Origin of the sequence: Mesorhizobium maamorense (genome assembly GCF_044998965.1) — a bacterium.
GTDB lineage: Bacteria > Pseudomonadota > Alphaproteobacteria > Rhizobiales > Rhizobiaceae > Mesorhizobium.
This window is the reverse complement of the sequence record NZ_CP173356.1, coordinates 3,796,918-4,703,896: the sequence shown is the minus strand read 5'-3', so window position 1 is coordinate 4,703,896 and position 906,979 is coordinate 3,796,918. Positions and strand designations below refer to the sequence as shown.

Genomic DNA, 906,979 nt, shown 5'->3' with positions numbered 1-906,979 from the left:
CAGTCGCTCGCCGACGAACTCGGGATTTCAATTCGCACGCTTTACCGGGACATCGCAACGCTGCAGGGCCAGGGGGCGCCGATCGAGGGCGAGGCGGGGCTCGGCTATGTGCTGAAGCCCGGATTCATGCTGCCGCCGTTGACGTTCAGCGACGAGGAGATCGAGGCAATTGTGCTCGGTTCGCGCTGGGTCGCCAAGCAGCCGGATTCGCGGCTTTCGTCAGCGGCCGTCAACGCGCTTGCCAAGATCGCGTCGGTGCTGCCTGATGATCTGCGCGAGGATCTCGACGCCACCACACTGCTGGTCGGGCCGCCCGCCCCGACTGTTGAAAGCATCGATCTCGGCCTGGTGCGGCAGGCGATCCGTAACGAGCGCAAGCTGGACTTTTTCTATCGCGATGCCGGCGGCGCGGGGTCGCGGCGCGTGGTGTGGCCGTTCGCGCTTGGCTTCTTCGACAAGGTGCGGGTCGTGGTGGCGTGGTGCGAAATGCGGCAGGATTTCCGGCATTTTCGCACCGACCGCATAGCCGAGCTCAAGACGACGGATCTGCGCTATCCGCGCCGCCGTCAGGCGCTGCTGAAGGAATGGCGGGCAACGCTCGACACCCCACGGCGTTAGCGGTGTGTAAGCTGTCCAGGGCGCCTTTCGTGACGGATACTGCCAGAATCTGACAGTGATGCGCTTTATGTCTGTCCCGGTCGAAACCCCTGGAGAACAGTCATGGTCACCCCCAATTTCGTCATCCTCTACGTCGACCAGCCGCAGCGTAGCGGCGCCTTCTACAGCGCGCTGCTCGGCCGCGAGCCGGTCGAAAGCGCGCCGACATTCGTGCTGTTCGTGCTCGACAACGGTTTCAAACTCGGTCTCTGGTCGAGGCATACGGTGGAACCGGCGGCGGCAGCGACCGGTGGCGGCGCCGAGATCGTCTTTGCCCTGGATACGCCCGAGGCAGTCGATGCCGCCCATGCCGACTGGTCCGGACGTGGGCTGAAGATCCTGCAGGCGCCGACCGACATGGATTTCGGCCGCACCTTCGTTGCGCTCGATCCCGACAACCATCGCCTGCGGGTCTACTGGCTGTCGGACGGGCAGCAGGCAGACGGGGAGCAGGAATGAGCGCGTCTTGGATCGCGGTGGCGTCGGCGCAGCACGTCCGGCGCGGCCGCGAGGGCGGCTTCATGCAGGTCAACCACGGCAAGGCGGCGCCGCTGCGGCGGGTCCAGCCCGGGGACGGCATTGTTTATTATTCGCCGACAACGATTTTGGGCGAGAAAGACGGGCTGCGGGCGTTCACGGCGATCGGCACGGTGCGGGAGGGAGAACCCTATCAAGGCGACATGGGCGGCGGCTTCACGCCCTTTCGCCGCGACGTCGACTGGGCGGCGGCCGGGGAAGCGCCGATAAAGCCATTGCTCGACAGGCTGGACTTCACGGCCGGCAAGCCGAATTGGGGGTATCAACTGCGCTTCGGCCTGTTCTCGGTAAGCGCGGCCGATTTCGCCGTAATCGCCGAAGCAATGGGCGCTAAAGCAGCCGGGACAGTAAGCTAGGTCCGGAGCGCCTTGTAGACGGCAATGCCGGCGGCAAGGTCCTCGAGCGCGGCGCCGACCGACTTGAACAGCGTGATCTCGTCGGCGCTCCGGCGCCCTTGCTTTTGACCGCGCGCCAGCTCGTGCAAGTCGGCTATGATGGCTTCCGGTTTCAACACGCCCGAAGCGAGCGGTATGACGATGTCGCCCGCTTCCTTGGTGGCGCCGGCGCGGGTGTCGACATAGACGCGGGCGCGCCCTATCGCCTCGTCGTCGCTTTCGCGCATTGTCGGGGTGAAGCCGCCGACCATGTCGACATGGCTTCCCGGCTTCAGGCGGGCGCCCTTGATCAGCGGATCGGTGGCGATCGTCGCCGACGAGACGATATCGGCCTGGCCGAGCTCGGCATCGAGATCGGCCGCTGCGCTCGCCGCGAAGCCCTCGGCGCGCAGTCCGGCGGCGACCTTCTCGGCGTTGTCCAAGGTGCGATTCCAGATGCGGATGGTCCTGATCGGCCGCACGGCGCAATGCGCCTTGGCGAGGAATGGCGACAGCGCACCGGCCCCGATCACCAGCAGCCGGGAAGCGTCTTCGCGCGCCAGATAGGATGCGGCGAGCGCCGAGGCGCAGGCCGTGCGCCATTGCGTCAGCCGCTGGCCGTCGATCAGGGCCTCCGGTTCGCCGGTGGCGCCGTTGAGCAGGAGATAGACCCCCATCACTGCCGGTTTGCCGATGGCATTGTTGTCGGGCGAGACGGTAACGATCTTGACGCCGATATGCCCCCCGGCCGAGATGCCGGCTGCGTTGAAGTCGGTCCAGGCCGGCATCAGCAGCAAGGTCGAGGCCGCACCGTCCGGCCGTTCGACCGTGTGATGGTGCCGGACAGGTTGCACCGCGCCGTCACGGAAAGCCCCGCGCAGCGTCTCCACCAGCCCTGGGAAGGTCAACGCCTGGTCGACCTCTGCGGCCGAAATGGTCAGCATGGGAAACTCCGTGAAGAAAATCGCGGGCCCGAGAGGGCCCACAGCGCCGTGCGGCGGTCAGTTGGTCGGCTTCGGCAGCACCGGTCCCTGCGGTGTCGACGGGGTGCGGCCGATCGCCTGGCGCAGGTTCTCGGCCTCGACGCCGCGCTGGCGCGCCAGCTTGCGGTAGCGTCCCTGCTTGACCCAGGTCGCCAGGCTGCCGACGACCATGCCGACGGCGAGGGCCAGGAACAGGAAGATGAACAGCGGCAAAGTGAGCGTCAGCGCCGGATTGCCGGGATTGAACGGATCCAGCGTGAAGGCGACGAGTTCGCGATTGGCGACGGCCAGCGCGATCAGGATGACCGCCAGGGGCACGAAGACCACGATGAGCATGAAGCGATTGAGCATGATGTTTTCCGTCGGAAACCGGCCTCCCGGGAAGGGCCGGTCTGGCGTCGCGCCTACTTTCCGCCATTCAGCCTTTCGCGCAGTTCCTTGCCGGTCTTGAAGAAAGGCACCCATTTCTCCTCGACCTCGACGGATTCACCGGTGCGCGGGTTGCGGCCGGTGCGGGCGGGGCGATTTTTCACCGAAAAGGCACCGAAGCCACGCAATTCGACCCGGTTGCCTTCGGCGAGCGCGTCGGTGATCTCGTCGAAAATCGCGCCGACGATGTTTTCAACGTCGCGCAGGAAAAGATGCGGATTGCGCGTGGCAATAATCTGCACAAGTTCGGACTTGATCATCGGACGGGTCCCCTGAAATCGGTGCGGTCGAAATTATGAGGATGATTTTGTTTGCTTTTTCATCCACCCCAAACGGCGTCTCAAGGGTGCCAGACGGAAACGAGACCGTCAAGAAACAAGCGGTCGGCGCCAAGTTCATGGATGATATCGCCGCTGTAGTCCGGCAGGCCGAGCGCGCCGGCGATCGTTCTCACCATCGCTTTGGACAACAGGAAGCCGCCGCGCCGCTCCGTGTCCTTCCATTCGACCACCTTGAGTTTCGAGTCGACGCCCTTGGTCGCCAGCCAGTCGATCGCCTCGGTCTCGCCGCCGACGGCGTCGATCAGGCCGTTGGAGACCCCTTGGCGACCGGTGAAGATCGATCCGTCGGCGAGCGCCAGCGCTTGCTCGCGGGTCATCTTGCGGCGTTCGGCGACGATGCCGACGAACCAGTCGTAGCTGTCGAGGATGAGCTTGCGGACCATGGCGCGCTCGTCGTCGTTGGTCGGCTTGAAAGGCGAGGGCGAGGCCTTGAGCGGCGAGGATTTCACTTCCTCCAGCTTGACGCCGAGCTTGTCCATCAGGCCGCTGACATCAGGATACTGGATCAGCACGCCGATCGATCCGACGATCGAGGTCTTGCGGGCGACGATGTGATCGGTGGCGCTCGCGATCATGTAGCCGGCCGACGCGGCGAGCGTGCCGACCTCGGCCGCGACAGGCTTGTCGGCGGCGAGCTTGCGCACCTCATCATAGATCGATTCACCGCCGACCGTCGTGCCGCCGGGGGAATCGATGGCGAGGATCACGCCCTTCACCCTCGGCGACTTGCGGATGGTCTCCAGGCGCTTGATCAACTCCTCGTCCTCGGTGATGGTGCCTTCGATCCTGACCTTGGCGATATGATCGACGGCCGAGCCGCCGAAATCGTCGCGATAGAACCAGGCCGAGATCGCAATGACGCCGAGCGCAACGATGGCGATGGCCGCAGCGCGCCAGAAGGTCAGCTTACGCCGCAAGCGGCGGCGGTCGATCAGGTCGTCGGCTCTCAATGCCATGGTCAGCCTCACGGTCGATGGAAAGAGATGCTTTTAGACCATGACGTCCCGGTCTGGAAGCAATTCCGTCTGCGCATGACGCGGCAATCCGCGCGCGGCGCACGCGAGGCAGCGGCGCACGCGAGGCAAGTGCGCGTCAGCGTCCGCCAAGACGTCGGTTTCGTGATTGGTCCGTGAAACGAACGGCAGGTAAGGGGAGAGCCGATGGTAACGAAAAATGTACGCCAGACGTCTATTTCTGCTATGAAGCAGGGCTGTCGGTGTTGATCCGTTCTGATCTGCACGACCGCAACTGTCACATTTTCGCGGTTTTCGTCGGCTTGTGCTTGCTTGAAAGCGCCGACGTCCCACCTATAGGCGGTGTTGCCCGGCGGGGCAGGGGTTTTAGAAGAAAGCAGTTATGTTAGCGCGAACGAGTGAAGCGAGCAGCACCGAGACGGAGTTGGCTCCCCCGGCAGACGGCCCGGCGAGGGGGGACGCGTTCGATCGCGCACGGCGGCATTCGCGCCGGGTGCGCGTGCTCAAATTCGCCGTGCCGGTGCTAGCGGCGTTGATCGCCATTGCCTTCCCGGTCTATTCCTACCTCGCCGCACCGGTGTCCGTCGCGGTCCAGGCGGAAGGCACCGCCTTTTCCAACGGCAAGCTGGTGATGGCCAACCCCAAGCTCAACGGCTTCACCAAGCAGAAATTGCCCTATTCCATGACGGCATTGCGCGCCATACAGGACGTCAGCACGCAAGGCATCATCGAACTCGACGGCATCGACGCCAAGGTGCCGATCGCGGCCGACAATGTCGCTGCGATCAAAGCCACGCATGGCACCTACGATCGCGACGGCAATACGATGCACCTGACCAGCGACGTCACGATCGCCACGACCGACGGCCTTCAGGCCAAGTTCAAATCGGTCTTCCTCGACATGGGCAAAGGCACTATGAAGACGGATGACCCCGTGGACGTCAGCCGTGACGGGTCGCAGATCACCGCGAATTCCTTGTCGGTGCAGGACAATGGCAAGGTTCTGGTGTTCGAGAACAAGGTGCGCGTCAATATCGATCCCGCCAATCTGAAGGCGGCAGAGGCAAAGGGCGAAGAAGCGAATGTGGCTCATTAGTTCGACACGGCTTGCCGCCGCAGCTTCGGCGCTGCTCTTGCTGGGGCTTGCGCCGGCGCAGGCGCAATCCAGCGCCGAGAGCGCGTCCGGGCTCAAACTGTCGGGCGACAAGCCCATCCAGATCGAGAGCGACAAGCTGGAGGTCCGGCAGGCGGACAACGTCGCCGTGTTCACCGGCAACGTCACGGTCGTGCAGGGACCGACCCTGCTCAAGTCCGGCAAGATGATGGTCTACTACGTCAAGGACCCGAACGCGGCCGCAAAGGGGACGGAAGCAGCGGGAGCGGCGATGACCGGCTCCGCCAACATCGACCACCTTGAAGTCAGCGGAAAAGTTTACATCAAGTCGAATGACCAGATCGCGACCGGTGACAATGGCACCTTCGACATGAAGACGCAGGTGCTGGTCCTGTCCGGCAAGGAAGTGGTGCTGTCGCAAGGCCCCAATGTCCTCAAGGGCTGCAAGCTCACCGTGCAGATGAAGACCGGCCTCGCCAATGTCGACGGCTGCGGCGGACGTGTCATCATGTCGATGACGCCACCGCCGAAATCGGGAGCGACGAACCCCTGATGGCCAGCCTGTCGTCGCTGACGGCGCGTCTTCCGGGGCGGGCCGCCGGCAAGGTTTCGGCTCCGGCCACGGTCACCGCCGATAAGGCGAAGTTCAAGGGAACCTTGATCGCCAAGGGCCTGACCAAGAGCTACAAGGGTCGCAAGGTGGTCAGCGGCGTCACGCTCGGGGTGCGTGCCGGCGAGGCCGTCGGGCTGCTCGGTCCGAACGGTGCCGGCAAGACCACCTGTTTCTACATGGTCACCGGCCTGGTGCCGGTGGACGAGGGCACGATCGAGATCGACGGCTTCGATGTCACCTCCATGCCGATGTACCGGCGTGCGCGTCTGGGCATCGGCTATCTGCCGCAGGAGGCCTCGATCTTCCGCGGCCTCAGCGTCGAGCAGAACATTCGCGCCGTGCTGGAAGTGGTCGAAAAGAGCCGCAAGGAGCGCGAGCGCAGCCTCGACGAACTGCTCGAGGAGTTCCATATCAGCCATTTGCGCAAGGCGCCGTCGATGTCGCTTTCCGGCGGCGAACGTCGGCGCCTGGAGATCGCGCGTGCGCTGGCCACGCGCCCGGCCTACATGCTGCTCGACGAGCCTTTCGCCGGCATCGACCCGATCGCCGTCGCCGACATCCAGCAACTGGTGCGTCATTTGACGGCGCGCGGCATCGGCGTGCTCATCACCGATCACAATGTGCGCGAGACGCTCGGCCTGATCGACCGCGCCTACATCATCCATGCCGGCCAGGTGCTCACTCATGGCCGGGCTGATGAAGTGGTCGCAAATCCCGACGTGCGGCGGCTCTATCTGGGCGAGGGATTCACGCTTTGAGCGTGAAATTTGTTTCCTGACGCGATTTTTTTCCTGTCAGGGGCCATTTTCTCGCGATTTTGCTCCGGGATAACGCTCCGGTAAGCGGGTTTTGCTAGCGTTTGCCTTGACAAGCAAAAGCCGGGCCAGTTTCTATCGGTTCGCGAAAATTCCTTCCGGCAGTCCGGATGCAGACGAGGCGTTTGAAACCGAACCATGGCGTTGGCGGCGAAACTACAGCTACGACAGTCGCAGTCGCTGGTGATGACGCCACAGCTGATGCAGTCGATCCGGCTGCTGCAGTTCACCCATGCCGAACTCGAGCACTTCATCGACGAGGAGATCGAGCGCAATCCGTTGCTGGAGCGCGCCGAGCCGCAGGACGACGCCGCCAGCGACCAGGTGCCGAGGACCGAGGCGGCACCGGAAACGGCGGCCGACGGCGACTGGTTCGAGACCGAAGCGGGATGGAGCGCCGAGGCGATCTCGGAAAAGCTCGACACATCGCTGGAGAACCTGTTCCCGGACGACCCGGGCACCAGCGAGCGGCTCGGACCAGACCTCACGGCGCAGTGGAAATCGGCGACCGGCAATGGCAGCACGTCCTCGTCCGATGGCTTCGACGCGGGCGATATGGCGGCGACCGCCATCACGCTGCGCGATCATGTCAGCGAGCAGATTGCGCTCGCTTTCGCCGATCCGGCGGCGCGCCTGATCGCCGGCGAACTCGCGGACGGCCTCGACGAGACCGGCTATATGCGCGCCGATATGGCTGAGATAGCCTCGCGCCTTGGTAGCGGCGCCGACGCCGTGGCCAAGGTGCTGTCGGTGTGCCAGACCTTCGAGCCGGCCGGCCTGTTCGCCCGCGACCTTGCCGAATGCCTGTCGCTGCAACTTGCCGTACGCGACAGGCTCGATCCGGCGATGAAGGCGCTGATTGCCAACCTCGAACTCCTGGCGCGCCGCGATTTCCACACGCTGAAGCGGATCTGCGGCGTCGACGAAGAGGACCTGCTGGACATGCTGGCCGAGGTCCGGGCGCTCGATCCGCGGCCGGGCATGGCATTTTCGGGCGGCGCCAGCGACGCCGTCATTGCCGATGTCGAGGTGCGCGCGGCCAATGACGGCAGCTGGACGGTCGAGCTCAACGCCGAAACGCTGCCGCGCGTGCTGGTCGACCACATCTATTTCGCCCAGGTTTCGCCGCACGCCAAGAACCAGGCCGAAAAGGATTTCCTGGCCGAGTGCCTGCAGAACGCCAATTGGCTGACGCGAAGCCTCGATCAGCGGGCAAAGACCATTCTCAAGGTCGCATCGGAGATCGTGCGCCAGCAGGATGCCTTCCTCGTCCATGGCGTGCGCCAGCTGAAGCCGCTCAACCTGCGCACGGTGGCCGACGCCATAGGCATGCACGAATCGACCGTCAGCCGGGTTACCGCGAACAAGTACATGCTGACGCCGCGCGGCGTGTTCGAACTGCGCTATTTCTTCACCGCCTCGATAGCCGCGTCGGGCGGTGGCGAGGCGCATTCGTCGGAAGCGGTGCGCGACCGCATCAAGCAATTGATCGACGAGGAAAAAACCGTCGACGTCCTGTCCGACGACGCGATCGTCGACATGTTGCGCGAAAGCGGCGTCGACATCGCCAGGCGTACGGTCGCCAAATACAGGGAAGGCATGAATATCCCGTCCTCGGTGCAGCGCCGGCGCGAGAAGCGGGCCCTTGCCAGCGCCGGGCGCTAGGTTCGGCGATTTTCCACAGGGTTTCGCGCTTCATTGACAAGCTGCGGTGAAGTGGCTAGAAGCCCGCCCGCATGAGACGGGCTCGACGCCCGCTAGCGGATGGTCCGTCACGACAATGGCCTAGGGATGGTCAAGAAGGCGGCTTGTGATCAACCGGAAAGTTTGGATTTAAATCGGCGCGAGTGACGCCGCAAAGCTTGTGCGCACGGACCACGAGTATAAACTCCGGCCAGTTTGAAGCCTGAGCAAGGAAGGTCAGTTTTCAGATGAATCTGCGCATATCGGGAAAACACATGGATATCGGCGATGCGTTCCGTACGCGCATCAACGATCGTGTCGGCGAGGCGATCGGCAAATATTTCGACCGCGGCTTTGCCGGACATGTCACCGTCATCAAATCGGGCTCGCGCTATTCGGCGGATTGCATGATCCGGCTGGATTCCGGCGCTTCGCTGCAGGCGACCGGCGATGCCCAGGACCCGACGCTGGCTTTCGAGGCCGCGGCGGATCGTCTGGAAACCCGGCTTCGGCGCTACAAGCGCCGGCTGAAATCGCACAATTCGGGCAATGGCGAGCTCACCGATATCGCCTACACGGTGATGGCGCCGCTTGCCGATGACGACGAGGATATTCCGGAGGATTTTGCGCCGGCCATCGTCGCCGAATCGACCATGACGCTGAAGACCATGTCGGTGGCGTCGGCGGTCATCGAACTCGACACCAAGGACAGTCCGGTCTTCGTCTTCCGCAACGCCGGAAACAATCACGTCAACATCGTCTATCGCCGGCCGGATGGGAACATCGGCTGGATCGATCCGTCCACGACCAAGGTCGCACAGGGATAAAACCGGCCGCACGAGGGGTGGGGACTGGTGACGGCAGGCGAACAAGGGATTTTCAAGTATGGATCTGAGCGATCTCATCAACGTTCCGGCGATATTGCCGGCGTTGAAGGCGAACTCCAAGAAGCAGCTTCTGCAATTGCTGTCGGAGAGGGCGGCCGCGATTTCCGGCATTCCGGAGCGGGAAGTGTTCGACACCATCCTGCAGCGCGAGCGGCTCGGCTCGACCGGAGTCGGCAACGGCATCGCCATTCCGCACGGCAAGCTGGCCGGCGTGAAGCGCATCGCCGGCGTGTTCGCCCGCCTGGAGACGCCGGTCGATTTCGAAGCGCTCGACGACCAGCCGGTCGACCTGGTGTTCCTGCTGCTGGCCCCTGAAGGGGCCGGCGCCGATCATCTGAAGGCGCTGTCGCGCATCGCGCGGGTGCTGCGCGACGCCGATACAGTGGCCAAGATCAGGGGAACGCGCGACGCCGTGGCAATACACGCGCTTCTGTCGGACACCCAGGCCTCGCACGCAGCCTGACGTTTTCTGGATAAACGATGGTCGAGGGCCGCCACGGGCGGCCCCGTTCGTTTTCAGCGGAAAATCGCCTTAATGAATGGCGACCGTGGTCAGGTCGTTTTCCATGGCGCCGGCCAGCGCGCGATCGCGCGCATCTGAAAGCAGGATCGGCTGGCCGTTGGCGGCAAACAGCGCCCACAATTCCATGCCGGGCGCGATTTCGCCAATGCCCGGGAAACGGCCGAGCAGTTCCTCGCTCGTAACCTTGCGCAGATAAGCGACCGAGCCCTCGCCGAGATGGGCGAATTCACCGCTGGTCATGGTGGGATTTTGTGTAGGATTTTGGTCAGTTCTGGTCATTTCAAGCCTCCTTGGCGCGAGACGCCGCCCTGGTCCTGGGCAGTAGGCCATCCCGCATGAGAGCCATCGGCAAAGATCAGTCTTTCACCGATATGTTTATTTTCCGTACCAGCCGCTCGGACTCGGGCCGATCGAGATCGATCGACAAAAGGCCGTTCTTCAGCTCCGCCGCGATCACCCGCATGCCGTCGGCCAGCACGAAGCAGCGCTGGAATTGGCGTGCGGCGATGCCGCGGTGAAGAAATTCGCGCTCGGTATCGTCGGTCTGACGACCGCGCACGACCAACTGGTTTTCCTCCGTGGTGACATCGAGATCGCTTTCGGCGAAACCGGCGACAGCGAGCGTGATGCGCAGCCTTTCGGCCTTGCCGTCGGCGCCGCTGAGCCGCTCGATGTTGTAAGGAGGATAGCTGTCACCGGATTTCGCCAAGCGCTCCAGCGTCTTTTCCATGGCGTCGAAACCCAGGAGAAGCGGGCTGGAGAAAGGCGTCATTCGGCTCATGTTACATTGTCCTCTCAAGAGCGACATAAACTGGAAAAACCCAGATGGCATTTTTCCCGATGGTCTTGATATGGTCCGCCCCACGACCAAGTTCAAGCCATCAAAACACCCGCCCAAAAAGACCACGTCGTGGACTCACAAGAATGATCGACATGGCGCTTGAAACGGCAGTGAGATGCAAGGAGAAGCGCTGCGCCGGGATTCGTCCCCCGGGCGGAGCGGTTCGGCAGCTCAAGGCCGGTTCGATGCGTTTCGCATGCTCGCTCGGACGCATGGGCTCATGGCCAAACAAGGAATTGAAATGCCCCAAACACACAAGATCATCATCGACACGGATCCTGGCCAGGACGATGCCGTCGCCATATTGCTGGCGCTTGGCAGCCCCGAGCTGGAGATCGTCGGCATATCAGCCGTAGCCGGCAACGTGCCGCTGAACCTTACCGAAAAGAACGCCCGCAAGATCTGCGAACTGGCCGGCCGACCCGACATCAAGGTCTATGCCGGCGCCGTCCGTCCCCTGGCGCGTGAACTGGTTACGGCCGAGGCGGTGCATGGCCAAACTGGCCTCAACGGGCCACAATTGCCCGAACCGACGATGAAGCTGCAGGATAAGTACGCCGTCGATTTCATCGTCGAGACGCTGATGAAGGAAGAGAGCGGCAGCATCACGCTGTGCGCTCTCGGGCCGCTCACCAATATCGCGCTGGCGCTGATCCGCGAGCCGAGGATCGCGCCGCGCATCAAGGAAATCATCCTGATGGGCGGTGGCTTCTTCGAAGGCGGCAATGTCACGCCGGCGGCCGAATTCAACATTTATGTCGATCCGCACGCGGCCGAGGTGGTGTTGAAATCCGGCATTCCGATCGTGCTGATGCCGCTCGACGTCACCCACAAGGCGCTGACCACCGCCAAGCGCACCCAGGCCTTTCGCAAGCTCGGCACCAAGGTCGGTACCGCAACGGCCGAGATGCTGGAGTTTTTCGAGCGTTTCGACGAGGAGAAATACGGCACCGATGGCGGGCCGCTGCATGACCCCTGCGTCATCGCCTACCTGTTGAAACCGGAGCTGTTCAAAGGCCGCAACTGCAATGTCAGCGTAGAAACCAGCTCGGAACTGACCATGGGCATGACCGTGATCGACTGGTGGGGCGTCACCAAGCGGGAAAAGAACGCCAAGGTGATGGGCGACATCGACCATGACGGCTTCTTCGCGCTGTTGCTGGAACGGCTGGGGCGGCTTTAAATCCGCCTCCTTACCTTCTCCCCTTGCGGGAGAAGGTGGCCTCGCGAAGCGAGGCCGGATGAGGCTGTTCCAGGGAACGCCAACGCCTCACTCCGTCACGCACCCCTCAACCATCTCGGCGCTGCGCGCCGATCCACCTTCCCCCACAAGGGGGAAGGAAAGGCGGCGGTGCTCACTTCGACCGTGAAAACGCCAGCCACAGGCCGCCGCCGACCATGAAGCTGCCGCTGATCCTGGACAGGAGCTTGACGCGGCGGGCGGACAGGATGCGACCGGCGCGGCCAGCGGCCAGCGCATAAGTCGAATCCGACATGGCGGCGAAGATCATGGCGGTGAGGCCCATGACGACGATCTGCAGCGAATAATTGCCTTGCGGTGCGATGAACTGCGGAAAGAAGGCGCCGAAGAAGATCAGCGTCTTCGGGTTGCTGAGCGCTACCAGCAGGCCCTGCAGGAAAAAGCCGCCGCGGGGCTTCCGCGCCGTTCCGTCGGCGTTCAGCTTGCCCTTGGACCGGAACATCTGCACGCCCATCCAGATCAGATAGGCGGCACCGATCAGCCGCACCCATTCGAACCAGTGCCCCATGCCCGATATCAGCGTGTTGAGGCCGATGCCGACGATGGCGATCATGACCGCCAGGCCGGCCTGCGTGCCGGCGACATTGGCCAGGCCGGCGCGGGCGCCATGACGGATGCTGTTGGCGATGATCAGCGTGACCGTCGGCCCTGGCACAAGAATGATGACGACGCACGCAAGGACATAGGCGGCATAGAGTTCCAGCGACATGATTTTCCCTCGGGCAGAATGCCGCCTGTGCGGCGCCGCAATCAATGCATGACGGCGATGCCGGTGCAAGCCGGAACATGGAGCCGCGCGATACGCAGATGCACCGGATTCAGGCGCCGGACGGCCACGGCAGCGTCGTCTCATAGGCCGCCGCCGCCTTCAGCACAGCCATGTCGCCACGCGGCCGGCCGATCAGCTGCATGCCCATCGGCCGGCCTCTGGCGTCGAAGCCGACCGGCACGCTGACGGCCGGGCAGCCGCCCATGGTGGCGGGCGCCGAAACCTGCATCCAGCGGTGATAGCTGTCCATCGGCCGGCCGGCGATCTCCCGCGGCCAATGGGTGCCGACGTCGAACGGAAAGACCTGGGTGGTCGGCAACGCGATGAGATCGAAGCGGTCGAACAGCGACAGCAGCGTCCGGTACCAGGACGTCCGGACGACCGAGGCGGCGCGAATCCGAGGCGCCGTCAGGAGTTGCGCGTTCTCCACCTCCCAGACGGCTTCGGGCTTCAACAGGGCGCGCCTGGCAGGATCGTCATAATGCACTTTCAGCGCGCAGCCGCTGCTTGCCTGGCGCAACGTCACGAAGGCCTGCCACAAGGCCTCGAAATCAAAATCCGGCACCAGTGCCTCGGCCTTGAACGAGGCCTCCCCGAAGCGGTCGAGCGCGGCCTGGCAGAGCTCGAGGATGCCGGGCTCCATGGGCAAATGCCCGCCCAGATCGCCGAGCCAGGCGACACGGCCGCCTTTGGCGGGGATATGCAGGCCTTCGAGGAAGGAGCCTTGTTTCTCATAGGACAAGGGTGCGCGCGGATGATGGCCCGCCTGCACGTCGAGCAGCAGCGCCATGTCGCCGACATTGCGACCCATCGGCCCATCGACGCCCATCTGGGCATGAAAGACCTCGACGTCCGGGCCGCCGGGGACGAGCCCCTGCGATGGCCGGAAACCATAGACATTGTTCCAGGCGGCTGGATTGCGCAACGAGCCGCCGAAGTCGCTGCCGTCGGCGACGGGCACCATGTCCAGCGCCAGCGCCACCGCGGCGCCGCCGCTCGAGCCGCCGGCGCTCAAATCTGGATCAAAGGCGTTCAGCGTCGGGCCGAACACGGGATTGTAGGTGTTGGAGCCGAGGCCGAATTCGGGAACGTTGGTCTTGCCGATGATGATGGCGCCGGCCTTGCGCATGCGCTCGACGAAGAAATCGTCCTCCTGCGGCACGAAATCGGCGAAGATCGGCGAGCCGAAGGAGGTGCGCAGGCCGCGGGTCATTGCGAGATCCTTGACCGCGATCGGCAGGCCGAAGAGCGCACCGGCCCGGTCCGGACGGGCATCGGCTGCGTCGGCCTCGCGCAGGATATCGCTACGATCGCGCAAGGAAACGATGGCATTGACGAGCGGGTTGACGGCTTCGATGCGGTCGAGGAATGCCGTCACGACCTCACGTACCGAAAGTTTCCTTTGCCGGATCGCGTCGGCCAGTTCGACCGCGGGCAGGCGGCATATGTCGCCGGCCGGTGGCGCGGCATGCTTTGTCTGGGGGCGCATTCTGGTCGTCTCAGCGGGATTTCAGGAGTGCCTGGTCGACATCGGCGGCCAACGGGATGGCCGGCTGGGCGCCCGGCTTCAGGCATGCCAGCGAGCCGGCCGCGCCGGCCCGGGCGAGCGCCTGTTCGAGGGGCAGGCCCGACGACAGGCCGGCGGCGAAATAGCCGCAAAAGGTGTCGCCTGCACCAACCGTGTCGACCGGGGTGATCTTCAATGCGGGAACCGTCAGGGAATCGGTCGGCGTCGCCGCCATCACGCCGTCGCCGCCGAGCGTGACGACGATGGTGCGGCCGGTTTTCCCGGCAAAGTCGCGCATCCGTGCCGCGCGGTCGCGCCCGCTCAGCGACAGCACCTCGCCATACAGGTCGAACTCGGTCTCGTTGGCGACGACATAGTCGGCCTTGCCGAGCAAGCCGGCCGCGTCGCGATGGAAGGGTGCGGTGTTGAGCACGGTGACGGCACCGGCCGCGCTTGCCTGATCGAGCGCGGCTTCGATGGTCGCAAGCGGGATCTCGTGTTGCAGGAGCACGACATCGCCTTTTCCGGGGAAGGCCTTGGAGAGGTCGCCGGGCAGCACCGAGGCGTTGGCACCCGGCACCACGGCGATAATGTTCTCGCCATCGTCGCCGACCATGATCAGCGCGGTGCCCGTCGAGGCAAAAGTTTCGCCCACGCCAGACAGATCCACCTTGGCCTGGCGCAGCAGCGCCAGGGCCTCGCCGGCGAAACTGTCCTTGCCGACGGCTCCCACCATGCGCACCTTTTCGCCGGCGCGCGCGGCGGCCAACGCCTGGTTGGCGCCCTTGCCACCGGGCGCGGTGGCGAAACCGGAGCCGCTCACCGTCTCGCCAGGGCTCGGCAAGCGGTCGACATTGGCGATAAGGTCGAGATTGATCGAGCCGACGACGATGATCAAGGAATGCCTCCTCATGAATGAGCGGGAAGCTATCCTGTAAGATCGTTGCTTTCCAGTGCATGCCGATATGGCAAGCGCTGCGGTGCCGCGTCATGCGAGTCAGCGGGGCGTCGTCGTTTTCCACGTGACAATGCCGGCGGAAGTTGCCGGCGTTCCCGATTTCAAGAGGTGACCTGTCCAGCCTCCCAGCCCAGAATGGCGCGCTTGCGGGTCAGGCCCCAGTGGTAGCCGGTGAGGTCGCCGGACTTGCCGATGGCGCGGTGGCAAGGCACCACGAAGGAGAGCGGGTTGGCGCCGTTGGCGGCGCCGACGGCGCGGCTGGCGCTCGGCGCGCCGATGCTGGCGGCAATCGAGGAATAGGTGCGAGCCTTGCCCATCGGAATCTGGAGCAAGGCCTCCCAGACGCGAACCTGGAAGTCGGTGCCGATCATCACGACATGCAGCGGCTGGTCCGGGCGCCACAGCGTCGGGTCGAAGATACGCGCGGCGTAGGGACCGGTCGCGACCATATCCTCGACATAGACGGCATTCGGCCAGCGGCTGGACATATCGGCGAAAGCGGCGCGTTCCTCGCCCGGATCGCTGAAGGCGAGGCCGGCAAGCCCGCGGTCGGTGGCCATGATCAGGGCAGTGCCGAATGGCGAGGTATGATAGCCATAGCGGATGGTGAGCCCGGCGCCGCGCGTCTTGTAGTCGCCCGGCGACATCGCCTCATGGGTGACGAACAGGTCGTGCAGCCGGCCGGGGCCGGACATGCCGAGCTCGAATGAGGTTTCGAGCAGCGGCATGCCGGAATCGAGCAGCCTGCGGGCATGGTCCAGCGTCACCGCCTGCAGGAATGCTTTGGGCGACAGGCCTGCCCAGCGTGTGAACAGCTTCTGCAGGCCGGTCGGCGTCTCGCCGACCTCCTCTGCAAGCTCCTCGAGAGAAGGCTGGTCGCGATAGTCGAGGCTGATCTTCTCGATGGCGCGGCGCACGATTTCGTAGTCGTTGCCTTCGGGCGTGATGTCCTTCTTGAGGACTGCTGTCTGGGTGCTCATGGGAATTCTCCTTGAGCCGGAATATCAGCCCTTGGGGCGCCGATCGCCACCCGAAACTTGCCTTCTTGCGGCGCATACCCAGATAAACTCTGGTTTTCGAGCCCAGGAGTCGCCATGGCGGGTGAAAAGGTAAATCTCGCCGGCGCGAAAGAAACCTTGCTGATGACGCTCTACGGCAAGGCGCTGGAAAGCCGGATGCCCCATTCGCTGCTTGGGGATCGTTTCGCCGACGAGGCGGTGCGTAAGATCGACTATGATTTCTCAAGACTCAAGGTCGACAGCAATCTCGGCATCGGCCTGGCGATCAGGGCAAAGACGCTGGACGTCCGCGTCGAGGAGTTTTTGGCCAGAAATCCTGATGCCATCGTGCTGCATCTGGGGTGCGGGCTCGACACGCGCATCTTCCGGGTCGATCCGCCGCCAGGCGTGGACTGGTTCGATGTCGACTATCCGGAAGTCATTGAACTCAGGCGCAAGCTTTACCCGCCGCGCGACCGCTATCGCCTCATCGCTTCGTCGGTAACAGAGCCGGACTGGCTGGCTGAAGTGCCCCGCAACCGACCGGCCATCGTGGTGGCGGAGGGGCTGACGCCCTATCTCCCGGCCGAGGAAGGGTTCCGCCTGTTCTCGCGCCTGGTCATACATCTTGCCGGCGGCGACCTGATTTTCGACGCTTACAGCGGTTTCGGCCTGAAGCTGCTGCGCCTCAATCCGGCGATCAGGGCGACAGGCGCCGAGGTCCACTGGGCGATCGAGGATCCGCACGAACTGGAACTGGCTGTCCCGAAGCTCCGATTCATCGAAGACATCCCGGCCTATGGACCTGAACACGCCGCCCGCATGGGCTGGCCCGCGCAGCTGTTCGTTCGGCTTTGGAAATACATTCCCGCACTGCGCAAGATCGGCAGGCTTTTGCGCTATCGCTTCTGAAACGTCGTCCCCTTGTTCGACGCGGTCCGGACGCAAGCTGTTCGGCTAGCGCGCCTTGGCGGTGGCGAGCGCACGTGAAAAGGCGGTGGCGAAGCTTTCGCGGGAATCGGGGTCGAGAAAGCCGCCGATCGCCACGTTTTGTCCCTGCGCCTCGACCGCCATCCGGGTGATGCCGATTTCGGCGTGACGGGCGACCGAAAAGCGCGCCCAGAACGGGTTGAAGCGGTGCGCTTCCGATTTTCCCGACGGCGCGGTCTTGCGGATATCGAGGCTGGTGCGCGAGATCGACACCTCCTCGCGGGCGCGGGCGGCACGGTAGTTCATGCGGAAGGCAATGTAGACGGCGACAACGTCCAGACCGAAGAAGCCGAAAACCGGCCAGGCGCCGCGCGACAGGAAAAAAGCCCCGGTCACCAGCCAGCCGAATAGCAGCGCGCCCATCAGCACGGCGAAGCCGGTCTTGCCCAGCGACCGGTGCGGGGTCAGCAAGGCGCTGAAGAAGGGTTCGTCTGCCTGGAACGAGGCGTTTGTGTCGTTCATATCTGGATATTATAGGAAGGAAATGGCAAGCCCCAAGTCCAAAGTACCCGCACAATCCGAAAAGAAGCCACTGCCTGGACCGCGCGACGGCTCGAACGCCAAGCCGAGCCCCAGGCCGGCCCGATCCAGAACGCTCTACAGTCCGGCGGAGGTGCACGAGATTTTCCGGCGCTTTGCCGTCCAGCGGCCGGAGCCGAAGGGCGAGCTCGAACATGTAAACCCCTTCACCCTGCTGGTGGCCGTCGTGCTGTCGGCGCAGGCGACCGACGCCGGCGTCAACAAGGCGACGCGGGCGCTCTTCAAAGTCGCCGATACGCCGCGCAAAATGCTGGATCTGGGTGAGGCCAGGGTCGGCGACTATATCAGGACCATCGGTCTGTGGCGCAACAAGGCCAAGAACGTCATCGCGCTGTCGCAGGCATTGATTCGCGATCATGGTGGCGAGGTGCCGGACAGCCGGGACGAACTGGTCAAATTGCCGGGGGTCGGGCGCAAGACCGCCAATGTCGTGCTCAACATGGCCTTCGGCCAGCACACGATGGCCGTCGACACGCACATCTTCCGCATCGGCAACCGCATAGGACTGGCGCCCGGCAAGACGCCCGACCAGGTCGAGCAGGGGCTGTTGAAAATCATTCCCGACGAATATATGCGCCACGCGCATCACTGGCTGATCCTGCATGGCCGCTACGTCTGCAAGGCGCGCAAGCCGGATTGCCCGGCCTGCGTCATCGCCGACCTCTGCAAGGCGCAGGAAAAGACGACCAGCGTGCCGGCGCCGCTGGTCGAGATCGCTCCGCTCGAGGAAGCGAGCGGAATTCAATAAGTTAACTCTCCTCCACAAACACCTCTTCGCGCTTCTTCTTGACCGCGGGCAGGAAGACGATGACGAGCACGGCGAGCGCGATGAGGAGCAGGCCGGCGCTGATCGGTCTCGTCACGAAGGCGCTGGGATCGCCACGCGACAGAATCATGGCCCGGCGGAGATTTTCCTCAAGCAGGGGGCCAAGCACGAAGCCGAGCAGCAGGGGCGCGGGTTCGCAGCGCAGTTTGGTCAGGAGATAGCCGAGGAAGCCGAAAAAGGCGACGGCGTAGAGGTCGTAGACATTGGTGTTGACGCTGTAAACGCCGATCGAGCAGAACGCCATGATGATCGGGAAAAGCACGTAATAGGGGATCGTAAGCAGCTTCACCCAGAGCCCGATCAGCGGCAGGTTCAGGACGATCAGCATCAGGTTGCCGATCCACATGGAGGCGATGATGCCCCAGAAAAGCGCCGGCTGTTCGGTCGCGACATTCGGGCCGGGCACGATGCCCTGGATGATCATCGCGCCGATCATCAGCGCCATGACCGGATTGGCTGGAATGCCGAGCGTCAGCATGGGGATGAAGGAGGTCTGCGCGCCGGCATTGTTGGCCGATTCCGGCCCGGCGACACCTGCGATCGCGCCCTTGCCGAATTCTTCGGGGTTTTTCGATACGCGCTTTTCGACCGTGTAGGAGGCAAAGGCCGCGAGGATCGCGCCGCCTCCCGGCAGGATGCCGAGCGCTGAACCGATGATCGTTCCGCGCACGATGGGCGCCGCCATGCGCCTGAAGTCGTCGCGGGTGGGCATGAGGCCGGAAACCTTTCGGATCATCACCGAGCGCTCATGCTCGTTTTCGAGGTTGCGAAGGATCTCGGCGATGCCGAAGACGCCGACCGCCACGGCGACGAAATTCAGCCCGTCGGCATATTCGGGGATACCGAGCGTGAAGCGCGGCGTGCCGGTGTAGATATCGGTGCCGACAATGCCGAGCAACAGACCGAGCACGACCATCGCCAGCGCCTTGACGATCGAACCGTGCGCAAGCGCGACCGACGAGACGAGGCCGACGACCATCAGCGAAAAATATTCGGCCGCGCCGAATTCCAGCGCGATCGAGGTCAGCGGCGGGGCGAAGATGGCGACGAGGAAGGTCGACACCGTGCCGGCGAAGAACGAACCGATCGCCGCGATCGCGAGTGCCGCGCCGGCGCGGCCGTTCCTGGCCATCTGATAGCCGTCGATCGCCGTGACGGCCGAGGACGATTCGCCGGGCATGTTGATGAGAATGGCCGTGGTCGAGCCGCCATATTGCGCACCGTAATAGATGCCGGCGAGCATGATGAGGGAGGAAACCGGGTCGCCGATCTGAAAGGTGATCGGCAAGAGCATGGCGATGGTCGCGGTGGCGCCAATTCCAGGCAGGACGCCGATCAGCGTGCCAAGAAGGACGCCGATCAGGCAGAAACCAAGGTTCGTCAGCGATGAAGCGGTCGAAAAGCCGAGCGCCAGATTGTCGAGGAGCTCCATGCTCATCTCCTCACAATGGCAGCCACTCAACCAGCCACGGGCCAAAGCGCCGGAACGGAAGGCCGAGTGCGTAGCTGAAGACGAAAAATGCAAACAGGGTCAGGCCAGCCGACAGCACGAACGCGGTCAGCGGTTTCATGCGGCCGCTGGCGAACGATGCGATCAGCGCCGTCAGGAAGATTGACGGAATGAAGCCAAGGCCGCGCACCGTCAGGCCGAAGAAGATCGGAGCGGGAAGGATGAACAGCGAGCCGCGCCACGCAATGTAGCCGATCGGATCGCCCTCGAATCGCACCGCCTGGAAGAGGATGACGAGGCCAAGCAGGATCAGCACGATCGCCAGCACCAGCGGGAAATAGCCCGGCCCCATGCGGAAGGCGGTGCCGATTTCCAGGCCGAGCGACTGCAACGCGAAAAATGCGCCGAAAACGATGAACAGCGCAGCGCATATGCCGTTCGTCCTGTCGATTGCGAAAGCCTTCATGACATTCCTCCCAAGCTGCGGGCGCGCGACGATACCGAAGCGAAAACGGGGCGCCGGCGGCGCCCCGTTCAAAACTCAGTCGGCGTATTGGCCGGCGGCTTCGATGATCGGCTTCCAGCGCGCGATCTCGTTTTCCAGCTTGGCCTTCAGCGCGGCCGGCGTCGCGTCGGCCTCGGGCGACGGCCTGGTGCCGAGCTCGGCGAAGCGGGCGGCGACGTTCTCGTCCTTCAGCGCGACCTGCAGGGATTTCGACAGCCGTTCGGTGATCTCCGCCGGAGTGCCCTTGGGGGCATAAAGACCGTGCCAGATGCTGACCTGCACGTCGGGAAGGCCGGCTTCCGTCGTCGTCGGGACATCGGGCAGCACATCGAGGCGCTCCGGCGAGGTGACGGCGTAGGCCTTGATCGTGCCGCCCTGGATCTGCTTGGTGGTGTTGGTCGTCTGGTCGCACATGATGTCGACCTGGCCGCCGAGGAGATCGGTCATGGCCGGGCCGGTGCCCTTGTAGGGGACGGTGACCAGCGGCGTCTTGATAGCGCTCATGAACAGCATGCCGCAGAGATGCGAGGCAGCACCTATGCCGGCATTGGCTACGGTGACGCTATCCTTGTTGGCCTTGGCGTACTCGACCAATCCCTTCAAATCGGCCGGCTCGAGGTCCTTTCGGCCAACGATGGTCATTGGCACCTCGGTGACGAGGCCGACATATTCGAAGGCGTTCAGCGTGTCGTAGGCGAGCTTTCGGTAGAGTGTGGCACTGGTGGCCATGCCGATGTGATGGAGGAGCAGGGTGTAACCGTCCGGCTCGGCCTTCGCGACGCGGCCAGCGCCCAGCGTGCCACCGGCGCCGCCGACATTCTCGACGATGACCTGCTGGCCGAGATCCTTGGACATGGCTTCCGCGACAAGACGCGTGACCGTGTCGGTCGGGCCGCCGGCCGCAAACGGCACCACGACGGTGATGGTGCGTTCGGGATAGGTTTGCGCGCCTGCGGCGACGGGATAAAGCATGACCGCCACGGCGGCAGCCAGAGCGGCGACAAATCTTCTCATCGTGATTTCCTCCCAGAGCTTAAATCTTCAACCGCTGCGCGGAGTTCTCCTCGACACCGGCTGCACGGGTACAACTAGGGCAGGCTAACAGATTGCAATCGTACTCAAATGGCAAAGTGCTGATATCCGCAACCGTTCTGGCTTGCGATCCATGAGGCGGCCGGACCATCGGAGGAACGACTGCCCCGGCTGGATCGGGGCACGCCAAGCGCGCGCCGTCTGTCTGGAAGATGATCCGTCCTGGCCTGGCCCTTGCACGCGGCCGGTGATTTGCTAGGTGCTTTGCAGGTTTGAGCGAGGGCGACCCATGAACCATCACGACACAAGCGGCGTTCCGGTGATCGAAACGACGCGCGCCGTCCTGCGAGCGCACCGGCTGGAGGATTTCGACGCCTATGTCGCCATGTGGGCCGATCCGGTCGTCACCCGCTTCATCGGCGGCAGGCCGCGCACGCGAGAAGAGAGCTGGATGCGCTTCCTGCGTCACGCCGGGCTCTGGTCGCTGCTCGGCTACGGTTTCTGGGCGATCGAGGACAAGGCGACGGGCCGTTTCGTCGGTGAGGCCGGGTTTCACGACCTCAAGCGCGATATGGAGCCGCCGATAGAGGGCATTCCGGAGGCCGGGTGGGCGCTCGCTCCGGCCGCCCACGGCGCCGGCCTCGCCACCGAGATCGTCAGCCGCGTGCTTGGCTGGGGCGACGAGACCTTCGGACGTAGCAAAACCGTCTGCATCATCGATCCCGAAAACACCGCTTCCTTGAACGTGGCGACGAAGTGCGGCTACCGGGAGGTGGCGCGGACCATCTATCACGAAACCCCGACCATCCTGCTGGAGCGGTTGGCCTGAGCACTCGCCAAGTGCCTAAAGCGCGCGGCGTCGAAACGGATTCATGCGCTGCGCTTAGCTTTCTTGTTTTACGTCGTTCTCCCAAAGCCGAGGTTCCTTTGGGCGGCATGCATTAGCGGTCGTTCCGCAAGGGCGTCGAAATGATCCGAGAACGCCGTCTGCTCCTGATAACCGCGCCGGGACTGGCATTATCCGTTTGCACCGCGGCTTCGCGAGCCGCTTCATCGAGCATCGAGGCATCCTCGCCGAAGGCGCGGGTGGCACGGGCCGCCGCCTCGAGCAGCGGCCGCCGCATGCGCCGCAGGAAGGCCGCGTCGACGCGTGTGCTCGGGCCGGCCAGGGTCAAGGCGCCGAGCAGAACCCGCCCCGGCCCGAACACCGGCGCCGACAGGCCCGCCGTCTGCGGGTCGCGGTCGCCGATAGCGAGGCAGTTGCAAGTCTTGCGGATGGTTTCGTAGGGTTCGCCCGGCTGTCCGGAAAACGCCGCCAGCACACGCCCGCCGGAGCCCACCAGCAACGGCAGGACGTCACCCTCGCGGATCGTATAGCGGATAGGATGCTTGGACTCGACCCGGTAGAGACAGGTGCGCACGTCTCCCGAGCGGACATAGAACGCAACGCTTTCCCAGCTTAGCTCGCAGAGGTCGCGCATGATCGGCAGCAGGATGTCGACCGCCACGACTGACCGCTGATAGAGCGCGCCGAGCCGGAAGCTGGCCGGTCCGATGCGGTAGCGGCCGTCGTCCAGGCGCTCCAGCAATTGTCCGCGCAAAAGCGAATTGGCCAGGCGCAGAATGGTGCTCTTATAGAGGCCGGTTCGGGCCGCGATCTCGGAAAGGCTGAGCGAGCGGTCCGCCGTGGTGAATGCATCGAGGATGGCAATGGCCCGGTCAAGCGCGGCAACACCGTCGGCTGACGCGCTCCGGATTTCGATGCCAGCTGGTTTGCCTGCCGAATTCATTGGTCCCCAGTCGAACAAAGGTCGAGCGGCGCGATTGTGTCGCGCAGCTCAAGCATTCTGTCCAGCAGAATATCGTTCCTGTTGACGGAACGCGGTAAAGTCTGCTTGAACTCAAGCACGGGTCTGGTTTCAGGCGCGTTTTTGGCGGGCACCGGAGGAGGTGTCGTGATTTGGAGGAATCCCATGCTGAACAGACGCAAATTTTTGATGAGCACCGCTGCCGCGGGGGCCGCCGGGCTGGTGGCGTCGCGTCTTTCTCCCGCCTTTGCCCAAGGCACGCCGCAGATCCAGATTTTCGTGCCGGCGGCGCCCGGTGGCGGCTGGGACCAGACCGCGCGCACGATGGACCAGGTGCTGCGCAGCGAGAAGCTGATCTCCGGCTCGCAGATCACCAATGTCGGTGGCGCCGGCGGCACGGTCGGGCTGCCGCAATTCATCAGTCAATGGAACGGCAAGGGCAATTCGCTGATGGTTGGCGGCATGGTCATGGTCGGCGCCATCATCGCCAACAAGGCTGCCAATAATTTGACGCAGGTCACGCCGATCGCCCGGCTCACCGGCGAGTTCGAAGCGCTGGTGGTGCCGGCGGCCTCGCCGTTCAAGACGGCCGCCGACTTCGTCGCCGCGCTTAAAGAGGATCCGACGAAGGTTCCCGTCGCCGGCGGCTCGGCCGGCGGTTCGGACCATATCCTGTTCGGCCTGATCGCCAAGACGGCGGGCGTGCCGGCGACAAACCTGTCCTACGTGCCGTTCGCGGGCGGCGGCGAGGCGCTGTCAGCGCTGCTCGGCAACCAGGTGGCGGCGGGCATTTCCGGCTTTGGCGAGTTCTCCGAACAGGTCAAGGCCGGGGCGCTCAGGCTGCTCGCCATTTCCGCCGACAAGCGGCAGGAGGGCATCGATGCGCCAACGCTGAAGGAAGCCGGCATCGACGTCGAACTGTTCAACTGGCGCGGCGTCTTCGCACCCCCCGGCGTCTCCGATACCGATAAGGCGGCGATGATCACGCTGGTCGAGACCATGGCCAAGAGCGATGCCTGGGCCACGGAATGCAAGAACCGCAACTGGACGCCCATCCTGCTCACCGGCGACGACTATGCGAAGTTCCTTGCCGAGGATACGGCTCGCATCGAAGCCATCCTCAAGGATCTCGGGCTCGCCTGATTTCCCTGAAGGGGGCGGGTCCATGGTCCGCCCTTTTTCCTCCCGCCGTTCGCATGGACATGCGATCCACCGGGGATGAAGATAGGATAAAAGCCGGCTGTGAGACGCCGGCTGTCTTGGGAGGACATTCATGAGCACCAGCGACCAGCAGGCTGCGTCCTCGCGCCTTGCCGTACCCGAACTGCTGATCGGCATCGGGCTTCTGGCCTGTGCCGGGGCGGTCGCCTGGCAGACCTTGGCGATCCCGGTGTCGCCGCTCTACTCCAAGGTCGGCCCGACCGTCTTTCCCTACCTGACCATGTTCGGCCTGGTGGTTCTTTCGCTCCTGCTCATCGTCGCCGCACTGCGCGGCGGCTGGCAGCCGGAAGAGGAAAAGGAGACGCCGACCGACTGGAAGGCGATGGGCTTCGTCGTCATCGGCCTTATCGCCAACCTGCTCCTGATCCAGCCGCTCGGCTTCACCGCGGCATCCGTCATCATGTTCGTTCTGGTCTGCTACGGCTTCGGCAGCCGGCATACGCTGCGCGATGCGCTCACTGGCCTCGTGCTGGCGCTGGCCGCCTATTTCGGCTTCGCCAGGGCGCTCGGCGTCAATATCGGCGCCGGTTTCATCGAGAACCAGCTGAATACGGCAATCGATGCGTTCACCAGCACGCTGAGGGGCTGACGCTATGGAAACGCTAGGCCATCTGGCACACGGTTTCGCCGTCGCCTTCACTCCGGTCAACCTTCTGTGGTGCCTGCTCGGCACCACGCTTGGCACCGCCATCGGCGTGCTGCCCGGCCTCGGACCGGCGCTGACCATCGCGCTGCTGCTGCCGATCACCTACCAGGTTGCGCCGGAGGCCTCCTTCATCCTGTTTGCCGGCATCTATTACGGGGCCATGTATGGCGGCTCGACGACCTCGATCCTGCTCAACACGCCAGGCGAAAGCGCTACCATCGTCACCGCGCTGGAAGGCAACAAGATGGCCCGGTCCGGGCGCGGCGGCGCCGCACTTGCCACCTCGGCGATCGGCTCCTTCGTCGCCGGCACTCTCGGCACGCTGGGCGTCGCCTTCCTGGCGCCTATCGTGGTCAGGTTCGCGCTGGCCTTCGGCCCGGCCGAATATTTCTCGCTGATGGTGCTGGCCTTCATCACGGTTTCGGCGGTGCTCGGCTCGTCCTCGGTGCGCGGCTTGACCAGCCTGTTCGCCGGCTTTGTTATCGGCATGATCGGGGTCGACCTGCAGACCGGCCAGCCGCGCTTCACCTTCGGCATGACCGAACTGCTCGACGGCGTCGACGTCATCATCGCCGCCGTCGGCCTGTTCGCCGTCGGTGAGACGCTCTACATGGCCTCGCGCCGTTATGCTGGCAAGGACGAGATCGTGCCGCTGAAGGGCTCGCTCTATATGACGGCGGCCGAATGGAGGCGCTCGTGGAAGCCCTGGTTGCGCGGCGCCGCGATCGGCTTCCCGATCGGCGCCATGCCGGCCGGCGGCGCCGAGATCCCGACCTTCCTGTCCTATGCCATCGAAAAGAAGCTTTCGAAGCACAAGCAGGAATTCGGCACGGTTGGCGCCATCGAGGGCGTAGCCGGTCCGGAGGCCGCCAACAATGCCTCGGCCGCCGGCGTGCTGGTGCCGATGCTGACGCTCGGGCTGCCGACCTCGGCGACGGCGGCAATCATGCTTTCGGCCTTCCAGAGCTACGGCATCAATCCAGGCCCGCTGCTTCTGACGACACAAGGCAACCTGGTCTGGGGACTGATCGCCAGCCTGTTCATCGCCAACGTCATTCTCGTCATCCTCAATCTGCCGCTGATCGGGCTTTGGGTGCGGCTGCTGAAGATCCCGGCGCCGCAGCTCTATGCCGGCATCCTGGTTTTCGCCACCGTCGGCACCTACGGCATTTCGCAGTCGCCGATCGACCTCGCCATCCTCTATCTCCTGGGTGCTGCCGGCTTCCTGATGCGGCGCTTCGATTTCCCGACCGCGCCCGTCATCATCGGCATGATCCTGGGACCGCTCGCCGAAACTCAATTCCGCCGCGCCATGACGATCTCGAACGGCGACTGGTCGGTGTTCTACAAGCACCCGCTGTCGCTGACCCTGCTGACGCTGGCCTTCATCGGCCTGGTCGGGCCGCATATCTGGGCCTACATCGAACGCCGCCGATTGCGGGGGCCGGAGCATGTGCCGGGCGATGCCTGATCGATTTGAAGTGACATGACAGACCTGCTTTCCGGCATTCGCGTGCTCGACCTGACCAACGTCCTGGCCGGGCCCTACTGCGCCTACCAGTTGGCGCTGCTCGGCGCCGACGTCATCAAGGTCGAGGCGCCGCAAGGCGGCGACCTGGCGCGACAGCTCGGCGGTTCGCCGGAACTCAACCAGGCCGGCATGGGAGCTTCGTTCCTGGCTCAGAATGCCGGCAAACGCTCCGTCGTGCTCGACCTCAAGAAGGAAGCCGAGCGCGAACGCTTCCTCGACCTGGTCGCCAGCGCCGATGCGCTGGTGGAAAACTTCCGCCCCGGCGTCATGGGCCGGCTTGGCCTCGGCTACGAGGCGCTGAAGGCGGTCCGCCCCAACCTTGTCTACTGCGCGATATCGGGCTTCGGCCAGACCGGGCCGATGCGCGACAATCCGGCCTATGACCAGATCATCCAAGGCCTTTCGGGCATTATGAGCATCACCGGCACGCCGGAGACGGCACCCTTGCGGGTCGGCTATCCCGTCGCCGACACGCTGGGCGGACTGGTCGGGGCCTTCGCCATCGTCTCGGCGCTGGTAAGGCAGAAGACGAGCGGCGAGGGTGCTTTTCTCGACGTGTCGATGCTTGAATGCACATTGTCGGCGCTTGGCTGGCCGGTTTCCAACTATCTGACGGCCGGGGTCGATCCCAAGCCGATGGGCAATGAGAACATGACGGCGGCACCGTCGGGCGCCTTTCGCACCGGCGACGGTCTGCTCAACATCGCCGCCAACAAGCAGGAGCAGTTCGTAACGCTTTGCCGGCTTATCGAACGGCCGGAGCTGGCGTCGGATCCACGCTTTGCCGAGCGCGAGACGCGCAAGCGGAACCGTGCGGCGCTGAAGATCGAGATCGAGGGGGCCCTGGCGAATGGCCCGGCGGCTGCGTGGGAAGAAAAACTGAACCGCGCCGGGGTGCCGGCGGGCAGGGTGCTGACGATCCCGCAAGTGCTGGCCGAACCGCAGGTGCTGGAGCGCCAGATGACCAGGGCTTTCGACGGCGTGGCTGACATGGAGAGACCGCTGACGGTTCTGCGCGGCGGCTTCATGGTCGATGGTACGGCTCCATTGCCGGCTTCCCCGCCACCGGCCCTGGGCGAGCACATGGACGAGGTTTTCGCCGGCCTGTCGCCGCGAGCGAAGACAAAGGCACTCACATGAGCGAGCAAAAGACGATATGAGTGAGCAAAAGACGGGCCGCGAGCGTGCAGAGGAGTGGTGGCAGACCGGCATCATCGAAATGCGGCCCGGCGTCATCCGGCTGCGCGGCTATGAAATCCAGGACCTGATCGGCCGCGTCAGCTTCCCGGCTGTCATCTGGCTGATGCTGCGCGGCGAATTGCCCAGCGAGGAACAGGCCGCGCTGCTCGGCATTGCGCTGGGCGCCGCAGTCGACCACGGGCCGCAGGCGCCGTCGATCGCTATCGCCCGCATGGCGGCGACCTGCGGTGTCGGCATCAACAGCGCCATGGCTTCGGCCATCAACGTGCTTGGCGACGTCCATGGCGGCGCCGGCGAGCAGGCGCTTGCCTTCTATGGCGACATTGCCGCGGCGCTCGATGGCGGCACGACGCTGAAAGAGGCTGTCTCGGGGCGGCTTGATCGGTTCTTTGCCGGGGAAAAGGGCTACGTGCCGGGGCTGGGCCATCGCTTCCATCCGGTCGACCCGCGCGCGCCGCGCCTGATGGAACTGACTCGGGAGTTTGCCGCGCGCGGCGTGATCCATGGCCGCTTCGCCGATATCGCCGAGGCGATCGAGGCGGAGGTCGCGCGGCGCAAGGGCAAAAAGATACCGCTCAACATCGATGGCGCGACCGCCGTCATTTACGGCGAGCTCGGCTTTCCGCCACCGCTGACGCGCGGGCTTTTCGTGCTGTCGCGCTCGGTCGGCATCCTGGCGCATGCCTGGGAACAATCCCAGCAAGCCGAGCGGAACAAAGGTCCGCTGCCACGCGAATGGCTGTGGGCCTATACCGGTACGCCGGTGCGATCGCTCCCCGAAGAGGACGGCGCCGGGGCGTGAGGCCTTTACGTAGGGCCGATTTGTGCCGGCTGGGGAAGCTTCAAGGTCCTTACCAGCGTCGAAAGTTCGGGTTCGTCGATGAGCATGGCCGCATCGGCCGGCGCCAGCCAGGCCCGTTGCCGCCGTTTGGCTTCCTGCCAGTCGGCAAGCTCTTGCGTTACTTCCAACAGATAGACGATCACATCGACGCGCACGAAACGGTTGGCCAGCCGCTTCCAATAGGAATAGGTGCCCGCCGGCTGCTTCAGGGTCTTGCCGAGTACGCCCGCTTCTTCCTGCGCCTCGATGGTGGCCGCCTTGCGTCCGCTCTTGCCTTTCATCGGCCAGCCCTTGGGTACGATGAAGCGCCTGGTGGTGCGCGAGGTGACCAGCATGACCTCGATGTCGCCGCGCTGGTCCAGCCGAAAAGGGATAGCCGCGACCTGGCGGATCGTCTCGCCCTTCTTGGCCTTGCGCACGGCCTTTTTCTTGGTGGCTGCCATTCGAAAATCCAGTCGGTGCAGTGCCCATACCGTGACGCGGTGTCGTTACAAAACCCAAACTGCCGCAAGGGCACCTGAACGCCCCTACCATGTAAGTCGGCTAAATAAAAGAGAAGCCCGCCTCAGCGGCAGGTGCTTACGGCGGTGTTGCCGATTATCTGCGTCTGGCAGTTCGGCCTGACCCGCGGCACGATGGGCGGGGGCTGTTGCACGATCACCCGGTCCTGAGCCCGATTCTGTTGCTGCTGCTGCTGAAACTGCTGCCGCTGGACACGGTTTTGCAAGGCCTGCAGATCGTTCTGCTGGATCAACGCGTTGTTGTCGACGGAGGGAATGAGCACCTGCGCGGAAGCAGGCAGACGGATGCCCGCCAGCGTCGCGGCTGCCAATGCCGCCGTCATGAAAACCGTTGATGGCCGAAGCGCCAACATCTGCTCATTCCCGCACAAACAAAGTTCACTCTACATATAGTGCGTTTGTCCCCTCGTGCCACGCCAGAGTGCCGATTAACAGGAAATCGCGTGATCGCGCCCCCTTCGCGGCGGAGGAGAATCTGCCCCGCCGCCCGCATCGCACTTGACGGAAGCGATCGATTCGCCGCTCTATCGGGCTGACGCCGGCCTCGAATTCCATGGCGTCAACGGCGTCGGCATGTCCGTCGGATGTAACGGCGCCTTCGAGGAAACGGTCAAACAGAACGCCGACAGTGCGTCCTTCAGGGTCAGCTTCCAGCTGGCTCAGGGATGGAGCCGGGCAAAAGGGGTCCTTATGAGGAAGCATGCGTATCTGCTGGCGATGCTGGCGGCTGCCTGCATCGCCGGTCTTCCGGCCACGGCGGCGCAGACAAAAGGCGACAAAGCGGCGGCCGCGCCCGCCGCCAACCAGCCACAGCTGCCCGGCGGCGCATCGGCCTTGTCCGAAACCCACGGCGACTGGGCGGTCAACTGCCAGATATCGGGCGCGGCCAAGGCATGCAGCCTGTCACACCAGCAGTTCAACAAGCAAAGCAACCAGCGTCTGCTGGCGATAGAGTTGTCGAGCAAGACGGGCGAAGACGCGACCGGCACGCTCGCTTTGCCGTTCGGCCTGGCGCTCGCCAAGGGCGTCAGCCTGACGATCGACGACCAGAAGCTGGACGGCAGCCTGCAGTTCAACACTTGCCAGGCTGTCGGCTGCCTGGTGCCGGTGGCGTTCGGTGCCAATGTCGTCCCCGTGCTCAAGGCGGGCACCACCTTGAAGGTCGATGCCTTCGCGGCGGATACGGGGCAAGCGGTTAGCTTCTCCATTCCGCTCAATGGCTTCGGCAGTGCGCTTGCACGGACCGCGGAGCTTCTTGCCGACTAACACGTTCAGCGTTCGATAGAATCGCCAGCCCGCGCTAAACCTTTGTTTTTGCGGAATTCCGACGATCCAGCTCGTCAAACCACGATCGTTTTCAGCCGTTCTGCGATCAGGGTGGCGAGCCGGGCCGCGACTTCGTCCTTGCTCATCTCGGGCCATTCCTCGACGCCGGCCTTCGAGACGATGCGAACACGGTTGCGGTCGCCGCCCATCACGCCGGATGGACCGACGCCGCTGGTCTGCGACACGTCGTTGGCGACAATGAAGTCGGCGCCCTTCTTCCTCAGCTTGGCTTCGGCGTTGCGCAAAAGGTCCTGCGTCTCGGCGGCGAAGCCGACCACCAGCGCCGGCCGCCGCTTGTGATGCCCGACGCCCGCAAGGATGTCGGGGTTCTCGACCATGCGCAGCACCGGCGGGCCTTCGCCCGGTGCCTTCTTGATCTTCTCGCCGGCCGGGCTGTCGGTGCGCCAATCGGCGACGGCGGCGACGAACACCGCCGCATCGGCGGGCAGAAGCTGTTCCACGGCATCGCGCATCTCCTGCGCCCGCTCGATATGGCTGGTTTTCACCCCAGCCGGATCGGCGATGCTGACGGGACCGGAGACCAGCCTCACGTCGGCGCCGAGCCTGGCCAATGCCGCCGCTATGGCATGGCCCTGCTTTCCCGACGATCGGTTGGCGATGTAGCGAACGGGGTCGATCGGCTCGTGCGTCGGGCCAGACGTGACGATGATCTTCTTGCCGGCCAGCGGCTTGGGTCCGGTATCGAGCAGCGCCTCGATGGCGGCGACGATCTCCAGCGGCTCGGCCATGCGGCCTTCGCCAGCCTCGTTGCTCTCGGCCATCTCGCCTTTGGCGGGGCCAACGAAGGTGATGCCATCCTTGTGCAGCGCCGCACGGTTGCGCCGCGTCGCCGGATGCGCCCACATTCTGGGGTTCATGGCCGGCGCCATCAGCACCGGCTTGTCGGTGGCCAGGAGCACGGTGGAGGCAAGATCATTGGCGTGGCCGTTGGCGAGCTTGGCCATCAGGTCGGCGGTGGCGGGCGCCACGACCAGCAGATCGGCCTCGCGCGACAGCCTGATATGGCCGACATCGTGCTCGTCATTGCGATCGAAGAGATCGGTAAAGACATGGTCTGCCGAGATCGCACCGGCCGACAGCGTGGTGACGAATTCCCGCGCAGCCGACGTCATGACCACGCGCACCGCGGCACCCCTTTCACGCAGACGGCGGATCAGGTCGAGTGCCTTGTAGGCGGCGATGCCGCCGCCGATGATGAGCAGGATGCGCTTGCCGGAGAGGGTCATGGAGGACCAGAGATCATCAGCGAGTTTCTTCTGATCAAAATCTACTTTTTGCAGCTGCCGGCCGAATTCGAGGATCTCCTCCGCCGTAACGAAATCCTTGGCACCTTTGAAGGTGGGCGCCACTTCCTTGAGCAGCAGACTTCTTGCCTCCTGCTCCATCGACACACCATGACGGGCAGCCCGCTCGCGCAGTCTTTGTTTCAAATCCTCGTCGAGATTGCGAATGGTCAGGGTACCCATGGCTAACTTTGCCTCCCTGCCATTGGTTGAACCTTGGCCTCGTCCTTGAATGTCAGGCGTCCACCATCGAAGCCTTTCGTGGTCGGAAGCCCCACTGATGCCGCGAGCACATCCCGCGCCTCCTGCTCCATGGAAACGCCGCGCGCAGCACCGCGTTCACGCAATCGGTGCATGACATGATCTTCCAGATTCCGGACAGTAATCCTGGCCATAGTCGCACTCCCTGCGCACAATATAGCTATCCCGTCTTTCGACTGCAATGACCGCATTGCTGTCATTGCAGTCACTCAGAGCAGCTTCCAGGCTATATAGACCAGCGCCAGGGCTATCACCCACAGCGCCACGCGGCCGGAGCGGTTGTAGCGCGCTTCGGCCTTTCCGATGGCGCGGGCCGTCGCCTCGTCGAAGCGCAGGCCATGCTCGGCCATCAGGTCGATCTCGCGCGACAGCCGCTCGGTGCGCGCTGCCAACTCGGGGGCTTGGCGGATCAGCGTCAGCATCGCCTTGCCGCCGTCGCGGGCGTCGGCCAGCAGGCCGCTTGGCCCGAGATTTCCTGATATCCAGCCGCTGACCACGGGTTCGGCGGTCTTCCACATGTTGAAGGCCGGATCGAGCGTGCGCGCCACGCCCTCGACCACCACCATGGTTTTCTGCAGGAGGATCAGTTCGGGCCGCGTCGCCATGTCGAAGAGTTCGGTCACCTCGAACAGCAGCGTCAGAAGCTTGGCCATGGAAATGGTCTCGGCCGGCTGGCCATGGATCGGCTCGCCGATGGCGCGGATCGCCTGGGCGAAGGCCGCGACATTGTGCTGGCGCGGCACGTAGCCGGCCTCGAAATGAACCTCGGCGACGCGCAGATAGTCGCGCGTGATGAAGCCGTAGAGGATTTCGGCGAGGAACCGGCGCTCCTTCTTGCCGAGCCTGCCGGCAATGCCGAGATCGACCGCGACGATCGTGCCATCAGCCTCGACGAACAGGTTGCCCGGATGCATGTCGGCGTGAAAGAAGCCGTCGCGCAGCGTATGGCGCAAGAACGACTGGATGAGGTTGGCCGCGATTGCCCTCCAGATCGTGTCCAGCGGCGGCGAGTCCGGCGATGTCGTTCATCTTGATGCCGTCGACCCATTCCATGGTCAGCACGTCGCGGCCGGTACGCTCCCAGTCGACGGAAGGGACGCGAAAGCCCGGATCCTCCCTGGTGCTTTGACCAAGTTCGGAAAGCGCGGCCGCCTCGAGGCGCAGGTCCATCTCGATCTTGGTGGTCTGCGCCAGCGTCTCGGTCACCTCCACGGGCCGCAGCCGGCGTGAGGAGGGGATGTATTTCTCCTGCAGGCGGGCGGCGAGGAAATAGCTTTCGAGATCCTGGAAGAAGCGGCGGCGCACGCCCGGCCGGATCACCTTGACCGCTACCTTGCTGGCGACGCCGCCATCGACGGTTTCAGCGGCATGGACCTGGGCGATGGAGGCCGCGGCGACCGGGTCGCCGAACCGCGTGTAGAGGTCGCCGAGCTTGCGCCCGAGCGAGCCCTCGATGGCCGCCACCGCCTCGGCCGTCGGGAAGGTGTGCATCTTGTCCTGCAGCATGGCGAGATCGAGCGCCATGTCGTTGCCGACGACATCGGGTCGTGTCGCAAGAAACTGGCCAAGCTTGACATAGGACGGCCCGAGCCGGACCACCGCCTTGGCCAGCCGATCGCTGCGCTCATAGGCGAGCGCGCGGCGGCGGGTAAACAGCCGCGCCAGCCGCCAGCCCAATTTCGGCAGGCCGGACAGTTCCTCGCCGGGCAAAGCGGCGACGACGCCCTCGCGCACAAGCACCCAGCCGGCCCGCATGAGCCGAAATCCAGCGCTGACGGTGCTCATGCCCGGGCCTGCCTCAAAGTTTCCAGCCCGAATGAAGCGCGGCGATGCCGCCGGAATAGTTGCGGAACGAGACCCGATCGAAGCCCGCGCGGGTTATCATGGAAGCAAAATTCGCCTGGTTGGGGAATTTCGCGATCGACTCGACGAGATAGGAATAAGGCTCGCCATCGCCGGTGACGGCCTTGCCGATCTTCGGAATGGCCTTGAACGACCAGGCCTCGTAGACCCTGTCGAGCAACGGCATCTCGACCTCGGAAAATTCCAGGCACAGGAACCGCCCGCCCGGCTTCAGCACGCGCAACGCTTCGGTGAGAGCGACGTCGATCCTGGGGACGTTGCGGATGCCGAAAGCGATGGTGTAGGCGTCGAAGGTGGCGTCCGCGAACGGCAGCTCCTCGGCATTGGCTTCGACGAAGTCGGTGTTGCCGGACATGCCTTTCTTTTGCGCCCTGTCGCGACCGACGGCGAGCATCGAGCCGTTGATGTCGAGCACGGTGGCATGAGCATGCCCATGGCTGGCATCGACGACGCGAAAGGCGATGTCGCCGGTGCCGCCGGCGACATCGAGCACGCGCCAGCCCGGCCGCTTCGGCGGATTGAGCCAGGTTACCATGGCATCCTTCCACAGCCGGTGCAGGCCGCCCGACATCAGGTCGTTCATCCGGTCGTAGCGGTTGGCGACCTTGTGGAAAACATCGTTGACCAGGGGCTGCTTGTCGCCTGCCCCTACACGCTTGAAACCATAGGAGGTTTCCATGCCGCCGGCGGCCGTGGTTCTCTCAACTGACATTTTTTTGATCCGTCATAAAACCGGCGGGACCATAGCCGATCGATGGTGCGGGCGCTATTGTTTAAGGCGCGGTGTTCGGCCGCGCTTCCAGGTGGCGGGTTTCGAGACCTGGACTGACCGACGGGATGTTTGAATGCCTTTGAAAGCGGAACTGCACTGCCACATCGAAGGGGCAGCGGCACCGGAACTCGTCATCCGACAGGCGCAGAAATACGGCAAGGACATCTCGCCCTATATCCAGAACGGCTCTTTCGTCTGGCACGATTTCACCTCTTTTCTCGCCGCCTATGATTTCGCCTCCGACCTGTTCCGGACCGAGGAAGACTATGCGCGGCTGGCTGACCATTATCTGACCAGCCTGGCTCGTGACGGCGCCATCTACTCAGAGGTCTTCACCTCGCCGGATCATGCCATGAAGGCGGGCCTGTCGCCCAAGGCCTATACTGACGCGCTCGGCGAAGGCATGGCCCGCGCCAAGGCCAAGACCGGCATCGAGGGCCGCATGATCGTCACCGGCGTGCGCCATGCCGGCGTCGAGTCCATCGAGCAGGCAGCGCGCTTTGCCGCGCGCTGCGGACATCCGCTGGTAACCGGCTTCGGTGTCGCCGGCGACGAGAGGGTCGGCGAGATGGAGGACTACGTCAGGGCATTCGAAATCGCCCGCGAGGCCGGGCTCGGCATTACCGTCCATGCAGGCGAACTGACGGGGTGGGAGACGGTCCAGGCGGCGCTCGATCACATCCGCCCGTCGCGCATCGGCCATGGCGTGCGCGCCATCGAAAACCCCGATCTTGTCCGGCGCATCGCCGATGAGGGCGTGGTGCTGGAATGCTGTCCCGGCTCCAATATTGCGTTGAAAGTGTTCGACAGTTTCGCCGCCCACCCGTTCCCCGCCCTGCTCGCGGCCGGCTGCAAGGTGACGCTCAACTCGGATGATCCGCCCTATTTCTGGACCTCGCTGAAACGCGAATACGACATTGCGGCCGAGTATTTCTCGATGAACGAGAAGGCGCTGGCGGCCGTTACCCGAACGGCCATCGAGGCCGCTTTCGTCGACAGGAAGACCAAGGCAACGCTGCTCAGCCGGCTGGATGCGAAGGCCAGGTGAATGAAGGCTGGGTGGACAGGGAGTGGCCAGCAGTGAGCAGTTTGGCGGAGCGCGCATCGGGACTCGCAAATCGGCTCACTATTCACTACTCACTATTGGCTACTCACCACGAACCACGTCGGAGCACATCATGAAGGGCGTCACCGTCGTCGACCACCCGCTTGTCCAGCACAAGCTGAGCATCATGCGCAAGAAGGAGACCTCGACGGCCGGTTTCCGGCGGCTGCTGCGCGAGATCTCGCTGCTGCTCGGCTATGAGGTGACGCGCAATCTCGAACTCACGACGACGACCATCGAAACGCCGATCGAAACGATGGAGGCGCCGACGCTGGAAGGCAAGAAGCTGGTCTTCGCCTCGGTGCTGCGCGCCGGCAATGGCTTGCTCGAAGGCCTGCTCGACCTGGTTCCGGCGGCCCGCGTCGCCCATATCGGCCTCTATCGCGACCATGAGACGCTGGAGGCGGTCGAATATTTCTTCAAGGCGCCGAGCGACCTTGCCGACCGGCTGGTCATCGTCGTCGATCCGATGCTGGCCACCGCCAATTCCGCCATCGCGGCGATCGACAAGCTGAAGGGGCGCGGCGCCACCAACATCCGCTTTCTGTGCCTGCTGGCGGCGCCCGAAGGCATCGAGCGCTTCACCAAGGCACATCCCGACGTTCCCGTCTTCACGGCTTCCATCGATCGCCAGCTCAACGAGAAGGGCTACATCATGCCCGGCCTCGGCGACGCCGGCGACCGCATGTACGGGACAAAGTGATTTACTGAAAGTTTACGCAACGGCGCGGTTTCGAGCGGCGTTAAAACGGCAAACACCATCCCGGCGTTAAGGATCGGCCTTCACGACAGCGCCGTGCGTCCTGTCGGACGCTGCGGCACTTTGATTTGCGCGTGATCCTTTCCGAAATCGATCCCGATTTTCGGGGTCATGCGCCGGGGCCGATCCATGCTGCGCAAGCTACTTATCCTCAGCGTCTTTGCCGGTACATCGGCATCCATCCCGATTGTCTATCAGTCGAATCCGCAGATGTTCGAAAGCCTGCTGAAAACGGCGGTGACGGCCAAGCCAGCGGCCGACGCCCGTCCGGAGGTCGCCTTGGCAGCGGCTCCCGACAAGCCGGTGGCGCCGTTGCCGATGGGCCGCAAGGTTGTCGTCACGGCCGACGCGCGAGGGCATTTCTCGTCGGCCTTCAAACTGAACGGACGCCAGATCGACGGCATGATCGATACCGGAGCGACACTGGTCGCCGTCAACACCTCGACGGCGCGCAGGATCGGATTGTCGCTGAACCCATCGGATTTCAGTCATGAGGTCAATACGGCCAACGGCACGATCAAGGCGGCGGTGGTGATGATCGACCGCTTGCAGATCGGCAGCATCACCGTCAACGACGTGCAGGCTATCGTGCTCGACGACAAGGCGCTGCACACCAATTTGATCGGCATGAGCTTTCTCAATCGGCTGGGCAAATATCAGGCCGAAAACGGCACGCTGCTTCTTGTCCAGTGAGCGGGCACGGCCGTTCGGGGCTGGGTCATATCAGCCACGCGGCAGGATGCGCCGGATGACCGACTTGTCGGCAGGCGGCTTGGAAGCGCCGATCGCATAGGCCGAAAGCACCGTTGCCGCCGCGGCTTCGGCGTCGGACACCGAGCGGGCATGGACCAGCGCCAGCGGCTCGCCAGCTCGAATCTCGGCGCCGACCGGCAACAGCCTGGTGATGCCGACCGCCGGGTCGACCTTGTCGTCGGGCCGGGTGCGGCCGCCGCCCAGCCCGACCACGGCAAGGCCGATATCACGCGTGGCAATGCCGGTGACGAAGCCGTCCGCGATCGCTCTCACCGCGTGTTCCGTTGGCGCAACGGGCAAATATCGTTCCGGCTTGTCGATGAAATCGGCGGGGCCGCCGAGCACCGTCACCATGCGCGCGAAGGTGGCGGCGGCGCGGCCGCTGGCAAGCGTTTCGGTGGCCCGCCGCATGCCGTCCTGGTTGGACGGCACCAGACCCGCCGCCTGCAGCATTTCGGCGGCGAGCGCCAGCGTCACATCCTCCAGGCGCCGGTCGCGAAGGCGGCCGGTCAGGAAATCGACGGCGTTGCGCACCTCGACCGCATTGCCGGCGGCCGACGCCAGCGGTTCGTTCATGCCGGTGATCAACGCCGAAACTTTTAATCCGGCGCCGCTTGCGACTTCGACCAGGCTGTTGGCGAGCGCCGTCGCGTCGCGCGACTTCTCCATGAAGGCGCCATTGCCGACCTTGACGTCGAGCACCAGCGACCCCAGGCCCGCCGCCAGTTTCTTCGACAGGATCGAGGCGGTGATCAGCGGCACCGACTCCACGGTTCCGGTCACGTCACGGATGGCATAGAGCCGGCGGTCGGCCGGCGCGAGGTCCGCGGTCTGGCCGATGATGGCGCAACCCGCTTCCAGCACGGCCCTGCGAAACAGCGCGATGTCGGGCTGGCTGGCGTAGCCGGGGATGGAATCCATTTTATCCAGCGTGCCGCCGGTGTGGCCGAGGCCGCGGCCGGATATCATCGGCACATAAGCGCCGCAGGCAGCGACGATCGGCGCCAGCATCAGCGAGACGTTGTCGCCGACGCCGCCTGTCGAATGTTTGTCCGTGACCGGGCCGGGCAGGTCCGACCAGTCGAGCACGTCTCCGGAATCGCGCATGGCCAATGTCAACGCCACGGCCTCGTCGCGGCCCATGCCGTTGAAGAACACCGCCATGGCGAAAGCCGCGACCTGGCCATCGGTGACGGCGCCATCGGTTACGCCGGCGATGAAGTCGGCGATTTCGCGCGCCGGCAGCCTGTGGCCGTCACGCTTGTGGCGGATGATTTCCTGCGGAAGCATCAGTTCTCCAACAGTCCGTCGCGGAACACACGCTTCAGGATCGTCGCCAGCCGCGCGCCGCCGACCGGGGCCATATCCTTGGTCTCCTGGTGCGAAAGCTCGGCTCCGGTCATGCCGGCGGCAAGATTGGTGATGATCGAGCAGGCGGCGACACGCAGGCCAAGGAAGCGGGCAAGGATGACTTCCGGCACGGTCGACATGCCGACCGCGTTGGCGCCCATGATGCGCGCCATGCGGATCTCGGCCGGCGTTTCGAAGCACGGGCCGGAGAACCACATGTAGACGCCCTTGTGCAGCGCCGTGCCGGTCGCCTTTGCCGCCTGTTCGATCGCCTTGCGGATGCCGGCATCGTAGGCTTCGGTCAGGCCGACGAAACGGCGGTCGCTCGGCTCGCCGATCAGCGGGTTGGTGCCGGAGAAATTGATGTGGTCCGATATCAGCATCACCGAACCCGGCCCCATCTCCGGATCGACCGAGCCGGCGGCATTGGTGAGGATCAGCTTGGTGATGCCGGTGCCGGCGAGCACCTCCAGCACCGGCCGCATCGCCGCGGCGTTGCCGTGCTCGTAATAGTGGGCGCGGCCCGACAACATCAGCACCGGCGTGCCGGCAAACAGCCCGACCACCACCTCTCCGGCATGGCCGGAAACGCCGCTTCTGGGAAAGCCGGGCAGATCGGCATAGGAGACACGGATCGGGTTCTCGACCTGGCTGACCAGCCCTCCCAGGCCAGAACCCAGCACCAGCGCCGTGGTCGGCGCCAGGCCGTCCAGCCGTTCGATCAGATGGTCGAGCGCTTCCTTCATTTCAGCATGTCGCCGCGAAAGCCGTAAGGCAGCATGTCGCCCATGGTCACGGTCTCGGCGACGCCGGTATTGTCGCAGAGATAGAGTTTGGTGTCGGGACGGCAGAATTCGGCCAGCCGCTGCCGGCAGCCGCCGCAAGGCGAGCATTTGGCCATGCGCTCGGCAAGGACGGCGATTTCCACGATCTTGCCGCCGCCGCCCATGATGTAATGGCCGAGCGCCGTTGTCTCGGCGCACCAGCCTTCGGGATAGGAAGCAACCTCGATGTTGGCGCCTGTGAAGACGCGCCCGTCCTCGGTGCGAAGTGCGGCACCGACCGGAAATTTCGAATAGGGGGCATAAGCCTTGGCCATGGCAGCCTTCGCCGCTTCGAATAATTCATGCGACATTTCGGTGTTCTCTCCGATGATCTTGTCCATAAGCCGGCGCGCCTTTTGCGTCGCGCCCTCGATCCTCAGCGTTCCTTGACATAAGGCACGCCGCCGGCGCGCGGCGGGATCGCCTTGCCGATGAACCCGGCGAGAAGGATGACGGTGAGAATATAGGGCAGGGCCTGCATGAACTGCACCGGCACCTTGCCGATGAGCGGCAGCGGCGAGCCTTGCAGGCGGATCGACAGGGCGTCGAGGAAGCCGAAAAGCAGGCAGGCGAACATGGCGTTGACCGGCTTCCACTTGGCAAAGATCAATGCGGCCAGCGCGATGTAGCCCTTGCCGGCGGTCATGTCCTTCACGAAGCCGCCATTCTGCACCATCGACAGATAGGCGCCGGCGACGCCGGTCAGGATGCCGGTGCAGATCAGCGCCCTGTAGCGCAGCCAGGCGACCGAGATGCCGGCGGTGTCCACGGCGGCTGGGTTTTCGCCGACCGCGCGCAGCCGCAGCCCAAAGCGCGTGCGAAACAGCACCCACCAGGTGAACGGCACCATCGCGAAGGCGAGATAGACCAGTATCGAGTGGCCCGACAGCAGTTCCGAATAGATCGGCCCGAGAAACGGCACGTCGCGGATCGTCTCGGCGCCGGGCCATGTGATCGCCTCGAACCGCTCGGCTGGTTCCAGCGCCGGCGTGCGCCCGCCTTGCTGGAACCAGGCCTGGCCGAGGATGATGGTTGAACCGGCGGCGATGAAGTTGATCGCCACGCCGGAAACGATCTGGTTGCCGCGATGGGTAATCGAGGCAAAGCCGTGGATCATGGCGAACGCGACCGAGATCAGGATCGCCATGCCCAGTCCGAGAAAGGCGGAATGGAAGACCGACGCGGCCGCCGCACCGGCGAAGGCGCCGACCAGCATCTTGCCTTCGAGGCCGATGTCGAAGATGCCGGCGCGTTCCGAATAGAGGCCGGCCAGGCAGGCGAGCAGCAGCGGCACCGAGAGGCGGATGGTGGAGTCCAGCGTCTGGACGATGGCGTTGAAGGTGTCCATCTCAGGCGCCTTTTCCCTTGACCGCTTCCATGCCGACCGACCTCGGGCTGAGCGAGGCGAACAGCGCCTGGATGTAAGGCCTGAACATGTGTTCGAGAGCACCGGCGAACAGGATGACCAACCCTTGGATGATCACGATCATGTCACGGCTGATGGCAGGCATCTCGAAGGCGAGTTCGGCGCCGCCCTGGTAGAGCATGCCGAACAGGATGGCCGCCAGCACGATGCCGACAGGGTGCAGGCGACCCATCAGCGCCACGGCGATGCCGACGAAACCGGCGCCGCTGACGAAGTCGATCGCGACATTGTGCTGGTCGCCCATCACCGGGTTGAGCGCCATCATGCCGGCGAGCGCACCCGAGATCATCATGGCGGTGATGATGATGCGGGTTTCGGAAATGCCGGCATAGCGCGCCGCCTTTGGGCTGTGGCCGTAGGTGCGCATCTCATAGCCGAGCTTGGTGCGCCAGATCAGCAGCCAGACCAGGAAGGCCATGAGCAGCGCGAGCATGAAGGAGATGTTGAGCGGTGCCGAGCGGATCTTGGCGCCGAACAGCTCGATGACCCAGTTGAGTTTCGGCAATTCCGCGCCCGCCAGGAAGTTGCGCGTCTGCGGCGCCTGCGAGGCTGCCGGTTTCAACGGGCCGACCAGCAGGTAGACCATGATCGAAGCAGCGATGAAGTTGAACATGATGGTGGTGATGACGATGTGCGAGCCGCGCCTGGCCTGCAGATAGGCGGGGATCAGCGCCCACAAGGCGCCCACGGCCGCCGAAGCCACGATGGCCAGCGGAAATGTCAGCCACCATGGCAGCACGCTGTCGAAGGAGAGACAGACGATGGCGATGCCAAGGCCGGCGATGTAGGCCTGCCCCTCGGTGCCGATGTTGAACAGGCCGCAATGCGCTGCTACCGCCACCGAAAGTCCGGTGAAGATGAAGGTGGTGGCATAGAAGAGGGTAAAGGCGATACCTGTTCCCTTGCCGAAGGCGCCCTCGACCAGGATGACGGCGGCACGGAACGGGTTCTCGCCGACCAGAAGCACGACGAAGCCCGCGACGATGAAGGCCACAGACAGATTGATCAGCGGGATCAGCCCATAGTCGGCCCAGGCCGGCAATTTGGCATAGGGCGTGCTCATTGCGCCGCCTCCTGGCGCTCAACACCCGCCATCAGCAGGCCGAGCTCGCCCTCGCTCGCCTCCGGCCCGCGTTCGCCGACGATGCGGCCGGCAAACATGACCAGGATGCGGTCGGAGAGCGAGCGGATCTCATCGAGCTCGACCGACACGACCAGCACGGCCTTGCCCTGGTCGCGCATGGCGATCAGGCGCTTGTGGATGAACTCGATGGCGCCGACGTCGACGCCGCGCGTCGGCTGGCCGACGATGAGAACGCCGGGGTCCTGTTCGATTTCGCGCGCGAGCACGATCTTCTGCTGGTTGCCGCCGGAGAAGTTGGCGGTCTTCAGCCGTGGATTGCCGGGGCGGATGTCGTATTTCTCGATCTTGTCCTTGGCATCGGCAACGATGGCATCGATGTTGAGGAAGGGTCCTCTGAGGTAGCGGGGATCGTCATGGTAGCCGAGGATGGAATTCTCGTTCTCCTCGAAGGCCAGCACCAGCCCGACATGATGGCGATCCTCAGGCACATGGGCGAGGCCGCGGTCGCGCAGTTCGCCGGGATCGGCCTTGCCGGTGAGATCGATCGGCTTGCCCTCGAGCATCACCGAACCGGAAACGGCGTGCCTGATGCCGGAGATCGCCTCGAGCAGTTCGGATTGGCCGTTGCCGGCCACACCGGCGATGCCGACGATCTCGCCGGCGCGCAGGTCGAAGGAGATGTCGTCGACCATGGTGACGCCGCGGGAATCCTTGACCGTCAGGTTCTTGACCGCGAGTTTTACCGCGCCGGCTTCCGCTTCGCCCTTCTCCACCCGCAAGAGCACGCGGCGCCCGACCATCAGTTCGGCCAGTTCCGCGACGGTGGTCTTCTTCGTTTCCCTGGTCGCCACCATCGTGCCCTGGCGCATCACCGAAACCGTGTCGGTGATGGCCATGATCTCGCGCAATTTGTGGGTGATCAGCACCACCGTCTTTCCCTGCTCCTTCAATTGCTTGAGGATGCGGAAGAGGTGGTCGGCCTCGGCCGGCGTCAGCACGCCCGTCGGCTCGTCGAGGATCAGGATCTCGGCGCCGCGATAGAGCGCCTTGAGGATCTCGACGCGCTGCTGCAGGCCGACCGGCAATTCCTCGACGATGGCGTCGGGATCGACCTCGAGGCCGTATTCACGCTCCAGCCGCTCCAGTTCGGAACGCGCCTTGGCGATGCTTTTCTTCAGCAAGGCGTCGCTTTCGGCGCCCAGGATGACGTTCTCCAGGACCGAGAAATTGTCGACCAGCATGAAATGCTGGTGCACCATGCCGATGCCGAGCGCGATCGCATCGTTGGGCGTGCTTATCGATGCCGGCTTGCCGCCGACGCGGATCTCGCCGCTGTCGGCCTGGTAGAAGCCATACAGAATCGACATCAGCGTCGACTTGCCGGCGCCGTTCTCGCCGACGATGCCGTGGATGGTGCCGCGCGCGATTTCCAGGTTGATGTCGCGGTTGGCGCGCACGGCGCCAAAGCTCTTGTTGATGCCAATCAGTTCGATTGCGGCCAGTTCAATCGCGGCATGCGCCATGCAGCCTGTCCCACTCTTATTTTTTTATCGCTTGGTCAAAATGCCTAGCATGACGCTCCGCCCGTGCCAATTGGCCGGAGCAGCGTCCACTCTCGACAAATCCCGGCGCGCTTGTCAATTTCGAACGTGGCCGAAGCTCTCATATTCGCTAATATGGCAAGCCGATTTGACACTGCGCGCGACACCTGAGGACTTTGCATGACCATGCCCGCCGACCGGCTGACGACGCTGGAGATCCGCTCCGCCGAGCAGGAGAAGACCATCGAGGAGCTGTCCGGCCAGATCGCCGAGCAGTGGAAGGTGATCGAGCGCATGCAGCGCAAGCTCGACGCGCTGACCGACCGCTTCCTGGCGCTGGAGGAACAGGCGGCACCCGACGTGCCGGTGACTAAGCCGCCGCACTGGTAGGGGAGGGAAGCCGAGCGATGGCCAGCGATCGCATCGCAAGAGCCGGCGACTACGTGCTTGGCCTGATGAACGATGCGCAACGCCAAAGGGCCGAGCGCGATCTGGAGGTCGACCCCGCCTTTCGCGATGCGGTGGTCCAGCTTGCCGAGCGCATGCATATTTTCGACCGCACCGAAGCCGCCGGTGGCGCGGAGCGCTGGCGGCAGATCACGCAGCGCATCGGCGACTTGCCGCAGATGCGCGCTGTCGGTCTTGAGGACGCTAAACCGGTGATCCGGGGCCCCGCCAGGCCGCATGATGTCGGCTTCTATTCTCTCGGCGACCGGCGCGGACTTGCGGTCGCCATTGGACTGGTCGTGGCTTTCGCACTGGGTTATCTGGCGGGAAAGCTATAGCCCACATTGGCGCGACATCAGCGCCATCGGTTCCCCGTTCTGTCTGAACGGCTCGACGACCATCCAACCAAGCCTCATGTATTAATCGCGCGCCTCCCACGTGTAGAGATAAAGCGCCTCCACGCCGAGCGATGTGGCATGAGCTTCGATTGCCCTGACCAGCGCAGTGCCGATCCCTCGGTGCTGGTGCTCGGGAGCGATGGCCAGGCCGGCCAGCCATGGTGTCAGATCATGCGCCGGTTCGAGTTCGTCGCGGACCAGCAGGCAGGTCCCGACCGGCACGTCGCCGATCCGGGCCACGAACGCCGTTTCGAAGCCGTCGCCGTGCAGCAGTTTACGAAGTCCGGCCACGTCGTCGTCCAGCGTTCGTCCGGTGCCCGTGAAAAAGGCGGCAACGCGCAATCGCGCCACCGCTGCAATGTCACGTTCGTTCATGGGCTCGACTGTCAACTGCACCATTGGCGTGGGGTCGTGTTTCTTGCGAGACGTCTGCGTCTACCCGGCAGCGACTTCCAAAACAAAACCGCCGGGACAAGGCCCGGCGGTTCGAAACTTAGTGCTTACCGATCAATACGGGCAGGCGTTGTCGGCGGTGTAGTCGTGCACCTCGACCTTGCCGGCGATGATGTCGGCCTTGGCCTTCTCGACCGCCGCCTTCATCTCGTCGGTCACCAGCGCCTTGTTGTTGTCGTCCATGGCGTAGTCGACGCCGCCTTCCTTGAGGCCGAGATTTTCGACGCCACCCTTGAAGGTGCCGTTCTTGCCGTCCATGAAGGCGGTGTAGACGGCAACGTCCACGCGCTTCAGCATCGAGGTCAGAACCTTGCCGGGCTGGAGGCCGTTCTGGTTGGAATCGACACCGATGCCGAGCTTGCCGGCATCAGCCGCCGCCTGAAGCACACCGACGCCGGTGCCGCCGGCGGCCGCATAGACCACGTCGGAACCCTGGTCGATCTGCGTCTTGGCGATCTCGCCGCCCTTGGCCGGGTCGTTCCAGGCGGCCGGCGTGTCGCCGGTCATGTTCTGAATGACGTCGGTCGCGCCTGCCGATTTGGCGCCGCCGACATAGCCGCATTCGAACTTGCGGATCAGCGGAATGTCCATGCCGCCGACGAAGCTCACCTTCTTCGTCTTGGAGGCCATCGCCGCCATGATGCCGACGAGATAGGAGCCTTCATTCTCCTTGAATACCAGCGAGCGGACATTGGGCAGGTCGACGGCATCGTCGATGATGGCGAAGTTGAGGTCAGGATATTCGGCCGCGACCTTCTTAAGCGCATCCTCCCAGGCGAAGCCGGCCATGACGATCGGGTTGTGACCGTCCTCGGCGAAGCGGCGCAACGCCTGCTCGCGTTGCGAAGCGTTGGAGACCTCGAACTCGACATAGGGGACGCCGGTCTCAGTCTTGAACTTTTCGGCGCCATGGTAGGCCGCCTCGTTGAAGGATTTGTCGAACTTGCCGCCGAGATCATAGAGGATGGCCGGCTGCACATCCGCGGCGAAAGCCGGAAGAACCATTGCAGTTGCGGCCAGAAGGCCGAGAACGATACGTTTCATGTGATCCACACCCTGTCGGTTATTTTTTTCCGTTACGCCCGCCCGCCTGCCCGGTTCTCCGGCATGCGCGCGACGTTAGCCAGGAGTGTATATTCCCCTCCCGCTCAGCGGCAATCTGGCACGGCCCGAAACAAAATTCACGTGGAATTTTGACCTTTTGGAAAAGCATGGCGGGGTGCGATGCCCGTGCCCTTCAGGCGAACTGCCCGGTGCGCCGCTGCCGCCTGTAGCCGATGGCATAGAGCAGCAAGGCCAGCACCGCGAACACGGCAAAGCCCGGCTGGTTGAGCACCCAGGCGATGGCGCCGTCCCATAGCAGCGGGCCGGCCTTGGCGCGAACGAAGCTTTCAAAGGCGGCGCGCGTGTCGGGCGACACGGCCAGCCAGCTTGCATTGAGCGGGGTCAGCACCAGTGCCGAGGCGGCCACAGTGCGTGTCGTGTCAAGCACCGCCATGATGACCGAAATCGACAGCGCGACCATGGCCGCGAGACGAAAGACAAAGCGAAACATCAAAGACCTTTCCCCTGGCCGATCCTCAACATCCTCCCGAGGATCTCCGGCGGTGTTCCGAACGAGAAATAGAGCGCGCAGGCCCTATTCGCAATCACGGCACGCGAATTGAATCGCGGCCGACGCAGTCTACCCGGCCGGCCTGCGCTTGCGCCGGTTGGCGAGCCAGACGGCGAGAATGCCGCCGGCAATGGCGCCGACCACCAGCCCGGCCAGGCCAATGAAGGCGGCGAAGTAGCCGCACGCACCCTCGAAGCAACTCACGTCGGTGATATCGGCGATGAGCGAACCGGCCAGGAAGCCACCCACCGCGCCGACGACCGCGCCGAGGATGATGCCGAGCAGCGCGGCGACAATGGAAACGAAGACCGACGGCGCTTCGGCTCGCGGCTTGGCATAAACGGTCTCGGCGCCGGAGCCGCGGCGCAACAGGTAGATGCAAAGCAGGCCGATGGCGATCTCGGCGGCGGTGATGGCCAGGCTTCTGGCGGAGAAGACGAAGCCCGGCACGGCAAGTGCGTAAGCGTGACTTGCCAGCAGCCATATGATCGTGGCGGCCTGCCAGATGGTGAAGTGGCTGGGGAAGCGCGCCGAACGGCCGAAGGCGAGGCCGAGCAGGTAAAGTCCCCATAGGATGGTGATGACGTCGGCGACGAGCCCGCTGAAGAGGAAATAGAAAACGGCGTCCGGCAGGCCTGAACTCCCCACCAGCCACAAGGCCGACGCCAGCCAATAGACCGACAGGGCCATGACGATAACGAGCCAGCCCACCGGGACGTAGGAAAGTCCGCTGTCCGGACGTCCGGCCGGGACCTTTCCCCCGGCTGGTGGCTGTCCGTTGTCCGGCGTACCGCCCGGAATTCCGCTGCTCGACACCATGTCGCGACGATGCCCCCCGCAAAGCCTTTCGGACACTCGACAGGCCGCTCGGGACGAAGTCAAGCGCGGCTGGCCTCGCAGCCTTGCCCGTGCACATCATCAAGCAGCGATTGAAGTGGCGGGACTCCAAACGGATGTGCCGGCGGCCCCCATGAACGCCGAGTGGCCGGCAAAGCGAATTGACCGCCGTTATGGCTTGGCATTCGGCGCCGGATCGACTAGATGAGCCCCGCGCCTGTTGCTTTGACGGCTCAGGTGCGGGCAGGGCGTCCGCTGGTTGGCGGCGCCCGGTGCGGGAAGTTCCGCACGCATCCCCAAGGGAGAGCATCTCCCCAACCCGCGCGGCGAAACCGGCCGGCGCGAAAGGCAAGGACGGAGAGGTGGCCGAGTGGTTGAAGGCGCACGCCTGGAAAGTGTGTTTACGGGAAACCGTAACGCGGGTTCGAATCCCGCTCTCTCCGCCATCCTGCTTCGCTCTTCGAGCTTCGCAGGATTGGCTCAATCGACAGCGCGAAGCAGGATGCCCTCCGAAGCTTCAGCGTAGGAGGGCAGGGTCATCAACCTTGCCGACCGGCTTGCACGATTAAAAAAGCAGCTGTTAGTTTTCGAGCGCTTTGGGAAGCGCGTGGAGTGATCCTTGGGCATTCTATGAAAACGCCGCACACGACCCGGTTTTGGAATTCCTGGTGATCTGGTAGTGGTAATCCCGATCACAGGAGATGGCATGCCGGACGATGTAATGGTGCGCGACAGCAATGGCGCTCAGTTGAATGACGGCGATTCCGTCACCCTGGTCAAGGACCTCAAGGTCAAGGGCACTTCGGAGACGATCAAGCGCGGCACGTTGGTGAAGAACATTCGCCTTAACGGTAATCCCGGTGAGATCGAATGCAGTACCTGGCAAGTGAAGGGCCTGGTGCTCAAAACCGAGTTCGTAAAGAAGGCGTGACCCTCAAGGCGGTCGAGCCGCAGGGGTAGAATGCGTTTGCCGGCGGCGAGCCGTTTCGTCGGCCAACCTGTTACCCCTTACGACTGACGATATCGCTGGAGCGCCAGGACGCGTTCACCACTTCAAACTCATTCCGCCGAAAATCTTTATAAGATTCCTATTTCTTTCCGCTTTGCCCCGTCTCGAACCTTTATGGCGATCGGGTCCATATTCCGCTTTGAGAAAAACGTCTGACGCCGTCACCAATCCAGGTTGGCGCGCCGTTTCATGTGGTCGCCAAGCTGCTTCGAGCGGGCGCAAAGTGGAAAAATCAAAGCAAGGACAAGCACAATGGACATCATTGTTCTCGGGATCGGGGTTTTGTTTTTCGCCCTCTCCTTTGCCTACGTCAAAGCCTGCGACAGAATTTGAGCGATCGGGACATGCTTGTCGATTACATCCTCGGGGGCGGCGTGACGTTGTTCCTGCTCGCCTATCTGACATACGCCCTTATCCGCCCGGAACGCTTCTGACCGGCGCACGGAAAACCACATCATGACTATAAACGGATGGATACAGATCCTTCTTTATTGCGGGATCCTGGTTTTGCTGGTGAAGCCGCTGGGCGGCTACATGCATCGCGTCTTCAACGGCGAGCGCACCTTGCTGTCGCCGGCGCTCGGTCCTGTCGAGCGGGGCCTTTATCGCCTCGCTGGAACCGGCGACCAGGAGCAGCACTGGACGGGTTATGCCGCCGCCATGCTGTTGTTCAACCTTGCCGGTTTCCTGGCGCTCTATTTCCTGCAGCGCCTGCAAGGCGGCCTGCCCTACAACCCGGCCGGCATGAGCGCGGTCGAGCCGGGGCTCGCCTTCAACACCGCCGCCAGTTTCATGACCAATACCAACTGGCAGAACTACGGCGGCGAGAGCACGATGTCCTATCTCGTGCAGATGGCCGGCCTCACCGTGCAGAACTTCCTGTCGGCGGCCACCGGCATCGCCATCGCCATGGCGCTGATCCGCGGCTTTGCCCGCGCTTCCGGCAAGTCGATCGGGAATTTCTGGGTCGATATGACCCGTGCCACGCTCTACGTGCTTTTGCCGCTCTGCGTCGTGCTCACCCTGGTCTATGTCTGGCTCGGAATGCCGCAGACGCTGGGAGCCTATGTCGGCGCCACCACGCTCGAAGGCGCGCAGCAGACCATCGCCGTCGGGCCGGTCGCCTCGCAGATCGCCATCAAGATGCTCGGCACCAATGGCGGCGGCTTCTTCAACGCCAATGCCGCGCATCCCTTCGAGAATCCGGAGGCCATCTCCAACCTGATCCAGATGTTGTCGATCTTCGCCATCGGCGCTGCCTTGACCAACGTCTTCGGCCGCATGGTCGGCAACCAGCGCCAGGGCTGGGCGATCCTGGCCGCCATGGGCGCGCTGTTCATCGCCGGGGTTGCGGTCTGCTATTGGGCGGAAGCCGCCGGCAATCCGCTGGTCCATGCGCTGGGCATCGAGGGCGGCAATATGGAAGGTAAGGAAGCCCGCTTCGGCATCGCGCTTTCGGCGCTGTTCGCGGTCATCACCACGGCGGCCTCCTGCGGCGCGGTCAATGCCATGCATGACTCGTTCACCGCGCTCGGCGGCATGATCCCGCTTATCAACATGCAACTCGGCGAAGTCATCGTCGGCGGCGTCGGCGCCGGCTTCTACGGGATCCTGATGTTCATCCTGATCGCCGTCTTCGTCGCCGGCCTGATGGTCGGGCGCACGCCCGAATATCTCGGCAAGAAGATCGAGGCCAAAGAGGTCAAGATGGCGATGCTGGCGATCCTGTGCCTGCCGCTGGCGATGCTGGTCTTCACGGCCATCGCGGTGCTCCTGCCGAGCGCCGTGGCATCGATCGCCAATGGCGGCCCGCACGGTTTCTCCGAGATCCTCTACGCCTATACGTCGGCGGCGGCGAACAACGGCTCGGCCTTCGGCGGCCTCACCGGCAACACGCCCTGGTACAACATCACGCTGGGTCTCGGCATGCTCATGGGCCGCTTCCTGGTCATCATCCCGGCGCTCGCCATCGCCGGCTCGCTGGCGGCGAAGAAGACCGTGTCCGCCTCGGCCGGCACGTTCCCGACCGACGGCCCGCTGTTCGTCGGGCTGCTGGTCGGCGTCATCGTCATCGTCGGCGGCCTGACCTTCTTCCCGGCGCTCGCCGTCGGGCCGATCGTCGAGCATCTGGCCGCCATCCACGGGCAGACATTCTGAGACGGAAGTGTCTTGGCTGAAACGGAAATGTCCTGGTTCAACAACAGGCATCGCAACGATCGCCATCCCGCCGACAACGGAAAGGAGGAACGGCCTCCTCCTTTCCCCACCATGTCGACATTCCTCGGCATCGCCGCCGTCATGATCGTTCTGTGGTTGCTGGCCTACGGGCTTCCGCATCTTCTTTCGGCATCCGATCGCTCGGTGCCGCCCAACAACACCGAAGCTGGAGCTTCAAAATGAGCCAGTCAAAATCAGCGAGCATCATGGATGCCGGCATCCTATGGCCCGCCATCGGCGGCGCCTTCAAAAAGCTGAACCCACGCACATTGGCCAGGAACCCGGTGATGTTCGTCGTTGCCGTCGTCTCGGCGCTGACATCAGTGCTTTTCGTCAAGGACCTCGCCAGCGGCGGCGGCAATCTCGGCTTCACCATCCAGATCATCATCTGGCTGTGGTTCACCGTGCTGTTTGCCAACTTCGCCGAAGCCGTCGCCGAAGGCCGCGGCAAGGCGCAGGCCGATTCGCTGCGCAAGGCGCGCACCGAGACCCAGGCCAAGCTCCTGACCGGCGAGGACCGGACGAAATTCAAGCTGGTGCCCGGCACCAGCCTGAAGGTGGGCGACGCCGTGCTGGTCGAGGCCGGCGACATCATCCCCTCCGACGGCGAGGTGATCGAAGGCGTGGCTTCGGTCAACGAGGCGGCGATCACGGGCGATCGGCGCCTGTCATTCGCGAATCCGGCGGCGACCGCTCCGCGGTCACCGGCGGCACGCAGGTGCTCTCCGACTGGATCCGCGTGCGCATCACCGCCGCCGCCGGCCACACCTTTCTCGACCGCATGATCTCGCTGGTCGAGGGCGCCGAGCGCCAGAAGACCCCGAATGAGATCGCGCTCAACATCCTGCTGGTCGGCATGACGCTTATCTTCGTGCTGGCCACCGCTACCATCCCGAGCTTCGCTTCCTATTCGGGGGGCTATATCCCGGTCACGGTGCTCGTCGCTTTGTTCGTGACCTTGATCCCGACCACTATCGGCGCGCTTTTGTCGGCCATCGGCATCGCCGGCATGGACCGTCTGGTGCGCTTCAATGTGCTCGCCATGTCCGGCCGCGCCGTGGAGGCGGCCGGCGACGTCGACACTCTTTTGCTCGACAAGACCGGCACGATCACGCTCGGCAACCGCCAGGCGACCGAATTCCGCCCGGTCAAGGGCGTCACCGAGCAGGAACTGGCCGATGCGGCACAGCTTGCCTCGCTCGCCGACGAAACGCCGGAAGGCCGCTCGATCGTCGTGCTGGCCAAGGAGAAATACGCCATCCGCGCCCGCGACATGGCGACACTGCACGCCACCTTCGTGCCCTTCACCGCGCAGACCCGGATGAGCGGCGTCGACATAGACGGCTCCTCCGTGCGCAAGGGTGCGGTCGATTCCGTGCTCGCCCATGTCAACCAGTCGACCGTCGCCAGCCACGCAACGCGCCCGAACAGCGATACGATCAGGGATCTCCAGGCGATCGCCGACGAGGTCGCCAAATCGGGCGGCACGCCGCTTGCGGTCGAGCGCGACGGACGCCTGCTCGGCATCGTGCACCTCAAGGACATCGTCAAGGGCGGCATCCGCGAGCGCTTCGCCGAGCTGCGCAGCATGGGCATACGCACGGTGATGATCACAGGGGACAATCCGATGACGGCAGCGGCCATTGCGGCCGAAGCCGGTGTCGACGACTTCCTTGCCCAGGCGACGCCGGAGGACAAGCTGAAGCTGATCCGCGACGAGCAGGCCAAGGGCAAGCTGGTCGCCATGTGCGGCGACGGCACCAACGACGCGCCGGCCCTTGCCCAGGCCGACGTCGGCGTCGCCATGAACACCGGCACGGTGGCGGCGCGCGAGGCCGGCAACATGGTCGACCTCGACAGCGATCCGACCAAGCTGATCGAGATCGTCGAGATCGGCAAGGCGCTGCTGATGACACGCGGTTCGCTGACCACCTTCTCCATCGCCAATGACGTGGCCAAGTACTTCGCCATCATCCCGGCCATGTTCGCCGTGTTCTACGTCGCGCCCGGCCAGACCACAGGTCCGCTGCAGGCGCTCAACATCATGCATCTGGGGACGCCGCAGAGCGCCATCCTGTCGGCCATCATCTTCAATGCGCTGATCATCATCGCGCTGATCCCGCTGTCGCTGCGCGGCGTCAAATACCGGGCGATCGGCGCCGGGGCGCTGCTCAGCCGCAACCTGCTCGTCTACGGCCTCGGCGGCATCATCGTGCCGTTCGCCGGCATCAAGATTATCGACATGGCCGTCACGGCCCTCGGCCTTGCATAAGGGATCATTCCGATGCTCAAGCAAATCAGACCCGCGATCGTCATGATCGTCTTCTTCACCGTGCTGACCGGGCTCATCTATCCCATCGGCATGACCGGCATCGCCCAGGCGCTGTTCCCGAAACAGGCCAATGGCAGCCTGATCGAGAAGGACGGCAAGGTGGTGGGTTCGGAACTAATCGGCCAGGCCTTCGCCAGCGACCGCTATTTCCACGGCCGGCCCTCGGCGGCCGGCAATGGCTATGACGGCGGCGCCTCCAGCGGCTCGAATCTGGGTCCGACCAACCTCAAGCTGATCGAGCGCATCAAGGGCGACGCGGCGAAGTTGAAGGCCGAAAACCCCAATGCGCCGGTTCCGATGGGCCTCGTCACGACATCGGGCAGCGGGCTCGATCCCGACATCAGCCCCGAGGACGCTTCTTTCCAGGTTCCGCGTGTCGCCAAGGCCAGGGGTATCGATGAAGCCAAGGTCAAGGCGCTCGTCGACAGCCATGTCGAGGACCGGGAGCTCAGCGTCCTGGGCGAGCCGGTGGTCAATGTGCTGGCCCTCAACCTCGCATTGGACGACACAGCCAAGCAATGAAGAACAGCGCCGGGGATCGACACCGTCCCCGGCGCCGTTCAAACTGGATGCCGATGCCGGACGACAGAAGCAACGTCGAAAACAGACCTTCCCCCGACGCGCTGCTCGAGCATGCCGAGCGCGAGGGCCGCGGGCGTCTGCGCATCTTCCTGGGCGCGGCACCGGGCGTCGGCAAAACCTACGAAATGCTGATGTCGGGACGCGCCAGGCTGGCCGACGGCATCGACGTGGTGATCGGCGTCGTCGAGACGCACGGCCGCAAGGAAACGCTGGCCCTGGTCGAGGGCTACGAGGTCATTCCCCGCCGCCCGGTCGAATACAAGGGGCGCACCCTCGACGAGATGGACATAGACGCCATCCTGGCACGCCGCCCGGCACTGGTCCTGGTCGACGAACTCGCCCACACAAACGCGCCCGGCAGCCGTCACCCCAAGCGCTATCTCGACGTGCAGGAAATCCTGGCGCGCGGCATCGACGTCTACACGACGCTCAACATCCAGCATGTCGAAAGCCTGAACGACGTCGTCGCCCAGATCACGCGGGTCAGGGTGCGCGAAACGGTTCCCGATTCCATCATCGACCAGGCCGACGATGTCGAAATCATCGATCTGACGCCCGACGACCTGATCAAACGGCTGGAGGAAGGCAAGGTCTATTTCCCCAACACCGCCCAGCGCGCCATCGAGAACTATTTCTCGCCGGGCAATCTGACGGCGCTGCGCGAACTGGCGCTGCGCCGCACCGCCCAGCGTGTCGACGAACAACTGCTCAACCACATGCAGTCCCATGCCATCCAGGGCCCATGGGCGGCGGGGGAAAGGGTGCTCGTTTGCCTCGACGCGCGTCCGGGCGGGGCGGCGCGCGTGCGCTATGCGCGCAGGCTGGCCGACCGGCTCCGCGCGCCATGGACGGCGCTTCATGTCGACACGCCTCGTTCGGCCGCCATGTCGGAAGAAGAGAAGGACAGGCTGGCGAACCATCTGCGCCTCGCCGAGCAACTCGGCGCCGAGGTGACGACCATTCCGGGCCAGAACGTCGCGCAGGACATCGTGCGCCATGCGACGGCGAACAATTTCACCCATATCGTGGTCGGCAGGCCGACCCGGTCGCGCTGGCGGGAATTGATCGAGGGCTCGCTCACCTATGATCTGATCCGCAATGCCGGCGACATCAGCGTCCATGTCATCTCGGGAACCGAGCGCGATACCGACGCAGCATCGAGAAAGGTCAGGACGGCGGCCGAGCAGCGGCCGTTCCAGATATGGCCGTATCTGTTCGCCACGGCCTATGTCGCGGGCTCGCTGGCCGTCGGCACGGTTCTCGATCAGTTCCTCGACGTGCGCAATCTGGCGATCGTGCTGCTGCTGGCGGTGCTGACATCGGCGGTGACGTTCGGACTGTGGCCGGCCTTGTACGCCTGTTTCCTGAGCGCCCTTGCCTTCAACTACTTCTTCCTCGAGCCGCGCTACACGCTGACGATCAGGGATCCCGAGAGCATCGTTGCGTTTGCCGTCTTCCTCGTCGTTGCCGTCATCGCCAGCAACCTGACGGCGCGCGTGCAGCGCCAGGCCGTCGCCGCCCGCTCACGCGCGCGGGCCACGGAGGACATCTACCTGTTTTCCAAGAAACTGGCTGGCGCCGGTACGCTCGACGACGTCCTGTGGGTCACGGCCTTCCAGATCGCCTCGATGCTGAAATTGCGGGTGGTGCTGCTTTTGCCCGAAAACGGCGCCATCACCGTCAAGGCGGGCTATCCGCCCGACGATACGCTGGCCGAGGCCGATATCGCCGCCGCCCGCTGGGCCTGGGAGCACGACCGCGCCGCCGGCCGCGGCGCCGATACGCTGCCCGGTGCGAAGCGGCTCTATCTGCCGCTGCGCACCGGACGCACGGCGGTCGGCGTGGTCGGCCTCGACAACGACAAGCAAGGTCCGCTGCTGACGCCCGAGCAGCAGCGGCTGCTCGACGCGCTGGCCGACCAGGCAGCGGTCGCCATCGAGCGCATCCAGCTCGTCGCCGATGTCGACCGTGCCAAGCTCGCGGCCGAAGCCGACAGGCTGCGCTCGGCGTTGCTGACCTCCATCTCCCATGATCTGAAGACGCCGCTCGCCGCCATCATGGGCGCGGCCGGCACCCTCAGGGAGTTCGCGCCTGATCTGCCCGAGCAGGACCGGACGGAGCTGTTGTCGACGGTGGTCGACGAAGCGGAGCGGCTGAACCGCTTCATCGCCAATCTGCTCGACATGACCAAGATCGAATCCGGTGCGATGGAGCCCAACTATGCGCTGCATTATGTCGGCGACGCCGTCGGCACCGCGCTCGATCGCGCCCGCAAGATCACCAGCGAGCACAAGATCGAGGTCGATATTCCGCCCGACCTGCCGATGCTGAAGCTCGACCCTGTGCTGTTCGAGCAGGTCCTGTTCAATCTGCTCGACAATGCGTCGAAATATTCGCCGCCCGGCTCGACGATCCGCCTGCAGGGCTGGACCGACATCGGCTCCGTCGTGCTTCAGATCATGGATGAGGGATTGGGCATCCCTCCGCAGGATCTTGAGCGCGTGTTCGATACTTTCTACCGGGTGCGCAAGGGCGACCAGGTGCGCGCCGGCACCGGGCTCGGTCTGTCGATCTGCCGCGGCTTCATCGAGGCGATGGGCGGCACGATCTCGGCCGCCAACCGGACCGACCGTTCGGGTGCTGCCTTCACCATCAGAATGCCGGTGCCGGCGGAGTTGCCCAACATCGGCAATCGCATCGGCTCCAGCGCGGATCAGCCTCGATGACCAATTCGAACGTCAGGATACTGGTCGTCGATGACGAGCCGCCGATCCGCAAGTTGCTCCGGGTCGGCCTCGCCAGCCAGGGCTACGCGGTCAGCGAGGCGCCGAACGCCAAGGCGGCTATCGAGCTGATGGTGCAGGAAAAACCGGATCTCGTGCTGCTCGACCTTGGCCTGCCTGGCATGAGCGGCCATGAACTGCTGCGCAAATGGCGCGACGACGGCTTCGACATGCCGGTGGTCATTCTCTCCAGCCGCACCGACGAGGCCGGCATCGTCGACGCGCTCGAACTCGGCGCCGACGACTACATCACCAAGCCGTTCGGAATGAATGAGCTGGTGGCGCGCATCCGCGTGGCACTGCGGCACAAGTTCCAGCAGCAGGGCGAGAGGCCGGTGTTCCAAACCGGTGATCTCAGCGTCGACCTGGTCAAGCGCATCGTCAAGGTCGGGGGCAAGGAGGTGAAGCTGTCGCCCAAGGAATACGACATTCTGCGCATTCTCGTGCAGTATGCGGGCAAGGTTCTCACGCACCAGTTCCTGCTGAAGCAGGTGTGGAACGATTCGACCGACGTGCAGTATCTGCGGGTCTATGTCCGGCAGTTGCGGCAGAAGATCGAGAAGACGCCGGACCAGCCGCGCTACATCACCACCGAGACCGGCGTCGGCTACCGCCTGCGCGAGGTCGAATGAGCGTTGCCTGGCCTGATTAGCCGACAGCTTCCGGCAGCCGGTTCGCGGTCGTCGATGTGCGCAGGGCGGCGAGGCAGCCAATGATGCCGAGCGGCACGAAGGCGAGGAACAGCCAGGTTGCCACATCAGCCGCCGCGTCCCGGTTCAGGCCTTGCGAGAAGCCGCTGGCATTGGCGACGATGCCGGCAAGGGCGGCACCCACCGCATAGCCGATACGTTGCATGGTCGGCACCGCGGCCGAGGCGATGGTCTGCTCATCTTCCGGCGCGGAGGCCACGATGACGCGCGTCAGGAACGGCCAGGCGACGCCGAAGCCGCCACCCTGCAAAAGGGCGCATACCAGGATCAGCGGGATCGAGCCTGCCGGGATGGTGTAGGCGAAACCAGCCAGGCCGGTGGCGATCATCAGGGCGCCGATGACGATGATCAATCTCTCACGCTCCTGTGGCGCGTTGGCGACAAGGATCGACAGGATCGACCAGGCGATCGATTCGGCGGCGATGATGTAGCCGGTGGTTAGGAGCGGAATGTGGTGCAACGTGGTCAGAAGCAGCGGGCCGTAGATGGCAAAGGAACAGGTCGCCACCGAGAAGGCGGCGACCATGGTCATGCCGCTGCCGACCGGCGTGCGCCACGAGAACAGCCGCGAGGGGAAAAGCCGCGATTTCGGCTTCAGCGCATCGATACGGAAGAACAGCACAAGGCCGATCAGGCCGAGCACCATCAGCAGCGACGAGCGCAGAAGGGCGATATCGACCCCCGCCGAGGCGATCAGCACGACGGCGACGGCAAGGCAGCCAAGCGCTATGAGCGGGAAGGGTGGTGCCTTGCCCGCGCCGGCACTAGGCCTCGTCGCTTCCGGCGTGTCGAGCACGACGAAGCTCGCCAGCGCCATCGCCGCACCGCCGAACACGAAGATGCCGAACGCCCAGCGCCATGACAGAAGCTCTGTCATGATCGCGCCAAGCATCGGCCCGCTGAAGGCGGCGACGCCCCAGATCGCCGACATGATACCGAAAAGCTGCGGCCAGATGGCCCGCGGAAACAGGCGCTCCACCGAGACAAAAGCCAGCGACACCAGCGCGCCGCCGCCCAGGCCCTCGATCAGGCGCCCGGCCAGGAACAATTGCATCGAGGGCGCGGTGGCGCAGATCAGCGCGCCGGCCGCGTAAAGCAGCGCCGCGACCACCATGTTGGTGCGCAGCGCCACATAGCTGACCAGCCGTCCGGCCGCGGCACCGGCGACGATGGCGCCCAGTTCATAGATCGCCAGCGACCAGCCGACGAGCTGCACGCCCGCCAGTTCGCCGATCATGGCGGGCATGACGGTCGCCACCATCGTCTCGTTGGTGGCGTGCAGCAGGATGCCGAGGCTGATGAAGCAGAAGCGCGCGAGGTCGCCGCTCGCCCACAATGCGCGCCAGTCGACCCTGTTTGTGCTGATGTCGGTCACTTCGGTCCCTCGAATTTCATATCCCGATGCAAACGCATGGCGCCAGGAGCCGGCTCGGGGGTCCGGCAGGACCATGGTCGGATGGGTTTGTAGAACCTCAACCAAGCTTGAGCTCAAGCGATTTTGGACATGTTCGTGGATGCCCGCATCCCTGGCCGGCCGGCATCGCCGGCCAATCAGTTCTCCGTGCTGCGCAGCTGGAACTGGCTGACACCGATGGCGAAATTGATGCCGGTCTGGGTCTGCAGGCTGAGCGGCTGCAAGGTGAAGGACTGCGAGGAGCCGCCAACCAGCAGATTGGCCCCGGCGCCGACGGTTGCCGTCACCTCGGCGCTGGCGCCGACATAGTCGCCGGCCAATGCGCCCGGCGCGTAGATGTTCTTCAGCGGCGTCAGCACCAGCCATCGCATCACCGCCTGCTTGGTCGTGCCGATGTCGAGGCCGTATTTGTTGACGGCACCGAAATAAGCTTCCGGCGCGAAAGTCTTGTCGGCAGGGGTGAAGGTGCAACTCAGATCCTTGCTCGAGCCGGAGATGAAGCCGGTGCCGCCCGATATGGAGCATTCAAGTGTGCCGAGCTCGATGCCCTGGTCCTGTGCCTGGGCCAAGGCGGGGCTGGCAATGGCAACGATGGCAGCAAGGATCATTTTGCGTGTCATGGGCCCCTCGTGCATTCGCTGCAGCCATCTTTGAGGAGCAGATGACACTGCTTCGCGAGCGAAGGATGCCAGGTCAGTGCACGGGGTCCGGTCGGTGATCGTCGGGCTTTGGCCGGCAACCGTCTATGGCGGGATGTATCGTCCACTGGTTCTGAGGCTCCTGCTGGGATGCGACGGTCAATGGCGATCCTGCCGTCTCAACGGCTTCACACCAGCGCGCGGGGCTGCCGTCGGGAACCGGGGATTCGTTCCAGCTGCCGTTCCAGGTGCCGATCTTCTGACAGTGCTTGATGGGATGGATTTCGTTCCAGCCGTCATGTGCCGAATCGTAGACCCACGTTCCCTTGACGAACAGGATGTCCGCGCCGCGGCGCGTCGGATCGTTGACGTGAAGATCGCCGAGATTCTCGTCGAGATCCGTCGGATTGGCTGTGTCGAGCAGGCCGACTATGCCGCCTATGATGACGATGACCGCCGCGATGAGCGACAGGACCGCGCAGGCGATCCAGCCGAAGAAGGGAATGGCGCAAGCAACCGCGGCGGCCGTGGCGACTGGAATTGCCGCAAGGCAGGCTATCATGAGGTCGTAGACGCCGGCGCCTTCGAACTCGCAATGCAGCACCGCGGTCGGGTCGTCATTGGCCCATTGGCGCGCTTCCTGACCTTTCCAGTCGAGGCCCGCGCCCTGGATCGCAGGCGTGTTGGCGAGCAGGCGTCCAAACGGCGCTATCTTTTCGGCCGTTGCCTGGTTGGTGAATTCGACGACATTGCCCGGCACCAGATTGAGACTGTAGTCGGTGTCGAACCGGTCCAGTCCCGACTTCTCCTCCGGCGGATCGACCTTGAGCAGCCAGCCCACCGCGCATTCGTCGCCACCGAGACAGATCAGCCGGTCGTACAGCCACCAGCGGCAATAGGCCAATATGGCCGCAAGCGCCACCAGCATGGCGGCCGGTCCGGGAAGGGCGCCCACAAGGATGAGCGGCAAAGCGACCACGGCCGCCGCAATGATCATCTGCCCGTATTGTTTGCCGTGGTGATTTCCGACCGATACGCATTTGGTGTAGTGCCGATAAGCCATGGCGACCCCCTATCGCTCGACATAGAGCGTCACGCCGCCGGCGAGGCCGCGGGCCGAGAAAGCATGAACGTTGATTGCCTTACGGCCGGTGAAACCGGCTGGCGGTTCAATATTGACAGTGACGGGGATTTCCTCACCCGGGGCAAGGTCCGCTTGTGCGGGCTCGAACGTGACAAGCCAGCCGGCGGGCAAAGGATGCGATTGACGGGTGTGGCCGACAGGCACTGCCGCGATGGTGCCGGGGAAGGTGCGCAAGGGCCGGCGACGCGGCCTCGGGCGAGGGCGCGGCTCACAGACCGGCAATTCAGGAAGGGAATAGGCATCGGCCTCGAGACGAAATCCCATCCTCTCCCGCTCGCCATTGCGCAGGCGAAATTCAAATCTTGCGGGCGAATGGGCGACACCGACGGTGGTGTTGTCCTGGCCTAGGTTGTTGTTCGGGTTCGCATCGTCGAGCCAGTCGAGCAGGACCTGGATGCAATAGTGACCAGGCGCTGCCGGAGTTCGCCATTTGACCGACGCGAAAGCCGGATGGTTGGCCCCGCCCTTGACGCCGAGATCGGTCCTGGTCTCATCGATCCAATGCGACACCGTGCCGATGCCGAAACTCAGATAGGAGAATTTCACCGGCAGATCGACGACCGGGGCCTCGGTCGAGTTGTTCCAGATACGGGCGACGATTTCATATTCGGTGTCGGGCGCCAGCATATGTGGTGCGACAGGATTGCCGCCGCTTCGGATATCGATGTCGGGGTTGTCCCATGTGACGGCGAGGCCCTGGCCCATCAAATAATACTGCGCGTAGATCAGGGGATCCGGGCGTTTGTAGGCGGGGTCGCTGATCTTGACGCAACGTTGCGGCCCGCTTCGGTCCAACCGATCGGGGAGCTTCATTCTTTCGCAGAGCAATCTGGCGAGGGCGCAGATCCGGGCAGCGATCTGGCGCAGGTTCGATGGCCACTCGGTGAACGCGTCGGCGAGCGCGTTCAGGAAATCCAGTACTTTGGGGAGCGGGTTCATGGCCAGTCCGCGGCCATTTCGTCAACGTCGCTGTCGACGCATGAAAAACCAGACAGCGGCAATCAAGAATGGTGCGAGTATCAGAAGAAGTTCGAAGGATCCCGACCCGCCATCGGGCGAAAATCCGAATAACTGCTCGATGAAATCCATCACGGCCTCCGGCAGCTGCAACAAAATTGCATTCGACGATGTCTTTACATCTGCCGGAGCTCGCGCGCATTTTCGCGCAGAGCCGCAACATTTCCGGTTGGTAGCACAGAACGAGCAAGTCTTCCATCGGCAATAATTTCGATCTGCTAGCTTGGCCTGGTCACAGCAGTTCGCAAATGCAAAGCGCGCGGCGGAACCAAGTCCACCGCGCGCTATTTTGATCATCGCGCGGTTGCCGTCCGTGCCGAGAAGATCAACGTGCCGTTACTTGAGAGAGTGGATCAGCTCAAGCGAGGTCACGGCAACGGCCAGGTTGACGCCGGTCTGCGCCTGGACGCTGAGCGGCTCCAGCATGAAGGCGCTGTCGAAGCCGCCGACCAGCAGATTGGCGCCGCCGCCGGTCACGACGCTCGCCTCGGCATTGACGCCGTAGTAGCTGCCGGCAAGGTCACCCGCGTCGCGGTCACGGGTCGCCGCCAGTACGGCCCATACCAACTGGCCCTGGTGCGTCTGGCCGACGTCGACGCCGAGCTTGGAGATGACCCCGGTGTAAATTTCCGGCGCCCCGTGATGGGAAGGACGGAAGACGCAGGACACACCCTTGTTGGAGGTCACGATATAGGCGGTGCCGCCGTCGATGGTGCAGTCGAGCGTGCCGAGCTGCAATCTGCCGGCGCTTGCCGGTGCGACAGGGAACATGGTCGTGACGAGCGCAGCGGCGCAGACGAGTTTCTTGATCATGGGAGGTCCTTTCGCAAAACGCTTCAAAGTAACGGCTGGGTGGCCAGACCGTTCCGCTGAAACCTTGGCGCGAACAAGGCAGGCGATCACGGCTTGCAGCGGGGTCAGCGCGCGGTTGCCGGATTGATGGCGATCTGCGGCGATACGTGTCCTTTCGGACACGCATCCGACGCGTGTGGGCTTGGCCGGCCTTGCCTGATGTCAGCTGACGCGGGCGAGGCCATCCTTGGCCGGCTGGTAGGTGGGATCGAGCCGAACGGCTTCGCGGTAGGACTTGGCCGCCTTGGCCTTGTCGCCGCGCCGCTCGTAGATCAGCGCCTGGTTGGACCAGGCCTCGGCGTTCTTGCCGTCGAGCTTGATGGCCATGTTGAAATCGGAGAAGGCATTGTCCTCGTCATTGGTGGCGAGGTAGGAAAGGCCGCGGCCATTATACGGCTCGGCGGCGTCCGGGGCCAGCGAGATGGCGGTCGAGAAATCCTCGATAGCGAATTTGTGCTGGCCCTGGCTCTGATAGATCAGGCCCCGATTGTGATAGGCGCGGGCATCGGTCGTGTCGAGCTGGATCGCCTTCTGGAAATCGTTGAAGGCTTCCTGGGTGCGGCCGGCCTTCCGGTAGAGATTGCCGCGGCCGATATAGGCGGCATCGTAGTTGCCGTTGATCTGGATCGAGCGGTTGTAGTCCGCCAGCGCTGCTTCCTGATTGCCGAGGAAGCGCTGGATGAGCGCACGGTTCGAATAGGCCTGGTAGAAATTCGGGTTAAGCTGGATGGCCTGGTTGAAATCCTTGAGCGCCGCCTGGTACTGGCCGCCCCGGCCATAGGCCGAGCCGCGCACATTGTAGCCTTCAGGATCCTGCGGATTGCGCTGAATCACTGCCGACAGCGAGGAGATATTCTCGCTCGACCCTTGCGCCTTGTCGATGTTGTTGAACTCGCCGGTCGGGCCTGAGGTCTGGCAGCCGGCAAGCATCAATCCGGAAAGCAGGGCTGTCGCCAGGGCAAAGCCACGAAATGTGGTTTTGCTCTCCACGCTGATTGCGTTCATGTCTGCCCTGTCCTCACTTGCCGCGTCATTCAGGTCCGGATCCCCCTCCGGGCCGGGTCACATCAAAATAAAAAGGTGGCGGCGATTCCGCATCGCGCCACCTCTGGTATCCTTCGAAAAGGACGAAATATTGGCGTTAATCAGCGCGGCGGACGCGCTGCGCCGGCGGCACCGCCAGCAGCCACCGGACGCGGCGTCATCGGCAGCAGACCTTCGCGCTGTGCACGCTTGCGGGCCAGCTTGCGGGCTCGGCGCACGGCTTCGGCCTTTTCACGGGCGCGCTTCTCGGAAGGCTTCTCGTAGTGACCGCGCATCTTCATTTCGCGGAAGATGCCTTCGCGCTGCATCTTCTTCTTGAGAGCGCGAAGCGCCTGATCAACATTGTTGTCGCGGACGAGTACCTGCACGGGCAATCCTGTCTTTCGGGTTTGATATCAACAGGCAAGCGGCCATAGCCACTAGCCTCCGCGGCGATTTACACCACGAATTGTGGCGGCTGATAGCAGAATCACGCCGCGCTGTCCACAGCCGAAATGAAGGGAGGCGGCCAAATCGCCCAGCGGGCGCTCGCAAGGTAGGCAGCCAACTACGCGGTGGCCAGATGCAACCGCTCGAAATCTTCGAAGAATTCGCCATAGTCGCAGGTTATCTCTTCGCCGGCCGCTATGTCGCGGGTCGCGGTTGCCCCGCCATATTGCGAAAAGTCCGTGTTCGGCGTCGCCGAATGGTTCATGAAGCGGCCATTGTCGACCTCATAGACCATGAAGCCGGGCCGGTCGGGACTGGGATAGGCGTAGCGGTCGAGCAGTTCCCTGAGATGCGAGGGTGCCGCCTGGTATTTTTCCAGCGGGATCAGCCGGTCGAAATCCGGGTCGAGCCGCCAGATCGAGGCGCCTTTCCTAATCGGCTCGGCGGCGAACACGCCGACGCCCTCGATTGCGCTTTGGGCGACATAGGTTTTGATCAGCAGCATGGTTCCGGCCCGTTTCCAAGGAGAGAACGGAATCGTCAATTCGAGCCCAAATGCAAGCCCGGATTGCGACATCACGGCCCGCGTTGATCCGCATGCCGGCGCCAGAACCGCTCACGTCCGGTTGATCGACACGCCGCCGTCGGCGAACAGTGCGGTTCCGGTGGTGAAGCTCGACGCGTCGGAGGCAAGATAAAGCGCCGAGCGGGCGATCTCTTCCGGCCGGGCCATCCGCTTCAAGGCATGGATGCCTTCGACGAACGTGCGGGCCTCGGGCGTGGTTGTGGTCGCACCGGGCGTGTCTGTGCCGCCTGGCAGCAGTGCGTTGACGCGCAACCCCAGCGGCCCGTACTCGGCGGCCAGCACTTGCGTCAGGCCGATCAGGCCGGCCTTGGCCGCGGCGTAGGCCGCCATGCCTGGCATGCCGGCGGTATAGCCGACGAAGCTGGAGGTGAAGACCAGCGATCCGCCGTCACGCTCCAGCATCGCCGGTATCTGATGCCTGGCGGCCAGATAGGCGCTGGTCAGATTGGTATCCATCGTGTCGTGCCACGACGCCGGCGGCAGGTCCGGCAGCGGCGCCATCATGCCGACAGCGCCGGCATTGTTGAATGCAATGTCGAGACCACCGAAGCTACCGGTCGCGAGATCGACCAGCGCCTTCGCATAGGCTTCGTCCCTGACGTCGCCGGCAAGAGCGATCGCAGTGCCGCCGGTTTCCGCGATCTCCTCGACAAGCCTATCGAGCTCGGCCTGACGGCGCGCGGCGGCGACGACCTTGGCTCCTTCCTCGGCAAAGAGCTTTGCAGTGGCGTGGCCGATGCCGGAACTGGCGCCGGTGACGATGGCGATCTTGTTGGCGAGTGCGAGCATGTTTCTGTCATCCTTCCGCTAAGCCGGCCTTGCCGGCGGTCGGATGCGTCGTCGCAAATGAGCATGGCCGCAGCCACCCGAAAGCTGCAAACCCGCCGATTTCCCTAGCCTCGCACGCCGCGGCCGGTTGCGGCGCAAAACGGCAAGAGCCGTCGCAAACAGCGCAAGGGTGGCAGCGCTGTTTCGCTAGTGATACACCTCGCGCGCCGGGGGAAATTGCTAGCCCGGCCGCAAATCCGCGAGACTTTGGCGCGAGGCTGGAACGTGAAGAAATACTCTGTATTCGCCATCGCGCGTGAGGCCATGCGCGGCCACAAGGGCTGGGAGGAGCAATGGTCCTCGCCGGAGCCGAAGAAGGAATACGACGTCGTCATCGTGGGCGCCGGCGGCCATGGCCTGGCTACCGCCTACTATCTCGCCACCGTGCACGGCATCACCAATGTCGCGGTGCTGGAGAAGGGCTGGCTCGGCGGCGGCAATACCGGCCGCAACACCACCATCATCCGCTCCAACTATCTCTATGACGAGAGCGCCGGCATCTACGACCATGCGCTGAAATTGTGGGACGGGCTCAGCCAGGAGCTCAATTACAACGTCATGTATTCGGCGCGCGGCGTCATGATGCTGGCGCACAATGTGCACGACATCCAGGTGCTGAAGCGCCATGTCCACGCCAACCGGCTGAACGGCATCGACAATGAATGGCTGACGCCGGAGCAGGCCAAGGAACTCTGCCCGCCGCTCAACATTTCCAGGGATGCGCGCTACCCGGTCGTCGGTGCCGCCTTGCAGCGGCGCGGCGGCACGGCGCGCCATGACGCGGTCGCCTGGGGGTATGCGCGCGGCGCCTCGGCGCGGGGCGTGCACATCATCCAGAATTGCGAGGTCACCGGCGTCAAGCGGGCGGCCAACGGCGCGGTCACCGGTGTCGAGACGACGCGCGGCTTCATCGGCGCCAAGAAGGTCGGCGTGGTCGCGGCCGGCCATTCCTCGGTCATCATGAACATGGCCGGCGTGCGAATGCCGCTGGAAAGCTATCCGCTGCAGGCGCTGGTGTCGGAGCCGGTCAAGCCTGTCGTTCCCTGCGTGGTGATGTCGAACACGGTGCATGCCTATATCTCGCAGTCCGACAAGGGCGAACTGGTGATCGGCGCCGGCACCGACCAGTACGTCTCCTACTCGCAGAACGGCGGCCTCCACATATTACAGCATACGCTGGACGCAATCTGCGAGATGTTCCCGATCTTCACGCGCATGAAGATGCTGCGCTCCTGGGGCGGCATCGTCGACGTCACGCCCGACCGCTCGCCGATCCTGGCCAAGACGCCGGTGCCCGGCCTCTACGTCAATTGCGGCTGGGGCACGGGCGGCTTCAAGGCGACACCCGGCTCCGGCCATGTCTTTGCCCACACCATCGCCAGGGACGATCCGCATCCGATCAACGCGCCCTTCACCATCGAGCGTTTCCGCACCGGCCGGTTGATCGACGAGGCGGCGGCGGCGGCGGTGGCGCATTGACGATGACTGAGCTGTAGGAACGAAAACATGCTTCTCATCCGCTGCCCCTATTGCGAGGAAGAGCGTCCGGAACTTGAGTTCCGCAACGCCGGCGAGGCGCATATCGCGCGCTCGGCCAACATGTCAGGCGAGAGCGACGAGGATTTCGAAAAATTCTTCTTCATCCGCTCGAATCCCAAAGGCATCATCTATGAGCGCTGGCGACACATGCATGGCTGTGCGCGCTTCTTCAACGCCGTGCGCGACACCGTCACCGACAAGTTCGTCATGACCTACAAGGCCGGCGAGCCGAAGCCTTCCAAGCTGCCCAAAAACTCCAGCGAAGTGGTTGCCAAATGAGCGGCGCGTTCCGCATACCGAGCGCCGGCCGCCTGAGCCAGGCCAAGACCGCCCGCTTCAGCTTCGACGGTCAGTCCTTCATCGGCATCGAAGGCGATACGCTGGCTTCGGCGCTGCTGGCCAACGGCGTGCACCTGGTCGGCCGCTCGTTCAAATATCACCGGCCGCGGGGCGTGCTGTCGGCCGGCGCGGAGGAGCCCAACGCGCTGGTGCAGATCGTGCGCGACGACGCGCGCAAAACGCCGAATGTTCGCGCGACCGTGCAGGAACTCTATGACGGACTCGCCGCCAACTCGCAGAACCGCTGGCCGTCGCTGTCCTTCGACGTCAGCGCGGTCAACGATCTGGCGTCGCCGCTGTTTTCGGCGGGCTTCTACTACAAGACGTTCATGTGGCCGAAGGCGGCCTGGAAGAGCCTCTACGAACCCAAGATCCGGGAAGCCGCCGGGCTTGGCGTGTCCCCCGACAGGCCGGATCCCGACCATTATTCGTCGCGTTACGCTCATTGCGACGTGCTGGTGCTGGGCGGCGGCGCGGCCGGCATCGCGGCTGCATTGGCAGCGGCTGAAACTGGCGTGCGGGTCATTCTGGCCGATGAGCAGGCCGAATTCGGCGGCAGCCTGCGCTTCGAGAGCGGCGCGAAGATCGACGGCCAGGGCGGCTTTGCCTGGGCGCAGGCGGCGATCGCCAGGCTGAAAGGCATGGACAATGTCCGCGTGCTGTCGCGCACGACTGCCTTCGGCTACTACGCACAGAACTTCGTCGGCCTGGTCGAGCGGGTCAGCGACCATCTGCAAAATCCCGGCCACGACCTGCCGCGCGAGCGGCTGTGGCAAGTGCGCGCCAGGCGCGTGGTGCTGGCTTCCGGGGCCATCGAGCGCCACATGGTGTTCGCCAACAACGACCGGCCGGGCATCATGCTGGCCTCGGCCGCGCGCACCTATCTCAATCATTATGGCGTCGCGGTCGGAAAAAATGTCGGCGTCTACACGGCCAACGATTCCGCTTACGCGGCGGCGATCGACCTGAAGAAGGCCGGCGTCAACATCGCGGCGATCGTCGATCTGCGCGACAATCCGACCGGGCCGGTGATCGACGAAGCAAGGACGCTCGGCATCGAGATCAATTTCGGCCGCGGGGTGATCCGCGCCGGCGGCAAGCTGCGCGTCTCGTCGATGACCGTGCAGCCGAAGAATGGCGGCGGCGAGCGCACCATTGCGGTCGATGCGATCCTGATGTCGGCCGGCTGGACGCCGTCGGTGCACCTGTTCTCGCAGTCGCGCGGCAAGGTCGCCTTCAATGACGAAACCAAGCGCTTCGTACCCGGCACCTATGCACAGGACTGCATCTCTGTCGGCGCCTGTAACGGCACGGACGGCCTGTCGGCGACCCTCGACGAGGCCTATGCGGCAGGAGCCAAGGCCGCAAAGGACGCCGGCGTGAAGGCCGCCAAGGGTACAAAGCCCAAAGTCGACGCCTCGGAAAGCTGGTCGCGCGGCATGCTGGGCGCCGCCCCCGGCGCCGGTCCGGATACGACGGTGAAGGCCTTCGTCGATTTCCAGAACGACGTCACCGCCAAGGACATCCGCCAGGCGGTGCATGAGGGCATGCGCTCGATCGAGCACGTCAAGCGCTTCACCACCAACGGCATGGCGACCGACCAGGGCAAGACCTCGAACATGCACGGCCTGGCGATTGCCGCCGAGACGCTTGGCAAGCCAATCCCCGAGGTGGGCCTCACTACGTTCCGCGCCCCTTATACGCCGGTGACCTTCGGCGCCATCGTCAGCCATGCGCGCGGTCCGCTGTTCGATCCGACGCGCAAGACGGCGATCCATCCCTGGGCTGAAGCCCAAGGCGCCGTGTTCGAGGATGTCGGGCAGTGGAAGCGCGCCTGGTATTTCCCCAGGGGTGGCGAGGACATGCATGCGGCGGTCGACCGCGAGTGCGTCGCGGTTCGAAACACGGCTGGCCTGTTCGACGCCTCGACGCTCGGCAAGATCGAGGTGGTCGGTCCCGATGCGGCCAAGTTCATGGAGCTGCTCTACACCAATCCATGGGAAAAGCTGGAGCCCGGCCGCTGCCGCTACGGCATCATGCTGCGCGAGGATGGCTTCATCTATGATGACGGCGTCGTCGGCAGGCTGGCGCCCGACCGTTTCCATGTGACGACGACGACGGGCGGCGCGCCGCGCGTCATGAACCATATGGAGGATTATCTCCAGACCGAGTTCCCGCATCTCAATGTCTGGCTGACCTCGATCACCGAGCAGTGGGCCGTCATCGCCGTGCAGGGGCCGAAGTCTCGCGACATCATCGCGCCGCTGGTCGAAGGCATCGACATGTCGGACGAGGCGCTGCCGCACATGTCGGTACGCGAGGGCAAGATCTGCGGCGTGCCGACAAGGCTGTTCCGCATGTCGTTCACCGGCGAGCGCGGCTTCGAGGTCAATGTGCCGGCCGATTACGGCCAGGCCGTCTGGGAAGCGCTGTGGGCCGAGGGCCAGAAGCATGGCGCCACCGCCTACGGCACCGAGGCGATGCACGTGCTGCGCGCCGAGAAGGGCTACATCATCGTCGGCCAGGACACCGACGGCACGGTGACGCCCAATGATGCCGGTCTCGACTGGGCCGTCGGCAAGAAGAAGGCCGATTTCGTCGGCATTCGCGGCCTGACGCGGCCTGACCTGGTCGCCAAGGGCCGCAAGCAACTGGTCGGCCTCAAGACCAAGGATCCCAAGATGGTGCTGGAAGAAGGCGCGCAGATCGTCGAGGATCCCAGGCAGGCGATCCCGATGAAGATGATCGGCCATGTCACATCGAGCTATTGGTCGCAGAATTGCGGCCGCTCGATCGCTCTGGCGCTGGTCGCCGGCGGCCGCGCACGCACGGGCGACACGCTCTACGTGCCGATGCCTGGCGGGACGATCGAAGTGGAGGTTTCCGGCATGGTGTTCTTCGACGAAACGGGAGGCCGCCTCAATGGCTAAGACTGCCGCAAAGAAAGCCGCTCCGGCCGCATCGCCGGCGGTCGAGCGCCGTCCGGCGCTTGCTGGGCGCACCATCTCCGCGACAGGCGCCAAGGTCGAGGTGCTGGCACCTGCCGAGCGTATCTCGTTGCGCGCGCCGGAGGCTTCGCTTGCCGCCTTGTCGAAGGCGCTCGGCGTGACCTTGCCGAAAAAGCCGAAGACGTCCGTGTCGAAAGGCGGGCGCACCGCGCTGTGGCTTGGACCGGATGAATGGATGATCATCGACGAGGCCGGCAAAGACCCGCTCGCCGATTGTGCAAAGATTTCCGCCTTGCATTCCGCTGTCGGCATTTCGCATCGCAACGTCGCGATATCGGTCGCCGGTCCGGCCGCGGCCGCGGCAATCAATTCGGGCTGCCCGCAGGATCTGTCGCTCGAAGCCTTCCCGGTGGGTGCCGCCTCGCGTACCATTCTCGGCAAGGCCGAGATCGTTCTGCTGCGCACGGCGCAAGACGCTTTCCGGGTCGAGTGCTGGCGTTCCTTCTCGGATTATGTCTTTACTTTCCTCTCCGAGGGAGCACGCGACGCGGCGGCCTGATCCCGGAACGTTTGCCGCCCGCGCCCGTTTGCGGCAACAGGTCGAGGGAGAATGCCGATGCCATCGAAGTCCACGCCGAAGTCGCCCGGGAAAAGCTCGGCCGTGCGCTCCCTGGAGCATGAGCGGCATCACGGCGCCGACGCCGAAGAGGAACTCGAGGAAGGCCTCGAGGATACGTTCCCGGCCAGCGATCCTGTGTCGATCACGGGGACGGCTATCCCCGGCGCCCCCGCAAGGCCGGGTAAAGCCAAGACCGTTCCCGGACGCAAACCGCGCTGATTTCCCCAGTTTCGGTTGAGGAGCCATCTTTCCAAGACGGTGCCAAGTGGGATATTCAAAGCGCTTTGGGAGATCGTAAAATGCCGGTAAAAGCCGTCGTCTGGGGCGAGAATGTCCACGAGCAGACCAATGCCGCCGTGCGCGGCCTTTATCCATTGGGCATGCATGGGACCATTGCAGCGGCGCTCAACCAGGATAAGGGCATCGAGGCGACCACCGCTACCTTGCAGGAGCCGGAGCACGGCTTGAGCGAAAGCCGGCTGGCTGCCACCCATGTTCTGCTCTGGTGGGGCCATGCCGCCCATGGCGAGGTCAAGGACGAGATCGTTGAGCGCGTGCAGAAACGGGTCTGGGAAGGCATGGGTCTGATCGTGCTCCATTCCGGACACTATTCGAAGATCTTCAAGCGGCTGATGGGCACGCCTTGTTCGCTGAAATGGCGCGAAGCGGGCGAGCGCGAGCGCGTCTGGGCCATCAACCGCGGCCATCCGATCGCGCAAGGCATCGGCGAGTGCCTGGAGATCGGCGAGACGGAGATGTATGGCGAGCCCTTCGCGGTGCCGGAGCCGCTGGAGACAGTGTTCGTCTCCTGGTACGAAGGCGGCGAAGTCTTCCGGTCGGGGCTGACCTATCAGCGCGGCGCCGGACGGATCTTCTATTTCTCGCCCGGCCACGAGACCTACCCGATCTACCACAATGAAGGCGTGCAGCAGGTGCTGCGCAACGCCGTGCATTGGGCGCACAATCCCGCGCCAGCATGGTCCGGCATCACCAATGCGCCGAACGTGCCGACAGACCAGGCCAAGGAGAAGATCGTCCAGAAGGGCCTGCGCCTGCATGCCGACGGCGACAAGGGCCTGAGTTAGGCGTGAGTTGAAGATGCACCGCCTCCTTCTGCTCGGCACCGGTGGCATTGCCGGACATCACGTCGAGGAGTTCGCCAGGATTCCAGGATGCACAATCGTCGCCTGCGTCGACCAGGTGCCGGGCCGCGGTGCGATGTTCGCCGCCGCCAACAAGATCAGCCATTCTTTCGAGAGCCTGGAAGCGGCGATCGGCTGGAGCGCGTTCGACGCGGCCATCAACGCGACGCCGGACGGCGTGCACAAGGCAACGACGCTGGCGCTGCTTGCCCAGGGGAAACACGTCTTTTGCGAAAAGCCGCTGGCGCCGAACCATGCCGACGCGCTTGCAATGACGGAAGCGGCCGAGGCGGCCGGGGTCGTCAACATGGTCAACCTGACCTACCGCAACTCGCCGGCGATCGAGGAAGCGCGACGCATGGTGCAGGCCGGCGAGATCGGCGCATTGCGCCATGTCGAGGCGAGCTACAAACAGAGCTGGCTGGTCAGCAAGTCATGGGGCGACTGGCGCATCGAGGACAAATGGCTGTAGCGCCTGTCCAACCGGCACGGCTCGACGGGCGTGCTCGGCGATGTCGGTATCCACATTCTGGATTTCGCAAGCTATGGCGCCGACCAGGACATCGCCACCCTGCACGCCGACCTGGTGACGTTTCCCAAGGCCGAAGGCGATCGGATCGGCGATTATGTGCTTGATGCCAACGACAGTGTCGCAATGACGGCGCGGTTCAAATCCGGGGCGCTCGCGACGATCGTCGCCAGCCGCTACATGACCGGCCACGCCAACGACCTGTCGCTGGCCATGCATGGCACCAAGGGCGCCATCAAGGTCAACACAGACGGCAAGGTTTCGCGCCTGTCGGCCTGCCTGGGCGAGGACATCGACCAGCAACGTTGGCGGACACTGGCGCTGCCGGATGTGAAGCGCAACGCGCTGCGTTTCGCCGAAGCGCTCGATACGGGAAGGAACGGCGATCCATCCTTCCGTCGCGCCGCCGACATTCAGAGGCTGATCGACGCGGCCTTCGAGAGTTCGTCGGCCAGACTGCCGGTGACGATCGCCTAAAGCCACATCTGGCCGGCTGCACCAGCCAAGGCGTGTGTTGCCGCTATCAGAATGCGCTCGGCACGATCCAGGGATTGATGCTGATGCCGAGGCGCGGGCCCTTGCCTTCAGCGGTGGTTTCCGTGACGCCCTTTTTCTCGAGCGAGCCGGTCGATGCGCAATCGAGCTTCACATTGGCCTTGGTGTCGACGCAGGTCGCGGCGGGCACGTGCTCGACCGGGTGGGTCGTGTTGGCGGCAAGGGCCGAGCCCGAAAGTGCCAGCACGGCGGCGAGGGTGAGGAGGGTCTTTTTCATTGTCCGTCTCCGGGTTCGATGGGTGAATTTGTTCTCGTACATGTACGGTATTCCGTACAAATACGCCCACCGATCGCGGAGTTCAAGCCAGAATCGTACGCGTACGGAAATTTTTGTTAACCAAGAAAATCCGTCCCGCTTGGCACGTAAAACGCGGAGCGGCGATGAAGCGTGGAAACGCAAGGAGATATCGTTCAGCAGTTGACCGGCGTCTCGGTCAGCGGAGGCACGTTCTGCGTGCTGAGCGTGGCAAGGGTGAAATCGCACATCCGTTTCACGAAAGCCTGCGGATCACCGAAGGGGTAGAAGGGGAAGGTGATCAGCAGCGAGATGGTGCCGTGGCCGACCGCCCACAGCATGGTAGCGATGGCGCGCGGATCACCCTGCAACTTCCCCGCGGCGACGCAGGCCTCGACCCTGCTGATCAGCACCTTCATCGCCGGGTTGCTTTCTTCTATGTCCTCGTAGCTCCGGCCTGCCGGCAGCTTGGTCTTTTCGGTCATGAAGACGGTGCGGTATTCATTGGGATTGCCAAGCCCGAATGCGGCGTATTCCGTCATCACTGCTTGCAGCGCCTCGATCGGATCGTCGGAAGGATGCTCCTCGATGCGCCGGGCAAGCGTCTCGAACGCATCCTCGGCCAGCGCGAACAATATATCCTGCTTGTCGGCGAAATAGGAATAGACCGACATCGGCGCGTAGCCGACGCGCTTGGCCAGCTTGCGGATGGTCAGGCCCTCATAGCCTTGCTCCTGCACGAGCTTGTGCGCGGCCTCCACAAGTTCGGAACGCTGTTCGGCCTTTTGTTTCTCGCGGCGTGTCTGGGCGCTCACCGGCAATATCGCCTGCCTCTGCTGGTTGGGTGGCCAACTGAATTATATACGCTGTACGGAAACGGACAAGGGCGTCGCTGGTTCCCAAGCGGCAGGCGTCAGATGGCGCCGACGCCGCCGTCGACGGCCAATGTGTGGCCGGTCATGAAGGAGTTGGCGGGGTCGGCGGCGAACAGGATCACCGTGGTGATCTCATCCACTTCGGCCACCCTCCTCATCGGCACGCCGCGCGTCAGTTCGGCCAGGGCGTCGGCTTCCGGAGCGCCGGAGACGCGCACGAAACTGTCGACCATCGCCGTTCTCGTGTGCGCCGGACAGACCGCGTTGATGCGCAGGCCCTTGCTGGCGTATTCAATTGCCGCCGACCGGGTCAGCCCGACCACGCCGTGCTTGGCGGCGGCATAGATCGAAAGCTTCGGCGCGCCACCCAGTCCGGCGGCGGAGGCGATGTTGACGATGGCGCCGCCCTTGCCGTCCGCCTTGAACTGCCGCTCCATCTGCGGGATTTGGTGCTTCATGGCATAGAAGACGCCGAGCAGATCGATTTCGATCACCCGGCGCGCCTCCTCCGAGGCGACCTGCGGCAAACGCACGAAACTCTGCACGATGCCGGCATTGTTGACTGCGACATCCAGCCGGCCGAATCTTTCGACCGCCAGAGCCACCAGCGCCTGCGACAGCGCCTCGTCGGCGATGTTGCCGGCCAGGACCGCCGTCTCGGCATCGAGCGTTTCGGCAAAGCTCCTCAAGGTTGGTTCATCGAGGTCGGAGAGGACCAGCCGCGCGCCTTCGGCGGCAAAAGCTTTGGCCGCGCCGCGGCCAAGCCCGCCCGCGGCACCCGTGATCAACACCGTTTTTCCGTCGAAGCGGCCCATCGATTATTTCTCGTCGATCAGTTTCGGTCGATCAGTTTCGCGGCGAGGTGCGAAAGCAGTTTCACCGCCTCGCCATAGGTCCTGGCCTTTTCCGGGTTCGAGGCATTGCCGTCCAGCGCGCGCTTGTAGACGCCCTGGCAGATCGCGGCCAGCCGGAAGAAGGAGAAGGCGAGGAAGAACGTCCAGTCGCCGATGCCGGTGAGCCCGCGCCGCCGGCAATAGGTGGCGACATAGTCCTCTTCCGAAGGCAGTCCGAGCGCGGCGCGGTCGATACCGCCCAGGCCGCGAAAGCCCGAGCTATGCGGCAGGCGCCATTGCATGCACTGGTAGGCGATATCGGCAAATGGATGGCCTGATGTGGACAGTTCCCAGTCGAGCACCGCCATCACCTTCGGCCGGTCCGGCGCGAATATCAGATTGTCCAGCCGATAGTCACCATGCACCAGCGAGACACGGCCGTCGTCGGCGGGCCTGTGCGTCTCCAGCCAGTCGATCAGCCGGTCCATGTCGGCAATGGCACCGGTCTCCGAGGCGCGGTACTGACTGGTCCAACGCGCCAGTTGGCGCTCGAAATAGTTGCCCGGCCGGCCGAAATCGCCGAGACCCACGGCCTCGATATCGACGCCGTGCAGGGCGGCGAGCGTGGCGTTCATGGCATCGTAGATGGCGGCGCGCTCGCCATTGTCGCGCGCTTCCGGCAGTGCCGGATTCCAGAAGATGCGGCCGTCGATGAAATCCATGATGTAGAACATGCGGCCGATCGGTGAGTTCTCGGCTGAGAGGTGCAGCATCCGCGGCACCGGCACGGCGGTGCCCGAAAGGGCGCTCATCACCCTGAATTCACGGTCGACCTGGTGTGCCGATTTCAGCAACTGCCCCGGCGGCTTGGCGCGCAGCACGTAGCGGCCGCTGGCCGCCGTCAGCAGATAGGTCGGGTTGGATTGGCCGGATTTGAATTTTTCGACGGAGGAAAGTCCGGCAAAACCGGGGATCCGCGCCTCGAGATAGGGCGAAAGCGCTGCCTGGTCGAGCGCGTTCGGGTCGCTCATGCGGTCTCTGGCTGGCGTTCGATCAGGGTCAGCGTCAGCCAGCGGGCGGTGAGCGCCGGTTTCTTCGAGCCCTCGATCTCGATCGTCACGTCATGGGCCGTCTGCACCCAACCTGAGGGCCTGACCTTGACGTCAGCCAGCACGAAACGGGTGCGGATGCGCGCGCCGGTCTTCACCGGCGCCAGGAAGCGCAGCGAATCGAAGCCGTGGTTGACGCCCATCTTGCCGTTTTCCAGCGGCGGCATGGTCTCGAACGTCATTGCCGACAACAGCGACAGCGACAGGAAGCCATGCGCGATGGTGCCGCCAAATGGCGTCTCGCGCTTGGCCCGCTCCGGATCGCAATGAATGAACTGGTGGTCGTCAGTGGCGTCTGCGAACTGGTCGATCATGCGCTGCGTGACCACCCGCCATGGCGAGACGCCCACCTCCTTGCCGACGCTGGCCAGAAGCACATCGAGACTGATCGGTTCCACGCGGATGTCCTCCAGTTTCATCCCCGGCTTCCCCGGCCGGACATGTCATTCCTTGAACAGGGTCAGCCCATGCTGCACCGACTGTCCGCCGTCAATCGGCAGGATGGCGCCGGTGACATAGCTGCCTGCACGGCTGCACAAATAGAGCGTTGCGCCGGCAATGTCATCCGGGGCGCCGATACGGCCGATCGGAACGTGGCTGCCGACATGCCTGGCCTGTTCCTCAGTGGCGGTGGCAAACGCCGTCATCCGGCTCTGGAAGGGCCCAGGGGCAAAGGCGTTGACGGTGATGCGGCGGCCGGCGAATTCCAGCGCCAGGGTGCGCGTCAGGTGATGAACGGCCGCTTTGGAGGCGGTGTAGGAATAGGCGTCGTCGGCCAGCGGCTGCGTGCCCATCACGGAGCCCAGATTGATCACCCGGGCTGGATCCTCGTCGCTGGCGGCGGCTTCGAGCAGCGGCAGCAGTTCGCGGGTCACGTGGAAGACGGCGGTGACGTTGACGCCGAACACCTTGGCCCAGGCATGATAGGGGAAGCTCTCCAGCGGCGCTCCCCAGGACACGCCGGCATTGTTGACCAGGATATGCAGCCGTTCGGCCCGCGTCTTGACCTCGCCGACCAAGGCGGCAATGCCGGCCTCGCTGGAAACGTCTCCGGCAAAGCCTTCCGCCCGGCCCGGCGCGCCAAACCCGTTCAATTCCTCGGCGACCTTGATGCAGTCCTCGCCCTTGCGCGAGGCGATCATCACCGTTGCGCCGGCCTTGACGAGGCCCGTCGCCGCCATGCGGCCGATGCCGGTCGCCGCGCCCGTGACCAGCGCGGTCTTGCCGGCCACCGAAAAAAGATCGTCGAGATAGCTCATCGAACTCCTGCGCCTTTCATCGGCGGATCGGGGAAAGCGTTCGCGTTGACAAGGCTATCCGAAGTACGGTCATCCTTGCCACTGACAAAATGCCCGGCCTGAATGAAGGGTTAGCAACCGATGACGGAGATGAATCTCGGCATGACGGAGCGGCTGAGGCCGATCCACGCGCGCGTCGCGGCCATGGTGCGCGACGAGATCATGCCGCTCGACAAGGAATTCCTCGGCGAAGTCGGCAAGGCGGGCGACCGCTGGACATACACGCGGCGCCAGACCGAGATCCTCGAAGGGCTGAAGACGACCGCAAGAGAGCGCGGCCTTTGGAATTTCTGGCTGACCGGCTCGGAACGCGGCTACGGTCTTTCCACCGTCGAATACGCCTATCTGGCCGAGGAGATGGGCAAGGCGCATCTCGGCGCCGAGACCTTCAACTGCTCGGCGCCCGACACCGGCAACATGGAGGTGCTGGAGCGCTACGGCTCGGCGGAGCACAAGAACGCCTGGCTGGAGCCGCTTCTCGACGGAAAGATCCGCTCGGCCTATCTGATGACCGAGCCGGACGTAGCCTCGTCGGATGCCACCAACATTTCGATGCGCTGCGAACGGCGCGGCGACGGCTATGTGCTGAACGGCGAGAAATGGTGGGCCTCTGGTGCCGGCGATCCCCGCTGCGCCATCTATATCGTCATGGTGAAGACCTCCGATGGAGAGCCGAAGCACAGGCGGCATTCGATGATCCTCGTGCCGGCGGACACCAAGGGTGTCAGCAAGCTGCGTCCAATGCAGGTCTACGGCGACGACGACGCGCCGCACGGCCACATGCATCTTCGCTTCGACAATGTGCTGGTGCCGGCGTCGAACCTGATCCTCGGCGAGGGCAGGGGTTTCGAGATCGCGCAAGGCCGCCTCGGCCCCGGCCGCATCCATCACTGCATGCGGGCCATCGGCCAGGCCGAGATGGCGCTGGAGCTGCTGTGCCAGCGTTCGGTCCGCCGTGAAGCGTTCGGCCAGCCACTGGCGAAACTCGGCGCCAATTTCGATATCATCGCCGAGTGCCGGATGGAGATCGAGATGGCCCGCCTGCTCTGCCTCAAGGCGGCGTGGATGATCGACCAGGGCGACGCGCGCGCCGCCGCGCCCTGGATCAGTCAGATCAAGGTGGTCGCGCCACGCATGGCTCTGAAGGTCACCGACGAGGCGGTGCAGATGTTCGGCGCGCAAGGCATCAGCCAGGACACGCCGCTGGCGCGCTCGTGGACGCATCTCAGAACGCTGCGCCTCGCCGACGGGCCGGATGCCGTGCATCGCCGCCAGGTGGCGCGGGCTGAATTGAGGAAATACACGCAGGAAAAGGTTTGAGCCGGCCGGCATCTCATCGTCTTGCGTCGACAACCAAGGAGCAGCCACCAATGGCCATACCCTCCGAAATGAAGGCCCTGCTCCTGGTCGGCGACGGCTACACCAGGGCGCCGAGCGGCAGCGTGCTGGAGGCGATGGAGCCCTATCTCAAGCCAGGCAGTATCGCAGTGCCGGCACCTGGGCCGACGCAAGTGCTGATCAAGGTCAGCCTTGCGTCGATCAATCCGTCCGATGTCGCCTTCATCAAGGGCCAGTACGGCCAGCCGCGGCTCAAGGGCCGGCCGGCCGGCTTCGAAGGCGTCGGCGTGGTCGTTGCCGGCGGCGACGAGCCCTATCCCAAGAGCCTCGTCGGCAAGCGCGTTGCCTTCGCCACCGGGCTCTCCAATTGGGGCTCATGGGCCGACTATGCCGTTGCCGAAGCCGCCGCCTGCATTCCGCTCCTCGACACCGTGCGCGACGAGGATGGGGCTGCCATGATCGTCAATCCGCTTACCGCGCTCGCCATGTTCGACATCGTCAGCCGAGAAGGCGAAAGGGCCTTCATCATGACCGCCGGCGCCAGCCAGCTCTGCAAGCTGATCATCGGGCTGGCCAGTGAGGAAGGATTCCGGCCTATCGTCACCGTGCGCCGCGACGAGCAGATCGCGCTGCTGAAGGAAATCGGCGCCGCCCATGTGCTCAACGAGAAGTCGCCCGATTTCGAAGCCTCGCTGCGCGAGGTGATAAAGGCCGAACAGCCGCGCATCTTTCTCGATGCGGTGACCGGGCCACTGGCCTCGGCCATCTTCAACGCCATGCCGAAGCGCTCGCGCTGGATCATCTATGGACGGCTCGATCCCGAGGCCACGATCATCCGCGAACCCGGCCAGCTGATTTTCCAGCACAAGCACATAGAGGGCTTCTGGCTGAGCGAATGGATGCGGCAGCATAAGGATCGCCGCGGTCCTGCGATCCTCGAGGCGCAGAAGCGCTTTTCCGACGGGCGCTGGACGACCGACGTGACGGCTGTGGTGCCGCTGGCCGAGGCGATGGCGCGCGTGCCGGCGGAACTGGCCAGGCCCAATGGCAAGGTGTTCATTCGGCCGTAAAGCAGGGGGTGTGCGGTTGAGCTGCATTCCGGTTCATCGAGAGCACAGCTGCTATAACCTTCGAGGGCCGGAAAGAGGGTGGTTTGTTGGCTGCGATCGTTCAATGTCATCGGCGGCCACGCCGTTCGATCCCCCTATGCCACCCCGCTTTGTCCGTGATATGCCGCCGCCAATGAACGCTGGGACAGTGCCGGACCGGGCCTGTTCCGGATTGGTGTGGGGTGCTTGGTGAGGATTTCCAAACCGGTTTTCGACCGCCTGGGGCTTGGCCTGTGGATCGGGGCATTCGCGGTCGTGCTTGGCCTGGTCCTGTGGTCGCCCGATGCGCGCACCGTATTGCACGCCTACAGATATGGCAGTGTGGAGTTTCTCGCCGGCCGGCCGCTCTACGACCTCGAGTCCGAGATGGGATACCTTTACACGCCCGCCTTCGCCGCGCTCTATATTCCGTTCTTGAATCTGGGACCGCATCTTGGCGGGCTGGTCTGGCATGCCCTCGGTTTCGCCGTTCTCACCCTTGCCGCGGCGCGGCAGGTGCGCAAGCTGGGCGGACAGGAGCAGACCTGGCTGCTTTCCTTCGGCCTCTTTCTCGCTTTGCCGATGACACTGGGCGCCATTCGCAACGGCCAGGCGACAATCCTGCTGACCGGCGCCTGCTGGCTCTTGACCCTGTCGGCACTGGAAGGACGGCGTGCGGAGACCTTTTTCTGGGCCTCGCTTGCCATAACGGCCAAGCCGACCGCGATCATCATGCTGCTGTTGGTGGGGGCGTTGCGCCCGCGGCTGATACCGGTGCTGGTGCTCGCGGTGCTGTTCGTGCTCGCCATCCCCTACGCTTTCGCTCCCGCCGGCTACCTGAACGAGCAGTATGGCGATTTCGCCCGCATGCTGACGTCGATGGCCGTCGACAAGACCAGCCATTTTGTTCCTACCGATTTCACCGCGCCCTTTATCGAGATGGGGCTGCCCGTTCCGGATTCGGCTGCCACGGCGGTGCGCGTCGTGATCGGCCTGCTGACGCTCTCGATCGTGCTCTGGTTCGACCGCAAGCTCGAACAAGGAGCGGCCGGACTCGCGATCTTCCTGGCGGCCGCCTTCTACATGTGCGTCTTCAACCCGCGCGTCGAGCCCAACACCTATGCGATGATCGCGGTACCCGCCGGCCTTGCCATTGCCCTGTTGTGGCGCGAAGAAAAAGGTGGCGTCCTGGCCTGCGTGCTGTCCATGACTTTATTCCTGACAGGTTTGACCGGTGTCGAGCGCCACATGCATGACTTTCTCTATCCCTGGTTTCGGCCGATCACGGTCACTTTCATCGCCTGCTTCCTGATATGGTGGTTCTGGGCCAAGGCGCGACAAAAATTGGTGAATGTGGAGCCTGTCGCCCATGGCTGAGATGCGCCCGAGACTCGATATCGTGGCGCCGTTCTTCAACGAGGCGCAATCGGCGACGGCTTTCGCGGCATTGCTCGACGCGCTCGAGGCGGCGGTGTCGAGCCGCTTCGGCATGCAAGTCCACAAGATCCTGGTCGACGACGGCAGCCGGGACGATAGCGCCCGGCGGTTTTCGCAGGCACTTTCGGGATCCTGGGAAATCGTGCGCCTCAGCCGCAATTTCGGCAAGGAGGTCGCCGTGCTCGCCGGCCTCGACCACTCGCGGGGCGACATGGTGCTTGTCATGGACGCGGATCTGCAGCACTCCCTGGAGACCAGCCTGAAGATGATCGTCGAGCTGGCTGAGAATCCGGACGTCGACGTCGTCTACGCGCAGAACGACCGGCGCGGGGCAAGCTGGCGGCGCAGCCAGTTGGCGAAACTGTTCTACAGCCTGATCAACAGCAGCCAGCGGTTCGATATTCCCGAGAATGCAGGCGACTTTCGCGTCATGCGCGGCACCGTGGCGCGCGCATTGACCAGCCTGCGCGACAAAAGGCGCTTCAACAAGGGCCTGTTCGCCTGGGCCGGCTTCCGCCAGAAGGCCATATCCTATTCGCCGGAAAACCGCGCCAGCGGCAAGTCGAAATGGAGCCGGCTCAACCTGATCGCCTTTTCGTTAGAGGGGTTTACGTCCTTTTCGGTGATTCCGCTGCGCCTGATCAGCCTCAGCGGACTGCTTGCGGCGTTTGCCGGCGCGGTCTACGGCGCGAAAGTGCTCTTCGAGGTGCTGTTCTATGGCATTGCCGTTCCAGGCTATCCGAGCCTGCTGGTCGCCGTAGTGTTGCTCGGCGGCCTCAACCTGACACTTCTCGGGCTGATCGGTGAATATGTCTGGGTCACCCTCAGCGAAAGCAAGGATCGCCCGGTCTACATCGTGCGCGATATCGTGCGCAGCGATGTTCCCGCCAGGTCGGCGCCGGGCGTTCCCGGGGCATGATGCGCGGCATCCGTCTGATCGCCGACGATTACGGCCTGGCGCCCGGCGTCTCGGCGGCGATCCTCGACCTGCTCGATCGCGGGCGGCTTACGGGCACCGGTTGCATAACCGGTTTCGCGGAATGGCCGGGGGAGGCGGAACGCATCAAGCCGCTGTGCGGCCGGGTCGCCGTCGGCCTGCATCTGACCTTGACGGACCAGCCGGCCGTGACCGGCCCGTCGAGCCTGGCACCGGAAGGCCGGCTGCCGCCGCTCCGCTCGCTGGCATTGCCGATCCTGCGCGGCAGCATCGAGACCTGCGACGTCCATGCCGAGCTCGACGCCCAATTTGGCCGCTTCGTCGAGGCGCTCGGGCGCCGGCCCGATTTCATCGACGGCCACCAGCATGTGCATTTCCTGCCTGTCGTGCGCAAATGGCTGCGGGGGCGTTTCGCCGGAGATGCCGGCAGACCGTGGCTGCGCGGCGCGCCGGCACTGGCCGGCAGCGGAGCGGCGGCATCGAAAATTGCGGCGATCGCCGCCCTGGCAACTGGTTTCAACCGATCCATGCGGCGCGCCGGCTTCACCGTGAGGGCGCCGCTCGCCGGCATCTATGACTGGCGGCAGCCGGAAAAGTTCGCGCCCGCCCTGCAAGCCGCCGTTGAAAGCCTGCCGGAAGAGGGACTGTTCATGTGCCATCCCGGGCATGTCGACGAGACGTTGCGTGCACGCGACCCGATGCAAGATGTGCGCGAAGTCGAATTCGCGGTTCTCGCCTCCGATCATTTCGGCGCAAACCTGGCTCGCGCGCGTGTCGGCATCATGGACGGCACAGCATGAGTGCCGATCAGTCCCGGCGTTCGACCGGCAACAAGATTATCCGCTTCGCCATTGTCGGCCTGGTGAACACGGCCATCGACCTTGCCGGTTTCTTTCTGCTGCTCAAGCTGCACGTGCCGCCGCTGCCCGCCAACGTTGCGTCCTGGTTCATTGCCGTCACCTTCTCCTTCGCGGCCAACGGCTTCTGGTCGTTCGAGCGCGATCCGGCCATCCGGCTGCATCATGCCTTTCTTCGCTTCGCCTCGCTCGGCGCGCTGATTTCGCTCGGTGTCTCCAGCCTCGCGATCGCGCTGTTCGCCGGTGTTGTCGGCGTGTGGCCGGCAAAGATCGGCGGGGTGGTCGTGGCGGCGGTGCTGAATTTCCTCGCCGCGCGCTGGTCGATCGAGGGCCGTCTTTTGAAATAGCAGGCTGTTTCCCCACGAAAACTCCGGACCCGCTACACGGTCTTCTGGATTTCCCTATTCAGCCGGCTCCACATCGGTGTGGGCGGCTTCCTCGAGTTCGCGCTTCAGCCGCGCCTCCTCGTGGGTCTTCGGCGTGACGAAGCGGCCGAGCAAGAGATAGGCGACGGGGGTCAGGAACAGCGTCGAGACGGTGGCCAGCCCCAGTCCGCCGACGATCACCCAGCCGAGCGCGATACGGGCCTCGGCGCCGGCGCCCGCCGCCAGCACCAGCGGCACGCCGCCGAGCACGGTGCAGATCATTGTCATCATCACCGGGCGCAAGCGAATGGTCGAGGCCTGTTCGATCGACTCGCGCACGCCCAGTCCACGATCGCGCAACTGGTTTGCGAACTCGACGATCAGGATGCCGTTCTTGGCCATGACGCCGACCAGCAGCACCAAGCCGATCTGGCTGTAGGCGTTGAGGCTGGTGCCCGAGAGCAGAAGCGCGAAGATGGCGCAGGCGAGGCCGAGCGGCACTGTCGCCATAATGATGACGGCGCTGACGAAGCTCTCGAATTGCGCGGCAAGCACCAGCAGGATGATGACCAGGGCAAAACCGAAGATGGTGACCATGGCGCTGTTGGTCTCACCCAGCGTCGCCGCCTCGGCCAATGGTACGATGCGGCTGCCCGGCGGCAGAAGCGGCGTTGCGATTTCCTCGGCGCGCGTAAGGGCCGAGCCGAGGGCGAAATCGCCGCCGAGGTTGGACGTGATCGCCACCGACGGCTGCTGCTGCTCGCGCGACAGCGAGGGCGGCACGGCACGCTCGGCCAGCGTGGCGATGGTCGACATCGGCACGAAACGGCCGTCAGCCGTCTTCAGGAAGACGTTCTCCAGGTCGGTCGGATCGTTGATCGGGTTGGTGGTCGAAACCAGCTTTACCCCGTAGCTGCGGTCGGCGATGTAGACATCGACGACGTCGTTGCCGTCGAGCATGGCCTGCATGGTATTGGCCAGCCCGGTGATGTCGATGCCGAGATCGGAGGCGCGCTCGCGGTCGACGGCAACGGAAAGCTGCGGTTGCGTCGGGTCGATGGAAAGGCGTGGCGTCTGGAAACGCGGATCCTTCTGCATCTCGGCGATGATCTTGACGGCCGAGTCGCCGAGCGCCTTGCGGTCGTTGCCGACCAGCGCGAACTGCAGGCCGTTGCCGGCGCCACGGATGCCGAGGCTGTTGGGCTGCACCGGGAAGATGCGCACGCTGGGCACCTGGCGGGTGAGCTGGCTGATCTCGGCCATGATCTCCTGCTGGCTGCGGCTGCGCTCGTCCCAGGGCGCCAGCGTCATCACCATGAAGCCTGAATTATAGGCGCCGTTCTGGCCGGCGCTCTCGAAAGTGCTGACGATTTCGCCGGAATCACGCAGCGGCTGGATCAGCTTTTCGATCTTCTGCATCTGCTGCGTCGTGTAGTCGAGGCTGACGCCTTGCGGGGCGCTGATGCGAAGCAGCACGACCGCGCGATCCTCGGTCGGCGTCAATTCCTGGCGGATGGTGCCGAACAGCGCGAATGCGGTGCCGGCAAACAGCAACGCCACCAGCACCACGATCCACGGCGCGTCGAGGCAGACATGCAGGCTGCGCCGGTAGGCCGCGTTCAGCGCGCCGCCGATGCGCGCGCCGACGCCGTTGCTGCCCTCGCGGTGGAGGGCGGCACCGGACAGCATGCGCGAGGCAAGCATGGGACAAAGCGTCAGCGCGACCACGCAGGACAACAGCACCGACATGGCGAGCACGAAGCCGAATTCGCGGAACAGGCCGCCGGTCTGGCCCGGCAGGAAGGAGATCGGCACGAAGACGGCAACCAGAGTCAGCGTGGTGGCGATGACGGCGAAGAACACTTCCTGTGCGCCGAGCACTGCGGCGGCACGCGGCCCCATGCCTTGATTGCGCCGCCGCACGATGTTTTCCAAAACGACGATCGCGTCATCGACGACAAGCCCCGTCGCCAGCACCAGGGCCAGCAGCGTCAGGATGTTGATCGAGAAACCAGCGAGGTAGATCGCCGCAATGGTGCCGATCATTGCGACGGGCATCGACAGGCCCGGAATGAGCGTGGCGCGCCAGTCGAGAAGAAAGGCATAGATGACGACCAGAACGATGGAGACGGAAAGCGCGAGCGCGATCTCCACCTCGTGCACGGCGCCGTTGACGAACACCGCGTCGTCGCTTGTGACCTTGATCGACATGCCTCGCGGCAGGTTTGCCTGCAACTTCTCGACCGCGGCCTTGACGCCGGTGGAGATGTCCAGCGTGTTCGATTCCGCCTGGCGGATGATGCCGATGCCGATGCCGGTCTTGCCGTCCGAACGCAACGTGGTCTGGCCGATGTCGGGGCCGAGCGTGACGGTGGCGACATCGCGGATGCGCGTCGTTCCGCCAATGATGATGTTCTCAAATTCTTCCGGCGTCGTCACATCGGCGGTGGTGCGAACGATCAGGTCCTGATTGCTGGTGGTGATCGAGCCGGCGGGTGAATCGAAGGCGACCGAGGCAAGGGCGGTCCTGAGGTCGGCGACGGTGAAGCCCAGGCTGGCGAGCTTGTTCTGATCGACGTCGATGCGGAAGATCTTGTCGCGGTCGCCATAGACCTGGACGTCCGCGACGCCTGGAACGGCAGCCAGTTCGTCCTCGATCTGGTCCTGGACCACGACGGTCATGTCCTGAACCGACATGGTGTCGGAGGTGACGGCCAGGCGCATCACGGGGTCGGAGTTGGCGTCGGCCTTGACGATGCGCGGCGGATCGGCCGTTTCCGGCATCTGGTTGGCGACGCGGCCGACGGCATCCCGCACATCCGAGGCCCCGACATTGAGATCGACGCCGTCGTTGAATTCGATGGTGACGCGGCTCGAGCCGAAGGAGGAGGTCGAGGAGATCGACTTGACGCCAGAAACGCGGGCAACAGCTCCCTCGATCGTGTCGGTCAGTTCGCGATCGACCGTTTCGGCCGCCGCGCCTTCGAAAGTCGTGGAAACGGTGACGACGGCGCGGTCGACATCAGGCAGCTCGCGGATCTCGACGCCATAGAAGGCGGCGAGGCCGGCGACCGCGATGAGGACATTCAGCACCAAGGCCATGACCGGCCTGCGGATGAACAGGGCGGTAAAGCCAGTCTCGCTGGCGGCGTTGACGGCTCCGGTCATGAGCCTTCGGCCGCGTTCGCGGCGCGCTGCTCTCCGCGGGCGATGCGGACTTCGCCTCCCTCGCTGACGCTCTGGGTGCCTTCGGTTACCACCATGTCGCCACTGTCCAGCTCCGCGTCGATCAACACGGTTTCGGTGTTGCGCTGGATGATGCGCACCGGCACCCGCTTGGCCTTGCCGTTCTCGACCGCCCAGACGTAAGCGCCCTCCGAGCCCCACAGGATCGCCAGCGGGCTGACGGCGGGATAGGTCTCGCCGGGGAATTTCATGGTGATGGCGAACGACATGCCGGCGCGCAGCGAATCGGCCGGGTTGGCGATCGTCGCCTTGACCAGAAGCGTACGGCTGTTCTCGTCGATGTGGTTGTCGATGGCCGAAACCGTGCCGGTATAGCTGTTGCCGGGATTGGCGATCGGCGTCGCCGACAATTGCGCGCCGATCTTGACGGCGGCCGCGAAGCGTTCCGGCACCAGGAAATCGACAAGGATCGAGGAACGGTCGTCGAGCGTCGCGATCGCCGACTGGTTGGTCACATAATTACCGGCGGAGATCGGCAGGATCCCGACCGTGCCGGAGATCGGGGCGAGAACAGACCGGCGGTGCAGGGCGAGTTCCGCATCCTGTAGCGCCAGCTTGGCACCGGCCAGCACCACTTCGGCATCGGCGACGGCGACCGGTGTCGCCGCATTGGAGGCGCGCAGCGACCTGACCCGGTCGAGCTTGGCCTGTGCGTCCTGAAGCGCGAGCCGGGCACGGTCCTGGGCGATCACTTCGGTTTCGGAATCAAGGGTCGCGATGACCTGTCCCTTGTCGACATGGGTGCCGGACGAAACCAGCAATTCGGCGAGACGGCCGGAGGAGTAGGGGTTGACCGTCACCGACGCATTGGCGCGGCCGGTGCCGATGGCCTGGAGCCGATCGTTTATGGTCGCGGAAATAGCGGGCACGACGACGACGTTGACCTGACGGGCTCGCTCGCCGCCAGCGGATTTCGTGCCGGCGCCGGTTTCAGCCGGAGGCGTTGCCGCGTAGGCCCAGTCTATTCCCCAGCGCGCCAGCACGTCCGGCGCGCCCGGGAAAAAGCGCAGCCAGGCGGCAACCGCCACCACCAGCACCACAAGGGCGAAAAGTATCTGTTTCCAGGCGGCCATCGGCACTCCGGTTGGCAAAACAATCCTTCCGTCCACCGGTTTCCCGAAATAAGCAGACGCAGCGGGGCTATTCTAAGGCAAGAAGCAAGCCCCCGATATCGTGCCTTTATGACAATTCTTCAGTGTCCGCGCACATTAAATATGCGTAACGTTGCCGGTGTTCGTGCCGTTTTGATTTTTTAGTTCACTTCGAGCCGGGCTTTCGAGATTACAACGCTGGCTATGCCGCCCCGACGCCAGTTTCGGACCGAAATCGTTCCAGACGTATCCCGGGCTGCATCAACGCAGGCCTTCCATCTCGCGGATGCGCCGGGCGCCGTCGGCCTCGAGTTGCCTTGTGACGGCGCCGATCAGTGTTTCGGCGACGACGAAGAGCGCCGCCGAGGAGTCCCACGCCGAAGGCACGGCGGTTCGCCCGGCGATGACGTGACGGGCGAAGCGGGCGATCGGCGACAGCCACTGGTCGGTGAACAACACGATCTGCACGCCACGCTGATGCGCCTTCTCGGCGAAGCGGATGAGGCTGTCCTGGTAGCGCCTGATGTCGAAAATGACCAGCACGTCGCGCTTGCCCATGTCGATCAGCCTGTCGCGCCACATGCTTTCCTGGCCGGCGAGGTGAATGACGTCAGGCTGGATGATGGCGAGGTGGGCGGCCATGTAGCGCGCCAGCGGATCGGTGAAGCGGCCGCCGATCAGGAATGTCTTGCCGCGACGCTCGGCGAGGCGGGACGCGATGTCGGCAAGCTGCTTGTCGGACAGGTGCCGGAACGTCTCGCGCATATTGTCGAGCGTTGCCTCCAGCATCGGCGACGCCGTGCCGCCGGGCAAGGGCGGATTGAGCGTGCGGGTCGCAGGGGACTGCAATTGCGCCGCCAGTTCGTCCTGCAGGCTCGACTGGAACTCCGGATAGTTCTGGAAGCCGAGCCTGGCGACGAAACGCAGGATCGTCGGCGAGGACACGCCGGCCGCGGACGAGAATTCGGCGACAGTCTTCAGACCGATCATCGGATAGCTCGCTATCAGCGTCTGGGCCGCGCGCCGCTCGCCGGCCGGCATTGTGCCGATGCGGTCGGCGATCAATTCGGCAATACTGGAAATCATCTTTCCCATCCATGGCCCGGCCGACGGTGTTTTCCCCAAATCGCATTTGACAAAGCCGGGCAAACTGTATGAAATCATCCATAGGGGCGCAATGAGGCAAAATACGTAACATACGATACAGCGCTCCCCGGGGACCGCAGACTATGGAGAAAGCACGGCCCGCCAGCCTTGCATCGCCTGATGCCGTAAGGGTGACCAACCCGGGCGGATCGAGTCCCTTCGTGCTCACCTGCGACCACGCCTCCAATTTCCTGCCCGCCGAATTCGGCACGCTCGGCCTCACCGCCGAGGACCTGTCGCGTCACATCGCCTGGGACCCGGGCGCGCTGCCGGTTGCGCTGCGCATGGCGCAGGCGCTCGATGCGACGCTGGTCGAAACCTGCATTTCGCGTCTCGTCATCGACTGCAACCGGCCGCTTGACGCGCCGGACCTGGTGCCGCCGGTCAGCGAAACCACAGCCATACCGGGCAACACCGGCCTGTCGGAAAAGCAGCGCGCGGCGCGGGTCGCCCTGTCCTGGCAGCCGTTCCATAGCGCCATCGAGCATATTGTCGAAGACAGGCTGGCGCGCGGCCAGGAGACGCGGCTGGTATCGGTGCATTCCTTCACGCCGGTCTACAAAGGCCGAGACCGGCCCTGGCATATCGGCATCATCCACGATGACGACCGCCGGCTGGCGGCGCCGCTGATATCGGCGCTGCGGCACCTTGCCGGCATTACCGTCGGCGTCAACGAACCCTATTCGCCGGCCGACCGCGTCTATTTCACGCTGGAACGCCATGCGCGCCCGCGCGGGCTGCCCTGCGCGATGATCGAAATCCGCAACGATGAAATCTCCGGCGAGACCGGGCAGCGGAAATGGGCGGATTTGCTCACAGGCATCTTTTCGGATCTAGAGCCCGAGGAGACCAGGGGCGCCAGGGAACACGCAGTGGGAAAGTCAGTTCAATCGGCTAGCTGAGAACGCAAGGGGACTAAAAATGGCAGCACCTGGATATACCGAAGTTGACAAGGCGGAGGACGTCAAGGTCCTCCACAGCATGGGCTACGCCCAGGAACTGGAGCGGCGCCTCAGCCGCTTTTCGAATTTCGCCGTTTCCTTCTCCATCATCTGCATCCTGTCGGGCGGCATCAATTCGCTGGCGCAGGCAACGTCGGGCGCCGGCGGCATCGGCATCGGCATCGGCTGGCTGGTCGGCTGCTTCGTCTCGTTGACGTTCGCCGTCGCCATGTCGCAGATCAGCTCGGCCTATCCGACGGCCGGCGGGCTCTATCATTGGGGCTCGATCCTGGGCAACCGCGGCACCGGCTGGGTCACGGCCTGGCTCAACCTGCTCGGCCTGATCACCGTGCTCGGCGCCATCAATGTCGGCACCTGGACGTTCTTCATCGGCGCCTTCGGACCGGCGCTCGGCATCGAAGGCACGCTGACCAACCAGATGATCTTTCTGGTCATCATCACCGGCGCCCAGGCGCTGATCAACCATCTCGGCATCAAGCTGACGGCCAAGCTCACCGACTTCTCGGGCTATCTCATCTTCTTCGGCTCGATCCTGATCGCGGTGGTCTGCCTGCTCTCCGCCGAAACCTGGGATTTCAGCCGGCTGTTTACCTTCCATAACTACTCCGGCGATGCCGGAGGCGGCGTCTGGCCGTCGGTTTCGAATGCCTGGGTGTTCGCGCTCGGCCTCCTGCTGCCGATCTACACCATCACCGGTTACGACGCCTCGGCGCATACGTCCGAGGAGACCATCAAGGCGGCCAGCTCGGTGCCGCGCGCCATGGTCATGTCGGTGATCTGGTCGGCCGTGTTCGGCTATCTGTTCCTGGCCGCGTTCGTGCTGATGATCCCGAACATGGACGATGCCGCCAAGCAAGGCTGGAACGTGTTCTTCTGGGCCTTCGACCAGCGCGTCAGCCCTGGCCTCAAGGAGTTCGTCTATCTCGTCGTGTTCATCGCTCAGCTGCTGTGCGGCCTCGCCACCGTCACCTCAGCCTCGCGCATGATCTTCGCCTTCTCGCGTGACGGCGGCCTGCCGGGTTCGTCGGCACTGGCCAAGGTCAGTCCGACCTACCGCACGCCGGTGGCGGCGATCTGGACGGCATCGATCCTGTCGGTGCTGTTCGTCTGGGGTTCGACGCTGGTTTCGGTCGCCGGCACCTCGGCCTACACCATCGTGGTGTCCTGCACCGTCATCTTCCTGTTCCTGTCCTTCACCGTGCCGATCGTGCTCGGCATGCTGGCCTGGGGCACGCCCAAATGGGACAAGATGGGACCGTGGAACATGGGGCGCGGCGTGTTCATGCTGTTTGCGGTCCTGTCGATCGTGTCGATGATCCTGATCTTCGTCATTGGCATCCAGCCGCCGAACGACTGGGCGCTCTACATCACCGTCGGCTTCTTCATCCTGACCGCGATCGTCTGGTTTGCCTTCGAGCGCAACCGCTTCCAGGGTCCGCCGCTCGGCGACATCATCGCGGCGCGCCAAGCGGCGATCAAGGCGGCTGAGCAGGCCGTCGGCGAAACCGGCCACTGAGGCCAGCATCTCACAGCCATGGCCGGCGCATCGCCGGCCATGGCTTCGACCCTTCGAAATCGACAAGCCCAAAATGACAAGCACTGGAGCGCCAAAGGAATGGCCGGAAATTTCTCGTTCGATCAGTTGAAGAAAGCGGTTTCCGGCGGGGAGATCGACACGGTGCTGGCCTGCATCGTCGATATGCAGGGACGGCTGGCGGGAAAACGGTTCCTGGCCCAGTACTTCGTGGATTCCGCGCATGACGAGACGCATGGCTGCAACTATCTCCTGGCCGCCGACATCGATATGGAGCCGGTGCCCGGCTACAAGGCGGCAAGCTGGTCGAAGGGCTATGGCGATTTCGTCATGAAGCCCGACCTCGCGACGCTGCGGCGCATTCCGTGGCTGGAAAAGACGGCGCTCGTGATCTGCGACGTGCTCGATCACCACACCCATGACGACCTGCCGCATTCCCCGCGCGCCATCCTGAAGAAGCAGGTCAAGCGGCTGACGGAGCGGGGCTATATCGGCTATTTCGCCTCCGAACTCGAATTCTACCTCTTCAGCGAGACCTACGATTCCGCCCGCAAGAAGCACTGGCAGGGCCTCGACACCGCCTCGCCCTATATCGGCGACTATCAGATCGGCATCACCACCAAGGAAGAAGGCGTCATGCGACGGCTTCGCAACGAAATGGAAGCGGCAGGCATCCCGATCGAGAACTCGAAGGGCGAGTGGGGGCCGGGTCAGGAAGAGATCAATGTGCGCTATGCCGAGGCCCTCGACATGGCCGATCGCCACGTCATCCTGAAGAATGGCGCCAAGGAGATCGCCGAATCCGAAGGCAAGGCGATTTCCTTCATGGCCAAGTACAATTACGGGCTCGCCGGCAATTCCAGCCACATCCACAATTCGCTCTGGAGCGCCGACGGCAAGACGCCGCTTTTCTTCGACAGACAAGCCGACTGGACGCTATCGAGCCTCGGCCAGCAGTGGGCGGCGGGTCAACTCAAATACGCCAAGGAGTTCACCTGGTTCCTGGCGCCCTACATCAATTCCTACAAGCGCTTCCAGGCCGGCACGTTCGCGCCGACCAAGATCATGTGGAGCGAAGATAACCGCACCGCCGGCTTCCGCCTGTGCGGCGAGGGCACCAAGGGCATCCGCATGGAGTGCCGCATCGGCGGCGCCGACTTGAACCCCTATCTCGCCTTCGCGGCGTTGATCGCCGCCGGCCTTGCCGGCATCGACGAGAAGCTGGAGCTGCAGAAGCCCTTCGTCGGCGACGCCTATCAGGCCTCGCGCCTGCCGGAGATCCCGAAGACGCTGCGCGACGCCACCGACACGCTGGCCAAGTCCAAGATGCTGAAACAGGCGCTCGGCGAGGACGTGCTCGAACACTACGTCCACACCGCTAAATGGGAGCAGTTCGAATACGACCGCCGCATTACGGATTGGGAACTGCATCGTGGGTTCGAGCGATACTAGAAGATAGTATATTACTATCTTTACCTTGATCGGAAACGCGGATTGGACTAAATTTGTACAATGACCGACGGAACCAAATACCATCCGCTTTTCGAGCATCTTCTGTTCTCGGGCCAAGGCCGTATGTCCATGAGCTTCGCGGAGATCGAGCAAGTAATAGGCGGCCGCTTGCCACCGTCGGCGCGACAGCGGCAGGAATGGTGGGCGAACAGCCCGAGCGGGCACAGCCAGGCGCGCGCCTGGTTGCGCGCAAACTATCGGGCGTCCCATGTCGACCTTGCGAACGAACGCGTGGATTTTAAACTGGAGGGATGGCCCGAGGGCTATCGAAAGCCGAACATGGCTACCATGGACAAGACTCCTCCGGGAATGGCGGAGCCAGCGCAGGCCAGCTACGAACTTCCACGGGAAAATATCGACCATCCGCTTTTCGGCATATGGACAGGCAAGGTTACGCTTTGCCCAGGGCATGATTACACTAAGCCGGCTTTTGAGCCTGATGTGCAGCCGTGACGCATAGGCTGCTGCTCGACACGTGCGCGATCATATGGATAGCGCTGAACGAGCCGATCAGGCCGGAAGCCAAGACTGCGATCAATACCGCCGCGGCTGTTGACGAGAAGATCCGGGTTTCCCCCATATCGGCCTGGGAATTGGGCCTGCTGAGCGCAAACGGCCGATTGGCGGCAGCAAAGTCGCCAACAAGCATTTTTGGGGAAGTGATCGCCACGCCAGGCATCAAGGTAGAGGCTCTTTCGCCGGGCTTATTGATTGAATCGTCCTTCTTGCCCGGATCGCTTCACGGCGATCCGGCAGATAGAATATTGATCGCGACGGCACGGGCGTTCGATCTGACGCTCGTGACGCGCGATCAGTCGATACTGGATTATGCGAGAGCGGGGCATGTTCGCGCCCTTGCCTGCTGACGCTTTGCCTTTCGATATGGAGACATCTTCTTGGAAATCGTGAAACTCAAATCCCCTATCGATGGTTCGGTCTATGCCGAGCGTCCGATCGCCACTGACCAGGCGGTCAATGCCGCTGTCGAGCGCGCCAAAGCGGCGCAGGAGAAGTGGGCCGGGACGCCGATCGTCGAGCGCGGCAAGTACATGCTGGCGATGCTCGAAACGCTGGTCGCCATGACCGACGAAATCGTGCCGGAGATTGCCTGGCAGATGGGGCGTCCGGTGCGCTATGGCGGCGAGTTCGGCGGCGTCAAGGAACGCACCAGCTATATGGTCGAGATCGCCGAGGCGGCGCTGAAATCGGTCCCGGCTTCCAATCCGAAGGACGGGTTCCGCCGCTATGTGAAGAAGGATCCGCTCGGCGTGGTCATGGTGATCGCGCCGTGGAACTATCCTTACCTCACCGCGGTCAACACGATCGTGCCGGCGCTGATGGCCGGCAACACCGTCATCCTCAAACACGCCGCGCAGACGCTGCTTGTCGGCGAGCGTTTCCAACAGGCTTTCGACAAAGCCGGCCTGCCCAAGGGCGTGTTCCAGAACATCGTGCTGAACCACGCGCAGACAGAAAAATTGCTTGGCTCGGGCAAGATCGACCACGTCAATTTCACCGGCTCGGTCGCCGGCGGCCGCGCCATCGAAAAGGCAGCGGCCGGCACCTTCATGACGCTCGGGTTGGAGCTTGGCGGCAAGGATCCTGCCTATGTGCTGCCCGACGCCAAGATTGACCATGCAGTCGCCAATCTGGTCGATGGCGCCTTCTACAATTCCGGCCAGTGCTGCTGCGGCATCGAGCGCGTCTATGTGCATGAGAAGGTCTATGACGAATTCGTCGCAGGCTTCATCGCCGAGACGAAACACTATGTCGTCGGCAACCCGCTCGAACAGGCGACGACGATGGGGCCGATGGCGCAGGCCCGTTTCGCCGACTTGATCCGCGAGCAGAAGGCCGAGGCGCTGCGCAAGGGCGCCAAGGCGCATATCAACATGAAGGTGGCTCAAGACAAGGCCGGCTCGCCCTATCTGGCGCCGGAAGTACTGACCGACGTCGACCACCAGATGAGCGTCATGCGCGAGGAAAGTTTTGGCCCGATCGTCGGCATCATGAAGGTGCGCAACGACGAGGAGGCGATCGCGCTGATGAACGACAGCCCCTACGGCCTGACCGCCTCGATCTGGACGCGCGACACCGAACATGCGGTGGCGATCGGCGACCGCGTCGAGACCGGCACGGTGTTCATGAACCGCTGCGACTACCTCGACCCGGCGCTGGTCTGGACCGGCGTCAAGGACACCGGCAAGGGGGCCGGCTTGTCCGCCATCGGCTACGACAACCTGACCCGGCCGAAATCCTTCCACCTGCGCGAAGCCATCTGATTTTTTGAAAGACAAACATGTCCAAGCTGATCTCCAAATGGAACTACCCCACCACCGTTCGCTTCGGCGCCGGGCGCATCAAGGAATTGCCCGAGGTGCTCGCCGCCACCGGCATCAAGCGGCCGCTCTTCGTCACCGATCCGGGGCTGGCGAAACTGCCGGTCGTCGCTTCGACGCTGAAAATCCTCGATGACGCAAAAGTGCCCTACGGCGTTTTCTCCGAAGTGAAGCCGAATCCGGTCGATTCCAATCTCACCGCCGGCATCGCGGTGTTCAAGAAGGGCAAGCATGACGGCGTCATTGCCTTCGGCGGCGGCTCGGCGCTCGACCTTGGCAAGCTGATCGCCTTCCAGGCGGGACAGACGCGGCCGGTCTGGGATTTCGAGGACATCGGCGACTGGTGGACACGCGCCAACTCGGACGCGATCGCGCCGATCATAGCGGTGCCGACCACCGCCGGCACCGGCTCCGAAGTCGGCCGCGCCGGCGTCATCACCAATGAGGCGACCCACACCAAGAAGGTCATCTTCCATCCGAAGCTGCTGCCGGCGATCGTCATTGCCGATCCGGAACTGTCGGTCGGCATGCCGGGCTTCATCACCGCCGGCACCGGCATGGACGCGCTGGCCCATTGCCTCGAGGCTTATTGCGCGCCGGGCTACCATCCGATGGCCGACGGCATCGCCGTGGAAGGCATCAGGCTTGTTTTCGAGAACCTGCCAAAGGCCTATGCCAACGGCAGGGATCTGGTCGCCCGCGCCAACATGATGAGCGCCGCGGCGATGGGCGCGGCAGCCTTCCAGAAGGGGCTGGGGGCGATCCATTCGCTGTCGCATCCCATCGGGGCGCTCTACGACACCCATCACGGCATGACCAATGCGGTTTTCACGCCCTATGTGCTCGCCTTCAATCGCGAGGCGATCGAGGACCGCATCGCGCGGCTCGCCGCCTATTGCGGCATAAGAGGCGGCTTCGACGGCTTCGCCAAGGCTGTCATCAAGCTTCGCAAGGAATTGAAGGTGCCGCATGCGCTGCCAGGCCTGATCAAGGGGCTCGACATGGACAAGAAGCGCAAGGCCTTGATCGCCGATATGGCGGTGGTCGATCCGACAGCCGGCGGCAACCCGGTCAAGCTGACCAAGAAAGCAGCGCTGACGCTGCTCGAAAATGCAATCGCTGGGACGGTGTGATACCGCTTTCAGGGTAAAGTTGATCTGGAAAATCAGGGGCAACCAAGGGGAAAGGGGTGAAGTGCAAGGCAAAAGTAATTAGCCGGAAAATTAAGTGGTGGCTAATTGCTACAGTCGATTAAAAGGAGTTAACTTTCGTGCTGCCAGCGGTGGGGTTTCATAAAGCTTTCATCTGGCTGTCACACGAAAACGATACCGCATCGCAGGCGTCCAACGGCGTCAGTTCAACGGAGAGAACACATGTTCAAATTCACGGGGAAAGTGCTTTCCCTTTCGGCCGCGGCGCTGTTTGCGTCGACGGTGATTTCGTCCGCGGCTCCGCTGGACGATCTCGTCAAGGCCGCGAAGGCGGAAGGCCAGCTTACCACCATCGCGCTGCCGCATGACTGGTGCGGTTACGGCGACGTCATCGCCGGGTTCAAGGCGAAATATCCGGAAATCACCATCAACGAGCTCAATCCCGACGCCGGTTCGGGCGACGAGGTCGAGGCGATCAAGGCCAACAAGGACAATAAGGGCCCGCAGGCGCCCGACGTCATCGACGTCGGCCTGTCCTTCGGCCCGACCGCCAAGGCCGACGGCCTGCTGATGCCCTACAAGGTGTCGACCTGGGACTCGATCCCCGACAGCGCCAAGGATGCCGACGGCGCCTGGTACGGTGATTACTACGGCGTTCTGGCGATGATGGTGAACAAGGATCTGGTCAAGGAATCGCCGAAGGACTGGGCCGATCTGCTGAAGCCGGAATTCGCCAATTCGGTGGCTCTCGCCGGTGATCCGCGCGCTTCGAACCAGGCCATCCAGGCGGTCTATGCCGCTGGTCTTTCGAGTGGAGCCGCGGCTGGCGAAGCCGCGGGCACCGCCGGCCTCGACTTCTTCAAGAAGCTCAATGCCGCCGGCAACTTCGTACCGGTCATCGGCAAGCCGGCGACACTCGCCCAGGGTCAGACCCCGATTCTGATCAACTGGGACTACAACGCGCTCGCCGGCCGCGACACGCTGAAGGGCAACCCGCCGGTCGACGTCGTCGTGCCGAAGACCGGCGTCGTCGCCGGCGTCTACGTGCAGGCGATCAGCGCCTATGCGCCGCATCCGAACGCAGCCAAGCTCTGGATGGAATACCTCTATTCAGACGAAGGCCAGATCGGCTGGCTCAAGGGCTATTGCCACCCGATCCGCTTCAACGATCTCGCCAAGAACGGCAAGATCCCGGCGGACGTGCTGGCCAAGCTGCCGCCGGCGGAAGCCTATGCTTCGGCGGTGTTCCCGACGCTGGACGAGCAGGGCAAGGCCAAGGAAGCCGTCACCAAGAACTGGGACTCCGTTGTCGGTGCCAACGTCAAGTAACAGTTGAAATCCACCGGGCGGCTTCGCGGCCGCCCGGTTCCCCCTCGAAGACGGTAGCCGGCGCATGACCGATCTCTCGCTTTCCAATCACGATGCCGCAGGCAAGACCGCGCCGCCCGCGGAGGCACGCGCATTGCGATTGCCGACGCAATGGCTCGGCGTCGCACCGTTCTTCATCTTCGCCATCATGTTCCTGATTTTGCCCACGCTCTATCTGATGCTGGGCGCGTTCCAGAATGATGCCGGCGAATTCACGCTCGAAAACATCGTCGCTCTGGCGCAGCCGTCGATCGTTGCCGCTTACTGGATATCGATCAAGGTTAGCCTGGCCTCGGCGCTGATCGGTGCTTTCGCGGGCCTGGCCATCGCCATCGCCATCGTGCGCGGCGGGCTGCCGGACTGGATACGCTCGGCGACCCTGACCTTTTCCGGCGTTGCCTCCAATTTCGCCGGCGTGCCGCTGGCCTTCGCCTTCCTCGCCACGCTCGGCCGGCTCGGTCTTGCCACGGTGATCCTGAACACCGTGTTCGGCCTCAACATCTATGCCCACGGCTTCAATATCCTGTCCTTCTGGGGCTTGACGCTGACCTATGTCTATTTCCAGATCCCGCTGATGGTGGTCATCATCACGCCGGCGATCGATGGCTTGAAGAAGGAATGGGGTGAAGCTGCCGCCACGCTTGGCGCGACCACCGCGCAATATTGGCGCATCGTGGTCATCCCGGTGATCTGGCCGAGTTTTCTCGGCACCGTGATCCTGCTTTTCGCCAACGCCTTCGGGGCGATCGCCACCGCCTATGCGCTGACCGGCTCGTCGCTCAACATCGTGCCGATCCTGCTCTACGCGCAAATCCGCGGCGACGTGCTGCACAATGCCCATCTCGGCTACGCGATCGCCTTCGGCATGATCGTCATCACCGGCCTGGCCAATGTCTTCTACATCTGGTTCCGGACCCGTTCCGAGAGGTGGCTGAAATGAAGTCGGGCAAATTCTGGGCCTGGGTGGTCTTCATCCTCGGCGCGGCCTATTTCTTCATCCCGCTGATCGCGACGGTGGAATTTTCCATGCGCATGCGGCGCGGCGCCTATTCCTTCGACGCCTACCGGATCGTGCTCGGCGACGCGCGTTTCCAGGCGACCTTCCTGTATTCGGTGGTCGCCGCCATCTTCACCATCATTCTGGGTGTGCTGATCGTGGTGCCGGCGGCCTACTGGATCCGATTGCGGCTGCCGCAGCTCAGGCCGATCGTCGAGTTCATCACGCTTTTGCCGTTGGTCATTCCGGCCATCGTCATCGTCTTCGGCTATATCAGGATGTACGGCTCGAATTCACCCTTGCCGTTCCTCGGGTCCGATATGGGAACCAATGCCTTGCTGGTCATCGGCTATGCGACCTTGGCGCTGCCCTATATGTATCGTGCCGTCGATACGGGGCTCCGAACCATCGACGTGCGGACGTTGACGGAAGCGGCCCAGATCCTCGGAGCCGGCTGGGGCACGATCATCACCCGCGTCATCCTTCCCAATGTGCTGATTGCGGTGTTGTCCGGCGCCTTCCTGACATTCGCCATCGTCATCGGCGAGTTTACGATGGCGAGCTTGCTGAACCGGCCGGCTTTCGGCCCGTATCTGCAGAATGTCGGGGCCAACCGCGCCTATGAGCCGGCGGCCCTTGCCATCATCGCCTTCGTCATCACCTGGGGCTGCATGTCGCTGATCCAGATCCTGTCGCGCTTCGCGCCGAAATCGGCTAATCGTCCGAACTGACCCGAAAGAAAAAGCCATGGCCGAGCCATTCCTCTCCATCCAGCATGTGCGAAAATCCTTCGGCGCCACCACTGTTGTCGAGGATTTCAATCTCGACGTCGAACCGGGCGAGTTCGTCTCTTTCCTCGGCCCGTCAGGCTGCGGCAAGACGACGGTGCTGCGCATGGTCGCCGGCTTCGAGGAGCCGTCGGCCGGCAAGATCGTCGTTGGCAGCAAGGACATCACCAGGCTGAAGCCGAACCAGCGCAATGTCGGCATGGTGTTCCAGGCCTATGCGCTGTTCCCGAACCTGACCGTGGCGCAGAACATCGGCTTCGGACTGAAAGTCGCCGGCATGTCCAGGGCGGATATCGACGCCCGTGTCGCCGAAATGCTGGGCATCATCAAGCTGCCGCAGATGGCCGACCGCTATCCTTATCAGCTCTCGGGCGGCCAGCAGCAGCGCATCGCGCTGGCCCGCGCCATCGCACCGAAGCCGAAGCTCTTGCTGCTCGACGAGCCGCTGTCGGCGCTTGATGCCAAGGTGCGCGTCTCGCTGCGCGAGGAAATCCGCTCGATCCAGAAGAAGCTCGGCATCACCACCATCTTCGTCACCCATGACCAGGAAGAGGCGCTGTCGATCTCCGACCGCATCGCGGTGATGTATGGCGGCAAGGCCGAGCAGGTCGGCACGCCGTTCGAGATCTACAACCGGCCGGCAACCAAGTTCGTCGCCAATTTCGTCGGCACGCTGAACGTGCTGGAAGGCACCGTCACCGACGCGGCGTCGGGCAAGGTTCGTGTCAACACCGAGGAAGTCTCGCTCAAGGGCAGGCTCAACGGCTCGAAGTCCGGCGACACGCTGTCATTGGCGTTGCGGCCGGAAGCCATTTCGCTCGGCCGCCAGCCCGGTCGCGATTCAAGCCTGTCCGGCGAGATCTCCGAAGTGCACTTTCTCGGCTCGGTGATCCGGGTCCGGGTCGGCATCGGCGGCAACACCGTCTCGCTCGACACGTTCAACAGTTCGACGACGCCACCGCCGGCCGTTGGCGAGAAGGCGGAGATTTCCTTCTCGTCGGGCGACCTGCTGGTGCTGCACTGACGCGGCCGAAGCGCCCTGCCGATCCGGTCACCGGTCCAGTTGCCGGACGATGCACTCCTATTGGACAATCAACAGCATCCTGCGGCTTTGCCACTGCCAAGAGCTCCGCTTCGCCGCTACGATGAGCCATGGCGCTATTTGAACTCACCCTTGTCCTCCTGCTGATCGCCGTTGCGCTGACGGCGTTGTCGCGGCGCCTGCAGGTTCCTTACCCCGCCTTGCTGGCGCTGGCGGGCGCCGGCCTTGGCTTCCTGCCCGGCGCGCCGACGATCGAGATCGATCCGGAACTGGCGCTTGCGCTGTTCATTGCGCCGGTGCTGCTCGACGCGGCCTACGACACATCGCTGCGCGATCTTAACCGCTACAGGCTGCCGCTTGTGCTGCTGGCGCTTGGCGCGGTCGTTTTCACGACCGCCGTCGTGGCACTGGTCGGCTGGAAAATGGCCGGCCTGCCGATCGCCGCCGCCATAGCCCTTGGCGCCATCGTGGCGCCGCCGGACGCGGTTGCCGCGAGCGCCGTGCTCGGGCAGTTCAAGGTGCCGCACCGCATCACGGCCATCCTTCAGGGCGAAAGCCTGCTCAATGACGCCACCGCGCTTTTGATCTATCGCATCGCGATCACCGCCGCCGCCGGTCCCGTTCTTTTGGGCAGTGCCGTTCCGATGGTCCTGCTGTCGACCATCGGCAGCCTGGCCGCGGGCTATCTGCTCGGCCGCCTGTCCCAGGCGATGCTTGGACGTATCGAAGATGCGGCGAGCGGCACCGTCGTGCAGTTCGCCGGGACGTTCGGCGTCTGGATCCTGGCTGACAGGCTGGGGCTCTCGGCCATCATCACCATCGTCGTCTATGCCATGACCATCGCGCGCACCGCACCGCGGCGCATGTCGGCCAGAAAGCGCGTCAGCTCCTATTCCGTCTGGGAGACGGCGGTGTTCGTGCTTAACGTGCTGGCTTTCGTGCTGATGGGCCTGCAGGCGCGGCTGATCGTCGGTCGCCTGGCCGAGCAGGGACAGTCCGAGGCGTTCCTGTTTGCAGGGACGATCCTGGCGGTCGTCATCGTTTCCCGCCTTGCCTGGGTGCTGGGCTGCGGCGCCGTGATCCGATGGCTTGCCCGCTTCGGCAATGCGGAGCAGCGGCAAGAGGTGCCGTCGTTTCGCGGCGGGGTGCTGATCGGCTGGTGCGGCATGCGCGGCCTGGTGACGCTGGCGGCTGCCTTCGCATTGCCGGCGGACTTCCCCGGCCGCGATCCGATCGTGCTCACCGCCTTTTGCGTTGTGCTGGGCACGCTTGTCCTGCAAGGCATGAGCCTGAAGCCGTTGCTGCGCCTGCTTCGTCTCGAACCGGACGAGACCATAGACCGCGAGGTCGCGCAGGCCCGTGTCGCCATCATGCAAGCGGCCCTCGACATATTGAGCGGCAAGACCTCGACCGCGGCGGCGGCGGTGCGCGAGCAGTATGCCGCCCAGCGCAAGGTCGCCAAGAACCCCGACGACGCCCAGGCAGCAACCGAGTACGACCGGCTGCGGCTCTATGCCATCAAGCGCCAGCGCGACGCGCTGGAAGAACTTCGCCGCAACGGGACGATCGGTGACGAGGCCTATCACCGGCTGGAGGAAGAAATCGACTGGTCGGAGCTGGCGGCTTCCCCGGCGGGACGGTTCCAGCCGCTGACGACCTAGGCGAGGCGAGGGGCTTTTGCGTCGTGGCCCAGCCGGGCCGCCGCGGCGGTCCATTGCAAGGTCGCCGTCGAAACGGTACTGCCGTCACCAAACTGAAGCCGGATAAGCAATGAAGCTGGTCAGCTACAATATCCAATACGGGTTCGGCAGCGACGGCCTCTACGATCCGGCGCGCGCCGCGCGCATTGTTGCCGGCGCCGATATCATCGCCTTGCAGGAGGTCGAGCGGCACTGGCAGCGCAGCAATTTCGACGACCAGCCAGAGCTGCTTTCGCGCCTGCTGCCGGACTATCACTGGGTCTACGGCCCGGCCTTCGACATGGACGCCAGCGAACAGCGCGACGGCCGCATCGTCAACCGGCGCCGGCAGTTCGGCACCATGGTGCTGTCGAAGCTGCCGATCGTCTGGTCGCGGCTGCATGCGCTGCCGATGCGCCGCACACTGCGGCCGCTCAACACCCGCAACGCGGCGCTCGAATGCATGATCCGCACGCCGGCGGGTCCGGTGCGGGTGCTTTCATTGCATCTCGCCCATGTCGCGGTTGAAGAACGGCTGGAGCAGATCGATTATCTGCTCGCCGAGCATCGCCGGGCGCCCTCCGATGGGGGGCCGTGGAGCGGCGCCGACGACGAACCGGCGCGCAATTGGAGCAATGGCGAGCCAGAGCCGGAGAAACCCGCCGGCGGCGATCTGGATGGGCGATTTCAACATGGAGCCGGGCAGCGCCGAATACCGCCGCATCGTCGGCAGCACGCCCTATCATCGCGGTGCCGCCTATCTGGATGGGTTCGTCGATGCCGCTGCCGTGGCGATTGAACCGGCGGATGACTTCCACACGCATGAGAAGATCATCGACGGCAGGCTGGCAAAGCGCCGGCTCGATCATTGCTTCGTCGGCGGCCTGTTTGCCGGTCGTGTGCGCTCCGTCAGCTCGGACATTGGCGAAGTGGCTTCCGATCATTTTCCGGTCAGGATCGACATCGATCTCGAAACGCCCGCCGGCCCCGGAGGCGGATGAGGCTTAAATGACGCTTTTCGTCTTCTTCGCGGTGCTTGCCGCGGCCGCGATGCACGCGATCTGGAATGCGCTGGTCAAGGTCCATCTCGACCGCTTCCTGTCGATCACCCTGATGACGCTTGGCATGGGATTTGCCGCGCTTTTCGCACTTCCCTTCGTCGAGGTGCCGAGGGCGGAAGTCTGGCTCTATATCATTGCCTCCGTCGTCTTCCACATGGGCTACCGGACCTTCCTGATCGGCGCTTACCAGGCCGGCGACTTCGCCCAGACCTATCCTCTGGCGCGCGGCACTGCGCCCTTGCTGGCAGCGCTTGGCGGTATGTTCGTGGTCGCCGAAGTGCCGGCGCCGCTCGCCATCCTGGGTATTCTTTTGCTGTCGGCCGGCACGCTGGTGATGTCATTTCGCGGCGGCGCGCATCTGGAACGATTGAACCTGCGCGCGGTGGGCTTTGCGCTGGGGACCTCGATCTTCATCGCGAGCTACACACTGTCCGACGGCAGCGGGGCGCGGCTGGCGGCCACGGCGCAGAGCTATGCCGCCTGGCTGTTCGTGTGCGATGCGCTTGGAGCGCTGGTGCTGTGCCTGATCTTCCGTGGACCGCGGGCCTTGCCGGTGCTGGCGCGCGACTGGAAAGCGGGGCTGTTCACCGGCGTGCTGAGCGGCGCTGCCTACTGGATCGTCATGTGGGCTATGACCAAGGCGCCGATCGCCTCGGTGGCGTCGCTGCGCGAGACCTCCATCCTGTTCGCCATGGTGATCTCGGTGTTCGCGCTCGGCGAGAAGATGACAGGCTGGCGCGGCGCGGCCGCGCTCAGCATCGTCGCCGGCGTCGTGGCGCTCAGACTCGGCTGACGTCGTGGTCCAGCACGGTCATCACCTGGCCGCGCCGTTCCGGACTGAAGCGGATGACGATGATGATGCAGACGGCGACCACGCCGGCGAACAGCGCCAACGCGTAGCCATAGCTGCCTCCGGGAGCCTCGGCTATGCCCGCCTGATAGGGACCGCCATAGGAGGCTGCGAGATTGCCGGCCTGGTAGATGAAGCCGGGCAGGGTCGCGCGCACCGCGCCGGGCGAGAGCTCGTTGAGGTGCACCGGAATGACGCCCCAGGCGCCCTGGACCGCGACCTGCATGACGAAGGCGCCGGTGGCCAGCATGAAGGGCGTCGAGCTGTAGGCCCATAGCGGGATGGACGGCAAGGCAATCAGGCAGGCGAGCGTGATCGCATTGACGCGGCCGATCTTCTCGGACAGCGCCCCGAACGCCAGACCGCCGACGATGGCGCCGATGTTGGCGACGATGGTGATCCAGCTCACCGTGTGCGGGTCGAAACCATGCTGCTTCTTCAGGAATGTCGGGTAGAGATCCTGCGTGCCGTGGCTGAAGAAGTTGAAGAACATCATCAGCACGACCGCATAGAGGGCGACGCCCCAGTGCTTTTGCAGTGTCTCCAGCATGCCGGGCCTTGCGGTCTTCCGCGCCTCGACGAAGGCCGGCGATTCCGGAACATGTGAGCGGATGAAAAGGACGATCAGGGCCGGGATGAAACTGAGCAGGAACATGGCGCGCCAGCCGATCGTGTAGCCGCCGATCGTCTGGTGATAGAGCAGGCCATAGACGACCGCCGCTAGGAGGTAGCCGGCCGGATAGCCGCATTGCAGGATGCCCGAGACCATGCCGCGGGCGCTGGGCGGGATGGATTCCATGGCAAGCGAGGAGCCAAGTCCCCATTCGCCGCCCATGGCGATGCCGAACAGTGCGCGCAGCGCCAGGAATATGCCGAGATTGGGCGAGAAGGCGGCCAAAGCGCCGATCACGGAATAACTGACGATGTTGAGCATCAGGATGGGCTTGCGCCCGAATTTGTCTGCCAACGTGCCGAAGAAGAACGCGCCAATGAAGCGCGTCGCAAGGGTCAGGAAAAGCGCCTTTGACACCGCCGGGACGTCGGTCTGGAATTCAGACGCAATGTCGGTGAGCAGGAATGTCAGAAGGAAGAAATCGAAAGCGTCGAGCGTCCAGCCCAGGAATGAGGCAAGGACGGTTTTCTTCTGCTGCGAATTGAGCTTCAAGGCGTTCCTCCTGATGTCGAGGAACGTTATCGCGTCGAGGCGAACAATCGTCAGTCACTTTTCAGAGAACTTGGTCACGTTTGCGTAGGGGGTCACCGAGTCCACAGCCGCATTCATTGGACGCCCGCCGGCCGAAGCCGACGGGCTATCAGCCCAGCAGGTGGTTCCAACTGACGCGAGGCACCTGGAGGCCAAGGTTGCGAGTCGAGACATCAGCGGCAATGCGGTCAGCAACCTTCCGTCGTCATTTCCATCTGGCCAGGGGCCGCGGACTTGGCGCTGGTATCCTGCTGACCGGGAGCTGACTCCTTGGCGCTGCCTGTCTGTTGGCCCGGTGCGCAATCCTTGGCGGAGTTGGAGTTGGTCGACTTGGTCGTGGTCGAGTCCGTGTTCTGATCCGTCGGCATCGTTGTCGTCGTGGAGGAGGAGCCGCTCGACGTCGTATTGGTCGATTGCGCCAGGGCAAGGCCGCCGGAAAGAATCATTACGACGGAAGCGAGAAGAAGTCGTTTCATCATTCACTCCTGGTGAGTATCCCTTCGGCCGCATAACAAGGGAGTCGGCGAACGCTTCCGTGGAGTATCTGGCGCCGTCGCCGTGGCATCAACGTGCCGGTTGTGGTGCGTCGATGACGACATACGGCCCGGCCCGGAACAAAGAAAAGCGCCGTTAGTTTCACCCGCAGGGCACTCAAACAGAAGGACGAGCATGATGAAAATGGCTTTAGTAATCGCGCTTGCGGTGTCGTTTTCTGCGGGCTCTGCAATCGCGGCATGTCCGGACAAGTCGGCTGCCAACACGGGCGCCGACACCCAACAGACCGCCGGTATTTCGAAAGATGGTACCCACGCGCCCTTGGAAACTCCGAAGGCCAAGGATAGTGCCGGCAAACCGGCCGCCAAGGATGGCAGCACAATGCCGTTGGCGGGGGCGGAAGGCGGCGGTGACAAGAATCTCGCAACATCGCAGCAGGATATCGAGGCGCAGCAGCATGGCGGCAAGACCGCGGCGGCAAAGGCCGACGACAACTGCAATGACTGACGACGGAACAGGGCCGGAGCGGTTGTTGGCTCCGGCCTTTTCATCAAGTCTACAGAAGGTCGCGCATCGCGCTCGATCCCGCGTCAAGACAACACCCATGAACAAGCCGTAGCCCCGGCCGAAGCCAGCGGCTTGGTTCTAGGTGCCGCTTTGTGGGCCCGCACCACTGGCGGGGCGATGCGGGCCCGACCAAGGTTCGGAACCTCGGCCGGCAGCGTGTGGGAACGCTGCCGCCACGGAAATCAGCCACCGAATATCAGGTTCCGCTTATATGACAAAAAGCCTTTGTTGCCCAGCGAGACGAAACCGCCTCCGGCAAGTTCGAAGAGCCGGCCGGCCGGAGCCAGCGGGGCCTTCGACGGACCGCGAGTGTTTGCCTTCAGCAGGTAGAGCTATGCCTTGGACGAGGCGGCCTCAGAGTTCCGCGTCGTTCGATGGCCGAAGGGGAAGAGGGAGCCAAACGAAGAGCACTCCTCCGCGGCCAGGGCTATGATCATTTCATCGATTCTCTCAACCGTTTCTCTGCTCACGTGATCATCGCCATGAAGGCACTGACGCGCGCGCTTCAGGTGTCGTCGTGCGGCCTCGAAATCGCTGCCCATCCGTTCCTCCCGCTTAGAGAGACTCCAGATTTGAACAGTTCACTCCTTTAAGAAAGTCACCCGAAAGAGCGATTCGGTCGGCAATTGGAGGTAGATGCCCAAAACGCAGAAACCCCGGGAGCGCAGACGGGGCTATTGAGCCGACGGAGGGCGGAGGGAAGCGTGCCGGCTAACTTCTCACGGCGCTGGTTGTTCCGTTCGGCTTTTTCTTGACCCCGCCATATCGGGCGTAACACACAAGCTGTCACGGATCGGCCGCATCGGAATACTCAAGGGCACCATTCAGGAGCTCAGTGGGCGTTTTGTGCCGTTCTGTGCCAATCGGCCCAAGAAGCTAAGTCTTTGAAAGGATGGTGGGCGTGACAGGGATTGAACCTGTGACCCCTGCAATGTCAATGCAGTGCTCTCCCGCTGAGCTACACGCCCATCCGAAGCCGCGCATACACCATTTTTGATCCGGCGCGTCAATAGCAGGAAAGGGGAAAGAAGGCTCCGTTTTGCCGCACCGGCCGATAGTCGCCGATGCCTTGGGCAAAAACGGCTCAGGCCGCCTGCAGCATCTTCTCGACCTCGTTGACGAGGTCGCGCAGATGGAACGGCTTCGACAGCACCTTGGCGTCTTTCGGCGCCTTGGAATCCGGGTTCAGCGCAACGGCGGCGAAACCGGTGATGAACATGACCTTGAGGTCGGGATCGATCTCGGTGGCGCGGCGGGCCAGCTCGATGCCATCCATCTCCGGCATGACGATATCGGTCAAAAGCAGCGAGAACGGTTCCTCGCGCAGCCGCTCATAGGCACTGGCGCCGTTGTCGAAGTCGCTGACCTGGTACCCGGCGCGCTCCAGCGCCTTGACGAGGAAGCGACGCATATCGTCGTCGTCTTCCGCCAGAAGAATGCGTGCCATGATATCCCGTCCGAATTACCCGCCCGGACTCTGCCGAAAGGCAGGGCCGTTAACCATCCTGTATATGAGGAGGCGAGGGTAAACATCAAGTGAACGAGGCGCAGCATAATCCGCATTCGGAAAGGCGGTGCCGGCGCTGAAATGCTGGACATGCGGCCCTCAAGGTGGCACTTTCATCCTATGATGCATTGGTGTTTTCGGGTTCGTTCAAATTGAAGACGGCAGCCGAGGATTTTTCGGTCGTCCCCCCTTCGAAATCCGGTCGGGCGCCGAGCAGCGCGTCCCCTTCCTCTTCAACTCACCCCACAGCGGGCGACATTATCCGGAGCGCTTCCTCGCCATGGCGAGGCTGGACCGCAACGCCATTCGCCGGTCCGAGGACTGCTATGTCGACGAGCTGTTCGGCGGCGCGGTGGCGCTTGGCGCGCCGATGCTCGCGGCAAATTTCCCGCGTGCCTATCTCGACGTCAACCGCGAGCCGTGGGAACTCGATCCGCGCATGTTCGCCGAGCCGGTGCCGTCCTTCTGCAACATCCGTTCCGCGCGCGTGGCCGGCGGGCTCGGCACCGTTCCGAAGCTGGTCGGTGAAGGCCTCGACATCTACTCCGGCCGCCTTCCGCTGGCCGAAGCGGTCGCCCGCATCGAGGCGGTCTACAAACCCTATCATGAGACGCTGAAACGGCTGTTGACGCGAACCCACGCGCGTTTCGGCTTTGCCGTGCTGATCGACTGTCACTCGATGCCGGCGAGCATCCGCGTCGGAGATAGCGGCCTGCGGCCCGATTTCATCATCGGCGACCGCTTCGGCATCTCAGCCACCGCGGCATTGACAGAGACCGCGATCGGCCTGCTCAACGCCATGGGCTATACCGTCGCCCACAACAAGCCCTATGCCGGCGGCTTCATCACCGAACACTACGGTCGCCCGGCGCGCCATCTCCATGCGCTGCAGATCGAGGTCAATCGCGGGCTCTACATGAACGAGCGCACATTCGAGAAAGCGGCCGGTTTCGATGCGCTGGCCGACGACCTGGCGCGATTTTCGGCCGACCTGATGGCCATGCCCGACCACCATTTCATGGATCTGCCGCTGGCCGCGGAGTGAACAGAGCCTGGTTTCATTATTCGGCGCCATTCCCCAGCCGCATAATCTCGGGCGACATGGATCGGGATTGGCGGGGATTCGAATTGACGGCGAAAAAAAGACCGCATCGTTCGCACGATACGGTCGAAGTCTAGGGAGGAAACGCCCAAGGAGGGCATGGACAGGAAACCCTGTCCGAGATCAAGGGTATGGTGCGCTGCACAAATGTCAAGCGACCTGCCGGCTTTTTAATTCAGAGTGATGTGGAAATTGCGCTTCAGTGGCGCCGGCGTGTTATTCTGGCAACAGTCGGCGCGGCGAAAAATCCTGGAACACCCTTGTCTTGGCGCGGAACTGGCGGCACACGTGGGCTCGGCCATGCTGCAATGCGGGAGAATCAGTTGGACATCAGCATCGATTTCATGCGCCGCATCGCGCAGGCGGCGGCCGCGGAAACCTTGCCGCGCTTCCGCAGCCAGGGTGCGGTCGCCAACAAGGAAAAGGGCAGCTTCGATCCGGTCACCGAAGCCGATCGCGAAGCCGAGCGTGCCATCCGGGCGCTGATCTCGGCGCAATATCCGGACCATGGCATTCTCGGCGAGGAACATGGAAGCGAGAACATTTCCAGCAGGCATGTCTGGGTAATCGATCCGATCGACGGCACGCGCGCCTTCATCTCCGGCCTGCCGGTGTGGGGGACGCTGGTCGGATTGACGGTGGAGGGCGATGCCGTTGCCGGATTGATGTCGCAGCCCTTCACCGGCGAGCTCTTCTACGCCAACGCCTCCGGCTCCCATTATGAGGGGCCGGGCGGGCCGCGCAAACTGGTCACACGCAAGACGACGAGCCTTGCTGAAGCAACGCTGTTCACCACGACGCCGGCGCTGTTCAAGGGCGAGGCGCGCCTGCGCTACGACCAGTTCGAGAGGCAGGTGCAACTCGCTCGCTATGGCACCGACTGCTACGCCTTCGCCATGGTCGCCGCGGGAAGCGTCGACATCGTCGCCGATCCCGGACTGAAGCCCTATGACATCGTGGCGCTGATCCCCATCATCGAGAAGGCGGGCGGCGTGGTCACTACCTTCGACGGCGGGCCGGCCGAGAATGGCGGCGACATATTGGCGGCGGCGACGCCCGAACTCCATGCGGCGGCGATGGCGGCCCTGCGCGGCTGAGCATCCGTTTCGCCGCGATGCGCTTTAGGCGTCCGAGAGACGCAGGCCCCATAGAATGAGCGCGAAAGCGATGAGGCCGGTCGGCGCGGACGAATAGGCGATGGCTTTGATCGCGTACTCCTGAAAGGCGCTTCCATGCGCGGCTCCTGCCGCCAGCGGCATCGTCTCGTTGCCGGCTCCCCAGAGGCTGGCCATCACATAGGCTGCCAGGATGGCCAAGGCTGAATAGATCAGGAACCAGAACGCAATCCGCGACATCGCGACGCCGAGATTGAGCCTGGACCAGACGAGATCCAAAACCAGCAGCAGGACGCCTTGCAAGGCACCGAGCGTGTGAACCGACAATCCGAGCCGCGGTGCGGCGAGGTATGGGATGGCGAACCCTTCGACTGACGAAAACAGCAGGAGGGCGATGCCGAGCTGAAGCAGGCGATGCCCCTGGCGTGGCAGCGTGTCCGATGCGTTCATGGCCGCTCCTCCCGATCCGTCGACTGACCTCTGCGGACGGTAACTAGCGCTCGGGCCCCGAACGGGAACTGGCGTCAAGTTGCCTCCGGTTGAGCAGGAGGCAGGCGTAGCCGTCAGAATTGCCGAGGCGTCGGCGCGATCATCGTCCGACATTGATCGCGCAAGACGCGGGCGCTGGGAACGGGCGTTGTCAGCGGATAGCGAGCGACCTGGGGACCAACCGGATCGTGGAGTTTTCGCCAAGCATGAGCCGGAACCGGCGCCGGCTCGGCAATACGCGCCCTCAGGCCGTCGGGTCGTCGCTGCCGGGAATGAAAGCGTCGAAGGCGGCGAGGAATTGCTCGCGGTAGATGTCGGCCTCCTGCAGGATCTCGTGACGCGCGCCGTCGATCATGAGCAGCGAGCCGAGGCGCAGACGCCTGGCATAGGCTTCCACGGCCTTGGTCGAGACGACCTGATCGGCACCAGCGGCGATGACCAGCAGGGGGACCCGGATGCGGGCCATGAATTCGGGATCGCTTACCGCTTCCGCGGCTTCGGCAGCCGCTCTCAGCCAGCGGATCGTCGGGCCGCCAAGCGCCAGTTGCGGGTGATCCTCGTAGATCTTGGTGTTGCGGCGGTAGCGTTCCGGATCCGTCGTTACCTTGTTGGTGTCGAAGGGAGCGGTAACCTTCGGCCGCGGCCCCCAGGCGGCGTAAAGCCGGCCAAGGCCCAGGGCACAAAACAGCGAACAGACGCGGCGGACCGTCCGGATCGAGACGGGCAGGTCGGGCAAGGTGAAGAACGGCGCGATCAGCACCATGCGCCGCACGCGGTTGACCATGGAGGGCGAAGCAAGCAGCGTGATCACGGCGCCGGCCGAATGGGCAAGGATGTAGTACGGCCCGCGACAATCCGGCAGCACGATCTCCTCGAAGAACTGTTCAAGATCGGCCGTGTGGTCGCGGAAGGACTTGATATAGCCGCGCTGGCGATCGCGGATCAGCCGGTCGGAGCCGCCTTGGCCGCGCCAGTCCAGCGTGGCGACGCCAAAACCGCGCGCCGCAAGATCGCGGATGGTTTCGAAATATTTCTCGATGCACTCGTTGCGGCCGGACAGCAGCACCACGGTGCCCTTCATCGGGCGGGCGACCGCGGCGAACAGGCCATAGCGTATCTTCTTGCCGTCGCGTGCCGTGAAAAAGCCGCCGGTGGCGTTTTCCGGTCGCGGGTTGCCCTCAGTTTCATGAAAAAGGGGGGGTCGGGAAAGGGGGGCGTTTCGTGGAGGAGATCCGTCATTCGGCGCTTCGTGCTCGGCGTCTCGCATGGCTGCCTGTCATGGCCGGCCTCGCCAAGGTTGATAGCCGTCCATGGGCCAAAAGCAAAGGAATTCCGGGAGGCATCGGATCGGCAGCAGGGAAGGCCGGAAGCCGCTATGAGCGTGCTTCCGGCCCCTGTCGATCCGGGAGGAAGGGACGTTGCACCCGGTTCGGCCTCGTCGCGGCGCCCGGTCCATGCAAATCCGGCGCCGCTTGTCCTTGATGTCGAGAGCAGTCTAGCGGCGGCTGTCTGAACGCGCGCAAAAGCGCCGGTTCATCTGCCGTTCATCCTCGATTTTTGCCGGGAGGCAAAATCTTGAAATGGCTTTGCCCGCTCCCCAAATGTGGGTTGCGGCCGCCAATGTCGGGGCCGCTGGTCAAACCGGAACGCCGCTCACGGGTTTCGCAAGGGCCAAACGCAAACCTTGTTGCTCAACAGGAGAACACACCATGCGTCACGTTGATTTTTCCCCGCTCTATCGCTCGACCGTCGGCTTCGACCGTCTCTTCACCATGCTTGATTCGCTTGCGCAGCCCGACGGCGCGCAGACTTATCCGCCCTACAATATCGAGCGCACCGGTGAGGATGCCTACCGAATCTCGATGGCTGTCGCCGGCTTCTCGGACGAGGAGATCTCGATCGAGGCCCACCGCAATGTGCTGACCGTGAAAGGCGAGCGCAAGGATGAGGGCACCGGCGAGGGTTCCGAACTGCTCTATCGCGGCATTGCCTCCAGGGCCTTCGAGCGCCGCTTCCAGCTTGCCGACCACGTCGAGGTCGTGGGCGCCACGCTGAAGAACGGCCTGCTCTTCGTCGACCTGAAGCGCAACATCCCCGAGGAACTGAAGCCGCGCAAGATCGCGATCACTTCGGCTCCGGCCAAGGCCAAGCAGATCGAGGCCAAGACCGCTGCGTAATCCCTAAGTCTCCTCCCGAGACGGAAGCGGCGCCGAAAGGCGCCGCTTCTTTTTTATTTGCCGGGAACAGCAATTACCCGGCGATCAACTGGCCAAAGCGGTCGACTTCCTCTGACGTCGTCGCAAAACTGGTGACGAAGCGATAGAGCAATTCGTCCTCGCCGATATGGCCTTCGAAGCCATGCGGCTTGTGCCAGTCGTAGAAAACAGCACCCGCCGCCTGCAGCCTGTCGGCTTCAGCCTTTTTCATCACCGCGAAAACCTCGTTCGCTTGCGGCAGCCAAGCCAGTTTCGCCGTCTGGGAATCCTCGATCGCCGCGGCAAGACGGGCAGCCATGGCATTGGCGTGCCTGGCGGTGTCGAGCCACAGGCCGTCGCGGAAATAAGCCTCGAACTGTGCCGCGATAAAGCGCGATTTGGAAAACAGCTGGGCTGCGCGCTTGCGCAGGAAGGCCAATTCCCGGGCACGCTCGAGATCGAACAGCACGATCGCCTCGGCGCACCAGCAGCCGTTCTTGGTGCCGCCGAAAGACAGTATGTCGACGCCACTTTTCCAGGTCATTTCGGCGGGCGTCGTGTCGAGCGCGACCAGTGCATTGGCAAAGCGGGCGCCGTCCATATGCAATGGCACGGAATGTTGCCGCGCGATGGCCGAGATCGCGGCGATGTCATGCAGGCCGTAGACCGTGCCGACCTCCGTCGACTGGGTGATCGAGACCGCCATCGGCCGGCCCCAATGGACCACCTCGCCGGCGAAACGGCCGATCGCCGTTTCCAGATTGTGCGGATCGATCCGGCCCAGCGCGCCATCGACGGCATGCAGCCGCGAGCCGCCAGAGAAATATTCCGGTGCGCCGCACTCATCTTCGATGACATGCGATTCGCGATGAGCGAAGGAAATGCCGCCGGGCTTGTTGTAGGCGGTCAGCGCCAGCGAATTGGCGGCGGTGCCGGTGGCCACGAAGAACACCGCAACCTCGCGTTCGAAGATTTCGCTGAAGCGCTGGCAGACGGCCTGGTCGAGCGCGCCATCGCCATAGGCAGTGGAAAAGCCGCCGGCGTGGGCCGAGAGACCGGAGGCGATGTTGGGGTGGGCGCCTGCCCAATTGTCGGAAGCGAAGAACATGCATCTGCCTGTGCTGGGAAAATCGCTGCAACCTTGACCGGTTTCATGGCTGGCTCGCAAGGGCCAGACGCCAGAAAACGGGTAAAGCCAGCGAACTGCCGAAAACCGGCAGGGACGGAAGCTTGCGTTTAGCGGGTATTTCACGAAACTTTGTGTCGCGGAACGCCGAAGTTTTTTGTGAATCGGTCTTGTATGCGCCCGGCTTTTCTGCCATAAAAATTTAGGACAGTAGTGCTGTCTTATTTTGTCGCGCAAAACAGGCTGGATTGGCGTATTCTAAGCCTCTCCGGCTTTTGCCGCGAGCGACAGGTGGACGGCCGTGCTCTGGCCTGTACGATACCGGATGCGAACCGCGCGGCGAGCCGCATGGTTCGGCAAGGATTTCGCAAGACGTGCCGTAAGGATGAAGGGGAAGCAATGCGCTTCCCGAGGCAAACCAGCGCCCGCAAGGACGCGGAATGGAGGACAGGACGATGACGGAATTGACGCACGCTGCGACGAACGGCAAGGCCGCGCAGACGAAAGCGGCAGCCGTCAAAACCCTGGCCAATACCCGCCGCACCGGTTTGACCGCCCAGGGCCTTTACGATCCCCGCAACGAGCACGATGCCTGCGGTGTCGGCTTCATCGTCAACATGAAGGGCGCGAAGTCGCACACGATCGTCGAGGACGGGCTTTCCATGCTCGAAAACCTGACGCATCGCGGCGCCGTCGGCGCCGATCCGCTGATGGGCGACGGCGCGGGCGTGCTGGTGCAGATTCCCGACGGCTTCTTCCGCGAGGAGATGGCCGCGCAGGGCGTCGAGCTGCCGCCGGCGGGGCAGTATGGCGTCGGCCATTGGTTCATGCCGCAGGATGCCGCGCTGCGCGCCCATGTCGAGGACATCATCGCCGAATCGGCGCAGTCCGAGGGGCTGCCGCTGCTCGGCTTCCGTGACGTGCCGGTCGACAATTCGTCGCTCTCCAAGGCCCCGGATATCGTGGCATCCGAGCCGTTCCACCGGCAGGTCTTCATCGGACGCACGGCCGACATTCCCGACGACGAGGAGTACGAGGCCAGGCTCTATCTGCTGCGCAAGGTCATATCGGGCCGCATCTACGCCGAGAACGACAACAAGGACATCGGCGCCTACTGCGTGTCGCTGTCGGCGCGCACCATCGTCTACAAGGGCATGTTCCTGGCCTATCAGGTCGGAGCCTATTACAAGGACCTGTCCGATCCGCGCTTCGAAACGGCGCTGATCCTGGTCCACCAGCGCTTCTCCACCAACACCTTCCCCTCGTGGAAGCTGGCGCATCCCTATCGCATGGTCGCGCACAATGGCGAGATCAACACCGTGCGCGGCAACAACAACTGGATGGCGGCGCGCCAGGCGTCGGTGGATTCGGAGCTGTTCGGCAACAACATCTCCAAGCTCTGGCCGATCTCCTATGAGGGCCAGTCCGACACCGCATGTTTCGACAATGCGCTCGAGTTCCTGTTCCAGGGCGGATACAGCCTCAGCCACGCCATGATGATGCTGATCCCGGAAGCCTGGGCCGGCAACAAGCTCATGGACGCCGACCGCAAGGCTTTCTACGAATATCACGCGGCGCTGATGGAGCCGTGGGACGGGCCCGCCGCAGTCGCCTTCACCGACGGGCGCCAGATCGGCGCCACGCTCGACCGCAACGGCTTGCGGCCAGCGCGCTACATCGTCACCGACGACGACCGGGTCATCATGGCGTCGGAGGCCGGCGCGCTGCCTGTGCCGGAGGGAAAGATCGTCCAGAAGTGGCGGCTGCAGCCCGGCCGCATGCTCTTGATCGATCTTGCCAAGGGCCGCATCGTTTCCGACGAGGAGATCAAGTCGGAGATCGCCACCAGGCATCCCTACAAGACCTGGCTCGCCAATACGCAGCTCATCCTGGAGGACCTGAAGCCGGTCGAGCCGCGCGCGCTGCGCAAGGATGTCAGCCTGCTCGACCGCCAGCAGGCGTTCGGCTACACCCAGGAAGACACCAAGCTCTTGATGTCGCCGATGGCCACCACAGGCCAGGAAGCCGTCGGTTCGATGGGCACCGACACGCCGATCTCGGCAATGTCGGACAGATCGAAGCTGCTCTACACCTATTTCAAGCAGAACTTCGCCCAGGTCACCAATCCGCCGATCGACCCGATCCGCGAGGAACTGGTGATGAGCCTGGTGTCCTTCATCGGCCCGCGGCCCAACATATTCGACCTGGTCGGCAGTTCGCGCCGCAAGCGGCTGGAAGTGCGCCAGCCGATCCTGACGAATGGCGATCTCGAAAAGATCCGCTCCATCGGCCACACCGAGGATCGGTTCGACACCAAGACGATCGACATCACCTATGCCTCGATCGAGGGCGCGGCCGGCATGCAGGGCGCCATCGATCGGCTGTGCGAGCGGGCGGAAGCGGCGGTCGCCGGCGGCTACAACATCATCATCCTGTCCGACCGCCAGCTCGGGCCGGACCGCATCGCCATTCCCGCGCTTCTGGCCACGGCCGCGGTGCATCATCATCTGATCCGCAAGGGGCTGCGTACTTCGGTCGGGCTCGTCGTGGAATCCGGCGAGCCGCGCGAAGTGCATCATTTCTGCTGCCTCGCCGGTTACGGCGCCGAAGCGATCAATCCCTATCTCGCCTTCGACACGCTGCTCGACATGCACAAGCGCGGCGAACTGCCTGAAGAGGTCGACGCCTACGAAGTCGTGTCGCGCTACATCAAGTCGATCGGCAAGGGCATCCTCAAGGTGATGTCGAAGATGGGCATCTCGACCTACCAGTCCTATTGTGGCGCGCAGATCTTCGACGCGATCGGGCTGAAGACCGATTTCGTGGAGAAGTATTTCACCGGCACCGCCACGCTGATCGAAGGCGTCGGGCTGGACGAGATCGCCGAGGAGACGTTCAGGCGTCATACGGATGGTTTCGGCAACGATCCGGTGCTGCGCAACAGCCTGGATGTCGGCGGCGAATATCTGTTCCGCATGCGCGGCGAGGCGCATATGTGGTCGCCCGACGCGGTCGCCACCTTGCAGCACGCCGTGCGCCAGGGTTCTTGGGAGACCTTCAAGGAGTATTCCGCGCAGATCGACAGCGAGACGGCGCGCGCGCAGACCATTCGTGGCCTGTTCAAGATCAAGCTGGCGGAAGATACCGGCCGCAAGAAGGTCGCGCTCGACGACGTCATGCCCGCGGCCGAGATCGTCAAGCGTTTCTCGACCGGCGCGATGTCGTTCGGCTCGATCTCCAGGGAAGCGCATACGACGCTGGCGCGCGCCATGAACGCCATCGGCGGCAAGTCGAACACTGGCGAGGGCGGCGAGGAGGCAGACCGCTATCTGCCGCTGCCCGGCGGCGGCAAGAACCCCGAACGTTCGGCGATCAAGCAGATCGCTTCCGGACGGTTCGGCGTGACGGCCGAATATCTCGTCAACTCCGACGTCATGCAGATCAAGGTGGCGCAAGGCGCCAAGCCCGGCGAGGGCGGCCAGTTGCCCGGCCACAAGGTCGACGCCACCATCGCCAAGGTCCGGCACTCGACGCCCGGCGTCGGCCTGATCTCGCCGCCGCCGCATCACGACATCTATTCGATCGAGGATCTGGCGCAGCTGATCTACGATCTGAAGAACGTCAACCCGGCGGCCGACATTTCGGTCAAGCTGGTGTCGGAGGTCGGGGTCGGCACGGTCGCGGCGGGCGTCGCCAAGGCGCGCGCCGACCACATCACCATCTCGGGTTACGATGGCGGCACGGGTGCCTCGCCGCTGACATCGCTCAAGCATGCCGGCAGCCCGTGGGAGATGGGCCTTGCCGAGACGCACCAGACGCTGGTGCTCAACGGTCTCAGGTCGCGCGTGGCGCTGCAGGTCGATGGCGGATTGCGCACGGGCCGCGACGTCATCATCGGCGCGCTGCTCGGCGCCGACGAGTTCGGCTTCTCGACCGCGCCGCTGATCGCGGCCGGCTGCATCATGATGCGCAAATGCCATCTCAACACCTGCCCGGTCGGCGTGGCGACGCAGGATCCGGTGCTGCGCAAGCGCTTCAAGGGCACGCCCGAGCACGTCATCAACTTCTTCTTCTATGTCGCCGAAGAGGTGCGCGGGCTGCTTGCCGAAATGGGCTTCACCCATATCGACCAGATCATCGGCGACGCCGATCTCCTGGAAAAGCGCGACGTGATCCAGCATTGGAAGGCGCGCGGGCTCGACTTCTCGAAGATGTTCTACAAGCCCGATGCGCCACATGAGGCGGTGCACTGGACCGAGCGGCAGAAGCACCCGATCGACGACGTGCTCGACCGCAAGCTGATCGAGCTGGCCAAGCCGGCACTGGAGGCCAAGCAGCCGGTCAAGATCGAGGTCGACATCCGCAATGTCGATCGTTCGGCGGGCGCCATGCTGTCGGGCGAGGTGGCCAAGCGCTTCAGGCACAAGGGCCTGCGCGAGGATACGATCCAGGTGAAGCTGACCGGCACCGCCGGCCAGTCCTTCGGCGCCTTCCTGGCGCGCGGCATCTCCTTCGAGCTGGTCGGCGCCGGCAACGACTATGTCGGCAAGGGCCTGTCGGGCGGCCGCATCGTCATCCGGCCGCCGGATGAAGCCAAGATCGTCGCGGCCGAGTCCATCATCGTCGGGAACACGGTGCTCTATGGCGCTACCGAAGGCGAGGCCTATTTCGCCGGTGTCGCCGGCGAGCGCTTCGCGGTGCGCAACTCGGGCGTCGTCACCGTCGTCGAGGGCGTCGGCGACCATGGCTGCGAATACATGACCGGCGGCATCGTCGTCGTCATCGGCAAGACCGGCCGCAACTTCGCCGCCGGCATGTCGGGCGGCGTTGCCTATGTGCTGGACGAGGCGGGCGATTTCGCCGAGCGCTGCAACATGGCCATGGTCGAGCTGGAGCCGGTGCCGGAAGAAGACGACCTGATGGAAAAGCTGCTGCACCATGGCGGCGACCTCGACCACAAGGGCCGCGTCGACGTCTCGGGTGACATGACCAGCCATGACGAGGAGCGGCTCTACCAGCTGATCTCGAACCACGTGCACTATACGGGTTCGGTGCGCGGCCGCGAGATCCTCGACAATTGGGCGGGGTTCCGGCCGAAATTCCGCAAGATCATGCCGGTCGAATACCGCCGCGCGCTGATCGAGATGGAACGCATGCGCATGAGCGTGGCGGCCGAATAGATCTTCGCAAAGGCCGGGAAGCCCAGGCTTCCCGGCTCCATGTCACTGATAATTTGACCTCTCGCGGAAGGTTGCCACGGCTGCCTGAAGAGGTTAACGGGTGCGGCGAAAACCGCACCATCTGGACAGCAGGAACTGGACTATGGGCAAGGTAACAGGCTTTCTCGAGATCGACCGGCAGGTGCACAAGTATCAGCCGGCCTCCGACCGCATCCGGCATTTCCGCGAGTTTACGCTGCCGATGTCGGACAAGGAAGTCGAGAAACAGGCCGCGCGCTGCATGGACTGCGGCATCCCGTTCTGTCACGGGCCGACCGGCTGCCCGATCCACAACCAGATCCCGGACTGGAACGACCTCGTCTATAACAGGGACTGGGACAATGCGATCCGCAACCTGCATTCGACCAACAATTTCCCCGAATTCACCGGCCGCATCTGCCCCGCGCCTTGCGAGGAAGCCTGCACGCTGAACCTCGAGGACATTCCGGTGGCCATCAAGACGGTCGAGCAGGCGATCGCCGACAAGGCCTACGAGACCGGCCATATCAGGCCCTATCCGCCGGAGAGGAAGACGGGCAAGCGCGTCGCCGTCATCGGCTCCGGCCCGGCCGGCATGGCCGCCGCCCAGCAGCTCGGCCGCGCCGGCCATGATGTCCATGTCTACGAGCGCGAAAGCCGGCCAGGCGGGCTGATGCGCTACGGCATTCCGGACTTCAAGATCGAGAAGCACTATATCGATCGTCGCATCGAGCAGATGCAGGGCGAAGGCGTGACCTTCCATTGCGGCGTCAATGTCGGCATCGACAAGCCCGTGGCCGAACTGCTCGCCGAGCATGACGCGGTGCTCTATTGCGGCGGATCCGAGACCCCGCGCGCGGCCAATATCCCCGGCGACGATCTCGGCGGCGTCTATGACGCGATGCCCTATCTCGTGCAGCAGAACCGGCGTGTCGGCGGCGAGCCGATCCAGTCGGTGGCGTGGCCGTCGCACCCGATCATCGCCAGCGGCCAGCATGTCGTCGTCGTCGGCGGCGGCGATACCGCTTCCGACTGCGTCGGCACCGCCTTCCGCCAAGGCGCCGTGCGCGTCACGCAGCTCGACATCCGTCCGCAGCCGCCGGAGAAGGAAGACAAGCTCGCCGTCTGGCCCTACTGGGCGACCAAGATGCGCACCTCCTCCTCGCAGGCCGAGGGCGCCGAGCGCGAATTCCAGGTGGCGACACTCGAATTCATCGGCGAGGAAGGCCAGCTGACCGGTGTCAAATGCTGCGAGGTCGACGATAAGCGCCGACCGATCGTCGGCACCGAGTTCGTCATCCGCGCCGATCTCGCCTTCATCGCCATCGGCTTTGCCGGGCCGGCCATGGCCGGCGTGGTGTCGGAGCTCGAAGGGGATATGAAGATCGTCACCGACAGCCGACGCTCCCGCAATGTCGAGGCCAATGACCGCGACTACCGGACCAGCGTCGACAGGCTCTATGCCGCGGGTGACGTGCGCCGCGGCCAGTCGCTGGTGGTCTGGGCCATCCGCGAGGGTCGCCAGGCGGCGCGTTCGATCGACGAGGCATTGATGGGTTCGAGCGTCCTGCCCCGCTGAGACCGTTTGGAAACTCTACTCCTGCGGCCATCTGAAGGCGTTTCTGCGCTTCCGGTGCTCACGTACCCCAAAGTACGCTCCGCTCCGGTTCTCGAAAACGCCATCATATGACTCGCAGCAGCGAGTTCCGAAAACGGTTTCGGGCCCCTCCGCGTTGCTAAGGAGTGATGGCCGTCGTCGTGCCAGCCCTGGCGGCCGCGGCTGCCGGATTTGTCTTCGGCGGCCAGGCGAAATCGTCGGCGCGGCCGGGCGAAGCCACCGGCGCCTTGCCCTCGACCACCAGTTTTTCGCCGGGCAGGCCCGGGTTGGCCTTCGCGGGCGGTCCGGCGCCGAGCAGTTCCGTGCCGCCGTCGAGCGCCGGATCGCTGAGCAGCATCGGCGCGGTGCGGTCAATGACGATGGGAGCGGCGGCCGGCGCCGGCGCCTCGACCGGCGCGCCGGCAGGAGCAGCAGTCGGGGCGACGCTTCCCGGCGCGGCCAGGCCCAGGACCTTCATCAGCGGCTTTTCGGTATAGAAGGCGAGCTTGCGCTTGCCGGCCTTCGACATGTTGATGCCGTCATCGGAGCGCAGCCGCACGGGCTGGCCGTTGATGTCGGGGCCACTAGTGACGAAGGCGCCGTTCTCATCGACGAATCCATCCCAGATATCGACAAATTCGCCGCCATGGCTTTCGGCCGCCTGACGGTAGATGTCGTTGAAGGCGAGCATGTCGGATGTCATCTTCGAAACCCTGAACGCCGGCATGCCGACCCACAGGAAAGGCACCTTGGCCGTGGCGATGGCCTTGCCGAACGCTTCGGTGCGGCGCTCGTATTCCTTGGTCCAGGTCTCGGAACGGGGCTGCTCGCGCACATCCCCCACCTTCATCGGCTGGCGGTCGTTGGAACCCAGCATCACGACCACGGCGGCGGGCTTTTCGGTCTCTATCAATGATTTGATCTGTTCTGGCCAATTGTAGAAATCATCGCGCACGAAGCCCGACGAGCCATTGGAGCGAACGACGATCCTGACGCCGGTATTCTCGGCAAAGGCGGTGTCTAGACCTTCGGCGAGCCCGGCCGCCATGAAATCGCCGACCACCAGGACGACCCGGGCGTCCGGCGCCTTCTCGGCGATCGGGATTTCCGGTTCCGCGGGCGGACGCGGCGCGCGCGGCTTTTTTGCCTTGGGCCTGGGCCTTGGTTTCTGGATGTCCAGCGGCGGCTCGATCCGCTCGCTGCGGCGCGGGAACAGAAGGTCACGCAATGACCAGCCGCGGCTTTGCTGCTCCTGCGCCATGGCGGGGGCATGGAAGGCGCCTGCCATGGCGACGGCGAGCACGGCGACGGCCAGGAACAGCACCAGCATGCGGGGAATGAACGTCCCGATGCGCGCAGCCCAAGCCAATCGCTCCTCCTCAGTTCATGACAGGCCCTATTTTTGCCTGAGCCATTTGAGCACTTCCATGCTCGGATAGCCGTCCTGGGTCAAGCCGACCTTTGCCTGATAGGCCATGATGGCCGACTTCGACCCGTCGCCGATCTTGCCGTCGAATTTGCCATCATAAAGGCCGTGCTGGGAAAGCCGCTTCTGCAATTCCTGCCTTTCCTCGAACGTCAGCTTGGTGAAAGGCCGTTTCCAGTCCTGTACGAGGCCGGTGGAACCGGCGATCTCGTCGGCAAGAAGGCCAACGGCAAGCGCGTATTTGTCGGCATTGTTGTAAGCCTTGATGACCGAGAAATTCCTGATCATCAGGAAGGCGGGACCGCCGCGGCCATCCGGTACTTTCAACGTCGCCTTGTCGCTGAGGTTCCTGAACGGCTTGCCGCTCGCCCTGACCACGCCGAGCGCCTGCCATTGCGCCAGCGTCCTGGAGCCTGCAGGCAGCTTGCCGGCCGGCAAGGCCACCTCGTAGCCCCAGGTCTTGCCGGCCTGCCAGCCATTCTTCTTGAGCAGATTGGCTGATGTCGCCAAGGCATCGGGAATGGAATTCCAGATGTCGCGCTTGCCGTTGCCGTCCATGTCCACCGCATAGTGCTGGTAGCTGGTCGGGATGAACTGGGTCTGGCCCATGGCGCCCGCCCAGGAGCCCATGAGGTGGCTCTCGTCGATGTCGCCGGTCTGGAGGATCTTCAGTGCGGCGACCAGTTGCGTGCGGGCATATTTCGACCGCTTCTGATCGCCATAGGCCAGGGTCGCCAGCGAGCGGACGACATTGCGCATGATGTCGTCGCGCTTGAGGATCTCGCCATAGTTGGATTCCATCGACCAGATGGCCAGCAGGACGTTGCGGTCTACGCCGAACCTCGCCTCGATCCTGTCCAGCCACGGCTTCCATTTCCTGGCCATCTGCTGGCCGACCGCGACCGACTGGTCGTGGACGCGGTTGTCGAAATAATCCCAGGCGGGTGCGGTGAATTCCGGCTGGGTTCGGGCTTTTTCCAGCACCACCGGATCGGGTTCGTCGATGCCCCTGAAGGCGCGGTCATAGACGGCGCCGGAAACGCCCCCTGCACCGCGGTGGCGCGGAAGCCGGCGACCCATTGCCGGAAGCCGGCATCGGCGAAGGCCGGCCCGGCAGGCATCAGCATGGCGAGCGAGAGGCTGGCGGCCGTCATGACGCTGGTGAAACGCTTTGCGGCATTGCGAACGGACATCTTTTCCTCCTTCTCCGTCTTGGGAAAGACCATTCATCGCCGAACCAGGTTAGGAATTGGTTTACCATAGGCCGCCCCTGGAACGAAAAGGCGTCTCAATGCTTCTACCGGTGCAAGTTTCCCTTCATTTGCCCGATAATCCTCAAATCCGGCGTGAAAATGTCGCGGCGCGGGATTGCGGAGCCGGCCTGCAAACGGATAATTGAAGGCATGAAGAGAGTTCGCAAGGCAGTTTTCCCGGTCGCAGGTCTCGGCACGCGGTTTCTCCCGGCCACCAAGGCCGTCCCCAAGGAAATGCTTACCGTCGTCGACCGGCCCGTCATCCAATACGTGGTGGACGAGGCGCGCGAGGCAGGCATCGAGCATTTCATCTTCGTCACCGGGCGCAACAAGGCGGTCATCGAGGATCACTTCGATATCCAGTTCGAGCTCTATGACACGCTCGCCCAGCGCGGCAAGGACGACCAGCTCGCCAGGCTGCAGCGGCTGCAGCCCGGGCCGGGACAGACCAGCTTCACTCGCCAGCAGGTGCCGCTCGGACTTGGCCATGCCGTCTGGTGCGCGCGCGAACTGGTCGGCGACGAGCCGTTCGCGCTGTTGTTGCCCGACATGATCATGCAGTCGGAAAAGAGCTGCATGAGGGACATGGTCGACCTCTATGCCGAGACCGGCAACAACATCATCGCGGTTCAGGAATGCGATCCCGCCGAGACCCATAAATACGGCATCGTCGGCCGGGGCGAAGCCACCCATCATGGCTTCCGCATCACCGAGATGGTGGAAAAGCCGAAGACCGGCACCGCGCCCTCCAATCTCTACATCAATGGCCGCTACATATTGCAGCCCGAGATTTTCAAAATCCTCGAAGGCCAGGAGAAGGGCGCCGGAAACGAGATCCAGCTCACGGACGCAATGCTGAAGCTGGAGAAGCAGCAGCCCTTCTACGGCTACCACTTTCAGGGCCGCACCTTCGATTGCGGATCGCCGGAAGGGTTCGTCGAGGCCAATGTGGCCTTCGCGCTCTGGCGCAACGACATGAACCAGAGCATGGCCGGCGTTATCCGCAGGCTTCTCGACGAGATGGCGCCTTCGGAGCACGTTGTGGCGGCGCTTTAAGGGAGGCGCTGTCCGGCCGATGTCTCGGATGCGGCACGCAGCTTAGCGGCCCGCGCTTACCGCTGCACCTTCAAGCCGAGATAGATGCTGTTGGCGGTGTAATCGCGGCCAGGCAGGTTGCTGGTGAGCTTCTCGGTCCTGGCGCGGGTGGTGAGGCCGGCATAGCGGTTCAGCCACCATGTCAGCCCGGCTTCGGCGCTCAGCACCCTGTCATGGCCGTCTATGCCGATATAATCGCGCCAGTCCAGGCCCAGCGCGGCATTGCCGGTCAGGTTGGCGCGGATCTGGCGTTCGGCCGTGAGGCGGCCGGAATAGAGGATGTCGCCGCTTTCACCTGCGGTGGTCGTGGGCTCGACCGTGGTCCGCCCGGTCAGACCGATCGTGGTGCCGCGTTCGGGCGACCATTTCAGGTCGGCGTCCACGGTGGCACCCGCGATCGCCCCCAGGCGGTCGTCGTCGATCGCTTCCCGCAGCCAGCCGGCCGAGAACTCGCCGGCGAGCTTCTCGCCCATGTCGAGCTCGAGGCCGGCGCGGGCACCAAGCCGCGTCGATGAACGCTCGAAGCCTTCACTGTCGAAGCGTTGATCATAGGCCCTGCGCCCGAGCTCGATTTCGGTGAAAGGCGTAAGGGCAGGGGAGATTTCGTAGCCGGTGCGCAAGGTCGCCGTATAAAGCGTGGAGTTACGATCCTTCTGCGACAGCGAGGTGTCGTCAGAAAGCTTGGCGTCGCCATAGAAGTCGTGCGAGACCGCGCCGGTCAAAGTGTATTGCGCCTTGCCGACGTCCTTTTCGATGCCGAGGCTGCCGTCGATGGTCTGGCGCAGCGGCTGCTTGCTGACGCCTGCAATGGCGTCGGGCGACGAGGCCGATTCCGGCACGGCCTCGTAACCGAGCTTGGCGACGGCGCGCTGCTCGTTGTCGAGGTCGACATTGAGCTGGCCTTCGATGCGGCCTTGCTCATTGTGAACCGGGTAGCCCGAGACGGTTTCGCGGAAGAGGCCATAACCGTCAATGGTCGCGGAGTTCTCGCGCCAGTCGGAGGCGGCGGAAAAGCGCAGTGCCGTCTCGGACAGCAGCGCCGCTTTGCCGGCACTGCTGGAATCGCCATTCGAGGTGGCGGTCAGGCCTTGTTCCAGCGTCGGCCTTATGACGAAGGAGCCCCATTTGATGCCTGGTGCGGCGAACGGGTCGTCCTCGGCTTTCTTGTTTTGCCCTTCGATGGAAGCGGTGCGTTCGGCGCCCGGATCGAGCTTCTGCCGGTCGACGCTGTCGATGGTGACGGCGCGGCGGTTGGCAGTCTCCTGGTCGGTGCCAGTATCGGTGCCAGTGGCGTCGGCATCGTCGGCCGTGCTGGCGGTGGTGGTCGCGTCGGTCGTCGCGGTGGTGTTCTTTTTCTTTGTCTTCGCCTTGTCGGCGGCCTTGTCCGCATTGGCCTGCCCGCTGGCCGATGGCCGGCGTGGCTTGGGCGGAGGCGGATTGTCGGCGCTCGCGTCGTCACCGGCCGCCGGCGGGTCGAAAATGCTGCCAGCGGGCGAGGCGGCACCGCTATCGTCAGGAGCAGCGCCGGCGCTGGCGGGCAGATAGGTGCGCGACGGCGTGTCGTCCTGACCGGCGGCATTCGCTGGCTGCTGTTGACCCTGACCGGCTATGGCGGCCAGTCTCGCTTTGCGCTGCTGGTCGGACAGGATCGCCGATTCCGAGACCTCGCCGCGCAGCTCCGTTTCCTGGGCGAAGGACAGCGTCGGTCGCGGCAGGCCGAAGATGCTGGTCGCCAGCAGCAAGGCGCAGGCAGCCTTGCTCTTTCGCCTTCTCGTCTTTTCTGACTGGGCCCCGGACATCGCCACCACTGCTTGCGCGGCGCGAGCGCGCGCCATACTTACCGAACCGTAAATGGGGATGGTTAACGGAGGGTTGAGGCGGGGGGCGATTGCTTTTCCAAGCGCTCATTGTTCCAGGCCTCGACATTCGTGACCTTGCGCTTCGTTCATTCGAACCGCTCTCCTAGACGGTCGGGGGAGGCATTTCCGTTGGACAGGCGCGGCACAAAGCGCTAATCGCATCGGCCATGGATGCGAGATCCCTCGACAAGAAGCCGTTGGACAGACAGGCCTCTATCGCTTCGGCACTAAGAACGGTGGCGACCGAACAGGCGGGAGTGGCGGCGCTGGCCGAGGCGCTCGAAAATGGGCTGGCGAAGCCCTTTGCCGAAGCGGTCGACATGATCTCGAGGATCGAAGGCCGGGTCATCGTCACCGGCGTCGGCAAAAGCGGCCATATCGGCTCGAAGATCGCCGCGACCCTGGCCTCGACCGGAACGCCGGCTTTTTCGTCCACCCCGCTGAAGCCAACCACGGCGATCTCGGCATGATCGCCAGGGACGATGCCATCATCGCCATGTCATGGTCGGGCGAAAGCAAGGAGATGATGGGCATCGTCGCCTATTCCAGGCGCTTCTCCATCCCGCTCATTGCAATCACGTCCGGTGAGACATCGGCGCTGGCGCGCGCCGCCGACGTCGTGCTTTTGCTGCCGCGTGCGCCGGAAGCCTGCCCGCACGGCCTGGCGCCGACGACATCGGCACTGCTGCAACTGGTGATGGGCGACGCACTGGCGATCGCCCTGCTTGAGGCGCGGGGTTTCACGCCCGATCATTTCCGCACCTTCCATCCCGGCGGCCAGCTCGGCGCCAACCTGATGCAGATCCGCGAGATCATGCATGTCGGCGAGAGGTTGCCGCTGGTCGTTTCGGGCACCGGCATGCAGGACGCGATCCTGGAGTTGTCGCGCAAGGGCTTCGGCTGCGTGGCGGTCACCGCCGCCGACGGCGCGCTGATCGGCATCGTCACCGATGGCGACATCAGGCGTCACATAGGCAGCAACCTGACGGCGATGACGGTCGATGAGGTGATGACGAGATCCCCCAAGACCGCCGCGCCGGACACGCTGGTGGCGACCGCGCTGCAGACGATCAACAATTCAGCCATCACCAGCCTGATGGTGGTGGAGGGCAACAAGCCTGTCGGGCTCGTCCACCTGCACGATCTCTTGCGCATCGGCGCCGCGTAGGGCGGAGCCGGTTTCACACCCGCTCGACGGTCAGTTCGAGATCGGTGTCGGCGGCTCCGGTGACGCGCACCTGGGTGCCGGCCGGCAGGTCAGGGCCAGAGACGCGCCACAGCGTGTCGCCGAGCTTGATGCGGCCGCGGCCGTCTCGGATCGGCTCGGACAGCGTCGCCATCCTGCCGATCATCTGCGCCCCACGGCGGTTGAGCAGCGGCTGGTCGGTCGGTTCGTTGCGTCCGCCGATGAGTTTCTTGCCGACGAAGGCCGAGACCAGCGACAGCGCGAGGAAGACGAGCACCTGGACCTGCCAGGTCCAGATGGCCGCATCCCAGACCAGCAGCGATACCGCGCCGACGATCAGCGCGGCGATGCCGATCCACAGCATGAAGATGCCCGGCGCGATGATTTCCATCACCAAAAGCACGAAGCCCAGAACCATCCAGTTCCACGGGCCGAGTTCGGAAACGATGCGGTCGATCATGGTTTTGATCCACTCACAAGGATATCAGTTGTCGCTCGGCCTGACGACCGGAGGTCGTGAGACCTGCCGTTGCGTGCCGGCCGGCCCGTCGCCCTTGAACACTTCCCTGGCGATCTCGCCGATGCCGCCCAGCGAGCCGATCAGCGACGACGCTTCGAAAGGCATCAGCACGATCTTGCTGTTGGTGGCCGAACCGATCTTGCCCAGCGCTTCGGTGTATTTCTGGGCGACGAAGTAGTTGAGCGCCTGCACATCTCCCTTGGAGATCGCTTCCGACACCACTTGCGTGGCGCGGGCTTCCGCTTCGGCGGAGCGCTCGCGTGCCTCGGCATCGCGGAAGGCGGCTTCCTTGCGGCCTTCGGCCTCGAGGATCTGCGACTGCTTGAGGCCTTCGGCGGCAAGGATCTGCGCGCGTTTGTTGCGTTCGGCCGTCATCTGCCGGCCCATCGATTCGATCAGGTTGGCGGGCGGATTGATATCCTTGATCTCGACGCGGGTGATCTTGATGCCCCAGGGATGGGCCGCTTCGTCGACCACGCGCAGCAGGCGCTCGTTGATCGCGTCGCGGTTCGACAGCAGCTCGTCGAGATCCATCGAGCCCATCACGGTGCGGATGTTGGTCATGGTCAGGTTGAGGATGGCGTTCTGCAGGCCGGAAACCTGGTAGGCCGCCTGCGCCGCGTTGAGGATCTGGAAAAAGGCGATGCCGTCGACACCGACGATGGCGTTGTCGCGGGTGATGATCTCCTGGCTCGGGACGTCGAGCACCTGCTCCATCATGTTCAACTTGGCGCCGATGCGATCGATGAACGGCACGATGAGGTTGAGGCCTGGCGACAGCGTTTTCGTGTAACGGCCAAAGCGTTCGACCGTATAATTGTAACCTTGCGGGATTGTCTTTATGCCTTTGAACAGCACCAGCACGACAAGAGCGACCAGAACAATAATCGCGATATCGAAACCACTGAAATCCATTTGGCTCTCCCTCAAGAGGCAAGCCATGGGAGCCATTCTCCCGCAGCCGGCTTCAGCAAACACTTAAGTGTGTTTCAACAACGTTACAATCAGGTGATGAGGGATTGTTTGTGTCGCTGCTGCCGGTGGCTGAAGGCGAACAGGCTTGCGTCCGTATCTTCCGATCCGGCGATGGCGGCAGAAACGATTTCGGAAGCGATTTGCGAGAAGGCGATGCCGTTGCCGCCATAGCCCATCACGGCCTGGATGCGCGGATGCCCAGGGATGGCGCCGATATAGGGCAGGCCGGTGGTTGTGGTGCCGAAGGAGCCGGTCCAGGCGAAATCGGGCCTGGTGTCCAGATCCGGGAACAGGCGGCCGAGCTTCCTGGCCAGTCTCAGGCTCTTGCCGGCGATCAACGCGTCACGCCGTTCCTTGTCGATAAAATCCTCGTCTTCGCCGCCGCAGATCACCCTGCCGTCGGCTGTCGCCCTTGCATAAAGATAGGGGTCCGACGCTTCCCAGATGAGGGCAGCGTCCGGCCAGATCTTTCGCGGCTGCGGGCGTGTGGCGATGGCCCATGTCGAGATGACGCGGTGGGCGGCTGCCGGCACGATGTCGGTCAACTCGTAGCCGGTCGCGAGCAGGACGTGCTGCGCGCTGATTATGGGGCCGCCCTTGGTGGCGACGACGACCTCCTTGGCGCTGTCTTCGATCGTGGTCGCCTCGACCGGGGCGTAGAGGCGCGCCTTGCGCTCCAGCGCCTTCAGCAGCAATCCGGCGGTCAGTTTGCGCGGATCGAGCGCGATATTGCCGTGGCTGAGGATGGCGCCGTCGCGCTCGATGCCGAATCGCGCAGCCAGCGGCGCAGGGGCGAGATAGGTCGCGGCGATGCCAGCCTGTCGCCGCGCCTCGGCCTCGCCACGCAGCTGCGATGGGCCAAGCGCGGTGCCGGCCAGATAGAGCGAGGGGGCGCGGCTCAGGCGGCAGTTGATGGAGAGCTCGGCTATGCGGCCGGCAAGGTTGGAAACAGCCAGACGCGAGCGCCGCCAGGCCTGCTCCGCCGAAGCCTTGCCGATCATCCTGCCGAGCGCCGTCAGCGGCTGGTCGATCTCGAACTGCACCAGAGCGGTGGTCGCCGACGTCGACCCTCTCAGCGGGCCGCGCCGGTCGATGCAGACCACCGAACGGCCATCCGCCGTCAGCGCTTCTGCGATCATGGCGCCGCTGATGCCCATGCCTATCACCAGCACATCGGCCTTGGCGTCACGGGCCAGAGCGGTTGTCGGAACCGCGGGTGCCCGATAGGCGGACCAGACTGGCCGGCCGCTTCTGAGGTCGAGCTTGCGGGGCATCGATGGTCTCCGGAAGGCGCGCCTCAACGCCCCGGAACGTCCATTGTTCCCGGTTTCAGATCCAGCCGGACAGTTCGCGCCGCACCATCGCCTCGATCACCGCCATGCCTTCGGGACTGTCGTTGAGGCAGGGGATGTGCGCGAATCTTCCGCCGCCGGCATGATGGAAGGTTTCCGCCGCCTCGCGGCCGATCTCGTCCAACGTTTCGATGCAGTCGACGGAAAAGCCGGGGTTGACGATGGCGATCGATTTCACGCCGTCCTTGGCCAGTTTCTCCACCGTCTTGTCGGTGTAGGGCTTGCAGCCATTCCTGTGCGCCGAAGCGCGACTGGAAGGTGGTGATCAGCTTCTTCTCGTCCCAGCCGAGCCTCTCGCGCAGCAGCCGTGTCGTCTCGAGGCAATGCTCGCGGTAAGGATCGCCTCTGTCGGAATAGGGTTTCGGGATGCCGTGGTAGGAGGTGATGACCACCTCCGGTTCGAAATCGAGGCTGGCCAGATGCCGTTCGATCGAATGGGCGAGCGCCTCGATATAGACCGGTTCGGCATAATAGGGCGGCACGCTGCGGACGGCAGGCGCCGCACGCATCTTCATCAGCGCCCGGAACAACTGGTCATTGGCAGTCGCCGTGGTGGTGGCCGAATATTGCGGATAGAGCGGAAAGGTCAGGATGCGGTCGCAGCCCTGCGCGACCAGGCTTTCGGCGACGCTCGCGGTCGAGGGACTGCCGTAGCGCATCGCCCAGCCGACGACCACGTCGGGCAGGTCGCGCAATGCCACGGCCAGCTTCTCGGCCTGGGCGCGGGTATAGGTGCGCAGCGGCGACTCGTTGTTCTCGCGGTTCCAGATCCTGGCATAGTTGGCGCCCGACTTCTTCGGTCGCGTGGTCAGCACGAGGCCATAGAGGATCGGATACCAGATCGCCTTGTTGAGTTCGATGACGCGCGGGTCGGACAGGAATTCGCGGAGATAGCGCCACATCGGCCTGAAATCGGTGCCGTCCGGCGTGCCGAGATTGACCAGCATGACGCCGACCTTGCCCGCCTTGGCCGGCGAATGTCCGGCCGGTCTCGGTCCCACGGTCCTCGCGGGCTTGGCGTCGACAGGGATGGAAGGCGGCATTGCGGGTCTCCGAACACGGCGCGAAAGTAGCGACGCCGCGCTGCTTTTCAATGCAGCGTCTGGCCGCACCTTACCAAAAACAGGACGCCCGCCCTGTTTCGGGCGGGTGTCCCTGCGCGCAAAGGCGAAGACGATTACCTCGGCGGTATGGTCAAGGTCGCGCCGACCGGAAGCCGGCGCGGCTCGTAGTCCTTGTTGGCTTCGGAAATGACTTTCCACCTGGTGCCGTCGCCATAGGCCTTCTTTGCCAGGTCCCAATAGGTATCGCCGGCGACGATGACATGGCTGGTTTCGGCCGGTGCGGCCTCGGCGGGCTTTGCCGGCTCAGCCGGCGCGGGTGTTGCCGGGGCAGGGGCGGCTTCGGCAGGCTTTGCCGGTTCCGCAGGTGCTGGCGTTGCCGGAGTGGCAGGCGTTGCCGGTGCGGGCGCAGGCGCGGCCTCGGTCGACACGGCCGGCGGCGTGTTGGCGATATCGCCGGAGTTGGCAGGCAGATCGGGCATTGCTTCGGCTGGCTTGGCGGGCTCCGCCGCAGGCGCGGCCGCTGTCGTCGCGGCGATCTCGGTGATGCGGCCGTCGAGCTTGGGCGTGTAGGGCCGGTGCGCGCCGAGATAGTCGGCGACCACCTGTTCGAGGCCGGGGCCGTAATCATAGGCGTTCTTGGCCTTTTCGGCGAAAACCTTGTAGCCGTCGCCGCCCTGGCGGACATAGTTGTTGGTGGCGACCAGATAGTCCTTGTCGGGATTGAGCGGCGTCCAGGCGCCGTTCTCCATCACCTCGACAGACTTGACGCGGCCGGCATTGGCCGGGGCGGATTTGTCGAAGGCGTATTTCAGGCCGGCCACCTGCGGGAAGCGGCCGGCGCCGTCTTCGACCTGGCTGAGGCCGCTTTCGAGCCCGGCAACAAGGTCCTTGCCCGAGATCTGGAAGGTCGCCAGCGTGTTCTGGAAGGGCAGCACGGTCAGCACCTCGCCCATGGTGACGGTGCCCTTGTCGATCGAGGCGCGCAGGCCGCCGCCATTGGAGATGACGATCTCGACGCCCTGTCCCTTGACGCGGTCGAGGATGGCGTCGGAGACGAGATTGCCCATCGCGCATTCGCGGGCGCGGCAGCTCTCGCGGCTGCCGTCGATGACGTCGGTGGTCTCGGCCACTTCCTTGTTCTTCAGCGCTTCGATCGGCGCGCCGAGCTCCTTGATGCGGGCGAGCACGGCGGGATCGGGCGTGATCGACTTGTCGAGGAGGATCGGGTCGCCGCTCGCCGACTTGAGGACGCCATTGTCGTCGAACACGATCTTGAACTCGCCGAGATATTTCGAATAGGACGCCGCCTGCACGACCGGTACCTTGTAGCCGTCCGGATTGTCGACCATGGTCGGATAGGGGCCTGCCGCCTTCGGATCGGTGTTGGACAAAAGCGTATGGCTGTGGCCGCCGACGACCACGTCGACGCCCGGGATCTTCGCTATGACATCGCGCTCCCTGTTGTAGCCGATATGGGTCACGGCAACGATCTTGTTGACGCCCTCTCCCTTCAGCTTCTCGACCTCGGCCGTGATCGACTTGACGTCGTCCTCGATGGCGATGTTGGGGCCGGGAGTGGCGAGTTCGGGCGTATCGTTGGTGACGGCGCCGATGATGCCGATCTTCTGGCCGCCGACCTCGACGACGATGGACGGCTTGACGCGGTCGCCGAGCTTGGACTGCGCGTTGGCTTTCACATTGGCGCCGAGCACGGGGAACTTGATCATGTCGAGGAACGGCGCCAATGCCGTTTCGCCGTCGTCGAATTCATGGTTGCCGAGCGCCATGGCATCGAACTTCATGTCGTTGAGGAACTCGCCTTCGGCCTTGCCCTTGTAAGTCGTGTAGAACAGCGAACCCTGGAAATTGTCGCCGGCGCTGAGCAACAGCACGTTCTGGCCTTCCAGCTTCTTGCGCTCCTGCGCGATCGCCGTGACCAGCCGGCCGGCGCCGCCGACGCATTCGCCCTTTGTCTCCTCGTCCGCCGAGCAGGTGGATTCGTATTTGTTGTTGCTTTCGATGCGGCTGTGCCAGTCGTTGATGTGCAGGATATTCAGCGTGTAGTCGGCAAAAGATGCGCCGGCCGACAGGCCCAGCGTCGACGCGGAAAGGGCGGCAATGGCGGCAAGCTTCTTCATCTTCGTCTCCCGGATAGGCTGATCAGAGCCGTTTAGCGCTCTTGCTTGACCGGTCTATAACAGCCGGCTTTTTCAGCCATGTTCCCATCGCGTTCCGGAGCATGCAAGGGGAAATCGGGGCAAAATCCCGTTGATCTCTGCTGGGCACAAAAAAGGACGGCGGCCATTGGCCGCCGTCCTTTGGAGGTTTGAATGCCTGGTGGTTCAGGCCCGCCGGGTCAACACGAAATTCTGGCCGGAGCCGCTGGTGCAGTTGAGCTGGCTGGTGGACACCAGCAGGCAATTGAAGCTGACCGGCGTCTGCCGGATCAGCGAGGTTCCGTGGATCTCGACCGATGTGGCGCCGGTCATCGTATAGGTGCCGTCGGACAACTTCTGGCCGGTGTCGGTCGCCACCGTGGTGAAGGTTCCGCCGGCAAAGGTCGAAAGACCGGTGCCCTTGGCGTCGATCCAGGAGCCTTCGACGCCCTTCGGCGCGGCCCCTATCGACGGCTCGTCGGGACCGCTGGTTGCACAAGCGGCCAGCCCCACCATCGTGGCCGCCGCAACACTCATCGAAAGAATCTTGCGCGCAATGGTCATGTAAAAATCCTCTCCTCGCCCGTCGGCCCGAAATCGGAAAACGACTTTCGGAAAGCACGGTGCATGCATCCAAGTTTCAAGAGCGCAGTTCATGCGTCCAGATGGACGCGGCTTGCTCCCGTCCGCATCCTTCAATCGCCCGATTTCCGGGCGATTGCAAGGCAGTGAGGCATGCTTGGCGCGACGCTATCGCACCAGGATGTTGCGGAATTGCCACGGGTCGTTCCGGTCGAGGTCCTCCGGAAACAGGCCGGGCCGATTATCGAGCGGCGTCCAGTCGGTATAATAGCCCTTCACCGGTCCGAGATATTGCGACTGCACGTCCAGACAGCGCTTGTAGTTCATCTCGTCGGCCTCGACGATGCCGGCCTCGGGGTTCTCCAGCGCCCAGACCATGCCGGCCAGAACCGCCGAGGTGACCTGCATGCCGGTGGCGTTCTGGTAAGGCGCCAGCTTGCGCGCTTCCGCGAGCGACAGTTGCGAGCCGTACCAGTAGGCGTTCTTGTCATGGCCGTAGAGCAGCACGCCGAGCTCGTCGACGCCATCGACCAGTTCGTTTTCGTCCAGCACATGGTGTACCGGTTGCGCCTTGCCGGCGGCGCCGAACATTTCATGCAGCGACAGCACCGCGTCGTTGCAGGGATGGTAGGCGTAGTGGCAGGTCGGGCGGTACTGAACCTTGCCCTTTTTGGAGCGCACGGTGAAGAAATCGGCGATCGAGATCGCCTCGTTGTGGGTCACCAGGAATCCGTATTGCGCACCTGGCGTCGGGCACCACGAGCGCACGCGCGTGTTGGCGCCGGGCTGCTCCAGATAGATTGCGGCCTTGGAACCATGCTTGTGTTTCTTGCCGTTCTTGGGCATCCATTTCTCATGAGTGCCCCAGCCGAGTTCGGCGGGCTGCAGGCCCTCGGAGATGAAGCCCTCGACCGACCAGGTGTTCCAGAACACCTCCATCGGCTTCGGCTTCTTGGTGCGCTGGGTGTCGCGCTCGGCGATGTGGATGCCCTTGACGCCCGCCTTCCTCATGAGCTTCGCCCAGCCCTCGCGGTCTTCCTGCGCGGGTTCCGAAAAATCGAGGCCGAGATCGGTGGCCAGGTTGACCAATGCCTGCTTGACGAACCACGAGACCATGCCTGGATTGGCGCCGCAGGTGGAGACCGCGGTCGCGCCGCCGGGCTTGTCGTGCTTTTCCTTGAGCAGCGACTCGCGCAACGCATAGTTGGTGCGGCTGGCATTGTCGGCCTCGGCATCGAAATAGAAACCGAGCCATGGCTCGACGACCGTGTCGATGTAGAGCACGCCGAGCTTGCGGCAGAGTCGCATCAGATCCACCGAGCCGGTGTCGACCGACAGGTTGACGCAAAAACCCTGGCCGCCGCCATTGGTCAGAAGCGGAGTCAGGAGCTTCTTGTAATTCTTCTCGGTCACCGCATCCTGCATGAAGGTGATGCCGCGCTCGTCGAGCAGCGCGCGGTCGGTGCCGAGCGGGTCGATGACCGTCATGCGCGATTTGTCGAACTTGAAATGGCGCTCGATCAGCGGCAGCGTGCCCCGTCCGATCGAGCCGAAGCCGATCATCACCACAGGGCCGGTGATCTCACCGTAAACGGGCCAGTTTTCATTCGCCATTTTATCGAGCACTCCTTCAGACAGGTGCAAACCCGGGCATTCTCGCCCAACGGGCATGCGCTACATCACAGATCATTGTCATAAACCAGTGAAAAGCGCCAACCGCCGGTCAGGCGGCGTTCGCCATTTGGTTAAGGACGCCGACCAGCCGGTCGCGGTCTGATGTCAAGCCCTTGTAATCGAGCTGGGCGATGTCGAGCGCTTCGAGCTGGGCAGCGAAAGCCGGAGCCAGCGTTGCCCGGTCGGGGTGATGCGCCAACGCCGCCAGCGGGTCGAGATGAATGCGGATGGTGAACAGGATGTCGCCCGAGACGGGCAATTTTCGAAGCGTCTGCCGCTCGACGCGGATGAAGGCGTGGGCATTGGCGTCGCCATCGGCAAATCGCGACGGGCGGCTGGCGGCGCGCTCGATTCGCTCGACATTGGATAGCGGATGGTAGAGCGCATCGCCCGATTGAATCGACCAGTTGTAGCGCTCCACGGCCTGGCCCTGGAGGCCGTCGAACATGCGGTTGATCAGCTCGGCCGGCCGCGTGCCAGGGCCAAAACCCGGCACGGGCGCATGGATCTGCTGCAACGGCTTGCCGAATTTTTCGAGCAGCGACCAGGACGAGGGAAAGCAGAGCGAGCCGGCGGCGAGCCGCCAGCCGTCTTCGCCGCGGCGCATCAGGATCAGGTCTTCCTGGACGAGCAGCGAGGCCGCGACAAGCGGCGCCTTGGCGAAGTCGCCCTCGGGATTGCCGGCGGCGCCGATCACCTCGACCCCGCCACTGGCACGCCGATGGGTCTCGGGAAATGCCCGCGGCAAGTGCGCTTCGAGCAGGTCGAGCACTTCGCGCTGGGCATCGCGCGTGCCGTCTTCCTCGACGAACACGGTGCCGGGCATTTCGGCATAGAGCCGCTGCTTCTCGGCGAGGAACGGCAGGAGATGTTCGTCGACTTCGATCCAGTCGGCCAGGGCAAGCGGCTTCAGCCCGATGGTGAACAGCTTGGACGAGCCATCATAGGGCGTGTGGGTGGGCAGCGATGTCATGCTTCAGATCAGTTTTGCCGGGATCAAGCCGCGCAGTGAATTGCCGACATAGAGCGCCCTGGCGGATTTCAAGTCGTCAAAGCTGTAGATCGCCTCGCGGGCGCGGCCTTCATCCAGAAGCGCGCCGCGCAATACGCCAGGCAGCAGCCCGCAATCGAGGCGGGGCGTCAAAAGCATGCCGTCGCCGAAATCGGCGAAGACATTGGTGATGGTGCCTTCGCACATCTCGCCACGCTCGTTGACCAACAGCACTTCGTCGGCCTGGGTGATGAGGTATTCGGCGCGGGCATGCGCGTAGACCTGCCGGTGGCTGGTCTTGTGGCGCAGCAGCATGTCGTTCGAATCGAGCCTCGTGCGCGCCAGCCGCAGCGTCCAGACCTTATCGGCGGCGAGCGGCTCATAGGGCTGGACCGAGGCGGCCGTGTCGCCACTGCGCGCCAAAGCCAGGCGCGTGCGCAAGGCGTTGCGCGCGCCGTCGACAGCCTTGCCCAACACGTCGCCGATCCTTTGCGGGTCGCAGGCAAAACCGAGTTCGGCCGCCGAACCATAGAGGCGCGCCAGATGCCGCTCGAAGCGCAGGAAGCCCATGGGCGGCTCCCAGCGCATGGTCTCGATCAATTCGAAACCGGCGGCGTTCCCGTCGCGAAGCGGGCTTTCAAGAGACACTCCTGATACTCCTCCTGCGCGGTTGAATCGAAGACGATGCCGCCGCCGACATTGTAGACGGCCTCGCCGCCGGGAAAGAGCGAGATGGTGCGGATCGCCACGGAAAAGCGCATCGTGCCGCCGGGCGCGATCCAGCCGATGGCGCCGCAATAGACATCGCGGGGCGTGCCTTCAAGGTCATGCAGGATCTCCATGGCGCGGATTTTCGGCGCGCCGGTGATGGAGCCGCAGGGAAACAGCGCTGCAAAAATCTGGCGGATCGTGAGGCCCGGCAGCAGCTTCGCCCTGACGTCGCTCACCATCTGGTGGACGGTCGGATAGGTCTCGATGCGGAACAGCTCTGGCACTTCCAGCGTACCGACCTCGCTGATCAGCGAGATGTCGTTGCGAAGCAGGTCGACGATCATCCGGTTCTCGGCCTGGTTCTTCTCATCATTGCGCAGGAAGGTTTTCTGGCGCTCGTCGTCGGCTTCCGTCGCACCACGCGGCGCCGTGCCTTTCATCGGATGGGTCTCGACCATGCCCTGGGCGTCGATCTCGAAGAACAGTTCGGGTGAGCGCGACAGCACGACCGGATCGCCAAGCGAAACCAGGGCACCATATTTCACCGGCTGGCGTTCGGTCAGCGCGTCGAAGGCGGCGAGCGGATCGCCCGACCATTGCGCATGCACCGGGAAGGTCAGGTTGCCCTGGTAGCAGTCGCCTTGCCTGATGTGCCGGTGCAGCCGCGAGAACCGCTTCTCGTAATCCTCGAACGACCATGTCGCCCTTGCATCGAAGATCGGGCCGTTGGTCGCCGCCGCCTTGCGGGGCGGCACCGGCTCTTGCACCGGCGCGTCAAAGACGCCCAGACAGACCAGCGGGGCGCGGCGCCCGGCCGGCAGCAACGGAACCAGCTTCGGCTCCAGCAGGTAGCCCGCCTCGTATGAGAAATAGCCGGCAAGCCATTTGCCGGCGTCATGAGCGGCCTGGGCCGCCTCCAGTGCGGCCGGGAAATCCCGGGCCTCGTGCGCCGTGATGATGTCGTCCGGTCGGTCGAAAACGAGCTGGCGCGCGCTTTCGTCATTGCGGAAAATTGCGGCGGGCAGGGGCATGGAACTCGGGGCGTGGATCGATGAAGCCAATGATGGCTCTATATGGGGGGCAGCCGCGCGCAATCGAGGGAGCGGCACCTTGCCACTTAAACCCGACCTGTCGCCCGATCCGTGGGCAGACCTTGCGGCCAAAAGCAAACCGGCGGCGCTTCGTTCGCGCCGCCGGCCGCAATCGTCGGATCTGCCCTGTCGCTCAGGTGTTGCTGGCGGTTCCAGCCGACGGAAACTGCCTGGCGAATTCCGCCTCGTTGCCGGCGGCGAGCAGCTTGGCCTGCTCGATCCAGCGCTCGCGCGCGATACGGCCGTCGAAATTCATGACGTCCTCGATCCGCTTGATATCAGCGGCTGTCCAGGCGGCGATCTGGGCAAAGCTGGTGACGCCTTGTGCCCTGAGCAGCTTCTCGTTGACCGGGCCGATACCGATCAGCCGGCGCAGATTGTCGGGTTTGCCGGAAGCCGCCTTGGCCGGCGCGGCCTTCGCCGGTGCCGCCTTCCTGGGCGCCGCGCTGGCCTTGGGTGCCGCCTTGGCGGCAGCGGCCTTCGGCGCGCCAGTCTTCGCGGCGCTGGAAGCGGCCTTGGCCGCAGCCGGCTTCCTGGGCGCCGGCTTGGCCGCCGGAGCGGATTTGGCAGGGGTGGGCGTCGACATCAAGGCGGCCGGCGCCGGGGTCGCCGCTTTTGCCGGACCGGAGCCGGTCGAGGCCTCGCGCAGCCGGCGCTCGAGGTCGGCGCGGGTGCGCCCACAGGCATCCAACTCGCCGGTCAGGCGATCGCTGTCGGCCCGCAGCCGGTCGCGCTCGCTGCGTGTGCGGTCGAGGTCGCCGCGCAAGCTGTCGAGCTCACCGCGCAGGCGTCCCCAGATGAACCAGCCAACCAGCACACCCACAAGGAACGCCAGGAGCATGTAGAAAAAAGTGCCCATTGTCTCTCTCTCCAGTCAGATCCGTCTGCCGCGGCATTGGATTTAATGACCTTCGGCGAAGGACTACTCGATGATGGTTCCGCCGCCTGCGGAACAGCCGGCTTCAGTCGAGCCGTCGGCATCGGCTTTTGCAAGCCATGGCCAATGGCCCTCGTCGCGTGCACCGGAACGCCGCGGTCGGCTGAGACTTCCCCGCCCGACCCGCATGCTCCGGCTGAGCTTGGCGGGGAGGCTATCATAGAGCTTACGGAAAGCTATGGGAAAACTACGAAAGAGAGTTATTCAAGAACAGATATTTAGACCAAGAATAGTGTGGGCCCAATATGCATTCCGGCTAAACTGTTCTGAGCAGGTGGGGACGACGTACAGAGACGCCTCAGTTGTCGAGCGCTTCCAGCTCGTCGATCAGGCCGCTGATCACGCCAAGCCCGATCTGCCAGAAGGCGGGATCGGTGGCATCGAGGCCGAAAGGCGCCAGAAGCTGCGAATGATGCTTGGTGCCGCCGGCGCGCAGCATCTCGAAATATTTGTCCTGGAAGCCGCGCTCGGCGTTCTGGTAGACCGCGTAGAGCGAGTTCACCAGACAGTCGCCGAACGCATAGGCGTAGACGTAGAAGGGCGAATGGATGAAGTGCGGGATGTAGGTCCAGAACACTTCGTAGCCGTCGCGCAACTTTATCGCCGGGCCCAGACTTTCCGCCTGCACCTCCAGCCAGAATTGGCCGAGCCTGTCGGATGTCAGTTCGCCGTTTCGGCGCTCCGCATGCACCTTGCGCTCGAACTCGTAGAAGGCGATCTGGCGCACGACCGTGTTGATCATGTCCTCGACCTTCTGGGCGAGCATGGCCTTGCGCTCGCGCCTGTCGGTGGTCTGCTCGAGCAACGAGCGGAAGGTCAGCATCTCGCCGAAAACGGACGCCGTCTCGGCCAGCGTCAGCGGCGTCGAGGCCATCAGCGCGCCCTGGCCGCCGGCCAGCACCTGGTGCACGCCATGGCCAAGCTCATGCGCCAGCGTCATCACATCGCGCGGCTTGCCCATGTAGTTGAGCAGCACGTAGGGGTGCGCCGAAGGCACGGTCGGATGGGCGAAGGCGCCGGGGGATTTGCCTGGGCGCACCGGCGCGTCGATCCAGTTGCGGTCGAAGAAAGTCCGCGCGATCTCGGCCATCTCGGGCGAGAAGCGCTGATAGGCGGACAGCACCGTGTTCCTGGCCTCGTCCCAGCCGATCACCGCCTGCGGCGTCTCCGGCAGCGGCGCGTTGCGGTCCCAGTGGTTCATCACCTCCATGCCCAGCCAGCGCGCCTTCATCCGGTAATAGCGGTGCGACAGGCGCGGATAGGCCTCGCGCACCGCCGAAGCCAGTGCATCGACTACACCGCGCTCGACGCGGTTGGCGAGATGGCGTGAATCGGCGATGTCCTCGAAGCCGCGCCAGCGGTCCGAGATTTCCTTGTCCTTGGCCAGCGTGTTGGTGACCAGCGTGAAGGTGCGCAAATTCCTCCGGAAGGTCTGGGCGAGCGCCTCGGAGGCGCGGCGTCGCACCTCGCCGTCGGCATCCTGCAATCGGTTCAGGGCCGGTTCCAACGTCAGCTCCTCGCCGTCGACGTCGAAGCGCAAGTCCGTCATCGTCTCGTCGAACAGCCGGTTCCAGGCACCGCGCCCGGTGATCGACTTCTCGTGGAACAGCTGCTCGACGCGATCCTCGAGCTGATAGGGCTTGTCCAGGCGCAGATCGAGCACCCAGGGCCGGTAATGACCGAAAGCGGGGTCGGCGGCGAGCGCGCCCTCGATCGCCGCGTCGTCGATCAGGTTCAGTTCGAGCGCGAAGAACAGAAGATGCGCGCTGGCGTCAGTCATCTTCTCCTGGATGTCGCCATAGAGCTTGGCGCGCTGCGGATCGGCCGTGTTGCCGGCATAGATGAGGCCGGCATAGGAGACGATGCGGCCGATCAGCTCCTCCAGGGCCTCATAGGCGACAAGCGCCTCGCCCAGCCTGCCTGCGCTGCCGCGCTCGGCCTCGGCGGCCAGCGTGCCCTTCCAGCGGCTCTCAAAGGCGACCGCATCGGCGGCGGCTTTGGCGATGTCGCGCTTCAGCTCCGGCGCCTCCATACCCGCATAGAGGTCGGCAAGATTCCATTCCGGCAGATCGCCAAGCTCGGCGGCGCCCTGACCGGAAGCTGGCGCCGCAAGCCGCCGATCAAACATCACGCGCATCGACAATACCTTCTTTTGAATCAAGTGGCCGGGCCAGGGCCAGAATCAAGGAGAACGGAGAAGCCGGTCAAATCCTAAGGAATTCGTTCACCGGGTTTTTTGAAACCTTATTTAGAACCCTGTGCCAAGATGGTCCATGGGGATATCAGGCGGGCGGCTCAAGACAGTCATGACAGGTTCCATACTCATAGTCGATGACGATCCCGTGCAGCGCCGGCTGCTCGAGGCGGCGGTGACGCGGTTCGGCCACACCGCGATCGTCGTCGACGGGGGCGCTGCCGGCCTCGACGTCCTCGACGGGCCCGGCGCCCGCGACGTGTCGGTGGTCATCCTCGACCTGGTCATGCCCGATCTCGATGGCATCGGCGTGCTCAAGGCGATGCGCGAGCGCGGCATCACCATCCCGGTTATCGTGCAGACCGCCCAGGGCGGCATCGAGACCGTGGTTTCGGCGATGCGCCACGGCGCCTTCGACTTCGTCGTCAAGCCGGCCTCTCCCGACAGGCTGCAGGCCTCGATCGCCAACGCGCTCAAGGTCGAGGCTGTCGAAGGCGAGGTCAAGCGCACGTCGCGCCGGCGCGGCGGGCTGCTGACCTTCAGGGACATGATCACGCACAGTCCCGCCATGGACAAGGTGATCCGCCTCGGCCAGAAAGCGGCGGCATCCAACATCCCGATCCTGATCGAGGGCGAATCCGGCGTCGGCAAGGAACTGGTGGCGCGCGCCATACAGGGCAGCGGCGACCGCCGCTCGAAACCTTTCGTCACCGTCAATTGCGGCGCCATTCCCGACAATCTGGTCGAATCGATCCTGTTCGGCCATGAGAAGGGCTCGTTCACCGGAGCCACGGAGAAGCACACCGGCAAATTCGTCGAAGCGCATTCGGGCACGCTGTTCCTGGACGAGATCGGCGACCTGCCGCTCGACGTGCAGGTCAAGCTGCTGCGCGCCGTCCAGGATGGCGAGGTTGATCCGGTCGGCGGCCGCGCCACGGTCCGGGTCGACATCAGGCTGATTTCGGCGACGCACCGCAATCTCCTGCAGCAGGTCAAGGACGGCAAGTTCCGCGAGGACCTGTTCTACCGGCTCAACGTCTACCCGATCTATGTGCCGCCATTGCGCGACCGCCGCGACGACATTCCCGATCTGGTCACACATTTCATGGAGAAGGTGGCTCCGGCGGACCCGCGCCATCGCCTGCGGGGCATTTCGGCGGCGGCGCTCGCCGTGCTCCAGGCCTATGACTGGCCCGGCAATATCCGGCAGCTGGAAAATGCCGTCTTCCGCGCCTCGGTGCTGTGCGAAGGCGATGTGCTCGGCGTCGAGGATTTCCCGCAAATCCGCGCCCAGGTGGAGGGCACGGTCCGCCTCGATGTGGACATCGCGCCGGCCGGGCCGCTCTTGGCTGTCGAACCGCGCGATGAGCGGGCGCTGGCCGGCGAGGGCGTTTCGGCTGCCGAACCCGAATCGCCGATGCGGCTTCAGCCACGCTTCGGCACGCTGCGCGCGCTCGACGAACGCGGCAATGTGCGCGCCCTGGCGGATGTCGAACTGGAGATGATCAAGCTCGCCATCGATCACTACAACGGCCAGATGAGCGAAGTCGCCCGCCGCCTCGGCATCGGCCGCTCGACGCTTTACCGCAAGCTCAAGGAATACGGCATCGATCCGGAAACCGGCAGGCTCGACCGGCTCGCTTCCTGAGGGCGCTATCGCGCACAGCCGCCCGATGTCCGGCCTGAGAGCGGTCGGCCCGAGTGCGGTCACGCAAGGCCGGGACCAGCTTGCGCTGCCATCATGTCGCCGGTGCATTGACTGGACCGGAGTGTGGCGCGCCGATGGCGACGTCCCCGACGGTCCCGTTCACGCATTAAGGCTAACGGTAACAGATCGTGTTTCGGCCAAACGAGGAATCATGATCTAAACCAGCGGTTTACCAAGAAACCTTGTGGACAATTTTTGGCGGGATATCGCCACGGTCTTACCGCATTTCGGCTTCAATAAGCGATGATTAACCATTAGGATCGATATTCGGATGTGACAACGACACGTCCGTTTGGGCAAATCCGGGGACAAACGGCAGCCTGCAAGGCCTTTTGATTTGAACAGAATCGAACGACACACAAACGGGCGGCACTATCATTTGAGCGTCTGGCCGAAGTGGCTGGCGGCCATGATTGTCGCATTTGGTTTTCTTGCCGCTGCCGCAACCGGCGCCAGGGCCGAAGTCCGTTCCCTGAAGCTCTACCACCTCCACACGCACGAGAAGGCGGAGATCGTCTACAAGCGCAACGGCCGTTACGATCAGGCCGGGCTGAGGAAGATCAACATCATCCTGCGCGACTGGCGCCGCAACGAGCCGACCAAGATGGACCCGCGCCTGCTGGACCTGGTCTGGGAAGCCTATCGGGAAAGCGGCGCCACCGACTATATCCAGGTGGTTTGCGGCTATCGCTCGCCGTCGACGAACTCGATGCTGCGCAGCCGCAGCAAGGGTGTCGCCGAGAAGAGCCAGCACATGCTCGGCAAGGCGATGGACTTCTACATTCCGGGCGTGCCGCTGAAGAAGCTGCGCAATATCGGGCTCAAGATGCAGGGCGGCGGCGTCGGCTACTATCCGAGATCCGGTTCGCCGTTCGTCCACATGGACGTCGGCAATGTGCGCCATTGGCCCGGCATCAGCCGACAGGAGCTGGTGAGCCTGTTCCCGAACGGCAAGACGCTGCACGTGCCGAGCGACGGCCGGCCGCTGCCCGGCTTTGAGCAGGCGCTTGCCTCATACAAGGCACGCAAGGGTTCCGGCGGCGCCGCCATCGAGCTGGCCAGCGCCGGTGGCGGTTCCAAGAGGTCCGGCGGACTGCTGGCTGCCTTCTTCGGCGGCGGCGACGACGAGGCCGACGACAGCGCCGATGTCGCATCCGCGGAGCCGGCGCCCAAGCCGAGAAGCGTGAAGCCGGCACCGGCGAGCACCGCCAAGAGCGACACCCTGCCGGGGATCGCGATCGTGGCGCCCGAGAACGCCAAGCGCGCCGAGATCCCGCAGGTCGCCGAGGAGCAGGCTCCGGAGCCGGAAAAGGACACGCCCGAGACGATCATCGCGGCGTTGCCGGCACGCAGCATCCCGCTGCCCGATTTCGCGCCGCGGCCGAAAGTCGATGTCGGCGCGCAGCCGCCTGAAAATGTTCCCTTCGGCACGGCGGATGCGACGGCCAGCACCGAACAGACCGCGGCAACCGTGCAGACGCCGGCGAATATGCCCTTCGGCAAGGCTGATCCCGCGGCGGTTGCCGCCGATGCAGCGCAGGTTGTTACCGCCAACAACATACCTTTGCCGACATGGCGCCCCGAACACACGTTGCCGGCGGTGCTGGCGCCTGCGCCCAGCAAGGATGTGCTGATGGCGCTGGCCGAGACGGCCGAGCGTGGCAAGACCGCGACCGATGCCTTCTCGGTGCTGCCGAGCGCGCGGCCGGATATGACCAATATCGATGCGGCCAAGCCCGATGCGGTCAAGCCCGATGCGGTCAAGGCCGTGCTCGACGAGGCCGAGGCGCTTCCCGTGCAGGCTGACTATTATCGGGTTGCGTCGTTGTCCGAGCCTCGTTCGGCTTTCAACGACCCGTCCGGCGTCGATGCCGCATCGCCGCGCGAGGCCGTCGTCGCCCGCGCTGCCGGTTCCGATCCGGTCGCCGCGATCGGTGCCGGCGTGAAGACGACCCGCAAGGAGGCCAGAGCCACCGCCCGCGACCTGAAACCCGGTCCCAAGGCCATCGTGGTTGCCGCCGCACCGCAGGCCGCCCGCTGGGCGCTGACCAGCGGCGAGAATGTCGCGACGGTTTCGAGCGCCACGACGGCGCCGGGCTACGCCTACAACGTGGTCCACACGCCGCCGAGCGAGGTCTACACGGCCGGCTTCCAGCAGGGCGACCAGATGGCGGATGCCAACCGTTTCACCGGCAATGCCGTAAAATTCCTGTCCGTCGCGCGCTTCCAGACGAAGTAGCGTAAAGACCGGGCATTCCGAAAGCCGCGCTGGGCAACCGGCGCGGCTTTTTTTGTGTGTGCCGGCTGTGTGCGGGAACAACCGGCATGCATGAAGCCGGCCCTGGCCCGCGGGATCACGGGTGCCTGAACTTCTCGTGAAAACGTAAAAGCCGCCTGTTTCCCGGCTAGAATGGCTGCGTTCCAACCCCGGGGATATTCATGAAGAAGATCCTGTTGGCATCCGTCCTGGCGCTGGTGGCGGCATCGGCGGCTATTGCTCCCTCGCAAGCCGAAACCGCGATCATCAAAAATGGCAAGCATCACTGCCGGACCAAGGTGGTCACGCATTGGAAGCATCACCACAAGGTGGTCGAGAACGTCAGGGTCTGCAACTGACCGCCAAGACACCACTCACTATCATGGCACCAGACTAGCCCGATCGGCGCAAGCCGGCCGGGCTTTTTCGTGCCGCCCGGGATGGTTCAGTCGATGTCCAGCGCGGCCGCTTCGCCCCGCGCCAGAAGCCGCGCGGCATCGCGTGCAGGCGGCAACCCGAACTGACGCGCATATTCCCGGCTGAACTGTGACGCGCTTTCATAGCCCACGGTAAAGGCAACCTGCGCGGCGTTTCCCGGCTGGGCCAGCAGCAGGTGGCGGGCCTCCAGCAGGCGGACCTGCTTCTGGTACTGGATCGGGCTCATCGCCGTCGCCGCCTTGAAGTGGCGATGAAACGCAGCGCTGCTCATATTGGCGAGCTCGGCCAACCGCCGCACTTCGATAGGCTCGTCATAGTGAGCCCGGATCCAGGCGGTCGCCCGGCGGATCTGTGACAAGCGGCTGTCGGCGCCGGCGAGCTGGCGCAACTTCGCGCCTTGCGGGCCTTGCAACAGGCGAAACAATATCTCGCGCTCGAGCAGGGGAGCGAGCACGGGAATCTCGGCGGGCCTGTCGAGCAGCCGCAGCATCCGGCGCCACGCGTCGAGCAGGTCGTCATTGGCCAGGTAGGTCATGAAATCGTCGCCACCGATGGCCGGCTCGTGCTCGATGAGCAGGGCTGCGATCGCCTTGACATCGAGGGCGAAACCGATGGCCACATAGGGATGCGCGATACTCGCCTCGATCAGCTGGCTGGTGGCGGGTGTCTCGACCGCGTAGACGAAATAGCTGCCGGCCTGATAACGAAGCGTGCGCTCGCCGATCAGCACCGATTTCGTGCCTTGCAGCACGAACAGCGCCGCCGGCTGACAAAGCTCGGGCATCGGCGGCGTCGGGACCTCGCTGCGGCCGATCGTAACGCGAGGGATCGCCGTCCTTGTCCGCCGCCCATGCGCATGGCGGCCGGCGATGGCGATCAATTCCAGCAGCGCTTCTCTCATCGTTTCAGCATTGCCGATCCGCGTGGGCCGCGCAACCAGGTGAGAGGATCAGGCAAGAGCAAGAGAGTTTTCGGCGCGCCAGGCGGGCGGCAATCCGCCATCTCTAAGGCGCGCCGCGTTTGGCGACGCGTCTTGGGCCTTTGTTTATGCATGTCGTTCTCCCGGACCGGGGCCACTTCCAGGCGACATGCATCAGGCCTCCACAAAGGAGATTTGGATATGACGACATCGAAGCGCGCGCTGGTGACCGGCGCCAACAAGGGCATCGGCCTGGAGACCGCACGGCGCCTGGCGGCAACGGGATTCAAGGTCTGGCTCGGCGCCCGCGACGCCGCACGCGGCGCCGCGGCGGCACAGGCGCTGCGCAGCGAAGGGCTCGACGTCGAGTGGCTCGAACTCGACGTCGCCGATGACGAAAGCGTGGCGGCCGCCGCCAGGACCGTCGCGGCGCGGGTAGCCAGCCTCGACGTGCTGGTCAACAATGCCGGCATTGCTCCTGGATATGTCGACGCGCTCGGCTCGAACGGGCGCTATGAGTTGCCGCCGAGCCGGGAGAATATCGCCGACATCAAGGCCACCTATGATGTCAACGTCTTCGGCCCGGTCCGCGTCACCCAGGCATTCCTGCCGCTTCTGCTGGCATCGCCCGCCGGCCGCATCGTCATGGTGAGCAGCTATATCGGCTCGATCGCCCGCGCGCAGGACGCAACAGGCGAAAACCAGTCGCCCAACATAATGGGCTATGGCAGCTCCAAGACGGCGCTCAACGCCATCACGGTGGCGTTCGCCAGGGAACTCGCGCCGCGCGGCATCAAGGTGAACGCCGCTGCTCCCGGCTACACCGCGACCGATCTCAACGGGCACAGGGGCGGTCGCACGGTGCAGCAGGCAGCCGAGATCATCGTGCGCCTGGCGACGCTCGATGCCTATGGTCCGACCGCCGGCTATTTCGACGAGAATGGCCCGCTGCGCTGGTGAACGCGAAAGCGCTTATCCGGCGAGCTTGCTCGCGGCGCGTGCGAGGGCTTCGATCTCGTCCCACCTGCCGGCCTTGACCATGTCGTCGGGGGCAATCCAGGAGCCGCCGACGCAGATGACATTGGGCAGGCTGAGATAGTCGGCCGCGTTCTTGCCGGTGATGCCGCCGGTCGGGCAGAATTTCACATCGGCGAGCGGCGAGGCGAATGCCTTCAGCGAGGCGATGCCGCCCGACTGCTCGGCCGGGAAGAACTTCAGGAAGCGCAAGCCTGCTTCGCGCGCGGCCATGATCTCGCCGGGGGTGATGGCGCCGGGCAGCAGCGGAACCTCGCTGTCGGCGGCGCCGGCCAGAAGCTCGCGGGTTATGCCCGGGCTGACGATGAATTGCGAGCCGGCGGCGGCCGCCTCGTCGAACTGGCGAGCATCCAGAATGGTGCCGGCACCGACGATGGCTTCCTCGACCTCGCCCGCCACGCGTCGGATCGCTTCCAGCGCATCCGCGGTCCTGAGCGTGATCTCGATCGCCGGCAGGCCGCCGCGTGCCAAAGCGCGGGCCAAGGGCACGGCATTGGCAACTTCAGCGATCTTCAGCACCGGGATGACCGGCTGGCCATTGAGCAGCGACAGGAGTTTTTCGGTCTTGCTGGGCATCTTCTTCTCCATATCGTTGTCAATTCAACCGATTAGCAGACTGATATTTTCCTGTCCACGCAACCGGGCGTGTCGTGATGTCACGCACGCCGGGTAGCTTACGGGCTCTTCCGGAACAGGGCCTGACAGGCCGTCAAACCCGTTTCACCTTGAAACGGCTTTTACGAGCGTCTAGTTGCTCTGGCAATGACACCGTCCGCGCCATCCCAGCCTGTCCGCGTCGCCGCGCTCTACAAATTTGCCCGGCTCGACGCCTTCCAGGCGCTGCGAGCGCCACTGGCTGCCTTCTGCTGTGGGCGCGGCATCAGGGGTACGCTGCTTCTGGCGCATGAAGGCATCAACGGCACGGTCGCCAGCAGCGATGCGGCGATTGCCGAACTGATCGACCATCTCGAAGCCATCGACGGGCTGTCCGGCCTCGAGGTGAAATACAGCAGCGCCGCGCAAACGCCCTTCCACCGCATGAAGGTGCGGCTGAAGCGCGAGATCGTCACCATGGGTGTCGAAGACATCGACCCGGCGAAGAGTGCCGGCACCTATGTCGCGCCGGCCGACTGGAACGCGCTGATTTCCCAACCCGACACGATCGTCATCGACACGCGCAACGCCTACGAAGTGTCGATCGGCACCTTCAAGGGCGCCGTCGATCCGGCGACCGCGAGCTTTCGCGAATTCCCGGCCTGGGTGGAAGAGCACCGCGCGGAACTGGAAGGCCGCAAGGTCGCCATGTTCTGCACTGGCGGCATACGCTGCGAGAAGGCGACGGCCTATGTCAGGTCGCTCGGCTTCGAGGAGGTGTTCCATCTCAAGGGCGGCATCCTGAAATATCTCGAAGAGGTGCCGGCCGAAGACAGCCTGTGGCAAGGCGAATGCTTCGTCTTCGACGAACGGGTTTCGGTGTCGCACGGCCTCGCCGAGGGCGACGCCGAGCTGTGCCGCGCCTGCCGGCATCCACTGACCTTGGACGAGCTGACATCGCCGAAATTTGCCGCCGGCGTCTCCTGCCCGCATTGTTTCGACGCTCGGTCGGACGACGACCGCCAGCGCTATGCCGAGCGCCAGCGGCAGGTCGAGCTGGCGCAGGCGCGGGGCAGGGGACCGCATATCGGGTCCTGATCAAGGCGCCTGGGCCGGGGCAAAGCGGCCGCCCGTCATTGCAATGCCAGGTTTCGGGACCTACGTCTTCGGCGTTCGAAACCTGCCCGTTCGGCCGGGCAATCCTGGAGGCATTGATGTTCGATCCCAAGAAGCTTCTCGACGATCTGCTCGGCTCGCAAATTCCCGGCACCGGCGGCACGGTCCGCGACAAGGCCGGACAGGCGGTGCAGATGGCCAAGGACAATCCTCTTGCGGCGGGCGCGCTGGCCGCGGTGCTGCTTGGAACCGGCGCCGGGCGCCAGGTCACCGGTGCCGCCGTCAAGCTCGGTGGGTTGGCAGCGATCGGTGGCCTCGCCTACAAGGCCTACCAGAACTACAAGGCCGGCAATGCACCCGAGCAGGCGCCGGCGGCCGGCGAACCGGAATTGCTGCCGCCGCCGAAGGACACTGCGTTCCACCCGTCGCAAGCGCCGCAGGGCGAGGACGAATTCACGCTGACCCTGGTGCGGGCGATGATCTCGGCGGCCAAGGCCGACGGCCATGTCGACGATGAGGAGCGCAAGAAGATCGCCGGCAAGCTGAGCCTCGCGGGGATCGGATCCGATGCGGAAAAATTCCTGATGGCGGAGCTGGAGAGCCCGCTCGACCTCGACACGCTGGTGGCCGGCGCCAAGACCGACGCGCAGAAGCTTGAGCTCTACACCGCGTCGCGCCTTACAATCGATCCCGACACACGCGCCGAGCGCGGCTATCTCGATCTGCTCGCGGGCCGGCTCGGCCTGCCGGACGCGCTGATCGACCATGTCGAGGCGACGGTTTCGGCGGTCAAAGTGCCGGCTGCCAACGCCGGGACCTCACCCAATCCACGCTGGTAGGGCCAAAACGGAACAGGCGGGCCTTCGTGGCGTTAACCTCTCGTTAACCCAGGAAGCGCATGATTCTAGACAGTTGGATCGGCTTTCCTCCTCCCAAGTCCGGTCCAGATCAGGGCGGTCGCCAATGACCGCCCTTTTTGTCGGCCCTCCGGGCTTCTCCCAAAATGAATTGTACTTTTCGGCACCCGGCCAGGCTCCGAACCTTTGATAGGAATTTTTTCCTTGACTGGGTGAAGGCAACTATGGTAGATATTTGGTTATGGTGCTGAGTTGCGCCAGGGGCCCGCCGCACAGGCGGGTTTTCCGTTCAATGCTCCCTCGACAGCGCGCGGTCGAAGGCCCGAAGACCTGTCAGCTTGGATTCGTTGCCCTGGATACCAGTGTCCCGCTTGCCATCGCCGCCGTCATTTGCGATGCCTTTTGTCCCTGGACCACCTGAAAATCAGTCGAGCAAACGCGGCGCAGCCGGAGGATATCTGCCATGACCGAAAAAACCGCCATCGTCACCGGCGCCGGCACGGGCATCGGCAAGAGCGTCGCCACGGCGCTGCTCAAAGCCGGCTGGAACACCGTGTTCTGCGGACGCCGGAAGGCGCTGCTGGACGAGGCGATCGCCGCGGCCGAGCAGACGGATGCCAAGGCACTGGCTGTCGCCTGCGACATCAGCAAGCCCGGCGAGGTCGATGATTTGTTCGAGACGGTGGCGGAGGCGTTCGGCCGCGTCGACCTGCTCTTCAACAATGCCGGCATGGGCTACAAGTCGGCGCCGATCGACGAGATCCCGGTCGAGGTGTGGAACGATATTGTGGGCGTAAACCTCACCGGTTCGTTCCTGTGCGCCCGCGCGGCCTTCCGCGCCATGCGCAAGCAGAAACCGATGGGCGGCCGCATCATCAACAATGGCTCCATCTCGGCCTACGCGCCGCGCCCGGGATCGGTGCCCTATACCGCGACCAAGCATGCCATCACCGGGCTGACCAAGACGCTGGCGCTCGACGGCCGCCCCTACGACATCGCCTGCGGCCAGATCGACATCGGCAATGCGCTGACCGACATGGCGCAACCGATGACGGTCGGCGTGCCACAGGCCAACGGCTCCATTGCCGCCGAAGCGGTGATGGACGTCCAGCACGTGGCCGACGCCGTCGTCCACATGGCCAGCCTGCCGCTCGAGGCCAATGTGCTGTTCATGACCGTGATGGCGACCAAGATGCCGTTCGTGGGCAGAGGCTGACCAAGCCTTTATTTTTGCGCAATTCCCAAGGGAAAGCGCTACGCGCTTTTCCCGGGAAACCTCTACGCGCTTTCTGGAGTTGCTTTAGGCGCCTGCCAGCGCCACGCCCGGCAGATAGAGCGCGATCGGGCGGATCTCGTAGACGGCGGTCGGGTTGACGCGGCGCAGATCGCGCGCGATGGCGATCGCGTCATTGCGCTTGGCGCAATCGACGACATAGAGGCCGAGAAGCTGTTCCTTGGTCTCGGCGAAGGGGCCGTCGATGACGATCCCGTCGCCGGGTCCGCGCAAGGTGCAGGCCGATTGGGTCGCTCCAAGCCGCGCCGAGGGGCCGAGGCTGCCGTTCGCATAGAGCCCGTCGTGGATATTGAGCAGGTCGGTCATCAGTGCCGCATCTTCCTGCGGCGTCAGCGCCTTGATCGCGTCTTCCACGTGATAGGCAAGAATTGCATAAAACATCGAGGCACCCCATTTCGATCCTGATCCAACGATCGTAGCGGCTCCCCGCACGCAGGCACAGTCTTTGACCATGCGCCTCCCGACGCATCATGACATGGCCATTCCGCCAGCGGCAATCGATGCGGCTTCGCGGCGAACATCGGAGGCGTCACTTGGCCAGGAACGCTCCGATCCTGTCCAGCGCGCGTAAAATGTTTTCCTCGGAATTGGCGTAGGAGAGCCTGACATAGCCTTCGCCGAGAATGCCGAAATCGGGGCCGCCGATCAACGCGACGCCGGCGTCGTCGAGCAGGGCGGAGGCGAGTTTCTTCGCCTTCCAGCCGGTCTTCGACACGTTGGGGAAGGCATAGAAGGCGCCCTTGGGCGTGATGCAGGATATGTTTGGCAGGGCGTTCAGTCCCTCGACCACGATCTTCCTGCGGCGATCGAAGGCGCGCATCATCTTGTCGACGTCGTCCTGCGGGCCGTCGATGGCCGCGATGCCGGCAAACTGGCTCGGCGCGTTAACGCAGGACCAGCAATTGACCGCCAGCTTGCGCACCTTGTCGTAGAGATGGGCGCCCTTGTCGCCGTTCGGCCAGATCGACCAGCCCATGCGCCAACCGGTCATCGCCCAGGTCTTCGACCAGCCGTTGAGCACGATCAGCCGGTCGCGGATTTCGGGAAACCCGAGCAGCGAGCAGTGTTTTTCGCCGTCATAGGTCATCACGTCGTAGATTTCGTCGGAAAGGATGGCCACCCGCGGATGTGCCTCCAGTCCCTTGACCAACTTCTCGATCTCGGCGCGCGGTGTGACGCCGCCGGTCGGGTTGGCCGGCGAGTTGAGGATCAGGAGCCGCGTCTTAGAGGTGATCAGCGCCAGCGTCTCCTCGGCCGAGAAGGCAAAGCCGTTCTCCTCGCGCATCGGCACGGGGATGGGTGCCGCACCGGTGAACTCGATCATAGAGCGATAGATGGGAAAGCCGGGATCGGGATAGAGGATCTCGGCGCCGGGCTCGCCGAACATCAGGATGGCGGCGAACATGGTCGGCTTGCCGCCGGGCAGGATCATCACCGCCTCGGGCGATACCTCGACCCCGGTCGTGGTCAGCGTGCGGCGCACCACCGCCTCGCGCGTCGCCAACAGGCCGTTCGCCGGCGTGTAGCCGTGGTGGCCGTCGCGCAGCGCCTTGATCGCCGCCTCGACAATGTGCTGCGGCGTCTTGAAGTCGGGCTGGCCGATGCCGAGATTGACGATGTCGCGGCCTTGTTGGGCGAGTGCCGTGGCCCTCGCGAGCACGGCGAAGGCGTTTTCCTCGCCGAGACGATCGAAGGCCGAAATCGTGTGGAGCATTTTTCCCGTCCGTGTGGTTCTTGCTATGCGGTTGCGTTTTTGTGAGCTTCGGCCCGCAAAAGTCAAACGGATTGGAGCTTTCGGTGTCGGAAAATCTCAAGGACTGGCAACCGCGTCCGCGCCCGGAGCGCAAGGTGCTGGAGGGCCGCTATGTCAGGCTTGAGCCGCTGAGCGCCGCGAAGCACGGCGATGGCCTCTATGAAGCGTCTTCCGTGGCCGACGTCGATGGCCGCTTCGCCTGGCTGCCCGACTATCCGCCGGAAACCCGCGCCGCCTTCCAGCCTTGGCTGGACAAGGTGGAGGCGAGCGAGGATCCGCTGTTCTTCGCCGTCATCGACAAACCGAGCGGCAAGGTCGCCGGGCGCCAGACGTTGATGCGCATCGATCCGGCCTATGGCGTCATCGAGATCGGCAACATCTATTGGGGGCCGCTCATCGCGCGCAAGCCGGCGGCGACGGAAGCGCAGTTCCTGTTCATGAAATACATTTTCGACGAGCTCGGCTATCGCCGCTACGAATGGAAATGCAACAACCGCAACGAGCCGTCGAAGCGCGCCGCGGAACGGTTCGGCTTCAAGTTCGAGGGCGTTTTCCGCCAGCACCTGATCGTCAAGGGTGAAAACCGGGACACCGCATGGTATTCGACCATCGACAAGGAATGGCCGGCCTTGCGCAAAGCCTACGAGGCGTGGCTCGATCCGGCCAATTTCGACGGTACCGGCCAGCAGAAACGACGGCTCGACGATTTTCGCGCGGAATTCGGCGCCTGAGCTGAATCCGGGCATGGGAGTTTGCCATTGGCGCACAGTCACGACGACAGCCGGCACGACGACAGCCGGCACGACGACAGCCGGCACGATCACAGCCGGCACGGCCACAGCGGGCACGGCCACAGCGGGCATAGTCATGGCTCGACCGACAAGAAGCGCGTTTTGATCGCGGCCTGCCTGACGGCAGGCTTCATGGTGGCCGAGGCGCTTGGCGGCCTCTTCACCGGCTCTCTGGCGCTGCTGGCCGATGCCGGCCACATGCTTGCCGACGCCATTGCGCTCGGCCTGGCCTGGTATGCGTTTCATCTTGCGGACCGGCCGGCGACCGTCCGCCTGACCTATGGCTTCGGCCGGGTCAAGACGCTGGTGGCCTACACCAACGGCATCGCCATCTTCGTCATCGCGCTGTGGATCGTCTACGAGGCGTGGGAGCGCCTGCAGACGCCGGCGCCGGTGCTGGGCGGGCCGATGCTGGTGGTGGCGATCCTCGGCCTGCTGGTCAACATCGGCTCTTTCCTGGTGCTGCATGGCGGCGACCGCGAAAGCCTCAACATGCGCGGCGCCATCCTGCATGTGCTCGGCGACCTGCTCGGCTCGGCCGCGGCAATCGTGGCGGCGATCGTCATTCTGGCGACCGGCTGGACCCCGATCGATCCGATCCTGTCGGTACTGGTCTCGCTGCTGATCCTGTCCACGGCATGGTCGCTGATGCGCGCTGCCGCCCATGTCCTGCTCGAAGGCGTGCCGCCAAGCCTCGACCGGGATCTGATCGCCAGCGACATTGCGGCGACGGTCCAGGGGGTGCGCGAGGTGCACCACATGCATATCTGGTCGATCGACGGCACCAGCAGCATGGCGACGCTGCATGCCTGCCTCGACGAGGGCGTGGATGCGCACAAGGCGGTCAGCGCGATCAAGAAGCGGCTTGCGTCGGAGCATGGCATCAGCCATGCCACGGTGGAACCTGAATTCGGCCAGTGCGCCGACGACGGCGACGAGCACGACCATGGTCATGACCATGATCACCACCAGGGGCATGACGCGGCTTTGCATCATGGCCATCATCACTGACGCAGGGAATCCAAGCGCCTTGAATCCTAGCTCGACGACCCCTGGCCACGCAGGGACAGCATAATGGATCGCGATACCAAGAACGCCGCCATCGCCGCGCTGTCGATCATGCTGCTGTTCGGCATTGCCGTTTATTTCCTGCCAAACATCATGCTGGCCCTCGGCGGCCTTTCGACCGTGCTCGCCGGCATCTTCGGCACCGCGTTCGTGCTGGCGTTTTTCTTGGTGTTCTGGCTGCGCGCGCGCAGCCAACGCAAAAATCAGAGCAAATAAGGGAAGTTCGACATGCGCATTCTGATCACGGGCGCCGCCGGCATGGTCGGCCGCAAGCTCATTGCACGGTTGGCGAAGGACGGCAGGCTGCGCGGCCAGAAGATCACCGCGCTCGACCTGCACGACATCGTACCGCCACAGGCGCCGGCCATCGATGGCGTCAGCATCCACAGCCATACCGGCGATCTCGCCGAGGCGGGCGCCGCCGAGAGGCTGGTCGCGTCGCGGCCCGACGTCGTGTTCCATCTCGCCGGCATCGTGTCGGGCGAGGCGGAAGCCAATTTCGATCTCGGCTACCGCGTCAATCTCGACGGCACGCGCGCCTTGTTCGATGCCATCCGGCTGGCGGGGTTTGCGCCGCGTGTCGTGTTCACCTCGTCGATCGCGGTGTTCGGCGCGCCGTTCCCCGACGTCATTCCCGATGAATTCCACACGACGCCGCTGACCTCCTACGGCACGCAGAAGCAGATGAGTGAGGCGCTGCTGGCCGACTATTCCAGGCGCGGCTTCTTCGACGGCATCGGCATCCGGCTGCCGACCATCTGCGTGCGGCCGGGCAAGCCGAACAAGGCGGCCTCCGGCTTCTTCTCCGGCATCATCCGCGAGCCGCTGAACGGTCAGGAGGCGATCCTGCCGGTGCCGCGTACCGTCGTCCATACCCACGCCAGCCCACGCTCGGCGGTGAATTTCCTGATCCATGCGGCCGGGATCGACGGCGCCGCCGTCGGGCCGCGCCGCAACCTGACAATGCCAGGCGTCGCCGTCACCGTCGGCGAGCAGATCGAGGCGTTGGAACGCATCGCCGGGCCGAAGGCGGTGAGCCTGATCCGCGAGGAGCCGGACGAGACGATCTGGGCGATCGTCAAGGGCTGGCCGACGCGGTTCGAGGCGCGGCGGTCAAGGGAACTCGGCTTCAGCGCCGAGAAGAGTTTTGACGAGATTATCCGCGCTCATATCGAGGATGAACTGGGCGGCAAGGTGTATTGATATTCAGGTGACGCCGGCCTGCGAACGGCTGATACCTGCGCTTCCGGTGCTCACGTACTTTAAGCACGCTCCGCTCCGGTTCTCGATATCAACCGTTCTCGGCGCGGCCTGACCTGAATCTCAACACACCTTCGGGCGCTACTTCCGGGTCAAACGCCGCCCGTCAGGCTCGCCAACAGCAGCAGCAGTCCGAACAGGAACACGAAGGCGGCGCCGCCGATCTCGACGATCGAATGGATGCGGTTGCCCATGCGGCCGTCGCCGGCGAAATACACCGCCCAGTTCTTTGCGGTCACCGCGATCGTGGCCAGCGCCGAGACGGTTATGGCGGTGCCGATCGACATCGCCAGCACCGACAGCAGGCCGCCGAGCCACAGGCCATTGAGCAGGGCGAAGCTGAGCACGATCAGCGCGCCGGAGCAGGGGCGGATACCGACCGCGGCCACCGCCGTCCAGGCGGTGCGCCAGTCGAAGCGGTCGCCCGACAGCAGCGCCGGATCTGGCGCATGCGAGTGGCCGCAGGTCTCGCAGACCTCGCCCGCCGCGTGCGCGTGATCGTGCGCGCCATGATCGTGGTGATGGTCATGATGATCGTGCGAATGGTCATGCCCGTGGTCATGATGATCATGCTGATGCAGCGCGTGCGCCGAATGGCTGTGAGCGGCATGCGAATGGCCCGCATGGGAATGCCCGGCGTGAGCCGCCGACAGGCTGTAGGCGGGACCTCTGCCGAACAGGCGCAGGATGGATGGGCCGAGCTTGCGCCACAGCAGCCAGGCGCCGAACAGGGTGACGAAGACGAAGCTCATGATCTCCATGAACCAGGCCGCGTCGGTCATAGAGACGGCGGTGCCGCGCAGGACGAAATAGGCGACCGCCATGACCGCGACCGCGGTCAGGCCCTGCAGCAGGGCCGAGACAAACGACAACAGGATGCCACGCCGCAGCGCCACTTCGTTGGCGACCATGTAGGACGAGATCACCGCCTTGCCGTGGCCGGGGCCGGCGGCGTGGAAAATGCCGTAGGCGAAGGACAGGCCGATGAGCACCCAGAGCTTGCTGTTGTCCTGGCGCATCGCCTTCATCGCCGTGGCGAGCGCGCGATAGAACTCCTGCTGCCGCAGGTTGATCCACATCAGTATGTGGGCGAACGGGCCGGTGGTCGGCGCCATGCCATCGTTGACGCCGATGCCAAGCGAGCTCTGGGCATGAGCCGAGCCGGCGAAATGCACCATCGCGAAGCTGATGGCCAACAGGCCGAATGCCAAACGCAGGGACGGTCTCATCACCGGGTTCATCCTTCTGGCTGACAGGTCAGTTCGAGCTTGGTGGCAAAGATCTTGCTCATGTCGGTGCCTGTCGGGTCGTTGAAGAAGGCGTCCGTCAGGGTCTTCTGGTTTTCCTTGATGGCCTCATCCGGGTCGGGGCGGACCACCTTGTCGGTGCAGTTCGGGGGCAGGCCCTCGACCGTGATGTTGGCGTCCTCGGTGAAATCGATCGCCGTGTAGAAGGTCGGATCGTAGACGCCGATATCGATCTTGCCGGTGAGCTTGATCGGCGCCTTCGGTTCGGACTCGAACAGGATGATCAGCTGGTCGTTGTCGAAATTGGCCATCAGATGCGGCGGCGGCGTCATCGGCACGTCCTTGCCGTCCTGGGTGACGAGCTGGAAGTAGTTGAATTCGGCCAGCGAGGCGTGGACCGTGTCCGCGACCTCCTTCAACTCCTTGTCGTCAAGCTTCAGGTCGGAATTCTTGTCGAACTCCATCATGACAGTACTGGAAAACAGATCGTCGAAGCGCCAGAGATGGCGCAGCGCTTTCACGCTTTGGTGATCCGGGGAGAGGATCACGTCGAGGCGGGCCTCGGCGAAAACGTGCGGATGCACCTCGGCCGGTCCAACGGCGGCCAATGTCGCCGCCAGGGCCGAAGCCAGCATGATTGCGTGCCGTCTCAGATGCATTCGCGGTCGCGATTCCCTTGGCTTCGGAGAGAAGTCGACAGTTACCAGAAAGGGGGCGAAAATGGGACCGCGCCGCAATTGAAGGCGGTCATGCGGTTTCGCGCGTCCTGAACCACTGGACCAGGAAATCGACGAAGACACGCACCTTGGCGGGCAAATAGCGCCGGTGCGGATAGACGGCGAAAATGCCGGCGCCCGACAGGGTGCGGTCATCCAGAACCGTCACCAGCCGGCCGCTCGCAATATCCGGCACGGCGATGAAATCCGGCAGGATGGCAAATCCCAATCCCGACAGGGCAGCAGCCCGCGCCGCCATCGGGCTGTTGACTTCGATCGGGCCGGAGACCGAGACGCTTACCGTATCCTCGCCGTCTCCCTTGAATTGCCAGTTGTTCAGGCCGCGGCCATTGGTGTCGACGATGCAGGGCATGCGGCCGAGGTCCTGCGCGCGCACCGGCATGCCATGTTTTGCGATGAGTTCGGGAGATGCGCACAGCCGCGTCGAGAACGGCGCCAGACGCCTGGCGATCAGCGACGAGTTCTCCAGGCGCGAGATGCGCACCGCGAGATCGAAGCCTTCCTCGACGAGGTCGACGAAGCGGTCGTCCAGCTGGATGTCGAGCACGATGTCGGGATATTGCTTGGCGAAGTCGATCAGCGACTGGCCGATCGGCGCGTCGGCGAAGGTGCGCGGCGCAGACAGTTTGATCCTGCCGCGCACGTCGCCGGACGATTCACGCACGGCATCGGCAAGACTGTCGACCTCGCGCACGATCTCGGAGGCGCGGCGATAATAGGTGTGGCCGGCCTCGGTCATCGAGAACTGGCGGGTGGTGCGGTTGAGCAGCAGCGCGCCGAGCTCGTCCTCCAGCTCGCGCACATATTTCGACAGCAGCGCCTTGGAGCGGCCGATCTTGCGCGCCGCCGCCGAAAAGCCCTCGGCCTCGACCACGTCGATGAAGGCGCGCATGCGGGTCAGTGTGTCCATGAATCAGGCCTTTCGTGCGGCGTCGAGTTTCGGCCGAGCCGTATCAGGGCAATGTCGCTGCCGGAAGGGCCAGCGACAGGCCGGACCACCGGTATCTTGCGAGGGTGCAGAAGGGCGTAGAAAGGGCCGTGCGTGCCTGTCATCGTTCGATATCCGGATACGGTGAACCAACATTGTTCGATGCCGGAATTTTTACAACCTGCGATACGATTTTTATTGATTGTGAATCTCTCTGCCCCTATATCGCGCTTGCCCAAAGTCGCACGTGCCTGTGGGTGTCCGCCGATCCTCTGAATGGTGAGGGAAATCGGTAAGGTAACTGGAGCTAACCCCTCCAGTCGGTTTAGCGGCCAACCGCCAGACCGAGGACACCTTGAAGCAACGACGGTGCGGGCCTTTCTGGTTCTCTGCCGGTTGTCCAAAGACCGGGGTTACTGAAGAGGCACACCATCATTGCCGGCAGTGCGGAACGGGGTTCTCCCAATCCAAGCCAAGGCAGACAAAGCGAACCGAAGCCGGGCAAGGCCAAGGTTCATCGCCGCGAGACGGCGTTTCATGGTTCCGGGGTCTCCACCGGCTGGTTCCATGGATTTCCGTCCCGCCTTTGTCCACCGCGTGTTCGCGAGGCCGACAGCCCGCGTCCGCACCCTTGTGCGCGCCGAAAGGCGTGATGGAGAAACCCGATGGCCACGCAGCGCATCCTCGACTTCCTCGCCACCCGACGTCCGACCGGTCCTTGCCTCGTCGTCGACCTCGATGTCGTGCGCGACAATTTCCGCGCCTTCGAGAAGGCGCTGCCCGATTCCAGGATCTACTATGCGGTGAAAGCAAACCCGGCGCCGGAAATCCTGCGCCTCCTTGCTGCGATGGGCTCGTCCTTCGACACCGCTTCCGTTGCCGAAGTCGAGATGGCGATGGACGCCGGTGCGCCGGCGGACCGCATCTCCTTCGGCAACACAATCAAGAAGGAGCGCGACATCGCGCGCGCCTACCAGCTCGGTATCAAGCTGTTTGCCGTCGATTGCGTCGAGGAGGTCGAGAAGATCGCCCGCGCCGCTCCAGGCGCCCGCGTGTTCTGCCGCGTGCTGACCGATGGCGAGGGCGCCGAATGGCCGCTGTCGCGCAAGTTCGGCTGCGTGCCGGCGATGGCCGTCGACGTGCTGCGCCATGCCAAGGCGCTCGGGCTCGACGCCTATGGCGTGTCGTTCCATGTGGGCTCGCAGCAGACCGACCTGACGGCCTGGGACCGCGCGCTGGCCGACGCCAAGACCGTGTTTTCGACGCTCGCCGAGGAAGGCATCGTCTTGAAGATGGTCAATATGGGCGGCGGCTTCCCGACGCGCTACCTGCGCGACGTGCCGGCGGCCCAGGCTTACGGCCAGGCCATCTTCTCGGCGCTGCGCAAGCATTTCGGCAACGCCATTCCCGAGACCATCATCGAGCCGGGCCGCGGCATGGTCGGCAATGCCGGCGTCATCAAGTCGGAAGTCGTGCTGATCTCGAAGAAGGCCGACAACGACAATGTGCGCTGGGTGTTCCTCGATATCGGCAAATTCGGCGGCCTGGCCGAGACGATGGACGAGGCGATCCGCTATCCCCTAGTGACCGCGCATGACGGCTCGGAAACCGCGCCTTGCGTGCTCGCCGGCCCGACCTGCGATTCGGCGGACGTGATGTATGAGAAGACGCCCTATCCGCTGCCTCTGTCGCTGACCATCGGCGACGAGGTGCTGATCGAAGGCACCGGCGCCTACACGACCACCTATTCGGCGGTCGCCTTCAACGGCTTCGAGCCTCTCCGATCCTACGTGATCTGACGGTTCGAAAGAACCGTCGGATCATCCCAGGTGGGCGTCTGTCGCCCGCCCGGGCTCGCCTGTGGAACAGTCTCCGCTCGTGAAGGATCGCGGAAATGGACATTGCAAATTTCGTTGTCGAAGGCGCTGCGCGCGACATCTCCCTCTCAGAGGTGGAGATGGTCACGAACTGGCCGGAGGGGTTTGTCTCAGCCGCCTCGACGTCTCTTGGACCGCATGGGGCTAGCGCTTCACGCGCGGCGAACCCCTCTGTCGCCTTCGGCGACATCTCCCCCTCGAGGGGGAGAGTGCCCGTGCTTTCGCCATCGTTGCCGAAACGCCTGATGACATCGCGGCGCGCGAGGCGTTGCTCGATGCCGCCATGGGGCCGAAGCGCAAGACGAAGTCGTCGGAGAAGCTGCGGCGGGGCCGGCGGCCCTCGGAAGGCCTGGCTTTCGTCGCGCGCGACGCATCGGGCGCCGTGATGGGCACGGTGCGGCTCTGGGACGTCACGCTGGGCGAGGGCGGTCCGGCAGCACTGTTGCTTGGGCCCCTGGCGGTCGCTCCTTCGCTCAAGAGTGCCGGCATCGGCTCGGCGCTGATGCGCCATGCGGTCGCCGAAGCCGCGCGTCTCGGCCACGCGGCGATCCTGCTGGTCGGCGACGCGCCCTATTACGGCCGCTTCGGCTTCTCAGCCGCAAAGACCGGTTCGCTGGCCATGCCGGGCCCGTATGAGCGGCATCGGCTGCTCGCGGTGGAACTGGTGGAGGGCGCGCTCGACGGCGTCCATGGCACGCTGAAGGCCGCGGGGCGCAAGCTGAAGGCGCCGACGCTGGCGGCCTGAGGCGCTGAGCCCCAAACGAACGAAAAGCGCCGCCCGAAACGGCGGCGTTTTCGTCCCGAGAACAGTCTCGGCGGTCTTCTGTCTCAGCCGATCAACTGGCTGAGCGCCATGGCGACAGACATGTCGCCTTCGACCTTTATCTTGCCGGTCATGAACGCCATGGTCGGGTTGAGATCGCCCGATATCAGCGAGTCCAGATCGTCGAGCGAGAGCTTGATGGTGCAGTCGGCGGGGCCATCGGTGGTCGAGACATCGGCGCCGTCGATGACGATGACGCCATCGCTGCCGGTGTCGAATTTCACGGAACGATCGAACCCGCTGCTGGCCACGCGCGACCTGATCTTGTCGGCAATCTCCTGAACGCTCACGCTGTTCTCCTGTCTGGTTGCATCTGCCTGTTCGGTTGCATCTGCTTATCTGGTTGCATCTGTCGCGCCACGGCATGATCCGCCCGAGACCCATGCATCTTCGTGGCCACGGTCGCTGCCGCATATAGCTTTGGATTGACGTTTACGTCAACGCGAATTGCAGGGCCTGGTTCCTATCGCCGCACCGGGCGAGGGACCGGATCACCGTGCCTGGCCAGTGGCATGCCGGGGGCTCAATGCGACTTGAAGGCCTTGGTCATCTCGGACGCCGTGGCGCCGGCTTCCTGCCGGCGGCGCAGCCAGTTGTCGCGTATCTCATCCTTGCTCAGGAAATTGACCTGATCGACCAGAACCTCATGCACCAGTGTGGCGCCGACGCGTGTGTTGACGGTATCGCGGATCGCGGCGCGGAAGGCATCGAGGTCGATCGTCTCCTTCTTGGTGAAGTCGATCTGTGGATTGGAATAGAGATAGGAATAGACCTGGTCGGTGATCAGCGCCTCGGCCGGGATCGACAGTTTCTTGATCTGCTCGGGTTCGACCGTGTAGACCAACTTGGTCAGGAAATAACCGTCGATCCTGGCGTTGCGGATCAGCGGCACAGAGATGACCTCGGTCTTGACGTAGTCCAGTCCGCCCAGCATCGGCTTCGGCTTTTCGCCGACGCCGCGGTCGCCGGCGGCCTGGAACGAATAGAACACCGCGCCGAGCGTGGCGACGCAGATCCAGACCGCGATGGCGATGACCTTGACCATTCAGGCACCCGAGCCGGCGACCACCGCGCGCTAACCGCGCGCCCGGCCGAATTCGCCGGCGGAATAAGTGCCATCGGTTTCGGCGCGCTGGATGGCGGTGCGCAACAGGCCTGCGACCTCGTTGACGGCGCTCAGATGCGCCAGGATCGCCGCCTCGTTCTTCGCAAGCTTCTGGCGAAGCCGGACAAGGCCTTCGCGGTGCTGTTCGAGGAACTCGGCTTCGCTGCCGCCGCGCATGGCACGGGTCAGTTCATAGAGATAGCGGCTCTTGCGCGCGTTCGATGCCTTGAGGTCGTAGCCGGTGTCGCTGCGCAGCCCGGCCGTCTCTTGCTCGACGACTTCCTCGATGCGGCCGATGATGGCGGCAAGGTTTCCGGGCCGCGCGAGTGCGACCCGGGCTTCCGATGTGGCCGTGCGCGCCGGCAGGTTGGCGGTGAATTCCGAAAAGTCGGCCATGGCGTTTCCCAGTCTAGATCTTGATGTCTGTCTTTGTGGTCGTTTCATCGCCGGTCATGGACCTGGCGGCCTTGCGCTGCAGTTCCTGGACGAGCGAGGTGGACAGACGGCTCTGCCGGTCGATCTCGGTCTTTTCAGGCCCGCCGGAGACCGGGCCGATCGGCACCTTGCGCTTGCCTTCGAGATAATGGTCGGCGAGCAGCGATTTGGCGATGCCGATGCCGCCGCGCTCGGCCATGACGTCGGCGACGCGCTCGGCGAGCTGCGATTTCCACATGTCGCCGGCCAGGCCCGTGCCGTACACGCCCTCGGTGTCCTTGGGCATCATGTTCTGGATGAAGGTCTGGAGCACCATGGCTTCGAATTTCTTGAACTTCTTGGATGGATCGGCCGCCATGGCCTGGTCGGCGGTGGCGCGCGACAGCATCGTCCCGGCCGAAGCGGCCTCGACCGAAAAGCTGCCGGCAACGCCGCCCGCATGCCTGGTCAGTGCGGCGCGCGCGGCCGCGAGATCCGCCGGCTCGGCTGCTCGGACAACATCCATCACGATGTCGCTGGGTGGAGAGATCGCCAAGAAAGTCCGCCTTTTATCGGTTTTCCTTGGCCAGACCATGCCTCAACAAGCTTGTGGCAGGCTTGCGGGGGGAGGAAGGAAGGCCAGGGTTCTCTGTATCCAGCCGCGTAGCCAGATTTTCAACAACGCATGTCGCGTAAAAAGTGGCTTCCGGTTTTGGGAGAACGACCTGCAGAAAGCGTCTCGCCCGAATCCGTTCGAACGCGAGGGGCTTCAGGACGGGGGAAGACCGGCCCTCGACAGCATTTCAAGGAACCGGGAATGGTGATGATCCTTCACATAGCGCGGCACAAAGCCAGGGCAGACATTGCTCAGATTGAGATGCGGAAGTTGTGACAGGCAATGATGGATGGCCCGCGACGCTTCATCGCGATTGCCGGTTGCGGCCGCGGCTGCGGCCCAATAAAGCGCGCCACGAACGAAGCCCGGCTTTGTCCTGACCACCTTGCGCGCGACCTCGAGCGCCCGCTGATCGTCTCCGCCGGCAAACAGCGCCATAACGAGCCCGTGGTGACGCCAGTAGTCGATGACATCATGCGTTCCCAGCCGGATCGCCTCGTTCGCCTCGCGCACGGCTTCGCTGATCTGCCCGCGCAGCGCGAAGAGCATCGCAATATCGCCGTGGCCGCTCGGATAATTTGGGTTGAGGCTGATCGCGTGCCGGCATTCGACGATCGCCTCGTCGATACGACCGCAACTTTCGAGAGCGAATGACAAGATGCACCGGGCAATTTCATCGTCCGGCACCGCCCGCACCGCGGCCTCGGCAAGCGCCAGCGTATACTCGATATTGCCCTGCTCGCGGGGCAGCGCGCCAAAGGCGATGCCCATGGAAATCATGATCGAGAGCGTCCGCTTCGCACGGGCGTTGTCGGGCCCTGTCGAGAGCGCCTTCGTCGCAAGTTCCATCCCGACCAGCAGCGAGTCGTGGGTCATCTCAAAATATTTCATGAGCGCCTCGTTCACCAACCTGCGCACTTCAGGGGGACCAGGCGGACTCTTGTCGCGGACCTTCCAGTTGGTCAGCTGAAGTTCGAGGATCACCGCCAGAACAACGGACTGGGCGATCCTGTCCTGGAATTCGAGCGCATTCTCGGAGTGGCCGTCGAACTTCTGGGCCCAGACATGATGACCGCCGACGGCATCGACAAGCTGGATGTTCACCCTCAGCCCATTGCCGGATCTCTGGATGCTGCCGCTGAGCACATATTGTGGGCGTAGCGCTCCCGGCGCTTTACCTTCTTGGCGCAGGCCGACCTTATCTGTCGGGGGAACCGCGGAGAGCACGACATAGTCGGCCACCTCGGAAAGGGCTGTCGTGATGTCCTGGACCAGTCCCTTGGAGAAAAAATTGTCGCCTTGTTTTCCGGTCAGATTGGTGAAGTCGGCAACGCCAATGGAAGGGTGTCCGAGGCGATGGCTGGCCGCAACACCACTTGCCGACGGTGCGTGTGACGCCGTGTCGGAAGCAAGCAGCAGGGACTGCCATAGTGCCCGCGTCTCTGGGCCGGCTTCGACGCCGAACTCCTTCTTCAGCATGCTTCTGCAAGCCTCGTATGTCCTGAGCGCCTTGTCGCGTTGACCACAAGAAAGGAGCAATTCCATCTTGAGCCGATAGGATTCTTCCCGCGCCGGATCCATGGCCAGGACGCGATCGGCCAGGACGAGGCCCGCTTCAGCGTCGACGAGGCGAGCCAGTTTCTCGAATGATTCAAGCGCACGACCGAGCAACCTGTCGCGTTCCGACGCGACCCAGTCGTCGAAGCCATTGCTTCCCACATGGAGACCGTCGAGAAACGGGCCAGTGTAGTTCGCCAGAGCCTTTTCGAGTTCCTGCGCGGAGCGGGCCGATAGACCCGTCTCGAACTCCTCCACATCGACCCGAAACGCCTCTGGCCTGAGGTGGATCAACTCTCCGGTGGAATGGATAAGATCGACACCCGAGAGATCGCGGCGCAGGACGCTGAGGGTCTGGCGAAGACTGTTGCGCGAATGTTCGCCATCGCTGTCGCCCCATAGCAGGTCAGCCAGTTTCTCCCGCGTTGCTGCCATGCCCGGACATCGGGCCAGATAAGCAACGATTGCCGGGCCGCGTTTCCCAGCCAGTCGAAGCGGGCCAGTTGTTTCAATACGGAAGCCGCCGAAGAGTGAGATTCTATTTGCAGCGCCGCCGTCGTCACTTTGCATCTGCTGCCTCAGCCTGACGAAATTCTAACGCAAATCTAACGTTCCGCAATCGTCCGTCACCGCGCTTCAAGCGCCCCCGTGACGGCAGGTCATTTAGACTTCGCTAAATTAGGCGGCCAAGTCAACGCAATGCTTGGTTCAAGGGGGGCGCGTGTCCAGAACAAGAGCCAATTTGCTGCTGCTCCTTGCAGCCGCATTGTGGGGCTTCGGCAACGTCTCGCAAAAGACGGTGCTGGTCCATCTCGACGCCATGAGCGCGGTAAGTCTGCGTTGCCTGATCGGCGGGCTGCTGGTGCTGCCCTTTGTCTTGACCGAAAGGCGAGTGGCGATCGGGGCGGGCTATTTTCCGAGCCTGGCCAGGGTGGGCGCGCTGTTCGCCATCTCCATTGCGCTTCAGCAGCTTTGCTATGTCGGAGCCTCGGTCACCAATGCAAGCTTTCTGGTGAGCACGGCAACCGTAATGACACCTCTGGCCGCCTGGTTGCTCGTCGGCGAGCGTCCGACAGCGGGCCTCACGATCGCTGCCGGGCTGACCCTGGTCGGAGCCCTGCTTTTGTCGGATGGGATCGGCGGCCTCGGCAGCGGCGATCTCACCGCCATCCTGTCGGCTGCCTGCTATGCGCTCTGGGCGGTCGAGCTCGGCCGGCACATGCAGGCCCATGCGCGGCCGTTCACCGCCGCCGCGGCACAATTCCTCGGCGCCGCAGTCTTCGCCCTGCCGCTCGGGGCAATGCATGGCAACCTGTCGCTGGCCGCCGCGTTCGCGGCAGGCCCGGAATTGGCGATACTCGGCGTCTTCTCCACCGCGATAGCCTTCGGCATACAGACGGCTGCCCTCCGCTTCACGCCGGCCAGCCACGCCGCCGTGATCGTCAGTGCCGAAAGCGTCTTCGGGGCGCTGGGCGCGGCGATCTTTCTGGGCGAGCGGAGTTCGTGGCCGGGCGCCTTGGGAGCAGCGATCATTCTCGGTGCGATCCTTTCCGTGGCACGATCGAACCGAGCGCCGCAGGCATGTGAGTCCTTGCGGACCGCTTCGAAGCAACGCTTCGACATTGCCCCTGCCTTTGCAACAGCGCCGGCAAGCGGGGCAGGCGAACGCCGCGTCAACAGTTCAGGTCCGGTGGAGGAATGCGATGACCATTGCCGCTGATGCGACCGTCGCCGTGTCGATCGCGGCCGGACAGGCCGCGGGGGCGCTGTGATGAACGCGTGGACAGTCCTTCTTCCGCTCACACATTTGGGATCGGCCCTTGGTGCCCGCATGAAGGGACCCGGCGGCTATTACAACAGTGGCAACGCGCTTGGCCTCGTCGTAGGTCTTGCAACCCAAATTGCGGCCGCGCCAGTCGGCCAGCATGAGGAAAGCGCCATCATCGCGGCGGTGATGGACTATTTCGCGGGCAGCCATGGCACTGTTGCGCTCACCTTGGCTACCCTCGTCTTTTTCTGCGGCGGCGAAGCCTACCACCGGGCTTGGGCAAAGCCGGATGTTCCCGATCCCACCCTCAATCGTCTGGGCGACTTCCTCTCGGGATTAGGCGCAATCGGGCTCGGCATCGCGCTCTTGCTGCTCGGCGACCCGCTGCTTGCGGCGACCTCCGGCCTGCTGCATGCGCTCGGCAAGTTCGGCAGCACCTTTCACAGCCCGGGTAGGCGGGTTCCGGTGTGGCCGACCGCCTGGCCCGATCCGTTCCGCAGTGCGGTGCTCGCCAGCAGGTTGCCGGCAGTGGTGACGACAACCGTCGCCCTCGGCCAGGCTTTGCCGGTGGTCTGGTCGGGCGAGTCCTTCGCGGCACTCATCATGCCGCTGACGTTACTCGGCTGTTATCTTTTGTGGACCAAGGCCGATCTGCTGCTGTTCGGCGTCGGGTCCAAGGTCCCTCGTCAAATTTCCACATGTTGAAAATGGGCGGCTTTGACAACGATCGGTTGTCGAGATGGAGAATGGGCATGTTTATAGATATGTATCAGGACGCCGGTCCCTCTTCTGGAGCGGTCTCCTTTCGCGGGCGGGTGCAGCCGATAGGCGGGGGCAATCTTTTTTCGCCGACAAAGCCATCGGGAAGGGGGCTGGCAAAGCGCGCCAATTCACTCCTGAGACTGGCGGGGATACTTGCGGCTTCTGCGTTCTGGAATCTCCCGGCGCATGCAGCGAATGTAGACGTTGCCATCGTGTTCGCGGTCGACTTCTCGGCATCGATTGATCCAAAGATCGCCGATCTGCAACGCGAGGGACATGCCGCAGCACTCACGTCGCCAGAGATCATCGCCGCCATCGGCCGGAATTACGTCGGCTGCATCGGCGTGGCCTACTTTGAATGGTCGAGCCCCGGACACGCACGCACCATACTGCCGTGGACAAGCATTTGCGGACTGGAAGATGCAAGAGCGGCGGCGGCGGAGATCAGCAGGAAAGGGGATACCGGCGTCATCCGTCGAGGGCGATCCGGAACATCGGTTTCCTCGGCTATCGACATTGGCAGTCTTCTGTTGGACCAGTTTCCTGGAAATGCCGCCAAGAAGGTCATCGATATCTCCTCCAATGGTGAGAACAACGACGGACTTCCTGTTCAGCCGAGCAGGCTGAACGCCATTGCCAAGGGATATACGATCAACGCCATCGCCATTCCCGCCGAAGACGACGATCCCGGCAATCCGCTGGCATCCTATTTTGCCAAATCGGTCATTGGCGGTTCTCAGGCCTTCGTCATGACGCCGAAAGGGCCAAACGATTACAGCACGGCGCTTCGCCGCAAGCTGGTCACAGAAGTAAGCATGAACAACGAAGGACAGTTCCCGCAACCGGCGGACGGGCGCTCTTCTCAACCGTAATTCCGGACAGTGGCGCATTGCTGCACGGCCGCGTAGAGCCGAGAGCAGACGGCGGTCACCTGCCCGTTGCTCTCCCGATAGGTATGTTGCTTGGCGATCCACGGCCCCTCGTTGATCTTGACCTCGGCCCGGTCGATCGGCGGCGCACCCCAGGCGGCTCCGACGATCCGGTAATCGCTGCCGACAGGAGCCACCCGAGCCGGCGCCGATCTGAGGCCGGCTCAGCCGCAGCAACCCTCATGCCACCGCGGCGGTGGGAGCGCGGCTCATCCGATCGAGCGGAGCACACCACCGTCGACGCGCAGCGCGGCGCCGGTGGTCGCCGAGGCCTGCTCGGAGCAGGTGTAGACGACCATGTTCGCGACTTCCTCGGTTGTCGCGAACCGGTTGATGAGCGTGGTCGGACGCAGCGATTTCAGGAAATTATGCTCGGCGTCCGTTTGCGTGATGCCCTGCTCCTTCGCGGTGGCCTTCATCCAGCCGCCGAGAATCTCGGAGTCGGTCGGCCCCGGCAGGACAGCGTTGACCGTGACGCCGGTGCCACCGACAAGTTCGGCCAGCCCGCGACACGGCCAGCAACGCGGTCTTGGTCATGCCGTAGTCGATCATCTCCTTGGGGATCGCGAGCGCGGACTCGCTGCTGATGAAGACGACCCGTCCCCACCCGCGCTCGACCATACCCGGCATATAGTGGCGCGCGGCGCGCACGCCGCTCATCACGTTGAGCTGGAAGAGGTCGAGCCATGCGGCGTCGTCCTGCTCGAAGAAGCCGTTGGGACGCGCAGTGCCAACATTGTTGACGAGGATGTCGGCATCCGGCGCCTGCGCCGCGAGCGCCGCCGAGCCCTCGGCCGTCGCGAGATCGGCGGCAATGCCGGTGAGGTCGGCGTCAGGCAGCAGCGCGCGCAGTTCCCGGAGCGTCCCGGCGACCCGCTCTTCAGTACGTCCATTGACGACGACGGCGGAGCCTGCGCGCGCCAGCCCTTCGGCGATCGCGCGACCGATGCCGGCGGTCGATCCGGTGACGATGGCCTTGCGGCCCTTGAGTTCGATGTTCATGCCCTTGATCTCCGATTATAAATGGCCGGACGACCGGACAGATGGCCCGGAGGTCAGCTGATGCCGCTCAGCTAGATGAGCCGCGCGAGCGCGCGCAGGCGTTCCGATGTTAGTACCGAAGGGCGCCGAGCCGGGTGCTTGCCACGCACACCGCCATTTGCTGGCGGCCGAACATACGGGCCAATGCCTGGCCAACAGCCCCAAATCTCATGGTGGAATAGCTCATCGCGCTTCTCCTTCGGGCGGACGCATCGCCGCTGCCTCACGCCAAGAGGTAGGCGTGCCCACGCACGCCATGCAGTCGGAAGATACGCATTACGGTGGTGCGAAATTGCACCGGAAGCTTCACGTGACCACGCGAACTTCTCGATGATCGACTGGGACGATATCCGTTACTTCCTCGCAGTCGCGCTCGGCGGTTCGGTCCGAGCGGCGAGCAATGGATCAGGCGCCGCTGCCCGCATGGTTCAGATGGCGACTGTCTCGCGAACCTGATTGGCCGCCGCATCCAGAAAAGCCTGCGCGAGGTCGGGGTCGTTGACCACCCGCGAGAGCATGACCGCGCCGACCATTGTCGAGAGAACGGCCATTGCCTTGTCGCCGGCCTTTTCGCTGTCGTCCTCGCCAACCCAACTGCCGAGCATCTCGAGGTACTCCTTGATGCCGGCCTCGAATGAGGCCTTCACCTCGGCGCCTTGCCTGGCCGCATCCGAGCCGAGCGCGACGACCGGGCAGCCGTCCATCTTTTCCGCGCGATGATCCATACTGAGATAGAATGAAATCACCCCGTCGAGCGGTTTCCCAGGGGTTGCCGCGGTCGCGGCCGACCACTTGTCGGTGGCGCTTTCCATCGCGCGCCTGGATGCCTGCGCCGCCAGGTCGTCCTTTGACTCGAACTGCTTATAAAAGGCGCCCTGGGTCAGCCCGGCGCCCTTCATCAGATCCTTGAGGCCAATGCCGTCAAAGCCTCGCTCCCGAAAAAGGCGGCTTGCCACATTGATCACGGTTTCGCGGTTTTCCGCGGCCTGAGTGCGACTTACGCGCATCGCCATCTCCTTTTTTAGATTGTATTCGTAATCTATACATTATATAGAGGTCGAACGCAATCCAAAAGGAGATATGAGATGATCCGCAAAACCCTGAGTGCGTCCGTTCTGGCCGCGATGTTTCTTGCGAAACCGGCTTTTGCCGAGGAAGCGACCATCGGACGCCCGATCGAAGCTGCCAGCCTGCACGAGGGACAGCTCGACATGGTGGTCTACTACGTCCCGGTCAACGGCGACCTGCTGGAGGTCACCGCCACCTTCGCGCCGAAGATCGGAGGTGATCCGCTGCGCTTCGTCATGGGCCTTGCTGACGGCGACTCCGTGGCCTTTTCCATGCCGGGCCATCAGGATTCGCTTTATGCGTTCTCAAGGTCGGGCGAGGAGGTCACGATCTCGACAGAGACCGACACATACCTGCGAGCCGACGCGACAATGCGCTGACGCGCAGACCCTGCATGGTGTCGGCTGCGTCCGAACAGCTTGCCACAGGTGCCTTTCGATCGCGCTACCGAATGAGTTGGAGGAGAGTGATATGCTATATAGTTATTTTGTCGAGAAATCGATCCGAAAGAGCTTCGATGACGTCAACAATCATCGCTGGGATGCGGCGGTGAAAGCACTCGCGCCGCATGTCCATCATCGGGTTGGCGGCGCCCACGCGCTTGGTGGAGAGCGCCACGACAAGGAAGCCCTGCGCCGCTGGTTTGAACGCCTCGGCCGTGTTCTGCCCACCCTCCATCTCACGGTCAATCACATCTGGGTGGAGGGCTGGCCATGGCATACCACTGTGTTTGCCCAGTGGGATGGCACCGCGACCCTGCTCAACGGCGACACGTCGTACATCAACCGAGGTCTCCACGTGTTTACCCTGCGGTGGGGCAGGGTCCATGCGCTGGAGGAATTTTACGATTCACAGGCAGCGGCTCGCGGTCTTGCCCTCCAAGCGGCAGCGGGCCTCGAAGAAGCTGCCGCCGAACAGATAACAAGCTAGCTGAAAAGTCGCCTTTTTACGATCCTCCGCAATGCGGAGGCTCGGCACATTCTTCGACAGGCTGTACGGGCGGCTTCTGGGTAGACGCGAAATTGCATCCATAGCCCGTACGAGGCGCAAAGCGGTCAGTCAGGATTCCGCTGCGAAGGCTTGCTTTGCGTCCAGACCTCCTCCTCTACTCCTGTCCCCGCTTCTGCGCGATCAGATCGAGGCGTTCGCGGTCGGAGCGTTCGCGTTCGTCGCGGTTGCGCACGTCCTTGTAGGCGCGCTCGACCATGTTGGTGCGCGCGGTTGCCGACGCGACGAGGCCAGCCTCCTTCCTGGCGCTTTCGAGGTTCGCCTCCTGGCGCACGACGGCCTGGGCGATGCGGCGGTGGTAGAGATCGGGGAAAAGGCCGGAGAGGGAATTGTCCTTGTCGAAATGCTCGACCAGTTCCTTGGCCTCGGCTTCGGCGGCATTTGCAGCGGCGAGGAGGGTGGCGTGGCGCGTCTCGTGCAGCGCCTTCAACTGTTCCTGAACCTTGACCAGCTTCTTCAGGCGGTCCTTGCGCGTGCTCATGTCACCTCGCCAGCGTCAGGTCGACAAAGCCGTCGACGAACAGCGACAGCATGGAGCCGACGGCGAAATAGAAGATGAGCATGCCGCCGGCGATGACGAAGGGCTGGGAGATGAAATAGATCGGGATCTGCGGCGTCAGCTTGTTGACGAAGCCGATCGTCAGGTTGACGAGAATGGCATAGGCGACGAAAGGGCTGCCGAGGCGGATGACCAGGAAGAAGGTGTCCGACACCGTGTCGGCGACATCGACCAGTGCCGCCTGCGGGTTGAAGAAGACGTTGACCGGCGCGACCGTATAGGACGTCACCAGCGCGCGTATGATCTCATGGTCGAAGTCGAAGACGAACAGCAGCAGCAGTGCCGAGAACGAGATCATGGCGGCGAGCGCCGCCTGCGGTTCGGGCTCCTCGATCGCTGGCCCGCCCGAGCCGCCATAGCCGATCAGCATGGCGATGGCCGACCCCATGAAGCGCAGGGCTTCCATGTAGAGCCTGGTCATGGCGCCGATCAGACCGCCGACCAGGAGTTCGGAAACGATCATCGGCACCAGGATCTGCGGACGCGGATCGACGAAGGGAAAGATCTTGTCCCACAGGAAGGCGAGCAGGCCGCCGGTGGCGGCGACCGCAACGAACAGCCTGACCTGCACCGGGATGCGGGCGCTGGACAGGCCGGGCATCAGCATGAAGCAGGCGCCGATGCGGCAGAAGGCGAGGAACGCCGCGATGACGACCGCTTGCGAGAGAACGCTCACGATATGGTCCCGAGCACCCTGATCTCGACGCCCTTGGCGATTTCGACATGCGAGAGCACCGGCAGCGTGGTGAACAGCCGCTCGATGATCATGCGCACATAGGGGCGCGCGTCGGGCGCGGTGACGAGGACGAAACGCTCGCCGGCTTCGAGGAATTTCTTGATCGCCTTGGTGGCGTCCTGGCCGAATTCCTCGAGCTGGCGCGGATCGATGTCGAACTCGCGCACCTCGCCCTTGGCGTCGCGCTTGAGGCTCTGGTGGAAGGCGAGGTCCCAGCGGTTGCCGAGACGCAACACCTTGAGCACGCCGCCCTCCGAAAGATCGCCGCAGATCTGCTGCGCCATGCGGATGCGGACATGCTCGACGATCTGCTCGGTGCGGCGCACATGCGGCGCGATCTCGGCGATGGCCTCGATGATCAGGTGCAGGTTGCGGATCGAGACACGCTCGGCCAGCAGCAGCTTCAGCACTGCCTGCAGGCCGGGATAGGAGATGTGCGTGGTGCAGATCTCGTCGGCGAGCTTGCGGTATTCCTGATCCTGGCGCTCGAGCAGCGCCTTCATGTCCTTGTAGGACAGGAGCTGCGGCAGGTTGTTGCGGATGACCTCGGAGAGGTGGGTGAGCAGCACCGACATGTTGTCGGCAAAGGTGTAGTTCTCGCGCTTCAGATCCTCGGCGAATGTTTCCATGACGGAATAGGCGCGCATGCCGAAGGCCGGCTCGCGGATCTCCTCGCCCGGAATTTCGGGAACGTCGCGGTTGCCGAGCAGCACCATGATCTCGCCGACGCGCATCGAATATTCGGCGACCACCGTTCCGTGCACCTTGATCTGATAGCTTTTCGGCGGGATGGCGAAATCGTCGGCGACGCGCACTTCGGGCACGACGAAGCCATATTGCTGGGCGAACTTCTTGCGCATCTTGGCCATGCGGAAGACCAGCTCCTGATGCGAGACCAGCAGCCGGGTCGAAAGCTGCTTGCCGATCAGAAGTTCGATCTCGGCGGTGGCCAGCGAGGCCTTGACCGAGTTCTTCTCTTCCTCGGCCTTGGTCGCCTTCTCCTGGTTCTTCAGCGCCTCGGCCTCGGCCATGGCCCGGTTGTGGCGCATCGGAATGACATAGCCGAGGCCGGCCATGCCGCCGGCGAGCGCGAAGAAGGGGAAGAAGGGCAGGCCGGGCATCAGGCCGAGCAGCACCAGCAGCGCCGCCGCCACATAGAGCGCTCGCGGATGCGCGCCGAGCTGGCCGAACACGGCCTGGTTCGTCGAACCGCGTGTACCGCCCTTGGAAACCAGCAGGCCGGCGGCGAGCGAGACGATGAGCGCCGGGATCTGGGTGACCAGACCGTCGCCGACCGACAGCTTGATGAACACGTCGGCGGCCTCGCCCATGCCCATGCCGTGCCTGATATAGCCGATGGCGATGCCGCCGACGATGTTGATGGCGGTGATGATGAGGCCGGCGATGGCGTCGCCGCGGACGAATTTCGAGGCGCCGTCCATCGAGCCGAAGAAGGAGGATTCCTCTTCCAGCTCGCGGCGGCGCAACTGCGCTGTCTTGTCGTCGATCATGCCGGCGGAGAGGTCGGCGTCGATCGACATCTGCTTGCCGGGGATGGCGTCGAGGGTGAAACGGGCGCCGACCTCGGCGATACGGGTGGCGCCCTTGGTGATGACGATGAAGTTCACCACGATCAGGATCATGAAGACGATCAGGCCGATGACGAAATCGCTGGCCATCACCAGTTTGGAGAAGCCGGCGATGACGTAGCCGGCGGCGTGCGTGCCTTCATTGCCGTGCGACAGGATCATGCGCGTGGTGGCAATGTTAAGCGATAGCCGCAGCATGGTGGCGATGAGCAGCACGGTCGGAAACGAGGAGAAGTCGAGCGGCCGCTGGATCCACAGTGCCACCATCAGGATCAGCACCGAAAGGGCGATCGAGAAGGCAAGGCCGACGTCGATGAGAAAGGCCGGGATCGGCAGGAACAGCACGGCCAGGATGATGACGATGCCCAGCGCGAAGAAGACGTCGCGACCGTTCTTGGCCACGGCGCCGGGCTGGATGCTTTCGCTTATCGCCATTCTAGTCCTCGAAAACCGTGGGCTGCCGAGCATGCGACAGCCCGGCGAGGGTAGCTGGCCAAGCTTGCGCGAGGGTGGGAGAGTGGCCTGCCCAACCATCGAAAGGAAATCTCATGCTGCTGGTCATCGGCACGGTTCGTCTGCCACCCGACAAGCTCGAACAGGCAAGGCCAGCGATGGAACGCATGGTTGTTGCCAGCCGTGCCGAGCCCGGTTGCCTCGCATACTCCTATGCGCAGGATGTCCTCGATGCCGGGTTGATCCGGGTCACGGAAGTCTGGAATGACAGGGCGGCGCTCGATGCGCATTTCGCCGCGCCACACCTTGTGGACTGGCGCGCAAGCTGGCCGTCGCTCGGCATCGGCGAGCGCAATCTCGTACTCTACGAGGCCGGCGACCCGAAGCCGACCTGACCATCGGCGGCCGGACGGGCTCCCTCCCAAAGGGCGCGCGGGCGCCGTCATTGTGGTTGCCATGCGGTGCCGCTCGGCGTATCAGCACGGCAGTGTTTTCAATGCCTTGCTGATGTCGGCGAGCCGCTCCGGTGCTTACTAAAAACCAATCGCCCAGGAATCAACCGCAAGTCTACGCTCGCCGGCTGCGCGCGGTGCTCATCAATTCGATCCCGCTGCTCGAAGCGCGAGGCATAGCGGTTGTCGTCCTTGCCGGCATCGTCGGCGTGATGGCGGGCATACTGGTCACCGCGATGAGCCAGATCGTGCAGGACCTGCACGGGCTGTTGTTCGGCGTGCAGCCCGGCGGCCGACTTTCCGGCATGTTCTCGCTCGCCCACCCCATGCAGGCCCTGATCCCGGCGATCGGCGGCATCCTGCTCGGGCTGACGGTGATCTGGCTGAGAAAGCGGAGATTCCGCACGCCTGTCGACCCGATCGAGGCCAACGCGCTCTATGGCGGTCGCATGTCGCTGACCGATACGTTCATCATCGCCGGCCAGACCATGATCTCCAGCGGTTTCGGCGCCTCTGTCGGGCTGGAAGCCGGCTATACGCAGGTCGGTTCCGGCCTGGCTTCGCGGCTGGCGCGGCTTTTCAAGCTGCGCCGCAACGATGTCCGCATCCTGGTCGGCTGCGGCGCGGCCGGCGCCATCGCGGCGGCTTTCGACGCGCCGCTGACCGGCGCTTTCTATGGTTTCGAACTGGTCATCGGCATCTATTCGGTCGCCAATGTGGTGCCTGTCATGACCGCGGCGATCTCCGCCTCGCTCACCGCCGAGATGTTCGGCGGCGTGCCGTTCCCGCTGGAGCTTGCGGGCCTGCCGGCACTCACGGCCAGCCAGTACGTGCCCTTCCTGCTGCTTGGGCTTCTTGGCGGGGCCGCCTCGATCGCCATCATGCATCTGGTGACGCTGGTCGAGCGCGCCTTTGCCAAACTGTCGGTCGACGCCTCGCTGCGTCCCGTCATCGGCGGCGTCATCGTCGGCCTGCTTGGGCTGGTCACGCCACAGGTGCTGTCGAGCGGCCACGGCGCGCTGCATCGCGAATTCGCCATGAACTATGGGCTGAGCGTGGTGGCCAGCGTCTTCGTGCTGAAGCTGGCGGCTTCCGCGATCTCGCTGGGTTCGGGGTTTCGCGGCGGACTGTTCTTCGCTTCTCTGTTTCTTGGCGCCCTGCTCGGCAAGGCATTCGCCGATGTGATGGCTTTCATCTCGCCGTCGACCGGCATCGATCCCGCCGTCGCTGCCGTCGTCGGCATGACATCGCTGGCGGTCGGCGTCGTCGGCGGGCCGCTGACGATGACGTTCCTGGCGCTGGAATCGACCCGCGACCTGACGCTAACCGGCGTCGTCCTGGCGGCCTCGATCATGGCGGCGATCCTGGTGCGCGAGACCTTCGGCTACTCCTTCTCGACGTGGCGTTTTCATCTGCGCGGCGAGACGATCCGCAGCGCCCATGACGTCGGCTGGATGCGCAGCCTGACCGTCGGCTCGATGATGCGCAAGGACATCAAGACCATCAATGCCGACACGACGCTTGCGGCCTTCCGCAAGCAGGTGCCGCTGGGTTCGGCCCAGCGCGTCATTGCCGTCGACGCCGGCGATCAGTATGTCGGCGTGCTGATCGTTGCCGAACTGCACAGCGACCTGTCCGACGGCGAGACGGCGGTGCGCGATCTGGCGCAATACAAGGATGCCGTCCTGGTGCCGAGCATGAACGTGCAGTCGGCCGCCGAGACCTTCCAGCGGGCCGGCGCCGAGGAGCTGGCCGTGGTCGAGGATTTCACCGACCACATCGTGCTCGGACTGCTGACCGAGGGCCATCTGATGCGGCGCTATGCCGAGGAGCTGGAAAAAGCGCGCCGGGACTTGTCGGGCGAAGGGTAGGTCGGGCGAAGGTAGGCTGCCGAGCCGGCCTGGCTGAGCTCGTGCAAGGCGAAGCTGCCGTGGCCAAGCTTGTTCTCCACCCTACATCAGCAGACCATGGCCGACCGCGCACCATATCCGCCGCTCAACACGTTAAAGCTGGTTTCGAAGGACATCTGGATCGTGGATGGCCCGGTCATCCGCTTCGGCATGCCTTGGCCGAAAATGCCGTTTCCGACGCGGATGACCATCATCCGCGTCAATGACGGCGATTTGTTCGTCCATTCACCCACCTTCCTGACAGAGAGCCTCGAGGCCGAGATCGCGGGATTGGGCAAGGTCCGCTACATCATCGGGCCGAACCGGATCCACTATTGGTGGATTCCGATGTGGCGCAGGGCCTTTGCGGATGCGGGTATCTGGCTGGCACCGGGCATTCGCGAGCAGGCGGGCGACAGGATCGATTTCGAGGCGAACGAGCTTGGTGCCGAGAGGGGCTACCCGTGGGACGATGACCTCAAGTCGCTGCCGGTGGAGGGCAGCTTCATGACGGAGATGGTGTTCTTCCATTCCGTCAGCCGAACATTGATCCTGACAGACCTGATCGAGAACTTCGAACCGCGGAAGCTTGGCTGGCCGTGGCGCTGGCTTGCCAGGGCGGCTGGTGTCGTTGATCCGGATGGCAAGACGCCGCGCGATTTGCGATTGACCTTCCCCAGGGGGCAACTCAAGGCGGCAGTCGAAAAGATGATAGAATGGAATCCGGAACGCGTGATCATGGCGCACGGCCGTTGGTACGAACACGATGGCGTCGCCGAACTGAAGCGCGCGTTCCGCTGGCTGGGTCCGCTCTAACGCTTTGTGTTGATGCAAGCCCGGACGAAAACGTCTTCGCGCTTTCCTTCACTCCTAATGCTCGATCGGTCCCTTTGCCATGACCAGCGCCGTGCCCGCGGTTGTCGGGCGCTCGATCACGCGGCGCACCCGCGGCGGCTCGTCGCCGCTGTGCAGTGCCCGCAGGCGCTCGCCGACCATGGCGTCGGCTTGGGTGATGCGGCCATTGTGCCTGACATATTCGAGCCAGGTCGGCGTGTGGTAGTGCTCGATCCAGATCGCCGGATTTTCGAGATCGCGCGCCAGCGTCCAGTTGCGGGCACCGTCGCGACGGCGGATGCGGCCGCGCTCGGCCATGGTGGCCAGGAACTCCGGCACGTCCTCGTCGCGGATGATGTATTCGATCATGATGGCGATGGGGCCGCTGCGCGGTTTCAGGTCGAGCGCGAGGTGCGGCTCCTTGAAACGGTTGAGCGGATCGAGGTTCAGCACCTGCTGCTGCGGCAGCGGCAGCACGAGGCCGATGGCGCCGCCAGCCAGCATGGCGATGGCCGCCGCAATCAGCGCTGTCCCGGCGCCATGCGCGTCGGCGACGATGCCCCAGATCCAGCTGCCGAGCGCGATGCCGCCGAAGGTCGCGGTCTGATAGACCGACAGCACCCGGCCGACGACCCAGCGCGGCGTTGCCATCTGCACGGTGACGTTGAAGTGCGAAAGCGCGATCACCCAGCACGCGCCGCCGACCAGCAGGCCGAGCGATGTCTGCCAGGCGTTGTGGCTGACGGCGGCATTGAAGGCGCAGACGGCGAAGCCGGCGAAGGCCGAGCGCACCATGGTCTCGCTGGACAAAAGCTGGCGCAGCCGCACGCTGATCAGCGCGCCGCCGACCGCGCCGATGCCGAAGGCGCCCAGCATGATGCCATAGGTCAAGGCATCGCCCTTGACGACGTCGCGCGCCACCAGCGGCAGGAGCGCCAGCACCGCGCCGGCACTGAAGCCGAAGGCGGAGCCCCTGACCAGCACCTTGCCGATGTTGGGCGACATGGCGACATAGCGCAGGCCTGCGCCCATGGCCGCGCCAAGCGATTCGCGCGGCAGCGTCGATGGCTGAACCTGCGGCTTCCAGCGCGCCAGCACGACGATGAGACCGATATAGCTCACCGCGTTGGCCGCGAAGGCGGCCGCCGCCCCGGCTGCGGCGACGATGATGCCGCCGATCGCCGGACCGACGCTGCGGGTCAGGTTGAAGCCCATCGAGTTCAACGCGACGGCGGCCGGCACCTTGTTGCGGGGCACGATGTCGCCGACGGAGGCTTGCCAGGACGGGCTGTTCAGGGCCGTGCCGCTGTCGATCAGGAAGGTGAAGGCAAGCAGCGTCCACGGCGTCATCAAGCCGGAATAGGTGAATAGGGTCAGAAGCACCGAGACGACCAGCATGAAGATCTGGGCGACCAGCATAACCTTGCGCCGGTCGAAGCTGTCGGCGATGGCGCCGGCGACGAGTGCGAACAGCATGATCGGCAAGGTGGTCGAGGCCTGGACCAGCGCGACCTGATAGGGCGAGGTGGCGATTGTGGTCATCATCCAGGCGGCGCCGACGCCCTGGATGAGGCCGCCGAAATTCGACACGAGGCTGGCCGACCACACGGCGCGGAAGATGCCGTGCCGGAACGGCGCCAGCGCCGAAACGCTCTCGCTCTCCGGCTTTTCGTCAATCATAGGAAAGGCCCTGCCATGGCTTGCCGATCGTTGCGGTGATCCGTTTCCCCGGATGGTTTGCCGAAACTATGGCATCGTGCCGCAAAGAGCGAACGTCTTGAAAAAAAGATCATGGTCCAACAAGGGGATAGAGGAGGACCACGCAGCCGTGCGGCGTTGCTTCGACGCCGCGCCGCGGATGCAGCCCTATGCCGTACACGGTCCGCGATCGGCGAGAGCAGGCCGGTGCCGGTAAGTCGTCGGGACAGAACGGGCCGGCTCGCCGCAAGCAGCGGCTAGAACCCGTTTTCAATGCGCTCGAAGACGACGTTGGTGAAGGCCGATATCTGGCTGCCGATGAAGGGACCGGTCAGCGCCGCCACGAGCATGATGGCGACGATCTTCGGCACGAATGTCAAGGTGATCTCCTGGACCTGCGTCAGGGCCTGGATCAAGGCGATGCCGATACCCACCGCCATGGCGACCAGCACCACCGGCGCGGATGCGGTCAGCACCGTCCACACCGCGTACTGGACGATGTCGAGTGCGTCGGCCTCGTTCATGGGATCGGCCCGCCGGAGCCGTCAGCTTGCCGCCTTGACCGAGATGCCGGGGCCGACCGCGATCTCGGTGCCGTTGCCCAGCACGGCGATGAGGCCGCTGCTGGCAAGGCGCACGGACGCGACGGTGCCCGTCGTCTTGCCGTCGGCGGACGTTATCGAGCGCCCGATCAGCGCATCGGCCTGCGACAGCGCCGAGGACTGCATGATCTGGTCCAGCTTGGTATTGGTCTGCACAGACTGCTCGACCTGCGAGAAGGTGGCGAGCTGGGCGACGTACTGTGTCGAATCCATCGGCTTGGTCGGATCCTGGTTCTTCATCTCGGCGATCAGAAGCTTCAGGAAGGACTGGTAGTCGACAGCGGTCTTTGAGGTCTGCTGGCTGGCCTGATTGGTGCCAACCGGTATCGTCGTCGTCATGTCCACGGTCATCAGCGTGCTCCCACAGCCAGCGGACGCGAGGCGCCCGGAACGTCGTCATTGCCGCCAAGCGCGCGGCGTTCGAGCGGATAGAGCGCCCGGATCGCCTTTAGCGCCTCGTAGATGTGATCCTCGCCGACCATGCGGTCGATCTGTTTCAGCGCACTGCCGATCTCGGCGTCCTCGAAACTTGCAAGCAGCAGCGGTAGGGAGCGGCGGAACATTTCGCGCGCCTCGCCGGCGCCGGCCGGGTTCATCAGCATCACCTGGAGGATGAAATACAGCTGCTTGAGCGGCGTCGAGGCGTCGTCGGCCTGGATCACATGGCTTTCGAGCAGGAACTGCACGTCGTTCATCAGTTCGACGGTGACCTTGCGGTCGACGCGGATGACCGCACCGTTGATATAGATCTTCTCGTTCGGCTTCAGCGATATCTTCAGCGTGTTGGTCATTGAATGCCGTCGCGGATGATCTGGGATACCTCGATCAGTCCCTCGAAATTCTGGGTGCGGCCCTGGCGGATGTCTTCCGCCTCGCGCAGCAGCCAAAGGCCGATCGAAATCAGGTTGGCGCGCAGTTCCTTGGGAAGCGCGTTGTCATTGGAGCCGAGATCCTCGACAAAGGCGGTCCAGACGCGGTTGGTGAAATGCAGCGCCTCCACTGCCTCCATCGAAGCGGGGCCAAGGGCGGCGGCCGCCGCCAGCATGTTGATCGACCGGGTCAACAGCTCCCGTTCACGGTCCTTCGCGTCGGCGACAGAGGTACTCTGGATGTCGGCGTAGGAGAATTGGTACATCGTTGGCTCTACCGTTCCGGTTCAGAGTTGTCAGGTCAGGTAATTCAACAGGCTGAGCTGCTGGAGCCGCGCCGTCAATGCGAAGGAGGTCTCGATGTGCTGCGTCAGGTCGGCGACGCGGGTCGCGGCTTCGGCCGGGTCGACCGCTTCAAGATCGAGAATGTGGCGCTCGAACAGGTCGACCTGCGTCTTCATGCGGTCGACGGCGTCGGACACGCGCTTCTGGACGATGCCGGTTTCGGACTGAACCTGGCCGATGCCGCTCAGCGCTTCGCCAACCAGCGACTGTGAGCGGCCGACGATGGTATCCTTCGCCGCCTGGCTGATGTTGGTCGACATCAGGCTGGAGACCATGGCCGCCGCCATGGCGAGCTTCTTGATGCCGTCGCTGTTGGCGCTGGTCGAGGTCGCGGTGGTTTCGTTGAGCGCGATGCGGCTGACGATCTGCTGGTCGGTGGCGTTCGACCAGTTGGCCTGCCAGCCCGAACCGAAGAACTGCGGCTCGACGTCGTTGGTGATGAAATCGTCCATCTGGGCTGCGGTGATGTTTGCCGCGGCAGGATCATCCGGCGTGAAACCGAAATTGGCGACGAAGGAGGCGTCGAAGGCAGCCTTGGCGGGTGACCCGACCGCGGTGAAATCGTTGATCGGCTTGACGTCGGTGTTGGTGCCGGCAAACAGATACTCGCCGTTGACGCTGGTGTTGAGGATCGAGGCGAGCTGCTGGACGGCCGTCTTGCCGGCCGACTGGGTGAGGTTGGCGGAAGAATCGCCCGACGTCGAGGTGGTCAGGCTCGACAGCAAGGTCTGCGCGACGCTGGAGAGCTGGCCGAGCGAGGTCTGCGTCGAGGAGAGCCGGGCGGCCACCAGGCCGTTGGAATCGATAATGACATTGAGCCGGTCGAGATCGCGCGAGAAGGTGACGGACTGGGCGGTGCGTCCGCCCAGCGCCAGGCCGACATCGGCGACCCTGCCGGTCGAGGACTCCTTCGTGGCTTTGACGAGCTCGGCCTGCATGCGCATCTGCTGATAGCGCATGGCGTTCGAGAGAGCGGCCGAAGAGACTGAGGTCATGGATTATCCCACCGCGCTGAGCAGAGCCGCCAACATGTCGTCGACGGTTTTCATCATTCGGGCCGATGCCTGATAGGTATGTTCGAGATCGAGAAGCAGCGACATTTCCTGGTCGACATTGACGCCGGTGGCGTTGGACAGCGCCTCGGCGCTGCGCGATGCCAAAGCTTGCTTGGCGTCGGCTGCGGTCGACGCCTGCTGGCGCACGCCCTGGAGCCACCCGATCGAATTGGCGGCATAATCGGCAACGCTCGACGTCGCCGAAATCCCGGCGGCGGGGTCGAATGTCATCGGCTGATCGAGCCGGTCGCCATAGGCGACCAGAAGGCTGGAATAGGAGGCGCCGCCAGTGTTGACGACATAGGCCGCGCCGTTGGCGCCGCCGTCGCGCAGCAGTGCCGGATTGCCGCCGACACTTGGATCCATGGCGGCATTGACGCTGATCGTGCCGGCAAGGCCATTGACCAGCGTGCCAGCGGCCGGCACCGCCGGCGCGCCCGACCAGGTGAACAGCCCGGCGGCGTTGGGCATTGACGGCGCGGTCTCGGCGAAGGCCGTGATCAGGCCGCGCGCGGTCTCGTCGAGCTGGCTCTGCATGGTCGAAGCCACGCCATCGCGCAATTGCAGCAATCCGGCAAGCTTGCCGCTGGCGCTGGTGTTGCCGCCGGTTCCCGCCGAGATCGGCACATTATCGATGTAGAGGGCATTGCCGACGGTACCGGCGCTGTAGCCGGAGGATGGGGCGAAGCTGACCGTTCGCGGGATGGTTTCGAACAGCGTCGTGCCGTCACCCGTGGTGATGACCATGTCATTGTCGCCGCGCGTGAAGGTGGAGACCGGAACATAGTCCGAGATCTTCTTCAAAAGCGCGTCGCGCTGGTCCAGCGCATCGGAAACGTCGGTGCCGGAGCGCGTGCCTGATATGACAGCCTGGTTGGCGTCCTGGAACTGGCTGAGCAGCGAGTTGAGATCGTCTACCGCCGTGGCGATCTGGCCGTCGGTCTGGGTGCGAAAGTCCTGAATGGCCCTGGAGCCTTCGTTCAGGGAGCGCACGACCTGCTTGGCCGCGTCGATAACGCTGGAGCCGAGATTCTGGTTGGACGGCGAGGTGGCATAGAGCTGCAGCGCCTGCTGCAAATTGCCGATCGCGGTCGAGGGAGAGGACGCATTGTCGACACCATTGACCGAAACATCCAGCTGATCCAGGCCGCTGTAGAGCGCGTTCTGGCCGCTGTACGCCGACAGGGCGCTTAGATTCTGACGGAAGAGCAGGTCGTTGGCTACGCGCTGGATGTCAACCGAGCGCGCGCCCGGCGCCGTGCTGGTAACGACGGCGATGCGGCGCGTATAGTCCGGATTGGAAGCGTCGGCGACGTTGCGCGAGACAACGCTGGTCTGCCGAGCGGTGTTCATAAGCGCCGATTGGGCGATGCTCAATGCGGTGGAAAGCGACATGCGGGTCTTTCACGGGCGTTGCCCGGTTTTATCTCTTCAGGTTAACAAGGACGTCCATCAGGTCGGAACCCGTCTGGAAGACTTTCGAATTGGCGGTGTAGCTGCGCTGCGCCGCGATCATGTTGGTCAGTTCCTCGGCGATATCGACGTTCGAATTCTCGAGCGCGCCGGAGATGATGGAGCCAAGCTTGCCTTCATTGGCAAAGCCGACGCGGACCGCGCCGGATTCTGTGCCTTGCGAGTACACATTGCCGGGCAGCGCGGTGAGCTGGTCGGGACTCTGCACATCGGCCAGCGGGATCTTGTAGAGCGGCTTGGTGGAGCCGTCCTTGTACTGGGCGTAGATGGTGCCGTCCTTGCTGATCTGCACCTTGTCGATGGTGCTCGGCGCGTTGCCGTTGACCTGAGCGTCCGAAACCGTGAAGCCGGTGCCGAGCTGGGTCAATGCCGACAGATCGAGCGAAAAGGCGCTGCCGTTGGGCACGGTGAGCGAGACGCTGTCGACGGCGCCGGTGAGCTTGCCCGTGGTCGTGTCGAAGGTCAGGTTGGCCGAGCCCAGTGCGCCGCCGGTGTAGGGGAATGACGTTCCGGCGGTCGCCTTCGACTGGTCGAAGACCGACACCTGCCAGGTGCCGGCGCCGGTGTTGGTGAAATAGACGTCGAGCAGCTTCTTGTTGCCGAGATTGTCATAGGCGACCATCGAGGATTTCGAGGTGTACTGCGCGCCCGCCGCATTGGTGGTGGGCAGGTTGCCGGCCGCGACTGGCGTCGCGCCTGCGGGCAAGTTGCCGCTGTAGAGACCCTCGGTGCTCGGGGTCGCGGTCATTCCCTGGTCGGAGATGACGACCGGGACCAGTCCTTCAAAACCGTTCACCGTCGCCGCCGGCACGCCATTTTCGTAGCTGTAGGCCATCAGCTGGAAGCCGGCCGAGTTGACCAGCCTGCCCTGTCCATCGGGAACGAAGGCACCGGCGCGGGTCAGGAAAGGCGTACCGCTCGGGTCCTGGACGACAAAGAAGCCGTCGCCGCTGACGGCAAGGTCGGAGACGGAGGTGGTGTATTGGAGAACGCCGGGATCGCTGACCGCCTGCCGGATCGTGGTGGTGATGCCGCCGGAATTATAGGCGCCGCCCGTCGAGGGCATGACCAGCGTTGAAAATTCGGCGGAGGACCGCTTGTAGCCGGTGGTATCGGAATTGGCGATGTTGTCGGCTGTCGTCGACAGACGGTTGGCCTGCGCGTTCATGCCGGAAACGCCGGTCCGCATCATCCCGTAGAGGCTCATCGAAATGTCTCCGCAATGTCCATGCCATTGGCAGCGAGGCTACGCGTCCTGTCTTGCGCGAGGCTGGCGCGGCGGTGCATCAGAACACCAGCCGGTAGCCGAGGAAGCGCTTGGAATCGATCGGATCGGTGCCCAGCTTCTCGCGCAGCTTCTTGCGCAGCTTGCTGATGTGGCTTTCCACCACGTTCTCCTCGACCTCTTCGTCGAAGATGCCGTATATGGCGTTGAATACTTGGGTCTTGGTGACGCGGCGGCCGCGATTGCTTGCCAAATATTCGAGAATGCGGCGCTCACGGCGCGGCAAGGGAAGCGGCTGGCCATTGATTTCAGGGTCGCGGCCATCCATGAAGATGCGCATGGCGCCGATCTCGGTAAAGGCGGCATCCTCGTTGGCGCGGCGGCGGATGGCTGTTATGCGAGCCAGGATCTCGCGGATATGGACCGGCTTGCGGATGACGTCATCGACACCGCTCTCGAACAGCCGCAACGTGTTCTCCAGCGAATGCTGCTCGCTGAGAGCAATCACCGGGGCTCCGGTGCGGTCGCGGATCTGGCGCGGAGAGATCGCGCCTTCGCGGCAGTCGCCGATGAGGAAGGCCCGGACCGAGCGCAGATCGGCATCGGCCGCCGAGTTCACCCACTCGCCGAATTCGCCGGAAGCGAAGCCGGCGCAGGCGATGCCCTCGCGGTCAAAAAGTGAATTGTATCCGTCTGTCACGAGCTCTCGCTCGTCAACGATAACGATCATCGGCCCCGCCTCCGAATCAGCTCATCTGCCCCGTGGGGAAAGCCGTATCCGCTGGCAGGAATCCTGAACAACCGTCATTTCTTGTAACTAGTTTCTTGGGAGTCCGGAATCGCGTCGGTTGCATTAGCGTGGGGTGAGATATGCTTGGTGCTCCAAGTCCCGGCCAAGTCGAAGCGCAACGCCGAGCCTTTGCGACTGATTGCATGAGATGCAAGAATACGCTCATGGGTTGCAGAACGTGCGGGCGTTGCCGGTCCATTTGCCGAAGCCGGTGGCCACCATGTTTGATATCACGCGGCAGACATAGACCTTCTGCGCCGGGTCGTTGTCGGGCCCCGCGTGATAGCGGGCGACGGCCATCGACCAGGTCACGTGACGGGCATGAAGGCTGGCCAGGAAACGCGCTGCATAGTCGACGTTCTGACGCGGATCTAGCATGTCCTCGACGCTGCGGAAATGCGCGCCGTGGTAGTGGTGATTGATTTGCATGCAGCCGAGATCGATCAGCGTCTTGCCCTCGCGTCGGGCATTGGCGAAGGTGGCAAGAGCTTCGGCGCGGCTTGTCGGGAAGACTGCTTTTCCTTCTATATTCAATGCGTTGGGCTGCAAGCTTCCCTTCTTGCCGGTCTCGGTCAAGCCGACGGCATAGAGGATGCCGGCCGGCACGCCATAGTGGTCGGCGGCGCGCAGGATCTCCGGTTCGCAAGCATTGGCGGCGGCAGCGGCGCCGCTCGCAAGACTAGATAAAGATATCGCCGCCAGCGCGCTCGCGAGAAGGCGAAGCGGGGCGGCCGTGTGCTTGCGCGTCATCATTGTGTCTTCCGGCGGATTGCTGGCCCGGTTGCTGGCCGCCAGCGCCGCTGTTGCCGCCGCCGGAATTCCCGGGTTGAAAGGACGACTGGTCGCGGCCCGCCGCCGTCTGCAAGGATGCGGTCGCATCAGTGCGGGTCGTTGCGGGGACCGCTACCGAAGGTTGTAGTATCGTCACCTTGTCAACCTCGAAGCCGAGTCCGCGCAGGGACTTGACGATGGCATCGCTATCAGAGGACAGCCGGTGGTAGGCGTCATGTGTTTGAGGCTTCAACTCAATCAAAAGTTGTTCTCCGGAGAGGCGAAGATTGGCGGTGACCATGCCAAGCTCGGCCGGATGAAGTTCGATCTTCAACACATGTGTCGCGGCGGCAACAGGGCCTGTCAGTTGCGCAGTTGCGGAGTGTGTCGAAAGCGTCGTTTTCGGGCCGCCATCGGCTGTTATGGCGCCAATCACGTTGAGGGCCGCCTGGCTCATCGGCGCCTGCGGCGGGGCAGGGAAGCTGCGCTCGGAGACCACGTCGATGCGCCCTGCCGCCAACAGTTGTTTTCCGGGCTCGTGCCGCAACGAGGACTGAACATCGGCGATGGACCTCAGCTGCGGTGCCGCCTGCTTCGGATCCACGCCCGGCACTTCGGCCGGCGCTGTCTGGGGCAGTGGCCCGGCCGCGATCGCATTGTCGCGTTTTGGCGTGCCGGCGGCGTCGTGGACGGTCTGGCCATCGAGCTTGGTCAGCGGCCCATCGACGAGCGATGTCCGCTCGGGCTTCGACATCGGTTCGAGGTCATCATGCCCGGCGGCGGATTTCGGCCGGTAGGCCTTCGGCTGGAGCTGCCCGTCGAGCGCCGGTTCCTGTCCGGTTTCGCTCGTATCGGCCGGTCTGGCCGATGTCGAGAAATGGCGCAGGTCATGGAACGCGATCAGCAACGGCAGATGGTCCTCGAGCGGCGTCGTACCTGTCTCGGCCGCTGCGCCATCGGCGTCCTTGTCCGGCTCGGCGGTCTTGTCGTCCCTGGTTGTTTTCGCGGCCGGCATTCCGCTGGATGGGATCCTTGCGTTGCCAGCCGGCAGTGGCTCGTCCTTCTGCCCGGCAGGACCGGCGGCAAGCCTGCTCCAGCGCTCATCGCGCGATCCGGCCCCGGCTGCCGGATGCTTGTCCGGGTGGGCCGGGCCGGACTTGTCGTCCAGCATCTTGCCGAAACCCGTGTCGTCATTCTTCCCGGTCGCCGCCGGCTGTTCCGCCGTCGTGCGCGCGGTGGTGATTCCCGGCAGCGCCGGACCGAGGCTGGGGGTCATTTCGGAGCGGCTCCAAGCATCTGGTCGATCAGGTCGAGCTGTCGACGAGTTTTGACCATGGCGGCATCGGTCGGGTCTGACGTGTCGGTGCTGACCGCGGCCGCCGGCGCCGATGCCGGCAGGACAGTTGCCGCATCGTCCGGAGCCGGCGCGTTCGGCGCAGCTGCTACTGTGTCGCCGGATGGCGCGACGGCCGGCTGTTCGGAGACAGCATCCTCGACGAGCGGCAATCCGGCGGCGTCGGTGGCCTGCGCGGCGGCAGGCTCGGGCTCGTGCGATGGCATGACGTCGGCAGGTGCCGGGCTTGCGATCGGAAGGGAAGCTGGCGGCGCCACCACTTCGCCGGCGATGGCCTCGGCGGCGTCGAGCAGCGCGCGGTCGCCATCCGACAACCGGCTGCGGTCGATCTTGCCCAGCTTGGCGCGCACGTCCTCGATGGTACCCGATGTCACGGTGGACAGGCTTGAGTAGAGCAGGGCGCGCGGATCGCCCTGATTGGTGTTGCCGTCGCGGCCTTGCTCGGCCCGCGCCGAGGCGAAGGCGGACAGTTCGTTCAGGCCGTCGATCGCGGCGCGGCGGGCGATGCGCAGATAAATGACCTTCTCGCGCTCGGGATCCATCATCGAGGTGATATCGGCCAATTTGTCCTGGCTGATCGACATGTGCAGCTCAATCACGCCCGAGACGAAGGAGTCGGCGAACTGGCTGGCATAGGGCGAATAGAGATAGCGCTCGACATATTGTGTGGAGGCAAGCGCAAAGCGCGCCGCGTCGCGCTGCGCGACCGCAATGCCGACCGAGCGGCGCAATGCCGCCTCCTCGACCAGTGTCCCGGGGCCGAGCAATTTCGCCTCGTCGAGCAGCACCAGCGCCGCGGTCGGCTGGTCGCTGGCGAGCAGCGAACCCTTGACCAGGGCAAGGAAGGCGCCGAGGTCGCTGGGCTCCGCCATCGGATCGACCGGCTTCAAGGCTTCGATGGCCTCGCCGGGGCGGCCGTTCAGGTAATCGATGACGCCCCTGGCAAGGGCTAGGTCCCGCGCATCGGCGGTGGCGCGCGACACGGCCGCCTCGACGGTCACCGGGTTGCCGCCGCTCATGCCGTAGACCAGCAGCGCGCGAAAATTCTTCGGATCCCTGAAATCGTCCTTGTCCGCCTCGCGAAGGCGCGTATCGATCATCTCCAGCAGCTTGGACTGCATCGGCAGCGCGGCGTGGTCGCCGACGGCGATACGGTCTTGAATAAGCTGCAGCGAGCGCACCAGCTGATAGGGCTGCAACGAATCCTGGGCGAGGGCGGCTGTAGGCTGGCCGGCCAACAGCAAAAGGCCCATCAAGCGGCTGGTGAAGACCGCCCGCTTCATCCGCCGGTCGCCATCAGTATCTCGATGCGGCGGTTCACCGCCGACAGCGGATCGGCGGGGTCCTTCGGCTGGCGGTCGGCGAAGCCGGCGACTTCGGTGATGCGGCGCTCGTCGACGCCGCCGCGCACCAGCATGTAGTACGCCGAATGCGCGCGCGCGGTCGACAGCCGCCAATTGTCGTAGCCGGCGCTGCGGAACGGCCGCGCGTCGGTGTGGCCGTTGATGCTGATCGTCCCCTTCTGGCTGTTGACGATGCGGCCGATCTTTTCCATCGCGAGCACCAGCTCACGGCGCGGCATCGCGGAGCCGACCTCGAACATGCCGAAGTCAAGCTGGTCGGTGATCGAGATGAGGACGCCCTTGTCGGTGGCTTCGACCGAGACGCCGTCGTGCAACTTGTCGCCAGGTTTGAAGGCATCGGCCAGCTGCTGCCTGACATCGGCCGCAGCCTTGAGCGCGGCTGCGCCCGGCTTCTTTTCGCCGGCATCGGGCTTGGCCGCCTCGGCGGCGGCAACCTTGGCGCCCGCGGGTCCGGCGGCGCCGGCTTTCGCATCACCCGCCTCGGCGATTGCCGTTGTGGCCTTGCCGTCCTTTGCCAGAGGTTCAAGCGGCGCCGCGATGACCGGCGGCGCAGGCGGCACGGCCTTGACCTTGGCGACCTGCGCCTCGGCGGCCTTGTCGCCGGGCTTCACCGGATCACCTTCGATCCTGGCGCGCTGCGCGCTGGCCTCGGCGCCCGGCGAGGCGACCTGCTGAGACCAGAAATCCGGCTCGAACGGATCGCGGTAGGAGGCGCCGCCGGAAGCGCCCGTTGCCGGGCCGGCACTCTGCGCGCCGCCATCGCCCTTCTGGCTGACGTTCTGCATGATGCCGGTGTTGGTGGCGATTTCCGAAAGCACCGCGTAGGGATCGGCGAACAGGTGTTCGTCGGACTGCTCCGACTGCTGCGGCTCCTGCTTTTCCTTTTTGGGATCGGATGAACCCGCGCCGCCGGCTCCATCCTGTCCGGCCTTGGTGGCCGCCTCTTCCGGATTGTCGGCGGTCAGCCCGATGGCGCGCGGACCGTCGCCGAGATCCTCCAGGCCCTTGCGGCTCGAGGTGCGGTCGACCAGCTTGACCGGATTGAAATAGCTGGCGACCGCCGCCTTGGTCTGTTCGTTGGCGGCGTTGATCAGCCACATGACCAGGAAGAAGCACATCATGGCCGTCATGAAGTCGGCGAAGGCGATCTTCCAGACGCCACCGTGATGGCCCTCCTCGTGGTCGTCATGGCCGCGACGCACGATAATGATCTCGTGCCTGGCCTGATCGGCATCGGCGACGCTCATGCCAACACCTGAGAGAGCGTTGCCGACCATTCGGCCATGCGCGTCTCGAACACCGCTTCGTCGATGGAGACCGTGAGATCGAAGCCGGGAGCTTCGAGGAAGTCGAGATTGGCGGCGCGCGCTCCGAGCGACGCCTTCAGCGCTTCGAAAAGGGAAAGCGGGCCGCGAACGACTATGCGCACCGCTTCGCCATCGCCGACCGCTTCGCGGACCGCACCGGCAAGCGCTTCAAGCGAGCGCTTTTGCAGGTCGTCACTGACGATGCCGCCGATGATGCGTGCGACCGTGGCGGCGACGAGGTCCGTCACGCGCGCCTCCATGGCATCAATGCGCAGCGAGACCGCCTCGCCGACATCGCCGCCGAAGCTCTCGAGAAAGGCCTTCGCTTCCTCGGCATTCGCCCGGCGTTCAGCGTCCATCGCTGCTTCGTGGGCAGCCGCAAGCCGCTCGCCAAGCGCTGCCTCCGCCTGGGCGACCGCTTCGGCGATCAGCGTGCCGATATCGGCTTGAGGCACGGCTGCTTCCGGCTCGTGCTCGGCGGCGGCCCTCGGCTGGCTGACACGTTGCGGGCGCGGGCCGAAATCCGGCAGGAGATCGAAAAGGGCTAGGGAAGGCATGGACTACACCGCGACTTCCTGGGCCGCCCATTTGCGCAGGATCTGCGCTGTGCGCTCCTCGTTGAGGTCGACCATGCGGGCAAGCCGCTCCTGCGGCGCGGGCCTGATCTTCTGGCGCAGGTCGTCGAGCGGCGTGGAGCCGGCCCGCACGCCCGGCAAGGCGCCGACGGCCGAGCCGGCTTCGGCGGAAGCCGTGCCCTCTGGCGTCGGCAGCGAGCGCTGGACCTCGTCGAAATTGGGACCGGCTATGGACGGCGTCGCCTTTGCTGTCAGGGCCGCCGCCATCGGGCGCAGGCCGAAGAAGGCCACCAGGAACACCACGACGATGAAGGCGCCGGCATTGATCAGCGTGCCGGCGTGCTGGCCGACGGAATCGAGCATTCCGGCCTGCGGGATCGCCTCGCCGTCGAGCCCGTCGATGAACTCGACCGCCGAGACGTCGATGACATCGCCGCGCTTGTCGTCGAAGCCGGTGGCAGAGGTCACCATCTTCTGGATGTCGGCGACGCGCTTGGCGATCTGTTCGGGCGTGGCGTCCTTGCCCAGGATCGCCTTCAGCCGATCCTGGTTGACGACCACGGCGATAGACATCTTGGTGACGCTGTAGCCGTTGGAGACGGTGGCGATCTTCTTGGAGTTGATCTCGTAGTTGGTGATCTCTTCCCTGCGGTCGTTCTGCGAGGAGGATTGCGGACCCTCGGTGGCGGTCGTCTGCGTCTCGGGCAGGTTCTGCTCGACGCTGGCCGGGGTGGAGGCCTGCTTCTGGTTGTTGTTCTCGTTGGCGCGCACCGACTGCACCGAACGCTCGACGCGCGACTCCGGATCGAAGATCGTCTCCTCGGTTTGGCGGGTATCGGTGTTGACGTCGGCCTTGACGCTGGCGCGGAAATTGTCCGGGCCAAGATACGGGGTGAGGGCGCGCCGGATGTTGTCACCGATCTGCGCCTCGACGGTCTGCTCGACGCCCAGCGTGCGGGCGGCACTTGTGTTGGAGGGATCATCTCCCGCCGCCAGCAGATTGCCGTTGGAATCGAGCACCGTCACCTTGTCGGCCGACAGGCCGGGAACGGCGGCGGCGACGAGATGGCGGATCGACATGGCGCTTTTCTCGGCGTCGATGCCGGCGTAGCGGATGACGACCGACGCGGAGGGCTGCTGCTCGTCGCGGCGGAAATTGGCACGCTCGGACATAACGATATGGACGCGCGCAGCCTTGACGCCCGCGATCGACTGGATGGTGCGCGATATTTCGCCCTCCAGCGCGCGCACACGCGTGATCTGCTGCATGAAGGAGGTCAGGCCGAGCGAGCCGACATTGTCGAACAGTTCATAGCCGGCATTGGCGCTGGTCGGCAGGCCCTTTTCGGCAAGCAGCATGCGGGCCTGCGCGGTGGTGCCGGCCGGGACCAGGACCGAGGTTCCGTCGGAGCCGACGTCGAAGCCGATGCCGGCCTCGCCCAGCACGAGGCCGATCTGGTTCACGTCGGCGCGGTCGAGCCCGACATAGAGCGTGTCGTAGGCCGGACGGTTGAGATAGACGGAAGCGACACCGATGACGCTCATCACCAATGCGGCGATGCCCGCCAGCATGGCCAGGCGCTTCACGCCAAACCCGCGGAGATTCGCGATGATGCTCTGGATCTGTTCCGGCACGGTCGACTACTCCCAGCATGACTGTCCGCTGGAACACTAGCCCTCGAAGCTTGTGCGAAAATGAAATCGGGCCGCGCTCGGCGCGCGGCCCCTCAACCTTGAGGTGAAGACGTCGAGTGGGCGGTCAGCTCTTGAACAGCGACAGGATCGACTGCGAGGAACTGTTGGCGATCGACAGCGACTGGATGCCGAGCTGCTGCTGCACCTGGAGCGCCTGAAGGCGGGTCGATTCCTTGTTCATGTCGGCATCGACGAGCTGGCCGACACCGCGGTCGATGGAGTCCATCAGGCTCTGCGTGAAGGTCTTCTGCAGGTCGATGCTGCTCTTGGCCGAACCGAGGATGGTGGCGGAATCGGTCAGCTGGCTCATGACGTTGTCGATCTTGGTGATCATCTGGGTGATGATGTCGTCGGTCACGCCCGCCGCAGTGATGTCGAGATTGTAGGCGGAAATATTGTCGACCTTGGCAACCGCCCCCGCCGCGGTCTGGCCGGCGGTGTTGGCTGCGATATCCGTTGATCCACCCGCGATCGATGCCGCATAGGCGGTGTCATACAGGGTCTGCGCGGCCGCGGTCGAATAGACCGATGTCTTGCGGTCGAGAATGCCCTGGTTCTTGACCTCGCCGGCGAGACCGGAATCGAAAAGCTTGGTGCTCTCGACATCGATGTCAATCGTCCCGAGTTGGACGGCGCCGGACGAGGTGCGGTTGAACGAGGACACGATCTTGGAGTCGGGCTGGACGCCGTCATTGGCGGCCGACACCTGCTTGGAGATCACCGACAGGAAATTCGAACCGGAGAAGGTGGCGGCGTCGGCAAAGGATTTCATCTGCGCCTGAAGCGCCGTGATTTCGGTCTGCGTCTTTGCCTTGGCGGCATCTGTCTGGCCGACGGTCGAAAGCAGCTTGGTTTTGATCTTGCCGATCGTGTCCAGCACATTGTTCATGCCGGTATAGGCGGTGTCGACCTTCGAGGCGCCGAGGCCGAGCGCATCCTGCACGGTCGAGAGCGCCTGGTTGTCGGAGCGCATGGTGGTGGCGATCGACCAGTAGGCGGCGTTGTCGGAGGCTTCGGAGACGCGATAGCCCGTCGAGACGCGGGCCTGTGTCTGCTCGAGCGACTTGTTGGTGGCGTTGAGGCTTTGAAGTGCAGTCAACGCCGCAGCGTTCGTCATGATGCTCGCCAAGAAACTCGCTCCTTCTCTAAGCCGGCATGCCCACAGGCCTGGTCGGCCTGCCCATCGGCTGCGATCGTGCCGGTCGGGCCGATTCGACAACCTGTCGTAAGCTATTGGTTAACCATAGCTAGCGCGATATGGTTAACGCCCTGTTAAAAGTCAGCTTTCGACAGTTAAGGAACGAGGATTGCGCGGGGCTGGAGCAAACGCAATCGGGCCGCGCTTTGGCGCGGCCCGATATCTTGGTGCTGTTCGTGGATGGTGAAGGCGATCAGCCGCGGAAGAGCGACAGGATCGACTGCGACGAACCGTTGGCGATCGACAGCGCCTGGATGCCGAGCTGCTGCTGAACCTGCAGGGCCTGGAGGCGGGTCGATTCCTTGTTCATGTCGGCATCGACGAGCTGGCCAACGCCGCGGTCGATGGAGTCCATCAGGCTCTGCGTGAACGTCTTCTGCAGGTCGATGCTGCTCTTGGCGGCGCCGAGCGTGGTGGCGGCGTTCGTCATGTCCTTGAGCGCGGCGTCGACGACGTTCATCATCCCCGAGATCTGGTCATCGCTGAAGCCCTTGCCCGTTGCGGAGTCGAAGATCTTCAGGCTGGCGACCGAATAGGTGTCGCCGGCCGCAACGGTAGCACCAGCAGCCGGAGTAGCCGCCGTGGCGGTGACGCTGCCGTCGGTGCCCAGACGCGCGGCGTCGAGGATGCCCTTCGCGGTGCCGGCCGTGGTACCCGCCTCGTACAGCTTGGTGCTTTCCACGTTGACGTCGATCGTCGAGATCGATACCGCGCCGGAAGCGTCACGGTTGAAGGCCGACACGATCTTGATGTCCGCCACGGACGTGCCCGTGCCGCTGTCCACGGACAGCATGTTGGTGCCGGAGAAGCTGGCGCCGTCGGCATAGGCCTTCAGTTGCTTCTGAAGGGCGGCGATTTCGGTCTGGGTCTTTTCCTTGTCGGCATCCGTCTGGCCGTAAGAGGCGGTCAGCTTGGTCTTGATCTGGTTGATGGTGTCGATCGCGCTGTTCATGCCGGTGTAAGCGGTATCGACCTTCGAGGCGCCGAGGCCGAGCGCGTCCGAAACGGTCGACATCTGCTGGTTGTCGGAACGCATCGTGGTGGCGATCGACCAGTAAGCAGCGTTGTCCGAAGCCTGGGAAACGCGATAGCCCGTCGAAATGCGGGCCTGGGTGGTTTCGAGGTTCTTATTGGTGGCGTTCAAGCTCTGCAACGCGGTCAGCGCCGAGGCATTGGTCATGATACTGGCCATGTCTACTCGTACCTTACTTTTTACAGGTGTTTTTTGACATACCGGATTGGCCGGTATGACGGAGCGGCATCATGCCAATGATCTGTCTGAGACCCGATCACCCGCCATCTGCGGGGAATATGGCGGCAAGTCCCTACCAAAGGACTAAACCGGACGGTTAATCGAAAAATATTGTCGAAAAAACGGGAGGGCGCGGTCGGCGCCGGGCGCGATCAGTTGAAGGAGCGCACCAGGCTGCCGACAAGCAGGTTCCAGCCGTCGATCAGCACGAAGAACAGGATCTTGAACGGCAGCGACACCACCGTCGGCGGCAGCATCATCATGCCCATCGCCATGGTGATGGTGGCGACGATCAGGTCGATGACCAGGAACGGCAGCACGATCAGGAAGCCGATCTCGAAGCCGCGCCTGATCTCGGAGATCATGAAGGCGGGCACCAGGATGCGCAGGTCGACGGTTTCCTTCGCAACGGTCTGGCCGCGTTCGCGCGCGAGGTCGGCGAACAGGTCGAAGTCCTTGTCGCGCACATTGTGCAGCATGAAGGTGCGGAAGGGATCGGAAATCTTCTCGAAGGCCTCGGTTTGGCTGATCTGGTTGTCCATCAGCGGCTTGACGCCGGTATTCCAGGCCTGGTCGAAGGTCGGCGCCATGACATAGAAGGTCATGAACAGCGACAGCGAAATGAGGATAAGGTTCGCCGGCGTCGACTGCAGGCCGATGCCGGCGCGCAGGATCGAGAAGGCGATGACGAAACGGGTGAAGCTCGTCACCATGATCAGCAGGCCCGGCGCCACCGAAAGCACGGTGAGCAGGCCGAACATCTGGATGATGTAGCCGACGGTGGTGCCGTCGGCCTTGCCGATGCCGCCGAGGTCCAGTTGCTGGGCCGTCGCGATCGATGTGGCGGCGCCGAGCAGCGCCGCGGCAAGAAGAAATTTCTTCATTCGAGCAGCAACGTCCTGATGAGTACCTGCTTGGCATGCCCCTGGCTGCGGATCGAGGCGCGCTCCTCGATATCGGCCTTCAGGTGCTGATAGCCGCTGGCGCCTTCTATCTGGTGCATCTTCAGGGTGCGCACGAAGGCCAGAAGATCCTGATGGATCTCATCCGACATTGCCGGCGGCTGCGGCGCATCGTAGACCACCGACACTTCCATCCTGATCCAGGTCTCGGCGGGCGAGGCGATGTTGGTGGTGATCGGCGCCAGCGCGACGAGTGACGGTCCCGTGCCGGGCTCTTGCGCGTCGGCGGGCTTGGGCACCTTGCCCTCGTTTTCCGGCGCGACGGGTACCGATGCCGGTGCCCCCACACCCTTGAGATAGCCGCCGGACAGCCAGCCCATGCCGATGGCGGCAGCCGTCACCAGGAGCAGCATGGCGCCCTGGACGGCAAGGGAAGGACCCTTGCGAGACGGAACCTGTTCGACGCTGGCCACGGTGCTGCGGTCTCCAATGCCCTAGAACGGAAGAACCTGGTCGAGGATCTGCTGGCCGTAGGCCGGCTGCTGGACCTCGCTGACGCGGCCGCGGCCGCCATAGGAGATGCGCGCCTCGGCGATGCGTTCATAGGAGATGGTGTTCTCCGCGCCGATATCCGACGGGCGCACCATGCCGGCGATGGTGAGCACCCTGAGCTCATAGTTAACACGCACTTCCTGCGAGCCCCTGATCATCAAATTGCCATTGGGCAGGACTTCGGTGACGACGGCAGCAACGTTGAGCTCCAGGTTCTCCGAGCGCTTGATCTCGCCGTCCGCATTGGTTTCGGTGCTGGAGCTCAGGCCGGCGTCGCCCTTGCCGCTCGTGCTCTTGTCTTCCCATCCGAGCGTGACGTCGTAACCCAGCTTGCGCGAGGCGGTGCGGCTCCTGTCGTTCTGGTTCTTGAAGTTGGCCTTGTCGTTGAGCTTGATCCTGACGGTGAGAATGTCGCCTTCGCGCAACGCCCTGGGGTCGGTGAACAGCCGGCTCTGGCGATCGTCCCACAGCGAGAATTTCTTGACCGGCGCGGCAGGCGGCTCAGGATAGCTGTAGGGCGAAGCTCCTTCACTGCCGATGCCGGAACCGACCGGCGACAGTGAAGGCTCCCTGCCGATCTCCTTGAGATTGGTGCCGCAGCCGGACAAAGCTGCGACCGCGCACAGGATGAGCGTTCTGCGGATCATGACGGATCTACCCTTCGGGCTGCGCTGGCCATGATGCCGGTGAGCGTCGCCGCCGCCTTCTGGTCCATTTCGTTGAGGATGACGCCGGCCTTGCGCGAATCGAGCTTCATCAGGATGGCCGCGGCGAGATCGGCATTGACGATGGCCAGGCGCTCGGCCGCCGCGTCGGGCTTCATGCCGGCATAGATCTTGACGACGCTGTCCTCGGCCCGGGCCAGGAACACCTCGCGCCGCTTCAGCCAGGTCTCGTATTCGGCCCGCTTTTCGTCCAGTGCCTTCATGCGTTGATCGATGCCGGCCTGGAGCTGTTTCAACTCCTCCGCCTGCAAGACGTAGCGGCGGTCGCGGGCGGCGTCGGCTATGTTGGAGCAGAAGCGCTCGATCTCGCTTTGGTCGGGAGCCTTCTCCCGGGCCAACAGCTGCGGCGCGGGTGCGGGCGGCGCTCCCGTCAGAACCTGGCGGACGGCTTCTTCGGCGTGCACGCCGCTGGAAAAGGCCGTCAGAGCGCAGGCCGCGAACAGGATCGCGGCGGGGCGGCATCCTTGATGGAATGAGGGGGATAAGATCATCGGCATCGCCTATTGGAGAACCAGATCGGCTTGCAGGGCGCCGGCCGACTTGATGCCTTGCAGGATGGCAATGATGCCGTCGGGCTTCACGCCGAGGCGGTTGAGACCGGAAACTAGGGTTTGCAGGTCGGGGCCGTCGAGCACGGCGACGCGCGCGTCGGGCCGGCTGGCGTCGATGGCAGTGAACGGCTCAACGGCGGTTTCGCCCTTGGAGAAGGGTTCGGGCTGCACGACGCGTGGCGCTTCGGTGATGCGCACCGTCAGCGTGCCGTGGCTGATGGCCACGCGCGAGATCTTGACGTCGTTGCCGATGACGATGGTGCCGGTGCGCTCGTCGATGACGACACGGGCCGGCGTATCGGATTCGACCACGAGGTTCTCGATCTCGGCGTAGAAGCGGGCCGCCGAGACGCTTTTCGGCCGTCTGATCTGGACGGTGCGGGAATCGCGCTCGGCCGCCACGCGCATGCCGAAGCGCTGGCTGGTGTAGTCATTGATCGCGTCGGCGATGCGAATGGCGGTCGAGAAATCGGGATTGCGCAACTGCAGCGTCAGTATCGGCTGGTCATCGAACTCGGCCTTCACGGCACGCTCGATGATGGCGCCGTTCGGCACGCGGCCCGCGGTCGGGACGCCTTGCGTCAACTGCTCGGCCTGACCCTGGGCGGTGAAGCCCGAAACGATGACCGCGCCCTGGCCGACGGCATAGATTTCGCCGTCCGCCGCCTTCAGCGGCGTCATGATCAGCGTGCCGCCGGCGAGCGAGGTAGCGTCGCCCATCGAGGAAACGTCGATGTCGATGCGCGCGCCCGACTGCACGTAGGGCGGCATGTTGGCGGTGACGATGACGGCGGCGACGTTCTTGGCGCGCGCGCTGCCGCCTTCGGTGGCGATACCGAGATTCTCCAGCATGGCGCGGATCGACTGTTCGGTGAACGGCGAGTTGCGCAAGCTGTCGCCCGATCCGGCGAGGCCGATGACCAGGCCGTAGCCGACGAGCTGGTTGTCGCGCGAACTCTGCAGCTGCGCGATGTCCTTGATGCGCGAGGCGACCTGGCCCGGCGGCAGCGAGCTCGGCCCGGGCGAGACGCGGAACATGCGCGTGGTGGTGGCCGGATCATATTCAGGATCGTCATAGACGCCGCCATTCCTGGCGGCGAGTTCGCGCTTGGCCTTGGGCGTGAGGCCGTCGGCCAAGGCAGGCTGCAGGCCGAGCGCGGCCGCAAGCAGGAGAATAAGCGGACGCGTCATGAAGCGCTGACCTGGATGGTTCCGTCAGCCATCACCGTGCCGGAGAGAATCTTGCCGCTGTCGCTGTTGCGAACCTTGATGAGATCGCCAGCCGAGCCTGGCTGCAAGGTCACGGCGGTGGCCGATATCGTCAGTCCGCCGGCGATGAAGAAAACCTGCACGGCAGCGCCCTGCTCGACCAGCCAGGCGTCGCGAATGGCGGCGACGGGGATGTAGCGGCCGGGCAACAGCGTGCGCTTGGCGATCTTGCCCTGGAGTTCCTCGGCAAGGGTCGACACCGCGTCGGGCTTGTGCTTGCCGGGGATGAGGGTCACCTGCTTGAGGGCCGCGAGCTCGATGGTCTCGCCGGGATAAATGACCCGGTTTGGGATCAGCACGACCTCGCCGGCAGGCTGGCTGCTGGCGATCTGCGTTGCCGACCGGTTGGCCGCGTCCTGCGCGAAAGCCGGCATGCCGCCGGTCACCAGCGCAAGGACGAGCGCGGTGCGGCGGAACGCGGAGCAGGGGACCGGACCGGCCATTGTCGTTACCTGATGTTCTTGGAGACGACCGAGGCCATGTCGTCGGCGGCCTGGATGACCTTGGAATTCATCTCATAAGCGCGCTGCGCCGAGATCAGTTCGGTGATTTCCTTGACCGGGTCGACGTTGGAGGCCTCGAGATAGCCTTGCTGGATGGTGGCGAAGCCGGGATCGCCGGGCACGCCGGCATTGGCCGGGCCAGAGGCGGTCGTTTCCTGGAACAGATTGTCGCCGAGCGGCGCCAGTCCCGCTTCGTTGGCGAAGTTGACGATCTGGAGCTGGCCGAGATTCTGCAGGTCGGACTGGCCATCGATGCGGGCGAAGACCTGGCCCGTCTTGTTGACGATGACCTCGACGGCGTCGACCGGGACGTTGATCGCTGGAATGACGCTGGCGCCGTCCACCGTCACCAGCTGGCCTGTGGCGTTGGTGTTGAAGGCGCCGGCGCGGGTGTAGAGCGTGCCGCCGTCGGCGCCTTCGATCTGGAACCAGCCCCTGCCGGTGAGCGCCATGTCGAAACTGTTGCCGGTGCTGGTCAGTTCGCCCTGGGTGTGGACGTTGCGCACGGCGGTGGTCTTGACGCCGAGGCCGATCGAGACGCCCTCCGGCACCAGCGAGGCGTTCGAGCGATTGGGCACGCCTTGCGTGCGGTCGACCTGGTAGAGCAGGTCGGAGAATTCGGCCCGCGCCCGCTTGTAGCCGGTGGTGTTGATGTTGGCGATATTGTTGGCGATGACTTCCAGATTGGTCTGCTGGGCGTTCATGCCGGTGGCGGCGATGGCGAGTGCTTTCATGGCCGAACTCCTCAGATGCCCATGCGGCTGACTTCGAGATAGGCCGAAACGACCTTGTCGCGGATGGCGACGGCGGTCTGCAGCGCCTGCTGGGCGCTCATCACGGCATCGACGACCTGGCGGGTGTCGGCGTCGCCCTTGAGCGCCTGGACCGAGACCTGCTCGGCGTTCTGCAGCGTGTTGACGGTCTTTGTGGCCGCCTGGCTCAGCGCCTCGGCGAAGGAGGTGCCGAGGTTGCCTGCGCTCGCGGGCGCAACGCCGCCCTGAAGCAGCTCAGTCGCCGTGTCGCCAAGTCCAGGCTTCAGGTTTAGCGCGCCGATGCCGTTCACGATCATTGGTTCCTCATCAGGTCGATGGTCATTGAAATGAGATCGCGCGCCTGCTTCACGACTTGCAGGTTAGCCTCGTAGGAGCGGTTGGCCTCGGTCATGTCAGCCATTTCGATCAGCACGTTGACGTTGGGCATCTTGACGTAGCCCTTGTCGTCGGCGGCCTCGTTGCCGGGTCGGAATTCCACGGGAAAATCGCTGGGATCGCGGTCGATCGAGTTCACTTCGACCGTTGAGCTGCCAGTGGTCCGGTCGAGCTCCGAGACGAAGCTGATGGTCTTGCGGCGATAGGGGTCGGAGCCGGGGGTGGTGCCGGTCGACTGGGCATTGGCGAGGTTTTCGGAAACCACGCGCAGCCGCTCCGACTGGGCGCCGAGGCCGGAGGCTGCTACTTTGAGGGCTGCTGTGAGCGCGTCCATGGTCAGCTCTTCACCGCCATCATCATCATCGAATGGAATGCCTTGACGATTGCCGTGTTGAGCTCGAAGGAGCGGCGCACCTCACCGGCCTTGAGAAGCTGGTCCTCGAGCACGACGGTGTTCTTGGACGGCATGACGACGCCGTCGTCTTCCTGTGGCTTGATCGCGAAACCGGCATTAGTCGCGGCGCTGCCGAGATGTCCGGCCTGTGTCGTCTGCAACGACACCGCCGCGCGGTCGAGCACCTTTTCGAACGGCTCGACATCGTTTGCCGTATAGCCCGGCGTGTTGGCGTTGGCGATGTTGCCGGCGACCGCCGACTGACGCACGGCCAGCCATTGCGCCTGCTTGGCGGCGAGATCGAAAAGAGAAACGGGCTCCATGGGAATCTCCGGGCGTGTGCCCAAAGACTAGGCCGCCAGTCTTGCGCGGACCTTGCGGGCGGGCGCAACCGGCAAGCGCGGCGAACTTATCTGGAAAGCTCGATCACCTGGTTTGCGCTGGTGACCATTACCCATTTGCCGTTGCGTTGCTCGATCGACGACACCTTGTTGGAATCCGGCAGGATCGAGCCACGCTGGACCATCCACAGCCCGGTGTCGTCCTCGATCATGGCGCGGCCATTGGCGACGTGGACCATGCGAAATTTGGTGACGTCGGCCGGAAAGGGCTGGTCATCTGGCGCCGGGGCGGCGCTGGGATCGTCCTGCACGGTTCCGGTGGCAAGCAGGTCGATATTGGCATTCGGAACGTCCTTGGCCGTCAGCGGCGCGCTGCGCTCGGCAACCACGCCGCCGCCCTCGCGTCCAGAATTGGTGCCGGTGCCGCCGAACTTGATTGCCTGGACGCCGAACTGTTCCTGATTGAAGAAGATATACCAGGGGAACAGCGCGCAGATCAGGCCGAGCGTGATGCCGAGCGCGGCGATGACGAAATCGCTGCGCCGGCCGGCCTTCTTGCCCAGCCTGGGAAACGCGGTCTTGGGCGGCTGCGGCCATTGCGGCGCGGCGAAGAGCCCGTCGATGGCCGAGTTGCGGCTGGCTTCGATCTCTTCTTCGGCTTTCGCCTCAGCGATCATTTCGCGCAGGATACGCTCGGTATGCTGGAGCTCAGTCCCCTTGTTCGGCATTCTGCTTTCCCTTGAGATGGCGGGCGAGATCGGAGAACGGATCAGCGGACGGGCGGTCCTTCGGCGATTGCATCAGCGCCTCGTAGATCAGGGGTACCTGGCGCACCGCCATATCGAGTTCCACGTCGGCGCCGCCCTGGTAGGCGCCAAGCAGGCGGATGTCGCGCGTGTCCTCGAAGCGGGAGATCATCGACTTCAGCCGCGTCACCAGCGCGCGCTGCTCGACGCTCCAAGCCTTGCCGGCCAGGCGTGATATGGACGACAGCGGATTGACCGGCGGATAGCGGCCCTGTTCGGCGATCGCGCGGTCGAGCACGACATGGCCGTCAAGGATGCCGCGCACGGAATCGGCCACCGGATCGTTGTGGTCGTCGCCGTCGACCAGCACGGAAATGATCGCGGTGATCGATCCTTTCCCTTCCACTCCCGGCCCGGCGCGTTCGAGCAGCTTCGGCAGCTCGGTGAAAACCGAAGCGGGATAGCCGCGCGCGACCGGCGGCTCACCCGTTCCCGTCGCCACTTCGCGCAGGGCGTGGGCAAAGCGGGTGATCGAATCCAGCACCAGAAGCACGCGGTGGCCCTGGTCGCGAAAATGTTCGGCGACGCGCATCGCGGTGTCTGGCGCGCGCCGGCGCATCATGGCGCTTTCGTCGCTCGTGGCGACGACGGCTACGGTCTTGGCCATGCTGTCGCCGATCGTGTCCTCGAGGAATTCGCGGACTTCGCGGCCGCGTTCGCCGATCAGCGCCACAACGACGGTGTCGAAAGCGTCTGCGCCGGCGAGCATGGCCAGCAGCGTCGACTTGCCGACACCGGAACCGGCAAAGACGCCCATGCGCTGGCCGAAACAGAGCGGCGTGAAAATGTCGATGATCTTGACCCCGGTCATGAAGGCGGTCCCGACGCGCTGGCGCGCCATGGCGCCCGGCGTTGCGGCGGCGGCCGACATGCCGTCGCCCCTGACCAATGGCGGACCGCCGTCGATCGCCCTTGTGAGCGCGTCGATCGTGCGGCCGCGCCACGAGGCATGCGGCGCCACCGCGAGCGGACCGCGACGGAAAACGGCGTCGCCTATGCCGGCATCGGCACTGCGTTCGAAGGGGGCCACGACAATCTCGTCGCGGCTGATCTTGACGATCTCGCCGCGGCGCGTGCCGGCATGGCCGCGCTGTTCGACAAGATCGCCCAGCCTGGCGAAATCCGAAAGGCCGCGCACCTTGTAATGCGTCGATGTGACTTCGGTGACGAGGCCGCCGCGTTTGAGCAGTCCCTCGGCATCGCTGAAGCGCCGCCATATCCGCTCCAGCGCGGCAAGCCGGTCTTCCGGCGTTGGCTGGGGCAGTCTTTCGGGTGCGCGCAGGGTTGGCTGGTCGAGCGACATGCTACTTCGAGCCGAGCGTCTTGATCGCCTCGTCGGTGGAGGAATCAGTCTGCCGCATCAGGGCGGCGGTGTTCTCGAAAGCGCGCTGGACCATGATCAGCCGCGTCATCTCCAGCACCGGATTGACGTTGGATTCCTCGACGAAGCCCTGGGCGACGCCGATATCGGCGCGATCGGTCACCGGCTCGGGCGTGCGCGCCGGCACGATGCCGGAATTGCCGTAGCGCACGAAATTCTCACCCGGATCGAAATTATACAGGCCGATGGAGCCTACCAGCTGATCGTTCTGGCGCAACGATCCGTCGGCTCCGGCCTTGGGCGGGCCGTTGCGGGGGTCGAGCTGGATCGGTGCGCCGCCGGCGTCGAGCACGGGATGGCCCTCGACCGACATCAGCTCGCCATTCTCGTTCATCGAGAAGCGGCCATCGCGGGTCATGACGGTGCCGACCGGCGTCTCGATGGCGAACCAGGCGTCGCCCTGTATGGCGAAATCGAACGGATTGCCGGTCTCGGTCAGGGAGCCATGGGCGCCGGAAAGGTAGGTCTTGCCCGAGGAGGCGAAGGACACGGATTTCGGCCCGGTGCCGGACACCACGTCCTCGAACTTCACGCCGGTGGCGCGAAAGCCGACGGTCGAGGCGTTGGCGACATTGTCGGCGATCGTGTCGAGCCGACGCTCGAGCGCGATCTGCGAGGAAAGGGCGACGTAGAGACTGTCCCGCATGGTCAGAACTTCAACTTCTGCATGGCCATCATCAGGTCGGTGGAGATCCCCGCCGTGACCGGCTTGGCGAAGAGCACGCTGATCGACGACACGGCTGACGAGGTCGGGTGGTTGATCTCGTACATGGAGGTGAAGCGGGTCAGGAACTTGCCGAGCTTTTCGGGGTCGGAGAAATCGGAAATGTCGAGCTTCTGCTCGAACAGCTGCGCCTGCTTGTCGACGTCGGCGGTGGCGAAGGAATCGGGCAAGCCGAGCACGGTGCGCACCACACTGGCAAGAGCGGTGTCGGCGAGCACATTATACCAGCTGGTGATATCAGGCGCCTTGCGCTGGAAATAGAGCGCCAGCCGTACGCCCTCGTTGGTTTGGCCGGCATCCTCCTCCAACGTCTGGCGCATGTATTTGTCGACGGTCGGCTGCTGTGCTGGATTGGTCGTGGTGGCCGCTTCGGCGTATTGTTCGAAGTTGAAGGCAGAGGCGAGCCCGGCATAGGCTTTGTTGGTCATCTTGTTGGCGACGCTGTCGGGGTCGCGGACGCCACCGGCCAGGACGCTGCGGATCAGGTCCTTGCTCTCTGTCGCCGGATCGAGCGCGTAGGCCGAGAGGGCATAATTGTACAAGCGGCTGTTGGCCATCAGATCGTCGATGGATTTCACGTTCGTGATGTTCGCCAGGTAATATGCGGTCTCCGACTTGATGTAGTCCGCATTCGGCTTGATCAGGCCAAGCGCCGACTCTGTCGTGTAGATTTTCGGCGTATCTTTCAGCACTGCGTCGCGCGAGGTTGTCTGATCGCCGTATTGGGCAAAATCGAAGGCCGTGACGAAGTTGGCGTATCGTTTATCGGTCAGCTTGTTTGCAGGGCTGTTGGGATCGCTCACGCCGCCTTCGAGCATGGCGCGGATCTGCCGCGGGGTTTCGGTTGACGCATCCAGTCCATAGGACGCCATGGCGAATGTAAGCAGGCGCTTGTCCGCCATGAGGTCGTCAATCGACTTCACCTTGGAAATGTTTGCCGCGTAGTAGTCGGCCTCGCCCTTGACGTACTGCGCGCTCGGCTTGATCAACGTCAGCCCGGCTCCGGCCATGTAGCCCTTAGGCACCGCCTGCTGGACGTTGTCGCGCGTGGTCGTCTGATCGCCATACTGGGCGAAGTCGAACGCCGAGACGAAGTTGGCGTAACTCTTGTCGGTCAGCTTGTTGGCGGGACTGTTGGTATCGCTGACGCCACCTTCGAGCATCGCCCTGACCGTTGCGGCCGGTTCGGTTTCGGCGTCGAGCCCGAATGCGGCCATCGCGTATGTCAGCAGGCGGCTGTCGCCCATCAGGTCGTCGATCGACTTAACCTTGGAGATGTTGGTGACATAATAGGCGGTTTCGCTCTGATAGTAAGAGAAGCCCGCCTGCGAGGCGCCGATCTGGACTTGCAGCGCATAGTTGCCGGTCACCAGCTGCTGCGCCTTGTTGTAAACCGTGGTATTGGCGCCGTTGGCTGCGAAGTTGAAGGCGCTGACAAATTCGGCGTAGCGCTTGTCGGTCAGCTTGTTGGCGAAACTGTCGGGGTCGGAAACGCCTTCCTTGAGCGCCTTGACCATGAACGCCTTGGCGTAAGCCATGTCCTCCAGGCCGTAGGCCTTCATGGCATATTTGAACAAACGGTCATTGTTGACGAAATCGTCGATCGATTTCACCTTGGTGATGTTGTCCAGATAATATTTGGTGTCGCGATCGACCGTCGGCTGCTTTTCGATGCGGTCGATCGACTTGTCGATGTCCCTGGTGATCAACTGGTAGCTGGTATAGGTACTGAGCAAGGACGCGCCTCCGGCCGAAGCTATGCCAGCACAATAGACTCACTTCCTTGCGCGAAACTGAATCGCGCCGATCGGCTCGATGCCGCTCCGATTCAAGCCTCACACAAGGCACGGGGACTATCCCTTGCACCTGACTTGAAATGCGGAAGGACCTCTCGTGGGCATTCTGATTGGACTGGTGGTGACGCTCGGCTGCGTCCTTGGCGGCTTCATGGCCATGGGCGGGCATCTGCATGTGCTGATGCAGCCCTGGGAAGCGGTGGTCATCTGCGGCGCCGCACTCGGCACCTTCCTCGTCGCCAATCCGATGAAAACGGTCAAGGACACCGGCAGGGGCATCCTCGAAGCCTTCAAGCAGGCCGTGCCGAAGGAGCAGGATTATCTGGAAACGCTCGGCGTGCTGCACAGCCTGATGCGTGAACTGCGTTCGAAGTCGCGCAGCGAGGTCGAGGCGCATATCGACAATCCCGAGGAATCGGCGATCTTCCAGGCATTCCCCACCGTGCTGAAGAACCACGACCTGACGCATTTCATCTGCGACTATTGCCGGATCATCATCATCGGCAACGCCCGTTCGCACGAGATCGAGGCGCTGATGGATGAGGAAATCCAGACCATCAAGTCCGACAAGATGAAAGCCTACCACGCGCTGGTGGCGGTCGGCGACGGCCTGCCGGCGCTCGGGATCGTCGCCGCCGTGCTCGGCGTGGTCAAGGCGATGGGCGCGCTCGACCAATCGCCGGAAATCCTTGGCGGCCTGATCGGCGCCGCCCTCGTCGGTACCTTCCTCGGCATCTTCCTGTCTTACGCGGTGGTCGGGCCCGTCGCCACCAAGATCAAGACGGTGCGCGAGAAGAAGAACCGGCTCTACATCATCGTCAAGCAGACGTTGCTCGCCTACATGAACGGCGCCCTGCCGCAGGTGGCGATCGAGTTCGGCCGCAAGACCATATCGTCCTATGAACGGCCGACCATCGACGCCGTCGAGCAGAGCACGATGAACACCGGCTCCGCCGAGAAAAGGGCCGCCTGAGCGATGCGCGACAGATCGGTGCCGACATTGTCATGACCAGTCCCGGCAGTCCCTCACAAGCGCGCTCCCTGATCATCGAGCGCCTGGTCGGCGACAGCGGCGAGGCCGCCCAGGTCATCGGCGCCGGCCGGGGCATGGCAGAGCGCGCTGCGCCGCTGCTGCAGAAGAGCCTGACCAGTGAGCTTGGAGTTCCGGTCACCGTCGATCTCAGGGGGGTCGAGGTCAGCCGCGTCGCGGAGGCCCGCTCCCGTGCCGGCGATACGTTTGCCATGACCATCGTTGCGTCAGCCACGTCCTCTGATGCCATGACCCTGGTGATCGATGCGCCGGCGATCGCGGTCACGCTTTGCACGCTGTTCGGCGGCGACCCGGAGATGCCGGTATCGCCGATAGAGCGTGATCTGTCGCAGATCGAGGTCGATGTTTCGACCATGATGTTCCAGCAGGTCGCGCAGGCACTGAACGGATCGGGACGACGGTCGCTCGACCTGCGCCTGCCAGTGCCGCGGGCGATGTCGGGCACCGAAGCCAAACGACACGTGTTGCGCGACGGCGCTGCAATCCGCATCGTCTTCGGCATCTCGACGCCGGCCGACAGCGGCACCGTCACGGTGACGATGCCGCAGCGTGTCGTGCTGGCCAGCCGAGACAGCGCTGCTGCCGGCGGCGAGAACGATCAGGGCGCCAGCTGGCGCGCGCGCTTTTCGGAAGAAGTGATGCGCTCCACGGTAGCGCTCGAGGCGACCATGCCGCTGGCCCGACTGACGCTCGGCGATCTTGCCGATTTCGAAATTGGCCAGATCATCGAATTCGAGGAAACGGCGCAATCGCAAGCGCGTCTCGGCGCGCGCGGCAAGACGCTGTTCGTATGCGAGTTCGGCAAGCTGGGACAGAATTACACCGTCCGGATCAAGCATCCCTATGATGCCGGACAGGATTTTATCGACGGGCTCATGCCGGCTGGTGCCGGGCACGCCTGAGCTTTTGGAGACGATGCATGGCCAAGACCAAGGCAGAAGCCGAAATCGACCAGCCGGACGAGCAGCTCGACCGCGCCATCGAGGAATTGCGCGGGGTTCTGCATGAAGAGGAACAGCGCCCCGATATTGCGTTCAAGGCCGCGTCCGCTGCCAATTCGAGCGTCATCATGAACATCCCCGTCGACGTCCAGATCATCCTCGGCAGCACCGAGATGCCGGTGTCCGACCTGATGGCGCTGCAGAAGGGCTCCACGGTGGCGCTCAACCGCCGCATCGGCGAACCGGTCGACGTGGTGGTCAACGGCCGCAGAATAGCGCGCGGCGAGATCACCGTGCTCGAAAGCGACCCGTCGCGCTTCGGCATCAGGCTGACCGAAATCATCGCCGGCACGAAGGGCGCGTGAAGATGCGTCGCGGGTCTTGCCGGCGGCAGCGGGAGCGAAAGGCATGACGACGTCCCTTTCCCTGACGCGTCCGCAGAAGGCGGCCGCCATACTGGTGGCGATGGGCAAGCCGTCGGCCAGCCGCCTCTTGAAATTCTTCAAGCAGGAGGAATTGAAGGCACTTATCGAGGGCGCCCGGCTGCTCAGGACCATTCCGCAAGGCGATCTCGAGCGCATCGTCGCCGAGTTCGAGGCGGAGTTCACCGAAGGGGCGGGACTGCTCGATTCCGCCGACAGGATGGACACCATCCTCAATGAATCGCTGTCACCCGAAGAGATGAGCGCGATCATGGGTGACAAGAAATTCGAGGTTGCGCCGGAAGGTCCGCCGCCGATCTGGCCCGAGCTCGAGAAGCTCGAGCCGGTGCGGCTTGGTACTTTCCTGGCCGGTGAACATCCGCAGACTGCGGCCATGGTGCTGTCGAAGCTGGCGCCGCAGGCGGCGGCGAGCGTGCTGTTGACGTTGAGCAAGCCGACGCGCGGCGAGATCATCAAGCGCATGGTGACGATGGCCAATGTTCCCGACGCCGCCAGCAGGATCGTCGAAAACCGGCTGCGCACCAGCGTGCTGGCGGAAACCGCGACCAAGGATACATCGGCCGGACAGGCGCGCGTCGCCAGCGTTCTCAACGAATTGGACAAGCCGCTGCTCGAGGAGGTCATGCAGGACCTGGAGGCCGCCGGCACGCCCGATCTCGACGGCGTCCGGGCTCGGCTGTTCGCCTTTGACGATTTGCCGCTGCTTACCCAGAAAGCGCGCGTGCTTCTATTCGACGGGCTGTCGACCGAACTGGTCACGCTGGCGCTGCGCGGCACTTCGGCGATCCTTGCCGAAGCGGCGCTGTCGGCGATCGGCGCGCGCTCGCGGCGCATGATCGAAGCCGAACTCGGACAAGGATCCGAAGGGGTTCCCCTCGCCGACATCATGGCGGCGCGCAAGACGATCGTGACGACGACAATCCGGCTGGCGCGCGAAGGCGCGTTCGAGCTTCCCGCGACCCAGAACGCCGCCGCCTAAGGCCGATCATGGCAGAGGCGGTCGACAAGGATTCCAAAACCGAAGAAGCGACGGAAAAGAAGATCCGCGACACCATCGAACAGGGCAAGCTGCCCCATTCGAGGGAGACCGCGCTGCTGGCCTCCTTCGTCGCCATACTGGTGTTCACCGTCTTCTACGCCAAGGATGCCATTGTCGATCTCGGCATGTTCCTGTCGATGTTCCTGGAGAAGCCGGAAGCCTGGCCGATGGACACCGAGACCGACGTCATCGCGCTCTACAAGATCGTCATGCTGGAGGTGGGCCGTGCCATCCTCAGCCTGCTGGTGCTCCTGACCATCGCCGGCGTCGGTGCCTCGGTGTTCCAGAACATGCCGCAATTCGTCGGCGAACGCATCAGGCCGCAGCTGTCGCGCATCTCGATCGTCAAGGGCTGGAACAGGCTGTTCGGGGTGCAGGGCTGGGTCGAGTTCCTGAAGGCGCTCGGCAAGGTGGGCTTCGCCATCGTCGTGCTCGCCTTCACGCTGTCCGAGGATCACCGCAAGCTGCTCGCCGGCATGATCACCAATCCCGTCGCCTTCGGCCTCGTCATCCGCGGCATCGCGGTCGACATACTGGTGGCGATCGTCTTCGTCATGGGCCTGATCGCGGCGATCGACATCGTCTGGTCGCGCTTCCACTGGAAGCAGGACCTGCGCATGAGCAAGCAGGAGGTCAAGGACGAGTTCAAGCAGTCCGAGGGTGACCCGATCGTTAAGTCGCGGCTGCGCTCGCTGGCGCGCGACCGCGCTCGCAAGCGGATGATGACGGCGGTGCCGCGCGCGACGTTGATCATCGCCAACCCGACGCACTTCTCGATCGCGCTTAAATATGTGCGCGACGAGGATTCGGCACCGCTGGTGCTGGCCAAGGGGCAGGATCTGGTGGCGCTCAAGATCCGCGAAATCGCGCGCGAGCACAACATCCCGATCTTCGAGGACGTGGCGCTCGCCCGCTCCATGTACAAGCAAGTTTCGGTCGATAGTGTGATCCCGTCGCAATTCTACCAGGCCGTCGCCGAACTGGTGCGGATCGTCTACTCGAAAAAGGCTGAGCGCAGACAGATTTCATGAACCGCCAACCGCACGCCAACTCCCGCGAGATCATCGTCGCCAGCGCCATCGAGCAAGTCGTGGCGGAGCTCAGGCTGATCGATGTCGCCGATTATATCGCCTTCATCCGGCTGGAGCATTTCGCCTGCCTGTCGGACCTGGTCGATTCCGCGGCGGAACTGTTCTTCAAGCCGGGCACGCTGAGGCTCGGCCATGGCGGCGAGGCGCATGTCGACTGGAGCGGCAGCCCGCGCATCGTGCTCGATCTCGAGCTTCGGCCGCCCGGCGTCACGGTCTATTTCCAGCTGACGCTGAGCGAAAAAGGCGCCTCGGTCGCGGTCAACTACGTGTCGTTCGAAAAGCCCGGCGAGGACCCCGAGCACAACACCGCCCTGCTCGAGGCGGTGGTCGAACAGGCGCGTATCCGCAAGGTCGAGCCGCTGGCGTTCTAACTATTCGATCAGGCCGAGCCGCAGCGCCTTGGCGACCGCCTGGTTGCGGTTGACGGCGTTGAGCTTCTGGGTCGACTGGGTGAGATACTGGTTGGCGGTATGCACCGACAGTTTCAGCAGCCGCGCTATCTCCTCGCTGGTATTGCCGTTGGCGGTCAGCTTCAGGCATTCGAGCTCGCGCTTGGAGATCGCGCGCGTCTTGCCGACATCGCCCGGCCGCATGCGGGCGACAGCGGCGAACAGCGAAAAGCAACGGGCGTGGATTTCATAGAGCGCGTCCTGCGGCAGGGCGATCTCCGAGCCGAGGAAGACGACGAGGCCGCATTGGCCGCGATCGGCGTGGACGGGAAAGGCGATGCCGCTGCTGCCGGGCGCCAGCGGCGCCATCTGCTCGGTCCAAGCAAGGCCGCCGAACATCTCGCTCATGGCCGCCACACCGTCATCCGTCCACCAGCGCGGTTCGGTCGAGATCCTGCTATGGCGCACGATCTCCTCGCCATTGGCGCCCGAGATGAACTTGGTCGCCACCGATATCCCGGGATAGTCGGAATCGAAGCACGGCACCAGCCGCGCCCGCTCGAGCGACGGGCTGACGAAGAACAGGCCGAAGGCCGAGGCATTGATGTCGACGGCGATCCAACGGCAGCGCCGCACAGCATCGGGAATGGTCACGGCGTGATGCGTTTCGGAGCCGAGCGAGAAGGCACCGAACGGATTGCGCTGGTCGTTGAAAAGGGCCTCGGCGGCCTGCTTGACGTCGGCCTGTTTCAAATGATGCCGCTCCTGATCGCCGTGGCGATGGCCATCGCGCGGTTGCTGGCCGCGAATTTCTGGATGGCGTGGGTGATGTAGCTGTTGACGGTGTTGGAGGACACGCCAAGGATGACGGCAACCTCGTCCGTGGTCTTGCCTTCCGAGACCCAGAACAGGCATTCGCGCTCGCGGTCCGACAGCGGATCCTGCATGGCGGCGGCGGCGATCAGTTGCGGAATATGCGAGAGCGCGTAGCAGCACTTCAGCTGCGCCTTCATCAGCGCCGGTTGGTCGATCCGGCCGGCGGCTGCCGCCGAGAACAGCGCGAACAGGCGTTGGCGGCCGACATTCAGCCTGAGCGAATAGATCTCGGCGTGGCCGAGCACGTCGAGCAGACGTGCCTCTTCGCCGGAGACCAGCCCCTCGGCCTGTGGTGCCTGCGCCGACACCAGCGGCCTTGGACGCATGCCCGGCGCAACGGTGAGCGCGCCCTGGGCAAGGCCAGCGATCAGCCGCTTGCCGATCAGTTCGATGGCGTCGAAAATCCAGTTGGACGAGACGATGCGCGCGTCGTTGCGGTCCTGATCGTGGACGATGGCGACCAGCATATAGCTGTCGGCACCGATCTCGGCGGTCAACTCCATGAAAAAGCTGGTGAGATCGCCGCGCGACGTCAGGCGCGAGCCCAATGTGTCGGATTGAAGAAGCGCGGCGGGACTGCTCATTGCTGTTTTTGGCCGGAATCGATGCTGATGTCCGGATGCTGGAGAGCCAGCCGCCGAACCTGAAAACGCGTTACATTTACGAGACACACACAAGCGCGGGGTCGCGCCCGATCAGACGGAATCCATTCAGGGAACGCGAAGCCGTCCGCGTCTGGCGCCAGAAAATTCCGGCACTTGAGACTTTGGGTGGTCGCCGCGCCCCCCGAGGACCGGCTGATTCGGGTCTAATCTACCCGTAGATGAATCTGACATCAAACGCGATTTGACAAAATCGAATCGAGTGGACTCAAGCTGCGACTCAGGCGCCGATTTTCGCGCGTTTCGGTGCGTGAAAATGTTCGAGCCGTGCAAGCCAGTCTTCTCGGCCGGGGCTGTTTCGGTCGCGCCCACCAAGGGGCTAGAGGATGTCAAAGAGCGGCTGACGCCGCCCTTTTTCGTGGTTTCCCTGAGAGCTGCCGCGCTTCGGGCAGCCGGTGTCACCGGCCCTCGAAGCCGGTCAGCACGCCGACGGCATTGATGCCGATTTCCTCGACGGCGTAGCCGCCTTCCATGACGAACAGCGTCGGCAGGCCGAGCCTGGCGATGCGGCGGCCGATCATGGGATAGTCCGACGACTTCAGCTTGAACTGGCTGATAGGATCCTTCTCGAACGTGTCGACGCCGAGCGAGACGATGACGACGTCTGGCGCGTAGGCGGCGAGCCTGGCGCAGGCGTCTTCCAGCGAGGCGCTCCAGGCGTCCCAGCCGGTGCCGAACGGCATGGGATAGTTGATGTTGAAACCTTCGCCCGCGCCGGCGCCACGCTCGTCGGCATGGCCGAGGAAGAACGGATATTCGACCATCGGGTCGCCGTGCAAATTGAGGACCTGCACGTCGGCGCGGTCGTAGAAGATCTCCTGTGTGCCGTTGCCGTGATGATAGTCGACATCGAGGATCGAGATGCGGCTGGCCCCCTGGTCACGGAACCACTGCGCGGCAACGGCCGCGTTGTTGATGTAGCAATAGCCGCCCATGAAGCCGGCTCCGGCATGGTGGCCGGGCGGACGGCAGAGCGCGAAGGCGGAGGCTTCGCCGGCCTTGACCAGGCCCGCGGCGGTCAGCGCGACGTCGTAGGAGGACTTGATCGCGTCCCATGTTCCTTCGACGAAGGTGGCGCCGCCGTCGAAGGAATAATAGCCGAGCAGGGCGTCGACGCGCTTGGGCGGCACGTCGCCGCGCAGGCCGCGTGTCGGCCAGGTGAAGGGCATGGCTGTGCCTGTGTGGCCCTCGGCGATCCATTGCGGCCAGACCGTCGGCAGGAAATCGACGTAGTCGGCCCTGTGGATGCGCTTGGCGGCGGCAAGATCATGCTCGGCCGGCGCGATGATCGGCCCGAGTTTCTCGCTGTCGACCCGCGCCTTGATGAACTCGGCGCGCGAGGGTTTTTCGAAACCCGGCACGATCGCCGATGTGACCAGTTCCATCTGGCCGGCGTGGCCGGCGTGAAGCGGCGAATAGACAGTCTTCATGAAATTCCTCTCGAATGCGAAATCAGTCAAGGTTGAGATAGGGGGTCACCAGAGCGAGCCACATGGTTTCGACATCGTCCTCGATGAGGTCGTATGTCCGGCGATCCCTTTTCAGGCCGACAAGACGGCAGGCGTGCCCGACCTCCATCATCAGCAGGCCGAGCCGGCTGGCGACCTTGTCTTCGAGAGCCGGGTTCACGTGCCGCAGCCATGCCGCATAGAGGGCGATGATCTGGTCGTCATATTCGTTCTGGATCGGCCTCAGGTCGGCGTTGCCTGAAATCGCCTCGATCACCGGCATCAGGCTGGCATTGTCGAGATAAAGCCTGGAGGTGTCCGTGAAAAGCCTGCGTACCTCCCGCCGAAACTCCTCCCGGTTGGTGGGCGGGTCGACCCTGATGCGCCTCGCGATCACTTCGGGAAAGGATGACAGCCAGCGCCGGGCGAGGTCCAGGAGAATGGCTTCCTTGTTGGGGAAGTACTGGTAGACCGAACCAACCGACAGGCCCGCGCGCTGCGCTATGGCGAGCGTGGTCGGCGTCCTTGTGCCTTGCTCGCGGGTCAGGATCAGCGCCGCGTCGAGGATCCGGTCCACCACCTTGCTCGACCGTTGTTGGCGCGGCTGCTTGCGCGGTTCGAGCGCTATCCTGGTTTTGCGATCGAGACTGCGCTTCACGGCTTGACGTCCTCGTTCCCCGCCCAGTCCCAACATCGGCGCAGAGTGTTGTCCACAATACATTGCAAATTCCGCATGTTGACAAACGCGAATGATTAGTCGCATTCTTTTATCCACGCTGCCTTGGGGATAACAAGGGGAATTTCGAAGACAGCGCGCCGGCATCATCTTTCCCCATCGCCCCTCCCGCGGAGCGGCAGCTCGTGGGCAGTGGTTGTCGGTCTCAGTCAAAAGCGCGGAGTCGCGATGTCGGTCACGGGTGCGGGTCACAAGGCGGATCTGATCGTCATCAATGGTCGTGTGTTGACCATGGACGATGACAATCCGACCGCCGAAGCCGTTGCCGTCAAGGATGGCGCCATCGTCGCTCTCGGCAGCCACGCCTCCATCGAAGAGTTCAAGGGGCCGGCCACCAGGGTCATCGACGCCAGGGGCGGTTCGGTGATCCCGGGTTTCATCGAAGCCCACATGCATCTGTTTTCAGGCGCGGCCGAGCTTGCCCATCTCCAGTTGTCGGGCGTCCACGGTTTCGAGGCGCTGCAAAAGGCGATCCGCGACTACGCGTCGACGCACCCCGATGCCAAGATGCTGGTCGGACAGGGCGTCGACTACACCGTGCTCGACGACGAGCGAGTGACGCGCCATCATCTCGATGCGATCCTGCCGGACCGGCCCTTCGTCATGGCCGCGCCCGACCACCATACGATGTGGGCCAACACCAAGGCGCTGGGCTTGGCTGGCATCCTGAATGGGCGCACGCTTGGCCCCGGCAATGAGATCGTCATGGGCGACGACGGCCTGGCCAATGGCGAACTGCGCGAGGGCGAGGCTTTCGGCCCGGTGCTCGATCTTGCCGGCGAGGGCCGGGTGCGGCTCGGGCTGGCGACGGGCGGCGAGCCAGACCCGATGCCATCGGCGGAAGAACGCGCCGCCGACCGCGACATCATGCGGCGCGGGCTCGCCTGGTGCGCGCGCCACGGCATCACCTCGATCCAGAACATGGACGGCAATCTCTACCAGCTCGAATTGCTGGCCGAGATCGAGGCCGAGGAGGGTCTGTCCTGCCGGGTGCAGATACCCTTCCACTACAAGAATTTCATGACGCTCGACATGCTCGACAAGGCCTCGGCGATGGCCGAGCGCTACAATGGCGAGTGGCTGTCGTCAGGCATGGTCAAGGTGTTCTACGACGGCGTGCTCGATTCCTGGACGGCCGTCATGATCGAGCCCTATGCCGACCGTCCCGACTGGGTGGGTGAACCACTGTTCACGCCCCAGCAATTCATCGATCTCGCCGTCGCCGTCGACAGGCGCGGCCTGCAGATCGCCGTGCATTCGATCGGCGACGGCGCGGTGCGCGCCGTGCTCGACGGCTACGAGGCGGCGCAAAAGGCCAATGGCAGGCGCGACAGCCGGCATCGTGTCGAACATATAGAGGTCATCGGCGCATCTGATGTGCCGCGTTTCGCCGAACTCGGCGCCATCGCTTCGATGCAGCCGCCGCATCCGCCCGGCGCCATGGATTTTCCGCTGGAGCCGACTGTGTCGCGCATCGGGCCGGCGCGCTGGCCGCTGAGCTATGCCTGGCGCACCCTGAAGAATGCCGGCGCGCATGTCGTGTTCGCGTCGGACTGGCCGGTGTCGCCGATCGATCCGATCCTGGGCATCCAGGCGGCAGTGATGCGCAAACCATGGGCATCAAGCGATCCGGACCAGAGCTTCTCGATGCGGGAATCGCTTGCCGCCTACACGGTCGAGGGCGCCTATGCCGAATTCGCCGAGCACCGCAAGGGCACGCTGAAGCCGGGCTATATGGCCGATCTGGTGGTTTTGTCGGCCGACATCGAAAAGACTATGCCGGCCGACCTGCACAAGGTGCGCCCGGTAACAACGATCTGCGGCGGCAAAGTCACCTACCAGGCCTGAGATGGCATGCGGCTTGCCTGCTGAAATGGCGGACTGAAATGACCGACTGAACTGTGATTCAATGCCGGACTTGCCAACCCACCGGCCATGTGGTCACATCCAATAGGGGAAAAGCTCCGCCAGCAAGAGCGGGGTCAACAGTGAGGCGTAATCGTGCCGGACAAACCGGATCGGAATGCGATTGAAGTAGTTAACGTCAGCAAAATTTTCGGATCGGGTGAGGGGCAGGTCGCTGCCCTCGACACAGTCTCGGTATCCATCCGCGAAAACGAATTCTTCACACTGCTGGGACCATCCGGCTGCGGCAAGACCACCTTGCTGCGGCTGATCGCCGGCTTCGACTTTCCAACCGCCGGCGAAATCCTGCTTTACGGCCAGGACATCGCGCCATTGCCGCCCTTCAAGCGGCCGGTCAACACCGTCTTCCAATCCTATGCGCTGTTCCCTCACATGACGGTGGCAGACAATATCGGCTTCGGCCTGGAGATGCTGGGCAAGCCCAAGGCGCAGATCAAGGCGCGCGTTGCCGAGATGCTGAAGCTGGTCAAGATGGAGGCGCTGGCGGGCCGGCGCACCGGCCAGATTTCCGGTGGCCAGCAGCAGCGCGTGGCGCTGGCCCGGGCGCTCGCGCCGCAACCGAAGGTGCTGCTGCTCGACGAACCGCTCTCCGCCCTCGACTACAAGCTGCGCAAGGAGATGCAAATCGAGTTGAAGCGGCTGCAGCACGAGACCGGCATAACCTTCATCTTCGTCACCCATGACCAGGAAGAAGCGCTGACGATGTCGGACCGCATCGCGGTGATGTCGTCGGGCAAGATCCTGCAAGTCGGCTCGCCGTGGGATATCTACGACAAGCCTGCCGAACGCTTCGTCGCCGACTTCATCGGCGAGACCAATTTTCTCACCGCGGCCATATCAGGCACCGGCAACGGCAAGGCGCGCGCGACGCTCAAATCCGGCACAACCATCGAGGCGACCGTTGCCGAAGGCTTCCAGCCGAAGGACAACGCCACCGTGGTGGTGAGGCCGGAGCATGCCAAGCTGACCAGGAGCAAGGGCGACCTGGCGGGCACGGTCGACAACATCGTCTATTTCGGCACCGACACGCATATCCATGTCCAGCTCGACAGCGGCGAAGCCTTCACCGTGCGCCAGCAGAACACGCGCAGCGCCGGCTGCGGTTTCGAGCGCGGCGACAAGGTCGGCATCCTGATCGGCAACGACGCCGCGCAAGTGCTGAGGGACTGATGGCCACCGCCGAAGAAGTCGCCAAGGCAGCGGAGCGGCGCGACGTCCGCGCCCGCTGGTTGCTGTCAGCGCCGGCGCTGCTGGTCATTCTGCTCGCCGCGACCGGCCCGTTGCTAATCGTGCTCGTCTATTCGTTCCTGACGCCCGGCGCCTATGGCGACGTGAAGTGGCAATTTTCGCCGGAAGCCTGGGTGTCGGTGTTCATGGAACGCGACATTTTCGACGACACGCTGTCGCTGGCGGCCGCCCACGTCACCATCTTCCTGCGCTCGATCAAGCTCGCGGTGGTGACGACGCTGGCGACTTTGGCGCTCGGCTTCCCGACCGCCTATTTCATGGCGACGCGCAGTGAAAAGACCAGAGATCTCTGGCTGTTCCTGATCACCATCCCGTTCTGGACTAACCTTCTGATCCGCACTTTCGCTGTTCTGCAGATCATCCGCAACGAAGGCATCGTCAATACCATCCTTCTGAAGCTCGGCATCGTCTCGGCGCCGGTGCAGATCCTCTACACCGACACGGCGATCCTGATCGGCATGGCCTATGTCTACCTGCCGCTGATGGTGCTGCCGATCTATGCCAGCATGGAAAAACTCGATTTCCGGCTGGTCGAGGCCGGCTACGATCTCTACGCGACACGCTTCAAGGTGCTGCGCAAGATCATTTTCCCGCTGGTCAAACCCGGCGTCATCGCCGGCTCCATCCTGGTCTTCATTCCGGCCCTCGGCGCCTATGTGACGCCGAGCGTGCTTGGCGGCGGCAAGAACATGATGCTGTCCAACCTGATCGAATTGCAGTTCGGACAGGGCCGCAACTGGCCGCTTGGCTCGGCGCTGTCGATCACGGTCATGATCATCGTCATGGTGGCGCTGCTGGCCTATGTGCGCAACGCCGGCAAGTCAGGGGTGCGTCATGGCTAGCAACTTCTCCATCAAGCACCAGCCGGGCTTCACCGCGATCGCGGCGACCTGTTTCGTCGTGCTCTATCTGCCGATCATCGTGCTGGTCATCTACGCCTTCAACGCGGCGAGCTCGACCTCGGAATGGGGCGGGTTTTCGCTCAAATGGTTCCAGTCGGCCTGGCAGAACACGCAGGTCATCGATGCGACGATGCGTTCCTTCCAGATCGGCGCCATAGCGGCGGCCCTTGCCACCATCTTCGCCACAATGGCCGCGCTCGCCACCACGCGCACACCGCCCTATCCCGGGCTGACCTTCAAATACGCGGCCATCAACCAGCCGCTGATGGTGCCCGAAATCGTCACCGGCGTGGCGCTGCTGATCTTCTTCTCGCGCATCAAGATCTTCACCGGCTATTCCGGCCTTGGCTACCTGATCGCCGCGCATACGGCGTTCTGCATCCCGTTTGCCTACCTGCCGATCCGGGCGCGGCTGGAGAATATGGACCTGACGCTGGAACGCGCCGCTGCCGACCTCTATGCGACGCCGTGGAAGACCTTCCGCCGCATCACGCTGCCGCTTTTGTGGCCCGGCATCCTCGCCGGCCTGATGCTGGCTTTCGTCATCTCGCTCGATGACGTCGTCATCACCGAATTCGTCAAGTCGGGCGGCCAGGACACGCTGCCCACCTACATGCTCGGCCAGATCCGCCGCGGCATCACACCCGAGATCAACGCGATATCGACCGCCTTCCTGCTGCTTTCGGTCGCGATCGTCACGTTGTTTTTCTTTGTCAGCAGGAAACGAGACTGAAACCGATAATGGGAGTTAAAACGATGAACTGGAAGACAACGGCGTCCGCCATGGGGTTGGCGTTGCTCGCTTCGACGGGCCTTGCCCGCGCCGACGGCGTGCTCAACATCTACAATTGGGGCAATTACACCAGCCCCGACGTGATCAAGAAGTTCGAAGCCAAATACAACGTCAAGGTGACCATCACCGACTACGATTCCAACGACACCGCGCTCGCCAAGGTCCGCCAGGGCGGCACCGGTTTCGACATCGCCGTGCCTTCGCAGACCTACGTGCCGATCTGGATCAAGGAAGGCCTCGTCCAGGAAACCGATCCGGGCAAGATGGAGAATTTCAAGAATGTGGCGCCGGAATGGGCCAACCCTGAGTTCGATCCGGGCCGCAAATACACGGTTCCGTGGGCCTGGGGCACGATCGGCGTCGTCGTCAATACCGACGCCTACAAGGGCCCGGCCAACACGTGGGGCATCATCTTCAACACGCCCGACGAGTTGAAGGGTAAGGTCAACGTCGTACCGGAGATGGGCGACGTGATGTTCGCCGCGATCAAATATGTCGGCGGCCAGCAATGCACCAACGACAAGACGGTGTTGAAGAAAGTACGTGACCTGCTGGTGGCGGCGAAGCCGAACTGGATCGCCATGGAATACAACACCATAGAGAAGATGGGCGCCGGCGACTTCAAGGCAACCAGCGACTGGAATGGCTCGGCTTTGCGTCAGCGCCTTGCCAACCCGGCCATCCACTTCAACTACCCGAAGGAAGGCTATGGCCTGTGGAGCGACAACGTCGTCGTCCTGAAAGAGGCCAAGAACGTCGAGAACGCCAAGCTGTTCCAGAACTTCATCATGGATCCGGAAAACGCGGCCGGCCTCTCGGCCTTCCATCGCTACGCCAATGCCATCGCCGGTTCGGACAAGTACATGCCGGCCGACATGAAGGACGCGCCGGAAGTCGTCATTCCGGCCGACGCCAAGCCGCTTGGCGAACTGCAGCAGATGTGCGCGCCAGAGACGCAGGAACTCTACACCAAGATCTGGACCGAACTGCAGAAGTAATCGCCGCATGACGGACCCGGCGGCACATGCCGCCGGGTCTTTTCCGTTTCCGGGAATAGCTTTCATGGACTCCTATCGCAACAGCGATCCGCGGCCGCCGATCATGCAGGGCTCGCCGCCCGCCATGGTGCCACCAAGGCTCGACTGGGACAGGCCGCCCTGGAACCGCTGGGCTTTCCAGCACATCAGGGAAATTCTGCCGACCGTCGAAGTCTGGCGCGGCAACGGCCACCGTCACCGCCTCGAACGCGCCGAGGTCGATCTCGACGGGCTGCCGGTCGAGGACAGCACGGGACGGAAGACGACGCTCGCGGGCCTGCTGGACGAGACCCATACGGATGGCTTCCTGGTGCTCAAGGACGGCAAGATAGCCTTTGAGCGCTACTTCAACGGCATGGACGAGCGCACGCTGCATCTGTCGCAGTCGATGGCCAAGTCGGTCACCGGCTCGGTGTTCGGCATACTGGCCGGGCGCGGGCTGGTCGATCCGGCGAGGCCGGTCGCCGATTACCTGCCCGAGCTGAAGGCAACCGGGTGGGCCGGCGCCAGCGTCCAGCACGTGCTCGACATGACGAGCGGAGTGCGCTTTTCCGAGGAATATACCGATCGCTATTCCGATATCGGCCAGGTCGATGTCGCCACCGGCTGGAAGCCGGTTCCGCCGGGCAGCGACCCGGACTTTCGCTGGCCCGCGCACATGTTCGAGCTGATCCTGGGCTTGACGGAGACGGTCCGGCCACATGGGGCGGCATTCGAGTACCGCTCGGTCGAAACCGATGTGCTCGCGTTCATCCTGGAGCGGGTGACCGGCAAGCGGCTGGCGCAACTGGTCTCGGAAGAACTCTGGCAAAAGCTCGGCGCCGATGAAAGCGCCTGCTTCACCGTCGACAGCGCCGGCTACGCGCTGGCCGATGGCGGCTTCAACGCGACGCTGCGCGATTATGCCCGCTTCGGCCAGCTGATCCTCGATAATGGCGGCGGCGTGATGCCGGCCGACTGGATCGAGGCGACGCGCAGCGGCAGCCACGGACCGGGCTTCAGTCCAAGCCTGCCGGAGGGCAGCTACCGCAACCAGTTCTGGATCGAGAATCCCCATTCGCGGGCGCTGATGTGCCGGGGCGTGTTCGGGCAGATGATCCACATCGACTGGAATACGCGGATGGTCGTGGTCAAGCTTTCGAGCTGGCCGGATTTCAGCAACGTCGCCTATTCCATGGCGACGCTGAAGGCCGTGCATGCCATCGCCGCCGCGCTGAGCTGAATCCCCACAAGACACGACCTGGAAGGAAATGCCATGACCGGCAAGACCGCGTTCGAGACCCGTTACGGCTTCCGCCGCAACCAGGTGCTGCTCGCCAACTGGCGGGAAAATCCGTTCAACCGATGGTCATTCCAGAACGTCGGCGAGCTGGTGCCGAGCGCGCGTGTCGCCGCCCTGCCGGTCAACCAGGCGCCGGCCGAGGATTTCGGCGGATTGCTCGACGAAAAGATCGCGGTGGCGAGCACGCCGGAAACCGTCGCGGCTTTTCTCAGCCGCTCGCACACGGATGCGCTGACCGTCATGAGAGGCGGCAGGATCGTCGGCGACTGGTTTGCGCCGCATATGGATTTCGGCGCCCGCCACATCATCTTTTCGATCAGCAAGTCGGTGACCGCGATCATGGCCGGCATATTGGAAGGCGAGGGCGTGTTCGATCCGGAAGCGCCGGTGACGGCCTACATACCGGAAGCCGGCGATTCGGCCTATGGCGAGGCTACCGTGCGGCATGTGCTCGATATGAGTGTCAGCCTCGATTTCGAAGAAGCCTATCTCGATCCCGAAAGCGCCTTTGCCCGCTACCGGCGCGCCACCTTGTGGAACCCCGGCGGCGGCACGGAAAGCCTGCGTGAATTCCTCCTGACGCTGCAGCGTCTCGCCGAGCCGCACGGCCAGACCTTCCGTTACCGGTCGCCCAATTCCGACCTGCTTGGCCTGCTGCTCGAACGGGCGTCTGGCCAGCGCTTCGCCGACCTGATGCGCGAGAAACTGTGGCAGCCGCTCGGCGCCGCCAGCGAAGCTTCGGTGGCGGTAGACATGGAGGGCACGGCGCGCACTGCCGGCGGCATCTCGGTGACGCCGCGCGATCTGGCGCGCGTCGGCGAGATGATGCGGCAAGGAGGCACTGCGAATGGCCGCCGCATCGTGCCCGAGGCCTGGGTGCGCGACACCACGGTAACCGGCGGCAGTTCTGAAGCCTGGCAGCGTGGCGCCATGCTGCCGCTGTTTCCCAAGGGCCGCTACCGCAACAAATGGTACCAGACAGGACATGAGAACGGGGCCTATTGCGGCATCGGGATCCATGGCCAGTGGCTCTATGTCGACCCCCGGACGGAAGTGGTGATCGCCAAGATGTCGTCGCAGCCCGAGCCGGTCGACGATCCGCTCGATCTCGAGATCGTCGCATTCTTCGAAGCGCTGAGCCGGATGGTCTGAGCGGCCGCAACATTAGGGCGCGCTTTCCTGTGGACCTCTGTCGCCGGCGAAACCGCGAAGGTTGGCGGGCAGGATATCTGCGCCTATGGTCGCCGCTCTTTTCGAGAAGAGCAGGAACGGCATGGCATCCGACATCAAGCGCATCGCAGCCATTATCGCGACCGAGATTACAGCGCGGCCCGAACAGGCTGCCGCTGCCATCGGGCTGCTCGACGAAGGCGCGACCGTGCCGTTCGTGGCGCGCTACCGCAAAGAGGTGACGGGCGGGCTCGACGACACGCAACTGCGCCTGCTGTCGGAGCGTCTTGCCTATCTGCGCGAGCTCGACGCGCGGCGTGACACCATCCTTGGCTCGATCCGGGAGCAGGGCAAGCTGACCGACGAGCTTGAAACCAAGCTCGCCGCCGCCGTCACCAAGGCCGAGCTGGAGGACATCTACCTGCCCTACAAGCCCAAGCGCCGCACCAGGGCGGAGATCGCCCGGGAGCGTGGGCTGGGACCGCTGGCGGAAGCCATCCTGGCCGACCGTTCGCTGGTGCCGGCGGAACTCGCACTGGCCTATCTGACCGAGGACGTGGCCGACGCCAAGGCGGCACTTGAGGGCGCGCGCGACATAGTGTCGGAGCAGTTCGCCGAGAATGCCGACCTGGTCGGCAAGCTGCGAAGCTACATGAAGGAACGCGCCTTCATGCGCGCCAGGGTGGTCGACGGCAAGCAGGAGGCGGGTGCGAAATTCTCCGATTATTTCGACCATGTCGAGCGCTGGGCCACCGTGCCGAGCCACCGCGCGCTGGCGATGCTGCGCGGCCGCAACGAGGAGGTGCTGTCGCTCGACATCGAGGTCGATGCCGACGACTCTTCGCCGGTGAAGCCGGTAGAGCGGATGATCGCCAATGCCTACGCCATCGGCGGCAGCCTGCCGGGCGATCGCTGGCTGATGGAGGTCGCAGGCTGGACCTGGCGCATAAAACTATCCCTGCACCTGACGCTCGATCTGATGCGCGACCTGCGCGAACGGGCCGAGGAAGAGGCGATCCACGTCTTCGCCCGCAATTTGAAGGATCTGCTGCTCGCCGCCCCCGCCGGATCGCGGCCGACGATGGGGCTCGACCCTGGCATCCGCACCGGCGTCAAGGTCGCGGTGGTCGACGGCACCGGCAAGCTGGTGGCGACGACAACGGTCTATCCGTTCCCGCCCAGGAACGATGTGCGTGGCACGCAGGCGGAGCTCGCCAAGCTCGTTCGCCTGCACAAGGTCGAGCTGATCTCGATCGGCAATGGCACCGGCAGCCGCGAAACCGAGAAGCTGGTGGCCGACATGCTGTCCGACATGCCTTCCGACGGCGGGCCGAAGCCGCTCAAGGTGATCGTCAGCGAGGCCGGCGCTTCGGTCTATTCGGCTTCGGCGACGGCGGCGGCGGAATTCCCCGGTCTCGACGTATCATTGCGCGGTGCGGTGTCGATCGCGCGCCGCTTGCAGGATCCGCTGGCCGAACTGGTCAAGATCGAGCCGAAATCGATCGGCGTCGGCCAGTATCAGCACGATGTCGACCAGTACCGGCTTGGCCGCTCGCTGGAGGCGGTGGTCGAGGACGCCGTCAACGCGGTTGGCGTCGATCTCAACACGGCTTCGGCGCCGCTTCTGGCGCGGGTTTCAGGGCTCGGGGCGTCGCTCGCAGACGCCATCGTCGCGCATCGCGATGCCACCGGCCCGTTCGCCAGCCGCAAGGATTTGCTCAGGGTCTCCCGCCTCGGGCCGCGTGCGTTCGAGCAATGCGCCGGCTTCCTGCGCATCCCGAACGGCTCCGAGCCGCTCGACGCCTCGGCCGTGCATCCGGAAGCCTACGGCGTGGCCAAAAAGATCGTCGCCGCCTGCGGGCGCGCTGTGCGTTCGCTGATGGGCGACAGTGCGGCGCTGAAGGCGCTCGATCCGCGCGTTTTCGTCGACGAGCGGTTCGGCCTGCCGACGGTGCGCGACATTTTGGCTGAGCTGGAAAAGCCCGGCCGCGATCCGCGCCCCGGCTTCAAGACGGCAACCTTCGCCGATGGCATCGATGACATCAAGGATCTGAAACCCGGCATGCTGCTGGAAGGCACCGTCACCAATGTCGCCGCTTTCGGCGCCTTCGTCGACATCGGCGTCCACCAGGACGGGCTGGTGCACGTTTCGCAACTGGCCGACCGTTTCATCAAGGACGCGCATGAGGTGGTCAAGGCCGGCGACGTGGTCAAGGTGCGAGTCGTCGATGTCGACATCAAGCGCAAGCGGATCGCGCTTTCCATGCGCAGGGATGGTGGCGAGGGCGGCGCATCGCGCGGCCCGCGCGACAATGGCGGCGGCAGGCCGGCGCCACGCTCGCCAGCGCCGCAGCGCCAGCCGGAGCGACCGGCGCAGCAAGGTGCGTTCGGCGCGGCGTTGGCGGATGCGCTGAAACGGAAGTAGCTACCACGCCAGAACAGCCGGGTCCTTTTCAACCTGGCTCGTCAGCCAATCTCGAAAACTCGCGACCGGCGGATGGCCGCGCTTGTCGTGCGGGACGACTAGATAATAGGCGCTGCGGCTGTGCATAGGCTGGCCGGGCGCGGGCACCAGCTGGCCGCGCTGCAACTCGCCTGAGATGAGGATTTGCGGCAGCAGAGCCACGCCCAGACCCGCCATGCAGGCCTGGGCGGCGGTGCCGAACTGTTCGAACTGCATACCCGGTCCGGTCGGCGCGCTCAGGCCCTGATGCTCAAACCATTCTGTCCAGGCGCCAGGCCGCGTCGCCATGTGCAGCAGCGGCAGACGGCCGATGTCGGCCGGCGTGGCGATGGAGCGCTCGGCGAGAAATTCGGGCGACACCACCGGGGCCACCATCTCCCGCACCAGCAGCGTCGAGTCTGCCTCGGGCCAGTCCGGCAGGCCATAATGGATGGCGGCGTCCAGCCGCTCCCTGGCGAAGTCGAAGCGGCCGACGCGGGTGACGAAGTTGATGGTGATGTCGGGATTGTTGTCGACGAAGTCTGGGATCATCGGCATCAGCCAGCGCGTGCCGAAGGTCGGCAGGATTGCGAGGTTCAGGATGCCGCTATGCCGATTACTCATCAATCCAAGCGCTGCGTCGCGCAATTGGCCAAGTGCCGAACGGACCACTTCGGCGTAGGTTTCGCCCGCCGCCGACAGCCGGACATTGCGGCTGTCGCGCTCGAACAGCCGGCGGCCAAACTGGTCCTCGATCAGCCTGATCTGCCGACTGACGGCGCCCTGGGTTAAATCCAGCTCCTGGGCTGCAGCGGTGAAACTGCCAAGCCGGGCCACCGCTTCGAAGGCGGCAAGCGCGTTGATGTTAGGCAAAAGACGACGTTGGACGCTCATGATCTATTCCTAACGCTCATTGATCGGTGAAGCAATTTCGTTTGATTTTTTCAGGCCGTGGGCCGATAAGCCGGGCTTCACCCGTTTTTAAGGATCGAGACGCCATGGCCGCCGACAAGAATGCATTCGTCTGGGAAGACCCGTTCCTGATCGAGGACCAGCTTTCGGAAGACGAGCGCATGGTGCGGGACGGGGCGGCGGCCTTCGCCGCCGACAAGCTCGCGCCGCGCATCGAGGAGGCCTATCTCAACGAAACCTTCGACACGGCGATTTTTCGCGAGATGGGCGAGGCCGGCCTGCTCGGCATCAACATTCCGGAAGAATTCGGCGGCCTCGGCGCCAACTATGTCACCTACGGCCTGGTCGCCCGCGAAGTGGAGCGCGTCGATTCCGGCTATCGTTCGATGATGTCGGTGCAGTCGTCGCTGGTGATGTATCCCATTTATGCCTATGGCTCGGACGAACAGCGCAGGAAGTATCTACCCAAGCTCGCCAGCGGCGAGTGGATAGGCTGTTTCGGCCTGACCGAACCGGATGCCGGCTCCGACCCCGGCGGCATGAAGACGCGCGCCGAGAAGACCGCCAATGGCTACAAGCTTACCGGCTCCAAGATGTGGATCTCCAATGCGCCCGTCGCCGACGTGTTCGTCGTCTGGGCGAAGCTGAAGGGCGAGAACGGCAAGGATGAGATCCGTGGCTTCGTCCTGGAAAAGGGCATGAAGGGGCTTTCGGCGCCGAAGATCGGCGGCAAGCTGTCGCTGCGGGCGTCGATCACCGGCGAGGTGGTTATGGAAGGCGTCGAGGTCGGCGAGGATGCTCTGCTGCCCAACGTGTCGGGGCTGAAGGGGCCGTTCGGCTGCCTCAACCGGGCTCGCTACGGCATTTCCTGGGGCTCGATGGGCGCGGCCGAAGATTGCTGGCATCGCGCGCGCCAGTATGGCCTCGACCGCAAGCAGTTCGGCAAGCCGCTGGCCAGCACGCAGCTCTACCAGAAGAAGCTCGCCGACATGCAGACCGAGATCGCGCTCGGGCTGCAGGCCTCGTTGCGCGTCGGGCGGCTGCTCGACGAAGGCAAGATGGCGCCGGAGATGATCTCGATCGTCAAGCGCAACAATTGCGGCAAGGCGCTCGACATCGCCCGCCAGGCGCGCGACATGCATGGCGGCAACGGCATCCAGATCGGCTATCACGTGATGCGCCATGCGCAGAATCTGGAGACGGTCAACACCTATGAGGGCACGCATGACGTGCACGCGCTGATCCTGGGACGGGCGCAGACGGGGATCCAAGCGTTTTTCTGAGGTTCGGTAGCCGTTTAAGTTAGGTGCAGCGCAACATCCGCTTGGAGAATGACGGCCAGATGTGTCAGGGTTCGGCCAGCTAAACGCCGATCTTCCGGGGCTCCATGGCAATTCTGGCCGCCGTCTATCACCTGACCCATTACAAATACGACCGGCCGGTGGTTCTTGGTCCCCAGGTGATCAGGCTCCAGCCGGCGCCACATTCGCGCACCAAAGTGCTCAGCCATTCGTTGAAGGTCGAGCCGGCGAACCACTTCGTCAATCTCCAGCAGGACCCCTACGGCAATTTCCTCGCCCGTTTCGTCTTTCCCGACCCGGTGAGCGAACTCAAGATCGAGGTCGACCTCGTCGCCGACATGACGGTCTACAACCCGTTCGATTTCTTCGTCGAGGAGACGGCGGAAAATTTCCCGTTCGAGTATCCGGAAGAGACACGCAACGACCTCGCCATCTATCGCACACCGGAACCGGCAGGCCCGCTGCTGTCGGCGTTCCTGAAAACCATCGATACCAGCCCGAAAAACACGGTCAATTTTCTCGTCGACCTCAATGCCCGGCTGCAGCGCGAAATCGCCTATATCGTGCGCATGGAGACCGGCGTGTTCTCGCCGGAGGAAACGCTGGCGGCCGCCAAAGGGTCGTGCCGCGATTCGAGCTGGCTGCTGGTGCAGATCCTGCGCAATCTAGGCATCGCCGCGCGCTTTGTCTCGGGCTATCTGATCCAGCTCAAGCCCGACCTCGTCGCGCTCGATGGGCCGGCCGGTACATCAGTGGATTTCACTGACCTGCACGCCTGGTGCGAGGTCTATCTTCCCGGCGCTGGCTGGATCGGTTTCGACCCGACTTCGGGCCTGCTTACCGGCGAGAGCCATGTACCGCTTGCCGCCACCCCGCATTTTCGCAATGCAGCGCCCATTTCCGGCATGGCGAGCTTTGCCAATGTCGAGTTCGGCTTCGACATGCGGGTCGACCGCATCGCGGAGCATCCGCGCATCACCAAGCCGTTCTCGGATGAAAGCTGGCATGCGCTTGATGCGCTCGGCAACAAGGTCGATGCGGCGCTGGCGGACGGGGATGTACGGCTGACCATGGGCGGCGAGCCGACCTTCGTGTCGATCGACGATTTCGAGTCCGCCGAGTGGAACACCGCCGCCGTCGGCCCGACAAAACGCGAAAAGGCCGATGCGCTGATCCGGAGGCTGCGCGAGCGCTTCGCGCCTGGCGGCTTCCTCCATTATGGCCAAGGCAAATGGTACCCCGGCGAAAGCTTACCGCGCTGGACCTTTTCGCTCTACTGGCGCACCGACGGCCAGCCGGTCTGGAGCGACCCGTCGCTGATCGCGCGGGAGAAAAGCGAAGCCGATATCGGTCCGAAGCAGGCCGAGAGCCTGCTGACCGCGATCGCCGGCGAGCTCGGCATCGAAACGTCCATGGTCAGCGAAGCCTATGAGGATCCGGCCGAGTGGCTGCTCAAGGAAGGCAAGCTGCCGGAGAATGTCGATCCGTCCAATTCGAAGCTGGAGGATCCCGAAGAGCGCAGCCGCATGGCGACGGTGTTCGAACGCGGGCTGACCAAGCCGTCGGGCTATGTGCTGCCAGTGCAGCGCTGGAACAGCCAGGCGTCGGGCCAGCGCTGGCGCTCGGAAAAATGGACGACGCGGCGCGGGCGGCTGTTCCTGGTGCCGGGCGATTCACCGGTCGGCTACCGCCTGCCGCTCGGCACGCTGCCTCACGTGCCGCCGGAGCAGTTTCCCTACATCGTTCCGGTCGATCCGTCGCAGCCGCGCGGTGCGCTGCCCGTGCGGGAGGCGATCTTGCCCATGGCGGCTCCGGCCGATCCTCAGGGCGCCGATGAAATGGCACGCCGCCAGCAGGCGGCATCGTTCACGGCCGCGACCGCCCAGCAGGACCGGGTCGAGCAGGAGATCACCGAGATCGGCGGCGCGGTGCGTACCGCGCTTTCGGTCGAGCCGCGCGAGGGACGGCTCTGCGTGTTCATGCCGCCGGTCGAGGCGCTGGAGGATTATCTTGAGCTGGTGGCAGCAGCCGAGAACGCGGCCAAGGCGATCAGGTTGCCAGTGCACATCGAGGGCTACGGCCCGCCGCATGATCCGCGCCTCAACGTCATCCGCGTCGCGCCGGACCCTGGCGTCATCGAGGTCAACATCCACCCGGCTGCCAACTGGCAGGACTGCGTGGCGACGACCACGGCGATCTACGAGGAGGCGCGGCAAACGCGGCTTGGCGCGGATAAATTCATGATCGACGGCCGCCACACCGGCACCGGCGGCGGCAACCATGTTGTGGTCGGCGGCGCGACGCCCAATGACAGCCCGTTTCTGCGCCGCCCCGATCTTTTGAAGAGCCTAGTGCTGCAATGGCAGCGGCATCCCTCGCTGTCTTATCTCTTCTCCGGCCTGTTCATCGGCCCGACCAGCCAGGCGCCGCGCTTCGACGAGGCGCGCCACGATTCGCTCTACGAGCTTGAAATCGCCATGGCGCAGGTGCCGCGTCCGGACCAGGGCAGCGTGCCTTTGCCATGGCTGGTCGACCGGCTGTTCCGCAACCTTTTGACCGACGTCACCGGGAACACGCATCGCTCGGAAATCTGCATCGACAAGCTGTTTTCGCCTGATGGACCGACCGGACGGCTGGGCCTGGTGGAATTCCGCGGCTTCGAGATGCCGCCCAATGCGCGCATGAGCCTGGCGCAGCAACTGCTGGTCAGGGCGATCATCGCCCGTGCCTGGAAGAACCCGCTCGACGGCCGTTTCGTGCGCTGGGGCACGTCGCTGCACGACCGCTTCATGCTGCCGCATCATGTCTGGGCGGATTTTCTCGACGTTCTCGACGACCTCAAGCTCAACGGTTTCACGTTCCGCCCCGAATGGTTCGACGCGCAGCTCGAGTTCCGCTTTCCCTTCTGCGGCGAGGTCCAATATGCGGGCGTCAAGCTGGAACTGCGGCAGGCCCTGGAGCCGTGGCATGTCATGGGCGAGCAGGGGGCCATCGGCGGGACCGTGCGCTTCGTCGATTCTTCGGTCGAAAGGTTGCAGGTCAAGACCGAGGGGCTCAATCCGGAGCGCCATGCCGTCGTCTGCAACGGCCGCATCGTGCCGATGAAGGTTACCGACAACAGGGAAGTCGCGGTGGCGGGCGTGCGCTTCAAGGCGTGGCAGCCCGCTTCGGGCCTGCATCCGGCACTGCCGGTCAATACGCCGCTGGTGTTCGATATCTACGACCGTTGGTCGGGTCGGGCGGTTGGCGGCTGCGTCTATCATGTCGCGCATCCGGGCGGGCGCAGCTACGACACTTTTCCGGTCAACGGCAACGAGGCGGAAGCGCGCCGGCTCGCCCGCTTCGAAGCGCGCGGCCACACGCCGTCGGCCTATGTGTTGCGCGAGGAACAACCCACGGAAGATTTCCCCATGACGCTTGACCTTCGGCGTCCACCAAGACTCTGATCTGACATGGCAAAGGGGAATCACAAGCGGGTACGCGGCAAGGCGCAGATCCATCGCCTGCTGGAGCACTACCAGCCGATCGACGGCGTCGTCGACGAGATGGTCGACGCTTCGGGCAATCCCCGTCCGGCCTGGAAGCGTTTCATCGAGGCGCTCGACGATCTCGGCGCCGAAGAACTCGCCCAGCGTTTTGCCCGTGCCGACCAGTATCTGCGCGACGCCGGCGTCTACTATCGCGTCTACGACAAGGCCGGCGCCAACGAGCGCGAATGGCCGCTGGCGCATGTTCCGGTGCTCATCGAGGATGCCGAGTGGGCAGCGATCAGCGCCGGCCTGGTGCAGCGCGCCGAGCTGTTCGAGGAGATCATCGCCGATATATACGGGCCGAACCGGCTGGTCGAGAAGGGCATCCTGCCGGCCGGACTGATCGCGGCAAGCGCCGAATATTTGCGGCCCGTGGCCGGAACCAGGCCGGCAGAGGGGCATTTCCTTCACTTCTGCGCTTTCGAACTTGGCCGCGGGCCGGACGGCCGCTGGTGGGTGTTGGGCGATCGCACTCAGGCACCATCCGGCGCCGGCTTCGCGCTGGAGAACCGCGTCGCCACGACGCGCGCGCTGTCCGATATCTATGGCGAGATGCATGTGCATCGCCTCGCCGGTTTCTTCCGGCGTTTCCGCGACGCGCTGATCGGTATGGCCAGGGAAGCCGACGGCCGCGTCGCCATATTGACGCCTGGACCGCTCAACGAAACCTATTACGAACACGCCTATATCGCCCGCTATCTCGGCATCATGCTGCTCGAAGGCGAGGACCTGACCGTTTCCGGGGGCCGGCTGATGGTGCGCACCGTTTCCGGGCTGATGCCGATCAGCGTGCTGTGGCGGCGGCTGGACGCGGCGTTCGCCGATCCGTTGGAACTGCGCTCGGAGTCGCAGATCGGCACGCCGGGACTGGTCGAGGCGATCCGGCAAAGCAGCGTCTCGACCGTCAATGCGCTCGGCTCGGGCCTGATGGAAACGCGCGCGCTGCTTGCCTTCCTGCCCAAGATCGCGCGTGAATTGCGGGGCGAGGAACTCAAGCTGCCCACCGTCGCGACATGGTGGTGCGGTCAGGCATCCGACCGAGCGCATGTGCTCGCCAATATCGACCGCATGGTGATCGGGCCGGCGCTGTCGACGAGGCTGGCCTTCGAGGACGACGACCAGACTAGGCTTGGCTCCGCGCTGTCGGCCGGGGAGCGGGCGGACCTGGTGGCGCGCATCGAACGCGACGGCGACGCTTTCGTCGGCCAGGAAGCGGTGACGCTTTCGACGACGCCCGTCTATGTCGGCGGATGGCTGGAGCCGCGGCCGGCGAGCCTGCGTGTCTACCTGGCGCGCACGCCCGAGGGCTGGACGGTGATGCCGGGCGGGTTCGCCCGCGTCGGCCTGTCGCTCGATCCGACGGCAATCGCCATGCAGCGCGGCGGCCAGGCGGCCGACGTATGGGTGGTCAGCGATCGGCCGGTGGAGCGCGAGACGCTGCTGCCGCAAGAGGGTGACAGCTTCAGCCGCACCAGGCCGGGCAGCCTGCCCAGCCGCGCAGCGGAAAACCTGACCTGGCTCGGCCGCTACATCGAACGCTCCGAGGACACGGTGCGCATCCTGCGCGCCTATCATGTGCGGCTCGCCGAAACTTCCGATCCGGATATGCCGCTGCTGGCCGACATCAGGGATCATCTCGAACCGTTCGGCATCGATGTCGAAACGGCGATCCCATCGGGGCTGATCGGCACGCTGGACAGCGCGGTCTACAGCGCCGGCCAGATCCGCGACCGTTTCTCGCCGGACGGCTGGCTGGCGCTCAAGGACCTGTCGAAGACCATCCATCAGTTCGCGACGACGGTGGCGCCGGGGGATGACGCGACGCGGGCGATGACCGTCATCCTGCGCAAGCTCGCCGGTTTTTCCGGCCTGCTGCACGAGAACATGTACCGCTTCGCGGGCTGGCGGTTCCTGGAGATCGGCCGGCGGCTGGAACGCGGCATACAGATCGCCAGCACGCTCGCCCGGCTGACCAGCGACAAGGCGCCGGACGGCGCGCTCGACATGATGCTGGAGATCGGCGACAGCGTCATGACGCACCGGCGGCAGTACCCTGTGCAAGCCGGCCGCCGCACGGTGATCGACCTTCTGGCGCTCGATCCGCTCAATCCGCGTTCCATCCTGTTCCAGCTCGAACGGCTGAAGGCCGAGATCGGGCTGCTGCCGGCGATCGGCGGCGAGGGGCACATGTCGCCTGCGGCCAAGGAAATCCTGCAGCTCAACACAGCCATCGCCATCAAGGAGCCAGCGGACATGACTGTGAAGGCGCTGAACGATCTCGCCGGCGAGATAGGCGGGCTCTACAGCAGCCTCGCCAAGGCCTATTTCGGTTAAGGCGGCGCTCCGGCATGCTCTACGACATCAGGCTTCACCTTCACTACGACTACGCCGCCGTCGCCGGCGGCGGCCGTCACCAGGTCCGCGTGTTGCCGCCGACCATCGACGGCGTGCAGCGCGTCGTCGCAGCGTCGCTATCCTTCGCGCCGGCGCCAAACGAACGCTCGGATTTTTCCGATTTCTTCGGCAACAACGTCACCTCGATCGCCTTCCGCGACGCGCATGACGCGCTCGACATCAGGATGAGCGCGCGCGTGGCGGTGTCGCGACCGGAACCCGGGCTCGACGTGTCGCCCGATCTTAGCCGGCTGCGTCAGGAGCTCGCCGCCATGCGCTCGCTGGCGCCGGATACACCGCACCATTTCCTGGCCGCCAGCGGTCACGCCGGCATCGATGCGGCGATCACCGCCTATGCGCGCGATAGCGTCGGCGGCTCGGCCGCCGGTACGGCGATGAACCTCTGCAATCGCATCCACCGCGATTTCACCTATGATGGCGAGGCGACAACCGTGCGGACCCTGGCCGGCGACGCATTCCGGCTGAAGCGCGGGGTGTGCCAGGATTTCTCGCATATCATGATCGCCGGCCTGCGCGGGCTCGGCATACCGGCCGGCTACGTCAGCGGCTTCCTGCGCACCATTCCGCCCAAGGGCAAGCCCAGGCTGGAGGGCGCCGACGCCATGCATGCATGGGTCAAGGTGTGGTGCGGGCGCGATGCCGGCTGGCAGGAGTTCGACCCGACCAACGGCATGCGGGCCTCCAACGATCACATCACCGTCGGCTATGGCCGTGACTATTCGGATGTCGCGCCGATCGTCGGCGTTCTCAAGACCACCGGCGGACAGGTCGGAGAGCAAGCCGTCGACGTTATTCCGGTGGTGCTGGAGAAGACCTGACGTCAGGCCTGCTTGCGCAAAGCGCCTTGCAGGGTTCCGCCCCAGCGTGGGTGGCCGCCGACTTTTCGGACAGGAATGGAACCAGTGCTCGGCCCAGAGGCTTATCTACGGGTGTTTTCCGTGGGGCCAGCATGCTGCAGAAATCCGGATTGACTATCGACGGCGAGGCCGCACCAAAGAACGGCGCTCAGATCTCTGCCGAGGATGCCGCACTGATCTATGTCAGCGATACCGAGCCCGGTATCCGCCGACTGAAAGCGGGCAAGGGATTTTCCTACAGGGGACCTGACGGAAGGCCGGTCTCGGATGCCACCCGAGCGCGCATCGAGGCGATCGTTATCCCGCCGGCCTGGACGGATGTGTGGATCTCGCCCGAGGCGGACGGCCATATCCAGGCAACCGGCAGGGATCAGCGCAGGCGCAAGCAATATCGCTACCATCCGCGTTGGGCCGAGGAACGCGACAGCGCCAAATATTCGAGCCTTGTCGCTTTCGCCGAAAGCCTGCCGGAGCTTCGGCGTAGGATCGACAGCGACCTGCGCCGCCATGGCCTGCCGCTCGAACGCGTCGTCGCCGCGATCGTCTGGCTGCTCGACAACACCATGATCCGAGTCGGCAACGCCGCTTACGCCCGCGACAACAAGAGCTTCGGCCTGACGACGCTGCGGGACCGCCATGTCGACATCAAGGGATCGAGCCTGCGGTTCGCCTTCAAGGGCAAATCGGGCAAGGAATGGAAATTGAAGCTGGTCGATCGCCGCATCGCGCGAATCGTGCGGGGCGCGCAGGACCTGCCGGGCCAAAAGCTGTTCCAGTATCTCGATGAGGACGGCAACAGACACCCGGTGCGCTCCGAGGACGTCAACCGCTACATCCGCGAGGCCATCGGCGATGCATTCAGCTCGAAACATTTCCGTACATGGGGCGGCACCATTCACGCCGCGTCGCTGTTCGCGCAAACGGTGCTGCCCGACAGCCAGGCACAGCAGAAACGGGCGATGAACAGCGTCATCGACAGGGTCGCCGAGCGGCTGGGCAACACGCGCGCCGTCTGCCGCCAATGCTATATCCATCCGCAAGTCTTCGAAGCATGGCTGCAGGGACGGCTGCTTGCCGAAATGGCGGAAGCCAACAAGCGCAAACGGTCGATAGACGGTCTCGATGACGAGGAAGCGCTCGTGCTGCGATGGCTGAAGACGCACGAAAGCGGACCCGCGGCAACCAGCGGCCGCTGAATCCGCGGCGCCTCGATTTTTTTATCGACGCCGTGTCGGGATCGGTCCTAGTGTTTCGTCCTTTGACACAGAAGAGGACAAACCATGCTCTACGCGATCTTGTGCTATGCTTCCGAAGACGTCGTCTGCTCCTGGAGCAAGGAACAGGACGACAAGGTCATGGCCAACATTCTCGATGTCCAGCAGAAATACGCGGACGCCGGCCGGCTTGGCCCGGTGGCGCGGCTTTTGCCGACGACGGCGGCGACGACGCTGAGGAAGGTCAAGGGCGAATCGATCGTCATCGACGGGCCGTTCGCCGAGACCAAGGAACAGTTCCTCGGCTTCTACACGCTCGAATGCGCCGATCTCGACGAGGCGGTGGAGTTCGCGCGCGAACTTTCCGAGGTCAATCCGAGCGGCGGCTCCTACGAAATCCGGCCGGTATCCATCTTCAATCCCACTAGGGTCGCCGTATGACCGAACTTGCCTGGATCAGCTCAGCGATCAGCGCCGCCCGCCCGCAGGCGATGGGTGCGCTGCTGCGCTATTTCCGCGACCTCGATACGGCGGAGGAAGCTTTCCAGGACGCTTGCCTCAGGGCGTTGAAGAACTGGCCGCAGAACGGTCCGCCGCGCGATCCGGCGGCCTGGCTGATCTTCGTCGGACGCAACAGCGGCATCGATGCGGTGCGCAAGCGCGCCAAGCAGGCGCCGATGCCGGAAGAGGACCAGATATCTGATCTCGAGGACGCAGAGAGCGACATCGCCGAGCGGCTCGATGGCGCGCACTACCGCGACGACATATTGCGACTGCTGTTCATCTGCTGCCATCCCGACCTGCCGGCAACGCAGCAGATCGCGGTGGCGCTGCGCATTGTCTCCGGCCTTACGGTCAAGCAGATCGCGCGCGCCTTCCTGGTCGGCGAAAGCGCCATGGAGCAGCGCATCACCCGCGCCAAGGCACGTATCGCCGACGCCGGCGTGCCGTTCGAGACGCCGGGCGCGGTGGAGCGCTCGGAGCGGCTCGCCGCGGTCGCAGCCATGGTCTACCTGATCTTCAACGAGGGCTATTCGACCAACAGCGGCGAGGCGCCAGCCCGCGCGCCGCTGTGCGAGGAGGCGATCCGGCTGGCCCGGCTGCTGCTCAGGTTGTTCCAGACCGAGCCGGAGATCATGGGGCTGACGGCGCTGCTGCTTCTCCAGCATGCGCGCGCACCGGCCCGCTTCGATGCGGACGGAGAGATCGTTCTGCTCGAGGATCAGGACCGCAGCCTGTGGAGCCGCAAGATGATCGATGAGGGGCTGGCGCTGGTCGACAAGGCGCTGCGCCACCGAAAGCCCGGCCCTTACCAGGTGCAGGCGGCGATTGCCGCGCTGCATGCGCGGGCTGAAAAGGCCGAGGACACGGACTGGGTGGAGATCGACCTGCTCTACGGCCTGCTCGAACAGATGCAGCCGTCGCCTGTCGTCACCCTCAACCGTGCGGTTGCGGTCTCCAAGGTGCGTGGCCCGGAGGCCGCGCTCGCCATGATCGAGCCGCTGGAGCAGAGGCTTTCCGGCTATTTCCACTTCTTCGGCCTCAAGGGCGGGCTTTTGATGCAACTCGACCGGGGCGAGGAGGCGCGGGTCGCCTTCGATCGCGCCATCGCGCTTGCCAACACCGCGGCGGAAGCGGCCCATATACGCATGCACATCGACCGGCTGATGAAGGACAGCGCAGCGCGCACCGCAAGCTGACCCTGGTTCAATGGTCTGGCCCGAGCTTGGACCATGCCGGGGTGGCGATTTTTTCCTGAAACCGCTATTGGCACGCCAAGACAGCGCCACCCTGCGCCTGACCGCACAGGGAATGCACGGCGCAATGCTTTGACCACGCCACATGAATGGCGGGATCTGAAAGGGACAGACATGACGATAGCGAAGGAAACCGCCGAGCTGCTGGCGAAACTGGGTGTTGCCAAGGAGACGCTTGCCGGCGGCGACCTGATCGTGCGCAGCCCGGTGACGGGCGAGCAGATCGCGGCGTTGAGCACGATCTCACAGGCCGATGCGGCCAGGACCATCGATGCCGCGCACAAGGCGTTCCAGGCCTGGCGGCTGGTACCGGGCCCGAAGCGCGGCGAGCTGGTGCGGCTGCTCGGCGAGGAATTGCGCGCGCACAAGGCCGAACTTGGCCGGCTGGTGTCGATCGAGGTCGGCAAGATCCCCTCGGAAGGGCTCGGCGAAGTGCAGGAGATGATCGACATTTGCGACTTCGCCGTCGGTCTTTCCAGGCAATTGTACGGGCTGACCATCGCGACCGAGCGTCCAGGACACCGCATGATGGAAACCTGGCATCCGCTCGGCGTGGTCGGCGTCATCTCCGCCTTCAACTTCCCGGTCGCGGTGTGGTCGTGGAATGCGGCGCTGGCGCTGGTCTGCGGCGATGCGGTGGTATGGAAGCCTTCCGAAAAAACGCCGCTGACGGCGCTGGCCTGCGAGGCGATCTTCAAGCGCGCCGTCAAGCGCTTCGGCACTGATGCGCCGGAAGGGCTCGCGTCGGTGCTGATCGGCGACCGCGCCGTCGGCGAGATCCTGGTCGATCATTCCAAGGTGCCGCTGGTCTCCGCCACCGGCTCGACCCGCATGGGCCGCGACGTCGGCCCGCGCCTGGCCAAGCGTTTTGCACGCGCGGTGCTGGAGCTCGGCGGCAACAATGCCGGCATCGTCTGCCCGACCGCCGATCTCGACATGGCGTTGCGCGCGATTGCCTTTGGCGCGATGGGCACGGCGGGCCAGCGCTGCACGACGCTGAGGCGCCTGTTCGTGCATGACAGCGTCTACGACGCCTTGGTACCGCGGCTGAAGAAGGCCTATCAGAGCGTTTCTGTCGGCAATCCGCTGGAGACGTCGGCCCTCGTTGGGCCGCTGATCGACAAGGCAGCCTACGAAGCCATGCAGAAGGCGCTGCAGGAAGCGTCCGCCCACGGCGGCAAGGTGACCGGCGGCACGCGGGTCGAGAATGGCCATCCGGACGCCTACTACGTGCATCCGGCGCTAGTCGAAATGCCCAGCCAAGTCTCGCCGGTGACCGAAGAGACGTTCGCGCCGATCCTCTATGTGATGAAGTATTCCGATTTCGACGCCGTGCTTGACGAGCACAATGCGGTGGGAGCGGGGCTGTCGTCGTCGATCTTCACCCGCGACCTGCAGGAGTCCGAGCGCTTTCTCGGCGTCGACGGCTCGGACTGCGGCATCGCCAATGTCAATATCGGCACGTCGGGCGCCGAGATCGGCGGCGCCTTCGGTGGTGAAAAGGAAACCGGCGGCGGCCGCGAGAGCGGCTCCGATGCGTGGAAAGCCTATATGCGCCGCGCCACCAACACGGTGAACTATTCCAAGGCGCTGCCGCTCGCCCAGGGTGTCTCCTTCGACATCGAGTGACATTGCGGGTTCCGGCTCGGGTGACCTTGCGCATCCGGGCCGTTCTGCGGCCTGAGGTTCACTGCTGAGGGCAGTTATGCTGTCATTCTTCATATGGTGCTGACGTCCCGCCGCCGAGGCGGTTTTTTTGTTTCGAAGGATACGCAGCGGCACGGACCGCCTTCATAGCCTGGGCAGCGGCGAGTCTCTCAGTGGTCGGTGGAAAAGCATGCTGCGAAGGCGGCATCCACGATGGCCAGCTTGGCGGCCTGGACGGTCATGTATTCCTGAAAGAAGCGGTGCGAGACCCACATCACGGAATTGCCGCGCTGGCCCAGCCAGCCGATGCTGCCGAGCGCCTCGGCATCGCGTAGTTTTCGGGCGAGGTGGGTGCGCGACAGTTTGAGCCAACTGGCGAATTCCGCCACCGAGACCACACTGGTCGGAATCCAATCTAGGCCGGCATGGTCGGGGTCGATGCCGGACATGAGCCGATCCATGACGATGCCGCCATTGTTGAGCCAGATGAACAGGGAAAAGGTCTGGTTGGGTTCGCGCACCGGTTTGGACGAAAGCAGGCCGTAGGCCACGAGGGGCTGCAGGGCGGCGAGCATATCGGGCCGCTCCAGGTATTTCGCCAGCCGGTCCGCGCCGTCGAGTCGGTCAAGGGTCCGTAGATGTGCGTGCACCCATCCGGTGAATGTCCGCACCGTGTCCGCTGTCGGCTGCAACGGGTGGGTGCGCCCGTCTCCGCCCGCTACGTATTCGGCGATACGGTAGTGCAGCATCTCCTTGATGAAAGCGTCGGCGGTGTTGCGGCTGGCGACCTTGTGCTGATGCACGAACTCGATGAAGCGCGACACCGTCAACGCGCTGCGGCGGTCGTCCGGGTCGCGCCTGAAATGCATGGCAAGGCCGACATGGCCCATCAGCCAGCGCTGCTGCGTGGCGAATACGGAAGCAAGCCGCGGGCTGGCTTCGTAGATATGGATCAGCGCCAGCGACTGCTCCTGGACGTGCCGGTGCAGATCCGGATGAGCGGCTATGTCCTCGATATCCAGCATCCACCTCCTTTTGGTTCGCCAACATTCCCGCGCTCCAAGAGCGGGTCGCGTCGAAGCGGATTCATGCGACGCGCTTTTGGCTTTTTTCGTGCATGTCGTCCTCCCAAAACCGAGGTTACTTTTGGGCGACATGCATTAAGACATTTTCAGCCTTGCGCTTTTGTGTCCAGATGAGACAGCTCGGACTAAAGTCCAGTTCTGTAGCCAATGATGGCGGCGAGACGTCGGCGGCAACCCACACGGCGGCAAGTACGGCGCGCTTAGCGATCTGGACAACCGCAGCTACGCCCCGGGTGTCGTCCTGCCGCCCGGCTATGATGGGCTGACGCGGGGTCCGCCGGCGCATACGCATCGGGAGGCCGCCGATGGCGGGTTCTGCCGCCTACTCGGCCGCCTGAACGCGATGTGCCTGGATGATGGCGCGGATCTCAGAGCGGCAGGAGCCGCAATTGGTGCCTGCCTTCAGCGCGGCGCCGATGGCTTCCACGTTCGTGCAGCCGGAAGCCACCGCCGCCGTGATCTGCTTGATCCCGACGTTGAAACAGGAGCAGACGGTCGCGCCGGCATCGGGCCGTTCGGCACCGGCGCGGCCGGCGACGATGCGGAAGCGCTCGCGTTGGCTGGCATGGGCCTCTTCGAGCTGCTGCGTTGCCCATCCGCGCGACACGGCGACCGGGCCGGGAGCGACGAACAGAGCGCCCGCGAGCTGTACGCCATCGAAGGCGGCGATGCGATGCTGGCCGGCATCGCGGTCGTGGTAGGCGAGTATTTCGGCATCGGTCGAGGCGCCGAACAGGGATTGGGCAAAAGTCGTCCAGTCGATTTTGTCGTCTGCAAAGGCGAGCTCGACCCGCCAGCCATCCCTGCAGCGGGCCACGGCCCAATAGTCGCCGGCGATCGCTTCGGGCCTTTGTCGGGTCACGGCGAAGCCGAACGCCATCGCGGCGAATTTCTCGATGTGCACCGCGACGTGCTTCAGTGCCGGCTGGCCGGAAACCGGGTCGGTGAGTGGCGCGGTGAGCGTGTCGAGCCGGCCCTTGGCGGTGAACTGGTCCGTCCAGTGCATCGGCGCGAAGATGCTGCCCCGGCGCTGGCGGGACGTGATCAGCGCGCGCACGAGCACGGCGCCGCGCGGGCTGGAAACGCGCGCGATGTCGGCGTCGCCGATGCCGTATCGCGCGGCGTCGTCGGGATGAATCTCGACGAAGGGTTCGGCGATGTGCTGCGACAGACGCGGGCTTTTGCCGGTGCGTGTCATGGTGTGCCAATGGTCGCGGACACGGCCGGTGTTGAGGATGAGGGGGAATTTCTCGTCCGTGCGGGTTTCCGTGACAGGGCGGACGGCGATGAAGCGCGCCTTGCGGTCGGGCGTGTAGAAATTGCCGTCGGCGAAGAAGCGGGTGTTCGGTGGCCCTGCTTTATCGTTCTCCGGTTGGGGCTCAGCTTGAACGTTCCCCTCCGAGAGATGTCGAGCCCAGGCGCCCCCTCTGTCCTGCCGGACATCTCCCCCTCTAGGGGGAGATCGGCAGTTTTGTCGACGGCGCTCGTCCTGAGATATCGGCGATTGGCGAAGGCCGTCGTGGCATCCAATCTCCCCCCTTGAGGGGGAGATGGCCGGCAGGCCAGAGGGGGGTGGCCGGGCTCGGTGCTGGCCATTGGAAAGGCGCCAGCGCGTCGTATTCCTCCCCATCGAGGCCGGCATAAACCCCAATGTCGAAATCGCGCCCACCGTCGTTTTCAAATCCCGACAGCGCGGCATGCTCGCCAAAAACCTCCGCCGGGGACGCATGCGCGAACGCTTCGCCAAAACCCATCCGCCGCGCCACTTCCGCAATGATCCACCAATCCGGCCGGGCCTCGCCAGGTGCCGCCAGGAACGGGCGCTGGCGTGAGATGCGACGCTCGGAATTGGTGACGGTGCCGTCCTTCTCGCCCCAGGCGGTGGCCGGCAGCCGGACATGGGCATGGCGCACCGTGTCTGTGTCGGCCTGCACGTCCGACACCACCACAAACGGGCAGGCCTTGATCGCTGCTTCGACGGCGTCGGCATCGGGCATCGAATCGACAGGATTGGTGGCGAGGATCCACAGCGCCTTGATCCGCCCGTCGGCGACCGCCCGGAACATGTCGACCGCTTTCAGACCGGGCTTTTGCACGATGTCAGGTGCATTCCAGAAGCGCTTCACGCGTTCTCGATGCCCGGGATTTTCAATCTCCATGTGGGCGGCCAGCATGTTGGCCATGCCGCCGACCTCGCGTCCGCCCATGGCGTTGGGCTGGCCGGTGACCGAGAACGGCCCGGCGCCGGGCCTGCCGATGCGACCGGTGGCGAGGTGGCAATTGATGATGGCGTTGACCTTGTCGGTGCCGGACGACGACTGGTTCACGCCCTGGCTGTAGACCGTGACAGTCTTGCCGGTCGCGGCGAACAGGCCGTAGAAGCGGGCGAGCTCGTCCTCGCTCAGGCCCGTGGCGGCAGCGATGCCGGCAAGGTCGAGTGCCGAGGCGGCGAAAAGGGCTTGTCCGAAGCCGGTCGTGTGAGCGGTGATGTAGGCGCGGTCGAGCGCATTGTGCTGGCCGAGCCAGGCGAGCAGGCCGGTGAACAGGGCGACGTCGCCATCCGGTGCGATCGCCAGGTGCATGTCGGCGATATCGGATGTCATGGTGCGGCGGGGGTCGACCAGGACGATCTTCATTTCCGGGCGCTTCTCACGCGCGGCAGCTATGCGCTGGTAGAGCACGGGATGGCACCAGGCGAGATTCGAGCCGACCAGCACGATGAGATCGGCAAGCTCCAGATCCTCGTAGGTTCCGGGCACCGTGTCGGAGCCGAAGGCGCGGCGATGGCCGGCGACCGAGGAGGCCATGCAGAGGCGCGAATTGGTGTCGATATTGGCCGAGCCGATGAACCCCTTCATCAATTTGTTGGCGAGATAATAGTCCTCGGTCAGCAACTGGCCGGAGACATATAAGGCGACCGCATCCGGCCCATGTTCGGCAATGGTTTGCGAGAAGGTCGACGCGCCAAGATCGAGTGCCTCATTCCAGGAGGCGCGGCGGCCGTGGATCTCGGGGTGGAGCAGCCTGCCGTCGAGGCCGATGGTCTCGGCAAGAGCAGAGCCCTTGGAGCAGAGCCGGCCGAGATTCGCGGGATGGTCGGGGTCGCCGCGGACCGACACCTGTCCGTCCGCGGCGACCTTCGCCAGCACGCCGCAGCCTACCCCGCAATAGGGGCAAGTGGTCCTCGCCTCGCGTGCTTCGCCAATCTGCATGGGTCAGGCCGCGCGGCTTGCCAGCGCTTCGAGCGCGATGAACAAACGCTCGCCCTCGATCTTCACCGGAATGGTGCGCACCGCGCCCTCGTCGGCGCCGAGCGCCTTGCCGGTCTCCAGCGAGATGACCCAATTGTGCAGGGGGCAGGTGACCGCCGCGCCATGCACGATGCCCTGGCTCAGCGGCCCGCCTCTGTGCGGGCAATGATCGTCGATGGCGAAGACCTGGTCCTCGGCGGTGCGGAAGATAGCGATCTTGCCCTGCGGCGTGGCAACGCAACGCGCGCCCCGGCGGGGGATGTCGGACAGGGTGCCGATCGGTGTCCAGGTCATTGGGTCGCCTTTACTTGATACGAATGCGCCCAGGCGCCCCCCTCTGTCCTGCCGGACATCTCCCCCTCAAGGGGGAGATCGGCAGTTTTGCTGATGGCGTCCGTTCTGCGAAGTTGGCGATTGGCAAAGGCCGTTGTGGCATCCAATCTCCCCCTTGAGGGGGAGATGGCCGGCGGGACAGAGGGTGGCTCGCGCGAACATCTCCATCACTCCGCCGCCTCCGCGAATCCGACCGAGGCCATTGGCCCGAATTCGTGCTTGTCCTTGCCGGAGACGCGTTCCGACCACGGATCGACCTGGGCGAATTTCTGGGAAAAGACGAAGCGGTCGTAGAAGGCCTTGCGCTTGTCGCCATCGTCCATGATCTGGCGCTTGATCTCGGCGATGCCGACGCGCTTGGCCCATTTGTAGATGCGTTCGAGATAGCGGGCCTGCTCGCGGTACATCTGCGTCAGCGCCACGATATGCTCCAGCGCTTCGTCCTCGGTCTTGACCAGGCCAAGCACTTCGGTGCCCTTGATGTCGAGGCCTGCCGCACCCGCGAAGTGGATCTCGTAGCCACTGTCGACGCAGATGACGCCGACGTCTTTGCAGGTCGCCTCGGCGCAGTTCCTCGGACAACCCGAAACCGCCATCTTGACCTTGGCCGGCGTCCACGAGCCCCACATGAATTTCTCGATGCGGATGCCGAGACCGGTGGAATCCTGCGTGCCGAAGCGGCACCAGTCGGAACCGACGCAGGTCTTCACCGTGCGCAGACCCTTGGCATAGGCGTGGCCGGAGACGAAGCCGGCCTGGCCGAGGTCGGCCCACACCGCTGGCAGGTCTTCCTTGCGGATGCCCAGCATGTCGATGCGCTGGCCGCCGGTGACCTTGACCATCGGGATATCGAACTTATCCACGACATCGGCGATGGCGCGCAGTTCGGCGGCATTGGTGACGCCGCCCCACATGCGCGGCACCACCGAATAGGTGCCGTCCTTCTGGATGTTGGCGTGGACGCGCTCGTTGATGAAGCGTGACTGGTAGTCGTCCGCGTATTCGTCCGGCCAGTCGCAGACGAGATAATAGTTGAGTGCCGGCCGGCATTTGGCGCAGCCGCAGGAGGTTTTCCATTCCAGTTCCTGCATGATCGCGGGAATGGTCTTCAGCGCCTTGGCCTTGATCAGCCGGCGCACCTCGTCATGGCCGAGCGTGGTGCAGGAGCACATGGGCTGTACGGCGGCCGGGTTGTACTTGTCGCCGATGGTCAGCACCATCAGTTTTTCGACCAGCCCGGTGCAGGAGCCGCAGGAGGCCGACGCCTTGGTGTGCGCGCGCACGTCGTCGAGCGAAGTCAGCCCCTTGGCCGCGATCGCGCCCGTGATCTTGCCCTTGCAGACGCCGTTGCAGCCGCAGATTTCCGCATCATCCGGCAAGGCTGCAACGGCCGCCATAGGGTCCAGTGGGGCACCCCCTGGTAGGACTGGCCGAAGATCAACGTATCGCGCATTTGCGATATGTCTGTTTGCTTCTTCTTGAGGTCGTTGAACCAGGCGCCGTCCGCGGTCTCGCCGTAGAGCACGGTGCCGATGATGCGGTCGTCCTTGAGCACGAGGCGCTTGTAGACGCCGGCCGCCGCGTCGCGCAGCACGATCTCCTGGCGGTCCTCGCCCTCTGCGAAGTCGCCGAGCGAGAACAGGTCGATGCCGGTGACCTTGAGCTTGGTCGGCGTGTCCATGTGGACAAAACCGGCCGCCTCGTCGCCGGCGAGCTGGCGGGCGGCGACGCGGGCCATCTCGTATAGGGGGGCGACCAGCCCATAGATCTGGCCGTTGACCTCGGCGCATTCGCCGAGCGCGTAGATGTCCGGGTCGTTGCTGCGCATGCCGGCATCGACGACGATGCCTCTGTTGACGGCGATGCCCGCCTCCTTCGCCAGCGCTGCGTTCGGCCGGATACCGACGGCCATCACCACCAGCGTCGCGGGGATGACGGTGCCGTCGACGAGTTCGACCTGCTCGACCTTGCCGTTGCCCGTGATCGCCTTTGTATTGGCCTTGGTGACAACCTTGATGCCGCGCTGTTCGACGGCGCGCTGCAGGAGATAACCGGCGGCCGGATCGAGTTGGCGCTCCATCAGCGTCGGCATGACATGCAGCACGGTGACGTCCATGCCTTGCGCGTTGAGGCCCGCTGCTGCTTCCAGTCCGAGCAGTCCGCCGCCGATGACCACAGCCTTGGCGCGGGACTGGGCCGCGAGCATCATCGCCTGGACGTCGTCGAGGTCGCGATAGGTGAGAACGCCGGGCAGGTTGTGGCCGGGCACCGGGATGATGAACGGCACCGAGCCGGTGGCGATGACGAGCTTGTCGTAGGGCTCGGTGACGCCGTGGTCCGAGGTGACGGTCTTGGCGGCGCGGTCGATGGCGACGATCTTGTGGCCCTTGTAGAGGGTGATGTTGTTGGCGATGTACCAACCGTCGCCATGAATGATGATTTCCTCATAGGCTTTTTCGCCCGAGAGAACCGGCGACAGCATGATGCGGTCGTAGTTGACCCTTGGCTCGGCGTTGAAGATGGTGACCTTGAAACGGCCAGGCGCCTGGTCCAGCAGATGCTCCAGCATGCGCCCTGGGGCCATGCCGTTGCCGATGATGACGAGTTTTTCGGTCATGGCGTTACTCCGCGGCTTCGACGAAGCGGTGGCGTTCGTAGAGGAATTTCAGCACTGCCTCGCGGCAGCGCAGGAAGGTGCGGTCGGAAGAGAGCTCGATGCGCCTACGCGGCCGCGCCAGCGGCACGGGAAGCACCTCGCCGATGGTCGCCGCCGGGCCGTTGGTCATCATAACGATGCGGTCGGAGAGCAGCACCGCCTCGTCGACATCATGGGTGATCATGATCGTCGTCGAGCCCAGTCTGGCGTGGATGTCCATCACCGCGTCCTGAAGGTGAGCGCGGGTCAGCGCGTCGAGCGCGCCGAACGGCTCGTCGAGCAGCAGGATCTTCGGCTCCATGGCGAGCGCGCGCGCAATGCCGACGCGCTGCTTCATGCCCCCAGAGATCTCGGCGGGCCGCTTGTCCCTGGCGTGCGCCATCTGCACGAGGTCGAGATTGCGCATAATCCAGTCATGCCGCTCGGCCTTGCTCTTCGAACGGCCGAAGACTTTCGACACCGCCAGGTTGATGTTCTCGTAGACGGTGAGCCAAGGCAGCAGCGAGTGGTTCTGGAACACCACGGCGCGTTCGGGACCGGGGCTGTCGACCTCCTTGTCCTCGAGCAGCACGGCGCCGGCGGACACTGTGGTCAGGCCGGCGATCAGGTTCAGCAAGGTTGACTTGCCGCAACCGGAATGGCCGATGATGGAGACGAATTCGCCCTTATCGATGGTCAGCCTGATGTCTCTCAGGACCTCGCTGATCTGGCCGCCGCGGGCGAAGGATTTGTCGATATGGTCGAGCTTCAGATAGGCGTGCATCAGCGTCCCCTCACTTTGCCGTTGTGCCGCGGGTGACGAAGGCGCCGACCGCCGCGACCATGCGGTCGAGGCAGAAGCCGGTGACGCCGATATAGGCGAGCGCGACGATGATGTCGGGCAGCCGCGACGAGTTCCAAGCGTCCCAGATGAAGAAGCCGATGCCGACGCCGCCGGTCAGCATTTCGGCGGCGACGATGGCGAGCCAGGACAGGCCGATGCCGATTCTCAGGCCGGTAAAGATGTAGGGCGCGGCCGCCGGCACCATGATCTTGACGAAGAATTCGAACTGGTTGAGCCGCAGGATGCGCGCGACGTTGCGATAGTCCTGCGGGATGTTGCGAACGCCCACGGCGGTGTTGATGATGATCGGCCAGATGGAGGTGATGAAGATGACGAACAGCGCCGATGGGCTGGAATCGCGGAACGCCGCCAGTGAGAGCGGCAGCCAGGCCAACGGCGGCACGGTGCGCAGGATCTGGAACACAGGATCGAGGCCGCGCATGGCCCAGATCGACTGGCCGACCAGCGCGCCGAGCGCGACGCCGACGATCGCCGCCAGGCCAAAGCCGATGGCGACGCGCTGCAGCGAGATCAGCACCCGCCAGGCGAGCCCGATGTCCTGCGGGCCGTTGTCGAAGAACGGATGCGCGATCAGGTCGTAGGCCTCGTTCCACACCTGGCTGGGCGGCGGCAGGCTCGATGTGGGCGACGAGCAGGCGGTCTGCCAGACGACCAGCATGAGCGCGATGACGATGGCCGGCGGCACCAGCGTGCTGGCCAGCCTGCCGACGATCGCGAGCGGATCGAAGCGCCGCCGCGCGTTGGTGGTGAAGGTGATGATTTCGGCCGACTTGGCGGGGAACGCCTTCACCTTGCTGTCCTCGATAGTCTGGATCGACATGTCTGGGAAAAACTCCTTGGGCGGGTCTTGGTGAGCGACAACCGCGCTCCGCGCCATTGCACTGGAGGCGGCCTTAGCGCCTACGCCGCGACCTTGATCTTCAGGCTGTCGAGATAGGCGGACGGATTGGCCGGATCGAAGACCTTGCCGTCGAAGAAGGTCTCGACGCCGCGCGAGGAGGACGCCGGAATGTCGGCGGCCGCCACGCCGAGGTCCTTGGCCGCCTCGCGCCACAGATCCTCGCGGTTGACCTGGTCGACCAGCGCCTTGATGTCGGTGGTCGGCGCGAACTTGCCCCAGCGTATGTTCTCGGCAAGGAACCAGGAATCATGGCTCTTGAACGGGTACGAGACGCCGCCCTTCCAGAATTTCATGTAGAGATCGGTGCCGGTGGCGACACGACCGTTGCCGTAATTGATGTCGCCCTTGAGGCGGCCGATGATGTCGGCGGCAGGCACGTTCATCCATTGCCGCTTGCCGATGATGGCGGCCATCTCATCCTTGTTTTCCGCGGCCTCACACCATTGCTGGGCTTCCATGACCGCCATCAGGATCGCCTTGGTGGCATTCGGATATTTGTCGATGAATTCGGCGCGCAGGCCGAGCGCCTTTTCGGGATGCCCCTTCCACAATTCGCCCGTGGTGGCGGCGGTGAAGCCGACGCCCTGATGGACGAGCTGCTCGTTCCACGGCTCGCCGACGCAGAACACGTCCATGTTGCCGACCTTCATGTTGGCCACCATCTGCGGCGGCGGCACGACGATGGTCGAGACGTCCTTGTCGGGATCGATGCCGCCGGCGGCAAGCCAGTAGCGCAGCCATAGATCATGCGTGCCGCCCGGGAAGGTCATGGCGGCCTTGACCTCCTTGCCGGCAGCCTTCTTGGCGGCGAAGGCCTCCTTCAGCTTCGACGCGTCGAGGCCGACGCCGGTGACGGCATATTCCTGCGCGACCGAAATGCCTTGGCAGTCGTAGTTGAGCCGCGCCACGATCGCCATCGGCAGCGGCTGGTTGTTCTGCGTCACCTTGCCGGTGTGCATCAGATAGGGCATGGGCGTCAGGATATGGGCGCCATCGATGCCGTTGGCGGCACCGCCGAGCATCAGATTGTCGCGCGTCGCGCCCCAGGAAGCCTGCTTGAGCACTTCGACATCGGGCATGCCGAATTTGGCGAACAGGCCCTTTTCCTTGGCGACCATCAGCGGCGCGGCATCGGTCAGCGCGATGAAGCCGAGCTTGGCGCCGGTGACTTCGGGAGCGGAGGTGGCGGCATAGGCGCCGGAGGGGAAGAGCTTGCGGGCGGCCACGAACAAGCCTGCCGTCATGGCGCTGCTGATCAGGAAATCGCGGCGCGTCACATCACCGAGCGATGTACCGGTGCCGAGCCATTTCTTCATCGTCTTCTTCATCATCGTCTCCGGTTGAACGGGAAAACAAAAAAGCCGCCGGCCAGGTCTTCGCGTCCGGGAATCCGGATCGCGTCTTGACCTGAGCGGCAGCTTTGCCTGTGGGCGCCCGCCATTGGACGCCTGTTCCGTGACCCGCTAAGGGTCCGGTTATTTCAATGCAGGAACCGTGCCAGTCTCGCCTTAGAAAGGAATTTCGAATGAATTCAGCTGAATAGCCGATTCACGGGCAGATCCGGCCACCAGGTGACAAGGCCAAACATTGGTCAGCTACGCGATCAGTCCGCATAAATTTTGTGCAATGCACAAGAATGGCGCGGAAATGATCACCCTGGCCGCTGCGCCCCGATATAAGCGTCGATCTGGTCCGGATCGAAGATGCGGCCGTCGAAGAAACCGTCGGGGCCGAGCACCAGGCTTGCCCCGGCCGAGCCGACGGGCGTTGCGATCTTCAACGCCCCCTCGACCTTGGCATTGGCGCCCGGCAGCGCTACGCCGAGCGGCTTCAGCGCCGCCCGATAGAGGTCGGGCCGGTAGCAGTCGCGGGCGACGGCGAGGTTTTCAGGCGTGTGCGCGATATCGCCCCAGCGCACCATCTGGGTGTAGAACCACAGCGCATGGCTCTTCCAGGGAAAGTTCGCCGCCTTGTCGAACGGAACGAAGAAGTCCTCGACGTTCCGCTCGGCGGCGCTGCCGAGGCGGAGATGTCCGGTCAGGACCGGCATCTGGATCTCGGTGGACTGGCCAAGGAAGCCGGGCTGCGCCATCAATGCCGCCAGTTCGCCTCGATTGGCCGGGTCCTGGCACCAGCGGGCGGAGTGGTGCAATGCCCTGAGCAGCGCCGCCAGCGCCTCCGGCTGCGCTTCGGCCCAAGCCTTGCGCGCGCCGATTACCTTTTCGGGGCTGTTGCGCCACAGCAGCGCCTTGACGGTGACGATATGGCCGGTGCCGGCCGAGACGGAGGCGCTGTTCCAGGGCTCGCCGACGCAATAGCCGTCGATGCGGCCGGCGGCCAGCGCGTCGGCCATGAAGGGCGGCGGCACGATGACGATCTCGATCTCACCGTCGGGGTCGATGCCGCAGGCGGCGAGCCAATAGCGCAGTTCGTAATTGTGCCCGGAATGCGGATGCACGACGGCAAAGCGCAGCGGGTCGCGGCCGGCCGCCGCGCGTTCGCGGATAAACGCGCCGAGCGCCGCGCCGGCGCGGGCCGGATCGAGATCCGATACGGCGCCATGCGCCGCCATGCCTTCCCAGACGGCGTTGGAGATGGTGACGCAATTGCCGCCGAGGCCGAGCGAAAAGGGCACGATCGTCTCGGATGCCAGCGGCGTGAGCCCGAGGTTGCAGGCGAGCGGCATCGGCCCAAGCATATGGGCAAGGTCGAAATGGCCTATGGCGATGCGGTCCCGGATGTTGGCCCAGGAGGTCTCGCGGTGGAGGACGAGATCGACGCCTTCGCGCGCGGCAAAGCCCATTTCGCCGGCCGCGACCAGCACGGCGCTGTCGAACAGGGGCATGAAGCCGGCGGTGATCTGATGCGCAGCTGTCATGCTCATTCATCCTCCAGCGGCCCGAGCAGCCCGGCTGTCGTCACCAGGCTATGGGCGATGTCGCTGATCTTGCGGTTCTGGTTCATCGCCGTCTTGCGCAGCAGCGTGTAGGCCGCGTCTTCGCTCAGACCCCGCGATTTCATCAATATCCCCTTGGCGCGGTCGATGACCTTGCGGTTCTCGAGTTCGCTGCGCGCTTCCTCCAGTTCGCGTGCCATGCGCGAAAAGGCGTTGAAGCGGCTGACGGCCATGTCGAGGATCGGTTTCACGCGTTCCTGCCTGAGGCCATCGACGACATAGGCGGACACGCCGGCATCGACCGCGGCCTCGATAGAGGCCTGGTCGGAACGGTCGACGAACATGGCGATCGGGCGCTTCACCGCGCGCGACAGCTGGAACATGTTCTCCAGCATGTCGCGGTTGGGGTTTTCGAGGTCGATGACAATCACGTCGGGTTGGATCTCGGCGATGCGGCGCGCAATGCCCGCCACGTCATGGACGACGGTCACCCGCTGATGGCCGGCCTCGCGCAGTCCCGCCTCGATGATCGAGGCGCGGATACGGTTTTCGTCGATCACCAGGACGGCTAGGGAGGATAGGACCATGCCCCGCATTGTGGGCAAGGTCGCGGAATTGTGCAATGCGGCATAACCGGTGCAGCGGAAGGGGCGTGGCCGCAGCTTACCGCATTGCAATCAGGCCACGCAGATGCACTTCAGCGATCCTCGGGTCAGGTGCAGACACGAACCTCTTCGATCATCCTGTGATGGTGGCGCCAGTGTTTCACCAACTCGATGTGGCAGCGGTGGTGACGATGGTAGCGGCGGTATTCGCGGTCGCTGTAACGAACATCGCTGTCCTCGTCGTCGTTATAGCGATTGTCGATATAACGCTGGCGATCGTGATGGCGGCGCACGACGACCTCGCCATTGTCATAGTCGTCGTCGGGCGAATACTGGGGCTCGTCGCCGGACTGGATGGTGACGCTCGCGGCCTGCGTCGGCGCAATGACGGAAGCCGAAGCGGCCAACGCCATCATCGAGGCCAGGAAAAAGCTTCTCATGTCTCGTCCTCCTGTTGTCCAAGCCATATCAACTCGCAAAAGGAGCCGCCGTTCCGATACCGCCCTACACGCTTTCCAACGCGGTCGACATCAAGGCGTTATCGGCGCGTGGCTACAGGCGGACAAAGGCGGTCAGCGGCAGATGGTCGGAGGCGACCCGCGACAACGGCGTGTCATGCGCTTCGACGGCCGCGATCATTCCGTGCCGGTTGGCCATGATGCGGTCGAGCGCCAGCAGGGGCAGGTTCGAGGGGAAGGTGGGAACAGCCGGAGGCAACGGTCCAAACGTCAGATGCAGCGTGTTCAGCGCGGAGCGGTTTCCGAGGCGCCATTCGTTGAGGTCGCCGAGCAGCAGCGTCGGCTTCTCGTCGGGGCTGTTCATGATATCCAGGACGACCTGTGCCTGCTGCGACCGCGAACGGCGCAGCAGGCCCAAATGCGCCGCGATGACGCGCAGGGACTGGCTTCCGTCGAGGTCGATTTCCGCCACCAGAGCGCCACGCGGTTCCAGCCCGGGAAGCCTGATCTGATGCACGTCGCGCACGACGCCCTTTTTGAATAGCAAGACGTTGCCGTGCCAGCCATGGCCCTTGCCGGTCGCCGAAATCGGTACCGGCACCAGGCCGGTTTCCAGTTCGAGCCGGGACAGGTCGAGAAGTCCGGTCCGATCGCCGAAACGATTGTCCGCTTCCTGCAGGGCGATGACATCCGGGTCGATCTCGCGGATGACGCGGCTGGTGCGGTCGGGATCGAACTTGCGGTCGACGCCGATGCATTTGTGGACATTGTAGGAGGCGACCAGCGTTCCGGTGGCGTCCGCCTTGTTCGTCGACGTGGCATTGGCCTTCCGCATCCGCTTGTCGCGAATGGACAAAAGCATGCTTGCCGGCAGGCTGCGCCCGTTCACCCGCATCGTTTGCCCGCCATTCCTGCTGCTTGCACCATGCACCTCAAAAAATAGAACCTTTCGGCATCTGTTCCATCATCGATTTCAAGCTATCTGGCAAACACGTCCTTTTGTTAAAGATAGGGCGAGCCCAGCCACAGGATGCGATCGAACAGACGGATGACGAATGGCCGCGCCCGCAATGCTTCCAGTGTGACAGGGACGGCCGTCTCGATCGCCGCCGCGATCCGCTTTTCGACCTCGCTGGCGAAGCCGGCGTCGAGTACCTCCAGGTCGATCTCGAAATTGAGCCGTAGCGACCTGGCGTCCAGGTTGGAAGACCCGACATAGGCCCATGCGCCATCGATCGAAAGCAGCTTCGAATGGTCGAAAGGTCCTTCCGTGCGCCAGACGCGGCAATAGTGCTTCAGAACCTGGTCGAATTGCGCCGTCATCGCACGGTCGACAAGGAAAAGATTGTTCACCGCCGGCACCACGATATCGATTTCGACACCGCGTCTTGCCGCGGTCGTCAGGGCGCTGATCAGTTCGCGGTCCGGCAGGAAATAGGGCGACATGAGGCGGATCGATTTGCGCGCGACGGAGAAGGCGCCGATCAGCAGCTTGTGATTGGTCTCGACGCTGGCGTCCGGGCCGGACGCAACGGCCCGCACCAACATGGGCGTGGCGGGCGCCGGCGACAGCGGGGCAATTCGCCAGGCATCGCCCTTCAGCGCCTCGTTGCTGGCGAAGCGCCAATCTTCGGCGGCAACCGAAAAGAGGTCGGCTACCACTGGACCGGTCACGCGAAAATGCGTGTCCCTGGAACTGTTGGAACCGGCAAACTCGGCGGAAAAACCCTTGCGAATGTTCATGCCGCCGGTAAAGGCAACCGTGCCGTCGACCACCAGGATTTTCCGGTGGGTCCTCAGATTGGCATAGGGCAGGTGCAGGCCCATGACGATGTTGCCGTTGAAGAGCCCGGCGGTGATGTCGGCGCCGCGCAGGTGGCCCAATATGCTGGGCACGGAATAGCGGGCGCCTACGGCGTCGATCAACACACGCACGCTGACGCCGCGGCGGACCGCCCGGGCAAGGGATTTCACGAAGAGCAGGCCGACTGGGTCATTGTCGAAAATATAGGTTTCGAGCAGGACGCTGCGTTCGGCGCCGTCGATGGCCGCACACATCGCGGTGTAGGCTTCGTCGCCTGTTTCCAGGACCGTGATGGCGTTTCCCGGATGAAGCGCGCGCCGCGCGACCCTGTCGCCCAGCGTCCTGAGGCCGATGAAGCGCGGCCCGTATCGTTCGATGATCAGGGCCTCCTCGGCGGCAATGTCGCGGTCGTGCCTGGCGGACGCCAGATCGCCGGCAAGCGAGCGCTGTGCGCTGATCGAGGCGCGACGGATGCGGTTGATGCCGGCCACGGCATAGATCAGCACCCCCAGGATCGGCGACAGCACCATCACGCCGACCCAGCCGGTGGCGGCCCGGACGTCCTCCTTGGTCATGACGGCATGGGCAATGCCAACGCTCGCGATCACCACCGAGATGATCGCCAGGATTTGAGGCCAGTGAGTCGCCAGGCTCTGCAGCATGGCCGGAACTATCCAGCGAGCGGATACAGAAGGCAATGCGGCCGGTCATTCGCCGCGTTCCCATGCTTCCGCGGGTTATCGCGTCCGCACGCCGGCTACGCGCTGGCGGCCATTCATGATCGCGTCAGACCGCGCGCCCTTCGCCGTCGAAGAAATGCAGGTGCGCGGGGGCTGCGTTCAGGCCGATCTCGGCGCCAATCTCGGGCGCCGTCCCCTGATTGTGGATGACAAGGCATGTCTGGCCCGCGTTCAATTCCACGTGGATGAGCGTGACGGCGCCAGTGTATTCGGCAAGCTTTACCTTACCGCGCAGCGTGGCGGACGAGGGGTGGGCCAGCGACAGGTGCTCGGGCCGAACGCCGACCGAGACGGCCGTCGCGGGCACGGACGCCCCGTGGGTGATTGGCCGTCCATCGGCGAGCGGCAGGATGTTCATCTTCGGGCTGCCGATGAACTGGGCGACGAAAATGGTTCGGGGGCTGTCGTAGAGCTCGCGCGGCGAGCCGACCTGTTCGATCCTTCCGTCGCGCAACACCACGATCTTGTCGGCAAGCGTCATGGCCTCGATCTGATCGTGGGTCACGTAGATCATCGTCGTCGACAGGCGCTGGTGGAGCGCGGCGATCTCGGAGCGCATGTGCACACGCAGTTCGGCGTCGAGGTTCGAAAGCGGTTCGTCGAAAAGGAAGACGTCGGGATTGGCGACGATGGCGCGGCCGATGGCCACGCGCTGGCGCTGCCCGCCCGACAGCTGACGCGGGAAACGGTCGAGCAACGGCTCGAGCTTCAGCGTCGCGGCGGCCTCCGAGACGCGCCGGGCTCGCTCGCCGGCCGGCACTTTGCGGACCTTGAGGCCGAAGCCCATATTGTCGCGGACGGTCAGGTGAGGGTAGAGCGCGTAGGACTGGAACACCATGGCCACGCCGCGCCTGGCCGCCGGAACCTCATTGACCAGACGGCCGCCAATGTGGAGTTCGCCCTCGCTGAGATGCTCGAGGCCGGAGATCAGCCGCAAGAGCGTCGACTTCCCGCATCCCGACGGGCCGACGAAGACCACGAACTCGCCATCCTCGATCTCGAGATCGACGCCACGGATGACCTCGACCGTTCCGAACCGCTTGCGGATGTCCTTGAGCAGAAGCTTTGTCATGACTCCCCCTTATCCCTTGACGCCGGAGAGGGCGAAGCTCTCGATGATCTGGCGCTGGGCGATCAGATAGATGATGAGGATGGGAACCACGGCCAGGCTGGTCGCCGCCAATTGCAGATTCCACAAGGGCAGGCCGTAGCTGTCGTTGAAGTTGGACAGCGCCAGCGGAAGCGTGAATTTTTCGAGCGAACTGAGGAAGATCAGCGGCTCGAGGAAGAGGTTCCACGAATGCAGGAAGGTGATGATCGCAACCGCGGCGAGCGCCGGCCGCGCCATGGGCAGGGCGATCTTCAACCAGACGCCGAACCGCGACAGGCCATCCATCTTGCCGGCTTCTTCGAGTTCCCTGGGCAGCGCGAGGAAGAACTGACGCATCAGGAAGGTCGCCACCACGCCCTGCGGGCCGAAGACCGGCAGAAGGATGAGCGGCCAGTGCGTGTCGATCAGGCCCATGGCGCGGATCAGGAAGAAGTTAGGGATGATGGTGACCTCTTCCGGCACCATCAGCGCCATCACCAGGAACAGCATCAACAGCCCGGCGCCGGCAAAGCGGATGCGCGCCAGCGCGTAGCCCGCGAGCGAGGCGATGGACAGGGTCAGCACCGTCACCGTCGCGGCGATGTAGAGCGAGTTTAAATACTGCCGCGCGAAGGGCTGATAGGTGAACACTTCCGCGAAGTTCTCGAAGCGCCAGACGCGGGGAATCAAGGTCGGCGCGCCGAAGATTTCGGTGGTGCTCTTGAAGCCGCCGGAAATCATCCACAGGAACGGGAACACGAAGGGCACGGCCAAAAGTAGCAGCGCCATGGTCCAGCAGATGCGATAGAGAATCTCGGTCCGGCGCTGGGTCACTCCATCTCCTTCCGCCGCAACATCACCTGCACGAGGGTGAGCGCCATCACGATGACGAACATGATCAGGGCCAGCGCGGCCGCGTAGCCGACGTTGAAGAATTTGAAGCCTTGCTGATAGATGTAGAAGGCCAGCACCAGGGTGCCGTTTTCCGGGCCGCCGCCGGTCATCTGGTAGATGTGGTCGAACACCTTGAACGAGCCGATCGTCGTCAGAACCATGATGACCAGCGTCGTCGGCGCGAGCAGCGGCCAGGTGATCATGCGAAAGACCTGCCAGCGCGAGGCGCCTTCCAGCGCCGCTGCCTCCTCGTAGTCGCGCGGTATCGATTGGAGCGCGGCGATGTAGAGGATCATGTTGAGGCCGACCATCTTGATGACTCGGGTGACGATGACGGCCGCCATCGCCCAGTTGGGCTCGCGCAACCAATTCGGGCCATCGATGCCGATCCAGGCGAGCATCTGGTTCACGGCGCCGCCTTCGCCCTGCAGCATGAATTTCCAGACGATGGCCCAGGCGATTGCCGATGTGACCACCGGCGCGAAGAAGACCGTGCGAAAGAAGACGACACCGAAGAACGGCCGCGAAAGCGCCAGCGCGAGGGAGAGCGCCAGCGCCATGTTCAGGGGAACGAGCCCCAGCGCGAAGATCACGGAATTGCGCACGACATGCCAGAAGTCGGGGTTCTCCAGCAGCGCATTCTGGAAATTGCGAAGCCCGACGAAGGTCGCCTGCTGGCTGAGCAGGTTCCACTCGGTCGTCGAATAATAGAAGATGGCGACCAGCGGCCCAAGGAAGAAGACCAGGAAGCCGATCAAGGTCGGGCTGACGAACAGCCATGCCTCCAGCATCTCCCTGGCCTTCAAGCTCAGCCACGGCGCGCTGGCAGGGCGCGCCGCATTGTCCCGGGATGCCATGCCGGCCATGAACCGAAATCCTGTCAGAGCAATGGCTGAATGGCGGCGCAGACGCCCTTCAGCGCCTCTTCGACATTGGCGTCGGCCCGCCACAGCGCGTCGACGCGCGGCGCCATCGCGGCGAATATCTGCGGCACATGCTCATGCGAAGGGTGAACGCGGCCGTTGACGATCGCTGCGGCGACGCTTTTCATCTGCTCGGGCGGGATCAGCTTGTTGGAGTTGACGAAGGCGTCGCTCTCCAGGACGCTCTTGCGGGCCGGCGGAAAGAACTGGGCCATGACAGCCACATTGTCCTTGCTGGTCATGTCGGCCACCAGTTGCGCGGCAAGCTCCTTGTTCTTGCCGGACGCAAAGACTGTCAGCGCGGCCTGGCCGATGACCGGAGCTTCGCCGGCGGGTCCCGAAGGCAAGGGGGCGATGCCCCATTTGAAGCCTGCCTCGGGCATCTTCGAGGCTCGCGAGATCTGATTCACGGTCATCGCCGAATTGCCGGAGAAGTAGTCGCCCTGCTCTCCCGGCGGCACGATCGACCTGTCCTTGAACACCATATCATGGAGCTGCTTGATGGCAGCCACCGCTTCAGGCTTGTCGAGGCCGCACTGGCCGTCGGCCCACAGATCGCCGCCGTAAGCGCGCACGGGCGGCAGCAAGGCGTGCGTCATACGCGATGCGTAACCTTCGCCATCCTTGAATTCGAAGCCCCATTTGCCGGGATTGGCCTCGGTGATCTTCTTGGCGACCTCCTGGAATTTCTGCATGTTCCACTCGCCCTTCGCGGCGAGCTGGTTGGGATCTTCGACACCTGCTTTGTCGAACATGTCCTTGTTGTAGTAGATCAGGAAAGGCGAGGTGGAGAAGGGCACGCCGTAGACCTTGCCGTCCTTCTGCCAGAGCGCCATGGCGGGCTGGGAGAAATCGTCGAAATTGTATCCCTCGGTCGCCTTGAGCGTCGGGCCGATGTCCATCAGCAGCCCGGCGTTCTCGAAGGCGGGTGCGGCATCCTCCATCATCCAGGCGATGTCGGGGGCGTTGCCCCCGGCGATCTGGAAAGTGAGCTTCTGCGTGTAGTCGGCGACCGGAACGGTCTCGAATTTCACCGTGACGCCCGGATGCTTGGCTATGAAGCCCTGGGCGATGCCGTTCAGCATCTTAAGGTGGGCCTCGCTGCCCGTCCACACGGTCACTCGGAGTTCCTGGGCCAGCGAGTGCGCCGACAGGGCGCACAGCGCCAAGGTCGACAGTGCAAGTTTGATTGCGGTCTTCATGGTTTCCTCCCGAAACGCCGATGGTCCAATCAACAACTGCGGGCGAGCAACGAACGGGCCGGCAGGCGGCGGCGACTTGTCATGCTGTTGTCCCCGGCAGCGCGCCGGGCGCGTCGCCGATCGTCCAGCCGCCGTCGACGGGCAGGTCAGCCCCGGTGACGTAGCGGGCGGCGTCGCTGCACAGAAAAACGAAGGCGCCGACGAGGTCGTCGGCCTGGCCGTGGCGGCCGGCGGGAATCTTCGCCGCGACCGCTTGGCGGAAGGCTGCGTCCCGGTAGCGCTCGGCGGTTGCCTCCGTCTCGATCGCGCCGGGCGATACCACATTCATGGTGACGCCATGCGGCGCAACCTCGCGTGCCATGGCGCGCACCGCCGTAAGTTGCGCCGCCTTCAGCGAAGCATAGACGATCGTTTCCGCCCGCGGACGCCTCGCCATCACGCTGCCGGTCGCGACCACGCGTCCCCATCCGCGCTTGGCCATGGCGGGAACGAGCCGCGTGGCCAGGGTAAGCAGGGCCGTGAAGTTTGCCGCCACATGGGCCTGGATATGCGCTTCGTCGATCTCGCTCCATGCACGGCGCCGCTCGATCGCGCCGTTCGAGACGAGGATGTCGATGGGCCCGGCGCCGGCGGCTTCATCGGTAAAGGCCGACATTGACTTGCTATCGGTGAAATCGGCCTCGAGAACCGCGATGCCCGGGCCGATAGCGGCAGCTGTTTCGCGCGCGCCGGCGGCGTCACCGAAGTGATGCAGCGCGACGCTGGCGCCATGCTGCGCCAGGGCGATCGCAACCGCGCGCCCGATGCCGGAGCTGGCGCCGGTCACCAGCGCCCGCCGTCCGGCAAGGGAAAAACGGTCCTTGCTCACGGCGACGGCTCCCCGAGCTTGCCGGCCACCTCGAACGAGGCGATGTCGGCCGCGTCGAAATGCTCGTGAATGCGCCGGTCCGCGAGATCGGTGTCGCCCGCCATGATCGCGTCGTAGATCGCCTGGTGCCGTTCGACGGTCGCCCGCCAATCCGTTTCCGTGCGGTTGGAGCGCTGGGAGAACAGTTCAGAAACCTCGCGTTGGACAGACCGCATCCCTTCCATCTGAATACGGATCATGGAGTTGCCCGTGGCCGTCGCGAGGCCGAGGTGGAACAGAATGTCGGCTTGCGTGAAATCGCCGGGCCTGCCGATGCCGGCGTGCATGTCGAGCACGGCCTGGCGCATCATTTCCAAGCCGCGCGGATCGCGGCGCTCGGCGGCCAGCCTGGCTATGCCAACCTCGATGACGCGGCGCATCTCGTTGGCTTCCTGAAGCCGCGTCAGGCTCGAACGGACCGCATAGGCGTAGATGCGCTCCATCGGCTCGCCGCTGAGTGCCTTGGCGCGGGCAACTTTTCCTTGCTGCGTCGAAACGAGGCCGGCGCTGGTCAACTGGCGCAGCGCCTCGCGTGCGATGGGCTTGGAGACGCCGAATTCCCGGGCGATCTCGCCTTCCGGCGGCAGCGCTTCGCCAGGCGCGATGCGTCCGTCGAACAACGCCGCGGCGATCGCATCCGAGACGCCGTCCGCGAGGCGGGAAGGGCTCGCGAGTTTCGCGGAGAAAATCGGCTTGCGTGCTTCGTCCAGGGGCATTCGGAATCCTTTCCGAGCTCACTAGCACGGTTTTCCCGAACATAGCAACTAAGTTTTTTGGTTGCTAAGTTTACAAGTGAAAGCTATGAAGGCGGTGCGAGAGGACCAAGGGAGAAATCTGGAGCCGATGCACGTGAGCGATCCAATCGCGGCGGGGCCGCTGAAGATTGCCGAGGTGATTGCCCATCCCCTCAGCCAGACATTGCCCCGGCCCACGGTCACGTCCTGGGGCGTCTATGAAAAGGTCTCGCTGGTCCTGGTCGAAGTGCGCACGAGCGAGGGCATTGTCGGCGTAGGCGAAACCCTGGCGCGGTTCTCGCCCAAGGCTTATGTCGAGCTGATCGAAAGCTCGCTCAAGCCGCGCCTGCTCGGCCAGGACGCGCGCAACATCGGCGCCCTATGGCAGTCCATGCGCCGCGCGCTTTCGGGCAGGGCGGGCGGCGTGCTGATCGAGGCCATCGCCGGCGTGGACATCGCGCTATGGGATATATTGGGCAAGGCGACCGGGCAGCCGATCGAGAAGCTTCTCGGCGGTGTCGGACGCGACCGCATCGACGTCTATGCCGCCGCGGTCAACTGGGTCGACGACGATGCCGCCGACGCTGAACTCGATCGTTATCTCGGCGAGGGCTTTACGCGCATCAAGGTTAAGATGGCGCGGCCCGTGCGCGAAGCCTGCAAACGGATCGAGCGCATCCGCAAGCGCGCCGGCGATGCGATCGGGCTCTGCGTCGATGCGAACTGGGCCTACAATCTGGACGAGGCTGTCGAGGTAGGTCGTGCGCTTTCGGCAAACGGCTATTTCTGGTTCGAGGAGCCGCTGGAACCGGAAAACGAGCAGGGCTACGAGGAACTGCGCCGGCGCTGCGACGTGCCGCTGGCCGCGGGCGAGAGCAATTTCACGTTGGACCAGGCGCAGCGCCTGATCGCCAACCGGACGCTGTCCGTGCTGCAGCCCGACGTGGCGCGCGCGGGCGGCATCTCCGAGACGCGTCGCATGGCCGACTACGCCGCGGCGCATGATGTCCGCTACGCGCCGCATATCGGCATGTCGGGCATCGTCTGCGAGACCGCAAGCGTCCATCTGGCAGCCGCGATGCCGAATTTCGGCGTCATGGAGTGCGAGTGCGACGCCAGCCCGTTCAAGACTAGTCTGGCCGATCTCGCGCCCGGTTGCGTCAGGCAGAAGAACGGCACGCTGGACGTCCCGCAGAAACCGGGGCTCGGCATAGAGATCGACTGGGACGCCGTCAAGAAACTGAAAGCCGGATGAGGCCGAGATGAAGAACCAGGTTCCAAACCAGGGCGCTGACCTCGCCGAGGCGATGCGGCTGGCGTTGTTGCGCGCGGACCCCGCGCTCAGCCGCTTCGACCCGCTGCCGCGGATATTGTCGTTCGACGATTTCGCGCGCGGCCATTGCGGCTGGTCGCAGCTTGTCGGCAACTATGAGGACGATCTGGACACCATGCTGCCGGGCTACGCGCAACATACCAGCGCCATGCTGTCGACGCTCGCGCACTGGGACGCCGGCTCACACGGGGGGATGGATTCATCCTATGCGTTGAAGGTTGCGACACGTCCCGCGCCGGGAGCCCGCAACGTCGCCATCAAACGCCACACATTCAGGAAGCGCGGACCGATCCGCTTCGAAATGTATTTCACCTTCAAGCCCGAAGCCAATGCGCTGAAGCTGTCCGAAACCGATGTGCGCTCCGTCGGCTTCCTGTTCGACCTGCAGGGCGGAGACCAGGATGGCAACAGCGATCGGGTCATGCCGCATCTGCGCTTTTTGAACGCGCTCGACGGCCAGCACTTGCAAAAATGGCAATACAAGCGCGAGACCGAGAAGATCATCCCGATCGGCAGCGACGACAAGACGATCAGCCACTATCACCTGTCGCCGGAGGGATGGCTCGACCTTCCCGGCGGATCGCAGCGCCTGTGCTACAACGAGATCCCCACCAAGGTGAACTGGACTTATCTGTGCTTCGATTTCGATCTGGAATCGATGACGGCGCTCGGGCTGCGCTGCAACGATCGCAGCTTCGATCTCTCGGGATTCGATTCGATCCGCATTCCGGCGATGAAGAACCTGTGGTGCATGCTCAATTTCGGCCTCTTCGCTGAAACCGACGTTGCCAAACGGGCCTTCCTCTATGTCGATTCCATCTGCATTTCCGGAGACTTCTGATGCTGCCCGAGAACATCACCGCGGTCGTCTCGCGCAACGAGCGCTGGCGCGGCGAGGCCGCCAGCGAGCCTTACGAGGCAGGATGGGCGCGCGAGGCGATCTTCTTCGTGCGCGCGTTGAAGCAACCTGTCGGCCCTGCGGCAACGGCGTGGATCGAGATCTCGCCGGATGGAATGCACTGGCTGCGCGAAGGCACCGAGTTTGTCATGCCGGCCGAGCGCGACGGCATGGCAATGGCGCGGCTTAGCCATTTTGGCAACTGGCTGCGCGTCGCGGCGCGTTTCGACAGCGGCGCGGAGTGCAGCGTGCTCGTGACACTGCACCTGAAGGCCTGAACACGCCTCGCCAACCTTGCCGCTGGCCAACCCTTACTGTTCACGGAGACATCATGATGGGCCCCTATGCGACGTTTGCCCAGGACAGTTTTGCTGGCAAGACCGTGCTGGTGACCGGTGCCGCGAGCGGCATGGGTTTCGAGACCGCCCGTGCCTTTCTTTCCAAGGGCGCCGAGGTCGTGATGTGTGACCGCGATACCGAGGGGTTGGCGAAGCGCCATGACGAATTGAGCGGAACGGCCGGGACACCACCGCACAAGGTGGTGGCCGACATGGGTGACCCCGACAGCATCGGGCGCATGTTCGACTATTGCGACGCCAGGCTGGCGCGGCTCGACAACGTCGTGACCTGCGCGGCGATCATCACCGCCAAGAGAATCGCGGAGCAGGATTGGGCGCACTGGCAGCGCGTCCTCGGCGTCAATCTGCTGGGCACCTTCTTCACCGTCCAGGGGGCGGTGCAGCGCATGCAAGGCAATGCCGGCGGGGGGAATATCGTCTGCGTGGCCTCCGACGCCGGTGTGCATGGCGGCGGCGGGCTCATCGCCGACACAGCCTATGCAGCATCCAAGGCCGGCACGCTGTCGCTGGTGAAGTCGGTTGCGCGCGAACTGGCGGGAAAGAAGGTGCGCATCAACGCCCTCAATCCGGGGCCGACCGATTCGCCGATGCATTCCCATATCGACCAGGCTCTCAAGGACCGCATCGCGGCCAATTTGCCGATGCGCCGCATGGGCCGGCCCGACGACATGGCCGCCGCGATCCTATTCCTTTGCTCGGACGCCGCGAGCTTCGTCTATGGCGCGGCGCTCGACGTTGATGGCGGCTCGATGTTCCGCTGACCGGCACCGCCAAGCATGGTGACCGGCGTTAGCACCGGTCACCGCGCCCTGCCGGCGGCACGACCTACGGAATTAGGCGCTCTCCATGACTTTGCTCGGAACCTGACATACTTGAAACCGAAGGTTCGGCGAACGTTCTCCTCAGGCGGAAATGCCGCCTCTGCCCGTCTTGATCCCCGCCATCCAGGGTATGGAGGTCGAGACGTCTTCAAGGATCCTGGCCGAGCGCGCAAAGCCGGCAAAAGCATCGCGTGCCAGCGAGGCTGGGACATGGCCGTCATAGGCGCGTTGACACGCGCGCAGGGCGGTTTCGAAAATCGGGCCTCTGCGGTTCCGGGGCCAATTCTGCAGAAACTCGAATGCATCTTCGAGGCACGCTACTTCCTCGATCATGAAATCCCCGTTCTTCACCAGAACAGGCTGCTCGAACTTTTTGTCATTCATGAACTTCCTCCATTGGCTGGATGCTTTTGAGGGGTTGGCCCCAACCCCTTCATTGGGGCAGTTCATCGTTTCACGAGACGCCGAACTGCTCTAACTGTTTGTTTCTACGTAATTTCCAAGGAAAAAGCGGTATGCGCTTTTCCCGGGATTGCTCTAGGCTGCTTCAGGTTCCGGCAGGGAAAATGCCCCGCCACCGCCTGCCCTCGGCGGGATCGCCGCGCAGACCGGGCTCGGAGGTGGATCGTCATCATCGTCTTCACCTCGGATGCCCGCGATCCAGCGGGACCAACTCCCTCGACGGAAGCGGCCGAAAGAACGCCGCTGGGACCGAGACGCCGCCCTGTGCGGCGGATGCCCTTGCTCGCGCTCATCCAGTGCCTTCAGCGCGCGAAGGATCTCATCCACATTCATGACCGAGCCGTCATCCAGCCTGCGCAGCGACGGAGCGTCGTCAACCGCATGCGCGTCCGAGGCCCATGAGGCAAGCAAGGCACGCTTCGCCTCAAGGCTCATGGTTGAGCAGTTGAGAACGTCGCCGGGGTTTTTCGGCACCGGCGAGACGTCGATGCGGGTCGGTTTTCTTGTGCCGGCCTGAAGAAAGATATCAGCTTCGCTTCTCATCTCCGTTCTCCGCAATCTTGGCTTCCCGGCGTTGCCGGGAGGCGGACCGCAGGTTGTTGCGACATTCTAGGCCGCCTTGCGCGACACATCCTGGCTTATCGACTTCGTTGTATTTTCAGGGTCGCGGACGCCAATCTCGATGCGACGCGGCTTGAGTTCCTCGGGCACCTCACGCACGAGCTCGATGGCGAGCAAACCGCAGTTCAGCGTCGCAGCCTTCACCCTTACGTGGTCGGCCAGCCTGAAGGCCTGTCTGAAATTACCTATCGCAAGGCCTTGGTGGAGAACTTGCCGCTGCTCTGGATCGGGCTTCTTGCGTCCGGTAACGCACAGTTCGGCGCCGTTCTGCACGAGTTCGAGCTCGTCCAGGTCGTAGCCTGCTACCGCCATCGTGATGCGGTAATTGTTCTCATTCTTCTTTTCAATGTTGTAGGGAGGCCAGTCCGAGCGAATGCTGCTGTCGAGCATGTCGAAAAGACGGTCGAAGCCGACCGTCGTGCGGTAAAGGGGCGCAAAATCCACGCTTCTCATATCCATATCCTCCGAAAAGCAACATGGGACGCCGCAGGTGTCGCGACGCCTTTTTCATCGAGCCGAAGCCTCGACGCGAAACGATCTGGGAACGGCCAGAAATCTCTTCAAGAGGGGTCCCAAAAATTTTTTGATGCTGAGTTGCCATGCAAGAACAGTGGCTTGCGGTAGTTCTGCCGCACGACCCTTTCACTTTTGCAACAGCAGGATCTGCCCCGAAGCGGTACATGGCCCGAGACTTCCGCGATGGTCGGGGCGCCGATACCGATCCCACGGACTCGGCAGAAGTATCCCTATGCAGTGTTGCCGCGCACGTCGCCATCCGTCGCGGACGTGGGGCGAGATCGGCTGTGCCTACGCTTCCTCGGAAACTTCGTTCATCATGGACTTCAGCGGCTCCTCGCCGACATTGTCCTCGATCTGGTCGTGTCCAGGCGTGTCCGGCAGCGCCTTGCGGAAATTCCTCGCATAATCCGGCGGCATCCTGGGCGGCATCATTGGCTCATAGGCGTCCACGACGGCCTCGATGATCACCGGTCCCTGCGTGGCGAAGGCCGCCTCAAGCACGCCCTCGACCTCTTCCGGCCGCGAGACGCTGTAGCCGATGCCGCCCATGGCCTCGGCGGCCATGGCGAAATCGATGGGCTGCAGCTCGCAGCCGAATTGCGGATTGCCAAGGAACATCATCTGCTCCCAGGCGATCTGGTTCAGCATGCCGTTCTTGAGCACGAGGACCTTGAGGGGAATGCCGTGCCGTACCGCGGTCGAGAATTCGCCGAGTTGCATGGCAAGCCCACCATCGCCAACCACTGCGAAGATAGGCCGCCCCGGAAAGGCAATGCCGGCGGCAATCGCATAGGGAAGGCCGCAGGCCATAGAGGCGAGCGCTCCAGAAACCCCGAATGCCTGTCCGGCCTTCATGTCGATGTGCCTGGCAGCCATCTCGGTATTCTGTCCTGAATCGGCTGCCAGGATCGCGTTCTCAGGCATACGCCTGCCGAATGCCTTGACCACGAGTTGCGGCTTCAGCGGCACATCCGGCTTGGCTTCGGATAATGCCATTGCATCGCGCCAGCGGGTCATTTCCTGCCGCGCCTTTTCCAGGAAGGAGCGGTCGCTCTTGCGCTCGAGGCGTTCGTTGAGAAGACGCAAGGTGTCGGCGGCATCGCCTACGAGCCCTGCCTCGACGGGGTAGCGCAGGCCGATCCTCTGCGCGTCACGGTCGATCTGGACGCCGCGCGCCTTGCCGGGTTCGGGATAGTATTCGATGTAGGGGAACGTCGATCCGACAATCAGCAGGGCGTCGCATTCGCTCAGCGCATCCTGCGAGGCGCGGGTGCCGAGAATGCCGATGCCGCCAGTCGTATTCGGATGGTCATCAGGGAGCACGGCTTTGCCGAGCAGCGCCTTGGCGACGGGCGCCGCCAGCAGATCCGACGCGCGTTCGAGTTCTTCGCGTGCGCCGAGTGCGCCGCGCCCGGCCAGGATAGCGACTTTTTTCGCCGCATTGAGAATCTCAACCGCCTGGTCGAGCTGGTCGGCAGCCGGAAGCCGGCTGCCTTCGAACCATCGATCGGGGGTGTGGGAGGGCCGGTTTCGCTTCGAGCGGTCCGCCTCGGGCAACTCGTTTTCCTGTACATCGCTGGCAATCGACAGATGGGCGACGCCGCGCCGGGCAAGAGCCGAGCGGCAGGCGAGACCCGCCAGGTTTTCCATGTGGGCGGCATCGGAGACCTGTGCGTTGAAGATCGCGACGTCGTTGAAGGCGCGGGTCAGGTCGACGTCCTGCTGCGTAAAAGTCTCGATAAGGTCGTGGAACTGCATGCCGGTGATGGCAAGCACGGGAGCCTGGTCGAGCTTGGCGTCATAGAGGCCGGTAAGGAGGTGTGTGCCCCCCGGTCCCGAGGTGGCCAGGCAGACGCCCAACCTGCCGGTCCATTTGGCATAGGCGCACGCCATGAAGGCGGCAGATTCCTCGTGCCTGACCTGGACGAACCGGATGCGGTCCTGACGGGTGCGCAACGCCTCCATGATGCCGTTTATGCCGTCGCCCGGCAGGCCGAAGACGACCTCCACTTTCCAGTTGATCAGCGTGTCGACGAGGATTTCGGCGGCATTGGGCATGGCGGATTTCCTTTATTGAGCACGCCGGCCTCTCGAACCGAGAGGAGGTTCAGTGTTTCGTATCGGGATCGGGACAGAGCTGCCGTACGTCCGCAGGCAGCGAGGCGCGGACCTTTCTGATCTGGCCGGGGTCGATATGATGAAAGAGGACTTTGAAGACCGATTGAACCGCAGCTTTCGGGTCGACGGGACGCGTATCGTCCATGCCCTGCTCAACGGGGCCGAGAAACTCTTCCAGGGAACGGCTCTTTTGCGGCATGCGTGACGGCTCGAACTGCTCATAGTAGGTGCCGCGCACGAGCAGCGGCAACTGCGCTCCAAGATGCGAAGCCATGTCGACCGGAAGCCGGTCCCTGACGGTGCGCAAGACGACGCCGAGCAGGTGCCAAGCGAACTGGCGATCCTGTCCGTGGTCGGCCATGATCTCGTCCAGCCAGACATTGGTGGTTTGGGTGGTCTTGTCGAAAATCTCGAGTCCGGTAGCGCTCATCGCCGCCTCCTCAATCGAATCGCTCACCCGCAAAACCCGTCGGCAAAACCATCGGTGGCAGGGAAAGTTTCATGCCCGGCTGAAATTTCTTCGCTTCGGCAGTTTACGCGAGACGCTGCACCGGCTGTCGCAGTCGCTGTCCGACAATCACAACGGCCGGAGCGTCCGCAACGTGATCGAATAGCGATGCTCTTTCACCAGCGGTATGCTGTGCTCCCACTCGGTCCGCGAGGCGCCCGCCATCAGATATGCGGATCTCGGCTCGACCGTGACGGTTTCGCGGTCCCATTTCGCACCGTTCCTGCGGCGCAGGCGGAAACTGCAAGCAGCCAACAGCGACACTCCGGCGACAATGCCGAAGTGCGGCTTGTCGCGATGCCATCCGATGCCGGCGCCCGGCCGATATTCGTTGATCAGGACCTGCACGAAATCGGCGGCAGGCAGGCCGGCAAAGCCGGCTACCTTGTCCCTCAAGGGCAGCAAGAAACCTGGTATGGGCGGCGCCTCCATCACCTGGCGCCGCTCATAGTCGTAGCGCAGGCCGAAGCCTGCCACGCGCCTATTGGCGAGATAGCCGTGGAAATCGAATGGCTGGAAGGACAGGCTCTCGAGCTCCCGCACCAGTTCAGCTTCCTGCGCCGGCGTGATCAGTTCGGGCCGGTAACGAAATCCTTCCGGCAAGCTGTCGGGTGCACCAAAGAGGTCGTCCTGGCGAGGGTCCATGGGATTGCTGGTTCCGGGCGATGGCATCGCCTTTAGATGGTGAAATCCGCGGCTGAGGCAAGATTTCCCCGGCCGGCTGCGTGGGGCGGCTCGCATTTGATGGGAACCTCGACTTCGCTGTCGGATTATTCAATGCGGGCGGCACGCATCGTATTTCGACCAGCTTTGCCAAGGAGAAACTCGTGCGGGCAATGCGTAGCCGGCCTGAACAAGGAGAGCTCGATCTTATCGACCGTTATTGGCGGGCGGCGAATTTTCTGTCGGTCGGACAGATCTATCTGATCGACAATCCGCTGCTGAAGGAGCCGTTGCGGCCGGAGCACATCAAACCTCGCCTGCTTGGCCACTGGGGGACCACGCCCGGGCTGAATTTCATCTACGTCCATCTCAATCGCATCATCAGGCAGCGTGATGCCGACGTGATCTACATTTGCGGCCCAGGCCATGGTGGACCGGGGATGGTCGCCAATACCTATCTCGAAGGGACCTACAGCGAAATCTATCCCGAGGTCAGTTCCGACGAGGATGGGTTGCGCAAGCTCTTTCGCCAATTCTCCTTTCCGGGCGGCATCCCGAGCCATGCCGCCGCGGAAACGCCGGGGTCGATCCATGAGGGCGGCGAACTCGGCTATGCGCTGGCTCACGCCTATGGCGCCGCGTTCGACAACCCGGACCTCGTCGTGGCCTGCGTGATCGGCGACGGCGAGGCGGAAACGGGCGCGCTGGCAGCCTCCTGGCATTCGAACAAATTCCTCAATCCGGTCCATGACGGCGCTGTCCTGCCGATCCTTCATCTCAACGGCTACAAGATCGCGAATCCGACGGTGCTCGCCCGGATCGACGCGCAGGAGTTGCGAAGCTTGCTGGCTGGATATGGCTATGAACCTTTTTTCGTCGAAGGCGACGAACCCCGGGCGATGCACCGGCTGATGGCCGAAACGCTCGATACGGTCTTCGATCGGATCGATGAAATACAGAAGGAAGCGCGCGAGACCGGCAGAATGGATCATCGTCCCCGCTGGCCGATGATCGTGCTGAGAAGCCCGAAGGGCTGGACCGGCCCGAAGGAGCTGGATGGCAAGAAGGTCGAGGGTTTCTGGCGCGCGCACCAGGTGCCGATCACCGACCCGCGAAACGATGCAGGCCATCTCGCAGCTTTGGAAAATTGGATGCGCGGCTACCGGCCCGAGACGCTTTTCGATGAAGCGGGTAGGTTTCGAAACGAGCTACAGGCCCTGGCACCGCATGGCGAGCGGCGCATGGGCAGCAATCCACATGCCAATGGAGGGATGCTCAAGCAGGAGTTGCGATTGCCGGATTTCCGCCACTTCGGGGTCGCGGTCCCGAAACCCGGCGGCGCAAGGGCCGAGGCGACGAAGCTCATGGGAGCGTTCATCGAGGAGGTCATACGGCTGAATGCCGATGCCCGCAATTTCAGGCTCATGGGACCGGACGAGACATCGTCCAACAGGCTGGATGCGGTCTTCGACGCGACCGAGCGCGTCTGGATGGAAAAGATCGAGCCTTATGACGAGCATCTGGCGCGCGACGGCCGCGTCATGGAGGTGCTGAGCGAACATCTTTGCCAAGGCTGGCTGGAAGGATACCTGCTGACCGGCCGGCACGGCCTCTTCTCATGCTACGAGGCGTTCATCCACATAGTCGATTCCATGTTCAACCAGCACGCCAAATGGCTGAAGGTCTCGCGTGAACTTGTCTGGCGGCGGCCGATCGCGTCGCTCAACTATCTGTTGACCTCCCATGTGTGGAGGCAGGACCACAATGGTTTCAGCCACCAGGATCCCGGCTTCGTCGATCTCGTCGCCAACAAGAAGGCGGACATCGTGCGCATCTACTTCCCGCCGGATGCCAATACGCTGCTCTGGGTCACGGATCACTGCCTGCGAACCTACAATCGGGTCAACGTGATCGTTGCCGGCAAGCAGCCGGCTTCCCAGTGGCTGCCGATGGACGACGCCATACGTCATTGCGAGGCCGGCATCGGGATCTGGGATTGGGCGGGAACCGAGCGTGGAGGGGAGGATCCCGACGTGGTGATGGCCTGCGCGGGAGACGTGCCGACGCTGGAGACGCTCGCGGCTGTCGACCTTCTTCGCCGGGCGATGCCGGATCTCGCGATACGCGTCGTCAATGTGATGGATCTGATGGCGCTGCAGCCCAAGGAGCAGCATCCCCACGGCCTGGCGGACGCGGAATTCGACAGGCTGTTCACGACCGGCAGGCCGGTGGTCTTCGCCTACCACGGCTATCCCTATCTCATTCACCGGTTGACCTACAAACGGGCCAATCACGACAACTTCCACGTTCGCGGCTACAAAGAAGAGGGCACGACGACCACGCCCTTCGACATGGCGGTGCTCAACGAACTGGACCGTTTTCACCTAGCCATCGAGGCGATCGACCGGGTGCCGGGCCTGAGCGCCAGGGCAGCCGATGCGAGGGCCCGATTTGCCGACGGCCTGAACGAGCACACGCGCTATGTTCGCGAACATGGCGAGGACATGCCCGAGATCCGGAACTGGGCCTGGCGCGACAAAGCGGGCGCGGCGGATGGTTAAGGCTGTGCCCGCCGGGGAGTGCCGCTCGTGACCAGCGCAATACTCGCCCTCAATGCAGGCTCGTCCAGCCTGAAGTTCGGCCTGTTCGAAGCCGGATCACAGGAGGGGCCGGTGCTCACGGTGAGCGGTGCGTTCGAAGACTTGGATGACGAGCCAAGCCTCGTCGCCAAGGACGCGTCGGGCAAATCCATCTTCAAACGCGCCGTCAAGCCCGCAAGCCCGCCCGTAGAGGTTCTCCTGCGGGACTTGTTCGATGTCCTCGATCCGTATCTTGCGCAGGCTCCGCTGAGCGCGGTCGGCCATCGCATCGTCCATGGTGGCAAGCGGTTTTCGACTCCGGTCCTGCTGACCGGCGAGATCGTCGAGGCGCTCGACGCGCTGACGCCGATGGCACCGCTCCACCAGCCGGCCGGCCTGGCGCCGGTTCGTGCGATCTCCAAACTGCTGCCCGACCTACCCCAGATCGGTTGCTTCGACACCGCCTTTCACCGCACGCTGGAGCCGCCCGTCAACCGCTATGCGCTGCCGCGCGAGTTCGAGGAAAGCGGGATCCGCCGTTACGGCTTCCACGGCCTTTCCTACGAATTCGTCGCAGGCCAGCTGCAGGCGCTTTCGCCCGGGCTCCGGGGCAAGCGTTGCGTGGTCGCGCATCTCGGCAGCGGATGCAGCCTGTGCGCCATGCGCGAAGGCAGAAGTCTCGACACCACCATGGGGTTCACCGCGCTTGACGGGTTGATGATGGCCACGCGGCCGGGCGCCATCGACCCCGGCGTGCTTCTCTACCTTCAGCAGGCGCGCGGCATGTCCGTGAAAGAGTTGGAGACCTTGCTCTATCACAAGTCCGGCCTGCTCGGCGTTTCGGGAGTGTCGGCAGATGTGCGGACCTTGCTTGGCAGCAAGGATCCTCGTGCGGCGGAGGCGATCGATCTCTTCACGTTTCGGATCGCCCGCGAGATCGCGGCGATGGGAGCCACGCTCCAGGGTATCGAGGCGCTGGTGTTCACGGGAGGGATCGGAGAGCATTCCTGGCAGATCCGTGAAGCGGTTTGCGAGCGCCTGCGATGGCTGGACGTGTTGCTCGACGCGAATGCAAACCGGTCGGGAAAAGGGCGGATCACCGGCGAGGGCAGCGCGGTCGAGGTTTACGCAATCGCCGCTAACGAAGAATTGATCATCGCCCGCCAGGTGCTGGCGACCGTGCCGATCTGACCGCTGAACGCGGTCCGCGGCGACCCGCCGGGACCATCAGGCAGGAACCTCCGGCCTTGGGGATTGTTTATGGGCCAACCAAAAGTTGATATGGAAGGACTTCCTCATGGCAAGGGAGAATCCGGCTTCCACGGCCAGCATCGCCGGCCATCCCATCCATCCTATGCTCGTGCCCATTCCCATCGCCTGCTTCGTCGGCGCTTTGCTGACGGACCTGAACTACTGGCGGACGGCGGAGATGATGTGGGCGAATTTCTCCGCCTGGCTGCTGACGGTCGGCGTGATCGGCGGCGTGCTGGCCGCCATTGCCGGCCTCACCGACTTCCTGGGCGATCGCCGGGTGCGCGCACATAAAACCGCGTGGCTGCACATGCTGGGCAATGCGCTGGCGGTCATACTCTCCTTCTTCAACATGCTCATACATACCCGTGATGCCTGGACCTCGGTGATGCCGACAGGCCTTATCCTGTCGGCGCTGGTGGTACTCATCCTGATATTCACCGGCTGGCTGGGCTGGGCCCTTGTCTACCGCCACCACGTGGGAGTGGCCGATGAAACCGTTTGATCGATCCGGCAAGCGACGCGCTTATGGTACAGGGCTTGCATTCCTTTGCTTTGCGACGCTCGGCGCCGCGGGCTGCAGCAACGATGCCGCCGACCCAAGCACTCAGATAGGCCCCAACCCGAATTTGCCGGAGATAAAGCAATATCTGTTCCCGCCGATGCATCTTGCATCCGTGGTCGGCTGGAAGAAGGATGAAACGCCGACGGTAGCGCAGGGCCTGCAGATCCATGCGCTGGCGACCGGGCTTCAGCATCCGCGCTCGCTCTACATCCTGCCGAACGGCGATGTGCTGGTCGTCGAATCGAAGGCCCCGCCGGAACCGCCAGCCAAACGGCCGAAGGACATCGTGATGGGCCTGATCGAATCGCTTGTCACCTCGGGCGGCGATACGGGACCGAGCAACCGCATCACCTTGCTGCGTGACAGCAATGGCGACGGCGTGCCTGACGTCCGGGATGTGTTCCTCGATCACCTGAATTCGCCCTTCGGCGTCGCCCTGGTGGGAAACGACCTCTATGTTGCCAACACCGACGCGATCATGCGCTACCCCTACAAACCAGGCGACACCAAGATCACCGCGCCGGGTGTCAGGTTGACGGAATTGCCGGGCGGTCCGATCGATCATCATTGGACCAAAAGCCTCGTCGCCAGTCCGGACGGTTCGTTGCTCTATGTCGGCGTCGGTTCGAACAGCAACATCACCGAAAACGGCATCGGCGCGGAAAAGGACCGCGCCGCGATCTGGGAGGTGGACAGGGCCACCGGGCGATCGCGCATTTTTGCCAGCGGATTGCGCAATCCCAACGGCTTGAGCTTCGAGCCGCAGACGGGAGCACTCTGGACCGTCGTCAACGAGCGCGATGAACTGGGGCCAAATCTGGTGCCGGACTATATGACTTCGGTAAAGGACGGCGGCTTCTACGGCTGGCCGTACAGCTATTACGGCCAGCATGTCGATCCCCGTGTAATGCCGCAGCGCCCGGATCTGGTCGCCAAGGCGATCGTTCCCGATTATGCGCTGAGTTCGCATGTGGCACCATTGGGCATGGCTTTCTACACCGGAACCAGCCTGCCGCAGACATACCGGGGCGGCGCCTTTGTCGGCGAGCACGGCAGCTGGGACCGTCCTGGGCTGAATGGCTACAAAGTCGTCTTCGTGCCGTTCAGCGGTGGCCGTCCGAGCGGCATGGCTCAAGACGTCGTCACAGGTTTCCTCAACGACCAGGAGGAGGCGCGCGGGCGCCCGGTCGGCGTTGCCATCGACAAAGCCGGAGCGCTGCTGATCGCGGACGATGTCGGAAACACAGTGTGGCGCGTCACACCTTCGGGGTGATGATCGCTGCTTCAGGCATGTCGCTCTCTCCCGCCGGTCGGCATCAAGCTCGGTCCGCCTTCGTCCCTTTGGCAGGATGTCACGAAATATTACGTGAGGGAACGTCGGCGCCGAAATCTGCATTCTCCGGGGGAGACGACCGTCGTCTCGAAGTTGGATTGAAAGGAGAATTACCATGCCCAATCAAGGTGGTAGCCACGAGCAACATGTGAAGGCGGGCCAGCAGAGCCACAAGAACACGGAAAACAAGAACCGCCAGCAGCAACAGGCCGCAGGCAACAATGAGCGGCAACAGGGCGACGGCTCCAACATGCGGGGTGGCTCGCACGAACAACATGTAAGAGCGGGCCAACAGAGCCACAAAAACCGCTAGGCATTTCAGCCAGGCGCGCTGACGCTCGCTCCGTATCATGACATGAGAAAGGTCCATCCCGAGGAATCGGGATGGGCTTGTGCCTACCCCGGCTCAAGGTCAGTCCGCGGGAGCAGTGTAACGGCGGCCAATGGCCTCGGCGATGGCCGCGCGGCTCTCCTGCATGTCCGTGCCGGTATCCGTTTCTATGTCCGCCACCTCGTCGGCGAGGTTCTTGTCCTTGATCTTGCTGCGGAACCATTTCGAATAGTCGCCGGCGCGCAGGTGATGTTCCCAGGTGCGATCGTCGATGCCTTCTGCGATGTGAAGGAACATCATCAGGTTCTGCGCTTTCAGGTTAAGCGCTCCGTCCGGCCCCCGGAAATAGAAGCTGTTGTCGCCAAGGTCGCCCTCGGCATATTTGCGCATGTGCCGCTTGCGAACCTGGCGGGGCCGTTCGACCTTGACCGTCCTGATCGGCTCGCCCGATGATCGTTTCCAAAACAGGACTTCGTCCTTTGGCGGCGGCACGGCGCCGTCGGGGACGTCGATGCCGGTGGCGGCACAGAAGCTTGCGACGATCTTGTCGGCTTCCGGTCCAAGCGCCAGGACGGTTTCGACGCCAGCCAGGACGTCGCGCGAAACCAGATCGGGGTGCACGGTGATCAGGATGGTCGCGGGGAGGCTCTTGGGCAGCGCGAAAGACGCGCCGTCACGGGCCTGGGGCAAGAGATGATGCGCCTCATCGATGATCAGCCAATGCGGTCGGCCGGTGCGCGCGCGAATGCTGGCCATGTCCGGCAGCAGCTTGGCAAAATTGCCGGGCCGTTCAGCGGTCTTCAGCCCCAGCATGTTGACAGCGACATTGTTGGTTGGCTTGGACAGAAGATCGAAGACCTCACGCGAGATCGGCGGGGTCTTGGCGTCGCCAACCACCACCACATTCTCGAGTTCCTGATAGTCGCCTTCGGGGTCGAGAACGCAAAACTGAAAACCCTTCTCGACAAAGCGCTCGGTCAACGCGGTGGCAAGCGTGGATTTGCCGATACCGGATGTGCCGGCCAGCAGCACGCCGCCGCCATGCGGTGAAAGGTGCACCTGCGCGCCCGATATGTCGGTTCCCACTTCCACATGTTGGCGAGCCGTCTCCACGAAGCCGGCATCGCGCGATATGAGCTGTTCGATCAGTTCCACCACGCCGGCACCTCGAGGGCTGGCTGTGACGAAATCCGCCGTCTCCTTAACGGTCGGCAATGCGTTGGCTACGGCGACGCCGAAGCCGACGGCGCGCAGGAATGCATGGTCGTTCTCGGCATCGCCGACACCGACGACGTTGTGGGCGGAAAACCCCAATTCCTCGAGTGCGCAGGCAAGGCCGGTGGCCTTGTTGACCCCGCTTGGCAGCACCATCACCGCGCCCTTGTTGAAGATGATCTCGAGCTCAAGTCCAAGCTCCTTGATCTCCGACAGCACGGCGGCTTCCTGTGGTTCCCAGGTGGCCACGACGCAGCGTCCGACCGACAGGGGCGCGACCCCGCGACGCTTCAGCCGGTCGACGAATTCAGCCGGGGGCGCCGGCGCCAAAAGCCGCTCCTTCTTCGAAGCGGGCGTATAGATCAACGCGCCGTTTTCGGCGACCACCCTGTCGAAGATGTCGAGTGCCGGAAAGACCCGCTCGAGATCGGCAAGCTCGCGGCCGGTCACCATGATCAGCTTGCGGCCCGTCTGCTTCAGCCGTTCGAGCGCAGCATAGGTCGCATCGGAGACGACCCCGTCTTCGGCGAGCGTGCCGTCATAGTCTGTCGCTAGGGCAAGAACATACATCCTGGATATCGTCTGCGCTTGAAACCAGACACCCCGATCGCCCGAAGGCAGCTTCGGCTGTTCGGGCTAACGATGCCCAATGGCGATGGTTCCATGCAGGGAAACGGCCCATGCAATCATATTGAAACCCAGGACTCCGCGGGCAATTTTGCCCGTCGCGCCCGATTTCCTTCAGACCGCGACGCGACCATGGCGGAACCAGGCAGGGTTCCCGCTGTTAACAACGCGGGCGATCAATCGGTTGCCGAAGTGTGGGAGCCATGCGTGCCATGATCAACGATCCGTTGCCGGGAACTGTTCCGGCATCCCTTCCCGCGATCGACGCAAAGGCCGCCCCGACGCTCAAGAACGCCGAGGCGGAGGTGTTCTATACCGAAGCCATTCGCGAACTCGCCGCCACCGACATTCCTTTCCTTGTCGCCGGAACCTATGCGGTAAGCGCCTACACCGGCGTCATCCGTCAGACCAAGGATCTCGATATCTTCTGCAAGGCAGGCGACTTCTCGCGCATCCTGGCCCATTTCAAGCAGCTCGGCTACGCGGTCGAGATCGAGGACGACCGGTGGCTTGGGAAGGTCTTCAAGGGCACGCATTTCTTCGACATCATATTCGCCTCGGCGAATGGAACGATGCCCGTGAGCGACCAGTGGATGGAGCATGCCCGCCAAACCGAACTGCTGGGAAGCCGAGTGAGGATCGTCGGCCCGACCGAGCTCATATGGTCCAAATGCTTCATCCAGGACCGAGGGCGTCATGACGGGGCGGACATCGCCCATACGATCCTCAAGGCGCAGGACCAGATCGACTGGCACAGGCTGCTCTCCTACCTGGAAGTCCACTGGGAAGTGCTGCTGATGCAGATTCTCAGTTTCAGATGGATCTATCCGAGCGAGCGCGACCGCATCCCCACATGGCTGCTTGACGAACTGCTCGACCGCCTTGCCAAGCAGCGCCAATTGCCTTCCCCCAGAATGAAGATCTGCCGCGGGCGCCTGCTTTCGCAGACCGACTACGAAATCGACGTCAAGGAATGGGGCTTCGCCGGCGTCGGCGGTACAGGAGAATTTCGTGATGGCTGAACGGACCGAAGACGCTCCGGCGATGGAGGGCACCGCCACGATCAAGGTGGCGGCCGTTGGCGACCTGCATGTGAAGGAGGACGCCCAGACATCGTATCGCGATCTCTTCGGCGAAATGTCGCGCGAGGCCGATATCCTCGTTCTTCCAGGCGATCTGACCAATCTGGGCAAGCCCCGCGAAGCCGAGATCCTCGCCGAAGACCTGCGCGCCTGCTCTATCCCGGTGGTCGGCGTGCTCGGCAACCATGATTATGAATCCGGTGCGGTCGAGGACGTCGCGGAAATCCTGCGTCAAGCGGGCGTCCATCTCCTCGACGGGCAGACGACCGAAATAGAGGAGGTCGGTTTTGTCGGCGTGAAAGGGTTCGTCGGGGGGTTCGGTTCACGCATGCTCGGCTCCTTCGGCGAGCCGGCCATCAAGTCGATGGTCGCCGAGAGCGTCAGCGAGGCCATGCGGCTTGAGAACGCGATGCGCCAGGTTCGCGCAAAACGCACGCTTGTCATTTTGCACTACGCTCCGATCGTCGAGACCATCGCCGGCGAACCCCTGGAGATATTTCCGTTTCTGGGCTCGTCGCGGCTGGCGGAAACGATCGACCGGTTCCAGGTCAGTGCTGTCGTGCACGGCCATGCGCATCGGGGAAGCTATGAGGGCCGCACGCCCGGCGGGGCGAGGGTCTACAACGTCGCCATGCACGTTTCCAAACCGACCGGCCGACCCTATGCCTTGCTTGAAATCTGACGGAGTCGGGACGCCGTCCCGACGGTCAGCTTACCGCTTTGATCGATTTTGCCAGTTCTTCGAGCTTGTGCGGATCGTTGCCGTGACGGCGCACGAGCTCGCGTGGCTGATTGGACGGCAGATCGGCTGTCGCCGCCAGTTGCCGGACCTGTTCACTGTCGACCGCGACTTGGGGCAAGTTGCTGCCGGAAATTCTCTCGTCACCAGCCATCGTCTTTCTCCTCGATCGATGCCGAGACAACGGATTGGAAAACCGTCCGGTTCCGAAAGACGGGGCTGAAGTCGACCGGCGGATCCGATCGGCAGCGCGCCGTCTCGATCCGTGGCGGCAAGGCCGGAGGCGACCGCGAATTGGCGATGGAACAAATGACGCCGGCCAGGAGTTGCGTCCCGAATGAAGGGAGGTGATCCCGATGCCAAACCCAGGAAAACCAGATCCCAATCGCGACGTGCCGATGCCGGCGCCGACCTGGAAGCCCGAACCGATCGAGGAGCCTGATCCGGAACAACTCCCGGACGAGGCGCCTCTGCCCAATCCCGACGAGAACGAAGAGTCGCCGATGCATGCCGGGAGCCGCGTCGTCTGAACGTGCGACGCATGAGATCCCGATCCCGTGGCAATGGAACCTCTTGGGCCGGCGCCATTGTCCCTCCATCGTGTTTCCATCACAGCAACGGCAAGGGGCGCTTCAACCAAAGGAGAACATCATGAAAGTTGGCAACTGCATGACGCAAGGCGTTCAGGTCGCCAGTCCGGACCAGACCCTGCGGGAGGCCGCCGCCGCCATGGCCAGCCTCGATGCCGGCGCTCTGCCCGTAGGCGAGGACCACCGGCTGGTCGGAATGATCACTGATCGCGACATCGCCGTCCGTGGCGTCGCCCAGGGTAGGGGCCCGGATACGCGAGGTGATGAGTGCCGAGATCAGGTACTGTTACGACGACGAGGAGATCGAGGACGTGCTCCAGCAGATGGGGGACCTTCAGGTTAGGCGGCTGCCGGTGATCAGCCGTGAAAAACGGCTGGTTGGCATCATCTCGCTTGGCGATCTCACGAAAAACGGCGAGGCAGCACGAGCCGGCGAAGCGCTGAACGGCATCTCACAGGCAGGCGGCGCGCATTCGCAGACGGCACACTGACCATCGATGACATGGCGAAAGCGCTGCCCGCGTCCCGCGGGCGGCGACGGCGGTTCAGCGATCGATCTCTCCAAAGACGATGTCGAGGGAGCCGATGATCGCCGAGACGTCGGCGATCATGTGCCCCCGGGACAGATAGTCCATCGCCTGCAGATGTGCGAAGGACGGCGCGCGAATCTTGCACCGGTAAGGAACATTGCCCCCATCCGAAACCAGATAGACGCCGAACTCGCCTTTCGGCGCCTCGACGGCGGCATAGACCTCGCCCTCGGGCACGTGATGGCCTTCCGTGTAAAGCTTGAAATGGTGAATGGTCGCTTCCATGGAGCGTTTCATCTCCGCGCGGCGTGGCGGCGTGATCTTCCGGTTGGGAATTGCGACCGGTCCTTGGCCTTGCGGCGACCGTAGCTTGTCAAGACATTGCCTCATGATCCGGACCGACTGGCGCATCTCCTCCATTCGTACGAGGTAGCGGTCATAGCAGTCGCCGTTCTTGCCGATGGGAATATCGAAATCCATCTGCGGGTAGCATTCGTAAGGCTGCGCCTTGCGCAAATCCCATGCCGCGCCCGACCCACGCACCATTACGCCCGAAAATCCCCAAGCCCAGGCATCGTCGAGACCGATGACGCCGACGTCGACATTGCGCTGCTTGAATATGCGGTTTTCGGTGAGCAGTTCTTCGAGATTGTCGCAGACCTTGAGGAACGGATCGCAGAAATCCCACATATCGTCCAACAGGTCCGGGGGAAGATCCTGATGTACGCCGCCGATCCTGAAATAGTTGGCATGCATGCGGGCGCCCGATGCCCGTTCATAAAACACCATCAGTTTCTCGCGTTCGGCGAAACCCCAGAGCGGCGGCGTGAGGGCGCCGATATCCATCGCCTGCGTGGTGACATTGAGCAGATGGGACAGCAGCCGGCCGATCTCGCAATACAGCACGCGAATGAGCTGGCCGCGCTGTGGAGCCGAGATCCCGAGCAGCTTCTCCGCCGCCAGGCAGAAGGCGTGCTCCTGATTCATCGGCGCCACATAGTCAAGCCTGTCGAAATAGGGCAGGGCCTGTAGGTAGTTCTTGTACTCGATCAACTTCTCCGTGCCCCGATGCAGCAGCCCGATATGCGGATCGACGCGTTCGACGACTTCGCCGTCGAGTTCGAGCACCAGCCGCAGGACGCCATGCGCCGCAGGGTGCTGCGGCCCGAAGTTTATCGTGAAATTGCGGACCGTCGCGTCAGCCATGACGCCCTCCTTCGACCGTTGCCGCCTGGCACCGGGAATGGGACATCCGCCGAAGCACCGGGTTCTGTCCCACGCCGTCAGGTCGTGGTCTGGATGATCAGCGTCAGCGTGCCGTCGCCGTCAATGTTGGCCGCCACCACTTCGGAGGCATCAAGTCCATTCGCGGCCAGGACCGAGGAAGCTTCCGGCGATGCGCTGACCGAACGCTGCAGGACGTGAAGGTCTTCCTGGCTGGTCTGGGCAACCACGGTCTCGACCTTGGCCTTGAGGTCGGGTGGCAAGTCCGCCAATGCGACGATGGCTATGTTGGTGAATGTCTGTCCGGTGATGCCCTGGTCGGGGCCGGTCTGACCTGGCACGGCTTCCGGTGCCGGTGCGTCCGGGGGAAGGGGTGCGTTTTGGGACTGAGCATGGGCAGGCAAAGCCAGAGTGAGTGCCGCCAGGATGATGATTGCCTTGTTCATGATATCTTCCTTCCTTGTTCGAGGAGGGTCGATCGGGATGACGCGCGACAGAGACTGCAAGCCATCGCCTCGAACAGCGTTGCGTGTTCAAAGCGCGAAGTCCGGATTTGTTCCGGCTCCGGTCGAATCCGGGGCCAGGGACGAGGACGCAGTCGCTCCCACTGCCCTGTCTATGGCCGAGGGCCTTTATCGCTGATCGCGTCAAATCGTTCGATGTCGTAGCGCGGACTGATCCGCGCCAGTATCTCGACGGAGGGTTTGGCCGCGTCGGGCTGTTTCCAGCTCAGCTCGAAGGAGAATACGAACCGGCCGCGCTCGACGTCGTGCTGCATTCCGAGAAAGCGCCAGCGATAGCCCAGCGGTTGAACCAGTGCGTCGAGGTCAGGCGGAACGCCGTTCGCCGACGAGATCGCCAGGATCGCATGATGGGTTCGTGGGATCCACAGATCGACCTGCTTCAGCACCTGAAGCGTTATCAACGTTAAAACCGTCCCCGCTGTGCCAAGTGCCAGTTGTCCGCCGCCGAAGGCGAGGCCGATTGCGGTCATGACCCACAAGGTGGCGGCCGTGGTGACACCCGTCACGAAATCGCCGCGGCGGAGAATGGCTCCGCCGCCAATGAAGCCGACGCCCGTCAGCACGCCCAGCGGAAAACGCAGCACGTCCATCACACTGAACGAATCCGCATCCTTGCCACCCACCTCGAGCAGGATATTGGCCTGCATCATCGCGATCGCGGCCGCCAGGCCGACCAGGATGGTTGTTCTGAGCCCGGCGGTATGGCCGCGGGCTTCCCTGTTCATTCCGATGATCACGCCGGCAACAAAAGCAAGAGCCAGGCGCAGGGCTAGGTCGGTCAAGGTTGGATGAAGCGGCATGGTCATAGCGGGGACGACTCACGCAATGGGCTCGTTCTCCAACACCGCGGAGCGTTCGATGGTTCCCTAGGTGGAAGGTGAAGCTTCTTGTCGGGTTCAGGCAACCCACGACGTCCCGGTGCGTTTGGCACAGAACGCACTCGGGAGATCTTTCCATGCCGCTCACCGCCTTTGCGCTCAATTGCACCTTGAAGGCCTCCGACGACGCCGAGAAATCGTCCACGGACCGCCTGCTGGCGGATCTGCTGGCGGCAATGGTGCCGCATGGGGTCCGCGGCGAGATTGTTCGCGCCCTCGACCATGACGTCAAACCCGGCGTGCTGTCGGACATGGGCGAGGGAGACGGTTGGCCGCAGCTCCGCAGGAAGATCCTCGACGCCGACATCTTCGTACTGGGCCTGCCCATCTGGCTCGGCCAGCCGTCGAGTGTCGCCAAGCGCATCCTGGAGCGCATGGATGCGTTTCTATCGGAGACCGACAAACAAGGCCGGATGCCGGCCGCCGGCAAGGTCGCGATCGTGGCGATCGTCGGCAATGAAGACGGCGCTCACGCCTGTCACGCGGCGTGCTTTCAGGCGCTAAACGACGTCGGCTTCACGATTCCTGCCAATGGCGGCGTGTATTGGGTTGGGCAGGCTATGGGCGACGTCAACTATGTCGACCTGCCCGGAACGCCGGAAGCCGTGGTCGAGATGATCGAAATGACGGCTTCGAATGCGGCCCATCTGGCCAGCGTGCTGAAGGAAAGGCAGTATCGCGGCGTCGGAAAGTGAAGAGATTTTCGTGGCGGCACAGAGTGCCCGTTGCCCTGACGCCCTCGGCCACTCGATGGTTGCCGAGCGCCAACAAGATCAGTGTCGGCGCCCTTGGGGTCAGGGCTCGTCAAAAGGCCCGGCTCGCCTGGCCAGATCGCGCGATATGGCACCTTCCTCTTCGTCATCGGGCAATGCCTCGTCGCTGTTCTGGTAGGCGTTGTCATCGTCCTCCTCCGGCAGGTCGCCTTCCTTCTCGACGTCGACGACGGCGTCGACATTGTCGGACACCTTGTCTGGAAGAACCCTGCCGCCCTTGATTGCATCCCAGTCCGCCTGCTGGATTGCCGGGGCTTCAGTTTCGTCCCGTTGTTCGGATCGTTGCTTCTTGCGCGGTTCCATCTCATGTCTCCGATATGAACGGGTGCCTCATGTGGCCCCTTTGTCGCCAGTTGCGTCGCTTTCCGCCGCCAGAACTCGGCTATCCCGATGGGTCGTGGAATCGGAAAGGCTAACGGATAACCGCCGACCCGGCCCATTGTTCCTCTCAGCGGGATCGGTTGGTGTTCCGCCTTGGGCCTGGGATGCAGCATCGCGGGGTAGCCGCCGCATTCGCGCAACCAATCCCGCATTACCTCGTTTTGCCTTTGAGACCGGCCCTTGAACTTTACCGATTGGAAATCTCAGAGACACTCAAATGAACCCTTCAGCCGAGCCCCGATCACCGTCGGGAAACAATCTCCATATTCAGCCTTTCCATGGAACGGTGACTGTCAGATTCTCCGACGCCATCATCGCCTCCACCGAACATGCGCTGCAGGTCCAGGAAACGGGGAGGGATCCTGTGTTCTACATCCCGTTCCAGGACATCTATTTCGACCTGCTCGAGAAAACCGATACCACCTCGATATCGCCAAAAGGCACTGCGAGCTACTGGCGCGTGCATGCCGTTGGCGGATCGGCGGATGATTTCATGTGGGCGTATGAAGAGCCCGAGGCGGCTGTCCGGATGCTTGCTCGCCATGCCGCCTTCGATCCCGGCAAGGCTCGCATAGACGCCGATCCCGCTGAAGACGAGCGCCACACGCCTCACATAGTGGAATAGCAGGGCAGCGGCAGGATTTATCCAAGGGAACCGATTCCATTGGATTGTCGTGCGATGACACCGCGGCCCAGGTCGCCTTCACGCTGCGCGGTCTTCGTCGAGAATGCGCAGGCCCTCTTCAAATTTCGCGATGGGAATCCCGGCCCGCCGCGCTTGCCACAGGTTGTCGGCCAGATCGGCACGCTTGACCGGCCGCGCCAGGGGATTTGACGCAGCCCGGCGCACGAAAGCGATTTCATTCTCGCCAGGCCTCTTCGTCAGTGCATCGACCGCGGCGACAATCGAGGGGCCAAACCCCGCCGATTTCAGCCTTGTCCTTGTCCAGCCTTCCCCTTTTTCGAGGACGTCATGCAGATAAGCCACGATCTTCTGGTCAAGGGTTTCGACCGTGTCGACCACGCGCCTGCAGTGTTCGATATAGGGTTGCCCGGTCTTGTCGGTCTGCGATCGATGCGCGTCCTCGGCAATCTTGGCCGCCCGGTAGAGCATGCTCATTGCCAGCCCTTTCTTCATTGGATCTGTTCAAAGCGGCATTGCCGCGGCGCCTTGTCCGGCCGCCATCGCAGCAGTTTCGTTCCATGGCGAAACCGATTGCCGGTGACATGATCGAAACGGACTTCGACCACCAGCTCCGGCCGCACGGGCTCCCACTCCCCGCTGCGTTCGGTGCTCCAGCGGCTCGGTCCGCCGGGAGCCTTGCCGGTAAAGCCGGGTCCGCCTCTCAGGTTCTCGAGCTTCGCGGTAATTTCTGCCCTGTCGTCCTTGCCGATCGTCGACGTAAACCCGACATGGTCGAGCTTGCCGTGGTCGTCATAGAGTCCGAGCAGCAGGGATCCGACCTGGCTGCTGCCCGTCAGGTAGCGGAACCCGCCGACGACACAGTCCGCGGTGCGCAGCCGCTTCACCTTGATCATGGTGCGCTCGCCCGGCCGATAAGGGTCCGTCAGCAGTTTGGCGACAACTCCATCGGTGGAGCCGTGGCCGGCCTCGCCCAGCCAGCGCCTGGCGGTGGTCACGTCGGTGGTGCGCGGCGACAACCGCAACGAGGAAACGCCCGACGTCGTGACGAAGCGCTCGATCGCGGCCCGTCGTTCCGTCAAGCTCTTGTCGAGCATGATCCCGCCGTCCGGATCGGCGAGAATGTCGAACAGGACGAGACGGGCCGGGGTTTGCGCGCTCAGCATGCGAATCCTGCTTTCAGCAGGGTGAAGCCGCATCTGCAAGGCCTCGAAGGAGGGATCGCCATTCACTTCGATGACTATCTCGCCGTCGACGACGAAAGACTGGATATCGAGATCGCGCAGCATTGTCGTTATTTCCGGAAAATACCGGCCGAGCGGCTTGCCGGACTTGGCCCTGAGATCGACGCTTGCGGCGCCTTTGAAGGCCAGGCAGCGGAATCCGTCCCACTTAGGCTCATACTGCCAGAGACCGTCGTCGCCCGGCAGTGCGTCGGCCGCCTTGGCCTCCATGGGGGGGTATCCAAAGGCAGCGGAAAAGCAGCGGCCACGGCCTCTACCACCGCTCTTCGGCGTCGTGGTGCGGCAGGTCCACACCGCAGCATGTCCATCCGAGCCGTTGCGCGGATCCGTAGTTGTAGCGTGGCTCGAGATCGGCGGGATCGTCGAAGGTGCCGACATGCAGGGCGATCTCATCCGGCGATGCATCGTAGGCCAACGCGATGGGCGATCCGCAGTCGCGGCAGAAGCTTCTTTGTGCAATGGGTGATGACCTGCGGCAGAAAGGCTTGTTGGAAAGCCATTGCAAGCTGGCCGATGGTACCCACGCCAGGACTGCAAACGCACTGCCGGTCGAGCGTCGGCACATGTCGCAGTGGCAATAGTGAGCGCGCGGCCTGGAGATGGTGCGATAGCGGACATTGCCGCACAGGCATCCCCCGGTTCGTTCTCTCATTTCTTGCTGCGCGACCATTGGCCGATCTCTCGAACCTCGATGCTGGTCAACGTTCCACCGATGATGTGGTTTCCGAAAGCCCGAGGGGAACGAGTTTCGCTGCCTCGCGTTTGGTCGGCACTCGAGAAACTGGGGACTAGCGCAAGGATGTCGACTTGAACGGAACCCCTATCCGGCTGGCATGTACGTTCAGGTATCCGTCCCTGGCCGCCTTGTGCCGGCTCGACGCCGAAGACGACAAAGCGGGTTGCTGCTGATGTCGGTTCCGGGTCTGGCATATGGACCTCTGGGCGATCATTGCGCCCATCTGTGTGTCGACATGCAGCGGCTGTTCGCCGAGCCGTCGGAGTGGGCGACACCCTGGATCACCCGTGTCCTTCCCCGGATCGTCAGCCTTGCCGAAAGATATCCTTCACACACGATCTTCACTCGCTTCCTTCCGGCGCGAAGCCCGGGGCAGGGCGCCGGCACCTGGAAGCGGTACTATGAACGCTGGGCATCGATGACCATCGACAGGATCGGCGAGGAGATGATCGAACTCCTGCCGCCGCTGGCGGCATGCTGCCCGCCGGCGATCGTTGTCGACAAGCACATCTACTCACCGTGGCCCGAAGGGCATCTGCACACGCTGCTTTCATCCCGCCGGATCGACACTCTCGTCATCACCGGCGGCGAGACCGACGTCTGCGTTCTGGCGACAGTGCTTGGCGCGATCGATATCGGCTACCGCGTCGTTCTGGTGACGGATGCCCTGTGCAGCTCTTCGGATGCAACACACGACGCGCTGATGACCGTCTATCATCAGCGGTTCGCGCAGCAGGTCGAAACGGTCGAGATGGAGACGGTTCTTTCCAACTGGACCTGATCTCGAAGCAATGTCCAGGTCAGGCGCTCAGGTCGATCAAGGCGATGCCGAGATCGGCGTGTTTCCTGCGGCGCAGATGAGCGGGGGACTCGACCAGTGTGACCTCCAGCGTCGGTCGCACCACGCCGCCCATCAGATGTCCGCCCCGCGTCGCTCCGTCGCTCAGTCCGAGCACGGCATGCAAGTGGAGGCTGGGCTTGCCGTCATCGCCCAAGGCAATGTCGCCGATCGCGCTGAGAACCTCGCACTGCTCGTTGACCGGTATCTTGCGATAGTCCTTTGCCTCGAAATCGAACCAACCGACCGCTGCTCGCTCGAACGCGCCAAGCGCGGTCAGCGATGCGCCGTCGATCTGTTCTTCGCTGGCAAAGGCAGTGAGCGCGCCAATCGCCTCTTCGCCAGGCTCGAGCACCAACACGAAGGTCCTCTGTCCCGCGACTTTCGAAACCAGTTTCGATTTCATTGCCGTTGTCCTGTAGCCAAGGCGCAGAAACCTTGGCGGTGAATTTTCAGGCCGGCCCACTTATTCGAACGAACCGTTCGCGCCCCGGTTCCATATTGCGGCAGGCGCGCGGCGTCGAAGCGACCGGCCAATATCGCTCCGAACGCCTAGCCCTCAGCCTTAAAGTTCTTGGCTTCCTTTTTCACCTCTTTCCTGTCGTTGTCGTGCTTGCGGATGAGATCTTTCGCCTGCTTGGGCGAGACGTCGGTCGTTTCGGCCAGATGCACGGCTTCGCGATCTTCGTCTTGTGGCCGGATCTTTTCCTTGGCCATCGGTCTGTCTCCTTTTTTCCGTGTCATGGGACGTAACCAGACAAGCGCCCCCCGGTTCCATGAAACTGCCCTGCTCGAGGGAGCGCCTGCCTCGGCAGAAGCTATTTCGCGGAGGAACTCGACTTGGGAGAGCGCAGCAAAAGTGCGAGCGGCACGAGCAGGGCGGTCGCGATCGCGGAGTAGCGAAACAAGTCCACGTAAGCCAGAAGCGTCGCCTGCCGGCCTATCGTCTGGCCAATCCAGCCGACCGCCTGGACTTTCGCCTCGACCGCGGGCGAGCCCTGAGCGACGAAATAGTCGGTCATGCGCCGAAGCATCTGCTGATAGACAGGCGAGGACTGCGCCGTGTTGCCGATCAGATGGGTCTGATGCAGTTGCGCGTTCTGCGCCACGACGGTGTTGGAGAGCGATACGCCGACGCTGCCGCCGATGTTGCGGGCGACATTGATCAGCGCCGAGGCCTGGTTGGTCTTTTGCGGCGGCAGGCCGACATAGGCGGCCGTCGAAATGGGGATGAACAGGAAGGGAAGCCCTACCGTGATGAAGATGCGGGCATAGGTGAAATAGCTGAAACCGGCATCCGGCGACAGTGAGGTCAGGTGCCACAATCCCACGGCAACCGCCGACATGCCGATCATGATCAGGTATTTCGGCTGCACGAAGCCGGAGGCGAAGCCGGAAATCGGCATCAGCATCAGCATGGCGATGCCGCCGGGCATCATCGAAAGCCCCGAAAGCGTCGCGGTGTAGTCGAAGGTGGTCTGCTGGAGCTGCGGCAATATCTGCGTGGTGCTGAACAGCACCGCGCCGACCGCCATCATCACCAGGAAGGATGTGCCGAACTGGCGGGTGAAAACCAGCCGCATGTCGACGATCGGATCGCGATGGCGAAACTCCCAGGGGATCAGGAAAAGGAACGAGACGGCCGAGATCACGGCGAACGTCGTGATGAAGCCCGAGGCAAACCAGTCGTTGCGCTGGCCCTCGTCAAGGAAGATCTCAAGGGATCCGAGCGCCAGCACGACGAAGATGAAGCCGACCCAGTCGATCTTGAGGCCATCCTTCAGCCTCTCCTGGCGCTCGCGCTCCAGCACGTCTGGTTCGACCAGCAGCCATTGCACAAGGGCCAACGACATGATGCCGAAGGGCACGTTGATGAAGAAGATCCAGTGCCAGGAGAAATGGTCGGTCAGCCAGCCGCCGATGGTCGGCCCGACCGTCGGTGCAACGATGACGGCGATGCCGTAGAGCGCGAAGGCCTGCGAGCGTTTTTCGGGCGGGAAAGTATCGGCGAGGATCGACTGCTCGCTGGGTGCCATCCCACCGCCGCCCAGTCCCTGAAGGATGCGAAACAGGATCAGCATTTCCAGGTTCGGCGCGAGGCCGCAGAGCAGCGACGCGAGCGTGAAGGTAGCGACGCAGATCATGTAGTAGCGTTTGCGGCCGATCACGCCGGCGAGCCAGCCGCTGATCGGGATGATGACGGAATTGGCGACCAGATAGGTGGTGATGATCCAGGTGCTTTCGTCCATTCCGGCCGCGAGGCTGCCGGCTATGTTGCGCAGCGCCACATTGGCAATGGACGTATCGAGCACCAGCATGAAGGTGGCGATGGAGACGACGATGGCGATAAGCCAGGGATTGCGCCCGCCCGCGGCGGACCGGCTTTCGCCGGCTTGCGCGGTCGCCTGGCCGGTCATCGCACCTTGACCGTCGGCACGACGGACATGCCGGGCCCGAGCAGCAGGCCGGTCTTCTTGTCGAAGACGATCTTCACGGGCACGCGCTGCACCACCTTGACGAAATTGCCGGTCGCGTTCTCTGCGGGCAGCAGGCTGAAAGCGGTTCCGCTGCCGGCCTGGATGCTGTCGACGTGGCCCCTGAAGGTCTGCTCCGGGTAGGCGTCGATATCGATCTCGACGGGCTGGCCAGGCCGCATAAGGTCGAGTTGTGTTTCCTTGAAGTTGGCCTTCACCCACACGTCCTCGGGCACGAACATCATCAGCACTTGCCCCGGTTGGGCATATGCGCCCACGGCGGCGGATATGTTCGTCGCCCGTCCGGCCACCGGAGCGGTGATCGAGGTGCGGGAAAGCGCGGTGCGGGCCTGCTCTTCGCTGGCATGGACCTGGTCGAGTTTTGCCGCCACGCTTTTGCGCTGGGCCTCGAGGACGGCGACTTGTCTCTGGGCCGCCACGACGTTCGCCTGCGAGCTGTCGAGCGTCGCCTGGGTCTGGCGAAGCGTCGAGGCAGCCTGTTGCGCCTGCTGCAGCGTTCCGGTTCCCTTGGCAAGCAATTCGCTGTTGCGCTGATTTTCGGCTTTCGCGAAATCAAGCGCTGCCCGGCCTTGCGACACCTGCTTCTGGGCTTGGTCCACCTTGGCCTGCTGCGCTTCGATCTGGGCTGCGATGTCAGCGGTTTCGGCGTCGGCCTGCGCCACCTGCGCCTGAGCCTGCTTGAGGGATGCCTGATAATCCCTGTCATCGATGCGCAGCAGGACGTCGCCGGCCTTTACGCTCTGGTTGTCGGTTACCGCCACATCGGTGATGCGGCCGGCGATTTCGGCGCCCACGGTTACGGTACGGGCGTCGATGAAAGCGTCGTCGGTCCACTCATACTGCCGCGCCTGGAGCCACCAGATTATCGTTGCGGCCGATGCCAGCAGCAGAACAAGGATGACCGCCGCGGTGACGTAGGGGTGCCGCCTGAGCGAGCCGAACAGGCCCTCTTTGTTCCCGGCGGAAGCATCGAGGTCCTGTTTCGGTTGTGGGCGCGACGAGGCGCGCTTCGGTCGTGCATCGGGGCGACGTTTTGTTTGAGGTCTTTCGTCGACCGGTGCGACGTCTGGAGAGTTCGTGTCCACGTTAGCGGTCCGCGGTAGGGTTGGTGCGGCAAAAGCCGCGTACTGGAAGGACGTAAATCAACGGACCCGCGTCCGAAAAAGTTCCTGTTTCAGATTGAGGGTTTGTGGCCGGCCGCGCTAGGCGAAGTGCAGCAGCATCATCACCAGCACGATGCCGACAAGTCCCGCAATGAAGATGATACGGCGCGTTCGCGTTCGCAGGATAATCTCGCCTTGCCGCGCATCCTCTGCGGAAAAAACAGGCCCCTCCTTGTCGGGATCGTTGCTCATGAGCTGCTCCTTCCGACGAATTTGGAGTGTCTCAGGCAGCTAAACCTGCTCATCCCGGCAAGGTTCCCCAGAAATCACGGGGGCTGACGGCCGGGGTCACGCTTTGCCAGCCGACAAGCGCAAGCCAGTCCGGGCCACGCCGGGCGCGCCATCAGTCGGCCGGCAACGCATAGGCGATCACGTCGTCGCCGACCTTCGTCTCCATGAAATGATGACCGCCGGGCGCGATGACGACATATTGCCGGCCGCCGACCTCATAGGTCATCGGGGTGGTCTGGCCGCCAGCGGGCAGATCCGTCTGCCAGACCACCTTGCCGGTCTTGATGTCGATGGCGCGCAGCTTGTCGTCCGTCGCCGCCGCGATGAAGATCAGGCCGCCGGCGGTCACGAGCGGCCCGCCATTGTTTGGCGTGCCGATATCCAGCGGCAGCATGGACGGGATGCGCCAAGGGCCATTCTCGACCGCCTCGCCGAGCGGCTTGTCCCAGAGCGTCTTGCCTGTCTTCAGCTCGATGGCACGGATATGGCCGTAAGGCGGCTCGGAACAAAGCAGCCCCGTCGAGAGGCGCCAGCCCGCGTTGACGGCAATGGCGTAGGGCGAACCCATCTGCGGGTCACCCATGTCCTTGGCCCTTTTCGAAGCGCCGCCCTGTTCGATCGACCTGAAGCCTATCTGGTCCGCCTTTTGGCGCGGTATCAACTGATCATAGTTGGGCATGTCGTTGTAATTGGCGACCAGGATGCCGGCGTCGGTGTCGACGGCAACGCTTCCCCAGTCGGAGCCGCCATTGTAGCCGGGATATTCGATGAAAGGCTTGTCCACCGTGGGGGGCGTATATTCGCCCTGGTAGGAAGCCTGCCGGAACTGGATGCGGCAGTAGAGCTGGTCGAGCGGACTCATGCCCCACATATCCTTCTCGGTCAGCACAGGCTGGTCGAGATGGGCATAGCCGGAATAGGCTGCGTCCTGGACAATTTCTCTGGTTCGACGCCGCCCGACGGCACCGGCCGTTCTTCGACCGGGAACAGCGATTTTCCGGTCTTGCGGTCGAGCACGTAGATCTGGCCCTGCTTGCTGGGCACGATAATTGCGGGAACCTTTCCATTAACTGACGGAAAATCGACGAGCGTCGGCTGCGAACCGAGGTCATAGTCCCAAAGGTCATGATGAACGGTCTGAAAATGCCAGACCGGCTTGCCCGTCGTGACATCGATGGCGACGATTGAGGAATTGTATTGGTTTTCGAAGTCCTTGCGATCGACGCCGTAATAGTCGACGGCGGCGTTGCCGAGCGGCAGGAAGACATAGCCGAGCTGTGGATCGGCGGCGGCTACGGTCCACATGTTCGGCGTGCCGCGCGTGTAGGTATCGCCCTGGGGCGGTGCGCCCGTGCGGTCCGGATGGCCCATGTCCCAAGCCCAGACCAGTCTCCCCGACATCACGTCATAGCCGCGCACGACGCCTGAAGGCGCATCCTCGGCCTGGCCGTCCTGCACCTGGGCGCCAAGCACGGCAATGCCGCGCACGACGGTCGGAGGCGCCGTCACCGAATACCAGCCGGGCACGGTTTTTCCGAGCCCCTGGGTGAGATCGACGACGCCCTGCTGGCCGAAATCGCCACATGCCTTCCCGGTCCTGGCGTCGATGGCAATCAGCCTTGCATCGAGCGTGCCCCACAAGATGCGTGTTGCGCATGGTCGATCGGCGCTTGCGCCTGGAACGGCGTAGTAGGCGACGCCCCGGCAACTGGCGCCGTATGGGATGGCGGCGTCGGATACCTTCGGATCATAGCGCCACTCCTCCTTGCCGGTTGCCGCGTTGGCCGAGATGACGATGCCCTTAGCCGAACATGCAAACAGGTGCCCGTCCACTTCGAGGGGGGTGTTTTCCGGGGAGTATTTGTCGGTCGCCGCCTTGCTTGGCATATCGCCCGTGTGGAAATCCCAAACTTTGGTCAGCTTCGCGACGTTGTCGGCGGTGATCTGTTTGAGAGGCGAATAGCGGGTGGCAAGTTCCGAGCCGCCATAGACGGGCCAATTCGGTCCAGCCTGGTGTATCGCGACATCGGGCTGAGGGCTGACCGGAGACTGACCAGATGCGCTTCCTGCGGCGGGTGGCGTGACCGGGGCAACCGGGGATGCCTCCTGGGATTGTGCCGAGGGCGTGAAATGCTGAAGCCCGATCGCGCAGCCAACAATGAAAAGGGCAGCGGATGCGGTCGCGCAGCCGCGGTCGCGAACCCGTTTCGCGCGCCCGGCGCGGAAGGCGGGCAAGGTCAAAAGGACGAAGATCAGGATGACCGTCGGCGCGAGCACCCGGGGCATCAACCCCCAGCCGTCCATGCCGACTTCCCAATAAGCCCAGGCGAGCGTCGCGATCCAGGTCAGGACGTAGAGCCACACTCCGGCGGCATTGCCGCTCAAAAGCAAAACACCCGCCGCCAGGAGAGCCACTCCGGTGGGCAAATAGTACCAGGAGCCGCCCAGCGCGACGAGCCAGGCGCCGCCTGCGCCAATCAGCAGACCAAGTATTGCCAGCAGCACACCCACGAACATGGTCCACCAGAAGGCGACGCCGGAGCGACGCCTGTCGGCGGGAATCGGATTGGCAGAAGTCATGACAGCATTTCTATTACGACAGGCTCATGATTGTTTCGAACGCTGGCCGTCCCGCATGGTTGCGATCGGCCGCGGTTTTCGAGGGTGCTCCCAACTCACCATTTTGTGAGCATTCCGCGCCGACGGAACCTTTGTCGCTTTGCCGCCGTTAGGCGCTCGATCCAAAAGCTTGTTCCAAGCGAAAAATCGGCGAGGATGCCGCAGGTCTTTTCCAGCAACGCCAATGGGATTGCCCGCTTCTTTCTGTGGGGTGTTTGCTGTTTCGCGCTTCTGGCGGCCGTCGGCGGCACGGCGTTTTTGCGTTCAGGGTTCGTTACCGGCGTGGGGCAACCGGTGGCCCAGGCCGTTCCGTTCAGCCACAAGCATCATGTCGGCGATATCGGACTGGACTGTCGTTATTGCCACAACGGGGTCGAGACATCAGCCTCGGCGGGGCTGCCGGCGACAGAAGTGTGCATGACCTGTCATTCGCAGCTCTTCACCAATGCCGAGATGTTGGCGCCGGTGCGCGCAAGTCTCGCTTCGGGACAGCCGCTGCAATGGCAGCGGGTCAATTCGGTGCCGGATTTCGTTTACTTCAACCACTCCATCCATATCGCCAAGGGCGTCGCCTGCGAGACCTGCCATGGCGCGGTCGACGACATGCCGCTGACGCGACGGGCGCATTCATTGTCGATGGAATGGTGCCTTGGCTGCCACCGCGACCCAGGTCCCAACCTTCGCCCGCCGCGGGACGTTTTCCTGATGCACTGGAAGCCGCCTGACGACATCAAGCAGATCCGGCGCTCCCTGATCAGCGTGCTCGACATTCATCCCGAGACCATGACGGATTGCTATGTCTGCCACCGTTGACCGAAATCCGGCTTTCGATCTTGCGGCATTGCGGCTCGCCGCGGCGGGGCGCGAGCCATGGCGAAGCATGGGCGAACTGGCTGACACGGCGGAGTTCCAGCGCTTTGTGGAGGCGGAATTCCCCGCGATGGCCGATCGCCTTCAGCCTGGCTTCGACCGGCGCACCGTCCTGAAACTGATGGGTGCATCGCTGTCGCTGGCCGGGCTGGCCGCCTGCAGCGAGGCCGAGAGCATCGTGCCTTATGTCCGCCAGCCGGAGAACATCATTCCCGGCCGGCCGCTCTACTACGCGACAGCCCTCTCCAGCGACGGCTACGGCATCGGAGCCGTGATCGAGAGCCATGAGGGCCGGCCGACAAAGGTCGAGGGCAACCCGGATCATCCGGCATCGCGCGGCGCCACCGATGCCGTCATGCAGGCGGCGGTGTTGTCGCTGTTCGATCCCGAGCGATCTCGCACGCCGCTCAAGCTGGGCGAGCCCGCAAGTTACGATGAGTTCCTGAAAGATATCGTCGAACTGGCTGGTGGATTCCTCGCTTCAGGCGGGCAAGGGCTGGCATTGCTGCTCGAGGCGACGACATCGCCGACGACGAAGGCGCAGATCGCGGCGCTGAGGGTGCGCTATCCCAGACTTCGCGTCTTCCGCCACGATCCGCTTGCGGCCAATTCCGGTGAACAGGCAACGGGTACATTGTTCGGCAGGCCGTTGACGGCGATCTACCGTTTCGACCGCGCCGATGTGATCGTCAGCCTGGATGCCGATTTCCTGGGCGATGGTCCGGGGCGCCTGGCCTATGCTCGTGATTTCGCGCAGCGGCGGCGGGTGCGCAAATCGACGGACACGATGAGCCGCCTCTATGTCGTCGAGACGACTCCCACCATCACGGGTGCTGCCGCCGACCATCGCCGAGCTATCAGGCCAAGCGCCGTCGCAAGCGTTGCGGCGGCGATCAAGGCCGCCCTCGATGGCGACAATGCCGCGGCCGGCTTGTCGCCGCTCGGTCCGGAATGGACAAACGCGCTTGCCGACGATCTGCGCGGCGCCGGCCGCAATGCGCTTGTGGTGGCCGGAGCGCACCAGGCACCGTCCGTGCATGCCTTGGCCCTAGCGATGAATGCCAGGCTTGGTGCCCTTGGCAACACGCTGCAATTGATCGAGCCGCCTGATGCCATGCCGGTGGATGGCGATCTTGCAACGCTCTGCGGGGCCATCACGGATGGTTCGATCGACAAGACCGTCGTGCTCGGCGCCAATCCCTTGCACACGGCGCCATCGGACATCGATGCACGGAAGGCTTTTTCGAGCCTGAAGCTTCTTGTCCACTGGGGACTCTACCGCGATGAGACGGCGTTTCTGGCTCGCTGGCATATCCCAGCCGCGCACGAGTTGGAGAGCTGGAGCGATATCCGGGCCTATGACGGTACGGTTTCGATCGTGCAGCCGCTCATAGAGCCTCTGTTCGGTGGCAAGAGCCTGCATCAGTTGCTTGCCGCGCTGGGCGGTGAATTCGGCGCCAATGCGCAGGCACCGGTGCGCCGGACGTGGGCCGCCATGGACGAGGTGGCCTGGCGCAAGGCGCTGCGCGACGGCATCGTGCCGAACACTGCTGCTGGTCCCGCTGCCGTTTCGGCACCGCCGGATAGCGATGGCTCGGCACCCAATGCGGCCACCAAAGGGTTGGAGGTTCGCTTCGTCGCCGATCCCTGGCTTCGCGACGGCCGCCACGCCAATTCATCCTGGCTTCAGGAATTGCCCCGGCCGTTAAGCAAGCTCGTCTGGGGCAATGCGGCGCTGGTCTCGCCAGCCACCGCGCAGCGCCTGAGGCTCGAAAACGGGCAGGTGGTCAACCTGGCGCGGGACGGCAGGACGCTGGACGCACCCGTCTGGATCACGCCGGGACAGCCTGACGACACAGTGATGCTGTCGCTCGGTTTTGGACGCAAGGCCGGCTCGGTAGCGGCACTCGCAGGCGGCTACGATGCCTTCGCGATCCGGACCAGCGATGCGCCATGGTTTGCCGACGATGTCGTCCTGAGCCCGCGCGGCGGTTCGGCGCGTGTAGTCACGACCCAGCATCATCAAGCGATGGAGGGCAGGGCGATCATCCGCCATGCTTCGCTCGATGCGTTCAGGGCAAATCCCCATTTCGTGCGCGACCACGCGCCCCCAGCGCCCATGGAATCGCTCTACCCCGACTGGAGCTACGACCAGGAAGCCTGGGGCATGTCGATAGACCTGTCGGCCTGCATCGGCTGCATGGCCTGCGTGTCGGCCTGTCAGGCTGAGAACAACATCGCAACGGTGGGGCCGGACGAGGCGGCACTCGGACACGAAATGCACTGGCTGCGCGTCGACCGCTACTATGCGGGCGGGATCGACGATCCGGACATGTTCTTCCAGCCAGTGCCGTGCATGCATTGCGAGAAGGCCCCCTGCGAGGTCGTCTGTCCGGTCAATGCGACCATCCATACGCATGACGGTCTGAACGCGCAGGTCTACAACCGCTGCATCGGCACGCGCTACTGTTCGCAGAACTGTCCCTATAAGGTGCGGCGGTTCAATTTTCTGGAGTACCAGGAGTTCGACAAGGACAGCGCGGGACCGGAGCAGGCCGTCCACAATCCCGATGTCACAGTGCGTTCGCGCGGCGTCATGGAAAAATGCAGCTACTGCGTACAGCGCATTTCGCAAAAACGGATCCGCGCCCAGATCGAGAACCGGGAGATCGAGGACGGTGAGATCGTCACCGCCTGCCAGCAGGCGTGCCCGACACAGGCCATCACCTTCGGCGATCTCAATAGGAAGGATTCGCAGGTCGTCCAGGAAAAGGCCTCGCCACACAATTACGCGCTGCTCGAAGAACTGAACACAAGACCGCGCACCACCTATCTGGGCAAGGTCAGCAACCCTAACGACAGGCTCGCCGCGACATCCGGCTCGGAGGGCGGCGATGGCTGACGTGGCCGCCCGCAGGACGAGCAAAGGCATGACACCTGTGCTGCGCGGGCGTCACGATTTTCCAGAGATCAGCGGCCGTATCAGCGCGGTGGTCCTGCAAGGGAAGTTGCCGCGGTTCTTCTGGTCGGCGTTCTTCGTCTGCTTCGCCTTCGTATTGCTGTTCCTCTATTCCATCACCTACCTGGTCTCGGTCGGCGTTGGCGCCTATGGGGTCAACATTCCCGTGGTCTGGGGCACGATGATCTCGAGTTTCGTGTGGTGGATCGGCATTGGCCATGCCGGTACGCTGATCTCGGCGGTGCTGCTGCTGCTGCGCCAGCCCTGGCGCGCCTCGATCAACCGCTTCGCCGAGGCGATGACGCTGTTTGCCGTGGCGATGGCCGGCCTCTACCCTATCCTGCATCTTGGCCGGCCGTGGTTCTTCTATTGGCTCCTGCCCCTGCCCAACACCCACATGCATTGGCCACAATGGCGCAGCCCGCTGGTCTGGGACTTCGCCGCGATTTCCACCTACGCCACCGTCTCGCTGCTGTTCTGGTACACGGGATTGCTGCCTGATCTCGGCGTGCTGCGCGACCGGGCGAAGTCGCGTGGCGGGCAACTTTTTCTACGGCGTCCTCGCGCTTGGCTGGCGCGGCTCGGCCTATCATTGGGCGCGATACCGAACGGTCTATTTCCTGATGGCGGCACTCGCAACACCGCTGGTCGTTTCGGTTCATTCGATCGTCGCTCTCGATTTCACCTTCGCCATCACGCCGGGCTTCCATTCGACGATCTTTCCGCCCTATTTCGTCGCCGGCGCGCTCCTTTCCGGCTTCGCCATGGTGCTGACCATAGCCATTCCCTTGCGCTGGGCATTCGCTGTGGAAGACCTGATCACGCCGCGCCACATGGACAACGCCGCCAAACTGATGATCGCGGCCGGCATGGTCGTCATTTACGGCTATGCATCGGAAGCGTTCTTCTCCTGGTATTCGGGGGAGCCTTACGAGCGCGCGATGATGGTCCAGCGCGCCGTCGGCCCTTATGCGCCGCTGTTCTGGACCATGCTCTTCTGCAATTGCGCGGTGCTGCAACTGCTTTGGTTTCGCCGTGTGCGATCCAATATGCCGCTGCTGTTTTCGATCGCTCTGGTCATCAACATCGGCATGTGGCTCGAACGCTACATCATCGTGGTGACCGGCCCGAGCCGCGACTACCTGCCGTCGTCCTGGGGCGAGCAGTCGCTGACCTGGCTCGATTTCGGCATCCTGTTCGGATCGATCGGCACCTTCTTCGCGCTGGTCTTCCTGTTTATCCGCATCCTGCCGGCGATAACCATCTTCGAGGTCGAGGAACTGGCCGAGCAGAAAGGCGGCGCGGCATGAGCGTCCATGGCGTCATCGCGGCTTTTGCCGATCCGGATGCGCTGACCAGGGCGGCGCAAGCGATGCGCGACAAGGGCTACCGGCATATGGATGCGTTCTCGCCGTTCGAGGTGCATGGCCTGATAGACATATTGGGCATGCGAAAAACACGGTTGCCCTGGGTCATGCTGGCGGGTGGCGTCGCCGGCGGCGTGCTGGTCTATGCATTGATCCTTTATTCCGTCGAGGTCGACTATCCGGTCAATGTCGGCGGCCGGCCGCTGCATTCCTGGCCGCCGTTCACGGTCATCGCCTTCGAAGCCGCGATCCTGGCCAGCGTGTTTGCCGGCTTCTTCGGCATGCTGGCCGAGAACCGGCTGCCGCAATATTATCACCCCGTCTTCAACGCCGAGAGCTTCACCTACGCGAGCGGCGGCAAGTTCTACCTGCTGATCGAGGCCACCGACCCGAAATACCGCAAGGGCGTCACCAAGGGGCAGCTGACACGGCTTGGCGCCGAGACGGTCGAAGAGGTGGCGATATGAACCCGCGGCTGCTTTTGCCGGTTTGCCTGCTCCTCGGCGCCTGCAAGCAGGACATGGCCGACCAGCCTCGCTACGATCCGCTCGAAAACAGCAGAGAGTTCGCCGACGGCATGTCGGCAAGGACGCCGGTCGAAGGCACGGTGACGCGCGACGCCGACCTGGCGGCGACGCCGGACAAATTCCCGTACCCGATCACCATGGCGCTGCTTCAGCGTGGGCAGCAACGCTTCGATATATTCTGCTCTCCCTGCCATGGCCGCACCGGCGACGGCCACGGGATGGTGGTCAGGCGTGGTTTCCCGCCGCCTCCGACCTACCATCAAGATGCGCTGCGCAAGGCGCCGGACCGGCATTTCTACGACGTCATCACCGACGGTTACGGTGCGATGTATCCCTATGCCGCGCGTGTCGAGCCGCGGGACCGCTGGGCGATCGTGGCCTATATCCGGGCGCTGCAATATTCGCGACATGCTGCGGCCGGCACGCTGCCCGAATCCCTTCGCGCGAAACTCGATGCCGAGGCGGCACGATGAAGCGCGTCGCCCGGCCCGACGACCACTTCGTCCTGCTGCTCGCAGCCGCCGCCGCAGGGCTCTCTCTGTGCGCGGCCGGGCTGTTCGTCGCCCCGCGCGCGACACTGGCCGGCTGGCTGACGATGGCGGTGTTCCTGCTCGGATTGCCGCTTGGCGCAATGACCCTGCTCATGGTGCACGGCCTGACCGGCGGGCGCTGGGGCGACGCGTTGCGGCCGCCGCTGCGGGCCGCCGTCGCGACCTTGCCTGTCGCGCTGCTGTTGATGCTGCCGGTGCTTGCGCGGCTCGATCTGGTCTTTCCCTGGGCAGGAGCCGGCCCGGCGGCGCTGACGGAAGCGTTGCGCCAGAAAATGACCTATCTCAACGTGCCATTCTTCGTCGTTCGTTTCATCGTCTATGCTGTCGTCTGGCTGGCGCTGGCCTGGCTTGTACTTGGCTGGACGGCGCCCGGTTCGGCCGCAAGCAGGACCGGCGACGGCTACGCCATCGGGCTCGTCGCGCACGGCTTTGCCGTGACGGTGTTTGCCATCGATTGGATGATGTCGATAGAGCCGGATTTTTCCTCCACCATCTATGCGATGCTCGAAGCGGCGGCCGAGGTCGTCGGCGTGTGCGGGCTGGCGCTGGCGGTGCTCTCGGCCGGCCGTGCGATCGAGTCGGCGCCGGGTGTCGAGGAGGACGTGGCGCTCGGCGAAGACCTCGCCAACATGATGTTCGGCTTCATGCTCATCTGGGCCTATCTGGCATTCATGCAGTGGCTGGTCGTCTGGGGCGGCGACCTGCCCGACGAAATCCATTGGTATGTCATCCGTGGTCGAAATGGCTGGCAGTATCTGCTTTGGCTGCTGATCGCGCTGCAATTTGCCTTGCCCTTCGCCGGTTTCCTGAACCGCTCCGTCAAGCGCAGCCGCGTTGGCCTGATAGGGCTCGGCGCGTTCCTGCTGGCCGGACATTTCGCCGATGTCGCCTGGCGCGTCCGGCCGGCTTTGTCCGCCCTCGGTGCAGGAGTGTCGTGGCCGGACCTCGCGGCAATGGTCGGCGCGGGCGGCATCTGGTTCGGGTGCTTCGTCTATATCTGGACCAGGCCTGATCGCATCGTCGTCTGGCGCGGGAGACTGGCCCGTGGCTAAGGTCGTGCGTCATCCCGAAACACGCGATGTCTGGCCGGGGGCGCTCGTGCTCATTGGCCTCGGCCTGCTTGTCTTCCTGGCGCTCGCCGCGCTTGGGCTGAGATTGATTTTCGATACGGCCCCGTTCTGGCCACTTGCGGGCACGCAGATGAATGGCACCGCCGCAGGTCCAACCTTGCAGCATTTTCCCGGGGCCGATCTTGCCGCGTTCCGTCAGCAGGAAGATCGTGAACTCGGCATGCTTGCCTGGGTCGACCGCAATGGTGGCATCGCGCGCATTCCGATCGACGACGCCATGAAGCTGGTCGCCGCGCAGGGACTGCCGGATTGGGCGGGAACGCCCGCTGCGGCCGGTGAGGACTGCGCCTTGCTTGAGGGCGAGGTTCCGCGCGCGCCGCAGGCCGACATTTGTCGCGCCCGAGCGGACGCCGCGCAGCCAAACGCCAGGGCGCCGCAGCAGCGCCAGGCTGCACCGGCCATGGAGACGAGGCCATGAGGCGTTTGGTCCTGCCGCTCGTGCTCCTGGTTGCAATGACCGCCATCGTGTGCGCGCGGCCGGTTTTCGAACCGCAGATCGGCGCGCAGCTCAGCCTCGACACAGTCTTCCGCGAGGCTTCGGGCGGACGGCAGACGCTTTCCGGCATTCTCGGCGGGCGGCCGGCGCTGCTCATCTTCGGTTACGACAAATGCCCCAACCTCTGCGGCGTGACCCAGCAGGCGGTTGCCTCGGATCTGAACAAGACCGGCCTCGATCCCGCGACCTACCACGCTCTCTTCGTCTCGATAGATGCTTCCGAGACCGTCGCGGATGCGGCGTCCATCCAAGCCGAAGTCGGGCGGTCCGCCGGTCAGGCAGGGTTGTCCGCGTGGCGCTTCTTGACCAGCGAGGATGGCGCTGGCGCCGCCCTTGCCGTGGAGGCCGGCATCACATTCGACCGGCGCGACCGGATCTCGCAATATGTCCACCCGATCGCGGTCATCGCGCTGACGCCGCAAGGCCGCATCGCGCAAGTACTTCCGGCGCTGAGTTTCGAGCCGCGAGATCTCAGGCTTGCCCTGGTCGAGGCGTCGGCCGGGCGGCTTGGCTCCATCGCCGATCACGTCTTTCTGCTGTGTGCCGGCTTCGATGCATCAAAGGGCCAGTACACGCCAGCGGTCTGGGCAGTCGTGAAGGTGACTGGCATGGCGACGCTGCTTGGCCTTGGCGCCACCATCCTCGTTCTGTCGCGAAGGAGGCCGATTTGACGTTCGGCATCCCTTTTACGCCGCCGCAGGCCTCCTCGATTGCCGGCAGTGTCGACGCCCTGTTCTACGTGCTGCTTGCCTTCACCGTCGCGCTGGGCGTCTTCCTGACCAGCCTGGTCGTTTTCTACGCTATCAAATATCGCGCCGGCTCCAAGGTGGAGCGAACGGGGAGCGTGCGCGCAGCACGCCGCTCGAGGTGACCTGGACAGTCGCCAGCCTGCTGATCGCTTTCACCATCTTCGGATGGGGAGCCGTGCTGTTCCTGCGCCGCGAACACCCGCCCCTTGACGCACTCGAGATCGCCGGCCTTGGCAAGCAATGGATGTGGGAGTTCCGTCATCCTGGCGGCCAGCGTGAAATCAACGAACTGCATGTGCCGGTCGGCAAGGCGGTGATCGTGTCGCTGGCATCGCAGGACGTGATCCACTCATTCTTCGTACCTGCCTTCCGGGTCAAGCAGGACGCGGTGCCGGGGCGCACCACGCATGTCTGGTTCATCGCTAGCGAGCCCGGGCGGTATCATTTGTTCTGCGCGCAATATTGCGGCGCCCAGCATTCGGAGATGGGCGGGTGGGTGACCGTGATGCCGCCGCAAGAATATGCGGCGTGGCTGGGCAACCAGGGCCAGGGTGAAACGCTTGCGGCCGACGGCGAAAAACTCTTCCGCGCGCTCGGCTGCTCCGGCTGCCATGGCAATTCCAGCAAGGTGAGGGCGCCGGATCTGGCTGGGGTCTTCGGACGGCCGGTGGCCCTGGACAATCAACAGACCGTCATTGCCGACGACCGCTATTTGCGCGATTCCATCCTCAATCCGAAGAAGGAGATCGCCGCCGGGTATGAACCCGTGATGCCGAGCTTTGACGGCCTTGTCGACGAGCAGGAGCTACAGATGCTGCTGGCGTATCTCAAATCCCTGTCGCCGCGAGCAACCAGGGAAAGCGGGGCGACCCAATGAGCAGGCAAGCCTTGGCGCCTTCGAGCTATCTGCATGGGGAGGCCGGACCTGCCGCCTGGCTCTTGACCACCGACCACAAGCGCGTCGCCTGGCTCTACCTGATGTCGCTGACAGCGTTCTTTTTCTTGGCGGTGCCTTTGCCGTGATGATCCGGATCGAACTCGCGTCGCCTGCGGGCGATCTGGTGTCGGACGATGTCTATAACAGGCTGTTTTCCCTGCATGGCATCATCATGGTGTGGTTCTTCCTGGTGCCGTCGATCCCCGCGACGCTCGGCAATTTCCTGCTGCCGCTGATGATCGGCGCGCGCGATCTCGCTTTTCCGCGGCTCAATCTCGCCAGCTGGTACGTGTTCATCTTCGGCAGCGTCTTTGCCCTGGCCGCGGTGCTCGCCGGCGGTGTCGACACGGGTTGGACCTTCTACACGCCGCTCTCGACGCTCTATGCCAACGGCTTCGTTTCGATGGCCGCGCTGGGTGTCTTCATCGTCGGCTTCTCGACGATCATGACCGGCATCAACTTCATCGTCACCGTCCACACGTTGCGCGCGCCGGGGCTGACCTGGTTCAGACTGCCGATCTTCGTCTGGACGATGTATGCGACCGCGCTGGTCATGGTGCTGGCGACGCCGGTGCTGGCCGCCTCGCTGATCCTGATCGTGCTGGAGCGTGCCTTCAGTATCGGGATCTTCAATCCCGCTCTGGGCGGCGACCCGCTGCTGTTCCAGCATCTGTTCTGGTTCTACTCGCATCCCGCGGTCTACATCATGATCCTGCCCGGCATGGGCGTGGTTTCCGAAGTGCTGCCCTGCTTCAGCAAGCGCCCGCTGTTCGGCTACAAGGCGGTGGCGATGTCTTCGATGGCGATTGCCGTGTTCGGCTTCCTGGTCTGGGGTCACCATATGTTCGTATCAGGCCAGTCGGCCTATGCCGGCATCGTGTTCTCGTTCCTGTCGTTCTGCGTCGCGATCCCCTCGGCGATAAAGGTGTTCAACTGGACGCTGACGCTGCGCAAGGGCGAAATCACTTTCGAGACGCCCATGCTTTATGCGCTGTTTTTCCTGGCGCTGTTCACTTTCGGGGGACTGGCCGGCCTGTTCCTGGCCGCTCTCGCCGTCGACGTCCACGTTCATGACACCTATTTCGTCGTGGCGCATTTCCATTACATCATGGTCGGCGGCATGGTGACGGCCTACATGGCGGGGTTGCATTTCTGGTGGCCGAAGATCACCGGTCGCGTCTATTCCGAAACCTGGGGCCGCATCGCCGCGACCGTGACCTTCCTCGGCTTCAACCTGACGTTCTTTCCGCAATTCGTGCTCGGTTTTCTCGGCATGCCGCGGCGCTATCACACCTATCCGCCGGAGTTTCAGTTCTGGCACGTATTGTCCTCGGCCGGCGCGGTCGTTCTGGCCGTCGGCTATCTTATGCCGCTGCTCTATCTCGGCTGGTCGCTGTTTCGCGGGACGCGGGCGCCGGCCAACCCGTGGGGCGCGACCGGCCTTGAATGGCAGACGGCTTCGCCGCCGCCCCCGCATAATTTCGACACCATGCCCGTGGTCAGGCGGCCGGCCTATGACTATGCCATGAAAGGCCTGAGGCACGAGACGTTCAGCCCGCACAGGGACGAAGCCTCATGAGCGGGCCGACCGAAAGCATTGCCTTCGATACACGGGCCCGCGAGAAGGCGGCCGATGCGTTCGGCATGTGGATTTTCATCGGCTCCGAGGCGATGCTGTTTGGCGCGATCGTGCTGGTGTTCCTTTACGCCCGATTGAGCTATGGCGCGGCATTCGCCGCGGCGTCGCAACATCTGTCATTGCCGCTCGGCACGCTGAATACGGCGGTTCTGATCACCAGCAGCTTCGCGATGGCGCTTGCCCATATGTTCACGGCTGCCCGGCGTTGGCGGCCCGCCTTCTGGGCCTTGATGTCCACGAGCCTGCTTGGCTGCATCTTCCTGGTGATCAAGGCCGTCGAATACAGCAAGGAATTCAGCGAGGGCCTGGCGCCGGTGCTCGGCGCGCCGTTCCGCTTCGCAGGCCCCGATCCGGCCCATGCCGAATTCTTCTTCGCGCTCTATTTCGCCATGACATCGCTGCACGCACTGCATCTGATAGGCGGCATCGCGGTGATTGCCGGCATGCTGTTGCTCTGGCCGGGGACCGCGCAGGCCAGCCGGGCGCGCCGCGTGCAGGCGATCGGACTCTACTGGCATTTCGTCGACATCGTCTGGGTGTTCCTGTTCCCGGTCCTCTATCTGATCAACCGGGCCTGACGACGATGAGCGACCTCGCCAAGCTCACATTCGCCTATCTCGCGCTGCTCGCCTTGCTGGCGCTTACCGTCGGCTCTTCGTTTGTCGACCTCGGTGGGTTCAATTCCGCGATCAACCTTGCCGCGGCGGCTGCCAAGACAGTGGTGATCGCGCTGCTGTTCATGCATCTGGCGGGCGAGGGCATCCTCCCCAGGCTCGCGGTCGCGGCGGTGGGCCTGTGGCTGGCCATTCTCTTTGGCCTGACCCTGATCGGGCAATAGCCTGCGGGGCCCTAGTGTGGCGCGCGTCATCAACGGTCACGCGGATTGCCCAAGGCTGGATCGCGGCGCCTCGTGTAGCCGTCGACGCGGGGCAAGCCGTCGGCCATGTCGATGAATGGCAGGCGCATATCCCAATAGGCCTGTGCCTGTGGCGGAAACCGCTCCGGCGCGTCCATGAAGCCGATCGAGACATAGAGTTCGTCACGCAGGCCTTCGTCGGCATAGAAGATGGAGGTACCGCAATCGGCGCAGAAGGAGCGGACGACTCCCTTCGTCTTCGAAAAGGTCTTAGGCTTCCCGGCGGTCAGCTTGACCTGGCGCGGACGATAGCCGATCCAGATGGTCATCGGTCCGCCGATCGCCCGCCGGCAATCGTCGTCGTGATCGAAGCAGATCCAGAAGGGCTCTCCTTCCATCACCGCCGTGACGGCACCGCAGAAACAATGTCCGCGCTCGATGCGAGCCATGTTGCTGGCCGTTGTCAGAGACTGTCGGTCGTCAGGACGGCGCTTCCGCTGCGGTCGAGCATGAATTTCTCCGAAGCTGTTGGGGATCTGATCCTGCGGGGTCAACGCAGCGCCGCCAAATTGGTTTCCGGCCATAGGAGCGGCGGCGGATTCAAATCTGCGCTTCCGGCCTAGCCGCTGGAACCTGCCGGTCGAAACCAGGTTATGACTGTGCCAAAGGAGGACCGGCCATGACTGGAAGCGAAAATCGCCGCGAGACTGGTGCGACCAAATATCCGGCCAGGAGCGACGGCGATCCCGCCGATTCATTCTCCCAGGACGCCGCAGGCAACAAGCCGCCGGCGTCCGGGCAAGGCCTGACGCGCCCTTCAGGCGAGGTGAATGAGAAAACGCATCAGTCCGAGGGGCAGAATCCATCCCGGCGGGCGACCCCAGACCAGCCGTCCAGAAAAGGCGCCGGCTCAGCCACTTCCGAGCACTCCAAAGACGGCCAAGTGCCGCCCGCAGGCCGGGAGCCTGATGCGTTCGACAAGGAATGAACGATTCACAATTGACAAGCCGGCGGTGCTTGTGGATTAGTGAGAACGTTCTCAGAGAACGTTCTCACCGCTGCGGCGGACTTGCCTTTTGGGAGGAGGTATGGGTACCGACGAGATCCGGCTGGCTGTTCGCATCGCGAACATTGCAAAATCCTAGGGACCGACAGTCGCACTCGATTCCGTCTCCATTGATCTGCGGCCAGGCGAAGTCCATGCGCTGTTGGGCGAGAACGGCGCCGGCAAATCGACGCTCGTAAAAATCCTCAGCGGCGTCGTGACGCCTGACGGCGGATCCATGTCGATCTTCGGCAAGCCTTATGCGCCGCATGGCATCATCGATGCGCGGGCGCAGGGCGTGGCGACGGCCTTTCAGGAACTCAGCCTGCTGCCGAATCTCAGCATCGCCGAGAATCTCGTGCTGCCGAAAATGCCGAAGGGCAAGCTAGGTCTCGTCTCGCGCCGCACCGCCACGGCATCAGCTGGCAAGGTTCTTAACGACTACGCTCTCTCCCACTTTGATCCTGACACGCCCGTCGGTGTGCTTTCGCTTTCGGATCGTCAGCGGCTTGAGATCGTGCGCGCCTTCACCCATGCCTCGAAGCTCTTGATCCTCGATGAGCCGACGGCCGCGCTGGCGGACGTCGAATGGCTGTTTGAGCTCGTGCGCCGGCAGAAGAACCTGCAGACCGCCATCCTCTACATTTCCCACCGCCTCGGCGAGGTGCGCACCCTGTGTTCGCGCGCCACCATCCTGCGCAATGGCCGCAGCATCGGCACCGTCGAGTTGTCCGGCGCTTCGGACGAGAACATTTTCGAGATGATGGTCGGCCGAAGCGCGCGTGAGACGACCGCCTCGCAGCCTTTGGTCGCCGACAGCGCGCCCGTCGCGCTCAGCGTTCGGGGCCTCTCCGGCGGCATTTTGCGCGACGTGTCGTTTGATGTCAGGCGAGGTGAGATCGTCGGCATCGCCGCGCTCGAGGGGCAGGGCCAACGCGACCTGTTCAGGACGATGATCGGCCTCTCCAAGGCGAAAAGCGGCGGCATCGAGATCGACGGCGTGCCCGCCCAGATCGCCAGCCCGGGCGCCGCGCTCCATTTCGGCAACGGCCTTGCCTACCTGCCGGAGGACCGCAAGTCGGAAGGGATTTTCGCCGGCCTCAGCACCGCCAGCAACATGGTGTTGCCTATCATTTCGCGTATCGCGCAGGGTGGCGTCGTCTGGCCGGCCAGCGAGCGTCGCATTGCGAAAAAAACCGCTGAGGCGGTCGAACTGCAGGAGCGCTATCTGCAGTTCAAGATCGACGAGCTTTCCGGTGGCAACCAGCAGAAGGCGCTTCTGGCGCGCGTCATGATGACGGGTGCGCGCACTCTACTGCTTTTCGATCCGACGCGTGGAGTCGATGTCGGAACCAAGCAGTCGATCTACGAGGCGATCCGGAAGTTCGCTGCCGATGGCGGCTCGGTGCTCTTTTACTCGTCCGAACTGCCGGAACTCGTCCATCTCGCGCATCGCTGCATGGTGCTCTATGGCGGCCGCGTCTTCGCCGAATATCAGGGCGATGCCATCGATGAGCCGACTATCGTCGGCGCGCTGATCGGCCACGCTGCGGGCGCGGTGAATGGAGTGGCCGCATGACCGCGGTCCAGGCAAATCCCGCGCCCCGCCGCTCCGCGTTATGGAGGGCTGTCATCAGCGGCACCGGCATCGTGGCGATGATCTATGTCCTGCTTTATGCGCTCTACGCGTTCTGGCAACCGGATGCGCTTTCGGTCTACACCTTCACCGACCTCGTCAACAACTCGACGCCATTGGCGCTCGCGGCAGCGGGCGAGACGCTGGTCGTCATCAGCCGCGGCTTCGATTTGTCCGTCGCAGGCGTCGTCTCGCTGACCAATGTGCTGATGGCGGTCTATCCGTTCGATGGCCCGGGCGGTGCCCTGGCCAGCCTTCTGATGTGCTGCGCGATCGGCGGTGCCGTCGGCGCAGTCAACGGCATTCTCGTGGCCAGGCTTGGGCTGCAGACCATCGCGGCGACGCTCGGCACGATGATCGTCTGCCAAGGGCTTGCGCTGGTTATCCTGGACGCGCCTGGCGGTATGGTTGCCGACTTCATCACCTACACGCTGACCGACACCCTGTTCGGTATCATCCCGATCGCCGGGCTGTTTCTGGTTGCCGCCATCGCGCTTTGGCTTGCCTTCCGGCGGACCAATACCGGGATCGGCCTCTATGCGATCGGCGCCGACGAGCAGTCGGCTCGCTTCTCCGGCGTGCCCGTGGCAGGGGTACGCATCACGGCCTTTGTCGGCGCCGGCATTCTCTACGGCGTCGCCGGCTTCATGCTGAGCGCCCAGACGACGACAGGAAATCCGACAGCCGGCACGCCATTCCTGATGCTCACCTTTGCCGCGGTGGCGCTCGGCGGCACGCCGTTGAGCGGCGGCCGGGGCAGTCTCGTTGGCTCGATCCTGGGCGCCGGTACGCTGATGCTTTTGCAGAAGGTGCTTTTCTCGGGTGGGGTCTCGTCCTTCTACACCGGCATATTCCAAGGTTTCGTGCTGGTGCTTGCGATCGTGTTCGGCGGCGCCGTGGCGCGCCTGCTCAAGAAGGAAGAGATCCGGTGAACGCGCATAAGGACGTTGCGACGCGTTTCGAGGCCAACTCCGACCGGCGTGGCAGGCAAAGGCTCGACCGGGAGGTGGTCAATACGCTTGTCGTGTTTGGGCTGAGTATCGTGCTTGTGGTGTGCTCGCGCTTCATCAGTCCGGCGCTGGGTTCCTGGGATCAGGTGCTGACGGTTCTCATCCTCGCGTCCTTCCTGATCGTCTTGTCGTTTGGGCAAGGGCTCGTCATCCTGATCGGTGGGCTCGACCTATCGGTCCCCGCCCTCATCACGCTCGGCGGCGTGTTGACGACGACGTGGATTGGTAGCGGCGATGCCGGCATCTGGTACATGCTGCCGGCCATTCTGGTCATTTGCGCGCTGGTCGGCACGATCAGCGGACTGGGAATTGTCTGGCTGAAGGTTCCTCCCTTCATCATGACCATGGCGACCTCGATCGTCGTGGCATCGGTGGCGCTGGGCTACACCAGCGGGACGCCGCGCGGCGGTTCTCCGTCCGCCTTGCTGTGGCTGATGAAGGAATGGTTCCTCGGCGTGCCGCTGGTCATCTACTTCACCGTCGCTTTCATCCTGTTCGGCTGGTTCTTGCAGAATTTCACTGCGCTCGGCCGCCGGCTCTACGCCCTTGGCACCAACAGGAACGCCGCTCTCATCGCCGGCGTCGCTGTCAATCGGCTCGAGCTCGTCCCCTATGCGATCAGTGCCGCTTGCGCAGGCTTCGTCGGCATGATGCTGGTGGGCTATTCGAACGGGGCGACGCTGAGGATGGGCGACAGCTACATGCTGCCTTCCATCGCTGCCGTCGTGGTCGGCGGCTCCTCGATCCTCGGCGGCAGCGGAACTTTCATCGGGACGGTCGGCGGCGCAATTCTTCTGACGACGCTTGGCACCGTTATCTCCGCTATCGGCCTCAACGAAGGATGGCGCACCGTCATAGAGGGCGCAATCATTGTCGCCGCCCTGCTGGTGCTGCGCGGCGAATTCCTAGCCGATCTCGGAAATCGAATGCTGACGCGGAGGAAGTGACCATGCCTGTGCGTGAAATGGGTTTTGTCCAATTGTGAGAACGTTCTCACAAGCTCTGGTCCGGCACCTGCAAGGGCCAAATTCCAACGGGAGGTTGATCGAAATGAGGCTGTTAAAAAGACTGGGACTGGCCGCGTCGCTGACGCTTGCCACCGCCATAGGCGTTGGGGCGGTTGTCGACCATGCCCAAGCGCAGGACAAGAAGTTCAAGATATATCTGTCGCTGAGCTACAGTGGCAATTCGTGGCAGTCGGAGGCCGCGAACATCGTCAAGGCGTTGGCGCAGACGCCGCCCTACGACAAGACGGTGGAGCTGAAGGAAGTCATCTCGGGAACCGACCCCCAGGCTCAGATCTCGGCCTATGAAAGCATGATACAGGCTGGCGCCGACGGCATCATCAGCTTCCCGATTTCGTCGACGGCGCTGAACCGCACGGTCCATCGCGGCTGCCAGAAGGGCGTGCTCTTCTTCATGTACGACGCCACGGTGACCGAGCCTTGCGCCTACAATGTCAGCTATATCACCGCAGGCTTCGGCGAGAACACCGCCCAGGCCTTGGTCAACATCCTGGGAGGCAAGGGCAAGATCTTCCTGAGCCGTGGCGTCCCGGGCAACTCGGTGGATAAGCGCCACACCGACGGCGCGATGCACATTTTCAACCAGTATCCCGGCATCAAGGTCGTCGCGGAATACTACTCCTACTGGGATGACCGCACCACGCAGCAGGAGACAGCCAAGGCTCTCGCGGCGCATCCCGACGTCGACGGCATCTGGGCTCAGGCAGGCGAATATGGCGCCGTACAAGCGCTACTCGACAAGGGCAACAAACTGGTTCCGATGACCGGCGAGAACTCGGACGGTTTTCGTCTCGGACTGGCAGACCCGAAGATGCAAGGCATGGGTCTCAAGGGTGTATCCGCCGGTTCGCCGCCCGCTACGTCAGGCTATGCCTTCAAGCTGATGATGGAGATCCTGACCAAGAAGCGCGACCTGAAACCGATGAACATCGAGTACCCGTTGCCTTGGGTGCCAGCGGATCAAGTCAAGCCTTGCAAGGGCGATACCTTCGCCGACGGGTGCAACGTTTTCCCGTCCGACAAGGTTCCGAGTTCCTTCGTCACCGAGGTCTTCAATCCCGATTTGCTGCCGGAACTGTCGCTGCAGTCGGCGCTCGAGGGCAAGCCAACACCAGGAGCGACCATTCAGGTATTGCCCGCGGACGTGAAGCAGGCGCCCGATGCCCCTGGCATCAACTGCTCATCGTGCAAGGCTCCGGCCGACGAATACAAGCTCACCAAGATCGAGCCGACGGTAAAACCCTGACGATCAGCAATGCAACAGGTGGACGGCATCCTGCCGCCCACCTGACTCAACATAAGGATGAGAATATGCTGACTTTTCTGAAACGGGGCAGGGATCCCGAAGCTGTCGCCCAGAGCGATGCGGCCGTCCGGACGACCGTCGAGACGATCCTTGCCGACATAGAAAAGCGAGGCGATACCGCTGTCCGGGAGTTGTCGGAGCGTTTCGACAAATGGTCGCCGCCAAGCTTCCGGCTCAGCGATAGCGAGATCGAGCAGGCGATGTCCAAGGTGTCGGCAAGCGACATCGAGGATATTCGCTTCGCACAGGCCCAGGTTCGTAATTTCGCCGAGAAGCAGCGCGCCTGCCTCCAGGACCTCGAAGTGGAAACGCTTCCCGGCGTTGTTCTCGGCCACAAGAACATTCCCGTGGAAACAGTCGGCTGCTACGTGCCAGGCGGGAAATATCCGATGGTCGCCTCCGCGCATATGAGCGTGGTGACGGCCAAGGTCGCCGGCGTGAAGAAGATCATCGCCTGTGCGCCGCCATTCCAGGGCGGTCCGCATCCGGCTATCGTGGCCGCAATGCACATGGCCGGCGCGGACGAAATCTACGTTCTGGGCGGTGTGCAGGCCGTCGGCGCCATGGCGCTCGGAACCGAAACCATCGGGCGCGTCGACATGCTCGTCGGTCCTGGCAATGCCTTCGTCGCTGAAGCCAAGCGGCAATTGTACGGCCGCATCGGCATCGACCTGTTCGCCGGCCCGACCGAGACGCTGGTCATTGCCGACGACAGTGTCGACGGCGAGATCTGCGCGACCGATTTGCTCGGCCAGGCCGAGCACGGTCCGACCAGTCCCGCCGTGCTTTTGACAAACTCGGAGAAGCTCGCGCGCGACACCCTGACCGAGATCGAGCGGCAGCTGAAGGTCCTGCCGACCGCCGAGATCGCCGGCAAGGCATGGGCGGACTATGGCGAAGTGATCGTCTGCGCTTCCTATGAGGAAATGGTCGCGGAGGCCGACCGGATCGCATCCGAGCACGTCCAGGTCATGACGCGCGATCCGGACTACTTCCTCGACAACATGCGCAATTACGGCGCTCTGTTTTTGGGACCGCGCACGAATGTTGCCTATGGCGACAAGGTCATCGGCACCAACCATACGCTGCCGACCAAGAAGGCGGCTCGTTACACAGGCGGTTTGTGGGTTGGCAAGTTCATCAAGACCTGCACCTATCAGCGCGTCCTGACCGACGAAGCGAGCGCCATGGTAGGCGAGTACTGTTCGCGCCTGTGTGTCCTCGAGGGATTCTATGGGCATGCCGAGCAGGCGAACATCCGGGTCCGCCGCTATGGAGGTCGCAACCAGGCCTAAGCCAGCGCGCCAACGGAGTTTTCATGTCGATCATCGCCCGCAACAAGAACAGCAAGCCCCGCCTGACCGTGAAGGATCTGGCGCGCGATCTCGGCATGTCTGTTTCGACCGTATCCAGGGCCTTTCACGCCGATGCCGTGATCGCCAAGAATACGCGGGACCTGGTGCTGAACCGTGCGAGGGAGATCGGCTATTCGCCGAACCCTTTCGCGCGCAGCCTCATCACCAAGAAGACGCGTATCGTGGGTATCGTCGTCGCGGACATCAAGAACCCGTTCTATCCGGAAGTGCTGACGCGGCTGACCACCGCCCTTCGTGCCATCGACATGAACGTGATGCTCGTCGCCGCCGACCAGTCGGGAGACGTCGACCAGGCGCTACGCCTGCTGCTCAACTACCAGCCAGATCTTGCCATCATCCTGGCGGCCACCCTGTCTTCGGCGGCCGCGCAGGAATGCCGTAGGGCCGGCACTCCGGTGATCTTTTTCAACCGACTCTCGGCCGACGACCACGCGTTCGGCATTTCCTGCGACAATATACTCGGCGGCCGCAGCATCGCCGACTATCTCGTCGATACCGGCCACCGGCGCCTGGCCTACATCGCCGCCTTGCCCGATGCCTCCACCAATGTCGCACGCCACAGGGGCTTCAGCGAACGCGCCGTCGAGCGTGGCCTCGCCGCGCCGATAGTTATTGAGGCAGGCCAGTTCAGCTATCACGCCGGCTACGAAGCGGCGCGCAAGCTGCGTGACCTGAAAGAGGTTCCCGACGGTGTCTTTTGCGCCAACGACATTCTCGCCATTGGCTTTCTCGACGGCGTGCGGCGAGAGCTGGCGCTCGGCGTGCCGGACGACATTTCGATCGTCGGCTTCGACGATATCGAGATGGCCCACTGGCCTTCGCACGGGCTGACGACCGTCCGGCAGCCCATTGACCAGATGCTCGAGGCCACGGTCAGCCTGGCGAAGGAATTGAGCACGAATTCCGGCCGGGAGCCGATCGTTCAACTAATCCCGCCCGGCGCGGTGATCGAGCGCGCGACGACGCGAAAAAGGCACCATGGCTGATATCCCGGGAAAGCGCTTCTTCGAGCGGGCGGTAAGCGTCCACCGCTATGACTGCGAGGTCGTCGCGGCGCCCCATGTCTCCGTCACCGGAAGCGAGGAACCCGTCGCCACCGTCAACGATGCCGCGTTGGCCGACGAAGCCATCGTCCGCTACGTCGTGGCAACCCGCCCCGTCTACGAACGCCTGCGCCGGCTGATCGGCCAACTCGCTGGCCTGCTGGTCCTGGCTCAGGCCGGCGGACGCCGCGACGTGCTCGATCTGCCTGACATTCCGGTGGCCCGCGAACGGTGGACGGAGGTGGAGCAGCGGCTGGGCGCCTTGCACGCGCCGCATGGGCTCGAAAGCCATTGCGCGCGTCTGGGGGCCGCCCATGCAATGCTGGGCGAGGTCCTGGACGATTTCGGTTCGGCCCGACTGCGGCGCGACTGGCAGCAGGAGCTCGACCGGGCCGGGGAGAGGATCAAACGCGCCTACGCCGGGCTGCAGGCGGCGTCGGAACCGCGGGCCGGTATGACGCCGGTCGATTTCAATCACGCCTGCTGCAGCTGTGCGCAGCGTTGGCGACAACAGGGAGGAAGCAATGAGCCAATATTCGATCTGGGTGCTTGAGTACAGCTATGTCAGCAACTACCACAAGAGCGGCGTGCTCTACGGCGCCCACAACCAGGGCTACGTGAAACTTCCCTACTGCTACGCGCTGATCAAGGGCAACGGTCGCGTTGCCATGGTCGATGTCGGCTACAACAACAAGGACTACGGCAAGCATCTCGCCGACAAATTTGGCGTCGAGAACTGGCACTCGCCCGACGCCGTTCTTGGCGAAATCGGCCTCTCGCCCAAGAACGTCGACACAGTTTTCGTCACGCACGCGCATTTCGACCATTTCGGCAATGTCGAGGACTTCCCGAATGCGACCTTCTACATCCAGGAGAGGGAGATCGCGAAGTGGGTCTGGGCGATGTCGCTGCCGGACCGCATGCGCTGGATGAACGTAGCCGTCGACCCCGGCGACATCGTGCGCGGCGTCGATCTGGCCCGTCAGAAGCGGTTGGTGACGATCGACGGATCGAAACAGGACGTCCTGCCCGACATCGATCTCCATGCCGCTTTTGACAGCCATACCTACGGGTCGATGTGGGTCACCGTGCGCAACGGCAAGGACGACACCTGGGTGCTGGCTGGCGATCTGGTCTACGTCTTCGACAACATCGAGGGCTCGGGAGCTGCCGTCGATATCGAGACGCTCTACGTTCCGGTGGGGCTTGCGGTCGGCAGCCAGACCAATCTCGTTCTCGCTACCGAGGAGATGATGAAGCAGGTGGGCCACGAGGCACGGCGGGTCATTCCCATCCACGAAGAGCGGTTGAAGGACCGGTTCCCATCCCGCATCACTCAGGATGGCCTGCGGATCACCGAAATTTGCCTCGCGGACGGCGAGACGTCGCGGGTGCAATGATGGATGCAATCCGCAAAGTCGCCATTGTCGGTGCCGGACTGGTCGGCCGTGGCTGGGCGATCGTCTTCGCCCGGGCCGGCCATGATGTGACCATCTATGACGGCAGCGCCGACATCCGCGCCGCGGTGCTCGACAAGATCCGGGCTAGTCTTGCCGATATGCAAGAGGCCGGGCTGGTAGATGCCGTCGATGCAGTCATGCGGCGGCTGAACGTTGTCGATACGCTGGAGGGTGCGGTAGCGGATGCCGACTACATCCAGGAGTCGGTGCTGGAAGTGCGCGACATCAAGGAGGCGGTCTGTCTGGAGATTGACCGGGCGATGCGGCCCGACGCGGTCGTAGGCAGCTCCAGCTCCGGCATTCCGGCCTCGGCCTTCGCTGGGTCCTGTGCCAACCGCCGGCGTTTTCTTGTCGCTCATCCCGTCAATCCACCGCATTTGATCCCGTTGGTGGAACTGGTCCCGGCGCCCTGGACCGACGCGGAGGCCGTTGCGTGGCTGCGGGTGCAGATGCAGGCCGTGGGGCAGGCTGCCGTCACCGTGCGCAAGGAAGTCGAAGGGTTCGTCCTCAACCGGCTTCAGGGGGCATTGCTGAACGAAGCCTGGGCCCTGCTCGAGGAGGGCGTGGCAAGTGCCGCCGATATCGACCTTACGGTGTCGCATGGGCTCGGCTACCGGTGGTCCTTCATGGGGCCTTTCGAGACGATCGATCTGAATGCGCCCGGCGGGATCGCGGACTACGCGAGACGTCTGGGACCGCTCTACCATTCGATCGCCCTCGCCAGGCGCGATCCGGCCCCCTGGTCGGAAGGGCTGGTTGCCAAGGCCGAGGAAGCGCGCCGCGAAAAGTTGTCAGCATCCCAACTCGCCGAACGCAGCGCCTGGCGCGACCGCAATCTAATGGCGCTGGCCGCCCATAAGCGAAGCACCGGGGTTTGACACTCAGGAGACGGCCATGACAGCCACACTCACAGGCAAGGTTGCCCTGGTCACTGGAGCAACCGGCGGCATCGGCGCGCGGATCGTTTCCAGGCTTGCTGCGGAAGGGGCTTCGGTTGTCATCGGCTACAACCGTTCGCGGCAGGCGGCCGACGATCTGGTTTCGTCATTGGCGTACGGCGATCACTTCGTCGCCGAGGCGACCGTGACGGACAGCGATTGCCTCGCGCGCCTCGCTGGTCAGATCGAGAAAAGCTTTGGCCGGCTGGATGTCCTGGTCAATTGCGCCGGGACAACCCGCTTCGTGCCACATCCGGACCTCGACAGCCTGGACGATGAATTGATCGACCGCATCTTCAGCGTCAACGTGCGCGGTGTGATTGCTGCGACGCGGGCCATGCGGCCGCTGCTCGACCGCACCGGCAGCGGGGTTGTTGTCAACATCTCGTCGATCGCAGGGGTCACCGCCATGGGCAGCAACGTCGCCTATTGTGCGTCGAAAGCCGCTGTCGATAATCTGACCAAGTCGCTGGCGCGTGCCCTAGCCCCGAGAATCAGGGTCGTTTCGGTCTCGCCCGGCGTGGTCGACACCGACTTCATCAAGGGCCGTGACGAATCCTGGCGGGACGAACAGGCAAACCGAACGCCGCTGGGGCGGCTGGGCACGCCCGACGATGTCGCCGAGGCGGTTTTGGCGGCTGCGACCCATCTCCGTTTCGTGACCGGCGTTATCATCCCGGTCGACGGTGGTCGGCCCCTGGCCTAGAGCCCGGGACGGATCAGATCGAACGGACTTCCTTTCGCCATCATCGATCTGCGGTCAAGAAGTGCCTGCTGATTGGTCTAATCCTCCAGCAGATAGCCTGTCCGGTGGGCGAGGGGCTTTTGGCCCACCACCTTGGCAATGACCTGATTGGCGGCGACGAGTTTCTTCAGCCTTCGTGTCACCACGAGCCCGTCGGTGCGCGCCCGTACCGTCACGCGCGCCTCGCGGCCCAGCGAAGAAGGCACGATGATGTCCGCGATCGGCTGTCCACAAGTGACGCGTTCACCCAGTTCGGCGCGGTAGACGATGACACCGAAAGCGGGCGTGCGAACCACATCGCACGCATCGAAGCCGGTGATCTCGCAAAGCGCGGCGGGCGGCAGGCCCGCTTGCCCCGCGACGTAGCCGCGGCGGCGAAGCACGTTGAGCAAGGCGGAAGCGTCAGCCGACGCAATCTCATCACTGATGTCGATGAAGCCGCGCAGTTCCACCGTCGCGGCGAGGCAGCCGATCGGGATCACCTTATCGGGAAGGGCAGCCGCAAGCCTGATCCAGGGCTCCACGCTTGCTTCGGCGAAGGTTGAGCCGCCCGACGAACCCTGTGAGAACACCGCCCGGCAACCGAGTTCCCGCGCAAGGTCGGACAATTCGGCCGAGATCTCGGGCCGCACGAACAGATGCATCAGCCCTTCGTCGTCGCAGTGCAGATCCAGCACAAGATCGGAATCGAAAGCCTCGCGTGCCAAGGCGGTGTAAAGGGAATCGACAGGCTGCCCTGCGCCGCGTTCGTCGAGAATTTCGCGAATCGTGCTGCGGATGAGCACCGTGTTGTCGTCGGCGCTGCTTCCGAGCCGATCGGCAAGTCGGATGGTCAATTCGCCGGCGACATCAGGCCATTTGCGGTTGAAATTCCGGCCGCTGGCCAGATCGTAACGCCCCAGATGATCGCCATTGACGAACTGCGCCAGGCCGAGCGGGTTGGCGTAGGGAACGACGACGATCTGGCCCCGGATTTCGCCGCGCGCGTCGGCGGCGTCAAGCTGCTCGACCAGATGGTGCAATACCAGCAGACCTGGCGCTTCATCGGCATGCAGCGCGGCATGTATGTAGGCTTTCGGGCGCGCGTCGGCGGCACCATACCGGATGATGCGCACGCTATGTTGGCTGCCCGGCGTGCCGTTGGCAAGAGGAACATCGAGAATTTCACGAGACATTGGTGGCTCCGGCGAGCGCACGTTCCGATAGCGGGAAGTGGCAATTGAAGACATGGCGGGGATCTTCCCGGTCGGCTGCCCGGGACGGGAAGACGCTTTTGCAGATGCCCTGCGCATAGCGGCAGCGGGTGTGAAACTCGCAGCCCGCTGGGCGCGTCATCAGGCTCGGCACCTCGCCGCTGAGCTCGACCCTGTCGAGCACGGCGTCCGGGTCGGGTTCCGGATTGGCCGACAGCAACGCCTCCGTGTAGGGGTGGCGCGGCTGCGCGAATATCCGCTCAGTCGAGCCGACCTCGATGAAGCGGCCGAGATACATGATCGCCATGCGATCGGTCATGTGGCGCACGACATTGAGATTATGCGTGATGATGAGAATGGCGATGCCGAGTTCGCCCTGCAAGCGTCCAAGCAGATTGAGGACTTCACCCTGAACGGACACGTCCAGTCCCGCGGTCGGCTCGTCGGCGATGATAAGATCGGGTTGCAATGCAAGGGCCCGCGCCACGCCGACGCGGCGCGCCTGGCCTCCGGAAAGCTGGTGTGGATATCGCCGCCCGAAGTCGGCGGGCAGGCCGACCATGTTGAGCAGGCGTTCCGCTTCGGCGGCGGGGTCGCGGCCGGTAACGCCGTGAATGCGGAAAGGCTCCATCAGCAGCGAGCGTACAGTGAGCCGCGGCGACAGCGATCCGACCGGATCCTGGAACATCATCGCCATGCGCCGAAGATGCGGCTTGCGCTCCGTCGGGGCGAGGCCGTTCAGCACCTGACCATCGAAGCGTATCGTGCCGCCCGTCGGCGGCCGGAGGCCCATGATGGTGCGGGCGATGGTGGATTTTCCCGACCCGCTTTCGCCGACGAGGCCGAGCGTTTCGCCTTTGCGGATATCGAAGGAAACGCCGCAGACGGCGTCCACGAACGGGTTCTTAACGCCGCTGGCGAGCGCCTTCAGCGCGCCCATGGTGCGGAAGCGTACGCGAAGATCCTCGACTGAAAGCAGGGGGCTCATGCCGGCGCCACCAACGTGTCGTCGAGGCGATGGCAGCGTGCGGTGTGCGTTGCGCCGATAGCGCACGGGACAGGACTGTCATCCACGCACCGGGTAAAGGCTTGCGGGCAGCGCCGACGGAAGATGCAACCCGCCTGGGTACCGAGGAGGCTCGGCACCTCGCCTGGGATCGTCGGCAACTGTCGGGTGCGTTGCCTGATGCGTCCGGGATCACATTCGAGCAGCGCGCGCGTATAGGGATGCCCCGGTCGGCGGAAGATGTCGCGCACGGTGCCGTATTCGACCACCTCGCCCGCATACATGACCGCCACCCGGTCGCAGAGCTCGGCGACAGCGCCGAGGTGGTGAGAGACGAACAGGATCGAGCAGCCGATCTCCTTTTGCAGCTCTTTCAACAGATGGATGATCTGCACCTCCAGCGTCGCGTCAAGCGCTGTGGTCGGTTCGTCGGCGATGAGCAGCGCCGGCTTCACCAGCAGCGCCATGGCGATGCAGATACGCTGGCGCATGCCGCCGGAAAACTCGTGCGGATAGCCGCCGATGCGGCTCTCCGGGTCCGGAATGCCGACCCGATGGAGCATATCCAGCGCGCGCTGGCGCTTGGTCCGGTGCGAGCCGCCCTCGTGATGCTGGACATCGATCATCTGGCTTTCGATGCTGCGCACCGGGTTCAACGCCGTCATCGGATCCTGGAAGATCATCGACATGCGGTTGCCGAGCAAGCCGCGCCGCTCCGCCGGAGCCATGCCGAGCAGGTCGCGCCCCTCGAACAGGATGGCGCCGTTCACCATCTCCGCATTTTCCGCCAGCAGCCCCATCACGGCATAGGCGAGCGTCGATTTGCCCGAACCGCTTTCGCCGACGATGCCGACCACTTCGCCCGCCGGCACGTCGATATGGATATCGCGCAGTGCATGGGCGCGACCGCGCGGCGTGCCGAAATCGAGAGACAGACCACGGATCGCCAGAAGCGGGTCGCGGTTTGGAGAATGTCCTGCCTGAGCGCCGGGATTCATAGGTCTTTCCGAAGCTTGGGGTCGAAAATGTCGCGCAGCGCCTCGCCGAGGAAAGTGAAGCCCAGCGTGGTTATGACGATCGGGATGCCGCCGGCGATCACCAGCCACACCGTCTTGTGGATATAGCCATAGCCGTCACTGAGGATGGTTCCCCAGTCCGGCGTCGGCGGACGGACACCCATGCCTAGGAAGCTCATGCCGGCCTCCAGCGTGATGACCAGCGGAACATCCATGCTGACCAGGATAAGCAGCGGCCCGATCACATTGGGCAGCACGTGCACGGCAAGGATGCGCACGATGCCGGCGCCCATGGCGCGCTCCGCAGTGATGAACTCGCTCTCGCGCAGTGCGTGGGCCTGCGTGCGCACCACGCGCGCATAGATCGGCACAGACGTGATCGCGACGACGAAGATGACGCTGGCAAGGCTCGGCCCGAGCAGCGTCACCACTGCCAAGGCGAAGATGATGACCGGAAAGGAGCGGATCGTGTCGAAGACCAGCAGCAGCAGATTGTCCAGCCAGCGCGGACCGAAGGCGGCGATGAGGCCGAGCACAAGCCCTGCGCTGAGCGAGGCGCCCAACGAGACGAAGGCGACGAGCAGCGCGATCCTTCCGCCCATGACGACCCGCGAGAAGACATCGCGTCCCAACTGATCGGTGCCGAGAAGAAAATGCAAAGAGGGCGGCGCCAGCCGGGGCCCAACCATGATCTTGATCGGATCGTAAGGCACGATCCAGGTGGCGAAGACCGCAGTCGCCACCATCAGCACCACCAGCACGGCGCCCATCATGCCGAGCGGAGACTTGCGCAATTGCCGCAGGAACATGGTGGCCGCGCCCGGCCCGCGGCGTTCATCGACCGCCTCGCGAATGAGTTGAACTTCGGACACGCTACAAATTCTCGCGGATTCTTGGATCGAGCGCCGCGTTGACGAGGTCGGCGAGCGTCGTGGAGATGACGAACAGAACGGTGGTGACGAGGACCGCGCCCATGACGATCGGATAGTTGCGCGAGTCCACCGCCTTTACGATCAGCGCGCCGATGCCGGGCCGGGCGAAGACCACCTCGACGAAAACCGCCGCCGAGAGCAGGTGCGCCATGCCGACGCCGATGATCGTCACTGTCGGCACGATCGCGAGCGGCAGCGCGTAGCGCGCCACGATGCGCCGCTCTGAAAGGCCGAAGGAGCGCGCCATGCGAATGTGGTTCTCGCCAAGAATCTCCAGCATGGAGGCGCGCACGATGCGCGAGATGTAGCCCACCCAGCCGATACCGACGACGAAGGCTGGAAGGATGAGATGGACGAACCCGTCGCGGAAGCCTGAGCCGGCGCCGATGGCCGGCAGCCAGCGCAGGCCGACCGAGAAGATCAACAGCGCATAGATCGCCATGACGAAGGACGGGATGGCGATGGTTCCGACCGCGAATACACCCACGACCTTGTCGATCACGGAGTTGCGGCGCAGCGCCGAATAGCAGCCGAGCGGCACGCCGACGATAACGGCCCAGGCGATCGAAACCAGGATGAGTTCGATCGTGTAAGGCAATTGCTCGAAAACGATGGCCGCGACAGGGCGCTGGGTAAAGACATCGGTGCCGAGATTACCGTGCAGCAGCCCCCCGAAGAATGAGACGATCTGCACGGGCAGCGGCTTGTCGAGGCCCATTTCCTCGTGCAATTGCGCCTTCAGTTCCGGCGTCGCACGCGGTCCGAGCAGGACCGCGGCGGGATCGCCGGGAACGGCCTGGATCATCAGGAACAGCAGCGTGACGGCAACGACGACAATTGCCGCCGCCAGCACGATACGCTTGCCAAGATATAACCACATGTTTTGACTCAGCCTGTCCCAGCGACCGCGTCAGAGCGGTTCAGCGTTTGATAGAATCGCCGACCCGCTCTAACCCTTTGTTTTTTCGCAATTCCGGACGGAAAACCGCTACGCACTTTTCCTAGAATGCCCTAGGCCGATTTCGGCTCAAAGCCGAGATAGAGTGGCCGCCCGTCTGGGCGCGTCTCGGCCTCGAGTTGCGTCGTTCGGTACATGATCGGCGAGCCTTCATGGGTGAGGAACCGGTAGGAGCCGGAATCTTCCATGATGTCCTGCATCTCATAATACATCTTGGCCCGTTCCTGCGGGTCTTCGACGGTCACCGCCTTGGCGTTGAGTTCGTCGAAGCGCTCGCTGCGGAAGCGCTCCCAGTTCCACACACCGACCTGGTCGCGCACGAAAAAGGTGGTGGCGTAATAGGGGTCCGGCACCATCGAGAAACGCTGCACGATCAGCTGCATGTCCTTCCAGCGTTCGCCTTCCGATTCCATGCCGATGGTCCAGAACGAACCGGAATCCTGAACATTGACCTCGACCGTGATGCCGATCTGCGACAGCTGCGCCTGGACCATTTCCGCGATCGTGGAGAAGGTGGTCACGTTAAGCGCGTCGATGGTGAGACTGAGTTCGGTGATGCCGGCCTTCTCAAGATACTGCTTCGCCTTTTCGAGATCGCCCTCCGGCGGTATCAGCGCTTTTTCCCGGTGTCCCACCAAGCCTGGAGCGATAAGGCCGGTGGCGACCTGTGCCTGGCCTGAATAGGCCGCGTCCATGATCTGCGGCACATTGATGGCCCATTGAATCGCCTTGCGGACATTAACGTCCTTCAGCTTCGGATGGTCCGAGTTCATGCCGATATAGACATAGTAGAGCGAAGGCTTTTCTTCGATCTTGGTGTTTTCGGGCGGGCTGTCCTTCAAAGTGGCCAGCGAATCGAGGCTGAAATCGGTGAAATCGATGTCGCCGGCCTGATAGGCGCGCTCGGCGGTCTTGATATCGCTCATCGGCAGGATATGAATTTCGTCGAAGCCCGGCCTGGGGCCTTTCCATTCGGGATTTCGGGTCAACAGGACGAGCTGGTTCGGCTTCCAGTCCGACAACACGTAGGGACCTGAATAGCAGGGCGGCTTCATGCCGAAATCGCCGCCGTCGGCAACTGCCTTCGTCACCGCTTTTTTCGAGACGATGTGGCCGCAACCATAGGGAAGAGTGATGTTCCAGAGCGGCACGAAAGGCGTCTTGAGCACGATCACGCCAGTATGGTCGTCCTCGATCTCGATGCGGTCGAGCGGACCCCAGTCGCCCTTGACCGGAGAATTGTGCTGGATGACGCGCTCGAACGAGAACTTCACGTCCTCGGCGGTCATTTCGCCAAATCCGCCAGTGAAGTTGATGCCCTTCTTCAGGCGGAAGCGGATGTGCGTCGGATCGATCTGCTCGACGGATTCGGCGGCCTCGAGTTCCCAGCCCCACTCCGAACCCGGCTTATAGCGCGTAAGCTTGGTGTAGATGCAGTTCATGACGTCGACATTGTACGCGTTCTGGTAGAAGCCAGGATCGAGCTTGTCGATATCGGAATAGGCGCGGGCCTTGAGTACCTTGCCTTCGGCCGCCCATACGGCCTGCGACAAGGGCAGGCCGGAGGCGATGATCCCCGCGCCGAGGCCGGCGCCTGCCTGCAGGAAATGCCTGCGGTTCAATTTCATTCCATTCACGGTTTCGTTCCCCTTTCAACTGAGCGGGTTTCCCGGCGATTGCCGGGATCCCTCCTTTTTGGTACCGCGCCGCCTGATGGGGCGCGAGTTCGGACGGCGCATTCTTCAATTCAGCCGGCAAGCCGGTCAATTTCGCTGCCGACGCAGATGTGAGCGAGATTAGCGTCAGCTCGCGAATGTCACAGCAGGCGACGCTCTATCGCCTCGGTCCATTTCTGTTCGTGGACAAGCTCGTCGCCTTCCCATGCCTCGAGATGCGCCTCGACGTGGAAGTGCGATGGCGTCGCGGTCATGGTCGTTTCGGTCACAGAACGCATGCGCCAATCAGCGCGCGAAAATTCGAACTCCCATTTCGCCTCGGCCCTGGCCGACCCGAAATCATCGCCGCGGAAGGAATAGCGTTCGCGGCCGAGCGAGGTGATGGTTAGATCGTTGTCGACGATGCGATAGGTGCCGGCGCCTTCGCCGATCTCAACGACAGTCGAAGCGTCTGCCAGATTCTCCGTGATCGCCCAATCCTTTTGCGGCTTCGAGATCGTCTCCACCCCTAAGGGCGACGCCCCTTCGGGTTCGGCAAAAGGTGCCGGCGCCGGATCTCCGGCGCCTCCGACGCGGACCGGAAGTTCAAGGCGGCAATCCGTCGGATGGACGGTGAGCGTGACCGGCTCGGGCGAAGGCCAAGCGATCGGGAAGTAATTTGTCGAGATGGCAAGGCGTATGCGGTGGCCCGCGCTGAAGTGCTGTGCTACGTGCTTGAAGGGGACAGAGGCGCGGTAGCGCCTTGCCGGTTCGAGCGGTTCGGGCCTCTCATGGCTATCGCGATGCGTCAGGTTCAAAAGGCCGTAGCTGACGCGCGTCGTCGCGCCATCGGGGGCGACATCCGAAAGACGGACGGCCACCATGGCGACGGGCCTGTCGCTTTCGAAGACAAGATCGAGCATTGCATCGCCGGCGATCTCAACATCGTGCGCCAGCTCTTGCGTCTCATAGACCAGACTGCCGGCATCGTCGCCGCGCTGGTCAGCCGGCTGGTCGCCGGGCACGGCATAGGAGCACCATTTGCCGCCGCGCAGGCCAACCGACAAGGGCGAGCGGACCGTCTGCGTTCCGGCCGCATCGTCTGCCCGGCGCAGGGACAGGCGCCCATTGCCGGAAAGGAAGAAGGACTGCCGCTCGATATTCGGCGATGGCCATGCCGGCTCCGTGACCCAGTGTCCGGCGCGCGTCTCGTAGGAAGTTTGCGGCGGGGCGCTATCCTGCATGAACAGGCGCAGCATCGGCTCGTCCATGATGCCGGTGTCACGGCCCTTCAGCCATTGATCCCACCAGCGGACGCATTCCTGCAGAAAGCCGATGGCAGGACCAGGCTTGCCGATATGGGGATAAGTGTGCGCCCATGGCCCGACCAGCCCCTTGCGCGGGCCCTGCAGCTTTTCCATCAGGCGGAAGACCGAGCGGCAATAACCATCGGCCCAGCCGCTGACGGCGTAGACCGGGCAGGTGATCGCTCCGAAATCCTCGCAGACCGAACCGTGTTTCCAGAACTTGTCGCGGTGCTGGTGCTCCAGCCAGTTCTTCAACCATAGGCCGCTTTCCTTTAGCCGGCTGTGCCACAAAGCGCGCCAATTGTCCGGCTTGTTGCGTGGGTCGGGGGGCAGCGTGTTGCGCCCGAACATGATTGCGGCCCAGGAGAGATTGTCGATGAGCAGCGTGCCACCCATGTGGTGGACATCGTCGGCGTAGCGGTCGTCGGTCGAGGCGCAACTGATCACCGCCTTCAGCGCTGGCGGCCGCATGGCGGCGATCTGCAATCCGTTGAAGCCGCCCCAGGAGATGCCGATCATGCCGACGTTGCCGTCGCACCAGGGCTGGGCGGCCAGCCATTCGATGACCGAGCAGCCATCGTCCAGCTCCTGCTGAAGGTACTCGTCGAGCATCAGCCCTTCGGAATCGCCTGTTCCACGCAGGTCGACGCGCACAACGGCGTAACCATGGCCGGCCACGTAGGGGTGCATGACGACATCGCGTGCGGCGGTCAGATCGTTCTTGCGATAGGGGATGTATTCCAGGATCGCCGGCACCGGCTTTTGTTCGGCACCCTCGGGAAGCCACATGCGCGCCGCAAGCCGGCAGCCGTCCGGCATCGGAATCTCGAAATGGTCGACCGAGCGGATCGGATGGGGGAAGTTGGACACTGTGCGCATGACGAGGCCTCTGTTGGAGAACGCCACCTTGGGCAAATCGGCGGTGCCGCACAATTTCGCGACCCTTCGCGACTTGACACTGTTCTGGCGTCAGTATGCATTAGGTCATGCAGACCGAACCGCTTCCCCAGAACCTCGCCTTCCTGTGCAGCTATTATCCGTCGATTGCCGCCGTGTGCCGGCGCCTGCAGATCAACCGCCAGCAGTTCAACAAGTATCTGAGCGGCCAGACCTGGCCGTCCCGCCGCAACATGCGCAAGATCTGCGATTTCTTCGGCGTGAGCGAAGGCGAGCTTTTGATGGACCAGCAGCGCTTTGCCGAGATCGTCGGCCTGCGCCGCCGCCCGCTCGGCGTCCATGCGCCATCGGACATGCTGGTGCATATGGAGCAGCTCTATCAGCGTTCCGGCGATCTCGGGCGCTATGTCGGCTACTATTTCCGCTATTTCTACTCGTTCGGCTATGCCGGCAAGATCATCAAATGCCTGGTCGTAATCTATGAAAAGGAAGGCCGCTATTTCTGGAAATGCATGGAAAGGCTCGTCCATTTCGGCAAATATGGCGTAAAGACCTCGAAATATTCGGCCGCCCTGCTGCTGCTCGGCGATCGCATATTCGCGCTCGAATCCGAAACCCTGCTCAAGACCAGCATCACCCAGGTGATCCTCTATCCGAGCTACCAGACGAGCGTCGCCTATCTGGTCGGCATCCAGACGGGCATGCCCCTTTTACGAGGGCGGAGACCCGCAGCCTCGGTCGTGCTTCTGGAATATCTCGGCCGCTCCGTCGACCAGCGCAAGGCGCTGCAGGCCTGCGGCCTATTCGACGAAACTGACCCCGCCATCGATGTCGGCATCCGCGCCATGATCACCAACCGCATCCCCACCGGGACGTTCGTGCTCGAGACGGAAGAGGTGTAGACGTTCCTCCCAACGCGACCCGCATCAGCGCGGGCCTGTCCAACCCGTTCAGCACGAGGTTGTCACCCATGTCTTAGGTACAGTCTGTTACCTATGTCTCCGGGCCGTACAGGTGAGAGGTGGTAGCGGGAGAGGGACTTGAACCCCCGACCCCAGGATTATGATTCCCGTGCTCTAACCAACTGAGCTACCCCGCCAGGGCGGCGAAAGGCCCGAAATCCGCCTTAAATCGCAAGGCATTTCGAGGCGTTCGCCAAGGTCGCGCGGATATAAGGTTGGGAGGGTGAGCCTGTCAAGCTTCGAACCGCTCGGCAGGGGCGCTTATTCTCGCTGCCGAAAAGCTTTGCCGCGCCGATAATTGGTTGCAGCCGCCGGGGTTGAGTTCGAAGAGGCACGTCGCTATGTCTCGGCCACGAGTTTTTAGAGTTTGAGAACAGATGAAGCCGCGCATTGCAGTCCTCGGTTGCGGATACTGGGGCTCCAACCACATCCGCACCCTCAAGGCGCTCGGCGCGCTGCACGCGGTCTCCGACGCCAACCGTGCCCGCGCCGAAGGCTTTGCCAGCGAACAGGACTGCCTCGCGATCGAACCGGACCAGTTGTTCGTCCGCAATGACATCGACGCCATCGTCATGGCGCTGCCGCCGCAATTTCATGCCGAGATGGCGGTGCGCGCCACCGAAAGCGGCAAGGACGTGCTGGTGGAGAAGCCGATCGCGTTGACGGTTGCCGATGCCGAGCGCTCGGTGCAGGCGGCAAAGGACAAGGGCCGCGTCTTCATGGTCGGCCACGTCTTGCGCTTCCATCCCGCGTTCGAGACGCTGAAGGCGCTCATCGACAAGGGCGAGCTCGGCGAGGTCCGCTACATCCATTCGCACCGGCTCGGCCTCGGCAAATTCCACACCGAGAACGATGCGCTATGGGACCTGGCGCCGCATGACCTGTCGATGATCCTGGCCATCACCGGCACCGAACCGATCGAGGTGCGCGGCGAAGGGGCGGCGCTGCTCGACAATCTCAGCGACTTCGCGCATCTGCACATGCGCTTTCCCAACGGTTTGCGCAGCCATCTCTTCGCCTCGCGGCTGAACCCTTACCGCGAACGGCGGCTGACCGTGGTCGGCACCAAGGCGATGGCTGTCTTCGACGATGTCGAACCATGGGAGCGCAAGCTCGCCGTCTATCGCCACGCGGTCTGGCAGGACAGCGGCCAATGGGCGTTCACCACCAATGAGCCCTCCTATGTCGCGGTTGGCCAAGGCATGCCGCTGACGCGCGAACTCGAGCACTTCATCCATTGCATCGAAACGCGGGCCGAACCGCGCACCAGCGGCGAGGAGGCAATCCGGGTGCTGCGCATCCTGACCGCAGGTACGGTCACGCACACCAAATCCAATCCCTGAAGAAGATCGGGCCGCGTCGCGGCGGAGAGATCGTTGCCTACTCGGCGGGAACCTGCGCCGGTGACGCGGCAAGTCGGCTCAACATCGCCTCGGCCTCGGCGCCGCGCTCGGAGCGTTCGATGAAGCCGCCGCCGAACACGCGGGCCTCGTTGCCGTCGTCGGAATAGAGCACGCAAGCCTGTCCAGGCGCGATACCGGACTCGCCATCGGCCAATTCGACCGATGTGACGCCCGCCTCGTGACGCAGCATCGCCGGGCGTGGCGGCCTGGTCGAGCGAACCTTGGCGAACAGTTCCAGCCCGCCCGCGGGCATGTCGGCCAGCGCGCCGTCACCAAGCCAGTTCATGTTGCGCAGGTAGATCTTGTGCGTCTCCAGCGCCTCGCGCGGCCCGACCACGACACGGGCGCGCTCGGCGTCGAGATGGACGACATAGAGCGGCTCGCCGGAGGCCACGCCGATGCCGCGGCGCTGGCCGATGGTGTAGCGCAGAATGCCTTCATGGCGGCCGATCACCCGGCCGTCGATATGGACGATGTCACCCGGATTGGCGGCCGTCGGCTTCAGCTTGGCAATGATGTCGGAATATTTGCCCTGGGGCACGAAGCAGATGTCCTGGCTGTCCTGCTTGGCGGCTACCGTCAGGCCCATCTCCTCGGCAATGGCGCGAACCTGCGGCTTCGGCAGGCCGCCGAGCGGAAAGCGCAGATAATCGATCTGCGCCTGCGTGGTGGCGAAGAGGAAATAGCTCTGGTCGCGATCGGCGTCGACCGGCCTATAGAGCGCGCGATGGGCGCCATTGGCGCCGGAGCGAATGTAGTGGCCCGTGGCCAGCGCGTCGGCGCCGAGATCCTTGGCGGTGGCCAGCAGATCAGCGAACTTCACCGTCTGGTTGCAGGAAACGCATGGGATCGGCGTCTCGCCGGCGACATAGCTCTCAGCGAAGGGATCGATGACCGCCTTGCGGAAGCGCTCTTCGTAGTCGAGCACATAATGCGGAATGCCGAGCGTCTCGGAAACGCGGCGGGCGTCATCGATATCCTGCCCGGCACAGCAGGACCCGGCCCGGTGCGTCGCGGCGCCATGGTCGTAAAGCTGCAAGGTGACGCCGACGACATCATAGCCCTCGCGCTTCAAGAGACCCGCGACGACGGATGAATCAACGCCGCCCGACATGGCGACGACGATACGGGTGTTTTCGGGACGTCCGGGGAGATCGAGGCTGTTCATGGTTCTTTCGTTCTGCGCGGCGCTTGCATGCCAATGACGCGAATATAGGTCAAGCTTGGCGGCTGCGCCAGCTTGCGGGACCCATCGGCGGGCAACTGCCGGTCCGGTGACCGCGCAGATTTTTCGAGCGAATCCGGAACTTCCCGGCAGATATTTCAAATGTTTGCGAAAAAGACTAACGCGGCGTTCATGATCATTACCTAGCTGTTAGGGTCTGCTTAGGCAATTTTTAAAGCTGTGGCGGTAACGTGGTGGGGATTGGGTCTTTGAGTTTTTTGTAGAGAGTACGATGACCGATCTGGTTAGACCGCGAGTCAAATATGTTATCGGGCCTGACGGCAGCCCTCTCACAATTGCCGATCTGCCGCCGACGAATACACGTCGCTGGGTTATCCGGCGCAAGGCGGAAGTGGTTGCAGCGGTGCGCGGCGGGCTTTTGAGCCTCGAGGAGGCATGCCAGCGCTACAAGCTGACCACCGAGGAGTTCCTGTCCTGGCAGGCCTCTATCGACGAATACGGCCTCGCCGGGCTGCGCACGACGCGCATCCAGCAATACCGGCACTGACGCTCAAGAATCTGCAAAAGGGCGCGAAGTTCGCGCCCTTTTGGTTTCTTGACAGCATTTGCGCGTTTCAGACCGTCAGCACCACCTTGCCGACCGGCTTGCTGGCGAGGAAAGCGTGCGCGGCGCCGGCCTGTTCGAGCGAGAAGGTCTTTGCCACATGCACCGTAAGCTTTCCCGCATCGACGAGCCTGCCAAGTTCCAGCAGGCCTTCGCGGTCGGGAACAACGGACATGCGTTCGACGCGGATGCTTCGCGCCTTGGCATCCGCCCTGGTCTTGTCGCTGATGTCGAGCAGTGACACCAGCACGCCGCCGTCCCTGAGCACCTTCAACGATTGATGGGCGTGCTCGCCGCCCACCGTCTCGAGCACCAGGTCGATGTCCTTCGCCTTGTCGGTAAAATCATCCTTGGTGTAGTCGATGACTTCGTCGGCGCCGAGCTTGCGGACGAAATCCAATTTTTCCGTGCTGGCGGTGGCGGCAACCCAGGCGCCGCCCGCCTTGGCGACCTGCACCGCCAGATGGCCGACGCCGCCGGCCCCGGCGTGGACCAGCACGCGCTGCCCGGCTTTCAGCGCGCCATGACGCACGAGGCCTTGCCAGGCGGTGAGGCCGGCCAGCGGCAATGCGCCTGCCTGGACGTGATCGGCGTGCGCGGGCTTGCGCGCGATTTCATCGGCGGGCACGGCGGCCAGTTCGGCATAGGTTGCCGCCTGCCTTGGGAAGCGCGGCATGCCGAACACCGCGTCACCTGGATTCAGGCCGCTGACACCGGGCCCCAGCGCCTCGACGGTTCCCGAGAGGTCCCAGCCGAGGATGAAGGGTGGTTCGCCGAGCAGCGGGTAATGGCCGGCGCGCACGGCGCCGTCGACCGGATTGATGCCGGCCGCCTTGATGCGGACCAGCACTTCGCCGGCGTTGGGCGAGGGCGCCGGGCGCTCGGCGATGACAAGGACATCGGGTCCGCCGACGGAATTCTGGATAATGGCACGCATAAGATTTCTCCTGATTGACTGGTCCCACTATCATTTGGAGAGTAATGGTCTCTTGTCTAGTATGTACCTTTTTGATATATAGGCACCGTATGGATAGTGATCTCGACTCCCCCTTCGGCTATGATGCGTTCCGGCGGACCTGTCCCTCACACACGGTGCTGGAGACGCTGGCCAGCAAGTGGGTTTACCTGGTTGTTTGTGCGCTGCGCCAAGGCCGGCAGCGCAATGGCGAGCTTGCCCGCAAGCTCGAAGGCGTCACGCCGAAGATGCTGACGCAGACGTTGCGCGTGCTCGAGCGCGACGGCCTGGTGCGGCGCGAGGTGTTTGCGGTCGTCCCGCCTCGGGTCGAATATGAATTGACCGAACTTGGCCAGAATCTGGCGGGATTGCTCAACCAGATCAGATCCTGGTCGGAACAACACGTTCCCGACATCAAGGAGGCCCGGGCGCGGGCTGCGGCCGTGAATGAAGGGGAGTGGGCCGCTTAGCGCTCGCCCAATGCGTTGCGCGCCCGCTTGGACGTGCTCAAAGACGCGGATATCGGGCGGTTCAGCCGATCATCGCGCTACGACCGCCAGTTTCGGCCTCGCGAATCTTGGTGTCGCGCGATTCGAGCATTTCCGCCTTGGAAAGCTCCGCTTCAGCTTCGCCGAGTAATGATTCGGCGGCGCTTCGTTGCTGGGCGAGGTCGCCTTGCGAATTTCTGAGGTTGTCGCGGCGCAAACGGGCCGCCTTGGCAAAGGTCGGATAGGCGAAATGATTGATGTCGGTGATACCGGCCTTCTTTTCCTCGGCGCTGATCTGAAGCTCCAGCTCGGCGGCCATGCGTTCGAATTCGGCGATCATCATGTCGAGCTGCAGCAGTTGCCGCCGCTTCTCATTCACCTGAAACTGTTTCAGCCGAACGAGGTTTTCACGTGACTTCATGATTCGGTACTCCCGGAAACGCACACCTGCACATATCGTCCAAACCACTTGGAAAGGCCCAAGCGCTGCCCGTGTCCACCGGCTTTCCCCGCACTATGGGAAACAAAACCCTAAAGTTTTTTGCCGACGGTAACCATTCGTTTACGGGCATTGTTAATCATACGGGTCAGGACTTAAGGTCGGGTAAAAATCCGGCTGGCGACATGGAAGCGATGTCGATGAGTCCCTGGAGTCACTTAGTCCAGGTTTTTAATGTGTTGCATTAGCGGTTTGGTCCTGTGATTCGGTATTAAATTCAAGAGGGTGTAGAAAGTGGTTAAAAAATCTGGTACCGTCATCGACGCGGAATTAGGTTTTGTTAACCATTCCATGGCAGCCTCTGCACCAGGCAATCACTGCTCCGGTCCCGGTTGGGTCGCAAGATGGTCCGGCAGCAGAAAAGGGGAATGAAATGCGTGTTCTGCTGATAGAAGATGACAGTGCAACCGCACAAAGCATCGAGCTGATGCTGAAATCGGAAAGCTTCAACGTCTATACGACCGACCTCGGCGAAGAGGGTGTCGATCTGGGCAAGCTCTACGACTACGACATCATCCTTCTCGACCTCAACCTACCCGATATGTCCGGCTATGAGGTCTTGAGAACGCTTCGTCTCTCCAAGGTGAAGACGCCGATCCTCATCCTTTCCGGCATGGCCGGCATCGAGGACAAGGTGCGCGGCCTCGGCTTCGGCGCAGACGATTACATGACCAAGCCTTTCCACAAGGACGAGCTGGTGGCGCGCATCCATGCCATCGTGCGCCGTTCGAAGGGACATGCCCAATCGGTCATCACCACCGGCGACCTGGTGGTCAATCTCGATGCCAAGACCGTCGAAGTCGGCGGCCAGCGCGTGCACCTTACCGGCAAGGAATACCAGATGCTGGAGCTGCTCTCGCTGCGCAAGGGCACCACGCTCACCAAGGAAATGTTCCTCAACCACCTCTATGGCGGCATGGACGAGCCGGAACTGAAGATCATCGACGTCTTCATCTGCAAGCTGCGCAAGAAGCTCGATGCGGCGTCCGGCGGCCAGAATTACATCGAGACGGTCTGGGGCCGCGGCTATGTGCTGCGCGAACCGGAAGACATCCGCGTCAGCGCCTGAGCGACGGCCGCCCGATCGAAATTCCAAACAAAAACCCGGCCTCAGCCGGGTTTTTTGCGTCATAGACCGGTGGTAACCGCGATCCGACGGATCAGGCAGCGATCTTCAGTGTGCGAAAGCGCTCGAGTAGCTGCGGGCGGTTGAACGGCTTCAACAGATAGCCTTGGGCGCCGGCGCGTTTGGCTCGCATGATCGAGGCGATGTCCAGTTCGACCAGCGAGATCAGGATCTGCGGCTTGGTCGGGCTTTCCATGGCGCGCACGCGCCGGATCAGGTCGACCGCCTGTACATCCGGCAGTGCACCGTCGACGACGATGATATCAGGCATATCGGCGGCGCACATCTCCAGCGCGTCAAGCCCGCTGGCGGCTTCGATGACCATCATGTCGGAACCGCCCAGGATGCGCTTCGCAACTTTCCTGATGACGCTAGAATCGTCGACGAACATGCAGCGTTTCATTTCCGGGTCCTCTTTGCCTTGTGGCAATCCGGTCGCGTCGGGGTATCTGCCGCACAGCATAGGCCGATCTGGTAAAGAAGCCGAAAAGCCATTAGGTAAAATTTTTGCAAAGATGCCAATTTGCAAGCTTTTCCTTGCAGATGCTTTGGCCCGCGCTGTCAGGCGAAGTTCATCTTTCGCCCACAGGTCCGTTCAACCAATATTACAGCGCTGAAATACTTTGCTGCTGGTTTGCGCGGATCTCAGGCCGCCGAAAGCACGATCTCTTCCGCGGTCGCATGGATCGATATCGTCATGTTGGCCTCCCGCGCCAGAAGCAGCGTATAGTAAGGCTGCACCGAATGCGCGTCGATCGGTTCTTCCGGCTTGTGGCCGGAATGCAGTTCGAGGAATTTCGGCGGCACCCGCAACATGGGGCCGCTCGCCGAAAGCGCGAAGCGAGGCTCGGTCTCGAGATTCTCCAGCGTCACCGAAAGCTTGCCGCCGCGTGGAATGGCGGCGTTGGCGACCAGGATCAGGTTGAGCAGCAGCTTGACCTTGTTCTTGGGCAACAGTGCACGGGTTCCATTCCAGATGAGTTCCGGCTTCTCGTTCTTGAGGAAGGCGATAGCGACGGCTTCGGCATCGCCGGTGTCGATCAGCATGCCGGCGGAACCAGCCGCGCCGAAGGCGATGCGGGCGAACTGCAGGCGCGCCGAGGCGTTGCGGGCGCTCTGGCGGATCAGCTTCATGGCGTCCTCGTCGGCGCCGCCTTCATCGAGCAGTTCAAGCCCGTTGTTGATCGCGCCAACAGGCGAGATGATGTCGTGGCAGACCCGGCTGCACAAAAGTGCCGCCAGATCGGGTGCGGAAAGGGTGAAAAGATCGGACATCGGCGAAAATCCCTGCAAAAATCCCATAAATCATGGCCGCGCGATCGATCGACGCCTGCCCACGCGAATCACGCTCTCTTCCCGAGCTTTCTGAATACACAGCGCCCGTGCGTGCAGCAACAAACCCAAAATCGCCGTTGGGGCCTATGGCGCGTTCACGCAGGCTGCTTGCCTGTATGAACGACCCCAACAGCCTTCGAACCGCCATCTTCATGTGCGAGTTTAATGGTTGAAAAAGGATTACGGCATAGTTTGCCCCTAACAGCCATCCTTAACGGCCGCCTAAAGAGCCGTACGGGGTGCGAGGCGTCGGCGAAAGTGCTCCCTGACGGAGATTGGAAGCATGTTTTCCCGATTCTACGGCCGGAGTTTTCTCCGTGTCCTCTCAATGGCGATCACGCTCCTGGGCGTTCTCGTCTTCTCGACATCGGCCCTGCGGGCCCAGGAGTACACCGCTCAGGAGATTGTCGATTCCGGTCACAAGTTCTTCGGCGCGACATCGGGCGGCCTTGCCACAGTCGTGGAGAAGATTTTTGCTTCCTATGGCTTGCCCAATGGCTATCTGCTTGGCGAGGAGGGATCCGGCGCGCTGATCGGCGGCCTGACCTATGGCGAAGGCACACTCTACACCAAGAATGCCGGCGACCATAAAGTGTTCTGGCAAGGCCCGTCGCTCGGCTGGGATTTCGGCGGCGAGGGATCGCGGGTGATGATGCTCGTCTATAATCTCGATGACGTCGGCAATCTCTACAACCGTTATGGCGGCGTCGCCGGCTCGGCTTATGTGGTGGCGGGCGTCGGATTCAATGTGCTGAAGAACAACAATGTGCTGCTGGTGCCGATCCGCACCGGCGTCGGCGCCCGGCTCGGCGTCAATCTCGGCTACCTGAAGCTTACCGAACGGGCGACGTGGAATCCGTTCTGACCCGAGGTCACGACCGGAATGTGTATACGCTTCGATAAGAATCCAGATCCGATGACCCATATGCGCCGCGGCGAGCCCTTGCCGCAGCGCCTGATTTCCGTCATGCCAACAGAGTAACGGTCAAAAGTCGCGACGGCTTTTGATCCTCGTATTGTTGCATGTCGGCGCGCGATAACGGATAGTCACTTGGTTCAGTCGGTCCTGTTCTTTGCTCTCGGCTTTCTCTGCGCCGGCTTTCTGGCGCTGATGGTGGCTCCGGCCATCTGGCGGCGGGCGGTCGCTCTGACGCGCAAACGCATCGAAGCCTCGATCCCGCTGACGCAAGCCGAAATTGGGGCCGACAAGGACCGGATCCGGGCGGAGTTCGCCATGGCGACGCGCCGCCTCGAGATGAACGTCAAGGCGCTGCGCGAGAAGTCGACCGAGCAGCTCATCGAGATCAATCGCGGCCGCGAGGCCCTGGAGGGGCTGGCGATGGAGCGCATGGACAAGAACCAGGTGCTCGATGAACTGGCTGCCAAGAACGCGGCGCTGCACCAGCGCGAGGATGAACTGCACCGGTTGTCCGAGCGACTCAAGGAGACCGAACGCAAACTGGAGAAACGCGCGCTTGAGCTTGAGAAGCTGGAACGCATGTATGACGACGCCAGCTTCTCCTCCAGCAGCCGCCAGATCGAACTTGTGGCGCGCGAATCCGAGTTGCAGAAGCTCGCCAGCGATATCGCGCTGCTGCGCGGCCAGCGCAAGGAGGCGGACAGGCGCAATCAGGAGATCGCGGCCGAAAGCAAGGCCGCGCGTGAGGCGCTGAAGGCCGAGAGGAAAAAAACCGCCGAACTGGACAAGAAAGTCGAACGGTTGCTCGCCGCGCTTGCCGACCGAGAGGAGAAGCTCGAACGCCGCGAGAAAGATCTGGCGCGGCAGCGCGAAAAAGCGAAGGCCGAGGACGGCGCGTCGGCCTTGCGGTTGATCAGCGGGCAGGTACAGGCGGACAGGCGCGACGACGTCGAAAAGGCGATCGCCAGGCTCGATGCCGACCGTGAGCGGCTGGAGGCCAGACTGACGGCACTGGCACGCGAGAACAAGCGGCTGAAGGCGGATCTGTCCGCCGCCGAGGCCGCCGGCCCGCAGGGCGATACACGCCACGCAAGTTCCATGCTGCGCGAACAGATGAATGACCTGGCGGCGGAAGTCGTCAACTTGACAGCCAAGCTCGAAGGGCCGGGGTCGCCGATCGCCAAGGCGCTGGAGGCGCAGCAGGATGCGCGGCCGAACAGCGGCGGCCGCAGCCTTGCCGACCGCGTGCGGGCGTTGCAGAAGGCGGCTGCGGCAGATTGAAGTCAGGCACCACCGGCGCAGAAATGATGCAGGGCGATGGCGGATGCGGCCGCGACGTTCAGGCTGTCGAAGCCTTCCGACATGTTGATCCGAACAGTATTGAGACGGGTGAGCAAGCTTTCGGGCAGGCCTTGACCCTCGGTCCCGAGGTAGAGTGCCAGGCGTTCGGCCGGCTTTGCATCGCGTATGTCTGATGTCCCGCGCGGCGACAGCGCAAATTGGGTAAAGCCACGCCGGTCGAGCGTCGCGGCGAACCGCGCGGTGTCGCTGAACGAGGCGAACGGGACCTTCAAGGCCGCGCCGACCGAAACGCGGATCGCCTTGCGATAGAGCGGATCGCAGCAGGTCGCATCCAAAAGGATCGCATTGGCGCCGAACGCGGCGGCGTTGCGGAAAATCGAGCCCATGTTGTCATGATTGGCGATGCCGACGAGCACCACGATCAATGCTCGGGCAGGCAAGCCGTCCAGCAGGGCCTCGGCCGGCTGGGGCGTCTCCTTGCGACCAATGGCAAGAATGCCGCGATGCAGGTGAAACCCGGCAATGGCATCCATCACAGCTCCGGCGGCGACATAGACCGGCAGGTCAGGAGATGCCTTGTGCAGGATTTTTTCGAGGCCGGCCAAGCGGTTCTCCAGAACCAGCACCGATTCGGCGCGGAAGCGCGCGGCCGACAGTAGGATGTCGAGCACCACCTTGCCCTCGGCAATGAAGCGGCCCTGTCGACCGGCGAGGTCACGCTCGCGGATGTCGAGATAGGCGGCGACGCGCGGATCCTGCGGATCGTCGATGTGGACAAGGATCATCTGAGCCTCGGCTGACAATCGGAATCGGTTGCCAAGAACACGATGCGCGGATGCAGTGTCAAAGTGTATTTTGCGCGCCCAGGATGGACGCACATTGCCGAAGGCCGCTGGCGGCGTAAACGTTTACGCGCCCAGCCGTTCAAGTTCCGGCGCGACGCAGCCTTTGTGCCATCTGGGACAGATCATCCTTGCCGCTGCCGAAAATGCCGTCGAGCGTGGCAAGCAGTTCGCGCACAGCGTCGGATTTGCAGGAGTAGTAGATCATCTGGCGGTCGCGGCGGGTGTCCACAAGGTCCAGCGCCCGCAACTTTGCCAAATGCTGCGACAGGGCGGACTGGCTGAGCATCACCTTCTCGGCGATGGCTCCGACCGACATTTCACCGTCGATCAGATAACTCATGATCAAAAGCCGTTTTTCATTGCCCATCAGCATCAGAAATTCGGCCGCCGATCCGGCGTTGGCGATTAGCTTTGTCGAGATCATCGATCCCCCATGCTCTTTGCTCATCGAGGCACCATGGGGGCAATGGTGCCTGAATCCATAAACTCAGTTGTGAATGGTCGCCAACGAGTCAGCGCCACAGCCAAAGGGTAGAACATTTCATTCAAATCTCAAGCGTTGCTTTTGATCAAACGTAATTTAAGTGCGGTTATTTGGCGACGTTGCCGCCCGGCCGCTCTTGGCCATGTCGACCAAGACGTGCCTCAACTCATGCGCTGTGACCAAGGGCTGCGGAAAGAAGACCCTGCCGGCATCGTCGCCAGAGGCCAGATCCATGCCGTCGGCATCGAATCCGGCGATGACCCAGCCGTCGCCGAATGCCCGGGCAAAATGATGCGCGTAGAGGGCGACGGCGTCGAGATGGTCCGCATTCATGTGGTCGATCGCGGATTGCTCGCTGGCTGCCAGTTCCTCGACGATCGGCCCGTCGGCGATGAGATCGGTGCGATCAAGCAGGTAGGCCTTGCCGAAGCCGCCGTTCAGGCTGGCGCGCTGCGGTTCGAGACGAAAGATCGAAAAGTCGCCGAGGCCGGCATAGAGGCTGGCCTTCGGATTGTGGTTGAGATAGCGGCGTTCGGCGCGTGCATGCGCGTCCGATCCGCGCTCGATCCGCGCTGCCCGGCAAATCAGCGTCAACCGGGGATGCGCGAGCGGGTCGCCCTTGCCCGGCTCGCCGAGCAGTAGCGAACAGCGCGGGTCCGCAAGTATGGCGGGCGTATGGGCCGAAAGCTGCGACACCAGGATCAGCGGCGTGCCGTCGATGTCGGTGGCGACGCCGACCCGACTCGCCAGCGGCGAACCCGTTTGCGGCTCCAACACCGCCAAGGCGCCGAAGCGGGCGCGGCGCATGAGTGTCTTGGCCTGCCGGATCGCCTCGGCGTCGGTCTCGCGGATCACGTCCTTCGTTCGATCGGCCAAAATGCTCGCCCTGCTAAGTTGATTCCACTTATCAGACGATGGCGCCAGGCTGGCAAGTGCTACTTCGGAGCCATGCGAATGGCGCCATCGAGACGAATGGTCTCGCCGTTGAGCATCTGGTTCTCGATGATGTGCAAGGCAAGGGCCGCATATTCCGACGGCTCGCCGAGGCGCGAGGGGAAGGGCACCGCGGCGCCCAGCGAATCCTGCACCTCCTGCGGCATGCCGGCCATCATCGGCGTCCTGAATATGCCGGGTGCGATGGTACAGACCCGGATGCCGGAACGGGCAAGATCGCGCGCCACCGGCAGCGTCATGCCGACGACCCCGCCCTTTGATGCCGAATAGGCGGCCTGGCCGATCTGGCCGTCATAGGCGGCGACGGATGCGGTGTTGACGACGACGCCGCGCTCGCCGCCCTGCAGCGGGTCGAGCTTTGCGGCGCGGTCGGCGACGAGGCGGATCATGTTGAAAGTGCCGATCAGATTGACTTCGATCACCTTGCGGTACTGATCGAGCGGATGGGGACCATCCTTGCCGATCGTCTTCACGCCGATGGCAATGCCGGCGCAATTGACCAGGATGCGCGGTTCGCCCAGCTTGGCCGCGACCTCGGCAAGCGCGGCAACACCGCTGTCGGCGCTGCCGACATCGCATTGGACGGCGATGCCGCCGATCTCGGCCGCCACCTTGGCCGCCCGATCGACGCCGACATCCAAGATGGCGACGCGGGCGCCCCTGGCGGCCAGCGCGCGCGCCGTCGCCTCGCCAAGGCCGGAGCCGCCGCCGGTAACAACCGCGACCTCGCCGTTTGGATTCATGGCGTCATCCTTTCACATGAGAGTCAGGCGTGGATCAGGCGCGCAATCGGCGCGAATGGTCAAGCCATCGCGGCAAAGTGCTCGGCGACCCTGGCCTGGTCGGCATGGCAGACCTCGCCCGTGAGCCTTGCAACCGCGCCCGGCATGATCTCGTGCGACAGCAGCCTGTCGAGATCGACGGGGCGTGGCATCGATATCTGGCCGCGCGGGATACGCTTGAAGCCGAGCGGTCCATAATAGGGCTCGTCGCCGACCAGCATGACGGCGGGCGCTCGGGCCTTGGCGGCCGCTTCCAGCGCGATCGCCACCAGCCGGCGGCCGATGCCGAGATTCTTGAAGGCCGGCCGCACCGCGAGCGGCCCGAGCATCAGCGCGCGTCCGGCGCCTGCGGCGATGCGGGTCATGCGAACTGATGCGACCACGAGATCGCCGTCCATGGCGACGAAGGACAGCGCGCGTTCATGCCCGCCGGCCTCGCGGATCTTGTAGGCGGCCAGCACAAAACGGCCGGGCCCGAAGGCTTCGTCATTGATGGCTTCGATCTGAGGGGCATGCGCCGGAGTTTCCGGCAGGTATTCTACGTCGGCAAGGCTCATGGTCTTTGCGTTCCGGTACAGGAGGAAAGGTTTGCTGCAAACGGCAGCATTCGCCAATCAGCGCTTTATCAAGCGTGGGCGGCCTTTCGTCGTCGGTCGAACCGGATCAAAGCAAAATCGAACATGCGGAGTGTCCGCTAGCATCAATTTCCCGCCGCTGCAATCGGCGGTTTTGCAGGTAGAGAGCAACGGGCGCCGCGACGTGCTTGACGATCTGTTCAGCGCCCGGCGATTCCATGCAACGACTTGGAGCCCTACATGATGTGCTAGACAGGAAAGGACAAGCGATGGGATTGCTGGTCGAAGGCAAATGGCAGGACCGCTGGTACGACACCAAAGGCAGCGGCGGCAAATTCGTGCGGGCGCAGTCGCAATGGCGCGACTGGATCACTCGTGACGGGGCGCCTGCCGAAGGCCGCGGCTTCAAGGCGGAGCCCGGTCGCTATCACCTCTATGTCTCGCTTGCCTGTCCCTGGGCGCACCGAACGCTGATCTTCCGGGCGCTGAAGAAGCTTGAAGGCATCATCTCCGTGTCGGTCGTCCATCATTTCATGGGCGCCGATGGCTGGACGTTCCTGGCGCAGGACGGAGCCACAGGTGACACGCTCTATGGCCTGGACTTCCTGCACCAGATCTACACCAGGGCCGACCCTAACTATTCCGGCCGGGTCACGGTGCCGGTGCTGTGGGATAAAAGGGATGAGACCATCGTCTCCAACGAATCCTCCGAAATCATCCGGATGCTGAATTCAGTTTTCGACGCTTGGGGTGACGCCAACCTCGACTTCTATCCGCAGGCGCTACGCGGCGAGATCGACGCGGTCAATGCGCTGGTCTATCCCGCCATCAACAACGGCGTCTATCGCGCTGGCTTCGCCACCACGCAGGCCGCCTACGAGCAAGCGTTCGGGGAGTTGTTCGCCGCGCTCGACACGCTGGAGCATCGGCTGTCGAATCAGCGCTATCTCGTCGGCGAGCGGATCACCGAAGCCGACTGGCGGCTGTTCACCACGCTGGTGCGCTTCGACCCGGTCTATGTCGGCCATTTCAAATGCAATCGGCGCCGCATCGCCGACTATCCCAACCTGTCGAACTATCTGCGCGATCTTTACCAGGTGCCCGGCGTAGCCGGCACGGTGAACCTCAATCATATCAAGTCGCACTATTACGGCAGCCACGAAACGATCAACCCGACGCGTATAGTGCCTGTGGGGCCGGAAATTGACTACGGCGCGGGGCATGACAGGGCACGGTTCGCCAAGGCGGCTGCCTGAACTACCAATAGGGTGATGGCGGCTTCCCGCCAAAAACCTCGGCGATGCGCCGCAGCGTTGCCGGGGTCGTACCCTGGGGCAAACGGTCGAGCGGAAAGAAACCGGCCTCGGCGATCTCGCGGTCCGGCAGTTTCGGGGCCGCCTGGCTGAATTTTTCGATCAGGTACAGGCCGACATGGTCGCGGCGGCTGGCGCGGCGGTTGAAATGCATCGAGCGCAGCACCGGCGGAGCGGTCAGCGTGATATTGCCCTCTTCCGCCAGTTCGCGCGCCAGCGCTTCGGCCATCGTCTCGCCGATCTCGACTCCGCCACCGGGAAGCTGCCAGCCCGGCACATAGGTGTGGCGGATGAGGAAGAGGGAGTTGGAGGCCGTTTCGTGGATGAGCCCGCGCACGCCAAGCGTCATTGGCCGCCGCAGCACGAAGTAGAGATGGAACAGCCTGGCTCGCAGCCCCGGCCAGCCGGTCTGGCGCAAAGTGCTCTCGGGATCGGTCGTCATCAGTCGCGAAACCGTGGGTGGAAAGCCGCGTGCGCGTCGCCTATGAAGGAGAAATGTTCAGGCTCGCACATATTTCCGATATCCATTTGGGGCCACTCCCTGAAGTAACCTATCGCGATCTCGCCTCCAAGCGGGTGCTGGGCTACGTCAACTGGCAGCGCAACCGTCGCCGGCACATGCACGATGCGGTGATCGACACCATCGTGGCCGATATCAAGGCCAGCGCGCCCGATCACCTCGCGGTCACCGGGGACCTCGTCAACCTGGCACTCGACGGCGAGATCGAGATGGCCAAGCACTGGCTGGAGACGCTCGGCTCGCCGCATGACGTGTCGGTGGTGCCGGGAAATCACGATGCCTATGTGCCTGGCGCCTTCGACAAGGTGTGCCGGTCCTGGGCGGCATGGATGACGGGCGACGGCGTCAACAGTCCGGTCGATCGCAATTCGTTTCCCTATCTGCGCGTGCGCGGCAATGTCGCGTTGATCGGCATCACCACGGCGCGTGCCACGGCACCCTTCATGGCCAACGGCTTCTTCATGGAAGGCCAGGCCGAGCGGCTGCGCAAAATACTCGATGCGACGGCGAAGCAAGGATTGTTCCGTGCAATCATGATCCATCATCCGCCGGTGCGGGGCGCCGTCCCGCAGCACAAGCGGCTGTTCGGCATCGCCCGCTTCCACAAAATCATTCGCCGGCACGGTGCCGAGCTCGTCCTGCATGGCCATTCACATCTGCCGTCGCTGTTTCAGATCGGCCCGCGCGACGCCAAGGTCCCGGTGGTTGGCGTCGCCGCGGCCGGCCAGGCTCCCGGCGGCAAGCCTCCGGCGGCGCAGTACAATCTGTTCGACATAGACGGTGAAAAAGGCGATTGGCGCATCCGCCTGACGCGGCGCGGCTTGACGGGGCCGGCGATACCACCTTCGGATCTGCAGACGCTCGAGCTCGGGGCGCAACCGGCTATGGCCGCAAGCTGAGCCCCAGCGCCACGATACGGTCCCAGAACAGCACGATCGAAACCGCCAGTCCCACCAGCGCGCCTGCGGCGATCAGGCCAAGGCCGGACAGGACGGCCGACCAGCCCTTGCTGCGCGGTGGCGATCGCAAAGGCGGCTCGGCTTCCGGCACCACGTGCCGCTTCATCCCGGGAACGGCAGCCTCGACGCCACCCTCCATCATTCTCTGACGTTCGACGATCCGCTCGGCGACATAGCGCGTCACGGAATCGGCAACCGGCTTCATCTCGCTCGATTCGGCCAGCACCACACGGCCGATGCGGGTGTCCTTCAGGAAACGGTAGGTGCGGCGGTCGCGCCCCATGGCGACATGGCTGACGGCGTCGATCCACAGGCGCGGCTGCAGACCGGACGAGACGACGAAGTCGAAACTGTCCATGTCGGCGGGAACGTCGGCAAAAACGGGCGCGAGTTCGGTGGCAAGAAGGTCGAGCCGCATGCGATGCGCCTCGCGCATGTCGACGACGACGTCGTCGCGATCGGCAAAGGCATTCTTTACATCGCGAATGGCATCGGACAATTTTCTCGACGGGTCGATGATCTTTTCGCCTGCATCCTTCATGGGCGTGGCCTCGCGGGTTTGGTTAACATGGAGTTAACACAGCCGCCGGCAAAATGCACTGGCGAGATCAATGCATCAAGGGTCGCCGTTGGCGGCGCAGACGGAAGAAGTCAGCTGGCCGCGGCGGACAGTTTCACCCGTTGCGGCCCGACGCGGCGATTGCTGTTGCGGCGAATGATCTCGGCGATCAGGTCGGGCGCTTCCTCGGCCAGCATATGGCCGGCCTCCAGCACATGGTGCACATGGAAGCGCTCCGGCGGGTCATCCACTTGGGTAAAGGGTAGAACGGCGTCATCCGATCCCCACGCCACCATCACCGGCATGTTCAGCGCATCGAGCCGCTCGCGCGGGATGACGCCCTGTCGATCGCTCCTGGTCATGGCGGCCGCGATCTCGACGAGCTTTTCGGTTTGTCCGGGGCGGCCGCGCATTTCGCACAGCAATTCGGCCATGCGACGCGAGGGCGCGGCTCGAGGGCCGGACATTTCGGCGAGGCAGGCCTGGACTTCGGCCAGGTCCTGCGCGCGGGCAAAGCGGCGCAACAACGGTCCATTGATTTCGGGGCCAAAACCGCCCGGCGCCAGGAGCGTCAGCGAGGCGACTTTTGCCGGCTCCGCCAACGCCATCAGCGCTGCTACCGCGCCGCCCATCGAATGGCCGACGAGGTGGACGCGCTTGATCGCGCGTGCGGAGAGGTCGGCAAGGATGGCGTTTGCCGCGACCTTGGCCGGTCCGGCCGACGGAAAGTCGAGCGACAGGCCGTGTCCCGGCAGATCATAGGCCAATGTGCGTACGGAAGGCGGCAGCAAGGAGATCACCTCGCGCCAGACATCGTGGCTGCCGCCAAAACCATGCAGCAGGACGATGGTCTTCGAACCCACACCCCGTTCGTCGGCATAAAGTGATGAAGTCATGAAAGATTGAGGCTTTATTCGAGAAGGCGCGATGGAAATGTGGCTGAATTGCTCCTAGTCCAGAGCATTCGCCAGTAAAATTTTCGCGATTAGGCGATTGGCCGAACAGCGAGCCGGCTGCTGGTGGATGCCGCTCCCAAAAGCGACCTCGATTTGGGCGAACGACACGCACGAGCAAAAAGACCTAAGGCGTGTCGCATGAATCCATTTCGACGCGAAACGCTTTTGGGCCTTTCATTATTCGATGGACTCGCTGTCCGCTTGAAGTCCTCATTTTCACGCAACTCCGGAAGGGAACCCGGCACTAGCTGCCCTGGAATGGCTCACATCTAGCTCGCGTTGAAGAGCCCGGCGGCACGCAAGGCGTCGACCAGCCGCTCGGTCAGATCGGCGGGATATTTTCTGTCGATGAAGGTTGCGCGCGGATTGGCGGCGAATTTCGGAAATTCGGTTATCAGCTCATCAAGCAGCCTGCGTGCCTGGTTGTCCCGACCGGCGATCTTGGCGCCGATCAGACGGGCGGCGAGATAGTGCGATTTCGCCGCAGTGGTTCTCAGAGCGCTGCTGGCTATCGCTGCCTTGCTGGTATCGCCCAGCATTAATTCTCCGGCGAAAAGCCCAAAGTCCCACCAGGTCGGGTGGCCGCTCGAGGCATCCACGGCATGCGCCAGAAGAGGTGTTCCTTCGGCGTACCGGCCGGCGAAAACCAGCCCGTAGCCATAGGCGGCGGCCATGGCGAGATCGTAGGGGTTAAGATCATGGGCCTTCCGCATCCATCGCAGGGCCTCGTCGGCATTGCCGAGGCGCGAATTGATGTAGCCGTAGGAGCGATGTGCGTACGGGCTGGTCGGCCCCATCTGCACGGCGCGATGGGCAAACGTCATCGCCTTCTCGATCGTTGCGTCCGGCGGGTAGGCGTAGTGGTCGGTCACGGCCTCCAAATGCAATGAGGCGAGTTCCGAATAAACCAGTGACGATTTCGCGCCACTGTTGGCAAGGGCTTCGAGGCAACGATAGGCGGTCTCGTGAGTCCTGGCGTTCTGGTCGAGATAGTATTTGTCGTTGAGCAGCAGGCACTGCGTCAGGCCGGTCTCCGCGCCGGACTGCTCGATGTAATTGTAGATGGTGCCAGAAGCGGGAAGTGCCGCACTGAGAATGCCGGATATGCGATCCTCGACTACGGTTGGTGCGCTGTCGGCGGCGGTCAGGTTGCGCGACAACAGCACCCGTCCGGACGCCAAGCTTTGCAGTTCGATGGTAACGTCGCCCGCGTCTGGTCCAGGCAGGATATCGAAAATGAAACTCGTCGCATCGGCGACCGGATCGGCTTTGTTGACGGTGTTGCGACCGATGAAGTCGATCGTGTCAAAGCCGCTCAGGCCGGCACGCAGCGATGCGGCGACGCGACTGGCATTGGGAGTGTTGGCCCTGAGGGCGATGTAGACGAGCGGCAGCGCTTCGACCATGGGCGACGGCGTGATGCTGCCGGTTTCGCCGGCGGTCTCGAACGTTGCCGGGATGTCGCCTCCCGCCAGCAAGGCACCGCCGCCCTGGCGCAGGATCAGAACGCCCAACATGGCGATAACCACGGCGATCGCGATCCAGAAGAACCTGAGATGGCGCGTCACCGAGAGGCCCGCCGCAGGAACCTGGCCGAGCAAGGCCGCCATGGGTGCGGCATCATCGGCGGCACCGGACTGTTCGGGCAGGCTGGCTGTCGGCTCTGCGTGACTGGCGGCTTCCGCTGCTTGCGGCAGGCGGATGGCATTGAGTTCGTAGGCCGGGACGTAACCGCCGCGCGGAATGGCTATGCGGACCGGCTCGGCAATGCCTTCATTGGCGAAATAATGTTGCAGCAGTTCGCGCAGGCGGCCCGCCTGCACCCGCACGACGGCATCGGTGGACGGATCGAAATCGCCGTCCTTGCCGAAAACATCCATGGCGATGGAAAAGCCCTTGAGCCTGTCGGCTTCCCCGGCCTGCTCGCGCTCGACGAGATAGCGAAGCAATTTGCGCGCGCGCTCGGATCTCCCGAACGTTTCGCTGGCAAGCAGTCGCTCCAGTGTCTCGCGCACTGCGGGGGCGGCAGGCGTGGCATGCTGCAAGTGTCGATCCTCTCGAAGTCGGCACAGGTTGAGGCGCGATCATATCGTTACCGCACCACCGTACAAGCATACACGTATTATGCGATCGCGTACCACACCGGATAATTTCCCGGTGGTTAATGACACAAAAGTCGGGACCAATCGCTAAACGACGATGGTCCCGAATTCGTTCCAGGCCTGTATCAACCGGCTCTTTTGCCGATAATCCGGTTGGCGGCGGACACCACGGCCTCCAGCGAGGCAGCGACGATGTTGGTGTTGATGCCTGCGCCGAACAGCTTGCCGTCAGGATGTTCCATCTCGACATAGGAAATGGCCGAGGCGTTCGAACCGCGCTGCATCGAGTGCTCGGAATAGTCGAGCACCGACATATCGACGCCGACATGGCGCGACAGCGCATCGACGAAGCCGTCGATCGGGCCTGTGCCTGTGCCTAATATCGTCATCTCCTTGCCGTCGTCGATAATGACCGCCTCGACAACGCGCCGGCCCTTTACCTCGGTGTCCGGATAGGTGTGGTGATCGAGGAATTTCAGCCTGGCGCCCGGCTGGTCGACATAGGTATCGAGGAAGCGCTCATAGATGCGCCTGGCCGGCACTTCCTTGCCTTCGGCATCGGTGATCGCCTGGATTGCCTGGCTAAACTCGATCTGCAGGTTGCGCGGCAGGTTGAGCCCGTAATCTGCCTGCAGCACATAGGCGATGCCGCCCTTGCCGGACTGCGAGTTGATGCGGATGATGGCTTCGTAGCTGCGGCCGACGTCGGCCGGGTCAATCGGCAGATAGGGAACCTCCCACACTGGCGTGTTGGCCTTCTTCAGCGCCTTCATACCCTTGTTGATGGCATCCTGGTGCGAGCCGGAAAAGGCGGTGTAGACGAGTTCGCCCACATAGGGATGGCGCTCGGGAATCTTCAGCTGGTTCGAATATTCGTAGACATCCTTCATCCGGTTGATGTCGGAGCAGTCCAGCTTCGGATCGACGCCTTGCGTGTACATGTTGAGCGCCAGCGTGACGATGTCGACATTGCCGGTGCGCTCGCCATTGCCGAACAGCGTGCCTTCGACGCGATCGGCGCCGGCCATCAGGCCGAGCTCGGTGGTGGCGACGCCGGTGCCACGGTCATTATGCGGGTGCAGCGAAATGATCAGGTTCTCGCGCCTGTCGAGATTGCGGCACATCCACTCGATGCGGTCGGCATAGATATTGGGCGTCGACATCTCGACGGTCGACGGCAGGTTGATGATGAGTTTGTTGTCAGGCGTCGGCTTCACGATCTCGGTGACCGCGTTGCAGATCTCCAGCGCGACTTCGAGCTCGGTGCCGGTGAAGCTTTCGGGCGAGTATTCGAAACGGTAGCCGCCGCCGGCACTCGCTGCCATGTCGGTGATCATCTTGGCGGCATCGGTGGCGATGCGCTTGATGCCGGCAACGTCCTTCTCGAAGACGACGCGGCGCTGCAACTCGCTGGTCGAATTGTAGAAATGCACGATCGGGTTGGTGGCGCCTCTGAGCGCTTCGAAGGTGCGGGTGATCAGTTCGGGCCGGCACTGCACCAGCACCTGCAGCGAAACGTCGGCCGGTACGCTGCCCTCTTCGATGCACCAGCGGGCGAAGTCGAAATCGGTCTGCGAGGCCGAAGGGAAACCGATCTCGATCTCCTTGAAACCCATGTCGAGCAGCAGCGCGAACATGCGCGCCTTGCGTTCGTGGCCCATCGGGTCGATCAGCGCCTGGTTGCCGTCGCGCAGGTCGACCGAGCACCAGATTGGCGTCTTGTCGATCACTTTCGAGGGCCAGGTCCGGTCGGTGAGGCCGACGATTGGGTAGGGTTGGTACTTGCGGGCGGCGTCCGGCATGCCGCCGTTCTGCTGGCCCGCCGGGGCCTCGCTTACGCGGATTTCTTCTCGTGCGTTCATCGTCGTTTCTCCCGGCGACCCTCGAATCCGCCTTCAGGCGGATGGGTGGCGAGTGGCGCCTTTACCAGTTTTTCGTTCGCTTGATGTGACTGCCAAGGAGCATGCGCTTGCGCGGCGGCTCGACCGCCGGGCGCTCCTTCAGCGAACCCGGCGATCGCCGATAAGGCCGAGAAGAAGCAGCGTCGAGGCAAGCGCGCGCACGGTCTCGCCGGCAAAGCCGGTCTGACGGGAAGCGGTGGTGGCGCGCGTGTTCATGGCGGTTTTCATACAGGAGCGGCCAGCCGGAGGCAAGCCGTACCGAAAGCCATGCCGACAGTCGGGCGCGTGCCGGGCCACGTTCCGTCTGACGTCGTCGCCGACGTGCGTGCCCTTCCAACAGGCCGAGGCCGGACCTGGCCGCCAACGGGACGTAGCGGTTCAATATATAAGATGACCTATGTATTCAAGTTTCTGTGGAAACTTCGGAACGTCTATGGCATGCCGCTGCCGGCGCGGCCCTCCTGCGGCCGATTGCTTCAAACCGTTTCGAAAGACGCGAACGATGGACCAACTGCGAGCGCAAACCCGGATCAGCGATGCGGCGATCAGGTCGGTGATGGACCGGCTGCGCACCGAGCACAGCGAATTCGAGGTCGAGACCGGTGTTGCCGATCGATGGGAACTTCGCCTGTACTACGGTTCGCTGAGCGCGGCACTCGAGGGCGACTCCATGCTGATCCGCGTCTCGGCCGTAGACGAAACCTGCCTGTCCTACATGAAGATGACGGTCGCCGGCCACGTCGCGCAGCACCTTGGAACGACGAGCGGACTGCGCTGGCAAGGCGACGGCAGCGACACCGGCACCCCACTCTTCTTCCGCGAAATCACGGTTGTGTCGTCAACGCGGATTTCTCCGCATATGCAGCGCCTGCGCTTTGCAGGCGATGATCTTGGCCGGTTTACTCATGGCGGCCTGCACATCCGGCTGCTGCTGCCGCCGCGGGGCAGGCCGCCCGTTTGGCCCTCGATGGGCGCCGACGGCCTGCTTGTGTGGCCTGCCGGTGAGGATGCGCTCACCGTGCGCATCTACACGATCCGGGCGGTGGATCCGACAAGCGGTTGGCTCGATGTCGATTTCGTGCTGCACCCCGGCTATGACACGCCCGCCGCCACATTCGCTCAGAACGCGGTGGCGGGAGACGTCATCGGCATGATCGGGCCAAGCGGCGGCGAGACGCCGACGGCGCCGACCCTGCTGCTGGTCGGCGACGACACAGCGCTGCCGGCAATTGGCCGGATTCTGGAGGAACTGCGGCCGTCAACCCGCGTCGAGGCGCTCATCGAGGTCGATGGCCCGGACGACCGCATCGCGCTGGCGCAAGGCGACAACATCGAAATCACCTGGCTTTACCGGCACGACCGCGCGGCCGGCACCGCCGGCCTGCTGGCGGCCGCCCTGCGCGAGCGCAGCCACATGGCGCTTGCCGATAGCCTCTACGTCTGGGCCGGATGCGAGTTCACCGACTTCCGCGAGATCCGCAAGATCGTGCGCAAGGAGTGGGGCCTGGGCCGCGACCGGCACCTGGTAACGGCCTATTGGCGTCGCGACGCGCAGGCCGAGGGCGACGACGAGGATTAGGATCGATCCATAAGTATGCCGGCAGCCGGGGCGGAGCAGCCTATTCCTTCACCGCGCGCGCTACCAGCCGCGCGATGCTCGGGCCAACAAGCAGCACGATCAGGAAACGCGCCGACTGGAGCGCCATGATGAAGGAGATGTCGACGTTCTGGGCGGCGGCGGCGATGATGGCGACGCTGTCCATGCCGCCGGGGCTGGTCGCGAGATAGGCGGTCAGCGGATCGATGCCGAGCAGATGGCTGATCATGAAGGCGAGGCCGCCGCAAAAGGCGATCAGAGCCACGATCGAAGCGACGATCTGCGGCAGGGCCCGTGTCGCATGGCGCAGGATCGGCCTGGTGAAGTTCAGCCCGATCGACCATCCGACCATGGCGTAACTGACAGCCAGCAGCCAGGGCGGCAATTGCATCGGCACGCCGAGGCCAAGGTGGATCACCGCGCCGAAGATGAAGGTGCCCAGAAAGGAGGGCGAAGGCAACCGGCAAAGCCTTCCCGCCAGCCCGCCGACCAGCGCGATGCCAATGGTTGCTGCTAAGGCTTGGGCATCGATCGGCGGAAACCAGATAATCGGCGGGATTTCGACGCCTGACGTGTCGACCCACATCTTGGCGACAATGGCCGCCGTCATCGAGACGAAGATGACACGCAGATACTGCATGAAGGCGACGAGGCGCTGGTCGGCGCCGAAGGCGCCGGCCATCAGCACCATTGCGGTGGCCGCGCCTGGGGAGGATCCCCAGACGGCGGTCGTGCCGGGCAGGATGCGCCACCGGCTGATCAGCCAGCCGAGCAGGCTGGACGCCGCGACGGTGGCTGTCACTGCGCCGAGGAACAGCGGCCATTCGGCATAGAAGACGCGAAAAATGTCGGCCGAGATCGAAGCGGCGATGAGGCAGCCGACGATCGCCTGGGCGGAGCCGAACAGAAGCCGCGGCACGCGCACGGTGGCGCCGTTGGTGCCGGCGACGATGGCCGCCAGCATCGGCCCGATGAGCAGCGCCGCCGGCAGCGCGGCCAGTTCGAGCGCACCGGCAAACAGCACGGAAACGACGAGGAGGGCCAGCCATTGCCAAGGCTTGCGCATGCGCGCCATGCGCTCGACGGCCGGCTGGCCCGGAAATGGCTGCTTGGGCGAGGAATCCATGTTCTGGTCTTAGACTGAGCGGTAAGGTATGCGAACCCCCGCTGCATCGAAAAGCGATCGCCTCAGATGTCTGTGCCGAACAGTTGCTAGATCTCTCCACCGCTCATGCGATCGAAACGGTCGGACACCGAAAACTGCCAACCCGTCGCGATTGTACCGGCACCGATTGATCCATAGGAATGACCTTGACCAATGGCTTGCCAGCCTTGGCGATAATGAAAGGTTCGCCGTTGGCGGCTCGCTAAACGAGACGTGAAAGATTGGCCTTCGCATCGCTAATGTTTACGATCTGCGTCGAGTCGTCCACCCGGATCAGCCCGTCTTGTCGTCAGCCAATCCAAAGCCGCCGACGGGGTTGGTTTCCACCTGGAACTCGAAGCCGGCGATGAAGGGCCTCGCCTTGGCGATGGCCGCCTGGACTTCGGGAAGCTGCAGCGAGGCTTTGTGGCTTGCCTGGTCAGTCCACACTTCTGTGACCCAGATGGCATCGGCATCGGCCGGGTCGGTGGCAACGATATAGCTCAGGCAGCCGGGCAGGGCGCCGGTGCTGGCGCGCAGGACGTCCATGACAGCGTCGCGCTGGCCGCGGGCCGCCCGCATCTTGCCGATCAGACCGTACATCCCTTCGTCTCCCTTCAGCGTTTTCGACAAGAGTATACCGTTCGTCAGTATGCAGGTCGCGGCTCAAGGCATCAACTGGCCACCATTCACCTCGATCACCTGGCCGGTGATGTAGCCGCTCAACAGATCGGAGGAGAGGAACAGATAAGCACCGACGCAATCTTCAGCCGTGCCGGCGCGCCCCTGCGGAATGGTGGCAACCATGCCCCTGATCTGCTCTTCGGTCGAGTAGCGTTCGTGGAACGGCGTGAGAATGGTGCCGGGTGCCACCGCGTTGACGCGAATGCCGAAGCCGATCAGTTCCTTGGCCATGCCGCGCGTGACGTTGGAGACGAAAGCCTTGGCCGAGCCGTAAAGCCCGGCGCCACCGCCGGCGCCGTTGCGGGCGGCGATCGAGGAGGTGTTGACGATGAAGCCGCCTTGTCTCTTCAGCCACGGCATCGCCTTGCGCGAGGCGGTCAGCACCGAACGCGCGTTGAGATCCATCACCGCGTCGTAATGCGCCTCTGTCTGCTCGGCGTAGGGCACGCGGCCGAGCATCCCGCCGGCATTGTTGACCAGCCCGTCGAGGCGGCCGAAATGCTGCGCGCTGTCCTCGACGACGCGTTCGACGTCGGCGGCCAGGGAAAAATCGCCCTGGACGAGAAGCACCTCGCCGCCATTGTCGCGAATGGCCTTGCCAAGTTTCTCGGCGGCGTCACGGCTGGAATTGTAGTGCAGTGCGACCAGACATTTCTGCGTCGCATAAGCCAACGCGAGTGCCGCGCCGATGCCGGTCGAGGCACCGGTGACCAGCACCGCCTTGCCGGCGAGATCGGGAATGACAAGCCCGAGGGGAGTGGTTGTCGCTGGCACTGTCGTTTCTCCGGGATTTCGCGGTTCTTAGCTGGTCTTGCTACCCTTGCATTCAGTCCATGCAGCTTCAAGGCCTGAGATAGGCATAGCCCTGGCTTTGCAGTTCGGCGAGCTTGACGACGCCGCCACTGTCGGCCGCATGAAAACCGTCGAGCAGGTCGGCGAGCGAAATATCCATGCCGTGCATGGTGTTGGCGCAGGCATGCGGATCGAGCCCCTGCTGGACGAGACCGGTGAAACGACCGGAGATCGCCGCCGATATGCCCTTCGACTTGAAACCGGCAAGAGCCGGACCATGGACGACCAGCGCGATATCGACATTGCCGCCGGTGCCTTCGTAATGGTTCTTGATGTTGCCCAGCACGAAATTGACCTTGTCGAGGTCACTGAGATGATAGGCGACCTTCAATCTCGTGGCCTCGGTGGCCGCGGCTTGCGCCACCCGCAGTCCAATCAGCGTGCCGGCTCCGACGAGAATCGCGCGGAACATGTCGCGTCGACGCATGGCGATGGTTCCCCCCGGGTTGACAGATGGCCGCGAATTGCGTGGCCGCGACGCCGAGTGTAGCATAAATCGGCGTCGCGTCCTGCCGATGCGGAGGGGTCACATGGCGTTCGAACACAGACTGGCAAGCGTCCTGTCCGGAGCGGCCTTGTTGAGCCTGCTGGGCGCGACGGCTTTCGCCGACGAGGCGGCCAAGCTCACCGAACTCAGTCCCAACGGTCAGGACGCCTGTTTCGGCCGCATCTACGATGCCAAGCACCTCAAGGCGCATCCGGAGCAGAAGGTGGCCCGAATCTTCTTCTACTACGGCCATGATCCGGTCAGCAGGCCGAACGAGGAACCGGCCGCGAATGCCGGCAGGTCCTACAATGGCTTCGTCACCACCACGGTGCGTGGCGCCAAGGCTCCGGAATGGGCCGGCGGCTGGTGTAGTCACCAATCCGAGGATGGCGCATCAAACCCGATCCATTGCGGCATGGAATGCGACCGCACGCTGGCGTCGCTGAAAGTCGACGACAAGGGCCGGCTGATCCTTTCGGACCTGCAGCCCGATATTTATCTCGATGCCGGTTCCGAGGAGGAACTCGGCACGACTGAATACGACAGGCAGGCGCTGGGGTCGCGGGACGACAATTTCCGCCTCGACCCGATGCCGGCAGCGACCTGCAAGGCGGAGTTCGCCCGCATCGACCCGATCGACCCGGCGATGGGTCCGCCGCTGCGCGACCGGCTGAAGCCCGACCAGACCTTCTGCTACGGACGCGACTACGATGCCGCGCATTTCGGTTCGCATCCCGACCAACTGACGCAGTCGATCCGCGTGTTCCGTGGGCCGGTCGAACTGGCTTCATTCGCGGCGGGCGGCGACCTTGCCAATTGGCCTGACGGCGCCGACATCGCCGTTTCGGTCACGACGCGACAAAAGTCGGGCAAGGTCACGCAGGTCTATTCCTGCCAGGGCGAGGCCGACCAGTGGCGCTGCGCGGCGAGCTCGAAGATGAGCGATTTCTCCTGCGATATCACGCAGAAGGAGATTTTCCTCAAGCGCGGCGCCAACGGCATGATGATGCTGGCCAATCCCAACAACAGCCTTGCGATCGTCGATTTCTGTTCACAGGCAGCCGACGGCAAGACGAAGTCGGACGACAAGATCTACCGGCTGGAACCGATGCCGCAATCGGCTTGCGCGCCTTAAGCGGAGCCCTGGTTAGGTCAGCACGAAGGGATATATCTTTGCTATATCTCATTTGAGGATAGCACGATGAACAAAGCGAAAGTGTTCTGGTCAGGCAGGTCCTAAGCCGTGCGCCTGCCGAAGGAGTTCCGTTTCGACACAGAGGAGGTCTCGATACGCCGTCACGGGCAAACCGTCATCTTGGAACCGCTTGCGCAGGACTGGGCGTGGCTCGACCAAGTGATTGGACCGCTTGATGATGATTTCGCCCAGGCAGCACTGGAACGTCAGGACGGGCAGGATCGACCTGCCTTGGAAGACGTCTTCAAGTGATCTACCTGCTCGACACCAATGCCGTCATCGCGGTCATGAAGGGGCGATGAGGGTCTGCTTGCCTGCTGAAACGGCATAGGCCGCAGGACTTTGCCGTCTCGCCTATTGTGTCGAAAATTTGGCGCGTATCGAAGCTCTGCAGTTTCCTGTGCTCGAATTCGATCGGGAAGATGCGAGACATGCCGGAGGGCAACGCTTGCCACATTGGGAACTCCAATTGGTCCCTACGATGCGTTGACTGGTGGGCAGGCGCGCTCGCGGAATCTTACGCTGATGACCCGCAATATCCGGGACTTCGAGCGGATCAAAGCTCTGTCAATCGAGACGTGGTGAACTGCCTCACGCGAACGGCACCGCCGTCGTGCCCTTGGGCAGCTTGGCTTCATCATCGGGCTCGACATGGATGGTGACGCGCACGGAAGGGATTTCCGCCTGCAGCGAATCCTCGATGCGGTCGCAGATGACATGGCTGGCGCCAACCGACATGTCGGCATCGACGACCAGATGGAATTCGATGAAGGTGGCGCGGCCGGCGATGCGTGTCTTGAGGTCGTGCACTTCGAGCGCGCCTTTGCAATTAGCCGAAATGATGTCGCGGATGCGCATGTGCTCCTGGGTATCGACGGCGCGGTCCATCAGCCCGTTCATCGACGAGCCGATAACATGCCAGCCCTGCCAAAGAATGTTGAGCGCGACGATCACGGCCAGCGCCGGATCGAGGATCTGCCATCCGGTCAGCACCGCGCCGACAAGGCCGGCGAAGACGCCGACCGAGGTCACGACGTCGGTCATGATGTGCTGGCCGTCGGCGACCAGTGCCGGCGATCTTGCGTTGCGCCCTGTACGGATCAGCGCCCAGGCCCAGAAAGCGTTGATGACCGTCGCCACACCGTTGACGGCAAGGCCTTCCCATGGCTGCTGGAGCGGGACGGGGTTGAGCCAGGATTGCCAGACCTCGTTCAGGATCAGGAGTGCCGCCACCACGATCAGCACGCCTTCCAGGACGGCCGAGAAATACTCGGCCTTGTGGTGGCCGAACGGATGGTCCTGGTCGGCTGGCTTGTAGCTCACCTGGATCGCCCAGAAAGCGGCGGCCGAGGCGATGACGTTGACGATCGATTCCAGCGCGTCCGAATAGAGTGCGACGGAACCGGTGATGTACCAGGCGGCAAGCTTGAGTGCGAGCACCACGCAAGCGACGACGATCGACCAGAAGGCAAGCCTTGCGACCTTTTCGCCTGGTCGCGGCCTTCGCCGCGATCGCCGTCGTGTCCCGCGTTTCGACCATCGTCTCTAGGCGGCCTTGTCCTTGGCTTTGCGCGGCAGGTGGGCGACGATGTTCTCGATGATGCGCATGCCGGCATTGTGGCCGAGCGTCATGATCGATTCCGGATGAAATTGCACGGCGGCGATTGGCTCCTTGCGGTGCTCGAAGGCCATGATGACGCCGTCTTCGGTCTCGGCGGTGACCACGAAATCGTCGGGTAGCCGCACCGGATCGGCGAAGATCGAATGGTAACGGCCGACGGTGACTTCCTTGGGCAGGCCGGAGAAGATGATGCCGGGCTTGGAGACGCGAATGCGCGACGGCTTGCCGTGCATCGGCACATGCAGCTGCCGCAATTCGCCGCCATAGGCCTCGGCCAGCGCCTGCAGGCCGAGGCAGACGCCGAAGATCGGCAGCTCGCGGGCGCGCGCTCGTCCGATGGTGGCGGCGCAGTCGAAATCCTTGGGCGTGCCGGGACCAGGCGACAGCACGACGAGATCCGGCTTCAGCCGGTCGAAAACTTCTTCCGGCACGGGGGTGCGCACGGTCGAGACATTGGCGCCGGTCTGACGGAAGTAATTGGCCAGCGTGTGGACGAAGCTGTCTTCATGGTCGACGAGCAGGATGTTGACGCCGTCGCCGACGCGCGCGGTGGTGCTCTCGGTGCTGGCGGCATTGCCCGTCTTGGCGTCGCGGATGGCGGAGAGCATGGCGGAGGCCTTCAGTTCGGTTTCGGCTTCTTCTTCCTCGGGAATGCTGTCGAACAGTAATGTGGCGCCAGCACGCACCTCGGCAATGCCGTCCTTGATGCGGATGGTGCGCAGTGTCAGGCCGGTGTTCATATCACCGTTGAAATTGACCATGCCGATGGCGCCGCCATACCAGGCGCGCGGGCTCTTCTCGTTCTGCTCGATGAAGCGCATGGCCCATAGTTTCGGCGCGCCGGTGACGGTCACCGCCCAGGCGTGCGAGAGAAACGCGTCGAAGGCGTCCATGCCTTCGCGCAGCCTGCCCTCGATATGGTCAACCGTATGGATAAGCCGCGAATACATCTCGATCTGGCGGCGGCCGATGACGCGCACCGAACCCGGCTCGCAGACGCGCGACTTGTCGTTGCGGTCGACATCCGAGCACATTGTGAGCTCGGATTCATCCTTCTTGGAATTGAGCAGCTTCAGGATTTGCTCTGAGTCGGAAATGGCGTCGTCGCCACGCTTGATCGTGCCCGAGATCGGGCAGGTCTCGACACGGCGGCCGTTGACGCGCACGAACATTTCGGGCGAAGCGCCGATCAGGTATTCGCCTTCACCCAGATTAATGAAGAAGGAATAGGGCGAGGGGTTGATTGACTTCAGCTTGCGCGAAATCTCGGAGGGTTGGGTCTCGCAGCGTTCGTAGAACATCTGCCCGGGTACGACCTCGAACAGGTCACCGCGCTTGAAGCTGTCCATCGCGCGGCGCACAAGATTGGCGTATTCGCCGGGTTCATGGTCGCCGCGCGGCGGGATACGGTCGGCGGTCTTGAACGGCTCGGCGATCTCGTCGCGCGGCAGGCCTTCGGTCGAAAAACCCTTGCCGGCGTAGTCATATCGATCGGTCCAGGCCTTGGCCGAATAATGATCGACGACCAGGACCTCGTCGGGCAGGAACAGCACGAGATCGCGCTGGCTTGGCTTGCGTTCGAGCTTGTAGTCGACCGGATCGAACTGGAAGGCGAGGTCGTAGCCGAAGGCGCCGTAAAGGCCGAGATTGGCGTCTTCGGCGGTCTTGAACAAGGCGGTGATGGCGCGCAGAACCGTGAAGACGGAAGGAACGCGGCTGCGTTCTTCTTCGGTGAAGACGCGGCCCGGCTTGGCGACGTCGAGGCGGATCAGCTTTTTCGACGCCTCGGCGATCGTGATCTCGGCGATATCGCCGAGCGTCTTGACGATGACCGGCAGAAGCACCTCGCCCCGCCGGTTCAGCGCCTCGATGCGGATGGACCGGCCACGCGCCGAGATCACCAAAGGCGGGTCGATGATGGCGGTGTCCCAACGCGTATAGCGGCCGGGATATTCATAGTTCGAAGAGAACACCGCGCCCCGGCGCGCATTCAGCCCGTCGACATAGGCGTCGATGGCGCCTTCATAGGGCCGGTCGTGGCGCTCGCGGGTGATGGTGATGCCACCCCCGGTCACAAAACTCTCTGCGCCGTTGTCCAGAACCTTCATCGTCATTGCCGTCTCCATCAGCTTCTTGGGCAACGGACCCGGGAATGGCTTGGAAAAAACAAATGGCCGCCCGGACATTCCGCTGCGGCCACCCTCTCTTTTCACGCGCACGCGTTCGAACAGGCCGCTGTCAGCAGGCCCACCACCAAACGGTCTTGATCGAACGCATGTTCATGGCGATTCCCATAGCGGCGATTGAGCGACCGCGCAACTGGATTCGGTGGAGGCTCAATCTTCCAGTGTGCCGGACCTTGCGTCGGCGCTCTTCCTGTCGCCCACCAGTTTCAACAGATCCTCGCCGGCGCGGATGATACGGCGCGAGCGCCGGGTCAGGACGATGCCGGCCTGCGGCGCGAACACCTCGGTGCGGCCATCGGCTTCGCCCGGTGCGTGGACGATGACGGCAAGCCGCGTATCCTTGGCCACGCGGTCGCCGGGCTCCACGTCGTAAAGCACGGCACCTGCCCGGGGCGCCGGCATCATGTCGATGTTTTCGAGCGGTGCGACAACCCCGGTGAAGGCACCGGGTGAGGGCAGGGCCGGGTCGGCGACCACGCCGCGCGCCACCAGCAGCCGGTAGAGCCCCGCGGCGTCCGACGCCGCGAACGCGCCATCGACATCGAGGATGCCGCGATATTCGACCGTCGTGACGACGCGCCGGCCGAGCTTCGCCACATCGGCGGGAACGTTCTGATAGGGCATGATCGAGGCGCCCTCGAAAGTGCCGTCCGTGTCTTCACTCCACAGCACCACCGCCTCGACGCCCATGGCGGCGGCGCAGTCGGCCATTGCCGGCCACAGGCTGGTGTGGACATACAGGTAGGAAAGACCCTCGTCGTCGCAATGCAGGTCGAGCACGATGTCGTGGCCGAGTGAAAGCTGCACCAGTCTCGTCTTCAGCCGCTGGTCGGGCGTGCCGTGCGCGGTGTCGGGCAGGAGTGCCGTGTCGGGCGCGGCGAGCAGCGGAAAACCGCGGTTGAAGTTGGTGCGCGTGCCCAGATGAAAACGGCCCTGATGTTCGCCGAAATGATACTGGGCGCGGCCGATCGGATTGGCCCAGGGCACGATGGTGATGTCGCCCTTGATGCGCCCCTCCGCCTCGGCCCTGGCCAGCATCGGCATCAGTGCATCAATGGCGACGACTCCGGGCAGTTCGCCGGCATGGAGTGCTGCCTGCAGATAGGCCGAAGGCGCGGATTTGTCGGTTCCAGCGAAGCGAAACAGCGGGAATTCATAGGAAACGCCCTCGCTGTCGCCGGCTATGCGTTCGATCGATTTCTGCATGGTCTTTTCTCCGTCGAGAGGCGAGAAGGACATGCCTCTTCGATCGTGCGCTTGTCGATTGGTCCAGGCTGTCGCGCTATGGGCGCAAGCAGCTACTACGCGGCAGGCTGAAGAGCGACGGCCGGAGCGCGCCGGTCCAGTGCCTGCGAGGCAACGGCCACGGCGACCGCCAGCAGAGCGAGTGCTGCGCCCACCAGCGGCAGGTTGGCATAGGAAACGCCCCAGGAGAGCGCCACGCCGCCGATCCAGGCGCCGCTGGCGTTGCCGACGTTGAAGGCGCCCTGGTTCAGCGTGGCGGCAAGGTTCGGTCCCTCGGAAGCGGCTTCCACGACACGTATCTGCAGCGGCGGCACGACGACGAAGACGAGTATGCCCCACACGAAGACGATGCCTACGGCGACACTGGCGATGGCGCCGAACTGCATGAAGCCGACAAACAGGACCGCCAGCAGCAGCAGCGTGCCGATGACCGTCGGCATCAACTTCCAGTCGGCCAGCCGGCCGCCGATGATGTTGCCGATGGTCATGCCGGCGCCGAACAGCAAGAGCACCCAGGTGACCGCTGAAGTCGAGAGGCCGGACACGTCGGTGAGATAAGGCTTGATGTAGGTGAAGACGGTAAACAGGCTGGCTGAGGCGAGCGCCGCGATCAGCATGGCCAGCCACACCTGGAGCTTGCCGAGCACGCGCAATTCGCCGCGCAGGCCGCCACCGCTCGGCTCGGTGACATCCGACGGCACCAGCCAGGCGATCGCCGCGACCGAGATCAATCCAATGCCGACCACCGCCAGGAAGGTGGCGCGCCAGCCGAAGGCTTCGCCAAGCGCCGTTCCGGCGGGAACGCCGAGAATGTTGGCCAGCGTCAGGCCGGCGAACATCAGCGCGATGGCGCTGGCACGCTTGTTGCGGGGCACCAGGCTGGCGGCGACGACCGAACCGATGCCGAAGAAGGCGCCGTGGCCGAAGGCGGTGAAGACGCGCGCGCCCATCAGCATCCAGTAATTGGGCGCGATGGCGCAGAGCAGGTTGCCGACGACGAACAGTGCGGCCAGTCCGACCAGCACCGGCTTGCGCGGCAGATGCGCGGTGGCCATCGCCACGATTGGCGCGCCGAAGACCACGCCCAGCGCATAGCCCGTGACCAGCAGCCCGGCAGCGGGAATAGTCACGCCGAGGTCGGCGGCGACCTCCGGCAGCAGGCCCATGATGACGAATTCGGTGGTGCCGATGCAGAAGGACGCAATGGCAAGCGCAAGGATCGGCAAAGGCATGGGAGGTCCAGACTGAATCGGTTCAAATGGAAACTGCGCGAGCGCCCCATGGCGCACAAGCGCCATTGCCGCAATGCAGCAATGCAGAAAGCGGAGAGCAAAGAGGCACTGGCAGCGGTGCTTATGCCGTGCTGCCTAAACGACCCTGACCGAACCCGGCCGAGCGGCCGAACCGACCGCTGAAGCCGGAGTTCAGACCAGCGGCTTCAACTCCTGGGCGATGGTTGGCAGCAGTTCCGAGACATTGGGGTGGATGTGCATGGCGCGCGCCAGCGTGTCCACAGGCGCCTTGGCATACATCAGGTCAAGCACGCAATGCACGGCTTCATCGCCGCCGGGGCCAAGCACGCAGCAGCCGAGGATTTCCCTTGTGTCGGCGTCGACGAGGATCTTCATGAAGCCTTGCGTCTCGCCTTTCTCGACGGCGCGGCCGACGCGGGTCATCGGTCGCTGGCCGACCAGCGCGCGGCGTCCCGACTTCTTCACTGACGCCTCGGTCATGCCGCAGCGGCCGAGCGGCGGGTCGATGTAGAGAGCGTAGGCCTCGATGCGGTCGCTGACCTTGCGCGGATCATTGTCGAGCAAATTGGCCGCGACGATCTCGTAATCGTTGTAGGACGTGTGGGTGAAGGCGCCCTTGCCATTGCAGTCGCCCATCGCCCAGATGCCGGGCACGCTGGTGCGCAACTGGTCGTCGACGGTGATGAAGCCGCGTTTGTCGACCTCGATGCCGGCCTTGTCGAGGCCGAGATCGTCGGTATTGGGCGTTCGCCCCAGAGCCAGGAGCACATGCGAGCCGACGGCCGGCGGCTTGCCGGCGGAGAAGGCAACGGCAATATCCTCGCCCTGCCTGGCGAAGCTTATGGCGTCGGCGCCGAGATGGACCGCGATGCCTTCGTTTTCGAGGATCGACAGGATGGCGTCGGACACATCCTCGTCTTCGCGGCCGATCAGCCGCGAGCCCTTTTCGACAATCGTGACCTCCGCGCCGAAGCGGCGGAACATCTGCGCGAATTCGAGCGAGATGTAGCTGCCGCCGACCACCACGAGGTGGCGCGGCAACACGTGGAGGTCCATCATCGAAGAGTTGGTGAGAAAGTCGATGTCGTGAATGCCGGGCAGATCCGGTACCGATGCGCGGCCGCCGGTGTTGAGAAAGATCTTGCCGGCGGTCAGGAGATCATCGCCGACGCGCACCGTGTTGGCGGATTCGAAACGCGCATGGCCGCGATAGAGCGTGCATTTATCCATGTCGGCGATCCAGGTTTCCAGATTGCCGCGGGCGTCGTTCGACACCTTGTCCTTGCGCGCCTTGACCCTGGCATAGTCGACGCCGACCGGGCCGGAGAGGGTCACGCCATAGTCCGCGGCGCGCCGCGCGAGATGCGCGGCATAGGCGCTGGCGACCATGGCCTTGGTCGGCATGCAGCCGGTGTTGACGCAGGTGCCGCCGACCAGCTTGCGCTCAATCAGCGCCACGCTCATGCCGGCCGCCGTTAGCCGGCCGGCCAGCGGAGGGCCGGCCTGGCCGGCACCGATGACGATGGCATCGAAGGTTTTCGCCGTCATGCCACCGCCGCCACGATCAAGAGGCCGCCAACGATCGCGACCGCGTCCTCGATGAAGGCCGCGGGCTGGTCCTTGCCGAAGGCGGCCGCCAGCCGGCCGCGCGCCTCCGCGCCGCCGAGCGTGCCGATAACGGCCCCTATGGCGCCGGCGATCAGGCAGACGATGGTGGCGCCGCCAGTGGCGCCGATCACAGCGCCGCTGAAGGCACCGAGCAGGATACGGGCGCCGAATTGCTGCGGCACCTTGCGGCTCGGCGTCGACGGCAACTGGTCGGTGACCAGCTCGACGATAGCCAGGATAGTGAAAATGCCGACAGCGGCCCAGTGGCTCATGAAGCTTGCCCAGGTGCCGGCAACCGGCAGCCAGCCGAGCCAGGCGCCCCAGGCGACGGCGGCCGGCGCGGTCATGGCGCGCAGGCCGGCAATGACCCCGATCAGAAGTGCAAGAATGTAAAGCATGTTCATCCCCCTCGATCCCGGGCCGGGACAGCCCTGAAAAGGCAGGCTACCATAGGTCCGGTATTTGGCCAGTACTTGCATAGGCGCTCTCTTACGCCGCAACGGTGCGTGGCAATGATGACGGAGGCACCGCATGGCTGAGAGCGAACGCGCAAAAATGGCGGCGGGCGAGTGGTATACGTGCATGGATGACGAACTGGAGGCGCTGCGCGGCGTGGCTGCGGGCGCCGTATTCGAGCACAATTCGCTTGCGCCCCGTCAGCGCGGCAACATCGGGCCTGCCTTGCAGGATCTGCTCGGCGGCGCGGGCGAGGGCGCCCGCATCGAGGCGCCGTTCCACTGTGCCTATGGCTTCAACATCTTTCTCGGGGACGGCGTCTTTCTCAATGCCGGCTGCATCATTCTCGACACGGCAAGCGTGCGCATCGGCAAGGGAACGCTGCTCGGCCCCAATGTGCAGATCTATTGCGCCGAGCATCACAGGGAGGCCGCGGGGCGACAAGCCGGGCTCGAAGTCGCGCGGCCTGTCGAGATCGGCGCCAATGCCTGGATCGGCGGCAGCGCGGTGATCCTCGGCGGGATCAGCATCGGCGAGGGCGCCATCGTCGGCGCCGGCGCCGTGGTGACGCGCGACGTGCCCGCGAACATGACGGTGGTCGGCAATCCGGCGCGGGCGGTCAAACGCGGTTGAGTGCCCGGCGGGCGCTCAGTGCGAAAGCGCGTGCGGCGACCGGTCGCCCTGGTCGGCCCGCCTGGAAAATTCACGCCGGTATTGCGCCGGTGAGGTCCTGAGACGCGCCGAAAAATGCTGGCGTAGCGAAGCGGCGCTGCCGAAGCCGGCCTCGAAGGCCACGACGTCCATCGATTTTTCCGTCGACTCGAGCAGACGCTGCGCCAGTTCAAGCCGTTGCTCGATCAGCCAATCGCCGAAACTGGTGCCGATCGATTTCTGGAAGCGGCGGGTGAAGGTGCGCCGGGTCAGGCCGGCGGCTTCGGCGACGCGGTCCAGGCTGTGCGCTTCGCCGAGCGTCGCGCGCACCGCGTCGAGTGCTTGTGTGAACCTGTCGGTATCGGCGCTCCTCGCCAGCGGACGCTCGATGAACTGCGCCTGTCCGCCTTGCCGGTGCGGGGAGAGCACGATCTGCCGCGCGAGCCGCAGTGCTGCCTCGGCGCCGTAGCGGGCGCGAACGATATGGAGGCAGCAGTCGAGCCCGGCCGCGACGCCGGCCGACGTCACCACGTCGCCATTGTCGACATAGAGCACCTCGGCGTCCACCGCGATGTCGGGATGAAGCTTCTGAAGCCGCTCGGCATAGGCCCAATGCGTGGCCGCACGCCGACCGCCAAGCAGTCCGGCAGCAGCGACTGCGAATGTTCCCAGGCAAAGGCCGACGATCAGGGCACCACTGCGGTGGGCCCGCCGCAATGCCTGGGTCAGCGGTTCCGGCAGCGGGTCTTCGAGATCCCGCCAGCTCGGCACGATGACGATGTCGGCGCCGTCGAGCCCCTCAAGCCCATGCGGCGCGGCGACGCTCAGCCCGGCCTCGGTGTGGACGGGACCGGCCTCGATCGCGCAGATGCGGAAGTCGAAGCGCGGCAGGCCGAACGATGTGCGATCTTCGCCGAACACCAGGCAAGGCACGGAGAGATGGAACGGGCTGATGCCGTCGAAGGCGAGGACGGCGACGATCTGGTGGGTCATGTCTTCCGGGGATTTCTGCGCGGGGTTATGCGGATTGTCCCAATTCTTTCGAATGATGTCAATCGGGCCACTTTCGTCCGATGGTGGCGGACCTATGCTCGGGCATCACATCAAGCCTGAAAGGAATGCATCATGTCCGAACCAGCCAGCAAGACGCCGCGCCGCGCGCTCGTCGTCGTGGACGTCCAGAATGACTATGACGGCGGCAATCTCGCCATCCAGCATCCGCCGTTCCGCGACAGCGTCGTCAACGTGGCGCGCGCCATGGACGCGGCAGCCGCGGCCGGCATCAAGGTGGTGGTCGTCAAGCAGATGGCGCCGGAGACGTCGCCAATCTTCGCCAAGGGCAGCCATGGCGCGGAATTGCATCCCGAGATATCGAGGCGGCCACGCGACCACTATGTCGAGAAGACGCTGCCTTCCGCCTTCACCGGCACCGATCTCGAAGAGTGGCTGCGCGCCAACGCTGTCGATACGATCGTGGTGGTCGGCTACATGACGCATAATTGCGACCTGTCGACCATCATCCACGCCGTGCATATGGGCTTTGCCGTCGAGTTCCTGTCCGACGCGACCGGCTCGGTGCCTTACGCCAATAGCGCCGGCTATGCCTCGGCCGAGGAGATCCACCGCGTGGTGACAATCATCCTGCAGTCGCGCTTCGCCGCCGTGCTCAAGACCGACGAATGGATCGAGTGCCTGAAGACCGGCACCTTGCCGGAACGCGATACGATCTTCGGCTCCAACCAGCGGGCGCTGGCTCGCAACGCTGCGTAGTCGTCTGCGGAAATACAAAGGGCGCCGCATCGCTGCGGCGCCCTTTGCACTTTTTGGAATTGAGGATTTCTAGAACAGGCCTTCGATCTGGCCGGCTTCGTTGAGGAAGATCTTTTCCGACGACGGCGCCCTGGGCAGGCCGGGCATGGTCATGACCTCGCCGCAGATGATGACGACGAAGCCGGCGCCCGCCGAAAGCCTGACCTCGCGCACCGGTACGGTGTGGCCGGTCGGCGCGCCGCGCAGGTTCGGGTCGGTCGAGAAGGAATACTGCGTCTTGGCCATGCAGACCGGCAAGTGGCCGTAGCCGGCCTGCTCCCAGGCGTGCAACTGGTCGCGCACCGACTTGTCGGCGATCGCTTCCGAGCCGCGATAGATGCGCTGGACGATGGTGTTGATCTTCTCGAACAGCGGCATGGCGTCGGGGTAGAGCGGCGCGAACTGCGAGGCACCGGATTCGGCCAGCGCCACCACTTTCTTGGCGAGATCCTCGATGCCGGCCGAGCCGTTGGCCCAGTGCTTGCACAGGATCGCCTCTTCGCCCATCGAGGCGACATAATCCTTCATCGCCTGGATTTCGCCATCCGTGTCGGAGTAGAAGTGGTTGATGGCGACTACCGCCGGCACGCCGAACTGCCTGATGTTCTCGATGTGGCGGCCGAGATTGGCGCAGCCCTTCTTCACCGCCTCGATGTTTTCCTTGCCGAGGTCTTCCTTCTTGACGCCGCCATTCATTTTCATGGCGCGTACGGTGGCGACGATGACCGTCGCCGCCGGCTTCAGCCCGGCCTTGCGGCACTTGATGTCGAAGAATTTTTCCGCACCGAGGTCGGCGCCGAAGCCGGCTTCCGTGACGACGTAGTCGGCAAGCTTGAGCGCCGTCGTGGTGGCGACCACCGAGTTGCAGCCATGCGCGATGTTGGCGAACGGGCCGCCGTGCACGAAGGCCGGATTGTTCTCCAGCGTCTGCACCAGATTCGGCTGCATGGCGTCCTTGAGCAGCACGGCCATGGCGCCGTCGGCCTTGAGGTCGCGGGCATAGACCGGCGACTTGTCGCGGCGATAGGCGACGATGATGTCGCCCAGGCGCTTCTCCAGGTCCTTCAGGTCGGTGGCGAGGCACAGGATGGCCATGACCTCCGAGGCGACGGTGATGTCGAACCCGGCCTCGCGCGGATAGCCGTTGGCGACGCCGCCGAGCGAGCAGATGATCTCGCGCAGCGCCCGGTCGTTCATGTCCATGACGCGGCGCCAGGCGACGCGGCGGGTGTCGATGCCGAGCTCATTGCCCCAGTAAATGTGGTTGTCGATCAACGCCGACAGGAGGTTGTGCGCGGTGGTGATGGCATGGAAGTCACCGGTGAAATGGAGATTCATGTCCTCCATCGGCACGACCTGCGCGTAGCCGCCGCCGGCCGCACCGCCCTTGACGCCGAAATTCGGACCGAGCGAGGCTTCGCGGATGCAGATGATCGCTTTCTTGCCGATGCGGTTCAGGCCGTCGCCGAGGCCGACGGTGGTGGTCGTCTTGCCTTCGCCGGCCGGGGTCGGGTTGATGGCGGTGACCAGGATCAGCTTGCCGTCCTTGTTGCCCTTCACCGATTTGATGAATTCGGCGGAGACCTTCGCCTTGTCATGGCCATAGGGCAAAAGGTGTTCGGTCGGGATGCCGATCTTGGCGCCGATCTCCTGGATCTGTTTTTTCTTCGCACCGCGGGCGATCTCGATGTCGGACTTCACTTCTGCCATGACGGCTTTCCTCTGGATTGGACGGTGGAGGGGACGGGTTGATCACTGGTGCATGTTCGATACGCCGCGCGGGCAAGGGCATGTTCTAGCCCTCTCGCTGCCGTGGCGTCAACTTTCATGCAACTATGTTTCCTATGAAGAAAATTCCTCTGCGGCGGGCCGACCTGCCTCCGGTTCTTTCTGGCTCCGCTTGCCGCGCCGTATAGAAGCCAGAGCGGGGACGCGTCCGCCGTCTCAAAACAGCCGCGCAATGCACGGAATGCGACAGACAAGGCGGCGCAAATCCGCCATCGCCGGCCTAAAGCGCATCGCGCTTCAGGCATTTGTTTCCATGCATGTCGTTCTCCCCAGGCCGGACCACTTTTGAGCCACATGCATTGGGCCGACCAGCCCTACTGCGTCAGCACGTTGCTGATTTCGACCATGTTGGAACGCACCCTGAGCACATAGAAACCCATGGTCGTCAGATGCGTGGGCAGGAGCCAGCCGTCCTCGCGGCCATTGGCGATGATGAAGGGCTGGATGCGCAGCGCCGAGACGAACTGCGCGTCCATCGTATCCCACAGGCTCTGCAGGTGCTTTTCCTTGATGACGTCCTCGAAGTCGGCCTGCGCGCCCTTCATCAGTCCGTAATAGGCGTAGAGCTGGCCATAGGCGAACCAGTAGCGGTCGTCGGCGCGGAAATCGAACCAGCCATTGTTATGGTTTTCGGCGCGTTCCTTGAGAATGGCCGAGGTCGAGCCGATATCGCTGGCGATACGGTCGATATATTGCTTCAGATTGTCGGCGCGGGCATCGAAGGTGGCCTGGCAGGTGGCGAGGCGGGCGTTGAAGGAGCGCAGCTTGCGCACGGCGTCGCGATAATAGCTCGGGGTCGGCGTCTTCGGGCCGAACGGGCTTACACCGAAATACCAGGTGTACTCGTCGAACTGCAGATTGCCGCGCGCATCCTGCAGGTCGGCGTCGATCTGCGATGTCGTGCGCACACGGCCGAGATTGTCGGCGAGCTCGGTCGCGGTGCGGCGCACCGCCTGGTTGATGCCGCGCTGGAACGAGGCCTTGTTGTCCATCCACGGCGTGTTGTCCCAGCTGATGCCGAACAGGCCGAGCTTGTAGAGGATCATCGACGAGATCCAGGCATTCTGGTTAACGTTGAAGTCGGTCAAATCGGCGGCAATCTGGGCGATGCCGGAGTTGCCGCAGGTCCTGGCAGTGTCGGCACCGGCACCGGCGGCTACCTGTTCGCCCGCCGAGATGTTGCGCTTCTCGAACGTGTAGGTGTCGGGATAGCTCGGGTTGAAATTGTTCCACCACTGTGTGGCGTAGAAGAAATTGGCATAGAGGCCGAGCAGCACGAGCAAGGCGAGGCCGAGCACGGCCTTGAGGATCCAACCGCGTTGCGCATACCAGCGGCCGACCCACATGAACGGCCACAAGATGACGCCGATCAGGAGGCCGATGCCGCGGCCGATCCATTGGAAAATCCTGACGAAGAAGTTCACGATCGGATCGAGCATGGCTGTGTCACCCCCTCAAAGCATATTGTCAAAAAGTTGCGGACTTTTGGATAAGATCATGCGCCAAAACAAGAAGTTAGAACGAAATGACGGCCGGTTTCGTTCTAGTCAGTCAGGCCGTAGAGGCGCGTGCGGAACGCCACCTTGTCCTTCAGATATGTGGTTTTCAGAATGTCCACAACATGCGATCGCCAGGCGTCGCTGAAGCCCTCATAGTCCTTGTAGAAGCCCTGCTTGTTGAAGACGTAGCGCGAGACGAAGTCCGACGGCACGAAATCCGAGATCAGCCGGTTGGTCAGCCAGGCGTCGGGATGGTCGGGCTTGGCGCGGACCACCAGGAAGCGCTGCTGCGGGAACACATCCTCGATCTTGAGATGGCCGAGCTGGGCAATCTCGCGCTTGGCGGCGTTGAGGAAGGGGAAATTGCCGTCCCTGGTGATCAGGTCGGCATGACCCTGGATCCAGGTCTGCAGCCAGACCTTGTCGACGTCGGTCAGATTGCGGTTCGGCTCGGCGTCGCGGATCAGCGCGCGCACCACCATCTCGGCGCGGTGCTCGAGATAGCCCGAGGCTTCGATCCAGGAGGCGCGCGGCAGTTCGATGCGGCCGGTGGCGGCGAGGAACTTGAACACCTTGTCGGCGTCCTTGATCGAGAGATAGCTTACCTGCCACGGCCGCGAGCGGCGGAAACCGGGGGCCGCCGGATCGCTGATGACGGTCGTCATGTCGGGGTCGACGAACACGTAGAGCCCGCCGAAATGGCTGGTCCAGTAGGCGTTGTGGCGGAAGATTACCTGGTCGGGCACCAGCGCGTTCTCGCGGATGTCGCCGCAGATCTTGGCCAGTTCCACCATGCGGGTGAGCATGGCGTTGTCGCGCCAGGCGTCAGGCTCCTGTTTCAGGCGGTCGACGAGCTTGCCGAGCTCCGCGGCCTTGCCCAGCACATCCTCGGCCGACAGCACCTTGAACTCGACTTGGTTGATCGACAGCAGATCCTCGATATCGTTGACCTTGGGAATGGAATCCTCGATCTCGCCGTAGATGACGTCCTTGATGGTCAGCGCGTCTATGGCCCGCTGATTCCTGGACATGAACTCGAACATCAGCTGCGAGGTGTTGGAGAAGGCGGTGTGCACCACCGGCAGGTCGATCTGCGACGGCGTCAAGATGATGAAGCGGCGGTTGACCTCATTGGGATCGAGGTAGCCGTAGTCGCCGCATTCCTCCGCCACTTCCGGCGAAAAACCGGTGCGGTCGATCTGGAAGCTGTTCAGCTTGGTGGGCTCGAGGCCGAAGGCGGCAAGCGCCTTGTTGTAACGCTCGATGAGATGCGGCTCGTCGACGACAAGCAGCCGGCCGTAAATGAGCTCGTTGTCGCGCAGGAGATCGGGTTTGCGGGCGTTCATATCGAAGAACCCAAGAGGCTTTGCTTGGTAAGGCGAAGCGCCAACGCTGACGCCCCCTCTCCCCGTCCTTCACGGGGAGAGGGTAAGGGTGAGGGGCGGCGCTGACGGTCAAGGACATGTCTCCCCATAGCCTTTGGCGGCGATAAATCGAAGATTGTTCGTCTCGATATGGCGATCGAGGCGCCGTTCGATAGCCGCCAATATGGTCTCGAGCACCGCGTCTCGTTCCTTTAATACGTCCGCGTTCCAAAAGCGGAGTACAGACCAATCATTTGAAACCAGGAATTGGTCACGGACCCGATCATATTTGTTGTCAGCGTGTTGACTGCCGTCCACTTCGACAACCAGCTGGCATTCTCTGCAGGCAAAATCAGCAAAGTAGCTGCCTATCGGAAACTGTCGCACGAATTTGTACCCGTTCAGTCTGCGGTCGCGCAATTCCATCCAAAGCGCATCTTCGGCGTCATTGTCCGACTGACGCAATCGTCTTGCTCGCTTCGTCGTCTCGATTGATGGTCCGCGCATGCGCTGCCCCTCACCCTTACCTCTCCCCGTGAAGGACGGGGAGAGGGGGGCGTCAGCGTTAGCGCCAAACCTTTCAGCACCTGCTGGCTTCGAAGGAAGCTCAAGCATTCCACAGCCCCTTTTTCTTCATCTCCTCCATCTCACGCGCTGCCCGTTCGCGCAGCCGCGCGTCGCGTAATAGCTTTTCCACTGCGGCGTCGTCGGACTTGTCGGAGTAGCGGAACTCGCTGTCGGCGTAGCGGTTGATCTCCTGCATGACCATGTCCATCGAGAACGGGCCGCGCAGTTGCTCGATCATCACTTTCTTCTCGTCATAGCTCTTGTGCATGAAAACCTCTGGTTTTTCGAACCAGTCGTCGGGAAGCTCGATGTCCATGGCGCGCATCTTGATGGCGTCGGTGACGTTCTTGATGGCGCGGCCGGTGAAGCGCGGCTCGGCCTGCTTGATCAGGTGCAGATAGGTGCCGATGTCGGCCATGGTCTTGGGCGCGCCATTCTCCTTCATGTAGCGCTCATGGACCCGGATCAGCCCGTCCTCCTGCGGCTTCTTGTGCTCCTCATAGGCTTCGGCCACGGCGCGCTGGATCTCCTGCGCGGCGTAAAGTTCGTGGTCGCCGAGCGGGATCTTGTGGTTCTTGCCGGCGAGCAGCACGAAAATGTCGATGTAATCGTCACGCGTCTGCGGCCCGTCGACCAGCCAGCGGGCGCCGGCGCGCTGGCGCAGCGCGTCGTCGACATTTTCAGGATAGTTGGAGAACATGCCGAACGAGCAATTGCCGCGAACGACGGTGGCGGCGCCGGCAAAGGCATCCATCAGGACGCCGGTGATCTCCTGCTGGCCGGCGGAGGCGCGGTCATCGGAGCGGCGCGCCGCCACCTGGTCGATGTCGTCGATCGTGCCAAAGCCGATGACGCGCGGGTTCAAGACATTGTTGATGAACTGGCGGCAGTTCTGGCCTGACTTGCCCTGATAGGACGAAATCTGGTCGACGCCGAAATTCTCATAGGCGAAGGGATAGCCGGCGACCTGGCAGTAGCCGTTGAGGAGGCCGGCGATCATCTGGATCAGCGTCGTCTTGCCGGTGCCGGGTGCGCCGTCGCCGATGAAGGTGAAGAGGAAACCGCCGAGCTCGACGAACGGGTTCAGCTCGCGTTCGAAATCATAGGCCATCAGCATCTTGGCGAGCTTGACCGACTGATATTTGGCGATGTGGTTGCCGACGACCTCTTCCGGTTTCTTGAAGGTCATCACCAGCGGCCTGGAACGTTTGCCCGGCGCGACGTCGAAGCCGTCGAGCGTGAAATCGTCGGCATCGATGCGGATATGCGCGTTCTCGAACGGGCCGATGCCGTCGAAGCGGCCTTTTCGCGCCAGGAGGCCGTCGATGGCGACGCGGGCGAAGGCGCGCGCCCTGGTCATCAGGTCGGCATCGTCGGATGCGCCCGAAATCGCCTTGTCGAGGCCGGCCAGGATCGACTTCACCGCGTCCTGCGGCGTGTCGAAGAGGAAATCCGGCTCGGGAATGTCGTTGGGCGCCTCGCCGTCGCTGTCGATGAGCTGGAACAGATAGGAGGACAGGCTGAAGGCGGCAATGTAAGCCGAGGCGGACAGAAGCTTCTTGAACGTGGCGGCCTCGTCGCCTTCGAGCGGAGCGCGGGTGTTCCTGGCCTGCAGGCTTTCGAGATCGGAGCCTTCGGCGAAAACATCCGATATGGCGAGCGCGAGCGCCGTGCCGCGCCGGGCGCGAAACAAAAGTGTGTGCTGCGGGATGGTCAGCAACTGGTCGTCGGGGTGAACGGCGCCGACGGTCTTCGCCAGCTCGACCTCGCGCGTGCGGCGCACCGAACCGACAGAGACGGTGGAGACGAAGCGGCGATTGGTGCCGGCAAGCGCGGTGCCGGAGGAGCTAGACGGGTCTTCCAGCACGACGATGCGGGTGATGAAGCTCTGCGCGGTGGCGCGGTGCTTCTCGATCGCCGCTTCCGGGATGGTGGTCAGGCCGGTATCCATGAAGGTTGCTCCGTGGTGTGACGGTCAGACGTCCGAGATGACCTGCCCATTCGACAGGATGTGGACCTTGTAGCCGGAAAAGATCTTCTGCGCTTCGCCGGCGGCATAGAGCGCCTGGTAGGCTTCGTGCGGGATCAATGCGTGGTTTTCGTAGCTCGACACGCCCTGGCGCGCGGCCTCGAGGTCGTCGGTGTTGATGAAGAACTCCTGCGTCGTCTTCTCGCTCGAAAACAGCCCCTTGCGGCCGGGTTTTTCGCCCTTGGAATAGACCTCCTGGATGGTCCAGGTCAGCAGCCAGGCGTTCTCCGGCTTGCGCACCTTGGCCAGAACCTCGGTCACCGTAGAATTGTTGTCGGTGATCCCGGCCGAATAGAAGGGGCCGAGCACGACGCGCCGAAGCTGCTTGGGGTGCAGCGGCTCGAAGTCCTTGTCGAGGTTGACGGCGATGGTTGCCGGCGACAGCGTGTAGGCCGAGTTCTTTTCGGTGAAATCGTCGAAGCGATGGGCAAGCTCGGGATTGAGCAGGCCATCGACTGGCAATGGAATGTCGATCTGGTCGTTGAGCTTGCCATTGCGGTCGACGAGCTGGCGGATCATGTCTTCGGAGGAATCTTCCACCGTCACCATGTAGACCAGCGGCAGGTTGGCGCTGCCGTCGAAGGTCGCCCAATGGACGAGGTAGTAGGGCCGCGCCGTCTTCGGATTGACGGAAACCTTGGCCGTCTGCGCCAGGGTGAAGGGGCCGAAGGTCTGCTCGCTCTTGACGTCCTCGAGATAAAGCCTCTCGGCCATCGACTTCTGCAGCGCTTGGGGGAATTCCTTGTGGCGCAGGATGAAGTCGGCCATCTCATCGCGCAATTCGTCGGCCAGCGGGATGTTGGCGAGCCGCGTGTCAGCCTGGCGGCGGTCGTTTTCGAGCTCAAGCAGGTTCTGGAACACCGGGAATCCGCTTTCGGCGCGCGAAATGCGGAACGTGTCCATGAAGCCCAGCCGGTTGCGCCAGCAGGAGAACGACTTGTCGAGCCGGGCGATGTATTCCGCGACGATCTTGGCGACGATGCCGTGCCGGTAGAGCGGCGAGCGATCGTCGCGCATGAACACTTCCAGCCCGCTGAGCGCTGCCGTGATTGCCGAGAAATACCGCGCCGCCGCGTCGTTTTCGGAGGTCATGCTATTGGCCATGGCATTGTCGCACCGGTGCGGGCGGCAATTACGACTGCACGTAATTGGCCGAATTGTGCTTCTTCAGCACTTCGTCGAAACGGCGGGCGAAGGCGTCGTCGGCCAGCTTCTTGCGGCGCTGGATGTCGGCGGTGGCCACCATGTTCTTCTCGTGCATCTCGAGCAGGTCGCCAATGTGCTTCTGCGAGGCGGCACCAATGCCGGCCATGGTCTCCTCGGCGGTGTTGTCGACCTGGCTGCCCAGCGTGTTGATCTTGTGGGCGACGTCCTGCTGAGCCGCGGTCTTCAGCGAATCCTCCAGCGCCTTGTAGAGGACGATGCGCTGCTCGGTGTCGATGGTCAGCTTGTTGATCAGGGTCGACTGTGCGGCGATCTGGTTGTTGAGCGAATCGACGAAGGTCTGGAACATCGAGGTGTAGCGCTCCAGCGTCTGGCTCTCGGCCAGCAATTCCTGTTCCTTGGCCTGCTTCTCATTGTATTCCGTGGCGAGCTTGGAACGTTCGCCCTCGAGTTGCGTGCGTTCCTTCTGGCTGGTGGAGGCGGCGATCTTGTTTTCGATGTCGAGCAGCATCGGATTGAGCTCCTCGATGCGCTTCTGCACGGTTTCCAGGTTGGACATGGTGGCCTTGCGGCGCTCGATAACCTGCGACAGGCTGGTCTCGGAGGTTTTGTAGCGCTGGTCGAGGACTTCTTTCTGCGCCTTCAATATGCCGACGATGGTGTCGGACTTGGCCAGCAGTTCCTGCAGGTTGCCGGCCAGTGACATGTTGCGGACGCGGTCGGTGCGCAGACGCTGCTTGCGCTGGCTGGAGAAGATGCCGATGAAGTTTTCCCAGCCGGTGTAGTTCTTCATGCTCTCGAACTCGGCGCCGAAAACGTTGGTGGCGTCCTCCAGCCCGATGATCAGGTCGGCGATGTTGCCTTCCATCACCTTCTGCTGCTTCAGCACGTCTTCGATGCGGGCGTTCTCGATGTCGAAATTGGCGTCGCCGATCTTCTTGTCGGCGGTGGCAAGTTTGTCGAGCACGGCGCCGGACTGGTCTATCTTGGTGCGCATGTCCTGGACGACCTGCTTGGTCCTGGCAATTTCAGCATCGAAATTCTGCAATGTCGCCATAAGGGCCTCCCGCTCCGGCATCAGGTCGCTGATTGCGAACAGCGGCGAATATATGTGGGGCTTCAGGGGATTGAAAGACGTGAAGACACGGGCGCTTCGAAAACAAAAACCTTGCCCGCGCCCTTGAGACGCAATCGATCGGCGATCATGGCGAAAGGATCGTTTCGAATGCGCGTGGTTCAACTGTCGTTGAACTTCAACGTCGGCGGATGACGGCCAGGCATTCAATCCCCGCTGCCACGAATGCCTGAAATCCGACAGAGCATTGAGCGCGGTGAGGACGGTGGCAGCTCGGCGTCCGTCGCGGGACGGAATAATCCTGGCTCAGGGCTTGGGATCGGCCTTCAGATAAGCGATGACGTTGGCGATGTCGTCATCGCTGCTCAGGCCGGCAAAGGCCATCTTGTTGCCGGGCACTTTTTGCCGCGGCGCCTTCAGATACTCGGCGAGGTTGGCCTCGTCCCAGACGAGACCGGCGGCGCCTGCACTCTTCATCGCTTCGGAGTAATGGCGGAGGAAGCTCTTGGCACTGCCGGCGGCGCGGCCGACGACACCCATCAGATGCGGGCCGACCTTGTCGCGGTCGCTCGCTGCTTCATGGCAGGCAAGGCATCGGTTGAAGACCCTCTTGCCCAGTGCCGGATCGCCGCCGGCATGGGCGGCAAGGACGCCGGCAAGCAGAAAGGCTGCGGCAGACGAAGCGGCTCGAAACATGGCTATCCCCGACGAGTTCTGGCTGGAACGAGAGGACGCAGAATAGGACCGGGGCCTTAACAAACGCTGCATCGTGGCGGGATCGCGAAAGCCGATCGATGGCGGCAAGTGTGGCGGCCGTGATGCCACAGCCCGGTCAAGGCGCGACAAAGCCGATGAAATCGTCGGGGGCGGCGCGACCCATTTCTTCTTCCCAATGGCGACGGCAGAGCGAGACATAGACGTCCTTGCCGATCGCCACCTGTTCGCCCTGCCGAGCGACCTTGCCGTCGGGGCCGAGGCGCACCACCATCGTCGCCTTGCGGCCGCAGCGGCAGATGGTGCGCACTTCGCGCAGCTCATCGGCTATGGCCAGCAACGCGCGCGAGCCGGAAAACAGCTTGCCCTGGAAATCCGTGCGCAGGCCATAGCACATGACCGGAATGTCGAGCCGGTCGGCGATCCGGGCGAGCTGCCAGACCTGCTCCTCCTCGAGGAACTGCGCCTCGTCGACGAAGACGCAATGCACGGCACCGTGCTGATGATGTTCGGCGACGCGGGCGAACAGGTCGTCGCCGTCACGAAACATCTCGGCTTCCGTTTCCAGTCCGATGCGTGACGAAATCAGGCCGGTGTCGCCCTTGCGGTAGTGGCCGGCGACGAACAGCATCGTCGTCATGCCGCGCTCGCGGTAATTGTACGACGCCTGCAGGAGCATCGTCGTCTTGCCCGCATTCATCGTCGCGTAGTGGAAATACAGTTTGGCCATGGCGCCCTTTTAAGCCCACTTGGCCGGGCGCGGGGAAGGCCCCTGGCAGGCCTTCCACCAAAAAAGCCGGCTCGCATGGAAAAAGCGGCTGACGTGTCGCTGATCGGCCAGCCAGCGCCGTTGATCGTGATTGCCTTAATGCTTGAAACCGCACGAGAATGGTGTTTGGCTGACGAAACAAGGCGGGCACAAAAACCGTGACTTCGCCTCGCCAAAGAATCGAAATGGGAGAAAGTTCATGTCGCGTATGAATTCCTTCGTCGCAGGCCTCGGCCTTGCGGCTTTCTTGTCGACGAGCGCTGCCTTCGCCGGGGATCCGGCTAGCTGCAAGGCGGTACGCCTTTCCGATGTCGGATGGACCGATATCCAGGCGACGACCGGCATCGCCTCGGTGCTGCTCACGGCGCTCGGCTACGAGCCGCAGGTAATCCAGCTGTCGGTGCCGGTGACGATGGCGTCGCTGAAGAACAAGGACCTCGATGTCTTCCTGGGCAACTGGATGCCGTCGATGACCAACGACATCAAGGACTACACGGCCGACGGTTCGGTGGAGACCATCAGCACGAACCTGACCGGCGCCGGCTACGGCATCGTCGTGCCGACCTATGTGGCGGATGCCGGCGTCAAGACACTCACCGACCTCGGCAAGTTCAAGGACAAGTTCGACGGCAAGATCTACGGCATCGAGGCCGGCAATGACGGCAACCGCATCATCCTCGACATGATCAAGAACCCGAAGGACAATCTCGAAGGCTTCGAACTGGTCGAATCCTCGGAGGCCGGCATGCTGACGCAGGCCGAGCAGTCGATGAAGAACAATGAGTGGATCGCCTTCCTCGGCTGGACGCCGCACCCGGTGATGGGCGCCATGAAGATCACCTATCTCGACGGCATGGGCGACAGCGGCTTCGGTGCCGCCACCGTCCACACCAATGTGCGCAAGGGCTACACCACCGAGTGCCCGAACGCTGGCAAGCTCATTGCCAACCTCAAGTTCAACCTGGACATGGAAGGCCAGTTGATGGACGCCATCCTCAAGGGCGGCGACGCCCAGACTGTCGCCACCGACTGGCTGAAGAAAAATCCGGATGCCGTGACACCCTGGATCGCCGGCGTGACCACCTTCGACGGCGGCGATGCGGCAGCGGCCATCAAGACCGCACTGGGGAGCTGAGCCGACTGACTTCGGCATGCACGCGTGAGAACAAAGGGCAGCCACTGGAAAAGGCTGCCCTTTTTCATATGCTGTGAGAAGATGACGTGACGACAGCGGACACCGCGGCAGGGCGATGCCGGTAGGAGAGGGGGCAAGATGGATCCGATTTCCAAATTCCTGGTCAGCTACAAGATTCCCATCGGCCCATGGGGCAAGGCGTTCTTCGGGTTCCTCACCGACAATTTCGACACCGTCTTCAGGGCCTTTTCCAACGGCCTGAACTTCATTCTCGACAGCCTGGTCGACCTCCTGCTGGTCGTGCCGCCGGTGCTGCTGGCGCTCATCATCGCCATCATTGCCTGGCTGCTGCAGCGTTCGCGCCCGCTCGCGATCGGCGTCTTCCTCGGGCTGATCTTCATCATCAACCAGAACCTGTGGAAACAGACGGTGCAGACGCTGGTGCTGGTCGTGGCCGCCGCCGCCATGGCAATGGCCATCGGCGTGCCGCTCGGCATCTGGGCGGCGCACAAGCCGAAGGTCTACCGCTTCATGCTGCCGGTGCTCGACCTGATGCAGACGCTGCCGACCTTCGTCTACCTGATCCCGGTGCTGACCCTGTTCGGCCTTGGCAACGCGCCCGGCCTCATCGTCACCATCATCTTCGTCATCCCGACCGCGGTCCGGCTCACGCATCTCGGCGTCGTCTCCGTGCCCAAGTCGATCATCGAGGCCGGCGAGGCCTTCGGCGCCACCAGGAGCCAGCTGCTGTGGAAGGTCGAACTGCCCTCGGCGCTGCCCACCATCATGGCGGGCCTGACCCAGTCGATCATGCTGTCGCTGTCGATGGTGGTGTTCGCAGCGCTGATCGGCGCCGGCGGGCTCGGCACCGAGATCAACCGCGCGCTCGGTTCGCGCCGCATCGATCTCGGCCTCGAGGCCGGGCTCGCCATTGTCGTGCTCGCCATCGTGCTCGACCGCATGACCCGCATTGGCGTTGGAGGCAAGAAATGACCGTCGCCGTCGATTTCAGGAACGTCGATATCGTCTTCGGCGCCGACCAGGCGGGTTCGCTGGCGCTGATCGACGAGGGTGCGACGCGCGCCGAGATCCTCGAGCAGACCGGCAATGTGCTCGGTTGTGCCGGCGCCAGCCTTACCGTGCATGAGGGCGAGATTTCCGTCCTCATGGGTCTGTCCGGCTCGGGCAAGTCGACACTGCTGAGAGCAGTCAATCGCCTGAACGTCGTCTCGCGCGGCCAGGTTCTGGTCAAGGATGGCGACCGCACCGTCGATGTCGTCACCTGCGACGAGGCCACCTTGCGGCGCCTGCGGCAGAAGCAGGTTGCCATGGTGTTCCAGCAGTTCGGCCTGCTGCCGTGGCGGACGGTGGAAGAGAATGTCGGGCTTGGCCTCGAACTTGCCGGCGTGCCGGACGCCGAGCGCAAGGAGCGCGTGCACAGGCAGCTCAAGCTGGTCAATCTCGAGCAGTGGTCGAAGAAATACGCGCATGAGCTTTCGGGTGGCATGCAGCAGCGCGTCGGGTTGGCGCGCGCCTTCGCCACCGAGGCGCCGATCCTTTTGATGGACGAGCCGTTCTCGGCGCTCGACCCGCTGATCCGCACCAAGCTGCAAGACGAGTTGCTGCAGCTTGCAGGCCGAACTGAAGAAGACCATCATCTTCGTCAGCCACGACCTCGAGGAAGCGCTGAAGATCGGCAGCCACATCACAATCATGGAGGGCGGACGCATCGTGCAGACCGGCGCGGCGGAGGACATCGTGCTCAAGCCCGCTAACGATTATGTCCGCGACTTCATCGCCAATGTGAATCCGCTGTCGGTGCTCACCGCCTGGAACGTGATGCGCGACCGCCGCGATCTCGAACAGGGCAAGGACGGCTGGGTGTGGCTCGACCGGCGCAAGACGACGCGCTTCAAGATCGACGACCATGGCCTCGTGGCGGCGGCTGAGCGTGACGGCAAGCCGGCGGTATGGGTGTCCTGCGCCGAGGTCGAAGGCCAGCCCGAGGAAGCGGCCCAGGTGTTCTGGGCCAATCCCGGAACGTCGCTGAAGACCGTGATGCTGGCCATGCACCGGTCGCAGACTGCGCCCGTGGCGCTGTTCGATGACCAGTCGCGCTTCGTCGGCGCGATCGGCATCAGGGACGTGCTGAGCGCGGTGCTGCGGCGGTAATCCCTCAGTCGCGTCTCAAGTCGCCAGCGGCAGACGCAGCTCCGTCAGCAGGCCGCCGTCCGGATGGTTGGACAGGCGGATCTCGCCGCCGGCGGCACGCGCGATGTTGCGGGCGATGGTGAGGCCGAGGCCGAGGCCGCCGGTCTGGCGGTTGCGGGACTGTTCCAGGCGCACGAAAGATCCGAACACGGCGTCGATCTGGGCTTGCGGAATACCCGGCCCTTCGTCGCGTATGGCCAGCGTGATCATGTCGCCCGACCGGTACAGGCTGAGATGCGCCTTCTTGCCGTAGGTGACTGCATTTTGCACAAGATTGGTGACGCAGCGCTTGAGCGCGACCGGCCGCGCCATGCAGATCAGACCGCGCGAGCGCGTATCATCATTGTCGAAGGAGACCTCGGCGTAGCCGTCGGCGATCGATTCCACCAGCGACCAGAAGTCGATGCGCTCGCTCTTTTCCTCGTTCACCTCGAAGGTGGCAAAGTCGATCACCGAGCTGGCGATGCTCTCGACATCGGCGAGATCGTGCGCCAGCGCCTCGCGAACCGCCGACTTGCGCAACAGTTCCAGGCGCAGCCGCATCCTGGTCATCGGCGTGCGCAGGTCGTGCGCCAGCGCGGCGGCCAGGTGCTCACGGTCCTCGACATATTCACGCAATCTCGCCTGCATGGCGTTGATCGCCTTGGCGGCGGCGCGCACCTCGCGGCTGCCGCTTTCGGCGATCGGCGGGCTCTTGAGGTCATTGCCGATCCGGTTCACGGCGGTTTCCATCATCCGGTAGGGCGCGGTCAGCCGGCGCAGCGACCAGATCGACATGATCACCACCAGCCCCGCTATCAGCGAATAGAGCGGCAGGCTGTCGAAGCTCAGGATCGGGCCGACCGGCGTGATCGGCTCGGTGAAGTTCAGCCATTGGCCGTCGGCGAAGCGCAGCGAGGCCGTTAGCTTGTCGCTCTGGGCGAAATTCGCCGCCAGCACCAGGAGGTCGCGTTCTACCTGGCCGACGTCCCTGTTCATGACCTCGCCGCCGGGGGTGTCGGATTCCTGCGTCGCCGGATCGCGCCGGACGCGCGCGTCGGTGACGCCGAACTTCGACAGCCGTCCAACGAGAATGTCTTCCAACTCGGCGAGTTCATCGTCGCCGGCGATCGACGAGGTGACCGCGGGGGTGTCTGAAACCGTGAGAGCATAGGTGGCGTTGAACAGGCCGGAAGCGGTCGCCTTGCGTTCCTCGGGCGTGGCGGCATGCATCAGCTGCACCAGCGAATAGGCGCGGTCGTTGAGGCGGTAGAGATCGACCACGTCATTGGCGGCCGCGCGGTCGCGCGACACGATGTAGAGCGTCGCGACCTGACTGATCAGCAGGCCGGCAATGACGATCAGCAGCACCCAGACAGGCAGGGTCTGCGGCAGGAAACGTCTCATTCGGAATTCGTTTCGGGGAGGAACTGATAGCCGCCGCTGCGCACCGTCAGGATCAGCTTGGGCGTCTTGGGATCATCTTCCATCTTGCGCCGCAGCCGGCTGACCAGGATGTCGATGCTGCGGTCGAAGGAATAATCGCTGTCGCCGCCGGAGAGTTCGATGAGCTGGTCGCGGGTCAGCACGCGCTGTGCGCTCTTGACGAAGGTCTGCAACAGGTTGAACTCCGCCATGGTCAGTTCGACCCTGACATCGTCGGGCGCGGTCAGCCGGCGCCGCGAACAATCCATCGTCCAGCCGGCGAAGCGGTAGATCTGCTTCGATGTGGCGCGCTTGGGCTCGGGGGCGCCGTTGCGCCGCAGCACGGCGCGTATGCGGGCCAGCAATTCGCGGGGGTCGAAAGGTTTGGGCACATAGTCGTCGGCGCCCATCTCGAGGCCAACCACGCGGTCTGTCGTCTCGGTGACGGCGGTCAACATGATGATCGGCGTCGAATACTGGGCCCGGATGTCACGGCACAGTTCCAGCCCGCTCCTGCCGGGCAGCATGACGTCGAGCACGATGAGATCGACCTGTGCACGGCGCAGGATCGTTTCCATCTCGGTGCCGTCGGCGGCAACCGATGTGTGCAGACCGCGCTTTTGGAAGAACTCCTGCAGCAGGTCGCGAATGCCCTTGTCGTCGTCGACGATCAGTATGTGTGCGTCGGATTTCACGGGGATCCTGTCTTCGTTGACCTGCCAAGCCGGCAGGCGGCCACCCACACGATAGAATTCGGGCCATATGTTGGCCAGTGCCTTGGATTTCAAGGCAACGTAAATCCGGCAATCTCCACACCGAATGCGCTGGAGGCCTCCCGCCGGGGCGCACAGACACAATCCAGAAACAAAATTCTATAATCGGGAAAAACTCCTGAAAAACTAGGCCGGCATAACGGTGCCGTGGCGGTCAGGTCATTTGGCCGCGACGCAAGTCTCCGGGTTCACGGATTAACCGATGCCAAGGTTGTCGATCAGTTTGCTGGGTGCGTTGATGGGCATTTCGCTCGTCACAGCCGCTGCTGGACAATCGGATGCAAAAGTGACGCTCACCACCCGGACCGAGCGGTGTGCCAATCTCAGCCACCAATTCGACGAAGCCCTCGAAACCCATGCCACGGCAACGCAGGTCACCGCGGCAAAGGCACTTCAGAGAAAGGGCAACCGGTACTGCGCCGCCAAGAAACAGGCACAGGGCATCCGGATGCTCGCCAACGCTTTGAAGTTGCTGGGGGTGACACCGAACGACCCGGTTCAGTGACACTCGAAACCCGACCCGCATGAAAAGGAAATGAAGCCATGAAAAAGTCCATCCTCTCCGCCACCGGTCTCGCCGTTGCCCTCGCCTTCGCCATGCCGGCTCTCGGCAACGCCGCTGCCACCACGACCGCTGCTCCGGCTGCTTCCTCGACGACCACCGCTCCGGCGACCACGGCCGCCAAGCCTCCGGTGAAGAAGGTCGTTGCCAAGAAGCACAAGAAGGCGAAGAAGACTGTCAAGAAGACCGACAAGAAGGTCGCTCCGAAGGCTTAATCCAGGTCGGGCACAACTGCCTGCCTTATGACAAGGCCGCTCCAGTCGCGTTTTGCTGGAGCGGCCTTCTTCCTGTCCGAAAAAGCCGAAGGCCGTGTATCGGCAATGAAGCGAACGGACAGGTCCGAACGATGTGGCCGAAGCCGGCGCCGGCGGCTTTGTCTCGATCGGCCTTAACCCGATTGCAAGGCCGGCGCCGTAGGACAATCCGCATGAAGAGGCGGCTTTCGTCTATTCTGCGCTCGATCGTGTTCGGCGGCCTGGTCGCCACCGGCGCCGCCCGGCTTATGATCCTGTCCACCGCCAGTCCCGTGCCGGATCCGGCCAGCGGCCGCACTGAGCCGTCACTGTTCGCGCCTGTGATTTCCACCGACTGGGATTACATCACGCCCGCGCAGACGTGGCTGCTCATCGCACTTGCCAGCGTGACGCTGATCTGCGTCGTCGCCTGGCCGGTTGCGTCCTGGATGGAACGCCGGTCCGATGCGGCCGGAAACTTGCCCTCCCGACGGGGCTTCGGCCGCCAGGGCCGTTGAACCGCGGGCCATACCTCCCACATAGCTCTGTGATTGGACGCTCGCTTTCGCCCGTGCGAAAATAGGGGCGAAGCCGAGGCTCGCGCAATTGCCGGTTCCCATGCCTGAAATCACGACAAAGCCCCGTACGCAGACCCTACCCAAGACCGAGCGGCCGAAGCTCTACAAGGTCATCCTGCTCAATGACGATTTCACGCCGCGTGAATTCGTGGTGACGGTGCTGAAAGGCGAGTTCAAGCTCAGCGAAGACCAGGCGCATCGGGTGATGATCACGGCGCATCGGCGCGGCGTCTGCGTCGTCGCCGTCTTCACCAAGGACGTCGCCGAGACAAAGGCGACACGGGCCACCGACGCCGGCAAGGCCAAGGGCTATCCGCTGATGTTCACGACGGAGCCGGAGGAGTAGAGCAGGGCTCCTTCATAGCCTTGGCTCCCTTCGCAACGCCGATAATTGGCGAAACCATCCGCGACAGCGTCTTTCTCCCCGTATAATGACCGGGAGAAGGAAGCTACCGTCCCTCGCGGTACCACATCGAACCCATCGCCAGCAGCAGCAGGCCGAGGCCGAGGAAGCCGCCGAACAGCGGAACGCGCGAGACCGCCTTGAGTACGCTGTCGTCGGTGGTGCGCAGGCCGATCCAGTCGGCGCCGGACGCTTCTCCCGAGGACCGTATGGGGACGATCGAGGGCAAGGTAACGTCGCCGCCTCCAAGGGTCGATCCCGCAAGCCTGCGAACGCTGCCGCCAGTGGCTTCGGCGGGAGCCTTCAGCCGGTCCTGCGTGGAAACGACGTCGGCGAATTCGGGTGCGTTGACCGGCCCGACATGGGCAAGAGCGGTAAGGTCGCCATTGCCGACCTGGTAAAGGCCGATCTCGGAGGTCTGGGCGCTGCCTAGGAAGACACCGGGTTCGGATTTCTCGAGTTTGACGGTGATGGTCTTGCCGGAGGGCGTGATGATCTGGGCCGGGCCGGGGTCGTCGGCCATGGTCTGGCGGCGAATTTCCAGCACCATGCCGCGCCCGTCGGCGGTCAGCCGTTCCTCCTCGAGTTCTGGCTCCTTCATCAGCCAGTGGGCGATGCGGCGGTAGAGCTGGACATGCGGGCCGCCGCCTTCGAAGCCGCGCGCCCACAGCCAGCCCTGGTCGGACAGAAGCATGCCGACGCGGCCTTCTCCCTTGCGGTCGAGCAGGAGCAGCGGCCGGTTTTCGGCTCCCTTCATCACCACCTCGCCTTCGGGATTCTGCACCCCGATGGTGCGGAACCAGCGGCTCCAGTGCGGCGGCTCGCTGGCAGAGCCGTCGAGACCGCGCGTCACCGGATGGCGCTGGCCGATGTCGGTGAGGCGAGGATAGAACGCCTTGTCGACGACCTCGCCGGTCGGCATCGCCGGCAGCGCCGACATCAGCGGCGTGCGCGCGATCGAGCTTTCACCGGCATATTCGGGTCCGGCCGCAATCAGCAGCGCGCCGCCTTTTTCGACATATTCGGAGATGTAGTCGTAATAGAGGATCGGCAGCACGTCGCGGTGCTGGTAGCGGTCGAAGATGATCAGGTCGAAATCCTTGATCTTCTCGACGAACAGTTCCCGCGTCGGGAAGGCGATCAGCGACAATTCGTTGATCGGCGTGCCGTCCTGCTTCTCCGGTGGCCGCAGGATGGTGAAATGGACGAGATCGACCGAGGCGTCGGATTTCAACAGATTGCGCCAGGTGCGCTCGCCCGCATGCGGCTCGCCGGAGACGAGCAGCACGCGCAGGTTCTCGCGAATGCCGTCGACCAGCGCGATGGCACGGTTGTTGGTGTCGGTGAGCTCGCCCGGCTCGCGATCGATGGCGAGTTCGATGATGTTGCGCCCGGCGCTGGGAATGGTCACCTGCAGCGGCATGGCCTGGCCGACGGTGGCATGCTCGACCGCGACCTGCTCGCCATTGACCGAAACGCGCACATCGACCGGCCCGGTCTCGTTGCTGGTTGAAATGACGCGATAGGTCATATCGAGCGGCTTGCCGACGAGGGCGAAGCGGGGCGCGTTCTCGAAACGTATGCGGCGATCCTTCTCGTGGTCGTTGCCGGTGATCAAGGCGTGCAGCGGGGCATTGAAATCAGGCGCGCCGGCGGGTGCGTCATGCACTTCGCCATCGGTGATCATGACGGCGCCGCCGATGCGCGAGGGCGGCACGTCGCGGAAGGCGTTTTCGAGCGCGCCGAACAGCCGCGTTTCCGTGCGTTCCTCGGCGGCTTCCGACTTGCCGGCCTCGACCACGCGGACGTCGAACTGCTTGAAGCGGCCGAGGCGCTGCTCAAGCCCGGCCAGCGCCTCGTCGGTCTGTTTGGTCCGTTCACCGATGTCCTGGCTCTGGCTCCGGTCGACGATCAGGGCAACCACGCTTTGCTGCGGCTCGCGCTCCTCGTTGAGGAACACCGGATTGAAGAGAGCGGCGGCGAGCGCCAGCAATGCGACGAGGCGCAGGACCGCGCCGCGCTGGCGAAACCACAGGCCGACGGCCGCGAGCAGGGCCAGCGGCACCAGCACAAGGGCCAGCAGCGACCAGGAGATCAGCGGTTCGAAGGAGATCGACCAGTTCATGCCTTACCCTCCCCCTTGCAGGGAGGGCCGATCCGGGGAGCGAGCGCAAGAAGGAGCGTCATCTTACTGGCCCAACCGTTCAAGCAATATGGGCACGTGCACCTGGTCGGATTTGTAGTTGCCGGTCAGCATGTACATCATGATGTTGACCCCGGCGCGCAGCGCATAGATGCGCTGCATCGGATCGTTGGGCACGGTCGGCAGCAGCGGGTCGCCATTCTCGTCGACGGCCCAGGCGCCAGCAAAATCATTGGCGGTGATCATGATCGGCGAGACGCCGTCACCGGTACGCACCGGCCGGTTTTCGGCATTGCTGGCGTCGAGCGATGCCTCGACCCAGAGCGGGCTGCCGGCGAAGCGGCCGGGGAATTCGGGCAGGATGAAGAAGGATTTGGTCAGAACATGATCCGACGGCACCGGCTCCAGCGGCGGCACGTTGAGGTTGCCGAGGATGTCGCGCAGCCGCTCGGTGGCGGGGCTGGTCGAGTCGGCGCCGATGCCGTTGGCGAACTGGTCGCGCGTGTCGAACAGCACGGTGCCGCCCTGCTGCATATAGGCATCGATACGGGCAATCGCGGCCTGGCTGGGCATGGCTGCGGCCGGATCGATCGGCCAATAGATGAGGGGAAAGAACGAAAGCTCGTCCTTGGAGATGTCGACGCCGGCCGGCGCGCCCGGCTCGAGCGCGGTCTTCTCGATGAGGAAGCGGGTCAGGCCCTCGAGCCCGGCGCGACTGATCGAATCGTCGCCGGGCACGCCAGTCAGCACATAGGCTATCCGGGTCTTGGAGATGTCCTCTATCGCGGCGGTGTCGCCAGGCTTGGCATCGTCGGCGCGCGCGGGGCCGACATGGCCGAACAGCGCGCCGAGCCCGATCAGAATGGCCGCCATGGTGGTTACGGCCGCAGCGCGGCGCGGCCTGCGCGTCAACAGGCCGCCCATCCAGAACACCGCCAGCGTATCGAGCACCATCAGCGCCAGCGCGGCGGCCACCAGCGCGCCCTTCAAATTGTGCGATTCGTCAAAGGCATACTGAATTGTGGTGACCGGGACAGTGATTTGCGGGCGCGCCAGCGGCGCAAGCGTGCTTGTCGCATCGAGCAGATTGTGGGCGAAAACGCCGGCCTCCGAGCCATAGAGGCCGGGCGGGTTTTCGAAGGTCACCGGCAGTGTACCGGCGCCCGGCACCAGCGGGCGCGCATCCGGCGTCGGCGGCACCAGCATTCCGTCGGCCGCTATCATGCGGTAGGGCGCCAGCGAGGTGGCGGCGGCTTCGGCATTGGCGATGGCGGCCCCCTGGTTGCGCGACAGCTGCACGATGCGGCGCAGCATCTCGACGAAGCTGCCTGAGATCGGCAGGTTCGACCAGGTTGCTTCGGGCGTGACGTGGAACAGCACGAGCGTGCCCTTGCCCTTCTTCAGCCCGGTGACCAGCGGCGTACCGTCGGCAAGCGCTGCCCAGGTGCGCTCGACGATATCGGGCGTCGGTTCGGCCAGCACTTGCCTGGAAACGGTCACCTCGGTCGGCGGCGCCAGGTCGGCGAAGGGGCCAGCCTTGGGGAATTCGGTGACCGGCTGCGGCGTGGTCCATGACAATGCGCCGCCGAGCGAGCGTTCGCCGGTGCGCAGACGCACCGGCAGAAGGTCGTCGTCATTGCCGGCGGCGGCCAGCCGCGACCCGGCGAAACGCACCAGGGTGCCGCCCTTTTCAACCCAGTCGACGAGCCTTGGCCTGATCTGTGCGGGAATGGTGCCGATATCGGCCATGACGATCATCGCCGGCTTCTGGTCGAGGATCTGCGGAATGGCGTCGGCCAGGTCGGCGCTGGAAGGTTCGACCAGGTCGGCGAAGGGCTGGAGCGCGCGCCTGATATAGTAGAGCGGCGACAGAAGCGGCTGCGCCTGGTCGGCCTCGGCCTGCGACAGGAGTCCGACGCGGCGGCGCTTGGAGCTTTCGTCCAGCACGCGCACCGCGCCCGCCTGACGCTCGCCATCGAGCGCGATCGAGGCGAAATCGTTGCGCAGCTCGAACGGCACCGCCATGGTGCCGGTGGCGGTGGATTGGCCGGGTGCGAAAGTCAGCGTCGCATCGGCGATGCGGCGGCCCTTGTCGTCGAAGGCGCCAGCGGTGACTTGCGCCGGGGCCGCATCGCCGGGCGCGCGGATGGCGGTGAGGGCAAAACCGTCGACGTCGTTCTCGGCGCCTGTCAGGCCGGTCAGCGACATCCGGTCGGCAACGGCCCACACGACGCGGGCGGCGTTTTTGGACAGGAGCGTGTTGAAGGCGGCCTCGTCGCCCTTCGCCGCCAGTCCGTCGGCCAGCACGGCGACGCTGGCGCCCGGCAGGCGCTCCAGGACGGCGGCGACGCGGGCGTAGACCGCCGGCCGGTCGGTCGGGATCGGCCGCGGCTTTGCCGCGCGCAGGCGGTCGAGCGCCGCGGCCGCATCGAAGGGGCCGATCTCGGCATTAGGTTTTTCGGCGGTGAAGGCGATGATGACCGGCACGCCGTTCGAACCGGCGTCGGCGATCAGCCGCTCGGCGGTTGCGATGCGCTTGTTCCAGTCGGCGGCGCTTGCCCAGCCATTGTCGACGACCAGCGCCAGGGCCGCGCCCTCGGCCGGCAGTTTCTCGCGCGGATTGAAGACCGGTTCGGCAAGGGCGGCGACGATGAGCGCCGCCATCAGCAGCCTGAGCAGCGTCAGCCACCAGGGGCTCTGCTGCGGGGTTTCCTCGCGCTTCAGCACGCGCGCCAGGATCTTCAGCGGCGGAAACACCTCGGTCTGCGGCCTGGGCGGGGTCAGCCTGAGCAGCCACCAGATCACCGGCAGCGCCAAAAGACCCCACAGCAGCATGGGCGCGCCAAAGGAAAGCGGCAGCCAGCTCATGCGACAGCCTTTCCTGGCTGATCGCCACTAGCGATCATGCCGCCGCGATCGCCAGCGATCGGCCTGGGCTGATCGCCACCGGCGATCATGCCGACGTGGCCAATAGCGGTCAGCCCGGGCTGACCGCCATCCGTCATCGCCATGTGCAGGCGTACCAGGGCGTCGGAAGCCAGCCGATCGGTGTGGTTGACGGTGAAGCTCCAGCCGAGCCGCTTGCACCAGCTGGCCAGTTCCTGGCGTCGGGCGCCATAGAGCAGGCGATACTCATCGGCCAGCATCTCGGCGCGGCCGGCGGTCAGCTTGTCGCCGCTCTCCGGGTCGGTGAATTCGGTGCGGCCGGCATAGGGGAATGTCTCCTCGGCCGGGTCGGCGACCTCAATCAGATGCGCGCGCACGCCATGGCGGGCGAGCACGTCGAGCCAGGCCATGGTTTCCTCGACCGGGTCGAGGAAATCACTGGCGATAACGATGTCGCAGAAGCGGCGGATGCCGGAGAGATCGGGCTTGGCCGGCAAGTCACCGGCATGCATGAGCTGGGCGGCGATGCGCTCGGCGCCGTTGCGGGCGGTGAACGGATCGGTAAGGCCGGGCCAGGCGATGCGCTCTCCGCTGCGCGACAGCAGCTCGGCCATGGCCAGCGCCAGCACCAGGCCGCGCGATTGCTTGGAAACGGCGGCACCGGTCGATTTGTAGAGCATGGACGGCGACGGGTCGGCCCACAGCCACACCGTATGGGCCGCTTCCCATTCGCGGTCGCGCACATAGGTGTGGTCGTCGCGAGCCGAGCGGCGCCAGTCGATGCGCGAGGAATCGCCTTCGACATAGGGCCGGAACTGCCAGAAATTCTCGCCGATGCCGCGCTTGCGGCGGCCATGCCAGCCGGCGATCACGGTGTTGACGATGCGGCGCGCCTCGACCAGCAAGTCGGGCACGAGCGAAGCCCGCAACCGGCCGCGGGCGAGCGCGTCGCGCGTCGCTGCCGGAGCCTGGAGCTCGCCGATGCGCGCCATCAAATCCCTTTCACGAGCTTGGCCACCACATCGCGCACGCTGGTGCCTTCGGCGCGGGCGGCGAAGGTCAGCGCCATGCGGTGCTGGAGCACCGGCTCGGCCAGAGCACGCACATCGTCGACCGACGGCGCCAGCCGCCCATCATAGAGCGCGCGCGCCCTCGTGCACAGCATCAGTGCCTGGCTGGCGCGGGGACCCGGGCCCCAGGCGACATGCCTGTCGGTTTCGGCATTCCCCTGGCCGGGGCGCGCCGAGCGCACCAGGGCCAGGATCGCCTCGACCACGCTTTCAGGCACCGGCATGCGGCGGATCAGCGTCTGGATATCCCTCAGCCGCGCCGGCTGCAGCACATTCTGCGCCTTCGCGTCCTCGACCCCAGTGGTTTCCAAAAGGATGCGGCGCTCGGCCTCGAGTTCGGGATAGAGGATGTCGACCTGCATCAGGAAACGGTCGAGCTGTGCCTCGGGCAGCGGATAGGTGCCTTCCTGCTCCAGCGGGTTCTGCGTCGCAAGCACATGGAAAGGCGAGGGCAGGTCGTGGCGGGCACCGGCAACGGTGACGTGATACTCCTGCATGGCCTGCAGCAGCGCCGACTGGGTGCGCGGCGAGGCGCGGTTGATCTCGTCGGCCATCAGCAACTGCGCGAAGATCGGCCCGGAAATGAAGCGGAAGGAGCGCTTGCCGAATTCGTCCTGCTCCATCACCTCGGAGCCGAGAATGTCCGAGGGCATCAGGTCGGGGGTGAACTGGATGCGGCGCGAATCGAGGCCGAGCACGATGCCCAGCGTCTCGACCAGCTTGGTCTTGGCGAGGCCCGGCACGCCGACCAGCAGCGCGTGGCCGCCGGCCAGAAGCGCCACCAGAGCGCGTTCGACGACACTTTCCTGGCCGAAGATGATGCGACCGACCCCGTCGCGGACCCTGGAAATGTCGGCCAGCGCCTTCTCGGCCTCGGCGATCATGTCTTTTTCGCTGATCGGGCTTTCCTTGACCATCACGCTCATGCAGCATCGATCCTTGTGGTTGGAAATACCAGCTAGACGCAGAATGCCGCGATTCGGCTCCGTCTGGCGCCTGCCTTCAAATTTAAATCACAGAGTTAGGCTGACAAGCGCAACAACAGTGACTATTTCGTGACGATGGCAGAGGGCTCCGAACAAAGACAGCAAAGCCTGGCGGCCGCGACCGAGGCGCGCGGCCTGGAGGCGCTGATCTCGCGTGCGGCTCGCGCCGGCAAGGGGCCGGCCCCGGTGGAGCGCTGGAATCCCGACTTCTGCGGCGATTTGGATATGGAAATCAAGGCTGACGGCAGCTGGTTCTATCTCGGCACGCCGATCGGCCGCATGCCGCTGGTACAGCTTTTTTCCTCGGTGCTGCGCAAGGACGCGGACGGCAGGACCTATCTGGTGACGCCGGTGGAAAAGGTCGGCATCCGCGTCGCCGACGCACCCTTCATCGCCGTCGAGATGGATGTCTCGGGCAGCGGCGAGGGCCAGATCATCACGTTCCGCACCAATGTCGGCGACGTCGTCGAGGCCGGACCGGAGCGGCCGCTGCGCTTCGTCGACGAGCACGAGACCGGCGGGCTGAAGCCTTATGTGCTGGTGCGCGGGCGGCTGGAGGCGCTGGTGGCGCGGCCGGTGATGTACGAACTGGTCGAGCATGGCGAGGAGATCGAGATCGGCGGCAGGTTGATGTTTGCCGTTCGTTCGAAAGGCCAGGCCTATCCGATCATGCCGGCCGACAGGCTGAGGCAGCTGAGCGCGTGACGGACAGTTCATGATGGACCAGGTGACGCCGACGCCCTTTTCCATTGCCGATTTGCGCGCGCGCTTTGCCGCGCAGCCGCAGGCGCATGCCGGCGACGACTATGGCGATCATCGCTTCAATCCAGGCCATCCGCGCCTCCACCGGGCGAAACCGCTGCGCGAAGCGGCGGTGCTGATCCCGATCGTCGATCACCAGGACGATGCCACGGTTCTTTTGACCAAGCGGGCCGAGACGCTGCGCAACCATTCCGGGCAGGTGGCCTTTCCCGGCGGGACGGTCGATCCGACCGACGCCAGTCCGGAAGCGGCGGCGCTGCGCGAGGCTTCCGAGGAAATCGGCCTTGGCCGGGACCATATCGAGGTCATCGGCCGCATGCCCGATTACGTCGCGGGCAGCGGTTACAGGATCGCGCCGGTGCTGGGCATCGTCCGGCCGCCTTTCCAGTTGACACTCAATGCCGAGGAGGTCGACTTGGCCTTCGAAGTGCCGCTGCGCTTCCTCATGGATCCGGCCAACCACATCAGGGACAGCCGCATTTGGAACGATCTCGAATGGTTCTTCTATGACATGCCCTATGGCGACCGGCGCATCTGGGGCGTCACCGCCGGCATCATCCGCACGCTCTATGAAAGGCTCTATGGGTGAAGGTCTCGATCGCTGACAGGGCCGACTGGCTCGGCGACAAGCATCTGCAGCGCCTGCTTGCCATTCTGGCGAGTGGCGGCGAGGCAGCGCGGGTCGCCGGCGGCGCGGTGCGCAACACGCTGATCGGCCAGCCCGTCGCCGACATCGACATCGCCACCACCTGCCTGCCGCAGGAGACGATCCGCCGCGCCGAGGCGGCGAGGTTCAAGACGGTTCCGACCGGCATAGAGCACGGCACGATCACCGTGATTGCCGGCGGCAAGCCTTATGAAATCACCACGCTGCGCGCGGATATCGAGACCGACGGCCGCCGCGCCAAGGTGTCGTTCGGGCGAGACTGGAAGCTTGACGCCGAGCGGCGCGACTTCACCATCAACGCGCTCTACGCGGAAGCCGACGGTACGGTCGTTGATCTGGTCGGCGGCGTCGCCGACATAGAGGGGCGCCGGCTGCGCTTCATCGGCGATCCGGAAGCGCGCATCCGTGAGGACTATCTGCGTATCCTGCGCTTTTTCCGCTTCTTCGCCTGGTATGGCGAAGGCCGGCCGGACGCCGAGGGGCTTAAGGCTTGCGCCCGGCTGAAGGGAGGGCTCGTGCAGCTCTCGGCCGAGCGCGTCTGGTCCGAACTCAAGAAGCTGTTGTCGGCGGCCGATCCGTCCCGCGCGCTGTTGTGGATGCGGCAGGCGAGCGTTTTGACCAGCGTGCTGCCGGAAAGCGAGAAATGGGGCATCGACGCGATCCACGGCCTGGCCAAAGCCGAGAAAGATCTGAGCTGGACCGCGGACCCGCTGCTCAGGCTGGAGGCGATCGTGCCGCCGGATGCGGCGCGCATGAAGACGCTGGCCGAGCGGCTGAGACTGTCGACGGCGGAAGCAAACCGTTTGCGCGACTGGGCGCTCACGCCGGGGATCGCGCCGAAAACGACCGAAGGCGAACTGGCCAAGACGCTCTACCGCGGCGACCGGCAGGGGGTCGTCGACCGGCTTCGCCTGTCACTCGCAGCGGCACGGGTGCGCGCGGTGGACCAGACCGATGCGCTCATCGAGGCAGGCGGCTTTTCCCGACTTCTCGCCTTCGCATTGAGATGGGAAAGGCCCGTGTTTCCGCTCAAGGGCGCCGATCTGACGGCGATCGGGGGGATGCCCGGGCCAAAACTCGGCGCGATCCTCAGGAATCTCGAAGCGGAATGGGTCGATGCCGGGTTTGGGCCCGATCGCGACGCGCTGCTCAAGCGCGCCGCGCAGGCCCTGAAGGCCGGATAAAGCATCAGTCAACGCAATCCGGGCGGAAATCGCCGCGATTTCCGGAACTTGCTCCAAATCAGGCGGCGTCGCGGACCTTCTCGATGCGCGAGCGGATCGCTTCGATCATCGTTTCGCGGATGATCGTCTCGCCATGCGTCTCGCGCATATGTTCGACGGCACGGCGCATGACCTCGGCTTCCTCTTCGGCGCGCGTGTGCCATTCACAACCTGGAACGAGCGAGCCGCAGTGGAATTCCTTCATGGGATTTCTCCTTTTCCTCCATGGAGTCCGGTCGACCGTCCTGCAAAAGGCGGCAGGGACTCCGCATCTTCTTGGCGCGTTGTCCGACCTTGAGACTGGTTGGACCACGAGCGGGTGAAACCATAACACAGATGGGGTGGCATTGATTGCCGTCAACGACAAAAAGGCGGAGCAGCGCTGCTCCGCCCTCTTACGCCAGCCCTATGGCCAGGTCATCACTTCATGATCTTGACTGCCTCGGCAACCTTATCCTTGCCGCTCATGTCCCATGAAACTCTGACCTTCTCGCCGACCTTCAGGCCAGGATCCTTGAAGGTCCGGGGAAGCGTAAAAGACGATCCATTGTCGAGAACCAGGCTTTTGGACGCCGTATCAAAGGTCTTGATCGTGCCGGTGGTGTGCTTGACGGCGGCGAATGCCACCGAACCGGAAGCAAGAATGGCAGCCGCTGCGGCCGAAACAATGATCTTGCGCATTGCGAAGTACTCCTGGAAAGCGCGGGCACCCTTTTTGGCAGAGGTGTCCCGCATCGTCCTGGGCCGTCCGGTTGCGTCGAGTCGCGATCCGCTTCGTTCTGACGCAATTCCGAACGGAGAACCGCTCTGCACTCCTGGAATTGCGCAGGCGAACCGCCGGCGCTTCCCGACCCGTCCCGACAAATAGCCCAGTCTTTTCCGATGCCTATTAGACGAAAAAGAAACTTTGCGACGGCTCCCGCGCCACATTCGGTGCCCATTTCGCAGCGAATGGGACATCAATGCGGCTCACGGCGCGCTCACCATCTTTTTACGGCCAGCGAGCCTCCGGCGGCAGGCTGGAGAGGATCGAGGCGACGTTTCCGCCGGTTTTCAGGCCGAAGATGGTGCCGCGATCGTGAAGCAGGTTGAACTCGACGTAACGGCCGCGACGGATGAGCTGTTCGTCGCGGTCGCCATCGGTCCAGTTCTCGTTGAAATTGCCTCGCACGAGATGGCCATAGACGACGAGAAAAGCGCGCCCGACATCCTGGACGAAGTTGAAGTCGGCATTCCAGCCGCCTTTGTCCTCGCCCGAATGCAGCCAGTCGAAAAAGATGCCGCCGGTGCCGCGCGGCTCGTTGCGATGCGGAAGGAAGAAATACTCGTCGCACCAGGCCTTGAATTTCGCATGGTCGGCGATGCCGGCGTTCTTCTCGCAGGCGAACTGCATGGCGCGGTGGAAGGCCATTGTGTCGGGGTCATCCTGTGTGCGGCGTCGGTCGAGCACCGGGGTGAGGTCGGCGCCGCCGCCGAACCAGTGGCGCGAGGTGACGACCATGCGCGTATTCATGTGCACGGCCGGAACGTTGGGGTTCCAAGGGTGCGCGATCAGCGAAATGCCGGATGCCCAGAAGCGCGGGTCCTCCTCGGCGCCGGGCATCTGCTTCCTGAATTCGGGCGAGAATTCGCCGTAAACCGTCGAGGTGTGGACGCCAACCTTCTCGAAGACTCGGCCGTGCATCATCGACATGGTTCCGCCACCGCCCTTGCCGGAGTCACGCTCCCACGGCGTCCTTTCGAACCGGCCCGGCGACCATGAAGCGAGCGGGCCCTGGAGATCCTGCTCGATCTGCTCGAAGGCGCCGCAGATGCGTTCTCGCAGCGCCTCGAACCACAGCCGTGCCTTCATCTTCTTTTCTTCGATGTCGGCGGGCAGGCCAACCGGTATTTCAGGTCGTTCCAAGTGCTGTCTCCGGTTTCGGGGCGGCCGGCCCCTACAAATGACTCGTCTTTTGCCGGCGCGATCCCTAATCTCTTAGGGGAAAGGGTCAAGTCTGATCTGATCGGAGCAAGGAGACCTTCGTGCGCACCCCGGCAAGACCGCCGTTGGATGGCCTGAAGAAAAGGCTCGATCAAAGCCGGGCTGAACGCGCGCGCATGCCGCGCGACGGATTTTTGCGCGAAACCTTCGTCCTGCCGCGTTCGGACGCTCGCCTCAAGGCAAAGGAATGGTTCGAGCGCTTCCCCAAGCAGGCTTACTGGACCGAGATCGAAAGCTGGTTCGAACGGCCGGGCGATTTGATCGAATTCACCATAAGGCGCCTGCCGGCGGCGGATTAGAATTCCTCGCCCTGTTTACGGGGACAACCCAATACAGGCGTCGCCCCTTGTATCCGCCTTCACTACGCTCAGGCACCTTCTCTCCGTGAACCGAGAGAAGGAAGAACCAGCCTTCTCGCCCCTGTTCCTTCCCTGGCCAGCCGGTCATCCTTGTTGCGGAGCGGACATTTGTCGATCGACATGCAGCCGCAGCCGATGCAGTCGGTCAGCCCGTCGCGCAATTTCTTCAATTGACCGATCTTGCGGTCGAGCCCGTCGCGCCAGGCGGTCGACAGCAGGCTCCAGTCGTCGCGCGTCGGGGTGCGGCCCTCGGGCAGGGATTGAAGCGCCGTCGCTATCTCGGCCAGCGAAATGCCGACCTCCTGCGCGATCTTGATGATGGCAACGCGCCTCAGCACGTCGCGGCCGTAGCGGCGCTGGTTGCCTGACGTGCGGTGGCTGCGGATCAGGCCGCGAGCTTCGTAGAAATGCAGCGCCGACACCGCGACACCGCTGCGCGCGGCCACTTGGCCAACCGTCAATTCCGCTGCTGGCGCCATCTCGCACTTTTCCGCTTGACCTCAAGTTAAGTTGAGCTTGTAGCGAAGAAGCCATCGACATGCAAACGACAGGAGATGGCGATGTGCGCCTGGGTGAGAATGACGGGCGAGGGTCGTGTCGCCGCCGGCGAGACCGAGGCCGCCGCTTCAGCGGATGGCATTCTGGCCCAGTTGTCGCGTGGCTTCGCCGGCCACCATGGCGGTGGAGAGCGCCACATTGATGCTGCGCGCACCGGCCTGCATCGGGATCGTCAGCCGCGCGTCCGCCGCCTGATGGACCGGATCCGGCACGCCTGCGGATTCACGGCCGAACAAAAGGATATCGCCAGTGGCGAAGTTGAAGCTGGTGTATGGGGTCGCGGCCTTGGTCGACAGCAGCACCAGCCGGCGCGCGCGGGCCTTGCGCCACTCCTCGAAGGCGTGCCAGTCGACATGCCGGGTCAGGGCAGCCATTTCGAGGTAATCCATGCCGGCGCGCCTGAGCGCTTTATCGGAGAGCGGAAAGCCGGCCGGTTCGATGATGTCGACGCCGATCCCGAGGCAGGCGGCGAAGCGCAGGATTGTGCCGGTGTTGCCGGCGATGTCAGGCTGGTAGAGGGCGATGCGGAGACGGTCGTTCATTTCCGCATCCTTCTATTAAGTGGCAAATCGGCCACAGCGGCTTCGCGGTTTTGGAAATTGCTGGACCTGCGGGTGGCCATTTTCTGCGAAGTCGGGTATACAGCGTACATTGTCAACCCGAACCGAAGGAGGGGTAATTCATGATGACCATGCACATCCAGCACCCTCTCCGTGGGCCTACATGCCCGCTGGCGGTTTCGGTACGACGGTTCTCCTGATCTCTTAGACGCTTCCGCACCGATTTCCGCCGAAACCATTCCCTGGTCTTCGAAGGAATCCTGCGATGTTTTTCAAGCTGCCGAAGGGGCCGATGGCCCCGCCCCAACGCGTCTCGACTGATCAGCCGCCGATCCCGCGGCAGGACGTCGAGCACCCTTTTTATCTTTATTTTCACACGGAGGACGGACCGATGTTCGATCCCTACAGAATACCGGGCTCGAGGAGCCTGCATATCCACCGGCTGCCGACCTGGGCGCTGCTGATCGGCGAAACCTATTCGTCGGCGGTCCACGCCGAGGTTCGCCGGCGTCCGCATCGCGGCATGCTGCCCGATGTCGATTTCTCGCGCGCGGTTCCCGACCCGAGCCGGCCCTCGTTGGTGCGCCGTATTATCCGGGCGATCCGGCCGGGCGCGAAGATTAGCCTTGTCGACACCGCACCGTCAGGATCAACAAAAGAGCCTGTCGGCGAAAAGCCCGCGAACCCCTATATAGCGCGAAGCAGGGCCGACGGTCCGGATGATTCCGGACCGTCGGCCCTCGGCGCCGTGCGGTCCGAGGACTTCGTACGTTCACGCGCCGCGTGAGCGGAAACAGATTTCATGAGCATGACCTATGTTGTTGTTTAGCTGGTTTGAAAAAAGGCTCGATCCGTTCCCGGGCGCGGAGCCGGTCGAGCCGCCCAAGACGCTGGTTGCCTTCTGCCTGCATTACACGCGCGGCGCATGGCCCTATATCCTGGTCGATGCGGTGCTGGTGGCGGCAATCGCCATCGCGGAAGTGTGGATGTTCGGCTTCCTCGGCCGCATCGTCGACTGGCTTTCGGCGCAGAACCGCGAAACCTTCCTGCAGACGGAGGGCTGGAAGCTCGCCAGCATGGCCTTCATCGTGCTGTTCGCGCTGCCTGGCACGGTATGGCTGCATTCGCTGCTCAACCAGCAGACGCTGATGGGCAACTATCCCATGCGTATCCGCTGGCAGGTGCATCGCTATCTGCTCAAGCAGTCGATGAGCTTCTACCAGGACGAATTCGCCGGCCGCATCGCCACCAAGCTGATGCAGACGGCGCTCGCCGTGCGCGAATGCGTGATCAAGGTGATCGACGTCCTGAACTACGTCATCGTCTATTTCCTCGGCATGCTGCTCATCGTCGGCTCGGCCGACTGGCGGCTGGCCGCACCGCTCGGCGTGTGGATGGTCGGCTACATCCTTCTGCTGCGCTATTTCATTCCTCGGCTGGGCAAGGTCGGCGAGGAACAGGCCAATGCGCGCTCGGTCATGACCGGCCGCGTTGTCGACAGCTACTCCAACATCCAGACGGTCAAACTGTTCAGCCATGCCCGCCGCGAGGCCTCCTTCGCCAAGGAGGGCATGATGGGCTTCCTCGACACGGTCTACCGGTCGATGCGGCTGGTGACGGTGCTGTTCGGCTCGCTCTACATCCTGAATGCGCTTCTCCTGTTCTCGGTTACCGCCATCTCGTTGTGGCTGTGGCTGGGCCAGGCGGTGACGATCGGCGCGGTCGCCGTGGTCATCGGCCTGGTTCTGCGGATGTGGGGCATGTCGCAGTGGATCATGTGGGAAATGTCGGGCCTGTTCGAGAATATCGGCACGGTGCAGGACGGCATCGCCTCGATTTCGCTGCCGCGCCTTGTCGAGGACAGGCCCGGTGCGAAGGAGATCACGGTCTCCAAAGGCGAGATACGCTTCGAGGACATCCGCTTCCACTATGGCAAGCAGAAGGGCGTCATCGAGAACCTGTCGCTGGCGGTGAAGCCGGGCGAGAAGGTCGGCATTGTCGGCCGCTCCGGCGCCGGCAAGTCGACGCTGGTCAATCTTCTGCTGCGGTTCTACGACCTCGAAGCCGGCCGTATCCTGATCGACGGCCAGGAGATCGCAGCGGTGAAACAGGATTCACTGCGCGCCCAGATCGGCATGGTCACGCAGGACACCTCGTTGCTGCATCGTTCGGTGCGCGAAAACATCCTCTATGGCCGGCCCGACGCCAGCGACGACATGCTTGTCGAGGCTGCGCGGCGCGCCGAGGCGCTGGACTTCATCGCCGGGCTTTCGGACCATAGCGGCCGCAAGGGATTCGACGCCTATGTCGGCGACCGCGGCGTCAAACTGTCCGGCGGCCAGCGGCAACGCATCGCCATCGCTCGCGTTATGTTGAAGGACGCGCCCATACTTATCCTTGACGAGGCGACGTCGGCGCTGGATTCCGAGGCGGAAGCGGCCATCCAGGAGAACCTCTACAAGCTCATGCAAGGCAAGACCGTCATCGCCATCGCCCACCGGCTGTCGACCATCGCGGCGATGGACAGGCTTGTGGTGATGGACCAGGGACGCGTCATCGAGGAAGGTTCGCACGAGGAATTGGTGGCCAAGGGCGGGCTCTACGCGCAGCTCTGGCAGCGCCAGTCGGGCGGTTTCCTGCTGGATGACGGCCCGATCGGTGCCGCAAGCGACGTTGTTGCCAATGACGTTGGCGCAAAGGGACAAGCCGCTGAATGATGGCCGCCGCCGCATGATGACAGCCGTCTATCGCTGGTTCGAGAACTGGGTCTATCCGTTCAGGGAGCCCACGAATCTTCGGCCGCCGTCCGGCGTCGCCGGTTTTCTCTGGCACTATGTCGGCCAGGCCAAGTTCGCCTTCTTCGCCATGCTGGTCATCGGCGGCATCGCGCCGCTGGTCGAGGCCGGGCTGTTCTACTTTGTCGGGCGGCTGGTCGACATCCTTGACCAGCTTCCCGGCGAACGCAGCTGGCATGCGCTGTGGACGGCCGCCGGGCCGGAACTTGTGTTCATGATCGTCGTGGTGCTGGTCGTCCGCACCATCGTCGTCGGCCTGTCGGCCCTGGTCGACGAGCAGACAATCACGCCTGGCTTCTACAATCTGGTGCGTTGGCAGGCGCACCGGCACGTGTCGCGCCAGTCCTACTCCTTCTTCCAGAACGATTTCGCCGGCCGCATCGCGACAAAAGTCTGGCAGGCCGGGCAAGCGACCGGCGACCTGATGGAAAGCTTCATCGAGGTCGTCTGGTTCATGATCGTCTATACGGTGACGACGCTGGCGCTGGTCGCGGGGCTCGATATCAGGCTCGCAGTGCTGGTGGTGATCTGGATCGCGGCCTTCGCCTGGCTGGCCAGGCTCTATCTGCCGGCAATCCGCAAACATGCCGAGGCGACCGCCGAGGCGGGGTCGATGATCACCGGCCGCATCGTCGATTCCTACTCCAACGTACAGACGCTGAAACTGTTCTCCGCCGATGGCGACGACCGCTACATCAGGAGCGGCTTCGACATCTATCTCGACGCGTTGCGCCCGTTCACGCGCCGGCTGACCGGCGTGCGCATGGCGCTGACGACGCTGTCGGGCATCATGATCACGGCGATCGGCTGCTTTGCCGTCTATCTCTGGGTCGAGGGCTCGATCACCGTCGGGGCGGTCGCCTTCACACTGTCGCTGGTGCTGCGGCTCAACATGCTGCTTGGCCGGCTGATGATGCAGCTCAACAGCATCCTGCGCAATCTCGGCGTGCTGGAGAATTCCAAGGCGCTGATCTCGCAGCCGCTCGGTCTGATCGACGCACCCGACGCCCGGGAACTGGTCGTGGCCGGCGGGCGCATCGAGGTGAAGAATGTCGAGTTCCACTACGGTAAGGGGTTCGGCGTGCTCAACGGCATCGATCTCGTGGTGCGGCCGGGTGAGAAGGTCGGGCTGGTCGGGCCGTCCGGCGCCGGCAAGACCACGCTCGCCAACCTTATCCTGCGGCTGTACGAACTCGAAGGCGGAAAGATCGCCATCGACGGCCAGGATGTCTCGCAGGTGACGCAAAATTCGCTGCGCGCCAATATCGGCGTCGTCAGTCAGGACACAGCGCTTTTCCACCGTTCGCTGCGCGACAATATCAAACTCGGCATGCCCGACGCCACCGACGCGCAGGTGATCGCGGCGGCCAGGAAAGCCGAGGCGCATGATTTCATCCTGACCTTGCGCGACAATCGCGACCGACAGGGCTACGAGGCCTATGTGGGCGAGCGCGGCGTCAAACTGTCGGGCGGCCAGCGCCAGCGCGTGGCGATCGCGCGTGTCTTCCTCAAGGATGCACCGATCCTGATATTGGACGAGGCGACCTCGGCACTCGATTCCGACATCGAGGCGGCGATCCAGGAAAACCTGACGCGGCTGATGGAAGGCAAGACGGTCATAGCCATCGCCCACCGGCTGTCGACGATCGCCGCGCTTGACCGCCTCGTCGTGCTCGACGGCGGCCGCATTGTCGAACAAGGCACGCATGACGAACTGGTGGCGCTCGACGGGCTCTACGCGCGGCTGTGGAAGCGTCAGTCCGGCGGCTTCCTCTATCATGAGGAAGCCGTGCTGGAAGAGACGCGGCCGGCGGAGTAGCGGCATGGGCGCGACGCATGAGACCGACTATCTGCTGAAACGGCTGCGGCCGACGACACCGGCCTTCGATGCGCTGATGGAAGAGAGCCGGCGGGAAGGCTACTGGATGCTGGTGCGGCTTCGCGACGGCTGGACAAGCGGCCGCAACAAGTTCCTGAAACACGGCGAGGCACTGTTCGGAGCATGGCACGGCGGCGAACTCGCCGGCGTGTGCGGGCTGAACATCGATCCCTATTTCGAGGGCAGGAACCATGGCCGGGTCCGGCATTTGTTCGTCGGCGCGCGCCATCGGCGCACGGGCCTTGGCCGCATGCTGGTCGAGACCGTTGTCGACAGGGCACGCCACTATTTCGCCGTGCTCAACACCCGTGCGCCGCAGGAAGCCTTCGGCTTCTATGAGCGGCTTGGCTTCGCGCCGGTGGCGGGCGAAGAATTCGTCACGCACCGGATGATCTTCGAGAAAGGAGGTTGAAAATGTCCCTGCGCCCGCCGTCCCGTCTGACCAGCGCCTCGGCCGCCGAAGCCGCCTTCGACGCGCTCGGCCATGAAGTCCTTGCCGAGAAGGCGGCGGCACTCGGCCGCGCCGGACAACGCGTCGAAGAAACGCTGGCCCGACTGCGCAACAATGGCGACGAGCAGTTGCGTCCCCGGCTGCTCAAGGAGGCGGCGGTTGCGGTGCATGGCTACTTCATCCAGCGCGAACTGTGCGGTCTTCGAAAGCACGATGCCGTCATCCGCGAATACAACATCCCGAAGGCGGTGCTGGTCAGGCTCGGCGCCATGTAGGGTTGGCGCTTGCCGCGCCGATTTCCCTGTGGAATCTCGCCAGGCGGCTGGCGAGCGCTTCGGGGTTCTCATCGGGGACGAAGTGCCCGCTGTCGGCAATGATGTCGCCCTCGACATTCGAAAGCCCGGCGGCCCTAAGGCCCTCGACATAGTCGCCGACATCGCCGGACTCGGCCGAGCCCCTGAGATACAGCACCGGAATCGCTGTAGGCGTCGCGGGCCGTGCAGCATTGGCTTTGGCATCTTCGGGGAAGGCGCGATACCAATCGAAACCGGCCTGGAGGCTTTCAGGCCGGGAATAGGCTCTCGCATAGATTTCCCTGGCCTGCGCCGGGATCGATGTCCGATCCTTCGAAAGCACATTGAAGAAGAAGTCGAAATAGGTGCTTTGGTGGCCGCTCACCAGCGTTTCCGGCAGCGCCGGGACGGCATGGAAGGCAAAGTGCCAGATCCGCGGATTGCGAATGACCTCTTCCCATGGCGCGACACCCGGAACAGCGACATCCATGATCGCCGCGCCGGAAAGGATCTCCGGATGGTCGCGCAGCAGGGCGAACACGATCTGGCCGCCGATATCATGACCGGCCGCCAAGAGGTGCCGCAGCCCGCAGGCCTCGGCAACGCCTCTCATCAGCCTCGCCAGAGTTCTCTTGTCGCCGGCCTCAGGCATGCCTTGCGAGCCGCCGATGCAGGGCAGGTCAGGTGCGACGACACGGTACTCGGCAGCCAGCCGGCCGATCACCCCTTCGAACGCATAGGAGCTTTGCGGCCAGCCGTGCAGCAGCAGGAATGCAGGCGCTTCAGCCGGGCCCGCCTCGCGGATCGCTATGCTAAGCCCTTCGATTTCGATGTTCGAGGTTTGCATGTCCTGACCCTGCCGGCTGCCTATGCCATAGATCTAGGCGGCGATCGGAAGACCGACAGGGCTGGATTGTTTGACCCGTTTGCGGACGGAAACCGTTTCATACTTTTCCAGGAATTGCGCTTTTCCAGGAATCACCTGGTCCTGGATCACTCCAGCCACTGGGTAATGAAAGTGCCGTTCTCGTGGATGTCGGTCGTCTCCAGCGGGCCGGGGCCGAGATTGGTGAATTTGTGCGGCGTGCCGGGCGGCACGATGACGATCTGGCCGGCAGAGGCCTCGATCTCCTCACCGCCGACCGTGAACAGGCCGATGCCCTGGCGGATGATGAAGATCTCGGCGTAGGGATGGGAATGCAGGCGCGGTCCGCCGCCGGTCTCCGGCAGGTAGCTGAAGATCAGGCAGGAGTTGGAACCGTAGGGGGCACATTGCAACTCGCCCTTCCAGCGGTCGGGGCGAACAGCCCATTCCTCGCGGTCTATGACATGCGCCATGGGGGCAGGATAGACCCCCCGGAGCCAGGTGTCGAGGCGAGGCTGGCCCCCGGATTCGCTACTGTTTCCCGGCTGTTTGGCGGTGTTTCACGGTCATCCGCCGCCTTGTCGCGCGGTGCCGGATTTCGTCCCCGCGACAATCTGCCCTTGTGCCTTCACCCGTCTGGACAAAAACGGGCTTCACGCATAAACCGAAGTCCAAATGCCGGAGGAATTCGCTAGCCTGTTCGCCATGCGCTGTCGGGTTGGCGTGAATGAGCGGGGAACAAGGCTCGCCACCGGCACGGAAGAGGCGAAAGGATCAGGCACCCGTGAGCGCAACCGACACCCAGGATCCCAACCGTCGAGATTTTCTCTACGTCGCCACCGGCATGGCCGCCGTGGTCGGCGCGGGCGCCGTCGCGTGGCCGTTCATCGACCAGATGCGCCCCGATGCCTCGACGCTGGCGCTCGCCTCGGTCGAGGTCGACGTCTCCTCGCTGACGCCGGGCATGTCGCTGATCGTCAAGTGGCGCGGCAAGCCGGTCGTGGTGCGCAACCGCACCGAAAAGGAGATGAAGGACGGCGAGGCCGTCAATCTCGCCGATCTCAAGGATCCGATCGCCCGCAACGCCAACCTGCCGGCCGACGCGCCGGCGACCGACGCCAACCGCACCACGCCCGGCAAGGAAGCCTGGATGGTGATGGTTCAGGTCTGCACGCATCTGGGCTGCATTCCGCTCGGCCAGGAAGGCGATTTCGGCGGCTGGTTCTGCCCGTGCCACGGTTCGCAATACGATACCGCCGGCCGCATCCGCAAAGGCCCGGCGCCCGAGAACATGGCTGTGCCGGTATTCAAGTTCATTTCCGATACCAAGATCCTTATCGGTTGAGGCAGGGGATATTTCGATGAGCGAGGGACACTCGACCTATACGCCCAAGACCGGTATCGAGCGCTGGTTCGATGCGCGCATGCCTCTGCCGCGGCTGATCTATGACAGCTTCGTCGCCTATCCGGTGCCGCGCAACCTCAACTATGCCTGGACCTTCGGCGGCATCCTGTCGATCATGCTGGTGGCGCAGATCCTGACCGGGATCGTGCTGGCCATGCACTACACGTCCGACACCAATCTCGCTTTCGATTCAGTCGAAAAGATCATGCGCGACGTGAATTCCGGCTGGCTGCTGCGCTACATGCATGCCAACGGCGCGTCGTTCTTTTTCGTCGCGGTCTACATCCATATCTTCCGCGGCCTCTATTACGGCTCCTACAAGGCGCCGCGCGAGCTGCTGTGGATCCTCGGCTGCATCATCTACCTCCTGATGATGGCGACCGGCTTCATGGGCTACGTGCTGCCGTGGGGCCAGATGAGTTTCTGGGGCGCCACCGTCATCACCGGCTTCTTCAGCGCCATTCCACTGGTCGGCGACTGGATCCAGCAGCTTCTGCTCGGCGGTTTCGCGGTCGACAATCCGACCCTCAATCGCTTCTTCGCGCTGCATTACCTGCTGCCGTTCATGATCGCCGGCGTGGTCGTGCTGCACATCTGGGCGCTGCACGTGGTGGGCCAGTCGAACCCGACCGGCATCGAGGTGAAGTCGAAGACCGACACCGTCGCCTTCACCCCTTACGCGACCATCAAGGACGCGTTCGGCATGATCGTGTTCCTGTTCTTCTTCGCCTATTTCGTCTTCTACCTGCCGAACTATCTCGGCCACCCCGACAACTACACGGTCGCCAACCCGCTGAAGACGCCGGCCCACATCGTTCCGGAATGGTACTTCCTGCCGTTCTACGCGATCCTGCGCGCCATCACCTTCAACATCGGGCCGATCAACTCCAAGCTCGGCGGCGTGCTGTGCATGTTCGGCGCCATCGCCATGCTGTTCCTGGTGCCGTGGCTCGACACCTCCAAGGTGCGCTCGGCGGTCTACCGGCCCTGGTACAAGCTGTTCTTCTGGCTGTTCGTGGCCGATGCCATCCTGCTTGGCTGGCTGGGCTCGCAGCCGGCGGAAGGCAGCTACGTGTTCATGGCGCAGATGGCGACGCTGTTCTACTTCGCCTTCTTCCTGATCATCATGCCGGTGCTCGGCCTGATCGAGACGCCACGCAGGCTGCCGAACTCGATCACCGAGGCGGTGCTCGAGAAGAACAAGGGCGGCAGCGGGCATCCGGCGGGCGCCACGGCCGCACCTGAGACCAAGGGCTGAGCGGTAGAGAATCTAAGGGGATTTGGCATGAAAAAGATTCTCACCTCGCTTGCGCTGATCGGCCTTGTGGCCGCCGGCCTTGGGGCTACGGGCACCTGGGCGACCGCGGCCGAAGAGGCGCATAACGCGGCGGCGCCGACGCATTTCCCGATCAACGAACCGAAGGAAATGGACTGGAGCTTCACCGGCCCGTTCGGCACCTATGACAAGGCGCAGCTGCAGCGCGGCCTCAAGGTCTACAAGGAAGTCTGCTCGGCCTGCCATTCGATGAACCTGGTGGCATTCCGCACGCTTTCGGACCTCGGCTATTCCGACGCACAGATCAAGACGCTGGCGGCCGAGTACACCATCCATGACGGCCCCAACGACGCCGGCGACATGTTCGACCGTCCCGGCAAGCCGTCGGACCATTTCCCGGCGCCGTTCGCCAATGAGGAAGCCGCGGCAGCCTCGAATGGCGGCGCAGCCCCGCCCGACATGTCGCTGCTGGCCAAGGCGCGCGGCGTGGAGCGCGGCTTTCCGCAGTTCGTCTTCGACATCTTCACCCAGTATGATGCCGGCGGCCCCGACTACATTCACTCGCTGCTGACCGGCTACGACCAGACGCCTCCGGCTGGAATGGTCATCCCGGAAGGCACGCACTACAATCCGTACTTCATGTCCGGCGTGTCGCTGAAGATGCCCAAGCCGCTTTCCGACGGCCAGGTGACTTATGACGACGGCGCGCCGCAGACCGTCGACCAGTACTCCCGCGACGTCGCCGCTTTCCTGGCGTGGGCGGCTGAGCCGCATATGGAAGCCCGCAAGAAAACCGGCTTCCGGGTGCTGGTGTTCCTGCTCCTGTTCGGCGCCCTGGTCTACATGACCAAGCGCAAGGTTTGGGAAGCCGTCGCGCACTAAGCCGCGCGGCCGGAGATTAAGAAAAGGGCGCCCGCGAAGCGCCCTTTTTGCTTGCCGAAGAGGCTGGCGCGTGAGCTGATCGCTTTGTTGTCGAACAAGCCGGTTGGCAGCGCGGCAGGCCATTGCTATTCGACGCCCCGACGGCGGCGAAAGCTTTGCCGCCTATAGGGCGTTTGGGGTTCCATGATGCGGCTCAGCGACTGCCACAACTTCTCCGATTTCCGCCGCATGGCGCAGCGGCGGCTGCCGGGGCCGATCTTCAACTACATCGACGGCGCGGCGGACGACGAGGTCACCTATCGCCGCAACACCGAGAGCTTCGAAACCTGCGATCTCGTTCCCAACGTGCTGCGCGGGGTGAGCGAGGTCGACATGTCGGTGACCGTCATGGGCCAGAAGCTGGCGATGCCGTTCTACTGTTCGCCGACCGCCCTCCAGCGGCTGTTCCACCATCAGGGCGAACGGGCGGTCGCCAGGGCCGCTGCAAAATACGGCACCATGTTCGGCGTCTCCTCGCTCGGCACGGTCAGCCTTGAGGAAGTGCGAAAAATCAGCAGCGGCCCGCAGGTCTATCAGTTCTACTTCCATCGCGATCGCGACCTCAACCGGGCGATGATGCAGCGGGCACGGGAGATCGGCGTCGAAGTGATGATGCTGACCGTCGACAGCATCACCGGGGGGAACCGCGAGCGCGACAAGCGCACCGGTTTTGCGATTCCGTTCAAGCTCAACCTGGCGGGAATGGCGCAGTTCGCGATGAAGCCTGCCTGGGCGATCAACTATTTCACGCATGAGGCGTTCAAGCTGCCGCAACTGGACGAGCATGTCGACATGGGCGGCGGCACGATGTCGATCAGCCGCTACTTCACCGAAATGCTCGATCCGTCGATGACGTGGGACGACGTCGCCGAGATGGTGAGGCTTTGGCCGGGACCGTTCTGCCTCAAGGGCGTCATGTCGGTGGAGGATGCCAGGCGCGCCGTCGAGATCGGCTGCAAGGGCATCGTGCTGTCGAACCATGGCGGCCGGCAGCTGGACGGTTCGCGCGCGGCTTTCGACCAGCTCGCCGAGATCGTCGATGCGGTCGGCGACCAGATCGACGTCATCATGGATGGCGGCGTGCAGCGCGGCACGCATCTGCTCAAGGCGCTGTCGCTTGGCGCCAAGGCCGTCGGCGTCGGACGCTACTATCTGTTTCCGCTGGCGGCGGCGGGCCAGCCTGGCGTCGAACGCGCACTCGAACAGATGCGCATCGAGATCGAACGCGGCATGAAGCTGATGGGGTGCAGCTCGATCGAACAATTGACCCGCCAGAATTTGCGTTTTCGGTGATGGCCATTGCTTCGATGCGAAAGATCGCAGCGCGGGCAGAGGCAAGCCTTTGGACGTATGTGCCCCTTTCGCCGGATGCGCTTGTCTCGGCCGCCACATCGCGCTAGCCGTTGTCGGTCGCGCCGGGTTAGGATTTGGCGCTGCGCCATTTCACGCCTTTCCGGCGAACCTGGACCACCCGGAGCCGCCTCATGAAACCTTCGATCGAAGACACGCTGCTGGCGGCCATCCGCACCATTCCGGACTATCCCAAGCCCGGCATATTGTTCCGCGACATCACCACGCTGCTTGGCAATGCGCGCGCTTTCCGCCGCGCCATCGATGAGCTGGTGCATCCCTATGCCGGCGAGAAGATCGACAAGATCGCCGGCATCGAAGCGCGCGGCTTCATCCTCGGCGGCGCCGTCGCCCATCAGCTCTCCGCCGGCTTCGTGCCGATCCGCAAGAAAGGCAAGCTGCCTTATGAGACAGTGCGCGTCGCCTACAGCCTGGAATACGGGCTGGACGAGATGGAGATGCACAAGGACGGCGTGTCGCCGGGCGAGAAAGTGATCCTGGTCGACGATCTGATCGCCACCGGCGGCACGGCGGAAGCGGCGGTGAATCTCCTGCGCCAGATCGGCGCCGATATCCTTGCCGCCTGCTTCGTCATCGACCTGCCGGATCTCGGCGGCCGCGCCAAGCTGGAAGCGCTCGGCGTGCCAGTGCGGACGCTGATCGGGTTCGAGGGGCATTGAGAGAACAGTTCTTCCTTCTCCCCTGGGGAGAGGCGCCTATTCCACCTTAACCAGCACGGCGCTCTCGAATTCCAGTACCTTGTCGCCGGTCGAATCGAAGGCTTCCGAGCGCAAGGTCAGCACCCGCCAGCCCCGACGTGAGGCGATCGCGCGGTGGGAAAGAGCGGTGCGGGTGAAGGTCACGGTCTGCCCGGCATAGACCGGCTTCAACCATTTCAGGTTCTTGAAGCCGGGCGAGGGGCCGAATTCGGGCGTCGGGCCAGGGCCGCTCCATTCGGCGCCCATGCGGGTTTCGAGGTTGAGCTTCATCCAGGTGGCGGCGGTATGCCAGCCGGATGCACAGAGCCCGCCCAGCACGCTCTTCTTCGCGGCGTCCTCATCGACGTGGAAGACCTGGGGGTCGTATTTGCGGGCGAAGGCCTTGATCGCCTCGGCTTCGAACGTATGCGAGCCCAGCGTGACGGTGGTGCCGACGCGGAAAAATTCGTCCAGCGTCATGCAAGGCTCCCCGCGGCATTGCGCGTGAGGAACATGACGGAATTCTCGAGCTCGAACACGCTTTCGCCGCGCTGGTTGATCAGTTCGCTGCGCATGGTCACAAAGCCGAGCTGCGGCTTCGATTTCGAAGGGCGCTTGGCGAGGACGACGAGGCTGCCCTTGAGCGTGTCGCCGGCCAGCACCGGCTTCTTCCATTTGACCTGATCGACGCCGGGCGCGCCCTGGCAGGTCGAGTCCAGCAGGAAGGCATCGCATAGCATGCGCATGAACATGGCGCAGGTATGCCAGCCCGAGGCCGAGAGGCCGCCCAGGATGCTTGCCTTGCCGGCCTCCTCGTCGAGATGCATCGGCTGGGCATCGAATTCGCTGGCGAACTCGATGATCTCGGCCGCGCTCACCTGTTTGGTGCCGAGGTCGAACGAGGCTCCTTCGACGAAGTCCTCATAGGCCCATGTCTTTCCAGTCATGGCGTGGAATCCGGTTGCAGAACGTGCGATCCACATGGATCGGCAAACCCGGATGCAGGCCGGACGGCGTTTGGTCAAGCCCTTTCTGGTGAGCCAGCCGCGGGCGCCCGGCCGGCCGTTGTGATCATAACCAGCCGCGGCGGCGGAAATACCAGAAGGGCAGGATCGCCGACAGAACCATCATGGCGATCGCGAACGGATAGCCGAGCTCCCATTTGAGCTCGGGGATGACGTCGAAATTCATGCCGTAGATCGAGGCGACCAGCGTTGGCGGCAGGAAGATGACAGCGGCGACCGAGAAGATCTTGATGATGGCGTTCTGCTCGATCGAGATCATGCCGAGCGTGGCGTCGAGCAGGAAGGAGATCTTCTGCGACAGGAAGGTGGCGTGGTCGGCAAGAGAAAGCACGTCGCGCGACAAGGTCTTGATACGGGCGCGGACGTCCTTGCTCATCTTGGCCTGGGTCGCGACATGGGCGAGGAAGCCGGCCAGCCGCTGCAAGGAGATCAGGCTGTCGCGCACGGAGGAAGCGATGTCCTCCTTGCGGCCGATGCCCTTCAAGAGTTCCTGGAAATCACGGTTGCGCTTCGACACCTTGGTCGATCGCGCCTCGAAAATGTCGCGCGAGATCGCTTCGACGTCGCGGCCGGCGCGCTCGAGGATGTCGGCGAGCCGGTCGACGATCGCTTCCAGCAGGCCGATCAGGATGGTGTCGCCGCTGGTGCAGCCGGTCGCCACCTTCTCGGCGCGCAAAGGGAAGGTCTTGAACGCTTTCGGTTCGTGATAGCGCACGGTGACCAGCCTATTGCCGGCGAGCGCGAAGGTGACCGGCGAGATCAGGGGATCGTCGACGTCGGTCTGGGCGGGCAAGGTGGCGGTCATGAAGTAGGCGCCGTCCTCGATATAGAGGCGGCTGGAAATCTCGATCTCCTCCATCTCCTCGCGGGTCGGAATGGCGATGCCGAGCCAATTCTCGATTGTTGCCTCTTCGTCCTTGGTCGGATTGAAGAGATCGGCCCAGACGACCTTGTCGCCATTGCCCAGGAGATCGTCTGTGAGACGCAGGCGATCATTGTCCACGACGAAAGCCTTGATCATCGCCAGATCTCCCTGCCGGAAAGCGTTCGGATTGCTGCGTCGCATCGGATCGCACGGCTCTTCGTGCGCCGAGCCTGTGCCCGCCGCTTAGACTTGCCGCATGACAAAATCAAGACAAGCCGGACTTGGGGCCGACACCAAGGGCGCTCAGAAAATTCGTCGAGCAGCCGGCAGCATGAAAGCTTCGACGGGTCGGGTCATCGACCGCGCTTCGGGCTTATCGTGGAGAGCAGGCCGGACCCGCGGGGGCCGGCCTGCGAATGCCCCTATCGGGCGCTCGGCAGGATCTGGTGCAGCACGATGGCCCAGACGGCACCAAAGGCGATGGACGAGCCCAGAATGTACTGCACGATATCGGGAAGCGTCTTGACGAAATCCGGCGGCGCAAGCGTAGCAAACAGGGCCATCAGGATCGGCAGGCCGACGACCAGCATGTTCCTTTCCGTCAGCGGCGTGCCGCGCACGACGCGGAACCCGTTCATGGCGATGACGACGCAGAGCACGCCGAACACGCCGCCGATGACCGGGCCCGGGATCGAGGCGATCACCGCCGACAGTTTGCCGATCAGTCCGAACAGGACCAGGAAGATGCCTGCCGCGGCGAAAGCGGCGCGGCTGGCGATGCCGGTGATGGCGATAATGCCGGCATTCGACGAATAGCCGGTTACCGGGGTGCTGCAAAGCAGTGCGCTGACCAGGCAGCCGAGGCCTTCGCCGGTGGCGCCCCTGTCGAGCTGTTCGTTCGACAGGGGCTTGTCGATGACGGCGCCGACCGCGAACCAGGTGCCGGTGGTTTCGGCGAGGACCACGATATAGACGATGAGCATCGTGAGCGTCGCAGAGAGCGAGAACGTCACGTCAAGATTGAGGAAGGCGATGCGCGGCATCGAAAACCAGGTCGCCTCGGAGACCGCTCCCATGTTGAGTTGGCTCATGGAGGCGGCGGCCACGCAGCCGGCCACAAGTGCGATGATTACGGAGAGCAGGCGCAGCCAGGCGCCCTTCGCGCCGAGTGCCATGCCGGTCAGCATGCAGCCGACGAGCACCGCCGCCGCAACAAAGGCAAGGATGATATTGCCGCCGACGGTGGCCGTGCCGTGGACCGCGAACACGCTTTCGCGGAGTGCGACCGGCATCAGCGCGATGCCGACGACGATGATGATGGCGCCGCCGACGATGGGCGGAACAAAGCGGTCCACCAAGCGATGGAAGATTCCCGTGGGCGAACCGAGCAGCATGACCAGTATGGCGCCGGGAATGAGCGCTCCGATCACCGCGGAAAGACCGGCAATGCCGCCGCCGGCGCCGAAGGCGATAGCCAGCACCGCGCCAATCGGCACAAAGGACGGCCCCTGCACCACCGGCAGGCGCATCAGAAGCTGCGACTGGATCAGGGTGGCGATGCCCGCCGCGACGAAAGCCGACTGGATGAAGGCGCCGGCATCACCCGCGCTGAAGGCCAGGACCGATGCGATGATGAACGGCACGATGTAAACATCCATCGCCAGCACGTGCTGGAGGCCGAGCAGGGCGGCCTTGCCCAGTGGCAGCGGATCGTCCGGCTGAGCAATCAAAGTGATTTCCGGTGCAGTGCGTTCCATGATGTCCCCTCTGGAATTTCCCGGCCGATCATGGGATCAGTCGGCGCCAAAGGACAGCGGCGCAAAGGTTTGCCAACTGTTTTCTTGCGCGCCATGCAATAACGGCCACACGCGCCAGCGCAACCGGAGCGATCCATGACAAGAGAGGCCTTCACGCTGCTTGGCACCGCCTTCCACACGCCGGAGCGCCGCCGGCTGGAGGTGCTGAAGGACCATCTGTTCAGCATCGATGCACAGGGACGGATCGCGGAGATTCTCGCACCCGGCCATCCCGAATACGCGGCGAGGAAGACCGATGCCCGCCAGGCGGGCAGCCTAGTGGAGCTCGGCGAAGGCCAGTTCCTGCTGCCCGGCCTGATCGACCTGCACATCCACGCGCCGCAATGGCCCCAAATGGGCAAGGCACTGGACGTGCCGCTCGAGGTCTGGCTGCAAAAATATACGTTTCCGCTCGAGGCGCGCTATGCCGACACCGGCTACGCCCGCGAGGTCTATGCCGACCTGGTCGACAATCTTCTCGCCAACGGCACCACCACGGCGCTCTATTTTGCCACCGTCCATGTCGAGGCCAGCTTGGCGCTTGCCGAGATATGCCTCGAAAAGGGCCAGCGCGCTTTGGTCGGCAAGGTGGCGATGGACGATCCCGAGCAGTGCCCGTCTTTCTATCGCGATGCCGACGCGGCAAGCGCCATTTCCGACACCAGACGCTTCATCGAGGCGGTCAGATCGTTGGATACCGGCGAAAGACCGCTGGTCCGGCCGGTGATCACGCCGCGCTTCATCCCAAGCTGCACGGATGCGGCGCTGCAAGGCCTGGGCGAACTCGCAACGGAATTTAGCTGCCACGTGCAGACACATTGCTCGGAGAGCGATTGGGCAAGGCAATTCGTCGAGACGCGCTTTGGCTGCACCGACGCGGCGAGCCTCGACGGTTTTGGCCTGCTGACGCGCCACACCATCCTGGCGCATTCGAACTTCATCGACGGGCGGGATATGGACCTCATCAAGGGGAAGGGGGCTGGGGTCGCGCATTGCCCGCTGTCCAATTTCTATTTCGCCAATGCGGTGTTTCCGCTGCGCGACGCGCTTGACCGGCACATGCATGTCGGGCTCGGGACGGACATTTCCGGCGGCTACAGCCCGTCGCTCTTCGACGGCTGCCGGCATGCGCTGTCAGCCTCGAGGACGCTGCAGAGCGGTGTCCATGCCGGCCTGGACGCAGCGCAGCGCGGCGCGCCCGGCGCGCCGATCACGCATCAGGAGGCGTTCTGGCTGGCCACCGCCGGCGGTGCCGAAGCGCTCGACCTGCCGACGGGCAGCTTTCGCGTCGGCCATGAATTCGACGCGCTGCTGATCGACACGACGGCGAAGGCCTCGAACATTCATGTCAGCATGGCGGACGACACGCTCGACGATGTCTTCCAGAAGATCGTGCTCAACGCGGCACGCGCCAACATCGCCACGGTGTGGGTGAGCGGAAGGACGGTGGCCGGGCAGTAGCCACGTCGCAGTCGCAGATCTGGCTATGCGCGCGATGGTTCCTCGGCAAGAGGTTGTTTTTGCACCTTCAGCAACATGTCCTTGGCAGCGATCACCGCGCCGACCGTGATCAGGACGCAAGCGAGCGCAACAGACCAGTGAAAGATACCGAATCCGGCCAGCAGCAGCAAGATCACCGAGAACAGCGGCGCGGCATAGGAAAGCGCGCCCAGGATCATGATGTCTCCATGCTTGCAGCCATAGTCCCATGCGTAGAAGCCGGCGCCGAGCGGTATCACGCCTAGAATGACGATAGCGCTCCATTGCGTCATTGTCTGCGGCCAGACAGTGATCTCGAGCGCGAGATGGAGAGTGAAGGCCACGGCCGCGGTGATCAGGCAGTACACCGCCACCACATCGGTCGGCACCTGGCCGAAACGGCGCGACAGGACGGAATAACCGGACCAGACGAAGGCGCAGAACAGGGCAATGACGTGGCCCGGCTTCACGCCGTCAGCAAGGCCCACGCTGCCGCCCTTGGTGATGACGACGATGGCACCCGCCAGGCCGAGCATCACACCGGCTATGTGGTGAGACCTCAGCCGCTCTCCCGGCAGGAAAGCGGCGAAGACGACGATCAGCAATGGCCAGAGATAAGCAATCAGGCTCACCTCGACGGGCGGGGCGGACTGGATGGCGAAAAAGTACGCGCAGTGATAGATGCACAGCCCTGCCGTGCCGATTGCCCAGACCTGCCATGGCTGCCGCAGCGACTTGAGCGCCGACGGGCGGACAATCCAGCTGGCCGCCCCGACTGAGCCTCCCAGCAGAAACGTCATTGCCGCCAATTGAAAGGGCGGGATCGGCCCCGCGGCGGTCGAAAGCAGCGCGAGGAACGACCAGGTCAGAATGGCCGAGAAACCGATCAGGGTCGGGATGGTCCTTTTCATATGGTCCCCTTCCGCGTTCACTGAGCCAATAGCGGAAAGGCCTAGCGAGGGCAGCCCGTGCACGGCCTTACCCTGTCGGGAATGCGACCCGGCCTGGTCTGTTCACACTCCGGCCTGTGGTCCCTGCGGAGATGACCGAAGGATCACGTATTAAACTTGAACAGCATGATGTCGCCGTCCTGGACGACATACTCCTTGCCTTCGTCGCGCGCCTTGCCGGCTTCCTTGGCCGCTACTTCGCCGCCCAGCGTGACGAAATCATTGTAGGCGATGGTCTGGGCGCGGATGAAGCCGCGCTCGAAATCGGTGTGGATGACGCCGGCGGCCTGCGGCGCCTTGGCGCCCTTGTGCACAGTCCAGGCGCGCGTCTCCTTCGGCCCGACGGTGAAATAGGTGATGAGCTGCAACAATTCGTAGCCGGCGCGGATCACCTTGTTCAGGCCGGGCTCGTCGAGGCCGAGCGAGGACAGGAATTCCATCTCTTCCTCGTCGGAGAGCTGCGCAACCTCGGCTTCGATCGCGGCCGAAATAACGACGGTGCGTGCGCCCTGCGCGGCGGCCATCTGCTCCACGGCCCTGGTGTGCTCGTTGCCGGTGGCTGCGTCAGCCTCGGCGACGTTGCAGACGTAGAGCACGGGATGCGAGGTCAGAAGGTTCAAGCCCTTGCAGGATGCGCAGGTCTTCCGGCGAGATGCCGTCGAGCAGGATGCGGGTCGGCTTGCCGGCCTGCAGAAGCTCAAGCGCTGCCTCCATCATCGGCAGCACGGTCAAGGCTTCCTTGTCCTTGCCGGACGCGCGCTTGCGGAATTGTGCGATGCGGCGTTCGAGGCTCTCGAGGTCGGCGAGCATCAGTTCTGTCTCGACCGTCTCGGCGTCGGCGACCGGGTCGATGCGGCCCTCGACATGGGTGATGTCGTCATCCTCGAAGCAGCGCAGCACATGCACGATGGCATCGACCTCGCGGATGTTGGCGAGGAACTGGTTGCCCAGGCCTTCGCCCTTCGAGGCGCCGCGCACCAGGCCGGCGATGTCGACAAAGGAGATGCGGGTCGGGATGATCTCCTTCGACTTGCCGATCGCGGCGATCTTCTGCAGGCGCGGATCGGGCACCGCCACCTCGCCGGTGTTCGGTTCGATGGTGCAGAACGGGTAGTTGGCGGCCTGCGCGGCGGCCGTCCTCGTCAGCGCGTTGAAAAGCGTCGACTTGCCGACATTGGGCAAGCCAACGATGCCGCATTTGAAACCCATTTTGTCCGGTCCTATCGGGAATTTGAGATTTGGTGAGGGCTATGGGCGATAGGGGTGATGAACGTCAAGCCCTGTAACGCCGTATGGACCCGAGCTCAGTCCTTGTTGCCGAACAGCTTCTTCAGCATGGCGGCCATCGGGCCGCTCTCCGGCAGCTTGGCGGGCGCCTGTTGCGGCCGTGCCTGGCGGATGTGGCTTTGCTGCTTGGGCGCCGGCTTTTCCGGTTCCACGCCGGCCTTGCCCTGAACGGCGAGGGCGGCCTTGTTCATGAAGCCGGATTCGTCGCCCTTGACGATCATCGCCGCGTTGTCGGCGATCGCGTCGAGCAGCGGCTCCAGCCAGTCGCGGTCGGCCTTGTCGAAATCGCCGAGTACATGATGCTGCACCATCTCCTTGACGCCGGGATGGCCGACACCGATGCGCACACGCCGATACGCGTTGCCGACATGGCCGTCGATCGAGCGGATGCCGTTGTGGCCACCGGCGCCGCCGCCGGTCTTGATGCGCAGCTTACCTTCGGCAAGGTCGATCTCGTCGTAGAAGACGGTCAGTGCCCCGGGGCCAAGCTTGTAGAAGCGCAGCGCTTCGCCGACCGACTGGCCGGACAGGTTCATGAAGGTCTGCGGCTTGATCAGGATGATCTTTTCACCGCCGAGCGTGCCCTCGGCGATCAATCCCTGGAATTTCTTAGACCAGGGCGAAAAGGAGTGGCGGCGGGCGATCGCGTCCACCGCCATGAAGCCGACATTGTGCCGGTTGGCGGCATATTTCGCGCCCGGATTGCCGAGGCCTGCAAAGACAAGCGGCATCGTCAGCTCCGGGCGTGAAAAAAGTTACTTCTCTTCGGCGGCGGGAGCCGCCTCAGGTGCAGCCTCGACCGCCTCTTCCGTCTCCGGCTTCATCGCCGACGAACCGGCGACGGTCGCGATGGTGAAGTCGCGGTCGGAGATGACGGGCTTGACGCCGGCCGGCAGCTTGACCGACGAGATATGGATCGAATCGCCAATGTCGGCGCCGGTGAGATCGACGGTAATGAATTCCGGGATCGCATTGGCCGGGCAGTGGAACTCGACCTCGTGACGCACGATGTTGAGCACGCCGCCACGCTTGATGCCGGGCGACTTGTCCTCGTTGATGAAGTGGACAGGCACGTCGACATTGACCTCGGTGTCCTTGCCGATGCGCAGGAAGTCGACATGGACAGGGAAATCCTTGACCGGGTCGAGCTGGAAGTCCTTCGGCAGGACCTGGATCTTCTTGCCGTCGACATCGATCGTGGCGATCGTGGTCAGGAACCCGCCGCCGTGGATCTTGTAGTAGATGTCCTTGTAGGTGAGAGCGATGGCCAGGGGAGGCTGCTTGTCACCGTAAATTACTGCAGGCACTTTACCGTTGCGGCGAACTGCACGGGCGGACCCCTTACCGACCTGTTCGCGCGCTTCGGCCTTGAGCTCGTAAGTATCGTGGCTCATGGCACTTCCTTTCGCGTTGTTCTGGAGCGTTTGCGGTTGGCAATGGGCCTGGACCGTAAACGTCGAAAGCCGCCGGGTGAGGCGGCCTTCCGCCGCGTTGCCTCCAAGGGTGTCTACGCGGGTGGCGGCTCTATAGCGGAAGGCGGCCGGAGGTGCAAGCCAAAGGCAGTCATCCAAAGGCAATGGTCCGGGACGGGACGCCTCGCCCCGGCCGAAAGCGCTCGAGGCTTCACGCCGGCGCCGGTCCAAGGTTGTCACTGGAGCGGTTCAGCGTCGATAGGATCGCCGACCCGCTCCAGTTCTTTGTCTTAGGCAATTGCCCGGGAAGGCGCTACGCACTTTCTCCGGGAAAACCGCTGCACATTTTTCCTGGAATTGCCCTATCCGCGCTTTTCGATGACGCCATACAGCACGTTGCGGTTTTCGCCAAAGAACACCTGCGCCTCGACGGTGTTGCGGTCGACGCTGGCATTGATGATGTTCCACATGTCGGCCTCGGAGCGCAGCAGCAACACCCAGTCCATGAACGTTTCCCTATAGCCGGCGTCGGGATTGCCCTCGGCGTAGTTGGCAAAAAGGAACCTGCCGTTCGGCTTCAGCATCTGCAGGCAAGTCTTCGTGAGTTTCACGGCGACGTTGTGCTGGAGGTAGTCGTAAAGGCCGGAGGCGTAGATGAGGTCGAACTTGCCCAGCTTGTGGCCCCTGGTGAGCACGGTCCGCACCGAGCCGTCGACGGCCTCGACCGCGGTGCCCTGGAAGTCTCGCGCGATCAATCCAACGCTCTGGGGATCCTGATCGAGCGCAACCCAACGCTTGAGGCGGCCCTCAGCCAAGGCGGTCGAACGATTGGCCTCGCGCAAATGACCGGCGGCGATCGCCAGGACCTCGGCTTGCGGTCCGCTCTTGTCCGCCGTCTCGTCGACATACCGGGTCAAGAGATCGCGCCGTTCCCGCGCCGCCACGCAGGACGGTACGTCCTTGGTATGGCTGTAGAGCGCCTTCCCTGTGTCCGAGGCGCCGGCCACGCTTTCGGCCACGTGCGGATCACAATAGATGTAGTCAAGCAACTGCGCGTCGCCGGAATAGCCCCTGGGCTTGGTGAATGACCACCGGGTGAGCGGGTCCTGGAGAAAGTAGTCAAGGATCGGATGGTTCTGCGCCACCGGTATCAACGACTGCCAAACGTCGGGGTGAACCTTGGCCCGCAGGGCGTTGAGATAGGACAGCAGGCGACGAACGATCTCGGCAGGGTCTTTCTCTTCCTCGACCTGCTGGTGTGTCGCGTGGAGAATGAGCGCGAGTTCCGCGCGGGCGGTTTCGAACGCCTCGCCGTGATGCTCGGGCTTTCTTCGAGGAAAACTGCCGGCAATCATCTCGGCAGTAATCAGGCTTTTGCCATCAAAGACACTTTGCACTCGAGCACTCCATAGTTAACAGTCAGTTAACTTATTGCGTACAATGCTCGATTTGCCAATGTCGTCCCGAACGCATTTTAACGGTATGCTTAATTTCCTGCCAACCATGTTCACGCGTTAAAACCCACCGCATTGGATTCACGGCCTGAATTAACCGAAATTTGTTTCGCGCCGTTGCATTGTCGTGCGAGGTGCGCAGTCGCCGTCGCGTCCAAGGAGTTGGCCCGCGTGGGGGCAGAAGCCAAAAAAGAACTTGGAACGCAAAATCCCCTTCAACCAGGATTTGTCGAGAGCGAACGCGTGTCATCCAGACTGGCCGACATGGCGCATGTAGAGCCGTACGAAGCCCGCTACGAGCCGGGGCCCGACGAGCTTCGCGTCCTTTACCGGAGGGAAGCCCAGGCGAAGCGAAGACTGGAAGCCCGGCCTGGGCTTTGGATCGCCGTGGCCATCTATCTCCTGTTTTCGGCAACGGATCTGCTGCTGATCCCGGACGTGGCGGCCTATACGATCATGGCGCGCTTCGCCGTCGGCGTGACCGCGCTGTCGATCCTGGAGGCGCAACTTCGCCGGGGAGTGGCCACGGAATGGCTCGACGTGACTTGCGCCGGGGCCATCATTTTCGGCTATATCGGCTGGTTGTTCCCGGCCTTTATGAGCGCGGACAAGGAAAGCGTCGCCTACTATATGGTATTCGGCACCATCTTCATGATGAGTGCAAATCTGTTCTTCACGTTCAGTTTCAATCTATCGATCGTGACATCAACCATCATCATGTGTGTCTTGTATGCCGTGAATTATTTTGTGCCCGCCACGGTAACATACAAGATGGTATTTGGCGCCTTCTACGTTTCGTGCTTCACATTCACGTCCTATGTGAACTGGAAGCTGAACGAGGAGCGCTACAACGTCTTCCTGAACGCGCTGGAAGCCAAAATCCAGCACAAGGAAGCCACCGAACGCGGCAAGGCCCTGCTGCGGCTGTCGCGGACCGATCCGCTTACGGGTCTGGAGAATCGACGGGCGATCGACGAGAAGCTCAGGGACTACTGGGGGGAGTGGCAAAGGGTCGGCACCAGTTTCGTGGCGATGCTCATCGACGTGGACTTCTTCAAGAAGTTCAATGACTGCTACGGCCACCAGGAAGGCGACCGTTGCCTTATCCATGTCGCCAATGCCCTCCGGGATATGATCAGGGAATACAATGGCTCGATCGGCCGCTACGGCGGTGAAGAATTCATCGTCCTGGCCCGCATGGAGAACAAGGATCAGATCATAGATATCGCGGAAGCCATTTGCCGCACCGTCGAGAACCTGGCGCTTACCCACGAACTGCGGCGCGACGGTATTTCGGTTGTGACGGTAAGCGTTGGCGCTGCATTCACCAGGACGCAGACCGGTGCCAAGCTGGAGAAGATCATCCACGAGGCCGATCGCGCACTCTATCTGGCAAAGGCGGGCGGTCGAAACTGTGCCCGGCTGTTCGACCCAACCGATCCCCAGAGCAGCGACGAGAGCGAGAACATTGCGGCTTTGCTGAAGATCGCGATCGGCCAGGATCTCGTTTCACTCGTTTATCAACCGATCCAGGATGTCGCGACGGACCGGGTTGAAGCGGTGGAGGCCCTGATGCGCCTCAAAATGCTGGACGGCACATCGGTTCCGCCGAGCCTGTTCATCCCCGTAGCGGAGCGAACCGGCGCCATCCTGGAACTCGGGCGCTGGGCCATCAGGACTGTGTGCGCCGAGCTCCTGGCGCACGATCATGTGCGCGTGGTCAGCGTCAACGTCTCTCCGATCCAGCTCAAGACGCCCGGCTTCGCGGCGTCGGTCGCAACCATCCTGGGCGAGACCGGCGTAACCGGCAACAGGCTGGCCTTCGAGATCACCGAGGGGCTGGAGATGGAGATGCATTCGGACATTCTTCGCTGCATCAGCGACCTGAAGCTGCTGGGGATCAAGATCTGGCTTGATGATTTCGGCACCGGCTTCGCTGGCCTCTCATGGCTTCGCCTGATCGATTTCGATACGGTGAAGATCGACCGCTCCTTCCTTCACGACTGCGCCACCCCGAACGGCAAGGCAATGCTCCAGGACATCGTCGCGCTGGTCCGAAACCGTGGCCACAAAATCCTGGTCGAAGGGGTGGAAACGGACGAGCAGATGGCTCTCATGCGTGAATTCGGCATTGACAAGGTCCAGGGCTTTCATGTCGGCCGTCCCGCTCCGGCCGGGAGTTTCCAGGCAAAGCGGACCGTCAAACGCCCATTCACTGTGCTGAAATCCGCCTGATCAAGCTTGGCTCAGGTCCCGCCGACCCGCACGGCGGGCCGTTGATTTGATCCTGGCGTCTCGGACGTCCATCCGTCGGAGCGGCTGCCGGCCTGACTAACGATCACCCGTCAACGCGTCGCGCAGCGCCTGGATCTTCCGGTTCAGAGCCTCGAGTTCGGCCAGCGTCATGCCCGAGCGTTCTGTCAGGGTCTCATTCAGGCAGTTGCACTGGACGAGCAGCTTGCGGCCGGCGGCGGTCAGCTCGACCTGGACCTGTCGCTCGTCGGCCTGGCTGCGCTGGCGGGTCACCAGCCCGGCCTGTTCCATCCGCTTCACCAGCGGCGTGACCGTGCTCGATTCCAAAGCGAGCCGGTGCGCGATCGTGCCGACCGACATGCCGTCGGCCTCGCCCAGCGCGTTGAGCACGAGATATTGCGGATAGGTGATGCCCATCTCGTCCAGTATGGGCTTGTAGGTGCGATTGATCGCCATGCTGGTGGCGTAGAGCGTAAAGCAGAGCTGGTTGTCCAACGGAAGAGGCACGGGAGGTTCCTTCGCCGATTAGGTGCTTTTGGATTACGTACCACGAAAAATGATATCGCGATATATATTTTTATGGACAACGGCTCAAAGCTGCGCTAGCCATATCGATATCGCGATAGTGTTTATCGCGACAGAAATCAAAGGAGATTGAGATGGCTTCGCAGACCAAGTCCGCCTCCGGCAGCGGCACGATCACCACCAGGGACGGAACGCAGATCTACTACAAGGACTGGGGAACCGGTCAGCCCATCGCCTTCCATCACGGTTGGCCATTGAGCAGCGACGACTGGGACGCCCAGATGCTGTTCTTCCTGGCACAGGGCTACCGCGTCATCGCCCACGACCGGCGCGGTCACGGCCGTTCAAGCCAGACGGATACCGGCAACGAGATGGACACCTATGCCGCCGACGTCGCGGCGCTCGCGGCGCATCTCGACCTCAAGAACGCGATCCATGTCGGCCATTCGACCGGTGGCGGCGAGGTGGCGCGCTATGTCGCTCAGTACGGAGCCGGCGGCCGCGTCGCCAAGGCGGTGCTGATCGGCGCGGTGCCGCCGATCATGCTCAAGACTCCGGCCAATCCCGGCGGGTTGCCGCTCGAGGTCTTCGACGGCTTCCGCACCGCCCAGGCAGCCAACCGCGCCCAGTTCTTTCGCGACGTTCCCGCCGGCCCGTTCTATGGGTTCAACCGTCCGGGCGCGCAAATCTCACAGGGCATCATCGACAATTGGTGGCGCCAGGGCATGATGGGCGGCACCAAGGCGCACCATGATTGCATCAAGGCCTTCTCGGAAACCGACTTCACCGAAGACCTGAAGACAATCGACGTGCCGGTGCTGGTCATGCATGGTGACGACGACCAGATCGTGCCGATCGCCGACTCGGCGCTTTTGACTATCAAGCTGCTCAAGAAGGGCGAGCTCAAGGTCTACAAGGGCTTCCCGCACGGCATGGCCACGACCCATGCCGACGTCATCAACGCCGACCTGCTGGCCTTCTTCAAGGCATAAGCCATTCCGAACGAGTGAAAAAAGGCACCCGCCTGCAAGCCGGGTGCCTTTGTCGATGCCGCTCGGACGATCCAAGCGGCCCCGAGGAAAGCCAACCGGGATGGTCGATGTCCGAGAGCGACACCCAGAACCGCGCATCTGCCGAACCACTGAAGGGCGCTGCGGCGCAAACTCAATCTCTCTATTCCGCCAGTTTTGAAATCTTCTCGCTCATTTAATTCTACAAAATCGGTAGTCTTAATGAATAAGGACCGCGAGGAGAGCCCGATGACGAATAAGCTGGTGGTGGGAATATCCGGCAACCTGACCCGCCCATCGAAGACCAAGGCCTTTATCAGCCATATCGCCGGCGAGACGGCGAACCGCATCGGGGCGACCTCGGCTATATACGATATTGAAAATCTCGGTCCGTCGCTGCCGGCGGCACGGCGCCTCGGCGATCTCGATCCTGCGGCCCGCGCCATCATCGAACAACTGGTCGGCGCCGATGTGCTGGTCGCGGGGTCGCCGACCTTCAAAGGCAGCTATACCGGGCTCTTCAAGCATTTGTTCGATCTGCTCGATCCGTCGTCGTTGCGCGGGAAACCGGTCATCCTTGCCGCGACGGGCGGCGGCGAACGCCACTCGCTGATCGTCGAACATCAGCTGCGGCCGCTGTTCGGTTTTTTCGAGGCGCTGACCGTGCCGACCGCAATCTACGCATCGGACAAGGATTTCGCCGACGGCGTCCTGGTGTCGGAGGCCATCCATGCCCGCGCCCGGCAGGCGGTTGCCGAGGTTTCCCGCGTCGTCGGGACGGCACGCAGCGTCGGCCTCGCCGCCTGAACTCCAAATGGTTTTCGAACAGAGGGACCCAGCCATGACCATCAAATCAAGACAGATCAAGCTCGGCGCCTTTCTACCCGGTGGCGGCCAGCATGTCGCCGCCTGGCGCCATCCCGACGCTCCGGCCGACGGCGCGACCAATTTCGAGTTTCACAAGCAGCTCGCGCTGACCGCCGAACGGGGCCTGTTCGATGCCTATTTCCTCGCCGACAACCTGACGGTCGGGCTTGGCGCCCGCGAAGGCGGCAACGCCAAGATCGCGGGTTTCGAACCGGTGACGTTGTTTGCGGCGCTAGCGCCGCTGACGACGCATCTCGGATTCATCGCCACGGCCTCGACCACCTATGAGGAGCCCTACACGCTTGCCCGTAAATTCGCCTCGCTCGACCTTTTGTCGAATGGCCGGGCCGGCTGGAACGTCGTCACCTCGGCGGGCGACGACACGGCGCGCAACTTCAACCGCGACATCCAGCCCAACCATGCCGAGCGCTACGCACGAGCGCATGAGCATGTCGAGACGGTCAAGGCGCTGTGGGACAGCTGGGAGGACGACGCCTTTATCCGCGACAAGAAAACGGGCCGCTTCTACGACAAGGACAAGCTTCACGACATCGACCACAAGGGTGAGCATTTCAGTGTCAAAGGGCCGCTCAACGTGCCCCGTCCGGTGCAAGGCCACCCCGTGGTCGTGCAGGCGGGCCAGTCCGAGGATGGGCGCAAGCTCGCCGCAGTCTCGGCCGAGGTCATTTTCACCGCGCATCAGAACCTTGCCTCCGCGCAGGAATTCTATCGCGACATCAAGGCCCGCGTGGTGCTAGCCGGCCGCGATCCCGAACAGGTGCTGATCATGCCGGGCGTGGCTCCCTTTGTCGGCCGCACCGAAGGAGAGGCGCGAGCGAAGTATCAGCAATTGAACGACCTGATCCTGCCCGAGGACGGCGTCGCGCTGCTCAACGGACTTGCCGGACAAACGCTCGATCTCAGGGGCTATCCGCTCGACGGACCGCTGCCGCCGAGCCGCGAAACCGAAGGCATGAAGAGCCGCCAGGCGCTGATCCGCCAGATCGCCGACGAGCATAACTTCTCCATCCGCCAGCTCTATCAATGGGTCGCGACCGCACGAGGCCACTACACCGTGATCGGCAGCGCCACCCAGGTCGCGGACCAACTGGAGGAATGGTTCAGCAACGAAGCCGCCGACGGGTTCAACATCCTGCCGCCATGGCTGCCCGGCGCGCTGGACGATTTCGTCGACCTGGTGGTCCCCGAATTACAGCGGCGCGGCCTGTTTCGTACTGCTTACGAGGGCAGGACGCTGCGCGAGAATCTTGGCCTCAAGCGGCCGCAGAACCCCTGGACGGTTGCCCGTTCGACCGTGCTCGCCGCCGAATGATGCGTTGAAGCGAAAGGCATGACGATGACTTTGCAGCACATTGAACGGCCGACCGGCATCGGCGCGCATGAAAACGGCAACGGGCTCGGCGCCGATATTCTGAGCCTGGCTGGCCGAACCCTCACGCGTCTGCTGTCGCGTTATGGCGTGTTTTTGGGGTTCCTGGCGCTCTGGCAGGCGGCGGCGAGTGGCGGCTGGGTCAATGCCGCGGTGTTGCCGCCGATCGACATGATCGTCGTAGCGCTCTGGAAGGGCCTCGCCGGGGGCAGCCTGCTCGGCGACATCGCCATCAGCCTGCAGCGCGCCGGTCTCGCCTTCGCCGCGGCGGCTACGGTCGCCATCCCGCTCGGCCTCGTCATGGGTCAGACCCGCAGCGTCGAGACGGCGCTCGATCCGATCCTGCAACTGTTCCGGCAGACCTCGGCCCTGGCGCTCTATCCCGTCTTCATCCTGCTTCTGGGGCTAGGCGAAGCCTCCAAAGTGTTCGTCATCTTCTGGGCAACGCTGTTTCCGCTGCTGCTCAACACGATCAGCGGCGTCAAGGAGGTCGATCCGAAGCTGCTCGAAATGGCGCGCGTCTACGGCGCCCGGCGGCTGACCATATTCCGGCGCGTCGTGCTGCCGGGCGCCGTGCCTTCGATCTTCGTCGGGTTGAGGCTCGGCGCGACCACCGCGCTGCTGCTGCTGATTGCCTCGGAAATGATCGGCGCCAACAAAGGCATCGGCTTCCAGGTGATGAACGCGCAGTACAATTTCCAGATCCCGCTGATGTTCGCGTCGATCGTCATCCTGGCCGCGCTCGGCCTGATCGCGAACCAGGTGCTGGTCAGCCTGCAGCGGCGGCTTTGCCGCTGGAGCAGTTCCGCCGGCTGAACAGCCGCCCCCATCATCGTCATTTTTGAAAAGTGAAAGGCCGGATCATGACCATCACACGCCGCTCGCTGCTTCTGCGCGCCCCTCTTGCCGCCGGCATCATCGCCGTCGGGCTACCATCGATCGCGCGCTCGCAGGCCGCTTCCGTCAAGATACGCTATCTCGCAAGCCGCGGCAGCATCTCGCCGCATGAGCTTGCCGACCAACTCGGCTACTTCAAGGGCCTCGGCATCGAGCTCGAGAATGTCGGCTATGCCGGCGGCGGCCCGGAATCGCTGTTTGCGCTCGCCTCCGGCAGCGTCGACCTGGGTTCGGCCGCCACGCCGGCCGTGATCAACTCGATCGCCGGCGGCAACGACTTCGTCGCCGCCTATCCGAGCAACGGCATCAACAGCCAGGTCAAAAGTGTTTTCTATGTGCTGGAGGACAGCCCGATCAGGTCGATCGCGGACGTCGCCGGCAAGACGATCTCGGTCAACACGCTCGGCGCCCATCTCGACTACGCGGTGCGTGAAGCGCTGCACAGCGTCGGCCTGCCGCCGGACGCCGCCAAGCTCGTCGTGGTGCCCGGGCCGCAACTCGAGCAGACGTTGCGCTCGCATCAGGTCGATGTCGCCGGGCTCGGCTACTGGCAGGCGACTTTCGCCGGTGCCCTGGTGGCCAATGGCGGTGTGCGCGGCGTGTTCAACGACGCCGACGTGCTGGGCGAGATCGCGGGCGGCTTCATCGTGCTGCGGCGGGATTTCATCGCCGCCAATCGCGACGCCGCCAAGAACTTCGTCGAACAGTCCGCGCGTGCGGCCGACTGGTCGCGGCAGAATCCCGACGAGGCCCGCAAGGTGCTGGCCGAAATCCTCGACAAACGCGGCGAGAACGGCGAACTGGCGCGCTACTGGACGGGTTTCGGTCTGCGCGAAAAGGCGGTGGCGACCGACCGCGACATCGACTTCTGGGTGGCTGTGCTCGAGCGCGACGGCCGCCTGCCGAAAGGCAAGCTCAAGGCTGCCGACATCCTCTACCGGCCAGGCGAAAGCAAGACCAATTGAGCAAGGAGGCACCCAGCATGGCCACAGCACGCGGCGAGGTCACGATCCGCGACCTATCGAAGTCCTTTGCGCTCGGCGGGCGCTCGCTCGCCGTGCTGCGTTCGCTCAATCTCGACATCCGCTCCGGCGAGTGCCTGGTCATTGTCGGCGCCAGCGGATCGGGCAAGACGACATTGCTGCGCATCCTTGCCGGGTTAGAGATCGCCGACGAAGGCGCCGTTGCGATCGATGGCAAGCAAATAAAAGGGGTCGGCGCGGAGCGGGCGGTGATCTTCCAGGAACCGCGCTTGCTGCCCTGGCTGAGCGTGCTTGGCAACGTCGCCTTCGGCCTCGAAGTTCGCGGCGTGCCCAAGGCGCAGGCCGAGCAGAGGGCGCGCTTCTACATAGCATTGGTCGGTCTTGCCGAGTTCAGCGATGCCTACCCGCGGCAGCTTTCGGGCGGCATGGCGCAACGCGTCGGCATCGCCCGGGCGCTGACGGTGCAGCCCGAAATCCTGCTGCTCGACGAGCCGCTCGGCGCCCTTGACGCCATGACCAAGATCTCCATGCAGGAGGAACTGGCGCGCATCTGGAGCGAGGAAAACGTCACCATGGTCATGGTCACCCACGACCTGGAGGAGGCGATCTATCTCGCCGACAGAGTGCTGATCCTGCCCAAGGAGAAAGGCGGCGCGGCGCGGCTGATCACCGTCGACCTGCCGCGTCCCCGTGACCGCAGCGAAAGCCGCTTCGTGCGCCACCGTGAGGAGTTGCTGCGCGAATTCGGCCTGCACTGACGCCTCGATGCGCTCGCACGTGTCGAGGCGCTTTCCCAGGTTAGGCCTTCCGCGCTTCCTTCATATTGGGCAGGAACACCGTCAGCAGGCCCAGGAACGGCAGGTACGAGCAGATCTGGAAGACGAAGTCGATGCCCTTCATGTCGGCCACGATGCCGAGCACGGCCGCCGCTATGCCGCCGACGCCGAAGGCGAAGCCGAAGAAGATGCCGGCGATCATGCCGACGCGGCCCGGCACCAGTTCCTGCGCGAAGACGACGATGTTGGAGAAGGCCGACGACAGGATCAGGCCGATCAGCACCGTCAGCACCATCGTCCATTCCATGTTGGCGTAGGGCAGCGCCAGCGTGAAGGGCAGCACGCCGACGATGGAGAACCAGATCATCGCCTTCTGTCCGTAGCGGTCGCCGAACGGGCCGCCGAGCAGAATGCCTAGCGCCGAGGCGCCGAGGAAGAGGAACAGCATGACCTGCGACATCTGCACCGAAACGCCGAACTTATGGATGGCGTAGAAGGTGTAGTAGCTGGATAGGCTGGCGATGTAGGCGTTCTTGGTCAGCACCAGCAGCGTCAGCACGGCCAGGGCCCCCATCACCTTGCGGCGCGGGAAGGGCGAGACGAAACTGGACGTCTTGCGGTTCGCCTGTGTGGCGCGCAAGCGGCTGTACCACCCGCCGACCTGCCACAACACGACGATGCCGATAAGCGAGCCGACGGCGAACCATGAAATGCTGGTCTGGCCGAAAGGCACGACGATAAATGCCGCCAGCAGCGGTCCCATGGACTGGCCGAAATTGCCACCGACCTGGAACAGCGACTGCGCCAGGCCGAAGCGGCCGCCTGAGGCGAAGCGGGCGATGCGCGAGGATTCCGGATGGAAGATCGCCGAGCCGATACCGATCAGCGAAGCGCCGATCAGGAGCAGCGTGTAGTGGCCGGCATAGGCAAGCACGATCAGGCCGATCAGCGAGGAGGCCATGCCGTAGGGCAGGGAATAGGGCATTGGCCGCTTGTCGGTGATCATGCCGATCACCGGCTGCAGCAGCGACGCGGTCACCTGGAAGGTGAAGGTGAGAAGGCCGATCTGCCAGAAATCGAGGCCGTAATTCTCCTTCAACAGGGGATAGATGGCCGATAGCAGCGACTGCATGATGTCGTTGATGCAATGGCAAAAACTCACCGCCAGGATGACGGTGAAGGCCGTCGCCTGGGCTGAAGCATGGCTGGCGGTCGCGGGAGGGGCGACGGCTGTCGTATCGGTCAAGGTAGGCTCCGTAGTCTTTTTGGCGGGTTATACCCGCGGGCAAGCTGGCGGACGCTCCTGCGGCCGCCTTGGGAACGGATGGCTTATAGGCTGCTTGCGGGACGACTTCTTTCGTGGTTTGGTCCAATAGTTTCGCAAGTGGGCCATAGCTTATGCCGCACGGCAGGGAAATTTTTCACGCTGGTCGTGCCGACCTCGAGCAGTTGCACGAGCGTCGCTGGCTATGGCTGGAGCAAGTGGCCGGGCCGGCGGTGGCGTTGCCGACCGAATATCCCGACGGCTACCATGTGCCGCGGCACCGCCACAGCCGCAGCCAGTTCCTGCATGCGCTGGTCGGTGTCGTGCTGGTGACGACGCGGCACGGGCGCTGGATGGTGCCGCCCGATCACGCCATGTGGATTCCCGCGGGCACCGAGCATTCCGTCGAGATGCTGGGCGATGTCTCGATGCGCTCGGTCTATGTCATGCCGGGAGCGATCCCCGGACTGCCGGAAGGCCTGCGCGTCGTCGGCGTCACCGACCTGATGCACAGCCTGATCGTGGAATCGGAAAAACTGCCGCAAGGCGGCGTGCTGGAAGGGCGCGGCGGGCTGATCATGAATCTCCTGCTGCACGAAATCCCGACTTTGCCGGAGCGGCCGCTTGGCCTGCCGTTTCCGTCCGATCCCAGGCTGGCGGCGCTGTGCCGGCGTTTTGTGGCGGCACCGTCGCCGCGCGCGACGATCGACGAGTGGGCGGATGCCGCCGGCATGAGCCGACGCTCCTTCACGCGCGCCTTTCATCGCCAGACCGGACTGTCGCTATCGACATGGCGCCAGCAAGCATGCCTGTTCGCGGCGCTGCCAAGGCTCGCCGATGGCGAGCCGATCACCCGGGTGGCGCTCGATCTCGGCTATGACAGCGTGCCGGCCTTCATCACCATGTTCAAGCGCATGCTGGGTGCCTCGCCGCGCGGCTATATGCGCGGCGCGCGAGATGCCGGCGAAAACCCGCGGCGCATAGGCGGTCCGATCGCCGCTTGAGGCATGCCGATGGCATCAAGCTGATGCGGCAACCCTCGGTCTAAGGTCCATTGCAGGAGCACTGATTGCACGTTGTAATCTGTTTTGCTGCGCTACGCGCCCGCCGGGATCGACAATTAGTCGAACAGGCTCGACACCGATTCCTCGGTTGCCGTGCGCGAGATGGCTTCGCCCATCAGGTCGGCGATCGAGATGACGCGGATATTGGGGGCGTCGAGCACGCCCTGGGTCGGCTGGATGGAGTCGGTGATCACCAGTTCCTGCAGCTTGGAGCCGCTGATGCGGGCGACCGCGCCGCCCGACAGCACACCATGAGTGATATAGGCGGTGACGCTGGTGGCGCCGTTGGCCAGCAGCGCATCGGCGGCGTTGCACAGCGTGCCGCCGGAATCGACGATGTCGTCGATCAGCAGGCAGTCCTTGCCGGCGACCGCGCCGATGATGTTCATGACCTCCGATTCGCCGGGACGCTCGCGGCGTTTGTCGACGATGGCGAGCTGTGCGTCGAAGCGCTTGGCCAGCGCGCGTGCACGCACCACGCCGCCAATGTCGGGCGACACCACGACGACGTTGCCGAGCTGCTTGTATTTCGCTTTCACATCGCGGGCCATGACCGGCACCGAGAACAGATTGTCGGTCGGAATATCGAAGAAGCCCTGGATCTGGCCGGCGTGGAGGTCGAGCGTGAGCACGCGGTCGACCCCGGCGCGGGTGATCATGTTGGCGACCAGCTTGGCCGAAATCGGCGTGCGGCCGGAGGCGCGGCGGTCCTGCCTGGCATAGCCGAAATAGGGGATCACCGCCGTGATGCGCTTGGCCGACGAGCGCATGAAGGCGTCGATCATGATAAGCAGTTCCATCAGGTGATCGTTGGTCGGAAAGGAAGTCGACTGCAGGATGAAGACATCCTCGCCGCGCACGTTTTCCTGGATCTCGACGAAGATTTCCTGGTCGGCGAAGCGCCTGACACTGGCTTTGCCCAGCGGGATGTTGAGATAGCGGGCGACCGCCTCGGCCAGCACCCTGTTGGAATTGCCCGCGAAGAGTTTCATGCACCGTTCCTGGTGGAGGATGGAGAGCCCCAACAGACTCGCCTACGCCCTTTAACCGGGCTTTTAGCGGCCCGCGCGGCTATTGCAAGCACCGTGATTGGAAATCCGCCGGCTAATCCTGGGAAATGTTCGCGCCATCGCGTATGGGCAACACCGGGCAGCGGACCCGGCGCCGCTGCTCCTTCCCCTTGTTCGAGCATCGGATTTCCCCGCGACCGTTTCCATTCGGGTCCGATGGTCTAGCCCGCCTTGCCGCCGAGCCATGCCGCGAACTGGTCGATGGTCTGGTCGGCGATCGCCTGCATGGTGGCTGGCGCCACCGCTTTCCAACTGTCGCCGCCCCCGCTGGCGCCGGAATTGGCCGAAGCCGCCTTCTGCTGGCCGTTGATGCGATGCAGGCGGTTGCCCGAGGGATCGTAGACGTCCCACACATAGATGACGGTGGTGTCCTTGCCTTCGGAGATCACCGAGAAATAGCCTTTGAGCACATGGGTCGCGGTCTGGTCGGCGCTGCCGGCCAGCGTGATGCCGCGCTGCCTAGCGCGCGTCTGCAACTCCGCCGTCAGCGGCGTCGCCGCTTCCACCGAAGCGCCGACGATCGGCGCGATCTGCAGGCGCGTCCTGGCAAGGATTGCGGCGGTCTGTGCGGGCGTGGCTGACGTCGTGGTCGTTGCTGGAGCGCCCGCGGTGGTCGTGGCAGGGCCAGCGGGCGCCGGGGTGGCGGCGCTGCCCTGGGTTGCCGGCGTGGCCGGCGCCGCGGCCGTGGGCGGGGTGATGGCGGAGGGTTCGAGGACGTCTTTTGCGTTGGTGCAGGCGGCGAGCGCCAGGACCACGAGCAATGACACGGTCGTCAGCTGCGATCGTCTCATTTGCCTTCTAACTCCTTGGCGAAGAACGCCTCCCATCGTGGATTCACTGTACGATCAAGTCGAGATCATGGCGGGAAAGCGGCTTCGGCTGTGATTCGGTCGTGAGATAGGTGCGGCCAAGCGTCATCGCCGTCTCGGTTTCGGAATCCATGATGATCATGTGGGCGAACAACGTCATGTTCGGCGCGATCGGCTCGGGATTGCCCTGGTAGAACATCGGCATGTCCATCCAGGACGGGGTGAAGCGGGCGCCGACCGAGTAGCCGCAGGCATTCAGCCGATGCTTGGTCAGTCCACGTGCCTCCATGACACGGGCATGCGCGTCGAACACGTCGCCGAAACTGTTGCCCGGCGTCATCGCCTTCTCGACTGCCAGCAGCGCGGCACGGGCCGCGTCGAACAAGTCCTGGTGACGCTTCGAGGCCTTGCCGGTCAGCACCGTGCGCATCATCGGCGCATGATAGTGATGAAAGACTCCCGCCCATTCGAGCGTCAACTGGTCGTTCTTGGTGAGCTTGCGGCGACCGGCCTTGTAGCGGCACAGCAGCGCGTCGACGCCGGAGCCGATGATGAATTCGTTGGCCGGATAGTCGCCGCCACCGGCAAAGATCGCGCCTTGCATGGCGGCAAGGATCAGCGCCTCGTCACCGCCCTGCTTGATCAGCGGCAAGGCCGCATCCAGCGCGTCGTCGGCCAGGTTCGCCGCCTTCTCGGCCTTGGCGATCTCGGCCGGGCTCTTGAACAGGCGCAGCCGACCGACGATGCCGGATGCATCGGCGATCTGGCCGAAGGTCTGCAAGCTGCTCGTCGAGGCGGCGGCCATTATAGGCGGTCAGCCCATGAGTGTCGTATTCGACCCCGATGCGGGCGCCGAGCAGGTCGAGCTCGTTCAGCAGATTGCGCAGGTCGACGGCCGGATTGGCGCCATCGCGATCGGTCCACAGCACGATGTTGTCGATGATTGACGTGTGGCGCGCCTGACGCAGGTCGGCCGAGCGGGTCAGCAACACCATGGACCCGTCGGCTTTCACCACCAGGCACTGGAAGAAGCAGAAACCGAACGTGTCGTAGCCGGTCAGCCAATACATGCTTTCCTGCGCGAAGAGCAGGATGGCGTCGAGCTTCTTCTCGGCCATCTCGATCACCAGCCGGTCGCGGCGCGCGTCGAATTCGGATCGTTCAAAATGCAGCGCCATCATTCACTCTCCAAAACGATTGCCGACACCTGCCGGCCGTAATCGGGTTCCTTGCGGTGCGTCGTGCGCCGGTAGGAGTAAAACAGATCTTCCTCGGCATAGGTGCAGCGGCCGAGACCTTGCGCGGCCACACCCGCCCTGTCGAGCCGGTCCACCGTGTAGCGGTTGAGGTCGAACATCGAATGACCGGGATTTGCCGAAGGCGCGAAATACCTGTCATTTTCGCCATCGGCCTCGACGAAGCGGGCGACGAATTCAGGTCCGACCTCGTAATTTTCGGGGCCGATCGAGGGGCCGAGCACGGCGACGATGTTTTCACGGCGAGCGCCGAGACTTTCCATGGCGGCAATGGTGTTCTCGAGCACCCCCGTGAAGGCGCCCTTCCAGCCGGCATGCGCCGCGCCGATGATGCGCGCCCCGGCATCCGCGAACAGCACAGGGCCGCAATCGGCGGTCGAGGCGCCGATTGCGATGCCCGGCCGGTCGGTGACGATGGCGTCGGCCTTGGGGCGTTCACCGGTAAAGGGTTCCCTGGCGATGACGACATCAGGCGAATGGATTTGCCAGGCGGTCACGAGATGGTCCGCCGGCACGCCCATCCAGGCGGCGACACGGCGGCGGTTCTCGGCGACCAGCGCCTGGTCGTCATCCGAGCCGGTGCCGATGTTGAGGCCCTGATAGATGCCGGTCGAGACCCCGCCTACGCGGGTGAAATAACCGTGGCGGATGCCTTGTGCCTGCGCCAGGTCCAGCAGCGGCGACCGCACGGGATCCAGTTTGGTCTGATTCAGCATGTGGGCGTTGTTGTCCGTGTGGGCGGTTTCGTCAAGAAAAAGTCCGAAGCGAGACGGCCGGCGTTCAACCGCTCTTTTACCGGACGGGAGATTGGGAGGGGTGACGATGAAAAGTCAATCCGGCGTGGCGAAGGGGCAACGCAACGAATCCGGGGTAACGGTTCCTTCGCCGCTGCGCGGTGAGGGAGCATTGAACGGAAAAACCCGCCTGTGCGGCGGGTCCCTGGCGCAACTCACCACCATAACCAAATATCTACCATAGTTGCCTTCACCCTGTCAAGAAAAAATTCCTATCATGAGAAGTTGCCGGCCATGAAAAGCTACCGACACAACCGGACTGGCCGTCGTCACGCCTTGTCAATCCGAGCTCGGAGCCTGGGCAAAGGGGCGAACGGCAACGCCGCGCGGCACTATCGCAAGCACCTTGAACAGGTCGCCCATGGCCTGCGGCCCGGCGAGGCGTTCGACATCGCCAGCGATCTTGTCGCGTGCCGGCTGGCTGGCATCGGCGCCAAGCCGGCCGGCGCGCTCCAGAATGCCCAGGCCGAGCAGGAAATCGCCCTGCGCCGACAGATGGGCGTCGAGACCATGCGCGCGCACCACCCCGGCAAGGGCGGCGAAATCGACATGGGAGGTGAGATCGGCTTCGCCGGGATTGGCCAGCACATCTTCGTGATCATGACGACGCAAGGCCTGCAACGTGTCGCCGACACCCGGCCGCAGATGGCCATAGTCGACAAACAGGCCGGAGCCGCCATGAGCCGCTATGCGCTCGGCGATGGTCGCCATCAGGGCGCTGCGCGCCGGCGCCACTTCGACGATCGCGCCTTGCGGCGCCTCGCCGGCATCGGCGGGCAGCAGCGTCGGGTCGAGCGAGCCGGCGCCGGCGAAGAAGCAAAGATTGTCAGCGCCGTCGAGGCCGACCACGCGCTCGCGCCAGCCGGTGCCGGTGCGGACGAACTGGCGGATGGGGATGGCGTCGAACAATTCGTTGCCGACGATGAAAAGCGGCTGTGGCGGCAGCGTGTCGATGGTCTCGTGCCAGCGAATCGAGAACGGTGTGGCGCCGAGCGTCTGTTTCTGCACCTCGGTCAGGCGCGGGCTGGTCTCGATCATGGCGAAGGCAGCGTCGTTGGCCAGTGCCGGTTCGAGCCGCGACAGGGTGCGCAGCATGTCCTTCATCAGCGTGCCGCGGCCGGGGCCGATCTCGCCGATGGTGACCGGCGTCGGCCGGCCGACCGCCAGCCAGGCCTGGTAGAGCCAGACGGCGACGAGCTCGCCGAACATCTGGCTGATCTCCGGCGCGGTGATAAAATCGCCGGCGGCGCCGAACGGTTCGCGCGTGGTGTAGTAGCCCGCCTCGGGATCGAACAGGCACAATGCCATGTATTCGTTGACGGGGATCGGCCCTGTCGCCTTGATCAGATCGACGATGCGTGCCTTCAGCCGCGTCATGTCGCCTGCGGCCGTGACTGCGGCACCGGCTTGGCTGTCGTCATCGCCCAAATGCCGGCCAGCACCATCGGCGAGGACAGGATCATGCCCATGGTCAGCCAGTTGGTGCCAAGGAGATAGCCGAGCTGCTGGTCGGGCTCGCGGAAGAATTCGACTGCTATGCGCGACAGGCCATAGCCGCAGATGAAGGCGCCGCCGACGAAGCGCGGCGTTTTCAGCTTGAGGCGCGAATGGGTGAGGAAGCGCAGCACGAGAAAGAGCACCAGGCCTTCAAGCAGGGCCTCGTAAAGCTGGCTCGGATGGCGGGTAAACGGCCCGCCATTGGGAAACTCGATCGCCCACGGCACGTCGGTTGGCCGGCCCCAGAGCTCGGAGTTGATGAAGTTGGCGACGCGCACGAGGCCAAGACCGACCGGCACGCCGGCGGCCACGACGTCGAACAGCGACCAGGTGCGGATGCCGCGCTTGATCGAAAACAGCGTCATGGCGAGGATGACGCCGAGCAGGCCGCCATGGAACGACATGCCGCCCTGCCAGACGGCGAAGATGTCGAGCGGGTGCGCGATATAGCGCGGCAGGTCATAGAACAGCACGTAGCCGGTGCGTCCGCCCAGCACGACGCCGATGGCCGCCCAGATGATGAAATCATCGAGGTCCTCCGGCTTCATCGGCAGGATGCCGTCGGGCCAGAGTTTCGGATTGGCGGCGAGCCGCTTGGCGTACCACCAGGCGAACAGGATGCCGACGATGTAGCCGACGCCGTACCAGTGCACCGCCAGCGGCCCGATCTGAATCAGCACCGGGTCGATGTTGGGAAAGGGCAACGAGGCCAGCGGCAGCAGGAAATATTCGTTCAACGGGGAGCTCTCGGTTGCGTTTGGCGCGGACCATGCGGCAGGGTTTTGGCGGGGTCAAGGCAAGGTGGTCGGCCTCAAAGATCGGATCGGATCACCGCTTGCAGGCCCATCGCGCCGTGCGGGCGGTGAGCTCAATCCCTTGGCTTGGCGGCCACCAACTGCCGCAACGCGTCGTTGATCCTGTCCTGCCAGCCGGGGCCATCTTCCTGGAAATGATCGAGCACGGCCCGGTCGATCCGGATCGAAACAAGCTCGCGGACGTTCGGCGCGGCCGAAGCTTCGCGAATTGGCGGTGCCGGCTTCTTCACCGGTTTGAAGGCAGCTTCGGCGGCTGCCATCGGATTGGTCGGTCGGCGCGGAGGGGTTGCCATTGGTGACCTGACTGAAGTGTGCTTGAGGCAATACGAGACGAGAACACAATAGGCGAGCTTGCGCCCTCAAGTACAGCTCTGGCGCCGTTCGGGAGCTTCTTACAGGAATGGCACCGCCATGCGCCACAGCAACGCAGATGGAACGGCAACCCTCAACGTTCTTGCATTCGGCGCGCGGCACTACTAACTCAATTTCAGCAACCGAGGATTTGCCATGTCGACCGGACCGAACCGCATTCTCGACGAATTCGCCAAGCTGATGACCGATGCCGCGGGCGCCGCGCAGGGCGTGCGGCGCGAGGTGGAGACCGCCTTCAAGGGACAGGCCGAACGCATCCTGAATTCGATGGACGTGGTGCAGCGCGAGGAGTTCGAGGCCGCGCGCGAGATGGCCGCCAAGGCCAGGGAAGAGAATGCTCGCCTTGCCGACCGCATCGAGGCGCTCGAGGCCAGGCTTGCCGAACTGACCGGGCAGGCCACACCTGCGGCTTCCGCAAAGCCCAGGCCGAAAAAATAATTCGTTAAACTTTTCCACAAAGCACCAGCCTGAAAAGCGCTTTGCCGTGAATCGCTTACCGGCATTGCGTGACTCTGTGTGACAGCGCCTTTCCACATGCGAATGACGCAGCGCGAAAAATTGGGCTGTTCACGCGACCCCGATCAATAGACTGAATTTGTTGCATGATTCGGAGCAGGGTCATGCGCCGGGCGGTGGGGTCCGGTCTGGGGTCTTTGCGTCGAGAAGTCCTGGCCGTCCGAGTTCTAGATCAGATTGTTCGTCGTGTGTGCCCCGCGGAGCGTGTGGCGCTCCCCTGAACACAGGAAGCATTCCATGGAACTTCTCGAACTCGAATTCTCCCGCGAAATCCATCCGGTGGATGTCATTGAGCAGGTGGCCCACAACAATGACTGGTCCTTCGAACGGGCCGGCGACGATGAAATCTCGATCTCGGTCGCCGGAAGCTGGACCGACTATCACGTCTCCTTCTCGTGGATGGAGGATTTCGAGGCGCTGCATCTGGCCTGCGCCTTCGACATCAAGGTGCCGGAGGCGCGCGCGCTGGAAGTGATGCGGCTGTTGTCGCTGATCAACGAACAGATGCTGTTCGGCCATTTCGACCTGTGGGAGCAGGAAGGCGCGATCATGTTCCGCCAGTCGCTGCTTCTGGCGGGCGGGGTCGAGCCATCGAGCCAGCAGGTCGAGGTGCTGCTGTCGTCGGCGCTGGAGGCCTGCGAATGCTACTTCCAGGCGTTCCAGTTCGTCGTCTGGTCCGGCACATCGGCCAAGGACGCGCTGGCGGGGGTGCTGTTCGAGACTTTCGGCAACGCCTGACCAAGATGTTTTCGACATGAGTTCAAGCAGCGAGCGCAAGCCCGAGATCAGTTTCGCCGATTTCGATCGTGTCGACATCCGCGCCGGCACGATCCTCGAGGCCGAACCGTTTCCGCAGGCACGCAAGCCGGCGTTCAAGCTCAAGATCGATTTCGGCCCCGAGATCGGGGTGAAGAAATCGTCGGCACAGATCACCAAATATTATACGCCCGAGACGCTGATCGGCCGGCAGGTGTTCGCGGTGGTCAATTTTCCGCCGCGCCAGATCGGGCCGTTCATGTCGGAAGTGCTGACGCTCGGCTTTCCCGACGAAGAGGGCGCCGTGGTGCTCGGCGCCATCGAGCGCAAGGTGCCGGACGGCGGGCGGCTGTTTTAGCCGAGAGGTAGCGTCAGGCCGCCAGTTTCCGCGTCGTGCCCAGCGCCTCCTGGACCGTATCGAGAAACATTTCCGCGCAGGCTTTCCAGCTGTAGCGCATAGCGCGTTCTCGCGCCTGGGCGCGGTCGACATCGAGGGCGGCGAGCGATGCCGCGCGCAGGTCGTTGGAGACCGCGCCGCCGAAGCCGTCGCCGACGATGTCGATCGGTCCCGTGACCGGAAAGGCGGCGACCGGCGTGCCGCTGGCCAGCGCTTCGATGATGACGTTGCCGAAAGTGTCGGTGCGGCTCGGAAAGACGAAAACGTCGGCCGAGGCGTAGATTTCGGCCAGTTCATCGTTGGGGCGGTGGCCAAGAAAATGCGCGGCGGGGTAGCGCGCCTTGAGCTTCGCCAGTTCCGGGCCCTCGCCGACAATCACCTTGCTGCCGGGCAGGTCGAGATCGAGGAAGGCGGAGAGGTTCTTCTCGATGGCGACGCGGCCGACACAGAGGAACAACGGGCCGGGGAAGCCGAGATCCTTCCTCTTGTCGGGCCGGAAATGATCGGTGTCGACGCCGCGCGTCCATGGCCTCAGCTTGTTGAAGCCGCGCGCTGCAAGATCATCCGCCAGCGACTGCGTCGCGACCAGCGTGCCTTGGCCGGAATTGTGGAAATCGCGCAGCCAGCGATAGGCCCAGCTTTCCGGCACCGGCAGCCGGGCGCTGAGATATTCAGGAAAGCGTGTGTGGTAGCTGGTGGTAAACGGCCGGCCGGCATTGCGGCAGTAGCGCCGCGCCATGATGCCGAGCGGACCTTCGGTGACGATGTGGATGTGGTCTGCCTTGTAGGCCTCGATCAGGCGCGCGACATGACCTGGCGTGGTCAACGCCAGGCGGATATCGGGATAGGTCGGCAAGGGCAAAGTGCGAAAGATGTTGGGCGTCTGGAAATCCACCGCGACATCGAACGATTTCAGTGTTTCGGTGAGCCGCTCCAGCGTGTGGACGACGCCATTGACCTGTGGGCGCCAGGCGTCGGTGACCATCAATATGCGCATGACGGGCCTTTGCTCGAAAGGTCGGCGGTTGCCTCGGCCCGATGCCCGGACGGCGACCAGCCTGCTGCCCTCGCTTCGCTCCAGCACACCCGGGCGGGTACGGGATCGAAGTCAGACGGCGGGCTCGAATCAAGTGAGGTCGCGCGCTTCATGCGCGCTCTTCAGCATGGTTTCATGACGCGCCAATGAAATCGGCCGAACATGACCTCGTCCGGAAACGGTTTCCGCTTCCCGCGATTGAATCCCTGTCAGGCCGGAACCTTGATCACGGCGCGCAAGCCGCCGAGCGGGCTGACGTCGAGCGTGATGTCGCCGCCATGGCTGCGGGCGATGTCGCGGGCGATCGACAGGCCGAGGCCAGTGCCGCTGGCATCGAGATTGCGGGCCTCGTCGAGCCGCATGAAGGGTTTGAACACCTCTTCGCGCTTTTCGGCCGGAATGCCTGGACCGTCATCGTCGATGGTGACGACGAGCGAGCCGCGGCCATGATTGGCGGCCACGTCCACCGTCTTGGCGTAGCGGAAGGCGTTGCCGATGACATTCGACATCAGCCTGGCGAAGGCGTTCGGCCGCACATGCACGGTCGGATCGCCGGAAAGCGTCGTCGACAATTTGCATTTGCGCAACCGAGCTTCCTCGCTCAGCTTCTGGAAATAGGCTTCGAGATCGAAGCGCCCGGTGTCTTCCGAGGCCTCGCCGCGGGCGAAGGCAAGATAGCCTTCGAGCATCGACTGCATGTCGTCGATGTCCTGGTTGAGCGCGGCCTTGGTCTCGGCCTTGCCGCCCGCCAGCGCCAGCTGCAGCTTGAAGCGGGTGAGGATGGTTCTGAGGTCATGGCTGACGCCGGTGAGCATGGCGGTGCGCTGTTCGATCTGGCGCTCGATGCGCTCGCGCATCTGGATGAAGGCAAAACCGGCGCGGCGGACCTCCTCCGCGCCGCGCGGGCGGAAATCACGCGGCATCGGCCGGCCCTTGCCGAAGCTTTCGGCGGCTTCGGCCAGCGTCAGGATCGGCCGGATCTGGTTGCGCAGGAAGGGAATAGCGATCATCAGCAGCACCAGCGAGGTACCGACCATCCAGATCAGGAAGATGTGCGTGTTCGAAGCATAGGCCTGGCTGCGGCGCACGAAGACGCGCAACACCTTGCCTTCGAGCTGGACGCGCACCTCGATGATGTTGGAATTGCCGACCGTGTCGATCCAGAACGGCCGGTTGATCTGGCGGGTGATCTCAGCGGAGAGAACGTCGTCGAGGATGGAGAAGAACGGCTTTGGCCCAGGCGGCGGCAGCGGGTCGGGCGGCAGGAGGTCGACCTTCAACTGCATACGGTCCTGGGCGATGCGGATGATGTTGGCGTAGTCGGCGTCGTGCGGATAGGTCTCGATCAGGTCGATGATGGCGGCGATGTCGCGCACGGTCGCCTGCGACAGGCGCTGCGTCACGGTCGCCCAATGCCGCTCCATGAAGACGAAAGCGACCACCGATTGCAGCAGGATCATCGGCGCGATGACGATGATCAGCGAGCGCGCGTAGAGGCGCTTGGGCATATAGAGCGAAACGAGGCGCCAGAACCGGTTCCAGACGCGCGGAACCCTCTTGAGCAGCCGGGTGGAGCGCATGCTCAAGCCGTCAGATTCCGGCTGTTCCAGTTCCGTGGTCGCCATTCACCTTTCGCTCGCTCCGTGGCCGTCAGGCAGGCCGAAGGCGGTAGTCTATTCGACGCTGAGCCGATACCCAATACCGCGGACCGTCTGCAGCCAGACCGGATTGGAGGGATCGCGCTCGATCTTGCGGCGCAGCCGATTGATCTGGACGTCGATGGTGCGCTCGCCGACATCCGATTCGTCGCCGACCAGTTCGTGGCGCGGGATGGTTTCGCCGGCGCGCGCGGCGAATATCGCCAGGATCTCCTGCTCGCGATCGGTCAGCTTCAGCGCCTCGCCGCCACGCTTCAATTCGCGCCTGGCGATCTGGAATGTGTAGGGACCGAAGACGAGCTGCTCCACCTTGGGCGTGGTCGCAGGGCCGCCGCGGCGCAGGATGTTGTTTATGCGCAGGATCAATTCGCGCGGATCGAAGGGCTTTGGCAGGTAATCGTCGGCGCCGGCCTCCAGGCCGGTGATGCGGCTGTCGGTTTCCGATAGCGCCGTCAGCATCAGGATCGGCACGTTCTTCTCGGCCCGCAGCGCCTTGGTCAGGTCGACGCCGTTTTCGCCGGGCATCATCACATCCAGCACAAGAAGATCGAAGTCGAGGCCGGCGAGCTTGCGCCGGGCTTCGCCCGAATTGCCGGCGACGGTGACGCGAAAACCGTTTTCGGTCAGATATTGCTTGAGCAGGTTGCGGATGCGGGTGTCGTCATCGACCACAAGCAGATGCGGCGCATCGTCGTCCGGTGCGGCCGCGTGATCAGCGCGTTCAGTGCTCTCCATGGCTTTTCCCTGACATTTTTGCGGACCCAACGTCGATCTGGGCTCTCAGTTCCGGATTGACCATTGCTTCGAGGAAGCGTTCCACCTGGGTCCGTTCGGCGGCTCCGGAATCTTCCAATGCAGCATGGATGCGGCGCGACTGTGGCCGTGCCAGCGCCAGCGCCAGCGCGCGGCCCTTGGCGGTCGGATACAGTTCGCGCTGGCGACGGTCGCGCGGCCCTTGCAACTGCACGACATGGTCGGTGTCGATCAGCTGCTTCAGCACGCGCGCCAGGCTCTGCTTGGTGATCTTCAAGACATCGAGCAGTTCGGCGACCGTCAGGCCCGGCCTGCGGTTGACGAAATGCAGCACCCTGTGGTGGGCGCGGCCGAAGCCATAGTCGGCCAGGATCTGATCGGGATCCGAGGTGAAATCGCGATAGGCGAAGAAAAACAGCTCGATGAGGGCGAAATCAATGCCATCCTCGATTGACATCGCGGTCCTGATCGGTGTCCCGGCTGCTCGGCTTCGATCCGTCATCTTTTCTCCATGGGCAGGGAAGATTATGTCAGTACTATTGACGTAATTTCCCTGCAATGGTAATTTTTGACAAGGTTTTGGGCGGATTGCGAACGAAAAGGCAAGGCAGGCCGGGTTTTCCGGAACTTCCTGAGTTTGCCAGAGCACGATTATCCGCCTACCTTTCTAGACAGCGGCAGGCGCCCCAACCAGATGGCGCGGCCGACAAGAGCACGCAACGAACAACGATATGCGGGCTGCCGCCCGCGGGAGGTTACCATGGCATCCGTTCCCTTTGATCAACTGGACGGCTTCATCTGGATGAATGGCGAGTTCGTGCAATGGGGCGAGGCCAAGATCCATGTGCTGACCCACGGCCTGCACTATGCCAGCGCGGTGTTCGAGGGCGAGCGCGCCTATGGTGGCGAGATCTTCAAGCTCAACGAGCATACCGAGCGCCTGCATGAATCGGCGCGGCTGCTCGGCTTCAAGATCCCCTATTCGGTGGCCGAGCTCAACGACGCCTCCAGCACCCTGCTGAAGAAGCAGGGCTTCAAGGATGCCTATGTCAGGCCGATCGCCTGGCGCGGCAGCGAGCAGATGGGCGTTTCGGCGCAGAACAACCGCATCAATTGCGCCATCGCCATCTGGCAGTGGCCTAGCTACTTCGATCCGGCGCAGAAGCTGAAAGGCATACGTCTCGATATGGCTGAATGGCGCCGGCCCGACCCGCGCACGGCGCCGTCCAAATCGAAGGCTGCAGGCCTCTATATGATCTGCACCATGTCCAAGCATGCCGCCGAGGCCAAGGGCTATGCCGACGCCATGATGCTCGACTGGCGCGGCCAGGTCGCGGAAGCCACCGGCGCCAACATCTTCTTCGTCAAGGACGGCAGGATCCACACGCCAAAGCCGGACTGCTTCCTCGACGGCATCACCCGCCGCACGGTCATCGGCCTCGCCAAGGACCGCGGCCTGGAGGTGGTGGAGCGCGCCATCATGCCGGAAGAACTCGAGGGCTTCGAGCAGTGCTTCCTGACTGGAACGGCAGCGGAAGTGACCCCGGTTTCGGAGATCGGGCCGTACCGATTCGAGGTCGGCGAGATCGCCAAGACTCTGATGAATGACTATTCTGCGGCCGTTCAGCCGAAGCACGCGATCGCCGCAGAATAACGAAAGTCACAGCTTTTCACGCAAGCAGGGGCGGTTTTCGGGCCGCCCCTTTTATTTCAGCGTTTCTGCATTTGACTTTCGCCGAATTCAGCGTCTCCATGATGGTGTCGGCCCGGGAGGCTGGCAGCTATGGAGGGACTGGTAAGATGGACATGAATACGCTTCTTCCGATCATCGTTCAGATCATTACAGGCATCATCGGTGGTCAGGCGGTCGGCGCGGCGATCAAGACGGCGGCGCTGGGGCAGCTTCCCAAGATCCTGGGCGGCGCCATTGGCGGCGTCGGCGGCGCGGCGATCCTCGGCAGCCTGCTCGGCGGCACAGTCGATCCGGCAGCGGCTGCGGCAGCGACGAGTGGTCTGGGCAGCGCGCTCAACCTGCAGAACATCGTCGGCGGCGCCGGCGGCGGCGCGATCCTGACCGGCATTATCGGCGCGGTCATGGGCGCCATGAAGAAGTAAGCCTGCGATCTCGGGCTGGCCAAATGGGCGGCTTCGGCCGCCCATTTCTGTTTCCAGAGCGCGCCGCATGAATGCGTTTCGACGCGACGCGCTTTGGAACGACCGATCCCAAGGGTGGACGCCCTTCGCTCGCGCCTCTACATCACGGCGTGAACATCGAAAGGACGATCATGGGTCAGCTCAATGCCGGCATCGTGCCGGTCACGCCTTTCCAGCAGAATTGCACGATCCTGTTCGACATGGACGACAAGCACGGTGTCGTCGTCGATCCGGGCGGCGATATCGACAAGGTGCTGGCGGCGCTGAAGGACAATGCGATATCGGCCGGCGCGATCTGGATCACGCATGGTCATATCGACCATGCCGGCGGCGCGATGGAGTTGAAGGAAGCGCTCGGCGTCGAGATCATCGGCCCGCACGAGGCCGACAGGATGTTGCTCGACAATCTCGAGAACCAGGGCGAGCGCTATGGCATTGCCGGCGTGCGCAACTGCGTGCCCGACCGGTTTCTCACCGAAGGCGAGACGGTCTCGTTCGGCTCGCATCTCTTCGAGGTGCTGCATTGCCCCGGCCACGCGCCCGGCCATGTCGTCTATTACAACCGCGCGGCCAAGTTCGCCCATGTCGGGGACGTGCTGTTTCGCGGCTCGATCGGGCGCACCGACCTGCCGGGCGGCGATCATGCGGCACTCATCGCCTCGATCAAGGACAAGCTTTTGCCGCTCGGCGACGACATCGGCTTCATCTGCGGCCACGGTCCGGGCGGGCGTTTCGGCGAGGAGCGGCGGAGCAATCCGTTTTTGACGTGAAGCGCGTCGCGCCGAAGCCGGTGCCGGCTTGACAAAAAAGCGCCGGCCTTGCGGTCAGCGCTTTTGTTGAGGCAGGGAAGCCCTTGATCAGTTAGCAGTGCAGAAATGCTGCTCGCCGTCATTGCCGGTGAAGGTGCCGGTGCGGGCGTTGAAGGTGCGGTACCGGTCGGAGCAATAGTCGTACCAGCCGCGCGTCCACGGTTCGGCATAGCGGTCGGCGTAGACCACTTGCGGTTCGGCATAGTAGCGGCGGACCGGCGCCGGGCGAATCCGCACATCGCGATCGTAATAGCCATCATCGTAGTAGTCGCGGGGCGGCGGCTGCTGGTTGGCCAACGCACCGCCGATCAGCGCGCCGGCCGCGAGGCCGAGGACGCCGGCGGCAATGGCATCGCCATGGTCATGATGGTGGCGGTGACGCCAATCGCCCGCATTGGCCGCGGGCAAGGCCGCGAACGTGGTGGCAACCACTGCGGCGGACAGCACGGCTGTCTTGAAAATTCGGTTCATGTCGATCTCCTTCGTGCCGGCCCGTAAGAATTCCGGGGATGCGGTCCGGCTTTACGAAAGATTAATATGAGACCGTGGCTGAACAGGGGCTGAACGAATTTTTGCCTGACCGGAGGGCACGGGCATCAACTATCGAACGCTCCAGGGAGCGAAGCTGTCCTGCCAGAACAGCCGCCGTTCCGGAGCAGGCTCAGCCGATCGACAGGTTGACGGCCTTGGGACCCTTGCCGCGCTTGTCAGGCTCGGTGTCGAATGTCACTTTCTGCCCATCCTCAAGACCGGGAAGACCCGACGCCTGCACGGCCGAAATATGAACGAAGACATCCTTCGCGCCATCATCCGGTGTGATGAAGCCGAACCCTTTGGCATGGTTGAAGAATTTGACGGTGCCGGTCTGCGGCATGGGAAGCTCCTTTGATCCCATAAACTCCAGTCTCGGGCCGGCAAATGCCCGAATGGAAATTTGTCCTTTATTTTAGCGTCATCGGCAAGAGAAAGTTTTGCGGGCACTTAAAGCGCGTCGCGCTTTAAGTTTTCATTATGATGCATGTCGTTGACCCGACACCGGATCCACTTTGGGGCGACAGCATTTTTGCTGCGCTGCGACATGAAAAAGGCGCGACGAAAATCGCCGCGCCTTCAAAATTCGTTTGCCTCTTCCGAAGTCATTCAAGCTTCGGAGCCTCAGTCGCACGGCCAGGAAGGGCGTGCTGCTGGCCGATGGCTCAGGCGGCGCGGAGGTTGACGGCCTTGGGGCCTTTGCCCATGCGATCCGGCTCGACGTCGAAGGTGACCTTCTGGCCGTCGACGAGCGTGCGCAGGCCCGAGGCCTCGATCGCGGAAATGTGGACGAATACGTCCTTGGCGCCACCGTCGGGCGTGATGAAACCGAAGCCTTTGGTCGCGTTGAAGAATTTAACGGTGCCGGTCTGGGCCATTGGGGAAACTCCTTCACCCGTTCAGTCTTGATGGTCCTGCCCGCCACCTCGCGTCGAGGGCAGTTCCCGGTGGTAGCTTTCGGCAGTCATGCATTGGCGCATGGTCAAACCCCCCGCCGAAAAACGGGGCCGTCAGAGATTCACAGTATCGGGGAAAGGTCGTCCAAAACGTTCCGCTCTCCGGGTCGCAAATGCCCGAACACGGAATTTATCGCACGGAAAAGTGAAGGTTGCAAGATAGCGCCGCGGGCCGCCCCCGATGGGCGCGTCCCGACGCATGAATCGACCAATCCGAGCATCGACGCGCCGCAAATAGGCCTCGTTGCCTGAGGGGTCATCGGCCACAGCCCCGTCACGCATGGGCCAGCGGCGGCGACGGCTGGCGGTGCGAGGCGCCGGGATAATCCAGGCGACGTTCTTTTTAGCAGCCGGCTGCAAACGAGGGTTGCAATCGGCGATGGAATGCGGAGGATCGCAACAGCGCGACTGGTTTGAGCCTTTGCTTCGTGAATATCATTGTCCCGAACAGCTGCGTATTTGGAGCGGCACGCAGCGAGGCGAGGATCGAGGGAGAGACGATCATGAGGTTTCTTGCGGCAATCTTCTCGCGACAGGGTTTTGTCGTCCTGTTCCTATCGGCTGTTCTTGCCGCCTGTACAGTGGTCGTCGACGACGGCCCGGGACCGCGGCCACGGCCGCCGCGGCCGGGACCGCAATTCTGCACCAAACAGTACGAGCCCGTCTGCGCCCGGCGCGGTGGCGACCGCCAGACCTTCGCCAATGCCTGTCTTGCCGACCGGGCGGGTTATGGCATCGTGCGCGACGGTCCCTGCCGTGACGGCGGCGAGGGTGGCGGCGAGCAGACCTTCTGCACCCGCGAATACGCGCCGGTCTGCGCCCGGCGCGGCGGCGAGTTGCGAACCTTCCCCAACGCCTGCGAGGCACGCGCCGCCGACTACCGCATCGTTGGCGGGGGGCGCTGCTGAAAGGCCGGGTGTTCGTCTTTTCCGCACTTTGGGAAACGCGGATGCCGTCTAAAACAAATTTCGGGGACGTGTGACGGTCACAACGCGGATGGATAGGCGCCGTCGGCCGGCCCGGAGTAAAGCTCGCTGCCGTGCTCATCGCAGATGCGCACGCGGTCGGGGATTTGCGGCATTGCGAGCGTATGGAAGAGCGCGGTGGCGCCCTGCCAGGCTGCGCGCAGGGTAGGGGCTTCCAGCGACACCTTGTCGAGCGTCGCTTCCTCGGCTTCGCGCGATCGGTAAAACTCGATGACGAAATTCAAGGACGCCTCCATGATGCGTTGTTCCGCCAGGGAGATTCTCCGGCAGGAGATTCTGCGGCAGGGATGGGCGCGGAAGAAGTCGTCCGCGATCAGCTCTTCGATTTCGGCTTCAGGCCGCTCTCGGCCTGCTTGACCGACGAGCCGAACGGGGAGGCGGGCTTGGCCACCACCTTATCCTTCTTGGGCTTGCGTGTTTCGCGGTTGCTGCGCTGTTGACCCTTGGCCATCTTGTCTGCTCCTCGTGCTGGTGGTCTGGCGTCGCCGGGGTCTCAGACCGCCGGATCGTTGCCAACGATCGGATTGTCGGTACCAATCGGATTGTCGGCTGGTTCGAGATTGTCTTCCGTGGTGACCCGCTCGTGGGTCTCCTGCTCGCTGCGGATGCGGTACTGCGGGGAGCCGTCCTTGACCGGCAGCCTGCTCTTGATCTCGAACAGCTCCGCAGTCTTGTTGAGGAGCCCTGTGCGGCTCTTCATGCGCACGGTCTGGCCGACCGCGAAGAGATGCGAGGGCGTGTCGGTGCGCGGACGCGCATTCTGCTGGAAACGGATCATGCTGCATTCTCCCTGTCGCGCTTCAGCGCTGTTTCGAGGTCCAGGTAATCGATGGCGACGAGTTGACTGGTGGTCGGGTTTTTCACCGCTCTTGCCGGCAAATGGATGAAGGTGGCGACGCGGCGCCAGGCAAGCCGCGACATGCCCTCGATCAGCTCTTCGTCGTGATCGATGTCGTAGTCGCCCGCCGGCAGTTGCCCTTCCAGCCCGCCGAGTACGAAAGGAGCCATGAAATGTGCGACGGAATGGGTCGTGCGGTCCGGCATTGTCCTGCCTTGATGTTTTAAGCCCTGTGGCGACATGCGAGGCGGAGAGCCTCAAAGCAAAAAAGCGGGGACGAGCCCCGCTTTCCTATTTCCGGCAATCGCTGGAAATAAGCCATTTTCGAGAGCTGCCAGTACATCCGTGGTCAGCGGTCATCGAATTCGGCCGGATCAGATCAGTTGCAAATTGGCGGCCGACTCGCGGCCCTTGGCATCACGCTCCAACTCGAATTGCAGCTTCTGGCCTTCGGCGAGGCCAGGAAAGCCCGCGCGTTCCAATGCGCTGACGTGGACGAAAACGTCCTTGCCGCCGTCGGTTGGTTGAATGAAGCCAAAACCCTTCTGGCCATTGTAGAATTTCACGGTTCCGGTGTTCATGGGTGTCTTTCGAAGAATGAGAACGGTCGCGGAGCAAATGCGCCGCGCTGCCGATATCGATGATTTGGAGTGAGATTGGCGGGTCGAGAACCTCTGACGCCGCGAAATGCCAATTCTGGCCCAAACGCTCGTATATATCTAGCTCGACTTTGCATGGTTTTCAAGAAGATTTGGAAAAATAAGTAAGCCAAAGGAAAAAGATTGCTGCGTTCATTTGAAAAACTCTGCTATGGTTTGATGATATTTTCCAAAATTTCTCAAAAAATCATTTCGGGGTCCACTCCCGAAATTTGCGTTTTATTTCTCCAAAAAGGACAAAAACCATGGTTTCTGCGAGAAGCTCAAGAGGTAATACCACAGCGATCAACCCGCCCATCAGGCCGGCCACCGCATATGCCGTCGCCATCGGGCGTACCGGCAAACCTATGATCGTCAAGTCGGCGCGGCTGACCATCAGAAGCGACGAGGCTGAAAGGCGGACGATCGCCGATACTGACGGAACGGTTCGGCGCGCCAGGCAGACGGCCGAGACCAACCGGCTGATTTGATCTTGTCCGCGCCGATGGCAAGCGCAAGAAACCAAGCAAAGCCTTGAACCCGCCGCGCCAATGGCCTAGATCGCGGCAGGCGGACAAACACGGCAGGTTTCCCATTAACAGAGATCAGAGACGAGCGGCGGGTGCTGGCGCCAACTCCGGCTCGGGCGGACAGCCGCCGTCGAGTCTCGACCAGCATGTGCAGAGGGCGCTGCAACTGCATCAGGCGGGGCGGCGGCAAGAGGCCGAGGCGCTCTATCGGCAAGTGCTGACGCACAAGGTCAACCATGCGGCGGCTGCGCATTTTCTCGGTCTTTTGCTGCACCAGACCGGGCGCAGCGCCGAGGGGCTCGGTCTCCTCGAGCAATCGGTGCGCTTGCAGCCGAAGAATCCGGATTTCCTCAACAACCTCGGCACGGTGATGCGCGATCTCGGCCGTGTCGGGGCGGCCGCCGACTTCTTCCGCGGCGCGGTGGCGCTGCGGCCGGACCAGCTCGCGGCGCGCGACAATCTCGGCTCGTCACTGAAACAGCTTGGCCAGTTCGAGGGCGCCGAGGAGATCTATCGCGGCACGGTCGCGCGCAATCCCTTCCATTTCCGCGCCCGCATCGGGCTTGCCGAAACCTTGCAGGAAGCGGGGCGCCTGGACGAGGCGCTGGCCGTCTTTCGCGAGGCGCTGTCGATCCGTCCGAAGGACGCCGAACTGCTGCACGGGCTGGGCGTCGGGTTGATGGAAAAAGGCGAGCTCGACGAGGCGGCCGACCTGTTCCGGCAGGCGCTGGCGGCCGATCCCGGCATGGCGCGCGCCTGGCTGATGCTGACGCAGGTCAAGCGCCAGAAGGAGCGCGATCCCGAATTGGCCGGGATGGAGGCCCAGCACGCCAAGGCGCTGCCGGACAGCCTGGCGCGCATGCAGCTTGCCTTCGGCCTCGGCAAGGTCAACGACGATCTGAAGGATTATAGCAGAGCCTTCGACTATTTCGCCGAAGGCAATGCCATCCGCCGCAAAGGCATCGACTACGACGCGGAAAAGACACGCGCCGAATTCGAGGCTATGAAAACGGTGTTCGACAGGGATTTCTTCCAGAAGCACAGGCCGAGCGCGATCTCCGACGATACGCCGATCTTCGTCGTCGGCATGCCTCGTTCGGGCACGACCCTGGTCGAGCAGATCATCGCCAGCCATCCGCAGGTCTACGGCGCCGGCGAGCTCGGCATCCTGAAGACGGCGGTCGGCAGGCAGTTCCCGGCGACCATGCCCGGCGGCTTCCCCTGGGGCGTTTCGGATGCGCCCGATACGGATTTTGCCGAGGCGGGACGCGCCTATCTCGACATGCTGCATGCCCGCTATCCGCACATGCGCCACGTCACCGACAAGATGCCGGGCAACTTCCTGCTTGTCGGCTTCATCCACATGATGATGCCAAAGGCCAGGATCATCCATTGCGCCCGCGATGCGGCGGCAACCTGCCTTTCGATCTACAAGGTGCATTTCCGCGGCGACAGCCACCGCTACGGCTATGATCTGGGCGAACTCGCCGATTTCCACAATCTCTACACGGACATCATGGCGCATTGGCACAAGGTGCTGCCTGGCGTCGTGCACGATGTGCGCTACGAGGATTTCGTCGCCGACCAGGAAGGCCAGAGCCGGGCGCTGATCGACTATCTCGGGCTGCCATGGGACGATGCCGTGCTGTCGTTCCACCAGACCGACCGGCCGGTGCGCACGGCTTCCGCCGCGCAGGTGCGCCAGCCGATGTATCAAGGCTCGGTCGACCTGTGGAAGCGCTACGGCGACAGGCTGAAGCCCCTGCTGGACAGACTGGCTTAATGCGGCGCGGCATTTCCGGCGGAGCGCTCCCGCTCCGCCCAAGTGCGTTGCCTACAATTCCATGAACGTCTGGAACCCGCCGAAGATCATGCGCTTGCCGTCGAACGGCATTTTCGACATATCCGGCTGCAATCGTGGATCGGCCATCACCTTGGCCATGACCGCGTCGCGGTCCTGCCTGGATTTGTAGACGACCCAGGAAAAGATGACGACTTCGTCGTCCTTGGCCTGCACGGCGCGTGGAAACGACGTGACCTCGCCATAAGGCACATCGTCGCCGACGCACTCGACATAGGCGAGCGCGCCGTGTTCCTTCCAGACGGCGCCGGCGGTGTTGGCCAGCTTCTTGTAATCGTCGAGTTTTGCCTTTGGCACGGCAAGCACGAAACCGTCGACATAGGACATGGCAATCTCCTTGTTTGCTGCATCCGGCGCCGGGCCGGCAGGGATGCGACCCGGGGCAGGTGGGCGCGCACTTCTCGCCGAGAGTGCTGACGCCCGCTATCGAATTGCGACGGTTATTGCTCCACTGGAGCGTTCATCGCCCATGCGACTCCGAAAGGGTCCTTCACCTGGCCCCAGCGGTCGCCCCAGAACATCACCTGCAGCGGCGTCACGATCTCGCAGCCGGCGTCGACCGCGCGCTGCCACCAGCCGTCGATCTCGTCGCTGCCGAGATGAAGCTGGAGCGTATAGCCCTGCGGCGCCTGGTGCGGGTGGCCGTGCTCGGGATAGGCGTCGCCCAACATCAGCGTCGAGCCGTTGATGTGGAGGTGGACATGCATCGTGCGGCCTTTTTCGTCCGCGGGGTAGGCAAAGACCTGTTCGGCGCCGAACGCCTTCTGGTAGAATTCGGCAGCCTTGAAGGCGCCGTCCACCTGCAGATAGGGGGTCAATCCGCCGAGCACTTTCGCCTTGGGCTGCACAGGGGTCTGGTCGGTCATTGCGTGTTCCTCTTCACGTTTGATTTGGCCTTGCGGACCATAGGACGCGCGAGGTGACGGCGGTCCTACATGGGCTTGAAATTTTTCTCGAGGGCCGGGCCCGGACTGGCCGGGCGACCGGAGAACTCAAGCGATAGACGCATGGCTCGGCCGCTCATATGACCTTGGCCGAGACGGCGGCTGAGCGGCGGCTGTTCTGCGCGTCGAAGAGTTCTGGAAAGCCAACGTCCTTGCGCAGTTCGGCGGGGAGCGAAAGCAGGATGCGCTCGCTACGATGGCGGGCACGCGCCGCCGCATATCGGGTTGCGATGCGGCCGATGGAGGAAAGGACGGACATGATGCATTCTCCCTGGGTTGGCGCCGGCATCATCGTGTCGGCATCCCAAGGACGAGGCAGGTTCAGGCGATCCGACAGGTCGTCGTTTTTTTCTCGCAGCGTTTAATTTCTCATTCGAGCGCCACGGCCTACGCGACCTTGAGCGTCGGAATAGCCGAAACATCCACCTCACGTTCGGCATGCCAGGCATCGAAAGCTGCCTGCATGCGAAGCCAGATCGCGGCTCCATCGCCGAACAGCTTCCCAAGGCGGGCGGCCACAGCCGGTGAAACCGGCTTCTTTTCGCGGATGATGTCATAGAGCTGCTGCCGGGAGATGCCGAGCAGCTTTGCAATTTCCACCTTGGTCTTTCCAGTTGCCGGGATAATGTCCTCAAGCAGCGCTCCCGGGTGGGAGGGACAGCGCTCGATAGGACGCGTCGGCTCGTGCACGCTCATAGATCGAACTTCTCCAATCTGGCCGCCTCAGCGGTATTGCTCGAAGTCGACGCGGGCGTCCTTGCCGTCGAATTCAAACGTGATGCACCACGGGCCGTTGACGTGGACCGTGTAACGGATGGGATCGAAGCCTCTCAGCGCATGGAAGGCAAAGCCAGGAAGGTTCATCTCCTCGGGCTTTTCTGAAGCTTCCAGGCGGTCAAGCCGGACAAGAACGCGCTTGTGCATCTTGGCGTCGATCTTGCCGGTTTTCCCGGTTTGAAAGAGCTCTGACAGGGCCTTGTTCCTGAAAGACTTGATCATGAGGTATGTAAACAGATCGCTTACAAGATTCAAGGACCTGTAAGCGGATAATTTACAATCCGATCTATCCCGCCCCTTCAGCCACTGAGCGGAAGAACTCCTCGGGATCGTCGACTTCGATCAGCCGCCGCCTCTCGATCAGCCAGAAGCGGTTGCCGATGGCACGGATGAAGGAGCGATCGTGCGAGGCGAGCACGCAGCTTGCCTGGTGCTTGAGCAATTCCTCCTCCAGCGCTTCCTGGCCGTCGATGTCGAGATGGTTGGTCGGCTCGTCGAGCAGATAAAAATTCGGATTGGCGAGCCTCAGCGCCAGCATCATCAGCCGCGCCTTCTGGCCGCCGGACAGCACACTGATCCTGCGCTCCTGCATCTCGATGCCGACGCCGGCGCCGGCAAGCAGAGAGCGGGCGCGCTGTTCGCCGACATCGTAACGGCGCGACACCATCGCCAGTGGCGTATCGTCGCCGCCGATGCCGGACAGGGCCTGGTCGCTGTAGCCGAGCACCGTCGACGGCGTCACCTTCACGTTCTGAACCGTGTCGGGTTCGATAATGGCGTTGCGGATCAGCGTGACGAAGCGCGACTTGCCAACGCCGTTGCGGCCAAGCAGCACGATGCGGTCGCCCTGGCAGATGTGGCGCTTGCCGGTCCTGAACAAGAGCGTGCCGTCGGGCGTTTCCACCGCCGCGTCGTCGAGCGTGATCAGCACCTTGGCGTGCGTGCCGCGATTGGCCAGCCGGATCGCCCCCGCCGATTTCTCGTGATGCGCCGGGGCCGCCGCGTCCTCAAGTCGCTCCGCGCGCTGCTTGAGCTGCTTGGTCTTGACCGTGAGAAGGTCGCTGCCCGAATTGATGCCGATATTGTTGAGCTTGGCAGCCTGGCGTCGCAATTGCTGCGCCACCTTCATGTCGCGCTGGAATTTTCGCTCGGTCGAGGCATCGACCTCATCGAGGGCCTGCCGGGCGCGGGAGTAGGGAAGGGAAAACACCGGCGACTGGTCCGGGCGCAGGAACAACGTGCGGTTGGTGGCGGCGTCGAGAAAGGCGCGGTCGTGGCTGGCGATCACCACCGGCACCTCTCGCGGTAGCGCGTTCAGCCAAGTTTCGAGCTGGCTGATGCGGGCAAGGTCGAGATGGTTAGTCGGTTCGTCGAGCAGCAGCATGTCGGGATCGGTGACCCAGACACGCGCGATCAGTGCCAGCCTCTGCCAGCCGCCGCTCAGCGCCTGCATCTCTCGCTCGCGCATCGCCTCAGGAACGTCGAGCGAATCCAGCACCACATTGACACGCCATAGTTCGCTTTCGGCTTGCTCGGGCGGCAAAGCGTCAGCCACCACCTGATGAAAGCTGCGGCCAAGCAGGGCAGCAGGAACGGACTGCTCGACATGGCCGACGCGCAAGCCGCGCGTGCGGGTAATGTCGCCGGAGGTCGGCTCCATCTCGCCGGCCAGGCATTTGAGCAAGGTCGACTTGCCGCGACCATTGGCGGCAACGATGCCGAGCCGGTCGCCGCTGCCGATGGTGAGGTCGAGATTGGAAAAGAGCGGCGCACTCATCGTGACGCCGAGGGATTTGAGGCTGATCAGGGCCATGTCGATTTCTCTGGTCTATCCGGAAAGTCCGGCTCAATGCACTTTGTCAGTGCGCAAGCGGCCATCAGGCTCGGCAATGCGCACCACGAAGGGCAGACCAAAAAATCGAAGCGGGAAAAACCCGGACCGTCCCTGGTCAGCCCTGCAAGCAAGCTCGCAGGGCGGAAATCGGGCCACGCTGACGATGGTGATCGATAAACACGCAGCCCTCCTTTCAAGACGTTTGGGTGTGGGGACTGAGTACACCAAAGGTCATGCGCTGGGCAAGAGGAGGGTAGCGTCGAGCGGGGCGCTGAAGCTGCCAATCTCCCCACTCGCGGGGGAGATGTCCGGTCCACCCTCCGCAGCTGCAGCGCAGCTGCTGTGGAGGACGGGCAGGACAGAGGGGGCGCCGTCCCGCCGGCCTTTCGAACGAACTACTTTCCGGGCCGTCCTGTCTTCGCGGGCCGGCGCTTTTCGCGGCGGGCGTCGCCGGGGTCTTCATAAGAACCAATGCCGGCGCGTTGGCGCACGACGGGTTTGTCCTCGCGTTCCTTCGCGCCCCCGTCTGTCCTGCCGGCCCCAACAACGGGAGAGATCGGCTGAGGCTTCGCCGGCACTTTTCCCTCGACCGGTTTCTCGGTGCGGCGCACGGTCATCTCGTCGAGAGAGTTTTTCTTGAACAGCGGTTTGGTCGGCTCGCCGGGAATGCCGAAATCCGAGCCGTGTGCTTCGGACGCCGATTGTTTCTTGAACAGCGAGCGCGACACGGCACCGGCCGGCGTCGGCATGTCGGTGCCTGGGCCCATGTCGTCGATCGACGGTTTGGCGAACAGGGGCTTCTTCACCGGCACCGCGCCATCGGCGCCCATCTCGTCGAGATCGGGCTTGCGGAAGAGATTGGGCCGGGCAGCCTTGGCTGCCTCTTCGGCGGCGCGTGCTTCGTCGAGCTTGCGGAACCGCTCCTGTTCCTCCGATGTACGATGCCTGGCCACGCCCTTGTTGTGCTTGCCTTTTTCGCGGCCCGAGACCGGGCTTTCCATATCGGCGTATTTGGCCAGCGGATCATCGGAGATCGACATCTCCATCTCACGCAGCCGCTTGATCTCGTCGCGAATGCGGGCCGCCTTCTCGAAATCGAGGTTGGCGGCGGCGTCGCGCATCTGCTTCTCCAGCGCGTCCAGATGGGCCTTGAGGTTGTTGCCCATCATGGCGCCGGCGCTGTCGGTGAACTGCGAGATATCGGCGCGGACATGGTCCTTCTCGTAGACCGAATCCAGAATGTCCGAGATGCGCGACTTGACCGATTCCGGCGTGATGCCGTTGGCGGCGTTCCACTCCATCTGCTTTTCGCGACGGCGATTGGTCTCGGCCATGGCGCGTTCCATCGAGCCGGTGACCTGGTCGGCATAGAGGATGACCTTGCCGTCGACATTGCGGGCGGCGCGGCCGATGGTCTGGATCAGCGACGTCTCCGAGCGCAAAAAACCTTCCTTGTCGGCGTCGAGTATGGCGACGAAGCCGCATTCGGGGATGTCGAGGCCTTCGCGCAAAAGGTTGATGCCGACCAGCACGTCGAAGGCGCCGAGGCGCAAATCGCGCAGGATTTCGATACGCTCCAGCGTGTCGATGTCGGAGTGCATGTAGCGCACGCGCACGCCTTGCTCGTGCAGATATTCGGTGAGGTCCTCGGCCATGCGCTTGGTCAGCACGGTGACCAGCGTGCGGTAGCCGGCCTTGGTCGTCTCGCGGATCTCCCCGACGACGTCGTCGACCTGGGTCTTGGCCGGGCGCACCTCGACCGGGGGGTCGATGAGGCCGGTCGGTCGGATGACCTGCTCGGCGAATACGCCGCCGGACTGCTCCATCTCCCAGCCGCCGGGCGTTGCCGAGACAGCGACCGAGAGCGGGCGCATGGCGTCCCATTCCTCGAAGCGCAGCGGCCGGTTGTCCATGCAGGAAGGCAGGCGGAAGCCGTATTCGGCAAGCGTCGCCTTGCGCCTGAAGTCGCCGCGATACATGCCGCCGATCTGCGGCACGGTGACGTGGCTTTCGTCGATGAAGACCAGCGCGTTGTCGGGAATATATTCGAACAGGGTCGGCGGCGGATCGCCCGGCTGGCGGCCGGTGAGATAGCGCGAATAGTTCTCGATGCCGGCGCAGGAGCCGGTGGCTTCCAGCATTTCCAGGTCGAAGCGGGTGCGCTGTTCCAGACGCTGCGCCTCCAGCAGGCGGCCGGCGCGCTCGAGCTCGACCAGACGGTGCTTGAGCTCTTCCTTGATCGACTTGATGGCCTGGTTCAGCGTCGGGCGCGGCGTCACATAGTGCGAATTGGCGTAGATCTTGACGCTTTTCAGCTCGCCCGTCTTCTGGCCGGTCAGCGGGTCGAATTCGGTGATCGCCTCGATTTCGTCGCCGAACATGGAGATGCGCCAGGCGCGATCCTCAAGGTGGGCCGGGAAGATCTCGATCGTGTCGCCGCGCACGCGGAAGGAGCCGCGCACGAAATTGATGTCCTGGCGCTTGTATTGCTGGGCGACGAGGTCGGCGAGCAGAGCGCGCTGGTCGAGCCGGTCGCCGATCTGCATCTGGAAGGTCATGGCGGTATAGGTCTCGACCGAGCCGATACCGTAGATGCAGGAGACCGAAGCGACGATGATGACGTCGTCGCGTTCGAGCAGCGAGCGCGTCGCCGAGTGGCGCATGCGGTCGATCTGCTCGTTGATGGAGGATTCCTTCTCGATGAAGGTGTCGGTGCGCGGAACGTAGGCTTCCGGCTGGTAATAGTCGTAGTAGGAGACGAAATACTCCACCGCATTGTCGGGGAAGAATTTCTTGAACTCGGAATAAAGCTGCGCCGCCAGCGTCTTGTTCGGCGCCAGGATCAAGGCGGGACGCTGCGTCTCCTCGATCACCTTGGCCATGGTGAAGGTCTTGCCCGAGCCGGTGACGCCGAGCAGCACCTGCGTGCGGTCGTTGTTTTGGACGCCCTCGACCAGGTCCTTGATGGCGGTCGGCTGGTCGCCGGCCGGCTCGAAATCCGACACCATCTTGATGGTGATCCCGCCCTCGGACTTTTCCGGCCGGGCAGGCCGGTGCGGCGTCCACAGCACGCCGTCCTTGTGCAGCGGATTGCCCGATTCAATCAATGCCGAGAGAGCCGCCACCGTCGCGGTGACGCCGCTCGACGTCATCGTCTCGGCTTCCTCGAGCGAGACGTCGAGGCCAGCGACAGGATTGAGGCCGGCGGCCGCGCGCTCGCGGGCTGTCGCCGCGCCGCCCATCGAGGTGCCACGCGCCGTGCGCCCGGGCGCCGCGGAGCGCTCGGGGATCTTCTTCGATGGCTTCGGCGACTTGCCGCCGTCCTTGCCGGCCTGGCGCCCTTCGCGTTCGGCTTCCTGCTCGATCTGCTCGGCCCAGTCCGCGACCGAACCGGTGAGCGGCGTGCCCGACAGTTCGGGCTGCGGCATCTCGGCGAAGCCGCCTTTGTGCAGCGGTTCCGAGGCGTCGAGGAAATCGGTCAGCGGGCTGCGCCGCTTGGGCGCGGCGCGGTCGTCATTCGCCGTCGGCGGCGTTCTCTTTTCGGTGGATTTGGCCATGTCCGGAATATGGGAGGTCTCGGCGAAAATGGAAAGAGCGCGATCAGCCGAGGCGCACCACCAGATGCGGCTCCTGACAGAAGGCTGTCAGGAGGAGGCAAGTGCCGGTGATGCCTGCCTATTGCGGTCAGGCGCCGCGTGCGTTGTCCGCCACGCGTGTCGGCGATCCGTTCAGGCGCGGCACCACGACGAGGCGCTTGATTTTGCCCTTCTTGAAGGCGGCGAGGAAGCGCGCATAGTCCTTGAAGGCGACGCATCCACTGGACTGTGCGTAGCGGCCCCGAAGCAGGTAGGTGTGGGCCAGCAGCCCGTCGCGGTTGTATTTATTGCGGCCATCGACGGGTGTCAGACGCAAAGCCTCGACACCATGAAAGCGCGACTCGCGCAAGGACAGATTGTAGGTGTTGGGCGGTGTCGGTCCGCGGTTCTTCTGATCGGCATAGCGCGGCTGGTCCGCCATGGCGCCGATGCCCGAATGCGCTTCGAGCCTCGAACCGTCGGGCATGTAGACGGTCTTGGCGCTGATGTCATAGATGGCGACACCGCTGCCGGCTCCGCTCCTGGAGCCGCCCGGCGCGTTGAACAGGTTCCTGAACGCCTGGCCGAGGCCGCCCGAAGGCGTGTCTGGCTTCGCATAGGCCAACGCGTCGCCGCCATCCGCCGGCCGGCCCTGCCGGGCCGGCTTTGCCGGCTGGGCTTGCTGGACCGGCTTTGTCTGAGGTGCCGGCTTCTGCTGCACGATCTTGGGCTGTTGGGCCGGCTTCTCCTGCTCCACGGACTTCAACGGCTCCGGCGCGTCGAATTGCGGCCGACGGGTCGGCAGCGGCACGTCATCGGTGAGCGCGTCGGGCAAGGCCGCGGCATCGCCCGGCTGTTCCTGCTGGGTTTCGACAGGCGAAACCGCGACATCGGCCGAAGAGTCCGTCATCGGCAATGGCGAGGCGAATGCCTCGTCCTCGACAGGCAGCGAGCGGGCAAGCGCGAGGGCCAGTTGCGAATTGTCCGGCGTGCCGGCATCCGGCTGGGCAAAATGCATCGGCTGCGGCGCTGTCTGGACAACCGCCGAGCCGGTGTCGATCCGGGCGAAGCGCTCCGCCGCGGGTGCCGGCAAGTCTTCAGACAGGCTGGCGACGAGCTTGGCGCCCGGCACCAGCGATGCCTCGGCGACCTGTGGAGCGGAGGTCGAGATGATAGGACGGGCGGGTGCGCCGGCCGCGGTCACGGGCTTGGCCGCGTTGGCGAAGGCGGCGGCGAGCTTGCTTGGCGAGAGAGATGCTTCCATGCGCTCGAAGCGCTCCTGCGAGGTCGTCTTGGCGACCGGGACAGGGTGTGCTGTGGACGCGGCCACGAGGCGCGCCGACTTTTCCGCCCGGGGGGCGAGGGCGGCCAGCCTGAAGCATCCGGAGCCGCATTGCACGGCGTGGTTCTGCAGCGCCTGAGTGCCGCCATCGGCGTTGGCCAGTGCGAATGGCGCAGCGGGCATCAGGAAATGCTGTTTCAGCGGATCGGCAAGAGCGAGCGAGCCCGGCATGGCCAGCCTCTGCGGCAGGACACTCGACGTCGACGACAGCGAAGCGCCGACTGAGCTCAGACCAGCCATTGTACCGACCAGCCACAGGCCAACGGCAGCGCTGACGCCGGGCACGGCGACCCAGCGGACGATCCGCTTAGAGTTGAAGGATGAGGCACGTGACGCGTTGTCGGCAGCTTCGCCGTCCCAACGCCTGTCCCCGACAATTTTCTTACTCAAGAACGCCATTCAACCAATCTTGCTCCAATCGGCTCCCACGTCCGCGGCTGTGATAGCCGCGACGACCATTCTGTGAGTGATCCCAGGTGGTCCCCGACGCGTTTGCCGCGCCTGTCTTTGGTTGCCGATTGCTTCAAAATATGGACAAAGTTGGTTAACCAATCCCTCTCAAAACCAACCGAGAGACGTGGACTTTGTGCCAAAAAAGGCTCGTCCACGACCATGAACGCGGTATTGCAGCCCTTCCAAGAGTATTTTGCTGCCTGCTTTTAACGGCCGAGTCAAGCAAAACAGCTCTTGCTAATTGAAGCGAATGGCCGTTTCAGCGGGGCCGCGACGGTGGCGCGTGTCATTCCGTACTCCCGAGAAGGCCCAGCGCGTCGCCCCAAAACTGCTACCCGCCCGCCGCAGATAACCGGCCCGTACCGCGGTTTCGCGGCGACCATTGATCGGCCACCGTGTTCTCCGGCAATCCGAACTGTCCGGCCTCGTGCTCTCGGCGCTGTTGGCCAACTCGCCTTAGCGGCTTCAAACGATGAACCTGCTCGGCTTCACACAGGCAGGGCGCCACCAATGCCAATATCGGCCATTGCTGCCAGTTCGGTGGCGACGGCTGCGGCCCGGCGCGCCTTCGGACCATGCTGCGGCCAAAGCAAGCGGCGCTTGATCGTCAACGCCGGCACATCCCCGGCGATCTCGATGAGATGGTCGGGCTCGAGGTGGCGCCGCAACACCAGTTCGCTGGCCAGCAAGGCGCCCATCCCGGCAATGGCGGCTTGCGCGGCGACGATCGTCAAGCCGAAGCGGGGGCCTTGATCGATCCCCTTGCGCTGCCGTCCGGCGGCCAAGAACCAGTCGCGCCATGCCGGATAGACATCGTCGCCCATGGTCGGATCGATGTGCAGCAGCGGCATTCTATCCAGCACTTCGGCCGCATCAGCCCGCGCATGGCCTTCGAGCAGAGCCGGCGCGCAGGCCGGGATCACCCGTTCGGTGAACAGGTCGAGGGATAGGGTGTCCGGCGCGGCCCCCTTCCGGTAGCTGATGGCGAGGTCGACGCCTTCCTCCAGCATGGCATCGAGTGCGACGGAGGCGATGATGCGAACCTCGAGCCGGCCCAGGAAAGGCCGCACCACGGCCAGGCGCGGCGCCAGCCACAGCGAGGCGAAGGACGGGTCGGCCGAGATGGTGAAGGTTTCCGCTTGCCGCTCGAAGCGCAGCCGCCGCATGCCGGAGGCCGGGGCGTCGAAACCCCGGTCGATGTCGGGCAGGCCTGCCTCGGCGGCGCGGGTAAGCACGATGCCATTGCCCTGGCGCCGGACAAGCCTGGCGCCAAGCCGCTCTTCCAACTGCTTTATCTGATGGCCGATGGCGCCCGGCGTGACGCCCAGTTCCTCGGCGGCGCGCGTCAGGCTGCCGGTCCTGCCAGCAGCCACCAAAGCCCGCAAACCGGACAGCGGCAAATCCCTCAACGTCGTCATATTTTGAGCCAACCTCAAAATTGCGGGAAGGGAACTCGTTTGAAACATGGATTTTCCATGCATAGGCTTGCTGGAGAAATTCAATCGCAGGGGAACGCCACGATGCTCGATACGCCAAGCCATACAACCGAAACGAAGCGGGCGGCCGCCCCGATCCGCGCCATCCGTGCCGAGGGCGCGCGCATCGCCGTCGAGCTGGTCGGCGGCCGCACCGCAAGGCTGTCGACGCGTTGGCTGCGGCTTGCCTGCGAATGCGAGGCATGTGGCGACACCGCCTCCGGCAAGAGGTGGCTGACGCCGGCCGATATCAGCACGGCCATCCATGCCGAGAGCTTCGACGCCTCCACACCCGGACAGGTCACGGCCATCTGGCAAGACGGACATGTGTCGCGTTACGACGCTGCCTTCCTGGCGAGCCATACCGATGACGCCGGCGCGGCCCGGTTCGAGCCGCAATTATGGGACGGCGGCCTAGCTGCACGGCTCGGCCGCTTCGCCTTCGATGCGGTGGTCGGCGACGACGAAGCGCTGTTCCAGTCGCTCAGGGCATTGCGCGACCATGGCATCGCCATGCTGACCGGCGTGCCGGCCGAGAAGGAAGCGACGGCCCGCGTCGCCGGCCGTTACGGGCCGATCCGCGAGACCAGCTACGGCAAGGTGTTCGACCTGATCTCGCGGCCGGACGCGCGGGTGGCGGGAGAGACGGCACGGGCGCAGATCCCGCACACGGACGAACCATTCCGCTACGCACCGCCGGGTTTCATCTTCTTCCATGCCATTAGGACCGGCGCCGGCACCGGCGGCACCTCGCTGACGGTCGATGGCTTCCATGTCGCCGAGCTGATGCGGACAGGCACACCGGAGCTGTTCGATCTCCTGACCCGGCGTGGCGTCACCTTCCACCGCGAGCATGCCGGAGAGGTGTTCTTCAGCGCCGAGGCGCATGTCATCAGTCTCGATGCCGTCGGGCAGGTCACCGGCATCCGCTATAATGACCGCTGCCTGGCACCGCAACAGGCGCCTGAAACCGAGATCGACAGCCTGATCGAAGCGCTGGCCGAACTGACGCGATTGATCTGCGACCCGCAAAACCAGTTCCAGCACCAGCTTCAGCCCGGCGAGGTGCTGGTCTTCGACAACCAGCGCGTCCTGCATGGCCGCACGGCGTTCGATCCGACCTTGGCGGTCCGTCATCTCAGAAGCTGCAACATCGACCGCGACGGCGTGCACAGCGCCTTTCGCACGCTGGCGCGGCGGTTCGCGCCGGAGGAGGCGGAAGCGGTGCTGTACCAGGGCGCGATTTTCTAGGGTTTGCAATGGAGCTTCTACCTCCCCTTGTGGGGATTTCGGACCGCAGGTCCGGGTGGGGCTGGCGCCGACCGCCCAGGAACGCAGTCCTCTTGGGCCCTCAGTTGAACCACAGCGCAAACGTCAGGAGGCCACCGCCGCCGAACTCGCTCTGGATCTGGTCGAAGTCGTCGCTGGTCAGGATCCTGCCGCTTTCGAGATAGGGCGCGATGGCCGGGCCGGTGATCGACAGCACCAGGTCGAAGGGTTTCGGCTCGTCGAAGAAGCGCTTCATGTTGATGCCCTTGCCGGTGATGCGGAAATGCGGCAGCAGCACGCGGCCTTCGAGCAGGTCCTCGGCCATGGTCAAGGTGGCGAGCCAGGCCGCGACCTGCTGCTCTCCGACTTCGAGGCCGGTGAGCGGGTTTTCGCCCTTCTGTTGCGGTCCCGGCAGCCATTCGCGGTCATTGTCGGTCTCGGCGCGGATCGCCTTCCAGTCCTCGCGCGACAGCCGGATCATCTCCAGCAGGTGACGGCGCGCCGCCTGCCGCCGCTCGGGCTCGACCACCGGCCAGTTGACGAGATGCACCAGCGAGATGAAATCGGCGATGCGCCATTCCGAGGAGAAGATGCTGCTGCCCATGTCGCCAGCCGGCGGAACGAGGATGTCCTGCAACGGCAGTTTTGCGCGCGGGAAGAGCATATGGAAAGAACCGTCGAACGTGCTCCTGAAATCATGTGCCAGCCAGAAATCGGCCTGCGCCATCAGGAACTCGGCATAGCCCTGCAGCCAGTAGCCGTCGGCGCGGTCGAAGCGGAAGGTGAGCGCAGGCGCGGCATCGTCGGGCGCCACGCCGCCACGCGACAGCGAGGCCATGATGGCGGCCATGCTCTCATCCGGCGCGATCGTGCCGTCCTCGTCGAGGTCGATGCCGACCTGGGTGAGGTCGATGACAATGCCGATACCGGCATCGGCCGGCACCGACCCCAGCGTCGCGGCGGATTTTTCCAACCGGTTGCGGAAGGCGACCAATATGGCGCGGAACTGTTCGTAGGTCAGCGGTTCGGGGTTCGGGTTTTCCTGCACAGGCAGCCGCATCAGCGGCAGCATGAAGGATCGCGGGCTCTCGAAGCCATGGCGGTGCAGGCCGCTGGCCAGCAATTCCAGCGCGGTAAAGAATTCGCCGGCGCCGGCGGCATAGGCGGATGCCGGGTCGGTGGATGCGGCTGCCTCCAGCGTCGATAGCGCCGTGTCGCGCGCGGTCACGGTTTTGGCCTCGAACAGAGCGGCCGCGGCTTCGGGCATGGCGGCCTGCGCCGAAGACATCGGCAGAACCAGAGCAAGTGCCAATGCCAGCAGACTTGCCAGTGGTGTCATTTTCCCCTCCCATGCGCGTCGTGCCGGCAATCATACACGCATTTGCAATGCCGCGTCTGCCGGGCGCTGATGCATGATTGCCATTGGCTGGCTTCAACGCGCCCGGCAGACGGTCTACACAGGGCAAACGATTGGACATCGCGTGTCGAACTATCCGCTCTCCTACAAACTGTCGTGGCTGCCGCGATTCCTGAAACCGTCGCTGTCCGGCGACGCACAGGCTTTCGCGGCAATGGCCGGCACGATGATGGATCGGGCGCCGAGGCGGACGGTGCGGCTCGCCTTCGTCGGCGACATTTCGGCGGTGGCCAACCGCAGCGCTCCTGACTGCCATCCGGCGATCAACACGCTGCTCGGTGCGGCCGACCTGGTGATCGGCAATTGCGAAAGTCCGATCGTGGACAAGCCGAGTGCCGTGCTCGGCACCAGGCTCGGCACCCATCACGCGATGAGCGAGCGCTTTCTCGGGGACGCGCTGGCGGCAGTCGGCATCTCGCGTGAAAGACTGGTGCTGTCGCTGGCCAACAACCATGTGCTCGACCAGGGCGTCGCCGGTTTCGATGAGACCGTGGCGGCGCTGAAGCGGCTCGGTATCGGCACTATTGGCCTCGCCGGCAACAGCCCGGTGCAGCCTGTCGAAGTCGGGCCGCTGACTGTCGGGTTCGCCGCCTTCACGCTGTGGCGCAATGCGGGCGAGGACCTGTTCGCCGGCCGCGTTTCGATGGCCGGCGATATTGCCCACCTGCGAGGTGACGGGTTCGATCTCCTCTGCGCCGTGCCGCATTGGGATTGGGAGTTCCGCCACTTTCCGCGCGCCGAAACGCGGAGACTGGCGAGGCGCCTGGCAGGGCAGGGCGTCGGGCTGATCGCCGGCCACCACGCCCATGTCGTGCAGCCGGTGGAGCGGATCGGCGATACGATTGTCGCCTATGGACTTGGCGATTTCCTCGGAACCGCCCTTATCCGCCAGCCTTGGCCGGGACGCATTGGCGGGATTCTTATCGCCGACGTCAGCGCCGATGCGGGAACGCGGGGGTCAGTCATTTCCTACCGGATGCATCCCTTTGTGCGGCTGCGCGCCGGGGATCATGAGCGGCTGGCGCCGGTGGAAGGATTGGAGGGCCGCATGCGGGACAAGGTGCAAAGGCGGTTGAGCGCGGTCTTTCCGTAACTACAGGTGGTGGACATTGGCCAAGATCGCCATGTCGGCGCTTTTCAAAGCGCTGATGATTGGCGAATGAAGGGGCGGCGCAAGCATCTGTTGAAGAGGCGCTACAGTCGATACTTCAGACAAAACCGGCTATCATGAACCGGTCCAGGCAAGCGGGGGTGGCGGTGGAAACAGCGGATTTCATGCCCGGCGACGCCGTGGTTGCCGGCATCCGGAAAAAACATCGAGGCTTATGAAGCGGCGCGGGCCTCCGTGGTGCGGCAGGTACGCTGGCGGGTGCCGCTGTTCGTCGGTTTGGTGCTGGCGACGGTGGTGCTGATCGCCTGGCTGTTCAACAAGGTCGCCGATCCCAACGAGCAATGGTTCTCGACGCCGCATGTGTTCCTCTACGTCGTCGGGTTCGCAGCTTCGATCCTGCTTTATTTCCAGGCGATGAAGCCGGCGACGCGGCTGCAGCAATCATTTCGCCAAACACTGCTGCCCATCATCTTCGGCTTCATCCGCGACGTGCGCTACGCGCATGGCGGGCGGCCAAATTCCTTCGACCGGCTGCCGCGCGAGGCGGTCGGGCCGTTCAACCGGCAGTCGTTCGATGATGTCGTTTCCGGTCGCTACGAAGAGTTTCCGTTCGAGCTCTACGAAGCGGAGCTGCGGGAAGGAAATGGCAAAGGCTCGTCGACGGCCTTCAAAGGTGTGATCGTCGCCTTCGAAGCCATCGAACCGTTTCCGGGAATATTGGTGGCGACGCGGCGGACCAATGCCGTCGTCGGCTTCTTCCGTGGCATGTTCGCCAGCAAGATGCAGGAACTGTCATCCGGCGTGCCGGAACTCGATGCCGCCTATGAGTTCCGCACCGACAATGCCGAGGAGGCGCAGCCATTGGTGAGCGGCCGGCTCGCGCAGGCGCTGAAATGGCTGGGCGAAACCTGGCCGGAGGAACCGGCGCGCGTGGCCCTCAACGGCAGCGACGGTTTTCTGCTCCTGCCGCAGGCGAAGAATTTCTTCGAACTGCCCGCCATTTCGGTGCCACTGGACTACCAAGCCCATGTCGCGCCGATGATATCGGACATGGGCGCGATGCTGGCGACGGCAGCGCTGGTGCGCAAGATCGGCGCCAGGGACGAAGCGGCTTGATCAGCCGGCGTTCCCGTCAGCAATCGAAGCCGTACTTTTCGCGCATGTTGTCCGCCTCTTCTTTCGACATTCGCTTGAACATCACGCAGATCGTGAAGCTGCCGACCTGATGGCCGTCCCGCGTATATCCCCAGTCGGAAATGTCGTCCCTGGTGAATTCTATGTTCTGGCCGAGCACGACGTTGTGCACTGCCTCCGGCTCATTGGCCAATATGCCGACAAACCCTGTCCCGGCACGGCGGAACGGTATGACCCAGAAGTGCTCGGTGACATGCCCATCCCGCACCTTGACCTTCAACTTGAACCTGCCTGTGCCGGAAGGAGGCATTTCGGACAGTGCCAGGAAGTCATCCAGGCCGGCGAGCGCCTGCTTGGTCGCCGCAGCCATGTCGGGATCGCCCGCAGCGAAGATGATCCCCTTGTCGTCACCTGGATCCACGCCTTGCGCGCCGACCGATCCCGGAGCAAGCGCCAGCATCAAGGCTGCCGCAGTTCGGACCGCTGGTTTCATGGAAGGCCCCCTTCATCATTGCGGTCGACACAATGCTGCATCGCTATCCGATTTGCAACCTTGGCGCGAGTTTGCCTCTTCAGGTCCAAGGTGGCGGCGGCCGTCGATGACAAGACCGGCATGGTGACGTCGGTGAAGAAGGCTTCGTCCCTACAGCTTGCTCGGCACCAGGCCAGCCAGCCAGTTGGCCGACCGCTTGGCCATGTCGGCGGTCGCCGATACAGCGCGGCCAAGATCGGTCTTGACGACGGCATAGCCGTTTTTCGTACGATAGAGCACGCCGGTGCCGCCATCGACCACCTGTTCATAGGCGACCGGCCGCGCGGCGGCCGCTTCCATCGCCGTCGTCGGCGAGCCGACCGGGACCGTCGGCCTGTGGCTCAGCTCGGGCGGCAGCGTCGGTTCAACGGCGCGGCTGGCGGGCCTCAGCTCCGGGCGCGAAGCCGTCGCGGCCAGTTGCGAAAAGGGCGCGGAACCTTTCGCGCGGCAGATGCCAGAGACGAGCGGATAGTTGAAATTGCGCTCGTGCAGCATCTGGCTCTTCATCGCCGCTTCGCACTCGGCGATGGTCGACCATTTGGCCGGCGTCTCGCCGATATATTCGCAAAGCTTGGCGTCGCAGTCGCAGCCGACGATGGTCATGGCGACAAGGGAGGTCTTGATCACGGTCTCGTCCCCTCGATGTGCCCCTCGGCAGCCCATTCAGGTGCATGTCGCGATCCAAACCGGTCCCTGAGCGGAGCCTGCGGGCACGCTTTGGGCGACATGCGACAGTCCATCGCGCGTGAACAAGGCGGGATTTGGCCGCGATTGTGAAATGAGCGTGGCGGGCGCTCGACACGGCCGTTCTCCGCGCAGCGTGGCCGAAAGGCCTCAGTAGTCGTAGACGTGCTCCAGCCTGGCGCCTGACTTGATCAGCGCCGGCAATACCAGATGCAGCCTGGGTACGGCTACGACCATGCCGGTGCGGCGTGTCGATGGATCGGCCGGCAGCGGATAGCTGAACAGGATGCGCATGCCTTCGGGGACGGCGATCGAATCCGTGGAGAGCACGGTGATCATGATCTCGTCGTTGCCGCCGATCTCGACGAATGAGACGCCCTTGTCGATCAGGCGCGGAATCATGTCGGTGAACACCTGGTAGCGCTTGGTGACGAAAACGGTGCCGTCGGGGCCGTAGTCGCGTTCGAGCAAGGTGTCGGCTTCGTTGCGCGTCGCTTCGCCGACCGGTCCCTTGGCCCAGACGTGGATGTCGAGCAAGGCCGGATCGGACGTTGCCGCGAGTGCCTGCCTGATCAGACTGGCATAGAACTGCTTGATGGTGTCGGCGAGGCCGAAGGCAAGCTTGCGTTCGCTGGTGCGCACGGCGCTGTCGCCCGGCGCCGGCTGGACCGCGAAAAGCCCGGCGCGCTTCTCGGCATACGGAAACTGGTGCCACGGGCCCTGGTCGAGGAAGGCGGCGTATTCGGCCGCCACCTTGGCCTGATAGATGTCAGTCGCCGTGCGCCTGCCCGCAATCGCCTCGGTGATGCGGCCCACCGTGTTTTCATAAGCCCATTGCACGGCATGCTCGATCGTGTGGCTGGTGCCGATGACGACCGGCATCTGGTGGTTGGCGTAGTTGAATTTATAGGCGGAGCTGGCGCGGATCACCATGGCGTAGTCCTGCCAGAAGCGGCCGACATAGGCGAAATAGGGAAAGCCGCTCGGCTGGTCCTTGGCGACGAAGCCGGCATATTCGCGCGCAGCATAGACGATGGCCCATTCCGGGTAGGTGAGGAAGGTCGATTCCTCAGGTCGCTGGTAGCCGGGGATTTCGGCGCGCACCCTGGCGGCGAGCGCCGGCGGCGGTGCACCTTCGGCGATACCCGGCAACGGTGTCTTGTCCAGCGACGGCGTCGTCAGGAAACCGTAGGCCAGCCCGGCGATCGGGATCAGGACAATGATGACGATCAGCCAGAGAATCGTCCTGATGATACGCTTCAGCAAGCGGAACAGGACCATGGCCGGTCAGGCCATGGCGGCGGCAAGCTTCTGGATCAATGTCATGAAGTATCCCCCTTCAGCGAATCCGCCTGCAAACGCAAACGGACTCTGACAGGGCAATACTAACCGATTTTGGCGCGCGGTGAAGCGGCGCCCGCAACTTCGCCGGGAAGGCGCTTGAGCGGGAAGTAAAAAGACAGTCGGCGCCGGGATTTCTCCCAGCGCCTCCCTGTCAGACCAGGACACGGTCACGGCAGCAACTCCCCTAAAGTCGTCGCACCAAGCCGGCCTTGATTTTGACGGTCCTGCCAGTCGCCGCCCGAAGGCCGCGCCCGTTCCAGACCACGCCGGTCTCCACCCTTGCGGGCTTTGCCCTGCGGCCATCGAAGGTTTTTGCCGTCCTTCATGGCAGCATCGGTCCGCCGTCGGCGTTGGCACGCTTTCCGCGGCCCCGTAGGTCTCGGCTTCCGTCCCTCGAAGCAGGCGAGCCTGCTCTCGCTTCGGGCCGTACGGGCCTCAGGAAATCCGCCTTTCACCTTCGCCTTTCGGCTGGGCGATCGGTAGCCGCCTGAGATGGGCTAAACTTACGCCGGCCAAGGATGTTGGGGAATGCCCGCGGGCCTGTGGATAGCGGGATTATCGGGGACCATTGCCAGAAGCCTCGGAATTTCAGGCACCAAGGCCTTAGACAGCCTGCCCTGCTTTTTTCGGCACGCGAACCGAGAGCGCCTATTGCTCAGCCGACGGGCGCGGGCTTCAATGCCGGCGAAGGATCGGGCAGTGCGTGCCTGGCGCCTTGCGGGGAGGGATGCGCATTGAAGGTCGGGGTGGTGCTCAATCCGATTGCCGGCGGCGGCTGGCTGAAACGGCACTGGTCCGAGGTCGCCGCTTCGCTGAAAAATCACTTCGGCGATTTCGAGCTGCGCGAAACGCAGGCCGAAGGCGATGCCGAAAGGCTGGCGCTCGACCTCGCGGCAAACGGATTCGACCTGGTGATCGCGGCCGGTGGCGACGGCACTGCCAGCGAAGTGGCCGACGGCCTGTTGCAGGCATGCAAGGAAAACGGCCGCGCGCCCGAACTCGGCCTGCTGCCGTGCGGCACGGGTATCGATTTCGCGCGCGGGCTCGGCCTGCCGAAGGAGGTGGACGCGACGCTGAAGCGGATCGCCGGGGCCAAGGGCAGGGCGGTCGATGCAGGGCGCATCTGCTATATCGACGATCATGGCGCGCTGGCCAGCCGGCACTTCGTCAACATTGCGAGCCTGGGGCTCTCGGGCGCAACCGATCGCGCCGTCAACGCCGACAAGCGTAAAGGCAAGGTTGCGGCCAAGACGCTGTTCCTGTGGCGCACCGTGGTCGAATTCGTCCGCTACCGGTTCCAGGATGTGACGATTTCAGTCGATGACGGCGCGCCGGTTGAGGCGCGCATGGCGCTGGTCGCGGTGGCCAATGGCAAATTCTTCGGCGGCGGCATGATGATCGCGCCGGACGCCGAACTGACCGACGGCCAATTCGACATCGTCATCCTGCGGGCTGCCAGCAAGCTGAAGCTGATCTGGGATATCCGCCTGCTCTATGGCGGCAGGCATCGCAACCATCCGGCCATCACCATCCTGCGCGGCAAGAAAGTGGTTGTCGAACCGCTCGGCGACGTGGAAAAGAACGGCGCGCTGGTCGACATCGATGGTGAGTCGCCCGGGCGCATACCAGCGACCTTCGAGATCCTGCCCGGCGCTCTGACGCTCAGATATTGAATCAAGACGTTGCGGCTTTGATTCAGGTCGCTCCGGTCCTGATTCCGGATGAGCGCTCAACCTTTTGAAACCGCTTCAAGTTTCCCGGATTCAGATTTCCAGTTTGGACGGAAAACCGGGCGCGCGCAGGTCGGCGCCGACAGCGTCCTCGAGCAATTTGACAACCTGGGTCGACCAGGCGCCGCCGCCGTAAGCCGCCTTGCCCTGCTCGAAAATCGCATTGACGCGCGATGCCAGTTCCACCGGCACACCGAAATCCCGACCCATGCCCAGCGCGAAGCCGAGGTCCTTCAGCGCCAGGTCCATGGTGAAGCCGATGTCGTAGGAGCCGTTCAGGATGAGTTGGCTTTCGGTTTCGTGGACGAAGCTGTTGCCGGAGGAGGCAACGATGGCGTGATAGGCTTGGGCGAGGTCGAGCCCGCCTTGCCTAGCCAGCATCAGCGCCTCACCGGCGGCGACGAGATGGATGAAGGCCAGCATGTTGGTGATGACCTTGATCACCGCCGCCGAGCCGATCGGGCCCATCAGGAACGACTTCGCGCACATCGCATCGATGGCAGGGCGATGACGCTCGTAGAGGGCGGCATCGCCACCGACCAGCGCGGTGATTTTCCCGGCCGCCGCCAGATGCACGCCACCGGTGACCGGGCATTCCAAGGTCTCGATTCCCCTGGCCGAGGCGAGGCCCGCGAGGCGCACGATCTCGTCGCGGCCATTGGTCGACATCTCAATCCAGGTGCCGCCGGCGGGGAGGCCGTTGAGCAGTCCAATAGGCCAGGCGAGAACCGCCTCGCTGGCCTTCGGCGATGGCAGGCAAGTTATGGCATTGCCCGCCCGCTCAGCCGCCTCGGCGGGGCTGCCGGCAGCGATAGCGCCGAGCGCCACGAGGCGCTGGACGGCGGTGGGCTCCCGGTCGAACACGGTGACGGCAAAACCGTTGCGCACCAGGCTGGCGGCAAGTTTGCCGCCGAGATGGCCAAGGCCGATGAAGGCGTAGCGTTCGCTCACGGCATCAGCGGCGTTTGCATCATCTGCAAATGCAGGTCCTTGCCGGTGTAGGGGTGAGCGTCGCAGACGTCTTCGTTGAGTTCGACGCCGAGGCCAGGTTCCTTCGACGGGATGACGTTGCCGTCCTGCCACTCGATCTTCTTCTTGAGCAACGTGGCGTGGAAACCGTCCCACTGCTTCAGCGATTCCAGGATCAGGAAGTTGGGCAGCGTCACCGCCAACTGGATGTTGGCGGCGCCGACGATCGGTCCGCAATAGCAATGCGGTGCGATCTGGATGTGGTAGGCCTCGGCCATGGCGGCGATCTTCTTGGTTTCGAGAATGCCGCCGGAGCGGCCGAGGTCCGGCTGCAATATGGTCGCGGCGCGGTTCTCTATGACGCGGGCGAATTCGAACTTGGTCGTCAGCCGTTCGCCGGTGGCGATCGGGATGGAAGTCGCGCGGGCGACCTGCGCCATGACTTCGGGCATATCGGGCGGCACCGGCTCCTCGAACCACAAGGGGTCGTAGGGCTCGATGGCACGGGCAAGGCGCAGGGCGCCGGAGGCGGTGAACTGGCCGTGCGTGCCGAACAATATGTCGGCACGCGTGCCGACCGCCTCGCGGATCGCCTTGATCATGCGGGTCGAGACGTCGATGTCGAGCAGGCGCGGCTGGTGGCCGTCAAAGGCGGTGTAGGGACCGGCCGGGTCGAGCTTGACGGCATTGAAACCCTGCTCGACATATTCGAGCGCGCAGGCCGCCGCCATTTCGGGGTCGTTGTAGACATTCCTGCCGTCCGGGGCGTCCTCGGAATGGACGCTGCCGGTATGCGGATAGAGGTAAGTGTAGGAGCGCAGCGTCTCGTGCACCTGGCCGCCGAGCAGCTTGTAGACTGGTTTGTCCGCTTCCTTGCCAATAATGTCCCAGCAGGCCATTTCCAGCGCCGAGACGCAGCCCATGCCGGACACGTCGGGCCGCTGCGTGAAGCCGGAGGAATAGGCGCGGCGAAAGAAATTCTCGATGTCGTGCGGATCGCGGCCGAGGAGATAGCGCTCGGCCATGTCCTCGACCATCCTGGTCGTGACATGGGCGGAGAAGGTGGCGTTGTAGGCCTCGCCGTAACCCACCACACCGCCATCGGTGGTAAGCTTGACGAAGATGAAATACTTGCCGCCGATGCCGGGCGGCGGATTGCCGACAACCCAGGTCTTGACGTCGGTGATCTTCATTCTTGGTCCTCCAGAACCAGTTCGGCGCCTTTCCATCCGGTCAGGATCGAGGCGGCGTTGGTGTTGCCGGTTATGTTGTCGGGAAAGATCGAGGCGTCGATCACGCGCAAGCCTTCTAGCCCATGTACCTTGAGCCGCGGATCGACCACGGCGCGCGCGGGATCGGGTCCCATGCGGCAGGTCGAAACCGGATGATAGACGGTGCCGGAGCGTTTCCTGAAATCCGTGATCAGGTCGGCGTCCGAAGTGATTGATGGGCCTGGCAAAACCTCCTCCGCGATGATCTCGGCCATAGCCGGCATCGAGGCGATCTTGCGCACGAATTTCACCGCCGCCAGCATCTCCTCGACATCGGCATTGGTCGAATAGGCGTTGGCGACGATCTTGGGATGGTCCAACGGATTGCTGGAGCGGATCATGATCTCGCCGCGGCTCGACGGGCGGCAGTTGGACAAGCCGATGGAGAAGCCAGGCCAAGGGTCCGGCGTCAGGATCGGGCGCTCGCCACTCTTCGGGATGACGGTCGAAAACGCCTGGAAATAGAGCTGCATGTTGGGGCGCGAAAAGGCCGGGTCGGTGCGGAAGAAGCCACCGCCGTGGTTCATCGACAGCGACAGCGGGCCGGAACGCGTCAGGATGTACTGCATGCCGACCATGAGCTTGCCCCACCAGGGACGCAGGATCTGGTTTAGCGTCGGCAACCTGCCCTTGAAGGTGTAATTGATGCCGACATGGTCCTGCAGATTGGCGCCGACATTCTCGTTGGCGTGAATGACCGGGATGCCCAGCCCGTGGAGCAGCGCCGCCGGACCGACGCCGGAGAGTTGCAGAAGCTGTGGCGAGTTGATCGAGCCGGCGGACAGGATGATTTCGCGGCCCGCGCGGGCCGTTTTCGTCTGGCCGTTCTGTAAATATTCGACCCCGACGGCACGCTTGCCTTCGAACAGGATGCGGCTTGCCAGCGCGTTGGTCTCGACACGGACGTTTGCGCGCTTCATCGCCGGGCGCAGGAAGGCGCGCGCGGCCGACATGCGGCGGCCGTTGCGGGTCGAGATCTGGTAGACGCCGACGCCTTCCTGTGCAGCGCCGTTGAAATCGGGATTGAACGGCAGGCCGGCCTGCTGGCCGGCGGCGAGGTAGCGCCTCGTCAGCGGGTGGACGGCATCAGACGTATCGCTGATGTGCAGCGAGCCACCTCTGCCACGCCATCTGTCGGCCCCGGCTTCATTGTCCTCCAGCGCCTTGAAGGCCGGCAGCAGGTCGTCATAGCCCCAGCCGGGATTGCCCGCGTCGCGCCAGTCGTCGAAATCCTCGCGCGCGCCGCGGATCCACACCATGGCGTTGATCGAGCTGGACCCGCCAAGCAACTTGCCGCGCGGCCAGTGGTCGACATTGCCGCCAAGACCGGGATCCGGCTCGGTCTTGTAGTTCCAGTTGACCGTGGGATCGAAGAAGGTCTTGCCGTAGCCGAGCGGCATCTGCACGTAGAAGCGGCGGTCGCTGCCGCCGGCTTCGAGCACAAGCACCGAAAAGCGGCCCGAGGCCGACAATTTATCGGCGAGCACCGAACCGGCCGAGCCGGAGCCGACGATGATGAAGTCGTAGGTCTGCATGATGGGTATGGCCGGCTCCGGAAATCTGGCCGCAGCCTAGACGGGGCGGGCTTGCCGCGTCGCTGGGCCTTCCGGCATGCGTTGTGAAAAAAGCGACCGCGATGCCGGATCCAGTTGCGGGGAACCCTTAGCAATCCCGCTTGATACGCATGGGGTCGACAGCTTATGCGAGGACATCGGCCAATCTGCGCAAGGCAGGAGATCCCATGCGTGTCCTGTCGGATGCTTTCATTCCCGAACTGCCGGGTCACTACAAGGGCAAGGTCCGCGAGAATTACGACCTCCCGGACGGGAGGCGCATCATCATCGCCACAGACCGCCTCAGCGCCTTCGACACCATCCTGACCTCGATCCCGTTCAAGGGCGAGGTCCTGACGCAGACGGCGCGGTACTGGTTCGAGGAAACCGCCGATATCTGCCCGAACCATGTTCTCGAATATCCCGACCCGAATGTCGTCGTCGGCACCAGGCTCGACATCCTGCCGGTCGAGATCGTCGTGCGCGGCTATCTGGCGGGCACCACCAGCACCTCGATCCTGACCCGCTATCGTCGCGGCGAACGGGACATGTATGGCATGCGGCTGCCGGACGGCCTGCGCGACAATGAGAAGCTGGCCGAACCGATCATCACGCCGACCAGCAAGGCTGCGCATGGCGGCCATGACGAGCCGCTGTCCAGGACCGAGATCATCGAACAGGGCCTGCTCACCCAGGCGCAGTGGGACACCGTCTCGGATTACGCCTTGAACCTGTTCGCCCGCGGCCAGGCGCGTGCCGCCGAACGCGGCCTGATCCTCGCCGACACGAAATACGAATTCGGCATCGACCAAAACAGGACGATCATCCTGGCCGACGAAATCCACACGCCCGACAGCAGCCGGTATTGGATCGCCGGGAGTTACGAACAGGCCCTGGCGAACGGCACTCGGCCGGAAAGTTTCGACAAGGATTTCATCCGATCGTGGGTGACGGCGCGCTGCGATCCCTACAGGGAGCCTATTCCGGAAATCCCGGATGAGATCGTCGAACAGGCCTCCAAAGTCTATGCGCAGGCTTACGAGGCCATCACCGGCAAGACGTTCGTCCCCGACGTTTCCGGGCATACTGTTCTGGATCGCATTCGAGCGAACCTCGAGCGCTATTTCTAGAAGGCCGCGAGCCCTTGCGGGGGACTCGAAATGAAGGTCCGAGCCGTGGATCGCGATCGTCTCGCGTTGACGCGTTGGCGCCTTGACGATACGGGATCAGGGCAGTCAATCTCTGGGGATAACTCGCATGGTGCATTACGCGGACGGGCGGCCGATCGGCGATCTGACGCTGCGCACGCTGGCCATGCCTTCGGACGCCAATGCCGCCGGCGACATTTTCGGCGGCTGGGTGATGGCGCAGATGGACCTGGCCTGCGGCATCCGCGCCGCCGAGCGCGCCAAGGGCCGCGTGGTGACGGCGGCGGTCAAGGAGATGTCCTTCGCCAAGCCGATGAAGATCGGCGATACGCTGTGCATCTACACCCATGTCGAGCGCGTCGGCCGCAGCTCGATGACGCTCAAGGTCGAGGCCTGGGCGCAGCGCTATCTCTCCGACCTGATGGAAAAGGTCACGCACGCCGATTTCGTCATGGTGGCGCTGGACGGCGAGGGCAAGCCGAAGGCCGTTCCGGCCGAAAGCTAAAGCCTGGGACCGCTGTGAAACTGTCTTTCAGCCCTGCGGCGGCGGTGCGGACACGAAGACAATCAGTCAATGATTGCTGAACGACTGTAGAATTTCAGCCATGCAGGCCATCGAATTTCGCACGCGCGGCCCGTACGCGCGTGGTGTTCCTGCGCGCCCATTCGCCGAGCGCGCTGACGGGGACCAGCAGTTCGTGGCCGAGTTCGGTCAGCTCGTAGTCGACGCGCGGCGGAATGGTCGGGAACACGGTGCGGGTGACGAAACCGTCGCGTTCCAGCCCTCGCAAGGTGGTGGTCAGCATCTTCTGCGAGATGCCGCCGACAGCCGCGCGCAGCTCATTGAAGCGCAGCGGTCCGTCGCCGAGCTTGCCGACGACGAGCACGGTCCACTTGTCGCCGACGCGCTGCAGGATTTCCGAAACGGCACGGCAGTCTTCGGTGTTGTGCGGGTTCCTCAGTAACAAAAAGGTGCCTCCTTGCGCATGAAGTTGACAGGAACTCATATAGCCCCGGTATCCAAACGATACCAGTCTTACCTGCCCAGGAATTGCTTACCAGGAGAGCCCCTATGTCCAAACCCAAGATCGCCGTCATCGTCGGTTCGACACGCGCCGCGCGCTTCGCCGACGTGCCCACCCAATGGATCGCCAAGATCGCCAAATCGCATGCCGATATCGAGGTCGATGTCGTTGACCTGCGCGATTTCCCGATGCCCTTCTTCGACGAGGTCGCATCCTCCGCCTGGGTGCCATCGACCAACGAGGTGGCGCAGCGCTGGCAGAAGAAGGTCGCCGAATATGACGGCTTCATCTTCACCGCCGCCGAGTACAATCACGGCCCGACGGCCGTGCTGAAGAACGCCATCGATTACGCCGCCAATGAATGGAACAAGAAGCCGGCCGGCTTCGTCGGCTATGGCAGCGTCGGCGGTGCCCGCGCTGTCGAGCAGCTGCGCCTCCACGCGGTCGAATTGCAGATGGCGCCGGTCAAGTCGGCCGTCCATATCGCCTGGGGCGATTTCCTCGCGGTGCGCCAGGGCGAGAAGAAGCTCGAGGAGATCGAGCACCTGAACCAGGCCGCGACCGCGCTCGTCAACGACGTCGCCTGGTGGGCCAAGGCGCTGAAGACCGCGCGCCAGGCCGACGCCATAGACGAGGAAATCAAGGCGGCCTGACCGCCTCGAAATCATCCTCCCAAGGATGTGGGGCGGCGCTTGCGCCGCCCTTTCAGTTGCGGAAGGCTGCTTGCTCGTCCCGCCCTGGCCGTGGCCGGATGACGCAGTCGGCAAGGCGATGCTTTTCGTTCAGTTCGTCGGCGTGGTGCTGGCCCCATTGGCACAGCGCCAGCAGGATGGGCTCGAGGCTGAGGCCGAGCGGCGTGGCGGAATATTCGACGCGCGACGGCACTTCGGCGAAGATTTCGCGGCTGACGAGACCGTGCTCCTCCATTTCGCGGAGCTGCTGGATCAGCACTTTCTGGGTGATGCCCGGCATCAGCGCCTTGAGTGCGGTCAGCCGCCTTGGGCCGTCGAAGAGATGGTAGAGGATGACCGCCTTCCAGCGCCCTGCGATCACTTTCAGGGCGCGCTCCGCCGGCAGCATCGGCAGTCTCTTGGTTATTCCCGCCATGGTCACCACCTGGTCAGCAGGGGACAAATGAGTGTGTAGTCGAGGCCCCGCAGATAGTGGCAAACCGCGGCCGATGCCATAGCGATCGGAGTTTGCCATGAAAGCCGCACAATTCAGCCGTTTCGGCGGCCCCGAGGTGCTGGAGACTGTCGACCTGCCGACACCGGAGCCGCAGGCCGGCGAGGTGCTGATCCGCGTTCATGCCGCCGGCATCAACTTCTTCGAGGTGCTGATGCGCGCGGATCGTTATGCGGTGACGCCGCAATTGCCGATGGTTCCCGGCGTCGAGGCGGCGGGGGTCGTGGAGGCCGTCGGGCAAGGGGCGGACGATACGCTGATCGGGACCCGGATCGCGGCGCCTTTGTTTGCCTCGACACGCCCCTTTGGCGGCTATGCCGAGTATGTGACGATCGACGCAGGCTTGGCAGTGCCCTTGCCGGATCCGCTTTCGTTCGAGGAGGCGACGGCGTTGATGGTGCAGGGGCTGACCGCCTTTCATCTGTTGCGGCAAAGTCCGCCGGCGAACAGGACGGTTTTGGTTCCCGCCGCCGCGGGCGGGGTCGGTTCGCTGCTCGTCCAGTTGGCGAAGCGCCAAGGCGCGTGGCGGGTCATTGGGCTCGCCGGCGGCAAGGCCAAGCTCGACGTCGCCATGTCGCATGGTGCCGACATCGCCATCGATCGTCATTCCGGAGACTGGGTGGCCGAAACCAGAGACGCGGCGCAGGGTGGTCTCGATACGATCTATGACACCGTCGGCGGAGCGATGACCGGGGACTTCCTCGATATCCTGGCGCCCGGTGGCGAGCTCGTGTTTGCAGCACTTGGCCGCTATGCGCTTGGCGTTGCCCGGCTTGAGGCGATGATCGGCAGGAATCAGTCGTTGAAGGGCTTCGCGCTGCTCCCGCTGCTGTCCCCTGGAGTGCTGAGAGCGAGCCTTTCGGAGCTTTTCGATCTGGCTGCCAGCGGCGACATTGTCGTCACGACTGGCGGGCGCTTTCCGCTCGACCAAGCCGGCGAGGCGCATCGCCTGCTCGAAGAGCACCGCTCGATCGGCAAGGTCGTGCTGATGCCTTAGTGTCGGGCTGCCGGGCAATCCGCTGGGGATGGAGATAGCCTTCGGCCCAAAATCGTGCGTGTCAAACGCCCGCGATCGCGAACAGCCAGGCGAGGATATCGAACAACAAAAGAACCAGCGCGATCTGCAATGCTACCCGAAGCCGCTGGATGATGCGCCAGTTGCTGGCCATGTCGGCCTTGATGCGAAGGGCAAGCGCGCGCTGCATGGCCGATATCTTCAGCGGCCTGTCGCCATCGACATATTGATGGAGCAGCTCTTCCGGATCGAAGCGGAACGTGTATTTGTGATAGGGCCAAAGCAGGAAGACGATCAGTCCGCCGATGCCGAACAGCAGGGCCACTGCGATCCAATCCCAGAGCCCGAGCCCGTCGGAAAGCGCCCTTGCGCCAAGCAACGAGTTTACAAACGCGGTGGCGAAGATGAGGCTGCCCGCGCGCGTGTTCATGTTCTCGACGAGATTCTGCTGATGATTGAGGCCTCGCACCGCCTCCTGATAGATAAATGCCAGGCGAGGATCGTCGTCGGCAGGATCGCTTGCGACTGCCGTGTTGCTGTCTCCGGCGCCGGTACGTTCAGTCATGAGAATGCTCTATGCCGTATCGGTGATGCGTCACCTTAGCTCAAAATCCCTTGGCGCTAAAACGTGCCGGAGCATCAGTGGCGAGGTGAAACCACTTGGCGTCGCAGAAAAGCCGAACCAGGCGGGAAACGCCATGCACGTTTCCTGGAGTTGTTCTAGCCACCCCATGAAAGCGCGAAGCGCCGATCATTGTAGTCCTTGAGATATCGGGAGTGGATCGGCGCGGCGAGATGCCGGGATTTCATGTAGACATATGCCGAGACAGGCGGCCCGCCATCGACAGGCTCTGCTTCGATCAGCACGCGCAAATTTCCGGGCTTGCCAACGGATTCGATCCTGTCGAGGTTTGCCAAGGCGCGATCGTCCACGGCGTAGAGTTCGCCGCCGACCTGGAAGCCGACGCCTGGTTCATTGAACATCATCGGAGCGAAGCGAGGTCCAGCGATCAGCATCGGGAAGCGCTCTCGCGTCCTGTAGGCGCCCAGAAATGCGGCTTCGGACAAACCCTCGCCGTGAAGGGGAAAGCCTTTCTTCAAGGTACCAAACACGAAGAGTTTCCGCATCATGCGCGGGGAACGCCGGCCAAGCTTGGAAGTTCATCTGTTTTCATCGGCGTTCGGGGCAGCGGAAGAGAGCAAGACAGCGGGTTCAGCATCGTATCTGGGCTGAGGCGTGGAGCTGTGAAGGTTGCTTTCGCGCGATGCCGGACCGATACGGGTTGGCCCTCCATATGAGCGGAGCTGCCATCTGGCTCGGCCGTTCTGCCCTGATATATCCGGCCGCGATCCATCACATGAGCAAAGCCCCGTGAAGTCATCCAGCCTGGCAGGCGTCGTTTCCCCCATGATCCCGGTGCTGGTGTGCGCGCTCGGCATCTTCCTTCTGTCGGGGATGGATGCGGCGATGAAGGTTCTGGTCATTGCCGTGGGCGTCTACAACACGGTGCTATGGCGCAGCATGCTGGCGACCGTGGTCGCGGGCGCCGGCTGGTCGGCAGGATCGCGTTCATTTCCCGCCGTTTCCGTGTTGAGGCTGCATGCGCTGCGTGCCGTTGTTGTCGGCATTGTCTTGCTGTCGTTCTTCTGGGGGCTTGCCAGGCTGCCGCTGGCGGAGGCGATCGGCCTCAGTTTCGTGGCGCCGCTGTTTGCGCTCCTGCTGGCCGCACTGTTGCTGGGCGAACGGATACAGCGACAGGCGATCTGGGCATCGCTGGCCGGCATTGCCGGCGTCGCAATCATAATAGCCGGACAGTTCGGGCATGCGACCTATGCCGAGGATGCCCTGCTCGGCACGGCCGCCGTGCTGGTATCGACGGTGTTCTACGCCTACAACCTGATCCTCGCGCGGCAACAGGCGCTGCTGGCCAAGCCGATCGAAATCATGCTGTTCCAGAACCTTTGCGTTGCCGTCATCCTCGGTCTCGCGGCACCCTGGCTTGCCATTGCGCTGCCAAGCGAGCTCTGGCTTCCTCTCGCCGGGGTGACGGCGCTTTCGCTCGCCGGCCAATTCCTGATGAGCTGGGCCTACGCGCGCGCCGAAGCGCAATATCTGATCCCGACCGAATACTCCGCCTTCATCTGGGCGATCGCGCTTGGGTGGTTCTTCTTCGACGAGGCGGTGACCTGGACCACGCTGGCGGGAGCGGGCCTCATTGTGGCCAGCTGCCTGATCGCCTCGCGCTCGAACCCGAAGCTTTCCGAGCCGATCGAAGCCGCGGTTTGACGGTGTTCCCCTGCGACAAATAACGGGCACTGCGCCGCCGGCCCGAGGCCTGTTCCCTCGCTCGATGCGCCAGCCCTCGAATTCGCCCATCGCTCCAGAGCGGCAGAAAGCCGGAATCGCTTTTTTTGTGACCTACGCCAGGCGTGGCAGCAAGTATATCGCCGTGTTCTCGGTATAAGCGCAAATTTTATTAAAAGTTTTACTGACTTCATTACGATTTATAGACCATTTCTTGGCCTCTAGTGCTTTCGTTTCGAAAAATGTCACCCAATAGTCGATGTAATGCTGAACTGTGTGGCAAGCTCCTGGAACGACATCGTGCATGGCAACGTTGCTCCGTAAGCGGTTGCCGTTTCGAATGACCTGAACAGGCGCGAGGAAAGGATTTCCTGATGAGCACCGTCGTGAACGCCAAAGGCATCCCTCTCCCCTACACGGGCACGTCCACCCATTGGTTCTCGGCGACCGGATCCGGGCCGGAATTGCACGGCACCTCCGGCAACGACTCCTTCTGGGGGGACGCCAGCGTCAACGTCACCATCTATGGCGGCGCGGGCGACGACTATTATCACCTCTACTCCACCAACAACAAGGTGGTGGAGAATCCCGGGGCAGGCACCGACACGATCGACACATGGATGAGCTACAAGCTCCCCGACAATTTCGAAAACCTCGTCGTCACCGGCAACAATCGCTATGCGTTCGGAAATGCGTTGGACAACATCATCAAGGGCGGCTCCGGCCATCAGACGCTGGATGGCGGCCAGGGCAACGACGTGCTGATCGGCGGCGGCGGCGCCGACACTTTCATCATCACCAGGGGCAATGGAAGCGACCTGATCACCGATTTTGGCGCGAACGACACGGTCCGCCTCAATGGCTACGACTTCACGTCTTTCGACGACGTCAAGGCACATATGACCCAGGCAGGAGCGAACCTTCTGCTGAATCTCGGATCCGACGAGGTGCTGGTGTTCAACAACACGACGGTGGACAAGCTGGCGCCCAGCCAGTTCGAACTGCCGATCGACAAGTCCGGAATGACGCTGTCCTTTTCCGACGACTTCAACACGCTCAGCCTTTGGAACGGCCATAACGGCACCTGGAATTCCAATTTCTGGTGGGGAGCGCCGAACGGAAGCACGTTGAGCAGCAATGGGGAGCTGCAATGGTACATCGACGCCAATTACGGCCCGACCAGTTCCGTCCACCCGTTCAGCGTGGAAAACGGGGTCCTCACCATCACCGCGGCGCAAGCGCCGGCAGACATCAAGCCACTGATCAACAATTACGAATACACTTCGGGCATCCTGACGACCCACGAAAGCTTCTCGCAAACCTACGGCTATTTCGAAATGCGGGCGGACCTGCCCGAAACGGCCGGAGCCTGGCCGGCCTTCTGGCTGCTGCCGGAAGACGGCTCGTGGCCGCCGGAGCTGGACGTCCTGGAAGCGCGCCGGCAGGATCCGAACACGCTCATCATGACGGCGCACACGAACGAGACGGGACAGCACACCAAGGTCTCTTCCTCGGTGAATGTTTCGGACACCGACGGCTTCCATACCTATGGCCTGCTGTGGACGCCGGATACGCTCGTCTGGACCTATGACGGCGTAAAGGTCGCCGAGGCCGCGACGCCGTCCGACATGCACACGCCCATGTACATGCTGGCCGATCTAGCCGTCGGCGGTTTTGCCGGCGCGCCTCCCGACCATCTCGCCACGCCGGCGGAGATGAAGATCGACTATATCCGCGCCTATACGCTGGATGACCTGCAGCACCACCCCCTGGACGTCGCGGGCGACCACTCGGTCTGAGCGCCGATGTCTCGGGACATGAGCCGCCAAGGGAGCGCGGGAACGATGGGACAGTCAGGTCTGCGGGCGGTCTTGTGGCGCGCCATCGCCGATGTCGGCGTTTTCTCGTTGCTGATCAACGTCCTGCTGCTGGTGATCCCGCTCTATCTGTTGCAGGTTTATGATCGGGTCCTGCCTTCCTCCAATGTCGAGACGCTTGTCTACCTGTCGGTCATCGCGGTTCTCGCGCTGGTCTTTCTGGGCTTTCTGGACACGGTGCGCTCCATATACACACAGCGCGTCGCGGCCAGCATCGACAGCAAGCTCGGGGAGGAGACGTTCGCCGCCACGCTTGGCGCCGACCACGCCTCCGCAGGCCTGTCGCCATTGCGTGATCTCGCCTCGGTATGCGCCTTCATCAGGTCGCGCGGCGTGGCGGTCCTGTTCGACCTGCCGTTTGCTCCGTTCTTCCTCGGACTGCTCTACCTGATCCATCCCGTCCTGTTCTGGCTCACCCTGGCTGGCGTGGCGATGCTGCTTGCACTGGTCCTGGCAACCCAGCTTGCGATCGGCAGGAACGACGCCTTGTTTTCACAGCGTTCGGCGGTCGCCAGCCAGTCGGAGCAGGCCTTTGCCCGCAACGCCGAGACGCTGCGCGCCATGGGCATGGTCCAGAACGCCGCGCGGGCGTGGGGCAAGCACGTCGCCGAAGCGCTGATCGTTCACGACCGCGCATCGACAGCCAATGCGATCTTCAGCGGAACGTCCCGGGCCGTGCGGATGATGCTCCAGCTGGCGATACTGGGCGTGGGCGCATGGCTTGTCCTGCAAGGCAAGATGACGGCCGGGATGATCTTCGCATCCTCCCTGGTGTCGTCGCGCGCGCTGCAGCCGCTCGACCAACTGATCGGCTCGTGGCGGCAGATCGTCGACGCCAGGCGATCGTGGAAACGCCTGGAGGCGACCCTTTCGGCACATCCGACCGCGTTGGAAAAACTGGCTCTGCCTGATCCGTCTGGCGCGATTTCGGCGCAGGATCTGATCTACGTCGGGCCGAACACGCCCGGCAGTCAGCCCATCGTCAAGAGGCTGAATTTCCACATCGGGGCCGGCGAGGCGGTGGCGATCGTCGGCCCGAGCGGAGCCGGCAAATCGACGCTCGCCAGATTGCTTGTCGGTGCGCTCCAACCGGTCAGCGGTTCGGTCAGGATCGACGGCGCGGACCTCAGGACCTGGGACGAAAAGCAGCTTGGAAGGCATATCGGCTATCTCGCGCAGGAGGTGGAACTGTTCCCGGGATCGATCGCGGAGAACGTCGGCCGCTTCGACCCCGACGCGGATGACGCCTCGATCGTCGAGGCGGCAAAGCGTGCCCAGGCCCATGAACTGATTTTGACGCAGCGCGACGGCTACCAGACGATGATCGGTCCGTCTGACCGGGCGCTGTCGGGCGGCGAGCGCCAAAGGATCGGGCTGGCGCGCGCCCTGCACGGCAACCCCAGAATTCTCGTTCTGGACGAGCCCAACGCCCATCTAGACGGCGCCGGCGAGGCGGCGCTCGAAGCGGTGCTCTCGGATGCGCGGTCGGCGGGGATTACCTTGATCGTGATCACGCACCGCCCTTCGATCGCAGCGGCCTGCGACCGCGTGATGCTGCTGCGCGACGGCACGATCGAAGCCTTCGGCCCGAGCAGCGAGTTGCTACGGCAGCCGCTCGCCGGCAATTCTTCCCGGCAGAATACGGTGGTGACGGGGTCGTTCGCCACGACCCTCCGCAGTGCCCCGCAAAACACCCGCTTTGGATCGTAGATGATGGCAGTGCACAGCCTCGCCGGGGAACGCAATCCACGCACCGACACAGGACGCGTGGCATTGGCCGGCTATGCTGCGATAGCGGTATTTGCAGCTTGCTTCGGCTATTGGGCGGCCTATGCCCCCTTGTCCGGAGCGGTGATCACGCAAGGCACGATCTCGGCGATGGGCGGGAACATCCTCATCCAGCACCCCGAGGGGGGCATCGTCCAAGAGTTGCTCGTCCACGAAGGCGATCGCGTGCGGCAGGCCCAGGATCTCATCGTGCTGGACCCAACCGCCGCGCAGGCCGAGCTCAACCGGCTGACGAGGCAGTCGATCGCGCTCAGGGCAAGTGCGGCGCGGCTGGAGGCGGAGCGGGACGGGCTGGACAGGCTGGCGCCGATCACAACAGCGGCGCCGGCGCCGCTTCAGCACGATTTCGAAATGCTGGTTCGGGAACAGCAGAAGGAGTTCGACGCCAGGCTCGCCCGGTTCCGGTCGGAACGATCGATCCTCCAGCAGCGGGTCGTCATGCATCGGCAGTCCGTCGTGGGATTGGACGCCCAGAAACAAGCCATCCAGCAGCAGGTCGAGGTGGTGAAGAAGGAGCTCGGCATCAAGACCAGCCTTTTGGACAAAGGCCTGACCAACCGCACCGAATACTCCCAGCTTCTGCGCAGCGAAGCCGACCTCGTCGGCCAGGCGGGAGCGCTGGAGGCCAGTCTTGCATCGGCCAGCACCCAGATCGTCGAGGCGCAGGAGCAGACCGAGCGCTTGACCACGCAACGGGTGGAGGAGGCGCTGACGAAGCTGGACCAGGTTCGCTCCAACCTGGCCGACGTCGAGGAACAGATCAGGGCGGCCGCGGCGGTGCTGCGGCGCACGACAATCAAGGCGCCGGCAGCGGGCATCGTGGTGTCGTCGACCTACAATTCCAAGGGCAGCGTGATTGCTCCGGGCGAAAAGATCATGGAAATCCTGCCGACGACATCGGGATTGGTCGTCGACGCGAAGCTGCGGCCGAAGGACATCGATCAGGTGCGCGTCGGCCAGCCGGCGAAATTACGATTGTCCGCCTTGAACACGCGGCTCACGCCCGAGGTTCCAGCCACCGTGACACAGATTTCCGCGGATCGGCTGATCGACGAGGCTACGCGTGAACCCTATTTCCGGGCGAAGCTGAAGATCGACGCCCTGCCATCCCGCGTGAGGCCCGAACAGCTCTATCCCGGGACGCCGGTCGAGACGTTCATCAACACTGGCGACCGGACTTTCCTGGAATATCTCGCACGGCCGATGCTCGATTCGTTCGCCCGCGCCTTCACGGAGCAGTAGGCGCGGACCGGTAGATCGATCGGCCGACGCCCATGGCTCTTGGCCCGAGGCAACGTTGGAACAGTCAGCGCACCACTTCGCGGTGGCCGCTGGGCAGGCGCGTGGCGATCAGCTTGTCGATGCGGCGGCCGTCGAGATCGACAACCTCGAAGCGCCAGCCTTGCGCGTCGACGCATTCGCCGGTCGCCGGCAGATGGTGCATGTGCGACAGCACATAGCCGGCGACGGTCTCGTAGTCGCGGTTTTCCGGCAGGTCGATGCCCAGCACCTCGGCCATCTCGTCGGCCTGCATATAGCCGGCAAGCAGCCATGAGCCGTCGTCACGCTTGACGGCATTCTCTTCCTCGCCGGCTTCGAGGTCCGAACGGAAGACGCCGGTGATGGCCTCCAGAATGTCGGCGGGTGTGACGATGCCTTCGAAATGGCCGTATTCGTCATGCACCAGCGCCATCGGCACGTCGGATTCCTTCAGCGTTTGCAGGACGTCGAGCGCGTCGGCCTGATCGTGCACGATGGGCGCGGTGCGCACGTGCCGACGCGGGTCGAGCGCGCGGCCGCCCAGCAATGCCGCGAGCACGTCGCGCGTCTGGACGACGCCGATCATGGCGTCGACGCCGCCGTCGCCGGCGGGCAGGCGCGAATGCTGCGTGTCCATCAGGAGCTTGCGGATGGTGGCATCGTCGGACTGGAGATTGATCCAGTCGACCTCGGTGCGCGGCGTCATGACGGCGCGCACGGCGCGGTCGCCAAGCCGCATGACGCCGGCGATCATGCGGCGCTCGTCGGATTCGATGGTGCCGTGATGCTCGGCCTCGGCGACCAGCATCTTGATCTCCTCGTCGGTAACCTTCTCCTCGCTTTCGCCGCGCTGGCCGAGCAACCAAAGCACGGCCCGGCCCGAAATATCGAGCAGGAAGACCAGCGGCGCCGAGACGGTGGCGAGGACGGTCATGGCCGGGGCAGCCCGCACGGCGACCCGCTCGGGATCGCGCAGTGCGATCTGCTTGGGCACGAGCTCACCGATGATCAGCGAGGCATAGGTGATGATGGCCACGACGATGCCGACGCCGAGCGGATCGGCGATGTTTTCGCGGATGCCGTTCGAGGCCAGGAACTGCGCCAGCCTTTCGCCGAGCGTGGCGCCGGAAAAGGCGCCGGACAGCACGCCGACCAGGGTGATGCCGATCTGTACCGAGGACAGGAACTTGCCGGGGTTGGAGCCAAGCGCAAGCGCCCGGCCGGCGCCCTTAACCTCGCGATCGATCATTGCCTTGAGGCGGGCCGGCCGCGACGAGACGATGGCAAGCTCGGACATTGCCAGAAGGCCGTTCACGCAGATGAGGACGACCACAGTGGCGATTTCAACATATAGCATCAGGGGTCAATAGCATTGCCGTGCTGGATTGGAAAATAGTCAGCAGCCGTTTTCAGGAAGATGACAGCGCATGCGGCCCCGTCAGGTGGCATCCCAGGGCGGCGCCGAAAAATGCTCGACCAGCGCATCGACTACGACGCGGACCTTCGGCGTCACTGCTCGCGTCACCGGCCAAACGGCGTGGACGGCAATGTTTTCGACGAGGCGGTCCGACAGCACCATTTCAAGCGCACCGCTCCTGAGGCTGTCCGCCGCCAACCATGTCGGCAGGAAGGTGATGCCGCAGCCGGCAAGGGCGGCGTCGAGCATCGGCTCGCCATTGTCGAGGACCAGCCTTGCCCGCGGTGTGAACTTTCCGATTTGGCCGTCGGCGTGCCTTATGGTCCAGGGATGGGCGACGCCGTTACGGGTGTAGCCGATCAGCTTATGAGCGGCGAGCTCCTCGATCGTTCGCGGCCTGCCGTGCTCCTCGAGGTAGGCGGGGGCGGCCAATACGCACGAGCGTTGGACATAGAGCCGCCGCGCCGCGAGCGACAGGCTGTCGTCGAGCTCGCCCATGCGAACTGCCAGGTCGATGCCTTCTTCGATGAGATCGACGCGACGGTCGTTGAAGGAGATCTCCATCGCCAGATCGGGGAAGCGCTTGGAAATGTCGAACAAAACTGGGGCAACGCAGCGCTGGCCGAAGGCCGACGGCAAATCGACCCGAAGCCGGCCCGAGGGCACTTGCCGGTGCGCGGCAAGCAGCGACTGGGCGGCTTCGATTTCGGACAGCGCCCTGACGCAGGCTTCGTAATAGCTGAGGCCTTCGCTTGTCGGGCTCAGGCTGCGGGTGGTGCGATTGAGCAGACGCACCCCAAGCCGATGCTCCAGCTGTGCGATCGATTTGCCGACCGCCGATTTCGTCACGCGCAGCCGTTCTCCCGCACTGGTGAAGCTGCCGGCTTCGATCGTTTGAACGAAGGCGACAATGCCCTGCAGATCGGCGGATTCCATGGCTGTGCCCCTATTGTAGAATAATGATCTTCAATTCGTTTCCAATTATGCCGCATAGAAGCACTTTGTTCCATAGTGGAATGACGTAAAGATCTCGCCAGCAACTCAATCCGGAGCAGACGAGATGAACAGAGACATCAACAGATCCTGGCAAATGACCGGTTTTGGCCTGTCCAAGCTGCAACCGGCGCAGGGAAAGATACCCGCCCCCAGGCCTCATGAGCTGCTGGTGCGGATCAAGGCCATATCGCTGAATTACAAGGATCGAATGATCCTAGACGGGGTGCTGATCCCGGACCTCGTCTTTCCCTTCGTGCCGACATCGGATGCGGTGGGCGAGGTCGTGGCGGTCGGCGGCGGCGTCAGCCGCTTCCAGGCCGGGCAACGCGTGCTGGGCCAAGTGATCGCCGACTGGCCTGACGGCGATGCGCCGCCGGTGCTTCACCAGCACACGCTGGGATTGTCACTGCCCGGCACCTTGTCCGACTACGTGCTGCTTCACGAGGATGCCGTCGTGCTGGCGCCGCCTTCGCTCAGCGACGCCGAGGCCTCGACGCTGCCGATCGCGGCGCTGACGGCGTGGTTTGCGTTGGCGGAGGCGACGAAGCCGGTGCCCGGCCAGACCGTTCTCATCCAGGGCACCGGCGGCGTGTCGCTGTTTGCACTGCAATTCGCGGCTGCTTTCGGCCTGCGCGCCATCGTTACCTCGAGCAGCGACGACAAGCTTGAGCGGGCCAGGAAACTCGGCGCCTGGCAAGTGATCAACTACCGCACCCAGCCGGCATGGGACGAAGCCGCGCGTGACCTGACGGGTGGAACCGGCGTCAACCATATCCTGGAGATGGTCGGCGGCGACAATGCGCGGCGATCGCTCGATGCCCTGGCCGCCGACGGCCGCCTGTCGGTCATCGGCCTGCTGGGCTCGATGGAACTCAGCTTTCCGATCGTGCCGTTCCTGCGCAATCGCATCGTCGTGCAGGGCATATCGATCGGCCATCGCCGCGCCTTCGAGCGGATGAACCAGGCGATCGAGGTGCTCGGCATCCGGCCGGTGGTCGACAAGGTCTTCGGCTTCGAGGAGGTGGAGCAGGCCTTCCAGCATCTGGAGAAGGGACCGTTCGGCAAGGTCGTGGTCGCCACGAGCTGACTTCAGGCATCACGGCAGTTGCTTCAGCACGCCGAGCGCGGCCTTGCCGTCGGTGAAATAGGGGTCGCCGCCGCCATTGCGCCCGTGCGTGGTGGCGCCGATGCCTTCCAGTTCGCTGGTTGAGATCAGCATTCCGGCGGCGGTCAAATCCTGGATAAGAAAGTCGCGTTCGGCGTCGATGTCGGGGCCGATATGATGGGTGATGGCGCCGGTGTCGTGGCTCAGGCCCACGCCACGGTCGAAACTGGCCGAGCCCAGCCACAGCGGACGGCCATCGTCGCCCGTGGCATCAGTCTGCCAGAAGCGCACATGGTGACGGCGGTCGGCGCTGCCGCCGACCGGCTTCTCGAAGGCAAGATCCTGGGCGCGACCTTCGAACAGCAGCCGGCTCACCGGCGCTTCCGGATAGGGGCGCGAAAACAAGACGCTTTCGCCGATGTCGATCGCTGTCCTCAATGTGATGGCGTCGGCCGTGTCCCAGCCAGCGACGGCGAAGGCATGGACAACCTCCTTTTGCGTGCCGATCAGGCCGACATTGATCGGGTCGCCCGGAATGCCTTGCGGGGTGTGCGTCACCATCTCGAAGCTTTGGCTGCGAAAGCCGCGATCGCGAAACGTCCAGAATTCCGGCGCGGCGACATAGGCCAGCACCAGATAGGTCGCCAGGAGCAACACCAGCCAGGTCGCAGCGCGTCGTCGGAAGCTTCGTTGGCTCATCGATGCCGCTCGAGTTCTACGACGTCACTGTACGCGGCGAAGCCGCCGCCAGGCAAAGGGATCAGCGGCAGGCGCGATAGCCGCTCTTGCGGTTCTTGATGTCGAAGTGGAAATGGTTGCGGTGGTCGTAATTGTAGCCGGGGCCGAGCACGGTGGTGAAATACTGGCAGCCGTCGGCGCGCACATTGTTGAGGAAGCCGCGGGTGCGGAAGGCGAACAGGCCGGGCTTGCGCACGTCGATGTCGTCGCCATTGTTGAGTTCGATGCTCATCACGTCGAGCGCGTTGCCCTTGCCGTGTTCCGACAGCACGCCTTCGCCGGCGATGTTGCGGCAGGAATAGCTGGAACCCTGGTGGATGGTCCTGACGCCGGAGAAGTAGCGCCAGCGGGCGGAAGGAACGAGCTCGTTCTTCGTCCACGCGGCGAAGCTGGCGGCCATGTCGCAGGTCAGCGTCGCGGCGGGCTTCATCTCGACGCTGCCGATGGCCGAAACCTTCACCGGATAGTCGATGCCGCACTGGCCTTCATGGATCGGCGCCAGGTCGGTGAAGGTGACGCCGAGGCGCCTCAGCTGCTGACGGCAGTGGGTCTCGCTGGCCGGCATCTGCTCGACCGGCGACATCGGCTCGTCCATGCGTGGATAGGCGGCCTGCGTCATGTAGGGATTGGAAGGAACCAGCCGCTGCATGCCTGAATATTGCGGCACGGCCGCGGTCTGCGCGCCGACATCGACGGCCGGCTCCAGTGCCAGCACGTTGCCGGTGTTGCAGGCCGACACCGCGGCCAGCGCAAGCAGGGCGGCCACCCCGCCGGCAGCGGCGCGCGCGGTTTCGATTGCCGCGCAAGCGCCAGCGCGGCACGAAATATCCCGTCCATCGGCAGTCCCTTTCCCGATAGGCGGGATTTTAACGATTAACGGTAAAGGAAAAATCAGCGCCGGCGTTCATGCCTGCGGCCGAATTGCGGCATCGCTTCTGAGCCGGCCCTACTGGCAGAAGGTACCGCCGTGGCGGCGCGGCTCGAGGTCGAGGTGCAAATGCAGCGAATGATCGGCATCGCTGCCCGGGCCCAGCACGGTCTTGAACGGCCCGCAGGCGGCCTTGCGCACCGCGTCGAGGAATTTGGCGTCCTTGTCCGGTGGCGCCGGGCCGACCTCGATCGTCCTGCCGTCCGCAAGTGTGAAGCTGGCAATATCGAGCGCATTGCCGAAGGCATGTTCGGACAGTTTGCGCGTGCCGTTGCGTGGCCGGCACACAAAGGCCGATGCCTGGCCGATCGATTTCAGGTCGGTGCCGAATTCGGCTTTCGCCGCCGGCTGGATGACGTTGCCGGCAAAGCGTGCCGCCGCCTCGGCCATTGCGCAATTGAGCTCGGCGCCCGGGGCAATGGCGATCGACTTGCCAAGGCTCTTCAGCACCAGGGGATAGGGGATCGAACAGCCGATATCGCGATCGCTTTCAGCCTTGTGCTCCTCGAATTCGACACCGAGACCCCTCAGCCGCTCGCGGCAGGCGACTTCCTCGGCAGGCATTTTCGCGTCTGGCAGGTCAGCCGAACGCGGATCGGGAAGCATCTCCTTTTTGTCCGCGTCCGCCGGCTTTGGCGGCGGTGGCGGGGCGAGGGCCGGCGGCTCAACCTCCGGTTCCGCAGTCTCAGGCCTTTGTGTCGGCGTCGGCGCCACGGCTGGCGGCTCCGGTTCGCCTTTCGCATCGGCTGGCGGCTCGGGCCGGGCTTGTTGCTTCCGAGGGGATCCTTCCTCCTGAAACCGGTCGGATGTTGCGGCTGGATTTTGCGTGTTCGGTTCTGGCGCGTCAGCGGGGCGCGGTTCAGGCACGGGGACATCCGCACGTACCGGCTTCGGATTTTGCGTCCTCTGCCGTGCCGGCTTCGGCTTGCGATGCCTTTCGCCGCGCGGTTTCAGCGGCCGGTCAACCCGCGGCGTCAGCGGCTGTTCCACCCGTGGTGAAAGCGGCTCGTGATGCCTGTGACGATGCCTGGCATCGGCCGGCGTCACCAGCAGTGCTGTCACGACCATGACCAATGCAATCCTGTATTTTCGGGAAAAGCTCAGTGTTGCCATCGCCTCGAAACGGTGCCGGGATGCTCGAAGTTGCCTGGAAGGCGCTTAGGCCCGATCACAATCGATTACCGGCGCGTTACGCACCGATCGCTTCCAGCCCTTCCTCCAGCCAATCGGCGAGCAACGGCAAGCCGAGCAGGTATTTGGCCGTGTGCTTGTTGGCGCGCTCGCGCGCGGCGGCGACGGCGTCGGCCCATTCCGAGGCATCGTAGTCGCCACGGCCGACCCAAGCGAGCGCGACGAGCTCGGCCGCCTCGTCGACATTGAGATCGTTGATCAGCTCGCGCAGTTCCTCTTCGGTCAGGTTTTCCGAGCTTTCCTCGGCGAGTCCGTCATGATGATGATTGTCACGGGTGTTTCCATCGAACTCGATTTCGTGTTCGGCGCCGTCGGCATAGTCTTCATTGATCGCGGCGCTCAACGCCTTGCATTTGAGGATGAACAGCCGCACGGTGTCGGGCCCGATCGTCAAATCCCAGTTCTTTTCAAGCCGTCGCTGCACTGGCGGTCTCCGCTGGCTCAGCTTTCATCGCCGCCGATGATAGCGGATTTCGAGCATCCGTCACCTCATGTTAGCCCCTTGCTTTTTTCCGGGATGAAACCGCCGACACGCTGCGTTAGTGTTGCATTCTCACCCCTCCAGGAGGCTCCGATGCATAAAAGAGTGCTGATCCAGGCGGCGAGCGCGCTTCTCGCTCTGCAGTTCCTTGCCGTTCCGGTGTTTGCCGCAGGCAGCGGTGACGACACCAGTACGACCACCAAATGCAAGAAAGGCATGGTCTGGGACAAGAAGAAGAACAAGTGCGTCGCACCCCAGGAAGGCATGCTGGACGACGACAGCATCTATGATGCCGGGCATGACCTGGCGATGGCCGGCCGCTATGACGAGGCGATCGCCGTGCTCAGCCTCGCCGCCAACAAGCAGGACCCGCGCATCCTCAACTATCTCGGCTATTCGCACCGCCATTCCGGCCGCGTCGCCGTTGGCCTCGGCTATTACGAGGAAGCGCTGCGCATCGATCCCAACTACACGCTGGTGCGCGAATATCTCGGCGAAGCCCATCTCCAGATCGGCGACCTGGCCGGCGCCCAGCAACAGCTGATGGAGATCGAAAAGCGAACCGGCAAGGGTTCACGCGAATACGGCATGCTGGCCGAACAGATCGACCATTTCATGAGGAGCTGACCCCCCCCTCGATGCCTTTTCGAACCGGCCGCGAGCAATCACGGCCGGTTTTTTGTTGCCATGCCGGCTCCTGCGACGGCGCGCGCGAAAACGGTGATGATTTCTTCAGAAACCGATTTTTGGGCGTGAAAAGCCCGCAAAGATTGCTATATTCAGGGAAATTGCGGTGAACGGTTCCGTTAGCCCGAGGCTGCCGGACCGTTTTCTTTTTGCACCATCGATAAGGCTTTCCCCGAAATGCGGGGGTGGCGGCAGGAAAGGTCAGGTATCATGAACAAGGTCCCGATGACAGGCGAGGGGTTCGCGTCATTGAAGGAAGAACTGCGCTGGCGCCAGCAGGAGGAGCGGCCGCGCATCATCGAGGCGATCTCCGAAGCGCGCTCGCACGGCGACCTATCCGAAAATGCCGAATACCATGCCGCCAAAGAGGCGCAGAGCCTCAATGAGGGCCGTGTCAACGAGCTCGAGGATCTCATCGCCCGGGCCGAAGTCATCGATGTCACCAAGCTCAGCGGCGACAAGGTCAAGTTCGGCGCCACCGTGGTGCTGGTCGACGAGGACACCGAGGAGAAGAAGACCTACCAGATCGTCGGCGATCAGGAGGCGGACGTGAAGTCCGGCCGCATCTCGATCTCCTCGCCGATCGCGCGGGCGCTCATCGGCAAGGAAGTCGGCGACGCCATCGAGGTCAACGCGCCGGGTGGTGCAAGGGGATACGAGATCGTCCAGGTGCAGTTTATCTAAGGGGTTCGAGGGGCGCTGATCTGCGCGTTTTTAGCCAAGGTTGGCGCCGCCCCTCATCCGCCTGCCGGCACCTTCTCCCCGTATAGTGACGGGGAGAAGACGGCTGAACGCGAAGTCGGCGTCTATTCTGCAAACGCTTAAAAATTGGCGCAGTCATCGATGAAGGCTTCCTTCTCCCCGGCAGGGCGATGAGGGGCAGCGCCAGCTTTCCGATTGAATAGATCAGTTCTTGCCAGCGCCGGCCTGGCCATGCGTCTGGTGCTCCAGCAGCCTCTCAGCCTCAGCCACCACCCTCGCGGGCGACACTCGCTCACCGGGCGCGGCCTGCAGCGTCGATGCATAGGGGCCGCGCGGGCCGGTCAAACCCGGCTCCGTCGCTAAAAATACCGCGACCGTCGGCAGGCCGAAGGCGCTGGCGAGATGCGTGAGCCCCGTGTCGGCGCCGATTACCAGCCTCGAGCTGCCCAGGATCGCCGCGATGTCGGCCAATGGTGATTTTGGCACGATGCTCGTCGATGGAACTGCCCGGGCGACCGCTTCGGCCACCGCCTGTTCGCGCTCGTCCGACCAGGTCGTGACCGGCGTCATGCCGCGCTCAACCAGCAGGCGGCCGGTTTCGATCCAGTCTTCAACAGGCCACTTCTTGTCCTCGCGGCTGGTGCCGTGCAGCAGGAAGGCCGTGTTGCCGGCTGTGCCGGTCAGATTGCCGGGCGGCGGCACAATGCCCGAATCCAGCATCGAAAGATCGGGCCGGTAGCCCAATGCCAGCCCGAAAAGCCGCCGCGTCCGTTCGATGGCGTGGAGGTTGCGGGGGACGGCGTGGCCGACGTCGTAAAGCAGCGTTGCCGAAGGCTCGCGCGCGCTTGAGCGGTCGAAGCCGGCGATCGGCGCTTTCGCCTGCCTGGCCACCAGCGCCGACTTCAACAGGCCTTGCGCATCGATGACCAGATCATAGCGGCATGCACGCAAGGCGCGTCGCAAGGCGGTCGCCTCGCGCCAGGTGGCCTTGTCGAAGAGATGTTTTCGCCAACGCCGGATGGCGACCGTGTGGATGGTTCCGACTGCGGGGTGCAGCGCGACGATGCCGGCGAAAGCCTCCTCGACGCACCAGTCGAAAGCAATATCGGGCCGTGCGCGGCGCGCATCCTGGAGCGCCGGAAAGGTGTGGATGACATCGCCCATCGACGATGTCTTGACGATCAGCACCTTCATGCGGCGGCCGGGATGTCCAGCAGCCGGTCCGCCGCCGCCATGACCCGTGCGACCTCGAGCGTCTTCAGGCAATTGAGGTGGCCGAGCGGACAGATCTTGCGGTGGCAGGGCGAGCAGGGCAGGCCGAGCCAGACCAGTTCGCGCCGTTCGGCCAGCGGTGGCGTGTTCTGTGGCGAGGTCGAACCATAGACCGCGACAACCGGCGTGCCGACCGCCGCCGCGACATGCATCAGCCCGCTGTCGTTGGAGACCGCCAGCCCGGCGGCCGCGATCAGGTCGATGGCGTCCTCCAGCCGCGTCTGGCCGGCCAGGTCGACCACGCCAGGAGCGAGGGCTGCGATCTCCGCTGTCACGTCGCGGTCGTTCTTCGACCCGAACAGCGCGACCTTGAACCTTCTGGCCATAAACTCCCGGGCAAGGCCGGCATAGTGTTCGCTCGGCCAACGCTTGGCCGGGCCGAACTCGGCACCTGGCATCAGCGCCACGAATTTCTGCGACCCCAGGCCGAAACGGTCGAGCAGGGTGGCCTGGTTGTTGGCGTCCATCGTCAGATGAGGCGCCCGAAAATCGCCACCCTGTGCAAGGCCGAAATAAGCCTGCGCCGTGCGCCGTTTTACGGCCTCCGGCAGCGGAACAATATCGGTCAACAGGCCGTAGCGCATTTCCCTGAGATGGCCGAAACGGCGTGGAATGCGGGCAAAGAACGGGATCAGCGCCGACTTCCAACTGCCTGGCAGGATATAGGCGCTGTCATAACGGCCGCGCAGCAGGCGGCCGAAGCGGCGCCGATGTGCGAATTCGAGCGCGCCTGGTTTCAGCGGGAAATCGATCTGCTGGCGGACCTCAGGCATGCGCTTGACCAAAGGGGCCGCCCAGGCTGGCGCCAGCACGTCGATCGCTGCATTTGGATGAAGCTCCTTCAGCGCCGAGAACAGGCACTGCGCCATCACCATATCGCCCACCCAGCGTGGGCCGATCACGAGGATCGCTGGGCTTTCAGCCATTCGACATAGTCTCTGACGCCGGTTTCGACGCTGCGGAATTGCCCGTTATAACCGGCCGCGCGCAGACGCGACATATCAGCTTGCGTGAAGCTCTGGTAGCTGCCCTTGAGGTGGTCGGGAAAGGGGATGTACTCGATTTCGCCCTTGCCCAGCGTGTCGATGACGGTTTCGGCAACGGCGCGGAAGGGTTGCGCCCGGCCGGTGCCGCAGTTGAAGATGCCGCTCGCGCCGCGCTTCCACAGCCACAGATTGACATCGGCGACATCGCCGACATGGATGAAGTCGCGGCTTTGCTCGCCGGGACCAAAGCCGTCATGGGCGCCGAACAGCTTTGGATTCTCGCCGCGCCCGACCTGGTTGAACAGATGGAAGGCGACCGAGGCCATGGCGCCCTTGTGCGCCTCGCGCGGCCCATAGACGTTGAAGTAGCGCAGGCCCGCGACCTGCGAATGATCGGTGTCGAAGACATTGCGCCTGACATAGTCATCGAACAGCTTTTTTGAATAGGCGTAGACGTTGAGCGGCCGCTCAAGCTCCGCGTCCTCGCGGAACTCGGAGCCGCCGCCATAGACCGATGCCGAGGAGGCGTAGAGGAAGGGCACGCGCAACGCCAGGCAGGCATGCAGCAGCCGCTTCGAATAGGCGTAGTTCACCTCCATCATGAACTTGCCGTTCCATTCGGTGGTGGTCGAGCAGGCGCCCTGATGGAAGACGGCCTCGATGCGGCCGAGCCCGCCATCCTCGATACGGGCCAGGAAATCGTCCTTGTCGAGATAGTCGGCGATCCGCAAGTCAGCAAGGTTGGCGATCTTGTGGCCATCGCTTAGGTCATCGACGACCAAAATGTCGTCGTGGCCCTCGGCATTGAGCGCGGCGACGATGTTGGAGCCGATCATGCCGGCGCCGCCCGTGACGATGATCATGAACGCCTCTGGTTGCTTGCGATTCCGGTCCTTATAAGGGAGGCTTGCGAGGCTGTCGACAAAACAGCGTTGCGGGGCGACACCGAGATCCGCAAGCAAGAAGGGTGGAGGGGTGAACCCGCCCGCGATTGTCCTGCACGGCACAGCGCGCCACAGTGGCGCCGCAAAGCTGACGCTTCAGTCGGCTCGCGCCGCCGGACGCGATCATGAGGGCCAGGAATGCCATCGACAGAGCTGCTCGTCGCGTTTTTCGCCACCACGGCGATCTTCGCCTATATTCCAGGCCCGGCCATGCTCTATGCCGCCGCGCAGACGATGGCGCGCGGCCGCTGGTCCGGCCTGACGGCGGCGCTCGGCATTCATCTGGGCGGCTATGTTCACGTCTTTGCCGCCGCCGCCGGCCTGTCCGTGCTTTTCCACGCCGTGCCGCCGCTCTACATGGCGGTCAAGCTCGTCGGCGCGCTCTACCTGATCTGGCTCGGTGTGGCGCTGTTCCGCAAGCGCGCGGAAGGCGACATGGCACTGCCGGCGATCGAGCGGAAATCGGCTTACCGCGCCTTTTTCGAGAGCATCGCCGTCGAGGTGCTCAATCCGAAGACCGCGATCTTCTTCATGGCCTTCCTGCCCCAGTTCATCGATGCCTCTGCCGCATTCCCGGTCTGGCTGCAATTCGTCGTGCTGGGCACGACAGTCAACCTGATGTTCTCCTCGGCCGATATCGTCTGCGTGTTCCTGGCTGGTGCCGTGATCGGCAGGCTGCGCCGCTCCAGCAGCGCCCAGCGCATGATGCAGCGAGCCGGCGGCGCGGTGCTGGTCGGGCTTGGCGTCCATGTCGCCTTGCAGAAGAGTTGACGAGGCCAGCCGGCGTTGCGCTGGCTCGAATTGCGGTATATCGGCATCGCCATGAACGACCGATCCCGGCCAATTTGTCCTCCATGCATCTTCAAAACCGGTTTTTGCGCGTTGCCAGTGACATGACCAAGCACGACCCACTTTCCCCCGAGCCCTTGCACCGCGCCATCGCGCACTTCGGCCAGGCCACCGTGCTGGTGGTCGGCGATCTCATCCTTGACCGGTTCGTCAACGGCATCATCGAGCGGATTTCGCCTGAAGCGCCGATCCCGGTGCTCCATGGGCGCGGCGAGAGCCTGGCGATGGGCGGCGCCGGCAATGTCGTGGCCAACATCATCTCGCTCGGCGCCGCCGCCATTCCGGTCTCGGTGATCGGCTCTGATACGGCAGGCGACAGCCTGGTGCGCATGCTCGGCGAGCTTGGCGCCGACACGACAGGCCTGGCGCGGGAGCGCGGCCGCATGACGTCGTCCAAGAGCCGCTTCAGCGCGCTCAACCAGCAGGTGCTGCGCTTCGACGAGGAAGAGATCAAGCCGCTCGGCGCGGCGGAGCGCGCGGCGCTGGTCCGGCATTTCCGCGCCGCGCTGGCGCACGCCGACATCGTCATCCTGTCGGATTACGGCAAGGGCATCCTGCTCGACGGCGTCGCCGGCGAATTGATCGCGATCTGCCGCGAGGCGGGAAAGCCGGTGCTGGTCGATCCGAAGGGCCGGGATTATGCACGCTATGCCGGCGCGACCGCCATCACGCCCAACCGCAAGGAACTCGGCGAAGCGGTCGAACGGCCGGTGTTCAGCGATGACGAGATCGTGGCCGCTGCGCGCGAGCTGCTTGCGGCGCATGGCTTCGACTTCGTCGTCGCCACGCGCAGCGAAAAGGGCATGAGCGTCGTCGGTCCGACGGAGGCGCGCCACATCGCCACGCAGGCGCGCGAAGTGTTCGATGTGTCGGGCGCCGGCGATACGGTGATCGCGACCTTCGCGCTGGCGCTTGCCGCCAGCGCCGATCCGGCCGCGGCCGCCTCGATCGCCAATGCAGCCGGCGGCGTTGTGGTGGGCAAGCGAGGCACGGCGCGGCTGACGGTCGAGGAACTCAACGGCGCGCTGTTTCGATCGCACGGTCCGAGCGTCCACAGGGATGCCATCCTCGACGCCAAATCGGCCGCACGGCTGGTGGCGGCGTGGAAGGAGGAAGGCCTCAGCGTCGGCTTCACCAATGGCTGTTTCGACATCCTTCATGCCGGCCATGTCAGCCTGCTGCACGCGGCGCGCAGCCAGTGCGACCGGCTGGTGCTCGGCCTCAACAGCGATGCCTCGGTGCGCCGGCTGAAGGGGCCGGAACGGCCCGTCAACGACCAGCACGACCGCGCCTGCGTGCTGGCGGCGCTCGCGTCGGTCGACGCGGTGGTGGTCTTCGACGAGGACACGCCGCTGGCGCTGATCGAGGCGCTTCTGCCCGACATACTCGTCAAGGGCGCCGACTACACGGTCGACACCGTGGTCGGCGCGGACGTGGTGCAGAAAGCGGGCGGGCGCGTGGTCCTGGTCGATCTCGTCGCCGGCAAGAGCACGACCGGCACCATCGGCAGGCTGCGCTCGGCCGGCAACAAGAATTGAGGGTTTCATGTCCGAACTGAACGATTACCTGGTCCGCTCGGCGGCCGCGATCACGGCGCTGGTCGAGCGCGATCTAACAGGCGCGATGGAACGTGCGGCGAGCGCGATCGTCGCCGCCCTTGCGTCGGGCAAGGCGCTGCTGATCTGCGGCAATGGCGGTTCGGCCAGCGACGCCATTCACATCGCCGGCGAACTGGTCGGCCGCTTTCTCAAGGAGCGCAAGGGCTACAATGTCATCGCGCTGCCGGCCAATGCCGCGGTGCTGACCGCCTGGGGCAACGATTACGGCTTCGACACCGTTTTTTCGCGCCAAGTCGAGGCGCATGGCGCGGCCGGCGGCGTGCTTCTGGCGATCTCGACCAGCGGCAATTCGCCGAGCATCCTGGCGGCCGCCGAACAGGCGCGGACCATGGGCATGACGGTGATCAGCCTGACAGGCGACACAGGCGGCAAGCTCGCGCCGCTGACCGACATCCTGCTCAACGTGCCCTCGACCTCGACGCCGATCATCCAGCAGGGGCATCTGTGCCTCTACCATCACCTGTGCGAGGTGGTGGAAGCGCGCCTCAGCAATGGCTGACAAGGCGCCGCACCCGTTGGCCGAGCCGGGCCTGTGGGTGGAGCGGATCGGCGGCAGGGTTTTTCCCGCCGGCCAGCCGGCGCTGTTCCTCGATCGCGACGGCACCATCAATGTCGATACCGACTATCCCAGCGATCCGGCCGAGATCGAGCTCCGGCCGCAGATGTTGCCGGCGATCGCCGCCGCCAACAATGCCGGCATCCCGGTCGTGGTGGTGACCAACCAGTCCGGCATCGCGCGCGGCTATTTCGGTTGGAGTGCCTTCGCCGATGTGAACCGCCGCGTGCTCGACCTGTTGCGCGATCAGGGCGTTGTCGTGGACATGGTGCTGGCCTGCGCCTACCACGAGGCTGGCGTGGGGCCGCTGGGCATATCGGATCACCCGATGCGCAAACCCAATCCCGGCATGCTCTTCGAGGCGGCGAGACGCCTCGATCTCGATCTCCGGCGGTCCGTGATCGTCGGCGACAAGCTGGCCGACATGGAGGCAGGCCTGGGCGCCGGCCTGCCGCAGGGCTGGCTCGTCGGCGGCGAGGCGCAGCTTCGCTCCGGCTTCGTCATCAGGCCCTTGCGGGACAGCAGCGACCTCGACGGTCTCATCGCCGCCATAGGGCGGCTCGATGGCCGGGACAAGCGGTCTTGATCCGGACCTGACCGCTCACGCCGGTTCGCTGCCTTGCGAGGCCTCATACAGTTTGGCCTCGGTGGCGAAGGAATAGATCATCACCGACATCGAATAGACGAAGCCGTGCCGGCCGCACAGGAAGTAGCGCTTGGCCAGATAGAATTTCAGGAAGTTGCCGAGCGGCGAAAGCACCAGCCGCACCAGGCCCGGCTTCCTGCCTTTCTCGACCAGGGTGGCCGCCTTGAGGCTGGAATAGGCATTTGCCCGGGCCAGATCCTCCTCGACCGATATTTCGCGGCGATGCAGCAGCACGCCGCTTTCGATCGTGCTGGTCTCGCCGGAAACGCCGAAGGATTCATGGACCCGCGCGGTCACGTCCATGGTCGCACCTTCCCGGCGGAAAAGCCGCAACAGCCTGTTGTGCAGCACCCAGCGATGGGCATAGCCGTAGCCCTTCAGCCAGTCGCGGCGGCGGATGTACCATCCGCTGATGCCGGCATTCGCCGTCTCGACCGCCGCCATGATCGACTGCCGCAGCCGGTCGTCGACGCGTTCGTCCGGGTCGATCGAAAGACACCAGGGCTGCGTGGCGTGGTCGAGCGCGAGTTGCCGCTGATGCGGAAAACCCGGCCAGCCATTGTGCAGCAGCTTTATCGGATAGCCCTCAGCGACAAACTGCCGAACGATGTCCAACGTGGCGTCGGTGGAGCCTGAATCGACGATGACGATCTCGGCGCAAAAATCGATGCTTTCGAGGCACGGGCCGATCATATCGGCCTCGTTCATGCAGATGATGAGCGCCGAAATCGGGCTTGCAAACCTGGTCATGGTCCCTTCCACGGCGGATTGTCCTTGGAACTTACGCTGCTTGGGCAAGGAAACCAATCAGGCGCCAAATCGCACAGGACGATCCGGCTGCCTGCGCCTGTCCGTTATCAACGCGGCGGCGATGTGGCGAAATTTCGGAATTCGCTTGGCCGGGCGCCGCAATCGATCGGCGTCACGGCCGCTCGAACGAGACCAACCCTTCATCCTTGACCCGGCGGATGGTGAGGGCTGTGCGCACCGTGTCGACGTTCGGCGTGGAGGTCAGTTCCTCGATGACAAAGGTCTGGAAGGCGCCGAGGTCGCTTGCCACGCAGTGCAGGAGGAAATCGGATTCGCCCGACACCATCCAGGCATCGCGTACGACCGGCCAGCCGCGCGTGCGCTCAGCGAAGATGCGAAGCTCGGCATCGGCCTGATGGTGCAGGCCGACCAGGCAGAAGGCGACCACGTCGAGACCGAGCGCCGGCGCGTTGAGCAGCGCCCGATAGCCGCGAATGATGCCGGCTTCCTCCAGTCGCTTGACGCGGCGCAGGCAAGGCGGTGCCGAAATGCCGACGCGGTTCGACAGTTCGACATTGGTCATGCGCCCATCTGCCTGCAATTCGCGAAGGATCTTCCAGTCGATTGCGTCGAGGTCGGCCTTGAGCGGCATTTCGGGGCTTTCGATGATTACGGGTGGCGAAAGAATCTTGCGGGATTTTGTAATTAAACGACTTTGCTGTCCACGCCATCCCCCACGCGGAAATCCACGCAGCACCAGAGCGGTTCGCCCGGTGCGACAAAGCTTTCCGGGGACGAGCGCCAACTTGCCTTGCTGGTGTCGTGGGCAACACTTACATTACGCGCGACATCGACGAGTTTTCCATGCCGCAAACGCCGGCAGCCCTCCGCAGAGGCTTTTCATGACCACCAAGCACGCGCCTGTCCTCATCATCGGTTCCGGCCCGGCCGGTTATACCGCGGCGATCTATGCCGCCCGCGCCATGCTGAAGCCGATGCTGGTCGCCGGCCTGCAGCAGGGGGGCCAGCTGATGATCACCACCGACGTCGAGAACTATCCCGGTTTCGGCGAACCCATCCAGGGTCCGTGGCTGATGAGCGAGATGCTCAGGCAGGCCGAGCATGTCGGCACCGACATCATCGCCGACATCATCACCGAGGTCGATCTCAACGTGCGGCCGTTCCGCGCAACCGGCGATTCCGGCACCGTCTACACGGCCGATGCCCTGATCATCGCCACCGGCGCGCAGGCCAAATGGCTTGGCATTCCGACCGAACAGACGTTCATGGGCTTCGGCGTATCGGCTTGCGCCACCTGCGACGGCTTCTTCTACCGCGGCAAGGATGTCGCGGTGGTCGGCGGCGGCAATTCGGCGGTGGAAGAAGCACTCTATCTGTCGAACCTCGCCAAGAGCGTGACGGTCATCCACAGGCGCTCGGACTTCCGCGCCGAACGCATCCTGCGCGAGCGGCTCTTGAAGAAGGACAATGTCCGCGTCATCTGGGACACGGTTGTCGACGAGATCACCGGCCGTCCGGGCAAGACGCCACTGCCGCCTTCGGTCGAAGGGTTGAAGCTGCGCAACGTGGTGACGGGTGTCGAGACGCAGCTCGAGGTCGACGGCGTGTTCGTCGCGATCGGCCATGCGCCGGCGGTCGAGCTGTTCGTCGGCAAGCTGAAGCAGAAGCCGAACGGCTATCTGTGGACGGCGCCGGATTCGACCCGCACCGACGTGCCCGGCGTGTTCGCCGCCGGCGACGTGACCGACGATATATACCGCCAGGCGGTGACTGCGGCGGGGCTGGGCTGCATGGCGGCGCTCGAGGCGGAGAAGTACCTGGCCGGCATCGAGGTGCATCGCGAGGCGGCCGAATAGCGGTTCGCAAACTGTTGAAAGAACGGCTTAGAAACGCCGTGTAAAAGCCTGATTTTTCATTCAGACGCCAAACAGGAACGAGGGGAATCATGGCGTTGGACTGGGACAAGCTACGCGTGTTTCACGCTGCGGCGGAAGCGGGGTCGTTTACACATGCGGCCGAGACGCTGCATCTGTCGCAATCGGCGATTTCGCGCCAGGTCAGCGCGCTCGAGCACGATGTCGGCGTGCCGCTGTTCAACCGTCACGCCCGCGGCCTGGTGCTGACCGAACAGGGCGAGATGCTGTTCCGCACGGCGCATGACGTGCTGATGAAGCTCGAGACCATCAAGTCGCGGCTGACCGAGACCAAGGACCGCCCCTCCGGCGTGCTCAGGGTCACGACCACGGTCGGGCTCGGCGCCGGCTGGCTGACCGAGCGCGTGCAGGAGTTCATCGAGCTCTATCCTGAAATCAGCCTGCAACTGATCCTCGCCAACGAGGAGCTCGACCTCACCATGCGCCAGGCCGATTGCGCCATCCGGCTGCGCCAGCCGCAGCAGCCGGACCTTATCCAGCGCCGCCTGTTCACGGTGCATTTCCACCTCTATGCTTCGCCAGGCTATATCGCCAAGCATGGCAGGCCGGCTTCGGTGGCCGAGCTCAAGGCGCATCGCATCGTCACTTTCGGCGTGCCGGTGCCCGCGCATCTGTCGGAGCTGAACTGGCTGGAAACGGTCGGCGATTTCGAGGGCGGCCAGCGCGTGCCGACGCTGCAGATCAACGACATATTGTCGATCAAGCGCGCGGTGCAGGGCGGCGCCGGCATCGCCATGCTGCCCGACTATGTCATCTCCAAGGATTCCGGCCTGGTGCAGCTCCTGCCGGAAACGGAGGTGCCTTCCTTCGACACCTATTTCGCCTACCCGGACGCGATGAAGAACCAGGCGAAGCTGCACGTATTTCGCGACTTCATCATCGCCAAGGCGCGGAGCTGGTCGTATTGACCGGAGATCGTGCAGACCCTCACCCCCGCCAGCGCGTCAGGCGGGGCAGCCAGGCGGGCACGTTGCGGCGGTAGGTTTGGTATTCATCGCCATAGCGGCGTGCGAGCGTCGGCTCCTCGTACAGCTTGACGAAGGTGGCCATGGCCGCGGCTGCCATGGCGGCGTAGGCGACAAGCGTCCAGCTTGAAAACAGCAGTGCCTGGCCGATGATGATCGACAGCACCGCCACATACATCGGATTGCGGACATGGCGGTAGAGCCCGCCGACCACCAGTCTCTCGGTCGGAGCGACCGGAGCAGGCGTGCCGAGGCCTTCAAGCGCAAAGCAGGCGAATGCATGCAGCAGCGCCGCCACGGCGACCGCGATGAGGATCCAGCCAAGAGGGGCAAGACCCGGCAGGCTCGACCATGGCCGGTCCCAGCGATCCGTCAGCAGCCACGGCACGAGGCCGGCGACGATACAGGGTGCCGCGATGAAGAACGCAGCACTGCCGGCGATCGCCGAAAAGGTCCGCATTGCTTGTCTCCCGCCTGAAGCATGTCACGCCCAAACCGATTCCCGCGACGCGCTCAAGTCTTTGTTGTTCACGTCGCTGCCGAACCGAGGACACTTTGCGCGACATGCATTAGTTGCCTCGGAAATAAACGCCTGCTGCCTCATTCCACGCCATTGCGCATTTTTGACATTTCGGGATGAAAACCGAGCGTGATTCGCGATTCCGCCGTGACAATTGTCTCATTGCGGGTTCCGCTTCGGTGATTCTGCTGGTCCTATTGGGTCCAGAAATGGCTTAGACCACAGCCTGCGTCTTTTTGCATGCGTGTGTTGCAAAATAGATGCTTGTTTCTTGGGCATGATGAGCACATATATAGTTCATCTCCTGGGCGCGTTCTCCTCCCATTAGCGCCCTCGAGTGTTCCCCTCTGGAGGTTAGCCTTAACAGGCACTTCCAATCAAACTCAGCCGGATCTTCATTGATCCGGCTTTTTTGTTGCCCGGACGCTGCCGGAAGGGCGGGAAAATCCACCGAAATAGCCACGTAACAGTGACATGTAACCTCTGGTAACATGTCAAAGGCGCTCGGCTCCTGCTAAGCAGATCATAGGACGCGGTGTGGTCGGACGGGAGATGGGGGCATCACTCGGACGATCCGGGCTCAGGCGGCTACCGCGTCCGAACCTTCTTCCGCCGAAGCAGCGACTTCAAGATGCGGCGGACCTGCCGTTTCTCCTCCCAAGAAAACGGTCCGCAAACAAAACGGCGTCCGGCCCCCCCCCGGGCGTCGTTTTTTGTTTGCGCCCTCTCGAACAAGGTTCGAGAGGGCACTCACCCAAATCTTTGTGGATGTCGATGTCCCAAAGCCGAGATCACTTTAGACGACATGCATCAGTATCAGGCTGCCTTGCCGTTGGCATTCATCGCTTCGTCGGCGAGCCGGCCGGTGAGTTCGGCCATGTGGTCGAAGACGGCGCGGTAGCTGGCGACGCCTGAGGTGGCCGAGCGCAGCTCGATGATCAGATCGCCGATCTCGGATTGCGGCATGGTCGCCTCGACGACATCCCATCCTGGCCAGCCGGGCCGCGCGTCGTAGCCGAGGATCTGGCCGCGCCGCTGCGGGATCAGCGCGATGATCTTCGAGGTCGCATCGGAGGGCGTCACGATCTCGACCTTCATCACTGGCTCCAGGAGCACGGGCGAACAGCCCGCCATGCCTTCCTTCATGGCAAGCTTGGCCGCCATCTGGAAGGCCATGTCGGAGGAATCGACCGCGTGGTAGGAGCCGTCCGACAGGTTGACGGCGACGTCGACGACGGGAAAGCCGAGCGGGCCCGACTTCAGGTAATCGCGTATGCCGCTTTCGACCGACTGGATGTAGGTCTTGGGCACCACGCCGCCGGTGATGGTATCGGTGAACTGGAAACCTGCGCCGCGCGGCAGCGGCTTTATCTCGATCACCACATCGCCGAACTGGCCGTGGCCGCCGGACTGCTTCTTGTGGCGGCCGCGCTGCTGCGCCGATTTGCGGATAGTCTCGCGGTAGGGCACCGCCGGCGGATGGCCTTCGACCGGAATCTGGTTCTTGCCCTCGAGCCGTTCGCGTACGACGCGCAGGTGCATTTCTCCATGGCCCGACAGCACGGTCTCGGCCGAGTCCTGGTTATGATGCAGGCTGAGCGAGGGATCTTCTTCGGCCAGCCGTTGGATGGCGGCTGACATCTTCACCTCGTCCTTGCGCTCCTTCGGCCGCAAGGCGAAAGCGAAGACAGGCTGCGGCGGCTCGAACTGGAGCAGCGGCTTCATGCCGCCCTTGGCCGAGGTCAGCGTCTGGCCGGTCTTGACCGCGTCCAGCTTGCCGAGCGCGACCGTGTCGCCGGTCTTCGCCGCGGTGAGCTTCGACTGGTCCTTGCCAAGCATCCTGTAGATGCCGGACACCTTTGCCATGTCGCCGCCGGGCAGCCAGAGCTCGGAGCCATCGGCGACCTGTCCCGAAAGGATGCGCGACACCGACAATTTGCCTCCATGCGGCGTATGGATGGTCTTCATCACCTGAACCACGGTCGCGTTGCCTTCGGGGGCGCCGAGCCGTTTGCCGGTCGCGTCGATGTCGGGCGCATCATGGCGGATCGCCTTCAGGAGACGCAGCACGCCATTGCCTTTCTCTGCGGTGCCGATCAGCACCGGCGTGACGGCGCCGTCGCGCAGATCCGCGGCAAGATCGTCGAAGACCGCGTCTTTGGGCGGCTCGATCTCCTCGAGCAGCTGTTCCATCAACTGGTCGTCATGGTCGGCCAGCCGTTCCAGCATCGAAAAACGGGCTTCCAGCTCACGCGCCTTTTCGTCGCCGGGTATCTGGGCCACCTCGCTCTCGGCATATTCGCGGTAGATGTAGGCGCGTTCCAGCGCCAGGTCGATCGAGCCAATGACGACGCCGTCCTTGCGCAGCGGTATCTGGCGCAGAAGCAACGGCACCGCACTTGCCGGCTGCAGCATCTTCAACGTGTCGCGCACGCCGGCAATCGCCTTGTCGACCTTGTTGAGAAACAGGATGCGCGGCACGCCGAGATCGTCGAGCTTGCGCATGATGAGCTGGAGGGCGGGGATCTTCTTCTCGTCGGCCTCGGCGACGACCACCGCGAGGTCGCAGGCGGCCAGCACCGGTTCGGCCTCGAAGGAGAATTCGATCGATCCGGGACAGTCGACGAAGGTGAACTGCTCGCCCATGAATTCTGTGGTGGCGAAGGTCGCCTCGACGCTCATGGCGTGCGCGCGCGCCTCGGGCGAATGATCTGAAACGGTGTTTCCCGAGGAAACCGGGTTCTGGCGGGGAATGGCGCCCGTGCGGGCCAATATGGCTTCGAGAAGTGTCGTCTTACCGCTTGCGAAGGGACCGACTATGGCAATGCATTTCGGTCCCGTGCGTCGTCCTCCGGCGCGATTACCCATGACTGACCTCCACTCAGGCGTTTCCCTGGAGACCGACTGGCATTCATGGTTCAGGCCAAGGTCAGTCGGTCCTGAGCGGCGGCCGGCCTGTTCGACCGTCGCGGGCGGGCTTGTCTTCAACCGGCCCAAAGGTATCGTCCCACTTGTTTGCCGGCAGGGCAAGGAAAATAGGTAGCCTCAGGGGCTGAGCGCGCGGGGCGGTCACCGCTGCCTTGCAAGCCGAACAGACCCGGTTGCGTCGCCGGCCATATCGGCCGAAACTAGTATCTCGAAAGAAGAGCGGCGTCGCCGCCGCCCGCATCGCCACCAGTTCCAGGGATCGAACGATGAAGATCATTGCCTGCGGCAGCACGCCGACCGTCATCGCACCGGAAAAGTACTTCACCGGCCGGGTGCTGCAGACGCCGATCATCGAGAAGGAGGCTCCGGCACGGCTGCGGGCGATATTGGTCAGCTTCGAGCCGGGCGCGCGGACCCACTGGCACACGCATCCGCTTGGCCAGACGCTGTACGTCACGTCGGGCGCCGGCCTCGCTCAGACCTGGGGCGGTCTCATCCAGGAGATCAGGGCAGGGGACGTCATCTCGTTCGCGCCAGGCGAAAAGCACTGGCATGGCGCCGGGCCGAAAACGGCCATGACGCATATAGCCATGCAGGAAGCGCTCCAGGGCGTGCATGCCGACTGGCTGGAAGCGGTGACGCCGGCCCAATATGGCGGCTGAGTACCGTGTCGAGCCGATCTAAAAACCCGGCGTTTGGCCGGGTTTTGTTTTCACGATCAGGTCAGTGATGCCGTAAAGCGCTGGATGCGCGTGCACGCTTCCTCTAGCAGCGTCTCCGACGTGGCGTAGGAGATGCGGAAGTTCGGACCGAGGCCGAAGGCCGAACCGAATACCACCGCCACGCCCTCGGCCTCGAGCAGCTCCGAGCAGAAGGCCTCGTCGGTGTCGATCACCTTGCCGGCCTTGGTCTTCTTGCCGATCAGCTGGGCACAGGATGGATAGACGTAGAAGGCGCCTTCCGGCGACGGACAAGAGATGCCGCGCGCCTGGTTGAGCATCGAGACGACGAGGTCGCGACGCCCCTGGAAGATAGCCTTGTTCTTGGCGATGAAGTCCTGCGGGCCGTTCAGCGCTTCGACCGAAGCCCACTGCGCGATGGTGCAGGCGCCCGATGTCTGCTGGCCCTGGATCATGTCCATCGCCTTGATCAACTGGACGGGACCCGCGGCGTAGCCAATGCGCCAGCCGGTCATGGCATAGGCTTTCGACACGCCGTTCATGGTCAGCGTGCGCTCATAGAGCTTCGGCTCGACCTCGGCGATGGTCTTGAAGACGAAGTCGCCATAGGTCAGATGCTCGTACATGTCGTCGGTCAGCGTCCAGACATGCGGATGCCTGAGCAGCACGTCGGCGAGCGACCGAAGCTCGGCCTCGGTGTAGGCGGCGCCCGACGGGTTCGACGGCGAGTTCATCAGCAGCCACTTTGTGCGCGGCGTGATGGCCTTTTCCAGTACTTCTGCCGTCAGCTTGAAGCCGTTGTCGATCGAAGTGTCGGCGAACACCGAGGTGCCGCCGCAGATCGCCACCATCTCGGGATAGCTGACCCAATAGGGGCGTGGGATGATGACCTCGTCGCCGGGATTCAGCGTCGCCATGAAGGCGTTGAACAGGATCTGCTTGCCGCCAGTACCGACGATTGTCTGTTCGGGCTTGTAGTCGAGATTGTTCTCGCGCTTGAATTTCTTCGCGATCGCTTCGCGCAGCGGTGCGATGCCAGACACCGGCGGATATTTGGTCTCACCACGGCGGATGGCCTCGATCGCCGCATTCTTGATGTTGTCGGGCGTATCGAAATCCGGTTCGCCGGCACCCAGGCCAATGACGTCGCGGCCGGCATTTTTCAGCTCGCGGGCTTTCTGCGTCACCGCGATGGTGGCGGAAGGCTTCACGCGGGAAAGGGTGTCGGCAAGGAAGGCCATGACCTTTTTTCTCTCCAGAAAGGATCAGCGCGGCCAGGAGCGGCCGCGGCGCTTCTCATGTCGCATCATTCCCGTGAGTGCAAGCATTGTCGGCTGGGCCAGTGCCGCAAGGAGGTCAATGAGCCGTGATCGGCAACAGAAAGTTCATTAACGGGCGGTAGAGGCTTGCGTGGCAGGATCGTAACCCAATTGCGCCAGTTCGCGGAGCGAGGAACCTTGTCGCGCAGCATCGGGCTTGCCCATATCATCCGTCATGATGACGGCACCTCGTCAGGTGTCTGGGGCATTTATACGTTGCAAAGCGCCTTCCAGCCGATCTTCGCCTTCAGGGAAGGCAAGCTGTCGGTTGCCGCCTTCGAGGGCTTGATCCGGCCGTTCCGCGACGGCGAGCCGCAATCGCCAATGAGCTTCTTCAGCACCTGCCCGGCCGCCGACCGGCTCCATATCGAGGCGCTGACCAGGACGCTGCATCTGCTGAATGCCGGCGCCTGCCTGCCGCAGGAAGCGTCGATCTTCGTCAATTTCGATCCGTCGGTGTTCACCGAGCGCGCCGTTGCCGACAATGCCTTGCGCGAAATGCGCCTGGTGCTGCACGAGGCCGGCATCGATCCGGGCCGTGTCGTGTGCGAGGTGACCGAGCAGCGTCCAGCCTCGCAGGAGACCCTGCACGGTTTCGTCGCGGCGTTGAAGGGCAACGGCTTTCGCATTGCCGTCGATGACTATGGCGCCGACGATTCCGACATCAACCGCATCAAGGAGTTGAAACCCGACATCGTCAAGTTCGATGCCCACTGGATCACGCAGTTGATGGAGTCCGGCGCCGGCTTCGCGCTGCTGACGTCCATGGTGAAAAGCTTCGAGGCACAAGGCATCCGCACCGTGTTCGAGGGCATCGAGGAAGGCTGGCAGCTGGAGCTGGCCGAGAAATCCGGGGCTTCGATGGTCCAGGGTTTCGTGCTGGCACGGCCGGAACTGGCGCCGACCAGCTTCCGCGTCTTCGGCGAGGACGGCCCATCGCCTGCCGCCGACAGTGCATCTTCCGTCCCGGCAGCCGCGCCGCATACCGCGCGGGCGGCGAAAGCCTTTGGGCGCAGGGGCACACGATGAGGCCCGAGCGGCGGCGCGATGTCGGCGATGCGATCTTCATGGACGAGGTCGGTATCGAATATGGCGTTTATGGCGACTTCCGCCTGCGCAGCGCCTACCAGCCGATCTTCGCGCCGCGCGGCCGCTTCCTGCACGCAATCGCGGTCGAGGGCCTGATAGAGCCGCATCGCGCCGGCCGGCCGGGCGCCGCACGGGCGTTCTTCGAAGGCGTCGCGGCCGAGGACCGGCTGTTCGTCGAAACCATGTGCCGCGTGCTGCATCTCAGGAACTTCCGCAACATCGGCGTCGACGGGCTCGATCTGTTCTTCAACTACAATCCATTGGTCAACGCCCATCGGGGCCGGGCCTTGGCCGAAATCCGGCTGATGAGCAGGCATCTCGGCGAGCTCGGCCTGGCCCCCGGCATGCTGGTCTGCGAAATCACCGAACAGGCGGCCGACGACACGCTGCTGGCCAGGCTGGTGCGCGAGATGCGCCGCGACGGCATCCGCATCGCCATCGACGATTTCGGCACCGGCCACTCGACCGAGGAGCGGGTCAGCCTGCTCAAGCCCGATATCGTCAAGATCGACGGTGGCTGGTTCGCGCAATTCTGCCGCCACGCCGCCGCCGAGCGGTTCTTCCGCCCGCTGGTCTCCAGCCTGCACGACCGCGGCGCCAAGGTCCTGGTCGAGGGCATCGAACAGCCCACCCATCTGCGCGTCGCGCTCGATGGCGGCGTCGACCTGCTGCAAGGTTTTCTACTCGCCCGGCCGGCGCTGGCCGGGGTGATCTTCGACGAGCGACCGCTCGCCATCGACGCGCTGCTGGGCAGGGACAGCAAGGTGGTGCCGCTGTTCGGGTAGCGCCGTGTGCTACACATCAGCGGCGCTGATCGTCGCGCCAAAACTAATCATTGGTGAGGACGGCGCGGCTACGATAATCGCGTCTGCACATGGCAGCGCTCGGGGGACCAGCGATGATACTTTACAGCATGATCGACAGCGGCAACTGCTACAAGCCGCGCCTGCTGATGGCCAAGCTCGGCCTCCCTTTCACCACTGTCGAGGTGAGTTCGCACACGGGCGATACGCGAAAAGCGGATTTCGTCGCCAAGAATCCGAACGCCATGGTGCCGCTGCTGGAGCTCGACGACGGAAGGCGGATCGCTGAATCCAACGCCATCCTGCTCTACCTCGCCGAGGGCACGCGCTTCCTGCCCGCGGACAAGTATGAGCGCGGGCTCGCCTATCAATGGCTGTTCTTCGAACAGTACAGCCACGAGCCCTATATCGCCGTGCGCAAGGCGCTGCTGACCTTTCCCGAAAGGGCCAAGGACGCGACGCCGGAGCGGCTGGCGGTGACACTGGAGCGCGGCAACAAGGCGCTCGGTGTCATGAATAAATACCTGGAGAACAACGCGTTCTTCGCCGGAAGCGCCTACAGCGTCGCCGACATTGCGCTCTACGCTTATACGCATACGGCGGAGCAGGGCGGCTTCCAGCTCGACGCCTACCCGGCGGTGGCTGCGTGGCTAAAACGAGTGGAAGCGGATCCGGGGCATGTGCCGATGGAGTGGGTGGGGTAGCTTTATCCTCAACCTCGTCGCCGCCTCGCGGCTCTTTGGGGGCGGGGCACGCGTCAACAGGCGCGAGGCCCGGCCGCCCATCGTCCGGGAAGCTGCGCGGGAGCTATTTCAACAGATGGTCGTAGTCGGCATAGGGTGCCGATCCAGAACCAGATCACATCTTCATTGTTGCGTATGGCAACAGCCGGTAGTTTCGTCGACCCGCGCCGACCAATAGCAACCGACCTGCTTGAAATGTAAGGAGGGATGAAAAGGATCGGAACGCAGTCTGAGAAAACTCCTGTCCGCCTTTGCTTTGATCGACGATGACAGTTTTCATAAGCCTTCCAGAATGATGGAGAGGCGCCGTGATTCACAGAGGGCGAGTCCGGCCGGCGCGATGGTCAGCCAATGCCTGTTCGGCAAGCTTGTCCAATCGCCCCGCCCTCACGTCGGCCTCGATCTGCCGATCCCACAGGTCCGCCTGGAGCGCCTCGAACCATGCGGCAAACGCCTTCAACTCCTCGGGGCTCAGTTCGGTGATGGACTTTTCGATTTGCTCAAGCTTGGTCATGGCCGGATAATACCACTCTAGTGGTACCACAGGTGGGACTCCAGGGTCGGCTTTACATGCCTGGAATCCAGGCAAATAAAAGGCGGGACAATGCCCGCCTTCCCATTTCGGTAGCCTGATCGGGAGCGTCCGGTCCGGGCTGGCAGCTATCTGCTGATCCGGCTTGTCGGGTCTTTCCGCTCCGGCGCGCTTCTCGCGCGACCGTCAGTACATCCGTGACTTGCCGCGCGCCCCGGGCTGTCGCCCGGCGCGCGCCATTTTCAAAATCAGGCTGCCTTGCTCAGAGATCCAGCGGACGACTTGCCAGTGCGGCGGTCCTGCTCGATCTCGAAGTTGATCTTCTGGCCTTCGACCAGGGTCGACAGTCCAGCGCGCTCGACAGCGGAGATGTGGACGAAAACGTCCGCGCCGCCCGCGTCAGGCTGGATGAAGCCGAAGCCCTTGGTGGCGTTGAACCACTTGACCGTTCCAGTTGCCATAAAAATAGTCCTTCACATTTGCTTTGGTTTGACCGAACCGAGGTCCAGCCGGTGTGCATCGAGATTTTGGAGATAGACGTCAGCAAACGCGAAGATCGCGAGGCCCGGATCGATCGGCCGAAATATCAATGGGGCTGATATAGGCTGCTTTCGCACGAAATACAAGACTGCGTGAGAAAGCCGTGATCGAGGGACCGCCCAATGGCCGCCCCAATCCGGTGAAACCGTTGCGTCAGATGGCGCTGTCCGTGAGCCGCGCATCAGGGGAGAGGACCATGAAGACCATTCTGCTGGCAGCATGCCTGACGCTGATTGCCGCCGAGGCGCAGGCGATCTCGCGCTACGATCCGACGCGGATGGAGTGTGGCCGCGTGCAGGCGACGATCGCGCGGCAGGGCGCCGTCATCCTGCGTTACCAGTCGAGGCGGGTACCGGGACTGCCACTCTACGACCGCTACGTGCAGAGCCAGCAATTCTGCACCATGGGCGAGGTGAGGACACGCGCCTATGTGCCGAGCGCCGATACGAAATCCTGCCCGGTCTACAATTGCAAGCGACCGGACAACGACCGGCGTTTCCGCCGGCGGTTTTTTCATAACGACTAGGCCATAGCCTGGCGCGGCTGTTATCGCGTCAAAATCCGAACGAGACCTGCGCTGGCGGCGGCGGGCCGACGCGCACGCCTTCCATGGCCAGCATCTTTTCCTTGGTGGTCGAGCCGCCGGGCGCGGAGAAGCCGCCGATCTTGCCGCCGGCGGCGACGATGCGGTGACACGGAATGACCAGAGGCACCGGATTGGCGCCAAGCGCGGCACCCGTTTCGCGCGGCAGGCCGGCATGGCCGGCGCGCTTGGCCAGTTCGCCATAGGTGGTGGTTTCACCATAGGCTAGCTTTCGCGCCGCGCCATAGATGGCGAGGCGGAAATCGTCGATGCCGTCGAGATCGACCGGCACGGAGGAGAAATCGACGTCCTCGCCTGCCGCATAGGCCTTGATCGAGGCGATCAGCTCGACCACCCACGGCGGCTGCACGGTAGCGGCCGAAACGCCGGCATGGCGCAGCAGCCGCCGTTCCACTGCCTCGCGGCTGCGTTCGGGCAGGCAGAGCCGGATCAGGCCCTTTTCGCTCCAGGCAATCCCCATGAAGCCGATCACTGTTTCTAACACTGCGTGGCCGGCTGTGATCTGCGACGGCGTTTGCATGGCGTGCTCCTTTCGCAAAATGGCCAGAAACCGGCATTCATGCCGGTACATATCAGGAACAATATGGCATTTCGGCCCGAGTCTCGCCACCCGAAAACCACCTGAGCGCCCCGATTGCTCGCCAGGAATCGCTGGTGTAAGGGATTTCTTAACATCCGACGAACCGGACCCGAACGCGGCTTGCCAGCAAAACAAACCCTTATCGCGCTCGGCGTGATCGCGGCCATGGCCTGCGTCAGCGGTTGCACGTCGACATCGCAGATGAAATCCGCGTCTTCCCTGACCGAAACAGCGACCGTCGCCGGCACCGATGCCGGCTTCACCATACCGTTGCCGGAGACGGTTTGGGTGCTGCCGGAATCGTCGGGGATTACGCCCGTTCAAACCGCTGAGTTGTCCGCCGGCCCGACCACACAGGCGGCCGCGGCAACCGCGGCCTTTGCCGGAGCGACCCCAACCGCACCGGCCGTGCCGGCGGTGATGACCGCCAATGCCTGGCAGGCGCCGCCGCCGGCTGGCGCCGGCGCACCAATCAAGGCGGCAGCCACCTACGCCACCGCCGGGCTCATCGTGCCGGCGATCGCCAGGAACGATCAGAAAGCCATGCCCGGCGTGCAGCAGGCGGCCTATGTTGTGCCGCAGAATCCGGCTGCCCTCGTCCAGTTTCCTGCCGCTCCGGTGCAGGAAGAGCATGCGACCGGCGTGCGCGGCGATATCGACCGGCTGATCGTAAAATACGCCGCGTTTTATCAGGTGCCGGTCGACCTTGTGCGCCATGTCGTCAACCGCGAAAGCACCTTCAATCCCAAGGCCTACAACAACGGCCATTGGGGGCTGATGCAGATCAAGCACGCGACGGCGCGCGGCATGGGCTATGACGGACCGGCCAGGGGCCTGTTCGATGCCGAAACCAACCTGAAATACGCCGTCAAATACCTGCGTGGCGCCTGGCTGGTGTCGGACGGCAACGCCAAGCGCGCCGACTGGCTCTATCAGACCGGCTACTATTTCGACGCCAAGCGCAAAGGCCTGCTCGAGGCGACCGGCCTCGGCGTCGACCGCAAGCGGCGCCGCCTGCTGCCCGACGCCTGAGCGAAATGCCCGAACCGCGCCCGCCGGCTCCGAACGACATCCGGCTGCGCAAGATCCTCGACGAGACGCTGGTTCCCGCGCACTGGTCGGATGGCTTTGTCATGCGCACCCTCGAGCCCGGCGATGCGCCGGCCTTGCATGCGCTGCTGACCGAAGTGTTCGACGATGGCGCCGACGGCCCGTTCGACGAATGGTGGCCACGCATCCCAGGCGACCCCGAATTCGATTCTGCGCTCTGTTTCCTCGTCATCGACGCCAAGGGCCTGCTGGTGGCGGCGGCGCTGTGCTGGACGAGCGCCTTCGTCAGGGATCTCGCCGTGCATCCGCAGGCGCGCGGCAGGGGCATCGGCGAGGCGCTGATGTGGCACGCCTTCGCCGTCTTTCGCGAACGCGGCGCAGACCATGTCGACCTCAAGACCAACACGGTGGAAAACGCCGCCGCTGTCAGGCTCTATCAGCGGCTTGGGATGAGCCCTGTCGCCTGGGAAGGCTGAAGCCGCGGCCCGGCCCACCGCCGCTCGCGGGCATCGCTCGGGAACCCAGAGCGCCGCTCCGCATTCAAAGAGTGGTGGAGGGGTCCGACGAGCTTCCGGAGCCTCGAAGGCTTGCGTCGCCGTTCCGAAAGGAGATCCTCCGCCGCCATGAGGCTCTTTCACGCATTTGCCACGTTGGTCGCTGCCGCGATGATTGCGGCTGTGCCTGCGCGAGCCGTCGAATTGTCGATCGTATCGGGCGACACAGGAATCGGCATCAAGGTGCTGCGTGAAATCCTCGACCGCTATGAGAAGGGCAGCGGCAACAAGGTCAGCATCGTCGTCATGCCGGCATCCGGGACCGACCAGTTCGGCCAGTACAGGCTGTGGCTTGCCGCCGGCAATAGCGATATCGACGTCTACCAGACCGATGTGATCTGGGCGCCGCAGCTCGCCAGCCAGCTCGTCGACCTGACCGCGGCGACCAAGGATGTCGTCGGCGCCCATTTCCCCTCGATCATCCAGTCGCAGACCGTCAACGGGAGGCTGGTGGCGCTGCCGATCTTCACCGATGCGCCGGCGCTCTACTACCGCAAGGACCTGCTCGACAAATACGGCGCCAAGGTGCCTGCCACCTGGAAGGAGCTGGCCGACACCGCCAAGCTGGTCATGGACAAGGAACGGGCTGCCGGCAACAAGGACATCTGGGGCTTCGTCTTCCAGGGCAATGCCTATGAGGGGCTGACCTGCGACGCGCTGGAATGGGTGATGTCGAACGGCGGCGGCCAGATCATCGAGCCGGACGGCACCATCTCGATCAACAATCCAAAAGCGGCGGCAGCGCTCGACACGGCCAAAGGCTGGGTCGGAACCATCGCGCCACCCGGCGTGCTGGCCTATCAGGAAGAGGAATCGCGCGGCGTGTGGCAGACCGGCAATGCGGTCTTCATGCGCAACTGGCCCTACGCCTATGCACTAGGCAATTCCGAAGGCTCGCCGATCAAGGGCAAGTTCGACGTAGCGCCGCTGCCGGCCGGCACCGGCGAAGGCGCGCGTCCGGCGGCGGTGCTGGGTGGCTGGAATCTTGCCGTGTCCAAATATTCCAAGCACCCGGACGCTGCGATCGGGCTCGTCAAATTCATCGCCTCGCCCGCGATGCAGAAATACCGCGCGCTGAGGAACTCCAGCCTGCCGACCATCCAGGCGCTCTATGACGATACCGACATCGCCAGACAACAGCCGATCGTTCCGCGCTGGAAGCAGATCTTCCTCAATGCGGTGCCGCGTCCCTCGGCCGCGGCCAGGATCAAGTACAACGAGGCGTCGAGCCAATTCTGGAACGCCGTCCACAAGACGCTGTCGGGCGATGGCACCGCGGGCGACAATCTGGCCGACCTCGAAGCCATGCTGACCAGGCTGAAGGGGCGTGGCTGGTGACGCCACAACGCGCCTCCATGTCCCGCCCGGCGCGAGGGATGACAGAAGCGGAGCCGAGGACTGAAGCCGTCGCGACCCACCGCCCGCGCTCGCGGCTGATGCGCCAGCGCGTGCGTTCGGCCTGGCTGTTCCTGGCGCCGATGCTCCTGGTGCTCGCCGCCGCTGCCGGCTGGCCGCTCGCCCGCACGGTCTATTTCAGTTTCACCGACGCTTCGCTGGCCGATCTTGACGCCCGCCAGTGGGCAGGCTTCGCCAATTACTTCTCGGTGCTGCGCATGCCGAGCGGCCGGGTGCTCTACGATGGCGTGCTGGCCGACCCGGTGTGGTGGAGCGCCGTCTGGAACACGGTGCGTTTCGCGGCCCTTTCGGTTACCTGCGAGACGATCCTCGGCATGGTCGTCGCGCTGGTGCTCAATGCCGAATTCCCGGGCCGCGGCATCGTCAGGGCGGCGATCCTCATCCCCTGGGCGATCCCGACCATCGTCTCGGCCAAGATGTGGCAGTGGATGCTCAACGACCAGTTCGGCATCATCAATGTGGTTCTGCTCAATCTCGGCCTGATCGACACCAAGATCGCCTGGACGGCCAACGCGGACACGGCGATGGCCGCCGTGCTGGTCGTCGACATCTGGAAGACGACGCCGTTCATGGCGCTGCTCATCCTTGCCGCGCTGCAGATGCTGCCGCGCGAGATCATCGAGGTCGCCAGGCTCGACGGCGCCAATCCGTGGCAGATCTTCTGGCGGGTGACCTTGCCGCTGATCCGGCCTGCGGTGATGGTGGCGGTGATCTTCCGCGCGCTCGATGCGCTGCGCATCTTCGACCTGATCTATGTGCTGACGCCCAACAACGTGCACACCAAGTCGATGTCGGTGTTCGCGCGCGAGAACCTGTTCGAGTTCGACAAATTCGCCTACGGCTCGGCCGCTTCGACGCTGCTGTTCCTCATTCTTGCGCTTCTCACCATGGCCTATATCCGGATCGGCGGGGTCAGCCTCGAGGGCGGGCGCTGAGATGTGGATCCTGAAGCGGACGGCTTTCTACCTGCTGGTCGCGGCCATCGTGCTGGTCGCGGTATTCCCCTTCTATTACGCCATCGTCACCAGCCTGAAATCGGGCACCGAACTGTTCCAGGCCGACCTCTGGCCGAAGACGTTCAGCCTCGGCAATTATCGCAACGTGCTGACCGAAGGCGCCTTCGCGCGTAACCTCGTGAACTCACTGGTGGTCTCCGGCGCGGTCGTCGCGCTCTCGCTGTTCCTCGGCGTCACCGCGGCCTACGCGCTGGCGCGCATCCGTTTTCGCGGCCGCTCAGCGCTACTATTCGCCATCCTGTCGGTATCGATGTTCCCGCAGGTGGCGGTGCTGGCCGGACTGTTCGAGCTGGTGCGGATGTTCAGCCTCTACAATTCGCTTCTCGCGCTGATCTTCTCCTACATGATCTTCACCTTGCCGTTCACCGTCTGGGTGCTCACCGCCTTCGTGCGCGACCTGCCGGTCGAGGTCGAGGAGGCGGCGATCCTTGACGGCGCGACGCCGTGGATCATCATCACGCGCATCTTCCTGCCGCTGATGTGGCCGGCGCTGGCGACCACCGGGCTGCTCGCCTTTATCGGCGCGTGGAACGAGTTCCTGTTTGCGCTGACATTCACCTCCAACAACGCCCAGCGGACCGTGCCGGTGGCGATCGCGCTGCTTTCGGGCAATTCGCAGTTCGAGATCCCGTGGGGCAACATCATGGCCGCATCGGTGATCGTCACCGTGCCGCTGGTGCTGCTGGTGCTGATCTTCCAGCGCAAGATCGTCTCCGGCCTCACCGCCGGCGGCGTGAAGGGGTGAGGAGAAAATGTCGGAACCGGCCGCAGCGGCGCGTCCTTAGGTCTTAGAGCAACCGCGCCGGGACGCCGGCGCTGTGACCAAGGAGCCGATCATGATCACCTTCCCCAACGAATCCGCCAAATACCGCGCCGCCCGCGAAAAGCTGCTGAACAAGGAAATCGAGCTGCGCCGCGCCATGGAGGATGTGGCCGTGGCACGCCACGCGTTGCCGCCGGGCGGGCTGGTGCCACAGGATTACGTGTTTGATGGGCTGGATGCCGAGGGCAGGGCGGCCGAGATAAAGCTGTCGCAACTGTTCGCACCCGGCAAGGACACGCTGATCCTCTACCAGATGATGTTTCCGCGCCATCCGCAGGAGACGCGCGACGTGGCAATGACGGGCGGCACGGCGAAGCTGGCTCGGCCGGACCAGCCATGCCCGTCCTGCACGGCGCTGCTCGACCAGTTCGACGGCGCCGTCGGCCATCTCCAGGCGGCCGGCTTCAACTTCGCCGTGGTGGCGAAAACGGCGCTCGAAAACCTCGTCACGCTCGGCCGCGACCGTGGCTGGAAGAACATGCGGCTGGTGTCGTCGGCCTCCAACAGCTTCAAGCGCGACTACAACGCCGAGGATGCCGACGGTGCGCAGATCCCGCTGCTCTCGGTGTTCCACCGCGACGCTGACGGCATCAGGCATTTCTGGTCGTCCGAACTCGGCTTCGCGCCGCCCGAACCCGGCCAGGACCCGCGCGCCATCGGCACCTGCGAGATCCTGTGGAACCTGATGGATTTCACCCCGGAGGGCCGGCCGAACTGGCACGAGCAGCTGCAATATGGCGAGGCATGCTGCCATTGACGGCAAGGCGCCCGGCGCAACTTCCGTGCATCTGCGGCGTTGGAATCCCGAGGGAACCATTCCGATCGGAGATTGCAGATGAAAACGCTTCTGACCATGACCGCCGCGGCCTTGCTCGCCGCCGCGCCCGCCGCGCTTGCCCAATCCACTGCCCAAACGACGCCGCTGGCGGCCGACAGCAAGGTCGACACGCAGACCTTCATCAAGACGGTGCCCGGCGCCAACGAGTTCGAGATCCAGTCGAGCAAGCTCGCCGAGCAGAAATCGGCGTCGGCCGACGTCAAGGCCTTCGCCAAACAGATGATCGAGGACCACACCAAGGCCGGCGAGGACTTCAAGGCGGCACTCGCGCAGGGCCAGACCACCGCCTCGACCAAGCCGGCCGGCCCGGCGCTGCAGCCGAAAGAACAGGGCCAGCTCGACGAGCTCAAGGCCGCCAGCGGCAAGGACTTCGACACCAAATACATCATGATGCAGACAGCCGCTCACAAGGACGCCGTCGCGCTCTTCAGCACCTACGCCAAATCGGGCGACGACCCGGCGATGAAGGAATTCGCCAAGAAGACGCTGCCGACGCTGAAGATGCACGAGAAGCACGTGAAGGAACTGGGCGCGGCGCATCAGGGGTGAGGGCGGTCGAGAGGGAGCTGAACCGCAGACGATAGCACTCTACGGCGCCCCCCCCTCTGTCCTGCCGGACATCTCCCCCTCTTGGGGGGAGATCGGCAGCTTGGGCGTCGGCGCTCTTTCTGCCCACGCTGAAAATTTAGCGAAAGCATTCGCGACAGCCAATCTCCCCCTCGAGGGGGGAGATGTCCGGCAGGACAGAGGGGGGCGCCGGAGGGCGGCGCGACGGCCAGGGTTCTTCCCATGCTTACCTGGGACTACAGTGCCGCACCACCACCCTGAGAGCACCCATGCCCAAACTCGACCTCGCATCGCTGCCCGTCCGCAAGGGCTCGGGCTATCCCGCGCCCTTCGACGCCCCTTGCGCCGGCCGCACGCGCCGCCGGCTTGGCGATGCCGGCGGACTGACCGATTTCGGCGTCAACCTGATGGCGCTGCCGCCCGGCGGCTGGTCAAGCCAGCGTCACTGGCACAGCCATGAGGACGAGTTCGTCTATGTGCTGGAAGGCGAGCTAACGCTGGTCGAGGATGGCGGCGAGACGCTGCTCAAGGCCGGCGACTGCGCCACCTTCGCCAAGAACAGCGGCGATGGCCACCATTTGATCAACCGCTCATCCACGACGGCGCTCTATCTCGAGGTCGGCTCGCGCAACCCGGACGATGTCATCACCTGCTCCGACATCGACATGATGAGCCCGAGTTCGGATGGACGCTTCCTGCACAAGGATGGCACGCCCTATCCGGGGCAGGGGTGAGCGCTGGACAACGCGTCGGCGCCAGGGGGAGCGCCCTACGAGATTTCGCAGGCGAGGGACGAGTTCCGGCTCTGGACTGCGGGTCGGCGCTGGCGTTCCCCGGCCGGCACTATAAGCTCCCCCAAACCCAGGGAGCACCACCATGAAGAAAGAAATCATCGAAGTGGCCGTCATGTCGGACAAGGTGCGGGCGCTCGGCCTGCCCTGTTCGACGGCGGTGAAGGCCAACGGATTCGTGTTCATCTCGGCGACGCCGCCGGTGGACATGGTGACCGGCGAGATGGTGCGCGGCGACATCGAGGTGCAGACCGAGGCGTCGCTCAAGGCGCTGAAACATTGCCTGGAAGCGGCCGGCACCTCGCTGGACAATGTCGTGATGGTGCGCATCTACGCCGTCAATTCCGGCTTCTACAACGCGATTAACCGGGTTTATGCCAAGTACTTCTCGACCAACCCGCCGGCGCGGAGCTTTGTGCCGGTGGCGTCATGGCCGATGGAGTTTGATGTTGAGATCGAGTGTGTGGCTGTGGCGTGAGGGGTGAGAAGCACGCGGGTAGCGGACGAAAGCTGATTGTTTGGCGGTTCGAGTTTCGAATGCTCTGAGCCCGCCAAGGGCGGGAATCCTTAGCGCAAGTTTTTACTTGTCTTTCAAGTAAACTCGTCCTCAACTCACTTCGGGGATAGGGAGGGCGAGTCATTGAACAAATTACCGAAAAAATTCGTCGAACGGGTTGCGTTGAATCTCAAGAAGTATCAGCGGATCACGCTCGCTCAGCAAAAATCGGATGTCGCGGAAGCCGACACAGTTACCTTAGTCAAAGACATCCTGGCTGATGTCTTTGGCTATGATAAATATGATGAACTGACATCGGAACATCAGATTAAGGCCACATATTGTGATCTCGCGATCAAGATCGCAGGGAAACTGCGATTGCTTGTCGAAGTGAAATCAGCAGGCAGCAGCTTGGCCGAGAATCACCTGAGGCAGGTTATTGACTATGGGGCTCACCAAGGCATTCACTGAGTGATCCTGACCAATGCGGTCGAATGGCGGCTGGTCCGCATCTACGTAGCAAACCAGATCAGCCACGAAGAAGTTTGCCGCATCGTACTTGCCGACATGAATCCCAAGAATGAGGATCATCTGCAATGCCTCTTCCTATATGCCAAGGAAGGGCTGACCACCGATGCGATGGATGCCTTCCATCAGCAGGCCCAGTTGTTCAACAAGTTTACGGTTTCGGCGGTCATCCGGTCCGAAGCAGTAATTTCGGTGGTACGTCGCGAAATCCGGAAGCTCTTTCCAGACCTCAAAGTCGGTAACGAGAACCTATCGCAGTTGGTCGAAAATGAGGTGATCAAGCGGGACACGATCGAAGGCGACAAGGCGAAGGAAGCGGTCGCTAGGATGCGAAAAGCCGCGAGCAAATTGGAAAGAGCGAAAGCTAAGGCGTCGAAGCCAATTGCTATTAATGTTGAGACCTGACGTCTCAGTTGAATCGTAACACCTTTGCCGGTACCTCACGCCAGTCAGCTGCGGTTTTTGTCCGTGACGGTGCCAAAATACCTTTCAATTGCTCAGGACAAGTATGAGTGCTTTTGACGCAATAATCACAACCAAAAATGCTCGCCCAATTTGGAAAAAACTTAGTGAGAGTATCGTTCCAATCATCGGCGCAAAAGAACTAAAAGAAATTGTTGCATCGATCGACCAATTAAAATCAGATATTAAGCAACATAAGTACATTCCATCAATAGGGCATGGCTACCTTGGTTATCTGAAATCTGCTGGCTGTACCCGGTTTGTCCCGATTCTGACAGCTGAAGATATGACTGTATATTACTTAATTGTGCTCGCCCTCCAAGAGTACCTCATTGAGGATTTCGAGGGAGTGTATGGCGCATACCGGTCCGTTCCTAGAATTGTTTCAAATTTTTATCTGAATGAATTCGACAGAAAGTTTATTGAATATTGTAAAAGTGAAGGAATATTATATCTAAGGTGGGCTGACGACATAGTCCTGTTCGGAAAGTCAAGGATTCACCTTGAAGCTACCATGCATCAAGCATCTAGGTTCTTACTAAACTTGGGTCTAAATTTTAATGCCTCTAAGACAAGGCATTTTTCAAAGCGTGAGTTCAAAGAGTATAGGGCTCTTTCATTACTTAGTGCTGTCTCGAAGAAAAATATAGGTGCATTCGATAGAGAGTTAAGGAGATTTTCTGCAAGTTATCCGTTGAAAGGCGGTCGAATCGATACCGTAGTTAAAGCCTCGCTCAACCTTCTTTCTGCCGAACCGAGAGCTAGAACCTTATTTTCGATGAATTACTTACGCGAAAGGTTGCGTGAGTATGAGTTTTTGTCAGGGTTTAACGAGAGCCAACTATTAAAGAAGTATCTTCTTTATGGAAATATCGGAACTGAGCTTAAAAAGGATATAGAAATTATCCTTAGGCATCCATGCGCGGCGCCGCGTGCGACATTTCTGTCTTTTATTAGAAAATACAAAGCTAGACTTCTTAAAGAAGGCGTTTCTGTATCTAATTTGAAGAAATTTGTCGAGCGAATCGAAGTGGAATCGCAGGACAGTGAAATTAACCTGTCAATATGCGTTCCTGCGGCGAAGGCCGCTATCTGATTCGACGGATGAACTCATGCTTGCTGCCGGCTCCCCTCTCGTGTGGAAGTAGATGCCTCAAGCAAAATACTCCTGCAGCGGCCGCACCTCCAAGCTCCCAGCCTTCAGCGCCGCGATCGCTTCGGCCACCGCGGCGGCACCCGACAGAGTCGTGTAATACGGCACCTTCTGCATCAGCGTCGCTCGCCGCAACGACTTGGAGTCCGACACCGCCTTCTGCCCATCCGTGGTGTTGAAGACGATCTGGACCTGGCGGTTGCGGATGGCGTCCTCGATGTGGGGGCGGCCTTCGAGCACCTTGTTTATCTTCTCGGCGACGACGCCGTTTTCGGCGAGGAAGCGGGCGGTGCCTGAGGTGGCCATCACCTTGAAGCCGAGGCCAGCGAGGCGCTTGACCGCCGGCAATATGCCTTTCTTGTCCTCGTCGCGCACCGAGACGAACAGCGTGCCGGAGCGGGGGAGATCAACACCCGCCCCTAACTGGCTCTTGGCGAAGGCCAGCGCAAAGTCGCGGTCGAGGCCCATGACCTCGCCGGTCGAGCGCATTTCCGGGCCGAGCAGGATGTCGACGCCGGGGAAACGGGCGAAGGGGAAGACGGCTTCCTTGACCGCGATGTGGCCGGGGTTGCGCGGGTCGGGCATGGCGCCGTAATGGGCGAAGGCGTCTTCCAGGCTCTCTCCGGCCATGATGCGGGCGGCGATCTTGGCGATGGGGCGGCCGATGGTCTTGGCGACGAAGGGCACGGTGCGCGAGGCGCGCGGGTTGACCTCCAGCACGTAGACCGTGCCGTCCTTGATCGCGTACTGCACGTTCATCAGCCCGCCGACATTGAGCGCGCGGGCAAGGGCCGCCGTCTGCCGCTCCAGCTCGTCGACCAGTTCGGAAGGCAGCGAATGAACGGGGAGCGAGCAGGCCGAGTCGCCCGAATGGATGCCGGCCTCCTCGATGTGCTCCAATATGCCGGAGACGAAGGTCGCCTTGCCGTCGCAGAGGCAGTCGACATCGACCTCGATGGCGCCGGAGAGATAGGTGTCGAACAGCAACGGGTTCTTGCCCAGAAGCGTGTTGATCTGGCCGGTCTTGTCGTTGGGGTATTTCTGCTTGATGTCCTCCGGCACCAGGCCGGGCACGGTGTCGAGCAGATAGGATTGCAGCATGCCCTCGTCATGGATAATCTGCATGGCGCGGCCGCCCAGCACATAGGAGGGGCGCACCACCAGGGGAAAGCCGAGCTCGCCGGCGACGAGGCGGGCCTGCTCGACCGAATAGGCGATGCCGTTCTTCGGCTGGCTGAGGTTGAGCTTGTGCAGCAGCTTCTGAAAGCGGTCGCGGTCCTCCGCCAGGTCGATCATGTCGGGCGAGGTGCCAAGGATCGGGATGCCGGCCTTCTCCAGCGCATCGGCGAGCTTCAGCGGCGTCTGGCCGCCGAACTGGACGATGACGCCGACCAACTCGCCCGACGCCTGCTCGGCGCGCAGGATCTCCAGCACGTCCTCCGCCGTCAGGGGATCGAAATAGAGCCGGTCCGACGTGTCGTAGTCGGTCGACACGGTCTCCGGGTTGCAGTTGATCATGATCGCTTCATAGCCGGCGTCGCGCAGGGCGAAGGCGGCATGGCAGCAGCAATAGTCGAATTCGATGCCCTGGCCGATGCGGTTCGGACCGCCGCCGAGGATGACCACCTTCTTGCGCGACGACACCTGCGCCTCGTTGGCGAGCGCGCCGGCGAAGGGCACTTCATAAGTGGAGTACATGTAGGCGGTCGGCGACGCGAACTCGGCCGCGCAGGTGTCGATGCGCTTATAAACCGGATGAACGTCGAGCTTTTCACGAATCTTCTGAACGACTTCCACGTCGCTCTTCGTCAATGAGGCGAGGCGGGCGTCCGAAAAACCCATGGCCTTCAGCATGCGCAGATTGGCGGCGTCCTCAGGCAGGCCGTGCTCCCGGATGCGGGCTTCCATGGCCAGGATCCCGGCGATTTGCTCGAGGAACCACGGGTCGATCTTGCACATGGCGTGCACGTCTTCCAGCGAGGTGCCCATGCGGATCGCCTGCGCCACCATGCGCAGCCGGTCGGGGGTGGGGGTGCCAAGGGCGGCGCGGATGGCGTTGCGGTCGTCGGCGCTGTTTGCGGAACCGAGGCCGGGGATCTCGATCTCGTCAAGACCGGTGAGGCCGGTCTCCAGCCCGCGCAGCGCCTTCTGCAAGGATTCCTGGAAGGTGCGGCCGATAGCCATGACTTCGCCGACCGACTTCATCGCGGTGGTCAGCACCGGCTCCGCGCCGGGGAATTTCTCGAATGCAAAGCGCGGGATCTTGGTGACGACGTAGTCGATAGACGGTTCGAACGAGGCGGGTGTCGCGCCGCCGGTGATATCGTTCTCCAGCTCGTCCAGCGTGTAGCCGACGGCAAGCTTGGCGGCGATCTTGGCAATGGGGAAACCGGTCGCCTTGGAGGCCAGCGCCGAGGAGCGGGAGACGCGCGGGTTCATCTCGATGACCACGAGGCGGCCGTCGGCCGGGTTGACGGCGAACTGCACGTTGGAGCCGCCGGTCTCGACGCCGATCTCGCGCAGCACCGCGATCGAGGCGTTGCGCATCATCTGGTATTCCTTGTCGGTCAAGGTCAGCGCCGGCGCGACGGTGATGCTGTCGCCCGTGTGCACGCCCATCGGATCGATGTTCTCGATGGAGCAGACGATGATGCAATTGTCCGCTCTGTCGCGGACGACCTCCATCTCGTATTCCTTCCAGCCGAGCACGCTTTCCTCGATCAGCACCTCGGTGGTCGGCGAGGCGTCGAGGCCGGACTGGACGATGTCGAAGAATTCGGCCCTGTTGTAGGCGATGCCGCCGCCGGTGCCGCCCATGGTGAAGGAGGGGCGGATGATGGCGGGCAGGCCGACATGGTCGAGCGCCTGGGCGGCGATCGCCATGGCGTGGCTGATGTAGCGCTGCTTGCGGTCGCCTTCGCCGAGGTTCCAGCTTGTCTCCAGCGCGTCGAGGGCGGCATCGAGATTGTCGGGCTTTTCGGCCTTCAGTGCCGCGCGTTCGGCCTCATGCGTCTTGCGGTCGGCATTCTTGACGTCGGTGGCGTTGGCCAGCATCGACTTCGGCGTTTCCAGGCCGATCTTCTTCATCGCTTCGCGGAACAGCGCCCGGTCCTCGGCCTTGTCGATGGCCGTGGCGTCGGCGCCGATCATCTCGACATTGTAGCGCTCCAGCACGCCCATGCGGCGCAGCGACAGCGCGGTGTTGAGCGCGGTCTGGCCGCCCATGGTCGGCAGCAGCGCATCCGGGCGCTCCTTGGCGATGATCTTGGCCACGACTTCGGGGGTGATCGGCTCGATATAGGTGGCGTCGGCCAGTTCCGGGTCGGTCATGATGGTGGCCGGGTTGGAATTGACCAGGATGACGCGGAAACCCTCTTCCTTCAGCGCCTTGCAGGCCTGCGTGCCGGAATAGTCGAATTCGCAGGCCTGGCCGATGACGATGGGGCCGGCCCCGATGATCAGGATCGACTTGATGTCGGTGCGTCTTGGCATCTTTATGAATTCCGTTCGGCGAGCGGCTTGCACGAAAAACCGGGACGGGAGACCCGGCCGGTTGTGCTTGCGATTCTGGTATCAGGCTAGGAGGGCCTTATAGGGAAGAGTTTTGCCTGATGTAACCCCGAAAATGAGGGCAGTAGGGCAGTAGGGCAGTAGGGCAGTAGGGCAGTAGGGCAGTAGGGCAGTAGGGCAGTAGGGCAGTAGGGCAGTCACTCCAGGCACTTCACATATTGCCTTACTGCCCTACTGCCTTCCAAACTAATGCCCAAACGCCACTGCGTCCGTAATCTCGAATCGTTCGGAGACGCCGACGCGGATCATGCTGAGGCTGCCCTCGCGGGTGAAGCGGAAATCGCTGTCGCCGTCGGAGCCGGCGGGCAGTCCGCCATAGAAGGAGATGACGCGGCTGCCGCCGTCGGGCCAGGTCACGGTGACGTCGGCCTTGTCGCTGCCCTTGTGCTCGACACTTGCCGCGCAAAGGGTCATCGGCTGGCCAACATTGCGCGCACAGGGAATTTCAATGGCGGCGCCTCCGGCGCTGGCCTCCGCCTGAGCCGGATTCTCCCCAGTGGACGGCGGTTCATTCGCCACCAGCGCCAGGCCGTAGGCATCCTGCATGGCGATTACTGCGGCGGATTTCGGCGTGGTTGCGGGGGCAGCCGCATTGTCGGCTCCGCCCAGCCGCGCCGTCAGGTCGGGCGGCAAGGCGGGCGGCGGCGCGGCAGCGGGGCTGACCGTTGCGGCGCCGAGCGCCTGGCCTGCATCGTTGGTCGCGGCGGCGGCCGCATCCGCCTGATCCGGATCGGGCGGCGAAGCCGGATTGACGGGGTTCAGGTAACGCGCGGGGGTCCAGCCGCTGATTTTCGGGTTCTCGGCCTCGACCTTGCACCATTGGCGGCCATCGACATCGATGCAGCCGAGATTGTTCACGCTGGCGCCGTTGGCCAGACGCGCCTCGGTCTTGCCGATCGGCGATGGCTGGGCGCGGACGTTGAGGAGATCGTCGGGCGCGAGGCCGGTGACGATGGAGATGAACGGCCCATCTTCGGCATGGGCCACCGTCAGAAGCAAAGGAGCGGCGATCAGCGCGAAGAGCGTCGTTCGGAGCATAGACCGGCGCTTCATCGCTTCGCCGTGGCCGATAGATTGCATTACCAAAGGCACCGCCAGATACGAAAACGCCGCCACACGCGAAGCCGATTTTATAGGCGACGACGCTGCGCCATGTCCAGAAGCGAGATTTTCTTCCGGCAGGGACGGAGCTGCGTGAGGGCGATGATCGGAGAGCGGGGAGAGAGCAGCCTGGCGGCATGAATGCGAAGAGCATTCAGCCGGGCATGAAGCCGGTTCGCAGCGCATGGGCCCATTCGGGCCGCCCCGCCTGTTCGGCTTGGCTGGCGGCCGCCTCGTGATCGTAGTCGACGGCGATGGCCTCGAAACGGTCGGGCCGGCCGGGCTCGCCTGAAGTGACGATGCCATAGCGCGCATGCGGCGCGCCCTGCTCGGAGGAATGCGCCGGCGGCGTCGAGTCTTCATAGGCGGGACAGCCGACGCTGCCCGGGTTGAAGATCACCGGACCGCGGGGCAAGCGGATCAGTTCGGCCCGGTGGCTATGGCCGCACAGGGCCAGGCGGCAGGCCGGATCGAGCGCCTTCAACCGCCGCCGGATCGCCGCCAGCGGCGCACGCACCAGCCGGCCATCGGTGATCGCATCGAGCAGGTATTTCTCGTCATGATCGGGCCTGGCATGGAAAGCGATCACGCCGGGCGCGATCTCCAGCGTCAGAGGCTGGGCGAACAGCACCTCGCGCTGCGCCCCGGTCAGCCGTTCCCGCGCGTAGACGTCGGAGGCCCACATGGTCTCATCGGCCGGATCGGCGGCGACGCGGCGGTCATGATTGCCGCGCACGGTCGGCAGGTCCAGCGCTTCCAGCCGCGCAAACGTCTCGCGCGGCCAGAGCGGACCCGAAACGCTGTCGCCGAGATTGACCGTGATATCCGCGCCGCCGCGCCGCTCGAGGTCGGCGAGCACGGCGTCAAGCGCCAGCACATTGCCATGGATATCGGCGAGGACAGCGATGCGCATGGGGAGCTCCGGTTGTGAGGCAGCGTTTCCTCTCCCCATTACCGTGGGGCGAGAACCCAGATCCCGCGAGGTCAGGCCGTCACTTCGATATCATGGCCGCCGACGGCCGGCAGCGCTGGATCGTCGCCTGCGGCGGCAATAATGCTGTCGAGCAGGCCGGGGAAGCGGGCATCGAGATCGGCGCGGCGCAGCGTGATCATGCGGTTGGTGCCGGCCACTTCTGCGCGGGTCACGCCGGCCTCGCGCAGCTTTGCCAGGTGGTAGCTCAGATTGGTCTTGGAGGCGAGATCGAGGAATTTGCTGCAGTTCAGCGGCACGCCTTCCTTGCTGGCGAGATAACGCACGATCGCCAGCCGCGTCGGGTCGCCGAGCACGGCGAGCACGATCGGCAGGCTGATCTGGTCCGTATTGGGATGTGGCAGGCTCATGGCTGCAACCTAAGCACAGTTCCGGCCGATTTCAACGCACCCGCTCCGCGTCTGCCGTGCACCCCGCTCTCCCTTTCACGACCGTGCTGACACAGTGCTGTCAGGATGGTTGTGCTATTTTTCCCTGGCTTCATTGACATCCTGCCGGGTTATGTCCAATTGTTCAATAACTTTTGAACTAAGGACACATCGCCATGGACAAGCGGATTTTCTGGCTTGCGCTCGGATCGTTTGCGATCTCGACCGAAGGCTTCGTCATCTCCAGCCTTCTGCCCGACATCGCCAGGGACGCCGGCATCTCCGTTCCGCTCGCCGGCACGCTGATCACCGCCTTCGCGCTCGCCTATGCGGTCGGCACGCCGATCCTGGCGACGCTGACCGGCGAATGGGACCGGCGCCGCGTCATCCTGTGGACGCTGGTGTTCTTCGTCATCGGCAATGTTGCCGCGGCCTTGAGCTCCTCCTTCGAAGTGCTGCTCGCCGCGCGCATCATCATGGCGCTGTCGTCTGGCCTGTTCGCGGCGACCGCGCAAGGCACGGCGGTGGCGCTGGTCGATGACCATCACCGGGCCCGCGCCATTGCCGTCGTCGTCGGCGGCACCACGGTGGCGGTGGCGGTGGGCGCCCCGCTCGGTGCGCTGGTCGCGGCGATAGCCGGCTGGCGCGGCACGTTCTATGCCATCGCAGGCCTCGGCGCGCTCGCCGGCGTCATCCTCTGGTATCGGCTGCCGCGCGGCATCATCGGCACCAAGCTGCCGCTGAAGCGCCGGCTGGCGGCGGCAATGCGTCCCGGCGTGATGCCGATCCTGGTGACGACCACGCTTGCCCTCATTGGCGCCTTCACCGTGTTCAGCTTCATCGCGCCGCTGGCCATCGAAGCCAGCGGGCTCTCCCCGATAGCGCTGCCCGGCATGCTGCTCGCCTTCGGCGTCGGCGCCGTAATCGGCAACATCGCCGGCGGCCAGGCCGCGGACCGCTTCGGCGCTACGCGCACCGTCGGCTGGTCGCTGGCGCTGAGCGCTGCCATGCTCGTCACCTTCTCGCTGATTCCGGCCTTTCTGCCGCATCATCTCGCCGGGCCGGCGCTGATGGGCATGATGGTGCCATGGGGCATCGTCGGCTGGGCCTTCCCGCCGGCGCAGGCGAGCCGCATCATCAAGCTCGCCCCCGACGCTGCCCCGATCGTGCTGTCGCTCAACGCCTCGGCGCTCTACCTCGGCGTGGCGCTCGGCGCGGTGGTTGGCGGCGCCGTGCTGCGCTATGGCGGTCCGGCCGATCTGGGCCTCATCGCGGCCGTCTTCCCCGTCGTCGGGCTCGGCATCGTGCTGGCCGGCCGGATGCTGGCGCGGCCGGTCGCCATGCCGGCGGAGTAGAGGGCGCCGAGCTTTTCGTCACTGGTTCTTACGCGGCCGCTTCAACTGGAGGGAGCGGCCGCCGGCGTTTCGAGGTCCAGAGAGGCCACATCATCCAGCGTCGCACGCAGCTTCGCGGCTTGCTCCGCGCCGATCATCTCCTCGAAGCGCTGCTGGGCGACACTCCACAGCCTGATCGCCTCTTCGAGCTTGGCCTGGCCGTGCGGCGTCAGCCGGACGCGCTTGACGCGGCGATCGTCCTTATCGGGGAAGGTTTCGACATAGCCGTCGCGGACCAGCGGCTTCAGCGTATGGCCGAGCGCCGAGAGATCCATGATCAGCGCCTCGGCAACGGTCCCCATCGCCGGTTCGCTGCTGGCACTGATCTGAAAGAGCAGGCCAAATTGCGTGCCTTTCAGCCCGGAAGGCGCAAGCGCGTCGTCGTAGAAGCGGCCGAGCCTGCGCGCGGTGCGCCGCAAGGTGGCATTGTTGCACCGGCTGAATCCCGGTTGCTGAAGATCGGTCATGTCAACTCCTCGCTGGCAAAGCCTGTGCCAGCCTGCCGCAGAAATAGTTTTCGCGGCCGCCGTTGACAAGATAGTGGCATATACCTACTTCGCCGAAAGTGGCATATGCCACCAATTGACGATCGAGAAGCTCGGCAGCCGGCGCATCCGTCGAAGCCGAACCAGAGCGAAGAGCGCGAAAGGAACAGGACAATGAGCAAGAATGAGAAGAAGGGCACCGCCGTCATCACCGGCGCTTCCTCCGGCATCGGCGCTGTCTATGCCGACCGGCTGGCGGGGCAGGGATATGATCTGGTGCTGGTGGCGCGCCGCGCCGACCGGCTCGAGGAATTGGCTGAAAGGCTGCGCTATGCCTACAGCCGCAAGGTCAGCGTGATCAGTGCCGATCTGGCCGACGACGATGATGTGCGGCGGGTGGAGCGGGCGGTATCGACGGATGACAGCGTCACGCTGTTGGTCAACAATGCCGGGCTTGGCGGTGCGCAGGTGGTTGCGACGGCGGACGCCGATGCGGCTGAACGCATGATCAAGGTCAATGTCATCGCTTTGACGCGCCTGACCCGCGCGGTGCTGCCGGGATTTCTGGCGCGCAACCGCGGCGCTATCGTCAACATCGCCTCGGTGCTGGCCTTCGACACCTCGTTCGGCGGCATCTACAGCGGCACCAAGGCCTATGTCGTCAACTTCACCGAAGCCCTGCAGCGCGAGGTCGCCGGCACCGACGTCCAGGCGCAGGTGGTGCTGCCGGGGGCGACCCGGACCGATTTCTGGGAAGTCGCGGGAAGCGATATCGACCAGCTTCCGAAGGAAATCATCATGACCGCCGACGATATGGTCGATGCTGCCCTTGTCGGCCTGGCCAGGGGCGAAGCCGTCACCGTGCCCGCGCTTGCCGATACGGCCAAGCTGGACGCCTTCCTTGGCGCCCGGCAGACCTTCTACGGCAGCCTGCACGCCGATAAGCCAGCCGCGCGCTACGCGGCTTGACAGGATTCGGGTTCCTCGCCTCGCCTTGCGGGGGCGAGGAACCCAGGTTCTGCAGGCCCATCTTACGGCTGCCGCCACATCGGAATGATCGATGCCGCCAGCACCAGGCCGAGCAGGATGTTGAGCGTGCGCCATTGCTGCTCGGTCTTCAGCAGCCGGGCGAGCAGCATGCCGGCCACACACCATAGCGACAGCGAGAAGGCGGCGGTAAGGCCGAAGGTGGAGCCGAGCAGCAGCGCCAGCCGCGCCGGCCCGTCGGCGAGTGCGGCGAAGGATGCCGCGGCTCCAAGCCCCATCGCCCAGCCCTTGGGGTTCATCCACTGAATGCCGGCACCGCCGAGAAAACTGTTCGGTTTGATCATCGTCAGGTCGAGCTTGGGCGCTCCCGCACGGCCGATCTTGAGCGCCAGCCAGACGAGGTAGAGTGAGCCGGCGATCTTCATGGCAAGCTGCAAGGACGGCATGGCGAGAAGCAGGCCGGCCAGTCCGGCGGCCGCCGCCCCGGTGACTGTGGCCAGGCCGGCCGCGCTGCCAACCACCAGCGGGATGGAGCGGCGAAAGCCGAACTGCGCGCCCGACGCCGTCGACAAGGTGGTGGCGATGCCGGGCGTGCTGGTCGCCACCAGGGCGAACAGGATCAGCGGGATGACGGGTTGGAGCATGCGGCGTCCTCTGTCGAAGGCCCCATGTTAGATGCAGCCGCATATCAGTAAATGCAATGTTTACGATGACAGGCATTAGCATCTATAATGCGGACATGATCCGCAACCTCGATACGACGCTCATGCGCACCTTCGTCACCGTCGCCGACAAAGCCAGCATGACGGCGGCGGCCAATGCGCTGCACCTGACGCAAGGCGCCGTCAGCCAGCAAGTCCGGCGGCTGGAGGAGGCGCTCGGCCGCAGCCTGTTCGAGCGCGACCGGCGCGGCTTGCGGCTGACCTCTGCCGGCGAGCGGCTGTTCGGCAAGGCAAAGCGGCTGCTCAGCCTCAACGACGAGATCTGGGCCGAAATGGCTGCCAATGCCGTGGCCGGCCAGGTGCGGTTCGGCGTGCCTTACGACCTTGTCGGCACGACGCTGGCGCCGGTGCTGAAGGCCTATGCGCAAACGTATCCGCAGGTCGAGATATCGCTGGTCTGCGCCTCCTCGCCGGAACTGGCCGCGGCGCTCGCGGCCGGCACCATCGACCTGGCGGTCATCGAGGAACGGGTGGGGGCATCGCATGGCGAGTGCCTCGCCATCGATCGGCTGGTGTGGGTCGGCGCCAAGGGCGGTGTCGCGCGCGCCAAGCGCCCCCTGCCGGTCTCGATGGTCGCCGACAGCTGCGCCTTCCGGCCGGTGGTGCTTTCGGCGCTCCACGAGCATGGGCTGGAATGGCGCACCGTGTTCGAGAACGGCAATATCGACGCCACGACCGCGACGGTGCGCTCCGACCTGGCCGTCACCACCTGGCTGGCCTCCACGGTGCCGGCCGATCTCGACATATTGCCGTCCGAGTCCGGCCTGCCGCCGCTGCCGAATTTCTCGATCAACCTGCATCTGCCGAGGCACGGCGTCGGCCCGGCGGCGCAAGCGTTCGCACGGCATATACGCGACGGGTTGGCGCGCCGGCCGCAGGCGGCTTGAGGGAATTTTCAGAACCTGGTTTCCTCTCCTCCACGTTCGTGGAGGAGAGGAAAAGAAGCGTTTACTTCCAGGTCCTGCGCCGCTCGAGCTCGGCGTCGGATGGCTCCCCCGTGACAAAGGAACCGGTCTTGATTTCGCCGGCGCGCTCGTAGGTCGCCATGATGACGCCGGTGCTGGAAGCCTGCGAGCGGGTCAGCTTGAAGGCGGCCGGCATCGCGTCATCGCCGAACAGCCGCTTGCCCTTGCCCAGCAACAGCGGGAAGATCATCAGCCGAATCTCGTCGATCAGCCCATTGGCGAGCAGGGTCTGGATCAGATTGGCCGATCCCTGGATGAGCAGGTCAGGTCCATCTTCCTGTTTGAGGCGGCGCAACGCCGGGACGATATCAGGCCCAAGCGATTGCGTGTTCTGCCAGGTGAGCGAATCCGGACGATGCGTCGCCACATATTTGGTCGCAGGGTTGAAGGCATCGGCGATCGGATCTTTCTGATACGGCCAGTACGCGGCGAAGATGTCGTAGGTTCTGCGGCCGAGCAGCAGGGCGAAGGGTTTGGAGAATAGTTCATCCATTGCCGCGCCCGCCACTTCGTCAAAATAGTGGAACGTCCAGCCGCCGAACTTGAAGCCGCCGACGGGATCCTCCTCCGGGCCGCCCGGCGCCTGCATGACGCCGTCGAGGCTGACGAATGTCGCCGCTATGATCTTTCTCATGGGATGCTCCTCCTGTTTCGATCCACGCCGTCAGGGCCGGACTTCAGCCCAAGGACGGATGACTGGCTGGCCGTCCGACAGGGCGTGCCGAATTTCGGTTCGTCAGACCCGAGGCCGCGCATCGAGGCTGCGTGACGAAAACCAGACATGCTCAAAGATCGCGGTGGCGGTGCGGTCCGGCAACTTGTCCGCTGTTAGCCAGATCGAGCGGCTGCGCGCGGCCTGGTCGCGCGTCGGGATTTTTGCCGCGGGGCTTGCAACCGACGCGCCGGAGCAAGGGATGAACCAGGAGCGCATGAAAGGGTCGCAGGCAAAACCTTTTTCGGTGCGGGTCACCAGAACGGCCAGGGGAACGCGCTCGGCCGGGCGCCACGGGAAGATCATGCGGCCGTCCGGCTTCAGCGCCTTGAGCCAGCCGGGTGGAGGTGCCGCGACGCCGGCATTGACATAGATGGCATCCGATGGCGGCAAGTCCGATGTGACGGCATCGCCAGGAATGACAGTGACATTCTCGTAGGCCGCAAGGTTTGCCTTTGCCCGCGAGGCAAGATCGGCGTCCAGTTCGAAGGCGGCAACGGTGCCACCAGGTGAAACCAACCTGGCCAGCAAAGCCGTGTAGTAGCCGGTGCCGGCACCGATGTGAGTGACAGCCTCGCCGGGCCTGGGCGCGAGTTTCCCGATCCACATGGCGTGCAGGAACGGCTCGCCATTGTTGATGCCCTTGTCGGCATCGAGCACCACCAGCACGTTCTGGTAGATGAAGCGCGGGTCGGCGCTCGGCGTCTCGATAACGCCTTTGCCGGCGACGATCGTCCATGGGCCGGGACCGAGAAACGCCTCGCGCGGCACGGCCGCGAACACCCCTTCAAGACGCGGATCGGCGGAATGCGCCTGGGCAGCCATCAGCTTGGCATAGAAGCTTCGGGATTGGGCTATCGTCGTCATGACAGACCGAAAAATAGCGCGGGTCGCGTCTTTGTCGCGGCCGATCTCAGCCGATCCCGAATAGCGTGTCGTAGAGCAGCTTGAAGTTGAGCACCAGGATAATGGCGGCGACCACCCAGGCGAGCGCCGCAACGCCGCGCGGAATGGCGAGATTGCCCATCGTCTTCCTGTCGGAGACGAACTGCACCAGCGGGATCACCGCGAAGGGCAGCTGCATCGACAGGATCACCTGGCTGAACACCAGCAACTGGCCAGTGCCCTTTTCACCGTAGAGCGCGGTGACGACCACGACGGGGATGATGGCGAGGCCGCGCGTCAGCAGGCGCCGCGCCCATTGCGGAATGCGCAGGCGCAGGAAGCCTTCCATGACGATCTGGCCGGCAAGCGTGGCGGTCACCGTCGAGTTCAGGCCGGAGGCGAGCAGCGCCACGGCAAACAGGATCGAGGCGATGCTCAGGCCGAGCAGCGGCGACAGCAGTTCGAAAGCCTGGCCAATCTCGGCGACGTCCTGGTGGCCGGTGTTGTGGAAGGCGACCGCCGACACGATCAGGATCGAGGCGTTGACGAACAGGGCCAGCATCAGGGCGATGGTCGAGTCCGTCGTTGCCCATTTGATGGCGTCGCGCTTGCCCTCGTCGGTGCGTTCGTAGGCGCGGGTCTGCACGATTGAGGAGTGCAGATAGAGATTGTGCGGCATGACGGTGGCGCCGATGATGCCGATGGCGATGTAGAGCATCGCCGGATTGGTGACGATTTCGGATGACGGCACGAACATCGAATGCAGGATCGTGCCGGCCGGTGGCGCGGCGACGAAGATCTGGATGGCAAAGCAGCTGAAGATGATGACCAGAAGCGCGACGACGAAGGCTTCGAGATAGCGGAAGCCCTTGTTCATCAACAAAAGCACCAGGAAGGCGTCCAGCGCGGTGAGCATGGCGCCGCCGATCAGCGGAATGCCGAACAGGAGCTGCAGCGCGATCGCGGTGCCGATCACTTCGGCGAGGTCGCAGGCGATGATGGCGAGCTCGCAGGCGATCCACAGCACGAAGTTGACCGGACGTGGGTAGTAGGCGCGGCAGGCCTGTGCGAGGTCGCGGCCGGTGGCGATGCCGAGACGCGCGGCCAGCGCCTGCAGCAGGATCGCCATCAGGTTGGACAGCATGATGATGAACAGCAGCGTGTAGCCGAACTGGGCGCCGCCGGCGAGGTCTGTCGCCCAGTTGCCCGGGTCCATATAGCCTACCGAGACCATGTAGCCCGGCCCCATGAAGGCAAACAGCCGACGGAACCAGACGCCCGAATTCGGTACGGCGATCGAGGAGTTGACCTCGCGCAGGCTCGGCTGCTCATCGCCTGGCCTGTCGAACCGCCACGCTGGTCTGGCTATGGCGGTGGCGTCGGTTTCGGACATGGCGAATTCCGCGTGATGCAATGGATGATGTCTCCTATCTATGCCACGGCTCAACATTATGCAATATGCTATATTTCATTGATCATGCTTTTGTGATGCGATCGATCGTGCTCCGACGCGGCGGCGATGCGGTTGCGCCTGGGCCCGAATGCAAATAAACGCCAGGATTGTCGGGGCCCGTGCTATGAATGCGGGCCGATTCAATCTTCGGGCAGCCAAGGAGGAGCGCATATTGGCGCTGAAGAACAGACCGGTCCCGCGTGAGCCGCTGCCCGATGCCGATGTCCATTCGGAAGGGTTCCGGCAGACGCGCGAAGCGCGCCGCAGCGCGCTGGTCGAGGACTATGTCGAGTTGATCGCCGACCTGATCGAGGACGGCAACGAGGCCCGCCAGGTCGACATCGCGGCCAGGCTGGGGGTCGCTCAACCGACAGTGGCCAAGATGCTGACCAGGCTGTGTGCCGACGGGCTGGTCTCCAGAAAGCCCTATCGCGGCGTGTTCCTCACCGAAGCCGGTCGCAAGGTCGCGGAAGAGAGCCGCATTCGCCACCAGACGGTGGAGGCTTTTTTGCGTTCGCTCGGCGTCAGCGCCGAGACGGCGCGCATCGATGCCGAGGGCATAGAGCACCATGTTAGCGCCGAGACGCTGGAAGCGTTCCGCAAGGCGATGACGGCGGGCTAGGGACTTTGCCAAGCCGCCGGCCCCGTTTCGCCGGCGATACCATGGACATTCCACAGTCGCGGCCAGAGCGGCGGAGCCATCATGCCACCATGGCCATGGCTGCGAAAAATGCTGTGACTTGGCGCAACCATTGAGATAATTGTTATGAGGTGGAGCCGGCCTCGCGCCGGATCGACCAGTAAATTCGCAGCGCGGGGAGTTGCCATGCTCTGGAGAGGCCGTCGTCAGAGTGACAATGTCGAGGACCAGCGCAGCAGCGGCGGCGGCGGATTTGGGGGCGGCGGACCCGGCCAGTTCCGCATTCCGATCGGCGGCAGCAGCGGCGGCGGCATGTCGATCTCGACCATCATCATCCTCGTCGTGCTCTATTTCGGCCTGAAAGCCTTCGGCATCGATCCGATCCAGGTGCTGAGCGGCGGCGGTGGAGGCCTGCTGCCTGGCGGCGGCGAGATAACGGACAACAGCGGCAGCCAGGACGGCGGCACCGGTGCGCCGGCTTCCGACGAGATGAAGCAGTTCGTGGCAACCGTGCTGGCCGAGACCGAGGACACATGGACCGGCATTTTCAAGGCCAACGGACTGACCTATGAGGACCCTAAGCTGGTGCTGTTCAGCGGGCAGATCCGCTCGGCCTGCGGCTTCGCCTCGTCGGCGGCCGGACCGTTCTATTGTCCCGGCGACCACAAGGTCTATCTCGACATGACATTCTTCCAGCAGCTGGACCAGCAGTTCGGCGCCTCGGGCGAGTTCGCGCGGGCCTATGTGATCGCGCATGAGGTCGGCCATCACGTGCAGAATCTGACCGGCATCATGTCCAAATTCAACCAGATGCGGCAAAGCATGGGCGAGGCCGAAGCCAACCAGATGTCGGTGCGCGTCGAGCTTCAGGCCGACTGCTTCGCCGGCGTCTGGGCGCATTATACGGCGCAGAAGGGCATATTGGAGCAAGGCGATATGGAAAGCGCGCTCAATGCCGCCAGGCAGATCGGCGACGATACGCTGCAGAAGAAAATGCAGGGCTATGTGGTGCCGGAAAGCTTCAACCACGGCACGTCGGCGCAGCGGCAGACCTGGCTGGCACGCGGCTACAAGAGCGGCAAGCTTTCCGACTGCGATACGTTCAACAACCCGATCTGAGCATCCGGTTCTTTCACGGGTGACCTGACGGCAAGGATGTCGTCAGGGGATGTCAGGATGCGAACGTCCTGCTTGTTCCCTCATTGTTCCTGCCGGCGGGCTCGCCTATAAGTGCCTCCGCCTGCGCGCCAGGCGCCGGGAAGGAGCAGACGAACCCATGATGGATCCCAAAACCGCCAAGCGGGGGCTTGCGCTCGTCTTCACGACGCTGCTCCTCGACATCATCGGATTCGGCATCATCATGCCGGTGCTGCCGGCCTATCTGCAAGAGTTGACCGGCGTCGGCGTCTCGCAGGCGGCGATCGAAGGCGGCTGGCTGTTCTTCGTCTATGCGGCCATGCAGTTCTTCTTCGCGCCCGTCATGGGCGGGTTGAGCGACCGGTTCGGCCGGCGGCCGATCCTTCTCGCCTCCGTGCTGACGTTTTCCATCGACAATCTGATCTGCGCCATAGCCTGGTCCTATCCGATGCTGTTCATCGGGCGCGTGCTGGCCGGCATTTCAGGCGCCAGCTATTCGACCACATCAGCCTTCATCGCCGACATCTCGAACGATGAGAACCGGGCCAAGAATTTCGGCCTGCTCGGCATCGCCTTCGGCGTCGGCTTCGTCATCGGGCCGGTCCTTGGCGGGCTGCTCGGCACCTTCGGGCCGCGCGTGCCGTTTTATTTCGCCGCCGGACTTGCCTTTGTGAACTTCCTGATCGCGCTGTTCCTGCTGCCCGAAACGCTCGATGAAAAGCACCGCCGGCGCTTCGAGTGGAAACGCGCCAACCCGGTCGGCACGCTTCTGCAGATGCGCCAATATCAAGGCATTGGCTGGATCGGGCTGGTCTTCTTCCTGATGACGCTCGGCCACATGATGTATCCGGCGGTCTGGTCGTTCGTCTCCAGCTATCGCTATGGCTGGAACGAGCAGCAGATCGGTTTTTCGCTCGGCGCTTTCGGCCTGTGCGGAGCCATCGTCATGGCAACGGTGCTGCCACGCATCATTCCCAGGCTTGGCGAGTGGAGGACGGCGGTGATCGGTCTGGCGTTCACGGCGCTCAGTGCTTTCGGCTACGCCTTCGCGACGCAGGGTTGGATGATTTATGCGGTGATCGTCGTCGGCTGCCTGGAAGCGCTGGCCGACCCGCCGCTCAGGAGCCTCGCCGCCGCCAAGGTGCCGCCTTCGGCGCAGGGTGAATTACAAGGCGCGATGACGTCGATCTTCTCGATCACATCGATCGTCACGCCGCTGCTCTATACCGCGATCTTTTCCTGGTTCACCGGGCCAAGCGCGCCAGTGACCTTCGGCGGTGCGCCTTACCTGGTTGGCGCGGTTTTCCTAGTGCTGGCGCTCGTTGTCTTCGTTACGAAAGTGGCGAGGCCCGCGGCACTCGGAACCGTCACCAAAGGCGTCGCGGAAGATGGGGCACGAATATGAGGATCTGTCGGAACTAAGCCCGTTCGGCCAGCAGTTCCTCGCCGCGCTTTTCGCGGATCAGGTTGACGAAGCGGCGGAACAGATAATGCGAATCCTGCGGGCCGGGCGAGGCCTCGGGGTGGTGCTGGACCGAGAATACCGGCCGGCCTGTCAGCGCGATGCCGCAATTCGAGCCGTCGAACAGCGAGACATGGGTTTCCTCGACGCCTGACGGCAGCGAGTCGGCGTCGACGGCAAAGCCGTGGTTCATCGAGACGATCTCGACCTTGCCTGTAGTGTGGTCCTTGACCGGATGGTTGGCGCCGTGATGGCCCTGATGCATCTTGGCGGTCTTGCCGCCCAGCGCCAGCGCCAGCATCTGGTGGCCGAGGCAGATGCCGAACACCGGAATCTCGGTCCTGAGCAGGTCCTGGATGACCGGCACGGCGTAGGCGCCGGTGGCTTCAGGGTCGCCGGGGCCGTTGGACAGGAAGATGCCGTCCGGCTGCATGGCGAGGATTTCCTCGGCGCCGGTCTTGGCCGGAACCACGGTCACCTTGGCACCAAGCCCCGCAAGCAGGCGCAGGATGTTGCGCTTGACGCCATAGTCGATGGCGACGACATGCATGGAGGGCTCGTCCTGTTCGCCAAAGCCCTCGTCCCACACCCAAGGCGTCTCGCGCCACACCGAGGACTGGCCTGACGTGACCTCCTTGGCGAGGTCGAGGCCGATCAGGCCGGACCACGCGGCGGCGCGGCGTTTCAGGTCGTCGAGATCGAAGACGCCGTCGGTCGCATGCGCGATAACGGCGTTGGGCATGCCCTTTTCGCGGATCAACGCGGTCAGCGCGCGGGTGTCGATGCCCGAGAGGGCGACGATGCCGCGCTTCTTCAGCCATTGATCGAGATGGCCGGCAGCGCGGTAGTTGGAGGGATTGGTGACATCGGCCTTGAACACGGCGCCGACGGCACCGGCGCGAGCAGCCGGATTGAGGTCCTCGATGTCTTCGCCGTTGGTGCCGATATTACCGACATGCGGGAAGGTGAAGGTGACGATCTGGCCGGCATAGGACGGATCGGTCAGGATCTCCTGATAGCCGGTAAGCGCGGTGTTGAAGCAGACCTCGGCGACCGCCGAACCCGTTGCGCCGAGACCGCGACCCTCAATGACGGTGCCGTCGGCCAGCACCAGCAATGCCGTCGGTTTCTCGGTGGCCCAAGCGGGGGTGGACGCGGTGTCGGCCATGGCGGCGTTCCTATCAGGCCGCGCGCTTCAAACAGGCCCGGCGGGCTATTTGCGCGGCAAACGGCGCGGAGCGGCGAATTCGCGGCCTCCACGCACTCAAGCTTCAGTTCATGCAAGACCCAGTACATAGGGGAAGGGGGCAGGTCGGTCAATGATGATGGGAAATGCCGCTGCGATTTATTTCATTGAGCAATATCATAGGCTTGCCTGGACATATCAGGGTTTGCGTTGGTCCGCACCGGGCGCTATTGTCCGCGCCGACCGTAGGAGAGAGCACGATGCGCGCAAAAATCGCCGAATCCCTGAAGAGCGCGATGAAGGCGCAGGACAAGCACCGGCTGCCGACATTGCGGCTGATCCAGGCCGCCATCCACGATCGCGATATCGCCAATCGCGGTGCCGGCAAGGAACCGGCCAGCGACGAGGAGATCCTGCAGATCCTGGCCAAGATGGTGAAGCAGCGCGAAGAATCGGCCAAGGCCTTCGAAGACGGCAAGCGTCCGGAACTGGCCGCGCAGGAGCGCAGCGAGATGGAGATCATCCGCGATTTCCTGCCGACGCAGCTCGACGACGCCGCCATCACCGCCGCGGCGCGCGAGGCGATCGCGGCGACCGGTGCCGCCAGCCAGAAAGACATGGGCAAGGTGATCGCGGCGCTGAAGCAGAAATATGCCGGGCAGATGGATTTCGGCAAGGCAAGCGGCATCGTCAAGGGACTGCTGCAGTAGCCGGCGCGACCGTCGGTGCTTGCCTGCCCTATGGAACAACCTTCTGGGGCTCCAACGCGTGGCGCAATGCCGGCGCCTCCTGCTGGATATGATCCCACAAACGGTTGGCGACCGGCCCGTGGGGACGGTCGCGGCGGCGCGCCACCACCAGTTCGTCGGTGCGGCCCGGCATATGAGGGCCGGCGATGGACCGCAGGCGTCCATCACGCAGCTCCTCCTCGATCAGGAAGCGTGGCAGGTGGCCCCAGCCGAGGCCCTGCAGGATGATCTCCTTCTTCATGCCCTGGTCGGCGACCAGGCATTGCGGCGCGCCTTCGACCATGAAGTAATCTTGTTGCGGTGAATGGCGGGCAGTGTCGCGCATCACGCATTGGGTGAGCGCCTGCATCTGGTCGAGTGTGATCGGCGGCTCGATGCGCTCCGGCAGAAAGCCCGGTGCCACCACGGGAATGAACGGCACCTTGCACAAGTCGATCCATTCCACCCGCGCATCGCCCTTGTCGATCCAGTGCAGGACCAGATCGGCCTCGTCGTCGAAAAGACGCTCCCAAGGGCCGCCGACGGCCTCGAAGTGCAGGTGCAGACGCGTGCCGGGACATTGCGCGAAGAACCGCCCGAGCAGGCCCAGCACCTGCGGTCGTGGGCAGAGGTCGCCGATCACCACATGGATTTCGCTTTCTTCGCCCATCGAGAGCTGGGCGGCATGCACGCGCAGGCCTTCCAGTTCGCGCAGCAGCGATTGCGCCCGGCGGTGGAACGACAGCCCGGCCTCGGTCGGGCGCACGCGATAGCCGCTGCGGTCCAGGAGAACGAGGTCGAGCTGCCGTTCCAGCTTGGCGACAGCGGCGAATACAGCCGGGTGTGAACGATGCAACAGGGCCGCCGCCGGCTGAAAGCCGCCGGTGCGGATCACGGCGTCGAAGCACTGCAGATCGTGCAAGGTGAAGTCAGCCATGTCAGCTTTAGTTACAGAGATTGTCCTGACTTTGTCATGAATGAGCTGAATTTCGTAACTGTTGGCGATGGCACGCGCATCGCCTACCGCTTCGACAGCGATGCGGCAAAGCCGGTGCTGATGCTGTCGAACTCCATCGGCACCACGCAGCATATGTGGGATGGACAGGTCGGCGAGTTGTCCAGGCATTTCCATCTTCTGCGCTATGATTTTCGCGGCCATGGCGGATCGAGCGTGCCGGCCGGCGCCTATTCGCTCGATCGGCTCGGCGGCGACGTGATCGAGCTGCTCGACGCGCTCGGCCTGGCCGCGTGCATTTCCTCGGCCTGTCGCTGGGCGGCTTCGTCGGGCAATGGCTCGGCATCCACGCGCCGGAGCGGATCGACCGGCTGATCCTGAGCAACACCTCATCGCATCTCGGACCGGCAAGCTATTTCGACGAGCGCATTGCCGCCGTCCGGCAGGCGCCCGACATGGCCGAAACCGCCGAAACGTTCCTCAACAACTGGTTCCCGGCAAAAATGGTGGCGGCCAACGAGCCCGTCATCGAGGAATTTCGCGCCATGCTGCTCGCCATCGACCGGCAGGGCCTGGCGGGCCTCTTTGCGGCGGTGCGCGACGCCGACCTTCGCCGCACCGTGGCGCTGATCTCGCGGCCGACGCTGGTGATCGCCGGCGAGCACGACACGGTGACGGCGGCCAGCCACAGCGAACTGATTGCCGCGGCGGTGCCCGGCGCGAAGCTGGTCGTCCTGCCGGCGGTTCACCTGTCGAATGTCGAATATCCATCCGGTTTCATTCAGGCGGTGTTCGATTTTCTGCGCTGAGGGATGCGATCCCCTAGCCCCCGCATCCCCCGAGCCGGGACGGACCTCAAGGCTCCTTGCAGATCGGCACCGGCTGCGGCGGTGCCGGGTGGTCCTTCCTGTATTGGGCGATGATCGGCTCGAGCGTCTTTCGCGGCCAGAATTTCGGAGAGCCGATTTCCTTCAGGCAGGATGCGTTCCAATAGGGCCCAGCGTCCGACGGCGAACGACCCGCCGCCACGATTTGCGCAACGGCGGCGATGTCGCGCGATTCAGGGTAGATGTAGAGCGTCGTCGGATCGTCCTTCACCATCGGGATGATCTGCCGCGCATCCGCCGCCGACCAACTGGTGCAGCCATTGCTGCGGCCGCCGGCATAATCCACCAGTTTGCCGAACGGCACGTAGCCGTCATGGTCGGCATGCGAGCTGGCCGGGTCTTTGCGAAGACACATTCCCTTCAGCACTTCCGCCGGATGCCCGCCGATCACGCGCTGCCTGGCGTTCGCGGCCTCGCCCTCGCCATCGAACTGCACGAAGGTACGCATGAAAGCCACGTCCTGCTTCGCTGCGGTGCGATAATAGCCCTTGAACGAGGTTTTCGCCTCGCCGGTCATATAGGCGCCGCCGGCGGTCAGTGACGAATCCAGCGCATTGCCGAAGTTCTTCGCGCAGCGCTTGCCATTGGCGAAATCTGCGACGCCCTTCAGATTCCGGCCGCTGCCGTGGCCCGCCGAAACGGCGCGAAACGCCTGGCTGGCCTCGCAGATGATGTAATAACGGTGACCCAGTTTGTTGTTGCCCAGATCGCTAGGGCGCGTCGCATCCATGGCGAAGTAGCAGGGATTGTTAACGGCTCCTGCGCCGACTTTCTTCAGGTAAAGCGCTCGGGCCCGCTCCAGGACCACAGCTGAGATCTGGCCATCACCTTCGCCGACATGGGCCTGCAGCCAGGCCGGAATGGCCGAGGGCGCGGCAAAGGACCGTGCCGTCAAAGCGACGACAACGAGGAAGAGGCTGGCGACGACACCCAGCGGGATAGATCTCAACCGCACCAGACCCGTTCTCCTGTCGAAGCGTTTGTGTTTTGGCGGTGAATCACCCCCGGCACGATCATAAATCGGCTTACGCCCGCCGGCGAAACACATCTTGTTCAGCATTCCCGGCACGTATGCGCGTTTTCGACCCGCCAGCATTAGGGTATTGTCTGATTCCGGCGCGCCCACGCCTCCTCCCTCCGTCGGGAAAGCATCATTCATGCGGGGCAATCCGATCATCGAACCGACTGTTCGAGCACCAGGCATAAGGAGGGGTTGCGAAGACTGCTCGCACCAGGAGGTTTGCGATGATTGCGCCCATTTACAATCTGAAGCGTCAAGCCAGGCTGTTGTCCCGCGAGGAGAAGATTCCGCTCCATCAGGCGCTTGACCGTATTGCAGCCCGCGAAGGTTTTGCGAGTTGGAGTCTGCTTGCGGCCAAGGCAGCCGAGACGACGGCCGCCGGCAGGCTGTTCTCGCGGCTGATGCCCGGCGACCTGGTTCTGGTCGGTGCGCGACCAGGCCACGGCAAGACGCTGATGAGCCTCGAACTCGCGGTCGAAGCCATGAAGCGTGGCCATCGCAGCGTGTTCTTCTCGTTGGAATACACGCATCGCGATGTGCTGGACCGGTTCCGCGCCATCGGGGCAGACCCCGCCCAGTTCGACCGATTGTTCGCGTCCGACACTTCCGATGGCATCAGCGCCGACTACATCGTCGAGGTGTTGGGATCGGCGGCGCGCGGGACGCTTGCGGTCATCGACTATCTGCAACTGCTCGACCAGAAGCGGGAAAATCCGGAACTGATGGACCAGGTCCGGACATTGAAGGCTTTTGCGCGTGACAGGGGCGTGATCCTGGTCTTCATCTCGCAGATCGACCGCTCCTACGATCCGTCGACGAAGCCGTTTCCCGATATCAGCGACGTTCGGCTACCGAACCCGCTGGATCTGTCGCTGTTCAGCAAAGCGTGTTTCCTCAACAAGGGCGCGATCCGCTTCCAGCCCGCTTGAGCGTTCCAGTGGCCATCGCTATGCCTGCTTGGCCTGCGAGGGAGCATGGATCATGATCGAAATCGTCAAGCCCGGGCTCAAGCATCTGGCGTCCTACAAGGCTGCGCTCGAGCGCGGCTGGTCGCCCGACAATGTACGGCTCATGGAGGCAGCTCGCGAGCAGCTTGCCGCAATCGAGGAGGATCCGCCGGCGTTCCTGGCCAGCCTCGATGATCCCGAGGCCAAGGGGCCGCCGATCACCTAGCCTGACGGCAGACAGGTCCCGCGCCTGCCGGGCTTCAGGCGCTGGATGTGGGACGGCGAGACGTCAGGCTCGATCGGCCTGCGCTGGCAGAAGGGCACGTCGGCGCTGCCGCCGCACGTGCTTGGCCATATCGGCTACGCCGTGGTGCCGTGGAAACAGCGACGCGGCTACGCGACGGAAGCGCTGCGGCTTATGCTGGATGAGGCGAGGGCGGTCGGCCTGGCTCATGTCGACATCACCGCAAAACCTGGCAATCCGGCTTCGCACAAAGTGATCCTGGCCAACGGCGGCAGACTGGTCGAACGTTTCCTCGAAGATGCCGCCTATGGCGGAGCGGAGAGCCTGCGGTTCCGCGTCGATCTGTAATGCGTTGGAGCTGCGCAGCCGCCGGGCGAGACATGACTGTTCATCGCGTCGTGCTTGCGCCGGTGGACGCCCGGATCAGGCATTATCGGTGGTGGATGTCCTGACGCGGATAATCTACTCAGCCGCTGCCGTCAGCGGTGGCGTGGCGTTGCTGCGCCACTCCCAGATGTGCGAGGCGAGCGCCACCGCGACTGCGACCAGCATCGCCACAGCGCCAAGCAGCGGCAGGCTGCGATAACCGTAGCCGCCATTGAGCATGGCGGCACCGAGCGATGCCGCGAGCGCTATACCGACATTGAAGCCGGATGGGATCAGCGAGGAGGCCAGGTTCGAGGCATCCGCAGTCCAGGACAGGATGCGGGTCTGGATCGGCGTACCGATGGCAAAGTTGAGGCCGCCCCAGATGACGATCGCCACGACCATCGGCACGGGATAGGGGCTGACGGCATAGATCACCGCAAGCGTCACCGCCTGCAGGGCCAGCATGGTGATCAGCGAGGGCATCAGCTTCCAGTCGGCTAGCCTGCCGCCGAGGAAGACGCCAAGCGTGGCGCCGACGCCATTGAGCAAGAGCACCCAGGGCACCAGGTTCTCGTCGAGGCCGGTGATCTCAAGCAAAGTCGGGGTGATGTAGGTGAACAGGCCGAACTGGCCGATCATCAGCATGAGCATCAGGATCAGCGAGGTCCAGACCTGCTGGCGGGCAAGCACGCGGACCTCGCGGGCGAGGCCGGCGGGTTTGGCCTGATAGCCTGCGGTGCGCGGCAAAAGGGCTGCCATGGCAAGCGTGGCCGCCACGCCCAATGCGCACATAACCCAGAAGGTCGCGCGCCAGCCCCAGATGTTGCCGATGGCAGTGCCCGCTGGCACGCCGATCACGTTGGAGACAGTGAGGCCCGACAGGATGACGGCCACCGCCATGCCGCGCTGGTCCCCGCGCACCAGCCCGACCGCAACCACCATGGCGACGCCGAAATAAGCGCCATGCGCGACTGCGACGGCAATGCGCAGAAGCAGCATCGAGGTGAAGTCGGGCGCCAGCGCGCAGGCCGCCTGACCGATGGTGAAGGCGACCGCCAGGCCGAGCAGCAAGGTTTTGCGCGGCAAGGACTTGGTCGCAAGTGCCAGAAGCGGACCGCCGATGGCGATGCCGCAGGCATAGCCGGAGACGAGATAGCCCGATGTCGGAACCGAAACGCCAAGCCCTTGCGCCACCTGCGGCAGCACGCCGGCGATGACGAATTCGGTGGTGCCGAAAGCGAAGGCAGCGATGAACAGGGCGATGAGCGGAAGCGACATGGCGGGAATTAAATCCTCGAATGCAGGCCTCAAACCACGGATGCGCGCTGCCGGCAATCCAGAAATCTTTGTCGCCGCTTTAGCTTTTCTTGATCTCCGGGTTCAAAATCTTGACCCCGGGTTCAGAACGGGGTCTTGCGTCCATAAGGAACCTTCAACCATGCCCGCTCATGAAAATAATAGAGCAGCGACTTGGTGAAGACTTCTGTCACGCCGATGGCGGCCGCCAGCTTGACGCTTCCGGTCACCACCAGCGAGATGATCATCGTATCGATGGTGCCGGTCACGCGCCACGAAAGCGCCTTGGCGAAACTGCGCGAATGGGTGTCCATCGATCTCCTCCGAAAGCTTTGGCTGATATGCCTAGCCCGAGCGATGGAAACGCGGCAATGGCAATTTTGCCGCCGAAGGACCGACGCCATGCAATTCTGCCGCAATACAATTTTTTCGACAGAGTGCGGCGCTCTTCCTTCTGCCCTTGTTTGTTGGGAGGTGGCGTCGCAAAGCGAGGTGGGATGAGGTGTCTCAAAGAAGGGAGAGATGTCGTTGATCAGCTCGCCTTCAACCTGGATCCACCGAGGAGGCCGCGTTCTTCCAGCACGGGATAGGCCATCGATGCCAGCAGCGAGTTGATCTGTTTGAGATCGCGGATGGTGTCGAGATGGATCGAACTGGTCTCGACGCTTTTGGCAGTGCCTTCGCGCAGCCGCAGGAAATGGCTGGTGCTGGTCTCTTTTTCGGCGTCGCGCAGCCGTTCCTTCTCCAGCACCAATTGGCGAGCCGTCTCGGCATCGCGCGACACCAGCACGTTGAAGGCAAGCCGCGCATTGGCGAGCACCGAAGCGTGGAAGGCGCACAGCTCGCTCCAACCCTCGTCGGTGAATTCCAGTCCACGGTCGAACTTCTTCTTCACATGTACCAGCATGTTGCGCACGATGATGTCGCCGACCTGCTCCAGCTTGACGCAGGCGCCGATCAGTTCCTGGCAGCGCAACGCCTCGTCCTCGGTCAGCGGGTTCTTGGTGACCTTGGCGAGGTAGAGCTTGATCGCCGCGTGCTTGCGGTCGACGCGGTCGTCAAGGGCGGCCAGCGCCTTGATCTTGTCGGCATCGGCGCTCTCGTAGAGCTCGATGATGCGCTTGAGCATGATCTCGACCGTCTCGCAGACCCGCACCACCTCGCGGGTGGCATTGGCCAGCGCCTGGCTCGGCACGTCGAGCGCGCTTTCGTTGAGCGCCGAGAGTTCGACGACGTCGAGCGTGGCGGCTGGCGCCTTGGTGCCGAGCGCCACGATCTTCTCCGAGGCGCGGTAGACGAGACCCGCCAGCGGCAGGCCGGCGAGCAGGATCAGCACGTTGAACAGGATGTGGGCATTGACGATCTGGTCCGCTGCCGTCGCGCCAAGGAACGCGAAATGCGGCCTGAAGATCATGACCAGGATCAGCATGACCAGCGAGCCAAGCCCGCGCATCAAGAGGTTGCCGATCGGCACGACGCGCACTTCGGGGCCGGAGGAGCGGGTCAGCATGGGCGCGATGATCGACGAACCGAGATTGACGCCCAGGATGAGGACGACGCCGAGTTCGGGCGTGATCAGGCCGCGGCCCGCCAGCGTCGCCATCAACAGGACCGCGGCGATGCTCGATTGGAACAGCCAGGTGATCAGCGCCGCCAGCAGATAGGCGGTGATGGAATCGCCGGAGAAGTAATTGATGATGACCGGCATCAACTGGCTGTTGCGCAGCGGCTCGGATGCCTGACCGATCATTTCCAGCGACAGGATCAAAAGGCCGATGCCGACCAGGATGCGACCGGTCTGGCGCCAGTCGCGCCGCTCGGTGGCCATGAACATGACCGTGCCGGTGATCAGGCAGAGCGGCACCAGCAGCGTGAGATCGAAGGTGAGCAGCTTGACCACCAGAGCCGAACCGATCTCGGCGCCGCGCACGGCCAGTTGCCCGGCCGCGCCCGAGACGATGCCGGAGCCCGCGAAGGAGCCGACCAGCAGCGTGACGGCGGTGGAGCTCTGCAGCGCTATAGCGAGGCCGGTGCCGGCCAGCACCGCCATGACAGGATTGCGCATGGTGGCGCGCAGCTTGTGGCGCAGCACGTCGCCATAGGCGCGCTCGACGCCGGTCTTCACCATGCGCGTGGCAAACAGCATCAGCGCCACGGCGCCGGCCAGATGCAGAAGAACCACGGAGCCGCTCATTGCGGCGCACCGATACGGACAAAGCGGGCGACACGGGCAGCGCGGCGGCCAGGGGAAAGACGAGGGGTGCGAATCATGATCATGGCGTTGGCCGATAATAGCTCGAATATTTTAGCCGGATAATAAAAATTTGTCGATTCAAGGGCTGCCGGCGCGCGACGGGGGCGTGTCGGAGAATGGACGGATACCGAAATGGTTGCATGAGCCTCGCCGCCCTGACGCCGCGGATCGGCCGGTGTTGCCGCCCGCCCTTCGCCCGGAATTTGCGAGGACGTTCAACCAATCGGCGTAAAGCTTCGAATTTATTACGGAATTGTAATGCTCATGTTCAGTTTCGGTTCATTCTTCGACGGCTATTTCTGCGGCATCGACAACCAAGGAGATTCCTTCATGAAGCGCATTGTTCTTTCCGGTCTTGCTTTCTCGATGCTGGCCGCCACGTCCCTGACGGGCCAGGCCGCAGCGCTCAATGCGCCGGTCGCGCCGCAGTCGAACTATACCAATGTCGACTGGCAGAAGCCCACCAACCGGGATGTCAGGAAGCGCGTCATCCAGAAGCGCGTTATCCAGAAGCGCATCATTCAAAAGAAGGTCGTCGTGAAGCGGAACAACTGGCGCAATGGCCAGAAATATTCCGGCTGGCGGCAGCATCAGCCGGTCCGCGATTATGGTCGCTACGGCCTGCATCGTCCCGGCCGTGGCCAGGAATGGATCCGCGTCGGCAACGACTATGTGCTGGTCGGCGCCCTCTCCGGCATCATCTTTGGCGCCATCGCCGCGCAGTAAAGTCCCGATAGTGCCAGACTGGAGGAAGGGCGGCCGCAACGGCCGCCTTTCCTTTTGCCCTGTGGAAACCGGGCATCGTCAGCATTAGGGGTCGCCGGATTTCGCGGGCATGATTATATGGGGGATAAACGAGTTCCCCGATGCGCTTTCCGCCCGCCTTCCTCGACGAGATACGCGACCGCGTGCCGATTTCGCAGCTCATCGGCCAGCGCGTCGCCTGGGATCGCAAGAAGACCAATGCGTCGCGCGGCGATTATTGGGCCTGCTGCCCATTCCATGGCGAGAAGAGCCCGTCCTTCCATTGCGAGGACAAGAAGGGCCGCTACCATTGTTTCGGCTGCTCGGTTTCGGGCGATCACTTCAAGTTCCTGACCGAACTTGACGGACTGAGCTTTCCCGAGGCGGTCGAGAAGATCGCAGACATGGCCGGCGTGCCGATGCCGGTTCGCGACGTGCAGGAGGAGCGGCGCGAGAAGGAACGCGCCAGCCTCACCGACGTCATGGAAATGGCGACTGCCTTTTTCCAGGAGCGGCTACAGGGCGCGGAAGGCGCCAAGGCCCGTGCGTATCTGCGCGACCGCGGACTGACGCCCGCGACGCAGCATGCTTTCCGGCTGGGCTATGCGCCCGACAGCCGCAATGCGCTGAAGGAGCATCTGGCCGCAAAGGGCGTGCCGAAGGCCGATATCGAGGCCTGTGGGCTGGTGCGCCATGGCGACGACATTCCGGTCTCCTATGACTGGTTCCGCGACCGCATCATGTTCCCGATTCCGGATTCGCGTGGCAAGATCATCGCTTTCGGTGGGCGAGCGCTGGCGCCGGATGCGCTCGCCAAATACATGAACTCGCCCGATACCGAGCTCTTCCACAAGGGCAACGTGCTCTACAATTTCGCCCGCGCGCGAAAAGCGCTGGCCAAGGGAGGCACGGTCATCGCCGTCGAAGGCTATATGGATGTCATCGCATTGGCGCAGGCCGGCTTCGAGAATGTCGTCGCGCCACTCGGCACGGCGCTTACCGAAAACCAGCTCGAACTGTTGTGGCGTATGGCCGCCGAGCCGGTGCTGTGCTTCGACGGCGACAAGGCCGGGCTGAAGGCCGCATGGCGGGCCGCCGACATGGTGCTGCCCGTAGTCCAAACCGGGCGCACGGCGCGTTTCGCGCTGCTGCCGGAAGGCAAGGATCCCGACGACCTGGTCAAGGCGGAGGGGCCGGATGCCTTCCGCGCCGTGCTGGCGGAAGCGCGTCCTCTTGCCGATCTTTTATGGATGCGCGAGACGGCGGGCGGCGTCTTCGACACGCCGGAGCGGCGGGCCGAACTGGAGAAGCGGCTGCGCGAACTGACCAGCCGCATCCGTGATGAAAGCCTACGATATCACTACCAGCAGGAGATGCGCGAGCGCGTGCTGAGCTTCTTCGGTTCTCAGCGCGCAACGCGGCAAGGTCGTCCGGACTGGAAACCGGGGCAGGGCAAGGCGCCGGCTCCCGGCGGACAATTCGCTAAAGCCGGCGGTGGTCGCATCGCCATCACGGAAAGCCTCGGCCAGTCGGCACTGGTCAAGCGCGGCAACGAAGGAATGTCGGTGCGCGAAGCGACGATTATCGTGGCACTGGTCAACCACCCGGCGCTGATCGACGAGAATTTCGCCCATGTCGAGTTCCTTGATCTCGCCAACTCCGAGCTGAGGCGGCTGCACGGCGCCATCCTCGACGCGATGGCGCATGACATGGCCAATGACCGCCAGGCCGTGGTGGCGACGATCGAGCGCGCCGGCTGCGCCGAGATCTGGGAGCGTGCCGTCGGCCTGATCAGGCGGGCGCGGCAGTGGCCGGCGCTGGAGACGGCAGCGCTCGAGGACGCCCGCGACGCTCTGAACCAGGCGCTGCACTTGCAGCGTAGCGCGCGCACCTTACATAAGGAGCTGAAACAGGCGGAAGCGGCGATGGATGCGGATCCTTCGGACGAGAATTTCCGCCATCTGATCGAAATTCAAGCGCAATTTCGGGATGTACAAGCGACGGAAGCGCTGATCGAAGGTTTCGGTGTTTCGTCGGGCAGGGCTGGTCGGGCCTGAAGCATGGATCCGAAAAGCGGGACCCGGTTTTCGGGAACGATCATACTCCAGCAGAAGAAAGGCGGAGCTCATTTCGGCCCGAGGGTTGGGACGGGCTCATGCCAGCAAGTGCAGGAATGACGGCGTTGTCATGGATCTTCTAGAGCCGGACCGCGCTAAGTCGGGTAATTGATTCGCTTTTTTCATGCGAATCATGCGAGAGGCGCTTGACCTTCCGGCAGAATGGCGGAATCAGGACGATTCGAAACGTTAACCCGCACCCGCGTCGACGGGAAAAGCAGCGATGTGAGGTCTTGGTCACTGGACAGGCAGCCAGCCTGCCACAGATATCAGGGTTAATCTGGACTTAATGCATGTCGCCCAAAAATGGAAACCGGTTTTGGGCGACGACAGGGCACCAACAAAGAGATGATGCAGTTATTGGCCCGGTGAAGCGCGTTGCAAAAGCGAGCCCAGCCGATTTGACCGGTCCGACAGCTTGCGCGGCCTCGATGTCGGGCCGCTAGGAGAAGATAAAGACTATGGCGACAAAGGAAAAGGAAGAGGTCGAGACCGAACGCGAAGGCGCCACCGATGGCCCTCTGCTCGACCTTTCCGATGATGCTGTCAAGAAGATGATCAAGGCCGCCAAGAAGCGCGGCTATGTCACCATGGACGAGCTGAATTCGGTGCTGCCCTCCGAGGAAGTGACCTCCGAGCAGATCGAGGACACGATGGCGATGCTGTCCGACATGGGTATCAACGTCGTCGAGGACGACGAGCAGGGCGAAGAGGCCGAGGCCGGCGACACCGCGGCGGATGCCGAGGAAGACGCCAACGAGCTGGCCGAGCAGACCGGCACCGCCGTCGCCGCCACAACCACGAAGAAAGAGCCGACCGACCGCACCGACGATCCGGTCCGCATGTACCTGCGCGAAATGGGTTCGGTCGAGTTGTTGTCGCGCGAGGGCGAAATCGCCATCGCCAAGCGCATCGAGGCCGGCCGCGAGACGATGATCGCGGGCCTGTGCGAAAGCCCGCTGACCTTCCAGGCCATCATCATCTGGCGCGACGAGCTCAACGAATCCAAGATCCTGCTGCGCGAGATCATCGACCTCGAAGCCACCTATGCCGGCCCCGAGGCCAAGCAGGCGCCGGTGGTGGAGCGCGTCGAGGAAGCGCCTAAGGTCGAGGAAAAGCCGCGCCGCGGACGCGACGATGAAGACGACATCACCAATGTCGGCGCTGACACGCGCGGCATCGGGGATGACGACGAGGAGGACGAGGACGAGGCCAGCCTGTCGCTGGCGGCAATGGAAGCCGAGCTGCGCCCGCAGGTCATGGAAACGCTCGACGTCATCGCCGACACCTACAAGAAGCTGCGCAAGCTGCAGGATCAGCAGGTCGAGAACCGGCTGGCCGCGGCCGGCACGCTGTCGCCCAGCCAGGACCGCCGCTTGAAGGAGCTGAAGGACCAGCTCATCAAGGCGGTGAAGTCGCTGTCGCTCAACACGGCGCGTATCGAGGCGCTGGTCGAGCAGCTTTACGACATCAACAAGCGCCTGGTGCAGAACGAGGGCAAGCTATTGCGTCTCGCCGAAAGCTATGGCGTGCGCCGCGAGGAGTTCCTGAAGGAATATCAGGGCTCCGAGCTCGACCCGAACTGGACGCGCTCGATCGCCAATCTGACCTCGCGCGGCTGGAAGGAGTTCACCAAGAACGAGAAGGACGCGATCAGGGACCTGCGCGCCGAGATCCAGAATCTGGCCACGGAAACGGCCATCTCGATCCTGGAATTCCGCAAGATCGTCAACCAGGTGCAGAAGGGCGAGCGCGAAGCGGCTATCGCCAAGAAGGAAATGGTCGAGGCCAATCTGCGCCTCGTAATCTCCATCGCCAAGAAATACACCAATCGCGGCCTGCAGTTCCTTGACCTGATCCAGGAAGGCAATATCGGCCTTATGAAGGCCGTCGACAAATTCGAGTATCGCCGCGGCTACAAGTTCTCGACCTACGCGACATGGTGGATCAGGCAGGCGATCACGCGTTCGATCGCCGACCAGGCGCGCACCATCCGCATTCCGGTGCACATGATCGAGACGATCAACAAGATCGTGCGCACCTCGCGCCAGATGCTGCACGAGATCGGCCGCGAGCCGACGCCGGAGGAACTGGCCGAGAAGCTCGCAATGCCGCTCGAAAAAGTGCGCAAGGTGCTGAAGATCGCCAAGGAGCCGATCTCGCTCGAAACGCCGGTCGGCGACGAGGAGGATTCGCATCTGGGCGACTTCATCGAGGACAAGATGGCGATCCTGCCGATCGACGCGGCGATCCAGGCCAATCTGCGCGAGACCACCACGCGCGTGCTCGCCTCGCTGACGCCGCGCGAGGAGCGTGTGCTGCGCATGCGCTTCGGCATCGGCATGAACACCGACCATACGCTCGAGGAAGTCGGCCAGCAGTTCTCGGTCACCCGCGAGCGTATCCGCCAGATCGAAGCCAAGGCATTGCGCAAGCTCAAGCACCCGAGCCGCTCGCGCAAGCTCAGAAGCTTCCTGGATAGCTGAGGCCTACCGATTGCGAAGAGATCAAGGGCGCCCATCGTGGCGCCCTTTTTCTTTGGCGCTCGCCATTGCGGCACGCGCCCCTAGGGAGGATAATTTGGTGTCGGATGCATTTTTCTGGGCGACAACCCGGGAAGCCCGCCCCGGTCAAGGCCGTGTCGACATCTCCATGGCCTGAGTACCGTGCTCCGTGGCCCCGGAGGAGGCGTGCCATGACGACTTACATCATGCTGATGAACTGGACCGAGCAGGGCGCGAAGAACGTGCGCGAATCCCCCAAGCGCCTCGATGCCGCCAAGACGCAGTTGGGCGAGATGGGGGGATCGTTCAAGTCGTTCTACCTGACCATGGGCGAATTCGACATGGTGGCGGTGGTCGAAGCGCCCGACGATGCGGTGCTGGCGCGTTTCGCGCTGATGCTGGCCGCGGGCGGCAACGTCAAGTCACGGACCCTGAAGGCTTTCCCGGAGCTTGCTTACCGCGAGATCATCTCGTCGCTTGGATGATGCAAATCGGGACGTTCCGGAGCCGATGAGCAGGTGCCGGCTCGACGGCGCCTTGCGGCAAGACGGTGCGCTCCATCGTGATAGAGTGCAGCCAGCGGAGATCGCGATGAAGAAAGTTTCGATATTGGCTATCAGCCTTGCCGCGTGGTCGTCGATGCCGATCGATGCCCACACTGCCCCGCAAAAACCGGTCGGCATGTCCAATCCCGCATCGGTCCATTGCGGAGAGATCGGCGGGCGCCTGGTGATCAAGAAGGACAAGGCTGGCAATGAATATGGATTTTGCCGCTTGCCCAATCGGCGGCTGTGCGAAGAGTGGGAGCTGTTTCGCGACAACAAATGCGTCGGGCCGAAGACGGTGATGGGCCTGAAGTGATCGACAGCAGAACCAGGCCCTTGCTGACCGTCTGGTACAACACGCGCTGCCCGGTCTGTGATGCCGGAATTGCCAGGCAGAAGCGGCGGCTGATCGAGGCGATCAAGGCCGGGCGGATCGAATTTTGCGACATCAATCATGAACCGGAAGCCTTGGCCGGATTTGGCGCTTCGCTGGAAGACATCCGCCGCCGGCTGCACGCGACCGATGCTCAGGGCAGGCTGCTGGTCGGCGCCGATGTCGCCATCGCCGTGTGGGCGCTGACGCCGGGCGAGGGCTGGCTGGCAAAGCTGCTCGGCAACGCCCTTACGCTACCGCTCGCTCGCTTCGGCTACGACCGCTTCGCCGACCTGCTCTATGCCTGGAACCGGCGCAACGGCCGCTGGTAGCGCCGGCTACTCCAATCATGATGAACGCATGTTCGCGCGCGACCGACGGGTCGGCGTCCGACAGATGCTGTTCGCTTCCGGCTCGATACATCGTAAGATATATCTTGACTCCATGCTGGCGTGCGCCTAGTTGAGATATATCGTAAGATAGAACTCAAGGAGCAATCAATGCACAGACACAATCATTTTGGCGATCGCGCCGAGCGCGTCTTCATGCACATGGCCGGCAAATTTGGCGGCAGAGGCGGGGGCGGCGGCTTTGGCCCGTTCGGCCATGGCAGGGGCGGCGGACGCGGCGGCCCGGGCGACATGTTCCGCGCCGGGCGCATGCTGGCCGACGGCGACCTCAAGCTGATCACGCTGTCGCTGCTGGCCGAGGCGCCACGCCATGGCTATGACATCATCAAGGCCTTGGAGGAGCGCACCAGCGGCATCTACAGCCCGAGCCCGGGCGTGGTCTACCCGACGCTGACCTTCCTGGAAGAGGCAGGCTATGCCGTGTCCTCGAGCGAAGGCAACAAGAAGGTGTTTTCGATCACCGAGGCCGGGCAGGCACATCTTGCCGACAACCGTGAGATGATCGACGGCGTTCTAGACCATCTCGAGCGCTTCGGCCGCAAGATGGCCAAGGCGCGCGACTGGTTCGGCTGGAACGACGATAGTGAGGATCGGCGCGACGGCCGAGGCGGCCGTTCGGAAAAGCGCGATGAATTCCGTGCGCTGCGCCACCGGCTGCGCGCCGCGCTGAGCGACATCGTCGATGCGCCGGCGGACAAGCAGGCCGAGGCGATGAGCATCCTCGAAGACGCCGCCGCGGCGCTCGAAGCGCTGTCGCGCAAATAACCCGGCTTCGGTCCAACCGGCACGGCCCTTGCCCGTCCCAGCAAGGAGCGATAGTGAAATTCATCCTGCGCCACATTATGTGGTGCGGGATGAATGCTGTTGGAGGAAGCCCGATGTCTTTTCTGAAGCGTCTTTTCGGCGGTGGCGGTGATGAAGCGGCCGAGCCAAAGAGCGCCGCACCGGCCAAGCAGGTGGAGCACAAGGGTTTCACGATCAGCGCCACGCCCTATAAGGCCGATGGCCAGTACCAGACCTGCGGCGTCGTCTCCAAGGACGTCGACGGCGTCCTGAAGGAACACAGATTCATCCGCGCCGACCGCTTCGCCGGGTTGGACGACGCCGTCGACATCTCGATCAAGAAGGGCATCCAGCTCGTCGACGAGCAGGGCGAGCGGATGTTCGGGTAGGCCGCCGACGAACGGCTCAAGAACTCCTGAGATCCGAGGGGCCGGTCCAGATATGGGCCGGCCCCTTCGTTTGCTCCCGCTATGCCGGCTGCAACGCTCTGCGCGGCAGTGGCGGGAAGGCGATGGCGATGCCCGCCGCACCCAGCCCGATGAGGGCCGAACCGATGAACAGCCAATGGTAGTTGGCGTAGGCGTCGAACACCATGCCGCCGGCGAGCGGGCCGAGCGCCATGCCGAGGCTGGACAGCATGGTGGCGGCGCCGAACACGGTGCCCAGGATGCGCTGGCCGAAATATTCGCGCGCCAGCACTGCGTAGAGGGGCATGACGCCGCCATAGGTGGCGCCGAAGATGACGGCCAGCATATAGAACTGGTCGAGCTGGCTGACCGAGAGATAGGCGGCGATCACCACGGCCTGGATCAACAAGCCGGCGATCAGCACCGGCTTGACGCCAAGCCTGTCGGCGAGCACGCCGTAGAGCAGACGCCCGCCAAGCCCGGCAAGGCCCTCGACGCTGTAGATCGAGACGGCGGCCATGGGCGCCACGCCGCATAGCATGGCATAGCTGACCATGTGGAAAATCGGCCCCGAATGCGCCGCGCAGCAGGCGAAGAAGGTCAGCCCCAGCACGATGAATTGCGGCGAGCGCAGCGCTTGGCCGACGCTCAGGCCGGCGCCCTCGGCAACCGGCGAGGAGCCGGTGTCGGTCACGACAGGCTTCGGTGGCTGGCGCACCAGAAGCACCGCCGGCAGGAGCAGCACCCAAGCCATGATGCCGATGTCGAACATGGCGGTGCGCCATTCATAGGCCGAGATCAGCCAGCGGGCGAAGGGCGAGATCGTCATCGGCGCGACGCCCATGCCGGCCGAGACCAGCGACACGGCAAGGCCGCGATTGGTGTCGAACCAGCCTGTTGTAAGCGCGATCATCGGTGCGAAGAAGGCGCTGGCCGCGAGCCCGACGAGCACGCCAAAGGTGATCTGGAAGGTGACAAGCGAGCCCGCGCGGCTGGCCAGCACCAAGGCCAGGCCGAGAAGCAACGCGCCGATCGTGACGACGATGCGGGCGCCGAAGCGGTCCGACAGCGCGCCCCAGGCGAAGCCGCCAAACCCCATGACCAGGAAATTGAGCGTCATCGCGCTCGATATGCCGGCGCGTGACCAACCGGTATCGAGCGCCATCGGCTCAAGGAAGATCGCCAGCGAAAACATCGTGCCGATGGCGACACAGGACATCAGCGCGCCGGCCGCGACTATGACCCAACGATAGGAAAGGTTCATGGTTTTCTCCCATGCCGTAAGGCATTCGTTGTGCGGCACGGCCTGACCTGGCCTGCCGCTTGCGTCCGAAGGACGCCGGCGCCGGCACCAATCCTACAATCCGGTTGCATTTTTTATCCAGTCCGGGATGGGCCATTTCCCGGCGCCTAGATCGGCAGTTCCGATGTGTATTTGATTGTCTGGCTGGGAACGTCGGTCTTGACGTTCTGCACGCCCCTGATGCGGCTGAGATGTTCCGACTGGAAGCGGCGGTAGTCGTCGATGCCGGCCGCCACCACGCGCACCATGGCGTCGCAGTCGCCGAGCATCAGATAACATTCCATCACCTGCGGCAGCTTGGCCACTTCGGTGGCGAAATGCTCGATCGTGTCTTCGTCCTGCGCTTTCAGCCAGATGCGGGTGAAGAAGGTCAGGCCCTTGCCGATGCGGGCCGGATTGAGCACTGCGACGTAGCGGTCGATGACGCCGGCCTCCTCCAGGAGCTTGACGCGGCGCAGGCACGGCGACGGCGACAGGCCGACTTCAGCGGCCAGCTCATTGTTGGCCATGCGCCCATCGCGCTGCAGCGCCCGCAGGATGCGCCTGTCGATCTCGTCAAGTTTCATGGCTCTAAATTCCGTTTATCTGTTGATTCATGGCATAAGATGCCAAAATCTGGTAAAAGACAACAATCTTCGCAACCAAATTGCGAGGCCTGGCGGCTATGGTTGCCCTGACATCAGCGGCATCCAACGGAACCGGCAGAGGCGGCCGCGCGGCGCGGCCGGAGGAAGATCATGAGCATTGCAGAGACCAGATCGGCGGCGGGCGGCGGACTGAACTCCGAGTTCCGGCGCGGCGTGGCCTCCTGCGCGCCCGTGCTGTTCGGCACCATCCCTTATGCGCTGGTGCTTGGTGCACAGGCCACACAAAGGGGGCTCAGCACCGCAGAACTGTCGCTGCTGACGGGACTGAACTTCGCCGGCGGCTCGGAATTCGCGGCGATCCAGCTGTGGATGTCGCCGCCGCATGTCCTGCTCATCGTCGCCATTACCTTCCTGGTCAACAGCCGCCATCTCCTGATGGGGGCGGCACTGGCGCCGTTCCTGCGCGACCTGCCGCGGCGCAAGGCGTTTTCCGCGCTGTTCTTCATGTGCGACGAAAGCTGGGCGCTCGGCCTGGCCGACGCCAAACGGCGCGCCGCCGACGGCGTCGCGCCAGCCTTCAGCCCGCGCTACTATATGGGCGCGGCACTGGCGATGTACCTGACCTGGGTGGCCTTCACCACAATTGGCGCCTTGCTCGGGCCGGTGCTGGGCGAAGCCGAGACCTACGGCTTCGACATGGCGTTCGCGGCCGTCTTCCTGGTACTGCTGCGCGGCATGTGGAAGGATGTTGCCGCTGCGCGGCCGTGGCTGGTCAGTCTGATCATCGCGGCGCTGACCTACCTTTTCGTTCCCGGCGCCTGGTATGTAGCGGCGGGCGCGCTGGCGGGGCTGGTCTCGGCCTGGCTGTTGTGGAGGGATGAGGCATGATCGACGCGCAGACGCTTCTCACCATCGTGCTGATGGCCGGTGTCACGTACCTCAGCCGCGTCGGCGGCTATGTCGTGCTGCGCAATCGGGTGCTCAGCGCGCGGGCAACGGCCGTGATGGAGGCGGCGCCCGGCTGCGTGCTGATCTCGGTGATCGCGCCTGCCTTCGTCTCGAAAAACCCGGCCGATCTTCTGGCTCTGGCCGTCACGCTGATTGCCGCCACGCGATTTTCGATGCTGCCGACCGTGCTGATCGGGGTCGCTTCGGCGGGACTGCTGCGGCACATCATTGGATAGGCCAAAAAAGGCAGGCGCGGGCGCCTGCCTTCGATCTGGTTGGCAATCAGAGCTTTTACGCGGCTGCCGCGACATCCCGGCTGGCAGCCACCACGGCGTCGACCTTGGCGGTTGCCTTGGCGAGCGCTTCGCTTACTGCGTCAGGACCCTTGGCGACGCCTTCGATGCGGATGACGTCGACGTCGGTCATGCCGATGAAGTCGAGCACCGAGCGCAGATAGGGAACGGCGTGATCGAACTGCACGGCCGCGCCTTCCGAGTAGATGCCGCCGGATGCCAGCACGATATAGACCTTCTTGCCGGTGACGAGGCCTTTGGGTCCATTTTCGCCGTAAGCAAAGGTTTTGCCGGAACGGGCGACATGGTCGACCCAGGACTTCAGCGTCGAGGAAATGTTGAAGTTGATGAAGCCTGTCGCCAGGATCACCGTGTCGGCGGCAAACAGTTCGTCGAGCACGGCATCCGAGACTCCGACCACTTCGGCCTGACGCGGCGTGCGGGCTTCGGCAGGCGTATATATGCCGGTCGCATAGTCGGTATCGATATGCGGCAGCGGATTGGCGACAAGGTCGCGCACGACAAGCGTGTTCGACGGGTCGGCTGCGAGCAGCTTCTGAGCGAATTCGGTGGCGATACGGGTCGAGTGCGAGGCAGCGCCGCGCGGGCTCGACGTGACGAGAAGAATGGACATGTTGGGTCTCTCCAGTGGAATTGGATTGTCCCGCTACATATGGGCTATCACCCATCAGATAAACTGGTATATTTTCTATATGATCCATCCATTAATTAGATATGATGATGCAGCCTAATCCGACACTCGACCAGCTTCAGATCCTCGTGGCCGTTGCCGACACCGGCAGTTTTTCCGCCGCCGGCCGCAAGCTCAACCGGGCGCAATCCGTCATCAGCTACGGCATCGCCAATCTCGAGGCGCAACTCGGGCTGAAGCTGTTCGAGCGCGAGGGCACGCGAGAGCCGCAGCTGACCGAGATCGGTCGGGCGATGCTGGAAGACGCGCGGCGGATGATCAGCGTGCTGCACCGCATACGCTCGCGCGTCGATGGTCACCATCGGGGGCTGGAGGCGGAAGTCGCGCTGTCGGTGGATGCGGCGCTGCCTTCGCCAGTGCTGGTGCGGGTGCTCAAGGCGTTCGAGGCGCAATTTCCGACCGTGATGCTGCGCCTGCACATCGGCACACTCGGCCTGATCCCCGACCATGTTGTCGGTGGCCAGGCCGATCTCGGCATTGGCGGCCTGCTGGGCGATGTCGACGTCCACTTGGTGGGCATAGGCTTCATGTCGATAGTGCTGGCGGCCGCGCCCAGCCACCCGCTGGCGCTGCTGCCCAAACCGGTAGCGATCGAGGACGCGCGCGAACACACACAACTCGTCGTCACCGACCAGTCCGAGCGTACCAAGGGGCGCGATTTTGGCGTCTTCGCCTACCGAACCTGGCGACTGACGGACCTGCGCACCAAACATATGTTGATGCGTGAGGGGCTGGGCTGGGGCGGGCTGCCGCGTTGGCTGATCGCTGACGATCTGGCTACCGGCCGTCTCGTGGAACTCGACCTCGAGCCTTTCAGGGAGGTGCGTTCGCCGCTCTATGCCATGCACCGCGCCGACCGCAGCCCGAAGCCGGCGGCGGCCTGGCTGATCGACCAGTTCAAGCGCCAACTTGGCTGCTTCAACGAGTTCGAGCCGGGCGAGGTGCCCGACGAAGAGCCGGAAATTTCCAGCGCACAGATTTGATTCCAACCTTTGCCCTGGATCTCATCGGCGGGAAGCCTCGGATCACGCGCGGGACAACCCATCGATCAGTGCCGTGAGAACGGTGCGGTAGTCTTCGGCCGAACCGCCCGCCTCAATGGCAAGTGCCGCGCGGTCGAAGGCGGCGGCGAGCAGGGCGGTCGTCGCTTCGGCCGGAAGCTTCTTTATGGTCCGCGCCCGCATCGCCGCGACCAGCCCTTCGCGCAGCGAGCGATTGCCATGGCGGTTGTCGATGGCGTCCATTTCGGCGCGGCCGAGCACGGCCGGGCCGTCGAGCAGCAGGAGCCGCGTGCGGCCGGGCGCGCGCATGGCGGCAAGATAGGCGTCGGAGCCGGCAATGAGCGCGTCGCGGGCATTGAGCGAAGGCGGCGCTGCGCCCTCGATCTCCCGCGCCACGGCCTCTGCCTCCTGCTCGACGACGGCGCCGAACAGCGCCTGCTTGTCGGAGAAGTGGTGGTAGAGCGCGCCGCGCGTGACGCCGGCCGCGGCGACGATCTCTGGTGTGCCGGTCTCGGCGTAGGATTTTTCGATGAACAGTTTTCGCGCCGCGGCGATCAGATCGGCGCGTGTCGCCTCGGTGCGGTCACGGTTGGAACGGCGCGCTGATCTCTGTTGCATACATGCAGCCTGTATGTTAATTCAATTTACATGCAGACTGTATGTTGCTTGACGGGAGAAGGAAAGTTGAAGACGACCAGCTATTATCCGGTGCTGATGACCGGGGACGTTGCCGGCACAGCGGCGTTCTATGTCGAACATTTCGCCTTCCGGCCGCTGTTTACGAGCGACTGGTACGTGCATCTGCAATCGGTGGAGAGCAAGCGCGTCAATCTCGGTATCGTGCAAGGCGACCATGAGACGATCCCGGAAGAGGGACGGGGTCGGAGCTCGGGCCTGCTGATCAACTTCGAAGTCCGTGATCCCGATGCGGTCTATGAGCGGATCACAGCCGCCGGCCTGTCCATCCTTCGGTCCCTGCGCGACGAGCCTTTTGGCCAGCGCCATTTCATCACCAGGGATCCCAACGGCGTCCTGATCGATGTCATCAAGCCGATCCCGCCAAGCGAGGAATTCCTGGCACAGTATGCGCAGGGTGCAGTGAGCGCCTGAGTGGAAACCCTCAACCAGCCCTTGCCACTGGCGTCACTGTCACCTGGCTGACACCGGTGCGGCGCACCACCGTGCACCGCGTCTCGCGGCCGATCCGCTCGGCGTCGAGCAAACGCACCAGGTCGTCGACGCCGGTGACCGGTCGGCCGTCTATCGCGGCGACGATATCGCCTTCCCTGAGGCCGGCCTTGGCCGCAGGGCCCTCCTTCTCGACGCCGCGCAGCCGAACCGCGGTCTTGCTCGATACTTGTGACAGAAGGGCTGCGCGACGGGGCAGGTTGACGGTGTCGGCCGACACCCCGATGAAGGCGCGACGGACGCGGCCGAAACGGATGATCTCCGAAATGACGAAATTGGCGGTGTTGGAGGCGACGGCAAAGGCAATGCCTTGCGCACCATGGATCATGGCGGTGTTGACGCCGATCACCTCGCCCGCCGAGGATACCAACGGTCCGCCGGAATTGCCGGGGTTGAGCGCGGCGTCGGTCTGGATGACGTCGTCGATCAGCCGCCCGGTGGAAGCGCGCATCGAGCGGCCGAGCGCCGAGACGACGCCCGAGGTGACGGTCCATTCGAAGCCGAGCGGGTTGCCGATGGCTATGGCGATCTGGCCGCGCCGCAGGCGCTTGGAATCGCCCAGCGGCGCGACATCGGCAAAGCTGCCGTCGGCGCGCACCAGCGCGATGTCGGTGTCGGCGTCGCGGCCGAGCACGCGGCCTTCGCTGGAGGCGCCGTCGGGCATCGATACGCGCACCGTTCTGGCATCGCCGACGACGTGGAAGTTGGTGACGACGAGCCCATCATGCGCAATGACGAAGCCCGACCCATGCCCGCCCTGGCCACCGATGCGCTCGATGCGGCAGACAGCCGGGCCGATGCGGTCGACAGCATCGGCCACCGTCGTCGAGTAGGCGTCGAGCAGCGCGTCGTCGGATTGGAATTTGGCGGCAGCAACGGCCATTGTCAGGCTCCATGTTTTCAGGCGCAACGATGACTATATGTGCGGAGCGGCTTCATCCGCCGCGACCTGACCAGATGGCCAGTCGCCCGGCCGACTAGCCGTCAGGCGAGTATCTCCAAGCGCGCTGCCGCGCGATATCTGGGGCATCGATGAACCCAGGAGACTGTTATGAGCGAATTCAATCTAAGTGCCTTTTCGGAAGCCATTGCCGATCTGGCAGCCAAGGCGGCACCGGCGACCGCGAGCTTCACCACCCACAATCATCGCACAGCGAGCGCTTTCCATTGGCGCGACGGCTACTTCGTTGCCGCCGAGGAAGCCGTCGAGGCCGGCGAGGAGATCGAACTGACGCTGGCTTCGGGCGAGACGGTGAAGGCCGATCTTGTCGGCCGCGATCCCTCGACCGGCGTCGCCCTGCTCAAGCCGGCCGGTGCTACCAATGCCGAGCCGTTGGCCAGGGCGGATGCGGTGCGGCCCGGCAACATTGCCGTCGCCATCGGCAACAGCCGGGGTTCGGCGTTGGCAGTTTCGGGCTCGGTCGGCGAAGTCGGCCCGGCCTGGCGCTCAATGCGCGGCGGCACCATCGACCGGCGCATCAACCTGGCGGTGGGCGCCGGCGGCCGTTTCGAGGGCGGCCCGGTGCTCGATGCCAAGGGCGCGCTGATCGGCATGCTGTTGTTCGGGCCGCGCGGCCGCGCGCTGGTCATGCCTTACGAGACGATCGAGCGGGCGGTCGCGACGCTGCGAGAGAAAGGCCATGTCGCCCGCGGCTATCTCGGCGCCGGCTTGCATCCGATCCGCGACGGCGAGGCCCGCGGCGCCATCGTCATGAGCCTTGATGACAACGGTCCGGCCAAGGCCGCCGGCCTTTCCCTCGGCGACATCATCGTCGCCTGGAACGGCGAGGCGGTGAGCGGCCCGCGCGAGCTGATCCGCAGGCTCGGGCCCGACAGCGCCGGAGCTTCGGTTACGCTCGGTGTCGTGCGCGGCGGAGAACAGCGAGACGTGGCGCTGACGATCGGCGAAAAGCCGCTCAACTGAGAGGATTGATGGACGCGATCGCGACAGGCGAGATGACAGGAAGCGGCACCGGCGAGCGGCAGCTGGTCGTGCTGGTGGCGCTCGGTGATGCCGCGCGCGCCGAGCGGCTGTCCGTGTCGCTTGCCGCGACCGACGATCTGCTGCCGGTGACGCCGGGCAGCAGCGAAGCGGTTGATGTCGCCATCGTCGACGAGACCGCCGGCCCCACGGGTGCGGGAACAGGGAAGGGCGCCGCCGTTCCCGCCGCGACCGCGCGGGTGCTGTTGTCTTCGCAGGCCGGCCTGGCACGGCCGCAGGGGCAGGTGTTCGCCGTGCTGCCGACGGCGGCGGATGCAATGCTGATTGCGGCCGCCGCCAGGCTGGCGGCGGCCGGCTACCGCGTCTTTGGCGACAGCGGATCCGTTCCTGGCCGCCGCGATGATTTCCACGGCGGCGATATTGGCGGCGACGGCCTTTTCGACGAGGAGCATCCCGACGAGCATGCCGCCCGCCCGGCGCTGTCGCCGCGAGAAGCGGAAGTGCTGGCGCTGCTGGCCGAGGGCGCCCCCAACAAGGTGATCGCGCGGCGGCTCGACATTTCCGTGCATACGGCGAAGTTCCACGTCGCAGCGATCCTGATCAAGCTCGGCGCCGCCAACCGAACGGATGCCATCGCCATTGCCATGCGGCAGGGGCTGGTGTTGGTCTGAGGTGACGTCTCAGCCGGAATTTGACGATCATCGCCAACGAATGGACCCTCCGCAGCGTCAGCATGGCCTGCCGCCGCAAGCTCTTGTATCCGGGACCGCCACAGGCAAGGATCGCGCCACCGGACAATGCAAGCGGAGGAAAAATGTCGCTCAAGGGAAAGACGCTGTTCATCTCCGGCGGGTCGCGCGGCATCGGGCTGGCGATCGCCTTGCGCGCCGCGCGCGACGGCGCCAATGTGACGATCGCGGCCAAGACCGCCGAGCCACATCCGAAGCTGCCGGGCACGATCTACACCGCCGCTGAAGAGATCGAGCAAGCCGGCGGCAAGGCGCTGCCGGTCCTGTGCGACATTCGCGAGGAGGCGCAAGTGGCCGAAGCGGTGTCGAAGACGGTCGAAAAATTCGGCGGCATCGATATCTGTGTCAACAATGCCAGCGCCATCCAGCTCACCGGGACCCTGGAAACCGACATGAAGCGTTACGACCTGATGCACCAGATCAACACGCGCGGCACGTTTCTCGTTTCCAAAATGTGCATTCCGCACCTGAAGTTGGCCGGGAATCCTCATATCCTGAATCTGGCGCCGCCGCTCGACATGAAGGCCAAGTGGTTCAAGAACCATGTCGCCTACACCATGGCCAAGTTCGGCATGTCCATGTGCACGCTGGGCATGAGCGCGGAGTTCGCCAAGGACGGCATCGCGGTCAATTCGCTGTGGCCGATCTCGACCATCGATACCGCGGCGGTGCGCAATCTTCTGGGCGGCGCGATGGTGGCCGCGATGAGCCGTTCGCCCGAAATCATGGCCGATGCCGCGCATGCTATCTTCATGCGGCCATCACGCGAAGCGACCGGCAATTTCTACATCGACGAGGAAGTGCTGCGCGCCGAGGGGATCAGCGATTTTTCGGTGTATGCGCCGGGTGCGGCCGGGCCGCTGGCCGGCGACTTTTTTGTCCCGGACGAGGTGTTTGCCAATTCCGACACGAAGATCAGGACGGCTTTCTAAAGATGTATCGAGGCGCAAATTCCGGATGGAACTCGGTTTCAGACATTCCTGGAGTTGCTCTGAGCAAAAAGCCCCGCCGGAGAGGGCCGGCGGGGCTCAGTGCGTCCCGCTGGAGTCGGGACGGGGCAGGGAACGCCCGATCCTGAATCTGGGGTAGGCCATCTCGCGATTCAATGAGCGGGACCCGACGCCAGGACAATTCTTGTGAACTTGGGCCGTTGCCGCGATCTCGCCCATCCCGGCGAAACCGGGATGGGCTTTTTACCGATCCGATTCCAGAAGCCTGCTCAAGCGTCTGGAAATGCAGACATTTGTGGACCATGATCTTTTCCGAAAGCCGGTTTCCGGCTCCCGGATCGTGGTCAGTTGTTGCTCGCCACCGGCGCCACCAGCGAGGTGATGCGGCGGATGGCGACACGCCGGTTCTCGCGATTGGGGCCTGAGGTGTCGACCTTCAGATATTCCTCGCCATAGCCCTGCGTGGTCAGGTTTTCAGGCGGTATGCCGAAGGCGTTGGTCAGCGCTTCGGCCACCGCTTCGGCGCGGCGGTCCGACAGAGCGAGGTTCGCCTCCGGTGTGCCGACAGCGTCGGTGTGGCCCTCGATCAGGAAGGTCTCGGCCGGGTTCTTCTTCAACAGCTTCTCCATGGCCGTGGCGACACCCTCGAGCTTCTGCACCTCGGCATCGGAGATCGAGGAAGAGCCGAATTCGAAGTTCAGCGTGTCAAGATCGATGCGTCGGGCAATGTCGCGCACTCGTGCGGAACGCTTGACCTCGTTGATCGAATAGAGGCGCTGCACCTTCTCCACCGGCGGCTGCTCGAGGAAGGTATAGTAGTCGTCCGGGCTTTCGACCTCTTCGGAGTCAAGGATGTAGTCCCGGCGCGGAATGGTCAGCCGCATCGGTGGTAGGTCGTCGCCCGGATCGCGCCAATCATTATCGTCGTCGTAGCTTCGTTCGTCGACATAGCTCAACACATACTCATGACCGTCGGGCATGATGCGCGACCGCTGGATGATGTCGCCGTAGCGGTTGCGGATGGTGACGATCTGCACGCCGTTGTCGCGCTCGACTGTCTCGCGCGTGCGGCCTTGCGACAGATCCTCATAGTAGACATCCTTGGCGCCGCGGGTCAGGCGCGGGCGGTCACTGCTCTGAACGTATGTCTGATCGTTGAGCTGGATGATGACGCGATCGCCGATCTCCTTGAGCACGTCGACACCCTTGGGGCGGCGGCGGTCGCGGATGTTCTCGTCCGGTGCGCGCTCGAGGCGTTTGCCCTTCTCCTCGGTAACCGGGACGATTTTTTCCGGTTTGATCTCCTGCTGAGCAGCTCTATCGTCGGTCGGAGGCGGACCCTGGTCGACGGGAGCGACCGCGGGTTGGCGGCCCTGAGCACCGCCCTGCCGGGCGTTTTGCCCACCATTCTGCTGCTCGCCATTTTGCTGCTCGCCATTCTGGTTGGCGGGGTTCCTGCTGGCCTGGCCGTTCTCGCCGCGGCCGCGGCGTCGGGCATCCTTCTGGCTGTCGAGAATGGGGGCAGCGTTCTTGTCGGCGGGCGTCTCGGCCTGCTCGGGGTTTTGCCCCTGGACAGGCGCGGCCTTGCCGGCACTGGGCTGTTCACCCGTGGCCGGCTGCTCGCCCGTTGCAGGCTGCCTGCCGGTTTGCTGTTGTTCGCCATTGGCCGGCTGCTGTTCGCCGTTGGCCGGCTGCTCGCTAGCCGGTTGTCTGGCATTCTTTTTCCTCTTGTCCTGGGTTTGTTCGCCCTGGGCTGCCGGCCTCTCGCCTGAGGGTGCCGGTTCTGCCTTGGGTGCTTCTGCGGCAGGTGCTTCCTTCGGTGTCGGCACGGCGCTGGGCTCGGCCTGCTGCTCCTGTTTGCGCTTCTTGCGCTGTTTGTCGTTGGCAGGTTCCGTTTGGCCCGCCGGTGCCTGTTCGGTCTGCTGTTGTTGGTCGCGCTTCTTTCTGCGCGGCTGCTGTTCCTCGACAGCGGGCGCGGCTTCACCGGCGGGCGCCTGCTCGACCTGCTGCTGGTCGCGCTTCTTCCTGCGTGGCTGTTGTTCCTCGGCAGCTGGTGCGGCCTGCTGCGCGGGGGCCTGTTCGGTCTGCTGTTGCTGATCGCGCTTCTTCCTGCGCGGTTGTTGTTCCTCGACGGCGGGCGCGGCTTCACCAGCGGGCGCCTGCTCGACCTGCTGCTGATCGCGCTTCTTCCTGCGTGGCTGTTGTTCCTCGGCGGCTGGCGCGGGCTGCTGTGCGGGTGCCTGTTCGGTCTGCTGTTGTTGCTGATCGCGCTTCTTCTTGCGTAGCAGTTCCTGGTCGCTCTGCTGTGCATCGTCAGTCTGGGTGTCCTGGGCCAGGACCAGCGGCATTGCGCTGTCTCGCATGGGGCCGAACGCGGCACTTCCCTGAAGCGGGGATGCGCCCAACGGCGCGGATGCCATCAGCAGGCCGAGTGCGGTGCCTGCCAGAATCCGTGGTTGGCGTTTCATCGAAATTCTCCTTGTGGGGTCCCATCCTTGCCGAAACCGATTTTAACGAAATTGGTTCCGGCGGCTCATGGTTAGGGACCGTACGGGGCGATTGGCCGGCCTTTTGAAGGCAACTTCATGTCTTTCGACGGGGGTGCCGCCCCATTCCAGCCTTTGCCCTGCTTGACCTTCGCGGCGGCTGGGGCCACATGCCGGAGATGGAAACGCCGTTCTGGAAAACAAAGACGCTGGAAGCAATGAGCCCGGCCGAGTGGGAATCGCTCTGCGACGGCTGCGGCAAATGCTGCCTGTCGAAGCTCGAGGACGAGGATACTGGCGACATCTACTGGACCAGCGTCGGCTGCCGCCTGTTCGACGCGCAGACATGCCGCTGTTCGGACTATCACAACCGGCTGGCGCGCGTTCCCGATTGCGTCGGGCTGACGCCGCAAAATGTACGCACCATCAGTTGGCTGCCCAGCACCTGCGCCTACCGGCTGGTCGCGGAGGGGCGCGATCTCTACTGGTGGCACCGTCTGGTGTCGGGCAGTGCCGAGACGGTGCATGAGGCCGGCATGTCGATGCGCGGCCGGGTCAAGGCCAGCGAGACGGACCTGGCCGAGCCGGAGGATTATTTCGACTATATGCTCGATGACGAGCCATAGCTCGCATCGGGATGACGAGCCATAGCTCGCATCGGGATGACGAGCCATAGCTCGCATCGGGATGACGAGCCATAGCTCGCATCGGGATGACGAGCCATAGCGCGCATCGATATGCGGAGCCTGGCTCGCATCGGTATGCCGAGCCCTGAGGCCGGTGTCCGCAAGGGCGCGCAGGAACCAGGAACCATGCGAGACGTTTGGGGCACATTGTTGGAAAACCGGCAGAAGCTTCCTTTTTCCGCCACATGAACCGCGGATGAACGGCGGGTTCGTAAATAGTTCAGACAGGCGGGTGCATTCTCCCATCATCGATTTCAAGAGGACGGGCGAGAGCCCGCAACAAGGAGAGAAGACCATGTTCAACACGGTGAAAACGGCAGCCCTTTCGGCCCTCGTCGGCCTCGGTACGCTGGCGGCCGTTCCCGCCCATGCCGACAGCCTTTACCTGGGCTTCGGCAACAACAACGATCCGCGCTTCGGCGTCTATGCCGGCGATGACGGTTATCGCCACCGCCGTGATGAACGCCGCGACGACTGGCGCCGCGGCTGTTCGCCCGACTGGGCCCTGAACAAGGCCGAACGCATGGGGCTGCACCGTGCCCGCATCGTCGACGTCAGCCGCCGCACGGTCAAGGTGATGGGCCGCCAGTATGGCGACCGCGTCGTCATCGTGTTCGCCAACGAGCGTGGTTGCCCTATCATCAACCGCTGAGCCTCTTAAGGCGCGACCTTCTGCGAGGGTTGGTAGCGGCATGATCCTCTGCGGGGTCAGTCGGCAGACACCCACCCTCTGCGAAGATCCGTCTGGAGACATGATCCTTTCAGGATCAGTCTGGAGACACGACCTTCTGCGAAGGTCGGTCTGGAGTAGTGGAGCCGCTTTCCTTCGGGAAGAATGCGGCTCAAAAAACCCGCGGGAGCGATCCCGCGGGTTTTTCATGCACCACGGCGGACGGTTCAGGGTCGGGCTCGGCCATGGACCATCGAAGACGCTTATTTCAGTTCGAAGGTAACGGTGACCTGGACATTGTAGGCGTTCTCGCCGGCCTGCACCGGAGCAGCACCGACGGCCGCGTCGAAGGCCTTGGCGTTGATCGGCATCGGTGGCGGCGCGATGTTCTGGTCAGTGATTTCGATCACCCGGCCTATGCTGACGCCGGCGGCTTCCGCCAGCGTCTTGGCCTTGGCCATGGCATCGGCCACCGCCTTTTTGCGCGCTTCGGTGACGGTGGCAGCCGGATTGTCGTTGGTGAAGACGATGCCGCCGCCCTGGTTGACGCCCAGCGATACCGCCTTGTCGAGGATCTCGCCGGTCTTGTCGACGTCGCGCACGCGCACCGATAGCGTGTTGGTTACCTGGTAGGCAATCAATTCGGCCTCCTGGCCGCCGTCGGGCTTGTTTGTGTAGTTATAGCGCGGATTGATCTGGATGCCCGCGGTCTGGAGGTCGCGGTCCTTGATGCCGGCCGACTTCATCGCGGCGATCACGGCCGCCATGGCGTCGTTGTTGGCATCCAGTGCGGCGCGCGCCGTCTTGGCTTCGCGCATGACGCTGAGCGTCAGGACCGCCAGGTCGGGCGCTACGGTCGCCGCCCCTTCGCCCGAAACCACGATACGGGGCGGTGTCGGCGACTCAGCGGCCGCGGCCAGCGCCGGAAAGGCGATGGCGGCGGCGAGTGCGAGGGGCAAAAGAGGTCTGGTCATGAAATCTCCTCGGGTAAGCATATCCGCGCCCAGCGGGCGCACGCGGCTCCTTATGGCGCGATTATGGGCTGATTTGGACGATTGTGACCAGCGGTCCCGGAAAGCCTTGTGCCGCGATGCGAAAAACATTAATCCAGCCCGCGTGGGGCCTGTAGCTCAATGGTTAGAGCCGGCGGCTCATAACCGCTTGGTTGGGGGTTCGAGTCCCTCCGGGCCCACCATGACCATTGTTTTCATTGACGAAAAGTGGCCTCGGCCCAAAACGTTTTGGGCCCATTATGGGCCCAAAACAAAGGCCGCGGTCCCGGTTTGTTCCGACTCGATTTGATTATCTGACGATGCGGAGGTTTGCCCGCCGCTTCATGGCGTCGCGTTTGGCCTCGCGGTCGTTGATGGCACGGGCAATATCAACTGCCATCCGCTTCTTGTTAGCCTCGCGCACGTAGTCATCCGTTACCGCCATGGAGGAATGGCCCATAGCCTCCATGATGGCCCGCGCTTGGATATTGCATTCAGCGAGGTAAGTGCCGAAGGTGCGGCGCAGGCCATGGAGCGTGTAGCCGCTAGGAATTCCCGCCTGCCGCGTCCAGTGCTGCATCATGCCCGTCAGGCTTTTTTCCGAAAATGACCTGCTATACGCGTTTTTTAAGACGGTGCCGCCTTGCGATCGATCAAGCGGCTCCAAGGCCGCTGCTAGCTTGCCTACGACTGGGATGAACATCTCGCGCCCGCCGTGGCGGTTGCGGTTCTTCTTCTGTCGGAAATCAAAGGCCTCGATTAGCACCAGCGAGCCGTCGAACAGCTCGATCTCTTCAGTTAGAAGATCATCCCACGCAAGAGCAGCGATATCGCCGCGACGATTTCCAAGCCAGAAGCCGAGTGCATAGCAGGTGCGTGCGGCTGTCCCGATGGGGTGTCGCTCCTCGAACCTTTCGCGCATCGCGATCGGCCAGGCCGGGTTCTTGGTCGACTTGGGCACTCGCACGCGGATGGACAACGAGGGATCGTCCTGCGGCTTTATCCATTTTTCAATGTCGGTCGCGACCCATACAAGCTTCTTTATGGCCACCAACATGTGTTTGGCGACCGTACGGTTCGTTCTGAAGATGCCTTCAATTATGGCGCGAAGCCGATCCGCGTCGAGGTGTTCGACTGGCGTTTCGCGCCACGTCAGCGGATAGGCAGGATCCACCTTCAGGCTGAGAAAGCGCTCGATCAGCCGCGCATTCTTCCGCTGCGTTGCTTCATCAAAATCCAGCCACTCCATCGTGGTCTCAAGTCGACGCGCGGCATGGCCAAACGTTTTTGGCAGTGCCCGACCGGGCAAATCGATAATAGCTGCATTCTTATGTTGGCCCTGCGTGGCCTTCTCGTAAGCCACCTCGAACTCGGGATCTCCTGGCTTACCGGGAAGGTGGATTTCAGGCATGCCTTTTGCGCGGTAGCGATAAGCTAGCTTGCCATTCTTGAGACGCGAAGAGACCCCAGGATAGCGCGCATCCTTGAACGGCCTAGCCATCAACGTTCCTTCCAGACTTCTTCCGCCGGTGATCAGCTCGCGGGGAGTTCTCCAGCATCGCTTGTAGCGAAAGGGTTTTGCTTTCGATGGCAGCGCGCAGGAGCACCGGGTAGGGGAACCCTCTGCCTTGCTCTATGCCTTCAAAGGTGCGCTTCGGTACTCCCAGCGCCTTGGCCGCGGCTTCGGCAGTGACCCCGCCCTTGGCCCGCCAGGCTTTGACTTCTTGCGCAAGTTTTTCATTCTCGTTCACGTCATCCCTTCCGTGCCGGCCATCACCATACTACGCCTGCAGCGCATACGCAACCAGCGTAGTTGGTATCTTTATTTTAGGTCCCGTTTGCTTCGTTGCAACAGCTCTTGAAGGCCGCTATCTTTGTCCGGTAACGAGGTAAAAGCGACATCCAGGGCTACACGATCCCAGATAGCGCGGCTGTTGATGCGCTTGGGCTTTGGCATGCGCCCATCGGCGACCATCTCGTCAAAAAGCGTCGATCCGACACCGATGTAACGAGCTGCTTCCTCACGAGATAGCCCTCGCGGGGCATACGAGATTGCGTCACCCTTCATGGACGCTGCCTCGGTCCTGATATTCCGGGCATGGTGGTATCGAAGCACAAAGCCACATCCTAGTTGCCATTTCGTAGCGAGGAGATAGTGTTGGCTAAAATAAGAAGAGTCTCGTTAAGCGGAAGCGGCCTGACTAGTCCGTGCGGCGTGAACTGGCAGCAACGTGTGAATGGGGCCATTCCGGCAGGGTAGCAATCCGTGGAGCCAGTCTGCGGGCGGCTTCGCTGAGCTGGCGATCGGTGAGCCACTACTCAGACGTCGCGTTCGGGGCCGTGGAACGAACCCGCTGCGCGGGAGGGCGCCGGCGGTTGAGGTAGAGATCAAGAACCGGCTGTTGCGCCTGCGTTGAGCGGGGTTCGGCAGCGGCAGAGCATCACGGGCTTCTTCAACAAGGAGCCTGACCATGCCCTATCCTGTTCTTGATGCACCCATCAGTCCACTTCGTCAGCGGTTGATCGACGACATGAACATGCGGCGTTTCTCCCGGGAGACGCAACGCAACTATCTCCGCGACATCGGACGCCTGGCGACGTTCCTTGGGCGATCACCAGGCACAGCAACCACCGACGACCTGCGCCGGTTCCAGATCGAGCAGCAGGAGGACGGCGTTCCCGTGCCGACGATGAACAGCATCGTGTCGGCGCTGCGCTTCTTCTTCACGCATACGGTCGATCGTCCCGATCTGGCGCGCAAGCTCGTTCGTCTGGCGCACCCGCGCAAGCTGCCGGTGGTACTGAGCCGCGACGAGGTCGCCCGGCTGCTCAACGCCACCACCTGCCTCAAGCACCAGGCCGCGCTGTCGGTCGCCTATGGCGCGGGCCTGCGCGTGGCGGAGGTGTCGATGCTGAAGGTCGCCGACGTCGACAGCGAGCGCATGCTGCTGCGCGTCGAGCACGGCAAAGGCGGGCGATATCGCAACGCCATGTTGTCAGAGGACCTGCTCGCGCTGCTGCGCCAGTGGTGGAAGGTCGGGCGGCAGCAGGGCGTGATGCACCGCGACGGCTGGTTGTTTCCGGGGCAGCATCCGATGAAGCCGATCAGCACGCGGCAGTTCCATCGCATCGTCGTCGAGGCAGCCCAGGCCGCCGACATCGCCAAGCGGGTCGGGCCGCACACGCTGCGCCACAGCTTCGCCACCCACCTGCTGGAGGACGGCACCGACATCCGGATCATCCAGGTCCTGCTCGGGCACGCCAAGCTAAATAGCACCGCCTTCTACACCAAGGTCGCAACCCGCACGGTGCGCACCATCACGAGCCCGCTCGACAAGCTTGGCCTGTTCAAACCGGAAGAGGTCTCGCCCGACATCTGAGCCGTGCGCGCCTCGATCGAGGTTGCCGACATCTTCCGCATTGCCGGGTCCGCCTACCGGGCCGCCCATGCAGGGCATCTGACACTGCAGCAGCTCAAGGTCATGTCGGCGATCGAGCACTGCCGCACCGCGGCCCTTGGCGGTCACGTCGAGGCCTGCGAGGACTGCGGCCAGTGGCGCATCGCCTACAACTCCTGCCGCAACCGGCACTGTCCGAAGTGCCAGGGTGCGACGGCACGGACATGGCTTGCCGAGCGCGAGGCCGACCTGCTGCCGGTCGGCTACTTCCATGTGGTGTTCACGCTGCCCGCCGAGGTCGCCGACATCGCGTTCCAGAACAAGGCGGCGGTCTACGATCTGCTGTTCAAGGCGGCATCGGAGACGATGCTGACGATCGCGGCCGATCGCAGGCACCTCGGCGCGCGCATCGGCATCACCGCAGTGCTCCACACATGGGGTTCGGCGATGACACACCATCCGCACGTGCACATCGTGCCGGGCGGTGGCATTGCGCCGGACGGAAGCCGGTGGATATCGTCGCGTCCGGGCTTCCTGCTGCCGGTGCGCGTGCTCGGCAAGCTGTTCCGCCGCCTGTTCCTCTCCCGGTTGGTCGCGCTGCACGACGCTGGCCGGCTCGCCTTCTTCGGCGCAATTGCTCATCTCGCAGATCGCCGGGCCTTCCTGCGCCACCTCGCTCCCGTCCGGAAGAAGCGCTGGGTGGTCTACGCCAAGGCGCCCTTCGCCGGCCCGGAAGCGGTGCTCGCCTACCTGTCGCGCTACACGCACCGGGTCGCGATCTCGAACAGCCGCCTCATTCGCCTCGACGAGAGCGGCGTCACCTTCCGCTACAAGGACTATCGTCGCGAAGGCGCCGACCGGCAGCAGCTCATGACGCTCGCGACCGACGAGTTCATCCGCCGCTTCCTGCTCCACGTGTTGCCGCGCGGCTTCCATCGCATCCGCCACTACGGCCTGCTTGCCGGCTCCGCTCGCAAGGCCAGCCTCGCGCTCGCTCGCGAACTCCTGAACGTCGCCGCACCGTCCGACCATGACACCAGAGACGAACCGGACAACTTCCGCCCGCCATGCCCATGCTGTGGCGGCCGCATGATCGTGATCGAGGTGTTCGAACGATGGAGGCAGCCGCGCGGACCGCCATACGGTTCCCGGTCGACCGGGAGCAGCACGCCATGACCCGGCATGGATTGGTTCAGCCTTCAGCTGCAGGCACTCAGCCTCCGGCAACGGATCGACGCACGTCTATGGTGATTATCGACGCCGACAGAGCCGCGCCCAGCCGCCCACCGTCCCGACAACACCGCGCGGAGGCGCAACGAAGCGGTCTGTCCGCATTCACCCCAGAGCTCCCCAACGGCGGTCGCGCCATCGCCGACATCTGCCGAAATCCGAAATCCCCATAGCCATCGCCTGTGGCCCGCGGGTTCCTTCCTCGGGGACTTTCGTACGCCTGCCGGCGCCCGAAACTCTTCACGAAAGCGGACTGGCAGCTTTCGGCGCCTGAACAATGACGGCGGACATGCGTACCGGATACGTAGCGACCCAGTTGGCGCCACGCGACAACGAGTTGATCGATGTCCGACAAGATTTAGAGCCTACTCAAAGGAGCATGCAGGCACTGCTCACAAAACGGAAATCATTCCGCCATCGACGTAGATGATCTGGCCGTTGACGTAATCCGAGGCGCGCGACGCAAGGAAGACGGCGGTGCCTATCAGCTCCTCCGGCTTGCCCCAGCGGCCGGCTGGGGTCCTTGCCTTCACCCAGGCGTCGAACTTCTCGTCGTTGACGAGGGCCGCGTTCATATCGGTCAGCATGTAGCCGGGGCCGATCGCATTGGCCTGGATGCCGGATTTCGCCCATTCGGCCGCCATGCCGCGCGTGAGCATCTTTATACCGCCCTTTGCAACGGTGTACGGGATGACGGTGGCGCGCGCGAGTTCGCTGGTGAGTGAGCCAATGTTGATGATCTTGCCGTGCCCGCGCGGGATCATGCGGCGTGCCGCTTCGCGCCCGACGAGAAAGGCGCTGGTCAGGTTGGTGTCGATCACGCGCTGCCAGTCGGCAAGCGACAGATCGACCATCGGCTGCCGGTGCTGGATGCCGGCATTGTTGACAAGGATATCGACCGCGAGCCCCTCAGCGTCGAAGCGGTCGAAGGCCTTTTTGACCGCTGCCTCGTCGGTCACGTCGAAAACGGCTTCGTGCACCTCGTTGCCGCCGGCGCGCATTTCGTGCGCGGCCTTCGAGAGGCCGGCGCCGGCACGGCCGTTGAGGACAAGCCGGGCACCGGCGGCGCCCAGCCCCTCCGCAATCGCGCGGCCAAGGCCCCGGGAAGAACCGGTGACGAGAGCGGTGGAACCGGAGAGATCGAACAGAGTCATATCAGTGCCTCACAGTTCGGATTTACGGCAGATGAGGTCAGAGCGCTCGTATACCGCAGGAAGCAGGTCGACGCCGAGGCCAGGACCTTCCATCGGCAGCACATAGCCGTCCTTGATGGTTGGAACCACAGTGACCAGTTCCTTGTACCAGCCGTCGTAGAACGCCCGAACCGATTCCTGGATCAGCGTGTTGGGCTGGCTGAAGGACGCATGCACGGCGGCCGCGAAGCCGACCGGCCCGGTGCAGTCATGCGGGGCGAAGGGGCGGTGATAGGTGTCGGCGAGGGACGCGATCTTTCGCCCCTCCGTCAGGCCGCCGGTCCAGCACAGGTCGACCATCACGACATGAGTGGCGTCGCGATCGAGCATGTCCTTGTAGGGGAACCGCGTGCCGAGCGTTTCGCTGGCGCATACCCAGACATCGGTTGAGGCCGCATATTCCGCCAACGCCTGCGGAGAATTCATGCGGATGGGATCTTCATACCAGGTCGGCTGATAGGGCTCGAGCGCGCGAGCGATTGTCTTTGCTGTCGGCAGGTTCCATAAGGAGTGGAACTCGACCATGATCTCCATCTTGTCGCCGACCCGCTTGCGTATTTTCTCGAAGGGTTCGATCGCCTTTTTCATCTGCTCGGCGTTGATGAACATGCCGCGGTTTTCCTGCGCGGCCGGGTCGAACGGCCAGATCTTCATGGCTGTAATGCCACTTTCGAGCAGGTTCTCGGCCAGCGCTCCCGCATCGGTCATGAACGCTGCGAGATCTTCATAAGGACCCTCCTTGTTGCCGAGGTTCCAGGTGTCGACCGGGCGGATATTCTTGTTGCGCACGTAACCATACCCCGCACAGGTGTTATACACCCGCAGTCTGTCGGTGCAGAGGCCGCCAAGCATCTGATGCACCGGTTGATGGCAGACTTTGCCGAACAGGTCCCATAACGCGATGTCGATGGCAGAAGCGGCGCGATATTCGACGCCCGTCGATGCCTGCGCCATCGGCAGGTCGGTCATGATCCGATTGAGTGCTTCGATGCGCAGTGGGTCCTGTCCAAGAAGACGGCCCGCCAGCGTGTCGTGGATCTGAGCTTCCACCGCGCCGGCGCCATAGAAGGTTTCTCCCAACCCGATCGTGCCTTGATCGGTGTGCACGCGCACCCACAGGACGTTGGAGAATTCCTCGGTGCGCAGGGTTTCAAGCGCAGTGATTTTCATGGTCGAAATCCTCCTCCAGATATTGCTTCCAGAGAACGGCGCACGGTCAAGTCATGAGTGACCACGTTCCCCGGTAACGTACGGCAGCGTAATCCCTGTTGTGATATATCACAATATGTCATAAGAGTTTTTACGGTGAGTTGGAACGCCGTCTCGGGAGGATTGGCATGGCTAACAAACGAACAGTGCCGAAACTGGCGGATTCGCTGGTGGCGGAGGATGCGCCCCGGCGACAAAATTCTAGAAATCTCTTCGAGCTCGCTTACGAGAGGATCGAGGGGCTGATCATCAACTGTGAGCTCAGGCCGGGCAGCCGGCTTTCGATCCAGGAGCTTCAGAACCTCTCGGGATTCAGTCGTACGCCGGTCCATCAGGCCGTCGGCAGGCTCGCTGACGACACCCTGATCGTCGTCCATCCGCGCCACGGGCTCCAAATCGCGCCGATCGATCTTGCCCGTGACCGGACGCTGCTCCGGCTTCGCGGTGATCTGGAGCGGTTCGTTATCCAGCTTGCGACCGAACGCTCGCAGTCGACCCACCGCAACCAGTTGCTGCATATGTCCCGTCTACTGGGAGAGCGGCGAGATACATTGACGGTCGATGCCTTCAACGTTCTGGACCGCCGCATCGACAAGCTTATTCTCTCCGCCGCCGCCGAGCCGTTTCTCGAGCATACGTTGCGTCCGCTCCACACGATCTTCCGGCGGATCGGCTGGATTCATCACACACAATTGTCGGCCACGGACGGCCTGGCCGCGGCCATCGATTGCCATCTGGCGATCCTCGATGCCGTTGCAAACCGCCATGAAGATCGGGCGGTGAGGGCCACGAACGATCTCATCGCTTTCGTAGAAAGCATGTTCGAAGCGATCGAGAGAGAGGTGGATCCCTCGCTTCTCGATGCCAGCCTGGCGCCGCTGATCTGATCTGTAAACGTCGCCGGCGATGGGCCAATAACCCTACGCCCAATTTTCTGCATTCCAAACTTCAGAGAGGAGAACCCACGTGAAATCTATCCTTGCCTTGATCTTTTCCGCCGCGATAGCAGCGACCGCCCTGTCTGCCACAGACGCTTTAGCTGCCAAGTTCACCGCCAAGCTTTCGCTCGACGTCCAGAAGGGCAATCCCAAGGAGGTCGCTGCCGAGAATTTCGCTGAAGCGGTGCGCCAGCGCACCAAGGGCGACGTCGATATCAAGATCTATCCCAACAGCCTGCTTGGCGGCGAAGCCGACGCGGCGCAGGGAATCCGGCTGGGTTCCGTGCAGATGGGCGTTCTCACCAGTTCAGTCCTGTCGTCCTGGGTGCCGCAGGTCCAGGTGCTCGATCTTCCCTTCCTGGTGACGTCGGATGCCCAGGCCGTTGCGATCAACGGGCCGCTGACGGAGCAGCTTGCTCCGAAATTCGAGGAGCAGGGGTTCCATCTGCTCGGGTTTTCCGTCAACGGCGCCCGCAACCTGATGAGCACCTTTCCGATCGATAAGCCGGACGATGTGAAGGGCAAGAAGATGCGCGTCATCCAGAGCCCGCTCTTCGTTGCGACCTGGAAGGCGGTCGGCGCCAATCCCGTGCCGATCCCGGCTCCCGAAATCTACAATGCGCTGCAGACCGGCGTGGCGGACTATTTCGACAACACGGCCTCAAACTACCTGACGTTCAAATTCTATGAAGTCGCGCCCTACTACACGAAGATCGACTACATCTACGCCTTCGGCACCTGGGTGGTGGCCGACAACTGGTGGAACAAGCTGCCCGACGACTACAAGGCGATCGTTACCGAAGAGGCCGTCAAGGCCCAGAAAGAACTGCCGGCGCTACAGGAAAAGGCGGACAGCGCAGCGCTCGCCGAAACCGAAAGCAAGGGCGCCAAGATCAAGACGATCGAGGACAAGGCGCCCTGGATTGCGCTGATGGAACCTGTGCAAAAAGAGTTCGCCGCGAAGATCCCCGACGCCGACGCGCTCATCAAGATCATCCAGAACACCAAATAGCGTCTCATGCGTCGGCCCCATGACCGGAGCCGACGCTCTCTACCGTTACTGCCGGGAGGAAGGTCATGGAAGCTCCAGATAGCGTGCAGGCCACGGCGCTTGGCCGCGGCTCCTCTATTCAGGCGCGGTTCGAGCCCGTGATTTCTCTCATTGAGAAAGCCATGGGCGCCGTCAATTTTGTCGTGCTCGTTCTCATGTCGCTTTCCGTTCTGGCAGGCGTGGTCTCACGCTACGTCTTCAACGATTCCTTTTCCTGGACGGAGGAGTTCTCTGTCTGGGCCTTCACCTGGATGATCTTCATCGGCGCGGCGATGGGCATCCGGCAGAAACGGCATGTCGCGGTCGATTTCGTCCCGGGGTACCGCGTCACGCGATTCCTTCGGGACGTCATTGTGGCGCTGACCCTCATCATGCTGGCGTTCGCGGGCTATCGGCTCGCCACCCTCGTCGGCGGCCTCAGCATCACCCTGCAATGGCCGAACGCCTACCGCTTCGGCGTGATCCCCACGACCGCCGCTATCGGGCTCCTGTTCGCGCTGTTCCAGGACGGAGACGGCCGCACCTTCTTGCGCAATGCGGCTGCCATCGTCACCGCGGCAATCGCCTATCTTGTGATGGACAATTCGTCCTTCCTGCCATTCATCGACATCTCGCCCAGCCTTCTGATGACGGTGACCTTCTTCGTCTGCCTGTTTCTCGGCGTTCCGGTAGCGTTTTCGCTGCTTTTCGGCGCATTCTTGACGACCTGGGGCGCCGACATCATTCCCGGCCCGGCCGTGGTCCAGACAATGGCGAGCGGCGCGACGAACTTCCTGCTGCTCGCCATCCCCTTCTTCCTGACGACGGGCTATCTGCTCGATCTCGGCGGCCTGTCGTCCAGGCTCATCGATCTGGCCGCAGCCCTTGTCGGCCATCTCCGCGGCGGGCTGGCCCACGTCAATATCCTGAACAGCCTGCTGATCGGCGGTATCTCCGGCTCGTCCGGAGCGGATGCGGCCAGCACTACCAAGATCATCGTTCCGCAGATGGTCAAGCGCGGCTATTCACCGGCCTTTTCCTGTGCCGTGACCGCTGCAGGATCGATCCTTCCGAATGTTGTACCGCCGGCCATCGCCATGCTGGTCTACGCCTCGGTCGCCGACGTCTCGATCGCCAAGCTCTTCATTGCGGGTTACGTGCCCGGTGTGCTCATCGCGATCGCCATGATGACGACGGCTTATTTGGTCGCGCGAAAGCGCGGCTATGAAACGGCGTCGGCAAGGGCACCGTTGAGCACGGTCGGCACGACGTTCCTGCGCGCATTGCCAGCCCTGTTCATCGCCGCGATCATCATCGGCTGCATACGCTTCGGCATCACCACGGCGACGGAAGCGGGGGCGATCGCGCTGTTCTGGACCTTCATCCTCGGCAAGTTCGCCTACCGGGAATACACGTGGAAGGCCTTCTATCGCTCGCTCGTCGAATGCGCGACGGATTCGGCCCTGATCGGCTTCCTGATCGCGGCATCGATCCCGTTCGCCTGGGTTTTGATCGCCGAGCAGATTCCCCAGCAATTGATCGAGTGGATCGGCGTCGGCGGCGAAAGCAAGCTGCTGCTCCTTTTGATGATGAACGCAATCCTGTTCGTGGCCGGCATGTTCCTCGACCTGACTCCGGCGATGCTGATCCTGGCGCCTTTGTTCCTGCCGCTGATGAAATCGGTCGGCATGGACCCGGTCCAGCTCGGGATGATCATGATCATCAACCTGCAGATGGGCGGGCTGACGCCGCCGGTCGGGATTCTCGTGTTCATCTCGGCCCAGATCGCCAAGGTCTCACCGGTCAAGGTCTTCCGGGAGGTCATGCCGTTCTTCCTTGCCGGCGTCATCGTCCTAGCCCTCGTCTGCGCTTTCCCGGTTCTGACGCTCGGCTTGTGGAATCTGATGGAGTGATTTCCCCAAACGGATTCGGCATCGAAGGTAACGGCGTACGCACCACAAGCATTGACGAGTGCGTGCCGACATAATCGGCTGGCACTCGGATGTATTAGAGGCAGTTCCCGCTTTTGAAAGTCTACGAACGCAGCTTGACGACCGATGGGGCCGACTGCTGACTTTCCGGTCCTGGAGCGGACCCAGCAGATAGCTGACGCTCAGTCCAGCAACCACCATATGGTCATGGGGCCGATGATCCCGAGCGTGATTCCGAACAGAACCCAGCCGCGTGGCCAAGGATCAGGGGGAGGATAATCAGGATTGGGAGCTAACATCGGCGTTCAACGCCGCGCTTTGCGCCAGCCAGCTTGCCGCGCTTCTGCCTCGGAGCAAAACCAGCGCTCGCCTTTCCCTACGAAGATCTTCGTGCGGCTATAATATTTCTGCCCAAGGACGTGATAGATGCGCTCTCCTTTGGCGCTGATGTTGCCTTTGATGTTGCAGCCGGACTGGCCCACGAGGGAACCAACGGGGCTGGCAGCTGCAGGAACCGCTTGTTCTGGTTGCGCCGCTCGCCATTCCCACGGCTTCTGAAAATCACCCTGCCACACGCCCCGCCTGGACGCTCTGGCCGCCTTCTCTTGCCCTGAGAAAGCCCCATGTGAATATCGGGGCCAATCGAGCGCATGGCCGTTCCTCACAAGCCATTCCTGCACGGAATTGCCATCAGCGCGGACGCAATTGCCTACAAAGCGGCCATACTGGTCCCAATCGACAAACGTGCAGGTGACTGGACGGGAGGCTGCCAGGAACTCATCCAGTGCACGGGCGGCCGCTCGTCCGCAGGCATATGGTTGCGCCTTGCCGTCCTTGCATGACTGTTTGCCTTCGGGTGCGTCAACGCCATTGAAGCGGACGCGTTGGCCGGAAATCTCGATAGTGTCGCCATCGATGACGGAAGCGCGACCTACAATCGTTTGACCTGCGGCTGTTGCGGCCGACTTGGTGATTGCCCGTTCCTGTGTGCCACCAACGGCCCCGCCGTTATTGACAAAATATCCCAACGTTGCCGCGATCAGTATCGCCGAAACAGGTAGGAATTTGCGCACCAGATAAGGCAATTTATGCTGACGCCGCCCACCTCGATATCGTACACGTCCGCCCACGATTTATCGCTTCACCACATTTCCTGCTTCGGAAATGATTTTCGGGTTAGCCCCAAGGGAGATCGTATAGCTGAACCGTGCAGAACCCTGCGCCTGTTTATTTCTCGGGATGCTCCGCACCACCCAATCGTAGATGCCCGACACCATGCACGCGCCATTGGTACAGGTCACCATCAGGGAGCCATCTCGTATGCGATAATTCCGTTCTGGCCATCGCATGAAATAATCGCGCTTATCTGCCAGAACCTCGGCAATGCTCTTTTGCTTTCCGTAGTACGAAATGGAATCCGCATAGATAGAAGCGACGGCGCGCAGAGATGACGACGCATCACCGCCGTCGCGTTCTATCAAATTGCGAACAACCTCGACTGCCGCTTCCTTGATGGACGCATCGGATGACGTCTCAGATCGAGGTGCGGGTGCTTCGGCCGCCGTGGGAGGAATGGCAGTGTCAGCAACTGTCTTCCCTCCGCCATGGCAAAGGACCTGGACGACGGAGGGAACAACCTTGTCCGATAGATCGGCGGTGGAAAACGGCTTTGCGTCAGATGCAGGATCGGCAGCATCGAATTGGATTCCTCGGCTTTGAAGGAACAATTCGACCACATTCGACCGAATGGCAAAATTAACGTTTTGGGCAGCTATTCCGGTGGCATTCGTGAAACCGGAGCCTAGCACTGCTGTCGAGACGCCGACGATAGATCCCCATTGATCGACTACTGGCCCGCCAGAATTGCCAGGTTGGAGGGGAGTGGATACCTGCAAATATCGTGTGTCATTTTCAATGCCAACAAGGGAATTGATGTTCCCTGTAGTGACTTTGATAGAGTCGGACAGCACGCCCGTGAGCGGAAAGCCGTAGGCGGCAATATCCTCGCCAAGCCGTGGCTGAGAACGGCGAAGCGGCAAAAAGGGCTTGCCTTCGCCATCGCCGAGCCTGAATGCCGCGAGGTCATTTTGCTTGTCGATAGCCAGGTCGCTTCCATCCCCCAATCGCGGGACACTGATAGTAGTGCACCCCTCCACGACATGAGCGTTGGTAACAACCCATCCCTTTCCGTTCACGAAAAAACCCGTCCCCGAAGCGGAGACATCATCCGCGAGGACGGTTTGTGTGCCGGCCCCGAAAGCTGCCGCCATGTAGACAGCAGACAAAACCGTTCTGATCTTCAACTTCATCAGCCAAGCCGTTCGCCAAAACCCGGAAACAGTAAGCAGCGAATGTATTTTGGCTGCAAGCTAAACATCGCGATGCGGTGAACATCGTCTTGACAGAAGAATCGAATGGGAAGCTGGCCCGCGATACGGCAGCATGTGTGAGTTTAGCAGTTGCCTCTGTCACGGTCCGTTTTGATCGTGGCAATTAGGCGCTCCAGCCAGGCCATGTGAAATCATTCATAGGTTTGCTGCTGCAATGAGAATCGTAGACGAATCGACCTGTGGCACGGTCACGGCATCGCCAGATGAGTTGGTAGTACTGGTTGTAGAATTGATCCCAAGCGACCCCGTAGTTCTGAGGGTAGTATCCACCACCGCCGTATCCATTGTTGGCGGCCATGGCACCCGCAGCGGCTGCCGCGCCACCGATCGCTATCGCTGTTGCAACGTCATTATCGGCCGTGACAAGCTTGGTACATTTTTCTGCTGATGCCCCGCGTCGAACGAGTAATTTCGCGACCTCGGTCCGGTAGGCTTGGTCCGGGTTGGTGGCGAGTATGCGACACAAATTGAGTGTACTCTCTCCTGTTGGGTCCTTGTGTACGTTCGAAGAATTGGTTGTGCAGCCACCGAGTGACACGGCGGCGCACAGTAAAAATGCGCTTGTCTTCATGTTTACCCCTGCCCACCTGTATTGTTGCACCCAGACGGGCGGTGAAGTCGAGGGTTTCTACGGATGACATCGACAAGCCTGATTTCGGCTTTTTCGACTCCTGGCGTTTCTTTGTTCGGCTTCAGATGAGCCTGTTTCTTCGTCCCGGCCCACAGGATTTTCCGTGCGAGCGTGTCGAGACGCAGTCAAGGCTGGCCGGTGCGGTGGCGCCACGGCCGGCTGCGAGGTTTCCAGGCCACGCCTTGACTGCGTCGAGTACGGCGCCAGTCTGGAGCGGACCGAGACGGCGGTCGTGCCGGCACATTCCCTATGCTATATTTGTCCGGCACGGACGACCACGTGGCAAAGAGTGGTGTAGGGGATGAGAGTGCCGCCACGCAGCCTTATAGTCGTTCCTCCTTTGTGGCGTCCGTGCGCCGCTTCGGCCCGCGTGACCGCCAATGCCGAACCATCAGCTCGTAGGCACGCTCGGCATTCTCGGCCGCGGCCTTCTCGCTGTTTCGCAACTCCTTCACGTTGTAGGCGTAAGCCGAACCGCGGCGACCGACGCCGCGCTCGCCCGGCGCGCCAGCCTTAAGAGCGAGCTGCCTCTGCTTTGCCGCCACCAGCGCCGGGCGAGCCCAGAAGTAGTCCTGCTCCTTTGTCAGCAGATGCCAGATCAACACCGCGAGCTTGCGGGCGACCGCCACGGCTGCGACCTGATGGCCACGCTTGTTGCGGATGCGCAGGAAGAAGGCCCTGAGCGGTCCGGGCGCCTTCGCCGCTGCCCAGGCGGCCTCGACCAGCATGGCGCGGGCATGGGAACGCCCATGTTTGCTGATCCGGCCATATTGCGCCAAGCCAAGACCGGATTGGCGCACACGCGGATTGAGGCCGAAGTAGCTCACCAGCCTCTGCGGCTCGCGGAACCGCCGGATGTCGCCGACGGCGGCGATGATACCGCTCGCGACGATGGCATTGACGCCGGTGATCGTCTGAAGCCGCCGGACTTGCACATCATCAACTGCTTCCCGGGCGATGTCGCGATCGAGGTCAGCCAAATCCTCGGCCAGGCGATCGATCTCGCGGATGTGGCGGGCGATAGCGGCCCGCTCGTCGTCGGGAAGCACCTGCTGCTCGAGCCAGGCGCGACCCCGACGGTTGAACAGATCGGCATGCGGGCACTTCGGCACGAGGTGCGCCTGCAGGATGCCATGCACCTCGTTCTTCACGCGCGTGCGATGCCGCACGACCTGATTGCGCCGCGCGACGAGGCGGCGAAGCCGCTCAGTCCGCTCATCGGGAACCCAGACCTCCGGCAGAAAGCCGCTGGCATGGAGCTGCGCCAGAACGCCGGCATCGATCTTGTCGGTCTTGATCCTGGCATGGGCGATCGCCTTCACCTGCATCGGGTTGGCGACAATCACCCGGCCGACATAGGGCGACAGAACCCGCACCACCGCCATGGCGTTGCCCGTAGCCTCGACGACAACCTCATCCGTCCGTCGCAAACTGCGGCCGAACCCTTCCAGTCCCGAGCGGGTCATGTCGACCCGTCCGTGATGGCGCAGCCGGCCGTCTTCCCAAACCACCACCTCCGCAAAGGTGCGGTGGATGTCCATTCCAATCACACGTCTCATCGGCTCCCTCTCCTCAAACAGTCGGGAGCGGCGGGCGACGCGACACCTACGGATCCGCGCTCTCGGCGCAACCGGGCAGGTCGCAGGGGCGGCCAGCTACTAACGCGAGCTCGCAGCTCATCGAATACATCGGCCTGCCCGCACTTGGCGTGCTCCCGGTGCCCCTGTCCCGGATGGTCGCACCATACGCCGAAAATCGCTCATCTCCAGCGGGGATCGGATGGCACCGTCATGATCATACCGGTTATTAATGCGCCCGAAAAAATTTCATCTGGGATTACCCTGCCAGGCTATCCGGAAGGAAAATTCGTCAACAGGGCAACAATGGCGGTCGCTCCGATCACTGTGATTTGTGAGAATCGCTCGGCGACGGCCCGGTGCCCGGCATTCCGGCGAGTATCCCCGAAAATGACAATCGATGTGGCGGCAATTCCGCTGGCTATGGTTAGGCAGACGGCCACGAGAAATACGATTTGAATGGGAATCATTGAATCCTCCAATCTAAGTTGGAGGCATTATCGACTGCCCTTGAATGGCGTGGATATAATCCCTCACATTGCCTTTTCTGAATAGACTCCACTACGCCTCTGGGGCCGGAAGCGGAAAGGCGGCTTCTGGCGACATTGCGTAGAAAGCAGCGGTTGATGCTTCACCGTAAAAAATTGGCACGCTCGGCTCGTATCCGGCGCAGCAATACCATTCAAACGAACGTACCGACGGTCAACTCCAACTGTCGCAATCTATCGCCGAGGCGACGCCGGATATCCTCCTATGGTTGCCAATGCTCTAGCACGACACCAAACACCCCTAGCATCGGCATAGTTTGAGCCTGCGGGATCGATGAATACTAAGCGATATTCGGAGGGAGAGTCAGCGTTCACTGTCACCGAGCCATCGAGGCTGCAGGGCAACGCAGCGTGAAAGTAGATGCTCAACGGGAGGCCTTTTAGCCCTGCTCGATAGCACCCTGTTACTGTTCATTGCAGGGAGAATAAGGCATAACACTGAGTACCGGAAACATAAAACTGAAAATCAGTGCACACGTACCGACATACCGGGTCCAATCCGAAGTATATGATATCCCCTGAGCATATTCATGGGACGGCCAAAACCAGGACGAGTGTTGAAGTCTTGCCAATCGATTTCCTGCTTGAACTCGTTGACCTCGGGCTTGCGCAAGACGCGCTCAAATTCCTCTACCAAGGCCGCAACGATATCTGGTTTTATGTCTGACGCTCTGGCTGCCCGCTGGATGACGTTCAAGGCATTCGCCAGTCTTCTTTTACCTACGGTCTCGCGCTCGATTTCACGACAAACAGGCGCCTTCTCAGTCGCCCGCTGAAGCTGCGCCTGGACAATTGGGGTAGACTTAAAGACCAGGGCCCGCTTCTTGTTGTTGCATGCTGTGCACGCAGGCATCCAGTTCTCATATGAAGTCAAGTCGAAGTCTTCCGGCAAGCCAAACTCGACTCTGACAGCCTTCAGCTTTGCCGAGTCGTTTTCCAGGCTTTCCGGGATAATATGGTCAACCTCCATCGACATGAGATCGATCGGTTCACCATTCAGGTAGCAATGGTCACCATCGGCACAGAAGACTGCCCAGCGTTCTTCTGGCGTGATCCCTCTTTTTTTCAATTAGCAGATTCCATCCCAAGTGCCCGCCAATACCTATCAAACAAATAGTACCTTGTATCGAACTATAGCGCGACGACAAGGTCGATCCTATATGCTGGCGGCGGGTATGGGGCACCCGACACAGGTTCGGGCGAATCCAAGGGTAAGTCATGTGCATCAAGTTAATCAAAAGCGCGTTCATTAGCCTCGCACTCAAAATCGCCATGCGACGGCCGGCGCCGAATCGCTTCCCGACGTCGCCTCCGCGAGCATTGCAAAACAACTTCTACGAAATCAATCTTGTGGAGGATCAGCCCGGCGTCTACGTGCTGGTTAGGGGCCTTAAACCAAAGGAAGTCTCCGGCTATCGGTTCGATACCACCACAGGAGATCGGACAGAGGTCAATATCCCCAAAAACAACTTGGGGGATTACCGTTTCCAGTCGATCCACTACCTGAAGGGGTACACTTTAACAACTCACTCCGCGTTATTGTTCATTGTCGGGGCCATCATCTGGTTTCCACGGGTGCTGATCTGGATCGACAAGGGGTTTCAGGCCATCTTCAACCGCCGCAATCTGGAGCGTCAGGACAGGTTAAACGTACTCCGTATCTTCCTGGCCAGAACGGTTGAAAAAGACGATTTTGCGATTAGTGAAATTGCTCTCGTACAGATTATCCACAGCAATCGCGGCCTCCATCATCCAAGGCGCTATGAGTTGCTTCGCTACTATCGGCTGCTTATGGAGTCATTTGTCAGCGACGGCTATCTCTCCGAAGCCAAAGGTCTATTCAAGCTACTCCCCGCTGGCTTCTCGGGACTGGCCGAACTTGAGCTTGAGGAGCAACGCTACCAGGGCAATCGCCGCCAGCAGAGCCTAATGGGACTATTCACTTTCGTTCTGGTTTGTATCGGTCTCATACAAGCCTACGCCGCCTACATGGCCATGCCTGTGCCGGGGCCTTGAATCCAAACGTTGCGACGACCAAAAGGCTAGTGCACTAGCCGCCACAGAAACCCAGATAGGTCGGGATCGACCACGCCATCTCGGTAAACGTCGGTACCAACGATGGCCCGGTTCGACAGGTCCACGATGAGATGTACTCCGAGCCTGTACCCATAGTGAAATTTAGGGTCGACGCTTTCGTGCCGGGTCAGCAGGGTCAGTTTCTTGATGTCGCCGGCATGGTCCTTGTTGCCAATGCGGTTGGCCTCAACCGCGAGGATGTTCACTTCAGTGTGGGGAATGTGGACGATGATGTCGGGACGGATGGCCATGCTTTGCAGCTTTCCGTCATCGTCCCGCCAACTGATCTTTTTCAGCATGTCCTCTCCCTCCCGACTGGTCCATTCGGCCGATACCCTCCATTGCCGGAAGAATGGAACCATCTTCATCGCCAAGTCAGGGGTTATCGAGAACTCCTGCGGCGCGGCTCTTATCAGGTCATCATCAGCCAGCATCTCCCGCACCGCGCGTGAGAATTGCCCGAGGATAGCTCTGTCAGGGATTTCCACCATTTCAGCACCGCATCGTTTAGCCGTCCAAGCCTTTAAAAAAGAACGCCGCAACACCTAAGCCGAACATAGAAACCAGCGTGTTCAGCACCGGCGGGACGAGTGCATTGCTTCCGACAGCGGGCATAGTAGCGGCGGCGATCGCAACAAGCACAGCGCCGACACCGCAAAAAAGCGTCAGCACCAAACAAGCGCGAATAAGGGGGGATTTTTCGTTCATTTCTGAGGCTCCTCATCTGCAGATCGAGGAAGCCTAGGATTCAGCCAGGAACTTTCCCCGACCGGTTGCACGGTCGTTCGAAGTTCCTGACACTCCCTATCGAGGTAGCTCGGCATAACCGAACAAAAGGAGTAATTAATGCCAGAAATTATAAGTGACTATGGGTTTCGATTAATCACCCCGCCGTCTCGATAGGGGGCTAACGACGCGGTGCGAGCGTTATTAAGCTCGTATGTCGGATATTTATGCCCGAGCGGTGAGTCGTGCAAGGGCCATCTTGAACGAGATTACGGCCCTAGCGGCGGCAGTGCAGCCAGATCACACTGACCGCCGCGAAAACCGCCCACACCACAGGAACGCAATCACGCATTCCTGTCGGTCGGCCCGTCGGCGCTGGTCCAGCCCTGACACTTTGCGCCGGCGCGGTGTGGACGCTAGAAACCCAAGAGAAAGCGAGGAATCTGAAACCAGTCAAATCCGCAGGCGATTTTGCGCCTGTGCCGGAAGGCCCTCACCTGGCCATCCTTTATAGCCCTATCGACATGGGCACGCAGGAGGGAACCGATCAAGGCAAGCCTGCCAGCCCCAAACGCAAGATTTCGGATGTCAACTTCCGCCTGTTTCTTCCAAGCGGTGTAGGGTTTCGGATAGAAGGCCCCATCGCGTTACCCTTGGCCTTGGGCATGGCGGTGTCTTGTAAGGCAGTGTGAATTCCAGCTATTCAATGATGCGGGAGCAGCCGTCGGCTGGCAATACTTTTTGCCGTGGTAATAGCGGCTGTTCATCTTGGGGGAGTACATGGCGACCAATGTTGTGAATCTGGACGCGCTCATACCGCGGGAAGATTTCTTTATCGAGGGTGGTGGCGAACGGCCGGGATCGAGCGGCCAGGAGCGGATCGACATTCATCACCTCGATAACCACTTTTTCGCAACCCGGATGCGAAAGCCCGACTTTCAGCGGGAAACGGCCGACTGGTCGCCGGATAAGGTGGTGGACCTGGTCCGATCCTTTGTGGACGCCGAGCTGATTCCTGCGGTCATCCTCTGGTCGGCCGGCAATTATTCCTTTGTAATCGACGGCGCTCATCGCCTAAGCGCCCTGCTGGCGTGGGTGCTGGACGATTACGGCGATGGCCGCAAATCCCTGGAGTTCTTTGGCGGCCGTATTTCCGACGACCAGCGCCGTATTGCCGATCGGACCCGAAAAGCGTTGAAATCATCGATCGGCGCTTACAACGAGTATGTGGGAGCAAAGAGCAACCCTTCCGTCCTGCCGCCGCCGATGCAGATCCGGTTCAACAACCTCGCGAACCAGTACATCACGGCCCAGTGGGTTCCCACGGTCGACCGCCTAGTGGCCGAAAAGTCGTTTTTCAAAATCAACGAAGCTGCCACGCCGATCAATCCGACCGAAAAAAAATCCTGAGATCTAGGAAATCCGCGAGCGCCATCGCAGCACGGGCTGTGACGCGGGCGGGCACCGGCCACCAATACTGGTCGCCTTTCGGCCCGGAGAAGCAGGAACGGACCAAAGAGCTTGGCAAGGCGGTCTATCAGGCATTGTACGAACCGCCGATTGATGAAGGCCCAGTCCGCACCCTGGACCTGCCGGTGGCGGGCAAGGGTTACAACGCCCTGCCGTTCGTTTTCGACCTGGTGAACCAGGTCAATAGGGTTTCTGTGCCGGACGGTAAGAGGAAATCCGAACCCGGTCTTCCGGATGAGACCGATGGCGCCGAAACGATCAAATATCTTGAGAGCACTAGCAAGCTCGTGGAGCGCATCACCGGCGACACGCCGGGATCGTTCGGGCTTCATCCTGTCGTCTATTTCTACAGCCGGACCGGCGCCTTCCAGCCGTCCGCATTCTTTGCAGCGTCCCGGTTCATCGAAATGATTATTTTCGGCGGGAAAGTCAGGGAATACCTTGCAGCGCGGGCGCCGTTCGAGCTTTTCCTTCTCAACCACAAGGAACATGTGAGCCTTACGGTCCATAAGTTCGGCGCCGGGGAGCGCAGCGTTCCGCAACTGGTCCTTTATTTTCAAACCGTGATGGCGAAATTCCAGAACGGGAAGTCCGACGCCGATATCCTCGCCAAATTCGCCGAAGACCCCAACTTTCAGTATCTCCTTCCCGCCAAGCCACCTCTGCTCAGAGGGTCAAGCGAGGACAGCGAGAAGAAGACAGGATTTAACCGCGGCACCAAATCAGCGACGTTTATCGGAGCAGCGATTGCTGGTGCCCCGAAATGCGGTCTCTGCGGCGCCATGGTACACAAGAATTCGATGCATATCGACCACAAGCAACGTGTTCGCGAGGGTGGCGGCAACGAATTTACAAACGCGCAGATAACCCATCCGATCTGCGATTCGATGAAAAACTGATCACCATTCCACCCGTCCAGCCAAGCCGCAGTCAGTAGCTAGGAAGGTCTTGCGCCGCTTCTCTGCCCGACCAGGTCCAGCAGGGCGTTAGCCCACCGCAGGGTCAGGCACCTGCCGGGAACCCACACGCTCCACTGCCCGGCAAACGTGAAAAGCACCCTAGAGGCTCGCGGCTTACATTCTCATTGAAGATGGAAAGCTGCGGGCTCGGTCAATTTCGAAGGAAATAGGCTCAGTGCGAAAGTCCTATTTCACACTGTCGGCAATTCAAAGGAATTGTGACGTCTGCTATTAGGAACCTGCAGAACAGTCCGCAATGTCCGATATTGGGCGCAAAGCTCACCTTCACTTCCCGCCATCCATGGGCCGAATTCAGTCAGAATACTGCTTCACTTGGAAGGCAGTGGTGATATGTCCCGAAAGCGGGAGGGCTCACCCTCTCGCAGTCACTGGGTTCGCCAGACCATAGGTGGCCCAGTTTTAGCGGTCTTCAACCGCCGGTAATTTTCAACCGCGCGTTTTTGCTCTCGAGATCATCAAGATAATCGGCCCACCATTGCATCATCTTGCCGCGCTCTTCCCAGTGCTCTGCCCGGGCGTAGGCGCGACGAACGTCGTTGTTCTCAACATGGGCCAGCTGCCGCTCTATGGCGTCCGGATGCCACTTTCCGCATTCGTTTAGCAGAGTTGATGCCGTTGCCCGAAAACCGTGCGCGGTAGCTTCTTCCTTGCCGTAGCCCATACGGCGCAGGGCGGCGTTGAGCGTGTTGTCGGAAATCGGACGCGAACCGGATCGAACACTAGGAAACAAAAGCGATCCACCACCAGAGATTTCTCTAAGTGAGGTCAGGACGCTGACGGCCTGCCTGGAAAGAGGTACGCGGTGCGGCCGTCGCATCTTCATGCGTCCTTCAGGGATGCTCCACACGGATCTCTCGAAATCGAACTCGTCCCATCCGGCCGCGCGCAGCTCGCCGGGGCGGGGAAACAGCAGAGCCATCAGCTTAAGGGCGGCTCGGGTTGTAGGCTGTCCGTCAAATGCATTGATCGCCCTCAGCAAGCCTCCCAAGGCCCTAGGCTCGGTAACGGCGGCACGCGGCGTGACCGTCGGACCGACAAGTGCGCCCCTCAGGGCGATCGTCGGATCTACATCGGCGCGTGCGGTTGCGATTGCATATCGAAACACGCTGCCGATGGTGGAGCGCAATCGCCTGGCCGACTCATATCGACCGCGAACCTCCACGCTGCGGAGAGCGGCAAGAATTGTGGCCGGATCAATCTCCCGAACGCTTTTGTCCCCAAACGTTGGATGGGCAAAGTCTAGCAACCATTTGACTTTAGTGATGGTCCGGTCGGCACGTCCCTCCTTCTTCAGCTTGTCGACGTAGTCCTCTGCGATTGAGCGAAAGGTGTCCTCTGCCGAAGCCTTTTGAGACTTGCGCTCCTGTGCCGGGTCGATGCCACGTAGGAGGAGACGTTTGGCGGTATCGCGCGCCTCGCGTGCCTCAGCGAGAGAGATGAGGGGATAGCTGCCCAACGCCAGAAGCTTCTGCTTGCCGCCAAAACGATAGGCGAGGCGCCATAGGCGAGATCCGGTAGGCTGAACCCAAAGCTGCAGCCCGCCACCGTCAGACAATTTCACGAGCTTGGAAGCGGGGCGGGCATTTCGGCATTTTACGTCGGAAAGCGCCATTTTCGGGAGCTCCATTTGGCTGCATCGATACCATCAGGATCTCCAATACCATCGAAAATACCAGCCCTCCGCCTCGTTGGACCAGCTACGCCGAAATCCCTCAAAACACGACCAACCGCGCCGTGGGTGTGAAAATCACCAACGATTTCAGATATTTGCCGAGACAAAAGCGTAGATGCTTCGGCGAAAGAGACTGTCGGGAGAAGGGGGGATGGTGCCCAGAGGCGGATTCGAACCACCGACACGCGGATTTTCAGTCCGCTGCTCTACCAACTGAGCTATCTGGGCCTGTTCCGGCTAACGAAAACTCGCGCTCCGGATTTCATGGAAGCGCCGTGGGCGTCCCCTTGAAAGCGCGTGGGTTATAGCATGGGAATCCGGCCTGTCCAGCGCCCAGATGTGGATTTCCGGCAGGAAAAGAAGTGCCGCCCGATCCGCTGGTTTCCGCGCCTCGCCGCCGCTATCGGGCGCCCGCCAATCCCTTGCGAAAATCCGTAGGTGTCATGCCGGCGAGCTTCCGGAACGACTTGTTGAAGGCGCTGAGCGAACCGAAGCCCGAATCCATCGCGACCCTGAGCACATTGGCGTCCTGGTGCATGAGCAGCGCCTGCGCATAGCTCAGCCGCAACAGGTTGACATATTCGTTGAGCGTCATGCCGGTCGATTTCTTGAAGATGCTCATGGCGTATTTGGGATGGAGGTCGGCGGCCGCCGCTATGTTCATGCAATCGATGTCGTAGAGGAAATTCTCGGCGATGAAATCGCACATGCGCCCGACATTGCGCGACGACTGCTGGTCGAACGGGCTGCCCGCTTCCTGTCCGGCCGCGTTTTCCGGCACCAGCCTGTAGGGCTCGAACCGTACCCGCTCCAGCCGCAGCAACAGTTCGTTGACGGCGTGCTCTGCCCTGGCCGGGTCGCCGGAGCGGGCGTAGCGGTTCCAGCGGTCGAAATTATCGTTGTCGGACTGATCGGTGGCGCTGGTCACCAGCGTGGCACCCGTCATCAGCCGGTGACGTATGTCAGCCGGCAGATGCAGCCGGAAGAAATGCACCAGCGGCAGATGCGCGCCGGCATAGATGGCGTCGTCGCTCAAATCGTCCATCTGGTGCGGCAGTCCGCCCCAGAACAGACACATCTCACCGGCCGAAAGCGAGATTTCGTGGTCGTTCATGCGGTAATGCACGCTGCCGCGCACGATGAAGTTCACCTCGACCTGCGCATGCCAATGCGGCTTGAGCATCACCAGGGGAGCGGTGTGGAACATCTGCAACAGCAGCGGCATTCCTTCCACGCTGCTGGCGCCAGGCTGGTAAAACGGCCGGTCCGGCATCTTACTTTCCGCCAATTTCGTATTCCCTTTGTCGGGGACAAGCCTTCCGCGCCGCATAGTCTAGCCCGGCTCGCAGAGAGAGCAAATGAAATGGGAGGATTTCAATGCGCATCACACTGTCCTGCGCCGCGCTCGCGCTTGCCTTGGGCTCAGCCCCGGCCTTCGCGCAATCGGGCGAAATCACCATCTGGAGCTGGAACATCGCCGCCTCGTCGCTGAAGGCGACGATTGCCGGGTTCAACAAGCTGCATCCTGACATCAAGGTCACCGTCCAGGATCTCGGCAACCAGCCGACCTATGACAAATCGATCGCCGGATGCGCCGCCGGCGGCGTCGGCCTGCCTGATGTCGTCACTATCGAGAACGGCGAGGCCGAGAATTACTGGAGCCAATTTCCCGATTGCTTTGTCGACCTGCACACGCTGGGCTACAGCGCCGAGGACCAGGCGAAATTCCCCGATTTCAAGCGCACCGAGCTCGAAGTCGGCGACAAGGCCTATGCGATGCCGTGGGATTCCGGCCCGGTCGCCGCCTTCTACCGCCGCGACTTCTACGAAAAGGCGGGCGTCGATCCGGCGTCGATCAAGACCTGGGACGATTTCATTGCCGCCGGCAAGAAGATGCAGGCCGCCAATCCCGGCGTCACGATGACCAACGCCGACTTCAACGGCGACACCGAATTCTTCCGCATGATCTCCAATGAACAGGGCTGCGGCTATTTCTCCGAGGATGGCCAGTCGATCACGGTGAACCAGCCGAAATGCATCGATACGCTGGCCAAGATCAAGGAGATGAAGGACGCCGGCGTCATCTCCTCGGCCGACTGGGGCACCAAGATCACCAACAACACCGCCGGCACCGTCGCCACCCAGGTCTATGGCGGCTGGTATGAAGGCACCATCCGCACCGAATCGGCCGGCGAAAACGGCAAATGGGGCGTCTACCTGATGCCGAGCCTTACCGCCGACGGGCCACGCGCCGCCAATCTCGGCGGGTCGTCGCTGGCCATCACTTCCGGGTCGAAGAACAAGGAAGCGGCTTACGAGTACCTGAAATACACGCTCGAAACCAATGAGGGGCAGATCACCATGCTGAAGGAGTTCGGCCTCGTTCCCTCGCTGGTCTCGGCGCTGAACGACCCCTACGTCTCTGAAGGCCTGCCCTATTGGGGCGGCCAGGCGGTGTGGAAGGACATCCTCGCCACCCTGCCCAAGATCGTCCCCAGCCGCGGCACGCAGTTCCAGAGCGACGCGGAGATCATCATGCGCGCGGTGCAGACCAAATATCTCGCCGGCGGCTATCCCGATGCCAAGGCGGCACTCGACGATGCCGCCGGCCAGATCGCGGCGGCGACCGGACTGCCGGTCAAGTCATAACCTCCGAGACGGGGTCCGGGCAGGCATGCGCCGCCCGGACCCGACCGCGGCCCGCGGGGCTTCCTCGCGGGACGTGTGAAATGTCGCATGTCCCGACCAACCGGTTGCCGCTGCGCGCGGGACCACAGCTTGAAACGCCGACGAGAGAAGGAGGAGCACGATGCGCAACCGCAACGCCACGGCCTATCGTTTCCTCGCGCCCTATTTGCTGATCTTCTCCGTCTTCTGGGTATGGCCGATCATCTCTTCGTTCCTGATCTCGTTCCAGGCGACGCGCACCGTGCCCTGGCGCTTTGCGCCCGGCTTCAACTGGGGCCGGCTGATCGGCGATCCGGCCTTCTTCAATGCCTTGAAGAACACGCTGCTCATCCTCGTCATCCAGGTGCCGGTGATGATCGCGCTGGCGATGGTGATGGCCGTGCTTTTGAATTCGCCGCTCCTGAAGGCGAGAGGACTTTACCGCTTCGCCTTCTTCGCTCCCGTGGTGGTCGGCGAGGTCGCCTATTCCGCGGTGTTCCGGCTGATGTTCAACCTCGATTTCGGCATCATCAACAAGCTCCTGAACAGCGTTGGGCTGCCCAAGATCGACTGGTTCTCCAATGTCACGCCGGCCATGGCGCTGATCATGATCGCGGTCACCTGGCGCTGGGCCGGCTACAACGCCATCATCCTTCTGGCCGGCATGCAGTCCATCCCCGAGGACGTCTACGAGGCGGCGACGCTCGACCGCGTCAGCAAGCTCAAGCAGTTCTTCTTCATCACCTTGCCGCTGTTGAAGCCGGTCATCGTGTTCTGCACCGTGCTGTCGATCATCGGCACCATGCAGCTGTTCACCGAGCCGTTCCTGATCACCGAACGCGGCGGACCGGGCGGCGGCACCGAGACGCTCGGCCTGCTGCTCTATCGCCAGGGCTTCCGGTCGCTCAATTTCGGCTACGCCTCGGCCGTCGCCTACACCATGGCGGGGTTGGCGATCGCCATCACCCTGGTGCAACTGTGGCTGATGAGGGAACCGAAATGAGCTCGCTCGCCTCGGCCAGGCTGAAGCGCAGCCTTTTGCTGCATCTTTTCCTCACGCCATTGGCGCTGATCTGGCTGTTTCCGCTATGGATGATGATCGTGTTCTCGACCATGCCGGACAACGGCATCTTCAGCCCCGGCATCGAGTTGCTGCCGCACGGCAATTTCGTGGACAATTTCAACAACCTGCAGCGCGACACCGACTTTGTCGGCGCGATTTTCATCTCCGTCTCGGTGGCGGTCACCTACACTTTTCTGTCAGTGCTGCTGACGTCGATGGCCGGCTGGGCGCTGGCGCGTTACCGGTTCGTCGGCAAGGGCTTGGTCGTCGCCATCATCCTGGGCACCATCACGCTTCCCTATGCGGTGGTGCTGATCCCGCAATTCATCATGGTGGCGCGCGATTTCAAGCTCGCCAACACCTGGGTGGCGTTGATCGTGCCGCCGCTGTTCAATTCGCTGGGCGTCCTGTTCATGCGCCAGAGCTTTTCCATGATGCCCGATGACCTGTTCGATGCCGCCCGCGTCGAAGGCGTGAAGGAGTGGCGCATCTTCGTCTTCATCGCGCTGCCGCTGGCGCGGCCGATGCTGGCCGCCCTTTGCATCATTCTGTTCCTGGCGTCCTGGAACAATTATCTCTGGCCGCTTTTGATCAACAGCCAGCCCGGCGCGATGACCGCACCGGTGGCGCTCGGCACGCTGATCGGCCTCACCAAAGTGTCGTGGGGCGGCATCATGGCGGGCGCGGTAATGCTGACGGTGCCGATGCTGATCGTGTTCGTGCTGCTGCAACGCCATTTCATTGTCGGCATCGCCGCCGGCGCGGTCAAGTAAGGGTAGGCATGGCAACCGTCACGCTCACGAATGTCGTCAAGCGCTTCGGCGTTTTCGAGGTCGTCCATGGCGCCAACATCGACATCAGGGATGGCGAGTTCGTCGTCTTCGTCGGCCCGTCTGGCTGCGGCAAGTCCACGCTGCTCAGGATGATCGCCGGGCTGGAGGATATCAGCGATGGCGAGATCGCCATCGGCGGCAAGGTGGTCAATGATGTCGAGCCGGCCGACCGCGGCATCGCCATGGTGTTCCAGTCCTACGCGCTCTATCCGCATATGAACGTGGAGCAGAATCTCTCCTTCGGCCTGCGTATGACCGGCAATCCGAAGGCCGACACCGACCGCAGGGTGAAACGGGCGGCCGAGATCCTGCGCATCAGCGAATTGATGGAGCGCCGTCCGAAGAAACTCTCCGGCGGCCAGCGCCAGCGCGTTGCCATCGGCCGCGCCATCGTGCGCGAGCCGCAGGTGTTCCTGTTCGACGAGCCGCTGTCCAACCTCGACGCCGAACTGCGCGTCCAGATGCGGGTCGAGATCTCGCGCCTGCACAAGGAGCTCGGCACCACCATGGTCTATGTCACGCACGACCAGACCGAGGCGATGACGCTCGCCGACCGGATCGTCGTGCTGCGCGGCGGCCATGTCGAGCAGATCGGCCGCCCGCTCGATCTTTATGACAATCCCGACAATCAGTTCGTGGCCGGTTTCGTCGGCTCGCCGAAGATGAATTTCATCAAGGGCCGCGTGGTCGGCTGCGATGCGCGCGGCGTCCTGGTGGAACTCGCTGGCCAGGAGAAGACCCGCATCACGCAGCCGCTGACGGGCGCCGCGCCCGCAATCGGCAGCAAGGTCATCGTTGGCGTGCGGCCCGAACATTTTGGCAGCGCCGGAGAAGGCGACGCCGATCTTGCCGTCACCATCGATGTGGTCGAGCACCTGGGCGGCACGAGCTTTCTCTACGCCAGAACGGCCAATGGCGAGGACGTGGTGATCCAGCGCGACGCGGCCAAGGTCCCCGAGACATCAGAGATCATCGTATCCATCCGCAAATCCTACCTGTTCGACGAAAAAGGGCTGCGGCTGCGCTGATCGGCTGCCCTTCCCATCCCGCAAGGAGAATGACAATGACTGCAACCACGCCCATCCGCTGGGGCATTCTCGGCCCGGGCAGCATCGCCAAGGCCTTCGCCGGCGGCGTCGCCGGCTCCCGCAACGGAAAGCTGGTCGCCATCGGTGCGCGCGATCCGGGCAAGCCGGGCCTGGCGCAGAGCTTTCCCGGCGCGCGCATTCTCGAGGGCTACGAAGCATTGCTCACTGACGCGGAAATCGACGCGATCTACATTTCGGTCCCGCACCCGGGCCACGCGCAATGGGCGATCCGGGCGGCGGGCGCGGGAAAGCATGTGCTGTGCGAAAAGCCGCTGGCGCTGACCGCGTTCGAGGCCGACGCCATGATGCATGCGGCGCGCAAGGCCGGCACCTTTCTCGGCGAGGCCTTCATGTACCGGCTGCACCCGCAGACGCTGAAGCTGGTGGAACTGATCAAATCCGGCGTCATCGGCGAGATCAGGATGATCAAGTCGAGCTTCGGTTTTGCCATGCCTGATTTCATGCCGCAGCACCGGCTTTATGCCAACGACCTCGCCGGCGGCGGCATCCTGGACGTCGGCGGCTATCCCGTCTCGATGGCGCGGCTGATTGCCGGCGCCGCGGCCGGCAAGCCGTTCCTCGAGCCGGACAAGGTGACCGGCGTTGCCCATCTTGGCCAGTCCGGCGTCGACGAATGGGCGTCCGCGCTGCTGCATTTTCCAGGTGGCATCCTCGCCGAGGTCTCCTGCAGCATCTCGCTCAACCAGGACAATGTGCTCAGGATTTTCGGTACCAGGGGCCGCATCGAAGTGCCGGATTTCTGGTTCGCCGGCGGCGACCGCGATGTCGGCCTCGGCCGGATCAATGTGATCGGCGCGGACGGCGTGCGCGAAACCATCAGCGTGAACGAAAAGCGTCACGTCTATTCCTTCGAAGTCGACGCCGCCGGGGACGCCATCCTTGCCGGCCGGCAGGAGTTCGCCTGGCCGGGCATGGCCTGGGCCGACAGCCTCGGCACCTTGCGCGTGCTCGACAGATGGCGCGCGGCCGTGGGGCTGGAATACGAGATCGAAAAGGCCCCGCTGCGCACCAACACCATCTCCGGCCGGCCCTTGCGCCCCGGCGGCACGGCGATCGCCAAGCGCGGCATTCCGGGCCTGTCGAAGCCGGCCTCGGTCGTGGCGCTCGGTTTCGAGGATTTCCGCACCTTCTCCTCGGGTTCGATCCTGCTCGATGCCTTCTTCGAGGCAGGCGGCAATCTGTTCGACACCGGCTATGTCTATGGCGGCGGCTACACCGAGACGCTGCTTGGGCTATGGCTGAAGAACCGTGGCGTGCGTGAGCAATCGGTGGTCATCGCCAAGGGTGCGCATTCCCCGCTCTGCTATCCCGACGTGATCGGCAAGCAGCTCGACCAGTCGCTCGACCGCCTGCAAACCGACCATGTCGATATCTATTTCATGCATCGCGACAATCCGGACGTGCCCGTCGGAGAATTCGTCGATGCGATGGACCGCGAGGTCAAGGCAGGCCGCATCCGTGGCCCGTTCGGCGGCTCGAACTGGACGATGCAGCGCATGGACGAGGCGATCGCCTATGCCGAGCGCACCGGCAAGCAAAAGCCCGGTGCGCTCTCCAACAACTTCTCGCTGGCTGAAATGCTGGAGCCGATCTGGGCCGGTTGCGTGACCTCCTCCACCGATGACTGGAAGGCCTGGCTGACCACCCGGCAGATGCCGAATTTCGCCTGGTCGAGCCAAGGGCGCGGCTTCTTCACCGAACGCGCCGGGCGCGACCGGCGCGACAATGAAGAACTGGTGCGGGTCTGGTACTCGGAGCGCAATTTCGGCCGCCGCGACCGGGCGATCGAACTTGCCGCGCGGCTGGGCAAGAGCCCGATCCATATTGCGCTCGCCTATGTGCTCAACCAGCCTTTCCCATCGGTGCCGTTGATCGGCCCGCGCACGCTGGGCGAACTGGACGACAGCTTGCGCGCCCTCGACATCGCGCTTTCACCTGCCGATCTCCAATGGCTGGACGGCGGCAGCCGGCAAGCGGCGTAGTGCATGTCATGCAAGGCTGCGCTGGACGGCGACGGGGTCAGGTCTCGTCGTCGGACACCCTGATGTCGCGCCTGGCCGGAACCCTCATGCTGGCATACATGCCGGTGGTGCGGAACTGGCCCGGGCTAATGCCGTAACAGCGGCGGAAGACCTTCGAGAAATAGTTCGCGTCCTCGAAGCCGCACAGGATGGCGACTTCCTTCACGGGCAGGAAGTCAGCCTTGGTCAAAAGCTTGGCGGCGCGTTGCAGCCGCTGCTGCAGTACGAACTCCGCGGGCGGGATGCCTTCGCTCTCGGCGAAGCAGCGCGAGAAGTGCGCCCGGCTGAGGCCGCTGATCTGGACGAGGTCCGCTACCGGCAGCGGCCTGTCGAGATTGGCGTTGATGTGGTCGATGACCGGCTGCATGGCGCTCTGCTTCTCCGCAAAGGCGTGCGAGCCGAAGACATCGTCGTAGAGCGCCATCGCCGCCTCATAGGCGATCGCTGAAGCCGCCCCCGGCGCAGCGGCCCCGTTGATGAGACGCAGGCTGCAATCGGCGAGATGATCGATCGTCTCCGGCTGCAGCCGGAACACCGGACCCGAGACGTCGAGGATCGATTTGTGGATGCGCAGCGCCTCCTCGCCATTCATCGAGATCCAGAAATATTCCCAGCGCTCGTCCTTGGCCAGCCAGTAGCGGTGGTTGTGCGGCACCAGCACCAGCAGCGTGTCGTTCTGCTGCAGGCGATAGTCGCGGTTCTCATAGCGAAGCCGGCCGCTTCCGTTGATCGTGTGCTGGAGCACGGTGAATGGCGTCTGGCCGCGCTTGCGCCCGTCCCAATCATAGATTTCGCCTTCGCGCACTTCGTAGCCGGTGCTCGTCGGCATGGCATGCAGGCGCTGGCGACCGCGCGGCAGCGAGATCGTGCGCATCGACTGTCCGTTGGCGATCAGATCCCGCAGCACAAAATTACCCTTGAAAGCATAATCCTTCTCTGGCCGCGCTCGCGAATAAGCGCATAATCCATCCCCGAAGAACGTGAAGAACCCGCGGTCGAGGAGCGGGCGGGAGGAGAAAAGCCGGAATTCGGCTCGATTGGCACGCGCGCCTTGGCGTGTGGCCATATCCTCCCTTGCTGCTCCTTGCCTAGCATCCGATCGGATCGAGGTGAAGGTGATGAGTTTCAAAATCGCTATTATCGGCGCCGGCAGCGTCGGCTTCACCAAGAAACTGTTCACCGACATACTGTGCGTGCGGGAATTCAAGGGTATCGAATTCGCGCTGACCGATGTCAGCGAGCACAATCTCCAGATGATCAAGGCGATCCTCGACCGGATCGTCGAGGCCAACAAATTGCCGACCAAGGTGACGGCGACGACAGACCGCCGCAAGGCGCTCGAGGGCGCTCGTTATGTCATCAGCTGTGTGCGGGTCGGTGGCCTCGAAGCCTATGCCGACGATATCAGGATCCCCTTGAAATACGGCATCGACCAATGCGTCGGCGACACGATCTGCGCCGGCGGCATCCTCTATGGCCAGCGCAACATCCCGGTGATCCTCGATTTCTGCAAGGATATACGCGATGTCGCCGAGACCGATGCGAAATTCCTCAACTATGCCAACCCGATGGCGATGAACACCTGGGCGGCGATCGAGTACGGCAAGGTCGACACGGTCGGGCTGTGCCACGGCGTCCAGCACGGCGCCGAGCAGATCGCCGAGGTGCTGGGCGCGAAGTCGCCTCGGGAGCTCGACTATGTCTGTTCCGGCATAAACCACCAGACCTGGTTCATCGAGTTGCGCCTGAACGGTCGCGAAATCGGCAAGGACGAGCTGGTCGCCGCCTTCGAGGCGCATCCGGTCTATTCCAGGCAGGAGAAACTGCGCATAGACGTGTTGAAGCGCTTCGGCGTTTATTCGACCGAAAGCAACGGCCACCTGTCCGAGTATCTTCCCTGGTACCGCAAGCGTCCGGACGAGATCACCCGCTGGATCGACATGTCCGACTGGATCCATGGCGAGACGGGCGGCTATCTCCGTTATTCCACCGAGACCCGCAACTGGTTCGAGACGGAATATCCGCAATTCCTCGAAGCGGCGTCGAAGCCGATCGATCCGTCAAAACGCTCCAACGAGCATGCCAGCCACATCTTGGAGGCGCTGGAGACCAACCGCGTCTATCGCGGCCACTTCAACGTCAAGAATGACGGTGTCATCACCAATTTGCCGCAGGACGCCATCGTCGAATCGCCCGGCTTCGTCGACCGCTTCGGCATCAACATGGCGGCCGGCATCACCTTGCCGGAAGCATGTGCCGCGACCTGCATATCCTCGATCAATGTCCAGCGCATGTCGGTGCATGCCGCCATATCCGGCGACATCGACCTGCTCAAGCTTGCCGTGCTGCATGACCCGCTGGTTGGTGCGGTATCGACACCGGAGGAGGTCTGGCAGATGGTCGACGAAATGGTCGTCGCTGAAGCCGCCTGGCTGCCGCAATATGCGCACGCCGTTCCGGCGGCAAAAGAGAGGTTGTCGAAATCCAGGGTCAAGACCCGCGAATGGGCGGGCGCCGCTTGGCGCAGCGTCCGCTCGATCGAGGAGTTGCGCGCCGAAAAGGCCGCGCTGAAGCAGGCCGGCTGAAAACCCAGGTGGCGGCGACGGGCCTGCGGGAGACAGGTCCGCCGCGGTCGCCGTCCGGGCAGAAGACGAGCAGCAGCAAAACAAAACGTCCGAACACGAGGGAGGAGACAATGAGGAACCTACGCAGCATTGGCATGGTCGCGGGACTGGCGCTGGGCGTCTCCGTCCCGGCGCTTAACGCTTTCGCCTCCGAGCCGACGGTCCCGCCGGTACCGGCGGCGTTTCCGGCCGAAGGCAAGATCACTTATGTGCCGCGCGACTCCATCCTGGAGTTCAAGGCGCTGCCCGACTATCACGAGCCGGACTGGGTGACCGAGAAATACGTCAAGGCCGGCAAGCTGCCGCCGGTGAAAGACAGGCTGCCGAAGGAGCCCTTGGTTTTCAAGACGGGCAACATGCCTGATGGCATCGGCGTCTACGGCGATACAATGCGCCACGTTATCGGCGGGCGGCCGGAAGGCTGGAACTACGGCGCCGGTCAGACGCAGGGATGGGGCGGCATCGATATCGGCCTGTCCGAATGCCTGACGCGGACCGCGCCGCTGTTCCAGGTCGAGGCCAAGGACACCGAACCGCTGCCCAACCTCGCCAAAAGCTGGGACTGGTCGGCGGATGGCCACAAGCTCACCATGCACCTCGTCGAGGGTGCCAAATGGTCCGACGGCGCGCCCTTCAACTCAGACGACGTCATGTTCTACTGGGACGACGAGGTCGTCGATCCCAATGTCTCGCCGCTCAATGGTGCCACCCAGGAAACCTTCGGGGTCGGCACCACGCTCAAGAAGGTCGACGACTACACCGTCGAGTGGACCTTCAAGGAGGCCTTCCCGAAACAGTATCTTTACGCGATGGCCTACGGCACCTTCTGCCCCGGCCCCGCGCACATATTGAAGCCGCAACATCCGAAATACTCGAAGAACACCTACGACCAGTTCAAGAACGCCTTCCCGCCGGAATATATGAACATGCCGGTCATGGGCGCCTGGGTGCCGGTTGAATACCGGCCAGACGACATCATCGTCATGCGCCGCAATCCCTATTATTGGAAGGTCGATGAGAAGGGCAATCAGCTGCCCTACCTCAACGAGTTACATTACAAGCTGTCCACCTGGGCCGACCGCGATGTCCAGGCGGTGGCCGGCTCGGGCGATTTCTCCAATCTGGAGCAGCCGGAGAACTTCGTCGCCTCGCTGAAGCGGGCCGCGGAGGCGAATGCGCCTGCACGCCTGGCGTTCGGTCCACGGCTGATCGGCTATAATCTGCGCCTCAATTTTTCCGCTAATGGCTGGGGCAACCCGGACGAGCGCGGTCAGGCGATTCGCGAGCTGAACCGCAATGAGGATTTCCGCAAGGCGGTTACCATGGCGCTCGACCGCAAGGCGCTGGGCAACTCCCTGGTCAAGGGGCCGTTCACCGCCATCTACCCCGGCGGCTTGTCCTCCGGCACCAGCTTCTATGACCGCAAGTCGACGGTCTACTATCCCTTCGACCTCGAGGGCGCCAAGGCCGAACTCGCCAAGGCCGGCCTCAAGGATACCGATGGCGACGGCTTCGTGAACTTCCCGGCCGGCACGGCCGGCGGCAAGAATGTCGAGATCGTCATGCTGGTCAACAATGACTACGGCACCGACAAGAGCCTCGCCGAAGGCGTCGTCGCGCAGATGGAGAAACTCGGGCTGCGGATCGTGCTCAACGGTCTCAACGGCACCCAGCGCGATGCCTCGCAATATTCCGGGCGTTTCGACTGGCTGATCCGACGCAACGACCAGGAGCTGACCTCCGTCGTACAGAACACCGTGCAGCTCGCTCCCGTCGGCCCCAAGACCAGCTGGGATCACCGCGCACCTGAAAGCGGCGAGGTCGACCTGATGCCCTTCGAGAAGGACCTCGTCGACATCGTCAACAAATTTGTCACGTCTGAGGACAATGACCAGCGCGCCGCCCTGATGAGAGACTTCCAGAAGATTTCGACGGAGCACGTCTACAATGTCGGCCTGACGGAATATCCCGGTGCGCTGATCGTCAACAAACGCTTCTCCAACGTTCCAAGGGGCACGCCGATCTACATGTTCAACTGGGCAGAGGATTCGATCATCCGCGAGCGGGTCTTCGTGGCGGCCGACAAGCAGGCGAAATACGAATTGTTCCCGGAAGAGCTGCCCGGCAAGCCTGGAGACAAGGGCCCGATGTAAGTTTACCTCCCCTGACTGAGACCTCCGGCCGCGCCGCTGGCGCGGCCGGACAAAGGCAACCTCCGAACGCACCAAAAAGACGCGATCGGTAAGACGAGGAAGCGACCGTCCATGCTGCGATTTCTGCTCATGCGCATAGCGTCGGCAATCCCGGTCCTTGCCATACTGAGCCTCGTCACCTTCGCCATCATCCAGGCACCGCCCGGCGACTATGCCGACTACATCCGCTCGCAGCTGATCAACCAGGGAGGCGCTTCCTTCGCCGAAGCCGACGCTCAGGCCAACGCCTACCGGATCGAACATGGCCTCGATAAGCCGCTGCCCGTCCAGTATCTCAACTGGATCGGCGGCATCGTCACCCGCGGCGATTTCGGCTACAGCCTCTACTACAACAAGCCGGTAGCCGACGTCGTGGGCGAGCGCCTGCCGCGCACCCTCATCCTGGCGCTTGTGTGCCATCTGCTCGCCTCGGTGCTCGGCATCACCTTCGGCATCTGGGCGGCAACCAGGCAATACACCTGGATCGACTCGACACTTTCGGCCATTTCCTTCCTCGGCATGACGGTGCCGCGCTTCCTGATGGCGCTGATCATCGTCTATCTCCTGGTCTTCCAGTTCAACGTCTCGGAGATAGGCAGCTTCTTCTCGCCGCAATATGGCGGTGCGCCATGGTCGTGGGCCAAGTTCGTCGATCTGGTCAAGCATGTCTGGCCGGTGGTCGCGATCGCCACCTTCGGCGGGCTCGCCTACAACATGCGCGTCATGCGCGGCAATCTGCTCGACACGCTGAATGCGCAATATGTCGAGACGGCCAGAGCCAAGGGGCTGACCGGCAGCGCCGTCGTCATGCGACACGCCGTGCCCAATGCGCTGCATCCGCTGGTCATGTATCAGGGCGTGGTGCTGCCCTACATGCTGACCGGCGAAATCGAGACGGCGATCATCTTCGCGCTGCCGACCGTCGGCCCGGCGATCGTCGGCTCGATGGCGGTCGGCGACGTCTATGTCACCGCCACTTTCATGATGGTGCTGTCGGCGACGCTGATCGTCGGCAACATCATCGCCGACATGTTGCTGGTCCTGCTCGATCCGCGCGTGCGCCAGTTCGGGGAGAGCTAGATGTTGGCCCGCAATACATCGCCACCGCCGCTGCCGGCCGAAGGACCCGTCGAGAGACCCGCGCGCGGCAACGAGAGCTACACCGCGCTCGTCTGGCGCCGGCTGAAGCGCTCCTGGACCGGCATGGCGGGGTTCTGGCTCGTCGTGCTGCTGATCCTCATGGCGGTATTCGCCGAGTTCCTGGCGCCGATGGACCCGAAGGTGACCGATGTCGCCTTCGCGCCGCCGCAAACCCCTGTTTTCCACGACAGGGACGGCAATTTCGTCGCCCGGCCCCGGGTCTATGCGCTGGCGGATTCGGCGGATCTCGATCCGGTCACCTTCCAGCCCATCGTCGGCCCCGACTATGATCATCCAAGACTGCTCGGCTTCTTCGTCGAGGGTGCGCCCTACAGGCTCTTCGGGCTCATTGCGGCGAACCGGCATTTCTTCGGCTCGATGGACGGCCAGCCGGTGCATTTCCTCGGCACCGACAAGTTTGGACGCGACGTGCTCTCGCGCGCCATCCACGGCTCGCGAGTCTCGCTGATGATCGCGCTGACGGTGGTCTTCATCATCACCGTCATCGGCACTACGGTCGGCATGGCTTCCGGCTATTTCGGCGGTCGGTTCGATGTCTGGATGCAGCGCTTCGTCGAACTCGTGCTGGCCTTCCCGCAGCTGCCGCTCTATCTGGCGCTGACGACGCTGATCCCGGTCACCGCGCCCACAAACGTCTTCCTCGCCTTCGTCATCATCGTGATGTCGGCGCTGGGCTGGGCGCAGATGTCGCGCGAGGTGCGCGGCAAGACGCTGGCGCTTGCGCGCATTGAATACGTACGTGCCGCCATGGCGGTGGGCGCCACCGACCGGCGCATCATCATGCAGCACATTTTCCCCAATGTGATGAGCCATGTGATCGTCGCGGTGACGTTGGCGATCCCGACGGTTGTGCTGCTCGAATCCTTCCTCGGTTTTCTCGGCTTTGCGGTGAAACCGCCGCTGATCTCCTGGGGGCTGATGCTGCAGGACACCGCGACCTACTCCGTCATAGGCACCTATCCGTGGATACTGTCGCCGGTCGGTTTCGTGCTGGTCACCGTCTTTGCCTTCAACGCGCTGGGCGACGGCCTGCGCGACGCCGTCGATCCTTATTGAGGTGGTTGGGATGACGCTCGCGCTCTCCGAACCTTTCGCACCTTCCGTCCGGCACGACCATGAGGGACGCCAGGGAGAACCCGTCATCGATGCCCGCAACATCGAGGTCGTCTTCAAGGTCGAGCACGGCACGGTCGAGGCGGTCAAGGACGTCTCGTTCCAGCTCTATCGCGGCGAGACGATCGCCATCGTCGGCGAATCCGGTTCCGGCAAATCGGTGACGGCGCGCACCGTCATGGGATTGCTGTCCCGGCGCGCCACCGTGTCGCCGAGATCGACCGTCTGTTATGATGGGCAGAACATCCTGAAGTTCCCCGAAAGCGCCCGGCGCAAGCTGCGCGGCAACCGCATCTCGATGATCTTCCAGGAGCCGATGAGCTCGCTCAATCCGATCTATACGATCGGCAGCCAGATCGTCGAGGCGATCAGGGTTCATCGCAAGGTCGGCCGGCGGCAAGCCTGGGCACGGGCGCTCGAACTCCTGCAGCATGTCCAGATCCCGGATCCCGTCGCGCGGCTCAAGCAATATCCGCATCAGCTCTCGGGCGGCCAGCGCCAGCGCGTGATGATCGCCATGGCGCTGGCCAACGATCCCGACGTGCTGATCGCCGACGAACCGACGACGGCGCTCGACGTCACCGTCCAGGCACAGATCCTGAACCTGATCCGCAATCTGCAGAAAGAGCTGCGCATGGCGGTGATCCTGATCACCCATGACCTCACGGTCGTGCGCAAATTCTCCGACTACGTCTATGTCATGCAGCATGGAGAAATGCGCGAACACAACGTCACCGAACGTCTGTTCTCCGATCCCCAGCATCCTTATACGCAACGACTGCTCGCCTCCGAACCGCGCGGGCGACCACAGCCGCTGCCGGAGGGCTCCGGCACCATTCTCGAAGCGAACGGGGTGCGCGTCTGCTTCATGCTGCGTCACGGCACCTTCCTCAAACCCGACTGGCGCGAGCTGGTCGCCGTCGACGATCTCGATCTCAAGCTTTGCCGCCACGAAACCCTGGGACTGGTCGGCGAATCCGGCTCCGGCAAGACCACATTCGGCCAGTGCCTGCTCAGGTTGATCGATGCCAAGCGCGGCGAGATCCGTTTCAACGGCCAGCCGATCCATGGGCTGTCACGGGCCGAGATGCGGCCGCTGCGATCGCGCATGCAGGTCGTCTTCCAGGATCCGTTCTCCTCGCTCAACCCGCGCATGACGATCGGGCAGATCATCGAGGAAGGGCTGATCGTCAACGGCATCGGAGCGACGCGGCGCGAGCGGGTCGAGCGGGTGCGCGAGGCGCTGGTCAGCGCCGGCATGCCGGGCGACATCCTTTCGCGATTTCCGCACGAGTTCTCCGGCGGACAGCGGCAGCGCATCGCGATTGCCCGAGCCATCGCGTTGGAACCGGAATTCATCCTGCTCGACGAGCCGACATCGGCGCTCGATCTCTCCGTCCAGGCGCAGATCATAGACCTCCTGCGCAAGCTGCAGGACGAGCGCGGCCTGAGCTATCTCTTCATCTCGCACGATCTCAAGGTGGTTCGCGCTCTGTGCCACCGCGTCATCGTCATGCAGCATGGCAAGATCGTCGAACAGGGACCTGTCGACGAGGTCCTCACCGATCCCAAGACCGCCTACACCGAACGGCTCGTCCGGGCCGCTTTCGACGTGGCCTGAACACATGCCGGAGGTTAGCGTGGCAAGACATCCCAGGATCACTTTCATCGGCGCCGGCTCGACCGTGTTCATGAAGAACATCGTCGGCGACGTGCTGCAGCGGCCGGCGCTTTCGGGCGCGACGATCGCGCTGATGGACATCGATCCGCAGCGCCTGGAAGAGAGTGCCGTCGTCGTCAACAAGCTGATTGCGACGCTCGGCGTCAAGGCAAAGGCCGAGACCTATTCCGACCAGCGCAAGGCGCTGGCCGGTGCCGATTTCGTCGTCGTCGCCTTCCAGATCGGTGGCTACGAGCCCTGCACCGTCACCGACTTTGAAGTGCCCAAGAAATATGGCCTGCGCCAGACCATCGCCGACACGCTCGGCGTCGGCGGCATCATGCGAGGCTTGAGGACCGTGCCGCATCTGTGGAAGATCTGCGAGGACATGCTCGCCGTATGCCCCGATGCGATCATGCTGCAATACGTCAATCCGATGGCGATCAACACCTGGGCGATCTCGGAGAAATATCCTGAGATCAGGCAGGTCGGGCTGTGCCACTCGGTGCAGGGCACCGCGATGGAACTGGCGCACGATCTCGATCTTCCCTACGAGGACATCCGCTATCGCTCGGCCGGCATCAACCACATGGCATTTTACCTGAAGTTCGAGCACCGCCAGCCCGACGGCTCCTATCGCGACCTCTACCCAGATCTCCTGCGCGCCTATCGCGAGGGCCGCGCGCCCAAGCCCGGCTGGAATCCGCGCTGCCCCAACAAGGTGCGTTACGAGATGCTGACCCGGCTCGGTTATTTCGTCACCGAAAGCTCGGAGCATTTTGCCGAGTACACGCCCTATTTCATCAAGAGCGGCCGTCCCGACCTGATCGAGAAATACGGTATCCCGCTGGATGAATATCCCAGGCGCTGCATCGAGCAGATCGAGCGTTGGCAGGGGCAGGCGGAAGCCTACCGCTCGGCCGAGCGCATCGAGGTCGAGCAGTCGAAGGAATATGCCTCCTCGATCATGAATTCGGTCTGGACCGGCGAGCCGTCGGTGATCTACGGCAACATCCGCAACAATGGCTGCATCACCTCGCTGCCCCGCGAGTGCGCTGCCGAGGTGCCGTGCCTGGTCGACGCCTCCGGCATCCAGCCGACTTACATCGGCGACCTGCCGCCACAATTGACGGCGCTGATCCGCACCAACATCAACGTGCAGGAACTGACGGTGCGGGCGCTGACGAGCGAGAACCGGGAACACATCTATCATGCGGCGATGATGGATCCGCACACGGCAGCCGAGCTCGATCTCGACCAGATATGGTCACTGGTGGACGAGCTTCTTGCCGCCCACGGCGACTGGCTGCCGGCCTGGGCACGCGTGAGCCGCAAGATCCAAGCCGCCTGATCAAGCGTCGCTCTTAGCTTATTTCGGCTCGTCGGCGTCGGGTTCTTCCTCGTCGTCGCGGGCTTTGATGATATAGGCGCCCTTCAGCCAGCGGTTGAGGTCGATGTCCTTGCAGCGCTTGGAGCAGAACGGGTAGGTCTCGCGCGCCGAAGGCTTGCCGCATTCGGGGCAGGGGCGCCTTGGCCGCAGCGGCGTCACCTTGTCGTCCGCGCTCATGGCCGCGCCGAGGACCAGTTTTGATGGACCTTGAAGCCTTCGCCTGAAAGCAACGCTACGGTCTCGTAAAGCGGCAAGCCGACGACATTGGTGTAGGAGCCGACCAGCTTGACGACGAAAGCGCCCGCAAGCCCCTGTACGGCATAGCCGCCGGCCTTGCCGCGCCATTCTCCCGACGCGACATAGGCGTCGATCTCCTCGCGCGGCAGCCGCTTGAACCGCACCCGCGTCTCGACCAGCCGCTGGCGCAGTTTGCCGCCGAGCGTGATCAGGCAGATGCCGGAATAGACCCGGTGCGAACGCCCCGACAGCAGTCCGAGGCAGTTGGCGGCATCATCGAGCGTCTCGGCCTTGGGCAGGATGCGCCGCCCGACAGCGACCACCGTGTCGGCGGCCAGCACCAAGGCCGGCGCGTAGTCGGTTTCCGACTTCAGTGAGGCAAATGCCTTTTCGGCCTTTTCCTTCGACAGCCTTTTGGCCAGCGAGCGCGGATGCTCGGCACGCAGCGGCGTCTCGTCGATGTCGGCGGGCAATATGCGGTCCGGTTCGATGCCGGCCTGCTGCAGGAGTTCGATGCGGCGCGGCGAACCCGAGGCAAGCACCAGCTTCAGCAAAATGCTCATCGCGGACCAGTCGGCCTTGATCTTACTTGAAACGATAGGTGATGCGGCCCTTGGTCAGGTCGTAGGGCGTCATCTCGACCAGAACCTTGTCGCCGGTCAGCACGCGGATACGGTTCTTGCGCATGCGGCCGGCCGTATGGGCTATGATTTCGTGTTCGTTTTCGAGTTTCACTCGGAACATGGCGTTGGGCAGCAGTTCCGTGACGACACCCGGAAACTCGAGGACTTCTTCCTTCGGCATTCGATACCTTTGCTTGGATGGTTTCCCGGCGTTTAGAGCATGATGCCGAAAAGTATGAGGCGGTTTTCGGACGACATCATGCTCTACTTCTTTGATCTAGAGTCGGAAGCTGTCAGGTCGAAGAGACCCAACCGCATCCGACTCTAGCCGGAAATTCGGCGGAACCTATATGATAATCGTCGGCTTGTGAACACGCTTAATCCGTCGCGTTTTTTGCTTCCGGAAGCAAAAAACGTCGGCCTATGCGCAACTTCAGCCGTTCACGCACATCGCGATAGGCCGCGATGATCTGCTCGCGCGTGCCGCTGGCGCCCGTAGGATCCGGCGTCGGCCAGTATTCGACCTCGACGGCGAGCGAGCGGGTGAGCTCCAGCGCGGCATGGTGCGCCTCCGGCGCGAGCGTGACGATGAGATCGAAATAGTCGTCTTCCAGCTCGTCCATCGTCCTTGGATGGCGCTCGCCCAGCGACAGGCCTTCCTCGGCAAGCACGGCATCGACGAACGGGTCACGCTCCCCGCTGCGCACGCCCGCTGAGGCGACGAAGGTGCTGGCCGGCAGCATGCGCCGCGCCAACAGCTCGGCCATCGGCGAGCGCACGGCATTCATGCCGCACAGGAACAGGATCGAACGGGGCGGTGCGCCGGCGGTCAGGGGTTAACCCCGCCAATGGAGCACGCAGACCAGCGTGAACAGCCGGCGCGCCGTGTCGAAATCGATGTCGATCTTGCCGGCGAGCCGGTCCATCAACGTCTGCGAACCCTCATTGTGCAGGCCGCGGCGACCCATGTCGATCGCCTCGATATGGCTCGGCGTCGAGGAGCGAATGGCGTCGTAATAGCTTTCGCAGATCATGTAGTAGTCCTTGACGATGCGCCTGAGCGGCGTCAGCGACAGGATATGGGTGACCACGGCGGAACCGTCGTCGCGCGTCACGGCGAAAACCAGGCGGGACTCGGCCAGCGACAGCTTCAGCCGGTAGGGGCCGGCGCCGCTGTCGTTGACCGGTTGAAAACTGTTCTCCTCGATCAGGTCGAAGATCGCCACCGCGCGTTCGTGCTCGACGTCGGGCGTCGAACGGCCGATCGATTCATCGAGTTCGACATCGATCAGCCTCGCCCGGGTTTGATCGGAGCCCGACATGGCGCCTACATGTTCAGCCGGATAGCGACGGAGCGTCCATGCGCGTCGAGCCCTTCCGCCTTGGCCAGCGCGATCGCGGCGGGCGCCAGCGCGCGCAATTGCTCGGGCCCGAGCTTCAGGATCGAGGTGCGCTTGACGAAATCGAGTACCGAAAGGCCTGACGAGAAACGCGCCGAGCGCGCCGTCGGCAGCACGTGGTTGGAACCGCTGACATAGTCGCCGATGGCTTCCGGCGTATGGCGGCCGAGAAACACGGCACCGGCATTGTGCATCCGCGACAGGAAGCCCTCGGCATCGTCGATTGCCAGTTCGACATGCTCGGCCGCGATACGGTCGACCAGCGGCAGCGCCGCCTCGATCGCCGCAACCTCGATCACCGCGCCGAAATCGCGCCAACTCGCCGCTGCCGTCTCCGCCCGTGGCAGGTTTGGCAGCTGCCGTTCGACCGCCTCTTCCACCGCCTTGCCAAAGGCCGGATCGTCGGTGATCAGGATCGACTGCGCGGACGCGTCATGTTCGGCCTGGGCCAGGAGATCGGCTGCGATCCAGTCGGGATCATTGTCGCCGTCGGCCACGACGAGCACTTCCGAGGGGCCGGCGATCATGTCGATGCCGACGGTGCCGAACACCTGGCGCTTGGCCGCCGCGACATAGGCATTACCAGGGCCGACGATCTTGGCGACCGGCTTTATCGTCTCGGTGCCATAGGCCAGGGCCGCGATCGCCTGGGCGCCGCCGATGCGATAGATTTCCGGCACGCCGGCAAGATCGGCCGCCACCAGCACGAGCGGATTGATGACGCCGCCGGGTGCCGGCACCACCATGACGATGCGCTCCACGCCGGCGACCTTGGCCGGTATGGCGTTCATCAGCACCGAACTCGGATAGCTCGCAGTGCCGCCCGGCACGTAAAGCCCGACCGCCTCGACGGCGGTCCAGCGCCAGCCGAGCTCGACGCCCGCGGCATCGGTAAAACGGTCGTCCTTCGGCCGCTGCCGCTCGTGGTAGGCGCGGATGCGGTCGCGCGCGAATTCGAGTGCCTCGATCGTCTGGTGGTCGCAAGCGGCATAGGCGCGGGCGATCTCGTCCTTCGACACGGCAATGCCAAGTTCCCTGAGGTCGGCCCGGTCGAAGCGTCTGGTAAAGTCGACGAGGGCGGCGTCGCCGTCGGCGCGCACGCGCGCGATGATCTGGCGCACGGCCGCGTCGACATCGGCCGACACTTCTCTCTTGGTGGTGAGGAAAGCGGCGAAACGCTGTTCGAAATCGGCGTCGGACTGGCGAAGCGTGATGGCCATCGCTCAGGCCCTGTGCACGGGACGCGACGTGGCTTCCCACGCGCCGCCGACATCGGCAAGGCGGGCCTCGATGCATTCGACATCGAGCATGATTGCGCCGCCTCCCGAAAAGATCAGCTCGACGATGCCGGCCGGGTTGCTGATCTCGATGAAGCTGATCGCCAGCAGCGACAGCACTTCGGCCGGCTTGTCGCGGGCTATGCCGCTGGTCTTGGCGCCCAGAACCCGATCGAAATGCAGCACGGCCTGGCGCCGTTCGTTGTGCTGGCGAAAGAAGCCCGATTTAGCCTCCCAGACGAAACGGTTCATGGTCAGCACGAAACGCTTGGCCGCGGGAAGGTATTCAAGGTCCGAGACTTTCATCACGGCGTCCTGGACGTGGGCGGAGACGATGCTCAGGTCCTGGTCGTCGAGGGCGATAAGCTTAAGGCCGGTCATGCAGATTTCGCACCTGAAAATTGACTGTTCAGCCTTCTGTTAGAGCATGATCCCGAAAAGTGGAAACCGCTTTTCGGAAAAGATCATGCTCAAGCAGGAATCCGGAGGTCGTTCCGGTCCGCGCAGCCGTGAGGCGGGCGGGGATCGGCCTAAGCCGAGATCCGTTCGATCACCGCGCCGCAGTTGGACAGCTTTTCCTCCAGCCGCTCGAAGCCGCGGTCGAGATGATAAACGCGGTTGACCGTGGTTTCGCCTTCGGCCGCCAGGCCGGCGATGACCAGCGAAACGGAAGCGCGAAGGTCGGTCGCCATGACAGGCGCGCCTTTCAATTTCGGCACGCCGTCGACGATCGCCGTCTGGCCCGAAAGTGTGATGTGTGCGCCTAGACGCGCCAGTTCCTGCACATGCATGAAGCGGTTTTCGAAGATCGTCTCGGTGATGCGCGACTTGCCCTTGGCCATGGTCATCAGCCCCATGAACTGCGCCTGCAGATCGGTCGGGAAAGCCGGGAAGGGCGCCGTCGTCACGTCGACCGGTGAAATGCCGGCGCCGTTGCGCTTGACGCGGATGCCGGAATTGGTCGGCGTGATCTCGGCGCCCGTCTGCGCGATCACGTCCAGCGCGGTCTGCAGCAAATCGGGACGCGCGCCCTCGAGCACGACGTCGCCGCCGGTCATGGCGACGGCCATGGCATAGGTTCCGGTCTCGATCCGGTCCGGGATGACGCGCACGCGCGCGCCCGACAGCGCCTCGACGCCGTCGATGATGATGGTTGGCGTGCCGGCGCCGGAAATCTTGGCGCCCATGGCATTGAGGCATTCGGCGAGGTTGACGATCTCGGGCTCGCAGGCGGCGTTTTCAAGCACCGTCTCGCCCTTGGCGAGCGACGCCGCCATCATCAGCACATGGGTGGCGCCGACCGACACTTTCGGAAAGACGTAACGGTTGCCGACGAGGCGGCCGTTCCTGGTCTTTGCGATGACATAGCCGGTGTCGACGTCGATGTCGGCGCCCAGTGCCTGCAGGCCTTCCAGGAACAGGTCGACCGGCCGCGTGCCGATGGCGCAACCGCCCGGAAGCGACACCTTGGCCTCGCCCATGCGGGCCAGCAGCGGGCCGATGACCCAGAACGAAGCGCGCATCTTCGACACCAGCTCGTAGGGGGCCGTCGTGTCGACGATGTTGCGGGCGGAAAAATTGATGGTGCGCGAATAGCCTTCATTCTGCTTTTCGCGGCGTCCGTTGACCGAATAATCGACGCCGTGATTGCCCAGGATGCGGATCAGCTGCTCGACATCGGCCAGATGCGGCACGTTTTCGAGCGTCAGCGTGTCGTCTGTCAGAAGCGACGCGATCATCAGCGGCAGGGCGGCGTTTTTCGCGCCCGAGATCGGAATGCTTCCGGCGAGCTTGTTGCCGCCGACAATTCTGATGCGATCCATGAAGACTATCCCCTCGGCCCTGAAAGCCGGTTTCAATCGTTTGAGTATCGGCCCGTCTAGACCATCGGCCAAGCTGGTTCAAGAAATAGGATTTCCTGGCACCCGACCCAAGAGTGGCGGATTTGAGTTAATCTTTTTGTATTTCCTTCGCCGCGCCGACCCTGTCCGGCCGCTTGCCGGCCTCGCCGGCGCGCCGCTTGTCGGCGTCGCCGGCGCGCTGCCTGTCAACGTCGCCGGCGCGCTGCTTATCAGCGTCGCCCGTGCGCCGCGAGCGCGACTGCGCCTTGCGTTTCAGCAGATTCGCGCGCAACTGCTCGGCCAGGCGGTCCTTGCGGCCGGTGCCGCCCTTTTTCGGTGGAATTGTCTTATCGTTCATCGTCCCGTCCTAGCGGGCGGCCGGCCAGCCCGCTATTCAGGCATAACCAACATTGTGGCGCGGCCATGTCATCAAAACGTATCCGGCAAAGGCTTTCACAGATGCTTTGCACTTGGCCTTGCGCTTGCCGGTTCGATATGGCAGAAGCCCCGCCATCAGCGGCTGCGGTAGCTCAGTGGTAGAGCACTCCCTTGGTAAGGGAGAGGTCGAGAGTTCAATCCTCTCTCGCAGCACCAGTTCCTTCGCCAGTAGCGCCAATACCTTAGCGTTTTCCGTAGCTTCTCACAAGATGGCTGCTACAATGGAGAGCACGATTGGCAACGCGGCGCAGGTGGCTGATGACGGGTCCGTGGCCCCATCCAACAACGGGCATTCTGTATTTTCGCAAGGCAACGCCGCCTGATCTCTTCGCAAACAGAGGCCGGCTGGCCGAACTCGGCATCAAGGTTACGCGGGAAATCCACCGCTCCCTAGCCACCAAAGACAGAAAAGAGGCTGAGCGGCTCTACAAGAAAGTGTCGCTTGAGATCGAGGCAGTTTGGTCCGGATGGCGCGAATTGCTGCGGGACGGACCCCAGCGGCTCAACCATCAGCAGCTTGTGGCTCTGGCAGCGGAGCGAGCGGGGGCATTCCTCGCGGTGCATGAGCCCGACCCCTACGATGCGCCACCAGTAGCGGGCCAAGTGCCACCCCTTGCGGATGACGGGAGGCTAGCGCGAATTGCGGCCTCGTTGCCAGTGAGCGAGCAAGTGGCCTTGGTGGCGGACCTAAAGCGCTACCTCTCGGCAGGGGAGCATGAGAAGACGGCTTTGGCTTTTAGCCTGCTTGAAGCCCACTCGGCCCTCCGCACGGCGCTTGCCCCAGACCTAGCCGATGCGCTTGAGGCGATGCAAGGAGAGCGTTCCAATGAGGCTCTCTTGGCTCGTGGCCTGCGTGTCGATGCCGAGACCCGCCGCCTCCTAAACCTTCAGATGTCACAGAAGATGGCTGCCGTTGGGCTCGCCCTTGATGATCGTCGCGCAGGCCGCTATGGGCCGGTGCCCGAGTTGAATGATGCGCCGGCCTTCATCGCCACAACGCCCACGCCAAAGAGCAGCGGCAAGGGGGTCACCTTCGAAGCCATCATTGATGCTCAAGCCACCAAGCGGAAGGCGGGGCAGGGCTCCAAGCCGATGCCCGAGAAGTCAGTCAAAAAGTATAAGCGCATAGCGGAGGCCTTCGCTGCTCATCGCGGCTCAACGAATGCCACAACTGTCACGGTAGGGGAGGTTGAGGCTTGGCTGGATGCCATGCAGGGAGAGGCGCACGCCGGGGTCTCTAACCGGACGATTGCTGACAGGCTGGTGGCCATAGGCACCATCGTCAACTGGGGCAAGAAGCACCGCGACTACCGGGATGCCATGGCTGAGGCCGAGACCATCTCGGGGCGCATAGAGTTGCCCAGCTACGTGGAGAAGCCTGGGGACGAGACCTCCTACACCATGGAGGAGGCCGGAAGGGTTCTGCTTGCGGCGCGAAGGGAGGTGGAGGATGCCAGCAAGCGGTGGCTGCCTTGGGTGTGCCTCTATGCGGGCCTCAGAATCAGTGAGGCGAATACACTCAGAAAGGCTGACTTCTTCCAGGCGGAGGGCCTGTGGTTCTTTAAGGTAACCAGCGCCGGCAAGAGCTCCCTCAAGACGGCAAGCAGCGAGCGGCGCATTCCGGTCCACCCGGCATTGGAGGCAGAGGGGTTCATAGAGTGGGTGCAGGCGGCTCCTGAGGGCCAGCTTTTCCGGGGTGGCGCAACGTCTCTCATAGGGCGGTGGGTGAGGAGCAAGACCGTGGGGCTGGTGAGGTCCGGGCTCTCCCCCAACCATGGCCTCCGTCACCTCTTCAAGGGACTATGTGATCGCTATGGGGTTGCGGAGGACATGAAGAAGTATCTCACGGGTCATGCCACACAGGACGTTCACGCCAAGTATGGCTCATCGCAGGTCATGCTGCCCGGCCTTGCGGCTGAGTTGAGCAAGGTAGAGGCTCTCCCGTTGGGGGACAGCAGCGCGGTGTGCAATGGCTCTGAGGGGGCGAAATGATGTTGACGCATGGCATTAGGCTGGCACTGCCCGGCTCCATACTGCTTGCATGCCTTTGGTTCGGGCTGATGTTTCGCTACGATACTCAGGTCTGGGGTGCCTCAATGCTGGTTCATGACAGGTGGTTTGGAACGGTGGAGCGTTGCGCTGGTGGCGGCAGGTCAAGCATCTGCCTTCCAGTGTTGGAGGCCGGGATGCAGCCCATCCAAAGCTTGGTGCTCAACAACATGCCTAGCCCCCACAGCCACCTGCGAAGCTGTCGGTCCCGCACAAGATATCGGACGAGGAGTTCAAGGCCCTGATGGACAGAGCGGACGAGCTGTTTGGCAAGCCTCCTAAGGGCGGCCAATAGATAACTACGAGCCAAGTCCACTTGCTGCCCATGATGTCAGGCACCAAGGGACGTTGGCCTGTCCAGCCCCACCATCACCTAAGGGGGCGGGTCACAGTGGACCCATTAGGCAAGGCAATGATGTGATCGAACGGCGGAGTGCATTATGCCTAGCACCCTGGCTTATCCCTTATGCGCCGCCTGCGCCCTCCCGCTAGGTGCCGGCTAGGTGCCGGCTAGGTGCCGGCTAGGTGCCAGCTATGTGCTGCTGCCCATGTGCTCACGGGGGCAGGGCATGTTGCTGGTCATAGCCCTCCCTCCTCACCGGGTAGCATAGTGGCCAGCTTAAGGCCCCAAAGAGGTCGCTTGGACAACAGACAGTGCTGTGCATGATGCCGTCACACTAAAGGCGATGGTCAGCATGCACTGCCTGTAGGAGGAGCATGATGGTGGGCATAAGGTTCCTCCTTAAGGTCTCAGTGGATGATGGGGGCTATCCCTCTAAGCAAGGAGCCATTACGGTCCCCTCTATGGAATACTATATGGCCGGCTTGGAGCCCCCTCTATAGTGAGTGGTATTAAATGCCCGGGCCGATTGCAAAACCAGACAGATGCAACCTAAGCTGCACCACGGAAATTTGCTTGAGGCGCTGACGATAAGGCAGCCGTTAGGCACCCGGAGGGCTGCTCCGGTCTTCCGCATTTCGGCTACGCGTCCTTGGTTGCCGCAAGCCCAGCTTTGAGCATGGAATTGGAGGAAAGCCGCTTGGTTCTAAGACCTCCCGGCTGAGCGTCTCTAGGGTCTCCAGTGCCCCCATTCTGCTGGCGAAGAACTCCGAGGCATATAATGGGGACCTTCCTTCCACTCTCCAGGAAAGGACTAGGATCGTGCCGAAGACCCCGTTGTCCATGATGACAGCGCGGAACCCTCCTGGCAGCTCATGGGCGAGCCAATGCCTTAAGTGGTCCACTAGGGGAGCCCGCAGGGATGGGCGGAGCGGGGCGGCGGCTACCATCAGCCTTTCAGCTCCCTTGCGCACCGTGCCGGCCAGCCGCTCCGTATAGTCCTCAATGCGGCTAGTGGCATCCCCGCCGTGGTTGGGGTCAAGCAAGGTCTCCGCCGTAGCCAAAGCGAGGGCCTCCAGTCGGCTTTCGTAAGTCAGTTGTTGCAATGCGGAAACCATCTCGCTCGCAAGCAGGGCGGCAGGGGATCGGACGGTTGCCTCCTCACTGCCCATCGGAGGCCTCCGCCAGTATCCGAAAGACGCTCGCCCTGCTGATGCCCAAGGCCACCACGATGTCGCCTGCTGACTTGCCTTCGGCCTTGAGGCGCAACACCTCGCCGGCTTGACGGCGGGCGGTGGGCTGGCGGCCAACATACTTCCCCTCGGCCTTGGCCTTGGCGATGCCCTCCCGCTGCCGCTCTAGCATCAGCTCTCGCTCGAACTCCGCAATGGACCCCAGCAGGTTTAGCATCAGCTTCCCGGTGGGAGTGGTGGTGTCGAGGTTCATCGCCAGGATACGGAGTCCCACGCCCTTCGCTCGCAAAGCCTCGGTGATTGCCACGAGGTCCGCCACTGAGCGGGCAAGTCGGTCTAGCTTGGTGACGAGAAGCGTATCTCCTTCCCTCACCCAATCGAGAGCTGCCTCAAGCTGGGGGCGCGTGTCAGCCACGGATGAAAGTTCCTCACGGAAGACCTTTGTGCATCCCGCTGCGCTTAGGTCGCGGAGCTGGGCTTCAAGGCCCGCCTTTTGGTCGGTGGTGGAAGTGCGGGCGTAGCCCACAAGAGTGCCGCTGGACATTGCGTGTGTCTCCATTTGGATGGCCATCTGAGACCATTATGTGAGACTGATAGCCGAAATGTCAAGAGACTATTCATGTGAGACTGGTTGGCCCGCCTTTCGGGAGACTCACACGGGCTTGCCCTAATGAGACCCGGGCTTGGCTGCCGACGAAAGTCCGACTACATTGGGCGCGGGGGTGAGCATGGGGCTCTATCAAAAGTGGTTTCTGCGGGGTTTGCGTTTTGCTCCAGTCGTGGGCCTAGTGGCTGCTGGCTGGCACAGTAGGGACGTGCTCAACCGATATCAGACGGACGCCACCTCCCAGCTTTCCATGGGCCTCACCTACGAGTGCGCCGCGCGACAGAGTGATGAGCAGTTAGCCGCACGGCAAAACCCTCTCGGAAATATAAACGTTCGTGACCTTTGCCTGACGGGCAGAGACTTCTACGTGTCGTGGCCCGAGATGCAGGCCATGCGGGCTGGCACCCTCAAGTTTGAAACCACATTTCGGCCGTTCGACTGGCAGGGCTCCGCCGTAATTGGCATCGCTTGGTCGCTGCTTGCTGTGATTGTGACGCTGGGCGTTCTGTTTGCCATAGCGATAGCAAGGTGGGTTTGGGGGACTACAGCAAGAGAGCAGGCCAAGGCCGGGCAGTAGCTCGGAAAGAATGGGATGTCGGCAGGGGCACGGGGGGAAACCTCGCCGCCGCCCTTGCGTATATGGCATTCCGGGTATGTGACCCATTGGTGTAGTCGGGCAGGGCCTCTACGGAAATTGGAGCGGAGCAGGGGCTATGTGTCTCCCTCTAGGAACCACTTGCCCCCACTCCGCGCACCCGTCAGTGCACCATCTTCTTGGCTGTGAGGGTGCCCGTATAGGTGATGACAATTGCCTCATTCGGGCCGAGTTGCGCTCCGAGGGGGACATTGGCCGCAAGGGCTGCCGGGAGCACCGAAACGCCCCCCTGGGTCACGGCGGAAACTCCAGTGGAAGCGCTGAGGTAGAGCGTTTCAGGCGAGGAGCCAGCGGTGTAGGTCCATGGGGATGCCGCAGTGGTCACTGCCGCCGCACCGACCGGATTGTAACCAGCGATGTCCTTGACAACGTTGCCCGCTCCCGTCGCTGCGTTGGAGACAGCCGTGCCGTTGCCGCTCATCACGCCGCCCGACACGACGTTGCTTGCAGCCGTGCCTTGAATGGCAAGCCCGAATGAGTTCGCCTTTGAAACGAGGCCCGCCACCGTTGTCCGGGTGGAGGCGTTGATGTCCAACCCCACCCCGGTGTTGTTCACCGCGAGGAGATTTGAGACAGCGACATCGGAGGAGTTGAGGACTCTGAGCCCACCGGCTCCGGCTGCCGCCCCCGTCTGCCCTGTGGAACCATTGGCAATCGAGTTGGTCAGGGTGGCGTTCGTGACCTGATTTAACGTCAAGGCATGGCCCCTTGAAAGAGAGGACTTGATGCAGTGGCCAAAGAAATACTGCACCTTCTGGACAAGGATGCCATCGCCAATGACGGTATCGGCGAAGACCCTATCTAGCCAGAGAGCCGCAGCAGTCACCGCGTTGCCGGCTAGGACAATGGCAATAGCGGCGGCGTTGTATGCAGGGGTGCCGGCACCATAGCCAAGAGCGTCAAACCTGCTTAGCTCAAGCCCGGCGAAGTCTTCGAAGCGTGCACTTTCGAACGACACCAGCGACCCGTTTTGGGTGTGGTCAATGATGAAGTCGCGGAACACCACGAAGCCAGCACTACGACGATTATATACCTGCCGCCCCCGCGTGCTCTGGCAAAGGCAGTCGGCCACCAACACATCGGAGATGACATTCGAAGCGCTTGCCTCATCACCAATTGCCTCAACGCAGTTTGTGAAGCGTAATTTACCAAGACGAACCCGGTTGATGCTCCCGGATGAAGTGCCGAACCGAATTGCTGTAGAGGCAGCTCCTGAACCAGTCATGTCAATGCTGACATTGTGCACACCGCTGTAGGCATTGGTGCCAGTCATACGGAAGGCCGATGTGTTGGCCGTGGACTTGAGGAGGACTTGGTTTTCGCCCTCGACTACCTGTCCGGCTCCAACCGCTATCTGGTTGGTCCCGAAGTGATAGCCTGCTGCGGTGTAGGGGACGCGCACCCGCTTCCCAGTGGCAAGCGCATTGGTCAGCGCCGTGGCATTTGCCGCCGCGTTCGCAATGTCGCCATCCCCAATAGCGCCGAAATCTAGGACTGACACAAAGTCAGCCGCTTTGCTCTGCCAAGCCCGCGCCACAGGGCTGCTGCCGACCGGTTGCACGAAGCCCTGCCACGAGGGGTCTGCACCTGCGCCGTTCGTCATCAGCAGGAAGCCTGCCGTGGCAGCAGAGAGCCGAGCCATTGTGGTGGCGTTGCGAAAGAGGATGTCACCTCGCGCCGCTGCTGGCGACAGCACATCCATCACCTGAGCGAACGTCTTGTCCTCCCGCGACGTGCCCCCCGGATTGGTAACCAGAAGCGTATTAGCTGTAAGGACAGCGGGAAGCTCGACACTTGCCGCCGCTGCTTGGGCCGCCAGCTTAGCCGAGTTGGCGTCTGATGCCGCGTTGCTGGCCGCCGTGGCTGCGGCTGCTGAGCTTCCCGCTGAGGTCGCCGCTGCCGCCTGGGCCGCCATAGCCGCATCGCGTGCCGCCGCTGCCGCATCGCTGTAGTCCTGAATGTCTGAAGCGCTGGGCCCAGGCACCACGTTCCCACTTGCGTCCCAAATCAGGATGGTGCCGTCAGGGCCCACCGTGATGGTGCCCCCATTGCCGAAGCTGGCAGTGAACCATGCGCGGAGCAGGATGTCCGCCGCGTTGTCGTTGCCTTCCTGCGCCACGTAGAGGGGCTGGAGGATGCCGACATTGAGGTCCCCGGCATCCAGATTGCCCGGGGAGAAGTCCGTAAGGGGGTCCGTGGGGGTGACCCTCTTGCGCTCCACGATGGTCCCCGCTGCGGGATTGCCAGCGGTCAAGTGTATGACGCTGTTGGTGGTGAAGGAGTAGTCCACAAGGTAGGTCTTGAGGACGCCGTTAAGCCGGACCTGCACGTGGGACCGGTCGAGATATGGGAAGGCCACGGGGAAGTCTGCGGTGCTCCCCGAAGCCGTGCTTCTGGTGATGGTGCTGACCATTCTTCTTGTTTTCCAATGTGGTGTTAGCCCGCGTGGCCTCCGCGAGGGGGACACGGCAGGCGTGATGTTGGTGGTGGCAATGTTGTTTCGCTGGGATTGGGAAGAGCCCCACGCCGTGAACAGCACAGGGTCTAAGCCCTTTAGGGGCATGCGACTGCCGCTTAGGTGAAGAAGGGGGCTTTGCTTTCGGGACACCCGCTGTTGGGTTTTCCCCTCTCGCGCTATCGCCCCCTTCGTAGGGTGAGTGGTATTTCCGGCTAGGCGAAAAAGTAATCCGATTGCAGCACGCCGGCCAAATCCAAGTCGCCTTTTTCGAGCGGCTCGGGAAGCATTTCGTCCGCCTTTTCGGCAGCCGTGAGCGGGTCCATTCCCTTCTCCGCCACCAGGACATCCACGAGGATGCGCTGGCAAGCCGCACGGAACTCCCCGAGGACATCATGCTCGTGAACCTCAACGAAGGCCTCACGCAGGAACGTGGCGAGAGCATTCATGTTGGCCGCATGGGTCCCGTAGGCATCATGCACCGAGGCGAAGTCCTCTATGCCCGCCTCCCTGCACCGCTTGAGGCACAGCATGAGCGCCGCTCCGTCCAGCGAGTGGATGAAGTTGGGGGCTATGCCACGGAGCTGGTCCTGAGCGCTGAGCTTGGCGGTTGTCTCCCGCACGGTAACCTGCACGCGTTCGCCGCTCAACTTGAGTTCCACACGCTTGTCCAAGGACTGCCCGTAGAAGTGCCGCACGACATAGCCACTAGGCACCTGCCAGTAGATGGGCTGGTTGCTGTCCGCTACGACCTTGGCGCACTTCTGGAGCCACGTCATCACGGCCAGCCCCTTCTCCACCACCTTGCTGACCACGGCCCACATGTGCTTGACCATGAAGGTTATCATCTCGTTGCGGCGATCACGGTAAGCCTGTGAGCCGCCATCAGCCGGCACCGGGTCCTCCTCGTCCAGCCATGCCCGCGTATACTTGTAGAAGACATCACGGCTCCCGCCATACGGCAGCACCATGACCTGCCGCTTGGTGAGGGAGCGGGGGAGGTCACGCTTGCACAGGTCCAGCCAGAAGGAGGCCTTGTGCATGTCCGGTCCGCCTCCCGCTTCGATGGTCTCCAAGATGCGCTGGAGGCCTTCCACGGCGTTATCATCACCCCGGGCCACCACCTTGTAAATATCCTGCGGCCTGTCGCTGGGCACGAGGTTGACATAACGCCCCGCCACCTCGTCACGCAGGATGGCCGAAAGGTGCTGGATGCCATTGCACGTGCCGTCCACCATCACCGGGAGGCTGGACATGAAGCCCCACCCCGTGTTCAGGAAGTCCACCCATTCGAGGCATGCAGCGAGAGCCTGCCATGGCTTGTCCGCCTTGGCCCACTCCATGTGGAGCATAGGGTCCTCGGCGATGAGGCGGAACATGACCTCGTTCTCCTCCACCCAGTCAATGCGCTCGCCGTATGGCACCTTGTCATGGCCCCACATGCTCGCGAGCTGTATGGCCAACCATCCCGCCCCGCCGTTCTCCTCCGTAATGGGCAGACTGTCGGCAAAGGTCAGCAGGCCCCGCGCAAGGTCGTTGCCCTGCGGTTGCAGATAGTTCGGGATGGGATACATACGGCCCCGGAAGTCCAGCATGTGGGGGAAGTAGAAGCGGTTGAACTCGGCGTATTTCTGGGCCGTCTGTATGGTCACCGTCGCGGCTCGCATGCGGGTGAAGCGCTTGGCGTTGGCCCGGTAGATGGGGCTTGCCTTCTTCTTCCAGTCGAGGACCTGGGCGTCAACATGGGGGCTCCGCTTGTGCTCCCGCTTCATGCGCTTGGCCTCACGGGCAGCCGCAAGGTCCTCCAGCATGTCGGGCGTCTTGTCTGGCAGGGGTTTGTCCTCGATTGGTGGGAGCTTGCCAATGCCTTCATCCAAGGCCCACGCCTTTATGGCGACATCAAGCACCCGCTTGTTCACCTTCCATGCGGTCTCCTGCAAGAGGTGGATGGCGTCGTAGACCACAGGCATGTCGATGGCGTCATACTCATCCGCCGCATACTCCTTCTGGGTCTCTTGGTGCGCCTTGAAGCGGATGAGCCTTGGGGCCTGAACATAGGGCGTCCAATAGCCCCCATCCCTTATGCCGTCCCAGTGCTTCGGGGGCATCACGGTGGGCCTAAAGTGCGGGCTGTTCAGCTCGTAGCGGTCCATCGCCTTGCCCAGCCACTTGCGGAAGTCCTCGGTGGGGGCCACCACGATCTGCGGCGAGTTGGCGGCACCACGCTTGAACACATGCTCCGGGTCGGGGAGGTATTCGAACCAGCCGGTCTTGGTGACCAAGGCGTCAATGAGCGCCACGCCCACCCGGAAGGTTACCTCACGGCCCCATCCGTTCCAGCTCAGGTCAATCGTGGCGTCCTTGCACAGCTTGGCGAACTGGTTGACATTGACGCGGCGGCGATGCACATCGGTGGCCCTGTTGCGGTCCATCTCGTCCTTGTAGTGGTAGAACAGCTTGGGCTCCTTGGCCTCCCAGTGCCGTATCTGCTGCTCGTGCTCACAGGTGCGCCCGATGGACAGCGCGAGGGTCACGAGCTTCTGGTTGGACCTGCCGATGCCGTCCATGATGGCCTTCACGGTCACCAGCGCGGCGACATGCGGGTCCATCTCCTTGATGTAGGGCAGCGCGATGGGCCGGGGGCCCTTGGACAGCTCTGCCTGCCTCGCCCAATCCTTGATGTAGGCCCCAAGCTCCGGGAGCCAATCGGTCATCACCCCACGGATAACCGGGGAGCGCGACATCTGGTCACGCCTCTCGCTCTTGATCACAGCGTCCCGCACGGCATCAGCGCCGGATTGCATCATGTCGCGCTCAAGGTCTAGCTCCCGCTGCCACATGGGGTGCATCTCGGGGGTAGAGGTGGCGAAGGTCCATTGAAAAGGCAATGTCATGGTGCGGCGGCCCGTATGTCATGTCGGTCGATCCTCTAGCTTCAACCGTTAGGCGGAATGGCCCCGCCAAAGCCCAAGCATCCTGTTGGCGCTTGCCTCATGGCCCCCGGCTCTGTGGCTAGGGCCATGTGGGAAACGTCACCAGTTGCGGTGGCTCAGTGCGCGGGGCGGCCCGTTAGAGGGTGCATACGATCCAACATGGCGTAGACTTCCCGGAGGGCCGCTTCGTAGCTATCGGCGGAGGGAAATAGGAGGCCGGGCCGCCAGAGCTTGACCGATGCCTCAATGGCGTCATCGCGGGCTGTCCCCCGCACGGATCGCACATTAGGCCGGCCATGCTGCCGCACTGCCGCGCTCTCGGATGTCAGCCGGATGTTGCCGGGGGTATGGTCGTGATGGTCATTGCCGGGCACCTGTTTGGCAAGCTGGTGTGGGCCAGCGTTTGCAATCAGGCGATCTACCCGGAAGTCTTGGCCATCAATCCGAATGATCGGGTAATAGTAGGCTCCGTTCTTATTGCCCTCGACTAGCAATTCGCCGCCCCCGGCCACATGGGCTTCAAGTAGCCAGACGGTTGCGGGGGAGAACGAATACTCCGTGAGCGGGTCGTCGCCTTTGGGGTGGCTGGGTGGCTTTGGAAGGCTCAAATAGATTTTCGTCTCGTCGCTTTCTACGTATGCGTCCACAACGCCAATTTCCCAGCGCTCTTCGCCGGCCTCGACGCAAAGCCCTCTAATGAGCCGGTCGGGTTTTCCCTGTTCCCCATGCCGGGCACGCTCTAGCCACTCGCGGATTTCGCGTTGAACAGCTTCGGGCGGGGGAGTGCTTTTGGTTGCAGTGATTTTTGCCATGTCGCTCGCCTTGTCGGTTGGCAGCCACCTTGCGGCAGCTACGTGTTTCGACTACAAGCGAAGGCCGTGGAAGGCCGAAATAGCTAAGATTTTCAACGCTAACCCGGCGATGCGGGAGGCTTCAATCCTCTCTCGCAGCACCAGTCTGTCGGACATTTCAGCGCCATGCATCCCGTTCTTGTGTCTTTCCGGCACGGGCGGGCAACACAAGGCGCATCCCGGCACCTGAATTTGAGGATTTCGCGCAAGGTTGGTTCCCGTCGTGCTTTCATGGCGGGAGCAAATCGGCCTGCTTGCTTTCCTCCGCGACGAGCGCCGGCCCATAGCGGGCGACCGCTTGGCGCCCTTCCGCCCCCCACCCGCCCGATCGGACGGTTGAAAACATCGGCATTGGCGACCCGGGCGAGTCCGCTCCGGTCAGTGCCTTGAAGCATGATCTGGCGCGGCCGTCGTCCCGATCAGAGTCGCAGGGCGAAGCGCCGTCCGCGCAGACGGCGCTGGTTGCGGCTTCATCGGGACGCAAATGCCGATATCGGGATTTGCGCTGGCCGCCCGATCATGATTCAAGTCGGCGATTCCGAGGGCTTTCCCGCTGGAGCGCAGCATGACCTTGATCACACGCCGTCGACTTCTGAAATCGGCAGCGTTTGCCGGTGCGGGCGGGCTCGCCGCGATGGGGAGGCTTGGCGGCTGGGCCGCCGCCACGCCCGAGCCGGTGGTCCTGCGGACGGCCAAAATCCAGGCCAGGCTGATGGAGATCGGCCCGACCGGGGACGTGCTGACCTATGGCAGCGCCGGAATGCCGCCGGTGCTGAGGATGAAAAAGGGCGAGCCCTTCGCCGCCCGGCTCGTCAACGCCATCGACGACCCGACGACGATCCATTGGCACGGCGTTCGGGTCCCCAACAGGATGGACGGCGTTCCGTTCTTGGTCCAGCCCTATGTCTATAGCGGCGATCATTTCGACTACGCCTTCACGCCGCCCGATGCCGGCACCTTCTGGTATCACCCGCATTGCAACACGCTGGAGCAGATGGGCCACGGCCTGACCGGCGTCATCGTGGTCGAAAATCCCGGTGATCCGAAATTCGATGCCGAAATCGTCCTCAATCTGCGCGACTGGCGCCTCGGCGACGACGGCCAGTTCATCGACCAGTTCCGACCGCGCGATGCCGCGAGAACCGGCACCTATGGCACGGTGCGCACGGCCAACTGGCTCGACCAGCCGCACTATGACGCGCCGGCCGGCGGGCTGGTGCGGCTGCGCGTCGCCATCACCGACGTGACGCGTATCCATGCCTTTCGCGTCGACGGCGCGGAGGCGACGGTGATCGCGCTGGATGGCAATCCGGTGCCGCAGCGTTTTTCGCCCGATGCCTTGCTGCTTGGCCCGGGACAGCGCATGGAACTCGCCATCCGCATGCCTGACGCGGAGGGCGCGGTCGTGAGCCTGCGGGACGTCAGGGGCACCAAGCCCAAGGTGCTGGCTACCTTGCGTGCGGCTGGCCAGTCGCTGAAGCGCGACATTCGTGATGTCGCACCGCTGGAGGCCAATCCGGTGGCGGAGGTCGATCTCTCCGCTGCCCAGCATATTTCGCTGGCGCTCAGCGCCACGGCCGAGAACATTCCGAGCGACGGCATATGCGGTTCGCTCGGCTACAGTTTCTGGGCCATCAACAAGGTGCCGTGGCCTGGCGATACGCCGGATCCGACCGCGCCGCTGGCCGAATTGAAGCTTGGCAGGAGCTATGTCATCGACATGGAGAACCTGACGCCGCAATCGCATCCGATGCATTTGCACGGCATGAGCTTCAAAGTGCTGTCATCCTCGACTCGGCCCGTGCAGCCGCTGATTTCAGACACCTATCTCATCCAGCCCAACGAGAAGGTGAGCCTCGGCTTCGTCGCCGACAACCCCGGCGACTGGCTGCTGCACTGCCACATCATCGAGCATCAGAAATCGGGCATGACGAGCTACGTCAGGGTGACCTGAAACCGAGCGCGCCGCGGCCTACTTGCGCAGTTGCGCCTCGATCTCGTCGAGCACCTTGTCCTTGCCGATGCCGGTGAGGAAGGCGAGGCCCTTGATGACCGGCTTGGTCACCGAAGCCGAGATCGGCGTCGTGGCGACGATGAAGTCGACGCTGTCGGCCAGCCCCGGCACTTCGGTCGCCTTCGCCTGCTGGGCGTTGAAGGTCAGGCCGCGCTGCTTCATCGCCTCGGTGACGGCGACGTTGACCGCGGTTGAGGTGGCTATGCCCGTGCCGCAGGCAAAGAGAATTGTTTTCTGTCTGGACATCTCTTTCTTCTCCTTGTTCAGCCGAGCACGGCCCGAACGTCGTCTAGCGTCGTGGCCGACCTCAGGCCGTCCAATGCATCTGGATTCTGGATGGTGGCCATGACGGCCTGCAGCGCTTCAATCTGCTTGTCCTTGTCATTGATGGCAAGCAGGAAGACGAAGCCGACCGGCAGCTTCTCGTCGGGGTCTTCCATGTTGGCGAAGACGACGGGGTGCTTCAATGTGCCCAAAGCGATCCCGGGCTTCAGGACATGTTCGGGATCGGTGTGCGGCACCGCGACATTGTCGGGGCGCTCCAGCGGCAGTCCTGTCGGGATGGTCAACTCGCGACGCACGACCGCGTCGGCATAGGAGTTTTTGACATAGCCGAGCGTCTCGAGCCGGCCGGCCAGGATGCGGATGATCTGCTCATTGGTCGAGGCATCGGATCCGAGCACGATCGCTTCGGGGTCCAGAAGCTGCATGAGTCCGTCAGACATGTTTTTGCTCCGTCGATAAAATCATGCGCCCGGGGAGGGCGCACGATCATTTCAAACGTCAGGCGCGACGAGGCTCAGGCCGTGCCTTCGGCCGGCTCGTCCTCGGCGCCCGCTGCCCGTTCCCAGCCGAGCGTGTTGCGGCGATAGAGGACGAACAGTGCCGCGATGACCACGGCGATCGCGACGATGCCGGCAAGGTCAAGTCCCTGAATCGCCTCGATGATCACATAGGTCACCCACAGGAAGCCGTCGACGACGGAGGTGATCTGCAGCGCGTCCGCCGGCAGCTTGAAGCCCGAGGCGACGGCGGCACTTGTGAACAGCGGCGCCAGCGCGTTGGCGACGTAGAAGCCGATCGCCAGCGTCACCGTGCCGATCACCACCATGCGGAACACATTGCCTTTGACCAATGGCGCGGTCATGGCGACGATGAAGGGAATGACCGCCAGGTCGGCGAACAGGATGACGCGGTTGCCCGGCAGGATCACCGACAGGATGATCGCGATCGGCACAAGGATCAGCGATGACGAGATCGCGGCGGGATGACCGATCAGGATGGCGGAGTCCAGGCCGACCAGAAGCTCGCGGTCGCCGGTGCGCTTGCGCACGAATTCCTGCGCCGCGTCGGAGACCGGGATCAGGCCCTCCATCAGGATCTTCACCATGCGCGGCAAAAGCAGCATGACGGCTGCCAGGGTCATGCCGGTGCCAAGCACCTTGGCGAGCACCGTGCCGAGATCGCCCGCATTGTAGAAGGCGATGGCGCCGAGCACGAGACCGATGATCAAGCCGAGCACGACAGGTTCGCCGAACACGCCGAACCGGCGCTCGATGGTCTCGGTGTTGATATTGATGCGGTTGATGCCGGGAATACGGTCCATGATCCAGTTCAGGATGATGGCGATCGGCAGGATCTGCGCGGAGGCCAAGTGCGGCACCGAAATGCCGGGCACGCCATAGAACTGCTGCACCGCGCGCGCCGACCAGTCGGCGAACAGCAGCGACAGCGCCGCGACCAACGCCGCGATGGCGATGCCGTAGGCCAGATTGTCGGTCGCCGCCACGACCAGCGAGCCGACAAAGGCGAAGTGCCAGAAGTTCCAGACGTCGACATTGAGCGTGCGCGTCATGCGCGTCAGCAACAGCACGATGTTGACCAGGATGCCGACGGGGATGACCCACAGGCCGACCGACGAGCCGAAGGCGATGGCGGCCGCCGACGGCCAGCCGACATCGATGATGTCGCGATGAATGCCGGTGTTGGTGACGATGGCTTTGGCGACGTCGCCGATCGACGTGAACATCAGGCCAAGCACGAGATTGATGCCGATGAAGGCGACGCCGATGGTGACCGCGGCGCGAAAAGCCTTGCTGACCTTTGCGCCCAGAACGACGGCTATGATGAAAATGACGATCGGCAGCAGCACTGTTGCGCCGAGCGTGTCGATGGCCCCTTTGAGGCCCGCAAGAATAGTATCCATTTGTCCTCCCCTGGAGCACCGAGCCCGACCCCCGGGTTCGAAATGATGCTCCGTTGACCTCCAACGCCTTTGCCGCCAACCTCGGCGCAAAGGCACTCCCCGTTCTGCCCGCGAGGCGGAATGCGTCCCGCTCGGTGATGCGGGATGAACATTTGCCTTCGCTGGCGAACGAATGTTTTATTGAGGCAGTTCAAGGCAATGTCAATTGGCAAGTCTTTGAACCCAAGGCATCCGGGCTGACGGAGCCTTCGCCCGTGCGCTCTTGACGGAGCATTGAACGGAAAAACCCGCCTGTGCGGCGGGCCCTTGGCGCAACTCAGCACCATAGGCAAATATGTAGCATAGTTGCCCTCACCCAGTCAAGAAAAAATTCCTATCATGAGAAGCCGCCGGCACAGCGGACTGGCAGTCGTCAGGTCTTTGTCGCCGAGTTCGGAGCCCCGCTTCGGTCCAGTCGGGACCGGGCCGAGCGCCTCTGTACCGCGCGATTTCATGGGAAATTGACTGTCGAGGCCAGTTTCGTTGGCAAGGAGGAGCTATTCCCTGCTAATCCGACGCGAACCAGGAAGCTGTGGACATCCCCGCATGACCAATGTCGCCTTGACCGGGCTCGCCCGCGATCTCGCCAGCCGTGCCGCCGAGGGCCGCCCGGTACGCATCGGCGTCATCGGTTCGGGCGAAATGGGCACCGACCTGGTTACGCAAGGCATGCTGATGCCCGGCATTTCGGTCTGCGCGGTCTCGACAAGACGTCCGCACACGGCGCGCGAAGCGATCCGCATCGCCTATGGTGACGAAGCGATGGCCGTCGAAGCCGATACCAGTTCGAAAGTCACCGCGGCGATCGAGTCGGGAAAGATCGCCATCACCTCCAACGAGATGCTGGTCACCAATCCGCTGATCGACGTCGTCATCGACGCCACCGGCAAGCCCGGCGTCGCCGCCGACTTCGACCTGATGGCGATGGAGCATGGCAAGCATCTGGTGATGATGAATGTCGAGGCCGACGTCACTATCGGCTGCTATCTCAAGCAGCAGGCAGATCGCCTCGGCGTCGTCTATTCGGTCGGCGCCGGAGACGAGCCCTCGAGCTGCATGGAGCTGATCGAGTTCGCCTCCGCACTGGGCTTGACCATCGTCTCGGCCGGCAAGGGCAAGAACAACCCGCTTAACCACGATGCCGTGCCCGACGACTATCGCGAGGAAGCGATCCGCCGCAACATGAACCCGCGCATGCTGGTCGAGTTCGTCGACGGTTCGAAAACCATGGTCGAGATGTGCGCCATCGCCAACGCCACCGGGCTGGTGCCCGACGTGCCCGGCATGCACGGCCCGAAGGCCGACCGCGACGACCTCGTCAAGGTGCTGATCCCGCGCGAGCATGGCGGGCTGCTCACGAAAAAGGGCGTTGTCGACTACACGGTCGGCAAGGGTGTCGCACCCGGTGTCTTCGTCATCGTCGAGGCGACCCACCCGCGCATCGTCGAGCGCATGGACGACCTGCATATCGGCCACGGTCCCTACTACAGCCTGTTCCGGCCCTACCATTTGACCTCGCTGGAAGTGCCGCTGACGGCCGCCCGCATCGTGCTCTTCGGCAAGCCCGACATGGTGCCACTGCCAAGGCCCGTCGCCGAGGTATGCGCCGTCGCCAAGCGGGATCTGCTCGCCGGCGAAACCTTCGATGCGATCGGCGAGACCTGCTATCGCTCCTGGACGATGACCGTCGAAGACGCTCGCGCCCGGCGTGCCGTGCCGGTCGGCCTGCTCGAGGGCGGCAAGGTGCTGAAACCGGTCAGGAAAGGCGAGCTGTTGACGGCCGACAACGCCGCACCCGACCGGACGACGAGACTGTTCGCTCTGCGCCGGCTGCAGGATGAGATGCTGTGGGGCACCTGAAACGACCAGTTTATCGACGTCGGCGCAGTGCGCGACGCTCACAGCCTTGTTGCGGCGCATCGGCGCCGCGAAAGGCTGAAGCGACCAGACGGCCTTATTTCCCCAGTTCGATCGACCGCAGCCGCGCCGCTTCCACCGCTTGCGTGAGGAGATTGGTCAACCGGTCCTCGCCCATCAGCACTGTCAGCGCGGCCGCCGTCGTGCCGTTGGGGCTGGTGACCTGCTGGCGTAGCAGGCCCGGCTCCTCGCCGCTTTCGGCGGCGAGCGAGGCAGCGCCATAGACGGTCTGCATGGCGAGCAGCCTGGCGGTCGCCGCCGGCAGGCCCGCCTTCTCGGCGGCGACGGTCAACGCTTCGATGAAATGGAAGATATAGGCCGGGCCAGATCCCGAGACGGCGGTCACGGCATCCATGAGGCCCTCGTCGTCGATTGTGGCCACTTCGCCGCTGGCCGCCAAGAGGTCGGCGACGAAACGCTTGGTGTCGTCGGAAACCAGCGGATTGGAAAACACCACCATCATGCCCTTGCCGACGGAAGCAGGCGTGTTGGGCATGCAGCGCACGACAGGCGCGCGGTCGCCCAGGATTTCCTCGAAGGTGGCGACCGGCGTGCCCGCGGCAATGCTGACGAAAGTGGTGCGCCCCTCGCCGAAACGTTTGTAGGCGGCGGTGACGTCGCGGATCACCTGGGGCTTCACGGCGATGACGATGAGATCAGGCACGGCACTGGCCGGAATATCGGTGGGGTCGGCAGCCGTTCCGCATCCCAGTGCGGCCGCGCGCTGGCGCAGGTCGGCATTGGGCTCGACCACGAAAACGGCCGACGGTGCAAGCTTGCCGGATTTCAGCCAGCCCGAGAGCATGGCGTAACCCATATTGCCGCAGCCGGCGAGAACAAGCCTGATCGTCATCGAAAGCCCTCCGAGGAAAGGCTTCACATAAACGCTCGCGGATCAACGGGGAAGCCCTGTCAGGTGGAGTGGCCCAATCGCGCGCCACGACCGGCGTTGCGCAGCGCGACCGGACGCAGCGAAACTTGTCTGAGCCCAAGCACACCGAGCACGAAGAACAGCCACACCGGATCGCCGCGGTGGAAGAAGAAGCTTTCTAGGAAGGCGTTGAGCGCGGCGAACAGCACCACCATCATGAAGAAGTCGCCGAGATAGATGTTTTCCTTGCGCAAGGGAATGCGCATGTAGTCGCGCAAAGGGGCGATCAGGAAAGTGTAGACCGCCACGCAAAGCGCCGGAATGCCCATCAGCACCGCGATGTCGAGATAACCGTCATGGCCGTGCACGATGGTCCTGATATCCCACGGCCGGTCGAAGGGCTGATCCTGGTTGAGCAGCAGCGGCGTTCCCCAGAAACTCTCATAACCGTAGCCGGTCCACGGTTTCTTCGCCAGCATCTCGCCGGCGAACTCCCAGAGCGTGGTGCGCCCGGTATAGGTCAGGCCGGGAAAATAGATCGCCGCCAGCTGTTTCACCGGCGGCAGGAAAACGATGCCCAGCGTGCCGACCGCGGTGGCGACGATCGCCAGCGCGAACAGGATCGGCGTGCCGAACCGCATGCCGACGATGCTTGGAAACATGACGATCAGGATCGAGAACGGCACCAGGCCGGCCGTGGTCTTGGATCCGGTGTGCAGCATGAACACCATCGCCGCGAAGAAAATTCCGGCGCCCCAGAACCGCTGCCCGCGCCGGAAGAGATAGAGGCCGGCGAAACTGAAGCAGGCCATCACCGGGCCGGCGATGTTCTTGTGGGTGAAGACGCCGCGCCACAGGCCGGCATGTTCGGGTTCCTGCGAATCGGCCGTGTGCATTGCCTCGTGCGGAAAGGCGATGAGGCCGAGATAGGACAGGCCCATGACCGCCACGGCGGTGAAGATGATGACCTTCGAGAAGGCGTCCGCATCGCGCGGCAGCACGAGGATGGTCGCCATGGTCAGGATGCCGATCATGGTGAAGGACGCGGCGCGCATCGCCGAGGGCGGGTCTGTCGCCAGTACCACCGACAGGAAGAAGAAGCCCAGCATCAGCACCCAGGACGGGCTGAGCAGCGAGCGCACGATGCGCGGGTCGGCAAACGCCATCAGCGAGAAGATGGAAACGGCGCCGAGCGAGCCGAAGCCGAGCTGGTTGACGATGTCGCCGCCTTCGCCGGTCAGTTCGGCGCCCGCGGGCTGGAACGGGCGGAAGGACACCAGGATGACGGTGAACAGCAACGCCGCGATCGCGGTTGCCACGCCGTCTCGCGTGAACGCTGCGCTGAGCGGCGCGCGCTCAGTTCTTTTCAGGCTGGCGGTATTGCTCATTGGCATATCCGAATTCGGCCAGCACGCGGCCCAGCGCCACATGGACAGGGTAGATCGCGGCCGCGGGCGATCTTGTCCGTGCCAGCCTGGCGGCGCCGCGAAATGGCGAGGCGGCAAGCAGGGCCAGGCTCCTCAGCAACACCTTGATGCCAGCCAGCGGGGTGCCGGCGCGTTTCTTCTTTTCGACCAGCGTCGAGATCACGCCGTTGCGCAGGCTGCGGGCGCGGATCCAGTCGGCCTCGACCCGACGGGCCGGGACGGTCTCGGTCACCCTGGCCTCGGCGCACCAGCCAAGCACAAAGCCGCGCTGCGCCGCCCGGCTCAGGAAGTCGGAATCGCCGCCGCCCATGAAATTGAATCTCAGGTCGAGGAACGGCGGCCCCATGGCGGTAAGCACGTTGCGCCCGACCAGGAGATTGCCGGACGAATAGAGCGCCGGCACGAGGCCCGTCTTGCGGTAGGGCGGCGCGAAGACCGGATGCTCGGCCCAGCGCGCATGGGCGGGATCGGCAAAGTCGGGCACTTGCGGGCCGCCGACAATATCGGCGCCCAGGCTTTCGGCCGCCGCGCACATCCGTTCCAGCCAGTGCGGATCGGCTATCTCGTCGTCGTCGATGACCAGCAGGTGCCTGAAATTCGGAAAATGCAGGATCGCCGCCTGCCAGCCGGCATTGTAGGCGCTGCAATTGCCGCGCTGATGCGCGATGATCACCATGCCCGGCATCTCGCCGCGCTCGAACAGCGGCAGCGACGCCTGGGCGCCGGCACGCGCCTCGGCCTCGTTCTCCATCACGATGACGGCAAAGCGCCTGCCGGTCTGCTGTGCCCGCAGCGACGCCAGCGTTTGCAGGACCTGGTCCGGCCGCTTGAAGGTCGGCAAGGTGACGACGGCTTCGACGGCCTGCGTGTCAAGCCGGGGGGATCGTCCCGCGATCGATACCGAACCGTCCGATGGCAAAGGGATCATCCGTGTCAGCCGCATGGTGGGTCGAGTTCTGTTAGCACCATGACGATAACGTTTCGTTAATCACCTTTCACGGAGTGGCTCTTCAAGCCGAGGTTTTGGGTCGTCGATGCGCGCGCGTTTAATCAAGGGTTCACCGCGCTTTGCTACCGGCTGCACCACAGGATAGGTGAGATGCATCTGCTGTTCGCCACATCGATCGTGCCCGATGGCGCTCTCGCATCGGGCTACGAGATCGCCAATGCTGCAATCATCGCTGCCTTGCGGCGCGCCGGCGCGCGCGTCACCGTCATCGGCTTCATCTGGCCGGGGAAAGCCGCCGCCGATCCTGAAAGCACCATCGTTCTGGGTGCCGTCGACGTGCGCACCGAAAATGCTTCAGCGCTGCAAAAGCTTGCCTGGGTCGGCAAGGCGATGCTTTCGGGCCTCACCTTCGCGTCGGCCAAGGTGCGTGCGGTCTCCGATGCCGAAGTCCTCGCCGCCATCGAGCGCGCCGGCCCCTTCGACGGCTATGTGCTTAATTCCGTGCAGTTCGCCGGCGCCTTCAAAAAGCTCTTCGACGAGCGGCCTTCGATCTTCGTCGCCCACAATGTCGAGCATCTTTCGGCGCGGGAAAATGCCGCTGCCGCCCCGGGCATCTTCCAGCGCCTGTTGTTCCGCCGCGAGGCAAGGCTGCTCGAGAGCGTGGAAGAGCGTCTGTGCCGCCGCGCGCGTTTCGTCTTCACGCTGGCCGAGGAAGACCGTTCGGCACTTGGCGTGGCCTCCGACGACCGCTCGGCGGTGCTGCCGCTGGTGACGGGCGCCACGCCACCGGCGCACAACGGTCGGCGCAAGATCGAGTGCGACGCGGCGCTGATCGGCACCTGGACTTGGCAGCCGAACCGCATCGGGCTCGGCTGGTTCCTCGACAAGGTGGTACCGCATCTGCGCCCGGACTTCCGCATCAGGATCGCCGGCAGCATGCCGTCTGACATCGCCTCGACGCATCCCGGCATCGCTTTCGTCGGACGCGTGCCGGACGCCCAGGCTTTCATACGCGGCGGCGCCGTCATCCCGCTCATCAGCACCGCCGGCAGCGGCGTGCAGCTGAAGACGATCGAAACGTTCGAGCTCGGCCTGCCCGCCGTTGCCACCAGCCACGCGCTGCGCGGCATCGACCATCGCCCGGTCAATTGCGCCGTCACCGACGATCCGGTCGCCTTTGCCAAGGCGCTGGAGGCCGCGGCGGCCGACATAAGCGACGTTGACGGCAGCGCGTTCCACCGCCGGCAGCTCAAGGCGCTCGACGCCGCCATCCGGCTTGGCCTGGAGAAGCTCGGTCCGGTCATGCAGGAGGCGTTTGCATGAACATGCACGCCGCCCGCGCCGCATTCGGGCCCGACACATTGAAGACGATCTTCGGCATCTCCGTGCTCGCCATTCGCTGGGACGATGCGATCGCCCTGCTGACGCGGCTGATCGCGGAACGACGCTTCACCAAGGTCAGCTTCCTCAACGCCCATAACGCCAATCTCGCCTACACCGATCCGGTGTTCGCCCAGGCGCTCGACGATTTTCTCATCCTGCCGGACGGCATCGGCGTCGATCTCGCAGCGCAGCTTCTCTATGGAGCGCCGTTCCCGGACAATCTCAACGGCACCGACTTCGTACCGGCCTTTCTGCGGTCGGTGACCCGGCCGCTGACCGTGGGGCTGCTCGGCGCGACGCGCGTCAATGCCGAGGCCGCGTCGAAGAAGCTCTCGGCGATTGCCGTCCAGCACAGATTCGTGGTCATCCATGACGGCTACTTCTCCGCTGCGCAGGAGCCGGAAATCATCGAACGCATCGCGGCGCTGCGGCCTGATATGCTGCTGGTCGCCATGGGCGTGCCGCGCCAGGAATTGTGGATCGAACGGCACATCGACGAGCGCCACTGCACGCTGCCGGTCGCGGTCGGCGCGCTGCTGGATTTTCTCAGCGGCGCCGTGCCGCGCGCGCCCTTGTGGATACGGCGCCTCAGGCTGGAGTGGCTGTTTCGGCTGGCGGTCGAGCCGGGACGGCTCTGGCGCCGCTATGTGGTCGGCAACCCCTTGTTCCTGTGGCGGGTCCTCAAACAGAAATTGTTGAACCGGCCCCAAGCCGCCGGAGACGTCCGTTGAACGAGAGGTTCGTTCCAGGCGCGATCGCCGAACCCGGACTGCTTCGGGCAACGCCGACGGCAGCCATGGTGACGGCAAGCTATGCGCCGGATTTCGAGCGTTGCCGCTTGCTCTGCGAAACCCTCGACCGCCACGTCACGGGCGTCGCGCATCACTACATTCTGGTCGAAGGCCGCGACGTCAAATTGTTTCGACGGTTGGAGAGCGCCAACCGTTCCGTCGTCGACGAACGTGAGTTGCTGCCGCGCTGGCTGCATGTCTTCGACGATCCGCTTAGCCTGTTCCGGCGGCGCGTCTGGCTCAGCCTGAAGACGCAGCCGCTGCGCGGCTGGCACGTGCAGCAGCTGCGCCGCATCGCCGTTGCGGCGCACGCATGCCAGGACGTCCTGGTCTTCTGCGATTCCGACGTCGCCTTCCTGAAGCCTTTCGATTGCGGCGCGTTCTGGCGCGACGGCAAGGCGCGGCTGTTCCGCCGTGACGGCGTGCTTGCGCAGGACGGTCATGACGAGCATCGCATATGGTCGCGCAATGCCGGCTCCGCGCTCGGCATCGATCCGTCGAGGAATTCGGTTCACGATTACATTTCGACGCTGATCGCCTGGCGCCGCGACACCGTGCTGGCCATGTGCAGTCGGATCGAGGAGGTGCATGGCCGAAACTGGGTCGAGGTCGTCGGCTCGGCGCGCAAATTCTCCGAATGCATGATCTATGGCCGCTATGTCGACGATCTGCTGGACGGCGCTGGCCACTTCCATGGCTCGGAAGAATTCTGCCGCGTCCACTGGACCGGTGAGGCGCTGTCGGATGATGAATTCCGTCGCTTCGTTGCCGCCATGGCGCCCGAACAGGTGGCGATCGGCATGCAGTCCTTCATCGGCACCGATACCGGCCGCATCCGCCGGCTGATCGGGCTCGACCGATCCTGATCCTGAAAAGCGAACCGGTTCTCGGAAAGACTGCCCGGATGAAGGATCAGATCGCCTTCGCCGGCTTGCGCAGCGCCGAATAGGTCAGCAGCATCGACGCGAGATAGAGCAGCAGGAAGACGACGTTGAGCGACAGCACCAGCTTCGATGTGTCGGCAATGGTTGTCAGCACATAGGTCAGCAGCAGCGCCTTGAGAGCGGCGAGCAGGCCGAGATTGAGCGCCCGCACCAGCGTCTGGCCGCGCGCGAACAGAAGCTCCGCCTGGTATTCGACCAGATTGCGCAGTCCCGGAACGCCGATCGCAAGCGCCACAAGGGGAGCGGCCTCCGAGACGTTCTTGCCGAGCGCCCCGGGGAAGAAATGCAGCACCACGGCAAGCACCAGCAGCGCCAGCGTCGAGACCGCGAACACGCCGCCTTCGATGCCGCTCTTGACCGCCAGCCGTGACAAGAGCTCCGGGGCACGCATCATGCGCTGCACCAGCATCATGGAGAAGGTGCGGATCGGGATCGCCGTCAGGTCGACCAGCCGCATGATGATGGCATAGATGCCGGCCAGGTGCGGCCCGCCGATCGCCAGCACCAGAAGCTTGTCGAACTCCATCTGCAGGTAGAACAACACCTCGGCGCCGGCGACGTAGATCGAATCGGCGAGCCGCCTGAGATAGAGCTCGCCGCGCAGCCGCAGCCGTTGGCGCGGATAGAAGAGGCCGAACGCGACCAGCAGCGAGGCCGCGTTCGCGCCGATATAGAACCAGGACCACACCCAGATGCTGTGTTGCGCCCAGAACATGAACAGCACCGCGCCGGCCGCCCGCAACGCCGTCGCCAGGATCGCCAGCACGGCGGCACGGCCGAATTTGCCGAGACCGTTGTTGACGATCAGCGCCACCTCCACCGGCCGCCACAGAAGCGCCTCGGCAAAGACGATTGCCGCGAACACCGGCAGCGGCACGGTGCTGGCAAAGAAGATCAGGTAGACGATGTAGGAGGCCGCGGCGAGCAGCGGCAACGAGACGATGCCCAGCAGCAGGAAGCCTGCGGTGAAGGTGCCAATCAGGTTGGGGCGGATGGTGGCGGTGCGGTAGAGTGCCGAGATGAAGCCGAAGGCCAGAAGCCGCGACAGCATCACTCCGGCGGCCGAGGCGGTGGCGAACATGCCGAACTCGGCGATGGAAAGCGTATTGGCCAAGGCGATGAAGTAGGCGAGTGAAAACACCAGCCGCCCGCCGGCGCCGCTGATCGCTGAAAAATAGTCGCGAACCATCCCCCGTCTTTCGGCCACGAAGGTGCCGATCCGGGCGAGGGGCCGCCTCTGCGGTATGTCGCTGGCCTCAGTCATAGGTCAGGGAAAGGCATAGGCGGCAAAGTTTAACGTGCCCTTCTGAAATCTTCCTGCATCTGCTGAAATTCCAAGCAGCCGGCATCAAGCAATGCTTTCGGCCGCCTAAAATTAACCTTTTGTTTCCTATGCTTGTTTAGCGTGGCTTAACAAATGGCCGACTGCCGCTGTCTGGCGGCTGAAAGTAAGCTCCGCGACAATGGGCGACAGGGAAAATCGTGAGGACTGGAGGCGCGAGCGATCCTTGCTGGCGCTTGGCCAAGCCGTGCGCGGTGAGGACGAGGCATCGCTGGTCTCGCTAGGGGATCGGGCAAATCCGTCATGGCGCGAGGATGCCGCCACACGTCATCGCCTGGCGCGTTCGCAGCGCGAGGCGAAGATGAATCCGGCGCCTTCCGCATCCGCCGCAACGCAACGCTTGCAGCCGGGCGACGAGCCGGCTCCGGCGTCCGCCGGCATTTCGCATTCGCACCATGGGGCCGGTATCGGCGGTTCGGACCCGGCGATGCCGTATGAAGAGACGGTTCCTGAGATCGCCTCGAGCGTTGATTCCCCGCGCAGCACATCCGAACCGCTGAGCGCGAGCGAAGCGGGAGCATCTCCTGGCGAGGATGCCGACAGCCAGCAATGGAAGCCCCTGATCGATCCGATGCAGGTGGTTCGCGGCGTCGCCAGGTCCAAAGCGCTGATCATCACCACGACGGTACTGGGCGCGGCGCTCGGCGTTGCGATTGCCCTGTCGACGCCGAAGAAATACGAGTCCACCACCGAACTGATCGTCGACCCGCGCGACCTGAAGCTTACGGATCGCGATCTCACCCAGGCGGTGGTCATGCCCGACGCGGCGCTCGTCAACGTCGAGAACCAGATCAAGTTGCTGACCTCCGGCACCGTGTTGAACAAGGTTGTCCAGGAGCTCAACCTTGTCGATGACCCCGAGTTCAACGGCCAAGGCAATGGCGGCCTGGGTGTCATGTCGCTGATCCGCTCGATCCTGTTGCGCCAGGACGGACCGGGCGGTGTCGACCAATCCCGCCGCCTTTCCCTTGCCATCGTCAATCTGGCAGAGAGCGTTTCGGTTGAGCGCGGCGGCAAGACCTCCGTGATCACCATCGGCGTCACCACGCAGGATGCCCAGAAATCGGCGCTCATCGCCGAAACGATGACGAAGGTCTTCCTGCAGACTTCGGGTGAAATCCAGTCCGACACTGCCGGCCGGGCCAACAACGAACTGACGGCGAAACTCGACGAGATGCGCAAGGGCGTCGAGGCGGCCGAGCGCAAGGTCGAGGATTTCAGGGCCACCCATGATCTTGTCGACGCGCAGGGCCACCTGATCAGCGACGACCAGATGCTCAAGCTCAACGAGCAGCTTTCCGTCGCCCGCGCCCGCACGCTGGAGCTGAACGCCCGCGCGGCCTCGGCACGTCAGGTCAACGTGAATTCGGTGCTCAGCGGCACCTTGCCGGAAGAGATCAACTCCAACTCCATGAGCGATCTGCGCTCGCAATACGCAACGCTTAAACAGGAGGCTGATCGGGCAGCGGTCCGGCTCGGACCGCGCCATCCCGAGCGCCAGGCGCTCGAGGCCCAGCTCACCGGCGCGCGCGAACGCATCGTCGCCGAACTCAGCCGCATCGCGTCGTCGCTGCAGGTTGACCTGAAACGCTCGGTCCAGCTCGAACAGGACCTTGCTTCCCGCCTGGCGCAGATGAAGGTGCGCAGCGGCGACGTCAACAGCGACCTTGTCTCGATGCGCGAACTGGAACGCGAGGCCTCGGCCAAGCGCTCGGTCTATGAGCAATATCTCCTGCGCGCCAAGGAGACCGGCGAGCAGAAGAATATCAACACCGCCAATATGAGCGTCATCTCGCCCGCCTCCATTCCGCTGGAGCCGAACGGGCCGTCGCGCGCCGTGGTGGCGCTTGCCGGCCTGCTGCTGGGCTTTGCCTCCGGCGTCGGTCTCGGCGCCATGCGCGGCGCCTATGAAAGCCTGCGTGAGACCGCCGGGTCACGATCCCGCCGTGACCGCAAGATAGAGGAGCGCCGGGCGCCGCTCGATGACCAGGCATTCCGGGCGCCGCCTCCGCCGGCGCCGCCGATACCGCAAGCATCGCCGCCGCAATCACCGCCGCCGCCACCAGCATCAGTGCCGCCGCTTGCCGCGCAGCCCGGAGCCGCTGCCACCGAGGGTCCAAGCCGGATCGGCTTGCTGATGTCGAGGCTGCGCAAAGCCGTGTCCCGCAAGCCCGGCACCGAGGCGCAGGACGATGCGTTTCCCGGTGCATCTGCATCGGCCGCTGTCGCCGAAGAGGGCCGGCCGGCGAGCACTCCGGCATTTCCCGACTATCCGGCTCCGGATTCCGCCTTTGGACATCGCCCGCCAGCTCCAGACTATCCGCGGCCATCTTTTCAGCCAGACGCGGACGCCGGCTATACGCGGCCCATGGGACCGCCATTGCGGTCGCCCCTGGTGCCGCAGCAGGCGATGTATCCGGCCTCGTCCCATCCCTATGCGCAGCCCTTGGTCTATCCGCACATGCAGCCTTGGCAGACGCGGTCGGCGGCAGGCCATCCCCAGGCCACGGCGCCCTATGGCGCGCCCATGCCCTACCCGGCCGCACCCGCTCCGGCTCAGCCGTCGGCCTATCCCGCCGCGCCGCTGGAGCAGCCCGCCGCCGCCGAGAAGGGCGCCGAGCAGGCGTCGATCGAGGAAATTCGCGCCAGCCTGCGCGAATTTCGCGAGGCTGTTCGCGAGCTTACCGAGAGCCGCGCGGGCCGCCGCTATTTCTGAGCCACAAGATAGTCTCCTGTGTCGAACAAAAGCGCGCCGGTTTCGCGTAAACGGCATCGGACGGCGCTTTGACGGGATTGCGTGTTCGAATTTTCGTCAAAATGCCGCGCGGTGTCTTGCCGGAGACGCAGCCCGGCTGGCCGGGCCATGCAGGCTTCGGCACGCGCTTGAGAAAAGGATCCAAAGCGCCGCATTTTCAGACGCGGCCGGTTTGGCGGAACGTATCGAGGGGTGATTCATATGGCCGAAGTGATTGACGGCAAAAGCGTTGCCGAAGACGTGGTGCGGACGGTGAAGACCCTGACCGCCGAGCTTGTCGCCAAGGGCAAGATCCAGCCCGGCCTCGCCGTGGTTATCGTCGGCGAGGATCCGGCGAGCCAGGTCTACGTCGCCTCCAAATCCCGCACCGCCAAGGAATGCGGCTTTCATTCGGTCCAGCACACGCTGCCGGCGGACACCTCCCAGGAGGCGCTGCTCAAGATCATCGCCGACCTCAACGCCGACCCCGCCATCAACGGCATCCTGGTACAGCTTCCGCTTCCCGCCCACATCGACGCCGGTAAGGTCATCCAGGCGATCGCGCCGCAGAAGGATGTCGACGGCTTCCATTTCATCAATGTCGGCAAGCTCGGCACCGGCGAACTCGACACCGCTTTCGTTCCCTGCACGCCCGCCGGCTCGATGCTCCTGATCGAGCGCGTGCGCGGCAAGGATCTGTCGGGCCTCAATGCCGTCGTCGTCGGCCGTTCCAACATCGTCGGCAAGCCGATGGCCAATCTCCTGCTCGCCGCCAATTGCACCGTCACCATCGCGCACAGCCGCACGAAGGATCTGCCGGGGCTGGCCCGCACCGCCGACATTCTCGTCGCCGCCGTTGGCCGGCCGGAGATGATCAGGGGCGATTGGGTGAAGCCCGGCGCAACCGTCATCGACGTCGGCATCAACCGCATCCCGGCCCCGGAGAAGGGGGAGGGCAAATCCCGCCTCGTCGGCGACGTCGCCTATACCGAAGCGGCCAAGGCCGCCGGCGCCATCACGCCCGTGCCCGGCGGCGTCGGGCCGATGACCATTGCCATGCTGATGGCCAATACGTTAGCCTCCGCCTACCTCGCGGCCGGGTTGAAACGGCCCTCCTTCTGACCACCAGAAAGCAGCAGCTTTGCCGAACCCAACTATTCCCTTGGAACGGCCGGTCATGAATGATCCCGTTCAAGGCGGCCGGCAATTCGCATTCCTGCTGGTCGACAAGTTCTCCATGTTCTCGCTGGCGGCCGCGATCGACACGTTCCGTTCGGCGAACCGGCTGCTCGGCCGCGATTTCTACGGCTGGACGACGGTATCGGCCGATGGCGATCCGGTGATGGCGTCCAACGGCTTGCCGCTCAAGATCGATTATGCGGTTGCCGACCTGCCGCCGGTCGACATCCTCTTCGTCTCGGTCGGGCTGACCACGGAATTTCCCGGCAAGAGCAAGGTTCTGGCGGCGCTACGCAGCTGGGGCCGGCGCGGCAATGCGCTCGGCGCGCTGTCGGTCGGATCCTATTTGCTGGCCGAGGCCGGCCAGCTCGACGGCTATCGCTGCACCATCCATTGGGAGAACCGCGCCGGCTTCGTCGAGCGCTTTCCCGACATCAACTGCACCGGCAATGTCTTCGAGATCGACCGCAAGCGCTACACCTGCGCCGGCGGCACCACCTCGATCGACCTGATGCTGGAGATCGTGCGCGGCGACTTCGGCTCGAACCTCGCCAATGGCGTCGCCAATCAGTTCCAGCACGAGCGCATCCGCTCGGCCGGCGACCGCCAGCGCGTCGGGCCGGAGCGCGACCTCACCGGCAAGTCGGAGAAGCTCAGGCGCATCGTCGAGCTGATGGCCGACCATCTCGACGAGCCGCTCTCGGCGGTGCAGCTCGCCAAATCGGCTGGCCTTTCGGTGCGTCAGGTGGAGCGTTTGTTCCTGCGCCACCTCAACGTCACGCCCGGCCGCTACTACATGCGGCTGCGGTTGGAGCGGGCGCGCGAATTGTTGCGCCAGACCAACATGCCGATCCTCGACGTGGCGATCGCCACCGGCTTCACCTCGCATTCCTATTTTGCCCAGAGCTACCGGCTGCAGTTTGGCCGCCCGCCTTCCGAAGAGCGCCGCACCACCTACTAAGCCGCGGACAAGCCGCGTCCGGGCTTGTGTCCCAGGGTGGGCTCAAATAGCTTCAGCCGGCGGACGGGGCGGCTACTCAGGAGATTTTGATGGCGGGACTTGCACGGAGCGTCGCTGCGGCGTTTCTCCTTTTGTCGATGACGACATTCGGCTTTGCCGCGAACAAGGTCATCATCATCCTCGACGCTTCCGGGTCGATGTGGGCGCAGATCGACGGCAGGCCCAAGCTCGAAATCGCCCGTGAGTCGCTGAGAAGCGTGCTGCAATTGGTTCCCGCCGACGATGAACTCGGTTTCATGGCCTATGGTCATCGCGAGAAAGGCAGTTGCGAGGATATCCAGCTGATCGTACCGCCGCAGGCCGGTTCGGCGAGCGCGATTTCGGCCGCGGCCGACAGCATGAAATTCCTCGGCAAGACGCCGCTGACATCAGCCGTCAAGCAGGCGGCCGAAGCGCTGAAATACACCGAGGACAAGGCGACCGTCGTTCTCATCACCGACGGGCTCGAGACCTGTGGCGGCGATCCTTGCGCGCTTGGCAAGGAACTCGAATCGTCCGGCGTGGATTTCACAGCCGACGTTGTCGGCTTTGGCCTTACGGCCGACGAAGGCAAGCAGATCGCTTGCCTCGCCGACAACACCGGCGGCAAGTACATCCAGGCGTCCGACGAGAAGGCGCTGCGGGAAGCTTTGGTCGAAACCGTCGCCGCACCGGCGCCGTCACTGCCCCCCGCACCGGCGCCGGCACCCGAACCGGCGCCAGCGCCTGCGCCGGAGCCTGCAAGGCCTGCTTTCAATTTCCAGCCGACCGTGGTGATGGCCGAAGGCGGCGAGCCGATCACCGACGGCAATGCCTGGGAGATTTACAAAGCCAACCCCGACGGCTCGCGCGGCGAGTCCGTCACCACCGAATATGGCAGCTATAACGGCAAACTCGATCCCGGCGACTATATCGTCGTCGCGCGCGACGACGAAGCCAAGGTCGAGCAGAAGGTCACGATCGAGGCCGGCCAGGTCCAAAAACCGCTCTTTATCCTGAACGCCGGTACATTGATCATCCACCCACATGCAAGCCAGGGCGCCGAGATCAGCAGCGAAGCCCGCGTCGATTTCGGCTATCCCGGTGGCAGCACCACCCATTACGGCGACACCCAGGCCATCGTGCCGGCGGGCGAACAGAAGGTGACGGTGCAGATCGGTGCCGGCACGGTGACGGAAACAATCCAGCTCGCCCCCGGGCAGACCATTGAAAAGGACGTCGTGGTCGGCGTCGGCCAGGCCGTGCTCAATGCCTATTATACATCGGGCGGCGACAAGGCCGACAATTCGGCCATCGGCTTTGAGATCGTCAAGGCGAAGAAGAAGATCGACGGCAGCCGCGACAGCGTCGAGCACTCCTATGGGGCCGACAGCAAGTTCTGGCTGCCGCCCGACGACTATGTGGCGGTGACAACGCTCGATCTCGCCGTCGTCGAGCAGCCTTTCAGCATCAAGCCCGGCGACAGCCAGGATGTGAAGGTCGTGCTCGATGCGGGCGTGCTCGCAATATCGGCGCCCGGCGCTTATTCGATTGAGGTGCTTTCGTCGAAAAAGGACATCGAGGGCAAGCGCGAATCGCTCGGCTTCAACTACGGCGACAACTGGCAGCAGACGATCCCGGCCGGCGATTATGTCGTCGTCCGGCATATGTCGGATGAGGGTCATGACAAGGAGATGCCGGTGACAGTCAAGGCTGGCGAACGGGCCGAGATCACCGTCGCGGAATGATGGCTGGGGTTCCCGAAGCAAAAAAGGGCGGTTCCGAACCGCCCTTTTTCATGAATTCCTTGCAGATGGATCAGGCGGTTCCAAACGCGCTGGCCCCATGGTCGGCTCGACCCACCAATTGCCGGAATCCGGCGAAGAGCTCACGGCCAAAGCCGAACTCATTACCGATGAGATCGGCTTCCGCTGTCCGACGCAGCGCGAATTCCGCCGCCGGTACCAGCACTTCAAGCGTGCCGGCATCGGCATCCAGCCGGATGATGTCGCCGTCGTGGATCCTGGCGATCGGGCCGTCCTCGACCGCTTCCGGCGTGACATGGATCGCCGCCGGCACCTTGCCGGAGGCGCCAGACATGCGCCCGTCCGTGACCAGTGCGACGCGCTGGCCGCGATCCTGCAGGATGCCGAGCACGGTGGTCAGCTTGTGCAGTTCCGGCATGCCGTTGGCCTTCGGCCCCTGGAAGCGGATGACGGCGATGAAGTCGCCGGTAAGCGTGCCGGCCTTGAAGGCTTCGTTCAGCCCTTGCTGGCTGTCGAACACTTTGGCCGGCGCTTCGATGAGGCGCCGTTCCGGCTTCACCGCGGACGTCTTGATGACGGCATGGCCGAGGTTGCCGGCCAGCACTTTGAGGCCGCCCGTCGGCTGAAAGGCTTTCTTGAACGGCGCCAGGACCTTCGCGTCGCCACTCGCGCGCGGGGCGGCTTCGCGCACGACGCTGCCGTCGGCACCGAGCTTTGCCTCGACTGCATAGGGCCGCAGGCCTTCGCCCCATACCGTCTGCACATCTTCATGCAGCACGCCTTCGTCGAGCAACTCGCGAATGAGGAAGCCGAGCCCGCCCGCGGCGTGGAAATGGTTCACATCCGCAAGCCCGTTGGGATAGACGCGCGCCAGGAGCGGCACCGCTTCCGAGAGGTCGGAGATATCCTGCCAGGTCAGCGCGATCCCAGCGGCTGCGGCCATGGCGATCAGATGAATGGTATGGTTGGTCGAGCCGCCGGTCGCGTGCAGGCCAACCACGCCGTTGACGATCGAACGCTCGTCGATCATCCGCCCGGCCGGCGTATAGGCGTTGCCAAGCGCGGTGATCGCCAGCGCCCGCTTGGTTGCCTCGCGGGTCAAGGCGTCTCGCAGCGGCGTGCCCGGATTGACGAAGGAAGCGCCTGGCGTGTGCAGGCCCATGATCTCCATCAACATCTGGTTGGAGTTGGCCGTGCCATAGAAGGTGCATGTCCCCGGTCCATGATAGGACTTGGACTCGGCCTCCAGCAGTTCGGCGCGGCCTGCCTTGCCCTCGGCATAGAGCTGGCGGACCCTGGCCTTTTCATCGTTGGGCAGGCCTGTCGTCATCGGCCCGGCCGGAATGAACACCGCCGGCAGATGGCCGAAGGTCAGTGCCGCGATCACCAGCCCGGGCACGATCTTGTCGCAGACGCCCAGATAAACGGCGGCGTCGAACATATTGTGCGACAGGCCGATCGCGGCCGCCATGGCGATGACATCGCGCGAGAACAGCGAAAGCTCCATGCCCGGCTGCCCCTGGGTGACACCGTCGCACATCGCCGGCACGCCGCCGGCAACCTGGGCGATGCCGCCGGCCTCCCGCGCCGCTTCCTTGATCAGCGCCGGGAATGTCTCGAAGGGCTGATGCGCCGACAGCATGTCGTTGTAGGAGGTGATGATACCGAGGTTCGGCACCTTGTCGGCACCCAGCGCCACTTTCTCGGAGGGGCTGCACACGGCAAAGCCATGGGCAAGATTGCCGCAGGACAGCACCGCCCGGTTGGCGGTCTGGTTCGATGCGCTGGCGATGCGGCCGAGATAGCGCTCGCGGCCCGGCTTGGAGCGTTGGCGGATGCGCTCCGTGATGGCTTCGATATCGCGTCTTGCGGTCATGGCGTTCGGTCCTTTCAAGCGAGGTCCCGGAAACATCCTCCCGCCGTTTGCCGGGACCAGATAAGTCTAGAGTTAGGGTGCCCAGAAAACCTCTACAGGCCTGGGGGCGGCGTCGAGCACGGCGCGGATCGGCTTTCGCGGACCGGGTGCCACCGCGCCGTCGAAGGCGGTGCGTTTGTCCTCGCCCTCTATGTGCAGCGCCAGGAGGCCGGCATCGACGATGCGCGCCAGCGACAGGGTCAGCCGCGGCTCGCCGGCGCTTGCCGCATGAACCGGCAGCACGATCCTGTCCGAGGACGGGTCGAGCAATTTCGCCAGATCGTCCGCGTCGGGAAAGAATGAGGCGGTATGGCCGTCAGGTCCCATGCCGAGCACGGCGACGTCGAGCGGCCAGGGCAGGGACTGGAGCGCCGCATTGTCCGATGCCGCGGCATCCTCGATGCTGACGGCTTCGTGATAGAGCGGCACGAACCGTGCCGCCGCAGCCGCGTTCTGCAACAGATTGGCGGCCACCAGTCCGGCATTGGAACGCGGCGAGGAGGCCGGCACGAAGCGCTCGTCGATCAGCGTCACCGTTACCTTGTCCCAGGCGATCGGCATTCCCGACAGGGCAGCAAAGAACTTTGCCGGCGTCGTGCCGCCGGAAACGGCCAGTAACGCCGTGCCGCGCGCCGCGATTGCCTTTGCCAGGCGATCGGCGACGCGCTCGGCCAGCGCCGCCGCCAGTTCCGCGCGGTCGGAAAAGCCATTCCAGTTGTAGCTGGGGCTGTTCAATTGCTCTCGTGCCATGTCCGCCCGTCACGTTCGATCAGCGCTATCGAGGCCGAAGGTCCCCAGGTGCCCGCCGTATAGCCCTGTGCCTCCTGCCTGGCGCTTTCCCAGGCGTTCTGGATCGGGTCGATCCACCTCCACGCGGCCTCGACCTCGTCGCGGCGCATGAACAGCGTCTGGTTGCCGCGCACGACATCCATGATCAGCCGTTCATAAGCGTCGGGCGCTCGGCCGTCGAAGGACTGCGCGAAGCTCATGTCGAGCGAAATCTGCCGCAGCCGCATGCCGCCCGGACCCGGGTCCTTGATCATGATGAATTGTTTGACGCCTTCGTCGGGCTGCAGCCGGATGACCAGCTGGTTGGCGAAGATCGGCCCGGCGCTGTCGCCGCCGAAGATCGAATGCGGGATCGGCTTGAACTCGATGACGATCTCCGAGACCCGGGTTGCCAGCCGCTTGCCGGTCCTGAGGTAGAACGGAACGCCTGCCCAGCGCCAGTTGCCGATCTCAGCCTTGATCGCGACGAAGGTTTCGGTGTTGCTGTCCTTGCCGAGCTCCTCGACATAGCCTTTCACCGGCCCGCCTGCGGAAGCGCCGGCGCGGTATTGTCCACGCACCGTGTGCTTCGGCGCCTCGTTGCCGTTGATGCGCTTGAGCGCGCGCAGCACCTTCAGCTTCTCGTCACGCACGGCGTCGGCGTCCATCGACGATGGCGCTTCCATGGCCACCAGGCAGAGCAGTTGCAGCATATGGTTCTGCACCATGTCGCGCAGCGCGCCGGCCTTGTCGTAATAGGTGACACGGTCTTCCAGGCCGACCGTCTCGGCGACGGTGATCTGCACGTGGTCGATATGGGCGGAATTCCACAGCGGCTCGTAGAGCGCATTGGCAAAACGCAGCGCCATCAGGTTCTGCACCGTTTCCTTGCCGAGATAATGGTCGATGCGGAAGATCTGGCTTTCGTGGAAATCGTCGCCGACCAGATCGTTGAGCGTTTGCGCCGAAGCGAGGTCGCGGCCGATCGGTTTCTCCAGCACGATGCGCGAATTCGGCGTGATCAGATCGTGTTCTTTCAGCTTGTGCGAGATGTCGCCGAACAGCGCCGGCGCCACCGCCAGATAGAAGGCGCGGATGCAGTCGCTGTCGCCGATCGCCTTCTTCAGCCTATCGAACCCCGCGCCGCTCGTGGCATCGGCCGAGACATAGGAAAGCCGCGCCAGGAAGGTTTTGAGCTCCTTGGGATCGATATCGGCCGCCTTGACGTGGTCAGAAATAGCCTGCTTGGCGAAAGCCCGAAATTCGTCATCACTCATCTTCGAACGCGACGTGCCGATGATGCGGGTTGGCTCGGAAAATTGATGGTCGCGCTGGCGATAGTAGAGCGACGGCAGAAGTTTGCGTTCCGACAGGTCGCCGGTGCCACCGAAAATGATGAAGTCGAAAGGGTCGACGGGGATGATCTGGCTGGTCATGGTCTATCCGCTTTGACGCCGGTCGCGAGTACGCGGCTGATATATTCTAATCGATTTAAATTTTCCAGTGCCATGGTGTCACATCGACGACCGATCGCTACATATTTGCGTCGGTCCAGATGTGCGCTTGACACTGGCACCAAGCGAAGGCTTGTCGGCAAACGACAACTCCGCCAAGCCTTCGCAGTTGCAGCATAGGACGTGAATGTGACGAAAGCTAAGGGAGAATCAGCGCTTTGCCTGTCGTGGCACAGGCCATGATGCCGGCAGCCCACGGTAAAAGCCACGCGATGAACCCAGGGAGCGGAAAAACATGCGTCTGAAGGACAAGGTCGCCATCGTCACCGGGGCCGCTTCGGGTTTCGGCGAGGGCATTGCCCGTCGCTTCGCCGAGGAGGGCGCCAGGATCGTCGTGGCCGACCTCAATGCCAAGGGCGCCGAACGCGTAGCCGGCGAGATCGGCGAGGCGGCGATCTGGACCCAGACCGACGTTTCGCAGCGCTCCGAATTCGACGAGATGGTCCATGCCGCCAAAAGCGCCTTCGGACGTATCGACATCATGGTCAACAATGCCGGGTTCACCCATCGCAATGGCGACATGCTCAAAGTCGACGAGGCGACGTTCGACCTGATCACATCGGTCAACATGAAGGCCATCTATCATGCTGCCCTTGCCGTCGTGCCGATCATGGAGCGGCAAGGCGGGGCGTCATCCTGACCACGGCCTCCACCGCTGGCCTGCGCCCTCGGCCCGGCCTCACCTGGTACAACGCCTCCAAGGGCTGGGCGATCACCGCCACCAAGTCGATGGCGGTGGAACTCGCGCCGAAGAACATCCGCGTCAACTGCCTGTGTCCGGTGGCCGGCGAGACCGGCATGCTGGAAAAATTCATGGGCGCCGATACACCTGAAATCCGCGAGAAATTCCGCGCCTCGATCCCCCTCGGTCGGCTTTCGACCCCGCTCGACATCGCCAATGCGGCACTGTGGCTGGCATCCGACGAGGCCGTCTTCATTACTGGCGTTGCGCTGGAGGTCGATGGCGGGCGCTGCATCTGACGCACACCGTCATCGCTGCGCCAAAGATCGGCTCGGCCGTGCCTGCCTTGATCGTGGCGCTGGTGCGTCAGGCGCCGGTCTTGATGTAGGTTTTGTAGACCCAGCCTGTCTTGCCGTTGTAGACGATCTGGCACCAACGCTTGCAGCTCATCACTTGCACCGAGGTCTTGGCGGGCACCGTGACGATGGCGGCCGCATTCTTCTTCGGGCCGCTGCGCATGGTCACGGCCCTGAGGATGCGCCCGGTGCCAGCCGCGGCCGCTTTGCGCGGTTCGGCCTTGCTGTCGTCATCCTGCGCCGCAGATTGCTGCGACGCTACTTGTGGTTGCGCGGCCGGAATGGCGGCGGTCTGCGCGCCATCGGGACTGCTGCCCGCCGCCGGGGCCGGTGCGGCGACCTTGGCGAGCTCGGCGGCGGCGTCGGTGTCGGCAGCGGGTTGCGCGAATGCCGCGGCCGCCGCCGGCTTGTCAGGCGTCTGCCCGGCCTTGCTCGCCGACTGCCCGGAAGCAGCCGGTGCGGTCTTCGATTGGGAAGCGGTCCAGCGCGGATCGTTCGCTGCGAGCGCCGGAATGGCGGCTTCCGAGACAGCCACGGTCGGCGAGACCTGGTCGGACTTTTCGCGCCGCTTGCGGCACCGCCGCCGCAGCCACCGTGATCCCCGCCGGCGCGATCTTCGTCGTCTTCACCGGAACGGCCGGAATGGCTTGCTCTGGATTGGCAACCGCTTGCCGCTCGTTCGCCGGTAACGCCAGCCAGAGGGCCACCGCAGCCACGCCGAGCAGCGCGGCCGTGCCGACCGCGGCAATCACCAGATGCGAGTTCGAACGGACTTCCTGCCAGAATGACGGGCGCATGTCGTAGCCGAACTGCATGGCAAAGCGCCGACGTTCCGGAGCACCGAAACTGAAGGGCTCTCTCACTCTTGCCACCTCCATAAGGGGCCGATGTTCTTCGATCAAACACCGCAATGCGTGCGTCGGTCGCACCGGTCCCAAATCAAACAGCGGGCGGGCCCGCAGAAAATCCCCGTCTATATTCGCCTAGAGATTGCACTTTTTGCCCGCGATTGTGGCATCAGTGCGCCATTGCTGAAGATTCTGCAACGCTTGGATGTCGCGGCCCCCATGATATTACTCAACAATTGTTAAATCCTGTCGCGCAACGCGAACCAGTTGAGCGCCAGGAAAAGCAGCGGCGCGCGCAAGCGCCGGCCACCGGGGAACGGCGGAATCTTCAAATCCTCGATCAGCTTTAGCCGGTCGCGGTTGCCGGCTACCGTTTCGGCATAGAGCTTGCCGAAGAAGTTCGACAGCATGACGCCGTGGCCGGAATAGCCGCCGGCCGAGATCACATTCGGCATGACTTCGCGCACGAACGGCTTTCTCGGTACCGTGATGCCGACATAGCCGCCCCAGCCATGCGTGATTTCGACGTCCCTCAGTGCGGGATAGAGTTCCGCGATCTGGCGGCGGATATGGATATGGATGTCCTTGGGGTCGTTGACGCCGTAGACCTCGCGTCCGCCGAACAGCAGCCGGCCATCCCTCGACTTGCGGAAGTAGCGCACGACGAAGCGGGAATCATCGACGGCCTCGCCGCCCGGCAGCACGTTCGAATCCGCTCCAAGCGGCACGGTCGCGCCGATGAACGAGCCGATCGGCATGATGTGCGCGGCACTCACCGGTTCGAGCGTGCCGCCATAGGCATTGACCGCGATCAGGCATTTCTGCGCTGTGATCGTCCCCCTGGCTGTCGAAACCTTCACCGTGCCGCCGCTCGAAACAATGCCGGTCGACGGCGTCGCTTCGAACAATCGTGCGCCGGCCTGTGCCGCCGCCCGCGCCGTGCCGATCACCAGTTTCATCGGATGGATATGGCCGGTGCCGGTGTCGCGCGTCCCGCCGAAATAGGCCGTCGAGCCCAGCCGCTGCGCAGTTTCCGTCGCGTCCATGAACGAAATGTGCGGATAGGAGAAGCGGCTGGCCATGATCTCGGCATGCGCCTTGTAGTCGTCGACATAGCGCGGCTTGTGCGCAACCGAGAGCTGGCCCGGCATGTAGTCGATATCGATCTGGTTGGCGGCGGCGAATTCGAGCAGATGTGCCTTCGCCTCCTCGGCGAGGTCGAACAGTGCCTTGGCGCGGGAAAACCCGTACTCGGCCTCCAATTCCTCGGCCCAGGCGCGCTGCCCGGTGCCGAGCTGGCCGCCATTGCGCCCGGAAGCGCCGTCTCCGAAGCGATACGCCTCGATCAAAACCACATTGGTGCCCGCCTTGGCCAGATGCACCGCCGCCGACAAGCCGGTGAAACCGCCCCCAACGATAACGACGTCGCAGCTCCGGTCACCGTCCAGCGCCGGATACTCGGGTCGCGGGCCGGCCGTGTCCTCGTACCAGGAACGGCCGGGGGAGATCGGGGATTGGTAGGGCATGATGCTCACGGAGTAGGGGAGTAGGGGAGTAGGGTAGGCTATTCCGGGGACAATTTGCGGATCAAAAGCCGCAAGAGCTTCCCCACACTTTCGGTGCTGGCCAACAACGACGCTGTCGCCGCCTGCGAGGCGATGCCAGTCCGCTCAGCGATCAGAAGTTGAGTTTCCAGCTCCTTCAATGATCCCTGGGCGATGCGAAGAAACTGTTGGTAGGATCCTCGAATTTCTCTACCATACCCCTCAGCTATATTTGCCGGCACCGAGCTTGCGGAACGGCGGACTTGGCTGGTCAATCCATAAAGTTCCTCCTTGGGCCATGATTTTGTGGAGCTGTAAACTGCCACAGCAAGATCCATTGCCTGCTGCCAAACAAGCAAGTCCTTGTAAGAGCCTGTCTTTTCGGCCATTCATCCCTGCTCCCCTGCTCCCCTGCTCCCCTGCTCCCCTGCTCCCCTGCTCCCCTGCTCCCCTGCTCCCCTGCTCCCCTGCTCCCCTGCTCCCCTGCTCCCCTGCTCCCCTGCTCCCCTGCTCCCCTGCTCCCCTGCTCCCCTGCTCCCCTGCTCCCCTGCTCCCCTGCTCCCCTGCTCCCCTGCTCCCCTGCTCCCCTGCTCCCCTGCTCCCCTGCTCCCCTGCTCCCCTGCTCCCCTGCTCCCCTGCTCCCCTGCTCCCCTGCTCCCCTACTCCCCTACTCCCCTACTCCCCTACACATTCAGCAACAAATACTCCCTCTCCCAAGGACTGATCACTTCCATGAACGTCTCGAATTCCGCCCGCTTGATCGCCGCATAGGTCGCGGCGAAGGACTTGCCCAAAAGCGCGCAGAGTTCCTCGTCGCCCTCGAACAGGTCGACGGCTTCGAGCAGGCTGCGCGGCAGGTCGATCTCGTCGGCATTGGCGGTGGTCAGCACCGGAGGTTCGGCCTTGATCTTGTTGGTGATGCCGATCAGCCCGCAGGCGAGCGAAGCGGCCATTGCCAGATAGGGATTGGCGTCGGAGGAGGGGATGCGGTTTTCGACGCGGCGCGCCGCCGGATCCGAGCGCGGCACGCGGAATGCCGTTGTGCGATTATCGTAGCCCCATTTGTTGTTGACCGGAGCCGAGGCGGACTGCGTCAGCCGGCGGTAGGAATTGACGTAGGGCGCAAACATGACCAGCGCGTTCGGCACATGCTTCTGCATGCCCCCGATGAAATGGAAGAAGTCCTCGGTTTCCGAGCCGTCCTCGGCCGAGAAGATGTTCTTGCCCGTCTTCTTGTCGATGATCGACTGATGGATGTGCATGGCGGAGCCCGGCTGACCCTGGATCGGCTTGGCCATGAAGGTGGCGTAGATTTCGTGTTTCAGCGCCGCCTCGCGAATAGTGCGCTTGAACATGAACACCTGGTCGGCGAGTTCGACGGGATCGCCGTGGCGCAAATTGATCTCGAGCTGGCCGGCGCCCTCTTCATGGATGAGCGTGTCGATCTCCAGGCCCTGGCTTTCGGAAAAATGATAGATGTCGTCGATCAGCTCGTCGAACTCGTTGACGCCGGCGATCGAATAACCGGCGCCGCCGCCGATCGCCCGCCCCGAACGGCCGACGGGCGGCGTCAGCGGGTAATCCGGATCCGGGTTTTTGCGCACCAGATAGAATTCGATCTCGGGCGCCACCACCGGTTTCAGCCCGCGCCTGTCATAGGCGGCCAGAACACGCTTCAAGACGTTGCGCGGCGTGAATTCCACCGAGCGGCCGTCCTGGTGGACGAGGTCGCAGATGACGGCCGCCGTCGGGTCTTCCTCCCAAGGCACCACCGTCAGCGTCGACAGGTCCGGCATGAGCTTGAGGTCGCCGTCGTCCTCCGGATAATGGAAGCCGTTGCCGTCTTCGGGATAGCCGCCTGAGATGGTGGTCATGAATACGGCTGAAGGCAGCGCCAGCGAGGTGTTGGAGGTGAATTTCTTTGACGGCATCATCTTGCCGCGGGCAACGCCGGCCTGGTCAGGTGTAATGCATTCGATGTCTTCGATGCCGCGCCATTCCAGCCATTCGCTGACTTCCTTCCAGTTCTTCACACCACGCAGGTTTTTCACGAAGGCAGGCGTGCGGGCGCGCCCTCCGCGGCTCGACGGACGGACTTCCTTTTTGCAGGCGGCATCATTCACCAGATTGGGTTGCGGATTTAGGAGTATAGCTGTGCCCGGCGACCGAAGGGAAGGGGAGCAGCCGGCATTGGCCGTTGCGGTTGAAAATCGCGGCTGCGAGATTAGGTTCAGCCTCGTTCACATACGAGAAGGCGTCGATGCAGAAGACCGGCGAACTGACCACCATAGGCTTCGATGCCGACGATACGCTGTGGCAGAACGAACAGTTCTTCCGCATGACCGAGAAGCGCTTTGCCGCCATGCTTGCCGATCACGGCGAAGAGGAACATATCTCGGCACGGCTGCTGGAGGCGGAGAGACGCAATCTTGCCGTCTACGGTTTCGGCATCAAGGGCTTCACGCTGTCGATGATCGAGACGGCGATCGAGGTCACGCAAGCTCGCGTGCCGGCTTCGGTCATATCGGAGATCCTCGGCGCCGGTCGCGAGATGCTGAGCCACCCGATCGAGGTCTTGCCGCATGCGCGCGAGACGGTGGAACGGCTCGCCGGCGCCTATCGCCTCGTGCTGATCACCAAGGGTGATCTGTTCGACCAGGAACGCAAGCTGGCCGGGTCCGGTCTTGGCGATCTGTTCGACGCGATCGAGATCGTCAGCGACAAGAACGCGGCTACCTATGCGCGCGTTTTCAGTCGCCATGGCGACGGCCCGGCCAGGAGCATGATGGTCGGCAATTCGCTGAAGTCCGATGTGGTGCCGGCCATCGAGGCCGGCGGCTGGGGCGTTCATGTGCCGCATGAATTGACCTGGGTGCTTGAACATGTCGAAGCGCCCATTGCCGAACCGCGCTTCCGGCAGATCTCCGATCTCGGACAACTGCCCGAACTGATCGAAAGCCTCGCCGGATAGGCTTGCTTGCCGCCTTCAGCGGTTGACCAGCCGATCAATCACCGGCTGCAAGCGCTCGGGCGTAATCGGCTTGGCCACCACAGCGTCGACGACGTTTGAAAGGCCAAGGCTCTCCGGCGTGCCGTTCTTGGTTGAAAGCAGTACCACCGGAGGGAGCGATTTACCCGAAGCCCGCCGCAACATCTCGATGCCGGGCATCAGAGTGTCGCAGTCCCTGTTATCGGCGCCGCCGTCCAGGACAATCACGGCCAGGGCCAGCAAGCGCAAGGTCTTCGCCGCCATGTCGGGTGATTCCGAGATCGGCTTGAGCCCGGACCGCTCGACGATCTTGGAAATCACCACCCGATTGATCGGCGACTTGCCGACAACGAGCACCTGCGAGGTCTGACGGATCGTCTCCGTGGCTGAATCCCGGCTCACCAGATTCGGATGTCTCGCGCTTTCGTCGTCACGCTTCACTGGGCACCCAAGTCAGCCAAGAAACTCGTCCCATTTCAATGCAGAGTTGAAATCAGGCGACAATTGGCGTGAGATCGCGGTCCCTGTCAAGCCGAAATAAAAAGCTGGGGAAAGCATTCCCGCAGCAGTCAATTCAAGCAACAGTACTGTACTGCTCTGTCCATTCCTTGGTCGCATGAAAATAAAATTCACCTGCGCATACACGGCGCAGGTGAGAGGCGGGCCTGCGCGATCTTCGATCAGCCATGGCTTTGCTGCGTGACGATGACCGGGATCAACAGGTCCCCCCAATTGCCGTCGCCGCCATGGTGTCGTGCCGAGCGCACCAGCTCGACCGAGACGCCGGCTTCCACCGCCTTCATCACCGACTGGTTGAGCCGGTGCAGATCGTTGGCCAGCATGCGGATCGTCGCTTGCTGGTCGATGCTCATCGTGGTCGACTGCTCTTCGGCCCGTTCCTTGACGCGGCTTATCGATGCCATTGGTCTTCTCCTTGCTGTATGCCCTTGGGCGTTTGCCGAGATCCCTGGTTTGCTATTCCGCAGCCGGTTTGAACTGGGCGTGCTCGGTCGATTCATGCATGGCCGTGGTCGATGACCGTCCGCCGGTGATCGCCATCGACACGGCATCGAAATAGCCGGTGCCGACCTCGCGTTGGTGCTTGGTCGCGGTGTAGCCGTTGGCCTCCGCCGCGAACTCGGCTTCCTGCAACTCCGAATAGGCTGCCATCTGCCGCTCCTTGTAGCCGCGGGCGAGTTCGAACATGCCGTAATTGAGCTGGTGGAAACCGGCCAGCGTGATGAACTGGAACTTGTAGCCCATGGCGCCGAGCTCTTTCTGGAACCTGGCGATCGTGGCGTCGTCGAGGTTCTTCTTCCAGTTGAACGAAGGCGAGCAATTATAGGCCAGCAGCTTGCCGGGGTAATGCCTGTGCACGCCCTCGGCAAATCTCCTCGCCTGCGCCAGGTCGGGCTTCGAGGTTTCGCACCAGATCAGGTCGGCGTGGGGAGCGTAGGCGACGGCGCGCGCGATGCAGGGCTCGATACTGTTCCTCACCTGGTAGAAGCCTTCCACCGTGCGGCCGGCGTCGTAGTCGACGAAGGGCTGGTCGCGCTCGTCGATGTCGGAGGTGAGCAGCTTCGCCGCTTCCGCGTCCGTGCGCGCCACGACCAGGGTGGGCGTGCCCATCACGTCGGCTGCCAGGCGTGCGGCATTGAGGTTGCGGATGTGGGCCGCGGTAGGGATCAGCACCTTGCCGCCGAGATGGCCGCACTTCTTTTCCGACGCCAATTGATCCTCGTAATGGACGCCGGCGGCACCTGCCTCGATGAACGCCTTCATGATCTCGAAAGCGTTGAGCGGCCCACCGAAGCCGGCTTCGGCATCGGCGACAACAGGTGCGAACCAGGTATCGACCGAAAGCCCCTTGCCTTCGGAGGTCTCGATCTGGTCGGCGCGCTGCAAGGTGCGGTTGATGCGCTTGACGAGTTCGGGCGCCGCATTGGCCGGGTAGAGCGACTGGTCCGGATACATGGCCGAGGCGGTGTTGGCGTCGGCGGCGACCTGCCAGCCAGACAGGTAGATCGCCTTCAGCCCGGCGCGCACCTGCTGCATGGCCTGGTTGCCGGACATGGCGCCGAGCGCGTTGACGAAGTCCTCCTCGTGGATGAGCTTCCACAGCCGGTTGGCGCCCATTTCCGCCAGGCTCTGGCGGATCTGCACCGAGCCGCGCAGTCGCGTCACATCCTCCGGCGAATAGGGGCGTTCGATGCCATCGAAGCGGCCCTCGGGGGCCGAGGGGACGAGGTTGTAAAAATCAGTCATGCTCTACTCCGGAGGATTGTTTCTTTGCGGCTCGGCGGCATTCCTCGCCGCGTTCGAATGTGACCGAATTTACAGTGCGAGGCGAAAAGAACCATGGAAATCGAAGAATCAGGCCATCAATAAGGGAAAATCTGTATTGTGTTTGACAGATGGGTGAGGTAAATTTGTAATTATTGTAAAAATCGCATGGAAGCGTAGCAGCGACGGCAATGTAAATTCCTGTCAAGGAGCCCTATGGCCGACCAGAAGATATTTGCCGGGCCGCGTATCCGCCGCATCCGCAACGCCAAGGGCCTGACCCAGACGGCAATGGCCGAAGGCCTCGGCATCTCGCCATCCTATCTCAACCTGATCGAGCGCAACCAGCGGCCGCTGACGGTGCAGTTGATCCTGAAGCTGGCGTCCGTCTACAAGGTCGATCCGCATGAGCTGCAGGGCGAAGCGGGCGGCTCTGTCGCGGCCTTGAGGGAAGTGTTTGCCGATCCGCTGCTGGCTGGCGAATTGCCGGGAGACCAGGAACTGATCGAGCTTGCCGAAGCCGCGCCCAATGCCTCCGCGGCCGTGATAAAACTGTTCCGTGCCTATCGCGAACAGGCCGAGCGCCTGTCCGATCTCAACGAGCTTCTTGCGCGCGAGGGGCGGGTGACGGCGCTTTCCAGCGCCCGCCTGCCGATCGACGAGGTGCATGAGATTTTCGAGCGTCAGCCGAACCATTTTGCGCATATCGAGGAAGAGGCGGAAGCATTCACTTCGGTGCTCGATCCCGGCGATGATTTGTCTGCTGCGCTGAAGGGCTGGCTGAAGCGCGAATACGGCATCGTCGTCAAGGTGCTGCCGGTCGCCACCATGCCGAACTGGCGCCGCCGCTACGATCGCCATTCGCAGCGCCTGTTCCTGTCCGAGCGCCTGTCGCCGTTCGACCAGTTACGCGAAATGGCGATGGAGGCATGCCTGATCCGCATGACCGTCGCGATAGCCGGCGAGATCCAGGCGTTGAAACTGTCCACAGATGAGGCCCGCCGCCTCGCGCGGTTCGAACTCGGGCGCTACGCGGCGCATGCGCTGATGATGCCTTACCAGGCTTTCCACGCGGCGGCCGTTCGTGCCCGCTACGATATCGACGTGCTGCGCTCGCGCTTCGGCGTTTCCTTCGAGCAGGCGGCCAACCGGCTGACCACGCTGCAGCGGCAAGGCGCCTCGGCCGTGCCGTTCTTCATGCTGGAGATCGACAATGCCGGCAATCGCTTCCGCAAAGCCGGCAGCCTGGGCTTTCCGCAAAGCCGCTTCGGTGGCGCTTGTCCCAAGCTTCCCGTGCACGTCGCCTTCAGCCAGCCCGGCCAGATTTTCGTGGAAGCGGTGGAAATGCCCGACGGCGCCGAGTTCCTCTGCATCGCCCGCACGCTGGAGGGGCCGCAAGGCGCGTTCTCCGAGCGGCCGCGCCGTACTGCGCTGCTGCTGGGGTGCGACATCGGCTTTCGCGACGACATCGTCTACGGTGCGGCACTTCCCGGCCCGACGGCCGGAAAAGGCGGAGCTGGCGCGGTAGCGGCGACGCCGGTCGGGCCCGCCTGCCGGCTTTGCGAGCGCGTCGGCTGCCTGACGCGCGCCGAGCCGCCGGTGACGCGCCCGCTTGGCCTCGACGAGATGGTGACAGGCCTGAGCGCCTTCGATTTCCAGTGACGCTTCGCAAGGCGGACTTGCCACAATCGCCGCCGGTCTCTGGATCACGCCGGACCCGCGCCTTTGCGTTACGCGAATAAGGTACGTTTTTGTCGTCCCCTGCGCATTGTGCCGTTCTCAAACATCGACAGTCGTACCCATGACCGACACAGCATCATCGCCGATCGCTCGTTCATCGACCGTCCCGCAGCGGGAGGAGCGCATCGGCTTCCTGCTCGTGTTCCTGTCGGCATTGATGTGGAGTTTCGGCGGCACGATCGCCCGCTTCATCACCGCCGGCGACAGCTGGACGGTGGTGTTCTGGCGTTCCGTGTGGGCGGCCGCCTTCCTGCTCTGCTTCATGGTCTGGCGTGACGGCTGGCGCGGCATGCTGAGGTCGTTTCGCGGCATGGGCCTGCCTGGCCTTGCCGTGGGCTTCTGCTTCGCCACCGCGTCGACTTCTTTCGTCGTGGCGCTTGCCTACACCACCGTCGCCAACATCCTGTTGATGCAGGCCGGCGTGCCGCTGCTTGCGGCGCTGTTTGCCTGGGCGCTCTTTCGCGAAAGAGTGGCGGTCGCGACCTGGCTGGCGATTGCCGCCGTCATCGCCGGTGTCGCCATCATGGTGTCGGAATCGCTGGATGGCGCCGTTTCGCCCATGGGCGACGGGCTGGCGCTGCTGATCGCCGTCATGTTCTCGATCGCCACGGTCATCACCCGGCGCTTTTCCAGCGTGCGCATGACGCCGGCGACCTGCCTCGGCACGATCCTGGCGGCGGGTTTTGCCGCCTCGCAGGCTTCGACCTTCGCCGTATCGGGCATCGACATGGGTTTTCTCTTCGTGTTCGGGGTGGTTAATCTGGGCCTTGGCCTCGCTTTCTTCGCCACCGGCGCGAGGCTGATCCCGGCCGCCGTCGCCGCGCTGTTGGGTACGTTCGAGCCGATCCTCGGGCCGATATGGGTGTGGCTGATCCACTCCGAGGTGCCGTCGGGCCGCACCATCGTCGGCGGCGCGGTGGTGGTCACGGCGCTGCTCGTCCATATCGGACTGGAGTTCAAGCGGCAGACGCGGCCAGTCAGGGCAGGGGTCACCGGCGTGCCGTCGCCGAATTGATGCGACGCCCTAGCTTTGCCATTGACAAGTTCGCTGCCGCGCGGGCAGGCTGGGACCACGGCAACAACAAGACAGGCTTATCTTGCCAAGTCTCCCCGGCGACCCGATCGAGACCGGATCACATCCCAGTATTTCTGCCTGCGCGGCGGCGAAAGCTTCTGACGATGCGGCGACTCCTTCCAGCCCAGGACAGTGGCGCGCGAGCATCGCTTGCGACAGCCGGCGGCGCGGCAATTGGCGCTTGTCGCCTCCTGGAAAGCTCAATAGTCTGAAGCAAATGCCCGGCCGCGCGGATACCGCGACGCGCCGGCGACGGAACACTCACCAAAGGAGAATAGCATGATCCGCAAAGCGCTCTGGCTTTCGGCGACTTCGGCATTTCTGGCGCTCTTTACGCTCGGCGGCCACGCCGAGGACCGCGTCGTCAATGTCTTCAATTGGTCGGACTATATAGACCCCACGGTCATCGACGATTTCACCAAGCAGACCGGCATCAAGGTGGTCTACGACACGTTCGATTCCAATGAGATCCTGGAAACCAAATTGCTTGCCGGCGGCAGCGGCTATGACGTCGTCGTGCCGAGCGGCAATTTTCTTGCCCGCCAGATCCAGGCCGGCGTGTTCCAGAAGCTCGACAAGTCGAAACTGCCGAACCTCTCCAACATGTGGGACACGGTTTCGGAACGGACCGCCAAATACGATCCCGGCAATGAATATTCGATCAATTACATGTGGGGTACGGTCGGCCTCGGCTACAACATCAAGAAGGTGCAGGCAGCGCTCGGCACCGACAAGATCGACAGCTGGGACGTGTTCTTCAATCCGGAAAAGCTGGCCAAGCTGAAGGATTGCGGCGTCTATGTCCTGGATTCGCCGACCGACATCTTCCCGACCGCCTTCAAATATCTCGGCATCAATCCTGAGACCACGTCGCCGGACGATTTTGCCAAGGCCGAGGAATTGATGATGAAGATCAGGCCCTACATCAGGAAGTTCCATTCCTCCGAATACATCAACGCTCTGGCCAATGGCGATATCTGCCTGGCGGTTGGCTGGTCGGGCGACGTGTTCCAGGCGCGCAACCGCGCCGAGGAGGCCAAGCAGGGCGTCGAGATCGGCTACGCCGTGCCGAAGGAAGGCGCCGAAATGTGGTTCGACCAGATGGCAATCCCTGCCGATGCGCCGCATGTCGCCGAGGCGCATGAGTTCCTGAACTATATGATGAAGCCGGAGGTGATCGCCAAATCGTCGAACGCCGTGCTCTATGCCAACGGCAACAAGGCTTCCCAGCAATTCGTCGACAAGGCGCTTCTGGAGGATCCCGCTGTCTACCCGGACGCCGCTACCTTGCAGAAGCTCTTTACGATCTCGCCCTACGATCCCAAGACCCAGCGCGTCATCACGCGCACCTGGACCAAAATCGTCACCGGTCAGTAGTCAGTCCGAGGAGGCCCGGCAGTCACCCTGCCGGGTCTCCTTCTTTTCGATGGGGCAAAGCAGCAGGACGGAGTGGGCACATGAAATCGCTTGGCAGCATCCGCAGGGATTTCGCGCCTTGGAACGATCCGAACGCCAAGCCATACATCCAGTTCGACAATGTCTCCAAGAAGTTCGGCGACTTCACCGCCGTCAACAACCTCTCGCTGACCATATTCGAGCGTGAGTTCTTCGCCCTGCTCGGCGCCTCCGGTTGCGGAAAATCGACGCTGCTCAGGATGCTCGCCGGCTTTGAGGAGCCGACGGCCGGCCGCATCCTGCTCGACGGCCAGGATCTGCGCGGCATCCCGCCTTATCGCCGGCCGGTCAACATGATGTTCCAGTCCTATGCCCTGTTTCCGCATATGACTGTGGAGAACAACATCGCCTTCGGCCTCAAGCAGGAAGGGATGGCCAAGCCAGACGTCGAAAAGCGCGTCGCCGAGATGCTCAAGCTGGTCAAGCTCGAGCAGTTCGCCAAGCGCAAGCCGCACCAGCTCTCCGGCGGCCAGCGCCAACGTGTCGCGCTCGCCCGTTCGGTCGCCAAGCGGCCGAAGGTGCTGCTGCTCGACGAGCCGCTCGGCGCGCTCGACAAGAAGCTGCGCGAGGAGACGCAGTTCGAACTGATGGACCTTCAGCAGGAACTCGGCCTCACCTTCGTCGTTGTCACCCACGACCAGGAAGAGGCCATGACCATGGCCGACCGTATCGCCATCATGGACAAGGGCGAGGTCATGCAGGTCGCGACGCCGGCGGAAGTCTACGAGGCCCCGACGTCGCGCTTCGTCGCGCATTTCGTCGGCAACGTGAACATGTTCGAGGGCAAGGTTGCCGAACGGACGGACAAGACGGCGCGCATCACCGGAGCGACCGGCGCCCAGATCCTCGTCGAGAATGCCGGCAATGCCGCCGCCGCGGGCGCCGATATCGTCTTCGCGATCAGGCCGGAGAAGATCAAGGTGTCGTCCAAGAAGCCGGCCGATGGCGTCAATGCGCTGGAGGGCGAAGTTTACGACATCGCCTATCTCGGCGACATGACCGTCTATCACGTCCGGCTGGACGACGGGCAGCTCGTGCGGGCAAGCGCCTTGAACGCGGCGCGCATCACCGAGGACCCGCTGACCTGGAACGACCGCGCCTGGGTCTCTTTTCGGCCGGATGCCGGCGTCGTACTGACGCGGTAGGGGGCTGACATGTCCGACATCGCCGCCACCGACGCCGCCCTACCGGCCGCGGCAAAACCGTTGCTGGCGCGGCTGGGCGCCGGCTTCGTCAATCGTCTCGTCATCTTCATTCCCTATCTCTGGCTGCTGTTCTTCTTCCTCGTCCCCTTCATCATCGTCTTCAAGATCTCGTTGTCGCAGACGGCGATCGCCATGCCGCCCTATACGCCGGTGCTTGATTTCAGCGACGGCGTCTCCGGCTTCTTCGCGGGCTTTCGCGATCTCAACTTCGACAACTATGCCTGGCTGACGCAGGACGCGCTCTACTTCAACGCCTACGTCACCAGCCTGATCATCGCGGCGATCTCGACCGTGCTGACGCTGATCGTCGGCTATCCCATAGCCTACGGCATGGCCCGCGCGCCGGCGACGATCCGCCCGACCTTGCTGATGCTGGTCATCCTGCCGTTCTGGACCTCGTTCCTGATCCGGGTCTATGCCTGGATCGGCATCCTCAAGCCCGAGGGGCTGCTCAATCAGTTGCTTCTGTCGCTGCATCTGATCAACCAGCCGCTGGTCATCCTCAACACCTATACGGCGATTTTCATCGGCATCGTCTACTCCTACCTGCCGTTCATGGTGCTGCCGCTCTATTCGTCGCTGGAAAAAATGGATTATTCGCTGATCGAGGCGGCCAAGGACCTTGGTTGTCCGCCGACCAGTGCATTCTGGAAGATCACGTTCCCGCTGTCATTGCCCGGCGTCATCGCCGGCTGCCTGCTGGTGTTCATTCCGGCGGTCGGCGAATTCGTCATTCCCGATCTGCTTGGCGGTTCGCAGACGCTGATGATCGGCAAGACGTTGTGGAACGAGTTCTTCGCCAATCGCGACTGGCCGGTCTCTTCAGCCGTTGCCGTCATCCTGCTGCTGTTGCTGACGGTCCCGATCATGATCTTCCAGCAGGCCCAGGCGAAGGCGCAGGAGCAGGACAAATGAACACCACCTGGAGCCGCTTCAACATCACCTCGATCGTGCTCGGTTTCGCCTTCCTCTATCTACCGATCGTGCTGCTCATCGTGTTCTCCTTCAACGAATCCAAGCTGGTCACCGTCTGGGGCGGCTTTTCGACCAAATGGTACGTGTCGCTGTTCCACAACCAGGGCCTCATGGACGCCACCTGGGTGACGGCGCGCGTCGGCATCATTTCGGCCACGGCGGCGACCGTGCTCGGCACGCTGGCGGCGCTGACACTGACACGCTACACGCGTTTCCGGGGCAGGGTGCTGTTCTCCGGCATGGTGTTCGCGCCTTTGGTCATGCCCGAAGTCATCACCGGCCTGTCGCTGTTGCTGCTCTTCGTCGCTGTCGGCCTCGACCGGGGCTTCCTCACCGTCACACTCGCACACACCACCTTGACGATGTGCTTCGTCGCCGTCGTCGTGCAGTCGCGCCTCGTATCTTTCGACCGCTCGCTCGAGGAGGCGGCGATGGATCTCGGCGCGCCGCCGGTCAAGACATTCTTCCAGATCACGCTGCCCGTCATCCTGCCCGCGATCGTGTCGGGGTGGATGCTTGCCTTCACGCTCTCGCTCGACGACCTGGTCATCGCCAGCTTCACCTCGGGGCCGGGTGCGACCACGCTGCCGATGAAGATCTACAGCCAGGTTCGTCTCGGCGTGACGCCGGAGATCAACGCCGCCTGCACCATTCTGATCGCGGTCGTCGCGGTCGGCGTCATCGTCGCTTCGCTTGCCAATAAGCGTCGCGAGGTCCAGCGCCAGCGCGACGAGCAGGCCGCCCAACGCGGCTGAGCATGATCCCGAAAAGTGGGCACCGGTTTTCGGGCGAGATCATGCCCGAATAGGCTGAGCATGATCCCGAAAAGTGGGAACCGGTTTTCGCGGACAAACGGTTCCGTTTGTCCAGAGATCATGCTTGAACAACGAGGCCGAAAGGCTGCTTATTCGCCCGACACGCCGCGGTTGATCGGCGAAATGAACGGCGTGCTCCATGTCCCCCCAACGAAGAAGGACGATTGCTTGGGGCCTTGTTGGCCGTTTGCCTGCGTGGCGACCTGGTCCGGCTGGATGACACCGCCGGACAGCGCCAGCCCGCGTCCGGCATAGGAGGCGATGCCGGAAAGCCAGATCTTGTATTTCGCCGAATTGGCCTCGGCCTTGTCCAGCCTCGCCACGCCTTTCGAGATGGTGGCCTTCAGTTCGGCGCCATCGATCGGCAGTGTCCCGTCCGAGACGTCGTCAAGTGCGAAGAAGCCGCCCTGTTCGGTATGCTTGAGAAAGGCCGGCAGGTTGAACTTGCTGAGCGCGCCTGGCCCGAAGGTCGCCGAAACCGAGCCGTCGGCGGTTTCGAAGATCGAGTCCCAGGTCCTGCCGGGCCCTTTGAGGATGACGGACACGGTCCCGGTGCCGACCGGCACCAACCGCGTCATCCCGGCCGCCGTGCCGAAAGCGCCGCCATCGATATCGGAAGCCAGCAGCCGGATCTCGACCTGGCTGCCCTCGGGCTTGCGGTCGAAGCGAAGGCTGCTCTGGATGTTGCCGCCAAAGGCCGAGGCATCGGAAATGTCGAAAACGGACAGGCCATCCTTGACCTGCGCCGTGGCGGCGACGTCGGCAAGCTGGATGGAGCCGGCCGTGGCGTGCGCCGCCGACAGCCTGAGGTCGAGATTGACCCGGTCGGCGAAATTCGTGTCGACTTCGCTCGGACCTGCCCCGCTTGCCGGCCCGAGCGGCGTGAAGGCGGACAGGAACGACCTCAGATCGAGCGTGTCGAAGGCGAGCGTGCCGGAGATCACCGGCTGTGCGTCGCCAAGCGACAGGTCCAGCGCACCCATGCCTGGGTTATTGTCGAGGGAGAGTGCGGTGTTCTCGAATTTGACGCGCCCCGCCGTCGCGGTCACCTTGCTCGAGATGCTGACGGAGCCGATCGCGGCGCCCGGCGCGATATCGGCCTGCGACCATTCGAGCACACGCCGCAACGAGGGCGCTGAAAACTTGGCCTGGCCGTCGAAATAGGCGTTTTCGGACATGCTGGCCGTGCCGTCGAAGGAGAAGGTGGCGGGCGCCGCCTTGAACGACAGGGTGAGCGGCGCCATGCCGCCGGCAAACAACACCAGCGGCTTCGGCGATGCGGCATCCACGGCGACGCTTTCGCCGCGCCAGATGCCGGTCGCCGAGAGCGTCGCATTGCTGTTCATCGCCGCCCATGTCGCCTGGCCGCTCAGGCTACTCAGCACCTCTTCGTCCTTGCCGTTGACGGACGCCACCATGCGGCCGTCCCTGAACTCCACCGTTCCGAAAGTGTCGGCCGGTAGCTTGTCAAGATCGGGTTTGGCGGGGTCCGCACCGACCACGCCGCGCGCCACGTCGATGGCGCGTGCGATGCGGCCGCCGGTCGGAGCGGTGGGCAGGAACAGGCCGCTCGCCGTGCGCTGGACCCTGATCGTCGGCCGCACCAGCCGCGCCGTGGAAAACACCACGTCGCCGCGCAGCGCCGCCATGGCCGAGAGGTCGACCTCGACCCGTTCGGCCTCGACGACCGGCGGTGCGTCGACGTCGGTCCACTTCGAAAGCGTCACATCCGTCAGGATCGCCCGGAAGTTCGGCCAGACCTCGATGCGCGGCGAGCCTTCGATGGCAACCCGGAAACCGCTCCAGGCACTCAATTCCCAGGCGATACGATCGCGCACGATACGCGTCGAAGCGATCAGCGGCAGGGCGGCGACCACCAGCGCGATGACGATCACGGCAGCGCCGATCGCCCATGTTCCGCGTCGGATCAAAGATGATGGCATATCGCCCCGTATGCTTTCGTTCCGACAAAAATCGTCCGGCGGGTGTAAACCCGGTCGTCACCACGACTTCCAGTCGTCACTACGACTTCTAGTCGTCACTACGACTTAGGGTCGAGGCATTTCAAGTCTTTATGGCCCGGCGATGGCATTTGCGCACATCTGGACGCCTCGGCCGAACAAAATCTTGCTCTGCTGCGGCGCAATATGCATAAGCGGTGGCGATCCTGGGAGGACCCATCATGGCTGCCGAAGTACCACTCTGGACCCCGACGCAGGACCAGATTGACGCTGCGCCGCTGACCGCCTTCATGAAGGCCGCCGCTGCAAAAAGCGGCATATCCGTGACTTCCTATGCCGACCTTCACCGTTGGTCGGTGGCGGACCGCGAAGCGTTCTGGAGCCTGGTCTGGGATTTTTGCGGCATCGTCGGCGACAAGGGCAGCGCCGAAAGCGAGCGTGTGCTCGTCGCCGGCGAGAAGATGCCGGGAGCGGCCTTCTTTCCCGACGCGATGGTGAATTTCGCCGAGAACCTCCTGAAGAAGACCGGAGCAGGAGAGGCGATCGTGTTTCGCGGCGAGGACAAGGTCGAGCGCCGGCTGTCCTGGAACGAACTGCATGCGCTCACCTCGCGCTTCCAGCAACTCTTCTTGTCGCTCAAGGTCAAGAAAGGCGACCGTATCGCTGCGATGATGCCCAACATGCCGGAAACAGTCGCCGCGATGCTCGCGACCGCCTCTATCGGCGCGGTGTGGTCGTCCTGCTCACCGGATTTCGGCGAGCAGGGCGTTCTCGACCGGTTCGGGCAGATCGAACCCGTCGTCTTCATCGTTCCCGATGGTTACTGGTACAACGGCAAGGCGATCGAGGTCGCCGACAAGATCGCCGCGGTGGCGGCAAAGCTGGACACTGTCCGCAAGGTGGTGGTCGTTGACTATCTCGGCACCTCGGCCGATGTCGCTGATACGATCGATAAGGCCGTGGCGATGGAAGAGGCGCTGTCGCCCTTCGCGGTCAGGCAGGTCACCTTCGAGCGGCTGCCGTTCGCGCATCCGCTCTACATCCTGTTCTCGTCCGGAACGACCGGTATCCCCAAATGCATCGTCCATTCGGCCGGCGGAACGCTGATCCAGCACCTCAAGGAACATCGCCTGCACGCAGGCCTGCTCGACGGCGACCGCTTCTTCTACTTCACCACCTGCGGCTGGATGATGTGGAACTGGCTGGTGTCGGGCCTCGCTTCGGGCGCGACGCTGCTGCTCTATGACGGCTCGCCTTTCTACCCCAATGGCAATGCGCTGTTCGACTTCGCCGACGCCGAGAAGATGACCTTCTTCGGCACCTCGGCGAAATTCATCGATTCGGTACGCAAGGCCGGCCTCAAGCCGATCCAAAGCCATGATCTGTCGACCGTGCGCGCCATCTCCTCGACGGGCTCGCCGCTGTCGCCCGAGGATTTCCGCTTCGTCTACGACGGGATCAAGAAGAACGTGCATCTGGCATCGGTCTCCGGCGGTACCGACATCGTTTCCTGCTTCGTCCTCGGCGTCCCGACTGAACCGGTATGGACCGGCGAGATCCAGGGACCAGGCCTCGGCCTTGCTGTCGACGTCTGGGACGACGACGGCAAGCCGGTCAGGCAGGAGAAAGGCGAACTAGTCTGCACCAAGGCGTTCCCGGCAATGCCGATCGGCTTCTGGAACGACCCCGAGGGCAAGAAATACCGGGCTGCGTATTTCGAGCGCTTCGACAATGTCTGGTGCCACGGCGACTTCGCCGAGTGGACCGCTCATGGCGGCATGATCATCCACGGCCGCTCCGACGCGACGCTCAATCCGGGTGGTGTGCGCATTGGTACGGCGGAGATCTACAATCAGGTCGAGCAGATGCCGGAAATCCTGGAGGCGCTCTGTATCGGCCAGGATTTCGACAATGACGTGCGTGTGGTGCTGTTCGTGCGGCTGGCCGCCGGCGTTCAGCTCGACGAGGATCTGGAGAAGCGCATCCGGGCGAAAATCCGCGCCGGCGCTAGCCCGCGCCACGTGCCGGCCAGGATCGTGGCCGTGTCAGACATTCCTCGCACCAAATCGGGCAAGATCACCGAGCTTGCGGTGCGCGACGTCGTGCATGGCCGCGCCATCAAGAACAAGGAGGCGCTCGCCAATCCCGAGGCGCTCGAGCTGTTCAGAAACCTGCCGCAATTGGCCGAGTGACCGCCCCGCCCGGCATGGTTAATCAAATCTGCCGCGCGAATTTACCTAGATTTCACGAGTGGTACACATTCGTAAATTTTTTCGGGACCTGGTAAGGACTTGTTAAGGCCCGGCGTCGATAGTCGCACGTAACTTGAGGGAGAAATCCCGTTCCTCAGCCCCCGGAGGATCTGAATTCGCTCAAGCCCCCGTTGTGACAGCAAATCCCATCTTTCAAGGCGTCCTGTTGGGCGCCTTTTCTTTTTCAGGCGGTTGGATGGACGGGAGCTTGCCTATTCCGCAAGCACGCGCGTCGACGGGAACGCGATCTCGACCAGGGTTCCTTCGCCGGGCGTCGAGGTGATGATAAAACGGGCGCGGTTCGCTTCAACCATCGCCTTGGTCAACGGCAGGCCGAGACCGGTGCCGTCGCCGCGCCCCCGTTTCAATGCATTGATCTGTTTGAACGGCTTCAACGCCTGCTCGATCTCGGCTTGGCTCATACCGATGCCGGTGTCGCGCACGCGCATGACGACATCGCCTGATGTCTCATAGGCGGTCGAGACGATCACCTGGCCGCCGGCCTGGGTATAACGGATGGCGTTCGACAGGATGTTGAGGGCAATCTGGCGCACGCTGCGCAGGTCCGCCACCACTTCCGGCAGTCGCGACGCGAAGCTGGAGCGAATGATGACGCGCTCGCGGTTGGCCTGCGGCTGCATCATCGCCACCGTCTCGGCCAGTGTGTCGTTGAGCGACACCGCTTCATAGGCCATTTCCTGCTGGCCGGCCTCGATCTTGGAGATGTCGAGAAGGTCGTTGACGAGATCGAGCACATGATTGCCCGATCGGTTGATGTCGCGCAGGTAATCGCGGTAGCGGTCATTGGCCACCGGCCCGAATTTCTCGTCCACCATCAGTTCGGAAAAGCCGATGATGGCATTGAGCGGCGTACGGATCTCGTGGCTGATGCGGGCGAGGAAATCCGTCTTCTGCGAGGAGGCGCGCTCGGCCACCGCACGCGCCTGGGTCAGGTCCTCCTCGGCCCGCTTCCACTGCGTGATGTCGCGCACCACCGCGCAAAAGCCGCTGTCGTTGGGCAGCCGGCCGATGGTCATGAACAGGGGAATGAAGCGGCCCTGCGCCTCGCGGCCGATGACTTCGCGGCCGTCGTTCAGGACGCTCGCCACGCCGGGCTCGGACAGGCCGTCGAGATAATCGCGCGCCGCGCGCTGGCTTTCGATGGCGAACAGCGAGGCGAACGGCTTGCCGGTCACGTCGTCGCTGTCGAAGCCGAACAGCGCCTCGGCTGGACGGCTTATGGAACGAATCGCGCCGTCACGGCCGATCAGCACGACGCCGTCGGTGGCGGTATCGATGATGGTGCGCATCTCGGCGATGCGCGCCTTGAGCTCGGAAATATCGGGCTGCGTCTGCTCGTCGCCGGCCGCATGCAGTGCCGCCGGTGCCTCATCCTCGCCCGAACGGCGCACCACCAGCATCAGCGCCTTGCCGTCGCGCCACGGAACCGAACGCAGGATAGCCTCGATTGGAAATTCCTGCCCGCCATGCGTCTTCAGCCGCAACGCCCGGTCCGCGCCCTCGGCGGCGCCGTCATGGCCATAGGGATCGGCAAACAGCGCGCCCAGCCCGCCGGCGTCCGCCAGTTCATCGAGCGTCTCATAGCCTGTCAGGACGATAAACTCCTCGTTGGCGTAATGAAGTTCATCCCCGGAATGGATGAGCAGCGGCACGGGCAGCTTGCTCAGGAGCGAGGTGTCGGGAGCCTTGCTCTCGTCTCCGACCGCAAAGGCCGACGGCACGAACCCTTCGAGCTTGAGCGGAGGCACTTTGAGGCGTGGCCGCTCGACCGGAGCCTCCACCGCGTCGCTGGTGCCGGCGGCCCCCTCGGCGGTCGCGGCCTGCTCATCGGACGCGGACGCTTCCTCGTCCCCGACCCAGTCCTCACTGTCCTCGGCATCGCGAAAATCGGCCGATGTCATGCTCTCGTCGTCGGCAATGTCATCGTTGGTGCCGGCGACGGCCGGTTCGCCTGCCGCCGCGACGGGCTCTTCGCTCTCCCGTTCCGTCCGCGCCGCCGCCGGTTCGGAAGCCGGGGTCTCGTCATTGTTGTCGGCGATCGGCGCTGGTTCCTCGCTCCGCTCGGCATAGTCGAGCAGCGAACCCGTCACTCCGGCCACCGTGTCGGCGGGCTCCTCGTCAGCCGTTTTGTCCGGCCGTTCGCCATCAAGCCGGGCGAGATCCTCTGCATCCTCGGCATCGACATCGGTTTCGGACGGCTCAGCCGGTGCGGCTTCGCCCTTTGGCGCAAGGTTTTTGCGGGCGTCCGCTGGTTTCTCGGATGGCCCCGCCGGCGTTGCCGCCTCCGGTTGCCCGGCATCGTCCGGACCCGGTCTTTCGGCCTCCGGCTCGGCCGGGCTGCTTTCCTTCTTCAGCCGCTCGCCGATCTCGCGGAAGGCGCTGCGTTCCAGGGTCGACAGACCCTTGTCGTTAGCCGGCTGGCGATGTTCGGCCAGACGGATCACCTTGTCGGCAAAGCGGCGTTCAGGCTTCGGCACGATGGTCAGCGCCGGCACCTCGCCCCGGAACGGGTCCGATGGCTTCAACTCCTCGGTCTTCGGTTCCTCAGGTGCGGGTTCGACCGGTTCCGACGCCGGGGGTGCCTCGCTGTTGGGCACCAGCGCCATGCCGATCGCTTCAGGGTCGACGACGGCGTCGCCGGCGCGGGCGACGCCGAAACCGCGGAAGCCCTCGAAGGCACGGCTGCGGCCATAGACGGGCAGGGCCGCCAGGTCGACGGGGATCTTCAGGTCCGTGCCGACGACCGGCCACAGCACGGAACGGCCGGACCAGGTGTCGCGCCGCTCCAGGAGGCCGGCGATCTCGCCGGACGCATCGAGCCCGAAGGCCGCCGCGACGTCCCTGAAGCGCCTGCCGATGACGTCCGCTGCCGGCTTGCCGACGACGTCGGCGAATTCCGGCGACAGCGCGCTGAACCTGCCCTCGGCGTCGGTTCGCCAGACGAAACGCATCGGCGCCGCCGTGCGGTCCACGGTCCTGGCGGCCGGGGCTGCCGGAACAACTGGAGCCTGGGCATCGTGCTTCGCGTCCTCGGCTGGACCTTCGGCGGCAGCCGGCGAAAGTGCAGCTTCGGCGTCCGGCGCGGCTGGGCCGCGCGCATGCCTCCCGTCCTCGCCGGCATTGAAATACCAATGGTCGTGCTGTGCCCGCGTACCGTTTGCCGCCGGTTGTCCGGGTTCTGCCGCCGCCGGTTCCTGCACGGCCGCTTCGGCAGCGGCTTGTGCCTTCGGTTCCGAGATATCCTTGGCGACGGCCTGTGAGCGGTTACGTCCTTCGGAACGCTCGGCCGCTGGAGTCCCCTCCGCCAGCGCACGGTCGTCGAGCCTGTTTTCGTCGATCACCACCAGCAAATGTCGCTCAGGCGTCAGTCGGGCGAGGCCCGCCGGATAGGATGTGCCGCCGCCCGGAACCAGGCGCTTGACGATGCGGTCGCTCTCATTCGCGACGTCGGCCACCAGCGCGGCCAGCGTCGCGGGCTCGATGCCGAGCTGCGAAAAGCTCTCCGATGCCGCTTCGACATTGCCGCTGGCGTCGATGAAGGCGATGAAATGACCATCTTCCGTGAAGCCGCTGATGGCCCTGCCGGCGATTTCGGCCGCACTGCGCGAGCCGGTCTGGGTCGCCGGCACCGCCAGCATGATGGCGTTCTCGCCGTCGGGCAGCGTCACAGCGCTTGCAAGGAAGCCGATGGCGCGGCTGGTCATGCCGGTCGCCAGCCTGACCGTGATGCTTCGGTCGCTGCCGATGTCGGGAAATCCACTAGTTGCCATGATCTGGCGGCGGGCGATCAGCGGCAGCCGTGCCTCGGCGCCGATGATGCTTTCGATGTCGGGATAGCCGAACACTGCGGCACCCGGTCCATTGGCCCAGATCACTTGCTCCAGATTCGCCGACAGGATCGCGATCGCGTCGCCGGCGGCGAAGCGCTGGCGGACCGCGTCGAGCACGGCGACGTCAAGAAAGGAATATTCGGACGGCATGCGCTGGCGAAATCCTCATGCAGCGGGCATTTTTGCAGTTAACGCTTTGTTAATAAAAGCCGGCGGCGCGAAGGTCCACAAGCCAGAACGTGCATAGGCCTGAATTTCGGCTCTTGGTTAACGGCCGAGACGGAATCTATGGTGCAGTGCAACAAAGATATTGCAATGCACAAAAATTGCCTTTATATTGCCATCATACATGAACGAGACGGCTTTCCGTCAAAGCCACTACCGCTGAAAAGGATGGAAAATGTCCAGGACCAAGACTGCCGAGACCATCGAAAACGTTGAATTCCCGAGCTTTGACGCTTCCAAGGCCACCGACCAGATCCGCGCTTTCGCCGAGAAGGGCGTTGAGCAGTCGAAGGAGGCTTACGCCAAGCTCAAGACTGGCGCCGAGGAGACCCAGAAGGCCCTGGAATCCACATACGAGTCCGCCAAGACCGTTTCCAGCGACCTGTCGCTCAAGACCGTTGCCGCACTGCGCGCCAATGCCGAAGCGGGCTTTTCGCATCTCGAGGCGCTGATCGGCGCCAAATCGCTGTCGGAAGTCGTGGAGCTGCAGACCGCGTTCCTGCGCAAGCGCGTCGAAATGACCGTCGAGCAAGCCAAGGAGTTCCAGACCGTCGCCTCCAAGGCGGCCGAGGATGTCTCCAAGCCGATCAAGACCGTTTTCGAGAAGGCGATGAAGGACATCAAGGCCGCCTAATATTTGCGCATGATCAGAAGATGTAACAAAAGGTCGCATTTTCTTCGAAATGATCGTGTGTATGATGGCAGCCATCAACGAATACCCGGTCGGCGGAACCTCCTCCCTCCGCCTCCGGGGTGACCAGCCAGCACCTCCTCCCGCTGGCTCGTAACAGGAAAAGGCCGGCACCTCCTCCCGCCGGCCTTTTTCTTGTCCGCAGATCCGCTTCCATGTGGGCAAGTGACCTTTGCTTTGCAAAAGCCTTGAATTAAAATCCATAAGCCCGTAAGGACGCATCGCCGAACGACAGAGCACTCGAGGGGACTACGTTCCGCCGATCCCGCTCAGGCAAACGTGCCGTTGTAGCTCAGCTGGTTAGAGCGCCGGATTGTGGATCCGGAGGTCGCTGGTTCGATCCCAGCCAACGGTACCATCGGCTTTCCTCTAAACAACTGGTTTGCTCAATAAAATTTTGACCGTGGACTTCCGGGCTTGCTCTGTAAAGCGACAGCCTGCTCAGGCTGTCGAAACCGCCGAAGTGATCCATGTGCATATGCGTCACGAAGACGTGTGAGATTCGCAGGATTTCGCGCAGCGAAAGCGTCGAAAGCTCTCCGAGATAGAAAAGGATGGCCCTGTTGCGGAAGCGGAAATCCAGTAGCAGGCCCGGATCGGAAAAAGGTTCGTTTACCAAGCGCGGCTGGACAAAAAGCGTGACCGGGAGAAGACCGCCGCGAGCGATGCTGGCTTCCTCCGTTCAGCTTCTCTTTGCCCGACCGGCATATTGGTCGACCGCGCCGGCCATCTGGAGCATGAGTGTGTCCATGGAGATGGAATTCCCGCCATAGGGGTAGAAGTCGGATTATCGCCTTTCTTCCATTTCTCCCGCAGCTCGGGTTCGGTGATGTCCCAGTCGCGATAGGTCCTTTGCGCCAGTTCGCGCAGTTCTGCGTGCAATTCGGCGGTGGAGGGGCGGCCCCAGTAATAGTAACCGTTGTAGACCTTGAAGACTTCGAGGTCCCGCCCGAGCACGATCGTGTGCGGGATCATCACGTCGTGCGTGGTGTCGGTGTATTCCTTGATGTCCAGGTCCTTCTGCACGAGCCGTTCCTCGTCATAAAGAAAGGGCCAGGGCGCGGAGGTCTGCTGGCGGTAATTGTTGGTCGTATGCCAATCATCCGTGGTGATCGTGACGAGCTGTGTGTAGCCGACGACCAATTGCGAGTGAAACCGCACCAGTTCGAGCATTTGCTGCCGGTCTTTCGGACAGAAGAACCCACGCGTCAGCATCACGATCATCAGCTGGTCGCCCTGCAGGTCCGACAGCCGCCGTGGTGTCTTGGTGTGGTCGGGAAGAACGTAGTCGGGGAACTTCGCGCCAGCCACAATGTCTTGTCTCATTTTCAGTCGCTCCCATCGATCCGGTTCTGTAACTCCCGAACAAAAGACTCCCCCATGTTCCTTGATTCCAGGCAAGCCGATATGACGGCCGTCTGCCGTCGAACCGGCGACCCCATCGAGAGCGCATCCAAGTCGAGTTCGCCATCGACGATCGGCTTGCCGCCCTTTTCCAAACTCGAGCTTCGACCGGTTTTCGGTGCCTGCTTTTGAGTTCGTCAATCACTCCCTTGATCATCGCTAAACGGATTTCCGCGTAACCGCCGTGTAGCGCGTGATGGCACCCTCGTCGGGATCCTCTCGCCGAAAATGCACGGTAGCGTCGGCTGCGGCCGACAATCCGCCGCTTTCAAAGTGTCGGCTCGGGAGAACGTGTTGTAGCCCGGCAAAACCGCAGCGCTGATCCGTTCAGCGAATTCCGCTGGCCAGTCACCAGGCCGAAATACGGACGCGCCGGTCACGCCATGCGTGATGACCTTGGTCATTGCCAGCCGGGTAGGAAGCACGCCGCCAAAGAAATCTTTTGGGCCTGCGAGGGACGCTGCAGATGTCCGATGATCCACACCTTTGGGCTACATGCCCTGCAAAAGTTCGAGATCATCACACATGCGGTGTAACGAACCAGGTCATTGGCCAGAAGCTGAGGAGGTGCCAGTATATGGACCAGCGCACGCTTTGCGCGGTTAGGCCATGGCCGTCCTCTTAATCGCGAGATTGCAGATAGGTCCCATCATGCCCCCTGCTTTTATGACATCGAAGTTGGCAACCGTCGTGGCGATGATTGCTACCGTCGCCATTCTTTACGTCGCCAAGGAGGTCCTGCTGCCATTGGCAATAGCGGTCCTTCTCACATTTGCGTTGGCGCCGATTGTTTCTTTGCTCCGAAAGTTGAAGCTGCCGCGAATGATCGCTGTGCTTGGCGCGGTTGCATCGGCCTTCGTCCTCGTGTCGCTGTTCAGCCTGATCGTTGCCACGCAGGTGAGCCAGGTCGCGCAGGACATTCCGACATACCAATCCAACATCCTCGAGAAGATTCGGACTTTGAAAGAAACAGGATCCGAAGACGGCCTTATCAGCCGGCTCGGCAAGGTGTTCGAGCGCGTCAACACTGAGATAAACAAATCCCAATCCAGCGGGCAGGCAGATGTGGAGCAAACCACGAAGCAGCAGGATCCGCTTCTGGTTCAGATATTCTCGCCCCAGCGTCCGATAGAGACGCTGAGGAACATCATCGAGCCGCTGATCGGACCACTCGCCACGACCGGCCTTGTCATCATCGTGGTGATTTTCATGCTGCTCGAGCGTGAAGAATTGCGGGATCGATTCATTCGCCTTGTGGGCTACAGCGATCTCCATCGCACGACCCAGGCATTGCAGGATGCAGGCAGTCGCGTCGGACAATATCTGCTCATGCAATTGGTCGTGAACATCGTCTACGGCGTGCCCCTTGCGATAGGTCTTTGGTTTCTTGGCATTCCCAATGCCCTGCTATGGGGCATGTTGGCCGTTGTCTTGCGTTTCGTACCCTTTATCGGTCCGGTTATCGCGGCGGTGATACCTTTGTTTCTTGCCTTCGCAGTGGCTCCCGGCTGGAGCTTACTGGTATGGACTGGCGCTCTCTTCATCTTGGCCGAGCTCGTAATCAGCAACATCGTCGAGCCCTGGCTTTACGGCTCGCACACGGGCCTCTCGCCGCTGGCGATCATCGTAGCCGCCGTTTTCTGGGCTTGGCTATGGGGCCCGGTCGGCTTGGTGCTGTCGACGCCGTTGACCGTCTGCCTTGTCGTGCTTGGACGGCACGTGCCCCAGTTCGAATTCCTGCAGATCCTGTTTGGCGATGAGCCGGTGCTTGACCCGAAGGAGCGTCTGTACCAGCGGCTTCTTGCCGACGATATCGACGAAGCCACCGACAACGCGGAAGAAATGCTCGAGGAGAAATACCTGATCGAGTTCCACAGCACGGTTGCGATTCCGGCGTTGCTGCTTGGTGAACAGGACCGGGCTCGGGGCGCACTGACGGCAAGTCAGTTGGCGAACCTTGCCGAAAACGCCCGCACCCTGGTGGCCAACCTCAACGAGATCGCCGCGGAGGAAGAAGAAGAGGAAGAAGACGAGCACGCGGAAAAAGAAGGCGCGAGCGCGGATCCGGGCGAAGAGGATGAGGATCAAGCCGAGTTTGCGCCTGATCTCCCGGATGGTGCTGGGAAGTCAGTGCTGTGTATCGGCGGGCGCGGAGACCTCGACGATGTGGCCGCTGCGATGCTCGCGCAGGTCATTTCGATCGAGGGTGCGGATTGCGTGGCCGCGAGCCACCGTGACCTCCTCCCCGCGCGGATCCGGAAACTTCCGCTTGAAGCTCGCGACGCAGTCGTCGTGGGCTTCCTCAACCGCGATTCGTTCAAACACGCGGTGTTCGTCGTGAGGCGCTTGAGGCGACTCGCACCGCGTGCACGCATCGGAATCGCGCTCTGGCACGACACCCATGACAAGCCCAGGGAGGATGCGGCGGGCCTCGCCGAGCAATTGGAAGCGGACTTTGTTGCGTTCAACGTGGTCGACTGCGTGACGGGTGCGCTTTCAAACGAAGAACCGCGTCAAGTGAAAAAGAGAAAGCAAAGAAATCTAAGGCGGCCTCGCGCTCGTCAGGGCGTGGCGGCGACGGTGCAATTGGACGATTCGTTGGCTCAGCCGGTGCGGTGATCGTCAACGGCACGGCCTCTTTTTGGACCAACTTCGGCTACCTGATAATGATCATGTGAGCGGTACCTCTGGCACCGGCAGGTAGTTTCGAAAGTTCGCTGGCAATCGCGCATCCACAGCGAACATCCGGGTGTTCGCTCTCCGTTCGACCTTAAGCAGATTCTGAAACAGCTCTTGTTCCGGCCCCAATTACGGAATCCTACCTATCTGGTACATTCGACGACGCGCGCTTTCGACGGTGTTCGAGCAGGAAGGGCGGTGCCGGATTATCTGCTGCCCGGCTTTCGCTGGGCCTGAAATCTAAACGGAGACGGGTGCGATCAACTCCAGAGAAACGAGTTCGCGCGCGACTTCGTCCCAGTCGGCGCAGATGGTTCGGGCGCCAGCCACGCGCAGTTTCTCGGCATGCCCCGGATAGGTGTGGCCGCCGCCGATGAAGCCGATCGCCGTCATGCCGGCGGCGACTGCGCCCTGCACGCCGAAAGGCGAGTCCTCGACAACCGCGCAGTGCTTCGGTTCGATGCTCATCTGATCCGCGGCGAACAGGAAGATGTCGGGGGCGGGCTTCCCGCGCGCGACCATTGACGATGAGAATATGTTCTCGCCGAAGAATCTCGCGAGCCCTGTGACCGAAAGGCTGTGATGTATCCGCTCCAGCGAGGAGGATGAGGCGACGCAGCGGGGATTGGACAGCTGTTCAAGGAAGGGCTTCAGGCCCGCCATCGGCTGCAGACTTTCGGTGAAGAGCGCTTTCACCTCGTCCCATAAATCCGTGGTCTGATGCTCCTCAAGACGATGGCCGGTCGTGAGCCTGATGCGCTCCAGGATGTCGGTCTGCTTCATGCCGACGCATTGCAGGACCGCCTGCGGGTCGAGTTCCATGCCGTGTTTCGAATAGACCCGCCCGTAGGCAAGCGCCGCCAGCGGTTCGCTGTCGACCAGCACGCCGTCGCAGTCGAATATGATCAATGTGTCTTGCATGCTCGCTCCGGTTTGCGCGCCAGGTGTCACAGGCCGCGTAGCGCTTCAAGAAGTTCGTCGTGAATGAGCCCGTTCGAGCCGACCTTCTGCGTGTCCTCGTCTGTGGAGTCGACACCTGAAAGCGTGGTGACCTTGCCTCCTGCTGCGCGTAGCAGCGGCATGGCAGCCGCGTAGGACACGACGTCGGCCTTGATCGAAACCGCCGCATCGAGCTGGCCGGCGGCGACCATCGAATATTCAAAGGCCCCTGAGACGATAACGCGCACGCCGCGCGCGCCGACGCCGAGCCGCCGCACGATCTCTGCGGTGCGCGCCACCTCCTCGGCCGAAAAGTGCGACGTCAGCACGACGGCAATGACCGCATCGGCCAGTCTTGCAGTTGTCGACACATTGGCCGTCTTGCCGTTGACGGTCGCGATCCCCTCGCTGGTGTAGTGCGCCTCGAAGCCGGCGGCGGGCGCGACGGTCAGGCCGACCTTCGTCACACTCTGCTCCTGATAGGCCATGGTGACGGAGAACCACGGCAGGCCGCACGCGTAGTTTATCGTGCCGTCGAGCGGGTCGACGATCCAGCGGCTTTCGCCCAAGATTCCCGTCGTGCCGGCTTCTTCCGACAGGATGGAAGCTTGCGGCGTAAGCGCGCGCAGCCCGTCGATGACAATGCGCTCCGAAGCGAGATCGGCGGCGGTGACAATGTCCAGCCCTTCCTTGCGCGTGACGTCGAGGCGCTCCTCGCGCATCGACATCAACGTCGCGGCTGCCTTGCGTGCGATGGCATCGGCGTCTTTCAGGATTTGACGGTAGTCGCTCATGTCTCGTTTTTCCCGGGGTAGTCGACATCGGTGATGAAATCGTGGGCGGGGCCGAAATCGCCGATCGGGACGACGTGCGAAACGACACCGGTCTGCGGCGACCAGGCGTGCAGGGCGAAGGCCGGCGATTCGAAGATGAAGCGATTGGGCTCGCCCGGACGAAGATCGAGCGCGACCTGGTGCGCGACGCCCGGCGCGACGAAGCCGACCGTGCCGGCAAAGCGCGTGGTGATGGGCCGGTGATAGTGCCCGCAGGCCACACGCTCGATTTCGGCGTGGGACCTGATCATGTCGCGGAAGCCGTCGCCGACGACGCACATCATGATGTCCATGCCGTGCACGCCGACGGGAAAGGGCGGATGGTGCATGAAGACGAAGGTCGGGCGGCCGTCGCCCTCGGCGAGCCGCTTACCGAGCCAGGCTTCGCGCCGCTCGCAGATCGCACCACCGTCCTCGCCCGGCTGCACCGTGTCCAGCCCGATGAGGCGGACCGGAAGGTCCTCGATCGTATAATGCAGGAAATCCGGCGACTGGCTCAGATAGGGGAATTTCGGCGCCATCACCTCGCGCATTGTCTCACGCCGGTCGTGGTTGCCAGGGATAACGAAGACGGGCATGGGCAGGGCCGACAGCATGTCGGCGACCAGCGCATACTCTTCCGGGCGACCGCAATCGGCGAGATCGCCGCTGACGAGGATGCAATCAGGCGCTGGATCGAGCGCGGCGACGGTCGCGATGGCACGACGAGTCATGGTGTTGGTCTCGAGACCCTCATAGGCCATCTGGCCGTCGGGTCGGATATGAAAATCGCTGATCTGTGCAATGAGCATCGGGAGGTCCGGCAGTGTGAAGGGAGGGCTGACACAAGAAGGGCGCCACATCGGCGCCACCTTAAAGGGGGCGCCAGCCGAAGCCGGCCGGCGCGCGTGGCATGGCGACTTATTTCATGAGTGCCTGTGTTTCGGAGACGAGGCTGTCGAGCCCGTCCTTGATGGATACGTCGCCGCTCATGACCTTGCTGATGATCTCGCGCTGGGTGCGCCAGATGCGGACCGTGTTGCCCGCCGAATAGCCGGGCCACGGGCGCGACAGTGCCATCTGCTTGGCAACGGTGGCGTAATTCGGGTTCGCTTCGTAGAACGGGCCGAGATAGTCGGTCCCGGTGGCGGCCTTGTTGGTCGGGAGGTAGCCGCTCATCTTCACGACCTGCTCCTGCGCCTTGGGGCCGGTGACGAATTTAAGGAATTCCCAGGCCGCCTTCTGCTTTGCCGGGTCGGAGGCAGTGATCACCGCCGCGTTGCCGCCTGTGGGCAGGCCACCCTTTTCCTTGTCGTCGACCGGGAAGACCGCGGTACGCAGCTTGAATCGGTCGCCGATCAGTTCGGTATCCTGGCTGAGACGGGCAGGCGTATCGAAGAAGATGCCAATCTGGCCGGCGATAAAGGCCTGGCGCGACTGATCCCAGTCGATCAACGGCATGCCGGCATCGGTGACGAAGCTGCGGAAATATTCCAGCGCCTTCAGGCCGTGCTCGTCGCCGAAGGCCACCTTGCCGTCCTTGGTCAGCTCGCCGCCGCCCTGCATCAACATGGCGTCCCAGAGCCATTCGTCGGGCCAGTCATGAATATTGTAGGCGAGGCCGGCGATGCCGGAACCTGTGGCCTTGATCTTCTTGGCGAGTTCCATGATGCCCGGCCAGTCGGTGGGCATGTTGTCGGGATCGCCGCCGGCCTTTTTAACCAGGTCGGCATTGTAGAACATGATCGGCATGGAAGCGTTGAAGGCCAGTCCGTAGAGCTTGCCGTCCACCCGGCCGAGGTCGAGAATGTTGTCGGCGTAGTTGGCGTCGCGCCATTCCTTGGACTCGGCGTCCATCATCGTGCCGAGGTCCAATATCTGGTTGCGCGCCTTCAGCTTGCCGACCAATTCATGCAGGACGTGATAGCCCGAATAATAGACGTCGGGCAGGTTGTTGGTGATGGAGGCCCGCAGCATGGCCTGGTGGCCTTCGTCGTAGCTGGCCGCCGGCGCGCGGAACTGGATCTTGATGTCGGGATGTTCCTTCATGAATTCCGCGGCCAGCGGCTCATGGAACTTCGCGAAGGCCGGGAATGCGTAGTAGACGTCGAGCGTCACGGGAGACTGGGCCAGCGCTGTCGACGCCGCTCCCAGCAATACGGCCGAGGCCGCGATGATCTTTGACAGGAATTTCATTAAGGCTTTCCTCCGGTTATGCGATTTGCCCGATGCTCTTGAGGCGATGATGCCGCCTTGCCCCGCGAAAGGTGTGGGGGAACGGCGCGACCGGGCTTCTAGCCGCGCCAGTTGTCAGTTTTATTTCACGCCGGTCATCGTGACGCCCTCGATGAAGCGGCGGCGTGCGAACAGGAACGCGAGCAGCAGAGGCGCGGTCAGGATGGTCGCGGCGGCGGTCAGTGCGCCGTAGTTGGTGCCGGCTTCGGCGTCCGAGAAGAACATCATGCCGAGCGGCGGCGGCGCCAGGTTGACGTCGGATATGACGATTAGCGGCCAGTAGAGGTCGTTCCAGTGCGCGACGAAGGAAAACACCGCGAAGGCGGCGATCGCCGGCATGGCGCTGGGCGTGACGATGCGCCACACGATCTCGAACTCGCTCATCCCGTCGAGCCGCGCGGCATGAATGATGTCGTCGGGGAAGGAACGGAAAAACTGCCTGAACAGGAAGATCGCGAAGACTGAGAGGAAGAAGGGCACCATCATGGCGAAATAGGTATTCAGCAGGTCCATCTTCGCCAGCGCGATGTAGATCGGCAGCGCCGGCACCTGTTCGGGCACGCATAGGCCGAGCAGGACGAGGACGAAAAGCAGGTTGCGGCCCGGGAACTTCAGCTTGGCCAACGCGTAGGCGCATGGGATGGCGACCAGAAGCTGGATGATGAGGATGCCGCCGCACACTATGACGCCGTTGAGAGCGAAGCGCAGCAGCGGCGCGCTGGTCAGCGCCATCGCATAATTCTCGAAGCCGTAGAAATGCTTCGGCCAGATCCTGAGCTGGGCGTTGAACACCTCTTCCGGCGGCTTGATCGAGGTCACCAGCATCCACAGGAAAGGCAGGAGAATGAAGGCCGCGCCGGTGATCAGGATGCCGTGAGTGATGAACAGAGAGGCGAAGCGCCGGCCGGCGGAGCCAGCTGGTGTGGTTGTTGTGCCCGTCATCGCGGGAGCAGTGATGGTTGTGTCGGTCATCAGTAATGCACCCTGCGGTCCATGACGACGGTCTGGAGGATCGAGAAGACCAGAATGAAAATGAGGAAGATGAAGGTGAGGACCGACGCATACGCCATGCGGAAGTACTGGAAGCCTTCGAGGTAGACTTTGTAGAGCAGGACCTCGGTCGATCCCACCGGACCGCCATGGGTCAGCACCGCCACCGTGTCGAACACCTTGAAGGCGGTGATCGAACTGGTGACGATGACGAACATGGTCGTCGGTCCCAGCAGCGGCCACGTGATCGTCAGGAAGCGGTCGATTTCGCCGCCGCAGCCGTCGATCTCGGCGGCTTCGTAGAGGTCCTTTGGAATGGTCGAGAGGCCGGCCAGAAACAGGATCATATTGAAGCCGACCAGTTGCCAGATGCCGATCACGGCAAGCGTCGGCAGCGCCAGCGAGGGATTGCTCAGGAAGGCGACCTCGCCGATGCCGAGCCAGCGCAGCACCGCGCTCACCGGGCCGAGGCTGGGGTGCAGCAGGAACTGCCACACCGTCGCCATGGCGATGAAGGTCGAGGTCACAGGCAGGAAGTAGATGATTTCGTAGAGCGAGCGGGTGCGCCTGCGGCGGTGAACGAGGACGGCGACGAGCAGCGACAGGATCACCGAGCCGGGCAGGACGATCGCGACGTAGACGAGCGTGTTCTTGAGTGCGCGGCGGAATTCCGGATCGGTCAGCGCGTCGGTGATGTTTTGCAGGCCGACATAATGGACATCGACCTCGCCGAGCTCGTAGTCGGTGAAACTGAGATAACCGAGCACGCCGAGCGGCACGAGAATCGTCAGCACCAGCAAAAGCAGGGCAGGCAGCGCGAAGCCGCCGGCGACCAGCCTCTCGATGAAGGCCTGCCGGGCACCGGGCCGGGCGGGCGGAGCGGGGACCGCGGTCAGGCTCATGATGCGCGCGCTCCCTCTGCGAGGCGCAGCTTTCCCTTGGCGGCGGTGGCCGCGTCTTGGGAAACTTGGGGTTCCACGCGGTTTCCGGCGGCATCGAAGACATGGCAGGCCGAGGGATGGAACAAGAGTTCGGTGTTCTCGACCTCACCGTCCGGCACGCCCGCGCCTATGCGCGAGGTCACCAAGATCCCAGGGAGCGAGGGAACATCGAAATGCAGGATCTTCTCGGAGCCGAGATGCTCGCTGCGCCGCAGCTTCGCCGGAAGCGGGACCTGGTCCGCCGACTGGCCCGAGACCGCGCCGGGCAGGATCATTTCCGGGCGGACGCCGATCGTCGCTTTCTCTCCGGCGGGGAGGGCGGTGCCGATCGGCAGAGGCTTTCCGAGCAATTCCAGCCGCCCACCGACCCCCACCGTCACGGGAATCAGGTTGATCGTCGGGCTGCCGATGAACTGGGCGACCTGGACGTTGGCCGGCCTGTCGTAGAGTTCGTCGGGCGTGCCGAGTTGAAGGATGTCTCCGCCTTCCATCATGGCGACCCGGCTTGACATGGTCATCGCCTCGACCTGGTCGTGCGTGACGTAGACGAATGTCGCGCCGAGTCTCTGGTGAAGCTCGGCCAGCTCGCTACGCATGTGGACGCGCAGCTTGGCGTCGAGGTTAGAAAGTGGCTCGTCCATCAGGAAAGCGGCGGGCTGGCGCACCATGGCGCGACCGAGCGCGACGCGCTGACGCTGGCCGCCGGAGAGCTGGGCGGGCTTGCGCTCTAAAAGAGGTTCAATCTGAAGTTGCGCCGCGATGCCCCTGACCTGCTTGCCGATCTCCTGCATCACCTTGCGGCGCCGGGACGAGGTAGGCGGACGAGCGGCAGGCGCTCGTAGAGGCTAAGCCCGGTCATCGTCAGGGGCAGCGCCATGTTGTTGAAGACGGACATGTGCGGGTAGAGCGCGTAGCTCTGGAACACCATGGCGATGCGCCGCTCATGCGGCCTCAGATGATCGATCGGCGCGCCATCGACGAGGATCGAGCCCGAGGTTTGCGGCTCGAGGCCGGCGATGATGCGGATGAGCGTCGATTTTCCGCAGCCGGAGGGGCCGACAAGCGTCAGGAACTCGCCATCGTTGATGGACAGGTTGATGTCTTTGAGAACCCGGTGGGGCCCGAAGGACTTCGAAAGGTTCTTTATTTCCACTGCAACCACTGGGGTTGCTCCGTTTCGCGAACAATTGGGTAGAGGCGCTATCTCGGTGGATAGACCTCATGCACGACATCACCGATGAAAAAGGGTGTGAGGCCCGGAATTTCATGAGGCCGCACGGTGAAATCGGACCCGGAAAAGTCGTAGACGAGCACGCCCAAGGTGGCTTCTCCGGCCATCCCTTCCGGCTGCAAGTGCGCCTCGACGAGGAAGCCGGACGACGGCCCCCACAGGTACCGGACGCCGCCGAGTTGACGATCGTAGAGTTTGTGCAGGTGGCCGCTGGCCACGAAGGCCACGTCGTAGCGGCGCACCATGTCGAGCAGTTGCGCGCGAGGCTCGGGAGTGGGCGCCCAGTATCCAACGTCGCCTTCGGTCGGCTCGCCGATGAAGAGCGGGCGATGGGTGAACCAGCCGATCCGGCGCCCGGACGCTTCGCGCATGGCGTTTTCCAGCCACGCGATCTGCTCCGTTTCGGCCGGCTCGTCGCTGCCGAACAGCATCGAATCGAGTCCGATCAGGCGCCAGCCCTCGATGTCGCGATGCCACCAGTCCGGCCCGAAATGACGTCGCCAGCGGGCCAGGCGTTCTGCGTTGACTGGCTGATAGAGATGCTTGGGCTCGCCCACGTCGTGATTGCCCGGCACGGCGAGATAGGGCAGTCCGATGGAGTCCATCATCTCGGCGCAATAGCGCATGTCCTCCTCGACATCGGCGCCATCCACGGTGACGTCGCCTGTATGGATAACGAGGTCGGCATCGCTTTCCTTCAGCCAGTCGAGGAGCGGCTGGCTGTTGGCATGGAAATGTCGCTTGCCAGGGCTGAGATGGGTATCGGAAATCTGCACTATTCGCGTCATCGGACGTTCTGGAACCTTTGCCGGTCTCGCGGCGTTGATCTCGTCGTTTTGAAAAAAGCGCCTGAAGCCGGATGCACTCTTTCCCTTGCATGTGAAGGTGTGACGACGACGTCGGATTTTTAGGTCCAGGACGCGGCGTCTCCCGCAGGAAAGGCTCACTCGGTTGAAACGGCTTGGACCGGCATATTGAACCTCCCATCGTGTTCTCCGTCCGATGCCCATTGTCAGGGCATTCTGAGGTGCGGAAAACTTCCTCCAGCTTTCGAATGAAAAAAATTTCACAGCTTGATAAAAATATCAAGACAAAAATCGCGACCGTAGCCGCACCTCGAACTGCGGCGCCTAGAGGGTGCTGCCGAAGCGGTGCAGATCGACCAGACCGAGATCGAGTATTTGAGCGCGGCCGTGAACCGCTACTTCAAAGAGAAGCTGCGCCCCCAGGATTTGCTGTATGCGTTCTGGGGCGTGCGGCTGTTGTTCGACGACGGCAATGGGAACCCTTCGGCGGTTACGCGCGACTACGTCTTCGACCTTGACGAGACCGGGGGCACGCCACTGTTCAATGTCTTCGGCGGCAAGATCACGACCTTCCGGAAATTGGCCTAGCGCGGCCTCCATCGCCTCGAACATATCTTTCCGCAGATGGGGGCGACTGGACCGCGAGTGTGCCGCTGCCGGGCGGCAACATGCCGAACGCGGACTTTGAGCCTTTCGTCAACGGATTGTGCAAAACATGGCCGTGGATGCCGCGCGCCCTCGTTCATCCTTACGGTGGCTCTACGGCACGCGGCCAGGAGGTGGTGGGCGCCACGGCTGGCATGTCCGACCTCGGGCAGCACTATGGCGGGCTGCTCTACGACTCGGAAGCGCGTTACCTGGTGGCGAGGGAGTGAGGGCGCACGCCCGAGGACATCCTCCCGCGGCATGGCGGCCCTCTTGGGACGACTTGCTGTGGGTCATAAGCTGGATGGTTTGACCGGCGCTAGCTGCCAAGCCAGTCCCGGACAACTCCGTTGAATTCGCGTGGGCGATCGATCATGACCATGTGAGCGGCATTGGCGAAAATGTGCATGTCGGCTTGCGGCGCGCGTTCCAGCAGCTTGATGCCGCGCGCCACCGGCACGGTTTCGTCGCAGCCTGACCAGGCTATGAACAGCTTGGCCTGCATGGTGGGCAAATGCGGAAGGAGATGGTCCTCCTGGATCTGGGTATATTCGGTGTCGTCCTTTTTCCGGGCAGCCTGCTTGAAGCGCTCCAACTGACCGGACTCGCAGGCCAGGCGGTAGTTCTTTTTTAGCAGCTCCACGAACTCCGGCGGATTCTTCGTGCTTAGCCTCGCATTGGTTCGCAGAAAGTCTTCCTCGGTGTCGCATCCCTCGAGCACATTATACGCTGCTGCCGCTGCTGCCTGCCAAGCGTGGTCCTCATTTCCGCCGAGGCGCGGGGAGGTCGCACCGCTGCTCACGACGACCACCTTATCGACCAGACCCGGCTTTTCAACGGCGAGCATTGCCGCGATGAAACCGCCTTCGGAATGGCCGACGAGCGCGCATCGGGTAATGCCGAGCGCTTCGATGAATGCTGAAACGTGATGCCGCCTTTCGAGGCGGGGAACGTGTTTCCCGTCCACCGGCGCATCCGAGAGACCGAAGCCGACCAGATCGGGCGCCAGCACCCGGAAGTCATGCGCGAGTGCCGGGATGGTGTTGTGCCAGGTGGACCAGGCATCGATCGCCAGTGACGAGCCGTGCAGAAGGATCACGGCCGGTCCGCTGCCAGCTTCGAAATAGCGCGTACGGATGCCGCCCGCCACGACATAATTCTCCTTCACCGTCGCCGCGGGTAGCGGCGGACGGGCGGCGTCTCGCGCTTTCAAGCGCCGCCGATCAGCTGACGGATTGGTTTTCAAGCTGTTCGATCATCCCGAGCGCGAACTGGGCGGCTTTGCGTACATGCTTTTTTGCAAGCCGCTCGGCATCCGATGCCCTGCGGTTCACCAGGGCGTCGAGCAGGGCTGCCAGCTCTTCCTGAGATGCCTTTCGCCGCTCTGCATCGGAAAGAGAAATCATGCGCAACTGTGAGGCCCGCATATGGATGCTGCGAAGCATCCGTTCCGCCTCGGAATTGTTCGCGCCCGCTATCAAGACGTCGTAGAATCTAGTCTTTGCAGCTATCATTTCGCGCGCCACACCGACGCGATAGGTTTCCATCAGCTCGTCATACACGCCCCGACAACGCGTGATATGATCGTCAGTCGCATTCTCGCAAAACAACCTGCATACAAGCGCCTCCAGCGCCTCGCGAAGGTCAAAAATGTCCTTCGCGATCTTGGGATCGACGACAGAGACGATAAGCCCCCGGTTGGGCAGGTTCGTGACCAGGCCCTCGTTCTCGAGCTCGCGCATCGCTTCCCTGAGCGACGTCCGTGAAACGCCCATGCGCTCGCAAAGCGTGCGCTCCACCAGCCGCTCTCCCGGCGCCAGTTCTCCGACGACGATGGCGTTGCGGATGGTATCGGCCACCTGCGTGTACAGGCGCGGCGGAGCATGGACTCGCAGATCATACACGGCGGATTTGCTCCTTTGAAACCTGCGCGGACGAGTGCAATTTCACAAGCATATCAGCTTACCGCAAGCATTGTGCTTCATTCAGTGGCCTGAGGCGTTCAGCGGCCGTGGCTCGTAGGCCCCGTCGATGCGGTCGATATGTTCGGGGGTAAGCACTATGTCCAATGCTGCGACTGCCTCGTCGACATGGTCTGTCGAGGTCGCTCCGAAGATGGGCGCGGTAATGCCGGGGCGCGCCAATGTCCAGGCGAGAGCCACCTGCGCCGGTGTCTTTCCGATGTCGGCGGCAACGGCAGCGACGGCTTCGCGCACGGCGTGGTCGCCGTCGCGGTGGTAATATTTCTGCGTATAGTCGTCGCTTTTCGTGCGCGCCGTCTGCTGGCCGGGATTGCGGCGGTCCGCGGCAAGGAAGCCGCGCGCGATCGGGCTGAACGGTATCAGGGCAACATCATCGTGGCGGCAGTAGGCAAGCAGTTCCCGCTCGCACTCCCGATGAGCGGGATTGTATTCGCATTGCATCGAGATGAATGCCGGAAGGTCGCGTGCGCTGGCAGCCGCACGGCATTTTGCGAGTGTCCAGCCGGGCATCGTCGTGACGCCTACATAGAGCGCCTTTCCGGCGCGCACGATATCCGCCATGGCATCGACCAGTTCGTCGAGGTCGGTGTCCTTGTCCCAGATATGCGTCTGGAAGAGGTCCACGTGATCGGTTCCAAGGCGGACCAACGAATCGTCGATTGCCTTGAACAGGTGCTTTCTGGAGTAGCCGCGGCCGTTGCAATGCGCGGCCATCGGGTTTCCCGCCTTGGTGGCGATGACGAAGCTGTCGCGCGGCTGCTTGAGAACGAGTATCTGGCCGAGAATGCGTTCACTCTCGCCAGCCGAATAGAAGTCGCAGGTGTCGAAGAAGTTGATGCCGTGGTCGAGGGCGCGCGCAACGATCGGCGCCGACGCCTTCTCATCGAGCACCCAGGCCCGCCATCCCGCGGATCCGAATCCCATCGCGCCGAGGCATAGCCGGGACACCTTCAGATTGCTCTTGCCGAGCCTGACATAGTTCATGTGTCGATCCGTTGCTTGCGTGATGAGGATTTGGCGTTCTGCCCGGAGTCCCGCAGCAGCGACAGCGCGAAAGCCGCGGATCTTTCGACATACCCGCGCGTGAGCTTTTCGGCGAGGTCGGCATCGCGCGCGCGCAGCGCGTCGAAAATGCCGTGGAGCAAGGCCATCGTATTCCTGCGCCGTTCAGCCGAGGCGACGCGGGTGGTGACGGTGCGCAGATAGGTGACGCGGCCATGCAGGAGAAAGGTCATTTGCCTCGTGATGTCGTTGCCTGCGCCTTGCATGATGATGTCCCACACCGCGTCGAGCTTCTCAGCATGCTGCCTGGCAAGCTCGGAGGTGTCGGTTTCGCCTGCTTCCGAAATACGCCGCGCCAATTCGTCCATTTGTTCCTGGCTGGCCCGTTCGACAAACAGGCGCGCCATGGCCGATTCCAGGATTGCGCGGGCCTCGTAGATCTGCCGGACTTCCCGTTCCGACAAGCGGGTCACGAACATGCCCTTGCCGGCTACCCGAGTCACAAGCCCTTCGGACTCAAGCTGGCTCAGCGCTTCCCGAATGCTTGTGCGGCTTACGCCGGTCTGCTCGGCGAGCTTCCGTTCCACCAGCTTGTCACCCGGCTTGAACACTTCGTTGAACAACGCCTCGCGCAGCGTGACAACGGTCTGCTCGCGCAATGTCGGCGAATCCGCAATCGACCAGTCCGTCCATTCATGCATGGCGGCGTCCTCTCCCGTCGTTCCTTCCATGACAGCTACGCGTTCGACTCTTTCATCACAAGTAGCCGATTCAAATACGGTTGACCATATGCCTGTCTGTCGGTATACCAAAAAAATCGAGTTCGAACGAGGGACCTGGGATGGCGCCGATGCGCACCAAAGACGATCTCATCGCCTATGAGAGAAGCGGTAAGGGCCATCCTCTCGTGCTGGTGCACGGTGTCGGCGCCAACCTGCAAAGCTGGGACGACGTCAGCCTCCAATTGGAGGGCAGCTTCGACATTATTCGCTCCGACCTGCGCGGTCATGGTCAGTCCGCGCACATCGATTCGGAATATTCCGTCGAGAAGTTTGCCGCCGATATCGTTCGGGTGATGGAGGACGCCGGCGTGCCCAAAGCCCATCTGGTCGGCTTTTCATTGGGGGGCTTGATCGCGCAAGAACTGGCCTGTTCCTATTCGGACCGGTTTGAGCGCGTCGTGCTTCTTTCCGCAGTTGCGGGGCGCACCCCCGCCGAACGTGAGAAGGTTGTGGCGCGCCTGCAGATGATCCGCGACGGCGGTATGGACGCAGTCGTTGGTGCTGCGCACGACCGCTGGTTCACCAAGGAATTCGCCGAGCGCCATCCCTATGTGATCGAGCGGCGAATTGCCGAGCTCAAGGCTGTCCACGTGCCGTCTTACCTGGAGGCGTATCGGGTGTTCGGCCTTACCGAACTGGTGGATCGGCTTCCCGAGATCAGACAGCCAACGCTGGTGATGACAGGCGAATTCGATCAGGGGTCGAATGTCCGGATGGCCGAGACGATGCACCGGCTGATCCCCGATTCGGAATTACGCATTCTGGCCGGCCTGAAGCACAGCGTCCTGGTCGAGGCATCCAAGCTGGTGTCCGACCATGTGCGCGAGTTCCTTTTGCGTCCACGCTGAAAATGAAGGGAAGACGAATGAACGAGACGCTATTTGAGCGTGGGCTGGAGCGGCGCAAGGCGACGCTCGGCAGCGAATATGTTGAAAATTCGCTGAGCAAGGCAACCGAGTTTTCCAAGGGCTTTCAGTCATTTATCACAGAATATTGCTGGGGAACGGCCTGGGGCGACGACAGGCTGGATGCCAGGACCCGCAGCATGCTGAACATCGTCATGATTGCCGCGCTCAACCGCATGCATGAGTGGGAACTGCATTTTCGCGGCGCCCTTCGCAACGGGGTCACCCGTGACGAGCTGGACGCGTTGATAACCCATCTCACGATTTATTGCGGCGTTCCTGTCGGCGTCGAATGCCATCGCCTCGCCAACCGCGTGCTTGCCGAACTCGCAGCCGGCGGAGTGGAAAAATGACTGGGGTCCTGATGCGCAAGATCGTCGATTTCGTCGAGGACACGCTGATCGAAGGGGGCGCGTCGCGCCGGTTCCGCTTCGCATGGCCGCCTGCGCGGCGGTAATCCGTAATCCCTGGGCAGGATCGGCATTCGTCGAGGACCTGCAACCGCACATCATGGAGCACGCCAAGGCTCTCACGGATGCCCTCGTGCCTCGCCTGGTGGCGATCATGGGCGGTCCGGACAGGATAGAAGCGTTTGGAAAGTGCGCGGTGACCGGGACGGACGGCGAAGTCGAACACGCGGCCGGCCTGATCCACACGCTGCATTTCGGCAATGTCTTCCGCATCGCCGCTGGTGGCGATTCCTTTCTCCCGTTCACGAACAAGCGTGCCGGCGCCGGCACCGCGCTCACCGTTCCCTTGACCCACAAGGACGCTGAGAAGAAGGGAAGCCGCGCTCATTTTCTGACCGTGGAATTCACCATTCCCGACGCGCCTGCGGATGACGAGATCGTCATCGCCTTGGGCGCCGCGAGCGGCGGGCGTCCGCACCATCGCATCGGCGATCGGTTCAACGACATGCGGATCATGGGAGTCGATCAGGCCGGCCGGCCGCTGCCAGCCGAGAGCAAATAACGCGCAAGCCTCCGGGTCCTTGCCCGGAGGCCAATAACGGCAATGCCGATAATATCGGGAACTGAACCAACGGAGGATTTGTCATGGATAGAAGGCAATTTATGGCCGCCGTCAGCGGCTTCGCAATCGTGGCCTCTTTGCCGGCGGTAGCGCTGGCTCAAGATACCCAGCCGGTCACCGGCGGCACGCTCAACGTCGGCTTCATCAGCGACGTCCGCACGCTCGACCCGCTTCAGTCGTCGCAATGGACCGAGCGGCAGATCCTTTTCCTGATATTCGATACGCTTCTCGAGACCGAGGCGGACTTCTCCCTGAAGCCTGCCCTGGCGAAAAGCTGGGAGTTTTCGGACGACGGCAAGCGCGTGGTCCTGAAGCTGCAGGAAGGCGTGAAGTTCCATGACGGCACACCGTTCAACGCCGAGGCCGTGAAATGGAACCTTGATGCGCGTCTCGATCCGAAAGGCAACTCATCGCAGCTCAAGTTGCTGGAAGGCGTCAAGAATGTCGAAGTGCTGGACGAATTCACCGTCGCCATCGACATGAAGGAACCTTATCCGCCGCTGCTGGCGCTGTTTGCCGACCGCGCAGGGCTGATGGCTTCGCCAACTGCGGCCAAGAAATACGGCAGCGACGTCGGTTCCAATCCTGTCGGGACCGGTCCGTTCGTTTTCGGCGAATGGGTCCGCGGGTCGCGCATCGCGCTCACCAAGAACGACAGCTATTGGCAGAAGGGAATGCCATATCTCGACGGCATTACCTTCCATGACATTCCGACGAACGTCGTCGGCATTCAGCGCATGGCCATCGGTGAACTGGATTTCATAAGCCAGCTTGATCCGTTGGATACGCGCCTTTCCAAGGCCAGCCCGGACATCGAGCTTGTGCCGTCGAAGGGTGGCGTCTGGTATTCCTACCAGTGGCGGTGGGACGCCGAGCCATATAACAAGCCGGAACTGCGCCAGGCCATCGCGCATGGCCTCAACCGCGACCGCATCAACCAGATCATATGGGCGGGGCAAGGCAAGATTTCCGACAGCTTCACGCCAGACGGCCTGTGGTGGACCCCAACCGATCTGGTGCACTACGAATACGATCCGGAAAAGGCGCGCAAGATCGTGGCTGATTCCGGCCTGAAGGGCACCACCATCAAGCTTGCGGCGCCAAGCGGCGATACGCTGCGACGCTTTGCCGAACTTGCCAAGGAAGACCTCGACGCGATCGGCCTCAACATTGAGCTCGAGCCGGTCCCCCAAAGCGACTACTACGCAAAGGCGGTCTCAGGCGAGATACGCTTCACGCCGATGCGCTGGACGCAACGGGCGGATCCCGACGGCCTGATCCACTATCTCTTCTCCAGCAAAGGCACCGCGAACTCCACGGGCTACAAGAATGACCAAGTGGACAAATGGATCGATGAAGCGCGGGTAATTTCCGATCAGGCGCGCCGCAAGGAATTGTACGAAAAGATCCAGCGTCAGATTTCTGCCGATCTGCCTTACATGCCCGTCGGGTTCAGCATCGAATTCAACGCCATGCGCAACACCGTCAAAGGGTTCGCTCCGATGCCGGACGAGATCCCGCGGTTCCGTTACGTCTGGAAAACGCAGGCCTGATCTTCATGCTTTGCCGCGGCGCGCCGCGCCGCGGCGTCTGGCGCGGGTGGACCCGGTCCCGCCTGCAACCGGTAGAGGAACTTGATCGCCATTATGACCGCCGCCCATCGGATGTGCCCCAACCGCCCGCTTTGCGAGACGGGCTCCCCGGAGACGTTTCTTCAATCCTTCGCGATGAACTGAGGCCGGCATGCTTGCGCTTGTACTTTCCCGCATAGCGATCATGGTTCCGAACGTTATCGTTCTGACGTTTCTGCTGTTCACGTCGGTGACGTCCTTTCTGGGGACGCCGGCGGCGATCATGCTGGGGGAGAACGCATCCCCCCAATCGATCGCCGAACTCAACGCGAAGCTAGGCTTCGACCAGCCCATCCTGTCGCGTTACTGGAACTGGATCAGCGCCGCATTGTCGGGCGACCTGGGCCGGTCTTATTCCACCCAACAGCCTGTCGCGCAAATGATCGCGGATGCCCTTCCTCTAACGCTTGAGCTGGCATCCTGGGCGATCCTCATCGCATTCCTGGGGGCCACGCTGATCAATTCGGCGACGTTCATGAAAAAGCTGGTGGACCGGCTCACCGCCGCCGTCAGCATCGTCGGCATCACCGTGCCCAATTTCTTTCTCGGACTGCTGCTGATCTACCTTTTTTCGGTTCAGCTCCGCTGGCTGCCGACGACCGGATGGTCGCCGTGGTCACGGGGCGCCGGGCAGCATCTCATCCACATGATCCTGCCCGTCATCACGCTTACGACCTTTTATTTCAGCTCCTTCACGCTCGTCTATAAAGCCGAATACCAGTCGGTGAAAGGCAGCCTCTACATCCAGGCCGCGCGTTCGAAGGGGCTGTCCGAGGCGCGCATTTCCTACCGGCACATTCTGCCCAACAGCATATTGCCCTTGATCACCTATGCCGGTCTTTCGCTTGGACAACTGGTTGGCGGCGCGGTCGTCACCGAAACCGTCTTTTCGATGCCGGGCATGGGCCGGCTTCTGGTGGAAGCGATCTCGTCCCGGGATTTTCCTGTCATGCTGTCGGTTGGAATGGTGATCATCGTCGGCGTGATGATCCTCAACCTTGTGGCGGACGTGACCTACAGCCTCGTCAATCCGCTCGTGCGAACATCGGCTTAGCATCCAATGAGAAAACTTCCATTCCGATTGGTCCTTGGCCTGACGCTTCTGGTGATCATCACCTTGATCGCGGTGTTCGCGCCCTTGATCGCGCCCCTGCACCCGACCGCCACGACGGTAAACGTCCTCGGCCCGCCTTCGGCTGAAAACATCCTTGGCACGGATCAACTTGGCCGGGACGTGCTGTCGCGCGTCATCTACGGAACAAGGGTTTCACTGCAGGTGGGCGCTTCGGCGGCCATAGTGGCTGTGCTGATCGGCGCCCCCATTGGCCTGATCGCCGGATTTTTCCGTGGCTGGATCGATTTTGTCCTCGTCCAGATCATCGACATTTTCATCGCCTTGCCGGGGCTCGTTCTCGCATTGATCATCACCGCGATGCTCGGGCCATCGGTGGTCAACCTGGCGGTCACGCTGGGTGTCGTCACCGCGCCGACGGTCGCCCGGCTGGTTCGTGGTCAGGTCTTCGTCGTCCGGGAAATGGTCTTCGTGGAAGCTGCGCGCGCCACGGGCGCAAGCTCTTTCTGGATCATCCGCCATCATATCATGCCAAACACGATGCGCGTGGTGTGGGCGCAGTTCGCAATCAATGTGGCCTTCGCGATCTTCACCTCCGCAAGCCTCAGCTTCCTGGGGCTGGGCGTTCCTCCGCCGGCTCCGGACTGGGGCGGCATGGTACGCGACGGTTCGATGTTCCTGCCGATCCTGCCGCTGCTCAGCCTGGGGCCGGGCGCTGCCGTCGCCCTTACAGTTTTCACATTTTATCTTGTCGGGTCGAGCATGAACGAGGCCGCGTCCCGCAATGATCGCTGATTGGAACAGGGAAATGACGTCTAACCAGATCGAGCCGCCGCTGCCGGCATTCATAGAACAACGCCTGCAGGAGTTTGCCGGCCGGGAAGGTGCCCTGAAAGCGCGGCGATGGATGCGGCCGGCGGATGTTCTGATGCGTGTGGAGAACCTTCGCTGCCTCAAGGCTTCGCGCGTCAGTTTTGCCGATATGTTGTTGCGCAGGATCGTTCGCGAACGCTGGCAGATAAGGATGATCTCGGCGGAATGCGGCGATGACGGCGCGGCGAGATTCGTCTACCGGATCGACGCGGAAGGCCATTCCTTCTCCTATATTGCCCGAGCATATCCATGGGACGGAATCGAAAAAGTCGGACGCCGCTCCGATGGCGCGGACCGTGACATGTTCGGCGCGCTCTTCGTCAATCTTGCCAGCCAACAGCGTATCGAGCGGGAATTTGAAACGTTCGACATCAAGGCTGAAGGCCAGATGCGTACGGATTCGGATGTGGTCGGCTGGACCCCGGCCAATCGCAGCAGCCGGCATTTCGACGCCGTAGTCGAAGCACTGTCCCGCGGCGAACAGCCCGCCCCCGAGCTCGGCATCGCCTATCTCATGCGGAACGGTGGCTTTCAAAGCAGCGGCCGGAATGGCACGGTTTCCTATCCGGGCATTCCCGAGGGGCATCCGCTGGCGCACCCGTTCTTTGCGGATATCTTCGCCATCTACCTGGTGCGGCTCGTCTCCATCGATCTCGTCAATGCCGTGGCGCGGCGGCGCAATCCGGACGCAGCGCAGCTCGACATTTCGATCGCGCGCGGGCTTGGAATAGGCAACTCCTCAGGCCAGGGCATGTGCGTAGCCCTCCAGCGCTGGCCGCATTGGGTCGCCACATGGGTGACCGTACGCGAGGCGGCTCTTGGCTACGCAAAAAGCCTGCCGGTCGATGCGGGAAGCATTTCAGTTGTCCGCGGCTCGATAGAGAGCACCATCCGCATCTATGCGCAGACCGACCCACAGACGCAGGACTACGTGGTGGCCAACGAAACCATCATCGAGAACCTGACACGCATATCGGCAAGCCTGCGCGAAGGACAGTTTCGGTGCTGGGGCGACGTTGCTGCGCACGTCGCAGAAGTCATGGATGGCGAGACCAGTGAGCAGTTCCACAGCGTACTTCTCGACGTGGTACCGGACTTTTGTGACGCCATCGCGCCCTATTTCCAGATCGGCGCAGCCCGCAAGCGGCAATTGCAGCCAGCAATGACGGTCGCTGAATTGCGCGAGATCCTGCGCAGGAACTACGTCTGGGCTCTCACCGCCGACCGCACGCTTGCCGAAACCCATCAGCACTTCTGGTACCATTCGATCGACAATGGCGAACAAAGGCGCGGCGAGCGGGTCATCGACCCGCACGAGCGTTTCGAATCCTTCATCGATCATATCGGATTGATCCAGAGGCTGGCGGCGGTGCTGGTCAGCCGTGGTGACAAGGAGCGCGCCGGCGACGTCGTTCTCGACCATCCGGACCTGCATTACGCCATTTCGCGCGTGCAATATCTCGATGGCCTGCCCTATGTGGAAATACGCGATCCGCTCGCGCATCGCGATTTCGTCCCCGCCGATCTCATACGGTTTTTCCTTGCGTCGCTGGGCATTCGCGGCTCGACGCCGCTCAGCATCCGCTATGTGCGGGGCACTTTCTTCCAAGACCAGCCGCTGCCTTCGGAATTCCTCGAGCCTGACAGGCCGGGTTCGCGGGTTCGCAAGCACGAAAATGAGGTCGCCCTGTGAGCACGACCATGTTTGTTGCCTATTCCGAACTGACCCGCGTCCTGCCGTGGTCGCTCAGGGCGCTGGGCTACGCGTTCGGAGCCGCTGACCGGGGCGCTCATCTCGTCGCAACAGGTGCGGCGCTCGATCCGGCTATTCTGGATGAAATTCGCCACGCGGGACCGCGGCCCTCCCATGGCTTCCGCTATCGGAAATCGAACGGGCTCACGATGCTGGACGCCGCCGGCGTTTCATTTCTGGAAACGGGACCTGCCGCGATCGATGCTCTCGCCGCGCATGCAGGCGGCGCCAAATGGGAAATGTGCCGGATATTGGCGGCGACCGAGCTGTCGCTTGTTCCGGCCACGCTGGTCGGTGCGATGGACTACAATCTCTCCTCTATCGGCATCATCGCCAGGGATGGAACCTTCGACTGGCTGTTGGCTGAACCCGACGCACGGGGTGTGCTTTATTCGGGCCGGGGCCGGGATGCCCTGGCGGCGCTCCTCGGTGAGGACACGGCGGTTCTGGAATCGATCGACGCCGCCGGGCTGACGCCGGGCTGCGCGCTTCTCATGGTCAGCGCCCGCAGGCCTGAACTGAAGGCGTCCGGGCACGTTGCCGTTCGGCCTCGGGAAAAGATCGCCATGGCGCACCAGAAGGGCATTCCCCTGTCGCGCGAGACGCTGGATGCGCTGTACGCGCTCGAAATGCTCACCTGGGCTCCAACTTCGGAGCGCTCTCGCTCGCAGGCGGGCTTCACTGTTGCACCGGCGCCAAACTCATGAGTGAACGGAAATCCGATCCAGTGGTCGAGGTAAAAGGCCTCAACGTCGCTTTCGGCAAGCATCAGGTGGTGCATGATGTCGATCTGGCCATCCATGCTGGCGAGACGCTGGCGCTTGTCGGCGAGTCGGGGTCCGGCAAGAGCGTCACCTCCATGACGATCATGGGACTGCTTTCCGGCAATACCCAAGTGACCGGTTCGGTCATCGTGGATGGCCAGCAAGTGGTGGGGGCGTCGACATCGACATTGCGGCGGGTGCGTGGCGGCATTGCCAGCATGATCTTCCAAGAACCGATGATGAGCCTGAACCCGGTTCTGCAGGTCAGCACCCAAATCAAGGAAATGCTGCGCCAGCATCGACCCTTAAGCGATGCCGAGGCGCGGGAGGAGGGCATCCGGCTTTTCGACCGCGTTCGCATTCCTGACGCGCGGCGGCGGTTCAATGACTATCCTCACATGTTCTCCGGGGGGATGCGGCAGCGGATCATGATCGCCATCGCATTGGCGTGCTCGCCGAAGCTGCTTATCGCCGACGAGCCGACAACAGCGCTCGACGTGACGATACAGGCGCAAATCCTCGATCTCCTGAACGAGGTCCAGCGCGATACCGGCACCGCGATCCTGTTCATCACGCATGACATGGGCGTAGTGGCCAACATCGCCGACCGCGTCATGGTCATGCACAAGGGACGCGTGGTGGAGACGGGAGCAGTAAAGGACGTTTTCGAGCGTCCGCGCGAGGACTATACGAGGATGCTGATCGACGCGGTCCCCCGCCTGGGGCAAGGCGTCGCCCGCTCCTACCGCGCGCCCGCCAAGGATGCTGTGCCGAAGCCGGTTTTGAGCGTGCGCAAGCTGGTGACCCGGTTCGACGTGCGTGGCGGGGCGATGCGTCGCAAGGTGGGGCGTCTCCATGCCGTCGAGGGTCTGAGCTTCGACATCATGCCTGGAGAAACGCTGTCGCTGGTTGGCGAATCCGGCTGCGGCAAGTCGACGACCGGACGCAGCATCCTGTTTCTCAATCCTCCGGATTCCGGCGAGGTGGTCTTCGACGGACGCACGGTGCGGCGCGACAACAGGTCCGATCTTTCGGATCTCCGGCGCAATGTGCAGATGATCTTCCAGGATCCTTTCAGTTCCCTGGACCCGAAGCAAAACGTCGGTGCGATCCTGGCGGAGCCCCTGCTATGCCATGGGTTGGCGACCAGGGCCAAGGCCCTGGACAAGGCGAAACATCTTCTGGAGCGTGTCGGCCTCGAACCGTCGATGATCACCCGTCTTCCGCACGAGTTTTCCGGCGGACAGCGCCAGAGAATCTGCATTGCGCGGACCCTGATGCTCGACCCGAAGGTCATTATAGCCGACGAGGCTGTCTCGGCGCTCGACGTTTCGGTAAAGGCGCAGGTGATCGACCTGCTGCTTGAGTTGCAGGAGGACCTGCGGTTGTCCTACCTCTTCATCAGTCACGACATGGCCATTGTCGAACGTGTCAGCCACCGCGTGGCGGTCATGTATCTTGGCGAGATCGTGGAGATCGGGCCCAGCCGCGAGGTGATAGGGAATCCGAAACATCCCTATACCCAGAAGCTGATGGCAGCGGTGCCGAACCCGGCGCCGGCCGCGGACAGGCACCGCTTGATCGGCAAGCCGGTGACGGAATTGCCGTCTCCCGTGCGGCCGCTCGATTTCATTCCGCCGAAGCGGCAGCCTCGCGCGGTCGGACCCGACCACTTCGTGATCGAGTGACAAGCTTTAACGAGGGCGCTTCAGATGGACGCCCTTGAACGAATCCGGGCAAGGCGCTTCCCGATACCTATGGAGAATTCGATGAACACACATGCTGATCAGTTCCGAATTGGAGAGAAGGCGGCTTCCTTTTTACGCCAGGAGAAAAAACTCCTTATCGATGGAAAATGGGTGCCGGCTCAGTCCGGGAAGATTTTCGACACATATGATCCGGGCACGGGACGCATAATTGCACAGGTTCCGGAGGGCGGCGCCGCCGATATCGACAATGCCGTCAAAGCTGCGCGGCGGGCCTTTGAAGAAGGCCCATGGAGCCGCATCACGCCCAGCGAACGTGGACGTCTCATCTGGAAACTGGCGGATCTGCTGGAACAGAACGCCGATGAACTGGCCGAACTGGAGGTTCTCAACAATGGCAAGCCGCTTGCCAATGCCCGGAATTCCGACGTCGCGCTCAGCGTGGATATGTTCCGCTACATGGCGGGCTGGGCGACCAAGATCACAGGCGAAACCATTTCGATCTCTGCGCCGGACAAGTACCATGCCTTCACGGTGCGCGAGCCGGTCGGCGTCGTCGGGCAGATCATTCCGTGGAATGCGCCACTGCTCATGCTGGCCTGGAAAGTAGCTCCGGCGCTGGCCACCGGCTGCACGATCGTGCTCAAGCCGGCGGAGCAGACGCCGCTGACGGCGCTGCGCTTCGGTGAACTGGTCCAGGAGGCCGGCATTCCCGCCGGCGTGATCAATATCGTGACCGGTTTTGGACCTACGGCGGGCGCAGCGATAGCCTCGCACCCCCAGATCGACAAGGTTGCCTTTACGGGTTCCAGCGAGGTCGGCCGCATCATCGTCAAGGCTGCCGCGGGCAATTTGAAGAAAGTGTCGCTCGAATTGGGAGGGAAGTCGCCCGTCATCGTCTTTCCCGATGCTGACATGTCGGTTGCCATTCCCGGTGTCACGCAGGGCATTTTTGCCAATAGCGGCCAGGTCTGCACCGCAGGATCGCGGCTGTTCGCCCACAAGAAGGTGTTCGACCAGATCGTGGATGGGATCGGCCAGCGGGCGGGGAACATCCACGTTGGTCATGGCCTCAGCGAAGGCGTCCAGATGGGGCCGGTCATTTCCCCGGTCCAGTGCGACCGCGTCATGAGCTATATCGAGCAGGGCAGGAGCGCCGGTGCAACGGTGGCGTTTGGCGGCACGCGGATAGGCAATGAAGGCAACTTCATTGCGCCGACGGTGCTGACCGATACCCGACCCGACATGGCGGTGGTGCAGGAAGAGATTTTCGGTCCTGTCCTGTGCGCCATGAGCTTCGATGACGACGACCTGGAACAGATCGCGCGGCAGGCGAATGACAGCATCTTCGGACTAGCTGGCAGCGTCTGGACGCGGGACCTGAGCGTCGCCCACAAGATGGTACGGCGAATTCGCGCGGGCCGGATCGGGGTCAACGTACACGGCTCGGTGGACGCGGCGATACCCACCGGCGGCTTCAAGCAATCCGGCTGGGGCAGGGAACGGGGACAGGAAGGGCTGAACCTTTATACGGAGACCAAGTCGGTCATCATGTCGCTTTGAAGGCCTGCCAAACCTTTCGCGAACAGCCGGCAAGGTCGATCCTATCCATGCCGGCCATATGGCGGCGGCATGACCCCCGGTAACGAATATGACTGTGGCGCGCCATCGACCAGGAAGGCTATGTAACGATCGAGTACCGGCAAGCAGCGAGGTTCTGTTGAGCGCTTTGGATCGCCCGCTGTCACGCGTCCTGCGCGACGTGACCAGCCTCATCAATTCCAGCGTCGACCTCGAGACAACGCTGCAGCACCTTGTCGATGCGGCATGCCAGCACGATGCCTGGTCGATGGCGGCGGTGATGAGCATCGATCAGGCGGATGGCAATGCTGTGGTCGTGACCCGGCATGATCCTAGCCAGTTGACGAAGTCCTATCGCAACCGCTGGACGCTGGCGACAAGTCCATCCCTCATCGCGTTGACCCGCAATGATCCGGTGATCATTCGCGATGCCCAGGAGAGCATCGAATTTCCGGGCTATCGGGAAGAGGCAATCCAGCGCGGTTATCGCACTGTCGTGGTTTTGCCTCTGGGCTGCCGGGACATGGAAGACCGCGCGATGGTCTTGTCGGTGCAGTCGCGCGACGTTGTCGATCTGTCAGCGGCCGATCTCGCATTCCTGCAGACGATCGTCCATCTGGGCGCCATAGCCGTGGACAAGGCCCACAGGCTAAGGGCGGAACATGCTGCCGCCGCGCAACTCCAAAACGCACTTGCCGCGCATTCCTCCCTGATGCACCAGGTCCTGTCGGACGGTTCCGTCGCATCCGCGGCTTCCATGGTCGAAACCTTCCTGCCGAACGCAATCGTCGTGGTGGATCTGACTGCCAACCTGGTCGTTGCCGGACGTTCGCCCAAGCCGGACCTCATCGACACCGACCGCTGGCGCGAGGAGATGGACGATTGCATGAGCCGCCAGTTTCTCCGTCTTGCTCGCGATATCTCGGACCAGGCCGGGCTTGAGATGCGCAAGCTGTACCTGAACTGCGGCGGCCATCACCTCAACCTGCCGGCGGCGGTGGAGCCGTTGGTCGTGGATGGCAAGACGGTAGGGGCGCTGATCGTGTTTTCGCTCGACGCCAATTTCGGCGACCTCGATCATCTTCTTCTTCAGAGCGCTCGGTTCGCGCTCAGCGTCCAGTTGATGCGCAGCCATTTACGGTTCCAGACGGAATCGCAGACTTCCAGCGAATTGTTCATGGAAATCGTTTCCGGCAACTGGCGCAACGTGGACGATTTGACGGCGCGGGCGCGCCGGCTCGGCATTGACGTAAACGCCACCGCCAGACTGGTCGCGATCGGCCTCCCGGAAACTGTGCCGGAAAAGGGCAAGACCATACCCGAACTGCACCGCTCCATCATGCGGCTCGCCGGCCAATTGGCGCCGCAGGCGACCGCCGCCGCATTGGGCGAGATCATTCTGTGCCGCATTCCCGACGCGCCCCGCGACGCGGACACGGTGGTCAAGACGTTTGTGCGCAAGCTGATCGAGGAAACGCAGTGGCTGATCGGCACCAAGCCGATCATCGTGGCGGGTAAGACCTGTTCGAGCATTCACGACTATCCCCAGGCATGGCTTGAATGCGAGCGCATGATCCGTCTTGCCGTCCGCTTCAACCGTACCGGGTTGCTTGCGCCCCAGGACTTCGGTCCTTTTCCGCTGCTGCTTTCGGCGGCCGACAGCAAGGAAGTGAGGTCGTTCGTGGATATCGCCATTGGCGCGGTCGTGCGTCACGACGAGGCGCATGCAACGGACTATATCAGGACCCTGACCGTCTTTCTGGAGCACGGTTGCCGCAGCCAGGCCTGCGCGGACGCGATGGAATTGCATGTTACTACGCTTCGTTATCGCCTGAACCGTATCCAGGAACTGTTTGGCATCGAGATCGATTCACCCGAACGTCGGTTCGCGCTTGAACTGGCAATACGCCTCAACGAGACCATTGCCCGGGAGCAACCTGTCTGATGCGGTCTCTGCTTCGTGTCCTAGGAGTCTGACTGCCGCCTCTCCTGCGTAGAGCAGGAAGACCCTCTCTCACGTCCCTTTATCCTTCCACCCTCCTGGAGAGGCAGGACGCATGACGGACAAGAGGGAAAAAGAGCTGAGCACGATCGATCCAGTGGAACTGCGGCGAACGTTCGGCACCTTCGTCACGGGCATCACGGTGGTGACGACGCGGGACGAAGATGGTTCGCCGCGCGGCATGACTGCGAATTCCTTCACCTCAGTCTCCCTTGAGCCGCCGCTGCTGCTCGTCTGCATAGGAAAGAGCGCCAGCAGCTTTCCGGCATTCAACACGGCCGAAGGCTTCGCCGTCAACGTACTGCACGAGCGCCAGAAGGAGGTGGCGAGCCTCTTCGCCTCGAAGTCACTCTCCAAGTTCGAGACGATAGCCCATACTACCGTGCATACGGGCTCGCCGGTGCTCACCGACAGCCTTACCTGGTTCGACTGCACGGTGCATGACCGTATCGAGGCGGGAGACCATGTGATCCTGATCGGCCGGGTGCGTGCTTTCGGCACCAGCCCTGCCGCTCCGCTAGGGTTTTGCCGGGGGCGCTATGTCTGCGTGGAAGACCCGATGCCGCCTGGCTGGACGCCTTCCCATCGCATGATCATCGGCTACCTGGTCGAGCATGACGGCCGCATCCTGCTGCGCGACGATGGCGCCGGAGGCTGGGAACTGCCGACGGCAACGCACCGTAAGCCGGGCGACATGCTCAGCTTCGAAGGCGGCGGCGTGGTTGCGCCGCTCACCAGCGATGCGTTTCTCTATTCGGTCTTCGATGTGGCCGACCAGCAGCCCGGTTATGTCGTTTACCGTGGCGCGCTCGCGGGCCCGCCCGGCGAAATTCCGGATTTGTCGCCGTCGCTGAGGTTCTTTGCCCATGAAGAGCTGCCTTGGGACAGCATTCCGATCAGGCAGATACGCGCAACGCTGCGCCGTTACCTGCATGAGCGCGCGGACTCTCGCTTCGGGATCTACGTCGATTCCAGCGATGGCGGCCGGGTGGCGATGATAGACGGCGCCCCGCGTCCGTGGCGGTCGCTTAACGGCTTGGCCGGCGACCGAGAAACCGCGAAGGGATGAGATGATGGACCTGACGCTGAAAATGATCGAAGGATCGCGCCAGGATCTTTTCATTGCCGGGGAGCGCGTCGCGCCGCGGTCCGGCCGCTACATGCCGAGCTACGATCCGACGAACGCGGCGCCTTGGTATGAGGTTGCCGACGCCGGGGCGGATGATGTCGACGCCGCCGTGCAGGCAGCCAAAAGAGCGTTTCACGATCCGGCCTGGCGCAGGCTGACGCAGACGGATCGCGGCAAGCTGCTGCGCCGGTTGGCCGATCTCATCGCGGAACACGCCGATGAACTCGCGGCCATCGAGACGCGTGACAACGGCAAGCTTCTGAAAGAGATGCGTGTGCAACTGCGCGCGGCGCCGGACAGCTATCTCTATTTCGCCGGAATGGCCGACAAGCTGCATGGCGAGACCATACCGGTCAATAAGCTCGATATGCTGAACTTCACGCTGCGCGAGCCGATCGGCGTGGTGGGCATGATCTCGCCGTGGAATTCACCGCTGATGCTGCTGACCGGCACGCTCGCACCCTGCCTGGCAATTGGCAATACGGTCGTGGTCAAGCCATCAGAGCATACTTCCGCGTCCACCCTTGCCCTCGCCGAACTGATTGCAAAAGCGGGCTTCCCGGCTGGCGTTTTCAATGTCGTTACCGGCAAGGGCGCTACGGCGGGCGAAGCGCTGACCTTGCATCCCGATGTCGCCAAGATCGCCTTCACGGGCAGTACGGCAACCGGCCGCCGCATCGCCGCCAACGCTGCCAGCCGACTTGTTTCGTGTCAGATGGAACTGGGCGGCAAGTCGCCTCATGTCGTATTCGCCGATACCGACATCGAGCGTGCGGTGAACGGCGTGGTTGCCGGCGTGTTCGCCGCTGCCGGGCAGACCTGTATCGCAGGATCGCGCTGTTTCGTCGAAAAATCCATCTATGCCGCATTCGTCGAAAAGCTGGCGGATCGTACCAGGCGCGTGCGTATCGGCCATCCGACCGATGAGGACACGGAAATCGGTCCGCTGGCGCTGGCTGCCCAACTCGACAAGGTCGAGCAGTATGTGGACTACGGCGTCGCCGATGGCGCGCGGCTGGTTGCCGGAGGCCACCGGCCGCGGCGGGACGACCTCTCCGGCGGCTGGTATTACGAGCCCACGGTTCTGGCGGATGCGCGCAACGACATGCGCTTCATGCGCGACGAAATTTTCGGCCCGGTCGTGGGCGTCGTGCCGTTCGACAATGAAAGCGAACTGATTGGGCTTGCCAACGACACCCATTATGGGCTGGCGGCGGGTGTCTGGACCCGCGACATCGATCGCGCGCTGCGCTTTGCGCGCAACGTCGATGCCGGCACGGTCTGGGTCAATACGTATCGCTCTGCTGCTTACATGTCGCCCTCCGGCGGGTTCAAGGAGAGCGGTTACGGCAAGCGCGGGGGTTTCGAAGTCATGCGCGAGTTCTCCCGTGTGAAGAATGTCGTCATCGACTACTCCGGCGCCACGCAGGATCCGTTCGTAATCCGTTTGCGCTGACGCTCATCCGACGATTCCCTAATATTCGAAAAGGTCATTGTCATGAAATTTTCCGTTTCCCTGAACATGGAGAGGTTCAGTCCCGACAAGGATATGCGCCAGGTGGCGGCTGAGACGCTGGAACTGGTGCGTATGGCCGATGCCGGCGGCTTCGAGACCGCCTGGTCGCCCGAGCATCACACGATTGAATTCACGATCGCGCCCGGCCCGTTCCAGTTGCTGGTCTGGTGGGGAGCTCATACCGAACAGATCCGGCTTGGCACCGCCACCATCGTCGCGCCGTACTGGACCCCGATCCGTCTCGCGGGAGAGGCCGCGCTTTGCGATCACCTGACGGGAGGGCGGCTGGAATTCGGCATCGCCCGCGGCGCCTATCAGTATGAATTTGACCGTATGGCGGGAGGCATCCCGCAACAGGAAGGCGGCGCCTACATGCAGGAACTGCTGCCGGCAGTCCAGAAATTATGGGCAGGCGACTACGCCCACGAGGGTAAGTATTACCACTTCCCGCTGGCAACCTCGGTGCCGAAGCCCTTGCAGCAACCCAACCCGCCCATCTGGGTGGCGGCGCGTGACCCCGGCACATTCGATTGGGCGGTGCGCAATGGCCACAACATCCTCTCCACGCCGTTGTCGCGGCCGGTCGCGGAAATCGGCATTCTCGGCGACAAGTTCAAGAAGGCGGTCCAGGATCATCCCGAAGTGCCGAGACCGCGGTTCATGATGCTGCGCCGCACTTGCGTGTATGAACGTCCCGAGGACTGGGAACTGCCGGTTCGCTACAGCTATCAATATGGGCGCAGCTTCGAGAACCTGTTCCAGAACATCGGCACGGTGAAGAACGGCTTTCCTGAAGCGGTTTCTTACGACACCGTTGGCAACAGCGGCGACTACGATCCGCGGTCGATCCGCGACAATCTCCTTTTCGGCACCCCGGACGAGGTGGTCGAAAAGCTGATGGTCTATGAAGCGGCGGGCGTAGACCAGTTCTGCCTCGGCCTCGCCTTCGACCTGCCGTTTGAGGTGCAGAAGAAATCGCTGGCGCTGTTCATCAAGGAAGTGATGCCCGTATTTGCGATGCGCGAGAAGGAAGCGGGCAGGGAAAAGTCGCGGGTGATCGCCTGATGGGAGCTGTCGCGCCATGATTGTCGAGGAACGCATCTACAAGATAAGGGCCGGCCGTCTCGCCAGATACATGCAGCTTATCAGCGAGGAAGGCCTTGCCATCCAGCAGCCGATCCTGGGCAACCTGATCGGCTATTTCCGCACCGAGATCGGACCTCTCAACCATGTCGTGCATCTATGGGGCTATAGCGACCTGAACGACCGCGCCGAGCGGCGTCAGCGGCTGGCCGAAGATCCCGCGTGGCGGGCGTTTACCGTCAAGCTCACCGAGAATATCGAAACGATGGAAAACCGAATCCTGATCCCGACCGATTTTTCACCGCTGCGGTAGGTTCAAGACCTCGCTTCCCGCTTGCCCGACCGCGAAAGAATCCAGGAGCCGGTCCGTGGTCATGACCCAGCCGTAGTTGCGTGCGAAAGCATCGAGCATGGCCTGCCGGCTGGGCGGATGGTTGGAAGAAACAGCATCCTCCACCACAATCGTGGGATAACCGAAATGCACGGCGTGACGGCAGCTATCTTCGACGCACATCTCCGCTACCGTGCCGACGAATACCAGACCGTCCACCGCAAGCAGCTTGAGCGTCTTGGCAAGATCCGTGGCATGAAAGGCGCTGAAATAGACCTTGTCCAGCACGATATCGCCATCCTGTGGCGCAAGCTCGTCAATCACCTCCGCGGCATCCCGCATGCCCTCGACATCGCCGTAGGAGCGCATGAAGCCTGGTACGCACGCATGGGTCGGCGCATCGGTCAGCTTGATCCAGGTCAGCTTGCCGGCGAGGGCCTGATACAGGGAGTCGGCAACGTATCGCGTGAATACCACCGGCTTGCCGTTGCCGCGAAACGCCGCAATGAGTCTGCCGATCGAAGGTATGGTTTCGCGCGCGGATGCAACCTCCATCGGCGCATGCCTGCGCACGAAATCGTTCTGCATGTCCACGACCATGAGGGCAGGGTTTTTAAGCGAAGCCAGCACGCCGTTTCTCCATACAGGCGTCCCGGATTATACCTATCCGGGTAGCGGAGAGCCTATATCATCGAACCCGCGAGCCGTATGCTTTCCTTCGTAGCACTGGGCTACGCGGGTATCCTGCCGAACGGGGGAAGACGGCGGGTGCAGTTCTATCTTCATTAATCGGGATCGTGGCTCTGGAATGTGCTGACTATCGTCCGCCAGGCCAGGAGTGGAGGACAGGTGTGACGGATCGCATAACGGTCGAGGGCGTGTACAAGATTTTCGGCAGATCGCCGGAATCGGCTTTGGCCATGCTGAAGTCTGGCGAGACAAAGGAAGCTGTGCTCCAGAAGACCGGGCAGGTCGTCGGCTTGAGCGACGTGTCGCTGTCCGTTCCCGTCGGTTCGATTTACATGATCATGGGCTTGTCCGGCTCCGGTAAGTCGACGCTTGCGCGATGCATCAATCGCCTCATCGAGCCGAATGCAGGGCGCATCCTTATCGATGGCGAGGAGATCACCGGCGCCAGCGAAGCGCGGCTGCGCGAAATCCGCCGGACGCGTATCTCCATGGTGTTCCAGCACTTCGGCCTGTTGCCGAACAGAACGGTGTTGGAGAATGCCGAGTTCGGCCTGAAACTGCGAGGTGTGCCAGCCGCCGCGCGCAGGAAGAAGGTGATGGAGGTGCTGGAGGTCGTCGGGCTGGCTTCGTGGGCAAATCATCTTCCCGGTACGCTGAGTGGCGGCATGCGTCAGCGCGTCGGATTGGCCCGCGCACTCGCCACGGATGCCGATGTCCTGATCATGGACGAGGCTTTCAGCGCGCTGGACCCACTCATCCGCAGCGAAATGCAGGACGAACTGCTGCGCCTGCACAGGACTTTCCACAAGACCATCCTGTTCATCACGCATGATTTCCAGGAGGCGCTGAAGCTCGGAAGCCGGGTCGCCATCATGGCGGATGGAATGGTGATGCGCGAAGGCGTTCCGCAGGACATCGTGACCAAGCCCGGGAATGACTACGTCGCCGCCTTCACCCGCGACGTCAACCGGGCCCATCTGTTCGATGCGAGTTCCGTGATGGTGGAAAGCAGCCCGCTCCGGCTAGACGGACGTGCGTCTGGCGGCCGCGATGCCGAGGGCGAACCGGTGTTCATCGTCGACGATTCGATGCAGGTCGTGGGTGTCGTCGGACCACGCCAGTTGCCATGCCTCGCCGATGGTTCGGCGATCCAATCATTGATGAGCAAGGACTATGAGACGGTATGCGGCACGGAAAAGCTGTCGGTGGTGGCCAGCCTGTGCCATCGAGACCGGCCGATAGCCGTTGTTGACGAGGGCGGCCGATATTTGGGGCGTGTCGATCCACTCCAGATCCTGTCCCGCATTGGCGCTCCGGCGGCGGCTTCCTCGCAATCCCGGGGAGCGGAGGCCTGATCATGCTGGATGTCGATAATCTCTATGTCATCCCGCTGGACCAATGGATCCAGGTCGGCGTCCGCTGGCTGGCAATGCATTTCCGGCCGCTGTTCCAGACAATCAAGTGGCCCGTCGAGACCCTTTTGACCGCGATCGACCATGGACTCCATGCCATTCCGTTTCCGATCCTGATCGGGATCTTTGCTCTCATCGCATGGCGCTCCGCATCGCGTGGCGTGGCCATATTCACGCTGCTTTCGCTGACCCTGATTGCCTTCATGGGCCTGTGGGCGGAAGCGATCACCACCCTGTCGCTCATCGCCACGGCAATCGTGGTGTGCGTCATTCTTGGCATTCCAATTGGAATCCTGTGCGCGCGCCACGATCGCGCCTGGACCATCGTGCGGCCGGTGCTCGATGTCATGCAGACGACGCCCAGCTTCGTCTACCTGGTCCCGGTGGTCATGCTGTTCGGCGTCGGAACGGTGCCTGGGGCAGTCGCGGTCATCGTGGCGGCGATATCGCCGCTGATCCGCTTCACCAATCTCGGGATTCGTCTTGTCGACAAGGAGATGGTCGAGGCGGGGCGGGCCTTCGGTGCCACCGATCGCCAACTTCTCTGGGAAGTCCAACTTCCATTGGCCTTGCCAACCATTCTGGGCGGCCTCAACCAGACAGTACTGATGGCCATGGTCATGTCGGTGATCGTATCCATGATCGGGGCCGAAGGGCTCGGACTTGTGGTCCTGCAGGGGCTGGGACGTCTCGATGTCGGCATGGCTGCCGTCGGCGGCATCGCCATCGTCCTGCTAGCCATGATCCTCGATCGCATCACGCAGGGCCTGGCCAACCAGGACAAGGCCGGACCAACCCGGGGCATCCGGGCCGCCCTGGCTCAGTTGCTGCGTCCCAGAAATGAGGAAGCGGGGAGTTTCGAAACGAACCACCAGCAGGTTTGAACACCGTCTCGATCAGGCGGAACGACGCAACAAATATCACAACAAGGGGAGAATACATGTCGGCGAATTATCGATACCGCAAAGGGCTGAGACTGGCCTGCGCCATGGCTGTTGCAGCAACCATGATGGGTGGGCAGAGTTTTGCGCAGGATAAGCCTGGCGAAGGCAAGACCATTCGTTTCACGTCCTCCGACAGCCTGGGCGCCAACTATATTCAGGACCAGGTCCTGATAGCGGGCCTCGAGAAACTCGGTTACGACGTAAAGTTGTCGACCATGAACATGTCGGCGATCCTGCAGGCCATTTCGCAGGACGACCTCGACATGACCGGCGACATCAACTGGCCGCAGGCCGAGCCCGCCATCGCACAGATCTCGGATACGGTCGAACTGATCAATGAAGGCACGATCGCGGGCGGCGGCATCAACGGCTACATGATCGACAAGAAGACAGCCGAAGCCAACAACATCACCAATGTCTCGCAACTGAAGGACCCGAAGATCGCCGCCTTGTTCGACACCGACGGTGACGGAAAAGCCAATCTGGTGAATTGCGATCCCGCTTGGAAGTGCGGTGACGTCGTCGATTTCCAGGTCAAGGAGTTCGGCTTGAGCGATACGGTGCGCTCCATCCGCGCCAAATACGAGCCGCTGATCGGCGAGGTCTTTGCACGGGCCGACCGAGGAGAGCCGATCCTTCTTTACACCTGGAGCCCATCCTGGATCGTCTATCGGCTGAAGCCCGGCAAGGACGTGGTGTGGCTGCCGATCCCGTATGACGCTCTTCCCGAGGGCGTATCGAAACCGAAGACGCACGAGGTCAAGGACGTGGTTGGCTGTGCGGGGGGGCAGAACCCATGCCGCATGGCGGTTGGCCCATGGAACTGGCGCACGCTCGCCAACAAGAAGTTCCTGGCTGACAATCCGGCGGCCAAGAAATTCATCGAACAAGCGAAATGGTCGCTGGACATCTGGAGCCAGTGGGAAGGCGATCTGGGGGCCGGCAACAAGACCGACGCCGAGATCAAGAAGATCGCCAACGACTGGATTGCCGCAAATCAGTCGGAGTTCGATGGCTGGGTAAAGAATGCGGCTGCCGCCGGGAAATAATCCGGGCAGGCCTCTATCGTGGCCTGTTATCACAATGGTGGCGGACCCTGTCCGCCACCATTGTCGATTGAGGAGACCGATTGCCGGCCAAGCGTTTTCGCTTCATGGCGACGTTTCCTTATGGGGAGCGGCTACACAGGCTCATGCAAAGGGCAGGCGATCGTTTGGACATGCGGCCTCAGAGACGATTATCTCGGGATAAATAGCTGCCGCCGCGCCTGATCGAGCGCGGGCCGCTTGGTATAGTGAGAAAAAACTGAGTGAAGCCTTATTTCACGCGCAGCTATTACTCTAGGTCGCGCGTGAAGGTTCCGTTCTCCTTGAGCCCCCCGCTGTCGTGGAACTTGACATCCAGACGCCAATGCGAACGGCGGCGGCATGTCGTTACAAGCGCGAAACCGTCGCCAGGGGCGAAACTTGTCTGCACCTCGCAACAATACGGCCCCTGCTCAGGATCGGGATCGGGAAAGCAAAAAGTCTCATTGGCCTGGAAATTGTCGGCAGTTCCGTTCGCAAACGGATATGGCGCGTACAGCGCCGAACTGTGGATACAATGCAGGATGCTCTGCTTGCCGGTTTTGCTGTTTGTTACACGAGCGGTGACCAGGCTGCTCACGTGCTCGTCACCCGACAGGAATACCAGTCCCTTTATTTCCTTGTTGCACACGAACCTGAGCAGTTTATGTAAGGAAAACGGGTATCCATCCCACGCGTCCGAACGCAAGGCACAAGTGGGGGCCTCGGCCACCTCCCGCCGCCGCGGCAGCACTGCCGAGGATGTGAGAACAAATTTGGGCATTTCGGTGTGTTCAGGCTTGGTAAGCCATTCACAAAGTTTGGCGAATTGCGTTGAACCCATGATCCGCGCTTCGCACCAGTTCGAAACCGTCCGTCCTTGACGTTCGGTGCGCGTGTCGCAAAGGAAGAATGGCATACCGTTGTGGGTTAAATCGTCTCGCCAGATGTGTGCCGGCAGGCGCTTTTCCAGCACCTCGGTCTTGCCACGTTCGTACCTGAAGTAAGCCAGCTTCCCAGGCTTTATGACGATATCATTCTTGCGCATCGCCGGGTCGGGGTCTTTTGCCCAATTGTCGCGAATCTCATGATCGTCCAGCATCATTTCAACCGCCATGTCCAAGCGCTGCATCACCGCCTTCACACCGCGGCTCTGGCCCCGGCGTTCGTAGGGTATTCGGAATCGGTCGTTGACTACCTTAGGGTCGAAAAGCCCTGCCGTAGCGTCGATATATACCTGATCGCCGGCCAGCAGCAGCAACGTTGGGGCGCCGGGTTTGCCCAGTAGATCGCCGAGCGCGAGCAGAGACGCATCCGCGGGCCCTCGTGTCGCATGCTGACCGTCGGGCATGTGGTCGAGGAAATCACTGGGGTATTGGCAACTTGCGAGAGCGAATGAAAGGTTCGATACCGCGCGGGCATCGCTCTTGTGCCGATGGCTTCTGTGCGACCTTCCAGGCCTGCCGACGATCAGGCCACCTCGCAAATCATCCAATGTGTCAGTCTCGAGCGCATACCGAATAGCCTCGGCGGCCCTCTTCACCGCGTTCTTGGCATGCGAACCTGTGTCGAGGATTTCAGGTGGTGATCCCGCCGCGTCGGGCAGTTTCGGTAACCGAGCCAAGCCGCCAATACCCTGCGCCTGAACGTACAGCAGCAAGACCAGTACCTGCTGCGCTTCAGGCCACTCATGGAGCGGAATTTCAAATACGTAAGGAGATGCGGGTTGCTTAATATAGTAATGCGGAAGACTATTATAGAGGCTATCGTCCCTCTGTCCTTTCTCGTCGCCGCGGCTCGTAACCGGCGGACCGATCATGTGCAGGCGGTCGCCCTTTGCGTAGACGGGAACAATGAAAGCTGCATGAGGCAAGCCCCGCCCTCCGCTATCGGCCGCTTGCACCAGGATCTTGCCCGCCTCGACCTCTACGCGCACCCCGAAGGCGGGCGCCCTGGCTTCAGAGGGGAGAGAATGCGTCATGGCTTGTCCTCCAAGGGGCCCGGCATATCGGAGATATCCGGCATTCCGAGGTATTTCGCTATAACGCCGCAGATCGACGAGGCGTCTTTGCCGATCAGGCAATCCTGATGACCGTGGCCGGCAATGCACCAGGTCAGGTAGGACGGTTGGCCGAGCGCCAGGAACTGGCCGCTTTTGTCAATAAGATCCCTGATTTCTTCCTCCGATTGCACCGCCTCGACCGCATGCAGAGATGAGTTCAAATGCGGCACGCCGGCCCCTTTGAGCATATTTCGCATCAGTCTTAGCGTTGAGGGGGCGACCAAACCGTTTTCCGCTCCATGGATCGACATCATCGGGAACTTCAGTCGATCCCTCACCCGGTCCGGCAGCACATAGCGATTTATGCCGGCGCGATCGGTCACGGTGTTGAAGCCAGCAAAATGTATGACCTGCGAGACTGTCTCGACGCTGAGCGGGCCGAAGAAATCGTCGATGTGGTCGAGTACGAGGTCAGAGAGATTGTTGAGCGAGAAGGTGCGTGCATAGAGCGCGTCCATCCGATGTCTTGTGCCGACCCAAGGCGTCGCTTTGCCTGGGGGCCAGAGGGGATTCTCGCGCCGATACTCGTCGGACGGCAGCCACATTGCCGAGAGCGCTCTGTCGAGCAATTGACCGGCGAGCGAGATATCGCCATGCGGACTAAACACATAGTCTTCAAGTTGAAGAAAATAACGTACATATCGCATCACATATGCGGCGAGCACATTTGCCGAACTCAACAGCATTGCCGGGCCGACTTGCGAAAACACCACGCGCCCGATCTTATTGTGCAAATTCCTTCGATCATGCTCGCCAAGCACTGCCATGCTGAACATTGCCGCGCCCATGCAATGGCAGACGACATCGAGCCTTTCCTGCCCTGTCGCAGCCAGCACGTGTTGGACGGCGATCGGAATGTCATTCTCCGCCATCTCCTCAAAAGACCAACCGCCTGTGGCGGTAGTCAGGCCTGAACTCGATCGCATATCGAGCACCCAGACATCGCGCCCAGCATCACACAGCGATTGAGCGAGGTTGCCGGGTACGGCAGCATGAGCAAATGTGGTGCCGCTCGCACTGTAACCATGGATGAGCAAGACGGGGCGTTTCGGGACGCCCTTCTCGATACTGCCGTCATAGCGGGCCAGGCGAATGCGGATCGGCGGGCTGAGCTGACCTTTCAAGGTCAACCAGTCGATTTGGGGCGCTGGTAAGCCCGGCACCGCCCCGGGCAACCGTTGTGGTTCACGCGCAGATGGCGGGTCGGGGCGGCGAAAACTCAGTGCATGTATCTGAAGCACGACGCGAAAACCGTAGAGTATGAAAGAGGCCAGATCTGCCAGTGCCGCGACACGGTCTTGCTGCCCCACTATCCGCAGCAGAGGCACCGATTGCCGCGCCAGGTATCGTTTGTTTAGCTCTAGCGACGGTAGCTTCTTGCCAATGACGGTCTTGCTCATCTGCGGGAAAACTTCGACCGACATCTCCATCAATTGCTGCCAAGGGCTGGCGCCGCGCGCATAGGTGAGGCGCTTAACCGCTCTGATTTTCTTCTGCGTGAACAGAGAGCTGTCGAACCTCACGCCCGTGCCGAGATCTTCCGGCTCGACAACCTTGTCGATGTGCAAATCGTATTCGATCAGGCGGACCCCGCCCGCACGCGAGCACAGGTGCAGAATGTCGAGCAGTCTGAGATGGGATGCCCCTCCGCTAGGCGGCGTGAGACGCAACCATTCCTGGCCCTGGCGGACCAAGCGGTAAGCAAAGTCGCGCATCCCGCGGTTGAGCGCCCACGCAAGGATAGCGCGCAGCATTCGGGGCACGGGGCGCGATTCTTCCAGATCGAACAGGTGGAGCGATCCCGAGATCTCCGCCTCGAGCGCAACATGGCTTTCATAGGCCTGATCTGCAATGGGGTCGAACTCCTTTCCTGCACGCAGAATGCGCAGCCGACCATGGGCAATCGGCAAACACCGTCCACGGGACGTTTGCAGCGCGTAGAGATCGGTGAGCACCACCGGCTTGGTGGTTAGCGTCAGTTCGACCATGTGTGGTTTCACACCGCTGCCGCGCATCGCCAGAGGGACCTTGCCGCGCACCTGTTCGGTCAGTTCGATGCTGGTAGGCTTAGGCGCAGGGTTCGTCCGCGGCGTGGAATAGATCGGCCGCGTTTCGCCACGAGAGTTCCCAGGCAAGGGGGCGTTGATCAAACGGCCGCCACTGAGTTGCCATTCCTCCTTGAGCTCGGTGATCGCTCGCAATGCCAGAACGGCTATGGTCAAGGCGGGATTGATACCCAGAGACGTGGGCACGACCGAGCCATCGAGCACGATCAACCCTTCGTGAGTGCGTCTGAGGCCGACCGCGGCGGCATCGAACACGCGGCCGCAATGATCGGTCACGCCTTGGCGAACGTCGTCACCCATGGCGCAGCCCCCGAGAGGATGCACCGTCAGCAGCGGGCCGCGCTGGCGACCGAACACGGCTTCGAGCCTGTCGGACAAAGGTCGCCACAACAGGTTGTTCACCAGCCGTCCGCCCAATCCAGACTCTCGAAGCAAGGCGCCAAGGCGCGCATGATGGTTCTCGAGTCGGGGGTCCAGTCGCAACTCCGGCCAGCGCACTGTGAGCATCCCGTCGGCGAGCATTTTTTCAGGATCGTCTTGCTTCTCATCGGCGCTGTTTTGCATCGAGGGCCCTAGCGCCAGTGCTCCCTCCGCGTCGTCGCGGCCGATCATAGCCAACACCAGGGAGTTGGTGATGGCGGCTGGATTGACGGCTGCATCGTCTGCCCGTGAAGGATTCGGCTCATGCTTCGCCCAGTCGCCATCGGCGACGCGATTGAGCACATCGAATGTGGTGGCGCTTTCCTCAAACAGGCGGCGCAGCGGTCCCGGTACGGCAAGATCCTGGATCACCAGGTCAGTAGCCGCGTTGCCGTCGCGCAGATCGATCATTGCGGTTATCGTCGGGCCGACCGCGCGACCGCAATCCTCGCTCTTGATGTTTGGGGCCGGATTCTCGGTTTCGTCAGCGACGCCATTCACCCGTGCCGCCAAATCATGGGCAACGACGAGCATGTCACCATTGGCGGAGAACTTGCTTCCCAGCTGATCGGAGAACTTTATCCCGCGGATTTGCGAGCGCATCAAAATTTCCGTCGAGCCGAATGTGCCTGCTGCAAGGATCACGCGCCTCGCCAGCAGCGCGAACGGCTTCCGCTGGTTATCGCGTAGATGGCCGTCGGTGTGATTGACGTCCAACTGCCATCCTTCGCCCGCGCGCAAAACGCGCAAGACGGTGGCGCCAGTGACGATCTGTACCAGGCTTTGTCGAGCTAGCCGCAACAAGTTCAGGTCGAGGGATTCTTTGGCATTGTAGTTGCAACCAGTGGCGCAGTCGCCGCAACGGCGACATTCGCTCATCGCGACCCCGGCGTGGTTGGTGTGGCAATCGGAAGCGACGGTTATGTGAGCGGGTCGTGCTTTGCCACCAGCCAAATTTCTAATTGCTTCGGACTTGGCCAAGAAAGGCTTGGTGACACGTATCGGCTTGGCTCCCAACCAATCACGCAGCCGTTCAGCTGTCTCTGCGAGCGTCGTATCTCTGCGGATTTTGGTGGGCCAGCGTGCTTCCCGGAAAATCTCCAGCAGCGGCATCTCCATCACGCCGGCGTTGATTAATGAGCCTCCACCCAAGCCACACGCGACGAGAGCTACCGCGTCGTCGCTGCAGCGCAAGTCGTAAAGACCATCGAACACGCCGCGTTGGCGTTTCGCAAAGGGGGTGGCAAAGCGGACGTGGCCGCCCAGATCGGCCAATCGCGAAGGGAACATTCCGGCCAGGTACTCCTTGCCGCGTTCCAGTACGCAGATTTTTAAAGATTGGCCTTGCACATCCTTGCAGGCGCTCAATTCGGCGGCAGCCACCGAGCCGCCATAGCCGCTGCCAACGATGACAACATCAAAGTCATATCCGCCCCTGACGGTTGCCCTTTCCGTATCGGCGATCTGCGGAAGATCGTGGACCAATGTCTCGAGTCGGTGCGAGAGCCAAGCCGTCGCACGTGGCGGCTCCGGCGCTGCCTTGATGTGTACAGGCAATGCGTCCTCCCTAATTTAGATATCAATCATATACGAAATTTGGTGTAACGTCAGGAAGTCACGCAATCTATCGGAGCGATATTCATTCCCTTTAGGAAGTGCGCGGTCGGCGGTGCCTTTCTCTGCCCTGAAACCATGGGCACGGCTGCGGGAAGGAACCCATGGAGGGTACTTGCGAGCTACTTGAGAGTTTTCTGCCGCTGGAATTACTCGGTAGAATTCACGCACTTCGAGCGGATGGCCCAGTAGCCGTCGAATTCCCGGCTGCAGTGGTGTTTGTCGATGTGTCCAGATACACGGCCTTGGTCGAGCAACTAGCACGACGGGGGCAAGAAGGACTTGAAAGAATCCCGAGCCTGCTTAGTCACTCCTACGCGCGATGCGTAGAGCAAGTATACAATCGTGGAGGCGAGATTTTGTACCTCGCCGGCGACGAACTGCTGGCCTATTGGTCGGCGGATGTCCGCGGACTTGAAAGCGCGGTGCGAGCGGCGACAGCCTGTGCCAAGGCAATCTGCGGCGGCCGGAACGAGCGTTTGGAGAACGGAACAGCTGAAATCGCACCCGCGCTGCATGTTGGAGTAGGGGCGGGGCCCCTCTGGGCGGCGGCTTTGGGCGGTCAGCCGGTGTGGACGCTCTTTGCAGGGGGAGATGCCATCATGCAGGCCGCCCAGTCCCAAGCGGCTGCGCGCCGATGGGAATATGTGCTTTCCGACAAAGCCAACTTGGCCCTTGCGCAGCCGTCTCAATCGCGGCGCAGTCGGCCTACGCTGGCTTCTCCGCCTCCGGGCTGGCTGGCAAGGTTTTTGCCTTTGCAGCTCAGGGACCTGCTGTCCGAAGCCGACTTGCGCTCAGTTGCCGCGGACAGCGCCATTGCCATCCGTTCCGAAGAAGGTCGTCCAACGACCGCCCGCTTAGACGCCCTGGCGGAGATTAGGCCGATCACCGCCCTTTTCGCGCGAATTGCCGGACTTGACCATCGTCAACCTCAGGCGCTTGCGCGCTATCAATTGCTATGCGCGACCCTCCAGGAGGATCTGCGTTCGCGCGGTGGGCCGGCCGGCGAGTTGCTCTTTGACGACAAAGGTCTGATTTTCTTTGCGACGTTCGGAGCGCGAGGCAGTTTCCACCGCGACGATCCTTGCCGTGCCGTCGATGCTGCTCGCGCGATCCGTCTGACGGCCCAACGCTTGGGCCTCTCCGCGTCGATGGGCGTGGCTACCGGCGATGCGCTTTTTAGTGTTGTCGGAAGCGCACGTCGGCGCCAGCTGATGGTGATCGGCGCCCCCGTGAATCGGGCGGCGCGGCTTATGACGGCGGCATCGGCAAACGTTCTCTGCGATGCACCAACAGAGCGAGCCAGCCGGACGGCGTTTTGGTTCGAAGAACACGGCACGTTGCAACTGGACGGACTTGGGGACATGGCAACGGTATTTTGTCCCATGGATCCGCGCGCCCCGGTCCAACCTCTTAGTCCGCTGATCGGTCGGCAGAGCGAGCTGGAGTTCCTGAAACGTACGTTCGAGGAGACCCGCCGTGGAGGCAGGCGTTTGCTCGTTGTCTTGGGTGAGTCGGGCATTGGAAAAACCGCTTTGATCAGAGCTTTCACGGACGAACTGCGCTCAACCGCAATCGAGGTTTTGACCGCGCGCGCCGAACGTGACGATCGCCGGACATCGCTCCTGCCATGGCGGCGGGTGCTTGTGTCCCTTCTCGGCCTACCGTCCGACAGCGATGGATTTGCGGTGCTTGATGTCGTCACACAACGGGTTCAAGGCAACTCGTCGCTCGTTGGGCGACTGCCCTTGCTAGGTGATGTTCTGAGCATCGAAATTCCCCAAAACGACGGAACGCGACATCTGGAGGGACCTCATCGCGCTGATGCCACCATGCGTCTTTTGGGTGATCTCATGGATAACTTGGCACCGCGCCCGCTGGCATTGGTCCTGGAGGACAGTCAGTGGCTGGATTCGGCATCGTGGCGCCTCGTCGAGTGGGTTCTCTCATCTCTGTCCTCGTTGCTTCTGGTCCTGTGCGTACGCTCGGACGAAGTTCCGGAGGAGTTAAAAAACCTACGAAGGCGAGCCGAGGCCACAAGAAGGAATACATCCGGAACGGAACCTGACGATCCCGCGCGCCTGTGTCGTATCCTGGATCTTGAGGAACTCAGCGAGGCGTCGATTTGCGAACTGGTCGCCCGCACGCTCGGGGATGTGCCCCCACATGGCGAACTGGCGCGCCGGGTCTCGGCCTTAGCCGGTGGCAATCCGTTTTTCGCCGAGGAGATAGCGCTGACATTAAAGAGCCAGGGGCTCATCGCCATACGCGATGGTTTGTGGTGTCCGATCCGCCCGCTCGAGAGCCTTCGATATTTCGAAGGTGTCGATCGGGTCATTCGGGAGCGCGTTGATCGATTGGAGACCCCAGTCCAGCACGTTCTCAGGGCTGCGGCCGTGATCGGGCGTTCATTTACCGGCGAGGCCCTGGCGACGTTGCTCGAGGGCGAGTTGGATCACGACGGTGTGGGTGCAGCTGTCGAGTCGCTCGTGGCGGCGCATCTCGTGCGTCAGGGCACTGGATCAGGGAACTACGAGTTCCGTCATGATCAAATCCGAGACGTCGTTTATGGCTCAATTCCCAGTGAAGTGCGACAGCGACTTCATGCAGCTCTGGCCGCTTGGATCGAGTCGAGCCAGTCGGCCGCCATGGGCGCGGATGTCGCGGCCCTCGTTCAGCATTTTGAGGCCGCCGGAAACAATTTCAAGGCAGTTGGATATGCCAATTTGGCAGCAATCAAGGCGCTGCAGGTCGGTGCGTTTCGAGAGGTCGAGGCGTTTCTGGAAATCTGCTTGAGATACGAGTCGAAGCAGCCTTGGAGTGCTGAGCAAAGACTTCAGTCGGTGCGTTGGCGCAGGCAGCTCGGCGAGGCCCATTACAGTCGTGGCGACCTCCATGCTCAGGGCATTTCGGTGAGGCGCGCCCTCACCTTGGCGGGCACGCCGGTTCCACGTTCCTCGGCAGCCCTTTTGATGCGGCTGCTTGGGGGTGGAATGCGGCTCGCGTTCCAACAAGTGTTACCTCCTTCGCTATGGTCAACTCAGGATGGTGTGCTGGACTCCTGGGAGCGAGAACTAGCTCGCTGCCTTAACCAGGCGGCGGTCGTGGACTATTTCGAGCTTCGCTTTTCGCGAGCGTTTTCCCACACCGTCGCGGCTGTCGCCCATGCGGAGCGCACGGGGCTCACCATGGAGATGGTGGTCGCGTCCGCCCAACTGGCATGCGGGCTGGGAATTCTGGGGCGCCGGCGCGCTTGCAACTACTTCATGGCAAGGGCAGAATGGGTGGTGACTGCGCTCGCCGATCCAGCGGTCCATGCCCACCTGTGTAATCTCGATGCGCTCTGGCGCATCGGCCGCTGCGACTGGCTGATGGTAGATCGTCGTCTGGATCAGTCTCAAGAGCTGTGTCTAAAGGCGGGCGATCAACTAAGTTGGTGCAACGCCCAGGCCATGCGCTTCTGGTCAATGTACTACCGCGGTGAATCGGGTGCGCTGGAGTACACCGCCCAGGCGCTGCTCTCCCGCGCGCAGAACAGCGGAAACCTCCAGCAAGAGATTTGGGCGCTCCGATGCAAGTCGTTGTGTGTGCTCCACACGGATAGCCCCCGTGAAGCGGTCGACATCCTTCGGCTGACCACGTCCGCTATGGTCGGATCCGCCGATCTCGCCGACTTGGTCTCCGCCAAAGGGTCGCTTGCGCTCGCGCTTGCACGGGTCGGGCTCCATGCTGAGAGCCTTCGGGCTGTGGTCGAGACGCTACGCCTGCTGCGCGAGATGCGTCGGCCGACTGTGCACAGCACACTGCCCGGCATTGCCGGCGTGTGCGAAGTGCTTCTGCGCGGCAGGGAGGCAGGCCTCTCGCGCGAGTACGACCAGTGGCGCCACTGGGAGCGCCAAGCGCTGCATGAGCTCAAGCGTTACCGCCGCGCGTTTCCTGTCGGCACCGCCCAGTATGGGCTGTGGGTCGGCGTGGCCCATTGGCTGGACGGGCGCGGTGACCGCGCCGTCTCTACTTGGCGGCAAGCACTCGCGGCTGCGCGGCGCCTCTCGTTACGCAGGGATCAGTCGATCATTGCGGCCGAGCTGAGGCGCCGGCAAGACAAGATCTAAGATACTCTCCTGCGTTGGAGTTATCCGATCGGCAACTTGGGGGCGACATGGCTTTTGGCGGCGCGAACGAAAGAAATGATCTCCCGCGCCTTGCACGGATCGATCCGCGCCTGTTCGATCTTCTTTTCGGCGGCTGCAAGGTTGAACGCCACGCGGCGGGCCAGATTCTCTTCGTCCAGGAAGATCCATCCGATCGTATTTACGGGGTGATGAGCGGGACGGTGGAGATCTCGATGTATTCGCCGGGAGGCCGGAAGCTGGTGGCCAATATCGAGCTTTCGCACAGCTTGGTCGGAGAGATCGGCGCGCTCGACGGGCGCCCGCGCACCGCAACCGCCACTTGCCTGACCGTTTGCGATCTGGCCTCGCTCGGTCGGAAGCAGCTCTTCGATCGCATCGAAAAAACCCCACCTCTGGCACGCGCCATGATTGAGCTTTTGTGCGCACGGCTGCGTTGGGTCAGCGGCGAACTTGGCGATCAGGCTTTCTTCGGCATTGAGGCCAGGCTGGCAAAACGACTGGTCTTTTTGGCCGGCGTTATGGCGGATGGCTCAGGTTGGATACCGATCTCCCAGTCCGAACTGGGGGAGTTCCTGGGCGCCACGCGCGAGTCCGTCAACAAGACACTTAACGATTGGCGCAACCGTTCGATCATCGCAATCAAGCGTGGTGGCCTGCGCATAAGGAACGCCGGTGCGCTTCGTCACATCGCCGAGTCACAGGACGATGACTGATGTCGCCATTCGCAATCGGCGCGCGCGCATCACAGCCGCGAAATTAGATTGCGCAACGAAGACCGGATCGGCATGAAGGGATAGTCCTCCACCTGTCGTGGTGACGAACTGGGAACCTCCGTTCAGCATCCTGACGCCGTCCCAGGCGATTGGACCTGCCACGGCTGTCGCGCGATCTATGGTCGGGCTTTTCTTAATAGTCCGTCGGTCAGTCGGTACCCGCTCAAGGAGGCAGAGCGGTGGCGCAGCCACCGCTCTTATCTGGATCAATTCCGGCAGTCCGGGCTGACAGGATCGTACTGGTGTGGGCTGACCCCCATGCACTTGGAGTTCGAAGCGCCACCAGGCAATCCGATCGACCCGGTCGGGAAGCCATACACCGCTTCTTCTGAAGCCAATGAATGTTGACCCTTCAAGTCACCCGGGGCTTCGAAGTCACCATTGTCGGCTCGCAGACTGTGGACGAAGGTCGAGTCGATCGCGAACGAAGGCACCGTGAGGATGAAGAATGCAGACGCAGCTGTAATGATCTTATACATGTTTCTCTCCCTTTGGTTGATGGCATCACAAAATTCGTGATGAGAACGAAATTGGCTTAGTTAAAAACCAACTTCCTCTTCGGGCTTGATATTTGCTATTTTCTTTATGATCTGTCCGAAAGAGAGACTAAATTGCCTGCTCTGTCATCTCTTGTACGCCGCGGGTGAGATTTGTATGTGAAGGAATTCACGCAGGGTGCTAATATGATCGACGGGACGCTTTTCATTCCCGCTGCTTCAGCACCGGGATCGGAACGAGGGACATCGGCTGGTACTGAGCCAGTCTTCGAAGGCCCGCAAGATCAGTCAAGTCGATGAAGCGCGCGTTGCTGGTGATAAGCTGTTCGGCGCGCAATTGCTGAATGATGCGATTGAGATGGGGCACGCTCAACCCGAGCGCGTCCGCCATGATTTCCTGTGAAAACGGCAGATCGAAACTTGCTTCGTCGGCGCGTTCGACTTCCAGGAGACGCGCGTGAATCTCCAGCAAAAGGTGCGCCAACCTTTCAATCGGAGTGCGCCGACCTAGATTGACGATGTGTTCCGCATAAGTCGCTGCCTCTTGGGCAGCGAGCCAACTTAACACCAGACCGAATTGGGGCTGCTCGTAGCAGAGACGAATGTACGCGTCGAACGAGCAGACGGCGTAGGTCAGTTCGCTCACGGCAACGACCGAACAAGTGGATCGATCGAAAAAGCTGACCGGGAATCCAATGACATCACCGGGCAGGATGAGCTTCAGGATTTGCCGCCTGCCGCTGCGCAGCAACCTGTAGCGGATCGCGTAGCCGTCTTTAACAAAGCACAGGTTTCGGAACTCGGAGCCGTGAACGACGAGTTCCTCCCGTTTCCGAATGGTAAGATCGCGCTCGAAGATTGCCTCAAGACGTTTGATGTCTAGCGAATCCAGCTTCATTGCACGTGTCAGTCGGGTCACGATCGGGTGGCCGGTCAGCGGCATGCCATGCTCCAAATGTTCATGACCTTCAACGAAACTTTCCTATGCTTATTAATCCAGATCAATGAACAGAATTATCAAACGAAAGTTGTATTGACTGGCAGGCCTACGCCACTGCGAATGCCCATGCAAATAGGCCATTTTCAGCGTTTCGCTGGAAAAAACCGGTTTCCGGGAACAACAAATGAGAGCCGTCCGACGGCTCCACGCTAAGGAGGAACAGCTGATGCCGCTCGACGATCAAAATACTTCCAATATATCCCGCCGCACCATGCTGCACGCGGGCGCAGGTCTTCTCGGTAGTGCCGTTCTGCCCTTATCCAGCTTTGCGGCTTTTGCAGCCGACGACAAGCCCGCGATAGGCACCTGGCCGGCCGGGTCGGCGGGCGACACCGTCTACATCGGAGCCGCGGTGCCCCTTACCGGTGCCTATGCCGTGCAGGGTGCTGATGAACTTAAGGGCTGGCAGCTGGCGGTCGACCACATCAACAACGGCCATGAGTTGATGAAGGCGTTGGCGCCGAAAGTCGACAAGGGGTTGCTCGGCAAGAAGGTCGAGCTGTTGTCCGCCGACAGCGCGGCCAAGCCGAACCAGGCCGTCGAGCTCGAGCAGAATTTCATCCACCAAAACAACATCATCCTGATGACCGGCTCGACTTCATCAGCGGTCGCGGTTGCGCTCAACAAATTCGCGCAGCGCGAGAAGATCCTCTACGTCGCGGGCATCTCCGGCTCAAACGACACAACAGGCAAGGACTGTGTCCGCTACGGCTTCCGCCAGAACTTCTACGGCCAGACCGCAGCCAACGCGATCGGCCCGATCCTTCTGAAGACCTACGGAAAGGGAAAGAAGGCGGCATTCATGACGCCGGACTACACTTACGGTCACACCGTCACCAAGTCGGTGAACGACTACCTGACCTCTCAGGGTGGATGGGAGATGGTGACGGACCAGGTCTCGCCGCTAGGCACCCAGGATTTCAGCCAGTATCTGACCAACATCGCCAATTCGGGCGCCGAATTCATTGTCAACGTCAACTGGGGCCGCGACGCGGTGCTGTCGATCCAGCAGGCCAAGCAGTTCGGCCTGACTCCGAGCATGAAGATGGTCATCCCCTACCAGATCCCCTTCCTTGCCAAGGAAGTAGGCCCCGAACTGACAGCCGGCGTTTTTGCCGCTACCGATTTCTGGTGGACCCTGCAGGACAAGTATCCGCTCGCCAAGCAGTTCGTGGACGCGTTCCAGAAAAAGTTCGGTTATCGGCCGGAATGGGGCGCCGAAAATGCCTATGTCAGCTTCGCTCATTGGGCGCGCATGGTGTCGCAGGCCGGTAGCTTCTATCCGCCGGACGTCATCAAGCAATACGAGAAGGGTGAGACCATCCCTTCACTCGTCGGCGACGTTCACTATCGGCCGGAAGACCATCAGTGCGTGCGACCGGTCGTACTCGTCCAGGGTAAGGACCCCAAGGACATGAAGAGCGACGACGACTACTGGAAAGTGGTCGAGGTGGTCGATGGCGGGCCGCTGATGCAGAAGCCTGACGAGTTCGGCTGCAACCTGGGCAGCTACACCTGATATCCCGCAGCGCCTTCTCCGCCCGCCACGGGTGGAGAAGGCGCTCGCACCGGGACTGGCTCTGGCTGGACGCAGACGGTTCGTCTCCCGGCGGTCGGTGGAATGTCGATTGTTCGCGACTTGTCAACCAAACCCTTGCTGGCGCGAGGGCAGGGCATATTTTTCATGATTAAGGTGGGCGCAGAGTGATCAACTGGGCAAATTTCATCTCGCAGTGCTTCAATGGGCTCGTGCTCGGCGCGCTTCTGGCGCTGATCTCCTCCGGGCTGACCATCATCTACGGGACGCTCGGCGTCCTGAACCTTGCCCATGGCGCGATGTTCATGCTCGGAGGCTATGCCGGCTGGCTCGCCTACACCTACACAGGTTCATTCCTGGCCGCAGTGGCGGCCGGATCGCTGTTCGTGATGATCGTCGGCGTGTTGATCGAGCGGCTGATCATTCGCCATTTCTACATGCGGCCGCTTGAGGACCAGCTTCTCGTTACGTTCGGGCTCGGCATCGTTTTCGTCGAGACGATCCGCTTCTTCTTCGGCAGCCTCTCGCGCACGGTGCCGCCGCCCGCCTCGCTGGTCGGCATCACCCATCTGGGCTTCATGGTCTATCCCACCTACCGATTGGCGCTCCTCGGCATCGTCGCCCTGGCGCTGCTGATGCTCTATGTCGTGCTCTATCGCACCCGCATCGGGATGATCGTGCGAGCAGGCATCGAGGATTCGGTAATGGTCGATTCGCTTGGAATCGACGTCTACAAGATCTTCATGCTCGTCTTCGGCATCGGAGCCATGGCGGCCGGCTTCGCCGGCATTGTCAATGCACCCGTGGTGTCGATCGCGCCCGATGTCGGGGAAGCCATACTGGTCCAGACCTTCGTGGTCGTGGTGATCGGCGGCGTCGGTTCCTTTCCGGGCGCGATCCTCGGCGGCCTCATCGCCGGCGAAATCATCAGCATCACCTCGATGTTCAATCCCGGTTATTCCTATGTCATGCTGTTCGTGGCGATGACTCTGGTGCTGGTGCTTCGCCCGCACGGGCTGCTCGGCACGGCAGGGCGCGAGTAGATGCGGTCGCCATGAACATCAAACATCCCTTCCTTGTCGAGCTTCTGACGGCGCTGGCGCTCGTCCTGGCGCCGTTCGTGCTGCCCCATCTCGGCTTTTCGCCCAGCACGATCAATCGTATCCTTATATGGGGCCTGTTCGGGATCGGCTTCGACATCCTGTTCGGCTACACGGGATTGCTGTCGTTCGGCCAGTCGGCCTTCTACGGTACTGGCGGGATGTTCGCCGCCTATCTCCTGACTGAAACCGGCTTCTCCCATGTCATGGCTGCCATCGTCATGGGCGCCGTCGTGTCGGGTGTCGTCGGCTATGTGATCGGCCTGATCGCCCTGAGACGCACCGGCATCTATTTCGCCATGATCACGGTGGCCATCGCCGAAGTCTTCTTCTTTGTCGAGTTCAATCCGCTCTCGGCATTCACAGGCGGCGAGAACGGCTTGCCTGGCGTGCCAACCCCGGTCGTCAACCTCGGCTTCACGGTACTCGAATTCAACACCGACTGGACGATGTATACCTTCCTGGCGTTCTGGTATTTCGTGGGCATTGTCGTCGCACTTCGCATCGTACGCTCGCCGGTTGGCGCGATCCTTTCGGCGATCCGTGACAATCCGCTCCGCGCCGCGGCGCTCGGCCACGACATACACGGCTACAAGCTCACGGCCTTCGTGGTTGCGGCGATCTATGCCGGCTTTGCCGGCGGCCTGTTGGGCGTCATGCAGGGCTTCATGCCGCCGGACGCTTTCATGTTCGACACGTCTGGCCAGGTCGTGATGCAGACGGCGATCGGCGGTGCCGGCACACTGTTCGGGCCGCTGGTGGGCGCGACGGTGTGGCTCTATCTGAGCGACTTTTTCCAGAACACATTGCATCTCGGCGCCACATGGAAGTTGGTGCTCGGCATCGTTTTCGTGCTGCTGGTCTGCTTCCTGCGGCGCGGCATCGTCGGTGCGATCGTCGATCTCTATGGGTTGACCGGCGGCCGCAAGCGCATCGAACGGGCCAATCCCGCGGTCGAGAGTGCGCCACACGTCGTGACCGTCGTCGAACCGATGCCGGCGCGCCGGCATGGCACTGCGCCAGCATCCGGACCGATCCTGCAGGTGCAGGGCCTAACCAAACGCTATGGCGGTATCACAGCCAACAGCGACATCGACTTCAGCGTCGACCATGGGGAGATAAGGGGCATCATTGGACCCAACGGCGCGGGCAAGACGACGTTCTTCAAGATGCTCACCTGCGAGATCGCGCCGACCTCCGGCCGCATCATACTGGCCGGCCGCGACATTACGGGCATGGGTGTGTCCGAGGTGTGCCAGCTCGGGCTCACCAAGAGCTACCAGATCAACCAGCTGTTCGACCGCCTGACGGTGCGGCGGAACCTGATGATTGCCGCGCTGGGCGAGGCGCGTGGAAAGTTCCGGCTTGACCTGTTCAAGAGTATCCACAGCGTTCCCGGTCTCAATGAGCAGGTCGAGCGAACGGCGGCGCTGGTGAACCTTACGGCGCGGCTCGATCGGCCCGTTTCGGAACTGGCCTATGGCGAGAAGCGGCGGCTGGAAATCGGCCTTGCGCTGGCGACGTCGCCGAGCCTGCTCCTGCTTGACGAGCCGCTTGCCGGCATGAGCCCGCGCGAGCGCGTCGAGACCGTGGCGCTGCTCAAGTCAATCGCGCGTGGACGCACGATGATCATCATCGACCACGACATGGATTCGCTCTTCGAGCTGGTCGAGAAAGTGACCGTCCTGCAGGAGGGCAGGGTACTGGTCGAAGGCATGCCCGCTGAGATCAAGACCAACGCAAAGGTGCAGGAAGCCTACCTCGGCGGGGTACATGGAGAGGTGGCATGAGCCTGCTCGAAGTCAGGGCGTTGAACAGCTATTATGGCGACAGTCACATTCTGTTCGACGTCTCATTGAGGGTCGAGAAAAACGAGGTCGTGGCGCTGCTCGGGCGCAACGGCGCGGGCAAGTCGACGACGCTGAAGAGCCTGATGGGCGTGGTGACGCCACGAGCCGGCTCGGTTGAGCTCGACGGGGTTGAGCTGGTTGGCAGGAAGGCGCACAGCATCGCTCGGGAAGGCATGCAGCTCGTGCACGAAAATCGGCGCATCTTCGGCAGCCTGAGCGTCGAGGAAAACATCATTCTGGCCGGATTGACCGCCGACGGCCGCTGGCCGCTGGAACGCATCTACACGATGTTCCCACGGCTGAAGGAACGGCGCACCAGCCGTGGCACGGATCTCTCGGGTGGCGAACAGCAGATGCTGGCCATAGCCCGTGCATTGGTGCGCAACCCGAAGATCCTTCTGCTTGATGAGCCCTTCGAAGGACTTGCTCCAGTCATTGTGCACGATCTGGTGCGCGCCTGCCGCGAACTGGCCCAGGCAGGGCAGACAATCGTGCTGGTGGAACAGAACATCGCCGCGACGCTGGCGCTCGCGAGCCGCGTTTATATCATCAATAACGGCCATATCGCCCACGAGGGCCCGGCCGCCGAGCTCAAGACACAGCCGGGGCTGCTGCAGCATCATCTCGGCGTCTAGGGGCGAGCAGCCGCGGACGGCGTTCGACTTCCGACCGCCTTCGGCCATCCGTGCTTCATGCCGGCGACTATCCAGGCCATCGCTTGCAGGACCGTATCGCCTTCTGGCGCCAGCCGCTGATCGCCGGAAATATCAGGACAGTCTCCAGGTTGGAGTCGGCCTGGATTTTTGCCGACCTGCCGTGTTGGAAAAGAGAGGCACCGTTCGATTTTCGAGGAATTTCAAGTCGAGCCGGCGCCGGCTTCGGCGGCAATCGAGCAGATGATCGCGTGGAACCCGGAACGGATCGTGTCGACGCACGGTTGATGGTCTCCGGCGGTGCGGTGGGCGAACTGAGGCGAGCCTTCCGCCGGGTCTTGTAAAGAGTGTTTCGCCGGCTTGTGCACCGCAAACGAGCGCTCTGATATTTGGCGCGAGGACACCGAGATGACTGAACGACCGGAGAGATATCGAAATGCGATTGTCCCTCATATCTACGTCGACGGGGCGTCGGATGGGATCGCGTTCTACGAGCGGGCATTCGGAGCGATGGAATTGTTCCGAATTGCCCACCCAGGCGGCAAAATCATGCACGCCGAGATTTTGATCTGCGGAGCCGTGATCATGATCGGGGATCCGGACGAGAGACTATACGGCGAGCCGCGGACACTTGGTCGCTGCACAGCTGGCCTTCACATCTTCACTGATGATAACGCGACCTTGCTGCGGCGCGCGGTCAAGGCTGGCGCGGAAGAGATTCAGCCACCCACGAATATGTTCTATGGCGCCAGTTCCGCCACCGTGCGCGATCCCTTCGGCCACGTCTGGGTGCTCCTGTCGTGGAGGGAGGACCTCGATCCGGCAGAGATGGAACGGCGCGGGAATGCGCTCCTGGCCTAAAGAAGAAAACGCTGGCGACATGCTAAATGCGGCTGTTCGCTGTGCGGCTCGCTAGTGAGAACCGGCTCGAAAACCTCCGCGAGGCAGTGAGCTTCGCCCGAGCGGCGTCGCAGCATTCTCCACAGGACGTGAGAGGTGTGGGGCATCGAGATTGCTCCCGGATCTCTGAACCCGCAGCGTCAATCATTCAGATGCTTCGCGTCAGGGCATCGGCCTTTGCCGCTTTCCATTCCGCCGGCTCCGCCCTGCGCCATTCGGTTTCCCCTGCGGCGTGCCGAGCAGCACGCAAACGGCGATTTCATGAAGCGGTTGCGCGGCGCCTTGGACGACGTAGTCCAGGCTGGAGCGATCGGAGATCAGGGTCGGCAGGCGCAAGGTGCCGATCAATCCTTCCGCCTCGAAGCGGGAGCGTAGAAGTTCGTAGAGTCCGGCATTGCAGGTAAACGGGCCGGTGATGAACACCTTCTCGGGGAAAAGCAGCCTGCAGGCGTTCCCCAGCGCGCGCGCCATAAGATCGACGGCGACCCGGATTTCGGGAATATCCGTCAGCTCCATCGTCTCGATTTGGCTGGAGAGGAGTTCCTCCTCCCCTGAAGCCCACGGATATATCTCCCGTATGACCGGCAACAGGGCTGACAGCGAAGCTGCTGTTTCGAGACAGCCCCGGTTGCCGCATCCGCAGGGGCGATCCTTGAGCACGTTGAAACGCCAATGGCCGATTTCGCCGAAGGGGCCGCCCTGGCGCATCGGCGCATCGTCGCTGCCGCGATAGGCCAGGCCGATGCCCCAACCCCAATGAAGAATGAAGGCGCCTTCCAGCCTTTCCATGCCCGGCACGGCGTATCGGGCGCTCAATTCGACATCCAGTTGGCGAAACAGGAACACGCGCGGCGTGATGCCATCGAGCGCCTTGCCGACGTCGAAATCGCGAACGTTCGGCCATCGCGAGGTCAATATCCACGTCCGGGTCTTCACGTCCACGATGCCGGAAACGGCAACGGACGTTCCGACATGACGCATGCCAGACGGGCAGCTGCCGAGCAGACCGGCGACAAGGTCACGCATCGTCGCGGTCATGCGGGCCGAATCGGCGTCGGACGGAACATGGGCGGTTTGCCGGGCGAGGACACTTCCGCGGAAATCGACAAGGACGCCAACCAGTTCCTGGCTGGAAACAAGAAGGACGGTCGCGCCCGCGCAACCGGGGTTCAAAACGATTTGCGCCGGTGGGCGGCCACGGCCGCTCACCTGGCCGACGCTTTGCTCGATGATGCCCCTGCCGACGAGGTCGGCGATGGCGCGCGAGATCGCCATCGAGGTCATGTCCAACTCGGCGGCAAGTGCGGCGCGGGATTTGCCGCCGCCTTCGTGCAGGCTGGCGATGACGCGTGCGCAGTCGCGTTGGCGGGCGTCCTCGAAATCCGCGGTGTAGAGCGTCAACATGCCCGGATTCTTTTCCTTTCGCATTTCTGGATAACATTATTCAAAAATGGCTTGCAAGCGGTATCAAGCCGTGTACTCTCCGCGTAAGGAATCTTGGCGATCGGCCGCAACATGATTACTCCCGGTCTGGTCGACATGCAGGTCAATGGCTTCGCCGGCGTCGATTTCAACTCGGGGACCCTGACGGCGGCGGAACTCGACGAAGCGCTGGAGGCCCTCCTGGCGTGCGGCGTGACAGCGTGCCTGCCGACGATCATCACGGCAAGGCCGGACGAATTGTCGGCGCGGTTCAGCGCTCTCGACAAGGCTGTCTCCGAAAGCCGCCTCGGTCCCCTCATGTGCCCCGGCTATCATCTGGAAGGTCCGTTCCTCAATCCCGCCCCGGGTTATTCCGGATGCCATCCCGCCTCGGCGATGACCGCTGCGGATCCTGCGCTCATTGAGCGTCTGCAGTCGCTGCTCAAGCGCCCGATCCTTTTGACGACGCTGGCTCCCGAAGTGGAAGGTGGCATTGCTTTCATACGGGCCATGAACCGGCACAACATTCTTGTTTCGATCGGCCACTCGGCTTGCGGTTTTGAGCTCGTGGCGCAGGCCGCGGCGGCTGGCGCTGTCCTTTCCACCCATCTCGGCAACGGGCTGCCGCAAACCTTGCCGAAACTGGACAATACCCTGTTTGCCCAACTGGCCGAAGACCGTCTCGCCGCGACATTCATCGCCGACGGGATTCACGTTCCGCCAGGCGCGTTGAAATCGCTGGTCCGGGCAAAAGGGCTGGACCGGTCGGTCCTGGTTACCGATGCCGTTTCGGCGGCCGGTGCGCCGCACGGATCTTACGAATTTGCCGGAATGCGGGTCGAGAGCCGCGCCGATGGCTCGGTCCGCGTTCCTGGCGGCATCGGGCTCGCCGGGTCGGCGCTGCGACTGGACGACGCCGTGCGCAACTTGGTGCGCTGGGGCATCGCCGGTTTCGCACAGGCTGTCGATATGGCCTCGGCAAATGTGATGGCGCTGCTGCAGCCGGTGCTGGACGCGCATGGCCTTCGCGTGCCCGCCAGCGAGATCGAGTGGGCGCCGGACATGACCATCACCCGTGCGCGCGTCGGAGAAGAAGAACGCGAATACGACCGGCAAACGACAAAATGGGAAGGAAGACAACCATGACTGCTCGTGAACTCAAGGTGAATCGCCGCACCATCCTTGGCGGCATTGGCGGTACATTCCTCGCCGGCACGACGCGGGCCTGGGCGCAATCACCCAAACTGCCGGCATCGCCGGTCGTCATCTCGGTGATGGACGTGGGCGGCGCGCTGGCGCTTTCGCAGCCGGCCTTCGAAAACTACGCCAAGAAATATCCCGAGCGCACCGAACGCATCGTCTTCACCAAGGCACCGGTGACCGAGCTGGCCGGAAAGCTGCGCGCGCAGCAGGAAGCCAACCGCGTCGATATCGACATGGTGCTGACCGGGTCCGACGGTCTGGCGGCAGGCCTAGCCAACGGCACGTGGATCAAGATTCTGCCTGATTTCAACGACAAGTTCCCCAAAATCGAGGACAATTACGAACCGGCCGCACTGGCCCTGCACAAGAAGCAGGGCGCGGGATATGGCGTTGTCGTCAACTACTATCCTTCCGGCCCGCTGATCGAATACGCGCCTGAGCGGGTGAAGGAGGTTCCCGGCTCGGTAGAGGCGCTGCTAGCCTGGGCCAAGGCCCATCCGGGCCGCTTCATGTATGCGCGGCCCACCAATTCCGGCCCCGGCCGTACATTCATGATGGGTCTCCCCTACCTGCTCGGCGACAAGGATCCGCAGGATCCCGTCGACGGCTGGGAGAAGACCTGGGCCTATCTGGCAGAGATCGGCCAGTATATCGACTATTATCCCGCCGGCACCGGCGTCACCATGAAGGAATTCGGGGAAGGCAGCCGCGACATCATCATTTCGACCACGGGATGGGACATCAATCCGCGCGCCCTCGGCATCGTGCCGGAATCGGCAAGGATCGGCACGCTCAAGGGCTTCCATTGGGTTTCGGACGCCTTTTTCATGTGCGTTCCGAAAGGCATTTCCGACGACAAGCTCGCCGTGGTGCTTGATCTGATGGCATTTTTGCTTACGCCCGAAGCGCAGGCTTATTCCTACGATGAGGGCTATCTCTACCCCGGCCCGGCGGTGAAGAACGTGCCTGTCTCCATGGCGCCGCAGCACAGCCAGGACATCGTCAAACGTTTCGGCAGGGACGAGTATGCCAGCCTCATCGCCGATAACCCGATCGAACTGCCGCTGCCGCCGGAAAAGATGATCGCCGCCTTCCGAAAGTGGGACGAATTGGTCGGCGCAAAGAAATCCTGATGCTTCGCCAAAGGCCGGCCGCGTCGAGGGGCTGGCGCTAGGATAGTGCAGCATGCCAGGCACCGGCCTGACGCGGCCTGTCCGCGACGGGACCTTCAGCGCAGCGGGGCGTCATTTGTGTTGCATTCAATACTAATAGACTAATATATCATTCGTCTGGGAGAGCCGGGATGAAAGTGCGGAGATGCCGCTCTTTCAAGGAGATAAATGAGGAGGACGACGATGTTCACGATTTCACGCCGCCAGGCGCTTGGCGGATTGGCTGGGTTTGCAGCGCTGCCCTTTGGCAGGTCATTCGCCGACGAGCTTGCTCTGCCCACTTCGCCGGTGGCGCTCAACATCATTGATGTCGCGGGCAATCTGCAGCTTACCCAGGCGGCAATCGAGAAATTCGGCAAGGAAAATCCGGGGCTCGTCTCCAAGATCACGTTCTCGCGCGCGCCGTCCCCCGAACTGCCGGCCAAGCTCGCCGCGCAGCAGGCGGCCAACCGGGTCGACATCGACCTGGTGCTGACGGGGCCGGGTGCCATGTCGGACGGCATCACCCAGGGCCTGTGGATCGACGTGTGGACGAAATACCCCACTGTGCTGCCCAAGGCTGAGGACGTCTATCTCGACAGCGCCTTGATGATGCAGAAGAACTTCGGCCAGAACGAAGGCGTCGCCGTCGTCTATTCGCCGTCGGGCCCACTCTTCGAATATGCGCCGGACAGGGTCAAGACCATCCCCAGGAACACCGACGAACTGCTGGCGTGGGTGAAGGCCAATCCCGGCAAATTCTGCTATGCGCGGCCGGTCAATTCGGGACCGGGCTGGACCTTCCTGATGGCCATGCCCTACATCCTCGGCGACAAGAATCCTTCCGATCCCATCAATGGCTGGGAGAAGACCTGGGCCTATCTGAAGGCGCTGGATGAAGGCATCGATTACTATCCCTCCGGCACCACGGTGACGATGAAGGAGCTGGCCGAGGGCACCCGCGACATGATCGTTTCCACCTTCGGCTGGGACATCAACCCGCGTGTGTTGGGCATCGTGCCGAAGGAGATCGAGACGTTTGCGCTCGAAGGCACGCATTGGGTGCCCGATACGCAGTTCATGTGCATTCCCAAGGGCGTCGCGGAGGAAAAGGTCGCGGTTCTGGTCAAGCTCATGGCCTTCATGCTCGAACCCGCGCAGCAGGCCTATACCTACGACAAGGGCTATTTCTATCCCGGTCCGGCGGTCAAGGGGGTACCACTCAGCGCCGCGCCGCAGGAAAGCCAGGACGCCATCGCAGAGTTCGGCCGCCCACAATATGAAGAGCTGATCAGGAAGTTCCCGGTCGAAGCGCCGTTAAAGCCGGAAGCACTGGTCGCCGCCTTCGAGAAATGGGACCGCGAGGTCGGTGCCAACAAGATGAAATAGCGGACCAATGCGATTTGCCGTGATCGGCATCGATCATCGTCACGTCTATGACCTGATCGGTGGGCTTCTGGATGCCGGCGCCGAGTGCGCCGGCTACGATCCCGCGACGACCGATCCCAAGGTTGCCGCCGGCATCGCCGAGCGTTTTCCACGGATCGCGCCGGTCGAACGACGGCGCCTGATCGAGGATCCCGCCATCGACCTCGTCGTTACCGCGGCTGTCCCCTCCGACCGGGCCGCCATTGCCGTCGAGGCCATGTGGCATGGCAAGGACGTGCTTGCGGACAAGCCCGGCCTGACCACGTTCGAGCAGCTTGCCGCCGTGCGGCAGACCGTGCGTGAGACGGGACGCATCTTTTCGATCTGCTTTTCGGAGCGCCTCCTGACCCGAGCCTCGACGCTGGCGACGCAACTGGCGATGGACGGCGCCATCGGCGAGGTCATCCATGTGACGGGCCTGGGGCCGCACCGGCTCAACCGTGCGCTACGCCCGGCGTGGTTTTTCGATCCCGTGAATTACGGCGGCATCCTGGTCGATATCGCCTCGCACCAAATTGATCAGTTCCTGTTCTATACTGGCTGCGCCGACGCGAATGTCGTTTCAAGTGCGGTCGGCCATTTTGGCGCTCCTGACATTCCGGCATTCCAGGATTTTGGCGACATCCTCCTGCGGGGAGACAAAGCGAGCGGCTATATCCGCGTCGACTGGTTCACCGCCGATGGGCTGCCGACCTGGGGGGATGGACGGCTCGTCCTGCTCGGCACCAAGGGCACGATCGAGCTTAGGAAATATGTCGACATAGCCGGCAAACCTGGCACGGACCACGTATTTCTCGTCGATGGCCAAGGCACGCGCCATTTCGATGCGTCGGGTGAAAAGATATCCTATTTCGAGCGCCTGCTTGCCGATGTGCGCGAGCGTACCGAAACGGCGATGACGCAGGAGCATGTCTTCACGGTCTGCCGGCTGGCGCTCGAGGCGCAGGCGGCGGCGGTCGTCGTGACGGGGCAGGAAAGGAACGCGCGATGAGCAGGCTACGTGTCGCCATGATCGGCTTGGGTCCGGCGGCGTTGCCGCATGCGAAGAGCCTCGTCGATCTTGCTGGCAGGATCGAGGTGAAATGGGCGGCCAGCCGCAGCCAGGCGACGGCAGAAGCCTTTGCCGACCAGTTTTCCTTTCCCGTGACGACCGATATTGCGGCCGCGATTGCCGATCCCGAGGTTCAGGCGGTAATGGTGCTGACGCCGGCCAACGCGCATCTGGCGGTGGCCGAGCTGGCCCTTGCCGCCGGCAAGCACGTGCTCGTCGAAAAGCCACTCGAAACGACGCTGGCCCGCGCCGAGAAGCTGGTCACGCTGGCCCGCGGGGCCGGCCTGCGCCTCGGCGTCGTCCTGCAGCACCGTTTCCGGCCGGCCAGCCTGCGGCTGCGCCAGGTGCTGGCTTCCGGCGCCATCGGCACGGTGGAGGCGGCCAGCCTTCGGGTTCCGTGGTGGCGGCCGCAGGCCTACTACGACACCGGCGGCCGCGGCAGCTTCGCGCGGGACGGGGGCGGCGTGCTGTTGTCGCAGGCCATCCACGCCATCGACCTTTTCCGCTCTCTGCTGGGAGAGATCGAGGTGGTGGCTTCGCAGGTGCGGACGACCGGCCTGCACCGGATGGAGGCTGAGGATTACGTCACCGCCCTGATGCGGCTCGGCAACGGCTCGCCGGCCTCGCTGCTCGCCACGACGGCGGCCTATCCGGGCTCGCCTGAAACCATGGAGCTTGTCGGCTCGCTCGGCACGGCCACGCTGACCGGCGGTGCGCTGAGCGTCGGCTGGCTCGACGGGCGCGAAGAGCGCGTCGAGGCGGAGGGGAAGACAGGCAGCGGCGCAGCCATCATGGACTTCTCCCATGACGCGCATCGTGCGCTGATTGACGATTTCGCCGATGCGATTTCGCAAGACCGCGATCCGGTCGTGACGGGTGAGGAGGCGCTCCAGACACAGCGCTTGATCGCAGCTCTCATCCGTGCGGATCCGGCCAGCAACCAACCCGTATAAGAGCGCTTCCTTCGAACCTCGAACGCTCCAGGATTCCTGGAGAGAGTGGCTTTCCGCCGCCATCATGCGGCGGAAAGAAAAGCCTGTTTCAGGCGGAGGCGGGCTGCTGCTTTGCCCGCGCTACAATCTGCGTCGGATTGACGAAGCGCAATGCGATCAGCAGCCAGACCAGCGTCGTTATCATATACACCACCGCCATCGCGTCGATCGACTGCACCGCGCGAACGCCCGAGGCGAAGACCGAATAGTACAGCGCCACGACGAGCGTCTGGCTGGTCGGCCCGGCTGTCAGGAAGGTCAGTTCGAACATGCCGATGGTACGCACCAGCACCAGCAGCAGCGCCGCCAAGATGCCCGGCATCAGCATCGGCAGCAGAACATGGAGAAAGAGCTGGAACGTGTTGGCGCCGAAGACACGCGCGGCCGCCTCGATCTTGGGATCGATCTGCTCGATGAAGGGGATCATCACCAGGATGACGAAAGGAACCGTCGGCACGAGATTGGCCAGCACCACGCCCCAGAAGGTGCCACCGACCCCCGATTGGTAGAGCACGGTAGCCAGCGGAATGCCGAAGGTGATCGGCGGGACCAGAAGCGGCAGCAGGAACAGAAGCATGACCAGCTTCTTGCCGGGAAAATCGCGCCGCGCCAGCGCATAGGCCGCCGTCACGCCGAGCAGGCCTGAAAGCGCGACCACGGTGAAGGCGATCTGGAAGGTTACGATCAGGATATCGTGGAGCTGGAATTCCGCCCAGGCGGCGAAATACCAGCGGGTGGTGAAGCCGGCAGGAATCCATGTGCCCAGCCAGCGCGTGCCGAAGGACGACAGGATGACCGTGGCAATCATCGCCGCGAGGTTGAGTACGAAGAAACCCACCACCACCCAGATGGCGGTGATCCAGAGCTTGGCAGCGATGGTTGTGTCGCGGATCATGTCAGCCCTTTCCGCCTGCGGTGCTGCCACGATAGAACAGGTTGCGCAGCATCAGGATGGCGACGACGATGACCAACTGCACACCGGCCATGATCATCGCGATTGCCGAGGCCATCGAGTAGTCATATTGCTCGAAGGCGGCCTGGTAGGCTGCAATCGAGATGACCCGGGTCGGCCCGGCCGGCGCACCGAGCAGAACCGCCGACGGAAAGACGGCGAAGGCCTGTACGAATGAAAGCAGGAAGGCGATGGCCAGGCCGGGGATCAGCAGCGGCAGGAACACATAGCGGAACCGCTGCCAGGAGCGCGCGCCGTGGGTCGCCGCTGCCTGTTCCAGTGCCGGATCGATGCCTGTCACATAGGAAAGCGTCAAAAGGAACGTGAACGGGAAACCGGTGATGATCAGCGACGCGAAAACACCCCAGTAATTGTTGGTGAGTTTCACGGGACTGCTGATGACGCCGAACAACATCAGCGTGCGGCTGAACCAACCCTGCGGTCCCAGATAGTTGAGCAGGCCTTCCGCCACCAGCACCGTGCCGAGCGTTACCGGCAGCACGAGGATGGTGGTCAGCATACGCTGGTGCGTCATCAGGCGAACGCGAAAGGCGATGGGCAGCGCCAGCGCCAGGCTGATAACGGTGACCGGCACCGCCAGCCACAGCGTTGTGGCAATGGTGTTGTAAAGGAACGGGTCGGAGAAGAAACGCTGGTAGTTGGCGAGGAGCCCCCCTTCCTTCGGCTGGAAGGACAGGAGCAGGCCGTAGACAAAGGGATAGACGAAGATCGCCAGCGTAAACAAGGCGGCCGGAAGCACCAGAAGGGTGACGCCGTCGATCCCGTGCAAGGCCAGCCGCTGGCGCAGGGAAGGAGAGGGCGTATGATCGAGCGTCGACATCGCCGTCCTCAGGCCGCGTAGATCAGGGCGTGGGCAGAATCGATCAAGAGCGAAACCGTGTTCCCGACCGACGCGGCCTGGCTGGCATGGAAGATCAGCTCGAGGCCGCCCTCGGTGCGTGCCGTGCCGACGAATTCCCGGCCGCGATACTCGATGGTTTCGACCTTCGCATCAAGCGTCCCGATGCCCTTGTCGCTCACGGTGACATCGTCCGGCCTGGCGGCGATCACGGCTTGCGCGCCAACCGCGAGATCGTCGCGCAGCCTGCCCGAAAGGCTGACGCGGCCGACTTCGACCATGGCAATGTCGCCGTCGCGCCGGGTGACCTTGCCGGTTAGCCGGTTGCGGTAACCCATGAATTCGGCGACGTCGAGATGATCCGGGCTCTCATAGAGGTCCCGCGGAGCGCCGACCTGCCGGATTCGGCCATCGCGCAGCACGACTATGCGGTCGGCAAGCGACAAGGCCTCGTCCTGGTCATGCGTCACATAAAGGGTGGTGGCCCCGAGCTGGTTGTGGATGCGCCGGATTTCCGCACGCATCTCGATGCGCAATTTCGCGTCGAGGTTGGAGAGCGGCTCGTCCATCAGCACCAGCGGCGGCTCGATGACGATGGCGCGGGCGATGGCCACCCGCTGCTGCTGACCGCCTGACAGTTGACCCGGCAGCTTGTGGCCCTGCGTTTCCAGCCGCACCAGCCCCAGCGCCTCGTCGACGCGTTGCGTGATCTCGGCCTTGGGCGTGCCGCGCATCTTCAGGCCGAAGCCGATATTGGCTTTGACGGTCATATGCGGGAACAGCGCATAGTTCTGGAAGACCATGCCGAAGCCGCGGTCTTCCGGCTTAAGCTGGTCGATGCGCTTGTCGTCGAGATAGATGCTGCCGCCCGTGGTGGAAAGCAGTCCGGCGATGCAGTTCAGTGCGGTCGACTTGCCGCAGCCCGAAGGTCCGAGCAGGGCGATGAATTCCCCCTTGCGCACGGTCAGCGAAACGTCACTCAGCGCGCTCATACTGCCGAATTTTCGACTCATATGATCGAGGCGGAGTTCGTCGAATTTCGACGAGGCGAGCAGCATCCGTTCGTAGCCCCATTGTTGTAGGCGAACCGGGCGGCATGCCCGGTTCCTATTATGCGCTGACAATCAAAGGTTTGTCATTTCGCGGTGGCGGCGACCTGTTCGTCCCAGATTCGGAATGCCGTGACCATCGAAGCTGGCTCCAGCGGCAGTTCGATCGGGTTGTTGGCGATCAGGTCGGCATATTCGGTGCGGCCGAATTCGGCGATCGCATCCTGGCTTTCCTGCGGCGCCATGTCGAGGGTGACATCCTTGACCGCCGGGCCCGGATAGAAATAGCCCTCGTCATAGGTATAGGCCTGCTGCTTAGGCGTCAGCAGGAATGCCATCAGGTCCTTGAGCACGGCCAGTTTTTCGTCGCTGACCCCTTTCGGCACGCACATGTAATGGGCGTCGGCGACCCAATGGAAGCCTTTCAGCGCCCCAACCTTGGCTTCCTTCGGCACGACGCCGAGAACGCGCGGGTTGATGTCCCAGCCAGTCGTCGACACCGTCATGTCGCGCGTGCCTTCGCCGAGTTCCTTCATCAGCGCACCGGTGCCGGTCGGATAATATTCGATGTATTTGTGCAGTTCCTTAAGATAGGCCCAGGTCTTGTCCCAGCCCTTGACCGGATCCTTCGGATCGCTGTCGCCGAGCAGATAGGGGAGGCCCATCAGGAAGGTACGGCCGGGGCCGGAATTGGCCGGGCGCGCATAGAGGAACCGGTTCGGGTTCTCCTTGGCCCACGCCAGAAGCTCCTCCGCCGTGGTCGGCACTGTCTTGACCTTGTCGGGCATGTATTCGAGCAGCGGCCCGGACGGGTAGTAGGTGACGACGACGCCGTGGTCCTTGGCCAGCGTCTGCATGCGCGCTGCCGGCTCCTGATAGATATCGGCCAGCTTCGGCAAGGCGCCCGAATCGTCAGGAAGCAGCTTGACCCACAGGTCCATCTCGAGGCCTGCCGACAGCGCATCCGTTCCGGTAAGCACGAGGTCGATATCGACGCGGTTCGCCGCCTGCTGCGCCTTGATCTTGCCGGGAAGCTCGGGGGCGGGCGCCTTGGTGAAGACGATGTTCGAGATCAGTTCCGGCTTGGCCGTCTTGTAATTCTCGATCGCCTTCTGGGTTAGCGCCAGATTGCCGGCGACATCGACGATATTGATGGTGACGGGCGCGGTCGGCAGCTTGGCGGTCTGGGCAAACGCGCGCGCAACCGGAAGCGCCGCCATGCCGGCTAATCCGCCGACCGCCTGTCGCCGAGTGATCTTGATCATCTTCATCTCCTCCGCTGGTCCTGTCTTGTCCGGCAGGATTTCAATTTTGATATATTAATCTACCAGTCATCAAAAACAACCGCTTTCTGCTCCGTGCATGAACCGCTGCGCCAATCATGCCACGGTGGCTGCGGCGCCGTCGTTCAAAAGATCGGTCAATACGGTTCCCAGGCTTGCGAAATGGGCTCGGCCGGGAGATCGGTGCCGAGGACCTGCTTCAGCCGCAGGAAGACGGCGGCCAGTTGGGCAGCCAAGCCGATCTTTGCGGTCCGCGCGCCCGATCCCGGCCGGCAGGTCACCCAGGTCCGATTGGAAAGCCGCTGCGCCATGGTCAGAGCCTATAGGCTTTCTTGGCCAGGCGGTAGGCGAGATCGTGCGCCACTTCCTGCGCCTCGTCCTCGTCGAGCCGGTGGTCAGCCACCAATTCCGCGAGAAAATTGCAGTCGACGCGGCGCGCCATGTCGTGCCGCGCGGGGATCGAACAGAAGGCACGGGTGTCGTCGTTGAAGCCCACCGTGTTATAGAAGCCGGCTGTCTCCGTGGTAAGCTTGCGAAACCGGTACATGCCTTCGGGGCTGTCGAAAAACCACCAGGGCGGGCCGAGGCGCAGCGCCGGATAATGCCCGGCAAGCGGCGCAAGCTCGCGCCCATAGGCCGTCTCGTCCAGTGTGAACAGGATCAATGTCAGGCGCGTGTCGTTGCCGAACGCGTCGAGGAGCGGCTTGAGGTCGTGGACATAATCGGTGCCGGTGGGAATGTCTGCGCCCTTGTCGAAGCCGAACTCGGCGAAAATCTGCGGGTTGTGGTTGCGGAAAGAGCCGGGATGGATTTGCATGACCAGGCCGTCCTCGACGCTCATGCGCGCCATTTCGGTCAGCATTTGTGCGCGGAACAGGTCCGCATCCTCGGGCGAGACATCGGCCTTCAGCACCCGGTCGAACAGAGCCGTTGCTTCCGCCTTCGACAGGTCGGCGGTGCGGGCATTCGGATGGCCGTGGTCGGTGGACGTCGCGCCGCGCTGCTTGAAATATGCACGGCGGATTCGGTGCGCCTCAAGATAGCCGGGATAGCTGGCCGGCGTTCCGGCCAACGCCAGGAACCGCTCCACCTCGGCATGGAAACCCTTGCGCGAAGGGTCGACGACGGCGTCTGGCCGGTAGGCTGGCACAACCCGGGCGTCCCATCCGGAAGCCTTGATCGCATCATGCGCGGCAAGCGCATCGGTGGCGGCGTCCGTCGTTGAGATGGCTTCGATGTTGAAACGCTTGTAGAGCGCGCGCGGGCGCATCTCCGGCCGCTCGAGCTGTTCGGCGATGCGGTCATAAAGAAGGTCGGCATTCTTCGCGCCGAGCCGCTCTTCGATTCCGAAGACCGTTGCCAGCGAATGCTCGAACCACAGCCGTGTCGGCGTGCCGCGGAAAAGGGCGTAGTTCTCGGCGAAGCGGCGCCAGATCTTGCGGGGATCGGTTTCGATCGGGCCCCCATCCAGTCGTGGGACGCCGAAATCTTCCATGCGCATTCCCTGGGAATAGAACATGCGCAAAATGTAGTGGTCGGGCTTGACGAACAGCGTGGCCGGATCCGGGAATGGCAGGTCATACGCATACCAATCCGGCTCGGTATGGCCATGCGGGGAGATGATCGGCAAGGCACGCACGCCTTCATAGAGGCGCCTGGCGATGGAACGGACGGTAGGGTCAGGCGAAAAAAAGCCTGTCGGGATGGAGCGGCATTGCAAAATCCTTGCGGTCGAGCCGCGAAAGCGGCGTTCGGAAGGGAGGGGCGATTGAATGCGCGCGATCATAATTTGGGATGAAGCGGCGTTCCGATATTGGCGAACAGTAAGGAATAATATATTAATATGTCAACTGATTGAAGATCGGGGATCGAGAAATGACATCAGCAAAGGCGCATGCGGGCATTGCGGGCTCCGACCGCGACGCCGCCCCCGTTCGAACGAAGATGCGTCGGCCGGGCATCGTGCGTACGACGGCTGCGTCCGCAGTATACCGCGAACTGCACGAGGCGATCGTATCCATGCAGCTTAAGCCCGGCAACGCCTTGAATGAAAAGGTGCTGACCGAGCGTTTCGGTGTCAGCCGCACGCCGGTGCGCGAGGCGTTGATTCGCCTGGTCGAAGACGGGCTGGTCAATATCTATCCTCAGTCGGGAACCTTCGTCGCGCCGATACCGATCTCGCTCATTCCCGAAGCCGTCGTCATCCGTAAGGCGCTGGAAGGCGCCACGGTCGAAAAGGCCGCGCAATGCGCAAACGGCAACGATGTGGGAAAGCTCGACGACATATTGGCGCGGCAGCGGTTCCTTGCCGAACGACAGGACATGAACGGCTTTCACGAGGCCGACGAGGCCTTTCACGAGGCGATTGCCCGAATAGCCAGCTATTCCGGCATCTGGAACTATCTGAAGCCGGTCAAGGTGCAGATCGACCGGGCGCGACGCATGACGCTGCCCGCGCTCGGCCGCATGGACCATGTGATTGGCGAGCATACGGTCATCCGCAACGCTATAGCGGCGCATGACGTTAAGGCTGCCTGCGAGGCCATGCAGAATCCATCTGGGCGCTGTCATTCCCGATGTCGAGCAACTGCGCGACGCCTACCCCGACTGGTTTATTTGAGCCGACCAGCCCTGAAATAGTTGGAGAAATGACGAATGCGCGAGGCATGGAGATGGTTTGGGCCGGATGCGGGGGTTCCGCTGGATGCCGTGCGTCAGGCCGGCGCCACCGATATCGTATCGGCGTTGCACGAAGTCCCGATCGGGCGTGCTTGGACGAAGGCGGAGGTGGCGACGCGCAAGGCGATGATCGAGGATACGCCGTCCGACCGCTCGCCGCTTGTCTGGTCGGTCGTTGAAAGCATACCGGTCCCCGACGCTGTCAAGCGCCACGGCGGCGAGGCGAAAGCCGAGATCGAGGCCTGGATCGCCAGCATGGAAGCGGTTGCGGCCAACGGCATCCATATCATCTGTTTCAATTTCATGCCCCTGGTGGACTGGACCCGCACCGATCTCGATTACGAACTGCCAAGCGGCGCGACCGCGATGCGTTTCGACCAGGACCGGTTTGCAGCCTTCGACCTCCACATCCTGCAGCGCAGGGGAGCCGAAGCCGATTATTCGAACGAGGACCGCGAGCGGGCGAAAGCTGTTTTCGAGGCGATGAGCGAAGAGGAGGCCGCGACCCTCGTCGCCAACATCGCCAGTGCGCTGCCGGGCTCGACCACGGAGCCGTTGACGGTCCCGCAGTTTCGCGACCGGCTGGCGCGTTATGCTGGCATCGATGCCGCCCGGCTGCGCCACCATCTCACCGAATTCCTGGCGGCGATCGCGCCCGCCGCAGAGAGCAGCGGCGTCCGGCTTGCGCTGCATCCGGACGATCCGCCCCGCTCGCTCTTTGGTCTGCCGCGGGTGGCCTCGACCGCCGCCGACTACAACGCGCTCTTCGAGGCAGTTCCGTCGCCGGCCGTCGGCATGTGCTTTTGCACCGGAAGCCTTGGCGTGCGCGCCGACAACGATCTTCCGGCGATGGCGAAGCACTTCGCGTCGCGCATCCCCTTCGCACATTTGCGGGCGACCAAGCGCGAAGGCGATGGCCGCACCTTCCATGAAGCGGCGCATCTGGACGGCGACGTGGACATGGTTGCCGTACTGCGCGAATTGTTGGCCGAAGACGGCAAACGCGAACCGCACGAAACCATAGTCTTCCGCTCCGACCACGGCCACCGCATGCTGGATGATCTCACAAAAAAGGTGAATCCCGGCTATCCGGCGATAGGTCGCCTGCGCGGTCTGGCGGAACTGCGCGGCGTGATCCACGCGCTCCAGTCGAAGGGTTGACGGCGCGGCAATGCCCTACCGTGATCGGCGCGGCTTCGGTCCGCCTGCGCCGATCCTGCCCTATCCCTGACGTCGGTCGGCATTAGGTCGGTTTCCGCCTGTGGAGGAGTGCCTCGGGGGACAGCCCGACTATCCGACCTGTTCTAGGCCAATCAATCCTTGACACGACTTCGTGCAAGCGCTTTCATGCAAGCGCTTGCATAGGGGCGCGCATGCCTGACCGAAAGCGGAACAATTCATCTTCAACACCGACGCTGAGCGAGGTGGCGGACGCTGCCAACGTCTCTTCGGCTACCGTTTCGCGTGCTTTCAGCCGGCCGGAACTTCTCAGTCGCGAGACGGTCGCGCGGGTTCACTCGGTCGCCGCGCGGCTCGGCTATGTCCCCAATCATGCCGCGCGCGCACTAAGCACCGGCCGGATGGGCAACATCGCGCTAATCGTGCCCGATATCACCAACCCGTTCTTCGCGGCGATGATGCGTGGGGGGCAGGCGACGGCCCGCGAATGTGGCTATGCGACGTTTATCGGCGATTCTGACGAGACGCCGGAAGTGGAAGACATTCTCCTGACCAAGCTGTCGGCGCAGGTAGAAGGTTTCATTGTCGCCTCTTCGCGCCTGCACACGAAACAGATCCTTGAACATGCGCGGAAGCGGCCTTGCGTCCTCGTCAACCGCGACATTCCCGGCATGGTACGGCTTCTGGTCGATAGCGGGCCAAGCTATGGGCAAGCGCTGGAGCATCTGGTTTCGCTGGGCCATAGATCGATCGCCTATGTTGCCGGGCCGGCATTCTCCTGGTCGAACAGCCAGCGCTACGGCACCGTGACCAAGAGAGCCGCCGAGCTTGGGGTCGAGATCGTACGGGTTCCGACCTCGCGGCCAAGCTTCGAGGCCGGCCAGGCCTGCGTCGATGAACTCGTCCTGACGGGCGCGACCGCCGTACTCGCATTCGACGATGTCATGGCGCAAGGCATCATGGCCGGGCTTGCCGCGCGCGGCCTGTCGGTGCCGGGCGACTACAGCGTGATCGGCTGCGACGGCATACTGGCGCCAACCCTTTTCCCGCCCCTGACGTCCATCGCAACTCATTGCGCGGAGGCCGGCAGGCAGGCGGTCGAGCTTCTCGTCGCTATGCTGCAAGGCAAGCCGCTCGCTCACAAGCGCATCAATCTCGTCACCGAATTCGTCATCAGGGCGACAACCCAGGCCCCGTGCTCGCAGCGAGCCACGGCGGGGCTCGATCGACTTACAACCACGGAGTGATCATGCGAATTTACGTGAAACCGGACAAAAAGCTGCTGGGCGCCGCTGCCGCTGAACTGGGGGCGCAGTCGATCCGCGCCGCGATCGAGGCGCGCGGGGCGGCCAATATCGTCGTCGCCACCGGAGCCAGCCAGTTCGAGGTACTTGCCGCGCTGGTGGAGCGGGATGACATCGACTGGTCGCGCGTCACCGGCTTTCACCTCGATGAATATGTCGCCATGCCGGATACGCATCCGGCCAGTTTTCGGCGCTATCTCAAGGAGCGCTTCACCGCGTTGCTGCCGTCGCTCGGGGCCTTTCATTTCATCGACGGGGACGTGCCGGATCCAGGTGCCGAGGTGGCGCGCATCAATGCGTTGATTGCGCGTCACCCCATCGATGTGACCTTCGCGGGCATCGGCGAGAACGGCCACCTCGCCTTCAACGATCCGCCCGCGGACTTCGAGACGACCGCACCGTTTCACCTGGTAACGCTGGACGACCGCTGCCGCCGCCAGCAGTTCGGCGAAGGCTGGTTTCCGACGCTGGAAGACGTTCCGCACAGGGCGATCTCCATGACCGTCAACCAGATCATGAAAAGCGGTCTGATCGTGCTGGCGGTGCCGGACCGCCGCAAGGCCGAGGCGGTGCGCGATACGGTCGAAGCGCCGATCTCGCCGATGGTGCCGGCCGGTATCTTGCGCAGGCATGCCGACTGCCACCTGTTTCTCGATCCGCAATCGGCTGCTCTGCTTCGCGAAGTGCCGGACACCGTGGGCGAATAACCGTCCACGCAACCTAGAAAGGGAGGAGACACCAATGACAACCCGACGCAATGCCCTTCTAACGATCCTGGGTGCTGGCGTTGCCGCGGCGGCAAGGCCGGTTTTCGTGCTTGCCAAGGAGTTCCCGAAGCCGAAGGAACCGCTGGTCATCAATGTGGTCGACGTTGCCGGCGACCTGCAACTCAGCCAGCGGGCGCTTGAAAAGTTCGCCGAGACCCATCCGGAACTGATTTCGAAGTTCGTTTACACGCAGGCGCCCGCGCCCGAACTTGCCGCCAAGCTCAAGGCCCAGCAGGCGGCAGGCCGGTTGGACATCGATTTCGTGCTCACCGGTAACGACGCCCTTGCCGCGGGCATCGACCAGGGATTGTGGACCCAGATCCTGCCTGACTATGCCGATATGTTTCCCAAGCTCGACGAGCGCTACCTACCGGGCGCCTATGCCATGCAGCAGATGGCGAAGGGCCAAGCCTTCGTCGATAGCTGGTATCCGTCAGGCCCGCTCCTGGAATATGCGCCGGATCGGGTCAAGGACCTTCCTGGGACCGCTGAAGAGTTGCTTGCCTGGTGCAAGGCGCATCCGGGAAAGTTCATGTATGCGCGCCCGGCGAATTCCGGCCCCGGCCGAACCTTCGTCATGGGCCTTCCCTACCTGCTCGGCGACAAGGATCCGCTGGATCCTATCGACGGCTGGGAGAAGACCTGGGCCTATCTCAAGGAACTGAACGACTGCATCGACTATTATCCCTCCGGCACGACCGTCACCATGAAGGAACTGGGTGACGGCACGCGCGACATCATCGCCACGACCACCGGATGGGACATCAATCCGCGCTATCTCGGCATCGTTCCCGAAGACTACAAGATTGCGACCCTGAAGGGCTTCCACTGGGTCAGCGACGCCAACTATGTGGCTATCCCAAAGGGCGTTTCCGACGAAAAGCTCGGCGTTCTCCTGCAACTGATCGCCTTCATCCTTGAGCCCGAGCAGCAGGCATTCATGTACGATCACGGCTACATGTACCCCGGCCCGTCGATCAGGGACGTGCCGATAGAGATGGCGCCGCAGGACAGCCAGGACACGATCAAGCGTTTCGGCCGGCCCGAATATGCCGCGATGATCGCCGACAACCCGATCGAACCGCCGCTCGACGCCAAACCGCTGGTTGCCATGTTCGAGAAGTGGGACAAGGAGATCGGCGGGGCCAAAAACGGCAAATAGGGTATCTCCGCGCACCGCCATTCGACAGCGGTTTGTCCCCGCCGCCATGATGGCTAGGCCGCCTTAAACAATACCCCTGGTGGTCCGGGGAAGCCGCCGGTCCACCCGAGATCGCGGTCGACTGGCCAGGCCTTGGCCGGTCAAGGAATGGATGACTCGTCTGGCTATATGGCGGCCGCGATGCCATCCATCCTGATGCGAATGCGGCATCCGTTGCGGTACGGTGCCACATTCGACGCTCGCCCGCCTGCGCAGCCGACAGCGAGGATGCCTCCAATTGCGCTTGGTGCCGCCATTGGCCGGCACCTTGGAAATCGTCGAGGACGAGGGAAGCTTTCATCTGTCCCGAACGTTTATGAGAGTGTTTACCACCTCTCAGGGGCTGGCCCCGACCCGGTCGGGTTCGTAGTCACCGCCCGCGGTACACCAGCCTAAAGCTGTAGGCCGAGGAAAAGATGCCCGCTCAAGCTTTCATCAACCGGATTGCGGCAGCCGTTCCGGAGAATGGCGTTCACCGCTTCTTTCTTCAATTTGCCGGTTCCCAGCTGACGGCAGATCCCCGTCGCCGGGCGATCTTTGATCGCATGGCGGACAGATGCGGAATAGAGCATCGTTATTCGTGCTTTGCGCCCGCCGATGATCCTGAAGGCCCAAGTGTCGATTTGGAGGGTGTTTTCAAACGCGGCGCGTTTCCAGGCACGGCAAAGCGCATGGAGATGTTCGCGGCCACAGCGCCCGCTCTGGCTGAACAGGCCGTGGAGAAGCTCCTTCATGGTCAGGACAGGACCCGTATCACACATTTGATCGTCACCACCTGCACGGGGTTTTCCGCCCCCGGCCTGGATCTGGAAATAATTGCCCGGTGCAACCTGCCGACCTCCATCGAGCGCACAATCCTCGGCTTCATGGGTTGCTATGCAGCGATCAACGCACTCAAGCAGGCACGACACATCATCCGGTCGGAACCCGAGGCCCGGGTTCTGGTGGTCAGCATCGAACTCTGTACGCTTCACCTCAAGGAGACCTCCGACCTTGAAAAGCTGCTCTCGTTCTGCCTGTGGGGCGATGGCTGCTCGGCTGCGTCGGTAAGCGCCAGTCCTTTTGGCATAGGACTGGATAGTTTTCACGCGCTCGTCGATGGCGGCAGCCGCGACCTCATGACCTGGAACATACACGACGACGGTTTCGACATGGTGTTGTCGGGAGAGGTTCCCGCCGCAATCCACCATGCACTCGGCACAGACATAGGCAGCATTCTGGGAAACAGGAGCGTTTCAGACGTCGACCTTTGGGCCGTCCACCCGGGCGGCCGCTCCGTTCTCGACGCAGTGGAGCGCGCGCTGAATCTCCGTTCCGATGCGTTGTCGACCTCCCGCGAGGTCCTTCGTGAAAACGGAAACATGTCCTCTGCTACCGTCATGTTCGTACTCGAGCGAATGCTGCGCGAGGCCACAAAGGAAGACCGTGTGGGTTGTGCCATGGCATTCGGACCTGGCCTGACGACCGAGACGATGATGTTCCACACAGCCGGCGATACCTGAATGGCCAATGATCTCGACCATCGTCGGATCGAGCGGGAACTGCTCGACAATTTGCCTCCCGACGATCCAAGGGCCGTCGGTTCGCGGCGTGATCTCGCCTGGATAAACGCACTGATGTTTCAGAGCGCGATCATGGCCAGCCTGTTGAAGGCAAGCGTGCGCAAAAGCCCGACCAGATTTTTGGAAATTGGTTCCGGCGATGGAGCATTCATGCTTTCCGTCGCAAAGCGCCTCGCCCGGCGCTGGACAGATGTCGACCTGGTCATGCTTGACCAGTTCAACCTCATTTCAGACAGGCGGTTCGCTGATTTCTACGCACTTGGTTGGCGGGTCGAAACCATCATCGATGATGTCTTCGAATGGATCCAAAACCCCCGAGCCGGCGCCTTCGATGTGGTATCGGCCAACTTGTTTCTGCACCATTTTCCGGACGCAGCCCTGAAACGCCTGTTTTTGGCGATTCGCCCTCTGGCGCCAGTGTTTCTCGCCACCGAGCCGAGCCGAAACGCCATTGCCTTAAGAGCCTGCTCGCTTCTGCATGTCATTGGCGCGAACGAGGTGACTTTGCACGATGCGCCGGCAAGCGTCCGCGCCGGTTTTGCGGGTGATGAGCTTTCCAGCCTATGGCCCCCGGATTTCAGGCGCCAGTGTGCAGAACGCAGAATTGGACCGTTTACCCATGCCTTCCTTGCCGTCGACCGCGCTTCGGAAGGTTTGCCATGATGTACGACGCCATCGTCATAGGCGCCGGGCCAAGTGGTTCTTCGGTGGCCTTGGCTTTGAGCGGCCAGGGGCGCGCCGTTGCCATCGTCGAGCGAAGTGAATTCCCGCGCCGCAAAGTTTGCGGGGAATTCATGTCTGCGGTCAATCTGGATCTATTGGATAGATTGGGCGGAGGCGCCGCGGTTCGCGCCAAAGCCGGTCCGGAGGTCAAGCGGGTTGCACTTTTTGCATCGGGTCCCGGCACGGATGCGGGCATGCCGCGGGCCGCGGGAGATGCATTTGGACGCGCGCTCGGGCGCGACGTTCTGGATGGCATGCTTTTGGATGCGGCTCGCGATGCCGGAGCCGACGTGTTCCAGCCTTGGCGGGCGGCGGAGATCACCACCGATGGTGACAACGCTATGGTTCGGATCGAAAGCAAGCACGATCAGGGAGTTCTCGTTGCGCCGGTCGTTATTGCCGCGCATGGCTCGTGGGAACAAGGAAGGCTTCCGACGAACCTGCCGAAAACCAACGCGCCGCACGATCTTTTCGGATTCAAGGCTCATTTCACCGGCGCTGAGCTCGACCGCGACCTCATGCCCCTGCTGGCATTTCCGGGCGGCTATGGCGGCATGGTCTGGGCCGACCGGAACAGGATGTCGCTGTCGTGCTGCATGCGCCGCGACGTCTTGATCAGGCTACGCGAAAAAGGCAACGTCTCGTCGGCAGCCCAAGCTGTTCATGCCCATATCCTTGCTTCGTGTCCCCGTGTCGCCTCCACGATCGTGAATGCCACGCTCGATGGCGAATGGCTCGCCACAGGTCCCATACGGCCTGGCATTCGTCCACGTTTTGCCGACGACATATTTCGGGTGGGCAACCTCGCCGGTGAGTCCCATCCCATCATCGCTGAAGGCATATCGATGGCCCTGCAGTCAGGCTGGTTGCTAGCCAACGAACTGGCCAGGTTCGGCCGTTGGGACCGGGCGGCGAGGATTGCTGTTGGCCGCCGCTATTCGAAGGTCTGGAACAGCCAATTTGCCACCCGCATTCGCGTGGCTGCCTTGTTGGCACGCCTTGCCTCCCATCCCATGTCCGCTGCCGCGATGAACACGTTCGTGAGCGGCTTCCCGAACAGCCTGACGCTGGGAGCCAGATTGACCGGCAAAACGAAACCGCTGCCGATCGGGTGCGACTGAGAGGCTCAAGACTTTGTGCTCCAAGACGCTATAGCGGTCATGCACTCCGTCTTTCGATAGGCCCAGCCTTGCGATTCGACATGATGTCTCAGGCCCGGTCATCGCCGGGCCTGAGCTGGCGGAACTATTTGTTGCAATTTTGGGACGGCGAGGTGGCAGTGCCGCTGGCGGTATTGGTGTCGACGTCATTGCCCGCAGTGTCCTTGCAACGGTCATTCATGCCGTTTGGTGTTGTCGTGGTCGAGTTCGTCGCATTCGGATCAGTTGTGACGGTCCCCGTGGTGCTGCCGGAGCCGTTGACGCTCGTGCCGCTGTTGTTCATGCCGCCGCCTGCGGTACCGCCGGCATTGCCCGAGCCGCTCGTTTGGGCCAGGGCGGATGTGGCGAGCGCTAAGGACAGGGCGGATGCGACCAAGATCGTTTTCATCATAAGTGCCTCCATTGGTTAAATCGCTTGTTGCGATCACTTTCCCAACGGAGCGCCGTCCTTGTTGTTCCTGTAACGGAAAATCGTGATCGATCTTCATTCTTGTCCGGCTTTGATGCTGAGCGAAGCACATCCAGAACTGTATAAAGGACGACTGCGGTCAGTGGCGACGGGCCACGCTCAGCCTGATCGACGGTTGTGCTTGCTGAGCAGGATCGGCAGGGAAACCGGCCGGAAATTCCACACGTCAACGCCGACATCACGCTGGCGAGTAAGCGGCTTCAGCTTGCCATGCGAATGGCCGTGCAAATTCACCGATCCCTTGCCCATCTGATTCCAGGTCCGAAACGGATAATGGCACAGGATGAGGAGGGTGCCGTCCACCACCAGTTCCGCATAGTGCTGGATGCTGGCCCAGCCAGATGCGAGCGTTGCATCGCTTCCGTCATTGTTGCCGATGATCAGGTGCTTGCGCCCATTGAGCTGCGACAGGATGTTTTCGATGCCGGCCTTCGGGCGGGCAAAATCACCCAGATGCCAGATCTCGTCGTCCGAGCCGACGGTCTCGTTCCAGAGGCTCATCAGCGCCGCGTCATGCGTTGCCAGCGAGCCGAACGGCCGCCGATCAATTCGCAGGATGCGTGGATCGTTGAAATGAGTATCGCTCGTGAAGAAGATCATCCTGTGCGCGACTTCCCTCGCTGATCGACCCAGCCCGATACGCCGGACTAACGATCCGGTATTCGGCTGTACGCGCTCGTCAGCTTCCTTCCTTACGGCCGTCACCGGCGGCAGACGCTGAGTGTTCAGGCTCCGCAGCCTCAAGACCTTCGATAATCGGCGTAAGCGAGCCATCTTCCTCCGGAACTGGTTGCCGGCCGTTGGCTGCGTTCGCCTTGTCGAGGGCCTGCTGGATGGCGTCCTCTATGTTGCCGATATCTTCTTCGCGAACCTCGCGCCCGTATCCTGCGGCGTCCGCATCCTGCTCGAATTGCTGGGCCAACACCGCGACGCTGACTTGCGTGTCGGTCGCCAGGTTTCCGACATTCTCCTGCAGCCAGGTTCGAAAGAACTCGATCGTCGCGCTCATATTGCCTCCTGAACCGGACAACTGCTGCTGAGAGCGGTTGTTCCATGTTCCTGGCTACACTTTGCGGACTCTTGTGACGTTGACCTTGGGTACCGGGGATCCGATGAACGCGCCGGTTGAGCATGGCCATTGCCGCTGCCATCGGTGCCGCGGCCCTTGCCGTCGGCAACACACGGTATCCGAACGGAGTAGCCCCAAACTGTCAGCTTACAATTTGCAGTCATAGGTTACAGACTTCCCGTGTTCTATAAAGGGAGGTGGGAAGTACCTGGGCCTAACAATACTCTAGGGCGCGGTTGAAGGTTCGCCTTCGAATCGCGAAATGCCCAGGTGGTTCACAGCTCCCAAAACAATGGGAGGTGTCAGCCAAACAGGATGAAAATCGGGTTTCGGACCCTAGTCCCCTCGGTCCGATCCACCGGTTCAAGGGCAACGTAACACAACTCAAAGCCGACAGGAAAAATGCAGTCCGGCAAGTCTCGGCCTCACATCGGGAAACCAGAGCCAGGCACCGACTTCCGCGCAGCACGACGTGTCCTCTCCGGCGATTGAGGAAAAATTGCGAGGTGATTGTCGTGTCTGTCGCCTGTCTTGACGCAGTCCCCCCGTTCATGGACAGAAGCGCTCCCGCAACTGCACCGAGCACAGTCGGCAGTGCCTGGCACAACGCCGACCACCTCTCCCTAGCTGGCCAGGGCGCGATATCGCGCGGCTTGGCCAGCTAGCTTCCCGCAAATCTTCTTTCAAAATAGATGGATCATTCCGGATCAAGGTCCGGAGATTGAATCGCAAAGCCCGGCAGGATCCAACTCTGGCTCTCCACCCACGCGCAGTGATTCATGTTGGATATCCACATATGCTCATATGATCGCCGAAATTGCAGCAACGCTTCCAGTTCCGGCTTTCCGCGCTCATAGGCGGATTGCGGATCGCCGAGCGTGAGCTTGCTGGCCGCTCGCGAGCACAGCTTCGCATGCTGCAATCCCAGCTCAAGAAACTTCACCCGCATCGAGGCTTCCGGATCTTGGATTGCGGAGGCTGCCGCCCTGTCAAGCAAGGCTTCCGCCGGCGCGAAACTCTCCTCTGGATAGACAGCGTGCGCCGCCTTCGCCCAGCTTCGCCAACGAGATGCTCCAAGAGCCTCGAACCCCTCCCGCAGCTGGGCGCGAGCGTTCGAAGTATACGCCTGCCAATAATCAAAATAGCTTTTGACGTCGTCGGCCGCAGGTCCGAAGGCTGAATAATATTCCGACAACAATGACTCCACGGCAGTCTCAGGATGTGTCTGCAGGCGCATCAACAAATAGAGATTTGGACCTTGCGTCGCCCAATGGCCTGTCAGCGAGTCAAAATCGGTTCCGACCATCCCGTTTCGCGCCGCGTTCTGAAACTCGTCGGCGAACTGGCCGGCGAATATGTGCGGCATGCAGTAGCCATCCAGGAAATAGTTGGTGCGCATCAACACCTGGGCAGTCGTTGCCGCCCATCCGCGCCACTGGTCTTTTATCCAGTCCTGCTCTTCGCCGCTGCGTGGATAGTACCAGGCCGATGGGCAAAACCCGATCAGGATATTCGGGTTCAACTTGATTCCCGATGTCGGTGCCGCGAAGTAATTCATATAGGCGTATCCCACCACGACCGCGTTAGGGTCGTCTTTCGCGGCTATCCGCTGAATGGCTTGCCATGAACGCGCATAGCGGTCCGATACGAAAGGCTTGCTGGCGATCTTCGACTTCGACGGAATGAACTTTCGATAGTCAGGCGGCTCTGGGCCATCCAGCGCTTTGCATATTTCGCACTCGCACTGCCCCGGGATGTCGTTCTCGACCGCATTGACGAAAGTTGGCTGTCCCGCAGAGGCGCTCCGATGCTCACGCCATTGCGAGACGATCTCTTCTCGCAAGCCCGGATTGGAAATGCACATCGAGAAGCGAGCGCCCAGCCTCACCGGGCCCCGTTTGCCTCTGACCAATTGAAACCATTCGGGATGCTCGGTACCATACCGCTGCCACCAGTCGACGAAAGCGTGACCGTAGTTCGTGGGTACTCTGCGGCCCATTCGGTGGCGACGCAGGAACGTGGCCTGGGCTTTCATATATTCTTTCGCCGCTGCTGCGGTGAAACCCATTTCGGGATGTTCTTCGCTCGTGAAGCCAGCCCCAGCGCGCACGCGACGCTGCATGAACCGGGGCGTAACGACGTAATCAAGCGCGGGGATCACCAAGGACTGTGCCTTTGGGACAAACGTTCCCAGCTCACCTGGCCATAGCCATCGGACACCGAAATAGCGATCAAGGAGCTCGTACACGCCGAAGAGGGTGCCCGCGGACGTGTTTTGGTCGAGCGCACTGCCGGGATGATCGAGGCCGGCGATGCACAGATGGTTGCCGACGGTTCGGATGATACAGGTTTCACGCGCCAATGCGCCGAATGTGATTCCGGCTGCCCGGGCGAACCGGGTGTCGCCCAGAAAAATATGGGCGGCGTTACGCAGGCCAGCCGGCGAGACATGGTTTTCAGTTGTGATGGCAGGTTGGATGCCGGTCGCTTTTTTTATGTGCCAGCCGAGTTCCGTGGCGGCGTAGTGAACAGAGCCACTCGGCTGATCCGAAGTAACGAGCGTTGCCGCAGGTCTGCCGCGGGCGATAAGCGTTACGCCAGCTGAAGATTGAGTGGCCGCTTTGCCAGGGTTGGTAAAGCCAAGCCAGTGTAACAGGCCCAGAACCGTTCCCTGTGCAAACGTCCTTCGCGATAACGGCCCCATGCCAAAGACCTCACCTATGCGCGCGCATCCAAGAATGTAGACCCATTTTACGAGGACGGGCGTTCACAACAATTTGTATCACGTAAGCTTTGCATGCTTCAGCCGTTACGTTTCCCTTACCCGCATGCCGATCCATTGATGGCCAGTCTGCAGTTCGGGACCAAGACGAAGATCAGCGTGTGAGGGTTCTCTTTGTATAATAGTATAATAGGTACATACACGCAGAGTCCCATATCATTTAAAGGGTGCAAAGAATTAATCGAGATATACGCGATATTTTTCGGGAAAAACTATCCATCTCCACGGGATAAGCAATGCCCTCTTTTGGAGGCTTATCATGATCAAACACATTCTTTTGACAATCTCACTGAGTGCTTCAGTGGCTTCTTTCATCTCGCCGTTTTGCCGATTCCGGACAAAGACCGGGTCGTCCGAGGCCGGCCCGATCGGGTGGCACCTGCGGATCTGGTGAAAAACCGCTGGCAAGTCTGGCGGGTGCGGAGAGGACGGCAAAGGCGGCCAAATAGCTCCAGCCTGGGGATATCGCCCAATTCAATACTCCGCTGGCGTAGCCAGCGGAGGCAGTTTTCACCGCTGTGCGACCCATTTGCGCAAACCAATGGTGAAGTCCTCACGATCTGGGAACTCTCATCCGCCATGTTCGTTACTGCTCCACATTATGGAGAGACGGGGGTCGGATGGATTTTTCGAAACGCAGGGACTGGGAAGCTCTAGCCAGCACCCTCGACATCAACATCTATCAGCGTTCAAAGACAGTGTGGATTGCGGCTGGAAAGTACCGCGGCAAAGACATTGAAGTGAAAGGCCGCTCGCCAAGCATCGCACTCGCATTGTGGAAGGAAGCTGCGGGCTATACCGGCTCGGAGTGGTAGAAAGAGCGGTTCGTCAAGCCGCGCCGCTCAGGTCCAAGCGCCCATGCACAATACAAGGCGCAAGCATTGTTCAAGGCTTACGGGCCTGGACATGTGTTGCGCCGGCCGCGTGGACAATCGTGACTTCAAGCGCGCCATGAAGCTCCAGACACGACAGCCTTGAACAAGTCGAGCCGTCGCGAATAAGTCGAGCCGTCGCAGCGAGGCGGCGCTGGATATCGATTTGACGGTCGATACCGGTACGTGACATGTGCGCACCGGCATCGGATCAGTGAGGTCTTGCCGGCTTAGCTGTGCCGCCGGTGTTGCCGGTTTCGCCGCTGCGATCACGGGATCGGGATTGGCAAGCGGTACCACTTTTGGATGGATCGACTGCCGCCAAGGGACAATTGACACAAACGGCACCTGGGGATGGCATTGGGCCATGCAAGGAGCGGGGCATCAGGAGCATTCTCCTGTGACGGTGGGCAATCCTTCAATGAGCGATGCAGAACGTGCTCCGCGCCTCGGCCACGGAAGATAGCCTTCTTCAGGCAATGAGCGGACTCATGGACTCTGACCCCGCCGACCACATTGAGCTAACCGCTGATATTGTTTCGGCCTATGTCAGGAAAAACCGGACGTCGCCTTCCGATCTGGTTGACCTGATCCAGAATGTCGGCCGTGCTTTGCAAAAGCTTGCCGTGGGCGATCACCAGCCCGAACCGAAACCTGTTCCAGCCGTGCCGATCCGCAAGTCGGTGACCCCTGACTTCATCGTCAACCTGGAGGACGGGCGCCGCATGAAATCCTTGAAGCGGTATCTGACATCCATCGGCATGACGCCAGCGCAATATCGCCAGAAATGGGGCTTGCCGCCGGATTATCCGATTGTGGCGCCAAATTTAACTGCGTTGCGCTCGGAGGCAGCCAAGAGGATCAGGCTTGGACAACGGAATGCCAGTGGCCGAACTTCCAGAGGCTAACCGAATGGAGCACAGGGCGAGGCTCCGGCAGTTCTCGCGTCGTTGGTCGTATCGTGACATTTGTTTTCTTCGGATCGCAAGTTTGACGTGCCCGCCCGATGCCAGCGGGACCAACAGCCAAATGGGGCTGGGGGCAAGGCGCAAATGGCCACGCTCTCACAGGCGTGCAATTGCTGGTCCCGATCGACACCATGCCCGATCGACGCCATGATTGAAGATTGCAACGCGTTTCCGCAAGGCATGCGCCTGGAGGCGGATGTGTGCATCGTGGGAGCGGGTGCCGCTGGCCTGGCGATAGCATCACAACTAGAAGGCACGCGGCATCGCATATGCGTCATCGAAAGCGGTGGCATGACGTACGAGCACTGGCGCCAACGGCTGTCGCGCGGGCTTTCCGTGGGTCAACCTTACGAAGCTCTTGATCTTTGCCGCCTTCGTCAGTTCGGCGGGAGCACAGGCAAGGCTGGTTGGGGCGGATGGTGCAAGATGTTGGACCATGGCGATTTCGAGCACCGGCCCTGGATACCCCTGAGTGGTTGGCCCGTCGCCCATAAATCATTACTACCCCATTATGAGACCGCAGCCCGCCTGCTCGGAATCGACGACCTGCTGACCGATTGGCCGACTTCCGCGGTCATGCCTGAAAACGGGCCGCTCTTTTCGGAACGCTGCTTTCTCAGTCCCACTCCGGATCTCGGAGCAACGCTTCGCAAGAAGCTTCAGGACGCAAAAAACGTCCAGGTCGTGCTGCATGCCACGGCGCTGCGGCTCGACACCGACGACTGCGGAAGGCGGGTTCGCTCCATCGAGGTAGCGAGAACGCCGAACAAACGATTCCAGATTGCTGCGCGATTTTTCGTGCTGGCCTGCGGCGGTATCGAAAACGCGCGCCTGCTCCTTGTTTCAAACCGACAGGCGCCGAATGGCATAGGAAACCAGTATGACCTGGTTGGCCGCTATTTCATGGAGCATCCCCGGGTAAAATGGGGAAGCTTGCAAGTCAGCCAGCCCGACAACATGATAGACCTCCACGTGCCTTGGACCCGCACGACCGGATTGTCGCCTGAAAACCGCGGCACCAATGATGCATTCGGACTGGCGCTGCGGCCCGAAATACGTGCAAGCGAGCGCCTCCTCGATTCCCGCACATGGATCAAGCCTGGGCCTTGCGTCAATCATATGGATGGTTCCGAAGCTTTGCAGTATCTTACCTTCTGGCTGCGGAGAGGCCGGCTGCATCGCGACCTTATCAAATGCGGCCGAACTATCCTGATGCATCCGGCGGGAGCAATATCGGCAGGTTTCGAACGGATCTGGCACTCACGTCGGCGTGCAAGGCATTTTCATTTTGACACGATACTGGAACAAGAACCGGATCCGGCAAGCCGCGTCACGCTCGATACAAGGCTCGACGAGTTCAGTCTGCCCCGTGTGAAGCTGCAATGGAACGTGGGGCCTCTCGTCCGACGGACGCTTGAGCGTGTCCAGGCGATCATCACTGAAGAGATGAAGCGGCTGGGGCATAGAAGCGCCGTTCATCCAGGCCAGGACAAAAACCCGGCGGGGGAGCGAGACATTCCATATCACTGGGTTCGACACCACATGGGCACGACGAGAATGAGCGACGACCCGCGAACCGGCGTGGTCGATAGTTCGTGCCAGGTGCACGGCCTCGCAAATCTGTTCGTCGCCGGCAGCTCGGTCTTCCCGACCGGAGGCAACGACATGCCCACCCTCACCATTGTCGCGCTCGCTATCAGACTGGGCCAGCACTTGCGGCAAAGCCTCGAATAAGCTCGCCTCCACCTTCGCCAAAGCGGTCAATCGACGAGGAAAGGGAGCAGGCTGCGACGTCTCATGCCGCAGGTCCGCCATATGGAATATGCCGGCTCCTGAATGTAATTTTACGCTTTGCCGAGAAAGTGTGCGCGTTTTGAGCGAAGGTCTGACCAACGGCTCACATAGCCACCCCTGTTCAGCTCTTTGTCGTAACGATTCTGGATGACCGCTACTTCCGTAGCTACCCCCTATTGGTAAGCGCATGGACTTCGAAGCCAACTATAATACTGCAACCACGACTTTTTCACTTTGATTGCTTGGGGAAACCGAAATTTTGGCCGCGCTGTGCGTTTTGTCACACCACCACCTCCGGTCCACAAGCTATTACTAAAGTGTTAAGGTATGGGTTTAAAAGCGAAATCTCCGTTGGGGCGAGATTTGCGCGGGGGTGAGTCATGACAAGTTTTTTGCCTGCGAATGATCGGACGGACAAAACTGATCTTGATCAATATCCATCTATTCTCGACGTCAATCGTCTCTCACCGTCCTCGGGAGAGGGAATCGAGATTGCAATCATCGATGGCCGGCCTTTGATGTGTGACTGCTTCAGCAGAAGCCTCGAAATCATCGAGCCATCATTTCATATCCAGCATTACGCGTCGGTCGAAGCTTTCGACATGGCGGATCCCGAAGAAACGCAGAGAGTTTCGACGGTCCTGATGTGTGTGATGTGGTCGAACTCCCAGGCGGACTATCATCTTTCCCAGATAGGCCATCTGAAAGCGACCAGGCCCGAGGTAGGGGTGGTCATCCTATCGGATATCGAGAACTTTGAGGACATTCTCAAAGTGGTCGAAAACGGCGCGCGTGGCTATATTCCTACCAGCGTCAGGTTGCAGGTGGCCGCCAAGGCCATCCAGCTTGTCGCGGCGGGCGGAACTTTCGTCCCGCCCAGTGTTCTCTTTCATTCAGGACGCGCCGTCACCGACGGTCAGTCCGCGACCAAGCAGCAGCCGCACGGAGACAACACTTTTACCTCGCGTCAGATGTCTGTCATCGAGGCATTGCGTCGAGGAAAGGCGAACAAGGTCATCGCGTACGAGCTCAACATGTGTGAAAGTACGGTCAAGGTACACATTCGGAATGTCATGAAAAAACTTCGTGCGAGAAACCGTACCGAAGTCGCCTACATACTCAACACAACGCCGTATGAAGGGATTGCCATACGGAATTGAAATATGGGTGCCGCCTCACTCAACGAGTAATGGTTCTTGACGGACCGTTTTAGTAGATGTGATTTGCTTGAGTTTGGGGAGCAGCCGCAACGGAAGCGGCTGCGAACCTTTGCAAGGGGGCGCTACCCAGGATGAAACAACCGCCCGTTCGATATCCAGGCCCGCAGACTGACGGGGAGATCACCTCCGTAGCTGATGCCAACCATATGCACGGGCCGGATTTGAAAAATATCGAGCATTTCAGCAATGTTAAGTCGTCCACGCTGATCGAGATAGACCGCCGCTGTCGTTGGTTGCATCTCAATGAAGGGGACGTCCTGGTCCCGGCCGGCGAAAGTGTCGACCGGCTTTTTTTCTGCTCGAGGGCGAGCTTCGAGCGCTCGTTTATACCCGCAATGGCAAGATTGTGTCGCTCCCCCTGCGCATCGTGGCTCGCTTGTTAACGGAATTGCCTTGAGCGGCGACATCCAGATGCCATATTCGGTCGAAGCGGCGGGACCATGCACTATCGCTTCGATCGGCAGTCGTGCCTTTCTGGACATAGTCAAGCAGGATCCTGAAGCCCTGCATGCGGTTGTACAATTGTTGGTTGAACGTCAGCAGGTGCTTGTCGAGCACATCGTTGAGCTTTCGACGCTCAACGTTCGGTCCCGGGTGCATAAGGAGTTGCTGCGCTTATGCGCTGAAGACATCGGAGCCGACGGTTCGGCGAGGATTTCTCCTATCCCGACCCATACGGATCTGGCCCACCGCATTGGCACCCACCGCGAGGCGGTGGCACGCGAGTTGAGCTACCTGCAAAACATCGGACTCGTGCTGCGCCACGCCAAAGAGCTTTACGTGCCTGATGTATCCCGTATCGCCGACCTTGTGGCAAAGTCGGACGACTAAATCGTAGGCGATGCGTCGGGGCACCTTTCGAGAGTGGTCGCGATCTCTGAGATTGCTGGGTTGCATTGGGACCGGACGTCGGTTGTGTTTGGGCTTGATCTACGCTGGCCCTGAGCGGCAGCCGAGGTGCTCCAAGGTGACTGATAGGCAGCTTCGCCTGCTCATTCGGCTAGTTCAAGACGACCAGTCTGCTATCTATCCGCCTCAAAAAAGCCGCAGGCCGCCGCGCAACGGCGATCCTACCCCCTTAGCCATGCCGCACGTTTGGCATTTGACGCCAGCCAAAGCCGCATCGCGCTTGGCTGCGAGGCCGAGCGATAGATCTTCTGATGATAGACAAACTCATAGGGCCACAGCTCAAGCGTTCGGTTCGCGAAATGCGTCAGTACCCAGGTGATCGCCGCCGCCGCCAAAATGAAGGCGCTCATCGATAGGACAACATTGCCGGAAAAAAGATGGGCGCGGGAAAACAGCGAGCGTGTCAGAAGATACGTGTAGGGATGCACCAGATACAGGCTGTAGCTCACCGTTCCGAAGTATCGAAGCAGCCGATTGCCAAGGAGTAGTGCCGTCAAGCTGTTCCGCGACACTGCAAGGCAGAAGTAGAGCCCCGTCGCGACCATGAGCAAGGGAAGCTCGGCATTTTGGAAATCGGACCAGTGATAGTCGTAATGGCCGCGGCTGGCGAGAAAGACGCAAGCTGCCAGCGCCCCGCTCTCGGCAAGCCGATGGCGGCCCCGGTTTACCCATTCAAATCGGTCGTAGGCAAGGCGGATCAGCCCGCCGGCAAGAAAATACAAGGCGATCGGGTACCGGGCGATAAAGAGCGCCGCGAGAAGACCGAGCGCAATTGTGCCGAGTCTGGTTGGGCGACGAACCGTCAGGAAAACGAACGCTGCCGTAAACACATAGAACCAGACCTCGAAGGTCAGGCTCCACGCGTTCGGCGTCAATTGCTCGGTATGGGTTGCAAGGTTCAGGAATGTCAGTCCTGCCAGAACCGCTGTGAGATTGTTGGTTTCGGGATAAAAGTTGGTGGTTGCGTTCAGCAAGATGAAAAGCAGGCTTAGCGCGAAAAACAGAGGGTAGAGGCGCAGGAACCGTCGGGCAGCAAACTGAGCGGGACTATAGCGTATCGCACTGGGCAGGATGACGAAGCCACTGATAACGAAGAAAAGGCAGACTCCGAAAGTGCCGAAATTCCAGAAGGGCGTAATGCGGTCGACATAGGCCGAATTGGAGGCGTAGACGTGCTCCGCCGTGCCGCCCAGGAGGTGAGCGAAGAAGACCATAAGAGAAGCAATGCCGCGCAACCCATGCGCGGCTACATTGAACGAATTGTCGCCAGCCGGCTTCGCTGACGCTTCGACGGGAAAATGCTGCGGACCCGATGAGTTCTGAGGATGGAGATGTGCAACGGTCATCTGAGCCTTCAAGTTGGATCCCGCAGACCATTTCACCGTACACCATCCCAGGTCTCGCAATGCTCGGGAATTCGAAGGACACCCCCGCCCAAAAGTAGTGGGCTGCCGCAGAAAAACTCCACCGGATGACTAACAGCCGCATTGCGGGACTGATTTAACCCAGGCCCGATGCTAATTGCGGGCGACCGCTGGACCGCAACCGAAGCGCGGCTTGACTGACACCGATCGGAAGTGGCGAGCCCTCGGCCGCTGCGACGAGAGCCGCCCCGTCGAACCGCCCCGCCACGTCCCTTTCCCGAGCCGGAGATCGCCTTGGGCGACATGCATTAGCGGAGATGGCGGCGGCCCTGCGCGTCGACGATGGTGTTGTCTGCGACATTGGCGCTGATGTGCGCGCCGTTGTGGATCAGGCAGTCGGCGCCGATCTGGACGCCCAGGAGCACCGTTGCGCCCATTCCCACGACGGTCAAAGCTCCGATGCCCACTCCGCCGGCTATGATAGCGCCTGGTGTCAGGTGCGCATTGTCCTGAACGACGCTGTCGTGGCAGACTATAGTCCCCTGATTGACGATGACGTTGTTACCGATCGTACAGCGCGGACCGATGCTCGCGCCGGCCAGAATATGGCAGCCATGTCCAATCCTGGTCGCCTTGGAGACGATCGCGGAAGGATGGATCACAGGCGGCAGAACGAAGCCCATTGCGGTGGCGCGTTCATACATTGCCCGCCTCACCTGGCTTGACTGGGCGCCTCCGATGCCGATGAAAGCATAGCGCGTGCCCTCGGCAAGCAAACGCTCCAGGCAGTCTTCCGTGCCGATCACCGAAATACCGCCGCAGACGTGGTGGCCGGCGGGCAACGCTTGATCGGTGCAGCCCAGGATATCGTATCCGGCACCATCGAGAGCATCGATCAAACAGGCGGCGTGGCCGCCGCCGCCGATGATGACGGCCCGCCTGGAGAAAGCGACGGAACTCGGCTCGCCCGGTTCGGCTCTCTTGGCGGCGGATCGGCGACCGGCAGCAGCGCGCACCTCGGCTTCGCCAATGCGGCCATTGGACGGAATGACGTCCGCAAGGTTGACCCCGAGCTCGGATGCGGCCTTGCGGGCTTTAGCCGTTATCGCGACTTCGCTGGCCCCGACATCGGCCGCGCTGGTCTCCCCGACAACGACATTCGAATTTTCGTCGATGATTTTGCAAAGCGTTGCGCCGACAGGAACGAAGTCACCGACCTTGATGTCCAGCAGGCCGACAGTTCCTGCCTCCGGAGCATCTACCTCGACTGCGGCCTTGGTGGTCTCAAGCACGAAAAGAATGGTGCCTTGTTCGACCCTTTCACCTTGTGCGACCCGAATCTCGATGAGCTGGAGATTGTCCTCGTTGGCGTTAACCCGCGGGGCTTCGACAAGCACGGTCATGTACGCTTAGCCTTTCTGGAACAGGTCGATGCAGGCCGCCTGGATGGCGTTCACACCCGGCAGCAGATCGTCCTCCCAGTCGCGGCTTGAGGGAATGGGGTGATCGGGCCCGGTCAATGCGCTGAAGTGCCTGACCCGGCCGATCAGCGCGCGCACACTCCGACGCGAAGCCCCAGCCGGGAGAGCCTTCCTCCACCGCGACCACACGCGTGCAGTTGCCGACCTGGCTTCGGACCTCATCGCCAGGGAAGGGCGACAGCTGTTCGACGGCCACCACGGTGGTCGCGATTTCCTCCTCTTGCGCGAGTTTCTTTGCGGCCGCGACAGCGTGCTCGACGCAACCCCCATATGTCAGGATCACGACATCTGCATCCGCCGGGCGTGGAAGCGCGTCGGGTCCGAGCACGGGCCTGGAATACATCACCTTGTTTTCGATGATCAGGTGAGGGGATCGCGACGCGAAGGCCCGATGCAGAAGCGTGCCAGGATCGGCATACTCGTGAGTGGCAAGCACCGTCAGCCCGGGCACGCCGCAAAAATGCTTTTCCAGACTTTGCGAGTGCGTCGGCCCATAGCCGCGCCGTCCGCCCATGGGAGCGCGGATGATGACGGGGACCTCAACCTGGTCGTTGTACATCCAGCGGAACTTGGCGACGTGATTGATGATCTGGTCGGCAGCAAGGGCTATGAAGTCTCCGAACATGAGTTCGACGATCACAGGCCGGCCTTTGATGGCCATGCCTGCCGCCATGCCAACAATGCCGCCTTCGCTGATCGGCGTGGTCCAGACACGGTCCTTATAGGCTGACGAAAGACCCTTGGTGACTTTGAAGGCGCCACCGTAGGGGTCAAGGACATCCTCACCCAAAATCACCAGACGGAGATCGGCTCCCATGAGATCGTGTAGCGCGCGATTGATCGATTCGACGACACGCATGGATCACCCTCGCGCCAAGGCGGCCGCGGCGGCGGATTCGACCGCGCGGTCCACGACATTCAGGCAGTAGGCGTCAATCTCATCGGCGTTCGCAACACGCCGGCGCATCGGGGGTATGGGATCTCTGGCTCGAGCTTGCTCAAGACGCTCCGCCGGCCTCGTATCATCTCCCTTGCTGTGTGGGCCGATCCGTTCGGTTCGCAAGTAGAGCCAGCAGGGGCGGGATTCGGCGCGTACATAGCCTACGGCTTCTTGGGCGAGCTCATATATCGCGATCGGATCGTTGCCGTCATAGGCGAATGTGCGGACGCCGAACGGCTCGGCCCTGGCGACGATCGAACCGGAGACGGTCAGATGCTTGGGCGTCGTCTGGGCGATCTCGTTGTCCTCGATCACAAAGACCACCGGGGCGGCGAAAACAGACGCAAGGTTCAGGCTCTCGTATACGGCTCCCTCGCCCATCGTGCCGTCGCCGAGGAACACCACTGCGACGGCGCCCTCGTCCTTTCGCGCCAGCGCACTACCAACTGCGACGGGTGCGATGCCTCCTTGGATGCCATTGGAGTGGAAGTTGCGGAAGCACAGGTGCTGGCTGCCGCCGCGTCCGCCGCAAATGCCGGTTACACGCCCCATGATCTCGGCTATCAGGCCTTCGACTTCGCCCGAATAGGCAATGAAATGACCATGGCAGCGGTGGTTGCTCCAGACAATGTCGCGGTCCCGGTCAAGAGCGTTTATCACGCCAACCGCATTGGCTTCCTGTCCAATGGACGTGTGCGTCGTGCCGAACAGGAGACCTTGGGAAAAAAGATCGAGCAAGCGCTCCTCCACGAGCCGGATGAGCATCATCTGCTGATAAAATCGAACCGCGGCTGGCAGTTCGAATCCGAGCAAACCACGCTCTGTAGGGGCAAGGGTGAGGTTCCGCGCTGCTGACGACGTCACTATCTGCAGCTCTGCCAGAGAAGACGCTAGAACGGTTTCATCCTTCCTGATCGCGCGTTCCTTTGTCATGCTGCCTCGAGCTGGCGCGAAGCCGTAACAAGGATTGACCGCGCCGTCGACGCGGCAGCCATGGTCTCCTCGGTCGTCCAGGACGGGTCGACCAGAAAAGCCATACTCGTTTCACCGAGCTGCCGTGCGATCGGCAGACGTTCGGGCGGCGCTACCCCGGCGTCCGCGAAGGCATGTTCAAGATAGATCTCAGAGCAGCTTCCCGAGAAGCATGGGACGCCGGCCGCATTGATAGCCGCAATCAACTCGTCGCGCGACCATCCGGGGGACAGCATCTCGGGCTTGATATAGAAATAGCATCGGTACCAGGCATGCTTATGCTCCGAACCGAGCTGGGGTGCGTGCAGCATCGGCAATTCAGCAAGCGTCCTCATCCAGATGCTGGCATTTCGCTCGCGTTGGCGAGTCCAATCGGGCAGGCGTTCGAGCTGCCGCAAGCCAAGCACTGCCTGGATTGATGTCATGCGCCAGTTGGTGCCGATGTTGTCATGCAGCCAGCGAAACCCTGTCGCCCTATGGGGGGCAAAGACCAGATCGTAGTTCTTGCCGTGGTCCTTGAGGCTCCAGGCAGCGAGCCACAATTTCTTATCGTCCATTGCGACAAGCCCACCTTCGCCGCCCGTCGTGATGATCTTGTCCTGGCAGAACGAGAACGCCGCTATGTCGCCGAAGGAGCCAATCGGTCGTCCGTTGTATTCGGCTCCATGCGCCTGGGCGCAATCTTCAATGACTTTTATGCCGCTGCGCTTTGCGAGTTCCATGATCGGCGCCATATCGCATGGCCAGCCGGCAATATGCACGACGATCACTGCCTTCGTTCGAGCCGTTATCTTCGGCGCAATCGTCTCGGCGGAAAGGTTGCCCGAACTCGGGTCGACATCCGCGAAAACAGGCGTGGCGCCGGCAAACATGACGCAGGCGGCGGAGGCGACGAAACTGCGGGGCGTGACGATCACCTCGTCGCCGGCGCCGATGTGGAGGATCTTCATCGCAAGATCCAGCGCGAGCGAGCCGTTGGCCAGCGCCACCGCGTGACGTCGGCCGAGGCTGCGCGCATAGGCGCGTTCGAAGGTCTTCACATGGTCGCCGGTCCAGGCGTTCACCTGGCCGGATCGCAAAACCTCTACCACATCGGTTATTTGTTCTTCGTCGTAGATTGGCCAGCGTTTCATCGCAGAATACTCCAGCTAGGATTCAAATGACGTTTCGCAGAAGGACAAAGGCCTCGGCCGCCCTCAGATGGGCGGCGGTGCCCCTGACGATCGCAAGCGCCCGCAAGGTTTCGATCGAACGCTCATGCGGGAAATCTCTGATCTGTGAGGCGAACATCGACGCAGCTTCGAGCTTGCGGTCCAGCGTCGATGCGATGTCTATGAAGACGTTCGGCACGAAGCTCGGCGTCACATAGGGGGCATTCCAGTTCGTTTCGGAGACGGTCTCGTAAGCCATGATCGTCCGCGGATATTGAGATTGGGTCGGGCGAGCCGCTACCAGCGATGACAGGAAGATCAGCTGGTGGTCCATGTGCACATCACCGACGAAGGGAATGAGCAACGTATTCGGCACGACATCCCGCAACAGGGTCAGCAGCGCCCTGTTGAGCGTCGCGTGCGGCGTCTCGGCGATCTGCGCTGCCGGCAGATCAAGCCAATGCGTCTGTTGCACGCCCAAACAGGCATGCGCCGCCTTGGCCTCGCTGCGAACCCGTTCCGTCATCTCCTCTGTGAAGGCGGGCGGGCTGCCTCGCGTAACCACTGCGACATGAACTTCTGCACCTTGCGCAGCCATCCGGGCTATCGTGCCGCCACACCCCAGGACCTCATCATCGGGATGCGGTGCGATCACCAGAAGTCGACCGAGTGCTGGGTTCATGGCCGGACCGTCCCGGCGGGCATAGCCTTCAAAGCATGGTCGACATGGCGGCGGTCGACGCGTTCGCCCAACAGTGCCACTTGGACAGTCAGAACCAGTATGTGCAGATCGAGCCACAGGCTGCGGTTGCGCACATACCAGAGGTCGAGCGCCAGCTTTTCGCTGTTGGTGAGGCGGGTATTGCCGTTCACCTGTGCCCATCCGGACAGGCCGGGGCGGACCGTGCCACGAATACGCCCCAGCTCGCCGAATTCGGCGATGGTGGCCGGGAGCAACGGACGGGGCCCCATGAAGGCCATGTCCCCCCTGGCGATCGAGAGAAGCTGCGGCAGCTCATCGATGCGGACGGAGCGCATCAGCCGCGTGGCCGGCGTCTCACGCAAGGCGTCGGGGAGCAGCATGCCATTTCCGTCTCGCCCTTCGTGCATCGTACGAAACTTGCAGATCACGAACGGGCGACCTTCCAGCCCGCTGCGAGACTGGCGGAAAAACAATGGACGGCCGACACTAACCCAGACAATGGCAGCAGCCACGAGCCATAGCGGCAGGCTGAGAACCAAAAGGATCACCGCTGCGATACGGCTTGGTATGGCCCGGCCAAGCGGAACGCGCGCAGTCCAGCCGCCGGAACGTGCTGTTGGGGTGCTGAGGCCGATCATTGCGACGGTCCGACCTGGACGGAAGAGGTCGTCGCCAAGGCATTGGCTGAACGGCTTGTCGTGTCCTGGGCGCTATCCAGGCGGTTTATTGACACAAGGATCGTATCTCCGGCCGCAACCGGATCGTCGAGGGTCGCCACCTTTGTGGCGGTCTGGCCATTTACCTTGCGGCGGATCTGGTAGGTGAACGTGATGGAGTTGTTGCTGCGTGTCTGCTCCGCGGCCAGCGAGCTCAACAGCAGGATCTGTTCCTCGGTCGATTCTCGAACCGCGATCAGGCGCTCGATTTCAGAGTTGTGGGCCTGGAGATCCGTCAACGCCGTGTGTGTCCAGGTCTGGGTGGCGTCATCCAGGTCGCGCTGCAACTGGCTCAATTCGCGGCGCACCGTTGATGCCTGATTGTAGATTTCAAGCAGATGGGATTGCTGCGTGGTCGCTTCGCGCTCGGCGTTCGAGAGGTCTGTGATTGTGACGAGACCTTTCTTGTTGAGGCCCCTGATGCGATCGAGATCCGCCTGTGCCGAAGCGATCACCGTCTTTTGTATGTCCGAAAGCTGTTGAACATTGGCGAGGGCAACATTTACTTCTTCGATCCCCGCCGAGAGCTGCTTGCGACGTGTCGTCAGCGCATGTTGATCTGCTTCAAGGATGCGCTGCTCGGTAGGAAGCAGCGTCGCGAGCAGGTTGGCGTTCATGAGGCCCTTGATCTTGGCAGGCAGATCCAGTTCCGAGATCTTGTCGCTGTTTGCCAATTGGGCCTTGATGCGTGCAGCGGCGACCGCCTCCTTGGCGATCTCCACCACGCTTTCATCAAGGGCTCCGCGCAACCGGGCGCGTGTTACGACGCGATCCTCCGCCGTGGCTCCCCCGGTCGACTGGCCGCCCGCAAGCGCCACCGCCTGCTCCACGTTCAGTGCCGGCTGGTAAGGAAACGAGCCCGGCGCCTTTACATCCCCAAGGACGAAGATCGGGCGGAAGCTCACCACCGCAAGAGCTATATGCGGGTCATTGAAGAGTTCACGCTCGATGAATGCCTTACGGATCCGACTCAAGGCATCGGGCACCGTGAGGCCGCCGACTTCAAAGCTGCCGATCAGCGGAATGTTGATCGCGCCATCGCTGGCGACCGTGAGTTGTTCGGCGGGAAGCGCGTCGTCGATGAAGTCAAACGACACCACATCGCCGACCGAAACCTTGTAGTCATCGTCCGCCGCGGCCCAGGCATCAAGCTGGGAAATCAGAATCGCTGCAACCGCAAGGATCGCAATACTGGCGGATCCCAGTGCTTTCGCAAGGAATGTACTGGTCCACGCGCCTGTCGATCGCCTGCTCCGCGCCGCATTGCAATAAGATGCCATGGAAGCCCACCATAGAATTTTCCTGCAAAGACCCTAGCGACACCTGCGCGAGGACAATGAGTCATACCTTTGGTGGAGCGGTGACAACCTTCGGTCTGGTTCCCACCTAATTTGGCTAACTGGATGTCGACTGCAACCAACGTATGGTGCGGCTGGATACTGTCGGACGATTGAATGCTTCCTCAGGGCGGAGCGTTGCAGACAGCTGGGAAGCTTGCGTGCACACAAGTGTTCTTCACACCATTACCAGTCTCGACGTTGGCGGCGCTCAGGTCATGCTTGCCCGTTTTCTTGGCCAGGTCGACCAAAATCGCTTCTCGACTTCAGTTCTGTCCCTGCTTTCACCCGGTCCGGTGGCCGCAAACGTAGAATATACAAGATCGGGGCTCGTTTCGCTCGGCATGACGGAACGGCCGCGACCGCGCGATGTCGTTCGGCTGACGCGGTCGATAAGACGGGCGGCCCCCGATCTTCTTCACGGATGGATGTATCACGGCAACGTCGCGGCAACGCTCGGCTCGATGCTAGGGCTCAATTTCTCGCCGGTCATCTGGAGCATCCATCACACGGTTCGAGATCTCGCCGACGAGAAACCGTTGACGCGTCAATTGATACGGCTCTCGGCCCGCCTGTCGAGGCGCACCAGCGCGATCTCATATTGCTCGCGCGTCGCCGCCGATGATCACGAGCGCCTGGGCTTTGATCCGCGCCGGAGGGTGGTTATCCCGAACGGGACGGATTGCGATCAATTTTCCCCCTCGGCCGACGCCGGTGCGAAGCTGCGCCGCCTGTTCGGCTTGCCGCCCGGACGGCTGATGATCGGCCATGTGGCACGCTTCCATCCCATGAAGGACCAGGTTAGCCTGGTCCGCGCCATCAGCCGGCTCCTGGAACAGGGATACGACGTTCAGGGCATATTTATCGGGGAGGGACATGCCGACGGCCCGGTGCGGCGCACCGCCCGTGAGCTCGGCATAGACGACCGCATTACCACGCCGGGCATCCGCGCTGACATCGCCGACCTCATGCCGGGCTTCGACGTCTACGCGCTTTGCTCGGCTTGGGGCGAGGCATTTTCCCTTGCCGTAGGCGAGGCGATGGCCAGCGGCGTGCCGGCGGTGGTTACCGCGGTCGGCGACTCCGGCTGGCTGGTCGGCGACAGCGGCGTGGTCGTTCCACCGGGAGATAGTGAAGCTCTGGCCGCCGGATTGATCAGGCTTGTCAGCCTTGAACCGGCCGAGCGCCGCGCCTTGGGTCAACAAGCGCGTCGTCGCGTCATGGAGAACTTCTCGCTTTCCCTTTACGTCGGCAGGCACCTGGAACTCTACGAAGCAGCTCTAGGGCGTCGTCGCCATATCCGATAGGAGCGGCTGGTGGTTGCTGTGCACATGAATGGTCGAGATTCTCCTCGCGCCCCTGTGGACTATGCGATGCGCCGCAAGCGCATCGTCGTCATTGCGAGCCTGACGCGTTCGCTTGTCAACTTTCGTCTCGAATTGTTGAAGGCCATGGTCGCTGCGGGGCATGATGTCATTGCGCTCGCCCCCGATGAAGATGAGCGGGCGATCGCCGGTCTCAAGGCAATTGGCGTGACCTTCCGACAGATTCCGATGGCCAGGACGGGTACCAGTCCGCTGGCCGATTTGCGAACGCTCAAGGCGCTTTACAAGCTCATCCGCGGCTTGGCGCCCGAAATCATCCTGGCGTATACGATGAAGCCGATCATCTATGGTGGATTGGCTGCCCGCCTTGCCCGTGTACCGCGCCGGTTTGCGCTCTTTACAGGCTTCGGCTTCATATTCAGCGGCAGCATGACGGGACTGCGCGCAACCATTTTGCGCCGGTTGAGTATTGGTCTCTACCGCTCGGCTCTGGTCGGCTGCGAAGCAGTTTTCGCTTACAATGACGCCGACGCTTCCGACATCCGGCGCCATGGGATGGTTTCTGCGACGACGCCGGTGATCATGATCCCGGGTTCAGGAGTGGACCTGACACTGTTTGCCGCAAGCCCCCCACCTTCAGGGCCTCCCGTCTTCCTTCTGATCGCCCGCTTGCTTCGCGAAAAGGGAATTGCCGAGTTTGCTGCCGCCGCGCGTATCCTGAAGACCAAGTACCGCGCTGCACGCTTTCAGATTCTCGGGCCCTTCGATCCCAGTCCCCTCTCCATCTCGAAAGCCGAAATGGACCAGTGGACCAAGGAAGGCGCCGTTGAATATCTCGGCGAAACACACGACGTCGGTCCCTATTTGACCGCGTCCACCGTGTTCGTGTTGCCGTCCTATTACAGGGAGGGCATTCCCCGCAGCGCGCTGGAAGCCTTGTCGACCGGTCGGCCGATAATCACGACCAACGCCCCTGGCTGTCAAGAAACGGTGATCGAGGGCGAGAACGGTTTCCGGGTCGAGCCGCGAGACGTGGAAGCTCTCGCCTCGGCGCAGCGGGCTTTTCTCGAGGATGAGGAACTCGCCGCAAAGATGGGCGCCAACTCAAGAAAGCTCGCGGAAGACCGGTTCGATGTTCACAAGGTGAACCAAACCCTGCTCGAGGCGATGGGGATATAGTCGGCCGCGCCTGATCGGCCGCGCGGCCGATGGCGGTCAAGCAGGAAAATAACGACGAATCTGCTGCCGTTTCAAATAGGCTTTCCGCAGGGCACCACGGGCCTGTCGGAAGGGGTCGACGCGGTTGAACACCCAGCCGATCGATGGACCGCCGGCGAACCGCAGGCGCTCGACAACCTGGGAGAGAGCCTCTTGCGTGGTGTTGTCGCACGCGGCCACGACCACGACGGTATCCACCGAGGCGGCAATCCTGATTGCGTCTTCGACGACGAGCACAGGCGGCGCGTCGATGATCACCACGTCGTATTCGAGCCGGAACGCCTCCAGCAATTTCGCGAATTGGCTGGAATTGAGGAATTCAGGCAAGGTCTGGTCGTCGGCAGATGGCGCCAGCACATCCAGTCGCGGAACTTCAGGAAGCGTCTGAACGATCTCTGCCAGGGTGCAACCACCATGTAGGTAGTCGTTGAGTGTCTTGTCGGCGGGCCCAAACTGCATGGCGCTATGGATGCTGCGGGTTCGCAAATCCAGATCAATCAGCGCTGTCAGGGCGCCGTCCATTCCAGCTGCCACGGCGAGGCCCATGGCCGTCGTTGTCTTGCCTTCCTGTGGTAGTCCTGAGCTGACCAGGATCACCTGTTTGCTCCGGCCACCGTTCATCCGGGTGCATGCCATGTACAGCGACCGGAAGGCATCGGAGAAGGCCGACCGTGGTTGCGACAACAAGGTTTCAAGAGGGGGCGTGGCGCGTTGCAGGAATTTCTTGGGCAGTTGCGGAATCGACGCCAGCAGTGGCGCACGGATAAGCTTCGATACCCGTTGTGACTCGCGTATTCTCACATCCATGCTTTCAAGCGTCAGCACAAGGATCAGGGCTAGGATCAGCGACGCGGCGAAACCGCCTGCCGTCATCAAACGAAGTTTGGGAAAGGAAGGGCTCGTCGGAATCTCGGCGGCGGAAACCGTCCGCACGCCGGGCTCGACCGCCTCGGAAAACGGATCGAGGCTGCCAAGCCTGCCTGATACGAGGTCGTAGAGCTTCTGCTCGGTCGACAATTGGTTGTTCAGTTCCCGAAGCTTCGCTTCCGCCAGGCTCCTTTGCCGCAGTTGCTCGTTGGACTCCTCCAAAGTCTTCGCGAGTTGGTTGACCCTGCCTTCGTTGACGCGGACGTCGTTTTCCAGGATTGCGATCGTACGCAGCATCTCCTGAGAGATCATCGCGCGGACGGCCGCTACTTTTGCATCCGCCTCCTGGACCAAGGGATGATTGCGCCCGTAGTTGCTGGCCAGTTGCGCGCGATCCCTCATCGCCGTCGCTTCGTCGTTGCGCAGGGACGTCAGGAAGTCCGATGAGAGCAGGGGATCGACGTTGGCGCCCGCGTCGCCGGTCTTGGCCGCCAGCCTGACCTGGGCGAGGCGCGCCTGCGCTTGCGTGTATTCACCTCTGGCGGTGCTGAGCTGCTCGTTGCTTTGCTGGATCGAGGCGCGCAGCAGATCATCGCGCGGATCGCTGGATACACCGTGTTCTCGCGCATACTGGGCGATCTGGCCTTCTATGGCGGCTATCCGTGACGCAAGCTCCGTCGATTGCTGCCTCAGAAAGCTAACGGCGTCCTTGATGTCCTGCCGCTTGTTGTCCCGGGACCATTCCACGAACAGTTTGGCCGTCGCATTGGCTATCAGGGCCGCCCTCGACGCGTCGTCATTGAAAAAGGAGATCGTCATCGCCGAGCTCTCTCCGGACCGGTCAACCGAAACGCTCGACAGATACGATGAAATCGCCCGATCTTGCTGAACCCCCTTCGATGGCAGCGACGCGGGATCCTGCGGGTCGGCGCCGGCGACAAGGCTCCATAGCGCTCGCGGTATCGAGACGATCAAGCCGACGGCCTGTGACAGCAGTCCAGGGCCCGAATCCGAAGGGGAAGCTCGGCTCGCGGCTGGTTTCAGATAGGTGTTGAAGTCCGGGTCCTTGATGAGGTCCAGTCTGTCGACGACCAGGCTGGCAAAGACACGAGAGGTGATCAGATCCGCCTCGGTGTCCATTCGCGACTTGTCGGGCTGTTGATTAGGCTGCGCTTGTGCGGTGTCGAGAGGATTGGGATCGTCGGATTCGACAACGATCATCGAACGAGCGGTGTACGTCTTGGGAAGTTCCACAGCCGTGATGAGCGCGAGAGCGGTGCCGGTAGTCACGACCGCAAGGATCAAGGGGAGGCGCCTTCGGAAAAGCGTGTAGAGCTCGCGCGGGCCGAAAGTGCGTTCCTTCGACGGCTCGATCGGCTCTTGAAGGAATGGTTCCAGACGGCTCCACACGCTGTTGTCGTCTATCAAGCTCACAGATCCCGCCCCTTTTTGTTTGTCTTCGACTGGTCCAAGCCGGCCCTGCCACATCGGACCTGGAGGCTACCCAACATCGAATTCGCGACTTACCGCGACGACAGTTTTAACATGGTTGCGCGGCCGCAATCGCGCTCAAGAGGCTTAGCCGCAAAGGCGACATCATCCAAAAGGATAGCGTAACCGGCCCGGGCCCTATCTTGGCAGATAGGCTGAACTGCAGGCCCAATGAGGGCTGGCGAAAAGGACTCTCAAGCAGATTCAGGAGTGAGGATGAACTACGCCAGGGCTCCTCGCCATTATTGGACAAGGCCCGGCCCCAAACCGGCCGTCACATCGTTGCCAGAGGTAGCCGGGAGACTCGGGCTCTGGTTCGCCGTGGCGTCCGTCTTTCTCACGCCCTTCAATATTCTTCGGTTTGATGCATTCTATTTTACCATCAGCGACGGCTTCGCTCTCGCGGCCGTATTCGCAGCCATACTCGGGAAATCCTTTTCGATCTCTCCCTTGGGCGCGGGGACGTTTCTATGGAACATCGGCATCGCCCTACTATGCGGGATGCTGCTGCTAAGCAGTCTGATCCACGGAGATCCGCAGCGAGGCTTCATCATCTCGGCGCAATATCTGTACGCCTACTTTCTCCTGGCCTTCATGATCGTGTCGAGGCCCTGGGCCGAAATCGTTCTCTTGATGAAATCATTTCTTTGCTCGATCGCCGTGATGTGTCTGCAGGGGATAGTGATAATCGACATCCTCAAGCAACGCGGCACCGTCTTTGTCAGCGGCAATGGTCGTTTTCAGGGTTGGGTGGAACGCGAGAATGAATGCGCAACGCTGATAGCGCTCTCTGTCCCGCTAATGTTGTGGCTGGTGGCGTCAGGCTGCATAAGGCCTCGCTGGCTTTGGGTCGGACTGCCGCTTTTTGGCTATGGCATTATTTTGACGGGATCCAATACCGGCCTGATCGGCCTTGTCTTTGCGGTCACCATCTTCGTAGTCGCGACGGGCTCGTGGCGCCGCATCATTTCTTTAGCGGTGACCTCGCTCGCCGCATTCTTCATTGCCGTTACCTGGGGCCGCGACTTCTTGCCCGAGGTCTTCCAACACCGCGTGCTGAATGCGCTGCAGAATGGTGACCTCGATGAGGCTGGCACGTTTGCAGACCGTATGCGGCTCATCCATGAGGCCATTGGCAAAGCGGACAATAATTCACTGCTTGGTATCGGTGCCGACCAGTATCGGCAGGTCAGCGAATTGCACGCCCCGGTCCACAACACCTACCTCCTCATATGGGTCGAGGCAGGGCTGCCCGGATTTATCGGTTTTCTGCTCCTGCTCGTGGCAGGCATCACCATCGCCATCCTTGCCGCTCGGAGTCGTGAAGGCAAGGTATCCGCCATTTGCACGGCGACGACAGTTCTCCTCTTCGCGGCGCTGGCCAATGCGCTACCGCATCTTTACAGTCGTTTCTTTCTCGTGCCTCTGCTGCTTGGAATGGCGCCCAGTGTTGCGATTTTGCGCGACGGCCCAGCTTCAAGAACGGTCACGCGCTTTCTTCGCGGTACTCGCTCCAAGTACGGTCGTTCGCGGCCTTTCCTACGCAGGCGGATCTAAGGGGCCCACCAGCCGAGCTTTCCAGCTTCTACAAAGGCTAAAAAAATCGGCGCACCCGGAAGATCTGGTCAGAGTCTCCCCATGGCAAGAGCGAGCGATATATAGAAGCTATTTCGCCGGCTCTGATGCTTGCGCGGAGATGAAACGAGCGAGGGCGAACACGCCCTCGACGAAGTCTTCTCCCTCGATAAACCGGCCCTCAACCCAGCGTCCCTGGGTATCCTGACTGTCGACGAGCTGACGCACCTTTGAATTCAGTTCGCCAGTACTCAACTCATCCGCGGCACTGATCCACAGTCGTTGACGTGAAACTCTCTGCCCCCGCGTTGCACTCTCGAGCCGAGCGAACACCGGCTCGATCTCTGCACCGGTTTTCATGCCGTAGTGTTTCAGGAGGTCCATGTCGTCGAACGTCACTTGGCCGCCCTCATCGATGTAAAGCGGCCGGTTGGTGTTGAGTTCGTAGAAACGTGCCCAACTGCCGTCGGACAGGCGCGCCGCCTGTAGCCAGGTGGCTTGCAGTCGTCGCCGCGTGCAGCAACCGCACATCCCTGTTTTGCTCGTTCAACTCGATCAGGTAATCGATATTGCCGGCGGTTTCGCGCGAGACGACCGCTGGCGGCTCAAACCTGCGTCCCCAAACCGGCTGCATGGAACGATCGTAACCCTGAGCCCAGCCCTGTTGTGGCGCGGGCAACTGGGCTGCAAGGAGAAAATCACCGACCTTCTCTGCCGTCTTGAGATATGCGGGATCGTGATATGTGCGGTAGGCGTTGAGAAAGAGACGACCCATATCGCGGGGAAGATTGTCATTGATGATGAAATAGGGCGGACGATCAGGCTTCTGCCACTCGTGAGACCAACTGGCCGGAATACTCGCCTTGGCCGCAGCCTTTACATCCGCCCCAGGCGCGGCTCCCTTGAAGAAGACCGGGAAGGCCCCATTCGGGTATTGCACCCGCATCAATCGATGAAGCGCCCTGTCGATGCAGGAAAGGACGTCCGGATCCGAACCGCCGCTCGCCAGGTCGAACCACATCAGAAAATTCAGCACGCTCTGTGTGTTGTTGTCATCGAGGACAGTCTCGTTGCGTTGCGGATTGTCCTTGATATCGCGACAGGTATTCCCGCCCAACTTCAGTGCGCGGTAGCACCATGTCGCCGCCTTTTGCGGGTCGGTCTCGATCTTGTAAAACCATCCGCCGGACTCCAGCTGAGTCTTGACCAGAGCGGTTGCCACGACCTGGGCAGACTGAAGCCATTGCTTGTCGCCGGTAACCTCGAAAATGCGCAGGAACGCAGCGCCGACAGCCGGCGTACCAGGCGGCTGCACCCAGCCAACGCTCGCGGGCACGGTACCGCCCTCGCCCACCCTCTTTTGGCCGTCGAGGGAATATTTCCATACATAAGTTCCCGCTACACCGAGATGATCGCGGAAATAGGCCCCGGCAGCCTCGACCGCCTTCCGTGCCTCGGCCACTGTCGGCTGAGGTTGAGGCGCCCCGGCCAGTGCAGTGCCGCACGACAGCGCGACAAACAGAGCCGAGGCAATATGCCTTAGCACGGCAGCGCTCCCGCTGGGCCTCAAGCGGCCGCCTCGTGTGGACGCGTGGTTGCCTTGGCTGAACCGAGGATCACATGAGGCACGAATGGCGCCGTCACCGCCGCCGCAGGCTTGGCTTCCTCTCTGCGGTAACTGGGAAGCATATCCGCAACAAGATTTAACACTCCCTCAGTGTCGCCGGCCCTCGCCAAGCGACGCAATTGCGAAAATCCCTTGCGAAGCGTGTCAAGCGGCATCGCGTTGGGCACGGCGCCCAAGACTCCGGAAATCGGAACGTCGACACGTCTTTCGCTTTCGTCGAAGAGTTCCTCGAACAGCTTTTCTCCCGGCCGGCAGCCGACAATCTTGATCTTGATGTCCTCATCCGGCCGAAATCCCGCGAGCTTGATCATGCGGCGCGCCATGTCGATGATCTTGATTGGCGCACCCATGTCGAGAACGAAGATTTCGCCCTGTCCGAGTTTTTTCTCCAGACCATGGGCCGATGCCTGCAAGGTCAGTTCAACCGCCTCGCGTATTGTCATGAAGAAGCGCTTCATCTCCATGTCGGTCACGGTCAGCGGACCGCCGTGGGCGAGTTGGCGCTTGAACAGCGGGATCAGCGACCCGCTTGAACCCAGAACATTGCCGAAACGAACGGTCATGAAGCGGACGGGGGTATCGCCGGCGGTGAAGGCGAGGTCCAGGGACTGGCAGTAGAGTTCCGCTAGGCGCTTGGTAGCGCCCATGACACTGGTCGTGTTCACAACCTTGTCGGTGGATATCTGGACCATTGCCTTGGCGCCGCAAAGGCGGGTCGCTTCTGCCACGTTCATAGTACCGATGACGTTGGTAAGAATGCCCTCACAGGGATTCAACTCGACCATCGGCACATGTTTGAGCGCCGCCGCGTGGAAGACCAGGTCAACGCGATGGCGTCGGAAAATCTCGCCCAGGCGAACAGGGTCGCGTACGTCGCAGATATATGGCTTCCGGCGCACATTCGGGAATTTCTCCGCCAATTCCAGATCGATGGCGTACAGATTGTATTCGCTGTTATCGATCAGGACCACTTCGGTGGGGCCGAGCGCGGCAATCTGCTGCGTGAGCTCTCCGCCGATCGAGCCTCCGGCGCCGGTGACGACGATGCGCCTGTTTTCGATCATTCGGGACAACGCATCTTTATCAAGAACCGCCTGCGGCCTCTCCAGAAGGTCGGTAAGTTCGATGGGGCGCAAGTCGAAGCGACTCTGATATTTAGGATTGCGCAGTTCCAGGACCGGGGCGGGGCGAGAGACAGCGATGCCCAGACGGTCGGCCCGGTCGATCAGCGCTTCAAGCATCGGGTCGACGAGGCCAGGCACCCTTTCGGTGAAAATCACGTGGCGGGGCTTGATGCCGCGACCTTCCAGATCGCCGATGACCATGTCGAAGTCTTCGATGCTGCCCAGAACCGGCACGCCGCGCAGGAAATAGCCCTCTGTCGTTGCGCCATTATCGAGCACGCCGACCGGCCAATGGCGTGCATTCGGATCCCGCTGCAGCGCGCGAATATAAAGATCGGCCGCATCGCCTGCACCGATCAGCAGCACAGGCACCACGTCGCGTCCGTTTCTCGCTCTGTTCGCAGTCGGACCAAAGCGGCTTAGCTCAACGAGCTTGGAGCGGATGCGAACTGAAATAAGCAGCGGCACGAGCAACAGAAACTGGATCACTATCACCGAGCGCGGGATCGAATCGAGCCGTGTAGCCACAAACATCAGGAACACGAAGGCCAGCGATGTGACGAATGCCGCGCGAACGATACCGAGCATGTCGCCGACAGAAGCATATCGCCAGTTGCGGGTGTAGAGGCAAGTCACCGGGAAGACCACGGCGCATGTAAGCAGGAAGCAAGGGAGTGCGAAGAGCAACGAAGCGTGGCTTTCCGGACCGGTGAATTCTCCATCAAGGCCCAATCGCATGAATGAAGCAAACGACAGTGCCGCCAGCGCCAGGGCCAGATCGATGATGTAGAGATGAAGGTTCTTGCCAACGGCCTTGGCGCGCCCGGTCACCCGCCGGCGCAAGTAAGACAGCACATGAACAATCGTCCGCGGTTTGCTGACGAGACGGCCGAGAGCGATCGCAGTGGCCAGCAAAAGGGATTGGCCTCCCAGTGGACTGATTGCCTCAAACGGCTGATCTGACTGGCTCATTCTAGACCTCGACAAAGCTTAGCCGCCGCGCCCCAAGAGAGCGCGTCAAGAGATGCGGCTGTTTGAACTCGCAGGCACAAATCCGTGCCTGCCAGTCCCTTGCTCAATCAAGAACAGGTTGGCCTGCAATCGTTCGGATTCGAGGCTACGATCTTATCGCTGCTATGGGGCGCTTTACCCGCTTTCTAAGCAACACATGCTTTTGTGCATGTGGGGCTATCGGAACTGCAAGCGGACTTTGCCGCGTTAATCCAAAGAGGTACTCCCATCAGTCCGGGCCAGCCAGCTAGCTAGGTCTCGCTGCACCGACGCAATGGCTTACAATGGCGGAGATTAAAATGGTCGCTTGAGTTTCGGTCCGGCGGTCCCGTTCTTCGGGCACTTCATTGTTGACGCCGCCAATGCGCCAAACTCACGCTAGCAGAGGAAGCTTTCTATGCTCGGACAGTTGAAGAACAATCTTCGCGACGCTACCTTTTTCCTTGGTGAAGCCGTCGTTCCAAAGAAAATACGCTACTCGGGTCCCCTGGGAGCGTTGCGCCGCCAGATGATCTTTTGGTCGCGAGACTCCTTTGTGCTTTCATACCCGAAATGCGGTAGAACGTGGCTGCGCACCATGGTTGGCCGCGTCATCGACAAACACTACGGCCTTAACCTGCAGAATCCGATGGAAATCCAGCATTTCTGGAAGATCTCGTCGAACATCCCCTGCATTGGCTTTTCTCACGACGACAGCCCAAACCTTAAGCGTCCCAGCGAAATCCAGGCCGATAAGTCAAAATATTCAGGAAAAAAGATCCTATTTCTGGTTCGGGATCCGAGAGACGTGCTTGTTTCATATTATTTCGACGCAACGCACCGAATGAAGGTGTTTGACGGAACGATCAGTGAGTTTCTTGCCCAGGATGTCGGCAGCATTGATTCCATCATAGCGTTCTACAACGCTTGGGCGCACAACCGCGATAAGGTGAAGGCATTTCAAATGCTGTCCTACGAACATATGCGCCAAGCTCCAAAATCGGCGCTTCGCACGGCGCTAGATTTTCTGGGCATTCAGGGCGTGCCGGAGATGATCCTCGATGAGGCGACAACCTTTGGCTCTTTCGAGAATTTGCGAAAGATCGAAATGGCAGACGCTTTCGGCCACGAAAGAATGCGCCCGACGGACCAGTCGAATCCCGACAGTTTTAAGGTGCGCCGGGGTAAAATTGGCGGTTATGTCGACTATTTCAACAGAGACGAGATCGCTTACATGGATGAGAGAATTTCCAGCTCTTTGGACCCGTATTTCGAAATATACCACCGCAAGGCATAGCGTCGAGCTCTACTGCAAGGGAAGCCTTGTCGCTTCCGTGCTGGGACGTCGCATAAGACTTCCCGGTCGAAAAAGTCCACGGCTCTTCCTTCGCCTGTCATCGGTCATTTCCCCACCGTGCTTTGATGGCGTCCATGATCAAAACGTTGAGCTTGGACGCGCCGGTCTCGCTGAGATGGTTATCGTCCCGATAAAAAATCTGAGAGCCTCGATTGGCGAAACAGCGCTGTTGATCGCAGAAGGCCTTCTCCGGATACACACGCACGAGATTTGGATCGGATCCGACATTGTCGTATAATGCGTATGTCCGTTGCGTTCGCCGGCGGAAATCCCCGTAGGAAACCGAAATCGGGTCCGCCTGCATATAAGCTGCAGGATCGTTCTGGCGTCTGGCCCGCATGAGAAGCACCTGCGGGACGTTCCAACCCATCTCCGGGACAGGATAGACTAAGACAACTTTCACCCCGCGCTCCAGAAGTGTGTTTATGGTGCGGGAAATGGCCGTGGCGACTGCAGCCGGATCGGCGGGCCCGGTTTCACCCAGCTTGGCCAAATGCGGGTGATCGTCGCCCGGCTCGATTCCCCCCTCGCCATTGTTGTAACGGCTCTGCTCCACGAGAATGGGGAGACGCCACAAGAGCACGGCTATCGGTCGCTTCAGCCTGCCTATGTAGTCGAGCCTCTTGTCATTGTAGTCGCCTGGACAACCCGGTTGGTCCACGTCAACCCTTTGCAGACCGAGAAGAAATACGCAGCCGCCTCGATTGAGCGGTGTGAACGAGGCGATATCTCGGTAGTCATCGAGGCTGTCTCGCATCGGACCAAGCAGAGTGCGAGCGTGAGAGTCACCCAAACTAACAAGAGCATAGCCCTCGGGATTCGAGCCATGAAAGGTACAAGGACCCTGTTCAGGCGCAAAGTTGAGACAGCTCTTCCCGTTCTGAAAGATCTGAGCCTCGCGAATATCGGATGCAGCGGCAATCGGGGCCAGGCCGTCTGCAAAACGACTTGGCAGGCCATTTTGGACATACCAGTAGTATCCGCCCCCGCTGAGTAGTACGGCCCCTAGTGAGGCAATCAGCCATATAACGTGCTTGCTGGTTCGCTTTCTGCTACGGGTCGGAATCTCAACGAAGCGGTAAGTCGCAATGGCAAGTATAACTGACATCAAAATCCAAAAAAATACCATCATACCACCGACAGAATCGGTTGCGCTCATTCTGCCGAAAGCAAATATCGGCTGATGCCAAAGATAGAGGGAATATGATATCAGACCGACAAATACAAACGGTTGGGAGGAAAGCGCTCGTGTAATGGGATCGCCGTGTCCTGTATACCAGATAAGCAATGCCGTTCCTGCAACCGGGATCAGCGTCACAAGTCCCGGGTGGTGCCACTGCGGCCGCATCAGCGGCACCGCGCAGATCAGGAGCGCCAAACCGACCGCAGGCGCGACTCGCGAAGAGCGCATCGACACAAGCCGGCCGCCAGTCAATTCACGTCTTGCCAGAAACACCCCCAACCCTAGTTCCCAGATTCGGGGTGGCAGTAGAAAAAAAGATGCGTCCGGGAAATGCCGCGTCATCCACTCCGCAAGAATGAACGAAACGACGAGCCCAATGCACAGGATGGCTGTTAAAAATTTCCGAGAAAATTTCCACACCAGTAGAAGAAAGCAAGGGAAGATCACGTAGAACTGTTCTTCGACCCCCAAGCTCCAGGTGTGAATTAATGGACGAAAAAGATTGTCGGCTGCGTCATAGCTCGCAACATGCCAGAAATATAGATTGGAGGCTGAAAACACGGTTGCCAAAAGGCTCGCCGAATAGTCTCTAAAGGCACTCGGCAGCATATATAGCCAAGCGAAGGGGATCGTTACTGCTAAGACGGTATACAGCGCAGGTAGGATCCGTCTCGCGCGACGCTCGTAAAAATTGGCGAACGAGAAAGTCCCATCCATGACTTCCCGCTGTACAATCGAGCCAATCAGATAGCCGCTAATAACAAAAAAGACATCAACGCCAATAAAACCGCCCGCAAAGGGGTCAAGGCCCGCGACGCGAAGCCCTGAATGGTAGAGGATCACCAGAACGACTGCGATCGCCCTCAGGCCGTCAATTTCGCGGCGATATCCAACTTGACCGGCCGGGGTCGTGGCCACGATCCCACTCTGGGCAGCTCCCGTGTCTTGGTTCGCATTGCGAGCAGGATGATGGGCTTCGTACGGCAGACCTCGATCAATGCCGGGGGAACCATATGTCAATGGCGCAGCTGACTTTTCGTGAAACTCACTCATGTCAAAGGAGGCCCTTCCCTTGGATGCGTCTATCAGGATGCCGGCGTGCTGACGCTCGGATCGGCCTGAAGCTGCTGCTGCAGCCAGGTCGTTGTGCTTTTTGCGGCTCCGATGACAAGGAAATCGATGTGCTCTACCCGCATTGCGAAAATCCTTTAACCGCCGATTTCGCTGGTTAGGTCGGTCGCCAAGCCGGCTTTGCGGGAGCAAAGCGCCCTGTCATAGATCTTCATGACATTTTCGACATGGCGGTGCGTGCTGTAGGAGAAGAAGGCGTGGTCGCGGGCTGCATCGCTGATCCGGGCCCAGAGCGGCGGATTGGACAGCAACCGCGATAGCGGCTCCATGAAGGCCCCGGCGTCTTCCGGTGTGACCAGAAATCCGGTCCGCCCGTTCTCGATAGCTTCCGGATTGCCGCCATGATCGGTTGCAACCACCGGCGTCCCAAGAAACATCGCCTCGATAAGGGTTCGGCCGAAGGGCTCTCCCATGGCGGGAACCACCAGAACATCCGTTGCCGCGAGGAAAGGTTCGATCGGGTTGCGAAAACCCATGAAGCGCACCGTTTGGCCGAGCCCGCGCTCGGCGCAGCGCACGCGGGCGGCCGCTTCAAGATCTTGCGAGCCCGCGGGTGAATTCCCGAACACGCAGCCGACGACCGGGATTTGCGGATGCTCCCGCACGAAACGATCAAGGATATCGATGAAGAGGAGCGGCCGCTTTCGTTCGATCAGCCCGCCGATGAAGCTCAGGACGCGTGTTCCTGGTGCAAGGCCTAGCTCGTCCAGAAGTGCGGCCTTGGCCGCGATCCTGTCAGGCACAGTCGACGGATGGTCGAAGGGACTATGGATGACGCTGAGCCGTCCCTTGAGGGATCTGATCGGATGCCGCGGTCGCGAAAATCGCGACACCGTCACCATGCGATGCGCGATGAGCGGCGCAAGCACGTTAGCGCCCTTGGCGTCGGGGTCGCCGCGATGATGCCAAACCAGCCGAGCACCTGCCAGCCTCGCCGCAATGCCCCAATTCACATGCGTCCTGCCGTCATTGGTGTGAACGATATCGAACTTCTGCTCCTTGATGAAACGCCGCATGCGCGGAAGCGTACTGGTCAGATAGGTCATGACATCGCCGGGGATTGTTCCCTTTCCAGGCGAAGTCGTCGGCAGCGGAAAACCCGTGAAGGGCTGGCCCTCCATTTGCAGAAAGGCCGCCAGAGGCCCGGCCGTTTCCTGAAGCACCAGAATCGGAACGACCTTCGATGTATCGAGGTTCTGGATGAGCTTGAGCGCCGAGATGTGGCTTCCACCGACATCATCACCGATAAATGGAAAGCAAACCCGTATCGGCCCTTGGCTAGCTCCTCCAACCATCGCCTGTTACCCGGTCGCGGTTCCGAGGTAGCTGCCTCGTTCGAGGTAGCTGACGATCACTTCCGCGGCCTCCTCGGCGCTCAGATCCGGCGTAACCGTGATCTGTGGCGCTTCCGGGCGCTCATAGGGACTGCCGATGCCCGTGAAATTCTGGATCAACCCATTTCGGGCGCGTCGATAAAGGCCCTTCGGGTCGCGGCTTTCAGCGACCTCCAGTGGTGTGTCGATGAAGATCTCGATAAACTGCCCTGGGCCGAAGAGGTCGCGCGCCATCCGCCGCTCCGCCTGGAATGGCGAAATGAATGAAGTGAGCGCTATCAGCCCCGCGTCGACCATCAGCTTGGCGGCCTCGGCGACGCGACGAATGTTCTCCACGCGATCCGCGTCGGTAAAGCCGAGATCTCGATTCAAGCCATGGCGAACATTGTCGCCGTCCAGAAGGTAGGTGTGCCTGCCGATCGCATGGAGGCGCTTCTCCACGAGATTCGCGATCGTCGACTTTCCGGAGCCCGACAGGCCTGTGAACCACAGCACCACGGGCTTTTGACCTTTGGCGATCGCCCGCGCATTCATGTCGACATCCAGTGCTTGCCAATGGACGTTGTTCGCCCTGCGCAGACTGAAGTCGATCATTCCGGCACCGACCGTGTGGTTGTTGATCCGGTCGATGACGATGAACGCGCCGGTTTCGTGCACGTTAGAGAACGGGTCGAAGGCGAGCGGTGCCTGTGTCGTCAAGTTGACGAAGCCGACGTCGTTCTTCTCGAGGGTTTTTGCTGCCAGTTTTGCAAAATTATTGATGTCAACCCGGTGTTTTATCTGCGTAACGCTCGCACCCACCACGCTGGTGGCGAGCTTGATCAGATACGGGCGGCCGGGGATCAATGGATCCTCGTGCATCCAGAGCAGATGGGCCGCAAACTGGTCTGACACTTCCGGGCGCTCCGCCGCCCCCGCCAGGACGTCGCCGCGAGAAACGTCGATCTCGTCTTCGAGCGTCAGCGTGACAGCCTCGCCGGCCGCTGCCTCCGACAGGTCTCCGTCCTGGGTGACGATGCGCTTGACCAGGCTCGTCACGCCGGATCGTGCCACGACCACACGGTCTCCCGGCCGGATCACGCCGGCGGCGATGGTGCCGGCAAACCCGCGAAAGTCGAGGTTCGGGCGATTGACCCATTGCACCGGCATCCGGAAAGGCGCGCTACGGCGGTCTCGTTCCACCTCGACGGTTTCCAGATGCTCGATGAGCGTCGGGCCCCGATACCAGGGCAGGTTCTCGCCTTTCGAAAGAACATTGTCGCCATAGCGCGCCGACAGCGGGATGGCATCCAGAGACGCGAAGCCAAGCGGTTCCGCGAAGCTTCGATAGGTCGCCTCGATCTCGTCGAATACCGTTTGCGAATAATCGACCAGGTCGATTTTGTTGACCGCAAGGACGACATGCCGGATTCCGAGCAGCGAAACGATGAAGGAATGCCGGCGTGTCTGGGTCAGAATGCCCTGCCGCGCATCGACAAGAATGATCGCCAGGTCGGCATTGGATGCGCCAGTAGCCATGTTGCGGGTGTATTGCTCATGGCCGGGCGTGTCGGCGACTATGAATTTGCGCCGCTCCGTGGCGAAGAAACGATAGGCCACGTCGATCGTAATGCCCTGTTCGCGCTCGCTGGCGAGACCGTCGACCAGAAGGGCGAAGTCGAGATCGCCGCCGGTTGTGCCGTGGCGTTGGGAATCGCGGGTAAGTGTGGCAAGCTGGTCTTCCATCAGCAGCTTCGTGTCGTAGAGCAGCCTGCCGATCAGCGTCGATTTGCCGTCGTCCACGCTGCCGCATGTCAAAAATCGCAGCAGGCTCTTCTTCTCGTGGACAGCAAGATATTGCGAAGTGATCTCGTCCATCGAGGAAGATTCGAGTTCCGCGGTTTGAGCAAAACCCAGCATCAGAAGTACCCCTCGCGCTTTTTCTTTTCCATCGATGTTGTCTCGTCATGGTCGATCAGCCGACCTGATCGCTCGGAGGTCCTCACGACAAGCATTTCCTGGAGCACTTCGGGAACAGACGCGGCAGTGCTTTCAGTGGCCGCGGTGAGGGGATAGCAGCCAAGCGTGCGGAAGCGTACCGAGCGCATTTCGGGGGATTCGCCTGGGCGGAGCGGCAGACGATCGTCGTCCACCATGATCAACTGTCCGTCGCGCTCCACCACGGGGCGTTTGGCCGCGAAATACAGCGAGACGATGGGGATGTTCTCCCTCATGATGTACTGCCATATGTCGGTTTCGGTCCAGTTCGAGAGAGGAAAGACCCGGACGGACTCCCCTGGTTTCAGCCGGCCGTTGTAGAGGTTCCATAGTTCCGGGCGCTGGTTCTTTGGATCCCAGCCATGGCTATCGCTGCGCAGAGAAAACACCCGTTCTTTCGCGCGGCTCTTTTCCTCGTCGCGCCGCGCGCCGCCGAAAGCGGCGTCGAAGCCGAGCGAGGTCAGTGCCGATTTCAGCGCCTCCGTCTTCATGATCTGCGTGTAGGTCGACGAGCCATGTGTAAATGGCGTGATCCCTTCGGCCAGGCCGGCCTCGTTGCGACGCACCAGCAGCTTCAGGCCAAGCCGCGCGACAGTCTCGTCGCGGAAACGGATCATTTCTTTGAATTTCCACGTCGTGTCGATGTGGAGAAGGGGGAACGGCAGTTGCGACGGATAGAAGGCCTTCATCGCGAGATGGAGCATTACGGCCGAGTCCTTGCCCACCGAATACAACATCACCGGGTTGCGCAGTTCGGCGACGACCTCGCGAATGATATGGATTGATTCAGCCTCGAGTCGTTGCAGATGTGTGAGCGACGAAGGAGAGGAAGGCGAGCGCCGCTGCGCTGCAGGCAAAGTGACCAGGGCTTGAGGTGCCTGGGCTTGAGGCGCAAGAGCTTGAGGTGCAAGAGACATCTAGATCGCCTTTGAAGGGGCAAGACTTGCTTGGTTGAGAGCGTCCGCCGGCGGGGTTTGCCGGTCGGGATGATGGGCGGTCTTGAGCGCCTGTCGCAACGAAAGCGCCAGGCCGAAGGCCCACAGAATGCCCAGGACGATATGGGCAATATTGCCCCCCATCGCGCCGATCCGCGGGATGAGCAGGAGGGCCGTCACGTGGAAGGCGGCTGTGGCAACGACAACAATGCGCAACACCTCACGTTGCCGGCCCATGGCAAGCAGCGCCGAGCGGGCGGCTGAGCCCGAAAGCACGAACGTGACCGCCACCATCTGCACGATGACGAGGCTGGCTGCGCCTATGAACTCCGGTCCCGCGGTCCAGGCGAGCAGCGGCCGGATGAGCACCGCCACGACCAGGACGCAAATGACGCCAAAGCAGAGCAGCATGGCTTCGGTCTGAAAGATCACCCGCTTGAATTCCTCGATGCTGCCTTTTGCCCAAAGGCGGGCGACATCGGGATAGAGAACGTTTTGCACCTGCGGGCCTACTTGCTGGCCGACGCGGCCTATGCGCTTGGCGATCTGGTACAAGCCAGCCGAGGCCGGGTCGGCTAGCCACCCGACCAGCAGCGTATCGAGCTCTTGCGCGCTCGCGCGCAAGGTGAGTGAGATGTTCGACGACCACGCGAAATTCCAGATGCCAGGGAAGCGGCGTGTGATGCCGGCCAAAGGCGCGCCCAGGACATTGTGGACACCCTGCCTGTGTAGCGCGCGCATGGTCAGCGTCAGGAGCGCCAGGGAGCCGAGGATCTGCGTTCCGGCCCAAACCGCCGTGAAGTAAGCGAGATCGCCATTGAGCAGCACGCCGAGCAGACACAGCAATACGCGCAGAACGGCGTTGAGCAGCTGCCCATAGGCGAGGAGGCGGAAGTTGCCGGCCATGCGTTGGACAGCCACGGGGACGCCGGAAATCTGAAATAGCAGAACGCTGGAGTAGAGAACAAGAAGATGCACGATTTGCGTCGACCAACCGAAAACCGGCGCAATGAGAAGGGCCGCGCCAATGGCGACGACCCAGGCGCTGACAGCGGCGCCGACATCGATAAGCAGGCCGAACTTCATGAGGACGCGCAAATTCTCGTGGCCCTCGGATGCGTTCATGCCGGCTGCGTATTTGATAATTGGCTGCCACGACTGGAAGCTGACAACGCGCTCGACGACCCTTGTGAACGCGATGATCAATGCAAGCTCACCATAGTTCGTCACGCCAAGCGCTCGTGCTGAAAGCGTAAAGGCTACAAGCGCCAGCAATGAGCCAAGAAAATTGCCGGTCAGAAGGTGTGCGATATTGGCCAGGCGCGTGCGGCCCGCACTCTTGCGCCTGGCAGCTTGCAGCACCCGTCGAGCCAGTCTTCCGATCATCGCAACCGTAGCCAAAGTCGCCCCGCTCATTCTTGATCGGCAGTACGCGTCCCTTGGTCGTTCTCCGGGATTGTTTCTGCCGATGCATCCATCATCGGCAGAAACCAGAAAGCCGCCACGACCAAGTTTGGTCCTGTCGCAACCCCAATAAGCTAGGACCTGATCGCCGCTACGACCGATGGCCTACCCCATTAGCGGTAGCAGCTTCATGGCCGTTTTATCGCTAAATATATGCGGAACAAAAAAGTAGAACTATAAGACATACCGAACTAATAAAGAAAAAATTGCCTAGATATTTGGCTTTGTAAATTTAAATAAAAGCAAACGGCTCCATATCCTATTAATCTCCTCGGGATGAAGCACGACATATATGGTGCGCCTCTTTCGCTCTTGGTCGAGGATTGATCTAAGGTTGGATCCGGTAAGAGATATGCCGAAATCCGACGGGCCCGAATAGGCTTGGCCGAGCATGCGATCCAGCATCAACTCTCCCAAGGCCGGAGTGTAACGCGCAGAGCTCCAGTACCACCGCATCGTCTGATGACGATCGCCCGGATCCGGAATGTCTTCCATTGTAACGGAGTTATAGCCGCTAAAATCCCACAGTCTCACTTCAGACGTGGCTGTCTTGGATGCGTTGACCTGACTTACGGTATACGTCAGATCCACACGCCAGCGGTCGTAAACCGGGAGTAGCCCCATGGCCCTGAGTGCTTCCATCTGACGAGCATGTATCGGCGAAATGAAGAGCGTGACGTCTACTCCAGCGGCGGTGAGACGATCCAGCAGGTCATGCAACAGGCCGATTCTGGTGATGTCATAATCGAAGCTGCCGGGAGACGAAAACTCCGCCATCAACCGATTCAGCCTCTGGTCGGACACCTGTCTGTAGCTGTAATTATGTGCCAACATGATCTGGTGAAAACCGTCTTCCTTGTCGGTCTCCCGAAATCCAATGCTGTTGGCGTGCACCGTCCGCAAAGCGTCGATAAAGCTTTCGGGGGAGAACAGGGACCGCGCATAAACGATAGGCATTGGAACCCCGGCAAAGCCGGACTCCGGAAAATCTTGGGTTTCCGTTCGGTCCGCCTCAAACATGGAGAAATCGAGATTGACGATCATCCGGCGGGGTGCGCCGTGAGCCAGGGCGAACATGCCAATGTCATAGAGTTCGACCATGCTCGCATGCGGAACCGCGGCATTGTAGGCCTTCAGCCTAGCTAGGCTCGGTCCGGCGGGATCAAGCCCGACGCGCGCCCGCGAGCCGCCGAGGATCAAAGTGTCGTAGTCGGTGAGCCATAGACGTAGTGAGCGCTCGGCTGTCGTACCGATCGAAAGGCGATGTGTCTTTTCGGCATTGAAATCAGGAATCTCCAGATGATGGTTGATCCCATATGGATCGACAACAAAAACGAAAGCGGCAGTCCCAAGTTCTAGCAGAATACCGATGGCTGCAACCCTTGCGGCCAACCGTGGCAGGCGCGATCCAGACGTCCTCAACGGCCCGCCCGACTGCAAAACCTGCGAGCCCATGAACTCGGGCATGGTGGCGTGTCCCGCGGCGCTGATCCCCTCTCGGGTGAAGATCTTGTAAAAGGTCAGGCAGAGAATTTTCAGGTCAAGTGCGAAGGTCCGGTGATCGACATACCAGACGTCCAGGACGAAGCGGTTCTCCCAATCAAGTGCGTTGCGGCCGTTCACCTGCGCCAAACCTGTGATGCCGGGAATGACTTGGTGACGACGCGCCTGCTCAGGGCTATAGCGGGGGAGATACTCCATCAAGAGGGGACGAGGCCCGACGAGGCTCATCTCACCCCGCAATACATTGATCAATTCGGGCAGCTCATCAAGGCTGCTTGCGCGCAGAAAGCTGCCAAAGCCAGTCAGCCTGTCAGCATCGGGAAGCAGCCGGCCATGACGATCCCGACGATCGGTCATCGTTCTGAACTTGATTATCTTGAATGGTTTCCCGTGCAGGCCGGGACGTTCCTGGCGGAAAAAAACAGGCCGCCCAAGAAGCAGCGCGACTGCTATTGAAAGCACCGCGATGAAGGGCGACATCAGCAGCAGAAGGCAGGCGGCACCGAGCAGGTCGAACGTGCGTTTCATGAGCGATGCTCCTTTCATCAGCATGCCTGCCGCGGCTCGCTGATACGTCCTCTGGCCAACCGCAAGGCTTCGTAGTGGTCAAAAGCCAAGCCACGCCACGGGACACAATCTCGAAAGTCTACATGTAACCTTGTGTCTTGAGACCGATCCCAATCAGGGACGATGTGCGGGCATTGCCTTCGCGCGACAGGTCGCCGCTTTTAGTTACATTGGCTGTAAAGTGCGCCTATCAAAGATCATTCTCCGGATGAACATCAGGATATGTGCGCCAGATTTGAAAACGCTCGAGGTGTTCTTGTCCGGCATTGGATATTTTTCATTCGTAGATCGCGAACCTGAATAACTGAGTTCGTGATCGATTGCCTTCATTTTCAGAATTTCGTCAAAGCGGAGTCCCATTTTTCCGCAATCTGCTGCATTGAGAACCGATCGATCGTTTTCCGGGCCGATCTACCCATTTTGTGGCGAAGAGCATTATTTCGCATCAGGCATGCCATCGCGGATGCCAACTCGGCAACATCGTCGACTGGTACCAGCAGACCCGAAACGCCTGGTTCGATGATTTCGGATGGACCGAAATCGCAGTCCGTTGCGACGACGGGCAGGCCTGCCGCCATCGCCTCGATCAGCACGTTGGGAAAGCCTTCGTAGCGTGACGGCAGGACAAAGAGGGAGGCGTCGCGCGCCCATTCGCCCGGACGCTCGGTAATGCCGGCAAGCTTTACCCTGTCCTCCAAATCCAACGCATCGATCTGACGTTGAAGAAGAACCCGATCAGGTCCCTCGCCGAAGATTGTCAACGCCCATGCCGGAAATTCGCTGGCGACTTTAGCAAACGCCTTTATCAGCGTGTCGAAGCCTTTCTGTTCCACCAGGCGTCCGACGGCGACCAGGCGAAACATCTCATTGCCATGGTCTTTGTAGGCATCGGTCGCCTCGCACGGATTTCCGATGACCTCGCAAGGATTTCCGATAACGTGGGCTTTTTTTCTGAGCGTATCCGGAAGCGTCTTGACAATCGCATCAGTCTGCATGACGAGCCGATCCGCCTGCCGAAGTATGATGCCAGAAACGAGCCGCCAAGCGGCGTGTTTTTTCTGCGCTTTGGGATTGTTTCTTTCCGAGATAATAACCCGGATGCCAAGATTTTTCGCCGCCAGCAGGCAAAGAATATTAATCTTTGTTAGAAATGAAACGATCAGAGTGGGCTGAAGCTGCTTGAATTCCGCGCGCAACACGACCACGCGCCGCAAGCTGCGGACAAATCCGAGTTTCGAAAGCCGCGAAGCTCCATCCTCTACAAGTCTGTGGACGGTGACCTTCGGGTGCAGGGCAAAATAGCTCTTGTCTTGCTCTCCCACGAAAGCAAATAGATGGACTTCATCTCCGCGCCTGCATCGATCTGCGGCAAGCAGACTGACGACGCGCTCCGTCCCTCCTGCACCCAGGCCCGCCTGCACAATCGCAAGTCGCATTTACTCCCCTCTTAACGTCAGGACGTCGATGGATTATTTCCATACTTCTCGGCGATCTCCGCCAAGTTGCTGCATGGATTGGTGGAAAGGGATTCGACGACAGGAAGATCTCTCTTGATCGTCTCGCCTTGGCCGTGTTCATCCATGAATTGGCGGCGAAGTTCATACCAGCCGCATGCGAGCCGCGTTCCGCCACGGGCAAGCAGTTCGATCGCGGCTGGAGTTAGCCAGTCGATGCAGGTCTGCTCAATGAGTTCGGCTTGCGCATCACTAAGATGATCGGAAAAGCCGCCGACCTTGCCGGGACGCGCATGCTGGCTTTCGCCATCGTGGGTCGCTAGGCCGCCCGCCATCTCATGCTCACGCATTACATCGAAACGCGAGGCGTCGATAGAATCCTGAAGCGCGCGCACGGACGGTGTGTGGCCGAGAAATCTCAGGATACGCGTGCAGGCACCCATAGGGTCTTCCGTCAGTTCCCCATAGCCCAATACTGCACTTACGTGATGCTTTAGACCTCTACCCCAATCATTCAGATATACTATCAGAGCCGGCAGGCCTTGTTCGCGATCGGCAATGAACGCGTCCATGGTGCCTTCGAAACAGCGTTTGTGACGTGTGGCATCGAAATAAGCTGACACGATTACGTCGCGCGGATCTCGAGTCATGAAGATGATGGGTCGGTTGAGAAAAAGCGAGCGTCTATAGGTGAGGTGCGAAACCAGGACGAGCGGCACACGATGGCGCTCATCTGTGTAACGAAAAGCCGGGATGCCCCTCGTCGGATCGAGATCGAAATCCGGAAGAACCTCGAACATTGGCGAAAGATGGACATTTTCGCCGTTGGCGTGGCGACGAAAGTATTCCGAAAGGATATGTCTAAGCTGGGTTGCTCCAGATTCGGGATAGGAGACAAGAAACGCGTCTGCGCCCGACGCAGCCCAGGTCATCCTGATCCGGGCGTCGATCTTATGCAATGTCAGACGGGTGGTCGTCAGCATGGTGACAGGTCTTCAGTCCTTGGGGATCGTAGCGCAGCATGTATGACGTCGCAGTCGAAGGACGCGATGGGCGGGCTGCCGGCCATGGCCTTGAGTGGTACCGCGCAATCTTCGTAGCGGGACGAAAGCACAAATGCGTCGGCGTCCAGAAAGCAGGATCGCGATGCGTAGCAGATCAGATCCGCCCTTCCCGACTGTAGTGGCGCTGCGATCCAGAAATGCCAAGCCGGCGAAGCTGTCCATCGCGTATTCCAATCCCGCTGTCGCAACCCCTAAATACCCAGCTTTCTTTGAAGGGACGAGTTGCACATAGGGATGCATCGCCGGCTGCCGTTTACCTCTAAAGGAGGACTTGGGCGCAGAAACGAAGCAGACAATAGAAGAGATCTGTGTCCATCTATCGCTCACGCCGGTGAGTTGGAGCCTTGAATTCATGCGCATAGCCTTTGTCGGTGCGGTGGAGGGATCTCGGGTCGCATTCGATGCCCTTGTCGAAGCTGGCATGACGCCTTCGCTGCTTGTCACCCTTGCGGGCGAAGCTTCCAAACGCCATTCCGATTTCGTCGATCTGGCGGGGCCGGCACGTCTGGCCGGGGCCGCGGTCCACCTGACCAAGGACATCAATGCGCCCGACACGATCGACAGGCTCGAAGCCGAGCGGCCCGATTTGACGATGGTGGTCGGCTGGTCGCAAATCTGCCGCGGCGAATTTCGCTCGGTCGCCCGATATGGCTCGATCGGCTTTCACCCGGCGCCGTTACCGCGTTTTCGGGGCAGGGCGGTGATCCCCTGGACGATCATTGCGAATGAAAAGGAGACGGGTTCGACTTTCTTCCGGCTCGACGAGGGTGTCGACAGTGGCCCTATCGTCCTCCAGAAGCTTTTTGCCGTGGCACCGGACGAGACCGCGCGCTCGCTCTACGACAAGCACAAGCAGGCCCTGCTCGAGATGACGCCGCTTGTCGTTTCGGCGATAAGTCGTGACAAGGCCGTGGGCGTCGCGCAGGACGAATCCCTTGCCAGCTATTGCGCAAAGCGCACGGCCGACGACGGAATGATCGACTGGAGCGATGCCGCCGAGAATGTCCTTCGCTTCGTCCGCGCCGTCGGCGATCCCTATCCGGGCGCCTTCACTTTCACTGCCGGTGCCAAGATCGTGATCGACAAGGCGCGCATGTTTGCCCCGCCTGGGCGCCATATCGGGCTGACCGGCCAGGTCCAAACTCATACCGACAGCGGCTTTACAGTGCTTTGTGGAGACGGAGCCGCCATTGAGGTGACATCCTGGTATGGCGAAAGGCCCAGGATACATGCCAAGCTGGCCTCGGCAGGACCAACCTGTGTCGCGCCAAGGACCTAGGCGCCTGCACGGAGCACAGGTCTGCGCGCTTCAGGCGGCGATTGTCGGCCGCGACGGCCGTTCTTCCAGATACCAGCGTACGAAGGCGGTCACCCCGTCCTCGACGCTGGTGCAAGGGCGAAAGCCCGTAAGGGCCTCCAACAGGCGGGGGTCGGCATAGGTTGCCCGCATGTCGCCAGCCTGCATCGGCAACATCTTGCGGATGGCGCGTTTGCCCAGGCAGTTCTCGATCGTCTCGATGAAAGGCAGCAGCCCGACAGGCTCGCCGCCGCCTATGTTGACGACACGCCACGGCGCGACGGGTGACAGCGTGTCGACGACGCCGGGAGCGGACGCCGCGCGACCTGTCGCCGGCGTGCATTCGACGAGTCGGACGATGGCTTCGACGAGATCATCGATATAGGTGAAATCGCGCTTCATCAGGCCTTCGCCATACACTTCGATCGGACGGCCGTTCTCGATCGCGTCGACAAATTTGAAGAGCGCCATGTCGGGCCGGCCCCAGGGGCCGTATACGGTGAAGAAGCGGAAGCATGTGGTCGGCGTTCCGAAGATATGTGAATAGGAGTGCGCCATCGCCTCCATCGCCTTCTTCGTGGCCGCATAGAAGGTCAACGGCCAATCAGCCTTGTCGGTTTCGACGAATGGCATCTTGTCGTTCGCTCCATAGGCCGAGCTCGTGGACGCAAGGAGCAAATGCCGGGGCTTGAGCTCACGCGCAAGCTCAAGGACGTTGAACGAGCCGACGAGATTGCTGTCCGTGTAACTTCGCGGATTGTCGATTGAGTAGCGGACACCGGCCTGCGCGGCCAGATGCACGATCACATCGGGCCGGGCGGAGTCCGCGGCGCGGCGAAGGGCATCCAGGTCTTCCAGTTGGCCGATATGGGCGCGAAAGGCGTCGTATCTTTCAAGCAGGGCGTGTCGGGACTGCTTCAGGACGATGTCATAGTATGGCGTCATGCCGTCGAAGCCGGTGACGCGATGACCGTCGTCGAGCAGCCGGCGCGCAAGGTGAAAACCGATGAATCCTGCGGTGCCGGTGACCAGATACCTCATTCCGCGGCCGCGGCGAAAACTGCCTTGTCTCCGACCGCTCCCTCACCGATATTCACGTACTCGAAGCCGTGCTTGGAGATGTCTTCCCGCCGGTAAATGTTGCGCAGGTCGACCACCACCCGTTTCGACATCGTGCGGGACAGTCGTTCAAAATCCAGGGCGCGGAACTGATTCCACTCGGTCACGATGACCAGCGCGTCGGCGCCCTCGGCGCATTCATAGGCGCCTTCGGCATAGCTTACGCTTGTGCCGAGCACGATTTTCGCCTGTTCCATGCCTTCGGGGTCATACACTCGGACATGTGCTCCAAAATCGATCAAGGCCTGGATGATCGAGAGGGAAGGCGCTTCACGGATGTCATCGGTGTTGGGTTTGAAGGTAAGACCCAGCAAGGCCACTGTCTTTGCGCGGACATCTCCGCCGCAGGCAAATACGATCTTGCGCGCCATGGTGCGTTTTCGCTGGTCGTTCACGGCAACCGTCGTTTCGATCAGGCGCAATGGCGCGCCGCTGTCCTGCGCCGTCTTGACCAAAGCCAGCGTGTCTTTTGGAAAACAGGATCCTCCATAGCCCGGGCCGGCGTGCAGGAACTTTGAGCCGATGCGATTGTCGAGCCCGATGCCCCGCGCTACCTCGCGCACATTCGCGCCCACGCTCTCGCAGAGATCCGCGATCTCGTTGATGAACGTGATCTTGAGCGCCAGGAAGGCGTTGGCCGCATATTTGATCAGCTCGGACGTGCGGCGGCCGGTAAACAGGATGGGTGCCTGGTTGAGATAGAGCGGCCGATACACCTCCGCCATCACCTCCCGGCCACGCTCGTCCGACGGGAGGCCGATAACGATCCGGTCTGGTCGTTTGAAGTCGTCGATCGCGGCTCCTTCGCGCAGGAATTCCGGGTTGGAGACGACGGCCACATCGGCTAGGGGATTGCATTGGCGAATGATCCGTTCGACCTCATCCCCCGTGCCCACCGGCACCGTGGATTTGATTGCCACCACGGTGAACCCGTGAACAGCGGCCGCGATTTCCCGGGCCGCTTCGTAGACATAGGACAGATCGGCATGGCCGTCGCCTCGCCTCGAAGGCGTCCCGACAGCAATGAACACCACGTCCGCATCGGCGACTGCCGCTGTAAGCGTGCTGGTGAAGGTGAGCTGGCTGCTCGCGGAATTCTTGTCGACGAGGTCGTCGAGACCTGGCTCATAGATCGGCATTCTTCCGGCCTGGAGATCGGCAATCTTGGCCTCCGCCTTATCGACGCAGACGACTTGATGGCCGAAATCAGCCAGGCAAGCGCCCGATACAAGACCCACGTAACCCGAACCAACAATCGCGATGCGCATGTAACCGCCACTCTGATGATGACAACTGACGCGATTAAGCCAGCAGCGGCCAAGAAAATGGAGTGCGCAATCGGATAAGACATTACCACTTCCGAGACCTGGTATGGGCCCGGACGGTCGTCTGGCGCGGTTTGACAACGCTAAGTGCTGATGGCCATTGCAAATGGACGAGACGAGATGATCTGGCGCGCAGCCACGCTCGGCTGCAAGCCGGCTGACGGCGCTTCATTGGCGCGTCGATTGCTTGAGTTCATTTTCCGTCAAAATTCCGGTCGGCGGCCGTTTGGTCTTTTTGCCATGCTCTTAGAGGGTAGTTCGGTTCTCGCTTCAACTTGCCGTCCGGGAGCCGAGTCAGGAAATTGCCCTCGAACAGCCTCGCCTGAGCATGATAGATCTTCGTCCGGGTGAGACTGCGCGCTGGAGTGTTCTGCCGTGACGAACAACGCTAGGCAGAGCACGCCGAGGCCGGCAGGGCGTTTTTCCGGTCCATGCAATGGAATTGTTGCGGGTTGCGCGCGGTCGCATTTGCCGGCGAACATTCAAAGAATGTAGCTGTGCGCCTCGCTTTCCGTCGCACTGTCAGCCGCGGAGACAGGCTTGGCGAAGAGGAAGGCACCATCTCGCGAGAACAGATCCGCCGGCATCATCTGGAACTCGCGCTGCGAATGCGGGACATCCAATTCACGATCGACAATATGCCAGAGGCTGTTGAAGAACGATCCGTCGGCTTGCCTCATGCTTTCCCCCCGAAGCGGCTTTCTCGATGAGAAAACCGTTGCTGGATTGGCCCACATGTCGGCAATGGCGATATCGTAATAGCCGGGATGCGCGGCATTGGGTTTGATAATCGCGAAGGGCGTGTTCTTTTCCGGCCAGCCTACGCGGCCCACGGTCAGGCACTCTTCCGGCTCGGGCAATCTTGCCTCCACAAGATAGGCCAGTGCCGCATCGATGCCGCCGATTTCCGAAACGACGCACGATGTCAGTCCCGCGCGGGCAAGCTGCATCAGCTTTCGAGCCTCTTGTTCATCCATATCGGCCCATCTCAGGAAAGCCATCCATTGCTGGTGCAGGCAGTCGTCCTTGGCCTGGCAAAGAAGTCGTCCTGCCTCCAAAGCGGATTCGACCCTCCTCCTGTCCGCCTCCGCGAAGGCTTCCCGCGCAGGGCGAATTCGGCCGGCAATTTCCATCAGGTCATTTGAGATGTTTTTCATATCCTCCTCCCCAGGCGGATTTCTAATCTGATTTATGCGCTCCATGATGCGTTGGTTTTGTATTGCGTAGAAGGCCATCACGGGAACGCGTGAGATATCTTAGTGGCGTGGCCAACCTATTCTTTTGAGCAAGGGTCCCACTTCCGACTGTCGGCTGATCCGCGCGCGATTGTGTTCGCTACTACTTGCTGCCATAGCTTCGCTTTCGTCATTGTCGGCGTCGCCTGGTCCACACGACGACGTCTGCAAATTCTGCCGTCCGATCCGCCGAACGCCGTCTGCCGGGCGGTATGCGCGCGGTGGATGCTCGGGACCCAACGCTGGTCGCGACATGCAAACTTCTGGCTTAATTTTTCGACGATTGAAGAATGCGCGTACCCTATCATTTCGGTGATGGTGCTCATCCAACCAGACCTGGAGACCTGCGCAGTAAGGAGTAGTCAGAAGAGCTGGAGAAAGCCCGAATGACGGCGAAGGAAGAAAATCCACACGCCTTTGGGCGAATGGAAGTAGGCGCCGTATCTTTCAACGAACTTGCACGCCCAAGGCTCTTGAAGTCATAGCGAAGGGCAATCTGGCTTGAAGAGTGGGGCGATCCAGAACTCCATGACAGCAGTGGCCATCACAGCACCCGCTCGGGCGGGTTGGCGGTTTCGACAGCCGAGCGTCATTCCGGGTTTCGGATTGACGCTCGGCTTCTCGCTTGCCTACCTTACCCTCATCATCCTCATTCCGCTGTCGGGGCTGGTCTGGCGCTCCGCGGCGCTCGGCTGGACCGATTTCTGGGCGATCGCCACCGACCGGCGCACCATCAACGCGCTGGAGATCAGCTTCGGCACCGCCTTTGTCGCGGCCGCCGTCAATGTCGTGTTCGGCACGCTGGTCGCCTGGGTGCTGGTGCGCTACCGTTTTCCCGGCCGCCGCATCGTCGATGCCATGGTCGACCTGCCCTTCGCGCTGCCGACGGCGGTGGCCGGCATCGCGCTGACCACGCTCTACGCGCCCAATGGCTGGATCGGCAAGCTGTTGCTGCCGCTTGGGCTCAAGGTCGCCTACACCCCGCTCGGCATCGTCATCGCGCTGGTCTTCATCGGCCTGCCCTTCGTCGTGCGCACCGTGCAGCCGATCATGGAGGAGATCGACAAGGAGGTGGAGGAGGCCGCCGCCACGCTCGGCGCCAGCCGCTTCCAGATCGTCACCCGGGTGCTGTTCCCGGGCCTGGCGCCGGCCATCGTCACCGGCTTCGCGCTGGCTTTCGCGCGCGGCGTCGGCGAATACGGCTCGGTCATCTTCATCGCCGGCAACCTGCCCTACAAGTCCGAGATCGCGCCGCTTTTGATCGTCATCCGGCTGGAGGAGTACAATTACCCGGCGGCGACCGCCATCGCCGCGATCATGCTGGCGCTGTCGTTCCTGATGCTGCTCATCGTCAACCTGGCGCAGACATGGAGCCGCAAGCGCTATGGCTGATCCGGAGATCAAATCCTACGAGCCGCATCACGACAGCCGCTCGGCGGCGGTGACCGAAAGCCGCCCGGCGCAGGCCGTGCTGATGGCGATCGCCTTCGCCTTCCTCGGCATCTTCCTGCTGTTGCCGCTGATCATCGTCTTCAACGAAGCCTTCGCCAAGGGCGTCGGCGCCTACACCGAAGCGCTCGCCCATCCCGATACGCGCTCGGCGATCCGGCTGACGCTGCTGGTGGCGGCGATCTCGGTGCCGCTCAATGTCGTCTTCGGCATCTCGGCCGCCTGGGCGATCGCCAAGTTCGAGTTCAAGGGCAAGGCCTTCCTGACCACGCTGATCGACCTGCCGTTCTCGGTCTCGCCGGTCATCTCGGGCCTGGTCTATGTGCTTCTGTTCGGCGCCCAGGGGCTGCTCGGCGCCTGGCTGAAGGCGCACGGCATCGTCATCCTGTTCGCCGTGCCCGGCATTGTGCTGGCCACCATCTTCGTCACCTTCCCCTTCGTGGCCCGCGAGCTGATCCCGCTGATGCAGGAGCAGGGCAATGGCGACGAGGAGGCCGCGCTGTCGCTCGGCGCCAATGGCTGGCAGGCCTTCTGGTATGTGACGCTGCCCAACGTCAAATGGGGGCTGCTTTACGGCGTGCTCTTGTGCAATGCGCGCGCCATGGGCGAGTTCGGCGCGGTCTCGGTGGTGTCGGGCCATATACGCGGCCTGACCAACACCATGCCGCTGCATGTCGAAATCCTCTACAATGAATACAACGCCGTCGGCGCCTTTGCCGTCGCCTCGCTGCTGGCCGGACTGGCGCTGGTGACGCTGGTCCTGAAGACACTGCTCGAGATGCGTTACGGCGCCGAGATCGCCGCCGCGCGTGGACATTGATGCATGTCGCCCAAACGTGGAAACCGGTTTTGGGATAACGGCATGCATGAAACAAAAGACATGTCGCCCAAAAGCGGGAACCGGTTTGGGATAACGGCATGCAGCCACTACAAAGGGACTGTTGATGGAAGTTCGCGTTGCCAATGTGCGCAAGGAGTTCGAGCGGTTTCCCGCGCTCCATGACGTGTCGCTCGACATCAAGTCGGGCGAGCTGATCGCGTTGCTGGGGCCGTCGGGCTCGGGCAAGACGACGCTGCTGCGGCTGATTGCCGGGCTGGAGCGGCCGACGCGCGGCAAGATCTTCTTCGGCGACGAGGACGCCTCGCACAAATCGATCCAGGAGCGCAATGTCGGCTTCGTCTTCCAGCACTACGCGCTGTTCCGGCACATGACGGTCTCGGACAATATCGGCTTCGGCCTCAAGGTCCGGCAGGGCTCGACGCGGCCGCCGGCGCAGGAGATCCGCCGCCGCGCCTCCGAGCTGCTCGACTTGGTCCAGCTCTCGGGCCTGGAGAAGCGCTATCCGGCGCAGCTATCCGGTGGCCAGCGCCAGCGCGTCGCGCTGGCCCGCGCCATGGCGATCGAACCCAAAGTGCTTCTGCTCGACGAGCCGTTCGGCGCGCTCGACGCGCAGGTGCGCCGGGAACTGCGCCGCTGGCTGCGCGACATCCATGACGCCACCGGCCACACCACCGTCTTCGTCACCCACGACCAGGAAGAGGCGCTGGAGCTTGCCGACCGCGTCGTGGTGATGAGCCAGGGCCGCATCGAGCAGGTCGGCACAGCCGACGACATCTATGACAGGCCGAACTCGCCTTTCGTCTATGGCTTCATCGGCGAATCGAGCTCGCTTCCCGTCAAGGTTGAGAATGGCGAGGTCTGGCTCGCCGATCGCCCGATCGGGCTGTCGGCGCCGGAGGCCGCCAGCGGCAATGCCAGGCTGTACTTCCGCCCGCACGACGTCGAATTGCTGAGCGGCTGCTCTGGCTGCATCGCCGGCACGGTGGTCGCCAGCCGCCGCGTCGCCGGTACCCGCCGGGTGGAACTCGAGATCGGCGGCGAACGCCAGCGCGTCGAGATCGAGCTGCCCGTCGACCATCCCGCGGCGCAGAAGAGCCGGGTAGCGTTCCGCCCGGGCCGCTGGAAGCTGTTTTTTTCCGACCAGGCAGGCAGCTCATTCGCGCCGGCGGAACAGAACCCTCGCCAAAACGAGAAGACGCTTCCCCCAGATATCAGGAAGCGGCGTATGGCTGACGCAGGCCCGCTGATTTGAATTGTCCGTATGGAGGTGAGGCGGTTGCGAGCCGCCAGCCCAATGCTGGTTTGCCCAAGCAACCTCGGTTCGATCTAGCGACATGCAAAACAAGACCTAAGCGGCTCGCATGAATCCGTTTCGGCGTGCCGCGCTTCAAACAAAACGAGTGAGCTTGTCGCCAGATTGTTCGGCCCGCCATGCATTTGCTCCTGCGCTGGTCAAGGATCGCGCCGCTTCAGCACAGACGCAAACAGCGCTCGCAGGCACACGGCAAACGTCGGCGGCTTCAGCTTCGGTGACCAGCCTTTGGCTGTGCGCCCGGCAGACATGCGGGACCGATCGGTTCGAAAGTCTTGTAGGTCAGGATGAATTCGCGGTGCCCGAGTTGTTCGGATTTCGTCGCATGGCCATTGCCGACAGCAAGAACCAGATTGAAGATTTCGTCGCCGACATCCGACAAGGTGGCGGCCCCTTCGAGGATACGTCCGGCATCGACGTCCATGTCGCCCGACAGGCGACGGTATGTTTCGGGATTGGCGCAAATCTTTATGACCGGCGCGACCGCCGACCCCGAGACCGAACCGCGGCCGGTGACGAACAGCGTGAGGTGACAACCGGAAGCGATGAGCTCCACGATCTCGGCATTGTCCGAGATGTTGGGGAAGCCAAAACGCACGTCCCCATCCGGCACGACATCCATCAGGTAGAGTCCGCCGCCAGGGGGAATGTCACCCGGCTTGATGAGGCCCGAAATCGGCGACGAGCCCGATTTGGCATAAGCACCCATCGATTTCTCCTCGATGGTGGATAGGCCGCCATCGGCATTGCCCGGAGCGAAACTGCCATAGCCTAGCGTCGCGTAGTATTGCGCTGCCTTTGCCACGGAGGCGCGTAGCTCGACGCCGAGTTCAGGCGTCACGGCACGGCTCGCCATGATCTCTTCGCAGCCGATCAGCTCGCCGGTTTCCTCGAAAATACAGGCCGCTCCTGCCCGGACCAGCCGATCGAAGGCAAGGCCGGCGGCGGGGTTGCCGGTCATGCCGCTGGTGCCGTCCGATCCACCGCAGATCGTGCCGACGATGAGTTCACTCGCATCCATTGGCACTCTCGCGACCGCGCCCAGCTCTTGCAGGCGTTGCCCGACCCATTCGATGCCGTCGGAAATCGTCGACAACGTGCCGCCGTTTTCCTGGATGGTCAGCGTTGCCACGGGCCGCCCGCTTGCCTCGACGGTGCGGGCGAGCGAGAATTTGTTGAAGCTTTCGCATCCCAGTGACAGCAGCAGTACCGCGGCGACATTGGGATGCGTACACAGACGCTCCATCATCCGCTGCGCATAGGGATTGGGAAAGCAGCCTGGAAAGCCGATCAGATGCACGTCCCTGCCGCGGAAATGGGAGACAATTTCGCGACCGACATGATGCGCGCACTCTACCAGATAGGCCACGATCACAATGTTGCGGATGCCCTTGCGACCGTCCGGCCTGAGATAGCCGAGGATGGTGGACTGTTCGCCGTTCATGATCCGGTCTTCGCTATTACGTGCGTTTTGGTGTAGTCGCTCTTCAGATTGTGAATATGGACGTGCTCGCCGGGTCCGATCGACCGCGTCGCCGAGCCGATCGGGACGCCGTATTTGATGACCTTCATCCCCGGGGCGATCGGCAGCCGCGCCAGCTTGTGGCCGAGCTCCACGGCCTTGACCAGAATGCGCGGCTCGCCGCCGACGATGATGGTCTCACCGGCTTCGATGCGCCGGCAGGCGACCAGCACATTGTCGTGATCGCAGAGCAGGAGCAGACGAGGATCGTCCATCGTCGGCTCACATGACGCCGAAGGTACGGAAGGCTTCGCAGGCGCTCATGCCGTCGCGGATCGCGGTTGCGACCTTGTTCTCTGTGCTGACCTTCTCGATCGCGCGCTCGATCGCTTCCTTTTCCGCCTCGCGCGGGATCACAAGCACGCCCTCGCGGTCGCCGAAGATCAGGTCGCCGGGCGTTACCAGGATGCCTTCGATCTCGATTGGGCAGCCATAGTCGATCACCTTGCCTCGCGGGCCCTGGTCCTGGGCATAGATGCCGCGCGAGAAGACCGAAAAGCCGAGCTTTTCGATTTCCCAGGAGTCGCGGATATAGCCGTTGAGGACGGCGCCGGCAGCCTTCAGCTTCTGGGCCCTGGTGGACATCAGCCCGCCCCACAGCGCGTAGCGGAAGGAGGAGCCGCTGGCGATATAGACATCGTTCTCCGTCAGGCTGTCCAGCGCTTCCATCATGAGGCCGAACGGTTTGTTCGCGAGCGGACCGTGCGCATCCGGCGAACCGCCGGAAAACACGTCCGCCTCCAGCACCGGCATCGCGCGGCCGATGACTTTCATCTCCGGCTGCAACGGCGCGATCCCGGCCGGCAGGAACTGCCGGCGGTGACCCATTACATCAAGCACGTCGCCGACGACGGCCGTGAAGAGTTCCTTGCGGATGACTTCGAAGATCGCCTTGTCAGTATCGGTCGTCATCTGTTTTCTCCCTCGAAAAAACTATAGTGGTCAGAAGCCGTGCAGCGCGCCGCCGTCGACCACCAGTATATGGCCGGTCACATAGGCTGAGGCGCGTGAGGCGAGGTAGGTCATGGCCCAGCCGATATCGGCGCCCTCGCCGAAACGACCCATGGGAATGCGGCTGTTGATCTTGCGCGCCCTTTCCGGATCGGCTGCGGTGGCCTGGCGTAGAAGCGCGGTGTCGATCCAGCCTGGTGCCACACCGTTGACGCGTACCCCGCTAGGCGCAAGTTCGGTCGCCAGCGCCCTCACCATACCGACATAGGCGGATTTCGCCGCCGAATAGCCGATCACGTTGGGAATGCCGAGGAAGGAGCTCATCGAGGCGGTGAAAAGGATGCTGCCCTTTGCGTCCGTCACCTGCGGCAGGAAGGCGCGCGAGAGGGCGAAGGCGCCGCCGACATGGACGTTCAGCACCGAATTGAAGGCCTCTACGCTCATCTCGCCCAGCGGCTTCTTGACCGTGTTGCCGGCATTGTTGACGAGGATCGAGACGCGTCCGGATTTTTTGCCACGTCGCTGGCGAAACCCGTGGCACCGGCAGTGTCGGTCACGTCGAAGACATGGCTCGTGGCGGAAGGCCCCAGCGTCTCGCAGGCGGAAGCGAGCTTCGCGGCGTTGGTGCCGACGATCGTCACCTTGGCGCCGGCTTCGACGAAACAGGTGGCGATCGCAAGGCCGAGGCCGCTTCCGCCGCCGGTCACCACCGCATGCTGCCCCTCCAGCCCGAAGATATCGTTGATGCTCATGCGTCTTCCTTCGCTTCGATCCGGACGACGATCTTGGTGAAGCCTCCGGGGTTCTTATCCCAGGCTTGCATGGCCGCACCTGCTTCCTCGATTGGCACGACGCGTGAGACGATGCGGTCGCCGGCGTCCCGATGTTGCTTCAGATAGCCGATAACATCGTGGAAATCGGCGATCTCGGAGCCGCGCGACCCGCGGATATCCATCTCCTTGAGCAGGAAGAACTTGGTGTCGTAGGCGATCTTGTTCTTGGCGTAGCCGACATAGACGACCCGGCCGCAGGACGCCACGAGGTCGATCGCCTGCCGGAAGGTCGCATCCGCGCCGACGGCCTCGATGACGACCTGCGGACCGTCCCCACTGGTCAGTTCCAGGACATGCGCCAGGATATCTTCGCGCGAGACATCGATGATGTCAGTGGCGCCGAGCGCCTTGGCAATGGCAAGTTTGTCGGCGCTAAGGTCCACTGCGATCACGCGTGAGCCCCGCCTCACAGCGGCGAGCAAGGCGCCGAGCCCAATAACGCCGCAGCCAAGGATGACGACGGTTTCTCCAGCCGAAAGCTCGGAGCGGCGGACGGCATGGAAACCGACGGCAAGCGGCTCGATCAGCGCGAGGTCCCGCTGGCGCATGCCCTCGACCGGAATGACCTTGCCCGCGGGAACGACGACGATCGAGGCCATCGCGCCCTCGCGCTGGACGCCCATCGTCCGGTTGTCCTTGCAGGCGTTCGGCCTGCCAAGGCGGCAGGCATGGCACTTGCCGCAATTGAAATAGGGAAGAATAGTCACGGACTGGCCGACCGCAAGCGCGCTGACGCCGTCGCCGAGCGCCGAGATGGTGCCGGAGATTTCATGGCCCAGAACGCGTGGGTAGGAGATCAGCGGATTGAGGCCGCGAAACGACGTCAGGTCGGAACCGCAATACCCCACATACTCCATCCGCACCGCGACTTCGCCCGGGCCCGGTTTTGGTTCGGGCAATTCGACCAGGGAGATCTTGCCGGGTTCCTCGAGGCAGACAGCTTTCATCATGGCGCTCAGGCCTCACAGATCGTGCTGTTGTCGATGGCATCCCAGTCGATCTCGACCCCGAGGCCGGGGGCTGACGGCGGGATTGCGTAGCCGTCCTTGATTGGCAGCGGCTGTTTGAGGCCGAAGGCGAAGTTCTCCATCGGATAGAGCACTTCGAAGAAGTCGCAGTTCTTGATCGCCGCGGCGCAATGCAGGTTGACGATCTCCATCGGGTGGAAGATGGCGGTATGGATCTCGCAATTGACGCCGAAGGCTTCGGCGAGGCGGGCCGTCTTCATGACGCCCGTGACGCCGCCCGTCCAGGAAACGTCTGCCCGAACGCGATCGACGACATGCGTCGAGATGCATTCGGCGATGCTGTAAGGGTGCTTCGCAAGGACTTCCGTCCCGACGAGCGGGATTTCGAGGGTGCGGGCGAGCTCCCGCAGCGAATGAACGTCCTCGTCGTATAAAGGCTCTTCCAGCCAGTAGAAGTCGAGCCTTTCCAACTCGCGACCGAAGCGGATCGACTGCTCGAGATTGAACATCGAGACCGGATCCGACATCAGCGTGAAATCCGGCCCGACGGCGGCGCGGACCTGGCGATGGACGTCGATATCGTAGTCGAGATCGAGACCGGGTGTATGGAGCTTGTAGGCCCGCAACCCTTCGGCCATGGCGCGCAGCGCCTCTTTCACATAGTCCTGCGGCCCCGACAGGATCATCGAGCTGCCATAGACCGGCACGCGTTCGCGGAAGGCGCCGAGATATTTGTAGAGAGGCTGCCCGGCGGCGGTGGCCGACAGCAGCCAGAGGCAGGTGTCGAATGGTCCGTAGGCATAGATCGGCAAGTGGCCCCACCAGCGGTCGGCCACCCGGAAATCGTGCCATGCCTTTTCCCGGTCGAGCGGGTCACGGCCGATGAAGAACGGACGCAGCGTGTCGGCAATCAGCCTGCCGGCGCCCGCCGCCGAACGACCGGCGAACCCGAAGGCGGTTGCCTCGAGCCCGGTATCCGTCGCCATGGTGACGGTGAGAAATTCGAACTTCGCGAAATCCCCGGTTCGAAACGCGCTGGCGGCAAAATCGCCTGGTTTGCGCTGGCAGCAGCGCACCTTCACATCCGTGATTTTCATGGAAAAACCTTCGATAAACCGATCGCAGCGGCATGTGTGGATCCGGGGGAGTCCCGGATCCAGTCATTCTCAGAAGCGGGGCAGGTCGACTTCGACACCCATCCATTTTTTCTGCAGGGCCTGCAGCTCACCTGTAGACTGGAGCATGAAGAGCTCCGTGTTCAGCCAGTGCAGGAAGTCCGGGTCGTTGCGGCGCAGGCCTATGCCCATCGGCGCCTGCGCCACGACGAACTGCTTCTTGAGGTTGGGATCGTGCTCCTCGACGGCGCGGGCAAGCGCTCCGCTGGTCACGATGCCTTCGACCTGACCTGCGAACAGCGCCTGGGACGTCGACGCGTCATCGTCATAGCGCTGGATCTGTGCGCCTTCGACGGCCTTTTTGGTCATGACGATGTCGTTCGTGCTGGCCCGCGTCACGCCGATCTTCCTGCCGGCCAGATCCTCGATCTTGGTGATCGGCTGGTCGGCGGGACCGACATAGACCTGCTGGTCGACATAGTAGGTGTTGGTGAACGCGATGGCCTTGGCGCGCTCGGCGGTGATCGAGAACGAATAGATCACGATGTCGAGCTTGCCCGAAGTCAGGTTCGGGATGCGGTTGGCTGCCGTCGTGTCGACGATGTTGACCTTGACGCCGAGATCGCGGGCGATTGCCTTTGCTACGGACACGTCATAGCCGTCGGGCTGCATGCTGCTGTCCATCAGGCCATAAGGCGGCGTTCCAAGGCCGACGCCGACATTGATGGTGCCGCGCTGCACGATGGCGTCCAGAGTGCTCTCGGCCTTCGCGGGCAATATCATCGCCAGCATCGCGGCGACCCCGACAGCAAGTCTCTTCAATAGCATGATACTTTCCTCCCTGGTGTGATGAACCGGATCTTCAGTTGGCTGCCTGCTGCAGGCGGCGCTCCAGGCGGCGGCTGGCATGGGACAGTATGGAGCAGATGCCGAAGTAGATGGCCGCGACCGTCAGATAGACGGGCAGCGGCTGGAACGTGGCGCTGGAGACGATCTGTCCTGCTCTCGTCAGTTCGATAAAGCCGACGACCGAAGCAAGCGCGGTGTTCTTGACGACCTGAACGGAGAAGCCGACCGTCGGAGGAATGGCGACGCGAAGCGCCTGCGGGATGATGACGTCGGTCATCGTGTGCCGCCAGCCAAGCGCCAGCACGAACGACGCTTCCCATTGCCCCTTGTTGATCGACTGGATCGACCCGCGCCAGATCTCGCCGAGGAACGCGCTGCTGTAGAGCGTAAATCCAAGGCCGGCCGCGTAGATCGCCGGAAGGTCATAGCCGAGATTGGCGACGCCGAAATAGGCGATGAAGAGAATGACGAGCAGGGGCGTTCCCTGGATGACATAGATATAGGCCTGTGCGATCCAGCGCAGCCAGGCGAAGCGGGAGAGGCGCATGAGGGCGATAATCGATCCGCCGATGGCGCCGCCTGCAAGCGCAATTCCCGAGAGGACGACCGTCCACGTCGCACATTGCAGCAGAAACCCGACATGATGGAGGTTGAATGTCTGGAACATCGTCATCGCCCTGCAAAGCGGAAGGAGAAGAGGGCACGGTCAATCAGTGCGAAGACGCCTTTGAATGCAGCCGTCAGGACAAGGTAGATGGCCGCGACCACGAGATAGGCTTCCAGGCTTCGGAAGGTCAGGCCCTGCACATCATTGGCGACGCCGGTCAGTTCCGGGACGGAGATGACCGAAACGACGCTGGAGGCCAGCATGATCAGGATGAACTGGCTGGTCAGTGCCGGAAAGATCGCTGAAATCGCCGGCAGCAGAACGACATAGCGGAAGGTGAGATACGGTGACATGCCAAGCGTGTGCGCCGCCTCCCGCTGTCCCTTGCCGATCGTCTGGATGCCGGCACGGACGATCTCGGTGATATAGGCGCCCGCGTAGAGCGTCAGGGAGAGGATGGCCGCCGTCACTTCGGAAATGCGAATGCCGACCGAGGGCAGGCCGAAATAGACGATGTAGATCTGCACCAGAAACGGCGTGTTTCGGATGATTTCCACATAGGCGGCCGCGATTGAGGAGAGGACTTTCGAGCTCGAAAGTCTCATCAGGGCGCCGACGATGCCGACGCACATGCCCAGAACCAGCGCGGCGGCCGACAGGCCGACAGTCAGCATGGCGGCGTGCACGAACAGGTCGCCGCGCGCGAATGTCCCGGAAAAATCTAGGTACCCCACACTCGTCCCCGGTCTTCAAACAAGGTTCGGTTCGATCGCTCGCGCAAGGACTTTTACCTGGCGCAAGGTGTTCTGCCGGCTTCTCTCGAGATGTCGCTGAAGCGCCGCGAGGATCTGGCTCTTCTTGCCGGCGACGATGGCATCGAGAATATCCTGGTGCTCCTCGACCGAGCGGCTGTAATCGCCTGGAATCGAGACGAAGACCGTATGCGTCTGGCCGACAATGCGGGAGTGGACCTCGGAGATCATCGGTATCCCCGCGGCGCCGACGAGCGAACTGTGGAAGGCCCGGTCATGGGAGAGCGCCTTCGCCAGATCGTCGAGCGACGACCCTTTGGCGAAGCGCCTGTGGTTTTCGAGGCTGTCCTGGAGCTTCGCCCGCAGCGCCTCATCGAGCCGTCCTGCGTCGAAGGCTGCTTCCACGGCCCCTTTCTCGAGCAGTGTCCTGGCCGCGTATAATTCCTCGACGGCTTCCTCGTTGAAGCTGCGGACCACCATGCCGCGCCGCGAGGAATTGACGAGAAGCCCGTCCGCCTCCAGCCGCAGGCAGGCTTCCTTGACAGGCGTGGGACTGATGCCCAGTTCCGCCGCCAATTCGTTTGGCAACAGGCGCTGCCCGCCTGCCAGCCTGCCGCCGACGATCCGGGACCGCAGCTCCTGGTAGGCCTGCTCGGCCAATGTTGTCTTGATCATGCTCATGGCCCAAGCATCGGTCAGGTTCCGGTTCGGCGCAACAGAAAAATTAAAAATAGAAAATTTTTTATTTTCCGATTTCGATCTTTCGGGTTACAAGCCAACTTCGCAACAAGGAGGAGTTCATGGACGCCAACGGCAGCGCCTTTGTGAAACTGCGCGATGCGGTGAAGATGTTCGGCGGGTTTCAGGCGCTCGATCACGTCAGCCTTGAGGTGGCGAAGGGCGAAAAGATTGTCGTCTGCGGGCCGTCGGGCTCAGGCAAGTCGACCTTGATCCGCTGCATCAACGGCTTGGAAGACCTGCAGCAAGGCTCGGTGGAAATCGACGGCAAACCGCTGGTCGAGAAGTCCCACGGACGTATGGTTCCGCGCCGGGACATCGGCATGGTGTTCCAGCAGTTCAACCTCTTCCCGCATCTCAAGGTGATCGAGAACTGTACGCTGGCGCCGATCCGCGTGCTCGGAAAATCGCGCAGGGACGCTTCGGAGAGAGCGCTGGAGATGTTGCACAAGGTTCGGATCGCCGATCAGGCGGACAAGTATCCGTCCCAGCTTTCCGGCGGCCAGCAGCAGCGCGTCGCGATCGCCCGCGCGCTCTGCATGCAGCCCAAGATCATGCTCTTCGATGAACCGACCTCGGCTCTCGATCCGGAAATGGTCAAGGAAGTGCTCGACACCATGGTCTCGCTGGCCTCCGAAGGCATGACGATGATCTGCGTGACGCACGAAATGGGCTTCGCCAGCCAGGTGGCCGACCGGGTCGTCTTCATGGACAAGGGCCGGATACTCGAGGAGGCCACGCCGAAGGAGTTCTTCGCAGCCCCGAAGCATCAGCGGGCACGCGAATTCCTCTCGCAGCTCCTTCATTGACAAATTCATATCCGCCAAGGGTCATAGATGAAAATCGCCTCCGTCCGCCCGTTCATTCTCCATCTTCCACTCACCTCGGACTCCATTTCGGACTCGACCCACAGCATCACCCATTGGGGTGTCGTGGGTACGAAGATCGTGACCACGGATGGGCTGGAAGGTTATGGCTTCACCGGCACGCATGCCCATCTGGCCGCCGACCGGCTGATAACGTCCTGCATCGGCGAGTGTTACGCGCCGCTTCTGGTAGGCGAAGACGCCTCGGATCATCAGCGTCTATGGACCAGGCTTGCGCGCCATCCTTCGCTTCAATGGGTCGGTCGGGCCGGCATCACGCATCTGGCGCTGGCCGCAATCGATATCGCGTTGTGGGATCTGAAGGCGAAACGGGCGGGCCTGCCGCTGTGGAGTTATCTCGGCGGCGCGCGCACCGATGCCCTGGAGGCCTACAATACCGATATCGGCTGGATTTCGTTCGATCTGGACACGTTGCTGCGCGGCTCCGCGAAAGCCGTCGAGGAGGATGGATTCACACGCATCAAGATCAAGGTCGGCCATGACGACCCAAATGTCGACGTCGAGCGCCTGGCGGCTGTGCGCAAACGTGTCGGACCAAGGATCCGGATCGCAATCGACGGCAACGGCAAGTGGGATCTTCCGACCTGCCAGCGGTTCTGCGCGCTGGCGCGCGACCTCGATATCTACTGGTTCGAGGAGCCGCTCTGGTATGACGATGTCGCCAGCCACGCCACGCTCGCGCGCAATACATCGATCCCGATCGCGCTCGGCGAGCAGCTCTACACCATCGACGCGTTCCGCTCCTTTGTCGATACAGGAGCCGTCGCCTACGTCCAGCCGGACGTCACGCGGCTCGGAGGAATAACGGAATACGTCCAGGTCGCGGACCTGGCACTGGCGCATCGGCTTCCCGTCGTTCCGCATGCCGGCGAGATGAGCCAGGTGCATGTGCATCTGAGCTACTGGCATCCTGCATCGACGATCCTCGAATACATCCCCTGGATCAAGGATCACTTCGAGGAACCGATCCGCGTCGAGGGCGGCATCTACAAACGGCCCGAACGGGCCGGCGCGAGCACGACTGTCCTGGCCGAAAGCTTTGCCCGCTACGGCAAAAGCCTGGGCTAGGGCAATTCCAGGAAAAGCGCCCGCGGCATCGGGGCGGCGCTATTCCTTCACCGCGCCGGTCATCGAGGAGACGTAGTGCTCGACGAAGAACGAATAGAGCACGACGACCGGCAGGGATCCGATCAGCGCGCCCGCCATCAGGGCACCCCATTCATAGACGTCGGAGCGTACGAGTTCGGTGAGCACCCCGACCGGCACGGTCTTGTTTTCGGACGACTGAATGAACGTCAAGGCATAGATGAATTCGTTCCATGACAGGGTGAATGCGAATATGCCCGCCGAGATCAGGCCAGGCACCGACAGGGGCAGCACGATCTTGCTCAGGATCTGCCAGCGGCTTGCCCCGTCTATGAGCGCACATTCTTCCAGTTCGAACGGGATGGAGCGGAAGTAACCCATCAGCAGCCAGGTGCAGAAGGGGATCAGGAAGGTCGGGTAGGTGAGGATGAGCGCGAAGGGCGTGTCGTAAAGCCCGAGGTTGAACACCATCACCGACAAGGGGATGAACAGTATGGAGGGCGGCACGAGATAGGCGAGGAACACCGCGAGGCCGACCTGCCGTGCCCCGGAGAACCGCAGCCGCTCGATCGCATAGGCCGCGAAAACCGACGCCACCAGCGACAGGAAAGTGGCGGCGGTCGAAATGATGATTGTGTTGAGCAGCCAGCCCGGATAGGACGTCTCGAAGAGAAGATAGCGGATGTGCTCCAATGTCGGATGCACGACCCAGAGCGGGTTGAAATTGGCATAGTCTGTCATTTCGACATTGGGCTTAACCGCTGTGATCGTCATCCAGTAGAACGGGAACAAGAGCACGATGACGAACACGAGCAGGGGGAGATAGACCGTCACCACACGGCGCGGCACGCTCTGCAAATAGCCCATGCCGCCTTCATCGAGCTGCGGCTGTTTTGTCTTCCTGGTGGCAGCCATGTCAGTCTCCGCCCCCCTGCTGCCATTTGCGGCGCTGCAAGCCGAAATAACTGAACAGGATCGCGGCAAGGAGGAATGGGATCATGGCGACCGCGATCGCGGCGCCCTCGCCGAGCTGGCCGCCCGAAATGCCGCGCTGGAACGACAGCGTCGCCATCAGATGGGTGGCATTTACCGGTCCGCCGCGGGTCAGCACATAGATCAGCTGGAAATCCGTGAAGGTGAACAGCACCGAGAACGTCATGGTGATGGCGATGATGGGGGTGAGCAGCGGCAGCGTCACATGGCGAAACAATTGCCAGCGGTTGGCGCCGTCGAGCGTGGCGGCCTCGTAAAGCGATTGGGGGATTGTCTGCAAGCCGGCAAGCAGCGTGATGGCTACGAAAGGGATGCCGCGCCAGACATTGGCCGCGATCACCGAAGCACGCGCGTTCTCCGGATCGCCGAGGAAATTGATGCGATGGTCGATCAGGCCCATCTGCTGGAGTGCCCAGGACAGGATCGAGAACTGCGAATCGTAAATCCACCAGAAGGCGATGGCCGACAGCACCGTCGGCACCACCCACGGCAACAGGACAATCGCGCGGAAGAACGATTTGAAGGGAAGGTTCTGGTTGAGGATGAGCGCCAGCCAGAGGCCGAGCGCGAATTTCAGGATCGAGGCGCTGACGGTGTAGAGCAGGGTGTTGAAGACGGAGAGCCAGAAGACGGCGTCGCTCCACAGATATTCATAGTTCTCGATGCCGATGAAGATGCCGGGACGGCCGATGCGGGCATCGGTGAAGCCGAGCCAGACGCCGAGCCCAAGCGGATAGGTCAGGAAGACAAGCAGCAATGCCGCCGCCGGCAGCATGAAGCCGAAGCCAAGCGCATTCCTGCTCTCGGCCAGGCGCGACAGCATCGAGGAACGCGGCTGAGCGGCGACGGACGGCACGGCCATGGGGCGGGCTCCCTGCAAGGGTCTCGTTGAACGGCCTGGCGACCGCCCTGCGCTTCCGGAGGGTCCGATAGCGTGGGGCACAGCCGCCAGGCTCAGCTGGCGTCGATCAAACGCGATAATACCGGTTTGCGCGCTTCTCCGCCTCTTCCATTGCCTCCTGGGGCGTGGCCTGCCCCGTGACGGCCTTGGCGAACATGTCGACCAGGACATAGTCGGCCATGGTCGCCGCCGAGGCATAGCCGAGCGGCCCGGCATAGCCGTTGGGCCGCAGCGTCGCCGACGCCTTGGCATAAGCGGCATTGTTCGGATCGGCTGTCCACACCGGATTGTTGTCGAACGCCTTGAGCGTCTGGCAGCAGTAGCCCGCCGAGGAGGTGATCCAGTCCGGCATTTGCGGGTCCTCGAACATGAATTGCAGATAGGCTTTGGCCGCGTTGGGGTAGGGCGTGTAGTCGAAGATGACGGCCGTGGTCACCTGGAACAGTTCGACGGATTTGCCGACAGGACCGATCGGCAGGTTGGTGGTGCGTATGTCCTTGGCCATTTCCGCCAGCTTCGGATCATTGTCCTTGTTGATCTTGGCCGTGTTGTAGGCGGAAATGCCATTGGCGATCACACTGAGTTCGCCGGCCAGGAAGGCGCGATTGTTGTTGACGTCGAGCCAGCTTTCGGTGCCTGGAATAAAAGTCTTGTAGAGTTCCTGCGCGTATTCGATCGCCTTGAGGGTCTCGGGGCTGTTGATCGTCACCTTGCCGCCCTCGTCGACCATCTGGCCGCCATGGCTCCACAGCAGCCAGTGCGCGTAGTTGTTGCCGTCGCCGACACCATGGCCGTGCGTAAAGCCGGCCGGATGCCCCTTCGCCTGCAGGGCCTTGCAAAGTTCGAGGAAGCCTTTCGTGTCCTTGGGGAACTCCGAAAAGCCGGCCTCTTTTACCCAGCTTTCCCGATAGACGATGGCATTTCCGATGGTGGCGAGCGGCAGGCCGATGAATTTGCCTTCTCGGGTCGCATATTGCTTTGGTCCGTCGTGCCAGCCGCCATATTTCGAGCCCAGATACTCGCCCAGTTCCGTCACGTCGTGCAGCTTGTCGGGATATTGATGCGGGTCGTCGAACCAGACGAACATCAGATCCGGACCTGAACCGACATTGGCGGCGACCGCTGCCTTGGGGCGAATGTCTTCCCAGCTTTCCTTGTCGACACGTACCTCCACGCCCGTCGCTTCGGTGAACCGCTTGGTGTTTTTCAGCCACTGGTCCTCGTCACCCTGCACGAAAGGCGACCAGCGCAGCAGCCTGAGCTTCGCACCGTCCTCCGGCTTGTACTTCAGGCCTTCCTGGGCGAAGGCCGGAGAGCCGGCGAAGCGGCTTCCCAAAACGCCAGCAGCAGCGCCGGCCGTCGTGCGGATCACGTCACGTCTGGTGAATTTCATGCTCGTTCCTCCTGTTTGTTTCTCTTACCGTTTGGTCTTTACAGCTTGCCGCGCGTTTGAAGCCGCTGCCCGGTTTCGCCGTGGAAGAGATGAATGAGCCCGGGTTCGGCGGTGAGCCGGATGGTTTCGCCCGGCGTGAAGGAATGACGTTCCCGAAAGTTGGCCACGATCTCTTCACCGCCGGCTGTCCGGCCGATGAGCTGTACCTCCGACCCGGTCGGCTCGATCACCGCGATGGTGACCGCAATGCCCTGGTCGGACAGCCGCAAATGCTCGGGCCGTATGCCCAGCACCACCGGCTCGCCGCCTTTGACGGACGATGCTGCGCCCAACGGCACGGAAATTCCGCCCGCGCCCCGAAAGGACGGCGACCCGTTGGTCGCGATTTCGCCCCGCAGCAAATTCATGGCGGGCGAGCCGATGAAACTGGCGACGAAGAGATTGTCCGGCCTGTCGTAGAGTTCCAGCGGCGGCCCGATCTGCTCGACGATGCCGTCATGCATGACCACGATCTTGTCCGCCATGGTCATGGCTTCGATCTGGTCGTGGGTAACATAGACCGTCGTGGTTTTCAGGCGCTGGTGCAGTTCCTTGATCTCGGCGCGCATCTGCACCCTGAGCTTGGCGTCAAGATTGGACAGCGGCTCGTCGAACAGGAAAACCGCCGGATCGCGCACGATCGCCCGCCCCATGGCAACCCGCTGGCGCTGTCCGCCGGAAAGCTGGCGGGGATAGCGCGCCAACAGCGGCACGAGCCCCAGAATCTCCGCAGCGCGCTGGACGCCGGCGCCGCTCTCAGCCTTCGAAACGCCCTTCAGCATGAGCGAAAACGCCATGTTCTCGGCGACGGTCATATGCGGGTACAGCGCATAGTTCTGGAAGACCATGGCGACGTCGCGTTCCTTCGGCGCAACGTTGTTGACGACACGCTCGCCAATCGCGATCTGGCCTCGCGAAATCTTTTCCAGGCCCGCGATCATCCTGAGCAGGGTTGATTTTCCGCAACCCGACGGCCCGACCAGCGTGACGAATTCGCCATCGTCGATGTTCACGCTGACGCCGTGCAGAACCTCGACGGTCCCGAATGATTTGTAAACCTCGCTAATCGCGACAGACGCCATCGATCCTCCTCCCGAACGATTCCCGCGACGTCTCTTCGAAGGAACCGCTGACCTCTCCCGGCGACGGCCCTCCAACCTTCATGTGGTCACGCGATACAGAGACGGTAGCGCTACCAAACCTGCCTGTAAAGCAGGCGCTTCGATAAACATCCAGGCTGCATTCCCGGTTGCTCACTGGACTGCCCACCACATGGCTGGAGACAGCAGGGAGATCGGCCACGGGATGAATATCAACCACTTGCACCGTCCGCCGGCCTGGGCAGCCGCGCATGGAATTCGCCGACGATGCCGCGCCGGAAGACGAGCACGCAGACCATGAATATCAGGCCGGTGGCGATGGTCACCGGAAAGCCTGAGGTGGCGAGTGTGTTTTCAAGGCCGACGACGAAGCCGGCGCCGACGACCGGCCCGACCATGGTACCGATGCCGCCAAGCAGCGACATCAGGATCACCTCGCCCGACATCTGCCATGTCACGTCGGTGAGCGTCGCGAACTGGAACACGATTGCCTTGACCGCGCCGGCAAGCCCCGCAAGTGCGGCCGACATGACGAAAGCGGCGAGCTTATACCTGGCGACGGAATAGCCGAGCGAGATGGCGCGGTTCTCGTTCTCGCGGATCGAGCGCAGGATCATGCCGAAGGGCGAGTTGACGATCCGCCAAATGGCGAAGACGCCGATCAGGAAGATGGCCAATACGACATAGTACATGTTGACCGTAGCGCTCAAATCGATGATGCCGAAGAGGTTGCCGCGCGGAACGCCCTGGATGCCATCCTCGCCTTGCGTGAACGGTGCCTGCACGCAGAAGAAGAAGAACATCTGCGCCAGCGCCAGCGTGATCATGGCGAAATAGATGCCTTGCCGGCGGATGGCGAAGAAGCCCATGACCAGCCCGAGCAGGGCCGCGCCGGCGGTACCCAGCAGAATGCCTGCCTCTGGCGGCCAGCCCCATACCTTGACGGCATGCGCGCAGAAATAGGCGGCGCCACCGAAGAAGGTCGCGTGGCCGAAGGACAACAGGCCGGTGTAGCCGAGCAACAGGTTGAAGGCGCAGGCAAACAGCGCAAAGCACAGCATCTTCATAAGGAAGAACGGGTAGACGAAGAACGGCGCGGCGATGAGCGCCAATACCGCCAGCGCCACCAGCGCGCGTTCCAGCCGCACGGAGGCCGCGGCGCGCTTTTCGTGAAGCGTCAGCTCGCTCATCTCAGGCGTCCCTTCCGAACAGGCCGGCCGGCCGCAGTAGAAGCACGATCGCCATGATGACGAAGACGACAAGGTTCGACGCCTCGGGATAGAACACCTTGGTTAGGCCCTCGGCGAGGCCGAGCATGTAGCCGGTGACGATGGCGCCCAGGATCGAGCCCATGCCGCCGACCACGACGACGGCGAAGACGACGATGATCAGATCCGACCCCATCAGCGGACTGACCTGGTAGACGGGAGCCGCCAGGATCCCGGCAAGACCGGCAAGTGCCGCACCCAGTCCATAGGTGAGTGTCAAAAGCAGTGGCACGTTGACGCCGAAAGCCTGGACCAGTTCTGGATTTTCGGTCGCGGCGCGCAGATAAGAGCCAAGCCTGGTCTTCTCGATCAAAAGCCATGTGCCCAGGCAGACGAGAAGCGATGCCAGCACCACCCAGCCGCGATAGTTGGGCAGGAACATGAAGCCGAGATTGGTGCCGCCCGCAAGTAGCGCCGGCACCGCATAGGGATTTCCCGAGACGCCGTAATAATAACGGAAGACGCCCTCGATGACCAAGGCCAGGCCGAAAGTGAAGAGCAGGCCGTAGAGAGGGTCGAGCTGGTAGAGCCGCGAGAGCGCTGCACGCTCGACCGCAATGCCGAACAGCCCGACGGCGAGCGGCACCAGGATCAGCGCCGGCCAATAGCCGATGCCGAGATGGACAAGCAGCAGATAACCGATGAAGGCGCCCAGCATGTAGAGCGCGCCGTGGGCGAAATTGATGATGCGCAGCAGGCCGAAGATGACGGCGAGGCCAAGGCTCAGCATCGCATAGAAGGAACCGTTGATCAGCCCGACCAGCAACTGCCCGAGAAAGGCCTGGATGGGGATGCCGAAGATCATCGTCATGGCGCCATCATACTCCGAGCACCTCGTGCAGTTGAGCGTCGTGGGCGGCCAGTTCGCCGACCGGAAACCCGCTCAGCACCTTGCCGTGCTCCATCAGGTAGAAGCGGTCGGCAATGCGGGCGGCGAAACGGAAATTCTGCTCCACGAGCAGGATCGTCATGCCGCGCTTCTTCAACGTCGCAAGCAATTCGCCGATGCGCTGCACGATGACCGGCGCCAGGCCTTCGGTCGGCTCGTCGAGGAGCAGCATCCGGACGCCCGTCCTCAGGATGCGGGCGATCGCCAGCATCTGCTGCTCGCCGCCGGACAGCCTGGTGCCCGGGCTGTTGCGGCGCTCCTTCAGGTTAGGGAAGAGGTCGAAGATCTCCTCGACGCTCATGCCGCCCCTGGCCACCACCGGCGGCAGGATCAGGTTCTCATCGACTGTCAGCGTGGCAAAGATGCCACGCTCCTCGGGAACGAAACCGATGCCTTGGTGGGCGACACGGTGCAAGGGCAGGCCGATCAAGTCGTTGCCGTTGAAGACGACACTGCCGGTGCGCTTCCGGATCAGCCCCATGATGGCGCGCAGCGTCGTGGTCTTGCCGACGCCGTTGCGGCCAAGAAGCGTCACGGTTTCGCCGGGGAACACATCGAGGTCGACGCCGTGCAGCGCGTGGCCCTCGCCGTACCAGGCATGGAGATCGCGCACGGCAAGCAGCGGCTCACTCATGCTCGGTTCCCATATAGGCTATCCGGACGCGTTCATCCTGGCTGACCGTCGGATAGTCGCCGGCGGCGAGCACCCTGCCGCGCTGCATCACGGTGATCCAGTCGCAAAGATCGGCAACGACGGTCAGATTGTGCTCGACCATGAGCACGGCCCGATCGCGGGCCAAGGCGCGGATGATCCCGGAGATCATGCTGACATCCTCGTGCCCCATGCCGGCCATCGGCTCGTCGAGCAGCAGCACCTTTGGATCGAGCGCCAGCGTGGTGGCGATCTCGAGCACGCGCTTGCGGCCATAGGAGAGATCGCCGGCGAGCCGGTGCGCCGCGTCGTCGAGGCCGACCGTGCCGAGAAGCTCGCGCGCCCGCGGCGTCAGTTGGTCGAGCGCCGAAAGCGGGCGCCAGAACTGGAAGCCCAGCCCCCCTGGCCGCTGCAGCGCAACGCGCACATTGTCGAGCACGCTCAGATGCGGAAAGATCGCCGATATCTGGAACGAGCGCACGAGGCCCATCCGCGCCACCCTGGCCGGCGGTGTCCGGGTAATGTCGGTGCCGAGCAGTTCAATCGTGCCGCTGGTCGGCTGGAGGAACTTGGTCAAAAGGTTGAAAATCGTGGTCTTGCCGGCGCCGTTCGGCCCGATCAAGGCGTGAATCCTGCCGTGATGAACGTCGAGATCGACATCCTTCACCGCGACGAACCCGGCGAAATCGCGCCTGAGGCCGCGGGCGGAAAGCACCACCCGCGGCACGGTTCCATCGCCGTCAGGCCTGACGGCCGCGGCGGTTGCCGTCGTCACTTGCTGACGAGCGGGCAGCCGCTATCCGTGGCCTTCATGAAGGCCTGGTCGCCCGGAATGGTCGCAAGATAGGTGTAGTAGTCCCACTCCTTCTTGCTCTCCTCGGGCTTCTTGACCTGATAGAGGTACATGTCGTGTACCATGGAGCCGTCGGCCTGCACCTTGCCGTTGGCGGTAAAGACATCATTGACCGGCATCGAATGCAATTCCTTGGCCACCGCTTCGGTTCCGTCGGTGCCGGCCTTGTCGATGGCCTTGAGATACTGCGACACCGCCGAATAGGTCCCGGCCTGGATCATGTTCGGCATCCTGCCGGTGCGTTTGAAAAAGCGGTTGGCGAACTCGCGGCTCTTGTCGTCGCGATCCCAGTAATAGCCTTCGGTCAGCACGACGCCCTGCGCCGCCTGCAGGCCGAGGCCATGCACTTCGGCCAGCGTGAACAGAAGCGCCGCGAGCCGCTGGCCGCCGGCGACGATGCCGAATTCGGCGGCCTGCTTGATCGAATTGGAAGTGTCGAGACCGGCATTGGCAAGGCCGACGATCTTGGCGCCGGAGGATTGCGCCTGCAGCAGGAAGGATGAGTAGTCGGTCGAGCCGAGCGGATAGCGCACTTCACCAAGCACCTTGCCGCCGCGATCCTTGACGAGCCTGGCGGTCTGCTCCTCGAGCGAATAGCCAAAGGCGTAGTCGACGGTGATGAAATACCAGCTGTCACCGCCTTGCTGCACCAGGGCACCGCCTGTGCCGACGGCCTGGGAATGGGTGTCGTAGGCCCAATGGAAACCATAGGGCGAGCACTGCTTGCCGGTCAGGTCGGTCGCAGCAGCGCCGGTGACGATGTCGATCTTCTTCTTTTCCTTGGAAAGCCCCTGCACGGCGAGCGCCACCGAGGAGGTGGTCAGTTCCATTATGGCATCGACCTGCTCGGTGTCGTACCACTGGCGCGCGATGTTGGAGGCGATGTCCGGTTTGTTCTGGTGGTCGGCGCTGATGATCTCGATAGGCGCATTCTGGACCTTGCCGCCGAAATCCTCGACAGCCATCTTGGCCGCCTCGACGGACCATTTGCCGCCGAAATCGGCATAGACACCCGACTGGTCGTTGAGGATGCCGATCTTGACCTTGCCGTCGGAAATTTCGGCTGCCGCCGCTGGCATCGCGGTCCCCACAAGCAGCGCGGCTGAGATGAGATAGGATGCTTTCACTGGTATTTCCTCCCTTGTGGCCACTGTCGAAAACGCCCATTGCGGCCCTGCGACGGCTTCGAGTGCACCGTCTGGTCCCGCGTGAAGAATACGTCCTGTGCTCGCCACAGTTCCAAAGTGCCCGGACACATGGTCACAAGCGCACATTCGGAATGCACAGAGATTCGTAACATCGACATGGAACGTCGAGAACCACTATTTTCGTATCAGGCGCACCGGTAGCGGTGTGCGCTGCTGGCTAGGACTTGTCGCGCGCTATCAGCACGATCTTTGCCGGATCGAAATCGACCGCGACGACGCTACCTTCCGGCAGGGCGGGTGTGACGACCGGCGACGTCGCAAACAGCTCGACCGCCGGATCGTTTATCGCGACGCGGTATTCCATGTGGTCGCCGAGATAAGAACTCTTGACCACGCGCCCTCTCATCCCGCCGGCTGCCGGCTGGCCGGCGACGAGGCGCACGGCATTCGGCCGGACGGCCAGCACCGCCGGCCCCGCCGCGATGCCGCGATGCCGCATGTCGAGCCGCAGCGGCCCGACCTTTACCTCGGCATTCGTCCCATTGCTGGCGAGAACCTCGACATCGAGCAGGTTGGCGTCGCCCATGAAATCGGCGATGAAAGAGTTCCTGGGTTCGTTGTAGAGGTCGCGCGGGGTTCCGTCCTGGGCGACGCGGGCAGCGTTCATGACGATGATGCGATCGGACACGGCCAGCGCCTCCTCCTGGTCATGCGTCACATAGACCACGGTCAGCGCGAGGTCCTGCTGAAGACCGCGGATCTCATCGCGCACGCGCCGGCGCAGCTTGGCATCGAGATTGGACAGCGGCTCGTCGAACAAAAGCACCTTCGGCTCCAGCACGATGGCGCGCGCCACGGCCACGCGCTGCTGCTGGCCGCCCGAAAGTTCGCTCGGCTGGCGCTTCTCGTAGCCGGACAGGCCGACCTGTGCCAGCTTCTCGGCGGCGCGCCCTGCGGCCTCAACCTTGCCGAGCCCCGTCGCCCGCAGGCCGTAGCCGACATTTTCCATGACGTTCATGTGCGGGAACAGCGCATAGGACTGGAAGACCATGCTGACGTCGCGCTCTGCGGCTGACAGCAAGGTGACGTCCTTGCCGTCGATTACGATGCGCCCGTGGCTTGCGTGCTCAAGCCCGGCAATCAGCCTGAGCGTCGTCGTCTTGCCGCAGCCGGAGGGTCCCAGCAGCGTCACCAGGCTGGCCGGTGCGATGTCGAAGCTGACATTGTCGACGGCAGTGACGGCGCCGTATTTCTTGGTGACGCCCTCGAAACGCACTGCCGGTCTGTCCACCACGCCGGGGGCAGCGTTCTTCGCCGTTTGATCCATACGCTTCTCCCGATCAGATTGGTGCCACGACGGCTTGCGCCTCGGCCCGGCGCCGGCCAAGCCGGCGTTCCCCGACCAGCAGCTGGATGCCGATCAGAATGATCATCATGACGACGATAAGCACCGCCGAATAGACGATGGCGATGCCGTATTCGCCGACATCGGCTCGCCCGACAATATAGACGGTGGCGAGATTGAAGCGGCCGGTCGCCAGGAAGATGACGGCGCTGACGGCGGTCACCGCACGCACGAAACTGTAGATCATCGCGGTCACGATCGCCGGCTTCAGGATCGGCAGGATCACCCGCCGCAAGGTGGCGAAGGAACGCGCGCCCAGTGTCAGCGATGCCTCGTCCAGGCTCTTGTCTATCTGCCCCAGATTGGCGAGGCCGGCGCGGATCGCCACCGGCATGTTGCGGAAGATGAACGAGATGACGATGATCAGTCCGGTGCCGGTCAGTTGCACCGGCGGCACGTTGAAGGCGAGGATATAGCTGACGCCGACGACGGTGCCGGGAATGGCAAAGCTCATCATGGCGAGGAATTCGAACATCGTGCGCCCGGCGAAATGCTGCCGGTCGAGCAGATAGGCGGTCAGGATGCCGAGCGCGGCGGTGAACGGCATTGCCACCAGCGCAAGGCCGATGGTCATCAGCAGCGACGGCCAGGCCGACCCGCTCAGGAACCAGCCATTGACGCCTTTCTCGACGGAGAAAGCGGTGAGGAAATATTCGAGAGTCGGCGTGTTGTCGCGGCCGATCGATTGCACGAAGCCGCCGCCCAGGATGATGCCATAGACCACGATGGTCAGAAGCAGCCAGGGAATGACGGCGGCGTAGCAGCCGATGCGCAAGCCCTTGGGCAGCGTGGCCGGCACACCGCCATCGCCCTTGCCGGCGACGGTGACGTAGCTGCGGCTGCCGATCCAGCGGCGCTGGATGACGAAAGCGGCGAGCGTGAATCCCAGAAGCACGATCGCCAGCACCGCCGCACGGCCTTGATCATGCGCAGCGCCCACCACCGCAAAGAAGATGTCCGTCGACAGCACGTTAAAGTTGCCGCCCAGCACCAGCGGGTTGGCAAAGTCGGCCATGCTCTCGATGAACGAGATCAGGAAGGCGCTGGCCAGCCCCGGGCGGATCAACGGCCAGGTGATTGTGCTGAAAGTGCGCCAACGGCTGGCGCGCAAGGTCTGCGAGGCCTCCTCCATGCTCGGGCTGACGCCCTGCAGCACGCCGGCCAGGACCAGGAAGGCGATCGGCGTGAAAGCCAGCACTTGCGCGATGGTGATGCCGGCCATGCCGTAGATCCAGCGGCTGCGCGGAATACCGAGATGTTCTGACAAAAGATTGGTGACGATGCCGGCCCGGCCGAACAACAGGATCAGCGCCAGGCCGATGACGAAAGGCGGCGTGATGATCGGCAGGATGGAGAGGCCGCGCAGCAGCCATTTGGCAGGCAGCCTGGTGCGCAACGCAATCAGCGCCAGCGCCAGGCCTAGCGCCGTGCAGAAGAATCCCACCATCACCGCGATCGCCACCGTATTCCACGCCACCCCGCAGGAACCGTCGCCGTAGAGGCAGCGCAGGCTCCAGATGTTGGCACTGAACAGCTTTTCGGCAAACAGAGCCGGCACGACATTGCCGTCATTGTCCTCGATGGCGGAAGCGAGGATCGACAACAGCGGATAAGCCACGAACAGGATCAGCGAAGCGATCACGATCAGCAGCGAGCCGACGACAAAACGGTCGCCCTTGCACCAGCCACGCGCGGCCAGCGCCTCGGCGATGAACATCAGCATCGCCACCGCGTACAGCACGGCACCCCAGCCGAGACCCGGCTGCACCGGCCCCGGCGTACTGGCGAGATGCCCGAGCCAGGCAAATCCCCAACCCGAATGGATGATGGAAAAACCCTCGATCGCCAGCCAGGCGAGACCGGCAGCGCCCGCCGTCGCCAGGCCGGGGAGGTTCCGGCGCGCGACGAGCCAGCTTGCCAGGAGAAGTGGCAGGATCAAGGGAAGCAGCCAGAGCCGACCGTTCAGCGACAGCAGGATGGCTGGTGCCGCCTCTGCCGGACGCGCCAGCCAGTCAAAGGAAAGCAAGCCGCCTTCGACTTGGTACCATGGCAGCACAATGAAGCTCGCCCATGCCAGCGCCAGCCATCCGGCGGCACTGCGCCCCGGGAGGTCATTGGCCATGGGATAGGGCGAAGCCCGTGCCATTCGACATCTTCCTTTGGTATGGTCGGGGTTGCGCCGGCTGCCCCGCAGGCAGCCGGCGGATCGGCCGTACGGACCAGATCAGCCGCCGTTGCGGACCTCATCGGTGAATTTCTTCAACAGCCGCTTGCGCTCCGCTGACGATCCATATTTGGCGAAGTCATAGTCGATCAGCTTGATCTTGCTGAGGTCCGGCGCCTCGGGCGGCACCGGGGTGCCGGTGTTCGACGGGATCTGGTAGCTGCCGTTTGGAGCCGCAAGTTTCTGCGCGTCTGGCGTCAGCGCCCAGTCGTAGAATTTCCGCGCCTCGTCGATATGCTTGGCCCCGGCAACAATGCTCATCGACCCGATCTCGAAGCCGGTGCCTTCACAGGGCGAGACCACCTTGACGGCCGGATTCTGCTTGGCGGCGTTGATGACGTCGTGCTGGAAGGAAATGCCGACCAGCGTCTCGCCTTTGCCCACGGCGAGCGCAGGTGCGGCGCCCGCCTTGGTGTATTCGGCGATGTTCTTGTTGAGCTGCTTGAGATAGTCGAAAGCCTTGTCCTCGCCCATCAGCTGCACGATTGTCGCCAGCATCGTCCAGGCAGTACCCGAGGAATTGGGGTCGGCCATCTCGATCTCGCCCTGGAAATCGGGCTTGACCAGATCCGCCCAGCAGGCCGGCGCCGTCAGGCCGCGCTGTTTCAGGTCTTCCTCGTTGTAGCCGTAGCCAAGCGCGCCGAGATAGATGCCGACGGTGCGGTTCTTGGCGCGTTCAGCCTGCCTCAAAGCCCAGTCGCGCAGGTTCGTCAGCTGCGGCGACTTGTATTCCTGGGTGAGACCTTCTTCCGCCGCCTGAAGATGCGGGTCACCGGTGCCGCCCCACCAGATATCGGCTTGCGGATTGTCCTTCTCGGCCCGCAGGCGCGCATAGATCTCGCCGGCGCTCATGCGGGTCATGTCGACGCTGACGCCGGTTTCCTTCTGGTAGGTCGTGGCCATGGCCCGGCACCAGGCTTCGTCGACGCCGCAATACATCACGAGGTTGCGATCCGCCGCATGGGCGCCGCCGGCCAGACCGAAAATGGCCAGCACCGCAAGGCCAAGCCACGTCCTGCCTTGTCTGCGATCAAATGGACCTTTCATCGATATTCCTCCCTTTCATGCTCTCTGGAATTGGTTATTCGTCGTCGAGCGGCACTCCGATCACCTGGGACAATCTCGCCGCCACACCCGGCGCCGCAGCAAGCACCGGATTGCCCTTCGCCATGCCGTCGCCGTCGAGAAAGCGGTTGACGCGCCCGCCGGCTTCCTCGACCAGCAGCAATCCGGCCAGGCAGTCCCATGCATTGATATGAAGCTCGGCATAGGCATCCGAGCGGCCGTCGGCCACATAGGCAAGGCCCAGCGCCCCCGAACCGGAGCGGCGCACATTGGCGCCCAGCGACCAGACCAGGGCCACCTTGTCCAGATAGTCGCGGTTGGGAATCCGCGGCGACCAGCCGAACTCCACGGAGGCGCGGTCGAAGGCCTGGGTGCGCGAAACACGGATCGCCGCGCCGTTGCGCGTCGCACCGTGCCCGCGGCGGGCAAAATAGACCTCCCCGATCGCCGGATTGGCGATCCCGCCGATCTCGCTGCGGCCGTTCTGAACGAAGGCGATCGAAACGCAGAAATGCGGAATGCCGCGCATGAAATTCGCCGTACCGTCGATCGGGTCGACGACCCACATGCGATCAGAGCCGCCGCTGCCGCCGGTTTCCTCGCCCAAAAACCCGTCCTCGGGAAAGGCCGCGGCCAACGTCGTGCGGATGTGATGCTCGACCTTGCCGTCGGTCTCGGTCAGGAAATCCTGCGGCCCCTTCATCTCCACAGGCTGCGCTGCGTCGATTTGGCTGTAGCCCTGCATCGCCATGTTTCCCGACGACAAGAGCAGTTGCCGGCAAACATCGGCGCGCCTGTCGAGTTCGGCTTCGGACATCCGGCTCGGTTTCGGCCGCACCGCCATGCTGTTCACGCTGTCCGTCCAGGCAATGGCAGCTCCGATGCGGTCTGCGAAGAAATGGGCAAGGTAGCCTCCGGCGCCGGCTTCATGCACGGCTGTGCAAAGCTGTTTCATTTACGCATGTGTGTCAAGGCCGGCGGTGACACCTGTGACTGGCTTGCGCTATGCTGCACGTGCGTGCAACGAATCGGCGAACGCCAGTGGGAGTGTGCATGACGACGCCAAGAGGCCGTATTGGCTTTTCCAGTGCCCAGCAGGTCGCGGAGCTTGCCGGCGTTTCGCGCTCGGCCGTGTCGCGCACCTTTACGCCCGGCGCCAGCGTTTCGGAAGAAACCCGGGAGCGGGTGCTGCTGGCGGCCGAGCAGCTCGGCTATCACGTCAACCATCTGGCGCGCGGCCTGATGCGGGCATCGACGGGCATCGTCTGCCTTGTCGTCGCCGATGGCGACACGCCCTATCAGGCTCGTATCCTGCGGGCGCTGACACAGCATTTGAGGGATGCCGGCAAAGTGGCCATGGTATTCAACACGTCGGGCCCCAGCCACCATGTCGACCAGGCGCTGCGCAACACGCTGAACTACCGTGCCGATGCGACGATCGTGCTGTCCGGCACGCCGCCGCAGGAGCTGATCCGAACCTGCCTCGAGAACGGGCAGCGCCTGATCCTGATCAATCGCGACGACCGGTTCGACGGACCGCATAACATCGGCGTGGACAACGCCGCCGCCGCCGAGGCGGCACTTCACGCCTTTCTTCGTGCCGGTTGCACCAGGCCTGCCCTGGTGACGTCGGCAGCCGGCACGCCCAGTCTGGTGGCGCGCGAGACGGCCTTTCTTGCCGCAGCGCGCAAGGAAGGACTGGAGGTGATCCAGTGGCGCGAGGGCCGCACGGGTTATGCGACCGGGGCAGAAGGCGCAAGGCGCCTGCTTTCGGGCCGGCAGCGACCGGATGCGGCATTCTGCGTGACCGACCTGATCGCCTGCGGTTTTCTGGACGCGGCGCGCCACGAGTTCGGCGTCGACGTCCCGCGCGATCTCTGCGTCGCCGGCTTCGACGACATCGAGCAGGCTGACTGGGCTTCCTACCGGCTGACGACCTTTGCGCCGCCGATTGAGGAGATCGCCACGCACGCCGTGCGACTGGCCGCCGGTTCGCGCGAGGAAGCAGGCGCCGGCAGTCGCCTGACCTGCCACGCGCCGATGGTCTGGCGCGGCACTGTGAGGCCAGGTCGGGGCTGATGCCGATTGGACCAGAGTCCGGTCGGTGAGCGTCTCATGCGCTAGATCGCAATGCTGCCGATCGCGGCATCGACGGCGTCGCCCAAACGGTCGACGATGATGTCGACCGTGCCGTCGTCGACGATGAATGGCGGTGCAAGCAGGACGTGATCGCCAGTCCGCCCATCGACGGTGCCGCCCATCGGATAAACCATCAACCCCCGTTGCATCGCTTCAGATTTTATCCGGGCATGGACCTTCAGGCGTGGATCGAACGGGGCCTTGGCCGAGCGATCCGCGACGAGCTCGATGCCCTGGAAAAGGCCGCGCCCGCGAATGTCCCCGACATGGTGATGGTTGCCGAAGCGCTCACGCAGCCGCCGTTCGAGCGTGGTGCCTCGCGCCGCGACATTGGCAAGCAGACCATCACGCTCGATAACCCGCTGGACGGCGAGGCCGGCCCCACAGGCGAGCGGATGGCCGATATAGGTGTGACCGTGCTGGAAGTCGCTGCCTTGCGAAAAGGCATCGAATATCCGCTCGGACGCCAGCACCGCGCCGAGCGGGGCGTAGCCGCCGCCGAGTCCTTTGGCGACCACCATGATGTCGGGAGCGACGCCCTCCTGCTCGCAGGCATGCAGTGTTCCGGTGCGACCCATGCCGCACATGACTTCGTCGAGGATGAGCAGCACGCCGTGGCGATCGCAAATCTCGCGGATGCGCCTGAAATAACCGGGTGCGGGTGGCACGGCGCCGAGAGTCGCTCCAACCACGGTCTCTGCGACAAAAGCAATGACCGTTTCCGGCCCGAGTTCCTGCAGCTTCGTTTCAAGCGCATCGGCGGCCCGCAGGCCGTAGGCCTCGCTGCCTTCATCCGGCCGCTGATGCCGATAGGCATAGCATGGTTCGATATGATGGTTTTCGATCAGCATGGGCTCGAACGGCGCCTTGCGCCAGGCGTTGCCTCCCACCGAAAGCGCGCCCAGCGTATTGCCGTGATAGCTCTGCTGACGGGCCACGAAGCGGCGGCGCTGCGGCTCGCCGCGCTCGACGAAATATTGCCGCGCCATCTTCAGGGCGGTCTCGATGCCTTCCGATCCGCCGGAGACGAAATAGACGTGATGAAGATCGCCCGGCGCGTGAGCGGCAAGTTCGTCCGCCAGTTCCTCCGCCGGCCGGGTGGTGAAGAAACTGCTATGGGCGTAGGCGAGCCGGTCGAGTTCGGCATGCATCGCGGCAAGAACGGCCGGATGCTGATGGCCAAGGCATGAGACGGCCGCGCCGCCGGAGGCGTCGATATAGCGGCGCCCCTCGCTGTCGATGACGGTGACGCCATCGCCGCCGACGGCGACGGGATAATCGTGGTGGATCTGGCGATGGAGAATGTGCGTCATGACCGCTGCCTGGTTTCGTAGATATGCGTGGAAAGGGTGTCGAACTGACGTTCGACGTCGCGCATGGCGGCCAGCGCGCGATCGCCGGCGGCGGCCGCCAGGATCGCGGCCAGCGTTTCGGCGATGGCAAAGGCCGGTGCCATGGTGTGGAAAAAGGACGGGCTCTCGGTCGGCACGATGATGACGGCGCCTGCCCGGTTGACGAGCGGCGAGACGACGCTGTCGGTAATCGCCACGATTTCGAGCCCACGGCTGCGTGCATAGTCAACGAGTTCGACGGCCGCGCGCGTATAGGGCTTTACGCTGATCGCCAGAAGGACGTCGCCCGCTCCCGCTTCCCACAAAGGATCAGGTCCGGTTCCGCCGACCCCGTCAAGCAGACGCACCGCGCCGCCGGCGAGACCATAGATGTAGGCGAAATGGCAAGCGACGGGGTAGCTCGACCGATAGCCCAGCGCATAGATGCGCTTGGCGCCTGCCAGCACCGAGGCCGCCCGGGTCACCGTCTCCAGCGTCGCCGCATCGCAAAGCTTCGCCATATGGCGCTCGAGCGTTTCGGCCAGCTCGAAGGCCAGCGCGCCGTCTCCTCCGCGCTTGCGCCGCGCCATCAATGCTTCGGCCTTGCCCAAAAACTCCTTCTCGCCGCGGCGAAGTTGCTCGGCGTAGAGGTCGCGCAGGCTATCGTAGCCGTCGAAGCCCATGCGCTGGGCAAGCCGCGTCATCGATGCCGGGGTCACCCCGGCGCGCTGCGCCTGGACGCGCATCGACAGGAGGGCAACGTCACGCGGATTGTCGAGCACCCATTGCGCCGCCGCGCGAAGCTGGCGCGGCATCGTCTCGAAACTCTCGAGCAGGCGCGAGCGGAAGGCGGGTTCCAACATGGGGCGAATTTACGCCGGCCGTTGACGGGCTGCAATGAATATTTCAATCTGCCAAAAATGAGCGTAGTGTTTCATTCAAGCAGAAAACAAGAACAGGGGAAATTCGCATGAAACAGACCATATCCAGTCATTTGGGAGCGCTGGCGGCACTCGCGCTGGCTTCCTTGCCGTTCGCAGCCGCACCGGCTCTGGCCGAGGATCCAATCGCGCTAGGCTGGGTGGGGCCGCTGTCGCCGCCCGGCAACTATTCCGGCGGCCAGGAGATGCAATGGGCGGTGCAGCTCGGCGTTGACGAGGTCAACAAGGCCGGCGGCGTTCTCGGCCGTCAGCTGAAGGTGAGCTACGAGGACACCAAAGGGCAGCCGGCCGACGGCAGCGCGGCGGCGGTTCGGCTCATCACCAAGGACAACGTCGCCGCGATCTTCGGCGAATTCCATTCCTCGGTCGCTCTCGCCGAAATCGAGGAGGCGCACAAATACGGCGTCGCCTGGGTCGGCACCGACGTATGGGCGGATGCCATCACGGCCAAGCAGTATCCGGAAGTCTATCGTCTCGCTCCGGCCAACTCGCTCGTTTACGTCAAGGCAGCCGACTGGACGGTCGAGCAAGGTTTCAAGAACATCGCCATTATCGCCGAAAACACGGATTTCGGCCAGGGCGGGGCCAAGGTCATCGCCGATGAGCTGAAGGCCAAGAACGTCCCCTATACGCTGGCAACGATCGACCTCAACCAGCAGGATTTCACGCCCGCGCTGCTGCGCCTGATGAACCAGAGCCCGAGGCCTGACGCGATCCAGATGGTGATCGCCGGACAGGCACAGTATCAGCTCGTCAAGCAGGCCTGCCAGCTCGGCCTCGCACCAACTGCCGACACGGCCCTCATCGGCTCCTCGGGTCTGCTGCAAAAGGAAGTGTGGGAAGTCGACGGCGAATGCGCCAACAATCTTCTCATCGTCAATGTCGCGCAGCCCAAGTCGCAATGGAACGACAAGGCCAAGGCATTCGTGAAGGCCTTCACCGAACGCTACAACAGGGCGCCGACCGGCGTGGCCATGGAGGCCTATGACACGTTCGGTGTCGTCGTCGAAGCGATCAAGAAGGCAGGCTCGGCCGACCGCGCGGCGATCGTGAAGGCACTGGAAGAGATCAAATATGAAGGGGTGAATGCCACCTACACCTTCCCGACCACCAAATCTCCCGACTGGGCTTTCCATCAGTTCGTCGACGTGCCGTTCACGATCATCCAATACACGGCCGTGAACCAGGCGCCGGAGGATGCTGCGATCGTCTATCCGAAGAAGTGGGCCACCACCGACAAGGTCATGCCCGGCAAATGAACGGCACGCCGGCGGCTCCATGGCCGCCGGCGGCCGCTTCACTGGACAGGCGGCCGACAACGAGGTGATGTGAACCCATGAGCTATTTCCTCCTCCTGGCCGTCAACGGCCTGGTCATCGGCCTCATTTTCGCGCTGACGGCGGCGGGGCTCACTTTGGTCTTCTCGGTGTTGAAGGTCGTCAATTTCGGCCATGGATCGCTCTATATGCTGGGCGGCTATGCGTCCTACTACATCATCGCCTGGTTCCATGCGCCGCCGCTTGTCGGTGTCGCCGGCGCGATGGTGGCCCTGTTCATCTTCGGCGTGCTCTTCGAGAGGCTCGTCATAGCGCCGATGTATACCGACAAGGTCGAGCGCAAGGACGAATACGCCATTATCGTCACCTTCGGCCTCACCATTCTGATCACCAATCTCGGCCTTGTCGTCTTCGGTCCCTTCGCCAAGGCGCCGCCGTCCTTCATGACAGGAGCGCTGATCCTCGGTCCGTTGATCCTGCCTTACGACCGGCTGATCGCTGCGGTCGTTGCCGTCGTCCTGCTTGTCGGTCTGACGCTTTTCCTGAAGCGCACCTCGCTTGGCCAGGCACTCGATGCGGTGAGCCAGAGCCGCGAGTCCGCCGCGGTCATCGGTATCGATCCACGCCGCATGTACACCATCGCCTTCGGCATCGGCTCGGCGCTTGCCGGCGGGGCAGGGGCGTTGATCGCGCCGATCTTCGCCCTGTCGCCGTCGATGGGTGAGTTGCCGGCCGTGCAGGCCTTCATCATCATCGTGCTCGGCGGCATGGGTTCCGTCGGCGGAAGCATTACCGGCGGCATCCTGCTCGGCCTGGTGCAAGGGCTGGGTGTCGGCTATCTGCCGGACCCCAATCGCGCGCTTGCCTATACGCAGGCGTTCGGAGCGCTGCTGCTCGTCATTGCATTGCTCTTCAGGCCGACCGGCCTGTTCGGCCGCTCGCATCTGCGGCTGGAATAGGATCACGGCAATGGTCCATCCAACATTCTCGCAATCGGCCCAGGCGATTCTGCTCGTGGTGGCGTTGTTGGTGCCGCTCGGCGTCGGACCATACTGGACCCACGTCGGCGCCATCGCCTGGTACTATGCGCTGCTTGCTGCGAGCTGGGCGCTGCTTGCCGGTTTCGCCGGTCAGTTCTCCTTCGCCCATGTGGCTTTTGCCGCGCTGGGCGGATACGCCTCGGCCTTGTTCGTTGGCCAGATCGGCATGCCCCTGCCGCTTGCCATTCTTTCCGCCATCGCTCTTGCCGTCGTGGCCGGCGCCCTGATCGGCGCGCTGGTCCTGAGGCTTTCCGGGCCTTATCTGGCCCTCTTCACGCTCGCCATTTCGGAAATCTTCCGCCTCGTTCTGGTCGCGGAGGAGGACATCACACGCGGCATGCTGGGCTTGCCGGTGCCCGGCCTCTTTTCCGGTCGATCGGACCTGCCTTATTACTATCTCGGCCTTGCGCTCGTCGTCCTGGCGGTATTGGGAATGAATGCCTTGTTGGCGACCCGCGTCGGTCTTTTTCTACGTGCCATCCGGGAAGACGAGGGCGCCGCGCGCGCCAGCGGGGTGGATACCACGCGCTACAAGATCCTCGTCTTCGTGGTAACCAGCGTGATCGCGGCGATAGCCGGCATTTATTACGGCCATTTCATAGGCATCCTGACGCCCAACATGGCTATCCTGCCGGAGATGGGTCTGGTTATCGCGATGGCGGTGATCGGTGGCATCGAAAGCTTGCCCGGCGCCGTGGTCGGCGCAGTCGTCGTCTTCCTGCTTTCCGAGACGCTGCGGTCCTACGGCGAATGGCGTTTCGTGCTGATGGGTCTGGCGCTTATCCTGGTGCAACGCTTCGCGCAGAACGGCCTGTATCCGATGGTCGAAAACTGGGCTCGCTTCCGCGCGCGGCCACGGGAACAAGCGCCTGTTCCAACTGCTACCACCGAGGAACCCCATGCCGGTTGAGAAGGACACCGCTTTTTTCTCGGTCAGTGGTCTTGCCAAGCATTTCGGCGGCATCCATGCCGTCGAAGGCTTATCCTTTGCCCTGGCCCGCGGCGAAATTGTCGGGTTGATCGGTCCCAACGGCTCGGGAAAGACGACCACCATCAACATGGTGACGGGCGCGCTCAAACCCGACGGCGGTGCCATCCTCGTCGAGGGTACCGACATGGCGCGCTCGCCGGCTAATCTTTTCGCGCGCCGCGGTGTTGCCCGTACTTTTCAGGTTCCCCGCCTGTTCCGCCGCATGACCGTGCTGGAAAACCTCATCGTGCCGGCACTTTCCGACCCGGCTGAACGGCGCGCCGCGGCAGAGGAGCGCGCCCGTGGGGTTCTTGCTTTCCTGAGGCTCGACCATCTCGCCGACAGTTATGCAAGAGCGCTTTCCGGCGGCCAGCAGAAGCTGCTGGAACTCGGCCGGGCGCTGATGCTCAAACCGAGATTGCTGCTTCTGGACGAGCCCTTCGCCGGCGTCCACCCGCGCCTGCTGGAGGAGATCATCGAGCACATAAGGAGCCTCAATCGCGACGGTCACACCATCGTCGTTGTCGATCACAACCTCGAGGCTATCCAGTCGGTCGTAACGCGCGTCATGGTGATGGCGCGAGGGCGCAAGATCGCCGACGGCGCGGTCGCCGAGGTGCTGCGCAATCCTGAGGTCGTGCACGCCTATACGGGATCCCGCGCAACGCATCGGGAAGCACGATGATGGAAACCGCTTCCCTGCCATCGACCCCGCCGCTGATCGCCTGCGAGAACCTTGTCGCCGGCTATACGCGCGACATCGACATATTGCGCGACGTTTCGGTCAGAGCCTGGTCTGGCAGCATTTCCTGTGTGGTCGGCCCGAACGGCACGGGCAAGTCGACGCTTCTCAAGGCGTTGTTCGGCTTTCTGAAACCGAGTGCTGGCCGGGTGCTTCTGCGAGACGTGGACATCACCGGAAACCCGCCCTTCCGGATGCTGGGCCTTGGCCTGGCCTACCTGCCGCAGCGGCCGAGCCTCTTTCCTCATCTCTCGGTCGAATCGAACCTGAAACTCGGTCTCTGGCATGCCAGGCCGAAGAAGACGGTGCTGACCGAGAAACTGGAACATGTCTATGAGCGGTTTCCCGTCGTTCGGGAGAAACGCACGCAGCCTGCCGGCCAGCTCTCGGGAGGCCAGCAGCGACAGGTCGAGATCGCACGCAGCCTGATGGCCGATCCGTCGGTCTACCTGATCGACGAACCGACCGCCGGCGTCGATCCGCAGACCAGCGAGACGATCTACGACATCGTCCGCGATCTTGCCCGCGAACTCGGCAAGGCCGTGCTGCTGGTCGACCAGGATATTCGCGCCGCGCTTGCCATCACCGACTACGTCTATGTGGTCAAGAACGGCACGGTTTTTTCCGAAGGCGCGCGCGCGGATTTCGGTGCCGACACCGACGCTCTTGTCGCACGTTGGCTGTATGCGAGCGGTGAATGAACGGGCAGCTTACGGCGTGGCGTAGCCCGGCGGCTGTTCGAACAGGCCGCCGCGCCGAATCTCTAGCGCCCGCCCGATCCTCAGCGCCAGCGGATCCTGGAAGCGGCGAACCGCGATCTGCAATCCTGCGGGCAGACCATTGACGAGACCGATGGGGACGCTGAGCGCTGCCATGTCGAGGAGGTTCACCATGCGGGTAAACGTCCCAAGCGGCGTCGTTGTCTCATCGATGTCGGCCAATGGCGGCGCGGTAATCGGCGCCGTTGGCGTCAGGAACGCATCGGCGCCTTCGAGATCGCGATGAAACTCGATCTGCGCGGCTCGGCGCCTTGCAATCAACTCGTGATAAGCGGCGAGGCCGATTTCCCTGCCCTTGAGAACCCGCATGCGGATCGCCGTGCCGACGCCGCTGTCCGCGGGTTCCACGTAACGGCCGAGATGATGCCAGGCTTCGACGGCCATGATGTCGCCGGCCAGGGCCTTGTAGGTGTCGTAAGATTGCGGCATCGGCATCCGATCGACATTGGCACCGAGCGCCTCCAGTTCAGCGACGGTGGAGTCGAAGCGGTCCAGGATGCCGGGGTCTACGCCGGCAAGGTCCACGGCCGAGGGGATGCACAGGCGAAGGCCCGATATGCTCCGCTCGAGCCCGTCGAGCGGCGAGGTCGGCGCCACGCCAAAGGTGGCCGGATCGCCGGGATCGGGACCCTCGAGCGCGGCCAGCAGAAGGGCTGCATCCTCCACCGACCGGGTCATGGGACCGATGCTGTCGAAGGACATGGCAAGCGGCAGCAAGCCGCCGCGCCCGATAAGGCCGAAGGACGTCTTCAGGCCCACGATTCCGCACATGGCGGACGGATTGCGGATGGAGCCCGTAGTGTCGGTGCCGAGCGCGACCGGCACCAGTCCGGCGGCGACGGCCACGCCCGAACCGCTCGACGATCCGCCCGGCGCGCGCGGGATGGCGCTGTCACGCGGGTTCAGGGGCGTGCCGGCGACCGGGTTGGTCCCCCAACTGCCAAAAGCAAATTCCACGGTGTGCACCTTGCCCAGCAGGATCATCCCGGCCGCGACAAGGCGTTCGATTGCCGTTGCCGTGGCGGTTGCGAGTTCGCCCGCAAGCGCTTTCGAGCCTGCCAGGGTCGGATAGCCTTCGACGTCAAGCAGGTCCTTGGCCGCGAAAGGGATACCGTCCAGCGGCCCTTTCGAGACGCCGCGACTGCGACGCTCGTCGGCTTCGCCGGCGGCCTGGAGCGCAGCCTCAGGAAACAGCCGGACGAACGCATGCAGCGAATTGTCATGAACGTCGACACGATCCAGCGCGCGCCGGACGATCTCGGTCGAGGATGTGTTGCCATCGGCGAGCGCGCGGCTGAGTTCGGCGGCGGTGGCGAAGGCGGAAATCCCTTGGGCGGTGGCGTTCATGCTGTCCTACCTGTGCGAGTCGGTGAAATGAAGCATGGAAAACCACGTTGCGGGAGAGCCAATTGGCCCGGAGATGAAATTGAAGCCGTTGCTGATCATGGTTGCGCCGAACGGAGCGCGCAGAACGAAGGCCGATCATCCGGCTCTGCCGATGACCGCCGACGAACTTGCCGAAACGGCGAGGCAGTGTCTCGCTGCCGGCGCCGCCGCCATCCATGTGCATGTCCGCGATACTTCAGGCCGGCACACGCTTGACGCCGCGCTTTACCGGGATGCCATCGCGGCGATCCGGGAGCGGACGCAGGGCGTCATGGCGATCCAGATCACGACCGAAGCGGTCGGGCTCTATTCGCCACGCGAACAGATGGACCTTGTTCGGGCGCTTCATCCGGTTTCCGTCTCGATCGGCTTGCGTGAGATAATCAGCGATGGCGAGGCGGAGCCGGCCCGCTTCTTCGCGTGGGCCGGTCGGGAAGGCATCGCGGTCCAGCACATTCTCTATGATCGGGCCGATCTCGACCGTTTCATCGATCTGCGGCGGCGAGGCATTCTGGCGGAGCCCACAAGCCCCCGGCTGCTGTTCGTCCTTGGACGCTATGCCGCCGATCAGGAAAGCCGGCCCGAAGACCTCGATGTCTTCCTTGAAGGGCTCGATGCGCATGGTCTTGAAGGCGCCGTATGGTCGGTCTGCGCCTTCGGACGGGGCGAGACCTTGGCGCTGACGGCGGCGATCGCGGCGGGAGGGCACGTGCGGGTCGGCTTCGAGAACTCTCTCTGGCACGCCGATGGCAGCCTCGCCCGCGACAATGCCGAACGGGTCGCGGCAATCGTCGAAGCCGCTGGCCGCACGGGGCGCCCGATTGCTTCTGCCGCGCAGGCGCTTGATATTCTCGGAATTGCCCGCCAGCAGTGAGGGCCCGCGCGCCTTGTTAGGGGATCGGCCGCGCGCCTGCAAATTCGCCAGGGTAGGACGGCACGGTCTCGAACGGCCCCGTCATATCCTTGCATCCAAATCGGGCGACTTGCCTTGCGAGCCGTCTTCCTTGTGCGTTTTATCGCGGATGGCCCGGAACAATGGCCCCGATGAGGGGTTTGGTCGCGACATAGCGAGCGACGGAGCCAGCGATGTCCGAGCATGTTCCCCCAAACTCCTCCAGTCTCAGCAGACGAAGCTTTATGACCGCGACCGTCTCCGCGGCTGCGGTGACTCCGCTTCTGGCCTCGACAGCCAGGTCCGAGGAGCCTCCGGCTGCTGCCGCCAAGCCAAACGAGCCTGTCATGACAACACTGACCATCAACAAGCAGCCATACAATCTGGCGCTCGACAGCCGAACCAGCCTGCTCGACGCCTTGCGCGACCATGTCGGCCTGACGGGCACGAAGAAAGGTTGCGATCATGGCCAATGCGGTGCCTGTACGGTGCTGGTCGATGGCCATCGCGTGCTCTCCTGCCTCAGCTTCGCGGTGATGAACGAGGGCAAGGCGGTAACCACCGTCGAAGGGTTGGCGTCGACGGATGGCGGCCTGCATCCGATGCAGCAGGCCTTCATCGATCACGATGCGTTCCAGTGCGGCTATTGCACGCCCGGCCAGATCATGTCCGCGATCGGCTGCGTCCACGAAGGACATGCCGGTTCAGAGGACGACATTCGCGAATATATGAGCGGCAACCTTTGCCGATGCGCGGCATACCCGAACATCGTCGCGGCAATCGTCCAGGCCCGCGACCAGATCAGGAGGGCCTGAGATGCATCCTTTCGTCTATGAGAGGCCCGCCAGCCTCTCCGCGGCGGTCGCCGTCGCCTCGCGCTCGGCCACCAGGCATCCGCCGACGCAAGCCCCCGCGCAGTTCATTGCCGGTGGCACCAATCTCGCCGACTATATGAAACTCGGCGTCGCCCGGCCGGAACGCTTGCTCGATTTGAACGGTCTCTCCGAACCGGCATTGCGGCGGATCGAGACCGGTGGTGAGGGTCTGCGCCTTGGCGCTCTTGTGCGGATGGGCGACGCGGCCGAGAATGCCGAGATCAAGCGTCGGTATCCGGTGATCGCGGAGAGCCTGCAACTGGCGGCAAGCGGCCAGCTGCGCAACATGGCAAGCCTTGCCGGCAACATCCTGCAGCGGACCCGCTGCGAATATTTCCGCGAAACCTCATGGCCATGCAACAAGCGCGAGCCAGGCTCGGGCTGCGCCGCGATGGAGGGGTTCAACCGCCAGCATGCCGTGCTGGGGACCAGTGAGAACTGCATCGCGAACTATCACGGTGACTTTGCCCAGGCCCTGATCGCGCTTGACGCCACGGTTCATGTCCAAGGCCACAACGGGCGGCGAAAGATTCCGTTTGCCAGCCTGCATCGCCTGCCCGAGGACAGCCCTCACATCGAGACCGACCTGGCACCCGACGAGATCGTCACCGCCATAGAGGTGCCCGCCGGCGCATGGACCAGGCGTTCGCGCTATCTCAAGATCCGCGATCGGCAATCCTATGCGTTTGCCCTTGCATCGGCCGCGGTCGCCCTCGACCTCGACGGCGAGACCGTGAACGAGGCGCGCATCGCGCTTGGCGGCGTGGCGACCGTACCCTGGCGGGCAAGAGCGGCGGAGGAGATCCTGCGCGGCAAGGTGCTCGACGAGGCAGCGGCGGCCGAGGCCGCCGAAGCCGCGTTCGCCGAGGCCCAGCCGCGTCGGCACAACGCATTCAAGATAGAACTCGGCAAGCGAACCTTGATCAGGGGGCTGCTCGAAACCCGTGACATGAAGGTGTGATCATGAACGTCGCCGCTCCACAGCCGAAGGAAAACATGGGACAGCCGCTGCCGCGTATCGATGCGCGGCTGAAAGTCACCGGCCAGGCCGAATACGCGGCGGATCTCCCGGCCGCCAACATTGCGCACGCCGTGCTCGCGACGAGCAGCATCGCCAAGGGCAAGGTCGCCAGGCTTTACCTGGATGACGCGCGCTCGGTGCCCGGCGTGCTCGACATCGTCACCTATGGCGACCTCGACAAGGTCGAGACGCCGAAATTCGGAAATACCGGCGCGAGTTCTATCGGGCCGCTGCATGACAAGGCGATCTTCCATGACGGTCAGATCATTGCGCTGGTGGTCGCCGAGACCTTCGAAGCGGCCGAGGAGGCGGCGCAAAGGATCCGCGCGGACTATGCCGAGGAAAAACCGACCGCCAGTTTCGACATGCCGGGGACAAAGACCATCGACGCCGCCGGCAAAAGCCCGTTGTTCAAGGAGGACGTCAAGGCCGGTGATTTCGATGCCGCCTATGAATCGGCCCCGATGAAGATCGATGCGCGGTATTCGACGCCGACCCAGCATCACAACCCGATAGAGCTGTTCTCGACCACCGCTGTTTGGCAAGGCGACCAACTCACCGTTTACGAGCCCTCTCAGAACGTGACCGGCTGGAAAGTCGAGTTGGCGCGGCAATTGAGGCTCGACCCAGCGAATGTGCGCATCGTCTGCCCTAACGTAGGCGGCGCATTCGGCTCGAAGGGGCCGATGACGGCGCGAACGGCCATCGTGGCTGTGGCCGCCAGGCGGCTTGGCCGGCCGGTGCGCTGTGTGGTCAGCCGCATGCAGGCGTTCGGCACCCAGACCTATCGGGCCGAAACCCGGCACCGCATCCGCATCGGCGTCGGCAAGGACGGCCGCATCACTGCTTTCGGCCATGAAGGCTGGGAGGTGACCTCGAGACCCGATTCCTATGTCGTCGGCGGGACTTCGGCCACCGGTCGCATGTATGCTTATGGCTCGGTGCTGACGCATGTCTCGCTTGTGCAGGCGGATCGCAACACGCCCGGCTATATGCGCTCGCCGCCCGAGACGCCCTACGTCTATGCGCTCGAGAACGCCATGGACGAGATGGCCGTCGCACTCGGCATGGACCCGATCGAATTTCGCCGGATCAACGAGCCCCAGAAGGAGCCGATCGGCGGCAAGCCGTTCTCCAGCCGGTCGCTGATGAAATGCTACGATCAGGCCGCCGATGCCTTCGGCTGGACGAGACGGGATGCGAAAGTCGGCTCGATGCGCGACGGCGACTGGCTCGTCGGCATGGGCTGTGCGACGGCAGTCTACCCGACCGCTGCCGCGCCATGCGCGGCCCGCGTGCGCCTGACCGCCGAAGGGGACGTGCGCGTGCAGTGCGGCTCGCATGAAATCGGCACAGGTGTGCGAACCGTTGCCGGCCAGATGGCGGCGGAACGTCTCGGTGTCGACATCGGCAAGGTCGCCGTCGAGATGGGCGACAGTGCCTTGCCGCCGGCGCCGGTATCGGGAGGTTCGATTTCCACTGCCAGCGTCTGTTCGGCCGTGCTCAAGGCGTGTGATGCTGTGCGCACGAAATTGTTCGCCGCAGCGGTCGCGGAGGGTGGCCCTCTTGCAGGCTCGCACAATGAGGAACTGGACCTCCACGAGGGACGGATCCTCACCAAGGGCGGGGCGTCGGCAAGCACCGCCGATATATTCAAGGCCATGCAGGTAGGCGCTATCGAGGAATATGCCGAATTCGCGCCGAAGGGCTCGACCCCCGAAGCGCTCAAGAAGCTCTATGCCGGCCAGTCGGAATTCCACGGCGGCGAGTCCGACGCGGATTCGGTGAAATATGCGTTCGGGGCCGAATTCGTGGAGGTGCACATCAACAGCTACACGCGCGAAATCCGTGTGCCGCGCATCGTCGGGGCGTTCGCGGCCGGCCGCATCATGAACACGCGCACCGCGCGCAGCCAGCTGATGGGAGGCATGATCTGGGGCATTGGCCAGGCCCTGCATGAGGCGACCGAGATCGACACCCGCTATGCCCGCTACGTCAACCGCGACCTGCAGGATTATCTGGTCCCGGTGAATGCCGATATCAGGGATCTCGAGGTGATACTGGTCCCGGAGATCGACCATGAGGTCAATCCGGCTGGTGTGAAGGGCCTGGGCGAACTCGGCAATGTCGGCACCGCCGCTGCCGTCGCCAGCGCCGTCTACCACGCGACGGGCAAGCGGATCCGCGACTTGCCGATCAGAATTGACGATCTGATCGTTTGAAGACCGGGGTGATGAGGATTGCTCCGCCGCAACAAGCGTGGGTTTGTCCTCGCCCAGTTTCACTGCCTTGCGGATCGGGATGCTGATGCGTCAGGAACCGACTGTTTCATGCCAGGGTGATCCGGAACAGCCGGAACCCTTCCCGCCCCGTCGAACGGAACTGACCGTAGGAGCGCTCAGCCTTGGCCGCGCCTGCTCGGCCCGGTATTTGCACCGGCAGCCACCACGCCCTGCGCCTGGTCGATGGCGTGTCCCAGCAGGCGCGGAATGAAAAGCTGCAGCGTCGCGGCGATGAAGGTCGAGACGATGGTGATGGCGACCTGCCAAGGGTGGCACAGCGTCATGCGCATGATACGCAGCAACGTGCTAGGCCCCTTGCCCCAGGAGGCTTGCGCCACATGGGCAACCGATTTGCCGCGCCCCGCCGCGCTGCCGATTGCTTGCGTGTTCAAGGACCTATCCAAACCGATCCGGACTTTAGCCCGGACGAATGAAACAGATTCAAATTCAAGTGCCGCGATGTTACGCGCCTCCCGCGCGGCCGTTCAAGGGCCAATGACAGCTTCGCGCTGTGCCTGAAATGACACGCCCGTATTTCGCGCAATGATCGCGCTCATCGTCAGGCTGCCCGCCCAAATAGAAAAATTGTTCGTCCCGGCGGCATCGAAAAGCCGATCGTTCCTTTCCCGGCGCACTGAACTCCGTGAGATTTGGGGCATCGATGGCGGCTTCGGCCGCTGGAAAAGGAGCAGCACATCCACGGGCCCGGTTTTCCGGGCGAAGTTTTCAAGCAGCACCCGGAAAGAACCCGGAAAGGAGCTGACATGCCCAGAATAGTGCCCGTGCTCGATCTGAGCCGTCTCGAACAAGGCGCGTCGGAGCGCCGGACGTTTCTGGCGGATCTGCGCTCCGCCTCGCGCGATATCGGTTTTTTCTATTTGGCGGGCCACGGCATCCCATGGGCCGACATCAGCGAGACGCTCGCCGCTTCGCGGCGTTTCTTTGCCTTGCCGGAAGCCGACAAGCTGTCGATAGAGATGGTCAATTCCTCGCAGTTCCGCGGTTATACCCGCGCTGGCGGCGAACTGACCAAGGGCAAGGCCGACTGGCGCGAGCAGCTCGACATCGGCGTCGAGCGCCCGCCCATCGCGCAAGGCCCGGGAATTCCTGCCTGGACGCGGCTGCAGGGCCGAACCAATGGCCGTCGGCGTTGCCGGAGCTGAAGCCGGCGCTGCTGGCCTGGCAGGCGAAGGCGACGGCCGTGGCCATTCGTCTGCTCAAGGCCTTCGCGCTGTCGCTCGACCAGGCCGAGGACGCTTTCGATCCGATCTATGGCGGCGAACCCAATCATCGCATGAAGATCGTGCGCTACCCCGGCCGCGAAGCGACCGGCGGCGACCAGGGCGTCGGCGCGCATAAGGATGGCGGCTTCCTGACGCTGCTGCTCCAGGACGACAACAAGGGCCTGCAGGTAGACTATGACGGAAGCTGGGTGGACGTGGATCCGATTCCCGGAACGCTCGTCGTCAACATCGGCGAGCTGCTGGAGCTCGCCTCGAACGGCTATTTGAGAGCCACCGTGCATCGCGTCGTGACGCCGCCCGCCGGCGTCGAACGCATCTCGGTGCCGTTCTTCTTCAGCGCCAAGCTCGATGCCACGATACCGCTGCTCGAGCTTCCCGAGGAACTGGCGGCGCAGGCGCGCGGGCCGGCCAGCGATCCCGACAATCCGCTGTTTCGCGATGTCGGAACCAATGTGCTGAAGAGCAGGCTGCGCTCCCATCCCGACGTTGCGCGGCGTCATTATGCCGATCTGTTTGAGCCCGAGACCCGGGCAGGCTGAGCCATTCGGCAGGTAGAAATTTTTGTAGGGCAGCAAAATTTTAGAATTCTATTCGTCGCCAGCGCGCGAAAATGGGCTCAAGATAAAATTATCGTTCGAGGTTTCCTCCCATTCCTCCGAACGGTGTTCCCCTCTGAAGGTTATGACCTTCTTTCTGGCCGGGCCGTCTTCGCGCCCGGCCATTTTTCTTTGCCGGGAACAGTTTTTGCGGCCTGGGAAGCGCGCCACGACGACACGCCATTTTCTTGGAAATGCTTTCTCTTGCGTTCCACTTGGGAAGGCGCAACCCTCTCCAATCCAGTCACCACCGCGAAAGAGAGATGCTCATGACATCCAATGTCGCCGTCATTGCCGGAGCGGGATCCGGATTGAGCGCCTCGCTTGCGCGCCTTCTCGCAAGGGAAGGTTTTCGTGTCGTGCTGGCCGCCCGCAACGTCGAGAAGCTCGACCCGTTGCTGGCGCAGACCGGCGCCCAAGCCGTGGCAACCGATGTCTCCGATGCCGCGTCGGTGCAGCGCCTGTTCGAGGTCGCTGACAAGGCCGGCCCGCTGTCGCTCGTGGTCTTCAATGCCAGCGGACGCGCCCGTGGCCCGATAGCCGAACTCGATCCAGAGGCTGTCAGGCAGGCCTTGCTGGTGGGGGCCTATGGCGGCTTCCTGGTTGGCCAGCAAGCAGCCAACCGGCTGCTTTTGCAAGGCTCGGGCTCGATCTTCTTCACCGGCGCGACGGCAAGCGTCAAGGGGTTCGCCGGCTCGGCCGGTTTCGCGATGCCCAAATTCGGCTTGCGTGGACTGGCGCAATCCATGGCTCGCGAACTGGCCCCCAAGAACATCCATGTCGCGCATTTCGTCATCGATGGCGCCATTGCCTCGACCGTGCCGGGAGGGGCTCCCGACCCGCAGGATCGACGGTTATCGCCGGACGCGATCGCCGAGGCCTATCTCGGCATCCATCGCCAGAACCGCAGCGCCTGGACCTGGGAACTCGAGCTCAGGCCCTGGGTCGAGACCTTCTGATCGGCACGGTGACCTATGCAGCTTTCGCGGGGCTTCCATGCAAGGCGGCGGAGAGAGTCGACATTGCATGGGGATGTCACTATATAGCGGCGGCTTCGATGGCTTGTGCCTGGAAACGGCAACGTCATCGGGCAGCTGTTGTGACAGCCATTGAGATGCAAACGGACCTGAAAACCGTAAGAAGCAAGTAGAAGCAGCCTCTCGAGGCGGGACAGGATTCCCGCCAAACGATACCCGCCCCCAGAAACAGAAAATGTTCTTCAATCCTCTATTTCCTTTGGCTCTGTGGACCTTGGACGACATCGGCTTGCCGTCCGGTGGCGACTCGGCTGGAATGGGGACATGCATCCTTCACCGGATGCCGACGTTTATGATTACCAACCGGCTTCGCCGCCAGGGAAAAGCAATATGAGTGAGCACGCCATCGAATTCTTGCAGGGATGGATTGGCGAAAAAGTCCATTGCCAGTCCCACGCCAGGATCGAGAAGCAGGCCGAGACGCTGGCCAGGGAATGCGCTGCCAAGGCGGCCGAGGTCGGCATACCGCTGGAGGATATCCAGGAAGAAGTCGGCGATATCCAGGAACTCATCGCCTCCCGGCTCGAGGAAGCGGCCGAGGCCGACGAGCACCAGCAGGCCGCGAGCAAGGCCGCGGAATAATTCAGGAGCAATCCTGTATGAATACGCGGACCATTCGGTCCGCGTATTTGTCTCAGCCGAATTTCTCCTTCAGCCACGCCTTCGGCAGCGCCGGCACGAAATTGCCGTCGCGGCCGGTCATGTCCTCGTTGGCGACCATCGCATTGAGGACGGCTTCCTCGACGCCCTGGACCACGGCATCGAAGAACGGATCGATGTCGCTGTCGGGGATGAACTCGGCGCGAGCGATCCGGCCCGGCGGCGCCAGGGCCGCGTCGGGATTGGCGGTAGAGAAGGCGAGGAAGATGTCGCCGGAACTGTGATAGCCGAAGCCGCCGGTCATGGCGACGCCGAGCGGCACACGGCGGGCCAGCCGCTTCATCTGATGCGGCAGGAACGGTGCGTCGGTGGCAATAACGGCGATGATCGAGCCTTTTTCGGCACGTGGCGTGCCTTCGCGGATCGCGGGTTCGACGAGCTCCGGCCCGGCGCACAGGCCTCGAAGCGTGAAATTGCGCCGCTTGCCGAAATTCGCCTGCACGAAGGCGCCGACAGTATAGACACGCCCTTGCCATTCGGTGATGCGCGACGCGGTGCCCGAACCGGCCTTGAAGCCGAAGGCGATCATGCCGGTGCCGCCGCCGACGCTGCCTTCCTCGATCGGTCCGCTGGCGGCACCGTCGAGCGCCTCGGCAACATGCCCTGATGTCACGTGGTGGCCGTTGATGTCGTTGAGGAAGCCGTCATAGGTTTCCGCTGCCACCGGCAGTCCCCAGCCGCTGTCGAGTGCGGCTGGCAGCACCTTGCTCATCCAGCGCAGGGTGCCGTCGCGCGAAACGCCGCAGGAATGCGTGTTGGTGACGGTGATGGGGAAGTTGAAGGCGCCGGTCTCCTCGACGATATGCGAGCCGGTCAGTTCGCCATTGCCGTTCTGGCTGAAGATGCCGGCGAAGACCGGTATGGCAAGGTCGGCCCGCGGCCTGGGCAGGATCGCGGTCACGCCGGTGCGCACCGGTCCCTGGCCCACGACGAGCGGGCCGTCGCCTGAAATCAGCGTGGAATAGCCGACCGACACTCCAGCCACGTCGGTGATCGCGTTGAACGGGCCGGGCGTGCCGTCGAAGCCGATGCCGAAGCTTCGCGCGCGCGGCTTGCCGGAGGGCGTTTTCCAATGATGCGGATTATCTGTCATGTCACGGTTCAGAATAGGGAGCCCTGGCTGCCGGGCTCCTTGGCCTTGGTCGCGGTTTTGGCGGCCGGTCGTGGCCGCGCCGAGCCGCTGGTCGCGACCGCATCCGCCGTGCCGTCGGCGAACTCCAGGGACAGCGCCATCCCCGCCGACAATTCCGCCGCACGCTTGACGACGGCGCCGTCGGCATCCTTCACCAGGGCGAAGCCGCGTGCCAGCACGGCCTTGTGCGACAGCGTCGCCAGCAAGCGGTCGGCCTGGGCGACGCGACTGCGCAGCCGCTCCAGCCTCAGCGATGCCGCATGCGTGCTGCGCCGCGTCAGCGCGGTCAGGAAATCCCTTTGGGTCCGCTGCCGCCGCGCCGTGGGCTCTATGGTGATGCGGCCCTGCAGCGCCGCCAATTGCTGCCGGTGCCGCTGCAGCGACGCCCGGGCGCATTTCGGCAACTGATCGGCGGCGCGATTGAGTTCCGCGCGCCGGGCCCTCGTCAGCGCGCGCAACGCACCCTGTGCCCGCAGAAGATTGCGCTCGTTGGTCCGCCGCGCCTCGGCAATTCGCTGCGACAGCATTGCCGGCGTCAGTTTCAGGGCGAGGAAGCGTCCCCGCTTGCGTTCGGTCGAAACCATGAGGCCGCGCCCGAGCCGGCTCGCCGCCTCGTCGAGACGACGCCGTGGCAGCGCCAGCAACTGATCGGGCGAGGGCAGCGCACGCGCCGCCGCGCGCACGGACTGGCGCTTGCGCTCGAAATTGCGCGAAACCGCAGCCTTGAGCCGCGCGCCGAGACTGGCGAGCGTCGCTTCGAGGTCAGCCTTCACCGGAACGGCGATTTCGGCCGCCCCCGTCGGCGTCGGCGCCCTCACATCCGCGACGAGGTCGATCAGCGTCCAGTCGGTTTCGTGGCCGACGGCCGAGATCAGCGGAATGGCGGAGGCGGCGACGGCACGGGCCAGCGCCTCGTCGTTGAAGCCCCACAAGTCCTCGAGGCTGCCGCCGCCCCGCGCCACGATCAGCAGGTCCGGGCGCTCGATGGTGCCATCCCGTGCCAGCGCGTTGAAACCGGCGACTGCGGCGGTCACCTCGGCGCCCGCGGTTTCGCCTTGCACCCGCACCGGCCAGACGAGCACATGCAGCGGAAAACGATCCTTGATCCGGTGGATGATGTCGCGGATGACGGCCCCCGTCGGCGAGGTGACGACGCCGATGACGCGCGGCATGAAGGGCAGCAACCGCTTGCGGCCCCCTCGAACAGTCCTTCGGCCTGCAGCCGGCGCTTGCGCTCCTCCAGCAGCGCCATCAAGGCTCCGGCGCCCGCCGGTTCCAGATTGTCGATGACGATCTGGTAGTTGGATTTGCCGGGATAGGTGGTGAGCCTGCCGGTGGCGATCACCTCCATTCCTTCTTCGGGGCGGAATTTCAGCCGGCCCATCGTGCCTTTCCACACCACGGCGTCGAGCCGAGCGCGGTCGTCCTTCAGCGTGAAATAGGCATGGCCGGAGGAGTGCGGCCCGCGATAACCCGAGATTTCACCGCGCACCCGTACATTGCCGAAGGCATCCTCGACCGTGCGCTTCAGGGCGCCTGATATTTCGCTCACCGTATATTCGGTGGCGTTGCTGCGTGATTCGGATGCTGCTTCGCTCATCGGCCGATTGGGGGGTGGTTGCGCGCCGGCGTCAAGCTGGCTGTTTTCAGGTCGGCGTTCAGGTGCGTCTGATCGCTTACCAGCCCGGCAGGATCTGGTTCGGCTTGGTTCGCCGCATCTTGCTGAAGGCGAGTGCCGCGAAATCGAACGTTCCCGCCTCTTCGCCAAGCGGCACCGAGATGTTGTCCAGGCTTTCGGAAATGTGCCGGGCCAGTGCATCGACGATCTCCGGCCGCGAGGTTTGGCCGCGCATGATGCCGATACGGCAGTCGGGCAGGGCGCCGAAGCCGTCGGCCTCGCCCAGCACCCGCATGCCGGGCCTGAGCGCGCATTCCGGCAGCACCGAGATCGCCAGGCCCGACAACACCGCGGCGGTGATGACCGTTGCGGAAAAGCTGGTGAACAGGATACGATAGTCGCGGTTCTGCTGGTCAAGCACGTCGACGGCGGCGCGTCGCCAGATACAGTTTGGCCGGCCAAAGGCCATAGGCAGCGTCTCCTGCTCGTGCGTGGCGTGGTTGGCCGAGGTGACCCACAGCAGCGGTTCGCGCCGCACCACCTCGGACTGGCCCCGCACGTCGTTATGCGTCACCAACGCCAGGTCGAGATTGCCGCGCTTGATGTGTTCGACCAGCCCCGGCGTCGGTTCGCAGACGACGGTCAGTTCGACGCGTGGATTGGAACGCGTGAAGCGCGCCATGATCTCGGGCAGGAAACGGTCGGCGTAGTCGTCCGGCGTACCGATCCGGATCGTGCCTTCGAGCCGCCGGTCGTCGAAGGCGGCCAGCGTTTCGCGGTTGAGATAGAGCAGCCGTCTTGCGTAGGAAAGCAGCTTGTCGCCTTCCTCCGTCAGTCTGTTGCTGCGCCCTTCCTTTTCGAACAGCGGCTTGCCGATCCGCTCCTCTAGCCGGCGCATCTGCATCGACACCGCCGACTGGGTGCGGTGCACCTCTTCGGCCGCCCGGGTGAAACTGCCAGTGTCGGCGATCGAGATGAAGGTCTGCAACTGATCTAGATCGAGCGGCGCTTTCATCGGCATGATCCATCACTAGTGTTGATGCTTAAGATTAGAAACATTCGTTGGATTAATCAATCGAGCAATGGCAAATTACTGATGTCCACATGAAGGCATGTGAATCGAAGCCGGAACGGCCGCTGTCGCCAGCGCCGATCGCCTGGTTTTGCCCGTTCGAGTCTGAAGGAGACCGACATGGTTACGTTTGATTTCGCCACCGAGACCTCGCGCATCACCACGCGTCCGGCCGTTGCGACGCGCGCGATCAATGCGGTCTCCAATGTCTACCAGGCCTGGAAAAACCGCCGTGCCTTCTATCGCCTCGGCGAGATGTCGGACGCCGAGCTTGCCGATATCGGCCTGACGCGCGCCGACCTGCACGTCGCCATCGACGTGCCGTTTGGCCGCGATCCGACGGCGATGCTGCGCGAAATCGCCAGCGATCGCGTCGAAACCATCGAGGACATCGCCCGCAGGGTGGCCTGATCGGTTGAATTTCGGTCCCGCTGAACCTTTTCATCAGTCAGCGCGACCAAGGTTCATGCAGGCTTCCCACTCCCTGCCGGTCCCCCGCCGGCCTGCCTGCACGCTGCCCGGTCCTCCCAAGGACCGGGCTTTCTTTTTGCGCGAGGCAAAAGCCAAAACCTGGGCGACGGCTACCGCCGATCCATGCCGCGCTTGAACTGGTCGAAAATCGACTCCATGCCTTTCTGGTAGTCGTCGCGCTGCTGCGCTCCGGTCTCGAACATCTTGCCAAACAGATCGTCGAACGGGTTCGTCGGCCTGCCGCTCGGATTGGCCTGCGGCTGCGGCGCCTGGGGCTGCCGCCGAGCTTGGGGCTGCGGCGCCGGCTGCTCGCCGCCTGATGCACCGCCACCCTGCCGCAGCATCTCCTCGAAGATCTTGCCTAGCGGACTGTCGCCATAGGGGCTCTGGGTCTGCTGCGGCTGAGGCTGGTCCTGCGGCGGCTGCGCGCCACCGCCGAACATGTCCTGCAGCACCTTGCCGAGCGGATTGTCGCCAAAGGGGTTCTGTGTCTGCTGCGGTTGTGGCTGGGATCGGCTTTGCGGCTGTGGCGCGCCGCCGCCGAACATGTCCTGCAGCACCTTGCCAAGCGGGTTGTCCATCGGGTCTTGCGATGGCGGGCTCGGCTGCGGCGCCGGCGCCTGGGCGCCGCCCAGGCCGCCTCCCTGGCGCATCATCTGCTCGATGATCTCGCCCAGCGGATTGCTGCCGGCGGCGCCGAAGCCGCTGGCCGCCTGCATCTGCCCCCCGGCCAACTGATTGGTGGTCTGCTTGAACAGCCCGCCCATCATCATCGAGGCCAGGGCCGGCAGCATCTGTTGCAGCACCTGCTGGCTGATACCGGTCGCTTGCGCCGCCTGGCCGGCAACCGCGCGCGACAGATCCTTCGAGCCGAACAGATGCCCCAGAATGCCGTTGCCCTCATTGATGCCTTGCGGCGAGAAGGCCCGGGTCGCGTCCTCGAAATACTTGGCGTGCTGACCGCTCGCCATCGCCGTCATGAAGGCGCCGAGCCCATAGGGATCGGCGGTGTTGCGCCTCAGTCCTTGCGAAAAGGCAGGCAGCAACGCCTCCACCGCAGATTGCGTCTGCTGCATCGAGAGCCCGTATTGTTGGGCAAGCGCCTGCATGCCGCTGCCGTTCTGGGCTTGTGCCAGCATGTCGAACAAGGAAGGCATTGGTCTCTCCTCCGGAAATCCCCGCCGGAGAAGCCTAATTCGTTTCCACCGCCGATTGAAGCGGCTTTTGCAGGAGCTCGGCCGCCTCGAAGCCGAGGGTTAATAGGCGTATTCCATGAACACCGGCTCGATCGAGCCGCCCCAGCGTGTGTGGTAGGCCGACAGCATCTCCTCGGCGCTGGTGGTGCCGCGCGCCACGACTTCGTCGAGCGTGTTGAGGAACGAGGTCTCGTCATAGCCGTCGCGGTTCTTCTTGCCGCGGTTCTTCAGCCCCATGCGCGAGATGGTGAGCACGTCGCGAGCGATGTCGCGCAACGTGGCGTTGCGGAACGGCGCCGAAATGCCTTGTTCGGGCACGGCGTTGCGCATCGCCAGCACCTCCCCGTAGGTCCAGCTCGAGGTCAGCGCCTCCGCCGCATCGAGCGCTGCCTCGTCATAAAGCAGCCCGACCCAGAAGGCCGGAAGGGCGCAGATGCGCCGCCACGGCCCGCCATCGGCGCCGCGCATCTCGAGAAAGCGCTTCAGCCGCACGTCGGGGAAGAGCGTCGACAGATGGTTAGCCCAGTCGCCCATCGTCGGCAATCCGTCCGGGATTTCATTGCGGACGGCCCCGGCCATGAACTGACGGAAGGTGACGTGCGTCATGTCGTGGTACTGGCCGTCGCGGATGACGAAATACATCGGCACGTCGAGTGCCCATTCGACATAGTCGGCAAAACCGAAATCGGGCGAGAAGCAGAATTCGAGCAGGCCCGAGCGTTGGTTGTCGGTGTCGCGCCAGATGTCGCCGCGCCAGCTCTGCAAGCCGTTCGGCCGGCTTTCCGTGAAGGGCGAATTGGCGAACAGCGCCGTCGACAGCGGCTGCAGCTTCAGCGACACCTGCATCTTGCGCCGCATGTCCACCTCGCTCTCGAAGTCCAGATTAACCTGGATCGTGCAGGTGCGGTACATCATGTCGAGGCCCTTGGTGCCGACCTTGGGCATGTAGCGCGTCATGATCTCGTAGCGCGACTTCGGCATTTTCGGCGTCTCGGCCAGCGACCATTTCGGGCTGCCGCCAAGGCCAAGGAAGCGGATGCCCATCGGCTCGGCGATCTCGCGCACCTGCGCCAGGTGGGCATTGCCCTCGCGGCAGGTCTGGTGGATCGTCTCCAGCGGCGCGCCGGAGAGTTCGAACTGGCCGCCGGGCTCCAGCGAAATCGCGCCCTGGCCGGTCGGCTCGACCAGGCCGATGATGCGGCCGTCATCGATGATGGGGTCCCAGCCGAGCTTTGACTGCATGCCTTCGAGGATGGCGCGTATGCCGCGCTCGCCGCCATAGGGCACCGGTCCGTTGCCGTCGACGTAGAACGGGAATTTCTCGTGCTCGGTGCCGATGCGCCACTTCTCCCGCGGCTTGTTGCCCTCGGCTAGGTGCGCGACGAGTTCGTCCATGCCTTCGATCGGCCGGAAATCGGTTGTGTCACGCGCCATCATCAAGCCCCTGCGGCGCAACGATCCCGAAATCGACCTCGATTTCCGAGATATGCGCCAAAATCAAAGTACTACAGCGGCCTTTGCGCGTCGACGCGCGGCACTGCAGGGCGGCCGGACGACCGCCGGCGCTAGATGGACGAAATGTCAGTAGCCGATCAAGCGAAAAATCCTGAGCCAGAGGTCAACAGGAATTGAACGATGCGGCTCTTCCCGTCTCCCTTGTGTGAGAAGGAAGAAACCCTCACCAATCGCCGATTGTGGCCTGCATCACCGCCAGTGCGGCCACCGCGGCCGTGTCGGCGCGCAGGATGCGCGGGCCGAGCGGAATGGCGGTAACGAAAGGCAGAGCGCGCAACAGCTTGCGCTCTTCGTCGGAAAATCCGCCTTCCGGCCCGACCAGCAGGCCGAGCTTCCTTTCGCTCAACGCTTGCAGCGTGGGCAGGGGATTGTTGGTCGAAGCGTCCTCGTCGCAGAAGATCAGCCGCCGCTCCTTGTCCCAGCCGGTCAGCAGGCGTTCGAACTTTTCCGCTTCCCGCACCTGCGGCACCGCAAGTATGCCGCACTGCTCGGCCGCCTCGACGACATTGGCGCGCAACCGGTCGATGGAGGGTTTGGCCACTTGCGTGTGCTGGGTGATGACCGGCTGCAGCACGCCGGCACCCATTTCGACCGCCTTTTGCACCAGATAGTCGAGCCGGCCTTGCTTCAGCGGTGCGAAGCAGTAGACGAGATCGGGCAGCGGCGGCTGCGGCCGTTGCCGCGCCAGCACCCTCAGCTTCACCGCCTTCTTGGATTTGGCCGCGATGGCCGCCGACCATTCGCCGTCGCGGCCGTTGAACAACAGGATCTCGGCGCCCTCGCCAAGCCGCAGCACGTGCAGGAGATAATGGCTCTGCTGGTGGCCGGCGTCGAACTCGATCTCCGGCCCGAGATCGTCGGGCACGAACAGGCGTTGCATCTTGTAGTTGGCGCGCATGGCCGAGGAATGGGCGAGGCGACGGTTGCCGTCAAGCCTTGGCGGAAGGATGCCAGACGGGTTCGTAGCCTCGCCTCAGCACGCCGATCGCGGTCGGCGGCGTCAGCAGCCGCAGCGGCCGATGAGCGAGGTCGTTGAAATCCTGCGCTCCGCAATATCCTGCAAACGACCAGCGCAGCGCCTTGCCGCGACGCAAGGCGTAGGCATTGCCGCCACCGTCGACCATCGTGCCGTCGGGCAGGCCTGCAAGCTCGTCGGCCGCCACCACCGGCGGCTTTCCGCCCGCGGCCAGCCGCTCCTTGTGCAGCCGCTTGTCGACTTGCGGCGCGCGCGGCTCCGTTATGCCGAAGGCTTCGCCGAAGCGACCCACAAAATCCCTGGCCCGTTCGCGCTGGCAGAAGAAGCAGGGCCGATGGCCCGCCGCCAGCGCCGTCACCTCGTCGAGGAAGAACAGTTCCGTCCAGCCCGCCTTGGCCCCCGATTGATCATCACGTCGCCGGTTGCGGCCCATCGGCTCGCGACGCACGTCGCCGAAGTCGCAGACGCAGATGATCCAGGCGTGAAGCGCCCAGCGTTTTTTCAACAGCGTCCTGGTCTCGGGATCGTGGATGATGCCGCGATTGCCCATGAACAGGCCGCGCTCGGGCGCGGCGTGGATGGCGCCGAACGGATCGACCCGGTTTTGCAGTGGCATAGTTTTCTCCGCGCGCCCGCATCTTGGCTGAAATGCCGGCGCCATGATATCGCTCGTCGCATCGTTTTCACGTCAGCAGGGTTTTGCGATGCGGGTGCTGGTGGTCCAGAACTACGACAACACCGGCCTCGGCCAGGTCGGCGCGGCACTTGCGGAAGCCGGTGCCGATCTCGACATCCGCCTTCCTTACAAGGGCGATCCGCTGCCGGATGATGCGAACGGCCACGACGCCATGGTGGTGCTCGGCGGCGGCCAGAACGCGCTGGCCGATGAGGAATATCCCTATTTTCCGGCGCTGCTCGAACTGACCCGCGATTTCGCCGGCCAGGACCGCGCGGTGCTCGGCATCTGCCTCGGCAGCCAGCTGGTTGCCCGCGCCTTCGGCGGCGAGAACCGCATCGGCGGCGCCAACGAATTCGGCTGGCGCGGCGTGTCGCTGACGCCGGACGCCAAGGCCGATCCGGTGCTGGCCGAGCTTCCGGAAAAGTTCCCGATCTTCCAGTGGCACGACGACACCTTCGTGCTGCCTGAAGACGCCGTGCGGCTCGCCGGCAATGATGTCGCCGAGAACCAGGCGTTCCGCGTCGGCCGCGCCGTCTACGGCTTCCAGTTCCATTTCGAGGCCGATCGGCCGCTGGTGAAGGACTGGAGCACCTCTTTCGCGCCGATCATTGCAGCGCGCCACCCCGACTGGGCCGGCAAGCTCGAGGGCGAAATGGCCCGTAACGGACCGGATGCCGATGCTGCCGGCCTTGCCATCGCCCGCGCATGGGTGGCGACGATCTGAGCATCATCTCTGCGGACCAGGGCGTGGCATAATTGGCACGCGGCGGTGAATCCGCCTGGGGAAAACCGGTTTCGTCCTTGGCTTGTGTACGCCCGCCATCCTAGAAGGCGCGCGCTCTGCATCACCGGTGCAACCGCGACGGACCTTTGTGTGGCCCGTGCGACACACCGCCGATACAGAACGTGCCTAGAAGCGCGAAATCGTCGAAACTTTGAGACGTATTTTCGGTTTCAACGCATTGGTAACCGCCTCGTGCACAGATGCAGGAAGCTCAACAAGAGATGACGTCCGTGAAAGCAGCGCTTCTGTCCTTTGCCATGATGTCCGCCATCGTGATTTGCGGTCTCGGCATCTATGCGGCCGATGCCGCCAACAACCACAACGCCGTCGACGGCTACGGCGTCACCGCTTCGCTGCGCTGAATAGCCGGACCGTTCGCGTCGTTTCCGCGGCGCGCGCCACTCAAGCTTCCCTTATTGTCATTGTCAGAATGCGTTTGTCGGCGTCCTCGACAACGAGCGCGCTCAGCATGCCTGATTGCCAGGCGAGCGTATCGACATTGACGCGGTTGGCCATGACTTCCGCCTCGGGAACGGGCGTGTGGCCGTGCACCACGATCTTCGGGAAAAGGCCGGCGTGATCGTGGAAAACGTCGCGGATCCAGATCAGATCCTGCGGATTCTGGTTCTCCAGGGCAACGCCTGGCCGGATGCCGGCATGGCAGAAGAAGAAGTCGCCGAAGCTGATTGAGAAGGGTAGCGAACGCAGGAAATCGATATGGTGTTGCGGTACTGCTTCGAGCAGAGCCTGATGCCCCCGTCTCATCGTCTCCATCTTGCCGAACCAGCCGGCGTCGGCCGCGAGGGGCACACCGTAGGATAGCGCCGTCTGGACCCCGCCATAGCGCATGAAAAGCCCGTCCGGGTCAGGGGTATCGAGAAAATCGAGAAAGCCGAGGTCGTGATTGCCGGCAAGCATCAGGTTTCGCGGATCGCGTTTGCGCGCCTCAATCAGGAAATCGACGACGTCCTTGGAGTCCGGCCCACGGTCGACATAGTCGCCGAGGTGGATGACGCGCCAGTCGCGAGCCGGCTTCCATTCGAGCTCGCTCTCGATTCGCTGATGCATGGCGGCCAGCAAATCGAGCCGGCCATGGACATCGCCGATTGCGTAGAGCCGCATGCCGTCCGGTCCGCGCGCGTCCAGGAAATGAATGTCGGGTTCTGCCAACGTATCGCTGTCTCCGTGATCAGGCCGTCGCCGACCTGGCTAGCGCCGGATCTGGTCCTTGCCCATGTCGGTCACCAGACGTTTTCCGCACAGCGCCAGCGTGATGTCCATCTCCTTACGGATGATTTCCAGCGCCTTGGTAACGCCTTCCTTGCCGAGCGCGCCCAGGCCGTAGAGAAACGGCCGGCCGATATAGGTGCCCCTGGCGCCGAGGCACAGCGCCTTCAGCACGTCCTGGCCGGAGCGGATGCCACCATCCATGTGCACCTCGATCCTGTCGCCGACCGCGTCCGCGATTTCCTCCAGCGCCATGATCGACGAGGATGCGCCGTCCAACTGACGCCCGCCATGGTTGGAAACGACGATCGCGTCGGCGCCCGTTTCAGCGGCCATCAACGCGTCTTCCTTGTCGAGAATGCCTTTCAGGATCAGCTTGCCGCCCCAGCGTTCCTTGATCCAGGCGACGTCCTTCCACGACAGATGCGGGTCGAACTGCTCCGTCGTCCAAGACGCCAGCGAAGCCACGTCGCCGACGCCCTTGGCGTGGCCGACGATGTTGCGGAACGTGCGGCGCTTCGTGCCGGCCATGCCCATCCACCAGCGCGGACGGACCGCGATGTTGGCGATGTTGGCCAGCGTCATCTTGGGCGGCGCCGAAAGTCCATTGCGGACATCCTTGTGCCGTTGGCCGAGGATCTGCAGGTCGAGCGTCAGCACCAGCGCCGAGCATTTCGCCGCTTTTGCCCGGTCGATCAGGTCGAGCACGAAGTCCTTGTCGCGCAGCACGTAAAGCTGGAACCAGAACGGCTTCTTCGTCACCGACGCGACATCCTCGATCGAGCAGATGCTCATCGTCGACAGCGTGAACGGCACGCCGAATTCCTCGGCCGCCTGCGCCGCCAGCATCTCGCCGTCGGCATGCTGCATGCCGGTCAGGCCGGTTGGGGCCAGCGCCACCGGCATGGCCACCTTCTCGCCGATCATGGTCGATTCCAGTGAGCGGTTGCTCATGTCGACCAGCACGCGCTGGCGGAACTTGATCTTCTGGAAGTCCTCCTCGTTGGCCCGGTAGGTGCTCTCGGTCCATGCGCCGGAATCGGCATACTCGAAGAACATCCTGGGCACGCGCCGTCGCGCCAGGTCCTTGAGGTCGGCAATGGTGAGAATGTCGCTCATCGTGTCCCCGCTTGATCGATATCGTTCAGGAGCGTTTGCGCGCCGGTTCGGCATCGCCGGCTTCAGAGCGTTGCCTGAGTCTGAGCCGCGATACGCGCTGCCAGTCGCCGCTGCGCTCGGCTTGCGCCATCGACCGCTCGACATAGATCATGTGGTCCATCGCCGCCTGCCGCGCGCCGGCCGGGTCGCCGGCCTTGACCGCGATGTGGATCGCCCGGTGCTGGGCCAGCAGCGCATCGCGCGCGCCGGGCACCGTGAACACCAGCAACCGGTTCTGGAACACGCCTTCCGACAGCAGCCTGTAGCAGGAGCGCAGCGTATGCAGGAGCAGGATGTTGTGCGCGCATTCACAGATCGCATGATGGAATTCGACGTCGATCTCGGCTTCGTCGTCGAAATCCCCGGTGCGGTGCGCTTCGTCCATGCGTGCCATGATGCGGTCGAGCAGGGCCAGGTCCTCCGGCGTGGCGCGCCGCGCCGCATATTCGGCGGCGATCCCCTCCACCTCGCGGCGATATTCCAGGTAATCGGCCACCGCCTTGCGATGCGTCGAGATCAGGTCCGCCACCGGCTTGGTGAACAGCTGGCCGATGATGTCGGCGACATATGTGCCGCCGCCCGGCCGCGTCGTCAAAAGGCCGCGTCCCTCGAGCGCCTTCAGCGCGTCGCGCAGGATCGGCCGGGACACATCGAACTGGCGTGCCAGCTCGCGCTCGCCAGGCAGCCGGTCGCCGGTGCGCAGCACGCCTTCGAGGACGAGGCTTTCGATCTGCTGCACCACCTCGTCGGCGGTTCGCGAGTGCTCGATCCTGGAAAAAATGTCGCTCAACGGCATGCCTGGGAGTGTTGAACCGGTGTCGCGCAAGATAAAGCCAGCGTCGCCAACTGGTCAAATTATTTATCCAATTGGTCGAAGCGTGTCGGCTTCCCCGCTCGCGCCCCTATCCTCTTCGGCTAAACTTTGCTGTTTGCGTCAGGAGCCTATTGGCTCTAGAGGACGCAACTGCAAGAGGGTTCAAAGAAACCCGGGGAACAAGCCGTGTCGCACGACCCGTCCAATCTCGAATTTCAGCCGCGCGCCAAGGGCAGCGTGCTCGGATTTCCGGCGCATGAGGGACGGCCCGGCGCGCTGGGCGAAGTCCATGCCCGTCCGCACCCGCTGATCGAGAAGCCGCGTGTGCTGATCCAGCTCGCCTTCATGACCGAGGGTGGCGCCGGCGTCGATCATTCGGTGCTTTCCGAGCTGTCGCGCCGGCTCGGCATAGCCGCGCCCGACCGTCAGGCCCGCCATCACGCCATGAGATGGGGCCAGGGCTCGTTGCGCTGGGAGCGGCATACCGAATTCTCCACCTATCTGTGGGAAGGGCCGCTTGCCGAAGGCGGCAAGGGCCAGGAGGATTCGCCGTTCGGCAACGGATTTTCTCCACCCGGAACCGTTATTTCAGGCATCCGGCTCGAGATCCGCAAATGGACGCAGGCGGGCGAGCGGTCGATCGCCGGCTTCGATCCGACCAGCCTCTGCTATTCGCTGGTCGAACGCGGCAATGCTGCAATCGTCACCGATTTCCGCCAGGATGGCGACGGCCTGACCCGTATGCTGATCCTTGACCGCGCCCTGACGCCGGCCAGCACTGGCGCCTTGTCGCAGCGGCTGATCGACATCGAGACCTATCGCACGCTGGCCATGCTCGGCCTGCCGTTGGCGCTGGCCTTGTCCGGCCGCGCCCGCCGTATCGAGGACAGGCTGGCCCAGATCACGCTGGAGATGAAACTCGCCGAGACCCGCGACAGCCAGAAATTGCTTGCCGACCTGACCGAACTCGCGGCTGAGTTGGAAGCCGACGCGGCGTCGAGCCTCTACCGCTTCGGCGCCAGCCGTGCCTATGACGGCATCGTCGGCGAAAGGCTGGAAGCGCTCGAGGAAGAAGCCGTACAGGGATATGACACCTGGGCGGGGTTCCTGCGGCGGCGCATGGCGCCTGCCATGCGCACCTGCCGTTCGGTCGAGGAGCGTCAGGCCAATCTGTCGCGCAAGCTGACGCGCGCCACCACGCTGCTGCGCACCTGGGTCGATGTCGAGGTCGAGAAGCAGAACCGCGACCTGCTCGCCTCGATGAACAATCGCGCCCGGTTGCAACTGCGCCTGCAGCAGACCGTCGAAGGCCTGTCGGTCGCGGCCGTTTCCTACTATGTCGTCGGCCTCGTCGGCTATGTCGCCAAGGGCGCCTCGATCTTCGGCCATGCCTTCGCGCCCGAAGTGGTCACGGCGGCGTGTGTGCCGCTCGCCATCCTGCTGGTCTGGTGGGGCGTGCGGCGGGTGCGGCGCATGCATTCCGAGCCGACGAAACATCCGGGCGAGTAGGCGCGCCTTTACTTCCCACAGGGTAAAGCGCGCCAGCGGCAGATTGCCGCTACGGAAGGCGTCCGTTGCGTCCGTGTCCGCTCTCGGTCAAAGCGGGGTTTGCAACCGACGCCCTTCACTGGTAAAAGATTTTGACCACTCACGCGAGATGAGGCTGCCGATGTCCGGCCTTGCCATGCCCAAGCCAGACGACGCCACGATGCGCCGGCGCGGCGAGATCGTCGCCGACATGCGCATTATCGTGCCGGGCGAGGGTGTGGTCGACGCGGCCAACGAAATGCGCGCCTTCGAGAGCGATGGCCTGACCGCCTACCGGCAATTGCCATTGGTCGTGGTGCTTCCCGAAACGGTGGCACAGGTTTCGCGCGTGCTGAAATACTGCAATGACCGCAACATCCGCGTCGTGCCGCGCGGCTCCGGCACCTCGCTGTCGGGCGGTGCGCTGCCGCTGGAGGACGCGGTGCTCCTGGTCATGAGCCGCTTCAACCGCATTATCGAGATCGATTTCCCCAATCGCATCGTCGTCGCCCAGCCGGGCGTCACCAATCTCGGCATCACCACCGCCGTCGAGCAGGAGGGTTTTTACTACGCCCCCGACCCATCTTCCCAGATCGCCTGTTCGATCGGCGGCAATGTCGCCGAAAATTCCGGCGGCGTGCACTGCCTCAAATACGGCCTGACCGCCAACAATGTGCTCGGCATCGAGATGGTGCTGATGAGCGGCGAGGTGGTGCGGCTCGGCGGCAGGCATCTGGACGCGGAAGGCTACGACCTGCTCGGCGTCATGACCGGCTCCGAAGGCCTGCTGGGCGTCGTCACCGAAGTCACCGTGCGCATTTTGAAGAAGCCGGAGACGGCACGTGCGCTGCTGATCGGTTTCCCGACCAGCGAGCAGGGTGGCCAATGCGTCGCCGACATTATCGGCGCCGGCATCATTCCCGGTGGCATGGAGATGATGGACCGTCCGGCGATTCATGCGGCGGAGGATTTCGTCCATGCCGGATATCCCCTGGATGTCGAGGCTCTGCTGATCGTCGAGCTCGATGGGCCCAGCGTCGAGGTCGATCATCTCATCACCGCGGTCGAGGCGATCGCCATCCGCAACGGTTCGACCACCTGCCGCATTTCGCAGTCGGAGCAGGAGCGATTGAGCTTCTGGGCAGGGCGCAAGGCTGCCTTCCCCGCGGTCGGCCGTATCTCGCCCGACTATTATTGCATGGACGGCACCATCCCGCGCAAGGAACTGCCGCGCGTGCTGGCCGGCATGCGCGAGCTCTCCGAAAAATACGGGCTCGGCGTCGCCAATGTCTTCCATGCCGGCGACGGCAATCTGCACCCGCTGATCCTCTATGACGCCAACGTGCCGGGCGAACTCGACAAGGCCGAGAGTTTCGGCGCCGACATATTGCGGCTGTGCGTCAAGGTCGGCGGCGTCTTGACCGGCGAGCATGGGGTAGGCGTCGAGAAACGCGACCTGATGCCGGAAATGTTCAACCAGATCGACCTCGACCAGCAGATGCGGGTCAAATGCGCCTTCGATCCCAATCATCTGCTCAACCCGGGAAAGGTGTTCCCGCAACTGCGCCGCTGCGCGGAGCTAGGGCGCATGCATGTGCATCGCGGAGAGTTAGCGTTTCCGGACATTCCGAGGTTTTGAGGGTTATGTCAGCGCCTGAACGCCCCCCTCTGTCCTGCCGGACATCTCCCCTCATGGGGGGAGATTGGCAGCTTCGTCGCTTCGCCCTTCCGCCAACGCTGGAGATTGGCGAAACCCGGCGCGGCATCCAATCTCCCCCTTGAGGGGGAGATGTCCGGCAGGACAGAGGGGGCGCGAAGGAACGCGGCTTTTCCGCATTTGCATATGGCGCATCGGCGCCATGACCACCTTCACTCCCACCACCCCTTCCGAAGTCCTCTCCACCGTCGCCTGGGCGGCGGCGGAAGGCTCGCCGCTCGAAATCCTCGGCCACGGCTCCAAGCGCGGCATCGGTCGTCCGCTGCAGACCGAGCACACGCTCGACCTGTCGAAGCTCTCCGGCGTCACGCTCTATGAGCCCGCCGAACTGGTGCTGTCGGCAAAGGCCGGCACGCCACTGGCCGAAATCGAGACGCTGCTGGCGCAAAACGGCCAGCAACTCGCTTTCGAGCCGATGGATTACGGCCCGCTGCTCGGCGGCGAGCCAGGCAAGGGCACGCTTGGTGGTGCGCTTGCAGCGAACCTCTCCGGCCCGCGCCGGCTGAAGGCGGGGGCGGCGCGCGACCATATCCTGGGCATCCATGTGGTTTCCGGCCGCGGCGAGGCCTTCAAATCCGGCGGCCGCGTGGTCAAGAACGTCACCGGTTATGACTTGTCCAAGCTGATGGCCAACAGTTGGGGCACGCTGGCCGTGTTCACCGACGTCACCTTCAAGGTGCTGCCGTCGGCCGAGACCGAGGTCACGCTCGCCGTCCGCGGCCTGCTCGACGATGCGGCCGCCGCGGCGATGGCGCTGGCGCTCGGCTCCAGTGCGGAAGTATCGAGCGCCGCGCACCTGCCGGAGCGGATTGCCGCACGGGTTGCCGCAGGCGTGCTCGGCAATGATGCGGCCACGCTGCTGCGGGTGGAAGGTTTTGGCCCCTCCGTCGTCTATCGCATCGCCGCGCTGAAGACGTTGCTCGGAAATGCCGGACCACTGGAGGAGATTTCCAGCGAAGCGTCGGCTGCCCTGTGGCGTGACGTGCGCGATTGCAGGCCTTTCGCGGACAACAGCGACAAACCGGTCTGGCGCGTATCGATGGCGCCTGCCCAGGCGCACCAGATGGTTTTCACGCTGCGCATGCAGGCTGCCGTCAGCGCCTTCTATGACTGGCAGGGCGGACTGGTGTGGCTGCGCATGGAGGAGGGTGACCCGGAAGCGACGCTGCTGCGCGGACTTCTGAGAAAACATGGCGGCGGTCATGCGACGTTGGTGCGCGCGGCTCCTTCGCATCGCGCCGCTCTGCCGGTGTTCGAGCCGCAGGCTCCGGCGCTGACTGCGCTCAGCCAGCGGCTGAAGCAGGAATTCGACCCCAAGAACATCCTCAATCCCGGCCGCATGGCCTAGGACATCAGAGATGCAGACCAATTTCTCGCCCGCACAGCTTGCCGACCCGCATGTCGCCGAGTCGGAAAAAATCCTGCGTAAATGCGTGCATTGCGGCTTCTGCACCGCCACCTGCCCGACCTATGTGACGCTGGGCAACGAACTCGATTCACCGCGCGGGCGCATCTACCTGATCAAGGACATGCTGGAAAACGGTCGCCCCGCCGACAAGGAGATCGTCACCCATATCGATCGCTGCCTTTCCTGCCTCGCCTGCATGACCACCTGCCCGTCTGGCGTCAACTACATGCATCTGGTCGACCATGCCCGCGCCCATATCCAGCAGACCTATAGGCGGCCGCTGCTCGATCGCCTGACCCGCGCCATGCTGGCCTTCGTCCTGCCCTATCCCCGGCGTTTTCGCGCCGCGCTCAAATTGGCGAAACTGGGCAAGCCGTTCATCGGCCTGTTCGAGAAGATCCCGGCATTGAAGCCGCTTGGCGCAATGCTCAAGCTCGCCCCGGAATCGATCCCGGGAGCATCGCCGATGGCTTCGCCGGGCACCCATACCGGGCAGGGGGCGAAGAGGGGCCGCGTCGCCATCCTCACCGGTTGCGCGCAATCGGTGCTCGATCCCGCCATCAACGACACGACCATTTCACTGCTGACGCGGCTTGGGGTCGAGGTCGTGGTGCCGCCGGGCGAGGGCTGTTGCGGCGCGCTCGTCCATCACATGGGCCGCGAGCAAGCCGCCCTTGCTTCTGCAAGGCAAAATGTCGATGCCTGGACCCGCGCGATTGAACAAGGCGGGATCGATGCCATCATCATCACCGCGTCGGGCTGCGGCACGACCATCAAGGACTACGGTTTCATGCTGCGGCTTGATCCGGCCTACGCCGAGAAGGCTGCACGTGTCTCCGCGCTGGCCAAGGACATTACCGAATACCTGACCACCATCGACCTGCCCGAACCGGTGCGCAAGCCGGGCACGGTCGTCGCCTATCATTCGGCCTGTTCGATGCAGCACGGCCAGAAGATCACCCGCCAGCCTAGGGAATTGCTGGCCAAAGCCGGTTTCATCGTGCGCGAGCCGCGCGAAGGGCATTTGTGCTGCGGTTCGGCCGGCACCTACAACATCTTGCAGCCGGATATTTCGGCCGGGCTGCGCGACCGCAAGGTGAAAAACATCGAGGCTACCGGCGCTTCGGTCGTCGCCACCGGCAATATCGGCTGCATAACGCAGATCGCGTCTGCCGCGAAGCTGCCGGTGGTGCATACGATCAAGCTGCTCGACTGGGCCTATGGCGGGCCGAGGCCGGAAGGTGTCGCGGAACCCGGCCTGATCGCCGCTGAGTAGGGGCCGCCCCGGCGTTATTCGGCCGCCAGCCTGTCGATCGTGCCGTAGGTCGCCTCGTAGAGCGCGCGCTGGCGGCTGAGCGCCACCATCGTGTTGCGCAGCAGGATCGCAACGGTGATCGGACCGACGCCGCCCGGCACCGGCGTGATCCAGGAGGCCACGTCCTTCACGCTGTCGGTGTCGACGTCCCCGACGATACGGGTGGAACCGTCCGGCAGCGTCTCGGAATTGATGCCGATGTCGATGACGGCCGCACCCGGCTTTACCATGTCGGCCTTGATCAGGCGCGGCTTGCCGACGGCGACGAACAGCGCATCGGCGCGGCGCGCGTGCGCGGCGACCGAGCGCGTCATGTGGTGGCAGACCGTGACCGTCGCGCCTTCGCTCATCAAGAGGAAAGCGATCGGCTTGCCGACGATCTCGGAGTGGCCGACGATCACCACTTCCAGGCCCTTGAGGTCGAGGCCGGTTTCCTTGAGCAGCTCGACTGAGGCGGCCGCCGTGCAGGGCGCCAGATCGAGCTGGTTGTAGACGATGTTGCCGATCGAGGCCGGATGCATGCCTTCGACGTCCTTCAGCGGATGCACCGCCGCCTGCAACGTCCTGATCGGGATATGCGCCGGCACCGGCCGCTGGATGATGATGCCGGTAACGCGCGGATCGGCGTTCAGGCCGTGGATCGCCGCTTCCAGTTCGCCCGCGGTAATGGTGGCGGGAAAGCGCCGTTCTTCGAAATCGATGCCCGCCAGTTCCGCCTTGGCGCGCTGGTTGCGTACATAGACATCCACCGCCGCCGTATCGCCGACGGTGATCGACACCAGTTTGGGCGGGAAACCTTCGGCCCTTGCGATCGCCGCATCCTCGCGCACGGCGGCGATGATGCGCCGGGCAACCGGGCCGCCCTTGAGATAGCGGCTGTCGTCGGACAGTGACATGATCGGACTCTTCTGACCTGTGCGTTGGCTTGCCATAGCAAAAGAACCGCGGCAATGGCAGCACGAATGCGAACCGTCATGCCTTTTGCGCGACGTGCGGGCGCGGCAGTGCTTCGTCCGAAACGGAAAGGGCAGCACGGTTTCCCGTGCCGCCCTTTCTGACCGGCCGCATCCCCATACGGCCCGTCCCCCGATATTCCTTCCGATCCCGGGAAGCGCTGCGCTTCCGGATCGGGTGATTCTGCAGCAACTATTATATCACCTCGACAGTGGTTCCGACATCGACCCGTTCATAAAGGTCGACGACATCCTCGTTGCGCATGCGGATGCAGCCCGATGACACGGCGCCGCCGATGGTCCAGGGCTGGTTGGTGCCGTGGATGCGATATTCCGTACTGCCGAGATAGAGCGCGCGCGCGCCCAGCGGGTTCTCCATGCCACCGGCCAGGTAAGTTGGCAGGTAGCGCCCCTTGGCGGCCTCGCGCTTGATCATCGCGGCAGGCGGGCGCCAGTCCGGCCAGACCCGCTTGTTGGTGATCTTGTGCGTGCCCGACCATTCGAAGCCCGGCTTGCCGGTGCCGACGCCATAGCGCCGCGCCTTGCCGTCCTTCTCGACCAGATAGAGGAAGTTCTGGGTCGTATCGATGACGATGGTGCCCGGCTTCTGGGAGCCGTCATAGGCGACTTCCTGCGGCAGGTAGATCGGATTGATCTGCGGGCGCGCGACCATGCGCTTGGCCGGGGCCTGCACGGCCGCCGTTTGCACGCGGTCGGGCTGCGCATAACGCGGGCGCGGCTGCTGCGCGACCTGCCGGTTCTGCCGCACGATCCCCGGCGCTTGGCCAAGCTGCAGCACCCAGGGGGCGGAAAGGTCGGGGCTCACCATCACCGGCGGTCTGTCGGCATAGCGGTCTCCGGCCGTGGAAGGTGTGACGCCTGCGGAAAACGCAGCCACGGCGCCGAGCACGGAAAACAAAACTCTCTTCATCGGGAAAGCACCTTGATCGTCTGACAAACCGGGTGGAAACGACCTCCCGGTTCAGCGATCATTGGCGCGGGAACAGCAACCGAAACATGAATCGGAATGTGTAAAATGCGAAACTGTCGGTAAACCTTTTGGTGTGGTTACCGCCGCGTTCAGGAATCTGGTAAAGCCAAGGTAAAGCAGCGCAACCAGCGCGTTAACGAATGGAATTCTCGCCATGGACAAGGAACAAACCGGCCTTCTCGCCGGACCCGACGGTGTCGCGCGCTGCTTCTGGCACGGCAATCTGCCCGACTACCTGCATTACCATGACCATGAATGGGGCCGCCCGGTGGCGGACGACCGCCGGCTGTTCGAGAAGATCTGTCTCGAAGGTTTCCAGTCGGGCCTGTCCTGGCTGACGATCCTGCGCAAGCGGGAGAATTTTCGCGCCGCTTTCGCCGGCTTTGATTTCGACAAGGTCGCCGCCTTCACCGACAAAGACGTCGAGCGCCTGCTCGGCGATGCCGGCATCATCCGCCATCGCGGCAAGATCGTCTCGACCATCAACAACGCCAAACGCGCCCGCGAAATGGTCGATGAATTTGGCTCGCTCGCCGCCTGGTTCTGGAAGTTCGAACCCGGCAAGGAGGAACGGCCGCAGGTCGTCGACCTCGCCCATCTGCGCGCCAATCCGACCACGGCGGTCTCGATCCGCATTTCCAAGGACCTGAAGAAGCGCGGCTGGACCTTTGTCGGCCCGACCACGGTCTACGCCTTCATGCAGGCGATGGGCCTCGTCAACGATCATCTCGAGGGGTGTGTGTGCCGCAAGCAGGTCGAGAAGGAGCGGAAGGCTTTCAAACGGCCGAAATAGCCTCAGGCGCCGTTGGCACTTCCCAGGAAAAGGCCGGCGACGATCGCGACCACGGTGGCGACGGTTGGATAGATCACCAGCAGGCCGGTCACCAATGCGTCGCGCAGGGAAGGTCCGGTATCGGCGTGTACCTCGAACGGTCCGGCCGGCTGGCCGATCATGCTGGGAGCATGGACATCTGCGGCGCGCAGGCGTGCCGGCATGTCGCCCGCATCCCTGTTGTCGTGAAATTCCACCGCGCTCATCATGTCCCGAACCCCTCCATTGCGGTGCGCTGTATCGGCCTCGATTATGTCGGCACGATGCCGCGCCGATGGCGGGATTGTTTCATTTTCGGTGCGTTTTTGTTTCGGCGAACGCCCGCGTGCCTTCTCGCATGCATGGAGACAGCGCCTGCCGCCGGCCTTGCCCGGTAGGACCTGTTCGGTTAGGACACGCCCGTTGCGAAAATCGCAACGCTGTTGAGTTTTCAGCAACACGAAACACCGGGCGAATCCATGGCCGACAAATCGGAAAAGACGAAAGCGCGGCTGCCGCGCGGTTTTGCCGACCGCAGCGCCGAAGATATCCGCGCCGTCGAGAAGATGATGGCGACCATCCGCTCGGTCTACGAACTCTACGGTTTCGAACCCGCCGACCAGCCGCTGATCGAATACACCGATGCGCTCGGAAAATTCCTGCCCGACCAGGACCGGCCGAACGAGGGCGTGTTCTCCTTCCAGGACGATGACGACCAGTGGCTGTCGCTGCGCTACGACCTGACCGCGCCGACGGCGCGTTTCGTCGCCGAGAATTTCGAGCGCCTGCCAAAACCCTATCGCAGCTACCGTTCCGGCTGGGTGTTCCGCAACGAGAAGCCCGGTCCCGGCCGCTTCCGCCAGTTCATGCAGTTCGACGCCGACACGATCGGCACGGCAAACATGGCCGCGGACGCCGAGATGACCATGATGATGGCGGACGTGATGGAAGCTTTGGGAATTCCTCGCGGGCAATATGCAATCCGAGTGAATAATCGAAAAATCTTGGACGGGGTGCTCGATGCAGCACGAGTGCCGGAGGAAAAGCGTCTCACCGTGCTTCGTGCGCTCGACAAGCGAGACAAGATCGGAGAGGAGGGGGTCAAGCTTCTCCTGGGCGCCGGTCGTCGCGATGAGAGCGGCGACTTCACGAAAGGTGCAAACCTGACTGATAGGGCAATTCGATATGTTCTTGCGGTTACGCAGGCCACAACGATTGATGACCTAAAAGATAGGCTGGATCAAATTGCCGGCGAAACTGGCGGGGTGCCGGATCCTCTGGGAGGGATGTCTCATCTCCCCTATGACGATGCCATCAACGATATGGTTGAGCAGTTCGTGCCTTTGATCCGCGCTGCTGGCTATGAGGACCGAGTCCAGATTGATTTTTCCGTCGTGCGTGGTCTCGAATATTACACCGGCCCGGTCTTCGAGGCCGAGCTCCTGGCTGAGATTCCCAACGAGGATGGCCAGATCGTGCGCTTCGGTTCGGTCGGCGGCGGCGGGCGCTATGACGGGCTGGTGTCGCGCTTCCGCGGTGAGCCGGTGCCGGCGACCGGTTTTTCCATCGGCGTTTCCAGGCTGATGACGGCGCTGAAGAACCTCGGCAAGCTCGACAGCACCGACGTGATTGCGCCGGTCGTCGTGCTGGTGATGGACAGGGACACCGAAAGCCTCGGCCGCTACCAGCAGATGGTGGGCGAGCTGCGTGCCGCAGGCATTCGCTCCGAAATGTATCTCGGCGGCGCCGGCATGAAGGCGCAGCTCAAATATGCCGACCGTCGCGGCTGCCCGGTCGCGATCATCCAGGGCGGCGACGAGCGCGCCAAGGGCGAATTGCAGATCAAGGACCTGATCGAAGGCGCGCGCCTGTCGGCCGAGATCACGGACAACGCCGAATGGCGTGCCGCCCGCCCGGCACAGGTCACGGTGGCGGAAGGCGAGCTGGTGGCAGAGGTGAGAAAGATCCTGGCGGCGCAGGCAGCCGACCGCGCGAAGGGTGGCGCTTGAGCACCCCCCTCTGGCCTGCCGGCCATCTCCCCCGCAAGGGGGAGATTGGATGTCGCGTATGCTTTCGCCAATCTCCGTCGTGGCAGAAAAGGCGCTGCGCTCGAAGCTGCCGATCTCCCCCTTGCGGGGGAGATGTCCGGCAGGACAGAGGGGGTGCCTCGCGCCCATGGGCTCTATGACCTCCCGCTATCCCGCCATCGCGGCCGACATCGCCGGCCTGTTCGCGACCCGCGAGACGCATGCGGTGGAGGTCGCCGTGCTGCAGCCGGCCGATCCCTTCCTCGACATGGCCGGCGAGGATTTGCGCCGCCGCATTTTCCTGACCGAGAGCGAGACCGGGCAGACGCTCTGCCTGCGGCCGGAATTCACCATTCCCGTCTGCCTCGATCATATCGCCAGCCAGGCCGGTACGCCGCGTCGCTACTCCTATCTGGGCGAGGTTTTCCGCCAGCGCCGCGAAGGCGGCAACGAGTTCTTCCAGGCCGGCATCGAGGATCTCGGCGACCGCGACACGGCCGCTGCCGATGCCCGTTCGGTGGCCGACGCGCATGCGCTGCTGTCCCTGGCGCTGCCGGGCCAGGCGCTCGCGATCACACTCGGCGACCAGGCCATCTTCGAGGCGGTGCTGGCGGCTCTCGGCCTGCCGCGCGGCTGGCGCATGCGGCTCGCCCGCGCCTTCGGCTCGGCGACGATGCTGGAGGCAGCCCTTGCCGATCTCGCCAATCCGCCGCGCAACAGCCAGCTCTCCGGCCCGGTCGCGGCACTTGTGCTCGACGGTGACCTGGACGGTCTCTCCGCGCATATAGCCGGCGGAATGGAACAGGCCGGCCTGTCGGCTTCGGCCGGACGCGCGCCGGCCGATATCGCGCGGCGGCTGATCGAAAAGGCCGAACTGCGCAGCGTGCGGCTGTCCAACGAAGCCTTCGCGGCGCTGAAGACCTTTCTGGCGATCGACGTGCCGCTCGATGGCGCGGCCCAGGCGCTCGAGAGTTTTGCCGGTGCCGCCGGGCTTTCGCTGGGAGCCGCGCTGGAAAAGTTCGCGGCGCGCGCCAAGGCCGTCGAGGCGAATGGCCTGCCGGCACAAAAGATCCGCTATGACGCGGCCTTCGGCCGGCCGCTCGATTATTACACCGGCCTCGTCTTCGAGATCGCGGCGCAAGATGGTGACAGGCCGCTGGCCGGCGGCGGCCGCTACGACCGGCTGCTGACGCTGCTCGGCGCCAAGACGCCGATCCCCGGCGTCGGCTTCTCGGTCTGGCTCGACCGCATCGAGGCATTGCGGGAGCGCGCGCCATGATCACGCTGGCGATCCCCTCCAAGGGCCGGTTGAAGGAGCAGGCGCTGGAGGTGCTGGCGAAAGCCGGCCTCGCCATCAGCCTGCCCGGTGACGAGCGCAAATATCACGCTCGCGTCGAAGGCATGGACAATGTCGAGGTCGTTTTCCTGTCCGCGTCCGAAATATCGGGCGAGATTGGCCAAGGTGCCGTCGATCTCGGCATCACCGGCGAGGACCTCGTGCGCGAGAACCTCGCCGACTGGGAGGCGCGCGCCGAGATCGTCGCCCGTCTCGGCTTCGGTCATGCCGATGTCGTGGTGGCCGTGCCCGACATCTGGCTCGACGTGGAGACCATGGCCGACCTCGATGATGTCGCCGCCGATTTCCGCCAGCGTCATGGAAGGCGGCTCAGGATCGCCACCAAATACTGGCGGCTGACCCAGCAATTCTTCTCGCAGAAGCACGGCATCCAGGTCTATCGCATCGTCGAGAGCCTGGGCGCCACCGAAGGCGCGCCAGCGGCCGGCCTTGCCGACGTCATCGTCGACATCACCACCACCGGCTCGACGCTGCGCGCCAACCATCTCAAGGTGCTGGCCGACGGCGTCGTGCTGCGGTCGCAGGCGTGTCTCGTCGCATCGCGAAAGACGCGTTCCACGGCCGACGAGACGATGCTGCGCGACATAGCGGCCAGCATGGCCTCGGTGAAGGGATAGCTGGCCGCGGACAAATTTTGTTCTTGCTTTGTGCCGGCCACTATGCTACTAATATTGGTATGGTGATGATTTGCGCCCCCCGCCCTTCGAGGCGGTTTTTTCGTTCTGCGCCATTCTCACGACCCTGCCATTCTTATGACCGTGGAAGGCGGCGCGGTCCGCCTTCGAAGCTTGGCCCTACCTTCGGCGGGATTTCCACCGTCCCGGCAGGCTGATAGGCTCGGATGTTCTGGGAGGAGAGAGCGATGCCGGTCAATCTCGACGAGCTGAAGAACGCCACCAGTTTGCGCGGACGCGGGGCGCGCGCCGGCAGCGTCTTTGTCGCGCCCGTCGACGGCAAGGCGCACGTCTCGGGCGAGCGCGGCGTGCCGCTGCTCGACAAGACCATCCCCGCGCTGTTCTCCGACACGGCCGGCAAATACGGCACGCTCGATGCCGCCGTCTTCGTCGGCCAGGACAAGCGCTTCACCTGGAGCGAGCTGTCCGACACGGTGGATGCGCTGGCCGCCGGTTTCCTGGCGCTGGGCCTCGAAAAGGGAGATCGCGTCGGCATCTGGTCGCCCAACCGCTGGGAATGGCTGGTGACGCAATTCGCCACCGCCCGCATCGGCCTGATCCTGGTCAACATCAACCCGGCCTACCGGCTCACCGAGCTGGACTATGCGCTGAACAAGGTCGGCTGCAAGGCTCTGGTCACCGCGGCCAGCTTCAAGACCTCGGATTATCTCGGCATGATCGAGACGCTGGCGCCGGAGATCGCGACGGCCACGCCCGGCAAGCTCAGGGCACAGAAACTGCCCGCGCTCCGGATCGTCATCCGCATGGGCGAGGAGAACTCGCCCGGCATGTTCAATTTCGCCGATGTGCTGGCGATGGCGGGGCGCGACGAGCATGACAGCCTCGACCGCATCTCCGAGGGGCTGAAGCCGGACGACGCCATCAACATCCAGTTCACCAGCGGCACCACGGGCGCACCCAAGGGCGCGACGCTGACCCACAACAACATCCTCAACAACGGCAATTTCGTCACCTCGGCCATCAGGTTGACGGTCGACGACCGGCTTTGCATTCCCGTGCCGCTCTACCATTGCTTCGGCATGTCGATGGGTACGATGGGCTGTGTCACCAAGGGCTCGACCATGGTGTTCCCTGGCGAGGGCTTCGATGCCGGCGCCACGCTGAACGCCGTGGCGCAGGAACGCTGCACCGGCCTCTACGGCGTGCCGACCATGTTCGTCGGCCTGCTCGACCATCCCGATTTCGCGGCCTTCGACCTGTCCAGCCTGCGCACCGGCATCATGGCCGGCTCGCCATGCCCGATCGAGGTGATGAAGAAGGTGGTGTCGCTGATGCATATGTCCGAAGTGACCATCGCCTACGGCATGACCGAGACCAGCCCGGTCTCCTTCCAGAGCAGCGTCGACGACCCCTTGGAAAAACGCGTCTCGACTGTCGGGCGCGTTCATCCTCATGTCGAGGTCAAGGCCGTCGATGCCGATGGCGCAACCGTTGCCGTCGGTGCGCCGGGCGAACTCTGCACACGCGGCTATTCCGTGATGAAGGGCTATTGGGACGACGAGGACAAGACCCGCGAGGCGATCGATGCCGACGGCTGGATGCATACGGGCGACCTCGCCACGATCGATGCCGAGGGCTATTGCAACATCGTCGGCCGGGTCAAGGACATGGTCATCCGCGGCGGCGAGAACGTCTATCCGCGCGAGGTCGAGGAGTTCCTCTACCGGCACCCTAAGGTCAGGGAGGTGCAGGTGTTCGGCATTCCCGACGCCAAATACGGCGAGGAGCTCTGCGCCTGGATTGTGCTCAAGCCCGGCCAGATCGCCACCGAGCAGGAGATCAAGGCCTTCTGCGCCGGCCAGATCGCGCATTACAAGGTTCCGCGCCACATCCGCTTCCGCGCCGAATTGCCGATGACGGTGACCGGCAAGCCGCAGAAATTCCTGATGCGCCAGGCCATGGTGGAAGAGCTGGGGCTGGTGGCGCAGAAGACGGCGTGAGGCGCGCGGGGCAGGAAGGTGCGGTTGCCGAGACGAGTGTGAATGTCGCATTTCGGGGCCAAAGCGGACTACCAGGTTATAGGCAATGCGCCTGCCAAAGTGGACAATCGCTGGGGTGGTTGAATGGCCGATTGCTGCTGCGCCGCGCCGATTTGATCGACCCATATAGCGTGCGAACGGCCGTCCCTCAGCCGGCTTGCAGTCGCCTAGCCGTCTTCCGCGAAGTGGGTGCGAATTTCCGAGCGCGCGAGCCGCTCTGGAAGTTTGCGATCGGTCGTGGAACCAATTTCTCGGACTTACGTTGCAAATAGCTATTTGCGGCTCTGCCGCGATATCGGAAACTGAGCAGTGGGACTGTCTTGGCAACAAGGTCCTCTCTCGACGGGAGCCATCGGTCGGTTTCTCGTCCCCGAAGCGTTGCCCAAGAGAATGTTATATGTGGAACGGCTGCGCCGGCGCATGCGCGTATTGTTTGGCGGGGTTTGGGTTGCCGAAAGCGACGACGTTCTCCTACTGTTTGAACCCGCCCGCTACCCGGTAGCTTATTTTCCGGAGTCCGACATTTCAGCACATGTGTTGGAGCGGACAGAGCAGATCACCCAACATCCTGATCTTGGGTCTACTTCATGGTACACTGTCCGGGTAGGCGAGCAACACGTGGCGGCCAGAGGAGCGTGGCACACACGAACCTCCCTGCCCATGCAACAGAACTCCAGGGACGATTGGCGTTCGCATGGCGCGCCATGGATGCCTTCTATGAAGAAGACGAACGAATCCTGGGTCATGCTGCCGACCCATACCATCGCATAGATATTCGACAGAGTTCTCGTCACCTCGTGGTCCGCTACAACGACCGCGTCGTTGCGGATACCAGGCATCCATTGGGCCTTTACGAATCCGGGTTCGCTCCACGCTGGTATGTCCCTCGTGATGACATCCACGAGTCCTCCCTCACAGCGGTAAAGCTTCAGACGTTCTGTCCCTACAAAGGGCTCTGCAGCTATTATTCTATTGGCGACGCTCGTCAGGCGGCATGGTCCTACACCGACGCCTATCCCGAAGTCCGCCGCATTTCCAACCTTGTGTCCTTCGCTCGAAGTGGTGTAGCCGCCCATTGGAACCCTTCAGTGTACCGGAGCATTCTGGAGCTGGCAGAGGCCTGTGACGTTCCCTCCCGGTGGTCATGCCGAACCGGTGTTTGTCACAACTGCGAAAGTGGGTTGATATCAGGCGCGATCGCCTATGAGCCTGAACCGCTTGAAAGGCCGGCCGACGGCAACCTTCTCATTTGCTGCTCGCAACCGACCCGTGATCTAGTCATCGATTTGTAAGCGATATCGATCGTGCGCTCCGGTTTTATGTGGACCGGGTCGGCTTTGCGCTCGATGTCGACTATGCGCCGAACACCACCTTCCGTGTGGTCCAGCTCACGCCGCCTGGCTCCCACTGCTCAATACAATTCGGCAAAGGCGTTACGGACGCGCCCGCAGGGTCGCTTCGCAACATCTATCTCGTTGTTACGGATATTGAGACTGCGCGAAGCCGGTTGCTCGAACGCGGAGTCGAAGTCAGCGAACTCAAGCACAAGGCTCCGATCGACGGCTGGGGTGGGGCGTTCGCCCCAGGTTTCGACCCCAACCACCGAGACTATGCCAGCTTCGCGGGCTTCTCGGATCCAGATGGCAACACTTGGGTGCTGCAGGAACGGGGACACCCTGATGTGTGATGCGCGAGCAGCGCTATGAAATCGCAAAAACGCTGCGGAGTTAGGCCTACTTTTGTCAGTTTCGCCGCGTTTCAGCCATTGGCGGTTCGGGATTCAAATAGCCGAGCAGACAGCAGATGCAGAGACCCAAGCCCACAAGGGGGTACTTCAGCGCAATCATTGCAGCCACGCCGAAGAGGGCCAAGGTCGTGAAGGATCGGACGCGCATGAGCCTGCGTACTTTGGGCGAAATCTTGACGCTGCTTCGCCGATCGAGCAGCTCCCAGATCAGCCCGATGTAGGTTGCATTCACCAGGGTACGGCCTGCGGCTCGAGTTCGCTCACCGCCATCCAAGCAGTGGATAGCGGGAGCAGTGAGATCGAAAACAAATGCGCGAAATTGAACCACATGAGGTGCGGTGTCGTCTCGCGAGCGTAGCGCATGAGGTAGTGGTGATTGGCCCAGACGATGGCGATGAAGATGTAACTCACAGCGTAACTCAGCCACGTCGGCCACAGGGATAGCAACGCAACGAAAGTCGGCTGACCGGGTGGTCTCAACTCCAGCACCAGCACGGTGATGAGAACGGCGACGTCGCCGGCCTTGGCCTGATTCAGGCGCCATTCCTGGGGATTGGCCAATACTTGAAGAGTGGAGCGCTGGTGGAGGTCATGCCCGATTTGCGTCGCCGGGCGATCCCCGTGTCCTTCGTCGTAGCACATCGCAGCAATCTGTCGCGCCGCGTCCGCGCATTCATGAAACCGGCGGGTTCGACATGAGATCTCGCTGCTCGCAGCCTATCCGGGGCCGCCCGTCTGGACGAAAGATCGAGGAGAGAGGAACCGTCCTCTCTCCCCCAAGTCCTCACGGGCGAACACGGATCACCGTTTTCCCCGCGCGTCGCTCGGTCGAGTTGAAGGCGGCGATCGCCTCGTCGAGGGGAGCGACTTTGCCGATGTTTGTCCGCAGCCGTCCGTCCCGCACCCGCTGGACGATTTCGCTCAGCTGGGCACGATCGGACTCGACGACGAAGTCGACCGCTAGGCCATCCACGGGCCGCGTCTCGGCCGGGCCGACGACGGTCACGAGCGTGCCTCCGGCTCGGATCAGGCCCGCGGACCGCTTCTGGATGTCGCCGCCGATGACATCGAACACCAAATCGACGCCGCGCACGTCTTCCAGGGCGTCGTTCTCGAGGTCGACGAATTCATTCGAGCCGAAGTCGAGCGCCTTCTGGCGGTCGGCAGAGCGTCCGGTGCCAATGACGTAGGCGCCGGCCTCTCGTGCGAGCTGCGTCACCATCGACCCGACGGCGCCGGCCGCACCATGCGCAAGGACGCTTTGCCCGGCCTGAAGGCGGCCGTGCTGAAACAGTCCCTGCCACGCGGTCAGGCCCGAGATCGGCAGGCTAGCGCCCACCGTGAAGTCGACATCGCCCGGCAGTGGCGCGAGGTTGCGGGCCTCGATGGCGATATACTCCGCCAGGGTGCCGTCGCGATACCAATCGGCGAGGCCGAACACCCGCTGGCCTACCGAGAGCCCGGTCATGCCATAGCCCAGGGCGGTGACCACTCCGGCCAGTTCGTGCCCGGGGATCGATGGCGTCCGGTCGCGATCGACGCGATCGGTCCAGGTCGAGGGCCACGTCAGCTCGGTCGGGACGAACCCCGACGCATGAATTTCGACGACGACATCGTTTATCGCCGCCTGCGGCTCGGGCCGCTGCACCAATTTCATCCCGGCCGTTCCTGCAGCCTGGTCCGTCACTACGATCGCTTTCATGGGAATCTCCTCAGACATTTGTTGGTTCGGGGTAATTTACGGGCGTGGAAGGACTTTTCGATCTCTCACGCAATCAGCCATTGGCGCGGCGCCTTCCACGAGAGCGGCAGTTCTTGCCATTCTTGTCTCCGTAAGATCTGGAGTTGCCGGGGATTATGCAAAGTCCAGGACATCGGCCACCGGCATGCGCGGCTTCTGCGGCCAGTTGCCGGCTCGCTCCGGCCCGACGGTCAGCAGCATGACCGGCACTTCGTCTTCGGCCAGGCCGAACTCGCGGTGCACCGCCTCGGCGTCGAAACCGATCATCGGTGTCGAACCCATGCCCAGCGACCGGGCCGTGTAGATGATCGCCGCGGTGCCGAAGGTCGCGGAGCGTACCGCCTCGTCGCGCTGGCGCTGCGGCTGATCGTCATACAGACCGCGAGCGGGGATTTCCCACTCCGGCACCAGGTGCGCCGGCATGATGCCGGCTTCCACCACGGGCGCGAGGCGGGCGGGGACGGTGCTGGCATCGGCCAGCCTGCCGATGATGATGAAGGTCACGGCCGCATCGGTGATCGCCGGCTGATTCCAGGCGATCGGGCGCAGCCGTGCCTTGGCTTCCGCCGAGCGTACGGCGATGAAGCGCCAGTTCTGCAGGTGGAAGGAGGTTGGCGCGGACGTGCCGATACGCACCAGATCGCGGATCTGGTCGTCGCTCAGGGTGGCAGTGGGATCGTAGTACTTGGCGGCACTGCGGTTCAGGATCGTTTCGATGACGGCATTCGTCGCGAAAGCGTTTTCGCTCTTCCCGGTTTGCGCGAAGATCCGGGCGGCTACGCGGGTTGCGGGTCCGGTGGTGGCGAGGCAGTTCATTGGATGGCTCCCTTATCAAGTGATTGCGGAGCCTAATCTACGGGGAGATGTGATTATCTCGAGTCTGAATTAGGTCAATATGATGCGCGAAAGGATCAAATTGCGCCTTTTCGATTCCGGACCGCGCGTCTTACTCGCCCTTGTGCGCCAGTCGCCGCCACTCTCCCGGCGTCATCCCCATCCTTTCGGCGAAGACACGCCGGAACGCCGAAACGGATTGATACCCGACGGTCTCGGCCACGGCCTCGGTGCTGATCGCCGGCTTCTTCAACTCGTTGGCAGCCAGACTCATGCGGAGATCGGTCAACAAATCGAGGGCGGAGCGACCCAGCTTGTCCTGGAACTGGCGCATGAACGTAGCGCGCGACATCCCGCACAAATCGGCCAGATCGGGCAGTTTCCAGGGCCGTGCCGCATCGGCGAACATCGCGGAAATGGCTGGAGCAAGCCGGGGATTGCCGGCCAGGGCCAACAAGCCTTCGGGGGCTTTCCCGGATTGGCTCGCCGCGCGCAGTACCAGTGTGAACAGGGCCGAAGAAAGCGCGTTGAGAATGGCGCGTCCTCCGGCTCTGTCTCCGGCGGACTCCATTCGCATCAGCGTCACCAGGCCGGCCAGTTGGCTGGAGGCGGAGCCGATGCCGTTTTCTTCATCGCCGTCCATGGACCGCGCCACCAGATCCGCAGGCAGGTAGTTGCGGACCAGCCGATCATGGGGTGGTGCGATAAAAAATCGCCCACACAGCAGATCCAGTTGCTCGCCCTGGCCATCATTCTCGCTCAGCATCCATCCGGCAGCCCCCCGCCGTTGCTGGGTAGGGATTGGTATTTGCCCGCTGCCGTCGTGCAATACATGCGCCGCGCCGTGAGGCAGCAGCACAATATCTCCACTCACCAGCTCCCTTGCTGCTCTCGTGTCCGGATCCTCCAAAATGGCCCGGCCCCTGACGATGACATGGTAGGGAATTTCGTTTGCGGCAGCCTTGCTCCAGGCAATGCGCCACGGCGCACCGTAGGCGCAGCGGACCTCGAGCTGGCCGGTAACGGTGATGATTTGCAAGAGATGGCTGAGCCAGTCCACTTCAGACATTGGACCTCGAAAACCGGAAATGGTGAAACATCTTATCGCAATTGTGCACTGGTTCTATCTGTCGCTCACATTTCCAACCCGGCTACGCTCGCGCCTGGATCGCGAGCGAGCCACCGAGCGCCCCACGATCGGAACAGGGCCTGTATCAGGCGCGCGGTCGAGTGCGGATTCCGTTCGCCCTTCAAAACGGATGCACGACCCAACCGCGCCGGCTATATTGTCCCATCGGGCCGACATCATCGAAGGGGAGGGCATGACATGCAGGCAATGCCGATAGCGTATCACGCCGCGCAACCCGAGGTCGGGCCCTCCTTGACCGGCTATCCGGCCGCCGTCCTGTGCTGGCTGCTTTCGGCTGGCGTCTATATCGCGGCCAAATGGGTGGCGCCTGAGATGCCGCCCTGGAGCCTCTGCTTCTAGCGGCTGACGCTTGCTTGCGCCATCCTGCTGCCGATCGTGCACCGTCATCACGACGCGATGATCGGGCTGTTGCGAACGCGCGCCGTGGAGGTCGTCGCCGTGGGCGCGATCGGCCTCACCCTGTGCCAAGGTATGATCTACCATGGCCTCAACGACACCGACGCCACCACGGCCGGCATCATCATGGCGCTGTCGCCTGTCATGACGATGGTGCTCGCCCGTTTCGTGCTTGGCGAGCCGCTCGGGCTGTGGAAGTCGCTAGGCGCGCTGGTTGCGCTCGCCGGGATGATTTTCATCGTTGCCCACGGCAACCTGACGGCGCTGCTGCAACTCAAGTTCAACGCCGGCGAGCTGTGGATCGTCGGCAGCGCGTTCTGCTGGGGCCTGTACACCGTGCTTTTGCGCCGTGCCAAATTCGGCATCGAACTCCTGCCGATGGTCGTGCTGCTGCTCGGCGCTGGTGCGCTGGTCGCCTTGCCGTTCCATGTGTGGGAATTGTTCAACGACGAACGCTCCGCCATGGACGTCCACAGCATTCTCGCGCTCGCCTATCTGGCCGGTCCGGGCGGCGCCTTGATGTACTATCTCTACAACAAAAGCGTGGAAACGCTCGGTGCGAGCCGAGCGAGCATGCTGCTCTACCTGCAGACGGTGTTCGTCGCTGTGTTAGCCTATCTGCTGCTCGGCGAGGGCTTGCACGATTACGATCTGGTCGGCGCGGCCTTCATCGTCACCGGCATCGTACTCGCCACCGTGGTCAAACCCAGGCCAGCTCAACCACGCGTGGCGTAGATAAATCGAAGGTCAGGGCGGTTCACTGTCGAAACAGGCGCGCAGCAAATGCAACCCTTCTTCGATGCGGGGCGTCGGAATGGCGCCATACCCCAGCATGATGCCGGCTCGCGGTATGGCGTTCACGGCGAACCGTGACAGGATCTGGACGGCGACGCTGCGATCGGCTGCGCGGCGCGCGATCTCGGCGATCTGGTCCGCCGACATTTTCCGGGCAAGAGCGGTGAGATGGAGCCCCGTTGTCGATGGGATGAGCTCGAGATGCTCGGCAAAATCATTGGCGATGGCGTCCGCGATGATCTGGTGCCGTTCCCGGTAGATTGCGTTCACCCGACGGATGTGACGCGCAAAAGCGCCCTCATCGATGAAACGCGCGAGCGCTGCTTGCGCCGGGGTCGATGAATGCCAGTCGCTGACGAATTTCGCTTTGTGCACGGCCGCTCGCAGCGATGGCGGCGTCAATATGAAGCCCAGCCGAAGCGTCGGCAGCATTGTCTTCGAGAAGGAGCCGACGTAGATGACCCGGCCTTTTGCGTCGAGCGTCTGCAACGGCTCGAGGGGACGGCCCCCGAAACGGAACTCGCTGTCGTAGTCGTCTTCGATGATGGCCGCGTTATTTCGCTCGGCCCAGGCCAGCAGCGCCTGCCGGCGCGGCAGCGTCATCGTTACCGACAGCGGAAATTGATGAGAAGGCGTGACATACACGGCTCGGATTCCGCGCGGTAGCGCATCAACGACCAGACCCTGGCGATCCACCGGTACACCGACGATGCGAATACCCAAGGCCTTGAACAAATGCCTAGGAGGGCCGTAGCCCGGATCTTCAATGGCAATTGCATCCCCCGGTGCCAGCAGGACGCGTGCCAGGACATCCAGTGCCTGCTGCGTACCGTTTGTGACAATGATGTCGTCCGAAGCCGCCCCGATCCCTCGGGAGATGCCTATGTGCCTGGCGATTGCGACGCTGAGATCGTGATGTCCGGCGGGATGCTCGTAAGTGCCGGCGGTCGCTTCGCCCGAACGCAGCGCCCAAACCACCGACCGCCGCCACGCCCCGTGCGGAAACAGCGAAGCATCGCAAAACCCGGCGTGAAAGTCGAACCGAACCGGCTCGAATGCGGGTGGTGGGGCTATCGCCTCCCAGATCTGGCGTGGCTGGAGCACGCCGGTAGATCGGCGTCCGGTCTTTTCTCGCCCGGCCGGCACGACCAATTCGCTGATGAACGTCCCAGACCCCTGCCGGGATGTCACGAACCCTTCCGCGGCGAGCCGTTCATAAACCACGGTCACGGTGGCACGCGACACGGCAAGCGTCCGCGCCAGTTCGCGGCCAGGCGGCAGAGGGTCGCCGGGCCGCAGCCGTCGATCCAGAACGGCGCGCCGTATCTGACGATAAATCTCGCCGCTGAGATTCTTGCGCCCGACCAGGCTTATGTGAAAGGCCGTCATTGTTCAGCAACTGGAATTGGTCTGACGCAGGCACTGGAATTCAGCCTGCCACCAGTCCTCCTGCGTCCTGCCGGCTTAGCGGCAGCGCCTTGCAAGTGTCGTCATGCCAAATTGAATTGGACTGGCCAAGAATCCATGAATTGGCACTTCTATCGGTCCTCTAGCCTCCTTACCATTGCTTCGGCGGCAAGGGAAGAAGCGGATGGCTGGCTATGGGAGGCTGAAATGCCTCGAGCGGAGACTCGAATCCATCACCCGTCGAGCGTGCGACTACCTTGGTCTGTGCTGAAAACCACAGTCGCGGCCCTCAAGACTTGGCAATTATCCGTCTCAAGACGTCGGGCAATCGCGGATTTGTCCCCCGAGCTGTTGAGGGACATTCGGGCCCATGCCCTCGATCTGCCGGACCACGGGGCCGATCCTACGCCGGTCGCCACGGCTGACCCTATTGCGCGCCATCGGCGCGGCCTTGCGAGCACAAGGCGGCCGCCGCGTGCTGGTGGACCATTCGATCGGCTGCATTTTCGAAACCCGCGCCGTCGAGACCACCGCGCGGCTCGAAGCTGCGAACCAACCGTCAACATTTGGGGAGAGTGCCATGCCCAACCATCAGCGCTCTGCTACGCGCACGACAACGCTTGCCCACCAGCCCGGTTCAATCCCGGGCGAGACAGGGCTGCGCGCGGCCGACCGACCAATCGTCACCACGCAAGAGCTTCCTTCCGCTGTCCCACTGATGGCGCTTTCGACCGGTTTCTGGGCCTTCAAGACTCTGGCCGCCGCGCACGAGTTGGACCTCTTCAGCCGCCTTGCGAGCGGCGCCGCCATCACGGTTGCCGGTTTGGCGGAAGCGCTCGGCCTGCATCAACGACCGGCCGAGATGCTGTTGACCGGCTGCGCTGCACTTGGGCTCCTGGAGAAAACGGGCGGCCGCTATCGCAACACGCCCTTAAGCGAAACCTATCTCGTGAAGGGTAAGCCGTATTACTTCGGTGGCTTCGTGCAGATGGCCGACAAGCGACTCTACGCGGGCTGGGGAAGGCTTGCAGAGGCGCTGCGCACGAACCGGCCAACCACATGGGATCCGGCAGTGCAATCCTCGATGTTCGAGGGCGAGGATCCTACGATGCTGGCGCTTTTCTGGGAGGCGATGCATTCGCTTTCCACGATGACCGCGCGCAAGCTCGGCGAAGCCGTGGATCTCAGTCATTTCCGCCTCCTCCTGGACATCGGCGGCGGATCGGGCGCGTACGACGTCGAGCTTTGCAAACAATATGGGGCGCTGCGTGCGACCGTGTTCGACTTGCCGCATGTCGCCGCGATCGCCGCGGGAAAGATCGCCGAGGCCGGCTTGACCGACCGCATCGAGACCGCGGGCGGCAATTTCTTCGAACAGCTTCCCGGGGATCACGATGTACATCTCCTGTCGATGATCATGCACGATTGGGACGAGGCGAAGAACCGCGCCCTGCTGCGCCGGTCCTTCGAGGCTTTGCCAAGCGGCGGCGCGGTCGTCATCAGCGAGCTTCTCGTCAATGATGAAAAGACCGGCCCGGCGCCGGCCGCGCTGATGAGCCTCAACATGCTGATCGAGACGGAAGGACGAAACTACACCCCGGCCGAGTATTCGGCGTGGCTCGAGGAAGCCGGATTCAGGCACGTCGAGACGGTCTGGTTCGATGCTCCCGCCGCGAACGGCGTCGTGATCGGCCGCAAACCGTAAGGCGCAACATAGAGCGGATCAGGTGCGCCGCAATCGGCTGGGCGAGCTGCGTAACGGCAGCCCCCGACGGGAGCACGACAAAGGTCGTAGGAGAAGCCAAGAACAAACCAAGGGAGAAAACCATGTTTCCAGCGTCAGTTCGTCTCGCATTGCTCACGGCCTCGGTCGTCGCCCTTCCATCATACGCCGCCATGGCCGACGACGCGCAGGTCGCGCGTGGCGAGTACCTGGTCACGATCGCCGGCTGCAACGACTGCCACACGTCCGGCTACTTCTTCGGCAAACCCGATATGTCGCGTTTTCTTGGCGGCTCGGATGTGGGCTTTGAGATACCTGGCGTCGGTGTCTTTCCCGGTCGAAACATCACACCCGACAAGGAGACCGGCATCGGCAGCTGGACCCCGGAGCAGATCGTCGCTGCGATCCAGACGGGCCAGCGGCCGGACGGCCGCACCCTGGCGCCGATTATGCCCTGGCCTGCTTTTGCGCATCTCACAGCGGACGATGCCATGGCCATCGCGGCGTTCCTGCAAAGCGTGAAGCCGGTAAGCAACAAGGTCCCGGGCCCGTTCAAGCCTCGCGACACGGTGTCGACATCCATGATGCGGATCATCCCGCCGGGCGGAACCGCTGCCGCTGCACCGAAATAGGCCGAAAACCGGCCTTCCACCGGACGTCGTGCTCGACGCCGCCCGGCGTCGTCCCGGAGCATGGCCAAAATGGCATCCGCGCCGGCCTCGCCATTCGCGGTCAGTCCCACAGCCATTTCCACACGCGGAACTGACGGCGGCTGACGCCGCAATCGCGCATCAGCTGCTTCGTGCAAGCGCGCTGATGCTGTCGAGCAGCGGCTGTTGGTCGCCGACCCAAAACCAGTGGTCGTCACCGGCGACCTCGATGAACCGCGCGCCCGGGATCCCGGCGGCCAGGAGCCGCCCCGCCTCGACGCGCACGGCGCGGTCGCCGGACCGGTGCAGGACAACCGTCGGGACGGAGACCTTTGCGAGCAGGGAACGGACATCGGTATCACGCAGGGCTTCGAGCAGGCCCGCGACCGCGCCGGGGCTGGAGGCTGCCCTGAGCAATCCCGCCCACCAGGTCTCCGCCTGGCGGTCTCCGGTGAGGCCCGGGGCGAACGTCTCGATTTCCGCCGGGCCGCCCCAGCCGGCGATCAGCCGCTGCTTCCACAGATCGTATTGCGCGGCGGTCAAAGCGAAGGGATAGTCGGAGGCGCGGCTGCCTTTCGCGAGCGAGCCCCACAGGACAAGGCCGATGAGCCGATCCGGATGATCGATGGCGAAACGGACACAACCCGGCCCGCCTTCCGAGGCGCCGATGAGCAAGGCCCGGCTGCTGCCGGCCGCGTTCATGACTGCCAGAATATCCTGCGCTGTCGTTTCGACTGTGGCACGGACACCGACACGGTCGGAAAGTCCCATGCCGCGCCGGTCGAACAGGATCAGGCGGCCCAAGCGCGAAACCGCTGATATCCAGGCGCGGCAGCGTCTGTCTTCCCAGATACGCTCGACATGCGAAATGAAGCCGGGAACAAGCACGATGTCCGTCGGTCCGCTGCCGACGATCTGATAGGCGAGATGGATGCCGTCCACTTCGACGTAGCGCGTCCTGGGCACGTCCAAAGTGACATCTTGAGTTGGCTCCCGCACCAGGGCAAGCGTGGCCGGGTCCGGCGCTACGCCGAGTTCGTCTCGTAACAGCCGGACACAGCTTTCGGCCTGGCGCTCGGCTGCCGCCCTGTCCCCGGCCGCCAGGTGGGCGCGGATCAGGTGACGGTGCGCACTTTCGCTCAAGGGGTCGAGTGCCGCCAGGCGCGTCGCATGCACGACCGCGCTGCGTGGTTCGCCGCCGGCGATCTTCGCTTCGATGGTACGCTCCAGCGTCTGCACCAGTCGGCTACGCAAGGCCTCGCGCCTGAAAAAGACCCACTCGTCGAATTCCGGACAATCCCGAAGGGAGAAGCCGCCGAGATAGTCGCCCTTATAGATGTCGGACGCCTCATCGAGAGGGCCGACATTGCAGGCATGCTCGAAAACCTTGGAGTCGAGCTCGACGGCAAGCGCCGGGTGCAGTCTGAGGGATGCCCCCGTGGCGGCGATGACCTCCGTGTCGAACGCGATGCGAATTTTATTCAGTGTGCGCCGAAGGCGTGCTCGTGCGGCTTCTTCGTCGGTTTCGGGCCACAGAAGCGTGGCGGCGACCTCGCGCGCGACGGGCGCGCCGGCCTCGGCGAGATAGATGAGGAGCGCGGCCGCCTTGCGCAAGGCGAGCTCCACCCGCCGCCCGTTCAGACAGAACTCCGGAAAACCCAGAAGTCGGAACTCCAATCGCTCCATCGACCCGTACGCGGCCGAGCGGGGACGTTCAGGGGACGCCGGCCTTCTATCCATCCCACGACGTCGGGCCGATCGGGCCCGATCAGGAGACTCCTTGGAGCGAGAAATGTCACCGGTCAATACTCTCAGCCAGCATTGCACGTCCGAGGCCATTGCCGGGGGTGGCGTTCCCATCGGCGTCAAGAACGCAGGGAAAGGAGGCTGAGACATGTGCCAATCCTGTCTCTCCTGGTACGCACGCTGCATTGCTCCCTACCTCGTCCACGCCGGCTGTTCGGCAAACGTGTTCGCGCGCATGCGAAGGCGCCTGATCCCGCGGGCGCAGGGCATTGTCGTCGAAGTCGGCTTCGGGTCCGGCCTGAACCTTCCCTATTACGACGCCGCCAGGGTGGAGCGGCTGGTCGGCATCGATCCCGACGGCACAATGCTTGGCCTGGCCGAACCGAAGATCCGTTCCCTGCCGTTCGACGTCGACTGCATCCGGGCCAGCGGCGAAAGGCTGCCCTTGATCGATGGCCTCGCCGATACGGTCGTCGTCACCTATGCCTTCTGCACCATTCCCGACCCTGACGCGGCGCTGACCGAGATCCGCCGCATATTGAAACCTATGGGCCGGCTGATCTTCATCGAGCACGGCCAGGCCGAGGGCCGCGCGGCCGCAGATGGCAGGAGCGGCTGAACAAGCCGTGGGGACAGATCGCCGGCGGCTGTCATCTCAACCGCCAACCGCTGCACTTGATCCGAGAGGCGGGCTTCCGCATCGTTGAAGAGGAGCGCGGGCGGTTCCCGCTGCCCTTCTGGCAATTGGGAAGCCACTACGCCGGCGTCGCGGTGCTCCGACAGGGTGACGGGCCATCACCCCAGGCCAGATCGTGCATTACGAGGTCCCACGCACATCCGCTTCCGCGCGGAATTGCCGATGACGGTCGTCGGCATCCCGTTCCTGATGCGCGAGGATGGCGTGAGGGACAGCTTCTCGCACCGGAGTTAGCCGACATTCAAACCGGGTGCATCCACGTCTCAGATGGGGCTTTGCAACCCTTCTGTTATCAGCGTTCCGATCATTGAATCATAAACCGCGAGCTGAACGGCAGGCTGGCTGCGCCGACGGCTTTCGGGCTGATGGTCACCCGCGCTGGCAACGCTTGGACAGCGGCAAATTCCCGGCCGATATGGGCGCACAAGGCCTTGGCGATTTTCTGCGGCGCATAGCTGGACAGGAGGACCGTCCTGAACTCGACAAACTGGGTCAGCGCCGAGATCGATGCTTTCAGGCGGTTTGAGCATTCCCCCAGCCATTCGGTGTAGGCCTCTCCAAGATCAGGCCACTCAGGGCTGCTGCTCCAGATGATTTCGGACGAGCGTCCGCGCATGGCCAGTTCGCTTTCCAGGCGCATGAGGCCATGATCGAAGCTGGCACTGGAGTTTCCCTTATAGATCTGGTGGTTGAGGATGAGCCTGCTCTGCAGCCTAGCTCCGAGATAGAAGAACAAATAGTCGTTCAGCGGCTTTGCGACGCCGAACATGCTCTCACCGCCGGCCGCCGCGGTGATGTCGTTCTGGACGAAGACCGGCAGCTTGAGCTGCTCTTCGATCTCGCTTTGCAAAGCCTTCAGGGACGTGCTCGATCCGTTGCCGGTTGCAGCCATGGCGTCGACCTCATCGGGAACGGCCAGCCCGATACCCGCGACCCGGCTGCGCGCCTCGACCGGCAGGCTCGTCATGGCTTGCCTGATCGTCGCAAGCAAATCGCTGCTTTGCGGAAACGGATTGGCTTCATCCGCGGGCAACTGCGTGTGGAAGCGCACGGTGCCGATGAAGTCGATGAGCGCGATGTCGATCCTGCGCCGGCTGAAGCCGACGCCGACCGCGTAGGCGCCTTCCGGGTTGAGTGAAAGCGGGATGGTGGGGGGCCCGACACGGCCGCGCTGCGCCTCGCCCTGCGAGACCAGCCCTTCCTGTTCGAGGGAGCGGACGATGACCGAGGCCGTCTGCGCCGACAGACCGGTCTTCTCGCCGATTTCCATCCGCGATATGCCCTCGTTCTGAAGCAGCAGCGACAGCACCAGACGCTCGTTGTAGCTGCGCACGCTCAACGCGTTCAGCCCGCTCGCACGATCGGCGATGCGCAAGGGATTGGGTGGTGCAAACCTCATGTCAGGCAAGGGTCGCCCCATCGGTAAGAGCGCATTGCCGGGCGGCGGTATGGTTGCTCATGTCGAGCGGCTCCAGCCGATCGCATCGACCGCGCGGGCGAGTGCGATGCCAAGCAGTCTGTGCGCTTCGGCATCGATGTGAAATCCGTCCGCTTCGCTGCAGGACACCACCGAGCCGGCATCGAAAAAGTGCAGTTCGAGCGGATCCGCCAGCACCTCGAACTCGAGCGCCAGCAGCCGCGATTTCTCCGGTGCGCCGGCGAAGATGGACTTCCACTCCTTGACGTCGTCCTGCATCGGCGGCGGTGCGACGATCATGATTTCGGGTGTGGTGCCGCCCGGACCGGGCGCCAGTTCCTTGATGTCGTAGACAAGGCAGCCGATGCCCATAGCCACTTCCGACGGCGGTTTGTTGAAGCGGATCTTGAGGTCATTGGTGCCGAGCATGATGATGACGAGGTCGAGCGTCGCATGGCTCTGCAGACAGGGGCGGAGATAGGTTCTACCGTTCTTGTGTGCCCCCTCGATCGGATCGTCGTGGACGGTGGTTCGACCGCTCAATCCTTCCTCGATGACATACCAGTCGGGGCCTAGCTGAGCGCGCAGTATCCCCGGCCAGCGCTCAGCCGGGCCATAGCGCTCGAGCGGCCCCTTGCCGGGGATCTGGCCGTGTGTGTTGGAGTCGCCGTAGCACAAGACTGATCGCATGATTTTCCCGCCGGGACTGACCGCGCGCCGGTGCAGGACGAGCGCTCTTCATGATGAATAGCGGAGTGGCGAAAGGCAAGCAACGGAATAGTCATTCAACATGACTAACTATTGACAGGTCAAACCCACTATGCTTCTAAAGTGCCCGGAGGAGTTCTCGACCGTCATCATTGTCCAGCCGAAATTGGGCCTCGACACACATGTGTTCGGGGGCGGGAGAATTGCGTGCATAGGTCGGTTCGCGACGACAAGCATGCATCGGGAGAGCGTCTCGCGGCCCGTGCGCGTCCGTACGGCTGGAGCAACCACAAGGAGGAGTTCAATGTTAGGATTGCTGAAAACCGTCGGGCTGGGGATGCTCGTTGTATCAGCGCTTGCCGTAACGTCCCTGGCGCACGCGGAAGATATCAAGCTGATGGACGGCGTCGCGCCGCGCCACGACGACACGCGCATGACCGCGGCCGGCGCATTCAAGAAGGATCCCCCTGGGTCATCGGAATGAGCGACTTCGGCGTCAACGCCAACACCTGGACCGTGCAGGTCGCGCATGAGGCGGAAAATGCCGCGGCGAAGGACAAGCGCATCTCGAAGTTCATCCTGCTCGATGCCGGCTTCGACCAGAAGAAGCAGGTAGCCGATATCGAGGATCTGATCGCCCAGCATGTCGACGCGATCATCGTTCAGCCGGTGACCAGCACGTCCGCCAACGCCAGCATCGCCAAGGCGGTCGCCGCCGGCATCCCCGTCATCCTTCACACCGGCCGCATCGATTCCGATGCCTACACCGCCGAAATCCAAGGTGGAGCCGAGCACTTCGGCAAGGTGATGGGCGACTGGCTGGTGAAAACCGTTGGCGACAACGGCAAGATCTGGGTCCTGCGCGGCCTTGCCGGCCACCCGGAAGACACCAACCGCTACAACGGGCTACTGGAATCGCTCAAGGGCACACATGTGCAGATCATCGCCGAGGAGCATGGCGACTGGCAGTATGACAAGGCCAAGAAGCTGTGCGAGACGCTCTATCTGAACAATCCGCAGGTCGACGGCATCTGGTCGTCCGGCGCCGACATGACGCGCGCCTGCGTCGATGTTTTCAAGCAGTTCGGCACGCCGATCCCGCCGATTTCGGGCGAGGGCAACAATGGCTATTTCGGCCAGTGGATCACGGATGGATTCAAGTCGATCTCTCCGGAATACAGCCCGGCCCAGGGTGCTGCCGGCGTGCGCGCCGCTGTAGCCCTGCTCGAGGGCAAGCAACTCTACAAGCGCTATGTCTACAACCCTGATGGCTGGGACAAGGACAAGGCCGCGAAATACTATCGCGACGACCTGACGGCCAATGTCTGGTGGCCGAGCGAACTCCCCGAAGACAAGCTCAAGGAATATTACGGCAAGAAGTGACACGCCGTGGCCGGCGGGGAGTGGACAAGCGTCCCCGCGGGCCCTTCCAGTGGTGAAGCGAGGGTTTAGTGGCCAATCTTATCGAGATGTCGCACATTTCGAAGGCATTCGGGGGAAGCAAGGCGCTCCACTCCGTTTCCCTCGATCTGAAGGCCGGCAGCGTTCACGCCCTGATGGGCGAGAACGGTGCCGGAAAATCGACCTTGATGAAGATCCTGGCGGGCGTGTATCAGCCCGATTCCGGCGAGATCTTCATGAATGGGGAAAAGCTCGATCTGAAGTCACCGCGCGCCGCGCTCGATGCCGGCATCTCGACCGTTTTCCAGGAACACTCGCTGCTGTCTAATCTGTCGATCGCCGAGAACATGTTTCTCGGCCGGGAGCCGACGAACCGGTTCGGCTCGATCGACTATTCCGTGATGAACAGCCGAACCGCCAAGGCACTCGGCGAACTCGGTCTCACGCTAGAACTCCTCGCAACTCGTTTCCAACCTGACCATTGCCGAGCGGCAATTCGTCGAGATCGCGCATTGCATCCAGGCCGACGCCGGCGTGCTTATTCTCGACGAGCCGACAGCGGCGCTCAACGCGGCCGATGTCGATGTGCTCAACCGCAATATCCGCCGCCTGCGCGATAGGGGAAAGGCAATCGTCTATATTTCGCATCGCATGGAGGAAATCTTCGAGCTGTGCGACACTGTGACGGTGCTGAAGGACGGCGCACTGGTCGGCACCAGAACGGTGTCCGAGATCACCACAGACGAACTCATCGCCATGATGGTCGGGCGCGAACTCCAGGACCTGTTCCCAGATCGCACGGGCGACAGGGGCGGCGAAATCCTGCGCGTCGAGAATCTCAGGATCACCGAGACATCGCAGCCTCTGTCGCTGACGTTGCACAAGGGCGAGATCGTCGCCCTCGCCGGGCTTGAGGGACAGGGCCAGCAGCGCTTCCTGCGCTCCTTGATCGGCCGCTACCATCCTTTTGGCGGGACGATTTCCATTAGCGGCAAAACGCTCGACATGCCGCTCTCGACATCATCAGGCGTTCGCCATTTGCAGCAGCTGAAGGTCGGTTTCGTCCCCGAGGACCGCAAGGAGGAGGGGCTCTTTCTCGCTTTGCCGATCGCCCACAACATCGCCATCGGATTGCATTCGAGGCGACGCGAACTTGCGCCGGCGCGGCCCTATCGAAGCGTCGTTGCCAGCATGATGGATGTCATGAACATAAAGGCGACAGGGCCGTCCGCTCCGGTCGGTTCGCTGTCGGGCGGCAATCAGCAAAAAGTGCTGCTCGGGCGCTACCTCGCCGCGGATCTCGATCTTCTCCTGGTGGAAGAGCCGACCCGCGGCGTCGACATCGGCGCCAAGTCCGAGATCTACCATCTGCTGCGCGACTTCACCCGCAAGGGTGGCGCGGTGCTGGTGCTGTCGCGCGAGACGATCGAGCTGATCGGGCTGTGCGACCGCATCTATGTCGTCCACCACGACACAATCGTGGCCGAAATGCCGGCAGCACAGGCGACGGAGCACAAGATCCTCGACGCGGCCCTGACGGGCGGCTCGGCGCGCCGGCACTAGGGGCCTTCCATGTATCGTAGCCTGTCCAACATCGTGAGTGGCCGGAACACACGGCAGGGCCAATGGGGTCTTCCATTGTTGGTTGCCTTGCTCATTTCGCTGTGGCTGTCGGTTCAGACGACGCAGTTCGCAACGGCCGAAAACCTTTTCAACCTGGTTGCGCAGGCGATGCCGCTGGTCATCGCGGCGGTCGGACAACTCGTCGTCGTGCTCGTCGGCGGGCTCGATCTATCGGTCGGCTCGGTCATCAGTTTCACGACGGCGGTGCTGGCGCTCGACCAGCCGGCGATCGTGCTGATCCCGGCGGTCTTCGTGCTGGCCGCATTCATCGGGCTGATCAACGGCCTGGCGATCACCCGTTTCAACGTCCATCCAATCATCGCCACGCTATCGACGCAGTACATTGTCCTTGGCATCACGCGCATCTTGCGTCCCGTCTCCGGCGGCACCGTTCCGGAGATCGTCATTGCTGCCGTCTCAGGCAGTTTCCTCGGTATTCCTTATCCGGTCTTTTGGGGAATCGTCGTGATGCTGTTGGCCTGGAAGCTGCTCTACGGATCGCGATACGGCCTGCATCTGTTTGCGATCGGCGGCGGCATCGCGTCGGGGGCCGAAAGCGCTGCCCGCAATTTCGGCGTCTCCGATCGCCGAAACATCATCCTCGCCTATGTGGTCTGCTCCTGTTTCGCGGCCGTTGCCGGTGTCTTCCTGGCCGGGCGCATCGTGTCGGGTGATCCAAATGTCGGGTTGCTTTTCGAACTCGACACGGTCACCGCCGTCGCACTTGGAGGCACCCAGCTTTCAGGCGGAATCGGCAGCCTGCACGGCACGGTGATCGGCGCGCTTGTGATGGCACTGCTGGCCAATGGCATGAACCTCGCCAACGTCTCGCCCTTTGTCCAGACGGCGATCAAGGGCGGCATTCTCTTGGCCGTGGTCGGGCTGCAATCCCGCAAGAAGATGGGGCTCTGAGCGATGACTGCCGTTCTCGCAAACCCGATCGCCCGGCGTCTGCTTCGCATACCGCCGTCCTACTTTGTCTTCCTCGTGCTTCTGGCCACGCTGTGGGTCGCACGGCCGAACATGCTCAACCTCAACATCATGGGCATCTTCATCAGGCAGATCGTTCCGCTCGGCATTCTCGTGCTGGGGCAGCTCGTCGTCATGCGCGTGAAGTCGATCGACCTCTCCGGCGGCGGCATCATCCTGCTGATCAACTATTTCATCTCGTCGGGCAGTTTCCCGGGCGCGTCGCTGCCCTTCTTCGTCGTACTGGCGCTCGCCACGGGCCTCGTCATTGGCCTGTTCAACGGCTTCATGATCGGCATCCGGCGGGTGTCGGCCGTCATAGTCACGCTGGCCGTCAGCATCATCCTGGTCGGACTGGTGCAGTTCCTGTCGAGCGGCAATCCACCCGGCGATGTGCCGAAACTGTTCAACGACCTCTACAACACGAAGTTCCTGTCGGTTCCGACGCCGGTGCTGTTCTGGATCATGCTGACCGCCGCGGTGTGGCTGCTTCTGTCGCAGACCGTATTTGGTCGCTACGTGGCCTCGGTTGGCGAGAATGCCGACGCTGCCCATTTTTCCGGCGTGCCCGTCCAGCGCACGGTCATCCTGGCGCATACGCTCGCTGGCCTGATCGCGGCGATCGCGGCCCTGGTACAGACCGGTTCGATCGCCGTCGGCAGCGTGCGCGTCGGTCTCGACCTGCCGATCCTGGCAGTCGCGGCGACGATCCTTGGCGGCGTCGCCTTCGGTCGCGGCGACGGCGGCGTCTGGGGACCTTTCTTCGGCTCGCTGTGCTTCGCGCTTTTGTTCGTCGTGATGACGGTGCTCGGCATCGACGAACCCGGCAAGCTCATCGCCCAGGGCGTCATCATCCTCGGCGCGGCGATCTTCTATGGAGTGCGCGTGCGAACGCCATAAATCGAAACAGCCAAAGGCAAGCCGGCACCGGCGTTCGCCTGGATCGATAAATCTGCACGTTCAGACAACTGCAAACAGATGGAGAAACATGGATGTCACCGCCAAAAAACATCATGTGCTACGGCGACTCGCTGACCTGGGGCTGGGTTCCGGTCAAGGAAGGTTCGCCGACCTACCGCTACCCCTATGACCAGCGCTGGACGGGCGTGATGGCGGCGGCGCTGGGAGCGGGCTACCATATCATCGAAGAAGGGTTGAGCGCGCGCACGACCTGTCTCGACGATCCCAACGATCCGCGCCTCAATGGCGCCAATTATCTGCCCTCGGCCATCGCGAGCCATCTGCCGCTGGATCTGGTCATCGTCATGCTCGGCACCAATGACACGAAGTCCTATTTTCGCCGGACACCCTACGAGATCGCCAACGGAATGGCGAAACTGGTCGGGCAGATCCTGACAAGCGCCGGCGGCATCGGCACGCCCTATCCGGCTCCGAAAGCGCTGGTCATCGCGCCGCCGCCGCTGACCCCGATGCCGGATCCCTGGTTCGAGGGTATGTTCGGCGGCGGCCACGAAAAGTCCAGGGAGCTGGCCAGGCAGTACAAGGCGATGGCGGATTTCATGAAGATCGACTTCCTGAATGCCGGCGATTTCGTCACGACAGACGGTGTCGACGGCATCCATTTCACCGCTGGCAACAACGCCGATCTCGGCCGCGCGGTCGCCGACAAGGTCAAGTCTATTCTTGAGCCAAGCCGCGCCAGCACCGCCGCCTGAAGTCGCAACGCCCGCCGGCTTGCGCAACAGGCCGGTTCGCAGGCGTGTCGCATTCTTCCTGTATGCCATTGTGGACCCAACGATGAGCCTGGTCCGTAATTCTGCCCAACACGTTCCGTGGCACTTGACCCACTTGCTTTTATGAAGACGAGCTATCCACTCAAGCCGTTCAACAAGCGCACATTCGAGGTTTGCCTGGGCCGATAGTAAGCTTGGGCTCCTCGTCCTTCACGCCGCCTGCACCGCCGCTCCCAACCCTCGAATGATCTTCGCCAGCTCCATGCACTCATTGCGCAAGGTGCTGTTGCGCCGCCAGGCGAAGCAGATCGTGCGCTGCGGCATGGGTTCCTGGAACGGCACGATCTTGAGATCGGGGATAGTGCCGGCAGGTCCCGTGGCCATTTCCGGGATCAGCGTCACGCCGAGCCCGTGCGCCACCATCTGCAAGAGCGTGGTCAGGCTGGTGGCGCCGTAGCTTGCCATCGCCACCGGCCGCACATTGCCGCAGACAGCCAGCGCCTGTTCGCGCAGGCAATGACCCTCCTCTAGCAGCATCAGCCTTTCCAGCGCCGGGCTTTCGGGCGGCACCGGCGGCGAGGCGAAAGCCGGATCGCCTGACGGCACGGCCAGGAAGAACCGGTCGGGGAACAAAGCCTCGGTCACCAGGCCGGGATGGTCGAGCGGAAGCGCGGCGATGAAGGCATCGAGCTTTTGCGACGCGATGTCCTCGACGAGCGAGGCGGTCACCGCCTCGCGCAGTTCGAGCATCAAGTCCGGGAAATGCATTTTCAGCTCGGGCAGCGCACGCGGCAAAAGATAGGGCGCGACGGTCGGAATGATGCCCAGCCGGAAGCGCCCTCCCATGGCAGGGCGGCCACGCCGGGCGATGGTCTCGACCTCGCGTATGTCGGAAAGGATGCGTTCGATGCGCGGCAAAAGGGCTGCCGCCTCGTCGGTCATGCGCACCGATTTGCCGCCGCGTTCGAACAGCCGGCAGTTCAGCCGCTGCTCCATTTCCGCGATCTGCGAGGACAGCGCCGGCTGGCTCACGCCTGCAAGTTTCGCCGCACGCCCGAAATGCAGCGTCTGCGCAAGTGCGTCGAAATAATGCATCTGGCGGACGGTTAGGCCTATCATAAGAAAATCCTATTGAAAGGAACAGGAAAGGCAATTTGTTTTTATCGGCAGGCTGGCCTAGTCTGGAATCATTCCAGGATGGCGGCGCTGGCTGCCCGGAACCCTCGGCAAAATTGGAGTGCAAGATGGACGCGAAAACCGACGACAACAGCGCGGGCAAATGCCCTGTCGCGCATGGACCCGGTGCCAGGACCAACCGTGACTGGTGGCCCAACCAGCTGGACCTCGGCGTTCTCCACCAGCAGTCGAACCTCTCCGACCCGATGGGCGAGGACTTCGACTATGCCAAGGAGTTCGCGAGCCTCGATCTCGACGCGGTGATCAAGGACCTGCACCATGTCATGACGGATTCGCAGGATTGGTGGCCGGCCGACTTCGGCCATTACGGGCCGCTGTTCATCCGCATGGCCTGGCACAGCGCCGGCACCTACCGCATCGGTGACGGCCGCGGCGGCGCCGGCGCCGGCCAGCAGCGTTTCGCACCGCTCAACAGCTGGCCTGACAACGCCAATCTCGACAAGGCGCGCCGCCTGCTGTGGCCGGTCAAGCAGAAATATGGCCGCAAGATTTCCTGGGCCGACCTGCTGATCCTCACCGGCAATGTCGCCCTGGAATCGATGGGCTTCAAGACCTTCGGCTTCGCCGGCGGCCGCGCCGACGTCTGGGAACCCGAGCAGGACGTCGATTGGGGATCGGAAACCAAATGGCTCGACGACGAGCGCTACTCCGGCGACCGCGAGCTTCGCGGCCATCTCGGCGCCGTGCAGATGGGCCTGATCTACGTCAATCCGGAAGGCCCGAACGGCAAGCCTGATCCGCTTGCCTCGGCACGCGACATCAGGGAAACCTTCGGCCGCATGGCGATGAACGATGAGGAGACGGTGGCGCTGATCGCCGGCGGCCACACTTTCGGCAAAACCCACGGCGCCGGCGATGCCTCGCTGGTTGGCGCCGAGCCGGAAGGGGCCGGCATCGA

General features: G+C 63.1%; 837 protein-coding genes, 7 tRNA genes and 34 pseudogenes (2 of these 878 running past the window's edge). 412 read left to right on the top strand and 466 right to left on the bottom strand.

The window, feature by feature from the left end:
- The 3 genes from ACIU1A_RS23500 to ACIU1A_RS23490 form a co-directional block, all read left to right on the top strand.
- Positions 1–618 carry the 3' portion of a YafY family protein gene (locus ACIU1A_RS23500; RefSeq protein WP_140816785.1) on the top strand. The gene continues 69 nt to the left of window position 1, outside the view, so the window shows 618 of its 687 coding nt (coding positions 70–687); its start codon lies off the left edge, out of view; it ends in the stop codon at positions 616–618.
- A 102-nt stretch (positions 619–720) separates the two neighbouring features.
- Entirely contained in the window at positions 721–1,116 is a 396-nt protein-coding gene (locus ACIU1A_RS23495; protein ID WP_140513758.1) for a VOC family protein, read from the top strand.
- Positions 1,113–1,550 (top strand): EVE domain-containing protein, encoded by a 438-nt coding sequence (locus ACIU1A_RS23490; protein ID WP_140676844.1) that lies wholly within the window; start codon positions 1,113–1,115, stop codon positions 1,548–1,550. The genes ACIU1A_RS23495 and ACIU1A_RS23490 overlap by 4 nt, the downstream gene beginning before the upstream one ends.
- On the opposite strand, the gene ACIU1A_RS23485 is transcribed toward ACIU1A_RS23490, so the two are convergent.
- The 4 genes from ACIU1A_RS23485 to sppA all read right to left on the bottom strand — a co-directional run bounded on the left by ACIU1A_RS23485 (position 1,547) and on the right by sppA (position 4,277).
- On the bottom strand, positions 1,547–2,512 hold the full coding sequence (locus ACIU1A_RS23485; protein ID WP_140566092.1) for an ornithine cyclodeaminase family protein: 966 nt from the start codon (positions 2,510–2,512) through the stop codon (positions 1,547–1,549). The genes ACIU1A_RS23490 and ACIU1A_RS23485 overlap by 4 nt on opposite strands.
- A 57-nt stretch (positions 2,513–2,569) precedes the next feature.
- Positions 2,570–2,902 carry a DUF1049 domain-containing protein gene (locus tag ACIU1A_RS23480; RefSeq protein WP_140522516.1) on the bottom strand — a complete coding sequence of 111 codons (333 nt, stop codon included), beginning with the start codon at positions 2,900–2,902 and terminating at the stop codon, positions 2,570–2,572.
- 53 nt (positions 2,903–2,955) lie between these two features.
- Complete coding sequence (locus ACIU1A_RS23475; protein ID WP_006200394.1) at positions 2,956–3,240, bottom strand: integration host factor subunit beta; 285 nt, start codon at positions 3,238–3,240, stop codon at positions 2,956–2,958.
- 80 nt (positions 3,241–3,320) lie between these two features.
- Positions 3,321–4,277, bottom strand: a complete 957-nt coding sequence (gene sppA / locus ACIU1A_RS23470) for a signal peptide peptidase SppA (RefSeq protein WP_404925402.1) — start codon at positions 4,275–4,277, stop codon at positions 3,321–3,323.
- Between the two features lie 400 nt (positions 4,278–4,677).
- On the opposite strand from sppA, the gene lptC reads away from it, so the two are divergent.
- From lptC to ptsN, 6 genes are all read left to right on the top strand, one after another.
- Entirely contained in the window at positions 4,678–5,391 is a 714-nt protein-coding gene (lptC, locus tag ACIU1A_RS23465; RefSeq protein WP_140560247.1) for an LPS export ABC transporter periplasmic protein LptC, read from the top strand.
- The gene (locus ACIU1A_RS23460) at positions 5,378–5,962 is read left to right on the top strand and encodes an LptA/OstA family protein (protein WP_140560248.1); all 585 of its coding nucleotides are present in this window, start codon (positions 5,378–5,380) and stop codon (positions 5,960–5,962) included. Before lptC ends, ACIU1A_RS23460 begins: the two co-directional genes overlap by 14 nt.
- The gene (lptB, locus tag ACIU1A_RS23455; protein WP_140500202.1) at positions 5,962–6,780 is read left to right on the top strand and encodes an LPS export ABC transporter ATP-binding protein; all 819 of its coding nucleotides are present in this window, start codon (positions 5,962–5,964) and stop codon (positions 6,778–6,780) included. Before ACIU1A_RS23460 ends, lptB begins: the two co-directional genes overlap by 1 nt.
- A gap of 195 nt (positions 6,781–6,975) precedes the next feature.
- Positions 6,976–8,502: an RNA polymerase factor sigma-54 gene (gene rpoN, locus ACIU1A_RS23450; RefSeq protein ID WP_404925401.1), complete on the top strand. Its 1,527-nt coding sequence runs from the start codon at positions 6,976–6,978 to the stop codon at positions 8,500–8,502.
- 266 nt (positions 8,503–8,768) lie between these two features.
- Positions 8,769–9,347 (top strand): ribosome hibernation-promoting factor, HPF/YfiA family, encoded by a 579-nt coding sequence (hpf, locus tag ACIU1A_RS23445; protein ID WP_140500197.1) that lies wholly within the window; start codon positions 8,769–8,771, stop codon positions 9,345–9,347.
- A 58-nt stretch (positions 9,348–9,405) separates the two neighbouring features.
- The gene (gene ptsN / locus ACIU1A_RS23440) at positions 9,406–9,870 is read left to right on the top strand and encodes a PTS IIA-like nitrogen regulatory protein PtsN (RefSeq protein ID WP_135898701.1); all 465 of its coding nucleotides are present in this window, start codon (positions 9,406–9,408) and stop codon (positions 9,868–9,870) included.
- Positions 9,871–9,939: 69 nt separating this feature from the next.
- Here the strand turns inward: ptsN and ACIU1A_RS23435 are convergent, their stop codons facing one another.
- Both ACIU1A_RS23435 and ACIU1A_RS23430 read right to left on the bottom strand, forming a co-directional pair.
- Positions 9,940–10,209: a DUF1150 family protein gene (locus ACIU1A_RS23435; RefSeq protein WP_140500195.1), complete on the bottom strand. Its 270-nt coding sequence runs from the start codon at positions 10,207–10,209 to the stop codon at positions 9,940–9,942.
- 76 nt (positions 10,210–10,285) lie between these two features.
- Positions 10,286–10,711: an Hsp20 family protein gene (locus tag ACIU1A_RS23430; RefSeq protein WP_013893014.1), complete on the bottom strand. Its 426-nt coding sequence runs from the start codon at positions 10,709–10,711 to the stop codon at positions 10,286–10,288.
- Positions 10,712–11,012: 301 nt separating this feature from the next.
- On the opposite strand from ACIU1A_RS23430, the gene ACIU1A_RS23425 reads away from it, so the two are divergent.
- Positions 11,013–11,954, top strand: a complete 942-nt coding sequence (locus ACIU1A_RS23425) for a nucleoside hydrolase (RefSeq protein WP_404925400.1) — start codon at positions 11,013–11,015, stop codon at positions 11,952–11,954.
- Positions 11,955–12,126: 172 nt separating this feature from the next.
- Here the strand turns inward: ACIU1A_RS23425 and ACIU1A_RS23420 are convergent, their stop codons facing one another.
- The 4 genes from ACIU1A_RS23420 to ACIU1A_RS23405 all read right to left on the bottom strand — a co-directional run bounded on the left by ACIU1A_RS23420 (position 12,127) and on the right by ACIU1A_RS23405 (position 16,246).
- Positions 12,127–12,741: a LysE family translocator gene (locus ACIU1A_RS23420; protein ID WP_404925399.1), complete on the bottom strand. Its 615-nt coding sequence runs from the start codon at positions 12,739–12,741 to the stop codon at positions 12,127–12,129.
- A gap of 109 nt (positions 12,742–12,850) precedes the next feature.
- The gene (locus ACIU1A_RS23415) at positions 12,851–14,290 is read right to left on the bottom strand and encodes an amidase (protein WP_404925398.1); all 1,440 of its coding nucleotides are present in this window, start codon (positions 14,288–14,290) and stop codon (positions 12,851–12,853) included.
- 10 nt (positions 14,291–14,300) lie between these two features.
- Positions 14,301–15,206 carry a ribokinase gene (locus ACIU1A_RS23410; protein WP_404925397.1) on the bottom strand — a complete coding sequence of 302 codons (906 nt, stop codon included), beginning with the start codon at positions 15,204–15,206 and terminating at the stop codon, positions 14,301–14,303.
- A 161-nt stretch (positions 15,207–15,367) separates the two neighbouring features.
- Entirely contained in the window at positions 15,368–16,246 is an 879-nt protein-coding gene (locus tag ACIU1A_RS23405) for a bifunctional helix-turn-helix domain-containing protein/methylated-DNA--[protein]-cysteine S-methyltransferase (RefSeq protein ID WP_140522501.1), read from the bottom strand.
- Between the two features lie 114 nt (positions 16,247–16,360).
- On the opposite strand from ACIU1A_RS23405, the gene ACIU1A_RS23400 reads away from it, so the two are divergent.
- Entirely contained in the window at positions 16,361–17,176 is an 816-nt protein-coding gene (locus ACIU1A_RS23400; RefSeq protein WP_140739843.1) for a class I SAM-dependent methyltransferase, read from the top strand.
- Between the two features lie 45 nt (positions 17,177–17,221).
- On the opposite strand, the gene ACIU1A_RS23395 is transcribed toward ACIU1A_RS23400, so the two are convergent.
- The gene (locus ACIU1A_RS23395) at positions 17,222–17,716 is read right to left on the bottom strand and encodes a DUF2244 domain-containing protein (protein ID WP_140879539.1); all 495 of its coding nucleotides are present in this window, start codon (positions 17,714–17,716) and stop codon (positions 17,222–17,224) included.
- Positions 17,717–17,738: 22 nt separating this feature from the next.
- On the opposite strand from ACIU1A_RS23395, the gene nth reads away from it, so the two are divergent.
- Complete coding sequence (gene nth / locus ACIU1A_RS23390; protein ID WP_404925396.1) at positions 17,739–18,542, top strand: endonuclease III; 804 nt, start codon at positions 17,739–17,741, stop codon at positions 18,540–18,542.
- A gap of 1 nt (position 18,543) precedes the next feature.
- Here the strand turns inward: nth and ACIU1A_RS23385 are convergent, their stop codons facing one another.
- The 3 genes from ACIU1A_RS23385 to ACIU1A_RS23375 form a co-directional block, all read right to left on the bottom strand.
- Positions 18,544–20,052, bottom strand: coding sequence for a tripartite tricarboxylate transporter permease (locus ACIU1A_RS23385; RefSeq protein ID WP_140513750.1), 1,509 nt, complete (start codon positions 20,050–20,052; stop codon positions 18,544–18,546).
- 10 nt (positions 20,053–20,062) lie between these two features.
- Positions 20,063–20,536 carry a tripartite tricarboxylate transporter TctB family protein gene (locus ACIU1A_RS23380; RefSeq protein ID WP_404925395.1) on the bottom strand — a complete coding sequence of 158 codons (474 nt, stop codon included), beginning with the start codon at positions 20,534–20,536 and terminating at the stop codon, positions 20,063–20,065.
- 75 nt (positions 20,537–20,611) lie between these two features.
- Positions 20,612–21,589, bottom strand: coding sequence for a tripartite tricarboxylate transporter substrate-binding protein (locus ACIU1A_RS23375; protein WP_404925394.1), 978 nt, complete (start codon positions 21,587–21,589; stop codon positions 20,612–20,614).
- Positions 21,590–21,896: 307 nt separating this feature from the next.
- On the opposite strand from ACIU1A_RS23375, the gene ACIU1A_RS23370 reads away from it, so the two are divergent.
- A complete protein-coding gene (locus ACIU1A_RS23370) occupies positions 21,897–22,436 on the top strand; it encodes a GNAT family N-acetyltransferase (RefSeq protein ID WP_404925393.1) in 540 nt (179 codons plus the stop codon).
- 112 nt (positions 22,437–22,548) lie between these two features.
- Here the strand turns inward: ACIU1A_RS23370 and ACIU1A_RS23365 are convergent, their stop codons facing one another.
- The gene (locus ACIU1A_RS23365) at positions 22,549–23,397 is read right to left on the bottom strand and encodes an IclR family transcriptional regulator (RefSeq protein ID WP_404925392.1); all 849 of its coding nucleotides are present in this window, start codon (positions 23,395–23,397) and stop codon (positions 22,549–22,551) included.
- A gap of 183 nt (positions 23,398–23,580) precedes the next feature.
- On the opposite strand from ACIU1A_RS23365, the gene ACIU1A_RS23360 reads away from it, so the two are divergent.
- From ACIU1A_RS23360 to ACIU1A_RS23340, 5 genes are all read left to right on the top strand, one after another.
- Positions 23,581–24,558 (top strand): tripartite tricarboxylate transporter substrate binding protein, encoded by a 978-nt coding sequence (locus ACIU1A_RS23360; protein ID WP_140513746.1) that lies wholly within the window; start codon positions 23,581–23,583, stop codon positions 24,556–24,558.
- Positions 24,559–24,688: 130 nt separating this feature from the next.
- Positions 24,689–25,225: a tripartite tricarboxylate transporter TctB family protein gene (locus tag ACIU1A_RS23355; RefSeq protein ID WP_404925391.1), complete on the top strand. Its 537-nt coding sequence runs from the start codon at positions 24,689–24,691 to the stop codon at positions 25,223–25,225.
- Between the two features lie 4 nt (positions 25,226–25,229).
- Positions 25,230–26,753, top strand: a complete 1,524-nt coding sequence (locus tag ACIU1A_RS23350; protein WP_140556474.1) for a tripartite tricarboxylate transporter permease — start codon at positions 25,230–25,232, stop codon at positions 26,751–26,753.
- Positions 26,754–26,768: 15 nt separating this feature from the next.
- A complete protein-coding gene (locus ACIU1A_RS23345; RefSeq protein ID WP_140560258.1) occupies positions 26,769–27,953 on the top strand; it encodes a CaiB/BaiF CoA-transferase family protein in 1,185 nt (394 codons plus the stop codon).
- 16 nt (positions 27,954–27,969) lie between these two features.
- Positions 27,970–28,815, top strand: a complete 846-nt coding sequence (locus ACIU1A_RS23340; RefSeq protein ID WP_404925390.1) for a citryl-CoA lyase — start codon at positions 27,970–27,972, stop codon at positions 28,813–28,815.
- 5 nt (positions 28,816–28,820) lie between these two features.
- Here the strand turns inward: ACIU1A_RS23340 and ACIU1A_RS23335 are convergent, their stop codons facing one another.
- Both ACIU1A_RS23335 and ACIU1A_RS23330 read right to left on the bottom strand, forming a co-directional pair.
- Positions 28,821–29,297 carry an NUDIX hydrolase gene (locus tag ACIU1A_RS23335; RefSeq protein WP_140496381.1) on the bottom strand — a complete coding sequence of 159 codons (477 nt, stop codon included), beginning with the start codon at positions 29,295–29,297 and terminating at the stop codon, positions 28,821–28,823.
- 122 nt (positions 29,298–29,419) lie between these two features.
- Positions 29,420–29,728 carry a hypothetical protein gene (locus ACIU1A_RS23330; protein ID WP_140496379.1) on the bottom strand — a complete coding sequence of 103 codons (309 nt, stop codon included), beginning with the start codon at positions 29,726–29,728 and terminating at the stop codon, positions 29,420–29,422.
- Positions 29,729–29,873: 145 nt separating this feature from the next.
- On the opposite strand from ACIU1A_RS23330, the gene ACIU1A_RS23325 reads away from it, so the two are divergent.
- Complete coding sequence (locus tag ACIU1A_RS23325) at positions 29,874–30,641, top strand: invasion associated locus B family protein (RefSeq protein WP_404925389.1); 768 nt, start codon at positions 29,874–29,876, stop codon at positions 30,639–30,641.
- A gap of 74 nt (positions 30,642–30,715) precedes the next feature.
- Here ACIU1A_RS23325 and coaBC read toward each other — a convergent pair whose 3' ends face one another.
- The 4 genes and pseudogenes from coaBC to ubiE form a co-directional block, all read right to left on the bottom strand.
- Positions 30,716–32,188 (bottom strand): bifunctional phosphopantothenoylcysteine decarboxylase/phosphopantothenate--cysteine ligase CoaBC, encoded by a 1,473-nt coding sequence (gene coaBC / locus ACIU1A_RS23320; protein WP_404925388.1) that lies wholly within the window; start codon positions 32,186–32,188, stop codon positions 30,716–30,718.
- Between the two features lie 2 nt (positions 32,189–32,190).
- A complete protein-coding gene (locus ACIU1A_RS23315; RefSeq protein WP_404925387.1) occupies positions 32,191–32,400 on the bottom strand; it encodes a FitA-like ribbon-helix-helix domain-containing protein in 210 nt (69 codons plus the stop codon).
- A gap of 75 nt (positions 32,401–32,475) precedes the next feature.
- Positions 32,476–34,051, bottom strand: a pseudogene (gene ubiB / locus ACIU1A_RS23310) (2-polyprenylphenol 6-hydroxylase).
- 13 nt (positions 34,052–34,064) lie between these two features.
- The gene (ubiE, locus tag ACIU1A_RS23305) at positions 34,065–34,841 is read right to left on the bottom strand and encodes a bifunctional demethylmenaquinone methyltransferase/2-methoxy-6-polyprenyl-1,4-benzoquinol methylase UbiE (RefSeq protein ID WP_404925386.1); all 777 of its coding nucleotides are present in this window, start codon (positions 34,839–34,841) and stop codon (positions 34,065–34,067) included.
- A 133-nt stretch (positions 34,842–34,974) separates the two neighbouring features.
- Here ubiE and ACIU1A_RS23300 point away from each other — a divergent pair, with 133 nt between their 5' ends.
- From ACIU1A_RS23300 to ACIU1A_RS23290, 3 genes are all read left to right on the top strand, one after another.
- Entirely contained in the window at positions 34,975–35,949 is a 975-nt protein-coding gene (locus ACIU1A_RS23300) for an adenosine deaminase (protein WP_140513737.1), read from the top strand.
- A 130-nt stretch (positions 35,950–36,079) separates the two neighbouring features.
- On the top strand, positions 36,080–36,709 hold the full coding sequence (gene upp, locus ACIU1A_RS23295; protein ID WP_140496366.1) for a uracil phosphoribosyltransferase: 630 nt from the start codon (positions 36,080–36,082) through the stop codon (positions 36,707–36,709).
- A gap of 186 nt (positions 36,710–36,895) precedes the next feature.
- Complete coding sequence (locus tag ACIU1A_RS23290) at positions 36,896–37,459, top strand: TIGR02281 family clan AA aspartic protease (RefSeq protein ID WP_140496364.1); 564 nt, start codon at positions 36,896–36,898, stop codon at positions 37,457–37,459.
- 30 nt (positions 37,460–37,489) lie between these two features.
- On the opposite strand, the gene deoA is transcribed toward ACIU1A_RS23290, so the two are convergent.
- The 6 genes from deoA to ACIU1A_RS23260 form a co-directional block, all read right to left on the bottom strand.
- The gene (gene deoA, locus ACIU1A_RS23285) at positions 37,490–38,809 is read right to left on the bottom strand and encodes a thymidine phosphorylase (RefSeq protein WP_404925385.1); all 1,320 of its coding nucleotides are present in this window, start codon (positions 38,807–38,809) and stop codon (positions 37,490–37,492) included.
- Positions 38,809–39,615 carry a purine-nucleoside phosphorylase gene (locus tag ACIU1A_RS23280; RefSeq protein ID WP_140496360.1) on the bottom strand — a complete coding sequence of 269 codons (807 nt, stop codon included), beginning with the start codon at positions 39,613–39,615 and terminating at the stop codon, positions 38,809–38,811. Before ACIU1A_RS23280 ends, deoA begins: the two co-directional genes overlap by 1 nt.
- On the bottom strand, positions 39,612–40,004 hold the full coding sequence (gene cdd, locus ACIU1A_RS23275) for a cytidine deaminase (RefSeq protein WP_404928003.1): 393 nt from the start codon (positions 40,002–40,004) through the stop codon (positions 39,612–39,614). The genes ACIU1A_RS23280 and cdd overlap by 4 nt, the downstream gene beginning before the upstream one ends.
- Positions 40,005–40,069: 65 nt before the next feature.
- Positions 40,070–41,041, bottom strand: coding sequence for an ABC transporter permease (locus ACIU1A_RS23270; protein ID WP_140496358.1), 972 nt, complete (start codon positions 41,039–41,041; stop codon positions 40,070–40,072).
- A gap of 1 nt (position 41,042) precedes the next feature.
- On the bottom strand, positions 41,043–42,182 hold the full coding sequence (locus ACIU1A_RS23265) for an ABC transporter permease (protein WP_140556487.1): 1,140 nt from the start codon (positions 42,180–42,182) through the stop codon (positions 41,043–41,045).
- Positions 42,179–43,711: an ABC transporter ATP-binding protein gene (locus ACIU1A_RS23260; protein WP_140513932.1), complete on the bottom strand. Its 1,533-nt coding sequence runs from the start codon at positions 43,709–43,711 to the stop codon at positions 42,179–42,181. Before ACIU1A_RS23260 ends, ACIU1A_RS23265 begins: the two co-directional genes overlap by 4 nt.
- Positions 43,712–43,924: 213 nt before the next feature.
- Between ACIU1A_RS23260 and ACIU1A_RS23255 the strand changes: the two genes are divergently transcribed.
- On the top strand, positions 43,925–44,134 hold the full coding sequence (locus ACIU1A_RS23255) for a SlyX family protein (RefSeq protein ID WP_140513732.1): 210 nt from the start codon (positions 43,925–43,927) through the stop codon (positions 44,132–44,134).
- Positions 44,135–44,151: 17 nt separating this feature from the next.
- Positions 44,152–44,529 (top strand): hypothetical protein, encoded by a 378-nt coding sequence (locus tag ACIU1A_RS23250; protein ID WP_404925384.1) that lies wholly within the window; start codon positions 44,152–44,154, stop codon positions 44,527–44,529.
- 81 nt (positions 44,530–44,610) lie between these two features.
- On the opposite strand, the gene ACIU1A_RS23245 is transcribed toward ACIU1A_RS23250, so the two are convergent.
- The 4 genes from ACIU1A_RS23245 to ACIU1A_RS23230 all read right to left on the bottom strand — a co-directional run bounded on the left by ACIU1A_RS23245 (position 44,611) and on the right by ACIU1A_RS23230 (position 47,368).
- Positions 44,611–44,964, bottom strand: a complete 354-nt coding sequence (locus ACIU1A_RS23245) for a GNAT family N-acetyltransferase (protein ID WP_404925383.1) — start codon at positions 44,962–44,964, stop codon at positions 44,611–44,613.
- A gap of 132 nt (positions 44,965–45,096) precedes the next feature.
- Positions 45,097–46,086 carry a BMP family protein gene (locus ACIU1A_RS23240; RefSeq protein WP_404925382.1) on the bottom strand — a complete coding sequence of 330 codons (990 nt, stop codon included), beginning with the start codon at positions 46,084–46,086 and terminating at the stop codon, positions 45,097–45,099.
- Between the two features lie 193 nt (positions 46,087–46,279).
- Positions 46,280–46,597 carry a hypothetical protein gene (locus tag ACIU1A_RS23235; RefSeq protein WP_140513730.1) on the bottom strand — a complete coding sequence of 106 codons (318 nt, stop codon included), beginning with the start codon at positions 46,595–46,597 and terminating at the stop codon, positions 46,280–46,282.
- A 129-nt stretch (positions 46,598–46,726) separates the two neighbouring features.
- Positions 46,727–47,368, bottom strand: coding sequence for a hypothetical protein (locus ACIU1A_RS23230; RefSeq protein WP_404925381.1), 642 nt, complete (start codon positions 47,366–47,368; stop codon positions 46,727–46,729).
- Positions 47,369–47,850: 482 nt separating this feature from the next.
- On the opposite strand from ACIU1A_RS23230, the gene ACIU1A_RS23225 reads away from it, so the two are divergent.
- From ACIU1A_RS23225 to ACIU1A_RS23180, 10 genes are all read left to right on the top strand, one after another.
- A tRNA-Ser gene (locus tag ACIU1A_RS23225) sits at positions 47,851–47,940 on the top strand.
- A gap of 260 nt (positions 47,941–48,200) precedes the next feature.
- A complete protein-coding gene (locus tag ACIU1A_RS23220) occupies positions 48,201–48,425 on the top strand; it encodes an alkylphosphonate utilization protein (protein ID WP_404925380.1) in 225 nt (74 codons plus the stop codon).
- 422 nt (positions 48,426–48,847) lie between these two features.
- Positions 48,848–48,937, top strand: coding sequence for a K(+)-transporting ATPase subunit F (kdpF, locus tag ACIU1A_RS23215; RefSeq protein ID WP_015315765.1), 90 nt, complete (start codon positions 48,848–48,850; stop codon positions 48,935–48,937).
- 22 nt (positions 48,938–48,959) lie between these two features.
- A complete protein-coding gene (gene kdpA, locus ACIU1A_RS23210) occupies positions 48,960–50,660 on the top strand; it encodes a potassium-transporting ATPase subunit KdpA (RefSeq protein ID WP_404925379.1) in 1,701 nt (566 codons plus the stop codon).
- Positions 50,661–50,672: 12 nt separating this feature from the next.
- Positions 50,673–50,903, top strand: a complete 231-nt coding sequence (locus tag ACIU1A_RS23205) for a hypothetical protein (RefSeq protein WP_246675018.1) — start codon at positions 50,673–50,675, stop codon at positions 50,901–50,903.
- Entirely contained in the window at positions 50,900–51,505 is a 606-nt protein-coding gene (locus ACIU1A_RS23200; protein WP_404925378.1) for a hypothetical protein, read from the top strand. The genes ACIU1A_RS23205 and ACIU1A_RS23200 overlap by 4 nt, the downstream gene beginning before the upstream one ends.
- A complete protein-coding gene (kdpB, locus tag ACIU1A_RS23195; RefSeq protein ID WP_404928001.1) occupies positions 51,391–52,992 on the top strand; it encodes a potassium-transporting ATPase subunit KdpB in 1,602 nt (533 codons plus the stop codon). Before ACIU1A_RS23200 ends, kdpB begins: the two co-directional genes overlap by 115 nt.
- 12 nt (positions 52,993–53,004) lie before the next feature.
- Complete coding sequence (gene kdpC, locus ACIU1A_RS23190) at positions 53,005–53,574, top strand: potassium-transporting ATPase subunit KdpC (protein WP_404925377.1); 570 nt, start codon at positions 53,005–53,007, stop codon at positions 53,572–53,574.
- Positions 53,575–53,627: 53 nt separating this feature from the next.
- Positions 53,628–56,360, top strand: a complete 2,733-nt coding sequence (locus ACIU1A_RS23185; protein ID WP_404925376.1) for a DUF4118 domain-containing protein — start codon at positions 53,628–53,630, stop codon at positions 56,358–56,360.
- Positions 56,357–57,049, top strand: coding sequence for a response regulator transcription factor (locus ACIU1A_RS23180; RefSeq protein WP_140556501.1), 693 nt, complete (start codon positions 56,357–56,359; stop codon positions 57,047–57,049). The genes ACIU1A_RS23185 and ACIU1A_RS23180 overlap by 4 nt, the downstream gene beginning before the upstream one ends.
- Positions 57,050–57,065: 16 nt before the next feature.
- On the opposite strand, the gene ACIU1A_RS23175 is transcribed toward ACIU1A_RS23180, so the two are convergent.
- The 9 genes from ACIU1A_RS23175 to ACIU1A_RS23135 form a co-directional block, all read right to left on the bottom strand.
- Positions 57,066–58,502 (bottom strand): MFS transporter, encoded by a 1,437-nt coding sequence (locus tag ACIU1A_RS23175; RefSeq protein ID WP_404925375.1) that lies wholly within the window; start codon positions 58,500–58,502, stop codon positions 57,066–57,068.
- A 176-nt stretch (positions 58,503–58,678) separates the two neighbouring features.
- Positions 58,679–59,161: a DUF992 domain-containing protein gene (locus ACIU1A_RS23170; RefSeq protein WP_404925374.1), complete on the bottom strand. Its 483-nt coding sequence runs from the start codon at positions 59,159–59,161 to the stop codon at positions 58,679–58,681.
- A gap of 73 nt (positions 59,162–59,234) precedes the next feature.
- On the bottom strand, positions 59,235–60,242 hold the full coding sequence (locus ACIU1A_RS23165; protein ID WP_404925373.1) for a hypothetical protein: 1,008 nt from the start codon (positions 60,240–60,242) through the stop codon (positions 59,235–59,237).
- A gap of 9 nt (positions 60,243–60,251) precedes the next feature.
- Positions 60,252–61,262: a hypothetical protein gene (locus tag ACIU1A_RS23160; protein WP_404925372.1), complete on the bottom strand. Its 1,011-nt coding sequence runs from the start codon at positions 61,260–61,262 to the stop codon at positions 60,252–60,254.
- A 414-nt stretch (positions 61,263–61,676) separates the two neighbouring features.
- A complete protein-coding gene (locus ACIU1A_RS23155; RefSeq protein ID WP_140513720.1) occupies positions 61,677–62,153 on the bottom strand; it encodes a DUF992 domain-containing protein in 477 nt (158 codons plus the stop codon).
- A gap of 201 nt (positions 62,154–62,354) precedes the next feature.
- The gene (locus ACIU1A_RS23150; RefSeq protein ID WP_140496334.1) at positions 62,355–63,197 is read right to left on the bottom strand and encodes a tetratricopeptide repeat protein; all 843 of its coding nucleotides are present in this window, start codon (positions 63,195–63,197) and stop codon (positions 62,355–62,357) included.
- A 140-nt stretch (positions 63,198–63,337) separates the two neighbouring features.
- Entirely contained in the window at positions 63,338–63,604 is a 267-nt protein-coding gene (gene rpsU, locus ACIU1A_RS23145) for a 30S ribosomal protein S21 (protein WP_010911429.1), read from the bottom strand.
- 179 nt (positions 63,605–63,783) lie between these two features.
- Positions 63,784–64,170 (bottom strand): SET domain-containing protein, encoded by a 387-nt coding sequence (locus ACIU1A_RS23140; protein ID WP_140513719.1) that lies wholly within the window; start codon positions 64,168–64,170, stop codon positions 63,784–63,786.
- A gap of 111 nt (positions 64,171–64,281) precedes the next feature.
- The gene (locus tag ACIU1A_RS23135; RefSeq protein ID WP_404925371.1) at positions 64,282–65,040 is read right to left on the bottom strand and encodes an SDR family oxidoreductase; all 759 of its coding nucleotides are present in this window, start codon (positions 65,038–65,040) and stop codon (positions 64,282–64,284) included.
- A gap of 264 nt (positions 65,041–65,304) precedes the next feature.
- On the opposite strand from ACIU1A_RS23135, the gene ACIU1A_RS23130 reads away from it, so the two are divergent.
- The 7 genes and pseudogenes from ACIU1A_RS23130 (at position 65,305) to ACIU1A_RS23100 (ending at position 72,672) form a co-directional block, all read left to right on the top strand.
- The gene (locus ACIU1A_RS23130) at positions 65,305–66,558 is read left to right on the top strand and encodes a sarcosine oxidase subunit beta (RefSeq protein ID WP_404925370.1); all 1,254 of its coding nucleotides are present in this window, start codon (positions 65,305–65,307) and stop codon (positions 66,556–66,558) included.
- A gap of 27 nt (positions 66,559–66,585) precedes the next feature.
- Positions 66,586–66,897: a sarcosine oxidase subunit delta gene (locus ACIU1A_RS23125; protein WP_140496330.1), complete on the top strand. Its 312-nt coding sequence runs from the start codon at positions 66,586–66,588 to the stop codon at positions 66,895–66,897.
- Positions 66,894–69,887 carry a sarcosine oxidase subunit alpha gene (locus ACIU1A_RS23120; protein WP_404925369.1) on the top strand — a complete coding sequence of 998 codons (2,994 nt, stop codon included), beginning with the start codon at positions 66,894–66,896 and terminating at the stop codon, positions 69,885–69,887. Before ACIU1A_RS23125 ends, ACIU1A_RS23120 begins: the two co-directional genes overlap by 4 nt.
- Positions 69,880–70,464: a sarcosine oxidase subunit gamma gene (locus tag ACIU1A_RS23115; RefSeq protein ID WP_404925368.1), complete on the top strand. Its 585-nt coding sequence runs from the start codon at positions 69,880–69,882 to the stop codon at positions 70,462–70,464. Before ACIU1A_RS23120 ends, ACIU1A_RS23115 begins: the two co-directional genes overlap by 8 nt.
- 57 nt (positions 70,465–70,521) lie before the next feature.
- Entirely contained in the window at positions 70,522–70,743 is a 222-nt protein-coding gene (locus tag ACIU1A_RS23110) for a hypothetical protein (RefSeq protein ID WP_140496327.1), read from the top strand.
- 80 nt (positions 70,744–70,823) lie between these two features.
- Positions 70,824–71,609 (top strand): ThuA domain-containing protein, encoded by a 786-nt coding sequence (locus tag ACIU1A_RS23105; protein WP_404925367.1) that lies wholly within the window; start codon positions 70,824–70,826, stop codon positions 71,607–71,609.
- A gap of 13 nt (positions 71,610–71,622) precedes the next feature.
- Positions 71,623–72,672, top strand: a pseudogene (locus ACIU1A_RS23100) (Gfo/Idh/MocA family protein).
- A 46-nt stretch (positions 72,673–72,718) separates the two neighbouring features.
- Here the strand turns inward: ACIU1A_RS23100 and ACIU1A_RS23095 are convergent.
- The 6 genes from ACIU1A_RS23095 to ACIU1A_RS23070 all read right to left on the bottom strand — a co-directional run bounded on the left by ACIU1A_RS23095 (position 72,719) and on the right by ACIU1A_RS23070 (position 77,061).
- Positions 72,719–72,967 carry a DUF680 domain-containing protein gene (locus tag ACIU1A_RS23095; protein ID WP_404925366.1) on the bottom strand — a complete coding sequence of 83 codons (249 nt, stop codon included), beginning with the start codon at positions 72,965–72,967 and terminating at the stop codon, positions 72,719–72,721.
- A gap of 194 nt (positions 72,968–73,161) precedes the next feature.
- Positions 73,162–73,806: a TetR/AcrR family transcriptional regulator gene (locus ACIU1A_RS23090; RefSeq protein ID WP_404925365.1), complete on the bottom strand. Its 645-nt coding sequence runs from the start codon at positions 73,804–73,806 to the stop codon at positions 73,162–73,164.
- Between the two features lie 92 nt (positions 73,807–73,898).
- Positions 73,899–74,675: an SDR family NAD(P)-dependent oxidoreductase gene (locus tag ACIU1A_RS23085; RefSeq protein WP_140496322.1), complete on the bottom strand. Its 777-nt coding sequence runs from the start codon at positions 74,673–74,675 to the stop codon at positions 73,899–73,901.
- Positions 74,676–74,692: 17 nt separating this feature from the next.
- On the bottom strand, positions 74,693–75,724 hold the full coding sequence (locus tag ACIU1A_RS23080; RefSeq protein ID WP_140513711.1) for a phosphotransferase family protein: 1,032 nt from the start codon (positions 75,722–75,724) through the stop codon (positions 74,693–74,695).
- Positions 75,721–76,221: a MaoC family dehydratase gene (locus ACIU1A_RS23075; protein WP_263483366.1), complete on the bottom strand. Its 501-nt coding sequence runs from the start codon at positions 76,219–76,221 to the stop codon at positions 75,721–75,723. Before ACIU1A_RS23075 ends, ACIU1A_RS23080 begins: the two co-directional genes overlap by 4 nt.
- 24 nt (positions 76,222–76,245) lie before the next feature.
- On the bottom strand, positions 76,246–77,061 hold the full coding sequence (locus ACIU1A_RS23070; RefSeq protein WP_140566161.1) for an SDR family oxidoreductase: 816 nt from the start codon (positions 77,059–77,061) through the stop codon (positions 76,246–76,248).
- Between the two features lie 120 nt (positions 77,062–77,181).
- Between ACIU1A_RS23070 and ACIU1A_RS23065 the strand changes: the two genes are divergently transcribed.
- The 6 genes from ACIU1A_RS23065 to ACIU1A_RS23040 all read left to right on the top strand — a co-directional run bounded on the left by ACIU1A_RS23065 (position 77,182) and on the right by ACIU1A_RS23040 (position 83,104).
- A complete protein-coding gene (locus tag ACIU1A_RS23065) occupies positions 77,182–78,420 on the top strand; it encodes an acyl-CoA dehydrogenase family protein (protein ID WP_140496319.1) in 1,239 nt (412 codons plus the stop codon).
- A 50-nt stretch (positions 78,421–78,470) separates the two neighbouring features.
- Positions 78,471–79,508, top strand: coding sequence for a zinc-binding dehydrogenase (locus tag ACIU1A_RS23060; RefSeq protein WP_140556519.1), 1,038 nt, complete (start codon positions 78,471–78,473; stop codon positions 79,506–79,508).
- A gap of 228 nt (positions 79,509–79,736) precedes the next feature.
- On the top strand, positions 79,737–80,903 hold the full coding sequence (locus ACIU1A_RS23055; protein ID WP_140496317.1) for a glycosyltransferase family 87 protein: 1,167 nt from the start codon (positions 79,737–79,739) through the stop codon (positions 80,901–80,903).
- A complete protein-coding gene (locus ACIU1A_RS23050; RefSeq protein WP_404925364.1) occupies positions 80,896–81,882 on the top strand; it encodes a glycosyltransferase family 2 protein in 987 nt (328 codons plus the stop codon). The genes ACIU1A_RS23055 and ACIU1A_RS23050 overlap by 8 nt, the downstream gene beginning before the upstream one ends.
- Positions 81,879–82,700: a ChbG/HpnK family deacetylase gene (locus tag ACIU1A_RS23045; RefSeq protein ID WP_404925363.1), complete on the top strand. Its 822-nt coding sequence runs from the start codon at positions 81,879–81,881 to the stop codon at positions 82,698–82,700. Before ACIU1A_RS23050 ends, ACIU1A_RS23045 begins: the two co-directional genes overlap by 4 nt.
- Entirely contained in the window at positions 82,697–83,104 is a 408-nt protein-coding gene (locus ACIU1A_RS23040) for a GtrA family protein (protein WP_140496314.1), read from the top strand. Before ACIU1A_RS23045 ends, ACIU1A_RS23040 begins: the two co-directional genes overlap by 4 nt.
- 54 nt (positions 83,105–83,158) lie before the next feature.
- Here the strand turns inward: ACIU1A_RS23040 and ACIU1A_RS23035 are convergent, their stop codons facing one another.
- The 3 genes from ACIU1A_RS23035 to ACIU1A_RS23025 form a co-directional block, all read right to left on the bottom strand.
- Positions 83,159–86,290: an efflux RND transporter permease subunit gene (locus ACIU1A_RS23035; protein ID WP_404925362.1), complete on the bottom strand. Its 3,132-nt coding sequence runs from the start codon at positions 86,288–86,290 to the stop codon at positions 83,159–83,161.
- Complete coding sequence (locus tag ACIU1A_RS23030) at positions 86,287–87,441, bottom strand: efflux RND transporter periplasmic adaptor subunit (protein ID WP_140496312.1); 1,155 nt, start codon at positions 87,439–87,441, stop codon at positions 86,287–86,289. Before ACIU1A_RS23030 ends, ACIU1A_RS23035 begins: the two co-directional genes overlap by 4 nt.
- Positions 87,442–87,720: 279 nt before the next feature.
- Positions 87,721–88,545 carry a MurR/RpiR family transcriptional regulator gene (locus tag ACIU1A_RS23025; protein WP_140496311.1) on the bottom strand — a complete coding sequence of 275 codons (825 nt, stop codon included), beginning with the start codon at positions 88,543–88,545 and terminating at the stop codon, positions 87,721–87,723.
- 143 nt (positions 88,546–88,688) lie between these two features.
- On the opposite strand from ACIU1A_RS23025, the gene ACIU1A_RS23020 reads away from it, so the two are divergent.
- The 14 genes and pseudogenes from ACIU1A_RS23020 (at position 88,689) to ACIU1A_RS22955 (ending at position 103,831) form a co-directional block, all read left to right on the top strand.
- Positions 88,689–89,507 carry an N-formylglutamate amidohydrolase gene (locus ACIU1A_RS23020; RefSeq protein WP_140513702.1) on the top strand — a complete coding sequence of 273 codons (819 nt, stop codon included), beginning with the start codon at positions 88,689–88,691 and terminating at the stop codon, positions 89,505–89,507.
- Positions 89,508–89,526: 19 nt separating this feature from the next.
- On the top strand, positions 89,527–91,083 hold the full coding sequence (locus tag ACIU1A_RS23015) for an amino acid permease (RefSeq protein ID WP_140496309.1): 1,557 nt from the start codon (positions 89,527–89,529) through the stop codon (positions 91,081–91,083).
- Between the two features lie 99 nt (positions 91,084–91,182).
- On the top strand, positions 91,183–92,553 hold the full coding sequence (locus ACIU1A_RS23010; RefSeq protein WP_140496308.1) for a glutamine synthetase family protein: 1,371 nt from the start codon (positions 91,183–91,185) through the stop codon (positions 92,551–92,553).
- Positions 92,554–92,613: 60 nt separating this feature from the next.
- Positions 92,614–93,066 carry a hypothetical protein gene (locus tag ACIU1A_RS23005; RefSeq protein ID WP_140896412.1) on the top strand — a complete coding sequence of 151 codons (453 nt, stop codon included), beginning with the start codon at positions 92,614–92,616 and terminating at the stop codon, positions 93,064–93,066.
- Positions 93,063–93,479: a type II toxin-antitoxin system VapC family toxin gene (locus ACIU1A_RS23000; protein ID WP_140522425.1), complete on the top strand. Its 417-nt coding sequence runs from the start codon at positions 93,063–93,065 to the stop codon at positions 93,477–93,479. Before ACIU1A_RS23005 ends, ACIU1A_RS23000 begins: the two co-directional genes overlap by 4 nt.
- Before the next feature lie 30 nt (positions 93,480–93,509).
- Positions 93,510–94,895 (top strand): aldehyde dehydrogenase family protein, encoded by a 1,386-nt coding sequence (locus tag ACIU1A_RS22995; protein ID WP_140556532.1) that lies wholly within the window; start codon positions 93,510–93,512, stop codon positions 94,893–94,895.
- Positions 94,896–94,912: 17 nt separating this feature from the next.
- Positions 94,913–96,085 carry an iron-containing alcohol dehydrogenase gene (locus ACIU1A_RS22990; protein WP_404925361.1) on the top strand — a complete coding sequence of 391 codons (1,173 nt, stop codon included), beginning with the start codon at positions 94,913–94,915 and terminating at the stop codon, positions 96,083–96,085.
- Between the two features lie 240 nt (positions 96,086–96,325).
- Complete coding sequence (locus ACIU1A_RS22985) at positions 96,326–97,432, top strand: ABC transporter substrate-binding protein (RefSeq protein ID WP_140522419.1); 1,107 nt, start codon at positions 96,326–96,328, stop codon at positions 97,430–97,432.
- A gap of 64 nt (positions 97,433–97,496) precedes the next feature.
- Positions 97,497–98,411 (top strand): ABC transporter permease subunit, encoded by a 915-nt coding sequence (locus tag ACIU1A_RS22980; RefSeq protein WP_140496302.1) that lies wholly within the window; start codon positions 97,497–97,499, stop codon positions 98,409–98,411.
- Positions 98,408–99,199, top strand: a complete 792-nt coding sequence (locus ACIU1A_RS22975; protein ID WP_140496301.1) for an ABC transporter permease — start codon at positions 98,408–98,410, stop codon at positions 99,197–99,199. The genes ACIU1A_RS22980 and ACIU1A_RS22975 overlap by 4 nt, the downstream gene beginning before the upstream one ends.
- A 16-nt stretch (positions 99,200–99,215) precedes the next feature.
- Positions 99,216–100,280, top strand: a complete 1,065-nt coding sequence (locus ACIU1A_RS22970; protein WP_140496300.1) for an ABC transporter ATP-binding protein — start codon at positions 99,216–99,218, stop codon at positions 100,278–100,280.
- 128 nt (positions 100,281–100,408) lie between these two features.
- Complete coding sequence (locus tag ACIU1A_RS22965) at positions 100,409–101,959, top strand: sodium:proton antiporter (protein WP_140513695.1); 1,551 nt, start codon at positions 100,409–100,411, stop codon at positions 101,957–101,959.
- Between the two features lie 109 nt (positions 101,960–102,068).
- Positions 102,069–102,978, top strand: a pseudogene (locus ACIU1A_RS22960) (endonuclease/exonuclease/phosphatase family protein).
- Positions 102,979–102,985: 7 nt separating this feature from the next.
- Positions 102,986–103,831 carry an EamA family transporter gene (locus ACIU1A_RS22955; RefSeq protein ID WP_140496297.1) on the top strand — a complete coding sequence of 282 codons (846 nt, stop codon included), beginning with the start codon at positions 102,986–102,988 and terminating at the stop codon, positions 103,829–103,831.
- Here the strand turns inward: ACIU1A_RS22955 and ACIU1A_RS22950 are convergent.
- Positions 103,818–105,053, bottom strand: coding sequence for an MFS transporter (locus tag ACIU1A_RS22950; RefSeq protein ID WP_404925360.1), 1,236 nt, complete (start codon positions 105,051–105,053; stop codon positions 103,818–103,820). The genes ACIU1A_RS22955 and ACIU1A_RS22950 overlap by 14 nt on opposite strands.
- A gap of 227 nt (positions 105,054–105,280) precedes the next feature.
- Positions 105,281–105,571, bottom strand: a complete 291-nt coding sequence (locus ACIU1A_RS22945) for a hypothetical protein (RefSeq protein WP_404925359.1) — start codon at positions 105,569–105,571, stop codon at positions 105,281–105,283.
- Positions 105,572–105,761: 190 nt separating this feature from the next.
- Here ACIU1A_RS22945 and ACIU1A_RS22940 point away from each other — a divergent pair, with 190 nt between their 5' ends.
- Complete coding sequence (locus ACIU1A_RS22940) at positions 105,762–106,094, top strand: hypothetical protein (protein ID WP_404925358.1); 333 nt, start codon at positions 105,762–105,764, stop codon at positions 106,092–106,094.
- A gap of 953 nt (positions 106,095–107,047) precedes the next feature.
- On the opposite strand, the gene ACIU1A_RS22935 is transcribed toward ACIU1A_RS22940, so the two are convergent.
- Both ACIU1A_RS22935 and cpdR read right to left on the bottom strand, forming a co-directional pair.
- Positions 107,048–107,122 (bottom strand) — tRNA-Val (locus ACIU1A_RS22935).
- 116 nt (positions 107,123–107,238) lie between these two features.
- Complete coding sequence (cpdR, locus tag ACIU1A_RS22930) at positions 107,239–107,601, bottom strand: cell cycle two-component system response regulator CpdR (RefSeq protein WP_006199474.1); 363 nt, start codon at positions 107,599–107,601, stop codon at positions 107,239–107,241.
- 164 nt (positions 107,602–107,765) lie between these two features.
- Here cpdR and ACIU1A_RS22925 point away from each other — a divergent pair.
- Both ACIU1A_RS22925 and hisN read left to right on the top strand, forming a co-directional pair.
- Positions 107,766–108,706, top strand: a pseudogene (locus ACIU1A_RS22925) (N-formylglutamate amidohydrolase).
- Positions 108,707–109,086: 380 nt separating this feature from the next.
- Positions 109,087–109,860, top strand: coding sequence for a histidinol-phosphatase (hisN, locus tag ACIU1A_RS22920; RefSeq protein ID WP_140513691.1), 774 nt, complete (start codon positions 109,087–109,089; stop codon positions 109,858–109,860).
- A 24-nt stretch (positions 109,861–109,884) separates the two neighbouring features.
- Here the strand turns inward: hisN and ACIU1A_RS22915 are convergent, their stop codons facing one another.
- Positions 109,885–110,328: a hypothetical protein gene (locus ACIU1A_RS22915; protein WP_404925357.1), complete on the bottom strand. Its 444-nt coding sequence runs from the start codon at positions 110,326–110,328 to the stop codon at positions 109,885–109,887.
- A 283-nt stretch (positions 110,329–110,611) separates the two neighbouring features.
- Positions 110,612–111,634 (bottom strand): alpha/beta fold hydrolase, encoded by a 1,023-nt coding sequence (locus ACIU1A_RS22910; RefSeq protein ID WP_404925356.1) that lies wholly within the window; start codon positions 111,632–111,634, stop codon positions 110,612–110,614.
- Positions 111,635–112,076: 442 nt separating this feature from the next.
- On the opposite strand from ACIU1A_RS22910, the gene ACIU1A_RS22905 reads away from it, so the two are divergent.
- Positions 112,077–112,544, top strand: coding sequence for an Hsp20 family protein (locus tag ACIU1A_RS22905; protein ID WP_140496288.1), 468 nt, complete (start codon positions 112,077–112,079; stop codon positions 112,542–112,544).
- Between the two features lie 73 nt (positions 112,545–112,617).
- Here the strand turns inward: ACIU1A_RS22905 and ACIU1A_RS22900 are convergent, their stop codons facing one another.
- Complete coding sequence (locus ACIU1A_RS22900) at positions 112,618–113,670, bottom strand: low specificity L-threonine aldolase (protein ID WP_140513688.1); 1,053 nt, start codon at positions 113,668–113,670, stop codon at positions 112,618–112,620.
- Positions 113,671–114,143: 473 nt separating this feature from the next.
- Between ACIU1A_RS22900 and gltB the strand changes: the two genes are divergently transcribed.
- Together gltB and ACIU1A_RS22890 are read left to right on the top strand one after the other, a co-directional pair.
- Entirely contained in the window at positions 114,144–118,868 is a 4,725-nt protein-coding gene (gene gltB, locus ACIU1A_RS22895) for a glutamate synthase large subunit (protein WP_404925355.1), read from the top strand.
- Between the two features lie 142 nt (positions 118,869–119,010).
- Positions 119,011–120,465, top strand: coding sequence for a glutamate synthase subunit beta (locus ACIU1A_RS22890; RefSeq protein WP_140496285.1), 1,455 nt, complete (start codon positions 119,011–119,013; stop codon positions 120,463–120,465).
- Between the two features lie 157 nt (positions 120,466–120,622).
- Here ACIU1A_RS22890 and ACIU1A_RS22885 read toward each other — a convergent pair whose 3' ends face one another.
- Together ACIU1A_RS22885 and ACIU1A_RS22880 are read right to left on the bottom strand one after the other, a co-directional pair.
- Positions 120,623–121,852 (bottom strand): DUF459 domain-containing protein, encoded by a 1,230-nt coding sequence (locus tag ACIU1A_RS22885; protein ID WP_140560304.1) that lies wholly within the window; start codon positions 121,850–121,852, stop codon positions 120,623–120,625.
- Between the two features lie 27 nt (positions 121,853–121,879).
- A pseudogene (locus ACIU1A_RS22880) lies at positions 121,880–123,102 on the bottom strand (lytic murein transglycosylase).
- 201 nt (positions 123,103–123,303) lie between these two features.
- Here ACIU1A_RS22880 and galU point away from each other — a divergent pair.
- Positions 123,304–124,218, top strand: a complete 915-nt coding sequence (galU, locus tag ACIU1A_RS22875) for a UTP--glucose-1-phosphate uridylyltransferase GalU (protein WP_181168598.1) — start codon at positions 123,304–123,306, stop codon at positions 124,216–124,218.
- Between the two features lie 56 nt (positions 124,219–124,274).
- On the opposite strand, the gene ACIU1A_RS22870 is transcribed toward galU, so the two are convergent.
- Positions 124,275–126,056: an outer membrane beta-barrel protein gene (locus tag ACIU1A_RS22870; RefSeq protein ID WP_404925354.1), complete on the bottom strand. Its 1,782-nt coding sequence runs from the start codon at positions 126,054–126,056 to the stop codon at positions 124,275–124,277.
- 227 nt (positions 126,057–126,283) lie between these two features.
- On the opposite strand from ACIU1A_RS22870, the pseudogene ACIU1A_RS22865 reads away from it, so the two are divergent.
- A pseudogene (locus ACIU1A_RS22865) lies at positions 126,284–127,284 on the top strand (SIS domain-containing protein).
- Positions 127,285–127,297: 13 nt separating this feature from the next.
- Here the strand turns inward: ACIU1A_RS22865 and ACIU1A_RS22860 are convergent.
- From ACIU1A_RS22860 to ACIU1A_RS22805, 12 genes and pseudogenes are all read right to left on the bottom strand, one after another.
- Entirely contained in the window at positions 127,298–127,762 is a 465-nt protein-coding gene (locus ACIU1A_RS22860) for an NfeD family protein (RefSeq protein WP_404925353.1), read from the bottom strand.
- Positions 127,763–127,786: 24 nt separating this feature from the next.
- Entirely contained in the window at positions 127,787–128,737 is a 951-nt protein-coding gene (locus ACIU1A_RS22855; protein ID WP_140624323.1) for an SPFH domain-containing protein, read from the bottom strand.
- Between the two features lie 89 nt (positions 128,738–128,826).
- Positions 128,827–130,071, bottom strand: a complete 1,245-nt coding sequence (locus ACIU1A_RS22850; RefSeq protein ID WP_404925352.1) for an NAD(P)/FAD-dependent oxidoreductase — start codon at positions 130,069–130,071, stop codon at positions 128,827–128,829.
- A gap of 55 nt (positions 130,072–130,126) precedes the next feature.
- Positions 130,127–131,192: pseudogene (gene hemH / locus ACIU1A_RS22845) on the bottom strand (ferrochelatase).
- A 134-nt stretch (positions 131,193–131,326) separates the two neighbouring features.
- Entirely contained in the window at positions 131,327–133,351 is a 2,025-nt protein-coding gene (locus ACIU1A_RS22840; RefSeq protein WP_404925351.1) for a 5'-nucleotidase C-terminal domain-containing protein, read from the bottom strand.
- A 204-nt stretch (positions 133,352–133,555) separates the two neighbouring features.
- Complete coding sequence (locus tag ACIU1A_RS22835) at positions 133,556–133,933, bottom strand: hypothetical protein (RefSeq protein ID WP_140496275.1); 378 nt, start codon at positions 133,931–133,933, stop codon at positions 133,556–133,558.
- Positions 133,934–134,119: 186 nt separating this feature from the next.
- Positions 134,120–135,565, bottom strand: a complete 1,446-nt coding sequence (locus ACIU1A_RS22830) for a homospermidine synthase (RefSeq protein WP_404925350.1) — start codon at positions 135,563–135,565, stop codon at positions 134,120–134,122.
- A gap of 109 nt (positions 135,566–135,674) precedes the next feature.
- Complete coding sequence (locus tag ACIU1A_RS22825; RefSeq protein ID WP_140522392.1) at positions 135,675–136,598, bottom strand: DUF3445 domain-containing protein; 924 nt, start codon at positions 136,596–136,598, stop codon at positions 135,675–135,677.
- A gap of 3 nt (positions 136,599–136,601) precedes the next feature.
- Positions 136,602–137,264 (bottom strand): aminotransferase class IV family protein, encoded by a 663-nt coding sequence (locus ACIU1A_RS22820; protein ID WP_404925349.1) that lies wholly within the window; start codon positions 137,262–137,264, stop codon positions 136,602–136,604.
- A complete protein-coding gene (locus ACIU1A_RS22815) occupies positions 137,213–138,376 on the bottom strand; it encodes an aminodeoxychorismate synthase component I (protein WP_404928000.1) in 1,164 nt (387 codons plus the stop codon). The genes ACIU1A_RS22820 and ACIU1A_RS22815 overlap by 52 nt, the downstream gene beginning before the upstream one ends.
- Positions 138,377–138,551: 175 nt before the next feature.
- Positions 138,552–139,277 (bottom strand): proton-conducting membrane transporter, encoded by a 726-nt coding sequence (locus tag ACIU1A_RS22810; protein ID WP_140671443.1) that lies wholly within the window; start codon positions 139,275–139,277, stop codon positions 138,552–138,554.
- Positions 139,278–139,653: 376 nt separating this feature from the next.
- On the bottom strand, positions 139,654–141,492 hold the full coding sequence (locus ACIU1A_RS22805; RefSeq protein WP_404925348.1) for a M3 family oligoendopeptidase: 1,839 nt from the start codon (positions 141,490–141,492) through the stop codon (positions 139,654–139,656).
- 169 nt (positions 141,493–141,661) lie between these two features.
- On the opposite strand from ACIU1A_RS22805, the gene ACIU1A_RS22800 reads away from it, so the two are divergent.
- The 3 genes from ACIU1A_RS22800 (at position 141,662) to ACIU1A_RS22790 (ending at position 145,873) form a co-directional block, all read left to right on the top strand.
- On the top strand, positions 141,662–143,197 hold the full coding sequence (locus tag ACIU1A_RS22800; protein ID WP_404925347.1) for a sigma-54-dependent transcriptional regulator: 1,536 nt from the start codon (positions 141,662–141,664) through the stop codon (positions 143,195–143,197).
- Between the two features lie 469 nt (positions 143,198–143,666).
- Positions 143,667–145,496 carry a DUF882 domain-containing protein gene (locus tag ACIU1A_RS22795; RefSeq protein ID WP_404925346.1) on the top strand — a complete coding sequence of 610 codons (1,830 nt, stop codon included), beginning with the start codon at positions 143,667–143,669 and terminating at the stop codon, positions 145,494–145,496.
- A 200-nt stretch (positions 145,497–145,696) separates the two neighbouring features.
- A complete protein-coding gene (locus tag ACIU1A_RS22790) occupies positions 145,697–145,873 on the top strand; it encodes a hypothetical protein (protein WP_404925345.1) in 177 nt (58 codons plus the stop codon).
- 86 nt (positions 145,874–145,959) lie between these two features.
- On the opposite strand, the gene ACIU1A_RS22785 is transcribed toward ACIU1A_RS22790, so the two are convergent.
- Positions 145,960–146,832 carry an AraC family transcriptional regulator N-terminal domain-containing protein gene (locus ACIU1A_RS22785; RefSeq protein WP_404925344.1) on the bottom strand — a complete coding sequence of 291 codons (873 nt, stop codon included), beginning with the start codon at positions 146,830–146,832 and terminating at the stop codon, positions 145,960–145,962.
- 240 nt (positions 146,833–147,072) lie between these two features.
- Here ACIU1A_RS22785 and ACIU1A_RS22780 point away from each other — a divergent pair, with 240 nt between their 5' ends.
- Complete coding sequence (locus ACIU1A_RS22780) at positions 147,073–147,831, top strand: SDR family NAD(P)-dependent oxidoreductase (protein WP_404925343.1); 759 nt, start codon at positions 147,073–147,075, stop codon at positions 147,829–147,831.
- A gap of 12 nt (positions 147,832–147,843) precedes the next feature.
- On the opposite strand, the gene ACIU1A_RS22775 is transcribed toward ACIU1A_RS22780, so the two are convergent.
- A complete protein-coding gene (locus ACIU1A_RS22775; RefSeq protein ID WP_404925342.1) occupies positions 147,844–148,482 on the bottom strand; it encodes a 2-dehydro-3-deoxy-phosphogluconate aldolase in 639 nt (212 codons plus the stop codon).
- Between the two features lie 186 nt (positions 148,483–148,668).
- Here ACIU1A_RS22775 and ACIU1A_RS22770 point away from each other — a divergent pair, with 186 nt between their 5' ends.
- The 3 genes from ACIU1A_RS22770 to ACIU1A_RS22760 all read left to right on the top strand — a co-directional run bounded on the left by ACIU1A_RS22770 (position 148,669) and on the right by ACIU1A_RS22760 (position 151,689).
- Complete coding sequence (locus ACIU1A_RS22770; RefSeq protein ID WP_404925341.1) at positions 148,669–149,598, top strand: rhodanese-related sulfurtransferase; 930 nt, start codon at positions 148,669–148,671, stop codon at positions 149,596–149,598.
- Positions 149,599–149,714: 116 nt separating this feature from the next.
- Positions 149,715–150,455 (top strand): tellurite resistance TerB family protein, encoded by a 741-nt coding sequence (locus ACIU1A_RS22765; RefSeq protein WP_404925340.1) that lies wholly within the window; start codon positions 149,715–149,717, stop codon positions 150,453–150,455.
- Between the two features lie 481 nt (positions 150,456–150,936).
- Positions 150,937–151,689, top strand: a complete 753-nt coding sequence (locus tag ACIU1A_RS22760; RefSeq protein ID WP_140513668.1) for an SDR family oxidoreductase — start codon at positions 150,937–150,939, stop codon at positions 151,687–151,689.
- An 84-nt stretch (positions 151,690–151,773) separates the two neighbouring features.
- On the opposite strand, the gene ACIU1A_RS22755 is transcribed toward ACIU1A_RS22760, so the two are convergent.
- Positions 151,774–152,148, bottom strand: a complete 375-nt coding sequence (locus ACIU1A_RS22755; RefSeq protein WP_404925339.1) for a YciI family protein — start codon at positions 152,146–152,148, stop codon at positions 151,774–151,776.
- Positions 152,149–152,296: 148 nt separating this feature from the next.
- Entirely contained in the window at positions 152,297–153,481 is a 1,185-nt protein-coding gene (locus ACIU1A_RS22750) for a pyridoxal phosphate-dependent aminotransferase (RefSeq protein WP_140496261.1), read from the bottom strand.
- 83 nt (positions 153,482–153,564) lie between these two features.
- On the opposite strand from ACIU1A_RS22750, the gene ACIU1A_RS22745 reads away from it, so the two are divergent.
- Genes ACIU1A_RS22745 through denD form a run of 4 tightly spaced genes read left to right on the top strand, consistent with a single transcriptional unit; the run spans position 153,565 to position 156,582 of the window.
- Entirely contained in the window at positions 153,565–154,251 is a 687-nt protein-coding gene (locus tag ACIU1A_RS22745) for a GNAT family N-acetyltransferase (RefSeq protein ID WP_404925338.1), read from the top strand.
- A gap of 27 nt (positions 154,252–154,278) precedes the next feature.
- Positions 154,279–155,322: a cation diffusion facilitator family transporter gene (locus ACIU1A_RS22740; protein WP_404925337.1), complete on the top strand. Its 1,044-nt coding sequence runs from the start codon at positions 154,279–154,281 to the stop codon at positions 155,320–155,322.
- A gap of 60 nt (positions 155,323–155,382) precedes the next feature.
- The gene (locus tag ACIU1A_RS22735; protein WP_140513664.1) at positions 155,383–155,595 is read left to right on the top strand and encodes a hypothetical protein; all 213 of its coding nucleotides are present in this window, start codon (positions 155,383–155,385) and stop codon (positions 155,593–155,595) included.
- A gap of 12 nt (positions 155,596–155,607) precedes the next feature.
- On the top strand, positions 155,608–156,582 hold the full coding sequence (denD, locus tag ACIU1A_RS22730) for a D-erythronate dehydrogenase (protein WP_140496257.1): 975 nt from the start codon (positions 155,608–155,610) through the stop codon (positions 156,580–156,582).
- Between the two features lie 149 nt (positions 156,583–156,731).
- Here the strand turns inward: denD and ACIU1A_RS22725 are convergent, their stop codons facing one another.
- The 3 genes from ACIU1A_RS22725 to ACIU1A_RS22715 all read right to left on the bottom strand — a co-directional run bounded on the left by ACIU1A_RS22725 (position 156,732) and on the right by ACIU1A_RS22715 (position 159,533).
- Positions 156,732–157,880, bottom strand: a complete 1,149-nt coding sequence (locus tag ACIU1A_RS22725) for a nickel/cobalt transporter (protein ID WP_404925336.1) — start codon at positions 157,878–157,880, stop codon at positions 156,732–156,734.
- Positions 157,877–158,545, bottom strand: coding sequence for a DUF1007 family protein (locus tag ACIU1A_RS22720; RefSeq protein ID WP_140650211.1), 669 nt, complete (start codon positions 158,543–158,545; stop codon positions 157,877–157,879). Before ACIU1A_RS22720 ends, ACIU1A_RS22725 begins: the two co-directional genes overlap by 4 nt.
- An 88-nt stretch (positions 158,546–158,633) precedes the next feature.
- Positions 158,634–159,533 (bottom strand): LysR family transcriptional regulator, encoded by a 900-nt coding sequence (locus ACIU1A_RS22715; RefSeq protein WP_140496254.1) that lies wholly within the window; start codon positions 159,531–159,533, stop codon positions 158,634–158,636.
- 683 nt (positions 159,534–160,216) lie between these two features.
- Between ACIU1A_RS22715 and odc2 the strand changes: the two genes are divergently transcribed.
- On the top strand, positions 160,217–161,350 hold the full coding sequence (odc2, locus tag ACIU1A_RS22710; protein ID WP_140496253.1) for an ornithine/lysine decarboxylase: 1,134 nt from the start codon (positions 160,217–160,219) through the stop codon (positions 161,348–161,350).
- 304 nt (positions 161,351–161,654) lie between these two features.
- Positions 161,655–162,173 (top strand): GNAT family N-acetyltransferase, encoded by a 519-nt coding sequence (locus ACIU1A_RS22705; protein ID WP_404927999.1) that lies wholly within the window; start codon positions 161,655–161,657, stop codon positions 162,171–162,173.
- Between the two features lie 83 nt (positions 162,174–162,256).
- On the opposite strand, the gene ACIU1A_RS22700 is transcribed toward ACIU1A_RS22705, so the two are convergent.
- From ACIU1A_RS22700 to ACIU1A_RS22680, 5 genes are all read right to left on the bottom strand, one after another.
- Positions 162,257–162,541 carry an SCP2 sterol-binding domain-containing protein gene (locus ACIU1A_RS22700; RefSeq protein WP_140513660.1) on the bottom strand — a complete coding sequence of 95 codons (285 nt, stop codon included), beginning with the start codon at positions 162,539–162,541 and terminating at the stop codon, positions 162,257–162,259.
- 233 nt (positions 162,542–162,774) lie between these two features.
- Positions 162,775–163,296 (bottom strand): hypothetical protein, encoded by a 522-nt coding sequence (locus ACIU1A_RS22695; RefSeq protein ID WP_140513659.1) that lies wholly within the window; start codon positions 163,294–163,296, stop codon positions 162,775–162,777.
- 30 nt (positions 163,297–163,326) lie between these two features.
- Positions 163,327–163,752: a hypothetical protein gene (locus ACIU1A_RS22690; protein ID WP_404925335.1), complete on the bottom strand. Its 426-nt coding sequence runs from the start codon at positions 163,750–163,752 to the stop codon at positions 163,327–163,329.
- Positions 163,753–163,765: 13 nt separating this feature from the next.
- Positions 163,766–164,365, bottom strand: a complete 600-nt coding sequence (locus tag ACIU1A_RS22685; protein ID WP_404925334.1) for a rod-binding protein — start codon at positions 164,363–164,365, stop codon at positions 163,766–163,768.
- 174 nt (positions 164,366–164,539) lie between these two features.
- The gene (locus tag ACIU1A_RS22680; protein ID WP_404925333.1) at positions 164,540–166,513 is read right to left on the bottom strand and encodes a BTAD domain-containing putative transcriptional regulator; all 1,974 of its coding nucleotides are present in this window, start codon (positions 166,511–166,513) and stop codon (positions 164,540–164,542) included.
- Positions 166,514–166,664: 151 nt separating this feature from the next.
- Here ACIU1A_RS22680 and ACIU1A_RS22675 point away from each other — a divergent pair, with 151 nt between their 5' ends.
- The 3 genes from ACIU1A_RS22675 to ACIU1A_RS22665 all read left to right on the top strand — a co-directional run bounded on the left by ACIU1A_RS22675 (position 166,665) and on the right by ACIU1A_RS22665 (position 169,345).
- Positions 166,665–167,663 (top strand): DMT family transporter, encoded by a 999-nt coding sequence (locus tag ACIU1A_RS22675; RefSeq protein WP_404925332.1) that lies wholly within the window; start codon positions 166,665–166,667, stop codon positions 167,661–167,663.
- A 111-nt stretch (positions 167,664–167,774) separates the two neighbouring features.
- Positions 167,775–168,416, top strand: coding sequence for a hypothetical protein (locus tag ACIU1A_RS22670; RefSeq protein ID WP_404925331.1), 642 nt, complete (start codon positions 167,775–167,777; stop codon positions 168,414–168,416).
- A gap of 47 nt (positions 168,417–168,463) precedes the next feature.
- The gene (locus ACIU1A_RS22665) at positions 168,464–169,345 is read left to right on the top strand and encodes a DUF1194 domain-containing protein (protein WP_404925330.1); all 882 of its coding nucleotides are present in this window, start codon (positions 168,464–168,466) and stop codon (positions 169,343–169,345) included.
- Here ACIU1A_RS22665 and ACIU1A_RS22660 read toward each other — a convergent pair.
- From ACIU1A_RS22660 to ACIU1A_RS22650, 3 genes and pseudogenes are all read right to left on the bottom strand, one after another.
- Positions 169,336–169,539, bottom strand: coding sequence for a hypothetical protein (locus tag ACIU1A_RS22660; protein ID WP_404925329.1), 204 nt, complete (start codon positions 169,537–169,539; stop codon positions 169,336–169,338). The two genes, ACIU1A_RS22665 and ACIU1A_RS22660, sit on opposite strands and share 10 nt — an antisense overlap.
- Before the next feature lie 72 nt (positions 169,540–169,611).
- Positions 169,612–170,404 (bottom strand): annotated as a pseudogene (locus ACIU1A_RS22655) (SDR family NAD(P)-dependent oxidoreductase).
- 467 nt (positions 170,405–170,871) lie between these two features.
- Positions 170,872–171,450, bottom strand: a complete 579-nt coding sequence (locus ACIU1A_RS22650) for a TetR/AcrR family transcriptional regulator (protein WP_404927998.1) — start codon at positions 171,448–171,450, stop codon at positions 170,872–170,874.
- Positions 171,451–171,528: 78 nt separating this feature from the next.
- On the opposite strand from ACIU1A_RS22650, the gene ACIU1A_RS22645 reads away from it, so the two are divergent.
- Together ACIU1A_RS22645 and ACIU1A_RS22640 are read left to right on the top strand one after the other, a co-directional pair.
- Positions 171,529–171,891, top strand: coding sequence for a hypothetical protein (locus tag ACIU1A_RS22645; protein ID WP_140560320.1), 363 nt, complete (start codon positions 171,529–171,531; stop codon positions 171,889–171,891).
- A 91-nt stretch (positions 171,892–171,982) separates the two neighbouring features.
- Entirely contained in the window at positions 171,983–172,441 is a 459-nt protein-coding gene (locus ACIU1A_RS22640) for a nuclear transport factor 2 family protein (RefSeq protein WP_140513653.1), read from the top strand.
- 175 nt (positions 172,442–172,616) lie between these two features.
- On the opposite strand, the gene ACIU1A_RS22635 is transcribed toward ACIU1A_RS22640, so the two are convergent.
- Genes ACIU1A_RS22635 through flhA form a run of 3 tightly spaced genes read right to left on the bottom strand, consistent with a single transcriptional unit; the run spans position 172,617 to position 175,838 of the window.
- Complete coding sequence (locus ACIU1A_RS22635) at positions 172,617–173,000, bottom strand: hypothetical protein (protein ID WP_140496242.1); 384 nt, start codon at positions 172,998–173,000, stop codon at positions 172,617–172,619.
- Position 173,001: 1 nt separating this feature from the next.
- Entirely contained in the window at positions 173,002–173,754 is a 753-nt protein-coding gene (gene fliR, locus ACIU1A_RS22630; protein WP_140496241.1) for a flagellar biosynthetic protein FliR, read from the bottom strand.
- A complete protein-coding gene (gene flhA, locus ACIU1A_RS22625; RefSeq protein WP_140496240.1) occupies positions 173,751–175,838 on the bottom strand; it encodes a flagellar biosynthesis protein FlhA in 2,088 nt (695 codons plus the stop codon). The genes fliR and flhA overlap by 4 nt, the downstream gene beginning before the upstream one ends.
- A 113-nt stretch (positions 175,839–175,951) precedes the next feature.
- Here flhA and ACIU1A_RS22620 point away from each other — a divergent pair, with 113 nt between their 5' ends.
- From ACIU1A_RS22620 to ACIU1A_RS22610, 3 genes are all read left to right on the top strand, one after another.
- Positions 175,952–176,251 carry a putative quinol monooxygenase gene (locus tag ACIU1A_RS22620; RefSeq protein WP_140496239.1) on the top strand — a complete coding sequence of 100 codons (300 nt, stop codon included), beginning with the start codon at positions 175,952–175,954 and terminating at the stop codon, positions 176,249–176,251.
- Between the two features lie 194 nt (positions 176,252–176,445).
- Entirely contained in the window at positions 176,446–178,179 is a 1,734-nt protein-coding gene (locus tag ACIU1A_RS22615; RefSeq protein ID WP_404925328.1) for a chloride channel protein, read from the top strand.
- A gap of 96 nt (positions 178,180–178,275) precedes the next feature.
- Complete coding sequence (locus ACIU1A_RS22610) at positions 178,276–179,013, top strand: DUF4336 domain-containing protein (protein ID WP_140584611.1); 738 nt, start codon at positions 178,276–178,278, stop codon at positions 179,011–179,013.
- A 54-nt stretch (positions 179,014–179,067) separates the two neighbouring features.
- On the opposite strand, the gene ACIU1A_RS22605 is transcribed toward ACIU1A_RS22610, so the two are convergent.
- The 31 genes from ACIU1A_RS22605 to ACIU1A_RS22455 all read right to left on the bottom strand — a co-directional run bounded on the left by ACIU1A_RS22605 (position 179,068) and on the right by ACIU1A_RS22455 (position 207,636).
- On the bottom strand, positions 179,068–180,711 hold the full coding sequence (locus ACIU1A_RS22605) for an MFS transporter (RefSeq protein WP_404925327.1): 1,644 nt from the start codon (positions 180,709–180,711) through the stop codon (positions 179,068–179,070).
- A 275-nt stretch (positions 180,712–180,986) separates the two neighbouring features.
- Positions 180,987–181,253 (bottom strand): flagellar biosynthesis protein FliQ, encoded by a 267-nt coding sequence (fliQ, locus tag ACIU1A_RS22600; RefSeq protein WP_140496235.1) that lies wholly within the window; start codon positions 181,251–181,253, stop codon positions 180,987–180,989.
- Positions 181,254–181,274: 21 nt separating this feature from the next.
- Positions 181,275–181,682 (bottom strand): flagellar hook assembly protein FlgD, encoded by a 408-nt coding sequence (gene flgD, locus ACIU1A_RS22595; RefSeq protein ID WP_404925326.1) that lies wholly within the window; start codon positions 181,680–181,682, stop codon positions 181,275–181,277.
- Positions 181,682–182,122, bottom strand: coding sequence for a flagellar biosynthesis repressor FlbT (gene flbT / locus ACIU1A_RS22590; RefSeq protein ID WP_404925325.1), 441 nt, complete (start codon positions 182,120–182,122; stop codon positions 181,682–181,684). Before flbT ends, flgD begins: the two co-directional genes overlap by 1 nt.
- Positions 182,119–182,466, bottom strand: a complete 348-nt coding sequence (gene flaF / locus ACIU1A_RS22585; protein ID WP_404925324.1) for a flagellar biosynthesis regulator FlaF — start codon at positions 182,464–182,466, stop codon at positions 182,119–182,121. The genes flbT and flaF overlap by 4 nt, the downstream gene beginning before the upstream one ends.
- Before the next feature lie 30 nt (positions 182,467–182,496).
- Complete coding sequence (locus tag ACIU1A_RS22580) at positions 182,497–183,540, bottom strand: flagellar hook-associated family protein (protein WP_404925323.1); 1,044 nt, start codon at positions 183,538–183,540, stop codon at positions 182,497–182,499.
- A 3-nt stretch (positions 183,541–183,543) separates the two neighbouring features.
- On the bottom strand, positions 183,544–184,995 hold the full coding sequence (gene flgK, locus ACIU1A_RS22575) for a flagellar hook-associated protein FlgK (protein WP_140560324.1): 1,452 nt from the start codon (positions 184,993–184,995) through the stop codon (positions 183,544–183,546).
- Between the two features lie 28 nt (positions 184,996–185,023).
- Positions 185,024–186,280: a flagellar hook protein FlgE gene (locus ACIU1A_RS22570; protein ID WP_404925322.1), complete on the bottom strand. Its 1,257-nt coding sequence runs from the start codon at positions 186,278–186,280 to the stop codon at positions 185,024–185,026.
- Positions 186,281–186,359: 79 nt separating this feature from the next.
- On the bottom strand, positions 186,360–187,028 hold the full coding sequence (locus ACIU1A_RS22565) for a response regulator transcription factor (RefSeq protein ID WP_140496228.1): 669 nt from the start codon (positions 187,026–187,028) through the stop codon (positions 186,360–186,362).
- Between the two features lie 222 nt (positions 187,029–187,250).
- Positions 187,251–187,838 carry a transglycosylase SLT domain-containing protein gene (locus ACIU1A_RS22560; protein ID WP_404927997.1) on the bottom strand — a complete coding sequence of 196 codons (588 nt, stop codon included), beginning with the start codon at positions 187,836–187,838 and terminating at the stop codon, positions 187,251–187,253.
- Positions 187,768–189,135, bottom strand: coding sequence for a flagellar hook-length control protein FliK (locus ACIU1A_RS22555; protein ID WP_404925321.1), 1,368 nt, complete (start codon positions 189,133–189,135; stop codon positions 187,768–187,770). Before ACIU1A_RS22555 ends, ACIU1A_RS22560 begins: the two co-directional genes overlap by 71 nt.
- Positions 189,132–190,496, bottom strand: coding sequence for a chemotaxis protein MotC (locus ACIU1A_RS22550; RefSeq protein WP_404925320.1), 1,365 nt, complete (start codon positions 190,494–190,496; stop codon positions 189,132–189,134). The genes ACIU1A_RS22555 and ACIU1A_RS22550 overlap by 4 nt, the downstream gene beginning before the upstream one ends.
- On the bottom strand, positions 190,493–191,824 hold the full coding sequence (locus tag ACIU1A_RS22545; RefSeq protein ID WP_404925319.1) for a MotB family protein: 1,332 nt from the start codon (positions 191,822–191,824) through the stop codon (positions 190,493–190,495). Before ACIU1A_RS22545 ends, ACIU1A_RS22550 begins: the two co-directional genes overlap by 4 nt.
- Positions 191,821–192,441 carry a hypothetical protein gene (locus tag ACIU1A_RS22540; RefSeq protein ID WP_140560328.1) on the bottom strand — a complete coding sequence of 207 codons (621 nt, stop codon included), beginning with the start codon at positions 192,439–192,441 and terminating at the stop codon, positions 191,821–191,823. The genes ACIU1A_RS22545 and ACIU1A_RS22540 overlap by 4 nt, the downstream gene beginning before the upstream one ends.
- A gap of 3 nt (positions 192,442–192,444) precedes the next feature.
- Positions 192,445–194,094, bottom strand: a complete 1,650-nt coding sequence (gene fliF, locus ACIU1A_RS22535) for a flagellar basal-body MS-ring/collar protein FliF (RefSeq protein ID WP_140522324.1) — start codon at positions 194,092–194,094, stop codon at positions 192,445–192,447.
- A gap of 124 nt (positions 194,095–194,218) precedes the next feature.
- The gene (locus tag ACIU1A_RS22530) at positions 194,219–195,283 is read right to left on the bottom strand and encodes a flagellin (protein ID WP_140496222.1); all 1,065 of its coding nucleotides are present in this window, start codon (positions 195,281–195,283) and stop codon (positions 194,219–194,221) included.
- 262 nt (positions 195,284–195,545) lie between these two features.
- Positions 195,546–196,544 (bottom strand): flagellin, encoded by a 999-nt coding sequence (locus ACIU1A_RS22525; RefSeq protein ID WP_140496221.1) that lies wholly within the window; start codon positions 196,542–196,544, stop codon positions 195,546–195,548.
- Between the two features lie 212 nt (positions 196,545–196,756).
- Entirely contained in the window at positions 196,757–197,488 is a 732-nt protein-coding gene (fliP, locus tag ACIU1A_RS22520) for a flagellar type III secretion system pore protein FliP (RefSeq protein WP_140513640.1), read from the bottom strand.
- On the bottom strand, positions 197,485–197,919 hold the full coding sequence (locus tag ACIU1A_RS22515; RefSeq protein ID WP_263483070.1) for a flagellar basal body-associated FliL family protein: 435 nt from the start codon (positions 197,917–197,919) through the stop codon (positions 197,485–197,487). Before ACIU1A_RS22515 ends, fliP begins: the two co-directional genes overlap by 4 nt.
- Positions 197,920–198,000: 81 nt before the next feature.
- Complete coding sequence (gene flgH / locus ACIU1A_RS22510) at positions 198,001–198,705, bottom strand: flagellar basal body L-ring protein FlgH (RefSeq protein ID WP_140513639.1); 705 nt, start codon at positions 198,703–198,705, stop codon at positions 198,001–198,003.
- A complete protein-coding gene (locus ACIU1A_RS22505) occupies positions 198,702–199,280 on the bottom strand; it encodes a MotE family protein (protein WP_404925318.1) in 579 nt (192 codons plus the stop codon). The genes flgH and ACIU1A_RS22505 overlap by 4 nt, the downstream gene beginning before the upstream one ends.
- A 3-nt stretch (positions 199,281–199,283) precedes the next feature.
- Positions 199,284–200,525, bottom strand: coding sequence for a flagellar basal body P-ring protein FlgI (locus ACIU1A_RS22500; RefSeq protein ID WP_224677785.1), 1,242 nt, complete (start codon positions 200,523–200,525; stop codon positions 199,284–199,286).
- Positions 200,522–201,046, bottom strand: a complete 525-nt coding sequence (flgA, locus tag ACIU1A_RS22495; RefSeq protein WP_404925317.1) for a flagellar basal body P-ring formation chaperone FlgA — start codon at positions 201,044–201,046, stop codon at positions 200,522–200,524. The genes ACIU1A_RS22500 and flgA overlap by 4 nt, the downstream gene beginning before the upstream one ends.
- Before the next feature lie 5 nt (positions 201,047–201,051).
- Positions 201,052–201,840, bottom strand: a complete 789-nt coding sequence (gene flgG, locus ACIU1A_RS22490) for a flagellar basal-body rod protein FlgG (protein WP_404925316.1) — start codon at positions 201,838–201,840, stop codon at positions 201,052–201,054.
- An 11-nt stretch (positions 201,841–201,851) separates the two neighbouring features.
- Positions 201,852–202,175 (bottom strand): flagellar hook-basal body complex protein FliE, encoded by a 324-nt coding sequence (locus ACIU1A_RS22485; RefSeq protein ID WP_181165227.1) that lies wholly within the window; start codon positions 202,173–202,175, stop codon positions 201,852–201,854.
- Positions 202,172–202,588, bottom strand: a complete 417-nt coding sequence (gene flgC / locus ACIU1A_RS22480; RefSeq protein ID WP_404925315.1) for a flagellar basal body rod protein FlgC — start codon at positions 202,586–202,588, stop codon at positions 202,172–202,174. Before flgC ends, ACIU1A_RS22485 begins: the two co-directional genes overlap by 4 nt.
- Positions 202,589–202,590: 2 nt before the next feature.
- A complete protein-coding gene (gene flgB, locus ACIU1A_RS22475) occupies positions 202,591–202,971 on the bottom strand; it encodes a flagellar basal body rod protein FlgB (protein WP_140496212.1) in 381 nt (126 codons plus the stop codon).
- Positions 202,972–203,057: 86 nt separating this feature from the next.
- Complete coding sequence (locus tag ACIU1A_RS22470; protein ID WP_140522320.1) at positions 203,058–203,717, bottom strand: hypothetical protein; 660 nt, start codon at positions 203,715–203,717, stop codon at positions 203,058–203,060.
- A complete protein-coding gene (gene fliI, locus ACIU1A_RS22465) occupies positions 203,698–205,098 on the bottom strand; it encodes a flagellar protein export ATPase FliI (RefSeq protein ID WP_140657408.1) in 1,401 nt (466 codons plus the stop codon). The genes ACIU1A_RS22470 and fliI overlap by 20 nt, the downstream gene beginning before the upstream one ends.
- Before the next feature lies 1 nt (position 205,099).
- Positions 205,100–205,822 (bottom strand): flagellar basal-body rod protein FlgF, encoded by a 723-nt coding sequence (flgF, locus tag ACIU1A_RS22460; protein ID WP_140513633.1) that lies wholly within the window; start codon positions 205,820–205,822, stop codon positions 205,100–205,102.
- Between the two features lie 2 nt (positions 205,823–205,824).
- Entirely contained in the window at positions 205,825–207,636 is a 1,812-nt protein-coding gene (locus ACIU1A_RS22455) for a DUF1217 domain-containing protein (RefSeq protein ID WP_404925314.1), read from the bottom strand.
- Positions 207,637–207,793: 157 nt separating this feature from the next.
- Between ACIU1A_RS22455 and motA the strand changes: the two genes are divergently transcribed.
- From motA to ACIU1A_RS22425, 6 genes are read left to right on the top strand one after another with little or no spacing between them, the layout of a single operon-like run.
- Positions 207,794–208,669, top strand: coding sequence for a flagellar motor stator protein MotA (motA, locus tag ACIU1A_RS22450; RefSeq protein ID WP_140496207.1), 876 nt, complete (start codon positions 207,794–207,796; stop codon positions 208,667–208,669).
- A 32-nt stretch (positions 208,670–208,701) separates the two neighbouring features.
- Positions 208,702–209,649: a FliM/FliN family flagellar motor switch protein gene (locus tag ACIU1A_RS22445; protein ID WP_404925313.1), complete on the top strand. Its 948-nt coding sequence runs from the start codon at positions 208,702–208,704 to the stop codon at positions 209,647–209,649.
- Between the two features lie 17 nt (positions 209,650–209,666).
- On the top strand, positions 209,667–210,053 hold the full coding sequence (gene fliN / locus ACIU1A_RS22440; RefSeq protein ID WP_140496205.1) for a flagellar motor switch protein FliN: 387 nt from the start codon (positions 209,667–209,669) through the stop codon (positions 210,051–210,053).
- 43 nt (positions 210,054–210,096) lie between these two features.
- A complete protein-coding gene (locus ACIU1A_RS22435) occupies positions 210,097–211,110 on the top strand; it encodes a flagellar motor switch protein FliG (protein ID WP_140496204.1) in 1,014 nt (337 codons plus the stop codon).
- Positions 211,111–211,118: 8 nt separating this feature from the next.
- Complete coding sequence (gene flhB, locus ACIU1A_RS22430) at positions 211,119–212,201, top strand: flagellar biosynthesis protein FlhB (protein ID WP_140496203.1); 1,083 nt, start codon at positions 211,119–211,121, stop codon at positions 212,199–212,201.
- A complete protein-coding gene (locus tag ACIU1A_RS22425) occupies positions 212,198–212,632 on the top strand; it encodes a hypothetical protein (RefSeq protein WP_140496202.1) in 435 nt (144 codons plus the stop codon). Before flhB ends, ACIU1A_RS22425 begins: the two co-directional genes overlap by 4 nt.
- On the opposite strand, the gene ACIU1A_RS22420 is transcribed toward ACIU1A_RS22425, so the two are convergent.
- The 4 genes from ACIU1A_RS22420 to ACIU1A_RS22405 all read right to left on the bottom strand — a co-directional run bounded on the left by ACIU1A_RS22420 (position 212,633) and on the right by ACIU1A_RS22405 (position 216,294).
- Positions 212,633–213,403, bottom strand: a complete 771-nt coding sequence (locus ACIU1A_RS22420; protein WP_140513628.1) for a helix-turn-helix transcriptional regulator — start codon at positions 213,401–213,403, stop codon at positions 212,633–212,635. It lies immediately after the preceding gene.
- The gene (locus ACIU1A_RS22415; RefSeq protein WP_140496200.1) at positions 213,400–214,110 is read right to left on the bottom strand and encodes a helix-turn-helix transcriptional regulator; all 711 of its coding nucleotides are present in this window, start codon (positions 214,108–214,110) and stop codon (positions 213,400–213,402) included. The genes ACIU1A_RS22420 and ACIU1A_RS22415 overlap by 4 nt, the downstream gene beginning before the upstream one ends.
- Positions 214,111–214,586: 476 nt before the next feature.
- Positions 214,587–215,618: a histone deacetylase family protein gene (locus ACIU1A_RS22410; RefSeq protein WP_140513627.1), complete on the bottom strand. Its 1,032-nt coding sequence runs from the start codon at positions 215,616–215,618 to the stop codon at positions 214,587–214,589.
- 22 nt (positions 215,619–215,640) lie between these two features.
- Positions 215,641–216,294: a TetR/AcrR family transcriptional regulator gene (locus ACIU1A_RS22405; protein ID WP_140560339.1), complete on the bottom strand. Its 654-nt coding sequence runs from the start codon at positions 216,292–216,294 to the stop codon at positions 215,641–215,643.
- Between the two features lie 246 nt (positions 216,295–216,540).
- Between ACIU1A_RS22405 and ACIU1A_RS22400 the strand changes: the two genes are divergently transcribed.
- The 8 genes from ACIU1A_RS22400 (at position 216,541) to ACIU1A_RS22365 (ending at position 227,155) form a co-directional block, all read left to right on the top strand.
- Complete coding sequence (locus tag ACIU1A_RS22400; protein WP_404925312.1) at positions 216,541–218,220, top strand: amidohydrolase; 1,680 nt, start codon at positions 216,541–216,543, stop codon at positions 218,218–218,220.
- 153 nt (positions 218,221–218,373) lie between these two features.
- Complete coding sequence (locus ACIU1A_RS22395) at positions 218,374–219,468, top strand: ABC transporter ATP-binding protein (RefSeq protein WP_140513625.1); 1,095 nt, start codon at positions 218,374–218,376, stop codon at positions 219,466–219,468.
- A complete protein-coding gene (locus ACIU1A_RS22390) occupies positions 219,468–220,388 on the top strand; it encodes an ABC transporter permease (protein ID WP_140522306.1) in 921 nt (306 codons plus the stop codon). The genes ACIU1A_RS22395 and ACIU1A_RS22390 overlap by 1 nt, the downstream gene beginning before the upstream one ends.
- Positions 220,381–221,181, top strand: coding sequence for an ABC transporter permease (locus ACIU1A_RS22385; protein WP_140496194.1), 801 nt, complete (start codon positions 220,381–220,383; stop codon positions 221,179–221,181). The genes ACIU1A_RS22390 and ACIU1A_RS22385 overlap by 8 nt, the downstream gene beginning before the upstream one ends.
- A gap of 23 nt (positions 221,182–221,204) precedes the next feature.
- Positions 221,205–222,239: an extracellular solute-binding protein gene (locus ACIU1A_RS22380; RefSeq protein WP_140496193.1), complete on the top strand. Its 1,035-nt coding sequence runs from the start codon at positions 221,205–221,207 to the stop codon at positions 222,237–222,239.
- A 64-nt stretch (positions 222,240–222,303) separates the two neighbouring features.
- Complete coding sequence (locus ACIU1A_RS22375; RefSeq protein ID WP_404925311.1) at positions 222,304–223,500, top strand: serine hydrolase domain-containing protein; 1,197 nt, start codon at positions 222,304–222,306, stop codon at positions 223,498–223,500.
- 33 nt (positions 223,501–223,533) lie between these two features.
- Positions 223,534–224,712: a serine hydrolase domain-containing protein gene (locus ACIU1A_RS22370; RefSeq protein ID WP_404925310.1), complete on the top strand. Its 1,179-nt coding sequence runs from the start codon at positions 223,534–223,536 to the stop codon at positions 224,710–224,712.
- 121 nt (positions 224,713–224,833) lie between these two features.
- A complete protein-coding gene (locus ACIU1A_RS22365; protein WP_404927996.1) occupies positions 224,834–227,155 on the top strand; it encodes a Tex family protein in 2,322 nt (773 codons plus the stop codon).
- Here the strand turns inward: ACIU1A_RS22365 and ACIU1A_RS22360 are convergent, their stop codons facing one another.
- A complete protein-coding gene (locus tag ACIU1A_RS22360; protein WP_404925309.1) occupies positions 227,156–228,067 on the bottom strand; it encodes a LysR family transcriptional regulator in 912 nt (303 codons plus the stop codon).
- 104 nt (positions 228,068–228,171) lie between these two features.
- Here ACIU1A_RS22360 and ACIU1A_RS22355 point away from each other — a divergent pair, with 104 nt between their 5' ends.
- The 8 genes from ACIU1A_RS22355 to ACIU1A_RS22320 all read left to right on the top strand — a co-directional run bounded on the left by ACIU1A_RS22355 (position 228,172) and on the right by ACIU1A_RS22320 (position 240,788).
- On the top strand, positions 228,172–229,368 hold the full coding sequence (locus ACIU1A_RS22355; RefSeq protein WP_140496189.1) for an acyl-CoA dehydrogenase: 1,197 nt from the start codon (positions 228,172–228,174) through the stop codon (positions 229,366–229,368).
- 104 nt (positions 229,369–229,472) lie between these two features.
- The gene (locus tag ACIU1A_RS22350; protein ID WP_404925308.1) at positions 229,473–232,832 is read left to right on the top strand and encodes a DUF2126 domain-containing protein; all 3,360 of its coding nucleotides are present in this window, start codon (positions 229,473–229,475) and stop codon (positions 232,830–232,832) included.
- Positions 232,833–232,838: 6 nt separating this feature from the next.
- Positions 232,839–235,250 carry a circularly permuted type 2 ATP-grasp protein gene (locus ACIU1A_RS22345; protein WP_404925307.1) on the top strand — a complete coding sequence of 804 codons (2,412 nt, stop codon included), beginning with the start codon at positions 232,839–232,841 and terminating at the stop codon, positions 235,248–235,250.
- A gap of 14 nt (positions 235,251–235,264) precedes the next feature.
- Positions 235,265–236,149, top strand: coding sequence for a transglutaminase N-terminal domain-containing protein (locus ACIU1A_RS22340; protein ID WP_404925306.1), 885 nt, complete (start codon positions 235,265–235,267; stop codon positions 236,147–236,149).
- A 131-nt stretch (positions 236,150–236,280) separates the two neighbouring features.
- Positions 236,281–237,384 (top strand): DNA topoisomerase IB, encoded by a 1,104-nt coding sequence (locus tag ACIU1A_RS22335; RefSeq protein WP_404925305.1) that lies wholly within the window; start codon positions 236,281–236,283, stop codon positions 237,382–237,384.
- A gap of 84 nt (positions 237,385–237,468) precedes the next feature.
- Positions 237,469–237,843: a YciI family protein gene (locus ACIU1A_RS22330; RefSeq protein WP_140496184.1), complete on the top strand. Its 375-nt coding sequence runs from the start codon at positions 237,469–237,471 to the stop codon at positions 237,841–237,843.
- Entirely contained in the window at positions 237,840–239,102 is a 1,263-nt protein-coding gene (locus ACIU1A_RS22325; RefSeq protein ID WP_140496183.1) for an RNA polymerase sigma factor, read from the top strand. The genes ACIU1A_RS22330 and ACIU1A_RS22325 overlap by 4 nt, the downstream gene beginning before the upstream one ends.
- A 171-nt stretch (positions 239,103–239,273) precedes the next feature.
- On the top strand, positions 239,274–240,788 hold the full coding sequence (locus tag ACIU1A_RS22320; protein ID WP_404925304.1) for an aldehyde dehydrogenase family protein: 1,515 nt from the start codon (positions 239,274–239,276) through the stop codon (positions 240,786–240,788).
- 188 nt (positions 240,789–240,976) lie between these two features.
- Here the strand turns inward: ACIU1A_RS22320 and ACIU1A_RS22315 are convergent, their stop codons facing one another.
- From ACIU1A_RS22315 to ACIU1A_RS22230, 18 genes and pseudogenes are all read right to left on the bottom strand, one after another.
- The gene (locus ACIU1A_RS22315; protein WP_404925303.1) at positions 240,977–241,831 is read right to left on the bottom strand and encodes a hypothetical protein; all 855 of its coding nucleotides are present in this window, start codon (positions 241,829–241,831) and stop codon (positions 240,977–240,979) included.
- A 382-nt stretch (positions 241,832–242,213) separates the two neighbouring features.
- Positions 242,214–245,103: pseudogene (locus ACIU1A_RS22310) on the bottom strand (molybdopterin-dependent oxidoreductase).
- A 3-nt stretch (positions 245,104–245,106) separates the two neighbouring features.
- The gene (gene nirD / locus ACIU1A_RS22305; protein WP_404925302.1) at positions 245,107–245,436 is read right to left on the bottom strand and encodes a nitrite reductase small subunit NirD; all 330 of its coding nucleotides are present in this window, start codon (positions 245,434–245,436) and stop codon (positions 245,107–245,109) included.
- A gap of 206 nt (positions 245,437–245,642) precedes the next feature.
- Positions 245,643–248,092 (bottom strand): annotated as a pseudogene (gene nirB, locus ACIU1A_RS22300) (nitrite reductase large subunit NirB).
- Between the two features lie 4 nt (positions 248,093–248,096).
- On the bottom strand, positions 248,097–248,894 hold the full coding sequence (locus ACIU1A_RS22295) for an ABC transporter ATP-binding protein (RefSeq protein ID WP_404925301.1): 798 nt from the start codon (positions 248,892–248,894) through the stop codon (positions 248,097–248,099).
- Between the two features lie 10 nt (positions 248,895–248,904).
- A complete protein-coding gene (ntrB, locus tag ACIU1A_RS22290) occupies positions 248,905–249,795 on the bottom strand; it encodes a nitrate ABC transporter permease (protein WP_404925300.1) in 891 nt (296 codons plus the stop codon).
- Between the two features lie 80 nt (positions 249,796–249,875).
- Positions 249,876–251,192: a CmpA/NrtA family ABC transporter substrate-binding protein gene (locus tag ACIU1A_RS22285; protein WP_404927995.1), complete on the bottom strand. Its 1,317-nt coding sequence runs from the start codon at positions 251,190–251,192 to the stop codon at positions 249,876–249,878.
- Between the two features lie 335 nt (positions 251,193–251,527).
- The gene (locus ACIU1A_RS22280) at positions 251,528–252,754 is read right to left on the bottom strand and encodes a CmpA/NrtA family ABC transporter substrate-binding protein (protein WP_181168328.1); all 1,227 of its coding nucleotides are present in this window, start codon (positions 252,752–252,754) and stop codon (positions 251,528–251,530) included.
- Positions 252,755–252,756: 2 nt separating this feature from the next.
- On the bottom strand, positions 252,757–253,359 hold the full coding sequence (locus ACIU1A_RS22275; RefSeq protein ID WP_140513606.1) for an ANTAR domain-containing response regulator: 603 nt from the start codon (positions 253,357–253,359) through the stop codon (positions 252,757–252,759).
- Between the two features lie 125 nt (positions 253,360–253,484).
- Positions 253,485–253,817, bottom strand: a complete 333-nt coding sequence (locus ACIU1A_RS22270; protein ID WP_404925299.1) for a hypothetical protein — start codon at positions 253,815–253,817, stop codon at positions 253,485–253,487.
- A gap of 112 nt (positions 253,818–253,929) precedes the next feature.
- Entirely contained in the window at positions 253,930–254,730 is an 801-nt protein-coding gene (locus tag ACIU1A_RS22265) for an endonuclease/exonuclease/phosphatase family protein (RefSeq protein ID WP_140513604.1), read from the bottom strand.
- Positions 254,731–254,837: 107 nt separating this feature from the next.
- Positions 254,838–256,301, bottom strand: a complete 1,464-nt coding sequence (locus ACIU1A_RS22260) for a phospholipase D-like domain-containing protein (RefSeq protein ID WP_404925298.1) — start codon at positions 256,299–256,301, stop codon at positions 254,838–254,840.
- A 124-nt stretch (positions 256,302–256,425) separates the two neighbouring features.
- Entirely contained in the window at positions 256,426–257,451 is a 1,026-nt protein-coding gene (locus ACIU1A_RS22255) for an ABC transporter ATP-binding protein (protein WP_404925297.1), read from the bottom strand.
- 9 nt (positions 257,452–257,460) lie between these two features.
- Positions 257,461–258,303, bottom strand: coding sequence for a carbohydrate ABC transporter permease (locus ACIU1A_RS22250; RefSeq protein WP_140556658.1), 843 nt, complete (start codon positions 258,301–258,303; stop codon positions 257,461–257,463).
- Positions 258,300–259,220: a carbohydrate ABC transporter permease gene (locus ACIU1A_RS22245; protein WP_140496454.1), complete on the bottom strand. Its 921-nt coding sequence runs from the start codon at positions 259,218–259,220 to the stop codon at positions 258,300–258,302. Before ACIU1A_RS22245 ends, ACIU1A_RS22250 begins: the two co-directional genes overlap by 4 nt.
- 23 nt (positions 259,221–259,243) lie before the next feature.
- On the bottom strand, positions 259,244–260,488 hold the full coding sequence (locus tag ACIU1A_RS22240) for an ABC transporter substrate-binding protein (RefSeq protein ID WP_404925296.1): 1,245 nt from the start codon (positions 260,486–260,488) through the stop codon (positions 259,244–259,246).
- 79 nt (positions 260,489–260,567) lie between these two features.
- Positions 260,568–261,356: an SDR family NAD(P)-dependent oxidoreductase gene (locus ACIU1A_RS22235; RefSeq protein ID WP_404925295.1), complete on the bottom strand. Its 789-nt coding sequence runs from the start codon at positions 261,354–261,356 to the stop codon at positions 260,568–260,570.
- Entirely contained in the window at positions 261,353–262,111 is a 759-nt protein-coding gene (locus tag ACIU1A_RS22230; RefSeq protein ID WP_140496166.1) for a FadR/GntR family transcriptional regulator, read from the bottom strand. The genes ACIU1A_RS22235 and ACIU1A_RS22230 overlap by 4 nt, the downstream gene beginning before the upstream one ends.
- A gap of 133 nt (positions 262,112–262,244) precedes the next feature.
- Between ACIU1A_RS22230 and ACIU1A_RS22225 the strand changes: the two genes are divergently transcribed.
- From ACIU1A_RS22225 to ACIU1A_RS22210, 4 genes are all read left to right on the top strand, one after another.
- The gene (locus ACIU1A_RS22225; RefSeq protein WP_404925294.1) at positions 262,245–263,384 is read left to right on the top strand and encodes a mandelate racemase/muconate lactonizing enzyme family protein; all 1,140 of its coding nucleotides are present in this window, start codon (positions 262,245–262,247) and stop codon (positions 263,382–263,384) included.
- A gap of 52 nt (positions 263,385–263,436) precedes the next feature.
- Positions 263,437–264,303 (top strand): DUF6772 family protein, encoded by an 867-nt coding sequence (locus ACIU1A_RS22220; RefSeq protein WP_140522704.1) that lies wholly within the window; start codon positions 263,437–263,439, stop codon positions 264,301–264,303.
- Positions 264,303–264,638: a hypothetical protein gene (locus ACIU1A_RS22215; protein WP_140496164.1), complete on the top strand. Its 336-nt coding sequence runs from the start codon at positions 264,303–264,305 to the stop codon at positions 264,636–264,638. Before ACIU1A_RS22220 ends, ACIU1A_RS22215 begins: the two co-directional genes overlap by 1 nt.
- A gap of 131 nt (positions 264,639–264,769) precedes the next feature.
- Positions 264,770–265,480 carry an SDR family NAD(P)-dependent oxidoreductase gene (locus ACIU1A_RS22210; protein WP_404927994.1) on the top strand — a complete coding sequence of 237 codons (711 nt, stop codon included), beginning with the start codon at positions 264,770–264,772 and terminating at the stop codon, positions 265,478–265,480.
- Positions 265,481–265,621: 141 nt separating this feature from the next.
- Here ACIU1A_RS22210 and ACIU1A_RS22205 read toward each other — a convergent pair whose 3' ends face one another.
- The 6 genes from ACIU1A_RS22205 to ACIU1A_RS22180 all read right to left on the bottom strand — a co-directional run bounded on the left by ACIU1A_RS22205 (position 265,622) and on the right by ACIU1A_RS22180 (position 270,413).
- Positions 265,622–265,924, bottom strand: a complete 303-nt coding sequence (locus ACIU1A_RS22205) for a DUF982 domain-containing protein (protein ID WP_404925293.1) — start codon at positions 265,922–265,924, stop codon at positions 265,622–265,624.
- A 153-nt stretch (positions 265,925–266,077) separates the two neighbouring features.
- Positions 266,078–266,545, bottom strand: coding sequence for a hypothetical protein (locus tag ACIU1A_RS22200; protein ID WP_140556667.1), 468 nt, complete (start codon positions 266,543–266,545; stop codon positions 266,078–266,080).
- A 66-nt stretch (positions 266,546–266,611) separates the two neighbouring features.
- Complete coding sequence (locus tag ACIU1A_RS22195) at positions 266,612–267,076, bottom strand: Hsp20 family protein (protein WP_140496161.1); 465 nt, start codon at positions 267,074–267,076, stop codon at positions 266,612–266,614.
- 354 nt (positions 267,077–267,430) lie between these two features.
- Positions 267,431–269,200 (bottom strand): thiamine pyrophosphate-dependent enzyme, encoded by a 1,770-nt coding sequence (locus tag ACIU1A_RS22190; RefSeq protein WP_140496160.1) that lies wholly within the window; start codon positions 269,198–269,200, stop codon positions 267,431–267,433.
- A 49-nt stretch (positions 269,201–269,249) separates the two neighbouring features.
- Positions 269,250–269,690 carry a DUF2267 domain-containing protein gene (locus ACIU1A_RS22185; protein ID WP_140496159.1) on the bottom strand — a complete coding sequence of 147 codons (441 nt, stop codon included), beginning with the start codon at positions 269,688–269,690 and terminating at the stop codon, positions 269,250–269,252.
- Positions 269,691–269,837: 147 nt separating this feature from the next.
- Positions 269,838–270,413 carry an alpha-ketoglutarate-dependent dioxygenase AlkB gene (locus ACIU1A_RS22180; protein WP_404925292.1) on the bottom strand — a complete coding sequence of 192 codons (576 nt, stop codon included), beginning with the start codon at positions 270,411–270,413 and terminating at the stop codon, positions 269,838–269,840.
- A 191-nt stretch (positions 270,414–270,604) separates the two neighbouring features.
- Between ACIU1A_RS22180 and ACIU1A_RS22175 the strand changes: the two genes are divergently transcribed.
- The 5 genes from ACIU1A_RS22175 (at position 270,605) to ACIU1A_RS22155 (ending at position 276,472) form a co-directional block, all read left to right on the top strand.
- The gene (locus ACIU1A_RS22175; RefSeq protein WP_404927993.1) at positions 270,605–272,992 is read left to right on the top strand and encodes a phosphoketolase; all 2,388 of its coding nucleotides are present in this window, start codon (positions 270,605–270,607) and stop codon (positions 272,990–272,992) included.
- Positions 272,993–273,019: 27 nt separating this feature from the next.
- Positions 273,020–274,201, top strand: a complete 1,182-nt coding sequence (locus ACIU1A_RS22170; RefSeq protein WP_404925291.1) for an acetate/propionate family kinase — start codon at positions 273,020–273,022, stop codon at positions 274,199–274,201.
- A 106-nt stretch (positions 274,202–274,307) separates the two neighbouring features.
- Positions 274,308–274,766: a DUF2231 domain-containing protein gene (locus tag ACIU1A_RS22165; RefSeq protein WP_404925290.1), complete on the top strand. Its 459-nt coding sequence runs from the start codon at positions 274,308–274,310 to the stop codon at positions 274,764–274,766.
- Positions 274,753–276,099 (top strand): PQQ-dependent sugar dehydrogenase, encoded by a 1,347-nt coding sequence (locus ACIU1A_RS22160; protein ID WP_404925289.1) that lies wholly within the window; start codon positions 274,753–274,755, stop codon positions 276,097–276,099. The genes ACIU1A_RS22165 and ACIU1A_RS22160 overlap by 14 nt, the downstream gene beginning before the upstream one ends.
- A 175-nt stretch (positions 276,100–276,274) precedes the next feature.
- Positions 276,275–276,472: a hypothetical protein gene (locus tag ACIU1A_RS22155; RefSeq protein ID WP_140496155.1), complete on the top strand. Its 198-nt coding sequence runs from the start codon at positions 276,275–276,277 to the stop codon at positions 276,470–276,472.
- A gap of 99 nt (positions 276,473–276,571) precedes the next feature.
- On the opposite strand, the gene ACIU1A_RS22150 is transcribed toward ACIU1A_RS22155, so the two are convergent.
- Positions 276,572–278,275 (bottom strand): HAD family hydrolase, encoded by a 1,704-nt coding sequence (locus ACIU1A_RS22150; RefSeq protein ID WP_140761481.1) that lies wholly within the window; start codon positions 278,273–278,275, stop codon positions 276,572–276,574.
- A gap of 269 nt (positions 278,276–278,544) precedes the next feature.
- Here ACIU1A_RS22150 and ACIU1A_RS22145 point away from each other — a divergent pair, with 269 nt between their 5' ends.
- Both ACIU1A_RS22145 and ACIU1A_RS22140 read left to right on the top strand, forming a co-directional pair.
- Positions 278,545–279,354, top strand: a complete 810-nt coding sequence (locus ACIU1A_RS22145) for a nucleotidyltransferase family protein (protein WP_140496153.1) — start codon at positions 278,545–278,547, stop codon at positions 279,352–279,354.
- Positions 279,347–280,096 carry a metallophosphoesterase gene (locus ACIU1A_RS22140; RefSeq protein ID WP_140496152.1) on the top strand — a complete coding sequence of 250 codons (750 nt, stop codon included), beginning with the start codon at positions 279,347–279,349 and terminating at the stop codon, positions 280,094–280,096. Before ACIU1A_RS22145 ends, ACIU1A_RS22140 begins: the two co-directional genes overlap by 8 nt.
- A gap of 25 nt (positions 280,097–280,121) precedes the next feature.
- Here the strand turns inward: ACIU1A_RS22140 and ACIU1A_RS22135 are convergent, their stop codons facing one another.
- Entirely contained in the window at positions 280,122–280,307 is a 186-nt protein-coding gene (locus ACIU1A_RS22135) for a hypothetical protein (protein ID WP_404925288.1), read from the bottom strand.
- 202 nt (positions 280,308–280,509) lie between these two features.
- Between ACIU1A_RS22135 and ACIU1A_RS22130 the strand changes: the two genes are divergently transcribed.
- A complete protein-coding gene (locus ACIU1A_RS22130) occupies positions 280,510–280,683 on the top strand; it encodes a hypothetical protein (protein ID WP_140522262.1) in 174 nt (57 codons plus the stop codon).
- 121 nt (positions 280,684–280,804) lie between these two features.
- Positions 280,805–281,234 (top strand): annotated as a pseudogene (locus ACIU1A_RS22125) (CBS domain-containing protein).
- A gap of 54 nt (positions 281,235–281,288) precedes the next feature.
- Here ACIU1A_RS22125 and ACIU1A_RS22120 read toward each other — a convergent pair.
- The 3 genes from ACIU1A_RS22120 to ACIU1A_RS22110 form a co-directional block, all read right to left on the bottom strand.
- A complete protein-coding gene (locus ACIU1A_RS22120; protein WP_140560363.1) occupies positions 281,289–282,479 on the bottom strand; it encodes an NADH-quinone oxidoreductase subunit D in 1,191 nt (396 codons plus the stop codon).
- Positions 282,480–282,556: 77 nt separating this feature from the next.
- Entirely contained in the window at positions 282,557–282,943 is a 387-nt protein-coding gene (locus ACIU1A_RS22115) for a hypothetical protein (RefSeq protein ID WP_140513581.1), read from the bottom strand.
- Positions 282,944–283,113: 170 nt separating this feature from the next.
- Positions 283,114–283,827 carry an MgtC/SapB family protein gene (locus ACIU1A_RS22110; RefSeq protein WP_404925287.1) on the bottom strand — a complete coding sequence of 238 codons (714 nt, stop codon included), beginning with the start codon at positions 283,825–283,827 and terminating at the stop codon, positions 283,114–283,116.
- A gap of 149 nt (positions 283,828–283,976) precedes the next feature.
- Here ACIU1A_RS22110 and ACIU1A_RS22105 point away from each other — a divergent pair, with 149 nt between their 5' ends.
- Positions 283,977–284,594 (top strand): flavodoxin family protein, encoded by a 618-nt coding sequence (locus ACIU1A_RS22105; RefSeq protein WP_140522254.1) that lies wholly within the window; start codon positions 283,977–283,979, stop codon positions 284,592–284,594.
- 99 nt (positions 284,595–284,693) lie between these two features.
- On the opposite strand, the gene ACIU1A_RS22100 is transcribed toward ACIU1A_RS22105, so the two are convergent.
- Positions 284,694–284,975: a hypothetical protein gene (locus ACIU1A_RS22100; protein WP_140496145.1), complete on the bottom strand. Its 282-nt coding sequence runs from the start codon at positions 284,973–284,975 to the stop codon at positions 284,694–284,696.
- 364 nt (positions 284,976–285,339) lie between these two features.
- Here ACIU1A_RS22100 and ACIU1A_RS22095 point away from each other — a divergent pair, with 364 nt between their 5' ends.
- Positions 285,340–285,678: a DUF427 domain-containing protein gene (locus tag ACIU1A_RS22095; RefSeq protein WP_404925286.1), complete on the top strand. Its 339-nt coding sequence runs from the start codon at positions 285,340–285,342 to the stop codon at positions 285,676–285,678.
- Between the two features lie 78 nt (positions 285,679–285,756).
- Here ACIU1A_RS22095 and ACIU1A_RS22090 read toward each other — a convergent pair whose 3' ends face one another.
- The 3 genes and pseudogenes from ACIU1A_RS22090 to ACIU1A_RS22080 form a co-directional block, all read right to left on the bottom strand.
- Positions 285,757–286,173 carry an HD domain-containing protein gene (locus tag ACIU1A_RS22090; RefSeq protein ID WP_140816678.1) on the bottom strand — a complete coding sequence of 139 codons (417 nt, stop codon included), beginning with the start codon at positions 286,171–286,173 and terminating at the stop codon, positions 285,757–285,759.
- 14 nt (positions 286,174–286,187) lie between these two features.
- Positions 286,188–287,242, bottom strand: a pseudogene (locus tag ACIU1A_RS22085) (ATP-dependent DNA ligase).
- Positions 287,194–287,610 (bottom strand): GFA family protein, encoded by a 417-nt coding sequence (locus ACIU1A_RS22080; protein WP_140584373.1) that lies wholly within the window; start codon positions 287,608–287,610, stop codon positions 287,194–287,196. The pseudogene ACIU1A_RS22085 and the gene ACIU1A_RS22080 overlap by 49 nt, the downstream one beginning before the upstream one ends.
- A 238-nt stretch (positions 287,611–287,848) precedes the next feature.
- On the opposite strand from ACIU1A_RS22080, the gene ACIU1A_RS22075 reads away from it, so the two are divergent.
- Positions 287,849–288,457, top strand: coding sequence for a cysteine hydrolase family protein (locus tag ACIU1A_RS22075; protein ID WP_404925285.1), 609 nt, complete (start codon positions 287,849–287,851; stop codon positions 288,455–288,457).
- A gap of 19 nt (positions 288,458–288,476) precedes the next feature.
- Here ACIU1A_RS22075 and ACIU1A_RS22070 read toward each other — a convergent pair whose 3' ends face one another.
- The 7 genes from ACIU1A_RS22070 to ACIU1A_RS22040 all read right to left on the bottom strand — a co-directional run bounded on the left by ACIU1A_RS22070 (position 288,477) and on the right by ACIU1A_RS22040 (position 294,983).
- Positions 288,477–288,920 carry a PPC domain-containing DNA-binding protein gene (locus ACIU1A_RS22070; RefSeq protein WP_404925284.1) on the bottom strand — a complete coding sequence of 148 codons (444 nt, stop codon included), beginning with the start codon at positions 288,918–288,920 and terminating at the stop codon, positions 288,477–288,479.
- A 146-nt stretch (positions 288,921–289,066) separates the two neighbouring features.
- Positions 289,067–289,231, bottom strand: coding sequence for a hypothetical protein (locus tag ACIU1A_RS22065; protein WP_181165226.1), 165 nt, complete (start codon positions 289,229–289,231; stop codon positions 289,067–289,069).
- Between the two features lie 101 nt (positions 289,232–289,332).
- A complete protein-coding gene (locus ACIU1A_RS22060; RefSeq protein WP_140496139.1) occupies positions 289,333–290,931 on the bottom strand; it encodes a DHA2 family efflux MFS transporter permease subunit in 1,599 nt (532 codons plus the stop codon).
- Entirely contained in the window at positions 290,928–292,094 is a 1,167-nt protein-coding gene (locus ACIU1A_RS22055; RefSeq protein ID WP_404925283.1) for an HlyD family secretion protein, read from the bottom strand. The genes ACIU1A_RS22060 and ACIU1A_RS22055 overlap by 4 nt, the downstream gene beginning before the upstream one ends.
- A 117-nt stretch (positions 292,095–292,211) precedes the next feature.
- The gene (locus ACIU1A_RS22050) at positions 292,212–292,364 is read right to left on the bottom strand and encodes a peptide ABC transporter permease (protein ID WP_140496137.1); all 153 of its coding nucleotides are present in this window, start codon (positions 292,362–292,364) and stop codon (positions 292,212–292,214) included.
- A 151-nt stretch (positions 292,365–292,515) separates the two neighbouring features.
- A complete protein-coding gene (locus ACIU1A_RS22045) occupies positions 292,516–293,265 on the bottom strand; it encodes a PQQ-binding-like beta-propeller repeat protein (protein WP_404925282.1) in 750 nt (249 codons plus the stop codon).
- Positions 293,266–293,285: 20 nt separating this feature from the next.
- The gene (locus tag ACIU1A_RS22040; protein WP_404925281.1) at positions 293,286–294,983 is read right to left on the bottom strand and encodes a PQQ-binding-like beta-propeller repeat protein; all 1,698 of its coding nucleotides are present in this window, start codon (positions 294,981–294,983) and stop codon (positions 293,286–293,288) included.
- A gap of 195 nt (positions 294,984–295,178) precedes the next feature.
- On the opposite strand from ACIU1A_RS22040, the gene ACIU1A_RS22035 reads away from it, so the two are divergent.
- The 13 genes and pseudogenes from ACIU1A_RS22035 to ACIU1A_RS21975 all read left to right on the top strand — a co-directional run bounded on the left by ACIU1A_RS22035 (position 295,179) and on the right by ACIU1A_RS21975 (position 307,085).
- Positions 295,179–295,835 carry a cytochrome c3 family protein gene (locus tag ACIU1A_RS22035; RefSeq protein ID WP_404925280.1) on the top strand — a complete coding sequence of 219 codons (657 nt, stop codon included), beginning with the start codon at positions 295,179–295,181 and terminating at the stop codon, positions 295,833–295,835.
- Complete coding sequence (locus tag ACIU1A_RS22030; protein WP_404925279.1) at positions 295,819–298,794, top strand: TAT-variant-translocated molybdopterin oxidoreductase; 2,976 nt, start codon at positions 295,819–295,821, stop codon at positions 298,792–298,794. Before ACIU1A_RS22035 ends, ACIU1A_RS22030 begins: the two co-directional genes overlap by 17 nt.
- Positions 298,795–299,384: 590 nt before the next feature.
- Positions 299,385–300,161, top strand: a complete 777-nt coding sequence (gene nrfD, locus ACIU1A_RS22025) for an NrfD/PsrC family molybdoenzyme membrane anchor subunit (RefSeq protein WP_404925278.1) — start codon at positions 299,385–299,387, stop codon at positions 300,159–300,161.
- Positions 300,158–300,685, top strand: a complete 528-nt coding sequence (locus tag ACIU1A_RS22020; RefSeq protein WP_140556189.1) for a DUF3341 domain-containing protein — start codon at positions 300,158–300,160, stop codon at positions 300,683–300,685. Before nrfD ends, ACIU1A_RS22020 begins: the two co-directional genes overlap by 4 nt.
- Positions 300,682–301,218, top strand: a complete 537-nt coding sequence (locus tag ACIU1A_RS22015) for a cytochrome c (RefSeq protein WP_140556188.1) — start codon at positions 300,682–300,684, stop codon at positions 301,216–301,218. The genes ACIU1A_RS22020 and ACIU1A_RS22015 overlap by 4 nt, the downstream gene beginning before the upstream one ends.
- Complete coding sequence (locus tag ACIU1A_RS22010; RefSeq protein WP_404925277.1) at positions 301,215–302,348, top strand: hypothetical protein; 1,134 nt, start codon at positions 301,215–301,217, stop codon at positions 302,346–302,348. The genes ACIU1A_RS22015 and ACIU1A_RS22010 overlap by 4 nt, the downstream gene beginning before the upstream one ends.
- Positions 302,341–302,844: a hypothetical protein gene (locus ACIU1A_RS22005; protein ID WP_404925276.1), complete on the top strand. Its 504-nt coding sequence runs from the start codon at positions 302,341–302,343 to the stop codon at positions 302,842–302,844. Before ACIU1A_RS22010 ends, ACIU1A_RS22005 begins: the two co-directional genes overlap by 8 nt.
- Positions 302,841–303,593, top strand: coding sequence for an SCO family protein (locus tag ACIU1A_RS22000; RefSeq protein WP_404925275.1), 753 nt, complete (start codon positions 302,841–302,843; stop codon positions 303,591–303,593). The genes ACIU1A_RS22005 and ACIU1A_RS22000 overlap by 4 nt, the downstream gene beginning before the upstream one ends.
- Entirely contained in the window at positions 303,590–303,793 is a 204-nt protein-coding gene (locus ACIU1A_RS21995; RefSeq protein WP_404925274.1) for a hypothetical protein, read from the top strand. The genes ACIU1A_RS22000 and ACIU1A_RS21995 overlap by 4 nt, the downstream gene beginning before the upstream one ends.
- Complete coding sequence (gene coxB / locus ACIU1A_RS21990; protein ID WP_404925273.1) at positions 303,790–304,548, top strand: cytochrome c oxidase subunit II; 759 nt, start codon at positions 303,790–303,792, stop codon at positions 304,546–304,548. Before ACIU1A_RS21995 ends, coxB begins: the two co-directional genes overlap by 4 nt.
- Positions 304,545–306,187, top strand: a pseudogene (gene ctaD / locus ACIU1A_RS21985) (cytochrome c oxidase subunit I). The gene coxB and the pseudogene ctaD overlap by 4 nt, the downstream one beginning before the upstream one ends.
- The gene (locus tag ACIU1A_RS21980) at positions 306,184–306,825 is read left to right on the top strand and encodes a cytochrome c oxidase subunit 3 (protein WP_404925271.1); all 642 of its coding nucleotides are present in this window, start codon (positions 306,184–306,186) and stop codon (positions 306,823–306,825) included. The pseudogene ctaD and the gene ACIU1A_RS21980 overlap by 4 nt, the downstream one beginning before the upstream one ends.
- A gap of 5 nt (positions 306,826–306,830) precedes the next feature.
- Positions 306,831–307,085, top strand: coding sequence for a cytochrome C oxidase subunit IV family protein (locus tag ACIU1A_RS21975; protein WP_140522223.1), 255 nt, complete (start codon positions 306,831–306,833; stop codon positions 307,083–307,085).
- A gap of 29 nt (positions 307,086–307,114) precedes the next feature.
- Here the strand turns inward: ACIU1A_RS21975 and ACIU1A_RS21970 are convergent, their stop codons facing one another.
- Entirely contained in the window at positions 307,115–307,552 is a 438-nt protein-coding gene (locus ACIU1A_RS21970; RefSeq protein WP_404925270.1) for a GFA family protein, read from the bottom strand.
- A 723-nt stretch (positions 307,553–308,275) separates the two neighbouring features.
- On the opposite strand from ACIU1A_RS21970, the pseudogene ACIU1A_RS21965 reads away from it, so the two are divergent.
- From ACIU1A_RS21965 to ACIU1A_RS21915, 11 genes and pseudogenes are all read left to right on the top strand, one after another.
- Positions 308,276–308,707: pseudogene (locus tag ACIU1A_RS21965) on the top strand (ATP-binding cassette domain-containing protein); the annotation flags it as partial.
- 201 nt (positions 308,708–308,908) lie between these two features.
- A complete protein-coding gene (locus ACIU1A_RS21960) occupies positions 308,909–309,727 on the top strand; it encodes an ATP-binding cassette domain-containing protein (protein WP_404927992.1) in 819 nt (272 codons plus the stop codon).
- On the top strand, positions 309,724–310,716 hold the full coding sequence (locus ACIU1A_RS21955) for an ABC transporter permease (RefSeq protein ID WP_404925269.1): 993 nt from the start codon (positions 309,724–309,726) through the stop codon (positions 310,714–310,716). Before ACIU1A_RS21960 ends, ACIU1A_RS21955 begins: the two co-directional genes overlap by 4 nt.
- Positions 310,713–311,741: an ABC transporter permease gene (locus ACIU1A_RS21950; RefSeq protein ID WP_181169642.1), complete on the top strand. Its 1,029-nt coding sequence runs from the start codon at positions 310,713–310,715 to the stop codon at positions 311,739–311,741. The genes ACIU1A_RS21955 and ACIU1A_RS21950 overlap by 4 nt, the downstream gene beginning before the upstream one ends.
- A gap of 103 nt (positions 311,742–311,844) precedes the next feature.
- Positions 311,845–313,065, top strand: a complete 1,221-nt coding sequence (locus ACIU1A_RS21945) for a sugar ABC transporter substrate-binding protein (protein ID WP_404925268.1) — start codon at positions 311,845–311,847, stop codon at positions 313,063–313,065.
- Positions 313,066–313,130: 65 nt separating this feature from the next.
- The gene (gene hisD / locus ACIU1A_RS21940; protein WP_404925267.1) at positions 313,131–314,420 is read left to right on the top strand and encodes a histidinol dehydrogenase; all 1,290 of its coding nucleotides are present in this window, start codon (positions 313,131–313,133) and stop codon (positions 314,418–314,420) included.
- A gap of 23 nt (positions 314,421–314,443) precedes the next feature.
- Positions 314,444–315,487 carry a LacI family DNA-binding transcriptional regulator gene (locus tag ACIU1A_RS21935; RefSeq protein ID WP_140496117.1) on the top strand — a complete coding sequence of 348 codons (1,044 nt, stop codon included), beginning with the start codon at positions 314,444–314,446 and terminating at the stop codon, positions 315,485–315,487.
- Positions 315,480–316,097 carry a hypothetical protein gene (locus ACIU1A_RS21930; RefSeq protein WP_404925266.1) on the top strand — a complete coding sequence of 206 codons (618 nt, stop codon included), beginning with the start codon at positions 315,480–315,482 and terminating at the stop codon, positions 316,095–316,097. Before ACIU1A_RS21935 ends, ACIU1A_RS21930 begins: the two co-directional genes overlap by 8 nt.
- Positions 316,069–316,944: an N-acyl homoserine lactonase family protein gene (locus tag ACIU1A_RS21925; protein WP_140760011.1), complete on the top strand. Its 876-nt coding sequence runs from the start codon at positions 316,069–316,071 to the stop codon at positions 316,942–316,944. The genes ACIU1A_RS21930 and ACIU1A_RS21925 overlap by 29 nt, the downstream gene beginning before the upstream one ends.
- The gene (locus ACIU1A_RS21920) at positions 316,941–317,882 is read left to right on the top strand and encodes a 3-hydroxyacyl-CoA dehydrogenase (protein ID WP_404925265.1); all 942 of its coding nucleotides are present in this window, start codon (positions 316,941–316,943) and stop codon (positions 317,880–317,882) included. Before ACIU1A_RS21925 ends, ACIU1A_RS21920 begins: the two co-directional genes overlap by 4 nt.
- Before the next feature lie 16 nt (positions 317,883–317,898).
- The gene (locus ACIU1A_RS21915) at positions 317,899–318,648 is read left to right on the top strand and encodes an SDR family NAD(P)-dependent oxidoreductase (protein ID WP_140496113.1); all 750 of its coding nucleotides are present in this window, start codon (positions 317,899–317,901) and stop codon (positions 318,646–318,648) included.
- A gap of 77 nt (positions 318,649–318,725) precedes the next feature.
- On the opposite strand, the gene ACIU1A_RS21910 is transcribed toward ACIU1A_RS21915, so the two are convergent.
- The 7 genes from ACIU1A_RS21910 to ACIU1A_RS21880 form a co-directional block, all read right to left on the bottom strand.
- A complete protein-coding gene (locus ACIU1A_RS21910) occupies positions 318,726–319,862 on the bottom strand; it encodes a succinylglutamate desuccinylase/aspartoacylase family protein (protein WP_404925264.1) in 1,137 nt (378 codons plus the stop codon).
- Positions 319,852–320,868 carry an ABC transporter ATP-binding protein gene (locus ACIU1A_RS21905; RefSeq protein WP_404925263.1) on the bottom strand — a complete coding sequence of 339 codons (1,017 nt, stop codon included), beginning with the start codon at positions 320,866–320,868 and terminating at the stop codon, positions 319,852–319,854. Before ACIU1A_RS21905 ends, ACIU1A_RS21910 begins: the two co-directional genes overlap by 11 nt.
- Entirely contained in the window at positions 320,865–321,884 is a 1,020-nt protein-coding gene (locus ACIU1A_RS21900; RefSeq protein ID WP_404925262.1) for an ABC transporter ATP-binding protein, read from the bottom strand. Before ACIU1A_RS21900 ends, ACIU1A_RS21905 begins: the two co-directional genes overlap by 4 nt.
- Entirely contained in the window at positions 321,881–322,774 is an 894-nt protein-coding gene (locus ACIU1A_RS21895; RefSeq protein ID WP_404925261.1) for an ABC transporter permease, read from the bottom strand. Before ACIU1A_RS21895 ends, ACIU1A_RS21900 begins: the two co-directional genes overlap by 4 nt.
- 1 nt (position 322,775) lies before the next feature.
- Positions 322,776–323,714, bottom strand: a complete 939-nt coding sequence (locus ACIU1A_RS21890) for an ABC transporter permease (RefSeq protein WP_404925260.1) — start codon at positions 323,712–323,714, stop codon at positions 322,776–322,778.
- Positions 323,715–323,845: 131 nt separating this feature from the next.
- Positions 323,846–325,414, bottom strand: coding sequence for an ABC transporter substrate-binding protein (locus ACIU1A_RS21885; protein ID WP_246678566.1), 1,569 nt, complete (start codon positions 325,412–325,414; stop codon positions 323,846–323,848).
- A 194-nt stretch (positions 325,415–325,608) separates the two neighbouring features.
- The gene (locus ACIU1A_RS21880; RefSeq protein ID WP_404925259.1) at positions 325,609–327,687 is read right to left on the bottom strand and encodes a CocE/NonD family hydrolase; all 2,079 of its coding nucleotides are present in this window, start codon (positions 327,685–327,687) and stop codon (positions 325,609–325,611) included.
- Between the two features lie 53 nt (positions 327,688–327,740).
- Between ACIU1A_RS21880 and ACIU1A_RS21875 the strand changes: the two genes are divergently transcribed.
- On the top strand, positions 327,741–328,553 hold the full coding sequence (locus tag ACIU1A_RS21875) for a helix-turn-helix transcriptional regulator (RefSeq protein ID WP_140496106.1): 813 nt from the start codon (positions 327,741–327,743) through the stop codon (positions 328,551–328,553).
- A 120-nt stretch (positions 328,554–328,673) separates the two neighbouring features.
- Here ACIU1A_RS21875 and ACIU1A_RS21870 read toward each other — a convergent pair.
- Positions 328,674–328,750 (bottom strand) — tRNA-Met (locus ACIU1A_RS21870).
- 240 nt (positions 328,751–328,990) lie between these two features.
- Between ACIU1A_RS21870 and ACIU1A_RS21865 the strand changes: the two genes are divergently transcribed.
- Positions 328,991–329,956, top strand: a complete 966-nt coding sequence (locus ACIU1A_RS21865; protein WP_140496105.1) for a Gfo/Idh/MocA family protein — start codon at positions 328,991–328,993, stop codon at positions 329,954–329,956.
- Between the two features lie 37 nt (positions 329,957–329,993).
- Here the strand turns inward: ACIU1A_RS21865 and mnmA are convergent, their stop codons facing one another.
- Complete coding sequence (mnmA, locus tag ACIU1A_RS21860; RefSeq protein ID WP_404925258.1) at positions 329,994–331,184, bottom strand: tRNA 2-thiouridine(34) synthase MnmA; 1,191 nt, start codon at positions 331,182–331,184, stop codon at positions 329,994–329,996.
- Positions 331,185–331,473: 289 nt separating this feature from the next.
- Here mnmA and ACIU1A_RS21855 point away from each other — a divergent pair, with 289 nt between their 5' ends.
- Positions 331,474–331,749 (top strand): DUF1153 domain-containing protein, encoded by a 276-nt coding sequence (locus ACIU1A_RS21855; protein WP_006203587.1) that lies wholly within the window; start codon positions 331,474–331,476, stop codon positions 331,747–331,749.
- A gap of 67 nt (positions 331,750–331,816) precedes the next feature.
- Here the strand turns inward: ACIU1A_RS21855 and ACIU1A_RS21850 are convergent, their stop codons facing one another.
- Complete coding sequence (locus ACIU1A_RS21850; protein ID WP_140556160.1) at positions 331,817–332,743, bottom strand: NADP-dependent oxidoreductase; 927 nt, start codon at positions 332,741–332,743, stop codon at positions 331,817–331,819.
- A gap of 89 nt (positions 332,744–332,832) precedes the next feature.
- Between ACIU1A_RS21850 and ACIU1A_RS21845 the strand changes: the two genes are divergently transcribed.
- Positions 332,833–333,231 (top strand): winged helix-turn-helix transcriptional regulator, encoded by a 399-nt coding sequence (locus tag ACIU1A_RS21845; protein ID WP_404925257.1) that lies wholly within the window; start codon positions 332,833–332,835, stop codon positions 333,229–333,231.
- Between the two features lie 61 nt (positions 333,232–333,292).
- Here ACIU1A_RS21845 and ACIU1A_RS21840 read toward each other — a convergent pair whose 3' ends face one another.
- Positions 333,293–333,670 (bottom strand): flagellar export protein FliJ, encoded by a 378-nt coding sequence (locus ACIU1A_RS21840; RefSeq protein ID WP_140496101.1) that lies wholly within the window; start codon positions 333,668–333,670, stop codon positions 333,293–333,295.
- Positions 333,671–334,121: 451 nt separating this feature from the next.
- Between ACIU1A_RS21840 and ctrA the strand changes: the two genes are divergently transcribed.
- Positions 334,122–334,817 carry a response regulator transcription factor CtrA gene (gene ctrA, locus ACIU1A_RS21835; RefSeq protein WP_006203583.1) on the top strand — a complete coding sequence of 232 codons (696 nt, stop codon included), beginning with the start codon at positions 334,122–334,124 and terminating at the stop codon, positions 334,815–334,817.
- A gap of 91 nt (positions 334,818–334,908) precedes the next feature.
- On the opposite strand, the gene ACIU1A_RS21830 is transcribed toward ctrA, so the two are convergent.
- Positions 334,909–335,277 (bottom strand): PleD family two-component system response regulator, encoded by a 369-nt coding sequence (locus ACIU1A_RS21830; RefSeq protein ID WP_140496100.1) that lies wholly within the window; start codon positions 335,275–335,277, stop codon positions 334,909–334,911.
- 242 nt (positions 335,278–335,519) lie between these two features.
- On the bottom strand, positions 335,520–336,149 hold the full coding sequence (gene chpT / locus ACIU1A_RS21825) for a histidine phosphotransferase ChpT (protein WP_140564027.1): 630 nt from the start codon (positions 336,147–336,149) through the stop codon (positions 335,520–335,522).
- 388 nt (positions 336,150–336,537) lie between these two features.
- Between chpT and ACIU1A_RS21820 the strand changes: the two genes are divergently transcribed.
- Both ACIU1A_RS21820 and ACIU1A_RS21815 read left to right on the top strand, forming a co-directional pair.
- On the top strand, positions 336,538–337,074 hold the full coding sequence (locus tag ACIU1A_RS21820; protein ID WP_224704666.1) for a DUF1134 domain-containing protein: 537 nt from the start codon (positions 336,538–336,540) through the stop codon (positions 337,072–337,074).
- Between the two features lie 186 nt (positions 337,075–337,260).
- On the top strand, positions 337,261–338,409 hold the full coding sequence (locus ACIU1A_RS21815) for a hypothetical protein (RefSeq protein ID WP_404925256.1): 1,149 nt from the start codon (positions 337,261–337,263) through the stop codon (positions 338,407–338,409).
- Between the two features lie 2 nt (positions 338,410–338,411).
- On the opposite strand, the gene ACIU1A_RS21810 is transcribed toward ACIU1A_RS21815, so the two are convergent.
- The 5 genes from ACIU1A_RS21810 to ACIU1A_RS21790 form a co-directional block, all read right to left on the bottom strand.
- Positions 338,412–339,215: a TrmH family RNA methyltransferase gene (locus tag ACIU1A_RS21810; protein ID WP_404925255.1), complete on the bottom strand. Its 804-nt coding sequence runs from the start codon at positions 339,213–339,215 to the stop codon at positions 338,412–338,414.
- Positions 339,216–339,354: 139 nt separating this feature from the next.
- On the bottom strand, positions 339,355–339,699 hold the full coding sequence (locus tag ACIU1A_RS21805; RefSeq protein WP_140496438.1) for a helix-turn-helix transcriptional regulator: 345 nt from the start codon (positions 339,697–339,699) through the stop codon (positions 339,355–339,357).
- Between the two features lie 156 nt (positions 339,700–339,855).
- Positions 339,856–340,635: a HugZ family protein gene (locus ACIU1A_RS21800; RefSeq protein ID WP_404925254.1), complete on the bottom strand. Its 780-nt coding sequence runs from the start codon at positions 340,633–340,635 to the stop codon at positions 339,856–339,858.
- Between the two features lie 59 nt (positions 340,636–340,694).
- On the bottom strand, positions 340,695–341,456 hold the full coding sequence (locus ACIU1A_RS21795) for a 3-hydroxyacyl-CoA dehydrogenase (RefSeq protein WP_140564028.1): 762 nt from the start codon (positions 341,454–341,456) through the stop codon (positions 340,695–340,697).
- Between the two features lie 59 nt (positions 341,457–341,515).
- Positions 341,516–342,052 (bottom strand): GNAT family N-acetyltransferase, encoded by a 537-nt coding sequence (locus ACIU1A_RS21790; RefSeq protein ID WP_140728529.1) that lies wholly within the window; start codon positions 342,050–342,052, stop codon positions 341,516–341,518.
- A 287-nt stretch (positions 342,053–342,339) separates the two neighbouring features.
- Between ACIU1A_RS21790 and ACIU1A_RS21785 the strand changes: the two genes are divergently transcribed.
- Positions 342,340–343,326: a glutathione S-transferase family protein gene (locus ACIU1A_RS21785; RefSeq protein WP_404925253.1), complete on the top strand. Its 987-nt coding sequence runs from the start codon at positions 342,340–342,342 to the stop codon at positions 343,324–343,326.
- Position 343,327: 1 nt separating this feature from the next.
- Here the strand turns inward: ACIU1A_RS21785 and ACIU1A_RS21780 are convergent, their stop codons facing one another.
- The gene (locus tag ACIU1A_RS21780) at positions 343,328–343,825 is read right to left on the bottom strand and encodes an NUDIX domain-containing protein (RefSeq protein WP_140556147.1); all 498 of its coding nucleotides are present in this window, start codon (positions 343,823–343,825) and stop codon (positions 343,328–343,330) included.
- Positions 343,826–343,878: 53 nt separating this feature from the next.
- On the opposite strand from ACIU1A_RS21780, the gene ACIU1A_RS21775 reads away from it, so the two are divergent.
- On the top strand, positions 343,879–344,802 hold the full coding sequence (locus tag ACIU1A_RS21775) for a metallophosphoesterase (RefSeq protein WP_140496091.1): 924 nt from the start codon (positions 343,879–343,881) through the stop codon (positions 344,800–344,802).
- Here the strand turns inward: ACIU1A_RS21775 and ACIU1A_RS21770 are convergent.
- The 4 genes from ACIU1A_RS21770 to leuA form a co-directional block, all read right to left on the bottom strand.
- On the bottom strand, positions 344,786–345,403 hold the full coding sequence (locus tag ACIU1A_RS21770; RefSeq protein WP_140496090.1) for a hypothetical protein: 618 nt from the start codon (positions 345,401–345,403) through the stop codon (positions 344,786–344,788). The genes ACIU1A_RS21775 and ACIU1A_RS21770 overlap by 17 nt on opposite strands.
- A gap of 110 nt (positions 345,404–345,513) precedes the next feature.
- Positions 345,514–346,317, bottom strand: a complete 804-nt coding sequence (locus tag ACIU1A_RS21765) for an alpha/beta fold hydrolase (RefSeq protein ID WP_140518309.1) — start codon at positions 346,315–346,317, stop codon at positions 345,514–345,516.
- 329 nt (positions 346,318–346,646) lie between these two features.
- A complete protein-coding gene (locus ACIU1A_RS21760; protein WP_140524941.1) occupies positions 346,647–348,422 on the bottom strand; it encodes a hypothetical protein in 1,776 nt (591 codons plus the stop codon).
- Positions 348,423–348,604: 182 nt separating this feature from the next.
- On the bottom strand, positions 348,605–350,341 hold the full coding sequence (gene leuA, locus ACIU1A_RS21755; protein WP_140624202.1) for a 2-isopropylmalate synthase: 1,737 nt from the start codon (positions 350,339–350,341) through the stop codon (positions 348,605–348,607).
- Between the two features lie 541 nt (positions 350,342–350,882).
- On the opposite strand from leuA, the gene ACIU1A_RS21750 reads away from it, so the two are divergent.
- A complete protein-coding gene (locus ACIU1A_RS21750) occupies positions 350,883–351,959 on the top strand; it encodes a siderophore-interacting protein (protein ID WP_140496086.1) in 1,077 nt (358 codons plus the stop codon).
- Between the two features lie 40 nt (positions 351,960–351,999).
- On the opposite strand, the gene ACIU1A_RS21745 is transcribed toward ACIU1A_RS21750, so the two are convergent.
- The 4 genes from ACIU1A_RS21745 to ACIU1A_RS21730 all read right to left on the bottom strand — a co-directional run bounded on the left by ACIU1A_RS21745 (position 352,000) and on the right by ACIU1A_RS21730 (position 355,084).
- The gene (locus ACIU1A_RS21745; RefSeq protein WP_404925252.1) at positions 352,000–353,103 is read right to left on the bottom strand and encodes an AbrB family transcriptional regulator; all 1,104 of its coding nucleotides are present in this window, start codon (positions 353,101–353,103) and stop codon (positions 352,000–352,002) included.
- Between the two features lie 312 nt (positions 353,104–353,415).
- On the bottom strand, positions 353,416–353,724 hold the full coding sequence (locus tag ACIU1A_RS21740) for a putative quinol monooxygenase (RefSeq protein WP_140496083.1): 309 nt from the start codon (positions 353,722–353,724) through the stop codon (positions 353,416–353,418).
- A gap of 63 nt (positions 353,725–353,787) precedes the next feature.
- Complete coding sequence (locus ACIU1A_RS21735; RefSeq protein WP_140672479.1) at positions 353,788–354,579, bottom strand: SDR family NAD(P)-dependent oxidoreductase; 792 nt, start codon at positions 354,577–354,579, stop codon at positions 353,788–353,790.
- A 67-nt stretch (positions 354,580–354,646) separates the two neighbouring features.
- Positions 354,647–355,084 carry a DsrE family protein gene (locus ACIU1A_RS21730; RefSeq protein ID WP_140524937.1) on the bottom strand — a complete coding sequence of 146 codons (438 nt, stop codon included), beginning with the start codon at positions 355,082–355,084 and terminating at the stop codon, positions 354,647–354,649.
- 103 nt (positions 355,085–355,187) lie between these two features.
- On the opposite strand from ACIU1A_RS21730, the gene ACIU1A_RS21725 reads away from it, so the two are divergent.
- Together ACIU1A_RS21725 and ACIU1A_RS21720 are read left to right on the top strand one after the other, a co-directional pair.
- Positions 355,188–356,279, top strand: a complete 1,092-nt coding sequence (locus ACIU1A_RS21725) for a hypothetical protein (protein ID WP_404925251.1) — start codon at positions 355,188–355,190, stop codon at positions 356,277–356,279.
- A gap of 108 nt (positions 356,280–356,387) precedes the next feature.
- On the top strand, positions 356,388–356,591 hold the full coding sequence (locus ACIU1A_RS21720) for an antitoxin (protein WP_404925250.1): 204 nt from the start codon (positions 356,388–356,390) through the stop codon (positions 356,589–356,591).
- Positions 356,592–356,930: 339 nt separating this feature from the next.
- On the opposite strand, the gene ACIU1A_RS21715 is transcribed toward ACIU1A_RS21720, so the two are convergent.
- The 6 genes from ACIU1A_RS21715 to ACIU1A_RS21690 all read right to left on the bottom strand — a co-directional run bounded on the left by ACIU1A_RS21715 (position 356,931) and on the right by ACIU1A_RS21690 (position 364,650).
- Positions 356,931–357,797 carry a cation diffusion facilitator family transporter gene (locus tag ACIU1A_RS21715; protein WP_404927991.1) on the bottom strand — a complete coding sequence of 289 codons (867 nt, stop codon included), beginning with the start codon at positions 357,795–357,797 and terminating at the stop codon, positions 356,931–356,933.
- A gap of 87 nt (positions 357,798–357,884) precedes the next feature.
- On the bottom strand, positions 357,885–360,074 hold the full coding sequence (locus ACIU1A_RS21710; RefSeq protein ID WP_404925249.1) for an anthranilate synthase: 2,190 nt from the start codon (positions 360,072–360,074) through the stop codon (positions 357,885–357,887).
- 222 nt (positions 360,075–360,296) lie between these two features.
- Entirely contained in the window at positions 360,297–361,352 is a 1,056-nt protein-coding gene (locus ACIU1A_RS21705; RefSeq protein ID WP_140657054.1) for a succinylglutamate desuccinylase/aspartoacylase family protein, read from the bottom strand.
- Positions 361,353–361,447: 95 nt separating this feature from the next.
- The gene (locus ACIU1A_RS21700) at positions 361,448–362,623 is read right to left on the bottom strand and encodes an MFS transporter (protein WP_404925248.1); all 1,176 of its coding nucleotides are present in this window, start codon (positions 362,621–362,623) and stop codon (positions 361,448–361,450) included.
- Positions 362,624–362,815: 192 nt separating this feature from the next.
- Positions 362,816–364,192 (bottom strand): FAD-containing oxidoreductase, encoded by a 1,377-nt coding sequence (locus tag ACIU1A_RS21695; RefSeq protein WP_404925247.1) that lies wholly within the window; start codon positions 364,190–364,192, stop codon positions 362,816–362,818.
- Positions 364,189–364,650: a DUF4126 domain-containing protein gene (locus tag ACIU1A_RS21690; protein WP_140516958.1), complete on the bottom strand. Its 462-nt coding sequence runs from the start codon at positions 364,648–364,650 to the stop codon at positions 364,189–364,191. The genes ACIU1A_RS21695 and ACIU1A_RS21690 overlap by 4 nt, the downstream gene beginning before the upstream one ends.
- A gap of 133 nt (positions 364,651–364,783) precedes the next feature.
- On the opposite strand from ACIU1A_RS21690, the gene ACIU1A_RS21685 reads away from it, so the two are divergent.
- Positions 364,784–365,341 carry a sugar O-acetyltransferase gene (locus tag ACIU1A_RS21685; protein ID WP_404925246.1) on the top strand — a complete coding sequence of 186 codons (558 nt, stop codon included), beginning with the start codon at positions 364,784–364,786 and terminating at the stop codon, positions 365,339–365,341.
- A gap of 15 nt (positions 365,342–365,356) precedes the next feature.
- Here the strand turns inward: ACIU1A_RS21685 and ACIU1A_RS21680 are convergent, their stop codons facing one another.
- Entirely contained in the window at positions 365,357–366,352 is a 996-nt protein-coding gene (locus ACIU1A_RS21680) for a GlxA family transcriptional regulator (RefSeq protein ID WP_404925245.1), read from the bottom strand.
- Between the two features lie 132 nt (positions 366,353–366,484).
- On the opposite strand from ACIU1A_RS21680, the gene ACIU1A_RS21675 reads away from it, so the two are divergent.
- Complete coding sequence (locus ACIU1A_RS21675; RefSeq protein WP_404925244.1) at positions 366,485–367,129, top strand: cysteine hydrolase family protein; 645 nt, start codon at positions 366,485–366,487, stop codon at positions 367,127–367,129.
- A gap of 69 nt (positions 367,130–367,198) precedes the next feature.
- On the opposite strand, the gene ACIU1A_RS21670 is transcribed toward ACIU1A_RS21675, so the two are convergent.
- From ACIU1A_RS21670 to ACIU1A_RS21630, 9 genes are all read right to left on the bottom strand, one after another.
- On the bottom strand, positions 367,199–368,878 hold the full coding sequence (locus ACIU1A_RS21670; protein ID WP_404925243.1) for a formate--tetrahydrofolate ligase: 1,680 nt from the start codon (positions 368,876–368,878) through the stop codon (positions 367,199–367,201).
- Between the two features lie 392 nt (positions 368,879–369,270).
- On the bottom strand, positions 369,271–370,395 hold the full coding sequence (locus ACIU1A_RS21665; protein WP_404925242.1) for a DUF2333 family protein: 1,125 nt from the start codon (positions 370,393–370,395) through the stop codon (positions 369,271–369,273).
- A gap of 104 nt (positions 370,396–370,499) precedes the next feature.
- A complete protein-coding gene (locus tag ACIU1A_RS21660; protein ID WP_404925241.1) occupies positions 370,500–371,801 on the bottom strand; it encodes a DUF6638 family protein in 1,302 nt (433 codons plus the stop codon).
- 108 nt (positions 371,802–371,909) lie between these two features.
- Positions 371,910–372,326 carry an endonuclease domain-containing protein gene (locus ACIU1A_RS21655; protein WP_404927990.1) on the bottom strand — a complete coding sequence of 139 codons (417 nt, stop codon included), beginning with the start codon at positions 372,324–372,326 and terminating at the stop codon, positions 371,910–371,912.
- 100 nt (positions 372,327–372,426) lie between these two features.
- Positions 372,427–374,337: an ATP-binding protein gene (locus tag ACIU1A_RS21650; RefSeq protein WP_404925240.1), complete on the bottom strand. Its 1,911-nt coding sequence runs from the start codon at positions 374,335–374,337 to the stop codon at positions 372,427–372,429.
- A gap of 24 nt (positions 374,338–374,361) precedes the next feature.
- Positions 374,362–375,507, bottom strand: a complete 1,146-nt coding sequence (locus tag ACIU1A_RS21645; RefSeq protein ID WP_404925239.1) for a hypothetical protein — start codon at positions 375,505–375,507, stop codon at positions 374,362–374,364.
- A 40-nt stretch (positions 375,508–375,547) separates the two neighbouring features.
- The gene (locus ACIU1A_RS21640; RefSeq protein WP_140496064.1) at positions 375,548–376,636 is read right to left on the bottom strand and encodes a hypothetical protein; all 1,089 of its coding nucleotides are present in this window, start codon (positions 376,634–376,636) and stop codon (positions 375,548–375,550) included.
- Between the two features lie 324 nt (positions 376,637–376,960).
- Positions 376,961–377,350, bottom strand: a complete 390-nt coding sequence (locus ACIU1A_RS21635) for a c-type cytochrome (protein ID WP_404925238.1) — start codon at positions 377,348–377,350, stop codon at positions 376,961–376,963.
- A gap of 136 nt (positions 377,351–377,486) precedes the next feature.
- Positions 377,487–378,098, bottom strand: a complete 612-nt coding sequence (locus tag ACIU1A_RS21630) for a thymidine kinase (RefSeq protein WP_140516940.1) — start codon at positions 378,096–378,098, stop codon at positions 377,487–377,489.
- A 75-nt stretch (positions 378,099–378,173) separates the two neighbouring features.
- Here ACIU1A_RS21630 and ACIU1A_RS21625 point away from each other — a divergent pair, with 75 nt between their 5' ends.
- The 4 genes and pseudogenes from ACIU1A_RS21625 (at position 378,174) to choV (ending at position 381,444) form a co-directional block, all read left to right on the top strand.
- Positions 378,174–378,299 carry a hypothetical protein gene (locus tag ACIU1A_RS21625; RefSeq protein WP_263483040.1) on the top strand — a complete coding sequence of 42 codons (126 nt, stop codon included), beginning with the start codon at positions 378,174–378,176 and terminating at the stop codon, positions 378,297–378,299.
- A gap of 37 nt (positions 378,300–378,336) precedes the next feature.
- The gene (locus ACIU1A_RS21620; RefSeq protein WP_140496061.1) at positions 378,337–379,272 is read left to right on the top strand and encodes a choline ABC transporter substrate-binding protein; all 936 of its coding nucleotides are present in this window, start codon (positions 378,337–378,339) and stop codon (positions 379,270–379,272) included.
- Positions 379,273–379,410: 138 nt separating this feature from the next.
- On the top strand, positions 379,411–380,265 hold the full coding sequence (gene choW, locus ACIU1A_RS21615; RefSeq protein WP_140567114.1) for a choline ABC transporter permease subunit: 855 nt from the start codon (positions 379,411–379,413) through the stop codon (positions 380,263–380,265).
- A pseudogene (gene choV / locus ACIU1A_RS21610) lies at positions 380,262–381,444 on the top strand (choline ABC transporter ATP-binding protein). Before choW ends, choV begins: the two are co-directional and overlap by 4 nt.
- A gap of 15 nt (positions 381,445–381,459) precedes the next feature.
- Here the strand turns inward: choV and ACIU1A_RS21605 are convergent.
- Entirely contained in the window at positions 381,460–382,869 is a 1,410-nt protein-coding gene (locus ACIU1A_RS21605) for an ATP-binding protein (RefSeq protein WP_404925237.1), read from the bottom strand.
- A complete protein-coding gene (locus tag ACIU1A_RS21600) occupies positions 382,866–383,582 on the bottom strand; it encodes a response regulator (RefSeq protein WP_140582166.1) in 717 nt (238 codons plus the stop codon). The genes ACIU1A_RS21605 and ACIU1A_RS21600 overlap by 4 nt, the downstream gene beginning before the upstream one ends.
- Before the next feature lie 280 nt (positions 383,583–383,862).
- Between ACIU1A_RS21600 and ACIU1A_RS21595 the strand changes: the two genes are divergently transcribed.
- The 4 genes from ACIU1A_RS21595 to clpS all read left to right on the top strand — a co-directional run bounded on the left by ACIU1A_RS21595 (position 383,863) and on the right by clpS (position 385,379).
- On the top strand, positions 383,863–384,165 hold the full coding sequence (locus ACIU1A_RS21595) for a hypothetical protein (RefSeq protein WP_140549836.1): 303 nt from the start codon (positions 383,863–383,865) through the stop codon (positions 384,163–384,165).
- A 38-nt stretch (positions 384,166–384,203) separates the two neighbouring features.
- The gene (locus tag ACIU1A_RS21590) at positions 384,204–384,437 is read left to right on the top strand and encodes a hypothetical protein (protein ID WP_404925236.1); all 234 of its coding nucleotides are present in this window, start codon (positions 384,204–384,206) and stop codon (positions 384,435–384,437) included.
- A gap of 212 nt (positions 384,438–384,649) precedes the next feature.
- The gene (locus ACIU1A_RS21585) at positions 384,650–384,973 is read left to right on the top strand and encodes a hypothetical protein (protein WP_404925235.1); all 324 of its coding nucleotides are present in this window, start codon (positions 384,650–384,652) and stop codon (positions 384,971–384,973) included.
- 100 nt (positions 384,974–385,073) lie between these two features.
- Positions 385,074–385,379 carry an ATP-dependent Clp protease adapter ClpS gene (clpS, locus tag ACIU1A_RS21580; protein WP_140496053.1) on the top strand — a complete coding sequence of 102 codons (306 nt, stop codon included), beginning with the start codon at positions 385,074–385,076 and terminating at the stop codon, positions 385,377–385,379.
- A 103-nt stretch (positions 385,380–385,482) separates the two neighbouring features.
- Here the strand turns inward: clpS and ACIU1A_RS21575 are convergent, their stop codons facing one another.
- The 4 genes from ACIU1A_RS21575 to ACIU1A_RS21560 all read right to left on the bottom strand — a co-directional run bounded on the left by ACIU1A_RS21575 (position 385,483) and on the right by ACIU1A_RS21560 (position 392,461).
- Complete coding sequence (locus tag ACIU1A_RS21575) at positions 385,483–387,561, bottom strand: hypothetical protein (protein WP_140897340.1); 2,079 nt, start codon at positions 387,559–387,561, stop codon at positions 385,483–385,485.
- A gap of 63 nt (positions 387,562–387,624) precedes the next feature.
- Positions 387,625–390,447, bottom strand: a complete 2,823-nt coding sequence (locus ACIU1A_RS21570; RefSeq protein ID WP_404925234.1) for a DUF4159 domain-containing protein — start codon at positions 390,445–390,447, stop codon at positions 387,625–387,627.
- The gene (locus tag ACIU1A_RS21565; RefSeq protein ID WP_404925233.1) at positions 390,444–391,457 is read right to left on the bottom strand and encodes a DUF58 domain-containing protein; all 1,014 of its coding nucleotides are present in this window, start codon (positions 391,455–391,457) and stop codon (positions 390,444–390,446) included. The genes ACIU1A_RS21570 and ACIU1A_RS21565 overlap by 4 nt, the downstream gene beginning before the upstream one ends.
- Positions 391,457–392,461 carry an AAA family ATPase gene (locus ACIU1A_RS21560; protein WP_404925232.1) on the bottom strand — a complete coding sequence of 335 codons (1,005 nt, stop codon included), beginning with the start codon at positions 392,459–392,461 and terminating at the stop codon, positions 391,457–391,459. The genes ACIU1A_RS21565 and ACIU1A_RS21560 overlap by 1 nt, the downstream gene beginning before the upstream one ends.
- A gap of 135 nt (positions 392,462–392,596) precedes the next feature.
- Here ACIU1A_RS21560 and ACIU1A_RS21555 point away from each other — a divergent pair, with 135 nt between their 5' ends.
- From ACIU1A_RS21555 to ACIU1A_RS21545, 3 genes are read left to right on the top strand one after another with little or no spacing between them, the layout of a single operon-like run.
- Entirely contained in the window at positions 392,597–393,226 is a 630-nt protein-coding gene (locus ACIU1A_RS21555; protein ID WP_404927989.1) for a DUF1285 domain-containing protein, read from the top strand.
- Between the two features lie 13 nt (positions 393,227–393,239).
- Positions 393,240–393,872, top strand: coding sequence for a CoA pyrophosphatase (locus ACIU1A_RS21550; protein WP_404927988.1), 633 nt, complete (start codon positions 393,240–393,242; stop codon positions 393,870–393,872).
- Positions 393,869–395,134, top strand: coding sequence for a CCA tRNA nucleotidyltransferase (locus tag ACIU1A_RS21545; protein ID WP_404925231.1), 1,266 nt, complete (start codon positions 393,869–393,871; stop codon positions 395,132–395,134). The genes ACIU1A_RS21550 and ACIU1A_RS21545 overlap by 4 nt, the downstream gene beginning before the upstream one ends.
- A 58-nt stretch (positions 395,135–395,192) precedes the next feature.
- On the opposite strand, the gene ACIU1A_RS21540 is transcribed toward ACIU1A_RS21545, so the two are convergent.
- The 3 genes from ACIU1A_RS21540 to hemF form a co-directional block, all read right to left on the bottom strand.
- Positions 395,193–395,378, bottom strand: coding sequence for a DUF1059 domain-containing protein (locus tag ACIU1A_RS21540; protein WP_140496047.1), 186 nt, complete (start codon positions 395,376–395,378; stop codon positions 395,193–395,195).
- 215 nt (positions 395,379–395,593) lie between these two features.
- Positions 395,594–395,854, bottom strand: a complete 261-nt coding sequence (locus ACIU1A_RS21535) for a DUF1344 domain-containing protein (RefSeq protein WP_140567094.1) — start codon at positions 395,852–395,854, stop codon at positions 395,594–395,596.
- Between the two features lie 310 nt (positions 395,855–396,164).
- Entirely contained in the window at positions 396,165–397,079 is a 915-nt protein-coding gene (gene hemF / locus ACIU1A_RS21530) for an oxygen-dependent coproporphyrinogen oxidase (protein WP_140556107.1), read from the bottom strand.
- Positions 397,080–397,198: 119 nt separating this feature from the next.
- Here hemF and ACIU1A_RS21525 point away from each other — a divergent pair, with 119 nt between their 5' ends.
- Positions 397,199–397,456, top strand: coding sequence for a hypothetical protein (locus ACIU1A_RS21525; RefSeq protein ID WP_023770299.1), 258 nt, complete (start codon positions 397,199–397,201; stop codon positions 397,454–397,456).
- A gap of 68 nt (positions 397,457–397,524) precedes the next feature.
- Here ACIU1A_RS21525 and soxR read toward each other — a convergent pair whose 3' ends face one another.
- Complete coding sequence (gene soxR / locus ACIU1A_RS21520; protein WP_140496043.1) at positions 397,525–397,995, bottom strand: redox-sensitive transcriptional activator SoxR; 471 nt, start codon at positions 397,993–397,995, stop codon at positions 397,525–397,527.
- A gap of 147 nt (positions 397,996–398,142) precedes the next feature.
- Positions 398,143–398,616: a tRNA (cytidine(34)-2'-O)-methyltransferase gene (locus ACIU1A_RS21515; RefSeq protein WP_140631807.1), complete on the bottom strand. Its 474-nt coding sequence runs from the start codon at positions 398,614–398,616 to the stop codon at positions 398,143–398,145.
- A gap of 283 nt (positions 398,617–398,899) precedes the next feature.
- On the opposite strand from ACIU1A_RS21515, the gene ACIU1A_RS21510 reads away from it, so the two are divergent.
- The 5 genes from ACIU1A_RS21510 to ACIU1A_RS21490 are packed head-to-tail and all read left to right on the top strand — an operon-like array spanning position 398,900 to position 404,034.
- A complete protein-coding gene (locus ACIU1A_RS21510; protein WP_404925230.1) occupies positions 398,900–399,421 on the top strand; it encodes a hypothetical protein in 522 nt (173 codons plus the stop codon).
- A gap of 28 nt (positions 399,422–399,449) precedes the next feature.
- Positions 399,450–401,351, top strand: a complete 1,902-nt coding sequence (locus tag ACIU1A_RS21505; protein ID WP_140516922.1) for an ABC transporter ATP-binding protein — start codon at positions 399,450–399,452, stop codon at positions 401,349–401,351.
- 13 nt (positions 401,352–401,364) lie between these two features.
- Positions 401,365–403,248 (top strand): ABC transporter ATP-binding protein, encoded by a 1,884-nt coding sequence (locus ACIU1A_RS21500; protein WP_404925229.1) that lies wholly within the window; start codon positions 401,365–401,367, stop codon positions 403,246–403,248.
- A 4-nt stretch (positions 403,249–403,252) separates the two neighbouring features.
- A complete protein-coding gene (locus ACIU1A_RS21495; protein ID WP_140666062.1) occupies positions 403,253–403,720 on the top strand; it encodes a GNAT family N-acetyltransferase in 468 nt (155 codons plus the stop codon).
- A gap of 2 nt (positions 403,721–403,722) precedes the next feature.
- Positions 403,723–404,034 carry a DUF6665 family protein gene (locus tag ACIU1A_RS21490; protein ID WP_140496039.1) on the top strand — a complete coding sequence of 104 codons (312 nt, stop codon included), beginning with the start codon at positions 403,723–403,725 and terminating at the stop codon, positions 404,032–404,034.
- Here the strand turns inward: ACIU1A_RS21490 and ACIU1A_RS21485 are convergent.
- Both ACIU1A_RS21485 and ACIU1A_RS21480 read right to left on the bottom strand, forming a co-directional pair.
- Positions 404,015–404,899 carry an alpha/beta fold hydrolase gene (locus ACIU1A_RS21485; protein WP_404925228.1) on the bottom strand — a complete coding sequence of 295 codons (885 nt, stop codon included), beginning with the start codon at positions 404,897–404,899 and terminating at the stop codon, positions 404,015–404,017. The two genes, ACIU1A_RS21490 and ACIU1A_RS21485, sit on opposite strands and share 20 nt — an antisense overlap.
- A gap of 146 nt (positions 404,900–405,045) precedes the next feature.
- Positions 405,046–405,390: a cupin domain-containing protein gene (locus tag ACIU1A_RS21480; RefSeq protein ID WP_404925227.1), complete on the bottom strand. Its 345-nt coding sequence runs from the start codon at positions 405,388–405,390 to the stop codon at positions 405,046–405,048.
- A gap of 311 nt (positions 405,391–405,701) precedes the next feature.
- Between ACIU1A_RS21480 and petA the strand changes: the two genes are divergently transcribed.
- From petA to ACIU1A_RS21455, 5 genes are all read left to right on the top strand, one after another.
- Positions 405,702–406,262, top strand: coding sequence for a ubiquinol-cytochrome c reductase iron-sulfur subunit (petA, locus tag ACIU1A_RS21475; RefSeq protein ID WP_140496036.1), 561 nt, complete (start codon positions 405,702–405,704; stop codon positions 406,260–406,262).
- A gap of 16 nt (positions 406,263–406,278) precedes the next feature.
- Positions 406,279–407,580 (top strand): cytochrome b N-terminal domain-containing protein, encoded by a 1,302-nt coding sequence (locus ACIU1A_RS21470; protein WP_140496035.1) that lies wholly within the window; start codon positions 406,279–406,281, stop codon positions 407,578–407,580.
- Positions 407,581–407,607: 27 nt separating this feature from the next.
- Positions 407,608–408,480, top strand: a complete 873-nt coding sequence (locus ACIU1A_RS21465; protein ID WP_140524913.1) for a cytochrome c1 — start codon at positions 407,608–407,610, stop codon at positions 408,478–408,480.
- A gap of 186 nt (positions 408,481–408,666) precedes the next feature.
- Positions 408,667–409,812, top strand: a complete 1,146-nt coding sequence (locus tag ACIU1A_RS21460) for an alpha-hydroxy-acid oxidizing protein (RefSeq protein ID WP_404927987.1) — start codon at positions 408,667–408,669, stop codon at positions 409,810–409,812.
- Positions 409,813–410,003: 191 nt separating this feature from the next.
- On the top strand, positions 410,004–410,549 hold the full coding sequence (locus tag ACIU1A_RS21455) for an adenine phosphoribosyltransferase (protein ID WP_404925226.1): 546 nt from the start codon (positions 410,004–410,006) through the stop codon (positions 410,547–410,549).
- Positions 410,550–410,585: 36 nt separating this feature from the next.
- Here ACIU1A_RS21455 and ACIU1A_RS21450 read toward each other — a convergent pair whose 3' ends face one another.
- The 4 genes from ACIU1A_RS21450 to ACIU1A_RS21435 all read right to left on the bottom strand — a co-directional run bounded on the left by ACIU1A_RS21450 (position 410,586) and on the right by ACIU1A_RS21435 (position 414,214).
- A complete protein-coding gene (locus tag ACIU1A_RS21450; protein ID WP_140556099.1) occupies positions 410,586–411,047 on the bottom strand; it encodes a MaoC family dehydratase in 462 nt (153 codons plus the stop codon).
- Positions 411,044–411,514: a MaoC family dehydratase gene (locus ACIU1A_RS21445; RefSeq protein ID WP_404925225.1), complete on the bottom strand. Its 471-nt coding sequence runs from the start codon at positions 411,512–411,514 to the stop codon at positions 411,044–411,046. Before ACIU1A_RS21445 ends, ACIU1A_RS21450 begins: the two co-directional genes overlap by 4 nt.
- A gap of 124 nt (positions 411,515–411,638) precedes the next feature.
- Positions 411,639–412,613 carry a magnesium/cobalt transporter CorA gene (gene corA, locus ACIU1A_RS21440; RefSeq protein WP_140624154.1) on the bottom strand — a complete coding sequence of 325 codons (975 nt, stop codon included), beginning with the start codon at positions 412,611–412,613 and terminating at the stop codon, positions 411,639–411,641.
- A gap of 266 nt (positions 412,614–412,879) precedes the next feature.
- Positions 412,880–414,214, bottom strand: coding sequence for a uracil-xanthine permease family protein (locus tag ACIU1A_RS21435; protein ID WP_140516904.1), 1,335 nt, complete (start codon positions 414,212–414,214; stop codon positions 412,880–412,882).
- A gap of 135 nt (positions 414,215–414,349) precedes the next feature.
- Here ACIU1A_RS21435 and guaD point away from each other — a divergent pair, with 135 nt between their 5' ends.
- A complete protein-coding gene (guaD, locus tag ACIU1A_RS21430; RefSeq protein WP_404925224.1) occupies positions 414,350–415,714 on the top strand; it encodes a guanine deaminase in 1,365 nt (454 codons plus the stop codon).
- Positions 415,715–415,737: 23 nt separating this feature from the next.
- On the opposite strand, the gene ACIU1A_RS21425 is transcribed toward guaD, so the two are convergent.
- The 5 genes and pseudogenes from ACIU1A_RS21425 to ACIU1A_RS21405 form a co-directional block, all read right to left on the bottom strand.
- Positions 415,738–416,643: a DMT family transporter gene (locus ACIU1A_RS21425; RefSeq protein ID WP_404927986.1), complete on the bottom strand. Its 906-nt coding sequence runs from the start codon at positions 416,641–416,643 to the stop codon at positions 415,738–415,740.
- Between the two features lie 143 nt (positions 416,644–416,786).
- A pseudogene (gene ychF, locus ACIU1A_RS21420) lies at positions 416,787–417,891 on the bottom strand (redox-regulated ATPase YchF).
- Positions 417,892–417,986: 95 nt separating this feature from the next.
- Complete coding sequence (pth, locus tag ACIU1A_RS21415; protein ID WP_404925223.1) at positions 417,987–418,700, bottom strand: aminoacyl-tRNA hydrolase; 714 nt, start codon at positions 418,698–418,700, stop codon at positions 417,987–417,989.
- A gap of 24 nt (positions 418,701–418,724) precedes the next feature.
- Positions 418,725–419,363: a 50S ribosomal protein L25/general stress protein Ctc gene (locus ACIU1A_RS21410; protein ID WP_404925222.1), complete on the bottom strand. Its 639-nt coding sequence runs from the start codon at positions 419,361–419,363 to the stop codon at positions 418,725–418,727.
- Positions 419,364–419,743: 380 nt separating this feature from the next.
- Positions 419,744–420,778, bottom strand: coding sequence for a class I SAM-dependent methyltransferase (locus ACIU1A_RS21405; protein WP_140567070.1), 1,035 nt, complete (start codon positions 420,776–420,778; stop codon positions 419,744–419,746).
- Between the two features lie 321 nt (positions 420,779–421,099).
- Between ACIU1A_RS21405 and ACIU1A_RS21400 the strand changes: the two genes are divergently transcribed.
- Positions 421,100–423,070: a putative bifunctional diguanylate cyclase/phosphodiesterase gene (locus ACIU1A_RS21400; protein ID WP_404927985.1), complete on the top strand. Its 1,971-nt coding sequence runs from the start codon at positions 421,100–421,102 to the stop codon at positions 423,068–423,070.
- 96 nt (positions 423,071–423,166) lie between these two features.
- Here the strand turns inward: ACIU1A_RS21400 and ACIU1A_RS21395 are convergent, their stop codons facing one another.
- A complete protein-coding gene (locus ACIU1A_RS21395) occupies positions 423,167–423,595 on the bottom strand; it encodes a MarR family winged helix-turn-helix transcriptional regulator (protein WP_404925221.1) in 429 nt (142 codons plus the stop codon).
- Positions 423,596–423,747: 152 nt separating this feature from the next.
- On the opposite strand from ACIU1A_RS21395, the gene ACIU1A_RS21390 reads away from it, so the two are divergent.
- The 6 genes from ACIU1A_RS21390 to ACIU1A_RS21365 all read left to right on the top strand — a co-directional run bounded on the left by ACIU1A_RS21390 (position 423,748) and on the right by ACIU1A_RS21365 (position 429,518).
- Positions 423,748–424,605 (top strand): alpha/beta fold hydrolase, encoded by an 858-nt coding sequence (locus ACIU1A_RS21390; RefSeq protein WP_404925220.1) that lies wholly within the window; start codon positions 423,748–423,750, stop codon positions 424,603–424,605.
- A gap of 267 nt (positions 424,606–424,872) precedes the next feature.
- The gene (msuE, locus tag ACIU1A_RS21385) at positions 424,873–425,430 is read left to right on the top strand and encodes an FMN reductase (RefSeq protein WP_140556085.1); all 558 of its coding nucleotides are present in this window, start codon (positions 424,873–424,875) and stop codon (positions 425,428–425,430) included.
- A 34-nt stretch (positions 425,431–425,464) separates the two neighbouring features.
- Positions 425,465–426,823 carry an LLM class flavin-dependent oxidoreductase gene (locus tag ACIU1A_RS21380; protein WP_404925219.1) on the top strand — a complete coding sequence of 453 codons (1,359 nt, stop codon included), beginning with the start codon at positions 425,465–425,467 and terminating at the stop codon, positions 426,821–426,823.
- A 24-nt stretch (positions 426,824–426,847) separates the two neighbouring features.
- Positions 426,848–427,696 carry an ABC transporter permease gene (locus ACIU1A_RS21375; protein WP_404927984.1) on the top strand — a complete coding sequence of 283 codons (849 nt, stop codon included), beginning with the start codon at positions 426,848–426,850 and terminating at the stop codon, positions 427,694–427,696.
- Positions 427,697–427,743: 47 nt separating this feature from the next.
- Positions 427,744–428,742 carry an ABC transporter substrate-binding protein gene (locus tag ACIU1A_RS21370; protein ID WP_404925218.1) on the top strand — a complete coding sequence of 333 codons (999 nt, stop codon included), beginning with the start codon at positions 427,744–427,746 and terminating at the stop codon, positions 428,740–428,742.
- Between the two features lie 17 nt (positions 428,743–428,759).
- A complete protein-coding gene (locus tag ACIU1A_RS21365; RefSeq protein ID WP_404925217.1) occupies positions 428,760–429,518 on the top strand; it encodes an ABC transporter ATP-binding protein in 759 nt (252 codons plus the stop codon).
- A 40-nt stretch (positions 429,519–429,558) separates the two neighbouring features.
- Here ACIU1A_RS21365 and ACIU1A_RS21360 read toward each other — a convergent pair whose 3' ends face one another.
- Entirely contained in the window at positions 429,559–430,782 is a 1,224-nt protein-coding gene (locus ACIU1A_RS21360) for an MFS transporter (protein WP_140666080.1), read from the bottom strand.
- Positions 430,783–430,934: 152 nt separating this feature from the next.
- Between ACIU1A_RS21360 and ACIU1A_RS21355 the strand changes: the two genes are divergently transcribed.
- Positions 430,935–431,804, top strand: a complete 870-nt coding sequence (locus ACIU1A_RS21355) for an AraC family transcriptional regulator (RefSeq protein WP_404925216.1) — start codon at positions 430,935–430,937, stop codon at positions 431,802–431,804.
- A 116-nt stretch (positions 431,805–431,920) separates the two neighbouring features.
- Here ACIU1A_RS21355 and ACIU1A_RS21350 read toward each other — a convergent pair whose 3' ends face one another.
- The 4 genes and pseudogenes from ACIU1A_RS21350 to pgeF all read right to left on the bottom strand — a co-directional run bounded on the left by ACIU1A_RS21350 (position 431,921) and on the right by pgeF (position 435,715).
- Complete coding sequence (locus ACIU1A_RS21350) at positions 431,921–432,856, bottom strand: ribose-phosphate pyrophosphokinase (RefSeq protein WP_019860650.1); 936 nt, start codon at positions 432,854–432,856, stop codon at positions 431,921–431,923.
- 239 nt (positions 432,857–433,095) lie between these two features.
- Entirely contained in the window at positions 433,096–433,725 is a 630-nt protein-coding gene (locus ACIU1A_RS21345; RefSeq protein ID WP_140631828.1) for a hypothetical protein, read from the bottom strand.
- Between the two features lie 43 nt (positions 433,726–433,768).
- Positions 433,769–434,921: pseudogene (locus tag ACIU1A_RS21340) on the bottom strand (M24 family metallopeptidase).
- Positions 434,921–435,715: a peptidoglycan editing factor PgeF gene (gene pgeF / locus ACIU1A_RS21335; protein ID WP_404925215.1), complete on the bottom strand. Its 795-nt coding sequence runs from the start codon at positions 435,713–435,715 to the stop codon at positions 434,921–434,923. Before pgeF ends, ACIU1A_RS21340 begins: the two are co-directional and overlap by 1 nt.
- Positions 435,716–435,821: 106 nt before the next feature.
- On the opposite strand from pgeF, the gene ACIU1A_RS21330 reads away from it, so the two are divergent.
- Positions 435,822–435,977: a hypothetical protein gene (locus ACIU1A_RS21330; RefSeq protein WP_404925214.1), complete on the top strand. Its 156-nt coding sequence runs from the start codon at positions 435,822–435,824 to the stop codon at positions 435,975–435,977.
- Positions 435,978–436,072: 95 nt separating this feature from the next.
- On the opposite strand, the gene ACIU1A_RS21325 is transcribed toward ACIU1A_RS21330, so the two are convergent.
- From ACIU1A_RS21325 to ACIU1A_RS21315, 3 genes are all read right to left on the bottom strand, one after another.
- Positions 436,073–437,170: a class I SAM-dependent methyltransferase gene (locus ACIU1A_RS21325; RefSeq protein ID WP_404925213.1), complete on the bottom strand. Its 1,098-nt coding sequence runs from the start codon at positions 437,168–437,170 to the stop codon at positions 436,073–436,075.
- Positions 437,167–438,027, bottom strand: a complete 861-nt coding sequence (gene lgt, locus ACIU1A_RS21320) for a prolipoprotein diacylglyceryl transferase (RefSeq protein WP_140496012.1) — start codon at positions 438,025–438,027, stop codon at positions 437,167–437,169. The genes ACIU1A_RS21325 and lgt overlap by 4 nt, the downstream gene beginning before the upstream one ends.
- A gap of 131 nt (positions 438,028–438,158) precedes the next feature.
- Complete coding sequence (locus tag ACIU1A_RS21315; protein ID WP_031250360.1) at positions 438,159–438,398, bottom strand: BrnA antitoxin family protein; 240 nt, start codon at positions 438,396–438,398, stop codon at positions 438,159–438,161.
- Between the two features lie 214 nt (positions 438,399–438,612).
- Between ACIU1A_RS21315 and ACIU1A_RS21310 the strand changes: the two genes are divergently transcribed.
- From ACIU1A_RS21310 to ACIU1A_RS21300, 3 genes are all read left to right on the top strand, one after another.
- Positions 438,613–438,915 (top strand): accessory factor UbiK family protein, encoded by a 303-nt coding sequence (locus ACIU1A_RS21310; protein ID WP_140496011.1) that lies wholly within the window; start codon positions 438,613–438,615, stop codon positions 438,913–438,915.
- 315 nt (positions 438,916–439,230) lie between these two features.
- Positions 439,231–439,731: a YbjN domain-containing protein gene (locus ACIU1A_RS21305; protein WP_127855850.1), complete on the top strand. Its 501-nt coding sequence runs from the start codon at positions 439,231–439,233 to the stop codon at positions 439,729–439,731.
- A gap of 16 nt (positions 439,732–439,747) precedes the next feature.
- The gene (locus tag ACIU1A_RS21300) at positions 439,748–440,107 is read left to right on the top strand and encodes a tRNA-binding protein (protein WP_140567062.1); all 360 of its coding nucleotides are present in this window, start codon (positions 439,748–439,750) and stop codon (positions 440,105–440,107) included.
- A gap of 13 nt (positions 440,108–440,120) precedes the next feature.
- Here the strand turns inward: ACIU1A_RS21300 and ACIU1A_RS21295 are convergent, their stop codons facing one another.
- The 4 genes from ACIU1A_RS21295 to ACIU1A_RS21280 form a co-directional block, all read right to left on the bottom strand.
- On the bottom strand, positions 440,121–441,143 hold the full coding sequence (locus tag ACIU1A_RS21295) for a glycosyltransferase family 4 protein (protein ID WP_404925212.1): 1,023 nt from the start codon (positions 441,141–441,143) through the stop codon (positions 440,121–440,123).
- A 248-nt stretch (positions 441,144–441,391) separates the two neighbouring features.
- A complete protein-coding gene (locus tag ACIU1A_RS21290; protein ID WP_140516876.1) occupies positions 441,392–442,807 on the bottom strand; it encodes an ATP-binding protein in 1,416 nt (471 codons plus the stop codon).
- Between the two features lie 48 nt (positions 442,808–442,855).
- Positions 442,856–443,575: a response regulator gene (locus ACIU1A_RS21285; RefSeq protein WP_140496007.1), complete on the bottom strand. Its 720-nt coding sequence runs from the start codon at positions 443,573–443,575 to the stop codon at positions 442,856–442,858.
- A complete protein-coding gene (locus ACIU1A_RS21280; protein ID WP_181165219.1) occupies positions 443,562–444,095 on the bottom strand; it encodes a MarR family winged helix-turn-helix transcriptional regulator in 534 nt (177 codons plus the stop codon). The genes ACIU1A_RS21285 and ACIU1A_RS21280 overlap by 14 nt, the downstream gene beginning before the upstream one ends.
- Positions 444,096–444,353: 258 nt before the next feature.
- Here ACIU1A_RS21280 and ACIU1A_RS21275 point away from each other — a divergent pair, with 258 nt between their 5' ends.
- The 3 genes from ACIU1A_RS21275 (at position 444,354) to ACIU1A_RS21265 (ending at position 446,517) form a co-directional block, all read left to right on the top strand.
- Positions 444,354–445,247, top strand: coding sequence for a branched-chain amino acid aminotransferase (locus ACIU1A_RS21275; RefSeq protein ID WP_140496006.1), 894 nt, complete (start codon positions 444,354–444,356; stop codon positions 445,245–445,247).
- A 146-nt stretch (positions 445,248–445,393) separates the two neighbouring features.
- Positions 445,394–445,708, top strand: coding sequence for a hypothetical protein (locus ACIU1A_RS21270; RefSeq protein ID WP_140496005.1), 315 nt, complete (start codon positions 445,394–445,396; stop codon positions 445,706–445,708).
- 170 nt (positions 445,709–445,878) lie between these two features.
- Positions 445,879–446,517 (top strand): MBL fold metallo-hydrolase, encoded by a 639-nt coding sequence (locus ACIU1A_RS21265; protein ID WP_140496004.1) that lies wholly within the window; start codon positions 445,879–445,881, stop codon positions 446,515–446,517.
- An 87-nt stretch (positions 446,518–446,604) separates the two neighbouring features.
- Here ACIU1A_RS21265 and ACIU1A_RS21260 read toward each other — a convergent pair whose 3' ends face one another.
- The 3 genes from ACIU1A_RS21260 to ACIU1A_RS21250 all read right to left on the bottom strand — a co-directional run bounded on the left by ACIU1A_RS21260 (position 446,605) and on the right by ACIU1A_RS21250 (position 447,965).
- Positions 446,605–447,027 (bottom strand): BA14K family protein, encoded by a 423-nt coding sequence (locus ACIU1A_RS21260; RefSeq protein ID WP_140516874.1) that lies wholly within the window; start codon positions 447,025–447,027, stop codon positions 446,605–446,607.
- Between the two features lie 190 nt (positions 447,028–447,217).
- Positions 447,218–447,430: a cold-shock protein gene (locus ACIU1A_RS21255; RefSeq protein ID WP_006202521.1), complete on the bottom strand. Its 213-nt coding sequence runs from the start codon at positions 447,428–447,430 to the stop codon at positions 447,218–447,220.
- Between the two features lie 322 nt (positions 447,431–447,752).
- Positions 447,753–447,965 (bottom strand): cold-shock protein, encoded by a 213-nt coding sequence (locus ACIU1A_RS21250; RefSeq protein WP_006202520.1) that lies wholly within the window; start codon positions 447,963–447,965, stop codon positions 447,753–447,755.
- Between the two features lie 581 nt (positions 447,966–448,546).
- Here ACIU1A_RS21250 and ACIU1A_RS21245 point away from each other — a divergent pair.
- Positions 448,547–448,951 (top strand): Kazal-type serine protease inhibitor, encoded by a 405-nt coding sequence (locus ACIU1A_RS21245; RefSeq protein ID WP_140496002.1) that lies wholly within the window; start codon positions 448,547–448,549, stop codon positions 448,949–448,951.
- Positions 448,952–449,028: 77 nt separating this feature from the next.
- Here ACIU1A_RS21245 and ACIU1A_RS21240 read toward each other — a convergent pair whose 3' ends face one another.
- The 6 genes from ACIU1A_RS21240 to ACIU1A_RS21215 all read right to left on the bottom strand — a co-directional run bounded on the left by ACIU1A_RS21240 (position 449,029) and on the right by ACIU1A_RS21215 (position 450,983).
- Positions 449,029–449,253 (bottom strand): hypothetical protein, encoded by a 225-nt coding sequence (locus ACIU1A_RS21240; protein WP_140496001.1) that lies wholly within the window; start codon positions 449,251–449,253, stop codon positions 449,029–449,031.
- Positions 449,254–449,342: 89 nt separating this feature from the next.
- Positions 449,343–449,480, bottom strand: coding sequence for a hypothetical protein (locus ACIU1A_RS21235; RefSeq protein ID WP_181165218.1), 138 nt, complete (start codon positions 449,478–449,480; stop codon positions 449,343–449,345).
- A gap of 42 nt (positions 449,481–449,522) precedes the next feature.
- Positions 449,523–449,807, bottom strand: coding sequence for a hypothetical protein (locus tag ACIU1A_RS21230; protein ID WP_140560619.1), 285 nt, complete (start codon positions 449,805–449,807; stop codon positions 449,523–449,525).
- Positions 449,804–450,073: a hypothetical protein gene (locus ACIU1A_RS21225; protein WP_140516870.1), complete on the bottom strand. Its 270-nt coding sequence runs from the start codon at positions 450,071–450,073 to the stop codon at positions 449,804–449,806. Before ACIU1A_RS21225 ends, ACIU1A_RS21230 begins: the two co-directional genes overlap by 4 nt.
- A gap of 168 nt (positions 450,074–450,241) precedes the next feature.
- Complete coding sequence (locus ACIU1A_RS21220; protein ID WP_140495998.1) at positions 450,242–450,448, bottom strand: cold-shock protein; 207 nt, start codon at positions 450,446–450,448, stop codon at positions 450,242–450,244.
- Between the two features lie 265 nt (positions 450,449–450,713).
- A complete protein-coding gene (locus ACIU1A_RS21215; RefSeq protein ID WP_404925211.1) occupies positions 450,714–450,983 on the bottom strand; it encodes a hypothetical protein in 270 nt (89 codons plus the stop codon).
- A gap of 200 nt (positions 450,984–451,183) precedes the next feature.
- Between ACIU1A_RS21215 and ACIU1A_RS21210 the strand changes: the two genes are divergently transcribed.
- Entirely contained in the window at positions 451,184–452,818 is a 1,635-nt protein-coding gene (locus tag ACIU1A_RS21210; protein WP_404925210.1) for a tetratricopeptide repeat-containing sulfotransferase family protein, read from the top strand.
- 51 nt (positions 452,819–452,869) lie between these two features.
- Here the strand turns inward: ACIU1A_RS21210 and ACIU1A_RS21205 are convergent, their stop codons facing one another.
- From ACIU1A_RS21205 to ACIU1A_RS21165, 9 genes are all read right to left on the bottom strand, one after another.
- On the bottom strand, positions 452,870–453,223 hold the full coding sequence (locus ACIU1A_RS21205; RefSeq protein WP_140560622.1) for a DUF1428 domain-containing protein: 354 nt from the start codon (positions 453,221–453,223) through the stop codon (positions 452,870–452,872).
- A gap of 113 nt (positions 453,224–453,336) precedes the next feature.
- Positions 453,337–453,762, bottom strand: coding sequence for a glyoxalase/bleomycin resistance/extradiol dioxygenase family protein (locus ACIU1A_RS21200; RefSeq protein ID WP_140495994.1), 426 nt, complete (start codon positions 453,760–453,762; stop codon positions 453,337–453,339).
- A gap of 154 nt (positions 453,763–453,916) precedes the next feature.
- Positions 453,917–454,099, bottom strand: coding sequence for a hypothetical protein (locus ACIU1A_RS21195; protein ID WP_140556066.1), 183 nt, complete (start codon positions 454,097–454,099; stop codon positions 453,917–453,919).
- 128 nt (positions 454,100–454,227) lie between these two features.
- Positions 454,228–454,536: a HigA family addiction module antitoxin gene (locus tag ACIU1A_RS21190; protein ID WP_140516860.1), complete on the bottom strand. Its 309-nt coding sequence runs from the start codon at positions 454,534–454,536 to the stop codon at positions 454,228–454,230.
- A gap of 27 nt (positions 454,537–454,563) precedes the next feature.
- Positions 454,564–454,839, bottom strand: coding sequence for a type II toxin-antitoxin system RelE/ParE family toxin (locus ACIU1A_RS21185; RefSeq protein ID WP_140560712.1), 276 nt, complete (start codon positions 454,837–454,839; stop codon positions 454,564–454,566).
- Positions 454,840–454,903: 64 nt separating this feature from the next.
- Positions 454,904–456,430, bottom strand: a complete 1,527-nt coding sequence (locus ACIU1A_RS21180; protein ID WP_404925209.1) for an ABC-F family ATP-binding cassette domain-containing protein — start codon at positions 456,428–456,430, stop codon at positions 454,904–454,906.
- A 416-nt stretch (positions 456,431–456,846) separates the two neighbouring features.
- Positions 456,847–460,008: an excinuclease ABC subunit UvrB gene (gene uvrB, locus ACIU1A_RS21175; protein ID WP_140516856.1), complete on the bottom strand. Its 3,162-nt coding sequence runs from the start codon at positions 460,006–460,008 to the stop codon at positions 456,847–456,849.
- 127 nt (positions 460,009–460,135) lie between these two features.
- Positions 460,136–461,767 carry a tlde1 domain-containing protein gene (locus tag ACIU1A_RS21170; protein ID WP_404925208.1) on the bottom strand — a complete coding sequence of 544 codons (1,632 nt, stop codon included), beginning with the start codon at positions 461,765–461,767 and terminating at the stop codon, positions 460,136–460,138.
- Positions 461,768–462,309: 542 nt separating this feature from the next.
- Positions 462,310–463,239, bottom strand: coding sequence for a LysR substrate-binding domain-containing protein (locus tag ACIU1A_RS21165; protein WP_404925207.1), 930 nt, complete (start codon positions 463,237–463,239; stop codon positions 462,310–462,312).
- A 102-nt stretch (positions 463,240–463,341) separates the two neighbouring features.
- On the opposite strand from ACIU1A_RS21165, the gene ACIU1A_RS21160 reads away from it, so the two are divergent.
- Positions 463,342–464,547 carry a TauD/TfdA family dioxygenase gene (locus ACIU1A_RS21160; RefSeq protein ID WP_404925206.1) on the top strand — a complete coding sequence of 402 codons (1,206 nt, stop codon included), beginning with the start codon at positions 463,342–463,344 and terminating at the stop codon, positions 464,545–464,547.
- Between the two features lie 100 nt (positions 464,548–464,647).
- Here ACIU1A_RS21160 and ACIU1A_RS21155 read toward each other — a convergent pair whose 3' ends face one another.
- The gene (locus ACIU1A_RS21155) at positions 464,648–465,904 is read right to left on the bottom strand and encodes a hypothetical protein (protein WP_404925205.1); all 1,257 of its coding nucleotides are present in this window, start codon (positions 465,902–465,904) and stop codon (positions 464,648–464,650) included.
- Positions 465,905–466,046: 142 nt separating this feature from the next.
- Between ACIU1A_RS21155 and ACIU1A_RS21150 the strand changes: the two genes are divergently transcribed.
- Both ACIU1A_RS21150 and ACIU1A_RS21145 read left to right on the top strand, forming a co-directional pair.
- Positions 466,047–467,075 (top strand): CapA family protein, encoded by a 1,029-nt coding sequence (locus tag ACIU1A_RS21150; RefSeq protein WP_404925204.1) that lies wholly within the window; start codon positions 466,047–466,049, stop codon positions 467,073–467,075.
- A gap of 182 nt (positions 467,076–467,257) precedes the next feature.
- A pseudogene (locus tag ACIU1A_RS21145) lies at positions 467,258–468,209 on the top strand (hypothetical protein).
- Positions 468,210–468,225: 16 nt separating this feature from the next.
- On the opposite strand, the gene ACIU1A_RS21140 reads toward ACIU1A_RS21145, so the two are convergent.
- The 3 genes from ACIU1A_RS21140 to ACIU1A_RS21130 all read right to left on the bottom strand — a co-directional run bounded on the left by ACIU1A_RS21140 (position 468,226) and on the right by ACIU1A_RS21130 (position 470,724).
- Positions 468,226–468,720 (bottom strand): YegJ family protein, encoded by a 495-nt coding sequence (locus ACIU1A_RS21140; protein ID WP_404925203.1) that lies wholly within the window; start codon positions 468,718–468,720, stop codon positions 468,226–468,228.
- A 150-nt stretch (positions 468,721–468,870) separates the two neighbouring features.
- Complete coding sequence (locus ACIU1A_RS21135; protein ID WP_404925202.1) at positions 468,871–469,386, bottom strand: hypothetical protein; 516 nt, start codon at positions 469,384–469,386, stop codon at positions 468,871–468,873.
- 207 nt (positions 469,387–469,593) lie between these two features.
- A complete protein-coding gene (locus ACIU1A_RS21130) occupies positions 469,594–470,724 on the bottom strand; it encodes a hypothetical protein (RefSeq protein WP_404925201.1) in 1,131 nt (376 codons plus the stop codon).
- Positions 470,725–471,521: 797 nt separating this feature from the next.
- On the opposite strand from ACIU1A_RS21130, the gene ACIU1A_RS21125 reads away from it, so the two are divergent.
- Complete coding sequence (locus tag ACIU1A_RS21125; protein ID WP_404925200.1) at positions 471,522–472,460, top strand: diacylglycerol/lipid kinase family protein; 939 nt, start codon at positions 471,522–471,524, stop codon at positions 472,458–472,460.
- Positions 472,461–472,550: 90 nt separating this feature from the next.
- Here ACIU1A_RS21125 and ACIU1A_RS21120 read toward each other — a convergent pair whose 3' ends face one another.
- Genes ACIU1A_RS21120 through ACIU1A_RS21110 form a run of 3 tightly spaced genes read right to left on the bottom strand, consistent with a single transcriptional unit; the run spans position 472,551 to position 476,292 of the window.
- Positions 472,551–473,468: an NAD(P)-dependent oxidoreductase gene (locus tag ACIU1A_RS21120; RefSeq protein WP_404925199.1), complete on the bottom strand. Its 918-nt coding sequence runs from the start codon at positions 473,466–473,468 to the stop codon at positions 472,551–472,553.
- Entirely contained in the window at positions 473,465–474,679 is a 1,215-nt protein-coding gene (locus ACIU1A_RS21115) for a mandelate racemase/muconate lactonizing enzyme family protein (protein WP_404925198.1), read from the bottom strand. The genes ACIU1A_RS21120 and ACIU1A_RS21115 overlap by 4 nt, the downstream gene beginning before the upstream one ends.
- Complete coding sequence (locus tag ACIU1A_RS21110) at positions 474,676–476,292, bottom strand: GMC family oxidoreductase (RefSeq protein ID WP_404925197.1); 1,617 nt, start codon at positions 476,290–476,292, stop codon at positions 474,676–474,678. Before ACIU1A_RS21110 ends, ACIU1A_RS21115 begins: the two co-directional genes overlap by 4 nt.
- A 206-nt stretch (positions 476,293–476,498) precedes the next feature.
- On the opposite strand from ACIU1A_RS21110, the gene ACIU1A_RS21105 reads away from it, so the two are divergent.
- Positions 476,499–477,440 carry a phosphoribosylaminoimidazolesuccinocarboxamide synthase gene (locus ACIU1A_RS21105; RefSeq protein ID WP_140556048.1) on the top strand — a complete coding sequence of 314 codons (942 nt, stop codon included), beginning with the start codon at positions 476,499–476,501 and terminating at the stop codon, positions 477,438–477,440.
- A gap of 127 nt (positions 477,441–477,567) precedes the next feature.
- Positions 477,568–477,963 carry an acyl-CoA thioesterase gene (locus ACIU1A_RS21100; protein WP_404925196.1) on the top strand — a complete coding sequence of 132 codons (396 nt, stop codon included), beginning with the start codon at positions 477,568–477,570 and terminating at the stop codon, positions 477,961–477,963.
- Between the two features lie 94 nt (positions 477,964–478,057).
- On the opposite strand, the gene ACIU1A_RS21095 is transcribed toward ACIU1A_RS21100, so the two are convergent.
- Positions 478,058–478,426: a helix-turn-helix domain-containing protein gene (locus ACIU1A_RS21095; RefSeq protein WP_181165214.1), complete on the bottom strand. Its 369-nt coding sequence runs from the start codon at positions 478,424–478,426 to the stop codon at positions 478,058–478,060.
- Positions 478,427–478,530: 104 nt separating this feature from the next.
- On the opposite strand from ACIU1A_RS21095, the gene ACIU1A_RS21090 reads away from it, so the two are divergent.
- The gene (locus ACIU1A_RS21090; RefSeq protein ID WP_404925195.1) at positions 478,531–479,136 is read left to right on the top strand and encodes an NADPH-dependent FMN reductase; all 606 of its coding nucleotides are present in this window, start codon (positions 478,531–478,533) and stop codon (positions 479,134–479,136) included.
- A gap of 52 nt (positions 479,137–479,188) precedes the next feature.
- On the opposite strand, the gene ACIU1A_RS21085 is transcribed toward ACIU1A_RS21090, so the two are convergent.
- Positions 479,189–479,590 (bottom strand): helix-turn-helix domain-containing protein, encoded by a 402-nt coding sequence (locus ACIU1A_RS21085; protein ID WP_140495976.1) that lies wholly within the window; start codon positions 479,588–479,590, stop codon positions 479,189–479,191.
- A gap of 97 nt (positions 479,591–479,687) precedes the next feature.
- Between ACIU1A_RS21085 and ACIU1A_RS21080 the strand changes: the two genes are divergently transcribed.
- Positions 479,688–480,665, top strand: a complete 978-nt coding sequence (locus ACIU1A_RS21080; RefSeq protein WP_404925194.1) for a zinc-binding alcohol dehydrogenase family protein — start codon at positions 479,688–479,690, stop codon at positions 480,663–480,665.
- Positions 480,666–480,726: 61 nt separating this feature from the next.
- On the opposite strand, the gene ACIU1A_RS21075 is transcribed toward ACIU1A_RS21080, so the two are convergent.
- Both ACIU1A_RS21075 and ACIU1A_RS21070 read right to left on the bottom strand, forming a co-directional pair.
- Positions 480,727–481,248, bottom strand: a complete 522-nt coding sequence (locus ACIU1A_RS21075) for a hypothetical protein (protein WP_181167232.1) — start codon at positions 481,246–481,248, stop codon at positions 480,727–480,729.
- Positions 481,249–481,403: 155 nt separating this feature from the next.
- The gene (locus ACIU1A_RS21070; RefSeq protein ID WP_246674162.1) at positions 481,404–481,796 is read right to left on the bottom strand and encodes a gamma-glutamylcyclotransferase family protein; all 393 of its coding nucleotides are present in this window, start codon (positions 481,794–481,796) and stop codon (positions 481,404–481,406) included.
- 295 nt (positions 481,797–482,091) lie between these two features.
- On the opposite strand from ACIU1A_RS21070, the gene ACIU1A_RS21065 reads away from it, so the two are divergent.
- The 4 genes from ACIU1A_RS21065 (at position 482,092) to ACIU1A_RS21050 (ending at position 487,895) form a co-directional block, all read left to right on the top strand.
- Positions 482,092–482,970 carry a DMT family transporter gene (locus ACIU1A_RS21065; RefSeq protein WP_404927983.1) on the top strand — a complete coding sequence of 293 codons (879 nt, stop codon included), beginning with the start codon at positions 482,092–482,094 and terminating at the stop codon, positions 482,968–482,970.
- A 392-nt stretch (positions 482,971–483,362) separates the two neighbouring features.
- Positions 483,363–484,787: a family 16 glycosylhydrolase gene (locus ACIU1A_RS21060; protein ID WP_404925193.1), complete on the top strand. Its 1,425-nt coding sequence runs from the start codon at positions 483,363–483,365 to the stop codon at positions 484,785–484,787.
- Between the two features lie 45 nt (positions 484,788–484,832).
- Positions 484,833–486,575 carry a type I secretion system permease/ATPase gene (locus ACIU1A_RS21055; protein WP_404925192.1) on the top strand — a complete coding sequence of 581 codons (1,743 nt, stop codon included), beginning with the start codon at positions 484,833–484,835 and terminating at the stop codon, positions 486,573–486,575.
- Between the two features lie 3 nt (positions 486,576–486,578).
- A complete protein-coding gene (locus ACIU1A_RS21050; RefSeq protein WP_404927982.1) occupies positions 486,579–487,895 on the top strand; it encodes an HlyD family type I secretion periplasmic adaptor subunit in 1,317 nt (438 codons plus the stop codon).
- Between the two features lie 64 nt (positions 487,896–487,959).
- Here ACIU1A_RS21050 and ACIU1A_RS21045 read toward each other — a convergent pair whose 3' ends face one another.
- Both ACIU1A_RS21045 and ACIU1A_RS21040 read right to left on the bottom strand, forming a co-directional pair.
- On the bottom strand, positions 487,960–489,270 hold the full coding sequence (locus ACIU1A_RS21045) for a hemolysin family protein (protein WP_140516828.1): 1,311 nt from the start codon (positions 489,268–489,270) through the stop codon (positions 487,960–487,962).
- Positions 489,271–489,351: 81 nt separating this feature from the next.
- Positions 489,352–490,266 (bottom strand): LysR family transcriptional regulator, encoded by a 915-nt coding sequence (locus ACIU1A_RS21040; RefSeq protein ID WP_404925191.1) that lies wholly within the window; start codon positions 490,264–490,266, stop codon positions 489,352–489,354.
- Positions 490,267–490,390: 124 nt separating this feature from the next.
- Between ACIU1A_RS21040 and ACIU1A_RS21035 the strand changes: the two genes are divergently transcribed.
- Positions 490,391–491,413, top strand: coding sequence for an NAD(P)-dependent alcohol dehydrogenase (locus tag ACIU1A_RS21035; RefSeq protein WP_404925190.1), 1,023 nt, complete (start codon positions 490,391–490,393; stop codon positions 491,411–491,413).
- 9 nt (positions 491,414–491,422) lie between these two features.
- Here ACIU1A_RS21035 and ACIU1A_RS21030 read toward each other — a convergent pair whose 3' ends face one another.
- The 4 genes from ACIU1A_RS21030 to ACIU1A_RS21015 form a co-directional block, all read right to left on the bottom strand.
- Complete coding sequence (locus ACIU1A_RS21030; RefSeq protein ID WP_404925189.1) at positions 491,423–492,130, bottom strand: LssY C-terminal domain-containing protein; 708 nt, start codon at positions 492,128–492,130, stop codon at positions 491,423–491,425.
- A gap of 61 nt (positions 492,131–492,191) precedes the next feature.
- Positions 492,192–492,935 carry an extensin family protein gene (locus ACIU1A_RS21025; RefSeq protein WP_404925188.1) on the bottom strand — a complete coding sequence of 248 codons (744 nt, stop codon included), beginning with the start codon at positions 492,933–492,935 and terminating at the stop codon, positions 492,192–492,194.
- A 180-nt stretch (positions 492,936–493,115) separates the two neighbouring features.
- Positions 493,116–494,171: an extensin family protein gene (locus ACIU1A_RS21020; protein ID WP_404927981.1), complete on the bottom strand. Its 1,056-nt coding sequence runs from the start codon at positions 494,169–494,171 to the stop codon at positions 493,116–493,118.
- 115 nt (positions 494,172–494,286) lie between these two features.
- On the bottom strand, positions 494,287–494,499 hold the full coding sequence (locus ACIU1A_RS21015; RefSeq protein ID WP_404927980.1) for a DUF3775 domain-containing protein: 213 nt from the start codon (positions 494,497–494,499) through the stop codon (positions 494,287–494,289).
- Between ACIU1A_RS21015 and ACIU1A_RS21010 the strand changes: the two genes are divergently transcribed.
- Both ACIU1A_RS21010 and greA read left to right on the top strand, forming a co-directional pair.
- Positions 494,416–495,396: a tetratricopeptide repeat protein gene (locus tag ACIU1A_RS21010; RefSeq protein ID WP_404927979.1), complete on the top strand. Its 981-nt coding sequence runs from the start codon at positions 494,416–494,418 to the stop codon at positions 495,394–495,396. The genes ACIU1A_RS21015 and ACIU1A_RS21010 overlap by 84 nt on opposite strands.
- Positions 495,397–495,666: 270 nt before the next feature.
- A complete protein-coding gene (gene greA, locus ACIU1A_RS21005) occupies positions 495,667–496,140 on the top strand; it encodes a transcription elongation factor GreA (protein WP_008877613.1) in 474 nt (157 codons plus the stop codon).
- Between the two features lie 222 nt (positions 496,141–496,362).
- Here the strand turns inward: greA and waaC are convergent, their stop codons facing one another.
- Genes waaC through rfaD form a run of 3 tightly spaced genes read right to left on the bottom strand, consistent with a single transcriptional unit; the run spans position 496,363 to position 499,279 of the window.
- Entirely contained in the window at positions 496,363–497,352 is a 990-nt protein-coding gene (waaC, locus tag ACIU1A_RS21000) for a lipopolysaccharide heptosyltransferase I (protein ID WP_404925187.1), read from the bottom strand.
- Positions 497,349–498,356, bottom strand: a complete 1,008-nt coding sequence (gene waaF, locus ACIU1A_RS20995; RefSeq protein WP_404925186.1) for a lipopolysaccharide heptosyltransferase II — start codon at positions 498,354–498,356, stop codon at positions 497,349–497,351. Before waaF ends, waaC begins: the two co-directional genes overlap by 4 nt.
- Complete coding sequence (gene rfaD, locus ACIU1A_RS20990; RefSeq protein ID WP_404925185.1) at positions 498,329–499,279, bottom strand: ADP-glyceromanno-heptose 6-epimerase; 951 nt, start codon at positions 499,277–499,279, stop codon at positions 498,329–498,331. Before rfaD ends, waaF begins: the two co-directional genes overlap by 28 nt.
- Positions 499,280–499,498: 219 nt before the next feature.
- Between rfaD and ACIU1A_RS20985 the strand changes: the two genes are divergently transcribed.
- From ACIU1A_RS20985 to ACIU1A_RS20970, 4 genes are all read left to right on the top strand, one after another.
- Positions 499,499–500,131, top strand: a complete 633-nt coding sequence (locus ACIU1A_RS20985; RefSeq protein ID WP_140495961.1) for a LysE family translocator — start codon at positions 499,499–499,501, stop codon at positions 500,129–500,131.
- Between the two features lie 122 nt (positions 500,132–500,253).
- A complete protein-coding gene (rfaE1, locus tag ACIU1A_RS20980; RefSeq protein WP_404925184.1) occupies positions 500,254–501,747 on the top strand; it encodes a D-glycero-beta-D-manno-heptose-7-phosphate kinase in 1,494 nt (497 codons plus the stop codon).
- A gap of 7 nt (positions 501,748–501,754) precedes the next feature.
- Positions 501,755–502,327, top strand: a complete 573-nt coding sequence (locus tag ACIU1A_RS20975; RefSeq protein ID WP_404925183.1) for an SIS domain-containing protein — start codon at positions 501,755–501,757, stop codon at positions 502,325–502,327.
- Complete coding sequence (locus tag ACIU1A_RS20970) at positions 502,320–502,970, top strand: HAD-IIIA family hydrolase (RefSeq protein ID WP_140516809.1); 651 nt, start codon at positions 502,320–502,322, stop codon at positions 502,968–502,970. The genes ACIU1A_RS20975 and ACIU1A_RS20970 overlap by 8 nt, the downstream gene beginning before the upstream one ends.
- Positions 502,971–502,985: 15 nt before the next feature.
- Here the strand turns inward: ACIU1A_RS20970 and ACIU1A_RS20965 are convergent, their stop codons facing one another.
- Positions 502,986–503,780 carry a glycosyltransferase family 2 protein gene (locus ACIU1A_RS20965; RefSeq protein ID WP_404925182.1) on the bottom strand — a complete coding sequence of 265 codons (795 nt, stop codon included), beginning with the start codon at positions 503,778–503,780 and terminating at the stop codon, positions 502,986–502,988.
- 172 nt (positions 503,781–503,952) lie between these two features.
- Positions 503,953–504,432 (bottom strand): Lrp/AsnC family transcriptional regulator, encoded by a 480-nt coding sequence (locus ACIU1A_RS20960; RefSeq protein WP_140495956.1) that lies wholly within the window; start codon positions 504,430–504,432, stop codon positions 503,953–503,955.
- A 250-nt stretch (positions 504,433–504,682) separates the two neighbouring features.
- Here ACIU1A_RS20960 and trxB point away from each other — a divergent pair, with 250 nt between their 5' ends.
- Together trxB and ACIU1A_RS20950 are read left to right on the top strand one after the other, a co-directional pair.
- Positions 504,683–505,657, top strand: a complete 975-nt coding sequence (trxB, locus tag ACIU1A_RS20955) for a thioredoxin-disulfide reductase (RefSeq protein ID WP_140495955.1) — start codon at positions 504,683–504,685, stop codon at positions 505,655–505,657.
- A gap of 89 nt (positions 505,658–505,746) precedes the next feature.
- Positions 505,747–506,643 carry a LysR family transcriptional regulator gene (locus ACIU1A_RS20950; RefSeq protein ID WP_140495954.1) on the top strand — a complete coding sequence of 299 codons (897 nt, stop codon included), beginning with the start codon at positions 505,747–505,749 and terminating at the stop codon, positions 506,641–506,643.
- A gap of 19 nt (positions 506,644–506,662) precedes the next feature.
- Here the strand turns inward: ACIU1A_RS20950 and ACIU1A_RS20945 are convergent, their stop codons facing one another.
- The 3 genes from ACIU1A_RS20945 to ACIU1A_RS20935 all read right to left on the bottom strand — a co-directional run bounded on the left by ACIU1A_RS20945 (position 506,663) and on the right by ACIU1A_RS20935 (position 510,425).
- Positions 506,663–507,160, bottom strand: a complete 498-nt coding sequence (locus tag ACIU1A_RS20945; protein ID WP_140897372.1) for an isoprenylcysteine carboxylmethyltransferase family protein — start codon at positions 507,158–507,160, stop codon at positions 506,663–506,665.
- Positions 507,161–508,036: 876 nt separating this feature from the next.
- The gene (locus tag ACIU1A_RS20940; RefSeq protein WP_404925181.1) at positions 508,037–510,088 is read right to left on the bottom strand and encodes an elongation factor G; all 2,052 of its coding nucleotides are present in this window, start codon (positions 510,086–510,088) and stop codon (positions 508,037–508,039) included.
- A 61-nt stretch (positions 510,089–510,149) separates the two neighbouring features.
- Positions 510,150–510,425 (bottom strand): hypothetical protein, encoded by a 276-nt coding sequence (locus tag ACIU1A_RS20935; protein ID WP_404925180.1) that lies wholly within the window; start codon positions 510,423–510,425, stop codon positions 510,150–510,152.
- Between ACIU1A_RS20935 and ACIU1A_RS20930 the strand changes: the two genes are divergently transcribed.
- The gene (locus ACIU1A_RS20930; protein ID WP_404925179.1) at positions 510,415–510,810 is read left to right on the top strand and encodes a cupin domain-containing protein; all 396 of its coding nucleotides are present in this window, start codon (positions 510,415–510,417) and stop codon (positions 510,808–510,810) included. The genes ACIU1A_RS20935 and ACIU1A_RS20930 overlap by 11 nt on opposite strands.
- Before the next feature lie 56 nt (positions 510,811–510,866).
- On the opposite strand, the gene ACIU1A_RS20925 is transcribed toward ACIU1A_RS20930, so the two are convergent.
- Positions 510,867–512,069, bottom strand: coding sequence for a pyridoxal phosphate-dependent aminotransferase (locus ACIU1A_RS20925; protein ID WP_140495950.1), 1,203 nt, complete (start codon positions 512,067–512,069; stop codon positions 510,867–510,869).
- A gap of 216 nt (positions 512,070–512,285) precedes the next feature.
- Between ACIU1A_RS20925 and ACIU1A_RS20920 the strand changes: the two genes are divergently transcribed.
- The 3 genes from ACIU1A_RS20920 to ACIU1A_RS20910 all read left to right on the top strand — a co-directional run bounded on the left by ACIU1A_RS20920 (position 512,286) and on the right by ACIU1A_RS20910 (position 514,743).
- Positions 512,286–513,176 carry an EAL domain-containing protein gene (locus tag ACIU1A_RS20920; protein WP_404925178.1) on the top strand — a complete coding sequence of 297 codons (891 nt, stop codon included), beginning with the start codon at positions 512,286–512,288 and terminating at the stop codon, positions 513,174–513,176.
- Positions 513,173–514,021: an EAL domain-containing protein gene (locus ACIU1A_RS20915; RefSeq protein ID WP_140495948.1), complete on the top strand. Its 849-nt coding sequence runs from the start codon at positions 513,173–513,175 to the stop codon at positions 514,019–514,021. Before ACIU1A_RS20920 ends, ACIU1A_RS20915 begins: the two co-directional genes overlap by 4 nt.
- Positions 514,022–514,134: 113 nt before the next feature.
- On the top strand, positions 514,135–514,743 hold the full coding sequence (locus tag ACIU1A_RS20910) for a glutathione S-transferase family protein (RefSeq protein ID WP_140556017.1): 609 nt from the start codon (positions 514,135–514,137) through the stop codon (positions 514,741–514,743).
- A 352-nt stretch (positions 514,744–515,095) separates the two neighbouring features.
- On the opposite strand, the gene ACIU1A_RS20905 is transcribed toward ACIU1A_RS20910, so the two are convergent.
- Together ACIU1A_RS20905 and ACIU1A_RS20900 are read right to left on the bottom strand one after the other, a co-directional pair.
- Positions 515,096–515,296 carry an iron-containing alcohol dehydrogenase gene (locus ACIU1A_RS20905; protein ID WP_140524867.1) on the bottom strand — a complete coding sequence of 67 codons (201 nt, stop codon included), beginning with the start codon at positions 515,294–515,296 and terminating at the stop codon, positions 515,096–515,098.
- 266 nt (positions 515,297–515,562) lie between these two features.
- Positions 515,563–515,775, bottom strand: a complete 213-nt coding sequence (locus ACIU1A_RS20900) for a cold-shock protein (protein ID WP_010910991.1) — start codon at positions 515,773–515,775, stop codon at positions 515,563–515,565.
- A gap of 275 nt (positions 515,776–516,050) precedes the next feature.
- On the opposite strand from ACIU1A_RS20900, the gene ACIU1A_RS20895 reads away from it, so the two are divergent.
- Positions 516,051–516,380 carry a hypothetical protein gene (locus tag ACIU1A_RS20895; protein ID WP_140495945.1) on the top strand — a complete coding sequence of 110 codons (330 nt, stop codon included), beginning with the start codon at positions 516,051–516,053 and terminating at the stop codon, positions 516,378–516,380.
- A gap of 28 nt (positions 516,381–516,408) precedes the next feature.
- Here ACIU1A_RS20895 and ACIU1A_RS20890 read toward each other — a convergent pair whose 3' ends face one another.
- The gene (locus tag ACIU1A_RS20890; RefSeq protein WP_140524866.1) at positions 516,409–516,978 is read right to left on the bottom strand and encodes a methylated-DNA--[protein]-cysteine S-methyltransferase; all 570 of its coding nucleotides are present in this window, start codon (positions 516,976–516,978) and stop codon (positions 516,409–516,411) included.
- Between the two features lie 180 nt (positions 516,979–517,158).
- Here ACIU1A_RS20890 and ACIU1A_RS20885 point away from each other — a divergent pair, with 180 nt between their 5' ends.
- The 12 genes from ACIU1A_RS20885 (at position 517,159) to ACIU1A_RS20830 (ending at position 526,675) form a co-directional block, all read left to right on the top strand.
- Positions 517,159–518,070: a transglycosylase SLT domain-containing protein gene (locus ACIU1A_RS20885; protein ID WP_404925177.1), complete on the top strand. Its 912-nt coding sequence runs from the start codon at positions 517,159–517,161 to the stop codon at positions 518,068–518,070.
- Positions 518,071–518,075: 5 nt separating this feature from the next.
- Positions 518,076–518,564, top strand: coding sequence for a GNAT family N-acetyltransferase (locus tag ACIU1A_RS20880; protein ID WP_404925176.1), 489 nt, complete (start codon positions 518,076–518,078; stop codon positions 518,562–518,564).
- A 147-nt stretch (positions 518,565–518,711) separates the two neighbouring features.
- Positions 518,712–519,980, top strand: a complete 1,269-nt coding sequence (locus ACIU1A_RS20875; RefSeq protein ID WP_404925175.1) for an ABC transporter substrate-binding protein — start codon at positions 518,712–518,714, stop codon at positions 519,978–519,980.
- Between the two features lie 38 nt (positions 519,981–520,018).
- Positions 520,019–520,993 (top strand): carbohydrate ABC transporter permease, encoded by a 975-nt coding sequence (locus ACIU1A_RS20870; protein ID WP_140631932.1) that lies wholly within the window; start codon positions 520,019–520,021, stop codon positions 520,991–520,993.
- 1 nt (position 520,994) lies between these two features.
- The gene (locus tag ACIU1A_RS20865) at positions 520,995–521,819 is read left to right on the top strand and encodes a carbohydrate ABC transporter permease (RefSeq protein ID WP_404925174.1); all 825 of its coding nucleotides are present in this window, start codon (positions 520,995–520,997) and stop codon (positions 521,817–521,819) included.
- A 91-nt stretch (positions 521,820–521,910) separates the two neighbouring features.
- A complete protein-coding gene (locus ACIU1A_RS20860) occupies positions 521,911–522,654 on the top strand; it encodes a DUF899 family protein (protein ID WP_404925173.1) in 744 nt (247 codons plus the stop codon).
- A 78-nt stretch (positions 522,655–522,732) separates the two neighbouring features.
- Positions 522,733–523,284, top strand: coding sequence for a DUF4142 domain-containing protein (locus ACIU1A_RS20855; protein WP_404925172.1), 552 nt, complete (start codon positions 522,733–522,735; stop codon positions 523,282–523,284).
- 287 nt (positions 523,285–523,571) lie between these two features.
- On the top strand, positions 523,572–524,036 hold the full coding sequence (locus ACIU1A_RS20850; protein WP_404925171.1) for a cupin domain-containing protein: 465 nt from the start codon (positions 523,572–523,574) through the stop codon (positions 524,034–524,036).
- Positions 524,037–524,178: 142 nt separating this feature from the next.
- A complete protein-coding gene (locus tag ACIU1A_RS20845) occupies positions 524,179–524,571 on the top strand; it encodes a RidA family protein (protein ID WP_404925170.1) in 393 nt (130 codons plus the stop codon).
- Between the two features lie 162 nt (positions 524,572–524,733).
- Positions 524,734–525,060: a hypothetical protein gene (locus ACIU1A_RS20840; protein WP_404925169.1), complete on the top strand. Its 327-nt coding sequence runs from the start codon at positions 524,734–524,736 to the stop codon at positions 525,058–525,060.
- On the top strand, positions 525,061–525,522 hold the full coding sequence (locus ACIU1A_RS20835) for a hypothetical protein (RefSeq protein WP_404925168.1): 462 nt from the start codon (positions 525,061–525,063) through the stop codon (positions 525,520–525,522).
- A 103-nt stretch (positions 525,523–525,625) separates the two neighbouring features.
- Positions 525,626–526,675 (top strand): reverse transcriptase domain-containing protein, encoded by a 1,050-nt coding sequence (locus tag ACIU1A_RS20830; RefSeq protein ID WP_404925167.1) that lies wholly within the window; start codon positions 525,626–525,628, stop codon positions 526,673–526,675.
- A 57-nt stretch (positions 526,676–526,732) separates the two neighbouring features.
- Here ACIU1A_RS20830 and carB read toward each other — a convergent pair whose 3' ends face one another.
- The 4 genes from carB to ACIU1A_RS20810 form a co-directional block, all read right to left on the bottom strand.
- Positions 526,733–530,224: a carbamoyl-phosphate synthase large subunit gene (gene carB / locus ACIU1A_RS20825; RefSeq protein WP_140686115.1), complete on the bottom strand. Its 3,492-nt coding sequence runs from the start codon at positions 530,222–530,224 to the stop codon at positions 526,733–526,735.
- Positions 530,225–530,488: 264 nt separating this feature from the next.
- Positions 530,489–531,340, bottom strand: a complete 852-nt coding sequence (locus ACIU1A_RS20820) for an SH3 domain-containing protein (protein ID WP_404925166.1) — start codon at positions 531,338–531,340, stop codon at positions 530,489–530,491.
- 217 nt (positions 531,341–531,557) lie between these two features.
- Positions 531,558–532,316, bottom strand: a complete 759-nt coding sequence (locus tag ACIU1A_RS20815; protein ID WP_140624067.1) for a metallophosphoesterase — start codon at positions 532,314–532,316, stop codon at positions 531,558–531,560.
- A 71-nt stretch (positions 532,317–532,387) separates the two neighbouring features.
- Entirely contained in the window at positions 532,388–532,744 is a 357-nt protein-coding gene (locus tag ACIU1A_RS20810; RefSeq protein WP_140495932.1) for a helix-turn-helix transcriptional regulator, read from the bottom strand.
- Between the two features lie 194 nt (positions 532,745–532,938).
- Here ACIU1A_RS20810 and ACIU1A_RS20805 point away from each other — a divergent pair, with 194 nt between their 5' ends.
- Positions 532,939–534,117: an MFS transporter gene (locus ACIU1A_RS20805; protein ID WP_404925165.1), complete on the top strand. Its 1,179-nt coding sequence runs from the start codon at positions 532,939–532,941 to the stop codon at positions 534,115–534,117.
- Between the two features lie 41 nt (positions 534,118–534,158).
- Here the strand turns inward: ACIU1A_RS20805 and ACIU1A_RS20800 are convergent, their stop codons facing one another.
- Positions 534,159–534,623 carry a MarR family winged helix-turn-helix transcriptional regulator gene (locus ACIU1A_RS20800; RefSeq protein WP_140495930.1) on the bottom strand — a complete coding sequence of 155 codons (465 nt, stop codon included), beginning with the start codon at positions 534,621–534,623 and terminating at the stop codon, positions 534,159–534,161.
- A gap of 192 nt (positions 534,624–534,815) precedes the next feature.
- Here ACIU1A_RS20800 and ACIU1A_RS20795 point away from each other — a divergent pair, with 192 nt between their 5' ends.
- Positions 534,816–535,610 carry an SDR family NAD(P)-dependent oxidoreductase gene (locus tag ACIU1A_RS20795; RefSeq protein WP_404925164.1) on the top strand — a complete coding sequence of 265 codons (795 nt, stop codon included), beginning with the start codon at positions 534,816–534,818 and terminating at the stop codon, positions 535,608–535,610.
- Positions 535,611–535,672: 62 nt separating this feature from the next.
- Here ACIU1A_RS20795 and ACIU1A_RS20790 read toward each other — a convergent pair whose 3' ends face one another.
- A complete protein-coding gene (locus ACIU1A_RS20790) occupies positions 535,673–536,272 on the bottom strand; it encodes a LysE family translocator (RefSeq protein WP_404925163.1) in 600 nt (199 codons plus the stop codon).
- 56 nt (positions 536,273–536,328) lie between these two features.
- Between ACIU1A_RS20790 and ACIU1A_RS20785 the strand changes: the two genes are divergently transcribed.
- The gene (locus ACIU1A_RS20785) at positions 536,329–537,237 is read left to right on the top strand and encodes a LysR substrate-binding domain-containing protein (protein WP_404925162.1); all 909 of its coding nucleotides are present in this window, start codon (positions 536,329–536,331) and stop codon (positions 537,235–537,237) included.
- A 61-nt stretch (positions 537,238–537,298) separates the two neighbouring features.
- Here the strand turns inward: ACIU1A_RS20785 and ACIU1A_RS20780 are convergent, their stop codons facing one another.
- The 3 genes from ACIU1A_RS20780 to ACIU1A_RS20770 all read right to left on the bottom strand — a co-directional run bounded on the left by ACIU1A_RS20780 (position 537,299) and on the right by ACIU1A_RS20770 (position 540,305).
- A complete protein-coding gene (locus ACIU1A_RS20780) occupies positions 537,299–537,949 on the bottom strand; it encodes a dihydrofolate reductase family protein (RefSeq protein WP_140524852.1) in 651 nt (216 codons plus the stop codon).
- Positions 537,950–538,051: 102 nt separating this feature from the next.
- A complete protein-coding gene (locus ACIU1A_RS20775; protein WP_404925161.1) occupies positions 538,052–538,894 on the bottom strand; it encodes a protein-L-isoaspartate O-methyltransferase family protein in 843 nt (280 codons plus the stop codon).
- Between the two features lie 46 nt (positions 538,895–538,940).
- On the bottom strand, positions 538,941–540,305 hold the full coding sequence (locus ACIU1A_RS20770; protein ID WP_404925160.1) for an Nramp family divalent metal transporter: 1,365 nt from the start codon (positions 540,303–540,305) through the stop codon (positions 538,941–538,943).
- A 232-nt stretch (positions 540,306–540,537) separates the two neighbouring features.
- Here ACIU1A_RS20770 and mntR point away from each other — a divergent pair, with 232 nt between their 5' ends.
- The 3 genes from mntR to ACIU1A_RS20755 all read left to right on the top strand — a co-directional run bounded on the left by mntR (position 540,538) and on the right by ACIU1A_RS20755 (position 543,547).
- Entirely contained in the window at positions 540,538–540,987 is a 450-nt protein-coding gene (gene mntR / locus ACIU1A_RS20765; RefSeq protein WP_181165236.1) for a manganese-binding transcriptional regulator MntR, read from the top strand.
- Between the two features lie 204 nt (positions 540,988–541,191).
- Entirely contained in the window at positions 541,192–542,124 is a 933-nt protein-coding gene (locus ACIU1A_RS20760; protein ID WP_140639636.1) for a neutral zinc metallopeptidase, read from the top strand.
- Positions 542,125–542,173: 49 nt separating this feature from the next.
- A complete protein-coding gene (locus ACIU1A_RS20755) occupies positions 542,174–543,547 on the top strand; it encodes a TCR/Tet family MFS transporter (RefSeq protein WP_404925159.1) in 1,374 nt (457 codons plus the stop codon).
- Between the two features lie 13 nt (positions 543,548–543,560).
- Here ACIU1A_RS20755 and carA read toward each other — a convergent pair whose 3' ends face one another.
- Positions 543,561–544,772: a glutamine-hydrolyzing carbamoyl-phosphate synthase small subunit gene (carA, locus tag ACIU1A_RS20750; protein ID WP_140818126.1), complete on the bottom strand. Its 1,212-nt coding sequence runs from the start codon at positions 544,770–544,772 to the stop codon at positions 543,561–543,563.
- Between the two features lie 278 nt (positions 544,773–545,050).
- Here carA and ACIU1A_RS20745 point away from each other — a divergent pair, with 278 nt between their 5' ends.
- A complete protein-coding gene (locus ACIU1A_RS20745) occupies positions 545,051–545,500 on the top strand; it encodes a GatB/YqeY domain-containing protein (protein ID WP_140495922.1) in 450 nt (149 codons plus the stop codon).
- Between the two features lie 28 nt (positions 545,501–545,528).
- Here the strand turns inward: ACIU1A_RS20745 and ACIU1A_RS20740 are convergent, their stop codons facing one another.
- Positions 545,529–546,455, bottom strand: coding sequence for a LysR family transcriptional regulator (locus ACIU1A_RS20740; RefSeq protein WP_404925158.1), 927 nt, complete (start codon positions 546,453–546,455; stop codon positions 545,529–545,531).
- 36 nt (positions 546,456–546,491) lie between these two features.
- Between ACIU1A_RS20740 and ACIU1A_RS20735 the strand changes: the two are divergent.
- Positions 546,492–547,282 (top strand): annotated as a pseudogene (locus ACIU1A_RS20735) (alpha/beta fold hydrolase).
- A gap of 46 nt (positions 547,283–547,328) precedes the next feature.
- Here ACIU1A_RS20735 and ACIU1A_RS20730 read toward each other — a convergent pair.
- Positions 547,329–548,315, bottom strand: a complete 987-nt coding sequence (locus ACIU1A_RS20730) for a hypothetical protein (RefSeq protein ID WP_404927978.1) — start codon at positions 548,313–548,315, stop codon at positions 547,329–547,331.
- A 290-nt stretch (positions 548,316–548,605) separates the two neighbouring features.
- Here ACIU1A_RS20730 and ACIU1A_RS20725 point away from each other — a divergent pair, with 290 nt between their 5' ends.
- Positions 548,606–549,310, top strand: a complete 705-nt coding sequence (locus ACIU1A_RS20725) for a DNA helicase (protein ID WP_404925157.1) — start codon at positions 548,606–548,608, stop codon at positions 549,308–549,310.
- Between the two features lie 52 nt (positions 549,311–549,362).
- Positions 549,363–549,920, top strand: a pseudogene (locus tag ACIU1A_RS20720) (GNAT family N-acetyltransferase).
- Positions 549,921–550,034: 114 nt separating this feature from the next.
- On the opposite strand, the gene ACIU1A_RS20715 reads toward ACIU1A_RS20720, so the two are convergent.
- The 3 genes from ACIU1A_RS20715 to ACIU1A_RS20705 form a co-directional block, all read right to left on the bottom strand.
- Entirely contained in the window at positions 550,035–551,219 is a 1,185-nt protein-coding gene (locus ACIU1A_RS20715; RefSeq protein WP_140555985.1) for an MFS transporter, read from the bottom strand.
- A gap of 122 nt (positions 551,220–551,341) precedes the next feature.
- A complete protein-coding gene (locus ACIU1A_RS20710; RefSeq protein WP_140495915.1) occupies positions 551,342–551,551 on the bottom strand; it encodes a DUF2061 domain-containing protein in 210 nt (69 codons plus the stop codon).
- A 218-nt stretch (positions 551,552–551,769) separates the two neighbouring features.
- A complete protein-coding gene (locus ACIU1A_RS20705) occupies positions 551,770–553,431 on the bottom strand; it encodes a Na/Pi cotransporter family protein (RefSeq protein WP_404925156.1) in 1,662 nt (553 codons plus the stop codon).
- Between the two features lie 390 nt (positions 553,432–553,821).
- Between ACIU1A_RS20705 and ACIU1A_RS20700 the strand changes: the two genes are divergently transcribed.
- The 8 genes from ACIU1A_RS20700 to ACIU1A_RS20665 all read left to right on the top strand — a co-directional run bounded on the left by ACIU1A_RS20700 (position 553,822) and on the right by ACIU1A_RS20665 (position 561,356).
- Positions 553,822–554,217 carry an RcnB family protein gene (locus ACIU1A_RS20700; RefSeq protein ID WP_404925155.1) on the top strand — a complete coding sequence of 132 codons (396 nt, stop codon included), beginning with the start codon at positions 553,822–553,824 and terminating at the stop codon, positions 554,215–554,217.
- A 140-nt stretch (positions 554,218–554,357) separates the two neighbouring features.
- A complete protein-coding gene (dnaG, locus tag ACIU1A_RS20695) occupies positions 554,358–556,292 on the top strand; it encodes a DNA primase (RefSeq protein WP_404925154.1) in 1,935 nt (644 codons plus the stop codon).
- Positions 556,293–556,813: 521 nt separating this feature from the next.
- On the top strand, positions 556,814–558,838 hold the full coding sequence (gene rpoD / locus ACIU1A_RS20690; protein ID WP_140495911.1) for an RNA polymerase sigma factor RpoD: 2,025 nt from the start codon (positions 556,814–556,816) through the stop codon (positions 558,836–558,838).
- A gap of 209 nt (positions 558,839–559,047) precedes the next feature.
- On the top strand, positions 559,048–559,341 hold the full coding sequence (locus ACIU1A_RS20685) for a GYD domain-containing protein (RefSeq protein ID WP_140495910.1): 294 nt from the start codon (positions 559,048–559,050) through the stop codon (positions 559,339–559,341).
- Between the two features lie 106 nt (positions 559,342–559,447).
- Positions 559,448–559,717, top strand: coding sequence for a DUF333 domain-containing protein (locus tag ACIU1A_RS20680; RefSeq protein WP_140495909.1), 270 nt, complete (start codon positions 559,448–559,450; stop codon positions 559,715–559,717).
- 20 nt (positions 559,718–559,737) lie between these two features.
- Positions 559,738–560,106, top strand: a complete 369-nt coding sequence (locus ACIU1A_RS20675) for a thiol-disulfide oxidoreductase DCC family protein (protein ID WP_404927977.1) — start codon at positions 559,738–559,740, stop codon at positions 560,104–560,106.
- 168 nt (positions 560,107–560,274) lie between these two features.
- Positions 560,275–560,949 (top strand): PadR family transcriptional regulator, encoded by a 675-nt coding sequence (locus tag ACIU1A_RS20670; protein ID WP_140555979.1) that lies wholly within the window; start codon positions 560,275–560,277, stop codon positions 560,947–560,949.
- 113 nt (positions 560,950–561,062) lie between these two features.
- Positions 561,063–561,356 (top strand): HlyU family transcriptional regulator, encoded by a 294-nt coding sequence (locus ACIU1A_RS20665; RefSeq protein WP_140495907.1) that lies wholly within the window; start codon positions 561,063–561,065, stop codon positions 561,354–561,356.
- A 79-nt stretch (positions 561,357–561,435) separates the two neighbouring features.
- On the opposite strand, the gene ACIU1A_RS20660 is transcribed toward ACIU1A_RS20665, so the two are convergent.
- Positions 561,436–562,638, bottom strand: a complete 1,203-nt coding sequence (locus ACIU1A_RS20660) for an MFS transporter (RefSeq protein ID WP_404925153.1) — start codon at positions 562,636–562,638, stop codon at positions 561,436–561,438.
- Between the two features lie 146 nt (positions 562,639–562,784).
- Entirely contained in the window at positions 562,785–563,243 is a 459-nt protein-coding gene (locus ACIU1A_RS20655) for an Lrp/AsnC family transcriptional regulator (RefSeq protein ID WP_140524836.1), read from the bottom strand.
- Positions 563,244–563,414: 171 nt separating this feature from the next.
- On the opposite strand from ACIU1A_RS20655, the gene ACIU1A_RS20650 reads away from it, so the two are divergent.
- Both ACIU1A_RS20650 and ACIU1A_RS20645 read left to right on the top strand, forming a co-directional pair.
- Positions 563,415–564,152 (top strand): AzlC family ABC transporter permease, encoded by a 738-nt coding sequence (locus tag ACIU1A_RS20650; protein ID WP_404925152.1) that lies wholly within the window; start codon positions 563,415–563,417, stop codon positions 564,150–564,152.
- Positions 564,149–564,448 carry an AzlD family protein gene (locus ACIU1A_RS20645; protein ID WP_140495903.1) on the top strand — a complete coding sequence of 100 codons (300 nt, stop codon included), beginning with the start codon at positions 564,149–564,151 and terminating at the stop codon, positions 564,446–564,448. Before ACIU1A_RS20650 ends, ACIU1A_RS20645 begins: the two co-directional genes overlap by 4 nt.
- Before the next feature lie 55 nt (positions 564,449–564,503).
- Here ACIU1A_RS20645 and ACIU1A_RS20640 read toward each other — a convergent pair whose 3' ends face one another.
- Positions 564,504–565,139, bottom strand: coding sequence for an FMN-dependent NADH-azoreductase (locus tag ACIU1A_RS20640; RefSeq protein ID WP_404925151.1), 636 nt, complete (start codon positions 565,137–565,139; stop codon positions 564,504–564,506).
- A gap of 107 nt (positions 565,140–565,246) precedes the next feature.
- Here ACIU1A_RS20640 and ACIU1A_RS20635 point away from each other — a divergent pair, with 107 nt between their 5' ends.
- Complete coding sequence (locus tag ACIU1A_RS20635) at positions 565,247–566,200, top strand: LysR family transcriptional regulator (RefSeq protein ID WP_140516731.1); 954 nt, start codon at positions 565,247–565,249, stop codon at positions 566,198–566,200.
- A 42-nt stretch (positions 566,201–566,242) separates the two neighbouring features.
- On the opposite strand, the gene ACIU1A_RS20630 is transcribed toward ACIU1A_RS20635, so the two are convergent.
- On the bottom strand, positions 566,243–566,836 hold the full coding sequence (locus tag ACIU1A_RS20630; RefSeq protein WP_140555972.1) for a TetR/AcrR family transcriptional regulator: 594 nt from the start codon (positions 566,834–566,836) through the stop codon (positions 566,243–566,245).
- Between the two features lie 66 nt (positions 566,837–566,902).
- Here ACIU1A_RS20630 and ACIU1A_RS20625 point away from each other — a divergent pair, with 66 nt between their 5' ends.
- Positions 566,903–567,328 carry a VOC family protein gene (locus ACIU1A_RS20625; protein ID WP_140555970.1) on the top strand — a complete coding sequence of 142 codons (426 nt, stop codon included), beginning with the start codon at positions 566,903–566,905 and terminating at the stop codon, positions 567,326–567,328.
- Positions 567,329–567,338: 10 nt separating this feature from the next.
- On the opposite strand, the gene ACIU1A_RS20620 is transcribed toward ACIU1A_RS20625, so the two are convergent.
- A complete protein-coding gene (locus tag ACIU1A_RS20620; RefSeq protein WP_140581996.1) occupies positions 567,339–568,289 on the bottom strand; it encodes a S1C family serine protease in 951 nt (316 codons plus the stop codon).
- Between the two features lie 168 nt (positions 568,290–568,457).
- On the opposite strand from ACIU1A_RS20620, the gene ACIU1A_RS20615 reads away from it, so the two are divergent.
- From ACIU1A_RS20615 to ACIU1A_RS20605, 3 genes are all read left to right on the top strand, one after another.
- Entirely contained in the window at positions 568,458–569,330 is an 873-nt protein-coding gene (locus tag ACIU1A_RS20615; protein WP_140555967.1) for a S1C family serine protease, read from the top strand.
- A gap of 8 nt (positions 569,331–569,338) precedes the next feature.
- The gene (locus ACIU1A_RS20610) at positions 569,339–570,019 is read left to right on the top strand and encodes a response regulator transcription factor (RefSeq protein WP_404925150.1); all 681 of its coding nucleotides are present in this window, start codon (positions 569,339–569,341) and stop codon (positions 570,017–570,019) included.
- 143 nt (positions 570,020–570,162) lie between these two features.
- Positions 570,163–571,029 (top strand): NAD(P)-dependent oxidoreductase, encoded by an 867-nt coding sequence (locus tag ACIU1A_RS20605; protein ID WP_140686126.1) that lies wholly within the window; start codon positions 570,163–570,165, stop codon positions 571,027–571,029.
- Between the two features lie 362 nt (positions 571,030–571,391).
- On the opposite strand, the gene ACIU1A_RS20600 is transcribed toward ACIU1A_RS20605, so the two are convergent.
- Entirely contained in the window at positions 571,392–573,515 is a 2,124-nt protein-coding gene (locus ACIU1A_RS20600; protein WP_404925149.1) for an OmpA family protein, read from the bottom strand.
- A gap of 197 nt (positions 573,516–573,712) precedes the next feature.
- On the opposite strand from ACIU1A_RS20600, the gene ACIU1A_RS20595 reads away from it, so the two are divergent.
- Positions 573,713–574,159: a YcgN family cysteine cluster protein gene (locus ACIU1A_RS20595; RefSeq protein ID WP_140496402.1), complete on the top strand. Its 447-nt coding sequence runs from the start codon at positions 573,713–573,715 to the stop codon at positions 574,157–574,159.
- 355 nt (positions 574,160–574,514) lie between these two features.
- The gene (locus tag ACIU1A_RS20590; RefSeq protein ID WP_140495893.1) at positions 574,515–574,871 is read left to right on the top strand and encodes a hypothetical protein; all 357 of its coding nucleotides are present in this window, start codon (positions 574,515–574,517) and stop codon (positions 574,869–574,871) included.
- A 281-nt stretch (positions 574,872–575,152) separates the two neighbouring features.
- Here the strand turns inward: ACIU1A_RS20590 and ACIU1A_RS20585 are convergent, their stop codons facing one another.
- On the bottom strand, positions 575,153–575,863 hold the full coding sequence (locus tag ACIU1A_RS20585; RefSeq protein ID WP_140524832.1) for an SIMPL domain-containing protein: 711 nt from the start codon (positions 575,861–575,863) through the stop codon (positions 575,153–575,155).
- A 145-nt stretch (positions 575,864–576,008) separates the two neighbouring features.
- Between ACIU1A_RS20585 and ACIU1A_RS20580 the strand changes: the two genes are divergently transcribed.
- Positions 576,009–576,084, top strand: a tRNA-Ile gene (locus tag ACIU1A_RS20580).
- 107 nt (positions 576,085–576,191) lie between these two features.
- On the opposite strand, the gene xerC is transcribed toward ACIU1A_RS20580, so the two are convergent.
- The 3 genes from xerC to ACIU1A_RS20565 form a co-directional block, all read right to left on the bottom strand.
- Complete coding sequence (xerC, locus tag ACIU1A_RS20575) at positions 576,192–577,382, bottom strand: tyrosine recombinase XerC (RefSeq protein WP_404925148.1); 1,191 nt, start codon at positions 577,380–577,382, stop codon at positions 576,192–576,194.
- A complete protein-coding gene (locus tag ACIU1A_RS20570; protein ID WP_404925147.1) occupies positions 577,375–577,632 on the bottom strand; it encodes a helix-turn-helix domain-containing protein in 258 nt (85 codons plus the stop codon). Before ACIU1A_RS20570 ends, xerC begins: the two co-directional genes overlap by 8 nt.
- 71 nt (positions 577,633–577,703) lie before the next feature.
- Positions 577,704–577,949, bottom strand: a complete 246-nt coding sequence (locus ACIU1A_RS20565) for a hypothetical protein (RefSeq protein WP_404925146.1) — start codon at positions 577,947–577,949, stop codon at positions 577,704–577,706.
- Positions 577,950–578,352: 403 nt separating this feature from the next.
- Here ACIU1A_RS20565 and ACIU1A_RS20560 point away from each other — a divergent pair, with 403 nt between their 5' ends.
- Positions 578,353–579,261 (top strand): tyrosine-type recombinase/integrase, encoded by a 909-nt coding sequence (locus ACIU1A_RS20560; RefSeq protein WP_404925145.1) that lies wholly within the window; start codon positions 578,353–578,355, stop codon positions 579,259–579,261.
- Between the two features lie 3 nt (positions 579,262–579,264).
- A complete protein-coding gene (locus ACIU1A_RS20555) occupies positions 579,265–580,455 on the top strand; it encodes an IS91 family transposase (RefSeq protein ID WP_404925144.1) in 1,191 nt (396 codons plus the stop codon).
- 446 nt (positions 580,456–580,901) lie between these two features.
- Here ACIU1A_RS20555 and ACIU1A_RS20550 read toward each other — a convergent pair whose 3' ends face one another.
- Together ACIU1A_RS20550 and ACIU1A_RS20545 are read right to left on the bottom strand one after the other, a co-directional pair.
- Positions 580,902–581,663 carry an SDR family oxidoreductase gene (locus tag ACIU1A_RS20550; protein WP_404925143.1) on the bottom strand — a complete coding sequence of 254 codons (762 nt, stop codon included), beginning with the start codon at positions 581,661–581,663 and terminating at the stop codon, positions 580,902–580,904.
- 9 nt (positions 581,664–581,672) lie between these two features.
- A complete protein-coding gene (locus ACIU1A_RS20545; RefSeq protein WP_140630281.1) occupies positions 581,673–582,872 on the bottom strand; it encodes a mandelate racemase/muconate lactonizing enzyme family protein in 1,200 nt (399 codons plus the stop codon).
- A gap of 167 nt (positions 582,873–583,039) precedes the next feature.
- Between ACIU1A_RS20545 and ACIU1A_RS20540 the strand changes: the two genes are divergently transcribed.
- From ACIU1A_RS20540 to ACIU1A_RS20530, 3 genes are all read left to right on the top strand, one after another.
- A complete protein-coding gene (locus ACIU1A_RS20540; RefSeq protein ID WP_140581901.1) occupies positions 583,040–583,798 on the top strand; it encodes a GntR family transcriptional regulator in 759 nt (252 codons plus the stop codon).
- Positions 583,799–583,877: 79 nt separating this feature from the next.
- The gene (locus ACIU1A_RS20535) at positions 583,878–584,861 is read left to right on the top strand and encodes a TRAP transporter substrate-binding protein (RefSeq protein WP_404925142.1); all 984 of its coding nucleotides are present in this window, start codon (positions 583,878–583,880) and stop codon (positions 584,859–584,861) included.
- Positions 584,862–584,926: 65 nt separating this feature from the next.
- Positions 584,927–586,792, top strand: coding sequence for a TRAP transporter large permease subunit (locus ACIU1A_RS20530; protein ID WP_404925141.1), 1,866 nt, complete (start codon positions 584,927–584,929; stop codon positions 586,790–586,792).
- 323 nt (positions 586,793–587,115) lie between these two features.
- On the opposite strand, the gene ACIU1A_RS20525 is transcribed toward ACIU1A_RS20530, so the two are convergent.
- The 3 genes from ACIU1A_RS20525 to ACIU1A_RS20515 form a co-directional block, all read right to left on the bottom strand.
- On the bottom strand, positions 587,116–587,895 hold the full coding sequence (locus ACIU1A_RS20525) for a thermonuclease family protein (RefSeq protein ID WP_404925140.1): 780 nt from the start codon (positions 587,893–587,895) through the stop codon (positions 587,116–587,118).
- Between the two features lie 48 nt (positions 587,896–587,943).
- Positions 587,944–589,119 carry a S1C family serine protease gene (locus ACIU1A_RS20520; RefSeq protein WP_404925139.1) on the bottom strand — a complete coding sequence of 392 codons (1,176 nt, stop codon included), beginning with the start codon at positions 589,117–589,119 and terminating at the stop codon, positions 587,944–587,946.
- A gap of 1,035 nt (positions 589,120–590,154) precedes the next feature.
- Complete coding sequence (locus tag ACIU1A_RS20515) at positions 590,155–591,372, bottom strand: IS110 family transposase (protein WP_404924724.1); 1,218 nt, start codon at positions 591,370–591,372, stop codon at positions 590,155–590,157.
- Positions 591,373–591,621: 249 nt separating this feature from the next.
- On the opposite strand from ACIU1A_RS20515, the gene ACIU1A_RS20510 reads away from it, so the two are divergent.
- Positions 591,622–591,867: a hypothetical protein gene (locus ACIU1A_RS20510; protein ID WP_404925138.1), complete on the top strand. Its 246-nt coding sequence runs from the start codon at positions 591,622–591,624 to the stop codon at positions 591,865–591,867.
- 555 nt (positions 591,868–592,422) lie between these two features.
- Here the strand turns inward: ACIU1A_RS20510 and ACIU1A_RS20505 are convergent.
- On the bottom strand, positions 592,423–593,025 hold the full coding sequence (locus tag ACIU1A_RS20505) for an HNH endonuclease (protein WP_404925137.1): 603 nt from the start codon (positions 593,023–593,025) through the stop codon (positions 592,423–592,425).
- 149 nt (positions 593,026–593,174) lie between these two features.
- On the opposite strand from ACIU1A_RS20505, the gene ACIU1A_RS20500 reads away from it, so the two are divergent.
- Entirely contained in the window at positions 593,175–593,972 is a 798-nt protein-coding gene (locus ACIU1A_RS20500; RefSeq protein ID WP_404925136.1) for a hypothetical protein, read from the top strand.
- Between the two features lie 26 nt (positions 593,973–593,998).
- Here ACIU1A_RS20500 and ACIU1A_RS20495 read toward each other — a convergent pair whose 3' ends face one another.
- On the bottom strand, positions 593,999–594,523 hold the full coding sequence (locus tag ACIU1A_RS20495) for a hypothetical protein (protein WP_404925135.1): 525 nt from the start codon (positions 594,521–594,523) through the stop codon (positions 593,999–594,001).
- A 16-nt stretch (positions 594,524–594,539) separates the two neighbouring features.
- Positions 594,540–594,740: a hypothetical protein gene (locus ACIU1A_RS20490; RefSeq protein WP_404925134.1), complete on the bottom strand. Its 201-nt coding sequence runs from the start codon at positions 594,738–594,740 to the stop codon at positions 594,540–594,542.
- A gap of 798 nt (positions 594,741–595,538) precedes the next feature.
- On the opposite strand from ACIU1A_RS20490, the gene ACIU1A_RS20485 reads away from it, so the two are divergent.
- Together ACIU1A_RS20485 and ACIU1A_RS20480 are read left to right on the top strand one after the other, a co-directional pair.
- Positions 595,539–596,168, top strand: coding sequence for a DUF262 domain-containing protein (locus tag ACIU1A_RS20485; RefSeq protein WP_404925133.1), 630 nt, complete (start codon positions 595,539–595,541; stop codon positions 596,166–596,168).
- A gap of 38 nt (positions 596,169–596,206) precedes the next feature.
- Entirely contained in the window at positions 596,207–597,127 is a 921-nt protein-coding gene (locus ACIU1A_RS20480; RefSeq protein ID WP_404925132.1) for an HNH endonuclease signature motif containing protein, read from the top strand.
- A 490-nt stretch (positions 597,128–597,617) separates the two neighbouring features.
- Here the strand turns inward: ACIU1A_RS20480 and ACIU1A_RS20475 are convergent, their stop codons facing one another.
- The 3 genes from ACIU1A_RS20475 to ACIU1A_RS20465 all read right to left on the bottom strand — a co-directional run bounded on the left by ACIU1A_RS20475 (position 597,618) and on the right by ACIU1A_RS20465 (position 600,153).
- A complete protein-coding gene (locus ACIU1A_RS20475; RefSeq protein ID WP_404925131.1) occupies positions 597,618–598,820 on the bottom strand; it encodes a tyrosine-type recombinase/integrase in 1,203 nt (400 codons plus the stop codon).
- A gap of 212 nt (positions 598,821–599,032) precedes the next feature.
- Positions 599,033–599,108: transfer RNA gene (locus tag ACIU1A_RS20470), tRNA-Phe, on the bottom strand.
- Positions 599,109–599,280: 172 nt separating this feature from the next.
- Positions 599,281–600,153 carry a helix-turn-helix domain-containing protein gene (locus ACIU1A_RS20465; RefSeq protein WP_140501013.1) on the bottom strand — a complete coding sequence of 291 codons (873 nt, stop codon included), beginning with the start codon at positions 600,151–600,153 and terminating at the stop codon, positions 599,281–599,283.
- Between the two features lie 104 nt (positions 600,154–600,257).
- On the opposite strand from ACIU1A_RS20465, the gene ACIU1A_RS20460 reads away from it, so the two are divergent.
- From ACIU1A_RS20460 to ACIU1A_RS20440, 5 genes are all read left to right on the top strand, one after another.
- Positions 600,258–601,529, top strand: coding sequence for an extracellular solute-binding protein (locus tag ACIU1A_RS20460; protein WP_404925130.1), 1,272 nt, complete (start codon positions 600,258–600,260; stop codon positions 601,527–601,529).
- A gap of 160 nt (positions 601,530–601,689) precedes the next feature.
- Positions 601,690–602,550: a carbohydrate ABC transporter permease gene (locus ACIU1A_RS20455; protein WP_404925129.1), complete on the top strand. Its 861-nt coding sequence runs from the start codon at positions 601,690–601,692 to the stop codon at positions 602,548–602,550.
- A complete protein-coding gene (locus tag ACIU1A_RS20450; RefSeq protein ID WP_404925128.1) occupies positions 602,547–603,383 on the top strand; it encodes a carbohydrate ABC transporter permease in 837 nt (278 codons plus the stop codon). The genes ACIU1A_RS20455 and ACIU1A_RS20450 overlap by 4 nt, the downstream gene beginning before the upstream one ends.
- 8 nt (positions 603,384–603,391) lie before the next feature.
- Positions 603,392–604,471: an ABC transporter ATP-binding protein gene (locus tag ACIU1A_RS20445; protein ID WP_404925127.1), complete on the top strand. Its 1,080-nt coding sequence runs from the start codon at positions 603,392–603,394 to the stop codon at positions 604,469–604,471.
- Positions 604,472–604,506: 35 nt separating this feature from the next.
- Entirely contained in the window at positions 604,507–606,534 is a 2,028-nt protein-coding gene (locus tag ACIU1A_RS20440; protein WP_404925126.1) for an aldo/keto reductase, read from the top strand.
- A 37-nt stretch (positions 606,535–606,571) separates the two neighbouring features.
- Here ACIU1A_RS20440 and ACIU1A_RS20435 read toward each other — a convergent pair whose 3' ends face one another.
- On the bottom strand, positions 606,572–607,480 hold the full coding sequence (locus ACIU1A_RS20435; RefSeq protein ID WP_181167335.1) for an AraC family transcriptional regulator: 909 nt from the start codon (positions 607,478–607,480) through the stop codon (positions 606,572–606,574).
- 211 nt (positions 607,481–607,691) lie between these two features.
- Here ACIU1A_RS20435 and ACIU1A_RS20430 point away from each other — a divergent pair, with 211 nt between their 5' ends.
- The 6 genes from ACIU1A_RS20430 (at position 607,692) to ACIU1A_RS20405 (ending at position 616,674) form a co-directional block, all read left to right on the top strand.
- A complete protein-coding gene (locus tag ACIU1A_RS20430; protein WP_404925125.1) occupies positions 607,692–609,158 on the top strand; it encodes an alpha-glucosidase/alpha-galactosidase in 1,467 nt (488 codons plus the stop codon).
- Between the two features lie 110 nt (positions 609,159–609,268).
- Positions 609,269–611,350 (top strand): ABC transporter substrate-binding protein, encoded by a 2,082-nt coding sequence (locus ACIU1A_RS20425; protein ID WP_140562211.1) that lies wholly within the window; start codon positions 609,269–609,271, stop codon positions 611,348–611,350.
- Between the two features lie 111 nt (positions 611,351–611,461).
- Positions 611,462–612,469 carry an ABC transporter permease gene (locus tag ACIU1A_RS20420; protein ID WP_140686535.1) on the top strand — a complete coding sequence of 336 codons (1,008 nt, stop codon included), beginning with the start codon at positions 611,462–611,464 and terminating at the stop codon, positions 612,467–612,469.
- On the top strand, positions 612,470–613,606 hold the full coding sequence (locus ACIU1A_RS20415; RefSeq protein ID WP_404925124.1) for an ABC transporter permease: 1,137 nt from the start codon (positions 612,470–612,472) through the stop codon (positions 613,604–613,606).
- 10 nt (positions 613,607–613,616) lie between these two features.
- Entirely contained in the window at positions 613,617–615,284 is a 1,668-nt protein-coding gene (locus tag ACIU1A_RS20410) for an ABC transporter ATP-binding protein (protein WP_404925123.1), read from the top strand.
- A 19-nt stretch (positions 615,285–615,303) separates the two neighbouring features.
- Positions 615,304–616,674 carry an alpha-glucosidase/alpha-galactosidase gene (locus ACIU1A_RS20405; RefSeq protein ID WP_404925122.1) on the top strand — a complete coding sequence of 457 codons (1,371 nt, stop codon included), beginning with the start codon at positions 615,304–615,306 and terminating at the stop codon, positions 616,672–616,674.
- A gap of 18 nt (positions 616,675–616,692) precedes the next feature.
- On the opposite strand, the gene yacG is transcribed toward ACIU1A_RS20405, so the two are convergent.
- The 9 genes from yacG to ACIU1A_RS20360 all read right to left on the bottom strand — a co-directional run bounded on the left by yacG (position 616,693) and on the right by ACIU1A_RS20360 (position 622,449).
- On the bottom strand, positions 616,693–616,890 hold the full coding sequence (gene yacG / locus ACIU1A_RS20400) for a DNA gyrase inhibitor YacG (protein WP_404925121.1): 198 nt from the start codon (positions 616,888–616,890) through the stop codon (positions 616,693–616,695).
- Positions 616,887–617,513: a Maf-like protein gene (locus ACIU1A_RS20395; protein ID WP_404925120.1), complete on the bottom strand. Its 627-nt coding sequence runs from the start codon at positions 617,511–617,513 to the stop codon at positions 616,887–616,889. The genes yacG and ACIU1A_RS20395 overlap by 4 nt, the downstream gene beginning before the upstream one ends.
- A 22-nt stretch (positions 617,514–617,535) precedes the next feature.
- A complete protein-coding gene (infA, locus tag ACIU1A_RS20390; protein ID WP_006200926.1) occupies positions 617,536–617,754 on the bottom strand; it encodes a translation initiation factor IF-1 in 219 nt (72 codons plus the stop codon).
- A gap of 196 nt (positions 617,755–617,950) precedes the next feature.
- Positions 617,951–618,361, bottom strand: coding sequence for a low molecular weight phosphatase family protein (locus ACIU1A_RS20385; protein ID WP_140501041.1), 411 nt, complete (start codon positions 618,359–618,361; stop codon positions 617,951–617,953).
- A gap of 48 nt (positions 618,362–618,409) precedes the next feature.
- Positions 618,410–618,895, bottom strand: coding sequence for a UPF0262 family protein (locus ACIU1A_RS20380; protein ID WP_140501043.1), 486 nt, complete (start codon positions 618,893–618,895; stop codon positions 618,410–618,412).
- Positions 618,896–618,900: 5 nt separating this feature from the next.
- Positions 618,901–620,193: a histidinol dehydrogenase gene (gene hisD, locus ACIU1A_RS20375; protein WP_404925119.1), complete on the bottom strand. Its 1,293-nt coding sequence runs from the start codon at positions 620,191–620,193 to the stop codon at positions 618,901–618,903.
- Positions 620,194–620,196: 3 nt separating this feature from the next.
- Positions 620,197–620,631 (bottom strand): DUF2948 family protein, encoded by a 435-nt coding sequence (locus ACIU1A_RS20370; RefSeq protein ID WP_404925118.1) that lies wholly within the window; start codon positions 620,629–620,631, stop codon positions 620,197–620,199.
- 149 nt (positions 620,632–620,780) lie between these two features.
- On the bottom strand, positions 620,781–622,073 hold the full coding sequence (gene murA / locus ACIU1A_RS20365; protein ID WP_404925117.1) for a UDP-N-acetylglucosamine 1-carboxyvinyltransferase: 1,293 nt from the start codon (positions 622,071–622,073) through the stop codon (positions 620,781–620,783).
- 127 nt (positions 622,074–622,200) lie between these two features.
- Positions 622,201–622,449: a hypothetical protein gene (locus ACIU1A_RS20360; RefSeq protein WP_404925116.1), complete on the bottom strand. Its 249-nt coding sequence runs from the start codon at positions 622,447–622,449 to the stop codon at positions 622,201–622,203.
- Positions 622,450–622,610: 161 nt separating this feature from the next.
- On the opposite strand from ACIU1A_RS20360, the gene ACIU1A_RS20355 reads away from it, so the two are divergent.
- Both ACIU1A_RS20355 and ACIU1A_RS20350 read left to right on the top strand, forming a co-directional pair.
- A tRNA-Thr gene (locus tag ACIU1A_RS20355) sits at positions 622,611–622,685 on the top strand.
- 78 nt (positions 622,686–622,763) lie between these two features.
- Positions 622,764–624,521 carry a DUF6538 domain-containing protein gene (locus ACIU1A_RS20350; protein ID WP_404925115.1) on the top strand — a complete coding sequence of 586 codons (1,758 nt, stop codon included), beginning with the start codon at positions 622,764–622,766 and terminating at the stop codon, positions 624,519–624,521.
- 1,558 nt (positions 624,522–626,079) lie between these two features.
- On the opposite strand, the gene ACIU1A_RS20345 is transcribed toward ACIU1A_RS20350, so the two are convergent.
- Positions 626,080–626,682: a recombinase family protein gene (locus tag ACIU1A_RS20345; protein ID WP_404925114.1), complete on the bottom strand. Its 603-nt coding sequence runs from the start codon at positions 626,680–626,682 to the stop codon at positions 626,080–626,082.
- 112 nt (positions 626,683–626,794) lie between these two features.
- Here ACIU1A_RS20345 and ACIU1A_RS20340 point away from each other — a divergent pair, with 112 nt between their 5' ends.
- Positions 626,795–627,295 carry a hypothetical protein gene (locus ACIU1A_RS20340; protein WP_404925113.1) on the top strand — a complete coding sequence of 167 codons (501 nt, stop codon included), beginning with the start codon at positions 626,795–626,797 and terminating at the stop codon, positions 627,293–627,295.
- Positions 627,296–627,476: 181 nt separating this feature from the next.
- Here ACIU1A_RS20340 and ACIU1A_RS20335 read toward each other — a convergent pair whose 3' ends face one another.
- The 3 genes from ACIU1A_RS20335 to ACIU1A_RS20325 all read right to left on the bottom strand — a co-directional run bounded on the left by ACIU1A_RS20335 (position 627,477) and on the right by ACIU1A_RS20325 (position 633,573).
- Positions 627,477–629,786, bottom strand: a complete 2,310-nt coding sequence (locus ACIU1A_RS20335; RefSeq protein WP_404925112.1) for a phage tail fiber protein — start codon at positions 629,784–629,786, stop codon at positions 627,477–627,479.
- Positions 629,787–630,043: 257 nt separating this feature from the next.
- Positions 630,044–632,722 carry a DNA-directed RNA polymerase gene (locus tag ACIU1A_RS20330; protein WP_404925111.1) on the bottom strand — a complete coding sequence of 893 codons (2,679 nt, stop codon included), beginning with the start codon at positions 632,720–632,722 and terminating at the stop codon, positions 630,044–630,046.
- Between the two features lie 155 nt (positions 632,723–632,877).
- On the bottom strand, positions 632,878–633,573 hold the full coding sequence (locus ACIU1A_RS20325; protein ID WP_404925110.1) for a hypothetical protein: 696 nt from the start codon (positions 633,571–633,573) through the stop codon (positions 632,878–632,880).
- Positions 633,574–634,177: 604 nt separating this feature from the next.
- On the opposite strand from ACIU1A_RS20325, the gene ACIU1A_RS20320 reads away from it, so the two are divergent.
- A complete protein-coding gene (locus ACIU1A_RS20320; protein ID WP_404925109.1) occupies positions 634,178–635,566 on the top strand; it encodes a multicopper oxidase family protein in 1,389 nt (462 codons plus the stop codon).
- An 18-nt stretch (positions 635,567–635,584) separates the two neighbouring features.
- On the opposite strand, the gene ACIU1A_RS20315 is transcribed toward ACIU1A_RS20320, so the two are convergent.
- The 3 genes from ACIU1A_RS20315 to ACIU1A_RS20305 form a co-directional block, all read right to left on the bottom strand.
- The gene (locus tag ACIU1A_RS20315) at positions 635,585–635,872 is read right to left on the bottom strand and encodes a PTS sugar transporter subunit IIB (RefSeq protein WP_140513359.1); all 288 of its coding nucleotides are present in this window, start codon (positions 635,870–635,872) and stop codon (positions 635,585–635,587) included.
- Between the two features lie 17 nt (positions 635,873–635,889).
- Positions 635,890–636,351 carry a PTS sugar transporter subunit IIA gene (locus ACIU1A_RS20310; protein WP_140525565.1) on the bottom strand — a complete coding sequence of 154 codons (462 nt, stop codon included), beginning with the start codon at positions 636,349–636,351 and terminating at the stop codon, positions 635,890–635,892.
- Positions 636,352–636,425: 74 nt separating this feature from the next.
- Positions 636,426–637,832 (bottom strand): PTS galactitol transporter subunit IIC, encoded by a 1,407-nt coding sequence (locus tag ACIU1A_RS20305; protein WP_404925108.1) that lies wholly within the window; start codon positions 637,830–637,832, stop codon positions 636,426–636,428.
- Positions 637,833–638,417: 585 nt separating this feature from the next.
- On the opposite strand from ACIU1A_RS20305, the gene ACIU1A_RS20300 reads away from it, so the two are divergent.
- Entirely contained in the window at positions 638,418–639,731 is a 1,314-nt protein-coding gene (locus ACIU1A_RS20300; protein ID WP_404925107.1) for an NAD(P)H-dependent oxidoreductase, read from the top strand.
- A gap of 94 nt (positions 639,732–639,825) precedes the next feature.
- Here the strand turns inward: ACIU1A_RS20300 and proC are convergent, their stop codons facing one another.
- Genes proC through ACIU1A_RS20285 form a run of 3 tightly spaced genes read right to left on the bottom strand, consistent with a single transcriptional unit; the run spans position 639,826 to position 643,014 of the window.
- Positions 639,826–640,641 carry a pyrroline-5-carboxylate reductase gene (proC, locus tag ACIU1A_RS20295; protein ID WP_404925106.1) on the bottom strand — a complete coding sequence of 272 codons (816 nt, stop codon included), beginning with the start codon at positions 640,639–640,641 and terminating at the stop codon, positions 639,826–639,828.
- Between the two features lie 59 nt (positions 640,642–640,700).
- Positions 640,701–642,047, bottom strand: coding sequence for an O-antigen ligase family protein (locus ACIU1A_RS20290; protein WP_404925105.1), 1,347 nt, complete (start codon positions 642,045–642,047; stop codon positions 640,701–640,703).
- Positions 642,016–643,014, bottom strand: coding sequence for a glycosyltransferase family 2 protein (locus ACIU1A_RS20285; RefSeq protein WP_404925104.1), 999 nt, complete (start codon positions 643,012–643,014; stop codon positions 642,016–642,018). Before ACIU1A_RS20285 ends, ACIU1A_RS20290 begins: the two co-directional genes overlap by 32 nt.
- 171 nt (positions 643,015–643,185) lie before the next feature.
- Here ACIU1A_RS20285 and ACIU1A_RS20280 point away from each other — a divergent pair, with 171 nt between their 5' ends.
- The 3 genes from ACIU1A_RS20280 to ACIU1A_RS20270 are packed head-to-tail and all read left to right on the top strand — an operon-like array spanning position 643,186 to position 646,075.
- Positions 643,186–644,358 carry a glycosyltransferase family 4 protein gene (locus tag ACIU1A_RS20280; RefSeq protein ID WP_404925103.1) on the top strand — a complete coding sequence of 391 codons (1,173 nt, stop codon included), beginning with the start codon at positions 643,186–643,188 and terminating at the stop codon, positions 644,356–644,358.
- A complete protein-coding gene (locus ACIU1A_RS20275; RefSeq protein ID WP_404925102.1) occupies positions 644,355–645,149 on the top strand; it encodes a WecB/TagA/CpsF family glycosyltransferase in 795 nt (264 codons plus the stop codon). Before ACIU1A_RS20280 ends, ACIU1A_RS20275 begins: the two co-directional genes overlap by 4 nt.
- Positions 645,146–646,075 (top strand): DUF6492 family protein, encoded by a 930-nt coding sequence (locus ACIU1A_RS20270; RefSeq protein WP_140558574.1) that lies wholly within the window; start codon positions 645,146–645,148, stop codon positions 646,073–646,075. The genes ACIU1A_RS20275 and ACIU1A_RS20270 overlap by 4 nt, the downstream gene beginning before the upstream one ends.
- A gap of 46 nt (positions 646,076–646,121) precedes the next feature.
- On the opposite strand, the gene ACIU1A_RS20265 is transcribed toward ACIU1A_RS20270, so the two are convergent.
- Positions 646,122–647,417 carry a lipopolysaccharide biosynthesis protein gene (locus tag ACIU1A_RS20265; protein WP_404925101.1) on the bottom strand — a complete coding sequence of 432 codons (1,296 nt, stop codon included), beginning with the start codon at positions 647,415–647,417 and terminating at the stop codon, positions 646,122–646,124.
- Positions 647,418–647,616: 199 nt separating this feature from the next.
- Here ACIU1A_RS20265 and ACIU1A_RS20260 point away from each other — a divergent pair, with 199 nt between their 5' ends.
- The 4 genes from ACIU1A_RS20260 (at position 647,617) to ACIU1A_RS20245 (ending at position 654,135) form a co-directional block, all read left to right on the top strand.
- Entirely contained in the window at positions 647,617–650,211 is a 2,595-nt protein-coding gene (locus tag ACIU1A_RS20260) for a GumC family protein (protein WP_404925100.1), read from the top strand.
- Positions 650,212–650,451: 240 nt separating this feature from the next.
- A complete protein-coding gene (gene folD, locus ACIU1A_RS20255; protein WP_404925099.1) occupies positions 650,452–651,351 on the top strand; it encodes a bifunctional methylenetetrahydrofolate dehydrogenase/methenyltetrahydrofolate cyclohydrolase FolD in 900 nt (299 codons plus the stop codon).
- A 55-nt stretch (positions 651,352–651,406) separates the two neighbouring features.
- Entirely contained in the window at positions 651,407–652,369 is a 963-nt protein-coding gene (locus tag ACIU1A_RS20250) for a GlxA family transcriptional regulator (RefSeq protein WP_140501084.1), read from the top strand.
- An 89-nt stretch (positions 652,370–652,458) separates the two neighbouring features.
- Positions 652,459–654,135, top strand: coding sequence for a vWA domain-containing protein (locus tag ACIU1A_RS20245; RefSeq protein WP_404925098.1), 1,677 nt, complete (start codon positions 652,459–652,461; stop codon positions 654,133–654,135).
- A gap of 70 nt (positions 654,136–654,205) precedes the next feature.
- Here ACIU1A_RS20245 and edd read toward each other — a convergent pair whose 3' ends face one another.
- The 3 genes from edd to zwf all read right to left on the bottom strand — a co-directional run bounded on the left by edd (position 654,206) and on the right by zwf (position 658,272).
- The gene (gene edd / locus ACIU1A_RS20240) at positions 654,206–656,029 is read right to left on the bottom strand and encodes a phosphogluconate dehydratase (RefSeq protein WP_404925097.1); all 1,824 of its coding nucleotides are present in this window, start codon (positions 656,027–656,029) and stop codon (positions 654,206–654,208) included.
- Positions 656,030–656,101: 72 nt separating this feature from the next.
- Positions 656,102–656,818: a 6-phosphogluconolactonase gene (gene pgl, locus ACIU1A_RS20235; RefSeq protein WP_404925096.1), complete on the bottom strand. Its 717-nt coding sequence runs from the start codon at positions 656,816–656,818 to the stop codon at positions 656,102–656,104.
- Positions 656,800–658,272, bottom strand: coding sequence for a glucose-6-phosphate dehydrogenase (gene zwf, locus ACIU1A_RS20230; protein ID WP_404925095.1), 1,473 nt, complete (start codon positions 658,270–658,272; stop codon positions 656,800–656,802). The genes pgl and zwf overlap by 19 nt, the downstream gene beginning before the upstream one ends.
- A gap of 313 nt (positions 658,273–658,585) precedes the next feature.
- On the opposite strand from zwf, the pseudogene ACIU1A_RS20225 reads away from it, so the two are divergent.
- Positions 658,586–659,331: pseudogene (locus tag ACIU1A_RS20225) on the top strand (SDR family oxidoreductase).
- Positions 659,332–659,398: 67 nt separating this feature from the next.
- On the opposite strand, the gene ACIU1A_RS20220 reads toward ACIU1A_RS20225, so the two are convergent.
- From ACIU1A_RS20220 to ACIU1A_RS20200, 5 genes are all read right to left on the bottom strand, one after another.
- Entirely contained in the window at positions 659,399–659,551 is a 153-nt protein-coding gene (locus ACIU1A_RS20220) for an SH3 domain-containing protein (protein WP_404927976.1), read from the bottom strand.
- A 247-nt stretch (positions 659,552–659,798) separates the two neighbouring features.
- On the bottom strand, positions 659,799–660,203 hold the full coding sequence (locus ACIU1A_RS20215) for a hypothetical protein (protein WP_404925094.1): 405 nt from the start codon (positions 660,201–660,203) through the stop codon (positions 659,799–659,801).
- 272 nt (positions 660,204–660,475) lie between these two features.
- On the bottom strand, positions 660,476–661,762 hold the full coding sequence (locus ACIU1A_RS20210) for an FAD-binding oxidoreductase (protein ID WP_140558566.1): 1,287 nt from the start codon (positions 661,760–661,762) through the stop codon (positions 660,476–660,478).
- 38 nt (positions 661,763–661,800) lie between these two features.
- Complete coding sequence (locus ACIU1A_RS20205) at positions 661,801–662,169, bottom strand: four helix bundle protein (protein ID WP_140561378.1); 369 nt, start codon at positions 662,167–662,169, stop codon at positions 661,801–661,803.
- Positions 662,170–662,463: 294 nt separating this feature from the next.
- Positions 662,464–663,903 carry a glutamine synthetase family protein gene (locus tag ACIU1A_RS20200; RefSeq protein WP_404925093.1) on the bottom strand — a complete coding sequence of 480 codons (1,440 nt, stop codon included), beginning with the start codon at positions 663,901–663,903 and terminating at the stop codon, positions 662,464–662,466.
- Positions 663,904–664,040: 137 nt separating this feature from the next.
- Between ACIU1A_RS20200 and ACIU1A_RS20195 the strand changes: the two genes are divergently transcribed.
- The gene (locus tag ACIU1A_RS20195) at positions 664,041–664,751 is read left to right on the top strand and encodes an HAD family hydrolase (RefSeq protein ID WP_140498531.1); all 711 of its coding nucleotides are present in this window, start codon (positions 664,041–664,043) and stop codon (positions 664,749–664,751) included.
- Between the two features lie 15 nt (positions 664,752–664,766).
- Here ACIU1A_RS20195 and ACIU1A_RS20190 read toward each other — a convergent pair whose 3' ends face one another.
- The 3 genes from ACIU1A_RS20190 to aceA form a co-directional block, all read right to left on the bottom strand.
- A complete protein-coding gene (locus ACIU1A_RS20190; protein ID WP_140525262.1) occupies positions 664,767–665,210 on the bottom strand; it encodes a response regulator in 444 nt (147 codons plus the stop codon).
- 239 nt (positions 665,211–665,449) lie between these two features.
- Positions 665,450–665,692 (bottom strand): hypothetical protein, encoded by a 243-nt coding sequence (locus tag ACIU1A_RS20185; RefSeq protein WP_140498529.1) that lies wholly within the window; start codon positions 665,690–665,692, stop codon positions 665,450–665,452.
- A 52-nt stretch (positions 665,693–665,744) separates the two neighbouring features.
- Positions 665,745–667,034, bottom strand: a complete 1,290-nt coding sequence (gene aceA / locus ACIU1A_RS20180; protein WP_404925092.1) for an isocitrate lyase — start codon at positions 667,032–667,034, stop codon at positions 665,745–665,747.
- Between the two features lie 234 nt (positions 667,035–667,268).
- On the opposite strand from aceA, the gene ACIU1A_RS20175 reads away from it, so the two are divergent.
- The 6 genes from ACIU1A_RS20175 to ACIU1A_RS20150 all read left to right on the top strand — a co-directional run bounded on the left by ACIU1A_RS20175 (position 667,269) and on the right by ACIU1A_RS20150 (position 674,257).
- Complete coding sequence (locus ACIU1A_RS20175; RefSeq protein WP_140525263.1) at positions 667,269–668,714, top strand: short-chain fatty acyl-CoA regulator family protein; 1,446 nt, start codon at positions 667,269–667,271, stop codon at positions 668,712–668,714.
- Between the two features lie 139 nt (positions 668,715–668,853).
- Entirely contained in the window at positions 668,854–669,807 is a 954-nt protein-coding gene (locus ACIU1A_RS20170; protein ID WP_140525264.1) for a DMT family transporter, read from the top strand.
- Positions 669,808–670,146: 339 nt separating this feature from the next.
- A complete protein-coding gene (locus ACIU1A_RS20165; protein WP_140513398.1) occupies positions 670,147–671,244 on the top strand; it encodes a polyamine ABC transporter substrate-binding protein in 1,098 nt (365 codons plus the stop codon).
- A gap of 80 nt (positions 671,245–671,324) precedes the next feature.
- Complete coding sequence (locus ACIU1A_RS20160) at positions 671,325–672,467, top strand: ABC transporter ATP-binding protein (protein WP_404925091.1); 1,143 nt, start codon at positions 671,325–671,327, stop codon at positions 672,465–672,467.
- 9 nt (positions 672,468–672,476) lie between these two features.
- The gene (locus tag ACIU1A_RS20155) at positions 672,477–673,442 is read left to right on the top strand and encodes an ABC transporter permease subunit (RefSeq protein WP_140498523.1); all 966 of its coding nucleotides are present in this window, start codon (positions 672,477–672,479) and stop codon (positions 673,440–673,442) included.
- Positions 673,439–674,257, top strand: a complete 819-nt coding sequence (locus ACIU1A_RS20150; protein WP_404925090.1) for an ABC transporter permease subunit — start codon at positions 673,439–673,441, stop codon at positions 674,255–674,257. The genes ACIU1A_RS20155 and ACIU1A_RS20150 overlap by 4 nt, the downstream gene beginning before the upstream one ends.
- Before the next feature lie 149 nt (positions 674,258–674,406).
- Here ACIU1A_RS20150 and ACIU1A_RS20145 read toward each other — a convergent pair whose 3' ends face one another.
- The gene (locus ACIU1A_RS20145) at positions 674,407–676,260 is read right to left on the bottom strand and encodes an AsmA-like C-terminal region-containing protein (protein WP_140498521.1); all 1,854 of its coding nucleotides are present in this window, start codon (positions 676,258–676,260) and stop codon (positions 674,407–674,409) included.
- 239 nt (positions 676,261–676,499) lie between these two features.
- On the opposite strand from ACIU1A_RS20145, the gene ACIU1A_RS20140 reads away from it, so the two are divergent.
- On the top strand, positions 676,500–678,470 hold the full coding sequence (locus ACIU1A_RS20140) for an acetoacetate--CoA ligase (protein ID WP_140897441.1): 1,971 nt from the start codon (positions 676,500–676,502) through the stop codon (positions 678,468–678,470).
- A gap of 272 nt (positions 678,471–678,742) precedes the next feature.
- Here ACIU1A_RS20140 and ACIU1A_RS20135 read toward each other — a convergent pair whose 3' ends face one another.
- The gene (locus ACIU1A_RS20135; protein ID WP_404925089.1) at positions 678,743–682,531 is read right to left on the bottom strand and encodes a PAS domain S-box protein; all 3,789 of its coding nucleotides are present in this window, start codon (positions 682,529–682,531) and stop codon (positions 678,743–678,745) included.
- 250 nt (positions 682,532–682,781) lie between these two features.
- Between ACIU1A_RS20135 and ACIU1A_RS20130 the strand changes: the two genes are divergently transcribed.
- The gene (locus ACIU1A_RS20130) at positions 682,782–683,240 is read left to right on the top strand and encodes a phasin (RefSeq protein ID WP_140498518.1); all 459 of its coding nucleotides are present in this window, start codon (positions 682,782–682,784) and stop codon (positions 683,238–683,240) included.
- 338 nt (positions 683,241–683,578) lie between these two features.
- Positions 683,579–683,655, top strand: a tRNA-His gene (locus ACIU1A_RS20125).
- Positions 683,656–683,745: 90 nt separating this feature from the next.
- Here the strand turns inward: ACIU1A_RS20125 and ACIU1A_RS20120 are convergent.
- The 3 genes and pseudogenes from ACIU1A_RS20120 to ACIU1A_RS20110 all read right to left on the bottom strand — a co-directional run.
- Positions 683,746–683,916 (bottom strand): annotated as a pseudogene (locus ACIU1A_RS20120) (MBL fold metallo-hydrolase); the annotation flags it as partial.
- Positions 683,910–684,623, bottom strand: a complete 714-nt coding sequence (locus ACIU1A_RS20115) for a redoxin domain-containing protein (RefSeq protein WP_404925088.1) — start codon at positions 684,621–684,623, stop codon at positions 683,910–683,912. The gene ACIU1A_RS20115 and the pseudogene ACIU1A_RS20120, both read right to left, overlap by 7 nt.
- A gap of 215 nt (positions 684,624–684,838) precedes the next feature.
- Entirely contained in the window at positions 684,839–685,183 is a 345-nt protein-coding gene (locus tag ACIU1A_RS20110) for a DUF3182 family protein (RefSeq protein ID WP_404925087.1), read from the bottom strand.
- Positions 685,184–685,352: 169 nt separating this feature from the next.
- On the opposite strand from ACIU1A_RS20110, the gene ACIU1A_RS20105 reads away from it, so the two are divergent.
- Together ACIU1A_RS20105 and ACIU1A_RS20100 are read left to right on the top strand one after the other, a co-directional pair.
- Complete coding sequence (locus ACIU1A_RS20105; protein WP_140513410.1) at positions 685,353–687,320, top strand: AI-2E family transporter; 1,968 nt, start codon at positions 685,353–685,355, stop codon at positions 687,318–687,320.
- Positions 687,317–687,379 (top strand): hypothetical protein, encoded by a 63-nt coding sequence (locus ACIU1A_RS20100; RefSeq protein ID WP_224619724.1) that lies wholly within the window; start codon positions 687,317–687,319, stop codon positions 687,377–687,379. Before ACIU1A_RS20105 ends, ACIU1A_RS20100 begins: the two co-directional genes overlap by 4 nt.
- 241 nt (positions 687,380–687,620) lie before the next feature.
- Here ACIU1A_RS20100 and ACIU1A_RS20095 read toward each other — a convergent pair whose 3' ends face one another.
- From ACIU1A_RS20095 to ACIU1A_RS20060, 8 genes and pseudogenes are all read right to left on the bottom strand, one after another.
- Positions 687,621–688,301 carry an HAD family phosphatase gene (locus ACIU1A_RS20095; protein ID WP_140567202.1) on the bottom strand — a complete coding sequence of 227 codons (681 nt, stop codon included), beginning with the start codon at positions 688,299–688,301 and terminating at the stop codon, positions 687,621–687,623.
- 26 nt (positions 688,302–688,327) lie between these two features.
- A complete protein-coding gene (locus ACIU1A_RS20090; protein ID WP_404925086.1) occupies positions 688,328–689,113 on the bottom strand; it encodes an inositol monophosphatase family protein in 786 nt (261 codons plus the stop codon).
- Complete coding sequence (locus ACIU1A_RS20085) at positions 689,110–689,943, bottom strand: phosphodiesterase (RefSeq protein ID WP_404925085.1); 834 nt, start codon at positions 689,941–689,943, stop codon at positions 689,110–689,112. The genes ACIU1A_RS20090 and ACIU1A_RS20085 overlap by 4 nt, the downstream gene beginning before the upstream one ends.
- A gap of 109 nt (positions 689,944–690,052) precedes the next feature.
- A complete protein-coding gene (locus ACIU1A_RS20080) occupies positions 690,053–691,327 on the bottom strand; it encodes an ABC transporter substrate-binding protein (RefSeq protein ID WP_140513416.1) in 1,275 nt (424 codons plus the stop codon).
- A gap of 120 nt (positions 691,328–691,447) precedes the next feature.
- Positions 691,448–692,308, bottom strand: a complete 861-nt coding sequence (locus tag ACIU1A_RS20075) for a carbohydrate ABC transporter permease (RefSeq protein WP_140525325.1) — start codon at positions 692,306–692,308, stop codon at positions 691,448–691,450.
- Between the two features lie 29 nt (positions 692,309–692,337).
- Positions 692,338–693,252 carry a carbohydrate ABC transporter permease gene (locus ACIU1A_RS20070; protein ID WP_404927975.1) on the bottom strand — a complete coding sequence of 305 codons (915 nt, stop codon included), beginning with the start codon at positions 693,250–693,252 and terminating at the stop codon, positions 692,338–692,340.
- A gap of 2 nt (positions 693,253–693,254) precedes the next feature.
- Positions 693,255–694,459, bottom strand: a pseudogene (locus tag ACIU1A_RS20065) (ABC transporter ATP-binding protein).
- A 38-nt stretch (positions 694,460–694,497) separates the two neighbouring features.
- Positions 694,498–695,538, bottom strand: a complete 1,041-nt coding sequence (locus tag ACIU1A_RS20060) for a metallophosphoesterase family protein (RefSeq protein ID WP_404925084.1) — start codon at positions 695,536–695,538, stop codon at positions 694,498–694,500.
- Between the two features lie 123 nt (positions 695,539–695,661).
- On the opposite strand from ACIU1A_RS20060, the pseudogene ACIU1A_RS20055 reads away from it, so the two are divergent.
- Positions 695,662–696,206, top strand: a pseudogene (locus tag ACIU1A_RS20055) (glycerol-3-phosphate dehydrogenase); the annotation flags it as partial.
- A gap of 92 nt (positions 696,207–696,298) precedes the next feature.
- On the opposite strand, the gene ACIU1A_RS20050 reads toward ACIU1A_RS20055, so the two are convergent.
- The 4 genes from ACIU1A_RS20050 to ACIU1A_RS20035 form a co-directional block, all read right to left on the bottom strand.
- On the bottom strand, positions 696,299–697,225 hold the full coding sequence (locus tag ACIU1A_RS20050) for an alpha/beta fold hydrolase (RefSeq protein ID WP_140513424.1): 927 nt from the start codon (positions 697,223–697,225) through the stop codon (positions 696,299–696,301).
- Positions 697,203–697,883, bottom strand: a complete 681-nt coding sequence (locus tag ACIU1A_RS20045) for a GntR family transcriptional regulator (RefSeq protein ID WP_140498504.1) — start codon at positions 697,881–697,883, stop codon at positions 697,203–697,205. Before ACIU1A_RS20045 ends, ACIU1A_RS20050 begins: the two co-directional genes overlap by 23 nt.
- A gap of 81 nt (positions 697,884–697,964) precedes the next feature.
- Positions 697,965–698,945 carry an aldo/keto reductase gene (locus ACIU1A_RS20040; RefSeq protein ID WP_404925083.1) on the bottom strand — a complete coding sequence of 327 codons (981 nt, stop codon included), beginning with the start codon at positions 698,943–698,945 and terminating at the stop codon, positions 697,965–697,967.
- Entirely contained in the window at positions 698,942–699,622 is a 681-nt protein-coding gene (locus ACIU1A_RS20035) for a GntR family transcriptional regulator (protein ID WP_404925082.1), read from the bottom strand. The genes ACIU1A_RS20040 and ACIU1A_RS20035 overlap by 4 nt, the downstream gene beginning before the upstream one ends.
- Positions 699,623–699,813: 191 nt before the next feature.
- Here ACIU1A_RS20035 and ACIU1A_RS20030 point away from each other — a divergent pair, with 191 nt between their 5' ends.
- The 15 genes and pseudogenes from ACIU1A_RS20030 to ACIU1A_RS19960 all read left to right on the top strand — a co-directional run bounded on the left by ACIU1A_RS20030 (position 699,814) and on the right by ACIU1A_RS19960 (position 717,105).
- On the top strand, positions 699,814–700,593 hold the full coding sequence (locus ACIU1A_RS20030) for an alpha/beta fold hydrolase (RefSeq protein ID WP_404925081.1): 780 nt from the start codon (positions 699,814–699,816) through the stop codon (positions 700,591–700,593).
- A gap of 17 nt (positions 700,594–700,610) precedes the next feature.
- Positions 700,611–701,003, top strand: a complete 393-nt coding sequence (locus tag ACIU1A_RS20025) for a carboxymuconolactone decarboxylase family protein (RefSeq protein ID WP_404925080.1) — start codon at positions 700,611–700,613, stop codon at positions 701,001–701,003.
- Positions 701,000–701,622 (top strand): annotated as a pseudogene (locus ACIU1A_RS20020) (amino acid synthesis family protein). Before ACIU1A_RS20025 ends, ACIU1A_RS20020 begins: the two are co-directional and overlap by 4 nt.
- A 101-nt stretch (positions 701,623–701,723) precedes the next feature.
- Positions 701,724–703,235, top strand: a complete 1,512-nt coding sequence (locus ACIU1A_RS20015; protein WP_181171806.1) for an ABC transporter substrate-binding protein — start codon at positions 701,724–701,726, stop codon at positions 703,233–703,235.
- Between the two features lie 190 nt (positions 703,236–703,425).
- Positions 703,426–704,367 carry an ABC transporter permease gene (locus ACIU1A_RS20010; RefSeq protein ID WP_140513435.1) on the top strand — a complete coding sequence of 314 codons (942 nt, stop codon included), beginning with the start codon at positions 703,426–703,428 and terminating at the stop codon, positions 704,365–704,367.
- 72 nt (positions 704,368–704,439) lie between these two features.
- Positions 704,440–705,180 carry an ABC transporter permease gene (locus tag ACIU1A_RS20005; protein ID WP_224619722.1) on the top strand — a complete coding sequence of 247 codons (741 nt, stop codon included), beginning with the start codon at positions 704,440–704,442 and terminating at the stop codon, positions 705,178–705,180.
- Between the two features lie 13 nt (positions 705,181–705,193).
- On the top strand, positions 705,194–706,951 hold the full coding sequence (locus ACIU1A_RS20000; RefSeq protein WP_404925079.1) for a hypothetical protein: 1,758 nt from the start codon (positions 705,194–705,196) through the stop codon (positions 706,949–706,951).
- Entirely contained in the window at positions 706,948–707,718 is a 771-nt protein-coding gene (locus ACIU1A_RS19995) for a hypothetical protein (protein ID WP_404925078.1), read from the top strand. The genes ACIU1A_RS20000 and ACIU1A_RS19995 overlap by 4 nt, the downstream gene beginning before the upstream one ends.
- Positions 707,715–709,463 carry a dipeptide ABC transporter ATP-binding protein gene (locus ACIU1A_RS19990; RefSeq protein ID WP_404925077.1) on the top strand — a complete coding sequence of 583 codons (1,749 nt, stop codon included), beginning with the start codon at positions 707,715–707,717 and terminating at the stop codon, positions 709,461–709,463. The genes ACIU1A_RS19995 and ACIU1A_RS19990 overlap by 4 nt, the downstream gene beginning before the upstream one ends.
- Positions 709,464–709,487: 24 nt before the next feature.
- Entirely contained in the window at positions 709,488–711,044 is a 1,557-nt protein-coding gene (locus tag ACIU1A_RS19985) for an aldehyde dehydrogenase family protein (RefSeq protein ID WP_404925076.1), read from the top strand.
- A gap of 88 nt (positions 711,045–711,132) precedes the next feature.
- Positions 711,133–713,007: a helix-turn-helix domain-containing protein gene (locus ACIU1A_RS19980; protein WP_140498493.1), complete on the top strand. Its 1,875-nt coding sequence runs from the start codon at positions 711,133–711,135 to the stop codon at positions 713,005–713,007.
- Positions 713,008–713,119: 112 nt separating this feature from the next.
- Entirely contained in the window at positions 713,120–714,133 is a 1,014-nt protein-coding gene (locus ACIU1A_RS19975; RefSeq protein WP_140498492.1) for a flavin reductase, read from the top strand.
- 4 nt (positions 714,134–714,137) lie between these two features.
- Positions 714,138–715,649 (top strand): aldehyde dehydrogenase, encoded by a 1,512-nt coding sequence (locus ACIU1A_RS19970; protein ID WP_404927974.1) that lies wholly within the window; start codon positions 714,138–714,140, stop codon positions 715,647–715,649.
- 42 nt (positions 715,650–715,691) lie between these two features.
- Positions 715,692–716,774, top strand: coding sequence for an LLM class flavin-dependent oxidoreductase (locus tag ACIU1A_RS19965; RefSeq protein WP_140498491.1), 1,083 nt, complete (start codon positions 715,692–715,694; stop codon positions 716,772–716,774).
- A 16-nt stretch (positions 716,775–716,790) separates the two neighbouring features.
- Positions 716,791–717,105 (top strand): NIPSNAP family protein, encoded by a 315-nt coding sequence (locus tag ACIU1A_RS19960; protein WP_140498490.1) that lies wholly within the window; start codon positions 716,791–716,793, stop codon positions 717,103–717,105.
- On the opposite strand, the gene ACIU1A_RS19955 is transcribed toward ACIU1A_RS19960, so the two are convergent.
- On the bottom strand, positions 717,091–717,753 hold the full coding sequence (locus ACIU1A_RS19955) for a cysteine hydrolase family protein (RefSeq protein WP_140625452.1): 663 nt from the start codon (positions 717,751–717,753) through the stop codon (positions 717,091–717,093). The two genes, ACIU1A_RS19960 and ACIU1A_RS19955, sit on opposite strands and share 15 nt — an antisense overlap.
- A 221-nt stretch (positions 717,754–717,974) precedes the next feature.
- On the opposite strand from ACIU1A_RS19955, the gene ACIU1A_RS19950 reads away from it, so the two are divergent.
- The 3 genes from ACIU1A_RS19950 to proX are packed head-to-tail and all read left to right on the top strand — an operon-like array spanning position 717,975 to position 721,218.
- Complete coding sequence (locus ACIU1A_RS19950) at positions 717,975–719,168, top strand: glycine betaine/L-proline ABC transporter ATP-binding protein (RefSeq protein ID WP_404925075.1); 1,194 nt, start codon at positions 717,975–717,977, stop codon at positions 719,166–719,168.
- Between the two features lie 2 nt (positions 719,169–719,170).
- Entirely contained in the window at positions 719,171–720,109 is a 939-nt protein-coding gene (locus ACIU1A_RS19945) for a proline/glycine betaine ABC transporter permease (RefSeq protein WP_140498487.1), read from the top strand.
- 56 nt (positions 720,110–720,165) lie between these two features.
- Positions 720,166–721,218 carry a glycine betaine/L-proline ABC transporter substrate-binding protein ProX gene (gene proX, locus ACIU1A_RS19940; RefSeq protein WP_224519139.1) on the top strand — a complete coding sequence of 351 codons (1,053 nt, stop codon included), beginning with the start codon at positions 720,166–720,168 and terminating at the stop codon, positions 721,216–721,218.
- A 286-nt stretch (positions 721,219–721,504) separates the two neighbouring features.
- On the opposite strand, the gene ACIU1A_RS19935 is transcribed toward proX, so the two are convergent.
- Complete coding sequence (locus ACIU1A_RS19935; protein WP_404925074.1) at positions 721,505–723,214, bottom strand: alkaline phosphatase D family protein; 1,710 nt, start codon at positions 723,212–723,214, stop codon at positions 721,505–721,507.
- On the bottom strand, positions 723,211–727,338 hold the full coding sequence (locus ACIU1A_RS19930) for a GMC family oxidoreductase N-terminal domain-containing protein (protein WP_140672093.1): 4,128 nt from the start codon (positions 727,336–727,338) through the stop codon (positions 723,211–723,213). Before ACIU1A_RS19930 ends, ACIU1A_RS19935 begins: the two co-directional genes overlap by 4 nt.
- A 416-nt stretch (positions 727,339–727,754) precedes the next feature.
- Between ACIU1A_RS19930 and ACIU1A_RS19925 the strand changes: the two genes are divergently transcribed.
- The gene (locus ACIU1A_RS19925) at positions 727,755–731,507 is read left to right on the top strand and encodes an ATP-binding protein (protein ID WP_404925073.1); all 3,753 of its coding nucleotides are present in this window, start codon (positions 727,755–727,757) and stop codon (positions 731,505–731,507) included.
- A gap of 47 nt (positions 731,508–731,554) precedes the next feature.
- Complete coding sequence (locus ACIU1A_RS19920; protein ID WP_140673398.1) at positions 731,555–732,241, top strand: Crp/Fnr family transcriptional regulator; 687 nt, start codon at positions 731,555–731,557, stop codon at positions 732,239–732,241.
- A 266-nt stretch (positions 732,242–732,507) separates the two neighbouring features.
- Here ACIU1A_RS19920 and ACIU1A_RS19915 read toward each other — a convergent pair whose 3' ends face one another.
- The gene (locus ACIU1A_RS19915) at positions 732,508–732,780 is read right to left on the bottom strand and encodes a hypothetical protein (protein ID WP_140498482.1); all 273 of its coding nucleotides are present in this window, start codon (positions 732,778–732,780) and stop codon (positions 732,508–732,510) included.
- Positions 732,781–733,003: 223 nt separating this feature from the next.
- A complete protein-coding gene (locus ACIU1A_RS19910) occupies positions 733,004–733,741 on the bottom strand; it encodes a Crp/Fnr family transcriptional regulator (protein WP_140498481.1) in 738 nt (245 codons plus the stop codon).
- Positions 733,742–733,964: 223 nt separating this feature from the next.
- On the opposite strand from ACIU1A_RS19910, the gene ACIU1A_RS19905 reads away from it, so the two are divergent.
- From ACIU1A_RS19905 to ACIU1A_RS19880, 6 genes are all read left to right on the top strand, one after another.
- Positions 733,965–735,317: a substrate-binding protein gene (locus ACIU1A_RS19905; RefSeq protein WP_404925072.1), complete on the top strand. Its 1,353-nt coding sequence runs from the start codon at positions 733,965–733,967 to the stop codon at positions 735,315–735,317.
- Between the two features lie 185 nt (positions 735,318–735,502).
- Positions 735,503–736,378 carry a branched-chain amino acid ABC transporter permease gene (locus ACIU1A_RS19900; protein WP_140561321.1) on the top strand — a complete coding sequence of 292 codons (876 nt, stop codon included), beginning with the start codon at positions 735,503–735,505 and terminating at the stop codon, positions 736,376–736,378.
- Positions 736,379–736,389: 11 nt separating this feature from the next.
- On the top strand, positions 736,390–738,225 hold the full coding sequence (locus ACIU1A_RS19895; protein ID WP_404925071.1) for an ABC transporter permease subunit: 1,836 nt from the start codon (positions 736,390–736,392) through the stop codon (positions 738,223–738,225).
- Complete coding sequence (locus tag ACIU1A_RS19890; protein WP_140561318.1) at positions 738,222–738,920, top strand: ABC transporter ATP-binding protein; 699 nt, start codon at positions 738,222–738,224, stop codon at positions 738,918–738,920. The genes ACIU1A_RS19895 and ACIU1A_RS19890 overlap by 4 nt, the downstream gene beginning before the upstream one ends.
- A gap of 83 nt (positions 738,921–739,003) precedes the next feature.
- Positions 739,004–739,282: a hypothetical protein gene (locus ACIU1A_RS19885; protein ID WP_140525297.1), complete on the top strand. Its 279-nt coding sequence runs from the start codon at positions 739,004–739,006 to the stop codon at positions 739,280–739,282.
- Between the two features lie 64 nt (positions 739,283–739,346).
- Positions 739,347–739,799: a VOC family protein gene (locus ACIU1A_RS19880; RefSeq protein WP_140498475.1), complete on the top strand. Its 453-nt coding sequence runs from the start codon at positions 739,347–739,349 to the stop codon at positions 739,797–739,799.
- Positions 739,800–740,000: 201 nt separating this feature from the next.
- Here the strand turns inward: ACIU1A_RS19880 and ACIU1A_RS19875 are convergent, their stop codons facing one another.
- Positions 740,001–741,242: an ROK family transcriptional regulator gene (locus tag ACIU1A_RS19875; protein WP_181165372.1), complete on the bottom strand. Its 1,242-nt coding sequence runs from the start codon at positions 741,240–741,242 to the stop codon at positions 740,001–740,003.
- A gap of 111 nt (positions 741,243–741,353) precedes the next feature.
- On the opposite strand from ACIU1A_RS19875, the gene ACIU1A_RS19870 reads away from it, so the two are divergent.
- From ACIU1A_RS19870 to ACIU1A_RS19850, 5 genes are all read left to right on the top strand, one after another.
- Positions 741,354–742,406, top strand: coding sequence for an N-acetylglucosamine-6-phosphate deacetylase (locus tag ACIU1A_RS19870; RefSeq protein ID WP_140498473.1), 1,053 nt, complete (start codon positions 741,354–741,356; stop codon positions 742,404–742,406).
- A complete protein-coding gene (locus ACIU1A_RS19865; RefSeq protein WP_140561314.1) occupies positions 742,403–743,596 on the top strand; it encodes an ABC transporter substrate-binding protein in 1,194 nt (397 codons plus the stop codon). The genes ACIU1A_RS19870 and ACIU1A_RS19865 overlap by 4 nt, the downstream gene beginning before the upstream one ends.
- A 222-nt stretch (positions 743,597–743,818) precedes the next feature.
- Positions 743,819–745,003: an ABC transporter substrate-binding protein gene (locus ACIU1A_RS19860; protein ID WP_140513467.1), complete on the top strand. Its 1,185-nt coding sequence runs from the start codon at positions 743,819–743,821 to the stop codon at positions 745,001–745,003.
- A gap of 7 nt (positions 745,004–745,010) precedes the next feature.
- Positions 745,011–746,033, top strand: coding sequence for a Gfo/Idh/MocA family protein (locus ACIU1A_RS19855; RefSeq protein ID WP_140525302.1), 1,023 nt, complete (start codon positions 745,011–745,013; stop codon positions 746,031–746,033).
- On the top strand, positions 746,030–747,046 hold the full coding sequence (locus ACIU1A_RS19850; RefSeq protein WP_404925070.1) for a Gfo/Idh/MocA family protein: 1,017 nt from the start codon (positions 746,030–746,032) through the stop codon (positions 747,044–747,046). The genes ACIU1A_RS19855 and ACIU1A_RS19850 overlap by 4 nt, the downstream gene beginning before the upstream one ends.
- Positions 747,047–747,134: 88 nt before the next feature.
- Here ACIU1A_RS19850 and ACIU1A_RS19845 read toward each other — a convergent pair whose 3' ends face one another.
- From ACIU1A_RS19845 to uxaC, 6 genes and pseudogenes are all read right to left on the bottom strand, one after another.
- Positions 747,135–747,980 (bottom strand): ABC transporter permease, encoded by an 846-nt coding sequence (locus tag ACIU1A_RS19845; RefSeq protein WP_140498468.1) that lies wholly within the window; start codon positions 747,978–747,980, stop codon positions 747,135–747,137.
- A 1-nt stretch (position 747,981) separates the two neighbouring features.
- Complete coding sequence (locus ACIU1A_RS19840) at positions 747,982–748,878, bottom strand: ABC transporter permease (RefSeq protein ID WP_140525304.1); 897 nt, start codon at positions 748,876–748,878, stop codon at positions 747,982–747,984.
- 8 nt (positions 748,879–748,886) lie between these two features.
- Entirely contained in the window at positions 748,887–749,954 is a 1,068-nt protein-coding gene (locus tag ACIU1A_RS19835; RefSeq protein ID WP_140567262.1) for an ABC transporter ATP-binding protein, read from the bottom strand.
- A 77-nt stretch (positions 749,955–750,031) separates the two neighbouring features.
- A complete protein-coding gene (locus ACIU1A_RS19830; RefSeq protein ID WP_140658163.1) occupies positions 750,032–751,207 on the bottom strand; it encodes an extracellular solute-binding protein in 1,176 nt (391 codons plus the stop codon).
- Positions 751,208–751,365: 158 nt separating this feature from the next.
- Positions 751,366–751,539, bottom strand: coding sequence for a hypothetical protein (locus ACIU1A_RS19825; RefSeq protein ID WP_181167349.1), 174 nt, complete (start codon positions 751,537–751,539; stop codon positions 751,366–751,368).
- Between the two features lie 2 nt (positions 751,540–751,541).
- Positions 751,542–752,943: pseudogene (gene uxaC / locus ACIU1A_RS19820) on the bottom strand (glucuronate isomerase).
- A 229-nt stretch (positions 752,944–753,172) separates the two neighbouring features.
- On the opposite strand from uxaC, the pseudogene ACIU1A_RS19815 reads away from it, so the two are divergent.
- The 8 genes and pseudogenes from ACIU1A_RS19815 (at position 753,173) to ACIU1A_RS19780 (ending at position 761,764) form a co-directional block, all read left to right on the top strand.
- A pseudogene (locus tag ACIU1A_RS19815) lies at positions 753,173–753,848 on the top strand (GntR family transcriptional regulator).
- Between the two features lie 35 nt (positions 753,849–753,883).
- Entirely contained in the window at positions 753,884–755,068 is a 1,185-nt protein-coding gene (gene uxuA / locus ACIU1A_RS19810) for a mannonate dehydratase (protein WP_404925069.1), read from the top strand.
- 212 nt (positions 755,069–755,280) lie between these two features.
- On the top strand, positions 755,281–756,333 hold the full coding sequence (locus tag ACIU1A_RS19805) for a LacI family DNA-binding transcriptional regulator (RefSeq protein WP_404925068.1): 1,053 nt from the start codon (positions 755,281–755,283) through the stop codon (positions 756,331–756,333).
- 2 nt (positions 756,334–756,335) lie between these two features.
- Positions 756,336–757,097 (top strand): glucosamine-6-phosphate deaminase, encoded by a 762-nt coding sequence (locus tag ACIU1A_RS19800; RefSeq protein WP_140498550.1) that lies wholly within the window; start codon positions 756,336–756,338, stop codon positions 757,095–757,097.
- Positions 757,098–757,131: 34 nt separating this feature from the next.
- The gene (locus ACIU1A_RS19795; RefSeq protein WP_224619695.1) at positions 757,132–758,319 is read left to right on the top strand and encodes an extracellular solute-binding protein; all 1,188 of its coding nucleotides are present in this window, start codon (positions 757,132–757,134) and stop codon (positions 758,317–758,319) included.
- A 455-nt stretch (positions 758,320–758,774) separates the two neighbouring features.
- A complete protein-coding gene (locus tag ACIU1A_RS19790) occupies positions 758,775–759,860 on the top strand; it encodes a type III polyketide synthase (protein ID WP_140558011.1) in 1,086 nt (361 codons plus the stop codon).
- Complete coding sequence (locus ACIU1A_RS19785) at positions 759,861–760,583, top strand: class I SAM-dependent methyltransferase (RefSeq protein WP_140558010.1); 723 nt, start codon at positions 759,861–759,863, stop codon at positions 760,581–760,583.
- Positions 760,580–761,764: an NAD(P)/FAD-dependent oxidoreductase gene (locus ACIU1A_RS19780; protein WP_140658145.1), complete on the top strand. Its 1,185-nt coding sequence runs from the start codon at positions 760,580–760,582 to the stop codon at positions 761,762–761,764. The genes ACIU1A_RS19785 and ACIU1A_RS19780 overlap by 4 nt, the downstream gene beginning before the upstream one ends.
- A 124-nt stretch (positions 761,765–761,888) precedes the next feature.
- On the opposite strand, the gene ACIU1A_RS19775 is transcribed toward ACIU1A_RS19780, so the two are convergent.
- From ACIU1A_RS19775 to ACIU1A_RS19760, 4 genes are all read right to left on the bottom strand, one after another.
- Positions 761,889–762,194, bottom strand: coding sequence for a hypothetical protein (locus tag ACIU1A_RS19775; RefSeq protein WP_140498458.1), 306 nt, complete (start codon positions 762,192–762,194; stop codon positions 761,889–761,891).
- A gap of 177 nt (positions 762,195–762,371) precedes the next feature.
- Positions 762,372–762,872 carry a metallophosphoesterase family protein gene (locus tag ACIU1A_RS19770; protein ID WP_404927973.1) on the bottom strand — a complete coding sequence of 167 codons (501 nt, stop codon included), beginning with the start codon at positions 762,870–762,872 and terminating at the stop codon, positions 762,372–762,374.
- 79 nt (positions 762,873–762,951) lie between these two features.
- Positions 762,952–763,281 (bottom strand): DUF768 domain-containing protein, encoded by a 330-nt coding sequence (locus ACIU1A_RS19765; protein WP_140498457.1) that lies wholly within the window; start codon positions 763,279–763,281, stop codon positions 762,952–762,954.
- 757 nt (positions 763,282–764,038) lie between these two features.
- Positions 764,039–766,045: a DUF4838 domain-containing protein gene (locus ACIU1A_RS19760; RefSeq protein ID WP_404925067.1), complete on the bottom strand. Its 2,007-nt coding sequence runs from the start codon at positions 766,043–766,045 to the stop codon at positions 764,039–764,041.
- Positions 766,046–766,743: 698 nt separating this feature from the next.
- On the opposite strand from ACIU1A_RS19760, the gene ACIU1A_RS19755 reads away from it, so the two are divergent.
- The 5 genes from ACIU1A_RS19755 to ACIU1A_RS19735 all read left to right on the top strand — a co-directional run bounded on the left by ACIU1A_RS19755 (position 766,744) and on the right by ACIU1A_RS19735 (position 771,808).
- Positions 766,744–766,938, top strand: a complete 195-nt coding sequence (locus ACIU1A_RS19755) for a hypothetical protein (protein WP_404925066.1) — start codon at positions 766,744–766,746, stop codon at positions 766,936–766,938.
- Positions 766,939–767,423: 485 nt separating this feature from the next.
- Positions 767,424–767,903: a MucR family transcriptional regulator gene (locus ACIU1A_RS19750; RefSeq protein ID WP_318012505.1), complete on the top strand. Its 480-nt coding sequence runs from the start codon at positions 767,424–767,426 to the stop codon at positions 767,901–767,903.
- Between the two features lie 207 nt (positions 767,904–768,110).
- Positions 768,111–769,697, top strand: a complete 1,587-nt coding sequence (locus tag ACIU1A_RS19745) for an FAD-dependent oxidoreductase (RefSeq protein ID WP_404925065.1) — start codon at positions 768,111–768,113, stop codon at positions 769,695–769,697.
- A 440-nt stretch (positions 769,698–770,137) separates the two neighbouring features.
- Positions 770,138–770,917: a response regulator transcription factor gene (locus ACIU1A_RS19740; RefSeq protein WP_140498453.1), complete on the top strand. Its 780-nt coding sequence runs from the start codon at positions 770,138–770,140 to the stop codon at positions 770,915–770,917.
- A gap of 453 nt (positions 770,918–771,370) precedes the next feature.
- Positions 771,371–771,808, top strand: coding sequence for a Crp/Fnr family transcriptional regulator (locus ACIU1A_RS19735; protein WP_404925064.1), 438 nt, complete (start codon positions 771,371–771,373; stop codon positions 771,806–771,808).
- Positions 771,809–772,047: 239 nt separating this feature from the next.
- On the opposite strand, the gene ACIU1A_RS19730 is transcribed toward ACIU1A_RS19735, so the two are convergent.
- From ACIU1A_RS19730 to ACIU1A_RS19695, 8 genes are all read right to left on the bottom strand, one after another.
- Positions 772,048–773,232: an acyltransferase gene (locus ACIU1A_RS19730; RefSeq protein ID WP_140498450.1), complete on the bottom strand. Its 1,185-nt coding sequence runs from the start codon at positions 773,230–773,232 to the stop codon at positions 772,048–772,050.
- Positions 773,233–773,558: 326 nt separating this feature from the next.
- Positions 773,559–774,653: a NeuD/PglB/VioB family sugar acetyltransferase gene (locus ACIU1A_RS19725; protein ID WP_140498449.1), complete on the bottom strand. Its 1,095-nt coding sequence runs from the start codon at positions 774,651–774,653 to the stop codon at positions 773,559–773,561.
- Complete coding sequence (locus ACIU1A_RS19720) at positions 774,622–775,590, bottom strand: alpha-ketoacid dehydrogenase subunit beta (RefSeq protein WP_404925063.1); 969 nt, start codon at positions 775,588–775,590, stop codon at positions 774,622–774,624. Before ACIU1A_RS19720 ends, ACIU1A_RS19725 begins: the two co-directional genes overlap by 32 nt.
- A gap of 3 nt (positions 775,591–775,593) precedes the next feature.
- Positions 775,594–776,604 carry a thiamine pyrophosphate-dependent dehydrogenase E1 component subunit alpha gene (locus ACIU1A_RS19715; protein ID WP_140498447.1) on the bottom strand — a complete coding sequence of 337 codons (1,011 nt, stop codon included), beginning with the start codon at positions 776,602–776,604 and terminating at the stop codon, positions 775,594–775,596.
- A complete protein-coding gene (locus tag ACIU1A_RS19710; protein ID WP_404925062.1) occupies positions 776,601–777,776 on the bottom strand; it encodes a DegT/DnrJ/EryC1/StrS family aminotransferase in 1,176 nt (391 codons plus the stop codon). Before ACIU1A_RS19710 ends, ACIU1A_RS19715 begins: the two co-directional genes overlap by 4 nt.
- A gap of 22 nt (positions 777,777–777,798) precedes the next feature.
- Positions 777,799–778,476 (bottom strand): PIG-L deacetylase family protein, encoded by a 678-nt coding sequence (locus ACIU1A_RS19705; RefSeq protein ID WP_404925061.1) that lies wholly within the window; start codon positions 778,474–778,476, stop codon positions 777,799–777,801.
- The gene (locus tag ACIU1A_RS19700; RefSeq protein WP_140513509.1) at positions 778,473–779,135 is read right to left on the bottom strand and encodes a sugar transferase; all 663 of its coding nucleotides are present in this window, start codon (positions 779,133–779,135) and stop codon (positions 778,473–778,475) included. Before ACIU1A_RS19700 ends, ACIU1A_RS19705 begins: the two co-directional genes overlap by 4 nt.
- Entirely contained in the window at positions 779,132–780,493 is a 1,362-nt protein-coding gene (locus ACIU1A_RS19695) for a polysaccharide biosynthesis/export family protein (protein WP_404925060.1), read from the bottom strand. Before ACIU1A_RS19695 ends, ACIU1A_RS19700 begins: the two co-directional genes overlap by 4 nt.
- A 218-nt stretch (positions 780,494–780,711) precedes the next feature.
- Here ACIU1A_RS19695 and ACIU1A_RS19690 point away from each other — a divergent pair, with 218 nt between their 5' ends.
- Positions 780,712–781,857, top strand: a complete 1,146-nt coding sequence (locus tag ACIU1A_RS19690; protein WP_404925059.1) for a glycosyltransferase — start codon at positions 780,712–780,714, stop codon at positions 781,855–781,857.
- A 66-nt stretch (positions 781,858–781,923) separates the two neighbouring features.
- Entirely contained in the window at positions 781,924–783,054 is a 1,131-nt protein-coding gene (locus ACIU1A_RS19685; RefSeq protein WP_404925058.1) for a glycosyltransferase family 4 protein, read from the top strand.
- A 36-nt stretch (positions 783,055–783,090) separates the two neighbouring features.
- Here the strand turns inward: ACIU1A_RS19685 and ACIU1A_RS19680 are convergent, their stop codons facing one another.
- A complete protein-coding gene (locus ACIU1A_RS19680) occupies positions 783,091–785,388 on the bottom strand; it encodes a polysaccharide biosynthesis tyrosine autokinase (protein ID WP_140581298.1) in 2,298 nt (765 codons plus the stop codon).
- Between the two features lie 279 nt (positions 785,389–785,667).
- Between ACIU1A_RS19680 and ACIU1A_RS19675 the strand changes: the two genes are divergently transcribed.
- Positions 785,668–787,008, top strand: a complete 1,341-nt coding sequence (locus ACIU1A_RS19675; RefSeq protein WP_404925057.1) for an O-antigen ligase family protein — start codon at positions 785,668–785,670, stop codon at positions 787,006–787,008.
- Positions 787,009–787,116: 108 nt separating this feature from the next.
- On the opposite strand, the gene ACIU1A_RS19670 is transcribed toward ACIU1A_RS19675, so the two are convergent.
- The 3 genes from ACIU1A_RS19670 to ACIU1A_RS19660 are packed head-to-tail and all read right to left on the bottom strand — an operon-like array spanning position 787,117 to position 790,749.
- The gene (locus ACIU1A_RS19670) at positions 787,117–787,425 is read right to left on the bottom strand and encodes a hypothetical protein (protein WP_404925056.1); all 309 of its coding nucleotides are present in this window, start codon (positions 787,423–787,425) and stop codon (positions 787,117–787,119) included.
- A 10-nt stretch (positions 787,426–787,435) separates the two neighbouring features.
- Positions 787,436–788,572, bottom strand: a complete 1,137-nt coding sequence (locus tag ACIU1A_RS19665; protein ID WP_404925055.1) for a hypothetical protein — start codon at positions 788,570–788,572, stop codon at positions 787,436–787,438.
- A gap of 20 nt (positions 788,573–788,592) precedes the next feature.
- Complete coding sequence (locus tag ACIU1A_RS19660; RefSeq protein WP_404925054.1) at positions 788,593–790,749, bottom strand: SDR family NAD(P)-dependent oxidoreductase; 2,157 nt, start codon at positions 790,747–790,749, stop codon at positions 788,593–788,595.
- Between the two features lie 436 nt (positions 790,750–791,185).
- On the opposite strand from ACIU1A_RS19660, the gene ACIU1A_RS19655 reads away from it, so the two are divergent.
- On the top strand, positions 791,186–792,064 hold the full coding sequence (locus ACIU1A_RS19655) for a sulfotransferase domain-containing protein (protein WP_140633010.1): 879 nt from the start codon (positions 791,186–791,188) through the stop codon (positions 792,062–792,064).
- A gap of 97 nt (positions 792,065–792,161) precedes the next feature.
- Here ACIU1A_RS19655 and ACIU1A_RS19650 read toward each other — a convergent pair whose 3' ends face one another.
- From ACIU1A_RS19650 to ACIU1A_RS19615, 8 genes are all read right to left on the bottom strand, one after another.
- Entirely contained in the window at positions 792,162–794,360 is a 2,199-nt protein-coding gene (locus ACIU1A_RS19650) for an acyltransferase family protein (RefSeq protein WP_404925053.1), read from the bottom strand.
- A 155-nt stretch (positions 794,361–794,515) separates the two neighbouring features.
- Complete coding sequence (locus tag ACIU1A_RS19645) at positions 794,516–795,733, bottom strand: glycosyltransferase family 4 protein (RefSeq protein ID WP_140633003.1); 1,218 nt, start codon at positions 795,731–795,733, stop codon at positions 794,516–794,518.
- A gap of 6 nt (positions 795,734–795,739) precedes the next feature.
- Positions 795,740–797,629: a sulfate adenylyltransferase subunit CysN gene (gene cysN / locus ACIU1A_RS19640; RefSeq protein WP_404927972.1), complete on the bottom strand. Its 1,890-nt coding sequence runs from the start codon at positions 797,627–797,629 to the stop codon at positions 795,740–795,742.
- Between the two features lie 41 nt (positions 797,630–797,670).
- A complete protein-coding gene (gene cysD / locus ACIU1A_RS19635; RefSeq protein WP_404925052.1) occupies positions 797,671–798,666 on the bottom strand; it encodes a sulfate adenylyltransferase subunit CysD in 996 nt (331 codons plus the stop codon).
- A complete protein-coding gene (locus tag ACIU1A_RS19630) occupies positions 798,667–800,070 on the bottom strand; it encodes a lipopolysaccharide biosynthesis protein (protein WP_224519136.1) in 1,404 nt (467 codons plus the stop codon).
- Between the two features lie 288 nt (positions 800,071–800,358).
- Positions 800,359–802,179 carry a sugar transferase gene (locus tag ACIU1A_RS19625; protein ID WP_404925051.1) on the bottom strand — a complete coding sequence of 607 codons (1,821 nt, stop codon included), beginning with the start codon at positions 802,177–802,179 and terminating at the stop codon, positions 800,359–800,361.
- A 371-nt stretch (positions 802,180–802,550) separates the two neighbouring features.
- Entirely contained in the window at positions 802,551–803,654 is a 1,104-nt protein-coding gene (locus tag ACIU1A_RS19620) for a glycosyltransferase family 4 protein (protein ID WP_140525323.1), read from the bottom strand.
- 17 nt (positions 803,655–803,671) lie between these two features.
- On the bottom strand, positions 803,672–804,655 hold the full coding sequence (locus ACIU1A_RS19615) for a sulfotransferase domain-containing protein (RefSeq protein ID WP_404925050.1): 984 nt from the start codon (positions 804,653–804,655) through the stop codon (positions 803,672–803,674).
- A gap of 433 nt (positions 804,656–805,088) precedes the next feature.
- Here ACIU1A_RS19615 and ACIU1A_RS19610 point away from each other — a divergent pair, with 433 nt between their 5' ends.
- The gene (locus tag ACIU1A_RS19610; RefSeq protein WP_140625476.1) at positions 805,089–806,015 is read left to right on the top strand and encodes a formyltransferase family protein; all 927 of its coding nucleotides are present in this window, start codon (positions 805,089–805,091) and stop codon (positions 806,013–806,015) included.
- Between the two features lie 30 nt (positions 806,016–806,045).
- Here ACIU1A_RS19610 and ACIU1A_RS19605 read toward each other — a convergent pair whose 3' ends face one another.
- From ACIU1A_RS19605 to ACIU1A_RS19595, 3 genes are all read right to left on the bottom strand, one after another.
- Entirely contained in the window at positions 806,046–807,074 is a 1,029-nt protein-coding gene (locus ACIU1A_RS19605) for an NAD-dependent epimerase/dehydratase family protein (protein ID WP_404925049.1), read from the bottom strand.
- Positions 807,071–808,420, bottom strand: coding sequence for a UDP-glucose dehydrogenase family protein (locus tag ACIU1A_RS19600; protein ID WP_404925048.1), 1,350 nt, complete (start codon positions 808,418–808,420; stop codon positions 807,071–807,073). The genes ACIU1A_RS19605 and ACIU1A_RS19600 overlap by 4 nt, the downstream gene beginning before the upstream one ends.
- A gap of 539 nt (positions 808,421–808,959) precedes the next feature.
- A complete protein-coding gene (locus ACIU1A_RS19595; protein ID WP_140498426.1) occupies positions 808,960–809,634 on the bottom strand; it encodes a hypothetical protein in 675 nt (224 codons plus the stop codon).
- Positions 809,635–810,240: 606 nt separating this feature from the next.
- Here ACIU1A_RS19595 and cysT point away from each other — a divergent pair.
- The 3 genes from cysT to ACIU1A_RS19580 all read left to right on the top strand — a co-directional run bounded on the left by cysT (position 810,241) and on the right by ACIU1A_RS19580 (position 813,254).
- A complete protein-coding gene (gene cysT, locus ACIU1A_RS19590) occupies positions 810,241–811,104 on the top strand; it encodes a sulfate ABC transporter permease subunit CysT (RefSeq protein WP_404925047.1) in 864 nt (287 codons plus the stop codon).
- The gene (gene cysW, locus ACIU1A_RS19585; protein WP_140552357.1) at positions 811,097–811,981 is read left to right on the top strand and encodes a sulfate ABC transporter permease subunit CysW; all 885 of its coding nucleotides are present in this window, start codon (positions 811,097–811,099) and stop codon (positions 811,979–811,981) included. Before cysT ends, cysW begins: the two co-directional genes overlap by 8 nt.
- Before the next feature lie 124 nt (positions 811,982–812,105).
- The gene (locus ACIU1A_RS19580; protein ID WP_140514972.1) at positions 812,106–813,254 is read left to right on the top strand and encodes a sulfate/molybdate ABC transporter ATP-binding protein; all 1,149 of its coding nucleotides are present in this window, start codon (positions 812,106–812,108) and stop codon (positions 813,252–813,254) included.
- Between the two features lie 268 nt (positions 813,255–813,522).
- Here the strand turns inward: ACIU1A_RS19580 and ACIU1A_RS19575 are convergent, their stop codons facing one another.
- From ACIU1A_RS19575 to ACIU1A_RS19530, 10 genes and pseudogenes are all read right to left on the bottom strand, one after another.
- Positions 813,523–814,758, bottom strand: a complete 1,236-nt coding sequence (locus tag ACIU1A_RS19575) for a UxaA family hydrolase (RefSeq protein WP_404925046.1) — start codon at positions 814,756–814,758, stop codon at positions 813,523–813,525.
- On the bottom strand, positions 814,755–815,051 hold the full coding sequence (locus ACIU1A_RS19570; protein WP_404925045.1) for a UxaA family hydrolase: 297 nt from the start codon (positions 815,049–815,051) through the stop codon (positions 814,755–814,757). The genes ACIU1A_RS19575 and ACIU1A_RS19570 overlap by 4 nt, the downstream gene beginning before the upstream one ends.
- Positions 815,052–815,058: 7 nt before the next feature.
- The gene (locus tag ACIU1A_RS19565; protein ID WP_140566383.1) at positions 815,059–815,748 is read right to left on the bottom strand and encodes an RraA family protein; all 690 of its coding nucleotides are present in this window, start codon (positions 815,746–815,748) and stop codon (positions 815,059–815,061) included.
- 30 nt (positions 815,749–815,778) lie between these two features.
- A pseudogene (locus ACIU1A_RS19560) lies at positions 815,779–816,539 on the bottom strand (SDR family NAD(P)-dependent oxidoreductase).
- Positions 816,536–817,570 carry a zinc-binding alcohol dehydrogenase family protein gene (locus ACIU1A_RS19555; protein ID WP_404925044.1) on the bottom strand — a complete coding sequence of 345 codons (1,035 nt, stop codon included), beginning with the start codon at positions 817,568–817,570 and terminating at the stop codon, positions 816,536–816,538. Before ACIU1A_RS19555 ends, ACIU1A_RS19560 begins: the two are co-directional and overlap by 4 nt.
- Positions 817,571–817,575: 5 nt before the next feature.
- Positions 817,576–818,685, bottom strand: a complete 1,110-nt coding sequence (locus ACIU1A_RS19550) for an enolase C-terminal domain-like protein (RefSeq protein ID WP_404925043.1) — start codon at positions 818,683–818,685, stop codon at positions 817,576–817,578.
- Positions 818,686–818,754: 69 nt separating this feature from the next.
- Positions 818,755–819,531, bottom strand: coding sequence for a transporter substrate-binding domain-containing protein (locus ACIU1A_RS19545; RefSeq protein ID WP_181165309.1), 777 nt, complete (start codon positions 819,529–819,531; stop codon positions 818,755–818,757).
- A gap of 34 nt (positions 819,532–819,565) precedes the next feature.
- Positions 819,566–820,219 carry an amino acid ABC transporter permease gene (locus ACIU1A_RS19540; RefSeq protein ID WP_140763391.1) on the bottom strand — a complete coding sequence of 218 codons (654 nt, stop codon included), beginning with the start codon at positions 820,217–820,219 and terminating at the stop codon, positions 819,566–819,568.
- 2 nt (positions 820,220–820,221) lie between these two features.
- On the bottom strand, positions 820,222–820,893 hold the full coding sequence (locus tag ACIU1A_RS19535) for an amino acid ABC transporter permease (protein ID WP_140632383.1): 672 nt from the start codon (positions 820,891–820,893) through the stop codon (positions 820,222–820,224).
- Between the two features lie 15 nt (positions 820,894–820,908).
- Positions 820,909–821,592: a GntR family transcriptional regulator gene (locus tag ACIU1A_RS19530; protein ID WP_140581261.1), complete on the bottom strand. Its 684-nt coding sequence runs from the start codon at positions 821,590–821,592 to the stop codon at positions 820,909–820,911.
- Positions 821,593–821,711: 119 nt separating this feature from the next.
- Between ACIU1A_RS19530 and ACIU1A_RS19525 the strand changes: the two genes are divergently transcribed.
- Both ACIU1A_RS19525 and ACIU1A_RS19520 read left to right on the top strand, forming a co-directional pair.
- The gene (locus ACIU1A_RS19525; protein ID WP_140632381.1) at positions 821,712–822,458 is read left to right on the top strand and encodes an amino acid ABC transporter ATP-binding protein; all 747 of its coding nucleotides are present in this window, start codon (positions 821,712–821,714) and stop codon (positions 822,456–822,458) included.
- A 27-nt stretch (positions 822,459–822,485) separates the two neighbouring features.
- The gene (locus ACIU1A_RS19520; RefSeq protein WP_404925042.1) at positions 822,486–823,604 is read left to right on the top strand and encodes a mandelate racemase/muconate lactonizing enzyme family protein; all 1,119 of its coding nucleotides are present in this window, start codon (positions 822,486–822,488) and stop codon (positions 823,602–823,604) included.
- Between the two features lie 39 nt (positions 823,605–823,643).
- On the opposite strand, the gene ACIU1A_RS19515 is transcribed toward ACIU1A_RS19520, so the two are convergent.
- From ACIU1A_RS19515 to ACIU1A_RS19455, 13 genes are all read right to left on the bottom strand, one after another.
- Positions 823,644–824,537 carry a carbohydrate ABC transporter permease gene (locus ACIU1A_RS19515; protein ID WP_140498410.1) on the bottom strand — a complete coding sequence of 298 codons (894 nt, stop codon included), beginning with the start codon at positions 824,535–824,537 and terminating at the stop codon, positions 823,644–823,646.
- Position 824,538: 1 nt separating this feature from the next.
- Positions 824,539–825,438, bottom strand: a complete 900-nt coding sequence (locus ACIU1A_RS19510; RefSeq protein ID WP_404927971.1) for a carbohydrate ABC transporter permease — start codon at positions 825,436–825,438, stop codon at positions 824,539–824,541.
- 145 nt (positions 825,439–825,583) lie between these two features.
- Entirely contained in the window at positions 825,584–826,909 is a 1,326-nt protein-coding gene (locus tag ACIU1A_RS19505; RefSeq protein ID WP_140560382.1) for an ABC transporter substrate-binding protein, read from the bottom strand.
- Positions 826,910–826,947: 38 nt separating this feature from the next.
- Positions 826,948–828,030 (bottom strand): ABC transporter ATP-binding protein, encoded by a 1,083-nt coding sequence (locus ACIU1A_RS19500; RefSeq protein WP_404925041.1) that lies wholly within the window; start codon positions 828,028–828,030, stop codon positions 826,948–826,950.
- Between the two features lie 230 nt (positions 828,031–828,260).
- Complete coding sequence (locus tag ACIU1A_RS19495; RefSeq protein ID WP_404925040.1) at positions 828,261–829,238, bottom strand: branched-chain amino acid ABC transporter permease; 978 nt, start codon at positions 829,236–829,238, stop codon at positions 828,261–828,263.
- 1 nt (position 829,239) lies between these two features.
- On the bottom strand, positions 829,240–830,127 hold the full coding sequence (locus ACIU1A_RS19490) for a branched-chain amino acid ABC transporter permease (RefSeq protein WP_140514993.1): 888 nt from the start codon (positions 830,125–830,127) through the stop codon (positions 829,240–829,242).
- Positions 830,128–830,134: 7 nt separating this feature from the next.
- The gene (locus ACIU1A_RS19485) at positions 830,135–830,839 is read right to left on the bottom strand and encodes an ABC transporter ATP-binding protein (RefSeq protein WP_404925039.1); all 705 of its coding nucleotides are present in this window, start codon (positions 830,837–830,839) and stop codon (positions 830,135–830,137) included.
- A complete protein-coding gene (locus ACIU1A_RS19480; protein ID WP_404925038.1) occupies positions 830,832–831,632 on the bottom strand; it encodes an ABC transporter ATP-binding protein in 801 nt (266 codons plus the stop codon). Before ACIU1A_RS19480 ends, ACIU1A_RS19485 begins: the two co-directional genes overlap by 8 nt.
- Positions 831,629–832,837: an ABC transporter substrate-binding protein gene (locus ACIU1A_RS19475; RefSeq protein ID WP_404925037.1), complete on the bottom strand. Its 1,209-nt coding sequence runs from the start codon at positions 832,835–832,837 to the stop codon at positions 831,629–831,631. The genes ACIU1A_RS19480 and ACIU1A_RS19475 overlap by 4 nt, the downstream gene beginning before the upstream one ends.
- Positions 832,838–833,075: 238 nt before the next feature.
- Complete coding sequence (locus ACIU1A_RS19470) at positions 833,076–834,185, bottom strand: ABC transporter ATP-binding protein (RefSeq protein WP_140498401.1); 1,110 nt, start codon at positions 834,183–834,185, stop codon at positions 833,076–833,078.
- A 13-nt stretch (positions 834,186–834,198) separates the two neighbouring features.
- Positions 834,199–836,409 (bottom strand): ABC transporter permease, encoded by a 2,211-nt coding sequence (locus ACIU1A_RS19465; protein ID WP_404925036.1) that lies wholly within the window; start codon positions 836,407–836,409, stop codon positions 834,199–834,201.
- Between the two features lie 78 nt (positions 836,410–836,487).
- Complete coding sequence (locus tag ACIU1A_RS19460; RefSeq protein ID WP_404925035.1) at positions 836,488–837,534, bottom strand: ABC transporter substrate-binding protein; 1,047 nt, start codon at positions 837,532–837,534, stop codon at positions 836,488–836,490.
- A gap of 34 nt (positions 837,535–837,568) precedes the next feature.
- Positions 837,569–838,369, bottom strand: a complete 801-nt coding sequence (locus ACIU1A_RS19455; protein ID WP_404927970.1) for an inositol monophosphatase family protein — start codon at positions 838,367–838,369, stop codon at positions 837,569–837,571.
- Positions 838,370–838,605: 236 nt separating this feature from the next.
- Here ACIU1A_RS19455 and ACIU1A_RS19450 point away from each other — a divergent pair, with 236 nt between their 5' ends.
- Entirely contained in the window at positions 838,606–839,631 is a 1,026-nt protein-coding gene (locus ACIU1A_RS19450) for a substrate-binding domain-containing protein (RefSeq protein WP_140498399.1), read from the top strand.
- Between the two features lie 41 nt (positions 839,632–839,672).
- Here ACIU1A_RS19450 and ACIU1A_RS19445 read toward each other — a convergent pair whose 3' ends face one another.
- On the bottom strand, positions 839,673–841,004 hold the full coding sequence (locus tag ACIU1A_RS19445; RefSeq protein WP_404925034.1) for an aspartate aminotransferase family protein: 1,332 nt from the start codon (positions 841,002–841,004) through the stop codon (positions 839,673–839,675).
- Positions 841,001–841,885 carry a MurR/RpiR family transcriptional regulator gene (locus ACIU1A_RS19440; RefSeq protein ID WP_404925033.1) on the bottom strand — a complete coding sequence of 295 codons (885 nt, stop codon included), beginning with the start codon at positions 841,883–841,885 and terminating at the stop codon, positions 841,001–841,003. Before ACIU1A_RS19440 ends, ACIU1A_RS19445 begins: the two co-directional genes overlap by 4 nt.
- A 107-nt stretch (positions 841,886–841,992) precedes the next feature.
- Between ACIU1A_RS19440 and ACIU1A_RS19435 the strand changes: the two genes are divergently transcribed.
- The 5 genes from ACIU1A_RS19435 (at position 841,993) to ACIU1A_RS19415 (ending at position 846,693) form a co-directional block, all read left to right on the top strand.
- Positions 841,993–843,222 (top strand): ABC transporter substrate-binding protein, encoded by a 1,230-nt coding sequence (locus tag ACIU1A_RS19435; RefSeq protein WP_140642466.1) that lies wholly within the window; start codon positions 841,993–841,995, stop codon positions 843,220–843,222.
- Between the two features lie 77 nt (positions 843,223–843,299).
- On the top strand, positions 843,300–844,199 hold the full coding sequence (locus ACIU1A_RS19430) for a branched-chain amino acid ABC transporter permease (RefSeq protein ID WP_404925032.1): 900 nt from the start codon (positions 843,300–843,302) through the stop codon (positions 844,197–844,199).
- Between the two features lie 10 nt (positions 844,200–844,209).
- Positions 844,210–845,190 carry a branched-chain amino acid ABC transporter permease gene (locus ACIU1A_RS19425; protein WP_140558649.1) on the top strand — a complete coding sequence of 327 codons (981 nt, stop codon included), beginning with the start codon at positions 844,210–844,212 and terminating at the stop codon, positions 845,188–845,190.
- Complete coding sequence (locus ACIU1A_RS19420) at positions 845,180–845,935, top strand: ABC transporter ATP-binding protein (protein ID WP_140515007.1); 756 nt, start codon at positions 845,180–845,182, stop codon at positions 845,933–845,935. The genes ACIU1A_RS19425 and ACIU1A_RS19420 overlap by 11 nt, the downstream gene beginning before the upstream one ends.
- The gene (locus tag ACIU1A_RS19415; protein ID WP_140623992.1) at positions 845,932–846,693 is read left to right on the top strand and encodes an ABC transporter ATP-binding protein; all 762 of its coding nucleotides are present in this window, start codon (positions 845,932–845,934) and stop codon (positions 846,691–846,693) included. Before ACIU1A_RS19420 ends, ACIU1A_RS19415 begins: the two co-directional genes overlap by 4 nt.
- A gap of 9 nt (positions 846,694–846,702) precedes the next feature.
- Here the strand turns inward: ACIU1A_RS19415 and ACIU1A_RS19410 are convergent, their stop codons facing one another.
- The gene (locus tag ACIU1A_RS19410) at positions 846,703–848,118 is read right to left on the bottom strand and encodes an amidase (RefSeq protein ID WP_404925031.1); all 1,416 of its coding nucleotides are present in this window, start codon (positions 848,116–848,118) and stop codon (positions 846,703–846,705) included.
- A gap of 73 nt (positions 848,119–848,191) precedes the next feature.
- On the opposite strand from ACIU1A_RS19410, the gene ACIU1A_RS19405 reads away from it, so the two are divergent.
- The 4 genes from ACIU1A_RS19405 (at position 848,192) to ACIU1A_RS19390 (ending at position 853,167) form a co-directional block, all read left to right on the top strand.
- Positions 848,192–849,031: a 3-keto-5-aminohexanoate cleavage protein gene (locus tag ACIU1A_RS19405; protein WP_404927969.1), complete on the top strand. Its 840-nt coding sequence runs from the start codon at positions 848,192–848,194 to the stop codon at positions 849,029–849,031.
- Positions 849,032–849,243: 212 nt separating this feature from the next.
- Positions 849,244–849,864 carry a (2Fe-2S)-binding protein gene (locus tag ACIU1A_RS19400; RefSeq protein ID WP_140498389.1) on the top strand — a complete coding sequence of 207 codons (621 nt, stop codon included), beginning with the start codon at positions 849,244–849,246 and terminating at the stop codon, positions 849,862–849,864.
- A gap of 1 nt (position 849,865) precedes the next feature.
- On the top strand, positions 849,866–850,885 hold the full coding sequence (locus tag ACIU1A_RS19395; RefSeq protein ID WP_404925030.1) for an FAD binding domain-containing protein: 1,020 nt from the start codon (positions 849,866–849,868) through the stop codon (positions 850,883–850,885).
- 2 nt (positions 850,886–850,887) lie between these two features.
- Positions 850,888–853,167 (top strand): xanthine dehydrogenase family protein molybdopterin-binding subunit, encoded by a 2,280-nt coding sequence (locus tag ACIU1A_RS19390; protein ID WP_404925029.1) that lies wholly within the window; start codon positions 850,888–850,890, stop codon positions 853,165–853,167.
- 176 nt (positions 853,168–853,343) lie between these two features.
- On the opposite strand, the gene ACIU1A_RS19385 is transcribed toward ACIU1A_RS19390, so the two are convergent.
- Together ACIU1A_RS19385 and ACIU1A_RS19380 are read right to left on the bottom strand one after the other, a co-directional pair.
- The gene (locus tag ACIU1A_RS19385) at positions 853,344–853,619 is read right to left on the bottom strand and encodes a hypothetical protein (RefSeq protein ID WP_404925028.1); all 276 of its coding nucleotides are present in this window, start codon (positions 853,617–853,619) and stop codon (positions 853,344–853,346) included.
- A gap of 93 nt (positions 853,620–853,712) precedes the next feature.
- Positions 853,713–853,928, bottom strand: a complete 216-nt coding sequence (locus tag ACIU1A_RS19380) for a hypothetical protein (RefSeq protein ID WP_404925027.1) — start codon at positions 853,926–853,928, stop codon at positions 853,713–853,715.
- A 63-nt stretch (positions 853,929–853,991) separates the two neighbouring features.
- On the opposite strand from ACIU1A_RS19380, the pseudogene ACIU1A_RS19375 reads away from it, so the two are divergent.
- The 3 genes and pseudogenes from ACIU1A_RS19375 to ACIU1A_RS19365 all read left to right on the top strand — a co-directional run bounded on the left by ACIU1A_RS19375 (position 853,992) and on the right by ACIU1A_RS19365 (position 856,686).
- Positions 853,992–855,010, top strand: a pseudogene (locus tag ACIU1A_RS19375) (isopenicillin N synthase family dioxygenase).
- Between the two features lie 326 nt (positions 855,011–855,336).
- Positions 855,337–856,026, top strand: a complete 690-nt coding sequence (locus ACIU1A_RS19370; RefSeq protein ID WP_140685114.1) for an SDR family NAD(P)-dependent oxidoreductase — start codon at positions 855,337–855,339, stop codon at positions 856,024–856,026.
- 408 nt (positions 856,027–856,434) lie between these two features.
- Positions 856,435–856,686 carry a DUF768 domain-containing protein gene (locus ACIU1A_RS19365; protein WP_140498383.1) on the top strand — a complete coding sequence of 84 codons (252 nt, stop codon included), beginning with the start codon at positions 856,435–856,437 and terminating at the stop codon, positions 856,684–856,686.
- A gap of 52 nt (positions 856,687–856,738) precedes the next feature.
- Here ACIU1A_RS19365 and ACIU1A_RS19360 read toward each other — a convergent pair whose 3' ends face one another.
- The 3 genes and pseudogenes from ACIU1A_RS19360 to ACIU1A_RS19350 form a co-directional block, all read right to left on the bottom strand.
- Positions 856,739–857,857: a P1 family peptidase gene (locus ACIU1A_RS19360; RefSeq protein WP_404925026.1), complete on the bottom strand. Its 1,119-nt coding sequence runs from the start codon at positions 857,855–857,857 to the stop codon at positions 856,739–856,741.
- 8 nt (positions 857,858–857,865) lie between these two features.
- Positions 857,866–859,496 (bottom strand): annotated as a pseudogene (gene xseA, locus ACIU1A_RS19355) (exodeoxyribonuclease VII large subunit).
- Positions 859,497–859,572: 76 nt separating this feature from the next.
- Entirely contained in the window at positions 859,573–860,529 is a 957-nt protein-coding gene (locus ACIU1A_RS19350) for a LysR substrate-binding domain-containing protein (protein WP_140498380.1), read from the bottom strand.
- 177 nt (positions 860,530–860,706) lie between these two features.
- Here ACIU1A_RS19350 and ACIU1A_RS19345 point away from each other — a divergent pair, with 177 nt between their 5' ends.
- The gene (locus ACIU1A_RS19345) at positions 860,707–860,997 is read left to right on the top strand and encodes a DUF1127 domain-containing protein (RefSeq protein ID WP_140498379.1); all 291 of its coding nucleotides are present in this window, start codon (positions 860,707–860,709) and stop codon (positions 860,995–860,997) included.
- Positions 860,998–861,167: 170 nt separating this feature from the next.
- Here the strand turns inward: ACIU1A_RS19345 and ACIU1A_RS19340 are convergent, their stop codons facing one another.
- The 4 genes from ACIU1A_RS19340 to ACIU1A_RS19325 form a co-directional block, all read right to left on the bottom strand.
- The gene (locus ACIU1A_RS19340) at positions 861,168–862,214 is read right to left on the bottom strand and encodes a DUF937 domain-containing protein (protein ID WP_140581224.1); all 1,047 of its coding nucleotides are present in this window, start codon (positions 862,212–862,214) and stop codon (positions 861,168–861,170) included.
- 99 nt (positions 862,215–862,313) lie between these two features.
- The gene (locus ACIU1A_RS19335) at positions 862,314–863,687 is read right to left on the bottom strand and encodes a glutamate--cysteine ligase (protein WP_140558666.1); all 1,374 of its coding nucleotides are present in this window, start codon (positions 863,685–863,687) and stop codon (positions 862,314–862,316) included.
- A 244-nt stretch (positions 863,688–863,931) separates the two neighbouring features.
- Positions 863,932–864,666: a 16S rRNA (uracil(1498)-N(3))-methyltransferase gene (locus tag ACIU1A_RS19330; protein ID WP_404925025.1), complete on the bottom strand. Its 735-nt coding sequence runs from the start codon at positions 864,664–864,666 to the stop codon at positions 863,932–863,934.
- A gap of 31 nt (positions 864,667–864,697) precedes the next feature.
- Positions 864,698–865,360 (bottom strand): hypothetical protein, encoded by a 663-nt coding sequence (locus ACIU1A_RS19325; RefSeq protein WP_404925024.1) that lies wholly within the window; start codon positions 865,358–865,360, stop codon positions 864,698–864,700.
- 88 nt (positions 865,361–865,448) lie between these two features.
- Here ACIU1A_RS19325 and ACIU1A_RS19320 point away from each other — a divergent pair, with 88 nt between their 5' ends.
- Together ACIU1A_RS19320 and ACIU1A_RS19315 are read left to right on the top strand one after the other, a co-directional pair.
- On the top strand, positions 865,449–866,147 hold the full coding sequence (locus ACIU1A_RS19320; protein WP_404927968.1) for a type 1 glutamine amidotransferase: 699 nt from the start codon (positions 865,449–865,451) through the stop codon (positions 866,145–866,147).
- 281 nt (positions 866,148–866,428) lie between these two features.
- A complete protein-coding gene (locus ACIU1A_RS19315; RefSeq protein WP_181165325.1) occupies positions 866,429–866,569 on the top strand; it encodes a hypothetical protein in 141 nt (46 codons plus the stop codon).
- Positions 866,570–866,609: 40 nt separating this feature from the next.
- Here the strand turns inward: ACIU1A_RS19315 and ACIU1A_RS19310 are convergent, their stop codons facing one another.
- From ACIU1A_RS19310 to ACIU1A_RS19300, 3 genes are read right to left on the bottom strand one after another with little or no spacing between them, the layout of a single operon-like run.
- Positions 866,610–867,377 (bottom strand): metallophosphoesterase family protein, encoded by a 768-nt coding sequence (locus ACIU1A_RS19310; protein ID WP_404925023.1) that lies wholly within the window; start codon positions 867,375–867,377, stop codon positions 866,610–866,612.
- Between the two features lie 39 nt (positions 867,378–867,416).
- On the bottom strand, positions 867,417–868,553 hold the full coding sequence (locus tag ACIU1A_RS19305; RefSeq protein WP_140524799.1) for an alpha-hydroxy acid oxidase: 1,137 nt from the start codon (positions 868,551–868,553) through the stop codon (positions 867,417–867,419).
- A 25-nt stretch (positions 868,554–868,578) separates the two neighbouring features.
- A complete protein-coding gene (locus ACIU1A_RS19300; protein ID WP_140515030.1) occupies positions 868,579–869,382 on the bottom strand; it encodes a FadR/GntR family transcriptional regulator in 804 nt (267 codons plus the stop codon).
- Between the two features lie 210 nt (positions 869,383–869,592).
- Here ACIU1A_RS19300 and ACIU1A_RS19295 point away from each other — a divergent pair, with 210 nt between their 5' ends.
- From ACIU1A_RS19295 to glcF, 4 genes are all read left to right on the top strand, one after another.
- Positions 869,593–870,915 carry a DUF3422 family protein gene (locus ACIU1A_RS19295; protein WP_140566453.1) on the top strand — a complete coding sequence of 441 codons (1,323 nt, stop codon included), beginning with the start codon at positions 869,593–869,595 and terminating at the stop codon, positions 870,913–870,915.
- A 160-nt stretch (positions 870,916–871,075) separates the two neighbouring features.
- Positions 871,076–872,572: an FAD-linked oxidase C-terminal domain-containing protein gene (locus ACIU1A_RS19290; RefSeq protein ID WP_404925022.1), complete on the top strand. Its 1,497-nt coding sequence runs from the start codon at positions 871,076–871,078 to the stop codon at positions 872,570–872,572.
- A gap of 220 nt (positions 872,573–872,792) precedes the next feature.
- Positions 872,793–873,998 (top strand): glycolate oxidase subunit GlcE, encoded by a 1,206-nt coding sequence (gene glcE, locus ACIU1A_RS19285; RefSeq protein ID WP_140880743.1) that lies wholly within the window; start codon positions 872,793–872,795, stop codon positions 873,996–873,998.
- Between the two features lie 10 nt (positions 873,999–874,008).
- Positions 874,009–875,334 (top strand): glycolate oxidase subunit GlcF, encoded by a 1,326-nt coding sequence (gene glcF, locus ACIU1A_RS19280; protein ID WP_404925021.1) that lies wholly within the window; start codon positions 874,009–874,011, stop codon positions 875,332–875,334.
- Positions 875,335–875,348: 14 nt separating this feature from the next.
- Here glcF and ACIU1A_RS19275 read toward each other — a convergent pair whose 3' ends face one another.
- On the bottom strand, positions 875,349–876,269 hold the full coding sequence (locus ACIU1A_RS19275) for a bifunctional 5,10-methylenetetrahydrofolate dehydrogenase/5,10-methenyltetrahydrofolate cyclohydrolase (RefSeq protein WP_140552409.1): 921 nt from the start codon (positions 876,267–876,269) through the stop codon (positions 875,349–875,351).
- A 253-nt stretch (positions 876,270–876,522) separates the two neighbouring features.
- The gene (locus ACIU1A_RS19270) at positions 876,523–877,257 is read right to left on the bottom strand and encodes a L,D-transpeptidase (RefSeq protein WP_404925020.1); all 735 of its coding nucleotides are present in this window, start codon (positions 877,255–877,257) and stop codon (positions 876,523–876,525) included.
- Positions 877,258–877,471: 214 nt separating this feature from the next.
- Here ACIU1A_RS19270 and ACIU1A_RS19265 point away from each other — a divergent pair, with 214 nt between their 5' ends.
- Positions 877,472–878,110, top strand: coding sequence for a DNA-3-methyladenine glycosylase I (locus tag ACIU1A_RS19265; protein WP_404925019.1), 639 nt, complete (start codon positions 877,472–877,474; stop codon positions 878,108–878,110).
- A gap of 2 nt (positions 878,111–878,112) precedes the next feature.
- Here the strand turns inward: ACIU1A_RS19265 and ACIU1A_RS19260 are convergent, their stop codons facing one another.
- On the bottom strand, positions 878,113–878,358 hold the full coding sequence (locus ACIU1A_RS19260) for a hypothetical protein (protein ID WP_140560408.1): 246 nt from the start codon (positions 878,356–878,358) through the stop codon (positions 878,113–878,115).
- A 249-nt stretch (positions 878,359–878,607) separates the two neighbouring features.
- On the opposite strand from ACIU1A_RS19260, the gene hisS reads away from it, so the two are divergent.
- From hisS to ACIU1A_RS19220, 8 genes and pseudogenes are all read left to right on the top strand, one after another.
- Complete coding sequence (gene hisS / locus ACIU1A_RS19255) at positions 878,608–880,137, top strand: histidine--tRNA ligase (RefSeq protein ID WP_404925018.1); 1,530 nt, start codon at positions 878,608–878,610, stop codon at positions 880,135–880,137.
- Between the two features lie 175 nt (positions 880,138–880,312).
- The gene (locus ACIU1A_RS19250) at positions 880,313–881,434 is read left to right on the top strand and encodes an ATP phosphoribosyltransferase regulatory subunit (RefSeq protein ID WP_404927967.1); all 1,122 of its coding nucleotides are present in this window, start codon (positions 880,313–880,315) and stop codon (positions 881,432–881,434) included.
- Positions 881,431–882,129, top strand: a complete 699-nt coding sequence (gene hisG, locus ACIU1A_RS19245; protein WP_140763359.1) for an ATP phosphoribosyltransferase — start codon at positions 881,431–881,433, stop codon at positions 882,127–882,129. Before ACIU1A_RS19250 ends, hisG begins: the two co-directional genes overlap by 4 nt.
- A gap of 245 nt (positions 882,130–882,374) precedes the next feature.
- The gene (locus ACIU1A_RS19240) at positions 882,375–884,147 is read left to right on the top strand and encodes an AMP-binding protein (protein WP_404925017.1); all 1,773 of its coding nucleotides are present in this window, start codon (positions 882,375–882,377) and stop codon (positions 884,145–884,147) included.
- Positions 884,148–884,576: 429 nt separating this feature from the next.
- Positions 884,577–884,957, top strand: a complete 381-nt coding sequence (locus ACIU1A_RS19235) for a DUF427 domain-containing protein (RefSeq protein ID WP_404927966.1) — start codon at positions 884,577–884,579, stop codon at positions 884,955–884,957.
- Positions 884,891–885,184: pseudogene (locus ACIU1A_RS19230) on the top strand (DUF427 domain-containing protein); the annotation flags it as partial. The gene ACIU1A_RS19235 and the pseudogene ACIU1A_RS19230, both read left to right, overlap by 67 nt.
- Before the next feature lie 42 nt (positions 885,185–885,226).
- Positions 885,227–885,478 (top strand): annotated as a pseudogene (locus ACIU1A_RS19225) (2Fe-2S iron-sulfur cluster-binding protein); the annotation flags it as partial.
- A gap of 29 nt (positions 885,479–885,507) precedes the next feature.
- Positions 885,508–885,873 (top strand): hypothetical protein, encoded by a 366-nt coding sequence (locus ACIU1A_RS19220; protein ID WP_210239845.1) that lies wholly within the window; start codon positions 885,508–885,510, stop codon positions 885,871–885,873.
- Positions 885,874–885,928: 55 nt separating this feature from the next.
- On the opposite strand, the gene ACIU1A_RS19215 is transcribed toward ACIU1A_RS19220, so the two are convergent.
- The 5 genes from ACIU1A_RS19215 to ACIU1A_RS19195 all read right to left on the bottom strand — a co-directional run bounded on the left by ACIU1A_RS19215 (position 885,929) and on the right by ACIU1A_RS19195 (position 889,577).
- Positions 885,929–886,165, bottom strand: a complete 237-nt coding sequence (locus tag ACIU1A_RS19215; RefSeq protein WP_404925016.1) for a hypothetical protein — start codon at positions 886,163–886,165, stop codon at positions 885,929–885,931.
- Complete coding sequence (locus ACIU1A_RS19210; RefSeq protein WP_404925015.1) at positions 886,162–886,575, bottom strand: TMEM175 family protein; 414 nt, start codon at positions 886,573–886,575, stop codon at positions 886,162–886,164. The genes ACIU1A_RS19215 and ACIU1A_RS19210 overlap by 4 nt, the downstream gene beginning before the upstream one ends.
- Positions 886,576–886,717: 142 nt before the next feature.
- On the bottom strand, positions 886,718–887,635 hold the full coding sequence (locus ACIU1A_RS19205; protein WP_404925014.1) for an NADP-dependent oxidoreductase: 918 nt from the start codon (positions 887,633–887,635) through the stop codon (positions 886,718–886,720).
- 153 nt (positions 887,636–887,788) lie between these two features.
- Positions 887,789–888,490, bottom strand: a complete 702-nt coding sequence (locus ACIU1A_RS19200) for a nitroreductase family protein (protein ID WP_404925013.1) — start codon at positions 888,488–888,490, stop codon at positions 887,789–887,791.
- Between the two features lie 130 nt (positions 888,491–888,620).
- Positions 888,621–889,577 carry an AraC family transcriptional regulator gene (locus ACIU1A_RS19195; protein WP_404925012.1) on the bottom strand — a complete coding sequence of 319 codons (957 nt, stop codon included), beginning with the start codon at positions 889,575–889,577 and terminating at the stop codon, positions 888,621–888,623.
- Between the two features lie 258 nt (positions 889,578–889,835).
- Between ACIU1A_RS19195 and ACIU1A_RS19190 the strand changes: the two are divergent.
- Positions 889,836–890,789 (top strand): annotated as a pseudogene (locus ACIU1A_RS19190) (DMT family transporter).
- A 12-nt stretch (positions 890,790–890,801) separates the two neighbouring features.
- Here the strand turns inward: ACIU1A_RS19190 and ACIU1A_RS19185 are convergent.
- A complete protein-coding gene (locus tag ACIU1A_RS19185; protein ID WP_404925011.1) occupies positions 890,802–892,238 on the bottom strand; it encodes a PLP-dependent aminotransferase family protein in 1,437 nt (478 codons plus the stop codon).
- Between the two features lie 448 nt (positions 892,239–892,686).
- On the opposite strand from ACIU1A_RS19185, the gene ACIU1A_RS19180 reads away from it, so the two are divergent.
- Positions 892,687–893,961 carry a methyltransferase gene (locus ACIU1A_RS19180; protein WP_404925010.1) on the top strand — a complete coding sequence of 425 codons (1,275 nt, stop codon included), beginning with the start codon at positions 892,687–892,689 and terminating at the stop codon, positions 893,959–893,961.
- Positions 893,962–894,083: 122 nt separating this feature from the next.
- Entirely contained in the window at positions 894,084–894,611 is a 528-nt protein-coding gene (locus ACIU1A_RS19175; RefSeq protein WP_404925009.1) for a c-type cytochrome, read from the top strand.
- Positions 894,612–894,770: 159 nt separating this feature from the next.
- On the opposite strand, the gene ACIU1A_RS19170 is transcribed toward ACIU1A_RS19175, so the two are convergent.
- Complete coding sequence (locus tag ACIU1A_RS19170) at positions 894,771–896,315, bottom strand: alpha/beta fold hydrolase (RefSeq protein ID WP_404925008.1); 1,545 nt, start codon at positions 896,313–896,315, stop codon at positions 894,771–894,773.
- 208 nt (positions 896,316–896,523) lie between these two features.
- Here ACIU1A_RS19170 and ACIU1A_RS19165 point away from each other — a divergent pair, with 208 nt between their 5' ends.
- A complete protein-coding gene (locus ACIU1A_RS19165) occupies positions 896,524–896,994 on the top strand; it encodes a class I SAM-dependent methyltransferase (protein WP_404925007.1) in 471 nt (156 codons plus the stop codon).
- Positions 896,995–897,376: 382 nt separating this feature from the next.
- Here the strand turns inward: ACIU1A_RS19165 and ACIU1A_RS19160 are convergent, their stop codons facing one another.
- Both ACIU1A_RS19160 and ACIU1A_RS19155 read right to left on the bottom strand, forming a co-directional pair.
- On the bottom strand, positions 897,377–898,447 hold the full coding sequence (locus tag ACIU1A_RS19160; RefSeq protein WP_404925006.1) for an ROK family transcriptional regulator: 1,071 nt from the start codon (positions 898,445–898,447) through the stop codon (positions 897,377–897,379).
- 81 nt (positions 898,448–898,528) lie between these two features.
- Positions 898,529–899,179 (bottom strand): SGNH/GDSL hydrolase family protein, encoded by a 651-nt coding sequence (locus ACIU1A_RS19155; protein ID WP_404925005.1) that lies wholly within the window; start codon positions 899,177–899,179, stop codon positions 898,529–898,531.
- A 331-nt stretch (positions 899,180–899,510) separates the two neighbouring features.
- Here ACIU1A_RS19155 and ACIU1A_RS19150 point away from each other — a divergent pair, with 331 nt between their 5' ends.
- The 6 genes and pseudogenes from ACIU1A_RS19150 (at position 899,511) to ACIU1A_RS19125 (ending at position 904,866) form a co-directional block, all read left to right on the top strand.
- On the top strand, positions 899,511–899,681 hold the full coding sequence (locus ACIU1A_RS19150) for a hypothetical protein (protein WP_404925004.1): 171 nt from the start codon (positions 899,511–899,513) through the stop codon (positions 899,679–899,681).
- Positions 899,678–900,580: a substrate-binding domain-containing protein gene (locus tag ACIU1A_RS19145; RefSeq protein ID WP_404925003.1), complete on the top strand. Its 903-nt coding sequence runs from the start codon at positions 899,678–899,680 to the stop codon at positions 900,578–900,580. The genes ACIU1A_RS19150 and ACIU1A_RS19145 overlap by 4 nt, the downstream gene beginning before the upstream one ends.
- A gap of 68 nt (positions 900,581–900,648) precedes the next feature.
- Positions 900,649–902,161 (top strand): annotated as a pseudogene (locus ACIU1A_RS19140) (sugar ABC transporter ATP-binding protein).
- Positions 902,162–902,170: 9 nt separating this feature from the next.
- The gene (locus tag ACIU1A_RS19135) at positions 902,171–903,133 is read left to right on the top strand and encodes an ABC transporter permease (RefSeq protein ID WP_140656607.1); all 963 of its coding nucleotides are present in this window, start codon (positions 902,171–902,173) and stop codon (positions 903,131–903,133) included.
- 3 nt (positions 903,134–903,136) lie between these two features.
- Positions 903,137–904,090 (top strand): ABC transporter permease, encoded by a 954-nt coding sequence (locus tag ACIU1A_RS19130; RefSeq protein ID WP_404925002.1) that lies wholly within the window; start codon positions 903,137–903,139, stop codon positions 904,088–904,090.
- 92 nt (positions 904,091–904,182) lie between these two features.
- Positions 904,183–904,866 (top strand): SGNH/GDSL hydrolase family protein, encoded by a 684-nt coding sequence (locus tag ACIU1A_RS19125; protein WP_140623944.1) that lies wholly within the window; start codon positions 904,183–904,185, stop codon positions 904,864–904,866.
- Between the two features lie 228 nt (positions 904,867–905,094).
- On the opposite strand, the gene ACIU1A_RS19120 is transcribed toward ACIU1A_RS19125, so the two are convergent.
- On the bottom strand, positions 905,095–906,003 hold the full coding sequence (locus ACIU1A_RS19120; RefSeq protein WP_140623942.1) for a hydrogen peroxide-inducible genes activator: 909 nt from the start codon (positions 906,001–906,003) through the stop codon (positions 905,095–905,097).
- Between the two features lie 125 nt (positions 906,004–906,128).
- Between ACIU1A_RS19120 and katG the strand changes: the two genes are divergently transcribed.
- A protein-coding gene (gene katG, locus ACIU1A_RS19115) for a catalase/peroxidase HPI (protein WP_404925001.1) crosses the window boundary here: on the top strand, positions 906,129–906,979 show its beginning. 1,348 nt of this gene lie beyond the right edge of the window; 851 of the gene's 2,199 nt are visible here — the first part of the coding sequence; it begins with the start codon at positions 906,129–906,131; the stop codon falls past the right edge of the window.

Bases quoted from the DNA above. Each gene is read 5' to 3' on its own strand.
- ACIU1A_RS23495 (WP_140513758.1), top strand. From the start codon at position 721: ATGGTCACCCCCAATTTCGTCATCCTCTACGTCGACCAGCCGCAGCGT.
- ACIU1A_RS23490 (WP_140676844.1), top strand. From the start codon at position 1,113: ATGAGCGCGTCTTGGATCGCGGTGGCGTCGGCGCAGCACGTCCGGCGC.
- ACIU1A_RS23485 (WP_140566092.1), bottom strand. From the start codon at position 2,512: ATGCTGACCATTTCGGCCGCAGAGGTCGACCAGGCGTTGACCTTCCCA.
- ACIU1A_RS23480 (WP_140522516.1), bottom strand. From the start codon at position 2,902: ATGCTCAATCGCTTCATGCTCATCGTGGTCTTCGTGCCCCTGGCGGTC.
- ACIU1A_RS23475 (WP_006200394.1), bottom strand. From the start codon at position 3,240: ATGATCAAGTCCGAACTTGTGCAGATTATTGCCACGCGCAATCCGCAT.
- sppA (WP_404925402.1), bottom strand. From the start codon at position 4,277: ATGGCATTGAGAGCCGACGACCTGATCGACCGCCGCCGCTTGCGGCGT.
- lptC (WP_140560247.1), top strand. From the start codon at position 4,678: ATGTTAGCGCGAACGAGTGAAGCGAGCAGCACCGAGACGGAGTTGGCT.
- ACIU1A_RS23460 (WP_140560248.1), top strand. From the start codon at position 5,378: ATGTGGCTCATTAGTTCGACACGGCTTGCCGCCGCAGCTTCGGCGCTG.
- lptB (WP_140500202.1), top strand. From the start codon at position 5,962: ATGGCCAGCCTGTCGTCGCTGACGGCGCGTCTTCCGGGGCGGGCCGCC.
- rpoN (WP_404925401.1), top strand. From the start codon at position 6,976: ATGGCGTTGGCGGCGAAACTACAGCTACGACAGTCGCAGTCGCTGGTG.
- hpf (WP_140500197.1), top strand. From the start codon at position 8,769: ATGAATCTGCGCATATCGGGAAAACACATGGATATCGGCGATGCGTTC.
- ptsN (WP_135898701.1), top strand. From the start codon at position 9,406: ATGGATCTGAGCGATCTCATCAACGTTCCGGCGATATTGCCGGCGTTG.
- ACIU1A_RS23435 (WP_140500195.1), bottom strand. From the start codon at position 10,209: ATGACCAGAACTGACCAAAATCCTACACAAAATCCCACCATGACCAGC.
- ACIU1A_RS23430 (WP_013893014.1), bottom strand. From the start codon at position 10,711: ATGAGCCGAATGACGCCTTTCTCCAGCCCGCTTCTCCTGGGTTTCGAC.
- ACIU1A_RS23425 (WP_404925400.1), top strand. From the start codon at position 11,013: ATGCCCCAAACACACAAGATCATCATCGACACGGATCCTGGCCAGGAC.
- ACIU1A_RS23420 (WP_404925399.1), bottom strand. From the start codon at position 12,741: ATGTCGCTGGAACTCTATGCCGCCTATGTCCTTGCGTGCGTCGTCATC.
- ACIU1A_RS23415 (WP_404925398.1), bottom strand. From the start codon at position 14,290: ATGCGCCCCCAGACAAAGCATGCCGCGCCACCGGCCGGCGACATATGC.
- ACIU1A_RS23405 (WP_140522501.1), bottom strand. From the start codon at position 16,246: ATGAGCACCCAGACAGCAGTCCTCAAGAAGGACATCACGCCCGAAGGC.
- ACIU1A_RS23400 (WP_140739843.1), top strand. From the start codon at position 16,361: ATGGCGGGTGAAAAGGTAAATCTCGCCGGCGCGAAAGAAACCTTGCTG.
- ACIU1A_RS23395 (WP_140879539.1), bottom strand. From the start codon at position 17,716: ATGAACGACACAAACGCCTCGTTCCAGGCAGACGAACCCTTCTTCAGC.
- nth (WP_404925396.1), top strand. From the start codon at position 17,739: ATGGCAAGCCCCAAGTCCAAAGTACCCGCACAATCCGAAAAGAAGCCA.
- ACIU1A_RS23385 (WP_140513750.1), bottom strand. From the start codon at position 20,052: ATGGAGCTCCTCGACAATCTGGCGCTCGGCTTTTCGACCGCTTCATCG.
- ACIU1A_RS23380 (WP_404925395.1), bottom strand. From the start codon at position 20,536: ATGAAGGCTTTCGCAATCGACAGGACGAACGGCATATGCGCTGCGCTG.
- ACIU1A_RS23375 (WP_404925394.1), bottom strand. From the start codon at position 21,589: ATGAGAAGATTTGTCGCCGCTCTGGCTGCCGCCGTGGCGGTCATGCTT.
- ACIU1A_RS23370 (WP_404925393.1), top strand. From the start codon at position 21,897: ATGAACCATCACGACACAAGCGGCGTTCCGGTGATCGAAACGACGCGC.
- ACIU1A_RS23365 (WP_404925392.1), bottom strand. From the start codon at position 23,397: ATGAATTCGGCAGGCAAACCAGCTGGCATCGAAATCCGGAGCGCGTCA.
- ACIU1A_RS23360 (WP_140513746.1), top strand. From the start codon at position 23,581: ATGCTGAACAGACGCAAATTTTTGATGAGCACCGCTGCCGCGGGGGCC.
- ACIU1A_RS23355 (WP_404925391.1), top strand. From the start codon at position 24,689: ATGAGCACCAGCGACCAGCAGGCTGCGTCCTCGCGCCTTGCCGTACCC.
- ACIU1A_RS23350 (WP_140556474.1), top strand. From the start codon at position 25,230: ATGGAAACGCTAGGCCATCTGGCACACGGTTTCGCCGTCGCCTTCACT.
- ACIU1A_RS23345 (WP_140560258.1), top strand. From the start codon at position 26,769: ATGACAGACCTGCTTTCCGGCATTCGCGTGCTCGACCTGACCAACGTC.
- ACIU1A_RS23340 (WP_404925390.1), top strand. From the start codon at position 27,970: ATGAGTGAGCAAAAGACGGGCCGCGAGCGTGCAGAGGAGTGGTGGCAG.
- ACIU1A_RS23335 (WP_140496381.1), bottom strand. From the start codon at position 29,297: ATGGCAGCCACCAAGAAAAAGGCCGTGCGCAAGGCCAAGAAGGGCGAG.
- ACIU1A_RS23330 (WP_140496379.1), bottom strand. From the start codon at position 29,728: ATGTTGGCGCTTCGGCCATCAACGGTTTTCATGACGGCGGCATTGGCA.
- coaBC (WP_404925388.1), bottom strand. From the start codon at position 32,188: ATGGGTACCCTGACCATTCGCAATCTCGACGAGGATTTGAAACAAAGA.
- ACIU1A_RS23315 (WP_404925387.1), bottom strand. From the start codon at position 32,400: ATGGCCAGGATTACTGTCCGGAATCTGGAAGATCATGTCATGCACCGA.
- ubiE (WP_404925386.1), bottom strand. From the start codon at position 34,841: ATGTCAGTTGAGAGAACCACGGCCGCCGGCGGCATGGAAACCTCCTAT.
- ACIU1A_RS23300 (WP_140513737.1), top strand. From the start codon at position 34,975: ATGCCTTTGAAAGCGGAACTGCACTGCCACATCGAAGGGGCAGCGGCA.
- upp (WP_140496366.1), top strand. From the start codon at position 36,080: ATGAAGGGCGTCACCGTCGTCGACCACCCGCTTGTCCAGCACAAGCTG.
- ACIU1A_RS23290 (WP_140496364.1), top strand. From the start codon at position 36,896: ATGCTGCGCAAGCTACTTATCCTCAGCGTCTTTGCCGGTACATCGGCA.
- deoA (WP_404925385.1), bottom strand. From the start codon at position 38,809: ATGCTTCCGCAGGAAATCATCCGCCACAAGCGTGACGGCCACAGGCTG.
- ACIU1A_RS23280 (WP_140496360.1), bottom strand. From the start codon at position 39,615: ATGAAGGAAGCGCTCGACCATCTGATCGAACGGCTGGACGGCCTGGCG.
- cdd (WP_404928003.1), bottom strand. From the start codon at position 40,004: ATGTCGCATGAATTATTCGAAGCGGCGAAGGCTGCCATGGCCAAGGCT.
- ACIU1A_RS23270 (WP_140496358.1), bottom strand. From the start codon at position 41,041: ATGGACACCTTCAACGCCATCGTCCAGACGCTGGACTCCACCATCCGC.
- ACIU1A_RS23265 (WP_140556487.1), bottom strand. From the start codon at position 42,182: ATGAGCACGCCCTATGCCAAATTGCCGGCCTGGGCCGACTATGGGCTG.
- ACIU1A_RS23255 (WP_140513732.1), top strand. From the start codon at position 43,925: ATGACCATGCCCGCCGACCGGCTGACGACGCTGGAGATCCGCTCCGCC.
- ACIU1A_RS23250 (WP_404925384.1), top strand. From the start codon at position 44,152: ATGGCCAGCGATCGCATCGCAAGAGCCGGCGACTACGTGCTTGGCCTG.
- ACIU1A_RS23245 (WP_404925383.1), bottom strand. From the start codon at position 44,964: ATGAACGAACGTGACATTGCAGCGGTGGCGCGATTGCGCGTTGCCGCC.
- ACIU1A_RS23240 (WP_404925382.1), bottom strand. From the start codon at position 46,086: ATGAAACGTATCGTTCTCGGCCTTCTGGCCGCAACTGCAATGGTTCTT.
- ACIU1A_RS23235 (WP_140513730.1), bottom strand. From the start codon at position 46,597: ATGTTTCGCTTTGTCTTTCGTCTCGCGGCCATGGTCGCGCTGTCGATT.
- ACIU1A_RS23220 (WP_404925380.1), top strand. From the start codon at position 48,201: ATGCCGGACGATGTAATGGTGCGCGACAGCAATGGCGCTCAGTTGAAT.
- kdpF (WP_015315765.1), top strand. From the start codon at position 48,848: ATGCTTGTCGATTACATCCTCGGGGGCGGCGTGACGTTGTTCCTGCTC.
- kdpA (WP_404925379.1), top strand. From the start codon at position 48,960: ATGACTATAAACGGATGGATACAGATCCTTCTTTATTGCGGGATCCTG.
- ACIU1A_RS23200 (WP_404925378.1), top strand. From the start codon at position 50,900: ATGAGCCAGTCAAAATCAGCGAGCATCATGGATGCCGGCATCCTATGG.
- kdpC (WP_404925377.1), top strand. From the start codon at position 53,005: ATGCTCAAGCAAATCAGACCCGCGATCGTCATGATCGTCTTCTTCACC.
- ACIU1A_RS23185 (WP_404925376.1), top strand. From the start codon at position 53,628: ATGCCGGACGACAGAAGCAACGTCGAAAACAGACCTTCCCCCGACGCG.
- ACIU1A_RS23180 (WP_140556501.1), top strand. From the start codon at position 56,357: ATGACCAATTCGAACGTCAGGATACTGGTCGTCGATGACGAGCCGCCG.
- ACIU1A_RS23170 (WP_404925374.1), bottom strand. From the start codon at position 59,161: ATGACACGCAAAATGATCCTTGCTGCCATCGTTGCCATTGCCAGCCCC.
- ACIU1A_RS23165 (WP_404925373.1), bottom strand. From the start codon at position 60,242: ATGGCTTATCGGCACTACACCAAATGCGTATCGGTCGGAAATCACCAC.
- ACIU1A_RS23160 (WP_404925372.1), bottom strand. From the start codon at position 61,262: ATGAACCCGCTCCCCAAAGTACTGGATTTCCTGAACGCGCTCGCCGAC.
- ACIU1A_RS23155 (WP_140513720.1), bottom strand. From the start codon at position 62,153: ATGATCAAGAAACTCGTCTGCGCCGCTGCGCTCGTCACGACCATGTTC.
- ACIU1A_RS23150 (WP_140496334.1), bottom strand. From the start codon at position 63,197: ATGAACGCAATCAGCGTGGAGAGCAAAACCACATTTCGTGGCTTTGCC.
- ACIU1A_RS23140 (WP_140513719.1), bottom strand. From the start codon at position 64,170: ATGCTGCTGATCAAAACCTATGTCGCCCAAAGCGCAATCGAGGGCGTC.
- ACIU1A_RS23135 (WP_404925371.1), bottom strand. From the start codon at position 65,040: ATGCTCGCACTCGCCAACAAGATCGCCATCGTCACCGGCGCCAGTTCC.
- ACIU1A_RS23125 (WP_140496330.1), top strand. From the start codon at position 66,586: ATGCTTCTCATCCGCTGCCCCTATTGCGAGGAAGAGCGTCCGGAACTT.
- ACIU1A_RS23120 (WP_404925369.1), top strand. From the start codon at position 66,894: ATGAGCGGCGCGTTCCGCATACCGAGCGCCGGCCGCCTGAGCCAGGCC.
- ACIU1A_RS23115 (WP_404925368.1), top strand. From the start codon at position 69,880: ATGGCTAAGACTGCCGCAAAGAAAGCCGCTCCGGCCGCATCGCCGGCG.
- ACIU1A_RS23110 (WP_140496327.1), top strand. From the start codon at position 70,522: ATGCCATCGAAGTCCACGCCGAAGTCGCCCGGGAAAAGCTCGGCCGTG.
- ACIU1A_RS23105 (WP_404925367.1), top strand. From the start codon at position 70,824: ATGCCGGTAAAAGCCGTCGTCTGGGGCGAGAATGTCCACGAGCAGACC.
- ACIU1A_RS23095 (WP_404925366.1), bottom strand. From the start codon at position 72,967: ATGAAAAAGACCCTCCTCACCCTCGCCGCCGTGCTGGCACTTTCGGGC.
- ACIU1A_RS23085 (WP_140496322.1), bottom strand. From the start codon at position 74,675: ATGGGCCGCTTCGACGGAAAAACGGTGTTGATCACGGGTGCCGCGGGC.
- ACIU1A_RS23080 (WP_140513711.1), bottom strand. From the start codon at position 75,724: ATGAGCGACCCGAACGCGCTCGACCAGGCAGCGCTTTCGCCCTATCTC.
- ACIU1A_RS23075 (WP_263483366.1), bottom strand. From the start codon at position 76,221: ATGAAACTGGAGGACATCCGCGTGGAACCGATCAGTCTCGATGTGCTT.
- ACIU1A_RS23070 (WP_140566161.1), bottom strand. From the start codon at position 77,061: ATGAGCTATCTCGACGATCTTTTTTCGGTGGCCGGCAAGACCGCGCTG.
- ACIU1A_RS23065 (WP_140496319.1), top strand. From the start codon at position 77,182: ATGACGGAGATGAATCTCGGCATGACGGAGCGGCTGAGGCCGATCCAC.
- ACIU1A_RS23060 (WP_140556519.1), top strand. From the start codon at position 78,471: ATGGCCATACCCTCCGAAATGAAGGCCCTGCTCCTGGTCGGCGACGGC.
- ACIU1A_RS23050 (WP_404925364.1), top strand. From the start codon at position 80,896: ATGGCTGAGATGCGCCCGAGACTCGATATCGTGGCGCCGTTCTTCAAC.
- ACIU1A_RS23045 (WP_404925363.1), top strand. From the start codon at position 81,879: ATGATGCGCGGCATCCGTCTGATCGCCGACGATTACGGCCTGGCGCCC.
- ACIU1A_RS23040 (WP_140496314.1), top strand. From the start codon at position 82,697: ATGAGTGCCGATCAGTCCCGGCGTTCGACCGGCAACAAGATTATCCGC.
- ACIU1A_RS23035 (WP_404925362.1), bottom strand. From the start codon at position 86,290: ATGACCGGAGCCGTCAACGCCGCCAGCGAGACTGGCTTTACCGCCCTG.
- ACIU1A_RS23030 (WP_140496312.1), bottom strand. From the start codon at position 87,441: ATGGCCGCCTGGAAACAGATACTTTTCGCCCTTGTGGTGCTGGTGGTG.
- ACIU1A_RS23025 (WP_140496311.1), bottom strand. From the start codon at position 88,545: ATGATTTCCAGTATTGCCGAATTGATCGCCGACCGCATCGGCACAATG.
- ACIU1A_RS23020 (WP_140513702.1), top strand. From the start codon at position 88,689: ATGGAGAAAGCACGGCCCGCCAGCCTTGCATCGCCTGATGCCGTAAGG.
- ACIU1A_RS23015 (WP_140496309.1), top strand. From the start codon at position 89,527: ATGGCAGCACCTGGATATACCGAAGTTGACAAGGCGGAGGACGTCAAG.
- ACIU1A_RS23010 (WP_140496308.1), top strand. From the start codon at position 91,183: ATGGCCGGAAATTTCTCGTTCGATCAGTTGAAGAAAGCGGTTTCCGGC.
- ACIU1A_RS23005 (WP_140896412.1), top strand. From the start codon at position 92,614: ATGACCGACGGAACCAAATACCATCCGCTTTTCGAGCATCTTCTGTTC.
- ACIU1A_RS22990 (WP_404925361.1), top strand. From the start codon at position 94,913: ATGTCCAAGCTGATCTCCAAATGGAACTACCCCACCACCGTTCGCTTC.
- ACIU1A_RS22985 (WP_140522419.1), top strand. From the start codon at position 96,326: ATGTTCAAATTCACGGGGAAAGTGCTTTCCCTTTCGGCCGCGGCGCTG.
- ACIU1A_RS22980 (WP_140496302.1), top strand. From the start codon at position 97,497: ATGACCGATCTCTCGCTTTCCAATCACGATGCCGCAGGCAAGACCGCG.
- ACIU1A_RS22975 (WP_140496301.1), top strand. From the start codon at position 98,408: ATGAAGTCGGGCAAATTCTGGGCCTGGGTGGTCTTCATCCTCGGCGCG.
- ACIU1A_RS22970 (WP_140496300.1), top strand. From the start codon at position 99,216: ATGGCCGAGCCATTCCTCTCCATCCAGCATGTGCGAAAATCCTTCGGC.
- ACIU1A_RS22965 (WP_140513695.1), top strand. From the start codon at position 100,409: ATGGCGCTATTTGAACTCACCCTTGTCCTCCTGCTGATCGCCGTTGCG.
- ACIU1A_RS22955 (WP_140496297.1), top strand. From the start codon at position 102,986: ATGACGCTTTTCGTCTTCTTCGCGGTGCTTGCCGCGGCCGCGATGCAC.
- ACIU1A_RS22945 (WP_404925359.1), bottom strand. From the start codon at position 105,571: ATGATGAAACGACTTCTTCTCGCTTCCGTCGTAATGATTCTTTCCGGC.
- ACIU1A_RS22940 (WP_404925358.1), top strand. From the start codon at position 105,762: ATGATGAAAATGGCTTTAGTAATCGCGCTTGCGGTGTCGTTTTCTGCG.
- cpdR (WP_006199474.1), bottom strand. From the start codon at position 107,601: ATGGCACGCATTCTTCTGGCGGAAGACGACGACGATATGCGTCGCTTC.
- ACIU1A_RS22915 (WP_404925357.1), bottom strand. From the start codon at position 110,328: ATGAACGCATCGGACACGCTGCCACGCCAGGGGCATCGCCTGCTTCAG.
- ACIU1A_RS22910 (WP_404925356.1), bottom strand. From the start codon at position 111,634: ATGCGAGACGCCGAGCACGAAGCGCCGAATGACGGATCTCCTCCACGA.
- ACIU1A_RS22905 (WP_140496288.1), top strand. From the start codon at position 112,077: ATGCGTCACGTTGATTTTTCCCCGCTCTATCGCTCGACCGTCGGCTTC.
- ACIU1A_RS22900 (WP_140513688.1), bottom strand. From the start codon at position 113,670: ATGTTCTTCGCTTCCGACAATTGGGCAGGCGCCCACCCCAACATCGCC.
- gltB (WP_404925355.1), top strand. From the start codon at position 114,144: ATGACGGAATTGACGCACGCTGCGACGAACGGCAAGGCCGCGCAGACG.
- ACIU1A_RS22890 (WP_140496285.1), top strand. From the start codon at position 119,011: ATGGGCAAGGTAACAGGCTTTCTCGAGATCGACCGGCAGGTGCACAAG.
- ACIU1A_RS22870 (WP_404925354.1), bottom strand. From the start codon at position 126,056: ATGTCCGGGGCCCAGTCAGAAAAGACGAGAAGGCGAAAGAGCAAGGCT.
- ACIU1A_RS22860 (WP_404925353.1), bottom strand. From the start codon at position 127,762: ATGATCGACCGCATCGTTTCCGAACTCGGCCCGTGGAACTGGATGGTT.
- ACIU1A_RS22855 (WP_140624323.1), bottom strand. From the start codon at position 128,737: ATGGATTTCAGTGGTTTCGATATCGCGATTATTGTTCTGGTCGCTCTT.
- ACIU1A_RS22850 (WP_404925352.1), bottom strand. From the start codon at position 130,071: ATGCCCCGCAAGCTCGACCTCAGAAGCGGCCGGCCAGTCTGGTCCGCC.
- ACIU1A_RS22840 (WP_404925351.1), bottom strand. From the start codon at position 133,351: ATGAAGAAGCTTGCCGCCATTGCCGCCCTTTCCGCGTCGACGCTGGGC.
- ACIU1A_RS22835 (WP_140496275.1), bottom strand. From the start codon at position 133,933: ATGACCATTGCGCGCAAGATTCTTTCGATGAGTGTTGCGGCGGCCACG.
- ACIU1A_RS22830 (WP_404925350.1), bottom strand. From the start codon at position 135,565: ATGGCGAATGAAAACTGGCCCGTTTACGGTGAGATCACCGGCCCTGTG.
- ACIU1A_RS22825 (WP_140522392.1), bottom strand. From the start codon at position 136,598: ATGACATCGCTGCCCACCCACACGCCCTATGATGGCTCGTCCAAGCTG.
- ACIU1A_RS22810 (WP_140671443.1), bottom strand. From the start codon at position 139,277: ATGGGCACTTTTTTCTACATGCTCCTGGCGTTCCTTGTGGGTGTGCTG.
- ACIU1A_RS22805 (WP_404925348.1), bottom strand. From the start codon at position 141,492: ATGCGCGTGATGTTTGATCGGCGGCTTGCGGCGCCAGCTTCCGGTCAG.
- ACIU1A_RS22800 (WP_404925347.1), top strand. From the start codon at position 141,662: ATGACAGGTTCCATACTCATAGTCGATGACGATCCCGTGCAGCGCCGG.
- ACIU1A_RS22795 (WP_404925346.1), top strand. From the start codon at position 143,667: ATGATTGTCGCATTTGGTTTTCTTGCCGCTGCCGCAACCGGCGCCAGG.
- ACIU1A_RS22790 (WP_404925345.1), top strand. From the start codon at position 145,697: ATGAAGAAGATCCTGTTGGCATCCGTCCTGGCGCTGGTGGCGGCATCG.
- ACIU1A_RS22780 (WP_404925343.1), top strand. From the start codon at position 147,073: ATGACGACATCGAAGCGCGCGCTGGTGACCGGCGCCAACAAGGGCATC.
- ACIU1A_RS22775 (WP_404925342.1), bottom strand. From the start codon at position 148,482: ATGCCCAGCAAGACCGAAAAACTCCTGTCGCTGCTCAATGGCCAGCCG.
- ACIU1A_RS22770 (WP_404925341.1), top strand. From the start codon at position 148,669: ATGACACCGTCCGCGCCATCCCAGCCTGTCCGCGTCGCCGCGCTCTAC.
- ACIU1A_RS22765 (WP_404925340.1), top strand. From the start codon at position 149,715: ATGTTCGATCCCAAGAAGCTTCTCGACGATCTGCTCGGCTCGCAAATT.
- ACIU1A_RS22760 (WP_140513668.1), top strand. From the start codon at position 150,937: ATGACCGAAAAAACCGCCATCGTCACCGGCGCCGGCACGGGCATCGGC.
- ACIU1A_RS22755 (WP_404925339.1), bottom strand. From the start codon at position 152,148: ATGTTTTATGCAATTCTTGCCTATCACGTGGAAGACGCGATCAAGGCG.
- ACIU1A_RS22750 (WP_140496261.1), bottom strand. From the start codon at position 153,481: ATGCTCCACACGATTTCGGCCTTCGATCGTCTCGGCGAGGAAAACGCC.
- denD (WP_140496257.1), top strand. From the start codon at position 155,608: ATGCGCATTCTGATCACGGGCGCCGCCGGCATGGTCGGCCGCAAGCTC.
- ACIU1A_RS22725 (WP_404925336.1), bottom strand. From the start codon at position 157,880: ATGAACCCGGTGATGAGACCGTCCCTGCGTTTGGCATTCGGCCTGTTG.
- ACIU1A_RS22720 (WP_140650211.1), bottom strand. From the start codon at position 158,545: ATGCATCTGAGACGGCACGCAATCATGCTGGCTTCGGCCCTGGCGGCG.
- ACIU1A_RS22715 (WP_140496254.1), bottom strand. From the start codon at position 159,533: ATGGACACACTGACCCGCATGCGCGCCTTCATCGACGTGGTCGAGGCC.
- odc2 (WP_140496253.1), top strand. From the start codon at position 160,217: ATGGCCACGCAGCGCATCCTCGACTTCCTCGCCACCCGACGTCCGACC.
- ACIU1A_RS22695 (WP_140513659.1), bottom strand. From the start codon at position 163,296: ATGGTCAAGGTCATCGCCATCGCGGTCTGGATCTGCGTCGCCACGCTC.
- ACIU1A_RS22690 (WP_404925335.1), bottom strand. From the start codon at position 163,752: ATGGCCGACTTTTCGGAATTCACCGCCAACCTGCCGGCGCGCACGGCC.
- ACIU1A_RS22685 (WP_404925334.1), bottom strand. From the start codon at position 164,365: ATGGTCTGGCCAAGGAAAACCGATAAAAGGCGGACTTTCTTGGCGATC.
- ACIU1A_RS22680 (WP_404925333.1), bottom strand. From the start codon at position 166,513: ATGCAAAGTGACGACGGCGGCGCTGCAAATAGAATCTCACTCTTCGGC.
- ACIU1A_RS22670 (WP_404925331.1), top strand. From the start codon at position 167,775: ATGAAGGGACCCGGCGGCTATTACAACAGTGGCAACGCGCTTGGCCTC.
- ACIU1A_RS22665 (WP_404925330.1), top strand. From the start codon at position 168,464: ATGTTTATAGATATGTATCAGGACGCCGGTCCCTCTTCTGGAGCGGTC.
- ACIU1A_RS22650 (WP_404927998.1), bottom strand. From the start codon at position 171,450: ATGCGCGTAAGTCGCACTCAGGCCGCGGAAAACCGCGAAACCGTGATC.
- ACIU1A_RS22645 (WP_140560320.1), top strand. From the start codon at position 171,529: ATGATCCGCAAAACCCTGAGTGCGTCCGTTCTGGCCGCGATGTTTCTT.
- ACIU1A_RS22640 (WP_140513653.1), top strand. From the start codon at position 171,983: ATGCTATATAGTTATTTTGTCGAGAAATCGATCCGAAAGAGCTTCGAT.
- ACIU1A_RS22635 (WP_140496242.1), bottom strand. From the start codon at position 173,000: ATGAGCACGCGCAAGGACCGCCTGAAGAAGCTGGTCAAGGTTCAGGAA.
- flhA (WP_140496240.1), bottom strand. From the start codon at position 175,838: ATGGCGATAAGCGAAAGCATCCAGCCCGGCGCCGTGGCCAAGAACGGT.
- ACIU1A_RS22620 (WP_140496239.1), top strand. From the start codon at position 175,952: ATGCTGCTGGTCATCGGCACGGTTCGTCTGCCACCCGACAAGCTCGAA.
- ACIU1A_RS22610 (WP_140584611.1), top strand. From the start codon at position 178,276: ATGGCCGACCGCGCACCATATCCGCCGCTCAACACGTTAAAGCTGGTT.
- ACIU1A_RS22605 (WP_404925327.1), bottom strand. From the start codon at position 180,711: ATGATTGACGAAAAGCCGGAGAGCGAGAGCGTTTCGGCGCTGGCGCCG.
- fliQ (WP_140496235.1), bottom strand. From the start codon at position 181,253: ATGAACGAGGCCGACGCACTCGACATCGTCCAGTACGCGGTGTGGACG.
- flgD (WP_404925326.1), bottom strand. From the start codon at position 181,682: ATGACCGTGGACATGACGACGACGATACCGGTTGGCACCAATCAGGCC.
- flbT (WP_404925325.1), bottom strand. From the start codon at position 182,122: ATGACCAACACGCTGAAGATATCGCTGAAGCCGAACGAGAAGATCTAT.
- flaF (WP_404925324.1), bottom strand. From the start codon at position 182,466: ATGTACCAATTCTCCTACGCCGACATCCAGAGTACCTCTGTCGCCGAC.
- ACIU1A_RS22580 (WP_404925323.1), bottom strand. From the start codon at position 183,540: ATGACCTCAGTCTCTTCGGCCGCTCTCTCGAACGCCATGCGCTATCAG.
- flgK (WP_140560324.1), bottom strand. From the start codon at position 184,995: ATGTCGCTTTCCACCGCATTGAGCATCGCCCAATCGGCGCTTATGAAC.
- ACIU1A_RS22570 (WP_404925322.1), bottom strand. From the start codon at position 186,280: ATGAGCCTCTACGGGATGATGCGGACCGGCGTTTCCGGCATGAACGCG.
- ACIU1A_RS22565 (WP_140496228.1), bottom strand. From the start codon at position 187,028: ATGATCGTTATCGTTGACGAGCGAGAGCTCGTGACAGACGGATACAAT.
- ACIU1A_RS22560 (WP_404927997.1), bottom strand. From the start codon at position 187,838: ATGACGCGCAAGCACACGGCCGCCCCGCTTCGCCTTCTCGCGAGCGCG.
- ACIU1A_RS22555 (WP_404925321.1), bottom strand. From the start codon at position 189,135: ATGACCCCCAGCCTCGGTCCGGCGCTGCCGGGAATCACCACCGCGCGC.
- ACIU1A_RS22550 (WP_404925320.1), bottom strand. From the start codon at position 190,496: ATGAAGCGGGCGGTCTTCACCAGCCGCTTGATGGGCCTTTTGCTGTTG.
- ACIU1A_RS22545 (WP_404925319.1), bottom strand. From the start codon at position 191,824: ATGAGCGTCGCCGATGCCGATCAGGCCAGGCACGAGATCATTATCGTG.
- ACIU1A_RS22540 (WP_140560328.1), bottom strand. From the start codon at position 192,441: ATGCCTTCCCTAGCCCTTTTCGATCTCCTGCCGGATTTCGGCCCGCGC.
- ACIU1A_RS22525 (WP_140496221.1), bottom strand. From the start codon at position 196,544: ATGGCCAGTATCATGACCAATGCCTCGGCGCTGACCGCGTTGCAGAGC.
- fliP (WP_140513640.1), bottom strand. From the start codon at position 197,488: ATGAAGAAATTTCTTCTTGCCGCGGCGCTGCTCGGCGCCGCCACATCG.
- ACIU1A_RS22515 (WP_263483070.1), bottom strand. From the start codon at position 197,919: ATGCTGCTCCTGGTGACGGCTGCCGCCATCGGCATGGGCTGGCTGTCC.
- flgH (WP_140513639.1), bottom strand. From the start codon at position 198,705: ATGATCCGCAGAACGCTCATCCTGTGCGCGGTCGCAGCTTTGTCCGGC.
- ACIU1A_RS22505 (WP_404925318.1), bottom strand. From the start codon at position 199,280: ATGCCGATGATCTTATCCCCCTCATTCCATCAAGGATGCCGCCCCGCC.
- ACIU1A_RS22500 (WP_224677785.1), bottom strand. From the start codon at position 200,525: ATGACGCGTCCGCTTATTCTCCTGCTTGCGGCCGCGCTCGGCCTGCAG.
- flgA (WP_404925317.1), bottom strand. From the start codon at position 201,046: ATGGCCGGTCCGGTCCCCTGCTCCGCGTTCCGCCGCACCGCGCTCGTC.
- flgG (WP_404925316.1), bottom strand. From the start codon at position 201,840: ATGAAAGCACTCGCCATCGCCGCCACCGGCATGAACGCCCAGCAGACC.
- ACIU1A_RS22485 (WP_181165227.1), bottom strand. From the start codon at position 202,175: ATGATCGTGAACGGCATCGGCGCGCTAAACCTGAAGCCTGGACTTGGC.
- flgC (WP_404925315.1), bottom strand. From the start codon at position 202,588: ATGGACGCGCTCACAGCAGCCCTCAAAGTAGCAGCCTCCGGCCTCGGC.
- flgB (WP_140496212.1), bottom strand. From the start codon at position 202,971: ATGGAGCCCGTTTCTCTTTTCGATCTCGCCGCCAAGCAGGCGCAATGG.
- ACIU1A_RS22470 (WP_140522320.1), bottom strand. From the start codon at position 203,717: ATGCCGAACAAGGGGACTGAGCTCCAGCATACCGAGCGTATCCTGCGC.
- fliI (WP_140657408.1), bottom strand. From the start codon at position 205,098: ATGTCGCTCGACCAGCCAACCCTGCGCGCACCCGAAAGACTGCCCCAG.
- flgF (WP_140513633.1), bottom strand. From the start codon at position 205,822: ATGCGGGACAGTCTCTACGTCGCCCTTTCCTCGCAGATCGCGCTCGAG.
- ACIU1A_RS22445 (WP_404925313.1), top strand. From the start codon at position 208,702: ATGACCAGTCCCGGCAGTCCCTCACAAGCGCGCTCCCTGATCATCGAG.
- fliN (WP_140496205.1), top strand. From the start codon at position 209,667: ATGGCCAAGACCAAGGCAGAAGCCGAAATCGACCAGCCGGACGAGCAG.
- ACIU1A_RS22435 (WP_140496204.1), top strand. From the start codon at position 210,097: ATGACGACGTCCCTTTCCCTGACGCGTCCGCAGAAGGCGGCCGCCATA.
- flhB (WP_140496203.1), top strand. From the start codon at position 211,119: ATGGCAGAGGCGGTCGACAAGGATTCCAAAACCGAAGAAGCGACGGAA.
- ACIU1A_RS22425 (WP_140496202.1), top strand. From the start codon at position 212,198: ATGAACCGCCAACCGCACGCCAACTCCCGCGAGATCATCGTCGCCAGC.
- ACIU1A_RS22415 (WP_140496200.1), bottom strand. From the start codon at position 214,110: ATGAGCAGTCCCGCCGCGCTTCTTCAATCCGACACATTGGGCTCGCGC.
- ACIU1A_RS22410 (WP_140513627.1), bottom strand. From the start codon at position 215,618: ATGAAGACTGTCTATTCGCCGCTTCACGCCGGCCACGCCGGCCAGATG.
- ACIU1A_RS22400 (WP_404925312.1), top strand. From the start codon at position 216,541: ATGTCGGTCACGGGTGCGGGTCACAAGGCGGATCTGATCGTCATCAAT.
- ACIU1A_RS22390 (WP_140522306.1), top strand. From the start codon at position 219,468: ATGGCCACCGCCGAAGAAGTCGCCAAGGCAGCGGAGCGGCGCGACGTC.
- ACIU1A_RS22385 (WP_140496194.1), top strand. From the start codon at position 220,381: ATGGCTAGCAACTTCTCCATCAAGCACCAGCCGGGCTTCACCGCGATC.
- ACIU1A_RS22380 (WP_140496193.1), top strand. From the start codon at position 221,205: ATGAACTGGAAGACAACGGCGTCCGCCATGGGGTTGGCGTTGCTCGCT.
- ACIU1A_RS22375 (WP_404925311.1), top strand. From the start codon at position 222,304: ATGGACTCCTATCGCAACAGCGATCCGCGGCCGCCGATCATGCAGGGC.
- ACIU1A_RS22370 (WP_404925310.1), top strand. From the start codon at position 223,534: ATGACCGGCAAGACCGCGTTCGAGACCCGTTACGGCTTCCGCCGCAAC.
- ACIU1A_RS22365 (WP_404927996.1), top strand. From the start codon at position 224,834: ATGGCATCCGACATCAAGCGCATCGCAGCCATTATCGCGACCGAGATT.
- ACIU1A_RS22360 (WP_404925309.1), bottom strand. From the start codon at position 228,067: ATGAGCGTCCAACGTCGTCTTTTGCCTAACATCAACGCGCTTGCCGCC.
- ACIU1A_RS22355 (WP_140496189.1), top strand. From the start codon at position 228,172: ATGGCCGCCGACAAGAATGCATTCGTCTGGGAAGACCCGTTCCTGATC.
- ACIU1A_RS22350 (WP_404925308.1), top strand. From the start codon at position 229,473: ATGGCAATTCTGGCCGCCGTCTATCACCTGACCCATTACAAATACGAC.
- ACIU1A_RS22345 (WP_404925307.1), top strand. From the start codon at position 232,839: ATGGCAAAGGGGAATCACAAGCGGGTACGCGGCAAGGCGCAGATCCAT.
- ACIU1A_RS22340 (WP_404925306.1), top strand. From the start codon at position 235,265: ATGCTCTACGACATCAGGCTTCACCTTCACTACGACTACGCCGCCGTC.
- ACIU1A_RS22335 (WP_404925305.1), top strand. From the start codon at position 236,281: ATGCTGCAGAAATCCGGATTGACTATCGACGGCGAGGCCGCACCAAAG.
- ACIU1A_RS22330 (WP_140496184.1), top strand. From the start codon at position 237,469: ATGCTCTACGCGATCTTGTGCTATGCTTCCGAAGACGTCGTCTGCTCC.
- ACIU1A_RS22325 (WP_140496183.1), top strand. From the start codon at position 237,840: ATGACCGAACTTGCCTGGATCAGCTCAGCGATCAGCGCCGCCCGCCCG.
- ACIU1A_RS22320 (WP_404925304.1), top strand. From the start codon at position 239,274: ATGACGATAGCGAAGGAAACCGCCGAGCTGCTGGCGAAACTGGGTGTT.
- ACIU1A_RS22315 (WP_404925303.1), bottom strand. From the start codon at position 241,831: ATGCTGGATATCGAGGACATAGCCGCTCATCCGGATCTGCACCGGCAC.
- nirD (WP_404925302.1), bottom strand. From the start codon at position 245,436: ATGACCTGGACACCGATCGGCACCCTGTCCGACATCCCCCGCCGGGGC.
- ACIU1A_RS22295 (WP_404925301.1), bottom strand. From the start codon at position 248,894: ATGCACGCCTATCTGAAGCTCGACCATATCGACAAATCCTTCGCCCGC.
- ntrB (WP_404925300.1), bottom strand. From the start codon at position 249,795: ATGTCGATCCAGACTATCGAGGACAGCAAGGTGAAGGCGTTCCCCGCC.
- ACIU1A_RS22285 (WP_404927995.1), bottom strand. From the start codon at position 251,192: ATGAAGAAATGGCTCGGCACCGGTACATCGCTCGGTGATGTGACGCGC.
- ACIU1A_RS22280 (WP_181168328.1), bottom strand. From the start codon at position 252,754: ATGACAGCTGCGCATCAGATCACCGCCGGCTTCATGCCCCTGTTCGAC.
- ACIU1A_RS22275 (WP_140513606.1), bottom strand. From the start codon at position 253,359: ATGGTCCTATCCTCCCTAGCCGTCCTGGTGATCGACGAAAACCGTATC.
- ACIU1A_RS22270 (WP_404925299.1), bottom strand. From the start codon at position 253,817: ATGAGAAGCTTTTTCCTGGCCTCGATGATGGCGTTGGCCGCTTCGGCT.
- ACIU1A_RS22265 (WP_140513604.1), bottom strand. From the start codon at position 254,730: ATGCGGGTGAACGGGCGCAGCCTGCCGGCAAGCATGCTTTTGTCCATT.
- ACIU1A_RS22260 (WP_404925298.1), bottom strand. From the start codon at position 256,301: ATGCTGCAGAGCCTGGCGACTCACTGGCCTCAAATCCTGGCGATCATC.
- ACIU1A_RS22255 (WP_404925297.1), bottom strand. From the start codon at position 257,451: ATGACAAAGCTTCTGCTCAAGGACATCCGCAAGCGGTTCGGAACGGTC.
- ACIU1A_RS22245 (WP_140496454.1), bottom strand. From the start codon at position 259,220: ATGGCATCCCGGGACAATGCGGCGCGCCCTGCCAGCGCGCCGTGGCTG.
- ACIU1A_RS22240 (WP_404925296.1), bottom strand. From the start codon at position 260,488: ATGAAGACCGCAATCAAACTTGCACTGTCGACCTTGGCGCTGTGCGCC.
- ACIU1A_RS22230 (WP_140496166.1), bottom strand. From the start codon at position 262,111: ATGCCCCTGGACGAAGCACGCAAGCCGATTTTCTCCGCGAAACTCGCG.
- ACIU1A_RS22220 (WP_140522704.1), top strand. From the start codon at position 263,437: ATGCGGCTGGCGTTGTTGCGCGCGGACCCCGCGCTCAGCCGCTTCGAC.
- ACIU1A_RS22215 (WP_140496164.1), top strand. From the start codon at position 264,303: ATGCTGCCCGAGAACATCACCGCGGTCGTCTCGCGCAACGAGCGCTGG.
- ACIU1A_RS22210 (WP_404927994.1), top strand. From the start codon at position 264,770: ATGGGTTTCGAGACCGCCCGTGCCTTTCTTTCCAAGGGCGCCGAGGTC.
- ACIU1A_RS22205 (WP_404925293.1), bottom strand. From the start codon at position 265,924: ATGAATGACAAAAAGTTCGAGCAGCCTGTTCTGGTGAAGAACGGGGAT.
- ACIU1A_RS22200 (WP_140556667.1), bottom strand. From the start codon at position 266,545: ATGAGAAGCGAAGCTGATATCTTTCTTCAGGCCGGCACAAGAAAACCG.
- ACIU1A_RS22195 (WP_140496161.1), bottom strand. From the start codon at position 267,076: ATGAGAAGCGTGGATTTTGCGCCCCTTTACCGCACGACGGTCGGCTTC.
- ACIU1A_RS22190 (WP_140496160.1), bottom strand. From the start codon at position 269,200: ATGCCCAATGCCGCCGAAATCCTCGTCGACACGCTGATCAACTGGAAA.
- ACIU1A_RS22185 (WP_140496159.1), bottom strand. From the start codon at position 269,690: ATGAGCGCTACCGGACTCGAGATTTTCGACAAGACCACCCAAACCACC.
- ACIU1A_RS22180 (WP_404925292.1), bottom strand. From the start codon at position 270,413: ATGGACCCTCGCCAGGACGACCTCTTTGGTGCACCCGACAGCTTGCCG.
- ACIU1A_RS22175 (WP_404927993.1), top strand. From the start codon at position 270,605: ATGCGTAGCCGGCCTGAACAAGGAGAGCTCGATCTTATCGACCGTTAT.
- ACIU1A_RS22165 (WP_404925290.1), top strand. From the start codon at position 274,308: ATGGCAAGGGAGAATCCGGCTTCCACGGCCAGCATCGCCGGCCATCCC.
- ACIU1A_RS22160 (WP_404925289.1), top strand. From the start codon at position 274,753: ATGAAACCGTTTGATCGATCCGGCAAGCGACGCGCTTATGGTACAGGG.
- ACIU1A_RS22155 (WP_140496155.1), top strand. From the start codon at position 276,275: ATGCCCAATCAAGGTGGTAGCCACGAGCAACATGTGAAGGCGGGCCAG.
- ACIU1A_RS22150 (WP_140761481.1), bottom strand. From the start codon at position 278,275: ATGTATGTTCTTGCCCTAGCGACAGACTATGACGGCACGCTCGCCGAA.
- ACIU1A_RS22145 (WP_140496153.1), top strand. From the start codon at position 278,545: ATGATCAACGATCCGTTGCCGGGAACTGTTCCGGCATCCCTTCCCGCG.
- ACIU1A_RS22140 (WP_140496152.1), top strand. From the start codon at position 279,347: ATGGCTGAACGGACCGAAGACGCTCCGGCGATGGAGGGCACCGCCACG.
- ACIU1A_RS22135 (WP_404925288.1), bottom strand. From the start codon at position 280,307: ATGGCTGGTGACGAGAGAATTTCCGGCAGCAACTTGCCCCAAGTCGCG.
- ACIU1A_RS22130 (WP_140522262.1), top strand. From the start codon at position 280,510: ATGCCAAACCCAGGAAAACCAGATCCCAATCGCGACGTGCCGATGCCG.
- ACIU1A_RS22120 (WP_140560363.1), bottom strand. From the start codon at position 282,479: ATGGCTGACGCGACGGTCCGCAATTTCACGATAAACTTCGGGCCGCAG.
- ACIU1A_RS22115 (WP_140513581.1), bottom strand. From the start codon at position 282,943: ATGAACAAGGCAATCATCATCCTGGCGGCACTCACTCTGGCTTTGCCT.
- ACIU1A_RS22110 (WP_404925287.1), bottom strand. From the start codon at position 283,827: ATGACCATGCCGCTTCATCCAACCTTGACCGACCTAGCCCTGCGCCTG.
- ACIU1A_RS22105 (WP_140522254.1), top strand. From the start codon at position 283,977: ATGCCGCTCACCGCCTTTGCGCTCAATTGCACCTTGAAGGCCTCCGAC.
- ACIU1A_RS22100 (WP_140496145.1), bottom strand. From the start codon at position 284,975: ATGGAACCGCGCAAGAAGCAACGATCCGAACAACGGGACGAAACTGAA.
- ACIU1A_RS22090 (WP_140816678.1), bottom strand. From the start codon at position 286,173: ATGAGCATGCTCTACCGGGCGGCCAAGATTGCCGAGGACGCGCATCGA.
- ACIU1A_RS22080 (WP_140584373.1), bottom strand. From the start codon at position 287,610: ATGGTCGCGCAGCAAGAAATGAGAGAACGAACCGGGGGATGCCTGTGC.
- ACIU1A_RS22075 (WP_404925285.1), top strand. From the start codon at position 287,849: ATGTCGGTTCCGGGTCTGGCATATGGACCTCTGGGCGATCATTGCGCC.
- ACIU1A_RS22070 (WP_404925284.1), bottom strand. From the start codon at position 288,920: ATGAAATCGAAACTGGTTTCGAAAGTCGCGGGACAGAGGACCTTCGTG.
- ACIU1A_RS22065 (WP_181165226.1), bottom strand. From the start codon at position 289,231: ATGGCCAAGGAAAAGATCCGGCCACAAGACGAAGATCGCGAAGCCGTG.
- ACIU1A_RS22060 (WP_140496139.1), bottom strand. From the start codon at position 290,931: ATGACCGGCCAGGCGACCGCGCAAGCCGGCGAAAGCCGGTCCGCCGCG.
- ACIU1A_RS22050 (WP_140496137.1), bottom strand. From the start codon at position 292,364: ATGAGCAACGATCCCGACAAGGAGGGGCCTGTTTTTTCCGCAGAGGAT.
- ACIU1A_RS22045 (WP_404925282.1), bottom strand. From the start codon at position 293,265: ATGAGTCCGCTCGACCAGCTCTACTGCCGCATCCAGTTCCGGCAGGCT.
- ACIU1A_RS22040 (WP_404925281.1), bottom strand. From the start codon at position 294,983: ATGACTTCTGCCAATCCGATTCCCGCCGACAGGCGTCGCTCCGGCGTC.
- ACIU1A_RS22035 (WP_404925280.1), top strand. From the start codon at position 295,179: ATGCCGCAGGTCTTTTCCAGCAACGCCAATGGGATTGCCCGCTTCTTT.
- ACIU1A_RS22030 (WP_404925279.1), top strand. From the start codon at position 295,819: ATGTCTGCCACCGTTGACCGAAATCCGGCTTTCGATCTTGCGGCATTG.
- ACIU1A_RS22020 (WP_140556189.1), top strand. From the start codon at position 300,158: ATGAGCGTCCATGGCGTCATCGCGGCTTTTGCCGATCCGGATGCGCTG.
- ACIU1A_RS22015 (WP_140556188.1), top strand. From the start codon at position 300,682: ATGAACCCGCGGCTGCTTTTGCCGGTTTGCCTGCTCCTCGGCGCCTGC.
- ACIU1A_RS22010 (WP_404925277.1), top strand. From the start codon at position 301,215: ATGAAGCGCGTCGCCCGGCCCGACGACCACTTCGTCCTGCTGCTCGCA.
- ACIU1A_RS22000 (WP_404925275.1), top strand. From the start codon at position 302,841: ATGAGGCGTTTGGTCCTGCCGCTCGTGCTCCTGGTTGCAATGACCGCC.
- ACIU1A_RS21980 (WP_404925271.1), top strand. From the start codon at position 306,184: ATGAGCGGGCCGACCGAAAGCATTGCCTTCGATACACGGGCCCGCGAG.
- ACIU1A_RS21975 (WP_140522223.1), top strand. From the start codon at position 306,831: ATGAGCGACCTCGCCAAGCTCACATTCGCCTATCTCGCGCTGCTCGCC.
- ACIU1A_RS21970 (WP_404925270.1), bottom strand. From the start codon at position 307,552: ATGGCTCGCATCGAGCGCGGACATTGTTTCTGCGGTGCCGTCACGGCG.
- ACIU1A_RS21960 (WP_404927992.1), top strand. From the start codon at position 308,909: ATGATGGTCGGCCGAAGCGCGCGTGAGACGACCGCCTCGCAGCCTTTG.
- ACIU1A_RS21955 (WP_404925269.1), top strand. From the start codon at position 309,724: ATGACCGCGGTCCAGGCAAATCCCGCGCCCCGCCGCTCCGCGTTATGG.
- ACIU1A_RS21945 (WP_404925268.1), top strand. From the start codon at position 311,845: ATGAGGCTGTTAAAAAGACTGGGACTGGCCGCGTCGCTGACGCTTGCC.
- hisD (WP_404925267.1), top strand. From the start codon at position 313,131: ATGCTGACTTTTCTGAAACGGGGCAGGGATCCCGAAGCTGTCGCCCAG.
- ACIU1A_RS21935 (WP_140496117.1), top strand. From the start codon at position 314,444: ATGTCGATCATCGCCCGCAACAAGAACAGCAAGCCCCGCCTGACCGTG.
- ACIU1A_RS21930 (WP_404925266.1), top strand. From the start codon at position 315,480: ATGGCTGATATCCCGGGAAAGCGCTTCTTCGAGCGGGCGGTAAGCGTC.
- ACIU1A_RS21925 (WP_140760011.1), top strand. From the start codon at position 316,069: ATGAGCCAATATTCGATCTGGGTGCTTGAGTACAGCTATGTCAGCAAC.
- ACIU1A_RS21920 (WP_404925265.1), top strand. From the start codon at position 316,941: ATGATGGATGCAATCCGCAAAGTCGCCATTGTCGGTGCCGGACTGGTC.
- ACIU1A_RS21915 (WP_140496113.1), top strand. From the start codon at position 317,899: ATGACAGCCACACTCACAGGCAAGGTTGCCCTGGTCACTGGAGCAACC.
- ACIU1A_RS21910 (WP_404925264.1), bottom strand. From the start codon at position 319,862: ATGTCTCGTGAAATTCTCGATGTTCCTCTTGCCAACGGCACGCCGGGC.
- ACIU1A_RS21905 (WP_404925263.1), bottom strand. From the start codon at position 320,868: ATGAGCCCCCTGCTTTCAGTCGAGGATCTTCGCGTACGCTTCCGCACC.
- ACIU1A_RS21900 (WP_404925262.1), bottom strand. From the start codon at position 321,884: ATGAATCCCGGCGCTCAGGCAGGACATTCTCCAAACCGCGACCCGCTT.
- ACIU1A_RS21890 (WP_404925260.1), bottom strand. From the start codon at position 323,714: ATGTGGTTATATCTTGGCAAGCGTATCGTGCTGGCGGCGGCAATTGTC.
- ACIU1A_RS21875 (WP_140496106.1), top strand. From the start codon at position 327,741: ATGCAGACCGAACCGCTTCCCCAGAACCTCGCCTTCCTGTGCAGCTAT.
- ACIU1A_RS21865 (WP_140496105.1), top strand. From the start codon at position 328,991: ATGAAGCCGCGCATTGCAGTCCTCGGTTGCGGATACTGGGGCTCCAAC.
- mnmA (WP_404925258.1), bottom strand. From the start codon at position 331,184: ATGAACAGCCTCGATCTCCCCGGACGTCCCGAAAACACCCGTATCGTC.
- ACIU1A_RS21855 (WP_006203587.1), top strand. From the start codon at position 331,474: ATGACCGATCTGGTTAGACCGCGAGTCAAATATGTTATCGGGCCTGAC.
- ACIU1A_RS21850 (WP_140556160.1), bottom strand. From the start codon at position 332,743: ATGCGTGCCATTATCCAGAATTCCGTCGGCGGACCCGATGTCCTTGTC.
- ACIU1A_RS21845 (WP_404925257.1), top strand. From the start codon at position 332,833: ATGGATAGTGATCTCGACTCCCCCTTCGGCTATGATGCGTTCCGGCGG.
- ACIU1A_RS21840 (WP_140496101.1), bottom strand. From the start codon at position 333,670: ATGAAGTCACGTGAAAACCTCGTTCGGCTGAAACAGTTTCAGGTGAAT.
- ctrA (WP_006203583.1), top strand. From the start codon at position 334,122: ATGCGTGTTCTGCTGATAGAAGATGACAGTGCAACCGCACAAAGCATC.
- ACIU1A_RS21830 (WP_140496100.1), bottom strand. From the start codon at position 335,277: ATGAAACGCTGCATGTTCGTCGACGATTCTAGCGTCATCAGGAAAGTT.
- chpT (WP_140564027.1), bottom strand. From the start codon at position 336,149: ATGTCCGATCTTTTCACCCTTTCCGCACCCGATCTGGCGGCACTTTTG.
- ACIU1A_RS21820 (WP_224704666.1), top strand. From the start codon at position 336,538: ATGGCGATCACGCTCCTGGGCGTTCTCGTCTTCTCGACATCGGCCCTG.
- ACIU1A_RS21810 (WP_404925255.1), bottom strand. From the start codon at position 339,215: ATGATCCTTGTCCACATCGACGATCCGCAGGATCCGCGCGTCGCCGCC.
- ACIU1A_RS21805 (WP_140496438.1), bottom strand. From the start codon at position 339,699: ATGATCTCGACAAAGCTAATCGCCAACGCCGGATCGGCGGCCGAATTT.
- ACIU1A_RS21795 (WP_140564028.1), bottom strand. From the start codon at position 341,456: ATGAATCCAAACGGCGAGGTCGCGGTTGTTACCGGCGGCGGCTCCGGC.
- ACIU1A_RS21790 (WP_140728529.1), bottom strand. From the start codon at position 342,052: ATGAGCCTTGCCGACGTAGAATACCTGCCGGAAACTCCGGCGCATGCC.
- ACIU1A_RS21785 (WP_404925253.1), top strand. From the start codon at position 342,340: ATGGGATTGCTGGTCGAAGGCAAATGGCAGGACCGCTGGTACGACACC.
- ACIU1A_RS21780 (WP_140556147.1), bottom strand. From the start codon at position 343,825: ATGACGACCGATCCCGAGAGCACTTTGCGCCAGACCGGCTGGCCGGGG.
- ACIU1A_RS21775 (WP_140496091.1), top strand. From the start codon at position 343,879: ATGTTCAGGCTCGCACATATTTCCGATATCCATTTGGGGCCACTCCCT.
- ACIU1A_RS21770 (WP_140496090.1), bottom strand. From the start codon at position 345,403: ATGAAGGATGCAGGCGAAAAGATCATCGACCCGTCGAGAAAATTGTCC.
- ACIU1A_RS21765 (WP_140518309.1), bottom strand. From the start codon at position 346,317: ATGACTTCATCACTTTATGCCGACGAACGGGGTGTGGGTTCGAAGACC.
- leuA (WP_140624202.1), bottom strand. From the start codon at position 350,341: ATGAACGCACGAGAAGAAATCCGCGTAAGCGAGGCCCCGGCGGGCCAG.
- ACIU1A_RS21750 (WP_140496086.1), top strand. From the start codon at position 350,883: ATGGACCAACTGCGAGCGCAAACCCGGATCAGCGATGCGGCGATCAGG.
- ACIU1A_RS21745 (WP_404925252.1), bottom strand. From the start codon at position 353,103: ATGGATTCCTCGCCCAAGCAGCCATTTCCGGGCCAGCCGGCCGTCGAG.
- ACIU1A_RS21740 (WP_140496083.1), bottom strand. From the start codon at position 353,724: ATGTACGGTCTGATCGGCAAGATGCGGGCGGCCCGCGGCCAGCGCGAC.
- ACIU1A_RS21730 (WP_140524937.1), bottom strand. From the start codon at position 355,084: ATGCGTCGACGCGACATGTTCCGCGCGATTCTCGTCGGAGCCGGCACG.
- ACIU1A_RS21725 (WP_404925251.1), top strand. From the start codon at position 355,188: ATGGCGTTCGAACACAGACTGGCAAGCGTCCTGTCCGGAGCGGCCTTG.
- ACIU1A_RS21710 (WP_404925249.1), bottom strand. From the start codon at position 360,074: ATGACGATGAAGGTTCTGGACAACGGCGCAGAGAGTTTTGTGACCGGG.
- ACIU1A_RS21705 (WP_140657054.1), bottom strand. From the start codon at position 361,352: ATGCAGAAATCGATCGAACGCATAGCCGGCGACAGCGAGGGCGTTTCC.
- ACIU1A_RS21700 (WP_404925248.1), bottom strand. From the start codon at position 362,623: ATGCCTTTGCCGATCCTTGCGCTTGCCATTGCGTCCTTCTGCATCGGC.
- ACIU1A_RS21695 (WP_404925247.1), bottom strand. From the start codon at position 364,192: ATGACGGCGAAAACCTTCGATGCCATCGTCATCGGTGCCGGCCAGGCC.
- ACIU1A_RS21690 (WP_140516958.1), bottom strand. From the start codon at position 364,650: ATGCTTTACATTCTTGCACTTCTGATCGGGGTCATTGCCGGCCTGCGC.
- ACIU1A_RS21685 (WP_404925246.1), top strand. From the start codon at position 364,784: ATGGCTGAGAGCGAACGCGCAAAAATGGCGGCGGGCGAGTGGTATACG.
- ACIU1A_RS21680 (WP_404925245.1), bottom strand. From the start codon at position 366,352: ATGACCCACCAGATCGTCGCCGTCCTCGCCTTCGACGGCATCAGCCCG.
- ACIU1A_RS21675 (WP_404925244.1), top strand. From the start codon at position 366,485: ATGTCCGAACCAGCCAGCAAGACGCCGCGCCGCGCGCTCGTCGTCGTG.
- ACIU1A_RS21670 (WP_404925243.1), bottom strand. From the start codon at position 368,878: ATGGCAGAAGTGAAGTCCGACATCGAGATCGCCCGCGGTGCGAAGAAA.
- ACIU1A_RS21665 (WP_404925242.1), bottom strand. From the start codon at position 370,395: ATGCTCGATCCGATCGTGAACTTCTTCGTCAGGATTTTCCAATGGATC.
- ACIU1A_RS21660 (WP_404925241.1), bottom strand. From the start codon at position 371,801: ATGAACGCCCGCAAACCCGATCTCCTGCGCGACAACGAGCTCATTTAC.
- ACIU1A_RS21655 (WP_404927990.1), bottom strand. From the start codon at position 372,326: ATGCGCGGACCATCAATCGAGACGACGAAGCGAGCAAGACGATTGCGT.
- ACIU1A_RS21650 (WP_404925240.1), bottom strand. From the start codon at position 374,337: ATGGATACCGGCCTGACCACCATCCCGGAAGCGGCGATCGAGAAGCAC.
- ACIU1A_RS21645 (WP_404925239.1), bottom strand. From the start codon at position 375,507: ATGACCTCCGAAAACGACGCGGCGGCGCGGTATTTCTCGGCAATCACG.
- ACIU1A_RS21640 (WP_140496064.1), bottom strand. From the start codon at position 376,636: ATGGCGACATTGCAGAATTTCGATGCTGAAATTGCCAGGACCAAGCAG.
- ACIU1A_RS21635 (WP_404925238.1), bottom strand. From the start codon at position 377,350: ATGTTTCGAGCCGCTTCGTCTGCCGCAGCCTTTCTGCTTGCCGGCGTC.
- ACIU1A_RS21630 (WP_140516940.1), bottom strand. From the start codon at position 378,098: ATGGCCAAACTGTATTTCCACTACGCGACGATGAATGCGGGCAAGACG.
- ACIU1A_RS21625 (WP_263483040.1), top strand. From the start codon at position 378,174: ATGGAAAAAGCGGCTGACGTGTCGCTGATCGGCCAGCCAGCGCCGTTG.
- ACIU1A_RS21620 (WP_140496061.1), top strand. From the start codon at position 378,337: ATGTCGCGTATGAATTCCTTCGTCGCAGGCCTCGGCCTTGCGGCTTTC.
- choW (WP_140567114.1), top strand. From the start codon at position 379,411: ATGGATCCGATTTCCAAATTCCTGGTCAGCTACAAGATTCCCATCGGC.
- ACIU1A_RS21605 (WP_404925237.1), bottom strand. From the start codon at position 382,869: ATGAGACGTTTCCTGCCGCAGACCCTGCCTGTCTGGGTGCTGCTGATC.
- ACIU1A_RS21595 (WP_140549836.1), top strand. From the start codon at position 383,863: ATGCCAAGGTTGTCGATCAGTTTGCTGGGTGCGTTGATGGGCATTTCG.
- ACIU1A_RS21590 (WP_404925236.1), top strand. From the start codon at position 384,204: ATGAAAAAGTCCATCCTCTCCGCCACCGGTCTCGCCGTTGCCCTCGCC.
- ACIU1A_RS21585 (WP_404925235.1), top strand. From the start codon at position 384,650: ATGAAGAGGCGGCTTTCGTCTATTCTGCGCTCGATCGTGTTCGGCGGC.
- clpS (WP_140496053.1), top strand. From the start codon at position 385,074: ATGCCTGAAATCACGACAAAGCCCCGTACGCAGACCCTACCCAAGACC.
- ACIU1A_RS21575 (WP_140897340.1), bottom strand. From the start codon at position 387,561: ATGAACTGGTCGATCTCCTTCGAACCGCTGATCTCCTGGTCGCTGCTG.
- ACIU1A_RS21570 (WP_404925234.1), bottom strand. From the start codon at position 390,447: ATGAGCTGGCTGCCGCTTTCCTTTGGCGCGCCCATGCTGCTGTGGGGT.
- ACIU1A_RS21565 (WP_404925233.1), bottom strand. From the start codon at position 391,457: ATGGCGCGCATCGGCGAGCTCCAGGCTCCGGCAGCGACGCGCGACGCG.
- ACIU1A_RS21560 (WP_404925232.1), bottom strand. From the start codon at position 392,461: ATGAGCGTGATGGTCAAGGAAAGCCCGATCAGCGAAAAAGACATGATC.
- ACIU1A_RS21555 (WP_404927989.1), top strand. From the start codon at position 392,597: ATGGCAGAGGGCTCCGAACAAAGACAGCAAAGCCTGGCGGCCGCGACC.
- ACIU1A_RS21550 (WP_404927988.1), top strand. From the start codon at position 393,240: ATGGACCAGGTGACGCCGACGCCCTTTTCCATTGCCGATTTGCGCGCG.
- ACIU1A_RS21540 (WP_140496047.1), bottom strand. From the start codon at position 395,378: ATGAAGGAATTCCACTGCGGCTCGCTCGTTCCAGGTTGTGAATGGCAC.
- ACIU1A_RS21535 (WP_140567094.1), bottom strand. From the start codon at position 395,854: ATGCGCAAGATCATTGTTTCGGCCGCAGCGGCTGCCATTCTTGCTTCC.
- soxR (WP_140496043.1), bottom strand. From the start codon at position 397,995: ATGGCGCCAGCAGCGGAATTGACGGTTGGCCAAGTGGCCGCGCGCAGC.
- ACIU1A_RS21515 (WP_140631807.1), bottom strand. From the start codon at position 398,616: ATGAACGACCGTCTCCGCATCGCCCTCTACCAGCCTGACATCGCCGGC.
- ACIU1A_RS21510 (WP_404925230.1), top strand. From the start codon at position 398,900: ATGTTTTTCAAGCTGCCGAAGGGGCCGATGGCCCCGCCCCAACGCGTC.
- ACIU1A_RS21505 (WP_140516922.1), top strand. From the start codon at position 399,450: ATGTTGTTGTTTAGCTGGTTTGAAAAAAGGCTCGATCCGTTCCCGGGC.
- ACIU1A_RS21500 (WP_404925229.1), top strand. From the start codon at position 401,365: ATGATGACAGCCGTCTATCGCTGGTTCGAGAACTGGGTCTATCCGTTC.
- ACIU1A_RS21495 (WP_140666062.1), top strand. From the start codon at position 403,253: ATGGGCGCGACGCATGAGACCGACTATCTGCTGAAACGGCTGCGGCCG.
- ACIU1A_RS21490 (WP_140496039.1), top strand. From the start codon at position 403,723: ATGTCCCTGCGCCCGCCGTCCCGTCTGACCAGCGCCTCGGCCGCCGAA.
- ACIU1A_RS21485 (WP_404925228.1), bottom strand. From the start codon at position 404,899: ATGCAAACCTCGAACATCGAAATCGAAGGGCTTAGCATAGCGATCCGC.
- ACIU1A_RS21480 (WP_404925227.1), bottom strand. From the start codon at position 405,390: ATGGCGCATGTCATAGACCGCGAGGAATGGGCTGTTCGCCCCGACCGC.
- ACIU1A_RS21470 (WP_140496035.1), top strand. From the start codon at position 406,279: ATGAGCGAGGGACACTCGACCTATACGCCCAAGACCGGTATCGAGCGC.
- ACIU1A_RS21465 (WP_140524913.1), top strand. From the start codon at position 407,608: ATGAAAAAGATTCTCACCTCGCTTGCGCTGATCGGCCTTGTGGCCGCC.
- ACIU1A_RS21460 (WP_404927987.1), top strand. From the start codon at position 408,667: ATGCGGCTCAGCGACTGCCACAACTTCTCCGATTTCCGCCGCATGGCG.
- ACIU1A_RS21455 (WP_404925226.1), top strand. From the start codon at position 410,004: ATGAAACCTTCGATCGAAGACACGCTGCTGGCGGCCATCCGCACCATT.
- ACIU1A_RS21450 (WP_140556099.1), bottom strand. From the start codon at position 411,047: ATGACGCTGGACGAATTTTTCCGCGTCGGCACCACCGTCACGCTGGGC.
- ACIU1A_RS21445 (WP_404925225.1), bottom strand. From the start codon at position 411,514: ATGACTGGAAAGACATGGGCCTATGAGGACTTCGTCGAAGGAGCCTCG.
- corA (WP_140624154.1), bottom strand. From the start codon at position 412,613: ATGATCAAGGCTTTCGTCGTGGACAATGATCGCCTGCGTCTCACAGAC.
- ACIU1A_RS21435 (WP_140516904.1), bottom strand. From the start codon at position 414,214: ATGGAACGCACTGCACCGGAAATCACTTTGATTGCTCAGCCGGACGAT.
- guaD (WP_404925224.1), top strand. From the start codon at position 414,350: ATGACAAGAGAGGCCTTCACGCTGCTTGGCACCGCCTTCCACACGCCG.
- ACIU1A_RS21425 (WP_404927986.1), bottom strand. From the start codon at position 416,643: ATGAAAAGGACCATCCCGACCCTGATCGGTTTCTCGGCCATTCTGACC.
- pth (WP_404925223.1), bottom strand. From the start codon at position 418,700: ATGCCGCTTGTCTTTGCAGGCCTCGGCAATCCGGGCGCGAAATATGCC.
- ACIU1A_RS21410 (WP_404925222.1), bottom strand. From the start codon at position 419,363: ATGAGCCACGATACTTACGAGCTCAAGGCCGAAGCGCGCGAACAGGTC.
- ACIU1A_RS21400 (WP_404927985.1), top strand. From the start codon at position 421,100: ATGGCGCATGTAGAGCCGTACGAAGCCCGCTACGAGCCGGGGCCCGAC.
- ACIU1A_RS21390 (WP_404925220.1), top strand. From the start codon at position 423,748: ATGGCTTCGCAGACCAAGTCCGCCTCCGGCAGCGGCACGATCACCACC.
- msuE (WP_140556085.1), top strand. From the start codon at position 424,873: ATGACGAATAAGCTGGTGGTGGGAATATCCGGCAACCTGACCCGCCCA.
- ACIU1A_RS21380 (WP_404925219.1), top strand. From the start codon at position 425,465: ATGACCATCAAATCAAGACAGATCAAGCTCGGCGCCTTTCTACCCGGT.
- ACIU1A_RS21375 (WP_404927984.1), top strand. From the start codon at position 426,848: ATGACTTTGCAGCACATTGAACGGCCGACCGGCATCGGCGCGCATGAA.
- ACIU1A_RS21370 (WP_404925218.1), top strand. From the start codon at position 427,744: ATGACCATCACACGCCGCTCGCTGCTTCTGCGCGCCCCTCTTGCCGCC.
- ACIU1A_RS21365 (WP_404925217.1), top strand. From the start codon at position 428,760: ATGGCCACAGCACGCGGCGAGGTCACGATCCGCGACCTATCGAAGTCC.
- ACIU1A_RS21355 (WP_404925216.1), top strand. From the start codon at position 430,935: ATGCCGCACGGCAGGGAAATTTTTCACGCTGGTCGTGCCGACCTCGAG.
- ACIU1A_RS21350 (WP_019860650.1), bottom strand. From the start codon at position 432,856: ATGAAACTCTTCGCGGGCAATTCCAACAGGGTGCTGGCCGAGGCGGTC.
- ACIU1A_RS21345 (WP_140631828.1), bottom strand. From the start codon at position 433,725: ATGAGACGATCGCAGCTGACGACCGTGTCATTGCTCGTGGTCCTGGCG.
- pgeF (WP_404925215.1), bottom strand. From the start codon at position 435,715: ATGCTGAATCAGACCAAACTGGATCCCGTGCGGTCGCCGCTGCTGGAC.
- ACIU1A_RS21330 (WP_404925214.1), top strand. From the start codon at position 435,822: ATGAAAAGTCAATCCGGCGTGGCGAAGGGGCAACGCAACGAATCCGGG.
- ACIU1A_RS21325 (WP_404925213.1), bottom strand. From the start codon at position 437,170: ATGACGCGGCTGAAGGCACGCATCGTCGATCTGATCAAGGCGACAGGG.
- ACIU1A_RS21315 (WP_031250360.1), bottom strand. From the start codon at position 438,398: ATGGCAACCCCTCCGCGCCGACCGACCAATCCGATGGCAGCCGCCGAA.
- ACIU1A_RS21310 (WP_140496011.1), top strand. From the start codon at position 438,613: ATGTCGACCGGACCGAACCGCATTCTCGACGAATTCGCCAAGCTGATG.
- ACIU1A_RS21305 (WP_127855850.1), top strand. From the start codon at position 439,231: ATGGAACTTCTCGAACTCGAATTCTCCCGCGAAATCCATCCGGTGGAT.
- ACIU1A_RS21300 (WP_140567062.1), top strand. From the start codon at position 439,748: ATGAGTTCAAGCAGCGAGCGCAAGCCCGAGATCAGTTTCGCCGATTTC.
- ACIU1A_RS21295 (WP_404925212.1), bottom strand. From the start codon at position 441,143: ATGCGCATATTGATGGTCACCGACGCCTGGCGCCCACAGGTCAATGGC.
- ACIU1A_RS21290 (WP_140516876.1), bottom strand. From the start codon at position 442,807: ATGGCGACCACGGAACTGGAACAGCCGGAATCTGACGGCTTGAGCATG.
- ACIU1A_RS21285 (WP_140496007.1), bottom strand. From the start codon at position 443,575: ATGGAGAGCACTGAACGCGCTGATCACGCGGCCGCACCGGACGACGAT.
- ACIU1A_RS21280 (WP_181165219.1), bottom strand. From the start codon at position 444,095: ATGACGGATCGAAGCCGAGCAGCCGGGACACCGATCAGGACCGCGATG.
- ACIU1A_RS21275 (WP_140496006.1), top strand. From the start codon at position 444,354: ATGGCATCCGTTCCCTTTGATCAACTGGACGGCTTCATCTGGATGAAT.
- ACIU1A_RS21270 (WP_140496005.1), top strand. From the start codon at position 445,394: ATGGACATGAATACGCTTCTTCCGATCATCGTTCAGATCATTACAGGC.
- ACIU1A_RS21265 (WP_140496004.1), top strand. From the start codon at position 445,879: ATGGGTCAGCTCAATGCCGGCATCGTGCCGGTCACGCCTTTCCAGCAG.
- ACIU1A_RS21260 (WP_140516874.1), bottom strand. From the start codon at position 447,027: ATGAACCGAATTTTCAAGACAGCCGTGCTGTCCGCCGCAGTGGTTGCC.
- ACIU1A_RS21255 (WP_006202521.1), bottom strand. From the start codon at position 447,430: ATGCCGCAGACCGGCACCGTCAAATTCTTCAACCATGCCAAAGGGTTC.
- ACIU1A_RS21250 (WP_006202520.1), bottom strand. From the start codon at position 447,965: ATGGCCCAGACCGGCACCGTTAAATTCTTCAACGCGACCAAAGGCTTC.
- ACIU1A_RS21245 (WP_140496002.1), top strand. From the start codon at position 448,547: ATGAGGTTTCTTGCGGCAATCTTCTCGCGACAGGGTTTTGTCGTCCTG.
- ACIU1A_RS21235 (WP_181165218.1), bottom strand. From the start codon at position 449,480: ATGGCCAAGGGTCAACAGCGCAGCAACCGCGAAACACGCAAGCCCAAG.
- ACIU1A_RS21230 (WP_140560619.1), bottom strand. From the start codon at position 449,807: ATGATCCGTTTCCAGCAGAATGCGCGTCCGCGCACCGACACGCCCTCG.
- ACIU1A_RS21225 (WP_140516870.1), bottom strand. From the start codon at position 450,073: ATGCCGGACCGCACGACCCATTCCGTCGCACATTTCATGGCTCCTTTC.
- ACIU1A_RS21220 (WP_140495998.1), bottom strand. From the start codon at position 450,448: ATGAACACCGGAACCGTGAAATTCTACAATGGCCAGAAGGGTTTTGGC.
- ACIU1A_RS21205 (WP_140560622.1), bottom strand. From the start codon at position 453,223: ATGTCCTATGTCGACGGTTTCGTGCTTGCCGTGCCAAAGGCAAAACTC.
- ACIU1A_RS21200 (WP_140495994.1), bottom strand. From the start codon at position 453,762: ATGACCGACCAGACCCCTGTGCAGCCCAAGGCGAAAGTGCTCGGCGGA.
- ACIU1A_RS21195 (WP_140556066.1), bottom strand. From the start codon at position 454,099: ATGTCCGTCCTTTCCTCCATCGGCCGCATCGCAACCCGATATGCGGCG.
- ACIU1A_RS21190 (WP_140516860.1), bottom strand. From the start codon at position 454,536: ATGAGCGTGCACGAGCCGACGCGTCCTATCGAGCGCTGTCCCTCCCAC.
- ACIU1A_RS21185 (WP_140560712.1), bottom strand. From the start codon at position 454,839: ATGATCAAGTCTTTCAGGAACAAGGCCCTGTCAGAGCTCTTTCAAACC.
- ACIU1A_RS21180 (WP_404925209.1), bottom strand. From the start codon at position 456,430: ATGGCCCTGATCAGCCTCAAATCCCTCGGCGTCACGATGAGTGCGCCG.
- uvrB (WP_140516856.1), bottom strand. From the start codon at position 460,008: ATGGCCAAATCCACCGAAAAGAGAACGCCGCCGACGGCGAATGACGAC.
- ACIU1A_RS21170 (WP_404925208.1), bottom strand. From the start codon at position 461,767: ATGGCGTTCTTGAGTAAGAAAATTGTCGGGGACAGGCGTTGGGACGGC.
- ACIU1A_RS21165 (WP_404925207.1), bottom strand. From the start codon at position 463,239: ATGACGACGTTGAGGGATTTGCCGCTGTCCGGTTTGCGGGCTTTGGTG.
- ACIU1A_RS21160 (WP_404925206.1), top strand. From the start codon at position 463,342: ATGCTCGATACGCCAAGCCATACAACCGAAACGAAGCGGGCGGCCGCC.
- ACIU1A_RS21155 (WP_404925205.1), bottom strand. From the start codon at position 465,904: ATGACACCACTGGCAAGTCTGCTGGCATTGGCACTTGCTCTGGTTCTG.
- ACIU1A_RS21140 (WP_404925203.1), bottom strand. From the start codon at position 468,720: ATGAAACCAGCGGTCCGAACTGCGGCAGCCTTGATGCTGGCGCTTGCT.
- ACIU1A_RS21130 (WP_404925201.1), bottom strand. From the start codon at position 470,724: ATGGTCCTGTTCCGCTTGCTGAAGCGTATCATCAGGACGATTCTCTGG.
- ACIU1A_RS21115 (WP_404925198.1), bottom strand. From the start codon at position 474,679: ATGAAGATCACCGACGTCAAGACCTGGGTTGTCGGCAATCCGCCGCCC.
- ACIU1A_RS21110 (WP_404925197.1), bottom strand. From the start codon at position 476,292: ATGCAGACCTACGACTTCATCATCGTCGGCTCCGGCTCGGCCGGTTCG.
- ACIU1A_RS21105 (WP_140556048.1), top strand. From the start codon at position 476,499: ATGCGTGTCCTGTCGGATGCTTTCATTCCCGAACTGCCGGGTCACTAC.
- ACIU1A_RS21100 (WP_404925196.1), top strand. From the start codon at position 477,568: ATGGTGCATTACGCGGACGGGCGGCCGATCGGCGATCTGACGCTGCGC.
- ACIU1A_RS21090 (WP_404925195.1), top strand. From the start codon at position 478,531: ATGTCCAAACCCAAGATCGCCGTCATCGTCGGTTCGACACGCGCCGCG.
- ACIU1A_RS21085 (WP_140495976.1), bottom strand. From the start codon at position 479,590: ATGGCGGGAATAACCAAGAGACTGCCGATGCTGCCGGCGGAGCGCGCC.
- ACIU1A_RS21080 (WP_404925194.1), top strand. From the start codon at position 479,688: ATGAAAGCCGCACAATTCAGCCGTTTCGGCGGCCCCGAGGTGCTGGAG.
- ACIU1A_RS21075 (WP_181167232.1), bottom strand. From the start codon at position 481,248: ATGACTGAACGTACCGGCGCCGGAGACAGCAACACGGCAGTCGCAAGC.
- ACIU1A_RS21065 (WP_404927983.1), top strand. From the start codon at position 482,092: ATGATCCCGGTGCTGGTGTGCGCGCTCGGCATCTTCCTTCTGTCGGGG.
- ACIU1A_RS21060 (WP_404925193.1), top strand. From the start codon at position 483,363: ATGAGCACCGTCGTGAACGCCAAAGGCATCCCTCTCCCCTACACGGGC.
- ACIU1A_RS21055 (WP_404925192.1), top strand. From the start codon at position 484,833: ATGGGACAGTCAGGTCTGCGGGCGGTCTTGTGGCGCGCCATCGCCGAT.
- ACIU1A_RS21050 (WP_404927982.1), top strand. From the start codon at position 486,579: ATGGCAGTGCACAGCCTCGCCGGGGAACGCAATCCACGCACCGACACA.
- ACIU1A_RS21045 (WP_140516828.1), bottom strand. From the start codon at position 489,270: ATGCTATATGTTGAAATCGCCACTGTGGTCGTCCTCATCTGCGTGAAC.
- ACIU1A_RS21040 (WP_404925191.1), bottom strand. From the start codon at position 490,266: ATGGAATCCGCCGATCTGCAGGGCATTGTCGCCTTCGTTCAAACGATC.
- ACIU1A_RS21035 (WP_404925190.1), top strand. From the start codon at position 490,391: ATGAACAGAGACATCAACAGATCCTGGCAAATGACCGGTTTTGGCCTG.
- ACIU1A_RS21030 (WP_404925189.1), bottom strand. From the start codon at position 492,130: ATGAGCCAACGAAGCTTCCGACGACGCGCTGCGACCTGGCTGGTGTTG.
- greA (WP_008877613.1), top strand. From the start codon at position 495,667: ATGAACAAGGTCCCGATGACAGGCGAGGGGTTCGCGTCATTGAAGGAA.
- waaC (WP_404925187.1), bottom strand. From the start codon at position 497,352: ATGAAGGTGCTGATCGTCAAGACATCGTCGATGGGCGATGTCATCCAC.
- waaF (WP_404925186.1), bottom strand. From the start codon at position 498,356: ATGGCTGAAAGCCCAGCGATCCTCGTGATCGGCCCACGCTGGGTGGGC.
- rfaD (WP_404925185.1), bottom strand. From the start codon at position 499,279: ATGATCATCGTCACGGGCGGCGCCGGCATGATCGGCTCCAACATCGTC.
- ACIU1A_RS20985 (WP_140495961.1), top strand. From the start codon at position 499,499: ATGCCATCGACAGAGCTGCTCGTCGCGTTTTTCGCCACCACGGCGATC.
- rfaE1 (WP_404925184.1), top strand. From the start codon at position 500,254: ATGACCAAGCACGACCCACTTTCCCCCGAGCCCTTGCACCGCGCCATC.
- ACIU1A_RS20975 (WP_404925183.1), top strand. From the start codon at position 501,755: ATGTCCGAACTGAACGATTACCTGGTCCGCTCGGCGGCCGCGATCACG.
- ACIU1A_RS20970 (WP_140516809.1), top strand. From the start codon at position 502,320: ATGGCTGACAAGGCGCCGCACCCGTTGGCCGAGCCGGGCCTGTGGGTG.
- ACIU1A_RS20965 (WP_404925182.1), bottom strand. From the start codon at position 503,780: ATGACCAGGTTTGCAAGCCCGATTTCGGCGCTCATCATCTGCATGAAC.
- ACIU1A_RS20960 (WP_140495956.1), bottom strand. From the start codon at position 504,432: ATGCCGCTCAAGGCCGACCTCGACGCAATCGACTGGAAGATCCTTCGC.
- trxB (WP_140495955.1), top strand. From the start codon at position 504,683: ATGACCACCAAGCACGCGCCTGTCCTCATCATCGGTTCCGGCCCGGCC.
- ACIU1A_RS20950 (WP_140495954.1), top strand. From the start codon at position 505,747: ATGGCGTTGGACTGGGACAAGCTACGCGTGTTTCACGCTGCGGCGGAA.
- ACIU1A_RS20945 (WP_140897372.1), bottom strand. From the start codon at position 507,160: ATGCGGACCTTTTCGGCGATCGCCGGCAGTGCTGCGTTCTTCATCGCG.
- ACIU1A_RS20940 (WP_404925181.1), bottom strand. From the start codon at position 510,088: ATGGGTAATCGCGCCGGAGGACGACGCACGGGACCGAAATGCATTGCC.
- ACIU1A_RS20930 (WP_404925179.1), top strand. From the start codon at position 510,415: ATGAAGATCATTGCCTGCGGCAGCACGCCGACCGTCATCGCACCGGAA.
- ACIU1A_RS20935 (WP_404925180.1), bottom strand. From the start codon at position 510,425: ATGATCTTCATCGTTCGATCCCTGGAACTGGTGGCGATGCGGGCGGCG.
- ACIU1A_RS20925 (WP_140495950.1), bottom strand. From the start codon at position 512,069: ATGGCCTTCCTTGCCGACACCCTTTCCCGCGTGAAGCCTTCCGCCACC.
- ACIU1A_RS20915 (WP_140495948.1), top strand. From the start codon at position 513,173: ATGAGGCCCGAGCGGCGGCGCGATGTCGGCGATGCGATCTTCATGGAC.
- ACIU1A_RS20910 (WP_140556017.1), top strand. From the start codon at position 514,135: ATGATACTTTACAGCATGATCGACAGCGGCAACTGCTACAAGCCGCGC.
- ACIU1A_RS20905 (WP_140524867.1), bottom strand. From the start codon at position 515,296: ATGACCAAGCTTGAGCAAATCGAAAAGTCCATCACCGAACTGAGCCCC.
- ACIU1A_RS20900 (WP_010910991.1), bottom strand. From the start codon at position 515,775: ATGGCAACTGGAACGGTCAAGTGGTTCAACGCCACCAAGGGCTTCGGC.
- ACIU1A_RS20895 (WP_140495945.1), top strand. From the start codon at position 516,051: ATGAAGACCATTCTGCTGGCAGCATGCCTGACGCTGATTGCCGCCGAG.
- ACIU1A_RS20890 (WP_140524866.1), bottom strand. From the start codon at position 516,978: ATGCAAACGCCGTCGCAGATCACAGCCGGCCACGCAGTGTTAGAAACA.
- ACIU1A_RS20880 (WP_404925176.1), top strand. From the start codon at position 518,076: ATGCCCGAACCGCGCCCGCCGGCTCCGAACGACATCCGGCTGCGCAAG.
- ACIU1A_RS20875 (WP_404925175.1), top strand. From the start codon at position 518,712: ATGAGGCTCTTTCACGCATTTGCCACGTTGGTCGCTGCCGCGATGATT.
- ACIU1A_RS20870 (WP_140631932.1), top strand. From the start codon at position 520,019: ATGACAGAAGCGGAGCCGAGGACTGAAGCCGTCGCGACCCACCGCCCG.
- ACIU1A_RS20865 (WP_404925174.1), top strand. From the start codon at position 520,995: ATGTGGATCCTGAAGCGGACGGCTTTCTACCTGCTGGTCGCGGCCATC.
- ACIU1A_RS20860 (WP_404925173.1), top strand. From the start codon at position 521,911: ATGATCACCTTCCCCAACGAATCCGCCAAATACCGCGCCGCCCGCGAA.
- ACIU1A_RS20855 (WP_404925172.1), top strand. From the start codon at position 522,733: ATGAAAACGCTTCTGACCATGACCGCCGCGGCCTTGCTCGCCGCCGCG.
- ACIU1A_RS20850 (WP_404925171.1), top strand. From the start codon at position 523,572: ATGCCCAAACTCGACCTCGCATCGCTGCCCGTCCGCAAGGGCTCGGGC.
- ACIU1A_RS20845 (WP_404925170.1), top strand. From the start codon at position 524,179: ATGAAGAAAGAAATCATCGAAGTGGCCGTCATGTCGGACAAGGTGCGG.
- ACIU1A_RS20830 (WP_404925167.1), top strand. From the start codon at position 525,626: ATGAGTGCTTTTGACGCAATAATCACAACCAAAAATGCTCGCCCAATT.
- carB (WP_140686115.1), bottom strand. From the start codon at position 530,224: ATGCCAAGACGCACCGACATCAAGTCGATCCTGATCATCGGGGCCGGC.
- ACIU1A_RS20820 (WP_404925166.1), bottom strand. From the start codon at position 531,340: ATGCTCCGAACGACGCTCTTCGCGCTGATCGCCGCTCCTTTGCTTCTG.
- ACIU1A_RS20815 (WP_140624067.1), bottom strand. From the start codon at position 532,316: ATGCGCATCGCTGTCCTCGCCGATATCCATGGCAATGTGCTGGCGCTT.
- ACIU1A_RS20810 (WP_140495932.1), bottom strand. From the start codon at position 532,744: ATGAGCCTGCCACATCCCAATACGGACCAGATCAGCCTGCCGATCGTG.
- ACIU1A_RS20805 (WP_404925165.1), top strand. From the start codon at position 532,939: ATGGACAAGCGGATTTTCTGGCTTGCGCTCGGATCGTTTGCGATCTCG.
- ACIU1A_RS20800 (WP_140495930.1), bottom strand. From the start codon at position 534,623: ATGACCGATCTTCAGCAACCGGGATTCAGCCGGTGCAACAATGCCACC.
- ACIU1A_RS20795 (WP_404925164.1), top strand. From the start codon at position 534,816: ATGAGCAAGAATGAGAAGAAGGGCACCGCCGTCATCACCGGCGCTTCC.
- ACIU1A_RS20790 (WP_404925163.1), bottom strand. From the start codon at position 536,272: ATGCTCCAACCCGTCATCCCGCTGATCCTGTTCGCCCTGGTGGCGACC.
- ACIU1A_RS20785 (WP_404925162.1), top strand. From the start codon at position 536,329: ATGTTTACGATGACAGGCATTAGCATCTATAATGCGGACATGATCCGC.
- ACIU1A_RS20780 (WP_140524852.1), bottom strand. From the start codon at position 537,949: ATGAGAAAGATCATAGCGGCGACATTCGTCAGCCTCGACGGCGTCATG.
- ACIU1A_RS20775 (WP_404925161.1), bottom strand. From the start codon at position 538,894: ATGACGACGATAGCCCAATCCCGAAGCTTCTATGCCAAGCTGATGGCT.
- ACIU1A_RS20770 (WP_404925160.1), bottom strand. From the start codon at position 540,305: ATGTCCGAAACCGACGCCACCGCCATAGCCAGACCAGCGTGGCGGTTC.
- ACIU1A_RS20760 (WP_140639636.1), top strand. From the start codon at position 541,192: ATGCTCTGGAGAGGCCGTCGTCAGAGTGACAATGTCGAGGACCAGCGC.
- ACIU1A_RS20755 (WP_404925159.1), top strand. From the start codon at position 542,174: ATGTCAGGATGCGAACGTCCTGCTTGTTCCCTCATTGTTCCTGCCGGC.
- carA (WP_140818126.1), bottom strand. From the start codon at position 544,772: ATGGCCGACACCGCGTCCACCCCCGCTTGGGCCACCGAGAAACCGACG.
- ACIU1A_RS20745 (WP_140495922.1), top strand. From the start codon at position 545,051: ATGCGCGCAAAAATCGCCGAATCCCTGAAGAGCGCGATGAAGGCGCAG.
- ACIU1A_RS20740 (WP_404925158.1), bottom strand. From the start codon at position 546,455: ATGGCTGACTTCACCTTGCACGATCTGCAGTGCTTCGACGCCGTGATC.
- ACIU1A_RS20725 (WP_404925157.1), top strand. From the start codon at position 548,606: ATGATTGCGCCCATTTACAATCTGAAGCGTCAAGCCAGGCTGTTGTCC.
- ACIU1A_RS20715 (WP_140555985.1), bottom strand. From the start codon at position 551,219: ATGTCGCTTCCGCTCATCGCCCTGTTCATCGCTGCCTTCGCTTTCGGC.
- ACIU1A_RS20710 (WP_140495915.1), bottom strand. From the start codon at position 551,551: ATGGACACCCATTCGCGCAGTTTCGCCAAGGCGCTTTCGTGGCGCGTG.
- ACIU1A_RS20705 (WP_404925156.1), bottom strand. From the start codon at position 553,431: ATGAGCGGCTCCGTGGTTCTTCTGCATCTGGCCGGCGCCGTGGCGCTG.
- ACIU1A_RS20700 (WP_404925155.1), top strand. From the start codon at position 553,822: ATGAAGCGCATTGTTCTTTCCGGTCTTGCTTTCTCGATGCTGGCCGCC.
- dnaG (WP_404925154.1), top strand. From the start codon at position 554,358: ATGCGCTTTCCGCCCGCCTTCCTCGACGAGATACGCGACCGCGTGCCG.
- rpoD (WP_140495911.1), top strand. From the start codon at position 556,814: ATGGCGACAAAGGAAAAGGAAGAGGTCGAGACCGAACGCGAAGGCGCC.
- ACIU1A_RS20685 (WP_140495910.1), top strand. From the start codon at position 559,048: ATGACGACTTACATCATGCTGATGAACTGGACCGAGCAGGGCGCGAAG.
- ACIU1A_RS20680 (WP_140495909.1), top strand. From the start codon at position 559,448: ATGAAGAAAGTTTCGATATTGGCTATCAGCCTTGCCGCGTGGTCGTCG.
- ACIU1A_RS20670 (WP_140555979.1), top strand. From the start codon at position 560,275: ATGCACAGACACAATCATTTTGGCGATCGCGCCGAGCGCGTCTTCATG.
- ACIU1A_RS20665 (WP_140495907.1), top strand. From the start codon at position 561,063: ATGTCTTTTCTGAAGCGTCTTTTCGGCGGTGGCGGTGATGAAGCGGCC.
- ACIU1A_RS20660 (WP_404925153.1), bottom strand. From the start codon at position 562,638: ATGAACCTTTCCTATCGTTGGGTCATAGTCGCGGCCGGCGCGCTGATG.
- ACIU1A_RS20655 (WP_140524836.1), bottom strand. From the start codon at position 563,243: ATGAAACTTGACGAGATCGACAGGCGCATCCTGCGGGCGCTGCAGCGC.
- ACIU1A_RS20650 (WP_404925152.1), top strand. From the start codon at position 563,415: ATGAGCATTGCAGAGACCAGATCGGCGGCGGGCGGCGGACTGAACTCC.
- ACIU1A_RS20645 (WP_140495903.1), top strand. From the start codon at position 564,149: ATGATCGACGCGCAGACGCTTCTCACCATCGTGCTGATGGCCGGTGTC.
- ACIU1A_RS20640 (WP_404925151.1), bottom strand. From the start codon at position 565,139: ATGTCCATTCTTCTCGTCACGTCGAGCCCGCGCGGCGCTGCCTCGCAC.
- ACIU1A_RS20635 (WP_140516731.1), top strand. From the start codon at position 565,247: ATGCAGCCTAATCCGACACTCGACCAGCTTCAGATCCTCGTGGCCGTT.
- ACIU1A_RS20630 (WP_140555972.1), bottom strand. From the start codon at position 566,836: ATGCAACAGAGATCAGCGCGCCGTTCCAACCGTGACCGCACCGAGGCG.
- ACIU1A_RS20620 (WP_140581996.1), bottom strand. From the start codon at position 568,289: ATGGCCGTTGCTGCCGCCAAATTCCAATCCGACGACGCGCTGCTCGAC.
- ACIU1A_RS20615 (WP_140555967.1), top strand. From the start codon at position 568,458: ATGAGCGAATTCAATCTAAGTGCCTTTTCGGAAGCCATTGCCGATCTG.
- ACIU1A_RS20610 (WP_404925150.1), top strand. From the start codon at position 569,339: ATGGACGCGATCGCGACAGGCGAGATGACAGGAAGCGGCACCGGCGAG.
- ACIU1A_RS20605 (WP_140686126.1), top strand. From the start codon at position 570,163: ATGTCGCTCAAGGGAAAGACGCTGTTCATCTCCGGCGGGTCGCGCGGC.
- ACIU1A_RS20600 (WP_404925149.1), bottom strand. From the start codon at position 573,515: ATGAAACGCCAACCACGGATTCTGGCAGGCACCGCACTCGGCCTGCTG.
- ACIU1A_RS20595 (WP_140496402.1), top strand. From the start codon at position 573,713: ATGGAAACGCCGTTCTGGAAAACAAAGACGCTGGAAGCAATGAGCCCG.
- ACIU1A_RS20590 (WP_140495893.1), top strand. From the start codon at position 574,515: ATGTTCAACACGGTGAAAACGGCAGCCCTTTCGGCCCTCGTCGGCCTC.
- ACIU1A_RS20585 (WP_140524832.1), bottom strand. From the start codon at position 575,863: ATGACCAGACCTCTTTTGCCCCTCGCACTCGCCGCCGCCATCGCCTTT.
- xerC (WP_404925148.1), bottom strand. From the start codon at position 577,382: ATGGCTAGGCCGTTCAAGGATGCGCGCTATCCTGGGGTCTCTTCGCGT.
- ACIU1A_RS20565 (WP_404925146.1), bottom strand. From the start codon at position 577,949: ATGAAGGGTGACGCAATCTCGTATGCCCCGCGAGGGCTATCTCGTGAG.
- ACIU1A_RS20560 (WP_404925145.1), top strand. From the start codon at position 578,353: ATGCCCTATCCTGTTCTTGATGCACCCATCAGTCCACTTCGTCAGCGG.
- ACIU1A_RS20550 (WP_404925143.1), bottom strand. From the start codon at position 581,663: ATGACTCTGTTCGATCTCTCCGGTTCCACCGCTCTCGTCACCGGTTCT.
- ACIU1A_RS20545 (WP_140630281.1), bottom strand. From the start codon at position 582,872: ATGAAAATCACTGCGCTTGAAACCCTGCGCACCGAGGAATTCTCCAAC.
- ACIU1A_RS20540 (WP_140581901.1), top strand. From the start codon at position 583,040: ATGGCTAACAAACGAACAGTGCCGAAACTGGCGGATTCGCTGGTGGCG.
- ACIU1A_RS20530 (WP_404925141.1), top strand. From the start codon at position 584,927: ATGGAAGCTCCAGATAGCGTGCAGGCCACGGCGCTTGGCCGCGGCTCC.
- ACIU1A_RS20520 (WP_404925139.1), bottom strand. From the start codon at position 589,119: ATGAAGTTGAAGATCAGAACGGTTTTGTCTGCTGTCTACATGGCGGCA.
- ACIU1A_RS20515 (WP_404924724.1), bottom strand. From the start codon at position 591,372: ATGGACATCCACCGCACCTTTGCGGAGGTGGTGGTTTGGGAAGACGGC.
- ACIU1A_RS20510 (WP_404925138.1), top strand. From the start codon at position 591,622: ATGATCATACCGGTTATTAATGCGCCCGAAAAAATTTCATCTGGGATT.
- ACIU1A_RS20500 (WP_404925136.1), top strand. From the start codon at position 593,175: ATGTGCATCAAGTTAATCAAAAGCGCGTTCATTAGCCTCGCACTCAAA.
- ACIU1A_RS20495 (WP_404925135.1), bottom strand. From the start codon at position 594,523: ATGGTGGAAATCCCTGACAGAGCTATCCTCGGGCAATTCTCACGCGCG.
- ACIU1A_RS20490 (WP_404925134.1), bottom strand. From the start codon at position 594,740: ATGAACGAAAAATCCCCCCTTATTCGCGCTTGTTTGGTGCTGACGCTT.
- ACIU1A_RS20485 (WP_404925133.1), top strand. From the start codon at position 595,539: ATGGCGACCAATGTTGTGAATCTGGACGCGCTCATACCGCGGGAAGAT.
- ACIU1A_RS20475 (WP_404925131.1), bottom strand. From the start codon at position 598,820: ATGGCGCTTTCCGACGTAAAATGCCGAAATGCCCGCCCCGCTTCCAAG.
- ACIU1A_RS20465 (WP_140501013.1), bottom strand. From the start codon at position 600,153: ATGCCGGACCGGCCGTTTTACCAGCCTGGCGCCAGCAGCGTGGAAGGA.
- ACIU1A_RS20460 (WP_404925130.1), top strand. From the start codon at position 600,258: ATGCGCATCACACTGTCCTGCGCCGCGCTCGCGCTTGCCTTGGGCTCA.
- ACIU1A_RS20455 (WP_404925129.1), top strand. From the start codon at position 601,690: ATGCGCAACCGCAACGCCACGGCCTATCGTTTCCTCGCGCCCTATTTG.
- ACIU1A_RS20450 (WP_404925128.1), top strand. From the start codon at position 602,547: ATGAGCTCGCTCGCCTCGGCCAGGCTGAAGCGCAGCCTTTTGCTGCAT.
- ACIU1A_RS20445 (WP_404925127.1), top strand. From the start codon at position 603,392: ATGGCAACCGTCACGCTCACGAATGTCGTCAAGCGCTTCGGCGTTTTC.
- ACIU1A_RS20440 (WP_404925126.1), top strand. From the start codon at position 604,507: ATGACTGCAACCACGCCCATCCGCTGGGGCATTCTCGGCCCGGGCAGC.
- ACIU1A_RS20430 (WP_404925125.1), top strand. From the start codon at position 607,692: ATGAGTTTCAAAATCGCTATTATCGGCGCCGGCAGCGTCGGCTTCACC.
- ACIU1A_RS20425 (WP_140562211.1), top strand. From the start codon at position 609,269: ATGAGGAACCTACGCAGCATTGGCATGGTCGCGGGACTGGCGCTGGGC.
- ACIU1A_RS20420 (WP_140686535.1), top strand. From the start codon at position 611,462: ATGCTGCGATTTCTGCTCATGCGCATAGCGTCGGCAATCCCGGTCCTT.
- ACIU1A_RS20415 (WP_404925124.1), top strand. From the start codon at position 612,470: ATGTTGGCCCGCAATACATCGCCACCGCCGCTGCCGGCCGAAGGACCC.
- ACIU1A_RS20410 (WP_404925123.1), top strand. From the start codon at position 613,617: ATGACGCTCGCGCTCTCCGAACCTTTCGCACCTTCCGTCCGGCACGAC.
- yacG (WP_404925121.1), bottom strand. From the start codon at position 616,890: ATGAGCGCGGACGACAAGGTGACGCCGCTGCGGCCAAGGCGCCCCTGC.
- ACIU1A_RS20395 (WP_404925120.1), bottom strand. From the start codon at position 617,513: ATGAGCATTTTGCTGAAGCTGGTGCTTGCCTCGGGTTCGCCGCGCCGC.
- infA (WP_006200926.1), bottom strand. From the start codon at position 617,754: ATGCCGAAGGAAGAAGTCCTCGAGTTTCCGGGTGTCGTCACGGAACTG.
- ACIU1A_RS20385 (WP_140501041.1), bottom strand. From the start codon at position 618,361: ATGAATGCCGTGCGCTCGCCGATGGCCGAGCTGTTGGCGCGGCGCATG.
- ACIU1A_RS20380 (WP_140501043.1), bottom strand. From the start codon at position 618,895: ATGTCGGGCTCCGATCAAACCCGGGCGAGGCTGATCGATGTCGAACTC.
- hisD (WP_404925119.1), bottom strand. From the start codon at position 620,193: ATGGCCATCACGCTTCGCCAGTCCGACGCCGATTTCGAACAGCGTTTC.
- ACIU1A_RS20370 (WP_404925118.1), bottom strand. From the start codon at position 620,631: ATGACCGGCCTTAAGCTTATCGCCCTCGACGACCAGGACCTGAGCATC.
- murA (WP_404925117.1), bottom strand. From the start codon at position 622,073: ATGGATCGCATCAGAATTGTCGGCGGCAACAAGCTCGCCGGAAGCATT.
- ACIU1A_RS20360 (WP_404925116.1), bottom strand. From the start codon at position 622,449: ATGAACGATAAGACAATTCCACCGAAAAAGGGCGGCACCGGCCGCAAG.
- ACIU1A_RS20345 (WP_404925114.1), bottom strand. From the start codon at position 626,682: ATGGCCATCCAAATGGAGACACACGCAATGTCCAGCGGCACTCTTGTG.
- ACIU1A_RS20335 (WP_404925112.1), bottom strand. From the start codon at position 629,786: ATGGTCAGCACCATCACCAGAAGCACGGCTTCGGGGAGCACCGCAGAC.
- ACIU1A_RS20330 (WP_404925111.1), bottom strand. From the start codon at position 632,722: ATGACATTGCCTTTTCAATGGACCTTCGCCACCTCTACCCCCGAGATG.
- ACIU1A_RS20325 (WP_404925110.1), bottom strand. From the start codon at position 633,573: ATGGCAAAAATCACTGCAACCAAAAGCACTCCCCCGCCCGAAGCTGTT.
- ACIU1A_RS20320 (WP_404925109.1), top strand. From the start codon at position 634,178: ATGACCTTGATCACACGCCGTCGACTTCTGAAATCGGCAGCGTTTGCC.
- ACIU1A_RS20315 (WP_140513359.1), bottom strand. From the start codon at position 635,872: ATGTCCAGACAGAAAACAATTCTCTTTGCCTGCGGCACGGGCATAGCC.
- ACIU1A_RS20310 (WP_140525565.1), bottom strand. From the start codon at position 636,351: ATGTCTGACGGACTCATGCAGCTTCTGGACCCCGAAGCGATCGTGCTC.
- ACIU1A_RS20305 (WP_404925108.1), bottom strand. From the start codon at position 637,832: ATGGATACTATTCTTGCGGGCCTCAAAGGGGCCATCGACACGCTCGGC.
- ACIU1A_RS20300 (WP_404925107.1), top strand. From the start codon at position 638,418: ATGACCAATGTCGCCTTGACCGGGCTCGCCCGCGATCTCGCCAGCCGT.
- proC (WP_404925106.1), bottom strand. From the start codon at position 640,641: ATGACGATCAGGCTTGTTCTCGCCGGCTGCGGCAATATGGGTTACGCC.
- ACIU1A_RS20290 (WP_404925105.1), bottom strand. From the start codon at position 642,047: ATGAGCAATACCGCCAGCCTGAAAAGAACTGAGCGCGCGCCGCTCAGC.
- ACIU1A_RS20285 (WP_404925104.1), bottom strand. From the start codon at position 643,014: ATGATCCCTTTGCCATCGGACGGTTCGGTATCGATCGCGGGACGATCC.
- ACIU1A_RS20280 (WP_404925103.1), top strand. From the start codon at position 643,186: ATGCATCTGCTGTTCGCCACATCGATCGTGCCCGATGGCGCTCTCGCA.
- ACIU1A_RS20275 (WP_404925102.1), top strand. From the start codon at position 644,355: ATGAACATGCACGCCGCCCGCGCCGCATTCGGGCCCGACACATTGAAG.
- ACIU1A_RS20265 (WP_404925101.1), bottom strand. From the start codon at position 647,417: ATGACTGAGGCCAGCGACATACCGCAGAGGCGGCCCCTCGCCCGGATC.
- ACIU1A_RS20260 (WP_404925100.1), top strand. From the start codon at position 647,617: ATGGGCGACAGGGAAAATCGTGAGGACTGGAGGCGCGAGCGATCCTTG.
- folD (WP_404925099.1), top strand. From the start codon at position 650,452: ATGGCCGAAGTGATTGACGGCAAAAGCGTTGCCGAAGACGTGGTGCGG.
- ACIU1A_RS20250 (WP_140501084.1), top strand. From the start codon at position 651,407: ATGAATGATCCCGTTCAAGGCGGCCGGCAATTCGCATTCCTGCTGGTC.
- ACIU1A_RS20245 (WP_404925098.1), top strand. From the start codon at position 652,459: ATGGCGGGACTTGCACGGAGCGTCGCTGCGGCGTTTCTCCTTTTGTCG.
- edd (WP_404925097.1), bottom strand. From the start codon at position 656,029: ATGACCGCAAGACGCGATATCGAAGCCATCACGGAGCGCATCCGCCAA.
- pgl (WP_404925096.1), bottom strand. From the start codon at position 656,818: ATGGCACGAGAGCAATTGAACAGCCCCAGCTACAACTGGAATGGCTTT.
- zwf (WP_404925095.1), bottom strand. From the start codon at position 658,272: ATGACCAGCCAGATCATCCCCGTCGACCCTTTCGACTTCATCATTTTC.
- ACIU1A_RS20220 (WP_404927976.1), bottom strand. From the start codon at position 659,551: ATGCGCAGCGGCCCGAAGAAGAATGCGGCCGCCATCGTCACGGTGCCC.
- ACIU1A_RS20215 (WP_404925094.1), bottom strand. From the start codon at position 660,203: ATGCAGTTCGGCTACGACATGCGCCCGTCATTCTGGCAGGAAGTCCGT.
- ACIU1A_RS20210 (WP_140558566.1), bottom strand. From the start codon at position 661,762: ATGCCCTACCAATCCCCGATCTCCCCCGGCCGTTCCTGGTACGAGGAC.
- ACIU1A_RS20205 (WP_140561378.1), bottom strand. From the start codon at position 662,169: ATGGCCGAAAAGACAGGCTCTTACAAGGACTTGCTTGTTTGGCAGCAG.
- ACIU1A_RS20195 (WP_140498531.1), top strand. From the start codon at position 664,041: ATGCAGAAGACCGGCGAACTGACCACCATAGGCTTCGATGCCGACGAT.
- ACIU1A_RS20185 (WP_140498529.1), bottom strand. From the start codon at position 665,692: ATGGCATCGATAAGCCGCGTCAAGGAACGGGCCGAAGAGCAGTCGACC.
- aceA (WP_404925092.1), bottom strand. From the start codon at position 667,034: ATGACTGATTTTTACAACCTCGTCCCCTCGGCCCCCGAGGGCCGCTTC.
- ACIU1A_RS20175 (WP_140525263.1), top strand. From the start codon at position 667,269: ATGGCCGACCAGAAGATATTTGCCGGGCCGCGTATCCGCCGCATCCGC.
- ACIU1A_RS20170 (WP_140525264.1), top strand. From the start codon at position 668,854: ATGACCGACACAGCATCATCGCCGATCGCTCGTTCATCGACCGTCCCG.
- ACIU1A_RS20165 (WP_140513398.1), top strand. From the start codon at position 670,147: ATGATCCGCAAAGCGCTCTGGCTTTCGGCGACTTCGGCATTTCTGGCG.
- ACIU1A_RS20160 (WP_404925091.1), top strand. From the start codon at position 671,325: ATGAAATCGCTTGGCAGCATCCGCAGGGATTTCGCGCCTTGGAACGAT.
- ACIU1A_RS20155 (WP_140498523.1), top strand. From the start codon at position 672,477: ATGTCCGACATCGCCGCCACCGACGCCGCCCTACCGGCCGCGGCAAAA.
- ACIU1A_RS20150 (WP_404925090.1), top strand. From the start codon at position 673,439: ATGAACACCACCTGGAGCCGCTTCAACATCACCTCGATCGTGCTCGGT.
- ACIU1A_RS20145 (WP_140498521.1), bottom strand. From the start codon at position 676,260: ATGCCATCATCTTTGATCCGACGCGGAACATGGGCGATCGGCGCTGCC.
- ACIU1A_RS20140 (WP_140897441.1), top strand. From the start codon at position 676,500: ATGGCTGCCGAAGTACCACTCTGGACCCCGACGCAGGACCAGATTGAC.
- ACIU1A_RS20135 (WP_404925089.1), bottom strand. From the start codon at position 682,531: ATGCCGTCCGAATATTCCTTTCTTGACGTCGCCGTGCTCGACGCGGTC.
- ACIU1A_RS20130 (WP_140498518.1), top strand. From the start codon at position 682,782: ATGTCCAGGACCAAGACTGCCGAGACCATCGAAAACGTTGAATTCCCG.
- ACIU1A_RS20115 (WP_404925088.1), bottom strand. From the start codon at position 684,623: ATGAGACAAGACATTGTGGCTGGCGCGAAGTTCCCCGACTACGTTCTT.
- ACIU1A_RS20105 (WP_140513410.1), top strand. From the start codon at position 685,353: ATGCCCCCTGCTTTTATGACATCGAAGTTGGCAACCGTCGTGGCGATG.
- ACIU1A_RS20095 (WP_140567202.1), bottom strand. From the start codon at position 688,301: ATGCAAGACACATTGATCATATTCGACTGCGACGGCGTGCTGGTCGAC.
- ACIU1A_RS20090 (WP_404925086.1), bottom strand. From the start codon at position 689,113: ATGAGCGACTACCGTCAAATCCTGAAAGACGCCGATGCCATCGCACGC.
- ACIU1A_RS20085 (WP_404925085.1), bottom strand. From the start codon at position 689,943: ATGCTCATTGCACAGATCAGCGATTTTCATATCCGACCCGACGGCCAG.
- ACIU1A_RS20080 (WP_140513416.1), bottom strand. From the start codon at position 691,327: ATGAAATTCCTGTCAAAGATCATCGCGGCCTCGGCCGTATTGCTGGGA.
- ACIU1A_RS20075 (WP_140525325.1), bottom strand. From the start codon at position 692,308: ATGACGGGCACAACAACCACACCAGCTGGCTCCGCCGGCCGGCGCTTC.
- ACIU1A_RS20060 (WP_404925084.1), bottom strand. From the start codon at position 695,538: ATGGGCATCGGACGGAGAACACGATGGGAGGTTCAATATGCCGGTCCA.
- ACIU1A_RS20040 (WP_404925083.1), bottom strand. From the start codon at position 698,945: ATGAACTATGTCAGGCTCGGCAAGAGCAATCTGAAGGTGTCCCGGCTA.
- ACIU1A_RS20030 (WP_404925081.1), top strand. From the start codon at position 699,814: ATGCGCACCAAAGACGATCTCATCGCCTATGAGAGAAGCGGTAAGGGC.
- ACIU1A_RS20025 (WP_404925080.1), top strand. From the start codon at position 700,611: ATGAACGAGACGCTATTTGAGCGTGGGCTGGAGCGGCGCAAGGCGACG.
- ACIU1A_RS20015 (WP_181171806.1), top strand. From the start codon at position 701,724: ATGGCCGCCGTCAGCGGCTTCGCAATCGTGGCCTCTTTGCCGGCGGTA.
- ACIU1A_RS20010 (WP_140513435.1), top strand. From the start codon at position 703,426: ATGCTTGCGCTTGTACTTTCCCGCATAGCGATCATGGTTCCGAACGTT.
- ACIU1A_RS20000 (WP_404925079.1), top strand. From the start codon at position 705,194: ATGACGTCTAACCAGATCGAGCCGCCGCTGCCGGCATTCATAGAACAA.
- ACIU1A_RS19990 (WP_404925077.1), top strand. From the start codon at position 707,715: ATGAGTGAACGGAAATCCGATCCAGTGGTCGAGGTAAAAGGCCTCAAC.
- ACIU1A_RS19985 (WP_404925076.1), top strand. From the start codon at position 709,488: ATGGACGCCCTTGAACGAATCCGGGCAAGGCGCTTCCCGATACCTATG.
- ACIU1A_RS19980 (WP_140498493.1), top strand. From the start codon at position 711,133: ATGACTGTGGCGCGCCATCGACCAGGAAGGCTATGTAACGATCGAGTA.
- ACIU1A_RS19975 (WP_140498492.1), top strand. From the start codon at position 713,120: ATGACGGACAAGAGGGAAAAAGAGCTGAGCACGATCGATCCAGTGGAA.
- ACIU1A_RS19970 (WP_404927974.1), top strand. From the start codon at position 714,138: ATGGACCTGACGCTGAAAATGATCGAAGGATCGCGCCAGGATCTTTTC.
- ACIU1A_RS19965 (WP_140498491.1), top strand. From the start codon at position 715,692: ATGAAATTTTCCGTTTCCCTGAACATGGAGAGGTTCAGTCCCGACAAG.
- ACIU1A_RS19960 (WP_140498490.1), top strand. From the start codon at position 716,791: ATGATTGTCGAGGAACGCATCTACAAGATAAGGGCCGGCCGTCTCGCC.
- ACIU1A_RS19945 (WP_140498487.1), top strand. From the start codon at position 719,171: ATGCTGGATGTCGATAATCTCTATGTCATCCCGCTGGACCAATGGATC.
- proX (WP_224519139.1), top strand. From the start codon at position 720,166: ATGTCGGCGAATTATCGATACCGCAAAGGGCTGAGACTGGCCTGCGCC.
- ACIU1A_RS19935 (WP_404925074.1), bottom strand. From the start codon at position 723,214: ATGACGCATTCTCTCCCCTCTGAAGCCAGGGCGCCCGCCTTCGGGGTG.
- ACIU1A_RS19920 (WP_140673398.1), top strand. From the start codon at position 731,555: ATGGCTTTTGGCGGCGCGAACGAAAGAAATGATCTCCCGCGCCTTGCA.
- ACIU1A_RS19915 (WP_140498482.1), bottom strand. From the start codon at position 732,780: ATGTATAAGATCATTACAGCTGCGTCTGCATTCTTCATCCTCACGGTG.
- ACIU1A_RS19910 (WP_140498481.1), bottom strand. From the start codon at position 733,741: ATGCCGCTGACCGGCCACCCGATCGTGACCCGACTGACACGTGCAATG.
- ACIU1A_RS19905 (WP_404925072.1), top strand. From the start codon at position 733,965: ATGCCGCTCGACGATCAAAATACTTCCAATATATCCCGCCGCACCATG.
- ACIU1A_RS19895 (WP_404925071.1), top strand. From the start codon at position 736,390: ATGAACATCAAACATCCCTTCCTTGTCGAGCTTCTGACGGCGCTGGCG.
- ACIU1A_RS19890 (WP_140561318.1), top strand. From the start codon at position 738,222: ATGAGCCTGCTCGAAGTCAGGGCGTTGAACAGCTATTATGGCGACAGT.
- ACIU1A_RS19880 (WP_140498475.1), top strand. From the start codon at position 739,347: ATGACTGAACGACCGGAGAGATATCGAAATGCGATTGTCCCTCATATC.
- ACIU1A_RS19875 (WP_181165372.1), bottom strand. From the start codon at position 741,242: ATGTTGACGCTCTACACCGCGGATTTCGAGGACGCCCGCCAACGCGAC.
- ACIU1A_RS19870 (WP_140498473.1), top strand. From the start codon at position 741,354: ATGATTACTCCCGGTCTGGTCGACATGCAGGTCAATGGCTTCGCCGGC.
- ACIU1A_RS19865 (WP_140561314.1), top strand. From the start codon at position 742,403: ATGACTGCTCGTGAACTCAAGGTGAATCGCCGCACCATCCTTGGCGGC.
- ACIU1A_RS19860 (WP_140513467.1), top strand. From the start codon at position 743,819: ATGTTCACGATTTCACGCCGCCAGGCGCTTGGCGGATTGGCTGGGTTT.
- ACIU1A_RS19855 (WP_140525302.1), top strand. From the start codon at position 745,011: ATGCGATTTGCCGTGATCGGCATCGATCATCGTCACGTCTATGACCTG.
- ACIU1A_RS19850 (WP_404925070.1), top strand. From the start codon at position 746,030: ATGAGCAGGCTACGTGTCGCCATGATCGGCTTGGGTCCGGCGGCGTTG.
- ACIU1A_RS19845 (WP_140498468.1), bottom strand. From the start codon at position 747,980: ATGATCCGCGACACAACCATCGCTGCCAAGCTCTGGATCACCGCCATC.
- ACIU1A_RS19840 (WP_140525304.1), bottom strand. From the start codon at position 748,878: ATGTCGACGCTCGATCATACGCCCTCTCCTTCCCTGCGCCAGCGGCTG.
- ACIU1A_RS19835 (WP_140567262.1), bottom strand. From the start codon at position 749,954: ATGCTGCTCGCCTCGTCGAAATTCGACGAACTCCGCCTCGATCATATG.
- ACIU1A_RS19825 (WP_181167349.1), bottom strand. From the start codon at position 751,539: ATGGCGCAGCGGCTTTCCAATCGGACCTGGGTGACCTGCCGGCCGGGA.
- uxuA (WP_404925069.1), top strand. From the start codon at position 753,884: ATGCGCGAGGCATGGAGATGGTTTGGGCCGGATGCGGGGGTTCCGCTG.
- ACIU1A_RS19805 (WP_404925068.1), top strand. From the start codon at position 755,281: ATGCCTGACCGAAAGCGGAACAATTCATCTTCAACACCGACGCTGAGC.
- ACIU1A_RS19800 (WP_140498550.1), top strand. From the start codon at position 756,336: ATGCGAATTTACGTGAAACCGGACAAAAAGCTGCTGGGCGCCGCTGCC.
- ACIU1A_RS19795 (WP_224619695.1), top strand. From the start codon at position 757,132: ATGACAACCCGACGCAATGCCCTTCTAACGATCCTGGGTGCTGGCGTT.
- ACIU1A_RS19790 (WP_140558011.1), top strand. From the start codon at position 758,775: ATGCCCGCTCAAGCTTTCATCAACCGGATTGCGGCAGCCGTTCCGGAG.
- ACIU1A_RS19785 (WP_140558010.1), top strand. From the start codon at position 759,861: ATGGCCAATGATCTCGACCATCGTCGGATCGAGCGGGAACTGCTCGAC.
- ACIU1A_RS19780 (WP_140658145.1), top strand. From the start codon at position 760,580: ATGATGTACGACGCCATCGTCATAGGCGCCGGGCCAAGTGGTTCTTCG.
- ACIU1A_RS19775 (WP_140498458.1), bottom strand. From the start codon at position 762,194: ATGATGAAAACGATCTTGGTCGCATCCGCCCTGTCCTTAGCGCTCGCC.
- ACIU1A_RS19770 (WP_404927973.1), bottom strand. From the start codon at position 762,872: ATGATCTTCTTCACGAGCGATACTCATTTCAACGATCCACGCATCCTG.
- ACIU1A_RS19765 (WP_140498457.1), bottom strand. From the start codon at position 763,281: ATGAGCGCGACGATCGAGTTCTTTCGAACCTGGCTGCAGGAGAATGTC.
- ACIU1A_RS19760 (WP_404925067.1), bottom strand. From the start codon at position 766,045: ATGGGGCCGTTATCGCGAAGGACGTTTGCACAGGGAACGGTTCTGGGC.
- ACIU1A_RS19755 (WP_404925066.1), top strand. From the start codon at position 766,744: ATGGATTTTTCGAAACGCAGGGACTGGGAAGCTCTAGCCAGCACCCTC.
- ACIU1A_RS19750 (WP_318012505.1), top strand. From the start codon at position 767,424: ATGCAGAACGTGCTCCGCGCCTCGGCCACGGAAGATAGCCTTCTTCAG.
- ACIU1A_RS19745 (WP_404925065.1), top strand. From the start codon at position 768,111: ATGATTGAAGATTGCAACGCGTTTCCGCAAGGCATGCGCCTGGAGGCG.
- ACIU1A_RS19740 (WP_140498453.1), top strand. From the start codon at position 770,138: ATGACAAGTTTTTTGCCTGCGAATGATCGGACGGACAAAACTGATCTT.
- ACIU1A_RS19730 (WP_140498450.1), bottom strand. From the start codon at position 773,232: ATGACCGTTGCACATCTCCATCCTCAGAACTCATCGGGTCCGCAGCAT.
- ACIU1A_RS19725 (WP_140498449.1), bottom strand. From the start codon at position 774,653: ATGACCGTGCTTGTCGAAGCCCCGCGGGTTAACGCCAACGAGGACAAT.
- ACIU1A_RS19720 (WP_404925063.1), bottom strand. From the start codon at position 775,590: ATGCGTGTCGTCGAATCGATCAATCGCGCGCTACACGATCTCATGGGA.
- ACIU1A_RS19715 (WP_140498447.1), bottom strand. From the start codon at position 776,604: ATGACAAAGGAACGCGCGATCAGGAAGGATGAAACCGTTCTAGCGTCT.
- ACIU1A_RS19710 (WP_404925062.1), bottom strand. From the start codon at position 777,776: ATGAAACGCTGGCCAATCTACGACGAAGAACAAATAACCGATGTGGTA.
- ACIU1A_RS19705 (WP_404925061.1), bottom strand. From the start codon at position 778,476: ATGAACCCAGCACTCGGTCGACTTCTGGTGATCGCACCGCATCCCGAT.
- ACIU1A_RS19700 (WP_140513509.1), bottom strand. From the start codon at position 779,135: ATGATCGGCCTCAGCACCCCAACAGCACGTTCCGGCGGCTGGACTGCG.
- ACIU1A_RS19695 (WP_404925060.1), bottom strand. From the start codon at position 780,493: ATGGCATCTTATTGCAATGCGGCGCGGAGCAGGCGATCGACAGGCGCG.
- ACIU1A_RS19685 (WP_404925058.1), top strand. From the start codon at position 781,924: ATGCGCCGCAAGCGCATCGTCGTCATTGCGAGCCTGACGCGTTCGCTT.
- ACIU1A_RS19675 (WP_404925057.1), top strand. From the start codon at position 785,668: ATGAACTACGCCAGGGCTCCTCGCCATTATTGGACAAGGCCCGGCCCC.
- ACIU1A_RS19660 (WP_404925054.1), bottom strand. From the start codon at position 790,749: ATGAGCCAGTCAGATCAGCCGTTTGAGGCAATCAGTCCACTGGGAGGC.
- ACIU1A_RS19655 (WP_140633010.1), top strand. From the start codon at position 791,186: ATGCTCGGACAGTTGAAGAACAATCTTCGCGACGCTACCTTTTTCCTT.
- ACIU1A_RS19650 (WP_404925053.1), bottom strand. From the start codon at position 794,360: ATGAGTGAGTTTCACGAAAAGTCAGCTGCGCCATTGACATATGGTTCC.
- ACIU1A_RS19645 (WP_140633003.1), bottom strand. From the start codon at position 795,733: ATGGTTGGAGGAGCTAGCCAAGGGCCGATACGGGTTTGCTTTCCATTT.
- cysN (WP_404927972.1), bottom strand. From the start codon at position 797,629: ATGGACGAGATCACTTCGCAATATCTTGCTGTCCACGAGAAGAAGAGC.
- cysD (WP_404925052.1), bottom strand. From the start codon at position 798,666: ATGTCTCTTGCACCTCAAGCTCTTGCGCCTCAAGCCCAGGCACCTCAA.
- ACIU1A_RS19630 (WP_224519136.1), bottom strand. From the start codon at position 800,070: ATGATCGGAAGACTGGCTCGACGGGTGCTGCAAGCTGCCAGGCGCAAG.
- ACIU1A_RS19625 (WP_404925051.1), bottom strand. From the start codon at position 802,179: ATGAAACGCACGTTCGACCTGCTCGGTGCCGCCTGCCTTCTGCTGCTG.
- ACIU1A_RS19620 (WP_140525323.1), bottom strand. From the start codon at position 803,654: ATGCGACTTGCGATTGTGCAGGCGGGCCTGGGTGCAGGAGGGACGGAG.
- ACIU1A_RS19615 (WP_404925050.1), bottom strand. From the start codon at position 804,655: ATGCTGACGACCACCCGTCTGACATTGCATAAGATCGACGCCCGGATC.
- ACIU1A_RS19610 (WP_140625476.1), top strand. From the start codon at position 805,089: ATGCGCATAGCCTTTGTCGGTGCGGTGGAGGGATCTCGGGTCGCATTC.
- ACIU1A_RS19605 (WP_404925049.1), bottom strand. From the start codon at position 807,074: ATGAGGTATCTGGTCACCGGCACCGCAGGATTCATCGGTTTTCACCTT.
- ACIU1A_RS19600 (WP_404925048.1), bottom strand. From the start codon at position 808,420: ATGCGCATCGCGATTGTTGGTTCGGGTTACGTGGGTCTTGTATCGGGC.
- ACIU1A_RS19595 (WP_140498426.1), bottom strand. From the start codon at position 809,634: ATGAAAAACATCTCAAATGACCTGATGGAAATTGCCGGCCGAATTCGC.
- cysT (WP_404925047.1), top strand. From the start codon at position 810,241: ATGACAGCAGTGGCCATCACAGCACCCGCTCGGGCGGGTTGGCGGTTT.
- cysW (WP_140552357.1), top strand. From the start codon at position 811,097: ATGGCTGATCCGGAGATCAAATCCTACGAGCCGCATCACGACAGCCGC.
- ACIU1A_RS19580 (WP_140514972.1), top strand. From the start codon at position 812,106: ATGGAAGTTCGCGTTGCCAATGTGCGCAAGGAGTTCGAGCGGTTTCCC.
- ACIU1A_RS19575 (WP_404925046.1), bottom strand. From the start codon at position 814,758: ATGAACGGCGAACAGTCCACCATCCTCGGCTATCTCAGGCCGGACGGT.
- ACIU1A_RS19570 (WP_404925045.1), bottom strand. From the start codon at position 815,051: ATGGACGATCCTCGTCTGCTCCTGCTCTGCGATCACGACAATGTGCTG.
- ACIU1A_RS19565 (WP_140566383.1), bottom strand. From the start codon at position 815,748: ATGACGACCGATACTGACAAGGCGATCTTCGAAGTCATCCGCAAGGAA.
- ACIU1A_RS19555 (WP_404925044.1), bottom strand. From the start codon at position 817,570: ATGATGAAAGCTGTCTGCCTCGAGGAACCCGGCAAGATCTCCCTGGTC.
- ACIU1A_RS19550 (WP_404925043.1), bottom strand. From the start codon at position 818,685: ATGAAAATCACGGATGTGAAGGTGCGCTGCTGCCAGCGCAAACCAGGC.
- ACIU1A_RS19545 (WP_181165309.1), bottom strand. From the start codon at position 819,531: ATGCTATTGAAGAGACTTGCTGTCGGGGTCGCCGCGATGCTGGCGATG.
- ACIU1A_RS19540 (WP_140763391.1), bottom strand. From the start codon at position 820,219: ATGTTCCAGACATTCAACCTCCATCATGTCGGGTTTCTGCTGCAATGT.
- ACIU1A_RS19530 (WP_140581261.1), bottom strand. From the start codon at position 821,592: ATGAGCATGATCAAGACAACATTGGCCGAGCAGGCCTACCAGGAGCTG.
- ACIU1A_RS19525 (WP_140632381.1), top strand. From the start codon at position 821,712: ATGGACGCCAACGGCAGCGCCTTTGTGAAACTGCGCGATGCGGTGAAG.
- ACIU1A_RS19520 (WP_404925042.1), top strand. From the start codon at position 822,486: ATGAAAATCGCCTCCGTCCGCCCGTTCATTCTCCATCTTCCACTCACC.
- ACIU1A_RS19515 (WP_140498410.1), bottom strand. From the start codon at position 824,537: ATGGCTGCCACCAGGAAGACAAAACAGCCGCAGCTCGATGAAGGCGGC.
- ACIU1A_RS19510 (WP_404927971.1), bottom strand. From the start codon at position 825,438: ATGCTGTCGCGCCTGGCCGAGAGCAGGAATGCGCTTGGCTTCGGCTTC.
- ACIU1A_RS19505 (WP_140560382.1), bottom strand. From the start codon at position 826,909: ATGAAATTCACCAGACGTGACGTGATCCGCACGACGGCCGGCGCTGCT.
- ACIU1A_RS19500 (WP_404925041.1), bottom strand. From the start codon at position 828,030: ATGGCGTCTGTCGCGATTAGCGAGGTTTACAAATCATTCGGGACCGTC.
- ACIU1A_RS19495 (WP_404925040.1), bottom strand. From the start codon at position 829,238: ATGAGCGAGCTGACGCTTCACGAAAAGCGCGCCGCGGCCTCCGTGCGG.
- ACIU1A_RS19490 (WP_140514993.1), bottom strand. From the start codon at position 830,127: ATGACGATGATCTTCGGCATCCCCATCCAGGCCTTTCTCGGGCAGTTG.
- ACIU1A_RS19485 (WP_404925039.1), bottom strand. From the start codon at position 830,839: ATGAGTGAGCCGCTGCTTGCCGTGCGCGATCTCCATGCCTGGTACGGC.
- ACIU1A_RS19470 (WP_140498401.1), bottom strand. From the start codon at position 834,185: ATGGATCAAACGGCGAAGAACGCTGCCCCCGGCGTGGTGGACAGACCG.
- ACIU1A_RS19465 (WP_404925036.1), bottom strand. From the start codon at position 836,409: ATGGCACGGGCTTCGCCCTATCCCATGGCCAATGACCTCCCGGGGCGC.
- ACIU1A_RS19460 (WP_404925035.1), bottom strand. From the start codon at position 837,534: ATGAAAGGTCCATTTGATCGCAGACAAGGCAGGACGTGGCTTGGCCTT.
- ACIU1A_RS19455 (WP_404927970.1), bottom strand. From the start codon at position 838,369: ATGTCCGAAGCCGAACTCGACAGGCGCGCCGATGTTTGCCGGCAACTG.
- ACIU1A_RS19450 (WP_140498399.1), top strand. From the start codon at position 838,606: ATGACGACGCCAAGAGGCCGTATTGGCTTTTCCAGTGCCCAGCAGGTC.
- ACIU1A_RS19445 (WP_404925034.1), bottom strand. From the start codon at position 841,004: ATGACGCACATTCTCCATCGCCAGATCCACCACGATTATCCCGTCGCC.
- ACIU1A_RS19440 (WP_404925033.1), bottom strand. From the start codon at position 841,885: ATGTTGGAACCCGCCTTCCGCTCGCGCCTGCTCGAGAGTTTCGAGACG.
- ACIU1A_RS19435 (WP_140642466.1), top strand. From the start codon at position 841,993: ATGAAACAGACCATATCCAGTCATTTGGGAGCGCTGGCGGCACTCGCG.
- ACIU1A_RS19430 (WP_404925032.1), top strand. From the start codon at position 843,300: ATGAGCTATTTCCTCCTCCTGGCCGTCAACGGCCTGGTCATCGGCCTC.
- ACIU1A_RS19425 (WP_140558649.1), top strand. From the start codon at position 844,210: ATGGTCCATCCAACATTCTCGCAATCGGCCCAGGCGATTCTGCTCGTG.
- ACIU1A_RS19420 (WP_140515007.1), top strand. From the start codon at position 845,180: ATGCCGGTTGAGAAGGACACCGCTTTTTTCTCGGTCAGTGGTCTTGCC.
- ACIU1A_RS19415 (WP_140623992.1), top strand. From the start codon at position 845,932: ATGATGGAAACCGCTTCCCTGCCATCGACCCCGCCGCTGATCGCCTGC.
- ACIU1A_RS19410 (WP_404925031.1), bottom strand. From the start codon at position 848,118: ATGAACGCCACCGCCCAAGGGATTTCCGCCTTCGCCACCGCCGCCGAA.
- ACIU1A_RS19405 (WP_404927969.1), top strand. From the start codon at position 848,192: ATGAAATTGAAGCCGTTGCTGATCATGGTTGCGCCGAACGGAGCGCGC.
- ACIU1A_RS19400 (WP_140498389.1), top strand. From the start codon at position 849,244: ATGTCCGAGCATGTTCCCCCAAACTCCTCCAGTCTCAGCAGACGAAGC.
- ACIU1A_RS19395 (WP_404925030.1), top strand. From the start codon at position 849,866: ATGCATCCTTTCGTCTATGAGAGGCCCGCCAGCCTCTCCGCGGCGGTC.
- ACIU1A_RS19390 (WP_404925029.1), top strand. From the start codon at position 850,888: ATGAACGTCGCCGCTCCACAGCCGAAGGAAAACATGGGACAGCCGCTG.
- ACIU1A_RS19370 (WP_140685114.1), top strand. From the start codon at position 855,337: ATGACATCCAATGTCGCCGTCATTGCCGGAGCGGGATCCGGATTGAGC.
- ACIU1A_RS19365 (WP_140498383.1), top strand. From the start codon at position 856,435: ATGAGTGAGCACGCCATCGAATTCTTGCAGGGATGGATTGGCGAAAAA.
- ACIU1A_RS19360 (WP_404925026.1), bottom strand. From the start codon at position 857,857: ATGACAGATAATCCGCATCATTGGAAAACGCCCTCCGGCAAGCCGCGC.
- ACIU1A_RS19350 (WP_140498380.1), bottom strand. From the start codon at position 860,529: ATGAAAGCGCCGCTCGATCTAGATCAGTTGCAGACCTTCATCTCGATC.
- ACIU1A_RS19345 (WP_140498379.1), top strand. From the start codon at position 860,707: ATGGTTACGTTTGATTTCGCCACCGAGACCTCGCGCATCACCACGCGT.
- ACIU1A_RS19340 (WP_140581224.1), bottom strand. From the start codon at position 862,214: ATGCCTTCCTTGTTCGACATGCTGGCACAAGCCCAGAACGGCAGCGGC.
- ACIU1A_RS19335 (WP_140558666.1), bottom strand. From the start codon at position 863,687: ATGGCGCGTGACACAACCGATTTCCGGCCGATCGAAGGCATGGACGAA.
- ACIU1A_RS19330 (WP_404925025.1), bottom strand. From the start codon at position 864,666: ATGCGCGCCAACTACAAGATGCAACGCCTGTTCGTGCCCGACGATCTC.
- ACIU1A_RS19325 (WP_404925024.1), bottom strand. From the start codon at position 865,360: ATGCCACTGCAAAACCGGGTCGATCCGTTCGGCGCCATCCACGCCGCG.
- ACIU1A_RS19320 (WP_404927968.1), top strand. From the start codon at position 865,449: ATGCGGGTGCTGGTGGTCCAGAACTACGACAACACCGGCCTCGGCCAG.
- ACIU1A_RS19315 (WP_181165325.1), top strand. From the start codon at position 866,429: ATGACGTCCGTGAAAGCAGCGCTTCTGTCCTTTGCCATGATGTCCGCC.
- ACIU1A_RS19305 (WP_140524799.1), bottom strand. From the start codon at position 868,553: ATGAGCGACATTCTCACCATTGCCGACCTCAAGGACCTGGCGCGACGG.
- ACIU1A_RS19290 (WP_404925022.1), top strand. From the start codon at position 871,076: ATGTCCGGCCTTGCCATGCCCAAGCCAGACGACGCCACGATGCGCCGG.
- glcE (WP_140880743.1), top strand. From the start codon at position 872,793: ATGACCACCTTCACTCCCACCACCCCTTCCGAAGTCCTCTCCACCGTC.
- glcF (WP_404925021.1), top strand. From the start codon at position 874,009: ATGCAGACCAATTTCTCGCCCGCACAGCTTGCCGACCCGCATGTCGCC.
- ACIU1A_RS19275 (WP_140552409.1), bottom strand. From the start codon at position 876,269: ATGTCACTGTCCGACGACAGCCGCTATCTCAAGGGCGGCCCGGTTGCC.
- ACIU1A_RS19270 (WP_404925020.1), bottom strand. From the start codon at position 877,257: ATGAAGAGAGTTTTGTTTTCCGTGCTCGGCGCCGTGGCTGCGTTTTCC.
- ACIU1A_RS19265 (WP_404925019.1), top strand. From the start codon at position 877,472: ATGGACAAGGAACAAACCGGCCTTCTCGCCGGACCCGACGGTGTCGCG.
- ACIU1A_RS19260 (WP_140560408.1), bottom strand. From the start codon at position 878,358: ATGATGAGCGCGGTGGAATTTCACGACAACAGGGATGCGGGCGACATG.
- hisS (WP_404925018.1), top strand. From the start codon at position 878,608: ATGGCCGACAAATCGGAAAAGACGAAAGCGCGGCTGCCGCGCGGTTTT.
- ACIU1A_RS19250 (WP_404927967.1), top strand. From the start codon at position 880,313: ATGACCTCCCGCTATCCCGCCATCGCGGCCGACATCGCCGGCCTGTTC.
- hisG (WP_140763359.1), top strand. From the start codon at position 881,431: ATGATCACGCTGGCGATCCCCTCCAAGGGCCGGTTGAAGGAGCAGGCG.
- ACIU1A_RS19240 (WP_404925017.1), top strand. From the start codon at position 882,375: ATGCCGGTCAATCTCGACGAGCTGAAGAACGCCACCAGTTTGCGCGGA.
- ACIU1A_RS19235 (WP_404927966.1), top strand. From the start codon at position 884,577: ATGTTATATGTGGAACGGCTGCGCCGGCGCATGCGCGTATTGTTTGGC.
- ACIU1A_RS19210 (WP_404925015.1), bottom strand. From the start codon at position 886,575: ATGTGCTACGACGAAGGACACGGGGATCGCCCGGCGACGCAAATCGGG.
- ACIU1A_RS19205 (WP_404925014.1), bottom strand. From the start codon at position 887,635: ATGAAAGCGATCGTAGTGACGGACCAGGCTGCAGGAACGGCCGGGATG.
- ACIU1A_RS19200 (WP_404925013.1), bottom strand. From the start codon at position 888,490: ATGAACTGCCTCGCCACCACCGGACCCGCAACCCGCGTAGCCGCCCGG.
- ACIU1A_RS19195 (WP_404925012.1), bottom strand. From the start codon at position 889,577: ATGTCTGAAGTGGACTGGCTCAGCCATCTCTTGCAAATCATCACCGTT.
- ACIU1A_RS19185 (WP_404925011.1), bottom strand. From the start codon at position 892,238: ATGACGGCCTTTCACATAAGCCTGGTCGGGCGCAAGAATCTCAGCGGC.
- ACIU1A_RS19175 (WP_404925009.1), top strand. From the start codon at position 894,084: ATGTTTCCAGCGTCAGTTCGTCTCGCATTGCTCACGGCCTCGGTCGTC.
- ACIU1A_RS19170 (WP_404925008.1), bottom strand. From the start codon at position 896,315: ATGGAGCGATTGGAGTTCCGACTTCTGGGTTTTCCGGAGTTCTGTCTG.
- ACIU1A_RS19165 (WP_404925007.1), top strand. From the start codon at position 896,524: ATGTGCCAATCCTGTCTCTCCTGGTACGCACGCTGCATTGCTCCCTAC.
- ACIU1A_RS19155 (WP_404925005.1), bottom strand. From the start codon at position 899,179: ATGCGATCAGTCTTGTGCTACGGCGACTCCAACACACACGGCCAGATC.
- ACIU1A_RS19145 (WP_404925003.1), top strand. From the start codon at position 899,678: ATGAGCGACTTCGGCGTCAACGCCAACACCTGGACCGTGCAGGTCGCG.
- ACIU1A_RS19135 (WP_140656607.1), top strand. From the start codon at position 902,171: ATGTATCGTAGCCTGTCCAACATCGTGAGTGGCCGGAACACACGGCAG.
- ACIU1A_RS19130 (WP_404925002.1), top strand. From the start codon at position 903,137: ATGACTGCCGTTCTCGCAAACCCGATCGCCCGGCGTCTGCTTCGCATA.
- ACIU1A_RS19125 (WP_140623944.1), top strand. From the start codon at position 904,183: ATGTCACCGCCAAAAAACATCATGTGCTACGGCGACTCGCTGACCTGG.
- ACIU1A_RS19120 (WP_140623942.1), bottom strand. From the start codon at position 906,003: ATGATAGGCCTAACCGTCCGCCAGATGCATTATTTCGACGCACTTGCG.